We start from the raw sequence: 922,746 nt of genomic DNA, 5'->3' as shown, positions 1-922,746 counted from the left end.
CGGCCTGCCGGGCGTACACGAACTGCAGCATCCGGTGATAGGCCTCGCGATTGAACGGGTCCCGCTTGTCCGCCTCGGCCAGCAGGCCCCAGGGCCCCGGGAACAGCATGGGCCCCGGCGGAAGCATCCGGTGCTCGTCGAGACGCTGGCGTTCGTCGAGCTGGGACAGCGCCAGCAGGCAGACCCATGGGACCGGGTCCGCAGGTGAGGCGTGCGCCGCAGAGCGGCAGCCCTCCCAGGCCTCCTGCCACAACTCCTGTGCGCGCGCGTGCTTCTCGCGGTGCGCGCGCACCGCGCGTTCCACGACCACCCGGGCGTGCATCACGGTCGCCGCCACACTGCGCGGTTCCTCGGTCAGCCAGGCGGCGACAGCGTCGGAGCCTGCTGCAACGGTCGCGAGGACCTGGGTGCGCCGGGTCCACGACGACCAGTCCGGCGTGCTCTCCAGCAGATTGCGCATGGACAGCCAGCGTCCGGTGCGCAGGTCCTGTAACGCTCCGCGCAGTTCGTGGTCGTGTCCCGCGGGGTGGTAGACGGGCCGGAACTCACTGGGTCCCATCTGCTCGCCCCGCCCCGGTACGGCCTGTGGGAGCGGGGCGGGGTGCCGGGCAAAGCGGCACGGGGCATGGTCTGCTCGTCATGAATCCTCAAGGACGTGGGGGGTTGGGCAGTTCTGGTCATGAACTGCCGCGAAGCGTCCGGTCGGGTGCTCGGCGGTGAGTTTAGAGCGCGTCGTACCGATCATCCGGCGACTTTGCGGATCTTACTCAAGTAGGGCCTCCACGCAGGACGTTGATCGCAATCGGCTCGTTCGGACGGGATGTCCTGACGCGCTTGACGCGGGCCGTGGTCTGCACAACTGTGGGCGGAAGGAACGGATGATCACGCTCCCGCCCGGTTTCCGGGCGGCCCGCACGACTGGAGTGTCGATGACAGGCCCGGTACTCGCCATCGACCAGGGAACGTCCGGGACGAAGGCGCTGGTGATCTGCCCCGAGCGGGGGGTGATCGGTTCCGGTTCGGCCCCGGTCCGGCCGCGGTACGGGGCAGGCGGAGCCGTCGAGGCCGATCCCGCCGAGCTGCTCGGGTCGGTCCTGGACGCGGGCGGTCAGGCGGTGGAAGAGGCCGGCGAACCCGTGGCAGCCGTAGGCCTGGCGAACCAGGGCGAGACGGTCCTCGCCTGGGACCCCGGCACCGGCCGGCCGCTCACCGACGCCGTCGTGTGGCAGGACCGGCGGGCGGCGGACCTGTGCGCCGGACTTGCCGCGCACGAGGAGGAGTTGAGGCAGCTCACCGGCCTGCCTCTCGATCCGTACTTCGCCGCGCCCAAGATGGCCTGGATACGCCGTGAGCTGACCCGCGAAGGGGTCGTCACCACCAGCGACTCCTGGCTCGTCCACCAGCTGACCGGGGCCTTCGTCACGGACGCCGCCACCGCAGGGCGCACCCAGCTGCTCGACCTCCACGACGTCGGCTGGTCACCCGCCGCCCTGGAGATCTTCGGCCTGTCCGACGAGCGGCTCCCCGCCCTCGTCGACTGCGCAGGTCCGGTCGGTACCACCACCCGGTTCGGCGGCGAGATCCCCCTGACCGGACTCGTCGTCGACCAGCAGGCGGCCCTGCTGGCCCAGAACGCCCTGGAGCCGGGCAACGCCAAGTGCACCTACGGCACCGGGGCCTTCCTCCTCGCCCAGACCGGTTCCCGGCCGCGTACCAGCTCCAGCGGTCTGGTCAGCTGTGTGGCCTGGCGCCTCGGGGGACGTACGGACTACTGCCTCGACGGGCAGGTCTACACGGCAGCGTCCGCCGTGCGCTGGCTCACCGACCTGGGCGTGATCTCGGGCGCCGCCGACCTCGACCCGGTGGGGTCCTCCGTCCCCGGCACGGGCGGTGTCACCTTCGTGCCCGCGCTCGCCGGCCTCGCCGCCCCGTGGTGGCGCGGCGACCTGCGCGGCTCCGTGACCGGACTCGGCCTCGACACCACGGCGGGCCACCTGGTGCGCGCCCTGTGCGAAGGCATCGCGGCCCAGGTGGTCGCCCTGGCCGATGCCGCGGCAGCCGATCTGGGCGCACCGCTGACCGCTCTGCGGGTCGACGGCGGCCTGACCCGCTCCACCCTGCTCATGCAGACCCAGGCGGACCTCCTGCAACGGCCCGTCGAGGTCTCGGCGCTGCCCGACCTCACCGCGCTCGGCGCGGGTGCGGTGGCCCGGCTCGGGCTCGACCCGCACCTGCCGCTGCGGGAGGCGGTACCGGAGTGGAAGCCGTGCGCCGTGTACGAACCACGCATCGGCCCGGACGAGGCGGCCGCACGCCTCGACGGTTTCCGCGCGGCGGTGGACACCCTGCTGGAGCGCCCATGACGGTCACGATCACCACGGCGGGGGAGCCGGCGGCCGGCGGCGCGGACGGCACGTACGACGTCACCGTCGTCGGAGCCGGTGTCGTCGGCACGGCCATCGCACGCGAGCTGGCCGGATATCGCCTGCGCACCGCTCTGGTGGACGCCTCCGACGACATCGGCAGCGGCACCTCGAAGGCCAACACGGCAATCCTGCACACCGGTTTCGACGCCGTGCCCGATTCGCTGGAAGCCCGCCTCGTGCGCGAGGGCCATCATCGGCTCACCGCGTACGCGGCGCGGACGGGCATTCCAGTCGAGCGCGTCGGCGCCCTGCTCGTGGCCTGGGACGCCGACCAACTCGCTCTGCTGCCACGACTGCTGGCCAAGGCCGGCCGCAACGGCTACCACGCGGCACGCATCATCGGCGCGGACGAACTCGAGAAGCGCGAACCACATCTGGGTCCGGGCGCCCTCGGCGCGCTCGAAGTTCCCGACGAGAGCATCATCTGCCCCTGGACCACTCCGCTCGCCTTCGCCACCCAGGCCGTCCGCGCGGGGGTCCACCTGCATCTGAACTGCCGGGTGCTGGACGTCGCCGACGAGCCGGGCGTCCACGCACTCACCACCTCGCGCGGGATGCTGCGCACCCGGTACCTGGTCAACGCCGCCGGGCTGTACGCGGACGAGATCGACCGTCTCCTCGGGCACGAGGTCTTCACCGTGACCCCGCGCCGCGGCCAGCTCATCGTCTTCGACAAGCTCGCCCGCGAACTCGTCGGCCACATCCTCCTGCCGGTGCCGACCGCGGCAGGCAAGGGCGTCCTGGTGGCACCGACGGTGTTCGGCAACGTGCTCCTGGGCCCCACGTCCGAGGAGCTCGACGACAGAACAGCCACCGGATCCACCGCGGACGGCCTGCACCTCCTGCGGGAGAGGGGCCGCCGGATCCTGCCCGCGCTCATCGACGAGGAGGTCACCGCCGTCTACGCGGGACTGCGGGCAGCCACCGGACAGGAGGACTACCGGATCCAGGAGTACCCCACTCAGCGGTATGTCGCCGTCGGCGGCATCCGGTCCACCGGACTCACCGCGTCCATGGCGATTGCCGCGCATGTCACCGGGCTCCTCGCCCGGACCGGACTCGAACTCGGCGCACCGCGCCGACTCCCGCCGGTCACCGTGCCCAACCTGGGCGAGGCCTTCCCCAGGCCCTACCGCCGTGCCGACCTGATCGCGAAGGATCCGGCGTACGGCACACTCGTCTGCCACTGCGAGCACGTCACCCTCGGCGAGATCCGGGACGCGCTGTCCTCCACCGTCCCACCGCGGTCCCTGGACGGCCTGCGACGCCGTACCCGCGCACATGGCGGCCGGTGCCAGGGCTTCTACTGCGGCGCAGCCGTCCGCGCCCTGTTCGAGGAGGCACAAGAGTGACCCGGATCGAACGGACCGTCGACGTCCTGATCGTGGGGGCGGGCCCTGCCGGCCTGGCTGCCGGGGCCGAACTCGCCGCAGCCGGAGCGGGCCGCATCGAGATCCTGGAGCGCGAGCAGGAACCGGGCGGGATCCCCCGCCACTGCCACCACAGCGGATTCGGCGGGCGCTTCACCCGGGGAGGGATGGACGGACCCGCGTACGCCCGGCGGAGTGCGGCCGCGGCGGTACGCGCGGGCGCAGGCCTGCGCACCGGAGTGACCGTCACGGGCTGGGCGGGACCACGCACCGTGGAGACCACCGGACCCGGCGGGCTCGAACGGATCACCGCCGGGGCAGTCGTCCTCGCCACCGGCGCCCGCGAACGTCCCCGGTCCGCGCGCCTCGTCCCCGGCAGCCGCCCTCCCGGCGTCCACACCACCGGCGAACTCCAGCAGGCGGTCCACCTGTACGGGCAGCGGATCGGCACCCGCGCGGTCGTCATCGGCGACGAGCCGGTCGCGCACGCGGCTGTCGACACCCTGCGCGCGGCCGGGGTCCACGTCGTCGCCGTCGTTACGGACCGGCCCGCCGCGCCCCTCCGCGTCCGGCAGCGCCTTCCGCTGCTCACCGGCGCCACCGTCACCGGCCTCACGGGCAGGACCAGGCTGTCCGGGGTGTCACTGCGTCACGACGACGGCCGCACCACGACCCTGCGCTGCGACACCGTCGTGTTCACCGGTGACTTCGTCCCGGACCACGAGCTCGCCCGGCGCGGCGGGATCACCCTCGACCCCGGCACGCGCGGACCTGCGTACGACGCGGCCTACCGCACCTCGCGGCCGGGCGTGTTCGCCGTCGGGAACCTCCTGCACGCGGTGGAGCGCGCGGGAGTCGCGGCGGACGAGGGCAGGGCCGTGGCCGTGTCCGTGCTGCACCGTCTGTCCGGTACCGACGAGCCCTTCGGAGGCGGGCGTCCCCTGGTGGTGGACGCGCCGCTGCGATGGGTCGCACCCAACCTGACGGGCCCCGGCGGGGCGCGTCCGCTCGGGGACCGGTTCGTCCTGCGCACCGCCCGACGGCTGTCCCGGCCGCTGCTGGTCGTCAGCCAGGACGGGCGCGAACTCCACCGGCAGCGGCTGCTGTTGCCCGCAGTCCCCGGGCGGCCGTTCCATTTGGCCGCCGGCTGGCTGGACCGGGTCGACCCGCACGGTTCGCCGGTACGGATCACCGCGCTGTGAGGCGCGGGCCCGGCGTCAGGGAATGAGCAGCCAGTCGGCACCGATCGCCGCTGCCAGTCCGATGCCGAGCAGCCAGCTGCCGAGACGCGTGCGCCCGTTCCTGCTGAGCTCGATCACCACGCCGCAGAGGATGAGCGCCAGCCCGTACACCCCGACGACCAGGACGGAGGAACGGCTCGCGATGCGCAGGGCGAGGACGACGGCCATCGCGGCCATGCCGACCGAGGAGAGGACGATGCGCAGCTGCCGCGCCTGACGCGGCGTCAGTCTCCGCCCACCGGACGCGGCTATGCCCTCGTCCGTGCCCTCGTCGTGGCCGTCGTGCCCGTCGCTTCCGTCGGTGTGCTCGTCCTGCCGCTCATCGGGCTGCGGGGCCTGTTGCTGGTCCTGGTCAGAAGTGCTCATGACGCCGGATCGTAATGGCTGAGCAGGGCTGTGTTCGCGGGACCGGGGCAACACCGGCGCGATCAGGCAATGGAAGCCGACACGATGGCCGACACCGCCAGGTTGCAGGACGCCGTCACCCAGACCGCCGGGTGCGGCTCCCGCTCGACCAGTGTGGCCCCCAGCTTCCCGGGCGTGACCAGGTCGACCACGAGGAACGCCGCGGCCATCATGATCAGGCCGAGCAGCCCGAACGCGGCCGTCGACGCCAGGCCCTTGCCGAAGTCGTCGTACGTCGTCCAGATCGACGTGAACACGATGCCGCCGATGCCCAGCAGAGCCGAGCTGAGCAGCAGTGCCGCGTTGCGGTTGCGCTCCTCCCATATCTGGCGGCCCAGCTTTCCGGGCGTCAGGGCGTCGATGAGGAATATGCCGAGAACGAGCAGTACGACGCCGAGGGCCCCGTAAGCAGTGGCACGGCCGAGGCCGTTGATGATGTCGGTCATCGGGGCGTCCGTCTCCTGAGCAAGCGGTCGAAGGGCGGGTGCCGACCGAGTGATCAACACACCGTCAAGAAAGAGCAAAACCTATCGCACGGGTTGTCACCCACCGGCCCGGCCCCCCGACCGCAGCCGGGGAGCCTCCGCCGCCGCGTCCACCACGCGCGCGCCCCCGGTCCCGGAGCCCCCCGCTCCGGTGCCGGCGGCCCCCGACTCGGGGCCGGGCGGATCCACCCGACCGGCCAGTTCCCGCGCCCAGTCGACCAGCCGGTCCACGCCGATCCCGTACGGCTCCGCGTCCCGGAAGGCTGCGACCGCGGCCGCGCCCCGCCTCAACAGCCGGGCCCCGCCCGCGGCGTTGCCCCGCGCGGAATGCGTCAGCCCCACGGCCATCTGGGCAAGACCGCGCCACAGCTCCCGCTCCGCCTCGGGACCCGACTTCCACGCGTCCTCGAACACCTCGTGCGCATGGAACGGCATCCCCGCGTCCAGGAGCCGCTGCGCCTCGCGCACGGTCTCGTCGGGGGAGCGGACCACCCCCTCCGGCTGTCGCTCCACCCCCGGAGTGCCGTACGGCAGAGGGCGCCCCAGCCCGTCCCGGGGGCGCGCATTGCGCGCCCGGCCTTCGGCATCACGGTCCCTGCGGGATTCGTCCATGTCCTGATTGTGCCCCGCACCTGCGGTTGACCGTGTGAACCCTGTCCGTGGGCACCCGCGCACGACTAGGCTCACAACCTTCGCAACCACCTTGGGAAGGGGAGGCATGAAGCCGTCCCGGCCGTTGTACGAGCGCGAACCGGAACTCGCCGCCGCCGCACAGGCGGTGGACGCACTCTGCGGCGCACAGGCAGCCGGCGGTCTGCTCGTCTTCAGCGGCGAAGCAGGCATCGGCAAGACCGCGCTGCTCGGAGAGATCCGCGCGATGGCGGAGGACCGCTGCACCGTCTGGCAGGCACGCGGCGGTGAGACCGTGACGTCGGTGCCCTTCCATGTCGTACGCCAGCTCCTGCAGCCCGCGCTCGACCAGCTGCCCGCCGACGAGACCAGGGCCCTGTTCGGCGACTGGTTCGAGATCACGGCGCCCGCGCTGGGCCTCGCCGAACCGACCGGCCCGCAGCCCGACCCGCAAGGTGTCAGGGACGGCCTCGACTTCGTCGTCTCCCGGCTCGCCTCCAGGCTCAGCCACCGCCCGCTGCTCCTGATAGTGGACGACGCGCACTGGGCGGACGGGGAGTCCCTCGCATGGCTCGCCGGCTTCACCGCCAGGCTGACCGAACTGCCGGTGCTGGTCGTCCAGGCCCACCGCCCGCAGGAGCTCGCCGACCGCAACTCCGACTGGGCCATGGCCCGTACACCTGAGGACAGTCGCCCCGAGGGCCCCACGGCACTGATCCGCGTGGCCCTTCGAGCACTCACCCCCGATGCCACGGCGGAACTGGTCAGGGCCGGGCTGGGCGACCACGCGGACGACCCCTTCTGCCGCGAGGTGTGGGCCGTCACGGGCGGCAACCCGTACGAGGCGGTCGAGCTCGTCGCCAAGGCGCAGGACCGTGAACTGCCGCCGGTGGAGGAGTCCGCCGGGCTGCTGCGCGAGCTCGGCGCGTCGGCCCGCGGCAGCGGTCTCGTCGCCCGCCTCGAGCGGCTGGGCACCAACGCCAACCGCTTCGCCTGGGCCGCGGCCGTACTGGGCACCGACATCTCCCAGGAACTCGCGGCGACCCTCGCCGGCATGAGCTCGGCGGAAGCCGCCGACTGCACGGCGCGGCTGCGCGACGCCCGTATCGTCAGCGGCTTCGACCCGCTGGAGTTCGTCCATCCCCTCATCGCCACCGCGGTCTACCGCTCCATCCCGCCTGCCACCCGCACGGCCATGCACGGACGGGCCGCCTGGGCCATCACCCAGGCCGGACTCGGTGCCGCGGCTGCCTCGCGCCATCTCCTGGAGGTCCACCCGGACGACGACCAGGAGCTGGTCGCCCAGCTCCGCGAAGCCGCCGGCCAGCACCTGGCGGTCGGTGCCCCGCAAGCGGCCAGGCGCTGCCTCGAAAGGGCGCTCCAGGAGCCGCCACGGCCCCACGACAGGGCCGCCCTGCTGTACGAACTGGGCTGCGCCACCCTGCTCAGTTCCCCCGCCACCACGGTGCAGCAACTCCGGGCAGCCCTCGATACGCCGGGGCTCGACGAGACACTGCGGGTCGACGCCACGTTCCGGCTCGCCGCCGCTCTGGCCCACAACAACCAGCTCAAGGACGCGGCGCTCTCCCTCGCCGCCGAGGCATCCCGTACGGCCCCGGGCCCCGGACTTATGCGGCTCCAGGCCGCGCACTTCCTGTGGGAGGGCATGCAGGCCACCGAGAACGACGGGCCCGCACGTTCGGCACGCCTCGCCCGCAACGCCGACCACCTCAAGGGCCGCGACAACGCCGAGCGCGTCCTTCTCACCCTGCGGGCCTTCGACGCCATGCTCCGCGGCGAGAACGCCCAACTGGTCGTCGACCTCTGCGAACGCGCGCTCGTCGACGGCAGGCCGGCCCGTGGTCTCGGCTGGACCGACTCCGAATGGGGCTTCGAACTCCCCACGATGGTCGGCATCACCTACGCGTTCACGGACCGGCTCGACCGGGCGGAGGAACTCTTCGGCGAAGCAGTGCGCGCCTTCGAGATCTCCGGCTGGAGCGGCGCGCACCTCGCGTTCGCCCACACCCTGCTCGGTCTCGTCCACCGCCGGCGCGGCAGGCTCGCCGAGGCCGAGGGTTTCCTGCGCGAGGGGCTGCGCCTGGCCGACCGTGTCGGCAGCGGGCTGCCGGTCCACTGGGATGCCGCCTGCCTGCTCATCGACACCCTTCTCGCCCGCGGCCGTACGGCGGAGGCGCGTCTGGTCGCCGACCGGTACGACTTCGGGCCGCCCTACCCCAGCGCCATGGTCCTGCCCGACGCCCCGTGCGTCCGCGGCCGGCTGCTGCTGGCCGAAGGCCGTACGAAGGACGCCGTCGCCGAACTCGAGGCGGCGGGCGCCGCCCTGGAGCCCCGCGGTCGCTTCAACGGCATCTGGGCACCGTGGGCCGGCGACCTCGCCCGAGCCCTGGCCGACGACGACCCGGTCCGCGCCGCCCAGCTCGCCGCCCGTGCCCGCGTCCACGCGGAACGCTTCGGCACGGACACCGCGATCGGAGAAGCGCTGCGGTGCGTCGCGCTCTTCGCACCCGCGGAGGAGGCCGAACACCTGCTGGCCGAGGCCGTCCACCACCTCGAGGCGTCGTCGTCCGCGTACGAGCACGCGCTGGCCCGTCTCGAGTACGGAATCGCCATCCGCTCCCCGCGGGAGCTCGCCCGGGCGCAGAAGCTGGCTGTCACGTGCGGCGCCGAGGCCCTGGCAACCCGCGCCCAGCAGGTACGGACGTCGATCCGGTCCTCGGAGTGAGGTAATGTTTGCCCTGCGCGGCCACCCGGGACAACCGGGAGGAAACGCACCGGGACGTGGCGCAGCTTGGTAGCGCACTTGACTGGGGGTCAAGGGGTCGCAGGTTCAAATCCTGTCGTCCCGACGGTGCAAGAGGGCTTCGAGCCCAGGTCAGGGCCCTGCCTCACTTCGGTGAGGCAGGGCCCTGACTCGTTGGTCCTGCGCGGTGCGCGGCTTCCGCTCAGGGATAGCGGCCCGCCAGCACGCAGAACTCGTTCCCCTCCGGGTCGGCGAGTGTGACCCAGCTCTCATCTCCGGTCTGGCCGACATCCGCGTGCCGGGCGCCCAGGCCGAGCAGGCGGCGGACCTCTTCGTCCTGCTCCCTGTCCGTCGCGTTGACGTCGAGGTGAAGCCTGTTCTTGGCGGCCTTCCCCTCGGGTACGCGGGCGAAGGTCAGCGTCGGTGGCACCGGGCCGGGACGGTTCCTGCCCTCAGGAACCGCGGGAGAACCAATGGTGACGACGTCGTCGCCCTCGTCCTGTACCTCGTAGTCGAGGGCCGAGCACCAGAACCGGGCGAGACCGCCGGGATCGGCACAGTCGATCGCCAGCTCGGTGAACTTACTGGCCATGTCGGGACCTCCCGGTCGGGTAGCGGTCGTTCGCGCGTGCCTGGTGGGGTGGCCGCCCATGCCAGGAGCGGCGGAACTTCCGCCCCGTGTGCGGACCTGACGGGGCGGCGGCCGACTCCTGGCGCTCGTTCACCGGCCGTGGTGCCGCGCGGACATGCCGACGTCCATGTCCCCCCGACCGTGAGTTGACGGGTCGGGGGGACATGGACGGCATGTACGGTCCGGCGGATCAGGCGAGCAGCTTCGCCTTGGCCTTCTCGTACTCCTGCTGGTCGATGTGGCCGCTGTCCTTGAGCTCGGCGAGTTTGGCGAGTTCGGTGACATGGCCCTTTCCGGTTCCGGAGCCGCCCTCGGTCCCGGCGGCCTCCTGTACGTACTTCCGGAAGGCCGCCTCCTGGTCCTTCGCCTGCTTCACGTCCCGCTGGCCCATGCTGCGGCCGCGGACGATCAGGTAGACGAAGACGCCGATGTAGGGGAGCACGATGACGAAGATCAGCCAGGCGGCCTTGGCCCAGCCGTTCAGTGAGTGGTCACGGAAGATGTCCGTGATCACCTTGAAGAGCAGGAAGAACCACAGGACCCAGAGGAAGATGTACATCATGGTCAGGAAGAGATTGAGGAGCGGATAGTCGTCCACGGGTCTACTCCGATCGCACGAATGGTCCCTTATTCGTACATCCGGTCCCACTGAACCGCATCCGCAGGCACCCGGACGGGGCTGGCCGTTCAGGCGGAGAGAGTGCCCAGGAAGGCGAAGAGCTTCGCCCTGGTCCGCTCGATCTGCTGGTCCACGGTCAGTGACTCCTCGAAGCGCCCGCCGGGCGCCGGGAGCTTCTTGCCCCGCACGTACAGGGAGCAGTCGAGGTCGGTGCACAGGTAAATGCCCACCGAGTTCCCGTCCCTGCCCGCCTGCCCCGTCTTGCGTGCGGTCATCAGGGAGACGCCGCTGCCCGGGTGTGTCGTCAGGCAGACCGAACACATGCTGCGGTGCAGGAAGCCGCGCTGATGGGACGGGAAGCGGAGCGTGATGCCCGTGAGCTCGCCGTCCATGTCCGTGACGATGTAGCTCCGGTCCGGTGCGGACAGGTCGCGCCACCCCAGGAAGTCCAGGTCGTCCCACGGGCGGTCGTCGAGGTCGCGAGGCAGCGGCAGCCGCTTCGCCTCGCCCTTGGAGCAATTGACGAACGATGTCCGGATGTCCTGCTCGCTGACGGCTCTCATGACTACGACGCTAAGCTTGCCTATGACCTTTAGGCAAATCAATAAACGCTGTAGGTTCACGGTTCATGACTGCGGCCCGTCCGCGGCGATCCGCAGACGGTGCGCCGGCGGGTGCGCGATGGCGAGGTCCGGCCGCCAGGTCGCCAGGATCTGGGCCGACGGGTCGAACAGCAGGTCCGGCAGTTCATCGGGGCGCGTCCACCGCCAGGCGCTGATCAGATGCGGCTCGGTCACCTCGGCGACCGCGGCCTCGACGGACACCGTGGCCGCCATGGTGATCCGGATGGTCCCGGCCACCACGTCGTGCAGCATCGCGAAGACCGTCACCGCTTCTTCGGGGACGTCCAGCCCCGTCTCCTCGCGCAACTCGCGCGCGGCCGCGGCGGCGACCGACTCATGTATGGGATCGATCTTTCCGCCGGGCAGTTCCCAGGTGCCCTCGCGGTGCCTGCCGAGCAGAATCCTGCCCTGCTCGTCCTGAACGACGACGCCCACGCCGAAACCCGCCCGCGCCTCGGGCGGCCGGGTGTTGCGCGTGGGACCGTTCCCGGAATCGGCTGTCATGCCCTCTGCTCCCTGTAGCCGTGGAGTTCACAGGGCAGACTCTCAGCCCTGCGTACGCGTGATCCAGCCGTGCTCGCTCGCGTACCAGCCGAGACGCAGCCGGTTCGACGCCCCGCTGAGGTCCATGAGCCGCTTGATCCGCCGCTGTACGGTCCGCGCGCCCAGGTCGAGTTCCTTGGCGACGCCCACGTCCGTGAGGCCGGCCAGCAGCAGGGAGAGGATCTGGAGATCGATGGGCTCGGGCCCGGGCGAGGGCGCCTCCTCGATCTCGTCGCCCGCTCCGAGCGTCAGGGGCAGGCCCTGGCTCCACACCTGCTCGAAGAGCGCCACCAGCGACACCAGCAGACCGCTCGACCGGGCCACCAGGGCCGCCGGTTCCGTGGCGGGGTCGCTCAGCGGAAGCATGCCGAGCGAGCCGTCGGCGATGACCAGCTTGGTCGGAACCTCGTCGACCACGCGCACTTCCATGCCCCGGCCCAGCGACTCGGCGAGACCGGCCAGGTCGACGGTCCCGCCCCCGCGGCCGGGAAACATCTCCCGGCCGATGACGACGCGGTACTTCACGCCCCGGGCCATGGCCAGCACCTCGGCCGTGTTCTCCTCGGCGGAAACCGCGAGCGGCTGGCTGCGGATGAGCAGGCAGAGTTCCCGCTCGGCCCCCAACTGGAGTTGGGAGAAGCGCTGGGAGACCGCCTGCGCGCCGGTCACGACCTCGATCAGGTCACGCACGCCGGGTGCGACGGCCTCGGGCCGGTACTCGTCGGCCAGTCTGGCCGCCGCCAACTCCGCGCACTCCAGCTCATGGCGCTGCTGGGAGAGCAGGGGTGCCAGAGCCACCGCCGGGGGAGCACTCACCCAGCAGTCGGGCCGCTCGGCGGACCGGGTGATCAGCCCCTGGTGCTCCAGCCCGTACAGCGCCTGGAGGACATCCTTCTCCGGCAGGGTGAGGCGGCCCGCCAGATGTGCCGCGTCGGCCGCCCCGTGCCCGACCAGTTCGCGGTAGGTGATCTCCTGGACGGCATCGAGGCCTATGGCACCCAGCACAGTGTCTCCTCGGTCGAGCGTTCCGCTCAGCCGTGGAAGGCGTCATGAGGACGACTGCTCGGTGTGCGGTGTCCGATCAGTATCGGGCCCGTCGGACACACGGAAGATACATGTAGATATCAGTTACAAATCCGCCACGTGCGATCGGCAGTTCCAACGGGGTCATACCACCAGATTCAACGACGTTGCGGAGATCCCGAGCCGGACTGTCTGACCCCAGGTCAGCTCCAGTGCGTCGGCCTCCATTCCGTCGCCGAACACCACGATCCGGTCGGACTCGACGGTGAGGGCCAGTCCCTCGCCCCGGCCCAGTTCGCCGGCGACCAGTGACGTACCGGTCGCGGGAGAGGGCCATGCCTCGCGCACGAACCAGAGCAGCCGCGGATCGGACGGGCCCGGCAGCCGCAGCGCGCTGCCGCGTTCGCCCCACAGGGAGCGCAGCCAGCCCGTCGCGCCCGTGCCTGTGCCGACCAGGACGCCCGAGGAGGCCTGGGACTCCCCGGCGTTCGGGGCGCTGTCCGGGCCGATGCGGTAGCGCGCCGTCTGGTGGCCGGGCGGTCCGCAGAAGACCTCGTTCAGGGCGAGCAGCCGCTGGGTGTCGTCGGCGACGGCCTCGACCATGGTGAGCGACTCCACCCGGTCACCCGGTGCGACGGCGGCCCGGCAGAGCGCCGCCGCGTCCTGCGGGCGATGGCGCACGAGGACGCCGGGGTTGCGGCCCGGATCGGTGTCGATGCCCAGGACCGGCTGGCCGGACAGGTACTTGGCCGCGTTGGCGACCAGCCCGTCCTGTCCGACCACGACGACCACGTCCTCGGGGCCGAAGAGGAAGCGGTCGAGGTCCGCACGCTCCACCCGTGAACGGCGCCACTGCAGGGGCACGGCGGCAGCCACCTCGGTGAGGGCCTGCTGCGTACGGTGATGCCGCCCGGCCACCTCGTCGATGGACCGGCCGCGGGTCGAGAGGAAGAACGCCGCCTGGCCGTGGGTCCCGTGCCGGGCGAGCAGTTCCTCGTACTCGGTGGTGCGGTGCACGAGGACCGCACGCGGGGCCAGGCTCACGCCCGCGCCTCCGGGTCCGTCCTGCCGAGGCGGGCGAGCAGGCCCGTGAGCACGTCGGGGGAGAGGGTGAGGCTGTCGATCCGGGGCAGGTTCTCCGCCAGCCGGGTCGCGGCCAGTGCGTGCAGGGTGCCGGCGTCCACTTCCGCGTGCGCCCGGAGCCAGGCCGCCTGGGCCTCGGCGCGGGCGGAGCCGATTTCGCGGGCGGCCTCGGCCTCCGCACGGGCGAGACGCACCTTGCGGTCGGCCTCGGCCTCCGTGCGCACGCCGTCGGCCGCGGACTTCTCCTCGGCCTCACGGCGGGCGTTGATGCCTCGCTGGTCCACCAACTGCTCCTCGCGGCGGGCCAGTTCGATCTGGCTGGCGAGTTCGTTCTCCGCGATGGTGCGTTCACGCTCGACTGCGACGGCCCGGCGTTCGTAGGTGGCCCGGTCCGCCTCCTGCTGGATCTGCTCCCTGGCCGGCGTGCGCAGGGCGCGCTCTACCTCCGCCTCCGGGCGGATGGCGACGACACGCACAGCCACCACGTCGATGCCGGTGGCGGGCAGCCGAGGTTCGGCGGAGAGGCCGGACGCGACCCTTTCGCGAACCGAGGCGACCCCGTCCACCAGGGCGGTGGCGAGCGGTGTCCGGGCCAGGACGTCGAGGGTGTGCTGCTGTGCGGTCTCGGTGAGCAGGGTGGCGATCTGCTCCAGCGGTGCGCTCCTCCAGACCCCGGTGTCGGGGTCCACCGAGAAGTCGAGGCGGGCGGCGGCCTCGGCCGGGTCGCTGATGCGGTAGGTGACGGTCGCCTGCACGGTGACGTCCTGGAAGTCGGCCGTACGCGCGTGGAAGGCCATCGCCAGCTCCCGGTCGTTCACCGGGACTTCGGAGAGCGCGGCGGAGAGCGACCGGTACCAGAAGCTCAGCCCGGGACCGTCGTGGCAGAGCTCGCCCCGCTTGTGGTGGCGGATGTGGGCGGTGGGCGCGGAGCGCAGGTGTCGCCAGCCGAAGCGCCGGGTGATGTCGGCCATGGTGGTCCCCCTCTTTCTCGTCATGGCGACGCTAATGGAGCGGCGTCATATCGTCAAGAAGACGAGAACTGAGGAGGCGTCAGCGGGCGGCCAGGTGCGGGCGGGGAACGAAGCGGCCGGTCGGCGGCTTCCGTGGAAGCCGCCGACCGGCCGGTTTGCGCGCCACCCCCGTCCCCACGGTGCGGCGCGGGCGGACCGTCGTCATCCGCTCGGACGACGGCCCACGTTCATCAGGTCCGGGGCGGGGCCGCCGGGATCCGGAGTGCGGGAAGGACGGCGCACTCGATGAAGCGGGTGACGAACGCGTCGTCCGCGTACCGTCCCTCCAGCAGCGGCCGGGCGCGCATGATGCCCAGGATCTGTGCGGCGACGTACTCCGCCGCGGGGTTGTCCGCGGCGATCTCGCCGCGGTCGACGGCGCGCCGGACCATGTCGTCGATGGCGGCGATCGACGGTGCGATCAGTGCCTCGCGCAGAGCGCACAGCAGGTCGGGGCTCTGGAGCGCGGCGTGGCCGAGTGCGTGTACGAGGGTGGAGTCGCGGTCGGACGCCGTGCAGACGGCCTGGGCGGCCGCGTGCAGGTCGCCGCTCAGGGTGCCGGTGTCGATGTCCGCGAGCACCGGCCTGCGAGTGCCGTGCAGGGCGGCGACGACCAGCTCCGGCTTGGATCCCCACTGCCGGTACAGGGTCGACTTGCCGCACCGGGTGCGTGAGGCGACGCCCTCCATGGTCAGCGATTCGTAGCCGCTCTCCCGGAGCAGGTCCAGCACGGCCGTGTAGAGCTCGTGCGCCCGCTCCGGTGTGATCTTGGACCGGCGCGACGTGGGTGCCTGCTCCTGTGCGGAACCGGCCGACGGTGTGGAACCGGGCGACGACATGCGCTTTTCCCTCTCTGCGGCTTTGCGACGAGGACCCTCTGCACCCCAGTGTATCGATACGCCAGTGTACCGATACGCAAACGTATCGGTACACTGGCGTATCGATACGGCATGGACTCGACCATGCCGCCGTAACAGCGCTTCGTCAGCAAAGGGGCACGGGTGATGCACACCCGCAGCAAGCCTGCGGACCGGGAGCCGGACACCTCTGCCCGACCGCCCCTCGTCCGCGAGCTTCTTCTGGTCGCAGGACTCTTCCTCGTCTACAAACTCGGCCGGCAGGCCGCGAACGGACACGTCGAGGAGGCCTACCGCAACGCCGGGGACGTCTGGGACCTCGAGCGGGCACTGCACCTCCCCGGTGAAGGGGTCGTGCAGGGCGTGCTGCTCCACAGCCAGACGCTCGTGCAGGCGGCGAACACCTACTACGTGACCGTGCACTTCCCGGTCACCCTGCTGTTCCTGGTCTGGCTGTACTGGCGGCGGCCGATCCACTACGTGTGGTCGCGCCGCATACTCGCCGTGCTCACCGGTGCCGCGCTCGCGCTGCATGTGCTCTTCCCGCTCGCACCGCCGCGGATGCTGGACGCCGCGGCTCTCGTCGACACCGGACAGGTGTACGGCCCGACGGTGTACGGGGCCACGCCCTCGACCGACTCGATGGCCAACCAGTTCGCCGCGATGCCCTCCCTGCACTTCGGATGGGCGCTGACGGTCGCCGTCGGACTGATCGTCGCCACCCGCTCCCGGTGGCGCCTGCTGTGGCTGCTCCACCCGCTCGTCACCCTGCTCGTCATCGTGGGCACGGCCAACCACTACTGGCTCGACGCGATCGTGGTCTCAGCACTGCTCGCCGTGGTCCTCGCGGCGATCCGGCTGCCGCGTCCCGCACCCGTCCGCGCGCACCTGCCGTGGCCCTCCGCCGGGATCCCCGCGGACGGGCCCTACCTGCCCTCGCCCGTCCCGAGCCCCGCGTACGCATCCGCGTCCGGGCCGTACGCACGATCCGGAGCACCGCGATGAACGCCACACTCGTCGCCGTCGCGCTGTCACTCGTCTCCGCGGCCGCCTACGCCGCAGCCGCGGTGGCGCAGGCGCGCCTCGCAGGCCGTACCGAACCGTCCGCCGGAGTGCTGCGCCTGATGGGTCGGGGTGCCTGGTGGTCGGCGGTCAGCCTGAACGCCGGCGGGGCGCTGCTGCACGTCGCCGCGCTCAAGTACGGACCTCTGACGCTCGTCCAGCCGCTCGGCGCGCTCACCCTCGTCGCGGCCGTTCCGCTCGGAGCCCGTGCCGCCGGTCGCAGGGTCAGCCCTACGGAGTGGCGCGGCACGCTCCTCACCCTGCTCGGTCTCGGCGCCCTGCTGACGGCCGCGGGAGGCGCAGGGCCGCACGACACGCTCAGCCTGCCCGAGGCCCTCGCCGTCTCCGCCGTGACGATGGCGCTGGTCGCCGGCCTCAGCCGTCCCGGCGCCCGTCCGGGCCTCCGGCACGCTGCGGCATCCGGCATCACCTCGGGCGTGGCTTCCGCGCTCACCCAGACGCTCACGGTCGCGGCCACCGACCACACCGGTCCGCTGCTCAGCTGGCGGCTGGTGACGGTGGCTCTGCTCATCTCCGTGTTCGCCATGGGCGGCCTGCTGCTGTCCCAGACCGCGTACCGGGGCGGCCTCGGCGCCCCGCTCGCCGTGGTCACCCTCGCCAACCCGATCGCCGCCGCCGTGATCGGCCTGGCTCTGCTGGGCGAACGCCTGCAGAGCGGCGTGACCGGCCTGGTCCCGGCACTCCTCGGCACGGCGGCCGCGGTGCGGGGCGTGATTCTGCTCAGCCGCGCCCAGCAGCGGACCGCACCCGGCCCGTCCGGTGCGGACACGCCGTCGCGGGTCGTCACCGGCAGCGCGTCGATCGCGAGCAGGCCGCCCGTCACGAGCCCGGTCGGCACGAGCACGGTGAACAGCAGCCCGGTACAGAGCGGCCCGGTACCGAGCAGCCCGGTACCGAGCAGCCCGGTCGGCGGCAGCCCCGGCACGGGCAGTCAGGTCATCGGCGGCCCGCGGGCCGCCCACCCGGTCGGGCTGAGGCCCGAACCCGTCAGGACATCGGTCGGCGGCCCGTAGGGCCCGGCTTCACACAGCCGGGTCGTCCTCGGTCCCGAGCCCGTCCAGATCGCCGATGGCCCGGGTCAGCCAGCCGGTCCAGAAGGTCTCCAGATCGATGCCCCCGCGCAGCACCAGATGCCGCAGGGTGTCCTCGTCCGCGGTCCGCTCCGGCGGGAAGTCCCGCTCCTCGATGTCCAGGTACTCCCGCAGCTGCCGCTCGTGCAGGGCGAGATGCCGGCGCAGCTCACCGGCCAGCCCCGGGGCCCCGACCACTGCCGCCGCCCGCATCCGCAGCAGCAGCGGATCGCGGACCGGGCGCGGGTCCTCGGACACCGCCACCCAGGCCGTCAGCTCGTCGCGGCCCGCGGGCAGGACCTCGTACTCCTTCTTCTGCCCGCGGGCCGGCTGCGGCGACGGCAGGACCCGGATGTGCCCGGCCTGCTCCAGTTTCCCCAGCTCGCGATAGATCTGCTGATGCGTCGACGGCCAGAAGTACCCGATCGACCGGTCGAACCTGCGGGTCAGCTCCAGCCCCGACGAAGGCTTCTCGAGCAGGGCGGTGAGGATCGCGTGCGGGAGGGACATGGAGTGCATCCTAAGGAGGGGTGGAGCGGGCCGTCACAGCGCTGCGGCGAGCTCCGTGCCCTGGCGGATCGCGCGCTTGGCGTCCAGTTCGGCGGCAACATCGGCGCCGCCGATCAGATGCACCGGACGGCCTGCGGCACGCAGCTCCTCGTACAGCTCACGGCGCGGTTCCTGGCCCGCGCACAGGACCACGGTGTCGACCGGGAGCAGGTGCTGCTCCCCGTCGACGGTGAGGTGCAGGCCCTCGTCGTCGATGAGGTCGTACGAGGCGCCCGCGATCATCGTGACGCCGCGGTGGCGCAGTTCGGTGCGGTGGATCCAGCCGGTCGTCTTGCCGAGTCCGGCCCCGACCTTGGTCGCCTTGCGCTGGATCAGATGCACCGTGCGGGGCGACTTGGGACGCTCGGGGGCGCGCAGTCCGCCGCGGTCCGCGTAGTCGGTGTCCACGCCCCACTGCCGGAAGAACACCTCCGGGTCCAGGCTTGCCGCGTCCCCGCCGTCGGTGAGGAACTCGGCGACGTCGAAGCCGATGCCGCCGGCCCCGACGACCGCGACCCGGTCGCCGACCGGCGCCCCGTCGCGCAGGACGTCCAGGTAGCTGACGACACTCGGGTGCTCGACGCCGGGGATCGCGGGGGAGCGGGGCTCGACCCCGGTCGCCAGGACGATCTCGTCGTAGCCGTCGAGTTCGGCGGAGCCGGCACGCGTGGACAGCCGGAGCTCGACGCCCTCCTCGGCCAGCCGGGTACGGAAATAGCGCAGCGTCTCGTTGAACTCCTCCTTGCCGGGCACCCGGCGCGCCACGTTGAGCTGGCCGCCGATCTCGTCGGCCGCGTCGAACAGCGTCACCGCGTGCCCGCGCTCGGCGGACGTGACCGCACACGCCAGACCGGCGGGACCTGCTCCGACCACGGCGACACGCTTGCGGGTACGGGTCGGGGAGAGCACCAGCTCGGTCTCGTGGCAGGCCCGCGGATTGACCAGGCAGGAGGTGATCTGCAGGCTGAAGATGTGGTCCAGGCAGGCCTGGTTGCAGCCGATGCAGGTGTTGATCGCGTCGGCACGCCCCTCGGCCGCCTTGGCGACGAAGTCCGGGTCGGCGAGGAACGGCCGCGCCATCGACACCATGTCCGCGCGGCCCGAGGCGAGGATCTCCTCGGCCAGCTCGGGGGTGTTGATGCGGTTGCTGGTCACCAGCGGTACGGAGACGGCGCCGCGCACCTTCTCGGTCACCCAGGTGAAGGCGCCGCGCGGCACGGACGTCGCGATGGTGGGAATGCGTGCCTCGTGCCAGCCGATGCCGGTGTTGATGATCGTCGCGCCGGCCGCCTCGATCTCGCGGGCGAGCTGGACGACCTCCTCCAGGGTGGAGCCTCCGGGCACCAGGTCCAGCATGGAGAGCCGGTAGATGAGGATGAAGTCGGTGCCGACCCGCTCGCGTACCCGGCGCACGATCTCGACGGGGAACCGGATGCGGTTCTCGTAGCTGCCGCCCCAGCGGTCCTCGCGGCGATTGGTGGCGGCCACGATGAACTCGTTGATCAGATAGCCCTCGGAGCCCATGATCTCGACGCCGTCGTAGCCCGCGCGCTGTGCCAGTTCCGCGGCCCGCACGAAGTCCTCGATGGTCTCCTCGACCTCGTCGTCGGTCAGGGCGTGCGGGGTGAACCCGCTGATCGGCGCCTTGAGAGCGCTCGGTGCGACCAGGTCGGGGTGGTGTGCGTAGCGCCCGAAGTGCAGGATCTGCATCGCGATCCGGCCGCCCGCCGCGTGCACCGCCGCGGTGACCTCCGCGTGCTGCGCCGCCTCGGCCTCGTTCGTCATCTTGGCGCCACCGGGGAAGGAGCAGGCGCGGGCACTGGGGGCGATACCGCCGGTGACCATGAGGCCGACGCCGCCGCGCGCGCGGGCCGCGTAGAAGGCCGCCATCCGCTCGAAACCGCGCTCGACCTCCTCCAGACCGATGTGCATCGATCCCATCAGCACCCGGTTGGGCAGGGTGGTGAATCCGAGGTCGAGCGGGCTCAGCAGGTTGGGGTACGGGCTCATCCGGGTCTCCTCGCACAGTGTCGTCGTGCCAGTTGTAGACGAGGGGAACGTCATTGTGCAACTAGTTGCACAATGACCTGCGTCGCACTCGGTGACTCCCGGAGCGCAGCCCCCGCACGGGCGGCCCCCGAACGGCCCAGCACTGCCGCACCCCGCCGCCCGCGCCCGACGACAGTGGATTCGTACGGTTTCGCACCTCCGCTCGTTCCGCGTCGACGGGAGACTCCCATGACCTGCATCAACCGGCGTGACCTCGGACTTCTCATACTCAGGGTCGGTACGGGAGCCGTGCTGGCCGCCCACGGCAGCCAGAAGCTCGCCGGCTGGTTCGGCGGCGGCGGTATCGAGGGCACCACTGCGGGAATGGAGGCCATGGGCTTCCACCCGCCGAAGTACAGCGCCGTGGCCGCCGGCCTCGGCGAGGCCGGCGGCGGGGTGCTGCTGGCCCTCGGTCTCGCCACCCCGGCCGCCGGAGCCGCCGCGGCCGGCACGATGGCCGGTGCCGTCGCCGTCCACGCCCCCGCGGGCTTCTTCGCGATGGGCGGCGGCTACGAATACCCGGCGTTCCTCGGCTTCACCGCCGCCGCGATCGGTCTGACGGGTGCCGGACGCTACTCCCTGGACCACGTCACCAACCATGTCCTCGACCGGCCGTGGACGCTCGCCCTCGCCTTCGCCGGCAGCGCCCTGGGCGCCGCGGCCGTCGTGGGCCGGCGCGCCAAGGGGCAGGTGGAGGCCGCCGCCGAGGAGGAGTAGGGGCGTGTCCGTGGCGCCGGGCCTGCATTGATCGCCGCTTCGGGGGCAACCGGCAATTCATGAATACAAACGCGTTGTCGGCGGACGGACGTCGTACCGCCCGAAGAGCCGCGAACAGCAAGGCCGTGGCCGCAGGCGCCCGGGCGGGGTTCGTCGCGCGCGGGGTGATCTACCTCCTGGTCGGACTGCTCGCCCTGCGCATCGCCTTCTCCGACAGCGGCGGGAAGCAGGCGGACCGCGGCGGCGCCATCGCCGAGATAGCCGAGAAGCCCTTCGGGAGCGTCCTGCTCTGGGCGCTCGGTGCGGCACTGGCCGGGATGGCCCTGTGGCGCCTGTCCGAGGCGCTCTTCGGACTGGCGGGCCCCGACGGTGACAAGCCGGGCAAGCGCGCCATGGCCGCCGCCCGCTTCCTCTTCTACGGCTTCGTGTCGTACTCCGTGCTCTCCTACGCGGCGGGCGACCAGGGCAGCGGCAGTGGATCGAGCGACCGGCAGACCGACGACGTCACGGCGAAGGCCCTGGAATGGACCGGGGGCCAGTGGATCGTCGGGATCGCGGGTGCCGTCGTCGTCGGGGCGGGGCTCTGGATCGCCTTCCGGGCCGTGACCCGCAAGTACCGCAAGCACCTGAAGATGTCCGAGATGACGCGGAAGGTCCGCCGGGCCGTCGACTTCTCCGGCATGTTCGGCGGCGCGGTCCGCGGCATCGTCTTCGCTACGGCAGGCGGGTTCGCCGTCGCCGCCGCGGTCCGGCACGAACCGGGCCGGGCCAAGGGCATGGACGACACCCTGCGCTCCTTCACCGAAACTCCGGCCGGCCCCTGGCTGCTCGCACTGATCGCGCTCGGCCTGGCCGCCTTCGGCGCCTTCTCCTGGGCCAACGCCCGCTGGCGCAAGGTCTGAAGACCTAGTCGAGTCCGCGGGCGTCCTTGAACCGGGCCAGCCCCTCGGCCAGACCGACGACCGGCTCCGGGTAGTCGTACCGGGTGCGCTCCGCGGCCCGCAGCTTCCACGGCTCGTGAACGGCACCGCCGTCGATCCCCGCCAGCTCGGGCAGCCAGCGGCGGACGTACGCGCCGTCCGGGTCGTACCGTTTGGCCTGCAGCACCGGGTTCAGCACCCGGTTGGGCCGACTGTCCGTGCCCGTACCCGCCATCCACTGCCAGTTGAGCTGGTTGTTGGCGATGTCCCCGTCCACCAGCAGATCCAGGAAGTGGCGCGCGCCGATCCGCCAGTCCACGTACAGCGTCTTGACGAGGAAACTCGCGGTCAGCAGCCGCCCACGGTTGTGCATCCAGCCCTCGTGGCGCAGCTGGCGCATCGCGGCATCGACCACCGGATAACCGGTGCGGCCCTCCTGCCAGGCGGTGATCTCGTCCGCGGCCGACCGCTCGGTGCGCCAACGGTCTTGCTGCGAACGGTAGTCGGTGCGGGCAGCCGACGGCCGGGCGGCCAGGACCTGGTGATGGAAGTCCCGCCAGCACAACTGCCGTACGAAGGCATCCGTGCCCGGACCGCCCGCCGCGCGTGCACGGTGGACCAGCTCGGTGGGGGAGAGCGTGCCGAAGTGCAGGTGCGGGGAGAGCCGCGAGGTGCCGTCGCCCGCGAGATCGTCGTGGCGCGTCTCGTACTGTCCGAGTCCGTGGCGGCGCCATGCGGCGAATCGTTTGCGGCCCTCGCTCTCCCCGCCCTCCGCCAGTCCCGCCGAGACCCCCGGGAGACCGGCACGCGAGGGCACCTCAGCGGACGCGGGACCCTCCGGTACGCGAACGGTGCGCGGCGCCCCGAAGGGGGACCGCACCTGCGCCCCGGACCAGCGGCGGAAGTACGGCGTGAAGACGGCGAAGTGGTCCTTGCCCCCTCCGGAGGGCACCACCGCGCCCGGCGCGACCGCCGTGATCACCGCGTCATGGACGTGCAGCCGGCAGCCCTGGGATCCGAGCGCCGTCCGCAGCCGCTCCTCGCGGCTCTGCGCGTGGGAGCTGACGCCCGCCGCGACGTGAACGTCGCGTGCACCCGTCTCCGTGACGATCCGGCAGACCTCCTCGGCCGGCTCGCCCGAACGGATCACCAGTCGTCCGCCCCGGGCGCGGAGCCCCGAGTCCAGGTCCCGGAGGCAGTCGGCGAGGAACGCACGCCGGTTCGGGACGCCGAACCCGGCGTCCTCGATGCCCTCGTCCAGGACGAACAGCGGAAGCACCTCGTCGGCCGACGCGAGGGCCGCGTGCAGGGGCGGATGGTCGTGGAGACGCAGATCGGACGTGAACAGGACCACCGATACGCTCATCGCGGACCGCCGTCCTTGCCCGCCGCCCGCGCGATGTTGCGCGACATCCCGCCGAACACGATCGCGTGGAACGGCGACACGCTCCACCAGTACGCGTGTCCCAGCAGTCCGGACGGGTGGAAGATGGCCCGCTGCCGGTAGTGGGACCGGCCGCCCTCGCCCTCCTCGACGTACATCTCCAGCCAGGCCAGACCGGGCAGCCGCATCTCGGCGCGCAGCCGGAGGAGGCGGCCGGGCTCGATCTCCTCCACCCGCCAGAAGTCCAGCGAGTCCCCGACGCGGAGCCGTTGCGCATCCCGCCGGCCCCGGCGCAGTCCCACACCGCCCGTCAGCCGGTCCAGCCAGCCCCGCACCGCCCAGGCCAGGGGGAAGGAGTACCAGCCGTTGTCACCGCCGATTCCCTCGACGACCCGCCACAGCGCCTCGGGCGAGGCGTCCACATCGTGCTCCCGCACATCCGTGTACAGACTGCCGCCCGCCCAGTCGGGGTCGGTGGGCAGCGGGTCGCTGGGGATGCCGGGGGTGGACGCGGACGACCACCGGGTCGTCACCCTGGCCTCGCGAACCCTCTGCAGGGCGAGGCCGAGAGCCGTGTCGAAGGAGAAGGGCTGCCCGGCGCCGTCCGGCACATGGTCGGCGATGTCGTGCTCGTGGCACACGACCTCGTACCGCAGGGACTCCGCGAGCGGGCGGGCGATGGAGGCGGGGACCGGGGTGACGAGCCCGATCCAGTGGCTGGACAGTCTCGGCGTCAGCATCGGGACGGGGAGGATCAGCCGGTGCGGCAGTCCGGCCACCTCGGCGTACTTCTCCATCATTGCCCGGTACGTCATCACGTCGGGCCCGCAGATGTCGAAGGTGCGGTTCACCTCGGCCGGCATGCGCGCGCTGCCGACGAGATAGCGCAGCACGTCCCGGACCCCGATCGGCTGGATCCGTGTCGACACCCAGCTCGGTGTGACCATCACGGGCAGTCGCTCGGTGAGATAGCGCAGCATCTCGAAGGAGGCGGAACCGGCGCCGATGATGACAGCGGCACGCAGCGCGGCCGTCGGCACACCGGAGTCGAGCAGGATGCGGCCGACCTCGGCACGCGAGCGCAGATGCGGCGACAGCTCCTGCTCGGGGACGTCGGCCGGAGTGAGCCCGCCCAGGTACACGATGCGCCGGATGCCCGCGGCGCGCGCCTGCTCGCCGAAGATCCGGGCGGCCTTCCGGTCCGTCTCCTCGAACCCCGCCCCGCTGCTCAGGGCGTGCACCAGGTAGTAGGCGACCTCGATGCCCCGCATGGCGGCCGCGACGGACTCCGCGTCGGTCACATCGCCCTTGGAGACCTCGACCTCGCCCGCCCACGGATAGTCCCGCAGCTTCTCCGGGCTCCGTGCCAGACAGCGGACCGTGTGGCCCGCGTCCAGGAGCTCGGGCACGAGGCGGCCCCCGATGTACCCTGTCGCGCCGGTCACCAGGCACCGCAGTCCGTTGTCGTCCCTGCTCTCCATGACCTCTCCGATCCGGCTCGGATGTACTGCTTCCACGGTGTCCCCCCACAGGCTGTTCCGCTTGTCGGTGGCCGGCCGGGAGAACGGGCGCCGTCGGGCCGGTGTGTCCGGTCCCGTGCCTGCACAACGCAGGAAGCGCCGATCAGGTACGGGCCGGGGGCGCCCTAGTATGGTGCGGTGGACAGTGCAGACGACGCTCGCGAGGGATCAGGCACGGGAGCGTCGGGGGTCGCGGAGCTCCAGGCCCTCGCGATGCAGCTGCGTCGCATGAACGGCGAGATCAACCGTCTGGTGCACGCCTTCGCGCACACCCAGGGCCTGCACGCCACGGATGTCCAGGCGCTCGCGGCGATCCTGGACGCCGATGTTCCGATGACTCCCGGCCGGTTGCGTGATCATCTCGGTCTGACCTCCGGTGCGGTGACGGCGTGTCTGGACCGTCTGGAGCGCGTCGGCCACATCCGTCGCTCGCGGGACAGCGCCGACCGGCGCGTCGTGCATCTGCACTACGAGCCCACGGCCAAGGCGGCCGCTCGCTCGTTCTTCATGCCCCTCGCCGAAGCCGCGTCAGGGGCCCGCAGTTCCTCCGATCCGGAAGAACTGGCGGCCACGCTCCGCTTCCTCGCCCGCATGAACGCGGAACTCGCCCGTATGCAGGCCCCCCAGCGCTGAGCCCCCGCCCATCCGCCGGACTGTCTTCGGCCTCCCTGTAGGAGCCGGGCACCCATATGCTTCAATAATTGAGATACTCGATGATTGAAAGACTTTCCCCCGACCCGGGAGCACCATGCCCATCGCATCGAGGCCGGTTCGCTGGCTGATCCCCGTATTCCTCGTCGTCGTCTGGCTCGCCGTCGGCGGCGCGTTCGGCTCGTACGCCGGGAAACTCGGCGAGGTGGCCACGAACGACCAGGCCTCGTTCCTCCCGCAGAGCGCCGAGTCCACCCGGGTCGTCGAGGAGCAGAAGGCGTTCAGCCGGCAGGAGACCGTCCCGGCCATCGTCGTCTGGACGTCGGACAAGGACGGCGCGGACCTCGGCCCGAAGCAGCGGCAGGCGGCAACGGCCGCCCTGGACTCGCTCAACGGCGGGCCGGGGGTGGCGGGTGAGGTGACCCCGGCCCTGCCGTCGGCGGACGGCCAGGCGCTCGAAGGCATCGTCCAGCTGGAATCCGGCCTGGGGGACGAGCTCCCCGACGCGGTCGAGCAGATCCAGAAGGCGGCCGACGGGGTACCCGGAACCCGTGCGCAGGTCGCCGGCCCCGCGGCCAGCCAGGCAGACCTCTCCGAAGCCTTCGCCGGAATCGACGGACTGCTGCTCGGTGTCGCCCTCGTGACCGTGCTGGTCATCCTGCTGCTCGTCTACCGGAGCGTCCTGCTGCCGCTGGTCATCATCGTCGGAGCCGTCTTCTCGCTCGGTGTGGCCTGCGCGATCGTGTACGTACTCGCGGACCACGACCTCGTACGGGTCGACGGCCAGGTCCAGGGAATCCTGTCGATCCTCGTCATCGGCGCCGCCACCGACTACGCCCTCCTCCTCACCGCACGGTTCCGGGAGGAACTGGGCCGCCACTCCGACCGGTGGACCGCGATGCGTGCCGCACTGCGTGAGTCCGCCGGACCGATCGTCGCCAGTGCCGCCACCGTGGCCCTGGGGCTGCTCGCCCTCCTGCTCAGCGACCTGACCAACAACCGCGCGCTCGGGCCGGTGGGCGCCATCGGCATCGTGTGCGCCGTACTGAGCACGCTCACCTTCCTGCCGGCCGTACTGGTGCTGCTCGGCAGGACCGCGTACTGGCCCGCCCGGCCGAAGAAGGGCGAAGCCGAATCGGGTTCGGCGGGAATCTGGACGCGGATCGCGGCCCTGGTCGACCGGGCCCCGCGCAAGGTGTGGGGCGTCACCCTGGTCGTCCTTCTCGCCTGCGCCGCTTTCATGCCGACCCTCAACTCGAAGGGGGTGCCCCTCGAGGAGATCTTCGTCAACGACGCACCTTCCGTCGCCGCCCAGCAGACCCTGAGCAAGCACTTCCCCGGCGGATCCGGCAATCCCGCCGTGGTGATCGCGGATGCCGGCCGGGCGGCGGAGGTGACCGAGGCCGCCGATCAGGTCGCCGGTGTCGCGGACGTCTCCGTGGTGACCGTCTCCGGGCGGCCGGGAGTGGGTGCGCCGCTCGTCGTGGACGGGCGGGTCCGTATCAACGCCACGCTGAAGAGCGCGGCCGACAGCGACGCCGCCAAGGAGACCGTCACCCGCCTGCGCGACGCGGTGCACGCGGTGCCCGGCGCGGATGCGCTGGTCGGCGGCTACACCGCGCAGCAGTACGACACCCAGAAGACCGCCGAGCAGGACCGCGCCCTCATCGTGCCGGTCGTACTCGTGATCATTCTGGTGATCCTGATCGGGCTCCTCCGCTCGCTGCTCATGCCGCTCCTCCTCGTCGCGACGGTGGCACTCAACTTCCTGGCCACCCTCGGGATCTCGTCCCTGGTCTTCCAGCACGTGTTCGGATTCAGCGGTACGGACTCCTCCGTGCCGTTGTACGGATTCGTCTTCCTGGTCGCCCTCGGGGTCGACTACAACATCTTCCTGATGTCCCGGGTCCGCGAGGAGTCCCTGATCCACGGCACACGGCAGGGCGTGCTGCGCGGGCTGACGACCACCGGCGGGGTCATCACCTCGGCCGGCGTCGTCCTGGCGGCCACCTTCGCGGCCCTGGGCGTGATCCCACTCGCGTTCCTGGTCCAGATCGCGTTCATCGTCGCCTTCGGCGTCCTGCTCGACACCCTGGTCGTCCGCTCGCTCCTGGTGCCCGCCCTGGTCAGGGACATCGGACGCGTCGCGTGGTGGCCGGGCGCACTGAGCCGGGAACCGGAGGCGACAGCGGACCGCAGCGCGCCCTGAGACCCGCGTGGGGGAGGTGTCCGCCCCCGCGCGGAGCCCGGCCCGCCCGGCGTGTGACGCCGGGCGGGCCGGCACGGAACCGTACGATCCGCCCATGCGACCGACCGCGTACGCAAGGCGCCTACTGTTCGTGGGGGCGGTCGCGGCCGCCGTCTGCGCCGGCCCGGCCTCCACAGCCCCCGCAGCCGGCGCGCGCCACGGCGGGGACACCTTCGCCCGGCTCCGCCCGCTCGCCGACCTCTCGGCCCGGCGTCTCGTCACGGCCGAGCTCGTCGCCGCCGCCAAATGGGGGACGGGCAGCCCTGTCGACGACCCGGTCCGCGAGAAGCAGGTCCTCGACACGGCGGCGCGGCAGGCCCGTGAAGCGGGAGCCGATTCCGGTGCGACGGTACGGATCCTCCGGGACCAGATCGAGGCGAACAAGCTCGTACAGCGCGCTCTGCACCGCAGTTGGGACGCGAACCCCGCCGGCGCACCGACGGACCGCCCCGACCTCACAGAAGTGCGCGAGGAGATCAACCGCGTCAATGCCGGCCTGGTCCACGCGATCGCCGCCTCCGTGGCAGCACGCGCGGCCCCTTCCTGCGTCGGCACACTCAGGGCTGCCCAGACACTCGTACAGCGCGACCGGCACTTCGACCGCCTCCGCACGACGGCACTGACGCGCGCACTGCGCTCCGTCTGCTCGCGGCCGTTCGCCGGCCCGGCCTGACCGGCCGCGAGCGATCGTCGTCGGCCGCGCGGGGCACGAGGTCAGCGCCTGCGCACCTTCGGTGCGGGGACCAGCCGGACGACGGTGTTGAGCACATGGTCGATCACGTCGTGCGAGGGCTTGTCCGTGAGGTTCGTGAGCATCCGGGCCAAGGTGTTGAGCAGGAAGGGTGATCCCATGACGTAGCGGTTGAGGATCGGCTGGAAACCCGAACGGCTGAAGACGATGTCGGCGGCCGCGTTGCCGAGACGGTAGTAACGGCCCCAGCGGCGGTTCATCTCGACCGGGTAGCCGTGCAGCACCCGCTCCCGCCCCGGGCCCGGAGGACGCGCGAGGGCCAGCGCCGCGCTCTCGGCTGCGACTTCGCCGGCCTCCATCGCCTGGCCGATGCCCTCCCCGTTCCAGGGGCTGATCATGCCTCCGGAGTCGCCGACGAGGAGAAGACCGCGGGTGTACAGCGGGTGGCGGTTGAACCCCAGGGGAAGCGCCGCACTCCGGACGGGGCCCTCGGCATTCTCCTCACGCAGTCCCCAGTCGGGCGGAGTGCGGGCCAGCCATTCGTCCAGCGTGGCCCGCAGGTCCGCGGTGCCGTGCCGCCGGTGGGGCAGCGCACCCAGCCCGACGTTGACGCGGCCGTCCCCCATGGGAAAGATCCAGCCGTACCCGGGCAGGTAGTGACGGCTTCCCGGGAAGCGGAGATCCGCCCACAACTCCAGGTACTCCTCCTGGGAACGTTCCGGGCTGCGGTAGTAGCGGCGGGCAGCTGTCGCGATCTGCCTGTTCATGTCCCGCTGCAGGCCCATACCGAGGGCGAGGCGGGCGGAGGCACCGTCCGCGGCGATGACGATCGGCGCGCGGAAGACCATCTGCTGCTTGTCCCCGGCCGTGGCGCCGACGCCGGTGATGCGGCCGGCCCGGTCGGTCACCGGCCGGGTCACCTTCACCCCGTTGCGCAGACGTGCTCCGGCGGCAACGGCGTGGCGGGCCAGGATGTCGTCGAAGTCATGACGACTGCGCGAGAGGCCGAAGTCCGGATAGCGCCCCAGAGCGGGCCAGTCGATGTGCACCTGATGCTCCCCGGCCACCCAGCGCATCCCGCGTGAACGCGTCCATCCCGGAGCCTTGATGTCGACGCCCATCCGGATGAGCTGGTGCACCGCCCGCGGGGTCAGGCCGTCCCCGCACACCTTCTCCCGAGGGAACTCGGCCTTCTCCAGGAGCAGGACATCGACACCCGCCCGGGCGAGGTGGAAGGCCGCGGACGAGCCCGCGGGGCCCGCCCCCACCACGATCACGTCGGCTTCTTCGTCCGAGCCGTGGACGGCGCGATCGTCCGACCGGTCCGGCTTCGTTTCCCGCACGCGGAACCCCTTCCTGGGTCAGCCGGTGCCGTACCGAGGACGGCAGCCCGGCACCTCATCATTGATCAGGACGAGCCGGTGCGGAACACGGCCCGGGCGTCCGGGCGGGGCAACGGCGCCGCTCGGCGCGCGAGCATGCCGACGGGAGCTTACTTTGGGTGTCGAGCTCAGCACGGTCGGCTACATCTCCTTCCCCTTCCTCGTGCGGGCCCGGAGGGACGCATGCCCGATCTGTTCATCGGCGGCCGATGGAGCGCCGCGATCGAGGGCGGAACACGTGAGATCCGCTGCCCTGCCGACGGAGCCCCGGTCGCCACCGTCGACGAGGCGGGTCCGCAGGACGCCGCCGCGGCAGTGGCCGCGGCGCGTGAGGCGTTCGACCGGGGGCCGTGGCCGAGTACGCCCGCCGCCGATCGCGGCCGACTGCTGCTTCGCGTCGCCGACCTGGTGGAACGGGACAAGGACGCGTTCGCCAGAGCCGAGACCCTGGACACGGGGAAGCGGCTCGTGGAGAGCGAGTACGACATGGACGACATCGCGAACTGTTTCCGCTACTTCGGGAACCTGGCCGCATCCGGCGGCACCGACCGCGTCGTCGACACGGGTGACCGGGGGATCGACAGCAGAGTGGTCCACGAACCGGTGGGCGTCTGCTCGCTGATCACGCCGTGGAACTACCCGCTGCTGCAGACGGCCTGGAAGGTGGCCCCCGCGCTCGCCGCGGGCAACACCTTCGTACTCAAGCCCAGTGAACTGACCCCGCACACCGCGATCCTCCTGATGAAGGCGCTCACCGAGGCCGGACTGCCGCCCGGTGTCGCGAACCTGGTGCTCGGCGCCGGAGCCACCGCGGGCGCGCCGCTGAGCGAGGACTCGCGTGTGGACATGGTCTCCTTCACCGGCGGCCTGGTCACCGGCCGGCTCATCATGGCGGCGGCCGCACCCACCGTGAAGAAGATCGCGCTCGAACTGGGCGGCAAGAACCCCAACATCGTGTTCGCCGACGCCGAGTTCGACACCGCGGTCGACTACGCGCTGATGGCGGTGTTCCTGCACGCCGGGCAGGTCTGCTCGGCCGGTGCGCGGCTGCTCGTCCAGGACGAGTTGCACGACACGTTCGTCGACGAGCTGGTACGGCGCGCCAGGGCCATCCGGCTCGGCGGGCCGTTCGACGAGGACGCCCGCAGCGGGCCGCTGATCTCGGCCGCGCATCGCGACAAGGTCGAGGCGTACGTGGCCGCGGGGCTGGCGGAGGGCGCCGTACTGCGCTGCGGCGGCGCCCGCCCGGACGACCCGTCGCTGCAGAGCGGCTTCTACTACCTGCCGACCGTGCTCGACGAGTGCACCCCGGACATGACGGTCGTACGGGAGGAGTCGTTCGGCCCGGTCCTGACCGTGGAGCGGTTCCGGGACGAGGGCGAGGCCGTCGCCCTGGCGAACGACACCGTCTACGGACTGGCCGGGGCCGTCTGGACGCAGGACGGCGAGCGCGCCCACCGGGTGGCCGCGGGCCTGCGCGCGGGGACCGTGTGGATCAACGACTTCCATCCGTACGTACCGCAGGCCGAGTGGGGCGGAATGAAGCAGTCCGGCGTCGGCCGTGAGCTGGGCCCCGCCGGTCTCGCGGAGTACCAGGAGGCCAAGCACATCTGGCGCAACACCGCAGCCCGGCCGCAGAGGTGGTTCGAGTGAGTCATTCCAGTCCGACAGGCCCCGACCCGACAGGTCCCGGCGCGACCAGCACGCCGCCCCCCGGCACCAGGGCGGACGGCACCCACGACGACGATTCGATCCACGAGCTCGGCTACAAGCCCGAACTCAAGCGAACCCTGGGCAACTTCCACACCTTCGCCGCGGGGATCAGCTACATCTCGATCCTGACCGGCACCTTCCAGCTGTTCTACTTCGGCGTGAACTTCGGCGGCCCGGCCTACTGGTGGTCCTGGCCCATGGTCTTCGCCGGCCAGCTGATGGTCGCCCTGTGCTTCTGCGAGCTCGCCGCCCGCTACCCGGTGGCCGGCTCGATCTACAACTGGGCCAAGAGCATGGGCGGCCCGCACATCGGCTGGCTCGGCGGCTGGATGATGATGACCGCCACCATGGTCACGCTCTCGGCCGTGGCGCTCGCCTACCAGATCACGCTCCCGGCGATCGACAGCGGGTTCCAGTTCGTGGGCGACGGCACCGGCAAGAACGACGCGGCGGCCAACGCCGTTCTCCTCGGCACGGTCCTGATCCTCTTCTCGACCCTGGTCAACGCCTTCGGCGTCCAGCTCATGGCCCGGATCAACTCGGCGGGCGTGTTCATCGAGCTGATCGCCGCGGTCGGCCTGATCATCTTTCTGGCGGCGCACATCACCCGGGGTCCCAGCACCGCCCTGACGGACACATACGGGCTCGGCGAGGGACAGACCCTCGGCTACTTCGGCGCCTTCCTCACCGCCTCGCTCGCGTCCGCGTACGTCATGTACGGATTCGACACGGCGTCGTCGCTCGGCGAGGAGTCCCACAACCCGACCCGCAACGCGCCCCGCGCCATCCTGCGCGCGCTCGTCGCGTCATTCATCATCGGCGGTCTGATCCTGCTCTTCGCGCTGCTGTCGGTGCCGGACCTGGCCGCGAAGGAGCTGTCGACGGGCGGCCTGCAGTACGTGGTGCTGGAGGTTCTCGGTTCGACCATCGGCGAGATCTTCCTGTGGTGCGTGGTCATCGCGATCACCGTCTGCGTGCTGGCCGTGCAGGCCGCGGGCATCCGGCTGATGTTCGCCATGGCACGCGACAACAACCTTCCCGCGGGCTCGGTCCTCGCCCGGGTCAGCCCCCGCTTCCAGACCCCGGTGGTGCCTGCCGTCGTCATCGGCGTGGTGGGTGTCATCATCCTGGTGATCAACGTCAACCAGCCGCAGATCTTCTCGGTGATCACGAGCATCGCGATCATCATGATCTATCTGGCCTATCTGATGGTCACGACCCCCATGCTGATCCGCCGGCTGCGGGGCACCTGGAAGCCCGTCGAGGGCAGCTTCTCGCTCGGCAGGTTCGGGTTGCCCATCAACATCATCGCCGTGCTGTGGGGAGCGGCCATGTCGCTCAACCTCGCCTGGCCGCGCGCCGAGGTCTACAACGCGACGGGGGCGCAGCACTGGTATCTGCGCTGGGGCGCGTTCCTCTTCATCGGCGTCGTCGCGCTCGGCGGCTTCGCCTACTACTGGTTCGTGCAGCGGCACAAGACGGGCGTACTCGAGGCCCACCGCACCGAGGTGCCCGACCCGACTCCGCCCGCGCCACCGCGCGGCTAGGGCCTCTCGTTCGGATCACGCCGGGCTCGCGGGGGTCCGTGATCCGGCCTGATCCAAACGAAAGACCCGAGCCGCCCGCACCCCATGACCTCTGGAGACACAGATGCCGGCTGAGAGCCAAGCGCAGGACGAGTTCGACTACGTGGTGGTCGGCGGGGGCACGGCCGGCGCGGTCGTCGCGGCCCGGCTGTCCGAGGACCCGTCCGTCACCGTCTGCGTACTGGAGGCCGGTCCCTCCGACGTCGGCGACGACAACATCCTGCGGCTCGACCGGTGGATGGGGCTGCTGGAATCCGGCTACGACTGGGACTACCCGGTGGAGCCGCAGGACAACGGCAACAGCTTCATGCGGCACGCACGCGCCAAGGTCCTCGGCGGCTGCTCGTCCCACAACTCCTGCATCGCCTTCTGGGCGCCGGCCGAGGACCTGGACGAATGGGCCGCCCTCGGGTGCACGGGCTGGAGCGCCGCGGACTGCTATCCGCTCTACCGGCGGCTGGAGACCAACGACGCGCCCGGCGACCACCACGGGCGCAACGGCCCGGTGACCATCCGCACGATCCCGCCGAACGACCCGTGCGGAGCAGCCCTGTTGGAGGCATGCGCGGCGGCCGGAATCCCCACCACGCCGTTCAACACCGGTACGACGGTCGTCCGCGGGGCACACTGGTTCCAGATCAACGCCCGCGCCGACGGGACGCGTTCGTCCGCGTCCGTCTCCTACCTGCACCCGATTCTCGGCCGGCGTCCCAACCTGGAAGTACGCACAGGACTACAGGCCAAGCGCCTGATCCTGGACGCCGAACAACGGTGCACCGGCGTCGAGTACCTGGCACCCGACCTCATCCATACGCGAACCGTCGGCGCGCGGAGAGAAGTCGTCGTGTCCTGCGGCTCCATCGACGGGCCGAAGCTGCTGATGCTGTCCGGGATCGGCCCGGCGGAGCACCTGCGTGAGACCGGGGTGGAGGTACGCGTCGACTCGCCGGCGGTCGGCGCCCACCTCCAGGACCACCCCGAGGGGGTGATCATGTGGGAGGCGCTGCAGCCCATGGTCACCACGTCCACCCAGTGGTGGGAGATCGGCATCTTCGCCGACACCGAATCCGGCCTCGACCGCCCGGACCTGATGTTCCACTACGGGTCCGTGCCCTTCGACATGAACACCTACCGGCGCGGATACCCGACCTCCGAGAACGCCTTCTGTCTCACGCCCAACGTCACCCGCGCCCGTTCGATGGGCACGGTCCGGCTGCGCACCCGTGACTTCCGGGACAAGCCACGGGTCGACCCGCGCTACTTCACCGACGAGCACGACGTACGGGTGATGACCCACGGGCTGCGGCTCGCCCGGGACATCGTCTCCCGGGCGCCGATGGCCTCCTGGGCGGGCACGGAACTGGCGCCCGGGGCCGACGCCCGGACCGACGAGGAGCTGCTCGACTACATCCGCCGGACCCACAACACGGTCTACCACCCGGCGGGCACGGTACGGATGGGTGCCACCGACGACCCCGAGGCCGTCCTCGATCCGCGGCTGCGTGTGAAGGGTGTGCGGGGTCTGCGGGTGGCCGACGCGTCCGTGATGCCGTTCCTGCCCGCGGTCAACCCGTGCATCACGACGATGATGATCGGGGAGAAGTGCGCGGACATGATCAAGGAGGACCAGGGCTGATCCGAGAGCCAGCCTGCAACAAGTTGCGGAAATTCTCTGCAAGTTCTTGCTCGAACCGTGACGGCCTGATTGACTCACCCGTCGTCGACCACAGTTGACGGTGCGCCCGGTCGGCCGCGAGGGACGTCGACGCCTCACCCTCGCCCCGCGTCAGGTTCGAGAGGAACGCCATGAACACCGAGACCGACGTGCTCGTCCTCGGAGGCGCGGGTGTGGACACGATCGTGTACGTCCCCGAGCTGCCTCTGCCCTACGCCGACAGCTACATGGTGCGGCCGGGGATCGAGACGCGGGCGGGGCAGACCGGGGACTTCGTCGCTCTCGGGGTGAGCGCGCTCGGCCTGCGGACCCACCACCTCGACATGATCGGCGACGACCACGCGGGCGACCTGGTGCGCGCTCTGCACAGGGACCGGGGCATCGCACTGACCGAAGTACCCCTGCCCGGCGGCACCAAGCGGGCGGTCAATCTCGTCGGCCCCGACGGACGGCGGCTGTCCCTGTACGACGACAGCCGCTCGCGGGAGGAGGACCGGCTGCCGCCGGCGACGGTCCGGGCCCTGGCCGCGAGGAGCCGCCACGCCCACGTCTCCATCACCTACCCGTGCGCCTTCGCCCTCCCCGAGCTGCGGGAGGGCGGCGTGAGCATCTCGACCGACCTGCACAACTGGGACGGTGCAAACCCCTACCACGAGGCCTTCGCCCACGAGGCGGACATCGTCTTCCTGTCCACCACCGCCCTGACGGACACGGAAGGGACCATGCGCCGGACGGCGGAGCGCGGCCGGGCCGGCGCGGTCGTCGCGACGGCCGGGGCCGAGGGCGCGTACCTGCTGGTCGACGGGGAGCTGAGCCACATCCCCGCCGTCACACCCCCCGGACCCGTGGTGGACTCCAACGGTGCCGGCGACGCCTTCGCGGCCGGCTATCTCCTCGGCCATCTGACCGGCGAGCCGCCCCTGCGGTGCGGCCTCTACGGCGCGGTCGCCGGAGCCCACGCGTGCACCGTACCGGCGACGCGGGCCGACCCCATCGGCCGGGCCGAACTCCTCGCCCGGGTCGCCGAGTACGAGGCCGCGGCGTGACGCCGTCACCGGCCCCGCCAGGTACGCCCAGATCCTGCCCCGCCCCGCGCCCCGTCAGTCGGTGAGGCCGAGCGCTCCCGCTGCCTGGATCGCCAGCCAGACCTCGGCCAGGGCGCCCGTCGACGCCAGGTCGCGCCGGGCGAGTGTGCCGAAGCGGCGCAGGCGGTAGGCGAGGGTGTTCGGGTGGATGTGGAGCGCAGCCGCAGCCGTCTCCGTGCGGCGGTCGCGTTCCATCCAGGTGCGTGCGGACACCAGCAACTGCGAGTCGTGGGCCTCGTCGTAGCGCAGGACCTCGCCGAGTACATGCTCGACGAGTGCGGTCAGGACGGCGGGGTCGTCGGGCAGCCACCGGCCGGTCGAGTCGTCGCCGTACCGGACGACGGGGCGGCCGGACTCCGCGGCCTTGGAGACCGCCCAGAGCGCCTCGCGCTGGGCGACCTTCAGCGCGGCGCCCGGCAGAAAGGGGCGGCTCATCCCGGCCGCCACGCCCGGCAGCTCACCGACGGCTGCCGCCAGCTCCGGCGCTCCCAGCACGTATCGGTCCTCGCCCCAGGTGAGCAGCAGATGGGGATGGTCCTCCAGGCAGAGCAGCAGCGCCTCGTCCGTGGTGTGGCGCACCACGAGGAGCACGGTGTCGCCCTCGATCGCGTGCCGGGCGAGCCGGCGGCGCGCCGCCTCCGGGTCGAGCACCTCCTGCAGCAGTTCGGCCAGCGTCTCCGCGCCCTCGCGGCGCAGGGTCTCGCGCTCGTTGCGCACCATCGCCAGCCGCAGCGCCGCCACGGTGGCGATGTGCTGGACGACGGCGATGCCCGCGGGCTGGGCGCCCTGACGCTCGTACGCGACGAGGAAGCCCGCCGGGCCGCCGGGCGCGGGAACCGGGAGGACGAATCCGCCGGGGATCGTCGGTGGGGCGTCGACGGAGGCGGGCAGGACTCCGGGATCCGGGGTGGGGACGCCGGGCAGGAGCGGACGGCCCTGCGGCGTGCACAGGTAGACGTCGTAACCCGACAGGCGTTCCAGGCGGCGCAGGAGTGTCGGAGTGTCCAGGCCTTCGGCGACCAGCCAGCGCAGCGAGCCGAACACCTGGAGCTGTGCGCCCAGCCGGTGCCTGGCGTCCTCCTGGACCGAGGCCGCCACCTCCTGGGCGACAGCGATGAACGGCACGGAGAGCGGCACTTCGAGGACCGGGAAGCCCCGCTCCTCGGCCGCGCGGAAGAACGCGTCGTGCAGCGGGGGCATGTGCAGCTGTGCGGAGAGCGCGAGTGCGGACACCCCGGCATCGTCCAGCCGCTCCAGGTAGGCGCGCTGCCCGGCCGCGGTACGGGGCACCGCCAGACCCGTCGTCATGATCATCTCGGCGCCCAGGAGCCAGGGTGTCGGATCGGCGAGCTCGATGGCGTGCGCCCAGGACACGGACCGGCCCAGACCGTCGCCGCCGGCCTTCACGGTGAGCTGGAGTGCGGGGAAGGAGAGCAGATCCTCGACGGTGAGTTTGTTGCTGGCCACAGAAGAGAGCCTACTGCTCCGTGATCTGCACAGTTGTCGAAGATCGTGCATGGGCCACACACTGTGGGACCGTCCCCATGCATGAACGGAAGATGGAGCCACCCGTGACGACCTCGATCACCGAAATCGAGACCTATGGTGTCGAGAGGATCCCGGACAAGGACCGCACGGCCCGCCCGATCGATCTGTTCCGGCTCGCCTTCGGCGGTGCCAACACCTTCGCGACCTGTGTGCTGGGCGCCTTCCCGATCCTCTTCGGCCTCTCCTTCTGGCAGGGTCTCGCGGCGACCGTCCTCGGCCTCGTCGCGGGTGCGCTGCTGCTGGCCCCCATGGCACTGTTCGGCCCCGCCAACGGCACGAACAACGCCGTCTCCTCCTCCGCGCACCTGGGCGTGCACGGCCGGGTCGTCGGCTCGTTCCTCTCCCTGCTCACCGCCATAGCCTTCTTCTCGATCTCGGTGTGGTCCTCCGGCGACGCGCTCGTCGGCGGCGCGCACCGGCTCGTCGACCTCCCCGAGTCGGACGTCACCTACGGCATCGCGTACGCGATCTTCGCCGGGCTCGTCCTCGTGGTCTGCATCTACGGCTTCCGGTTCATGCTGCTGGTCAACAAGATCGCGGTGCTCGCGGCGTCGGCCCTCTTCGTGCTCGGTGCCTTCGCCTTCGCGGGCGACTTCGACCCCGGGTACGCGGGGGCCTTCGCCTCCACCGCCGACCCGCTGTTCTGGCCGTCGTTCATCGGCGCCGCGCTGATCGTGCTGTCCAACCCGGTCTCCTTCGGCGCCTTCCTCGGTGACTGGTCCCGCTACATCCCGGCCGGGGCCCCGCGCCGCCGGGTGATGGGGGCCGCCTTCCTCGCCCAGATCGCCACCCTGCTGCCCTTCCTCTTCGGCCTGGCCACCGCGTCGATCATCGCGTCGAAGGCCGCGAAGTACGTCGACCCGGCCGCCCCCAACTACGTGGGCGGACTGCTCGCGATCTCGCCCGGCTGGTACTTCCTGCCGCTCTGCCTGATCGCCCTGATCGGCGGCCTCTCCACCGGCACGACGGCCCTCTACGGCACGGGCCTCGACTTCTCCAGCGTCTTCACGCGCTTCAGCCGCGTCCAGGCGACCTTCTTCATCGGCGCCCTGTCCATCGCGTTCATCTTCGTCGGCCGCTTCGCGCTCAACCTCGCCCAGTCCATCTCCACCTTCGCCACGCTGATCATCACCTGCACCGCACCGTGGATGATCGTCATGGCGCTCGGGTACGTCACCCGGCGCGGCTGGTACGACGCCGAGGCGCTGCAGGTCTTCAACCGCCGCCAGCGCGGCGGCCGCTACTGGTTCACGAACGGCTGGAACTGGCGCGGGATGGCCACGTGGCTCGTCTCCGCCGTCGTGGCCCTCCTCTTCACCAACCTGCCCGGCCAGTTCGTCGGCCCGCTCGGCAACCTCGCCAACGGCACGGACATCTCGCTGCCGGTCGGCCTCGTCCTCGCGACCGTGCTCCACCTCGCCCTGCTCGCAGCGTTCCCCGAGCCGCGCGCCGTCTACGGACCGGCCGGCCCCCGCTTCGTCCGGGCGTCGGACGCCTCCGTGCCGCCGATCACCGGCGGCGACGAGGAGACCGTCACGGAGCCCGCAGCGGCCCACTGAACCCTCGCCGACACCCCGTAACCGAAGCCGGGCGTTCCGGCACCGCCCGCCGGAACGCCCGTGACCAGGAGCTGTGCATGAGCACCACCACCGTCCAGGAAATCCGGGCCGCCGCCGACGCGCTCGTCGCGGCCTTCGCCGAGGGCCGTCTCGACGACTACTTCGGCGCCTTCGCCCCGGACGCGACCTTCGTCTTCCACACCACCCCGGAGCGGCTCGGCTCCACGGCCGAGTACCGCGCGCTCTGGCAGCGGTGGGTGGAGCAGGACGGCTTCCGCATCCTCGGCTGTACCTCGTCCGCACAGCTGATCCAGCACTTCGGCGACACGGCCGTCTTCAGCCACGACGTGGAGACCCGGGTCGCCACCGAGGCCGGCGAGGAGACGGTCCAGGAGCGGGAGACGATCGTCTTCACCCGCGCCGACGAAGGCCGCTGGACCGCCGTCCACGAGCACCTGTCCGCCCGTACCGCCGTCTGAGCAGGAGAAACGCTTCTATGAGCACCACGTTCCGCAACTACATCGACGGTGCGCTCGCCGATGCCTCTGACGGTCGCACGCTCGATGTGGTGGACCCCGCCACCGGCGACGTCTACGCGACCTCACCGCTCTCGGGGGCGGCAGACGTCGACGCGGCGATGGCCGCCGCAGCCGCGGCATTCCCCGTCTGGCGCGACACCACACCGTCCGTGCGACAGCGCGCACTGCTGAAGATCGCCGACGCGATGGAGGCACGGGCCGACGAGCTGGTCGCCGCCGAGAGCCGGGACACCGGCAAGCCGCTCCACCTCACCCTCAGCGAGGAACTCGCCCCCGCCATCGACCAGGTCCGTTTCTTCGCGGGCGCGGCGCGGCTGCTGGAGGGCCGCTCGGCCGGCGAGTACATGGAGGGCCTGACCTCCATCATCCGCCGTGAGCCGGTCGGTGTGTGCGCCCAGGTCGCGCCGTGGAACTACCCCCTGCTGATGGCGGTGTGGAAGTTCGCCCCCGCGCTCGCGGCCGGCAACGCGGTGGTGCTCAAGCCCTCGGACACCACCCCGGCGTCCACGGTGCTGATGGCCGAGATCATCGGCGGTGTCCTCGACGAGCTGGACCTGCCCCGCGGAATCTTCAACGTGGTCTGCGGCGACCGCGAGACCGGCCGCCTGATGGTGGAGCACCCCACGCCCGCGATGGCCTCGATCACCGGCTCGGTACGCGCCGGCATCCAGGTCGCCCAGAGCGCCGCCAAGGACGTCAAGCGCGTCCACCTGGAGCTCGGCGGCAAGGCCCCGGCGGTGATCTTCGAGGACGCCGACCTGGCGAAGGCGGTCGAGGACCTGGTGGTGGGCGGATTCTTCAACGCCGGCCAGGACTGCACGGCCGCGACCCGCATCCTGGTCCACGAGTCCGTCCACGACGAGTTCGTCACCGCGCTCGCCAAGGCGGCCGCCGACACGAAGACCGGCCTGCCGGACGACGAGGACGTGCTGTTCGGCCCGCTCAACAACGCGGGCCAGCTGGCGCAGGTCAGCGGGTTCATCGAGCGGCTCCCCGAGCACGCCAAGGTGGAGGCGGGCGGCCACCGGGTCGGCGACAAGGGCTACTTCTACGCCCCGACCGTCGTCTCCGGCCTCGAGCAGGACGACGAGATCATCCAGAACGAGGTCTTCGGTCCCGTCATGACCGTCCAGTCGTTCACGGACGAGGCCCAGGCGCTCGAGTACGCCAACGGCGTCGAGTACGCGCTGGCCTCCTCGGTGTGGACCAAGGACCACGCCCGCGCGATGCGGATGTCCAAGAACCTCGACTTCGGCTGCGTGTGGATCAACACCCACATGGCGCTCGTCGCCGAGATGCCGCACGGCGGGTTCAAGAAGTCCGGCTACGGCAAGGACCTCTCGGCGTACGGCTTCGAGGACTACACCCGGATCAAGCACGTCATGACGTCGCTCTGACATCGGGGAATCCGTCGCCCGCCCCGGCACTCCACCGGGGCGGGGCGGGGCGGGCGGTGCGGGGCCACCTTGCTGAACGGCCCGTGGGCCGCGTGTGCGCCGAGAACCGAGTGACGGGATGTTCTACGGTGCTCTGATGCGCCGGTCTGTCCCCTGGTGGGCCCTTTTCTCCTCGGTGTGCGCTCCGATTCTGCTGGTCGGCGGCTGGGCGATCTCGGCCGTGCTCCACGGGCGCGACTACGATCCCGCCTCGCGAACGATCAGCACCCTTGCCGCCAGGGGTGCTGACGGGTACTGGGTGATGACCTCGGCCCTGGTGGCCTTGGGCGCCTGCCACGTGATCACCGCCTGCGGGCTGCGGTCCGCAGCATCCCCCGGACGTGTGGCGCTGGCCGGCGGCGGAGTGTCGGCGATGTTGCTGGTCCTGTTTCCGGCGCCGAGCAGCGGGGGCTCGCTGGACCATGGCGCGGTGGTGGCGGTCGGCTTCTCGCTTCTCGCCGTGTGGCCGATTCTGGCGGTGCGGCGAGCCCCGGGCCAACGCCGTGCGAGCGAGCGGCGTCCGACCGGCACGCCACCGGACCGGAGCGCGCCGTGGGGTCTGCGCCCAGGTCCCTCGTTCATGGCGACCGTGCTGATGTGGATCGGCGGTGTCTGGTTCTTGATGGCACTGTTCGCCCACGACACGGCTGGAGCCGCCGAGCGCGTCCTGACCTTCGCGCAGTCGTTCTGGCCGCTCGTGGTGGTCCTCTCCTGCGTACGACAGACCGATCGCGACGAGGAGCAGGGCGGAGGCCCTGCGGGCGTGCTCCGCCGTTGACACATGCGAGTGCGGGATCAGGACCCGTTCCCTTCCCTGGCCCGTCGTCCGAGGTGTCCATGAATTCAGGCACGTCCGGGATTCCATGGTTCTCACGGACCGGGGAGCGGGTGACATAAAGCCGGTGCAGCGCTGAACAGAGACCCCTGACGGGCTGTCTCCTGCCCCTACCGGGCCTGGGCCGTTTCATCTCCGGTCAGCAGCAGCATCGTTATCGAACGGGGGCCCGAGTTTTTCATCCGGCTCCGTTCGTAGCAACTCCCCACGCGTCCGCGATCGGCCGCACCTCACCCGACCGTAATCACGGAACAACCACCAACCCGCCTATGGATATCCGAGTTGGCGCAGCCGTGCTCTCGCCCTCCGGTGAGCGGTGATGAACTGCCCAGGGCGTGCGGGGAGGATGCTCCCTTCCGCGACAGGGGCCGCTGCAGCGATGATCCACTTCGCCCTGAATAGGCTCCGGTTGTCGCACTCGCCCCACCCTGCGCAAGCGCTTCAACCCCCGTACAATGACGGCGATTTGGCATGCCAGGTCGCTGCTGCACCACTCCGCTTGATGGCGGAGAGCCCGGATATCGCCTGCGACGACCCCGTCCTCAACGGAGCCCTGATGGATTCTGACGCCCTGTTACCGACGGCCGGAGACGGCCCTGTGGCCCATCGGAAGGCCTGTCGTGGCAGTGGTGGTGACGTGGCGTTCGATAGTCGACCGGGAGAACCCGCCGAGCATCGCGGCGCCGCCTCCGCGGCTGTCTTCATTCGCTCCGCGCCACCTCGGCGACCGAGGATCGGCAGGGTCGCCTCCGCTTGCTCAATCTTCACGGATCATTCACACCCCATGGATGCCCCGCTCGACCACGGGCCCGACAGGCCCTCCAGGCGTATGCGGAAATGGCAGCCTGCCTTTCTGCGGCCGACGTGTCCGCCGGGCAAGTTCCCGGAAGCTCGAACCCGACCCTAGGACCCCTCTCCCGTGACCTTGGTATCAGAATCCGCCATAGCACTCGGCGCCGTGACAGTCCTTTTGGCCGTCGCTGTGGTGCTGCTGGCACGCTCGCGCAAGAAACACATACGGCGCGGCAAGGAATATGAATCTGCCCGCGACGGCTTTGAATCCCGTATGCGAGATGCCGAAGGGCGTGCGCTGACGGCAGCGAAGGAAAGGAAATCCGCTGAGACCCACGCCGACGAGGTCGAAGCCTATGCGGCCGATTTCCGCGACGAGGTACGTCACCTCGTCTCCGCGCGGCTGCCCGCGCTGGCACTGAATCTGATCAGTTCGCACCATCCCGTTCCTGGCCTGCTGCACGAGAACTTCGCCGGTTCCGACGACGGGCTTCTCCTGGACTCCGTACTCGAGCACGTATCCGTCAGTCTGCTCAAGGAACGACGCCGTGTGGACGCTGCCGCCCGGGCTGCCCTGCGAGGTACGAACCAGGACGCGCAGGCGCTCTCCTACCGTCTGCAGACGGAGATCGACGAGCTGCAGCACGAGTTCAGCGCTCCGCAGAGCCTGACCAGCAGGCTGCTCCAGGCGGACCACCTCAACGAGCAGCTTCTGCGGCTCCTGCAGAAATCCGCCGTGGCGTACGGGGCCTGGCCGGGGCACGTCCGCAAGGACACGTACGTGACCGAGATCATCGGTGGTGCTTCCTCGCGACTGCGCGGCTTCGAACGCATCCAGATCATCTCCCGGCTCCGGTCCTCCGACATCGGCGTCGTCGGACGTGCCGCCGAGCCCATCGCGATGGCCTGCGCGGAGCTGATGGCCAATGCGCTGGAGCATTCACGCGACGACCTGATGGTGGAGGTCAGCGTGATCCAGACCGGGAACGGCAACGTGTGCATCACGTTCGACGACTCGGGCACCGGTATGACCGCGGAGGCGACCATCCGCGGGACGCGCCTGCTGTCGGGAGACCAGCAGGAAGTGATGCTCACCGAGCTCGGTGACCCACCGTCGCAGGGCTTTGCCGCGGTCGGCCGGCTGGTGGCCGACTACGGCTTCGCCGTCTCCATCAATCACCAATCCGCCTACGGAGGGGTGCGTGCCGTGCTGTCGATTCCGCCGAACCTGCTCACCTCGATGAACGAGGAGGCGAAGCCCCCTTCCGCGATGGCTCCGTTGCCCGCCTCGGCACCCCAGGTCCGCAAGCGCTCCGTCCCTGCCCAGCCCGCATCCTCCGAGCCGAGCCGCAGCCCGGCCGCTGCTGCTGACGCCGCGCCAGAACTGCCTCAGCGCAACAGGCGCACCGCTGCGGTATCAGCCACCGAGGATGTCGCTCCCCGGTACCGGCCCCAGGATCCTCGCCGTGCCCAGGACACCTGGAACGACTTCCAGGAGGGGCTGGCCAGCGGCCGAGCAACCACCGATTCGGAGGAAACACCGTGACGCTCAACAACTACAGCCAGCCCGATCAGGCCGCCTGGTACCTGAAACCCATCACCGAGATCAAGGGCGTTCTGCATGCCCTGACGATGACCCGCGACGGCATGGTCCAGGCCACCTCGGAGAATCTGGGGCGGGACGACGCGGAAGGCATAGGCGCGATGACGTCCGCTTTCTACGCTGCGGCCCGGGCTGCCACCAATACGGCCCTGGGCCAGCCGGAGAACACACCGCTCGTCACCGCGACCACGCAGAACGAGCACGGCATCTATATGGTCATGCCGGCCGGGGACAACACTCTGATCGCGGCTGCGGGCACTGACGACATGCCCATGGGTGTGGTTGCGGGCGCCATGGCCCGCCAGGCCATGAAGCTCGGCCAGCAGAGTATGTCCGTTCCGGCCCGCGCCCAGGACGGCCTGTCATGAGCCGGGAGCGGAGGCTGCTTCCGCCCTATCTGGGAACGGGTGGCTCCGAGGCCCCTACGGCCGGCAGCCTCGACAGGCTGACAGCCCTCCGTGCCACCGGCCTTCCTCTCCCCTCTTATCACACGCCGATACAACTGCGCATGGTCGAACTTGTCCTGGACGGCTCCCTCAGCGTCATCGAGGTCGCCGGCTACCTCAAGCTCCCGGTCGGAGCGAGCCTCATGATCGCGGGGCAGCTCGTCAGCGAGGGGCATTTAGAGGCGAGCGACCCGGTCCCGGACGCTCTCTCCGCGTTGCGCGCAGACCGTCCGTCGAAAGCAGTCATGGAAGAGGTTCTGAGTGGACTCCGCCAACTCCTCGTCGCCTAGCCCGCGCCCGGTCTACCTGCCGGAGGGGACGCACAAGCGCATCAAGATTCTTGTGGCCGGCCCCATCGGTGTAGGCAAGACGACGTCGATACAAACGCTGTCAGAGATACCGACGCTGCACACCGACGAGGTCATGACCGACGCGGCGGCCACCACCGACGACCTCAGCCTCGTCGGTCTGCGCAACAAGACCACGACCACGGTGGCCATCGACTTCGGCCGCCGGACCCTGCCGGGCAACAAGATCGTTCTGTATCTGTACGGAACGCCGGGGCAGCGCCGCTTCCTTCCCCTGTGGGAGGGCATCGCCTTCGGAGCTCTCGGAGCCCTCGTCCTGGCCGACACCAGGCGCCTGGACGAATCCTTCGAGGTGATGGATCTCATCGAGGAGCGCGGTTTGCCGTACGCAGTCGCAGTCAATACCTTCCCTGACTCACCCGACTACCCGATAGAGCTGCTCCGTTCGAAGCTCGACCTCGACGCGGCCACCCCACTGGTCACCTGCGACGCCCGTGACATGAAGAGCAGCCTGGAAGCTCTCATCGCCCTTACCGCCCATTCCATTTCCTCTGCCGTAGCCGGAGCCGAAACCTCGTGACCATCACCCCGACCGATGCGCCCGTGTCCCTGCACGGGGCCGAGCACGCTGCCAACCCCCAGCGCAGCTATGAACTGCTGCGCCGGCAGGGACCCGTTGGCGTCGCCGAGGTCGCCCCCGGTGTCGTTGTCCATCTGGTCACCGACTACCAGGCCGCAGTCGAACTCCTGCGGGACACGGACACATGGTCCAAGGACACCCGTAGTTGGCTTCACCAGGTGCCGCAGGACAGCCCGATCAGGCCCCTCGTGGAGTGGCGGCCGAGCCTCTTCTTCGCCGACGGCGAGCAGCACGCGCACCTACGGCGTGTGATCACCGACAGCTTCGGCCTCCTGGACCCCCACGAGGTACGCGCCCTGACGTGCCGCTACGCGGACACACTGCTCCAGGATTTCGCCGATACCGGGAACGTCGACCTCGTCCGGCAGTACGCGCAGCAGCTGCCCCTGATGATCTTCAACGCCCTGTTCGGCATGCCGGACGAACACGGCCCACAGCTTGTGTGGGCTCTCGCGGCGATGATGGACAGCGATCCGGAGAAGCAGGCAGCCGGGGGGCAGACGTTCGGCGCCTACCTCCAGACGCTCTACGCCACCAAGTCCGTCCAGCGCGGCCAGGATCTGACCTCGTGGTTCATCGACCACCCCAACGGCCTGAACCAGGAAGAGGCCACCAACCAGATTCTGATCACGCTCGGCGCGGGCAACGAGCCGCTGGTCAACCTCATCGCGAACACACTCGTCCGTATGTTGAGTGACGAGCGCTACTTCGGCACGCTGACCACGGGCAGTCTGCCCATCCAGCATGCGATCAACGACGCGCTGTGGAACGAGTCGCCCTTGGCCAACTACAGCTTCCACGTGCCCAAGGAGGACATCAACTTCCACGGGACCGCCATAGCCGCGGGCTCGCCCGTCATGGTCTCGTACGCCGCCGCGAACACCTGCCCCCACTCGGGCACCCCGTCGGACGGCTACCGCTCGGGTACCAAGGCGCACCTGGCCTTCGCAGCCGGTCCTCATGCCTGTCCCGCCAGTGACGTGGCACTGCTCATCGCCACGACGGCGATCGAACGGCTCGTCAGCTATCTGCCGGACATCGAGATGGCTGTCCCCAAGGACCAACTCGCCTACCGGGCAGGCGCCGTTCACCGGACGCTCACCGCGCTGCCCGCACGGTTCACCCCGCTGACCCCCGACGCCAAGGGGGCAACGCCTTGGTCCCGGAGTCCCGTCGATCCCAGGAACAAGGACGGGTCGGCCTCCGCGGATGCGGCCTTCAGCGCAGCGTCGAGGCCATCGGCCTAGCCTCACACGGCCGTTGTGACGCGGTGGTGCCGTCCGTAGAAGTGGTCGGCACCACCGCGTCATCCAGGAGAGTCCTTGTCCCGGGCCCGTCCCCTGTGCGCACGAAAAACACCACGACGGTTCTCGATTAAGGGATCGACCGATGACGGAAATACTTCCTGCTCTCCCTGACCTCTCTCCTCTGCACCACGAGGTGGGCTCCGCCCTGACGGGCTTCCTGGACTCCAAGGACCGAACGGCACCGGGTACCGAGCTGTTGCACCTGACGTCCACCCTCCGCAGGCTCCTGGCCGGCGGCAAACGCCTGCGTTCCCGGCTGTGCCTCTACGGATGGCAGGCGGCAGGGGCGACAGGAGACCCCGCTGCCGCTGTACGCGCGGCCGCCAGCCTCGAACTCTTTCAGATGTTCGCCCTGATACACGACGACGTGATGGACGACAGCGACATCCGTCGCGGGCAGCCGTCCGCGCACCGCGCGCTGGCCATGGCCTACACCGACAGCGGCGGGCGCCGCGACAGGGCCGAGGCCCACGGCCTCGGCGCCGCCGTACTCCTCGGAGATCTGGCGCTCGTGTGGTCCGACGAACTGCTGGAGACAGCGGGGGCCGCCCCTCGCCGGCTTGCCCAGGTGCGGCCGCTCCTGGCGAAAATGCGGAGTGAGGTCATGTACGGCCAGCTCCTGGACCTTCAGACCACCGGCCGCCTGTCCGACGATGTCGAGACGGCGTTGCACATCATCCGGTACAAGACGGCGAAGTACACGATAGAGCGCCCCCTGCACATCGGGGCGGCCCTGGCCGGCGCCACCGCACCGGTACTGGAAGCCTGCACCGCCTTCGGAATTCCTTTGGGAGAAGCGTTTCAGCTGCGCGACGACCTCCTCGGTGTCTTCGGTGATTCCGTCGACACGGGCAAGTCGGTACTCGACGATCTGCGCGCGGGCAAAGGCACCGTACTGATGGCGCTCGCGGTCCAACGAGCATCTCCCGCGGAGTTGAGCACCCTGCGCAGCCTCGTCGGCCGGAGCGACCTGAACGAGGACCAGGCCCACGAGGTCCGCACCGTCCTCGATTCCACAGGCGCCCGGGAGAGCGTCGAGGAAATGATCGCCGTGCGACGGACCACCGCACTGGCAGCCCTGGACGAGGCCCCCTTCCCAGGCGTCACGACGGCCTCCCTGCGCCGGCTTGCCGACGCTGCGACCACACGCCAGGCATAAGGGCGGCACCGCCCATCCCTATGCATCCCGACCACCAGGAGGACATCACCCCCATGAGCAATGCGCCCGCCGGCACGACCTTTCCCGAACAGGCCGCTGATCTGGTGGCCAGGGTCGACCAGGACAGGTGGGGCAGTGTCCGCCCCTCCCTGTACGAGACAGCCCGTGTCATCTCAGCGGCACCCTGGCTGCCCGGTGAGGCGCGGAGGGTCGGATATCTGCTCGATGAGCAGGCAGCCGACGGCAGTTGGGGTGAAGGCCCGGAGCCCTACCGCCTGCTCCCGACACTCAGTGGGGTGGAGGCCGCACTGGCGGTCCTCCGGCGGGCCGCCGTCTCCGGGGACGTCAGGTCCCGGCTCACCGGCGCAGCGGCGAATGGCCTGACGGCGCTGCGTGCACTTCCGCCGGCAGGCCCATGGCCCGACACCGCCGCAGCCGAGCTCCTCGTCCCCGGCCTGGTCTCCAAGATCAACGAACACCTGGCCCACGCCACCGAAGAGGTTCCCGGCCTCGGTGGAGCCGTGGCGGACCCCGTGGCGATACCGGGCGGGTATCACGAGGGGGCACCCGCGTACGTCGCCGCACGGTTCGAGGCAGCGGGTGCTCTCCCCATGAAGCTCCACCACACCTTCGAAGGCATAGCCGGGCACATACCCCGCACTCTCACACCCGACATCGACGGTCTCCTGGGGAGCTCACCGGCCGCCACCGCCGCCTGGGCCGCATCACATACACCTGCCGCCGTGCAGCAAGCGATCGCCCACCTGGAACCCGTCGCACACCGATACGACGGCCTCTTCCCCGAAGCAGCCCCGATCCGTGTCTTCGAACGGCTCTGGGTTGCCGCCGCGCTTGCCCGGGCAGGACTGCCGACCGCCACCTTGCCCACCATTCGCAGGTGGGTCGACGAAATCTACGATCCCGAAGGCGTACGCGGCGCACCCGGCCTCATGAAGGACGCCGACGACACCGCCATGGCCGTGCTGGTGGCGTCGCTGGTCGGCCGACCGTACGGCCCCGGCCCGCTCGAACCGTTCCACAACGGCAGCCACTTCGACTGCTACATCGGGGAGGACACCGGGTCGGTCACGGCGAACGCCCACGCACTCCAGGCACTGGGCGGCTGTTCGCGGCGCCTCCCCCCGGAGGACGGCATCGACGATCCCCGTGCGGACAAGCTGTGCGACTGGCTGATCGGCCAGCAGGGGACCGAAGGGCACTGGCCCGACAAGTGGCACGCCTCTCCGTACTACTCCACCGAGCGGTGCGTGAGCGCGCTGGCACAGCACGGCGGACCTCATGCCTCCGCCGCGGTCGCGAAAGCCGTCGTCTGGACAGCGGACACTCAGCGGGACGACGGATCATGGGGCGTCTGGGGCGGCACCGCCGAGGAGACCGCGTACGCCGTCAAGATCCTGCTCTCCGCGGCCCCTCCCACACCCGGACGACGCCAGGTCCGCGCCCTCGATCGGGCGGAGGCGTACCTGGACGCCGTACGGGACGCCGGCACCCGGCACCCTGCCCTGTGGCACGACAAAACCCTTTATGCGCCCGCTGCGATGATCGAAGCCGAGATCCTCGCAGCGCGGGAGATGCTGCGGATCCGTCACCTCTGAACCGCTCGACCATCAGGACAGACACCCGTGAATCTCCAGGACGATGAGGACAGGCATGATCATCGAGGTCAGGAAGCGTGCGGCCGTGGAGGCTGCGGCATGAGTGACTCCCTTCCGGAAGTGCCCCCTGCGCTCCCCGCCGCACTGCCGATGCCGGACCTCCGTGACTCCTTCCCCGGCCCCTTCCCCATCAGCCCTCACGTGGACGCCATCGAACGGCACACCAACGACTGGCTCGACACCTATCCGCTGATCGGCTCGGCGGGCGCGCGAAGGGCCCTGTGCAACATCACGAGCCGGGGCATCGCCCGCACCCTCCCGACGGCCGACATCGACAGCCTCTTTCTCTGCGCCGACCTCTTCCTGTGGCTGACAGCGTTCGACGACACCTGCGGCGAGACCGCGGGAGCCGACGACCTCGCCGGACTGGTCCGCAGGAGCGCCGAATTCATCGAGCTGCTCTCCGGCCACGACGACGAACGGTCCGCCGCCGAGCCGAGCGTCTTCGGCGCCGCCCTGCGGGACCTCCTGGTCCGCTTCGAGGAGAGGGCCACGCCCACGCAGTATCTGAGGATCACCGCCCACCTGCGCGACAACCTCTTCGGAATCCTCTGGGAGGCGCACCACCTCCACACCCCCGGCCACATCACGTTCCGCGACTACCGGGCCATGCGCCCCCACACGGTTTTCGTACGCACCGTCATGGCAGCCGTGGAGGTGGCCCTCGGATACGAACTCACCCGGCAGCAGCGTTCCTCGACGGCGGTCCGGGAGCTGGAATCGGCGGTGGCCGACCTCGCCGGATGGATCAACGATGTCGCTTCCTATGCCAAGGAAGCAGCCCACGAGGGGCCGAGCCCGCTGAGCCTGCCCACGCTGCTGATGCGTGAGTACGACTGCGACATCGAGACGGCTTTCCGACGAGCTGCCCGGATGTGTGAAGACGAGGCCGTCATCGTGCGCAGCCGCATCACGGATCTCACCACCGGTTCCGTGGGAGGACTTGCGGATCACGCTCGAGCTCTGGAGGCCATCGCCGCCTCCTACGTCTGGCACATCGAACATTCGCGCTACGCGCCCTGACGATCCGCTCGGGCACGGGCGGTGTGGGGACGTGGTCCGGTGACACGTGGTCAGGACGAGTTCCGAAGAGTCCGGGGGAGCTGACCGGACTAGCGTCTCGTTGTAAGGTAAGGGCACCGCACTTGACCTGCATATACGCAGGCAGGGAGCCTAGATTATGGAGTGCCTCGATGATGCGTACCATGTTCAAGTCGAAGATCCACAGGGCCACGGTGACCCAGGCCGACCTGCACTACGTCGGATCTGTGACGGTTGATGCCGACCTGATGGACGCCGCCGATCTGCTTCCCGGCGAACTTGTCCATATTGTGGATATCGACAACGGTGCCAGGCTCGAGACGTACGTCATCGAGGGCGAACGCGGTTCCGGTGTCATCGGGATCAACGGCGCGGCCGCCCACCTCGTGCACCCCGGCGATCTGGTCATTCTCATCAGCTACGCCCAGGTCGACGACGCCGAGGCCCGTGCGCTCACGCCGAGCATCGTGCACGTCGACGCCGACAACCGCGTGGTCGCTCTGGGCACGGATGCCTCGGCACCGGTGCCGGGCACCCGCACCGAGCGCAGCCCGCACGCCGTTCCCGCGCGCGGCTGACACCGCCCGCCCCGCCCGCGTCGTACCGGTTCGAGGGAGTAGCCGTCATGGCAGCAGGAGACACCGCAGTCGAGATCCGGGACGACCGGGAACGCGGCAGACTGGAGGCGTACGAGGACGGAAAGGCCGTAGGGGTCATCGCGTACTTCGTGATGTATCCCGAGCCCGGTGCCCTCGTCGCCGTGCACACGGTCGTGGAGCCGGAGCACGCGGGCAAGGGCATCGCGGGCGCCCTGGCCGCCGAGTTCTACGTCATGGCCGCGCGCCAGGGTGTTCCCGTCGTCCCGCTCTGTCCGTACGTCGCCAAGTGGGCCCAGCGCCATCCCGAGCAGGCGCCCGAGGCTCCCGAAGAGCTGGTGCAGGGGGCGAGGAAGCAGCTCGAGTCGCATCCCGAGCTGCTCTGACCTCTGTGACCTCCGGTCGCACGGTCCGTACGTATGGACTCGGCAGGCGCGGGCAGCCGCACGGGGAGACGGTGGAGATGAGATCCACTCCGCCTTTCGCCGCAGTCTGGAGGCCCGAGATGACCCACCCGTATCCCGACCCCGTACCGCCCGCGCCGACGCCCATGCCGGGGCCGCCGACGCCGGTGCCTTCGCCGCCGCCCGTGCCGCCGGGTCCCGTGCCGCCCGGTCCTGCCCCGGATCCGATTCCGACGCCGCCGAGCCCGAATCCGGAGCCCGTGCCCGAGCCGGAGCCCTCGCCGCAGCCCGCGGGATGAGCCGCGGGCCGCGCGTCACTTGGCGGCCAGCACCGCGTTGGCCCGCTCCGTGACCGTGGCAAGGACGCGCCCGGCCGTGGCCAGGTCCTCGGCGGGCAGGTCCGCGTAGAGACCGGCGGTGATCTCGGCTGTCCCGGTCCGGATGTCGTGCTGGAGGGCGCTGCCGCTCGTCGTGAGCGCCAGGCGGGAGCCGGTGTCTGTGAGGAGTCCGGACGCGATGAGCGTGTCGATCGCAGTCGTGGCCGTGTCCGCGTCGACCTTGAGGGTGCCGGTCATACGGTCGGTGAGGCGGTCCCGCTCCGTCGCGCCGCCGTCGTCGGCGGTCGCGTTGAGCGCCACCGCCTGGTGGAAGGTGATTCCGGACCGGGCCAGCACGCTCTCGAGCACGGCTCGCGTGGCGTAGTGGGCCTGGCCGATGATCTGGCCGTTGACGGTGGTGGTGCTGGTCATGGCTGCTCCTTGGAAGTGGTCGGCTCGTCCAGCAGCGCCGTCAGCGTCCGGGTGAACGCCTCGGCCCCCGATCCGCCCAGGCCGCCCAGCGGTGCCAGCAGCCGGTCCATGAGCTCCTGGACGACCTCGACCGCTCGCAGTGCGACCGCGCTGCCCTCTTCCGTGAGAGCGAGCTGGACCGCCCGGGTGTCGGCCGGGTCGGGCGTGCGCTCCACCAGGCCGGCCGTTTCCAGGGAGCGGGCCAGCTTGGAGACGTACAGGGGTTCGAGGCCTGTGTGGTCCGCGAGGCGGCGCTGGCTGGGGCGTACGCCTGACCGCTGCATACCGTGGAGCGATCCCACCAGCGAGTACTGCGCGTGTGTGAGGCCCAGCGGAGCCAGCGCCCTGTCCACGGCTACGCGCCACTTCATGGAGAGGCGCCAGACGAGAAACCCAGGTGTCGGCGCTTCGGGAGCACTGCTGGAGGGCGGGCTGGAGGGTGTGCTGCTCGGGGGAGTGCTGCTCATGAAAAATACAGTACATAGATATTATGTACATGGCTACTGTTTTTCACGGGCCCCCGTACTCAGGCCCACCAGCGCGGCGGCGTGGCCCAGCCCGCTCTCCGCCGCCACCGAGTCCAGCGACTGCGCGTCCCGGACCGGAGCGAAGCGCACACCGCCTCCGCCCGGGTCGTCGACGAAGCCGTACACGGCCGGACGGGGCAGGCTGTTGTAGGCCCAGTGCGTCGAGAAGTAGTACGCCCCGGTGTCGTACAGGACCACGAAGTCGCCCTCCCGCAGTTCGGGCAGTTCCCGGGCGTGGGCCACGACGTCTCCGGCGAAGCAGCAGGGGCCCGCCACGTCCTGGACCAGCGGGGGCCCGGTCCGGGGGCGGCCCTCGGCGTCGAAGGCGCCGACGCGCAGCGGCCAGGCCTCGGGCATGAAGACCGTACGGGTGGCGATCTGCGCCCCCGCGTGGGTGAGCGCGATACGGCGTCCGCCCGCGTCCTTCGTGTACTCGACGCGCGCCCCGATGAAGCCGTTCTTGGCGAGCAGGGACCGGCCGAACTCCGTGACCAGGCCGTACCGGCCGTCGAACAGGCCGGGGACCTGCGCGCGGAGCGCCGCGACGTAGTCGGCGAAGGACGGGCTCACCGTGTCGTCGTCGAAGTTGACGGGCAGCCCGCCGCCGATGTCGATGCCGGTGATCTGCTGGGTGCCCACCGACTCGTTGATCTCCTCGGCCAGCCGGTAGGTCTCGGCGATCCCCTCCGCGATCAGTTCGAGCGGGCAGCCCTGCGAGCCGACGTGTGCATGCAGCCGGGTCAGCCAGGGGCGCTCGGCGAACGCCTGGACCACCTGCTCGCGGACGCCCGGATCACCCAGGGCTACACCGAACTTCGATGTGGCGGTGGCTGTGCTCATCGCCCCGATGGAACCGCCTCCCACCTGCGGATTGATCCGCAACCCGATCACGGACGCCGATCCGGTCGAACGCAGTTCCCCGATGCGGCGGAGCTCGGAGAAGCTGTCGGCGTTCACGGCGACGCCGAGGTACAGGGCCAGTCGGAGCTCGTCGCGGGTCTTGGCGGGCGAGTCGAGGACGATCTTCGCCGGGGCGAATCCCGCCTCGACGGCGAGCCTCAGCTCGCCGGGGCTCGCCACCTCGCACCCCATGCCGCAGTCGGCGAGCAACCGTAGTACGGGGACCAGGGACGCGGCCTTGGCCGCGAAGGTGTGCAGCACCCGCACCCCGGGGACGGCCGCGAACGCGTCGTGCAGCGCGGCGACGGAGTCGCGTACGCCGTCCGCGTCGAGGAAGCCCGCGACGGGCTGTTCCTCGCTCAGCAGGCCGTCCGCGACCGCCCGGCGGATCGTCTCGGTGAACCTGGTGGAGGACGGGGTGCGCACGGAATCCGTTTCGCTCACGGGAGTTGTCGGCGTCATACGGCCAGTGTCGGTCCTGCGCGGCCCCGGGGCACGCGATTGCTCCTGACCGCCGGTCCCGGCACGCGGGTCAGGCGATGAGCCCGATCACCGCCTCGGGCGTCAGCATCCGGAAGGTGAAGGCCTGATGGAAGTAGAGCCGGATGTCCGTGGCGTCGTGGTCCAGGTAGCCGATGGACAGATCCTGGCCCAGGCACAGTTCGAAGTCGCCGCCGCGGGTGGACAGCAGCACCCCGCCCTTGACCGCGGGCGCCCACAGGATCGGTTCGTCGAGCACCCGGGCCAGGTGGGTGGCCACCGGATAGCCGTGGTCGGAGGTCTCGGTGGCCTCGGTGAACGCGTCGGCGCCGAGGAGCAGCCGGTACGGTCCGTCGACACCGGCCAGCCGCAGCCGGGTCAGTGCCTGGCTCACGGCGGCCGGGTAGTCCCGGGCGTCCGCGGGAAGCGCGAGAGGGGTGTGCGAGGAACCGTCCCGCAGGCCCGTGATGCCGGCCGCCGCGTACCCGTCGATGACGGCCATGTCCTCGGCGAACGCACAGGTGCGGGCCGCGTCCTTGACGGGCTGCCAGTCGCTGTCCTCGGAGCCGCGTTCCACGTCGTCGACGGCCGCCCGGGTCACCGTGAACGGCACCCGCCACTCGATGACGGGCGTGGACGTGCGGGCGCGGGCGATCACGTCGGGGGTGGGCGGGTCGATGTCGCGCAGGTGCCCGTCGCCGATGGCCGCCAGGCCGGGGCCCTCCGGGTCATGGACGTCCACCACACGACGGCCGGCCACATGGCGGCTGAAGGTGCGCCGGGCTTCTTCTTCGATCTGGTCCCAGGCGGCGCCGGTGACGGGGGCCAGTTCGCGGTGGAGGTTGTTCATCATTGGGCGCTTTCTTGCAGGCTGCCGATGCGCAGCGAACCGTCACGGACCGCCGCGGCGGACGGGGACTGCGGCACCGGCGCGGGCGCCGGCTCCGGCAGGGCCTCGGAACCGGCGGGGGCGGGCAACGGCGGAGGGGCGTCGAGGAAATCGGCGCTGGGGGCGTGGAAGAGCGTGCCGGTGACGGCCGTGGAGAAGTCGAGAATGCGGTCGTGGGTGCCGGGCGGGCTGCCGAGGAACATGTTGCGGAGCATCTGCTCGGTCACTCCGGGATCGGCGGCGTACCCGATGAAGTACGTGCCGAATTCGCCCTGTTCGAAGCTGCCGAACGGCATGTTGGCGCGCAGGATGTCGTGTTCGGTGCCGTCCGGATCGGTGATGGTGTTCAGCGCGACATGGGAGTCGGCGGGCTTGACGTCGTCGGCGAGCTCGATGTCGCTGAACTTGGTGCGGCCGATGATCCGTTCCTGCTGCTCGGTGCTGAGACCGTTCCAGCCGGCCAGGTCGTGGAGGTACTTCTGCACGATGATGTAGCTGCCGCCGGCGAAGGCGGGATCGCTGTCGCCGACCAGGGCCGCCGCCAGGGCGTCCTTGCCCACGGGGTTCTCCGTACCGTCGACGAAGCCGAGCAGATCCCGGTGGTCGAAGTAGCGGAATCCGTGGACCTCGTCGACGACCTTCACCGCGCCGCCCAGCCTGCCGAGCAGCTGGGACGCCCACTCGTAGCAGACGTCCATCTGTTCCGCCCGGACATGGAACAGCAGATCGCCGGGGGTGGCGGGAGCATGATGCAGCGGACCCCGCAACTCCTGGAACGGATGCAGGGAGGCCGGCCTTGGACCCGAGAACAGCCGGTCCCAGGCGTCCGAGCCGAAACCCGTCACGCACGCCAGCCCGGCGCTCGGCACCCGGAAGCCGATCGAGCGGGCGAAGGCGGCGAGATCGGGCAGCACCTCGCGCACCGCGGACTCGCCCCCCGGCTCGATCGTGGCGACCAGGACCAGCGCGGCGCTGGTCAGCGGTGTGACGACGGGCTGGACGGCGACGGGATCCGGGACGGCCTCGGGCATGCGCGCACTCCGTGGGTGGTGGCAGGGCTCCCTGCCACTAATCCACAGCCCCGTCCCGGCCGCACCCCGGGCGGTCCGGCCGGGCGAAGGCGCGGCCCCGGTCAGCCGGTGGCGGTCTCCGACCTGTCGCCGCCCCAGAGCGTGTGGAACGAGCCTTCGCGGTCCGTGCGCCGGTAGGTGTGCGCCCCGAAGAAGTCCCGCTGGCCCTGTGTGAGTGCCGCCGGCAGCCGGTCGGCGCGGAGCCCGTCGTAGTACGAGAGCGCCGCGGCGAAACCGGGGGTCGGCACACCCTGGCGTACGGCCTCGGCGACCACCGAGCGCCAGTCGTCCTGCGCCGCGCCGATCTCCTCGGCGAACTGCTTGTCGGAGAGCAGGCTCAGCAGGTCGGGGCGGGTGTCGTACGCCGCCCTGATCCGGTCCAGGAACGCGGCGCGGATGATGCACCCGGCCCGCCAGATCGCAGACACCGCCCCGAGGTCGATGTCCCAGCCGTAGGCGTCGCTGCCCGCCCTGATCTGGTGGAAGCCCTGCGTGTACGAGACGATCTTCGATGCGTACAGCGCCTGCTCGACCCGGTCGGCGAAGGCCGCCGCGTCCGCCGCGTCCAGTGCGGTGGCGGACGGGCCCGGCAGATCACGGGCCGCCTCGCGCAGGTCGGCGTGTCCCGACAGGGAGCGGGCGAAGACAGCCTCGGCGATCCCGGACACGGGCACACCCAGGTCGAGCGCGATCTGCACGGTCCAGCGGCCGGTGCCCTTCTGCTCCGCCCGGTCCTGCACGACGTCGACGAAAGGCCGCCCCGTCGCCTCGTCCGTGTGGGCGAGCACCTCGGCCGTGATCTCGATCAGGTAGGAGTCGAGGCGCCCGGTGTTCCAGCTCCGGAAGGTCTCGGCGATCCGGGCGGGGGAGTAGCCGGCGACGGCCCGCAGCAGGTCGTACGCCTCCGCGATGAGCTGCATGTCCGCGTACTCGATGCCGTTGTGGACCATTTTCACGAAGTGCCCGGCGGCGTCCGGCCCGATGTGGGTGGTGCACGGTGAGCCGTCCTTCGCCTTGGCGGCGATCTTCTCCAGCATCGGTCCCAGCGACGCGTAGGACTCCTCGGAACCGCCGGGCATGATGCTCGGCCCGTTCAGCGCACCCTCCTCGCCGCCGGAGATGCCCACGCCGACGAAGTGGATCCCGCGTTCGCGCAGCTCCTTCTCGCGGCGGCGGGTGTCCTCGAAGTGGGCGTTGCCGCCGTCGATGATGACGTCGCCGTCCTCCAGGAGCGGGGCGAACTCCTTGATCACGGCGTCGGTCGGCTCACCCGCCTTGACCATGATGACCAGGCGGCGGGGGCGCTCCAGGGCTGCGACGAACTCCTGCGGGGTGTGCGCGGCGACGAATGTGCCCTCCTGGCCGAACTCCTCGACGAGGGCGTCGGTCTTCGCGGTGGTGCGGTTGTGCACGGCGACGGTGAAGCCGTTGCGGGCGAAGTTGCGGGCGAGGTTGCGGCCCATCACCGCGAGTCCTGTGACGCCGATCTGCGCAGTGCCGCTCATGTGGGTGCTCCTGCAATCTGTTCGGGGATGCCGGTCAGGGATACGGGTTTTTGCGGGTGGGTGTTCAGCGGGCGGTCTCCTCGCCCAGGAGGTCCTCCTCCTCGGGAATCACGTGCATCGCCGCTTCCTCGGCCGATGCCGCCGCACCGTCGATGCCGACGTCCTGGGCGGTGAGTGTGGCCGGGACGTGGCCGTCGCCACCCTGGGTGAGGCGTCCGGCGCGGTCGGTGCCCACTTCCGTGTCGTAGAGCTCGCCGTCCCCGTCGGCCAGATCTCCCGGCCCGTCGCCGTCTTCGGAGACTTCGGGAACCTCCCTGGTCAGACGGGTGTCGAGGGACTGGCCCGTGTGCCCTTCCGTCGCGGTGGTGCCTTCGTCGTTCACCGCCCACGGCCGCTCGGGCGGTGTGTACCCCTCGTCGAGGACGTCGGTGACCCCTGTGGTCTCCAGGGTGTCCTCCACATCGAGCAGGTCGTCGGGGTCGGAGGCTTCCGGTTCCTGGGGCTGGTAGACGTCGTCCCCCCGGTCGGTGTCGCTCATGGTGTCTTCCTTTCGATCCGGGGGTGGGTGGGGCTGCCGCCGCGTCCGCGGGGCGCCGGGGTTCGTCGCGCCCGTTCCGGGTCCCTGTACGCAATTCCACTCCGGTCCAGCGGGCACCGCAACGGAAGCGGTGCACGGGAGGGCGTGACGAAACCTTAGATGACAATGAAAACGATTATCGATAGCGTGTGGGCGTCGGACAGGGCAGCCCCCGAGCAGGGGGTGAGATCTGCCTGCCCGCCATTCCCAACGGCACTGTGAGAAGGGGGAGCTCGTGGCTCACCTGTTGGTGGTCGAGAGCTGGGTCGGATCGATGAGCAGGCTGCTGCCGCGGGCACTGGACGAGGGCGGGCATCACTTCACCTTCCTCACCCGCGACCTGCAGCATTACCTCCGCTCCGCACCCGAGGGCACGGCCCATCCGCTGCTCACCGCACGGAACGTCGTCACGGCACCGACCAATGACCTCGGCATGCTGCTTCCGCTGGCCGAGCGGCTGCACGGAGCCCTCCCCTTCGACGGGGTGATCACCTCCTGCGACTACTACCTGCCCGCGGCCGCCCGGATCGCCGCCCGGCTCGGTCTGCGGGGCCCGTCACCCGAGGCGATGGAGAACGCCTGCCGCAAGGACGCCACCCGCCGGATCCTGGCCGCCGCGGGCCTACCGGGACCCCGGTTCGCGGTCTGCGAGGACGCGGTCGCCGCGGACAGCGCGGCGCGGGACATCGGCTACCCGCTGGTGGTCAAGCCGGTGGACCTGTGCGCGGGCATGCTCGTCCGGCGTGTGGACGACGCGGCGCAACTGGCCGCGGCCTGCCGTGCGTTGGAAGCGTTCCCCGTCAACGCCCGTGGACAGCGCCGCACGGCCCACATCCTCCTCGAGGAGTTCCTCCGGGGCCCCGAGGTCAGCGTCGAGACCGTGACGTACGAAGGCACCGTCCACGTCGTCGGGGTGACCGACAAGAGCGTCGGCGGTGCGCCGGCCTTCGTCGAGACCGGCCACATGTTCCCCGCCGACCTCACGCCCGACGGGGTCGCCGCCGCCGCGGACACCGCCGTACGCGCCGGAGCCGCACTCGGACTCGACGACGTCGTGGCGCACACCGAGATCAAACTGACCGCCGACGGACCCCGCGTCGTGGAGGTCAACCCGCGCCCCGCGGGAAACCGCATCACCGAACTCGTACGTCACGTCACCGGCATCGACCTCGCCACCGCCTGCGTCGACGTGGCGCTCGGCCGTCGGCCCGATCTCCGTCGGCGCGACACCGGACTGCGCAGTGCCGCCATCGGATTCCTGGTCCCGGACGCCACGGGCACGCTGGCCTCCGTCGAGGGCTCCGCCGGGATGCGCGACGCCGACGGAGTGCTCGAGGTGCAGCTCGCCGAGCCGGGGCGGACGGTCGGGGCGGCGGACAGCAACAACGCCTACCTGGGCCACGTCATGGCGGGCGACACCGCAGGACTCGGTGCCCGCGACCGCGTCGAGTCGCTGCTCGCAGGCCTGCGCCCCCGGCTGGTGCGGTCATGACGACAACCGCTGCCACCGAGGCCGAGACCCTCACCTTCGACGTGCTCGTGGACCGCGCACTGGCCGGGGAACTGGGGCCGGATCCCCGTACCCGCCGGATCGCCGTGGCCTTCACGACGTCCCAGGCCGTACGGCACGACGGGCGGCGCGGCGGGTACCGCAACGAGGTGCTCAGCCTCCGCCTCGGCCGGGCCGTCGGCTCGTGCTCCGTCGAACCCGGCGCCCTCCCGCCCGGGACGGTCGACGACTGCGCCGGTGCGGACGTGGCCGGCCTCCTCGCCCATCCGCTGCTGCCGGTACGGGTCGCGGCGCTGGACGCCTACCTGATGGACGTCCTGCCCCACACCCGGGCGGACGGTGCGCACGCCGTGGCCGTACCCGCCGGGACGTCGATCGAGCGCTCCCGTGCGCGGGCGAAGACCGTCGTCGACCTGCTGGCCGTCGCACCAGGCGGCACCGTCCTCGTCGTCGGGGTCGTCAACTCCCTGCTGGCCGAACTGCGCACACGGGGACTCACCGTCCTGCCGTGCGACCTGAAGGGCGGCACCACCGAATGGGGCGAACCCATCGCCACCGACGCCTTGGGCGGAGTCGCGCACTGCGACGCCGTGCTGGCCTCCGGCATGACGCTCGGCAACGGAACCTTCGATCCGCTGCGCCGGCACGCCCTGGACCACGGCAAGCCCCTCGTCATGTTCGCGCAGACAGGGAGCGCGGTGCTGCCCCGCTTCCTCGGCGCCGGAGTGGCCGCGGTCTGCGCGGAGCCGTACCCCTTCTTCTGGCTCGACGGCGGACCCGGCACCGTCCACCGCTACCGGGCGGGCGACAGGGCACCCGGTACCGGCCACGGACACCCGGCGGACGACGGAGGCACTCCGTGACCACGGCAGCACCGCAGACCCTCGCTCCCCACCGCGAACTCCTCGCACTCCTCGGCCGCACCCCGCTGGCCAGGATCACGACAGGTCTCCCGGCACCCCACCCCGGCTTCTGGGCCAAGCTCGAAGGGCACGCCGTCGGCGGTATGAAGGCACGGGCCGCGGTCTCGATGCTCCTCGGAGCCGAGGAACGCGGCGAACTACGCCCCGGAGCACCCGTGGTGGAGTCCACGTCCGGCACCCTCGGCATAGGCCTCGCCTTCGCGGGACAGGCGCTCGGCCATCCCGTCGTCCTGGTCGGCGACAGTGAACTCGAACCATCCATGCGGCAGTTGCTGCGCGCCTACGGCGCCCGGCTGGAGCTCGTCGACCGTCCCGCGGAACGGGGTGGCTGGCAGGGCGCCCGCCTGGAACGGCTGCACGACCTGCTCGGCCGGCTGCCCGGTGCCTACTGGCCCGACCAGTACAACAACCCCGACAACACAGCCGGTTACGCCTCCCTCGCCGCCGAACTGGCCACCCAGCTCGACCACCTGGACATCCTCGTGTGCAGCGTCGGCACCGGTGGGCACAGCGCCGGGATCGCCGGACCGCTGCGCAGACACTGGCCCGCCCTGCGCATGATCGCCGTCGACTCCACGGGATCCACCATCTTCGGGCAGTCCGCGGCACCCCGTCTGATGCGCGGGCTCGGCAGCAGCATCCATCCGCGCAACGTGGCGTACGACGTCTTCGACGAGGTCCACTGGATCGGTCCGGCCGAGGCCGCCGACACCTGCCGGCGCCTCGCCCGGGGCAACTTCGTCAGCGGAGGCTGGAGCACCGGCGCCGTCGCACGCGTGGCCGCGTGGGCCGCCCGCACCCAGCCGGGCGCGGCCGTCGCCACCGTCTTCCCCGACGGACCGCACCGCTACCTCGGAAGCGTCTACGACGACGACTTCACGACCGCCCACGGAATCGCCCCGGACCTGGCGGCCACCGAACCCGTCGAGATCCCGCACCCGCGCGCCGCCCAGAACACCGGATGGGCCAGGTGCACCACCGTCACCGATCCCCTCGCCGAACACCTGGAGAGGCAGCGGTGAACGTCACCCAGCACACCGGCCGGCTCGTCCTCGCGGAACCGCTGCGCATCTCGCGCTCGACCATGACCTCGCGCGACGCCGTGCGGCTGACCGTCGAGCACGAAGGGCTGCGCGGTCACGGCGAGGCCGTCACGAGCGTCTTCTACGGCCTCGACACCCCTGCTCTGCAACGCCTGTTGGCCGACGTGGCGGGGCGGCTCACCCGCTTCGCCGGACCGGAGACCGCCCTGCACGCCCTGCGCGTAGGTGAGCTCACCACTTCGGAGACACCCGCCGCGGTGACCGCAGCCACGGAAGCGGCACTCCTCGACCTGGTCGGCAAACGCACCGCCACCTCCGTACACGGGTTCCTCGGCTCCCACGAAGCACCGAGGGCCGCCACCGCCCGCACGATCTCCCTCACCTCTCCTGGCCGGGCGGCAGCCAGGGCCCGCCTGCTGGCCGACGCCGGGTTCTCCGTCATCAAGATCAAGGCGGGCGACCGGGACCAGGAGGTGGATCTGGACCGCGTACGGGCCGTGCGCGCGGCAGCTCCCGGCGCACGGCTCCTCCTCGACCCGAACGGGGCCTGGTCCGCGGGGCAGGCGCGCACGCTCCTGCCCCGGTTCGCCGAACTCGGCATCGAGGCCGTGGAGCAGCCGCTCGCCCCCGGCGACCCGGAGGCCCTGGCGCGACTCGCTGCCCGGTCCCCGCTGCCCGTCATCGCGGACGAGGACGCGGTCACCTACGAGGACGCCCGGCGGCTCGCCGGACGCGTCCACGGAATCAACGTCAAACTCGCCAAGTGCGGTGGACTCCACGCCGCACTGCGGATCGCCGCCCTGATCGAGGGCAGCGGCACGGACCTGATGCTCGGCTGCCTGACCGCCAGCACCCTCGGTATCGCCCCGGCGGTCCACATCGCCGACCGTGCCCGCTGGATCGACCTCGACGGACACCTGCTGCTCGCCCACGACCCCTGGACCGGCATCGGCGGCACCGACGGCTTCGTGGGAACGACCGGCCGGCCGGGGCTCGGCGTGCGACAGCGCACCGCGGCCGAGCACAAGGTGTCCGAGGAGGCGGCGTCATGAGGACCTGGCACGAGATCCGCAGCTTCCCGCTCGCCATCCGGCTCCTCCTCGTCAACCAACTCGGGGTCAACACGGGCTTCTACCTGCTCATCCCCTTCCTGGCCGTCCACCTCGGCGACAACCTGGGCATGTCCGCAGCCGTCGTCGGCATCGTCCTCGGTGTCCGCAACCTCAGCCAGCAGGGCCTCTTCCTCATCGGCGGGTCGGCCGCCGACCGGCTGGGGGCGCGCGGCGTCATCGTCGCCGGCTGCGCGATACGCACCGTCGGCTTCGCCCTGTTCGCCCTCGGCGACGGACTGCCGGTCCTGCTCGCCGCCTCGGTGCTCAGCGGGGTGGCAGGGGCCCTCTTCAACCCCGCCGTCCGCACCTACCTCTCCCAGGAGGCGGGGGAGCGCAAGGCCGAGGCCTTCGCGCTCTTCCATGTCTTCGCGACCACCGGCGCCCTCTTGGGCCCGCTCCTGGGCAGCGCCCTGCTCCTCGTCGACTTCCGGGCCTCCGCGCTCACCGCCGCAGCGATATTCGCCCTGCTCACGGTCGCCCAGGCCATGGTCCTCCCCGCCCGCGACGTGCCACCGGCCACGAGCAGCGTCACCGCCGACTGGCGGGAGGCCGTCGGCAACCGCGCCTTCCTCGCCTTCGCCCTGGTCATGGTCGGCATGTTCACCCTGGAGAACCAGCTCTACCTCCTGCTGCCCGACAGTGCCCGGAGGGCCACCGGCTGGGACGGTGCGGCCGGACTCGTCTTCCTCGTCGGTACGCTCGCCGGCCTCGCCCTGCAACTCCGCATCACCCGCGTACTGAAACGACGCGGCAGCAGGGGCCGCTGGATAGCCACCGGGCTCGCCCTCATGGCCCTCGCCTTCATACCGCCCATGACACTGGCCGGGACCGGGGCACCGCCCGACGGTCCCACGGACGCCGTCCTGCGTGCCCTGCCCGTACTGGCCGGAGCCTTCCTGCTCCACCTCGGGATCATGACCGCGCAGCCGTTCGTCATGGAACTGATCCCCGGATTCGGGCGGCCCGAACTGACGGGAACCTACTTCGGGATCTTCTACGCGGTGTCCGGCATCGCCGCGGCAGTCGGCAACACAGCCGTCGGCTGGGCGATGGACGCGGCCGGGAGTGGCGGGGCGGGGAGCGCCGCCGGCCTACTGCCCTGGGTCTGCTGCCTCCTGCTCGGCCTCGTATCCGCGGGGGGCGTGGCATGGCTCCACCGCACCGGCACCCTTCCCGCGGCGCACCCGGCACCCGTACCGGTGACGGCATGAAGCACACGGGGCCCGAAGAGACGGGGAACCTGCTCACCGACCGCCCCGCGCTGTACGAGGCACGGTTCCCCGACCCCGGCCGGCTCGCCGGCCAATGGGCCGAGGACTGCCTGCGCCGGTACGGGGCGGGCCCGGCGGTCCTGGACCTGGGCTGCGGCACCGGACGCGACGCCGCCCACCTCCACCGTGCAGGACGCCACGTCACGGCAGTCGACCTCTCCGCCTCGATGCTCGACCACGCCCGTACCCACCATCCCGGACCGGTCTACGCACGCGCCGACCTGAGCGGATTCGATCTCGGCCCGCGGGCCTTCGACGCCGCGGTGTGCCTGGACAGTTCGCTGCTGTACTGCCACACGAACGAACAGCTCGACGGCTTCCTCACATCCTGCCGCCGCGCCCTGGCCCCTGGCGGCCTGCTGGTCGCGGAGATGCGCAACGGCGCGTACTTCCTCGGCCGGAACGAACCACCCGCCGGGCCGGCCGTCGCGCAATTCACCTGGCACGGCACCACCTACCGCTCGACCACCGTCCTGGACGTGGACCGTACGGCCCAACTCCTGCGGCGTACCCGCACCTGGAGCACGGACGACGGCACACCGCCCGTCGAGGAGCGCTCCGCCTGGCGGCTGCTGTTCCCCCAGGAACTGCGCCACCTCCTCACCGTCCACGGCTTCGAGGTCCTCGTGCTGCACGACGGTCCCGGGCCGCGCACCGAACCGGCCTGGCGGCCGGGCGACGGCCCCGGACGCACGGCCGACGGTGACCGCCTCCACGTCGTGGCGCGCCGCACCGCCTGAGAACCATCCCCATGCAACTTCCGTCAACAGGAGATCAGCCATGCCCAATTCGCCCAGTTCGCACGACAGTTACCCCGGCCTTCGCAGGCGCGGCTTCCTGGCCGCAGCCGGGGGAGCGGCCGGCCTCGGCGCACTCGCACTCACCGGATGCTCCGGCAGCGGCACCACCGACCATTCCGCCGCCGGGGGAGAGAGCACCCCGCGACGCGGCGGACGGCTGCGCGCCGCATTCGCCGGCGGTGGTGCGAGCGAGACGCTCGACCCCCACCTGGGCAACCTCTTCGCCGACGCGGCCCGTGCCAAGGCGCTCTTCGACAAGCTCGCCGACTACGGCGCGGACCTGTCCGCCGAGCCACGACTGGCCGAGAAATGGGAGCCGAACGCGGCGCTCGACCGCTGGACCGTCACCCTGCGGCAGGCCGACTTCCACAATGGGAAGCCGGTGACCGCCGCCGACGTCCTGTACAGCTACCGCCGCATCGCCGACCCGGAGAAGGCGTACCGGGCACGGGCCTCCCTGGAGCCCATCGACCTGAAGGCGAGCCGCGCCACCGGGGAGCGGACCGTCGAGTTCGTACTCAAACGGCCGACGGCCGAACTCCCCAACGTACTCGCCGCGTTCGGTACGTACATCGTCCCGGACGGCGCCACCGGATTCGATCGGCGACCTGTCGGCTCGGGTCCCTTCCGGTTCGTCTCCTTCGTACCCGGGCGCTCCACCGTCCTGCGCCGCAACGACGACTACTGGGACGGCGCCCCGCACCTCGACGAGCTCGAATTCGTCGTCGCCAACGAGGAGTCAGCCCGCGTCAACGCCCTCCTCGGCGGCCAGGTCGAATACGCGCACGAGCTGAACCCCGCCACCGGCCGCGCACACGAGAAGGCCGGCAGCATCGAGATCGTCCGGTTGCGGAACAGCGCCATGCAGGCCTTCGCCATGAAGACCGACCGGCCGCCCTTCGACGACCCCCGCGTCCGCGAGGCGTTCTTCCACATCGCAGACCGCAAGGAACTCGTGGACGGTGCGCTCTCCGGCGCGGGCGAGATCGGCAACGACCTCTTCGGCAAGGGGTACGAGTACTACGCGGACGAACTCCCGCAGCGCGTACAGGACATCGACCGCGCCCGCCACCTCCTCAAGCAGGCCGGCGCGGAGAACCTGAAGGTCACCCTCGACACATCCGCCGTCGCCACCGGGTTCACCGAAGCCGCAGGAATCTTCCGCGACCAGGCGGCTCGTGCCGGGGTGACCGTCACCGTCCGGACGGGCAGCAAGGACTCCTACTGGAAGGACATCCTCGATTCCGGCACCCTGTGCTGCTACCGGTCCGGAGCCATGCCCATCGAGTCGCACATCTCCCAGCGGCTGCTCACCGGCTCCACCACCAACGCGACCAAGTGGCAGGACAAGAGCTTCGACACGCTCTACCAGCAGGCCCAGTCCACCAAGGACAAGGCGGGACGCGATGCCCTCTACGGCCGCATGCAGCGCCAACTGCACACCCGGGGCGGCTTCCTCGTCTGGGGATTCGGGGACTGGATCCTCGGCACCGCACGCTCCGTACGGGGCGTCGCGCGCGAGGCACCCGCCAACACCCTGGACTGGGCGCGCTTCGACAAGGTCTGGCTGGCGTGAACGGACTGCGTTCCTGGATCGCCCGGCGGCTGCTCCTCGGCGTGGCGCAGACCGGGGCCGTCGTGCTGCTGGTCTTCGCACTCACCGAGGCGCTGCCGGGCGACGCCGCCGTGGCCTTCGCCGGCGACCAGCCCGACCCGGCACGCATCGCGGCCGTACGCGAGGCGATGGAGCTCGACGAACCCGCGCACGTCCGGCTGGCCGACTGGGCGACGGGCCTGCTGCACGGGGACTTCGGGACCTCGCTCACCTCCGGCCGGCCCGTGGCAGCCTTCCTCGCGGACGGCTTCGGACCGACCCTGCTCCTCGCGACCCTCACCGTGCTGCTCCTCGTCCCCGTCGGAGTCGGACTCGGAGTGCTCGCCGCCCGCCGCGAGGGCCGGCTCACGGACCGGCTCATCAGCTCGGCGACCCTCGGTGTCTACGCCGTCCCCGAATTCGCCCTGGGGGTGGTGCTGGTGAGCGTGTTCGCCCTCCGGCTCGGCTGGTTCCCGCCGACCGCCGTGGGCTACGGCACCGACCTGCTCGCGCACCCGGCCGCCCTCGTCCTGCCCGTGCTGGTGCTGCTCGCGCGGCCGGTCTGCTCGCTGTCCCGGCTGGTCCGGGCGGGAATGATCGAGGCGCTCGCCGCCCCGTACTCCGCCCAGGCCCGCCGCTACGGAATCTCCGGCGCACGCATCCGGTACGGGCACGCTCTGCCCAACGCCCTTGCTCCCGCCACCCAGCAGCTCGCCCGCACCATCGACTGGCTGCTGTGCGGCGTCGTCGTCGTGGAGGCGCTGTACGTCATCCCCGGACTCGGCACCGTACTCATGAACGCGGTGGCCGACCGCGACATCCCCGTGGTGCAGGGGCTCGCCGTGGTCTTCGGCCTCGCCACCGTCGTCATCAACCTCGGCGCCGATCTTGTCACCCATCATTTCGCGCCACGGTCGGGGGTGGCGGCGTGAAGCGGCTCGGGAGGTACGGGCCCGGCGCGGCCATTGCCGGAGTGCCGCTCGGCCTCGCCGTCCTCGGGCCGCTCCTCGTGGGCGAACCCTCGGCCCGCGCAGCCTCCTTCACCCTCGGCGGCGGCCACTGGCTCGGCACCGACTTCGTAGGCCGTGACGTCCTGGACCAGGTGCTGCTCGGCGGACGGTCCGTGGTCCTGGTCGCGCTGGTCGCGACGGCCCTCGCCTATCTGGTCGCCCTGCCCCTCGGGCTGATCAGTGCCCTCACCCACCGCAGTTGGCTGGAGGAACTGCTGATGCGTCCGCTGGACGTACTGCTCGCCGTGCCCTCGCTCCTCATGATCCTGCTGGTCGCGGCGGCCTTTCCGCCAGGTGCCGCCGGACTCGCCCTGCTGGTCGCCGCCGTCTCGGTACCGGACGCCGCCCGCATCGTGCGCGCGGCCGCCGCGGAAGCCGCCTCCCGGCCCGCCGTGGAGGCCCTGCGGATGCAGGGCGAGAGCTGGTGGCGCATCGCCGTCGGCTACGTCGGACGGTCCATCCTGCGGACCCTGGCAGCCGACGCCGGGATCCGGCTGACCGGAGTGCTCTACCTGGTCGCCACAGCTGCCTTCCTCGGCATCGGGGTCGCCCCGGACGCCGCGGACTGGGCCGTGATGGTGGACCGCAACCGGACCGGACTGTTCGTCCAGCCGTGGGCGGTCGTCGTACCCGCCCTGCTCATCGTCGCGCTGACCATGGGCAGCAATCTGCTCGTCGACGCGGCCATGGAAAGCCGCACGCCGCCGAGGAAGGGCCGACGCCCATGAACCAGCACCCTGTACTCGCCGAGATCAGCCGGCTGAGCGTCGAGATCGACGGACGCGCCCTCGTCGACCGCGTCAGCCTCCGGGTCCGGGCAGGCACGGTCACCGCACTGGTCGGCGCGTCCGGCAGCGGCAAGACGACCACCGGCCTCGCCCTGCTCGGCGAGTACCCCGCGGGCGCCCGCGTGACGGGCGAGGTACGGGTGCACGACACCCGGGTCGGCTACGTACCCCAGCATCCCGCGGCCGTCCTCAACCCGGCCCGCCGCGTCGGCGCCCTGTTGCACGACATGGCGCGGCAGCAGGTGCGCGGCCTGCCCCGGGCCCGGCGTCGTACGGCGGCGGGACAGCGCGTGATCGAAGCGCTCGGTGACGCCCAGCTCGCCGACGCCGAAGCGCTGTTGCACCGCTATCCGCACCAGCTGTCCGGGGGACAGCAGCAGCGTGTCGTCATCGCCCAGGCGCTGCTGCTCGGCGCCCGTATCGTCGTCGCCGACGAGCCCACCACCGGGCAGGACGCCCTGACCAAGCGCCGCATCGTCGGACGGCTGGCAGCGGTGGCCCGCAAGGGCATCGCCGTCGTGCTGCTCAGCCACGACATGGACGTCGTACGCGAACTCGCGGACGAGGTAGTGGTGATGCGGGGCGGACGCGTGGTGGAACACGGGCCGGCGCACCGCGTGCTCGCGACCCCCACACATCCGTGGACGCAGGAGCTCCTGGCCGGACCGGGGACCATGCCGCACACGCAAGCAGGGAGCCCCGGTACCCCTGGAACGGAGGTGCTGCGGGTCGACCGGCTCGTCGCCCACCACCGGGCCGGGGGCGCCCCCGGCCACGTGCTGAGGGTGGCCGGACTCGCCCTCCGTACCGGTGAGTGCCTCGCCGTCGTCGGCCGCTCGGGCAGCGGCAAGACCACGCTCGCCCGGTGCCTCGCCGGACTCCACCGCGACCACGAAGGGGACGTTTCGCTCGACGGGAAGGCCCTGCCCCGGAGCCTGCGGGACCGGAGCCGCGAGCAGCTCGCCGCCGTGCAGTACGTCTTCCAGGACGCGCGGGCGGCCTTCGACGAACACCGGCCCGTTCTGGACCAGGTGGCACGCACGGCGGTACGGCTGCGCGGAACCGGCCGTGAGGAGGCGGTGCGGGAGGCCCGGCAGACCCTCGCGGACCTTGGACTGGGCGACGAGTTCGTACGAAGGCTCCCGGGGCGGCTCTCCGGCGGCGAACTCCAGCGCGCGGCGCTCGCCAGGGCGCTGCTCGCCCGGCCCCGGGTACTGGTGTGCGACGAGATCACCTCGGGACTCGACCCGATCGCCCGCCGCTCCCTGCTGGACCTGCTCGCCGCCCTGGTCCGGCGGGGGAACGGCCTCTGCATCGTGCTCGTCACCCACGACCTGGACACCGCGGCGCAGGCGGAGCGCATCGTCGTACTGGACGGTGGCGAGGTGGTCGAGGAGGGCACCGGGGAACAGATCCTGACCGCACCGGGCCACCCGTTCACCGTTGCGCTGCTCGGTGCGTCAACCCGCCGGGGGTCGGCCGTACGCCCCTGACCGGCCCGCACGGCCGCCTCACCTCGGCGAAGCGGAATCCGGATCACCTGTGCGGACGTACACTCGGCTCATGGGTCGCATCAGTGTCATGGGGAAGTGCCTGCACCAGGCCGCCCTCGATGCGTCCGCGAGCAGCCGCACCGTCCTGCACGGACACGGCTAGCGATCTTCAGCGGTTCCTGACCGGGGCTCTGCCCCGTCCCGCTGCTCCGCCACGCGTACTGCCCATCGCACCTCGCTCATCGCATACCGCTCGTCGCACAGCGCTCGCCGCACGGCGCACGAGCCCCACTTCACCACCGCAGCTTCGGCGCACCGCCGTCGCTGCGCCCCGGCGACGGCCCCACCACGGCCACAGCCACCCTCGAAGGGAACATCTTGAAGCTGAGCGCGCTGCTGGCCGGGCAGGACCACGACCTACTCCAGGGTGACCCGGAGAAGACCGTGATCACCGCGGGAACGACCTTCGACGCGGACCGGGTGGCACCGGGATCCCTGTTCATCGCGGTGCCGGGACATGTGGAGGGCGGCCCGGAATCCGTGGCCCCCGCCCTTGCCCGGGGCGCGGTGGCGGTCATCGTGGACGACAGCTGCGTGCTGCCCGCCGCAGCGGCCGACGTCTGCGTCGTGCGGGTGCCGGACACCCGTGTCGCGGCCGCGGTCGTCGCATCGCGCTACTTCGGCGAGCCGGGGAAGCAGATGGACATGGTGGCGATCACGGGCACCAACGGGAAGACCTCCGTCTCGTACATGGTCGAGTCCGTGCTGCGGATCTCCGAGGGCGTGCGGAGCGGCGTCATCGGCACCGCCGGCAGCCGCATCGGCGACGAGCTGATCCCGATGCCTCAGTCCGTGCTGACCACACCGGAATCGCCCGACCTGCAGTACCTGCTGGGGTGCATGCGGGACAGGGGAGTGGGCAATGTGGTCCTGGAGGCCACGTCGATGGGCCTGCTCACGCACCGGGTGGACCGCACCTTCATCGACGTGGGTGTCTTCACCAACCTGAGCCAGGACCACCTGGACGACCACGGAACGATGGAGAACTACCGGGACGCGAAGCTGCGCCTCTTCCAGGGGCTGTGCCGGCGCGCCGTGGTCAACGCGGACGACCCGGTGGGAGCCGGCATCCAGGCGATGATGCCCGGCGCGGTGACCACGTACGCCCTCGACACCGATGCGGACTACCGGGCGACCGACCTCTCCGTGGACGCATCGGGCACCCGCTTCACCCTGCACCACGACGGCCGCAAGTACCCGGCGGCGATCCCCTCACCCGGCCGGTTCTCGGTGGCGAACGCGCTGGCCACGGTGGCCGCCTGCCACCTCCTGGGACACGACCTCGCAGGGCTGGTCGCCGCGCTCGAGCGGATGCCGCAGATCCCGGGCCGGTTCGAGCGCTTCACGACACCGCAGGGAACGTCGGTGATCGTGGACTACGCGCACTCCCCGGACTCGCTGAACAAGGTCCTCGGTACCGTCCGCGGCTTCGCCCCGGCCAAGGTCATCACCGTCTTCGGCTGCGGCGGCGACAGGGACACCACCAAGCGGGCCGAGATGGGAACGATCGCCGGTACCCACTCCGACCTGTGCGTCCTCACCTCGGACAACCCGCGCCACGAGGACCCCGAGGCGATCCTGGACCAGGTCGCACCCGGCATCGAGGCCACCGGCACCCCGTTCGAACGCCGCGCCGACCGCCGTAGCGCCATCGAGTTCGCCCTGTCCGCGGCGGGCCCGGACGACATCGTGCTGATCGCCGGCAAGGGGAGCGAGCCCCACCAGATCGTCGGCGACGAGCTGATCCCGTTCAGCGACATGGCCACCGTGCGCGAAATCGCACTGCCGCAGAGCCCGCTGTAGGTCCGGGGCAAGGCCCCGATTCACATCGGAAGTGCGTCAACGGATGCGATCTTGGTGTTGGCCCGCACGGCCCGCCCGGTGAAAGGCTGAACACCGTGCCGTCCGAGGAGGCGGCAGACGCAACGGGGGAGCGCGGATGACGGTGTTCAGGACGAGGCAGGGAGCGGTCCGCGGACGGCGGACCGCGAGCAGTCCCTCAGTCGTCGTGCTGCGCGGAATCCCGTACGCCGCACCGCCGTTCGGTGTCGGCCGGCTCCGGGCCCCGCGCCCTGCCGCCGCCTGGGACGGCATCAGGGACTGCGCGGCGTTCGGACCTGTCGCCCCGCAGTCCGCACAACTGCCCGGAGCGCCAAGCTGGTCACCCGGCGACGAGGACGTCCTCAGCCTCAACATCTGGACCCCGGGCGGCCCCGGCGACGCGCTCCCGGTGCTCGTCTGGATCCACGGCGGAGCCTACGTCTTCGGCTCCTCCGCGCAGCCCGACTTCGACGGCACGGCCCTTGCCGGACACGGACTCGTCGTGGTCTCGCTCAACTACCGTCTCGGCTTCGAGGGGTTCGGGCACGTCCCGGCCGTCGGTCGCGGGGAGCCCTGCCCGGACAACCGGGGCCTGCTCGACCAGATCGCCGCCCTGGAGTGGGTGCGGGACCACATCGCCGCGTTCGGCGGCGCCGTCGACAACGTCACCGTGGCCGGACAGTCCTCCGGAGCGACCTCCGTGGCCTGCCTGAAGGCGATGGACCGGGCGCGCGGACTGTTCCGCCGTGCCGTCGCACACAGCGCCGTGAACTCCTGCGCCTCCCCGGAATCCGCTGCCCGCACCACCCAGGAGGTCGCCGCCGCAGCGGGCGTGCCGGCCACGTACGACGGCCTCGTCTCCGCTTCCCCGGGCGCCCTCGTCGACGCCTCGGACACCGTGGCCGACGCCTACCGCCGCGACCCGGCATCGGGACAGCGCCACTACGACCCGGCCATCTACGGGCCGGTGGCGGGCGGCGAGACGCTGCCGCTGGACCCCCTCACTGCGTCCGCAGCCGGCGGCGCGTCGGATGTCGATCTGCTCGTCTGCCACACGACCGAGGAGTACTGGCTGCTGGACGCCGTCGGCAGCAGCGCGAAGATCACCACCGAGGAGCAACTCGCCCTCTTCGCCGCAGACTTCCGGCTGCCCTCGGCGCTGCTGGACGACTACCGCGCACGAATGCCCGGTGCTCCCGTACTCGATGTCTTCCTGGCCGTGTACGGAGACATGCTGTTCGGCGAGTACAGCAGCAGACTCGCCGAATCCCATGCGCGGGCAGGCGGCCGGGCCTTCCTGTCCCGGTTCGCCCGGCAGCGCGGTGGTCAGGGCGAACCCGTCCGGGCCTGGCACTGCGCGGACATCCCGTTCGCCTTCGGCAACCTCGACGAGGAGAGCGTCCACTTCCTCGTGGGCGGCCCTCCGGCCCCCGCCGATCACGAGCTCTCGGGGCGCATGATGCGGGCATGGGCAGGCTTCGCCGCCACCGGCGATGCGGGCTGGCCGCCGGTCGGCGGTCCCACGGGTGCGGTGAGGACCTGGGACACCGCCGCCGGCGACTCCGGCGGCGCGTGGGAGACGTTCCGTACGGGGTGGCGCGAGGCCGGACTCCCATTGCTGGCACCCTGATCGGGACCATGGGCCGCCGGCCGCCGGCCGTCGACTGCTCCTCGCGGCCTCGGAGTCGTCCGTTTCCCGTGACAGCAGGACCGCTGACGGCTCACCGGACGAGTGCATCCGCCCAACCGGGGTGTCATTGGCATGGACCTGTTCATCGATCTGGACTACAGTCCGTTGCGGCACTTCTGAGAGCGCTCTCAGAACACTCTCGGATGCTTCCTGTTCCACCCCCACGATGCTGGAACAACACGAAGGGGCACTCCCTTGAGACATACGACGATGGTGCGGACCGGTCTGTCCGCACTGCTCATCATCGGTACCTGGGCAACCGCCGGCCTCACCCAGGCCAGCGCGGCGGACTCCCCCTCCGCCGCCGAACCCCGGGCCAGCGCCGCCCTGATCGCGGCGATGCAGAAGGACCTGGGCCTGACGAAGAGTCAGGCCGAGGCGCGACTCACCGCCGAGAAGGCGGCAACGGCCCTGCAGGGCACCGCGCAACGCGCAGCCGGACCATCGTTCGGCGGCTCCTGGTTCGACGCGGACAGCGGCAAGCTGACCGTGGCCGTCACCGACAGTGGGACAGCCCGGTCCGTCCGGGCGACCGGCGCCGACGTCCGCCTCGTCGACCACACCGCGAAGCAGCTCGACGCGGCCAAGAGCCGGCTGGACGCACTCTCCGCGCCCAGCGGGGTCAGCAGCTGGCACGTCGATCCCAGGGCGAACAGCGTCGTGGTGAACGTCGTCGCCTCCGAGCAGGGTGACAACGATGTCCGCGCCTTCGTCGCCAAGGCGCGCAAAGCCGGGCCTGTCACCGTGAAGCAGACTGCCGCGGCCCCGCAGACCTTTGCCGCGGGAACGGTCGGCGGCGACCCGTACTACACGGGCAACGTCCGCTGTTCCATCGGCTTCTCGGTGCACGGCGGCTTCGTCACCGCCGGGCACTGCAGTGGCGTCGGCGGAGCGGTCCGGGGCTGGGACGGCTCGGCCATCGGCAACTTCCAGGGATCGTCCTTCCCGGACAACGACTACGCCTGGGTGAACGTGGGCAGCGGCTGGTGGACCGTCCCGGTGGTCCTCGGCTGGGGCACGGTCTCCGACCAGCTGGTCCGCGGTTCCAACGAGGCTCCCATAGGCGCCTCGATCTGCCGCTCCGGCTCCACCACGCACTGGCACTGCGGAAACGTACTGGCCAAGAACGAGACGGTGAACTACAGCCAGGGCGCCGTCCACCAGATGACCAAGACCAGCGTGTGCGCCGAACCGGGTGACTCGGGCGGCTCGTTCATCAGCGGCGACCAGGCGCAGGGTGTCACCTCGGGCGGCTGGGGCAACTGCAGCGGCGGTGGCGAGACCTGGCACCAGCCGATCAACGAGATCCTCAACCGGTACGGGCTGACGCTCCACACGGCCTGACGATCCGCGGGGGGCCCGTACGGCCCCCGCCCCATGCCGTCGCCGGTCTCCCGGCGATCCGGCGGCAATACGACGGTCCGTTACGGCAGCAGGGTGGCCCCCTGCCGTAACGGGCCGTTCGTGCGTTGACCGGGGGCGCCTGCCCGTCTTCTGCGCGCCCGTTCGTTCTCCCGCGCGACCGGCCTCGCCCGAACGTTGTGCGCCCCGGCGGCGGTCCGCACCCGGCGTGCCGGGCCTGCCCGTCAGGCACCCTGCCGCGGTGACGCGTTCCTCCGGCCCGCTGTCGCGTGCGCTGCCCTGCCGCCCCTCGCCCGGCGCCGGATTTGTCGCTACCGCACACTGTTGCCGGCCGGGCCCGCATCAACTGCCTTTGCATGGCGCATCGTTCACAGACTATTGACATGCTCTCAGCGGCGGCGTAACACTGGCACCGCTTTGGAGAGCGCTCTCCCAGGGGTCTCCCGCAAGGGGTCCCGGCCTCGAGCCGCACTGGGTCGGTCCCTCCCGGGTGCACCATCCAGCTCCACTCTCCCCCCACTGCGCACCCGATGTGCGCGGATGAAGAGCGGCATGGAGGTCCGCATGGCCGAAAGATTCAGCAGAACCACTCTGGTGTCCGCCCTCATCGTCGCCACGGCCCTGGCCCTGGTGGCCCTGGGGCTCAACGCGATCACGAACGCGGGTGCCGGAACAACCGATGCCTCCCCGCAGGCGGCCGGCGAGCCCGCCGCGGCGTCGCATGTCATGCAGGGGCACGTCATGGCGGCGGCCGACCCTGTTCCGTCGGGCGACGATCCGGACGGCGACGGATACATCCCGGCGAATCCGCCGGTCACCGGGGTGACGCCGTCCGCCGAGATCCCTCCGGTCCGGTACTTCCACGAGTTCCAGGCGAACTGTTCGGTCAACCACACCGGTTCGGTGGACCCGATCGTCTACCCGGGCCAGACCGGCAAGTCCCACAACCACACCTTCATGGGCAACGACACCACGGACGAGAACAGCACCACCGCCTCGCTCGGCGGGGGCGGAACCGCCTGCAAGGCGCCCGGTGACCTGTCCGCGTACTGGATGCCGACCCTCTACAACGGCAACCAGGAGGTGCGCCCGGTCGGTCCGCAGACCATCTACTACAAGTCCGGGGTGACCGACTACCGGAGCGTCAGGCCCTTCCCGAAGGGGCTGCGGTTCGTCGTCGGCAGTCCGACACAGACGCTGGAGGAGTTCCGCAACCACCCCGGCAGGGTGGAGGGCTGGGAGTGCGGGGAGAGCTACTTCAACTTCGACTTCCCGGCCACCTGCCCGTCCCGTCCGGACGTGCAGCTCAACCTCCGTATGCAGGCGCCCAGTTGCTGGGACGGGAAGAACCTCGACACCCCGGACCACAAGGCCCACATGGCCTATCCGGGCGCCCAGGGGGCCAACCAGAACGTCTGCCCGACGTCGCATCCGGTCGCTCTGCCGATGATCGAGTTCAAGATGGCTTGGCCGGTCAACGGTGACATGTCGCAGGTGAGGCTGGCCAGCGGTACGGGCCACTCCTTCCACTACGACTTCTTCAACGCCTGGGACGACGCCACGCTGAACGCCATGGTCAGGCACTGTGTCGTCGGCGGTCTCCAGTGCGACGCCCGGGGCTACGACCAGAACCGTCCCGGTGACGGTGCTGTCCTGGACGAGAACTACGAACTGCCCTGACCCCCTGCGCTCTCCCTGGCGGGTGCAGTGTGCCCATCAGGGAGAGCGCTCTCCCACGCTTACGACTCCCGCAAGGAAGTGTCTCCCCCCATGAAGTTGCCACATCTCAACCTGTCGGCCCACGGCCGCAGGCGCACGACGGCCCGCCTCACCGTGGCCGCACTCGTCGCCGCCGGAGCGGCCATCATGCCCGTGCCCGCCGCGCAGGCGGCCGGAAGTGTGGTGAAAGTCGAGGGATCGCAGGGCGCCTGGCGGCTCACCGTCGACGGATCGCCGTACACGGTCAAGGGTCTGACCTGGGGCCCCGCCGTAGCCGACGCCGGAAAGTACATGCCCGACGTCAAGTCCATGGGCGTCAACACCATTCGCACCTGGGGCACGGACGCCACGACGAAACCCCTCCTCGACAGCGCCGCCGACAACGGGATCAAGGTCATCGCCGGGTTCTGGCTCCAGCCGGGCGGCGGTCCGGGAGCGGGTGGGTGCGTCAACTACCTGACGGACACCGAGTACAAGAACAACATGCTCGCCGAGTTCCCCAAGTGGGTGGAGGCCTACAAGGACCACGCGGGCGTCCTGATGTGGAACGTCGGCAACGAGTCCGTGCTCGGTCTGCAGAACTGCTACAGCGGTGACGCCCTGGAACAGCAGCGCGACGCGTACACGACCTTCGTCAACGACATCACCAAGAAGATCCACGCAGTCGACCCCGACCACCCCGTCACCTCGACGGACGCGTGGACCGGTGCCTGGGCGTACTACAAGAAGAACGCGCCCGATCTCGACCTGTACGCGGTGAACTCCTACGGCGCCGTCTGTGACATCCGCCAGACCTGGGAGAACGGGGGCTTCGACAAGCCCTACATCGTCACCGAGGGCGGCCCCGCCGGTGAGTGGGAGGTTCCGGACGACGCCAACGGCGTACCGGACGAGCCGACCGACGTGGCCAAGGCCGAGGGCTACGGCCGGGCCTGGCAGTGCATCACCGGACACAGCGGAGTGGCGCTCGGCGCGACGCTCTTCCACTACGGCACGGAGTACGACTTCGGCGGTGTCTGGTTCAACCTGCTCCCGGCCGGCCAGAAGAGGCTGTCGTACTACGCGGTCAAGGAGGCGTACGGAGCGGACACCTCGGGCGACAACACACCGCCCGTGATCACCGGGATGACGGTCGACAACGCCTCGGCGGTCCAGGCGGGCAAGCCGTTCACCGTGAAGGCCTCCGTCGCCGACCCGGACGGTGACGCGCTCACCCACCAGGTGCTGTTCGGCAGCAAGTACCTCGACAACAACGGACAGTTGACGGACGCCCGGTTCACGGACAAGGGCAACGGCACCTTCGAGGTCACCGCGCCCGACCGGCTCGGCGTGTGGAAGGTCTACCTCAAGACGTCGGACGGCAAGGGCAACGTCGGCATCGAGACGAAGTCCTTCACGGTCGTGCCCCCGGAGGTCGGCGGAACGAACGTGGCAGCGGGGAAGCCGGCCACCGCCTCCACATTCCAGCCCGACAGCGTCGGCTGCCCCTGCCCCGCGGGCAATGCCGTCGACGGGTCCTTCGACACCCGCTGGGCGAGCGACTGGGCCGACCAGCAGTGGCTGCAGGTCGACCTCGGGGCGAAGACCTCGTTCAACCACGTGCAGCTGGCCTGGGAGGCGGCATACGCCAAGGGGTACACCCTGCAGACCTCGGACAACGGCCAGGACTGGACCACCGTGCACACCGTGACCGAGGGGAACGGCGGCATCGATGACATCGACGTCGCGGGCGATGCGCGCTACGTACGCGTGAACACCTCGGTACGCGGCACCCCCTGGGGTTACTCGCTCTACGAGTTCGGCGTCTACCGGAGCTGACCGCTCGTAGGACCTGCCGCGCCGTCTCTCTCCCCGCTGTCGGTGCGGCAGGGAAGTCCGCGGCGGGCCACGGAGATCCGTGGCCCGCCGCGGACTCTTGCCGTGTACGCGCTGTCCTTGACCGGGCACGGGGGCGCTGCGGCCCCGGGACGATCCGGACGAGAGGCCCTAGGGGGAGTCCTCGGGGCCGTCTTCGTCGTCGGAGCTCAGCTCCTCGGCGCGCAGTGCGAGGTCCTGCAGCACGTCGGCGGACGTCACTTCTCCCTGGCCGGAGTCGTGGACCTGTGCGAGCGCGATGAAGGCCAGGGTGAATGCGCCGACCAGCTGCTCGACGGCGCCGCCGACTTCCCTGCCCACGAGAAGGGCCATCTCCTCGACGGTGGCGTCCCCGGGAATGGCGATGTGGGGCATCGTCTCGTTGAGGAGGGTCGTCACGATGCTTCCGCCCGCGTCCGGGTCGTGCCCGTTCGTGTCCTCCTCGGCCTGGCGCTGCATCTCGCCCGCCTCCGTGAGGATGCCGATCACTCGCTTGAGGACTTCACTCTGCTCCATACGGTGAGCATATGCGTCGGGGGCCGTCCACATGATTGCTGCCCGACGGTGTGCCGAACGGCCGGAGCCCCCGGACACGGGCATCCGTGGATGCCGTGTCCGGGGGCTCCGGCCGTCGTCGGGCGCCGGGCTCAGGCCGCCTTGCGGGGTCTGTCGCCCGAGGCCTCGCGGATCAGCTCCGCGTAACGTCGGCCGCTGCTCTTGATCGTGCGGCGCTGGGTGGCGTAGTCGACGTGGACCAGGCCGAAGCGCTTGTCGTAGCCGTATGCCCATTCGAAGTTGTCCAGCAGCGACCAGGCGAAGTAGCCCGCCAGCGGTGCGCCCTTGCGCACGGCGCGGGCACAGGCCTCCAGGTGCTCCTCGAGGTACTGGGTGCGCTCCGGGTCGTGCACCGAGCCGTCGGCCTGGACGACGTCCTGATAGGCCGCGCCGTTCTCGGTGACGTAGATGCGCTGCGCGCCGTACTCCTCGGTGAGGCGCAGCAGCAACTGCTCCAGCCCGTCGGAGTGCACCTCCCAGTCCATGTGCGTGTGCCGTGAGCCGGGCAGGTAGATCTGCTTGGCGTTCGGTACGGGCCCGCGCTCGTCGGCGGTGACGACCTGACGGAAGTAGTAGTTCACGCCCAGCCAGTCCAGCGGCGCCGCGATGGTCTCCAGATCGCCCGGCCGCACGGGCAGCTCCACCCCGTACAGATCGACCATGTCCTGCGGGTAGCCGCGGCCGTGGATGGGGTCGAGCCACCAGCGGTTGACGTGGCCGTCGGCGCGGACGGCGGCGGCGCGGTCGGCCTCGCCGGCGCTCGCCGGCTCGATCGGGCTGAGGTTGTTGACGATGCCGACGCGGGCGTCCGGGGACTGCGCGCGGATCGCCTGCACGGCCAGACCGTGGCCGAGGTGGAGGTGGTACGAGGCGCGGACGGCGGCCGTCAGGTCGGTCAGACCCGGCGCCATCCTCCCTTCCAGGTGGCCGACCCACGCGGAGCAGAGCGGCTCGTTGAGGGTCGCCCAGTCCTTCACCCGGTCGCCGAGGCGCTCGACGACGACGGAGGTGTAGGCCGCGAAGTGCTCGGAGGTCTCGCGGACGGTCCAGCCGCCGCGGTCCTGCAGTGCCTGCGGCAGGTCCCAGTGGTACAGCGTGGCGAACGGGGTGATCCCGGCGTCCAGGAGACCGTCGACCAGCCGGTCGTAGAAGTCGAGACCCGCCTTGTTCACCGGTCCGTCGCCGCCCGGCACGATCCGGGGCCAGGCGAGCGAGAAGCGGTAGGCGTCCGCGCCGAGCTGCTTGATCAGGCCGATGTCCTCGGGGACCCGGTGGTAGTGGTCGCATGCCACGTCGCCGGTGTCACCGTTGTCGATGGTGCCGGGGAGGTGCGAGAACGTGTCCCAGATCGAGGGGGAGCGGCCGTCCTCGGCCACGGCTCCCTCGATCTGGTACGCGGCCGTGGCGACGCCCCAGGTGAAATCGGCCGGGAGGGCGTTGAGGTTGTTCACTGACTGCCTTTCCGTATCGGTCACTTGACGGCGCCCGCGGTGAGCCCGGCGACGAGGTAGCGCTGCAGGAGCAGGAATCCCGCGACGATGGGCACGCTGACCACCAGCGATGCCGCCATGACCTGGTTCCAGTAGACGTCGTTCAAGGTGGCGTACCCCTGGAGTCCCACGGCCAGGGTGCGGGTTTCGTCGTTGGTCATCACGGAGGCGAAGAGCACCTCGCCCCAGGCCGTCATGAACGAGTACACGGACACCGCGACGATCCCCGGCACCGCGGCCGGCACGACGACCTGGAACAGGGCCCTGATCGGGCCGCAGCCGTCCACCAGGGCCGCCTCGTCCAGGTCCCTCGGGATGGAGTCGAAGTAGCCGATCAGCATCCAGATGGAGAAGGGGAGCGAGAACGTCAGGTACGTGAGGATCAGCCCGCCGCGCGAGCCGTACAGGGCGAGGCCGGTGCTGTTGCCGATGTTGACGAAGATCAGGAACAGGGGCAGCAGGAAGAGGATCCCCGGGAACATCTGCGTGGAGAGCACCGTGACGGTGAAGACCCGCTTGCCGCGGAAGTTGTAGCGGCTCACCGCGTACGCCGAGAACACCGCGATGGTCACCGAGAGCACCGTCGCGGAAGTGGCGACGATCAGCGAGTTCACGAAGTACTTGGCGAGCGGGACGGTTTCCCAGATGTCGAAGTACGGCTGGACGGTCAGCTCGGACGGGATCCACTGGAACTTCCCCGACACGTCCTGGAGCGGTTTCAGCGAGCTGCTGACCATGACGTACACCGGCAGCAGGACGAAGCCCGCGAGCAGGGTCAGGACGATGCGGCGGGTCCAGAGGAAGGACTGCGGTGCGGCCATGGGGGACCGGGCGTGGCTAGCCATGGGAGCCCTTCCTTCCGCGTGAGGTGAAGAACAGGTAGACGGCCGTGACGACCAGCAGGAAGAGGAGCAGCAGGACGGACATCGCCGAGCCGCTGCCGAAGTTCCAGGTGACGAACGACGACTGGTAGATGTGGATCGAGATCAGGTCGGCGTTCTCCGGCGCCGATTTCCCGAACAGCACGTACGGCGTGTTGAAGTCGTTGAACGTCCACAGGAACAGGACGAGCACCAGGACCTGGTTGACGGGCCGCAGCGAGGGCAGCGTGATCTTGCGGATCTGCTGCCAGATGCCGGCGCCGTCGATCGAGGCGGCCTCGTACAGCTCGCGCGGGATGTTCTGCAGCCCGGCCATCAGCATGAGGAAGGCGAACGGCCAGCCCTTCCAGACCGAGACGATGATCAGCGCGTAGATGCTGTTGTCGCCGATCAGCCAGAACGACGGCGCGTCCGTCAGCCCGAGCTGGTCATGGAGTACGTGGTTCACCAGCCCGTTGTCCCGCTGGAACATGAAGGCCCACGTGATGACGGCCGCGTAGACCGGCAGGGCGTACGGGACGAGGAACACCGCCCGCAGGAAGCCCCGGCCCCGGAAGTTCTCCTGCAGCATGATCGCTGCGGCGATTCCGAACAGCCAGGCCAGACCGACGGCGAAGAAGGTGAAGACACAGGTGACGAGGAACGAGTGGAGCAGTGCCTCGCCGATCGGGGCGTTGAAGTCGACGGCGATGCTGTAGTTGTCGAGTCCGGTCCAGGGCGCCCCGGCCCAGTTGTTGATGTAGAACTGCGTGAACTGGCGGAAGCTCATCATCATCCCGATGGCCATCGGGATGATGTGGATCAGGAGTTCCAGCAGGACGGCGGGGAGCAGGAGGAGATAGGGCAGTCCGCCGCGGCGGATCCGGTCGGGGATGCGCGGCAGTCTCCTGCGCGCATCCCCGGTGCCCGTGCTCGTCACCCTGTCCGACTTGTCGACCTGGGGATCGGTGGTCACGGCGGTCATGAAGAGTGCCTCACTGCTGCATCGTCTGCTGGGCCTTGTCCAGGCGCGCCTTGACGGTCTCGGTGGTGATCGGCTTGCCCGCTGCGGCCTCGGCCCACAGCTCCTTGATCGCCGTACCCACGGCGGTCTCGAACTGCGACTCGTTGGGGACCTGGGGGAGCGGCGCGGCGCTCGTGGCGAGCGTGTCGCGCAGGACCTTCAGGTCGGGGGCCGAGAACGCCGCGTCGGCCTGGGCCGCCTTGACCGGGGGAATCGCGCCGTAGGTCTTGTTGAGGAGCTTCTGCTCCTCGTCGCTCGTCATGAACTTCACGAACTTCTTGGCGCCGTCGATGTTCTTGGAGTTCTTGAACACGGCCATGTTGATGCCGGCGACCATCGAGTTGGTGTTCTTGCCCGTGCCGGGGACGCCCGACTCCACGGGGACGGGGGCGACACCCCAGTCCTCGGGCTTCATGCCCTGGGCGGCGAAGGTGGTCGCGGCGGCCTGCCACAGCACCATCGCCGTCTTGCCCTTGGCGAAGTCCGTGAGTGACTGGTTCTGGGCGTACTCCGCGTTGCCCGGGGCGATGATCTTGTCCTTGGCCATCAGGTCGATGTACTGCTTCACGGCGGCGACCGCACCGTCGGAGGTGAAGGTCGCCTTGCCGGACGCGTCGAAGAAGTCGGCTCCGTGCTGCTGGCCGAGAACGAAGGCCTGGTGGATGTTGTTCGAGAGGTTCGCACCCTCGGCGCCCAGCCCCCACTTGCCGTCCTTCGACAGCTTCTTGCCGGTGGCGACCAGTTCGTCCCAGGTGGTGGGCGGCGCGGTGATGCCGGCCTCGGCGAACATCGCCTTGTTGTAGTAGAGCGCGTACGCCAGCGAGTACAGCGGCACCGCGGCGGGCGGCTCGCCCTCCTTGCCGGCCGACGCGACGGCGGAGTCGATGAAGCGGTCACGGCCGCCGATCGCCTCGAAGTTCTTGTCGTCCCACGGGAGCAGCGCTCCGGAGGCCTGGAGCGAGGCCGACCAGGTGTTGCCGATGTTCAGCACGTCGGGGCCCTGACCGGACGTGGTGGCGGCGAGGATCCGGTTCAGCAGGTCGGCCCAGGGGACGACCTCCAGCTTCACCTTGATCCCGGTCTCCTTCTCGAACTTCTTCAGCTCGGGAGTGAGGATCTTCTTGTCGGCCTCGATGCTCGGGCCCTGGTTGGACGCCCAGTACGTGAGGGTCTTGGGTGACTCGTTGCTGCCGCCGGACGACGACGTGCCGCCTCCGCAGCCGGTGGCTCCGGCCGCGACGGACATGGCGAGGGTGACAGCTGCTGCGGCTCTGAGGTGACGCATGAAAGGTGGCCCCTTTCCGGGGATGGCATCGTTCGGGACCCGAACGGCCGTCCATCACTTAATTTATGACGTGATTTAAGAGGTGAAGGAAGTGTGCGTCAAGGGGTGCGGGCGGGGTATGTTTCCGGAACGAAGGGAGCAACATGGCTGAGCGCAGCAGACGGACCGTGCGTGACCTGCGAAGGGGCAATCGGGCGAGGGTATTGCAACGGTTGTATTTCGACGGCCCGCTGAGCCGTCAGGAGCTCGGCCCCGCGACGGGGCTGAGTTCGGGCTCCATCAGCAACGTGGTCGCCGAGCTGGCCGCGGAGGGTCTCCTGGAGGAGGCCGGAATCGTTGATTCCGACGGAGGGCGTCCCCGTACCCTGCTGCGGGTCGCCCCCGGTGGCGGCCTGTTCGTGGGCATCGACATCGGTGAGACCCGGGTCCGCGTCGAGCTCTTCGACCTGTCGCTCACGGAACTGGCCCGCACCGAACGCCTGCTCGCCCAGCACGGCTACGACGTCGACCGCATCGTCAGGCACGTCCGCACCGGGGTGGCCGATGTCCTGCGCGACGCGGGTGCCGACCCGGGCCGGCTGCTCGGGATCGGCATCGGGGTGCCGGGCATCGTCGAACGCGAGGCGTCCGGAGCGGCCGACGGCCGGGGCGCGGTCGTGCACGGGCAGACCATCGGCTGGAGCGCGGTCCCCTTCGAACGGATGCTCCGCGAGGCCGTCGACGTACCACCGGAGGTGCCGTTCTTCATCGAGAACGGCGCCAAGACGCTGGGGCAGGCCGAAATGTGGTTCGGCGGCGGCCGGGGCGCCGAGGTCGCGGCCATCGCGCTCATCGGCTCAGGCGTGGGCGCCAGCGTCAACAGAGGAGAGATCCTCGACGAGGACCTGTCGAACGCCGCCCTGGAGTGGGGCCACACCACCGTGCAGGTGCGGGGCCGCCGCTGCCGCTGCGGCTCGATCGGCTGCCTGGAGGCGTACGCCGGTGCGGAGGCCATGCGCGAGCGCTGGCACGAGGCCGGCGGCCCGCTGCCCGCGGACACCGACGACGAGGCCGCCCTGGCCGCACTCCTCGCCGCCGCCTACCCGGGACCGGGCCGCACCGCCCCGGACCCGGTGGCGGTCGCCATCCTGGACGAGACGGCCGAGTACCTGGGCGCCGCCCTGGCCGACCTGGTCAACCTGTTCCTGCCCGACCGGATCCTGCTGGGCGGCTGGGCCGGGCTGCTGATCGGCCCTCATCTGCTCCCGGACATCCGGCGGTACGCCCAGGACTACGCGCTGAAGCACGCGGCGGCACGCACCACGATCGAGATGGGCCACCTCGGTCCGGACGCGGTTACGGTGGGCGCCGCGACCCTGCCCCTGTCCGACTTCCTGGCCCGCGGCGGCAGCCGGCCCGCGACGGCTCAGGATCCGAACAACGCGCCCGGTCCGGCCCGGACAGCCGCGACGGCCCTGCGCAGCCGTACTCCGGCGGGCTGAGCCGGACCGCCCGGCGGCCGGGGCGGCGCACGGTCACGCCGCGACGCCGGGGCGGTCCGGGGCCCTTCGTTCCCGGCGGGACACCCGGTCCGTCGGGGGCGTACCCGGGTCCGCCCCGGGCACTACCCCCGACGTGCGAGGAGTCCGCGAAAGGCGTCAGATCTGGACGAGCGCCTCCACGCGCATCCAGCCCCGGCCGTCGGCCGCCGCGTCGGTGGTGACCATCGCGTAGCTGTACTCGTTGTAGCCCGCGCCCTCACAGGTCGAGGCGCCGACTATGTCACCCGCGTGCTTGGTCTTGACGACCACACTGTTCGGGTTCGGGTTCTCGTACACCCCGGCGGTCGGCCACACGACCTTGTACTGGCATCCGAGCTGGGCCGAGGCGCCGGCGCTCGAGCCGGTGACGAGCGCACCGGTGAAGCCGAGTGCGGTGGCCAGGACGGCGGTGGTGAGACGGGTCATGCGCATGAGTACTGATGCTCCTCGCGAGTCGGCGATCTGTCAGGGCACAGGATGGTAAGCCCTTCCGGGCGACGCCGCGCACACTCCCTACCCCTACCGCCGGACCGTCGGCCAGGACCTCACCGGAGGCCCGGCCGGAGCGTCAGGCGGAATCCCGCACCACGAGGGCCGGTTCGTGGATCACCGATGTCGCAGGGCTGTCCGGTGACGTGAGGCGGTCCAGCAGCAGTCGCGCCATCTCCGCCGCCATGTCCTCCACCGGCTGCCGCACCGTCGTGAGCGGCGGCCGGCAGGCGGAGGCCGCGCTGCTGTCGTCGAAGCCGATCACGGCCACGTCCGAGGGAACCCGCCTGCCGTGCTCCCGCAGGACGTGGCAGGCGCCCATGGCCATCAGGTCGTTCCCCGCGAACACCCCGTCCAGGTCGGGGTGTTCCGTCAGCAGCCGCTCCATCGCGGCCTCGCCGCTCTCCTGGGTGAACTGCCCCTCGGCGATCGGGATGTACGGGTGTCCGCGCCGCGCCATCGTGTCCCGGAAACCGGCCAGGCGCTCCTGCCCGGCGGGCACGTCCAGCGGGCCGGTGATCGTGGCGATCCGACGGCAGCCGCGTGCCAGCAGATGTTCGGCGGCGAGCCCGGCACCCTCCCGGTTGGCCAGATCGACGTAGCTGATCCGTACCGGCCGGGCGGGACGCGCGTACAGCACCGCGGGCAGTCCCGCGTCCGTGATCAGCCCCGGCAACGGGTCCTCGGCGTGGGTCGACACGATCAGCGCCCCGTCGGCGCTGCCCTGCCGCAGGTAGGACACCACCTCGTCCCGGGCCCGCGGGGTCTCGGCGAACATCAGGACCGGGTGCATCCCGCGCGGTCGCAGGTAGTTGACGACTCCTGTCACGACCCGGCCGAAGAACGGGTCGGCGAATACCCGGGCGGTGAAGGAGCCCCCCTCGGACGCCCCCGCTCCGTCTCCCTCGTCCGTCTCGACGCCCGCGCCCGACACGACCAGGACGATGGCGTCCGCCCGCCGCGTGACCAGGGAGCGGGCCGCGCGGTTGGGCGCGTAGCCCGTGACGGAGACGGCCTGACGCACGGCCTCCTGGATGGCGGGGTCGACATTGCGCACCCCGTTGATGACCCGCGAGACGGTCGCGCGCGAAACGCCGGCCGCCCTCGCCACGTCCTCCAGGGTGGGTGCCGCTCCGGCCGTGCGCTGGTCATCCGTCATGAGCGCATTTATAGCATCAGTGGAGCAGTTGAGGAGAGCGCTCTCCCTTCTCGGTGGATCCCTGCTCGGACAAGGGCTCGCCCAGCGCGAGCCCCGCCTCCAGCGGCAGGTCCCCGGCCGACCGCCCGGCCAGCAGCCGGACTTCGCCGGGATCCGTCTCCCACCGCGACCGGACCGTCGACCAGTGGGCCGCCGCCCGGCCCGCGACCCGGACCGTCGCCACGGCGCTCTGCCCCGGGTCCGCCTCGACCGCCGCGTAACCGATCAGCTTGCGCACCGGCCGCTCCGACCCGGCGGCGGGGCGGGCCAGGTAGACCTGAACGACCTCACGCCCGCGCCGACTTCCCGTGTTGCGCAGCCGTACCTGTACGTCGAAGGCCTCCCCGGCCCTCACCGCTCCCGGCGGCGACAACTCCTCGTACTCCCACTGCGTGTAGCCCAGTCCGTGCCCGAACCAGTAGGCCGGCGCCGCACCCGAGCGCAGCCAGGCGCGGTGACCGATGTCCGGTCCCTCCCCGTAGCGCAGGACCCCCGCGTCCGGGCAGGTCACGAGCACCGGGACGTCCTCCTGGGCGGCGCCCCACGTGGTCGGCAGCCGGCCACCCGGCTCGGTGCGGCCGAACAGGACGTCCGCGAGCCCGTGGCCGGCCTCCTGGCCGGGGAACCAGGCCAGCAGCAGGGAGGGGACCAGGGTGTGCCACGGCAGGGCCACCGGGCCGCCGGAGTTCACGATCACCACCGTGCGCGGGTTGGCCCGCACGACCGCCCGGACGAGCTCGTCCTGGCCGTCCGGCAGGCTGAGCCCCTCACGGTCGTGGCCCTCCGACTCGCTCTCCTCGGTGGTGCCCACGACGACCACCGCGACATCCGAGGACCGCGCCGCGGCCACGGCGGCCGCGAGCGCCGCGGCGCCGTCGCCCGCCGGGGGAGCCGCCGCCAGGACCGTTGCCACACCCGTCCCCGGCGCCAGGCCGCGCCGGGCGACGACCTCGACCTCGGTGTCCGCCTTCAGTGCCGCCTCGGCCGGCCGGTAGGGGGGTGCGACATGGACACGCGTCGGATCGTCGCTGTCGAGCGGGAACGTCCCGGCGAGCACCTCCCGGCCGTCGACGCTCAGCGACATCGGCCCCCAGCCGCCTACCGCCCAGGTCCACCTCCCGCCCGTGTCCGGCCTGACCAGCGCCCGGATCTCCACCGTCTCGGCCCCGTCCACCCTCACCGAAGGCTCCACGATCCGGCCGGACAGCCGGTGCTCCGCGTGGAGTTCGGTGCCCGCCGCGTCCAGCAGCCGGACGAGCACACCCGGTTCGCCGCTGCGCGGATCACGGGCCCAGGACCGGTCCAGGGGGCGCGGCAGGGCGGACGGCGCCTGCCCCGGGGCGTACGTCACCTGTGTGCCGCCGCCCACCGCCCGCTGGATCCCCTCCAGCGGCGACACGACGGAGGCCGGGAACACCTCCGCGCTGCCCCCGCCCTGAATCCGTACGTTGCGGGCGGGCGCACCGATCACGGCGATGCTGCGCAGCCCCGCCGGATCCAGCGGCAGGAGCCCGCCCTCGTTGCGCAGCAGGACGGCACCCGCCGCGGTGGCCCTGCGCAGCAGAGCGCGTTGGGCGACGGGGGAGACGGCGGGACGCCACACCAGCTCCGGGCGGCCCAGCCCGCCCACCCGGTCGGCCAGCCGCAGCAGCCTCCGCACCTTGTCGTCCAGCAACTCCCGTTCCACGAGACCCTGTTCCACCGCGGCGAGCAGGCCGTCCGCCCATGGGCCGCGCGGACCCGGCATGGCCAGGTCCTGCGCCGAGCCCGCGGTGTCGAGCAGGGTGCGCACCGCGCCCCAGTCGGAGACCACGGGCCCGTCGAACCCCCACTCGCTCTTCAGTGGCTGCTCCAGGAGCGGGGACGCGGCCATGGTGCAGCCGTTGACCTGGTTGTACGCGGACATCACCGCCCACACGCCTGCCTCGACGGCCGCCTCGAACGGGGCCAGATAGACCTCCCGCAGGGTCTGTTCGTCGATCCGTACGTCGACGGTCAGCCGGTCGGTCTCGGAGTCGTTGCCGACGAAGTGCTTGGCGGTGGCGGCCACGCCACCCGACTGGATACCCGTGATCAGCGCGGCCCCCGTGCGCCCGGTGAGCAGCGGATCCTCCGAGAAGCACTCGAAGTGCCGCCCGCCCAGGGGTGACCGGTGCAGGTTGAGCGTGGGGGCGAGAAGGACGTCGACGCCCTTCCCGCGGGCCTCGGCCGCGAGCAGCGCACCCAGCTCGGTCACCAGCCGCTCGTCCCATGCGGCGGCGAGCGCGGTGGGCGAGGGCAGGACGAGCGAGGTCTCCCGTTCGTCCCAGGCCTCACCCCGTACCCCTGCCGGTCCGTCGGAGAACGTCAACGGGCGCAGGCCGACGGCCGGTTCCCCGTAAGTCCGCCAGGTGGTGGAGCCCGTCAGCAGGCGTACCTTCTGCCCGAGGTCCAGCTTCTCCAGCAGGCGGTCGATCTCTTCATCCGTCATGCGGCCCTGCCCCTCACCCGCGCCTCCTGTTGGAGAGCGCTCTCCCGGTGTGTTCGGCACAGCGTCGCTGGCCGGTGTCGGCTCTGTCAATGGGGTGTCGCGGCGGGGGGCGCCGGCGGCGGCACAGCGGCCACTCACTTGTCACCACCCGTCGTCTGCACCTAAGTTGGCCGCTTGCGACGTGTCCTACTGCCAGTGGGGGAGCCAAGTCATGGCCGCGAACGGACGGCACCGCAGATATCAGCCCAGCCGGATCAACCGTGCCTCGCTCACGGTCACGGCGGGTGGCGCGGGCATCGCGCTCCCGCTTCTCACGGCCGCTTCGGCGGGAGCCGCCTCGACCGATGTGTGGGAGAAGGTCGCCGCATGCGAGTCGACGAGCAACTGGCACATCAACACCGGTAACGGCTACTACGGCGGCCTGCAGTTCACCCGCTCGACCTGGGCGGCCTTCGGCGGCACGGCCTACGCCGCGCGCGCCGACCTGGCCACCAAGGACCAGCAGATCGCCGTCGCCGAGAAGGTGCTGGAGGGGCAGGGGCCCGGCGCCTGGCCGACCTGCTCGGTTCGGGCCGGGCTGACGCGGGGCGGCGACGCCCCCGACATCGCCCCGCAGACGAAGCGCGGCGTCGACGTGGCGAAGACGAAGGCCGCGCCGAAGACCACACCGCAGTCCGGCTCGGCGAAGGCCGCCCCGGACGCCCGGGCCGGCAAGGCGTCCGCATCGCCCACCGCCGTGCCGGGCAAGCGCGAGTCGTACACCGTGGCCCGAGGCGACTCCCTCTCCGGCATAGCCGAGGCCGAACGGGTCCAGGGCGGCTGGCAGCGCCTCTACTCGGCGAACCGCGCTGTCGTCGGTGACAACCCTGACCTCATCCTGCCGGGACAGCGGCTGAGCCTCGAGGTGGCGGAGACACCGAAGACCGCCCGACCCGCGGCGACGAACGAGTCCTGGCGGGAGCGCGCCGGTTCGGCGGGCCCGGAGCGGGACGCCTCGAAGCAGAAGGTCACGCCGAAAGAGCGGGCCACCCCGAAGGCCGCCGCACCGAAAGCTGCTCAGAAGGCCGCGCCCGAGCAGGCCGCGAAGCCCGCCGCCAAGCCGGCCGCCAAGCCCAAGCAGGCGGCCAAGCAGCACTCCGGCCTCACCGCACCCGTGACGGCCCGGACCGGAACCCCGTACCACCAGGCGGGTTCATGGTCCAGCGGCTACCACACGGGCGTCGACTTCCCCGTGCCCACCGGAACCTCGGTGAAGGCCGTGGCGTCCGGGAAGGTCGTCTCGGCCGGCTGGGCGGGGGCGTACGGCTACGAGATCGTCATCCGCCACAGCGACGGCAGGTACAGCCAGTACGCGCACCTGTCCTCGCTCCATGTGCGCGAGGGCCAGCAGGTGGGCAGCGGGCAGCGGATCGCGCGCTCGGGATCCACCGGCAACAGCACGGGCCCGCATCTGCACTTCGAGATCCGGACCGGCCCCGGCTACGGCTCCGACGTCGATCCGCTCGCCTATCTCAGGGCGGGCGGTGTCAGCGTCTGAACACCGCTGTACGGCCCCGTTGAGCCCCGCTCCGGGCGGGATAAGTCACCGCGGCGCGCAGGGCCTGCCAGGGGCCGTTCCCGCTCGCCCTTGAACTCCACACGCCCCGCCGCGTGGTTCAGCGGCAGGGCGGTCGGTGCCGGAAACGGGTCCGGTGCCGCCTTCGCGGAGGAGGGCAGCGCCTTCGGCGGCTCGGGGGCCACCAGGATGCGGCTCCCGTGGGCCTCCGGCGCCTCACTTTCCGTACCGGCGGGGGACCGCTGCGACCCCAGACGCCGGGCCCCGGTGCGCTCGGCGGTCAGCCTCTGGGTGGTCAGCAGGACCAGCCCGCCCGCCGCCACCGCACCGCAGCCGAGCGCCAGTACCGTGCCGGTGATGCCGTAGCGGAACTGCTCCCCGAAGAGCGTGAGACCCACCGCGGCGGCGACCACCGGATTGACCACGGTGACCGTCGCGAGCGGCGCGGTCAGCCCGGCGCCGCGGTACGCGGCCTGCGACAGGAGCAGTCCCGAGGCGGCCAGGCCGGCGATCACCAGAAGCGTCGGCAGCCCCGAACCCACCGAGCCGGACGTCCACTCCATCGCCACGGTCTTGGTGAACACCGAGGCCATGCCGAAGGCCACTCCGGCGCCCGTGGCCAGCACCACGCTGCGCGCCATGGGACGGTGCAGGCCCTTGGCGAGAACGGTCACGACCGCCACCGCACCGAACGTCCCGGCCGCCAGCACCAGCTGCTCGGGTCCCGCCAGGGTGTGCGAGCCCGCGTTCCCCGTGAGGGCCAGCAGGCCGGCCAGGCCCACCGTGGCCATGATCGCGCCGCGCCAGGCAGTCCTTCCCGCCTTGCGGTGGACGAAGAGCGCGGCCATCGGCAGGGCGAAGACGATGGTCAGGGCGCCGAGCGGCTGGACGAGGCTGAGGGGTCCGTAGGCCAGTGCCACCACGTGCAGCACCGCGCCCACACCGTTGAGCGCCACGGCCGCCCACCAGACGGCGTTGCGCACCGGTGCGTACGGGCGGTCATTGCCGCCCGCGGCCACGCGCTCCTGGACGATCGCCCCGGCCGCATAGGCGACCGCGGAGATCAGTGACAGCAGCACGGACAGCGCAAGGGAACTCATGTACACCACGATGTCCTGTCGGAGCCGCCCAGTCGTCGTCCTTGAGGCGGCGATTCGGCGTACTGCTCCAGTAGTACGTACATCACTCCTACGTCCTCCTCTCGACGGTAGTCCTCCTTGCCTCAGGCCTCAGAAGATGGGCCCTGAGACACACGGAGCGCTGACGGTCCGATGCGGTGAGTACCCGAAATCAGAAGGAATGGGAGAAAACCCGGTGCGGGCGAGCCCTGTCGCCGAGTTCTGTGTGCCGTGAACCTGGACAGCGGCCCGGTGCCGTGTTGTCATGCCACTGCCTGTTCTTGCAACGATGTACGGACGCACTCCGACAACGTTGTCAACGCTGTCCAAGGAGGAATTTCCCCATGCACCGGACCCAACGGCCGAGACTGCGCGGACCGGCGGCGACGCTCGCAGCCGTCGCGCTTCTCGGCGGCGTTCTCACCACCGGCCCCGCGGCACAGGCGGCCCCCCGCGCCGAGGGCCGGCTGACCGATCTGGTGAATCCCTTCATCGGCACCCAGAACGAGGGCAACACCTACCCCGGTGCGGCCGTCCCGTTCTCCATGGTCCAGCTCTCGCCGGACACCGGCCACGCCGTCGGGTACGACTACACCGACAACCAGATCCGGGGCTTCAGCAGTACCCACATCTCCGGCGTCGGCTGCGGCCTCGGTGGCGACCTCCCCGTGCTGCCCACCACCGGGGACATCACCGAGACGGACAACACGAAGTACGCCTCCGGGTTCAGCCACGACGACGAGAAGGCGAGTCCCGGCTACTACCAGGTCGGGCTCACCTCGTACGGCGGGATCAACGCGGAGCTGACCGCCACGGAGCGCACCGGCGTCCAGCGGTACACCTTTCCGGCCACCGACAAGGCCAACGTCCTGATCAACGCCGGTCAGTCGCTGCACCGCACGGTCAGCACCACGGTGGAGGTGCTGGACTCCCGCACGGTCCGCACGGCCGTCACCGGGCGTGGGTTCTGCCAGGACACCAAGCCGTACACGCTCTACACCGTCACCCGGTTCGACCGCCCCTTCGCCGACTCCGGCACCTGGAAGGACGGGGCGGTCACCGATGCCCAGCAGTCCACCGGTGCCGCGGGCAACGGCGCCTGGGTCCGCTTCGACACCACGAAGGACCGGACCGTCGAGGCCACCACCGCCATCAGCTACGTCGACGCGGCCGGCGCCGCCGGCAACCTGCGCGCCGAGGGAGGCCGCAGCTTCGACCGGGTCGCCCGCGCCGCACAGGCCGCGTGGGAGGACCGCCTGGACGACGTACGCGCACAGGGCGGGACCGAGACCCAGCGGCGAACCTTCTACTCCTCGCTCTACCGTTCCTTCCTCGGCCCGAACACCGGCCAGGACGTGGACGGCCGCTACACCGGGTGGGACCAGAAGATCCACCGGGCCAAGGGCTACAGGTACTACCAGAACTGGTCGTTGTGGGACACCTACCGCACCCAGGCCCAACTGCTCTCCCTGCTCGCCCCGCGCGAGGCCCGGGACATGGCGATCTCCGTCCTGAAGATCGACGAGCAGAGCGGCTGGCTGCCCAAGTGGGGCTACGGCACGGTCGAGACGAACATCATGACCGGTGACCCCGTCACCCCCTACCTGACCAACGCCTACCAGCAGGGACTCCTCAAGGGGTACGAGGAACAGGCGTACCGCACCCTGAAGAAGAACGCGGACGGCGTCCCGCCCGCCGAGTCCCCGGCCGTCGGCCGCGAGGCCAACAAGGAGTACCTCGCGGAGGGATTCGCCCCGTACATCAAGGGCCGTCCGCACGCCAAGCCCGGTGACTCCGACTACGACCACGGCGGTTCAGCGACCCTCGAGTACGCGCTGTCGGACGCGATGCTCGGCGAGATGGCCGCCGATCTGGGCCACGACGACGACGCCCGTCGCTACCGGGAGCGTGCGCAGAACTACCACCGGATCTTCGACAGTTCGACCGGCTTCTTCCGCTCCCGCGACGAGAAGGGTGCCTTCGCCGGGCCCGCCGACCCCGCGAAGAGCGAGGGCTTCCACGAGGGCACGTCCTGGCAGTACCAGTGGCTCGTCCCGCAGGACCTGCCCGGCCTCGTCGGTCTGATCGGCGGCACGGACGCGACGAACGAGCGCCTCGACTCCTTCTTCGCGTACGAGCAGCTGCTCGCCGACCCGGCGAAGACGGTGCGCGAAGTGTGGGTCAACGGCCCGTACGACTACTACAACGCCGACAAGTACAACCCGCAGAACGAGCCCGACCTGATCGCCCCGTACACCTACCTGTCGACCGGGCAGCCGTGGAAGACGACCGACGTGGTCCACGGTGCGCTCACGCTCTTCACCGACACCCCGACCGGCATGACGGGCAACGACGACGTGGGCACCATGTCCGCCTGGGACGTACTGTCCTCGATCGGGATCTTCCCGGTCCAGCCCGGTACCGACACCTGGGGCCTGTCCACGCCCGTCTTCGACCGGGTCGACCTGACGCTGGACCGCCGCTACTACCCGCGGGGTTCGTTCACCGTGCGGGCTCCCGGTACCTCCGACACCGACCGCTACATCCAGTCGGCCCGGCTCGACGGGGCGGACCAGTCCAGGACGTACCTCACCACCGAGGACATCCGCTCGGCACGTTCGCTCTCCTTCGAGGTGGGCAGCGAGCCCTCCGCGTGGGGCACGGCTCCCGCCGACGCCCCGCCGGCCCTGCGCTGAACGACAGCGGTGCCCCGCCCCGGACCACGCGGTCCGGGGCGGGGCGCCGCCGCAGGTTCAGGTACTGAGCTGGAACTCGGCCCGGATGCGCTTGCCCACAGGGACCCGCTCGGCCGTCACCCGGTCGCAGAGCGCGACCACGATCTCCATGCCGTGACCGCCGAGACGGGCAGGGTCGGGGGCGTAGAGGACCGGAAGCGCCGTGCTGCTGTCGTACACCGTGACGCTGATACGGTCCGCGTTCCCCTCGAGCTCCAGCAGATAGGGGCCGTGGCTGTAGCGGTCCGCGTTGGTGACGAGCTCGCTCACCGCCAGCATCAGATCGCTGCGGGTGTGCTCACCGAGGACCGCGAGCCACTCCGCCGCGAGCCGCGCCAGGAAGCGGTCGGCCAGGGCGCGGGCCTGCGCGATGCATCCCGGTTCGCCGTCGAACACCTCGGCAGCGAGCAGAACCTCCGTGACCGGCGCCCCCTGTACGGGGTCGTCCGGCCGTGAGGTGGCCTGTTCGTTCATGTGCTCCAGCCAAGGCGCCGCAGGGGAGGTCGGAGACCTCTTCTCGCCGTTCGTCTACCCGCGTCGAGAGATCCCACTCCGGGAGATCTCTCAGATCTTACGCACGACCGGGCGGCCGTACCACGGTCATGGAGAAGTTGTCGATCTGCCGCGCCGAGCCGACGATTCACCGTGCCTCTCCCGACTGCGGGCTGATCAGGGCGGGCGCGAGCAGTTCCGCCGTGGTGTGCGTGGGCGCCTCGGGGGCGACGGGCAGGGTGAAGTGGATGAGCGTGCCCTCGTCCGGGCCCGGGTCCAGCCAGATCCGGCCACCGTGGAACTCGACGATCTTGCGGCAGAGGGCGAGCCCGATACCCGTGCCCTCGTACGCGTCGCGGTCGTGCAGGCGCTGGAAGATGACGAACACCTTGTCCGAGAACTCCGGGGCGATCCCGATGCCGGTGTCCGCGACCGTCAGATGCCAGTCCTCGCCCTCCCGCACACATCCGACGGTGATCCGGCACGGCACATCCGGACGGCGGAACTTGACCGCGTTGCCGATGAGGTTCTGCCAGACCATGGTCAGCGACGTCGCGTCGCCGAGCAGTTCCGGCAACCGGTCCTCGCGTACGACGGTGGCCCCCGACTCCTCGACGGCCAGGGTGAGATTCGCCAGGGCCCGGTCCAGGGAGCGGTCGAGATCGACGGGCTTCCAGCTCTCATGGACCCGTCCCACCCGGGAAAAGGTGAGCAGATCCTCGATGAGCACCCGCATCCGCTCGGCGCCGTCGACCGCGAAGTCGATGTACTGCTTGCCGCGTTCGTCCAGCTCCGTGCCGTACCGCTTCTCCAGCAGCTGACAGAAGGAGGCCACCTTGCGCAAGGGCTCCTGCAGGTCGTGCGAGGCGACGTAGGCGAACTGCTCCAGTTCGGAGTTGGACCGGCGCAGTTCCTCGGCCTGTTCGGCCAGCAGGGTCTCCTGCTCGCGGGACTCGGCGAGCTCCGCCACCAGGCGGCGGCGCATGTCCTCCACCGCGGCAGCCACCGCCCGTACGTCGGACGGACCGCGGACCTCGATCCTCCCGGCGAAGGTGCCCGACCGGACCGTGTCCGACGCCGCGGTCAGTGCGCTGAGAGGCCGACCCACCATCCGGTTCAGCAGCAGACTGAGCGACACGACGGCCAGCACGAAGCCGATCACGAGCGCGAGGAGAACCCGGTCCCGGGTCGTGCGTGCCACACCGAGATCGGCACGAGCCTGATCGCGGGCGACGTCCAGATGGGACTGCTGCTCCGTGTACAGCTTTCGCAGCGTGTCGAACTCCGCCTTGCTCTGCCGGATCGGCTCCGAGGACTCGCCCGCGGGCCCCGCCCCGCGGACACCGGCGATCAGCGGCTCGGCCCGGAGCAGGCGCCACTGCCGGGAGGCCTTCTCGATCCGGTCCACGTCCCCGGCGAAGGGCTGTTCGTCCCCGACAAGAGCGCGTACCCGGTCCAGCCTCTGCCGTTCGGCCCGCATGCCCGCCTCGTAGGGCTCCAGGAACGACGCGTCTCCGGTGAGCGCGAAGCCGCGCACCCCGGTCTCCTGGTCCAGAAGGGAGTTCTGCAACTGGTACGACCAGGAGCGGGCGGGCTGGATACGGTCCACCAGCTCCGTGGTCCGGTCGGATATGCGGGAAAGGACGAGGCCGCCGACGACCAGGCACCCGCAGACCATCAGCACGAAGCCGGCCAGGATCAGATGGACCCAGTTCTGCACCGACAGCCGTGCGAACCGGCCCGGCCGCTCGCTCACCCCGGCCGTGCTGCCGTCCTTCGTCACGAGTCCGCTCGCCAGCCCAGATGCAGGACGGCGACATCGTCGGCCAGCCCCCCGTACGGCGAGGCGCTCTGGGTGGCCTCGGCGACGAGGGCGTCGACGAAGGCCCGGGGCGGCAGGGCCCCGTGGCGACGGGCCATGGCCAGCAGCCCTTCCTCACCGAGCCGGGACTGCGGCCCCGTGCGTCCCTCGAACAGGCCGTCGGTGAACAGGACGAGCTCGCTGTCCGGGAAGAGGTCCAGCTCCGTGACGGTCCAGCGGCCGACCCCGGGCAGGAGTCCCAACGCCATGCCGACCTGGGGTTCCACCCAGCTGACGTCCGTACCGCGACGCAACAGCAGGCCGGGATGACCGGCCCGCGCGATCCGCACCCGGTCCCGGCCCGGCGGGAAGACGAGTGCGGTGACGGTGGCGAAGACATGGGGGTCGGACCGCTCGGCGACGAGTATCTGCTCCAGGAGCCCGATCTTCTCGAGCTGGGTGACCCCGGTCAGTACGGCGGTGCGCCAGGCCACCCGAAGACAGACACCCAGTGCGGCCTCCGCGGCCCCGTGCCCCGACACATCGCCGATCACGGCGTGGACCGCACCGTCGGCGGTCTGGATCACGTCGTAGAAGTCGCCGCTCAGCAGCCCGTGGGCGCGCCCTGCCTCGTAGCGTGCGGCCACGCCGAAACTGTCGTCGCTCAGCAGCGGGATGGGCAGCAGCGCCCGTTCCAGCCGGGCGTTCTCCTGCGCTATCAACTGGCTCGCCCGCATCGCGGACGCCGACCGCTCGGCCTGCTTGCGCTGGAGTGCGTAGCGGACCGCGCGGCCCAGCGCCTCGGGATCGATCCTGCCCTTGACGAGGTAGTCCTGGGCGCCGTGCGCCACGGCGGACAGCCCGGTCTCGGCCTCGGCCAGACCCGTTGTGACGACGATGGCGGCATCCGGTGCCGACTCGACGAGCTGCCTGACGGCGTCGAGACCGTGCACATCGGGCAGATGCAGATCCAGCAGGACACAGACAGGGGTGCGGCAGGACCGCAGGAAGAGCCGCGCCTCGGCCAGCGACTTGCACCAGGTGAACGACGAGTCCAGCTCACTGTCGGCCAGCAGCTCCTCGACGAGCAGAGCGTCCCCGGAGTCGTCCTCGACCAGGAGAATCGCGGCCGCGCGTGCGTCCCAGATGGACGCAGCGGCGATGGTGACGGCCTGCTGTGCGGGGATCCCGGTGGGCTCCTTCGCACGTGCAGAGGTGCCCAGCGGCAGATCGGCCACGCTCCACCCCCTCGACGGACGGCACGGAGTGACCCGTGCCGTAACGCCTGGAAGCATATGTGACCGATGCCCGGCTGGTCAGCCGGGCATCGGTCACAGAGTGTGCTCGTTTTTCAGGCCTCGACGCACATACCCGTACGCAGTCGCTGCACGATCCTGCTGAGCAGGCGCGACACGTGCATCTGGGAGACGCCGAGCTCCGCACCGATCTGGGACTGCGTCATTTCCTGGCCGAAGCGCATCTGGACGATCTTCCGCTCCCGCTCGTCCAGCTGATCGAGCAGCGGGGCCAGCGTCTGCAGATTCTCGACACTCTCCATGGCGGGGTCGTCCTCACCGAGGAGATCGGCGTACGAACGCTGGTCGTTGCCGGAGTCGCTGTCGGCGCTCGGGGTGTCCAGCGAGCCCGCCGAGTAGCCGTTCGCCGCGACCAGCCCCTCGATGATCTCCTCCTCGGGGAGATCCAGATGAGCGGCGAGCTCCCGCACCGTGGGGTCGCGGTCGAGCTCGGCGGACAGGTGCTCCTTGGCCTTGGCGAGCTCGACGCGCAGCTCCTGGAGCCGGCGCGGGACGTGGACCGACCAGGTCGTGTCGCGGAAGAACCGCTTGATCTCACCGACGATGTACGGCACCGCGAATGTGGCGAACTCGACCTCGCGCGAGAGGTCGAACCGGTCGATCGCCTTGATCAGGCCGATCGTGCCCACCTGGATGATGTCCTCGGTGTCGTCCCCGCCCCGGTTGCGGAACCGCGAGGCGGCGAAGCGCACCAGCGAGAGATTCATCTCGATCAGCGTGTTGCGCGCGTACTGGTACTCGTGGGTGCCTTCCTCGAGGACCTGGAGCCGGTCGAAGAAGATCTTCGACATGGCCCGCGCGTCCTGGGGCGCGACCTTTCCCGTGTCCTTGATCTGCGGCAGCGAGGACCCCTCGAATCCCGTGCCGGCCTCGTCGTACTGCGCCGCGGCTGTGCCGACTGCCTCGGTGGTTCGCACTGACATGGCCGTCATGGTGTCGCCCTCCCCTGGATCCGGTGTGGTGACGGTCGCATGCCCCGGTATTCGGAATTGATGCCACCGAGTTCCGAGATTCTTCCCCGTCGGCTGCGGGCCGAGGTGAATACCGGCATCAGGTGTGCCGATATGTGCCATTTCAGGGAGATTTCGCAAATGCATCCTGAACCGATGTGTGAGCCACGCCTCATTCCGGGCACCTGTGGTGTTCCGGAGACAGAGGAGGGGCCCATGAGCGACACCGGCACGGCTGGTGGGACGACCGTCACGACAAGGATCCCGGCCAGGCTGGACCGGCTCCCCTGGTCGCGCTGGCACTGGATGATCGTGATCGGCCTCGGGACCGTCTGGATCCTCGACGGTCTCGAGGTCACGGTCGTCGGCAACATCGCCAGCCGGCTGTCCGAGGACGGCAGCGGACTGGCCATCACCGATGCCCAGGTCACCGGCATCGCCGCCGCACTGTACGTGGCGGGCGCCTGCTCCGGTGCGCTGGTCTTCGGGTGGCTGACCGACCGCTTCGGGCGCAAGAAGCTCTTCATGATCACTCTCGCCGTCTACCTGGGCGCCACCGCGCTCACCGCGATCTCCTTCTCCGCGTGGTGGTTCTTCCTCTTCCGGTTCCTGACCGGCTTCGGAATCGGCGGGGAGTACGCGGCGATCAACTCGGCCATCGACGAGCTGATCCCCAGCAAGTACCGGGGCCGCGCCGACCTCATCATCAACGGCAGCTTCTGGCTCGGGGCCGTGGCGGGCTCCCTGCTCTCCGTCGTCGCGCTGAACACCGACATCTTCCCCAAGGACATCGGCTGGCGGCTCACCTTCGCGCTGGGCGTGGTCCTCGGGCTCGTCATCCTCCTGGTGCGCCGCCACGTACCGGAGAGCCCCCGCTGGATGTTCATCCACGGGCACGACGAGGAGGCCGAACGGCTCGTCGACGGGGTGGAGCGGGAGGTCGAGAAGGAGACCGGCCGCCCTCTGCCGCGCGCCGACCGGACGATCACCGTGCGCCAGCGAAAGGGCGTCGGGTTCGGCCTGATCGCCCGCACCGTCTTCCGCTCCTACCCCAAGCGAGCGGTTCTCGGGCTGGCACTCTTCATCGGGCAGGCCTTCCTCTACAACGCCATCACCTTCGGATTCGGCTCGATCCTGGTGACGTTCTTCGACGTCTCCAGCGGGTCCACCGGCTACTACTTCGCCGTCATCGCGTTCTGCAACTTCCTGGGACCGCTCTTCCTCGGCCGGCTCTTCGACACGTTGGGGCGCAAGCCGATGATCGCGGGCACCTACATCCTCTCCGGGGTGCTGCTCTTCGCCACCGCCTGGCTCTTCAGCGCGGGCTGGCTCAACGCCGCCACCATGACCGGCTGCTGGTGCCTGGTCCTCTTCTTCGCCTCCGCGGGAGCCAGCTCCGCCTACCTGACCGTCAGCGAGGTCTTCCCGATGGAGACGAGGGCCATGGCCATCGCCTTCTTCTACGCCGTGGGCACGGCGGCCGGCGGCATCACGGGGCCCTTGGTCTTCGCGGAGCTCACGTCCAGCGGCGTGGTCAGCGACACGGCCCTGGCCTTCTCCATCGGCGCCGGTCTGATGGTGGCCGCCGGCCTGGTCGCGCTCTTCTTCGCGGTCCCCGCCGCGCAGAAGTCCCTCGAGGACATCGCCACCCCGCTCTCCGTCGAGGAGCAGTAGAGAGGGGGTTGCCGACCCGAACGGAGCAGCGCCCGACTCATGGCAGACTTGACCGGGGCATTCGGCCCGTAGCGCGCCGGCCCCCGCCGGCTCCCGGCCGGACCTCCTCCCCACCGAAGCCCGGCAGCGGCGCGAGTGACGAGTAACAGAGGAACGGCAATGACGGTGACACAGGACAGCCAGGAGTTCGCTCCCGGTATCGACGAGTTCGGTCCCGGTATCGACCCGGAGCGGCTGGCCGTCTGCCTGAGTGTGCTCGACGAGCTGGACACCATCGAGGTCGACCACCCGGACGCCATCGCCGTACGCCGGGCCACCGCCGGTATCTACCGGACGGTGAAGCAGCGCCGGCGCCAGGAGCGCCGGGCCGCCAAGACCGCGCACGACAAGGCCGTCACCGAGGCCACCGCGACCGGCTCCGCCGAGCGCATCGACGACGAGACGCAGGGCGTGCTCCCGTCGTCCTCGGCCACGGCCGAGATCGCGGGCATACTGCAGCGCCCCAGGTCCTGCTACATCTGCAAGACCCGGTACGTCGAGGTGGACGCCTTCTACCACCAGCTCTGCCAGAAGTGCGCCGCGGAGAACCGGGCCCGGCGCGACGCCCGTACCGACCTCACCGGGCGCCGGGCGCTGCTCACCGGCGGCCGGGCCAAGATCGGCATGTACATCGCGCTGCGGCTGCTGCGCGACGGCGCCCACACCACCATCACCACCCGCTTCCCCAACGACGCGATCCGCCGCTTCAAGGCGATGCCGGACAGCGACGAGTGGATCCACCGGCTGAAGATCGTCGGGATCGACCTGCGCGACCCGGCGCAGGTCGTCGCCCTCGCCGACTCCGTCGCCGCCGAGGGCCCCCTGGACATCCTGATCAACAACGCCGCGCAGACGGTGCGCCGCTCCCCGCAGGCCTACAGCGAGCTGCTGAGTGCCGAGTCCGCCCCGCTGCCCGCGGGCGAGCTCCCCGCGGCGCAGGTCATCGGCACCTTCGGCAGCGGCACGGTCGACCGCGTCGCCGCGCTCCCCGCCGCCCGCAAGCAGGGCGAGGGTCTGAGCGCCCAGGACGTCACCGATCTCGCCCTGGTCACCGGATCCGCCTCGCCCGCCCGCATCGCCGCGGGCACGGCGATCGACGCGGGCGGCCTCGTGCCCGACCTGCACGACACCAACAGCTGGATCCAGACGGTCGAGGAGGTCGAGCCGATCGAGCTCCTCGAGGTCCAGCTCTGCAACTCGACGGCGCCCTTCATCCTGATCAGCCGGCTCCGCCCGGCGATGGCCGCGGCGACGAAGCGCGCCTACGTGGTGAACGTGTCCGCGATGGAGGGCGTCTTCAGCCGTGGGTACAAGGGGGCGGGCCACCCGCACACCAACATGGCCAAGGCCGCTCTGAACATGCTCACGCGCACCAGCGCCCAGGAGATGTTCGAGAAGGACCGCATCCTCATGACGGCTGTCGACACGGGCTGGATCACCGACGAGCGCCCGCACCCCGACAAGATCCGCCTCGCCGAGGAGGGCTTCCACGCCCCGCTCGACCTCATCGACGGCGCCGCCCGGGTCTACGACCCGATCGTGCGCGGCGAAGAGGGCGAGGAGCTCTACGGCTGCTTCCTGAAGGATTACGCGCCCGCGGGCTGGTGACCTCACCCATCCTCCGCGCACCGAACAGGCAGGACAGCGAGAACGGCGGCGGCCCACACCCGTGGGCCGCCGCCGCTTTTGTCCCGCTGTGTGATTCCTGGGGAACAAGTGGTGACCCCCGTTGGCTGAAAGTGACCCAGGCCACACGTTCTGTCGAGCGGGATCGCGCTCATTTGGTTACTCTGAATTGAACGGACGCCACCAAGGGATCCACAAAACTTCCTCGGCCGTCCTGGGACAGGTCTGTAAGCAGGCCGCCGTCCCGCCCCGTACCGGCGCCACCGCGACCGAACTGTTTCTGCCCCTGCCCCGCAGAGGGCGGTCGATACACGGTTCTCACACCGCAGCGTCGCCACCGCCCGGGGTTACGCGACACAAAGGAGTCCGCGGTGACACCTGAAATGACGAAGAGCGAGCAGCGCCCGGCCGAACGGACCGGAGCGCGGGCCCATCGGCCCGAGAAGCTCCGGAACATCGAGGTCTGGGCCAGGTCGGCGCCGATCCGGCTGGCCGGTTACGAGGACGATCTCGCCGAGCCGCACATCCTGCCCGGCATCGACTGACCGCTCGCGCCACACCGTCGTACAGAGCTGAGCCCCGGACCCCGCATCCGAATCCGCGGGGGCCGGGGCATTCTCATGTCCGCCCCCGGGGCCGGAGCGGTACGGGTCTGGCCACCGGCCGCATGAAGTCCCGTACGTAGGTCCGGTGCCACCAGCATCCGGTGGCGCGCAACTCCCGCAGGTCCGTGTACCGGTAGTGGAAGACCCGGGCGCGCACATGCGCGGGCGGGGTGCCGGGGAAGGGGTTGTGGCGCAGCAGCCGCAGGGTGTCCCGGTCGCCCTGCAGCAGCCGCTCGACGAACGGCCCGAACCAGGACCGGGCGTACGCGGGGGAGAGCGCGGCGAACCACATCATCCAGTCGAGGCGCAGATGGTACGGGGCGAACTGGCGTGGCATCCGGTGCGGGTCGCCCGGCTTCCCGCGGAAGCCGTACTCCTGCCAGTGGGTGCCTTCGTGGATCACCGCCTCGTCGGTCCCCTCGACCACGACCTCCAGCCGCATCCTGCTGATGCTCCCGAACGCTCCGTAGGTGTTGACCAGGTGGAGCGGGTCGAAGGACCGGTTCATGACCTGGCGGCGGGAGAGGAGATTGCGTGCCGGACGGTAGCTGAGCACCAGGACGAGGGCCGTCACCGCCATGACCACGATCTCGTACCAGAGGGGTGGCGCGGACTGCTCGGGCGGCGGGCCCGCGACCGGGGACCAGTCGATCGCGGCGAGGGCGAGGGTGATCGTCATCCAGTTCAGCCAGGCGAAGTTCCCCGACAGGACCAGCCACAGCTGGGTGACCACCATCAGGCCCGCGGCGATGCTCGCCACGGGCTGCGGGGTGAACAGCAGGAAGGGCACCACGAGCTGGGTGACATGGTTGGCGGCCACCTCGACCCGGTGGGCGGGCTTCGGCAAGTGGTGGAAGAACCAGCTCAGCGGTCCCGGCATCGGCTGCGTCTCGTGGTGGAAGTCCAGACAGGTCAGACGTCGCCAGCACGCGTCGCCCCGGATCTTGATGAGGCCGGCGCCGAACTCCACCCGGAAGAGCAGCCAGCGCAGCAGCCACAGCAGCAGGATGGGGGCCGCATGATCCGCGTTCCCGAGGAACACCGCGAGGAAGCCCGTCTCCAGCAGGAGCGACTCCCATCCGAAGCCGTACCAGACCTGCCCGACCTGGACGATCGACAGGTACAGGACCCAGGGCACCGCCCACAGGACCATGGCGGTCCACAGCGGAAGGAACCCGTCCAGACCCGCGAGGAGAGCGAGGGAGACCGCGCAGCCCGTCCAGCAGACGAGCGCGAAGAAGCGGTCGGAGTAGTGGAGGCGGAACAGGCCGGGCGCGGCCCGCCAGGGAGTGCGCCGCAGCAGCTCGGGCACGGGGAGCATGCCCCGTGCCCCGATCAGCGCCCGGAACTGGAGGACTGCCGACAGGAAGGCGACCAGGTAGACGGCGGCGAGGGCCCGCTGGAAGACCAGCCGGCTGAGCCAGTACCCGTCTGCGGTGAACCACTCCATCGCTTCCAGTATCGGCTCATCGGCCCGCGAGCACGCTCCGGCGCAGCGTGTTGCCCAGCCGGCGCGCGTACAGCCGCTGGAACACCGGCACGAGGGGCCCGGCGAGCCGGGCGTACCAGGAGGCGGGTCGCGAGAAGGCCATGACGGTGAACCACACCGTCCCGTCGTCCGCCAGATCCACCACGAAGCACTCCTCGCCCCGTTCCGGGTGACGGGCCGTGGTGCCGTAGCCGAAGCCGATGCGCCCCTGCTCGTACGCGGTCCAGACGACCTCGCAGTGCGCGGTCACGCGGAAGGGCCCTATGCCCAGCGACATCGCGACGCGGTCTCCTGCGGCCGCCCGCTCGGCGGAGGCGTTCACCCGGGTTCCGGCCCCGCGGTGCATCCGCCACTCGGTGACGGCGGCGCCCGCGGCCTCGAAGTCGGCCGTGCCGCGGCCCACGGCGGTCCGGTGGTGCAGGTGGTGGTAGCCCTGCGGGAGCGGTCCCAGGCGGGTGGCTCCGACCTCGGGGTACGTCAGAGTGGTCATGCGGTCCTGCCTTCCGGGTGGGTGCGGTCCTGGATGCGGCGCCAGGCGAGCAGCGAGCAGAGGGCGAAGCCCAGTGCGTTGCCCAGTCCATGGGTGGCGGCCATCCACGTCAGGGTGGGGTGGGGCAGTCCCGTGGCCTCGCCGAGCGCCCAGCTCAGCGCGAGGACCATGGTCGCCACGAGTACGGCGGCCGAGGTGGCGAGTAGGACGCGGGTGGCGCGGTCCCGGCCGTCGCGAGCGGTGCGCCATGTCAGAAGGGCGACCGTCCACATCCCGGCGGTCAGCACCGCGGCGCCGGCCAGCTCCGCCCAGTCGCCGACGAAGTAGCCGACGAGGACGAGCAGGGTTCCCAGGGGCACACTCAGGGCGGCGAAGCGGCCGGCCGGCCCGTCACCGCCCCGGCAGACGAGACCCGCGACCAGGGCCGCGGCGAAGCCGGCGAAGTGGAAGTGCGGCACGGTCAGCGCCAGGATGCCGAGCCCGAAGCCGAACAGTTCGTGGCCCGCACGCTCCGCGACCAGGGCGAGTGCGGCGACCGACGGGGTGACCAGTGCGGTGAGCAGGGCGATCTCCGCGGGGCGGATGCTGCGGGTGCGGGCCAGGCGCCACGGGGCGTGCGCCGCGAGGAGCAGCGCGCCCAGGGCGTAGCAGCAGGCGAGTGCGGTGGCGGTGGCTCCGCGCGGCAGCCACAGGGCCACGGCGCCGGGCACCGCGAAGAGCGGCCACAGCCGCCGCATCCGGTCGAATGCCGGGTCTCCGACGAGCCTCAGGCCCGCCGGCACGATCACCAGCATGCCCAGCATCACGATGAGACCGACCAGCACGGACATCGCGCCCACCCCCGACTTCACGCCACGTTGAACGTGTTCAATTGCTGTCGTGCCGAGGGTAGGTCATTTCTTGAACACGTTCAAGATGGACGGTTCGGTCGAGGAATCGGACAAATAATGGCAGAGTGGCGCACATGGATGATCGGGTAGCGGGTGCCCTGTCACTCCCGGACGACTGGCCCGCCCACCCGGACCTCAGCCTCGCCCTGAACCGAATGGGCAGCTTCGACTGGGATCTGGACAGCGGCCTCATGCACATGGACCAGCCCGCTCTCGACGTGTTCGACCTGCGCCCCGACGAGTACGACGACCGTCCCGCCTCCCTCGCCCCACGCGTTCCCACCGACGAGGCGATCAGGCTCGACGGCATGGTCTCGCAGGCGCTCAAGAGCGGGCGCAGCAACTACGGTGCGTACTTCCGCGTCATGCGGCGCGACGGCACACTGCGCTGGACGCACACCCAGGGCTTCATCCGCCGGGACGGCACCGGCAGGCCGCGGCGCATCATCGGAATCGTGCGCGACGCCACCCAGGAGCTGGCCGATTCCACCGCCCGCCGCGAAGTGGACCAGGAGCGGCGGCGCCGGACCAGCCTGGTGGAGGGCACGACGGCCGCGCTGGCCCACGCCCGGACCGTCAAGGACGTCACCGACGTCCTGAAGAACTCCCAGGGCCTGGCCAACCTCGGCGCCACCAGCCTGGTCATGGGTCTGCTGGAGTCCGGACGCATCCACCTCGTGGCCGACGGGCCCGAGGGTGCCTATGTGCCGGGAACCCGTTACACCCGAACGGACGAGCCCTACCCGATGAGCGAGGTGATCCGCACACTCGCGCCCCGCTTCATCGAGTCCGCCGAGGACTTCGCGACCTCCTACCCGATCCTCTGGCCCCACATCAGTCACCTCGGCATCACCGCCGCCGCCTACATGCCGCTCATCGCCCAGGCCCGCCCGATCGGCGCACTCGGCCTCCTCTACGGCAACAAGGCGGGCTTCACGGCCGACGAGCGGAACCTGCTGGTGGCGCTCGGCAGCTCGATCGCCCAGAGCCTGCAGCGGGCCATGCTCTACGAACAGGAACACGATCTGGCCGAGGGGCTCCAGCAGGCGATGCTCCCGCGCCGGATCCCCGATGTCCCGGGAGCGCAGGTCGCCGTCCGCTACCGCTCCGCGCGGCTCGGCCGCGACATCGGCGGCGACTGGTACGACGTCATCTCGCTGCCCGGCGGCCGGGTCGGCGCCGTCATCGGAGACGTCCAGGGGCACGACACGCACGCCGCCGCGGTCATGGGGCAGCTCCGGATCGTGCTGCGCGCCTACGCGGCCGAGGGGCACAGCCCCGCCACGGTGATGGCGCGGGCCTCCGTCTTCCTCCATGAGCTCGACACCGACCGCTTCGCGACGTGCACGTACGCCGAGATCGACCTGACCTCCGGGGTGGTGCAGCTGGTCCGGGCGGGCCATGTCGACCCGCTCGTACGCGACGTCGACGGCAGCTGCCGCAGGCTGCCCGCCGAGGGCGGCCTGCCGCTCGGGCTCTCGGCGGAGTTCGGCCGTCTCGAATACCCGGTCAGCACCGTCGAGCTCGACCCCGGCCAGACGCTGCTGCTGTACACCGACGGCCTGGTCGAGCTGCCCGGGGCCGACCTCGACGAGGGTATGCAACTGCTGGCCTCCACCGTGCACAACGGTCCGCAGGACATCCAGCAGCTGGCCGACCGGCTCTGCGACGTCGTCGACGAACGGGGCGGCGAGGACGACGTGGCGATGCTGCTGCTGCGCCGCAGGGCCGCGCACGCGCCCCACCCGGGCGGAAGGCTCCAGCAGCACGTCGCGCAGAACGACCCCGAGGCGCTGAGCTCCTCCCGCCACATGATCCGGGCGGCGGTGCGCGCCTGGGGGGCGAAGGACCGGGCGGACGAGGTCGAGCTGGCCGCGGACGAGCTGATCACCAATGCGCTGATGCACACCGACGGCGGCGCGATCGTCACCATCCGGGTGCTCACCGGCCCCGAACGGCGCCTCCGGGTCGATGTGGAGGACCGGTCCAGCGCCCTGCCGCGGCGCAGGGACGCGGGGGAGTCCGGGGTCTCCGGCCGAGGGCTGATGCTCGTCGACCGGCTGGCCGACGTGTGGGGTGTGGAGTCCCGCGGCAACGGCAAATGCGTGTGGTGCGAGTTCGTCATCCCGGAGCGCGGGTAGCGCGAGGACCGCAGCGACGCGAGGATGTAACAGTACGTAACACGTCCATGCTTGACCGTAACCGATCACCAGCGATTGACTGCGATCCTGCAGTCCTGCTGTCGATGACACGAGGCCCCGTTGAGTACCGAGCTCCTTGCACCGCTTGATCTGGCTTTCTGGCACCTCGAATCCGATGCCCACCCGATGCACCTCGGCGCGCTCGCCGTCTTCTCGCCGGCGCCCGGAGTGGGGCCGCAGGACCTGCTGGCTCTGCTGGGGGAGCGCGCTGCCGCGATTCCGCGGCTCCGCATGAGGGTGCGGGACGTCCTGCTGCCCGTGGGCGGGGCCGCCTGGTTCACCGACAAGGACTTCGACGTGCACCGGCACGTCCGGCGGGTGGTCCTGGCGGAGGGCGACTTCATGGCGGAGGCGACCCGGCTTGCGGGCGAGCTCATGGAGCAGCCGCTCGAACGCGGCCTGCCGCCCTGGCAGATGTACCTCCTGAGCGGCGCGGGCGGCGGCCCGTTCGCCGTCCTGGTGAAACTGCACCACGCCCTCGCCGACGGGATGCGGGCCGTCGCCATCGGTGCCGGGATCTTCGACCAGATCGCCGCCGCCGGAACGGGGCGCGGCGCGGCGCGCCGCAGGACACCGGTGCCCCCGCGCTCCTGGCTGCCCGGCCCGCACAAGGTGGCGGGCGCGGCACTGGACCGCATCGGGGAGGTCGGCAGGGCGCTGGGGGTGGGTGCCTCGGTCGTACGGGCCAGCCGCCTCGACATGCGCGGCTCGACCGTCCTGACCGCGAGTTCCAGCGGCACCCGACGCCTGGCCACCGCCGAGCTCGACGCCGAGACGGTCCAGCGGATCCGCCGGGTGGAGGGCGGCACGGCCAACGACGTCCTGCTCGCCGTGGTCGCCGGGGCCCTGCGCCGCTGGATGCTCGAACGCGGCGAGCAGCTCCCCGGCGCCGACCCGCGCGCGCTGGTACCCGTCTCCCGGCGCCGACCGCACGGTGCGGCCACCGGCAACCGCCTCTCCGCCTACCTGCTCGGCCTCCCGGTCGGGGAACCGCAGGGCCGCGAGCGACTGCGCCTGGTCCGCAGCGGGATGGACCGCAACAAGGCCGCGGGCCCGATGCGCGGTGCGGGCGCGGTGGCCGTGCTCGCCGATCAGTTGCCCGCCCTGGCCCACCGGTTCGGTGCTCCGCTGGCCGGGAACGCGGCGCGGATGCTCTTCGACGTCCTGGTCACCAGCGTGCCCCTGCCCCGCTCGGCACTCTCGCTCGGCGGCTGCCCGCTGAGCGCCGTCTACCCGATGGCCCCCCTGGCCCGCGGGCAGTCACTGGCCGTCGCCCTGTCCACGTACGGCGGACGGGTGCAGGTCGGACTGGTGGCCGACGGCAAGGCGCTGCCCGACCTCGACCGGCTGGCGGCGGCCGTCCAGGACGAGCTGGCGGAGCTGCAGTCCCTGGTCGTGCCCGTCGTGCCTGCCCCGTCGTAGGGCGGACTTCAGGGGGCCGCCAACCGGCTTGCTGCAGATAGATCGGACAACTTGAAGGGAAACAGGTCCTCCGGAGCCGTCCTGGGAGTTGACGTGGCCAAGTGATCCGATGAATATTCGCAGTGCAGTGCACCGGCGATCATCGGCAAGGGCGGCAGAGGCATGCGGCGCATCAGGCTCGGACCGGACATGGCACCGCCCATGGGGATCATCGACGCCCACCATCACGTCTGGGACCTCGCCGTACGGGACCAGGGCTGGATCGCCGGTGGGGAACTCGCCCCCATCCGCCGCACTTTCACCCTCGCCGACCTGGAGCCGGAGGCACGCGCCGCAGGTGTGCGGGCCACCGTCCTCGTCCAGACCGTCACCGTCGCGGAGGAGACGCCCGAGTTCCTCGAACTCGCCGCCGGCAGCGGTCTCGTCGCGGGTGTCGTCGGGTGGACCGACCTCACCGCACCGGACGTCGCCGACACGCTCGCCGCCCTGCGCGCCCTGCCCGGCGGCGACCTGCTCGTCGGAATCCGCCACCAGGTCCAGGGCGAACCCGACCCCGAGTGGCTGCTGCGCCCCGACGTCCTTCGCGGACTCCGGGCCGTCGCGGAGGCCGGACTCGTCTACGACCTGATCGTCCTGCCGCATCAACTGCCCGCCGCCGTCCGGGCCGCCGCCCTGCTGCCCGGACTCACCTTCGTGCTCGACCACGCGGGCAAACCCCCCGTGGCACAGCGGCGTACGCACCCGTGGGCCGACGGGCTCCGGGCGCTGGCCGCGCTGCCCAACACCGTGTGCAAACTCTCCGGCCTGGTCACCGAGGCCGACCCGCGCTCCTGGACGGTCGAGGACCTGCGCCCGTACGCCGACACGGTCATCGGCGCGTTCGGACCCGACCGGCTGATGTTCGGATCCGACTGGCCCGTGTGCCGGCTCGCTGCGTCGTACACCGAGGTCGTCGAGGCGGCCCGGGTCCTGACCGGCGGACTCGACGACGACGAACGGCGGTCGGTCTTCGCCGCCACCGCACACCGCGTCTACGGCCTGGGGGAAGCCGCCGGCTGAAGGCGCGCCGCGCGACTTCGCGGGCATAGGCCGGTCCGCTGCGGCAGGCTGGTGTCATGCCCGAACTTCCCGAAGTCGAAGCACTGCGGGACTTCCTCGTCGACCACCTGGTCGGCAAGGAGATCGCCCGCGTCCTGCCTCTCGCGATCAGCGTTCTCAAGACGTACGACCCGCCGCTCACCGCCCTGGAGGGTGCGACCGTCACCTCCGTGGCCAGGCACGGCAAATTCCTGGACATCACGGCAGGACCGCTCCATCTGCTGACCCACCTCGCCCGGGCCGGCTGGCTCCAGTGGAAGGACAGCTTCCCTGCCACGCCGCCCCGGCCGGGCAAGGGCCCCCTGGCCCTGCGCCTGGTCCTCGCCGGTGGCGACGGGTTCGACCTGACGGAGATGGGCACCACCAAGCGCCTCGCGGTCCACCTGGTGCGCGACCCGGCGGACGTGCCGGGCGTCGCACGCCTCGGGCCCGATCCGCTGGCCGATTCCTTCGACCGGGAGGCGTTCGCCCGGCTGCTCGGCGGGGAACGGCGACAGCTCAAGGGAGCCCTTCGCGACCAGTCCCTGATCGCGGGCATCGGCAACGCCTACAGCGACGAGATCCTGCACGTCGCGAAGATGTCCCCGTTCAAACTCACCACGAGCCTCGGCGACGCCGACATCAGCCATCTGTACACGGCGATGCGCACCACCCTCCAGGAAGCCGTCGAACGTTCCCGGGGCGTCGCCGCCGGGAGGCTCAAGGCCGAGAAGAAGAGCAACATGCGCGTGCACGGGCGTACCGGTCAGCTGTGCCCCGTCTGCGGTGACACCGTGCTGGAGGTGTCGTTCAGCGACTCCTCGCTGCAGTACTGCCCCACCTGTCAGACCGGCGGCAAGCCCCTGGCCGACCGGCGCATGTCCCGCCTGCTCAAATAGCGGGACGTCAGCGGGTCACCGTCGCCAGCCACTGCCCGTCCGACGACCAGACCTCGAAGTGATCGATCTCGGCGGGCCGCAGCGCGGCGCCTCCTCGGACCACCGCCGGCTCCTCGCCCGGCCCGGTACCCGTACCCGACCAGGTGCTCACGGTCTGTTTGCTGCCGTCCCGCCCCACGGCGACCAATGCGCACGACCCCGCCGCCGGGGCTCGTGCCACCTCCAGTCCGACGTCCGAGCCCCACTCCCTCTCACCGGTCGTCACCACCGCGCTCACACCGGTGCCCCGGTCCCCTCCCGCCCACCGCTCGGCCGCCGCCGGACCGGGCGGCGAACCGCCGTACAGGCCCGCCACGGCCGCCGGCCCGCCGACGCCCAGGACCACGGCCGCCGCCACGAGGGCGAGGCGCCGTCTTCGGGACGTGCGGCGCCCGGCCCTCGCCACGGCGACGATCCGGTGCAGGAGTTCCGGCCCGGCATCGGCCACCGGAGCGACCCCGGCCGGCGTCCGGCGCACGTACACCGCGAGCTGAGCAGCCACCTCCCCGAACTCGCGCACCTGGACCCCGCAGGCGGAACACTCCGTCAGGTGCTCCTCGAAACGGAAGGCATCGGCAGCACCGAGCACGCCGAGCACGTAGGCTCCGACGTCGCGATGGGGTTCGAGGATGCGCATGCCCACACGTACGCAGCGGACCCGTAAATCACTCATGCCACAACGCAGGTACACACCCAGCGACCGACCGGTCCGAGAACGGCCGGCACACGGAGGGTGGAAGAAGGAGCCCCCGCGACGCCGCCCCCCAGGTGCCGGTCGGTCTAAACTCCGGCCTCATGCTGCGCGTACTCGCCGTCGACGACGAAGCACCCGCCCTGGAGGAACTCCTCTACCTCCTGCGCGCCGACCCCCGCATCCGGAGCGCCGAGGGTGCCACCGGTGCGACCGAGGCGCTGCGCCGCATCGGCAGTGCCGTCGATGCCGGGCCCGATGACCCCTCGGCCATCGACGTCGTCTTCCTGGACATCCACATGGCCGGCCTCACCGGACTCGACGTGGCCCAGCTGCTTGCGGGTTTCGCCGCGCCCCCGCTCATCGTCTTCGTCACCGCCCACGAAGGCTTCGCCGTGCACGCCTTCGACCTCAAGGCCGTCGACTACGTGCTCAAGCCCGTCCGCCGCGAGCGCCTGGCCGAGGCCGTGCGACGCGTCGCCGAACAGGTCGGCGAGCGCTCCGCACCCGTCCACGACGCCGCCGCCGACCAGATCCCGGTCGAACTGGGCGGGGTGATCCGGTTCGTGCCCGTCGAGGACATCGCGTACGCCGAGGCGCAGGGCGACTACGCCCGGCTGCACACCGCCACGGGCAGCCACCTCGTCCGGATCCCGCTGACCACCCTCGAGGAGCGCTGGCGTTCCCGCGGCTTCGTGCGCATACACCGGCGCCATCTGGTGGCGCTGAACCGAATCGACGAACTCCGCCTCGACGCGGGCAGCATGAGCGTGCGCATCGGGGACGCGGAGCTCGCGGTCAGCCGTCGTCACACCAGGGCCCTGCGCGATCTCCTGATGCGCCAGACCGGCCGCTGACCTGGGCCTACCCGGGCTCGCCCCTTCCCAGCCGAGGCCCGTGCCGCCTAGACTCCGAGCCCATGTCCGCAGAGAGCACACCCCGGCGCGAAGTGGTCACGGGGGAGCCGCGGCGGGTGCGTCCGCTGCCCCGCTACCGTGCCCAGTCGGAGATCGACGAGCAGACCGCCCTCGGCGGTGCCTACGTCCGCTCCCTGATGCGCAGCCAGCTCCGTGCCGGACTCACCGCCTTCGGCGTACTCGCCCTCGTCGCCGGCACCCTGCCGTTGGTCTTCGAGGCCCTCCACAGCAACACCCTCGTCTGGGCGGTCCTCGGGTTCGCCACCTATCCGCCGCTCACCCTGGCCGCCTGGTGGTACGTACGAAGGGCCGAGCGCAACGAGCGCGACTTCGCCCGACTCGTGGAAGGCCGCCCCGCACCGTGACCGCGCCCGGCCATCCCGCATCGATGGTGGCGGTCGCCCTCGTCGTCCTGGCCACCGTGCTCGTCGGCGGCTTCGGACTGCGGATCTCCCGGACCACGTCCGACTTCTACGTCGCCTCCCGCACCGTGCGGCCACGCCTCAACGCCGCGGCGATCAGCGGCGAGTACCTCTCCGCCGCGTCCTTCCTGGGCATCGCGGGCCTGGTGCTGGTGCACGGCCCCGACATGCTCTGGTACCCGGTCGGCTACACCGCCGGATACCTCGTGCTGCTGGTGTTCGTCGCCGCACCACTGCGCCGCTCCGGGGCGTACACCCTGCCCGACTTCGCCGAAGGGCGCCTGGAATCACGCCAGGTGCGCCGGCTGGTCAGCGTGTTCGTCGTCGGCGCGGGCTGGGTGTACCTCGTACCGCAACTGCAGGGTGCCGGACTCACCCTGAAGATCCTCACCGGAGCGCCCGGCTGGCTCGGCGACGTCCTCGTGGCGTCCGTCGTCGTGCTCGCCGTCGCGGCGGGCGGCATGCGCTCGATCACCTTCGTGCAGGTGTTCCAGTACTGGCTCAAGCTCACCGCGCTCCTCGTCCCGGCGATCTTTCTGGTGCTGGCCTGGCAGGGCGACGGACGGCCCCCGGTCAGCTTCGACGAGCAGGTCTCCGTCTTCCGTGCCGAACACCCCCTCTACGCGACGTACGGGCTGATCGTGGCGACCTTCCTCGGCACCATGGGCCTGCCCCACGTCGTCGTCCGCTTCTACACCAGCCCCAACGGCCGCGACGCCCGCCGTACCACCGTCGCCGTTCTCGCCCTCATCGGCGTGTTCTATCTGCTGCCGCCGGTCTACGGAGCCCTGGGCAGGCTGTACGCCCCCGAGCTCATGCATGAGGGTGACGCCGACGCCGCCGTACTGCTGCTGCCCGCCCGGGTGATCGGCGGCCTCGGCGGTGATCTCCTCGGCGCGCTCGTCGCCGGGGGCGCGTTCGCCGCGTTTTTGTCCACGGCGTCCGGGCTCACCATGGCCGTCGCCGGAGTGATCACGCAGGACGTCCTGCCCTCGCGCGGCGTACGGCACTTCCGGCTGGCCACCGTCCTCGCGATAGCCGTGCCGCTGGCCGGTTCACTGCTCGTCAGCCGGGTGCCGGTGGCCGACGCCGTGGGCATGGCCTTCGCGGTCTCCGCCTCCTCCTTCTGCCCGCTGCTCGTCCTCGGCATCTGGTGGCGGCGGCTCACCCCGCCGGGCGCGATCGCCGGACTGCTGCTCGGCGGCGGCTCCGCGCTCCTGTCCGTGGCCATCACCGTGAGCGGCGCGGTGCGCCCGCCCGGCTGGCCGCACGCCCTGCTCGCCTGGCCCGCGGTCTGGTCCGTGCCGGTCGGCTTCCTCGCGATGATCCTGGTGTCCCTGGCCACTCCGGGACGGATACCGCCGGGCACCAACGCGGCCATGACCCGCTTCCATCTGCCGGAAGCGCTGACCTCGGGGAGAGGGCGATGAGCCCCTGCAAGGAGAACCGGTGACCGGAGCCGGGATCGCCGTCATAGCCGTGCTCACCCTGCTGCTGTTCGGTACGGGCTTCCTCCTCGGACGCACCGCACGGCCCGTGCGCACCAGTGACGTGGGTACGCCCGTCGAGCACGCCACCTTCGAGACCCTGCACACCGCTTCCCTCGCCGCGCCGCCCCTGCGCGCCGGACTCACCGAGGAGAGCGCCCGCCGGTCGGCACGCCGGCTGCGCTCGCTGCTGGGCACCGACGCCCTCTGCCTCACCGACCGGGACCGGGTGCTCGTGTGGGACGGCGAGGGGGACCATCACGGCAAGGACGTGATGCAGCACGTCCAGGAGCTCCTCGCCAGCGGCCGGGACACCGCTTTCCACAGCGACTGCGGCGACCTCGACTGCCCGCTCCGCTGGGCCGTCGCCGTCCCGCTGACCGTCGACCACCGGGTGCTCGGCACACTCGTCGCCTATGCGCCCCGTGAATCCGCCGTCCTGGCGAGGGCTGCGGGAGAAGTCGCCCGCTGGGTCTGCGTACAGTTGGAACTCGCCGAGCTCGACCGCTCCCGCACGCAGCTGATAGAGGCCGAGATCAAGGCGCTGCGGGCGCAGATCTCCCCGCACTTCATCTTCAACTCGCTCGCGGCGATCGCCTCGTTCGTCCGCACCGACCCCGAGCAGGCACGCGAACTGCTGCTGGAGTTCGCCGACTTCACCCGCTACTCGTTCCGCAGGCACGGCGAGTTCACCACCCTGGCCGACGAACTGCATTCCATCGACCAGTACTTGGCGCTCGTTCGGGCACGCTTCGGGGACCGGCTCTCGGTGACCCTCCAGGTCGCCCCGGAGGTGCTGCCCGTCGCCCTGCCGTTCCTCTGCCTCCAGCCGCTGGTCGAGAACGCCGTCAAGCACGGCCTGGAGGGCGCCGTCACGCGGAGCCGCATCACGATCAGCGCCCTGGACGCGGGCGCCGAGGCGGAGGTGGTCATCGAGGACGACGGCATCGGTATGGAGCCGGACCGGCTGCGGCAGATCCTGCGCGGCGAGGGCGGTACGTCCACCGGGATCGGGCTGCTCAACGTCGACGAAAGGCTGCGGCAGGTGTACGGCGACGCCTACGGGCTGGTCATCGAGACCGGTGTGGGCGCAGGCATGAAGATCACTCTGCGACTGCCCAAGTACCGTGCGGGAGTCCACGGTTCATGACGTCCCGTGGTGCGTCCGCTCAGTAGAGATGGATGGCCAGGTGCCCGAGCGGCAGCCCGAGCTGCCACGCGGGAGTCCACACCTGTGCCTCCCGTTCCTCCTCGGTCCCCGCCGGCTCCCAGGGCGGCGGCGGCCCGATCGCGTCCAGGTCCGCCGCCAGGAGTTCGGTCTCCTCCAGCCAGCGCCAGGCCGCACGCGCCAGCGCGAGGTCGGGGTCCGCCGGCGAACCCTCGGACCCCGGGGGTTCCTGGGCGTCCAGCCGTGCGCACACCCAGTGTCTCCACGCCGCTCCGTACGCGGTGAGCAGCCGCAGTTCGTCCACGCGGGCCGCAGGCAGCGCGTCGGCCACCGCCCCTTCGGAGAGGAAGATCGTCAGGGCGAGGGCATCCCGGCCCGCCCGGTACTCCAGAGTCGTCGGCTCCATCAGGTCGCCGGTCACCAGTAGTTCGTCCGCGATGTACTCGGCGTACATCCAGTCCATCGGGACCAGCAGCCCGCCCCCACTGGTTCCATCGTGCCGTTCGGGACGCATCCCGTCTCGCCTCTTTCTTCGACTCGGTACCGGGCTTCACGCAGCATTGAACCGGGGGCGCGTGCCCCGCGTGGGCAGAAGGGCAGGATCCGTCGGGAGATACGAGGTGCGATGACCGCCGAACGCGGCGACGACCCGCATGTGCGGGAGCTGCTGGGTGCGTATGTGCTCGACGCGCTGGCCGCCGAGGAGAGCGGTCCGGTCGCCGGGCACCTCCAGCGGTGCGACGCGTGCGCCGCCGCCTACGTGGAGGTCGCGGACACGGTGTCCCTGCTCGCGCTGCTCAGTGAGGACGACCTGCTGGAGTAGCCGGGAAGATTGCGGGACAGCAGCCGCAGCGCGTAGTACGAACGGGACTTGACGGTGCCCGCCGGTATGCCGAGCGCCTGCGCCGTCTCGCCGACGCTCAGCCCGCGGAAGTAGATCTGTACGAGCACCGCGCGGTGCTCCGGGCTGAGCGTCCTGACCGCCTCGCGCACATCGAGCGCGCGGACCGCCGAGTCAGCGGTGTTCTCCCGGGCGGGGGCGCTCTCCAGGACCACGTCGCTGACCTCGGCGGGCCGGGCCTGGCGGGACCTGCGTGCGTCGATGGCCAGACGCCGGGCGACGGTGAAGAGCCAGGGGCGCATCGAGTCGTACGGGGCGTCGAACGCCTCCGGATGCTGCCAGGCGCGGACCAGCGTCTCCTGCAGCAGGTCCTCCGCGCGCTGCCGGTCGCCGAACGTCAGCCCGAGCAGGAAGTGGAACAGAGCCGGCCCGTGTTCCCGCTGCAGCTCCGCGAGGGTCCGCTCATCGGTTGTCGCCGTGGTCATCGTGAACGTCCTTTCCCGAAGAGGCCCCTGCCGCCTCGCTCCCGCCTGGCGTATACGAACGCATCGCGGCCCGGGGGAACAGGCAGCACACCGAGATGTGCGCCGAGCGGTCGCACGGAGCGGCGAGTGGTGCGGTGAACGGTCGGCAGGCGGCGATACGGCCGATTCAGGTACTTCACCACCTATGTCCTTGACTCGCCAGTATGAATATATGTGTATTCGGATGGCCGAAATCATCCGAACTGGGAGTCGTGCCGATGACGAAGCGCATCCGACAAGGCGCGGTGATCGCCGTCGCGGGGCTGCTCGCCGCCGCGACGGCCTGTACCGGCCAGCAGTCCACGCCCCCGGGTTTCGCCGGACGCCAGCTGTCCGCGGACGGGGGCGGCAGCGGGGCGGGCGGCGGGGGAGCGGACAGCGCGCGCACCTTCACGCTCCTGGCCTCGGGCGACATCCTGCCCCACTCCTCCGTCATCGACCGGGCCGCGGCCGACGCGGGCGGCCGGGGCTACGACTTCCGGCCGATGCTCAAGGGCTCCGTCCCCGCCGTCTCAGGTGCGGATCTGGCCATCTGTCACATGGAGACGGTGTACGGGCAGGACGGCGGCCCCTACACGGGCTACCCCACCTTCAAGTCGCCGCCCGAGGTGGCACAGGCACTGCGTTCCACCGGCTACGACTCCTGCTCCACGGCGTCCAACCACACGCTGGACGACGGAGCGCCGGGGATCGGGCGCACCCTCGACGCTCTGGACAAGGCCGGCATCGCGCACGCCGGATCCGCCCGATCGTCCGCCGAGGCGGGCCGCCCCACCCTGCTCAAGGCCGGTCGGGGCAAGCGGGCCCCGAAGGTCGCGCACCTCGCGTACACCTACGGAACCAACGACATGCCTCTGCCCGCGGGCCAGCCCTGGGCGGTCAACCTGATCGACCGGGACCGGATCGTCGCGGACGCCAGGGCGGCCCGCCGCGCCGGCGCCGACGTCGTCGTCCTCTCCCTGCACTGGGGTACGGAGTGGCAGGACGACCCCGACGAGGACCAGCTCGCGCTGGGCCGCGAACTCACCGCATCCGTGACCGGGGGCCGCCCCGACATCGACCTGATCCTCGGTACCCACGCCCACGTCCCACAGGCGTACGAGAAGGTCAACGGCACCTGGATCGTCTACGGCATGGGCGACCACATCTCCGGTGCGATGGTCAACCACGAGGGCGCCGAGGACCCACGCGGCAACGAGAGCTCGATGGGCCGCTTCACCTTCGCGCCGCCCGGGAAACCCGGGGAGCGCTGGACAGTCAGCAAGGCCGAATTCATCCCCCACCGGTTCGATCCCGTGACCGGGCGCGCGTGGAACCTCGACGCGGCAGTGGAGGGCGGAGCGGACCACCGGTGGGAGGCCCGCGACCGGATTCGCGATGTCGTCCTCAGTCGCGGCGCCGGCCAGGACGGCCTGGTGATGGGGAAGTAGCCCCCGGCGGCGTCAAGGCGTCAAGGGGCGAGGCGGAAACCCCGGTCTACGGTACGACCGTCACCGGCCAGCGCCCCGCCTTCACCAGCCGGACCGCCACCGACCCCACGAACCGGTGCCCCGCCGACTCCGACGCACCGACCACCACGGCGTCCGCCTTCAGCTCGTCCGCAGCGGTCACGAGCCCGTTGTACGGATCGCCTCGGAAGGTGTGGAACTCCCAGCGGACATTCCATATGTCCTTGAGCCGCTCGGTCGCCGTCCTGATCTCGCTCACCAGCTCCTCGGCGATCTCCTCCGTCGCCCCGGAGACCGGGACCCCCAGCGCGGCGCCGGCCGGGATCACCGGCTGGACGTACACAAGGGCGAGCATGGCGTTCTGACGGCGTGCGAGGCCGGCGGCGTAGGCCGCGGCCCGCATCGAGGAGTCGGACCCGTCGATGCCCGCGACGATCACCTTCGGGCCGTCCGTGCCGCGTTCGAACCGGTCGTGTCGCTGGTCTGTCACGGCAGTGAGGTTATCCGCACTCCAGCAGCGAGCCCGACCCGGCCACCGCACGAACCGGAATGTCCCCGTCCGACCCCGTCGGCGCACTCCCTCCATCGGGTGCAAATTGCCGCGCACCTGGTGTCGCCGACAGGTCCGGGCCGCACGGCGTGCGAGCAGTTGGCCATGAAACATGATCAGATTCCGGCCGGCCGCCGCACACTCCTGCGCCTCGCCCTCGGACTCGGGGCCGCCACCGCCGTACACATGATCGCCGCGGACCCTGCGGGAACGCCTCCGCGTCCCGGCGGAGAGCCGCCCAAGGGGGTCGCCGGCCCGCCGAGGAGCGCGCGGACGCCCCCGGCCGGGTACCGGCTGCGGCCCATGACCTCCCACGCCCCGCCCCGGTTCCGGCCCGAGGCGCCACCGGTGCGCACCCGGCCGTTCGAGGAACTCCCGGACCTGGGGCACGACGCCATGGTCCTCAGCTTCGACGACGGCCCGGACCCCTCGTACACACCGGACATCCTGGTCACCCTGCGCAGGTACGGGGTCCGGGCGATGTTCTTCGTCTGCGGGGAGATGGCGGAGGACAACCCGGACCTGCTGCGTGAGATGGCGGCGGACGGACACGTGGTCGGCAACCATTCCTGGTCGCACCCCCTGATCCCGACGCTCTCCCGGCGTGCGATCCGTGCCGAGCTCGGCAGGACCAGCGACGTGATCGAGAGGACGCTGGGGGATGCGCCGCTCTGGTACCGGGCCCCGTACGGAGCCTGGAACCGCAACTCCTTCGAGATCGGCGCCTCGATGGGCATGGAACCGATGGCCTGGACCGTCGACTCGCTGGACTGGACCACACCGGGAACGTCCACCATCGTGCGCCGGATCCGCAAGGGCGCGGCACCGGGCGTCGTGGTGCTGTCGCACGACGCGGGCGGCGACCGGTCGCAGAGCGTCGCCGCCCTGCGCCGGTATCTGCCCGCGCTGATCGAGGACGGCTACCGCCTGACCGTCCCGCGCCGCACCTGACGGCTGCGGCGCGCGCCTTTCCCGGCGGCTAGCGCGTCTCGACGAGCCGGGCGAAGACGACCACGTTCCCGTCGTATCCACCGGCCTTCGAATAGCCGCCGCCGCACGTGATGACCCGGAGCTCGGAGTACCCGGTGTCGCCGTAGACCCGGGCTCCGGGGAAGTCGTTCTTGGCGAACACCTCGACCCCGTAGACCTCGAACACCGCGACCCGGTCGTCGTAGCGGGCCACTTCGACGCGCTGGCCCTTCTGGAGGGAGCCCAGGCCGTAGAAGACCGCAGGGCCCGACAGGTTGTCCACGTGGCCGACCACGACGGCCGTACCGCGCTGCCCCGGTGCGATGCCGTTCTGGTACCAGCCGGCGAGGTTCGGGTCCTGCGCGGGCGGCGCCTCGATCCAGCCGGCCGGATCCAGGTTCACATCGATCACCGGGGCGTCGACCTGGATCGACGGAATCTGGACCCGGGCGGCGGGCGCGTACGGCAGGGGCTGCACCGGTTCGCCCTCGACCGGTGCGGCGGCCGCCACGTCCCTCGGGCCCGCCACGGAGGCCGCGGCGGCGGGCTGCGGTGGTCCGGGGGAGGTCTCGACGCCATTGCGCATGAGGGCGAGCCCGGTGAGCATCACCAGGGCGATCGCGCCCCAAGGTGTGCGTCTGCTCCGCTCGGCGCCCCAGTGGTCCCGGCCCATGGTTCTCCCTTCGTCGCGACATCGCAAACGCTAGGCGCGGGGCGGTGCGGCGGCGATCAGGGAAGAGCGAACGGGTGGCGGCCACCGGGGCGCCCTCTACTTCGGAGTAATGAGCAGATAAAACTTCTGACGGTCCGTGACCTGCGGCTCCGTCAGATTACGGGCCCGACGCACGGCGTGTCGGCTCACCGAGGTGGAGCAGTGCCGAAGTGCAACACTTGCGGTATCTGGTGAGGGTTCGTCATGGGACGCGTTCTCGTCGATTCATCCCGGGGAACAGGACTCCGGGGCGCTTCCCGCTGGAGGTTCAAAGATGCGTGCTTCACGCACTCTCGCGGTGACCGCGACCGCATTCGCGGCGGTCGGACTCGCTGCTCCGATGGCGATCGCAGGCGGCGGCCCGGGCAGCAACCCGAGCACTGCCCCGACCAACGTCACAGTCAACCCGTCCTCCGTCCACCAGGGCGCCACCCTGCAGGTCAGCGCAGAGGGATGCGGCCGCTCCGGCGGCAAGGTGTGGTCGAACGCCTTCCCGACGGTGAACCTCTCGCCCGGACGGGTCGGTTACGCCACCCCCCGCATCCGGGACAACGCGACGCCCGGGCAGTACAGCCTGTCCGTGAGGTGCAACGAGAGCGACAACAACTTCGGCAACGGCACCGGTGGCAACGGTGGCGACGGCGGCCAGGGCGGCAACGGCGGCCAAGGCGGCAACGGCGATGAGCGTGGCAACGGCGATGAGCGCGGTGGCCGTGGCGACAACGACCCGTCCGTCGCGACGGCACGCTTCACCGTGCTCCCCAGCCGGGGTGCGCAGGGCGGTCTCGGTGGCTCCATGGGGCCGAGCTCGGTCGAGATGCAGATCGGAGGCGGTCTTGTCGCCGCGGCGGCTGTGGGCGGTGCCGTCTTCATCGTTCGCCGCCGGATGAGCAATGCGGCAATGTAACGCGTCGAACCTCCCGCCCGGCCCGATACGCCCGTCGCCCCGAGTCCTGGACCAGGACCCGGGGCGACTGTCGTGCGCTGTGAAATTGTGCGGAACCGTCAGTGCTGACGGCCGGTGCGCCGCTTGCGCAGGACGTACGCGGTACCGGCTGCGGCGACCGTCACCAATGCGGCCCCGGCTGCGATCTCGCCGGGGTCCATGGTGTCGACACTGCCGCCGAGCCCGCCCAGTACACCGCTGGGAGACGCGGTGGAGCTGGTGGTGGGAGCGGTGGTGGGGGTGTTGGTGGGCGTACTCGTGGCACCGCTCGTGATGGACAGGTCGGCCGTCCGCGTCGAGGTGCCGCAGCGGAAGGTCACCTCGTAGACAGCCCCGCGCCTGGCGTCCCAGTCGACCGTGACGGTGGCCGACCTGCCTCGCGGGATCGTGGTCGTGTCGAACACACCCGAGAACGCGGTCGCGTCACTGGTGCACCCCATCGCGCCGAGGGTGACCTGGCCCCCCGGCGCGACCGTCGACGGAGTGATGGTCGGCGTGAACGAGGACGTGTTGCCTGTGAGCACGTGGGCCGACGCGGCCGGTGCCATCAGGAAACAGGCGGCCGCGCCCAGCAGGGCGGCGGGTGCGACACGTATCGCGCGCATGGTGGATCCTCCGGGTCCCCGAGGAGCAGCTGCGGAACGGATTTCCGCAAGGCATCAGAAATGCACCTCGATGCCCGAACGGTAGAAGTGGTACATATCACCCGCGATCGGGGTCCGGCGAATGGGGCAGCCTTGTCCCCCGGCCGGCGCACCCGCCGGCTGTTCTATCCGCCCGTGGCGTGCGGGAACAGATCGACGAACGGGGCGGTCGTGGCGGAGATGCCCCGGCCGAAGGGGGCGTCGAAATCCCAGATCAGGAAGAGCAGGAAGGCGATCAGGACGCTGAAGAGGCCGGCGAGCAGCAGTTCGCGGAACGTTCTGCGGATCTGGAGCGTGAAGATCAGTCCGACCGTGACCAGCGCCCCGGTGATCAGGCCGAACCATACGACTCCCGGCATGGTCGCACCGGCGTTCTGGCCCCGGGAGCCCCGTGCGTCGTCGACCGCGGCCACCTGGTCCACCAGCGGCTGGTACGCCTGCCCCTCGTGGTCCGTACGCGGCTTGTACTCCGTGACGTCGGCCCGCAGCCGGTCCAGGAGGCGTGTCCCCTCCTCGGTGAGGCTGCTGTGCTCCGTCATCGCCCTCCACTCCTCGTCGACGACATACGAGACGTAGGCGTCGACATCGCTGCGGATCCGGTCGCGTACCTCGACCGGGTACACGGCTGCCCGCGCGCTGACCTCATGCAGTGCCTGGGCCTCCAGGCGTACCGATTCCTGGGCGGCGCTGCGGCCCTCCCAGACGCCCGCGATGGCCAGGCCGAGGACGATCGCGTACACCACGCCGATCATCATCGTCATGTACTCGATGACGTCGGGCGTCTCGGACGGGTCGTCGTCCTCGCCGATGCGGCGGTTGTTGAGTACTGCGATGGTCAGGACGACGGCGCAGGCCGAGGCCATGGCAATGGTCAGAACAAGCCATTCCGACATGGGCTTCCTTCGTCGGTCTTCATCGGGCATCGGTCATCGGGACGAGCGGGGCCGCAGTACGGCCACCGCGAAGACGGCGGGAGCGGTGATCACGAGGGTGAGCGAGACCAGCGAAGGGCCGGCCCGGGGCTTCTTGCGGGGTGGTTTGCGGTAGGTGGGGAGTGCCACGGGCCTGGGTGAGGGCGGTGCGGGACGTGCCGTGGGCGACGGCGGCGGCGGCGCGGGTTCCGGTTCCGGTTCGGGCGGCGCGGGGGCCGGAGGGGGCGGCGGTGGAGGAGGCGGGGGCGGCGGGGGAGGTGGTGGGGGAGGGGGCGGTGGTGGTGGCGGCGGTTCGGGCGGCGGAGGGGGCGGTGGTGGCGGGGCCGGTTCGGGCTCGGCGACGACTGCCTTGCACTGCCCGTCACCCGACACGGCGACCGATGAACTGCCGTCCCCCTGGCCGATGGAGGCCACCGCGCAGTTGTCACCGGCCGCGGGCACCGGGACGGCGAGCAGCCAGAGCAGGGAGGTGGCGGCTATGAGCCGCACGATGCGTGATCCGTACACGCCGGGGATCATGTTCCCCGCCGCCCTGCGGCACGCGGAGTGGGAAGTCGATTCGCCTGATGGTGGGGACATTCGTCGATTCGCGTTTGCGGCCGGAGAAACTTTTTCGGGGACCCGTTGAACAGAGAGGGACCATCCGCCCGTACCTAGGGCCATGAACGACGCGGACTCGCGTCGCAACCGGCAGAAGGACAACGGGAGTCGACATGAATACCTGGCGGAACGCCTCGCTCGCGGTGACGACGGTGGCCCTGTTGGCGCTGACGACGGCGTGCGGTCAGGAGAAGGGCACCGCGTCCCCCAACGGCCAGGCCGTGGGCAACGCGGCCCCCGCGCAGCAGCCGGCCGACAGCGGATACGGCTCGGACGGGGGCTACGGCTCCGACACGGGTGCTGACGCGGCGGCGCCGAAGGCGGCCGGGCAGCTCGCGGTGTGGGACAGCAAGGAACTGGGCAAGGTGCTGACCGACAGCGCGGGCTTCACGCTCTACCGCTTCGACAAGGACACCGCGAGCCCACCGAAGTCGAATTGCGAGGGCGACTGTGCGAAGACCTGGCCGGTGGTGCCCGCCGATGACGCCACGGCCGCCGCGGGGACCGATGCCGAACTGATGGGTGAGGTCGCACGGGCCGACGGCACCAAGCAGCTGACCATCGCCGGCTGGCCGATGTACCGGTACGCGAAGGACACCGGGCCCGGAGAAGCGAACGGGCAGGGCGTCGGAGGTACGTGGTTCGCCTCGGCTCCGGACGGGAAGAAGGCCGCGGTGAACGCGGATGGCCCCGCCGGTGCGGAACCCGCTGATCTCGCCGGACTTTCGGTCCGTAAGGACCCGAAACTCGGAGAGATCGTCGTCGACAAGCGGGGCATGACGGTTTACCGCTTCAAGAAGGACTCGGCATGGCCGATGAAGTCCGCGTGCACGGGAGAGTGCCTCAAGAAGTGGCCCGTCGTCAGTCCCGTGTCGAAGAATGATGTCGAGGGAGTCACCACCAAGGGATTCGTCACCTTCGACCGTCCCGACGGCATCAAGCAGCAGTCCGTCGACTGCTGGCCGATCTACACTTTCGCCGGCGACCTCGAGCCCGGAGACACCAACGGCCAAGGTGTCGGGGGCACATGGTACGCGGTGTCGCCCAACGCAAAGCTCGTGGGCGCTTCCAAGTAGTCCCGAAGAGGTCTTCGCAGTGCCGGTCCGTCGCTGGGTGTTCACACGCAGCGACGGACCCCGTTGCACATGCCACTGGTGTGTGACCAATAACGGATCTCTAATTTCCGTTTCCACTCGCTCTCTTGGCGGTCGATCAGTAGCCTCTGGTCAACACTGACCATGAACATGGCCGGATCGCCGTGGCGACTTGTTGGAGACATCGATGGAGCGTCCCTCCTGGGCACCGCAGGGCATTGACATCTCGGTGCCGAGCGTGTCTCGCATGTACGACTTCTATCTGGGCGGTTCGCACAATTTCGAGGTGGACCGGGAAGCGGCCCGCAAGGCCATGGAGTTCATGCCGGGCCTTCCCAAGATCATGCAGGCGAATCGCGCCTTTATGCGCCGGGCCGTGCACTACGCCACCACTTCGGGTATCAGCCAGTTCCTGGACATCGGTTCGGGCATACCGACGTTCGGCAACGTTCATGAAGTCGCCCAGGCGGCCGACCCGGAAGCCCGGATCGCGTACGTCGACCACGATCCGGTCGCGGTCGCACACAGCCAGGCGGTACTGGAGGGCAACGAGCGGACCGTGGTCGCCTCGGCGGATCTGCGCAAGCCCGCGGAGATCCTGGAGAGCCCGGAGATCCGCGGACTGCTCGACTTCGACAAGCCGGTGGCCCTGCTGCTCGTCGCGGTGCTCCACTTTGTCGAGGACGCCGACTCACCGTACGAGGCGGTCGCCGAACTGCGCGAAGCGCTGGCGCCCGGCAGCCTGCTCGTCCTGACCCACGCCTCGTACGAGGGGATTCCGCTTTCCCAGGAGGACGCGGGCGGCACGGTCGGCGTCTACCGCAACATCCGCAATCCGCTGATCATGCGGTCGCGCGACGAGGTCAGCAGCTTCTTCGACGGGTACGAGATGGTCGAGCCCGGACTCGTCTCGATGCCCGACTGGCGTCCCGAGAACCCCGAGGCGCGGGCGCAGGAAGACCCGTTCGCCTTCTCGGGCTTCGCCGGGGTTGGACGCAAGGCGTGAGCATCCCCGCCCAGGCGTCCGGCGCACCGGACGCGGAACCGGACGGCCCCGAGGGCCGGCTCCGGAGATTCGCCACCATCTGGAGCCGGGCGATCTTTCCGTCCACGGCCACCTCCATGACCCGCCCGGAGTTCGAGCAGCATCTGCTGCCGCTGGCACGGGATCTCAGCGGAATCCTTCACGCGCGGCCCTTCGACGCGGCGTCCGCACATCAGGTGGGGGCCGCGCTGGTTGCCGCCCACTGCACGGATCCCGACGCCCTCAGCTCCACTCTCGGCGTCGTCGACTCGTACCTGGTGCTCTACTGCGGCAGCAACGGCCCCACGGAGCTGTCGACCGAGGACGGCCGGGCCCGCTGCGCGCGGATGCAGCACGCGCTCGCCGGCGGATTCACCCAGGCGCTGCGCGAGCGGACGCTCGCCGAGCAGGAAGCCATCGCCCGCTCGGCGCTCACTGCCCGTTCGCAGGCGGAGCAGGCGCTGCACGCGACCGAGGCGCGGTTCCGTGCCGTGTTCAAGGACGCGGCCGTCGGGATCGGAATCGCCGACCTCGAAGGCAACATCCTGGAGATCAACGACACCCTCACCCGGATGTTCGGCGGCCTCGAGAACCACGTCCGCAGCCACAAGGTGAACGAGTGGGTCCACCCCGAGGACTCGCCCCAGGTGTGGAGGTACTACAACGAGCTGGTGCGCGGGGAACGTGAGCACTACCGCGTGGAGAAGGCCTACTACCGCAACGACGGCACCGTGCTGTGGACCAACCTCACGGTCTCGCTGCTGCGCGACCCGGAGGGCAGGCCGGAGTACCAGCTCGCCCTCATGGAGGACACCACCGAGCGGCGGCTGCTCAACCTGAGGCTGCGTTACGAGGCCACGCACGACGCGCTCACGGGGCTGCCCAACCGGACCCTGTTCTTCGAGCGCCTGGAGAAGGCCCTCGCCGCCAAGGACGGCATGCGCTTCGGCCTGTGCTACCTCGACCTCGACGGGTTCAAGGCGATCAACGACAGCCTCGGCCACGCGGCGGGCGACCGGCTCCTGGTCGAGGTCGCCGACCGGCTGCAGAGCTGCGCGACGGCCCCGGGCGAGATGGTCGCACGCCTCGGCGGGGACGAGTTCGTGGCCCTGACGACCGGTCCGCGTACCGAGGACGAGGTCGACGAGCTCGCCGGCCGGATCCTCTCGGCGCTCGCCACACCCATCCGGCTCGACGGCCGGGAGCTGACGGTGCGGGGGTCCATCGGCGTGGTCGAGGGGCCGTCGGGCGAACGTACCGCCGCCGAGGTACTGCGCAGTGCCGACATCACCATGTACCGCGCCAAGTCGGCGGGCGGCAACCGTTTCGCGATCGCCGACGCCGAGGCCGACGCCCGAGCCATCACCCGGCACGGTCTGACGACGGCTCTGCCCGCGGCCCTGGACCGCGGCGAATTCTTCATCGAGTACCAGCCGTTGGTGCACCTGGGCGACGGCAGCGTGCACGGTGCGGAGGCGCTCGTGCGCTGGTGCCACCCGCAGCACGGTGTGCTGGGACCCGACCGGTTCATCCCGCTCGCCGAGCACACCGGGCTGATCGTGCCGCTCGGCCGCTGGGTGCTGGAGGAGTCCGTCCGCCAGGCCAAGTACTGGACGGAGAGGCACACCGACGGCGGCCCGCTCCGGATCAACGTCAACCTCTCGCCGACGCAGCTGCACCACCCGAGGCTGGTCGCCGAGACCGTCGACGTCCTGGAGCGCTCCGGACTGGAGCCGGGCGCGCTGTGCCTGGAGGTGACCGAGTCGGCGCTGATCGGTGCCGACGACGATCTGCTCAAGCCGCTGCGGCAGTTGGCGGAGATGGGCGTCGACATCGCCCTGGACGACTTCGGGACCGGCTACTCGAACCTGGCGAACCTGCGCCGCCTGCCCGTGAGCGTGTTGAAGCTGGATCGTTCCTTCACACAGGGCATGCAGCACCATCCGGCCGACCCGGTCGACCTGAAGATAGTCGAGGGGATCGTCTCGCTCGCTCACAGCCTGGACCTCGCGGTCACGGTGGAGGGCGTGGAGACCGGAGCGCAGGCCGAGCAGCTGCGGCAGCTGGGCTGCGACACGGCTCAGGGCTGGTACTACGCGCGCCCCGGTGCTCCGGACCGTATCCACTCCCTGCTGCTGGCGGACGCGGTCTGAGGTCCTCGTCCTCAACCGCCGTACGTGGTGCGGTGGTTGATCCTCAACCGCCGGACGGGCCGGATCGGCGGTTGAGGGCGTGGCGGGCGGTACTGCCGTGTCCGTACCTCCGGGCCCGTTCGCGACCCTGGCCAGGAGCACCCGCTGCAGTTCGCGCGCCGCCCGCGGCGGCGCCACGTCGCTGCGGTGCGCGAGCGCGATGGTGCGCCGCAGGCCGGGCGGGGCCAGCGGTGTCGTCCGCAGGTCGCGGCCGGCCCGTACGGCGACCATGCGGGGGACCACCGCGATTCCGAGCCCCGCCCGTACGAAGCCCAGCACGGCGTCCATCTCGCCGCCCTCCACCGTGAACGACGGCTCGAAGCCCTCCGCGCGGCAGGCGGCCACCGTCAGCTCCCGCAGGTCGTAGCCGTGCCGGAACATCACCATCGGCTCGTCCGCGAGATCCGCGATGCGGACGCTCCCCTCATGGCCGGGAGCCGGCCGGGCGGGCGACGACAGCACCACCAGGTCCTCCTGCAGCAGCTCCACCGTGGTCAGCGCGGGCGACGCGGCGGGCAGTGGCAGCACGAGGAACGCGAGGTCCAGCGCGCCCCGGGCCAGCCCGCGTACGAGGTCGTGGGAGCCGCCCTCCTCGATCAGGAGCTGGACCCCCGGGTGCAGATCGTGGAAGGCGCGGAGCATGTCGGGCAGCAGGCCCGTGCAGATGCTCGGGGTGGCGCCCAGCCTGATCCGTCCCCGGCGCAGCTGCACCAGCTCCTGCACCTCGTGCCGTGCCGTGTCGGCGTCCGCCAGGATCCGGCGGGCCAGTGGCAGCAGTGCCTCGCCCGCGTCGGTGAGCGCGATGTTGCCCCGGGCGCGACTGAACAGCTCGGCACCCAGCTCGTTCTCCAGCGCCTTGATCTGCTGCGAGAGCGACGGCTGCGAGACGTGCACCTCCTCGGCGGCCCGGGTGAAGTGCTTCGCCTCGGCGACCGCCACGAAATAGGTGAGCTGCTGGAAGTGCATGGAACCGACGATAGCGGCGTGCATAGCGGATGCCTATGGACATGAGTAGTTTCATGTCTTGGACCGATGGTGCCCTTCGGCCCTAGCGTCGTGTCCATGGCATTGGCAACGCGGACGGACCGACGGCCGTCCATGACGCGTACGCTCTGGGACTCGTCCGTCGGCAAGAAGATGATCATGGCTGTGAGCGGCCTGATCATGCTCGGATATCTGAGCGTCCACATGCTCGGCAACCTGAAGATCTTCTTCGGGTCCGACGAGTTCAACCACTACGCCCACTGGCTCCGGACCCTCGGCGAACCCTTCCTGCACTACGAGTGGGCCCTGTGGATCATCCGCGTGGTGCTCGTCGCGGCCGTCGTCCTGCACGCCGTCTCCGCGTACCAGCTGAGCCGCCGCGACATCAGGGCGCGCCCGAACGCGTACGTGCACAAGAAAGCCCGCGCGAGCTATGCCACCCGCACCATGCGCTGGGGCGGCATCATCCTGGCCCTGTTCATCGTCTGGCACATCCTCGACCTGACCACCGGCACCGTGCACACCGGCGGATTCCAGGACGGACACCCCTACCAGAACGTGCTCGACACCTTCTCCACCTGGTACGGCAACGTCATCTACATCGTCGCGGTGCTCGCCATGGGCCTGCACGTCCAGCACGGATTCTGGAGCGCGGCGCAGACCCTCGGCGTGGGCAACGCGACCCGCGACCGGGTGCTGAAGTCCTTGGCCAACATCTTTGCCGTGGTACTGACGGTGGGCTTCGTCTCCGTGCCCCTGGCCGTCATGACCGGAGTGGTGAGCTGACATGAGCGACTACACGACCTACGCGACCGGCGAACCCGTCGTCGACACCAAGGCGCCCGAAGGCCCCGTCGCCGAGCGCTGGGACACCCGCCGCTTCCAGGCGAAACTGGTCAACCCGGCCAACCGCCGCAAGCACACCGTCATCGTCGTCGGCACCGGACTGGCCGGCGGCTCGGCAGGCGCGACCCTCGCCGAACAGGGCTACCACGTCGTCCAGTTCTGCTTCCAGGACTCACCGCGGCGCGCCCACTCCGTCGCCGCGCAGGGCGGTATCAACGCCGCGAAGAACTACCGCAACGACGGCGACTCCGTCCACCGGCTCTTCTACGACACGGTCAAGGGCGGCGACTTCCGCGCCCGCGAGTCCAACGTCCACCGGCTCGCCCAGATCTCCGTCGAGATCATCGACCAGTGCGTCGCCCAGGGTGTGCCCTTCGCACGCGAGTACGGCGGCCTCCTCGACAACCGCTCCTTCGGCGGCGTCCAGGTCTCCCGCACCTTCTACGCCCGCGGCCAGACGGGACAGCAGCTCCTCCTCGGGGCCTACCAGGCGCTGTCCCGCCAGATCGCCGCGGGCAACGTCGAACTGCACGCCCGCACCGAGATGCTCGACCTGATCGTCGTCGACGGGAAGGCCCGCGGCATCGTCGCCCGCGACCTGGTCACCGGGAAGATCGACACACATTTCGCCGACGCGGTCGTGCTGGCCAGCGGCGGCTACGGCAACGTGTTCTACCTGTCGACGAACGCCATGAACTCCAACGCCACCGCCATCTGGCGCGCCCACCGGCGGGGCGCCTACTTCGCCAACCCCTGCTTCACCCAGATCCACCCCACCTGCATCCCGCGCACCGGCGACCACCAGTCCAAACTGACGCTGATGAGCGAATCGCTGCGCAACGACGGGCGCATCTGGGTCCCCAAGGCGAAGGGGGACGACCGCCCCGCCAACCGGATCCCGGAGGACGAGCGGGACTACTACCTGGAGCGCATCTACCCGGCCTTCGGCAACCTCGTACCCCGCGACATCGCCTCCCGCGCCGCGAAGAACGTCTGCGACGAGGGCCGTGGGGTCGGTCCCGGCGGGCAGGGCGTCTACCTCGACTTCGCCGAGGCCATCCAGCGGCTGGGCAGGGACAAGGTCGAGGAGAAGTACGGCAACCTCTTCGACATGTACGCGCAGATCACCGCGGAGAACCCGTACGAGACCCCGATGCGGATCTACCCTGCCGTGCACTACGCGATGGGCGGGCTCTGGGTCGACTACGACCTGCAGACCACGATCCCCGGCCTCTTCGCGATCGGCGAGGCCAACTTCTCCGACCACGGGGCCAACCGGCTCGGGGCGTCCGCGCTGATGCAGGGCCTCGCCGACGGCTACTTCGTCCTGCCGTCGACCATCAACGACTACCTGGCCCGCAACCCGCACACGCAGGAGATCGACGCCGGCCACCCGGCGGTAACCGAAGCCGTCGCGGAGACCGAGGACAGGCTCAATCTGCTCCTCGCCGTCGACGGCGACCGCACCCCCGACTCCTTCCACCGGGAGATCGGCGAACTCATGTGGGAGTTCTGCGGCATGGCCCGCACCGAGGAGGGGCTGCGCAAGGCACTGGACCGGATCCCGGAGATCCGGGAGGAGTTCTGGCGCCGCATCAAGGTGCCGGGAACCGGCGAACAGTTCAACCAGTCGCTGGAGAAGGCCAACCGCGTCGTCGACTACCTGGAGCTCGCCGAGCTCATGTGCCTCGACGCCCTGCACCGCGCCGAGTCCTGCGGCGGCCACTTCCGCGAGGAGTCGCAGACCCCGGACGGCGAAGCCGCCCGCCGGGACGAGGAGTTCTCCTACGCCGCCGCCTGGGAGTTCAGCACCACAGGCGACGCCCCCGTCCTGCACAAGGAAGACCTCGTCTTCGAGTACGTCCACCCCACCCAGCGGAGCTACGCATGAAGCTCACCCTGCGCGTCTGGCGCCAGCAGAACGCCGAGGCGCCCGGCGCCATGGCCACCTACGAAGTCGACGGCATCTCCCAGGACATGTCGTTCCTGGAGATGCTCGACACCCTCAACGAGGAACTCATCCTCGGCGGGGACGAGCCCGTCGCCTTCGACCACGACTGCCGCGAAGGCATCTGCGGCGCCTGCAGCCTCGTCATCAACGGCGATGCCCACGGCCCGGAACGCACCACCACCTGCCAGCTCCACATGCGCTCCTTCCAGGACGGCGACACGATCGACGTCGAGCCGTGGCGCGCCTCCGCCTTCCCGGTCGTCAAGGACCTGGTCGTGGACCGTTCGGCCTTCGACCGCATCATCCAGTCCGGCGGATACATCTCCGCCCCGACCGGCACGGCGCCCGACGCGCACGCCACCCCCGTACCCAAGCCGGATGCCGACTTCGCCTTCGAGCACGCCGAGTGTATCGGCTGCGGGGCCTGCGTCGCGGCCTGCCCCAACGGATCCGCGATGCTCTTCACCTCGGCGAAGATCAACCATCTCAACGTGCTCCCGCAGGGCGCACCCGAGCGCGAGACCCGGGTACTCGACATGGTCGCCACCATGGACGAGGAGGGATTCGGCGGCTGCACCCTGACCGGCGAGTGCGCCACGGCCTGCCCCAAGGGCATTCCGCTGCCCTCGATCGCGGCCATGAACAAGGAGTGGCTGAGGGCCACCCGCAAGGTACGCCGCTGACCCGGTACACAGCTCTGCCGGTGGTCCTCCCCGTCGGTGTCGGACTCGGGAGGGCCACCGGCAGCGTGGGCCGAGGGCTCTACACCATCGGGTCCATGTCGCGGTCCCGCATGCTGCTCTCCTGCTCGCTCTGCTCCTGCAGGCGGCGGGCCTTGTCCTGGAGCCGCTGGCGCTGCTCGGGGTCGGAGGCGCGCTCTGCGGCTTCCTTCAGTTCCTGCGCCTTGACACGCAGCTGCTTGGCACGGCCGCCGGATTCACCTGCAACGCTCATGATCACTCCTGGATCTGTGGGGAGCGGACAGGATCAGCGAATCAGCGGACCGCCGAGTCTGCATCTCGAAAGCCGGGCGTCGCGACCGAGGCGGTTCCGCCGTGGGCGGACCCGGTCGGAGGGTGCCCCGTTCGGCTCTTCGGCCGGGCGGCGGGGGGTGTCACGCGGTGGGGTGGTGGGCAGGCGGACCATGAACCCGGTCCGGGAGCGAGGAGAGCGTCATGCCCGCAGTTTCCAGTTCCAAGCGTGAGCGTCAGTACGAGCACATCAAGGAGAGCGCGAAGAAGCGCGGCACGTCCACGGAGCGCGCCAAGGAGATCGCCGCCCGCACGGTCAACAAGGAACGTGCGCGCTCGGGCGAGTCGAAGACGGCGAGTCCCGCTTCCCTCCGGGACCCGAAGTCGGCGTCCGAGCGCGGCGGTGAGCGTTCCCGCAGCGGGGCGAAGGGGCCGACGAAGGATCAGCTGTACGAGGAGGCCAAGCGGCGCCACGTCGACGGCCGCTCGTCGATGAACAAGGAGCAGTTGCGCAAGGCTCTCGGCCGCTGAGGGCGTCGGCGCGGATCCGCACCGCGCCACTGCCCCGTGGCGGGACCGGAGGTTCAGGAAGCCACCGCTGCGAGCTCTCTGTCGATCTCGTGCAGGAAGTCCGGAAGGTCGTCCGGTGTCCGCGAGGTGATCAGGAGCCAGCCGCCGGTGTCGTCGCTGACGACCGGCTCGTCGACCCAGTTGCCGCCGGCGTTGCGGATGTCCGTCCGCAGCGAGGCGTACGAGGTGAGGGTCTTGTTCTCGACGGATCCTGCCTCGACCAGCACCCATGGTCCGTGGCAGATGGCCGCCACCGGACGGCCGGACGACGTGAACGAGCGGACGAGGTCCATGGCGGGCTCCTGCAGCCGCAGCGAGTCGGCGTTGAGTGTTCCGCCGGGGACCAGCAGGAGGTCGTAGCCGGCCGGATCGGCGCCGGTCAGTGTCAGGGACGGCCGCACGTTCTCCCCGGGATCCGTGTCGCCGACGAGCGTCCGGATGACGTCCGAGGACTCGGCGGCGATGTCCACGGCGGCTCCGCGTCCGCGCAGATGCCGCACGGGCAGCACGAGTTCGTCCTGCTCGACGCCGTAGTTGGTCACGATCACCAGCACCCGGCGTCCGCTGAGGTCATCGCCCGTCATGCGCCTGTCCTTTCCTCGTGTCTTCTAGGGTGAGCGGGTGAAAGACGACGCCCGGCCGCTGGCCGTATTCGACCTGGACGGGACGCTCGCGGACAGCGGCCACCGACAGCACTTCCTCGAAGGGGCCCGGCGCGACTGGGGAGCGTTCTTCGCCGCGGCGGTCGACGACCCTCCGCTGGAGGAGGGCGTGAGCCTCGCCCTGTCGAGCGCCGAGGAGTGCGAGGTCGTGTACCTCACCGGCCGGCCGGAGCGGTGCCGACGGGACACCCTGGCGTGGCTGGAGCAGCAGGGGCTGCCGCCGGGCCGCGTGCACATGCGGCGCAACGACGACAGGCGGCCGGCCCGCCGCACCAAGCTGGAGATCCTGAAGCGGCTGGGCCGGGAGCGTGAGGTGCGGGTCCTCGTCGACGACGACGAACTGGTCTGCGATGCGGCCGAACTGGCGGGATTCGCGGTGGTACGTGCCCGTTGGGCCGTGCCGTCGTCGTCGCTCAAGGATGCGCAGGAGCGCGAGGGCCGTACCTGATCAGGCCTTCCCGTCGAGACGGAAACCGACCTTGAGGCCCACCTGGTAGTGCGCGATCCGGCCGTTCTCGATGTGCCCGCGCACCTGTGTCATCTCGAACCAGTCGAGATTGTGCAACGTTTCGGAAGCTCTTGCGACGCCGTTACGGATCGCCGCGTCGATGCCCTCCTCGGAGGTTCCTACGATCTCGGTGACCCGATAGGTGTGATTAGACATCTAATGTCTCCTTTCCTGGTTCCACGGTGCCTCACTCCGCGTCGACGCGCGAGGGATCGCGGCTGTCGCGGTTCCGGATGCAGGGCCCTTGACCTGCCGATTGGTCCATACCAAACTCCAGGCCACAACCCGTGCGAGCGCCGCCCGCAGTCCCCCCACCCGGGTCCTGTTCCGTCGTGTCGTTCCGCAGAAGGTGACCCTCGTGAGATTCCGCAAACTGGCCGGAGCCGTTGCGCTCGTTTCCTCCGTAGCGCTGGGTGGCTGCGGCTACCTGCCCGGTGGGGGGCCCGACAGTCGCACGGTCACCGTCTGGCTGATGCAGGACAGCGTTTCCCAGGGCTTTCTGGACCGCTTCACGGAGTCGTACGAGGAGGAGAACCCCTCCATCGAACTGGAGTTCGTCATCCAGGAGTGGGGCGGCATCGGCCCGAAGGTCCTGGAAGCCCTCGACAGCGATGACGCGCCCGACGTCATCGAGGTCGGCAACACCCAGGTCGCGCAGTACGCGGAAAGCGGTGGACTGCGCGACCTCACCCTCGAGTCGATGCGTGACCTGGGCAGTGAGGACTGGCTTCCCGGCCTGGCGGAACCGGGCAGCATCAGCGGTCAGCAGTACGGGATCCCCTGGTACGCGGCCAACCGTGTCGTCATCTACAACAAGGACCTCTTCGCCCAGGCAGGGATCACGAAGCCGCCCAAGACGCGTGAGGAGTGGATCGAGGCCAGCGAGAAGCTCGACGGTGACGGCCGGCAGGGCATCTACCTCGCGGGCCAGAACTGGTACGTCCTCGCCGGATTCATCTGGGACGAGGGCGGTGAACTCGCCGACGAGAACGGCGGGGACTGGCAGGGTGCGCTGGGCTCGCCCGCCGCACTGAAGGGGATGGACTTCTACAAGGAGCTCCAGGCGCTCGGCGACGGGCCCAAGGACGCCGACGAGCAGACGCCCCCGCAGACCGACGTGTTCGCCAAGGGCGACGTCGCCCAGATCATCTCCGTGCCGGGAAGCGCCGCCCTCATCGAGCAGGCGAATCCTGATCTCAAGGGCAAGCTCGGCTACTTCCCCATACCGGGCAAGACCGCGAAGAACCCGGGCGCCGTCTTCACCGGCGGATCCGACCTGATCGTGCCGAACAAGGCCGACGAGCGCGCCGCGGGCATCGACGTCATCACGGCCCTGGCGAGCGAGAAGTGGCAGACGGACCTTGCCAGGACGATGAGCTACGTGCCCAACAAGCCCGCTCTCGCCCGAGTCATCGAGGGGCAGGAAGGAACGGCCGCGATGGCCGAGGGGGCCACCCAGGGCCGTGCCACACCCAATTCGCCCCACTGGGCCGCCGTCGAGGCCGAGAATCCCATCAAGCCGTACATGACCGCAGTGCTGCAGGGCGGCGATCCGGCGGAGGAAGCGAAGGCGGCGTCGGAACGCATCACCGCGAAGCTCACCACGGGCTGACAGCGAGCCGGGAGCGACGGCCGAATCCGGCCCCCCGGGATTCAGCCGTCGCACATCCCCGCTCTCCGTAGCGGTCATGTCAAGTCCAGCCGGTCACGGAAGAAGTAAGGGGCCGGGCCGCCGCACTCCAGCGGGGGCCCGGCAGCCGCCCTGCTGATCCGTCCCCGGAGACTGCCATGACCGTGCTGCCCCTTCCCCTCGCCTCGCCCGTTCCCGCCGCTGCCCGGGCGGTCCCTCCGCAGGGCGGGGCCCCCACCGCCCCCTCGGGGTACCGGGTTTCGCTCGCCACCTGCGAGGAGGACGTACGCGCCGCCCAGCGCCTGCGCCACCAGGTCTTCGCCGGTGAGCTCGGCGCCCGGCTCGACGGCCCCGAGCCCGGCCTGGACAGCGACGCCTTCGACGTCCACTGCGACCACCTCCTGGTGCGCGAGGTGGCCACCGGGGACGTCGTCGCCACCTACCGGCTCCTTCCGCCCGAAGGGGCCGCGAGGGCCGGCGGGCTGTACGCGGAGAGCGAGTTCGACCTCAGCAGGCTCGGACCCATACGCGACGACCTGGTCGAGGTAGGCCGTTCGTGTGTCCACCCGGCCCACCGCGACGGCGCGGTGATCGCGCTGATCTGGGCCGGACTCGCCCGCTACATGGAGCGAACCGGACACACCTGGCTGGCCGGCTGCTGCTCCGTACCCCTCGCCGACGGCGGCGCGCTGGCGGCCAGGAGCTGGGACACCGTACGCACCCACAACCTGGCCCCCGAGAAGTACTGGGTCACTCCCCACCGCCTCTGGGACACCTCAGGACACCCCGCAGGGGGCGCGGGAGGCCGGGCCGCGCTGCCGCCCCTGCTGCGCGGCTATCTGCGCCTCGGCGCCTGGGTCTGCGGGGCCCCCGCCCACGACCCGGACTTCAACGTCGCCGACCTCTACGTCCTGCTCTCGATGCGCCGGACCGACCCCCGCTACCTGCGCCACTTCCTCTCGCTCGCCCCCCTGCGATGAGTGCCTGGCTGCCCATGGCCCCGTGCACCCCGCACGACTGCGCGGGACACCTGGGCGAGCGGCGCGCCCCGCTGTCCGCCGCGGCCCTGCTGTTCGCCGGGTGCGCGCTCACGCTGCTCGGGGTGTTCTGCGTACCGGGCGTGCTGCTCCTGGGCCCGGCGGGCCGCGACCGGCTGGTCCGCCGGTGGGCGTACACGGTGGTGCGGGCCTTCGGCGTACGGGTACGCGTCACCGGCGGGCCGGAGGCGGCGGCACGCGCACCGGCGGGGGAGCTCGTGGTGGCCAACCACGTCTCCTGGCTGGACATCCCGCTCGTCGCCGCCGTCTTCCCGGCCCGGATGGTCGCCAAGAGCGAGATCCGGAACTGGCCGCTGCTCGGACCGCTCGCCGCGCTCGGCGGCACGCTGTTCATCGAACGGGACCGGCTGCGGGCCCTGCCGGCCGCAGTGCGGACCCTGGCCGCGGCGCTGGGCTCAGGATCACGGGTCGCCGTCTTCCCCCAGGGCAGCACCTGGTGCGGCCGGAGCACCGGCGGCCGGTTCCGGCCCGCCGCGTTCCAGGCGGCGATCGACGCGGGCGCCGCGGTCCGGCCGGTGCGCATCCGGTACCGGACCACGGACCTGAGCACCGCCGGCGCCGCGGCGTTCGTCGGGGACGATCCGCTCGCCGCCTCGCTCTGGAGGGTGGTGACGGCCGCCGGGCTCACGGCCGAGATCAGCGTCCTCGCGCCGATCCCGGCAGGCAGTGAGCCCGACAGACGTTCACTCGCGCGGGCCGCTCAGTCGGCCGTCGCCAGCGACAGCGCGAACCGGCCCTCGGAATCCGTCCACCACTGAGCCAGCCGCAGCCCCGCCGCGGCCAGTTCGTCCCGTACTCCCTCCTTGCGGAACTTCGCCGAGATCTCCGTGCGCAGTTCCTCGCCCGCCTCGAACGAGACCACCAGATCCAGCTCGGGGATCTTCACGGTCTGGGCCCGCCGGGAGCGCAGCCGCATCTCGATCCACTCGTTCTCCGGGTCCCACACGGCCACATGGTCGAAGTCGTCGAGCTGGAAGTCCGCTCCCAGCTCGCGGTCCACCACCGTCAGGACGTTCTTGTTGAACGCGGCCGTCACCCCGGCCGCGTCGTCGTACGCCGCGACGAGGGTCGCCTCGTCCTTGACCAGGTCCGTGCCGAGCAGCAGGCTGTCGCCGGGTGAGAGGCGTGCCCGTACGGACTTCAGGAACTCCGCGCGCTCCTTCGGCAGCAGATTGCCCAGCGTGCCGCCCAGGAAGGCGACCAGCCGCGGCCCGGGGCTGTCGGGCAGCTCCAGGACGTGCGTGAAATCGGCGATGAGGGCGTGCACGGAGAGCCCGGGACGCTCGGCCAGCAGCGCCTCGGCCGCGCCCGTCAGGGCGCTCTCGCTGACATCGACGGGTACGTAGGTGTGCAGTTCGGGCAGAGCGTCCAACAGATGCCTGGTCTTCTCCGAGGAACCGGACCCCAGCTCGATCAGGGTCCGCGCCCCGGACGCCGCCGCGATGTCCGCGGCGTGCGCGATCAGGATCTCCCGTTCCGCACGGGTCGGGTAGTACTCGGCCAGACGGGTGATCTCCTCGAACAGGTCACTGCCGTGCGCGTCGTAGAACCATTTGGGCGGCAGCGTCTTCGGATGCCGGGTCAGGCCGCTCAGCACATCGGCGCGCAGCGCCGCGTCCGTCGCGTCCAGAGGCAGGGTGCGGGTCAGCAGGAAGGGACTCACTCAGTGGGCTCCTTGAGCGGGGTGAGCAGAACGTCGGTGCGGGTCGCGGCCAGCAGAGTGCGGTCGGGGACCTCGCGCCAGTACGGATCGTCGTCGTACGGCTCCGAGGCCACCACCATGCGGCGGCCCGGTTCGTCGAGGTACCAGAGCGAGTCGCCCCACGCGGTCGCCACGATCGTGGAGCCGTCGGTGAGCAGCAGATTGAGGCGCGAACCGGGGGCGGCCGAGGCGATGTCGACAACGGTGTCGGCTACCGCCTGCGGTATCTCGTCCCCCGCGGCTATCCGATGGAGGATCAGCGCCCAGATCAGCGCCGAGTCGGTCCGTGCCTCCAGTGCGAGCAGCTCCGCAGGCGGCAGGGCGCCGGCCAGCGGTGCCAGGGAGTCCGGCCAGCCCTTCACCGCCCCGTTGTGGCTGAAGAGCAGGCGGCCGGCGGCGAACGGTGCGGCGGCTGCCTCGCCGTCCGCGCCCGCCCACGTCGCGTCCCGGACCGCGGCGAGAACAGCCGTGCTGCGCACCACCCGGGCCAGATCGGCGAATGTCTCGTCGCCCCAGATGGGCCCCCGGCGGCGGTAGCGCCCCGGAGCGGGATCGCCGTCCGCGTACCAGCCGACGCCGAAACCATCGGCGTTGACCGTGCCGTGCTTCTGGCGGCGCGGCTCCCAGGACTGGCGTACGAGCGAGTGTGCCGGGGACACGAGCACGTCGCCCAGGGCCATCGGGGGCCCCAGGCAAGCAATATGACGACACATCAGATATCCCTCGCAGTCCGGAAGCCGGAGAAGATCTGTCGCCGCACCGGAAGGTCCCAGTTGCGGAACGTACCGCGGCAGGCCACCTGGTCCACGGCGAAGGAACCACCGCGCAGCACCTTGTGCTCAGGACCGAAGAACACCTCCGAGTACTCCCGGTACGGGAACGGCGCGAAGCCCGGATAGGGCAGGAAGTCGCTCGACGTCCACTCCCACACATCGCCCATCAGCTGCCCCGCGCCCGACGGGGACCGGCCGGCCGCGTACGCGCCCGCGGCGGCGGGGCGCAGATGGCGCTGTCCCAGATTGGCCCGTTCGGGTGTCGGGTCCTCGTCGCCCCAGGGATAGCGCAGGGAACGTCCGGAGGCGGGGTCGTGACGGGCCGCCTTCTCCCACTCGGGCTCCGTCGGCAGCCGTCGGCCCGCCCAGCGGGCGTACGCGTCCGCCTCGTACCAGCTGACGTGGAGAACCGGCTCGTCCGGCGCGACCGGCTCGGTCACCCCGAAGCGCCGGCGCAGCCACTGCCCGGCGTCGCGGTGCCAGAACAGGGGTGCGGTGAGACCGTGTTCCCGGACCATGTCCCAGCCCCGGGGGTCCCACCAGCGCGCGTCCGTGTACGCGCCGTCATCGATGAAGCGCTGGTAGGCGCCGCAGGTGACCGGAGCGGTGTCGATGAAGAAGGCCGCCACCTCGCGCCGGTGCGCGGGCCGTTCGTTGTCCAGCGCCCAGGGCTCGGTGGAGGTGCCCATGGTGAAGGGGCCCCCGGGGACGAGGACTTCGGCCGGCCGGGACACCGCGTCGGTGGGCTCCGGCGGCTCCGGCGCACTGAGCACCGCGGGCCCCGACCGCAGCTGATGGGTGATCAGCATCGTCTCGTCGTGCTGCTGTTCGTGCTGGGCGACCATGCCGAAGGCGAAGCCCGCCTGCTCGAGCCGCCGGCCGCCGCCGTGCAGCGGCGCACCGTCGAGGATGTCCAGAGCCCGCCCGCGTACGTCGGCGGCATAGGTCCTCGCCTCCGCGGGCGCCAGCAGGGGCAGCGAGGGCCTGCTCGCGCGGGAGTGCTCGAAGGCGTCGTACAGGCCGTCGATCTCCGGGCGCAGCGCCTCACGGCCGCCCACGGCGCGCAGCAGCCACAGCTCCTCCTGATTCCCGATGTGCGCCAGGTCCCAGACCAGGGGCGACATCAGCGGGGAGTGCTGGGCGACGAGTTCGTGGTCCTCGACGCTGTCGGTGAGCAGCGCGGTGCGCTCGCGGGCGGTGAGGAGGGCGGCCAGGGCGCGCTTGCGCAGGGACTCGGTGTCCAGGCCGGGTTCGGTGGGAGACGCAGGAGTGTCGGTCATCGGGCCGTGCCCCTTCCGTGCCGCGGGGCGGATCCGTCACCGGACCCCGCTGCCGCTGGGGCGAGCAGATCGTCGGCCGGACATCGGCCCCGGGCCACGTAGCGGTCGTGGAAGGCCGCGACGGTGTTCTGCACGTGGTCGCTCGCCCCGATCCTGGGCAGCGCCTCCAGTGCGGCCGCGAAGCAGGCGGCGGCCGCCGAGGCCAGTTCCGGATCGCTCAGCCCGTCACGGGCGGCGGCTGTCCAGAGGGGGTTGCGGGGTGCGGCCAGCGGGCCGGCTGTCTCGGCCAGGGGCTTGACGGTGCGGTACACGGTTTCGGCTGCCTCCGGGTCGTCGAACATGGCGGTCGTCACGGCCAGCGGCACCAGCCAGCCGTCGGTGCCGGACTGGGCGTCGATCATGCGCAGCTCCAGGTGCCCGCGCGGGCGTACCGGGGGGAAGAGCGTCGTGATGTGGTAATCGAGGTCGGCGCGCACCGGAGGCCGTGGTCCGCCACCCCGGATCCAGTCCCTGAGCGTCAGCCCGTCCGGTACGGCCCACGGCGCCTCGCCGTTGCGGATACACAGCACCGGCGTGTCCAGGGCGTGCGCCGCCCAGGCGTCGCGGGGCGCGAGGCGGCTGCTCGGCGCCAGCGTCCGCGCCGGATCGAGGTCGGCCCACAGCGACTGCCGTGTCGAGCGCCAGCCCGAACGCCGCCCCTCCCGGAACGGCGAATTGGCGAAGGCCGCGACGAGGACCGCGCCCAGCAGGTGCCCGAGCTGCCAGCGCCGCCCGTAGCCCAGCGGTCCCGGCTCCTCCTCACCGGCGTCCAGGCAGACCTGGATGGACGCGGACGTGCACATCATGGCGCGACCGGCGGTCCCGGACCGGTCGAGGGCGGTCTCCATGGCCGCGTAACGGGGCTCCTGCAACAGGCGGCGGGGCGGGTGCCACGGATCCACGCCGAGTCCTACCGGTGCGAGGCCGGCCCGGCCGAGGGTGTCGCGCACGCTCCTCATGTCGGCGGCGGTCCGGTCGACGCACGCCATGAGGGAGGCGGCGGGCTGCGAGCTGAGCTCCAGCTGACCGCCCGGTTCGAAGGTCAGGGCCGCGTCGAGCGGAGTGCCGCGCACGGCTTCCGCGGCGGCGGCGAGCCGGTCGTGGGAGACGGGGACTTCGGGATTCTCAAGGTCGTGAATGAGCCATTCGAGTTCCACGCCGACCGTCCGGGGCGGTCCCGTCTTGAAACATATGCCGCGCAGCAGATCCTCCGCCTCGTCCTCGCCGAGGAGCTCCGCGTCGACGGGCGAACTGTGATCGCCGGGTGTGTCCGGGGGCATGCTGGGCCTCCTTTTTGGGGTGCTTCCCTACCACCCAAACCCTTACCGAGAGTTCGCACAAGGGTGCCCCTGTGGGACGGAAAACCGGTTGCGTCCATGCCGCCCCGGCGTCCAGCATGCCCCGTATGCACCACACGGGGGCGCGCCCATGAGCGCACGACTGCGCGGCATCGCGCGAGATACCGAGGCCATTGTCACGGCCGGTCGCTACCGCGCGCCCGACGGGCGCGAGGTCAGCATCGAGCGTGCCCTGACGGCCGCGCTGTCCGGCACCAGGCTGTACGGCCCGGAGCCGGTACCGGTCGCCGTCCTGGACACCGACCGCACCCCGTCCTTCGAGGTCACCGACGAGAGCAGTCTGCAGGCGGCGCACCGGATGACCGCCGGATCGACGGCCAGGGTCGCCGTCCTGAACTACGCCTCCGCCCGCAATCCGGGAGGCGGCTACCTGAACGGGGCGCAGGCCCAGGAGGAAGCCCTGTGCCGTGGCTCCGCGCTCCATTCCACGCTGCTGCGCGCCCCCGAGTACTACGCCCACCACCGCGAGGAACGCAGCGCCTTCTACACCGACCGGGTCATTCACTCACCGGGGGTACCGGTCTTCCGCGACGACCGGGGGAGGCTCCTCGACACCCCGTACACCGTGGGCTTCCTGACCTCACCCGCACCCAACGCCGGAGTGATCCGCAGGCAGACTCCCGCGGAGGCCCACCGCATCCCGGCCGCGCTCGCGAGCCGCGCCGAACGGGTCCTCGAAGTGGCCGCCGTCCGCGGCTACCGCAGGCTGGTCCTCGGCGCCTGGGGGTGCGGGGTCTTCCAGAACGACCCGGCCGAGGTGGCGGGCGCCTTCCGCACCCTTCTCGCCGACGGCGGACGGTTCGCGGGCCACTTCGAACAGATCGTCTTCGGCATCCTGGACCGCAGTCCCGAATCCCAGGTCCGGGCGGCCTTCACCCGGGTGTTCGCCGGTCAGCTCCAGCCGTAGCGCTCCCGCAGCCGCACCACGACCAGATCGAACCTGTCCCGGTCCAGAGCACAGGCCTCACGGCGCATGCCGTCCTCGTCGACCCTCAGCACCCGGTCCAGATCGACCCAGGACGGCCGCCCCGAGCTGTCCCACGGTCCGGCGCCCAGGGCGACCCACTCGTGGTCCCTGTCGTGCTGCTTGCTGGACAGCTGTACGGCGAGCAGCGTGCCCTCCTGCTCCCGGGCCACGACCAGGACCGGCCGGTCCTTGCCCCGCCCGTCGTTCTCCTCGAACGGCACCCACGTCCAGACGATCTCTCCCGGGTCGGGATCGCCGTCGCGGTTCGGCGCGTACGAGGTGCGGACCGGTCCCACGTCACGGGGGTCGGCCTCTGCCGTGGCGGCCGGGCCGCTGCGTCCGGGGAAGTCGGAGGAACTGTCACTGCTGTAGTTGGTGTGCTGGAACGTCATCGCAACACCGTAGAACCTGGACGGCCCAATCCGTGGAGCGGGTCCGTGAAACGGGGTTCAGGCTCGACCTCATGATCACCCCCGCCCTCACCGCACACCTGGCCCGCGCCGTCGCGGTCGCCGGGCTCCTCGCAGCGACGTTGCTGCCCACGGCATCTGCCACGGCGTCAGCCCCGGTCCCCGATCCGCCACCCGCCACGGCCGAGGGGCCGTCAGGCGGCCCCTCGACAGCGCTTCCCCGTACGGTGTCGGCATGGCTGCCCTACTGGGACCAGGAAGGCGCGTACCAGGACGCCCTCCTCCACGCCGACCAACTGCACACGGTCAGCCCGTTCTGGTACCAGGCGGTGTCGGCCGGCCGGATCGACGCACACCCCGGCGCGGGCGAACGACGCATCATCGACGGACTGCACCGCGCAGGAGCGAAGGTCGTCCCCACGGTCATGGAGACGATGGAGTCCGGAGCCCTCGCGGCGATCCTCACCAGCCCCGCCCGGCGCACCGAGCACGCCGACGCGCTGATGCGCACCGTCGCCACCCGTGACTACGACGGCCTCGACCTGGACTACGAATCCATCGCCGCCACGGGCGACGCCACGTACGCCGCCGTACGCGACGGGTTCACCGCGCTGGCGACCGATCTCTGCCGGCGGCTCCAGGGCATGGGCAAGCAGTGTGTGATCACCGTGTTCCCCAAGACCGCGACCACCGGCCGCATCTGGGACTACGCGGCCCTCGGCCGCGTCGCCGACCGGATCAGGATCATGGGCTACAACCTCCACTGGTCGGGCGGCGACCCCGGCCCGCTCGCCGACACACGCTGGTACGAGGACATCCTCACCCGCGCCACCGCCCTCGTCCCGGCGGCCAAGCTCGAGATGGGGCTCCCCGCCTACGGCTGGGACTGGCCCGCGGACAGCGACAGCACGTCCGCGACGAAGCACGTCACCTGGAAGGAGGCCGAGGCGCTGCGCAAGGAACAGGGCGCGCCCTACCGGCTCGACGAGGTCTCCGGAACGCCGTACTTCACCTACGACGACGGCACGGAACTCCGTGAGGTCTGGTACCAGGACGCCCGCGGCGTCGCCACGCATCTGCCGGTGCTGCGCAGGCACGGCGTCACCAACACCGTGCTGTGGGCACTCAATTTCGAGGACCCCGAGCTCTGGCCGGTACTCGCCGGCGGGTGAACCCGGCAGCCCCGTCCGGCCCGCGGCCCCGGTGCCCCCGGGCCACGGGCCGGACCGGCGGGTCTGGAAGACTGCCCGACGCCATGAGCCAGTTACCCGAGCAGCCCGCCGACATCTCCGTACCGACCAGCGCCGACGTGGCGCGCCTCGCCGGAGTCTCCCGGGCCACCGTGTCCTACGTACTGAACAACAACTCGACCGTACGGATCAGCGAACCCACCCGACGACGGGTCAGGGAAGCGGCCTCCGACCTCGGCTACGTCCCGCACGCGGCTGCCCGCAGCCTGCGCGCCGGACACACCAGGATGGTGCTGCTGGCCGCCACGCACGTGCCTGCCGGACCACTCCACCAGCGCTTCCACCAGGATCTCCAGACAGATCTGCGCCGTCTCGACTACACCGTCGTGCAGTACGGCAGCGTCGGCCTCGACGCCGACGAGGCGGTCAGGGCGTGGGCGGAGCTCCGCCCCGTCGCGGTCGTCTCGCCGGGCGGCATCACCCTCACCCCGCAGGGCATAGGGGTGCTCACCCGCTCCGGGGCCAAGGCGGTGATCACGCTCGGACCGGAGCCCGTGGACGGCGCACACGCGCTCGTCATGGACCAGCGCCAGGTCGGCAGCTGCGCGGCCACGCACCTGCTGTCCCGCGGCCGCCGCCGGATCGGGGTGGTCATGCCCCAGGACCCCGGTCTCGCGGTGTTCTCCGAACCACGGCTGGCCGGCGCGCTCCGTGCGGTGGAGGAGTCCGGGACCGATGCCCGGATCCAGCCGCTGCCGTTGCGGTACGAGGAGGAGTCGGCCGGGGAGCTGGCCGGCCGGTGGCGGACACTGGGCCTGGACGCCGTCTTCGCGTACAACGACGAATACGCCATGCTCCTGATGAGGGCGTTGCAGGACGCCGGCGTCCAGGTGCCCGCGGAGACGGCCGTCATCGGTGCCGACGACCTGATGCTCGGCAGGCTCCTGCGGCCCCGTCTCAGCAGCGTCAGGATGGAACTGGCGACGGCACAGCCGCTCGCGGAGATGATCGACCGCCTGGTCCAGCACCCCAGCGGTGCGCCCGAGCGACACGACCTGCTGCGGGCCCGCTCCGTGCCACGCGAGTCCAGCTGAACGGGCCGTGAGGGGTGTCACGACGTGCGCAGCCGACGGCGGATGTCTAGCGTCTTCGGCATGAGCCATCCGCAGAGCTACGAGATCCTGCTGGTCCCGGAATTCAAGGAGTCCGCCGGCGCCCCCACGCCCGGCGCCGCCATTCGCTCCGCGGTCGTGGCGGCCACGGGGGACACGGGGGCGTCGGGGTACCCGCGCTACGCGGGGGACGGCATGGAGGCGGACATCGACCCGGCGACGCACACCGTGGAGGCCTTGCTGGTGGACGGGGCGGAGCTGGACTACGGCCTCACGGTCCGGATCGCGGAGCGCAGGGGCGGGACGGGGGAGGCCGGGACGGCGACGGAACCCGCCGGGGAGTCCGAGGCGGGGGAGTCCGAGGCGGGGGAGCGAACCGCCGAACCCACGGAGGAGACGGGGGACCGCTGAGCCCGCCCGTACGTGAGGGCCCGGCCGTACCGGCCGGGCCCTCACCACGTCTGCCGCAGGGCCGCAGGGACTACGGCTGCTCCTGCTGAGCCTGCTTCTGCTCCTCGACGGACTTGCGTACTTCGTCCATGTCGAGCTTCCGCGCCTGCCCGATGACGTCCTCGAGGGCGGCCTCGGGGAGTGCTCCGGGCTGGGAGAAGACCGCCACGTTGTCCCGGACGATCATCAGAGTGGGGATGGACCGGATCTCGAAGGCCGCCGCCAGTTCCTGCTGCGCCTCCGTGTCGACCTTGGCGAAGACCAGGTCGGGGTGGCGCTCGGACGCCGAGTCGTAGACCGGCGCGAACTGCTTGCACGGACCGCACCAGGAAGCCCAGAAGTCGATCAGTAGAAAGTCGTTGTCGGTCACGACCTGATCGAAGTTTTCCTTGGTGAGCTCTACGGTGCTCATACTCTGCTACCTCTTCCTCTGCCCGTTCGGACCTGTCCGGCACAACGGTGACGTCGCTTTCCCTATTCCGCCTGCCCATGTGGCAGCGGCGCACACCCACGACCAGACTGTCCTCATGACTGATGCTGGGGAGAACACGGAGTACGACGTCGTGGTGATCGGGGCCGGTCCCGTGGGGGAGAACGTGGCCGACCGCACCCGGGCCGCCGGACTGAGCACGGCCGTTGTCGAGTCGGAGCTCATCGGCGGTGAATGTTCCTACTGGGCCTGCATGCCGAGCAAGGCGCTGCTCCGCCCGGTCGTCGCCCGCGCCGACGCGCGCCGCGTCCCGGGCCTGAGCGCCGCTGCGGAGGGTCCCCTCGACGCGGACGCCGTCCTTGCCCACCGTGACGGGATGACCTCCCACTGGAAGGACGACGGCCAGGTCGCGTGGCTGGAGGGCATCGGCGCGGACATCTACCGGGGCAAGGGCCGGCTGACCGGAACCCGGACCGTTTCCGTGACCGCCCCGGACGGTACGCGGAAGCAGCTCACCGCCCGGCGCGCCGTCGCCGTCTGCACCGGCAGCAGGGCCGTCGTTCCCGCGCTTCCCGGCATCGCGGACGTCCGCCCCTGGACCAGCCGCGAGGCGACCAGCGCCAAAGAGGTGCCCGGCCGCCTCGTCGTCGTCGGAGGCGGAGTGGTCGGCGTCGAGATGGCCACCGTCTGGCAGGGGCTCGGCTCCCAGGTGACGATGCTGATCCGCGGCCGGAGGCTGCTCCCCAAGATGGAGCCGTTCGCGGGTGAACTGGTCGCCGAGGCGCTGACCGAAGCAGGCGTCCGGATCCTCACCGGAGTGTCGGCCACCGTCGCGCGGAGGGCGGGCAAGGACGGCCCCGTGACCGTCGAACTGGACAGCGGGGAACAACTGGAGACCGATGAGATCCTCTTCGCCACCGGCCGGGCCCCGCGCACCGATGACCTCGGCCTGGACACGGTGGGACTGAAGCCCGGCTCCTGGCTCGCCGTGGACGACAGCTGCCTGGTCGAGGGCAGCGACTGGCTGTACGCGGTCGGCGACGTCAACCACCGGGCGCTGCTGACGCACCAGGGCAAGTACCAGGCCCGTATCGCGGGAGCCGCGATCGCGGCCCGCGCCCAGAAGACACCGCTCCTGGAGACGGACCGGTGGGGTGCGCACGCGGCCACCGCCGACCACGCCGCGGTACCCCAGGTCGTCTTCACCGACCCGGAGGCCTCCTCGGTCGGCCTCACCCTCGCGGAGGCGGAAGCGGCCGGCCACCGGGTACGGGCCGTCGACCACGACCTGGCCGCGGTCGCCGGGTCGGGCCTCTACGCCAAGGGGTACAAGGGCCGCGCGAGGATGGTCGTCGATCTGGACCGCGAGATCCTGCTCGGAGTCACCTTCGTCGGACCGGGCATCGGCGAACTCCTGCACTCCGCGACGATCGCCGTCGCCGGCGAGGTTCCCATCGACCGGCTGTGGCACGCGGTCCCCGCCTACCCGACGATCAGCGAGATCTGGCTGCGCCTGCTGGAGACGTTTCGCGGGTAGCGGCCGCCGTTAAAGCTAGATAGTGGAGGCGCTCACGTGTGGGAAGTGGAGACACGTGGGCGCCACCGACGGGTGTCCCGACCTCGGCGGCGATGTGAGCAGACGTGTGGATGTAGGCACACCAGGCGACGGGCGCACGTAGACGTGGCGAGGGGCTACGGCGTTGGTGTCTTCGTAGTAGCCGCATAGCGCTGCCTGGTCGTTCAGATGACCTCGTTCTGCCCTTGATGAGGCTGCTCCAGTTGCTGTTCGCGCTTACGCTGTTCCACCCGAAGGTTTTCGACGGCCTCTGAGAGACGCTCCAGGTTGATTTGTTCCTGTTTGTGATTATAAGGAGAGATCGTCAGATCGTATGCGGTGACGTGCTGCTCGATAGCGTCGGCGGTTTGTTGCAGATTGAAGGCGCGTTCCCGGAACTTGAAGTATCCGGTTATTGCAGTGGTGAAGGAAATGAATGCCCCCAACGCGATAAGAATGCCCTTACCGGGTTGCAGGGGGTCGTAGAGAGCGGCCGAAACCGACATGGCGGTGGAGGTGACGAACAGGCTCCATTGGAAAAAGTTATGAACCCTTCGGTATCGCCGAGTTTCGCGTCTTAGCCGGTCAATTTCATGTGGGATCGTCTCCCGGTACGAGTATTGACGCTCATAGGCTGAACGGCCTGAGTGGGCCGCCTCCAGAATTCGACGCTCTTCCAGGAGTTCCAGTTCTAGACGCAACTCGGCAGTGGACTCCTCTCCGTCGCGCTCCCTTCCCTCTTTCTCCATGCGTCTTCCGGACATGAAGACGATCAGGAGAGGGAGTAGTAATAGGAGCGCGGCTGCATTGTACGGAGCCATGTCGAACCGCTTCCAGGTGAAAGCTGTGAACCCGACTGCGCAGTTGAACGGATGCCTCTTCGCCCGAACGGGTAAACCGGCGTGAGTGGGTGATGAGCGTCCGCATGCCTGCCTGTCAATTGGTGCGGCGGAGTCGGCGTTGGGTGGTGTAGGCGGCAGCGAGGCCCTTGTGGCGGCAGCGCACAGCCAAGGCGACTGCCCGCTTGGTACCTCTCCAAAAGAGGCATACGGCACGGCTGGGGCCGCGCTTCGGACGCCGCCTGTTCCTCGGCCCGCTTGTCCTCCAACCAGGCAGCCTTCTCCTGCTCGTGTGTTCTCCGCCCGAGCTAACCTCGGGCTTCCACGACGTGGGCTGTCCAAAGCGTGATCGAAAACGCGAGAAGTGCTCCTGACCTGCAATGGTAGGACTTGTCGAGGGTCCAGATCGTGCCGTGGAAAGAAGCACTTCTCAGGCGAAGAAGCGTATCGGGTCGTACCCGCGTGTCCGCTTCGAGGGCGGCGGCCGGGCGGTCGTCTCCCAGGCCGGGGGCGTGCTGCTGGTCGAGACCGTCCGCAAGTCCGGCTTGGACACCGCGATATCAACGGCGCTGGCGCCGTGGCGGAAGGCTCGGGCGGTGCACGATCTGGGCAAGACCGTGCTGGATGTCGCCCTCGCGGTCGCGCTGGGCGGGGACTGCCTCGCGGATGTCGGGATGATGCGGGCCGAGCCGGCCGTGTTCGGCTCAGTGGCCTCCGACCCGACCGTCTCCCGCCTCATCGACACCCTCGCCGCGGCCGGCTCGAAGGCCCTGACCGCGATCCGGTCAGCACGAGCCGAAGCACGCGAGCGCGTCTGGAAGTTGGCCGGAGCCTCGTCGCCGGACACCACCGGACAGGTGATCGTGGACCTGGACCTGGACGGGGTGCTGGTGCTGGCCCACTCCGACAAGCAGGACGCCACCGCGACCTGGAAGAAGACTTACGGACACCACCCGCTGATTGGCTTCGTCGATCACGGAAGCGGCGGCACCGGAGAGCCGGTGGTCGCGCTGCTGCGGCCGGGGAACGCGGGCAGCGATACCGCCGCCGACCACATCACCACCGCCCAACTCGCTCTGGTCCAGCTGCCGAAGAAGTACCGGCGTGGACGCCAGCCGCTGATCCGTACCGACTCCGCAGGCGGCACCCACGAGTTCGTTGCGTGGCTCGCCAGCGGGGCAGGTGGCTGTCGTACTCGGTCGGCATGACCATCACCGACGCCATCCACCAAGCCGTCCTCAACGTCCCGGCCGCCGCGTGGACACCCGCCGTCGAACCGAAAGGTGATATCCGCGACGGCGCCTGGGTCGCCGAACTGGCCGGCGACGTCCTCAAGGGCTGGCCGAAGGGCATGCGGCTGATCGTCCGCAAGGAACGACCCCACCCCGGCGCCAGTTGCGGTTCACCGACGCCGACGGCCTCCGGCTCACCGCGTTCGCCACCAGCACCACCGACATCCCCATTGCCGCACTCGAACTGCGGCACCGCCAACGCGCACGGGCCGACGACCGCATCCGTGCCGCCCGCGCCACCGGCCTGCGCAACCTGCCCCTGCACGACACCGCACAGAACCAGATCTGGCTGGAGATCGTCCAGATCGCCTTCGACCTGCTGGCCTGGCTGCCCATGCTCGCCCTGACCGGAAAAACCCCCAGGTGGGAGCCCCGCCGACTCCGGCTCCGCCTCTTCTCCGCCGCCGCCCAACTCGTCACGACTGCCCGTCGCCGGCACCTGAGATTCGCACGCCACTGGCCCTGGACCGACGTGATAACCGAAGCCATCGCCCGGCTCGAAGCTCTCCCGAACCCCGGCTGACCAGCCTGCTCCCGCCCCTGCGAGCAGCACCACCCTGACCGGAGCCGTGGAACCCGGCGCCACCCGACGCGACAGCCGGGCCATCAACGTGCCCACCACCAGCCCGAACAACCGAAACGGCCCGCCGAAGAAACCGACGGACCGTCACGAAAGATCGAGGTTAGCCCTCACGTGGGCGGAGTCGAGAACGGCCCGGGACAGATCCAGCAGACCGGCGTCATCCAGGCGGTGCAGGATCTCCTCATGGAGCCGGCCCCACACACCGGCTCGCGACCAGAGGAGGAATCTGCGGTGGGCCGTCGACTTCGATATCCCGGAGCACGGCGGCAACGCCCGCCAGGCGCATCCGCTCACCAGCACGTAGATGATCGCCGCGAACAGCGTCTCATCAGGCGTGTCCTGCGGCCGCACCTTCGACGGCGGGACCAGCGGCTCCGCGATCTCCCACAGCCCGTCCGGAACAATCCAACTCCATGTACCCCGCCCCATAACTCACCGAACGAGCCGATCTCACGTAGGACACGGTCTTAGCCAGACGGGAGACAACATTTTGGTCAAGGCGACCGAGAGCAGCGTCTGACGGGACAGCATTGGGTTTGCCGCCGACGAAACAAGGCGGGCCAGGCCGACTTCCACCTGCATAGAAGGATGATGTTGCCGCAACCTCCGGAGACCCCGAAGGCGTCCCTCACCCCGCTGTTCCAACCTCCCAACCTGCCGCCTGCGCTACCGTCTGCTCGCCGACGTACTCGCCGACGTACTCGCCGAGGTGTCAAGCCGCAGCCGCCTGTCCGGCTGAGTGCCCCGCGCCCCGATATGCCCTCACCCGCAGTTTTTGGAGTCTCGGCCGCGTGGAAGAGGTTTGAGCCCGCTCTCACCGCATTCAGCCGCGCCCGCCAACAGCGGTTCAGCGACAGCCAAGCAGTCACCCTGGATCAGCAAAGGCTCGACGCGGCGCGGCAGGCGACCGAGAAGGCCCAACTGAATTCCAAGCGGCATGCCGCCGCGCTGAAACAGCTCCAGATCGCGGAACAGCGACACCGGGAGGCCCAACATCGGTTCCAGGCGGCGGACCGTCGGCTCACCGACAGAGTCCAGGCGCTTCAGATGGCGCAGAAGGATCTGACGAACCCCGAGGAAAAGGAGAAGGCTGCTCTCCTAGTCCTCCGAGCCGAGCAGAAGGCCTTCAGCGGCTCTCTGGTGGTCACATCTGTCGAGATTACGGGGGATAGCACCACTCCCGCCGCGGTAGGAGTAGTGAATGCCTCGACAGCGAAGAACCACCCCCTTAATTACCCTGACGGCAGGGTCTGCCCCGTATGCGAGAAGGGCGGACTTCAGCTTGGCCAGTTTCGACACAGGAAATGCGAGGCCGGGAAGCTGGTTCAGGTCGAGGAGACTTTGGAGGTGATCCCCCCGAGCTCAGCCGTCATCCACGAGCAACGGCGCCGTGACAGGCGCTCGGAGTACCGACGCCTAGTCGCCATTGCCGAGCAGCGTGAGCCAACGATGCGCGGGATTCGACGTAAGAGCTCCTCCAAGCGGGCCCGGATTGAACAGTCAAGGGACGCCGTCCTTGTGCGCTGCGGCGGGCTGTGCGAGAACCCTGGGTGCGCGGGGCAGCCAGCCGACGTAAAGGACGACGGCAGCGCAATCCTGGAAGTGGACCACGTCCATGCCCTTGAGGACGGTGGCCCTGATCTTCCGTGGAACATGGTGGCGCTATGCCCCAATTGCCACCGCGTCAAGACGTACGGCCGCACCAGGAAAGAGCTGACGAGGGTCCTAGGCGAGCTCGCCCGGCAAAAGGATGCAGCATTCTGACCAGCCATGCGAGGAGCCTTGTCCAAACAGGCAAGGCCGACATCTGGAACACGCAGTAAACCTGTTTCACCCTCCAACGCAGGGTCAAACAGGTTCAGTGAGCCTCTTTCATCCTGTGCTGGCAGGTGAACGGGCTGGTCAGCAAGTGCGGTGACGAGCCAGGGCCTCTCGTCGTTGGCGTGGTGATCTCACTCAACACACCGGCGACCGAAGAGGCCCTGTTGGTTCCGTATCCTGCCATGCTCGACGTCCCTCACGAGCTCGTCGAGCATGTTTCCTGGATACAGCGTGCATGGGCATTACGCGCTCTTGATGTTGCGGAACACGGCGGCGGACTTGGTGGCCTTCGGGTGGCGGACCAGCCGATGAACCGCGACTTACCGGGCCGGGGCGCTGCGGTGGCTCCTCGCCCAGCGGCGGGTCGTCTGCTGGGTGAACGCATCGTTCGTGTCTACGATGTCGTCGAGCGGATCAAGATAGCCAAGCGCCTCAGGTTGTTCGAGTCCTGCCCAGTGCTGATGTTCTTATGGGGTCATCATGCAGGGGTTCCGGACCACCGGGCGCTCGGGAACCCCCGCGCGAGAGGGCACCCCCTCTCGCTCTCCTGACGCGGGCTGTCGACGCATGGCCTCCGCTACCGGGGTCTGACCGACAGCCCGTTCCGATTCGGTTGATCCAGTGCGCTGGGCTTCGTAATTTCTAGCTTTAACGGCGGCTGCTGGAGTCCTATCGGGGTTAGGTACCGCCGCCCAGTGCACACAGCCGGACCCGGCATACGTCCCACGCTGCACGGATCGCCTCCATCGCCTGCTCACGAGGTGGACCGTGGTCCGGTCAGGCGACCTCCGCGGGCGCTGCCTCCTCCACACTGCGGGAGTCCGTGAGGCTCAGCGCGCCGACCGTTGCGATCAGGCCGACGGCGACGGCGAGCACGGCGTAGGCGATTCGCTCGCCGTGGAAGAAGGAGGTGACGAGGTCGCTGCTCCACACACCGGCCGGGAGCTGGGTGGTGACCAGTGCGGCGATCAGCGTGCCGACCGCGGCGGTGCCGACGCTGGTGCCGACCTCCTGCGCGGTGTCGTTGAGCGCGGTTCCCATCGAGGTGCGGTTGGCCGGCATCGAGTCGACGAGCGCGACCGCGCAGATCGTCATGACGGTCCGCAGTCCGACCGTCATGAGCACCATGCAGAGCGCGATGACGAGGTAGCCGTGCTCGACGCCCCAGGACAGTCCCGCCAGCGCGACGGCCAGGCAGGCCGCGCCCACCAGGCAGGCGACGCGGTGGCCGTAGCGGCGGGCCAGGCCCTCGGACACGGGCGTCGCGAGCAGCATGGTCACGATCAGCGGCAGGTTGGCGAGGCCGGCCCGTACGGGGCTCCAGCCGTAGGCGTACTGGAAGTGGAGGATGAGTCCGAACATCACGCCGGCCATCGCGATGGACGTACCGATCTGTGCCACCGCTGCGCCGCGGACCGTGCCGTTGGAGAACAGGCTGAGGTCCAGCATGGGGGCCCGGGTGCGGCGCTCGTGCCGGACGAAGGCGGTCGCTGCTACGACCGCGCCCGCGACCGAGCCGATGGTGAGGGCGGAGAGCCAGCCGTTCTCGACGCCGCTGGTCAGTGCGTAGCAGGCGAGCCCGATGGTGGCGACGCTCAGCGCGGCGCCCGGTATGTCGAGCCGGTCGCGGGTCAGGTCCTCGGGCCGGTCGGTCGGGACGCCGAGGCGGACCCCGATCCAGGCGATCACAGCGATCGGGGCGTTGACGACGAGCAGCCACTCCCAGCGCACGTGGGCCAGGGCCGTGCCGCCGATCAGCGGTCCGAGGATGAAGCCGGACATGCCGACGACGATCATCAGTGTCATGGCGCGCATCCGCAGCGCCTTGTCGTCGAAGAGGCGGAAGACCAGCGAGTTCGTGATCGGGGCCATCGCCGCGGCGGCGATGCCGAGCGCGGCGCGCAGGGCGATGAGCTCGCCCGCGGTGGTGACCCAGACGGCGCACAGGCTCAGCGCGCCGAACACGGCGAGCCCGACGAGCAGGACGCGGCGGCGGCCGAGCCGGTCGGCCATGGAGCCCGCGGTGAGCAGCAGACCGCCGAAGGTGAGTGAGTACGCGCCGGTGACCCACTGCAGCGCGGTGGTCCCGCCGCCGAGGTCGCGCCCGATGGTGGGCAGCGCAATGGACAGCAGGGTGTTGTCGACCATCTCCACGAAGAAGGCCAGGCAGAGAGCGGCCAGCGGGATCCACGCGGCGCGCAGAGAGGGATAGGTGCGGGAGACGGGGGGTTTCAGCATCGCGGTCGTCATGGCGGCGCTCCTTTCTATCGAACACCGATCGAGTATCGAACGGTGTTCCATGAGGTACGATAGAACAGCGTTCGATAGAGATGCAAACGAAGGGCAGAAGTCATGCCGCGCCACCAGAACCGTGCCGCCGCAGGCGGCCGTCGTCGGGCTTCGCACTCGATGGAGTCCGTGCTCACCGAGGCGGTGGCGCTGCTCGACGAAGCGGGTCCTTCGGCGTTGACGTTCCGGGCGCTCGCACAGCGCCTCGGAGGCGGCGTGGCCAGCATCTACTGGTACGTCGCGAGCAAGGACGAACTGCTCGACCGCGCCACCGATCACGTCATCGGCGGCGTCCTCGCCGACATCGAGGCGCTCGAGCCCGGCGACGACCCGATCGACGACCTGCGCGCGATGTCCTTGGCGCTGTTCGACGCGATCCTGGTGCGGCCCTGGCTCGGGAACTACTTCATGCGCAACACCGATGTCCAGGGCAATGCCCTGCGCCTGTACGACATGCTGGGGCGGCCGACCCTGCGGCTGAAACTCACCGCGCGCCAGCGGTTCCATGCCGTCTCGGCGATCACGACGGTCGTCGTCGGTTCCGCGGTCGACCTGGGGCAGGAACCCCCTCAGGAGGTTCTCGACGGCGCCGTCGGCCGCGACGAATTCCTCGGGCGGTTCGCCGCGACGTGGCGGGAGCTCGATGCCCGCGACTTCCCCTTCGTGCACGAGATCGTCGACGAGTTCGACGGGCACGACGACATCGAGCAGTTTCGCGCCGCGCTGGACCTGACCCTGGCGGGGTTGCGCCTCCAGGCCGACGCCTGAACGAATCGCCCGGGCGAGGACTGATGGCCGACGTGTGATCGCTTCGACATGACAGTCCAACAGGTGCCCCGGTGACCCGCGACTTCCACGGCACGGGCCTCCGGGGCACTCCGCGCATCACCCGTCGAGAGGCCGCCAGGGCGTCATCCGCCGCTGAAAGACGCGGAGTGCAAGGGACGGATCGGCCGTGCGGTGCAGGCGAGGGACTGGCAGCGGCGTGTCCGAAGATTTCAGGCTCTTGCCGAGTGCTCCGGATGGGAGGCTGCGGTGTGTCTTCTGCGGCGGCTGCTGGAGGCGTACCGCAGTTGACACGATCCTGGATGCCGAGATTCCGGAGCAGCCATGAATCGCCGTTCTGTCGATGCCGAACACGGCTTGATGGGCTACCTGCAGGCTGGCGGGCCGGCCTCGTGTGCCGTTCCCGGGTCCGACGCTGTGCGAGGGAGCTGAGCCGTGGTCACCGATACCCGCCCGGGCGGACCGCCACGGCTGACCGAGGACGAGTTCGGCGTGCTGTACCGGCGCCTGCGCTCCCGCGCCGCCTGGGCGGCGGGTGACAGAGGCGCTCTGGACGTCGTGACTCCTGCCCGGGTGGTGGCCGCCGCCCGGGAGGTACGGACCGGCCGGACAGTCACGCTCGCCGCGCCGGTGGACACACTGCCGGGCCCGGACAATCCGGAGCCCGCGAGGCACCGGATGATCGGGCAGCCCGACGAAGACACCTCGCACGGGCTCCACTTCGCGAGGGACAGCTTCGCGATGAACGTGCACGGGGACGCCGACAGCCACATCGACGCCCTCTGCCACGTGATCTACGACGGCACCCTCCACGGCGGCGTGGCCGCGAGCAGTGTCACGGCGAGCGGGGCAACTGCCCTCTCCATCGCGGCGGCCCGCGACGGGATCGTCGGTCGCGGCGTGCTGCTGGACATTCCGCGGCTGCGCGGCGTGCCATGGCTCGAACCCGGTGATCACGTGACCGCTGACGACCTCACCGCCGCCGAGACCGCCCAGGACGTCCGCGTGGGCGAGGGCGACCTCCTGTTCGTCCGGGTCGGTCACCGCCGACGCCGCGCGGAGCTCGGACCGTGGCACGCGGCACGTGAGCGCGTCGGCCTCCATCCGACGGCGATGGAGTTCCTGGCTGACCGGAAGGTGGCCGTGCTCGGCGGCGACGGGAACAACGACACGGCCCCGAGTTCCACCGAGGGGGTCGACTTCCCCGTGCATGTGCTGGCGATCCACGCCATGGGCCTCCATCTGCTGGACTACCTGCAGTTCGAGGACCTGGTACCGGCCTGCGAGGCGGAGGGACGGTGGTCGTTCCTCTGCGTGATCGCCCCGCTGAGGCTGCCGCACGCCACGGGTTCACCGGTGAACCCGATCGCCGTCCTCTGAGGGCTCCCCGGGTCGCCGCCGTCCGGACCACCCGATACGTTGAGATTTGGTGGCGCGAATATCCCAATTGTGCGCATGTCTGCCTGGAGCAGCACGGTCCAGACCCCCGGACGGGCGCGACGGCCAGGACAGCCGATGACTCCTAGAACGGGACCCTCTCATGGCAGACGATCAGCACTACGACGTCATCATCATCGGTACGGGAGCGGGTGGCGGTACGCTCGCGCACCGGCTGGCGCCCACCGGCAAACGGGTCCTGATCCTGGAGCGCGGCGGATACCTGCCCCGGGAGCGTGACAACTGGGACTCCACCGCCGTCTTCGTCAAGGGCAAGTACCGTGCCCCCGAGTTCTGGTACGACAAGCACGGCAAACAGTTCCCGCCGGAGGTCAACTACTACGTCGGGGGCAACACCAAGTTCTACGGCGCCGCACTCTTCCGGCTCCGGCCCGAGGACTTCGGGGAACTGCGTCACCACGACGGCATCTCTCCGGCCTGGCCGATCCGTTACGAGGACCTGGAGCCGTACTACACCGAGGCCGAGCACCTCTACCTGGTTCACGGCCGACACGGCGAGGACCCCACGGAAGGGCCGGCCGGCGCGCAGTACGCGTACCCGCCGGTGGAGCACGAGGCGCGCATCCAGCAGCTCAGTGACGACCTGGAGAAGGTCGGCCTGCACCCCTTCCACCTGCCCATCGGCGTGAACCTCACCCAGGACGAGCAAGGCCGGGCCACCCACGACAGCGTCTGCATCCGCTGTGACAGGGTCGACGGCTTCCCCTGCCTGGTGGGCGCGAAGTCCGACGCGCAGGTGATCTGCGTCGACCCGGCGCTCACGTACGACAACGTCACGATGGTGACCCACGCCGATGTCCGGCGCCTGGAGACCGACTCGACCGGACGCACCGTCACCGGAGTCGTCGCCGAACTCAAGGACGGAACCACCGAGAAATTCAGCGCCGACATCGTGGTGGTCGCCGCAGGCGCGGTCAACTCCGCCGTCCTGCTGCTGCGTTCGGCCAACGACAAGCACCCTGGCGGACTGGCCAACAGCTCGGGCGTGGTCGGGCGCCACTACATGCGGCACAACAACCTGGCACTGATGGCGGTGTCGAAGGAACCGAACCCCACCAGGTTCCAGAAGACACTGGCGCTGAACGACTGGTACCTGGGCGCGGACGACTGGGACTATCCGCTCGGCGGCATCCAGATGCTCGGCAAGTCGGACGCCGAACAGATCCACGGCGAGGCACCGCGCTGGGCCGGCGCGGTCCTGCCCGACATGCCCTTCGAGGTCCTCGCGCACCACGCCGTCGACTTCTGGCTGTGCGGGGAGGACCTTCCGCTGCCCGAGAGCAGGGTGACCCTCGACAAGGACGACGCCATTCACCTGGCCCTCGACGAGAAGAACAACGTCGCCGGGCTGAAGCGCCTCCAGCACAAGCTGCGGGGCATGCTCGGGCACCTGGGCATGCACGAGCACCATCTGCTGGATCACAGCATCTACCTGCACAAGGGCATGCCGATCGGCGCCACCGCGCACCAGGCCGGCACCGTGCGGTTCGGCGACGACCCGCGGAGTTCGGCCCTCGACGTCAACTGCAAGGCCCACGACCTCGACAACCTCTACGTCGTGGACACCAGCTTCTTCCCCAGCATCGGCGCGGTGAACCCGTCACTGACCGCCATCGCCAACGCCCTGCGCGTCGGCGACCACATCGCCGCCCGGCTGGGCTGACAGGGCGGTATCCGGCACGCCCCGGATGCCCGTGCGGCTCCGACGTGCGGATCCTCGGCGAGGGCGGCAACCTGGGAGAGGAGCGAGGAGCGAGCGCGCCGGCACAGTGATGTGGCCAGGTGGGACCGTGGGGGAGACCGGAGGCGATCCGTCAATGGCATCAGACGACGCGCTGCTGGTCGTGGACGTGTCGGGAACCGTGCTCGAGTGGACCCAGGAGGCCGAAACGGCATTCGGCCGTGCCGCCTCGGAAGCGGTGGGGCGTCCCGCCTGGGAGCTGCTCCCCGCCGCGGCGGGACCGGATACCGAGAACCTGTGGTCGCGGACCGGAGGTGCGGAGGCCGAGGGGCTGCTGCTGCGACAGCTGGTCCGCCCTGACGGCTCCAGGGCCTGGGGTGTGTACCGGGCGGCGTCCGGCGAGGTCGACGATCCGCTCGGCAAGGCCCTGCTGAGGGCGCTGTTCACCATGTCCCCCATCGGGATGCAGGTCGTGGACCCCGACCTGCGGATCCTCCGGGTGAACACGGCAGCCGGCGGTATCCGTGGGGTACCTGCAGACCGTCTGGTCGGGCGCCGGCTGGACGAGGCGTTCCGCGTCACGAGCCCCGAGGCGACGACGGCCATGGTGCGAGGCGTACTCGACACCGGTGAGCCGGCGATCGGCAGGATCGTGGGAGCGACCCCGCCCACCGACCAGGACCGGGAGCATCTGTACGAAGTGTCGGTGTTCCCGCTCCTTGACCCCGACGGACAGGCCCTCGGTGTCGCGAGCGCGGTGGTCGACGTCACCGAGCGTGAGCAGGCCCTGTCGCGTACGCGGATTATCAACGCCGTGCGGGAACACGTGGGCCGCACCCTGGAAATGGACACGACCTGCATGGATCTGGTCCGCGTGCTGGTACCCGCCTTCGCGGACGAAGCCGAGGTGCACCTCCTGGACCCGGTCATCCGCGGGGACGAACCACCGTCCGCGCCGGTGCCGCCCGACGTGCCGCTACGACGTATGGGCTTCGCCTCCGTGGAGCGCCCTCCTTCGGCGGAGGACCCGGACCTGGGGCCGCTCCGCTTTCCAGCAGCCTGGTCGCAGTCGCTCACCGACCTGCAGCCTCACCTCATCGTCCACCGCCCGGCCCCGGCGCCCGGCCCGCCCCGGGCCCATTCCGCCATCATCACTCCGCTGACCCTGAGGGACGGAGTGCTCGGGACGCTGAGTCTCCACCGGTCCACCGGGCGCGCGGTGTTCGAGCAGAAGGACCTCGACCTCGCTCTGGACCTGGCCGCACGCATCGCCCTGCACATCGACAACGCCCGGCGCTACACACGTGAACACACCATCGCCCTCACGCTGCAGCGCCACCTCCTCCCGCAGAGCCCTCCCGTTCGGGCTGCCCTGGTGACGGCCCATTTCCACCGGCCGGGAGCCGTGGGCGGCGGTTGGTTCGACGTCATTCCGCTCTCCGGCGCGCGTGTGGCCTTCACGGTCGGCCGTGTCTCGGGGGAAGGGATCCAGGCGACGACAGCCATGGGGCAGATTCGAACCGCCATCCATACCTTGTCGTCGCTGGACCTCGAATGCGACGAGTTGCTGGCCCGGCTCAACGACACGGTCGCGCGCCTGGCTGCCGAGCGTTCCGCCCTCGACCTCGGACACACCGACGAGGAGCTGACCGCGGGATGCGTGTACGGCATCTACGATCCGCTGTCCCTCAGTTGCACGATCGCTCTCGCAGGCAATCCGCCCCCGCTGTTCGCCCGTCCCGGCGGGGCCACGGCCGTCCCTGAGTTCCCCCAGGCTCCGTCTCTCGGCACGGCCACGGACGGCGCGGTGTTCGCCTCCACCCGTTTCGATCTGGACGAGGGAAGCGTCATCGGGCTCCACACGGATACGTTCCTGCCTCCGCAGGACCGCCGCACCGGTGCGCGCACGGAGGAAGTCCAGCAGGTTCTCGCGGACACCGGCCGCTCACTGGACGCGATGTGCGAGGAAGCAGTCCGCAAAGCCGCTCCCGAGGGGCACGGCACCGACGCCATCCTGCTCCTCGTCCGTGCCCATGCCCTGGAGGCCGACCGGGTGGCCGAGCGGGACCTGCCGGCGGACCCCTCGGCCGTGGCCACCGCACGTGCCTGGGCCCGTCGGCAGCTGGCCGACTGGGGCCTCGACGAGCTCACCTTCGGCACCGAACTCATCGTGAGCGAACTCGCCACCAACGCCATCCGTTACGGCAAGCCCCCACTCGAGCTGCGACTCATCAACGGCCCCACCCTGACGTGCGAAGTCCGCGATTCCAGCCTTGTCGCACCGCACCTGCGCCAGGCACAGACCACGGACGAGGGCGGCCGCGGACTGTTCATCTGCGCCGAGCTCGCCCAACGGTGGGGCGCCCGCTTCACGAGCGAGGGCAAGACGATCTGGACCGAGCAGGAGATGCCCCCGTCCACTCCGTCGGCCCAGGTGTAGCGGAACGCCTCCTCGCGGGGCACCCTGCCCCTCCGCCCGAGGTGCGCCTCCTGGCCGGGTGGCCGAGATTGGAGTCACAGGTCCCCCGAGGGGGACGTCCGTGACACGGAGGAACCTCCATGACGAGAGAGACGCCGACGGCCGCCGCCCATGACGAGGCCCGCGGACCGTCGACCTCCCTGGTCCTGGTCGTCGGCATGTCAGGGTCCGGCAAGACCACCGTGGGCCGGCTGCTCGCCGAGCGGCTCGGCTGGTCCTACCGGGACGCGGACGAATTCCACTCCGCGACCGCCCGAGCCCGGATGGCAGCCGGTCAGGCGCTCACGGACGCCGATCGCGAGCCCTGGCTGGATGCCATCTCCGCATGGCTGGACCACGAGATCGCCGCGAACCAGCCGGCGGTCGTCACCTGCTCCGGCCTCAAGCGTGCCTACCGTGACCGGCTTTTGTCCGGGAGGCCCGAAGTGCGCCTCGTGTACCTGCATGGCACACCGGAACTGATCCACTCCCGACTGTCCGGCAGGCGAGGCCACTTCTTCCCGGCGAGCCTGCTGGAGAGCCAGATCGCCGACTTCGAGGAACCGGAACCGGATGAGCGTCCCCTGGTGGTGGAGATCGATCAGCCGCCGCCGGCGATCGTCGCCGCGCTGACCTCGCTGCTGCACCGCGCCCCACCGCCCGCAACGGAACCCGTTGTCCCGCCCGCAGGTACTCCCGTCAGCCCGACAGGTGAACAGTGGACCCTGACGTGGAAGGGGCAGAAGGCCGTCGTGGTCCAACTGGGCGCCGCCCTGCGCCACTACGAGGTGGACGGCCGTGCCCTGCTGGACGGCTTCGCCCCCGAAGCCCCCATCACCGGTGGCAGGGGGCAACTGCTCATCCCCTGGCCCAACCGCATCGGTGACGGCCGCTACCACTTCGAGGGCGTGGACCTGCAACTCCCGCTGACCGAGCCCGAGAAGGGCAACGCGATCCACGGCCTCCTCCGCTGGGTCCCCTGGCAGTTGCAGGCCTGGAGCGAGGAGTCGCTGCGGCTGGGTACCGTACTCCGTCCGCAGCCGGGCTATCCCTTCCTGCTGGACGTGACCGCCGAGTACCGGCTGGGGCCCGACGGCCTCGACGTCGTCGTCTCCGCGACCAACGTGGGGGACGGGCCCGCTCCCTACGGAGTGGGGCAGCATCCGTATCTGACACTCGGCACCGGCCGGGTCGACACGGTCGTACTGACCCTGCCCGTACGGGAGCGCTTCCTCACCGACAGCCGGGGCCTGCCCACCGGCCAGGAGCCCGTGGAAGGCTCGGACTTCGACTTCCGTACGGCTCGCCCCATCGGCTCCCGACAGCTGGACACCGCCTTCGGCCTCGACCGCGTCGACGGCGACGTGGCCGTCGTACGGCTGGCCCACCCCTCAGGGGATCACGGAGTGGATGTCAGACTCGGCGAAGGCGTTCGGTACGTGCAGATCTACACGGGCGACACGCTGCCGGAGACCGAACGCCGTCGGGGCGTCGCGGTGGAGCCGATGTCCTGCCCGCCGGATGCCTTTCGAAGCGGCCTCGGCACCGAGGTACTGCAGCCGGGCGACACCCATGTGCTCCGATGGGGCCTCGGGGCATGGCGGCGGCCACCCTCCTGAGCCCATGAGCCGAGCGCCCGGCGCCGTGGCTGGGCCGACCGGGGGAAGCCGCTCCGCCCAATGGCCCAACAGCAGCACGCCAGGGCTGCCGCCGCGTTCATCCGGTGATTGCCTGATCCCCGCCTGCCGGGCAGCGGCCGGGCGTACCAGGAGCGGCGCAGCGAGGAGACAGGGCATCATGGATTCCCACGTCCAGGCATCGCGGGGTGCTCTGCCGGCAAAGTTGCTGGAGGGCCAGACCGCACTGGTGACCGGCGCCAATTCGGGCATCGGCAAAGCCACTGCCATCGGACTCGGCAAGGCCGGTGCCAACGTGGTGGTCAACTACGTGAGCGGGCGCGACGCGGCCGAGCAAGTGGTCGAGGAGATCGCCTCGTTCGGGGTCCGCGCAGTGGCCGTCGAGGCCGATGTGTCGCAGGAGGACCAGGTGACCGCGATGCTGGACCGGACGGTCCAGGAATTCGGGACACTGGACATCCTGGTCGCCAATGCCGGTCTGCAGCGTGACGCGAAGTTCACCGATATGACGCTCGCCCAGTGGCAGAAGGTCCTCGACGTCAACCTCACGGGCCAGTTCCTGTGCGCGCGGGAGGCGGTCAAGGAGTTCCGTCGGCGCGGAGTGGTCCCGGAGGTCTCCCGGGCGGCCGGGAAGATCATCTGTATGAGCTCGGTCCACCAGATCATCCCCTGGGCAGGGCACGTGAACTACGCCTCCTCCAAGGGAGGCGTGCAGATGATGATGCAGACCATGGCCCAGGAGCTCGCACCGGAGAAGATCCGGGTGAACGCCGTCGCCCCCGGAGCCATCAAGACCCCCATCAACCGCAGTGCGTGGGAGACGCAGGCGGCCCAGGAGGACCTCCTGCGTCTGATCCCCTACGACCGCATCGGTGAACCCGAGGACATCGCCCACGCGGCTGTCCTTCTCGCATCGGACCTCATGGACTACGTCGTGGGGACGACCCTCTACGTCGACGGCGGGATGACGCTCTTCCCCGGGTTCGCCACCGGCGGCTGACCTCTTTCGCAGGTCCCGAACAGCGAAGGCGGTTATGCACACCTCGGTCCACCTGCTGGCCAATGCTCCGGATCAACTCCTGCCGGCCCGGGAGCTCATGGCCTTCACCCTGGCCTCCCACATCATCCTGGTCCCGCTGGGCGTCGCCCTGCCGCTGATCACCCTGGTCATGCACTACCGCGGGCTGCGTCGCAAGGACGCGACAGCCCTCCTGCTGGCACGGCGCTGGTCGGCGGTCATGGCGGTGCAGTTCGCCGTCGGCGTCGTCACCGGCACCGTCCTCTCCTTCGAATTCGGGCTGCTCTGGCCGGGGTTGATGGGCAGATGGGGCGACGTCTTCGGAATCGGCTTCGGGGTCGAGGCATGGGCGTTCTTCCTCGAAGCGGTTCTCATCGCCATCTACCTCTACGGGTGGCGGAGGCTGAAGCCCCGGACACACTTCCTCCTCGGGCTGCCGCTCCCGGCCGTCGCTCTGCTCGGGGCATTCGGCATCCTGGCGGCCAACTCCTGGATGAACACACCGCAGGGCTTCTCCCTCGACTCCGCCGGCAAGCCGACGGACGTGAACATCTGGAAGGCGATCTTCACGCCGATGTTCGGGCCGCAGTACTGGCACTTCGTCGTGGCCATGCTGCTGACCGCCGGCTACATGGTGGCCGGCGTCTACGCCGTTGGGTGGCTGAGGGGACGCCGTGACCGCTATCACCGGCTCGGCTTCACCATTCCCTTCACCATCGCGGCTATTGCGACCCCGGTGCAGTTCGTCCTGGGTGACTCCATCGCCCGGTCGGTGTTCCACAAGCAGCCGGTGAAGTTCGCGGCCCTGGAGATCGTCTGGAAGACCGACACCCGCGTACCGGAGTACCTGTTCGGCCGCCTGCACTCCGACGGTTCCATCTCGGGCGGTATCAAGGTTCCGCTGCTCGACTCCGTTCTCGCCGGATTCAGCCCGGACACCAAGGTCGTCGGGCTGACCTCCGTGCCGGCGGACGAACGGCCGACCGCCGTGCAGGCGACGATCGCCCACTGGGCCTTCGACATCATGGTCCTCATCGGCTCCGCCCTGGTACTCCTCGCGCTCTGGTACGGCCTGGTCTGGCTGCGGCACCGCAGGCTTCCCGAGTCCAAGTGGTTCTACGGCAGCGCGGCCTGCGCGGGTCTGGCCTCGGTGGTGGCTGTCGAATGCGGCTGGATCGCGACCGAGGTGGGACGCCAGCCCTGGATCGTCTACCAGAACATGCGCGTGGCCGAGGCTGTCACGGCGACACGCTCGTCCACCCTGTGGATCATGCTCGGCGTGGTGATCGTCGTGTACGTGTTCATCTTCGGATCGCTCCTGGCCGTGTTGCTCAAGCTGCGCACCCGATGGCGGCTCGCCGACGCACAACAGGCCGCCGGGCGTAAGGCGGAGGATCCGGAGACAGACGGCCCCTACGGCCCCCGGGCGACCGTCCCCGCAGGTGACGGCGCCGTCGGTGGCTCCACCCGGTCCCGGGGTGAGGGGCGGTGATGGCCGACCTGATGGCAGTGGTGCTGCTGCTGGCCATCACCGCGTACACCTGCGCGGGGGGTACCGACTACGGGGCGGGCTTCTGGGACCTGACCGCGGGAGGCGCCGAACGCGGCAAGCGACCGCGCTGGCTCATCGATCACGCGATGGCACCCGTGTGGGAGGTCAACAACGTCTGGTTGATCTTCGTCTTCGTCATCATGTGGACCGGCTTCCCCACCCTGTTCCAGGCCGTGTTCTCCGCGATGTGGCTGCCTCTGGCCCTGGCAGCGGTGGGCCTGGTCCTGCGCGGCGCCGGTTTCGCCTTCCGCAAGGTCGCCCGCCGGCTCGCGGAACGGCGTCTCTACGGTGCCGTGTTCGCCTGTGCGTCGCTCGTGACGCCGTTCTTCCTCGGCGCCGCGGTGGGGGGTGTCGCCTCGGGCCGGGTGAAAATCGGTACGGAGGCGTCGGCGGATGCCTGGTCCAACCCCACCTCGATCATGTTCGGGCTGCTCGCCGTCGCAGCGACCGCGTTCCTGGGCGCCGTGTTCCTGACGGGGGATGCCCGACGCTTCGACGCACCCGACCTGGTCGCCTACTTCCGGCGGCGCGGGCTGTTGAGCTTTGCCGTGCTCGTCGTGCTGGTGGTGATCACCCTGTTCGTCGCCAGTGAGGACGCTCCGCACGTGTGGCACGGGCTGACCCACGGGGTGGGGCTGGCCTTCGGTATCGCCGGCGCGCTGGCTTCCTTCGCCACGGTGTGGCTGCTCGTGCGGAGACCGGGCGGCTTGGCCCGTGCCTCGGCCGTCGGTGCCGTCGCTTGCGCGGTCCTCGCGTGGGGCCTGGCTCAGCGCCCCTACCTCCTCCCGGAGTCGCTGACGGTCGCCGAGGGCGCCGGCGCATCGACCACGCTGGCCTGGCTGGCGGTCGTCACCCTTGTCGCCCTGGTGATCGTGGTGCCGGCCGTCGCCTTCCTGTACTGGCTCGACACCAGAGGCGAACTCCAAGAACTGACCGATGCCGACCTGCGGCAAGGCGGCGAGCCTCAAGGCGGCAGCGCCGGCACCACCTGACCGTCGGTACGGCCGAACTTCCACTGCGTCAGGACTCCACCGAAGGGGGTTGCTGTGACCGACGACGAGATCCTGCTCGGGATCGCACTGACCGTGGTCCTCGCCACCGGCTCACAGATCCTGGCGAGCAGACTGCGCGTGCCCGCTCTGATCATCCTGCTGCCGGCAGGGTTTGCCGCCGGGGCCCTGACGGACGTCGTCCACCCCGACCAGCTGATGGGGCAGAGCTTCGACGTCCTCGTGTCGATGTCGGTGGCGGTGATCCTCTACGACGCCGGTCTCGGGCTCAACCTGCGCAAACTGACCGGCCGCACACGGTGGATCGTGGGACGACTTCTGCTGCTCGGAGTGCTCGTCACGTTCCTGGTCACCTCCGCCGTGGCGCCGGCGATGTTCGACATGCCTCTCCGAGTCGCCTGCATGCTCGGCGTGATCCTGGTCGTCTCAGGTCCCACAGTTGTGGGCCCCCTCCTCGACTTCGTACGGCCCACGGACAAGGTGCGCCGCGTTCTCATCTGGGAAGGGACCCTGACCGACCCGATCGGCGGCATCCTGGGCGCACTGGTCTTCCACGCCATCGCCAACACGCATCAGATCGACATCGGGCGCGGCTACCAAGTCGGCCAGTTCGCCATCAGCATGGCCGTGGGGCTGATCGGCGGGGCGGTCGGGACCGCGCTGCTCTGGCTGACGCTGCGCACCCTGCGGCTCGGCGAGACGCTCGGGACGCTGGCTCAGCTGGCCACCGTAATCGCGGTGTCCGCCGTCGCCGACGTCATCAGGGACGACACGGGACTCATCACCGCCATCGTCATCGGGCTCGCCGTCACCAACATCAACGGGTTCGACATGCCCGCACGGCGCCCCTTCTTCGAGACGCTGGTCCAGCTGATCATCGGCCTCCTGTTCGTCTCGATCTCCGCCACGGTCACACCTGCCTCCCTGGTGCCGGTGCTCCTGCCCGCACTCGGCCTCATCGCCATCCTGGTCCTCGTGGTGCGCCCCCTCGTCGCGTACGTCTCGACCGCGGGCTCGGGACTGACGGCAGGCGAGCGGGCCTTCGTCGGGTGGATGGCCCCTCGCGGCATCGTCGCGGCGGCCACAGCCACGGCGTTCTCCGCGAGCCTCGTCGACAGGGGAGTGGACGGAGCGGCCAGGATCCTCCCCGTCACATTCCTCGTGATCGTCGGTACGGTCCTCCTGTACGCCCTCAGTGCGGCACCGGTCGCCAAGAGGCTGGGCATCATCAAACCCACCGGGACACGGATCCTGCTCGTGGGCGGCGAGCCGTGGGTGGTGGACCTCGGGAGGAGTCTGCGTTCCGCAGGCCTCGACCTGCTGATGTGGGCAGGCCTCGCCCAGGAGCGCCAACGGATCACGGACGCCGGTATCCAACTCGCCGAGGGTGACCTGCTCGCAACGGCCACCAACCCGGGTGCCCGGCTGGAGGGGGTGACCGCGGTCTTCCTGGCCACGAACGACGACGACTTCAACGCGCTCGCTTCGGTCGTGATGAAGGACAGCGTCGAAGGGCCTGTCTACCGGGTCGGGCCTCCTCACGACAGCCTCGGAGTCGTGGCCCCCTACACCGGCGGGGACATCCTCTTCGGTAGACCGCTCGTCCGCCACACCCTGGCCGCGCGGTACGAAGCCGGCGCGCGGTTCCTGGTCCAGCCGGCCTCCGCTCCACTGCCGCCCGGGAGCGAAACCCTCTTCGTGGTACGTAAGGACCAGAAGCTGGAACCCGTCACCGAGAAGCGGCGGGTGACTCCCGGGGAGAGCGACAGCGTCGTGCTGCTGACCCCCGGCGCCGAGAAGTGAGGCGCATCAAGATGTCCTGGGCCTCCGCGTTCCGGCTGCGGCAATACGTGAAGGCGAACCTGTGGATCGCGCCGATGTTCGGTCTCCTTCTGGGAGCTGTCCTGGCCCAGCTGGCCGTCACCGCTGACAGCGCGGACTGGCCACCGAGCGGCTGGCGCTATTCGGCGACGACGGCGAGTGGAGTTCTGAGCTCCATCGTCGGGGCGATGATCGCCCTTCTGGGATTCGTCGTGACCATCGGTGTTCTCGTCATTCAGCAGGCCACCGGAACGTTGTCCCCACGGTACATGCGGCTCTGGTACAGGGACCGGCTGCAGAAGACCGTGCTGGCCACCTTCACCGGCACCTTCGCGTTCGCCTTCTCCCTGCTGCGCAGTATCGAGTCGAATTCGGTGCCGGACCTCGGGGTCACCCTCGCCGGCGCGGCCGTGGCCGTCAGCCTGTTGCTCCTGCTCATCTATCTCAACCGCTTCACGCACAACCTCAGGCCGGTCGCCATCGCCGATCTCGTCGGCCGCATGGGGGAGGACGTCTTCGAGCACGGGGCAGCGGCGGTCAGGGCTTCGGCCCCGCACGGTGGTGAAGCCGCGGTGCGGGACGTGCGGATGACCGTCGTCCGCGCGACCGCGGGCGGAGCCATCCAGGCCCTCCACACCGACGGCCTCACGGCACTCGCCGCGCGCCACGACTGTGTGTTCACCGTGCCCCACCTGATCGGTGACTACGTTCCCCGGGGCGCCGTCCTCGTCGAAGTCCACGGTGGCACGTCCACCCCCGACGATGAGCGCGTGACCGGTCTCATCGCGCTCGGTCCCGAGCGGACGATCGAACAGGACCCGGCCTTTGCCCTGCGGGTGCTCGTCGACATCGCCATCCGCGCGCTGTCGCCCGCCGTGAACGACCCCACCACCGCCGTACAGGTCCTCAACCACATCGAGTCGTTCCTCACCCGGATCGGTCAGTCGCCGCTGCCCGACCGGCATGTGCTGGCCGGTGACGACGGCAGCCCGCGGCTCGTGCTGCGCGGGAGGACGTGGGAGAACTACCTTCAGCTCGCCGTCTCCGAGATCCGCGACTACGGGGCAACGTCCCTGCAGGTCTGCCGAAGGCTGCATGCCCTGTTCGACGGGCTGCTCGACAGCCTGCCGCCCGCCCACCATCCGGCAGTCCGGGCGCAGGGGGATCTTCTGCGGGATTCGGTGGAACGGGCCTTCCCCGACGCGGCCCGCCGTGCCGCCGGACAGACGGCCGACAGGCAGGGCGTGGGCGGCCGGTCCTGACCCGACCGATAGCGGGGTGGCCGTGTCCGCGGCCGGCTCACGCCGGGCCCGCGTGCCCGTTCAGTTCGGCTCCACCCAGCCGTGCCGGATGGCGTAGCCGCCGAGCTGCATCCGCGTCCGGACCCCGGCCAGGTCCATGAGGTGGCGCAGGCGCCGGTGCAGCGTGCGCGGTGACAGACCGAGCTGTGCCGCGGCCGTCGGGTCGGTCAGGCCGGCCAGCAGCAGGGCAAGGATCTTCCGGTCGAGGTCGCTCGGGCCTTCCGCGCCGAGCTCGACGGCGGGTTCGGATTCTCCGCCGGCGCCCGCCAGTTCGAGCGGGTGAGCGGTGCGCCACACCGTCTCGAACAGCGCGTCCAGCGCATCCAGCAGGCCGCTGCGGTGCAGCAGCACGGCGCCGGGTTCCCCGGCCGGTGTGACCGCGAGAGGGACGAGGCCGAGATCGGCGTCGGCCAGCACGAGTTTCATCGGCAACTGGTCGGCGACCCGCAGCTGCACGCCGTTGCGCATGGACTCGACCGCATCGGCGATGATGCCCGGCTCAGCCAGTACGGCCCGGTCCAGCACCGCACGGAAGTGCACGCCGCGGCCGATGGCCACGGGCTCGGCCGAGTTCTCGCCGGGCGGCACGGCAACGAACGGTGCGGTGATGAAGGTGCGGACCTGCGTGCGGGCCGCCTGCTGCACCTGGAGGAAGCGATGCCGGATGGCGTCGACGCCCGTGACGACCTCGATCAGGTCACTGATGCTGTTCCCGGTCATGGCCGCCCGGTGTTCCTCGGCGAAGGTCACCAGTGCCTGCTCGGCCATGCGCAGCCCGTCCTGGCGCTGGCTGATGAGAGCGCCGAGGGCCATGGCGGGTGGCGCGGCGGTGAACTGCTCGTCGGCCGACCTGATGACCAGTCCCCACCCGACCAGATGGCACAAGGCCTTGTCGATGTCGGTCAGCGGCATATCGAGCTGATCCGACAGCAGCACCGCGGTGGAGTTCGGCCGTCCGAGCAGTGCCCGGTAGACGTGCTCGTCATCGGGTTCGAGGCCCAGAACATCCAGCATCGGCGACCGACTCTCCCTTGCTTGCCGCAGCGGGGAGAGTATGCGCCATGGTGGCAGGCCCTGAATAGTCCCAGCTGGGAGCAGGTGCGAGGGGAAGGGCCCCGGGGAGTCGCCTCCCCGGGGCCCGACAGTGCGGTTCATCGCAGGCCGTACGCCCGGATGATCTCGTTCTTGACGCTGTAGCCGCGGTCCGTCGCGGCGCTCGCGCGGACCGACACGAAGCCGCCGGGCTTCTTGGCGGTCTTGAACGAACCGTTCCAGTAGCCGCCGGAGCCCTTGGACAGTGTCACCTTCTGCCAGGTGGCGCCGTCGTCGTACGAGACGTCCAGCTTCACCGTGGTGACCTTGCCCGGCACTGTGTCGAGGTTCATCGACACCGGCTTGAGCGCGATCCGCTGCGTGGTGTTGGCCTTGACGTCGCCGTGCAGGTCGGTTCCGAGCTCGTAGTCCAGGTTCAGCACCGAGAACGGCTGGAAGTAGTCCGAGTCGACGGTGTCGGACATGAAAGTCCACTCGGAGTGGGTGCGCGTCGACAGCCGGAAGACGTCACCGGGCCGCTCCACATCGAGGACGGTGCGGTAGGGCAGGTTGCCGGCCGGCACCTCCACCCACTGCATGTCCCCGCTGACCGGGTTGTCGTGGATCAGCTTGTCGCCTTGGAAGACCTGCAGGTGGGACGGCGTCTCACCCCACGGCAGGTAGCCGCCCAGCCGCATGTTGTCGCTGGCGGAGGCCCACGCCTGCACGTTCCAGGTCATGTAGTTCTGCCAGCGGGAGTTGTACACACCGAAGGACTCGCTCTGAGCGGGGCGGGTCAACGGAGCGAACCAGTCCAGACGGCTGGTGCTGCCCTTGGCATAGGTGTTGTCGCCCGACACCATCACCCACGGCAGGGGGCCGTCGACACCTTGCGCGTGGAACTCCCTCCAGACCTGGCCCGGGGTCACCCATTCGGTGCGGGTTCCCGGGTGCCACTCGAGCTCGGGCATGTTGAACGACGGGTTGAGGGTGAAGTCGGACCGGTAGCCCTCCGACAACTTGCCCTCCGTGGCCGAGTAGTAGCGGGCGTCGATCCGGGCGAGGTCCCGCTGGGACGGCTTGTAGACGAGGTCCCGGTCCGGGACCTGGCCGGGGTAGTCCCGGGTCAGGTCGTAGACGAACGGCGTGTGCTCGGTCTGCTTCACGGTCAGCTTGAGGATGCCGGCCTTGGCCGTCGCGATGAGGGCCTTGCCCGCGTCGCGGTGCACTGTGGCGACCGGGATGGACGATTCGCCGACGTACTCCGTCAGGCCGCCGACACCGTCGTTGACCACGATCAGCGCCTTCGCGCCCGCGGCGACCGCGGCCTCGGTGCGCTCCTGCGGCGAGACCTCGTCGCTGCGCGTGATGACGACGACCTTGCCCTTCGCGTTGATCTTCTCGTACGCGCTGGCCGAGCCGTTGCCCGCGTGGACGGCGTTCAGCGTGTCCGTGGCGGTGCCCAGGGAGCTGCCCGCCTGCACCATGGCGTCGAAGCGGAGCCGACCGCCCAAGGTGCTCAGGCCGAGCTGCGGCTCGCCCTTGCGCCAGCGGGTGATCAGCATGAACTCGCCCTGCTTCATGGGCTCCGTCGGGGCGACGTAGATGTCGTCGTACGCCGGCGGCACCACGTACGCGCTGCGGTAGTCCATGTACGGGTCGAGGCCCTTGTAGTGGACGTTGAAGTCGACCTTGCGCTGGCGGTCCTCGGTGCGCTGCGGCGCCTCGGTCTGCAGCAGGTTCGCCTTGCTCGCGTCGAGCACCACGTTCGCGGAGCTGTCCTTGAGTACGGTCTCCGGGTCGACCAGCACGGCCACGCCGGAGCGGTCCGCCTTCTCGCCTGCCACGTCGAGGTATCCCGCGACGGTGTACAGGCCGGGTGCCATGCGCATCGTCGTCGAGCCTTCGACGTAGACGTTCCACGGCCAGGTGTCGCCGGCCAGGTTGATTCCGACCCAGCCGCTGGCGGGCTTGCCGTCACGGCCGACCAGCTTGATGTTCAGGTCGTAGCGCTCCTCCTCCTTGAGCAGCGCCACGGAGGTGCGGGTCACGGGCTTCCCGGTGGCCGCGTCGGTGGCTGTCACGTAGCCGACGTGCCGGCCCGCCGAGGCGGCTTGCGGGTCACCGGTCACCGGGACGGCGGCGGTTCCGCCCGCGGGGACGGTCACCGTGGTGGCTCCCAGCGCGAACGGTCCGCCGTCGTTGGTCAGCGCCAGGTCCAGCGTGATGTCGGTGGAACCGGTGTTCGTGTACGTCAGGTCCTTCGTGACGGCGACGTCCTCCGGCTTGTGAGGCCAGGTGTAGTTGCCGAAGAAGAGCGATCCGGTGCCGCGGACCGTGGTGCGCACGGCGGCGGCCACGTCGAGGCGGCCGGTGCCGACCTCGTACGGGGAGTACCCCGCGTCCAGGCCCTTGGCGGTGCTCATCAGGTGTTCCTTGAGCTGTGCGCCGTTCCAGTCCGGGTGCTGCTGGGCCAGGATCGCCGCCGCGCCGACCACGTGCGGGGTGGCCATCGAGGTACCGCTGATGGTGCGGTAGAGGCCCTCACCACCGTCGGTCATGTCCTGCGAACGGGCCGCGGTGATGTCCACGCCGGGCGCCGCGATGTCCGGCTTCATGGCGCCGGAGTAGGTCAGCGGGCCGGTGCTGGAGAAGCTCGCGAGCTGGTCCTGCTTGTCCGTGGCGGCGACGGTCAGCGCCGCGGCGGCCGCGCCCGGGGCGGAGATGCTCTCCGGGCCCGAGTTGCCGGCGGCGATGACGAACAGCGTGCCGTACTGCGCGGACAGGGCGTCGACCGTCTGCGACATCGGGTCGCTGCCGTCCGTCGGGTAGGAGTCGCCGAGGCTCATGTTGACGACGTCCGCACCGGTCTCGGCGGCCCACTGCATGCCGGCGATGATCCAGGAGTCCTGGCCGTAGCCCTCCACGCCGCCGAGCACCTTGCCGACGAAGAGGTCGGCGCCCGGGGCGACGCCCTTGTTGTCGCCACCGGAGGCGGCGCCGGAACCGACGATCGTGCCGGCCACATGCGTGCCGTGGCCGTTGACGTCGGTGACGCCCTCACCCGGCACGAAGCTCGCCGTGCCGTCGATCAGGCCGGCGAAGTCGGGGTGGTCGGCGTCGATACCGGTGTCGAGCACCGCCACCTTGACGCCCTTGCCGTTGTACCCGGCGGCCCAGGCCTCGGGCGCGCCGATCAGCGGCACGCTCTCCTTGAGGTTGGCCTTCACACGGCCGTCCAACCACAGCTTCGCCACACCGGCACCCAACTTCGCACTGCCCTGCGGCGCGACGTTGCTCCAGAAGGTGCGGGTCTGCCGCTTCTCGGTGCTGAGCACAGCACCGCTGATGCCCTTGAGCTTGCGGGTCAGTTTGCTGCCGCGGGGGGCCGTCGGCTCGACCACCGAGCGGGACTTCGACCGGTCGTACGTCGCGATCAGCGGTACGGCGGCCGACTTCGCGTCGTCGTAGCCCATCTCGATCAGGTCGGTGACGTTGAACAGCCGCCTGTCCAGCTTGTCCGTACCGAGGAGCGGCGCGGCCTCGTCCGGGATGACGAACAGGTCGCCCTTGATCTTCTGGATCTTCACGCCGCCGACGGCGCTGTCCGGCCGGTCGACGTCTGCGGTCTGCTTGCCGTCGGCCATCGTGGTGACCGTGACGACGTCGCCGGTGACCAGGGTGACCTTGTGGGTCGCCGAGGGCTTGGCGGGAACGGTGGGCTTGCTCGGAGCGGCCTGTGCGGGTGCTTGCAGAACGGCAAGCCCCGACGCCAGCAGCGGCACCGCGGTGGCAACCGAGATCAGTTGCCAGCGCCTGCGCCGGAAGGCGGAAGGCTGAGAGGGGGAGGACATGCCATGGGTTTATCCGGCGGCGACGTCCGGTGTGAAGGCCTGATGGCGGCAAGTCATTGCCATGGCAATGACTTGCCAGCCACAACCGGCCGGTATCCGGGCAAGGCTCACTTGTCGGCCTGATGGACGTCAGGGTGAACGGCAGGAATTCGCCGGGCGGATCGCTGCGCGCGTGTCTGACTGCGGTGCGTTCCAGGCCGGTTGACCTGGCGGAAGCACCATGTGTCGTGCACCTGACAATCGCAGGGGTGTCGAACAAGGCGTGGACGCGCTTCCGGTGCTTTGGTACGTGGCCTTCACCGGGGGCGCTTCGAGGCCGAAGGAGACGTGGGCCAGGGCCGTTCCGGGGGCTGCGCACCCACGGAACGGCCCTCGCCCCGCCCCCGTCAGGTAGCGGGCTCGCTGTCGATGCAGTGGGCACTGCCGGACGGCGTGCTCACCGAACCGCCTCGGTCACGTGGCCTTCCGCGTCCCTGAGCTCGCGCTTGAGGATCTTGCCGGTGGCATTGGTGGGCAGGGCCGCCCGGAACTCCACGATGCGCGGGTACTTGTAGCCGGCCATCTGCTCCTTGCACCAGGCGATCAGCTCCTCCTCGGTGAGCGTCGCTCCCGGTGCGCGTACCACGCATGCCTTGACCTCCTCGCCGTGGCGGTCGTGCGGCACGCCGATGACGGCCACCATGCTCACGGCAGGGTGGGTGAGCAGTACCTCCTCGATCTCCCGCGGATACACGTTGAAGCCACCCCGGAGGATCATGTCCTTGGCCCGGTCCACGATGTAGAACCATCCGTCGGAGTCGCGGCGGGCCAGGTCACCGGTGCGGAACCAGCCGTTGCGCATCACCTCGGCGGTCGCCTCGGGCCGGTTGTGGTAACCCTTCATGACGTTGTGGCCGCGGATGACGATCTCACCGATCGCGTCGGCCCCCTTGACCGGTGCCCAGTCCTTGTCGACCAGGTCCACCTCCACGCCCCAGACCGGGCGTCCGATGGAGCCAGGACGCACCTTCTCGCCGCGCGGGGCGAAGGTGGCCGCCGGGCTGGTCTCCGAGAGGCCGTACCCCTCCAGGATGGTGACCCCGAAGCGCTCGCTGAACCGGCGGTGGATCTCGACCGGCAGTGCGGAACCTCCCGACCCGGCTATCCGTAGGTTCCCTGCGATCCGCGACAGGTCCACGTCGGGCGCCTCCGTTTCGAGCAGGGCCCAGTACATCGTGGGAACACCCGCGAAGAAGGTGACCGCATGACGCTGCATCAGGGCCAGGGCGGACGGGGCGTCGAAGCGTGGCAGCAGTACCAGCGTCGCTCCCGAGGCGATGCCGGCGTTCATCTGCACGACCTGGCCGAAGGAGTGGAAGAGCGGCAGGGCGATCAGGTGCACGTCGTGCTCGACCTCGCCGAACAACTTGTGGCAGGTCAGCACATTGAGCATCACGTTGGAGTGGCTGAGCTCGGCGCCCTTGGGCTTGCCCGTGGTGCCGGAGGTGTACAGGATGACCGCGGTGTCACCGGACTCGGTGACCACCGTCTCGAAGTCCGCGTTCCGGTCGGCCAGCGCCGCGGTCAGGGTCTCGGTGCCCGTGATCGGCGAGTGCTCGGTGGGGGCGGCGGTCATGAGGAAGAAGTTCTCGCAGCCGGGAGTCCCGTCGAAGCCCGACCAGCCCTCCTGGCCCATGGGAAGTTCCGCGTTTCCCTCGAAGCAGAAGTAGGCCTTGGCCTCGGAGTCGGCCAGGTGGTAGGCGATTTCGCGGCCCTTGAGCAGCACGTTGAGCGGGACGACCACCGCGCCGGCCTTGAGGATGCCGTAGTAGACGATCGGGAACCAGGGGAGGTTCGGGCAGGACAGGGCGACCTTGTCTCCCGGTCCGATACCGCGCGAGTGCAGCAGGCCGGCCACGCGGCGGGCGGCCTCGTCCAACTCCGCGTAGGTGAGTCGCTGTACGCCCAGCACGACCGCCGTACGGTCGGGCACGGCGCGGGCGCTGGTTTCCAGCAGGCTGGCAAGATTGAGCATGAGGTCTCCGTAGGGGTACTTCGGCGTGTTGTGTGCCTGCGGAAGCGCAGAGGGCCGGGCGTCAGCCCCGCAAGGCGGCAGCGAAGAGTGCGGGCAGTTGCGTCAGACTCGGCGCCGCCGTGAAGCGGGTGAGGCGTTGCACCGTGGTCAGCGCCGTGCGGTGGGTGACGAAGTACGGCGGGCGCGGGGAGAGCGACGGGTCGCCCGTGACCAGGCCGCGCGGGGCCGGTGTGAACGGGGCGCGCAGCACGGTCTTCTCGATGTCTTCGAGCATGAACGCGTTGTGCACGAAGCCGATGCCGCTGCCGATGTTCTGGCGGGTGTGGCCGGGGAACGCACCCCAGGGGGTGAAACCGAGCAGGAAGCCGACGGCCGACCAGCAGTTGATGCCCAATGTGCCGTAGCGCAGTTCGGCGATGGCGCTGCTCATGGCCTCCTGATCGGCCTTCTCGGTCTTCGGGTGGACGATCAGGGTGGCGCCGAGAGTGCCGGGCAGGGTGGCGTTGGCGAAGTCGACGGCGTGCCGGAGGAACTCGGCCGGAGTCGCGCCGGGCAGGCGCACGACCCCCAAGGCGCTGCCGAAGACCTCGTCGATGACGAGGGGGTCGTCATGGTCGGTGATGTCGGGTACGAGGAGCCGACAGTCGTCGCCGTGTGCCTCCGCCGTCGGATGGGCCGCCCGTACGGAGGCGAGACGGTCGGCAGCGCCGGGGTAGTAGTCGGCGCGCTCGGGTAGTTCGCGCAGCACGCGCCGGATCTCGTCGAGCAGCCGCTCGGTGCCGTCCCAGTCGCGCGGCAGGACCAGGATCTGGCTGGCGATGCAGTTGTGGCCGGAGTTGTTCATCTTGCTGGTGACGATGTGCTCGGCCTGGAAGCGGAAGTCGGCATCGCTCCATGGCCCCGGCACCACGATGCACGGACTCACGCCGCCCAGTTCACTGCTGAAGGGTTTGGTGATCAACGGGAGGTCGTCACGGCGGCGTTGCCCGGCATCCTCGTCGGTGCCCCAGATGATGGCGTCGTGGGTACGGTCGCTGCCGGTGACGTGAATGGCGTCGACGCCTTCGTGGCGGCAGAGATAGCCGCCCTCGGCCGCGCCGCCGTCGACGAAGGCCAGCCAGCCCCGTTCGACGAACTCGGCGAAGACGTACTCGAAGTGGGGGCGCAGATAGGCGTTGACCGGGTTCATCTTGGCGATGACGACCTGGCCCTCGGCGTAGAGCTTGTGCAGGATGTCCAGCGCGGTGATGGCGGCGACGTTGCCGGCGCCGAGGACCAGGGCCAGGGCGGGTTCGCCCTGCCGGCCCCGGTACTCGCCCGCCGCGCAGGCACGCGTCTGCTCCGCGGTGACGCCGGGGCGCATCCACACCTCGGCCTTGAACCCGTTGAGCAACAGGGAATCCCAGCCGGTGGCGGGGAAGACGTTCACGCGGGTGCGGCCGTTCTCCTCGTGAACCGTCCTGTCGGCCAGCGGGTCCCTGCCCGCGGCGATCCGCCGAAGGACGTGGAGAAACGCCGCGGTGTTCTGGGCAAGGGCCCAGGGGCCGCCGGTCCAGTCCTCGGCCGCCCACGGGGAGTCCGGTCCGTACCCCTTCGCCAGGGCGCCCGAACCGGCCATCTCGGCCGCACGCGCGACGATGCGGGGCTGCAGCCGTTCCAGGAGGGCGATGCGCTCGGTGAGCGGGGTGGTGGACCAGGACTCGGCGTTGCCACGTACGTGGGCCACGGTGCGGTCGAGGGAAGAGGTGTCGAGGGCGCTTGTGTTCAACGTCGTTCCTTGCGGAAGGCGGGAAGTGGGAGGGACGGGGCCTGCTCCGTGCGGGATGCGAGGAGCAGGCACGCGCGTCCGGTCATGCGGACAGGCGGCGGGCGTCGCGGTCCGGGTCGATCAGCGTAAGGGCGGCGGCACCGCTCAGCAGGAGCACGGCGCCGGTGATCAGGACCGCGTACGTGTAGCCGTCCGTGCCGTGGGTGTCCACGAGGCGCCCGATCAGGGTCGGGGCGATCAGGCCCGCGGTGGTCACCACGGCGTTCATGATGCCCAGGGCGCCGCCGCGACGGTTGGCCGGAGCCAGTTCCGTGACCGTGGTGACGGCGACGCTGCTCATCGCTCCGGCCAGCCCGAATCCGGCGACCAGGAGTATGGCGGTCACGGCGCCCGCCGGGGCCACCGGCAGGGCGAGGCATGCCGCTGCGCCGATGAGCAGCAGAACACCGCCGACTCCGCCACGCGCCCACCGGCTCGCGGTCCCACGGCGCAGCAGCCAGCCGGTCAGGCCGGCCTGCCCGAGCACCACGACGCCGCCGAGACCCCAGACGAGCATCACCACCTGGGTGGACCCGGCCGAGCTGTAGCCGAGCGAGTCCTGGAGGTAGGAGGGGAGCCAGACCAGCGCGAACGCGATGACCCAGTAGGTCCCGAAGTAGGCGGCCGTGGCACCGATCCAGGTACGGGTCGCGAGGATCCGCCGGTACGGCATCTTGAGCCTGGCCGGACCCGGGACGGCTTGTGCCCCCGCCCTCTCGTCCTTCCCGACGGCGGTGCCGGACGCGACCGCGTACGGTCCCTCCCCGCCGAAGGGGATCCACAGCAGCGCCCACACGACACCGGCGACTGCCACCGCGGCGACGGCCGAGCGCCAGCCGTGGTTCTGGATCACCCACGTCAGCACGGGAGCGGCGACCAGGACCCCCAGCGTGATGCCGAGGACGATCAGCGCCCCGGGCAGGTTGCGCCGGTGGTTGGGGAACCAGGACAGGGTCGCCTGCTGGGCGACGGGGAAGGCGGGTCCCTCGGCGGCGCCGAGCAGGACACGCGAGGTGATGAGCACCGCGAGCCCTCCGCCCACCGCCATCGGTGCCTGGGAGATGGACCAGAGGGCGGCCATCGCCAGGATCAGCCACTTGGGCCGTATGCGGTCCGCGAGCAGCCCCACCGCGGCACCGGAGAGCGAGAACAGCAGGAAGAAGGCGCTGCTGGCGAGTCCGAAGGCCGATGCGGACAGGCCGAGGTCCTGTCGGATCTCCTCCGCGGCAAGACCGAGTACGGACTTGTCGGCGAAATTGATCATCATGAAGACGACGAGCAGCGCGGTGACGATCCACGCTCGGCGTCTCGTACGGCTCGGCGCCTTCGGGGGGCCGGCGGGCACGGCGGGTGCGACATCGGTGTCGGTCACAAGGGCTCCGCGGAGACTGGATGGGGAGGGAGGAGGGGCCGGGCTGTCGATCAGGAGAGCGGAACGCCCGCGATGGCGATGCGCTCCATGACACGACGCTGCGGGTAGTAGTCGCTGATCGCGTAGTGCTGCGTGGCGATGTTGTCCCAGATCGCGACGGAGCCCGGCTGCCAGCGGAAGCGCACCTGGTACTCGGGGATACGGGCCTGGAGGACGAGCTCGTCGAGCAGCTCACGGCTCTCCAGGTCCGACAGTCCGACGATCCGGGTGGTGAAGGGCTCGTTGACGTAGAGCAGCTTGCGTCCGGTGCGCGGGTGGCGGACGACCACCGGGTGCTCGACGGCCGGCAGGTTCGCCCGGTGCACCGCGACCTGGGCCTCGGTCATCAGCGCGCCCCAGCTCGGCAGCCAGTCGTGCACGGCGGTGAGCCCCTCGATCCGGGCCTTCATGGACTCGGTGAGGTTGTCGTACGCGGCTGCCATATCCGCCCACATGGTGTCGCCGCCGGCTGTCGGGACCTCGACGGCACGCAGGACGGAGCCGAGCGCCGGCGCGGCCATGAACGAGTGGTCGCTGTGCCAGATGTTCTCGGTACCGGTGGCCATGGCGTCCTTGGCCAGACGGGAGACGCCGACGGTGTCGCCCTTGGGGAAGAAGGGGTTCGCCTCCGGCTCGCCCCACAGGGCGGAGAACGCGAGCTGGGACTGCGGGTCGAAGGCGTGCTGGTCGCGGAAGAAGAGGACCTTCCACTCCAGAAGGGCCTGCCGGATCTCCGCCGCGAGGTCCTCGCCGATGGGGCGCGAGAGGTCGACGCCCTCGACCTCGGCCCCGATGTGCGGGGTCAGCGGGTAGACGTCCAGAAGTCCGTAAGCGGGCTGCTCGGTGCCCGGTGCGATGCGGTCGAGCGTGCGCTTGCCGTAGTGCATTAGCGGCTTGTCGAGCGCGGGGGCGGGGCTGGTGACGACGCTGTCCATGAGTCCTCCACAACGAGGTTCTGAATATCGTTACTGGAAGTATCGTTATCAGGCCATGGGGAGGCAAGGGGTCTTGCCACACGAAAATCCGGGGCCGGAAAGTCGAGGCTCGGTGCCGTCAGCTCCGTGTGCCGACCGCCCGGGCCACCAGGTCGACCAGTGAGTCCACGAAGCGGGCGTCGGGCAGCTCCAGCTCGCCGATCAGCCGGAAGAGCAGGGGCGCCGCCACCAAGGTCGCCGCGGCCCGGACATCGGTGTCAGGGCCCACGTCACCGCGGGCGATACCCCGTTCGAGGATGCGCCTCGTCTCGCTCGTGATCCGCTCCGTGTACTCCGCGTACTGGCCCCGCGCCGCGCCCGCATCGGCCGACGCCCCGATCAGGCCCGCGATCAATCGGTCCGAACCCGGCAGCCGGTAGGCCTCCAGGCGAGCCGTGAGCACGAAGCGGAGCTCGGCACGGAAGTCGCCCAGGTCGGGTACCGACAGGGCGCCGATCCGGGTCTCCGCGGCGGCGATGATCAGATCCTGCTTGGTGGGCCACCGCCGGTAGATGGCGGGCTTGCTCACTCCGGCCCGTGCCGCGACGGTGTCCATCGTGACCGCCGCGATCCCCTGCTCGGTGACCAGGTCCACCACAGCGTTGAGAACGGCTCCGGTGACCCGCTCCTCGCGCGGTCGCCCAGGCCCTCGTACGGCCCCGTCCGCCTGCATGCTCGCCATGAGCAGAGACTACGGTCTCCGCCGCCGCCACCTCGCGTCGCATCCTCGCCAGGACGGGGCGCCCGTGTTGACCTAGGCTTGCCAACCGGGGTCGAAAGGGGCACGAAATGGATGAATACCCCCTGATCGAGAACCATGGCCTGATCGGTGACCTGCAGACCGCGGCTCTCGTGACCACGGACGCGACGATCGACTGGTTCTGCTGTCCGCGCTTCGATTCGCCGAGCATCTTCGGTGCTCTGCTCGACCGGCGGAAGGGCGGGCACTTCACCGTCGGGCCGGCCGCGGACACCTACACCACCAAGCAGCTCTACCACCCGGACACCGCCGTGCTGGTCACGCGGTTCATGACCGAGGCCGGAGCGGGCGAGGTGGTCGACTTCATGCCGATCACCGGCAAGACCGCGACCGACCGGCACCGTCTGGTCCGCATGCTGCGCTGTGTCCGAGGCAGCATGACCTTCGAGGGGGAGGTCGCTCCGCGCTTCGACTACGGCCGCAAGCCGCACGAGTTGCACATCACGGAACACGGAGCCGTGTTCACCTCGCAGGACATGGACCTCGCCATCCACGCTGTCCGTGAGCCGCAGGACGAGCGGCTGCTGACCATCCACCCGCACGACAACGACCTGCGCTTCACCCTGACTCTGCAGGCAGGACAGCAGCGCGGGCTGGTCATGGAATCGTCTCCCGGCGGGCCGCCGCACGAGGTCCGAGTGGCGGAGTTCGAGCAGCTCTTCGACGAGACGGTCCAGTACTGGCGCTCGTGGCTGGGCCAGTCCACCTACTCGGGCCGTTGGCGGGAAGCGGTGGAGCGTTCGGCCGTGGCGCTGAAGCTCATGACCTACGCACCGACCGGCGCCCTGGTCGCCGCCCCCACGACGGCTCTGCCCGAACAGCTGGGCGGGGAGCGCAACTGGGACTACCGGTTCACCTGGATCCGTGACGCGTCGTTCTCGGTGTACGCCCTGCTGGGCATGGGATTCAAGGAGGAAGCGGCGGCGTTCATCGGCTGGCTGCACGAGCGCGTGAAGGAAAAGGCCGGTGAAGGAGAAGGCAGCACCGGGCCACTGAACATCATGTACCGCGTCGACGGTTCCTCCGACATGGTCGAGGAGACCCTCGACCATTGGGAGGGGTACCGCGGTTCCGCCCCGGTCCGCATCGGCAACGGAGCAGCGACCCAGCGGCAACTGGACATCTACGGTGAGGCACTCGACAGCATCTACTTCGCGCACCAGCACGGCATGCACCTCGACCACGGGGGCTGGACCGCGCTGCACACCCTCCTCGACTGGCTGGTCGACCACTGGGACCAGCCCGGCGAAGGGCTGTGGGAGACCCGTGGCGGCCAGAAGGACTTCACCTACGGACGTGTGATGTCCTGGGTGGCCTTCGACCGGGCGGTCCGGATCGCCACCGACGACGGCCGCCCCGCGGCCCGCGGCCGCTGGGTGGACGCGCGCGACGAGATCTACGCGCAGGTGCTCAGCCGGGGATGGGACCCGAAGAAGCGGGCCTTCGTGCAGCATTACGGCGACGACGTGCTCGACTCGTCGCTGCTGCGCATGCCGACGGTCGGCTTCATCACACCGGACGATCCGATGTGGAAGTCCACGCTGGACGCCATGGAGGACGAGCTGGTCAGCGACAGCCTGGTCTACCGCTACAACCCGGAGGCGTCACCTGACGGGTTGCGCGGCTCCGAGGGAACCTTCTCCCTGTGCACGTTCATGTACGTCGACGCCCTGGCGCGGGCGGGACGCACCGACCAGGCCAGGCTGGTGCTCGAGAAGATGCTCACCTACGCCAACCACCTGGGCCTGTACTCCGAGGAGATCGGCCTGACAGGAAGGCAGTTGGGCAACTTCCCGCAGGCCTTCACGCACCTGGCCCTGATCGACGCGGCGATCACCCTGGACGCGACGCTCAACGGGAAGCGTGGGGGCGGGGCGTAGCTTCCCCTCGGAGTCGATGAGACGTTGCCGGCGACCCCCGACGCACTGTGCGTCGGGGGTCGCTGCGGGAGTGGTTGATCCGGAGCGGTACCGGTGGCCCCATAGGGTGACCCACATGTCTGTCACGATGAGCCCCACCAAAACCCGCGCCGCTCTCCGCGTTTCGGCACGGGTCTCAGCCGAGTTGCTTCTCGTCATCGTCATGACCGCGGCGGCGGTATGGCTGCTGGGTCGCATGTGGTCGGTCGTCTGGCCACTCATAGTCGGCTTGTTGCTCACCACCCTGACCTGGCCCATAGCGCGTTACCTGCGCCGAAGCGGGTGGCCCCCGGCCCTCGCCGCATCCGTGGTGACCGTGCTGTTCCTCCTGGTTACCGCAGGGGTCGTGGCGCTGATCGCGGTGCCGGTGGCCTCCCAGTCCGGTGAGCTGGGCGACGGCGTGGTCGAAGGCATCCAGAAGCTGCGCGAGTGGGCATCCGGGCCGCCGCTCAACATCGGTGACGAGCAGATCGCCGGGGCGTCCGATTCTGCGGCCGCCCGTATCCAGGACAGCGTCGGCAGCATGGTCACCACTGTCGTCACCGGCGTGAGCACCGTGGTCAACGGTGTGGTCACCGCCGTCCTGGCGATCTTCCTGATGTTCTTCATGCTCAAGGACGGCCCCCGGTTCCTGCCGTGGCTCGCCCGCCAACTGCCCGGTCGGCTCGCCACCGATGTTCCGACCGTGGCGGAGCGTGCTTGGCGGACTCTGGGTGAGTTCGTGCGCTCCCAGGCGTACGTCGGCCTGCTCGACGCGGTCCTCATCGGCATCGGCCTGTGGATCGTGGGAGTGCCGCTGGTGCTCCCCCTTGCGGTGCTGACCTTCGTCTCCGCATTCGTGCCGATCGTGGGTGCCCTGTTCGCCGGCTTCGTTGCGGTGCTCATCGCCTTGGTGTCGAACGGGATCACCGACGCGCTGATCGTGCTGGCGATCATCGTCGTGGTGCAACAGCTCGAGGGCAACGTGTTCCAGCCCATGATCCAGAGTCGCGGACTCGGCCTGCATGCCGCGGTGGTCCTGCTGGCGGTGACCTTGGGCGGCAGTCTCGCCGGCATCGTGGGCAGCCTGCTCGCCGTACCAGTCGCCGCACTGATCGCGGTGGTCTGGAACTACCTGCGCGAGCAGCTCAGCGTTCCGCAGGAGGAGCCGGAACCCGAGGTGTCACCGAGTGGCGTCGGCGCTTAGTGGTCGGCTCCGGCAGTTCTTCGGGGGTTGACGTGAGGTCAGGCCGTGTGCGGAGTGAGAAGCGCAGGTTCGGTCGGGCGAGGTAGCGGCCGCAGGTGTTGTCAGGGCACCTGTACAAATAATCGGTTGCCTGTGGGCGATGGTGGTGGATGCAATGTCCGGCGTGGTCGCCCAGGTGTGCACGCCACGGCGAGATGAACGCGTACTACCGGGCCTTGCCACTCCGCGATCCGGGCAACCTGCAACCGAATCGTCAGACGGGAGGCTCCAACGCATGGATACGCCACCATCGCCGCCTGGGGCGGAGCAGACTGATGGATCGTCCATCCGGATCGGCGCTCTCGTTCCGCTGACTCGGCCCGGCTGGGTCGAGGCGGGCCAACACTTGCTCGCCGGGCTGGAGCTGGGCGTTCGCGAAGTCAATGAACTCGGCGGGATCGGCGGAAGGCCACTTGAGCTGGTGGTCCGAGACACCGCGGCTGATCCACAGAGGGCCGTGGCGGCGGTGGACGAATTGGCCGGCCTGGGGGTGGCCGCCTTGGCGGGGGAGTATCACAGCGTCGTCGCGCGCGCCGCTGCCGGCAGGGCCGACGCCCTCGGCCTGCCGTTCCTCTGCTCTTCAGCGGTTCTCGACGCGCTCACCGAAAAGCCGACGGAATGGGTCGCGCGCCTCTCCCCGCCGCAGTCCCGCGGCTGGCAGGTTTACGGGAACTTCCTCCTCAGCGCGGGCCACCGTCGCATCGCCGTAGCAGCCCAGCCGAGTGTCTACTGGGCAACCGGTACCCGCATTTTGCGGGACCACCTCGCTGCACGCGGCGGCACCGTCGTCGAACTCGACATGAGCGCGCTCACCCCCGCGGACGTGTGCGACGAACTCGCCGACAATCGGGCGACGGCCCTTCTTCTTCTGGTCGGCAACCCGGATCCGGCAGTGCCGATCGTCAAGTCCGTCCGCGGCGACCAGCGCCTCGCCGAGATCCTGATCGGTGCTCCGGCCGGGCAACCGGAGTTCGCCGAATGGGCGACATCGCTGGGCGTCGAGGGCGCCGGGGTCCCGTTCTTGCGCTACTTGCCCGAGCGCCTCGGCCCACTCGGTGCACGAGTCGAGAAGGCCCTGCGGGAGCGGCTGGGCGAAACGCCCTCCTTCGTCGCCTTCGAGGGCTACGACACGGTCGCCGTCCTCGCCGACGTGTTGCGTTCTCAGGGCGCGGACCGGGCGCGCATCGCCGAATCCTGGCCGCGCGTCGCGGTCGTAGGCACCCGAGGGCAGATCCAGTTCTCCCGCACGCCAGGCATCAGCATTTGGCAATGGGCTTGGACGCCGATCCAAGTCGTTGATCGAGATCCGGCGGAACCCGATCGCTTTCGGATCCTTCACGCCAGCTGAGAGAGCACGGAGGTCCGACTGCCCGGATCTGTCCGACTTGAGGCTGTCAACCTGTCTGCGCCCGCCCCGTACTGCTGACTTCCGCCGAGCGCGAGCGGCTGAAGAAGATGGCCTACGGTCACAAGACCGAGTACCGGCTGCGGGTCCGCGCGCAGGTCGTCCTGGATGCGGCGCGGGGCGCTCCGACGCGCGCATCGCCCGTGAGACGGGTCTGTTACCCGCCGAGACCGGCACACCGCTGGCGCGCTGGTCGTGCCCGGAGTTGGCTCCCGAGCTGACCGCGCGCGGGCTGCGCGAGGACGCGCTCAAGCCCTGCCAGTTCCAGCCCTGGATCTTCATCCGCGACCCGGACTTCCGCGCCAAGGCCCAGCGTGTCCTGGACCTGTACGCCCGCATTTTCGGGGTTGTCCTGCTGGGAGAGGACGAGTACGTCGTCTCCAGCGACGAGAAGACCTCCGTTCAGGCCCGCTGCCGCTGCCATCCCACCCTGGCCCCGGGCCGGGCCCGGGCGATGCGCGTCAACCACGAGTACGGCCGCGGCGGCGCGCTGACCTACCTGGCCGCCTACGACGTCCACCACGCGAAGGTGTTCGGCCGCTGCGAACCGAAGACCGGCATCGTCCCCTTCACGAACCTGGTCACCCAGGTCATGAACACCGAGCCCTACAACAGCGCGAAGCCGTCTTCTGGGTCGGGGACAACGGCTCCTCTCAGGACGATCTACTGGCCCGGCTCGACCGACACACCCGCCGACCAACAGGAAGAACCCTCCGTCGCCCTGGCAGCCTGATCAACCCCCGAAGGACTTCCGGAGCCGACCACTAAGTGGTCGGCTCCGGAAGTCCTTCGGGGGTGACTCCGGAGTGGGAGGCATGTGCGTCGGAGGTCGACGTCCGTGTCGGATTCTTGCCAGAAGGTGGGCGCCAGCCGATGTTGACTGTGGCCATGACCATCACACATTCGGACAAGGCCCACATCTTCCGCTCTCTGCACACCACACCTGCGCCCCTGGCTCTCGCCAACGCCTGGGATGTTGCGAGCGCCCGCGTCATCGAGGCCGCGGGCGCCAAGGCGATCGCCACGACCAGTGCCGGTGTCGCCTGGTCGCTGGGTTCCCCGGACGGCGGCTTCATCACCCGCGACCAGGCGCTGGAACTGATCGGCCGAATTGTCGCCGCCGTCGAGGTTCCCGTTACCGCGGACATCGAGGGCGGGTACGGGACGGATGCCGCCGGCATTACCGAGACCGTGGCCGGGGTGCTCGCGGCCGGCGTCGTCGGCGTCAACATCGAGGACGGTACCCGGCCGCCGACAGAACTCGCGATGCGGTTGGCCGCGGCCCGGCAGACCGCCGACCGGGCAGGCGCGGACCTGTTCCTCAACGCCCGTATCGACACCTTCCTGTTCGGGCTCGGCGACTCGGATACCCGGCTGAAGGAAACCCTGGTCCGGGCACACATGTACGTCGACGCGGGTGCGGACGGCATCTTCGTCCCCGGCATCACCGACACCGCCACCATCGCGGCGCTGGCCGCGGACATCTCCGTTCCGCTGAACGTCATGGCCGGCCCCGGCGCCCCGGCCGTTGCCGAGCTCGGCGCCCTCGGGGTGGCTCGCGTCAGTCTCGGCTCGGGGGTGGCGCAGGCCGCCTACGCTGCCGCCCGCCGCGCCGCGCAGGAGCTCTTCGGCACCGGCGACTACGGCTCCCTCGCCGAGGCCATGGCCTTCCCGGAACTCAACGGGCTGTTCTCCGAGCCCCACTGACCTCGGTCGGGTCGGGAGACGCGGCCATGGCGGCCATCCTGTCCGAGCCGTGTGGCACCTCACATACGGGATCTCAACACGTCGATCTCACAGCCCGGTGCGAAGGGGTCGAACCCGTGCTCGATCAGCCAGCGAACCGCCAGCAGGCTACGCAACGACCACCACGCGTGGATCACTTCGAGGTCGATGGCGGTGCCGTAACCGGCGATGACGTCGTCGAGGTGCTCCTCGTGCCCGAGCGTGAAGGTGGCGAGGTCGTACAGGGCGTCCCCCTGGCCCGCCTCGGACCAGTCGATGATGCCTGTCACCTCGTCGCCGTCGACGAAGACGTGCGCGATCTGCAGGTCGCCGTGCGTGAACGCCGGAGTCCACGGCCGGAGCGCGGCCTCGGCGACCTGGCGGTTTCGGGTGACCACGTCGGCGGGCAGGACGCCGTTCGTCACGAGCAACTCGCACTCTGCGTCGAGTTCCGCCGCCAACTCGTCGGGACCCCTTCCCCGGCCGGGCCAGGGCGGCAGGGGCGCTTCGTGCAGCTTCCGGATGGCTGCACCCGCCGCGGCCCACGCCGCCGGCGACCCGGTCGACGGCCCGCCGAGGCGACCGAGCGTCGCCCCCGGGACCGCGGCGATCGCGAGCACGGGCGGCTTGCGCCACAGGACCGCCGGGGTCGGGACCGGGGCGAGGGACATCGCCTCGACCTCGACGTCGATGCGCGCCTGATCGGCGTCCACCTTCAGGAACACGTCGCCGACGCGCAGAGTCGCGCGCTCGGAATGGGCGACGACGACTTCGACCTCATCCATGGGCGACGAGTATCCGGGGCCGATCGCGGACGTCACCGGGTTTGTCGCGTGCGATGACGCGGCTGACCGCGTCCCGCTGTCCGGCGGCCTCGTGCACGACATCGGTCTCTGACCCGAGATGCGTCGTCCGGGGCGCAAGGGGTACGCGAGGTGCGACACCGGCCCATACGCACGAGATGGGCCTGCAACGACAGGAGCAGTGACATGACCGACCGCAGGCCCGAGGGAATCGCCTACACCGGGGCGGAGGGCAGCCCGCCCCCTGTACCTGCCGACATGCCTGACCAGCAGGTACAGGAGGGTGAGGACGCCCTCGACGTGATTCTCCCGCCGGGTGCCGAACGTCCCGAAGCGGAACCGGACGCCGAGCCCGACGACGAGAAGCCCGACCCCGACGAGGCCGGATCGGGCCGCAGCGCCGCACGTAATGCCGGCGTCCACCCGGAGCACCCGACCCCGGACGAGTCGACGGGGTGACGCCCGGTCCTCGTTCGCGCGAACGGAGACAACAGGGGCACCGGCCTGTTGAACGCGGTGCGACGCTGCCGCCCGGCATGCTGCAACAGCGGTTTCTGCGCTCGGTTTCCTCAGACCGCGTTTGAGATCTGCCGTGTCCCTGGGCCGGAGAAGTCGTTGAGCCTTGAGTGAGTGGCTCTCAGGGCGGGTATCCGTCGGATCTGACGGATGAACAGTGGGCTCTGGTCGAGCCGTTACTGCCGGCGGCGAGGGTCGGGCCAAGGGGCGGACGGCGGGAGAAGCATCCTCGGCGGCGGATCGTGGACGCGATCTTCTATGTAGTACGGACCGGGTGCGCCTGGCGCCAGCTGCCGAAGGACTTCCCGCCCTGGCCCACTGTGTACTGGTACTTCACCTGGTGGCACGACGACGGCACCGTTGAGCAGGTCCACGACACGTTGCGCGGTCGAGTCCGTGAGGCTGATGGCCGTGCCGCGGAGCCGAGCGCCGGGCTCATCGACTCGCAGTCCGTGCGCACGGCCGATACGGTCCCCGCCGGCACCCGGGGCTTCGACGCGGGCAAGAAGGTGAAAGGTCGCAAGCGGTTCATCGTCACGGACACCCTGGGCCTGCTGCTGGCGGTTCACGTCGTCGCGGCGAACATCCAGGACCGCGACGGCGCGAAGCGTTCGTTGCTGTGGACCCGCCTGGACCATCCGGGCGTGCAGAAGATCTGGGCGGACCAGGGCTTCGCCGGCCGCCTCGTGGAGTGGGCACGCACGATCCTCGGCCGCGAGCTGGAGATCGTGCGCAAGGCTCCAGACCAGCACGGATTCCAGGTCCAGCCCAAGAGATGGGCGGTCGAACGCACCTTCTCATGGCTCACCGCCCACCGCCGCCTCGCGCGTGACTACGAGACCAGCCCGGCCCGCTCAGAGACCATGATCCGGTGGGCAATGATCGGCATCATGGTCCGCCGTCTCACAAGAGGTGCACCAGCTCGACGATCACCACGAAGGCCGCTCACACGCGTCACACCATGAGGCTTTTCACTCCGCAGGTATCCGACAGCAGCTCGGGGTGGCTTGGTTGCCGGTCGCTATCCTGGTGGTCCTCTACTGCAGCGGCCACCGGGACGGCGTCAGTGAACAGGCTCCCCGTGCAGAACGGTGGCGAGGACCTCCTCTGCCTCTTCATCGAACCGTACTGTGACGTCTTCTGGTTGAAGCCCGGTGACGAGTTCACCGTTGTGCCAGCTGATGAGGTGTCGGATCCCCAATTCACGGTGGTTGCGGTCAAGCACCGTCTGGTTGTCTGGATCTTCGAAGGCGGCGATCCCGCGAAGGTGATCGTCGACTACACGGTTATCGATAGCAATGGAACTGAGCTGCCGGATGGCTACCAGTGGCCTGCTGGCCGGAGCCCATACTGACGCCCGACCAACAGATCTCAAAAACGGTCTCAGGTGGTGAGGACGGAGTCGTCCTGGGGGCGCGCGCCGGGCAATTGGTGGCGTGCGGCGATGAGTGCGGCGTCGATGTCCCGGGTGCCCGTGGCCACACAGAGCGTGTAGGCGACGTCGTCCATTCGTCGTTGCACCTCTGCATCGCCGTCCTCCGCCCGCAGAACGCGCAGAGTGTCGTACTGATCGACAAGGTTCTGCAGGACCGCAGGATGGGCCATCAGCACCGGAGTCTCCTATTCGCTCGCTCACGAGTTGTTCGGCGACCCGTCTACCCCGGTTCCTCATGTCCAGACCACCCGCCGGTTGCCCGCGCGGATTCGATCCGTGGTCGTGCGGATGCCGCCGCCGTCGGGGCAACGAGGCTGCCCCGACGGCAGGTCGGGAAGGTGGCGACGGTCGTGGCGGCGAGTCGCGGGAGGCGGCCGATCCCCGTTGCCCGGGGGAGGGGGCGGGCGGGTACGTGACGGGGCGACGCTCCGTCGTCCTTCCGGCGCCGGAGCCCCGAGCACGGCTCCGGCCCGGGTGCGACCCGTATAGAGTCGGCACCCGGCCGAGGCGGCGCAGGTTCCCTGCTGACTTCGGAGACCGCGAGCGGTGGCGACCGCCATGGCGCAGGTCCGATCGTGAGCAGGTCAGCGCCACCCGCCGGCCGAGGGCCCTTCGGCCGCGCGTGGCGGACGGCTCGGTCAGAAAGCGAAGACCGGTCCTTCGCCCAGGCTTGCCTGCATCTCACACGCATTGCCGAAGCCGGCAGACCAGGAGACGCTGCGGCCCTGCCACACACCGGTCACGTCGAGGACGACGGGGTCCCACTGACGCGTGCACTTCCCGGGCGACCGCGGCGTGGTCAACCGGGCGAACTCACCGTTGACCGCGCGCAGTTCGGTACAGGCCGCCGCGGGCGCGGGGTGAGTGCCCTGCGGGCGGGGTGCACAGCTCAGGGTGACGGCCCGCTGGACGGTGACCGAGTCGGCGCTGCCCTTGCCGACCGACAGGACGAGGGCCGACGGGGTGTAGAGGCTGGTCGGCTGAGCGGGCCGGTTCTGCGCGACACCCATGGCTGCCGTGCCCGACAGGACCAGTGTGGATACCGTGGCGATTACGCAGAATCTGCCGAGGTTGTAACGCATCTGTGAAGCTCCTTTACGTGAAGTGGTGATTGCGGTGGGGAGTCTTGCGCCTGCGGGGAGTGAGCGCACATCGATCAGTTCTTTCCGGCCCAACCCCTGCAAGGCGGACCTACCGAATGGCCGTTCGGGCAGCTCGGACGTGGTGTGAACGCCTCGTGCCGGGTGTCCGCCATATGGACAGATTGCAGTGGTACAACCGCGAACTAACGCCTGACCTGCGATGATGCCGATCTGGTTTTCGCGTGAAACCGCAGGCTTCGGCCGGAAACCAGTGCTTGAGCAGCATCCGGCGTCGACCTGAGGCCGTGCTTTCGGAGCGGACCGCCGAGGTCGGACGGCGATCCCGCAGGGTGTTCCACGGCGGCCGCGGAAGCCGTGCCGCGGCGGAGACGCGCCGCGGACAAGAGGCCCGGCGGAGCGAGCAGGACGGTAAATTCGAACAATGAGTCAACTGAGCGACCCCGCCCGCCAATCGCCGCCGGGGCGGGGCCGGCTTCTCGCCGTCAGCGATCTCCATCTCGGGATCACCGACAACCGCCCGATCGCCGACAAGCTGCACCCGTCGCACGACGATGACTGGCTCATCGTCGCGGGCGACGTGGCGGAGCAGGCCGAGGAGGTCGCACAGGCACTGGAAATGCTGGCGGGCCGCTTCGCCCACGTGGTGTGGACCCCCGGCAACCACGAACTGTGGACCGTGGACAAGGATCCCGTACGACTGCGCGGACAGGCACGGTACGAGCACCTCGTCCAGGTGTGCCGCGAGCTCGGTGTGACGACACCGGAGGATCCGTACCCCCAGTGGCAGGGAGAGGACGGGCCGGTGGCCGTCGCCCCCGTGTTCCTGCTGTACGACTACACCTTCAGGGCCCCCGGAACGACGACCAAGGAAGAATCCCTGGCCAAGGCGCACGAGGCCGGAGTCGTCTGCACCGACGAGTACCTGCTCCACCCCGACCCCTATCCGGCCCGGGACGACTGGTGCCGGGCGCGGGTGGCGCTGACCGAGGAGCGCCTCGCCGCGCACGACCCGGACGTCCCTCTGGTGATCACCGGTCACTGGCCGCTGGTGCGCGAACCCACATCCGTCATGTGGTACCCGGAGTTCGCCCAGTGGTGCGGCACGGAACTGACGGCCGACTGGCACCGCCGCTTCAACGTCGCCGCCGTCGTCTACGGGCATCTCCACATCCCCCGTACGACCTGGTACGACGGTGTGCGCTTCGAGGAGGTCTCGATCGGCTACCCCAGGGAGTGGCGCAAACGTGGCCACCCCCGTGGCGTGCTGCGTCAGATCCTTCCGTACACGGGCGAACAGCCCCCGGGCGGGCCGGGGGACGAGGCGTGATCGAGCAGCTGCTGCCCGAGTACGTCGCCTGCGCGGACACCTTCGAGGCGGATGCTCCGGCGGGAACGCTCTACCCCGAGGAAGCGGAACTGGTCGCTCGCAGCGTGGACCGGCGCCGGCACGAGTTCGCGGCCGTGCGCGCCTGCGCGAGACGGGCCATGGCGGCCCTCGGGCTGCCTCCCACGCCGGTGTTGCGCGGCCACCGCGGGGCGCCCCTGTGGCCCGAGGGGATCGTGGGCAGCATGACGCACTGCGAGGGCTACCGAGCCGCGGTACTGGCCCGGGCGTCCGAAGTGCGCGCACTCGGCATCGACGCGGAACCGGACGAAGCACTGCCGGCCGACGTGTGGGAGGCCATTTCGCTTCCGTCGGAGCGGCGGCGGATCGGCCCGGTCGCGGGCGGCGCGGCCCCCCATTGGGACCGGCTGCTCTTCAGCGCCAAGGAGAGCGTTTTCAAGACGTGGTACCCGCTCACCGGCATCGAGCTCGACTTCGACGAGGCCGAGGTCGAATTCCGCCGGGGGGAAGGGACGTGGCACCGGGGCACCTTCACGGCGCAGCTGTTGCGAACGGCGCCCGGGATACCGGGGTCGTTCGAGGGCAGGTGGCTGGTCCAGGACGGGTTCGCGGTCACCGCGATCGCCCTGCCCCACGTTCCTCGCGTTCCTCCGGAGGGCGACCGCACCGCAGGTTCCACCGGCCCGACCGTCCGCTGAGCTCGGTGAGCGCGAGCGGGGGAACGTCCAGCCGCCAGAAGGCCTGTACCGGCAGAGCCAGCGCCTGGACCACCGCCGCGCGGACGACCGCGGGCTCGACCACGGCCATGACCCGCACATCGCTGTCCCCGGCCAGGGTCTCCAGCCAACTGCCCACCCGGGCAGCCAGGTCCAGGAGCGACTCGCCCCCGTGCGGGGCGGCCGAGGGGTCGGTCAGCCAGGCGGAAACGGCGTCGGGTTCCGCGGCGCTCACGTCCGACAGCCGTTGCCCGCTCCAGCGCCCCATGTGCCAGTCGCGGAGCGTGGGTTCGGCACGGGGGGCGAGCCCGAGCGCCTGAGCGGTCTGCCGGCAGCGCTCCGAAGGGCCGCGCACATACCGGTCGGCGCCCGGTACGTCGCCGGCGGAGTCCTGGGCACTGCGCAGACCTGCCTCGTCCAACGGTGCGTCACCTTCGAAGCGCGCCTCCCTCGACGCGGCATTCATGGCCGGTGAGATCAACATCACCCGTACCGTCATGCTCGGCCTCCACTTCCTGAACAACTGCCCGATGCGTAGGCGCCCCATGGGAACACGGCCCGGGCCGCGGGCCGCGACCGGGACGGTCGCACCGTGGCGGCGCCCGAGCAACAGGCGGTATGGTCGCGGCAACCAAGACGAGGTGTGAACGGAAGTCCGGTGAGAATCCGGCACGGTCGCGCCACTGTGTACCCGCTCGTTCTGCGGGAAAGTCAGACCCGGCACCTTCGTCTCAGGCACCACGACAGGGACGCGTGTTCCCACAGGAGGTTCTGCCATGGCACATTCTGCTGCCCCAGCTGCGATCGCACCCGCGATCACCCCCATCTCCCTGAAGGCTATTGCCCCCTGGGCCGTCTTCTTCGGCATCCTGATGCTCGTCCTGCTGTACTTCGTCGGAGCCGAGCAGGGCGCCACCGCGGTCTTCTCGGGCGAGTCGGTGCACGAGTGGGTCCACGACGGACGCCACCTCCTCGGATTCCCCTGCCACTGAAACTCCGGGAATCAGGGGAACGTTCCATGAACTCCGTATCGGTCAGAGCTCTGCTCGTCCGCGGCATGCTGGCCGGCCTCGTGGCCGGCGCGCTCGCCCTTGCCGTGGCCTACTTCCTCGGTGAGTCCCGCGTGGACGCCGCCATCGCGCTGGAAGAGTCACACGCCCACGACCACGGCGGCGGCGAGGAGCTCGTCAGCCGAACGATGCAGGCCACCGGTGGGCTCGCCACCGGTGTCCTCGTATTCGGCGTGGCCATCGGCGGCATCGCCGCACTCGTCTTCTGCTACGTCCTCGGCCGCATCGGCAGTTTCGGCCCGAGGGCTACGGCCGCACTTGTCGCGGGTGCGGCCCTCCTGACGGTGTACGTCGTGCCGTTCCTGAAGTACCCGGCGAACCCGCCGGCTGTCGGCAACCCCGACACCATCGGACAGCGCACCGGCATGTTCTTCCTGATGGTCGCGCTCAGCGTGCTGCTGGCCGTTGCCGCCGTGATCTTCGGCAAACGTCTCGCACCCCGACTGGGCAACTGGAACGCGACGACTGCCGCAGGCGCCGGCTATGTCCTGCTGATCGGGCTCGCCTACGCCTTCCTGCCCTCGTTCAACGAGGTCGGCACGGACTTCCCGGCCAGCCTGCTGTGGGAGTTCCGTCTGTCCACGCTCGCCGTCCAGGCGACGCTCTGGACCGCCTTCGGCCTCGTATTCGGCTATCTGACCGAGCGGCTTCTCGTACCGGCCGCCCGTACCGCGTCGTCGGCGGGTGACCGTACGGCACCTCGCCCGGCCGATGCCGTGAGCTGACCCTCGAGCCCCGCAGGGGCTTACGGCACGTGAACCCGCCGGGGATTCCCGGCGGGTTCCGTCATGTGCGGGCCCGGGGCCGAGCTCCGCGTCCATTCGTCAGGCGTCCGGCCGGCCGGTTCGCGTCCAGTCGATACGGAAGTGCTTGAGCCGTTCGTCCTCGCCGACCAGCCGCATGCCGGCCGCTGCCATGACGTGGTGCGACCGGGTGTTGTCGAGATCGGCGTCGCCCTTCACGGACGCGACCCCCTGGGAACGCGCGAAGGCCAGAAGGGCCCGTAGCGCTTCGGAGGCGTACCCCCGGCCCCGTACCGAGGGGATCAACCCGTAGCCGATCGTCACCCGGCCGTCGGAATCGGGCCTTCCGTGGAAGCCCACGCCGCCTATGACGTGCCCGTCCGCACGGCGGCGGATCTCGTAGGCGCCGAACGGCTGGGGGCTGCCGGCGTCCGCGCAGGTCTCCAGGAAGCGGCGGGCGACGCCGCGGTCGCCGTCCCCGGGGTATCCGGGTGCCCAGAGCGTGCCTGCCGGCGGTTCACCCGCCTCCACCGATGCGGCTTCGGCCGCGGTCAGGGGGTGCAGCAGGAGGCGTGTCGTCAAGAGGTTGTCCATGACAGCCCGGAGTATCACCTCGATAGGGGCCGACGCACGCGAGTTTCGGCGCGCGGCGTGCGTAGCGTCGCTACCGTGATGGTGTTAGCGTTGTTTGGTGTCGGGTCGCGGAGACGGCCAGGGCCCCCCTATCGCAGGAGCAGGTCATGAGTGAGCAACAGCAGCACACCACCACGGCGCGCAGGGTCGCTCTGGTCACCGGGGGTTCGCGAGGCATCGGCCGTGAGAGCGCCGAGCGGCTCGCGGCCGACGGATTCGCGGTCGTCGTCAACTACGCGGGCAACAAGACCGAGGCCGAAGCGGCCGTCGAGGCGGTCATCGCCGCAGGTAGCGAGGGATTCGCGTTTCAGGCGGACGTCGCCGACGAGACGGCTGTAGCCGCCCTCTTCGACGCGGCCGAAGCCGCCTTCGGGGGTATCGACGTGGTCGTCCATGCGGCGGGTGTCATGACGCTCGCACCACTGGTCGATACCGACCTGGACGCCCTGGACCGGATGCACCGCACCAACATCCGCGGCACCTTCGTCGTGGACCAGCAGGCGGCGCGACGCCTCCGTGAGGGCGGGGCGATCATCAACTTCTCCAGCTCGGTGCTCTCGCTCGCCATCCCGGGGTACAGCGCCTACGCGGCGACGAAGGGGGCGGTGGAGGCCATGACGCTGATCCTCGCCCGTGAGCTGCGCGGCCGGGACATCACGGTCAATGCCGTGGCCCCCGGCCCGACCGCCACCGCACTGTTCCTGGACGGCAAGGACGAGGAAACCATCGCGCGGATGGCGGCCCAGCCGCCGCTCGAACGACTGGGCACGCCGCAGGACATCGCGGAGGTCGTCTCGTTCCTCGCCGGCCCCGCCCGCTGGGTCAACGGCCAGGTGCTGCGCGCCAACGGGGGGATCGTGTGACGGACCGGGCTTGATAGCGTCCGTGCGGTGAGTACCCGAGCACGCATCCTCGAAGTGGCCGCCGAGCTGGTCGCGGCGTCCCCGGACGGGGACATCTCCACCCGGGCCGTATGCGAGGCGGCCCAGGTCGGCGCACCGGCTCTCTACCGGCACTTCGGGGACAAGGAAGGGCTGCTGTCGGCGGTGGTCGACCACGGCTTCGACGCGTACCTGGCGACGAAGCGGGAACGCGGCGAGTCCACGGACCCCGTCGAGGACCTCCGCAACGGCTGGGACAGCCACATCGAGTTCGCCCTGCGCAACCCGAACCTGTACCGGCTGATGAACTCTCCGGCGATGCGCACACCGCCCGCCGCGGCGCTCGAGTCCCACCGGATCCTGACCCGCGACCTGGAGCGGGCAGCGGAACAGGGAAAGCTGCGCGTCACTCCTGAACTGGCCGCCCAGATGATCATGTCGGCCAATACGGGTGTCGCCCTCATGCTCGTATCCCGCCCCGCGACCTTCTCGGACGACAGCGTGCGTACGCGCGTACGCGATGCTGTGCACGCCGCCGTCTTCACCCCGGACGCGCGCGTCGCCGAACCGGTGGAAGCCGAAGTTCCCTCAGCCGCAGTCCGGTTGCGTGCCCTGCTGAACCGGTCGAAGGGGTCCGGCCTCAGTGCCGCGGAATCGGTCCTGATGAACGAGTGGCTGGACCGGGTGTCGAATGCGGCGCAGGGGGACGGGGAGAGCTGATCGGCCGGTCCCTGCCTCCGGATACGTACCGCCGATGCCGAGCAGAGATGCAACACGTCGCCGGATCAAGAAGGATCTGACCAAGCGAGGGAACGCCAGACCTGCTGGGCCCAGGTGAGGTCGGCGGGATTCTCGTGGGTGCAGAACAGCCCGGCGGCGGTGCCGACGGCCGACACCGTGAAGCCGTAGAACTCGTGCCGCTCCCGGCCGTGGTCGTCCGGGGTCAGCCAGAAGGCGTGGCGGAGTCCGCCGGGCAGAGGCTCGGTGAGCCGCTGCGCGGGCAGCTTGTCGGGGGCGCCGTCGAGCAGTACGGAGAGGAAGTCCTCGGGGGAACGTCCCGGGACGTCGTCAGCGAACACCGTCACGGCGGCGCTGCGGTCCGGACCCGCGAACTGGTCCGCTCCGTCGGCGAACCGGGCGGTCAGGCCTGCGGTGCGGACGACGGACCAGCGGTCGCCGAGGCCGGTGCGGACGTCGACCGGGAGCTGGTGCGGGAAGCGGCTGAGGACGTGGTCCCGGTCCCAGACGTCCTCCAGGACGCGGGTGGCCATCGGGTGGTGGCCGGCGACGAGGTAGGGCAGCTCGTCGGGATCGGCGACCCGGGCGGTGAACGGGGCGCCCAGCAGGTCGTCGCCCCAGGGGCGGACCTTGTTGGAGAGCAGCCCCCTGAAGGTGAGGTCCGAGTAACTGCGGTCCTCCCAGCGCTCGTCTGCCTCCTGGAGCGTGGCCTCGTCGACCTCCAGCCATATGCCCAGGACCAGCTCGGTCTCGTGTGTCAGCCGGACAGGCAGCAGACAGCGGATGAAGGAGCCGACGCCGTCCACCCGGAGCAGCGCGGAGGGGCCGAGCCGGTGCCGGGACCCTTCGGGTGCGGTGAGGGCGGCGTCGGGCAGGTTGAATCCGACGTCGATGCGACGCTCGTCCGTGAGGGAGTCGCCGCAGCAGGAACAGGACGGAAGATGGCTGGTCACAGCGCCAGGTTAGGGAACGCCCGCACCGCCCCGAAGTCCGGGGTCCTGACCTTCCCGGAACTCCCCGGCCAGCGCTGCGGCCATCCGCAGATGCGGGGCCGCTTCCGAGGTCCGCCCCTGGCGTTCAAGTGTGCGACCGAGCATGAGCCGCGCGTACTCCTCGACCGGGTCGCGTTCCAGGACGGCGAGCAGCTCTGTCTCGGCCTTCGCGAGCCGCGCCGAGTGGTAGTAGGCGCGCGCCAGCAGCAGCCGCGGTGCGACCAGGTCCGGCGCCTCGTCCACCAGCCCGTCGAGGATCCGCGCCGCGGTCAGGTACTCCTTCGCCTCGAAGAACATCTGCGCACGGTCCCAGCGGTCTGCTGCGGTGCCGAACTCGTAGTAGGTGTCGTTCACTTCTCCTCCTGGAGCGAATCGGGTCCTGCGGACGCGTCAACACAGGGGTGTAGTTTAATATTCCACTAAATTTTCGGCGTGGGGACCAGCACTCCGCGTCCGCACGGGAATAGGTTGAGCGCCATGAGCAATCTCGATCGCCAGGCCGCACTCTCCGTCTGCGGAGGACGGGGCTTCGTCGTCGCCGAGCCGGTGCGTGAACTCCTCACGCCGAGGCATGTTCAGCTCGGCGAGTCCACCGAGGTCCGCCGACTCCTGCCCAACCTTGGCCGCCGCATGGTCGGCGCCTGGGCCTTCGTGGATCACTACGGGCCCGACGACATCGCCGACGAGCCCGGCATGCAGGTACCGCCGCACCCCCACATGGGCCTGCAGACGGTCAGCTGGCTGCACGACGGCGAGGTCCTGCACCGCGACAGCCTGGGCAGCCTCCGGACGGTCCGCCCGCGCGAGCTGGGCCTGATGACCTCGGGGCGGGCGATCAGCCACTCCGAGGAGAGCCCGAAGCCGCATGTCAGGCTTCTGCACGGAGCCCAGCTGTGGGTGGCCCTGCCCGACGCCCACAGGAACGTCGAACCGCACTTCCAGCACCACGCCGACCTCCCTCAGGTCACCGCGCCGGGGCTCACCGCAACCGTCATCCTCGGCGAACTCGACGGCGCCACGTCGCCCGGCACGGCGTACACCCCGATCGTGGGTGCGGACCTGGCCCTGACGGGCGGCGCCGAAGCCCGGCTGCCGCTCGATCCCGACTTCGAGTACGCCGTGCTGTCCATGTCCGGCGAGGCCGAGGTCGACGGCGTCCCCGTACTGCCCGGCTCGATGCTCTACCTCGGCTGCGGCCGGACCGAACTGCCCCTGCGCGCGGTCTCCAACGCCGGACTCATGCTCCTCGGCGGTGAGCCTTTCGAGGAGGAGATCGTCATGTGGTGGAACTTCATCGGGCGGTCCCACGAGGAGATCGAGGCGGCCCGGCTGGACTGGATGGAAGGCCCCCGCTTCGGCGAGGTGAAGGGCTACGACGGCGACCGGCTGCCTGCTCCGGCCATGCCGCCGGTGGCGCTGAAACCGCGAGGAAGGGTGCGCTGAGCTGGGGGGATGTGCCCTCTGGCGCTCCCTGCTGCGTGCGCTCGCTGCGTCCCCTCGCCGGTACGGCGGGGGGACGCGGTTGTGCCTGCCGTGGGTCGGTTCCGCGGGTGGCCGACAGTTGCACGTGTTGGCAGCTGTTGGCCCGGTCTGATCAAACACTTGCTGACCCTTCGTGAACCTTACTGACGTGTCATCAGATTGGTCCCAAAGTGAACCGCCGGGTTTCGGCCCTGCCCCAAGCTTCTGCAAGTAGCCCGACGCGCTGGCGTCCCTGCGCATTGTGCTCCAGGGCTCCCCGGGCGAGGAGTTCACCGAGCGTGCGGTGAACGGTCGGCACGGGCAGACCCGTTTGGCGGGCCAGGTCGCTGAGCGACTGGTGCGCATCATCGGCGGTGATTTGCGCCGAGCGGACCCGGTGAACAGGCCAGGTGCCCGGACGGGCACCCTGCCACCCTCCGGCGACGGAGGGTGACAGGGCTCTCGGGGCAATGCCTCTCGCCTTCTGTGCTCGCCGACCGATCCGATGGTTCAGGCCTGAGCCCCGGTGGCGCGCCGTGCGGTCAGGCGTCGAGGGAGTTGGCGTTCCTCAGTTCCGCGAGCAGTTCGTTCTGTCCGGCCAGCAGCTCGGTGAGGATGCGCCGTGCGGCCCGCAGGAGTTCCGCCACGTCGCCCCCGGCGAGTGCGTAGCTGACGGTGGAGCCCTCGCGGATGGAAATGACGATCCCCGAGCGGCGTAGTACGGCCAGTTGCTGGGAGAGGTTGGACGGTTCGATCTCGATGGCGTTCAGCAGTTCGCGTACGGGTACGGGGCCGTTCTGGAGGAGTTCCAGTACACGGATTCGGACGGGGTGTCCGAGCATGCGGAAGAACTCCGCCTTGGCCTGGTACAGCGGCACCTGCATGCGAATTGCACTCCCACCCGGGTCGACCATTCCATGAGCCGACAACCATTCCTGCTGGTCCTCGGCGCCCAGTCCGTCCATCCTCCTGCTTCCCGAACCTCCTGCACCCTTAGCTGAGCACTTTCAGATGTGCCGAGTTGAAGAGTTCTTCAACTCGTGGGCGTGCGGGGCCGGGAAGCAGGAGAAGCGTCTACAGTTCCAGTTCCGACTCGATGCGTCTGAGCTGGTGCCTGGCCATGGCGAGGTTCGCCCTTCCCTTGTCCAGGACGAGGTAGAGGAACAGGCCGTTGCCCCCGCGCCCCTTGAGCAGCCGGATGAGGTGGTACTGACTGCCGAGGGTGATCAGCACATCCTCGATGTCCTCCCTGATGCCCAGCATCTCCATCGTTCGGATCTTCGCCCGGACCACATCGGTGTTCCCCGCGGCGGCTACCGTCAGATCGAGGTCCTTGCTTCCTCCCAGCGTTCCCAGGGCCATGCCGGACGTGTAGTCGACCAGAGCAACCCCCACGCTCCCCTCGATCGCGGTCATCGCCTCCTTCAGAGACGTCTCCACACTCAACATCGGTACTCGCTCCCTCAGCCTCAGACGAACCCGGCCCGTTTCATGACCTCCGAACCAGGTAGTGATCTCAGACGCTATCCACCGGCGCCCAACAGGATTGGAAAGAGCGGGAATTCGGCGGAAAACGAGCCCACGCCCTAAGATGCGCCGCCACCTCGAGGTCCCACAGGGCTGGTTGCCCGCACGATGTGGCCGTAACGGCCCTCACCAGGCGGAGAGCTGATCGCCTCACCCCCTACCGCCCGGTCTCGGACAGGGCCGGCGTGCCGTGGAGGGAGGGCACAGCTCACGTATGCGCAGGTCGTCGCTCCGGTGCAGACGAAATTGGTTGACGGGGTCGGCAGAATGCCTGGCATGGGTACAGACATCAGCGGCTTCCTCGAGTATCGGGCGCCACAGGACAATCAGGAGCCGACCTGGTACACCGCGCACGGCCTCGGCTCCCTTTACGGGGGCCGTGACTACGATGCGTTCGGTTGTCTCTTCGGGGTACGTAATTACGCGAACTTCCGCCCCTTGGCCGCATGCAGGGGTCTGCCCGCCGACGCCTCGGCCACCGTGAGTGCGCGGATCGCGCAGCTGACCGAGTGGTACGGCGAGGATGGCTTTCACAGCACCACATGGATCACATGGGCCGAGGTGAAGACGGTCGACTGGGACGAGCCTGCAGAGAAGCCCGACAGCCGGCTCCATGAGTTCCACCGGACTGCGAACGGGCTCAGGATGACGGGCAAGGCCTCTTGGAGTCGTGCATTTGCCGAGGCTGTCGGTCTTGAAAGAGGCGAAGACCGGGAGTGGCCCGAAGGAAGTGAGTGGCTCATCGGCGACACGCTCTACAGATCAGTCACCATCCGCCGCAGGGACGCCGTGACCGAAACCGGTGAGTGGCGACCCGTCTGGGAAGCCATGAAGGCACTCGCGACACGGCACGGTGACGACAACGTGCGCCTCGTCGTGTGGTTCGACGACTGAGTAGGACGCTGCGACTGCGCATCACGGGCGCCCGTTCCGGACCATCGTGCTGACCGGATGAAGATGGCGGCGAGGTGAAGTCCGGCGAGGTAGATGGTGGCGGTGGTTCCGTCGGCAGCCCACTTCCGCAGGCGGTTGTGGGAGCCTTTCCACGAGCCGAAGTGTTCCATGGAGCGGGTGACGAGAATCGAACTCGCGCTCTGAGCCCGGGCTGGTGAGGTCACCGCCCCTAGGGAACAGGCACAATCCCACGAAGCCTTCTCGATCGAGTGCACTCCCGACTGGCCGACGAACCCTGCCGCGGCACCTCCCCCTTGTCCGGGGCCACGCCTCCCCACCCGTCTCACTCTCCGCGCGCTGAGCATGGGTGAGCTAACCTGCCCGCATGTGCGGACAGTTCACCGGCTGGCCGGAGCAGGCCATGGACGTGTTGTGGCAGCTCCAAGGCGAACCGACCCGCGCGACCCGCGAGCTCCATCGCGCGGACCGCGAACGCCTGGTCCGGCAGCCGATGATCGCCCTGCTCAACGATGTCGCGGACGCCGACCCCCGATACGAGGACTTCTCCGTCTGGCACTACCGCACCGACTCCTGGTGGTGGCAGCACCAGAGCGCGGTGATCCGGCTCGGCCGCAAGATCGAGATCGGTATCCGGTTCGACCTGGACGGCCTACGGATCCAGGGCGCCTGGTGGTACCCCGATCCCGGCCAGGTGGACACGTTCCGCAAAGCCGTGGCCTCCGAGGGGAGCGGCCACGAACTGTCCGCCATCGTCGAGGACGTGCGGCAGAAGGGCTACGACATCTCCGGGGACGTGATGAAACGCCCCCCACGCGGCTACCCGACGAACCACTCCCGTACGAACCTGCTGCGCCACCGTTCGCTGATCGCCTCCCGTTCCCTCGGCTGCGAGGAGTGGCTGCACACCCCCGAGGCAGTCGACCGGGTGCTCTCGGCCGCCGCCGATCTGGACGCCCTGCTGATGTGGCTGGTCCGCCACGTCAAGCGAGCCGCCTGACGTCACGAGGGCGCGCGCGGCACGGGAGGAACCACACCCGTGTCGCCGTACTTCGAGCTGGACGCCGATGGGCAGGTGATCCGGCGTCGGGGCCACGCCCGCAGCGGGCCGCTCAGAGGTGGCCGTCCAGGAACTTCCGTACCTCGGCGATGGTCACAGGCCCCGTGCCGTGCGCCACCGCCTCTCCCTCCTTCAGGAGGACGTAGGACGGAGCTCCGGTGATCCCGTATCGCTCGGTTGCGGCCGGACAACGTGTGATGTCGGCGCGGACGGCCGTCAAGCGGCCCATGTAGTCGTCGGCGATGCCACCCACGACGAGGTCCATCACCCGGCAGGGCTCGATTGCCTTGGGCCATGTCCCGGTGAAGTACGCGAGGACCGGAACTCTGCTCATCCCGAGGATGAAGTTGAACTCCGCGTCCTCACGGGGTCGGTGAACCCACTTCGCCATGGAAGCTCCTGACCTCATATTCCGTCATTCCATCCCCATCATCCCTCGCGCGGTGTGCCAGGCCGGCCCGGTCGGTCGTCCGGTTGGCCTGTCGGAAGGGAGGCGCGGGGCCGCCGCAGAACCACGGTGCCACCGGCGCGAGCGGCCCGGCCCCCGCCCGGTGACCCGACCTGGCCGCCCCGCCGGTCACCCAGCTGCAGCCCGCCGCGCGCCCGTGGGTCAGCTCGTGCCAGGGCAGCGCCCCCGACGGGCTTCCCGAGGCATTGTCTGGTCTTCATATCAACCCCGGTCTCAGCTGGCTAATACCGCTCTTCCCCGGGCCGCATGAGCCAGCTGATGGAGCTGATGGCTCCGAGAACGAGGCACGATTCCTGGACCGCTCGCGGACGCGGTCGTGGACGGTCGAATTACGCCTCAGCTGACCCGAAGACCGACCGCCAGCGTCAGTTCAAGGACCCGGTGTGGCGATGCGAGATCCGGGAACAGCTCCCGCAGCTGCGACATCCGGTACCGGACTGTCTGGGGATGGACGAACAACGCCGCCGCCACCTCGTCCCGCCTGCCCTGGTGCAGCAGCCACGCCCGCAACGTCTCCTCCAGCCGCCGCGCGGTGGCGACAGGCAAGGTCCGCAGCGGTGCGAGGGCTCGGGTACGCAGGTCTGCAAACGCGTCCACGTCGGCGCTCAGCACCAGCTCGGGCAGGTGGTCCTCGGTGTCGCGAATATCGGAGGAGAGGGAGCGCGCGCGTACGGCTCGTGCGTACGAGGCGGACGCACGAGTCCAAGTCCGGGCCGGGCCGACCACGGCGGTGCGGTCGGTCAGCTGCCGCAAGAGGTGTGATCGGTCGGCATCGGGGACGAGCAGCACACCGGTGGAGTCCGGCAGATCGTCGAGGACGAGGGTGCTCGGGTCGAGCGCGCGGTAGGCGGGCCGGGCCTGGGCGGCGGGCAGCAGGACCGCGGTCAGCGAGACCGGAGGCTGCCACCCGGCCCGTTGAACAGAGGCCAGCAGCACGTCCGGGCTCGCGCCGGCGAGCAGGTCGCGGGCCAGGTGTTCCAGGTGGCGCTCGTGGGCCCTGCCCCGGGCGGCCAGTTCGTCGGCGTGGCCCGCGGCGCTCGCGGCGGAGAGCTCGTCGATATAGGCGAAGGTCAGCTCGGCGAACTTGGCGACCTCGGCGGCGGGCAGACCTGCGGGTACGGCGCCCGCTGCCAGGCATCGCCAGGCCACGCGGGCGCCGACGCGGTATGCGCTGAGCAGGGCATCCATCGAACGGCCGTCGCGCACCTCGCCGCGGCCCAGCTCGTAGGCTGCGTCACCGCCGTCGCCGCCCGTGGCGTTCCCGCTCGCGAGGTCCAGGTAGTGCCCCAGGGCGGTGCGGACGGCTCGGCGGATGGTGGCGCCCATGCGGCCAGAAAGGGCGTTGGCGTAGGGAGGGACCTCGTCGATGATCGCCTGGACGACCTCGTCGGCGGTGGTCTTCAGCGCGGCCCGAAGCGCGGTGACCGTCGTCTCGTCCAGGGCCAGTTCGCTGGCCCTCCGGATTGCATGGCTCACGTTTTTATTCCCTGCGAACAATTCAGCCGATCAGATTTACGTCCTGTGGTCAGGACTTTACGCCCAGGGACACAGCAAGCTGGAGTCATGATGAGTGCGGCCCTGCACAGCAGGGCGTGGAAACTGCTGGAGATGGTCACGACGCCGCTGCTGCCGTCGGACTACCTCGACCTGGTCAGCCCGCTGCGGGCGGGCGCTGACCTGCGGGGGCGCATCGAGGCCGTGCACCCCGAGACGGGTGACGCCGCGACCATCGTGATCAGGCCGGGACGGGGCTGGCGCGGCCACACAGCCGGTCAGTACGTGCGGATCGGGGTCGACGTCGACGGGGTGCGCCTGTGGCGTGCCTACTCCATCACCTCGCCGACCAACCGCCAGGACGGCCGCGTCACGATCACCGTGAAGGCGATCCCGGACGGCAAGGTCAGCAACCACCTGGTCCGCAGGGCGAAACCGGGCACGCTGATCCAGCTCGACCAGCCGACCGGTGACTTCGTGCTGCCGCAGGCCAAGCCCGCCAAGGTGCTCTACCTGACGGCCGGCAGCGGCATCACGCCCGTGATGGGCATGCTGCGCGACACCGAGTTCGACGACGTCGCCATGGTCCACTGCGCGCCACAGCCGCAAGACGTGATCTTCCGCAACGAACTGCACGACCTGGTCGCGGACAAGAAGCTGCGGCTCGCCGAGGTGCACACCGACACGGACGGCATGCTCGACATCGCCCGTCTCGACGAACTCGTGCCCGACTGGGCCGAGCGCGAGACCTGGGCCTGCGGGCCCGCGGGCCTGCTCGACGCCGCCGAAGAGCACTGGACGGAGCACGCCGTACAGGAGCGCCTGCACACCGAACGCTTCCGCCCCGGCATCGTCGTCGCCGGCGACGGCGGCGAGGTCACGTTCAGCGCCACCGGCAAGACCGTCGACGCGGACGGCGCCACGCCGCTGCTGGACATCGGCGAGGAGGCCGGCGTGCTCATGCCCTCCGGGTGCCGCATGGGCATCTGCTTCGGCTGCATCACGCCGCTCAAGTCGGGCGCCGTCCGCGACCTGCGCACCGGTGAGATCACCGAGGCCGAGCCGGGCGTCCTCATCCAGACCTGCGTGTCCGCCGCGGCGGGCCCCTGCGACATCGAACGGTAGGAGCACCTTGACCGCCATCGACCCCACCGCCCACCTGACCGCGGAGCAGATCGAGGAGCTCGGCCGCGAGCTGGACGCGATCCGCGACGAGGTGATCGCCGACCGCGGCGAGAAGGACGCCGCCTACATCCGCAAGGTCATCTCGGCGCAGCGCAGGCTCGAGCTGGTCAGCAGAGGGGTGCTGCTGTTCTCGTTCTTCCCGCCCGCGTGGCTGATCGGCACCGCCGGGCTGTCCGTGGCGAAGATCATGGACAACATGGAGATCGGTCACAACATCCTGCACGGCCAGTGGGACTGGATGCGGGACCCGAAGATCCACTCCACCACCTGGGAGTGGGATCACGTCTCGCCGTCCGAGCAGTGGAAGCACTCGCACAACGAGCTGCACCACACGTACACCAACGTGATCGGCAAGGACAACGACCTCGGCTACGGCATCATGCGCGTCGACGAGGACCAGAGGTGGCACCCGTTCCACCTCGGCCAGCCCCTGTGGAACTTCATCAACGCCTGCTTCTTCGAGTACGGCATCGCGGCGTACGACCTGGAGCTCGGCAAGAACCTCAGCAAGCGCCGCCGCAAGAACCCGGAGTTCCGCGCGCGGGCCAAGGCCGTGGGCCGCAAGATCCGCAAGCAGGTGCTCAAGGACTACGTGATCCACCCGCTGCTGTCGGGCCCGTCGTTCCTCACCACGCTCGCCGCCACGTTCACCGCGAACCTGGTCCGCAACATCTGGACCCACTCGGTGATCATGTGCGGGCACTTCCCCGAGGGCGTGCAGGTCTTCGAGCGCCGGTCGATCAGGGGCGAGACGCGCGGCCAGTGGTACCTGCGCCAGATGATGGGCTCGGCGAACATCAGCGGCAGCAGGGCCATGCACTTCATGACCGGCAACCTGTCGCACCAGATCGAGCACCACCTGTTCCCGGACCTGCCGAGCAACCGGTACGCCGAGGTCGCGGTGAAGGTGCGCGCGCTGTTCGAGAAGTACGAGCTTGAGTACGTCACCGGGCCGCTGCCCAAGCAGGTGTTCTCCGCGTGGCACAAGGTCTTCCGGCTCTCACTGCCGAACAAGAAGCCCAAGGTCAAGACGCCGGACCGCGAGCAGGACCTCGTCGCGGCCTGATTCCCGGTAGCGAGGGCGTCGGCGCTTGTGTGTCCTGCTCGGCGCACGGCGGCGGGGTGGTCCTTGGCGATGCGCTGCGCGAGTGCCCACAGCGCCCGCGCGGGCCCCGTCGGGGAGGGTGGGGCCGAGGGTCTCGTACAGCAGGTGCGGGGCCATGGCGAGCGTGTTCCTGTCGACGGCGGCCAGGCGGTGAAGGCGAGTTTGTCGGGGGTGCGGCCCGCCCTCGCCGCCGTGGTTTTCCCAGGCGGACCTCGTCCTGACGGCACCGGCCTGACGTGATCCCGTGCTCAGCATCAGCCCTGTATGGCCCTGGGCAGATAGTGCCTTTGAAGGGAGGCAGTAGTCCCGGGTGGGGTACGGCTGCGACTGGGGCGATGCCGCCCGTCTGTTTGGGCGGGCGCTCGCCGGTCATACGGGGTTCTGTAAGACCTTTTCCATCGAACAGGGAGTGATCAGCTGTGTCTGGTGAGCAGAAGACCGAGGCAAAGGCCGAGCAGGCCAAGGGCAAGCTCAAGGAGACCGCTGGGCGCCTGACGGGCAATGAGCGGCTGACCGCCGAGGGCCGCGCGGAGCAGGCCAAGGGTGATGCTCGCGAGGCCAAGGAGAAGGTCAAGGACGCTTTCAAGCACTGACCTCGCGTATGCGTCGGGGCCGGGACCGCATCTGCGGTCCCGGCCCCGACGCGTGTCCGCCCAGCCGGTTCCACTCAGGCGGCGGGCTGATGCCGGCGCAGTTGGGCCAGGCCGAAGAGGAGTGCGTAGCCGTCGGGGAGTCGCTGGAGGGTGCGGGCGAGGAGGTCGGGGCCAGCGAGCACGGCGCCGGTGTTCCAGCGGGCAACGGCCGGGCTGACTCCGGTTTGTGTGGCCAGGTCTTCGGCAAACCCCAGCCGCTGAGCTGTTCGATGTCGGGAGTCGAGGATGTCAGGGCGAGGGCCGCTTCGAGCGGCAGGCGCTGGGCGAGGCCGACGCGTTCCTCGCCGGTGATCTGCCGGCGTGCGGCCATGACCGTGCGCACGGATTCTTCCGCGCGTTCACGGGCGGGGTAGACGCCCTCGTAGCGGACGCGTTCCAGCATCCGGTCGAACGTCACGGTAGGAGTGGACCGGTCAGGCCGGAGTTGGGCGTGCATGGCGGTGAGGTGGTCCTTCTCTTCGATGGTTCGCGTTCCGGCCGGGGTGCTGCTCAGGGGATGCCGGAGACCTACCGAGCCCGGCACGCCCTGCGTGACACCGGCCGTGCCCTCGGACCGCCGCCCCACGTCGTCGACAAGGTCGCGAAATCATTCCCGCACATCCGGGCCTGCGACATCCGCGGCGCGCTCAAGGAACTGCCCGAGCTGCGGCAGCTCGCCACCGAGGGCGGAAGCAGTAAGGGAAGGGCGATCCCACGTCCGGAACGGCTGCGGGACTACCGCACGACGAGGTGACAGTGGGGCCTTGCTTCGAGTCTCAGCCGGTTCTCGTGGGTCGGTCCAGGGCGTCCAGGTAGGTGGAGAGCTGACCGGCGGCGTACAGCTGGGCCATTCCGCGGGACGTGAGGTCGCGCCGCCACCCTTCCAGGGTCCTGGCCAGCGCTTCGAGGCTGCCGGCGTTGCGGAGTTCTCCGAGGACGGTGGCGATGGTGCCCAGGGGCCGGCCTCCCCGGCGCAGCAGGTGCGCCAGTTCGGCGTCGCGCACGTCCTGCGCAAGGTATTGGCGGTGCCTGCTGCGCGGGTCACGTCGTGGGGTGAGGACTCCGGCCCGTTCCCAGGTGCGCAGGGTGGCCGGGTTGAGCTCGAGGTGGCGGGCGAGTTCACCGACGCTGTACGGCGCCCGAGCGCCGGCCACCGTATCCGGGGCGGCGGTTCCGAGATGTGAGAGTGCCGCTTCGACGGTTCGCAGCGTGTTGCGGTCGCGAGCCAGGAGCGCGTGCCCGTCGTCGACGTACTCCAGTGCTTCGTCGAGTTGGCCGCCGGTGACGGCATGCATGATGCGCCGGCTCGTCGAGTGGCCGAAGGCAGGGACGAGCGCCAGGTAGGCCGCGAGGCCGGCCGCATGAGTGGCCGTGTAGTCCCGGTACCCCGTCCGGCTGCGGTGGGCGGGCGGGATGATGCCGGCAGCCTCGTAGTTGCGGACCGCCTGCGTGGAGAGGCCGTGGCGACGAGCCAGGTCCACAGGCCGCATATGACCTCCGGTTGAGGGTTCTGACGCAGGTGAGCGGAGGTTTCGTCGTAAAGTCTCCACCGGGCGTTCAAGGATACGATTCAAGACCATGGCGCAGAGCACACACACCGTGTCCGGAGACTTCGATCTGACGATGGACGAACTGCGCGTCGTGGCGCGCTACGTGGTTCGGCACGCAGAGGACGTCCTGTCGGTCTTCGAGCAGGCTGTTCCCGACGATCCGCGCCCCCGTGCGGCTATCGACGCGGCCTGGACGTTCATCAACGGCGCCAACAGGACGAAATTGCAGCGCGTCACCTCCCTCGACGCTCATCGAGCCGCCCGGTCCGCGCCCACCGAAGCCGCGCGACTGGCCGCGCGATCCGCCGGTGACGCCGCATCGGCCGCGTACTTGCACCCCATCGCCCAGGCCGGCCAGGTCGGCCACATCCTGCGGGCCTGCGCGAGCGCTGCGCATATCGGGGAGATGGAGGCGGGCGGTGATCCCGGCGTCGGGGATGTCCTGCTGGAACGGTCGCGTCAACGTGCGACACCGGTGCTCATCGACGTACTCTGCCGCTACCCGCTCGCGGCAGGCGGCAGCAGTCGTGTCGCCCGACTGATGAGCACTCTGGATCGTTCCCTGCGTCAGGCGGCCGACCGGCCGCCAGAGCACACCGCAGCGAGCGGCGCCGATGGGCGCAGGAGGGCGTGCACGTCATGATCCTCCCGATCCGCGACCCACAGGTCAGCACCCTGGGCGAGCGGCTGCCGTGCCGGCGCCCCGGACAGCCGGCTCGATGAAACGCACCGATGCCCGGCCCCGGACAGCCGGCCCCAACCTCATCCGGTCCGTTCCGCCGTCTCGTCGCCGACAGGGACGCCCAGTCGGCCGGCCACGGCGGTGAGGGCCCTTCCCAGCGGAAGCGCAACACGAGTGACAGCGTGCAGGTCGCCCCGGGTCGGATCCCGGTTGACGATCAGCACCGGCTTTCCGGTCTTGGCCGCCTGACGGACGAACCGCAGCCCTGACATCACCGTCAGTGAGGATCCCAGAACCAGCAGTGAAGTCGCCTCACGGACCAGTTCGCGGCAGCGCTCCACTCGCTGCGGGGGCACGGCTTCGCCGAAGAAGACCACGTCCGGCTTGAGAACGCCGTCGCAGACCGTGCAGGACATCACGCGGAAGTCCCCGACTTGTCCGTCGGTCAGGTCGGCGTCACCGTCCGGGTTGATCGCGGCGGCCACCGGTCCGAATCCCTCATTGGCCTCCTCCAGCCGCGCGGCGAGTTCATGGCGCGGACTCGATGCGCCGCAGGAAAGGCAGACGACCCGGTCAAGGCTTCCGTGGAGTTCCACCGCGTTCTCGCTGCCGGCGGCCTCATGCAGGCCGTCCACGTTCTGCGTGATCACACCGGAGAGCAGGCCGTGATCCCCGAAGGCGGCCACCGCCCGGTGCCCGGCGTTGGGGCGGGCGCGGCCGAAGGTGCGCCAGCCGAGGTGGCTGCGCGCCCAGTACCGGCGCCGGGCCTGAGCGCTTGCGATGAAGTCCTGGTAGGTCATGGGAGTGTGCCGGCTCAGGCTCCCGCCCTCACCCCGGTAGTCGGGAATGCCCGACTCGGTGGAGATGCCCGCGCCACTGAGGACCAGCACACCGCCGGTGCTGAGCGCATCGACGACCGGCCCCAGATCCGCGGTAGCCGGTGGCAGGTCCTGGGTAGGGGTCCAGCTCAGAGTGGGGCGCATGCGCATGCACCCAGGGTACGGAAAAGGCCGCCACCCGATGCCTGGATCACCACCCCGTCCCGGGCTCCCGCTCTTTCATCGGCGGCCCCGGCGGAGGCCGACCGCGGCGGCGGCTCTCGCGCTGGGCCGGCGGCGCGCCGGATGGAACCCGCTCCTTCTGTGCGCAGGCAGAGGCGTGAGAGCGAGTGGCGGGGCAGGGTGAGGGCATGACGACGACGCTCGGTGCCTTGGTTCTCGGTACGCCCGACCCACGTGTCCTCGCCGACTTCTACCGGGCTCTGCTTGGCTGGCAGGAAGTCGATCGCGAGCCGGACTGGGTCCGCCTGCGGGCTCCGGAAGCGGAACGCCCCGGCCTCAGCTTCCAGCTGGAAACGGACCACAGGCCCCCGGCTTGGCCACAACGCCCGGGTACTCAGCAGATGCAAGCGCACCTGGACCTGCAGGTCGACGACCTCGAAGTGGAGACCGAGCGAGCTTGCGCCCTGGGCGCGACGCTGGAGGAGCACCAGCCTCAAGAGGGAGTACGGGTATTCCGTGACCCTCATGGTCATCCGTTCTGCCTCTTCCTCCCGGGCGCCTGAACGACCCCGGCACCTCACCGGGCAGCGGCGCGCGGCCGCCCGGACCGCCCGTGGACCGCCGGACGCGACAGAGCCGGACGCGACAAAGCCGGACGCGACAGAGCCGGCCGCCGGTGCCACCGGCGGCCGGCCCACGAGGAGTGCCGCCGCACGGACGGGCGCGGCGATCTGCCTCACGAATGGGAAGGACGGACTTGGCGGATCAGCAGTTCGGAACGCCGGGAAGCCAGCTGTCGGCCACGTCGATGAAGATGTTGGACACGTAACCGCCGTAGTCCGGCAGGTAGGACCAGGCGTCATTGCTGTGGCCGTCGACCTGGACGAGCTGGCCGTGTACCTGGCACTGCACACGCACCGTCGTGGGACCGGGGAGCTGTGCGACCCGGGTGGACGCGCTGGTGGGCTGCTGACGAATGTTGACGTCGGTGCCCCAGGTCGGGAAGGACGTGGTCGGAGCGCCGCTGCCGGTCCACAGATAGGTGACGGTGACCCAGCCGTTGTTGTTCAGGCCGACGTTGTAGAACGTACCGTCGGCAAGATCTATGCCTGCCGGGTTGAGCACCCTGCGACCGGACCCGTCCAGCCCGCCGTTGTAGCCCTCCTGGTAGGCAGCCTGGGCCTCGGGCTTGCCCTGCGGCAGGTCCTTGAAGGACTCGCGGACCGAGGACGGGTTCCAGTAGTCGTCGCGAGTGTTCCACGGGCCGACGTCCCAGACCGGGGCGGTCTCGCAGCGCGCGGGGCCGCAGACGCGGACCGAATACTGACCGCTGCCCTTCGGTGAGAGGCCCCGCCGGGAGGGGAGCGCCACGAAGTGATCGTTGGGGACGATCACGTGCCCGTTCGCAGTGGTGCCGCCGACCAGGCCCTCACGGGTTGCGTAGACGCTGGCCGTTACGGCTTCCGCGGCCGCCGCTTCGTTCAGCGTGCTGTCGAGTTCTGCGCTCAGTGCCAGGGCGTGCACAGTCGGCGCGGTGCCGTCCGGAGCGGAGACGAGGGTGATACGGGTCTGCACGCGGGTGACGGCCCGGGGCAGCAGCGCGGGGGAGTCGTCCCGCGCTTCGCGCCACTCGGTCCACCGGCCCAGCCCGTCCTGTCCGCGTACGTCGACGGCGACCTGGGAGCCGGTGGGAACGGTGGCGTCGAGGTCCGGGGTGATCAGGTCGACCGCGCGGTCGAGTATTCGCGTGGGCAGCAGGACCGTGCCCTGTCCGCGGGCGACATGGGCGGAGGCGGGCCGCAGGCCGGGATCGCGGAGACGCAGACTGCCGTCCACACGGCGGACGTTGGTCTCGTCACCGGTGGGTGCGGACAGGTCCGTCCGCCAGCTGACGCTCCCGAGCGGGGCGTCAGCGGGCGCGGAAACACGGGCGGCGGCGGGGCCGGCGGTGAGCGTGAGAGCCACCACGGCCAGCAGGGAGACGGCGATGGCCGACCCTCGTCCCACGGGTAGGGGGCGGGCGTTCGGTCTCAGGTTGCGGCGCACTGTGCGCCTCCTTCTCGGTGGGGGCGGGGAAGGCGTTTACGGGCAGTTGGGTACGCCCGGGAGTGTGTTGCCGGGAGTGCTGATGTAGATGTTGGTGATCCAGCCGCCGTACTGGGGCAGATAGGCCCACCAGTCGTTGAGGTAGGGCGGAACAGATACCTGTCCGCCCTGCTTCTGGCAGCCGACGAGGACGTCCACTCCGGCGGGCAGAGTGGTGAGGGCGGCGGAGGAAGTGGTGGCGGCCGCGCGGACACGGACGCCGCTGCCCCAGGTGGTGAACCGGGTGCCGGAGGGGCGGACGGCTCCGGGCACGTTCAGGGAACCGGTGAGTGCGGTGACCTTGCTGTAGGCGGTTCCGTACGGGGTGCCGTCGGGGTGCAGGGTGAGGACGGCGACCACCGTACGGTCGTCGGGGCCCACGGTTCCGGTGGTGTGCAGGGCCTCGGACGTCAGATCCAGCGCGGGCACCGCGGCATCGCCGGAAGGCGGCGCGAAGGGGGCCGCAGCGTCGGTGGGCGTCCTTCGGGATCCGGGCCTCGCGGTGTCGTTCCGGAGCGTGGTCGGGCTGAGGGCCTTGCCTGAGGCGATGCCGGCCGGTGCCTGAGGAGCGACACAGCCCCCGGAAGTGAAGCCCGACCAGCCCTGCTTGACCGCCCCTGGCGCCTCGAACGCGGAAGGCAGCCCGAAGCCTTGGTCGAAGCCGTCTGCGGCACAGCGGGTGGACCGGTGCAACGCCCCCAGGACGTGGTCCCGCACGGGTGCCGGCGCCTGGTCGAGGAGATAACGGTAGACGCGGACGGTGTCCGCGGCAGTGGTCGCCGTGTAGCCCCAGTAGCCGGGATAGGCGGCCGGAGGCGGTGCTGTACCGGTGAGCCCCAGGCGGGGCACCATGCGCGAGATCACGGAACTGCCGCCACCGGTGGACCAGTAGTGACTCGCGGCGGCGTCGTCGCTGCTGCTGAGCATCGCCCCGAGCCGGTCCCGGTCCGCCTGCGGCAGATCGTAGGCCGGCCCCCGATTCCACATGTAGTCCAGTGCGAGCAGCAACTTGACCACCGATGCGGAGCGGAATACGCGGTCCGGCTGGTGCGATTCGGTGAAGCGGCCGGTGAGCCGGTCGAACACCGCGACGCCCGCTGTGACGTCGGCGGGGATGTCCACGACGGTTCGGGTCTCCGCTTCAACTGCCGCCGCCGGCCCGGCTCCCGTGACACCGGACCCGGTGGACGGGAGGTGCGCGGAGCCGGCGGACTGCGGACCGTTACGAGCGGCGGCGGAGGGAGACACGAGAGGTTCGGCCACCGCGGAGCCGGCGTACACGGCGATCAGCGCGGCAGACATGAGGGCGGCGCCGAGCAGCGACATACGGCGGGCGGGACGGAGCGGAAACATGAATGGGGGGCTCCTTCGGGGCACGGACGCACCGAGCCGGCGGCCTGGTGACGCTGTGGCACGTGAGCAAACGGTGGTGGGGGGCGGCCACGAGACGCAAGCAATTCGTTCCTGGTCGAAGGAGGCCGCCGCACGCTTGTCACCGGCACGGGCCGCCGCTACGTTCCCGACGTCTTACCGCGCCTCCGCCCGGTTCCGTCCGGGCGCCTCCCCCACCTAGGAGCATTCGTGAGGTTTCTCAGACGTCTTCCGGCTCTGTTCGTCGCGGCACTCATGGCCCTGGCCGGACTGTCGGTCGCCCCGGCGCAGGCCGGGGAGGCCGGTGCGACGGCCGCGCCCGTCTTCAAGGCGCCCTACCCCTGCGGCCAGCAATGGACGTACAGCCACCACTCGGCCGAGGTGCGCCGAGCGCTGGACTTCGTGCGCTCCGACGGTGGTACGACAGCCGGCACCCCGGTGCTCGCCTCGGCCGCCGGCACGGCCACCCGCTACTCACAGCCGAGCGGTGCCGGCAACTACATAGCCATCAACCACGGCGGCGGCTGGACGACGTACTACTTCCACCTCTCCGCGTACTCCGTGCCGAGCGGTGCGTCCGTCGCCCAAGGACAGCAGATCGGCGTCACCGGCAGCACGGGCAACTCCTCCGGGGCGCACATTCACTACGAGCAGCTGCTCAACGGAGTGGGCCAGAACATCGTGATCAACGGCGTCGGCCTCTCCTACCCCGGCAGCTACAACCAGGCGTACCTGACCAGTGACAACGGCTGCGGTGGCAGCGGCTTCCCCTTCAACACCTGGGGGAGCGGGGTGAACGTCCGTGCCGACGCGCGCGTCAACGCCGCCGTCGTCACCACCCTCGCGGGTCCGACGGCTGTGCGGGTGCTGTGCCAGAAGCAGGGTGACACCGTCAACGCCGAGGGCTACAGCAACAACTGGTGGAGCAAACTGCGCGACCAGAACGGCTTCATCAGCAACATCTACATCGACCACCCGGACGCGAAACTGCCCGGGGTCCCTCTCTGCTGAACCGTGACAGTGCGTCGTGGGGGCCCGGCCCGGGGCGAATTCCGGTCGGGCCTCCACGAGTTCCGGTCGGATCCTCGATCGATCGCCTCACGTTGCTGACATGCATGCGTCACATCTGTGATGCGCGTAGAGTTCCGCAGGGCGGGCGCCGTCAAGCGCCTGTGACCACCGGGGGTGCGCTGTGCTACGGGTGGAATTCACGAGCCAGGAGCTGGCCCGCTTACGCGTCGCGTCCGGCGTGGACCCGCTCTGGGAAACCGCGTTGAGTCTGCACCTCCTGCAGAACCGACAGGCGCCCCTCGCGTTCGGAGCCTGGCGCCGCGAGGTGGGGACAGCTCTGCGGCAAGCCGGCCTGGTCTCCCTGACACGTGCCCTGACGCGACTCTGCCCGGACGGCTCCTACTTCCCCGATTTCCTGACGCCCGGCCGCGGTGACGCCGATCTCGAAACCGGGCTCGACCGGCTGCTGTCCACCCCCCGGCACCGATTGCGGGCCGAACTCACCCGTCTGCACGCCCACACCGGACAACCCGCACCGGCCGGTCTGCGCCCGCTCGCCGACGGCTGCCCGAAGGCGCTGCACCGCCTCGGTACCGCTCTGCGCGCCTATCACCAGGTGGCAGTCGAGCCCTACCTCGCCTCGATGCGCGCTCAGGCGGCGGCCGACCGGACCATACGCGTCCAAGCTGTCCTCACGCATGGCGCGGAGGGACTGCTCACCGGGTACGACCAACTGCCCGGATGGCGCTACCAGGACCAGAGGCTCCACGCCCCCTACCCCATCGAACGCGAACTCACCCTGCGTGGACGGGTATTGACACTCATCCCGGCTTTCTTCTGCGTTCGCGCCCCGCTCGCCCTCGTCGATGAGGAACTGCCCCCGGTGCTCGTCCACCCCCTCTCGCCCGCGCCCGGCTGGCTCGAACGCCGCCACCACGGCGGGGACGCCCCGGTGGCCCAGCTCATCGGCGCCTCGCGTGCCGAACTCCTCAGGGTGCTGGACCGTCCGATGACCACCATGGACATCGCCGCGGCGCTGCGACTCGCACCGTCGACGGCCAGCCGGCACGCCACCGTTCTCCGGGAGGCGGGGCTGCTCCTCTCCCAGCGCCAAGGTGTACGCGTGCTCCACCACCGGACCGGGCTCGGCCGGGCGGTGCTGGACGGGACTCTGGCACCTCAGGGTGGGTCAGCTGAGCCAGTGGCGTCGGCAGGCTCGTAGGAGCCCACAACGCCCGGACGCGACCATGGCCCCCGTCCGGTCGCGAGGCGGGCATCCGCCGAACGTGCCCAATGCGCCGAGGCCCGGACACGTCTTCCGGCCTCTGCTTCCAAGTCGTGGTGTTTCCATGGAGCTTGTGGGTACCCGCTGGGTCGGGCCGGTCCATTCCGGGACCAGGTCGCAGAGTGATCACTCGAAGGGGTGGCAGATGACAACGCAGTACGGAAACCAACCGACCGGCCAGCAGCCCCACGGTGCACCGCAGCGCGCGTCGACCGGCAACGTGCTGAGCATCATCGCGATGGTGCTGGGCGTGATCTCGCTGATCCTTCTGCCGATCGTCTTCGGCGTGATCGGCCTGGTGCTGGCCATCATCGCCAAGACCGTCCGGCACGAGCGGCTCGCCGTGCCCGCCATCGTGGTCAGCGCCGTCGGCCTGCTCGGTGGCATGCTCCTCGGCGCCCTGCTGGCGTAACGCACGAACTGATCCGACGCCGGTGCTACCTCGGCCGGTTGTTGTGCCCCACGCACCACTGGGGCACCACAACCGGCCGAGGTGTTTTCCGGGCGGGACGGGCGGCTCGGTCTCTGCGGGGCAGCGGACCACTCGCCGCATCCGAGCCGCGCTTCTCGACCCACCCGTGTGCGTCACCCCAGGGGCGTCGTGCACCTCGTCGTCGTGCCGTCACTGAGGCACGCGCGGACGGATCGGCCGTCTGTCGCCTTCATGGTGCCGGCGTCGGCGACCTTCTCGTACGGGCTGCCGGGCCGCTTGTCCTCCAGCCACGCCGTCACGCCCTGGGTGTCCGTGCTGGCCCAGGCGTAGTAGTCGGTGACCGACCACTGCGGTCGGGAGCCGGCCAGCGTGACCCTGGCACCGCTTGGTAGCGTCGCCGTCGCCCAGTCGGTCGCCACCGAGGCCCACGCGGTCACGGTGCCAGGAGCGACGCCCTCGCACGCCTGACCCGGTGCGCACGGGCCGATCGGGCCTTGGGTCGACGTCTGGTAGATGTTGTTTCCCTGATGGGTGGCGAATGCCCACTTTTTGCCATCCACGACCAGCCCGGCGATCTCTTCGCCCGACAGCGGGTCCAGCGCGACCATCTTCGTCGTGCCCGAGGCCGTCAGCCGGGCGTCGGGCAGAGGTTCGGGCCGGGTGGTGCGGGAGTCGGCGCCGCCGGAGGCATGCTTCATCAGGGTGGCGGAGACGTCGTCACGGCCGGGCGGGAGTTCCGCCTTGCCCCAGTAGTACATGTGGTACGGGTCCCAGGTGGGGCGGCCCCGGTAGATCGTGAACCGGCCACCCAGATAGATGTTGGCGTCCTCCACCACATCAGGATCGTAGGTCGGCATCCACTCGGTGACACTTGCCGGGTCTATGCCCGTGCACGGGAGTTCCGCACACGGCGCCTGGGTGGGGGCTGTGGCCGTCACGTCCGCGTCCCGGGTGCACTCGGTGCCCGTCGCGTCACTGACGCAGGCTCGCAGTTCCGGCAGCCACGAGTACGCGCGGGTGGAGCCCGTCGTCGTACGTGAGGCGGCGGCGGGGGTGAACTCGGTGTACACCTGCCCCCAGCGGCCCTGCCCCTGCCATGCCTCCAGCCAGAACCGGCCACCCGCCGGAAGTCCGCCCTCGGCCCAGCCGAGGTAGGTGCCCTGCTGCAGCCGTCCGTCGGCTTTCTGCACGTACGCCCCCGACGGCAGTTCGACCCGGTCGGTGGTGGAGCGTTCGACGTACGACCAGTCGGACGCCGGGATCGCGTCAGGGTCTGCGTCCGAACACCAGCCCTCGCACGGTCCGACCGGGACCACCTCGGCTCCGTAGGAGGCGACGCACGCGCGCTCGGTGCCGTCGCTCACGCAGGCGCTGTTGGTGTACGCCCCCTGGGGGATCGCGGTGGAGTACTGGAACATGCCGGTGGTTCCTGTGGTGTCACGGTACGAACGCGGGTGCTCCAGCGTCGTCGTGGTGTTGATGCCGTCACCCCAGTTCTCCTCGGCCCGCAGCCACACGCGCGCTTTTGCGACCCCGGAGCCGAGTTGCACCTGCGCCCACGCGTAGGTACGGCCGGCGTCCCAGTCCGGCTTGCCGGTGTACAGGGTGATCCGGGTGCCGGAGGCCAGCGTCGTCTCCTTCAGGACCTTCGGCGCACCGCCGGGCTGCCATGCCGTTACCTGGCCCGGATCGGTCCCTTCGCAAGGGAGTTGCGGGCAGGGCGCCGGTACGGCGGCGGCCGTTGCCGTCGGAGCCGTCAGCAGCGCGGCGATCGCGGCGGCTGCCGCCGGCAAGGCGCAGAGGGACCACCGTCGCCGCCGCGACACACCGGTGTGCGCCCGTCTTCGTCTGCTGCCTCCTGGGTGTTGGCCGCTTGCCGTCTGTAGAGCTGCCCCGTTGTCCATCCCGCCTCCAGTGCATCGTGTCCCTGTGGTGAAGGGCACATGGCCCGGGCCGATGGAACCGGCGACCGCTCTCGGGACCGTCTCGCCCATGTCTCCGGGAGCGGGTTCCGGTCACCCCGGGGCGGCCAGGCGCGGCGGTCAGTTGGTCGGGGTGCGGGCGGTACGCGCGGGGGCCAGGGCGGGTGGAAGGGCCCGCGCGGCCTCTACCGGGAGTGGCCGGAATGGCTGTCGTGGCTGTGGTGAGGCGGGTACGAACGAGATGTGTTGCATCGAATGCAACATTCGACAGGTCCCGAGCCTGCCCTTTTCCTCTGGTCAGCCCCTAGTCCGTTTTCCGCACGTGGGTGACCGTCTGGTCTTGAAGTCGTACGGAGTATTTCTGGGCGGCGGCTGCCGTCAGCCGTTGTGTTCGCGGTCGTAGGCGGCTTGGGCGGCGGCGACCGTGCCGCCGTGTCGCTTGGCCCAGTCGGTGAGTTCCAGCAGCGACTTGTGGAGTTCCTGGGCCATCTCCGTCAGCGTGTACTCGACCTTGGGCGGAACGACCGGATGGACGGTGCGTACGAGCAAGCCGTCCCGCTCCAGCTTGCGCAGCTTGAGCGTGAGCATGCGCCTGCTGATCCCTCTGATCGAACGTTCCAGCTCCGTGAACCGAACCGGACCCTGCGCAGCGGCTACCAGGATGCCGATGCTCCACTTCCCGGAGACGTGATCGAGGACCTCCGAGACCGGGCACGCCTCGCTGGCCAGGGCTGATACATCGATGTGACTGTGGGACATGAATGTGCCTTCTTCCGCCGGGCTCGACAGTCACCAATCATGTACTCCGTATCAAATCGTGTACCAAACCGGAAGGCGGCTCAATGCTTCGGGAACTCGCAGACCGCGCCGCGATCGTGGACGCCGTGATCGCGTATGCGACGTCCGTGGACACCAGGGACTGGGAGGCACTGGGCGCGTTGTTCACCGATGACGCTTGCTGGGAGTACAGCGGTTCGGGAGAACGGCTCTGCGGGCCTGACGCGATCGTTGCCAGGATCAGCACCAGCGTGGAGCGCTTCGACGCCACCCATCATCTGAACGGCAACCATGTCGCCGCAGTGCAGGGTGACGAGGCCGAGCACACGTGCTACTACCAGGCCCAGCATGTCCGCCTTGGCCTGCCCGATGGCGAGAAGTTCCTTGGCGGGGGTCGCTACGACGACCGGCTGCGCCGCACCCCGGACGGCTGGCGGTTCACGCACCGCAGGATCACCAGCGTCTGGAGCGAGGGAAACCCCGCCGTGATCACGTCCTAACGGCGGGCCAGTGATCCTCAGCGGAGTTGTCGGGGGTCGATGTCGAGCAGGTCAGCCGCGTTGTTGAGTTCACCACCGACCGCTACAGCACCCGGGAAGGCCGCGCGTACTTCACCTTTGCCCACCACCCCGTCCTGCTTCCGCCTACCCTGGCAGCCCTGCTGGAGCAGCAGATCCACGCGCCGCGGCATCGGTTCTGACCCTCATGCGTGCCAACGGCCTGCCCATCCTCAGCGCCCGCAACACCGCCATGATCGAGGCGGTCACGGAACTGCCTCCGGTGATCGTTAGCGACCTGTTCGGTATCACCGCCTCCACCGCCCATCGGTGGGGCCAACCGGCAAGTGAGAGCTGGGCCGGGCCGGCTACCTCGCCGCCCGCATCGCCGAGGGCGAGGAGAGATGAGCTCGTGCTGGACCGGCCCGGACCGAACCGGCTGCAGTCCGCCTTGGGCCGACGCCGCGCGCTGCCTGAAGCAGAAGGTCCTTACCGATCCGAAGTAGTTGGACAAGCCCGCAATTCACACGGACCGGGAGGGGGCGGTGCCGGTGACGCGTGTGAGGTCGAGTTTGGTGGCGTCTTCACTGTCGAGCTCGGTCGTGTAGATGACGACCTTGAGGTCGGTATCGGTCGCTGTGAGGATGTCGCAGTTGACCGTGATATCGCCGACGGACGGGTGTCGGACGGTCTTGCGGTCCTCCGTGTGGTTGGCGACGGCGCCCTCTTGCCACAGCTCGGCGAAGCGCGGGTTGCCGTCGATGGTTCTGCGCAGCAGGCGAGTCAGTCGCGGGTCGTTGGGGTAGCGGGCGGAGGCCCTGCGCAGGTCCGCGACGATGGCGCGGTCCGATGCTTCGGGGTCCAGCTCGGTGACCGGCCAGGTGGCGAGCTGCCCGCGGTCGGAGGCGACGGGGAAGCGGGCGCGCACGAGGCTGCGTTCGTCCGGTGGGATCGTGGCGGGGTCGCCGAGGAGTGCGGCCCAGCTGCGGTTCCACCACAGCAGGCGCCAGTCCGCGGCGAAGACCGCCACCGGGGTATCGCCCAGCCGCTGGATGACGCGCTGCATGCCGGGCGGGATGTGCTCGCTGATCGTGTTGTCGTCCGGCGCGCGCAGGCCGGCCAGCTGGTACAGGTGATCGCGCTCGGCGCGGTTCAGGTGCAGAGCGCGGGAGAGAGCCCCGGCGACCTGGGCCGAGGGGGTGGTGGAGCGCCCCTGTTCCAGGCGCACGATGTAGTCGACGGACAGACCGGCGAGCTCGGCCAGCTCCTCGCGGCGCAGACCGGAGGTTCTGCGGCCGTGCCGTGCCGGGAGTCCCGCGGCGGCCGGGGTCAGCCGATTGCGCCAGGAACGGATCGTGGCGCCCAAACCGGTCTCGTCTGCGCTCATGATCCCATTGTGCGGCGCGCCGGGCCGGTGAGGGTGGTACCCGTTTTCCTACCGAATGGCTTTCTCTGGTTGCTTCCCGCCCCGGTGTCGATGCTGGATCCATGAACATCACCTTCATCACCGGGGCCAACAAGAGCCTCGGCTTCGAGACCGCCCGCCGCCTCGCCTCCCTGGGGCACACCGTCCTCCTCGGCGCCCGCGACCCGGAGCGCGGCCAGGCCGCCGCCACCGAGCTCGGCGCCCGCTTCGTTCTGATCGACGTCACCGACGACACCTCCGTCGCCGCGGCCGTCGCCGACATCGCGGCCCAAGAAGGCCGCATCGACACCCTCATCAACAACGCCGGCGTCCCCGGACCGGCCGTGCCCGCCGAGCAGCTCACCGCGGCCGACGCCTCGCACGTCTTCGAGATGAACGTCGTCAGCATCGTCCGCGTGACCAGCGCGTTCCTGCCGTTGCTGCGCAAGGCGCAGCATCCGGCCGTGGTGAACGTCAGCAGCGGCATGGGATCACAGGCCCTGACCCACGACCCCGAGCGCGTCGAGTCGCAGTTCCCGATGCCGCTGTACACCGCCTCCAAGGCGGCGGTGACGATGCTGACCACCCAGTACGCCAAAGCTTTGACGGACATCCGGGTGAACGCGGCCGACCCCGGCTTCACCGCCACCGACTTCAACGGCCACCGAGGCACCCAGACCGTCACGGAGGGCACCGACGCGATCGTCACCCTCGCGACCGAACACCCGAACGCCGGAACGGGCCGTTTCATCGACCGCTTCGGCCCCGTCAGCTGGTAAGGACACGACCATGACACTGATCAATGACGGAGACGTCAGCGTCCCGGTGACCGTGCAGACCCGCACCACGCTTACTCCGCGAGAAGCGTTCGACATCATCGTGCCGATCGACCTCTCCCTCGTCTTCACCGGCTGGGGCCCTTTCCCCGGCGTCCGCGGCGCAAAGAACCAGACCGGGGCCTGGGACGCGGCCGGCCAGTCGCGCAACCCGGACCTCAGTGACGGTTCCACCGCCGTCGAGCGCCTGACCGAGTACACCGCCCCGCACTCTTTCGCATACGAGCTCACCGAGTTCACCAACGTGCTGGGCCGTCTGGTCAGCGGCGTACGTGGTGAATGGACCTTCAGCTCCGACGGAGACGGCACCCTCATCCGCTGGACCTACGAGTTCAAGCCCCTGCCCGGACGAGGACCCCTCGTACGCCTGGGCCTCGCACCCGCATGGCGGCGCTACATGATCGACGGCGTGAACAAGGCAGCCCAGGTGGCGGAAGAGATCGCCCACCGACGGTGACTCACCCCGGTCCGCACGAGGCCCCTGGTTGCCTGTGACCTTGCACCTCAATGCTCCGCCCCGTCCCCGTCGTCGTCGAGCCCGGCGGCATGCGGGTCACGCAGACGGAGGGGGAGGCGTTGGCGGAGGACACGGGATCACCTCGCGGGCGGGCAGTCACGGTCAAGTCCGGCTGCATCCGGGGCGCTCACCGGTCTGAGACGGCAGTTCTCCGTAACGGCGCTGCCGCCGAAGACTGCACTGCTGGAATACCAGCTCTTCCCCAGTCGGGTCAGGGACGGCCGGTGTTCCGCCTGGCGGGGGTCGAACTGGCCTCCCGGGGATGTGGGCGCAGGCCGGGGTTCGGGGCGGGCGGGCCAGGGGCCCGCAGGGGTTGCTCCTGCGAGCCCCTCCGACGGGTTCTGCCGGGTGCGCTGCGCGGGCGGGTCAGATCGAGCCGACGACCTTGCGCGGGGTGATACGGATGACGACGCGGTCGGCGTCGTCCTTCGACGCCGGGTTGAAGTCCGAGTATTCCTTCCCCGTGTACTTGCGCGAGAGGGTGTCGATCAGTTGCTGGCCGCCTTGAGTGGTCAGCGTGGCCGAACCGCGGATCTCGGCGTAGGTGTAGGGCGCGTTCGCGGGGTTGATCATGACGGTGATCCGGGGATCGGTACGCAGGTTCTTCTCCTTGCGACGGCCGGTGGTCGTGGAGACCAGCAGATCGTCGCCGTCCCTGGCGAGCCAGGTGATGGACAATTGCGGGCTGCCGTCGGGCTGGATCGTGGCCACGGTCGCGAAGACCGGGGTGTCGTCGATGAGCTTCTTCAGGTCGTCGGAAAGTTCGGCGGACACTGGACGGGTTCCTCTCCTCGGCTGATTGCTGTCCCGGACCGACTGCCCGTCAGCGTTGATCAGCAACGGACAGCCTGCAAAATTGTGGTTGTTCGTATCCAGGCCGGCGGATCGGGCACGGGAGGGTTCACTCGCGCGGCCGAGTCGGTCCTGTTGCGGCGGCATACTCGCCGGCCCGTACGCTGCGACTGTGCCCCAAGCTTCCGACTCATCCGGCCCGTCCGAACCGCTGACCACTGACGCGGTGACCCGAATCGTGCTCCGCCCGATCGCCAGCCCCCTGCCGCTGGGGTTCTTCGCCCTCGGTGTCGGCAGCGTGGTCCTGTCCTCACTCCAGCTGGCCTGGGTCCCGGCAGGACAGAGCAGCATCCTGCTGCTTCTGGTCCTCATCTTCGTCGTGCCCCTGCAGTCAGTCGCTGGACTGTTCGCCTTCCTCGCCCGCGACGCCGGCGCCGGCACCGCAATGCTCCTCCTCGGTGCCGCCTGGGCCGGAACCAGCGTGACCTCCCTCGACTCCCCACCGGGCCGGCCGGTGGTGGCACAAGCCGTCTTCCTTCTGGCGCTGGTTCCCTTCGTCCTCGCCCTCGCGGGTGCGGCGGCGCAGTCGAAGCCTCTGTTCGCGGTGCTGCTCACCCTCACCGCACTGCGCTTCGGCCTCACAGGCCTTTATGAGGCGGGTCTGGGAAACGCACTGCAGGTCGCGGCGGGCTGGACGGGTCTCGGTATCGGTGTCTACGCGCTGTACGGCGGGCTGGCGCTCCTCGTGGAAGACAGCAAGCAGCGCACCGTACTGCCACTGTTCCGGCGTGGCGCTGCCCGCAGGTCCATCGAGGGCGGCCTTCGTGAGCAGCTCACCGCCGCGCAGCAGGAGGCCGGAGTCCGTCACCAGCTGTGACGCCGGGACAGCGGGGCCAACCGCTGTCCCGGCGAGGCTGTTCGGTTCGGCTCTTGCCGTGCCACTGCTCGGGCGGGATGACCCCGCATCGGTCGTCCAGACGAATCCCAGCCTGCCCCGGCCTTACCTACGCGCGGGTGCCGGCGCCCTCACCCCAGCAGGACGTCATCGTTGCCGAGGCGTTTGAGCTCGCGGTAGAGGACCGCCAGACCGGTAACGATCTTGGCGGTCGAGATCACGGCGTCGACCAGGCGGAGGGTGTCGCTTTCCTCCCGCGCGAGCCTGGCCTGCTTCACGACGCTCAGCGCGCCGAAGGCAGTGGTGCCAAGCGACAGGTACACGCTGGACTTGGACTTCTTCTTGGCTGTTGCACTCATAGGTTATGGAGCCTCCTCAGGCAGCGGATGCCCCGATTCCTGCAAAGACCACGTCCGCGGTGGCACTGGTTCTGTGCCGAGGACGCCCCCCCCGCGTCGGCAGACTCTCCTGACTGAGCGTCAGGAAGGTACGGCTGCTGGTTGAGACGACCGGAGATCCGGGCGCCTCTCGGGTGAACCGTCCGGCCGACGAATGGTGGCGTTGTGGTCCGGGCGCCGCCGTCGGCTCCAACGTGAACTTGGCCCGACTGCAGCAGTTCTCGTGAGCAGAGTGGTCGGCTCTCGTGTCAGCCGCCCTTGCACCCGGCCCGCCCGGCACGAGTGGTCCCACCCGCGTCGGTCGGCAACCATTAATTATGAATACATCTTGACAGGGTTTGACGGCCCGCCCACGATGAACGCACTTCACCGAGCCGTTGTCGCAGGAGCCGCCTGTCATGTTGTCTCTGCAAGTCCGTGCCCCCTCCGTGCCCCTGACCGGTCATCTGCCCATGGGGAGTCCGGCCTCCACACCGCACTCCGTGATGGTCGACAGCCGGAGCCTGTTCAGGGACGGCCACCCGTGGATCCCCGTGATGGGGGAGTTCCACTTCAGCCGCTACCCGGCCGTCGAGTGGCGCGAGGAGCTGCTCAAGATCAAGGCCGGCGGCGTCGATCTGGTGGCCACCTATCTGTTCTGGAATCAGCACGAGAACGAGGCCGGCGTCTTCTGCTTCGACGGCGACCTGGACGTGCGCCGCTTCGTGACGCTGTGCCACGAGGTCGGTCTGGTCGTGGCAATGCGGATCGGGCCCTGGTCGCACGGTGAATGCCGTAACGGGGGGTTCCCGGACTGGCTCGAGGAGACCGGCTGCGCTGTGCGCACCGACGACCCCGCCTACCTCGCGCTGGTCGAGCCCTACTACCGCCGTATCTCCCACGAGCTGCGCGGCCTCTTCCACGAGGACGGCGGGCCGATCGTGGCTGTCCAGGTGGAGAACGAGCTCTACGACCAGCCGGCACACCTGGCCACCCTGCGAAGCATGGCCGAGAGCGCCGGCATGCGAGCACCGCTGTGGACGGCAACCGGCTGGGGCGCGGCGGACATCCCGCGCGACAACCTGCTGCCGTTGTACGGCGGGTACCCGGAGGCGTTCTGGGAGGATGCGTACGACGGGTGGACGCGGGAGATGCGGCGCCACTACTTCTTCACGCCGATCCGCGACGACCACGCCATCGGCGCCGATCTGCGCTCCTCGGCGCCGACCGGAAGCGGTCCGGATGATCGCCGCTACCCGTACGCCACATGCGAGTTGGGCGGCGGCATGGCCATCGCCTACCACCGCCGCCCGACCGTGCCCAGCCAGGACATCACCTCGCTGGCGCTGGCCAAGCTGGGCAGTGGCTCGGTCTGGCAGGGCTACTACCTCTACCACGGGTGCTCGCAGCGCCTGGACCTCAAGGAACCCAACCAGGAGAGCCACGACACCGGCTACCCCAACGACCTGCCGACGGTCACCTACGACTTCCAGGCGCCGCTGGGGGAGTACGGGCAGGTCCGGCCCGTCTTCCACGCGCTGCGACTGCAACACCTGTTCCTGCACGCATACGGCGCGGAACTGGCCCGGATGCCGATGTCGCTACCTGATGCCGAACCCGAGTCGCTCGACGACCGCGTCACGTTGCGCTGGGCCTTCCGCTCGGCAGGGGGACAGGGCTTCCTCTTCGTCAACAACCATCAGCCGCACGAGACGCTGCCCGACCACAAGGACGTCCAGTTCCGGGTTCACCTGGACAGTGGCCGCACCGTTACCCTGCCCGCGCAGCCGGTCAGCGTTCCCACCGGCGCGCACTTCGTGTGGCCGATCGGCCTCGACCTCGGCGCCGGGCTGCGACTCGACTGGGCCACCGCCCAGCCGGTGACCCGCCTGGAAGTGGACGGCGTTCCGCTCACCGTGCTGGCGGCCACCGACGGGATCCCGGTGTCCTTGGCCCTGCCCGCGAATGTGGACGTCGCCGGCCCTGCCCAGGTGGCGCTCGGCGCCGACGCCACACTCGTCACGGTCACCGAACCGGGCACCGGGGCACTTCTGACCCTGGACGGTCCCACCGGCAGCGCACGCGTCCTGGTGCTGTCCCACACCGAGGCGCTTCGGCTGAACCGGCTGCACGTCTACGGACAAGACCGTCTTGTTCTCAGCGACGACCTGGTGCTCGCCGACGGAGACGAACTGCGCCTGCACACCACCTCGCCGACACCATCCATCGCCCTGCTGCCCGCTCCGGCTTCCCTGCACGGTGCAGAAGCAGGTCGGCCCGTGCCGGACGGCACCTTCGCGCGTTGGTCGCTGAGCCCCGCCCCGCGGCTGCCGCAGCCCGCCGTCGAAGCCTTGCAGACACAGGCCGTCGCTCCGTCCGCCCGCACCGGCGGTTCCCACCAGCGGGCCTCCGCGCCGCGTGACGAGGACTTCGAGAAGGCCGCCGTCCACCACCTCACCATCCCGGCAACCGTCCTGGACGATGAGGGGGAAGTGCTGCTGCGACTGCGCTACACCGGGGATGCGGCCAGGGCCTACATCGACGGCAAGCTCGTCGCCGACCACTTCTGGTACGGGCCCGACTGGGAGATCGGACTGCGCCGCTTCGCCGACGCCGTCGTACAGCACGGCATGGAGATCCGGGTTCTGCCGCTGGATCGTGCAGCCCGCGTCTACGTCGACCGTTCGGCACGCGAAGGCCTGGACGCTGCCCGGACCCGAGCCGCAGTGGAATCCGCCGAGCTGGTGGCCGTACCTCGTACGACCCTGCGCCTGGAGGACTGACGTGTCTGACCTCAGCCGACGGAGTCTGCTACGCGCTGCGGGGGTTGCGGGCCGGGGCTCCTCGCGGGATGCGGCACGTCCTCGGCCGCCCCGTTGCGGTCAGGACGCGCGCAGGTCAGGCTGCGGACCCACGACCCGACCACACAAAGACGTTCCGGACCGCCATCAAGGACGGGAACACACCCGATCTCGCGGGCCTCAACGTCGACCTCACTGACGCCGTCCGCCAGCTCGGTGACGATCGGCTCAAACTGTCGCCCTACTCGGTCGACGGAGTTTCGTACGGCCTGGAATCCGGCAACGCGAGCACTTTGGTGCAGGCTTGAGCGTCCGTCAATATCTTGAGGCAGATTGCGTCAGGGTCTGTTCGACGGACCGGCGAGGTCGCGGATCGCGTGTCCCGGTGCCGATGGCTGGTTATGAGAACACCGCGCAACCCTTGGCGCAAACCAATAATTAATATTTAATGTCGTTGATCTGTTCACCTGCCATGTACCTGGAGACCGTTCGTGGATCCACTGCATTCGACCTACAGCAGGCGCTTCGAGGGGCGCTGCGTCCTGGTGACCGGCGCCGCGTCCGGCATCGGTGCCGCGACGGCCCGGCGGCTGGCCTCGGAGGGTGCTGGTGTGCTGCTCGCCGACATCGATGCGCACGCCGGCAGGCAGGTCGCCGAAGGGATCCGTGATGCCGGTGGCCGGGCGCTGTTCCAGCACTGCGATGTGTCCCAGGAATCGTCGTGGCAGACGGCGGTTCATGCTGCTCGTGAGGCGTTCGGTCCCGTCCACGCGTTGGTGAGCAACGCCTGCACCGTACGGATCGGGGCGGCCGACGAGATCGATGCGGCGGAGTGGAACCGTCAGCTCGCGGTCTCGCTCACCGGCTCCTACCTGGGTTTCCGTGCCTGCCTCGACGATCTGCGCGCCACCGGCGGCAGTGCTGTCCTGGTCTCGTCGGTTCACGCGCTCGTGGGGCTGCCCGGGCGCCCCGCGTACGCCGCGGCCAAGGCCGGTCTGACCGGGCTGGCCCGGCAGCTCGCCGTGGAGTACGGAGGGCAGGTCCGCGTCAACTCCGTCCTGCCCGGGCCGGTGCTGACCCAGGCGTGGGAGGACATCGACGAGGCCGACCGGCGTGCCACGGCCGAGGAGACCGCCGCGAAGAGGCTCGGCAGGCCGGAGGAGATCGCATCGACGATCGGCTTCCTCCTCAGCGACGACGCCTCCTTCATGACCGGCGCGTCGCTCGTCGTGGACGGCGGATGGAGCGTCATGAAGAACTCGTCCTGAACGGCGGTCCTCCGGAGCCCCCGTCGCTCCTGAACCAACCCGGCCTCATCCGAAGCCGCGCTGCCCGCGGCCATCTCCTGGAGCACCTTCTTGAAGATCGCACGCGTCGAGACCTTCGCCGTACCACCCCGCTGGCTCTTCTGCCGCGTGGAGACCGACGACGGCGTCGTCGGCTGGGGCGAGCCGGTCGTCGAGGGGAGAGCGGCGACCGTGCGCACCGCCGTCCACGAGCTCGCCGAACTCCTCATCGGCAAGGACCCGATGCGTATCGAGGACCACTGGCAAGTCATGACGAAGGGCTCCTTCTACCGAGGAGGCCCAGTTCTCTCGAGCGCCGTCGCCGGACTCGACCAGGCGCTGTGGGACATCGCCGGCAAGACGCTGGGGGTCCCCGTCCACGTGCTCCTTGGCGGGCCGGTCCGCGAGCGGGTGCGGGCCTACAGCTGGGTGGGCGGAGACGAACCGGAGGAGATCGCCGACGCCGTCCAGGCGCAGGTGGAGGCCGGGTTCACCGCGGTGAAGATGAACGCCTCCGGCAGGATGAACCGGATCGCGAGCACCCGTGACATCGATGCCGTCGTCCAGCGAGCCGCGACGGCCCGCGAGGTCCTCGGTCCCGACCGCGACTTCGCCATGGACTTCCACGGCCGGTTCAACGTGGCGAACTCCCGCCGGGTCCTGCCGCACCTTGCGCCGCTGAATCCGCTGTTCGTCGAGGAACCCCTGCTGCCCGAGCACACCCACCGGTTGCGCGATGTCGTCGAGGCGACGCCGATCCCCGTGGCCACGGGAGAACGGCTCTATTCACGGACCGACGCGCTGCCCGCCCTCCAGGCCGGTATCGCCGTTCTGCAGCCGGACCTTTCGCATGCCGGCGGCATCTCCGAGGTGCGTCGGATGGCGGCCCTGGCGGAGACCTTCGACGTACTGGTGGCCCCGCACTGCCCCCTGGGGCCGCTCTCCCTCGCCGCCAGCCTTCAGATCGCCTTCTCCGTTCCGAACTTCCTCATCCAGGAACAGAGCATCGGGATCCACTACAACGCGGGTGCCGAGGTGCTCGACTACGTCGTCGACCGAGAGGTCTTCCGCTTCGACGAAGGGCATCTGAACCGGCCCACCCGGCCGGGACTGGGGATCGAGGTCGATGAGGGAGTCGTTCGGGCGGCCGACGGAAGAACACCGGACTGGCGTGGTCCGATCTGGCGCCATCCGGACGGCTCCTTCGCCGAGTGGTGATCAGCCGGCCACCGCCCTGGCCGCCGTACCGCCCTGATGTCCGTACTGGACACACACGTAACGTCACCACCTCATGGAGCAGCAAGCCCACATGCAAACAGACGAATTCACCACCCGGCTGCGCCGCGACCGCCTCGTCGCGATCGTGCGAGGCCGCGATGCCGAAGCCTCGATGCGCACCGTTCTGGCCCTCGCGGAGGAGGGCATCGGGCTCATCGAGGTCTCCCTGAACACGGTCGACGCCCTCACGGTCATCTCCCGAGCGGCGAACGCTGTCGACCCGTCCATCGCGATCGGGGCGGGGACTGTCGTCACTGCCGACGATGCCCGGCGTGCCCAGGAAGCGGGCGCGACCTGGATCGTCACTCCCGCGCTCGGCGGTGGGTTCGAGGAGGCCGTGGCCCGGCACCTGCCCGTGCTGGCGGGTGCGCTCACCCCGTCCGAAGCGGTCGCGGTGAGCACCGGAGGCGCGAGTGCCGTCAAGCTGTTCCCCGCCTCGCTGGGCGGCCCCGCGTATCTCCGCGCCCTGCGCGACCCCTTCCCCGACCTGCCGTTCGTACCGGTCGGCGGCGTTGACGCACAGGCGGCCGCGGAGTACTTCGCGGCAGGAGCTGTGGCCGTGGGAGTGGGCAGCCCGCTCGCCGGTGACGCCCCTCACGGCGGCGACCTGGCCGCCCTGCGGAAGCGGGCGAAGGACTTCCTGAGTGTCTGCCGTACGGAGGCCCGCTCGTGAACTCTCCGGCCGTGGAAGTCCTCACCTTCGGTGAAGCCATGTTGTCGCTGCAGACCGATGGGCCGCTAGGTGCTGATGGAACGGCCCGCACGACAGTGGCGGGGGCCGAGTTCAACGTCGCTGTGGGCGTGGCGCGGCTGGGCCACCGCGTCTCGTGGGCCGGACGCACCGGCAGGGACGAGCCGGGCCGACTGATCCTTCGCACGTTGCGCGGCGAGGGGGTCGGGACCAGCCACGCCACGACGGATCCGGAGGCGCCGACCGGCGCCATGCTCCGGGAGCGCCGCGTCGCCGACCTGGCGCGGGTGCACTACTGGCGCTCAGGCTCCGCCGCCTCCCGCCAGCGGCCCGAGGACCTGACCCCGGCCCTGGAAGCGGGTGCTCGCATCCTGCACCTGACCGGCATCACCTGCGCCCTGGGAGAGGGCCCTCTTGCAGCGGTGCGGTCCGCTGCCGAGTACGCCGCGGAGCACGGCTGGACGGTCACTCTCGACGTCAACCACCGCACGCGGCTGTGGAGCCACGAGGCCGCCACAACGGCACTGCACCTCCTGCTTCCCTACGTGGATGTCGTGATCGCGTCCGACGACGAACTTCCCCTGCTCTCCGCCGCCCCCGGGACGTCCCCGGAGCGAGGGGAAGCAGACCTGATCGCGGACCTGTTCGGGGCGGGCATCGGAGAGGTCGTCGTCAAACGCGGCGCGGACGGCGCCGACCTGTACCTCCCCGGGGCGGTCCCGGTGCACGCGGCCGCCCGCCCCGTGCCGGTCACCGACACCGTCGGCGCGGGCGACGCCTTCTGCGCCGGGTACCTGTCAGGCCTGATCGACGCCCTCGATCCCGATGCCAGGCTCCAGCGTGCCACCACCACCGCGGCATTCGCCGTCGCCTCCAGCGGCGACTGGGAAGGGCTGCCCCACCGGGACGAACTGGCCCTGCTGGACGCCGCCCCCGGCAGCGCCATCCGCTGATCCTGCCCGAGCGAACACACCCCGTGGCGACACGGTTGCGGGGCCGAGAGGTTGTGCCATGACGGCGTACGACGTGCCCGCGGTCGGCCGCCCGGATGGCATGACGGTGGATACCGCGGGCCGCTTGTGGAGCGCGATCTGGGGCGCCGGGCAGATCCGCTGCTACGCCCCCGATGTCACGCTTCTGCTGGCGGTCCCGGTGCCTGCCGTCCAGCCGTCCAGTGTCTGCCTGACCGGTGAGCATCTCCTCGTGACCACGGCGGCCATCGGCTTGGAGGAACCGGAGCCACTCGACGGTGCGGTACTGATAGCTCGGTGCGATGCCATTGCGCCGGCCGTTTCGCCTGCTTCCTCCGTCTTCGCCGATCGAGTCTTCTGACCCGCCGCTCCAGCAGGAGCAGTGACCGGCACATGTGAGCGTGGGCCGTGCGGGCCGCGCACATGCGCGCGGCCCGCACGGCTTAGGGCGTGTCAGAGGGCGGTTAGGTCGCGCAGCAGGGCGTTGCACTCCTGCTGGAGGCGGATGTCCTGCCACATGGGGTGCTGGGGGGCGGCGTTGGAACAGACGACGGCTCCACGTGCTCCGGCCCGGGCGGCTTCGGTGACGGCGCGGTGGCAGAACGCGGCGCCGACCGGTCCCTCCTCGAAGCTGCCGTGCAGTGGTGTGTAGCCGATCCACCCTTCGCCGAAGATGAAGGGAACTCCCGTCTCGGCGGCCCAGTCGGCTGCGGCGGCGATCCAGATGCTGAGCTTCGCCTCCATCGCGGCGCGGTGGACGGCGTAGCGGTCGTAGAGCCAGGCGTCGAAGAGGTCCGGGTCGCACCAGTCGTGGACGTAGACCTCACGGAGGCCGACGACGGTCGCTTCGAGGCGCCACCGGTCCTCCTCCGGTGGCGCCCAGTCCTCCAGGGCGGGCGCTCCGGTGCGCAGCAGTTCCCGGGAGGCCCGTTCCTGGGGGAAGGGCCGCGAGAAGTCACGCAGGGCGTAGGCGTCGAGGAGTTCGTCGAGGACGCCGTAGACGTAGGGATGGAAGACGGCTACGTCGATGTCGCGGGGGATACCTCGCATCGAGCCGACGGGCACGTGGGCGTAGTTGACGGTGACCGGCCGGTCGGGGTGGCGCTTGCGGAACTGGTCCAGGCCGCGTTGCAGGCGGGGACGGAGGGCCACGACGGTGTCGTCATCGGTCAGACCCTCGGCCAGGCGGCCGGCCTGGACCTCGTTGTGGAGTTCGGTGAAGGCGATCCGCTCGTCCAGGCCGTCGTGGGCGGCCAAGAAGTCGATGAGGTCGGCCAGTGCGCCGGCGAGTGCCTCCGCCCGGCGCTCGGGGGCGATGGCCATGATCGCGTCGAACCAGGTCCGGTCACCGGCGAAGGAGGGCGACTGCTGGTATTCCCAGCTGGAGAGGATGACGAAGCAGTCGTGCCGCCTGGCCGCCTCGAACAGGGCGAGCAGATGGGCCCGCGCGTCGATCTCGGTGGTGCCGCGTACGTCGTACCAGCGCACTCGCTGCCCGTACTGACCGCCGAGGGGGCCGAGCCGGAGCCTGGTGGTATCGAGGCCGGTGCCGAAGAGCAGCAGCGGCATGGCGCAGATGCGGACGGTGTTGTATCCGCGCTCGACCGCTTCGGCGAAGGCGCGGTCGAGGTCGGCGAAGGGCTCGCCGGGGCCGGTGCGGGTGTACCAGGTGAAGTCCCACAGGGAGATCGTGAGGGTGGCGGGAAGATGGGCGGGCAGCGGGGTGGGCATGGCGGAGCGCGCCTTCCGTGGTCAGCTTGCGGGGGAGCGGGGGCGGGAAGCAGTAACAGGGGCGGAGGATGAGGTGCTCATCGCTTCACCTGCTGCCGGTAGGCGTCGAGTCCGGCCTTGATCGCGGCCGCTGGAGAGGTGCGGCCCTTGAGCGCGTCGAGAACGGGGCCGCCGAGAACGTCGCTCAGGATCTGCATCCCGGGCGCCCGATAGAAGAGGGGCAGGTCGGCGGCGGCTCGGCTGTAGACGTCGAACACCCCTTGGCCGCCCAGGAATTCGTCCTCGACGCCGAGGAGCTCGGGGTCCTGGTACAGCGGTTTCAAGGTCGGCAGGAACCCGCCGGACCTGTAGCGCGTGTGTACGACCTTGGTACGGACAACGACAACATGACAGGCGGCTCCTGCGTGGGCGGCTCGGTGAAGTGGCTTCATCGTGTGCGGGAGCCCCTACAGTGTCAAGATGTATTCATAATTAATGCGTGCCGGTAAGATGCGATCACTCTGCATGCGCGGCAGCACCCGCACCCGCGCGCACCACGGTGCGCGCATCGAAAGGAGAGGGCGACATGGCGTCCTACAGTGGGCGAGGTGTCCATGGTCAGGTTGTGCACATCCTCGGGGCGCGCATCGTGAGCGGCGGCATCCCCGTGGGGGCGACCCTGGACATTCGTGCGCTGGGCGAGGAGCTCGATGTGAGCCTCACCGTCATGCGCGAGTCGCTCAAGGTCCTCGCGAGCAAAGGACTGATCGACGCCCGCCAGAAGCGCGGGACCTTCGTCACCGAACGCAGCCGCTGGAACCTCCTCGACGCGGACATCATTCGCTGGAGAGTCGACAGCGGTGGCGGCGAACAGCTGATGCGGGACCTCGCGGACGTCCGGTCCATCGTCGAGCCTGCGGCCGCGCACCGCGCCGCCCTGCACCGGACGGAAGCGGACCTGGCCGCGCTCCAGGGTGCCTTGGATGCCATGGGACGGGCCCAGGCCGACTCGGCTGCTGCGGCAGAGGCCGACGCGGCTTTCCACCGGGCGCTGCTGGCGGCCACCGGCAACGAAATGCTGACGCGCATGGACATGTTGCTCGAACCAGGTCTCCGGGAGCGCGACCGGCTCGTCCACGCCCATGCCGCGGCCGACGACCCGGTGCCCAGCCATCAGGCAGTGCTGGACGCGGTCCGGGAGCGTGACCCGGCGCGGGCGGAGCTCGCCATGCTCGATCTGCTGGCCAAGGCGGCGCACGACCTCGACCGGATAACCGCGAGTTCCGAGGGCACAGTCACGCAAAGTCCCACTTCGGGCCGCTGAGCCGGGTAACGGCGCGGCTCTGGTTCGTGGCCTGGCTGAGACGCCTGCTGTCACCGTCGACGGCGCACCTTGGGGGCGGCGGTCCTTCTCGGAGGAGCTGACCGGCACGTCACGTGCAGCCCTTCGTCCGACGCGAGTTGTCGACAGTGTCGGTCTGGGTTCGTGATCACGGGTGCGGGTGTCGGCAGACGATCGTTTGTCGACACTCGGAGCGGGCCTCAAGCGCAGAGCGTTGGAGCTCCCTGTCCAGGGCCGGGTGATCCGGTCACGGGCGAGGTTGCAGCAGTTTGCCGAGGATACTGGAGAGCTGCCCGCGCTCCGTAGGGGTGAGGGCATGGAAGGTCCCGTCAAGGAACTCGGGCACAGCATCTTCGGCCTGGGCGAGGATTTGGCGGCCGGAATCGGTGATGGTGACGGCGTACGCGCGGCGGTCTGCGACGTCTCGCTCACGGCGTAGGTGGCCTGCCTGTTCAAGGCCGTCGCAGACGCCGACCATCACGGTGCGGTCGATGCGCAGTTCGTCGCTCAGGACGCGCTGCGAGCAAGGGCCTACCTCGGCCAGCATTTTCAGCACCAGATGCTGGCCGACGCCGAGTCCGAGCGCGCCGGCCCGGGCATCCGCAGCCCGGGCAACGGCAGCTGAGGCCCGGCACAGGGCGATGTCCAAGCGCTCCGCGGCGAGCCGGGGGAAGTAGTCGGTGCTTGCGCGGTCCGTGTTCGTGGACGGCATGTGGTCTCCCTCCTGGCTGCCGCCACCCTACTAGTAATCATCTGTCACCAGATTGTTTGACTGCCAATCATCTGAATCGTATGCTCGCCAACTATCTGTTAGCCAAGCATTGTTGCTCTGGTGGAGGTCTGGCGTGGACAAGCCCGATGGTCGCAAGGGAGTGGCCCTCTTACTGCTCTGCGCTGCGGTGTTCCTGGACTCGATGGACCTGTCGCTGATGGGGGGTCGCCCTGCCCGCGATCGGGCGGGATCTGTCGCTGTCGGAGGGGATGCTGCAGTGGCTGGTGTCGGGGTATGCGGTCGCCTACGGCGGCTTCCTGCTGCTGGGAGGTCGCATGGCCGACCTGTTCGGTCGTCGCCGCATGTTCCTGCTTTCCTTGGCCGTTTCGCCGCCGCAAGCCTGGTTGGCGGGCTGCTTTCGGATGGATGGGCGCTGGTCGTCACGCGGGTGGTCAAGGGGCTGGCCGCGGCGCTCACCGCCCCGGCGGCCCTCTCACTCATCACCACTACGTTCACCGAAGGCGCGCAGCGCAACCGAGCGCTCGGCGTCTACGCCCTGGCCGGCGCCACCGGATACAGCGGCGGACTCATCGCCTCCGGGCTGCTGACCGAGCTCAGTTGGCGACTGGTGTTCTCCTTCCCGGTGCCGATCGCCCTGCTGGTCCTGGTCCTCGCGCCGATGGTGCTGCCGAGAGCGGACCGCTCGCACAGCACAGCCCGGGGCTTCGACGGAGTCGGCGCGGTCACGATCACCGCAGGAGTGCTGCTTCTCGCTGCTCGGCGCCACCCTCGCGTCCATCGGCCTGCGCACCCGCATCAGCCACGAGGCCCAGGCCCGCGCCTGAGTCCTGTCCGCAACACCATCGCCCGACACCGAGGAGGCTCCTGTGACCCTGGACCTGACCCCCGACCAACTGCTGTCCACCACCCGCGCGGTGCGCAAGCGCCTCGACCTGGACCGCCCGGTCCCACGGTCCCTGATCGACGAGTGCATCGATCTGGCCACACAGGCACCGACGGGGCGCAACCGGCAGCGCTGGCACTTCATCGTCGTCACCGACCCCGACCGGCGCCGCCTCGTCGGGGACATCTTCCGCCGCGCGCTGTCGACCGGAGGTGGGCAGCCTCCGACCGAGCGGGACCTGCCGCGCATGTTCGCTCACCCTGGCTCCATGGAACGGATCTCGGACGGCCTACGGCACCTGAACCACAACATCCACCGTGTGCCCGCCTTCGTCATCCCGGCCGTCGAAGGCCGCACGGAAGGCGCCTCCGTGCTCGACCAGTCCATGACCTGGGGGTCCATCCTCCCGGCGGTGTGGAGCTTCATGCTCGCCGCCCGTGCCCGCGGGTTGGGCACCGTGTGGACCACGGCGCAGGGCCCGCTGGAAAAGGAACTCGCCGACGTGCTCGGAGTGCCCTATGAGGAGGTGATGCTCGCCGCCTTCATCCCGCTGGCTTTCACCATCGGCACCGACTTCAAGCCGGCACGCAGGATTCCTCGGGAGCAGGTCCTGCACTGGGAGCAGTGGTAGTGGAGAACTGAGCCCGCCCCTAACGCCTGCGTCAGCACGGCTGTCGCTCGAGGAAGGGCAGGCACTGCTCCCAGTTCGCTCTCCGCCGTCGTGCACCAGGCGGCGGAGAGCAGGCATGACCGACGCCGGGGCAGGCACGTGCGACGCGGGCTGGGCCCCGCCGAACCGGCCCCCGCCCGGCAAGTTCGTCCGGGTCAGCGGCCCTTGCGCACCCGGGCCGCCGCGCGTGCTTCCGCTGTCTTGCGGGCGTCGGCCGTCTTGCGGGACTCCTTGGGGCGGCCCGGATGAGTGCCCATGCCGCGGAAGGGGGCGTTGCCTCTGCCCTTACCTTCGATCGGCGGGCGCTTCGCCCCGGTGATGGCGGTCAGCTTCTCCTCGCCGGAGCGCACCTGGGTGACAGTCGGCCGGATCCGGGCGTCGGTCATGATCCGGTTCACGTCCCGCCGCTGGTTCGGGGTGACCAGCGTGATCACCTTCCCGGATTCCCCGGCACGAGCCGTACGCCCGCCACGGTGCAGGTAGTCCTTCGCGTCGGCCGGCGGGTCGACGTTGACGACGAGGTCGAGCGCCTCGATGTGAATGCCTCGCGCCGCGACATTGGTGGCCACCAGCACGGTGATCTCGCCGTCCTTGAACTGCCCGAGCGTGTGTGTGCGCTGGGGCTGCGACTTCCCGCTGTGCAGGGCGGCAGCCCGTACGCCGCTGGCCCGCAGGTGCCGGGTGAACTGGTCCACGCCGGCCTTGGTGTCCAGGAACATCAGGACTCGGCCGTCCCGCGCGGCGATTTCCGTCGCGGTCGCGTACTTGTCGGCGGGGTGGACGTTCAGCACATGGTGTTCCATCGTGGTGACCGAACCCGCCACACGGTCGAGCGAGGCCACTACCGGCTCGTGCAGATAGTTCTGCACCAACTGGTCGACATTGCGGTCGAGCGTGGCCGAGAACAGCAGCCGCTGTCCGTCGGGGCGGACCTGGTCCAGGATTTCCGAGACCTGCGGCAGGAATCCCAGGTCGCACATCTGGTCCGCCTCGTCCAGCACCGTGATCCGCACCTGCTGCAGATCACAGGACCGACGCGATACGAGGTCGGCGAGCCGCCCCGGCGTCGCGACGACCACTTCGGCGCCGGTCCGCAGCAGCGCCGCCTGCCTGTTGATCGCCAGCCCTCCGACCACGGTCGCCAGCCGCACGTTCAGCGCCTGCGCGTACGGCGCCAGCGCGTCGCTCACCTGTTGCGCGAGCTCCCGGGTCGGCACCAGGACCAGTGCGAGCGGCCGCTTCGACTCCGCTCGCATACCTGCCGTCCGTGCCAGCAGCGCAAGCCCGAAGGCAAGCGTCTTGCCGGAGCCGGTCCGCGCACGGCCGAGGACATCACGGCCGGCCAGCGCGTTGGGCAGGGTCGCCGCCTGGATCGGGAAGGGCTCCGTCACGCCGAGGCCGCTCATCGTCGCCGTCAGCTCCGACGGCAGCCCGAGTGCGTCGAAGGAATCGACCGGCGGCAGGCCGGGGGCAGCCGTCTGCGGCGTTGTGAGTTCGCCCTTCAGGGCCGGAGGCTTCGCGTTCATGGGGGGAACCTTCCTGGTCTGGCGCCCGGAACGCGTCGAGGCCCGTACCCCTCGGTACGGGCCCCAACGGTTTCGATGCGTCTCCCCAGTTTACCAGCGGGCGACCTGGCACGTTCCGGTCCCGTCGGCACACCCGCCGGCGTCACCGACCTCGGCCAGGGGCAGTGCTCGCACCTGCCCCGACCTGCGAGGGAAGGATGTCGAGCGGACCGGTCAGGAGTGCCGTCGCAGGAACGCGGCGCCGCTCAGTTCGAAGCCCTGCACAGTGCGAGCCGGAGGTTGCAGCCTTCGAAGTCAAGGTTTCGAGTGGTGCTCCGGGAACGACCACACAGCGGATACCCGCGGCAAGGGCAGCCTGGAGGCCCGGAGGGGAGTCCTCGAAGGCACTCCTTCGTGGGGACTCAGCCCGAGGCGGCGACCTGGATGACGGGGCGGTTGTCGAGGACCACGGGCTGGGGCAGCTTTTTGGACCAGCTGGGCCAGGCGGGTCTGGCGGCGCTCGGGGGCGAGGCGCAGCGTGAGTGCGAACTTGTCGCCGCGGAGTCGCCCGACGGCGGCGCACTTGCCTGCCCAGGTGCTGAGCCGATCCACGGCCGCTGTGATGACCGCGCTCCCGCTGCGCGGCCGAGGGTGTCGTTGATCTGCTTGAAGTGGCCTCCGGACTACGGACCGGATCGGGAACTTCCCTCCGGCTGATGCTCTCCGTCCGCTCGTGGCCTTGTCCTGTCGCTGGGTGGGACCGCGCGATGACGGCGGATCTATCCGATTGCGGCTGTAGCCGGTGGCTTGGCATCGTTCGGAGCGTCGTCCGCGTCGTCTGAATCACGAATCGAGGGGGCACCCGCATGGCTGTCGTTCCGGACCGTCGTCTAGCTCTCCTTGGAGGAGGCTTCTCCACCGATGACGACGGTCTGCTGGATGATTGGGTGCTCGAGCAGGTGCGCACTCCTCGCCCCAAGGTGTGCTTCGTTCCAACAGCCAGTGGCGACGCCCCCGCTTACGTCGAGCAATTTCTTGCGGCCTATCAATCACGCCCCTGCGAGCCCAGTGTCTTGCAGCTGTTTCGGCGGAACCTCGATGACGACGCCATGCGAACCTTCTTGCTGTCTCAGGACGTCATCTATGTGGGTGGGGGAAACACCGCGAACTTGCTCGCGGTGTGGCGCACACACGGCGTGGACCGGATGTTGCGCGAGGCCTCTGACCGCGGAACCCTGCTATGCGGTATCAGCGCTGGTGCCAACTGCTGGGCCGAGGGCTCGCATACCGATTCTTTCGGGCCGCTGACTCATCTCTCCGACGGTTTGGGCCTGCTGCCTGGCTCGGTCTGCCCCCATTACGACAGCGAGCCGGGCCGGCGGCCCTCCTATCAGGCGGCCGTCGCAACCCACGCGCTTCCTGCCGGTTGGGCAGTGGAGGACGGTGTTGGCGCTCTCTTCACGGGTGGTGTGCTGACGGACTCGGTGACGCGCACGGCTCAGGCTCGTCTGTATCGGGTAACCCCGGACGACGACGGCGGAGTCAAGGAACAAGCCCTGCCGTGTCGTCTGCTCGTGACGACACGTCAGCCCACCTCGACCGTGGGAAGTGGTGACGTGTGAACGGCTGGGCTTCAGCTGCAGAAGTATCGGACCGATGCAGGTGGAGGCGGGGTGCGGCGTGCTTGGCATCCGACGGCTCAGAGCAGGCGCACACATCCACGCCAAGGTCGGCTACACCACTCCACGGCATCCGACGTCTGGGCTCGACACTGGGAAGCGGTGCCCGACCGCAAGAACAGTTCTTCCAGCCCGTGTTCCCACTCGGAGGCAGGTACGTCCCAGATCATGTGCGGCTGTCCCCGCCGCCGCCACTACACACGGCGTGCTCATTCGTTCGCGGGGCAGGCCGGGCGAACCCGCCCCTCACCCGGCACCACCCCGCTGAAATCCCCACACCCGAGCCGTTGACCAGGACATACACCGAAGTCCGGCTGGAGTGCTAGGGCGTGTATCGGAAGCGGATCATGCACATAGGGTGTCGGCATGTCGCTGAGCCACATAGCCCTCTCGTCCGGTCGTTCGATCGAGCTCACCGAGCTGCGGATGTCTACGACCTATGGGGGGATGTTGGAGGGCTACCCGTGCAAGCGCATCAACGACATGAAGGTCAGCGGTCTCCTGCGACAGGCCGAGCATGCGTTCTCCTTCGCGCCAGTGCATCTCGTTCCGCCCTCCCGCGAGTACCCGGACCAGACCGCTGGCGCCTTCGGCCCCGTTGAGGTGCTGCCTTCCGTGGCTTGCATCGGTGTTTTCGGCTCTACAGCGGTCGATCCTGAAGTCGACGCAGTGCTGCACCGCTCCGCTCTCATCGTGGCCTGGTTCCAGGCCACCCCGGACGTCCCGTCGGCCGAAAATGCTGATCTTGCTCTTCGCGGCATTCGCTGGGACGAACTGGCCCAGGACTACGAGCTCTAGGGACAGGTACTGATCACAGCCACTCGTTGATGGCCGCTACGAGGACAGTGGCCTCATAGCGGACCGCGAGGAGGACAGTGGCCTCATAGCGGACCGCGAGTTTGTCGTAGCGGGTGGCCACGGCCCGGTGCCTCTTGAGCCGGTTGATCCCGCACTCGACCGCGTGGCGCTCACGGTAGTCGACCGGGTCGAAATGCGGTGGCCGGCCGCCGCGGGAGCCGAGCTTCTGGCGGTTGCGTGCCTGGTCGGCCTTGTCGGGGATGGTGCAGCGGATTCCGCGGCGGCGCAGGTAGGCGCGGTTTCTGCGGGAGGCGTACGCCTTGTCCGCGCGGACTCGGTTGGGGCGGACGCGTGGCCGGCCAGGCCCGATGCGAGGCACGCGAACCTTCTCCAGCACGGGTTCGAACTGTGGCGAGTCCCCGCGCTGCCCGGCCGTAATCACGATCGACATGGGCCGCTGACCTTGCTCGACGGCCAGGTGCAGCTTGGTGGTGAACCCGCCGCGCGAGCGTCCCAGTCCGTGATCTCCGGGCTCGGTGAACACACCGCCCGGTGGTTCCTTCCGCAGATCACCCTGCTTGCGGGCCCCGGCCGCATGCTGATGAGCCCGGCACACGGTGGAGTCGACGCTCAGGTCCCACGCGATCGCACCCTTCACGTCAGCCAGAGACTGGAGCCGCGTGAAGATCCTCTGCCAGATGCCGTCCCGCTGCCACCAGCGGAACAGGTCATAGATCCGGCCCCACGGTCCGTACTCGACGGGCACGTCCCGCCGCGGAACACCGGTACGGACCCGGAATCGTATGCCGTCGATCAGCCGCCGCGAGACCAGACGGGCGGCCGCCCCGTCTTCGCCCCCTTCGGCAACAACGGTTCCAGCAACGCCCACTGTTCATCCGTGAGATCGCCCCGCCCGCTGATTGGTGGTCCGGGTGGGGCTGTCACCCGATCCGGCGGTCACCCGATCCGCCAGGCACCCACGATCCAGAAGACCGCGAACCTCGTCCACAGGATCGCGAAGCCCCAGATCAGGGGGTGTACGCCGAACAGCGCCATGGTTCCGAGCCCTCCGGCCCCGGCTGCCTCGGTGCACGGCTGTACGACGAGATCGGCAGCGCTCACACCGCGACACGGCGCACCGAGCCGCAGGTCGCCGCGCAGATCCTCGAGCCGCTCGGGGACGCGCAGACGGCGCTGAACGTCGGGGCAGGCACCGGCTTCCTGCGAACCTGCCGATCGCGACGTGACCGCGGTGGAGCCATCGCCGGGCATGCGAGGACTGCGACCTGTCGGCTCGGCGCCGTGTGTGGCCGCGGCCGCGGAGGGCCTGCCGTTCGAAGGACCGCTCCTTCGACGTCGCGACGGCTGTCTCCACCGTTCACCCACTGGGGGACCCAATGGCGTCACTTCTGGGGCGCGGGCCCGTATGACGAAGCGCAGGGGGCCCGGACCCGTTGTCACTGGGGACGCCTAGAGTCTCTCCCACTCGTCACGGTGCGTTGCCGTAGACGGGCTTCATCAGCGTGCCGCCGGTTCGGCGGCCGTCCGGAACAACGGGGAGAACAGCGCATGGGGTGGGTTCCGGCGGGCGACTACGAAGTCGCCCTGGAGGCGGGCCAGGTGGTCTGCCGCAACGGGAAAGGCCGACGGCTGAAGTCCGTCCCGGCCAAATTGAAGGACGATCCGGCGGTCGTCGGACTCCGGCAGTTGACCGAGTGGCTGGAGCGGCACGAACGCCAGTGCCGGACCGACGTCGAGCAGTGGATGGTGCGTTCGTTGCCCGTCCCCACGGCCGTGCTCGCCCAGGTCTGGCCCGACCCGGCATGGCAGGCGGCCCTGCGGGACGTGGTGGTCACCGGCGCGGACGGCGGGGTCGCCGGGTTCCTGCGCGATGTCGACCCCGACCGCGGTCTCGGCCTCGTCGACCTGGACGGCGACACGGTCCGCATCACCCCGGACGTCGTCAGCGTGCCCCACCCCGTCCTCCTCGAAGACCTCGACGATCTGAGGGAGTTCGCCGTCGAACTGGGGGTGCGCCAGAACGTGGAGCAGTTGTTCCGCGAGGTGTGGCGCCGTCCGCCCGGCCTCACCCCGGAGACCACCTCCGTGGACACCTACGCCGGCGGCGTGTTCAAGGAAGTGCGCTTCCTGCACGGCCGCGTCACCCAACTCGGGTACCGGTCGCGCGGCGGATACGCGGTCTGCCCGGTCGTCGAGGACGGCGCCACCGCCGAGGCGCGCATCTGGATCGGCGAGCACGACGGATACGACGACTACGGCACCGAGACGGGCCCCCTGGGCTGGACCGACCCCGCGGGGCGCGCGCTGACGGCCGCCGAGGTCGGCCCCGTCGCATGGTCCGAGGGCATGCGCATGGCGGCGGCACTCTACGCCGGCCGCGACGTGGAGGACGAGGAGCGGGCGGCATGAGCATCACGACGACGAACACCGACGAGAACACGACGGAAGCGGGCGCGGCGTTCCTCCCCGCCCAGGCCCGAGGCGGGAGCACCTCCGCCGCCGAGGCCCGCGCGGCGGCCCTGCTGGACGCGGGGGCAATCCTTCCGGCCGGCACCACCGACCGGGACGACGCCGACGCGCTGACCGCCCGCACCTACACGCACACCGCCCTCGGTGACCGCCCCGTGGTCCGGCTCGTGCCCGGCACTCTCGGCGAAGCCGAGGACCTGGCCCTGGAGTTCCTCGGGCTGGCCCGGACCGCCGATGCCCCGCTCGTGGGCCAAGTGCGCCGCGAGACGCTGGGCTTCCCGGCCTGGGCGCTGGTCAACGACCCGGCCAACGGGCACCACGCCCTGGCCCTGGTCAAGGACATCGAGCGGCTGGGCCGGCAGGCCAGGACCCGCGCCGGAGCGGCCAAGGAGGGCTTCGACGCACTCGGCACCCGGCTCGGCCGGGCCGTGCCCCACTTCCTCCCCACCTTCTACGAGCAGGTGGCACGCCTCTACCTCCAGGCCGAGAACACCACCTACGCCGCCTCCTTCTTCGGCAAGGCCCGCGAGGCCGAGCGGGTGCACGGGCTGGTCGTGGACGAGGACCGGCAGCGGGCCGTCTTCCTGGAGTTCGCCTTCGCCGGCGCGCTGACCGTCAAGGCGCTGCGGCAGTACGTGCGGGACTTGGTGGCCCGGCTCGCACCGGCCGACGCCTGGGCGCAGTACCGCCGTCTGCTGGTCGAGCGCTGCGCGGCAGGCATGCCGCCGTACGCGGCGCTGCCGCAGGACGTGCGCGCGCTGGTCAAGGCCGCCGGGCTGGACCGCGAGGCCGCCGAACGCGAGCTCGTGGCCGATCTGATCGGCTCCCCGGGAGTCGTCCGCGCCCCCGCCTCGTTCTGGGCGACCTACCGCTCGGCGCTCATCGCCCTCGCCCGACGGGATGCGGCCGTGCGGCTCCGGCTCCTCGGCTTCTTCCCGGATACCTTCAACGAGAGCGAACGGGACGAGGACAGCGAATCCGGCTGGCTCGCGTTGCTGGCCGAGTCCGGCGCCGAGGACCTGCTGACCGCCCTCCCGAACACCTCCGACAACGCTCCCTCCGACTCTGCCGCCCCGTCCGTCTCCCCGGCGGACTGGCTCGCCCGCTGGGAGGCACACCGCCGGCGCAACCGGGTCACCTCGGGCCGCAGCCCGCAGACCCTGGACCTGGCCGCCCGGATGGCGGACCGGCTGCGCGCCGACGGGCGCCCCGTCGAGCTGTTCCAGGGCCGCTGGCAGCGCACCGCCGACCTGGACCTTCTCGACCTCTGCCTGGCCTCCGGCGTCCCCGTCGCAGAGCCGGACGGCCAGGACACGGGCACCGCGCGGTCCTCCGGTGTCCTGGTCGGCCCGTGGCTCACCGACACCGCCCCCGGCGCGCGGGATCTCGCCGCCGTCGCCGAACAGCGGTTCTTCCGCGCCCTTCTGAGCCGGAACATCGGCAGCCTCGGCGACGGACACGGTCAGCGGCTGAGCGACGCCGGCATGGCGAAGCTGGCGGCGCACCCGGTGCTCTCCGGAATCCTGCGGGAGTGGCTGACCGCCCGCGCCGAGGAGTACACGGCCGCGCGAGGGCTTCCCGGGCTGCACTCCGCTCTCAACAGGCTCTCTTTGTTCCGCGACGTGGTCGCAGACGTCGCCCCGGAGGCCGTGCGACTCCTCACGGGCCACGATGTCGTGCCGCTGCTCGCCTCCACCCTGCGTACCGGCGTCCTCGACGAACTGGGCTGGCCCGCGCTCGACGAGACCTACACCGAACTGGCCGCTGAGGTCGCCACGCGTCAGCAGCGCCACCGGTCGGAGAGCGTCGGTGTCACCGGCGCCTGGCCCGCCCTGATCCTGAACACTCTCGAACGGGCCGTCGTCATCGGCCCGGAAGGCGTCCTGCTGCGGCACACCCTGCGGGTGCCCGCCACGGTCGACCACTGGCGGACGCTCGCCTTCCGTTACGTCGACGGCGAGTTGCTGGTCATCTGGTGGGAGGACGGCAAGCAGCGCGGCTACTGGTCGCACCGCCCCGCCGAGGTGTTCACCGTCGGCGGCGAGCAGATCGCTCGCTGGGGCGGCTCCGGCCCCTCGGACGAGGTCTGCCTGCCGCTGCCCAGCGGCGGCCGCGCCACCGGCGGCAAGGCCCTGCACGCGGGCGACACCTCCCTCCCGCCTCAGCGCGCCGTCATCTCCGACGGCACAGGTCTCTGGCGGGAGGGCCACCAGGGCACGCAGCGGGTGTGGCTGGAGTACGACCCGGCCGGCGGCACGCACGGCCGCGCATCCCTCCCCGCCTTCCTCCGCTCCGGAGTGCAGGACGGCACCCGGCTGCTCACCGAGCGCTGCCAGGTGCTGCCCCTCCAGCCCGGCCTCGAGACCACCCCGTTCGGCACGGACGGCACGGTCCTCGGCCGCTGGGTCCGCCGCACCGTCACCGAGCCCGGCACGGCCGCCCCCGCCGACGGGCACCGGATCGTCGCCGGCACCCCCGACGGCCACACGGTTGCCCTGCCGCAGCCGCTGCCCGACGGCGGCTCCCCGGTGCCGCTCGGCGCCCTCACCCTGCCCGGCGGGTCACGGCCGGTCGCGGCCCTGCACCACCGCTCCGTCGAGGCGTACCCGGCGGACACGGACGGCACCGGTGGCGGCTTGTGGTCCGTCACCCCCGACTCCTCCGGTGGGAACGACGCGGCGGGCACCCCCTACGTGCCACCCGTCGCCTACTGGCACGCCCTGCGCCCGAGGGACGAGCGGGGCTCCACCGCCCTGCGGAACCTGACGGACTCCCGGGCGGGGGATCTGTTCAAGGTGGTCGCCGAAGCGGTCGCCCGGCACCTGGAGGCGTTCCGGGCCGTCAAGGAGTACACCGGGCCCTCATCGCGGGAGATGAGCCAGGAGGCCGTCGCCCAGGTGCTTCCGGAGGTGTCCGACGCACGGCTCCTCGCGGGCGTCACCGGGCTCGTCCGGAACGCGGTGGACCGGGCTGTCGCAGCCGCCCGGTACCTGGAACCGCCGAAGCCCGTACAGCCGGCCACCCCCCGGGACCCGGCGCGCACCCAGGGCATGTTCTACGATCACAAGCCGGAGCACGGCGACGACACGACCCTGCGGAACGCCACCGTCTGGGGCTCCGACCGGATGCACGGCAACTGGTGGGGAGCCGTGAGCCGGTGGACCGCGGTCCGGCAGATCCTCGCCGTCAACCATGTCCTCGGCGGCGAGCCGGCGTTCGGCCCGCCCACCCCGCCCACGGTCCCGTTCGTCCCCGCGGACGGCTGGCAGCGGGACGAGTACACCGTGCCCGGTGACTCCCTGGCCTGGACCTCCCTCCTCGACAAGCTGCCCGAACTGGCCTACCGGGCCGCCTCGGCGACCACCTCGGCCGAGCACCGCGCCGGACTCCTCGTACTGCTGGAAACCCTCGCCGCGGGACCGCTGGCCGACCCGGCGGGCACGGTCCGGCAGGTGGAGCTCGTCGAGCCGTTCGGCGCAGGGACGGCCGGGCCGGGAAGCCACGAGGTCCTGCACCGCCTCGGCCAGGTGCTGCGCAAGGGCAGCCGCACCGTCGTGGTCATCGCCAACCGCGGCCGGAACTCGCGGAACGACGCGGCACGCTGGCTCGCCCTGGACCACGACCCGACCGGCGCCTTCGGCCCCGTTCCCGGCTTCACCCTGGACCGCGAGCACGTCCACCGGCAGGGCATCGCCCGCGACCGGCTCACCCGGCTCACCGCCCTGGTACGGGAGCAGGGCCCCGCCCCCTGGCGTCCGGAAGCCGCCGCAGCGTTCCACACGGCCACCCGGATCGGTGCCCTCCAGTCCGCCGCCCTGCTGTCGGCGGCCGTCGAGGAGCCCGGCGCCGAGGCGCTCGCGCTGCTCGGGATGAAGACACGTGCGTTCGAGGCGGCCCAGGCCAGGCTGAACGCGCTGCCCCACGACGACCGGCACGCCGTGCTCCGAGCAATGCTGCCCGCGGACCCGGCGGAGCTGTGGTCCACGGGCCCCGACGTCAGGGCCGCCGCCGAGGTCTGGCAGGAGCGCCTGGCCTCCCTCGTCCGCGTCCCCGAGGAACTGGACCTCGACCTGTCGGGCACCGACCCGGGCGCCGTCGCCCTGGTCCTCAACGCGGGCTCCCGGACCTGGCTCGCCCACGGCACCGATGTCCAGGACGGCACCGGTCGCCCGGGGCTGCGCCGGGTGGGCGCACGCGGTGCGGTCTCCTCGTCCCTGACCGCCCTGCGCACCCTCGCCTACACCCTGCCGTACGGGCACCCGCTTCGGGCGCACCTGCCCGTCGGGCTCGCGGCCCTGCGTGGCCGCCTCGCCGACCCGGACCTGGTGCTGGACCTCGGTCTGGACTGGACCGAGTCGGGGGGCTCGATCGGCCCCGTGGTCCGCGCCGCCCACGGGCTCCCCGAGTCCGGCGGCGCCGGCGCCGACGGTCTGGTCCGGGCCGGCGCGGCGCTGCTCCTCGCGCCCGGCCACGGCAACAACGAGAAGCTGCTGATTCGCCCGGCCGGACTGGCAGGCCCCGACGACCCGGCGTTCGGCCTTGTCGAGGGCACCGTCGGCGGGTACCACACCGGCGATCTGCTCGCCCTGCGTGCGCTGCAGGGTGAGGAGATCGACGCGTTGACCTCGGCGGGCGCCCCCGACGGCTCCCCGCACCACCCGGCCCAGGACCCGACGCGCTCGGTGCCGGACCTGGTGGCCGAGGTCGTCGACGGCCTCGGCCTGGACGCGGACGCCGCCGCCCTCTACCTGATGCTGCTCGCCCTGCCCGACCCGACGGACCGCAACTGCGTGCGCTGGACCGAGTGGAAGCCGGCACGGGTCAAGAAGGCCCGGGCGGAACTCGCCGCCACCGACATCGTCGTGGAGGCGAAGCGCTCCCGGGCCGGCCGCACCCTGTTCCTCCCCTGCGGCTGGCTCGAGCGCGGCGCCCCCGGGCTGCCGCTGGAGACCTGGAAGGAAAGCCTGTATCCCGTGGCAGGGTCCGCCCGGACCCTGCCCCACCTCCCCGTGCCCGCGCTGTTCGCAGCCGCCTGGGCACGGGTCCGCGACGGCGACGCCCCCGCCTTCGAAGAACTGGACACCCGCGCAACCCGGAAGGGCCGTCGCCGATGACGAACGACACCACGACCACCATGGACGCCTGCACGGGCGGTGTCCCGGACCGGGCGGCGGCGCCCGGCCGGGAACACCGCCAGGTCACGCTGCCCGAGGACCGGTACGCCACCGAACTGGCCTTCCTCGCCGCCCACGACTCCGGGCCCCGCCCACCCGGCTGGCTGCTCACCCCGCGCGCCGTCGTCACGTTCGTGATGGGCAGCGCGGGCGAGGCACTGAGCCTGCCGAAGGACGCCCGGCCCGCGGCCGGGGTGCCGCGCCGCCTGGTGATCGAGCAGAAGTTCGTCGGCGAGCGCGCCCTGGTCGAACGGTGCGTGGTCACCCTTGCCGGAGAGCGCGGGCTTCTGCTCGTGGGCGAACCGGGTACCGCGAAGTCCATGCTCTCCGAGCTGCTGTCGGCGGCCGTCTGCGGGACCAGTGCGCTCACCGTGCAGGGCACCGCGGGCACCACCGAGGACCAGCTCAAGTACGGCTGGAACTACGCGCTGCTGCTCGCCCAGGGCCCCACCGAGCAGGCCCTGGTGCCCTCCCCGGTACTCACCGCCATGACCCGGGGGGCCGTCGCCCGCGTCGAGGAGGTCACCCGCTGCCTGCCGGAGGTCCAGGACGCCCTCGTGTCACTCCTCTCCGAGCGGCGGATCGCGGTCCCCGAACTCGCGGGCGGGGAGGGCGCCCAGGTGCACGCGGCCCCCGGGTTCACCCTCATCGCCACCGCCAACCTGCGGGACAAGGGTGTCTCGGAGATGTCCGCCGCGCTGAAGCGGCGCTTCAACTTCGAGACCGTGGGCCCCATCGGGGACGTGGACGCCGAGACCGCGCTCGTGCGGCGCCAGTCGCGGGCAGCCGTCGAACGCGTGGGCGCCGCCTACCAGGTGGACGACGCGGTCCTCGAAGCCCTCGTCACCGCTTTCAGGGACCTGCGCGAGGGCCGCTCCGTGGAGGGCTGGGAGGTTGAGCGCCCCTCCACGGTGATGAGCACGGCGGAAGCGGTCTCCGTCGCGGGCTCCATGGGCCTGGCCGCCGCCTATTTCCCCGGCGACCGGGACGTGCTCTCCCTCCTGCCAGGACATCTGCTCGGCGTCGTCCGAAAGGACGACCCCGCCGACGCGGCACGGCTGCTGGGGTACTGGGACGGGCCGGTGCGCAGGCGGGCGGAGCAGGGGTCGGCCACCTGGCGTGCCCTGTGGGATCTGCGCGCGGTACTGGAGAACTGACGGATGAGCGAGTCGACCACCGCCGAGACGCGGTCCACCTCCCGGGCGCGGTCCACCGCCGAGGCGTCGCCCACCGCAGGGGCGCAGGCCGCTTCCCCGGCGCCGGGTCCGGCGGCCCGGCCCGCCACCCCGGAGGCCGCGGTGGCGGCCCTGGCGGCGACCGGACCCGGGTTGCCGTACCTGATCGGGGTGCGCCACCACGCGCCCTCGCTGGCGGCCGCCCTCCCCGCACTGCTGGACGCGGCTGCCCCCGACGTCCTTCTCGTCGAACTGCCCGCCGAGTTCCAGCCCTGGCTGGGCTGGCTCGCCCACGAGGAGACCGAGGCCCCGGTGGCGCTGGCCGCCGTGCCCGTCGACGGTCCCGGGCCCGGCCCGGCAGGCGAACGGGGCCCGGCGTTCTACCCGTTCGCGGACTTCTCGCCCGAACTGGTCGCTCTGCGCTGGGCGGCAAGGAACGGGGTCCCGGCTGTGGCCTGCGACCTGCCGCTGGCGGACCGGGCGTGGGCGGGGGGCCGTCCGGACACCCCCGCCCCCGTCCCGGGCGCCGACTCCGCGCCCAGGCCGGGGGAGGGGCACGGGCTGTCCGACGCACTCCGGTCCCGGCTCACCGGCCGGGACGGCGACGACCTGTGGGACCGACTGGTGGAGGCCCTCGCGCCCGGTTCGACACCCGAGGCGCTACGCCGTGCCGCCCTGCTCACCGGCTGGGCGCTGCGCCACGAGGCCGAGGCGCGGGACGGGGTGCAGGGCACGGACCTGGTACGCGAGGCATGTATGCGCGGACATGTCGCCGAGGCCCTGGCAAGCGGGCGGCGGCCGGCCGTGGTGGTGGGAGCCTTCCACACCCCGGCGCTGCTGCCATCGGCCGCCGGGGCCGCCGGGGGCCCCGCGCCGGACGTGCCGGTCGTTCCGGACGCGTCCGCCGCCGCGCCCGAGCCGGGCGCTGACGGCCACCTGAGCGGCGCGTCCGGAACGGCGGCGTGCACGGTCTCCCTCGTCCCGTACACGTACCCGCTGCTCGACTCACGGTCCGGATACCCGGCCGGCATCCGGGACCCGGAGTGGCAGCACACCGTCCTGGACGCCGCCGGAGACCCGGCCGCGCTCCACGAGGCGCTCATCCGCACCGCGGTCCGCGTCTGCGCCGCCCTGCGCGAACAGGGCCACCCCTACGGCCCGGCGGAGGGCAGGGAGGTCGTCCGGGTGGCCGGTGACCTGGCCCGCCTGCGCGGCCTGCCCGCCCCCGGCCGCGGTGAACTCCTGGAAGCCGTGCAGACGGTGCTGGGGCGCGGCGAGACCTACGGCACGGGCCGCGCCGTCGCCCTGGCCCTCGAACGCGTACTCGTCGGAGCTCGCACGGGACGGCCCGCGCCTGCCGCTCCGCGCAGCGGACTGGGCCCCGCCGTCGAGGCCGAGACCGCGGCGCTCTCCCTCCCCGGCCCGCAGGACACGCACGAGAAGACACCGCGCGACCTACGGCTCGACCCGGCGCGCTCCACCCTGGACCGGCGCCGCGAACTGCTGCTGCGCAGGCTGACGGTGTGCGGCATCCCCTACGCGCAGGAGCAGGAGGTGACCGGCGCGGCGGGCACGGAAGGACTCACGACGCGCTGGCAGGTGAGGTGGACCCCGGCGACGGCCGCGATGCTCACCGCGGCCGGCGCCCGCGGCGTCACCCCGGCCCAGGCGGCCGAGGGCGTGCTGCGGCAGCGGCACGCGGCCGAGCGCGCGGAGGGCGGCCCGACGGCCGCCCAGGTCGTCCGCGGCCTCACGGAGGCCGCCGAGTGCGGGCTCCTGGCCCTGGCCGACGAACGGCTGACGGAACTGGCGGCCGTACTCCCCGCGAGCGGCACCCTTCCCGAACTTCTCACCGGGCTCGACCTGCTGGATCGCATCGACGCCGACCACCTGCCTGGCCTGGCCGCGCCCGAGGACCCCTCAGCCCCGGACGACGCCGCCACCGCCACCACCGTCTCCGCCCGTGCCTCCCGCACCGCGCCCGTGGCCGAACTCCTGACTTCGGCTGCGGTCCGCCAGGTCGACGGCCTGGCCGGCTCCGAGGAGCCCGAGGACGCCCGGGCACTGCTCGAACTGGCCCAGCGTGCCGACCGGGTGGGCGGCATCCGGCTCACCGACGCCCTCGCCCGGCTGGCCGCCGACGGCACCCCGCTGATCGCCGCGGCCGCCGGAGCGGTCAGGGTGCTCACGGGTCACGAAGAGCCCGAGAGGTTCGGCGGGCGCGTCGCCTCCTGGGTGGACGGAGCCGTGGACAGCACCTCCCGGGCCGCGCTCACCGCCCGCCTCACCGGCGTCCTGACGGTGGCGGGCCCGCTCCTGACCGTCGGTGTCGGAGCCCTGGACCCGTTGCTGCTCCGGGTCGTCGAGCTGGACGACGCCGCGTTCCTGGCCCGGCTGCCGGCCCTGCGCGGTGGCTTCGACACCCTGAGCCCGGCCGCCCGGGACCGACTGCTGGACACCGTCGAGGAGCGGCTGGGCGAACGGGTGGGCACCCTCGACGCGGACGATCCGGCCGAGCTGGCCCGCCGGACGGCCGCCGACCTCGCGGCCCGCGAGCTCCTGACAGGCCTCGGCCTGCCCGTCCCGCCACCCGCCCACGACGACCGGTTCCCACCACTGTCGGGCCACCCTGCCGCAACGCGCGTCCTCACACCCGCGCCAGAGTCCTCCACCGGTGCCACCCCCGCGCGGACCCTGGCGCCCGCCGACCGGTGGCGGCTCGTGCTCGGCCGGCGTCCCGACCAACTGCCCCCCGGCGCGGCCCGCCTGGCGACCGCTCTGGACGAGCTCTACGGCGCGGGGCACGGCGAGGGGTCCCGCAGCGGCATGCCCGTCCCCGGTCACGGTGGCGGCTCCGGATCGCGCGGCGGCCGGGAACCGTCGTTCCCCGGCGTCCGCGAGTGGTCCGAGGAACTGGCCGCGCTGTTCGGCCCCGGCATCCGCGAGGAGGTCCTCGCCGCCGCAGCCGTGACAGGCCGGCAGGACGTCCTCGCCGAGCTCGACCCGGCGGCCGCCACCCCCTCCGTGGAACTGCTCCGGACGATCCTGCGGTACGCCGGCGGCCTCCCCGAAGCCCGCATCGCGGCGCTCCGGCCGCTGGTCCGCCACCTGGTCGACGAACTGACCCGGCAGCTCGCCACCCGGTTGCGACCCGCCCTCACCGGCACGATGGCGGCCCGGCCCACCCGCCGCCCCGGCGGCCGGCTGGACTTGCCACGCACGCTGCGTGCCAACCTGGCCACCGCCCGCCGGACGGCCGACGGAACGGTCCAGGTGATCCCCGAGAAGCCGGTGTTCCGCAGCCGCGTCCGCCGGTCGGCCGACTGGCGCCTGATCCTGGTCACCGACGTCTCCGGATCCATGGAGGCGTCCACGATCTGGTCCGCGCTGACCGCCTCCGTGCTCGCCGGGGTGCCGACCCTGAGCACCCATTTCCTGGCCTTCTCCACGGAGGTCGTCGACCTCACCGGCCACGTGCACGATCCCCTGTCCCTCCTGCTGGAGGTGAGCGTGGGCGGGGGCACGCACATTGCCGCCGGGCTGCGGCACGCCCGCAGCCTGATCACGGTGCCCGCCCGCACCCTCGTCGTCGTCATCAGCGACTTCGAGGAGGGCGCGCCGCTCGGCGGACTGCTGGCCGAGGTACGGGCACTGGTGACCACCGGCTGCCACGTCCTGGGGTGCGCGAGTCTCGACGACGCCGGTCGGCCCCGCTACTCGACGGGCGTCGCCGGGCAGCTCGTGGCCGCCGGCATGCCCGTGGCGGCCCTCAGCCCACTCGAACTGGCCCGCTGGATAGGGGAGAAGACCGCATGACCGCCGCCCAGTTGCCACCCGTCGCGCCGGAGGTCACGGCGACGCTGGTGGAGGACCTCTCGCCCCGGCTGCGCAAGCGGCTGGACGCGGCAGTCACCAAGCTCGGCGCCCGCCCGACGCACCGCGTCGGGGACACGGTGACGATCGCGGTCGACGACGACACCGAGTTGCGCCTGCACTGCCCCGGCGGTGTGGTGGCGACGGCGGACGCCATCACCTGCGGTTGCCTCCTCGCCCCGGCATGTGTCCACCGCGCGGCCGCCGCCTGCGCCGCCCCCACGGCGGAACCGGAGCCCGACCTCGCCGACCGGCCCACCCGGGAGGTTCCCGGATCCGCCTCCGCAACGGACCCCGGCACCTCCGGTTCCGCCCCCTCGCCCGAGGTGGCGAGCCCAGCCCAGCGTGCCGCGGCCGACGCCCTGTGGTCGGCGGGCGCCGCCGTGCTGGAGGCCGGCGTCGACGGGGCCGGCGCCGTCACCCAGTCGGCCCTCCTCCGCGCCGCGCACACCGCCCGGCTCCGGCAGCTGCCGCGCGCCGCGGGCGCCGCGCTGTCCGTCGTCACGCTGCTGCGCGCGGCCCGCGCCGGGGACCCGTCCTACCGCACCGCCGGGCTCGTCACGGCTCTGGCCGAACTCCTCGGCACCGCACACCGGGTGGGGACGGCGTCCGGAGCGGAGCTTGCCGCCGTCAGAGGCCGTGCGCGCCGCCCGTACAGCCCGGACGGCTCGCTGCGCCTGTACGGCCTGTTCACCGAACCCGTGGTCACCGACTCGGGGCACGGCGGCGTCCGCACCTGGGTCGCCGGATCCGACGGCCGCCTCTGCACGGTCGGTGACGTGGCACCCGGCGGCGTCGGTCGCGCCGTGGGCGTGGCCGACCGGGCCGTGCGCCTGGGGGACTGCTCGCTCACCCACCGGGAGCTGGGCCGGGCAGGCCTTGCGGTCTCGGGGGCGACGGTCTCGCCGGACGGGAGACTGGGCGCCGGGAAGGGCGTCAAGGCCGTCAGCGCCAAGGGTGCGGCGTGGACGGAGCCGCCGCTCGCCGCGCTGTGGGAGACGCCGCCGTCCGAACAGGCCGCCCGCGCCCTGCGGTCCACCTCCCGTTACGCGGACCCGGACGGCGGCGGCAGCGACCTGCTCTTCCTGGACGTCGAACTCATCGGTCCTGTACGGGAGTCGGGCGGCACCTCCCTGCTCGCGCTGTGCGAGGGAAGCGTTCCCGTCCGGCTCGCCGTCGCCGACGACGATCCCGCGCTGGCCCATCGCGACAACCTGATGCTGCTGGCCGCGGCGCCGGGGACACGGCTGAGGATCATCGGCCGCCTGGTGCCCGCCCTCCACCCCCGGCTCACCCTCCTCGCCTGCTCGCACCCCACCGGCGAGGGCACGATCGACCTCGGCCTCGACCGACTGCGCCGCGCCGACCTCCCGGACCCGGCTGCCCATGTGCGTCCCGCCCCGCCACAGCCCGGGGAGTCCGGCGCCCACTCGCCGCTGTACCTCCTGGAGCGCCGGGTCGAGCAGACGGTCCCGGCGGGCCGCGCCGCCCTCGGCATGCTCGGCGACGTCACCGCCGAGACCTGGCGCCTCCGCCGCGCGGGCCTCCCCACGGCCGCCGGACTCCTCACCGCCCTGTGCACCTCGGCGGCCCGACGCGATCGCGATCTCTTCGGCCGTCTCCTCCCTGCCGACACCGACGGCTTCGCCATGTACTGGCTCACCGCCGCCCGTTACACAGCCGCCGTGGCCGAGTCCCTGTGCGCGGCAGCCTGGGAACCGACGCGGGAGGGCCCTGCCGCGGTGCCGTCCGTCCCGGACGAGGGGCCGACAGTCCGCTGCCTCGAACGCCAGGCGGCCCCAGAGTTCTCCCAGCCGGTCGGACAGTCGCAGCCAGGACCCCGCTCATAAGGGCTGTACGGGAGGCCGCTGCGGGGAGCGGAGTACGAGCAGGGTGACCTCACTGGAACACGGCCCCTTGGTTCCTCTGATGCCCGGACGTGGGTGGGGTGTTGGGGCCAGGCCGGCTTCATGGGTCGTGGGGATCCGACGAATGCGGAGTGGGGTCGGCTGGAGTCGCTCTTGCCTCCCGATGGTGTGCGTGGTGGTCGGTGGAGCGACCACCGTCGGGTGATCAATGGGGTTCTCCACCGGGTGCGGACCGGCGTGCAGTGGCGGGATCTGCCCGAGCGGTTCGGGCCGCGGGAGACGGTCTATAGGCGACATCGTCGCTGGTCAGCTGATGGGACTTGGCAGATGCTGCTGTCCCGCATTCAGGCAGTCGAGGACGCGTCGGGCGGGATCGACTGGGGCGTATCGGTGGACTCGACAGCAGTACGAGCCCACCAGCACGCCGCCGGCGCGAGGAAGGTGGCCCCGGCTCCCGTCTCTCAAAGTGGGGCCGAGCGGGGGACGAACCAGGTCGAGACGTTCCAGAGAGCGAGAGCCCGCTCCGTCCGCCCCCTCAGTACTGTGACTTCGCATGACCGACACCGAGATCGAGATCACCGCAGACCTGGTCCGCGACCTGCTGGAGGAGCAACATCCAGACCTTGCAGGTCTGGCCATCCGCGAGGTGGCGGGCGGTTGGGGCAACCAAATGTGGCGTCTCGGGGACGAGTTGGCCGTGCGCATGCAGCGCATGGACCCCACCCCGGAGCTCCAGCTCAAGGAGCGGCGGTGGCTACCTGTGCTGGCCCCGCGCCTGCCGCTCCCGGTGCCGATGCCGGTGCGGTTCGGCGAACCGTCCGAGCGCTTCCCCAAGCACTGGACCGTGATGACGTGGGTTCCCGGCGAGCCGCTGGACCACGGCTCGATCAGCCGCGGCGACCACGCGGCCGACACGTTGGCGGGTTTCCTCCGGGCGCTCCATGTCGAGGCGCCCGCCGAGGCGCCGATCGCTACGGACCGCGGTGCCCATCCCAAGAACTGCACGGACGGCTTCGAGAACCTCTTCCAGGCCGTTGTCCCCGACGACATCGCTGCCGATGTCCGGGCTGTCTGGGACGATGCCGTTGCCGCCCACGCGTGGGGAGGCCCGCGGGTGTGGGTGCACGGCGACCTCCATCCCGCGAACGTCGTTGTCTCGGACGGAACGCTCTCGGGCATCGTCGACTTCGGTGACATGTTCGCCGGCGATCCGGCGTGGGACCTCGCCGCCGCATGGGTGCTGCTGCCCTCGGGCACGGCCTCACGGTTCTTCGAGATGTACGCGTACGCAGACGAGGCGGCGATCCGGCGCGCCCGCGGGCTGGCCGCTATGAAGAGCCTCTTCCTGATGCTCATGGGGCAGAACGGAGATCGGGGGCTTCCCGGCGGCAAGCCGAACTGGGGACCGGCAGGCCGGGCGGCACTTGATCGTGTTCTGACGGGCGTTTGACGCACGCATCCTTGAACGCGGAGCCTCTTCTGGGCGCCGGACCGGCTGACCTGGAGACCTTCGACCTCGCCGAGCCGGCCTTACGTCTCGGCTGCGCCGATGCGGGCAAGGAGGTTATCGCGGATGTCGACGAGCCGTGCGGTTGGGCCGGATCCGGCCGGAGGGGTGAGCACATGACCAGCTTCTCTGAACTACTCGCGAGTCCTTCGCGGCCCATACAAATGCTGCGCTGCCCTTGATGCCCCAACTGCCACCCGACGACTGACCTCACCACCGGGACTACGTGCAGTGCCGGCCTGACGAGGGCGAAGGCTATCGAGGCAGGTAGATGCCGCGGTCATGGTGGTCGGGTAACAGCCGGATCGACGGGCAACGCCTTTCCAGGGTGCGAACTGCGTCGAGCCCCCGCACTGTCCGGCCATCACCACTGTCAACTTGTAGAGCCGAGCCGCGGTCCGTACTCGGTGAGTACGGACCGCCACGGAATCCCCGTCCGAACTCGGAACCGTATGACGTCGATCAGCAGCCGCCGGGCCAGACAGCCTGCGGCCATGCCATCGTCGCCTTCGCCAACAACGTCCCCGACAGCGTTTCCACGAGTGGCTTACGTCCTGGTCATCTGGCTCCGCACATCATTGCCCGGAGAAGTCCTAGCCGCCGATCGGCACGTACTTGTGCCAACCGGTCTGGTACTGGTTGGTGCCGTCCTCACCGTTACGCACCACGATTCGGAAGGTGATACTGCCGGACTCGGCCATGTCGTAGTTGCAGTCGACCAGGGTGTCGGTTGCGCCCCTGTCGTCGTGACACTCACCGGTGCGACCGTAGTTGGTCTTCCACTCGGTGACCGCTCGCCAGCCGTCAGCCCGGTAGTCGCCGGCATATACGTGATCCCCGTACTCCGAGAAGCAACCACGGGCAGCCACCTCACCGCCGATCTCCAGGTTGTCGCACCAGGTCGTCCCCTGTGCCTGAGCGGGCGAGGCCGCAATTCCGATGGCCAGGATGCCGGCCGCCGTGGCAGTACCCAGGAGCTTGAGCTTCAACGTTCCCAACATGAGAATCCTCCCCGTAGCGGACGACGGTGCGCCGCCCAGGCGCACCACGTGCGCCGCTTGAGAGCGAGCATCGCTGACGCGAGCATGGCTAGCGAGGCCTTTGCGCCCCGCCGCAAAAACGCAGGTCAGCGATCCAGCGCACCTGCGGTGCGCGCCGGGGTGCGGTAAATGTCGTGGCGTCCGCCGGGATGTTTAACGAGGACGGCAAGGTCGCGTCGATCGACCCTGGAGGGCCGGTGTCACCCCTTTCGCCGGCGGATGCGTGAGCGGTGCGATTCACGGACGCCATACCGTCCCGGAAATCCGCTCGGCAGCACGCAACAGCCCGAGGCACAGTAGCCGCATGGACGAACGAGGACTGGACCGCGATGGAACGATCGCACGCGAAGGCGCACTGGACCGAGTGCGGGCAGCGTTCGTTCCCGTCGTCGATGCCGCCCGCGCTCGTATCACCGAGACGTTCGACAGTATGCGCCTGCACAGCGCCTACCTCTACGGAAGCATCCCCCGTGGCACCGCCACCCCTGGAGTCTCCGACCTCGACCTTCAGCTCGCCCTGTACGGTGAGCCCACCGAAGCCGACCGCGCTGACGCCAAAGCCATCGAGGTCGTGCTCGACCGTGCATTCCCGCAGATCGATGGCGTCGGGATCTTGCTGACCAGTACGCGGTTGCTGCTCAGTGACGTCGACCGTCACGACGGCGGATTCTTCATCGCGTGCCTCTGTACCCCGCTGCTTGGCCCTGACCTCGCAGAACAACTGCCCCGGTACCGCCCGACAGCCCTACTCGCGCGGGAGACCAACGGTGACCTTGCCCGCGTGCTTCCACGCTGGCGTGCCAAAGCAGCTGAAGCCACGACGGACGCCGATCGCCGGTCCCTCAGCCGTTTTGTTGGTCGTCGCATCGTCCGCACAGGTTTTACTCTGATCATGCCCCGTTGGGACGGCTGGACCAGCGACCTTGACCAGTCCGCCGAGCTCTTCGGCCGCTACTACCCCGAGCGCGCCGAGCAGATGCGTGTCGCCGCGTCCGCCGGACGTGTGCCCTCACCCGACCCGGCGTTGCTCGGGATGCTGATCAACGACCTTGGCTCTTGGCTCGCGGCCGAATACACAGCCATGCATGGTGAGAAAGCCCCGCGTCCCTGACAGGCGTCCCGCGCCGTGGGTGGCGGTCAGTCGACGGTCAGTACGGCTTTGCCTCTGATGCGCCGGGCTATCAGGTCGGCTGCCAGTTGTGGGGCGTTTTCCCAGCTGCTCACGGTGTCGGCTCCGACTGTGAGGCGTCCGTCGGCAGCCATGGCTGCGAGGTGGGCGAGGTCGTTGCCTGTGTCGCCGCCTGCCTGGAGGCCGGTGATGGTGAGGCTCGCCTGTACCAGCTGGTAGGGCTGGAGGGTGGTGGCCGCGGCCGAGGTTGCACCGATGGAGATGACGGTGCCGCCGGTGTTCATGTGGCCGAGTATCTCCGCGAGCTGGTCTCCTCCCACGTTGTCCAGTACGAGGTCCAGTGGCGAGTCGAGCTGGCCGGGGTGGGTCAGTACGTGGTCCGCGCCGAGTGAGGTGAGCCAGCCGGTTCGCGTCGGGTCCGTGGACAGTGCGTAGACTTCGGCGCCTGCCAGATGAGCCAGTTGCACGGCGAAGTGGCCCACTCCGCCGGATGCCCCTGTGATGGCGACGCGCTGACCGGGCAGGACAGTTGCTTTGCGCAGGGCGCGCAACGCTGTGAGTCCAGCCACCGGAAGTGCTGCGGCCCGGGAGAGCTCGAGCTCGTCGGGCAGGACCGCCAGTTCCTGATGGCTGACGGCGCGCAGCTGGGCCCAGCCTCCGGACCATCCCCAGGTCACCACGCGTTGTCCTGCTCGGGGTCCGCGGCCGGATGCCGCTGCCTTCTCGACGATGCCTGCTGCGTCCCAGCCGGGTACGGAGCCTTCAGCGACGTCGTCGTCCCTGGGTAGTTCTCCGTAGTTCAGCGAGGTCGCCACCACTTTGACGAGCACCTCGTCCGGTCCGGGTTCGGGGTCGGGGACGGTGGCCATGGTGAGCCTGCTGGGTGCCGAATGATCGACTACGAGAGCGCGCATGGATCGTGGGTCCTTCGTCGGTGGATGCCGTTGGGCATGGTGGGGCGGGAGCGGGGCCGGTTGGCCGGCATGGTCGCCGGAGCTGTGCCGGTGAGCGCTCGATGGTGTGTGCCGACGCCGCGCCCCTGGGGCCGATGGTGCGCTACGAGGGCGGGTGAGGCTACAGAGAGTTCGATAAGTTGCGGGTCGGTGGCGCGCGCTCCGCTTCGGTTGCGTGCTGCAGGGGCTGGGCTGTGCTGGGCTGGGCTTGAGGAGCGGTTGGCGGAGCCGGTGGGTTCTGCCGCCGGGCCAGCGGGTTCGGGTGTGATCAGGAGAGCCTTGTTCAGGGCCTCTCACTGTGTGGCGGGGAGCAGTTGGCGTCCGGTCCGGCTGTGATCAGCCCGTGCAGCACGGCGTCCCACAGGCGCACGAGTTGGTGCACGGCGTCGTCGGCCCTCCCGGTGTCGGGGTGCGCCGCCCGCTCCCGTGCCTGGGCTTCGATTCCGCTGCAGAGGTAGGCGAAGAGCCGGGACACGTCCGCTGAGCGGAGGCTTCGGCGCAGCTGTCCTTGGGACTGTGCCTGGGCGATGAGCTCTTCGGTGAGGGGGAGCCAGGCATTCGTCCAGTCCCCGGACGGCGAGAGCTCCCGGCTGAGCCGCGCTGCGGCGCGGACCACGCAGTCGTGGTGGAGGAGGCCGCCGACCGTGAGCAGCATGAGCCTGACCTTGCCAAGTGGTGACAGAGCCAGTTCCGGGATCCTGCGCACTGCGGCATCGACGCTGGACGTGCCGGCTGCGATGACGGCGTCCGCCAGTCGGTCCTTGGTCGGGAAATGGAAGGTCAGGGCTCCCATCGTGACGCCTGCCAAGGCGCATGTCCGGTTCAGTGAGGCACCGCAGTAGCCGAGTTCGTCCATCTCCTCCGCGGCGGCTCGCAGGAGAGCTGTCCGTGTCCGCTCGGCTCGCTGCTGTCTCACCATGCCGGAGGGCGCCCTCTGCTCGCTGCACGCACCGCGCCTTCCTCCTGCTCTACCTGTCCGCATGGTGGGACACGGTCCACTGGCAAACCGTTGCGGGCAACGGCTAGTTGACCAAGTTGTAGCGGATTCATGGACCACCTCAAAAAAAAGAATAGTTTTTGCTATGTTCTCTGGGAACCTGATCGGGGGCGCACGTGCCGGTACTTGCCGGTCCTGCGGGCGCACATACATCCAGGAGGTCAGCAGTGGGAGCACAGCCCGTACTCCGTGAGCACTCTGCGCCCGGGCGGCACTCTGTATCCGACTTCTCCAGTCATGTGTTCGGCTATCTGCAGCGCGTTGACCAGCGGCGTTGGGCGGATACCTATCTGCGGGGGCTGTTGTCCACTCCGGGCAGGAAGACGGTGCGTCACATGGCGCGGACTCTTGCGCTTCCGGCGAGTGCTCCTCAGGCCCTGCAGCAGTTCGTGACCGCCAGTCCCTGGAACTGGGAGACCGCTCAGCGGGAGCTGGCCCGGCTGGCGGTGTCGGCGCTGTCGTCGCCGGCGTGGACGATCGGCACGGTTCTCCTGGAGAAGCGCGGCCGTCACTCGGTGGGGGTCAGGCAGCACACGGACCTGCCTTCCGGGCGCCGGGTCAATTGCCAGATCGGGATCGGTCTCTTCCTGACGGATGACCGCTCGAGTCTGCCTGTCTCCTGGCGGCTCCTCATGGATGACGCCTGGTGCGGGGACCTGGAGCGGCGCCGCCGGGCCAGGATTCCGGACAGGCTGACTCCGCTGCCGGCGCGGGCGCTGGCTCTCGACATGGTCACCCAGGTGGCGGGGCGTGGTGTCCCGGGCTCCCTTCCCCTGGTGTTCGGGCTCGATGCCGCCTGGGATGTCACGCATCTGGCGCTGCAGCTGGCCTTCCAGAGGAGGGCTTTCGTCATCGAGGTCCCGGCTTCGCAGCCGGTCATTCCCGTGTCGCATCCCGATGCCCCCGCACCCGTTGTGGCGCGGCCGGTCACCGCTGAGGAGGGTGCGCGCACGGCGCGGTCCCGGTATCGCGCCGCAGGCGACCGACCGCTCTCCATGCCCGTGCGTCTCGCGTCCCGGCCGGGAGCGCCGGCCGGCCGGCAGGTGCTGCAGCTGATTGCCGAACCGTCGAAGACCGAAGCCGGATTTCACCGCTACTGGGTCACCTCGATGCGGGGTGTGGGAGCTGAGCAGGTGCGCTCTCTTGCCCGCCGGTCCGTGACGACCGATGCCACGTTGCGGCACATGAAGGACGATCTGGGCCTGCTCGATTTCGAGGGCCGGTCGTTTCCCGGCTGGCACCACCACATGACCCTGGCCTCCGCCGCCTTCCACTTCCGGCACCTGGACCGGCTTCCCGCGCCGGTCATGGAGGTGCGAAGTGCCTGAGTCCGTGCGGCCGCGTGAGGCCTTTGGGCCCGCCCTCCATGTATTGCACTGGTCGATACAAAACCTGTTAGGCTGCCTTTATGGCACGGCCGAGGGAGTTCGACGAAGTGCGCGCCGTGGAGGCGGCCATGCGCCAGTTCTGGCTGAAGGGCTACGAAGCCACTTCGACCCAGGACCTGTGCGCGGCCACCGGGCTCGGGCGCAGCAGCCTCTACAACACGTTCTCCAGCAAGCACGCGCTCTTTCTGCGTGCGCTGACGCACTACACGCAGAGCATGACGGAAGCTCAGGTGGCACTGCTGGAGGATGCTGCGCAGCCTGCCGTCACCCGGCTGGAGGCGCTTTTGGAGTCGGTCCTGGACATCGAGGAAGCCAACCGGCACGACGGCTGGGGCATAGGCTGCCTCGGAGTGAACAGCACCGTCGAACTGGCGGGGCACGATCCCGCCGTTGCCGCCGTCCTCGGGCGGGACCAGAAGCGCAGGATCGCCGCCCTGAGCGACACCATCGCCGCCGGCCAGCGCAGCGGCGAGATCTCCGGTACGCACCGGCCGGAGGATCTTGCCGCCTACCTCAATGCCGCCATCGCGGGCATGCGAGTCGCCGCGCAGGGAGGCGCGGATCGCCGGACCCTGGCGTTCATCGCCGCTACCGCTCTCGAGGCTTTCGTGAACTGACGGACCGGCACTGCGCCGCTCCCTGCATCTTCTCCGGTCGGGGAAGGGCTGTTCCACACCCTCATTTCGTACTCATCTGTCCAAAACTCTTGAAGGAACGTGACTGACATGCCACGCGCCGTATATGTCCTGGCCATGGGCATCTTCGCCATGGTGACCAGTGAGTTCGTCGTCGCCGGCCTGATGCCCCAGATGGCAGAAGGCCTCAACGCAACCATCCCGCAGATCGGATACCTCATCACGACCTTCGCCGTCGCGATGGCCGTGGGCGGTCCCTTCCTGACCATCGCGCTGATGAAGCTGCGGCCCAAGCCCGCACTGCTCCTGATCTTTGCGATCTTCCTGGCAGGCAACCTCCTTGCCGCCACGGCGACTTCCTACAGCGTGATGATGGTCGCGCGTGTCGTCACAGGCGTCGCTTCACAGGCGTTCTTCGGCGTGGCGATCTCGGTGTGCTCCGCACTGACGCGGGAAGAAGTGCGCGGGCGTGCCATCGGCGTCGCCATGAACGGCCTCATGCTCGGCACCCTGCTGGGGCTTCCCATGGCCACGTTCATCGGCGGCAACTACGGCTGGCGTGCCGCATTCTGGGCCATCACGGTTCTCACCGTCATCGCCGCCGCAGCGACGTTCTGGGGAGTGCCGCGCATGGACCGGCCAGGCAGCAGCACCGGAACATTCCGGGAAGAGGTCAAGGTCTTCCGCCTGCCCCGCCTGTGGCTGGTGCTCTCCACCAGCACCCTGATCATCGGCGCCACCTTCGCTGCCTTCAGCTACTTCAACCCGATCCTCACCGACGTCAGCGGGTTCAGCGAGTCCACCGTCCCCGTCCTGCTCATCGCCTACGGAGCCGCAACTGTCGTCGGCAACTCAGTGGTGGGCCGCCTGGCCGACCGCCGCACCGTCAGCGTCCAGGCCGTCGGCCTCGCCCTGAACGTTGTCTTCCTCAGCTGCTTCGCACTCTTCGCCGACCTCAGCATCGCCGCCGTCGTCTTCATGATGGGCATCGGCCTGGTCGGCGTGACGATGAACCCCGCGATGGCCACTCGTGTGCAGCGCACCGGTAACGCCGGACCGCTCGTCAATACCGTCCACTCCTCCTTCATCACGCTGGGCATCATCATCGGCTCGTCGGTAGGCGGTGTCTTCGTCGACAACTTCGGGCTCCGCGCTCCGCTGTGGCTCGGCGCCGGGCTGGCCGTACTCGGCCTGCTCTCGCTCCTGCCCGAACTGGGCCGGCGCACCGCAGCCTCCCGCCCCACCGCCGAACCCGTCACACCGGCAGCCGCAAACGCTCCGGTTCAGACAAAGCAGCACGAAGAGGTCTGAGCCCGCAGACCGCCAGCAAGGCGGACCTCTGAAGAAGCCGGTGAGGGCTGATCCGCGTCAGCGGATCAGCCCTCACCGGCGCATGAAGCTTCTTCCGACGTACGAAGCCGTCGAGGCATCGGGTTCCACGGCACAGCCGGCCGGTTTGCAGCCACATGGCAGGACGGAGATCTACTCGTCGGATACCTGCTCAACGCCGGCTCCGAATCTCCGCATCAGCGAAACTGTCCTATCGATACACAGGGACGGCTGACCAGGCCCTGCGCGCGGACAGCGAGCGGGCGGCGCATCACAGGGCCGGCCATGAGCAGGCCGCTGAGGAACTGAGCCGGCTCCCGGCAGGTGCGTGGACCTGTGCGCCGAGCGCGCCCCAGAGCATCAAGCAACTCGTGCATCCGGCGGGCACGGAGATGATCGCTGCGCCTGGCCAAGTCCGTGCACATCGCGGGATGGTCAGCGTTCGTGGCAATGCTGGAGTACAAGGCCGCGTATTCGGCCGCGGCTTCCACCGCATCGGACGGTTCGAGCTGACCTCTCAGGTCTGCTCCGTGTGCGGCGTCGAGGACGGCCCCAAGCCCCTCAACGTCCGGGAGTGGACGTGGAGGGGCTTGGGGCCGTCCTCGACCGTGACATCAACGCGGCGGTCTACGTCGCCAAGGCCGCCGGACTGGCGGTGTCAGCCTGTGGAGCGCAGGTAGGACCGGGACTCCTCCCGGCGCAGCGCGGTGAAGCCGGAACCCACCGAGACGGTCGGAGGACCGGGGTAGGAATCCCTGCCCTAAGGGCGGGGAGCGGAAGCCAACGGGACCGGTCACCCCAGTCGGGCAGCCGCAAGCGGCTTCGTGCTGCGGACGATCGTCTCGCCGACGTCGCCGGACGCAGCCACATGCTGTACATCCCATCCCTGCTCCGTGAGCCTACGGGAAAGAACCGGAGCCGCGGTGGCTGCCACCGCGAGTTCGACCACTCCGGTGGAATCCTGCTGCGCGTGCTCGATGGACATGTCTTCGACATTGATGTCGAGCGCCGCAGCTTCGGCCAACAGCTGCGAGAGCTCGCCGGGCCGGTCCCCGACGTGGACGCGAACGGGCGTGAACACAGCAGGAGCACTACCGTGTTTGCCAGAGATACGGCTACGCCCTTGCCTGCCCTGCGCCAGGAGCCGGGTGACGCGGCCGGCCGCCGCGAGCCGCTCGCCGGCTGCTCCCTCGTGCAACGTGCGCAGCGCTTCCACAGCTTCCTCCAGATCCCGCCCAAGATCTTGGAGGACATCCGCTACAGCGGCTGCGTTGGCCTGCAGGATCTGCGTCCACAGCGCGGGATCGCCGTCCGCGATGCGGGTGACGTCACGGACGCCTTGGCCGGCCAGGCGTGCGGCGTCATCCGAGATCCGCGCCAGCTGCGCCGCCATCAGCGCGGCAACCAGATGAGGTGTGTGCGAGACAGCAGCGACAGCATGGTCATGGACGCCGCTCTCCATCAGGATGGGCACGGCACCACACAGGGAAACCAGCTCCAGGGCCCGGTTGACCGTCTCCCTGGTGGTGCGGGGGAGCGGGGTCAGCGCCCAGGGCCTGCCCTCGAACAGCGTGGCGCAGGCGGCCCACGGCCCGGAACGCTCGGCGCCGGCCATGGGATGTCCGCCGATGAACGTGGCCGAGTCAGCGCTTCCGCCCGCGACCTCCCGCTCCGGTCCCCGCTTGACGCTGGTGACGTCGGTGTAGGAGTACGCGAGCAGCCGCCGTTGTTGCTGTTGCAGCACGGTGGCGACCTGAGCGGGCGGCACAGCGAGAATGGCCAGGTCGACGGGCCGAGAGCTGGGGGCGGTCGTGCCCGCGCCTCTGGCTTCGGCGATGCGGGCCGCGGCCGTGTCCGCGTCCTGGAGGTGGACGTGCACACCGCGGGCAGTGAGAGCCAGGCCGACGGACGTGCCGATCAGACCGGTGCCGACGACGGCTGCGGTACGTATCACAGGCTCTCCCCCGACTGGCTGACGAGGTCGCGGCGCAGGGCCGCCGCCCCTCCCAGATAGATGTGCCGCACCTCGGGACGCGCCTGTGCCGTCTCCACGTGCGCCATGATGCGCACGACCCGGGGCAACGCGCCTTCGATGTCGAGTTCCTGCGCGCACATCAAGGGCACGTCTTCGAGGCCCATGGTGCGCAGGGCTGCGGCGGGAAACGCGCTGCGCAGATCCGCAGTGGCCGTGCAGATCACACTGACGAGGTCCTGAGGGCCGATGGCGTTGGAGTTGAGCATGATGGTGAACAGTTCCTGGGAGCGGTCCAGCAGGTGCTGCTTGTCGTCGGTATCCAGTTGGACCGCGCCGCGTAGTGCCCACATGGGCATGGTTTCCCCGCTTTCCTATGGTCGCCCCGGCGCTCAGGTGCCCTGACGGCGTGTCTGCGGCGTTACTCGTGCCTGCCCGTACAGTTCGGCCACTTGAAATGCCAGGTCGAGAGACTGAAGCCGGTTGAGACGGGGATCGCAGGCGGTTTCGTAGCGCCCGTCGAGGTCGCCGTCCTCCAGGGCGCTGCCGCCACCCACACACTCGGTCACTTCGTCGCCGGTCAGCTCGATGTGGACGCCACCGGGATGCGTGCCCAAGGCGCGGTGCACCTCGAAGAAACCCGTCACTTCGTCGAGGATGTGGGCGAAGTCGCGGGTCTTGTACCCGCTGGTCGCTTCGTAGGTGTTGCCGTGCATGGGATCGCAGATCCAGGCGACCTGCGCACCGGATGCGGTGACCTTCTCCACGAGCTCCGGCAGATGATCACGGACACGGTCCTTGCCCATGCGGGTGATGAACGTCAGGCGCCCTGCCTCACGGCCCGGATCGAGCCGGTCAATGAGCGCGAGGGCGTCGTCCGCCGTCGTGGAGGGCCCGAGCTTCACGCCGACCGGATTGCGGATGCCGGCAGCGAACTCCACATGCGCGCCGTCGAGCCGGCGGGTCCGCTCGCCGATCCACACCATGTGCCCCGACGTGTCGTACAGGTCACCGGTGCGAGTGTCCACGCGGGTGAGCGCGTCTTCGTAGTCGAGAAGGAGGGCCTCGTGGCTGGCGAAGAACTCGGTCGAGGCGAACTCGGAAGGACTGGCTCCCGAGGCCGCCAGGAAGGCCAGAGCACCATCGATACTGCCCGCCAGGGCTTCGTAGCGGTGGCCCACCGGCGAGGAGGCCACGAAGTCACGGTTCCATTCATGGACCTGACGAAGATCGGCGTAACCGCCGGCGATGAAGCCACGCAGCAGATTCATCGTGATGGCGGAGGCGTGGTACATGCGGCGCAGCCGTTCCGGCTGCGGTGTACGGGCCTGGGAGGTGAAGGCGATGTCGTTGACCGCATCACCACGGTAGGAAGGAAGCTCAACACCGTCCCGGGTCTCGGTGGGCCGAGAACGCGGCTTGGCGTACTGGCCGGCGATGCGCCCTATTTTGATCACCGGCACGGAACTGGCGTACGTGAGGATCGCCGACATCTGCAGGAGAGTCTTGAGCTTGTTGCGTATCTGCTCCGCGGACAGCGCGGCAAAGGATTCGGCGCAGTCACCGCCCTGAAGGACGAAAGCCTCACCGCGTGCCACAGCCGCCAGCCGGGTACGCAGCAGGTCGCACTCTCCTGCGAACACCAGCGGAGGGGACTGCGCCAGATCGGACACAACCTGCTTCAACGCAGTGCCGTCGGGCCAGAGCGGCTGCTGCGCCGCTGGTTTGCCCCGCCACGGTGCGGGGTGAGCAGACTTGCGGGGTTCACTGTGCATACCGGGGTCCCGTTTCTCTCCGTAGGCAGGGGGCACGGGTTCGCCGTGATCCCCGCGAGGTGCCGAAACTGGTGAAGGGCAGAGGCTTCTCAGCCCCGCAGCTTGATGGACATGGAGTGACGGAAGAAGTCGGAAGGATCCCACCGGCGCTTCACCTTCTGCAGCCTCGGGTAGTTGTCCTTGTAACAGAGCGTGTACCACGGCACGCCTGAGGTGTTGTACTGCGGATCCGCCAGGTCCATGTCGGGATAATTGATGTAGCAGCCGTCAGTGGTGTCGTCGATGACCGGTACACCCTTGGTGTACTTGTAGGTGTCCTCGTAGAAGGCCCGGATCCACCGCATGAAGCGGTCGTCGTCCTCCTTGAACGCCCATATGTTCTGGAAGATGACCTTGATGACCGAGCTCCGCTGCGCGCTGGCTGTGGCGTCCTCGGCTACGGCATTGATCTTGCCGCCGAAGGAGAGGATGACCAGGGTGCTGTCGACGCCGGTGAGTGCGGGATCCGACAGGTACTTCCAGAAGGTCGCCACCTGGTGGTCGGTGAAGTTCTTCTTGTAGTACGCCGACTTGAGTCCCACCCTGGCCTCAGGGTTGGCGCCGACCGGGTCCGGGGCACCCACCATGCGGGCGGCCGCCAGCCACGGCAGCTCCCTGGGCTCGAGGAACCCGGGCATCGCGGCAAGTTCGCCGCTGGGCTTCGTCGTGGCGATCGGCTCTATGCCGACGCCCGCCATGACGGCTGCACGATAGTCGTCGAGGAGCCCGCGTGCGCCGGGAACATCCGCGTCGATCTGTGTGTAGAGGCTGAGCCGTCCGTGGGCGCGTGAGTTCACGTTGAAGAGGCTGCTGAGATGGCGATAGGGCGAATCGGGTGCACTGTTGTGCTCGTGCCACGCTCCGACGTTCTTCAGGAGACGGGTGAACCTGGCTTCGGTGAGCTTGCTCCAGGGCACGTCGAAGGAGTGGGCGATCACCCGCCTCGGCGGATTGACCAGTTGCCTGCCGGGATCGGAACCGGATGCCTCCGGCGAACGGAACCAGTAGCGCGTGACGAGCCCGAAGTTACCTCCGCCGCCTCCCGTATGAGCCCACCACAGATCCCGGTTGGGGTCGTCCTCGTGACGTGTGGCGATGACGGTGCGCACCTTGCCGTGCGCATCGACGACCACTACTTCGACAGCCAGGAGGTGGTCCACGACAAGGCCATGCGCGCGGGACAGCAGGCCGTAGCCGCCGCCGGCAACATGGCCTCCGATGCCCACGCTGTGGCAGATCCCCCCGGGAAGGGTGACCCCCCACCCCTTGTACAGAGCCTCGTAGACGTTGTAGAGCCTGGCTCCTGCTTCGACGACGAAAGCGCGCCGACCAGGGTCGTAGTCAACCGAATTCATCTCGGAGAAATCGATGATGACCTCGACATCCGGATTGCACGTGAAGTCAGCCACACAGTGGCCTCCGCTACGCACGGACACCCGTTTGCCCTGCTGATGTGCTTCCCTGACCGCATGCTCGGCGTCCCGCGCCGAGCGGATCATCTTGATGTGCTCCGGGCGGGCGACAAAGCGCTTGTTGATCCCCGTGGTGAGCACTTCGTACCGCGGGTCCTCCGGGGCAATTACCGCACCCGGCGTTCTGTCACCGCCGGTGTGCCCGAATGCCGGCGCGGCGGCAGTAGTGGCGAGGCCTGCTGTCACAACGGATGTGCCGGCAACGGCGGCCCCGCGAGCCAGCACCGTCCGTCGGTTGATATCGCTATGCGGCATGGGATCCAATCCTCGTTCGGTTTCGGCAAACAGGAGTGCGGTGCCTGTAGGCGCTGTTGACGCTAGGCGGATCCGGGAAGGCGAGACCACTAGCCAACCAAGTGGCCTCTTTTGACTACTTGAGCCACAGCTACTCGGTCGAGCAGTCTCCGCTGCGCCGGCGGCATTTCGGTTGAAGGCTGCGCGGGCACGTGACTACGGTCCAGGGCAGAACGGAAACGGCGAATGCGGCCCGCATAACCGATCGCGGTTATGCGTGGTCAGTCCGCAAGGTTCACGCTGCCCGCATCGCCTTCCCGTCCGGTGCGGCACATCGCATGAGTCGGCACACGGAGATCGCGCCCAGAACCCGGACCACATTCCGAAGACCGGGCAATGGGGCAGCCCCACCGCACTTGCGTGCACGCCGGTCAGATGCGCCCACGCATGCCACGCCGGCCAGGGCGCTCAAGGCGCTGCGCCCTGTATGAGACCAGCCCATGAAAGAGGTAGTGACTGATGGCAAAGCTCGAGGGAAAGACCGCTCTGGTAACCGGCGGCAACCGGGGGATCGGTGCAGCCGTCGCGCTGCGCCTTGCGGCAGAAGGAGCCGACGTCGCCATCACCTACGCCCGCAACAAGGACGCGGCGGAAGCGACCGCCGAGAAGATCCGTGGGGAGGGTCGACGTGCTCTTGCTCTCGCAGCCGATGCCACCGACGCTCAGGCAGTGCGGGCAGCCGCAGACGCGGTAGCCCTCGAGTTCGGCCAGATCGACATCCTGGTGAACAACGCCGGCTACGCCGACATGTCGATGCCCGCTCTGGAAGACGTCTCGCTCGAAGTGCTGGACCGCACGCTCGGTGTGAATGTACGCGGCGCGTTTCTCACCGCACAGGCAGCGTCCCGGCACATGGGGGAGGGCGGCCGGATCGTCAACATCGGCAGCTGCCTTGCCACTCGAGTGCCGGCGGGCGGGCTGACGTCCTACGCCATGAGCAAAGCGGCGATCTCGGGCCTCACCCAGGGGCTGGCACGTGACCTGGGCCCGCGGGGCATCACGGTCAATCAGGTGGCCCCCGGATCGATCGACACCGACATGAACCCTGCCGACGGGCCGGGGGCCGATTTCCAACGCGCCCACATCATCTTCGGGCGCTACGGAACGGCAGGGGAGATCGCCCAGGCCGTCGCCTTCCTGGCTTCGCCGGAAGCCGCGTACATCACCGGAGCAACGCTCGCCGTCGACGGCGGCACAAACGTCTGACCCCGCCTCACCACCGCTCGTGACCGAGCGTGAGACAGACGTGAGCGCGCCATCCACGCTGCTTGAGGGAGCCCGCCCATGAGCCGATCACCCCAGACACCCGCCATAGACGTCCGTTACGTTCGGGACGAAGACGTGCCCGAATGGACGCGTGCATTCAGTACGGGCTACCTTCGCCCGTCTGTCGAAGGCGCTGCCGACTACATGCGCGTCGCGCTGGCCGACGACCGTGCCATCGGGGCTTTCGACAAGGGCCGCTGTGTCGGCACGTATCGCAGCTCGGTCCAGGAGCTGACGGTCCCCGGCGGTGCACGGCTGCCGGTCTCCGCCGTCTCGAAAGTATCCGTGGCCGGAACCCATCGCCGTCGAGGACTCCTCAACCGCATGCTGGATCTCGACCTTCGCGACGCGCAGCAGCGCGGCGAACCGGCGGTTGTGCTGGATGCCGCCCAGTACGCGATCTACGGCAGATACGGCTTCGGGCCCGCTACCCAGATGGCCTGGTTCGAGATCGATGTCCACCGGGCAGGACTGCACCGTCAGCAGTCCGGGGACAGGAGTGACATCTGCCTCGTGGGCGCTGACGAATACTTCAAGCTGGCGCCGGAAGCCTACGAACGCTTCCGGGTCGCCCAGCACGGAGCCCTGCGCCGCGACACCCTGTGGTGGCAGGAAGCCACGGGACAGAGGATCGGTCCCGGCAGCACCTGGACAGAACCCTTCTACGCGGTCCACGTGGACGAAGCCAGCGGCGACGTCGACGGGTTGATGTGCTTCTCCGCACAAGAGCGATGGGGAGCCATGCTGCCTCAGTCGCCGCTCCAAGTCAGAGACCTGGTAGCGCTGGGGCCTTCCGCCGAGCGGGCCTTGCTCCGTTACGCGGTTTCCATGGACTGGGTCAGCACCGTTCACCTTCCCTTCCGCGCCCCTGACACGCTCGCACCTCACTGGCTGGGCGACCCCAGAGCCGCGCGGATCACGGCGCTGAGCGATTTCATGTGGCTGCGGATTCTCGATCTTCCCAGGGCCCTGTCGGCGCGGACCTACTCCACCGAGGGCGCGGTTGTCCTCGAAGTCGATGATCCCGTCGGCTTCGCCCACGGGCGATGGCTGCTGGAGGGCGGAGCGAGCGGCGCAACGGTCTCCTCCACTTCACGCTCCGCCGATATTGCCCTGGGCGTGCAGCACCTGAGCTCTCTCTACCTCGGGGACGAAGCTGCCACGCGCCTGGCGGAGCTGGGACACGTGGAAGAACTGCATCCCGGTGCACTGCGGCGGGCAGATGCCCTCTTCCGCACCGGCCGCCGCCCCTGGTCGCCGCGCGCGGTGTCCAGCGAGCACTACGGCCAGGCAGGCCTGGGCTGACGCAGACCCCAAGTTGCCGGGGGCTCCGCACCTACCCGCCGTCACCCGGCGACCGGCTTCCCTCTTGTGTCTCCATGACGTCCCGACGCTCACCTTAGGGGTTTCCTGTGCCCACGCAGCAGATCCGGTCTGTCAGCGACGACCTGCGCAGTGTCATGCGGCTCTTTCCCACCGGAGTGGCTCTGCTCCGTACCGGAGAGGGCGAACGAGCCACGGCCATGACCATCAACGCGCTGATGTCGGTTTCACTCACTCCGCCACAGCTCCTGGTGAGCGTGCTGCACTCATCCAGGGCACATGCCGTTCTCGAGGACCACCGGGCGTTCTCGGTTCACCTCCTGGGCGACCAGCAGGCAGAAACCGCACGGCTCTTCGCATCAGCTTCCAAGCCGCAGGGCCGGGATCTGGCTGCGTTCATCGACCGGTATGTGGTGCCCGGCTCCCTGGCTCGGCTGACGTGCTCGCTGCGCTCCGTCTACCCCGGCGGCGACCACAGCCTGTTTCTCGGTCACGTCGATGCCGTGGAGGCGGCTGTCTCCGCCGAGGGCCCGCTGCTCTTCCACGGCGGGGCGCTGCGCGGCTTCGAGTGACCGTTCCCATCCAACTTCGTGAGGAGTCCCGTGTCAGTTCTTCCAGCCGATATGCCTGCCGAAGTCGTGCACCGCGTCGGCACGGACGGTGCCCCGCTGCCTGCCGACGAGAACGTCAGCATGTTCCGGCCCCGTGATGTGTACGGTCTTCTTCGCCCCCGGTCGGTGGAAGAAGTCCGCGATATTGTCCGGTCGTTCGCCGGCGCACCGAAGGGCCCCGGTCTCCACGTCTTCAGCACAGGACGCAACTGGGGCCTGGGATCCCGCGAGCCCGCCCGGGACGGGGCGGTCAGCCTGGACCTGTCACAGCTCGCCTCGGTACGGGAGTTCGATCTGCAGGGGGGCTGGGCCGTGGTCGAGCCCGGCGTCACTCAGCTCCAGCTCGCCTCGCTGCTGGAAGGCAGCGACCGGATGCTCAACGTGACGGCGTCCTCCGGGCACACAAGCGTGCTCGGCAACACCGTGGACCGCGGGGTCGGACTGCGTCACCAGCGCACACGCGACCTCGCAGGGCTCGAGGTCGTCCTGCCCGACGGCGAATTGATCCGGGTCGGCTGGTGGCCGCGCGAATCGGGTCCCACAGCTGTCAATCCCAGCGGACTGGGTCCCAACCCTTTGGGTCTGTTCACCCAGTCCGATCTGGGGGTGGTGACCGCTGCCGTCGTCCGTCTGCTTCCACGACCCGAGGCCCAGCGCACCCTGAGGGCATCGATTCCGCGCCGACACCTCAGTGACGCCCTCGACGAGCTCAGGCGCTGGAAGGCTCAGCATCTCGTGTCAGGAGTCATCAAGGTCTACGACACGGTGTCCAACCGGTCCTACGGCGGAGCCGCCGGTGACTTCGTTGCGCACCTGTGCGTGGACGGGACGGCAGAGACGGTCGAGGCACTGACCCGAGTGATCGAGGGGGAGGCTGCGCGCTGCGGACTCTTCAGCGACATCGTCCGGTCGGACGATCACCCGCCGGCGGACGACGACTTCGTGGCACAGCTCGTTCAGCGCGGCTTCGGCGGCGACCCCTCACACAACGAGAAGGTCCTGCTCTCTGCCGTGGGGACCACAGCCGAGGCGGTGGATGGCGAAGGCAGCGGATGGGTGTTCTTCCTTCCCCTCGTCCCGTTCAACGGCCCGGCGCTGTGCAGGGCACAGGAGATTCTGGAGCAGGTCGGTGCCGAGACCGGCATCAGCCCCGGTTCCACGATCAACGCTCTGGACGCCGACGTGGTGGACCTCGTCGTGTCCTTCAGTTTCCCTCGCACCGATACGGCCGTGTCGCGTGCCCACGCCGCGCTCGATCTGACCTACGAGCTGTTCGAGGCCGCCGGCTTTCTGCCCTACCGGCTGGACGCGGAGCATCACGCCTGGACAGACAGGCTTTCGCAGGACGCCGCGGCCCGCCGCTTCGTGCGGCGCCTCAAGCACGTAATCGACCCGTCCGGGGTCATCGCCGCAGGCCGATACGCCTGAGCGCCATCGCTCATCCCTGTGAGGAGTTCACACCATGACCGTCGCCATCAGCCCGCCCCAGACCGCCCAGGACATACTGCAGCGCGCCCGGGACATCGCTCCACTCCTGCGTGAGAACGCTGCCGAGATCGAGAACAACCGGCACCTTCCACCTCACGTCGTATCCCTCCTGCGGGAAGCCGGCGTGTTCCGGGCAGCCATGCCCAAGGCCTGGGGCGGCCCGGAACTCACCTCGCTCCAGCAGACCGAGCTGGTGGAGACCCTCGCGGCCGGCGACGTCTCCGCGGCGTGGTGCTCGATGATCGCAATGGACTCGGGGATCTACTCCGGCTATCTGCACGAAGACGCGGCCCGCGAGATCTACCCGGACCTCGACATGGCCAACTCAGGCTGGATCTACCCACAAGGGCGTGCCGAGCGCGTCCCCGGCGGATACCGGGTCACCGGCCAGTGGCGGTTCGGCAGCGGATCGACGCACTGTGACGTTCTGGTCGGCGGCTGCACCGTGTACAAGGACGGCGAGCCCGAGGCGGATCCTGTCACCGGTGAGGCCCGCCAGTGGCGAGTCATGGTCGCCCGTCCCGAGCAGTACGAGATCACCGACACCTGGTTCACGACCGGGCTGGCAGGCAGCGGGAGCCGGGACTACCAGGTGGCAGACCTGTTCGTGCCGGAGGAGCATTCGTTCGCTTTCCACTCTCCCCGCCGAGGCGGGCCGCTGCACGCGGCACCGGACGCGATCCTGCGCAAGATGTCGGGAGTCCCCCTGGGCATGGCAAGGGCGGCGATCGACCATGTGCGAGACATGGCTGAGCACCGGGTCGATCGGGAGACGGGCACCGCGTGGGCCTCCGATGTGAGGATCCAGACGGCTGTGGCCAAGGCCGACATGGAGCTGACCGCCGCACGGAACAACGTGTACGCAACCCTGAGCACACAGTGGCAGGCCCTGGAGTCAGGCACCGAGCCCACCCCCACCGAGAGGGTGTCCACAGCTCTCGCCCGCTATCACGCCTTCCGTACCGGCCGGCAGATCGTCCAGTCACTGTACGACCTGGTCGGAGGCGCATCGGTGTACACCAAGAAGTCGCCTCTTGACCGCTGGCTCCGGGACGCCAACACGATGTGCCAGCACGCGGTTGCCCAGGACTCCATCCTCCAGCTGACCGGCAACGTGCTCCTGGGCGGCAAGTCGCAGAGCCCGTTCTTCTAGGCCGACCGAGAACGAAGGAGCATTACGTGGTCACGTCCGACTCTGCGGGGTCTCCCCGGCCGAAGATCATCCATGTGCCTGCAGGCGAAGGGCCAGCCGTGTGGCTGAGCGGCGACGTCTACACCGTGAAGCTGAAGCACGAGGAGTCCGGGGGGTCCCTGACGCTGCTCGAAGCCTCGGTCCCGCCGGGCGGAGGGCCTCCTCTGCACATTCACGCCGACGCCGACGAAGCGTTCTACCTGCTGTCGGGCGAGCTCGACATCACGACGCGTGAGTCGACGTATCACGTGAGGCCGGGAGACTTCGTGTTCGTGCCCAAGGGCACGGCCCACCGCTTCCGGAACAACGGTCTTCACCCGGCCCGGCAGCTTCTGCTGTTCACCCCGTCCGGCGTCGACCGCTTCTTCCTCGAAGCGGGACGCAAGGCAGAACCCGGAACCCCTCCGCCTCCCCCCGAGGATGAGGACCTCGAGTACGTGGCCGGCGTCGGTGAGCGCTATCACCTCCTGCAGGCCGAGAGCCAGGACTGACCGCGGCCGGTGCACGGTGCGGGCTGCAGTCCGCGGCACTCTGCAGCCCGCACCACATCTGTCACGAGTCGGCTTCGGCCCCCGCAAGAGTCAGATGCACGACCTTGGACAGTTCGATCCGCGAAGCAACACGCAGGGTGCCGTAGACCTTGCGCAGGTGGTAGTTCACCGTGTGCGGGGAAAGAAAAATACGCTCGCCGATCTGGCGGTTGGTCAGCCCGTCGGCCGCCAGCGAAGCGATGGTCTGCTGCTGTTCGGTCAGAGCAGGCCACTTCTCACGGCCGGGTACGTCACCGGCCACCGTGCCGGTGTCCTGGCCGGCCGCCCAGTCGGGCTGCGGTCCTGAGGCGCCGTCCGCGGAAGGCGCCACCACCACCGCAGGGTCACGCACTGAAGTCTGCGGCCGTGGAACCGAAGCCCATGCGGCTGTCTGTCTGAGCATGACCTCCTGCACCTGGGCAGGCACGGTGCTCCTGACCACGCGCCAGAACAATTCGCTGGAGAAGGCGTAGCCCGCACCTTCGCAGCGTATGAGACCGGCTGCGGTCGCTTCATCGAAGTCCTTCAGCAAGGCGACGGGGGACAGCTCCGCAACCCGGCTCAGGCTGTCGAAGGAGATGTCCCTGCCGAACACCGCGGCAATCCTCACGGTGCGCCGGCAGGCGGGCGAGCAGGTCTGCAGAAGACGGTCGACCAGGTGCTTCACCTCGCTCGAGTACCCTGCGGGCCCCGTACTGTCAGACACCGCCGGATCACGACTTCGGGCGGCCAGTGCCATGAGCGTCGCCGGATGGCCGCCTGCCTCCTCCACCTGCCGTGCTGTCAGAGCCTGGTGCCCGCACCCGGCGGCGTCCGAGGCCAGCAGCTGCGAGGCCCGCTCGGACAACGGCCCGACAAGCAAACGCTCCTGGACGGCTGCGGCACCGCAGAGCCCGATATCCGTCTGCGCCACATCGGCGCCGGGAGTCCGGCTCAGAACCCAGACAACAGCCCGGTCCGCCAACTGGGCGCGCAGCGCGCCGATAGCAGACGCAGCGCCGTCAGGCAGCCTTTGAGCGTCATCGAGCAGGACCAGAGCAGGCGTCCGCAGCCGGGAAACCGGCGCCCCCAGACCGTCGACGACCTCGGCGCCACAGCGCCGTGCCAGATGCCCGGCCTCGGCCAGGAGCCGTGACTTCCCCATGCCTGGAGGCCCCTCCACCGTGACGAGACAGCTCGTGCCACGGTGCGCATGCTGGAGCAGTGCTCCAAGGGCCGCGGCCTCGGCTGTACGACCGCGGAGCGGGTTGTGGTGCATGGGAGCAGTGAGGTTCGTGCCATGAGACATCTCGGAACACCCTTGTGAGGTCGACAAACAGCGCCAGGGCGCCTTCGGCCATCGATGCCGACCACTATGCGAGTGCTTCATATGCCACACAACATTGACTTGGAGAACTTGCAGGAGATTCGCTCTGGTGTACGACTTATCTAAGTTGCGAAAGCTCCGCCCTCGACGGGGATCTCACCCCCCGTAACGAAAGAACTGTGATCCGAGCAGAGCCACAACGCCGCGCGCGCAACCTCGATCGGCTCAGCCAGCCGCTGCTGCACCGCCCGCGCCACAAGGTCTCGCTCCTGCACCGGCGAATCGCGCAGCACTCCTTCAATGAGTTCTGTGCGCGTAGCGCCCACCATCAGGGCATTGACACGTATCCCGTACCGGCCGTACTCGGCCGCGGCAGCCTTGGTCAGTCCGACGACGGCGTGCTTCGCGGCCACGTAGGGTGCGGCCGCCCCGGTGGCGAACCTCCCTGCCGTACTGGACGTGTTCACCACCGCGCCTCCGCCGCCGGACATCATCACCGGCAGCTGGGAACGCAGGCAATTCCACACGCCCCGTACGTTCACATCCATCATGCGGTCGAAGTCCGCCTGGTCCACCTCGTGGATAGGCACACCGAGCGTCCCCCACCCGGCGTTGTTGAACGCAGCGTCCAGCCCGCCGAAGGTCTCCACGGCGAGTGCGACGGCACGGTCGGTGTCCGCCGGCACACTCACGTCACCCACACTCAGAACAGCCCGGCCGCCTCCCGCGGTGATCTCCTGCACCAGGCTGCGCAGTTCGCGTTCGCGGCGCGCCATGAGCACGACGCCGGCGCCTTCCTCGGCGAAAAGACGGGCCGCAGCCGCACCTATGCCGCTCGACGCTCCAGTGATCATGACGGACCGGCCGGCAAGCAGACCGAGCGGCTGCACGGCTGCCCCCTCTCCATGTACTGGCTTCTGCACTGGGCTCACCTGGGCATCCTTCCCCGTGACTCACTCAGGTCAAGGCCGGCGATGACTTCGGGCCGGGCCAGGGCGGGCAGCAGGCACTGCCAGATCTCCGCCACCCGCTCGGCAAGATCCCGGCGCCCGGTCGTCAGTTGCGCCTGCATCTGCGCGCCGGTGCAGGCGTTGACCAGGACGCGAGCCCAGCTCAGCACGACGGCGTCGGCCAGCAGTTCCTCTCGCTCCTTCGCGGTCTGCAGGTCCTTGACCAGCACCTCGGTCCACTGCTGGTGGGAGTTCTCGCCGCCGCCCGCGAACGCCTCCTGATCCTGCACCAACCGTGCTCCGGCGAGGAGCATGGGGTCGTCCAGGACCCAGGCCGCCCAGGTGAGGGTCACGTCGATGGCGCGTTGGAGCCCTTCCGACTCGAGAGGCGGCTTGACCCGGCCGACTTGCTGGCTCACGATCTCCCGGGCCAGCGCCTCCTTGCTGGGGAAGTGGAAGTAGAGGGCTCCCAGGGTCAGCCCTGCTCGTCGGCTGATACCCGCCACGCTCGCCCCGGAGAAGCCCGACTCGGCGAACGCCTCCGCGGCCGCGTTCAAGATGGCCGCGCGCGTGCGTACGGCACGCTCCTGCTTCGGAGCCGTCATTGAAGGTTCCTTAAATCAGTGGACAAAGAAAAATAGCTTTCTCTATGTTATGCCATGCACCTCAACGGGGGACAGCGCGCCGTGCACCCTCACGAACCGCACGGCACAGCAAGGAGTGAGGCACCATGACGAACTTGGCCTGCACAGCACCGAATTGCGAGCCTGCCCGACCAGCACCTGAACGGCTGGTCGGCAAGACGGACACCCGCGAAGTCCTGGTGACCGGCTGGCACGAAAACACGACTGACAACCACACGGTGACGGCCGACTGGCCGACCCGTCACGCGTTTTACACGCAGCGATCTTCCTACTTCAGCCCTCTGCTGTTCACGGAGACCGTACGCCAGGCGCTGGGCCTCCTGGCCCACACGGCGTACAACATCCCGCTGGACTACCGGATGGGCTGGGACTCGTACAGCTGCCGCATCGCCCCCAACGCCCTGCGGCCCCACCCCGCTCATTCCGACGTCGTGATGACGATCTCCCATCAAGTTCGCGGCCTCCGGCGGCCACGGGGGCCAGTGCGGCTGCTGGCAAAAGTGGATGCCGTCCGCGACGGCAGACACCTGGGTACCGCAGAGATCAGCTACACAGCCTTCCCTCCAGCCCTCTACAACCGGCTCCGCGGCGAGCATGCCGACGCCAGAGCCGCATTCGCACGAGCCAGGCGCCCGGAAGCACCCATTCCCGCCTATCTCGTCAACCGCGACCGACCCTCGGACGTCGTACTCGCACCTACGTCCGAGGACCGCATATGGCAGCTGCGCACGGACACCAGCCACCAAGTGCTGTTCGACCACCCGCATGATCACGTGCCCGGCATGGTCCTCCTGGAAGCCGCTCATCAGGCAGACCTGCTCACCACCAACGCAGACGACGCGCTGGTCACCGGGATGAGTTTCGACTTCAAGCGGTACGTCGAGTTTGCCCGGCCGTGCTGGATCGAGACCGCCCCTCTGCTCCCCGACTCGGACGGACTGGTCAAAACTCAAATAACCGGCATCCAGGACGGCGAAGAGGCCTTCTCGGGAACTGTCACCAGGATCATCTGAAACCTGCCTCCGCAATCCCAGCCTCACCCGCCCACATCCCACGTCTCAGCACGGGCACCGGAAGCACACAACAACCAGTCCACTTCGTAACCGACCTGGGCAAAGCAAAAGGGCCTGGCGCTGCGCAGCCACAGCACAGCGCAGCGCCAGGCCCGCCCGTACCGGCGCTGCACGCCGGCCGACGGGCTGGGTCGGCCAGGGATTCCGGATGCACCTATCTCAACTGGCACCGGCAACGGGGTGGCGCGGAGTCACGGCGGTGTCGAAAAAGAAGGAATCGATGCTCTGGACGGTCTCGATGAAGTCGTCGAGATTGACGGGCTTGGTGACGTACGCGTTGGCATGCTGGCGGTAGGCGTCGTCGATGTCGTCAGGAGCGGCGGAAGTGGTCAGCACGACGCAGGGGATACTCGACAGATCCGGGTCGTTCTTGAGGACGTTCAGCAGTTCGCGGCCGTTCATGCGGGGCATGTTCAGATCGAGCACGATCAGGTCGGGCCGGTCGGAACGCGGGTCGCGGAGGTACTCCAACGCCGCCACGCCGTCGTCGGCCCTCTGAATCCCGCGCGCCATGCCCTGCTCGGTCAGGGCCTCCTCGATGAGCATGGCGTCGGCCATGTCGTCCTCGACGAGCAGGACGGTGTAGGTGCGGGGGACGAGGCCGTTCATGAGGGGGCTCCGGGTCTGGTGGTGGGGGAGGGGGCGTGATGCGGGGCGGGCGGTGATGACGAGTCCGGGCCAGCGCTTGCGGGCGCCCTGGCGACTGACGCCCCAGGCTCTGCCCAGCTGCGGGTAATTGGCGCCCTCCTGTGCGGCGGCTTGAGCGGCCAGTGCCGCGCACTCCTCGATGGCCCGGCCGAGGAAGGCCAGGGCCCGCAGCGATGCCAGCGCGTCACTCCGGAACCCGTCCGGGCCCAGCTCGTCCTGATCCGCCACCGGCGTGCGCAGGATGAGCTGCCGAGCGGCTTCGGCGACGACCTGCCGCGCCCGTTCGGCCAGTTCCTCCTGCTCAGGAGTCATCTGCGTCTCCACTGTCATGGGAGCACCGTAGACGGCGGTGACCCCCGGGACAACCAGGGTTGTCCCGGGGGTAAGGTGACGCCGCCCCGGTGTGCCGCCGGGGACCAGGAGGAGGGACCCGACGTGCGGATCGACGCAGAACAGCAGCAGGCCACGGTGCCACCGTCGGCCGGAGCGGGCTGGACCACCCGCGGCTGGCTGGGTGTCTGCTCCGCGGCGGCGCTGGTGACGCTCCTCGCCCTGGCCGGATGCGGAGTGTGGGTCCTCGCCCACGCCACAGACGTCAACAAGCAGCTCACCGAGCGCTGGTCGCCGGCCCTGATCGCCTCGATCCGTATGGAGAGCGCCCTGGTCAATCAGGAATCGGGCATCCGTGGATACGGCATCACGGGCGAGCGCGAATTCCTCAAGCCGTACCAGGACGGCATCGCACAGCAGACCGCCGCAGCAGCGGAACTGTCGCCCTTGGTGGCAGGCAACAAGCGGGCCGCAGCCGGACTCGCCCTGGTACTCGAGCGCGCCGACCGGTGGCAGACCACGACTGCCCGCCCAGTCAGCGAAGCGGCTGATCCCGTGGCCGCCGCCCACCAACGCGCCGAGTCAGGCAAGGCGGCATTCGACTCACTTCGCACCGCCCTGCACGACCAGGAGACCCAGATCGAGGCCGAGAGAGATCAGGCCCGCGAAGATCTGCAAGAGGTACGCACCCTGCGCAACACGGTCTTCACCGCCATCGCAGGCATGGTTCTCACCCTTTTCGCACTCGCCTTCGCGGGGCTGCGCCGAGGCGTCCAGATTCCGCTGGACCGGCTGCGCACCGACGTACGGAAGATCGCGGACGGCCGGTTCGACCATTCCATCGTTCCCTCCGGACCCGCCGATCTGCGCGCTCTGGCGACCGACGTGGACGGAATGCGCCGGCGCCTGGCCGGTGAGCTCGACTTCAGCGACCGCGCCCGCACCGAACTCGACGAACAAGCGACGGAACTGCGCCGCTCCAACGAAGAACTCGAACAGTTCGCCTACGTCGCCTCCCACGATTTGCAGGAACCGCTGCGCAAGGTCGCCAGTTTCTGCCAGTTGCTGGAACGCCGCTACGCGGAACAGCTCGACGACCGGGCCAAGCAGTACATCGCCTTCGCCGTCGACGGCGCCAACCGCATGCAGACCCTCATCAACGACCTCCTCACCTTCTCCCGAGTCGGACGCCTGCACGCCCAGGACTCCGATGTCAGCCTCGAGACCCTGCTGCGCCGCATCACCAATTCCCTGGGCCTGGTGATCGAGGAGACCAGGGCCGTCATCACGCACGACCCTCTTCCCGCCGTGCACGGCGACCCGACCCAGCTCGAGGTCCTCCTGCAGAACCTCATCTCCAACGCCATCAAATTCCGTTCCCCGGGCGTTGTGCCGAAGGTCCACATCAGCGCCCACGGGCTCGCGGACAGCGCGGACTCCGCCGAGGGAGTCGAACGCCGCTGGGAATTCGCGGTGAGCGACAACGGAATCGGCATCGGTTCTGAGTACGCCGAGAGGATCTTCCTGATCTTCCAGCGCCTCCACACCCGTGACACATATCCGGGCAACGGAATCGGCCTGGCCCTCTGCAGGAAGATCGTCGAATACCACGGCGGCACCATCACGCTCGACACCGCTCACACCCCCGGGACGCGCTTCGTCTTCACCCTTCCCGGGGCCCACGACTGTGCGCCCACCGCGGACGCACAAAGCTGAACTTGACGTGCGTCGTCCGGTCCTGGCAGTCGAAGCAACTGGCAGCGGCCGGATGCGAATACCAGCCCGGAATCGGTCGACGAAGGATGCACCACCGACTCAAGCTGCTGCACGGCTTCGACGGAGACCGTCCGTGGAGCAGCGTCTCCACAACGCCGGCACCACTACTCAACCACGGGTGGCACCCCTGGAACACGACGAGGGCGATCTGCGGCGCCTGCTCGATCTGTGGGAGCCTGCTCCGGCACTAGCCTTTGGGCGCCCATGGCTTCTCTGAGGGCTCGGGGCCGTCCAGGGCGTGTCGGACCCTTTCCTTGAGGGTTTTCGGCGGGGCCTGCTTCTCCTCCTGTGTGTGCATGAGCCGGGCAGCGGTCACGCGTATGTGGCACTCGCGGTGGTATTGCCTGAGCTGGACCAGCCAGGCGCCGTCCGTGGTGAGGAACGCGCTACGGGCCGGGGTGTCACCCGGTCGGGCATGGCGGGCCAGGACATCCGGCATGTAGTGCAGGGCCGCATCCTCGGCCGCGGCGAGCGCCTGCAACTCCGTGCCGCTGATGGGGTGCCGGGCCACCAATGACCAGCGGTGCAGTTTCAGGTCGATGCCGTCAGCCCGCCGAGTCACCCGGGTGTCCTCCTCGATGAGGACGTACCACTGATCAGTCATGACCGGAGCCTAGCCACCCTGTGGTCGAGGGGTTCATCAACCGCCAACACCGTACTCGTCGTCCCCCACCGTGAACGGGCCACGGCCCAGCTCCTGGACGTCGGCCCGACCGCCAACTCAGATCATGCGTCGTAGCGCGGCTTCGACGGCATCGATCAGCGGATCACCTTCGGATCGTGGGTGCCGTGCGAGGCCGAGCTCGACGTCCGGCAGGGTGGGTAGGGCGTCCGAGTCGTGGCAGGCCATGGCCGGTTCAAGGTTCGTGGGCATGAGCGCCGCGACGCCGAGCCCGGCCCGTACGGCGGCGAGCACGCTGACCAGGCTGTTGCTTTCGAAGGCCACCCGCCAGGGCCGATCGGCGCGTTCCAGGGTTTCCAGCACCGACGTACGCCAGGAGCACGTGTTCGAGAACAGCACCACCGGCAGCGGGTCCGCGGTCACGTCCACACCCTGGCCGACTGCCCAGACCAGCGGGCGGCGTACGGTCCAGCGCGGCGGTCCGGGAATGGCAGGCACCTCATTGAGGACGAGTTGGACGCGGCCCGTGTCGTAGGCCTCCCGTATCGCGGCGTTGGACATGCTGAGCACCTCCAGGGTTGCGCCGGGGTGCAGCCGGGCGAGGTCGGCGAGGACCTGCGGAAGCCGGGACGCGGCAAGGTCTTCGAGCAGCCCGACGCCGCAGCGGCCGGTGAGACTGCGACCGGTCTCGGTGAGTGCCTGTGCGGAGAGCGAGAGAATGCGTTCGGCGTACGGCAGGAGCTCCTCGCCCGCCCGGGTCGGTGAGACACCGGAGGGTGATCGGTGAAGCAGCGGACGGCCGATGGCCCTCTCGAGCTTGCGCACCTGCTGGCTGAGCGCGGGCTGGGTTTGTCCGAGCGTGGTCGCGGCCCGGCTGATGCTGCCCGCCCGCACGATGGTGACGAAGGACCGCAGCAATGCGGTTTCAAGATCCCTGGCCATAACGATTCATTATGTCAGTCGCAGCAAATGAACCACTACCTATGCCCTGACGGAGCATCTAGCGTCCTGTGAGTGACGGGATACCGACAGATACTCGCCGTGCCAGGGATGGCGTCGCTGCTGGGTGTTTCCTTTCTCGCCCGTACCGCGATCACGGCTGACGTGATGGCACTGACGATGTATGTCGTGCTGGGCCTGAACATGAGCTACGTGGCAGCCGGCGGTGTCGCGGCGACGCTGACCACCGGGCTGGCGCTGGGCGGTCCGCTGCTCGGCCGCATCATCGACCGGCGGGGCCTGCGTACGGTGCTGTTCACAACTGTCGTGGTGCAGGTCGTGTTCTGGCTGAGCGTGCCGGTCCTGCCGTACGGGATCCTGCTGGGCTCCGCCTTTGCGGCGGGCCTGCTGATGGTGCCGGCCCAGCCGGTGACCAGGCAGGCGATCGCCGCGATGACGACGGCGGAACAGCGCCGGGCCGCGTTCGCGCTGGAGTCGGTGCAGGGCGAACTGTCGTACATGGTGGGCCCGTCGGCAGTGATCCTGTGCGCCGCGAAGATGTCCCCCGGTCTGGTGGTGTGGGCGCTCGGCGCCGCGATCGCGGCCGGCGGTACCGCGATCGCCTGGCTCAACCCGCCGCTGCGTACCGAGGACGAGGCGGATGCCGGCGCTGCCGGACGGCCCCCGCGACGGGAGTGGCTGAACGGCGGCATGGTTGCCGTACTGACGATGGCGTTCGGCACTGCGACGCTGCTCAGCGGCGTGGATCTCGCCATCGTCGCCACGCTCGAGGAAGCAGGCCAGGTGTCCTGGGCCGCCCTGGTCGTGGCCGTGCTCGGCGTGGCCTCTGTCGCCGGCGGGCTGATCTACGGGGCGCTGTCCCGGTCGCTGCCCACGTGGTTGCTGCTCGGCTTGCTCGGGCTCGTGACGATTCCCGCAGGGCTTGCCCACGACTGGCCCTGGTTGTGCGTGGCCGTTGTCGGCACCGGGCTTCTCGCCGCACCGACCCTTTCCGCGGTGGCCGACGCGGTGATCCGACTGGCGCCGGCAAGCGTGCGGGGTGAGGCGGCAGGTCTGCAATCCTCGGTGCAGAGTGCAGGTTTCGCGCTCGGATCCCCGATGGTCGGCGTGGCAGTCGACGTCTCCGTGCCGGCGGGTGGCTTCGCGGCGGCCGGGCTGGCCGGATTCGCCGCCGCGCTGACTGGATGCCTGCTGTCCCGCCGCTGCCCGTCGCCCCGGCCGCCCTCTTCAGCTCGTCGCGAGTCGGCGAGAAGAACAGATGCAACTCATGTTCAGCGTTGACCATTTCGAAGCGCTGTCCGACCTCGCCCGGCACAACAGCGAGCGGCCCGGCCGTACGCCGGGCGTAGGGGTGGCGATCCTGTGACGGGGCCGTCATCGACCTCGCTCGCCCTTCGCCCGGCGGCACCGGCTGCTGGTACCGCGCGGCCGAGCCATCGGTCAACTCGCCTGCCAAGCTGCTCAGACACTTCGGTGACCTGGATTACGACATGCACCTCCAGTTCGGCGGCGCCCAGGGCGAGAAGGTTCGCGGACGCTGCGTTCAGAGGCGGACGATGACTACGGAGATGTCGTCGTCGCCGCCCCCTGCCACGTTGAGCCGCTGGAGCAAGGCGTCCGCCAGCTCGTCAGGAGCAAGGTCGGTCATCCCGCCCAGCGCTTCCTTGAGGCGATCCAGGCTGGTGTCAATGTCCTCCCCCCGGCGTTCGATCAGCCCGTCGGAGTACAGGACCAGGATGTCGCCACGGCGATAGGCGGTGCTGGCCTGCGGGCGCGGCACATGTTCGGGTCGCGCGCCCAGGGGTGGATCGGTGGCATTCTCCAGCAGCTCGCACGTGCCGTCGCTGTGCGCCAGCACCGGCGGAGGGTGGCCGGCGCTGGAGTAGACCAGCAGTTTCGACCGGGGGTCGACGAGCACCGTGACCGCGGTGGCCGCCAGTGCGCCCTCCACGGAGCGGGCATACATGCCCAGCACCTCCAGAGCCTGGGCAGGCCCGGTCGCCGCCCGGCTTGCCGCGGACAGCGCGCTGCGGAGCATCCCCATCACAGTGGCGGCCTCCAGGCCGTGCCCTACGACGTCGCCGACGGCAACGGAGAAATGCCCGTCGGCCAGGTCAACGGTGTCGTACCAGTCGCCGCACACGTTCAGGGAGCCGATCGCAGGCAGGTACCGCACCGCCACATTCTCGTGATGGGCCAGATCAGGGGATTGCAGCATTGCCTCCTGCAACGTGATGGCGACCTTCCGCTCCCGCGCATGCGCTGCCCGCAGATCCTCGTTCAGACGTTGGAGCTCGCGGGCCCGGAGATACAGCTCGGCCTCCATCCCCTCCTCGCGCTCGGTCAGCGGTTCACCCGCCTTCCGGTTGAGGGCACGACGGGCGTGCATGAAGGTGGTCACGTCCTCCACTCGGTGGATGATCCACGCAACATGCCCGTCCCGGTCCAGAACGGGAGTGTTGACCGTCGACCACCAGCGCTCCTCGAACACCCCCGGCCGCGCGACCACGGGGATGTCATATCTCTGCGCCGCCACCACATCTGCCTCCCCCGTGGCCATCACACGCCCCCACGAGGCCTTCAGATTGCGCACACCGTCCGCATCCGGGTCGGCCGGGTTGTCCGGGAACGCATCGAACACGTACTGGCCGACCAAGTCCTCCCCGGTACGGCCGGTCGCCCGCAGATACGCCTCGTTGACCTCGACGATCACCAGATCCGGCGCCAGCACCAGATAGGGGCTCGGCGTCGCCGCGAACAACGACTTGTAGTCCAGCTCGGGCTTCACATGCTTTCACCCCACGCGCATCCCCGGCCTCGGCGGCCCTGATCCTCACAGGCTATGCAGCATCACCAGGCCTCGCGCGTTGTGACACCCAACCGAGAGCGGCCGAGGTGGCTGCACGGCCCACTCCAGAGCCACACCCCGAACCCCTGGGCCGGACGATCCTACGAATGACCGCCTCAGCCTCAGCCCTCATCGGCGTCGACATCGCCGCCTCCGGTCTCCTTCGCGAAAGCCACCTGGATGCGGCATCCGGGCAGAGCGTGCTGCCGCCGTCGCGGTGGAAGGAATGTGTCGTGGGCACCCGTGGCGACCACCCGCGGAACCGTCCGCAGGGGGAGCTCAGCAGTGCCGGGGCCTCTCGGACGGGAGTGTCGTGCGACCAGGGTCATCCACTCCACCGGATCGGGGCGAGGCTGGTCCGCGGGAGCCGGGCACTGCCCACGGGGGCGGCCGGACGAACCAGGCAGCGGAAGCGGCGAGCAGTCCTGGGGCCAGGCGGCGCCGGCCTGGAATCTTGGAAAGGGCAACGGCGGTCCTGAGGCCGGCCTGGCCCCAACACCACGCTCAGGTAAGCAGATCCGAGAGGTAGTGCCTGGTGCTCCGATCGGAAGGTTCGCCGGGTTAATGCTCGCATTCGAGTCGCTCGGCGGGTTGAATGCGAAGAGAGTCGTGGAATGAAGCACCACGAGCAGTCCACCGAGACGTCCACCCCGGAAGAGGCGGAATGACCGACAGCACGAAACCTCTGGTCGAGGCCATCGGCGGTCTTGATGCGCTCCGCCGCCTGAGCAACACCTTCTATGACGATGTCCTGGCGGATCCTTTGCTCGCGCCTGTCTTCGCCAACTTCAGCCGCACCCACACCGAGCACGTCGCCGTGTGGCTCGCCGAGGTCTTCGGCGGCCCGACCGGGTTCACTGACGAACTCGGCGGCCACCAGGCTTTGCTGCGCGCCCACCTCGGCCTGTCGATCACCGAGGAGCAGCGCCTGCGCTGGATGGAGCTGATGACAGGTGCTGTCGAGAAGGAACTCCCGGACGACGAACTGCTGCGGTGCCGTGTCATTGAATACTTCGACTGGGGCACCAAGATCGCCCGCGAGGTGTCAGCTGATCCGGCCGGCACCGACGTCGGTGATCCCGGCCCCACGCCCCGGTGGGGCTGGAACGGACTGGCCTGATTCTTTGCCCTCCGCACTCCGCGTTGACCGAAGGTGCCGTCACCCCGGCCGACGCGGAGTTGGGTGCCGGAGTGCGCAGCGCAGGATGTGCCCGTTCTTGAGGGCGGCCCAGGTCCGTCTCGACAGGTCTGATCGAGCCGAGGGTTGGGCAGCCCGGATGAAGGACCACCGTGCAGACGCACGGTTTCACAAGGGAGGGCTGGAGGCGAAGCCTTCACGAGCCACCGCACCAGCCCTCGACCCTGCTCAAGAGACCCCAGGAAAGCGGAGATTCGCATACTTCGGGTTGGGCTCCGCGCGCACGACCCCGGACACCGCAGGCGCAGAGATCTCCCCAGGACATCCCTGCGACGGGTAGCCCGGCACATCGCGAACCCGGTAGTAGACACAGACCAGTCGATAGTCCTCCGGCCCTCGAAAGCCACCGCCGTAGGGGAGCATCCGCTCTTCACCGCAGGCTGGGCACCGCGCCTCTGAGTGAAGAAGCACCCTGGGCTCGGTGAACACGTGCGGCACACGCCCTCCGGTCACGGAAGCTCGGGGCAGAGACAGCCCGTAGTGCTCACCGATGATCCGGTACACGGCCGCCATCCCGGTGTCTTCGGACGCATCATCCCGGTAGACGCCGTGAGGGAACGAGACGTATCCGGCCTCCGCGACCAATCGTCGACTGATCGGGTGATCAACGTCCCTGGTGCCGTACTCCCGGAGCATCCAGTCGGTCCTCCCGCCCACGCTCACCGTAACGGCCGGCGGGTCCATGGTGGTGTCCAGGATGTCCACCACGGTGTGACGGGCCCTCAGGTCCCTTCCGGGAGCCAACCGGTCGTCCCGATGTCCGACCTCGGGCGCCTCCAGGGCGAACGCCCAGCCGCCACCCGCCTCACCTACCATCGCCCAGTCCGGCAGTTTCGACGATCCGGGCCCGTGGAAGAATTCCAGCGCCCCAGGGGTGACGTCCGGATCGATGAGTGCGCCGGACTGTGCACCCAGATTCATCGCAAGGACCTCGGGAGCCATGCCCTCCACCATGGTGAGGGCATAGCCTTCCCCACCCAGTTCGGCGTCCAGCCACTCGATGCCATCGTTCTTCATGGCTGGAACCCTAGTGAACGGGTCAGACAGTCAGTCAGTGCGGGCCCTCACTCTTGCACCCAACCTGGCGTGGCCACGCCGCAGGGGCCCGGTCGTGGCGACCGGACCCCTGTTCTGTTCCCTATCCTCTGCTACGCCAGGAAACCGACGTGGCGTCGACCAGTTCGCTCAGGAGCGATTGGCGTCGAGCCAGTAGTTGTCTCCTTCGAGGACCCGGTTGTTCTTACGCCAGGTCGGAAACAGGCTCATGGACTGGGTGTTCTGGTTGTTCGACATGCTGGAACGGCCACACGGTTCGGTCCAGGTCGGCACATGGGAGCGCGGGTCAGGTACAAGCCTCCACACGCCGTCCGCGCCACGCTGGGCGATCGTGTTCAGGCAGCCTTCACCCGATGTCACCTGACTCAGATTCTGCCCGCCCCAGTTCTTCGGTGTCGCAGCGCTCTGCCAACTTGCCGCGAAGGGGAACTCGTCGCAGCTGGGGACGTCGTCCGCGCCCAGCTCGGGGGACATCGTCGCCAGACGGCTGCGCTCCCACGAAGTCGGGCAGATCACACCACGGTTGTGGTCGACGATGCTCTTGTTGCTCGTCGGCGGGTCGGGCACCAGAACGTCGTCGGCCAGGAAGGTCAACGGATTGTTGCCTCGCAGCCCGTAGTGTCCGGGCAACTTGTTCTGGACCATCCAAGCGTGTGCGGCAGCCGCCGGGAACTTCTTGGCATTCATGACGTACGTCGGCTTGTACGAGCTGAAGACACAGCCCGGAGTGGCCTTCACGTCGCGGTCACATCGGACGTCGAGCTCTGATTTCTCAGCCGTCATCGGGTTGCTGGTCTGACCGTTCGCCGTTCCCTTGACCGTCAGATAGGGGCTGATCCTTCCCCTGTCATCAGTGGTGTTGTTCCACTTGATCTTCTGAGTGACTGTGGCCGTGTGAGTATCGCCAGCGACGAAGGTCTTCGAACCGTTCCATACCGGAGTCTCCTTCTCACAGTAGCCACGGCAGTCGAAGTCGATGTCCAGGGTCAGTGCAGGAACCTCGGTGACCAGGGACTTGAGGCTGACCGACACCGTCTGAGTGAAGGTGTCACTGTCCGGGTCCAGGTCGAACTCGTGACGGAGGTCGAAGCTCGCCTTCGGGGTGCCGCTCGTTGATCCCGTGAAGTACAGGTCGTCCACGATGCACGCTTCAGTCCGCGTGTAGTCCATGGACTGTGTGGTGAGGGAGCAACTCATGGCCTCCGTGGTGGAGACGGAGCCGGCCGACGATTTGGCGGACTGCTTCGCCGGCGCCGAGGTGAGAAGCAGTTCCTCCGCTCCGGTTGCGGACCGCGCGAGGCCGGCGGACGTGGGAAGCAGACTGAAGTACTCGCCCGAGATGCTCTGGGGCGGCTCCACCGGCGCCGGATCCGGGGCGTTGACGTCCGGGTCGCCGAAGGTCAGGTCTGCCGGCATGCCGGAGTAGTCGCCAGGTACGAACGCGAGCGCATCCCAGGCGATGTCCTTGGTCCCGTCACCACCGTTGAAGTTGTCCAGACTGACCTCAGGAGTCATGCCGCCGAAGAAGTACGCGCCGAGATCAACCCACTTGTTGGACTGGTTGGCGCTCTGGTCGATCGCTTTCACCGTCTCACCGGCGGTGTGCTTGATGCGGTACTCGGCCTTGGAGGTCTGGGCCCCGTGATCGGGGATATGAGCGTAGACCTTGGCCTGTCCGCTGTACTCGGTGATCTGCCGGCCCAGCTTCCAGGTGCCGGTTGCCTTCATGCGGTCACCCGGCGGCGGAAACGACTCGGCCGTTCGAGTATGGGCGAACCAGAAGTGGTTGCCGTAGCCGGCGCCGATCTGGTGGGTGTCGATCTTGCCGGGGTAGGTGGTGATGGTCTGCCCGGTTTCGGAATCGATGATGTCGGAGGCCTGGTAGGTCAGGGCGAACGTACCGTCCGACTTCGCCGCCCCGCACCCGCGTGTATTCGATCCTGCCGGGGTCGTGCCGTCGGGAAGGTCGTCCACCACCAGAGCGTTCGCCGGGAGGCCGGTGCTGCACCGCGGCGGATAGGAGTTGGCGTCCGCCTGTTCCGGGTACGACGTGTTGAACCTGTGTACCTGGTGGCCGCATTCGGCCCCGGTGTCACAGTTCTTCCATTCGGCGGATTTTCCCCACCAGCAGTGCAGCCAGTGCGGATTGGTGTCGCTGTCGCCGGAGTCCAGCGCACAGGCCCCCATGCCGGGGTCGTTGGAGTCGCCGTCCACAACCTTCGACGGGTCGCAGGAGTTGGACGCGTCGCAGAAAGTGTCCAGCGGCGGCTTCACAGCGGCACGCTGTGCGTCGCTGTTCCACCAGGCGGCCAGGTAACCGGCCCGGAAGTCGCCGGGCCCGAACATCGCGGAGATCGGGCGTGCGGCCCAGCCCAGCACCTTCTCCTCGTACGGCCAGTCCTGCGGGTGCGCGGCGTGGGAGTAGTCGTCCAGGTGCGGATCGACGGCGTGTTGCAGGAAGGGGACCCGGTTGGCCTTCCACAACGGGTTGGCCGGGTTGTTGGTCCAGCCCACCCCCTTGTGGCCGGCGGAGTCGGCGGCCGCGTAGAGGCCCGAGTTGTACGCCCACAGGGCGAGGAACCAGTTCTCCAGCCACTGCGGGTGACCGTCATTGATCGTCATGCCCTGGCCGTGGAGGTCGTTCCACTTGCGGGACAGGATCGTCACGCCGTAGGCGATGTTCGCGGCGTAGTCCAGAGCGACAGCTTCCTGCGTGGACGGCGGCAGTGCTGTCTCGCCCTCCTTGGTCTTGCCTGCGAGCCGCATGCCGTCGGTGGCCTGTGTGATGCCGTAGCCGCAGTCCGCCTCGGAGAAGTTGATCCGCCAGGGGTCGGCCTGGGTTCCGTCCGAGGTGTACTGGGTGCCGTAGTAGTTGCCGACGAGGCTGTTGGCCGTGACCCCGGGAACGGCGAAGCGGGTCGCCTGCCACATGTTGGATTCCTGCGCCGTGATGCCGAGCATCACCTGCGAGGGTATGTGCCAGCGGTCGGTGACATCCGGGTCCTCGTTGTCGAGGGTGCCGTTGGGGTCACCGGCCAGCGTGATCGGCGGGAACAGCCCCTGGGGGCTGTAGGAATCCATGCCGGTGTTCTTCCAGTTCGCCGGCCTGCCGACGCCCAGTTCACCGACAACGGCCTGGTCCACAGCCCATTCCACCTGCCGCGGAGTCGGCTGGAACGCCTGCTTCTTCACATCGTTGCGGGCCACCGCACAGTAGCGCTCATCGGTGCCCTCACTCGGACCGGTCGGCGACGCCGTCAGCACCTGGGTGCGCGCCGACTGCGTGGACATCCCCTCGCTGTCGCCGCTGACCGACGGCTTCGCGGATGACTTCTTCCCTGTAGGGACGCCCAGCGCGGGGGAGAGCCGGCTTCCGGCCTCGGCCCGCTCGGCGGACAGCTGAGGTGTGGCGTCCAGCGCGGTGTGCTTTCCGGTGGCGACCACGTCCAAAGTGATCCGCGCATCACGGACCTGCTTGGTCTCCTCGGGCGTGATCAGGCTGGTCTTGCCGTCCGCCCACGTCGTGGACACGCCCGCGTGGCCGAGACTCGACATACGAGCACCCTTGGCGAGATGGCCCGGGTTCTTCACCCGACCAGGCAGAGTCCCCTTGCTCGTAGCCTTGCCCGTGAGGAACACCGTGCCGCCCGGGGTGGCGGACAGGTCCCAGTCGGCGAGCTTTCCTTCGGCGACCGTCTTCGGGGTGGCCTTCTTGCCCTTGACCTGTGTGGAGTCCAGGTGCTTGGCCCAGGACTTCACCTTGGTCTTCTTGGTGTCGGCTTCCCGGTCGATGAAGGTCACGCCGTCGCCGCTGTCGGCGGCGATCTGGAACGGCACATGCTTCGTTACGGCGAGGACGGTCTCCTTCTGCCCGTTGATGCGGACGAGCTTGTTGCCGTGGCCGGCCACGATGCCGTGCCGGGTCGGGACAGCCGAGGTGACCTGACCGGGGAAGGCGGCCGACCGGGTCTGCTCGCCCGTGGCCGCGTCCACGGTGATCAGACGGGTCTTCTGCTCCTTGTCCCCGTCGTAGGTCAGCTGGGTGAACACCACGTCATCCTTGGTGCCGCAGCCCGGAGAGAAGTAGGCCAGCGACGCGGTGAACGGCAGCTTGGTGACCTTGCCGCTGCCCAGGTCGACGACGGCGGTGAATGCTCCGCGCACCATCAATTCGGGATTGTTGGTGAATGCCCGGGGTGCGTAGGCGACAGCCGCATACTTCCCGGACGCGGTCACGCACGTATTACCTATCCAGGTGTCCGCATCGAACCCGTCCTCGCGTAGCGTGGCTACGGTGGCGAACTTGTAGCCGTCCTTCTCCTTTCCTGTCAGGACATGGAAGCCGGTGCCGTCGCCGGAGGCCGACAGGGCAACGTCCTTGGAAGAAGAGTGGTTCTTGCCCAGGACCGTGGTGCGGTCCCTCTCAACAACCTCGTGGGGCTTGCTCGTTGACTTCGGCAGGCTCTTGCCGCCTTGAACGGCGTTGTCGGGGACCTTCGGTCCCTGAGCCTGTGCGGACGTGGACAGTGACGACGCAAGAATCGCCGTCGCTGCCGCCATCACCACCGCGTGCCGTCTTTGTCTTATACGCACTTAGGTGTTCCCTTTCCTGCTTCCGGTCAACGATCACGGAAGACGTAGCGAAGGCAACTACCTTCTTCTTGAAGCGGATGCTCTTCGTCACATCTCCATCGATTGATCGATTGCGCGAGAAGGATCTTCACATCCAGGTATGTGTCATGACCATGGTCGTTGCATGATCGAGATCTTGTTGCGGGGGAGGTCGTCGGCTGCACTGTTCCTCACTCCGGTTGAACCGGGGCCGACAGTGAGGCAGCGTCAGATCACCTTCGCTCAGGCGGCGTTGCCCGTCCACGCGTGTGAAACCTTCTCCGTGACGTTGGTGCGGAGGCGATCTTCCTGCAGTTGCCCGGGAGTTGGGGTGAGCGGGGGCAGGTGATCGAGATGGTCAGCCAACTCTGGATCGGTCTCGATCCGTCAGACCAGGAGAAGACGCCGACGGCGCAGATGATCGAAAGCTGCTCACACGGTCCGTAGCCCTGCTCCGGTGCGGCGCCTGGTGGGGAGCTCCCTCGTACGGCGCAGTGATGGCCGCGCCTCACGGTCGTGAGCATGAGGCGCGGCCACTGATCACTTGGGCGAAGAAGGGTTCTTCGTCTGCTGGTGGCAACTGGCACCACGCGTCGCTGATGTACGCACAACGTGGCCGCGTACGGCTTGTTGGAGCCGTCTGCCCGGGGGTCCGGATCTTGTACTCAGCGGGACGAGCCTGGGCATCGGCCGGCGCAGCATCCCTCGGCGCGTGCACCGCTCCAAGCGGATGTGTCGACCCGTCGAGTGCTACATCGAGGTGGGCAGGTCCGGGGAGCGGAGCACGAGCAGGGTGATCTCGCTGGGGGCGAAGACGCGGAACGGCGGACCCCAGAAGCCGGTGCCGCGGCTGGTGTAGAGGAGGGTGCGGGGGCCGTGGTGGCTGAGGCCGGCGAGGGCGGGCTGGTCGATGCGGACCAGGTGGTGGAAGGGCCAGATCTGGCCACCGTGGGTATGGCCGGAGAGCTGTAGGTCGACGCCGTCGGCTGCCGCCCGGTCGATGAACTTGGGCTGGTGTGCCAGGAGCAGGACGGGGAGGTCGGGGTCGGCGCCGTCCAAGGCTCCGGCGAGGTGGGCGCGGTGTCCTGCCAGGCCGGAGGACTCGGCGGTGACGTCGTCCACGCCGGCAACCACGAGGGTGTCGCCTCCGCGTTCGAGGAGCAGATGGCGGTTGCGCAGCGGCTCCCAGCCCAGCTCGTCCATCAGGTCGACCCAGCCCTGGGCCTCGCTGTAGTACTCGTGGTTGCCGGTGACGTACACACGGGCCCGGGTGGCCCGCACGGTTCCGAGTGGGGCGGCCTGCGCGCGGCGGCGTTCGGCCGTGCCGTCCGCGATGTCACCCGTGTGGCAGACCAGGTCGGCATCCAGGGTGTTCACCGTCTCGCACACCTGCGCCGACCAGCGAGTGCGATCGAGGGGACCGTAGTGGGTGTCGGTGATGAGGACGACGCGGAGGCCGTCCAACCCGGCACCCAGCCTTGGGAGTTGTACGTCCAGTCGGCGCACGCGCGGCACGCGGCGGGCTTCGGCGTACCCCCAGGCGAGTAGTACGGCGCTTATGCCGAGGACCACCCAAGTGACCATTCGAGCCCGGTCCTGAGCCCCGTCGACGCCGGCCACGGTCAGGACGAGCAGCAAGGGGACGCCGAGCAGAATGGACCAGGCGAACAGGACCCAGCTGGTGCCCAGCAGGGTGTCACCGACGATCGCCGCCCGATCCTGCTGGCGCCGGCCGTGGCCGCGCACCATCGCGAGCGGCATCCCGACGAGACCGAGGGCGAACAGGGCGGTGCCGGCGAGCGCGACGGGCAGCGGCCAGTGCTGGCCGCTGTGCAGGAGCACCCAGCAGGGCACGGCCCACAGCAGGACGGGGGCGATCAGGGGGAGGTAGCGCATCAGGCGGTGCAGTCGACTCTGCCGCGGAGCTTGCGCGTCACTGTCGGCGGGTCGGGTGTCGCTGGAGTCGGTCACGCTTCCCCTCACAAGCCAGGCTGCCGTCCCGCGCACTGTATCCGGTCGCCCTCGGGTCGGCCGGACCGGCGTTCGTGGGGGCCCTTGGGGCGAAAGGTTCCTTGCGGTATGGCAAGAATTCGCCGCAGATACCTCCCTTGGCGCGAGCTGCGCATGCTCGCGGCCTGAGTCCGGCTATGTGCTGACCGCGTGGAATCAGCTGGCCGGCCAGGTGCGCTCGGCTGCCCAGGTGCCGAAGCGCTGCCAGCCGATCTCCGGAAAGTCGCGCCGCAGTGCGTTCACGTCCACATCGAGGCCGACGTCTGTGAAGTAGCGGAACATCGCGGCGAGATCGGCCGAGAACGCCTCGACGTGGGCGATCGGCAGCCGCTCGAAGACGATCGGTCGGCCGCACACCCCGGTCAGGGCTTCCGCGATCTCCAGACAGGTCAGCTTGTCGGAAGCGATGTCGATGCGCCGGCCCGCGAACTCCTGCGGTCGCGCAAGAACATGGGCTGCGAAGGCGCCGATGTCCCGCGCGGGAATCAGTGTCAGCGGCCGGTCGGCCGGCATCGGCAGCACGAACCGGCCTTCGCGTAGACCCTCGAGCGACCACTCGACCGTGTAGTTGTCCATGAATGCGGCCGGACCGAGAATCGTCCAGGGCACACCCAGCCCTCGCAGGTGCCGCTCGATGCGGTACTTGCTCTCGAAGTGCGGAATGCCCGTGCCGCGGTCGGCGTGAGCTGCCGAGGTGAACACGATGTGCCCGACACCACGGGCGGCCTCCAGCAGGTCGATGCCCTGCCTGATTTCGGTCTCCGGGTCCGAGCCGAATGGCGTGGACATCGCGAACAATCCGTCGGCGCCGTTCAGGGCCGCCTCCAGCGACTTGCTGTCGTCGAAGTCCGCCGCGTACACCTCGGCGCCGAGGCGCCTCAGCGCGCGGGCGGCGGCCGAATCGGAAGTGCGGGTGAGGGCGCGGACCTGGAAGCCCTGATCGAGCAGCGAGCGGGCGGCCGCGCCGCCTTGGGCGCCGGTCGCTCCGGCGACGGCCACCACGGGCCGGTAGGATTCCTTCGTCATGCGGTTACCGTACGACACAGTTACTGCGTTACGCAGATATTTAGCGAGGGTATGCATGCTGATTGACGATCTCCAGCAGGAGTCCCGCCGCTACCTGGCCTCGTACGTCATGTTCAACCAGGCGGTAGCGGACCATCTCAAGCTGCACCCCACCGACGTCCAGTGCCTCAACCTGCTGACCGCCGAGCCCGGCAGGTTCACCACCGGCCGGATCGCCGAACTCACCGGCCTGACCAGCGGATCGGCCACCCGGCTGGTCGACCGACTCGAGAAGGCCGGTTACGTTGTCCGGCACCGCGACAAGACCGACCGCCGCCGGGTTTGGGTGGAACCTGTTCCAGAGGCGATGCGGGATCTCAGGGAGCTCTGGTCCGAGCTGAGCCAGGGATGGCGGGCGATGTTCGCCGACTACACCGAGGACGAGCGCGCCCTTCTGTACCGGCACATGCAGCGCACCGTTGAACTCTCCCGGCAGCAGATCGCCCACCTGCGCAACAAGGAATGACCGCCGCACACACAGAACGCTCGGCCGGCAAACCCCGGCCGAGCGCCTGCATGAACTGCTCGCGGCCTGACCAACACGTCCACGTGCTGCAACGTGCAAACCGACCATCCCCATATCGAGGTGCGCGATGTCCGGTCGCAGGCGCACAATGCGAGCCCAGCTCCGGGGCGCGGTCCCACCGGTGGAAGCGACGTGCGGCGCTGACGACAACCGCAGTGCGCCCAGAGGAGCTCCGACCCATGTCATGCAGCGAGGACGCCGACTGTCAGAACAGACCCGACGACCACGAAAACGGGGCGCAACCTGATACGAGCCCCGTGGAGCTCCACTCCTTCGTCCTCTGCAAGTACGACGAGGCCAGACGCCGGGGTGACATCGACGACTGGACCGACCATTCCGACATCGGCGCGTGCTTCGACGGACGCATCCTGACGGCTGAGGAGTATCAGCGGACCGAGGACCGTTACATCGCGGCTGTCGACATCCTCGCGAGAGCGGCCGGCGCCTCGCACTTCACCCTGCGGAACGTCTTCCTGCACAGCCCTCCGCCGGCCTGGCTCGGAGAGGTGTACGAGGGTCGAATCGTCGACAAGACCTCAGCCCTGCGGATGCTCAGAGGGCACATGTCCGGAGACACTCCCGCTGCCCGGTTCGAGAGCGAGAAGATGTGCATGACGATGGGCTTCGACTTCTACATGCACGTACAGATCCCTGAGCGAGCCCTTGCGTCTCTCGACGAGATCGAGGACATGGGCCTATTCGTCCTGGAAGGCTGGGAGCAGGACGACGACGAAGACGAGGAAAAGCTCGTCTCGCGGCACGCCGATGACGCCTTCTGGACCGAGGTGGCCGAGGGGTTGGCCATGAGGTCGTCCGCACAGCAGCAGGAAGCCCGGACGCTTGTCGTGGAGCGCTGGGCCGACGGAAACCTCGGTCGCCGGTTGTGGCTCGTGGCAGCCGACGACCTCTCTTCGGTGGCCGCATCGGTGAAACGTCAGGCACTGATCTCCGCCTTCGTCGATCCGGAGATCCACGCGACCTCTCGGGACGAGGTCGCGCATGCCGTGGAGGCCGTAAGACGGGCCCAGTCGGACGATGACTGCGCAGGCGTGGTGGTCTTCCCGCTGGCCGGCGACAGAGAACTCCTCACCGTCACCGTGGGATGGGATGACCCCTTGCCGGACGACGGTGGCCTTCCCCCAGGACAGGAGTTCGGGGTCTTCCCGTGGCCGGCAGCGGACGCGGTGTGTCTGGAGGCGGTCGTGCCGGGAGGCGACGGTTGTGTCACCGCCCGTTGGGTGGCCTCTTCGACGTCGTGATACCGCCCTCGGCATCTTCAGGGCTCATAGTGGCTCCGGACCGACCTGGCTTCAGGGGTAGTTGCCGTCTTGACTGTGGCGGTTGCCGATCGAACGGCAGTCCCGTTCGGGTGGTCGCAGTGCGATAGCCGTAGAGAGGCAGGGCCTCCGGCGCGGCTCCTCAGCGTTGAAGCCGGAGGAGCACCAGGGAGGCCCTGGTGTCGCTGTGGTATGCCCCTTCGCCAGCCGATTCCAACGCGGTTGCACCTGAGTGTGATTGTTGCGCGGAAGGCCGTGGCGGGTAGCCGGAGAGAGCTACTGCCACCGGCAGAGGGCCGGGGGAGTCTCGGCGCCGAGGCTCGAACTCACGATGCCGGAGTCCTACGAGGCTGCCCACTCCATGCCGTCCCGCAGCTCTTAGAGCTGGCCGGAGCCGCCGAACGGGCAGCCGCCGGGCGGGTCGACCGGTCATGGGTGGGTCGCCCTCGCCCCGGAGTCCGGAGTGAGGTGTGTCGCACGTGGCCGCGACTCGTTGCTATGCAACTAGTTGCGTAGCAGACTCACCGCATGGCCCTTGAACACGCGATCCTGGTGTCCCTGCTGGAGCTGCCCGGCTCCGGCTACGAGCTGGCCCACCGCTTCGACCGGACCATCGGTCGATTCTGGAGCGCCAGCCACCAGCAGATCTACCGTGTGCTCAAGCGCATGGAGTCCGACGGCTGGGTCGCCGTCGAGGCGGTGGCTCAGCAAGGCCGACCGGACAAGAAGGTGTACTCGGTGGCAGGCCCCGGACGGGCCGTGCTCACCGCCTGGCTGAGGACGCCTGTCGAGTCCGAGTCGGTTCGGCAGGAGCTGGCCGTGAAGATCCGAGGTGCCGCCTTCGACGATCCGCAGGGCAGGGCCGGACTGCTCGCCGAGGTGGAGCGGCACCGGGAGATCCACGCCGCCATGCTGGAGCGCTACCTGGCCGGGGAGCGCCGTGACTTCCCCGACCCCGAGACGCAGGACGCGGGCCAGTCGCTGCAGCACGTCGTGCTGCGCGGCGGTATCGAGTACGAGCGCATGTACCTCGCCTGGCTCGACGACGTCCTCGCGACCCTCCGCCGGATCATCGGCTGACCTTGCACCCTGTAGGTCCCAGAAAGGACCCTTCCATGCCCAGCGACCTGCTCCTCAACCCGCGCACGTACGATCCTGCGCATTTCGACCCGGAGTCCCGCCGCCTGTTGAGGGCCACGATCGACTGGTTCGAGACGCGTGGCAAGAAGGCGCTCCTCAGCGACTACATCGACCGCACCTGGTACGCGGACTTCCTGGAGTTCGCGGCCAAGGAGGGCCTTTTCGCCGCCTTCCTCACCCCGTCCGCCAGCGCGGCCGACGACGAGAGCAAGCGCTGGGACACCGCCCGCAACGCCGCCCTCAACGAGATTCTCGGCTTCTACGGCCTGAACTACTGGTACACCTGGCAGGTCACCATCCTCGGCCTCGGACCGGTGTGGCAGAGCGCGAACCCCCAGGCGCACGCCCGCGCGGCGCAGCTGCTGTCCGAAGGGCATGTCATGGCCTTCGGACTGTCCGAGAAGGGCCACGGCGCCGACATCTACCAGACGGACCTGGTTCTCACCCCGGACGGCAAGGGCGGCTTCCTCGCCAACGGCTCCAAGTACTACATCGGCAACGGCAACGTCGCCGGTCTCGTCTCCGTCTTCGGCCGCCGCTCCGACATCGAGGGCCCCGACGGCTACGTATTCTTCGCCGCGGACAGTCGCCACCCCGACTACCACCTGGTGAAGAACGTGGTGAACTCGCAGATGTTCGTCAGCGAGTTCCGCCTCGAGGACTACCCGGTGGGCGCCGAGGACGTGATGCACACCGGGAAGGCCGCCTTCGACGCCGCCCTCAACACCATCAACATCGGCAAGTTCAACCTGTGCGCCGCCTCCATCGGCATCTGCGAACACGCCATGTACGAGGCGGTCACCCACGCAGACAACCGCATCCTGTACGGCAAGCCGGTCACGGCTTTCCCGCACGTGCGCCGGGAGTTCACGGACGCGTACATCCGGCTGGTCGCCATGAAGCTCTTCAGCGGCCGGGCTGTCGACTACTTCCGCTCCGCCGGCCCGGACGACCGCCGCTACCTTCTCTTCAACCCGATGACCAAGATGAAGGTCACCACCGAGGGCGAGAAGGTCATCGACCTGATGTGGGACGTCATCGCCGCCAAGGGGTTCGAGAAGGACACCTACTTCGACAAGGCGGCCCGGGACATCCGCGGCCTGCCCAAGCTGGAGGGCACGGTCCACGTCAACCTCGCCCTGATCCTGAAGTTCATGCCCAACTACCTGTTCGATCCGGCCGAGTACGCGCCCGTGCCCACCCGTCTCGACGCGGCGGACGACACCTTCCTGTTCCAGCAGGGACCGGCGCGCGGTCTGGGCGCCATCCGCTTCCACGACTGGCGCACCGCCTATGACGCGCACGCCGACCGGCCCAACGTGGCCCGCTTCCGGGAGCAGGCAGACGCGCTGTGCGAGCTGCTGTCCCAGCACGCTCCCGACCGGGCCCAACAGCAGGACCTCGACTTCTCGCTCGTCATCGGCCACCTCTTCGCCCTGGTGGTCTACGGCCAACTGGTGCTGGAGCAGGCTGAGCTGACCGGCCTGGACGCCGACGTGCTGGACGAGATCTTCGACGTTCTGATCCGCGACTTCTCCGCCTACGCCACCGAGCTGTACGGCAAGGCCGCCACCACCGACGCGCAGGCCGCCTGGGCCCTGGCCGCCATCCGGCGTCCGGTGGCCGACACCGAGCGCTGGGCCCGTGTCTGGTCCCAGGTCGAGGCGCTGTCCGGCGCCTACGAGATGCAGTCCTCGTAAGGCGTATTGCGAAAGTGCTGGTCACCGCCGCTCGTGGAGGGCGGTGACCAGCACGGTCGCTTCGCGGACCGCCGCTCGACAACGGAGCCGCGTCCCCCGTCGCCCGTCACCGGTGCGGCCTGCCTGGACCAGGCGGTCGGCCAGATCGGACTCGGCCCCGGGGCGCTGTTCGGAACGCGCCTGCACGGGGCGGGAACAGCGTCAGCGTATGTGCCGCGGCGCCGGGGCGTCCGAATCGCCCCGCAGCACACTGAGTTGGACATCCAGGACCGCGGTCCGGCCGATCACGGTCGTCGGCGGTCCGGCATGATGCCGGAGTGAGCACCATCATCGAGTTCTTCGCGGCCCCGGATGACGCGTCAGCGGCTCTGGCTCTGCAGACCGGGCCGCGACGCACATTCGAGTCGCTCTCCTTCGGCAACTTCGATCCCGAGGAAGCTGTGGTCGAGTGGGAGTGCCTGTTCGCGGGCGGCAGCTTCGAGGAACTCGTCGAAGCTGGTGAGCCGCGTCTCGTCGCCGGCCAGGACGACGACGGGTGCGTCGTCTTCGCGTTCTCACCTTGCCTGTCCGCCGCACTCGCCGAGGCCGAGCAGTCCGCATTGAAGGATGCCGCTGTCGCGTGGTCGTCGCAGCGGGCGGCGGACGGCGAGGTCATCGACACGGAGATCGCCGAAGTGATCCTGAGCGATCTGGCCGCTCTCGTCGGGAGCGCCCGGCGCCAGGGGCAGGCTGTCTACTGCTGGTTCGGGTAGGGCTAAGCCTGGGCACAGATCGATGTTCACGACCCCACTGGCCGTGGGCGTCGTCTGTCAGCGCTCGACGGCCCCCGACGGGGTGGTGGTGCCGTTCAGGCAGCGGTCGAGGAGCGCGTGCATGCGCTGAACGGGGAGGGCCGGGTTGGCCGCAGCGCCCTCGGCGGTCCGGGGGTCGGCGAGGAGGGCCTCCAGGGCGTCCGGTGCCAGGCTCGGGTTGGCGGCCGCTGCCCGGCGCACCCCGTCGTGGAGGTCCTCCACCGGGGGATCGGGCAAGGCGGGGTCGGCTGCGGCCAGGGCCCGTACCTCGGGATCCGCGTGGCCGATGAGGTGAGCCCGGCCGGTGCGGGGGAAGGCGGGCAGGGTGAGCAGGTGCGGGCGGTGGGCCGGGTGGGTGACGAAGACGTCCAGGAGGAGGTGCGGTGGAGCCAGCGGGTGGTGGCAGGCCAGCTGGATCCTCACCTCCTCGTCGTCGTCCTGCGCGAGCGTTTTGACGAGTTCCGCCGACAGGCCCGGCCAACTCGCCGCAACCCGGCGGAGTATGGGTTCCTCGGACACCGCACAGGCGGCGAACCAGTCGGGCGACGGCCCGACGGCCGGCTCAAGATTCGACCCGGTGAACGGCTCCGTGATCGGGCAGGTGCAGTCGGGGCCGTGGTCGATGATCCTGTGGATCGTCTCGTACTCGGTCCAGGTGCGGGAGAAGGGGTGGAGGCGTGCGTGCATCCGCACGTCGTCGTCCGGGTCCGTCCTCAACTCGGCGGCCAGGTCCGGCCCCAGGTCGGGCCGGGTGGCGGCCAACACGCGGACCTCGGCCTCGGGGTGGCGGGCGAGCCGGGCGACGGCGTAGGCCGGGGTGTGCTGGTTCCGGGCCAGGGGGTGCACCGTGCCGTCCGCGAAGCACTGCTCGACGAGCGCGGGGGACAGGGCGCACGTGTCGAGCTTGAATCTCTTGCGTGAACCGAAGGACGGCAGTGCGGCCTCCACCCGTTCCGGGTCCAGCACCCAGTTCCTGTCCTGCGCAGCTTCACGGACCGCGGGGTCCGGATCGTCGAGCAGCCCCGCCCGCTGGGCCGGTTGGAGCGACTGCCACCTCCAGGTGGCCCGTATCCGGAGTTCGGGCTGCTCGTGGCAGGCCATGCGGCGGAAGAAGGACAGCGGGATCTGCCGGGACGATTCGAGCTCCGCGACGATCTCGTTCTCGGTGACCTTGCCGTCCTCGCCGCCGTCCTGCGCGGTCAAGAGGGTCACGAGGATGTCGTCCGGCAGAGGTCGGACGAATCGGAGGTAGTGGCGGGGACCGCCGGCGAGGGATGCCCGGACCAGCCCCGACGGATCCGTCGCCAAGGGGGCGAGTCGCGCCGGGTCGACGTACTGGTTGCGGGCGAACGCGCGGCGGATGACTTCGGCGGGGTGGCGCAGGGCAGCGTCGACGACGGCGTCGGGCAGGTCACGACCCCCGCACATCAGCGGGCCGGTCTCACCGGCCGCTCGATCCAGCAGGCGTACCAGTACGTCGGAGGGAGCCGCCGGATTGAAGGCGACGCCGCGCAGCCATAGTTCACGCAGAGAGTCGAACACCGTGTCATCCTGCCACCTCGCCTCCCGACCCGACCCGACCCGAGCCGAGCCGACCCGACCCGCCCGGCCGTTGCCCCGGCCGGGCGCAGCTTCTCAAGCGTCGTTGCCGGCACCGCGATCGGGTGCGGTCATGTCCCCCGTTGCGGGAGTGCCGTCGGCGAGTCCGTAGCGGAGGTACACGGTGCCCTTCGGGCTGGCTGCAGGGGGTGCGAGGAGCGTGACGTTGGTGGGCACCGCGCCGTCGTCGAACACCTTCTTACCGACCCCCAGCACGATCGGATGCAGCCAGAGGTCGAGACGGTCGAAGAGCTTCTCGCGCAGGAGGGTCTGCACCAGGTTCAGGCTGCCGACGACCTTCACGTGCTCGTGCCGGTCACGGATCTCGTGCACCGAGCCGGCGAGGTCCGGGCCGAGCTGCGTGGATCCGGCCCACGAGAGGTCGGGCCTGCCGCGAGACGCCACGTACTTCGGGACGCTGTTGAAGAGCGTGGCGATCTCGTTGTCCTTGCCGCCCTCCTGGTGAGGCCAGTAGCCGGCGAAGATGTCGTACGTCCGCCGGCCGAGCAAGAGGGCGTCCGTTCCCTCGTACGCGGCACCTACCTGCGCCCCGGCGACCTCGTCCAGCAAAGGCGCCTGCCAGCCACCGAACGGGAACCCCACCGGGTCCTCGTCGGGACCGCCGGGCGCTTGCCCGACGAGGTCGAGGGTCGCGAACATCTCGATGTGGATGAGGCCCATTGTCTACTCCCCATGAGTCTGTTTCTCCCTAAAGATATAGATTTGCCAATGCCTCGAAGCTCATCGCCGCGACGGAACCCGGTCCGGCGGAATGCCCACGAGGTCGCCTTGCGGTCGCGTCCGGCGGAACCCCGGCGATCGTCGATACGTGGGCTGGCATGCTCAGTTCCATGAAGATCGCGACAGCTCAGTTCACCTGTGCCCCTGCTGACATTTCGGCCAATGTGCGGCTGATCGCCTCCCTCGCCGGCGAGGCGCGTGCACTGGGTGCCGAGCTGGTGGTGTTCCCCGAGCTGGCGCTGACGGGGTACGAGCTCGAAGCCCTGCGTGCCCGCCCTGATCTCTGGGTGCGGGCGGACGACCCGCGCCTGGACGCGGTCCGGGCGAGCGGAGTCGCCACCGTCGTCAACTGCGCTGCAGCCACCGACGGGGAGCAACCCGCCATCGAGACGCTGGTCTTCGGGCCCGACGGCGAACTGATCACCAGGTATCGCAAGCAGCACCTGTTCGAGCACGAGCAGGAGGTATTCGTAGCAGGACAGCACGACGGCCGATTCGAGTTCGGAGGGCTGCGTTTCGCCCTTGCCACGTGTTTCGACAACCACTTCTCCGACCTGGTCTCCCGTGGTGCCGCCGAGGGGTGTCAGGTGCACCTGGCAAGCTCGCTGTACGGCACGGGCGGCGGAGTGAAGGAGCTCGCGGCGGTGTATCCGGGCATTGCCAAGGACTTCGGTCTGCACGTCGTCGTGGCCAACCATGTCGGCCCTGCGGGTGCGTGGACCGGCTGCGGCCGCTCCGCGCTGTGGGCTGCAGGCGGCGACCTTCTCGCACAGGCCGACGCGGACACCCCCATGGTGGTCACCGCAGAGGTCGGATAGCGATCCAGGGCTGACACATGCCGCCGGACCGGTTGCGATCCCGCCGCAAGCCCCCTCCCAGGCCGGTCGGTAGTCGTGTGCCCCTCCACGGGCGGATTCGCTCGCCCAAAGATGCATCGTGCTTGCCATCGCCCTTTATGCGTGGGACTGCGGTCCACGGGATACCCGGTGCTGTGGTGATCCGCATTCACGCACGTAGCTCCCGGCGTGGGGCCGTCAGGCGTTCGCGCCACCGAGGAGTGCGGAGCAAGCTGGAAAGGGTGAGCCGCAGGAAGGAAGCGTACCCATGAGTGACAGCCCGCAGGACCCCACGACCAAGCATCCGCAGCCGGAGTTCCCTCAGCAGGATCAGGAGCCGCCGGGCTGGAGCGGCCCGATGGACCCTCCGCCCGACCACGGTGAGGAGTCCTACCGAGGGACCGGGCTGCTGAGGGACCGAGCGGCGGTCGTGACCGGCGGCGACTCCGGTATCGGCCGGGCCGTCGCTCTGGCTTACGCCCGTGAGGGGGCGGACGTCCTGTTCACCCACCTGCCCTCGGAGGCGGAGGACGCACGAGAGACCACCCGCCTGGTCGAGAAGTCGGGCCGTCGAGGCCTGGCGGTTCCATGCGACATTCGCGATGAGGAGCAGTGTCGTCGCCTTGTCGAGCGGGCCGTGACAGAGTTCGGCCGGATCGATGTTCTGGTCAACAACGCGGCCTACCAGATGTCCCAGCCCCAGGGCATCGAGGACATCTCCACGGAGCAGTTCGACCGGGTCGTGCGCACGAACCTGTACGGCATGTTCTGGCTGTGCAAGATGGCCGTGCCGCACATTCCTCGGGGCGGTTCCATCATCAATACGACGTCGGTGCAGGCCTACAAGCCAAGCCCGCACCTGCTCGACTACGCGATGACCAAGGGCGCCATCGTCACGTTCACCCAGGGGCTGGCGCAGATGCTGGTCGACAGGGGTATCCGCGTCAACGCCGTTGCTCCGGGACCGGTGTGGACGCCGCTGATCCCGGCCACGTTGCCGGACACCCAGGAGTTCGGCAAGCAGGCGCCGATGGGCCGGCCGGCCCAGCCCGCGGAGATGGCCCCCGCCTATGTGTTCCTGGCCTCGGAGCACGCGAGCTTCATCACCGCGGAGATCATGAACGCCACCGGAGGCACGCCGCTCCCTTGATCCAGTGGGGGAGTGGGGACACTTGCCGAGCACCGCACCACGGCGGTCACCGGAGAATGCGTCGCCGCTTCCCCGGCCTTCGCACAGCCCTGGCCGTCACCGACACGGCCATCGCGTTCTCCCGCGACCTGGAACCGGACACCGACTACGGCACAGCCGTGGGCGAAGTCGGCGACTGGGAGGTCGAAGTCGCCCACCCCCTGGGATCCGGCGGCCTGCTCATCCCGGACGCCGTGCTGCACCTGCGGGTCCAGAACCTGCCGCACGCCTTCGTCGAACTGGACCGCGCCACCATGTCGCTGGGCAAGCTCATCAACAAGGTCGCCGCCTACGACCGCTACCGCCACTACACCCGGGCCGCGCACCGCACGCGCAGCCGGCGCGGGCCCCGCCGGGCTGCCGGACTGGTGGACCCGTTACCCCCGGGCCGGGGCAGAGATGAAGTTCCCGCCCTTGCTGATCGTCCTGGCCGACAAGAAGAAGACCACGCTGGACAAGCGGACTGTCGACACCCTCGCGGGCATCCGCGCCCTGCGCGGCATCACCCGCCGCGAACTCGCCGTCGGCATGACCACCCTCCCCAACCTCCAGAAACACGGTTCCCTGAACCCGATCTGGCACAGCGCCACCAGCGACAAGCCCCTGCGCCTGGCCGCGCCCATCAACGGAAGCCGCCGCCGGGGCCGTTCAGGTCGGGGGTGCGCATGCGCGGCAGCCGTGGGCTGGTGTCGTCGACGGCGACTTCGATGGCGTCGGGGTGGGTGTTCAGGCGGAGGCTGAAGGTGCCGCCGCCGTGGCGCAGGGCGTTGGTGACGAGCTCGGAGACCACCAGGACGAGCGTGTGCGTCATGTCTTGGTCGGGTGCCGGGTTGAGGCGGGCGGTGAAGGCGCGGGCGGCCTGGCGGGCCCGGCCGATACCGGCCGCACTGTCGCCCTGGACCACGGTCGGTACGGGGGGCGCCGAGGTGATGCTGATCGTCGTGCTGTTCATACGCGTACACCCCACCTGTGATCGGTTGTACCGCTTGTGACGTGACACCCCACCTGCCCGCTCCGGTAGCCCTTCACACCTCCCGGCGGATATGCCCCAGTGCAGTTTCCAGGTGCTGTGCACCGCAGGACATCACTGTCAGTCCTCACAGAAAACCTGTCATGGCGGAGGTAGACATCTTGGTCGTGCTGGGGTTAGTGTCTTGTCCGTAGCCAAGAGATCGAGCAGGCCCGGCAGAGATGAACTGCCGGGAAGCAGTACACGTAAGTGCAGGTCGGTGCGGTGGTGGAGTTCCGAAGCCGGGTTTGTTGCAGGAAGGCGACGGGACTGACCCCGGACCGGGTGGCCCGCAGTGATCAGGGGCCACCGCGAGCGGTATCGCAGTACGCAAGTGCAGTCCGCAGTACCAGTGGTTCCTCGGTAAAAGGCGTCAGGCTGCGGCGCGCGTATCGGGAAGTTCGGCAGTGGGGTTCCAAGCCAGAGCAGATGTACGACGGGCGACGGGGCTGGCTGCCGGAGAGTGGCGCTTTCGCAGGCCACCAGTAGCGCGGTGCGGTGGTGGAGTTTCGAAGCCAGAGCGGTTGCAGGACGGCGACGGGGCTGACGACCGGACCGGGCGGCCCGCAGTGATCAGGGGCTGCCGTAAGAAGTAGCGCAGTTCACGCGGTGGCAGGACCAGCAGCGAAGTATGAGCAGCACCTCGGTGAAGGCGTCGGCTGCGGGCGCGCGTACCGGGAAGTTCGGCAGTGGGGTTCTAAGCCAGAGCAGATGCAGGACGGGCGACGGGGCTGGCTGCCGGAACGTGGCGCTTGATCAAGCCACGAGCAGTTCGCATCACCAGCACTACCGAATGAGCAGTACCAGCAGTTCGCAGTTGATCCCCAGAGGGAAGAACGGAGGAGCCCCGCGCCATCAGGATCGCCCGGGCAGAAGTCTGAGCCTGGGTACCGCAGGACATCGATAGTGAGGTGGTCTCCGGTCAAGCAACCGCGATCCCCGCACACGCTTACATCCCCCGTGAGTTCGTGCGGATCAAGAAGGCCGGCGCAGTACCAGGGCCGGCAGATGGTGTAGCAGTTCCTTCGGGGCCCTGGTGCCAAGAGCACCAGGGCCCCTCCACGCGTGTTCCACAGGAAGGTACAGATGACAGCAGACGACTCCTTCGGCCGTCTCGATGACGATGACTACCCCGCCTACACCATGGGCCGGGCCGCCGACATGCTCAACACCACCCAGAGCTTCCTCCGCGCCATCGGTGAAGCCCGCCTCATCACCCCGCTGCGCTCCGCGGGCGGCCACCGCCGCTACTCCCGCTACCAACTGCGCATCGCCGCCCGTGCCCGCGAACTCGTCGACCAAGGCACTCCCGTCGAAGCCGCCTGCCGCATCGTCATCCTCGAAGACCAGCTGGAAGAAGCCCAGCGCATCAACGCCGAATCCCACCGAGGCGTCAAGCCGGCCAGTACGCCATCTGCGGCCTGAAAACTCTGCGCGCGCGCCGGGACACCGGCGGGCCTCACGAATACGCGGCTGGAACGCAGTCCCCCTCATGCCCAGTTCGGGCAGCGCCTCGCGCCGCCTGACGGCCACGCCTGGCTCTGTTCGCGAGAACGCGGGACGTTTTAGCCCGCGATCGTTCACGAAATCGGTCAGCTCTGACCGGAGTTCCGTGAAAACCCAGGTCAGGATACCTGCGACGGAGGCCACGGCCCCGCCTGCAGAGGGTTGAGTGAGCCATCAAGGCTGTCCTTCCGATGCCCGGCTGCTGACGTCAACTGCGATGACTTCAAGATGCTTCGGTGCCTGCCCTTGGCTCGGGCCGCGATGCCGTGGTGCGCATATGGGGTGCTCCGCAGGGTGGAGGGGTGAGTCAGACCAGCGGCGGAGCGGGATGAGCCCGAGGGCTGATGCGGAGGGGTGCCCGGGCCCCGGAGCATGGGGATTCCCATCGGAGGGAGACGTGGTGGAGCGCTGGGACCGGATTGGGCGTGCGGCAGCGTACGGGGCGGCGGCGGCTCTCATGCCGTATTTGGTGATCAAGGTGTCGTGGGTGGTCGGTTCGTTACTGGGGCTGCTGCCGGTCGGGCGGGGGTTCAGCCTGGGCGGGTGGCTGGCGCTCAACACCGTCACGATCGGTATGGCTGCGGCCGGGATCACGCTGGGGCTGGCGCTGGTGCGGCCGTGGGGGATGCGGATCCCTGGCTGGCTCGTGGGATTCTTCGCCTGGGTCGGGTCGGGGTTCCTGGTATCGATCCTGCCGTTCGTGGTCGTCAGCGCGCTGGTGAATTCTGCTGCGGGGAGTTCGAAAGGCTCAGGTAGCTCGGGCAGTGACGCGGCGATGCCGGGCTGGGAAGCGGCGCTGCTCCAGTGCAGCTTCGTGGGTACCGGGATCGCGCTGGCCATCGCGCTTCCCGCCTATTGGTGGCGGCGCTGGCCCCACACGCTGAGCCGGCCGGAGCCACCCAGCATGGGCAGCTCCTCAGGACCTCTGTGGCCCGCCGTGAGCGGCGCCGTGACCGGCCTGTTCTGGCTCTACTGGGCGGCCGGTGGCTCACTGGGCATCGCGCACAGCGATGAGCGACCGGCCGGCTGGCATGTACTGGTTGGGGTCAGCGCGTGCTGGGCTCTCGTCGCGGCCGCCGCCGTACTGGCTCTCGTCCGGCGCCGGTCGACCCGGCTGCCGTATCCGCTCCTGCTTGCGCTGGCGTGGCTGGGATCGGGCTCGATGTTCGCGTGGAGCGGCTGGAGGCTGCCAGCCACGGTGTACGTGGCGCTGGCGCACCCGAGCGACGTCAGCTACCCGGAGAACGCCACGGTCGCCCTGGCGCTTCACGTCACGGCCGTGCTGACTGGAGCGGGGATCATGGGGACGCTGGTAGGCGGCAACCGTGGGCGGGCGAACGTGACCGACAGCGCCCAGCAGTCCGCCGACCGGACAGGCCGTCGCCCGTGAACCCGGCCGTCCAGGAAGCCCTTTTCACCAGGAGCACCCCGATGACGCCGTGGCAAGGTCCGCAATGACTTCAACCCCCGGGCTCTGGCTCAACTTCTGTTCCGTGAATCCCGGCAGGGAATCGCACAATGCGATGTCAGTGCCCCGCGCCACACTGGCTTCCTCGCCGACCAGCAGGGGGCCAGTGTGGCATTCAGGGCCGTGCGCGCCGAGTGGGGAACCGCCCGCACCCGCCGCGGCCCGACGTCTGCTCGCCCCCGGCGGCCTCACCTTCTCAGACCCGGACCGCCATATCTGAGCGCTGCCACCACGCGTTGCGCCACGTCCAGGACCAGCTCACCACCTGGCCCCACCGCGCGGTGTGCCAGCGCCTCCACCTGGACAATGGTCGTAGCCGGCCCGGCTCCCGCCTCGGATACCGTGCTCCTCTACGGGGTGCCACAACGGATGTGACGCCCCTCACCGGAGGTAGTCGGCGTATGAGTTCAAAGCGCAGCAAGAATCCAGCCCTGCCCGTACTTGACGACGCATTCCGACTCGCGTCGGTCAAGGACGCCGAGGAGTCCACCCGTGACTTGGCCGCGCGGCTGGCCACCACCGAGCTGCGCCGCGTTTCCCACCCGGGCCGGGTCACCTGGGAGCCCACCGATCAGGCCGAGCCCGTACCGGTCCCGCCGACTGTGGTCGACGGTGACGGGGACCTGTGGCTGCGGGACCGGGGCACTGGCACCTGGACCATGCCCGAGTTCAATCCGAAGGAGTTCCCGGCCCGCTGTGGCGAGGTTCTGACGTGGAACGAGCTTGCCTGCGAGTTCGGCCCGCTGACCGCACTGGCCGACGACCGCCGCATCGGCGGCGGCCGGCGGTGACCGCGCAGCCTTCTGGGCAGGGCCTGCTCACCGACCTGACCGCCACCGCACAGGAACGCGGCTGGGACAAGAAGATCAGCGAGAGCGCATCCGTCACCGCCCGCTACGACGCCAACGGCGAAATGGGCGGCGATAAGTGGTACGGCGTCCCCAACTACGGCGAATTCGTCCTTGCGTACTACAACGACGACCTCGTCAAGAAGCACAACGTCACCAAGCCCACCGACCTAGGACTGGCTCGACATGGGCTACTTCGAGAAGAAGGACGTCGGCCTCAAGGGCAGCGACACGACGGAGCAGTTCGTCTCCCAGAAGCGGCCGATCATGGTCGGCGGCAACTGGTGGTTCGGCGGCCTGACCACCGACATCACCAACTTCACCTGGTCCACCGCCCCCTACCCCGGCAGTGAAAAACCCTCGGCTCGGGCGGCAACCACTGGGTCATCCCGGCCACGGCGAAGAACAAGGAGCTCGCCGAGGACTTCATCGACATCACCATGTCGGACAAGACCCAGAAGATCCTCGGCGAGGAAGGCAACATCCCCCTCGCCGCGAAGCCGGACTCGATCGAGAACCCCAAGTCCCGCGAGCTCATAACCGCATTCAACACCTACCAGGACGGCAACGGGCTCGCCTTCTACCCCGACTGGCCGGCCCCGGGCTACTACGACACCTGGATGGGCGCCACCCAGAACCTCATGAACGGCGGCAAACTCGGCGCGAGCGGAGGTGGACCGACGGCCGCGCACCGGCTGACGAAGTGGGTGCCGTGCTCTCCGCGCGAGCCGGGGTGAGCCGAAGTTCATCGACAAGGCGTGGCCGAAAGTCCCTCTCCGCGCGAGCGGAGGTGAGCCGCAGCTCGAGGTAGGGAAGCGGGGTTAAGGGAACGGCGCATTCCGGCCTGCGGAACGACGCATCCGTACCTCCACTGAAGGATTGTCCGCGCAGGGCAACGCCGCATCGTCAGTTCATCGGGCGTGTGTCCGACTGGGCCGCTTTCATGTGTGGTCATGAGCGCCGTCTCACACGGCGCAGGCGGCCCGCTCCGGGCCGCGGACGTGGTCCGCACCGTTCCTTTCCGGCCCTCCCTTGATGACAGGGGCATGATAAGCGCGGAGCGATGGGCATAGTTCTGAGGCCCCTGGAGAACCTGCGACCGGCCACTCCGCCGGTCGCGGCCCCTCCCCGCTCTCGGTTCGGAGCGAGCCGAGTCCCCCACGAGTGAAGGGACAGCAATGCCGCACTCCTCATGGCTGAAGGCGGTCGGCGCCGCCTTCGCGGTCGCCCTGGCCACAGCAACATCAGCCCACGCCGCACCCGCGCCCGCACCGGAGTTGACCGCAGCAACAAGCGTGGCTGCCGTAGTGACACTCCACTACGACGACAGCCGCGCAGGCGGCTGGGAAGCGGCGATCGCCGCCGGAGTCGCCTCGTGGAACCGGAACGTCAGCAACGTCAGGCTCGTCGAAGCCGCACCCGGTACCCGGGCCGAGATCCAGATCGTCGCCACCAGTGGCTGGCCGCAGGCGACACTTGGACCGGTGCGCCCGGGTGGCCAGGTGCGTGTCGAACTCGGAAGTCAGGCGGTGTCCGAGGGCTATGACAAGACCCGCATCGCCACCCACGAGATGGGGCACAGCCTGGGCCTGCCCGACACCAAGCCCGGCCCGTGCTCCCAGCTGATGTCAGGGTCGGCCGCGGGCACCAGTTGCACGAACGCGGTTCCGAACGCGACTGAACGATCCCGTGTCGAGTCTGCCTACGCCGGCGGCCTCGCCTCGCTCGTTCCCGCCGACGGCCGCACTCTGGTGGACGCGCCCTAGCCGGCGGGACGACCATCGCGCGAGGTGCCCGGCCCACTCCGTGCGGCCGGACACCTCGCGCGCGCCGGATCACACCGCCGTCGCCCGATCCGGGTCGTCAAGGGGGGTGTTGGCCCTCAGCCACCGGTAACCGTACGGGTCCAGCACGACATCGACGAGGCCGGCGGCCGCCGACTTGAGGGTGTCACCGGTGAAGACATCGGTGAGCAGCCGACCGCCCCTCAGTCCCGGGACCTCGACGGAGGTGGTGACGGACCGCTCGGAGAAATTGTGCAGCACGAGCACCGCGCCGCCCTCCAGCGAACTGAGGTGGACCAGCACGCCCGGATCGTCCGCGTCGATGACCCGGTAGTCGCCCCAGGCCAGCTCGGGGGTCTCCCGGTAGCGTTCGATCAGCGTCCGCATCCGACCCAGCGGCGAAGCCGGGTCGTGTGCCTGGTCGTGCGCGTTGACCTTCGTCGGGCCGAACGCACCCGTCACGACGGGATTGGGCAGCTCCACTCCCTCCCCCGCGGTGAAACCGCCACTCTTGTCAGGCGTCCACTGCATCGGGGTGCGGACGGCCTGCCGGCCCTCGGTGGCGAGGTTCTCGCCCATGCCGGCAGGGGTCCAGGGACCTGATCGCTCCGTGCACCACGAGCCGGATCTTCGTACCACGCCCAAGGAGACAACCCGCCTCACGGTGCGCGCCCGCCCGCCTCCCGCTCAGCCTGGTCGAGCTCGTGGAGCCCCCTCTCCCAGCGCAGACGGCGAACCTCGGCAGACTGCTCCCACCAGGGATCACCCCGCTCACCGAGCGCCACCTTCGCGGTGTTCACGCGTTTCCGCGCCCGGCCCTCAGCCTTCGCGTCAGCGGCGGGGCGTGCGGCAGCCACCCCGCGGCGCGCCGCCATCAGATGATGCCGTAGGCGGGAGGCGACGTCCTCGGGGATCTCAGGATCCGTCGCACGCCAGCGGCGGTGGTCGACGACCACATATCTGCCGTCCGGAGTCCGCTCCGGGTCCGCAGGAGGGTTCATCCGGTCGATGCTGTCCTGCGGCTCGGACGGACGACATCAGGACACGCGGTCAACCGAGATCTTCCCCCTGGTCCAGGACGCCTCGTTCTTGATTCTCCGCGCGTATCCGTGAGTTTCGGCGCGTACGCGATCCGTCCGCTTCCCTGAGCCGGAGGTCAGGGGCGCATCATGGCACCCGTCCGGCCGGGTGCCACACGAGCGGGACGGACCTCAGCGGACGCGACGGATGCGGATCGGGCCGCGGACCTTCGAGGGCTCGACGGGGCTACCACCCTGGGTGATCTCCACCTCACCGGCCTCGACCAACCGGTGGGCCGCGCGACGTGCCGACTCCATCAGCGCGCGCCATCCGTCGCCCTCCCCTTCGTACACCGCCCGTGCGGCGTCGGAGGGGCAGATCGTGGCTTTCGGGTCACGCCGCTCCAACAGCTCCAGAATGGTCCGTTCCAAGCGTCGGTCCATCTGCCGCTCGTCGTCCACTCTCCCAGTGTCGCACCCTGGAGCGGACGGCCAGAGGCTCTTCAGCGCACGCGCACCCGCTGCCGCCCTTGAAGTGAGCAGTTAGGCCAGAACGCCGGGCGAGCCGCGCACTGCCCAAGAAGAGCGCGCGTGAGTTGCGAGCCCTCGTACGCACCCTCGACGGAGAGGGGCGGGGCGGTCACTGGCGGGCGCGGCGGGCGGCCGGGCGGGGCGGCGCTCGGCCAGGCCGGCCTTTTCGAGCGCGTCGACGGTGACGACCATCGTGGTCTTGTCCATGTCGCCGATCTCGGCGAGGGCGGCGGCCATGCGGGTGCGGAGGACGTGGCTGGTGTGGTCGAGGAGGTAGGAGAGGTCGGGGGCGGGGGTGGGCGGCGTCGGGCGCTCGGCGCTTTGGTCCGCCCGTGCCCGCCCGTTCCGCCCTCTGGGCGGGCCAGTCGCCCACGGGTGGTGCGGGTGGGGTTACCGGGGCGGTGCGGGGGCCGGCTGCCCGGCTCGTGCAGGGCAGGCGCAGGGGTCGGGCCGGGCAGCCGGAGGGGGCGTGCGTCAGCTCGTCGAGGGATTGACGGTGAGGGTGGCCGTGTTGTTCGTCAGGTCGGGGTCGAAGGTGCGGACGGCGGGTTCGTAGGCGTCGTTGTAGAGGGCGGCGCGGGCGGTGGCGTTCGGGATGACCTCGTCGATGTGGAGGGTGAAGGGGAAGGTGTGGGTGGCGGCCTTGCCGGATTCGGTGAGGTAGATGGGGGTGCTGCAGCGGTAGCGGGTCTCGGACTGGGACCAGCAGGCGTCGGGGGCGGAGGCGACCGAGGTGCCGGCGGGGATGTCGATGTCGACGGTCGCGGCGGGTTCGCCCGCGCCGAGGGAGGCGACCCAGGCGGGGCCCGCGTTGTGGACGGTGACGGTGGCGGGGACGGTGTCGCCGGCCGCGCCGGAGACGGTGGAGGCGGTCAGCCGGTAGTCGGCCTGGTTGACGGTCTTCACCGTGAAGCTGCGGTACGGCTGGAGCTCGTCGGAGGGGGCGGCGGCCGGGGTGAGGTTCAGCTCCGGGCCGGCGCCCGGGGTGAAGGCGCGGCCGGTGCGGGCCTCGGCGAGCGCCTGCTCGGAGTAGGGCTGCGCCGAATAGTCGACGCGGTCGAAGAGGGCCATGTCCTTGGTGCGGAACTTCAGCGGGAGGGAGTGGTACGAGCCCGGGGTCGTCCGCTCGTCCAGGACGCAGAGGAACGTACGGCCGGTGACGGCGTTCGTGGACTCGCAGTTGGAGGGGACGGACATGCCGAGGCGGATGCCGCGGGAGGTGAAGACGGTGAGCAGGGTGCGGTCGGCGGTGCGGTTGCCCTGGTTGCCGAGGACGACGGAGGAGTCGAAGGGCTGGTCGGGTGCCATGCCGGTGCGGTACTCGGCCTGGGTGAGGCCGAGCGCGGGGCCGTCGTTGACGGCGACGTAGGTCTCGCCCGGGTAGGCGTTCATGCCGCCGGCCTGGGCGGTGTAGCGGACGTAGCCGTCGTTGCCGTCGGTGGCGCCCGGCTTGGTGGTCAGGCCGATCCGCGCGGCGGGGGCGTTGGCGCCGCCGGGGAGTTCGGGGGTGGTGCAGACGGCGGTGGTCTCGTTCTCCGGGCGGCAGTTCGCGGGCCAGGTGACCTCGGCGAACGAGGCGACTCCGGAGGCGTCGACGGTGAGCGTGCCGGCCGGGACGGTGGTCGCCGTGTTGTCGTGGCTGATCTGCACGGTCAGCGACTGCGACGGTGCGGGGGAGCCGTCCTCGGACGGGCCCGCGAGGGTGATCTCGTACGGGTCGGACCAGAGCCACAGGGCGTCGGAGGCGGCCGCGGCGGGGGCCGCGGCCGGGCCCGTGACGGCGGCGAGCGCGCCGAGTGCGGCGGCGGAGGCGATGAGCGTCTTCTTCACGGGGATCAAGACAGCGGAGATCGGCGGATGGTTGTACGGGGGAGGAGGGCCGGTTTCAGTCCGCCGGGTCGGCCGTGCGGTCGTCGTGGGTCGGCCTCTCGTTGGAAACCGCAACGACTGCAAGGCGTGGGAGGAATCCGGCGCCAAAGCTGCCGTTCGCAAGACCATGACGATCGCCGACGGCGGCTATCCCGGCACTGGACTCGTCATGCCCCACCGCCGGCGCAAGGGCGAAGAGCTGCCCGACTGGAAACAGGAACACAACAAGTCCCACAAGCAGGTCCGCGCCCGCGTCGAGCACGTCCTCGCCCGCATGAAGACCTGGAAGATCCTCCGCGATTGCCGCCTCAAAGGCGACGGCGTCCACCATGCCATGCTCGGCATCGCACGCCAGCACAACCTCACCCTTGCCGGATAAGACCAGCGACCGCACAGCGACCGACCCTGCCCTGGGCGACTCATAGATCATTTACGGGACAGCCCTTAGGCTCGTTCTCATGCTGCGACTCGGAATCCCTGTCATCGGTGTCACGGACATTCCTCGCGCTGTTGCCTTCTGGTCAGCCGCTTTGAACCTGGTTGAATCTCAGGAGGCGAAGAGCGAGACGTGGAGGACCCTCAACCACGCCGACGGCTCCGGGCGTGCCCTCGGGCTGCAACGCAGCACGTCCCCGTCCGAGCCGCGGCCCCGTCTCCACCTGGACCTCTTCACGGACACGGCGGAGGAGCAACGAGCGGAGGTCCGGCGGCTGACCGATCTGGGCGCCGGCGTGATCGACTGGGAGCTCTACCCGGCCGATCCCGACTTCGTCGTCCTGGCCGACCCGGACGGCAACATCTTCTGCGTAGTGGATCTGAGCCGTGCATCCAGCGGAGACAACTGAGCACACAAGCATCGCGCTCAACTCCCCATGAATCGGCGGCCGTTACCGCTTCGCATACGTGGTCTGCCGGTTCCGTCGGCGGTCTCTCCTCGCGCCCCCGGCAGGCTGCCGAGCCAGCCGAGCAGGAAGCCGAAGGGGACGGTCAGCACCCCCGGGTTGACCAGGGCCGTCCAGCGGAAGTCGTGGTCGGGCAGGGCAGCGGTGGGACTGCCGGAGATCAACGGAGAGACGATGACGAGCACGATCGTGAGGAGACTCGAACCGTAGACGCACCACAGCACGCCGCGACCCGTGAAGCGCGGCCACAGCAGTCCGTAAGCGAGGACGGGTGCGAGAGCCGAGGCGGTCAGCGTCATCGCGAGGGTGGACAGCACCAGCAGATTCCAGTTGGCGGACAGGACCGCGAGCGCGATGGTGAGAGCGCCGATGAGTGTCGCCGTCCACCGCGCGAGGCGCTCCTGACGCGGATCAGGTGCACTGCTCCGCGGCGCGGAGCGTGGCAGCAGGTCACGGGCCACCGAGATGGCCGCTGCGATGGAGACATCGGCGACGGTGGCCAGTGCGGTGAGGAACACGGCGCAGAACACCGCCGGCATGAGCACACCGCCCGGGCGCAGAGCGTCCGCCACCAGAAGCAGTGCACTGTTTCCTGTGGAGTCGGCCGTGAGCAGCTCCGGTCCGCCGAGAACCGCGGCCGCCCCGACCCCGATCACCGCGAGCAGCGCGGACACCAGTAGGAACTGGGCGATGGCCCAGTGCATGGCCGAACGTGTCGCGCGGCCGCCGGGAGCGGAAAGGATCCGCATCGTGACCTGCGGCAGGCAACCGACCGCGAGAGCCAGAGTGATGAACTGTCCGAAACGGTTCGCCATGGCGTACGCCCCTGAGCCGTACTGCACGCCGGGGCCGAGGAAGGCGTCGCCGTGGCTGCTCCGCGCGGCCGCCGCGCCGAGCAGACGGTCGGGGTTCCAGCCGAAACGATGCAGTACAAGGAGGGCCACGACGGACAGGACCAGGAGCAGGGCCACCACCTTGACCACCTGTACGCGGGCGGTGCCGCGGAGACCGCCGCTGACGGCGAGAAAGATCATCAGAAGGCCGGTGGCGATGATGCATCCGGCTTGGGCCGCGCTGCTGGTGAGGCCGAGTACGAACGTGGTCAGGGCGCCGATCGCGGTCAACTGCAGGACAAGGTAGGGCAGGCAGATCATCAGCGTCAGGAGTCCGAGGGCCACGCGGACCGAGCGCTCGGGGAATCGCCGGGCCAAGGCGTCCGCGACTGTGTGCCCGCCTGCTCTGCGCAGCGGCTCGGCGAGCAACATCAGCAGCACGAGGCTCATCGCGCAGGCGAGGGAGATCATGACGCCGTCGAAGCCGGTGAGTGTGATGAGGCCGACGAGTGCCATCAGGGTGACGGCAGACAGGCTGTCGCCGCTGATGGCGAGCCCACTGCGCCACGCCTTGCCGGGGCGGTCGGAGGTCGGCAGCATGGCCGCGTCGTCCTCGGTGGTCCCGGTGACGATCCACAGGAATCCGCACAGGCTCAGAAAGACCATGAAGACGACGTAGAAGGAGTCCGGCGTCGCGTAGGACGCCGCCGCGTTCACCACGCCGCCCGGTGGGTGTCGTCCGCGAGGTCATTCCGGAGACGCTTCACGGACGTGTCAAGACGCGCGGCGGAGCGGCGGTGGCTGAGCAGCGCCCAGAGGACGAGCGCCAGGTGCAGCAGGACGAGCAGTGACGCGACGGAGAGATGTCCGGCAACCCGCTCGTTCAAGGCCGAAGGACCCGCTGAGACGAGCACGGCCAGCAGGAGATAGCCGGTGATGATCCGGCCGGCGTAGCGGCGCCGGATCCGGTGCCGCGCGGCGCCCTGGGCGGCCGTCGCCCGTGCCGCGTCCGGTGCCGGCTCCTCCCGTGGCGGCTGAGGTGGGTTGCGCGGTGGTCGGTGCTGGGGCGTCAAGGTGGGCCTCCAGGGGCGGTTGGTGTGGTGGGGCCGTGCCGGGCCCGCCGTGCAGGCCCGGCACGGAGCGGCCCGCAGGGGATTCCGGAGGATCCTCACGAGGGCCGGGAGCTGACGGGTCAGCCGCCGGAGGCGGCCAGGTATTCGGCGACGGCCGGGTCCTCGGTGCCGCCATGGACCTGCTTCAGACCGCCCGGCACGCCCGCGGCGGGCTGTGCGATGTACGTCTTCGTGCTGGACGCCTTGGCCGGGTCCGAGAAGTCCTGCGGCTCGTGGAAGCCCTCGGAGAACGCGGTGAGGCTGCGCAGGGCGGAGCTGATGCCCTCTCGGCTGAGGTCCTTCGCCGCGCAGGCTGCCTTGAGGGTGCCCACCAGCAGGGAGGCGGCCCCGTTGCCGGCCTGGGCCGCCTGGTTCACCGGGTCCTTCGGGTACGCCGAGGTGTAGTCGGCGACCAGCTTCTTCACCGACGGGTCGTCGACGCTCAGGGCCGGCCAGGGACTGGCGATGTACAGCATCTTCTCCAGGGCCGGCTTCGCCGGAGTGGCAAGCAACTGGGGAACGTAGGCGGGGGCGCTGGCGAGGACCGGCACCTTCAGTCCGGTCGCCGCGGCGACACCGACAAGCGAAGCGGTCTGGGCCGGGACCCCGCTGAAGACGATCGCCTTGACCTTGGCCGCCCGCAGAGCCGTCACCTGCGCGGTCAGGTCCTTGTCGGTGGACTTAACGGTCTGCGGCACCAGTTGGAGTCCGGCCTTCTCCGCGGCGAACTCGGCGCCCTCGGCCGCGTTGCCGCCGTACTCGCCCTCGATGTAGACGTGGCCGACCTTGTCCCCCTTCTTGAGCTTCGCGGCCTTCGCCAGGAAGGCGACCCCGTTGACCATGTCGATGTCGTACGTGCTCGCGATCAGTCGGATGTGGGGCTTGCCCAGCACGGTGCCGGAGGCGCCGATCTGGATCGACTGCAGCTTGTCCTTCTCGATGCTGTCGAGCAGCGCGGCGGTCTGCGCGGATCCGCTGATCTGACCGAGCGCGGCGATCTGGGGTTCGATCTCGGCGTAGGCCGAGACGGCTTTCTGCACGTCGAGTCCGTGGTCGCGCACCGTCAGTTCGATGGTGCGCCCGCAGACGCCGCCCGCCTCGTTCACCTGCTTGAGGTGGAGCTGTTCGGCCTGCAGGGCGCTCTTGCCCAGCGGGGCGGCGGGACCGCTGATGTCGGTGAGGACGCCGACCTTGATCGTGCTCTTCGTGATGCCGGGACCGGTCTTGATTCCGGAGCTGTCGGCGGACCCGTCGGACGTGTCGCCCTTGGTGCTGCATCCGGTCATCACGATGGCCAGGGCGGCGACAGCGGCAGCGGCTCTGAGGTGGTGCTTACGGTTCACTGTGTGTGCTCCTTGAGGGTGTTCCCGTCGGCGATGGAGTCGACGGAAGTCGTGGAAGCCGTGGAAGAGGCGGAAGGGAGTGCGGATTTGAGGGAGCCGGCGTTTCCGGGGGGCCGACGGCGCCAGGGCGGTGAGAGGCGCCGGCCGGTGAGTCCGACGAGTCCGCCCGGTGCGAAGACCAGGGTCAGGACCAGTGCGGCGCCGTACAGGTAGCGCGCGGCGTCCCCCGAGCCGAGACCGGGCTCGTTCGAACCGGCGACCACGACCAGAGGCAGCGCGTCGGCGTAGTGGGCGAGCAGCTGTGGGAGGACGCTGACGAAGACCGCGCCGAGAGCCGCGCCCGCCACGGAGCCGAGGCCGCCGATCACGATCATGGCGAGCATGTCCATGGACAGCAGCAAGCTGAAGTAGTCGGGCACGATCCGCTGTGAAGCCAGCGCCAGAAGAGCGCCGGCCGCACCTGCGTACATGGACGAGACGGTGAAGGCCGCAGCGCGGTAGCGGCCCGCGGGCACGCCCATCACCGCGGCGGCTACCTCGCTGTCGCGCAGCGCGCCGAGGGCGCGCCCCGGACGTCCGCGCAGCATGTTTCGCGCGGTCAGAGCGGCCACCGCGACGAGAACCAGCCCGAAGTACCACAGCCGCTCCAGGCCGCCGAACGGCACGCCGAGCACGGCCAGTCCGTCGTCCGCGTCGCCCAGGCTGAGCCCCAGGATCTCCATCGCGGGCACCGACCGGCCGTTGAACCCGCCGGTGTAGGACTCGGCGTTGAGCATCGCGTGGTGCCCGAAGAAGACAAGCGCCAGCGTCGCCACACCCAGATACATGCCGCGCAGACGGCCCGAGAGGGGGCTGAAGGCAGCGCCCGCCGCTCCGGCCAGCAGGATCGCCACGACAAAGGCGAGCAGCGGGGGAAGCCCGACGCCGGACACCTCCGTCATACCGGAACGGTGCGAGCCGTCGGCGAGCCAGGTGTAGCCATAGGCCCCGACCGCAAGGAAGAACGCATGACCGAGCGAGAGCTGCCCGGCCGTTCCCACCAGGATGTTCAGGCCGATGGCGGCAATCACCGCGACCATCGCGAACAGTCCGGTCTGCAACCAGAAGGAGGACAGGTACAGGGGAGGGGCGAGCAGCAGCAGACAGCCGCCGAGGGCGGCGATCCGCCGGGGGTTGCCGCGCAGGACGGTCAGGAGACCGGATGCTGCTGAACGGGTCCCGGACGAGGTGTCAGACACGGGTGGACTCCTTCGCTCCGAGCAGGCCCTGGGGCCTGGCGATCAGGACCAGCACCATCACTGCGTACGGCACGACCGTGGCGAGATCGGAACCGAGCCCGCTCAACTGCTCCTGGTAGCCGGTCGCCAGTGCCTCCGCCATGCCGACGACCACGCTGCCGAGCAGGGCTCCGCCGACCGAACCGAGGCCGCCGAGAACCGCGGCCGGGAATGCGGCGAGCGCGATCTGGCCCGTGGTCCGGTCGATGCCCGTACCGGGGAACGCCGCCAGGAAGACGGCGGCCACCGCGGCCAGCACACCTGCCAGCGCCCAGGCACTCATCCGCAGCCGGTTGCCGCGCACACCCATCAGCGCGGCAGCTTCGGCGTCGAGGGCGTGAGCGCGCATGGACAGGCCCCAGCGTGTCCAGCGGAAGGCGGCCAGGAAGCCACCGACCAGCAGCACAGCGACCAGCAGGGAGTACATCCGAGCCTGGGCGAACGTGATGCCGCCCAGCGTGACCACATCGGCGCCCCAGGGGTCGCCGGTGCCGAGGACGTCGCCGCCTATGCGGCGGGCGAGTTCGGTGAGCAGCAGGATGTCGATCCCGATGGTGACAATGGTCGGCACGGCCGGTCCGTCGGCCTTCGCCACCCGGCGCAGGACCAGGGACTCGAGAGCCGCCGCGGCGGCCGGGCCGGCGGCGGCCACAGCGACGGCACCGGAGAAGCCGAGCGGCTCGTGCAGTACGGCGACGAGATAGCCGCCGAGGAGCAGCAGCGAACCGTGGGCGAAGTTCACCGCGCCGGACGCCTTGAACACCAGGCAGAAGCCGAGTGCGACCAAGGCGTAGATCGAACCCAGTGCCACACCGTTGAACAAGGTCTGGAGCAGAGTGTTCATCGGGCTTCCTCCAGGTGCGATGTGCCGTCGCCACCGTCCGGCGCTCTGTCGACGGGGGAGTGGGCGCCGCCCAGGTACGCCTGGACGACCGCCGGGTCGTGCTGCACGGCCTGCGGACTCCCGCCGCCGATCCGCCGGCCGAAGTCCAGGACAGTCACCTCGTCCGCCATCCGCATGACCATCCCCATGTCGTGCTCGACGATCAGGACGGAGATACCGAGGGCATCCCTGATCCGGGAGATGGTGCGAGCCATGGCCAGACGCTCGGCCGTGTTCATTCCCGCCACCGGTTCGTCCAGGAGCAGCAGCCTGGGCTCCATGCACAAGGCGCGGGCCAGTTCGACGCGTTTGCGGTCGCCGTACGGCAACAGCCCGACAGGTGAGTCGACCTGGGTGCCGAGGCCGGTGAACTCCGCTATCTCCCGCACTCTTTCGTGGTGCTCCCGCTGCTCCCGCACACTGCCGGGAAGCCGGAGCGCGGACGCGGCGAGGCCTGCACGGGTCAAGGTGTGCCGGCCCAGCATCAGGTTGTCCGCGACCGTGCCCTTGGTGAGGACGATGTTCTGGAAGGTCCTGGCCACACCGAGTGCGGCGATCCGGTGCGGGGCCAGGGCGGTCAGCTCGGTGTCGCCGAAGAGCACCCGGCCGGAGGCGGCGCGGTAGACGCCGGACAGGACGTTGAAGCAGGACGACTTCCCTGCGCCGTTGGGGCCGATGAGTGCATGGATGCTCCCGGGTTCCACGGTGAACCCGACGCTGTCCAGGGCCGTCAGCCCGGCGAAACGTACGGTGACGTCCTCGACGATCAGGGCAGGCACCTCGGCGTCCGGGGGCGCAACGCCCATGGACGCTGTCCTGCGCAGACGATTTCGGATCACCGGGGCCACCTGCTCAGTGAGGTCACCGGTTCGCCTGTCGTGCGGACGCTTTCGCCGCCGTCGTCGGCCGGCTGCTCGCCCAGGTAGAGGCGGCGGACCTGGTCGGAGCGTGACAGCTCGTCGGAAGGGCCTTCCAGGCGAACCCGGCCGACGTCCAGGACATAAGCGTGGTCGGCGAGTTCCAGGGCGAGGGCTGCGTTCTGCTCGACCAGCAGCACGCCCGTGCCCTGCTCGTGGATGTGCCGGACGACCTCGGCGATCCGGGCCACGATCAGGGGCGCGAGACCCAGGGAGGGCTCGTCCAGCAGCAACAGCCCGGGGCGTGCCATGAGAGCCCTGCCCATGGCCAGCATCTGCTGTTCCCCTCCCGAGAGGAGTCCGGCGGCCTGCCTGCGGCGCTGGGCCAGTACGGGGAAGAGGGCGTAGACCTCCTCAGCTGCACGGCGGGCGTCGGCACGGTCACGGCGCCGGACTCCGAGGCGTCCGGCCCTGAGGTTGTCCTCCACGGACAGACCGGTGAAGACCCGTCGCCCCTCGGGGACCTGCACCACTCCCGCGGCGACGATGTCCGCCGGTGCGCGGCCCGTCAGCTGCGCTCCGGCGAAGGAGACGGAGCCCCGGGTGACACCCCCCGCATGCAGCGGCAGGGTGCCGGAAACGGCGCGCAGCAGGGTGGACTTTCCTGCCCCATTGGCTCCCAGCAGGGCGACGATGCCACCGGCGGGGACGCTCAGCGACACGTCGTGCAGTGCCGTCAACGAGCGCCCGTAGACCACGGACAACGACCGGACCTCGAGACCGTCCGGGGGCGGGACGGGCGGTGGGATCGAGGGGGATGGGCTCATGCGCGCACGCTCTCTTCGGCAGTACGAGGTGGTGGACGGTGAGAGAACTCGCCGGGCTGTCGTGCGGCCCGCGTCGCGCGGTGACGCGACGCCGGGGCGCGGCCCGAAGGCGTGGGGTCCGTGTTGGCGAGCGATCCGGGATCCGGCTGCATCGCAGGTGAGCGGGCCGGAGGGTCGCAGCATGCGGGGCGTGCGGGTGCGGAGTCCAGAGCCCACGGGGCCGGGGGACGGGGCGCGCGCGAATCGTGTGTCCGGTCCCACGCGGCAGCCGTTCACCTAGGACGGGTCACAGCCGACGCGCGGAAAACGCCGCTGCCCGGAACGGCCCTCACGGGCGTTCCGGGCAGCGGCTCAACTCTGGATGAGCGATCGGCGATCGGCAGTCTGTCGTCACTGGTGTTCTGAGGAGCCCCGAACGGGGAGAGGGGGCTCGTCGCCGCCCCTCGCCGGGGCGGCCCTCACCGTACGGCCGCGGCCGCCTCGGCGATCAGGTCCGCCACCGGGCCGGGCTGCGAGGCCAGGGACGCGTGGCCGGCGTCGAGTTCGATGTGGCCACGCAGAGCCATGCGCTCGACCATGCGGCGCTGGTTGTCCGGGTTGATCATGCGGTCGTTCTTCGACAGCTGGTACCAGGAGGGCTTCTTGCGCCAGGCGGGTGCCGTCACGCTGTCGCCGAAGGTCGAGGCGAGCGGGGCCTTCTGGGTGACGGCCATGACCAGCGCCTCGTCCGCGGGCAGGTCCTGGCAGAAGCTCTCGTGGAACTTGTCCTGGGCGATCCACAGATAGCCGTCGGAGTCGGGGGCGAGATTGTCGATCGCCGCCGGAGGGATCTCCTGGCTCATCTGCCCGGGACTCTCCCCGGCGTCGGGTGCGAACGCGGCGATGTACACGAGTCCGCTCACGTTCGGCAGATCTCCGGCTTCGGTGATGACCGCACCACCGTAGGAGTGGCCCACCAGAAGGACGGGACCGTCGACCTGCCGGACCATCTTGCGGGTCCGCTCGGCGTCGTCGGACAGGGAAGTGAGCGGGTTCTCCACGGCGAGCAGCGAGGTGAAGCCCCGGTCCCTCAGTTCGAGGATGGCCTTGGCCCAATGGGCCGCACCACCCCAGAAGCCGTGAACGAGCACCACTGTGGGATTGTCAGCCATTTCAGGCTCCTCATCGCCCCCATGGAGGTCCCCCTGACTTCCCCAAGGCTAGGCGGCGGAAATTGGGCCTGCCACCGCACGGGCACCCCCGGGACGCCGCTCTACGAGGCTGCGCCCACGCTTCCGGCCAGCAGCATGGCCGTACCGATCTCGGCCAGCCGGTCGGAGACATCGGGGCGCCGGCCGAGGCGGGCCGTACGGGCGGCGTTGTCGATGACGGTCAGCACCGCCATGACGACGATCTTGGCCTCGGCGGTGTCGAGTCCGGGCCTGACATCACCGAGCAGGTGCACCCAGAGTGCGAGGTATTCGCGCTGTGCCTGGCGGGCAGCCTTGCGCTCCTTCTCGGGGAGCTGGCTGAGCTCCCCGATCAGCAGGCCCAGCAAGTGGCTCTGGTCCAGGGCGAATTCGATGTACGAGCGCAGCAGGCGGTCCACGCTCTCGCTCGGGGTGCCGGCCTGGGCAAGCGCCTGTGCCGTGCCGGCCCTGCGCTGCTCACCGCCCCGGAGGACGGCGGCGACAAGCAGATCGCTCTTGGTGGGGAAGTGCTTGTAGATGCTGGGACCTGACGCTCCGGCAGCCTCGCCGATGTCGTCGGTGCTGACCGACTGAAAGCCCCGTTCGTCGAAGAGGCGGATCGCCTCGACGAGGATCTCCTCGCGCCGGGACACGGCGAGTCCGGCGTAGTCGCCGGTGGGGGGCACGGCCTTGTCCGGTGCCGTAGGCCGGGTGCCCAGGGGGCAGTCCGCCGTGGCGCGGGCGAGACGGTAGAGCAGGTCCTCGAAGCGGCGCCTGGGCAGAGATGTACGGTGCCAGGAGACGGATCCGTAGACCGACAGCACGGCCCAGGACAGCAGCTGAAGGTCGGGGTCCTCCAGCTCGGGACGTTCGGCGTGCACCAGCGCGCCGAGCCGGCCTGCGATGTCGCCCAGGGTGTGCCGCAGTTCCTCGCGGCTCTCCGTGGGCAGATGGCGCGCCTCGCGCTGCCACAGAACCGCCGAGCCGCGGCGCTCCAGGGCCTGGGCCGCCGAAGAACGGAGGTAGCTCTCGAGGTCGGCCGACTCCTCCACCGATTGCGAGACCGCGGCGATCGTGCGCTGCACCACCTGGAGCAGCAGGTCCGGCTTGCCCCGGAAGTGCCGGTAGAGCGCGGGGGCGGTGATGCCGACCGCGGCAGCCACATCGGTGACCGAGACGTTGTGATATCCGTGCTCGCGGAAGAGATCGGCTGCGGCGGCAACGATCCGCGCCTTGCGGTCGGGGGGCCGTCGCGCGGTCGTGCGCCCCGAGACTTCCGTCTGCATCTGTGTCCGCCCCTCGCTGTCGCCCGCCGTCGTTGCGGGCAGCCGACCATTCAAAGTATCAGCGATTCAGTTGTCGACAACGTTGTTCACTGTGGGCAACGGTACCGCAAGGGTCGTCCCTTTGTGATCGAGTGCTTACGTCATGTCTGGACGCGACATACGCTGGAACGGGATGGTTCAGCCCATAAGTAATTTCCTGCTAACTCATGTCGCGGAGTCCGGCCCGGTGCGCGTCCAGGGCAAGTGACAGATCCACCACGTCGCGGGGGCGCGCCAGCAGGCGGCCGGTGAGCCGTTCCAGGCGGCGCAGGCGGTTGAGCACCGTGTTGCGATGGCAGTAGAGCAGTTTGCGCGCCTCCTCCGTCGAGCCCTGGCAGTCCAGCCAGGCAGCGAGCGTGGACAGCAGCTGCTCCCGTTCGACCGGCTCCGTCGCCAGCACGGGGCCGAGGACCTGGACCGCGAACTCTCGCGCCAAATCGGGGCGTAGCAGAACGAACGCGCCAGGCATCCGGTCCGACAGCTGGGCGAGTTCGCCGTCCGTCGTGCAGCTGTCCAGGGCGAGCTCCGCGAACTCCCGGGCCCGTCCCACCTCCATGAGACCGGACACGGCGGTGCTGATCCCGCCCCGCATTCCGGGGCCTGTGGGGATCACCCGCGCGAGATCGCTGACGGAGTGGTCGCCCAGCAGGGCCACCACGGCCATTCCGTCCTCCGCGGGGCACCAGTGCAGTTCGAGTCCTTCGTGGATCTCGTGGGCCGGCGCGGAAGCGGACCGCTCCGCTGCCGGTCCGCGCAGTCGCACCACCGCGTACCGGGCATGCAACGGCAGGCCGAGCGCCACGGCGAAGGCCGACACGTGCGTCACGTCGGTGGCTCCCCGCAGCAGCATCTTCAGTAGGGGACGGCGCTTGCGACCGTCGTCGGGAGTTGCGGAGCCGGTGCGCCGGTGCGACTCGATCACCAGTGCCGTGTCCCGGTCGATCCGGCGCCACACATCGGTGGCGGCGAACGCCATGAGGTGGCTCTGGTCCGGGCAGTCCTGCATGACGACCGAGACCAGGGCGTCCCAGGTCTCCTCACCACCGATGCGGTATGCGTGCAGGACTGCCTGGAGGGGGACGCCTTCCTCGGCGCGTTTGCGTCCCGTGGACCAGGCGTACTCCCCGGACTCCGACACCCGGTGCGTCACGATCATCCCGCTGATGAAGCATTCGAGCGCGGTGTGGGCCGACTCGCGCAGATCCGGGGGTTCGAGAAGCGGGTTCCCGTAGTAGGTGCTGGCGCTCCGGAGCCGGGCGAGCGCCGACTCCGCGAAAGCGGGCAACCGCCGCTGCAGCAGCTGTGCCGCGTGCGAGAGGACGTCCTCGGCGCCCTGCTTGGGGGTCTCCCGCGAGAGTCCGGCCGGCCGGTGGGCCGGATGCGCCAACTGGGCAGGCATTCGGGCAGGCAGTCGGGAACGGGGCTGGTCCACTGTCACCTCCGCGTGTGCGACACCGGACGGAAGTCCGGTTACGAGGGGAGGTCGCAGCGTCTCCGTCGGCGCGTCAAGTTAATGAAACCTAACTCCGGTGTCCATGTATAGCGATCCCTAGGGGTTAGTTTTACCGATTTGAGACCCTCGGTTGTGAATGACGAGTAACCAAGGTGTTTCCCATGCGTCTCTTGTAGGACCGTGTTAGGGGTGATTCACTTCGCAGCCACGTCGATGTCCGTACCAAGGAGGTCCTCATGGCTGTTGATCAACAGGAAGCGCCCGGTTCCGTTCCGGCGGACGGGGTGCGGATGTCCGACGCGTCGGTGAAACGCAGAGCGTGGATCGTGGTCGCGCTGCTTGTGTGTCTGATGGTCGTCAACTACGCCGACAAGGTCGTCGTGGGCCTGGCAGGCGTCGGGATGAAGAAGGAACTGGGTCTGGACAACGCCCAGTTCGGCGTTATCCAGAGCAGCTTCTTCTGGCTGTTCGCCGTCGGCTGCATCCTCGGCGGATGGCTCGGTGGCAAGGTCCGGGCGCGCTGGCTGCTCGCCGGCATCGCCGGACTGTGGGCGCTCACCCTCGCCCCGATGACCGCGCAGGTCGGCTTCACGGTCGTCGTCCTCTGCCGGGTGCTGCTCGGCTTCGCGGAGGGGCCCACGGCGGCTCTCGCGATGCAGGTCGCCCACTCCTGGTTCCCGGCGCACAGGCGTGCCATCCCGAGCTCGGTCGTGGTGGCCGGTGCCGGCATCGGCCCCGTCATCGCGAACCCGGTGCTCACCGCCGTCATCACCCACTACTCCTGGCATGCGGCGTTCGGCGTGCTGGCTGCCTTCGGCCTGGTGATCGCGGCGCTGTGGCTGGTCTGGGGCCGGTCGGGGCCGGAGGGGGCGTCGGCCGGACACGGGCCCGGCGAGGGCGGGTCGCGGCCGGCTCTGCCCGAGCGGGTGCCGCTGGGCAGGCTGTTCCGTACGGGGACCCTCATCGGCATCTCGCTGCTGTTCTTCGTCGCGTACGCCTACACCGCGGTCAAGGTCAGCTGGCTTCCGCTCTACCTGCAGGAGGGCCTGGGGTACGACGCCGAAACGGCCGGCAATCTCGCCTCGCTGCCCTATATCGGCGCCGTGGTCTCGGTGCTCCTCGTCGGCGTGATCTCCACCGTCATGACCAGGCGAGGAGTCAGCAACCGGATCACCCGCGGCCTGCTGCCCGCCGCGCTGGTCCTCGTCGCGGGTGTGTGCAGCATCGGCATGTCCATGCTGGACCAAGGCACTCCGCAGATGGTGATGATCATCCTGGGCGCCTCACTGAACTCCGCCGGCTACGGAGTTGCCTACGCGGGTATTGCCGACATCGCGCCGGCCAAGCAGCGCGGCATGGTCTTCGGCATCATCACCGCCGTCTACAGCCTCGGCGGTGTCGTCGCCCCGCTCGTGCTCGGCAAGCTCGTCGCCTCGGGCGATTCGGTTGCCCTCGGATACGGCGACGGCTTCCTGGTTCTCGGCGTCACGATGATCATCGGGGCGGTCGCGGCACTGCTGCTGGTCGACCCGGACAGGGATGTGGCCAAGCTCGCCGCCGAGGCCTGACTCTGCGGGCGGACCTCCCGGACGGCCGGGTGCGCCGCCGTGCAGCCTGTGCCTGCCGCGCGGATGTCGTTCGTGGCGGGCGCAGGCGTGCGCGGGGTGGTCGCGACAGGTGAGAGTGAGGAGCTGGAAACCGATTCTCACCGCAGAGAGTGGCTTGACAGCTGGCGAGATAAGAAAGAAAGTGAATCTCCAGTAACTGGAGTCCTGACGGGTGGATCCGTCAGGCAGAGGGCGTTCCCCTCGGACTCCAGTACCACTTCGGCCCCCGGCACCACCGGTGGCGCCCGGGCCACCGGACGGGCCGATTTCGTCCACAGCGACGTGGAGGCCCCAAGGGCCGCCGGGCACCGTGATCCGCCGGTCCGCTGAACCCGCCTTCTTCGGCCTCCGACTACGACAACCAGGGACTGGCACATGAAGCGCACCATCTACAACGAGGACCACGAAGCCTTCCGGGCGATGATCCGCGACTTCATCGCCAAGGAGGTGAAGCCTCACTTCGAGCAGTGGGAGCACGACAACCTCGTCGACCGCGACCTGTTCCGCAAGCTCGGCGCGCTCGGTGTGATGGGCTTCGACATACCCGAGGAGTTCGGGGGTGCGGGCGAGACCAGCTACAAGTACCAGGTCATCATCAACGAGGAATGCGCCCTCGCCGCGGTCTCCTTCGGCCACTACGGCGTCTCCACCGGCATCGTCCTGCCGTACCTGCTGGACCTCGCCGACGACGAGCAGCGGAAGCGCTGGCTCCCAGGTATCGCCGCAGGCGACACCATGCTGTCCATCGCCATGACCGAGCCCGGCACGGGCTCGGACCTGGCGGGTATCCGCACCACGGCCAAGCTCTCCGAGGACGGCACGCACTACGTACTCAACGGTTCCAAGACGTTCATCACCGGCGCCCGCAACTCCGAACTGTGCGTCGTCGCCGCCCGCACCTCGGCGGCCACCGCCGAGGACCGCCGCCACGGCCTCAGCCTCCTGGTCGTCCCGACGGACAGCGAGGGCTTCGCGTACGGCCGCAAGCTGGACAAGATCGGCCTGCGGTCCTCCGACACCTCCGAACTGTCCTTCGCCGACGTCAGGGTCCCGGTGGAGAACCTGCTCGGGGAGCAGGACAAGGGCTTCTCCTACCTCGGCCGGAACCTGCCCCGTGAGCGGCTCTCGATCGGTGTCGGCGCCGTCGCCACGGCCACGGCCGCGATCGGCTTCGCCCGCGCGTACGTGTCGGAGCGCCAGGTCTTCGGCAAGCCCGTGGCCGCCTTCCAGAACACCAAGTTCGTGCTGGCCGAGTGCGCGGCCGAGGTCGAGGCACTCCAGGCCATGGTCGACAAGGGCATCGAGCTCGACGACTCCGGCGAACTGACCGGCGCGGACGCGGCGAAGATCAAGCTGTTCGGCACCGAGGTCGCAGGCCGCGTGATCGACAAGTGCCTCCAACTGCACGGTGGTTACGGCTACATGCTGGAATACCCGATCGCCCGGCTGTACGCCGACACCCGCGTTTCGCGGATCTACGGCGGCACCAGCGAGGTCATGAAGACGATCATCGCGAAGGACCTCGGTCTGTAGGTCCACCTTTTCTCCCTGGCAGCCCCGGGTTCCCCCGACGGGGCGGCCAGGGTGACCGGCCGCCCCGCGCACCCCCTGCGGGGCGGCCGGTGTGCTTCGAACGTCACGCGGAAAACGCCACCCGGAAAGCAGAGATTCCCTTGAGTACCGTTCCCTCCACCGCAGTCGGACCGCTTGCGGGCATCCGCGTCGTCGAACTCGGCGGTATCGGCCCCGGCCCCTTCGCCGGCATGCTGCTCGCCGACCAGGGCGCGGAGGTGATCCGTATCGACCGGCCGGCCGAGGCAGGCCGTGCCTCCGGTCACCCGATCCTGCACCGCAACCGCCGCTCGGTCACCCTCGACCTCAAGGACCCGGCGGGCGCCGAGGCCGTACGGGCCGTCATCGACACCGCCGACGCGCTCATCGAGGGCTTCCGCCCCGGCGTCACCGAACGCCTGGGCCTCGGCCCCGAGGCCTGTCTGGCCCGCAACCCCAAGCTGGTGTACGGCCGGATGACCGGATGGGGCCAGGACGGACCGCTCGCCCAGGCACCCGGCCACGACATCAACTACATCGCCGTAGCAGGCGTGTTGGGCGCACTCGGTGGAGCCGACGAGAACCCGCCCGTCCCGCTGAACCTCTTCGGCGACATGGGCGGCGGCGGCATGCTGCTCGCCCTCGGCATCACCACCGCACTCGTCCACGCCCAGCGCAGCGGTGCGGGCCAGGTGGTCGACGCCGCGATGACCGACGGGACCGCCGTCCAGCTCGCCCTGATCCACGGCCTGCTGGCGACGGGGCGGTGGACCGACCGGCGATCCTCCAACCTCTTCGACGGTGCCGCACCCTTCTACCGCACCTACCGCACCTCCGAGGGCGGCTACATGGCCGTCGGCAGCGTCGAGCCGCAGTTCTACGCCGTACTCCTGGAAGTCCTCGGGCTGACCGGCGAAGCGCTGTTCGCCGAGCAGCACGACCGGGATGCATGGCCCGCCATGGCCGATCGCCTCGCCGATGTCTTCGCCGGCCGGACCCGCGGTGAGTGGACCGCCGTCTTCGACGGCACCCAGTCCTGCGTCACTCCTGTGTACGGCCTGACCGAGGCGGCCGGCCACCCGCACAACGTGGCCCGCGGCACCTACTACACCGAGAACGGCCTGCTGCAGCCCGCGCCCGCCCCGCGCTTCCAGGGCACCCCGGCGGCCGGCCCGACGCCCGCCCCTGTCATCGGAACGCACACCCGTGAGGTGCTCACGGAGATCGGGCTCGACAAGGAGACGATCGACGCCCTCGCTCCCGAGGCGTGACCGGGCGGCCGACGAGCAGGTGCAGGTCCTCAGGAGTGAGGCGCGGAAAGAGAAGCCCAGGTCACGGAGATGACCTGGGCCTTCTTGTATGTGTCCGGCGAGGGCCCGTGGTGCGATCACCACGGGCCCTCAGGAAGTACTGCTTCTGGCGGGTCAGCCCTTGCGGGTCTTGACCTCGTCGGTGAGCTGGGGGACGACGTTGAAGAGGTCGCCGACGACGCCGTAGTCGACGAGGTCGAAGATCGGGGCTTCGGCGTCCTTGTTGATCGCGATGATGGTCTTCGAGGTCTGCATGCCGGCCCGGTGCTGGATCGCGCCGGAGATGCCCGAGGCGATGTAGAGCTGCGGGGAGACGGACTTGCCGGTCTGGCCGACCTGGTTGGTGTGCGGGTACCAGCCGGCGTCGACCGCGGCGCGGGAGGCACCGACGGCCGCACCGAGGGAGTCGGCGAGCGCCTCGATGATCGCGAAGTTCTCGGCGCCGTTGACGCCACGGCCGCCGGAGACGACGATCGCGGCCTCGGTCAGCTCCGGGCGGCCGGTCGACTCGCGCGGGGTGCGGGAGAGGACCTTGGTGCCGGTGGCCGTCGCGGAGAAGGAGACGGTGAGCGCCTCGACGGTGCCCGCACCGGCGGCCGGCTCGACGGGGGCCGAGTTCGGCTTGACCGTGATGACCGGGGTGCCCTTGGAGACACGGGACTTGGTGGTGTACGAGGCGGCGAACGCGGACTGGGTGGCGACCGGACCGGAGTCGCCGGACTCCAGGTCGACGGCGTCGGTGATGATGCCGGAACCGATACGGACCGCGAGACGGGCCGCGATCTCCTTGGTCTCCGCGGAGGAGGGCAGCAGCACGGCGGCCGGGGAGACCGCGTCGTAGGCGGCCTGCAGCGCGTCCACCTTCGGAACGACGAGGTAGTCGGCGAACTCCGGCGCGTCGGCGGTCAGGACCTTGACCGCACCGTGCTCGGCGAGCACACCGGCGGTGTCCGCGGCGCCGTTGCCCAGCGCGACGGCGACGGGCTCGCCGATACGGCGGGCGAGCGTCAGCAGCTCCAGGGTGGGCTTGCGGACGGCACCGTCCACGTGGTCGACATAGACGAGAACTTCAGCCATGGGACTTCAATCTCCTGCGTACGAAAAAGGACGGGGGCGGGGAAGAGGAAACAGCCGGGGCTCAGATGAACTTCTGGCCCGCAAGGCTGTGTCTAGATGAACTTCTGCTCCGCAAGGAAGCCGGCCAGCTGCTTGCCGCCCTCGCCCTCGTCCTTGACGATCGTGCCCGCGGTGCGCGCCGGACGCTCGGCCGCGGAGTCCACCGCGCTCCAGGAACCGCCCAGGCCGACCTCGTCCGCCTCGATGTCCAGGTCCCCCAGGTCCAGGGACTCAACCGGCTTCTTCTTCGCCGCCATGATGCCCTTGAACGACGGGTAACGGGCCTCACCCGACTGGTCGGTCACCGAGACCACCGCCGGCAGGGAAGCCTCCAGCTGCTCGGACGCGGTGTCGCCGTCGCGGCGGCCCTTGACCGTGCCGTCCTGGACGGAGACCTCGGACAGCAGCGTGACCTGCGGGACGGAGAGCCGCTCCGCGAGCAGCGCCGGAAGCACACCCATGGTGCCGTCCGTCGACGCCATGCCGCAGATGACCAGGTCGTAACCGGTCTTCTCGATCGCCTTGGCGAGCACCAGCGAGGTACCGATGACGTCGGTGCCGTGCAGGTCGTCGTCCTCGACGTGGACGGCCTTGTCCGCACCCATCGACAGCGCCTTGCGCAGCGCGTCCTTGGCATCCTCGGGACCCACCGTCAGCACGGTGATCTCCGCGTCGTCCGCCTCGTCGGCGATCTGCAGCGCCTGCTCGACCGCGTACTCGTCCAGCTCCGACAGCAGACCGTCGACGTCGTCACGGTCCAGGGTCAGGTCATCGGCGAAGTGCCGGTCGCCGGTGGCGTCGGGCACGTACTTCACACAGACAACGATCCTCAAGCTCACGCCGGCTCTCCTAGCTGATGCGGTTCGTGGAATCGACAATATGGCACTCAGTACCCTCGTGCAAGGTACGTAGTGCCAATACCTGCGTTCCGGTGTTACGTTCCCCGCATGACTGAAGCGCGCAGGCGACGCAAGGCGGCAGCCGAACCGGACTCCGCGAAGTCCCCCGTCAAGGTGCCGATGCGTGAGGCGCTGGCCGAGGCGGCCTTCCAGCTGTTCCTGGAGCGCGGCTTCGAGCGGACCACGGTGGACGACATCGTTGCGCGTGCGGGCGTGGGGCGTCGTTCGTTCTTCCGGTACTTCCCGTCGAAGGAGGATGCGGTCTTCCCCGACCACGAGCGCTGCCTGGCCGACATGACCGCTCTCCTGGACGGGCGCGAGGATCCCGATCCCGTCGGTGCGGTGTGCGACGCCGCGCGGCTCGTCATGCGGATGTACGCGGCGAACCCCGAGTTCTCCGTGCAGCGTTACGGCCTGACGCGTGAGGTTCCGGGACTGCGTATGTACGAGCAGTCTGTCGTGCGCCGGTACGAACGGACATTGGCCGCCTATCTTCGCGGGCGCTGGGCCGGGGTGCCCGAGGGCGGGCTGCGGGCCGACGTGGTCGCCGCCGCGGTCGTGGCCGCGCACAACAACGCGCTGCGGTCATGGCTCCGTTCGGGCGGTGTGGGGGATGCCGACATCGCCGTGGACAGCGCCCTCGGCCTGGTGCGTGACGTGTGGGGGGAGGCGTCCGACCGGCTCGCCGGGGGTCGAGAGGTGCAGGGCGAAGTGGTGGTGATGGTCGCCCCGAAGGGTGCCCCGATGTGGCGCGTCGTGCAGCAGATCGAGTCCGCCCTCGGCGAGGGCTGATCCCGTAGAGGGAACTCAGTACCTTTACTGCTCTGCACTCGGTGCCCTATGGTGCGGAAACGCCGCGCGACCGCGCGGGGCTCACCGGCCGAGTGCCGGGGCGACATGCGTCCCGGCCCGCAGCGGTACCGCTGCGGCGGTGCACGAGAAGACCGGTCTCAACCATCAGCGTTGCCGCTTCTGCGGCTCGACGTCCTTCCGACGCCTCCTGTGCGCTGTGTGCGCACCGAGGGACCTCGAGTCCGAGTACAGCGAACAGGTGTGGGTCCCACGGCGCACGCGTGCGCGCTGCGTCCGGTGCCGACCTGTGTACCGGTGAGGTCGTCGTCCTCGGCCCAGTCGGCGCAGTCGTGCACGAGCAGTGGCGCCGAACCACCGGTCCGGCCGGGGCCCGAACGCCTCAGCATCGAGAAGGGACATGGAGAATGCGTGAGTTCAGCAGGATCGGGGTCGTGGGCTGCGGCCTCATGGGGGCAGGGATAGCCGAGGTGTGCGCACGCGCCGGACTCGACGTCCTGGTGGCCGAACGCACTCCGGAAGCCCTGGCGGCGGGGCGGTCACGGATCACTGCCTCGCTCGACCGCGGACTCCGCAGCGGGAAACTGACCGAGCCGGAACGTGAACAATCCCTCGGCAGGCTCTCGTTCACCGTCGACCTCGCCGTGTTCGCCGACCGTGATCTGGTCATCGAGGCGGTCGCCGAGCAGCGGGACGCGAAGACCGAGGTCTTTCGGCGGCTGGACGAGGTGCTGGGATCCGAGGACGTGGTCATTGCCTCCAACACCTCCTCGATCCCGATCATCGACCTCGCCGCCGTCACCGGCCGCCCTCAACAGGTCGTCGGCGTCCACTTCTTCAATCCCGTTCCGGTGCAGCGCCTGGTGGAGATCATCCCCACCCAGCTCACGTCGCCCGAGGTGACCGAGCAGGTGGCCGCCTTCGCCGCGGCCAGGCTCGGCAAGACCGTGGTGCGCGCCCGCGACCGCGCGGGGTTCGTCGTGAACGCCCTGCTCATCCCCTACCTCGTGTCCGCGGTGAGGATGCTGGAGTCCGGGGTCGCCTCCGCCGAGGACATCGACAACGGCATGGTCCTGGGGTGTGCGCATCCCATGGGACCGCTGCGGCTGCTCGACCTCATCGGTCTGGACACCGCACAGTCCATCGCGGAGTCGATGTACGAGGAGTACAAGGAGCCCCTGTACGCGCCGCCGCCGCTGCTGCGCCGGATGGTCGCCGCCGGCGCGCTGGGCCGTAAGTCGGGGCGGGGCTTCTACACGTACTAGAGACCACGTGCCGGAGACCGCGTACCGGAGACCGCGTACCGGAGACCGACGCTATGGACATCGACGTTAGCGTGAATTAACTTATGGGTGACCGGGCTCTACGCTGACGTTGGCGTGTCTCGGACCTGTTCAGGTTGTTACCGAGTTTTGAGGCTTCCACTGCCTTCGGTCTCGGGCTGTCGTGCCGATCCGGCATAGCAGTGCCTGTTCACTTCGGCAGCCACCGGGAGATCTCATGGCCCGCGTCGTGCCCCGGACACCCGGCCCACATCGCCATCGCAACGAAGCGAGGACTCCGCACATGACCGACATCGTGGAATACCGCAAGCTCTTCATCGGCGGCGAGTGGACCGAGCCCGCGGGCGACGACATCATCGAGGTGGTCTCGCCGCACAGCGAGCAGGTCGTCGGGCGCGTCCCGCACGCCACCCCGGAGGACGCGGACAGGGCCGTCGCCGCCGCCCGCGAAGCCTTCGACAAGGGGCCGTGGCCCCGGATGCCGATCGCCGGGCGCATCGAGGTCGTCACCCGGATCAAGGACGCCCTGGCCGCTCGGCACCAGGAACTCGCCGAGCTGGTCACCCTGCAGAACGGCTCGCCGATCCTGTTCTCGGTCCGCGGCCAGGCCCTGTCCGCCGTCGGGGTCTTCGCGACGGCGCTCGCCGCCGCCGCGCAGTTCAAGGAGGAGGACGAGCGCCAGGGCACCGGCGGTCCGGTCCTGGTGCGCCGGGAGCCCGTGGGCGTGGTCGCCGCCATCACCCCGTGGAACGTTCCGCAGCTGACCATCGCGGGCAAGCTCGCCCCGGCGCTGCTCGCGGGCTGCACCGTCATCCTCAAGCCGTCTCCGGAGACGCCGCTCGACGCCAACTGGCTGGCCGAGCTGTGCGCCGACGCCGGGCTGCCCGCGGGCGTGCTCAGTGTGCTGCCCGCAGGCCGAGAGACGGGGGCCCACCTGGTGGCGCACCCGGGCATCGACAAGGTCGCCTTCACCGGTTCGGTCGGCGCGGGCAAGGCCATCATGGCCGCGGCCGCGCAGAACCTGACCCGGGTCTCCCTGGAGCTCGGCGGCAAGTCCGCCGCGATCCTGCTGGACGACGCGGACCTGTCGGTCGCCGTGCCCGCGATCGTCGGCGGGACCTGCGCCGCCAACAGCGGCCAAGCCTGTGTCGCGCTCACCCGCGTCCTGGTGCCCGCCTCCCGCTACGACGAGGTGGCCGCCGTACTGACGGGTGCCTTCGCCGGGCTCGAGGTCGGCGACCCGTCCGACCCGGCGTCCGTCGTCGGTCCGATGGTGACGAAGGACCAGCAGCAGCGGAACCTCGACTACATCCGTATCGGCCAGGAGGAGGGCGCCAAGGTCCTCACCGGCGGTGGCATCCCGGAGGGCCGGACCACCGGCTGGTACGTCGAGCCGACCCTGTTCGGGGACGTCACCAACGACATGCGGATCGCCCGGGAGGAGATTTTCGGCCCGGTCGTCTGCCTCATCCGCTACGAGACCCAGGACGAGGCCGTCGCCCTCGCCAACGATTCCGAATTCGGTTTGTCCGGCGCCGTGTTCGGCGCCGACGCGGAGCGTGCCACCGAGGTCGCCCGCCAGGTGCGTACCGGCACCATCACGGTCAACGGCTTCCGCCTCGACCTGGCCGCCCCCTTCGGCGGGTACAAGAACTCCGGTATCGGCCGCGAGTTCGGCCCCGAGGGACTCGCCGCCTACTTCGAGTACAAGACCGTCAACCTGCCCGCCCCGGCCAAGGCCTGAATTCCCCAGCACACCCGAGGAGCATGTGATGCACGCAGCGATCCTGCACAAGACAGGCGACGGGACCCTGGACGTCAAGGACGTCGAGACCGTCTCCTTCGGCCCCGGCCGGGTCCGGGTCAAGATGCACAAGGCCGGCCTGTGCCACTCCGACGTATCGGCCATGAGCGGGGTGCTCACCCACCCCGCGCCGTTCGTCCCCGGCCACGAGGGCGCCGGCGAGGTGCTGGAGGTCGGCGAGGGCGTCACGCACGTCAAGCCCGGCGACCGCGTCATCGTCTGCTGGATGCCCCCCTGCGACAGATGCCCCTCCTGCAAGGCGGGCGAGGGCCACATGTGCCGCAGCGGATACCGCAACCTCGCCAACCCGAACTTCAAGGACGGCGAGACGATCGTCCCCGGCATGCTGGGTGCCGGCACCTTCGCCGAGGAGACCGTGATCGCGGCGTACGCGGCGATCCCGATCCCCGACGACGTTCCGTACGAGATCGCCGCCCTGATCGGCTGCGGCGTCACCACCGGCATCGGCGCGGCCCTCAACACCGCCAAGGTGAAGCCCGGTTCCTCGGTCGTCGTGATCGGCCTGGGCGGCGTCGGCATCAGCATCCTTCAGGGTGCGAAGGTCGCCGGTGCCGCGCGGATCATCGCCGTCGACCCGACCGCCAACCGCCGTGAGATGTCACTGAGGTTCGGCGCCACCGAGGCCATCGCCCCGGAGGACCTGCCCGAGGCCGTCAAGCGCCTCACGGGCGGCTTCGGCTTCGACTACGCCTTCGAGGCGGTCGGCAGGTCCACCACGCTGCGCGCCGCGTACGACGCGACCCGCCTCGGCGGTACGGTCTGCCTGGTCGGCGCCGGCTCCCGTACGGACCTGCCCGACATCAGCATGGCGGAGCTGGTCATGAGCGAGAAGTCGATCCTGCCTTCGTTCTACGGGGGCGACGACATCCGCCGCACCTACGCCACGATCATCGACCTGTGGCGGGCGGGCCGTATCGACCTGGAGTCCATGATCACGCACCACGTGCCGCTCACGGACATCAACGAGGCCATCCGCCAGATGCACACCGGCGAGGCACTGCGCACGATCATCGACATCGCTTGAGCCCGAGCCCGAGCCCGAGCCTGAGCCCGAGCCCGAGCCCGCTTCGCCGTCACCGGGGCCGCCTGAGTCCGCACGCGCGGACTCCGGCGGCCCGGCGTCACTTCGGTACGAGCACGATCCAGACCTGGCCGGTCGCGAACGTCATCGGCTCGCCGTCCTCGGTGGTGTAGCCGGTCGCCGACTCGGCGGTGTTCCGCTCCCAAGCCACGTCGTACGACTTGCCGTCACGCAGGACGGCCGCCGAGCCGGAACCCACGGTCGCGCTGAAGGGCGAGGTGTTTCCCCCTCGGTCCCGGAATCGGGAATCCTGCACGTCCACGTCCTGCAGGACCACTGTGGCCGCTCCGAGCCGTTCACCGGAGGCCGTACGGGCCGGGGTGCCGTCCATGCTCACCAGCCACTGGTCCCGGTCCGCGGACCAGGTGAAGGTGAACCGCGCCGACGGGTACGACACCGTGCGCCCGCTGACGGGCGTGCCGCCCGGGGGCGGCGCGGCGAAGCGGAGCCCGATGTCCTCGGCCGCGTTCACCCCGGTCGGGGCGTGCGGGATCTTCGCCGGGCGCAGGTACAGATTGTGCGGCGCGGCGCGGTCCCCGCTGCGGAAGTAGGCGTCCGGTGCCTTCGACGGCGGCAGCGCGTCGAGGGGCGCCGCCTCGATCGACGGCCGTAGTGCGGACTGGGCGCCCGAGTACGCGAGCGTGGGCTCGTCGAACTGCCGGAGCAGCTCCAGGTCCGTTTCGCGAGCGCTGCGTACGGGGCCGATGACGGGCGGCACGTCGGAGGAGTAGGCCGCGAGTATGCGGCTGAGGCCGGCCTCCACCTGCTCCACGTAGACGATGTCGGCCTTCTCGAGTCCGGTCGGCGGCCGGGCCGGGGCCACGTTGTCGATCTTCACGGCGAGGACGTGGGCGCGCTGCGCGGATCCCGTCGTGGGAGTTGTGCTCCCACCGCCCGAGCTGCCGCAGGCCGCCGTCAGGACGAGCGTGAGCGCGGCGAGTGCGGCGGCGGCCGATCTCTTCGTTCCGGAGGTACGCATGGCTGCCGCCCCTTTCGAGCCGGATCTGCGGCACGGTACCGGCTCATGTCTTCTGCGGCGATGACTTCCCGTCCATCATCACGCAGAAGACCGGCCGGAGCGCCTCAGGCGCGGCGTCGGTACCTCTCCGGCGCCGGGCGGCCGACCGGCGAGGCACCGGGCGGCCGACCGGTGAGGCGTCAGAGAAGTTCGAGAATCGTCGCGTTGGCCATGCCGCCCGCCTCGCACATCGCCTGCAGGCCGTAGCGGATCCCGTTGTCCCGCATGTGGTGGACCAGCGTGGTCATCAGCCGCGCACCGGAGCCGCCGAGCGGGTGGCCGAGTGCCATCGCGCCGCCGTTGGGGTTCATCAGCCCGTAGTCGGCGCCGGTCTCCTTCAGCCAGGCCAGGGTGACCGGGGCGAAGGCCTCGTTGATCTCGAACGCCCCGATGTCGCCGATCGACAGGCCCGAGCGCTTGAGCGCCTTCGCGGTGGCAGGGGCGGGGCCGAGCGCCATGGTGACCGGGTCGCAGCCGGCGAGCACCGCCGTGTGCACCCGGGCGATCGGGGTCCAGCCGTTCTGCCGCGCGATCTCACCGGTGGTGATGAGGAGCGCGGCCGCCCCGTCGGAGATCTGCGAGGAGTTGCCGGCGCTCACCACACCGTCCGCCTTGAAGGGCGTCTTCAGCGTGGCGAGCTTTTCCAGGGTCGAGCCGCGCCGTACACCCTCGTCGGTGTCGAAGACACGCGTGGTGCCGTCCGCGTCCGTGACGCGGACGGGCGTGATCTGGGTGGCGAAGCGCCCCTCGTCGATGGCGCGGGCGGCCCGCTCGTGCGAGTCCAGGGCGTGCTGGTCGAGCTGTGCGCGGCTCAGGCCGTACAGCTCGGCGATCATCTCGGCGCCGACTCCCTGGTCGAACTCGCCCTCGCCGTCCGGGAAGTAGCGGTTAAGCGCCAGAGGTCCGTACGCCTCGCCGGCCGCCGGAACGCTGCGGGCCGAGCCCATCGGTACCCGGCTCATCGACTCGACGCCGCCGGCGACGGCGATGTCGTACTGGCCGGCCGTGACGAGGCCTGCGGCGAAGTGCACGGACTGCTGCGAGGAGCCGCAGGCGCGGGACACGGAGACGCCGGGCACGGACTCCGGCCAGCCGGCGGCAAGGGCCGCGAACCTGCCGACGACACCGGCCTGCTCGCCGACCTGGGAGACGGTGCCCCAGACGACATCGTCGACAGCGCCGGGATCGAGGCCGTTGCGCTCCGCGAGGGCGGTCAGGACATGGGCGGAGAGATCGACGGCGTGGATCCCGGAGAGGGAACCGCCGCGCTTGCCGACGGGGGTTCGTACGGCATCGACGATCACTGCGTCACGCATGGGCTGCTCCTGGTAGCGGGGGTGAGGGTCACCATTAAGTTATTTCAAGCTAACCCATACGTCCACGGGTCGTCATCCCTTGACAGTATGCCTATGAGGGTATGAAAGTGAACCCCGGCTAACCCGAGATGCAGAAAGAGGCAGGCATGCCGCGCACGGTATTCAACGAGGAGCACGAGGCCTTCCGGGCGGTGGTCAAGGAGTTCCTGGCCAAGGAGGCGGTCCCGCACCTGCAGGACTGGGTGGCGGCCAAGGCCGTCTCGCGCGACTTCTACCGCAAGCTCGGCGAGCTCGGCATCCTCGGTATCGAGGTTCCCGAGGAGTACGGCGGCGGCGCCGAGACCGGCCACCACTTCGGTGCCGTCTTCGCGGAGGAGGTCGCCCGGGCCGGAGCCACGGTCGGCACCGCGATGACGCACGCCAACATCATCCTGCCGTACCTGCTGCACTTCGGGACCGAGGAGCAGAAGCGGCGCTGGGTCCCCGGCTGCGTGTCCGGCGACACCATGCTCTCCATCGCGATGACGGAACCCGGTACCGGTTCGGACCTGGCCGGCATCCGGACCTCGGCGAAGCTCTCCGGCGACGGAACCCACTACGTCCTGAACGGCGCCAAGACCTTCATCACCGGCGGCACGCAGTGCGACCTGGTCCTCGTGGTCTGCCGCACGTCGCCCGCCCCCGCGGAGAACCGACGCAAGGGCCTGTCCATCCTGGTCGTCGACACGCGGAGCGAGGGCTTCGCGGTGGGCCGCAGTCTGGACAAGATCGGCCTGCACGCCTCCGACACCGCGGAGCTGTCCTTCTCCGACGTGAAGGTGCCCGTCGAGAACCTGCTCGGCGTGGAGGGCGAAGGCTTCTTCTGCCTGGGCAGGAACCTCGCACGCGAGCGCCTCGTGATCGCGGTCCAGGCCGCTGCCGCCGCCGATGCCGCTGTCCGCTTCGCCAAGGAGTACACGCAGGACCGCCAGGTCTTCGGGAAGCCGGTGTCGTCCTTCCAGAGCACCAAGTTCGTGCTCGCCGAATGCGCCACCGAGGTCGAGGCGGCCCGCCTGATGGCGTACGAGGCGCTGGAGCGCGACGCGCAGGGCGAGCTGTCCGCGGACTACGCGGCGATGGCGAAGCTGCAGTGCACCGAGACCGCCGGCCGCGTCATCGACAAGTGCCTCCAGCTGCACGGCGGTTACGGCTACATGCTCGAGTACCCGATCGCGCGCCTGTACGCCGACACCCGTGTCATGCGGATCTACGGCGGTACCAGCGAGGTCATGAAGACCATCATCGCCAAGTCCATCGGCCTCTGACCGCACCGCGCGGAAGAGCGGAAGAACAGGAAGCAAGCATGCAGATCAACGGAGTTTCCGCCGTCGTCACCGGCGGCGCGTCCGGCCTCGGACTGGCCACCGCCACGCGTCTCGTCGAGCAGGGCGCGCACGTCGTCCTGCTCGACCTGCCCACCTCCGCCGGCGAGCAGGTCGCCAAGGAGCTGGGCGAGCGCGCACACTTCGTCGCCGGTGACGTCCGCAGCGCCGACGACGCCGCCCGCGCCGTGGCCACCGCGGCGGCCCAGGCCCCGCTGCGCATCACCGTCAACTGCGCGGGCCTCGGCAAGGGCGGCCGTACGGTCAAGCGCGACGGAACGGCGTACACCCTGGAGGACTTCGAGTTCGTCGTCGGCGTCAACCTGATCGGCACCTTCAACGTGCTGCGCCTCGCAGCCGCCGAGATGTCGAAGACCGAAGAGGTCGACGGCGAGCGCGGTGTCATCATCAACACCGCCTCCGCGGCGGCGTTCGAGGGCCAGATCGGCCAGTGCGCCTACTCCGCCTCCAAGGGCGGCATCGTCGGCATGACCCTGCCGATCGCCCGCGACCTGGCCGCCGCCCGGATCCGCGTGATGACCATCGCCCCCGGCCTCTTCTCCACCCCGCTGCTGAACAAGAAGCCGCAGGAGTTCCTCGACGCGCTCGGTGCGCAGGTACCGCACCCCTCACGCCTCGGCGACCCGTCCGAGTACGCACACCTGGCGACGTCGATCATCGAGAACCCGATGCTGAACGGCGAGACCATCCGCCTCGACGGCGCCATCCGTATGGCACCCAAGTAGATCCCCGACCACGGCCGAAAGGAGACAACTGTGCCTGAGAACACGACACTTCAGCGGGTGGCCATCGTCACAGGCGCCGCCCGGGGCATCGGCGCGGCGACCGCCGTCCGGCTCGCGCGTGACGGCTTCGCCGTCGCCGTGTTCGACCTGGACGAGGCCGCGGGTGCCCGTACCGTCGAGACCATCGAGAAGGAGGGCGGCCGCGCCCTCGCTGTCGGCTGCGACGTCTCGGACGCCGATCAGGTCGAGGCGGGCGTCGCCAGGGCCGCTGCCGAACTCGGCGCCCCCGCAGCGCTGGTGAACAACGCAGGCATCCTCCGCGACAACCTGATCTTCAAGATGACCCCGCAGGAATTCGACGCCGTCATCGGCGTCCATCTGCGCGGTGCCTTCCTGATGGCGAAGGCCTGCCAGACGTACATGGTCGACGCCAGGTGGGGACGCATCGTCAACATGTCGTCCGCGGCCGCGCTCGGCAACCGGGGCCAGTCCAACTACTCCTCGGCCAAGGCGGGGTTGCAGGCTCTCACCAAGACCCTGGCCATCGAGCTCGGCCCCTTCGGTGTCACCTCCAACTGCGTCGCACCCGGCTTCATCGCCACCGAGATGACGGAGGCCACCGCCGAGCGGATGGGCATCACCTTCGAGGAGTTCACCGACCGGTACGCACGGAGCATCCCGGTCCGTCGCGGCGGCCGTCCCGAGGACATCGCCCAGGCGGTCTCCTTCTTCGCGCGCGAGGAGGCCGGCTTCGTCTCCGGCCAGGTCCTCTATGTGGCGGGTGGCCCCAAGGGCTGACACCCGACGCCGGGTGCGGACGCGCCCTGTCCGCCCCGCACCGCCGCATCCTCTGCCAATGACGAGGGAGGGACTCCTTCATGGGCCTGCACCTGCCCGACGCCATCCGCCTGCACGCACGTGAGCGCGGCACGTCCGCCGCGCTGACTTGCGGGAGCAGCACCGTCACCTACACCGAGCTCGACACCCGCTCCAACCGCATCGCCCGCGCGCTCCTCGCCACCACCCCCGCAGGCTCCCGGATCGGCTTCCTCGCCCGCACCCGTAACGAAGCGGGCGAGATCCTGGTCGGCGCCGCCAAGGCCGGACTGGTGACTGTACCGCTGAACTGGCGCCTCGCCGCAGCCGAGTTGACCGCCGTGGCTCAGGACGCCGAACTGCAGGTCCTGCTCGTCGAGCCGGAGTTCCGGGATGCGGCCGACGCCGTCCGCCGGGCCATGCCCGGACTGAGCCTGGTCGCCATCGGCCCGTCGGACGACGAGGACGTACCCGCGTACGAGACCTGGCTCGCCGCCCACCCCGACGACGACCCCGGCCGGGGTACGGCCGCCGACGCAGACGAGGTCTTCCTCCAGATCTACACCTCCGGCACCACCGGTCTCCCCAAGGGCGTCCTGCTCACCCACGGCAACTTCTACGCCGACGGGACCGAGCTGGAGGAGTACCTCTGGGAAGCGCAGTCGGTGGCGCTCAACGCCCTGCCGATGTTCCACATCGGCGGCCTCGGCTGGCTGCGCGTCGCGCTCACCGCCGGGGCCAACAGCCTGATGTTCCCCGACTTCACCCCCGAGGCGGCCGCCCGGACCATCGAGCGTGAAGGCGTCACCCACGCCTTCCTCGTCCCCTCGGTGCTCCACATGCTCACCGAGCTCCCGGGGATCGAGAAGCGTGACTTCTCCCGCCTCACGCTCATCACCTACGGCTCCGCGCCCATCACCCCAGCCCTGCTGCGCCGCTCGATGGCGCTCTTCGCCTGCCACTTCATGGGCAAGTACGGACTGACCGAGGGCGGCGGCACCGTCACCCAGCTGCCGCCGGAGGACCACGAGGCCGACGGACCCCGGCAGTACCTCCTCACGTGCGTGGGCAGGCCCCGCCGCGGAGTCGACGTCGTGATCGCGGACCCGGTGACCGGCAGCCCCCTCCCGGCCGGGACGCCGGGGGAGATCCGCATCCGCTCCCGGCACAACTCGCCCGGGTACTGGAACAGAGCCGAGGAGAACGCGGCGCTGTACGACGCCGAGGGACTGCTCCGCACCGGGGACGGCGGATACCTCGACGAGGACGGCTACCTGTTCCTCACCGACCGGATCAAGGACATGATCGTGAGCGGCGGCGAGAACGTCTATCCCGCCGAGGTCGAAGCCGCGCTCGCAGAACACGCGGCGGTCTCCGAGGTCGCGGTCATCGGCGTCCCGCACGAGGTCTGGGGCGAGGCCGTCACCGCCGTGGTCGTGCTGCGCCACGGCGCCGACCGCCCCACGGGGCAGGAGCTCATCGACTTCACGCGCGAGCGGATCGCCTCGTACAAGAAGCCCCGGCAGGTGCACTTCGTCGACGCACTGCCCCGCAACCCCAACGGCAAGGTCCTCAAGCGCGAGCTGCGGGCCGGCATCAAGAACTGACTCCGGACGAGAAGTCTCCAGCCGAGAAGTCTCCGGCAGGAAAGCCTCCAGCGAAGAAGGGGGACGGCGATGGCCGATCTCGAATACACGGTCCGCGACGGCATCGCGACCGTCCTGCTCAACCGCCCCGAGCGCAAGAACGCGTTCACCATCCCCATGGTGCACACCTGGGCCGACGCCCTGGTGGAGGCCCAGCGCGACCCGGAGGTGCGGGTCATCGTCGTCACCGGTGCGGGCGGTTCGTTCTGCTCAGGCGTCGACCTCTCGGCCTTCAAGGGGGAGGAGAGGCCGCCGCTGGGGGAGAAGGAGCTGCTGACCCAGAACGTGCACCGGGTCGCCCTCGCCCTGGAGGACATCGACAAGCCGGTGATCGCCGCTGTCGCCGGTCCGGCCGTGGGCGCGGGCATGGACATGGCTCTCCTGTGCGACCTGCGTTTCGCCGGCCGCAGCGCCCGGTTCTCCGAGGGGTACATCAAGGTCGGTCTGGTCCCCGGCGACGGCGGTTGCTGGCTGCTTCCCCGGGCGGTCGGCACCTCCACCGCACTGCGGATGCTGTGGACCGGCGACTTCGTCGGCGCCGACGAGGCACTGCGGATCGGTCTGGTCGACGAGGTGCACGAGGACGAGGACCTGATGGACGCGGTGTACGCGTACGCCGCACGGCTCGCGGAACGCCCGCCGGTCGCGATCCGCACCATCAAGCGCGCCGTCCGCCAGGGAGCCCGCCACGACCTGCGGACCGCACTCGACCTGATCTCGTCCCACATGGCCGTGATCACCTCGACCCAGGACTCGCAGGAGGCCTTCGAGGCCTTCCAGGAGAAGCGCCCCGGCGTCTTCACCGGCCGCTGACCTCACCTGTTACGCCCGAAAGGCCATCATGGACCACTCCCCAGGAACGGACTCCTGCGCCGAGCTGCGCGACCGGGTCCGCCGGCTCACCACCGAATGGCGGGACGCCGGACGCTACACCCCCCGCAGTGACTCCTGGCTGCGCTCCTTCGACCTGGAGTTCAGCAAGGAACTCGCGGCGCGCGGGCTCATCGCGATGACCTACCCGAAGGAATTCGGCGGCGCCGGCCGTACGAACGTCGAACGGCTCGCCGTCACCGAGGAGTTGCTGCGGGCCGGGGCTCCGGTCGCCGCGCACTGGATCGGGGACCGGCAGATCGGTCCGGCGATCCTCCGGCACGGTTCGCGCGAACTCCAGGAAGAGATCGTGCCGAGGATCGCCTCGGGCGATGCGGTGTTCTGCCTGGGCATGAGCGAGCCCGAGGCAGGTTCCGACCTCGCGTCGGTGCGGACCACAGCGGAGCAGGTCGAGGGCGGCTGGCTGGTCAACGGCCACAAGATCTGGACCACGCAGGCCCACCACGCCACCCACGCCTACCTGTTGGCCCGGACCGCACGCACGGAACGCAAGCACGACGGGCTCTCCGAGTTCATCCTGGACATGGATGCCGAGGGTGTGTCGGTCACCCCGATCGTCGACCTGGCCGGAGAGCACCACTTCAACGAGGTGCGCTTCGAGAACGTCTTCGTCCCCGCACACCGCGTGGTCGGCGAAGTCGGCAACGGCTGGCGGCAGGTCGTGGAACAGCTCTCCTTCGAGCGCGGCGGAGCCGAGCGCTCGCTCTCCAGCTACCCCGTCCTCGTCGAGCTGATCACCGAAGCAGCCCGGCAGGCCGACGACCGGGAACTGCACGCGCTGCTCGGCTCGTTGGTGGCACGCCTCGCGGTGCTGCGCCGGCTCTGCTTCGAAGTGGCGAGTGCCATGGACGCGGGCCAGGCCCCTGTCCAGCAGGCAGCGGCCCTCAAGTACCTGGGCAACGCCTTCGAGCACGACGTGATCGAGGCGCTCCGCCGCACCGACCTGTGCCAGGAACCCGCCGTCGACAGCGGGTTCGGGCAGGCACTCCTCGCCTCCCCTGCCTTCAGCCTGCGCGGCGGCGCCGCCGAGGTGCTGCTCTCCCTCATCGCCCGACAGGAGGCCCGTTCATGAGCCAGTACGCCGACGAACTGAGGAACCTGGTCGACGACCTGGCCGCCTCCGGCAACCCGGACCTGTGGGGGAGCCTGGGCGATCTCGGCCTGCCACGGGTCGGCATTCCTGAGGACAGGGGCGGCTCCGGCGGTTCCCTCGACGACCTCCTCGTGGTGGTCGAGTCGCTCGCTGGACACGGCACCGACGTACCGGTCGTAGAGGCGTCCACCGCCGACTGGGTGCTCAGCCACGCGCATGCACTCGACGCGGACCTGACCACAGTCCTGCTTCTCGACGAGGCGCCCGACGTGTCGTCCGGCACCCTCACCGCCGAGCTGAACGCCGTACCGTGGGCCCGCGACGCCGCCCGCCTCGTGCTGTGCGCGCCGCACGCGGCGCCGTTGGTGGCCGAACTGTGCGACGCTTCGGTGACCGTCCGGAACGTCCAGAACATCGCTGGGGAACCCCGCGACACCGTGGTCCTGTCGGGCACGCCCGTCACGGCCGTCGAGGGCGGTCCCTCACATGCGGAGGTGCGCGAACGCCTCGCCCTCCTCCGGTCGGCGGCCGTGCTCGGTGCCGCCAAGGGTGCGTACCGGCTCACCAGGACGTACGTATCGGAGCGCGAGCAATTCGGTGCGCCCCTGCTCAGGATCCCGGCCGTGGCCGGCAACCTGGCCCGGATGCGGGTGCACCTCGTGCAGGCCGATGCCGCCCTGGCCCTGGCCCGCGAGGCCGAACCGTTCAGCGGTGCCGTCGACATCGTGCGCATCACCACAGCGGCCGCCGCCACCGAGATCGCCCAGATCGCCCACCAGTTGCACGGCGCGATGGGTATCACCGAGGAGTATCCGCTGCACCGCCTCACACGCCGACTGTGGTCCTGGCGCGACGCGGTGGCGAGCGAGCGCCGCTGGGCGGAGAGCCTGGGACGCCGTGCGGCGGAGGCCGGCGAGACCGGGGTCTGGACCCGGCTCACCGCCACAGGCCGATGACCGCCAACCGTCAGGAACGAGTAGCGATGACTTCCACTCCCGAACTCGACTGGAACGACACCACCGACCGGACCAACGCCACCCGCGGCCTGATCGACAAGCTGGAGCCCTGCGTCGTACGCAACGAAGCGGGCCGGGTGGTCTGGGACAACGACCGCTGGGACTTCCTGAACAAGGAGGAGTGCCCCGCGACGGTGAACCCGAGCCTATGGCGGCAGAGCGGCCTCAACACGGCGCAGGGGCTCTTCGAGGTCGTACCCGGCGTCTACCAGGTGCGCGGCCTCGACGTCTCCAACATGACGATCATCGAGGGCGCGACGGGACTGGTCGTCGTCGACCCGCTGACGTCCAAGGAGGTCGCCGCCGAGGCTCTCGGGCTGTACACCCGCAACCGCGGCGAGCGCCCCGTCAAGGCCGTGATCTACACGCACAGCCACGGCGACCACTTCGGCGGCGTCCTCGGCGTCACCACCAAGGCGGCGGTCGACGCGGGGGAGTGCACGGTCGTCGCCCCCGACGAATTCATGCACCACGCCGTCAGCGAGAACGTCTTCGCCGGCCCCGCGATGCTGCGCCGCGCCGTCTACATGTACGGCCGCTCACTGCCGGTCGGCGCCGAGGCATCGGTCGGCTTCGGCCTGGGCCAGGCCCTGTCCACCGGCACCGTCGGCCTCATCGCGCCCACCGAGTCCGTCACCGGCACCGGCCAGGAGCTCGTGATCGACGGTGTGCGGCTGTTCTTCCAGCTGGTGCCGGACACCGAGGCGCCCTCGGAGATGAACTTCTACCTGCCCGACCACCGCGTCCTCCTCATTGCCGAGAACGTCAACCACTCGCTGCACAACGTCCTCACCCTGCGTGGCGCCCAGGTCCGCGACGCCCACGCCTGGGCGTCGTACATCACCGAGTCCATCCAGCTCTTCCAGGACGCCGAGGTCCTCATCGGGTCCCACAACTGGCCGACCTGGGGCAAGGACGAGGTGACGCGGATGCTCACCGAGCAGCGCGACGCCTACGCCTACATCCACGACCAGACGGTGCGGCTGATGAACCAGGGGCTGACCGGCGCCGAGATCGCCGAGGAGATCCAGTCCTTCCCCGGCGAGCTGGGCAAGTCCTGGAGCGTACGCGGCTACTACGGCTCGATCAGCCACAACGTCAAGGCGGTCTACCAGCGCTACATGGGCTGGTACGACGGCAACCCGGCGCACCTGTGGCAGCACCCGCCGGCCGAGCAGGCCGCGCGGTACGTCAGGGCCATCGGCGGCGCGGACGCCACGGTCGCCTCGGCCCGCCAGGCGTTCGATTCCGGCGACCTGCGCTGGGCCGCCGAACTCCTCAACCACGTCCTGTTCGCCGAGCCGGAGCACGCCGCGGCCCGCGAACTGCAGATCGCCACCTACGAGCAGCTCGGTTTCGCCCAGGAGAACGGCACCTGGCGCAACATCTACCTCACCGGCGCCAAGGAGCTCCGCGAGGCCGGCCGGGACAGGCCCCGGACCGGAGCCCCGGGCAAGGAGAGCGTCGACATGCTGGCGGCTCTCGACACCGGTCAGATCTTCCAGTCGATGGCGGTACGTATCGACGGGCCCCGGGCGTCGGCCCACCGACTGCTGCTGCGCTGGGAGTTCACCGACTCCGATGAAATCTGGACCCTTCTCGTCGGCAACGGCGTACTCACCCCGATGCGGGGCGAGGCGCCGGGCGGGGAACGCCCCCAGCTGACCCTGCGTCTGGAGCGCGCCACGCTCGATCTGATCCTTGCCCAGCACACCTCCTTCGCGGACGCGACAGGTTCCGGCGCCGTGACGACCGAGGGCGATGTCGGCGTGCTCGCGACGTTCTTCGGCCTGTTGGAGAGCCCGAAGCGCCACTTCCCGATCGTGCTGCCGTAACGCTCGCACTCACCGGCACCGGGGCCCACACCAAGTGGGCCCCGGTGTTTTGTCGTCCCCAGGACCGACCCCTGGAACGGCCGGCCGGAAGAGGGAACGCGGAGCGGCGGGGCCGGGCGGAGTGGTCACTCCGCCCGGCCCCGCCGGGACTTCTGTCCGGGAACCGGTCCCGGCCGTGTCTCAGGAGTCGGTCGCCCGCCTGCGCAGCTCCGTCTTGAGGATCTTTCCCGTCGCCGAGAGCGGCAGCTCGTCCACGATCACCACATCGCGGATCCGCTGGTACGGGGCGACACGCGCAGCGACGTACGCCATCAGCTCGTCGGCGGTCGCTGCGGGATCCGCAGCGTCCGTTCCGGCCTTCACGGAGACGAAGGCGACCGGGATCTCGCCGTGCTCGGGGTGCGGCCGGCCCACGACGGACGCCTGGGCGACCGCCGGGTGCTCGCGAAGGATGTTCTCCAGCGGGCCGGGATACACGTTGTACCCCTTGTAGATCAGCATGTCCTTCGCCCGGCCGACCAACGACAGCCAGCCCTGCTCGTCGAGTGTGCCGAGGTCGCCCGTACGCAGCCAGCCGTCGACGTACTGCCCCGCGGTGAGTTCGGGGTGGCCGAGGTAGCCGGCCGTGACCTGCGGGCCCCGGACCCAGACCTCACCCTTCTCACCGGGGGCCAGTGCGGTGACGCCGTCCAGTTCACGGATCTCGAGCGATGTGTCGAACAGGGCCAGACCGATGGCGCCCTCAGGACGCGGCATCGCACGGTCCAGCGGGCTGATGGCGACGCCCATGGTGGCCTCCGTCAGGCCGTAGCCGTCACTGACGATCGCGCGGGGGAAGACCTCGGCGAGTTCCGCGGTCGCCGCCGGGTTGATGGGCGCCGAGCCGCTGCTGACCAGGCGCACGCACGACAGGTCGCGTTCGCGCACAGCCGGTACGGCGAGGATGGCGTGGCACAGGGCCGGGGAGCCCGTGATGGCGTGGACGCCCAGCTCCTCGACGGTGTCCAGGTAGCGGACCGCGTCGAAGCGGCCGAACACGACCATCGTGAGCCCGGCGGCGGCGAAGATGCTCTGGCTGACCATGCCCATGCCGTGGAACAGGGGGGCGATGGAGACACCGGTGGCGGTGCCGATCGGGATGTGGTGTTCGGTCCTCGCCTCGGGCACATGACGCAGAATGATGCGGCCCTGCGCGTCCGTGGACGGGACGGCGGCGCTGCGCCAGCACGCCACCTGGAGCACATTCCTGATCAGGTTGCGGTGCAGCACCATGACGGCCTTCGGCACGCCTGTGGTGCCGCCGGTGAACGCGAGATGCGCGACCGCGTCACCGTCCACCGCGGTCGCCGGCGCCGCCTCGGCCTTCATCAGATCGTCGAACGCGACCGTGGTGACCGGCAGGGGGACCGGTGCGCCGGCGGGAGCCGGGGCTGCCGCCGTCGCCCCCGCGAGGGAAGCGAGTCGGACCGTCGGGGAACCCTGGAGTGCCTCCGACATCTGCGCCGCGACCGAAGGGTGGGTGACGACCGCGACCGCGCCGGAGTCGTCGAGCTGGCGGCGCAGGGCGAGGGGCGGCTGCGTGGGGTTGACCGGGACCACGGCGGCGCCGGCCAACAGGATTCCGTAGTACGAGACCGTGAACCAGATCGAGTTGGGCATATGGACGGCGACGGCTTCGCCCGGGACGATGCCCCGCTCACGCAGCCCCTGGGCCACGCGCAGAGCGCGCTCGTGCAGCTCCGCGAAGGTCAGCCGCACCTCGCCGTCCACCAGCGCGGCGCGGTCGGGGTAGGCGTGGGCGGAACCTGCGAGCAGATCCGCGACCGTGCCGTCGGGGTAGTCGAGGGTGCGGGGCATACCTGTGGGCCAGGTGGTCGTCATGGCGGAACTCCCTTGTTCAGACATGCCCGAGGATTGCCTCGGGACTGTAGCTGTGGTTCACCCCGGTGCCGTGGAGCTCGACGATGCGTCGCACTGGGGAGTGGAGAGGCGGCGCACCCCTCAGCCGGTGCCCCAGACGGGAGCCCGCTTCTCGGCGAACGCACGCGCGCCCTCCTTGGCGTCCGCCGACGCGAAGACAGGGGCGCAGGCGGCACGGTTGCGGTCCCAGGCCTCCCCGGCCGTCCAGTCGGCCGACTCCACCACGATCCCCTTGCTGGCGCGCACCGCCAGCGGGCCGTTGGCGGCGATCTCCTTCGCGAGGGCCAGGGCCCCCTCCAGCGCCCCGCCCTGCGCGGTCAGTTCATTGACCATGCCGAGCTCGTAGGCGCGTTCGGCACTCAGGAGGGCGCCTGTCAGCGAGTACTGCATGGCCACGTTGTACGGGATCTTCCGGGGCAGGCGCACCAGGCCGCCGCCGGCCGCGATCAGGCCGCGCTTGGTCTCGGGGAGGCCGAATCTCGCCGTCCCCGCGGCGACGATCATGTCGCAGGCCAGCGCCAGTTCCGTGCCGCCGCCGAGCGCGTACCCCTCGACCGCCGCGATCAGCGGTTTGGCCGGCGGGGTCTCGGTGATCCCGCAGAAGCCGCGGCCGGGGATGCCGGAGCGTTCTCCGGCGGCCAGCGCCTTGAGGTCCGCGCCGGCGCAGAAGCTGCCGCCGGCGCCGGTGATCACGCCGACGACGAGGTCGTCGCGGGCGTCGAGTTCGTCGATGGCCTCGGCAACGGCGTCAGCCACCGCGCGGTTGACGGCGTTGCGGGCCTCGGGACGGTTGATCGTCACGACGGCGATGCCGTCCGCGAACGAGGTGAGGACCAGATCGGACATGGGGGTTCCTTCATTCAGGCGTTGAGAGGCGGGGAAGGGGCGGGAGGTCTCAGGGGCCTGCCGTCCGCGACGGGCGCACCACGGTCTCCTGCACCACATGGGCGATCAGCCTGCCGTCGAGGCTCCATACGTCCGCGAAGGCGAGGCCGCGCCCGTCCCCCGCGGTGGGACTGCGCTGGGCGAAGAGCATCCACTCGTCGGCGCGGAAGGGCCGGTGGTACCAGAGGGCGTGGTCGAGGGAGGTGAGGAAGACGGACGGCGGCTCGGTGCGCACCATCCGGGGCCGGTCGGTCATCAGCGCGGTGGCAGGAGCGAGGAACAGGTCGGAGGCGTACGCCAGGGCGCAGGCATGCAGCATCGGGTCGTCGGGCAGCCGTTCGACCGACCGCATCCAGAGCTTCTGCTCCGTCAGCCCGGGCGTGGGCTCGGCGGGGCCGGGTACGTAGCGCATCTCCAGGACCCTGCGGAACTCGGCCCGGGCGTAGTCCTCCGGGTTGTTCCGCGCCCAGGTCGCGTAGACGTCGGGGAGAGCGCCCGGGTCGGGTGTCTCCGGCATGGTCGTCTGGCGGTCCGCGGTCCGTTCCCGTGCCTTGAAGGACGCGGAGAGGGTGAAGACGATCTCGCCGCCCTGGAGGGCGGTGACCCGGCGCGACAGATAGGACGCCCCGTCCCGTACCCGCTCCACGGAGTACACCAGGGGGTGCGCCGTGTCGCCCGCGCGCAGAAAGTAGCCGTGCAGCGAGTGCACGACCCGGTCCTCGGGTACGGTCCGGCCCGCGGCCGTGAGTGCCTGGGCGGCCACCTGGCCACCGAAGGCGCGCAGCGGGATGCCGTCGTGGCACCAGCCGCGGAACAGGTCGCGGTCCAGTTGCTCCAGGCTCAGGAATCCGCCGAAGAAGTCCTCGCCCGGGGGCCGGCGCGGATCACTCCGGGGCGGGGCGGGTGCTACGGGCAGGGTGGGCATGGCGCGCCGTTCTCAGAGGAGTTCGAGGATGGTGGCGTTGGCCATGCCGCCGCCCTCGCACATGGACTGCAGGCCGTAGCGGATGCCGTTGTCGCGCATGTGGTGGACCAGAGTCGTCATGATGCGGGCGCCCGAACCGCCGATGGGGTGGCCGATGGCCATCGCACCCCCGTTGGGATTCAGACGTTCGTAGTCGGCACCCGTCTCGCGGAGCCAGGCCAGGGAGACGGACGCGAACGCCTCGTTGATCTCGTAGACGCCGATGTCGTCGATCGACAGTCCGGCCTTCCGCAGCGCCTTGGCCGTGGCCGGGATGGGTCCCTTGAGCATGGTGACCGGGTCCGTACCGGTGACCACCGCGGTGTGGATCCGGGCCATGGGGGTCCAGCCCCGGGCCCTGGCAATCTCGCTGGTCGTGACCAGGAGCGCGCCGGTGCCGTCGGAGACCTGCGAAGCGTTGCCGGCGGTGATGCTGCCGTCCTCGCGGAAGGCGGGCTTGAGGCCCGCGAGCTTCTCGAGAGTGGAGCCGCGGCGTATGCCCTCGTCCTGGTCGAAGACGCGCGTGGAGCCGTCTTCGTCAGTGACCGTGATCGGGGCGATCTGGCTCTTGAAACGGCCCTCGTCGGTGGCTTCGGCGGCGCGGGCGTGGGAGTCCAGGCCGTGCTGGTCCATCTCGGTGCGGGTGATGCCGTACTCGTCGGCGATCAGCTGGGCGCCCGTGCCCTGGTTGAAGCGGACGCCGTCGTAGCGGTCCCAGACGTCCGGGCCGAAGGGCTCGCCGAAGGTGCCGTCACCCCGGGTGGTGCCCAGCGGGAGCCTGCTCATGATCTCGACCCCACCGGCGACGGCGATGTCGTACTGGCCGGAGACGACACCGGCGGCGGCCTGGTGCACGGCCTGCTGGGACGAGCCGCACTGACGGTCGACGGTCAGCCCGGGGACGGTCTCGGGCCAGCCGGCGGCCAGGACCGAGGCACGGCCGACGCAGCCGGCCTGCATGCCGACACCGGAGGCACATCCCCAGATCACGTCGTCGACGAGCGCGGGGTCGAGACCGGTGCGCTCGGCGAGGGCCTTGAGGACGTGGGCGGAGAGGGAGGCGGAGTGCAACAGGGAGAGCGAGCCGCCCTTCTTGCCGACAGCGGTGCGTACGGCGTCGACGATGACTGCGTCGCGCATGGGGTCCTCCTGGGGAGAAGTGGGGAGAACGGGCTCAGAGCCCGAGGTCCTTGGCGATGATCGTCTTCATGACCTCGCTGGTCCCGGCGTAGATCCGGTTCACGCGGGTGTCCGCGTAGAGGCGGGCGATCGGATACTCGAGCATGTAGCCGTAACCGCCGTGCAGCTGAAGGCATTTGTCGATGACCCGGCCCGCGACCTCGGTGCAGAAGAGTTTGGCCTTGGCGGCGTCGGCCGGAGTCAGCTCACCCGCCGCGTGTGCGACGAGGGCGCGGTCGACGAAGGACTGCGCGGCCTCGACCTCGGCGGCGCACTCGGCGAGCACGAATTTGGTGTTCTGGAAGGCCGCGACCGGCTTGCCGAAGACCTGGCGCTCACGCACATACCGGGTGGCGAAGCCGATCGCCCCGGCCGCGTTGGCGTAGGCACCGATGGCCGCGCCGAGGCGCTCCACCACGAGATTGTGCGTGAGGTAGGTGAAGGCCGCCCCCTCCTCACCGAGGAGGTTCTCCACGGGGACTTCGACCTCCGTGAAGGACAACTCGGCGGTGTCCTGCGCGCGCAGACCGATCTTGTCCAGCTTGCGCCCCACGGCGAAGCCCTCGGACGCCGTGTCCACGCACAGGATCGACAGCCCGGCCCGCCGGTTCGCGGGGTCGTACGCGGCCGTGCGGCAGACGACCAGGATCAGGTCCGCCTGCGCACCCCCGGTGATGAAGGTCTTGGCGCCGTCGAGGAGGTAGTGGGTCCCGTCGTCGGAGAGCCGGGCGCGGGTGGCGATGCCGGCGAGGTCGGAACCGGTGCCGGGCTCGGTCATGGCGATGGCGGTCATCGTCTCGCCGGAGAGGAAGCCGGGCAGCCAGCGCCGCTTCTGCTCCTCGCTGCCGAATTCGAGCAGATAGGGCAGGACCAGACAGGTGTGTACCGACTCGGCGCCGAAGCCGACGCCCGCGCGCCCGCACTCCTCGCGCAGCACGGCCTGGTAGGTGAAGTCGGTGACGCCCGCGCCGCCGTACTCCTCGGGCACGTTGATGCCGAAGATCCCCAGCTCGCCGAGCCTGCGGTACAGGTCGCGCGGGACGTGCCCCTGCTTCTCCCAGTCGGCGTAGTGGGGGACCACCTCGTCGGAGATGAACTCCCGGATGGTCGTCCGGAATGCCTCGTGGTCCTTGGTGAACACGCTGCGACGCACGGTGACGGTTCCTTCCTCGCATGCCCGGCGCGCTCGCCAGACGACGCCTAAGTTAATCCTCAATAACCACGGTGTCCAGGCTTGTGGGGTGATCGGAGGAGGCGAATATCGAGTTAGCCCAAAATAACTTACTGGCCGTGGTGGCAGTTAGGTGGCTTGAACTTGTCCGTGAGGGAAGTGCTCAGAAATATTCACTTGTGACGACTCCCGGCAGGCCGCTGTCCGGGCTCACCGGCCGAAGCGGACGCCGGGAGCGTACGGATCAGGCGAGGGCCTCCGGAGTGCGTGCGGGCGGCGCGGGGGAGTGCCGCGCCGGGGAATCGGAATCCGCCGTGCCGATGCGTGAACGTGTGTGCCGTCCCATGAGCCGTCGACTGTGTTGTGAGCGGGCACAGGTGTCCCGACGTCGGGGTGGTAGGCCCGTCCGCGGCGCTGGTCACACCTGGACAGTGAGGTTATTGACGCTTAACTTAACCGCCACTTGACCAAGTGGATGCCGCTGGCATGCGCCTCCGCGTCGGCTGTGCCCCGTGCACTTGTCCGACGGCTTCCGGTCCGCAGTCATCCCAGAGGCGCCAGAAACACAGGAGTTCCCATGAGCAGAGCGTGGCCGAAGAACATGCCCCTGTCCCTGGACTACCCGGACGCCGGCATCGACCGGATCGTGGCCGGCGCCGCCCGGGCCTTCCCCGAGCGGACAGCCGTGCGTGACGGCAAGGAGACGCTGACCTTTCGGGAGCTGTACGACCGGGCGCTGCGCGTGGCGAACGGCCTGCGTGGGCGCGGCATCGTCCCGGGCGATGTCATCGCCCTGCACATGCCCAACTCGCTCTGGTACGTCGTGGCGTACTACGGCGCGATCTGCGCCGGCGCGACGGTGGCGCCGGTGAATCCCGCTCAGCCGGCCGGCATCCTCGCCGAGCAGCTCGCGGACGTCGGCGCCACGGCAGTCGTCACGCACCCGGCCTGCGCCGCCGCGCTGACAGAAGCCGATGCGCCCGGCGTGCGGTTCGTGGTGCACGCGCCGGGCACCGCGACGGCCCCGGCCCCGCCCGCCGCGCAGGACGCCGCCCGGGGTGCCGTTCCCCTCACGGACCTGCTGACGGCCGAACCGCTCACCGGCTTCACCGCGGATCCCGAGCAGATCGCCCACCTGCAGCTGACCGGAGGAACCACCGGCCGGTCCAAGGCCGTACGGGTGCTGCATCGCAACGTGGTGGCCAACGTCCTTCAGGTGTCCTGTCTGCGTGCCGCGGCCCTCCCGGCGCGCGACGACGAGGGAGGCATCGTCGTGCGGCCCGTGCCCGAGGCGGTCAACGCCTACGCCCTGCCGGTCGGGGAAGGCGCCACGATCGCCATCGCCCCGCTGTTCCACGGAATGGGACTGGTCACCCAGACCGTCAACATGATCCTGGGGCAGACGACCGTCATGGTCGCCGGCTTCAACCCCGACGCGTTCCTGGCCGACGTCGAATCCCACGGGGTCACGGCGATCACCGGCTCCCCGGCGATGTACTACGCCCTGCTCGGTAGCCCGTCCATCGGCAAGCACGACTTCTCCCGCGTCCTGATGGTCGTCTCCGGAGCGGCGCCCATCGACAGCACGGCGCTGCACCGGCTCGCCGGAGTGTTCCCCAACGCGCTGGTCTGCGAAGGCTATGGACTCACCGAGGTCAGCATGGGCGCCGTGGGGGCGCCGCCCAATCCGACCGTCCAGACGCCGGTGGGCAGCGTCGGTATCGCAGCGTTCGACACCCGTGTCGAGATCCGCAGCGCGGACGGCGCCACCGTCCTGGACGCCGGGGACACCGGCGAGGTGTGGCTGCACGGCCCGCAGGTCGCCGACGGATACCACGGGGAACCCGGCCTGACGGCAGAGCAGTTCGTCGACGGCTGGCTGCGCACCGGCGACATGGGACGCCTCGACGAGCACGGTCATCTGTTCCTCGTCGGGCGCGCCAAGGACATGATCATCTACAAGGGGTACAACGTCTATCCGCAGCCGTTGGAGGACATCCTCTGCAGCCACCCGGCCGTGGCGCAGGCTGCGGTCGTAGGCGCGCCGAGCGAGAGCGCGGGGGAGATCCCGGCCGCCTTCGTCGTGCTGCGGGCCGGCGCCGGGCCGGTGGACGGGCTCGCCGAAGAACTCATGGCGTACGCCGCGGAGAGGGTCGCTCCCTACCAGAAGGTCCGCAGCCTGCAGTTCGTCGATTCCCTGCCGCTCACACCCACGGGCAAGATCCTCAAGAGCGAGCTGCGCGACCGCCTTGCCGTGTCAGGGCAGTCGGCCCGCTGACGCGCACCGGCACGGCTCCGCGGGGGCTCCGGTACGGGAACACCGTGCCTCCGGTACGGGAACACCGTGCCGGAGCCGTCTCGCGGCGTCGGATCCGCGCGCGTACGCCTTGCGGGACGGGGCTGATCGACCGAGCCCGGCGGCGCAGTGAAGCCCCCGGGATGTGACGGGCTGCACACAGCCGCGCCACGCGTTGTGACCGGCCACACGAAGTCTGCCGGGGACGGTCCGGTCGTGCGCGGAGCCTTGTCCGACCCGCACGGAACCGTGAACGTGAGCCACCGATCCGATCCCCGTTTGCCAGGTGGACGGATGGACCCCCTTTCCGAGCCGCAGGCCGTGCGCGGACATCCGCGAACGGCCATTCGCCAAGGAGACACCGTGATCAGACACCGGCAGGCACCCCACCGGCACCTGCGGATTCGCGCCTTCGTCGCCGCCCTGGTGGGCGTGGCCCTCGCCGCGCTGCTCGGCCCGGGCTCGCCGGCTGCTGCCGCCGCCGACGGCCCGCCGCTGAACACCCCGGTCGCCACGCTCGACGCAGCCGTGCGCTGCCCCTCGCCCTTCCAGCACCCGGACCGTGAGCCCGTACTGCTGGTCCACGGCACCAGTTCGACCTACGACGAGAGCTGGGGCTGGGGCTACTTGCCGGCCTTGCGCAACGCGGGCTACGACGTCTGCGGCGTCACCCTGCCCAACAGGTCGATGGGCGACATCCAGAATTCCAGCGAGTACGTGGTCCACGCCATCGACAGGATTCAGGCTGCCACCGGGCGCAAGGTCGACGTCATCGGCCACAGTCAGGGCAACATGCAGATCCGCTGGGCGCTCAAGTGGTGGCCCGGTCTGCAGACCAAGGTCGACGACGCGGTCCTCCTCGCCAACCCCGGCCACGGAATCGGGGGCGGCAACCTCTTCTGCGCCATCCCGTGCGCGCCGGCGCTCCACCAGTTCAGCCTCGGCTCCCACTTCCTCGCCGCACTCAACACGGGGGACGAGACACCGGGCCCGGTCTCCTACACGAACCTCTACAGCTACACCGACGAAGCGATCGTGCCTGTCACGACCGCGCCTGTGAACGGTGCCAGGAACATATCGATGCAGAGCGTGTGCCCCGGTCGCATCGTCACCCACTTCGGCTTCCTGTACGACTCCGTCGTCTACCGGACGGTCGTGGACGCGCTGTCCCATTCCGGTACGGCCGAACCGGGCAGGCTGCCGTTCGGCAAGTGCCTCGACGTCAACCTCCCCGGTGTCTCGGTCGCCGAGGCGACGGCGGCCACCGCGGTCGCAGCCGCCAACATGAGCGCTGAACTCCTCAGCGCCTCGAAGGTCTGGGCCGAGCCGTCGCTGCGGTCCTACGCCACACCCTGACCGCCCCTGCCCAAGGGCGAACGGTCCTGTGCAGCTTGGCGGCCCAGGACCGCTTCAGTCGGGACGGGGATGCGGCACGACACGACGGTCTCGGGGTAGCGGCCCGGGAACGGTCAGGAAGTCGACGGGCGGGCTGTGCGCAGCACCGTCTCCTGGACGACGGAGGCGACCAGACGGCCGTCCCGGCTCCAGAAGTCGCCGTACGCAAGACCACGACCGTCCCCCGCGGTGGGGCTGCGCTGGACGACGAGCAGCCACTCGTCGGCGCGGAAGGGGCGGTGGAACCAGATGGCGTGGTCCAGCGACGTGAGGAACACGGTGGACGCCTTGGGGCGCAGCACCCAGGGAAGCTCCAGGTGCAGCGCGGCAGAGGGGGCCAGGAGAAGGTCCGACGCATAGGCGAGGCCGCAGGCGTGCAGCATCGGCTCGTCCGGCAGGGGGTGTGCCGATTTCACCCACAGGCACTGCTGGGTGCTCCCTTCGGGCACGGGGCCCGGAGAGGGGGCGACGCGCACGGAAAGGGCCTTGGTGAACTCGCCCCCATCGTGCTTCTCCGGAGCTTCCCTCCATACGGAGGCGAACGCGTCGGGCAGTTCCTCGGGCGGCGTGACCTGCGGCATCGTGAGATTCCGGTCGCCGGCGCCGCCCGTACCCTCGGGAAGCTTGAAGGAGGCGGAGAGGCTGAAGATCGCCTCGCCGCGCTGGACGGCCGTCACCCGCCGGGAGACGTAGCTGCGGCCGTCCCGCAGCCGCTCCACCTGGTAGACGATCGGGCTGCGGGTGTCGCCTGCCCGCAGGAAGTATCCGTGCAGGGAGTGGACGCGCAGCCCCGCCTCGACGGTGTGCCCGGCAGCCGTCAGGGCCTGCCCGGCGACCTGCCCGCCGAAGGCCCGAAGACGCGCGCCCTCATGGCACCAGCCTCGGAACATGTCGCGTTCGATGCGTTCGAGGCTGAGGAAACCCACGAGATCCCTGCCGAACGCGTCGGGGACGGGCACGGGGGTGGGGGCGGGGGTGTGAGGCTGCACGTGGTTCTCCCAGGGATCACTGGCGGGGGAGCGCATGTCTGGCCCCGGAGCCAGGATGTGAATGCTAAGTCGCTTCCGAGGAGTCTGTAAACCGCTCAAGGGCAAACCCTGTGCGGGATAAGTAAATTGTGTGTAGGCGATCAGTGTCTCCAGGGGCTTGCGCTTTGTACGGGGGCGTCTCCCCGGACGCCATGACCGCTAGGTGAATGACGAGAAGTTAATCCAGCGCTTGCTACCCCTTGACGTGCAGGCCATACGGGCTGAAAGTAAACCTCGTTGAGCACGGAGGGGCTTTTTGGTCCGCGATCGCCACGCATCGGCGTCACGATCGCGGGCGGTTCCGAGCCGTTCGCTCCCGCGCCGCGTGCGCAAGGACCGCCTCGCCGTGGCTGAGGCGGTCGGCCTTATCCACACCCATGAGGAGTGTTGCTGTGTATCTCACGCAGAGTCTGCACAGAGCCGTGCAGCAGGGTCCCGATCAGGTCGCGACGGTTTTCGGGGACCGTGTGCGGACCAACCGTGAAGTCGCCGATCGTGTGGCCCGGCTGGCCGGTGCGCTGGGGGCGCTCGGTATGGCGGAGGGTGACCGGGTGGCGCTGCTGGCCCACAACAGTGACGTCTTCCACGAGTACATGTACGCGGTGTGGTGGATGGGTGGGGTGGTCAACCCGGTCAACACCCGCTGGAGTCCGAAGGAGATGACCTACTCCCTGGAGGAGTCCGACACCCGCGTGCTGCTGGTCGACGACTCCTTCGCCCCGATGGTGCCGCGGTTGCGGGAGTTGTGGGGCGGGCTGGGGACCGTGGTGCACTGCGGGGCGGGTCCCGTGCCGGAGGGGATGCTCGGGTACGAGGACCTGATCGCCGGTCATGAGCCGGTGGAGGACCTGCGTCTGGGCGGGGACCGGCTCGCCGGCCTGTTCTACACCGGCGGCACCACCGGCTTCCCCAAGGGCGTGATGCTCAGCCACACCAATATCCTCGCCTCCGCCCACGGCCTCGTCGCGAGTGTGCAGAGCAGCGTCCGTGGCGGGCGCACCATGCACTGCGCGCCGATGTTCCATCTCGCCGCGCTGGCCAGCTGGTGCGGTCAGACGCTTGTCGGTGGCTCCCATCTCTTCCTGCCCGCCTTCGAACCCGGAGCGGTTCTGAAGGCCATCGACGAGTGGCGGCCCACGTCCACGCTGCTCGTCCCCGCCATGATTCAGGTGTTGGTGGACCACCCGGCTGTCGGCGACCACGACCTCTCCAGCGTCCAGCGCTTCAGCTACGGTGCTTCGCCGATCTCCGAGACCCTGCTGAAGCGGGCCATGTCCGCCTTCCCTCGGGCGGAGTTCGCCCAGGGCTACGGCATGACCGAGATGGCTCCGGGAGTCTCCGCTCTCGCGCCCGAGGACCACCATGATCCGCGCCTGCTGCGTGCCGCGGGCCGGGCGATCGCCGGGGTGGATGTGCGGGTGGTGGATCCGGCGGATGTGGAAGTGCCCCGCGGGACGGTCGGGGAGATCGTCGCCCGCGGCGCGAACATGATGCTCGGCTACTGGAACAAACCCCAGGAGACCGCCGACGCCCTGCGCGGCGGATGGATGCACACCGGCGACGCCGGCCACATGGACGACAACGGCTACCTCTACATCGTCGACCGCCTCAAAGACATGATCGTCACCGGCGGCGAGAACGTCTACTCCGCCGAGGTAGAGAACGCCCTCGCCACCCATCCCGCCATCGCCTCCTGCGCCGTCATCGGCGTCCCCGACCCCACCTGGGGCGAACGCGTCCACGCCGTCATCGTCCTCAAACCCGGCCACACCACCACCACCGACGACATCCGCACCCACTGCAAAACCCTCATCGCCGGCTACAAATCCCCCCGCACCTGCGACTTCGTCGAAACCCTCCCCCTCTCACCCGCAGGCAAAATCCTCAAACGCGACCTCCGCAAACCCCACTGGAACGACGGCGGACGCTCCGTCCGCTAGCGCTCTGCCAGGCTCTACAGCCGCGACACTCCCGGAGACCTCCCGTGTCCCTCACCCCTCCCGCCGTCGTCACCGCACCACGCAGCGGGCTCCAGATGTTCCAGGAGCACCTCGCTGCGGGTGGCGGCCCGAGGCAGCCCATCGAGAGACTGCTGGGCATCCGCCCGATCGCCGTTTCCCCCGGGAGCGCCGTGATGCGGCTGACGCCGCGTCAGGACCATGAGAACGGGGCAGGAATCCTGCACGGCGGGATGTACGCCACCGTGCTGGACAACGCTTGTGCCGCGGCCTGTTACACCACCGTCCCGGAGGGGACGCGGATCGTCTCCACGGATCTCACGGTGAAGTTCCTTCGCTCCGCGGCCGGCGACAGCGGTGTGCTGACCTGTGAGGCGGAGGTCGTCAACCGGGGCCGTCGCAATGTGCTGGTGCAGGCCAGGATGACGGATGAGTCCGGACGGCTCCTTGCCCATGCGACGTGCACGATCATGATCGTCGGCTGAACGGGTCCTTTCCCGAACGCTGTTCTTCCTGCTCCGAGCCCGGCGCCGCGCGGCGCCGGGCTCAGGCGCGTACGGATCTCTGGATGCCCAGGACCGCCAGGCCGAGTTCCACCAGGGCCGAAGTGGCGTCGGGGCGTGCCGTATTCTCGGGGCGCCTCGGCAGGAGGTTGATCACCGTGAGCGCGGCGTGGACCGTGACGCGGGCCTCGGCCTGGTCCAGGTCCGGCCGGCAGGCCCGCAGCAGAGCGACCCACTCGGCGACATAGTCGACCTGGGACCGGTGCATCGCCTCCTGGGCGGCGGTGGGGAAGTGCGCCAACTCGCTGACCAGCAGCAGGGCCCCCGTACCGTTGTCGAGCACGGTGGACTGCGCGTGGCTGCGCAACAGACGCTCCAGTGCCTCCCGCGGTGTCCCGCTCTCCGCCAGGTCCCGCACCAAGGTGGCCCACTTCGCCTCCGAGGCGCGGTGGAGCACGGCGGCGAGCAGATCTCCCTTCCCCTCGGGGAACTGGTGGTAGACGGACAGTCGCGAGATGCCCACCACAGCCCCGATGTCCTCCATGCTCACCGACTGGAAGCCACGCTCGGCGAAGAGCGGGACGGCTGCGGCGAGCAGCGCCTCACGGCGGGAGGCGGGGCTCAGCCCCGGGCGCGAGGCCGTCCCCGCACTGCTCCCGCCTGCAGGCGGGGCGGGCGAGGACAGTTCTGTCCGGCAGACAGCCTCGGCCAGTTTCCGGAGCAGCTCCTCGTAGCGGCGGCGGGGCAGCTCGGTCCGGTGGTACGAGGGGCTGGCGAGCACGGCGACCGTGGCCCAGCCGAGCAGGGAGATGTTCTGCGGGGCGACGTCGGGTCGAGCGGCCCGAAGCGCCGTGCCGAGGGCGGCGGCGATCTGCGCGTGTCGCTGTCGCACATCGTCCTGGTGCAGTGCCGAGAGGTGGCGGGTCTCGCGGTCCCAGACGACGGGGTACGAGCGGTGGTCGAGCGAGAACGAGGCGACGGCGCGCGTGAGGGAGGCGAGGTCGTCCGATTCCTCCATGACGTCAAGAAGCTGCTCGGTGCTGTCGAGCAGTGCGACGCCGAGCAGTTCCTGCTTGCCGCGGAAGTGGCGGTAGAGCCCTCCGGCCGTGATGCCGACGGCCGAGGCGATGTCCTCCATGCCGGTCGCCTGGTAACCGGTCTCCCGGAACCTGTCCATGGCGGCGGCGAGGATCAGCGCCCTGCGGTTGCGGGGGCGCCGGGTCGGACTGCCGTTCGTCGTGCTCACGCCCCACATCCTAGGCTCGTGGTGGCCGGGAGGGCGCGGCGCTGTGGGGGCACGCTCAGCCCTCGCGCCGGCCGGGTGGGCATACGGGCGAGGGCTGACAGGGCCGGAGTGATCAGGGGCCACCCTTTGACCGCACCGCGGATCAGGCGCCGGCGGCGAGCTTCGTGGCGTCGCGGTCCGGGTCGACCAGGGCGAGCGCGAGCAGGGCTCCGACGATCATGACGATGCCGAGGATCAGGAATCCGGATCCGTAGCCTTCGGCGGCGTCGGCGCTGACGTCGACCAGGCGGCCCATCACCAGCGGAGCGATCACCCCGGCGAGACTGTAGAAGGCGGTGATGACACCGAGGATCACGCCACGCTGTCCGACCGGGGACACATCGCTGATCGCGGCGAAGGTGGCGCCGAACCCGGCGGCGTTGAGGCTGGAGCCGAGCACGATGAGGACCATCTGGAGCGGGCCGGCGTCCATGCCGGCGAAGACGACCGTGGTCAGCCCGGAGGCGAGCACCAGGGAAGCTCCCAGGACACCGCGGGTGACGCGGTTGCTCATCCCCCGCCTGGTCATGCGTCCGGAGATCCAGCCGACGAGGATCACCGCGACGGCGCCACCCAGATACGGCAGGGACACCAGCTTGCCCGCGGTCCCGGCGCTGTAGCCGAGACCCTCACGCAGGTAGAGCGGCAGCCAGCCGACCTTCACCGACGTGTTCGCGTACGCGACGAAGAACAGCGCCATGATGCCGATGACCGTCCCGGTGCCGAACACCTTGCGCAGCGGCAGTCGTTCGGGAAGCTGCGAGGCCGTGGCGCCGTGACCGCGGCGCACCGCCTCCGGCCCTTCACGTCCGGCGAACAGCCAGAGAGCGGCGGCGAAGGCGCCGACCGTGGCCAGGGCGCCGAAGGCCATGTGCCAGGAGTGGTTCGTGATGACCCAGGTGAGCGCCGGGGCTGCGATGACCGGGCCGAGAGCGGCGCCCGACACGATGATGGAGCTCGGCAGAGCTCGCTTGGCCGCCGGGAACCACGAGTGGGCGACGTGCATGGCCAGCGCTGTCGTCGGACCCTCGGCGAAGCCGAGCACCATGCGCGAGGCGACCACCACTCCGAAGCCGACCTGCCACGCCAGCGGCAACAGGCTGAGCGTCCACAGGACCGCGATGCCGAGGAGGAGCCAGCGGGCTTGGAACTTGCGGGTCAGCGCGCCGCCCAGGACACCACCCACCACGAACGGGAGGAAGAAGGCCGAGGTCAGCAACCCGAACTGGGAGGAGGAGAGTCCGAGGTCCCGCTTCATCTCGACGCCGGCGATGCCGACGACGGCCTTGTCGGCGTAGTTGACCACCAGCAGCAGAAGCAGGAGGCCGAGAACCAGCCACGCACGCCTGTGCCCGGCGGTCGGTGCCGGGTCACCTTCCGGTGCGGAGTCGATGAGCCTGTTCTCGTCGATAGCCATGTCACTCCCTCTGTCGTGCGATGCGATGGGCGGAGTGAATCACTGCTAGTTGTGCCATGCAAGAGGTTGCCGAGGCTCTACGCGATGTTCAGCAGCAATTTAGTGAGGAAGGATTCCACGAGAGTGAACGGCTATTCGTTGCGATCGTGGGGCGGCCCCAGGGAAAGGGGTCGCCCCCGCCCGCTGTCGCCGCGCCTCAGTTGCTCCGCAGGCTCTTCACGTGCGAGCCCGGGATCTCCGAGTCGGGCTTCGCGGGCATGTGTGCCGTCGCCGATGCCAGCTCCTCCACGGTCCAGCGCTTGTCGCTCTCGAGCTGCTCGACCACGTGCCAGCCCTTGTACAGGCCGACCTGACCGCCCATCACCCTGAAGACGTGGCCGGAGAACGCGCATTCCTCGGCGGCCAGCATGGCGACCAGCGGCGAGATGTTGGCCGGGGACCACGGGTCGAAGTCGTCGTTCTTCGTGGAGGCCATCACATCGCCCAGGCCCGGAGTTGCCTCGGTGAGCCGGGTGCGTGCCACCGGGGCGATGCAGTTCGCCCGCACGTGGTAACGCTCGAGCTCCTTGGCCTCGACGATCGTCATGGCGGCAATACCTGCCTTGGCAGACGCGTAATTCACCTGTCCGGGGTTCCCGTGCAGACCGGAACCGGAGGAGGTGTTGATGATCGCGCGATCGGCCTGGATGCCGGCCTTCGCCTGGGCGCGCCAGTACTCGGCGGCGTGCCGGGAGACCGCGAAGGTTCCCTTGAGGTGGACGTTCACGACGAGGTCGAACTCTTCCTCGCTCATGTTGACCAGTACGCGGTCACGCAGGATGCCGGCGTTGTTCACCAGGACGTGCAGGTCGCCGAAGGTCTCGACGGCCGTCTCGATCAGTCGCCGGGCGCCCGCCCAGTCGCTGACGCTGTCCGTGTTGGCCACGGCTTCTCCGCCGAGTGCCTTGATCTCGTCGACCACGGCCTGTGCCGCGCCGATGTCGGTGCCGGCGCCGTCCGGGGCCGCGCCCAGATCGTTGACGACGACCTTGGCGCCCTCCTGTGCGAAGAGGAGAGCGTGCTCACGGCCCACGCCGCGACCTGCTCCGGTGACGACGGCGACACGCCCTTCGAGGGTTCCCATCGAAAGATCTCCTAGCTGTTGCGCCACCGCGCTGTGCGATGGACGCGTGGTTTCGGCCCGCGCAGGCCCGCCCACCGAACACGCTAGGACGAATGTCATGCAAAGTGAATCCGTCATTTACTTCAGGTAGTGATAAGAAGAATCTATGGACAGGCGTCACTTCACCTACTTCCTCGCTGTCGTGGAGTCCGGGAGCATCTCCGAAGCCGCCCGGCAACTGCACATCAGCCAGCCCGCGGTCTCCCAGTCGATCAAGGAGCTGGAGCGCGACATGCGCACTCAGCTCTTCAAGCGAGGGCCCCGTCTGACGCTCACCCCGGCGGGCCGGGCCCTGGTGGGACCGGCCCGGCGCACCCTGCGCTCCTTCGAGGCCGCGCGCGCAGCCGTGGAGGAGATCGACCACTTGGCCACGGGCCGGCTCGACCTCGCCGTGGTGCAGGGCTTCGCCGTCGACCCAGTCGTGCCCTTGGTCACACGCTTCCAGGCCCGGTACCCCGGAGTGCAGGTCGGCGTCCACGAGACCGTCTCCGGGCCCGACGGCTTCGAAGCACTGCGCCGGGCCGAGGCGGAACTGCTGGTCAGCGACTATCCGGCGCCCTATCCCAAGCACGAGTCCGTGCAGATCGGCGTGGAGGAGCTCTGGGCGGTCTTCCCGCCGCAGACGGAGGACCTCCCGGACCGGCCGCTGAAGGTCGCCGAGCTCCTGGCGCACAGATTCGTGCAGGGGCTACCTCGCCACTCGGAGCTTCGCGTATGGTTCGCTGCGGTTGCAGCAGCCGAGCGGCTGCCCCCGCCCACCGTCGTCGTGGAAACCGCGCACCGCGACGCCATCGTTCCGCTCGTTCTGGCCGGAGCAGGGTTGACCCTGCTGCCCGCGCCCGCGGCCCGGGCCGCCAAGCGTCTCGGCGCTCAGGTCCGGCCGCTCGCCTTCACCTTTCCCCGCCCCTGCTTCCTCTACCACCGTCGTGGCCCCCTGTCGCCCGCCGCGCTGGCCTTCGTCTCGATGGCCGCGGCCGCGGCGCCCCCGGGTGCCGGCCACCCCGGTACGGGAGAGGCAGTGCAGGAGAACGGGTGACCACACCTGCCTGAGGAGTGCCATGACCGCGACAGCGGATGTCGGTGTCACCAGTTACGGGGTTCATCTGCCGGCCTGGCGGCTGAACCGCAAGGAGATAGGACGCGCTCTCGAATCCGGCGGAGGCAAGGGCACCCGCGCCGTCTCCGCCTTCGACGAGGACACCACGTCGATGGGTGTCGAAGCAGCCCGCAGGGCCCTCGCCGGAGCACCTGGCGAGCCGCGCAGCCTGGTGTTCGCCACTGCCAATCCGGCGTACGCGGACAAGACCAACGCCACGACTGTGCACGCCGCGCTCGGTCTGGACCGCTCCGTCCCGGCGTACGACTTCGTCGGCGCGGCCCGCTCGGGTGTCGGCGCGTTGCTCACCGCCGCAGACTCGGCCGCCGCCGGTCGCCCCGCCCTCGCGGTGCTGTCCGACATCCGCACCGGCCTGCCCGGTTCGGCGGAGGAGCGCGACGGCGGCGACGCCGCTGCCGCCGTGCAGTTCGGCTCGGGCGACGACGTCGTGGCGACGTTGGCCGGCCGCGGCTCGGCGTCGGCCGAGTTCCTGGAGCGCTGGCGCATCCCGGGCGACTCGTCCAGCCGGATCTGGGAGGAGCGCTTCACCGAAGGCCCCTACAAGGAGCTGGCCCAGGAGGCGGTGGACACCGCGCTCAAGGACGCCGGTCTGACCCTGGCCGAGGTCGACAAGGTCGCGGTCACCGGTCTGCATCGGCGTGCCGTCCGCGGCGTCGCCAGGACACTCGGCCGCGGCGCCACCGTCGTGGACGACCTGGTTTCCCTCATCGGTGCCACCGGCACCGCGCAACCGGGTGTGCTGCTGGCCGCCGCTCTGGACGAGGCGGCCGTCGGCGAGACGATTCTGCTGGTCGCGCTCGGAGACGGAGCGGACGCGCTGGTCTTCCGTACCACCGACGCCCTCCCCGCACTGCGGGAGCGCCGCGCCGGACCGTCCGTCGCCCGACAGGCCGCCGGCGGCCGGGAAGTGACGTACCAGAAGTTCCTGACCTGGCGCGGATTCCTCAAGCGTGAGGCTCCCCGCCGGCCGGACCCGGACCGCCCGGCAGGCCCGCCCGCATACCGCAACGCGGACTGGAAGTTCGGCCTGTCCGGATCCCGGTGCACGGAGTGCGACACCCGCCACCTGCCGGCCGCGCGCGTCTGCATCAACTGCAGGGCCGTGGACCAGATGGTCCACGACCGGGTCGCCGAGGTGCCGGCGGTCATCGCCACCTTCCAGGCCGACCTTCTCGCCTACACGCTGAACCCGCCGCTGATCGCCGCCGCGCTGAACTTCGAGGGAGGCGGCCGGTTCATCGCCGAGGTCACCGACGCCGACCCCGCGGCGCTGAAGATCGGCGACGCCGTGGAGATGACCTTCCGCCGCTTCTACAGCACCGCCGACGGCGTCCACAACTACTTCTGGAAGGCCCGGCCCGTTCAGGCCGCCGTCCAGGCCGACGAGGAGAACTGACCATGGCTTCGCACGGTATCCGCGACAAGGTCGCGATCGTCGGCATGGGCTGCACGCCCTTCGCCGAGCACTGGAACAAGAGCACCGAGGACCTGCTCGTCGACTCGAGCCAGGAGGCCCTGGCCTCCGCGGGCGTCGCGCTGGACGACGTCGACGCCTTCTGGTTCGGCACGATGAGCTCGGGCTTCTCCGGTCAGGTACTCTCCCGCGCCCTGAAGATCGACTACAAGCCGGTCACCCGCGTCGAGAACCTCTGCGCCACCGGCTCGGAGGCCTTCCGCAACGCCTGCTACGCGGTGGCCTCCGGCGCCGTCGACGTCGCCATGGCCATCGGTGTGGAGAAGCTCAAGGACTCCGGCTACTCCGGACTGGTCCGCCAGGACGCAGCCCACGACGGCACCAAGACGCCGATCACCGCACCGGCCTCCTTCGGCCTGCTCGCCCCGGCGTACGCCAACGCGCACGGTCTCGACGACGAGACCCTCAAGGACGTCCTCACCCGGATCTCCTGGAAGAACCACCACAACGGCGCCCGCAACAAGCGCGCCCAGTTCCAGGCCGAAGTGCCGATGGAAACGATCCGCAACAGCCCGAAGGTCGCGGGCATGCTCGGTATCCACGACTGCTCCGGCGTCTCCGACGGGTCGGCGGCGGCGATCATCGTCCGCGCCGAGGACGCACACCTCTACACCGACAAACCCATCTACGTGAAGGCTCTTTCCATGGTGGCGGGTCCCGGTGCGGGCCCGATGGACCCGACGTACGACTACACCACCTTCCGCGAGGTCACCGCCTGCGCCGAAGCCGCCTACCAGCAGGCCGGGATCACCGACCCGCGCGCCGAGATCGCGCTGGCCGAGGTGCACGACTGCTTCACCCCCACAGAGCTCGTCCTCATGGAGGACCTCGGCTTCAGCAAGCGCGGACAGGGCTGGCGCGACGTCCTCGACGGCGTCTTCGACCTCACCGGCGACCTGGCGGTCAACCCCGACGGCGGCCTCAAGAGCTTCGGCCACCCGATCGGGGCGACCGGCCTCCGCATGCTCTTCGAATGCTGGCTGCAACTCCGTCAGGAGGCCCCGGCCGAGCGCCAGCTGGCGAGCATCACCAGCGGTGAGCGCAAGCTCGGCCTCACCCACAACCTCGGCGGGCACCCCGGCGACTGCGTGAGCTTCATCTCCGTGGTCGGCTCCGAGCCCTCCGCCTGATCCCGAGGAGTACGTACACCATGCTGCGTCCCCTGTACGAGCAGGACCACGAGGACTTCCGCAAGGTCGTCCGGACGTTCCTCGAGAAGGAGATCGTCCCCCATTTCGAGGAGTGGGAGACGGCCGGGATCGTCCCCAAGGACGTCTACCGTCGCTGCGGTGAGGTCGGACTGGCCGGCCTCGCGGTCCCCGAGGAATACGGCGGCGGCGGAGTCGATGACTTCCGCTTCACCGCCGTCGTCATCGAGGAGATCTTCCGCGCCCGTGTGGGCCTGGGCTCACTGCCGCTGCACACGGGCGTCGTCACGCCCTACTTCCTGCACCTGGCGAACGAGGAGCAGAAGCGGCGCTGGCTGCCCGGCATGGCCGCGGGCCGCACGATGGCCTCCATCGCGATGACCGAGCCCGGCACCGGCTCGGACCTGTCGGGCATGGTCACCAACGCGGTACGGGACGGCGACGACTGGATCCTCAACGGCGCCAAGACCTTCATCACCGGAGGCATCAACGCAGACCTCGTGGTGGTGGCCTGCCGCACGTCCCGGGGCGAGGACCGACGGGACGGCCTGAGCCTCCTCGTCGTCGAGGACGGCATGCCCGGCTTCACCAAGGGCCGCAAGCTGGAGAAGCTCGGCACCCGGTCCGTCGACACCGCCGAGCTGTTCTTCGACAATGTACGGGTACCCGCCTCCCACATGCTCGGCGAGGAGGGCAAGGGCTTCAGTCACCTGACCCTCAACCTCGTCTCCGAACGGCTCACCCAGTCCGTCCAGTCGCTGGCCGCCGCACGCGCCGCCGTCGAACTGGCTGTGGAGTACACGCGGGAGCGGCAGGTCTTCGGCAAGCCCGTCGCCTCCTTCCAGAACACCAAGTTCGTGCTCGCCGACTGCGCGACCGAGGTGGTGGCGGGCCAGGCCATGGTCGACCACGCGATCGTCGAGTACGGCGCCGGCCGGCTGACCGTCCCGCAGGTCGGTACGGTCAAGCTGTTCACCAGCGAGACGGCCGGCCGGGTCATCGACAAGTGCCTCCAGCTGCACGGAGGTTACGGCTACATGCTGGAGTACCCCATCGCCCGGCTCTACGCCGACATCCGGGTCGCCCGGATCGCCGCCGGCTCCAGCGAGATCATGAAGACCGTCATCGCCAAGTCGCTCGGCCTGTGACCGGATCATGGAGATGACCACCCCTATGCGACCGAGTATCGCCGATCTCTTCCGCTCCGTGGCCGGCGCGGTCCCGGAGCGGGAGGCGATCCTGCACCGTTCCGTGCGCCGCAGCTACGGCGAGCTGCACGACCGGGTCGAGCGCCTGGCCGGGCTGCTCGCCGCCCGCGGCCTGGGCGCACACCGCGAGAGGGACGCCCTCCAGGCCCATGAGTCCGGTCAGGACCACCTCGCCCTGCTCCTGTACAACGGGCCCGAGTACGCGGAGGCCACCCTTGCGTCCTTCGCCGCCCGACTGGCCCCGTTCAACGTCAACTACCGCTACACAGCTCCGGAGTTGCTCAATCTCCTCGGCGACGCCCGCCCGGCGGTGGTGGTCTACCACGCGGCCTTCGCCCCCACCCTCGCGCCCGTCCTCGACAGCCTCGTCGCCGTGCCCCTGCTGCTCCAGGTCGCCGACGACTCCGACAATCCGCTGCTGCCCGGCGCACTCGACTACGAAGAGGCACTGGCGGCGGCGTCTCGGGAGTGGCAGGCGCCGAGCACCAGCCCGGACGACCTCTACATCATCTACACCGGCGGCACCACCGGCATGCCGAAGGGCACCCTGTGGAGCCAGCACGGCATCTGGCGTGCCACCCTCGGCGGCGTCGCCTTCCCGGAGGACGCCACCGCCGAGTCCGTGGGACTCGCCGCTGCGGCAGCGCCCGGCCGTCGTGTACTCGGTGCCGCACCGTTCATGCACGGGGCCGGCGGCTGGCAGCTCCTGGGCACCCTGCTCGGAGGCGGACTGATCGCCGTTCCCGATGTGGTGCACCGTCTGGACGCCGCCGACGTGTGCGCACTGATCGAGCGTGAACGGCTGGAGTCCTGCGCGCTCGTCGGCGAGGCGTTCGCCCGGCCAGTCGCCGACGAGATCGAACGCAGGGCGTACGACCTGTCGTCCGTGACCACGTTCGTCGTCGGTGGCGGGGCCACCAGCCCCGGAACGAAGGAACGCCTGCTGGCCGCTCTGGGCGAGCGGGCGCTGCTCGCCGACGGCGCCGGCTCGACCGAGACCGGCCGCATCATCCAGGCCGAACTGTCGCTCGGGGAGAAGGCCGAACCGGGCGTCTTCGCCCTGGGGCCCCGGGCCTGCGTCCTCGACCACGCCCGCAGCCGGACGCTCGAGCCGGGCGAGGAGGAGATCGGCTGGCTCGCGGCTCACGAGCCCCTGCCCTTCGGCTACCTCGGCGACCCGGTCAAGACCGCGGCCACCTTTCCCGTGGTGGCCGGGCGGCGCATGGCCATCCCCGGCGACCTGGCCGAACTGCGCGCCGACGGCCGGCTGGTGCTGCGCGGGCGGGCCGCCACGACGATCAACTCCGGCGGAGAGAAGATCTTCGCCGAGGAGGTGGAACGAGCGCTGTTCGCCCACCCCGCCGTGCGCGATGCCCTGGTCCTCGGTCGCCCCAGCGAACGCTGGGGCGAGGAACTCGTCGCACTCGTCCTGCTCGACGGCGACGCGGACGACGACCAACTGCGCGGCTGCGCCGCGCAGCAGCTCGCTCGCTACAAGCTGCCCAAGGAGTTCGTCCGGGTCGTGGAGATCCGCCGTTCGCCGGCCGGAAAGGCCGACTACGCATGGGCGCGGTCCATCGTCGAGACCGTCGCGAAAGGAAAGACATGACATCACTGTTCGGACTGGATCCCGGCGCACTTCCCCCGGAGACCCGCCGACTGCGGCAGGAAGTCCGTGACTTCCTGGCCGCCGAGCTGGAATCGGGCGGCTACACCCCGGTCAGCGACAGCTGGGTCATCGGCACGGATCCGGCGTTCAGCCGGAAGCTGGGTGCCCGAGGCTGGCTGGGCATGGCGATTCCGAAGCGGTACGGCGGAGCGGACCGCACCCCGCTGGAACGGTTCGTCGTCATCGAGGAACTGCTCGCGGCGGGCGCCCCCGTCAGCGCCCACTGGGTCGCCGACCGGCAGGCCGCGCCCGGTCTCCTCAGCCACGGCACGGAGGAGCAGCGGAAGCGCTACCTCCCGGGGATAGCCGCCGGCGAGTGCTACTTCGCCATCGGGCTCTCCGAGCCGGACTCCGGCTCCGACCTCGCGTCGGTGCGTACGAAAGCGACACGCACCGACGGCGGCTGGCTGATCGAGGGCACCAAGATCTGGACCAGTGGCGCCCACCTGTCCCACGCCGTCGTCGCCCTGGTCCGCACCGGTCCCGCCGGAGAGAGCCGCCACGAGGGCCTGAGCCAGATGATCGTGCCGCTGCCCACCGACGGTGTGGAGATCCGCCCGATCCGCTCGCTCAACGGCGCCCATCACTTCAACGAAGTCCTCTTCACCAACGCCTTCGTTCCTGACGACATGGTGCTCGGCACAATCGGCGACGGCTGGCGTCAGGTCACGAGTGAGCTCGCGTACGAACGCAGCGGACCCGAACGGCTGCTCAGCACCGCCTTGCTGCTGCGCCTGCTCGCGGCCCGCGAGGACGCCGACCCGCGCACGATCGGACGGCTCACCGCCCGGCTGTGGTCGCTGCGCCAGGCGTCGATCGCGATCGCCGTCCAGCTCAGCAAGGGTTCCGCCCCCGAGGTCGCCGCCGCAGTGGTCAAGGACCTCGGCACCCTCTTGGAACGCGAGGTCGTCGAGGCGGCCCGGGCGACCGGCGTCGAACCCGACCTCAACTCGCCCGACCTGTTCACCCGCATCCTCGCCGAGTCGGTCGTCCAGGCACCCACCAACACCCTCCGCGGTGGTACCAACGAGATCCTGCGCGGAGTCATCGCACGAGCCCTGGGGGTCCGATGAACGACGACCTGAAGCTGCTTGAAGCAACAGCGGCCGACATCTTCACCGCCTATCAGGACCGCCCGGGCCTGTGGGAGGAGCTCGAGGAGGCCGGCCTCACCGGCATCGGCATCCCCGAGGAGGCCGGCGGCAGCGGCGGAGACGCCGAGATGGCCGCCGTCATACTCCGCACCGCCGCCTACCACGCCGCGGAGATCCCGATCGCGGAGACCCTGTGGATCGCCGGACCACTGCTCGCCGCCGCCGGTCTTCCGGTCCCCGCCGGGCAGTTGACCGCCGCCGAGTCGCAGGACGGCGGACTCGTACTGGAGCGCGCGGGCGACGACTGGATCCTCGACGGCACCCTCCGGCGCGTCCCCTGGGCCCGCGACGCGGTGCGCGTCGCGGTCGTCGTCGACGGGCGCGTCTGCTCGGTCGACCCCGCTCGGGCGACCCTGGTCCACGGGGCGAACCTGGCCGGCGAACCCCGGGACGACGTCTCGTTCCACGCGGTCGCCGTGCCGGCGGACCAGGTCGCCGAACTCCCCGAGGGCCCCTCGATCCAGGTGCGCGGAGCCCTCGCCCGCAGCATCCAGCTCAGCGGAGCCGCCCAGCGCGCGCTGGAGCACAGCCTGCGCTACGCGGGCGAGCGCCGACAGTTCGGGCGCCCCATCGCCGCCTTCCAGGCGGTGCAGCAGTACCTCGCCACGCTCGCCGGAGAGGTGACGATCCTGGAGCTCTCCACCCGCAGCGCCGTCGCCACCCTGGACGACCCCCGGACGGAGCTTCTCGCGGTGGTCGCCGCCGTACGCACCAACGCCTGCCGCGCGGCCTCCGTGGTTGCCGAGCTCTCCCACCAGGTGCACGGCGCGATCGGCACCACCCACGAGCACGACCTGCGCCGCTCCACCCTGCGCCTGTGGTCCTGGCGCGAGGAGTACGGCAACGAGAACCAGTGGGCCGCCGCCCTGGGACTCCTCTCGGCCGCCGCCGAAGACCCCTGGCACCTGATCACCGGCCCCACCACCACGAGGAGTTGATCCGCCATGGATCTGGAGTACACGGTCGACGACGGCATCGCGACCATCAGGCTCAACCGCCCCGCGCTGAAGAACGCCTTCACCTTCGAGATGATCGCGGACTGGGCGAAGGCGCTCCGTGACGCCGCCGCCGACCCGGCCGTCCGCGTCGTCGTGCTCACCGGCAGCGGCAAGGGCTTCTGCTCCGGGGTCGACCTGGACACCCTGCTCGACGTGGTGGACGAGCCGCTGGAGCACAAGAACATGCTCCACGAGCGTATCCACCAGGTCGCCCGTGCCCTGGAGGACCTGGACAAGCCCGTGATCGCCGCGGTCAACGGAGACGCCGTCGGCGCCGGCCTGGACATGGCGCTCATGTGCGACATGCGGTTCGTAGCCCGCTCCGCCCGCCTCAGCGAGGGCTACATCCGCCTCGGCCTCGTCCCCGGCGACGGCGGCTGCTGGTTCCTGCCCCGCCTGGTGGGCCAGGCCAAGGCCCTGGAGCTGCTGCTCAGCGGCGAGTTCGTGGACGCAGAGGAGGCGCTGCGGATCGGCTTGGTCAACCGCGTGTACGACGACGAGAAGCTCCTCGAGGAGACGTACGCCTTCGCCGCGAAGATCGCGGCCAAGCCGGCGCTGCCGGTGGCCATGATCAAGCGGACCGTGCGGATGAGCGAGCGGATGGACCAGCGCGCGAGCCTCGACCTCATCTCCTCTCACATGTCCGTGGTGATGTCCACCGACGAGTCGCGCAAGGCGATGGCGGCGATGCGCGAGAGCGTCCGCGGCAACCGCTGACGGGGTATCGGCGAACGGCGAAGGGCCGCACTCCCGGGAGTGCGGCCCTTCGCCGTTCGCCCGTGGCCTAGAGGTGCGGACCGAGCAGGTCGAAGTTCCGGTCGAAGGTGTCGAGCAGGCCGGTGAGCATTCGGAACGCGTCGGTGTCGCCCTCTGCCCGGACCGTTCCGGCGGCGAGCGCCTCGTCGAAGCGACCTGGCCGGAACAGCACGTCCACGAGCGTGCTCCGGTCCATCGTGAGCGTCAGTTCGGCGTCCTCGCTGAGCCGGGCCCAGTGGTTGAGCACGCCGCGGGACACCCGCAGGGAGCGGGGGGAGGCGGCGTCGGTGACCGCCAGGTTGATCCCCACGTCGACGTGCTCGGCCTTCGGGCCGTTGAGCCGGACCGCGACGAAGTCGAGCAGGATGGGCAGCGGCATGGCCGCCATGGTCCGGCCGGACGCGGAACCGGGGGCGGGCTTCGCCGGTCGGCCCCGGCGGAGTTCCTGGGCGGCGGTGAGGAAAACGTATCGCCACTGAGGACCCTCGGCCTGGTAGCCCAACTGCTCGTACGCGTCCGCCTGGGTCTCCCGGGCGTCCTGGTTGCCGGGTTCGGCGTGGACGGCCCGGCCGGCGAGTTCGACCGCCCAGCGGTAGTCCGCCGCCTCGAAGGCCTCCCGGGCGAGCTGGACGACCCGGTCCACGCCACCCATCGCGTCCGTGTACCGTCGCCCGAGATCGCCGTCGGGCAGCGGGTACAGATTCATCGGGTTGCCGTTGTACCAGCCCAGTTCCTTGGCGAAGACGGCCTTGGCGTTGTGGCTCACGGTGCCGTGGTAGCCGCGGTTCCACCAGGCGCGGCCCAGCACGTCGGGCAGGCGCAGCGTCTCGGCGATCTCGACCGGCGTCAGCCCCTGGTTGGCGAGCCGCAGCGTCTGGTCGTGGATGTACTTGTAGGAGTCGCGCTGCGAGGTGAGGAACTCCCGGATGTTCTCGCCGCCCCACACCGGCCAGGTGTGCGGGCCGTAGTGCACCTCGGCCTCGTCGCCCCACAGTTCGACGGCCTCGTCCAGGTAGCGGGCGAAGTTGGCGGCGTCGCGGGTGCGGGCGCCGCGCAGGGTCTGGATGTTGTGGAGGGTGTGGTTGGCGTTCTCCGCACAGGTGAGGGCCTTGAGCTCCGGGATGTAGAAGTGGAACTCCTCCGGGGCCTCGGTGTCCGGGGCCATCTGGAACTGGAACGTCAGTCCCGCGAGCGTACGTTCCTCGCCCGTGCGGGTGATGTGGTCGGTGGGCGGGATGTACGCCGAGGATCCCCTGACATGCCCGATGCCGATGCCGTCGGTGACGAAGCCGCGCGGTCCCGGGGGCAGCAGGTTGCCGAAGGCGTGCGCGGCCCGGCGCGCCATCACGTTGCCGCAGATGACGTTCTCGCCCAGCGCGTACCGATCGAAGTCCGTACCCGGCGCGATGACCTGCACCCGGCCGGCCGCGACGTCCTCGGCCGAGGTGACACCCAGGACGCCGCCGTAGTGGTCGAGGTGGGGGTGGGTGTAGATGACGGCGACGACCGGCAGCCGCTCGGGGCGATGGGCGTAGTAGAGCTCCATCGCGGCCCGGGTCGTCTCGGCGACCGTGCCGACGTCCACCACGATCAGCCCGCCGTCCCCCTCCACGATCGTGACGTTGGCGATGTCGTGGTTCCGGACCTGGTAGATCCGGTCGGTGACCTGGAACAGCCCCGCGTACTTGATGATCTGGGACTGGCGCCACAGGCTGGGGTTGACCGTGTCCGGAGCCGGTCCCTCGATGTAGTCGAAGGAGCCCGCGTCGAAGGACACCCGTCCCCGTGCGTCACGGATCACGCCACCGTCGAGCAGCGGGGCCACGAAGCCCCGCTTCATGGCCTCGAAGGCCCGGTCGTCGTCGAAGTCGAGCTGGTCGAGGACCGAGGCGTTGGCGGCTCTGGTCGCCTCGGTTGCGGGCTTGGGACCGGTGCGGTCGGATACGGCTCCGGCCGTCTGCGGGGATCCCTCGGCTGTCATGAGGTGAAGACCTTCCGTGGCTGGGGAGAACGGGAGAAACGGACCGGGGCCGGTCCGACCGCGAACGGTGGGAGCGGCCCCGGCCACGGGTCAGGAGCGCCGGGTCACAGCTCGACGACGGTGCGGATGGCGTCACCGGTCTTCATGAGTTCGAAGCCCTCGTTGACGTCCTCCAGCTTCAGCCGCTTGGTGATCATCGCTTCGAGGTCCAGCTTGCCTTCCCGCCACAGGTGGACCAGCTGCCGCATGAAGCGCGGTACGTCCATGCCGCCGTAGACGGAACCGACCAGGGTCTTGCTCTGCGTGGCGAGCGTGCCCATGGACAGTTCGAGGTTGTCCGTGCGGGCGCCGAGGCCGACGACGACGACGGTGCCGCCGCGCCGTGCCAGCTTGAACGCGGCCTGCGCGGTGCTGGAGCGGCCGACGACCTCGAAGGTGTAGTCGAAGCCCTGCCCGCCGGTGAGTTCGGCGGCCACCGCGTCGGCGTCCTCCGGGGAGGCGGCCGCGGTAGCGCCGAAGCGGGAGACCAGGTCGCGCTTGGCGGCGCTGGGGTCCACGGCGAGAATCTGCGAGGCGCCGGCCATGCGGGCCGCCATGATGGCAGCGATGCCGACCCCACCGCAGCCGACGACGGCCACGGTGGCCCCTTCCTCGACCTTCGCGGTGTTGAGAACCGCACCCGTGCCGGTGGTGACACCGCAGCCGATCAGAGCCGCGATGTCGAAGGGGACGTCCTTGTCGATACGGACGACGCTCTGGTGCGGGAGGACGACCTCCTCGGCGAAGGTGCCGCAGCCGACGAGGCCGTACACCGGCTTCCCGTCCTCCCGGAAGTTCGGGGTGCCCATGGCCGCGTACATCATGCGCGTGCAGAGGTGGCCCTCGTCGCGCGCGCAGTCGGCGCACGTGCCGCAGGCCGGTATGAAGTTGACGATGACGTGGTCGCCGGGCGCCACCGAAGTGACTCCCTCGCCGACCTCGATGATCTCGCCGGCCCCCTCGTGCCCGGGGACGAAGGGTGCCGGGACGCCGAGCTTGCCGGTCATCCCGGAGAGGTCCGAGTGGCACATGCCGGTCGCCCGGATGCGGACCTTGACCTTGCCGGGACCGGCCTCTGCCGTCTCCATGGTGTCGACGACGTCCAGCGGGGCGCCGTACTCCCGCAGCACTGCAGCGCGCATGTGGGGCTTCTCCTGTCGGTGGTGGGAAGGATGGTGGTGCGGGGGAGGTGTCAGCGAGGCGTGGAGGTGTAGATGCTCTTGGTCTCCAGGTACGCCTGCAGGCCCTCCGGGCCGAACTCGCGGCCGATTCCGGACTTCTTGTAGCCGCCGAACGGGGCGTTGAACGAGATGCCGCCGCAGTTGACCGCCACGTTGCCGGTACGCAGGCGCGCGGCGACCGCCAGCGCGCGCTGCTCGTCGTCGGAGAAGACGCTGCCGTGCAGGCCGAAGTCGGAGTCGTTGGAGATTCGGACCGCGTCGTCCTCGTCGTCGAACGGGATGACGACGACGACCGGGCCGAAGATCTCCTCCTGGGCGACGGCCATGGAGTTGTCCACGTCGGCGAAGAGGGTCGGCTCGACGTACCAGCCCTTGTCCAGGTGGGCCGGGCGGCCGCCGCCGGTCACCAGGCGGGCGCCCTCGGCGAGACCCTTGGCGATGTAACCCTCGACGCGGTCGCGCTGACGCTCGGAGATCAGCGGGCCCACCGTGGTGGCCGGCTCCAACGGGTCACCGACGACCATCGCCCGGAACTGCCCGGCCAGCCGCTCGACGACCTCGTCGTAGCGGGTGCGAGGGGCCAGTACCCGGGTCATGGAGATGCAGACCTGCCCGTTGTTGGGAATCAGGTGGGGCATCAGCGCCGGAATCGCGCGGTCCAGGTCGGCGTCCTCCAGGATGATCGCCGCGGACTTGCCGCCCAGCTCCAGAGTGACCCGCGCCAGGTTCGCGGCGGCGGACGCCATGATCGCCTTTCCGGCGCCGACGGATCCGGTGAAGGCGACCTTGTCGACACCGGGGTGCCGGGACAGGTACGCGGAGGGCTCACGGTCGGCGGGCAGCACCGAGAGCACACCCTCGGGCAGACCGGCCTCGGCAGCGGCCTCGGCGATGATGTACGAGGACAGGGCGTTCTCGGGCGACACCTTCAGCACCACGGTGCAGCCGGCGACCAGGGCGGGCGCCAGCTTGCTGAACGTGATGAAGTGCGGCGCGTTCCAGGCGACGATCGCCGCCACCACACCCACCGGTTCCTGTCGGACCGAGATCGGCCCCGTTGCACCAGGCACCTCGCGCTCCCAGGCGAACCCCGGGGCCAGCTTGAGGTAGTAGTCGATGATCCCGATCGGCGCGCCGGCCTGGGCGCGTGTCGACCAGGTGATGGGCGATCCGACCTCGGAGCTGAGCAGCACCGCGGTCTCCCGCATCCGGGCCGCGTACGCGTCCCGGAAGCGCTGCAGCACCTCGATGCGCTCGGTGAGGCCGAGCCGGGGCCACGGCCCCTCGTCGAAGGCCCGGCGCGCGGCGGAGACGGCCAGGTCGATGTCCTCCGGGCGCGCCTCCGGGGTGCGCCCGATGACCTCCTCGGTGGCCGGAGAGACGACCTCGAGTGTGCTGTCGGTCGCCGGGTCGACGAACGCACCGCCGATGAAGAGCTTGTCCTTGGTCTGCATACCGGGTACGGCTTCCTTCTCTTGACGGCCGGGATCATGCGGTCGGCATGAACCACCGGCGGCACGTGGTTACTTGACGGTGCCGGCGCTGCGCAGCGTCGCGATGCGTGCGGAGTCGTACCCCGCGGCTGCGAGGATGCGGTCGGTGTCGGCTCCGATGGCGGGGGAGGGCGTGGGGTGCGCGGCCGGTGTGGCGGAGAACCGGGGCGCGGGGGCCGGCCCGACCACACCCTCGTCGTCGACGAGATACGTGCCACGGGCCGCGTTGTGCGGATGGTGCGGAGCTTCGAGGAGGGACAGGACGGGGGCGACGCACCCCTCCTGTCCCTCGAACTCCTCGGCCCATGCGTCACGGGTCCGGGTGGCGAAGATCGCGGCGAGCCTCTGTCGCATGACCGGCCACTTGGTGCGGTCGTTCTGGCGGGCGAAGTCAGGATCGTCGGAGAGGCCGAGCACGCGCAGTACGGCGGCGTAGAACTGCGGCTCGACCGGGCCGAGGGCGATGTGCCGGTCGTCGGAGCAACGGTAGGTGCCGTAGTACGGCGCCGCGCCGTCGAGCATGTTGGTCCCGCGCTCGTCGGCCCAGACCCCGCGGGAGAGGAAGCCGTACATCATCGTGAGCAGCAGAGCGGATCCGTCGGTCATCGCGGCGTCGACGACCTGGCCCCGGCCGGTGTCACGAGCGTGCAGCGCCGCCGCGAGGACGCCGACGGCCAGCAGCATGCCGCCGCCGCCGAAGTCGCCGACGAGGTTGAGAGGGACGACGGGGTCGCCGTCCTTGGGGCCGATGGCGTGCAAGGCGCCTGTGAGAGCGATGTAGTTGATGTCGTGGCCGGGCTCCTGAGCCATCGGCCCGTCCTGGCCCCAGCCGGTCATCCGGCCGTACACCAGCCGCGGGTTGACGGCCAGCAGCTCGTCCGGGCCCAGTCCCAGTCGCTCGGTGACACCCGGCCGGAAGCCCTCCAGGATCACATCCGCGTCCTTGACCAGGGCCTTGACGATCTCGACGCCCTCGGGCCGCCTGATGTCGACGGCGACGGAGCGGCGGTTGCGGTGCAGGATCGGCCGGGACGCGGCGTAACCGGCCTCGGCCGGCCGGTCGATCCGGATCACCTCTGCCCCGAGGTCACCCAGGACCATCGCGCAGAACGGACCTGGACCGATGCTTCCCAGTTCGATCACGCGGACGCCCGCAAGCGGGCCGCGCGGCTGCTCCGCGGAGTCGGACTCGGTCGACGCGTCGATGGTCATGGTGCGGCACTCCAGGTTCATGGGTCGGAAGGAAACGGGGCCTGTCGGGGCGGCGAGCACTGTCAGCCGACAGAGCGTCCGGTGCTGTTCCAGTGGGGTTTGCGGAGGTCGCGTTTGAGGATTTTGCCTGCGGGTGAGAGGGGGAGGGTTTCGACGAAGTCGCAGGTGCGGGGGGATTTGTAGCCGGCGATGAGGGTTTTGCAGTGGGTGCGGATGTCGTCGGTGGTGGTGGTGTGGCCGGGTTTGAGGACGATGACGGCGTGGACGCGTTCGCCCCAGGTGGGGTCGGGGACGCCGATGACGGCGCAGGAGGCGATGGCGGGGTGGGTGGCGAGGGCGTTCTCTACCTCGGCGGAGTAGACGTTCTCGCCGCCGGTGACGATCATGTCCTTGAGGCGGTCGACGATGTAGAGGTAGCCGTTGTCGTCCATGTGGCCGGCGTCGCCGGTGTGCATCCATCCGCCGCGCAGGGCGTCGGCGGTCTCCTGGGGTTTGTTCCAGTAGCCGAGCATCATGTTCGCGCCGCGGGCGACGATCTCCCCGACCGTCCCGCGGGGCATCTCCACATCCGCCGGATCCACCACCCGCACATCCACCCCGGGCAGGGCCCGGCCCGCGGCACGCAGCAGGCGCGGATCGTGGTGGTCCTCGGGCGCGAGGGTCGCGACACCGGGAGCCATCTCGGTCATGCCGTAGCCCTGGGCGAACCGGGCGTTGGGGAAAGCAGCCATCGCCCGGCTCAGGAGCGTCCCGGAGATCGGAGAAGCGCCGTATCCGACCCGCTCGACGCTGGAGAGGTCGTGCTCGCCGACGGCCGGGTGGTCCAGCAGCATCTGGATCATGGCGGGGACAAGTGTGGTGGAGGTGGGGCGGCGCTCGGTGATGAGTTTCAGCAGGTGCTCCGGTGCGAACGCGGGCACGAACACATGGGAGCCGCCCACGAGGTTCTGGGAGCACCAGCTGCTGACGGCCGCCATGTGGAAGAGCGGCGCGGTGTGCATCGTCCGGCCGCCGCCGCGTACGGCTCCCTGGGAGGCCGCGACGAAACTGTGTGTGGAGGCGAGGATGTTGGTGTGGCTGAGCATCACGCCCTTGGGGAAGCCGGTGGTGCCGCCGGTGTAGAACAGGCCGGCGAGCCGGTCCCCGCCCAGACGCAGGTCCTCCACCGGCTCATGACCGGCGATCAGGTCCTCGTACCCGAGCATCCCCTCCGGCACGGGACCCGCCCCGCAGTGCACCACGGTCCCCAGTCCGCCCCACAACTCCCGCAACCGCGGCACCATCGGGGCGAAGGAGTCGTCGACCAGCAGCACGCGGGTGTCGGACTCCTCCAGGGAGTAGGTCATCTCCTTCGGACTCCAGCGGGTGTTGACCGGGTTGACCACCCCACCCATCCACCACACCGCGTACATGTACTCGTGGAAGACGTCACTGTTGTGGGCCAGCAGCGCCACCCGGTCACCCTCCGCCACACCGAGCGCCCCCAGCGCACCGGCCAGCCGGGCCACACGATCGGCGACTTCACGGTTGGTCCGCACACGGTCCCCGAAAACCGTCGCGACCTGATCGGGACCCTGCTGCACGGCTCTGTGCAGACTCTGCGTGAGATACACAGCAACACTCCTGAGTGGTACGGCGGTCAAGCCTGGCGAAGCAAGTGGAGGCCGTGGTCACCGTCGGTGTCGGAGTGCGACGGTGACCACGGTGTCGGCGGGGAGCGTGCTGTCCGGTGAGGGCGCTCCCCGCGCAGCCCGTCGGCCGATCGCGTGTCGTTCGACCGGCCGACGGCCGTTCATGGCCGGGCTTCGGCTCAGTTGCCGCCCGCGCAGTAGATGACCTGACCGCTGACGTAGTCGGTCTCGGGGATGCACAGGGCGTAGACCGCGCCGGCGGCCTCCTCGGGGGTGCCCCCTCGGCCGAGCGGGATGGTCTTCTCCAGGCGGGCCATCAGCTCGGGGTTGACGCCGACCGGCAGCTCGCGGCCCTGGATGTCGATGGTGGCGCCGCCACCCGCAGGGGCGTCGGTGAGGCGGGTGTGAATCAGCCCGTACGCGACCGCGTTGACGTTGACGTTGTAGCGGCCCCACTCCTTGGAGAGGGTCTTGGTCAGACCGATGATGCCGGCCTTGGCCGAGGAGTAACTCACCTGTCCGACATTGCCGTTGAGGCCTGAGCCGGAGGAGATGTTGACGACCTTGCGGTGCACGCGGACACCGCGGGCCGTCTCCTCCTTGGACAGGCGGGAGATGTGCGGCTGGGCGGCGCGCAGGATCTGGAACGGCGCCTTGACGTGCACGGCGAGCATGGCGTCCCACTGCTCGTCGGTGTGCTTCTGGATGACGGAGTCCCAGGTGTACCCGGCGTTGTTGACGATGATGTCGAGGCCGCCGAAGGTCTCGATCGCGGTGTTCACGAACCGCTCGGCGAAGCCGTCCTCGGTGACGCTCCCGACGCAGGCCACGGCGTTGCCGCCGGCGGCCTTGATGTCGGCGACGGTCTCCTCGGCGGGCGCCGGGTCGAGGTCGTTGACGACGACGTCGGCGCCCTCGGCGGCGAACTTCAGGGCGATCTCACGGCCGATGCCGCGACCGGAGCCGGAGACGATGGCGGTCTTGCCCGCGAGCTTGGTGCTGGTCATGCTGAGATTTCTCCTTCGATCACTGCGGTGCCCGCGAGAGTGACGGTTCCGTCCTCCAGAGCCATGGTCAGATCCAGGTGGGACAGGCCGTCCTCGACCCTGGCGACCGTGGCGGTGGCGGTCGGCCTGCCGTGGAGCGGGGTAATGGAGGTGAAGCGGACGGCGAAGGAACGGATCTTTTCCTGGGGGAAGTTCGCCGTCAGCAGCCGGCCGAGGTAGGCCATGTTGAGCATGCCGTGGGCGAAGACGTCGTCCATGCCCGCGGACTTGGCCACGTCGATGTCGATGTGCATCGGGTTGTGGTCACCCGAGGCGCCGGCGTACAACGCCAGCGTGGTCCGGGAGATCTTCGGCAGTTCGAGCTTCACTGGCCCGCCTTCGGGTTGCGCACGACGAGGGACTTGTGGACCTCGGCGACGAGCTCCCCGTCGCGGGTCACCTGGGTGGCCAGGACGAGGAATTCCAGCGCCCCGCCCTTCTTGCTGTAGATGTCCGACACCTCGGTCGCGAACGTCAGCCGGTCGCCGGCGTGGATCGGACGGTGGTAGGTGAAGCCCTGTTCGCCGTGCAGGATGTAGCGGATGTCGATGTCCGCGAACGTCAGGAAGTTGAAGCCGTCCGTGCGTCCGCTGTCGGCACAGAACAGGAAGGTGGGCGGGACGAGCACGTCCCGGTGGCCGGCCGCCTGCGCGGCCTCCACGTCGGAGTAGACCGGGTCGGTCTCGCCGATCGCCTTGGCGAAGAAGCGCAGTTGGCCGCGCTCGACGTCGACGGTGTGCGTCGGGATCTTTGTCCCGATCAATTCCTTGTTCAGGGCCATGGCGTTCAGTTCACCTTTTCGTAGAGAGTGACGACGCAGGCGCCGCCGAGGCCGAGGTTGTGCTGGAGAGCGTGCTGGAGGCCGCCTTCGACCTGGCGGGCATCCGCCTGTCCCCGCAGCTGCCACACGAGCTCGGTGCACTGGGCGAGGCCTGTCGCGCCCAGCGGGTGCCCCTTGGACATCAGGCCGCCCGAAGGGTTGACGACCACGCGCCCGCCGTAGGTGTTGTCACCGTCCAGGACGAACTTCTCCGCCGTCCCCTCCGGGGTCAGGCCGAGCGACTCGTACGTGATGAGCTCGTTGCTGGTGAAGCAGTCGTGCAACTCGACGACCTTGATGTCCTCCGGGCCGACACCGGCGGCCTCGTAGACCTGGTCGGCCGCGTTCTTCGCCATGTCGTAGCCGATGACCCGCATCATGTCGGTGTCCTCGGCGAACGCGCTGTCGACGTCGGTGGTCAGGGCCTGCGCCGCGATCCGCACGTCGGTGTTCAGGCCGTGGCGGCGCGCGAAGTCCTCGCTCGCGATGACCGCGGCGGCTGCGCCGCAGGTGGGCGGGCAGCACATCAGGCGGGTCAGGGGACCGTACACGTGCGGGGAGGCGAGCACCTCCTCGACGGTGAGCGGGTCGCGGAAGACGGCGTACGGGTTGTTGGCGGCGTGGGTACGGGACTTGACGGCGATCCTGGCGAACGCCTGGTTCGTGATGCCGTACTTGTCCATGTACGCCTGGCCGGCGCCGCCGAACAGCTGGGCCGCGCCCGGAGCCAGGGGGTCGACGCCCTGGAGCTCCCGCATCTTCTCGTGGCCGCGGCTCATGGCCGAGGGACGGTCGTCCCAGTGGCCCTTGAGCGCACCGCGCTGCATCTGCTCGAAGCCGACCGCGATCACGCATTCGGCCGCCCCCGAGGCGACGGCCTGGCGGGCGAGCCACAGGGCGGTCGAGCCGGTCGAGCAGTTGTTGTTGACATTGATCACCGGGATACCGGTGGTCCCCAGACCGTAGATCGCGGCCTGGCCGCTGGTCGAGTCGCCGTAGACGTAGCCGACGTACGCCTGCTGCACGAGCTCGTAGCCGATGCCTGCGTCAGCGAGCGCGGTACGCGCCGCACGCTCGCCCATCACGTCGTAGGTGTCGCTCGCACCCGGCTTCATGAACGGGATCATCCCGACCCCGACCACATGGACATTGGTGCTCATGGGGGAGCCCTCCGCGACTAGTGGTGATTTACATTGCGATGCTCAGGAGCTTGGCACCGTAGCGCGCAAAGGTCATCTCCTCAGGGCTGTGATTTACGTAACGTGCATGTTTCATCTTGCTCAGTACCGGCCTGAGCTGGGAAAATGATGCGGCTGACACTCTTGTCAAGATGTCCGGCGAGGTAGACACGACATTCACCTTCTGGTGTCGTGGGAATCGAGGTGATCCCTCGATTACCTAAGGTGTGTTAGCTATAGTGACGTGGGCCGCGCCGTCGGCCGTGGGCTGCCCCCTCGGCGGCCCCGTCGATCGTCGCGGCCCGAGTCGCGAATTCCCCCGTTGCCGTCCGACGCCGCAGTTCGATCCCTCACGGATCTGTGCCGCCCTCGGACACGCCCCCTACGGGTGCGGCAACGACCACGAAAGGCCTGACTATGCGTCGAAGCGTGTTCAACGAGGACCACGAGGCGTTCCGGGAGACGATCCGGGACTTCATCTCCAAGGAGGTCGCGCCGGAGTTCCACGAGTGGGAGCAGGCCGGGCACGCGCCGCGGGACTTCTACTACAAGCTCGGTGAACTGGGCGTCTTCGGCATGGAGGTGCCGAAGGAATACGGCGGCGCCGGCGAGACCAGCATCAAGTACGAGGCCGTGATCATCGAGGAGAACGCCCGTGCGGCCGTCACCTTCGGTTCCGCGGGCGTCCACACGGGCCTGTGCCTGGGATACCTCATGCGGTACGCCTCCGAGGAGCAGAAGCACCGCTGGCTGGCGCCGTTCATGAGCGGCGAGACCATGTACGCCATCGCGATGACCGAGCCCGGTACGGGCTCGGACCTGGCGGGCATGAAGACCCGCGCCGAGCTGTCGGAGGACGGCACGCACTACGTCCTCAACGGTGCCAAGACGTTCATCACCGGCGGAGTCCAGGCCGACCGGGTGCTGGTCGTGTGCCGGACCTCACCGGCGCCTGCGGAGAACCGCCGTCTCGGCCTGTCGATCCTGGTCGTCGACGCCCATGCCGCCGGATACTCGGTCGGCCGCAAGCTCGAGAAGATCGGCATGAAGTCCTCCGACACCGCCGAGCTGGCCTTCGTCGACGTCAAGGTTCCCGTGGAGGACATCCTCGGTGAGGAGGGCCAGGCGTTCCGCTACCTCTCGGAGAACCTGGTCAAGGAGCGTCTGGTCATCGGTATCGGTGCCGCCGCCACCGCACGCGCCGCCATCGGCTTCGCCATCGACTACACCAAGCAGCGGCAGGTCTTCGGCAAGCCCGTGGCGTCCTTCCAGAACACCAAGTTCGTCCTCGCCGAGTGCGCCGCCGAACTGGAGGCCCTGCAGGCGATGACCGACCGGGCCATGGACCTCTACGACGAGGGCGACCTCACTCCCGCAGACGCCTCCAAGCTGAAGCTCTTCGGCACCGAGACGGCCGGCCGGATCATCGACAAGTGCCTCCAGCTGCACGGCGGCTACGGCTACATGCTCGAGTACCCCATCGCCCGCCTGTACGCCTCGACCCGGGTCTCCCGCATCTACGGCGGCACCAACGAGGTACAGAAGACGGTCATCGCCAAGGATCTCGGCCTGTAGGCCGGGTCCGCCACCGACGCCGTGCACCCGGGCTGCCACGGGGCGATCGGGTGCACGGGCCGGGCCCGGCGGTTCTCAGACCGCGTCGCCTATGCCCAAGGAGTCCATCGCCACGGCCGCCACGACCGTGGGGGTGGCGAGGCGGCGGACCGAGGAGGGCAGCCGGTACAGGATGAGAACCATGGTCAGCACGGAACCGAGCATCACGCGCCCTTCGTCCTCGTCGAGCTCGGGACGACAGGCCCGCAGCAGCGAGAGGCACTCGGCGAGGAATGCCACCTGACTCTGAAAAGCGCTCTGGCGCTGCTCGGCGGAGAGGTGGACCAGCTCGCCCACCATGAGCGGCATGGCGCTGATCCTCGTACCGCAGAGGGCCGCGTAGATGCGCAGCACGCGGTGGAGCGCCTCGGCGGGTGTGTGGCTCTCCGTGAGTTCCCGGGCGAGTGAGAAGTGCAGGACCTCGGACTCGCGGTGCAGGGCCGCCGCCAGGATCTCCGCCTTGCTGGAGAAGTGGTTGTAGATGCTCGGACCGGCGATTCCGGCCGCCGCTCCGATCTCCTCCATGCTGACCACCTGGAAACCACGCGCCTTGAACAGCGGGATCGCCGCGGCCAGCAGCGCTTCGCGACGCGAGGCGGGTGTGAGACCGATGCCCGGCCGACGCGGGGTCTCGTCCGCCGCACCGGAAGGAACGGCATGTGACCGGCAGACTGCCGACGCCTGCGTGCACAGCACGTCCTCGAAGCGCGGGCGCGGCAGATCGCGATGGTGGTAAGACGGGCTCACGAGGACACCCAGGGCGCACCAGGCCAGAAGCAGCGCCTGGTCCTCGTCCAGTTCCGGACGCGACTCCCGAATGGCCGCGGCGATCGTGTCCGCGTGCGCGTCGTGATGGCGGAGGACGCGGTCGCGGGCCTCGTCGTCCAGGTTCCGCGTCTCACGGTCCAGCAACAACGGCAGCGGCCGGTGATCGAGCGTGAACCGCGCGGTGGCCCTGAGGAGATCGTCGAGCCCGTGCGCCTCTTCCATCGCCGCCGCGAGAAGGTCAAGTCCGTCGAGCATGACCCGGCGCAGGAGCTCCTGCTTGCCTCGGAAGTGGCGGTACAGCCCTCCCGCGGTGATCCCGACGGCTGCGGCGATGTCCTCCATGCCGGTGGCGTGATACCCGGAACGGTGGAAGCACTCCAGGGCCGCCGTGAGGATCTGCGCCTTCCGGTCGCGGGAGCGGCGCACAGGGCGGTCCGTCTTGGTCGTCACCCCGCCATCCTAGGCTCCCCACCTGCGGTCGCCTTCACCCGTGCACCATCGACTCGACCACGCCGACCGGCCCCTCGTCCCTACGGGACACGAGGGGCCGGCGGCCTTCTGTGTTCAGTCCTTGATCTCGCAGATCATGGCGCCGGAGGAGACGGAGCTGCCGACCTCGGCGGCGAGGCCCTTGACGGTGCCGGAGCGGTGGGCGTTGAGGGGCTGTTCCATCTTCATCGCTTCGAGGACGACGATGAGGTCGCCTTCCTTGACTTCCTGGCCCTCCTCGACGGCGATCTTGACGATGGTGCCCTGCATGGGCGAGGCGAGGGTGTCGCCGGAGGCGGCGGAGCCGGCCTTCTTCGCGGCGCGGCGCTTGGGCTTGGCGCCGGCGGCGAGGCCGGTGCGGGCCAGGCTCATGCCGAGCGAGGAGGGCAGGGAGACCTCGAGGCGCTTGCCGCCGACCTCGACGACGACGGTCTCGCGGCCCGACTCCTCGTCCGCTTCGGTGTCGGCGGGGACGGCGAAGGCGGGGATGTCGTTGACGAACTCCGTCTCGATCCACCGGGTGTGGACGCGGAACGGGTCGGAGGTGAATGCCGGGTCGGCGACGACGGCACGGTGGAAGGGGATGGCGGTGGCCATGCCCTCGACGGTGAACTCGCGCAGGGCGCGGGCTGCGCGCTGGAGTGCCTGCTCACGCGTAGCACCGGTCACGATGAGCTTGGCGAGGAGGGAGTCCCAGGCGGGGCCGATGACGCTGCCGGACTCGACGCCCGCGTCGAGGCGGACACCGGGGCCGGAGGGCGGGCTGAAGGTGGTGACGGTGCCGGGGGCGGGCAGGAAGCCGCGGCCCGGGTCCTCGCCGTTGATCCGGAACTCGAAGGAGTGGCCGCGCACGGCGGGGTCGCCGTAGCCGAGCTCCTCGCCGTCGGCGATGCGGAACATCTCGCGGACGAGGTCGAGGCCGGTGACCTCCTCGGTGACCGGGTGCTCGACCTGGAGGCGGGTGTTGACCTCGAGGAAGGAGATGGTGCCGTCCGTGCCGACGAGGAACTCGACGGTGCCGGCGCCGACGTAGCCGGCTTCCTTGAGGATGGCCTTCGACGCGGCGTACAGCTCGGCGTTCTGTGCCTCGGAGAGGAACGGTGCGGGGGCTTCCTCGACGAGTTTCTGGTGGCGGCGCTGCAGGGAGCAGTCGCGGGTGGAGACGACGACCACGTTGCCGTGGGAGTCGGCCAGGCACTGGGTCTCCACGTGGCGGGGCTTGTCGAGGTAGCGCTCGACGAAGCACTCGCCGCGGCCGAACGCGGCGACGGCCTCGCGGACGGCGGAGTCGTAGAGCTCGGGGATCTCTTCGAGGGTGCGGGCGACCTTGAGGCCGCGGCCGCCGCCGCCGAAGGCGGCCTTGATCGCGATCGGGAGGCCGTTCTGCTCGGCGAACGCGACGACCTCGTCCGAGCCGGAGACCGGGTCGGGGGTGCCGGCGACGAGGGGGGCGCCGGCGCGCTGGGCGATGTGCCGGGCGGCGACCTTGTCACCGAGGTCGCGGATGGCCTGCGGGGGCGGGCCGATCCAGGTCAGGCCGGCGTCCAGGACGGCCTGGGCGAACTCGGCGTTCTCCGAGAGGAAGCCGTAGCCGGGGTGGATCGCGTCGGCCCCGGAGTCCTTGGCCGCCTGGAGGACCTTGCCCATGTCCAGGTAGCTGGCGGCCGGGGTGTCACCGCCCAGAGCGAACGCCTCGTCGGCCGCGCGGACATGCAGAGCATCCCGGTCCGGATCGGCGTAGACGGCTACGCTCGCGATTCCGGCATCCTGGCACGCCCGAGCAACGCGGACAGCGATTTCGCCACGGTTGGCGATGAGGATCTTCTTCAGCATGCCGGTTCCAAAGCTTTCTCGTTGTGGGGCGCGGGGCTGAGCCGGTTGACGGTCTCGACGATTGCGCCGATGTCCGCGCCGGGGGTGAACACGGCGTCGACGCCCATGCTCCGCAGGGCGAGGGCGTCCGCCTCGGGGATGATGCCGCCGACGAGAACGCGGGTGTCGGCCGCGTCATGCTGCGCGAGGAGGCCGATCACCTTCTCGACGATCGTCAGGTGGGCGCCCGAGAGGACGGACAGTCCCAGAATCGGGGCGTCCTCGGCAATGACGGTGGCGGTGATCTGCTCCGGGGTCTGGTGCAGCCCGGTGTAGATCACCTCGTGGCCTGCGTCACGCAGCGCCCGGGCGATGACCTTGGCCCCACGGTCATGGCCGTCGAGTCCGGGCTTGGCGATCACGACGCGGGCGCGCGGCGCCGGGGCGGCCCGACGCATCGGCTGATGCCGGGTGTTCATGGTGTCTCCGTTCGGGAGGTCAGTGACGCCGTGCCGAGGCACGCCAGGCGCCGGGGCCGGGGAGATATGGGGTGCGCAGCACGGGGTGGGGCGAGGCCCAACCACGGGTGGGACGCGCGACAGGGGCGGAGACCGCCGTTCGAACAGCTGCCAGGGCCGCGACCAGAGCGGCCAGTTCCTCGGGTGATGGGGCACCACTCCTGACTTCCAGGGCGGGCCGTGGCGCTTGGCTCGTCATGTCGGTCACAGCGGGATGTTGCCGTGCTTCTTCGGAGGCAGCGACTCACGCTTGGTACGCAGCTGACGCAACGCCTTCACGACCTGCGGGCGCGTGTCCGACGGCATGACCACACCGTCGATGTAACCGCGCTCTGCCGCCGTGTAGGGATTGAGCAGGGCGTCCTCGTACTCCTGCATGAGCCGTGCCCGCTCGGCTTCCTGGTCGTCGGCGGCGGCGATGGTCCGGCGGTGCAGGATGTTGACCGCGCCCTGCGCGCCCATGACCGCGATCTGCGCGGTCGGCCAGGCCAGGTTGAGGTCGGCGCCCAGGTGCTTGGACCCCATGACGTCGTAGGCGCCGCCGAAGGCCTTGCGGGTGATGACCGTGATCAGCGGGACGGTCGCCTCGGCGTACGCGTAGATCAGCTTGGCGCCGCGGCGGATGATGCCGCCGTACTCCTGGTCGACGCCCGGCAGGAAGCCGGGGACGTCCACGAAGGTCAGGACCGGCACGTTGAACGCGTCGCACGTACGGACGAAGCGCGCGGCCTTCTCGCTGGCGTTGATGTCCAGACAGCCGGCGAACTGCATCGGCTGGTTGGCGACGATGCCGACGGGGTAGCCCTCGACGCGGCCGAAGCCGGTCAGGATGTTCGGCGCGAACAGCGCCTGCGTCTCCAGGAACTCGCCCTCGTCCACGACGTGCTCGATGACCTGGCGCATGTCGTACGGCTGGTTCGCCGAGTCGGGAATCAGAGTGTCGAGCTCCCGGTCCTCGTCGGTCACCTCCGTCTCCGCGACCTCCGGGAAGGCCGGTGGCTCGGAGAGGTTGTTGGACGGGAGGTAGGACAGCAGGGACTTGACGTACTCGATGGCGTCCTTCTCGTCCCCCGCCAGTTGGTGCGCCACGCCCGAGGTCGAGTTGTGGGTCCGGGCGCCGCCCAGTTCCTCGAAGCCGACGTCCTCGCCGGTGACGGTCTTGATGACGTCGGGCCCGGTGATGAACATGTGCGAGGTCTGGTCGACCATGACCGTGAAGTCGGTGATCGCGGGGGAGTACACCGCGCCGCCCGCGCACGGACCCACGATGAGGGAGATCTGCGGGATCACGCCGGAGGCATGGGTGTTGCGGCGGAAGATCTCGCCGTACATGCCCAGAGCGCTCACACCCTCCTGGATACGGGCGCCGCCGGAGTCGTTGATGCCGATGACCGGGCAGCCCGTCTTGAGGGCGAAGTCCATCACCTTGATGATCTTCTGGCCGTAGGTCTCACCCAGCGCGCCGCCGAAGACCGTGAAGTCCTGCGAGAAGACGGCGACCGGGCGGGCGTCGACCGTGCCGTAGCCGGTGACGACGCCATCGCCGTAGGGGCGGTTCCTCTCCATGCCGAAGTTCGTCGACCGGTGCCGTGCGAACTCGTCCAGCTCCACGAAAGAGTCTTCGTCGAGCAGGAGCTCGACGCGCTCTCGGGCGGTCAACTTGCCCTTGGCGTGCTGCTTTTCCACCGCGCGCTCCGAGCCGGCGTGGGTGGCCTCGCCGATGCGGCGCCCGAGGTCCGCGATCTTGCCCGCGGTCGTGCGCATGTCGATACTGTCGATGTCGTTCATGACGTGATGAGTGCCGTTCTCAGAAGGTTTCGACGGGGACGTGGGCGCCCCAGACGTCGCGGAGGGCGTGCGAGATCTCGCCGCCCGTGGCACGGAGCTTCAACGCTTCGCGCATCGTGGGCAGGACGTTGTCGGTGCCGCGTGCCGCGGCGCGGAGTTCGTCGAGCGCACGCCGGACCCCGTCGTTGTCGCGCTCCTTGCGCAGGGCTTCGAGGCGATCGCACTGGTCTGCCTCGATCCGGGGATCCACCCGCAGGGGCTCGTAGGGCTCCTCCTCGTCGAGTGCGAACTTGTTGACCCCGACGACGGTCCGCTCGGCGTTGTCGATCTCCAGGGCCACCCGGTAGGCGGAGCGCTCGATCTCCGACTTCTGGAAGCCCTGCTCGATGGCCGCGACGGCGCCGCCCCGGTCCTCGACGGCATGGATCAACTCCATGGCCGCCGCTTCGAGATCGTCGGTCATCGACTCCATGACGTAGGACCCGGCGAAGGGGTCGACCGTCTTGGTGACGTCGGTCTCGTACGCGATGATCTGCTGGGTGCGCAGCGCGAGCCGTGCCGCCTTCTGGGTGGGCAGGGCGATGGCCTCGTCGTACGAGTTCGTGTGCAGGGACTGCGTCCCGCCGAGCACCGCGCCGAGGCCCTGCAGGGCGACCCGGACGAGGTTCACCTCGGGCTGCTGGGCCGTGAGCTGCACGCCGGCGGTCTGCGTGTGGAAGCGGAGCATCTGCGACTTGGGGTTCTTCGCATGGAACTCGTCGCGCATGATCCGTGCCCATATCCGGCGGGCCGCACGGAACTTGGCGATCTCCTCGAGCAGGGTCGTACGTGCGACGAAGAAGAACGACAGGCGTGGTGCGAAGTCGTCGACGTCCAGTCCCGCGCTGATCGCGGTGCGTACGTACTCCTTGGCGTTGGCGAGGGTGAACGCGATCTCCTGCGCGGGCGTCGCTCCGGCCTCGGCCATGTGGTAGCCCGAGATGGAGATGGTGTTCCAGCGGGGGAGCTCCCGGTGGCAGTACGAGAAGATGTCGCTGATCAGCCGCAGCGACTGCTTCGGGGGATAGATGTACGTACCCCGGGCTATGTACTCCTTGAGCACGTCGTTCTGGATCGTGCCGGTCAGCTGGTTCCCGGCGATGCCCTGCTCGGCCGCGACCAGCTGGTACATCAGCAGAAGCGTCGACGCGGGCGCGTTGATCGTCATCGAGGTCGAGACCTTGTCCAGCGGAAGGCCCTGGAACAGCGTCCGTATGTCGTCGATCGAGTCGATCGCCACACCCACCTTTCCGACCTCACCCTGGGCGACCGCCTCGTCCGAGTCGTAGCCCATCTGCGTCGGCAGGTCGAAGGCCACGCTCAGTCCGCCCGTGCCGGCGCCGACCAGCTCGTGGTAGCGCTCGTTGGACTCCTTGGCAGTGCCGAAACCGGCGTACTGCCGCATCGTCCAGGGGCGGCCCGTGTACATCGACGGGTACACGCCTCGGGTGAACGGGAACTGCCCGGGAGCGCCCAGCCTGGCGCCCGCGTCGAAGCCGTTCAGCGCTGCCCCGTCGTAGAGCGGCTGGATCGGCAGGTCGGATTCGCTCCGCGCCACGGCACTCACACTGAACCTCCACCGGTACTAGATCTCGCTATGACGGTACTCAGTACCGTTGTATTGGGCAAGTATCTTCGGGTCCTGCGACAGGGGTGGTGCCGCGGGACCAGGGGGTACGTGAACGAATCCGCGCCCTGCGTCGCCGTTCAGGCGGCGGTGCGATGTGACGTGGGGCTGGTCCGGCGGGGCGGTTTTGTGACCGCCCACACGATCGGGGCGCGGACCCGTCCGGCCCTGCGCGGAGGGTTGTCCGGCCCGGTCGGCCCCGTGAATGTGAGCCTCCAGTTCGCTCGCTGTCACCCGTACGACGTATGGGAGCCACGCCCGGCATGTGCCGGGGCGGCTGTCCCGCGAGCGTCACCACTCACACAGGAGTCACCGTGAACAGTCGGTGGAAGACCCCCCGGCGCTGGAGATTGAGTGCCGTCCCCGCCGTCCTGGCGGGCGTGCTCGCCGCTGCCCTGCTGGCCCCCTCCTCGGAGGCGGCCGCGGTCGCCGGGCCCTCGCTGGAAACCCCTGTCGCCACGCTCGACGCGGCTCTCAACTGCCCCAGCTCGTTCCTCCATCCGGACCGCGAGCCCGTGTTGCTGGTCCACGGCACCAGCTCCACCGACGACGAGTCCTGGGGGTGGGGCTACGCCCCCGCCCTGCGCGGCGACGGGTACGACGTCTGCGGCGTGACCCTGCCGAACAGGTCGATGGGCGACATCCAGGTGGCGTCCGAGTACGTCGTCCGGGCGATCGACAGGATCAACGCCGCGACCGGTCGCAAGGTCGATGTTCTCGGCCACAGCCAGGGGAACATGCAGATTCGCTGGGCGCTCAAGTGGTGGCCCGATCTCCAGGGCAAGGTGGACGACGCGGTCTTCCTCGCCAACCCCGGCCATGGCATCGGGGGCGGCAATCTCCTCTGCGTCTCCCCGTGCGCGCCGGCGCTGCACCAGTTCGGCGTCGGCTCGAACTTCCTTGCCGCGCTCAACCAGGGCGACGAGACCCCCGGGGCCGTCTCGTACACCAACGTCTACAGCATCGTCGACGAAGCCATCGTCCCGGTCACGACCGCGCCGCTGAGCGGTGCCACCAACATCTCTATGCAGAGCGTGTGTCCGGGCCGGACCGTCACCCACTTCAGCTTCCTGTACGACGCCGTCGCCTACAAACTGGTCCTGGACGCGCTCTCGCGTTCCGGCACGGCCAGTCCGAGCCGGCTGCCGCTAGGCAAGTGCGTCGACGTCAACCTTCCCGGCGTGCTGCCCTCCGAGGCAACGGCGGCCACGGCGGTCGCCGCAGCGAATCTGAGCGCGGAAGTCCTCAACGCCACCAAGGTGGACTCCGAGCCCCCGCTGCGGGCCTACGCCCAGTCCTGACACTCCTCGAACCGGAACGGTCCTGTGCCGCACGTGCGGCACAGGACCGTTCCTTCATGCTGCCGATGGCGTCGCGGCTGAGAGGCCGACGCACCTGAACGACGTGGGACACCCCGACCGAAAGTGAATTCCTCTTAGTCTGCTTTGATCCGAATGAACTGCTCACTGCATGGCACTGGACGTACTAGTGATTTCTCTTTAGTTTGTCAGGGTCCGCCCTCGCCATGACGCCCTCGCCACCGCCCGTCCGCGGACGCCCGACACGCTGAGGTGCCGATGAACCAGATTGATACCGGACTGCCGGTCCGCCGCCCGCCCCTGACGTACCGGCTGCCCCTCCTCCTCGACGAGTCCCCGAAGGAGGATGCCGGGCGTGTGCTGCGTCACGCGGCCGAGCTGCTCCGGCCTCGACTCCCGGCCTTCGTCGAATCCGCTCTGGCACAGCTGCGAAACACCAGCGCGTACTACGGGAACCCGCTCCTGGCCCCCAACGATCTGGGAGAGTCCGTCCACACCGCGATGGAGTGCTTCGTCGGCGGGATGATCGAGCCCTACCGCACGTCCGAGTCCGGTGAGTACGCCTGGCTCATCGGTGACAGGAGGGCGCAGGAGGGCGTCCCGCTCCAGGCCCTTCTGCACGGCTACCGCGTGGGCGGCACAGAGATCTGGGACACACTCGTGGCCCTGGTCATGCAGGACTGCCCGGATCAGGGACATCTCATGGCGTTTGCCGCCAACGACGTGTGGGGCCGGGCCGACCGGGACACCGCGCTGGCGGTCGAGGCGTACCGCCGGTCCTCCGACAGACTGCCCGACGACGACGGCCGCAAGCAGCTTCCGCTGCTGAAGGTGCTGTTGCGCGGCTACACCGAGGAGACCCGCGTGTCCGCCATGGCTGTCGCCCTCGGGCTGCCGCTGCGGGCACGCTACGCGGTGGTGCTCCTGCGTGGCCCTTCTGCGGAGCGTCCCGCCACGGCGCCGACACGCGAAGTGCGCGACGGGATGGAACTCCACTGGTGCCCTCAGGAGGACGGCCTGACTGTGGTGGCACGGCTCGACGAAGCCTCTGTCGAGGACCTCGCGTCGGTGATCCCCGTCGGCCCCGGCATGCGCGGTGGAATCAGTACGGTCGTATCCGGCCTCATGGAGCTCGGTCGAGCGCGGGAGCTGGCCGAGCTCGCCCTGAACACGTGCGCGGCGGACGGTGAACTCGCCCGGCTCGCGGACCGGCTGCCCGGCGCCTTCGTCCTCACGCGGCCCGACCTGGCGCAGGACTTTGCGCTCCAGGTGCTCGGACCCGTGCTCGATTCGGATGCGGGGGAGCGCGATCACCTGCTGGCCACCCTGGCGGCCTGGCTCGACTGCCATGGCTCGACGGAAGAGGCGCGCAAGCGGCTCTACTGTCACCGGAACACGGTAATCAACCGGTTGCGCCGGTTGGAGCGGCTCACCGGCCGCCTGCTGTCGCGACCGCGCGACGTGGTCGACCTGTCGTTCGCGCTCGAGTCCCACCGCCTTACCCTGCAGGACAACTGAGCCAACTCCTGCGGCCGCCCTTCCGAGGCCGCGTAGGACATGCGCGGATCGGCACCGCCGCCGGCGCGTCCCGTACCTACCGCCCGGTCGAGGCCCCGCAGTTCGTCGCGGCCTCTGCGAGTGCGCGTACCAGTGGGGTCGCCCGGTTCGTGCGCCAGATCAGGGCCCACTGGACGGGCGGGGCATCGTGGAGGGGGAGATAGACGACGTCGGTCTGCGCGTTGTAGCGCCGCCCCTCGTCGGGGACCGTGCAGACCGCTTCGCCTGCCGCGACGAGGGCGAGAATCTCGTAGAAGGTGGCGACGGCCGGGCCGCGGCGGACGGGGCGACCGGCCGGAGTGAGGGCCGGCAGTACGGCGGCTTCCCAATAGGCGGGAATGGAGCCGTTCAGGCGCGGCACGATGTGGTCGCCGAGCACCTCCATGCTCACCGACTCCTGCCGGGCCAGCGGGTGATCCGCGGCCACCATCAGGTGGAGGGGTTCCTCGCGCAGCACCACTCCGACGGTCAGGTCCGGTTCGCGGACCGGCAACCAGGTCGTCACCGCATCGACCTCGCCGGCCCGCAAGGCTCCGAACGGATCGCTGAAGAACACTTCCCGGAACCGGAGTTCGGCGGACGGGTGCCGGGCACGGAAGTAGGTCAGGACCGGGGCCATGTCGTGCATCTGGGCGCCCATGAACCCCAGCGTCAGCGTGCCGGCCGAGTGGCGGGCGATGGTGGTCGCCTCCGCCATGGCTGCCTGGATGCCCTCGTATGCCGGCTTCAGCCGCTGGAGCAGCACCTCTCCGGCGGGGGTCATCCGCACGTGGCGGCTGGTCCGCTCGAAGAGCTGGGCGCCGATGGCGCGTTCCTGCTTCTTGATCGCCTGGCTGACACGGGCCGGGGAGATATGCAGGCGTTCGGCGCTGCGGCCGAAGTGGAGCTCCTCCGCGAGCGTCAGGAAGATCTCTATGTCCCGCAGTTCCATTCTGCCCCCGGCTCCGTCCTGGTCCCCTGGATCGTGAATCTCTGGGTTAACGACCATAACAAGATCGACTGTTGATCCCGGGCGGGCCGGTGCGCAAGCTGGGTACCGGGCCGGGAGCCTCCTTCCGCAGGTCGTGACATGGGGCGGCAGGACCGGCTCGCTCCAATCGGCCGACGGCCCGAAAGCCGCGCATTGCCTGGAAGGCGCGCACCTCATCGTTCATGGGGCCTCGCCACCCGGGCTCCGCCGGCCGAGCACGAAGCCTCACGGAAGGATCCCCGCGTGACACCTGACCCGGCCACCGTCCATCCACTGCCTGCCCACGAGAGGGTCGTCTTCCTCAAGCCACTGGTCGAAGGTACGAACGTCGTCGCGGGTGACTTCACCTACTACGACGACCCCGACGGGGCGACCGACTTCGTGCAACGCAATGTGCTGTACGCCTTCGGTCCGGAACGGCTGATCATCGGCAAGTACTGTGCGATCGCCACGGGCACCCGGTTCCTGATGGCGGGCGCCGACCACCCGTCGATGGGTGTGTCCACCTTCCCCTTCACCATGTTCGGCGGGGAGTGGACCGAGCAGACCCTCGACCTCGTCACCGGCATGCCCAGCCGCGGGGACACGGTCGTCGGCAACGACGTGTGGTTCGGATACGGAGCCACGGTGATGCCGGGGGTGCGGATCGGCGACGGCGCGGTGATCGCGGCCGGATCAATAGTCACCGCCGACGTGCCGCCGTACACCGTTGTGGGCGGGAACCCGGCCAGGACGATCAGACAGCGCTTCGACGACAGCACCGTCGAACGGCTCGTTCGCGCCGCGTGGTGGGACTGGCCCGTCGAGCTGGTGACCGCGAACACCCGTACGATCATGGCCGGTTCGCCCCAGGACATCGAGCGCATCGCCGCCGCCGAAGGTCTGGTGCAGCAGTGACGACCCGGACCGTCGAGGAGTACACGGTGTCCGGTCGCGACGGCGGCCCGTACGCGATCACGACCGGCCCGGACGGCGCCCTGTGGTTCACCATGGTGCACAGCGGCAGGATCGGCCGGCTCGTCCCGGGACAGGAACCGACCAGTCATCAGCTCGCCCCGGACAGCGGTCCGACGGTCATCAGCAACGGGCCGGACGGCGCGCTGTGGTTCACCGAGTACCGGGCGCACCGGATCGGCCGGATCACGACGGCCGGTCGGGTGACCGGGTTCGCGCTACCGACCGCCGAGTGCGGGCCCTTCGGTATCGCCGCGGGGCCGGACGGCGCGTTGTGGTTCACCGAGACCGCGGCCGACCGCATCGGCCGCCTCGCCACCGACGGAACGGTCACGGAGTACCCGCTGCCGCGCACCGGCGCGTTCCCCTCCGCCATCGCCGCGGCCGGGGACGCGATGTGGTTCACGATGAACCAGGCCAACGCCATCGGACGCATCGGCATGGACGGCGCCATCACGGTCCACGAGCTGCCCACCGAGGCGGCCGCACCGGTGGGCCTCGCCGCGGGTCCCGACGGGAGTATCTGGTTCACCGAGATCGCGGCCGGTCAGATCGGTCGCAGAGCACCCGACGGCCGGATCACCGAGTACCCGCTGCCCGACCGGTCGGCCCGGCCGCACGCCGTCACCACCGACGCCGACGGTACGGCGTGGTTCACCGAGTGGGGCGGCAACCGCGTCGGCTCGATCACCACCGACGGCACACTCACCCACCACGACCTGCCCACCCCGGCCTCCGAACCGCACGGGATCACGGTGGGCCCGGACGGCGCTCTGTGGACAGCCCTGGAAACAGGCGCATTGGCCCGCATCGAACCGACCCCCACCAGAAGCACCATCGCCACCAAGAACACCGACCGGAGGAACGACTCATGAAATACGCCCTCGTGATCTTCGAGACGCACGCGTCACGCGCCCGGATCCAGGCCGATCGCGACGCCTACCGGAAGGCGTACGAGACCTGGATCGGCGAGCTCGCGGCAGCGGGCAAACTGGCGGGCGGCGACGCCCTCGACACCGAGCACCAGGGCCCCGTCACCGTACGCAAGACGGCGGACGGATCCGCGGCGGTGACCGAGGGGCCCGTGCACAGCGGCGAGGAGACCCTCGGAGGCTGGTTCGTGCTGGAGGTGGCCGACCGTGCCGAGGCCATCGAACTGGCGCGCGGCTTCCCCACCCCGGAGGCGCTCGAAATCCGCCCGATCCTCGAATCGGCCTGAGCGGCATGCAGCCCTCGCAGCCCTCTGCCCGGACATCCGGCGTACCGGATCAGCACGACCGACCCCGGGTCCGAAGTGTTCCACCCCTCAGAGGAGTTGACTTGACGCCGACATCGGTGATCTACCGACCTCTGACCGGCCCCGAGGAGATCGACCTCTTCTGCCGGCTCTCCTACGTCCTCGACCACGAACTCACCGACGACTTCGCAGGCGGCTGCCGCCGCCCCGAGTGGGCCTGGGTGGCCCTGGACGGCGACCGTCTCCTTGCCCGGCTCGCCTGGTGGACGACCCCGGGCGGTGACGTCCCGCTGCAGTTCGACTTCTTCGATGTCGACGACACGCTGCCCCGGGCCGACCGCGACGAGATCGGCCTGCGGCTGTTCAGGACGGCTACGGCGACCGTCTTCCCGGCGGGCGCGAAGCTGCCGGAGTACGGCCGCTTCGTCCCGCCCGACTGGCACGACGAGCCCGCAGCCCGCGAGGTGGTCGAATCCCGCACGCGCGTGCTGGAGAGCACGGGCGCACGGCTGCTGGTCGAGCGGCTGCGACTGCAGTGGACCCCGTCGTCCCCTGTACCGGAATCCGAGGGGCGTCTCGTCTTCCGCCCGGTGTCCGACCGTGAGGACCTCCTCGCCCTGATGACCCCGGTCATGGAGGGCACCCTCGATGCCCACGGCCAGGCGGACCTGGCATCCGGACTGAGCCCGCGCGAGGCGGCGGAACGCCACTACGACGGGGAGTTCGCCGGATTCAGGAGCCCGCACGAGTGGTGGCGCATCGCCGAACTCCCCGACGGCGGCGGACCGGTGGGCTTCGTCATCCCGGCCCGCAACAGCTACCACCCGATCATCGCGTACATCGGAGTCCTGCCCGCACACCGGGGAAACGGCTACATCGACGAGATCCTTGCCGAGGGCACCCGCATCCTGGCCGCCGAGGGCGTCGACCGGATCAGGGCATCGACGGACCTCGGCAACGTCCCCATGGCGAAGTCCTTCGCCCGCGCCGGTTACGTCAACTTCGAACGCTCCCTCAACCTCGTCTGGGACTGACCCCACCTGCCCCGCTCGGGAAGGCCGGCAGGGCCTTCTCAGGATGATGGCGGCGGCTCATGATGGCGGGATGGCTGTCAGCGAGGATCTGCTCTGGGACGCGGAGGACAAGAGCACGCGGATCGTTCCGCGGCTACGCCGCATGGCGGTGACCGGCGGCTGTCTCGGCATTTTCGGCTCGGTGCTGTGGGTGGACTCCGACGTCAGGTGGGCGGTCTGCGCGGCTGCGGCCTATGTGCTCATGGAAGTCGCGCACTGGGCGTGGGACCGGCGGCGCCTGGTCGAGGCGCGGATCGTCGTCGGCGAGCCCGGCGGTCGCGCCACGCTCCGCCTCCGGCACGCCGGCGGACGGATCACCGAACACGACCCCCACCAGGTGGCCCGGGTCCTCATCATCCACGACAACGTCGACGACTCCTCGAAACTCCGTCTGCGCTTGCGGCGGAAGCGGCTCTTCTTCGGGCGTCCGGGGCGTTCCCCGGTGCTCACGACATGGCGGGAGACGTGTCCGGGAGCCGCCGTCAACAACAGGAACGCCCGGTGGGGTATGCCGGGGATCCCTGACTAGCACAGGCCCTCCCGTCCCCTGACGCAGCGGTGCTTCGGATCCTGTGACATCGAGCGGCGACTCCTCGGCGCCCCGAGCGATTCAGCAGGGGTACCGGGACGCAGACCGTTGATCGTCTCCAGCGCCCGCGTCGACCCGTCCGCCGGGTACCCCGGCCTGCCCGGCATCCGCAGTCGGCCCTCTCCGCATGCGACCGCGGCGAGGTCGACGGACGATGAACACGATGAGTGCAGCAGCGGTGACCCAGGGGGATGCCCTTCCAGGCATGAGCGATGCCCTGGTCGTGCTGAGTCATGTCAACAAGCACTTCGGCGCGCTCCATGTGCTCCAGGACATCGACCTGACCATTCACCGGGGCGAGGTCGTGGTCGTCATCGGCCCGTCAGGCGGCGGCAAATCAACGCTGTGCCGCGCCATCAACCGGCTGGAGACCATCGACTCGGGCGAGATCGTCATCGACGGCAGGCCGCTGCCCGCCGAGGGCCGCGAGCTGGCCGGCCTGCGTGCCGATGTGGGCATGGTGTTCCAGTCCTTCAACCTCTTCGCCCACAAGACCGTGATGCAGAACGTCACGCTCGGCCAGATCAAGGTCCGTAAGAAGGACAAGTCCGCGGCCGAGGAGCGGGCGCGCTCCCTGCTGGAGCGGGTGGGTGTGGCCTCCCAGGCCGACAAATACCCGGCCCAGTTGTCCGGCGGGCAGCAGCAGCGCGTGGCGATCGCACGGGCGCTCGCCATGGACCCGAAGGTGATGCTCTTCGACGAGCCGACCTCGGCACTCGATCCCGAGATGATCAACGAGGTGCTCGAGGTCATGCAGCAGCTCGCCCACGAGGGCATGACCATGGCCGTCGTCACCCATGAGATGGGCTTCGCCCGTTCGGCCGCCAACCGTGTGGTCTTCATGGCGGACGGCCGGATCGTGGAGGAGACGACGCCCGAAGAGTTCTTCAACAACCCGCGCAGCGAGCGCGCCAAGGACTTCCTGTCGAAGATCCTCCACCACTGAGCGGGAACACCTGCTCACCGCTCCCGCCCGCCACATCCGTGCGGCAATCCCTAGGAATGATCACCATGAACCCTCGCAAGACCACCGCCGCGGTCGCGGCCGCGCTCCTGCTGTCCCTGACCGCGGCCGCCTGTGGTTCCGACGGTGGCACCGACACCGCCGCGGGTACCGCGGCGGGCAGCCGCGCCGACACGATCACCATCGGCATCAAGTTCGACCAGCCAGGTGTCGGTCTCAAGACCCCGGACGGCGACTACACGGGCTTCGACGTCGATGTCGCGACGTATGTCGCCAAGGAGCTCGGCTTCCAACCCGAAGACATCGAGTGGAAGGAAGCCAAGAGCGCCGACCGCGAGACGCTGCTCCAGCGGGGCGACGTCGACTTCATCGCCGCGTCCTATTCGATCAACAACGAGCGCGAGAAGAAGGTCGACTTCGCAGGCCCCTACCTGCTCGCGCACCAGGACATCCTCGTCCGCGCGGACGACGACTCCATCAAGAAGCCCGAAGACCTGAATGACAAGAAGCTCTGTTCCGTCACCGGGTCCACCTCGGCGCAGAACGTCAAGGCGGAGCTCGCCCCCCAGGCGCAGCTGCAGGAGTACGGCGGCTACTCGGAGTGCATCACCGGCCTGGAGAACGGGGTCATCGACGCGGTGACCACCGACGACTCCATCCTGGCCGGCTACGCCTCCCAGAAGGAGTTCGAAGGAAAGTTCAGGCTCGGCGGATTCAAGCTGAGCAACGAGAACTACGGCATCGGCGTCCAGAACGGCAGTGAACTCAAGGCCAAGATCAACGCCGCCCTGGAAAAGATGGTCGCCGACGGCACCTGGGACAAGTACGTCGAGAAGAACTTCGGCCCGGCGGGCTACAAGAACGAGCCCGCACCGAAGATCGGCGTCGTCGTCACCTGAACGGAGCTGACCGGCGCGCCGCCCCGCCCGTGGGCGGCGCGCCCCACGCTTCACCCACCCGGAATTGCGGGAGATCGTGTTCGACTTTCTTGAAGGTTACGACCTGCTGGGAGCCTTCTGGGTGACGGTGCAGCTCACCGTCTACTCCGCGATCGGCGCCCTGATCTGGGGAACGCTCCTGGCCGCCATGCGGGTGAGCCCCGTTCCCCTCATGCGCGGTTTCGGCACCGCCTATGTCAACGTCGTGCGGAACATCCCCCTGACGGTGATCATCATCTTCACCTCGCTCGGACTGTTCCAGACCATGGGAGTCAGCCTCGGAGCGGAAAACTTCGAGACCATCAACTTCCGGCTCGCGGTCCTCGGCATGATCGCCTACACGTCCGCATTCGTGTGCGAGGCGCTCCGCTCCGGCATCAACACCGTGCCCCTCGGGCAGACGGAGGCCGCGCGCGCCATCGGTCTGAGCTTCCCCCAGGTGCTCAGGCTCATCGTCCTTCCGCAGGCATTCCGCTCCGTCGTGGGCCCGCTGGCGAACGTACTGATCGCCCTGACGAAGAACACCACCGTGGCCGCCGCCATCGGGGTCGCCGAAGCGGCCACCCTGATGCGGGAGATGATCGAGAACGAGGCCCAGCTCATCCTCATCTCCGCCGTCTTCGCGGCGGGATTCATCTGCCTCACCCTGCCGACCGGGCTGTTCCTGGGCTGGGTCAGCAAGAAGGTTGCCGTGAAGCGATGACCTCCGTCCTCTACGACGAACCGGGGCCGCGCGCCCATCGGCGCAACCTCCTCTACACGATCGTGTTCCTGCTTGCACTGGGTCTCGTGATCTGGTGGGTGATCCTGAGCCTCGCGGACAAGAACCAGCTGGAATGGGCGAAATGGAGGCCCTTCTTCACGGACTCCCGTGCCTGGTCGACGTACATCTGGCCGGGGCTGAAGAACACCCTCCTCGCCGCCGTGCTCGCCATGGTCATCGCGCTGCCCCTCGGCGCGTTCTTCGGAATCGCCCGGCTCTCCGAACACTGGTGGGTGCGCGGAGCGGGCGGAACCGTCGTGGAGTTCTTCCGAGCCATCCCCGTACTGATCCTGATGCTCTTCGCCAACGCGGCGTACGCGGAGTTCACCGACGTCAGTCCCGACAACCGGCCGCTGTACGCCGTGGTCACCGGGCTCGTCCTCTACAACGCCTCGGTGCTCGCCGAGGTGGTGCGCGCAGGCATCCTGTCGCTGCCCCGTGGACAGACGGATGCCGCCAAGGCGATCGGCATGCGCAAGGGGCAGACCATGACGAACGTGCTGCTCCCACAGGCGGTCACCGCGATGTTGCCGGCGCTGGTCAGCCAGCTGGTGGTCATCGTGAAGGACACCGCGCTGGGCGGCGCGCTGCTCGGCTTCTCCGAGCTCCTCGCCTCGGTCCGCCCGATGAGCGCGAACTACGGTGCCAACACGATCGCGTGCTTCACCGTCGTCGCGGCGATCTTCGTCGTGCTGAACTTCGCGCTCACCACGTTCGCCTCATGGCTGGAGGGCAGGCTGCGGCGCGGGAGGAAGTCCACCGGAGCGGTGGTCGGCGTGGACGCGGTCGCGCAGCTCTCCACCCCGGGGGAGCCCTTGGAGCCGGGCGGCCCCGGGGCGGCCGGAGGCGAATCGAAGGACGACCGCCCCCGGTCGTGAACCGGCCGTGCGTCGGTCGCGGAAGCCGGCTTCGTCGATGTCCTACGGGACAGCCCTCAGCCCAGGTCGACCGAGAACGTCCGGTTCCGGGGGTGCAGCCGGTAGGGCGTGAAGGTGTCGGGGCCGCAGGTCGCACTACCGAGCCCGTTCTGCGCGGCGTCCAGGTTGAGCCAGGTCCGGTCGCTCTCGACGAGGTCGGTGGGGTGCCTCGCAGACGTCAGTGCCTCGCTCGGCCAGGGGCGTACGGTGAGGCCGATTCCGTCGGGCGAGGCGATGTCGATCGACCGGCCGTCGCTCCAGGCCAGGCGGGCCCGGCGTACGTCACTGCGCAGACCGTTCTCCTGCGGGACGACATAGGGGGTCTGAAGGTCGGAGACCGACGCGCTGTGCAGGCCGAAACGAGCGGCCTTCGACGAGTCGGGGTAGGACTCGCCCGGGCCGAGGCCGAACCATTCCAGCACTGCCGCCCCGGCCGGAAGCCCCAAGCGGAGTCCGATGCGGGGAAGGGTGACGAATTCGGCTTCGCTGTAAGGAACTCGGTCCAGAGCAAGACCGAACTGGCCGGTCGGCGCGACCTCGGCGTGGAGGTGCACACCGCCGGTGGTCGTCGCCGTCCACGTGATCTGTGTGGAGAACCCTGCGTCCGCGCCTGCGGCCATCGTCATCGACGTCACCACGAGTGCGTTCTCGTGCTCTTGGACACCGACGTGCCGATGGTGCACCCGGTCGAGGCCGAGCGCTCGCCAGGAGCGTGCGGGACCCGCGGTGTCGTTCTCCGTGGGGGCGCGCCAGACATCGAGGCGGGGGCCGCTGACCGGCAGACCCGCGAGTTCGACGAGGTCTCCGCGGGAGTCGAAGCGTGCGTTGCCCAGCGTCCATCCGCCCCGGATCGTACGGGGAGCGACGGGGGTTGTGGGCGCCGGTTCGGGGTGTGCCGCCTCGACGAGCTGGCCGAAGGAGACCTCCCAGTCCGCGGGAACGACGGCCGTCGCATGGCCTGTGTGCACGGTCACCGTCAGGACGAGAGTCTGCGAGGGATCTGCGGAGGCTGACGCGTCGAAGGGGAGGCCGATGTTCGCGGACCCACCGGCCTGCACCGGCTCCACATCCAGTACACCCCCGGTTGCCGGGCCGCCGTCGACGGCACGCGTCCAGCGGAACACGAAAGAGCCTGTACTCAGGAAGTCGTGCCGGTTCTCGACCGTCACCGTGACGCGACCGTCGGTCCCACGACGCAGGCTCAGCCGGATCGGTGCGATGACCGCCTTGAACTCCGCCAGGCCGGGGGAGGGGGTGCGATCGGGGAGGACGAGGCCGTCGATGATGCTGCTGCCGTCGTGCAGTACTTCGCCGAAGTCCCCGCCGTACGCGTAGAACCTCTCGCCCGCGTGGGGTCCGGACGATGCCGTCTGGGTGATGCCGTGGTCGATCCACTCCCAGACGAACCCACCGTGCAGGCGACGGTGGCGGTCGAACAGCTCCTCGTACTCCGACAGGCCTCCGGGCCCGTTTCCCTGTGCGTGCGCGTACTCGCAGAGGATCATCGGCAGCCCCCGGCGGTGTGCGTCGTCCTCCACTCGCGGGGTGCGCTTCTCCGCGCCTGCTCCGATGAGTGCCATGTCGTCGATGTCCGCGTACATACGGCTGTAGACGTCGACGTAGGCGCTGTTGAGGTCGCCCTCGTAGTGGATGAACCGGTCCGGGTCCGCCTTCCGTGCCCATTCGGCCATCGCCCGGAGGTTGTCCCCGTCGCCGGCCTCGTTCCCGAGCGACCAGCCGATGACACTCGGGTGGTTCTTGTCGCGGGAGACGGTCCGCTGAATCCGGTCGAGAAGGGCGTCCAGCCATCGTGGGTCGTCGCTGGGGTTGTTCTGCCATCCGACGAGGTGGAACCCGTGTGTCTCCAGGTCGCACTCATCGATGACCCACAGTCCGTACGCGTCGCACAGCGAAAGGAATCGGCTGTCGGGCGGGTAGTGACTCGTGCGCACGGCATTGATGTTGTGCGTCTTCATCAGCTCGATATCGTGCCGCATGGTGGCCTCGTCGAGGGTCCGTCCCGTGTCGGGATGCCACTCGTGCCGATTGACCCCGCGGAAACGGATGGGCCGGCCATTCACCGTGATCCGGCCGTCCTCGATGCGCACGCGCCGGAATCCCAGCCGGAGTGTGAGCGTCTCACCCGCACTGGTCAGTGTGGCGTCGTACAGGCGGGGGGTCTCGGCGGTCCAGGGTTCGACACCGGCCAGACGGAGCGGCTCGTGTGCCCGGTGGAGGGATATCCCCAGCTCCGGGATCGACACCGTGGCGGGGACATCCGTCTCGATGGTCAGGATGCCTTCGCGCGACCCGGGGTCGAAGTCGGCATGGACGAAGTGGTCGCCGATCGCGTTCTCGGGGCGTTCGATGAGGTGGACCGACCGGAAGATGCCGGACACCCACCACATGTCCTGGTCCTCGAGGTAGCTCGCCGGCGACCACTGATGCACGCGTACGGCGAGTGTGTTGACACCCTCGAACAGCGCCTCGGTCACATCGAACTCGGTGGGCAGCCGACTGCCGGTGCCCCAGCCCAGGGCATGGCCGTTGAGCCAAACGGCGAAGGCCGAGTCGACGCCCTCGAACCGGATGAGGTGGCGAGCGGCGGCGCCGGGCCTCGTACCGACGACGAATGACGTCCGGTATTCACCGGTCGGGTTCTCGTCCGGGACATGGGGAGGGTCGACCGGGAACGGGAAGACCACGTTCGTATAGGCGGGCAGGCCGAAGCGAGCCTGGGACTGCGGCAGAAGGGTGCCGTCGGAGTCGCGAAGCCCCGCGATCTGCCAGCAGCTCGGAACCGGGATCTCGTCCCACTCGCTGTCGTCGAACCGCGCGGCCGAGAAGCTATCGCCGAGCTCGTGGACCGACGGGGTCAGCCGGAATGCCCAGAGCCCGTCGAGGCTCATGACGTTGGCGTCCGTGTTCGCAGAGGCGCGTGGTGGCAGCCGACCCGCTCCGGGGGCGAACGACGACAGGTAGGACATCGGGTCCGAGAGCGGAGCGCCGGCGGAGGTGTTCGTTTCGCCAAGGATCACCAATGCAGCGTAGGTCCGTCGATGCCCACCAGGAATGGACAATCCTGCGGTCGGCATGGACATTCAGGCGAGGGCGCGAGCCCCTCCCGGCTCACCGCTCGCGAGGCATTCATGAGCCCCACGCGCTGTGCCCGAAGAGCTGCCGCACCCTGCCGGGCGGGAGCTCCTCGGGCACCTGTGCCCGCCGTTCTAGAACAGCGAGTGCAGCAGCTTGTTCGGCGAACCCGTGAGGGGGTTCTGGACCTTGCCGCTCGTCGCGTTGTTCACCAGAGCGTTCCGGACCTGGGCCGGGGTCGCGCTCGGGTGGGCGGACAGGTAGAGCGCTGCCACGCCCGCAGTGTGCGGGGTTGCCATGGACGTGCCCGAGATGGTGTTCGTGGCGGAGTCGCTGTCCTTCCACGCCGAGGTGATGTCCACCCCCGGCGCGAACAGGTCCAGGCACGTGCCGTAGTTGGAGAACGAGGCGCGGGCGTCCGTCCTGTCCGTCGCGCCGACCGTGATCGCCTCGGGGACGCGGGCGGGCGAGTAGTTGCACGCGTTCGCGGGGAGGCCCAGGATCGGGAGGCCGTTGCCCGCGGCGATCGAGTAACTGACGCCGGAGGAGATCGACTTCTTCACCGCGTCGTCCATCGAGGCGCTGGCGCTGCCGCCGAGGCTCATGTTGGCGACGGCCGGCTTCCTGGCGTTGGCCGTCACCCAGTCGATACCTGCGATGACGCCGGCGGTGGTGCCGGAGCCGTCGCAGTCCAGAACGCGTACGGCGATCAGCTTGGCGCCCTTGGCGACGCCGTACGTCTTGCCGCCGACCGTGCCCGCCACGTGTGTGCCGTGGCCCTGGCAGTCCTGGCCGTTCCGGCCGTCGCCGACCGTGTCCTTGCCGATGCTCGCGCGGCCGCCGAACTCGTTGTGAGAGGTGCGGATTCCGGTGTCGATGATGTAGGCGTTCACGTTCGAAGCGGACGTGACGTGCGCGTACGTCGTCGACAGCGGCAGGTTCCGCTGGTCGACCCGGTCGAGACCCCAGGTCGCGTTCGTCTGGGTCTCGTTGAGCCGCACGATCGAGTTCTGCTCGACGTACGCCACGCGCGGATCGGCCGAGAGCGCCTTCGCCCTTGCCTCCGACAAGGAGGCTGAGAAGCCATCGAGGACGTTGCTGAAGGTGTGCTTGGGCGTGACGCCGAGATCGGCGGCATGGGTGCTGCCGTCCTTCAGGACGACAATCCAGCTGTTCTGTACGGCGGTTACGGAGGGGGCGAGGCGGAGATCGCCGATGATCGCACCCTGAGCGGTGGGGGAGACGGCGAACTGGAGACCGGTCGCAACGGCGAGCGCGGATATCAGCGCCCCGACGCGACGGGCAGTGACTCTCATCTTGTGCACCTGACCTTTCGTTGACCGGGTTACGGACAAGTACGGTCGTGCATGGTGCCAGGACGTGTGGTTGCGCGAGCCAGGGCCTCGCAGTGTGACCTACGGCACAAGCTCGCGACTGGTCGGTAAGTGCCCCTGAAATAAAGGGAGTTCAGGCATCGTCACAGGGTGTGGATCTTGTGCGCGCGCCTTGACTGCCTGAAATGTCGCTCACGGGCGCGCAGTTGTTCCTCGTGGTGCCGGGCAACGCCTGTATCTGCCGGTGGCCGGCCGTGGTCACGGTGACGCCTACGCGGTAGCGGGTGCCAGGACCGTGAAAACGGGCACTCTGCCGTCCGTGAACCGCTGGAAACGTACGCGGGTGCCGATGGTGGGTGCGGGCAGGGTGCACCCGCTGAGGCGTGCCTCGATGCGGAATCCGTCGTCCAGGCCGACCAGGCACACGAGGCGGGGCACGTGCCCCTTCCGCGGCCTGTATTCGTAGTCGTCGATCCGGCCGGAGCCCTGACTGTCCTCCCAGATGAGGTCTTCGCTGCCGCAATGCGGGCAGATGCAGCGGCGGCCGAACAGGGCGCTGGTGCACCAGGTGCATCGCTGGAAGCGGAGGAGGGAGGGTTCTTCGGCACTCTCCGGTGCGGGCTCGTTGGTGGTCCGGTAATACACGGTTGCTCCTGGGCTCGTGGCGGTGAGGAGGGCAGGGCGCGGTGGCTGGGGCGGCGGACGGTGCCGGGTGGCCCGGCGCGGAACTCCCGGCTCGGCGTCCGCGTCGGAATCCGTCGGTGCCCAGTCGTCGTGGAGCGGCTGGATGGGCAGCTCGGACTCGCTGTGCGTCATGGAACTCACACCGAACCTCCAGCGGTACTGAATATCGCCTTGACGGTACTCAGTATCATTCGGCAGGGCAAGTGGCCTCCGGAGGCCGAAACGGGGAAAGATGGGCGATCATGAGCAAGCCATCCGCGCGGACCCGACTCGCAGACGCCGCCTTCGCGCTCTTCGACGAGGGCGGATACGACCGGACAACCGTCGACGACATCGCCGAACGCGCCGGTCTGGGGCGTACGACGTTCTTCCGGCACTACCGGTCCAAGGAAGACGTGATCTTCCCCGACCACGACCGGCTCCTCGACCTGATCAGGGACCGGCTGGCGACCTCCAGCCACAGCACAGCCCTGGTCGCCGTCTCGGACGCCGTCCGTCTGGTCCTGCTGCACTACCTGGACGAAGGCGACCTCGCGCGCCGGCGGTACATGCTCACCAGCAAGGTGGCCACCCTCCGCGACCGCGAGATCGCCAGCGTTGCGCGCTACCAGCGACTCTTCCGTGAGTTCATCGCGGACTGGATGGGCGACTCGGCCCAGTCGGCGTCACTCAGGGCCGAACTGATGTCGGCCGCGGTGGTCGCGGCCCACAACCATGTGCTGCGCCGCTGGCTCCGGGGTGAGACCACGGATCCGGTCGGCGAGGTGGACGAGGCGATGCGTGAGGTGCTCGCTCTCTTCCCGGCGGCCGACTCGCAGACGACGGGAGCCGGTACCACGGTCGTCGCCTTCCGGACCGGCCAGGACATCGACGCCTTGCTTCCCTCGCTGCGGCGACTCGTCGAGGGCGGGACCGAGGACTGAGGGCCGCCCTGCCCTTCAGCGCAACGAGGGCGGCCGTAGGGAAGGTGCTCGCAGAGTCGGAGGGCAGGGGCCAGATCCCTGTCCCCCCTCCGGCTCCGGTTCTAGGCCGTGTATCGGAAGTGAACCGTGTGCATAGGGTGTCGGCATGTCACTGGGTCACATGGTCCTCTTGTCGGGTCGCTCGATCCGGCTCACCGAGCTATGGATGTCTTCGACCTACGGGGGGATGCTGGAGGGCTACCCGTGCAAGCGCATCAACGACCTGAAGGTCAGCTGGCTCCAGCGGCAGGCCGAGCATGCATTTCCCTCCGTGCCGGTCCATCTCGTTCCGCCCTCGCGCGAGTGCCCGGATGAGACCGCAGGCGCCTTCGGTCCCGTTGAGGTGCTGCTGATGACGCTCCTTGAATCTCCCCACTCCGCGCTCAGGTGGCGGACAGTCCTGCTCACTATGGTCCCCGCCTTCGGTGTTGAGCGGCATGCCAGAGGTGCAGGCGTACGGAGAGACCGGACAACTCAGCGCGAGGACGAGCGACGGTCGTAAACTGCGCTGATGTCTGCCGCCGGAGCAACCCCCCAGCGCGCCACCGTCGAAGGGCTCTTGACGGATCTCTACTCCTCGCCCGTCAAGATCGACACCTGGGTGCGCCTGGATCCCTGGGCCGCTGCGCGTGTGACATTCGGCGGAGCGATCACTCCCCGAAGTGTCGTCGTCAAATGGGTGCGGAGCCATCCGAGCGGAAGCCGCGCCGAACCCTGGCGACTCCGTACCGAGGTGGCCGCACTCCGGTTCCTCTCCGACGACCTCGGTCTGGACCTCGCCCCTCGGGTCCTCGCCGCCGACCTTCCCGAGGGACTCATGGTCCTGGAAGACCTTGCGCCCCGCACTGCCCTGGATCACCTGCTCCGCCGTGACGGCGCCGCAACCCACGCTGACCGGTTGGCCGTCTTTGCTCACGCCTACGGTCGACTCAACGCCGCGACCGTCGGCCACGCCGACATCTACCGCGCGCGACGGATCTCCCTTGGACCGATCGACCTGCCGACCGACCACGTGAGTCGGCTCGTCCGGCACCGGGGCGAGGCACATGGACACGCCGCAGTTCTCGGCGCACCCATCACCGGACAAGCTGAGGCCGAGCTCAGTGCCGCTCTGGCCGAGTTGAGCAACCCTGGCCCGTTCCTGGCCCTCAGTAACGGTGACGCGGAGACCAACAACATCCTCCTCCACGAGTCCGGCCCCGCCGACGCCCGCCTCATCGACTTCGAATCCGCCGGCTACACCCACGCCCTTGTCGACGCTGTCTGCCTGCATGTCCCCGGCCCGGCGTGGATGACCGTGGGCGACCCCATCGCCACCGGTCTTGCCGACCACTACCGCCACGCCTTGGCCGACGGCGTGCCCGAGGCCGAGGATGACCGGCGGTACGGATTCGGCCTGGCGGCAGCCTGCATCTCCTGGGCGATCGTCCGTCTGCAACGGTTCGCCTTGCTCGACACCCGCGAGCCCGGCGACGACAGCAGACCCCAGCTCGTCGAGACGCTGGAGGCCGCAGCTCGCACCGCCATGGCCCATCGTGCCTTCCCCCACCTCACCAGCTGGGTCCTTCGCACAGCCGACCTGCTGCGCCGACGCTGGCCTGACGCGGACCTGGACTTCACCGATGCAGCCGCTCTTCCGCCTTACACAGCGCGTCGCTGACTGATGAGTGCGTCTTCCAAAGACGCCGCGGAGTCTGGTGATCACGCGTAGACCAGACCGAGGCTACGGGGCGGCCCCATGACCGACGCCTGTTGAGCAAGCAATCGAGTGGGGAAGGCGAGCGGCCCTGGGGAATTTCACGAATCCTCATCACTGCCTTCCGTGGCTTGCGTCGGTGTCTTCGGCTCCACGGCGCTCGATCCGGCAATGGACGGTTCCACTCTCGTCGTCGCCTGGTTCCAGCCAGCACCGGAGGTACCGGCGGGTGAGGATGCTGACCTCGCGCTTCGCAGCATTCGTTGGGAGGAGCTGGCCCAGGACTACGTGTGGTAGCAGCGTGCTGGTCACAGCCACTCGTTGATGGCTGCGACGAGGACAGTGGCTTCAAAGCGGACCGCGAGCTTGTCGTAGCGGGTGGCTACGGCTCGGTGGCGCTTGAGGCGGTTGATCCCGCACTCGACAGCGTGGCGCTTGCGGTAGTCGACCGGATCGAAACGTGGTGGCCGGCCGCCCCGGTAGCCTCGCTTCCAGCGGTTGCGCGCCTGGTCGGCCTTGTCCGGGATGGTGCAGCGGATCCCCCGGCGGCGCAGGTATGCGCGGTTGTTGCGGGAGGCGTACGCCTTGTCGGCCCGCACGCGATCGGGGCGGACGCGCGGTCGGCCCGGTCCGATGCGGGGCACGCGGACTTTCTCCAGCACCGGTTCGAACTGCGGCGAGTCGCCACGCTGCCCTGCGGTCACCACGATCGACGTGGGTTTCTGACCCTGCTCGACGGCCAGGTGCAGCTTGGTGGTGAACCCGCCGCGTGAGCGTCCCAGCCCGTGATCGACCGGCTCGGTGAAGACACCGCCGGGTGGCTCCTTCTGCAGGTCACCCTGCCTTCGGGCCCCGGCCGCGTGCTGGTGGGCACGGCACACGGTGGAGTCGACACTCAGGTCCCACGTGATCGCTCCCTTCGCGTCGGCCAAGGACTGGAGCCGGGTGAGGATCCGCTGCCAGGTGCCGTCCCGCTGCCACCGGCGGAACAGGTCGTAGACCCGGCCCCACGGCCCGTACTCGACAGGCACGTCCCGCCACGGCACACCGGTACGGACACGGAACCGTATGCCGTCGATCAACTGTCGCCGGGGCCAGACGGGCGGCCGCCCCGCCTTCGTCCCCTTCGGCAACAACGGCTCCAACACCGCCCACTGCTCGTCCGTGAGATCTCCCCGCCCCATGAACCGTGATCATCCATCGCTCAAGATCCACTTTCGGCACCGGCCTAGAGCGGGCGGCCTGACTGATTTCCCGACCCGTCGCCATCCGCGGCCGGATCCTCGCTCAGGCCCGCGGTGGCCGGGGTCAGCAGGCGCGCGAGGAAGGACCGGGTGCGGGCATGGTCCGGCGCGCCGATCACCCGCTCCGGGGTGCCCTCCTCGACGATGACCCCGCCGTCCATGAAGACGACGCGGTCCGCGACCTCCCTGGCGAAACTCATCTCATGCGTGACGACGAGCATCGTCATTCCCTCGTCGGCCAGTGAGCGCATCACGGCGAGGACGTCCCCCACCAGTTCCGGGTCGAGGGCGGACGTCGGCTCGTCGAAGAGCATCAGTTCCGGGTCCATGGCCAGCGCCCGCGCGATCGCCACCCGCTGCTGCTGACCGCCGGACAGCTGCGCCGGGTAGGCGGACTCCTTGTCTGTCAGACCGACCCTGGCCAGGCGTTCGCGGGCGATCCGTGCCGCCTCCGCCTTGTCGCGCCCGAGCACCCGCCGCTGAGGGAGCGTCAGGTTTTCCAGCGCCGTGAGGTGCGGGAAGAGGTTGAACGACTGGAAGACCATGCCGATCCGCCGGCGCACCCTGTCGATGTCCACATCAGGGTCGGTGACTTCGGCGCCGGCCACCATGACCGTTCCCGAGGTGGGTTCCTCCAGCAGGTTCACGCAGCGGAGCAGCGTGGACTTGCCCGAGCCGGACGGGCCGATGACGCACACCACCTCACCCCGGGCGACCGTGAAGTCGATGCCCGCGAGCACCTCCAGGGTCCCGAACGACTTGTGCAGGCCCCGCACCTCGATCGCCGGTGTGTTCACCGCCGCCGCGCCGTCCGTCACAGGAACCGCCTTCATCGCGCTCACCTCGCCCTCGCCGTACGCGCTTCGAGCCGCCGGACCAGATGGCCGAGCGGCAGGGTGATGATCAGGTAGCAGAGTCCGGCGACAAGGATCGGGGTCAGGCTGCGATTCTGGTTCAGGGCATCCCGCCCGAACTTCGCCAACTCGTATTGGGCGAGTGACAGGCCCAGCAGGTACACCAGGGACGAGTCCTTGGTGAGCAGGATCAGTTCATTGGTGAGCGGTGGCAGAACGATGCGCAGGGCCTGCGGAATGATGATGGACACCATGGCCCGGCCCTGCGACATCCCCAGTGAACGCGCCGCCTCCATCTGCCCCTTGGGGACGGCCTGGATTCCGGCCCGTATGGTCTCCGCCATGTAGGCGGCGCCGACGAGCCCCAGCGCCAGCATCACCGTCACATACTGGTTGAGCGCCACCTGGAAGGCGAGCGGGACGCCGAATCCGAGGGCGATGAAGACCAGCAGGGCGGGAACCCCGCGGAAGAACTCGATATAGGCAATGGCCAGCCAGCGGTACGGAGGAACCTGCGACAGCCTCATCAGCGCGAGGAGGAGCCCCATGGCCAGCCCGAAACCGAAGCCGAGCAGAGTGTAGATGACGGTGTTGACGAGGGCGGTGGTGATGATGTCGGGGAACTGTGCCTTGGCCACCTCCACATCGAAGAACGCCCGTCCGATCTCGCCCCAGTCGGCGGTCAGGGCGACGACGAGAATGACGGCGGCGAGGACGGCGTACTGAACGCCCCGGATGACGCGGGTCCGTTGTCGGCGGGATATGGGCATCAGTGGTGGATTCCTCAACTCTTGGGGGCGGCGGGGAACCACTTCTTGTAGATGCGGTCGTAACTTCCGTCGGATTTGGCCTTGCTGATCACCGCGTCGACCTCCTTGCGCAAGGCATCGTTTCCGGTCCGGACTCCGATGCCGTACTGCTCGCCCGTATTGAATTCGGCGGTGACCTCCGTGTCCGGGTTCTTCCGCACGTACTCGAAGAGCACGCCGTTGTCGTTCACCGCGGCGTCGACCTGTCCGGTCTTCACTGCCGTGAGCAGCAGGGCAACATCCTCGAACTGCACCGTCGTCACCCCCGGGGCGTTCTTCTGCGCGTACGTCTCTCCGGTGGTGCCCTGCTGGACCCCGAGCTTCTTTCCCTTGAGGCTTGCCAGCGAGGTGAAGGAGGACCCCTTCTTGGCGACCAGGGCCTGCGTGGCGTCGAAATAGGCGGCTGAGAAGTCGAGGTTCTTGGCACGCACCGGCGTGATCGTCATGCCCGCCGCGGCCAGGTCGCATTTACGGGCGTTGAGGTCCTCGCCGCTCTGGATGCCCTCGAAGGGCGTGTCCACGATCTCCTGGGTGACCTTGAGCTTCTTGGCGACCAGATCCACCAGGTCCACGTCGAAGCCGACGATGGCATCGCCCTTGCGTACCTGGAAGGGCTCGTACGGCAGATGCGTGCAGGTCGTGAGCTTGCCGGAGTTGACCAACTCCAGTTCGGTGCCGCCCGACTCCGAGGGCTTGGTGCTCGTGCAGCCCGTGAGTACGGCAACGGCGGTGACGGTGGCGGTCGCGGTGGCCAGCAAGGGCAGCACGGAACGATCGGACATGGCATCTCCAATGTGCGGTCGGTCAACGAGCCCACTTCGTCAGTGAGTTGCGCTGATCCTGCCATCGGAGGTGCCGGATGTCGCCTGTTGAGTTGTGAGCGGCCTGTGAGGCCCTGGGGACGAGTTCAAGCCGTCCGCGGTGCCGCGTACTGGACCTGATGAGGCCCTGTACGCGGCAGGGGCAGCGGCGGTCAGGGCAGGATCTCGATGTACCCGTCGGTTCCGTGCACGCGGATCCGCTGCCCGTCCCGGATCAGCCGGGTGGCCTGCTCCACGCCCACGACGGCCGGCAGGCCGTACTCCCGGGCGATCACCGCGCCATGCGTCATCAGGCCGCCCACCTCCGTCACCAGGCCCGCGATGCCGACGAACAGTGGCGACCAGCTGGGGTCAGTGAAGGTCGTGACCAGGATGTCGCCCGCCTCGAGGTCGGCCTCCGCCATGTCCAGGATGACGCGGGCCCGTCCCTCGACGGTCCCGGCGGAAACGGGCAGGCCGACCAAGGCACCCTCGGGCACGTCATCGCGCCGGTACGCCCCGGTGACCGCCTCACCGTCCGATGTGATCACCCGGGGCGGTGTGAGCGCGTGGTACGACTGGAACGCTTCCTTGCGCTGCCGGACGAGCTGGTCGTCCACCTGGTTCGAGCGCACGACGTCGTGGAGTTCCTGGAACGTGAGAGAGAAGATGTCCTCCTTCTCGTGAAGCACGCCCGCCTCCACAAGGCGCTCGGCCTCCCGCATCAGGGCCTGCTTGTAGACGAAGTAGCGGCTGACGATGCCGTACTTCGGGTACTCCCGGTATCCGATGAAGGTGCGGACCCGGTCGATCATCCGCTTGGTCTCGTCGGCCTTCCGATCCCCGTCCGGCAGGGCACGCAGGCGTGACAGCACGTCCTGTTCCTTCTCCTGCGCCTTCTGCCGCCCTTGCTCGAAACGCCGCTCGGCGGCGCCCGGCTCGAAGATCCTGACGTTGTCCAGGATCACGGGCACGAGCGTGGTGGGGCGCTCACGCCAACGCGGCCTCGTGATGTCGATCTCGCCGACGCAGCGCATGCCGTACCGGTCGAGGTAGGACTCGATGGCGTCGCGCGCCTCTGCCCCGCCCGGTAGCTTCGCCAATTCGTCCAGGAAGTCCTCGTCCTCGACACCCTGCAGGAACGCCACGACCTCCGGGTGCGGGCGGATCACGTCCGCGACGTCGAGCAGCGCCAGTCCCATCTCCGACGTGATGTTGTCGGGGGCGGACAGCGTCAGCGTGTCAGCCGCGTTCTTCTCGCCCAGCCACTCCTGCAGCTTGTCGTTGAGCCACCATGTGGCGTCCATCCCCGCCATGATCGCCTGAAGGTTCAGCGGGTCACCGAGGACTCGCTTGTGCTCCTCGAAGGCCTCCAGCAGGAAGTCGAACAGTGCCGGTCCGGTCTTCGTCCGGATGTCGCGCTCCAGGGCGGCGACGGATGCCTGACTGCGCTCGATGAGCCCGGTGACGATGGCCGGATCGGTCTCGATCGGGGCGGGCGCACCGCCGGCCGGCCGCCCGCCGGGACTCGCGTCCGGGAGCGACGGGACGAAGCCGTCGCGGTCGAGGACGGTCTCCAGGGCGTCCCTGATCAGCGGATCGCCTTTCCCTATGGCGTCCAGGAGGCCGGCGCGGCTCGTGGGCGAGGCCAGCCGCCGGGTGACGTCGACGAACAGTCTGCCGCCGGCCTCGTGCATCTGCACCATGGCCGTCAGCTGCCACATGGAGAACCCCAGCGGCTTCATGGCGTCGGTCATCATCTGCCCGTGACCGACGGAGACGTAGACGTGATTCTCCTGGTCGCCGGCCTCGGGAATGGGGAAGAGTGTCGTGATCGGCCGGCTCTGGACGATCTGGAAGCCGTCATCGACCAGACACCATTCGATGTCCTGCGGGCAGCCGAAGTGCGCTTCGATCCGCCGCCCGAGCTGTACGAGGCGTACGACCTGCGCATCCGTCAGTGCCGGCTGCTCCTGCTGACGGGAGTCGATCGCCACTTCCTGCGTGCCGCCGTCGGGCAGGGCGTGAACGGCACGCTGTTTGGCGGCGATCACCTTGGCGACGACCTCGTCGTGTCGCACCTTGAAGACGTCCGGGTTCACCAGGCCGGAGACCAGGGCCTCGCCGAGGCCGAAACCGGCGTCCACGGTGGCGACCTTCCGGTTGCCCGTGACGGGGTCGGCCGTGAACAGGATGCCGGACGCATGCGGGAAGGCCATCTGCTGCACGACCACGGCCATATGGACCGTACGGTGGTCGATGCCGTTGCGCCGGCGGTAGACCACGGCCCGCTCGGTGAACAGCGAGGCCCAGCACCGGCTGATGTGCCGCAGGATCGCCTCAGGCCCCACGACGTTCAGGTACGTGTCCTGCTGGCCGGCGAAGGAGGCAGTCGGCAGGTCCTCCGCCGTCGCGCTGGACCGGACGGCGTAGGCGGCCCGCTCGTCGAGCCGGGCGAGCGCGCCGGTGACCGCCGCGGCGAGATCGCCCGGGACGGGCACTTCCTCGATGGCCCGGCGAATCTGCGCGCTGAGCGTGCGGATCCCCTCCCGGTCGTCCGGGCTCAAGCGCGACAGCTGATCGAGCCGAGCGTCGATCGACGGCTCTTCCGCCATGACCCGCCGGAAGGCGTCCGTCGTCACGCAGAAGCCGCCCGGCACGCGGATGCCCTCGATCCGCGACAGGCCGCCCAGGTGCGCGCCTTTGCCGCCGACGACCGCGACCTGCTTCTCGTCGACCTCTTGAAGATCCAGAATGTACTGGTCGATCATCGTGATGCCTCCGAGGCAGCCGTGCTCCCTTGCACCGGAGCGGCCGATCGCAGCACCGGTACCTCCAGCTCTGTCGAACCTCTTGTCGAGCACGTCGTCATCTCTTGGCGTCCTTCCTCCGACGAGCCGGCCGGCTGCGCCGCCCGGTCGGGCGGCGCGTACACCCGCACCACCGTCCCGAGCGCCCGCGCCCGCACTCTCGGTCCGACAACTGATTCGACGTCACCGCGTCCCCCACGCGTCGACAACACACGCACGTAGTGCCCTTCTTTCCGCAGGTTGTGGCCTCGGCCGACGATTCTGCGCCACCACCAGGGCCTTGCCGCAAGCCCCCCATTGCGCTATAAGTTGAGAGTGGCGAGGAGAGAGATCTCCTTGCCTTTCTTTTTTGCCGTCCGCCGGGACTGACGAGCGTCTCCCGACGTGGGGGCGCGCGGCCTACGGGTACACGACGCATCGTCCTTCGCCGACCGGCGAGTCGTGACCAGCCGAGCCGCAGCACGGGAAGGTTCGGTGCGAGCGCCGTGGCGCGGGGGCCGCAGGCGTAGATTCCGCAGCCGATGACGTATGCGCGTCTGCGCGAGTCTCAGCAGGACGCGTCGAGCCGTTGCTGAACGTTCGGCAGTACCTGCCCTGCCCGGAGCGAGGGCACGCGCTCCTGATTCCTGTCACGCGATCGGCCTAACGAAGCCCCTTGCCCAGCGGACATCGGCGCCACGGCGTATTCGACGCTGAGGGACGGATTGCCACGCGATCGACCTACGGCGGGCTGGATCGCTGCGCCGGGAGGGTAGCCCGGTCGTAGGCATTGTTCCGGCTCTGTGCCCGGCTGTGCGGATGTCCGATCCCGCGCACAGCTTCAGAATCGGCGCTATGGCGTCATGCATTGTCTAGGGGATTGGAGACACCCCCATGAAGGACCTCAAGTTTGAGCAGAAGCGCTCGTTGTCACGCCTGGAGGCGGCTGACCAGCTCACGGCGATCGCTGCCGCGCTGAGGGAGGGAGGGGACGTCGAACTGGAACTGGGCACCGTGACGCTGGGCCTGCGCATCCCCGACGACCTCCGTGGGGAGCTGGAGGTCGAGGTGGGTGACGGGGAGATCGAGCTGGAGATCGAGTTCAAGTGGCCGATCGCGCCGGCCCGGACCGCGTCGTCGGCGGGCGCGGCCAAGGCGGCCACGAAACGGAAGAGCGTGCCTGCCAAGCCTCGGCGGAGCGGTCCGGGCGCGAGCAAGAACAAGAGCGCGAAGCGGTCCGCCACGAAAACGTCCTGAGCCCCCGGGGTCGGGGGCGACGCTCACTCAGCCGGCCCCGCCCTGTAGGGGGCCCTACAGGGCGGGGCCGCCGCGGTGTCGTCCGGGCCCGTGGTCCGCTACCTGCGGAGGGCCGCCCGCCACGCGAGGGCGAGAGCCACCTCGGCCAGGCCGAGCAGGACGAGCCACAGGCCGAGCAGCCATGTCAGGGCGCGGGCCGACTCGGCCGGCAGGGCGAGCACCACGATTCCCGCCACGATGGCGAGCACCGCGGCGCCCAGGACGACGCCTCGGTGCGGCAGGTCCTTGGCGGCGATGGCCGCGTAGAGGGTGAGGATGCCGGACACGAGCCAGACGAGCCCGACGATCAGCGAGAGCGCGGCGATGGTCTGCAGCGGGTTCCGCAGGCACAGCACCCCGGCCAGGGTGTACAACACGGCCAGGAGCAGCCCCGGGAGCCGTTCGCCGTGGCCTTCCCCGGCGAAGACGGCCACGAAGCGGAATACCCCGGTCACCAGCAGGTACAGGCCGATGAGGACCGCCACGACGTGCAGCGTCCCGTCCGGCCAGAGCAGAATCAGGAGGCCCGGTACCAGCGTCGCGATCGCCGAGCCCAGGATCCAGGTCCAGGACCGGCCGAGACGCGCCAGCACATCCGAGGGGTCGCCCATGGGGCCGGGCTCCGCACCCGCACCGTAGGGATCGTGTCCCGCTCCGGGACTCGGTGCCGGACCATGCGACGTGGTCATGGTTCCTCCTCGCGCGACCGGCCGAGGCCGAAAAGCGACGGTGTTCTTGCTTGCCAGCATGGACCGTTTCGTTCGGATCGGCACTCGACAGCGCGTCGACACCTGCAAGGGAGCAGGTCTTCACCTCGCGGACACGGGCACGCCAGGGGAGCGGACGATCATCGGGGTCCTTCGTGAACCTGTGCCAGGAGGCCACCATGCTCCGCCGGACCCTGTCCGTTCTCGCCGTTGTCGTCGCGCTCGCCGGAGCCACGGGCCAGGCCTCGGCCGCCGACGGCGCCCCGGCCACTCAGCGTCCCGGCCCCCGCGTGCTGGACATCATGTCGTTCAACATCCACCACGCCCAGGGCACCGACGACAGACTCGACCTCCAGCGGATCGCCCGCGTCGTCCGCGAGAGCGGTGCCGACGTCGTGGGCCTGCAGGAGGTCGACAACCACTACTCCGAGCGCAGTGAGTGGACCGATCAGCCCGCCGAGCTGGCTGCCATGCTGGGCTACCACGTGGTGTTCGGCGCCAACATCGACAATGCCCCGCCGACCCCCGGCGGGCACCGCGTCCAGTACGGCACCGCGATCCTGTCCCGGTACCCGATCACCGCGTCGGACAACACCTGGCTGTTCAAGTCGTCGGGTCAGGAGCAGCGGGGCCTGCTGCACGCCACGATCGATGTCCACGGCAGGACGGTGGAGTTCTACAACACGCACCTGGCCGCGAGTTCGCAGGCCGACCGCCTGCGGCAGACCGATCAGGTCGTGGACCTGATCGGGGCGAGGAGGCCCGGGATCCTCGTGGGCGATTTCAACGCGCTCCCGGCCGCACCGGAGTCCCTGCCGCTGCAGGAGGCGTACACCGACGCGTGGGCCAAGTCCCTGCACGGGCGCGGTGACGGTGCGACGTACCCCGCCGAGGCCCCGACCGAGCGGATCGACGTCATCTACACGACCAGCAAGGTGACGCCGCTCGTCACCCGCGTCGTGCAGGCCGCCCCGACCGCCTCCGACCACCTGCCGCTGCTCAGCAAGGTGCTCGTCACTTCCTGACTAGACGTCATATATACGCTCCTGCACCGGAGTGCGAGGAGGACGCACCTTCACCGGCTTGCCCGGGTCCCTGCGATCGTCATGGGTACCCGGGCAAGTCCAGTGTTCCCGTGATCGTCCGGTCAGTACGAAGAACCGGGAACGCACAGATCCGGCCTCGGGTGATCCCAAAAGATTGACAGGGGCATGACTCTTGTCTAGTTTCCTCAGCGGCTGCGGTGTCACATCAGACCCCCCGCCCCCAGGAGGATGCACATGGCCGCATCGTTCGTCACTCATCGCGCACTCGATGGCGGGACGTACCACCTGGAGGGCGACGTCGACCTCCGGTCCCCGTCCACATCCGCCGTCGAGGTGGTGGCCGGTGGCCGACTGGTCGAATTCACCGCCGGGCCGGCCTCCCTGGGGGACGATGTCGCCGCCTCCCTGGGCATCGCGTCACCCGAATCCGAGCTCACCTTCCAGAAGGGCACGCTGCGCATCTTCCAGTCGGTCGAGCGCGAGCCGCGCTCGGGGCTCGTGGAGCGGCCGTCGCTCGTCGTGTGGCGTGGGGAGCACCACGCACTCGTGACCCGGCTGTACGGCCTGGACGTGGCCGCGGTGCTCGGGCTGCTCCGGTCGGTGCGTATCGCGGAGAGCGAGTACGGGATCACCCTCCAGCCGGATCCCTCGGCCGGAAGCGCCTTCGCGCGGCCCGCGACGGTGATCAAGGAGGTGCCCGGCCTCGGGCTGCTGGAGCTGTCCCGGCGCACGAGGGAACACACCGCCCAGCTCCCGCCCTGGAAGGGGGTGGCGGTCGCGTCCGGAGAGCTGTTCCGCGACACGCTGTCCGACGGCAGCCCGTTCTTCGTGCTCTCCTCCACCGACATCTGGGCCACGCTGGTGCCACTGGCGTCGACTCCTGTCGAGCGGGTGCCCGATCTCGTCGGGCGGCTCACGCTGCGGCACACGGGGTGATCCGCCGGTGACCGGTTTCTACGGTGGGCTGACCGCCTCCGTCATCATCCTGACGCTGCTCCTGGGTGCGGGCTCCCATGCCGCCGCACCGGCCGCACTGGGCGATGCGCTGTGGGCGCACGGCGTGCTGAGCCCGCGGAACCGCCGACTGGCGGCCGTCACCCTGCCGATCGCGGAGGGTGTCCTGGGGGCGGCCGGCACAGCCGCGCTCCTGACGGGACATCAGCTGGCGCTGCAGTGCGTACTGGGTCTGGGTGCCATCCTGTTCGGGCTCTACGCCGCCTACACGCGGCGCGTCCTCGCCCTCGGCCGCGGTGGGCCGTGCGGCTGTTCCGGCCGGGATGTGCCCCTGAGCCGCTGGGTGACCCGGCGGGCCGCGGCCCTCGCCGTCCTCGCGGCGACCGGCGCCGCAGTCATCGGGGCCGGCCCCGTACGGCTCTCCACGGCGGAGCTGATCACGCTGATGCTCGCGGCCCCCGCCTGCACCGCGCTGCTGTGGTCCCTGCCCGCTGCCATGCACGAGCCGACCGCAGCCTCCGTCCACCCCCCGACCAAGGCCCCTGCTCACCAGCAGGACAGGGCCACCGTGCACCGGACCGCCGAAGGAGTGCCAACGCGATGGACTTCACCACCAGCGCTCTGATCGCCTCGTGGGCGGCGATCGCGCTGCTCGCGCTGGTCGTCTCGGGGCTGATCAGGCAGGTGCACCAACTGTCACGAACGCAGCCGCACCGCCCCGGGCGGGTGGGCATCGCCCCCGGGGCACAGGCGCCCGGGCTCGATGCGGCCCGGCCCGATCCGTCGGGGCTCGACGGCCTCCTGACACCGGGCCGCGCCGCGCTGCTGCTCTTCCTCGACGCGGACTGCCGCACCTGCGGCCAGGTGCTCGCCGAGGCCGGCGCCTGGACGGTCCGCCAGGGCGACGCGGCCGCTCCGCAGGTGCTCGGGCTCTACGCGGGCGCCGGACCGCAGGCCGACGAGGGCGCAGTCCCGGTCAGGGACAACCGTCCGGAGCTGTTCACGGCCTACGACATACCCGCCACCCCCTATGCGGTGGCCATCGATCCGGAGCACCGGATCGTGCGTTCCGAGCCGCTCGGTTCACCCACCGCGCTGCTGCGGCTGCTCGACGACATCGCACCCGCCACGCCGAGGAGCCGGCCATGACTTCACTGGACGACGTGCCCACGCTGCGCCGCTCCGGGAGCGGTGGCCGCCGCCGCTCCCTGACCGGGCGCGGGGCCCTTCCCTCCTTCGCACCGTCCAGGCGCACCGTGCTGCAGGCCGCGACCGCCGCGGGATTCGCCGCGCTGGGGGTGTTCTCCGCCGCCCGGGAGGCCTATGCCGACGGATACGACATCTGGACCGGTGCGTGCCCCAGTTACGCCGCGGACCACAACTGCTCCCCGGGCTGCGGGCCCAGCACCATCTATGCCGACGCGTGCGTGACATCAGGGACGAACACGGGCTTCCACCGGACGGACGGAGTCACCTGGACCCTGCGGCCCAACCAGTGCTACGCCGGTACCTACGACGGCTGGCTGTGGCGCTACAGCGCGGCGTGCGGCAACTGTGGCTGCGGTATCGAGCGGCGCTGCCACGACGGGTACCGCAACACCGGATCAGGATGGGTGAAGTCCATCTGCCGCTGGACCACCGACTGTGACTGCCCCGGCTCCGTGACCTGGCCGACCATCGGCAGCGGCGCCACCGGGCCCGACGTCTTCACGATCCAGCATCTGCTCACCCACCACGGTCATCCCACGGATGTCGACGGCATCTTCGGTACGGACACGGAGGCGAAGGTCGAGACGTTCCAGTCGGCGAAAGGACTCAGCCCCACGGGCAGCGTCAGCGCGGCCACCTGGCCGGTACTGGTTGTCACCGTGCGCCAAGGCGACATCAACGATGCGGTACAGGGCGCGCAGCGCCAGCTCAACAAGCACGGTTCCGCCCTGACCGTCGACGGCAACTTCGGTTCGCTCACCCGGCAGGCCGTCGTCTCGTTCCAGTCCCTGCACGGCCTGACCGCCGACGGCGTGGTCGGCCCGAACACCTGGCTCACACTGACCGGGACGGTCTAGGTGGCGGAGTCCGTCCGTCCCGCGGACCGGCCGAGCGGCGCCCGTGCCGTACGGGCGCCGCTCACCGACCCCGTTCTGCCCGTGGCGGCCCTGGGGATCGCGGTGATCGCCGCCGTCCTCCACGCCCCCGTGCTGACCTGGGCGATCACCGGCGGTCTGGCCGGTTACTCGCTCTCCGGCTCCGTTTGAACGCGTAACAGCGCATTCGCGCTGGCCTCGCCAGGTTGGCGGGCAACGTACAGACAGGCGCTGGTCCTCGGCGTGTTCACCTGCGGCCTGCTGGCCGGCGGGGTGCTTTCGGCCGGGGTGCTGTGGCTCGTGTCCGGTCTCTTCACGCCGGTCCCGGCCGGCGTGCGGCAAGGGCTGATCGTGGCCGTCGCGCTGCTCGCCGCGCTGCGCGACGCGGGCAAGCTGACGCTGCGACTGCCGCAGAACGCCCGGCAGATACCGCAGGACGTCCTGCGGCGTCATCTGGCGCGCGGCGCACTGCAGTTCGGCTTCGAGCTCGGTACGGGCGTGCGCACCTACGTCTCGGCGAGCGCACCGTACGCGGTGGCTGTGGCGGTGCTCCTGTCCGGGGGCTCCTACCTGCCCGCCCTGGCCGCAGGACTCGGCTTCGGAGCCGGCCGGGCACTCACCCCGGCCCTGCGCAGGCTCTCCGGGGACGGTGAGCGCTGGGACGACCGGCTCTTGGCGCGGCTGAGCGGCATGACCGTCGTGTCCTCCGTGCTGATCGCCGCTGCCGCCTGCGCGGTCTGGCAGTAGCGTCCCCGCCCCGTCTCATCGGCTCGCCCGGTCCGGGACCGGACACGGTATTGCACCAGGTCACTCAACTCCCTTCAGTTACAGGCATGTTGCGCCGGAGGTCTGGTCCTGTGGCAGATGGTGATGGTGTGGACATGCCACGGAGAGGGGGGCCAAACTCGCCTCAGCCCTCTAGCGGGGAATCGGAAGGACTCACAACGGAGGCGCCATGTTGAGGCGTGCGATCCAACTTGCCCTATCTCTTGTCATGATCATGGCTGCAACGATCGGGGGGGTGCTGGCCACCGCCGCCCCGGCCCAGGCCGACGAGTGCTACACCTGGGGCCGCACCCTGTCCGAAGGCATGTCGGGCGACGACGTGACCCAGCTGCAGATCCGGGTGGCCGGGCATGTCGACTACGGCGAGATCCTCTCCGTCGACGGCAGCTTCGGCCCGCGGACCAAGGCCGCGGTCATAAAGTTCCAGCAGGCGTACGGCCTCGGAGCGGACGGCATCGCGGGTTCCCAGACGTTCAGCAAGATCTACGCACTGCAGGACCCGGACTGCACCCCCATCCACTTCACCTACGCCGAGCTGAACAACTGCAACTCCGACTGGTCCGGTGGTGCGGTCAGCGCCGCGACGGCCAAGTCCAACGGCCTGCGCACGATGTGGAAGCTGGAGGCCCTGCGGCACGCGTTGGGAGACGTGCCCATCTCCGTGTCCAGCGGATTCCGCTCCACGGCCTGCAACAACGCGGCGGGCGGTGCCTCGAACAGCCGGCACCTCTACGGTGACGCCGCCGACCTGATCGGCAGCCCGTCGTTCTGCACGCTCGCCCAGCGGGCTCGCTCGCACGGCTTCGGCGGCATCTTCGGCCCCGGCTACCCCGACCACAACGACCACACCCACGTGGACGGACGCACCAGCCGCTCCTGGTCCGCCCCCAACTGCGGCGTCTGACCGGCACGTCGCCACCGCACCCGCACAGCAGCCCGCCTTCCCCGGGCCGGACTCCGGCCCGGGGAAGGCGGGCCCGCACCGTCCGCAGGGTGCGCGGCCGATCAGGCTCCGACTCCGGCCACGGGCAGGCGCCGCCCGTGGCCGAACCGGAGCAGACCTGCCGAGCCGCTCCCCTCACTCTCCCCCCGCATTCGAGTAGGAGTGAACCGATGTCCTCCCGGATCCCCTGGCGCGCCCGCGCCGGAACTGCCCTGCTGGCGGTGCTCGCCGGTATCGGCGCGTTCGCCGCCCCCGTCCCCGCCCAGGCAGATTCCCAGCCCGAGAGCCTGCAGAGCGTCACCTACCACGGCTACCGCATCGAGGTGCCCGCCGAATGGCAGGTGGTCGATCTGGCCGAGAACCCGCGTGCCTGCCTCCGGTTCGACAGACCCGCCGTCTACCTGGGCGAGCCCGCCGAGCAGAACGACTGCCCCGCCGGAGTCGTCGGCCGTTCGGCGGGCATCGTCGTGGAGCCCATCACCGCCCGCTCCGCCGGCCAGGCGACGGCGGCGACCGCGCGGACCCAGCGCGGCAAGGCCATCGCCCCGACCGCCGCGTCCAGCAACGACACCATCCAGATCGCGGTCGAGGACGCCGGCGTCCTCGTGACCGCCGCCCACACACCGGAGACCGAGAACCTCGTACGCGGCGTCCTCGCCTCGGCCGAGCTCACCAGCGGCGCCGAGCGCATCGCGCTGCCGGCCGCGGCCCAGCGGTCCGACGCCACCCCCCTGGCCGCGGCCGGACCGCAACCCGGCAGCTACCTGGGCAAGGGATTCGACGCCTGCACCGCGCCCTCGCAGGCCGCCATGAACGCCTGGCAGGCGAGCTCGCCGTACAGTGCGGTCGGCGTCTACATCAGCGGCTCCTTCCGCGGCTGCGCCCAGCCGAATCTGACGGCGAGCTGGGTGACCAGCCAGACCAACAACGGATGGCGTCTGTTCCCCATCGATGTCGGCCGCCAGGCACCGTGCACCAACTACTCGCTGAAGATGTCCACCGATCCGGCCACGGCCAAGTCGCAGGGCGTCACCGCGGCGGCCGGCGCCATCTCCGCCGCGTCGGGCCTCGGTATCCCGGCGGGCAGCGCCATCTACAGCGACATCGAGGCGTACACCTCCACAGCCTCCTGCAAGGCGTCCGTGCTGTCGTACCTGTCCGGCTGGACCGAACGGCTGCACAGCAGCGGCTATCTGTCGGGCTTCTACTCCAGCGCCGCCTCCGGAATCAAGGACGCCGCCGCCGAGTACAACAACGGCGCCTACACGCGCGTCGACCACCTGTTCTACGCATGGTGGAACGGCGCCGCCGACACCGACACCGGTTCCTACGTACCGTCCTCCTACTGGTCCAACCACCAGCGGATCCACCAGTACGTGGGCGAGGTCACCGAGTCCTACGGCGGCTACTCGATCAACATCGACCGCGACTACCTGGACGTCGGCAACGGCTCCACGCCCACACCCAGCTGCAGCGGGGCGAACCTCGACTTCACCGCGTACACCACCGTCCAGAGCGGCTCGACCGGAGACCGGGTCAAGGCCGCCCAGTGCCTGCTCAAGGCCGCCGGATTCGACCCGGGCACCCCCGACGGGATCTTCGGGCCCGACACGACCGCCGCCGCCCGGAACTTCCAGTCCAGCAAGGGGCTCACGGCGGACGGTGCGGTCGGTCCGAAGACCTGGACGGCCCTGCTGTCCCGCGGATCCACCCCGACGATCCAGAACGGCTCGACGGGAGAGGCCGTCACGCGACTGCAGCGCGCCCTGACAGCCGCGCTCGGCCGGACGGTGGCCATCGACGGCATCTTCGGCTCGGGTACCGCCCAGGCCGTACGCGACTACCAGTCCTCGCGCGGGCTGGGCGCCGACGGCATCGTCGGCCCCGCCACCTGGGGCGCCCTCCAGTCCGGAAAGTGAGCAGGCGGATGAACAGGAAAGTGAGGCAGAAACCATGAGACGACTCGCACGCATCATCACGCTGTTCGCCGCGCTGGCGGGCCTGCTCCTCGGACTGGGCGTCCCCGCGCAGGCCTTCCCCCAGGCGGCGTTCCCGCTGACCAGCAACGGCAGCCGAGGATCCGACGTCGTCGCGCTGCAGCACCTGCTTGCCGCGCACGGCCGCCCCGTGGCGGTGGACGGCGCCTTCGGCTCGGGCACCCAGAGCGCCGTGGTGGGCTTCCAGCAGTCCAAGGGTCTGGCCGCGGACGGCATCGTCGGGCCCGCCACCTGGGGCGCGCTCGCCATCACCGTCCGTCAGGGCGACAACGGGCCGGCGGTGACGGCCCTCCAGTCGCTGCTCAACGCCAAGCGGGGCGCCGGACTCTCGGCCGACGGGGCCTTCGGACCCGCCACCGGCACGGCCGTCCGCACCTTCCAGTCCCATGCGGGAATCAGTGCGGACGGCGTCGTCGGGCCGACCACCTGGCAGAACCTGCTGTGGCACTACGAGAACATCAACTTCGGCGGCACCACGATGTGCGCACAGAGCCCCGACGGCAACGCGGGTGCCCACTGGGCGACAGCCGGCGCCGTCGGCCAACTGGAGGCCGCCGCCGCCACCTTCGCCGTCACCGGGAACGGCAGACTGCCGGTCGGCGACGCGGGCTTCGAGCACGGCGGGGACATCCCCGGCCACGGCAGCCACGAAGTCGGGATGGACATCGACGTGTGGCCCGCCCGCACCGACTCGGCGCAGTGCACCGCCGGGCGTATCACCTGGCAGTCGAGCACCTACGACCGTGCGGCCACCCGCAGGCTCGTGCAGGAGATCCGGGCGAAGGCCCCCGGTCACGTCCAGCTGATCTTCTTCAACGACCCGCAGCTGATCTCGGAAGGGCTGACCACGAGCTACGCCAACCACGACAACCACCTGCACATCCGCTACCGGTAGCGGCCCGGCCGCGGGACCCGGGCCTCGCCCGGGGACCCGCGGCCGTCCGCAGCGCTCAGCGGATCATCAGGGAGGTGCCGGCTACGGCGGGAACCAGTTCCCCGATGACCGGATGTCCGGGCACCTCCCCGGCGATCAGCAGCCCGCCGGAGGTCTGTGCGTCGGCAAGCAGGTGCAGCTGGTCCTGGCTCGCCCGTCCCACGTCAAGGTGCGGGCGCACCCATTCGAGATTGCGCCGGGTGCCGCCGCTGACGTACCCGGCCCGCAGGGACTCCCAGGCGCCGTCGAGCACGGGGACGGCGGCGGAATCCACCACGGCCGTGACGCCGCTGGCCCTGGCCAGCTTGTGCAGATGGCCGAACAGCCCGAATCCGGTCACATCGGTGGCGCACACGGCGCCGGCCTCCAGGGCAGCCGCAGAGGCCTTGTCGTTGAGCGCCGCCATGGTGGCGACGGCGTGCGCGAAGACCTCACCGGTCCGCTTGTGGCGGTTGTTGAGTATTCCGACGCCCAGCGGCTTGGTCAGGGTCAGGGGCACGCCCGGCCGACCGGCGTCGTTGCGCAGCAGCCGGTCCGGATCCACCAGGCCGGTCACGGCCATTCCGTAGAGCGGTTCCGGGCTGTCGATGCTGTGGCCGCCGCCGACGAAGCAGCCGGCTTCGCGGGCCACTTCGAGCGCTCCCGCCAGGACCTCCCGGGCCAGCTCCGCGGGCAGTACGTCACGGGGCCAGCCCAGCAGGTTGAGCCCGACGACGGGCCGGCCGCCCATCGCGTAGACGTCGGACAGGGCGTTGGCCGCGGCGATCCGGCCCCAGTCGCGGGCGTCGTCGACGACGGGTGTGAAGAAATCGGCCGTCGACACCAGGGCGGTGCCGTCACCGGTGAGCACCACAGCGGCGTCGTCACCGTCGTCGAGTCCGACCAGCAGCCGGTCCTCGTCGCCGCCGAGGGCCTGCCCGGGGTTCCGGGGCGGCAGCAGTCCCGCGACCATCGCCTCCAGTTCCCCCGGAGGAATCTTGCAGGCGCAGCCGCCTCCGTGCGCGAACTGGGTCAACCGCACGGGCGCGGCCGGAACGGTGGCGGGGCCAACTGTCGTCATACGGCGATCATTTCACCCCTTGCCCCAGCAGTGTGCAGGGACCACAATCTTGCTCCGGAGGCGTTGGGCGGGCTGGTGCCCCTCCCGATCTTCAAAATCGGTGTGGTCCGGAAACCGGGCCAGGCGGGTTCGATTCCCGTCCGCCTCCGCTGACTTCGATCGGGGTGGCACGGGTGGCGGACGAGACGGAGGAGCCGCCTGCGGACATCCGGAGGCAGGTGCCGAGCACCACGGTGCTCCTCGGCGACTCCCGCCTGAGCGAGGCGTCCGCACGGCTGGGCAGGCCCGTCGTCAAGGCCGCGGTCGGCACCGCCCAACAGCTCGTACGCGAAGGACGGATCGGCCCGGGCGACGCCGTCCACGCCGCACTTGCCGCGCTCCCCGCGCACACAGGCGGCCTGAGCCACGTGCACAACGCCACCGGCGTCGTACTGCACACCAATCTGGGACGGGCCCCGCTGTCGCGGTCCGCACTGGAGGCCATGGCGGCGGCAGGCGGATACACGGACGTCGAGCTGGACCTCGGCACCGGCAGACGGGCGCCACGCGGACGCGGCGCCATGGCTGCCCTGCGGGAAGCGGTGCCGGCCGCGGAGGCGGTGCATGTGGTCAACAACGGAGCCGCCGCCCTGGCCCTGGCGGCGGTGACGCTGGCCCCGGGGCGCGACATCCTGCTCAGCCGGGGCGAGTTCGTGGAGATCGGCGACGGCTTCCGGATACCCGAACTGCTGGCCTCCTGCGGCGCCCGGATACGCGAGGTCGGCACCACCAACCGGACCCGTCTCGGCGACTACGCGGACGCCGCCGGCCCGGACACCGGCTTCATCCTCAAGGTCCACCCGTCGAACTTCACGGTGAACGGCTTCACCGGGGGAGTGGGCCCCGGTGAACTGGCGTCGCTGGGCCTGCCCGTCGTCGTCGACATCGGCTCCGGCCTCCTCGCCCCCGACCCGGTGCTCCCGGACGAGCCCGACGCGGCCACGGCCCTGCGCGCCGGGGCCACCCTGGTCACCGCCAGCGGGGACAAGCTGCTCGGCGGGCCGCAGGCCGGGCTGGTCCTCGGCCGGGCCGCCGTCGTGGAACGGATGCGCCGCCATCCCCTGGCCCGCGCCCTGCGCGTGGACAAGTTCACCCTGTCCGCGCTGGAAGCGACACTGCGCGGTCCCGAGCCCCCCGTGCACACAGCCGTGCACATGCCGCTGCCGCAGCTGCGCACCCGCACGCTGCGCATGGCCGACGACGCCGCCCGCCGAGGCCTGGACGCACGCGTCGTACCCCACGAGGCGGTGGTCGGAGGAGGCGGCGCACCCGGGACCGTTCTGCCTTCCTGCGCGCTCAGCCTCCCCGACGACCTGGCAGAACCGCTGCGCACCGGTGAACCGGCCGTGCTCGGGCGGGTGGTGCGCGGCCGGCTGCTCCTGGACCTCCGGTGCGTACCGGAGGAGTGCGACAGCGACGTCCTTGTCGCGGTGCTGCGCGCGGCGGGGCGCTGATCATGCGGGTCATCGCGACGGCCGGGCATGTCGACCACGGCAAGAGCACACTGATCCACGCACTGACCGGCACCCACCCCGACCGGCTGGCGGAGGAGCGGCGCCGTGGCCTGACCATCGACCTGGGCTTCGCATGGACGGATCTGCCATCGGGCGAACGGCTGGCATTCGTCGACGTACCGGGACACGAGAGGTTCGTGCCCACCATGCTGGCCGGCGTGGGGCCCGTGCCCGCCGTGCTGTTCGTCGTCGCCGCCGACGAGGGCTGGATGCCCCAGTCCGCCGAACACCTCGCCGCCGTGGACGCCCTCGGCGTACGGCACGGACTGCTCGTCATCACCCGCTGCGACGTGGCCGACCCCGGCCCCGCCACTGCGCAGGCACGGGACCGGATCCGGTCCAGCACCCTCGGCAGCGTGGAGGCCGTGGCCGTCAGCGCCCGCACGGGCGCGGGACTCGCCGAGCTGCGCGCCGCCCTCGACCGGCTGGTCGCGCGGCTGCCGGACGGGGACGCCGCATCCCCGGTGCGGCTGTGGATCGACCGGTCCTTCACCGTGCGCGGCAGCGGGTTGGTGGTCACCGGCACCCTCGGGGCGGGGCGGATCCGCAGGAGCGACGTCCTGGTGACCGCCCGCTCCGACAGCCCCGTGCGCGTCAGGGGGCTGCAAGCCCTCGGCGAGGAGACCGGCCTTGTACGTGCCACCGCCCGGGTCGCAGTCAACCTCCGAGGCCTCGACAAGGAGTCGACGGGCCGTGGTGACGCCCTGCTCACACCCGACAGCTTCCTCCCCTGCCTGAGCTGCGACGTGCGCGTACACGGCGGAACGCCTGCCTCGGAACTGCCCCGCACCGCTGTCGCCCACATCGGCTCGGCGGCCGTGCCCGTACGCGTACGGCCGCTCGGTCCGGACATCGTCCGGCTGACCCTCCCGGAACCACTGCCGCTGCGCATCGGCGACCGCGCGGTGCTGCGCGATCCCGGCCTGCGACAGGTGCTCGCCGGTCTGACCGTGCTCGACCCCCGGCCACCGGAACTGCGGCGCCGCGGCTCCGTGGCACGGCGGGCGGCCGAGCTGGGCGACGTCCACGGAACCCCGGACGAGGCGTCCGAGCTGCGGCGCCGGCTGCTGGCCAGGCGCGCGGAGTTGACCGCGATGGGGGTGGCCGTCCACACCGCACCCGTCGCGGGGGACTGGCTCGCCGACCCCGCACACTGGACCGCCCTGCGCGCCCGGCTGGCCGATCTGGTGGCGGAATACCTCTCCGAGCGGCCCACCGAGGAGGGCATACCGGTGGAGGCCGCTCGGCATCGTCTGGGCCTGCCTGCCGTTTCCCTCGTGGAGGCACTGGTCACGCCACCTCTGAGGATGAGCCGCGGGCGCGTGACCGCGGGGCACGCGGCACAGCCCGTCCCTGTGGCGGACGCGGTGCGCCGGCTCACCGCCGAACTCGACGGTCGGCCCTTCGCCGCCCCCCACGCCCAGAGGCTCGCGGAACTCGGCTTCGGCCGCCGTGAGCTCGCCACCGCGGTCCGCCACGGAGCGGTACTGCGGCTCGCGGAGCACGTGGTGCTGCTGCCGGACGCGCCCCGGCTGGCGGCCGACCGACTGAGCGAACTCGACCAACCGTTCACCGTGGGAACGGCGAGCCGCGCCCTGGACACCAGCCGACGCGTCACCGTCCCCCTGCTGGAGCACTGCGACGCCCAGGGCATCACCCAGGTCCTCCCCGACAAGCGCCGCCGGTGCGCGCCCCGCAGCCCGGCACGCAGTGAGTGACGGCCCGCCCCCTTCGGAGACCTCCATGGAGCGGTGCCGGTAATTGCCGGGTAATGGCGGCTGCCTAGCGTGCGGCAACTGTTCCCGACCTGGAGGCCGAACAAGCCATGCGTCTCAGACGCCTTGCCGGTGCCGGTATGGCCGCCGCACTCGCTGTGCCCCTCGTACTCGCGGGTACCCCTGCCGCAGCCGACGAGCCACCGCCGGACATCATCGCCGGCCTGAACTCCCGTACGCCCACCCACGTCACGGGCCTCGATGGCGAGGCCCCGTCCGTCTCCGCCTCGCCGCAGGAGCGGGCCCGCCGGCATCTCGCCGACAACGACGACGTCTACCACGCACGTGGCCTCGGCCTCGCCGCCGCGGGGACGTCCGTGGCCGGGGACACCACGACCGTCCGTTTCACCCAGCGCCACCACGGTGTTCCGGTGCTCGGCGGCACGTACCTCGTGCACGCGGACACCTCGGGCGTCACCAGCGCCGCCGGATCGCTCTTCACCGATCTGACCGTGGACACCGAACCGGCCTTCACCCAGCAGGCGGCCATCGACCTGCTCCCGTTCGTGGACACCACCGCGTACAGGGACGGCACCCGCGAGACCGAGGGACACGGGCTCGTGGTCCTCCCCGACGGAACGGGCACGCTCGCCTACCACCTGACGGTCACCGGGCTGACTCCGGCAGGGAAGCCCAGCCGCCGCGAGGTGTACCTGGACGCTCATCACGGCACCCTCGCGCTCGACTACGACAACCTTCAGCAGGCGGGCCCTGCCGACGGTACCGGCGTGAACCAGCAGGGCGTGACCAAGCCCCTCGCGGTGTACGACACGGACAGCGGGTACGAGCTGCGCGACCGTTCCAAGCCCATGTGGGCCGCTCAGGGCGGCGAGATCCTCACCTACGACGCGGCCGGGGCAAGCGTCACCAAGTACCAGGGCACGATGCCCACCGATGCCAAGCTCGCCCTCTCGGGCGCCGCTCACTTCGACGGCGCGAACACCGACTCCGGTGCGGTGGACGCCCACTGGGGCGCGGGCCAGGTGTACGACTTCTACCGCTCCCTCGGCCGCGACGGCATCGACGGCAAGGGCGGCTCCATGCGCTCGGTCGTCGACGTCACCTACGGGGGCCGCCCGTTCGACAACGCCTTCTGGGACGGCACGAAGATGGTCTACGGCCGGTCGTCCAACGGACGGTCCTTCGCCGCGGACCTGGACGTCGTCGGCCACGAGATGACCCACGGCGTCACCGATCACTCCGGCGGGCTGATCTACCTCCAGCAGTCCGGAGCCATCAACGAGGCCGTCTCCGACTACTTCGGAAACGCCATCGACGTCACCGACTCCCGTACCCCCATGGACGACCCGGCCGCCGGCCTCCTCGGAGAGGACCTCTGCCCGCAGACCTCCCCGCAGGACTGCGCACTGCGCGACATGAACGACGGCCGCAGGGCCGAGCGGGACTACCTGTCGCTCCCGCCCGACGTCGACAACGGGGGAGTGCACCTCAACTCGACCATCTTCTCGGGAGCCCTGTGGGACATCAGGGAGAAGCTCGACCCGAAGAGCGCGGACAAGATCATCTACACGGCGCTCACCCAGTACTTCACCCCGTTCACGGACTTCTACGCAGGCCGGCTGGCGGTCCTCGACGCGGCCCGGTCCCTCGACACCGGTAAGCGCGAACTCGTCGCCATATCAAAGGCATTCGACAGCCACGGCATCACCAAGTCCTGGCAGCGGAGACTGCCGCACGACTCACGGACCGTACTGAGCGGCGTACAGCCGAGCAGCGCCCCGGACGTGGACGGCAAGCGCTGGGTGATCGGAGAGACGGACCCCGCGACGGGTGACCCGCAGATCAGGGTCGGCACCCTGGGCAGCACGCGAACCCGGGTCATCTCGGAGCCCATCACCGGGTCCAGGACGGTGAACGGAGTCATCGGCAACACGGCTCCGCGCATCAGCGGCAACACCGTGGTGTGGACCCGGCTGACCCGGGTCAACCCGTACTGGGTGAACGCCGACGTCGTCCGAGGCTCGTTCGACGGCGGCACGGTCACCGACCTGCACCCCGGCGGCGGCATGCAGGGCAACGCCGATGTCTCGGGCGACACGTTCGTGTGGAGCGGGGACGAACCCCTGGGCGGAACGGGCGACCACAACGACCTGTTCACGAAGTCCGGCGACGCGCCGGTCACCAACCTCACTCCTGATCAGAGGGTCCAGGGCTACTTCCCCCGGATCTCCGGCGACACGATCGCCTACATCCACGTGGCGGGATCGTTCAACGGCCGCAACGCGGCGACGTACGACCTGTCCACCGCCCGCCGCACGATCCTGCCCGCCGGCAAGGACCCCTCCGGGAACCCGATGGCGTACGCCGTGCAGGTGGACACCAACGGCACCCGGATCGTCTGGTCGGAGACGGACTTCGACGAGGACCTCCAACTCCGCAGCGCCGACGCGGACGGCAGTGACGACCGGGTGCTCGTCCCCCAGGGCACTCCCGACACCCCCTTCGCACCTCAGATCACGGTGAACGACAAGTGGCTCGTCTACAGCGACTACCGCGGCTACTACACCGCGGACACCGCCACCGAGGACATGCTGCCCAATCTGTGGATCATGCCGGTCAAGGGCGGCGCCGCCGAACCGGTGAGCTGCAACCCCGGCGCGCAGGAGGCACCGGTGCTGGGTGAGGGCCGCCGGGTCCTGTGGCTGGACTCGACGTTCGGCGACACCAGCCTGGTCACCCGGGACGCCCACCGCACCCACTGCTGACGACACTGCGGCCGTGAGCTCGGGAGGCCGGGCCCACGGCCGCCCGTACGACCTGACCGGGCGCGCAGAGCGCGCCCCCGGGATCGGCAACGACCCCCTACACACACGGAGCTGATGTGTACCCCATCCCAACCGCCGGCCGAACGAGGCTGAGAACCCTCGCGGTCGCGGCGATCGTGCTGGCCGCGGTCGCCGGTACGCCAGGTTCGCCGGCAGCCGCCGGGACACAAGCGCCGACGGCGACAGGCGTGGTCGGTGCCCCGGCGCAGAAGCCGGTGGCCCGGACGTCCCGTATCACCCTCATCACGGGCGATGTCGTCACGACCACGCTCGAGGCCGGACGCGTCAAGGCGGTGAACGTCTTCTCGGCGGGCGACCGGCCGACCACGTTCCACACGTCGACCGGCGCCGACGGCGACCTCTACGTCTATCCGCAGGACTCCACCGACGCGGTCGACTCCGGCCTCGTGGACCCCGAACTCTTCAACATCACCCAGCTGATCAAGGACGGCCGGGCGGACGCGCGTACCGATGAGATCCCCGCGCTGGTCGCGTACGCGGGCAGACCGGTCACGCCGAAGCTCAGCAAGGCGGCCGACGACCTCCCCGCCAGCAAGCGCAACGCGACACTGCCCCGGCTCGGCATGACCGCGGTGACCGTGGAGAAGGAGGAGGCGGCGAGCTTCTTCCGCGCCGTGCGTTCCAAGGGCAAGACGCAGGGGAAGCGTGCGCCGTCCACCGGCCCGGCCATCACGCGGCTCTGGTACGACGGCAAGGTGGAGGCGACCCTCGACCGGAGCACCGCCCAGGTCGGTGCCCCCGCAGCCTGGGCCGCGGGCTTCGACGGCAAGGGAGCGAAGGTCGCCGTCCTCGACTCCGGTATCGACCTGGACCACCCCGACGTTGCGGGGCGGGTGAGCCTGAGCCGGAGCTTCGTCCTCGGCGAGGACGTCCAGGACGGCTTCGGCCACGGCACGCACGTCGCCGCCACCATCGCGGGCACCGGCGCGGCATCCGGTGGAAAGTACAAGGGAGTCGCGCCCGCCGCCGACCTGATGGTCGGCAAGGTCCTGAACAACAGCGGTGGCGGCGACTTCTCCGACGTCCTGGCCGGCATGGAATGGGCGGCGGCGGAAGGCGCCGACGTCGTCAACATGAGCCTCGGAGCCACGGCGACCGCCGCCCGGGAACCCCTGACCGAGGCGGTCGACTCGATGAGCGCCTCGACCGGAACCCTCTTCGTCATCGCGGCCGGCAACAGCGGCCCGGGAGAGGTGACCGTCGCCACTCCCGCGAACGCCCCCTCCGCGCTCACCGTGGGTGCGGTCGACCGGGCGGACGCGATGGCACCGTTCTCCAGCCGGGGCCCCCGGATCGGTGACGCGGGCATCAAGCCCGAGATCACCGCACCGGGCGTGGGCATCGTGGCAGCCCGCGCCGCGGGCACGACCCTCGGCATACCGGTCGACGCCCAGCACATAGCCATGAACGGCACCTCGATGGCCACCCCGCACGTGGCGGGTGCGGCCGCGATCATGGCGCAGCGTCACCCGGACTGGAACGGGCAGCAGATCAAGGCAGCCCTCACCTCCCACGCACGGCAGATCAGCGGCCAGACGGTCTACGAGCAGGGATACGGGCGGCTGGACATCGCCGCCGCCGTCGACTCCGACCTCTCGCTCGCCGGCACGGTCGACTACGGCCTCGTCATGTGGCAGGACGGTACGTTCGACAAGCGCTCCCAGACGCTCCGGCTCGCCAACGAGGGGAGCGAACCAGTCGAGTTGACGCTGGACCTGACGGTCACCGAACGTGCCGGCACGCCCCTGCCTGCCGGTGCGCTCGGTCTGAGCGGCCGCGACGGGACAGCGGCCGGCAAAGTGACCGTGCCTGCCGGAGGAACCGCGGAGCTGACTGCCACGCTCGACCCCAACCTCGTCCCCGCAGGGCGGTACACCGGCGCACTCACGGCGACCGCACCCGACGGCCGGACCGTTCACACCCCGGTCGGCTTCATCAAGGAGACCCCGCGGCGGGCCGTCACCGTCGACTTCAAGGACAGGATCGGCAAGATCCCGTCCATGGTCGAACTGACCGTACAGGGCCTGGACAACACGTATGTGACGGGCCATCGGCTCCGAGGCCGGGACAGTTTCAGCCTCCGCCTGCCCCTGGGCAAGTACTCCATCATCGGCACCCTGATCACGGATGATCCGGCCGGTGTCGAGACCGTCGAGTACGCCACGGACGTGTTCGCCTTCCCCGAGATCGACAACACCCGCGAGGCGCAGGCGCTCCACGTCGACGCGGCACGGGCGAAGGACCTGTCGCTGGACGTCACCGATGAGCGCGGGCCCCTGGAGGCGTCGCACTTCACCCTGACGATGCAGCGCACGTCGCCCGGCGGCGCGATGACCCAGATGCGCGGCTACACCGACGTCCAGGCGGCCTCCGACGAGAAGTACGGAGTCATCCCTAGCGGCAAGGCCCTCACCGGCGAGTTCGTGCTCTCGACCTTCGTCGCCGTGCGCGAGCCACTCCAGAAGCTCGCCGTGACCGGCCCCGTGCACGAGGACATCGCGGTGCGCGCCCCGGTCAACACCGCGCGATTCTCCGGAACGAAGAATCTGGGCCTCGTGGACGTGGGCGCGGGCAGCCGGGCGGAGATCGCCGCCGCCGACGTGCGGGGCAAGGCGGTCCTGGTGACCTCCGACAACCTGGTCGGGATCACCGAGCAGGTACGGTGGGCCTCCGAAGCAGGTGCCGAGGCCGTCATCGCCGTACCTCCGCGGGAGGGCCCGCGCGCCGGCTTCGTCGGCAGCGGTCTGACCATCCCGGTGACCGTCGCGGGCTACGAGGACGGTCGGCGACTCGCCGAACTCACCGGGCGGGGTGACGTGACCGTCGCCTTCACCGGAGTGAACGAGTCCCGCTACACCTACTCGGCGCAGTACTACGACACCGGTGCGCTGCCCACGCGGGCCGCCCGGCGGGCGTCCACCGAGGACTTCGTCACCGTCAGGAACACCTTCCACTCGGACCGAGTCCGGCGCGTCGGCTGGGAGATGCTCAACGCCTGGGGCCCCTACGGCATCCCGTCGCTCCAGACCGGCCAGGCACTCGGCCAGGGCGGCACCCGCGACGACCACATCCTCGCCGACAAGCGGGTCAGGTATCAGCAGTTGGTCACCCCGCACACCTCGTACGCCGCGCAGATGGTGAGTCCCGAGACCGTCTACGAACGACCCGGTCGCACCTATCGTGCGGACTGGTACGCCGCCCCCATGCATCCGTCGGCCCACACAGAGCTGGCCTGTTCCTTCTGCCGTACGGACGCGGGCGTCTTCTTCACCACCAACTCCGGAGGAGACTCGGACCCCGGCCACGCGATCGTCGCCGGGCGGCTTCCCACCTGGACGTACTACCGCAACGGCGAGAAAGCGACCGATCTCGAGCACCTCATGGTTCCCGAGCCCGCGGACTACCGGGTCGTCGTGGACACCAAGCGCTTCGGCGACTACACCGGGGTGACCTTGGGCTCCACGACCCGCACGGAGTGGAGCTTCCGCTCCGCAGCCCCGCGGAAGGCGGAGATCAAGGGCTGCGAGAACGTCGTCGCCGGGGCAACGCGGTGCGAGCCCCTGCCCGTGCTGCTGCTCGACTACACGATGCCGCTGAACGTCTTCAACGAGGCCCCGGCGGGCCGCCCGTTCGACTTCACCGTCCATACCTCCCGGCCTCGTGGCCGGCACGGTGGTACGGACGTGGCGGGCGCGAAGGTGTCCGTCAGCTACGACGGCGGGACGACCTGGAACGCAGCGCGCACGCGACGCGCGCACGACGACTCCTTCCGGGTCACGGTCACCCACCCCGACCGCGCCGCGACGGACGGGTACGTGACGCTGCGCACGGAGGTCTGGGACCACGACGGCGGTCGCACGGTGGAGACGATCAACCGTGCCTACGCGCTGAGATAGCCCTGGAGCGGCCCCTTTTCGGCCGGCCGCCTCCCCGTGCCTCAGGGGCCGGGGAGGCGGCCGGTAAAGGCGCACCCCTGCACGTCCGGGGCAACCACGTGGCGTATCGGGGTCATTGACGCCGATGTGCCAGCGGAATGTCTGTACGGAGCGGAGCCGAACTGGAACCGTTCACTCCCGGATCCGCCGGCACGTCTGCTGCGATCCGGGGTCGTTGAGCGGCCCTCGCCACGTGCGTGCGTGCGCACGGCGAACCGCACCGCGCATTCGCCTGCATGGCCTCGCCCGGCCCACAGGCGTGAGCGATTCGCTTCCCGACGACCGTCCGAGGCCGTGCCCCGCTGGGGTGCGCGGCCCCGGCCACTCTTTCCTACAGGAGACATCACTGCCATGCACCGACCCATACTCAGAGCATCGACAGCCGTCGCGCTCGCCGCGCTGATAGGCGCCACGGCGCCCGCCGCCCTCGGCGCCGACTCTGCGCGGGAACCACGGGTGAGCGCCCTGAGCCCCTCGACGTCGGCGGCCATCCACACCGTCCGTCTCATCACCGGCGACACCGTCGTCGTCACCGGCACCGGCGCCGAACAGAACGTGTCCTTCAAGCCCGACGCGGACAGCCCCGAGGGCATCGCGCGCATCGAGCAGACCGGCACGCAGATCACCGTGGTTCCGGACGAGGTGCGTGCGCTCCTCGACGCCGGAACCCTGGACCCCCGCCTGTTCGACATCGACGCGCTGATCGCGCAGGGCTACTCCGACGGCGCCGAACTGCCGCTGATCGTCCGGGGCACCAAGGCGGACGTGCCGCTCCCGCAGGGTGCCGAGAAGGTGCGCAAGCTGCGCGGGCTGAAGTCGGCCGCGACGCATGTCGATGCGGGCCGCACCAGCGTGTTCTGGTCCGGGCTGCGGTCGAAGCAGAAGGGCGCCTCGGCCAGGAAGCTCGCCGCCGGCGTCGAGAAGGTCTGGCTGGACGGCAAGGTGAAGGCCACCCTGGCCGACAGCGTGCCGCAGATCGGCGCCCCCCAGGCCTGGGCGGCAGGCAAGGACGGCCGCGGGGTCAAGGTCGCGGTGCTGGACACCGGTGTGGACCAGACCCACCCCGACCTGGTCGGACGGGTCGGCGAAGCCCGCAACTTCACCGACGCCGAGGACGCGGTCGACCACCACGGCCACGGCACGCACGTCGCGTCCACGGTCGGGGGCTCGGGAGCCGCATCCGAGGGGAAGAACAAGGGCGTCGCGCCGGGCGCGGAGCTGCTCGTCGGAAAGGTCCTGAACGACAAGGGGTCGGGCACCGACTCGTGGGTCCTCGCCGGGATGGAGTGGGCCGCGCACAGCGGCGCCAAGGTCGTCAGTATGAGCCTGGGCTCCAGTGAGGTCTCCGACGGCACCGATCCGCTCAGCGCCGCCGTCGACGAGCTCACCGCGGAGACCGGCACGCTGTTCGTGATCGCGGCCGGCAACACCGGCCCCGACCAGACCACGATCGGATCGCCGGGCGCCGCCGACGCGGCGCTGACCGTCGCCGCCGTCGACAAGCAGGACAAGCTCGCCCCGTTCTCCAGCAGGGGCCCGCGCTTCGGGGACAACGCGCTCAAGCCCGACATTGCGGCGCCCGGAGTCGACATCGTGGCGGCCCGGGCGTCCGGGACCGCGATGGGCGCGCCCGTCAGCGAGTCGTACACCAAGGCAAGCGGTACGTCGATGGCCACCCCGCACGTGGCCGGAGCCGCCGCCATCCTCGCCCAGGCTCACCCCGAGTGGAGTGCCGCCGACCTCAAGGGCGCGCTGATGTCGAGCGCGAAGACACTGGCGGGCGGCGCCTTCGCCGAGGGCTCGGGGCGCGTCGACGTCCCGGCCGCTCTGGACCAGACGGTCTGGGCCACCAACGCGTCCTTCGGCACCGTCGCCGCCCATGACTCCGCGGCCCCGATCACCCGCAAGGTCACCTTCCACAACACCGCCGACCACGAGGTGACCCTCTCGCTGGCGTCGGACCTCACCCTCGACTCGGGCTCGGGCGCCGTGGACGCCGGCGCGCTGACCCTGGCGGCCAAGACCGTGACCGTTCCCGCAGGCGGCAGCGCCGACGTGGACGTCACCATGACGCCCGACCTCGCCACCGCCTACGGCACGTACACCGGGACCATCACGGCGACGGGGGAGGGCGTCACCGCGCACGCCACCGTGGCACTGAACCGCGAACAGCCCACGGTCAAGCTGACGTTCACAGCGCTGATGCCCGACGGAACCCCCGCGACCAGCGCCAGCGTCGTCACCCTTCGCGATCTCACCGACTCCGGCCCGCCGGCCTTCATCCGGGTGGGAGCTGACGGTGTGGCCACCGCCCACGTCAAGCCGGGGCGATACACGGTCTTCGGCCACCTCCGTAAGGACAGCGACTTCGTCACCTTCGGGATTCCCGACATCGAGGTGGGCGACCAGGACGTCGCCGTCTCCGCCGACGGCCGCAAAGCCCAACCCATCAAGGCGGAGACACCCCAGCGCAGCGAACTGCGCAGCCTGATCCTGTCGGTGGGCCGCCGGTCCGACGAGCAGTCCACCGGCGCCTCCTCCACCTTCGTGCTCGGCCGCGCCGGTGGCCACCAGTGGGCCCTGCCGAGCGCGAAGCCCAAGGACGGCACCTTCGGGACGAACGTCAACTGGATCCTGCAGAGCCCCCCGATCATCGCCAAGGCGCAGCTGCGCGACGACGTGGACCTGCAGGCAGAGTCGTTCAGCTTCTCCGGCCGCTTCGACGGCAAGCGCCGCCTGACCGTCGCCGACGTCGGCACCGGATCGGCCGCCGAGCTCGCGGCCGTCGACGTCAAGGGCAAGCTGGCCATGGTGCGGCGGACCGCGGACGTGTACACGGTCCTGCCCCGCCTGGTCGAGGCGGGCGCCGCCGCGATCATGGTGGTCAACTCGGCCGACGAACGCCTCCCTGGTTCGATCCCCGCCACGGTGCCCGTCTTCGGCGTCCCGAAGAGCCGGGGCGACCTGCTGGCCCAGGCCCTCACCCGGGGGCCGGTCCGTGTCCAGCTCACCGTCGAGAAGAACCCGTCGTACCTCTACGGTCTGGTGCGCGGTGAGGACGACGGCATCGCCGCCGACCAGACCTTCGATCCCGACCGGAGCACGTTCGCCGACATCGCGGTCAAGACCTACTCGCCGGGAGCCAACCCCGACGACATCCGCAACAACCAGGACGGCTGGCTCGGCTACAGCACCGTCGCGCAGCGCGGTGCGGGGTCGTTCGCCGACATGGCGTTCGGCACGACGCAGCACGTGTACGTGAACGCCGAGGACGCCAAGTGGCAGCGCGTCGTCGTGCCGGGCAACGGCGCCTCCATGGTCTCCATGCTGCGGCCGTACACACCGGGCAAGGTGGTTTCGGAGGAGTGGTTCAAGCCGGTGCAGCGCCCGACGTCGCCCGTCGACGTCTACGCCCCCGGGACCGGTATGACGCCGTCGCGGAACAGTGAGGAGATGGTCGTCCAGATCCCCGTGTGGGCTTCGCCGGACGGGCACTTCTACGAGGGCAGCTCCATGGCAGAGGGTGATGTGGACGAGTTCCGCGTCTACCGCGACGGTGCACTGCTCGGCACCGCGCCCTACCCGTTCGCGGCGATCACCGGACTGCCGGCGCAGAAGTCCCGGTACCGCTTCGAGCTCGACGCGAAGCGGACCCAGGCGTGGTGGCAGACCAGCACGGAGACGCACACCGCGTGGACCTTCGACTCCGCGCAACCGGAGGGCGTCGACTGGCACACGCTTCCGCTGCTCCACGCCGACTACGACCTCCGGGGAGTGGCGCTCGACAGTTCGATCAAGCCGCTGGCGGCACACAAGCTCACGGTCTCCTTCCGCGGCGCCGACGGTTCGCGGTCGCCGCTCAGGTCCGCGTCGGTCGAGGTCTCGTACGACGGTGGGAAGACCTGGCACCGCGCGGCCTCGCAGACGACCTCACGGGCGGCGACGGTGCAGCTGAGGGCTCAGAAGGGGGCCACTTCCGTCTCCCTCCGCGTGAAGGGGGAGAACGCCGCGGGCAGTCGCATCGAGCAGACCGTGATCAACGCGGTGCGCGTCGCGAAGTGACGTGAACAGAACGCCGAAGCCGGCCGGCGGGAACGCCCGGCCGTGAACGGGGCCGGACTCACGGTGAAGTACACCGGAGTCCGGCCCTCGTGCGTGAACTCGCCTGATCCGCGCACATGTTGGTGCTGTACGACCCTCCCGTGACGCATAGGTGCCGGTGTCACCTATGCGCCGCGCCTTGACCTTCTGCGGGCCCGATCACCGCCGGTAGCGTCTCGGACACACGCAATGGAACCAAGCCGTGGCCGACCGGCCGCGGCGCGATCCGGCGCGATCCGAGCCTGATCCAGGAGGAGCCCATGAAGCGCCCCCAGGGGAGAACGAGAAACCGGCTGCTGGCCACCGGTCTTGCTCTCGCAGTCGGTGTCACCCTCCCTGCCGTGACCGGAGCCCAGGCGACACCGTCGCCCACGGGTCTGGTCGCACCCGCTGCGGGAGCAGCGAAGCCGTCCACGGTCACCCTCATCACCGGGGACCGGGTGACGGTCGACGTCGACGCCGGCGGCCGTCAGTCCGTCGCGGCGACGGCGGCCGACGGCAAGGCCAAGACCTTCCAGACAATGACGGACCCTCAGGGGAACCTCTTCGTCTACCCCGACGACGCGGTCGAAGGCATCGCCTCGGGTGCGCTGGACCAGCGTCTGTTCAACGTCACGCAACTGATCAAGGACGGCTACGCGGACGGTCGGGCGGACACCCTGCCGGTCATCGTCGCCTACCAGGACAAGCCGACCGCCGCGACGCTGAAGAAGCGGGCCGACGCCCTGCCCGGCGCCGAGCGCGGCGCCGTCCTGGACCGGCTCGACATGACCGGTGTGGCGGTCGCCAAGAGTGGCGCCAACTCCTTCTGGCAGAAGGTGAAGCCGGTCAGCAAGGCGCCGCACAAGGGCACCCCGGTCACCGCGCCGGGCAGCGCGGGCGTGGCGAAGGTCTGGTACGACGCGAAGGCGAAGGCCACCCTGGACCGGAGCGTTCCGCAGATCGGCGCCCCCGAGGCATGGGCGGCCGGGTACGACGGCAAGGGCGCCAAGGTCGCCGTCCTGGACACGGGCATCGACCTCACCAACGCCGACGTCAAGGACCGGCTGACCGCGACGGCCAGCTTCGTCCCCGGACTGCCGGTGGACGACGGGCAGGGCCACGGTACCCACGTCGCCTCCACCATCGTCGGCAGCGGGGCCAACTCCGAGGGCCGGCTCAAGGGCGTCGCTCCCGGCGCCGACCTCCTCGTCGGCAAGGTCCTCGACAACGGGGGCAGCGGTCAGTTCAGCTGGATCATGGCGGGCATGGAGTGGGCCGCGGCCCAGGGCGCCGACGTGATCAGCATGAGCCTCGGCGGAGCGACGACAGCGCCGGACGACGCCATGACCGAGGCGGTCGACCGCCTGAGCGCCTCGACCGGCACACTCTTCGTCATCGCGGCCGGAAACGCCGGCCCCGGCGAGACCACCATCGGCACCCCCGGCACCGCGGACTCGGCCCTGACCGTGGGCGCCGTCGACAAGTCCGACGTCCTCGCGAGTTTCTCCAGCCGGGGCCCCCGCGTCGGGGACAGCGCCATCAAGCCGGAAATCACCGCTCCGGGAGTGGGCATCGTGGCCGCCCGCGCCGCGGGCACCACCATGGGCACCCCGGTCAACCAGTACTACACGTCGGCCAGCGGCACCTCGATGGCCACCCCGCACGTCGCCGGCGCCGCCGCGATCCTCGCCCAGCGCCACCCCGACTGGAGCGGGCAGCGGATCAAGGACGCGCTCACCGCGCACTCCAGGACCGCGACCGGTCCGACGGTGTACCAGCAGGGCAACGGCCGCGTCGACATACCCGCGGCCCTCGACCCCCAGCTGGAGATGTCCGGCACGGCGGACTTCGGCCTCGTCGAGTGGCAGGAGTCGGGCTACGAGAAGGAGACCCGCAAGGTCACCCTCACCAACCCGACCTCCGCAGACACCACGGTGACACTCCGCGCCGAGACGGGCAGCACGCTGCCCGCCGGAGCCCTGACGGTCACCTCGGAGCCGGTCACCGTCCCGGCCGGCGGCTCCACCGAGGTGGCGGTCGTCCTCGACCCGAACGTCGTCCCGATCGGTCAGTACAGCGGCCACCTCACGGCGACCACCGCGAGCGGTGCGAGCGCGCACACGGCCATCGGCTTCATCAAGGAGGCGGAGCGCCACGGCCTCACGCTGAACTTCAAGGACCGCAAGGGCAAGCCGGCGATCCTGGCCTCCTTCCTCGTGCTGGGGCTGGACAACGGCTACTTCACCAGCACGTCGGCCGCCGGTGGAAGCAAGGAGCTCCGCCTGCCCGCAGGGAAGTACTCGGTCACCGGTCGTCTGGAGACCGCCGGGACCGGCAACGCGACCGAGAGCTACGCCACCGACCTCTTCGCCCAGCCGGAGATCGACCTCACGGACGGCGACGTCGCCGTGACCGTCGACGGCACGAAGGCCACGGACTTCGACGTGCGGCTGCCCGACGAGAGCAGGGCGCTGGAACGCTCGGACTTCTCGTTCCAGACCGCCCGGTTCACCGAGAACCGCGCCCTGCACGTCGTGTCCGGCATAGCCGGCCTGCTCAACTGGTCCGACGAGCGCTACGGTGCGATTCCCGCCGCCGAACCCACCACCGGCGAGCTGTGGACGTCCGTCCACTACTCCAAGCGTGAACCGCTCATCCGGGCCACCGTGACGCGGCCCGAGACGAAGGCGCTGACGGCCAAGACGTCCAGCTACCTCCAGCGTTTCGAAGGCACGCGGAAGTACGACGTCGTGGACGCAGGCAGCGGTTCGGCGGCCGACCTCGCCGCGACCGACGTCCGCGGCAAGGCCGCTCTGGTGCACCTCGACCGCACCACCGGGAACGCGGGCACGATACTGCGGGCGGTCGAAGCGGCGGGTGCCGAGGCCATCGTCGTCGCACCGAACGACGACTCGCCGCAGATGTTCGTCGTCACCGGAGTCACCGTGCCCTACCTCGCCACGACGTACCGGGAGGGCCGGGACCTGGCCACCGCTGTCGCGAACTCGGCGCGCACCAGCATCACTCTGGAGGGAGTGAAGGAGTCGCGCTACGCCTACTCGGGCGAGTGGGACTTCAACGAGGGCATTCCCGCGAACATGCGCATGACCGTCCGGGCGAACAAGTTCGCCAAGGTCGTGAACGCCTTCCACACGGACGGTGAGGCGCGTGTCGGCTACCACGTGCTGCACTCCTGGGGTCCGTTCCCCATGACCTCGTTCCGTTCGAGTCAGTTCCTGCAGCAGGGAGAAGTCAGGGACGACTACATCCTGGCCGCCGAGGGCGCCACGTACAGGCAGGGGGTGACTGCCGGCACCACCTATGGTGCCGAGATGGCGGAGACGGTCAAGAGCTACCGACCGGGCGCGACGCACCGGAGCGACTGGTTCGGCCCGGCCATGCACACCGCCAACACCACCGACTTCGCCTGCAGCTTCTGCCGCACGGACGTCGGAACGGTGTTCCAGCCGCAGCTGGGCGGGGACGGGCAGAGCGACCACTTCCTCAAGGGGGGCCGCGCACGGGCATGGACGTACTACCGCGACGGTGAGCCGGTCCCGGCGGGCGGCGCGATCATGGTCCCGGAGAAGGCCGCCTACCGGTTCGTGGACGACTCGGTCAGGTCCAAGGACTACGCCGGCGTGACACTCGGGTCGAAGATCCACACCGAGTACACCTTCGGATCGGCCGCCCCGACCGCCATGTCCGTCAAGGACTGCAAGGTCACCGTGCCCAAGGCGACCATGTGCGAGGCACTGCCCGTCGTGCTGCTCGACTACGCCATGAAGGCCGACATCCTCAACAAGGTGGACGCGGATCAGGACTACACGCTGACCGTCGACGCGTCGCGGGCCAAGGGCTTCACCGGGTCCACCGACATGGCCGGCGCGAAAGTGGCCGTCAGCTACGACGGCGGCGCCACCTGGCAGCGGGTGCCGGTCAGCCGTAAGGACGGCAACACCTTCAAGGCCACGTACGTACATCCTGAACTGGCCGCCACCGACGGCTTCGTGAGCCTGCGGACGGAGGTCTGGGACACGTCGGGGAACCGCACGGTCCAGGACATCACGAAGGCGTACGCGCTGAAGTGACCCGGCGTGCGTCGCGGCAGTCACGTGCCGCGACGCACGGTGACAGGGAGGGCCGCCGACCGCTGGTGCGGGCGACGGCCCTCTCGCGTGCCTGTGACAACCGTCGTACTGCGGCTCACCGGACAGCCCCCTCCACAACCGCCCAGCTGTGACTGAGTGCTCCAGTTGGCGGGCGGAGCGTGTTGTAGCCGTCGGAACGACTGCTGTGGCAGGAATGTGTGGGTACTGGCGCCTCGGTCCAGGCACCTGATCGGATCGGTTCGCAACGATCGGGTACGGCGGGGGTACCTGCTGCCAGGGTTGGAGTCGAAAGGAGGCCTCGTGATCTCGGCACTCAACCAGCTCGTCGATCTTGTCGAGGAGCACCTCGTCGAGGAGCTCGACGTCGACAGGTTGGCCGGAGCGCTCGGCACCACCGAGTACCACCTGCGTCGGATGTTCTCGTCGTTGGCCGGTATGCCGCTGTCGGAGTACGTGCGGCGGCGCCGCATGACCGTCGCCGCCGCCGACGTCGTCCGGGGCGAGGAGGACCTGCTGGACATCGCCGTCCGGCACGGATACGGCTCGAGTGAGGCGTTCGGACGCGCGTTCCGAGCGGTCCACGGTGTCGGCCCCGGTGACGTACGCCGTGACGGAGGCCCCTTGCGCACGCAACCGCAGCTCAGGTTCCGCCTGACCGTCGAAGGGATTCTCCCCATGGACACCCGCCTCACCGACCGCCCCGCATTCAGGCTGGTAGGACACGCAGCCCGAGTTCCGCTCATTCACCGGGGCGTCAACCCGCATATCCAGGAACACATCACCGCGCTGCCCCAGGAGGAGCACGGGCGACTGAAGGCCCTCAGCGACACCGAACCCGCGGGCTTGCTGCAGGTCAGTGACGACCTCGACCCCGACGGCAGGGAGGGCAGCGAACTGACCTACCTGCACGGAGTGGCTCTCAGCCGGGACACGCCGGTCCCGGACGGGCTCGACACCATCGAGGTGCCGGCTGGAATGTGGGCGGTCTTCCGTACCAGCGGACCGCATCCGCATGCCCTGCAGACGACCTGGGCCGCGACCGCGACCGAGTGGTTCCCCTCCAACCCGTGGCGGCTACGGCCGGGGCCTTCGGTCGTCGCGGTCCTCGAGCGCGCGGACGATTTCAGCACGGCGACCTGCGAGCTGTGGCTTCCCGTCGAACCCGCGTGACGCACCGTCGACCCGTCGACCATAGGGTCCGCTGAGCGGTTCCGCTGGGCCGAGTTGCACATCAGCGGGCGCTTCGCGTGCCTGCTCGGATTCGCCGCCCCGCCGGTGTACCAGGAGCAGCGGCTGCCACCGCTCGGCTGACCTGAGTGCGATCCTTGCCGCCTGCCCCAGGCTGCACGAGCACATCTCGGGTCGAAAGAACGCGTGGCAAGGGAACCTGATCCGAATTGCCGACGTCGAATTTCGGAACACGAAGGCCTCACCATGGGCACGGTCTCATTCCCGTGCTGAGCGATGGCGAGGCCATGTGGCAAGGAGGAGGAACTCCTCCTCTTTGCAGCATCTACTGAGGGGGGACACGCATGAGCTGGACCGAGCGATCCGCCGGCTTGCTGGTGGCGGCGGCCATGGTGATGTCAGTAGCCGCGTGCACGGCCGACAGCGGTGGCGGTGGGGCCTCCTGCGTCAATCGGTACACCTACCAGGACAGTTCGTATCGAGACGTGGCGAACGTTGAATTCACACCCGGGAAGAAGCTCGGCGTCGCCACCAAACCACCCTGCGAAGACACCGGCGGCCAGGACAAGAGCGAGGAGCCGGATACGACGGAGACGGCCTACGAAGTGGACGGCATCTCTCCCAAGGTTGCCATCGCCATCGGGGACACACCGAAGACAGCCACGTTCTTCTCCGTCTACTCCGGCTCAGAGCTCCCGCCCGAGGTGCAGAGACTGATCGACGGCTCCTGATCTGAAACGCGGGGCTCGGTGTGGTTCCAAAGCTGACGCCACACCGAACCCCGCGCGCCAGAACGGGCGGCCATGTAAGGGACGTTCAACAGGCGATTGATCACGATTCGATACATGCCCTAATGGGTGAGCCACCCGCCGCGCGCCGCGTGCCAGGCGAGCTGCGCGCGGTTTCCCACGCCCGCCCGCTCCATCAGCCGGGTCAGGCGCCGCTGCACGGTACGCACGCTCGTGCTGAGCTGGCGGGCGATCGCCGCGTCCGTGAGCCCGGCGAAGAGCAGCCCGAGCAGTTGGATGTCGGATGCGGGCAGTCCGGCCTCCGTCACGTCCGTCTCGGCGTGCACCGGGACGAGCGGGACGCTGCGTTCCCACAGCAGCTCGAACAGCGACACCAGGCCCTCCACCAACGTGCTGCCGGAGACCACGAACCACTCGCCGGGCCGGTCGTCGCCGCCAGGGAGAAGCGCCGTCGTCCGGTCCGAGATCAGCAGCTTCAAGGGAAGTTCGTCGACGACGCGCACCTGCTCGCCCGCGGCCTGGTAGGAGGTGATGTCGGCGACGGAGTGCGGCAGGTCCAGGGCGCGCCGGTCGTAGATCGACCGGCAACGGACGTTCCGGTCGAGGGTGCCCAGGACATCGAGGGAGACACCACCGTGGATGACGAACGGCGGCCTGCTGAGCACGAGCAGCTCCTTGGCGGTGTTCGCCACGGTCTCCGCGTATCGGCGCCCGCAGCGCTCGGCGCCCTCGACCACCTCGACCGGGCCTGCCACCGCACCGGGCCGATGGCCCGACCTGTACTCGTCCATTAGCCGGGCCAGCCCACCGCGGGCCCGGTTCAGCTCCCGCTGGCGGCACTCCATGAGCCGCTCCACCGCCACTTCCGGAGCCGCGGCCACCCACCGTTCCGGCGCGCCGGCCGTCAGGGTGACCAGTTGCAGCGCAGCCAGTGCCTCGGTCCGTCGTGCCACTTCCGCGTGCGGCTCCAGCAGCGCAGCGGCGAGCTCCTCGGCGGACGCCGGGCCCGAGCGCAGCAGGTGCCGGTAGAGCTCTTCCTCGGCCACGGTCACCCCGAGGGCTACGAGTCCGACGTCTGCGGTCTCCTCGCTCCGGCGTAGTGCGCGCCGCATCTCCCACCCCAGCTTCCTGCCGTGTTTCTCCTCGGGCGGCGGACGCTAGACCACGCCCATTACCCGGGCGTTGCCATGACGAGGTGCCCGGCAGCAAGGCCGCACCCGGTGCTGAGGTGCCCCTCCGGCGGGTAATTCGCGGGTAACGACGGTTGCCTACGGTCTGGCCAACCCCGAACCGCGGGGTGTGTGCCCGCTCCCGCCCCACCGAGGATGAACTGCCCATGTGTCCTGCCTCGCCCGCCGCGTCGTCCGACGCGACAGGTCCGGATGACTCGGTCCGTGCCGTCGTGGACGCGGGCGGCGAACCGTGGTCACGGATCCTCGGTCTGCTGGAGCGGCGCCGGTGCGAGCTGCCGCTCGGCAGCGTGCTGGAACTGCACAGTGCCAACCCTCAGGTCCGCTCCTCCGTCCGTGGGTGGTGCCGGCTCACCGGTTCCACTCTGCTCTCCGAGGAGGAGACGGGCGATGTGAGTGCGTACCGCATCAAGCTGCCGGAGCCCCCCGTGCACGGCATACCGACACCGTTCCCCGTCCCGAAGCCGGAGTCCCCATGAAGCCCCTCGCTCGCGCCAGACTCGTGGCGGCGGTCACCGTCGCCGCCCTGTGCTCGCCCGCCGTTCTGCCTACGGCTACCGCCACGCCCGCCCCGGAGCCGACCGCCGCCGCGTTCGGCGCGTCCGTGAGCCACACGGTCACGCTGATCACGGGTGACCGGGTGACGGTCACCACCACACCGGACGGCCGGAAGTCGTACAGCGCGGTGCCCGCGGCGGATTCCGCCCCGGGCACGGTTCTGGCCCGTACGGACATCGACGGCGACGCGTACTTCTACCCGAGCGATGTGATCGGCAAGGTCGGTTCCCTCCTGGACCCGCAGCTGTTCAATGTCGACGGGCTGGTCCGCGACGGCTACGACGACTCCCGTGTCGACGCGCTCCCGCTGATCGTGCGGCGCACCGGCGCCGACCGTCCGGAAGCGCTCGAGAGCGACGGACTGATGCCCGCCAAGCGGGACTTCCACGCGCTCAGGGCGAGCACGGCGGTCCTCGACAAGGACGACGCGGCCGAGGTCGGCGACGCCCTGGACAGCAAGGACGCGCTGGACGGCGTCAAGAGCATCTGGCTCGACGGCAAGGTGCACGCCGACGCGCTGGACCGCAACCTCACCCAGATCGGCGCCGACAGCGCCTGGCAGGCCGGCCGCACGGGCAAGGGTGTCAAGGTCGCCGTGCTGGACACCGGCGCCGACCAGACCCACCCCGACCTCGCGGGGCGGATCAGCGAGGCCAAGGACTTCTCGGGCAGCGGCAGCACGCTCGACAAGCAGGGCCATGGCACCCATGTCGCGGCGACCGTGGCCGGCAGCGGCGCAGGAGCGACGGGCATACGCTCCGGCGTCGCACCGGACGCCGACCTGATCGTCGGCAAGGTCCTGGGCGACGACGGGTCCGGTTCGGACTCGTCCGTCATCGCCGGCATGGAGTGGGCCGTCGCGCAGGGCGCCAAGGTCGTCAACATGTCGCTGGGCAGCGGCCCGACGAACGGCCAGGACCCGGTCACCCAGTCGCTCGAAGCGCTGGCCACCTCGTCCGGCACCCTGTTCGTGGTCTCGGCGGGCAACAACGGTCCCAACATCAGCACCGTGTCGGCCCCGTCGATCGCCCCGCACGCCCTGTCGGTCGCCGCGGTGGACTTCGCGGGCGGAACCGCCTCGTTCTCCAGCCGCGGACCGTCGTTCAACGGAACGGTCAAGCCCGAGATAGCCGCCCCCGGCGTCAACGTCGTCGCGGCACGCGCCACGGGCACGAACCTCGGCACCGTCCAGACCGACCCCGCGTACACCGCACTCTCCGGCACGTCGATGGCAGCCCCGCACATCACGGGCGCCGCGGCCCTGCTCGCGCAGGAGCACCCCGACTGGACCCCGGACCAGATCAAGCACACCCTGATGGGCACCACGACGGCTCCGCAGAGCGGTCAGTCGCTGTACGACGTCGGCACCGGCGTGGTGAACCTTCCCGCCGCCCTCAAGCAGACCGTCGTGGCCGACACCGGCGCCGTCGACTTCGGGCACCTGGACGTCACCGACGACACCGCGACCCGTACCGTGAAGCTCACCAACAAGGGCAGCGATGCCGTCACCCTGAACCTCACGGGAACGCTGGCCGCGGCCGGTTCGCCTCCGCCGGACGGCATGCTGAAGCTGTCCGCCTCCTCCGTGACGGTGGGCGCCGGTGAGACGGCCGACGTCACCCTGACCGTCGACGCCACGGGCACTCCGACCGGTACGTACAGCGGCGCGCTGACGGCGCTCCCCGACGGCGGTGGCCAGGCGCTGCGCATCCCGCTGCTCCTGGACCGGGCACAGTCCGTCAAGGTCACCACGCTCGACCGTGCGGGAAAGCCCGCACCCGCGCAGATCTCCCTGCTCAACGCGGAGAGCGGCGCCTCGCTGAACGCGGAGGTCCGCGCCGAGGGAACCCGTGACCTGCGGGTCCCCGAGGGCACCTACATGGGCCTGGCCATGATCCGCATGACCATCGACGGCATCCAGCAGATCGCAATCGTCAGCGCCGACCTCAAGGCCGGTACGAACGAGATCGTCTTCGACGCTCGCAGGGCCCGTCGCTGGACCGCCTCGGTCGAAGGCAAGGACACCCGCCCCGAGTTCATGATGGGCAACCTGTCCCGCACCACCGACGACGGCCAGTACGGCATCCGTCACAGCATGCTGGCCGGCGGCGCCTACGGGGCCTTCCCCAAGGACGCCCTCTGGATCACTCCGACCACCGAGGCCCACCTCGGCAAGGTCGCGTTCAACGAGCGCTGGCGCCTCGCGGACGCGGACAGCGACCCCACCGTGGGCGACACGTCCGTGCTCTACGACGCGGCCTACGCCCGGACCGAGGTCGCTGACAACCCCGAGCGCCGACTGACCCGCAGCGAGATCGAGAAGTTCGCCAAGGTCCGCACGACGTACCGCGGGATGAACGAGAAGCTCCGCTACCAGGAGGGAAGCACGGTCTACGGGACCGGGCTGAACGGTCTCAACACCTCCTCGCCGTCCTACCTGACCGTCCCGCGCGAGCGCACGGAGTACATCCAGGCCGAGGACAGGACGTGGCTGCGGTTCAGCTACCGCAGCCAGGGCGGCGTGGAGATGAACTACGCGCCGGTCTACTGCACGTACAAGCCGGGAACCTCCACGAAGGACACCTGGTTCGGCGGACCGCTCTCGGTGCGTGCCACGGGCCAGACAGCGGGTGCCCGCCTCCAGCTGAAGGTGGACGACGCCGTCAACCCGAAGGGGTTCGCCCCGCAGCTCGGCGACTTCAACGTCCCCCAGCGTACCCAGTCCACGAGTCAGCTCTACCGCAACGGCGCGCTGGTCGCCGACCGCGGCTCGCTGATCGACAAGACGTTCGCGGACGCCGACAAGGCATCGTACGAACTCCGTCGCACCTACACCTCCGCCGGGATCTTCCCGATGGGCGGCGAGGCCACCTCCAAGTGGACCTTCACCGCAGGCGGCACGGGTGAGACAGCGACACCGGTCAACCTCCTCAACGTGTCGTTCGACGCGCCGCTGAACAACCTGAACCAGGCACGCGCCGGCCTCCCGTTGCTGGTCAAGGCCGATGTCACCGGTGCGGTCGACGGCCTGCGCAAGGTCCGCGCCTGGGTCACCTCCGACAACGGCGCGACCTGGCAGCAGGTCGTGATCCTCGGCTATGACGGTGAGTACCGGTTCCTCGCACCGCACACGGCGCTGAAGCCGGGTGGCTTCCTGGGCGTCCGCGTGACGGCCGAGGACAAGCACGGCAACACCGTGGATTCCGCCCTTCCCCGGGCGATCCCCGTCAGCTGACCTACGCGGCATGACATGACGGTGCCACCGCCCCCGGAGGGGTGGTGGCGCCGTCGGTTCTGGAATCGCCGTGGATGAATTCCGTTGCAGGTGAGTCCTGTTGAGTGCATTGGCGTGCTCGTGACAGTGACGTGCATGCGCCACGGATTCACCTATGCGCGGCGGGTGACGGTTGGAAGAGTTGCGTACCTGCCCACCCGATGCGAAGGAGCTTCCTCGAAATGCGCAGACCCTTCAGACAGGGATCCCTGCCGGCCGTGGCGGTGCTGACGGCTCTGTTGGCCGCAGGCCTCGCCTCTCCGGCAGGTGCTTCCTCGGACGATGTTCCGGCCGTGTCCGTCCTCAAGCCCTCGGCGGTGGCGAGCTCCGCCCATACGGTGCGACTGGTGACCGGGGACCGGGTCGTGGTGACCGGCAGCGGGGTCGACCGCCAGGTGTCGTTCGCCCCCGACTCCGACAGCCCGACCGGGACCGCGTCGATCCTCCAGCACGGCAAGGACATCACTGTCGTCCCGGAGGAAGCCCGGCCACTGCTGGACTCCGGCGTGCTGGACCCGCGGCTCTTCGAGGTCGGCGCGCTGATCGAGCAGGGGTACGCCGACGGCCGGGATCTGCCTCTGATCGTGCAGAACTCCATTGCGTCGGCGAAGTCACCGGCCAACTCCAGGCAGGTGCGGCGGTTGCCGGCCATCAAGGCCACGGCCGCAGCGGTCGATCCGGAGCAGGCGCAGAAGTTCTGGGCAGGGCTGCGCGACAAGCAGGACGGTGCCACGGCGAAGCGACTGGCCGACGGCGTGCGGAAGGTGTGGCTCGACGGCAAGGTCACCCCAACCCTCGACAGGAGTGTGCCGCAGATCGGGGCCCCCACCGCGTGGGCGGCCGGATACGACGGCTCGGGCACGAAGGTCGCCATCCTCGACACGGGAATCGACGCCACCCACGCCGACCTCTCGGACCGGATCGACGAAGCCCGCAACTTCTCGGACTCGGCCGACGCGGTCGACCGCCACGGACACGGCACCCACGTCGCCTCCACCATCGCCGGTTCCGGCGCGGCATCGGGCGGGAAGTACAAGGGGGTCGCTCCCGGCGCGAAGCTGCTGATCGGCAAGGTGCTCGGCGACAACGGCTCCGGGACCGAGTCCGGGGTGCTCGCAGGAATGGACTGGGCCGCGCACAGCGGCGCCGAGGTCGTCAGCATGAGCCTCGGGGCGGACACCTACACCGACGGCACCGACCCGATGAGTCAGGCCGTCAACACCCTGACGAAGGACACCGGCACCCTCTTCGTCATCGCCGCGGGCAACACGGGCCCCGACGCCGGCACCGTCGGCACGCCCGGCGCCGCCGACGCGGCCCTGACCGTGGCGGCGGTCGACGACCAGGACAAGATCGCCTCGTTCTCCAGCCGGGGCCCGCGCTTCGGTGACAAGGCCATGAAGCCGGACATCGCCGCCCCGGGCGTGAACATCGTCGCCGCCCGCGCAGCAGGCACCGCCATGGGCGCCCCGGCCGAAGCCGGCTACACGTCCGCCAGCGGTACGTCGATGGCCACCCCGCACGTCTCGGGCGCCGCCGCGATCCTCGCGCAGGAGCACCCGGACTGGGACGCCGCCGACCTCAAGGGCGCCCTCATGTCCAGCGCGAGGACCAGCGGCAACGGAGGCTTCCTGGAGGGCTCCGGCCGGGTCGACCTGGCCACCGCGATCCACGCCGGTGTCTGGGCCACCAACGCTTCCATGGGCACCTACGCACAGGGCGCCGTCTCCGAGCCGGTCACCCGGACCGTCACGTTCCACAACACCGCCGACAAGGAGATCACCCTCGCCCTGTCCGGCGCATTCTCTCTGGACGGCGGCTCGGAGGTGGCCGGGGCGCTCACCCTGGGCAGCACCGGCGTCACCCTGCCCGCAGGCGGCAGCCGGGGCGTCGAGGTCACCGTCGACCCCGACCTCGCCACCACCGGCGGCACCTACACCGGCACGATCACGGCCACCGGTGAAGGCATCACCGCGCACGCCACCGTCGCCCTGAGCCGTGACCTGCCGACCTACAAGGTCGGTCTCCAGACCCTGATGCCGGACGGCACCGCGCCCAGCAGCGCGGCCCTGTCCGTGTACGACCTTCGGAAGAACGCTCCTCCGGTACGGCTCCCGGTCGACGCAGCCGGTGTCGCCAACGCCCGTCTCAAGCCCGGCCGTTACACGATCCTCGGCCACCTGCTCAAGAGCAGCGCAAGCGTGACCTTCGTGCTGCCGGACGTCAATGTCACCGATCACGATCTGGCTTTCACCGCCGACGGCCGCAAGGCGGCCCGGGTCCTCACGAAGACACCCAAGCCCACCGAGCCGGTCGGCTCGACCGTGATGGTCGGGCGCATGTCGGCCGAGCAGAGCGTCGGCGTGCTGGCCGCGCTGTCGGGTGGACCGGGCCACCGGTACCTTCTGCCCTCGGCCGCCGCCCAGGACGGCAGGCTCACCTCCACCGCCGTCGAGAGCTTCCGGTCCCGGCCGATCTCCGCGAAGGTGCAACTGCCGACCGGCCATGTCGACCTCACCACTCAGTTTGTCGGAGGTTCCGGTCGGTTCGAGGGCGTCAGGAAGCTGACCGCAGTCGACGCGGGATTCGGAACGGCCGAGGAGCTGGCCGCGCACGACGTCACCGGGAAGCTCGCGCTGGTCCGTCTGGGCAGCGAGTCGCCTCTCACTGCCCTGACCAGGGTCGCGGACGCCGGAGCCGCAGCGGTGATGCTGGTCAACAGCTCCGACGACGTACTGACGGCCGGCGCGACCACCAAGACACCCATGTTCACCGTGCCCAGATCCGAGGGCGACCGTGTCCTGGCGGCCGTCGCACGCGGACGCGTCACGGTGCAGCTGACCGGTGAACTCACACCCTCGTACTCCTATCAAACGGTGAACAGCCACAAGGGGGCGCTGCCCGGGAGCTGGACCACCGCGCCGGCGCAGTCGGAGTTCGCCGACGTTCTCACCAAGGACTACTCACCCGCTCCGGCGGGCGCGGGCGAGCTCTACTCGCAGGGGTCCTGGTTGGGACAGAACACCGTCACCGGTGACGGCGCGGGTACGTTCGGCGAGGTGAACCTGGGCACCACGCAGCACGCCTACCTCCTCGCCGCCAACACCACGTGGTCCCGCACGGCCTACCTTTCCGGCTACCTCTCGGCACAGCCGTACTCCTCGGCCGCTGCCTCCTACAAGCCGGGCAGCCGCTCCACCCAGGAGTGGTTCAAGCCGGTTCTGCACGCGGGCACACCCGGTCCCGGCGCCGATCCGTCGGGCAGCGCGCAGCCGTACCGCAAGGGCGACTCGATGATCGTCACGATTCCGAAGTACGTCACGGGACGGTCCGACGTCTACGAGTACGGCGGCCGCAACGCCGACGGCGACGAGACCGCGTTCCGTCTCTACCGGAACGGCACCCTGCTCGGCTCCGCTCCCAACGCCTGGGTCGCGGTCAACAACCTGCCGCAGGAGGCGTCGCAGTACCGCATCGAGACGAATGCCAAGCGGAACAACAAGTGGTGGTCGGTCTCCACCGAGCAGCACACCGCCTGGAACTTCACCTCGGCCCACGTCGACGGAGATGCCAAGGCCCAACTCCCCCTCCTCCAGGCCGACTACCACCTGGAGGGTGTGGCCCTGGACTCCAGCGTCACCGCAGGGAAGTACCACCCGGTCTCGGTGGCCTTCCGCAACCCCGACGGCACCCGGGCGGCACTCACGAAGGGCACCGTCGAGGTCTCCTACGACGAGGGGACGACCTGGAAGAAGGTCCCGGCCGTGACGTACAAGGGAACGGTCACCGGAGTCCTCAAGGCCCCGAAGGGCTCCAAGGGGATCTCCCTGCGGATCCACGGGGAGAACTCCGCGGGCAGCAGCATCGACCAGACCGTGATCCACGCGGTGCACGTGCGCTGATCCGACCGGTCGACCAACAGAACGCCGGAGGCCGCGCATCCCGTGGGGGGTATGCGCGGCCTCCGGTCCGATCGCGGGAAGAAGCAGCGCCCCAGCCCGCAAGTCTGCGTAGCGGGTCGGGGGTGCGGACACGCCTGGACCCTTCCCGTGGGGAGCCGGGAAGGGGCGGCGCGCCGCCGCCGGCGCGCAGCCGGGGCAGCTGCGATCCCGTGTCCGGGGGTGGACTGCGGGGACCGCGTAGCTGACACATTGCCACCGGTCCGGCGGGCGCAACAGGGTTGTGCACGAAAGAACCGTCGGCATATGACCGGGCCGGTTCGCGTGGCCGATTACTCTCCGAGCACCGGTGGGCAAGGCCGCAGGTCAGTCCGCCGACGAGGAACGCCACCGTCGTGCGGGACTGCGTCAGTGCTGCTCGTCGGCGGAGAGAGCGGACATGAGGGTGTCGACCCGCAGGCGCAGCTCGGCGAACTCGGCTCCGGCGACGACGACGGACAGTACGTCGCTGCCGACGGAGTTGGCCAGTCGGATCTCCAGCGAGGCCGTGGACCCGATCAGAGGGTACGTGAACCAGCCGTCCGGGTCCTCGTCATCTGTTGTCTCCAGACCGGCTGCCACCGTGTCCCAGTCGGTCTCGTCGAATTCACTGTCGACGTATCGGGCCAGCAAGCCCGTGAACGTGGCCAGGTTCCGCCGCCATATCCATCCGCCGATGTCGTGCAGCCTGGGGTCCGTTGCCTCGTCTGCGGGGAAGCGTGCACGGAGACCGGCACTCACGGCGTGTTTGTCGTCGGTGGCGAGGCGCAAGTGCGCCCAGAGGTCGAGTCGTCTGCACGAGCTCTCGGGGGCGTACGCCGCCCTCGGCAGATTGGGGATGCGCTCACGGCCGTTCTCGTCCGGGCGATACGGCACCGCGAATGCCGTTGTCCATCGATCGAGTTCAGGAGTGAAGCGTTCCTGTGCCGCAGTGCTGTCCATGTTCAGGTACTCGGCTATGTCCTCCCAGGAGCTCCCGCGCTCCCGCTCGTAGATCACGGAGCCGGTCAGGAGCAGATCGGCAAGCTGTGCGACGGAGTGGGCCTCACTGACACGACCCCCCGGACCGGTGTACGAGTCGTAGCGAGTGACCGCCAGGTTTCCCGCAGTGTCGGCCAAGCCGGCAGCGCGGTCGCACAGTACAAGGCGTGCCAGTGCGGACCGCGAGAATCGACTGCGGTCGTGGTCATAGGGGGTTGTCTCGGTCACGACGACAGCGTTCCACAACAGCCGCATCGGCCCGCACGCATTTTCTCCTCGCCACCACCTGGCCAGGTGCCCTACCTACCGCCAGAGGTCCGCACCGTCTCGACCACTCGGATCTGCCGTCAGCAGGTCCTCGTGCAGACCCGACAAGCGGCGGCCGGTGGGGGACCCGTCCTCGCCGGACTCCATGACCACCCAGCCGGCGTCGACACCGGACACGTTCACGTCCGCGCCGGCATCGAGCTCGTCCACCGCGGTGAAAACGGCTTCGTAGGCGACGGTCCGAGCCAGAAGAACCAGGTCATCCCTGTCCGCCCCCGCATCCAGCAGGCGCCGGGCCGCCGGCACCTGCTCCAAGGCTCCCTGGTCGGCCCAGCCGTCGATCGCACCACGCCACAAGGAACGGAGCAGCACGAAGCGTGCCAGCTGTGGCTGGTCATCAGCGATCTCCGACCTTGCCCATTCCGGCGCATCGGGGGCGCCGAGAGCCTCGAACTGTGTCCGAAGCGACTCCGCCGTGGCCCGCGTCTGCGGAGCAAGCCCGGACAACCATGACTGCCATGTGGCCTCGGCATCATCCATCGCACCAGGATGCCCCACCGGCCACCCAGCACCGTCAGGATCAACGGTGGCGAGTCCTGCGCGAGGGGATGGTCGCCGGAGGTCTCGGCGGGAGTGCTCCCGCGCTGAAGGAGAGCTGTGTCTCCGTGAGCCAAAGCGGAACCGATAGGTCCGTATCCTTCGGTCCCTGCTGGTCGTTGGTGCGGTGATCATGTCGGTTTCCGAGTCCGGAGTTCTCGTGCCCGCTCCCGCTGTGCCGTCCCCGCCCCCCGACCTGCTGGCTGTACGGGTACAGGACCCGTACCCCTACTTCGCATGGCTTCGGCGCCATGCGCCCGCCCAACCGGACCGCAGGCCCGGGCGGCCCACCGTGTGGCAGATCTCCCGCTACGACGACGTCCGCGCCCTGCTCACCGACGGCCGGCTGAGCAAGGAACCCGGCAGGGTGCCCGGCTACTTTCCGGGGCCGGCGGGGCTGAACCGGCACCTGGTCCATGCCGATCCTCCTGACCACACCCGGCTGCGGACCCTGGTGAACTCGGCGTTCGTACCCCGCCGTATCGCGCAACTGGAACCCTTCATCGGCGACATCGCCAACCAGCTGCTGGACCGGATCGAGCAGCACACCCACGTGGATGTGATCGCGGACTTCGCGGCGCCGCTGACCTTCCGGATGATCTGTGCGATTCTCGGCGTCCCCCGGGAACTGGACAACGCGGTGACCCGCGACACCCTGATGGCCACCATCGCTCCCGCTCCGGGCCAGGATCCGGCTCGGGTGGAAGGCGATCTGCATGCCCTGCTGGACACTCTGATCGCGGGCAAGCGCGGGGGCGTCGAGCACAGCGGAGTGGACCTGCTGGGCGCTCTCGTGCAAGCGAGTGACGACAGCGGAGCCATGAGCGAAGAGGAACTGCGCTCCACCGCCTACCTGCTGCTCCTGGTGGGGCACGACACCACGATGAACCTCATCGGCAACGGACTGCTCGCACTCCTGCACAATCCCGCCGAGACAGCCCGACTCACCGGACCGGAAGCCGGGCCCGGTCTGGTCGGCACCGCCGTCGAGGAGCTGCTGCGCTACGACTCCCCGGTGCGGGACGCGACCTTCCGGTGTGCCGCAGAACCGATTGCCCTCCACGGACAGGTGATCGGCACGGGGGACATCGTCAGCCTCGTGATCGGTTCCGCCAACAGGGACGAGGCGCGGTTCCCGGACGCGGACCGCCTCGATGTGGGCCGAACCCCCAATGACCATCTCGCCTTCGGCCACGGACCCCACTTCTGCATCGGCGCCGCCCTCGCGCGCCTCGAAGGGGCCGTCGCCTTCCCCCTGCTGCTCGAACGCCTGGGCCCCGTCGCGCTGGCCAAGCCCGCCGAAGAGCTCCCCTGGCGGCCGGCACGGGTGATGCGGGGTCTGGCCGCACTGCCCGTCGTACGGACCTGACCGCTCCCGCCCACCCCCGCCTGATGATCCCCGACCAGGAGCACACCCGATGGACCTCCACGACCCCGTGACGGTGACCGAGCCACGAGCCGGTGTCCTACTCATCACCCTCAACCGACCCCACGTCCGCAACGCCATCGACCGGTCCCTGGCCGATGCCGTGGACGCGGCCCTCACCCGGCTGGAGACCGATCCGGCCCTGGCGGTCGGCATCCTCACCGGAGCGGGCGGCCACTTCTGCTCGGGCATGGACCTCAAGGCCTTCCCTGCCGAAGGCGTCCCGGTCGTGGCCGACCGGGGGCTCGCAGGACTGACCCGCGCCGTCCGCCGCAAGCCGCTCATCGCGGCCGTCGAGGGTGCGGCCGTCGCCGGCGGCTTCGAGCTCGCCCTCGCCTGCGACCTCATCACGGCCGCCGACACCGCGTTCTTCGCCCTGCCCGAAGTCGCCCGCGGACTCGTCGCCGCCGAAGGCGGAGCCATCCGGCTCCCCGGTCGGCTGCCCTACCACGTCGCCATGGAGCTGCTCCTGACTGCTGCTCAGCTGCCCGCCCCGGAGGCAGCACGGTACGGACTCGTCAACCAGCTCACCCGACGAGGTGAAGCCCTCGACGCGGCCCTCGCCCTTGCCGACCGTGTGCTGGCGCACTCCCGCGATGCCGTCCTCGTCACGAAGCAGGTCGTCCAGGACACCCGCGGACTCGACGACCGCACCGCCTACCTCGTCCAGGACCCACTGAGCGCTCCGGTGTTCACAACCGCTGCCGCCACCGAAGGCGCCCGGGCGTTCACCGAGAAGCGCTCACCGGCATGGCAACGGCAGGAGTTCATCCCCACGGGTGAGGTGCGGGAAAGAGGGTGAGATCTGCCGCGCCCGGAGGAAACGATCAAGGGCCGGAGCATGCTCGATCGGGCTGCGGCCGGCGCGTCCGGATCGCGCCGTGGCACCGACCGAAGGACTGGGACCGATGGCAACAGGCACCGTGAAGTGGTTCAACGCAGACAAGGGGTACGGCTTCATCAGCCAGGACGACGGCGGCGCGGATGTGTTCGTGCACTTCGCCGCCATCCAGACGAACGGATACAGGAGCTTGGAGGAGAACCAGCGGGTGGAGTTCGAGGTCACGCAGGGCCAGAAGGGCCCGCAGGCGGAAATGGTCAGGTCCTTGTAGTCCTCCCGTTTCCCCGGGCACTCTGCTCCCTCCGATGGCTCAGGGAGCAGAGTGCAGGCCCGGGTCCGCCGGCAGTATCAGTCCGGTAGGGGCGGCACGGACGTGCTCGCTCCGGGCGGTGCACTCGGGTGCGGTACCGCGGCATGCGGCTCCGGTGCGTACTGGGCCGCCTGTGTGGTGAACATGGCCGCGTAGCGCCCCTGCGCGGCCATGAGCTCGTCGTGGCTGCCGCGCTCGGTGAGGCGGCCCTTGTCGAGAACATAGATAGTGTCGGCGTGCCGGACGCCGGACATGCGGTGGGTGACCAGGACGACCGCCCGGTGCGGGCCGGCGAGCCCGCGGATGGCGTCGAACGCTGCGATCTCGGCTTCCGGGTCGAGCGCCGAGGTGGGCTCGTCGACGATCAGGACGGTGTCCGAGTGAGAGGTCTCGGTGCGCCAGTGGGTGCGGGCGAGGCCGATCTTCTGCCATTCGCCGCCGGAGAGTTCGGACGCTCCACGGAACATGCGGGCAAGCAGGCTGCCCAGCCCGTGGGGGAGTTTCGCGATGACGGGGGCCGCGCCGGCGTAGTCGACCGAGGGCTGGAGATCCTCGTGCCCGGCCGGGCGGCCGGGGCGGCCGATGCGGATGTTGAGCGCGGCGGTCACCGGCCAGCGCTGGAAGTCCTGGGTCAGCAGGGCCACACGCTCGAACACCTGGTAGCGGTTGAGCTTGGAGAGTTCTTCCGCACCCCAGTGCACCGTGCCGCTCTGCGGCAGCAGCAGCCCGGCGAGAATCTTCATCAGAGTGCTCTTGCCCGAGCCGTTCTCACCCACGACGGCGGTCACCGACCCCATGGGAAGTGCTATCGAGACGCCGTCCAGCGCGGGAGTGTCACGGTCCGGATAGCGGTAGGTGACCTCGTCGAGCACCACCTGGCCCACCCGCTCGGGCAGGTCCTGCCCGCCGTCGGCGATGGCCCGTCGTGCGGCCTCGGACAGGAACCGGTCGTGGTCCTGCACGTAGAGGCTCTCCTCGTGCAGCTGGTTGACGTTCATGACGAGCCCGCCCAGGCTCGCCGACCCGGACCGCACGGCGATCACCGCGGTACCGGCCACGGCCAGGCCCATGTGCCCGGCCATGATCAGCCAGAGCATCACGCCGTACGTACAGGCCATCGCGAGCCCGGACAGCGCGGCGGCCACCAGCTCGGTCAGTGCCTTGCCGTTCGCGAGCCGCGTCTGTTCGGCCTCGGCGCTCTCGGCCATGCCGCGGTACTTCTCCAGCAGGAAGGCACCCACGCCGTGGATCCGTACTTCCTGGGCCGCACTGCGCTCGGTCAGCAGGTTGCCGATCAGACGGCTGGCGCGCATGTGCTCCACCCATGTCATCACCGACACGTACCGTTCCTGCGCGACCCGCATCGCTCCCCAGGCGCGAGGTGCCGCGATGAGCAGCAGCATCGGGAGCAGTGCCGGGTGCAGGACGGTCAGGATGCTCGCTGTCGCGATGAGGGAGATCGTGCCGTTCAACGCGGCGACGCACGCACTGATCATGCGGCGTGCGGAGGCGGCACCGAACTGGGCCACATCGATGAGGCGACGGAACTCCGGATCCTCTATCGCCTCCAGCTCGACCACCGTGGTCGCGGCCAGGTACTCCGTGGTCGCGATGCGCTCGACCAAGGGCTCCAGACGACCGGCCCGGGACGTGGACAGGGCGGCGAGGCCGGCGTTCACCACCGCGACCACCGCGCCCACCACGAGTGCGGGAACCGCGGCGCGCAGCCGGTCGACGGGATCCCCGCTGCCGAGAAGGGCGTGCATCACGGAGTTGACCGCCAGGAGACCCACGGCCGCCGCGATGCCCTGTCCGACCTCACTGACGCCGACGACGAGCAGCGCCGGCCGGTCGGCCACCCATGCCCGGCGCAGCGTGCCGGCGACCAGCCGGGGCATGGCCCGGATCGCCGAGAGCAGTGTCAGGTCCAGCCGTGCCCGCTCGTGCTCGGCAAAGGCCATGTCGTAGCGCAGGGGGCCGCCGAACAGCTCCTGCTCGGCCTGGGAGACCGCCGGTTCGACCATCCGAGCCCGCTGTAAGTACTTCCTCACGTGCTGCCCCCTCGGCCGGAGTTCATCCACTTCGGCGCCGGACACGACGGGCGGCGCCGAAGATACGGAGAATGGTCACCGCGTCAGGGTGGCAGTTTTGAACAGTCGGCGGCAGGGCGCTCGGAGGTGAAGCGCCCTGCCGCGTCAGTACTGCGTGAGTGCCGCGTCAGTGCCGGTGGGTGGCGTCGGCGTGGCGGGGGTCGGCCGGGTGCTCGAACCCGGGGTGGAGGGTGACCGTCGTCGCGTGGCGGCGTTCCAGCCAGAGGGTGAAATGGCGGTCCGCCGCCGCTCGGCGCAGTTCCTCCGTGATGGCGGGGCGGGAGGTGTCGTACGGACCGGGGTGCTGGTCGCGGTTGCGGTCGTAGTAGGCGCGTACCTCGGACGGGGCGACGGCGATGTCGGCGGTGATGCTGTCGTACACGGCCGTGGCGACCGGGAGCGAGGCGAGGACCGCTGCGGTGACGCCTCCCGTACCGAGCGCGGCGGACAGGCTGAACTCCCCTCGCCGACAGTTCTGTTCAGCGGTCAGCCCCATGCTCGCCGCCGCGTCCTCGACCACCGCCTCGTACGTCAGCAGCTGGACCACCCAGCGGCGCAGATTGCGGGCGTCCGCCGTGCCGGGGCGGGGCAGCCGGGAGGCCAGCGGCCCCCGGCGCAGGGCGGTGACCCGTGCCTCCACCGCTTCCTCGGTGACGGTGCGCGCCCCGACGTGCGCGGCCACCCCCGGCCCGGTCACGGGGTCACCTCGATCTCTACCGCCTCGGTGTAGTGCAGCCAGCCTGCCGCCGCCAGCTTGACCACGGCCCACCAACGGCCGGGGCGCGTGCCGGCCGGGACGGTGACGGGGAAGCGCACCACGGAGGCGCCGAGCGCGGGCACCTCGGTGCCCTTGTCCCACTCGGGGAAGAGCTCGAACGTGCCCCAGGGGCTGATGAGTTGAGCCTGCACGGAGACGGGCGTGCGCACCTGGGAGGTGAGCGTCACCTCCACGGCCCCGGACTCGCCCGGCGCCAGCCGCACCTCGGTCGTCCCCTGCGTCGCCACCGGCTCGTCGGCCGGCACGTCACCGATCAGCACCCGTGTCACGTCCTCGAAGACCTGGCCGTCATGAGCAGTGCGCGCCCGCACCCAGTACGTGCCGGGCTCGGCCGCCGCGGGCGGAGTGATCCTGACCTTACGGGAGGTGTGACCGCCGGGCTCGAGGTCGTACGGGAGCGGGCCGGTCCGGGTCGACCAGCCCTCGGGGAGGATGAACTCCACGTTCCCGGTGGCCTGCCGGTCGGCGAGGGTCGAAGCGACCGTCACCGTGATCTCGTCGCCGGTGTCCCGCAGGACGGACGGTTCGAGGTGGAGCGCGAGCGGCATGTTGCCGATCGGTGCGGGGCCCGTGTTGTTGAGCCAGTAGCGGGTGAAGACCGGCTGGTGAGGCTCCCGGCCGGGAGCGGGAGGGCCGCCCGGGGTGGTGAGCGGGGCGACGACCGTGGCGATGTCCATGCCGCCGAGGTCCAGAGTGAGGCCGGGGAGCACGGGGCCGGGGTGTTCCAGCAGGTCCGCGCGGTGGGCCTCGGCCACCGGGAAGCCGGTGGTGACGGCCGCCCGCACATCCCGGCCCACCGCCTCGTGCCAGCGCATCGTGAGGCTCTCCACCGGTCCGGCCGCATGGCCGTCGGACAGGGGGTTGCCGGTGGGCTTCAGGGCGGTGAGGACGACCTGCCCGGCCGGCTCCACCGACAGGTACGAGCGCTCCTCCGGCTGCTCCTGGCGCTCACCTTGAGCCGCACGCAGCGGGTGGTTGATGTCGTGGGCCAGCGGTACGACGCCCCGGGCACGCCAGTCCCCGGCGCCCGCCAGGAGCGTGTAGTCGAAGGAGTGGGTCCAGTGCTGCTGCTGGAAGGCGGACCCGTCCGGGGTGGTGCGGTGCGGCGGGTCGATCCAGATACCCGACGGCCAGCCCGTGCAGGAGCGCATCAGCGACAGGTGCAGCGCGCCGCCGGAGTCCACGGCGAAGCCGGGGATGCCCTGGTTGACGAGGGCGACCGTGTAGTCGTCGAGCGGCGGCTCGGTGAGCGATCCGGCCTCGCCGACCTCGATCACGGCGTCGTCGAGGTCCGCCACGAGAGCTTCCACCGCACCCTCCCCGGCGATCACCAGCACCGGCAGCGTGCGGGCGCCGCGCAGATCGGCCCCGGGCACCCACACCTTCTCCAGCGGGGTGTCGGCCGGTATCCACAACCGCACCCGCCCGGTGGCGGCCAACTGCTCCGCGAACGCGTCGGCGTACACACCGCTCAGCACCTCCGCCGTGAACGGGTTCTCATCGGGCCCGCCGACCGTGATGCGCACATCGGGCAGGTTGGAGTCGATGGCCAGATCCCCGTACCGGGCGCCCGGCGCGGCCGAGCAGGTGCTGGTCACACCGGACCTGACCAGGGCCACCGCCAGATCGCGTGCCCCGCCCCCGTCCGGCGTGACGATCTCCGCAATACCGATCGCCCTTGCCCCACCGGGCAGTTGGACCCGGGCCGTCGACGACAGCGCGAACCAGTTGCCTGCCGGGTTGTCCAGGGTCCAGGGGTGTTCCTCGGAGTCGACGTCGATGAGCCCGAAGCCGCGCCCGATCACCGCGTCGGCGACCTCACTCACCGGCAGCGCACCCGGCACGTGTACCGGCCAGCGAAGCCGTAGCAGCTGGTCGGCCCCGTCGAAGGCGTCGATGCGGGTGACTCCGTCGAGCCGGTCCAGTCCGTGCCACAGGGTCAGGCTCTGGGTGTACGAGACCGGGCCGACCGTGCCCGTGACGGTGATCCGCTCGCCCAGCGGGCTCGTCTCGACCGTCACCGACTCGGCGGGGAAGGACGCCGAACCGGTCACCGGGCCGCTGGGGACCAGATGCCAGGGGCCCTCGTGGTACCGGGGATGCGCCGAGTACTCCTCGTACACCAGCAGTTCGTTGCCGACCCGCCCCGGCTGGAGCAGCTCGCGGCCCTCGACGGCCAGCCGGGAGACGCAGCCGCCGCGCCGGGGGTCGACCTCCAGGGTGTGGGTGGAGTTCGCGATCCGGTGGCCTTCGGACGGCGTCCAGCCGGAGCCCGTACACGAAGGGCGCGGCCGGTAGAGGCGGTGGCCGAGCGAGGGAACATCACGGGCGAGGAGGACGAGGTCCGCCTCCGCGAGCGAGCCGTCCTCATGCAGCACGGCGTTCTCCACGAGGGTCGGTGTCCCATCCTCGAACTCCCAGCCGTGAAAACCCGGCTGAGGGAGTGTCAGCCGTGTGCGAACCAGGTCGGTGCGCGGCCAGGCGGACGGGTTGAACACGCTGATCGCGCCGTCGGCACCCAGGCTCCTCAGCGACGCGTCCAGCACGTCGCGCCCCGTGTCGTACGCCTCCCGCCAGCTCGTCACCAGGTCCAGATAGACCTGGTCGGACTCGGATCCGGTGATCGCGTCGTGGTGCGCACCGTACGCGAGCTGCCGCCACGCCTTGTCGATACGGGCGTGCGGGTACGCGGCCCCGGTCTCGACCGAGTCGATGGTGGCGAACTTCTCCGCGTCGGTGAGCAGGTTCTCGGCCGCGCGCTGGGCCTGCTTGGTGTCGATGAACGACACGTCCTTGCCGGTGTAGACGGGGTTCATGTCCCGGGTCTGCGGCGAGGGCGCGGGGAGTTCGGCGCGGACCGCGGCGAAGAAGTCGCGGGGCAGCGCGCACACCAGGCGCGGCCAGGTGTAGCGGGCGGCGAAGTCGCGGTGTATCTCCGTGACCCAGCGGTTGGGCGGTGTGTAGTCGGTACCCACCGGCAGCAGGATGTTGCGGGTCGCGGACACGCCGCGCATCAGCCGGTACAGCTCCAGGACCGCGTCCTCCGCCTCACCGAGGGTCGTCGCACTGTCCATCCACCAGCCCGCGCTGTAGTGCGCCGGCATGTAGTGGGTGAGCACTCCGCGCCCGCTGGGCGACAGCCACTCGAACTCGGCAGGGAACTGCATCCCCGACGGGTCCCCCCAGCCGTCCTGCTCCCGGTCGCGGTCGGTGAGCATCGGGCCCCACTGGTGGTACGGGCCCCGCGCCCACGACGACGACGTCAGTCCGGCGTCGGCGACCAGGCCCGGGAACTGCGGGTCGTGGCCGAAGACGTCCAACTGCCAGGCGGTCCGCGGGTCGCCGCCCATGACGCCGCGCTGGAAGCCGATCCCGTAGACCAGGTTGCGGGCGGTGGACTCGGCGGAGGTGAGGTTGGTGTTCGGCTCGTTGTACGTGCCGCCCATCAGCTCGATCCGTCCCTCGGCGAGCAGCCGGCGCAGCAGTGCACGGTCGCCGGGATGGGCGTCCCAGTACGGTTTGAGGTAGTCGATCTCCGCGAGGACGAAGCGGTAGTCGGGGTCACGGCGGGCGGTCCGCAGATGCAGTCGCATCAGCTCGAAACCGGTCTGCTGGAAGTCGATCCGGAACTGCTGGGCCGTGTCGCCGGCCGCGTCCCAGGTGGTGGTGTAGGCGGCCTGGGTGTTCCACCACACCGGGTCGTAGTGGAAGTGCGGCACCATCCACACCGTCCACCCCGGTTCGGCCACGGTGAGTTCCGCCTCCACCCGCGCGTCGCCGGCCCGGACGGTGATGGGCACGACGGTCCCGGGCACGGCGGCCTCGCACCGTACGCCGATCTCACCGGCGCTCCCTTCCCCGTGCACCCCGGGGCCGGTGATGACGACCCGTCCCGGTTCGCTGAGCGTGACACGTACGACCTGCAGCGGATCGTCCGCGGATCCGACGAACAGGTCGGTCGACTCGACCTCGACGATGCGCACCGTGCTATCCCTTCACCGAGCCGGCCATGTTGAACGAGCCGGAGAGGTATTTGCTGACCGCGACGTAGAGCAGGACCGCGGGAGTGGTGTAGATGACGGAGAACGCGGCCAACTGGCCGTAGGCGACCCGCCCGTACTGGGAGAAGAACGTGTAGATGGTGACCGCGGCCGGCTGCTCCTCCGGGGAGTCGAGCAGCACGAACGGGACGAAGAAGTTCCCCCACTGGCCGACGAACACGAAGATCGCGACGACCGCGATGCCCGGGGCCATCAGCGGGGCGACGACGTACCGCAGCGACTTCATCCACCCGGCTCCGTCCACCCAGGCGGCTTCCTCCAGGTTGATCGGCACCCCGTCCATGAAGTTCTTCATCATCCAGATGGAGAACGGCAGCGAACTCGCCGTCAGGAACAGGACCATCGCGGGGACCGAGCCGTACAGGCTGAAGCGGAAGAACATCGCATAGACCGGGACCATGATCGCGGTCAGCGGGAGGCCGGTGGAGAAGAGCAGCGTGAGCATGAAGTGGCGCTTGAAGCGCAGCCGGTAGCGGGAGAGCGGGTAGGCGGCCAGACCCGCCACGACGACGGTGAGGACGGCGGTCCCTCCGGAGATGACCACGGAGTTGAGCAGCGGACCGTACACGGTGTCGTAGGTGAGGACGGCCCTGAAGTTGTCGAGAGAGAAGGAGAGGGCGGGTTTGGCGGCAGGGGAGGAGCCGGGCTGGACGGAGGAGAGCAGCACCCAGAGGAAGGGGCCGAGGAAGGACAGGGTGATCAGCGCGAGTACGGCGTGGGCCGACCAGCGCGCGCCCCAGCGGGTCATCAGGACTCCACCTTGATCAGTCGCAGGTAGACCAGCGAGAAGAGGGCACCGATGACCAGCATCACCAGCGCCATGGCGCTGCCGTAGCCGATCTCGAAGTACCGGAACGCCTGCTCGTACATGTACAGCGGGGTGGTCTGACTGGCCTCGCCCGGTCCACCGCCGGTCAGGGCGTAGATCAGACCGAAACTCGCCAGCGTCTGAAGGGTCGTCAGCATCAGGTTGGACAGGACCGAGCGGCGGATCAGGGGCAGCGTGACGCTGAAGAACGTACGGCGGGTGGAGGCGCCGTCCACCTTCGCTGCCTCCAGGAGGTCGCGCGGGACCTCGGAGAGCGCCGCCGAGTACACGAGCATCGAGAACGCGGTGCCGCGCCAGACGTTGGCGAGGATCACCGCGAAGAGCGGCGCGGAGACCAGCCACTCCTGGTGCATCCCGAACAGCGAGTTGAGGGTGCCCTCGTCACCGAGGAAGGAGAACCAGCAGGCGGCGGCGACCACTTCGGGCATCACCCACGCGGCGATGACCACGCCGTTCACCACGCCGCGCGTCATACGGCTCTTGCCGCGCTGGAGCAGGGCGATGAGCATGCCGAGGACGTTCTGCCCGATGACGGCCGAGCCGAGGACGAAGACGAGGGTGCGGAACAGCGAGCTGACGAATGCCTCGTCGTCGAAGAGCCGGGTGAAGTTGTCGAGCCCGATGAAGCGGGCATTGACCGACGCCGAACCGGTGAGCGTCTCGTTGGTGAACGCGACGTACACGCTCCACCCGACCGGGCCCACCAGGAAGATCGCCAGCAGGACGAGCGTGGGGCTCAGGGGGAGCAGCCAGCGCAGGGTCCTCCCGCGCCGCGCGGGCGACGGCAGCACGTCGGCTGCCGGCGCCCGCTTCGGTCCGGCCGCCGCGGTGAGCGTCACGACGCCTTTCCGACAACGTTGTCGGCTCCTACGGCCCGCTCCACACCCTCCGCGTACTGCTCGGCCGCCTCCTCGGGCGACTTCGAGCCGAGCGTGACCGCTTCCATCGCCTCCTGGATCTGGGTGGAGACCTTCGGGTACGCCTCGTACGCCGGCCGGTAGTGCGACACCTTCGCGAGATCGGTCCAGAACTGCACCGAGGGGTTCTCCGCGAGGTAGGCCGGGTCGGCCGACACGTCCTTGCGGACGGCGAGGTCACCGGTGCCCAGCGAGTACTCCATGGCGTGCTTCTTGTTCATCGCGAACGTGATGAAGTCGAAGCCGTCCTGCTTGCGCTTGCTGTACGAACTCACCGCCATCACCCAGCCGCCCGACATGCTCACCGCGCCCGGCGCCTCGCCGTTCTGCGTGGGCATGGGCGTCCAGCCCATCTTCTTCGTCCAGTCGGCCCACGGGGTGGGACTCGTCGGCGTCCAGGCGCTGGAGGCCCATGCGCCGTCCAGCGCGATGCCGAGCTTGCCCTTGGGGAACCACTCCAGGAGCACCTTGTCGCCGAGCTTGGCGTTGAGTGCGTCGGCCTTCTTCGGGCCGAGGTCCTCCCGGTAGACGGTGTCGACGAACTTCAGCGAGTCGGTGATGCCCTTGCCGGACGTCACCCACTTCTCCTTCTCGAAGAGCGTCCCGCCGGGTGTCCCGTACAGCAGCATCTCGAAGCCCTGCATGGTCGCGGCCTCGCCGAGGATCTTCGTCGAGTACATGGAGAACGGGGTGACCCCGCGGACCTTGCGCTTGACGGTACGCGCCGCCTCCAGCACGTCGTCCCAGGTCTTCGGCGTCCAGGGGACGGGCAGGCCTGCCGACCGGAAGACGTCCTTGTGGTACCAGAGTCCGCGGGTGTCGGTCGAGATGGGCACCCCGTACGTCTTGCCGTCGAGCCCCTGTGCCGCCTTCTGGACCGACTCGGGGAACTGCTCCTGCCAGTCGGGCCACTTGGCGAGGAAGTCGTCCAGCGGGGCCAGCTTTCCGGCGGCGACATCGGCGTTCACCTGGAAGGTGTCGTGGAGGTAGACGTCGGGTGCGGAGTCGGCGGACCGGTTCAGCAGGGCAAGCTTGGTGTAGTAGTCCTCGTTGGAGCCCTGGACGGCCGTCAGTTTGATCTTGACGTCCGGGTGGGCGGCCTCGTACTCGGTTCTGGCTCCCTTGAGGGACTTCTCCAGGTGGGGCCAGGTCGGCTCCACACGGTAGAGGACCTCGATCTCGTTCGAATTCTTACCGGAACCACTCGAACAACCGGTGACGGCGGTCGCACCGGCGGCTGTCGTCGCGAGTGCCCCGGCAAGCAGTGTGCGCCTCTTCAACTCGTCCTCCTGATGACGGTGTTGCGCGCTGTCGTGCCTCAAGTGCCGGGAAACGTAAGTCAGTCTGATTTACTAAGTCAATACGCTGTGTGATATTGCCTCGCATGCCGATGGGAACGAACCACCCCGGTATGGGGAGTTACAACCAGGCCGTCGTGCTGGAGGCGATCCAGACCTCGGACGGAATCAGCCGGGTCCAGATCGCCGACCGGACGGGCCTCACCGCGCAGACCGTCTCCGTGATCGTGCGACGGCTCCTCGGTCAAGGACTCGTACGCGAGGGCGGAACGCTGCCGTCGACCGGCGGCAAACCGCGCACGATCCTGCGGATCGATCCCGACGCCGGATACGCGATCGGGATCCACTTCGACCCCGCCGAGATCACCGCCGTCCTCGCCAACCTGGCCGGGATTCCGGTACGGACCTGCCGCCGCACCCTGACCCACGGCATCCGGCCCGCGGCCGTGATCGCCGTCATGGCGCGGGCGGCACGGTCCCTGCTGGACGCCGCCCAGGTCCCCGACGCCCGGATCCTCGGTGTCGGACTTGCGTGCCCCGGCCCGCTGGACGCGGACGGCACCATGTACTCGCCGCCCCAGCTGAACGACTGGGACCGGATCCCCCTGCGGGCGCTCCTGGAGGAGGCCACCGGCTTCGCCGTCGCCTTCGACAACGACGCCACCGCAGCCGCGATCGGCGAACGCTGGGCCGGCGCCGGCCGGTCCGTGCCCAGCTATGCCTACCTGTACTTCGGTACGGGAATCGGTGGAGGCCTCATCCTCGACCACCAGATCTACCGGGGGCGGTCCTTCAGCGCGGCGGAGTTCGGCCACCTCACCGTCGTCCCCGGCGGGGCCGAGTGCTACTGCGGCAACCGTGGGTGCCTCGAGGCCGAATGCAGCCCCGCCGCGATCGAGGCCCTGCACGCCGCACGCACCGGCCACCGGCTGACCCATGCCGGGATCTGCGCGGCCTTCCGGGCCGGGGACGCCGACGCGAGGGGGACGATCCGGGCGGTCGCCGCGCTTGTGGCCGATGCCGCCGTGAGCATCGTGAACCTGCTCGACGTCGACCTCCTCCTGATCGGCGGACCGGCTCTGCGCGAGACCGCGGATGCCTTCCGCGACGCCATGGCCGAAGCGGTGGACACCCGCTCGTTCAACCGCCGTCTGCACGACGTGCGGGTGGAGATCGCGCCGATGGGCGCCGACGCTGCGGCCATCGGCGCGGCCTCCCTGGTCTTCCACTCGACCTATGCGCCCACGCTGCCGACCTGAGCCCCTCTGACCCCAAATGAGTGGCCCCTGGCACGCGTTGATGTTCCTCACCCGTGTCCGGACCCTTTACACGTGCCACGGGCGTCGCTACCTTCACTGGCTGATGACAACGATGTCAACTCCGCATCTGAGGAGCAGTGATCGTTCATGGTTTCCCGAAGAGACTTCCTGCTGACCAACGGAACGATCCTGGCGGCAGCGGGACTCGGCCTCGGCCTCCCCGGCCGGGCCGCCGCCGGACAGGCCAGTCCCACCCGCCTGCTGCCGTCCTTCGGCCGCGCCACCACGCTCGACGTCGCCGACGTGAGCAAGCTCCACGGTGACGACCAGCTGTTGCTGACCACCCTCCAGGGAGTCGTCAACCGGCGCCGCCCCCGCCTCTACTTCGCCTACGACGCCAGTGGTCTGGACCTGGGCTGGCTGCCCGGCACCGGTGCCGACGTCACCCGCCACGACAACGCCCTCGACCTGATCGGCCGCTACCGCGGCGAGGTCCGCGGCGCCGTCCTGCACGACCCCGAGGTCCCCGACTCCGTGAACGTCGCCACCACGCTGGCCGGTCTGGAGAACGCCGTCGCGGCCACCGCCGAACAGGCGGCCCGCCACGGCCTGAAGGTCGTCGCCGATCTGCGGGGCCGTTTCGCCGCCGACGACCCGCACGCGGTCTACCGCTGGCAACTGGACAACCTCTTCCCCCGCTGCGCCCACACCCTGCTGGCCGGACTGCCTCCCACCAGGACCGTGAAGGTGGACGGCGTCCAGTGGCGGGAGATCGCCCGCGAGCCGAACCGTGTCCGCGACTCCTCCAACCGGGCCGTGCGCACCTTCGACCTCAGTACCGAACTCCCAGGCTCCGACGGTGCGTTCCTCCGTTTCCAGGACTCCTTGGGGGACGACGGCTGGGGCGCCTCGGTGGGACGGATCACCGTACGGGCCGACGGCCAGGAGATAGCGTCCTTCGCGCCGGGCACGGACGCCGAGGCCCCGTACCTCTTCGACGGCCTCAACTCCTCCGTCGGCAGCGACGGCAACCGCTTCTGCGACGGAGGCGGCTACTTCATCTACCGGTTCACCGCACCGGCCGGGACCACTCGCCTGACCGTCGACGCCGACCTGTGGAACCAGTACCTCGTCACCGCCACGACCACCTCGCCCACCCGCGTCGAGCCCTTCCCGTACTTCCGCGACTACGCGGTCGCCTCACGGGCCATGGTGGTGTGGCTGCCGCCCTCGGGAGCCACGGGCGAACTGCTCGACGAGGTGTTCAGCCGGGTCGAGCCGACCACCCCGTACTGCGGCTGGTTCTCCAACGACGTGGCGGGGGAGTGGGGCGGCGTCGACCGGGCCTCACAGCATGGCGTGCCAGTGGTGCCCACCGACTTCTACATGAACGGCACGGTGCACGCCGGAACCGGGGCGAAGGTGTCCGACCGCGTACGCCCCCGCCCGCGGGCGACGCTTCGCAAGCGCGTGTACCTGACGCTCACCGTCGGCGAGGGCGACAACGTCCAGTACTGCCAGCGCCGCATGCGCGACCTGTGGGACAACCCCGCACGCGGACAGGTGCCCGTCAACTGGACGGTCAGCCCGCTCCTGGCCGACATCGGCCCCGCGCTGCTGGCCCACTACCAGCGCACCGCCACCGCCAACGACCTGCTGATCTGCGGCCCGTCCGGCGCCGGGTACACCTACCCGGGCTCCTGGCCGCCGGAGGCGCTGGACGCGTACACCCGGCTCACCGGGAGCTTCCTGCGCCGCACCGGCATGGACCTCGTCTACGCCTACAACCAACGGCTCCAGGAGGGCAACGGCTGGGTGCCCTTCGACGAGCGCATCGTCCGCTCGTACCGGGATCACACCCCGCTGCGCGGCATCATCCAGTCCTGGGAGACCGGTGACCTCCAGATCCGGCCCGCGGGGCTCCCGGTGATCGGCAACTACTGGCCGCAGGGCAACGCGGCCGAGTACCGGGACGGCCTGGTGAAGCACATCGAGGGCTGGGACGGGAACGGTCCGCTCTTCATCGCCGGAGCGGTCAACGCGTGGAACTGGACGCCGAGCGACATCGCCGAGCTCGGCGAACTGCTCACGGACCCGTTCGAGGTGGTGAGAGGTGACACCTTCTTCGAACTGATGGACAGGGCCGCCCGGTAGGGGAGCGCACTCCGGCGCCGTTCCTCCGGCCGTGAGCCGGAGGAACGGGGCCCGGTCCGAACGTGCGGGCCCGTGGCCGGGATCAGGCGAGCAGGCGGTTGGGGTGGGAGGCGCGGCGGGCCGCGGCCAGCAGTGCGTGGATCTGGGGGCGGGCCTGGGCGATGTCGGTCACGGGCGTCGCGAACGGCAGCCGGACGTCACGGTGGGTGCTGGGGCCTTCCAGCCGCAGCGTCACGCCGTACCGGTCCATCGCCACCGGGACGGCGCGCGCGATCCCCCTGGTCAGCTTCGGTCGCACGAGGCGCAGGAGCAGGGGAACCAGTTCTCTGTGGCTGTCGATGAGATGGGTCAGCATGCCCGCCTCACTGGTGGCGATCGGATCGAGGTCCGTCGCCTGCAGCGCCTCCAGCGTGACGAACGCGCGGCCGCCGGAGTCATGGAGGACTGCCTGGCCGAACTCCATGCAGGTGCTCTCCGTGGACTCTGCCGTGTACGGCGCAGCCAGCAGGCCGGTCACCGTGACGCGGGCGCGCAGCCGGTCGCGTACGGGCGTGGGGGCGATGTCGGTGAACTCGAGCCGCACCGGGATGCGCGGGGCGGGCAGGGAGGGGCCGGCCTCGGACGGCTCGTGCATGTGGATGTGTCCCATGGCGCCCTTGCCGTCGAGGTGGCGCACCTCGGATTGAAGGCCGTCGCTCACTACCGTCATCGAATGGGCCGCGGTCAGGATCGATCGCACGCGTTCGGCTGGGGTCGGCCGGGTGGGGCGGGCGCTGAAGGGGTGCATCCACATTCTCCAGGGGAGCGGTCGGCGGGGCCCGGGTGCTGTTACTTAGGCATGCCTAACCTAACCTATTCCCTGGAGTTCCGGGGCTCATCCGTCGAAGGGAAGGCCTGCTCGGTCCAGATGGTCTTGCCGGAGCGGGTGTAGCGCGTTCCCCACCTCTGGACGAGTTGCGCGATGATGAACAGACCGCGCCCGCCTTCGTCGTCCTCGCCGCTGTGGCGCAGGTGCGGTGAGGTGTGGCCGGTGTCCGCGACTTCGCACAGAAGGGTGCGGTCGCGGATGAGGCGCACGTGGAGCGGTCCCTCGGAGTACCTGACCGCGTTGGTCACCAGTTCGCTGACGACGAGCTCGGTCGCGAACGACAGTTCCTCCAGGCCCCAGTCGCGCAACTGCTCGTTGGCCAGGTCCCGGGCGCGGCCCGCGGCGATCGGTTCCGCGGGCAGCTCCCACTCGGCGACCTGCGATCTGTCGAGTTCGCGGGTGCGGACGATCAGCAGGGCGGTGTCGTCGGCCGTCGTACCGTCCGGCAGGAGTTCCGCGACGGCCCGGTCGCAGAGTTCTTCGAGTGACGCGTGCCGGTCGCCGAGCACACCGCCCAGGATGGCGAGTCCCTGATCGATGTCCCGGTCGCGCGACTCGACCAGGCCGTCGGTGAAGAGAGCCAGCAGGCTGCCCTCCGGCAGCTCGATCTCCATGGACTCGAACGGCAGCCCGCCGAGGCCCAGCGGCGGGCCGGCCGGCAGATCCGGGAAGGACACGCGGCCCTCCGGGTCGACGACCGCCGGTGGCAGGTGCCCGGCCCTGGCCATGGCGCAGCGCCGCGAGACCGGGTCGTAGACCGCGTAGAGGCATGTCGCCCCGATGGTCACATCGGCTTCGGGCGTGCCCAGCTCACCCCACAGTTCCTCCGACGACTGCCCCACCAGGTCGTCGAGCCGTGACAGCAGTTCGTCGGGATCGATGTCCATCTGCGCGAACGCGCGCACGGTCGTACGCAGCCGCCCCATGGTGGCCGCTGCCTGCAGACCGTGGCCGACCACGTCCCCGACCACGAGTCCGACCCGGGTCCCGGACAGCGGGATGACGTCGAACCAGTCACCGCCGACCCCTGTCACGGCGTCCGTGGGCAGGTAGCGGTAGGCCAGGTCGACAGCGGACTGCTGCGGTACGTGCTGCGGCAGCAGCTGGCGCTGCAGGGCCAGGGAGGCGGTGCGCTCACGGGTGAAGCGCCGGGCGTTGTCGATGGACACGGCCGTACGGGCGACCAGCTCGTCGGCCAGTGCCACTTCGCCGCTGTCGAAGGTGGCCCCACCGGTGCTGCGGACGAAGGTGACCAGTCCCAGCGTGCTGTTCCCGGCCCGCAGCGGCACGACCAGGGTCGTGTCGTCGAGCACGAGCCCGCCCGAGGAGAGGCTGCGGTACTGCGGCGAACCGGACGGGTACTCCCGAGGTGAGTGCTTCACCGGGGGAGGAGGCCGCTGTCCCGGCTTGTCCCGGTCGGTCTCCTCGGCCGAGCGGTGGGCGACCCGTACCAGCGCCATCGCCGCCGCGCCGCCGGTGGCCGGCACCTCGCCCTCCAGGACCGCCCTCGAAAGGTCGACCGTGACGGTGGCGGCGAACTCCGGCACCGCCACCTCGGTGATCTTCTCGGCGGTGACCACGACATCGAGGGCGGTGCCGATCCCGCGGCCTGCCTCGACCAGCAGGGCAAGCCGCCGCTGAGCTCTGTAGCGATCGGAGATGTCGAAGGCGTCCTCGCACACCCCGAGCACGTGTCCGTCGGCGTCCTGGAGCCGGTAGTAGGCGCAGGACCAGAGGTGGACCGTCAGAGGGTCGCTGGGCGGCCGACCCTGGAAATGCAAATCCAGAAAGGGTTCACCCGTGTCCAGTACATGACGCATGACTCCGTCGAGCGTGGGCGGATGTCCCTTGGTCAGGAACGTTCCGTCGGAGTACAGCTCATCGGCCCGCAAGCCGCGGAACTCGGCGAACGGTCGTCCGATCTCTTGTTCGTACGCCGCGTTGCACCAGGTCAGGCGCAGATCGGTGCCGTAGATGGCCAGGCCGAGGGGTGACTGGGTGGCCAGCCCGTTCAACAGGGCCAGCTGGGATTCCCACAGCCGGAGATCCTTCAGCTCCGTCGCCACGAGGACGCGCTCCGCAGCACCGCCGCCCGACAGGGGACACACCGCGGTGGCGACGACCAGCTCACGCCCGTCCCGGTGCCGGGCGACGTGGGTCTCGTTCCCCCGGAAACGGGAACGGAGAGGGGGGACGGAGGGCGACGGGCCGGGTGAAAGGAACGTGGCCAGAGGCCGACCGATGATCTCGTCCGGGGGGAAGCCGAAGAGCCGTTCCGCCGCAGGGCTCCATCCGATGACCGTGTCCTGGGCGTCGACCACCGCGGTGGCCGCCCGGGTGACATCGAGGGGACCACGGAAGTCGGCATTCTGCTCAGCGTTCCATGCAGTCAATGGCGCCACATCAGCCCCATTCATCCCCTACAGAATCCGCCGTCCCCGGGGCAGGCACAACCGCGGTACATCCGTCCAAGGGAAGCCGCGGGGCAATTCCCGCCGGCTCGGCCCGCTGTCTGCCACCGCGGGCAGCCCCCCGAGGGTGCCGGCCGCCACTGACCGGCACCACCGCGTCCGACCGGGGCCTACAGCGGCGGGGCCGGGGTGAGCACCACGAAGTCCGCGCCTGCCGGGTCGGCGCAGAGCGCCAGCCGCCCGACTCCCTCCGCGTCCTCGGGGCCCATCTGCACCGAGCCGCCGTTGGTCCTGACCCGGTCGACCGTGGCGTCGCAGTCCGCGGAGGCGAACACCGGATGCCAGTAGGCCTGACCGCCGGTCGCGACGAGCTGGTCGGCGGGCATCTCCATCAGGCCACCGTGCATGCGCTCCGCCGACTGGCCTGCCGGGGTGATCATCGAGTACGTTCCGCCGCCGCCCGGAAGGGGCATGTCCTGGGTCGTCCAGCCGAACAGGTTGCCGTAGAAGTCCTTGGCGCCGGCCGCGTCCGTCGTGTACAGCTCGGTCCAGCACAGGGATCCCGGCTGGTCCGCGACCTCCAGCCCGCTCATCTCCCCCGGCTGCCAGACGGCGAACTGGGCACCGCGCGGGTCGGTGTACTGCGCCATCCGGCCCGCTCCTTCGGCGTCCATCGGCTCGACCCTCACGGTGCCGCCTAGGCGCCGTACGGTCTCGGTCGTCGCCGTGGCGTCCGCCGTGTGGAAGTAGATCATCCACGCCGGACGGGCACCCTCCTCGGTGAGCCTGCCCAGACCACCGACCGCCTTGCCGTCCAGCTTGAAGGCGCCGTAGTCCTCCGCACCGGGACCGAGGTTCTGGAACTCCCAGCCGAACACGGCGCCGTAGAAGGCCGCCGACGCCGCGACATCGCGCGAGCCGAGATCGAGCCAGCACGGGGAGCCGGGAACGAAGTCAGTAGTGATCACGGTGGTTCCTTGGGTCGCGGGAGGGCACGGACGGTCACGGAAGGTCACGCACCTCGTACACAAGCAGCGTGCCACCGGGCACCGGCCCCCGCTCCCCGGGCAGGGCGAACCGGTGCACCCCCGTGCGTCGCCTGCCTCCCGAGTCCGGTCGGCTCCTTCATGCCCCGGCGCTGACTCCCGCTCCGCGCCCCGTCGACAGAGGCGGCGCTGACCCGATTGCGGCGTCGCCGGTGGCCGAGAAAAACGCGTGGACCATCCCGACGCCGACGCGGGACACTGCGATTCCTGGCCCCCCGTACTCGCGCGGACACATCACCGCGAGCCGCGCGGGGGCTCCGCAGCCATGCCCTGCCCGGTCGGAAGGCGATCCCGCCGAGGCATGCAGCCGAACCCGATCGCCCCGCGGCCGGCACCGCGACGACGCCTCCCCGAGGCGCGTGGGCGGGCCCGCCGCACGACCGCACAGGGTGGCAATGGGACTGACCGAAACACACGAGGAATCGCCGGGCAAGGGGTCCGTGCTCCTGGCACTGCGCTACTACGGAAGGGAGCTGGTCCGGCTCCGGTGGCTCACTGCACCCGCGATGCTGTCACCGGCACTGGGCAACATCGGCATCAACTACATCGCGCCGCTGATCGTGGCGAAACTCGTCGGCCACATCGCCGACGGCGGCGGCACCACCATCACTTCGATGTTGCCCTACGTGCTCGGCTTCGCCGGGGTCCTGCTCCTCGCGGAGGCGTTCTGGCGCATCGGTCTGCACTTCCTGAACCGCCTCGACGCCCGCGGCATCGAGAACCTCTACGTGATCGGCATGGACGAACTGTTCGCCAAGGACGCCACGTTCTTCCACGAGAACTTCGCCGGGTCGCTGACCAAGCGGGTCCTGAGTTTCGCCTCGCGCTTCGAGGAGTTCGTCGACACCCTGACCTTCTCGGTCGTGGGCAGTTTCGTGCCGCTGCTGTTCGGGTCGGTCGTGCTGTGGAGTTACGAACCGCTGCTCGTCGTAGGTCTCCTGGCGATGATCGTGCTGACCGCCCTGTGCGTGATGCCCCTCATCCGCCGCCGGCAGGCGCTCGTGGACCAGCGCGAGGAGGCCATTGCCCAGGTGTCGGGCCACGTCGCCGACAGCCTCATGAACATGGACACCGTCCGGGCCTTCGGCGCCGAGCGGCGCGAGGCCGCCGAGCACCGCTCACGCGTCGCGAAGTCCCGCCGGCTCACCTTGCGGTCCTGGGACTACGGCAACCTGCGCATCGACACGCTCGTCGCTCCGATGTCCGTGCTGACCAACGCCATGGGCCTGCTGCTCGCGGTCACTCTCGGCGGGGGCGGGCACGGCGTGGAGGCGGTCGTCGTCGCCTTCACGTACTACACCAACGCGACGCGGATCATGTTCGAGTTCAACCAGATCTACCGGCGCCTGGAGAGCTCGATGACGGAGGCCGGGCAGTTCACCGAACTGCTGCTGGACCAGCCCGTCGTGCTCGACCCGCCGTCGCCGGAACCGCTGCTGTCCAAGGCCGCCGATGTCCGCTTCGAGCAGGTGACCTTCGCCCACGCGGGCGCGAAGCCACTCTTCGAGCGCCTCGACCTCGATGTGAGCAGTGGCGCGAAGATCGGGCTCGTCGGCCGGTCCGGCGGCGGCAAGACGACGCTCGGAAGACTGCTGCTGCGCATGACGGACATCGACTCCGGCCGGATCCTGATCGGCGGGCAGGACATCACCAAGCTGCGCCAGGCCGATCTTCGCAGCCTGATCGCCTACGTGCCGCAGGACCCGGCGATGTTCCACCGCACGCTGCGCGAGAACATCGCGTTCGCCCGGCCGGACGCCACCGAAGCCGAGATCCGCCGCGCGGCCGAGGCGGCTCACGTCACGGAGTTCGCCGACGGTCTGGCGGACGGCTTCGACACCATGGTGGGCGAGCGGGGCGTCAAGCTGTCCGGCGGGCAGCGGCAGCGGGTCGCCCTCGCCAGGGCGATCCTGCGCGACGCGCCGATCCTGCTGCTCGACGAGGCGACCAGCGCCTTGGACTCCGAGAGCGAAGTCCTCGTCCAGAAGGCGTTGTGGCACCTCATGGAGGGACGGACAGCACTCGTGGTGGCGCACCGGCTCAGCACGGTCGCCACCATGGACCGGCTCGTCGTCCTGGACCGAGGCCGGATCGTCGAACAGGGCACACACCAGCAACTGCTCGCGTCCGAGGGCACCTACGCGAAGCTGTGGCAGCACCAGTCGGGCGGCTTCCTGGACGACACCCCCGCGCAGGCCGATCTGCTCTGAACCCCTGAACCGGCAGTCACGGTCCTCGGGCCCGGGCGGGCGAGGCGGGGGCGTCACCCCGGCGGGGCCTCCGATGAGCGCCATGCGGTCGCGAGTCCCTCCAGCCACGCCGGGGGCAGCTCCGCGTGCTCCCATTCCGCCCGGAGCGCTGCCGGTGCGGCGGTGAGGCGTTCGAGTACGGCGATGCTCGTGGGGGAGTGGAGGAGGGAGTAGCGGCCGTGGACGGCGATGCGGCTGCCGGGCCCGTACTGCGCGTACACCCGGGCGAGCCGCTGCCGATGGGACTCGGTGAACTGCTCCAGTTGTCCCGCGTATCCGACCCGTCCCACGACGCTCATCGTGCCGAGTACCGCGGTGAGGACCTCGTCCGACACCTCGGGGTCGAGGACCGAGGCGTCGCTGAAGGAGCGACTGAGCGGCGTCACGGCGACCTTCGCCCGCTCCACGTCCACCTGCCCGACGGGGTGATGGCCCCGTTCGGTGCCCCCCTCGGAACCGGACAACGCCGGGCCGATGGCACGATCGAGGGCCCGCTCGGCGATGCGGGCGAGTTCGTCACGGACGGCCCGGGCGCCGTCGTGCCGGCCGGTGTCGTACGGCTCACCCTTCTCGTCCGGGAGGCCCTCCGCCTTCCCGACCTCGTTGTGCGCGTCCGCGATCGCGCCGGCCTCGACGAGCGCGATCAGCTCCTCGGCCTCGTCCCGGAAGACTCCCGCGCGGCCCAGGAGTTCAAGGAGGGTGTTCCTCGCGTTCATGATGCTGGCGGTGTCCAGCGGGTGCCGGCCCATTTCGGCGGTGTCGATCGTGTCCTCCTCGTCGGCCGAGGTCCGGTGCTTCAGCATGACGTGGCTCTGTCGTCGTGCTTTCCGTGCCCCGGCCGTGAGGCTTTCAGCTGGGACGTCCGCCGTCCAGCTTCTCCACGGGTGTGTGCGGCTCCGGTCGAACGGGATCCGTGCCGTGGCCGGTGCGGAAGCCGTGGACGGCGAGCAGGCGTGCGTCCGCTCCCGCCAACCGGATACGGAGCTCGCGGACCTCGACGGCGGGGAAGGCATGGAGCCGGCGCACACCGACGGTATGGCCGGAGGCGAGGACGCGGTCGTCGGCGCGCACCTCGTGCCCGTCGATCCGCTGCCCGTCGGACAGGTCCTCCCGCAGTTCCAGGTGGTCCAGAACCACCGGCTCCGGGAAGCGGGCCACCACCGTGCCGTCCGCCCCCGCCGTCAGCGTGGCGGCCTCCGGCCGTGCGAACCGGCGCCCCAGCTCTTCGCGAAGCTCCAGCAGCCGCTCCCGGTCCGCGGGGTCGATCCGTCCGCTGCGGTCGGGCGGAACGTTCAGGAGCAGTCCGGCGCCCAGTCCGACCGAGTGGTACCAGATGGCCAGCAGGTGGTCGAGGCTCTTGAGCGTGTCCAGGTCGTCCGGCTGCCAGAACCAGTTCCGGCGGATCGGTACGTCGCACTCGGGCGGCAGGTACTGGAGAGCGCCCAGTCGGGTCGTGCCGTCGTCGTACACGCTGATGCCCGTCGAATCGACCGTGTACCGGCACGGATCGGCGGCGAGCCCGTCCTCGTTGCCGACCCACCGGATCGTCGGGCGGCCCATGTTGAAGACCATGGCGTCCGGCTGGTGCTCGTCGACGACGGCCATGACGGCGTCCCAGTCGTACGTACGCCCCTCGGAGCCCGCGCCGTCGAACCACAGTTCGTACAGCGGGCCGTATCCGGTGCAGAGCTCGGTCAGCTGCCGCAGATAGAAGGCGTCGTAGGCCTCCGGATCGTCGTAGCAGTCGGCATGGCGATCCCACGGCGAGAGGTAGAGCCCGAGGCCGATGCCTGCTGCGCGGCACGCCTCGGCCAGCTCGGCGACCACATCGCCCCTGCCCCCGCGCCAGGGCGACGTAGCGACGGAGTAGTCGGTGGTGCCGGTCGGCCAGAGACAGAAGCCGTCGTGATGCTTGGCGGTCAGGACGACGTACCCGGCGCCTGCCGCGACCGCCGTCCCGACCCACTGCCGGGCGTCGAGTTCCGTCGGGTCGAACGTGGCAGGGTCGAGCGAACCGTCACTCCACTCCTGCCCGTTGAAGGTGTTGATCCCGAAGTGGAGGAACAGCCCGAAGCCGTCCTGCTGCCAGGCCAGTTGTGCGGCGGTGGGGCGAATGGGCACGGTTGACTCTCTCGTGGAAGGAGCGGGCGGGACGAGTGTCTCGGGCGCCGTGGCGGACCCGCCGGTCGGTCGCGGTCCTTGATCGGTCTCGCCCTGCGTCCACGCTAGGAGCCCGCCCCGGCCGGGCGCGTGGGTCCTGTTCACCACTGCTGGTAAATTCTCACCGCGCTGTCGGTCCAGCTGAGCCGGGCAGCCCGGGGACGGTCGCCAGGCGGCCTCCCGCTGTGAACCGTTCCGTCCCGAATCCCGCGGTAGCCGTTGCGCACATCCAGGCACATCCAAGTACATCAGGCCTTCGGCAAGGTCTGCCGGCCCAAGTTCGGGGCGTCCCCGGGGCCGTACGGGCAGGCTGGATGAAGCGACGGAGCTGCACACCGGAACGATCGTATTGAACGCAAACGTTCGATACGCTAGTGGACATACAGTGACCTGCGCGGAGGCGGTCTCCGCTTCCGTCCGGCCTTGCCCCAGGGGGAGCCCATGCGTCTGCACGTCGACCAGCGCCACGAGCGGGTGCTCGAACTCGTCAGGGAACGTGGCAGCCTCAGGGTTGCCGAACTGGCGTCCGAGCTAGGGGTCTCCGCGGTGACCCTGCGACGGGACGTGGAGACGCTGGCCGCCCAGGGAAGGGTGCAGCGGCTGCACGGGGCCGTGGTGTGGCCGACGGAGCAGGCCCCCGCGGAGGCGGCGCCGCAGCCACCGGCTGCCGAGGGCGTCGTGATCGGAATGATCGTGCCGACCACCACGCTGATCTTCGCCGACATCGTGCGGGGCGCGCGCGAGACCGTCGAGGCACAGGGCGGCCGCCTGGTGCTCGGGATGTCCGGCTACGTGGACACCGAGGACCCGGTTCAGGCGGAACACCTCCTGGCGGGCGGGGCCGAGGGTCTGCTCATCGCTCCCAGCTGGTTCGGCGGTGTACCGGCCGACGGCCAGGAGAAATGGCTGCTGGAGTGCTCCGTCCCGGCTGTGCTCATCGAGCGCTCGGCGCCCGCGGGCAACCCCGCCGCGGTGCTCGACCGAGTGCGCACCGACCGTTCCCACGGTGCGGCGGAAGCAGTCGGTCACTTTGCGCAGCTCGGCCACCGCGCGGTCGCCGCCGTACTCCAGGAAGGTCCGCACGCCGCGCAGATCACCGCGGGTTACCTGGCTGCCGTGGAGGCGCTCGGGCTGACGCCCGTACCCGGATCACCGGCCATCAGGGGGCACGGCGAGTACGACGAGATGGCGGACTACCTGGTCGACGCGGTCGAGAACAGGGGGGTCACCGCGGTCCTCGTCCACAGTGACGAGGACGCGGTCGTGCTCGTGCCGCGCTTGCAGGCGCGAGGCATCGCCATCCCCTCCGACCTGGCCCTCATCGCGTACGACGACGAGGTGGCCGGGCTGTCCGACGTGCCGTTGACCGCGGTCGCGCCACCGACCCGCGCGGTGGGTGAGCTGGCGGCGAAACTTCTCCTGCAGCGGCTGGCCGAGCGCTCGTCGGGCCGGACGCCGACGCCGCGCCAGCACCTCGATCTGCTGCCCGAGTTGAGGATCAGGGCCTCCTGCGGAGCAAGCGAAGGGACGAAGCAAGCATCGAAGTGATCGTTGCCTGATCGATTTGATTGTTGTGTGCGTTCTCTCTTGACTGTGATCGATGTTGCGCAAATGATGTTCCTCGTTCGCCTCTCGCCCGTACGAGGTCTCGTAGGAGCCGTGCAATGTCGCGCACTTCACGTTCGTTCCGTATAGCCGCCGTGTCCTCCCTCGCCGCTCTGGGGCTGCTCGCCACAGCCTGCGGCGGGGACAACGGCTCGACCGACGCCGCTTCGGACGGCAAGCCGGTCACCATCAACTACTGGACCTGGACCCTGGGCGCCAAGGCGACCGCGGAGGAGTTCAACCGGACCCACAAGGACATCCAGGTCAAGTTCACGGAGATCCCGAGCTCCGCCGAGGGCTACAGCAAACTGGCCAACGCCGTGAAGGCGGGCAACGCGCCCGACGTGGCCACCATCGAGTACCAGATGGTCCCGGAGTTCGCCAGCCAGGGAAACCTGGTCGACCTCACCGAACTCGCCGGAGACACCGTCAAGGAGAAGTTCCCCCAGCCCATCCAGGACCTGGTCAACTTCGGCGGCAGGACCTGGACGGTCCCCTTCGACGCCGCGCCGCAGCTGTACTACTACCGCACCGACCTGTTCAAGAAGTACGGCATCGAAGTCCCCAAGACCTGGGACGAGTTCGAGACGGCCGCCGCCAAGGTCAAGCAGCAGGACAAGAGCGTCCGACTCGCCTCGATGCCCAAGTCGGACCCCGCTCTGCTCGCCGCACTTGCCTGGCAGGCCGACAGCAAGTGGTTCTCCATCAAGGGTGAGGCGTGGAAGCCCGCCGTCGACGACGCCGGCTCCAAGAAGGTCGCCGCCTACTGGGACGGGCTGATCAAGAACGACCTCGTGCAGACCTTCACCGGCTGGAGCCCGGAGGAGACCAAGGCCCGGATCGAGGGCAAGACCCTCAGCTTCCTCGGCGCCTCCTGGTCCGCGGGCGGCATGAAGACCTCCCTGCCCGACCTCGAGGGCAAGTGGGCCGCCGCGCCCATGCCTAACTGGGGCACCGCCGCCAGCGGCAACTACGGCGGCACCTCCTACGGCGTCCTCAAGGGCAGCAAGCACGCCGAGGCAGCGGCCGAGTTCATCAAGTGGGTCACCACCGACGGCGCCGCGGTCAAGGCCCGGCTGAGCGACAAGAAGTCCCCCAGCAGCGCCCTGCCGGCCAACCCGGAGATGCGGGAGGTCGCCGCCGCACAGTTCGACACCGCGTACTTCAAGGGCCAGGACATCTACAAGCTCGCCTCCGAGCAGGTCGACACCATCGTCCCCGGCTGGACCTGGGGGCCGAACCAGATGGACGTCTACACAGCGGTGCAGGACGCCTCGGCCAAGAGCGGCTTCAGCGGCGGCGTCGTCGCCGGCCAGCGCAAGGCGGAGTCGGGCATCGAGGACCGCGGGCTCAAGCTCGCCAAGTGACCCGTCGGGGGCCGGCCGCGCCTGACCGCGGCCCGCCCCCCACGACCACCCTCCCCGCAGCGCCCACCCGCCAAGGAGCCCACCGTGGCAGCACCCGTCCTCAAAGCCGCGCGCCCCGCGCGGGCCGGTACGCCCCGCGCCGGCACATCCCGGCTGAAGCAGAACCAGCGGGGCGCGGCGGCTCTGTTCATCGTCCCGTTCTTCGTGCTCTTCGCCGCTGTCATGGCGGCCCCGATCGTCTACGCCGTGTGGATGAGCCTGTTCCAGGAACGCGCCTCCACGGGCCTCGGATTCGGTGGCGCGGAACGGGCGTTCGCCGGCCTCGACAACTTCACCAACGCCCTGTCCGACCAGGGCTTCCGCGAGTCGTTCCTGCACATCGCGGTCTACTGCGCCCTGTACATCCCGGTCATGATCGGGGCCGCGCTCGTGCTGGCCCTGCTCGTCGACTCGGCCCTCGCCCGCGCGAAGAAGTTCTTCCAGCTGGCGATCTTCCTCCCGCACGCGGTTCCCGGCCTGATCGCCTCGATCCTGTGGATCTACCTCTACACGCCCGGACTCAGCCCGGTGCTGGACTGGATCGGCGCCCTCGGCGGCTCATGGAGCTTCTTCAGCGACGACCATGTGCTCTCCTCCATGGTCAACCTCACCGCGTGGCAGTGGATCGGCTACAACATGGTGATCTTCTACGCCGCGCTGCAGGCCGTACCCCGTGAACTCATCGAGGCCGCCGTCGTCGACGGGGCAGGCGCCATCCGCACCGCCCTCCGGATCAAGGTGCCGATGATCGCCTCCGCGGTCGTCCTGACCGTGCTCTTCACCTGCGTCGGCGCGATCCAGCTCTTCACCGAGCCCAAGCTCTTCAACCAGCGGGGCACCTCGTCCGTCGACACCGAGTGGTCGCCGACCCTGTTCATCTGGAAGGCCGGCTTCGTCCAGCACGACTACGGCCTCGCCGCCGCCGCGTCCCTGATGCTCGCCGCCCTCGGCGTGCTGCTCTCGTACATCGTCACCAAGCTCGGAAACCGGTGGAAGTCCGCATGAGCACTCACACGGTCACCAAGGCATCCGCCCCCGTCCCCGCGCCGGCCACTCCCGCCGAGCGCAGCCCAGCAACGGCCGGCCGGCGGCGCGGGCCGACGCAGCTGCTCTCCAAGGGCGTCGTCAACGGCATCCTGCTGCTCGCCGCCTTCTACATGCTGATGCCGGTCAGCTGGCTGTTCTTCGCGGCGACGAAGAACCACCGCGACCTGTTCGCCACCGGCGGCTTCTCCTTCGGCGACTTCAACCTCTTCTCCAACATCCACGACGTCTTCACCTACAACGACGGCATCTACCTGCGGTGGTTCGGCAACAGCCTCCTGTACTCCGTGGTCGGCTCGGCCGCATCGGCCTTCCTGTGCACCGCAACCGGCTACGCCTTCGACAAGTACGACTTCCGGGGCAAGGAGAAACTGTTCGGCGTCGTGCTCGGCGGGGTCCTGGTACCGGCCACGGTCATCCAGCTGCCCATGTACCTGCTGGCCTCCAAGGTCGGCGTCGTCAACACCTACTGGGCGATCCTGCTGCCCGCCCTGGTCAACCCCTTCGGCGTCTATCTGGCACGCGTCTTCTCCGAGGGATACGTGCCCGGCGAGGTCCTGGAGGCGGCACGGGTCGACGGGGCGGGCGAACTGCGGATCTTCAGCCGGATCTCGCTGCCGATGCTCGCCCCCGGCTTCATGACCATCTTCCTGTTCTCCTTCACCGGAAGCTGGAACAACTTCTTCGGCGCCCTGGTCATGCTGAACGACGACTCCCTCTACCCGGTCAACCTCGGCCTGTTCATGTGGAACACCACCACCTCCCAGCAGCCCGAGTTCTACTCGCTGGTGATCACCGGCTCGCTCATCGCCGTCATCCCGCTGATCGTCGCCTTCATCGCCCTGCAGCGGTTCTGGCGCTCCGGCCTCACCGCGGGCGCGGTGAAGTGACCGTGCTCGTACCGGAAGGCACCGTCCTGCACGGCCCGGACCACACCCCGAGCGTCCGGCGACCGGTCACCCTGCTCGCCATGGGAAGGGACGTCCACCGCACGCTGCTCGCCGAAGGCGGCCTCGACAGGCTGGCGGACATCGCGGCCGTGGACACCTCACGCCTGGTCACGGACTATGCGACAGCCGACCCGGCGGCCCTCGCCGCTGCCGAGGTCCTGTTCACCCACTGGGGATCCCCGCAACTCACCGACGACGTGCTGGGCCTCATGCCGCGGCTGCGTGCGGTCGTCCACGCGGCGGGCTCGATCAAGCACCACGTCACCGAGGCCGTGTGGGCGCGAGGCATCGCCGTCTCCTCAGCCGCCGCGGCCAACGCACTGCCCGTCGCCGAATTCACCCTGGCCGCGATCCTGTTCGCCAACAAGGGGGTCCTCGGCGCCGCGCGTCAGTACCGCGACGCCCGGGGCGCCTTCGAACTCCTCCCGCACTTCGCGGGGCGGGGAAACTACCGCCGCGTCATCGGCATCGTGGGCGCCTCCAGGATCGGCCGCCGCGTGATCGAGCTGCTGCGCCCGTTCGACCTCACGGTGCTGCTGCACGATCCGTACGTCGACCGAGCGGCCGCCGCGGCCCTCGGTGTGGAGCCCGTCGAACTCGACGAACTCGTCCGGCGCAGCCATGTGGTGTCCATCCACGCACCCGAACTCCCGGAAACACGGCACATGTTCGACGCCCGCAGACTGGCGCTGATGGCCGACGGGGCCACGCTCGTCAACACCGCGCGCGGTTCGCTCGTCGACACCCCCGCCCTCACCGACGAGCTCGTGTCCGGCCGGATCCACGGCGTCATCGATGTGACCGACCCGGACCACCTGCCCTCCGACTCCCCGCTCTACCACCTGCCCAACGTGCTGCTCACCCCGCACATCGCCGGCTCTCTCGGCAACGAGCTCGGCCGCATGACGCACTGGGCGGTCGACGAGGTGCAGAGGTACGCACAGGGCGCGCCCTTCGCGTACGGCGTCGGCCCCGACGAGCTCGACCGCTCCGCCTGAGGAACATCCCGCACGCGGCACGGCCGCCCGCCCGCCCGTGGCCGGCCGTCCCCACCGGAAGGACCACCCCTATGCCTGGCCGTGTCCGCCGAGTCCTCGTCGTCGGCATCGACGGCGTACGTCTCGACACGCTGCGCCGATTGCCGACCCCGCACCTGGACGCCCTCGCCCGGCAGGGCTTCCTGGCGCCGGTGGAGATAGACGCGGACACCCCGACGATGTCGGGTCCCTGCTGGGCCACGATCGTGACGGGCGTGAACGCGGCCAAGCACGGCGTGTGGAGCAATAACTTCAGCGGCCACCGCCTGGGCGTCTTCCCCGACTTCGCGACCCGGCTCGCGGAAGGGGACGGGCGCCGTACCTTCGTCGCGGCCGGGTGGGAGCCCCTGATGCTCGCGCGCGGCGGCGGGCCGCTCTTCCAGGCCCCGGCAAGGACCGCGTACGTGTCACCCGGCGCGGACACCCCCGAGGGCTGGGAGGAGTGCGACGAGCAGATCACGGAGGAAGCCGTACGGGTCCTGTCGGGCGACGATCCGGAGGCCTCGTTCGTCTACCTCGGGGCCCCCGACGAGACCGCGCACTTCCTCGGCTGCGGCGGCGAGTACGACCGTTCCGTCCTGGCGGCCGACGAGCGTCTGGGGCGGCTCCTGGAGGCAGTACGATCGCGGCCCTCGTACGAGCACGAGGACTGGACGTACCTCGTCGTCACCGACCACGGCCATGTGGACGCGGGCGGGCACGGCGGCCGCTCGGAGGCGGAACGCACCGCATGGCTGATCGCCGCGGGACCCGGCATCGACGCGGGGAGCGCCCCCCGTACCGTCCGCCATGTCGACGTGGCACCCCAGGTGTTCGCCTCGCTCGGACGGCACCCCGACCGCCACTGGACGCTGGACGGCAGGCCCTTCGCCGCCGCCCCGCACGCCGTGCTCCTCGACATGGACGGCACACTCGTCGACACCGAAACCCTGTGGCTGCGGACCGTACGGGAGACCGCGGCCGGGCTCGGCCACGAACTGGGCGAGGAGGAAATGCCGTTCGTGCTCGGTCGCGCGGTCGCGGACACCGCCGCCCATCTCCACCAGGTCTCCGGCACCGGTCGCAGCGAGGAGTCCGTGGCCGGGGAACTCGACGCGGCCTTCCTTACCGCCGTAGAGCGCGAGACCGAAGTGCTTCCCGGAGCCCTCGAACTCCTCGACCTGCTGACGGACCTGGACATCCCCGCGGCGCTGGTCTCGGCATCCCCCAGGCCCGTCGTGGACGCCGTGCTCAAGGTGCTCGGTGCGGAGCGGTTCCGCACGACGGTCGCCGAGGGCGAGACGCCGCGCACCAAGCCCGCCTCCGACCCCTACCGTGCGGCGGCGCGTGCCCTCGGTGTGGACCCGGCAGCGTGCCTGGCCGTGGAGGACAGCCCCACCGGTGTCGCGGCCGCCGAGGCCGCGGGGTGCCGGGTACTCGCGGTGCCCTCGTTCACCGACATCCCGCCCGCGCCCCGCAGGACGGTGCTGGCCGGCCTGTCCGCCGTGAGCAGGCAGACCCTGTGGACCGCGGGCCTCGCCTCCCGGTGACGGGCCGGGGACGTGGGGGCGCGACCCACACCTCACTCCCGTCGGCGGAGGAGGGAGACAAGGCTTGCGGTCCGTGTTCCGTGCGCAGTTGCTGCCCTCGCCCCGTGGCCGCGTCAGCCTTCGGGTTGCGTGAGGACCCCCTTGCACTGGGGGACGTCGTCCGCCGTTCCCGGCACGGCGGCAGCCTTGACGCTGTTGAAGTGGGCAACGTACAGGTCGTGTTGAGCGGAGTCGTCGACCTTGAGCAGGGCTTCGTCGTTCTCCCTGAGTGCCGGACCGCTGTAGTTGTGGCTTCCGGTCCACAGGACCTTGTTGACCGTGCCGTCGTACTTGCCGTCGATGAGCAGGTACTTGGAGTGGATGACGCGTGCCGAGGTGGCAGCGTTGTTGTCATGGTCGTGGTGGTAACAGAGCGGGGTGAAACCCGTGGCCGAGTGGAGGGTCTCCCATGTACCGGGAGTCTGCCCGTCGGCGGAACTCGCCTTGCTGTCGGTCTCCGTGTAGACGAGCTCGACGGAACATCCTGCCTTCTTCAGCGCGACGAGCTTGTCGGCCACGCCCTGCCGCGTGAACTTGAACATGGCCACCCTGACCTTGGTGGTCTTGGCCGCGCCGTCCTGCGTGTAGGTGCAGGTGACGTTGTCGAGGGTGTTCCAGATCGTGTCGGTGGTGTTGCCGGTGCCCGGGTAGTACGGGAAGAAGTAGGCCTTGTACGGGCTCCAGGTGGAGGAGCGGTAGCGCCAGTTCTCCGCGTCGTGACGGACCAGATCGGTGAAGTACGAGGCGTAGGCGTTGTAGATGCCCGTGTTGTTCGCAACGACGAACGCGTCGTTCCAGAAGGCGCTGTAGGAGGACGGCGACATGTTCGTCGAGGTCTGGAGCGTCACGTCCGCGGCGCCGTCGACCTGGGAGAACAGCCAGAACTTGTTGTGATTGATGGACGCGCCGAACTCAGGCCTGCCGAGGCAGGACTTCCCCGCGGGGCACAACGTCACGAAGGACGGCTGTGAGGTGTCGCCACCCAGGGAGGTCCGGAGGATGCCGTAGGTCGGGTCGGACGGGCGGGCGCTGACGGTGCTCTCGTCGAGGACGAGCTGGACCCCGACGCCGCGGGCATGCGCGTCGGCGAGGGCCTGCCCGACCTCCTGGTCCCAGAAGTGGTAGAGCGCGACCTTGATCGAAGCACTGGCGGGGCTGGTGCCGACGTACTGGAGGATCTTGGTGCGTATTCTCTGCTGCTCCTCGGCCGTGCCGAGCGGATTGTTGAAGAGGGCGCCGGACTGCTCGACCGCTGCCGGAGCGGCGGCCACCCGTGGTCCGGCGGAGGAGGAACCGTGCACCGGGGTGAAGCCTGCGGTGAGCAGCACTGCGGCCGTGGCGGCGATCGTGCCGACTGTTCTGGACAGCGCGGGGCGAGGCATGGTTTCTCCCTGAAGGAAGCGCGTACGCGCGCGGGGTAACTCGGTTCGGGACCACGGTGGTTCCTGGACCGGGCAGGTGGTGGGGATGCGGGCGTCAGCCTGCCGCGCCGTACGGCCCGGCAGGCCCGGACCGGACTGTTCTCGCTGAGGTGTTTCTCCGTGGCGGCGGATCCGGCGGGACGCGTGACGACGTAGGACCCGGTCGCTCTGCCACCGGCCCGAGGCCGTCCGACGCAGATGCCGCGGATACGGGCGTCGGGCTGATCCGCCGTCGGGGCCGCAGGTGCGAGGGGCGGCGTCGCTGCGTGCGCGCGGCCTGGGGCTTGCTCGCGGTCACCAGGTGGTGCGGTCGAGGGTCTCTCAACGGAACTGCCTTTCTCGTCGAGTCGGCAGCGGTGGTGACACCTGCGGCCTGCGGCACCTGGGGGATGGACCGGGGCGGGAACGGTCGGACAGACGACGGGGAAGGGGCGGAGAACCCGGCGGGTGGGACAGCCACTACGCGGGCATCTTGTCAGATCGCGGAGCCTTGGCAAGGGGAAAGCAAAAGTCCCACCAGTCACTGCTGTTACGCCCACCATGTGCTGGACGGGGTGGCCGGCCTGCGTTACTTTCACGGCCGCTGAAAGCGCTGTCTCCGCACGAGACATGACGTGTCGTCAGCACTCGAGCATGTCCGATCAGTCGCTGCATTTCAGGTTTCAGGTGGGGGTGGGGGCAGTGCGGAAGAGACGTCGCCTGGTGGTGCTTGGCGCCACCAAGGCGTTGATCGTCGGGTTTCTCTCGGCGGTGGTCTTTGTGCCGGAGGCGGCGCTGGCGTTGCCGTCGGGCGACCAACCGAGCGTGCCGGGCAGGACTCCCGGTGCGGCGATCGAACAGCCGGAGGAACGCGGGACCACAGCGCCCCCGAAGACCGTGTGGCCTGAAAAGGGTGTAGCCACGGTGGCGGTGCCCGGGGCCGGGGCGAGCCGCAGGTCGGTGAAACCGTCCGGAGCCGAGGAATCGGTCGTTGCGGTCCGGGCGGCGAACGTCTCCACCGCGGTGACCGGGCGGCAGACCGGAGCGCCGGCTCAGGTGCGGGTGGAGGTCCTGGATCGGCGCCAGATCGAGCCGTTCGGAGGCCTGGGGATCGGCCTGCGGGTCGCCCGGAACGACGGCGGCCAGACATCGGCACCGGTCGAAGCGATGATCGACTACTCCGGCTTCGGGCATGCCTACGGCGGCTCCTTCGGCGATCGGCTGCGTCTGGTGAAGCTGCCCCCCTGTGCGGTGAGCACACCCGAGCGTCCGGGCTGTGCCACGGGCGAGCCGGTGCCGGGACAGCGCAACGACACGGCGACCGGGACGGTGACCGCCGTGGTCGAGGCCGCCCCGCAGATCGCTCAGATATCGGGCATGGCCGCGCTCGCCGCCCCCGCCGTCTACGCGCTCGTCTCCGGTTCGTCGTCGGACGCCGGGGACTACCGGGCCTCCCCGACGAATCCCTCGGGGAAATGGGACGTCTCGCTCGGCTCGGGAGCGTTCACCTACCAGGTACCCATCGAGGTGCCCAAACCGCCGACGGGCGTCGCCCCGGAGCTCGCGCTCACCTACAACTCGCAGAGCATCGACGGGCGGACGTCGGCGAGCAACAACCAGGCTTCATGGGTCGGCATGGGCTGGGACCTGAACGTCGGCGCGATCGAGCGCAAGTACAGGAACTGCACCCAGGACGGGCACCCGGGCTTCGGTGACCTGTGCTGGGACTCACCGAACTCCGCCGGCGACCCGAACGGCGCGGTCTACACGGTCGTCATCGGCGGGGTCACGTCCGAACTCATCCAGGACGACACGGGCACCGGCAGCTTCCGCATCAAGGACGACCCGGCCTGGCGGGTGCAGAAGATGAACGGCGGTTTCGGTTCCGACAACACGGACGAATACTGGGTTCTGACCAAGCAGGACGGCACCCGCTACTACTTCGGCTGGGGGCGCACCGAGCGGCTGAATCTGGACAACGTGCGGGAGAAGACGAACTCCGTGCTGACCGTGCCGGTGGTCGGCGACGATGCCGGAGAGCCGTGTCACGCGTCCTTCCCCTCCCCGTGCCGACAGGCATGGCGCTGGTCCCTGGACCGGGTGGTCACGCCCAACGAGGTGGAGAACTCCTATTTCTACAACAAGGAGACCAACTACTACCGTTCGGTGGCGGCCGAGGACAAGGCACGCGGCTATGACGCGGGCTCGTACCTGTCGCGGATCGACTACGGCTGGTCCTCGCAGATCTCCGGTGCCCAGCTCCCCGCGATGATCGACTTCCAGCATGTGAACCGCTGTGTGGAACGGATGGCGGAGAAGGACCCTCTCAACACGACTCCGCCGAACTGCCCGTCCATCGACGCCGAGCCCGAGTCGTACCCGGATGTTCCCGTCGACCTGATCTGCGACGGTCCCGAGGACGGTGAGAGCTGCGCCGGCAAGACGTACTACCCCACGTTCTTCCAGCGGGACGTCCTGTGGGACATCAACGTGCACGTGCGGGACACCAACACCTCCGGCTGGGATCTGGTCCGGCAGTACCAGATGAAGTACGCGCTCATGAACCCCTCCGGCGCCATCGGCGACCAGCTGTGGCTGGATTACATCCAGCGCCGTGGCTACTCGGGCGACGACATCGACGAGCCCACCATCAACTTCAACGGCGAGTGGCAGGACAACAAGGTCGGCTCCGGCGAGCTGAACTTCCGGCGCGTCAACAAGATCTTCACCGAGACGGGTTCCACGGTGACCGCGACGTACGGGCACGCCACCGACGATGCGGGCTCCGTCGACCGGCAGTGTCCGGAGACGGGCGGTACGTCCGAGGCGAACAACGCCTACGAATGCTTCTGGCAGAAGTGGACGCCCGAAGGCGGCACCGAGAGGACGGGCTGGTTCAAGAAGTTCGTCACCAAGCGGGTCCAGGTCGACCCCGGCAAGGCCGACGACGGCGCCCCTTCGATGATCACGGACTACGAGTACGACGGCGCGCCGGGGTGGAGGTTCGCCGCGGATCCACTCGTCGACGACGAGGACGAGTCATGGTCGGAGTGGCGTGGCTACGGCAAGGTGTTGGTGACCACGGGGGCGGCGGACAACCGCCACTCGACCTACCACTGGCTGTACCGGGGCCTGAACGGGGACCGCACCTCGAAGACGGACTCCTCCGCCACCCGCACGGTCGACGTGACGGACTCCGAGGACAAGGCATGGCCCGACCACGCCTGGCTCTCCGGCGAGACCCTGGAGACCTCCACACGGGACAACAACGGCGACTCGCAGAAACGTGAGTGGCACGAGTACTGGTGGTACACCACCGCGCAGTACACCGGCCTGACCGATGCCCGGATGGTGCGGGAGAGCAGGACGACCACACTGGAGAAGGTGGTCGGCTCCGAGTCCGGATGGCGGGAGCGGATCGTGGAGCAGGAGTACGACAACGCGGAGAAGGCCTCGACCGTGTTCGGCCTGCCGATGCGCACCGACGAGTGGGGTGAGACGGGCGTCTCGGACAACTCCTGCACGGAGTACGGCCGCGCCTACAACACCGACGACCTCGCGGACGACTCGACCGGCACACGGCGCTGGATGGTGTACCCGGACGATCTGAGGCACTACAGCGTCAGCTGTACGTCCGTCGCAGCCGACGAGGCGGCCGGCACCCCGGCGGCCCACATGGACCGGCGCACCACCACGTACTACGACGGTGCGCTGTCCTTCTCCGAGAACGGCCCCAAGCTGGTGGACGGGAACCCCACCGAGGTACACACCTACACCGCGGAGACCTCGTGGAGGACCACCAAGGCACAGTTCGACGCCGCCGGCCGGGTGGTGAAGAACTGGGACGGCAAGAACAACCTGACCACCACCACCTACACCCCGGCCACCTCCTGGCCGATCAGTGGGGTGAAAGTCACCACGCCCGACCCCGACGTGTACTCCACGACCTTCATCTCCCGCTTCTGGAACACCCCCTGGAAGACCGTCGACTCGAACGGCAGCACCACGCTGCTCTCGTACGACGCTGTCGGCCGTCTTACCAAGGTGTTCAAGCCGACCGAGGCAGCCAACTACCCTGACGGAACTGCGTCGTCTGCCTTCACCTACACCGTCCCCGTGGCTGCGTCGGCGACCGGAGTGCCGCGCGTGGCGACCGGGGACCCGATCGTCGTGAAGTCGCGGGCCCTCCAGTCAGGCACCACGTACGTCGACGCCTTCACCTACGCCGACGGTCTCGGACGCGAACGTGAGACCCAGACCGTCGCGCCGTCCGGCACCGGTCGTACGGTGACCGTGACCCGGTACGACTCCTCGGGCAACGTAGCCGGCACCTCGGCGCCCTTCTACAATTCTGCCGCCGCGGGTTCCGGCCCGGTCAACCCCGCCGTCGCGGACATCCCGTCGTACACCGACACGGTGTCGGACTGGGCAGGACGGGTGACGCTCTCACAGATCAAGGTGAGAAATGCGAACCAGGCCGCGGGCAGGACGACCACGCAATACCAGGGCGCGGACGAGATGACCGTGTTCCCCGCCTCCGGCAGTCCGACGAAGACGGTCAAGGACGTCTTCAACCGGGTGACGAAGGTGGTGGAGAACCTGGGCGCCGCCCAGTACGCCACCACCTACGAGTACACGCGCAAGGGACAGCTCAAGTACGTCCACGACGCGAAGGGCAACACCGCGCATTACACCTACGACTGGGCGGGCGGGCGCCTCACGGCAGAGGATCCGGACGCCGGGCCGACCAGCCAGACGTACGACAACAACGGAAACCTGGCCACCACCACCGACGCCACCGGCCGGGTGCTGACGCACTCCTTCGACGCACTGAACCGGCCACTGGGCATCAAACAGGGCAGCACCGTCGTCACCGCGTACACCTATGACGCACCGGCGAGCCAGATACCCAACGGGCTGGGCCGGGTGGCCACATCCACGAGGCAGGTGAACGGGCTCGCCTACGTGAAGCGCACGGAAGGTTACGACCCGCGGGGCCGCACCATCTCGACCTCGCTGACCGTCCCCGACGACGGCTCGGGTCTCCAGGGCGTGTACACCACCTCGCTGACGTACGACGCGGGCGACCACATCACCGAGGTGCAACACCCGGCGATCGGCGGCCTGGCCGCCGAGACCGTCACATCGACGTACACACGCGGTCGCCTCGACAAGGTCGCCAGTCCGATCGGCACCTATCTGAGCGGTACGGGGTACGACGACAACGGCCGTCTCGTCTCCCGGTCGCTGGGAACCGCCGGCACCGGCACGAGCGCGACACGGACCTTCGCCTATGACGACGCGAACGGGACGGGCTGGCTGAAGAGCATCTCCACCGCGACACTGACCGGTGGCGTCTCGGCCAAGGTCCAGGACGACACCTACACACGCAACAACGTCGGCGCCGCCACCGCGCTGCGGGAGAACACCGCCGGGCAACAGCAGTGCTTCACCTACGACGACCTGCAACGGCTCAGCGGAGCCTGGACCACCGCGGCGACCTTGTGCACGTCCACGCCGCAGTCGGACTTCGCCGGGCCGGACCCGTACCAGACCAGCTGGTCGTACGACGCCATGGGCAACATCCAGTCGGTCACGGACAAGTCGTCCGTCGCCTCCGCAGCGGTCACCAAGGACTACAAGTACCCCGGCTACAGCGCCGACGAGACGGCGTACACACCGGACCAGGCGCGGCCGCACGCTGTGACGAGCGTCGCCAAGTCTGATGGCGGAAGCGACAGTTACACCTACAACGCCGCTGGCCAGCTGACCGACCGGACTGTGGACTCCGTCGCCTCCGTCTTCGAGTGGAACGCACAGGACAGGGTTTCCCAGGTTACTCAGAAGAAGCCGACGGGCGACGAGGTCACGTCCTACGTGTACGACGCCGAGGGGTCGCCCCTGATGCGTCGAGCCCCCGGGGAGAACGTCCTCTACCTGTCGGGGCACGAGCTCAGGAAGTCGGGCACGGCCGCACCGAAGGCCACCCGCTACTACTCCGCGGAAGGGACCTCGCTCGCGGTCCGCGTTGCGGCTGACGGTACGACAGACGGGAAGCTGACTTGGCTGCTCTCGGACAACCAGGCCTCGACCCAGCTCATGGTCGCGGCTGTGGGTGGTGTGGTCACCCGGCGGCGCACCAATCCGTTCGGCAAGGCCCGCAACAAGTCGGCCGGCGGTCTCCCCGCCGACATGGACCGCGGGTTCCTCGGCAAGGCGGAGGACGACTCGACAGGGCTGAGCATGATGGGGGAGCGCCTCTACGATCCCGGTCTCGGCCGCTTCCTGAGCACCGACCCGGTGACCACCCCGTACAAACCGCAGACCATGAACTCCTACAGCTATGCGTCGAACAATCCCGTGTTCTTCACGGATCCGACGGGCCTCGGAGTGCCGGAGTGCATGTCCGGCGTCATCACCGGCTGCAACAACGGTGTACCGGACAACGACTCGGTCTACCACCCGGAGCGTGAGCGCGGCGGCATGTCCAACACGGACATCGTCGACCAGTGGATCAGCATCGGCGACCCGTCGCCCATCCCAGGAGCATTCCGTGCGGGCCTGGGAATGCGGGACGAACTCCGCGTCATCATCTGGAACTCCGGCTTCCAGGACACGGAGGAGACGCTGGAGCAGATCAACGAGCTGAACACCGTCAATGTGGGGGCGGGCGGCGTGGAACAGGAGTTGGACGTCCTGCAGATCGCCGGAGGTATCGCCCGCACCTTCGCCAAGATGAAGAGAAGCGAGTCCGCTCAGGTCAGCAGGATCGGCCAGCGCGGTCTGACGTTCCTCAGGAACAACAAATGGGCCAGACAGCTGAGCAAGGGATCGGCCTACGCCAGCAAGTACCTCGGTGCGGCGACCGCGGTCACCGACATCGTGAGCAACATACTGAGAGGTGAGGACAAGGCGACGGCCGTACTCAAGGGCGCCATCACCGGGGCGACAACCGCCGTAGGAGCCAGCGCGGGTGTGACCGTGGGCACGGCAATGTGCGGAGGACTGCCGGCGTGCGGGGTCGCGGGCGGCATCATGGGGGGCTCCCTCGGTGCCGCGGTGGGTGAGGACCTCGTCGGATTCCTCGAGGACAAGGGCGTCTGGGAGAAGACCGACGGATGGTTCTCCTGGGACTGACCACCACCCCTGACTGTGCGTAGGAACCGCCTCCATCCGCAGTACGGGTGGAGGCGGTCCTGGTTGTCAGGCCCGGGGCGATGCTGTACGTTCGCCGCCTGGCCGGCGACCGCGCGGCAGCAGGGAGTGTGACAAGGAGGCGGCACGTGGGTGCCAGGGATCTCCTCGTCGCGGCCTCTGCGCTGGTGTTCCTGGTCATGATCCCGGTGGCGGTCCGCAGGCACTGGCGCGGAGAGGTCAGCGGCCCCACGGACCGCGGGATCATGCCGATCCACGTGTCCGTGGACACCAAGCAGGCTTTCCGCCGGACCATGCCGGTGAACTCCTTCGCCTTCTTCTGCTGCCTGGTGGCCTGGAGCCTCGTCAAGAGCGACGAGATCCTCGACTCACCGCTCCCGGACGCACTGCTGACCGGCCTGGTGCTCGCGTCCGTCTCACTCGCCCTGGTCGCCGTCCTGTTCGTGAGCCCTCTCATCGTGCTGTTCAACCGGCCGGGGTTCCTGGTGGCGCCGCCGTACCGGGGCGAACCAGGGATGCTCGCGCTTCGTCAGCAGCGGCGGGACCGCGGTCGCTGACCGGACGGTCCGGGCCCGGCGGCACGACCGGAGCCTTCAGCCCCCACCCGGTCACGGTGCAACCGGCTAGGACGCCACGTCCGCGTAACTGCTACCGACCTTCAGCCCGTCGATCCAGTTGATGACCCGCTTGTCCTGGACTTCGGCGCCGTAACTGCCCCACCTGGTGTCGTTGCCCAGGTCGTCCCAGGTGCGGCCGGAGAACTCGGCCACCTTCGCACCGTTGTAGTACGCCTCGACCCAGCCGGCGGAAGCGGTGTCTGACGTGTGGATGCCGAGAACGATCCGCTTGTACGTGCTGGTCGTCACCGGGGTGGACCACTTGAGGGTCCAGACCTCGCCCACCTCGATGTGGAAGAGCTTGAGGACCCCGCCCTCGACCTTCATGAGCACCGGGTAGTTCTGCTGGTTCTGGTCGTTGGTGCCGTAGGACTTCCACTGGAAGATCGTTCCCGCGTCAGGGGTGTTGGTGGAGGTGTCCCAGCCCAGGTAGTACGTGCTGTTGTTCTTGAAGGTGTAGCGGGAGCCGCCCACCGATAGGCCGTGGGCCTCGCAACGCAGCAGCCCGAGGGGCTTGTTGAACTTGAAGACCGTGCCCCGGCCGTCGCTGTTGTCCTGGGCGGTGACGCTTCCGGGGGAGTCGCACAGGACGCCGTCGAACACGGCCGTGCCCGCGGAGGCGTCACCGTTCCAGATCACGGACGCGCTTGCGGGGTGGGCCACGACGAGACACCAGGCGAAGGCCGCGGCGGTGGTGGCGAGAAGTGATGTGCGCATGGTTCTTCCTTCGGGGGGGGGAAGGGCGCGCCTGCGCCCGGCTCGTGCCGTCGCAGGAGCCGCATGCTTGCGCGCCGGGGTGGGGGGAGCCGGCGCCGGGCCGGGCCCCTGCCGTGGGGAGACGGCGGGACCCGTGCCCGGCCCGGGGCCGGCCGTCAGGCCGTGCGGACCTTGACGCGGTGGGTCGCGCCGGCGGTGCTGCTGAGGTCGCCGAAGGTCAGGGTGAGAGTGGAGCCGGTCCCGGCGCCGGTGACCGAGGGAGCCTTGGACAGTACGGAGGCGACGGGCCGCCGCCAGGTCAGGGTGAGGCTCTTCACGCTGCGGGACGGGTCGGCCACCGAGATCGTCGCCGTGCCGTCACGCTTCTCCCGGATCTGCACGCTCACCGGTGCGTCCGCCGTGACCTTGCCGGCCGTACCCGCAGCCCAGAAGTTGATACCGGTGAAGCCGAGCGAGGGGACGCGGATGCCGTGCTGCTGCGGGGTGTTGGCGAGGATCTGCAGCCACAGCGGGTCGAGGGCGCGAGCTGCGGTACGGATCTTTCCGGCGCCGGGCATGAGGATGTACGCGTAGGAGGCATCCTGCGGGTCGGTGCCGTGGTCCTGCCACAGGGTCAGGTAGCGCCGGGTGAAGGGGGCGGGGGAACTGCCGGCGTTGATGTCCTTCCACGCGCCGGTGCGCTCCTCCCGCAGTGCGCTCACCCGGCTGCCGCCCGCCTCCGGGAAGACGTAGCCGGCGTGACCCTCGATGTGCGCCCACCTGGTGCGCTCCCGGGTGGTGTGCCAGCCCTGGGCGCCCGACTGCGGGATGCCGTCGAGGCTGAGCGCGGCGGTGCCCGACGCGCCGAGGTTGCGGTTGTCGATCACCGTCTCCACAGCGGCGCCGTCGGCCGAGGTGATGCCCGAGCCCAGGCAGACGACGGAGTCGTCGAGCCAGAACCACGACTTCTTCGCGGTCATCGTGCTGCCGACGCCCCGCAGGTGCTGCCCGGTGGTGCCGAACTCGCCGTCGGTGGTGCCGCCCACCCAGGTGGTGTCCGGCTTCGGGTTGCCCCAGTTGCCACCGAACCCGTCCGGAAGCGGCTTCTTCGAGACGGTGACACCGGGCAGCCGGTACGGGTCGACGGTCGGCCAGAAGGTGTCCGAGTACTGTGCGAGGCCGTGGTCGCCGCCCCACCAGGACAGCCAGCCCGAACCGGTGTGATAGCCGCGGGCGTGCTCCCCGTTGCCGAATTCGTAGTGCGCGATGCGGGCGGAGGCCATGCTGACGGATGCGCCCCAGTCGCGGCGGCGGTGGGTGGCTCGGTCCATGTTGGGGAAGGCCCGGTGCTCGCTCGGTTCGGGCGAAGCCCTGACCGTGTCGTCGTCGTACAGCTTCTGCAGCCGTGCCGTATTGACCAGGCTCAGCTTCGGGTTCTTCAGTGCGGGACCGTAGGAGTCCCGCAGGAGCCAGCCCTTGACCATGGAGTTCCAGCGGGCCTGCTCCTCGGCGCTCGCACCCTGGCCGACCAGGACGACCGAGGCCATCACGCCGTGCGCGCGGGTGTGGTCGTCCTGGGGGAGCTGGAAGGGGTCGGCTTCCGTCAGGCCGCGGCTGATCCCGCGGCTGGAGACGTTGTCCATCATCAGGCCGTCGTAGATGAACGGGGCGATGGCCTTCTCGACGGTGTCGAGGAAGAGCTGGCTGCCCGGGTCGTCCACCTGCCACGTCGAGTCCCGCAGCAGCGCGAACAGCCGTCCGAGGCCGTCGTGGAGCACCGCGCCGTAACCCCCGATGTACGGGACGTTGGTGTGCTGGACGAAGGAACCGTCGGCGTAGAAGCCGTCGCCGGACGTCACGTAGGGGAAGACGGGGGACAGCGCGTCACGGCCGACTTCGATCTTGGCCGCACTGCCGCCGACGACACCGCGCAGGATGAGCCCGCGGCACAGGTCGACACGGTTGGCGCCGGTACTGGTTCCGGTGTACTTCGCCACGGCCGAGTCGGGAAGGAAGCGGTCCACGGACCTGCAGTAGACGGCCACTTGCTCGGCCGAGAGGTGGTCGTGGAGCAGCACGGCGGTGTCGAGCAGCGCCTGCGGTGAGCCGATCTGGAAGTTCCACCAGTTGCCGAAGGGCGCCCGCTCCGCGCTGTACACGTCGGAGCACAGGTGGTCCAGGCCCGTGATCACGGCGTCCCGCAGCGCCGCGTCGCCGGTGACACCCGTCCCGGGCTGGGCATACGCCTGGGCCATCGTGCTCAGCCGCGTGAAACTCTCGTTCATCCGGGCGGAGTAGCCGTACGACTCCTGGTCGGTGTCCGGGGTCGGATCGGCGTATCCGAGGCCGGGCCAGAGAGAGCCGGCAGTCGGTGTCATGGTGGCGCGGAAGCCGGCTGCCTGGGTGCCGAGGGTGGTGAGCTTCGACCGGAAGGGCTCGGCCGTCGGGCTGAAGCCCTCACCGAGGATCAGGGTGCGCCACTTGGCGCGCAGCGCGGCGAAGGCCTCGTCGGCTTCCGCGGAAGCCGACGCCGTGGTGCGGGGTGCGGCCGAGGCGGCACCGGTCTCTGCGAGGCCGACGGCGACTGCGGTGCCGCCGGTCGCCGCGAGGAAGGTGCGGCGGGACCAAGGGGGCGGGGGAGGGGGCGTCATAGGTGCTCCGGAGGCCGGGAGATGGACGGGAGAGCGCGTTGAAGCAATGCGGTTTTTTAGCACGCATGCGCTCAACTGCTCAATAGAGTCGACAGAATTGATCGTTTCGATCGGAATGAACAGCTACCCCAGGCGCGATATGCCAGTAATCCGCCCTTTGATCCTCGGGCCACCGGAACAGCCAACGCTCGGTCATTCCCGCCGGAGCCAGACTGCTGTGTCCGGGGGCAGGACGGCACCGTCGCCGAGAGGGCCGCTGGCCAGCAGCACCTCAGTGGCATCCGGCAGGCGAATGCCCTGCCCGGACTGGTTGACGATGCAGGCGAGCTTCCCGTCGGCGCCCCGGGTGAACGCGAGGACGCCGTCCTGCGCACGGCCGCCTTCGGGCCACCAGTCAAGGGGCCCGTCGCCGAACGCGGGGAGCTGCTTCCGCAACGCCAGCGCCGTCCGGTAGAGGACGAGTGCGGAGCCGGGATCGGCGGCCTGCGCGGCGACGGTCAGGGCCGCCCAGGACGCGGGCTGCGGCAGCCACGGCTCGTTCGCCGAGCCGTCCGGGCTGAAGCCGAAGGGTGCCGTACCTCCCGACCAGGGCAGCGGGACCCGGCACCCGTCGCGCCCCGGATCCGCCCCGCCGGTGCCGGCGACCGCCGGGTCCTGCAGCAGCTCCGCCGGGATGTCCTCGACCTCCCACAGGCCGAGTTCGTCGCCTTGGTAGATGTACGTGCTGCCGGGCAGGGCGAGGGTCAGCAGGGCACCGGCGCGTGCCCGGCGCCACCCCGCCTCCAGGTCCACGGGACTGCCGTGGCGGGCGGCCCGGTCGAAGCCGTAGCCGGTGTCGGCCCTGCCGTAGCGGGTGACGTGCCGGGTGGTGTCGTGGTTGGACAGCACCCAGGTGGCGGGCGCGCCGACCGGGCCGTGTGCCTCCAGGGTCGCGTCGATGACCTCGCGCATCGCCGGTGCCTGCCACGGCACCTTCAGGAAGTCGAAATTGAAGCCGGTATGGAGTTCGTCGGCGCGCAGGTAGCGGGCGAACCGCTCCGGACGGTCGCTCCACAGCTCACCGACGAACACCTTCTCGTCGCCCGGCCGGGAGTGCTCCTCCAGGACGGACCTCCAGCGTCGGTAGATCGCGTGGACGCCGTCCTGATCCGCCCAGGGCTGGGGGCTCTCGCCCGAGTAGTCGACCAGGTCGGGCAGCCCGGCGGCCTTGACGAGGTTGTCGGCGACGTCGATGCGGAAGCCCGCGACGCCCCGCTCCAGCCAGAACACCAGAATGTCGTCGAACTGCGTGGCGACGCGCGGGTTCTCCCAGTTCCAGTCCGGCTGGCCGGGCGCGAACATGTGGAGGTACCACTCCTCCGGCGTCCCGTCCGGTCCCGTCACCCTGGTCCAGGCGGGCCCGCCGAAGTTCGACGGCCAGTCGTTCGGCGGAAGTTCCCCGTGAGCCCCGCGACCGGGCCGGAAATGGAACGCGTCACGCTCCGTGGAGCCGGGCCCCGCCGCCACGGCCGCCCGGAACCAGGGGTGTTGGTCCGAGCAGTGGTTCGGCACCAGGTCGACGATCGTGCGGATGCCCGCCTGCCGGGCCTCGGCGATCAACTGCTCCGCTTCGGCGAGTGTCCCGAACACGGGGTCGATGTCGCAGTAGTCGGCGACGTCGTACCCTGCGTCGGCCTGCGGGGAGACGTACCAGGGGCTGAGCCAGACGGCGTCGACCCCCAGGTCGACCAGGTGCGGAAGCCGGGCACGGATACCTGCCAGGTCACCCATCCCGTCCCCGTCGGCGTCGGCGAAACTGCGCGGGTAGATCTGGTAGATCACGGCATGGCGCCACCACGCGCCGTCCCGTGTGCCGGACGCCGGGCCTTGCGGACGGCTCCGGCTCTCGCCGGCGACAGGACTCAGGGGCTGGGACATGAGGCGTTCACTCCTTGGCAGGCGGACGGAACGACAGCATCGCGGCTGAAGCCGCCCGCCCGCCATGGACTGATCATGGGCGCCTTTGGACGAATCACCGCGAAGCCGCGACAGCCGCCTCGCGCGAAGGGCTGCCCGTACGGGACCGAAAAGGGGTACCGCAGAGGGGTTCCGCGTGTTGAGATCTCCTGGTTGGTCCGGCCGGGACGCCCCGCGCTCAGGGCTCCGACCGGCTGCCACCGTCAGGGTCGGGCACCGGAGATCGCTGCTGGTGACGGCTCGGGCATTGAGGAGACTTCGATGGACCACCCGGATCCGCGCCATGTCGCACGTCTGGCCGCGTACGGGTCCGTTTCCGCGCACTTGTCGCAGCTGAGCGACCGACGTCTCGGCGAAGTCATGGCGGCGGCAACCCCCGTGGGGTCCGGTATCGGAGGCAGGACTGCTGAGCTGGAGGTCGGCGGAACGCCAGTCTTCGTCAAGCGGGTTCCGCTGACGGACATCGAGACGAGGCCGGAGAACCTGCGGTCGACCGCGAACCTCTTCGGCCTGCCGCTGTTCTACCAGTACGGGCTCGGATCGGCCGGGTTCGGAGCCTGGCGCGAGCTGGCCGTACACGCGATGACCACCGACTGGGTACGTGGGAACGAGTATGAGGGCTTTGCGCTGATGTATCACTGGCGAGTCCTCCCGGACTCCCCTCCCCAGGGCTTCGCCGACGACTTCGGGGGCATCGACGGGGCAGTCGCGCACTGGGAGGGCTCGCCGGCCGTGCGTCAGCGGCTGGAGGCCATCGGCCGGTCCTCCCACAGCCTTGTGATCTTCCTCGAGCACGTGCCGCAGACGCTCGGCGCGTGGCTGGGTGACCGGAGCGAGGGCAGTCCGGAAGGAATGGACGGCTCGAAGCACGCGTGGGCGGAGGAAGCCCTGGTGCGCGGAGCCGCCTTCATGAGCTCCCGCGGGCTCGTCCACTTCGATGCCCATTTCGACAACGTCCTGACCGACGGCCGGTTGATCTACTTTGCGGACTTCGGTCTCGCCCTGAGTTCGGGGTTCGAACTCTCCCGGGAGGAGCGTGAATTCCACTCCGACCACCTCACGTACGACGCCTGCTACGTCGCCGGCCATCTGCTTCGCCACCATTTGCCCGAGGGCGTGCGGGGCACCGTGGAGCATGACGCGTTCCTTCGCAACTGGCTCGCGGGTGACAAGCCTGTGGGTGTCCCACCCGGGATCGCCGCGATCATCGACCGGCACGCCCCCGCTGCCGTCGTGCTGGGCAGGTTCCACCATCGTCTGCTCACCGTGACCAAGCGGACACCGTATCCGGCCGCCGACATCGAGCGTGCCACCGCCCGACCGGCAGGCGAGCGGTGAAGACGCTTGTGGTGCGATTGCCGTGACGGTGCGATCGGAAGCATTCACGGGGGGCAGGGACGCGGGTGGCGACCGGCCGTGATCGCGTACCTTCTCACCTGCTGTCTCCGGCGAACGGCCCGTCCGGCGCCCCGCTATCCTCTGCTGGTCTTCGAGGGGAAGGGCGCACATGCTGGAGACGCTGGGGCTGAGCACGAGCGAGTCGCAGATGTACCAATTTCTCGTCAGGTCGGGTCGCATCCGTACCGATCAGATGCGGCAGCGGCTCAACCTGAGCCATGCACAGACGGTAGAAGCGACACAGGGGCTCGTCGCCAAAGGGCTGGTGACCCTCACCGACGAGAGGCCCGCGCAGGTCATCCCCTCTCCGCCCGACATCGCCGGGGAAGAGCTCCTGCTGCTGCGGATGAACCAGCTACGAACGGCCCGGGGCGTCCTGGACCGGCTCACCAAGGAGTACCGGAAAACCGCCTCGGGCCCGGCTGCCCTGGAAGAGATAGCCGAGATCGTTCCCGAGGAGAGCCTGGCACTCAGGTACGAGCAGATCCAGCGCAATGCCCGTAAGCAGGTGCTGAGGTTCGACGCACCGCCGTACCTCGTGTCCGAGGACCTCAATGCGGCCGAACTCGACCAACTGACGGCCGGGGTCGCGTACCGGACGGTGTACGACCGGCTGGCGGTGGCCGAAAGCGGTGCGCTGCAGGAGATCAAACAGTACGTCGACGCCGGCGAGCGCGCCCGTGTACTCAACCAGGTCCCGCTCAAGCTGGTGATCGTCGACAGATCCGCGGCGCTGGTGTCGCTGCGGGCCGAGGAGGCACAGCTGCCGCACGTGGCCCTGCTGATCCACCCCGGGCCGCTCTTCGAAGCTCTGCTCGCTCTCTTCGAGATGGTGTGGGCGACCGCCCTGCCGCTGGATCCCGTCTCCGATCAGGGGCCCCTCACACAGCCCGACGCCCAGATGCTGACTCTCCTGCTCTCGGGACTCACCGATGACGCGATCGCACGCCAACTCGGCATGGGCAAGCGGACGGTGAACCGGCGGGTGCACAGCCTCATGGACCAGGCGGGCGTCTCCAGCCGGATGCAGCTGGGATGGCAGGCTGCCCGGCTGGGGTGGATCACGGATGTCGACGAACCGGTCACCGCGCGCTGACCGGATTGATCGCGAGACTGCCCAGCGGTCGGCCTGCCGTCGTGGCGCGGTGGCTGCGTGATGCCACGGACGAAGCTGTTGAGGGTGTCCGCCGCATTTGCGTCAGCGGTATGTCATTCACGTTTCACGTACCGCCGTTCCATGGAGACTCTTTCACTCACATGATCGAATGTTGAACATGCTGCTAGCCCGGTCCGGCCGCCTTGCGCCGCGCGACCCCTTCCTGTTCACGCGTCGCGCCGACCAGTTCGACGAGACCTGTCGCTGAGTCGACTTCGGCGCTGACGTGCCTCGGCAGCACCCGCGAACACGTTCCTTCCGGGCTGTCATGAACGCAACAGAGCTGTCCGGACACTCCAATCTCACGTACGTGTCGCGACCGTGACATGCATGCCGTGGCTTGCTGCTGGAAGGCGGAACCCCCATGGGCACAACGAACCGGACCGGTGTCTCCAGACGGTCCCTGCTCGGCGGCATGGCCGCGTCGGTGCTGACCGGGCTGGCCGCGGCATCGTCGCGGCCGAGTGCTGCCGCCGCCGAGGCGCCCGCCGAGACGCCCGCCGAGGCGCTTACCGGGCAGAACCGCAGAGCGCCGAACATCCTGCTGATCCTGCTCGACGACCTCGGACGGGGCGAGCTGGGATCCTACGGTCAGCAGGTGATCCGCACGCCGGTGTTGGACGGCCTCGCCGCAGAGGGGGCGCGCTTCACCCAGGCGTACGCGACACCGTCCTGCGCCCCCACGCGCGCGTCGTTGCTGACGGGTCTGCACACCGGTCACGCGCCGGTCAAGTCCAACGCTGACGCCGGCGAAGGCCTGCGGGCCGAGGACATCACAGTGGGCGAAGTGCTCCGCGACGCCGGCTACACCACGGGGCACATCGGCAAGTGGGGACTGGGACCCGACACCGGCGACAACCCGAGCCACCCCAACCGGCAGGGCTTCGACTACTTCTTCGGCTACATCAACCAGACCCACGCGCACGACTACTGGCCGACGTACCTGTGGCGCGACGGTGAGAAGGTGCGCTACCCGGAGAACAAGACAGCCGACGTCACCTACGCGACCGACCTGTTCACCCAGGAAGCGCTCGACTTCATCGACCGCAGCCGGAACGATCCGTTCTTCCTCTATCTGGGCTACACCACCCCGCACGCCCCGAACGAGATCCCGAGCGACGCGCCGTACAGCGACGAGGACTGGCCCCAGGGCGAGCGCAACCACGCCGCGCAGATCACCCGCGTCGACGCCGAGATCGGCCGTGTCCTGTCCCGGCTCGACGAACTCGGCCTGCGGGACGACACCCTGGTCCTGGTGGCCAGCGACAACGGGCCGCACAAGGCGGGGAAGAACTTCGAGCACGTCGGCAGCACCCTGCCGCACGACCCGGAGTTCTTCGACAGCAACGGTTCCCTGCGGGACATCAAGTTCACCGTGTACGAGGGAGGCATCCGGGTGCCGCTGATCGTCCGGCTGCCGGAGAGCCTGCGGGCCGCCGGCGGGATCGCACCCGGCTCCGAGGTGCACGACCCGGTGGCGGTCTGGGACTTCCTCCCGACGTTCGCCGAGGCCGCCGGCGCGCGTACACCGCCCGGACTCGACGGTGTGTCCTTCGTTCCCGCGCTGACCGGTGGCGAGCAGCCGGAGCACGAGTACCTCTACTGGGAGCAGGAAGGCAAGGACCAGGCGGTGCGTTTCGGCAACTGGAAGGGCGTGCGCCTGGAGAACCGCCCCGTCGAGCTGTACCACCTGAACCAGGACGTCGGCGAGCGCGACGACCTCGCCGCTCGACACCCGGCGCTCGTCCGCAAGGTCGAGCGACTGCTCGCCGGCGCCGTGCGGGAGAGCTGACGCGTGGGCTGCTGCACCCCTTCGGCCGAGAGCCACGAATTCTGCCGCACCTCCCCGGCCGGCGACGGCACGCTGATCGGCGCCATCACGATGGGGCCCCCAGGCCCGTTCCGTCCCGCAGCGGCCGACCGCGGCACCCGCGGGCAGGTGCGTGTTCCCGGGGGGACCTTCGCGATGGGCGACGCCCACGGCGAGGGCTACCCCGCCGACGGGGAAGGGCCGGTCCACGACGTGCGGCTGGACCAGTTCCTGATCGACGCGACCACGGTCACCAACGCAGCGTTCGCCGCCTTCGTCAAGGACACCGCGTACGTCACCGATGCCGAACACCTCGGCGTCTCCGCGGTGTTCCACCTGACGGTGCGAGCCGACAAGGGCGACGTTCTCGGGCGGGCGACGGGCACACCGTGGTGGCTGATCGTGCGGGGGGCCTCCTGGCGCCACCCGCACGGCCCACTGTCGTCCATCGGGGACCGGCCGAACCACCCAGTGGTGCAGGTGAGTTGGAACGACGCACAGGCGTACTGCGGGTGGGCCGGGAAGCGGCTTCCCACGGAGGCCGAGTGGGAGTACGCCGCCCGCGGTGGGCTGGCGGCCGGCCGCTTTCCGTGGGGCGACGAACTCACCCCGCGCGGCCGGTGGATGTGCAACGTCTGGCAAGGCACGTTCCCCACCCACAACACCGCCGAGGACGGCCATGTCGCGACCGCGCCGGTGAAGTCCTTCCGTCCAAACGGCTTCGGTCTGTGGAACATGGTCGGCAACGTCTGGGAGTGGTGCGGCGACACCTTCGCGGCCGACGCCTACGCGGCACGGGCCGGGCAGGCTCCCGTGCACGACCCGCGGGGTCCCTGGCACGACACGAACCGGTCCGCTCCCCGCGTCATGCGGGGCGGCTCCTACCTGTGCCACGACTCGTACTGCTACCGCTACCGGGTCGCGGCACGGTCCGGCAACACCGCCGACTCGGCCGCGGCGAACATCGGTTTCCGCTGCGCCAACGACGCCGGCTGACACCTGCACGTCCCCCCGTCCCACCCGAACCGAGCAGAAGGAACCCCGTGAGAAACAGACAGCTCAGGCGACTGGGCCTGCTCGCGCTCCCGGCGGTACTCGCCCTCACATCCGTCGGCGTTCCGTCCGCCGCCCAGGAGAGGCCGGCCGGACCCGCCCGTTCCGACACCGCGCGTCCGAACATCGTTTTCGTGCTGGGCGACGACTTCGGGTGGACGGACCTCAGCAGTCCGCTGACCAACCAGGGCAACGCGAACGACTTCTACGAGACGCCGACCCTGGAGCGGATCGCCCGGGAGGGGACGGCGTTCGACAACGCGTACGCGTCCCCCAACTGCGCGCCGACGCGGGCCGCCCTGCTCACCGGGCTGTACGCCCCGCGGCCCACCAACAACATCTACCTGGTCGACGACCTCAACCGCGGTGGTGACGACACCCTCCTGGTCGGGCCCCCACAGGGACTGCCCGACCAAGACGTCGCGCTGCCCGCGGAGGCGGTCACGGTCGGCGAGCGGCTGCAGGGCGCCGGCTACACCACGGGATACCTCGGCAAGTTCCACGTGGCGGCGACGCCGACCGACATCACCACGGTGCACGGCTTCGACGAGAACATCGGCGGTACGCACGCCGGCGCTCCCGGCGCATACCACGCGCAGAACGGCACCTTCGTGTCGCAGATCGGCCCGGAGCTGGACGCCTTCGCCGCCGACTACACCCAGCAGTACGTCGACGACAACATCAAGCCCTACGCCCACACCACCGACCCTGCCGCACTCGATGCCCTCGTCGGCACCGACAAGCATGTATCGGACGCGCTGGCGGACGCCACGATCGACTTCGTGGACCGCAACAAGGACGATCCGTTCTTCGCGTTCCTGAGCACCTATGCCGTCCACACACCGGTCGGAGCCAAACAGGCACGCGCGGACCTCCTCGCCAAGTACCGGGCGAAGACGCCGGGAACGGGTCCCTCCAACCCCGCCTACGGCGCTCTGGTCGAGGGACTCGACCAGAGCGTGGCCCGCGTGATCGAGCACCTGGAGACCACCGCCGACCCACGTCGCCCGGGCCGCAAACTGGCCGACAACACCATTGTCGTCTTCACCGGGGACAACGGCGGGGTCGGCCAGTTCACCGACAACGGGCCGCTTCGCGGGGAAAAGGGCGAGCTGCGCGAAGGCGGGTTGCGCGTGCCGCTCATCGCCTGGAGTGCCAACCCCGCACTGGTGGACGGCAACACCGTCAACCACACCCCCGTGTACAGCGCGGACCTCCACACCACCTTCGCCTCCCTCGCGGGCGCCAGGACACCGGCCGGCCAGCCTCTCGACGGCGTCGACCTGAGCGGCCTGTTCGCCGACGCCTCGAAGCAGCTCGACCGGGACGCTCTCTACTGGCACCTCCCCGGCTACCTCATCGACGCCTCCCGCGACCAGCACCCGCAGTCGGTGATCCGGTCCGGCCGCTGGAAGCTGCTGTACAACTACGAGGACCGCACCTGGGAGCTGTACGACCTGGTCGCCGACATCGGCGAGAGCGACAACCGGGCCGCGCGGGAACCTCAGGTCGTTCACCGTCTGGGACACAAGCTGATCCGCTGGCTCGACAAGCTCGACGCCCCCCTGGCAACCCTCCGCGACGGCCACGCCCCGCTGTCCTTCACTGTCTCCGGCGACGTCTACGCCGACGGCCACACCTCCCACCACCGGAACGAAACCCTGGTCGTCGAACCCGGCGAGGAGGTGCCGGTGGTGCTCACCGGTCCCGCGGCCCGGTAGAGACACCCGCGCCGACCGCCGACGCCCCCCGCCCCACCCCACGCAGAAGGAGTCCTACGTGCCCAGCCGCCGACAGTTCCTCGCCGGATCGGCAGCCGCCCTCGGTATGGCCGCTCTGTCCGCCACCCCGGCAGCAGCCGCCGGCCACACGGGCGGCAGACGCCCGAACATAGTGGTGCTTCTGGCCGACGACCTCGGCTACGGCGACCTCGGAGCGTACGGCCAGCAACTGATCCACACCCCGCGTCTGGACCAACTGGCCGTGGAGGGGACCCGGTTCACCCAGGCGTACTCAGCGGCCGCTGTCTGCGCGCCGTCGCGGGCCTCGCTGCTGACCGGACTGCACGGTGGCCACGCACCGGTACGGGAGAACCCCTTCGGTGGTCCGCAGGGCTCGCTCGGGGACGACGACACGACCTTCGCCGAGGTGTTGCGGGCGCGCGGTTACCGTACGGCCTGCATCGGCAAGTGGGGCTTCGGGCCGGAGGAGGCCGATCAGCCCAGCCACCCCAACCGGCGCGGCTTCGAGGAGTTCTACGGATACATCACCCACGGGCACGCCCACGAGTACTTTCCCGACTACCTCTGGCACAACGGCGAGCGGGTCGAGCTGCCGGAGAACGCGGGCGACAACAAGGGCACGTACGTCACCGACCTGATCGAGCGGCACGCCGACGCGTTCATCACCGAGCACGCGGACGAACCGTTCCTGCTGTACCTGACCCCGAACCTTCCGCACGCGCCGAGCGACATCCCGGACACCGGAGAGTACGCCGACCGGCCGTGGGGCGCGTCCGACAAGGGCCACGCGACGCAGGTGACCCGGCTGGACTCACTCGCGGGCTCGGTCGTGGACACGTTGCGGCGCCTCGGAATCGACCGGCACACCCTGGTGCTCGTGACCAGCGACAACGGCCCCCACGAGGAAGGCGGTGTCAACCCGGACCTCTTCGACGCCAACGGGCCGCTCAAGGGCTACAAGCGCAACCTCTACGAGGGAGGCATACGGGTCCCGCTCATCGCGTGGTGGCCCGGCACCGTCGGTCCGGCCGTCACGGACCGCGTCACCCCGCTGATCGACGTGCTCCCGACCCTTGCCGAACTCGCCGACGCCCCGGCGCCGCGCGACGTGGACGGCCTCTCGGCAGCCGCCCTGCTCACCCCCGGGCCCGGCGCCGCGCCGCTGCACGACCACCTCTACTGGTACCGCAACGACCCCGGCTCGACCTCGCGGGCCAAGGCGGTCGACAAGGGCCGCATCAACGTCCTCGCCGAAGCGGTGCGCCGCGACCGGTGGAAGGCCGTCCGATTCGCGCCCGCCCGGGATCGGGGCGTCCCCGACGAGCTGTGGCAGTTCGAGCTCTACGACCTGGAAGCCGACCCGGGCGAGACCACGGACGTGCACGCCGGCAACCCCGAGGTCTCGGCGGAACTCACCGCACTGCTCCGGGCGTCCTGGGCGGACGCCTACCACCGCGAAGGGTTCGGCGTGCGGCTCACCGCTCCCGAACTCGTCCTCCCCGGTGAGGCGTTCACGGCGACCGCGGTGTTCACCAACGCCTCGGCCCGCGCCTGGACGCGCCCCCGGCTCAGGCTCACGGTCCCCGACGGCTGGCGGGTCGAGCCCGTCTCCGGCCGGCCTGCGGACGGCCTCGCCCCGGGCTCGGCCCTGGAGACCACCTGGGCGATCACCCCGCCGGTCGAGGGGATCCCGGCCGGAACCTGGTCACTGCGGGCCGAGGCCACCGCCCGTCACGGGCGGCACCAAGTCCGCTACGAATCCCGGCGCGCCATCGCCACACCGCCACCGGCACCCACCACCGACACCTACCTCAGTGACATCCCCTGGGTCGCGGCGACCAACGGCTGGGGACCGGTCGAGCGCGACACCAGCAACGGCAAGAAGCCGGCAGGCGACGGAACTCCGATCAGTTTCGGCGGAGTCACCTACACCAAGGGCCTCGGCGTCCACGCCCACTCGGAGATCGTCTACCACCTCGGCGGGAACGCCTCCCGGCTCACCTCGGTCGTGGGAATCGACGACTTCTCCGCCCGGCAGAGCGCAGCCGGCGGGACCAGTGCCGAAGTCTGGGGCGACGGCGTGCGGCTCTACGAAAGCGGCCTGCTCACAGCCGCAGGCGGTCCACGCCCCGTCGACGTGGACGTCACCGGCGTGAGGCTGCTCCGCCTGGTGGTGCGGAACGCCAACGACAGCACGTCCTTCGACCACACGTCGTGGGCCGTGGCCCACGTCCGCGTCGACTGACGTACGAAAGCAACGGACGGTTCCAGGGGTCCGGCCCTCCGCGCGACACCCGTGGCAACAAAGCGCCATGTGGCGCAGATGCGCCACGGCGCCCCTGGATCCGCCCGTGACCTGCCGGTTAGGTTCCGGGCGGCGCGGCATCGTACGGACGCTTCGGCTGGTCATCTCCATGCCGGTCCACGGATCGCTTTCTTTGGCGCGCCTGCCTGTTGTGCGTGCGAAAGGAACCCGATGTACATATTCCGCGAAAGACGGCTGCGAACCGCTGCCGTCGGCGGAGTGGCAGTGGCGGTCGCCCTGTCACTCACGAGTCAGCTACCGGTAGCAGCTGCTGCGGCGACCCCGCAGAGCGGCTCGCTCGTGCAGCCCACGACCGAGAAGAAGACAGCGACCACGTCGACGCTGACCCTGATCACCGGGGACACGGTGGCGCTGACCACCGAGGCGGACGGCCGGCAGGCGGTCAACATCCTGTCGGCGGCCGGGACGTCCAAGACGTTCGAGACCGTCAGTGGGCAGAACGGTGACCTGTACGTCTACCCGGACGACACGACGGCCGCGATCGCCTCGGACACGGTGGACCGCGAACTGTTCAACGTCAGCCGGATGATCCGGGACGGCTACGGCGACGCGAAGACCGACGAGGTCCCGGCCATCGTCGACTTCAAGGGCACGCCTGCCGCCGCCGCCCTGAAGCAGAAGGCCGAAGATCTGCCGAGCAGTGACACCCAGCGCGTTCTGCCGAAGCTGGGCCTGTCCGCCGTCCAGGTCGACAAGGGCGGCGCGAAGGGATTCTGGCGGGCGGTCAGGCCCACCACCTCGCTCACCCGTAGTGGCGACAGCAGCGTCGTTCCCGGCACCGCCGGAGTGGCCAAGGTCTGGTACGACGGCCGGGCGAAGGTCCTGCTGGACAAGAGCGTGCCGCAGATCGGTGCCCCGGAGGCATGGGCCAAGGGGTACGACGGCAAGGGCGTGAAGGTCGCCGTCCTGGACACCGGCGCCGACCTGAACAACGCCGACATCAAGTCGGACATCGTTGCCGGCCAGAGCTTCATCGACGGTCAGACGGTCCAGGACGGCCACGGCCACGGCACCCACGTCGCAGCCACCGTCGCGGGCAGCGGCGCCAACTCCGGCGGCGCGAACAAGGGCGTGGCCCCCGGCGCCGACCTGCTGATCGGCAAGGTGCTCAGCAACAGCGGGCAGGGCCCGGACTCCAGCATCCTGGCCGGCATGGAGTGGGCGGTCGCGCAGGGCGCCGACGTCATCAGCATGAGCCTCGGCGGCGCCGACGCCCCAGGCGAGGACGTCATGACGAGGGCGGTCAACTCGCTCAGCGCCTCCTCGAACGCCCTGTTCGTCATCGCTGCGGGCAACGACGGCAGGAAGGGCGAGTCGACGCTCGGCACCCCCGGTGCCGCCGACGCGGCCCTCACCGTCGGCGCCGTCGACAAGTCCGACGCGCTCGCCGACTTCTCCAGCCGCGGCCCGCGGCTCGGCGACATGGCGATGAAGCCCGAGATCACCGCCCCGGGTGTAAACATCGTCGCCGCCCGCGCGGCCGGTACCACCATGGGCACCCCCGTGGACGCCGACTACACCTCGGCCAACGGCACCTCGATGGCCACCCCGCACGTGGCCGGCGCCGCAGCGATCCTCAAGCAGCACCACCCCGACTGGACCGGGCAGCACATCAAGGAGGCCCTGACCACGCACGCCAAGTCGGCCGTCGACCAGACCGTCTACCAGCAGGGCTACGGCCGGGTCGACATCCCCGCCGCGCTCGACCCGTCGCTGGAACTTTCCGGTACGGCCGACTTCCGCGTGATCCCGTGGCAGAAGGGCACGTACGAGAAGCGGACCCGCACCCTCACGCTCCGCAACAACACCACGAGCGACACCGTCGTGACCCTGGCCGCGTCCGTCAAGGACGCGAGCGGCACCGAGGTTCCCGCCGGCACGCTGGCCCTCGCGGGCGCGGGCCTGTCCGACGGCCGGGTCACCGTCCCGGCCGGATCCACCGCAGAGGTCACTGTCACCCTCGACCCGAACGGACTGAAGACCAGCAAGTACAGCGGATCCGTCACCGCCACCGCCGCCGGCGGTGAGTCGGTCCACGCCGCGCTCGGATTCGTCACCTCCGTCGAGCAGCACGAGGTCACGCTGAAGGTCACGGACCGCTTCGGGAAAACCCCCAGTGCGGTCAGGTTCACCCTGCACGGCGTGGACAACACCGTCTGGGAGAGTCAGACCCTGTACGCCAACGGCACCGCCACCTTGTCGGTGCCGCTCGGCAAGTACTCCATCGAGGGCTCGGTCTACTCTGCGGCACCCACCGGCGGCGCGGTCTCCTACGCCGGCGACCTGTTCGCCGTGCCGAACATCGAGGTGAGTGACCGGGACCAGACCCTCACCGTCGACGGCACCACCGCCACCGACCTCAGCGTGAACATCAAGGGCGAGAAGCGGCCGCTGGAGAACGGCCAGGTGAGCACGTTCATCGTCCGTGACCCCGGCACCGCAGGCGGTTACTCGAGCTTCTCCGGCATCGGAAACTTGCTCAACCTTGCCGACCTGAGGCAAGGCGCCATCCCCAGTGACGCCGCCACCACCGGCGCGCTGCGCCTGGAGACCGGTCTGGCCCGGCGTGAACCGCTGGTCCAGCTGGAGGTGACGGCCCCCGGGCACGCGACCATTCCGCTGAAGTCCTCGGTGAACGCGAAGCGCTTCGAGGGCACCAAGCGCACCGAGCTGGTCGACCTGGGTGGAGGCACCGAGCAGGACTTCGCCGGTGCCGACGTCAAGGGCAAGACCGTCCTGGTCTCCGTGGCCGACGTCACCAAGGCCGACGACCAGGCCACCAGGGCCGCGGCTGCCGGAGCCGTCGCGATGATCGTGGCCCCTGCAACCCCCGGGCCGAGCGGAAGCGGCGTCCCTGCCGGACAGACCATCCCGGTCGCCCATGCCACGTACGACAACGCCGCAGCCCTCAAGGCTCTGCTGGCCAAGGACAAGGTCCGGATCGCCCTGAAGGGCGTCTTGGAGTCGGGCTACACGTACAACCCGCACTTCACCGACGACCGGATCCCCGCCGACCTGGCCAAGACCGTCGACGTCAAGGACTTCGCCAAGGTCGCCACTACGTTCCACTCGGACGGAGCCCGGCGCCTGGGTGCCGAGAACATCAACGTCTGGGGTCCCCTGCAAGTGAGCACGGGATCCGTCGGCCAGCCGCTCTACCAGGGCACCACCCGCGACGACTACTTCCTCGCAGGTACCGGGGTGACGTACCAGTCGAGCGTGACGGCCAACTTCAACTCCTCGACCTGGAGGATGAACGACCTCCGCAGCAGCTACCTCACCCCGGGCAAGTCCTACACTCGGAGCTGGTTCGACGCACCGATGCGCGTGTCCCCGTACGAGTTCGGGCCGTGTCTGTTCTGCCGCTCCGACGTCTGGCAGAAACTCCCCGGCTGGAACGGTGCCGACAACGATCCCACCCACACCCTGTCGGGCCTGACCGGCACCTGGAGCTACTACCGCAACGGCGAGCCGATCACCGGTTTCGGCGAGCTGGCGCAGGAGAAGGCGGACTACCGGTACGTCCTCGACCAGAAGCCGGCCACCGACGTCCCGGGCGTCACTCTGGGCCGCCAGGTACGCACCGAGTGGAACTTCAGCCAGGCGGCACCGACCACCATGGCCATCAAGGGCTGCGACACAGATTTCATCCCTGCGCCCAAGCTCTGTGAGTCCATGCCCGTGATCATGCTCGACTACGACCTGCCGCTGAACGTGCTCAACCAGGCACGGGCCGGCCTGCCGTACACCTTCACCGTGGACGGGGGGCGTCCCAAGGGCTGGGCCGGCTCCACCAAGATGGCAGGTGCCAAGGTCTCCGTCTCCTACGACGACGGCGCCACCTGGAAGTCCGCCGCGATGCTGCGCAAGGACGACAACTCCTTCCAGGCACTCCTGTGGCACCCCAAGCTGGCGGACACCAACGGCTTCGTGACGCTCAAGACCGAGGCCTGGGACTCCGCGGGCAGCCGCACCGTCCAGACCATCACCCGGGCCTACGCCCTCAAGTGAGGACCTGAACCACAGGACAGCCACTGACCGGCTGTAGAGAGGTCGGCAGAGGGGCCCGGAGTCCGAGAGGACTCCGGGCCCCTCTGCTTCGGCGGTCCCTACGGGGGGCAACCCCCGGCACCGTCCTGAGGCCAGCGTGTGGGCACGTCAGGGGGAGAGCCGGATGGGACCGACGGCCTTCCGCTGGTGGGATGGACACCGATCACGCAGGCAACCCGAACGGAAGAGGATCATCATGCACGTGTTAGCAAGGCGTCGGCGGGACCTGCTCGCCCTGAGCGGTCTGGCCGCGGTCCTCATCGCCGCATCGACCGGGATGCCGGCGGTCGCGAAACCCCAGCGGACCGATCCGCTCCAACAGCAGGTGGACGCGATCCACGACACCGGGACCGTCGGTGTGTCCGCCGAGGTGACGTCACCGGGCACACATGACACCGCGCGTGCGGGGACGGCCGGGACGGGCACCAGGAGGCCGATGCCACGCAACGGCAGGTTCCGGATCGGCAGCGCCACCAAGACCTTCACCGCCGCAGTCGTGCTGCAACTCGTCGGCGAGGGACGGATGTCCCTGGAGGACACCGTCGAGCAGTGGCTGCCCGGAGTGGTCCGGGGCAACGGCAACGACGGCAGCCGGATCACTGTGCGGCAGCTGCTGCAGCACACCAGCGGCATCCGTGATGTCGGGCCGGAGATAGCCGCGCTGAACAGCGCGGACGGCTACCGGGCCGAGCGGTTCCGCACCTACACCCCCGAGGAGTTGGTGAGGACGGCGATGCGGCACACGCCCAAGTTCTCCCCGGGCAAGGGCTGGTCCTACTCCAACACCAACTACGTTCTCGCCGCGATGATCATTCACAAGGTCAGCGGCCGGAGTTGGGCTCAGGAGGTGAGGGACCGGGTCATCCGACCGCTGGGCTTGAGGGACACGAGTACGCCCGGCACCTTCCCGTTCATCCTGGGCCCGCACGCTCATGCCTACGCCACGTTCGGCACCGACACAGGCACCGACGTCACGGCACTCGATTCGAGTATGGCCGTCGGCGCCGGCTCGATCATCAGCACCACGCACGACCTCAACCGGTTCTACGCCGCGCTGCTCGGCGGCCGGCTGCTGGCTCCGGCGCAACTCGACGAGATGACGGCCACCGAGCCCGCGCCCGAGCTGGGTGTGAACTACGGACTCGGTCTGGCCGAGATCCCGTTGTCCTGTGGCGGCAGCTACTTCGGTCACCGGGGCGAACTGCTCGGCTACGTCACCTGGGCCGGCACCACCCGGCACGGGACCCGGACCGCCGTGGTGTACGGCACCAGCGACGGCAACCGGGACACCCAGCGGGCCATGACCACACTCGTGGACCGGCAACTGTGCCGGACCAGTTCCTAGGGCGGGTTTCGAGTCGGGATCATGAGGTGGTTCGGGTGAGGTCTTTGACCCGGATCATTGAGGCTCGCAGGTCGAGGCCGCCGAGGTAGCTGTCGGGGGTCGTCCTTCGGGAACGCCCCCTTTGACCTGGCCTTCTCCTCCTCGGCGGCGGCTTTCTCCAGGGCGTGACGGTATCGCGATCAGCCCGTCCAGCAACGCCTCGAAGCCCCCGGCGTCACGCCACTGTCAGAAGCGGTTGTGGACGGTCGACCAGGCGCCGAGGTCCGCCGGCATCTCCCGCCACTGCCCACCTGTCCTGAACGGCCGGATCCCCCTTCGAACTGCTGCCGCAGTCGCTCGGGATACGGACCTTACTCACCGACGGCAGCATGGGCCGATGAACTCCGACTCCACATCGGTCAGTTGCACCCACGACGTTGGGTTGGACGGCAGCTCGCGTCCACCCACGCCCCCGGTGTCAGGCAGCCCCTACTCCCTTCGGTTGAGCGCGATCAGGCCGGCCGCGGACAGGACGAACACGGCAGCACCGCCCCCGACGAGCGCCTTGTCGAGAAGAAGAAGGTCCTGCTTGTCCTGGATGGCTTCTTCGTACGTCGCCGAACTCCCGCCATGAGAACTGATGGAGTTGCACACATCGCCAGACCTCATCACGTCATCACCGCATTTCCCGACTTCATCGTGGTTCGTCCACCACGCGGCGCCTCCCCACAGCATGAGTCCAAGGCCGATCCAGATCAGAACCTGGACAATCTTCTTCGTGCGCGCATAGACAGCGGGCGTCATAGGTGTGACTTACGCCTTTCGGTTCGAGGAGTGCGAGAGTCCGCTGAGGGGAACGACTTCGGCCGGGCGGGTCAGGCCGAAGGGCGGCTTGTAAACGTAGTCCAGCTGCCCAAGGCGCACAATCCTCCCGGGTCGGCTGTCGACCGCAGGGGAGCGGCGTCTTCGGCTGGATCCTCGTTGCCATCGGAGGCGCCGTCGTTCTCGTCAGTGGGGCTCACGAGGCCGGCGATCACCGGAGCATCCCGCCCGTCATCACCACGCCGACCAGCAGCGCACGCACGATGAAGGCGGTGGCACTCGACCGTCGATGTTCATAAGAGTGCAACGATGCCGCCCGACCTGCGCCCAAGGGATGTCCGGCCCCCCGAAGCGGGCTGCCAACAGGCCCGGAGCGCCTACGCTCCCTCGCCCGCAGCGAACCGGTCCGACTACCGTGGTCGGGTGACCTCCCCGGCCCTGTACCGCAGATTGCATGTGGATCTGGCGCGTACCGACGCGTCCCTCTGTCGACGAACCCAGGCACCGTTCTGATCCGGTCCAGAGATCGGACAGGGCAGGACCTCACCGTTCGCACGCCCCCGCTGCGGGGGTGTGCGTCGTCCCGCACGACAACGGAGAGAGATGGGCATGACCACTGTCACCAGTCATGAAATACGGCGCGTAGGACCGAGGTTCGGAGCCGAGGTCATCGGGGTCGACCTCACGGACACCGTCGACGCCGAGACCGCGGACCTCCTGCGCCATGCCTTCCGGGAACACAAGGTGCTGGTGTTCCGGAACCAGAACCTGACGCCCGATCAGCACGTCAGGGCCGTGGACATCTTCGCGGAACCGTTCGACCACCCCACCGCCGCGAAGGACGCCGCCAACCCGCTGGTCTACCCCTACAACGTCCGGCAGACGGGCAAGGCGAGCACCTGGCACATCGGCGGGCTGTGGCGGAGCCCCGTGTTCGCCATCGAGTCACTCACCTACGAGGAGGTGCCCGAACTCGGCGGGCACACCCTGTGGGCCGATCTCCAGACGGCGTACGACGACCTGTCGGAGCCGTTCAAGGTGCTGCTCGCATCGGTGAGCGCCGTCTACGACGCCGACCCGCAGAACTATGCACAGGGCAGCACGCGGACCGCCGTCACGGAGACCGTCGAGCATCCCGTCGTCCTCGAACACCCCGACACCGGGCGGAAGGGCCTGTTCATCAGCACCTCGGCACTCGGCCTCACAGGCGTCACGCCCGAGGAGGGCAAGGCGCTGCTCGACCATCTGCTCAGGCACGCCTCCTCGCCGAACTACACCATCCGGCTCGGCTGGAACCCCGGGGACTTCGTGCTGTGGGACAACCAGGCGACCTGGCACTACGCCGTGGACGACTACGGCGACGGCGCCCGCGTGTACCGCAAGGTCATCGGCGTGGAACGTCAGGAGACCGGGACCGCCGTCTGACAGCCTGCCGAAAGACGTGCACTCGCGCCCGGCGTACGGGGCGCGAGTGCACGTGCGGAACGTGAACGACGAGTCCCGCGGGCGCGGCTCGGCCGAGGCGCCGTTCTGCGCGGTACGGGGCTATGCGTCTTTTCGCACGGACAGGTTCGGGCGGCGCGAAACTGAGCAGGCGACAGGTATGGGCTCACACGCGCGCACCACCCCGTCGCAGTCCCAGCGATTGTTCCGGCCGCGGAGCCGGAGGACCGACCGGAGGGCTCGGATGCTCCGTCGGCATGTCCTCGCCCCGATCGCCATCGTTTCGATCACCCTCGTGGCGGCCGGCTGCGCCGGTGCCTCGGGCACGTCCGAACCGATCGGGGCGACGTCTGCCGCGCCCGGCAGTACCGCACCGGGCAAGGAACGCCCCTCCGACGTGTCCTCCTCCCTCCCCGCAGCGGCCGCGGTCGCCCCCGACGACTCAGCCGGTTCGGAGCCTGCGGCGGCCGGGCCGGGTTCCCGGCGCTGCAGGGCCGAAGGTCTGGGCATGAGTCTGGGCCGTGCCGACGCGGGAGCGGGGCAGGTCTACTACCGGCTCACGTTCGAGAACAAGTCCCAGGCCTCATGCACGCTGCGTGGCTTCCCCGGTGTCTCACTGATCAAGCGTGACGGCAGCGTGATCGGGGTTCCGGCCGGGCGCGAGGGCGGAATGCGGGACCAGACCGTGATCGGACCCGGTAGGACCGCGGGCGTCACCCTGCACACACTGAATCAGGGAATCGAGGACTCGGGCTGCTGGGACCGGCCCGACTACCTGAGGGTCTATCCGCCCGGTTCCACGGAGGCACTCACCCTGCGCGCCCCCCAACTCCGTATCTGTGGCGACCGCTTCACCACCACGGCGACAGGCGGCTGACGAGGAGTACTCCGTACGACGGGCCGCCGGCGCGCTCGGGCCTCGCCGGCGGGCCGCGATGTCACGTCCGGGACAGCCCTTAGCATGGCACCACCGCCGGGCCGGCGACTCTCGGCATGTTGCACGAACTCTGACGCCGGTGATTGCCGCGATTGCGCAGAGACGGTGCCCGACGACTCCCACAGGATGTGCGGTCAGACACCGAAGTGATCCGGATGAATCACTCGGTGAACCCCTGACGTCAGGAGTCGCCGTGCTGTGGAGAAGGAATCTGCTCGTCCCGTTGGCCGCACTCACGCTCGTCCTGTCCGCATCGGTCGGCGCGGGCGCAGCGTCGGCATCCACCCCCGTGGGCGCCCCGACGGCCGCGGCCACCGGTGACTTCGGTGCCCCAGGCCCTTACGCCACCACTGTGGAAGTCGGAGCGATCACCACCCTGTACTACCCGCGCGACATCGCGAGCAGCGATCGCCGCCACCCCGTGATCGTGTGGGGCAACGGCACCAACGGCATTCCCCTCGTCTACCGGGACCTGCTGCTCCACTGGGCCAGTCAGGGCTTCATCGTCGCCGCGGCGAACACCCCGCAGTCCAACCTCGGCATCTCCATGCGGGCGGGCATCGACATGCTCACCCGCAGGAATGCCGACCCGGCCAGCATCTTCCTCAACCATGTCGACCTCGAACACATCGGCGCATCGGGTCACTCTCAGGGCGGTGCGGCCGCCATCGTCGTCGGAGCGGACCCCCGCATCGACACCATCCTGCCGATCCAGCCCGGTCCGCTGGCCGACATCGACGCGGTGCACGTACCCGCGCTCCTCCTGGCGGGTGAGAAGGACAGCATCGTCTTCCCCTTCCTCGTCAAGGCCTTCTACGACGCCGCCGACCACATCCCGGCCCTCTACGGCGAGCTGCGCGGGGCCGATCACTTCACGGTCGTCGGCGACCCCGGTCCGTTCGCCGCTCCGACCACCGCGTGGTTCCGTGCCCATCTCATGGGCGACGGGACGGCCCGTGCCCAGTTCTTCGGCCCCGGCTGCGGCATCTGCACCGACACCACCACCTGGTCCGACGTCCGGCGGAACAGCCTGGCCCTGAGCGTCCCGGCCACCGCCCCGTAACCCTCGGATCCACCTCGTCACCGCCTTCCCTGTCGCCCCCCGACAGGGAAGGCGGGCATCGCTCGTGAAAGGACGGACATGGACATCATCGCGACCACCTGCCGAGGGAAGGTCCGAGGCCGCGTCCGCGGAGGAGTCGCCACCTTCCTCGCGATCCCCTACGCCGCCGCGCCCTTCGGCGTCCACCGGTTCCGTGCCCCCGCGCCCGTCGAACCGTGGGAAGGGGTTCGTGACGCGCTGGAGTACGGGCCGATCGCTCCGCAACGCCCCTACCGGCCGCCCCTCGACCAGCTGATCCCCGAGGTGGACATCGCGGGGGAGGACTGTCTCCACCTCAACATCTGGACTCCTGATACCGGTGGCGATGCAGGTGGGGCACCGCTGCCGGTGATCGTGTGGATCCACGGGGGGTCCCTGCGGAACGGTTCGGCCGCCATGCCGCTGTACGACGGCCGCGCCTTCGCACGCGACGGAGTGGTCCTCGTCTCGATCAACTACCGGCTCGGGGTCGAAGGGTTCGGTGTCTTCCCCGACGCGCCCGACAACCGCGGGCTGCTGGACCAGATCGCCGCTCTGACCTGGGTGAAGGAGAACATCGCGGCCTTCGGCGGAGACCCCGCACGCGTCACCGTGTGCGGCGAGTCCGCAGGAGCCGTCAGCATCGCCGCCCTGATGACCAGCCCCCGCGCGGCCGGCCTGTTCCACCGGGCGATCCTGCAGAGCGGCCCCCCGCAGACCGTGACGCGCGGTCAGGGCTCGAAGACCGTGAGGGCGATGGCGAAGGAGCTGCGTGTGCCCGCCACGGCGGAGGAGTTCGCCGCGGTGGACCGCGAGCGGCTGCTCGATGTGCAGGACGCCGTGGTCGGCAGGGCCGATCCGATCAGCGGCGGGCCGGGCTTCCATATCGTGGTCGACGACGACGTGGTGCCGGCCGATCCACCGCTTCCGTCGGTCGACCTGCTGCTGGGCTGCAACCGGGAGGAGTACCGCCTGTGGTTCGTGCCCGGTGGGGCGGTGGACCGCACCAGCCGGCTCACGCTGCGGCTGGCACTGCTGAAGTTCCGGATCCCGGGCCGGGTGGCACGGCTCTACCGGGCTTCCCGTCGGGGCGCGAAGCCGGGGGTGATCCTCGGAGAGATGGCCACGGACCTCCTGCTGCGCGGGCCCCTCAACCGGCTTGCCGACTCCCGGCCGGCCCGCACGTTCCTCTACGAGTTCGCCTGGCGCTCGCCGATTCTGGGACTGGGTGCGTGCCACGCCCTGGAGATCGGCTTCGTCTTCGACAACCTCCGCCACGGCGAGTCACTGACGGGGCCGGACGCCCCTCAGCCGCTGGCCGACGCCATGCACCGGGCGTGGGTCGACTTCGCCACCTCCGGGGACCCCGGCTGGTCCGCGTGGGACGCACGCCGGCCGGTCATGGTCTTCGACCATCCGGGCACGGGTACGGTCCTGGCACCGCGGCAGGAGGAGCTGCGGGCTTGGCTGTAGCGCCGGCCCGGCCGTGCTGTCAGGTCCCGCGGGCCGCCTCCCGGTCAGGTGAGGTCCGCGGCGACGAGTGCCGCCTGGAGCAGCCGCGCCTCGGCCGGGACCGTGAGGTCCAACCCGGTCAGCGTGCTCACCCGGTGCAATCTGTAGTCCAGCGTGTTGCGGTGGATGCAGAGCTCGGACGCGCTCCGGCGGCGGTTGTGCCCGTGGTCGACGAACACACGCAGTGTCTCCAGCAGGTACGGATGGTCCGCCAGCGGGTCGAGCTTGGCCGCCAGCCGCAGCAACGCGTCTCCGGGACGCGCGAGCTGGTACTCCAGCAGCACGTCATCGAGCCGGTACAACCCGGGCGGTCGTCCCAAGCGCTGTACGAGGTCGAGCACGCGCCCCGCCTCCGCCGCCGCGGCAGGAACGGCCGTCGGCTCCACGGCCGGGGCAGCAGCCGCGAACACGGACTGCCCCACGTCCTTCCCGAGGGAATCGGGCAGCCCGGACAGGTCGCAACTGCCGGGCAGCAGCGCGATCCCGGCGACGTGATCCATCAGCACCGGGACGCCCGCGAGGGCCTCGAGCGACGACTGCACCAGCCTGGACGGCGGACTCGACTCGAAGGCCAGGGCGACAACCTCATGCCCGCCGACCACGGTGACCTGTGCCGCCTCCGCCAGGTCTTCGTACGGCCGTCCGGCCAGCAGAGCGGTCAGCAGCGCCCGCCGTACCCGCTTGTCCTCGCTGTGGATGTCCTCCTGGGCATTCCGGTGAGCGAGCACGACAGCAGGCATGGCCGCGTGCAGGCAGGCCAGCAACTTCGCTCCCGCGCCGGTCAGCTCCTCGGGCTCCGCCGTCTCGGCCAGGACCTGCCACCACACCTCGGCACCGATGAGATAGGCGGCGATCACCGCCTCCAGGGGAACGCGTTCCTCGGCCCGGCGCCCCGACCACTCGATGAGGCGGGTCAGGTCACCCGGGCCCATCACGCCGTCCTCACGCAGCGCCCGCAGCAGCAGATCGTGCACCGCGGTGATCGACCGCGTCACTTCACCTTCGAGCGTCCGGCGCGGCAGTTCCCCGTAGAACGGCACCTCCGCCGCACAGCGAGCGACGACGGCGCCGGTGAAGTCACCGCGGCGGACAGCCATCCGTGCGTGCAGAGCAGGCATCGGCGTATCGTCACATCGCCCAAATGCTTCCGTCAATCACTCACTGCCGGCAGGGATCCCCGCCGGACAGCACGTTCGGGCGGGGCCGCGGACGTGCCGTCCGGGCCGGCCGGTGACAGCCGGCCCGGACAGCAGGATCAGACGAGGTCGAACCGGTCGAGGTCCATCACCTTGTTCCACGCCGCGACGAAGTCGTTCACGAACTTCTCCTTCGCGTCGTCGCTCGCGTAGACCTCCGCGACAGCGCGCAGCTCGGAGTTCGACCCGAAGACGAGGTCGGCGCGGGTGCCGGTCCACTTGACCTCACCCGTGGTGGCGTCGCTGCCCTCGAAGGTGTTCGCGTCCTCGGACGTCGCCTTCCACGTCGTGCCCAGGTCGAGCAGGTTGACGAAGAAGTCGTTGGTCAGCGAACCGGGGGTCGCGGTCAGGACACCGAGCGAGGACTGCTGGTGGTTCGCACCCAGGACGCGGAGCCCACCGACGAGGACCGTCAGTTCGGGGGCGCTCAGGGTCAGCAGGTTCGCCCGGTCGAGCAGCAGGTACTCGGCCGGCAGCCGGTTGCCCTTGCCGAGGTAGTTGCGGAACCCGTCGGCGGTCGGCTCCAGCGCGGCGAAGGACTCCACGTCGGTCTGCTCCTGCGACGCGTCCACACGGCCCGGTGTGAACGGGACCTCGACGTCGAAGCCGGCGTCCTTCGCCGCCTTCTCGACGCCTGCGGCGCCGGCGAGCACGATCAGGTCGGCGAGCGAGACCTGCGTGCCGTCGGTCCGGCCGGAGTTGAAGGACTCCTGGATCCCCTGCAGCTTGCGCAGCACCGTGGCCAGCCCGTCGGGCTCGTTGACCGCCCAGCCGTTCTGCGGCTCGAGGCGGATGCGCGCGCCGTTGGCGCCGCCGCGCTTGTCGCTGCCCCGGAAGGACGAGGCCGAAGCCCACGCGGTGGAGACGAGCTCGGACACCGTCAGGTCCGAGGCGAGAACGAGCTCCTTGAGAGAAGCGATGCCCGCGGCGTCGACGGGCTGGTGCGTCGCGGCGGGGAGGGGGTCCTGCCACACCAGCGTCTCCGCCGGAACCTCCGGGCCGAGGTAGCGCACGACGGGGCCCATGTCGCGGTGGGTCAGCTTGAACCAGGCGCGCGCGAAGGCGTCCGCGAACTCGGCGGGGTTCGCCAGGAAGCGCCGCGAGATCACCTCGTAGGCCGGGTCGATGCGGAGCGAGAGGTCCGTCGTCAGCATCGTGGGAGCGTGGCTCTTCGACGGGTCGTGGGCGTCGGGGACCGTACCCGCCCCGGCGCCGTCCTTCGGCCGCCACTGGTGCGCGCCGGCGGGGCTCTTGAACAGCTCCCACTCGTGACCGAACAGGATCTCGAAGAAGCTGTTGTCCCACGTGGTCGGGGTGTTCGTCCAGATGCCCTCGAGGCCGCTGGTGATCGCGTCCCCGCCCTTGCCGGTGCCGAAGGAGTTGCTCCAGCCGAGGCCCTGCGCCTCGATCGGCGCTGCCTCGGGGTCGTCGCCGACGCTCTCCGCCGGGCCCGCGCCATGGGTCTTGCCGAAGGTGTGGCCACCCGCGATCAGGGCGACCGTCTCCTCATCGTTCATCGCCATCCGGCGGAACGTCTCACGGATGTCGCGGGCCGCGGCGAGCGGGTCCGGCGTGCCGTTGGGGCCTTCGGGGTTGACGTAGATGAGGCCCATCTGGACAGCACCGAGAGGGTTCTCCAGCTCCCGGTCGCCGGTGTAGCGCTCGTCGTCGAGCCAGGTGGTCTCGGGACCCCAGTAGACGTCCTCGTCGGGCTCCCAGACGTCCGCGCGGCCGCCGCCGAAGCCGAAGGTCTCGAAGCCCATCTGCTCCAGGGCGACGTTGCCGGTGAGGATCATGAGGTCGGCCCAGGAGAGGCTCTGGCCGTACTTCTTCTTGACCGGCCACAGCAGGCGGCGGGCCTTGTCGAGGTTCCCGTTGTCCGGCCAGCTGTTGAGCGGGGCGAAGCGCTGCTGCCCGGCCCCGGCGCCGCCGCGGCCGTCGCTGATCCGATAGGTGCCCGCGCTGTGCCACGCCATCCGGATCATGAACGGGCCGTAGTTGCCGAAGTCTGCCGGCCACCAGTCCTGCGAGGTCGTCAGCACCTCCGCGATGTCCTGCTTCACGGCCGCGAGGTCGAGGGTCTTGAACGCCTCGGCGTAGTCGAACTCCTCGCCGAGGGGATTGGCCACGGCGGGGTTCTTGGCGAGGATCTTCAGATTGAGCCGCTCCGGCCACCACTGCCGGTTTCCGCCGCCCTGGGTCGGGTGCGGGGCGCGCCCGTGCGCGACGGGGCAGCCACCTCCGCCCTCTGTCTTCGCGTCGGCGACGATTGCGTCATGGTTCTCGGACATGGGAATCCTTCCGGACTGGGCGGATCGCGTTGCTCAGGAACTGCGGGCGGTGGAGCGGTCGGGGCACAGGAATGAGTGACCTCGGTCCTGCCGAGCGAGAAGCCGTGCGGTCGAACGCGGCCGGTCCTGGGGGGCCTCGCCGGCCGCTCGGCCGATGCCGGCGAGCACCAGGCGCGTCCCGCCGCGGTCCATACGTGGGGGACTCGTCCAGGACCTGGTCATCCGCGGGCCGGCACCGCGCAGGTCCTTGGTGATGGTCCCGTCACGTCTCTGTCTCCTGCCGTACTGGAGTCTTCCTGTCCCTTGGCTATCGCCGGAACTGATCCTACGATGGATAGAGTCCAGGTCAACAAGAACACCAGACTCGTACTCAATCGGAGCCCGGACACCCACCGGTGGACGTCGGGTATCCCGCCAAGGCTGAATAGGTGAACCGATATGAGTGACCTGCTGGAGCGACTGCGAGGACGTGGCTGGCGTATGACCTCCCAGCGGCGTGTCGTCGCGGAGGTGCTCGACGGCGACCACGTGCACCTCACCGCCGACGAGGTGCACGCACGTGCGGTACAGCGGCTGCCCGAGATCTCCCGCGCGACCGTGTACAACGCCCTCGGCGAGCTGGTCGCCCTCGGTGAGGTCATCGAGGTCTCCACCGACGGCCGTGCCAAGCGCTTCGACCCCAACGCACACCGCCCGCACCAGCACCTGGTGTGCTCCGAATGCGGCACCGTCCGGGATGTTCACCCGACCGGCGATCCGCTGGCCGACCTCCCGGTCGACGAGCGGTTCGGCTTCACGGTGTCCGAAGCCGCGGTCACCTACCGCGGTCTGTGCCCGTCCTGCGTCCAGGCGTCCTGATCCGCAGGTGACAGGCCCGGCCGTACCTCCTGGGCCCTGGACCGCAGTTCGGCCCTGACGGCGCGTCGGCGTTCGACCGCCCCTCACGGCTCCGGGCCGCCCGTGGGCTCACGTTTTCCGGAACCGTCCGGGAAACTCCCGGCCGGAACGCCGCGTCAACGGTGCCGGCGCCTGATTCCGCCGGCGTGAGGTATCTCCTACCGGCGTGAGCTATCTCCCGCTGGTGGGAGATCGACGCCACCGCTACTGATCGGTACCGTCCACGGGGACAGCGGATGCCGATCCCGGCAGCCGGAATGACATCGCCACCTGGGGCCGCTGTGCCCGCAACACGACAGGGGACATTGATGTTCCGCAAGGTATTGGTCGCCAACCGGGGCGAGATCGCGATCCGCGCGTTCCGTGCGGCGTTCGAGCTCGGCATCTCCACCGTGGCCGTGTTCCCCCACGAGGACCGCAATTCGCTCCACCGTGCCAAAGCCGACGAGGCCTACCAGATCGGCGAAAAGGGCCACCCGGTGCGGGCCTACCTCTCGGTCGACGAGGTCATCAAGGCCGCACGCAAGGCGGGTGCCGACGCCGTCTATCCCGGATACGGCTTCCTGTCGGAGAACCCCGACCTCGCCGCCGCGTGCGCCGAGGCCGGGATCACCTTCGTCGGACCGCCCGCTTCCGTGCTGCACCTGACCGGCAACAAGTCCCGCGCCGTGGCGGCCGCCCGCGAGGCCGGTGTTCCCGTACTGAAGTCGTCGGAGCCGTCCACCGACGTGGACACGCTGGTCGACGCGGCCGACTCCATCGGGTTCCCGGTGTTCGTCAAGGCCGTCGCCGGTGGCGGCGGGCGGGGAATGCGGCGTGTCGCCGAGCCCGCCGAGCTGCGGGAGTCGATCGACGCGGCGATGCGCGAGGCGGAGTCGGCGTTCGGTGACGCCACCGTCTTCCTCGAGCAGGCCGTCATCAACCCGCGCCACATCGAGGTGCAGATCCTCGCCGACAACCAGGGCAACGTCGTCCACCTGTACGAGCGGGACTGTTCGCTGCAGCGGCGCCACCAGAAGGTGGTCGAGATCGCGCCCGCGCCGAACCTCGACCCCGAGCTGCGCGCGCGCATCTGCGCCGACGCCGTGGCGTTCGCCAAGCACATCGGGTACGTCAACGCGGGCACCGTGGAGTTCCTGGTCGACGAGCGCGGCAACCACGTCTTCATCGAGATGAACCCCCGCATCCAGGTGGAGCACACCGTCACCGAGCAGGTCACCGGACGGGACCTGGTGATCGGGCAGCTGCGGATCGCCGCGGGGAAGTCGCTTCCGGAACTGCGCCTGACGCAGGACGACATCGTGCTCAACGGCACCGCCATGCAGTGCCGTATCACCACCGAGGACCCTGCCAACGGCTTCCGTCCCGACACCGGCACCATCTCCGCGTACCGTTCCCCGGGCGGCCCCGGGGTACGGCTGGACGGCGGCACCGTCCACACCGGCGCCGAAGTGTCCGCCCACTTCGACTCGATGCTGGTCAAACTGACCTGCCACGGACACGACTTCGCCAACGCCGCCCGCCGCGCACGTCGGGCGATCGCCGAGTTCCGTATCCGCGGGGTCGCCACCAACCTGCCCTTCCTGGGCGCGGTGCTCGACCACCCCGGCTTCCGCGAGGGCCGCATCACGACCAGCTTCATCGCCGAGCACCCCGAACTGATCCGGGCGCGCCCCTCGGCGGACCGCGGAAGCCGCATGCTCACGTACCTCGCCGAGACGACGGTCAACCGTCCCCACGGCCCGCGTCCCCAGGTCATCGACCCGGCCCTCAAACTCCCTTCCGTCTCCCCGGGCACACCCTTCCGCGAAGGATCGCGGCAGCGCCTCGCGGCACTCGGGCCGGAGGCGTTCGCGGCGGAGCTGCGTGCGCAGCGGGCCGTCGCGGTGACGGACACGACCTTCCGCGACGCACACCAGTCCCTGTTGGCCACCCGGGTGAGGACGCGCGACCTGCTGGCCGTCGCCCCGCACGTCGCCCACACCGCACCGGAGCTCCTCAGCCTGGAGTGCTGGGGCGGCGCCACCTACGACGTGGCCCTGCGCTTCCTCGCCGAGGATCCCTGGGAGCGGCTCGCGGCCCTGCGGGAGGCGGTGCCCAACATCTGTACGCAGATGCTGCTGCGCGGGCGCAACACCGTCGGCTACACGCCGTACCCCGTCGAGGTGACCGAAGCCTTCGTCGCCGAGGCCGCGTCGACCGGCATGGACATCTTCCGGATCTTCGACGCGCTCAACGACGTCTCGCAGATGCGTCCCGCCATCGACGCCGTACGGTCCACCGGCACGGCGCTCGCCGAGGTCGCCCTCTGCTACACCGCGGACCTGTCGAACCCGGCCGAACAGCTCTACACGCTCGACTACTACCTGCGCCTCGCGGAAGAGATCGTCGAGGCCGGCGCGCACGTCCTGGCCATCAAGGACATGGCCGGCCTGCTGCGCCCGCCCGCCGCACGCACCCTGGTGACCGCGCTGCGCGAGCGCTTCGACCTTCCGGTGCATCTGCACACCCACGACACCGCCGGCGGCCAGCTCGCCACGCTGATCGCCGCGATCGACGCGGGCGTGGACGCCGTCGACGCCGCCGTCGCCTCGATGGCGGGCACCACCAGCCAGCCGTCGCTGTCCGCGCTCGTCGCGGCCACCGACCACACCGAGCGCGCGACCGGGCTGTCGCTCGACGCGGTCGGCGGACTCGAGCCGTACTGGGAGGCCGTGCGCAAGGTCTACGCACCCTTCGAGTCGGGACTGGCCTCGCCCACCGGGCGTGTCTACCACCACGAGATTCCCGGTGGTCAGCTGTCGAACCTGCGTCAGCAGGCCATCGCGCTCGGCCTCGGCGACCGCTTCGAGCTGATCGAGGACTGCTACGCGGCGGCCGACCGGATGCTGGGCCGGCTGGTCAAAGTGACCCCCTCGTCGAAGGTGGTGGGCGACCTCGCCCTGCACCTGGTCGGGGCCGGGGTCAGTGCGGCCGACTTCGAGTCCGACCCCGGCAAGTTCGACGTGCCGGACTCGGTGGTCGGCTTCCTGCGCGGCGAGCTGGGCGACCCTGCCGGTGGCTGGCCCGAGCCGTTCCGTACGCGCGCACTCCAGGGCCGCCCCGCGCAGTCCGAGGCCGCGACCCTGTCGGAGGAGGACCGCGAGGGACTCGGCCGGAACCGGCAGGCGACGCTGAACCGGCTGCTGTTCCCCGGCCCGACCAAGGAGTTCGACGCCCACCGCGAGGCCTACGGCGACACGTCCGTACTGCCCACGCAGGACTTCTTCTACGGTCTGGAGCCGGACACCGAGCACACGGTCACCCTGGGCGCCGGTGTCACGCTGCTGATCGAGCTGGAGGCGATCTCGGAGGCCGACGAACGTGGCTTCCGTACGGTGATGGCCACGCTCAACGGCCAGTTGCGCCCGGTCGCGGTGCGGGACACGTCCGTAGCCACCGAGGTCAAGGCCGCGGAGAAGGCCGAGCGGGGCAACGACGGGCATGTCCCCGCACCGTTCGCGGGCGTCGTGACGCTCCAGGTGGCGGAGGGCGATTCGGTGTCGGCGGGTCAGACGGTCGCCACCATCGAGGCGATGAAGATGGAGGCCTCCATCACCGCCCAGCGTGCGGGCACGGTCGCGCGTCTCGCGATCGGGAAGATCCAGCAGGTGGAGGCGGGCGATCTGCTCATCGAGATCGGCTGACGCCGGCTTCGTCATGACGGAAGGCCGGCCCGGGCGAGGTTCCCGGGCCGGCCTTCCGTCATGCGGGCGGTGTCACCCGGCGGCCGGGGTCCCTTCCGCTTCGATGCGGTTCAGCCGTTCGGCGTCGCAGGTGCGGGGGCAGGTGTCGCACGCCTCCGCGGGGCGGATCGTGTAGTAGAGGCAGCAGCCCGCCCGGTCCCGGGTCGGGTGCGACCTTCCGTCCGTGTCCGTCAGGTGCCGGAAGCCGGCGCCGGCGGGGAACGGCGGGACCGGTCCCGGCAGCAGCCGTCCGGCCGCGGCGACCGCCCGTTCCTCCTCGCCGAGCATGCGGCCCACGTACCAGATGCCCGAGACGAGGTCGTCCTCGACCATGCCCCACAGCGCCCGGGGCCCGCGCCGCACCCGGGGGCCGAGTGCCGCGCACAGCGGGCGCACCAGATCGGCGACGGCCGTCCGCAACGCGTCGCCGAGCGCGGCTTCGTCGGACACCCGGCGCACCCCTGGGAGTCCTTCCGCGGGGTCGCCCGGCAGACAGGCGAACGTACCCGGAACCACCTGGTACCGGTCCTCGCACCGGCCGATCCGCACATCCTCCGGGCGGGGCAGCGGAACCCGGCGGTCCAGGTACCAGGGCCCGCTGAGCAGCAGGCACAGCGACCAGAGGCAGTCGTGCAACAGTCGGGAGGCCACCACGTCGGGGCGGGCCCGGTGGTCGTAGCGCTCCGCGATCCGGGCGGCCTCCGTTTCGAGGAAGGCGTCCAGCAACCCGGGCCGGAGCGCCAGTTCGGCGACGTCGACCCAACTCTGACCTGCCGGTGCACCCGGCTCGGCGACCTCTGCGTCCAGACCCGGGCAGAGATCGGTGAGGCGGCGGTAGGTGGAGGCGAGGAGGGCGGAGGAGCTCTCGGCGGGCCGGAGGGACGCCGGTGCCGGGGCGAGGATCACGAAAGGCTCCTAGAGGGGTGCACACGTTCGAAGGGCGCGATCCGCGGTAAGGGCGGCAGCCCCGGCGGAAGGAGTGACTTAGGGGAGGCTCACCTTACTACTGATCAGGCATCGGTTCGACGAACCCCCCGTGCGTGTCGACCAGTTGGTAAAAGTAGGTTTGCCTAACCTAAGCTCCGTTTCTCGTCGTATCAGCGCGCCGGAAGTGACCGCCCATGCAGACGTACCTGCTTGCCCTCAATCCGACCGACTCGGTCATCAGCGGCTTCCTCCCGGCTGCCGGGCGGCTCGGCCTGTCCGTGACACTGCTCACCGACCAGCCAGGGGCGTACGGGCCACCCGGTGACCTCGGGCCGGACGTGGAGGTCGCCGCCTGCGACGTCCGTGACCACCGCGCCGTGATCACACACATCTCCCGGCGCGGGCAGCCCGCCGCCGTCCTCACCAACAGCGACCACCTCCAGACGCAGGGCGCGCTCGCAGCCGAGTTCTTCGGCCTGCCCGGCAAGGACTGGCGGGCCGCGCTGCGCACCAAGGACAAGGCCCTGATGCGCCGCCACCTCGCAGCCGCCGGGGCGGAACCCGTCCGTGCCGTCGAGATCCTCCCCGGACAGCCGCCGGCCGGGTGCGTCGATGCCGGGGGAGAGGTCGGGGGAGTGGTCTATCCCTGCGTCGTGAAACCGCGCGACGGCGTCGCCAGCGAAGACGTCGTACGCGCCGAAGGCCCCGCCGAACTGCTGAGGCTGTGCGAGGAGATCCGTGCACGCCGACCGGACGCCGCCCTGGTCGTCGAGGAGTTCCTGCCCGGCGAGCTGTACACCCTGGAGACCCTGGGCGACGGCGGGCGCCTGCACGTACTCGGCGGATTCCACACCCGTCTCTCGCCTCCGCCCCACTTCATCGAACAGCGGCTGACCTACGTCCCCGACCACCCCGCCCCCGTACGCGAGCAGATCCTCGAACAGCTCGCGCTGCTCGGCGTGGGTTTCGGTGCCTGTCACACCGAGTTCGTCGTCCACGAGGGCCGGGCGCGCATCATCGAGGTGAACTACCGCGCCATCGGCGACCACGGCGACCTGCTTCTCGCCGAACTGCTCGACATCCCGCTCTTCGACCACATCCTTGCCACCCATCTGGGCGAGGGCCTGCCGGAGAGCCTCGGTGCCCGCACGGACCGGGCCGCCCGGATCGACTCCCCGTGCGCCGACCGGGCAGGCGTGCTCGCCTCCGCGCCCGGCGCGGTCGACCGGGCCGAGGGAGACGTGCGCCTCACCTACCGGCCCATGCGCCCGACCGGTGAGCGCCACCCGCTGCACCGCACCAACCGCGACTACCTGGGCATCCTGCGGACCATCGGCCCCGACCAGGACTCCGTGGACCGCGCCGCCGACGCGTTCCTCGCCGCCCAGCGGTGGGAGATCACCCCGTGACCGCCGACCGGACCCTCACCCCGGACGAATCGGGAGAGGCCAGGCCCGGCACCGCCGAACTCCCGGCCGTCGCGGACCCCGACGCGGCCCACCAACTGCTGCGCGTTCTCAGTGCCCTGCTGCGCGAGGACGTGGGAGGGCTGCGCACCCGCACCACCCTCCACCACCGGGCCGACGGCCCCTGGCTGCGGCTCGCCACCGGTCCCGGCCGCGCCCTGCTCCTCGCCGTGCGCCAGGACGGATTCCAGGGGACCTGGGGCGCCCGGCTGCCCCTCCTGCACCAGGAACCGGACGGCACCGACCTGACCACCACCGACGAGGTGCTCGCCGCCCTGGCCCGGCTCGCCGCACCCGGGGACGCGCCCGGTTACGCGGCCTTCGCCGAGGAGTGCCGCAGCGACCTCGCGGCCCGCCGACTGCACGCCGCGACCCGGGCCCCGGTCCTCGCCCGCCTGTCGGACAGTCACGGGAACCGCCCGGCCCACTGGCGCGGCCACACCGGAGCCCTCGCCCACGACACCCTCGCCGCCCGGACCGACCACCCCGTGCACCCCGTGTCCCGCGGCCGGAAGGGCATGGGGGAACGGGAACTGCGCGCGTACGCACCCGAGTTCCACCCCCGGTTCCCGCTCCGTTGGCTGTCGTTGCCCGCCGGGCGGGTCACCCTGGCACCCGGCACCGCCTCCGGAGTGATCCCGGCCGCGTACAGCGCCTCGGAAACCGGAGCGGAACCCCTGCACGACGGCTGGCCCACGCCCGCCGAGCTGGGACTGCCCGGCAGCCACCACGAGGGGCACGTCCTGCTGCCCGTCCACCCCCTCACCGCCGCCGGCCGACTCCGCGATGCCCTGGCCGAGACCGGTCTCGCCGGGCACGCGGTCCTCGCCGAGGGGCCTCTGCTCGACGTCGTACCGACCCTTTCCATGCGGACCGTCGCGCTCGCGGGCCGGCCCGACACCCACCTCAAACTCCCCCTCGCCACTGCCACCCTGGGGCTGCTCAACCGCCGTACGGTCACCCCCGGTTCACTGCGCGACGGTGCCGCCGGGCAGCGCCTCCTGGAGGGCGTCCTGCGCCGCGAACCCCGCTTCGCGGGGCGCGTCCTGCTCGCCGACGAGACCCGCTACGCCCACGCCGGACACGAACTTCTCGCCGTACTCCGCCGCACCCAGCCGGCCGGACTCGACGACGCCGCCGTCCTGCCGCTCGCCGCACTGCCGGCTCCCGCCCCCGACGGGCGCCCGGTCATCGAGCACCTGGCCGACCGCTTCCACGGTGGCGACCCGGTCGCCCTCGCCGACGCCGTTCTGACCCTGCTGCTGGACTGGCAGACGACCCTCTTCGGCCACGGAGTCGCCCTGGAGTCCCACCAGCAGAACATCTCCCTCGTGCTCGGCGGCGCAACGGACGGGCCCCGGCTGCTCCTCAAGGACAACGACGGTCCGCGCGTCCACACCCGGCGGCTCGCCGAGGCATGGGGGTGCGCGGAGCCCACCGGTGACAGCCTCGGCTTCGCCGACGGGCGGATCTGCGGCACGCAGGACGCGCCTGTCGCCGACCTGTTCACCACCATCACCGTCCATCTGTGCGCGGGCTCCCTGGCCTTCGGCCTCGCCGCACACGGCACCGCGCCCCTCGACCGGCTGCTCGGGCTGGTACGCGACCGGCTCGCGGAGGCGATCGACCGGACCGCCGCCACCCGGCCCGACGCCGCGGCCGTGCTGCGCGCCCGCGTGCTCGACGCACCCGAGCTGCCCGTGAAGGCCATGGTGACGGCCGGCACCCTGCTCACCAAGGCCCGGTCCGGCGCCGCGGACATCAACAAGCACTACACCACCGGCCCCAACTACCTTTTGCGGAAGGCATGAACGCCGATGCCCAGCACCACCACGCCCCGCACCCCGGCCCACACACCGGTACACCCGCCCACCGCCGACGAAGCGGTCGGCCACACCCTCCTCAACTGCCTGCTGCGTGAGGCGACCGCGCCGCAGGACCGCACCCTCGCCGACGGCCGACTGGTCCTGCGCCTGCCACACCACGACACGCTTCTGCGGGTCGGAGTGCGCCGCGCCTCCCTCCTGGGCGCGCACCGCTTCACCGGCCCCGTGAGCATCCGGGAGAGCCTGCCGGGCGGCGCGTGGACGACGATCGGATGGCAGCGGCTCGCCGAACTGGTGCACGCCGAACTCTCCCTGCGCACCGGCACGGAGAACGACGAGTTCCTGGCCCAAGTGGCCGCCAGCCACCGTGCGGTCGCCGGCGCCCTCGCCCGCCGGGTCACCGCCTCCGCCCCCGGGGACCCGGTGGCCCGGCCGGATCCGCTCGCCGTCTACCTCGCCTCCGAGCAGTCCCTGCTCCTCGGCCACCGCTTCCACCCCACGCCCAAGACGCACGGCGGCGACCCCGAAGCCTGGACCGCGTACGCGCCGGAGGAAGGCGCCCGCTTCCCGCTGCGGCTGCTCGCCGTCCGGGAGGGGCTTCTCGTCGAGGAGACCGCCGAGCCCGGGGGAGCGGCGGCACTCGACCGGGCCGGAGAGGCACCGCCCGGGTACCGGCTGCTGCCCGCGCACCCCTGGCAGTACCGACTGCTGGGCGGCCACCCCGCTCTGCTGGCCGCCCTTGCCCGTCGGGACGTGCTCGACCTCGGTCCGGCAGGGGCACCCGTCACCCCTACCGCCTCCGTGCGTACGGTCCACGACGGGCACGCCTTTCTGAAGTTCAGCCTGGACGTGCGCATCACCAACTGCCTGCGGAAGAACGCCTCGTACGAGCTCACCGGTGCCGTCGCGCTGACCCGGCTGCTCGCCCCCGTCCTCGCCGACCTCGCCCGGCGCCACCCCTCGGCCGCCGTGCTCCGCGAGCCCGCCTACCGCTCGCTCGCCCTCCCCGGCGCCGACGGTCGCCCCGACCGCACCCTGCTCGAAGGCTTCGGTGTGATCGTCCGGGAGGGCCTCGCCCGTCACACTCCCGCGGGCACAACCCCCCTGCTGGCCGCGGCCGTTGCCGACGAGTACCCGCTCGGCCCCGGCCGGGTCTCCGAACTCCTGGCCGACGCCGGACCCGATGAGGCCGCCGAGTGGTGGCGCCGCTACACCGCCCTGCTCGTCCCGCCCGTCCTGACCGCGTACTTCCGCCACGGCGTGGTCCTCGAACCGCACCTCCAGAACGTCGTCGTCTGCGTCGGCCGCGACGGCTTCCCGGAGCGGGTCCTCTTCCGCGACCTCGAAGGCACCAAGCTCCTGCACGGCCACCACGCCGCGGCGCTGCGCAGGCTCCCCCGCGAGGTCGCCGGGCCCCTCACGTACGACCGGAGGCGCGGCTGGGACCGGGTCGTCTACTGCCTGATCGTCAACCACCTCGCCGAACTCCTCGCCGCCGTCGCCGACCTGCACCCCGAGACCGAACCCGTCCTCTGGCAGCAGGTGCGCACCACGCTGGAACAGAGCGCCGACTCCCTCGGCCGACCGCCCCAGCTGAGCGCACTGCTTGCGGGGGCACCGCTGCCGGCCAAGGCTAATCTGCTCACCCGCTGGCGCCGCTCGGCGGACCGCGACGCCGGGTACGTCCGCCTGCCGTCCCCGCTGGCCCCGCGACCTTCTGCCGAGGGGGAGCACGCCCCCTGACCCTGCGCCGCTCACCGCCGGCCAGCAGTCCTGCCCGCCAACGACGAACGGATCACCGGTGCCCCCATCCCTCCTCAACCCTGCCGTGCGGGCCGAGGCCCGTGCCCTCAGGACGAGTGAACTGCCCTGCTACGTGTACGACCTGACGGCCTTGGACCTCCACGCGGCGGCGGTGCGCGCATCCCTCCCGCGCACAGTGGAGCTGTACTACGCGGCGAAGGCCAACCCCGAACCGGAGGTCCTCGCCACCCTCGCCCCGTGGACCGACGGCTTCGAGGTGTCCTCCGGCGGCGAACTCGCCCATGTCCGCACTGCCGTGCCGGGGCAGCCCCTCGCCTTCTCCGGCCCGGGCAAGACCCCTGACGAGCTCGCTGCCGCACTGGCGGCCGGGGTGGAGCGGGTGCACGCCGAAAGCCTCCACGAGGTGAGGATGCTCCGGGCGCTCGCCGACCGCTCCTCCGTGCCGGGCCGCCCTCCCACCCGGGTCCTGCTCCGCGTCAACCCGGACGTTCCCGAAGGGACGCTGACAGGCAGCGCCCTCACGATGGGAGGCCGCCCCACTCCCTTCGGCATGGGGACCGAGGAGGCATCCGAAGCACTCCGCCTGCTCACCGGCGACGACTGCCCCGGGCTCGAAGCAGCCGGCGTCCACGCGCACCTGGCCAGCGGTCTGCCCGCCGAGGCACTGCTGCGGGTGGCCGAGGCGATCGTGGACGCGGCGGCCGGCCTGGCCCGCCGCCACGGGACGGCCCTGCCGGAAGTCGTCGTGGGCGGCGGCATGGCCGTGGACTACACCCGACCCGCCGACCGCTTCGACTGGGCAACGTACGGTGCGGGCCTGGACGCCCTGGCCCGGCGTCACCCCGGCGTGCGCCTGCGCGTCGAGCCCGGCCGTGCCCTGACCGCCTACTGCGGCTGGTACGTGACCGACGTACTGGATGTGAAACGCAGCCACGGGGAGGACGTGGCCGTGGTCCGCGGCGGCACCCACCACCTGCGGACACCGGCCGCCAAGGGGCACGACCAGCCGGCGGAGGTCGTGCCCGTCGAGCCGTGGCCGCACCCGTGGCCGCGCCCGGCGGCGGTGGGTGGCCGGGTGACGGTCGCCGGTCAGCTCTGCACGCCGAAGGACGTACTCGCCCGGGGGCTGGAGGCGGCCGGGCTCAGGGCGGGGGACCGGGTGGTCTTCGCCCTGGCCGGCGCGTACGCCTGGAACATCTCCCACCGCGACTTCCTGATGCACCCGGCGCCGGGCTTCCGATTTCTCGGCGGGTCGGGGACACGGAGCCCCGGAGAGTGCTAACTTAGGCAAGCCTAACCTAAGGAGACGATATGGCAGTCGCCCCTGCCCGCACCGCCGAGCTGTCCCACGCGGAGCGGATCCGCTCTGTCGTCGCCGCCGCGGGCTCGCTCAGCCTGACCACCGCCGGCGCGTCCTACGACCTCATCGCCATGCACACGGTCGAGAACGGGCGGCTCACGCTGCGTGTGCCCGAAGACACGCCGCTCGCCGCGGAGATGGTGTGCGCTCCGCACGGCGCGCTGGGCGCTCTTGTGGAGTTCACCGACGTCGCACCCGTCCGCGCAAGGGACCGGATCCGCGCCCGAGCCACGCTGTCCGGCTGGCTGACACAGTCCGGGCGGGGGCACGGGAACACCATCGTCCTGGGCCTGGACCCGGCGCGCGTCAGCATCCAGTGGCACGGGCGCGTCGAACACGTGGGCCTCGACGAGGTGTTCCGCGCGGAACCGGACGCCCTCGCGCTCCAGGAAGCGGCCATGCTGGGCCATCTGGACGACGACCACCGCGACGTGGTCGCCCGGCTCGCCCGCCTCGCCGCCCCCGAGGTGCGCCGCGGAGTGGTCGACGTCCGCCCGTACGCCATGGACCGGTACGGCTTCACCCTCCGCTACGAGTACGCCCAGGGCCACCGCGACGCCCGTCTCCTCTTCCCGGCCCCGGTGCGCGACGCCGCGGAGGTCGGGGTCCAGGTGGAAGCGCTGCTCGCCCACGCCCGCCACTGCCGGGGTGCCTCCCACTCCTGAACTGCCGCCCGTGACGCCGCCGGACAGCCCGTCCTCAGCCGTGCAGCCGCACCGGCAGGGTTCGCACGCTGTTGCCCACGAAGGACGCGTGCCGCGGCAGTTCGGGCTCGGGGACGGCGAGATCGAGGTCGGGGAAGCGGGTGAACAACTGCTCGAGCGCGGCCGTGCCTTCCATCCTGGCCAGGGGCGCGCCCATGCAGTAGTGCGCGCCATGGCCCAGCGAGAGGTGCCGGGACTCGCCGTTGCGGGTGACGTCGAAGCGGTCGGCGTCGGGCCCGTGGGCCTTCGTGTCGCGGCCCGCCGCGGAGTAACCGGCCAGCACCGGGGTCCCCTTGGGGATCACGGTCCCGCCGATGGACAGGTCGCGTGTCGGGTAGCGGAACGGGAAGTAGCTGACCGGGCTGTCCCAGCGCAGCGTCTCCTCGACCACGTCCGACCACGTCGCCCGGCCCGACCGGACCAGGGCGAGCTGGTCCCGGTGGGTGCACAGAGCCCGTACGGCGTTGGTGATCAGATTGAGCGTCGTCTCGTGCCCGGCGATGATCGTGAGCATCAGCGTGCCGATCAGCTCGTGCGGGCCGAGCCGGTCGCCGTTCTCCTCGCGGGCCGCGATCAGCGCGCTGGTGAGATCGTCCCCCGGACTCTCCGTCCGGGCGGCGGCCACCGCTCCCAGCACCTCGACCATCTCCCGGTTGGCCGCTATCGCCTCCGCGGGGCCGATGTCCGTGGCGACAACCTGGTTGGACAGGTGGTGCAGCCGGTCATGGTGTCGGGCGTCCACGCCCAGCAGTTCGCAGATGACACCCATCGGCAACGGCAACGCGAAGTGCGTACGCAGATCGGCGACGCCGTCACCGGCGGCGGCCGCCTCTTCGAGGCCGTCCAGGAGGGAAGCCGTCAACGCCTCGATGCGCGGGCGCATCTCCTCGACCCGGCGGGTGGTGAACGCCTTGCTCACCAAGGACCGCAGGCGCCGGTGATCGGCGCCGTCGGCGGTGGTCATCCCCTGCACCGTGGCGAACGTCTTCAGCGGCCAGCCGTCGGCGATCCCACCGGCCTGGAGTTCCGCGAAGTGCTGGGCGTTCTTGGCGACGTCGGGGTGCGACAGGAACTCCTTGAGCGCGTCGTGACCCAGTACCGCCATGCCCTCCACCTCGCCCGGGAGGATCACCGGCGTGACGGCACCCTGGGCCAGGAGTCGGGCGTTGGCCGCGTGCGGGCAGCCGCCTGCCGGGTCCATGCGGTGCGGCTGGTCCACTGCGGGGTTCACCGGTGACGTGTTCAACAGGGCTCTCCAGACTGAGGAATGAGTGGGTTCGGAGCACCGCGGTGGGCGGCGAGTGGTGACCGGGGCCGTCATCGTCTGTGGGACACCCCCAACTCGTTGAGGTAACGCTTCGTCACCCGGCCGTCGTACCGTCCCTCGATCAGGTCCGCGATGCACCCGAGCAGCCCGTTCCTGGCTGCCTCCGGAAGATCCCGGTGGCCGGAGTAGGTCCGCAGCACCTCCAGATAGTCCGACGTGGTGTAGGTGAGGTCCTGCTCGTACCGGCGGAAGGCCGTGGGGCCGAACCGGCCGCTTCGCGCCACCTCCCTCGCGTGGTCCGAGCCGTCGACGTCGGCGGCCGCGGGAGGTGTCAGCCCGGGCGGCGTCCGCGGGTCGAAGCGCTCGTAGCAGTGCTGGACCTCGGCGAAGAACTCCTCGGTGCCGCCCCGCACATGCTGGGTGCGCACCACGGCGAGAGCGCCGCCCGGACGCAGCGCGTCAGCGGCCTTGGCCACCCGTACCGCCGGGTCGATCCAGTGGAACGCCGTCGCCGAGACGACCGCGTCGAACGGCTCCTGCGGGAGCGGCCAGCTCTCGAACCGCGCCGTCACCACCTCGGCCGACGCTGCCCCGGCCAGGTTGCGCCGGGCGACCGCGGCCATGCGCGCTCCCGCCTCGACCGCCGTGATCCGGCAGCCGCGCCCGGCCAGTGGCACCGTTGCCTGGCCGGTCCCGCAACCCACCTCCAGTACACGGCTGCCGGGGCGGGCACCCGCGAGCTCCGCGAGGTCGTCGTACAGTTCCGGGGGATATCCGGGCCTGGCCCGGTCGTACAGCTCCGCGTCCTCGTCGAAGATCCCGCCCAGGTGCGCCCGCCGGGACTCCTCGGGTCTGTCGTCGCGTGGTGGACGGTCGGTGTTGTCGGGCATGGGAGCAGGCTAGCGATGTACGCCCGCTCCCGAGCGGCGCCCGGCGAATGGGTGGAAGACCTCCGGACGATCAGCGGCGCCGCAGCGACGGGTCGAGGAGCGCGGGCGGGGTGTCGAACTTCTCGTGTGCGGCGAGATCGACACCGGGAGCGACGATCGCGTCGATCGCATCGAGGACGTCTGCGGACAGGACGGTGTCAGCGGCAGCGAGTTGCGACTGCAGGTGGTTCAGCGTGCGGGGACCGATGATCGCGCTGGTCACCGCGGGATGCGCGGTCACGAATCCGAGGGCGAGCTGAATCATGGTCAGGCCGGCCTCCTCGGCGACCCCGGCCAACTGCTCGACGGCATCGAGCCTGGCCCGGTTGGAGGGGATGGTGGTGTCGAAGCGTTCCGGCATGACCGTCGAGCGGCTGGTGGTGATCTCCCGGCCCTCGCGGACCGCTCCCGACAGCCAGCCGGAGGCCAACGGGCTCCACGCCAGCACACCGAGCCCGTACTGCTCGGTCACGGGCAGCACGTGGGTCTCGATCCCGCGCTGCAGGATCGAGTAGCTGGGCTGTTCGGTGACGTAACGGCCCAGGTGGAACTCGCGGGCTGCCCACTGGGCCTGCACGAGCCGGTACGCGGGGAAGGTCGAGGAGCCGAAGTAGCGGATCTTTCCCGCGCGCTGCAGGTCGGTCAACGCCGACAGCGTCTCCTCGTCACTGGTGCGCGGGTCCCACCGGTGGATCTGGTAGAGATCGACGTGGTCGACACCGAGGCGGCGCAGGCTGTTGTCCAGCTCGGTGACCAGCCAGCGGCGCGAACTGCCCTGGTGATTGCGCTCGTCGCCCATCGGCATGTTCGCCTTCGTGGCCAGCACGATGTCGTCGCGGCGGCCTGCGATGGCTTTGCCGACCATCTCCTCCGACTCGCCGTCGCTGTACATGTCGGCGGTGTCGATGACGTTGATCCCGCCCTCGAGGGCGGCGTCGACCACGGCGGTGGCCTCGTCCTGGGTGGTGCGCCCGATCCTGCCGAAGTTCATCGCGCCGAGCGTGAGGGTGCTGACCTGCACGCCGGTGCGGCCCAAGGTGCGGTATTGCATGATCGTTTTCCTCCGTTGCGGGGGGTGCGGCGGCAGCGCGGACTGGTTGCCGGGCCGCTGCTCTGGCATGATGAGTAAACGGAACCTTGCTCCGTTAACGATACGGAACGGCGTTCCGCTTTGGCAAGCCCGACAGCGGACGGAGTGGCGCGGTGAACGACAGCGACGAGGGGACCGGGCGCGCGGCCCGGTCCAAGCGGGCGGACGCCCGGCGGAACGAGGAGACCCTGCTCGACGCGGCCGCCGCGGTCTTCGTCACGTCGGGCGTGGAGGCGCCGGTACGCGATATCGCGGCCAGGGCCGGCGTCGGGATGGGCACGATCTACCGCCACTTCCCGACCCGGGCGGACCTCATCATCGCCGTCTACCGACACCAGGTCGCGGCCTGCGCCGAGGCCGGTCCGGCCCTGCTGGAGGCCGCCGGGAGTCCGAACGCCGCACTGGGGCAATGGATCGACCTCTTCGTCGACTTCCTGGTGACGAAGCACGGGCTCGCCGCCGTACTGCAGTCCGACGACGCCGGTTTCGAGACGCTGCACGCCTACTTCCTCGACCGCCTCGTGCCCGTGTGCACCCAGCTGCTCGACGCCGCGGCCGCTTCCGGAGAGGTTCGGTCCGACCTGGAGGCCTACGCGCTCATGCGCGGCGTCGGGAACCTCTGCATCGGTGCCGACCGTGATCCCCGCTACGACGCCCGCCGGCTGGTCGGACTCCTCGTCGCGGGGCTGCGCCGGCCGCTGTGACCGTCGGCCTCGGGGATCGCACCCTTGCGGTAGCTCAGCCGGCTCGCCGGAGACCGTGCGGCCCGCCCGTTCTGATCACAGCAAGCGCACGCCACGGGCCGTGCGGGGTGTGGAAGTGCAGCAGCGCGTCGGACAGCGCCGTGGCGCTCTCCTCGGGGTCGAGGAGCTCACGCAGCGCCCGCCAGGCCATCTCGTAGTCCGAGCACACCTGATGGACAGCGGCTTGCTTGACGAAGTCCGGCGATGAGCCGTTCTGCCGCACCGAGGCCAGCCACTGCCCGCTGAGACGGATGGGGGAGTGGTGGTTGGCCGAGCCGTCCGACCTCGCCGCCACGGCAAGGCTCACCGCCGAGAGCCGATCCGTGAACGTCTCCTCGAAACTCGTGATCCGCTCCTGCACGTCGTCGAGAGCGTCCCAGGTCGCGTCGTCCAGCAGCTCGTCCAACTCGGGCAGGCGCGACGGCAGCCCGCACCTGATCAGCAGCCCGTTGTCGGCGATCTCCCTGACCCGCTGCAGGAGCCGTTCCCGGTCACGCCAGTTGCGCCCCTGGTCCGAGGCGATGCGGTCGACGCACCGCCAGAGCTCGGCCTCACCGACGAACCATTGGGCGAGGACGTGCCCGTCGGCGGGAAGCTGCCTGCGTCGGACGCGCCACGTGTGTTCCATGACCGCCGCGCATCCGCTCAGCAATCGTTTGTCGTAAGCCTTCATCTCCGGCCGCAGTGGACGCTCGGGCCGATGACGGTCCGGCGCGGCATGCGGGAACGTCTCCCGCTCGAAGCGGATGAAGCGGTTCTCCTGGCGCAGCTTCTCCAGATCCGGGTCCTCGATGAGCAGCCACGAACGCGTGACCGGATGGACGCCGCTCACATCGGCGTGCGCCGCGCCCTCCAGTTCGTCCACGGCCAGATCCGCGAGGGCTCTGCGTTCCTGATCTTCCGGCTGCCCCTCGGTCCCGTTCATCGCCACTGCGTACACGCATGCGGCGTTGTAGTTGTCCTGCCACAGGCGCCAGCCGCGGGACAACCACCGGCGCGCGGCGCGGAACGGGCCTCTGATCCTCTTGGTCCTGTGCGCGAGCGTCTCGGCGGAGGAGGGCCAGGAAAGGGGGTTCTCCAGAAGGCCCATCCCGTCGCGCTCCGCGTCCTCGTGGGCCCAGGCCAGGCGCAGGGGTGCCCACACATCCCGGTTGAGCCGCAGGGAGGTCCGGGTGAGCGTTCCGTGAGCACGGACGAACGGGTGCCGGAGGCGAATCATGCGGGGGTAGTCCGCGGCGAGTTGCTGCATCTCCTCCCTGCAGGCGAGCTGAAAGATCTCACGGACGATCGGATACCGGCGCCGCTCCTCTCCCAGTTCCGTCTCGAGCCACTCCTTGGCGCGCCTTTCCTGATCCCACGCGAACGGCTCCGCGCCGCCCGGGGGAATGAGCCCCATGAAGGCACGCCAGTGCCGGGCGGCGAGAGCGGGTGCGAGGGCCTGCCGGATCTCCTTCCGGGCGTGCGCGCGCCGCGGGCACGGCGGACGGTCGCTCTTGCACCACTGGTAGGCGGTCCGCTCCGCCACCCCGAGGACGACGGCGTAGCGGAAGCGCGCCTCCAGGAGACCGCTTTGCCACCATCCGTAGCGGCGGCGGAGGATCCGGCGAGGGTCCCAGGAGCGCATTCCTGTACGTGCGTTGCGCTGCGCGCTGTTCTGGCCGTCCAGGAGGATGGCCCCGTAGTACGTCTCCAGGGCGTCGAGGTGAAGCCAGAGCTGCTCCTGGATCCCCGCGATCTGCGTGCGGAGGTAGAGGTTGGTCGGATCGAGTCGCAACGCCTCGTAGTAGCGGTCCAGGGCGTCGTCGAACTTCCGCTCCTGGCTGAGCTCCCGAGCCTGCTGGTAGGCGGCGAAGAGGTCCGGCGGCAGGTCCTGGCCGCGCCATCCCTGCCAAGGGGGGCGCCGGCCGGCCCGGGTGACGGGCACCAGGGTCGCCATCACCCAGTAGCCCGCCTCCTGAATGGCTTCCTCCCATGTCGGACTCCAGATCGATTCCGTGCGGCTGCCCCGGATCGCGTAGGAGGTGACAGTGACGGTGATACCGAAACCGGGCTCCTGATCCCGTACCCGGAGGACTCCGCGAACCGTGTAGGCGATCTTCGGACGCAAGCGGCTGAAGAGGCGGAGAAGGCTCGTGCCCAGTTTCTTGGGTTCGAGGTCGACGTCACCGAGCAGATCGAGGAAGTTGTCAGCCGGTGCCTCCGCGGGCAGGGCCGTCGGCGGATAGAGGTTCGTCTCCGACAGTTGTTTGCGCAACTGCGCGGTGAGTCCCTCCAGTTGCTGTTCGATACCCGGTGCCGAGGCGACGAGCTTCTTCACGTCCACGGCCCCGGGCTTGTGGGCGTAGTACATGAGCATCCAGCGCCGAAGCGCCATGAACAGGATGATGAGCAGCAGCAGACAACCGAGCCGGGCGCTCAACGAGGCCCCGTCACTGCCCCCCTTCACCAGACGGGCCGCACCGTCGACGAATTGCATGAACCACTCGGCCGGAACCTCGATGACCTTCATCCAGCCCGTCGCCTGCCAGGTGGGTCCCTCACCGCCGACAGCGCGGATCACGACGAACAGGGCGACGAAGACAAGGGCTGTCATTGCTGCTGAACGCATCACATGAGGCGCTCGTAGCGAAGACACATCGGCAGGGGATTGGTGCTCGGAACGAGAGGACATGACCGCCTCTGATCGCGCGTGCCTTCACAGCCAAGTGTTCTACGATTCCGAGGCCTGGCAAGTCGACGGGAAATGAACTGCTTCGCGGCCCGTGCGGTTGCCCGGCCGGGCCCCATATGGCTTCCAGGACGAGGCAATTGACCAGGCAACCACCTTGCTCCGGAAAGCCCGCAGCGGCTCTCAGTATCCGCGGGCAGGCCGCTTCGGATCGGCCTGCTGAACACGTGAGGAGAAATTGGAACCCGCCCGGTTCACGCCATAGCGATCACGTACATAATTGATGGTGGCGGACATGCAGGCGACCACGTCGTACGGGGTCGTGGCGGTCTCCGCCTGGTGGTAGGCGGCGAATGTGGTGGGAATGCACTGAGTGGCGCCCCGCGAACAGTTCTGCGGATGCCCGTCGGCCATGATCCGGCCGCGCGCGTTCGAGTCCACAGTGTTGACCCGCCAGCGCCGGTCGTTGCAGGCGGATTCCCGCTTGGCGATGGTGACCAGCGCCGGGACTCCGAAGCGCGGGTCCATGCCGGTCAGGGCGCAGGCCTTCCGGGCGTAGTTCTCCATCGCGGCCGGCCCGGCGTCGTCGTGCGGGTCGTTGTACGTGACCTGCGTCAAGCCCAGCTTTCCCGCAGGCGCGGGAGCCGCCACGGCGCCGCGACAGTCCACCGAGAAGCCTGTGAGGCGCCCGAGCTCGGTCAGGGATGTGCAGCCGGGGATTCCGTCCGCGTCGGCCCCGGCATAGCCCTGGGCGCGCTGCTCCTCCGCATAGGCGGCCCTGGTCTGCTCCCCGAAGAATCCGGTGACGCCGTCCGGAATGTCACGTCCCCGGTCGATGAGGGCGCGCTGGACGGTACGGACATCTTCGTGGGACTTGCCGAATTGAGTGTTTCCGAGCAGCACCATGCGTGTCGCCTCCTCGTCCCGGGAAAGGAGCATTGAGTAGACGCACTGTCAACTCCTGTCTCCATTCTGACGTTGAGGAAGACAGATGCAAGCGGGCGAAGTTCCGGGCTGAGGTGCATGTTTCACCCGAATGCTGAATACTGGGAACCGTCCTAATCGGGCATCAAGTGCTCACGCGCGGTCGCGTGAATCGGTCCGCCAATGTGCCTTTGCCGACCGGACTCGATGAGGTCCGGTCGTCCCCCCTTCGCGTGCTGCTTCTCCGATCGCTCTCCCGCTCTTCCCGAAATGGACTCGCACAGTACCGAGCGAAAGGAGAAGGCCATGCCCGTGGACCAGCAACTCCAGGTGACCGGGGGTGTAACGCAAGCCCTGCTCGCCGCGCTCGACCAGGTCCACTCCGCGATCACGGCCAGGATGGTGGGCCCGGACGGCAAGCCGTCCGGCACCGCGGTCTACATGCACCTGCCCGTCGGACACCCCATCGACCCCTCGATGTACTCCTACCCGTGGACCCCCGCCGGCGGCTCGTCGGCCCCTGGCGCGAGCACGGACAGCCGGTTCGCCCCCGCTGCCCCTGCCACACCGGCCACGCCCGAGGGCGTCACGCCCGCGGCTGCTCTGGCAGCGACGCCTCCTCAACCGGATGCCCAGCTCCAGCACGCGATCCAGTCGGCGTTCAACACCTCACAGCGTGTCGACAACATGCTGATGGTCACCAAGAACGGCGTCGCCTCCTCCTGGGCCGACCGCAAGGTCAGCTTCGCGTACCAGACCGCGCTGGCGGGAATGCAGGCGGAACCCGTGCCCCCTCCCACGCCGGAGGTCCAGGCGCGCATCGATGCCGCCAAGAAGATGCTCTTCGTCTTCGACGCCGACGGCAACATGACCGGCTACACGCGAAAGTACGAGATCTACAACCACAACAGGAAGACGTGGGAAGACGCAGTGGGCGCCTTCGCCAACGCGCACGCTGCGGCGATGACGGACCCGGCCCAGGGCCAGGTCTGGCCCGTGACCAGCGCGAAGTTCCAGGGCGCGGTCGACAGGGCGTGGAACGACCTGCACGCCATGGGCGCCAAGGAGATCGAGGACGCCATCGCGACGACGCAGTCGATCGGAGGCAGCGCCGCCGCGACGTTCATCGCCCAGGCGCGCAAGCTCTTCGAGGCGTACTCGCTCGGGCTCTCCGGTGCCGTGGCGGCGAAGGTTCCGTGGTCCTACATCGACCCGGTCTCGTGGTGGGACCACACGAACAAGAGCTTCGGTGTGAATCACGTCGTTGCCTCGTCCACATCCTTCAACTCGTCCGGTTCGGGTGGGACCAACCAGTTCAGCCGCTCCTACTACGACAACTACGCGTCCTCCACCTCGGGAGGCGTGGGCTTCAGCGCCGGACTCTTCAGCATCGGAGCCAACGCCGCGCACTCGGACAGCAGCAGTACCTCGGGAGCGCACGCGGACAGTGGGTCCCACTCCAAGTTCGCGGACGTCAGTTCCTCGGCGACTGTGGACTTCGAGTGGTTCCTGGCCAGCATCGAGCGTCCCTGGCTGCTCGGCGACCTCTTCCACATGAACGGCTGGTACATCGTCGGCCAGAAGGCGGGCTGCATCAGCGACGGCACGGTGGAGGGGCAGATCCCGCCCGGCGGGGACGACAAGCTGCTCCCGATGGTGCCCAAGGGCTTCATCGTCATGCGCAACGTCAAGATCACGGCCGACAACTGGGGGAACGCGGGCGACGCCTTCCAGAAGGCCGTCTCCGACAGCACCAGCAACACCAGCGCCGAATCGACGAGTTACGGCGGCAACGTCGGCTACTTCGGGATCGGCGGCAACGTGCAGCGCAGCTCTTCCGAGTCTCACGGTGTGTTCGAGACGAAGGCGAGCAGCGACTACGGGTGGTCGTTCCACCGTGACGGGCAAGCCGGAACCCTGGAGATTCTCGGCGGTCAGATCGTGGGCTGGGTCGGGGAGATCCAGGCGAAGGCGCCGAAGGTGGACGCCCCCGAGACTGCGGAGAAGGACGCGGGTGAGGCCCCCAAGCCGGACGCCGCGAAGGACGCGGCTGCTCCTGCTGCTCCCGCTGCTCCGGCTGCGACTGAGGGAGCTGCTGCTCCGGCGGCCCCGGCGGCCCCTGCGGCCCCTGCGGCTGCTCCGGCGGCCCCTGCTCCGGCAGCCCCTGCACCCGCGGCTCCGGCAGCCCCTGCACCCGCCGCTCCGGCAGCCCCTGCTCCCGCCGCGCCGACCGCTCCCATCACACCGGCCGCTCCGGCAGCACCTGTAGCACCGGCTGCTCCTGCGGCCCCTGCACCGGCCACACCTCCGGTCGGACAGCCGAGTGCCGACGCAACTCCTCCTTCCACGCCCAGTCCCTGACAGGGTGTCAGGAAAATGGCAGCCGACAAGGGCCCGTCATCTGCGTTCGGTCAGCAGGTCCTCGACCGACTGGTCGAGATCTACGCAGGTGGCGGCCCAGGGTTCGCGTTGGCGGTCCTGCCGGGGCAGGCCGTCGACAACGACCTCGTGCAGAACGGTGTCGTCAATCCGCTCGTTGTCTCCGAGTGGCTGCGCGCCGAGTACGACTATCCCTTGCTCCTTCGGCTGAGTGACTGCACTCCCATTCCGGCGGCAATCGGCAGTGGCATCACGGCCTCGTCCTTGTACGCGGCGATTGCCGGGTACGGCCGCCCCGCCGGTGCCGATGGATCGGAGTCCGCAGCGAGGGTCCGCGATCTGCTGAACCTCGCACGCAAGGATCTGGGCCCCAACCCCGAGGCGCTGCCGCTGAGCGTCGAGCCGGACGACTGGGCGGCCCCCAGCGGGGCCGCCCACTGGCAGTCGTTCGACACCACCATCGCGGAAACACCGTCGGACGCCCCCGCCGCGGGGCAGGGGACGTCCGGTGTCGTGGCGAACCCTTTGCTGTGGCGGCTGCGCGGACAGGTCGAGGAGGGGGTGGCAGCGGCACCCCGAGACACCATGCTGGGACTGAACGCCGACCGGGCGTCCGCATTGAGGGTCGCGATGGAGTCCGTGACGGAGGAGAGCCCGGGGGGCGATCCGGGCACGGCCGCCGCCCTCCTGCCGCCCGAGGTCGCCACCGCGCAGGAGCACGCTGCCCTCTCGAACTCGGCCGTCCGCCTGATGCCGTCTCTGCGGCCCAGGATGATCACGGCAGTCGGGGCGGAGGCGGTCGTGGACGACGTCCCCGCGCCTGAGCCGCCCACGAGCGCGACAGATCCGGGCAGCGACCTGCACGTGCACTTCGAACACTGCCTGGTCCGGATCGTCCGGCGGATCGGTGGCCGGTCCTGGTGGCACGGCGAACTGATAGCGGACGCGGGCTGGTACCTGCCCGGAATGCGGCGTGGGCAGCTCGTGCCCAGTCCGCCCGAGGACGGCACCGCACACTGTCTGCCCCAGGCCCTGCTGCTGGTCAGAGATGTCCGCATCACCGGGCAGTGGACCGACGGCGCGCGCGCCGCGCTGGGCACGTCGATGCCGGCGTTCGGCCCGTTCCTGCTCCGGTCGGACGCGGCCGCGTCGGTGGGCGGCGACGGCACCGTCGCCCGGACGACGACGGTCCTCGGCCTCGGCACACAGGTCATCGGCGTGCTCGGTACTCCTCTGCCGGCGTTGCCGCCCACCGATGATCCTGGGCGGCCGCCGGCGCCGGAGTACGAGCCGTTCCCGGGCGCCAAGTGGTTCAAGGGCGCCCCCAGGAGCCCGGTGATCCACGCCATGGGCAAGCGGCTCGTGCAGGAGGGGTGCTCCGCCTACAAGGAGGCCCCCGGGCCTCAATGGACGCAGGCCGACCGTGCGTCCTTCACCCTGTGGCAGCGGAAACTCGGATACCGCGGAACGGACGCGGACGGAATTCCTGGACCCGCCTCCTGGAAGGCCTTGCGAGTACCGCGCTGAGGGCTTTCCGCGGCGGTGTGGAATTCGCGCCCGGTACACCTCAACTCCTGTGGCCGGACGGGTTGATGAGGACTAGAGTTGAGTTATTCGGCCTCTGTGGGGAAGTGGTGACGATGGATTGGCGGGTCGCAACAAGCCTCGAAACGCTGCGGCATCAACTGAACGCCAGATTTCCCGGTCGTTCCACCGCCTCGGACGGCGGGATCGGGGACGAGGCGCATCAGAAGTCCGGAAGCGCGAGCGATCACAATCCCTGGTACGGACCCGGAATCGTCACCGCGCGGGACTTCACCCACGATCCGGCCCACGGCCTCGACATCCAGCAGATCGGTGACCAGCTGCTGGGCAGTCAGGACCCCAGGATCAAATACGTCATCGCCAACCGCCGCATCGGCAGCAGCCGCAGCTGGCAGTGGGGCCCGTACGACGGTGCGAACCCGCACGAGAAGCACTTTCACCTCTCCGTGGTCGCGAGCCCGCTGTGCGACGACGACCGGCCCTGGAACCTCCCCGTGTTCGGGGAGACACCGGAGGACCGCGGGGGTGAACACGTCGAGACCGGCACCGTTTTCATGACGTGGGGAACCGGCGTGAACGTACGCCAGGAGCCGCTCCTGAGTGCGCCGGTCGTCGCCGTACTTGCCGGCCCCACCCAGGTGCGTGTGTCGTGCCAGCGGGAGGGCGAGACGGTGAGCACCGCGGGCCACACCAACAACGCCTGGTCCTTCCTCCCCGAATACGGGGGATACGTCTCCAACATCTTCATCGACCATCCAAGTGCCTGGCTCCCGGATATCCCTTCGTGCTGACCGGGGGCAGTGAGGTGTCCTCATGCCTGGCAGAGAAAAGCTCCCGATCGTTTATGTACGAGGATTCGCGGGCGACACCTCGGGAATCAACAACGTCGTCATGGATCCGTTCTACGGATTCAACGAGGGTTCCACCCATGTGCGCGTAGGAGCAGGCAATCAGCCCAGCTTCCACCAGTTCGAGAGCCCTCTTCTGCGACTGCATCTGGACGAGGGATACAACATTCTGGTCGAGGGGGGTCAGGAAGCCTATCTCGACACCCATGAGGCGGTTCCGCCCGACAGCGTCTGGGTGCACCGCTTCTACGACGTCTCCGCGAACACCTGGGACGGCACGGCCGAGGAGTTCCGGCTGGAGGACGCCGCTGCTGATCTGCTGCGGCTCGTCGACAAGATCCGTGCCAAGTCCGGGGCTCCCCGCGTCCACCTCGTCGCCCATTCCATGGGCGGACTCATCTGCCGGTGCCTCGTGCAGAAGATCCTGCCGGATCTCGGCCGTGACCCGGCCGAGTGCGTCGACAAGCTGTTCACGTACGGAACACCGCACGGAGGGATCGCCTTCGAGGCGGGCTTCGGTCTGTTCGAGAAGGTGCGTGATGCGATCGGCATCAACGGGGCCGACATCTTCGGACCGCAGCGCATGTACGAGTACCTCACCCCCACGGCGGCGCTGGACCCGAACGGCCGCCCCGAAGGCTGGCGCGCCCGTGACATGCCCGAGCGCGGCACCGACGCACCCCTCGCCTTTCCCCGGCACCGGGTCTTCTGCCTGGTGGGGACGAACCCCACGGACTACGAGGTCGCTTTCGGCCTCTCGTCCGCAGCCGTGGGCAGTCGCAGCGACGGGCTGGTGCAGATCGAGAACGCCTATGTCCCCGGGGCACACCGGGCATACCTGCACCGCAGTCACAGCGGCCGCTACGGCCTCGTGAACTCGGAGGAGGGGTACCAGAACCTGCGGCGCTTCCTCTTCGGCGACCGGAAGGTGGTGGCCGAACTGGTCGGGCACCGGCTCCCTTCGGACCGCACGGCCACGTGGCAGGCCGAGACCCAGCTGTCGGTGCGCGGTCTGCCGGTGCTGATCCACGAGCGGTCGACCGCTCACTGGTGTCCGGTTCAACTGTCCTCGTCGGATCCGCAGGACACCGTGCCGCTGACGACAACCTTCCTGTGCAGCTCCCTGCGCCCGGGGGACGGGAGCGGAACCATGCGCTACGCGCTGCACCTGCGCATCCTGTCGCTGCGCGAACGCGACGGGTTCCTGAGTTTCGGCGACCATCTCGAACAGACTGCCGACTTCGACGACATCCTCGTCATCGACGTCGGCAAGGGGACCTGGGCTGCCTGGAACTCCCTCATCCCCGGTGCGATCAGGGACCACGAGCCCAGCGGCGCACCTGTTGCCGACGAGGACTCCAGCACCGGTGTGTGGGTGGCCGGCATCCCGCTGCCCGAGAGCGCCACGCCGATCCTCGGCGAACAGGCGAGGATCCGCCTCACCGTCACCCCGTGGAGCTGATGCGCTGCAGTGCCACGACATGCGTCAGGAGCAAGGAGAGAGTGGGATGAGTTCGTCATGGTGATGCTGGCCAAGGTTCAGTACGGCGAGTCGAACGACGACATCCGGATCGTCCAGCAGGCACTGATCGCCCGGGGACGAAGCATCCCGGACGGCGCCACCGGTCTCTTCGGGGACCAGACCAAGGCCGCCTACGCGGCGGAGCAGGAGGCCCAGGGATACAGCGGAGCCGACGCCGACGGCGTACCGGGCTGCAAGTCCCTCACGGAACTCGGCCGTCTCGGTGGCTTTCCCGTCGACTGCACGGGAGTCCCCGAAGGGAGCAACACGTCCAAGGGCTCGCCACGGGTGGCGTCCCCGGTACCCGGGCGCCGTGTGTCGTTCGCGTTCTTCGCCCGCGGCCCCTACGCGTGGAAGCCCGACGGGGTGGGCCGCCACACGGGGCAGGACTTCGCCGCTCCGGCCGGCGCCCCTGTGGTGGCCGTACGCAAGGGGACCATCGCCTGGTCCAACGGCGGTGGCGGCGCCTACGGCAAGTGGATCGGCCTGCGGGCCGACAACGGCCACGTGTACACGTACTGCCACCTCTCCGCGCTGCAGGTCAAGGAGGGCCAGGCCGTCCGCGCGGGCCAACAGCTCGGCAAGGTCGGCTCCACCGGCAACTCCACAGGCCCGCACCTGCACTTCGAGATGTCGAAGGGCCCCTCCTGGTCCTACGGCCTCGTCGCGAAGCCTCAATGGTGAAGACGAAGGAGCGAAGCCGTCATGCCCCGAACCAATCCCTACGGCCAGGAGAAGGACGGAGACTTCGGCTCCTCGGTCGAAGCCAGAGGCTGGCAGGCCGGCTACGACGCCGGTGTCAGCACACCCCCCGACGTGCCGCAGACGCCGTCGACCCGGCATCCCGGATTCATGGACGCCTGGGCGGAGGGCGCGGCCGCCGGAAACGCCGACGGCCGGGCCGAGGGCTGGCGGCTGCGGCCCGTGACGGACAGCAGCGGGTTCGTCGTCAGAGTGCCGGGCGCGGAGCCGGAGAGCAGCGGTGAGAGCGGCGACATGGGCGGTGCGTTCGCCGTGGCCTGGAAGAGCGTCGGGGACCTGCCACTGGCGCTGATCCTGCAGCAGTTCGCGCCCGGGGCCGGAACCGGGGCCCATACCCAGCTCGCGGGCCGGGCTCTGGACCAGGTGATCGCCGACAAGGGCGGGCCTGCACAGTTGTATCTGCCGCTCTGTGTCTCTCCGCCGCACGAGCTCTCGGGGGATGCCCTGCACGATGCCGGCTACTGGCACGGCGACGTTTCCGACACCTTCGACGAGGCCGGGAAGGCAGCGACCTCCCATGCGCTCGTCCGGGTCCCGCACTTCTCCGGGCTGGTCCGCTACCGGCCCGCGGGCACCCACAACTTCTGGGACTGGCTGCCCCTGCAGACGAACCGTCCCGACGAACCATGAGCTGAATCCCCACCGCGTACAGCTTCGGCCGGAGGTCGAGAGACATGACAGCCATCGACGACAAGTGGACACAGGTTCAGTGGATCGGCGCTCCGTCCGACGCGGGCGCGGGCAGCCACGAAGGGCCGAACCCCGACGGGCGGGGAACGTCACGGGACTTCGCGAACGGGTCGATCTACTGGACGCAAGGGACAGGTGCGCACGAGGTCCACGGCGACATCCGTCTCCACTACGCCGAACTGGGCGGCTCCGGCGGCTTCCTGGGCTACCCGCTCACGGACGAGTCGGGATGCCCGGACGGAGCCGGCCGCTTCAACCACTTCGAGGGCGGTTCGATCTACTGGACCCCGCAGACAGGGGCACGGGAGACGCACGGAGCCATCCGCGACCTGTGGGCGGGCATGGGTTGGGAGCGCAGCTTTCTCGGCTATCCGACCACCGACGAAATGGGTCCGGGGGACAACCGCTCGAACCGGTTCCAGCACGGGCACGTGACCTGGACGCCGTCCGGCGGGGCCGTGGCGCACCACAGCACCCTCATCGACTGAGGGGCGGCGAGGTCCTGGGACACCGTGGCGGTGACGACCGCGGGTCCGTGAACACCGCTGTTCCGAGGCGGGTTTGAGGCCGGTGAGAGCCGTTCCCCAGGGCTTTGCGCCCCAGAATCTCCGTGTGGCACAGGAACAGGATCGGCGTCATGATGGTCTTGGAAGTGGAGTCCACGCTTCGGCACCGCGGCCCGAATGCATGTCAATCTGAACGGACCGGCGGCCGAATGCCCCTTCCCGACTTCCAGTCCGCACGGCTCTCGTCTTCGGAGGCCACCATGCCCTGGACCGGTGCGTCCGACATGGAACCCGGCGATGTCATCAGCATCCTCGGCGTCGACCATGTCTTCTACGAGGAAGCGATGCGCACGGGTGGCACCGCTTCCTGGAACAACCAGAATCCCGGCAACATCGTGAGCGCGCAGGGCGAGGCCGAGAGTTACGGAGCCTATCCCGGCAAGCACAACGACATCTTCGCCGTCTTCCCCAGCGAGGAAACGGGCTTCGAGGCCATCCGCCGCTACCTCGCTCGCCGGGGCGACAAGACGATCCTTGAGATGATGCGGACCTACGCCCCGGCCGGTCATGGCGCCAACGATCCCCAGGCGTACGCCCAGAGGGTGGCCGACAGCCTGGGCGTCGGAACGGGAACCGCCGTCGCCGACCTGGACGACGGCCAGCTCACCACCTTCGCCGCCGCGATCCAGCAGGTCGAAGGATGGCGGCCCGGACAGACGCACGGCCCCGACAGTCTGCCGGGAGACATGTCACAGTGGCTGGCCGACCATCCCGGCCGGGCCGAACGGGAGGCGGCGGACCAGCCCTTCGCGCGACGGGGAACCGTGGCACCGGGGGTCAAGAACCTCCAACAGCGTCTGAACGACCTCGGCTGCACCCCTCCCCTCGTCGTCGACGGGAACTTCGGACCCCGCAGCGACCAGGCCGCACGGTGGTTCCAGGCGAACAACGGCCTGACCGCGGACGGCATGGTCGGCAACAAGACGTGGCGCCGGCTCATGGGACTGCCGGGCTGAGCGCACGGACGAACGACTGGAGGAAGACCATGTCAGCGACCGCCACCATTCTCGACGTCTACTGCGTCCACGCGGCGACCGGCACCGACTCTGCCGCGAACAGCGCGGTGGCCGCATTCGCCGGCAAGATCCCCTTGGGCGGGACCACTCTCGAGGCCCTCGTGCAGTCGGTTCCCGAGGCCCTCGCAGCAATCGACGCCTCCCGGGACGACCCCGACGACCTGTACATCACCACCAGCACCCAGGGGGACCTCTCCCAGGCGATCTGGCCGGGCAACGGCTCGGCGGGATCGGTGGGATCCGGTCAGACCCAGCCGCTGGGGTTGGCCGTGCCGGTCGAGGGCGCCCAGAACCTCTCCTTGTGGGACCACGACCTGTCCGGCGACGACCTGCTGGGCTCGGTCCGCATCGAGGAGGCGGAGCTCGGCGAGGGGCCCATCGCCAAGGTCGCCTCGTCGCCGGTCGAGGGTTCGGTCTACCTGGTCAACTACCGGGTGGACTAGGGCCTCCCAGCACCACCCGACCCTCACCCCGCAGAGGCCGGCGGCGCTGCAAGGTCACGCGTGCCGCACGCGGTGGCGAAGGTGTGTCACGTCCTTCCCCTCCGCGGTGGAGACGGGCCACTCCAGCTCGAACCCTGGTCATCCTTCCCGCTCCTTCGTCGGCCCTGTGAAGGGTGGACCGGCGGTGAGGGCGGAACTCATCGGTGCGGGAGCCTGCGCAGGGTCGGAGGCTCCCTCGGCGTCGGGGTCAGGCGCATCCGGTCGACGGGGTCGCCTGGGGAGGGTCGGCCGCGCGCAGACGTTCGAGCAAGGTCTCGGAGATCTCGGTCAGCGAGTCGATCTGACCGTCGCTGAGCGGATCCGTCAGCCACTGGCGGATATGGGCGGCGCGGATCGGGAGGGCCGTGGTGATGGCCGTGACGCCCTCGGGGCTGAGGGCGATGACGGTGCCGCGGGATGCTCCGGGGCACTGCTCACGGGTGAGCAGTCCGCGGCCGATCATCCGGTTCAGGTGGTGATGCAACCGGCTCTTCTCGAACTGGGTGACACCGCTCAGCTCGAATGCGCGCAGCCGCTGTTCCGGTGCCTGTACGAGGGCGCTGAGGATGGCGAAGTCCGGTTCGGACAGCCCGGTGTCCTGCTGGAGCTGCTGGCCGAGCCGTCGCCAGAAGAGCACCTGGGTCTCGAAGAACGCGCGCCAGACGAGGTCTTCGCGCGTCGAGAGGTGGTCTGCGGTGCTGTTCATGGCACGAATTCCTCGGGGGGCGAGTGGCGGTTGACACGTCACCCCAGTGCGCCATGACGGCGCGCCCGTGTCAACCCGCCCCCTGCACGCCGCGTTGCGGCACCGGCCGCCGGACCGGTCCCGCCGGTGCGGCGGGCCCGGTGGGCGGCGCTGTCAACGGCACATCTGGTGCACGCCCTCCGCACCCGTGCACTCCAGGCTCTGCCGGTGCAGCAGCAGGATCTGCCGCCGCGCCGTACCCGCGTTCGGTGACAGTTCCGCCGCGCTCCGGTAGCAGAGAAGAGCCGTCCGTCGGGCGCCCGCCGCGGCTGCCCTGGTGCCTGCTTCCGTCAGGGACTGGGCGATCTGCTGGACCAGGGCAGCGGTCGGCCGGCCGGTGGTGGCCGTCAGGGACACGATCTGGTGGTAGTGGTGGATCAGCAGGTCTCCCTGGTCGGCAGGGAGGCCCGCGATCCAGTTGATCGCGCGATGGTGTCTGACCACCCGGTCCCGGCGGGCCAGCTGGGCGTACGCGACCTCGCGGACCAGACGGTGCCGGAAGACGTACGTGATGTCGCGGGACAGCGAGGTGTGGCGGACCCTGAGCAGAAAGTCCTTCTGCTCCAGCTGACGCAGTCCCGCCGCCGCCTCCTCCGGGTCCAGTTCCGACAGCGCGGCCACGCCCCCGGCCCGGATCTGTCCGTCGAGCACCGCCGCATCCCGCAGCAATGTCTTCCCCGCGGGCGGCAGCGTGTCCAGCTGGGCCGCGACGACATTGCGGACGCGCCGCGGAACGGGTGGAATGTCGCCGTGCGGGCGGTCCCGCAGCACACGGGCGAACTCCTCGGCGAACAGAGGTATCCCGCCGACGAGGGAGACGAGCTCCGCGTCGGTCGCGACATCGACCCGGCGGTTCATCAGGCCCGTCAGAAGTTCGGCGGCCGTGTCGTCCGGGAGCGGGTCGAGGACCAGCGTGGTGGCGTCACGCTTGCCGCAGGCCCACCGCGGGCGGCGCTGCCGCAGCTCCGGACGCGCGGTCACGACGATCAGCAGCGGCACCCGGATCAGGCGTTCGGTGAGGTCCTCCACCTGGTCCAGGAGCGCCCTGTCCGCCAGATGAACGTCCTCCAGCAGCAGCACGGTCGGCTGCTCCGCCGCGACCTCCTCGATGAACCGCCTCCCGGCCGACCACAGGTCCTCCCCGTCGTCCTCGTCGGGCAGGGCGGCCGTGCCGCGTGCGGGGACGACCACCTCGCTCTGCAACCGGCCCAGCATCCAGTCCGCGTCGTCACCGGCCCCCACCAGCCGGTGGACGGCCTCGGTGAGCTTCCGGCGGGCGAGCGCCTCGGGCTCGCCGTCCGCGATACCCGCGTACGAGCGCACAACGGCGGCCAGCGGCGAGAAGGCCGGACCGCCACCGAAGCCCGGTATGCGCACGGCGAGTTCGCGAACCGCGCGCGACCTGCCCCGCAGTGAGCGGCTGAACTCCGCCACGAGGCGGGTCTTTCCGATGCCGGGGTCGCCGAGCACCGTCGCCAGGTGAGGCCGGTCACGTCGCAGTACGTCGCTCAACAGACCTGTGAGGACGTCGAGTTCACGTTCGCGTCCGACCAGTCGTGTGGTGGTCGGCGGCAGAGCGGGCGAAGGGAGCACGACGCTGACCTGGCGGCCGGCACCGGTGTCGTCCGGAGCGGCACGGTCGAAGAGGTAACCACTGGCCCGGCGGGTGGCATCCGAGATGCGGACGCCCGTCGGCCCGGCGGCGGCGAGCAGGACCTCGCACTCGTCCAGCACCGCGCCCGTCACCTCGACGGGCTGACGGTCGGACGCGTCGTGGTAGGTGGCCAGGACCTCGCCGGTGGCCACAGCCAGCTGGACGCTCATACGGCCGGTCATCGCCGCGCCGAGCCGCTCGCGGATGGCCAGTGCCAGCCGCACGGCGCGCCGGGGGTCGTCCTCGTACGCGCGGGGAACACCGAAGATCACCGGCCGGACGGAGCCGAGCGTGCCGTGCACCAGCCCGCCGAAGCGTTCGGCCTCCTCGACGACGATGCCCGTGAGGACCCGAAGGGCCTCGTCGATGCGCTCGGGGTCGTCCCCACTCGTGTCCATCCGCGCGCGGACCATCAGAACGCTCGCCTGCTTGCGTTCGGTCATCGTGTGGTCAGGTCGGCGCTGCGGAACCTCCGCACCCTGCGCCGACGAGGAGGCCGGATCGGGTGCGCAGGGACCGGGCGAGGCCGGCACGGCGAGGGTGCCGGACAGGGCGGTGGGCCGCTCGGCAGACGGCTCAGGGAGAGGCAGGGGGCCGGTGACGTGCACCGCTCCGGGAACGGCGGCGGGAGGTTCGAGAGGGCGATCGGCGGCCGGGCGCTCGGGAGCCGCCTGCCAGGCCAGAGCGGGGCGCTGGTTGAGTATCGAGCGCTCCAGCAGCTGGAGTTCGGGCGCCGGATCGAGACCGAAGCCGTTGACGAGCTCGTCACGGATGCGCTGGTAGACGGCGAGCGCCTCAGGCTGCCGTCCGCAACGGTAGAGCGACAGCATCAACAGCCCGCACAACCGCTCGCGGACCGGCTCCTCGTCGGCCAGGGCCGCGAGCTCCCCGACGAGTTCGCGATGCCGGCCGAGCGCGAGCTCCGCCTCGGCGCAGTCCTCGAAAGCGGTCAGGCGCGCCTCCCGGATGACTGCGGACTCCGGCCACGCGACCCCGGTCTCGAACACATCGGCCAGCACCGGGCCCCGCCACAGGGAGAGGGCCTCCCTCAGCAGCCGCGCCGCCGTCTCCCATGCCTCGACCGCGAGCGCGGCGCGACCGCGCTGCACCAGTTCCTCGAAGCGCGTGAGATCGATCTCCGAGGGGTCGAGCCGCAGCATGTAGCCGGGCGGAGACGTGGACAGCGAGACGGACTCGTCCTCCGAGAGTGCCCGGCGCAGCCCCGCGATGGCGTTCTGCACCATCTTGCGCGCCGTGGGCGGTGCCCCGTCGCCCCACAGCGTATGGACGAGCTCCCTGGTCGCGACGACCTTGTTGGGGTGCAGGAGGAGATAGCCCAGCGCCGCGCGCTGGTTGACCCCGCCGAGCTGGACGGGGACACCGTCTCTCGTGGCTTCCAACGGACCCAGCAGATTGAACCGCATGTATGCCCCCCGTTCCGGCCGGTCCCCGGGCACACGGGCGAGCCGCCGTGCGCACGAGGCCGTATGGGCCGGTCCGATCGGCATGTCGAAGGCGACCCGGCTGCCCAGCATAGGAGAGAACACCCCTGCAGCCCTTGTTGGTTAATGGGCTGTTCACAGTCTTTCCGCGGGGGCCGCGTCCTCACATACCGAGTCGGAAGAAGGAGCGGTAGAGGGCGATCTGATGGTCCAGCATGTGGATCCCATGATGAACGGAAAGGCCCAGTGCGGCTGCCTTCCTGAGCAGCTCGGTCTCCCTGGGATGCATCACGATGTCGGCGACGACCGCGCCGGGTGCCAGCTCGCGCGGTGCGAAGGGCAGCGGATCGCCGGGGTCCAGACCGAGCGGTGTGGCATTCACGGCGACCTCCGCGTCCTGGAGGCGTGGTGTACACGAGCCGGTCGTGCGGCCGGGCGCGCTGCGGTCGAGACGGGCCACCAGTGCGGACAACCGGTCGGGGTCGGGGTCGTACACCGACAGATGGGCGGCCCCCGCGCCGAGGAGCGCCGCCGCGATGGCCGTGCCCGCACCTCCGGCACCCGCCAGGAACACGCGCCTCCCGCTCGGGTCGTGGCCCGCGCTCCGCAGACCGTTGACGAAGCCGACCCCGTCGAAGTTCTCGCCGTACCAGCGGCCGTCGGCCTCGCGCCGCATGGCGTTGGTACTCCCGACCAGCGCGGCGGCCGGGCTCAGCTCGTCCGCGTAGCGGCAGGCTTCCATCTTGTGGGGCACGGTGATGAGCAGACCGTCCAGATTGCTGATGCGCTGAAGTCCGCCGATGATCGCCCCGAGCCGGTCCGCCGGCGCGTGGACGGGGAACAGCACCGCGTCCAGTCCGAGTTGCTCGAAGACCGGATTCAGCAGCGCCGGTGCCTGCACCTGCGCCACGGGGTCACCGAGGACGGCGAACAGTCTCGTGCTTCCGCCGATGTCAGGCATGGCCACCCGGTTCCCGGGGCATGGCCTCCAGAGTGGCTGCCACGACGTGCTCCGGCACGTCCCGCACGAGTTCCGCGCCCCGGGGGCCGTCCAGAACGAACGTCAGCCCGTCGGTGGCCTTCTTGTCCAGCCGCATCAGGGAGATCAGTGCGGCGGTGTGCACCTCGGCAGGCAGCCGGACCGGCAGTCCGTACCCCTCGACCACCGCGGTGTGCTCCATGACCCGCGCCGTGCCGATCCGGCCGAGCGCGCCCGCCAGCCGGCCGGCGAACACAGTGCCCACGGCGACCGCCTCACCGTGGCGCAGGGCGAAATCGGTGGCCCGCTCCAGCGCGTGACCCAGGGTATGGCCGTAGTTGAGGAGATGTCTGGGACCCGCGTCACGCTCGTCCGCGGCGACGACCGAAGCCTTCAGCGCCACGCTCGCTGCGATCTGCTCGTGCAGCGGCAGTCCGCGCAGATCGCCCGCACCTATGAAGTGACAGCGGGCGATCTCGCCGAGACCGTTGGTCAGTTCACGGGGCGGCAGGGTCTGAAGATAGTCGGTGTCGCAGAGCACGGCGCTGGGCTGCCAGTAGGCGCCCACCAGGTTCTTGCCCTGGGGGAGGTTCACCGCGGTCTTCCCGCCGACACTCGCGTCGACCTGCGCCAGCAGGGACGTGGGCAGATGGATGACCGGCACGCCGCGGTGGTAGAGCGCCGCCGCGAGTCCCACCGCGTCGGTGGTCGTGCCGCCACCGCACGAGACGACGGCATCCGACCTGCTGAGCCCGAACTCGGCGAAACGGGCGCAGAGTTCCTCCACCCAGGCCAACGACTTGTCCCGTTCACCGTCCCGGGCCGGTACGACCAGGGACGGGACGCCCGGGTCCGGCGTCCACTCCGGCGGTCTGGCCGTGACCACGGCCACCCGCCTCGCTCCGATCCCGGCCACGACCTCGGCGAGCGAATGACGCACCCCGGGGCCGATATGGACGAGGTACCCGCGATCGGGCAGAGGCACATGGATGCGCCGGGACGCCACGGCCGGTGTGGTGGTCATACGATTCCTCCGACTCTGTCTGTCCTGAGTGCAGATCACTGTGTTGTGCGTGCCTGCGACGGCTGAGGGTGGTGGCCCGCCGTCATTGCCCGCGGGCCAGGGACACGGCTCCGTACAGCGAGGAGAGTCCGCCCAGTGCTGCTTCCCGTACCGGGACGGGCGGCGCCCCCGGCCTCGCCAGCCGCCGGGTGTGCTCGGCGACGACGGTGACGAGCCCCGGTAGTCCGGAGGCGAAACCACCACCGATCAGGACGAGTTCAGGGCGGGTGAGCTCGCACAGGCTGACCGCGGCCACCGCGAGGGCCTCGCCGCTCTCCTGCACGGCGGACACCGCCCATCCGGCCCCGGCCGCGAAGCCGTTCCGCAGGGCGTCGAAGTCGACCGGCCCGCCCAGCAGCGTCGCCGCCCGCCGCAGCGTCGCGGGGCCGGACGCCAGCGCCTGCACACAGCCGTGCCGCCCGCAGTCGCAGCGTGGGCCCGCCCGGTCCACGACGATGTGCCCGACCTCGCACGACCCCCGGCCCGGTCCCGGAAGGGGCCGGCCGTCCACGACGACTCCGCCGCCGATGCCCGTACCCACCCCCAGATAGACGAGATTCCGGCAACCGGCCCGGCCCGCCTCGGCCAGGGCCGCCAGATCCCCGTCGTCCGCGAACCGGACCGCCGCCCCAGGAATCAGGCCACGCAGTTCCTCGTGCAGCCCGAGTCCCGCCCAGTGCGGGCGGCCCGGCCAGGTGAGGACGCGGCCCTCGTCGTCCACCGTCGCCGGCATGGCGACCCCGACGGACTTGACGGGCCCTCCCCATTCCGCCCGCAACAGGCCGACGTGGCGGGCCAGGGCCGCCAGGTCCCGTTCCGTGGCGGACCGATGCGGTGCGGAGCGCGACGCCGGGGGCCACCGGAAGACCGACCTCACGGCCCGTGCGCCGTCGCCCTCTATGCGAAGGGCGACCTTGGTGCCGCCCACGTCGATTCCCAAGTACCCGATGACGACTCCCGATTGCTCTGTCCGTGGATCGAGTGCCTGTCTCAGGCCGGCACCTTGGCCAGCAGGGCCTGGGCCGCCAGCCGGTAGCCGTCCGAGCCCAGGCCGACGATCGCGCCGTCGGCGAGCGGTGCCAGCACCGACGCGTGCCGGAAGCTCTCACGGGCCCACACGTTCGACAGGTGGACCTCGATCCACGGGCGGGGGTACGAGGCCAGGGCGTCCCGCAGGCTCCAGCCGGCGATCATCAGGGCGCCAGGATTGATGATCGCCCCGACCGTGTCGTACGCGTCCTGTACCGCCTGGATCAGTTCGCCCTCGGACTCGCGTTGCACGGAGACGACCTTCCAGCCGCGTCCCGCGACTTCACGGGCAACGGACTCCTCGATATCCGCGAGCGTGTCGGTGCCGTAGATCTCCGGCTCGCGGCGGCCGAGTATCCCCAGATTCGGTCCGTTCAACAAAAGAAGCTCGGTCATGTCTCCGTTATAACAGCTGCACTTACCGGCTCACGCAAAACGAACGGAATGAACACGGGACTGGAGAAATATAGGGGGGTCGTTAGGGGAAGTGACGGCCCGCCATTCCGTGGGTTAGCGTGCCGAAATCCGCATCCTCGACAAGAAAGGCAGCGGAATTATGGGCGCGATCGAGTATCCGGCTCCGGAGTTCCCGGAGTGGCCGCAGTACGACGCCGAAGAACGTGAAGGTCTCATCCGTGCGCTCGAACAGGGCCAGTGGTGGCGCATGGGCGGCAGCGAGGTCGACTCGTTCGAGAAGGAGTTCGCCGACTATCACGGCGCCGAGCGGGCGCTCGCCGTCACCAACGGAACGCATGCACTGGAGCTCGCGCTCCAGGTGCTCGGTGTGGGACCCGGGACCGAGGTCATCGTGCCCGCGTTCACCTTCATCTCGTCCTCCCAGGCCGCACAGCGGCTGGGCGCAGTCGCCGTGCCCGTCGACGTCGACCTCGACACCTACTGCCTCGACGTCGCCGCCACCGAGGCGGCCATCAACGAGAGCACGAGGGCGATCATGCCGGTGCACATGGCCGGCCACCTCGCCGACATGGACGCGCTGGAGAAGCTCTCGGCCGACAGCGGCGTGCCGATCGTCCAGGACGCCGCACACGCCCACGGGGCGCAGTGGCGCGGCCGGAAGGTCGGCGAACTGGGATCGATCGCCGCCTTCAGCTTCCAGAACGGCAAGCTGATGACCGCCGGGGAGGGCGGGGCGGTCACCTTCCCGGACAACGCGTCCTACGAGGAGGCGTTCCTGCGGCACAGCTGCGGGCGGCCCTTCAGCGACCGCAAGTACTTCCACCGCACTTCGGGCTCGAACTTCCGGCTCAACGAGTTCTCGGCCAGTGTCCTGCGTGCCCAGCTGCGCCGCCTGGACAGCCAGATCGCCACGCGGGAGCAGCGGTCGCCGCTGCTGAAGCGGCTGCTGTCCGAGATACCCGGCGTGGTGCCGCAGGGGCGTGACGAGCGCGCCGACCGGATACCCCACTACATGGCGATGTTCCGCATCCCGGGCATCACCGAGGAACGGCGCAACAGGCTCGTCGACGAGCTCATCGCCCGTGGACTGCCCGCTTTCGTCGTCTTCCGGGCGATCTACCGGTCCGACGGATTCTGGGAGACCGGGGCCCCGCAGGAGTCGGTGGACGAGCTGGCCCGCCGCTGCCCCAACACCGAGGCCCTCACCGCGGACGGAATCTGGCTGCACCACCGCACCCTGCTGGGCACCGAGCAGAACATCCACCGGATCGCAGAGATCGTCTCCGACGTCCTGGCCGCGGCATGACCGCCTCCGGCGAACGCGGACGCCCGGTCAGGGTCGCCCTGGTAGGACTTGGCTGGGCAGGGAGATCGATCTTCTGGCCCCGCCTGGACAAGCACCCGCTGTACGAAGTGACGGCTGTCGTCGAACCCGACCGGTCGATCCGCGACCGGTTCGCGGGCGACGGCAGCCCACGGGTGCTCGTCCACGATGCGGACCTGGACCCGGCCACGACCGACCTCGCCGTCGTGGCCGTGCCCAACCACCTGCACGCCCCGGTCGCCACCCGGCTGCTGCACCGGGGCATCCCGGTGTTCCTGGAGAAGCCCGTCTGTCTGAGCGTGGCCGAGGCGGACCAGCTCGCCGAGGCCGAACGGGCCGGCGGCGGCGTCCTGCTCGCCGGCAGCGCGGCCAAGTACCGCAACGACGTGCGGGCGCTGCACGACCTCGCCGCCGGGCTCGGCCCGATCCGGCACATCGACGTGGCCTGGGTGCGCGCCGGCGGCGTACCGGACGCCGGTGGCTGGTTCACCAGCCGGCGGCTGTCGGGCGGCGGAGCACTCGTCGACCTGGGCTGGCATCTCCTGGACACGGTCGGATCGCTCCTCGGACCGGTGGACTTCGAACAGGTCGTCGGGACGGTGTCCGACGACTTCGTCAACAGCGGCTCACGCCGGGCGTCCTGGCGCCGGGACGGCGAGGAGGGCACCGAGGCCTCCGGTACGGCCCCCGCCCCCGGCGACGTGGGAGACGTGGAGGACACGGCGCGGGGCTTCCTGGTCACGGACGGGGGCGTATCGGTGGCGCTGCGCGCGAGCTGGGCCTCGCACGAGGCGCGCGACATCACCCGTATCACCGTCGAGGGAAGGGCCGGTACCGCCACCCTGACCTGCACCTTCGGGTTCAGTCCCAATCGGCAGGGCTCCGTGCTGACCCGCACCGGGGACGGCGTCACCGTCGAGGTGCCCCTGGCCTCCGAGCCGATCGGCGCCGAGTACGCCCGCCAGCTCGACGACCTGCGCGACAGGCTCACCGACCCCCGGAGCCGAGGAGCGGGTGTGGCTCAGGCCAGGCAGACGATCGGCGTCATCGAACAGCTCTACGCATCGGCCCGCACCGCGGGACAGCGCCGCCCGCTCCCGGCCGGTCATGGCGCGCACTGAGGCACGAACCGAGCACGGTCCGACCGGATACGGCCGAACCGCAGGCCGTCCGACCACGTACGGCTCCACCACAGGCCGTCCGAGCAACGTACGGAGATCCCATGTCCGCCCCGCTCCATCCGCCCTCCGCCACTCCCACGACGCGCGCGGCCGTACCCCGCGCGGTGATCTTCGATCTCGACGGTGTGATCGTGGACAGCTTCGCGGTGATGCGTCAGGCCTTCCTGACCGCGTACGCCGAGGTCGTCGGTGACGGCCAGGCACCCTTCGAGGAGTACAGCCGCCATCTGGGCCGGTACTTCCCCGACATCATGCGCATCATGGGCCTGCCGACCGAACTGGAGGCGCCGTTCGTCCGTGAGAGCTACCGGCTCGCCGGCCAGGTGACCGTCTTCGACGGCGTACGTGAGCTGCTGCCGGAGCTGAACCGGCGCGGACTGAGGCTCGCCGTCGCCACCGGCAAGAGCGGTCCGCGCGCCCGCTCCCTGCTCGACCGGCTGGGGCTGCTCGGGTCGTTCGAGCACGTCATCGGATCCGACGAGGTGGCGCACGCCAAACCGGCGCCCGACATCGTTCTGCACGCACTGGACCTCCTCGATGTGCCCGCCGCGGAGGCGATGATGGTCGGCGACGCCGTCACCGACCTCGCCAGCGCCCGGGGGGCCGAGGTCACCGCGGTGGCCGCCCTGTGGGGCGAGACCGACGAGCCCGCACTGCTCGCCGAACGGCCGGACGCGGTCCTGCGCACCCCCGCGGACCTTCTGCAGCTGTGCCCCCAGGTCCTGGCGGCCTGATCCGGCGGCGCCAGGCATTCTCTTCCCCACTGTGGCCACGGCACTTCCGAGTGCCGGGGCCACACGTCGTTTGCGGCCCCCCTCCGCAGTAAGGGCTGCCCTAGGGGGTTGGTTAGGGGAATCTCCGGCCTCCCGCGAGACAACACTGGGAGTGCGAACGACATTATGCCGGGCGGTTCTGTGAGTTTTGCCCACCATTTATTTTCGCCCCGCGCGGTGCCCTGCACTACGCCGCCCGTGGCATGCCACATGTGTTGCCGTACGGCGGCGTAATTGTCGAGGCGTTCCACGCTATCAAGGGATGTGAAGGCAATGTTGCGTACGGAGCTCATTCGACCGCTGCCCGAACTGCTGGCGGAACACGCCCGTGAATTCGGTGACAAGGTGGCCTTCCGCGACTCCGTGCGGAGCGTGACGTACGCCGACCTCGAACTGCGCACCCGACGCCTCGCCGGGCATCTCGCCGGACGCCGCCTGCACCCCGGCGACCGTGCGGCCATTCTGCTCGGCAACAGCGTGGAGACGGTGGAGAGTTACCTGGCCCTCACCCGGGCTGGTGTGATCGGCGTACCCCTCAACCCGAGAGTCACCGAAGCCGAGCTGACGTACCTCCTCGACGACAGCGGCGCACGCGCCGTGATCACGGACCCCGCACACGCGGAGCAACTGGCCACACTCCTGGGCAGCCGGACCGACCTGCGGATCCTGGTCACCGGCGACGGGGGCGTGCCCCCCGGCACGGACTCGTTCGAGGAACTTGCGACGACCACCCCGTCGAGCCCCGCCCGGGACGACCTCGGCCTGGACGACCCCGCCTGGATGCTCTACACCTCCGGCACCACGGGCAGGCCCAAGGGAGTCCTGTCCACCCAGCGCAACTGCCTCTGGTCCGTGGCCGCGTGCTACGCGCCCATCCCCGCACTCAGTGCCGACGACCGGGTCCTGTGGCCCCTGCCCCTCTTCCACAGCCTCTCCCACATCGTCTGCGTACTGGGCGTCACGGCCGTGGGAGCCACCGCGCGCATCGTCGACGGTTTCGCCGCGGCGGACGTACTCGACGCCCTGCGCGAGGAGTCCTCGACGTTCCTGGCCGGTGTCCCCACGATGTACCACCAACTGGTGCGCGCCGCCAAGGAGGAAGACTTCGACGCCCCCGACCTCCGCATGTGCCTGGTCGGCGGGGCCGTTACCACCGCGGCGCTGCGCCGGTCGTTCGAGGAGGCGTTCGCCGCACCCCTGCTGGACGCGTACGGCAGCACCGAGACGTGCGGCTCCATCACCATCAACTGGCCCACCGGCGCCCGGGTCGAAGGCTCCTGCGGACTGCCCGTGCCGGGCCTGGGCGTGCGCATCGTCGACCCGGAGACGGGCCTCGACGCCGCCGAGGGCGAGGAGGGGGAGGTCTGGGTCCGGGGTCCGAGCGTCATGCTCGGCTACCACAACCAGCCGGAAGCAACCGCAGAAGCCCTGCGGCACGGCTGGTACCACACCGGCGACCTGGCCCGGCGGGACGGCGCCGGCTACTTCACGATCACCGGCCGCATCAAGGAACTCATCATCCGCGGTGGCGAGAACATCCACCCCGGAGAGGTCGAGGAGGTGCTGCGCTCGGTCCCCGGCACCGCCGACGTCGCCGTCGTGGGCAAACCCCACGACGTCCTCGGGGAAGTACCGGTGGCCTTCCTGGTACCGGGTCCCGAAGGCCTCGACCCCGAGGCACTCCTCACCGCCTGCCGCGACCGGCTCTCCTACTTCAAGGTGCCGGAGGAGCTCTATGAGATCGACCGGATTCCCCGCACGGCATCCGGCAAGATCACCCGCCATGTGCTCCTCGAAAGGCCCGCCAGGCTGCGCGCCGCCAACGGAAGTCACTACGAGCAGCTCTTCCGGCTCGACTGGATACCCCTGTCCTCCGTCCCCGTACCGCAGTCGCCCGCGCGCACCTGGGCCGTCATCGGCGCCGACGCATTCGGCGTCGCAGGTCATCTGCGCGCGCTCGGACAGACCGTCGGCCGGTACCCGACGCTTGACGCACTGCGCGACACCGCCGGCGCCGACGCCCATGTCCCGGACGTGGCCGTGCTGTCCTGCGGAGCAGGAGTCCGCAGGTCGGGCCCGCTCCCCGAAGCGGTACAGGACACCGTCCGCGCACTCACCGCGCAACTGGAGGCGTGGCTGGACGACGACCGCACATCCGCCTCCATCCTCGTCATCGCCACCCGAGGGGCCGTCGCCGTCGGGGCCGAGGACGACGTCACCGACCTGATCCAGGCACCCCTGTGGGGCATCGTCCGCAGCGCCCAGGCCGCGCACCCCGGCCGCCTCGTCCTCATCGACCTGGACATCGAGGACGACGACCCGTCGCCCGCCCTGGCCGACGCGCTGGCCTCCGGAGAACCCCAGGTCGTCGTACGTTCGGGCGTCCCCCTGCGCCCGAGGGCCTCACGGGTGTCCGCGGTCGCCGATCCCGAGCAGCCCGCCACCTTCGCCCCCCGGGGGACAGTGCTCGTCACCGGCGCCGACGGCCCGACCGCAGCCACCGTGGCCCGTCACCTCGTCGGCGGCCACGGAGTCCGCCGCCTGCTCCTCATCAGCGAGCGGGGCGCAGGGGACCGTACAGCCGCCGCGCTCGCGGCCGAACTGACCGCGCACGGCGCCGAGGTGACCCTCTCGGCCTGCGACATCGCCGACCGGAGCGCTCTCGCCGCCCTGCTGTCCCGCCCGGGGCACCGGCCGGACGCCGTCGTCCACACGCCGGGCGCGGTTCCCCCCGGACTGAAATCCACCCTGGAAGGCGCGCTCAACCTCCACGAACTCACCGTGGACACCGACCTGTCCGCCTTCGTCGTCCACTCCTCGGCCACCGGTGTGCTCGGCTCGTCCGACCATGCCGAGGAAGCGGCAGCCGGCGTGTTCCTCGACGCCCTCATCCAGCACAGGGCGGCCCGCGGTCTCCCCGCCCTCTCCCTGCGCACAGGCCCGTACGAAGGGGACGGCCGGGCCGCCCCGGCAGGTCTCGGACGCCTCACCGAGCAGCAGAGCACAGCGATGTTCGACGCCGCGCACCTCGCCGACCGGACGTCGCTCATCGTGATGCGTCTGGACAACGAGGCCCTCGGCGGCGCCACCCTGGACCCCGCCACCATCGCGCCACCCCTGCGCGGTCTGATCGATGCCCCCGCACGCAACTCCGCACCGGACAACACGACATCGGCGGAGCTGCGCCGGCTCATCACCGGTCTCGCCGAGGCCGACCAGGACCGTCTCCTTCTCGACCTCGTTCGCGACGAGGTCGGCCGAATACAACAGGAACCCGGTGACGCCGTACGCGCCGACCGGCCGTTCAAGGACCTCGGATTCACTTCACTGACCGCCGTCGAACTCCGTAACCGCCTCACCTCGGCCACCGGCCTGCACCTCCCGGTCACCGTGGCCTTCGACCACCCGACCCCGGCCGCGGTCGCCCGCCACCTCCGCGTGCGACTCCTCGGCGGCCACCACCTCGGCCGCGCCTCCGCCGCCGCACCCGCCGTCCGCGCCCGTCGCACGGACCCGAGCGACGACCCCATTGCGATCGTGGGCATGGGCTGCCGGCTGCCCGGCGGAGTCACGTCCCCCGACGACCTGTGGCGACTCGTCACCGACGGTGTGGACGCGATCTCCCCGTTCCCTGCGGACCGGGGCTGGGACCTGGACGGCCTCTACGACCCGGATCCCGAGCACGTGGGCACGTCGTACGCCAGACACGGCGGCTTCCTGCACGACGCGGGATCCTTCGACGCGGGATTCTTCGACATATCCCCGCGTGAGGCGCTGGCGATGGATCCGCAGCAGCGGCTGCTGCTGGAGGTGTCGTGGGAGGTGTTCGAGCGCGCGGGCATCGATCCCACGTCACTGCACGGCAGCAGTGTGGGCGTCTACAGCGGTGTGATGTACCACGACTACGCCACCGGGCTCGCCCGCGTCCCCGACGGTCTCGAGGGCTACCTGGGCACGGGCAACGCGGGCAGTGTGGCGTCGGGGCGCGTCGCGTACACGCTGGGTCTGGAGGGCCCTGCCGTCACCGTGGACACGGCGTGCTCGTCGTCCTTGGTGGCGCTGCATCTGGCGGCGCAGGCGCTGCGCAACGGCGACTGCGCGATGGCCCTGGCCGGCGGCGTGGCCGTGATGTCCCGGCCGACGTCCTTCGTGGAGTTCTCCCGGCAGCGCGCCCTGGCGGCAGACGGCCGATGCAGGCCCTACGCCGAGGCTGCCGACGGCACTGCCTGGTCCGAGGGCGCCGGTGTGCTGCTCCTGGAACGGCTTTCGGACGCACGGAGGCTGGGGCACGAGGTTCTGGCGGTCGTCCGTGGGTCGGCGGTCAACCAGGACGGTGCGTCGAACGGTCTGACAGCGCCGAACGGTCCGTCGCAGGAGCGGGTGATCCGCGAGGCACTGGCGGGCGCAGAGCTGTCGGTCGCCGACGTCGATGCGGTGGAGGGCCACGGCACCGGGACGACGCTGGGTGACCCGATCGAGGCGCAGGCTCTGCTGGCGACCTACGGGCAGGACCGTGCGCAGGACCAGCCGCTGTGGTTGGGGTCGTTGAAGTCGAACATCGGGCACGCCCAGGCTGCGGCAGGTGCTGCGGGTGTCATCAAGATGGTGCAGGCGATTCGGCATGGTGTGTTGCCGCGGACGCTGCATGTGGATGAGCCGTCGTCGAAGGTGGACTGGTCGTCGGGGTCTGTGGAGTTGCTGACGAAGTCCAGGCCGTGGCCGGAGGTGGACCGTCCGCGGAGGGCGGGTGTCTCCTCGTTCGGTGTGAGCGGCACGAACGCTCACGTGATTCTGGAGCAGGCCCCCGCGCTCGTGTCCGGAGAGCCACAGGAAACAGCAGCACCCGCCTCCGAGCCTGCCGCCGTGCCGTGGGTGGTGTCGGCCCGCACGGCGGATGCCCTGCGGGCCCAGGCCGAACGGCTCCGGACCTTCGTCGGGCGTTCGGACGTGACGGTTGCCGAGGTGGGTCATTCGCTTGCTGTGGGGCGGGCGGGTCTGGAGCACCGGGCGGTGGTGGTGGCTGCGGGTCGTGGTGGTGCGTTGGCTGGTGTGTCGGTGGTGGCGGGTGGTGGTGTGGGGCCTGGTGTGGTGTCGGGTGTGGCGGATGTGTCGGGCCGGTCGGTGTTTGTGTTTCCGGGGCAGGGTTCGCAGTGGGTGGGGATGGGCCGCGATCTGCTTGATTCGTCGTCGGTGTTTGCGCGGGCGTTGACGGAGATCAGTGGTGTGTTGGCCGGGGTGAGTGGGTGGTCGGTGCTGGATGTGGTGCGGGGTGTTGAGGGTGCTGTGTCGTTGGGCCGGGTGGATGTGGTGCAGCCGGTGTCGTTCGCGGTGATGGTGGCGTTGGCGCGGGTGTGGGAGTCGTTCGGGGTGCGGGCGGATGCGGTGGTGGGGCATTCGCAGGGTGAGATTGCGGCTGCTCATGTGGCGGGTGTGTTGTCGTTGGAGGACGCGGCCCGGGTGGTGGTGTTGCGCAGCCGTGCGATCGCGGGTGGTCTGGCCGGCCGTGGCGGGATGGTGTCGGTTGCTCTTCCGGCTGAGGAGGTGCGGCTGGGTGAGGGTGTGGAGCTGGCCGCGGTGAACGGTCCGTCGTCGGTGGTGGTGGCGGGTGATCCCGAGGCGTTGGACCGGTTGGTTTCCGAGTACGAGGCACAGGGTGTCCGGGTTCGGCGGGTGCCGGTGGACTACGCGTCCCATACCTCCCATGTCGAGTTGATCGAGGCCGAGTTGGCCGATGTGCTTGCAGGGTTGAAGCCCGGGTCGGCAGCCATCCCGATGTATTCGTCGGTGGACGGTCGTTGGGTGGAGGGAACGGAGCTGGACGGCGGTTACTGGTTCCGCAATCTGCGGCAGACGGTGCGGTTCGCCGACGCCACCGCTGCTCTCGTTGCGGAGGGCTTCCGGGCGTTCGTCGAGGTGAGTTCGCATCCCGTACTTGCGCACAGCGTTCAGGAGACCCTCGACGCGAGTGCTCGGACGCCGAGCGTCGTGACAGGGACGCTGCGCCGTGACGACGGCGGGCTGGACCGTCTGTTGCTGTCAGCGGCGGAGCTGTACGTCCGAGGGATCCCCGTCGACTGGTCGACCTCCTTCGGCGAACCGGTCCCGCGCCGCGTCGAGCTGCCCACGTACGCCTTCCAGCGTCAGCGCTACTGGCTCGAACCGTCGCTCGGAGCAGGCGACCTCGCCGCAGTCGGTCTGGAGGAAGCGGGCCACCCGCTCCTGCAAGCCGCGATCACGGTGGCGGATACCGAACGCAGCGTGTTCTCAGGGCGTCTGACACAGCGCGAGCACCCCTGGCTGGACGGTCATCGCGTAGGCGGTCTGATGCTGCTGCCCGGTACGGCGCTGCTGGACATGCTGTGCCATGTGGGTGAGCGGCTGCGGGTACCGGTCGTGGACGAGTTGACGATCTCCGCGCCGATCGTCGTCCCGGACGGCGGAGGCGTTGACCTCCAGATGACCGTGGAACAAGCGGAAGGCCCCGGCGCACGGGTGGTGCGGGTGTACACCCGGTCAGGCGCCGACGAGGACTGGAGCGAAAACGCCACCGGCCTCCTGACGGCGTCGTCGAAGCCGTCCCCCGTACAGGCAGATCTCACGTCGTGGCCGCCCGCCGGCGCCCGGCCCGTCGACCTGGACGGCTTCTACGACCGTCTGACCGTCGACTACGGTCCGGCGTTCCGGGCCGTCGAAGCGGCCTGGGTACAGGACGGGCGCGTATACGCGGCACTGCGGCTCCCGGAGTCCGGCGCGGGTACGTCCGACGAAACCGACGGCTACGGAATCCATCCCGCGCTGCTCGACGCCGCCCTGCACCCGCTCGCCGTGTCGGACTTCTTCGCCGACCCGGACAGCCCCCGGCTGGCCTTCTCCTGGGCGGGTGTCCGGCTCCACGCAACCGGAGCCCGGTCCCTTCGTGTCGTCCTGGCTCCGGCGGGCCCCGACACGGTGTCGATCAGCGCCGCCGACGACACAGGCGCTTCTGTCCTCGACATAGATGCGCTGACCGTGCGGCCCGTCGATCCGGCGCGCCTGCGCGTCTCTGCTCCTCAACTGGGCGGCTCTCTCTACGAGGTCGCGTGGGTTCCCGCTGTTCCCGCTCCTCCGGTCACAGCCGACACGCCGCTCTGGGCGTTCCACTCGGGTCTCGGAGCGTCCGAATCCTCCGTACCCCCCGTGGTGGTTCTCAGGGCTCCCGACGGCTCTGCGGACCGGACGATTCCTGAGCAGGTGCACGAGGTCGGGCTGAACGTCCTCGGCGTGCTGCAGGAGTGGCTGGCCGATCCCCGGACCCAGGCGTCCCGTCTGGTGGTCGCCACGCGCCGCGACGACCTGGTCCAGGAACCGGTCCGGGGCCTCGTCCGCACCGCCCAGTCCGAACATCCCGGCCGGTTCGGACTGCTTGAGGTGGAACGATTCGACGAGGAGACGGTCGCAGCCGGACTCGGCGGCGCGCTGCGGGACGAACCGCAGGTGGCGGTACGCGGAGGGCAGACGCTCGTAGCCCGTCTCAGGCGTGCGCACTCACCCGCTCCGCCGGAGCGCCCGCGACTGACGGGAGGCACCGTGCTGGTCACGGGCGCCACCGGCGGTCTGGGCCGGCTCGTCACCGATCACCTCGTCCGCTCCCACGAAGTGGCCGAGCTTGTGCTGGTGTCCCGGTCCGGACTGCCGGACGAACGACTGGAGGAGTTGTCGGCATCCGGCGTCCGCGTGAGTGCGGTGGCCGCCGATGTGGGGGACCGCGAAGCTCTGGCGCGGATCGTGGCCGCTGTCTCCGACCGGCTGACCGCGGTGGTCCATGTGGCGGGCGTGGTCGACGACCGCGTGATCGGAGAGCTGGACGCGCAGCGGTGGCACACCGCGCTGCGGCCCAAGGTGGACGCGGCGTGGCATCTGCACGAGCTGACCGAGGGCCTGGACCTGACGGCGTTCGTCCTCTACTCGTCGGCCTCCTCCACCTTCGGCGGCTCGGGCCAGGGCAACTACGCGGCCGGTAACGCCTTCCTCGACGCCCTGGCCGTGCACCGGCGCGCGAAGGGACTTGCTGCCGTGTCCCTCGCCTGGGGACTGTGGGCGGAGTCCGCCGGCATGGGCGGACGGCTCAGCGACACCGACCTGGCCAGGATGGCCCGAGCGGGTACGAGGCCGCTCTCCGCCGAGCAAGGGCTCGCCCTGTTCGACGCCGCGCTGGAGAGCGACAGTCCGGCCCTCGTCCCCATCCGGCTGGACCTGGCCGCCGTACGCGACAGCGCGGAGATTCCCGCCCTGCTGAGCGACCTGGTGCCTGCGCCGACGCGGCGCGTGGTGCGACGTGACGCCGTGGCCGGCAGCGACAGCGCCTCGACACTGAAACGGCGGCTGGCCGCGCTCGGGGTGCCCGAGCAGCTCGATGTGCTGCTCGATCTGGTACGCACCGGCGCCGCGGCCGTCCTCGGCCACGCCACGGCCGACGCGATCGAAGCACAACGGGCGTTCAAGGAACTGGGAGTCGACTCGCTCACCGCGGTCGAGCTGCGCAACCGGCTCACCGCGGCCACCGGCCTGCGGCTGCCCGTCACCCTGGTCTTCAACTACCCGACCGCCTCCGAACTTGCCGAGCACCTGCGCACCGAACTGCTCGGCGAGGAGGCCGCAGACCAGCAGCCGCACGGTCCCACCGTCGCTGCCACTTCCTCCCACACAGCGGGATCTCCGGCCGACGAGCCGATCGCGATCGTGGCACTGGGATGCCGCTTCCCGGGTGGACTGTCATCGGCGGAGGACCTGTGGCAGCTGGTCGAGACGGGCGGCGACGTCATCACCGGCCTGCCCGCCGACCGGGGCTGGGACCTGGACGGTCTCTACGATCCGGACCCCGATGCGCCGGGGAAGACGTACGTCCGCGGTGGCGGATTCCTGCAGGGTGTCGGAGGCTTCGACGCCGGGTTCTTCGGGATCAACCCGCGTGAGGCGCTGGCGATGGACCCGCAGCAGCGGCTGCTGCTGGAGGTGTCGTGGGAGGTACTCGAGCGCGCGGGCATCGACCCGACGTCGCTGAAGGGCACCCCCACCGGCGTGTTCGTCGGTACTCACGGCCAGGACTACGGAACGGGCGAAACGGCGGGCCAGGCCGACGAGGGCTACCTCGTGACCGGCAACGCGGGCAGCGTCCTCTCCGGCCGCGTCTCGTACACCCTGGGACTGGAGGGCCCCGCGCTGACGGTGGACACCGCCTGCTCGTCGTCGCTGGTCGCGCTGCACTTGGCGGTGCAGGCACTGCGTAACGGGGAATGCTCGCTCGCGCTCGCAGGCGGTGTATCCGTCATGTCGACGCTGGAAGGAGTCGTCGGCTTCAGCCGGCAGCGCGGGCTCGCCACCGACGGCCGCAGCAAGGCATTTGCCGAGGGCGCCGACGGATTCGGCATGTCGGAAGGTGTCGGCATGCTGCTGGTGGAGCGGTTGTCCGATGCGCAGCGGCTGGGGCATGAGGTTCTGGCGGTGGTGCGGGGTTCCGCCGTCAATCAGGACGGTGCGTCCAATGGACTCACTGCGCCGAACGGTCCGTCGCAGGAGCGGGTGATCCGCCAGGCGCTGGCCGGCGCGCGCCTGTCACCTGGAGATGTCGACGCGGTCGAGGCGCACGGCACGGGCACCCCGCTGGGCGATCCGATCGAGGCGCAGGCACTTCTGGCGACGTACGGGAAGGGCCGCCCCGAGGAGTGGCCACTGTGGATGGGCTCCGTGAAGTCGAACATCGGTCATACGCAGGCTGCGGCGGGTGCTGCGGGGATCATCAAGATGGTGCAGGCGATTCGGCATGGTGTGTTGCCGCGGACGCTGCATGTGGATGAGCCGTCGTCGAAGGTGGACTGGTCGTCGGGGTCTGTGGAGTTGCTGACGGAGGCTCGGTCCTGGCCGGGGGTGGACCGTCCGCGCAGGGCGGGTGTGTCGGCGTTCGGTGTGAGCGGTACGAACGCGCATGTGATTTTGGAGCAGGCCCCGGTTGTTTCCGAGGTGGCTGTGGTGCCCGAGGCGAGTGATCCGGAGCCTGCCGTGGTGCCGTGGGTGATTTCCGGCGCCTCGGCGAAGGGGCTGCGGGGCCAGGCGGAACGCCTGGAGTCGTTCGTGCGTGAGCATCAGGATCTGCCGGACACAGCGATCGGACACGCGCTGACGACGACGCGCGGCACGTTTGCCCATCGTGCGGTGGTGGTGGCTGCGGGTCGTGGTGGTGCGTTGGCTGGTGTGTCGGTGTTGGCGGGTGGTGGTGTGGGGCCTGGTGTGGTGTCGGGTGTGGCGGATGTGTCGGGTCGGTCGGTGTTTGTGTTTCCGGGGCAGGGTTCGCAGTGGGTGGGGATGGGCCGCGATCTGCTTGATTCGTCGCCGGTGTTTGCGCGGGCGTTGACGGAGGTCAGTGGTGTGTTGGCGGGGGTGAGTGGGTGGTCGGTGCTGGATGTGGTGCGGGGTGTTGAGGGTGCTGTGTCGTTGGGCCGGGTGGATGTGGTGCAGCCGGTGTCGTTTGCGGTGATGGTGGCGTTGGCGCGGGTGTGGGAGTCGTTCGGGGTGCGGGCGGATGCGGTGGTGGGGCATTCGCAGGGTGAGATTGCGGCTGCTCATGTGGCGGGTGTGTTGTCGTTGGAGGACGCGGCCCGGGTGGTGGTGTTGCGCAGCCGTGCGATCGCGGGTGGTCTGGCCGGCCGTGGCGGGATGGTTTCGGTTGCTCTTCCGGCAGAGGAGGTGCGGCTGGGTGACGGTGTGGAGTTGGCCGCGGTCAACGGTCCGTCGTCGGTGGTGGTGGCGGGTGATCCCGAGGCGTTGGACCGGTTGGTCTCCGAGTACGAATCACAGGGTGTCCGGGTTCGGCGGGTGCCGGTGGACTACGCGTCCCATACCTCCCATGTCGAGTTGATCGAGGCCGAGTTGGCCGATGTGCTTGCAGGGTTGAAGCCCGGTTCGGCGACCATCCCGATGTATTCGTCGGTGGACGGTCGTTGGGTGGAGGGAACGGAGCTGGACGGCGGATATTGGTTCCGGAATCTGCGGCAGACGGTGCGGTTCGCCGATGCCACCGCGGCTCTCGTTGCGGAGGGCTTCCGGGCGTTCGTCGAGGTGAGTTCGCATCCCGTTCTTGCGCACAGCGTTCAGGAGACCCTCGACGCGACCCTTGAGGCGCCGAACGTCGTCACCGGCACACTCCGCCGCGACGACGGTGGACTGGACCGCCTTCTCCTGTCCGTCGCGGAGTTGTTCGTCCGTGGAGTTCGAGTCGACTGGTCGACTGCGTACGGTGAACCGCGTTCCCCTCGAGTCGAGTTGCCCACGTACGCCTTCCAGCACCAGCACTACTGGCTGGAGGCTCCGCAGGGTGCGGGCGACGTGTCGTCAGCAGGGCTGACGGCGGCGGAGCATCCGCTGCTCGGAGCGGTGGTCGGACTACCCGATTCGGGTGGCGAGTTGTTCACCAGCCGACTGTCCCTGCGCGCACAGCCCTGGCTGGCCGACCATGCGGTGTCCGGCAGTGTCCTGCTGCCGGGGGCGGCGTTCCTGGAACTGGCGTTGCGTGCCGGGGAGGAGGCCGGACTCGGCACCATCGAAGAGCTGGTGATCGAGTCTCCGCTCACTCTTCCCGCGCACGGTGCGGTGCAGCTCCGGGTCGGACTGGGCGGAGCGGATGAGGTCGGTCGCCGGCCGCTGCACATCTACTCCCGGCCCGAGGATTCCGGTCCTGAGACACCGTGGGACCGGCACGTCGACGGTCTGTTGTCGGCGGCGGCCCAAGAACCTGCGTTCGATTTCGAGTCGTGGCCTCCGGAGGGTGCGGAGTCGGTGTCGGTGGAGGGGTTCTACGAGGGGTTGGCGGAGCAGGGATACGCGTACGGTCCGGCGTTCCAGGGGGTGCGTGCCGCGTGGCGGCGGGGCCGTGAGGTGTTCGCGGAGCTGGCCTTGACGGAAGCGTTGGTGCCCGAGGCGGTCAAGTACGGGCTGCACCCGGCACTCCTGGATGCGGCCCTTCAAGCAGCGAACTTCGGGGCGGCACCGACGGCCGAACCGGGTCAGGTACTCCTGCCCTTCGCCTGGAACGACGTCACTCTGCACGCGGTCGGCGCCACAACCTTGCGTGTGCATGCGAAACCGGCTGATGGCGAGGGTGGTGTGTCCTTCACTCTCACGGACGGCACGGGCCAGCCCGTCGCCGAGATCGGGTCACTCCTGCTCCGCTCCGTGCGTACCGATCACTCGGCCGGCGCGGACACCACCGTGCGGGACTCGCTCTACCGCGTGGACTGGCACCCGGTCGATGTGATGCACGCTCCGGGTGCGGTGACGCTGCCGCCGGAGGACATTCTCGATCTGACGGCCGAGCAGCCGACACCGGGCACGCAGGCAGCGCGCGACCTGGTCATCAGGGCTCTCGCTGAAATCCAGCGCCGAACGGATCAATCGGATCCGGGCACTCGTCCCCTCGTCGTACTCACCCGGAATGCCGCGGCTGGTGATCCTGCGGGGGCTGCGGTGTGGGGGTTGGTGCGGTCGGTGCAGTTGGAGCAGCCGGGTCGGGTGGTGTTGGTGGATGTGGATGGTGGCTCGGTGGCGGGTGTGGCCGGGTTGTTGTCGGGTGTGGTGGCGTCGGGTGAGTCGCAGGTGGGGGTGCGGGCGGGGGAGGTGTTCGTGCCGAGGTTGGTGCGGGCCGGGGTGCCTCGGAAGGCGTCGGGTTCCGGTGGGGTTCTTGATCGTTCGGGGTCGGTGTTGATCACGGGTGGTACGGGGACGTTGGGCGGGTTGGTGGCCCGGCATGTGGTGGGTGTGCATGGTGTGCGCAGTGTGGTGTTGGTGAGTCGTCGTGGTCCGTCGGCCGAGGGTGCGGCGGAGTTGGTCGAGGAGCTGACGGCTGCGGGTGCGCGGGTGGAGGTGGTTGCGGCGGATGCGGGTGACCGTGAGGCGTTGGTCGATGTGCTGGCGGGGATCCCGGCCGAGCACCCCCTCACCGCCGTCGTCCACACCGCCGGAGTCCTCGACGACGGAGTGTTCTCGTCCCTGACTCCGGAACGCGTCGACACTGTTTTCCGCCCGAAGGCCGATGCTGCGTGGCACCTTCACGAACTCACGCGTGAACTGGACCTGTCGGCGTTCGTGCTGTTCTCCTCCGGCGCCGGCGTCCTCGGCAATGCCGGTCAGGGCAACTACGCGGCGGCGAACGGTTTCCTGGACGGGCTGGCACGCACACGGCGGGAACAGGGTCTGCCTGCGGTGTCGCTGGCGTGGGGCCTGTGGTCCGAGGCGAGCGGCATGACCGGACACCTGGACGACGTCGAACTCGGCCGTATGGCACGCAGTGGCCAGGCAGGGCTGTCGTCCGCCGAGGCGCTGGCGCTGTTCGACAGTGCGCTGCAATCCGAAGAGGCCTTGCTGGTGCCGACGAAGCTCGACTTCGCCGTCCTCCGTAAGCAGGCGGCGGCCGGAGAACTGGCACCGCTCCTGCGCGGACTCGTCCGAGCCCCGAGGAAGACCGCACGGGCCGTGGCCGACGGAAGCGGACAGACCCTGGCACGACGACTCGCTGCGGTCGGCGAGGCCGAGCAGACCCGCCTCCTCGTGGAACTCGTCCGGAGCGACGCGGCACACGTACTCGGGCACGCAGCGCACGAAACGATCAAGGTGAACCAGGCCTTCAACGACATCGGATTCGATTCGCTGACCGCAGTCCGGATGCGTAACCGCCTGGCCGAGTCCACCGGTGTGCGGCTCCCCGCCACGGTTGTCTTCGACCACCCGACTCCCACAGTGCTCGCGCACCACCTGCGCGACCTGCTCCAGCCGACGGACACAGCCGTGGTCCCGGCGGCGCTCGCCGAACTTGACCGGCTCGAGCAGACCCTCGCCCGGACATCCACGGACGACAAGGTACGGGTGCAGGTGGCCGCGCGACTCGAAGCGCTGACGGCGAAGTGGGCCGAGACCCTCGTTGCGGTGACCGGACCCGACCAGGGCGTCGATCTCGACGTGGCGACCGACGACCAGATCTTCGACCTGATCGACAACGAACTCGGCCTTTCCTGACCCAGGTCCCGACCGGACGACCGGACGACCCGCCAACCGGGCGTTCCGGCGACCCCGCTGAGCAGCCGACCGGCCCGATCCGCCGTACAGCTGACCGACACAAGGAAGAACCTCATGTCGAACGACGACAAGCTGCGTGACTACCTCAAGCGCGTGACGGGCGAGCTGCAGCAGACCCGCAAGAGGATCCGTGAGATCGAGTCCAGGAGGACGGAGCCGATTGCGATCGTGGGCATGGGCTGCCGCCTGCCGGGCGGGGTCGCGTCACCGGACGACCTGTGGAACCTCGTCGACGGAGGCGTGGACGCGATGTCCCCGTTCCCCGCCGACCGGGGCTGGGACCTGGACGGCCTCTACGACCCGGACCCGGACCGGACCGGTACGTCGTACGCCAACGAGGGCGGCTTCATCGACGAACCCGGCGGGTTCGACGCCTCGTTGTTCGGTATATCGCCGCGTGAGGCACTTGCCATCGATCCGCAGCAGCGGCTGCTGCTGGAGGTGTCGTGGGAGGTGTTCGAGCGCGCGGGCATCGATCCCACGTCGCTGCACGGACACAGCGTCGGCATCTACACCGGGCTCATGTACCACGACTACGCCGATGACGTGGAGAAGCTGCCCGAAGGACTTGAGGGCTACTTCGGCATCGGCAACTCGGGGAGCGTGGCGTCGGGGCGCGTCGCGTACACGTTGGGCCTGGAGGGCCCTGCCGTGACCGTGGACACGGCGTGCTCGTCGTCCTTGGTGGCGCTGCATCTCGCGGCGCAGGCGCTGCGCAACGGTGAGTGCGGGATGGCTCTGGCCGGCGGCGTGGCCGTGATGGCGACCCCCGAAGTGTTCGTCGACTTCTCCCGGCAGCGCGGGCTGGCGCGCGACGGCCGGTGCAAGGCCTTCGCCGACGCGGCCGATGGAACAGGGCTCGCGGAAGGCGTGGCGGTCCTGTTGCTGGAGCGGTTGTCGGATGCGCAGCGGCTGGGGCATGAGGTTCTGGCGGTGGTGCGGGGGTCGGCTGTCAATCAGGACGGTGCGTCCAATGGACTCACTGCGCCGAACGGTCCCTCGCAGGAGCGGGTGATCCGCCAGGCGCTGGCCGGCGCGCGCCTGTCACCGGCAGATGTCGACGCGGTCGAGGCGCACGGTACGGGCACCACGTTGGGTGATCCGATCGAGGCGCAGGCACTTCTGGCGACGTACGGACGCGAGCGGACCGGCGACCGCCCGCTGTGGTTGGGGTCGTTGAAGTCCAACATTGGTCATACGCAGGCTGCGGCGGGTGCTGCGGGTGTCATCAAGATGGTGCAGGCGCTTCGGCATGGTGTGTTGCCGCGGACGCTGCATGTGGATGAGCCGTCGTCGAAGGTGGACTGGTCGTCGGGGTCTGTGGAGTTGCTGACGAAGTCCAGGCCGTGGCCGGAGGTGGACCGTCCGCGCAGGGCGGGTGTCTCCTCGTTCGGTGTGAGCGGCACGAACGCCCACGTGATCCTCGAGCAGGCGCCGCCTGTCGCCGAAACCGTGGCGGGCGTGAAGGAGGCGCCGCCCCTCGCGTCCGTGCCGTGGCCACTGTCCGGGGCTTCGCCCCGAGCGCTGCAGGCGCAGGCTCAGCAGTTGGTGGACCACCTCGTCGGGCGTTCGGACGTGACGGTTGCCGAGGTGGGTCATTCGCTTGCTGTGGGGCGGGCGGGTCTGGAGCACCGTGCGGTGGTGGTGGCTGCGGGTCGTGGTGGTGCGTTGGCTGGTGTGTCGGTGTTGGCGGGTGGTGGTGTGGGGCCTGGTGTGGTGTCGGGTGTGGCGGATGTGTCGGGTCGGTCGGTGTTTGTGTTTCCGGGGCAGGGTTCGCAGTGGGTGGGGATGGGCCGCGATCTGCTTGATTCGTCGTCGGTGTTTGCGCGGGCGTTGACGGAGGTCAGCGGTGTGTTGGGGTCGGTGAGTGGGTGGTCGGTGCTGGATGTGGTGCGGGGTGTTGAGGGTGCTGTGTCGTTGGGCCGGGTGGATGTGGTGCAGCCGGTGTCGTTTGCGGTGATGGTGGCGTTGGCGCGGGTGTGGGAGTCGTTCGGGGTGCGGGCGGATGCGGTGGTGGGGCATTCGCAGGGTGAGATTGCGGCTGCTCATGTGGCGGGTGTGTTGTCGTTGGAGGACGCGGCCCGGGTGGTGGTGTTGCGCAGCCGTGCGATCGCGGGTGGTCTGGCCGGCCGTGGCGGGATGGTGTCGGTTGCTCTTCCGGCTGAGGAGGTGCGGCTGGGTGAGGGTGTGGAGTTGGCCGCGGTGAACGGTCCGTCGTCGGTGGTGGTGGCGGGTGATCCCGAGGCGTTGGACCGGTTGGTTTCCGAGTACGAGGCACAGGGTGTTCGGGTTCGGCGGGTGCCGGTGGATTACGCGTCCCATACCTCCCATGTCGAGTTGATCGAGGCCGAGTTGGCCGATGTGCTTGCAGGGTTGAAGCCCGGGTCGGCGACCATCCCGATGTATTCGTCGGTGGACGGTCGTTGGGTGGAGGGAACGGAGCTGGACGGCGGTTACTGGTTCCGCAATCTGCGGCAGACGGTGCGGTTCGCCGACGCCACCGCCGCCCTCGTTGCGGAGGGCTTCCAAGCCTTCGTCGAGGTGAGCGCCCACCCCGTCTTGGCGCACAGCATTCAGGAGACCCTGGACGAGCAGCCAGAGGTCCCGAGTGTGGTCACCGGGACCCTCCGCCGCGACGACGGAGGTCCGGACCGGATCCTGCTCTCTGCCGCTGAACTCCACGTCCGTGGCATTCCGGTGGACTGGTCGAGTTCGTACGGTGAACCGGTACCGCGTCGCGTCGAGTTGCCCACGTACGCCTTCCAGCACGAGCACTACTGGCTGGCCGGCGGCCGAGGGAGTGGCGACCTCGGTGCGGTCGGGCTTCGGGCGGCCGAACACCCGTTGCTGGGTGCGGTGGTGCATCTGCCGGAAGCCGGTGGAACGTTGCTCACCGGCAGGTTGTCACTCAAGGAGCATCCCTGGCTTGGAGACCACGCGGTGGCGGGGACGGTGCTCGTCCCCGGGGCCGCACTGCTGGAGCTCGCCCTGCGCGCCGCGGACGAAGCCGATCTGGGCACGGTCGAAGAACTCGCCATCGAGGCCCCGCTCGTCCTGCCCGAACAGGGTGCGGTACAGATACGGGTCACCGTTGCCGACCAGGACCTGCTTGGCGATGAGCACCAGGACCAGCCGTTGCGCGAAGCCGCCGAACACCGGATTGTGGCGGTGTACTCCCGCCCCGAGACCGCCGACGAGGCGGGGCCGTGGACACGGCACGCGAGCGGATTCCTGGGCTTGAGCGCTCCCGCTCCCCTTGGCCGGCTTGCGCAGTGGCCTCCGGAGGGTGCGGAGCCCGTGTCGGTGGAGGGGTTCTACGAGGGGTTGGCGGAGCAGGGGTACACGTACGGTCCGGCGTTCCAGGGAGTGCGTGCCGCGTGGCGGCGGGGCCGTGAGGTGTTCGCGGAACTGTCGTTGCCGGAAGCGCTGATCTCCGAGGCAGCCAGGTACGGGCTGCACCCCGCGCTTCTGGATGCGGCCCTGCAGGCGACCAGTCTGATCAGCCTGGCGGATCGGGAGCCGGGTCGTCTTCTCCTGCCGTTTGCCTGGAGCGGGGTCACGCTGCACGCGACGGGCGCCTCGGCTCTGCGCCTGAGGGCCGAACCCACCGGACCGGAGGCCTTTTCTGTGACGGTGACCGACCAGACCGGCGCCCCCGTCGCCACGGTCGACTCCCTCGCACTGCGGCCCGTCGCAGCCGAGCGTCTGGCGTCGCTCGGCAGCACGGCCGACGAGCTGTCGTACCAGCTCGACTGGGCTCCCCTCACGCTGCCCGAGTCCGACGTTCCCGTACCTGCCGGGGCGGTACTCGATCTCATCGAGCACGGGGGAGAAGGCCCCCAGGCGGCACGTGAACTGACCGCAGCCACCGTGGACTTCCTTCACACCCGACTGTCCGACCCGGACTCGAACTCGCAGACCCTGGTGATCCTGACCAAGGACGCGGCTGGTGATCCTGCGGGGGCTGCGGTGTGGGGGTTGGTGCGGTCGGTGCAGTTGGAGCAGCCGGGTCGGGTGGTTTTGGTGGATGTGGATGGTGGCTCGGTGGCGGGTGTGGCCGGGTTGTTGTCGGGTGTGGTGGCGTCGGGTGAGTCGCAGGTGGGGGTGCGTGCGGGGGAGGTGTTCGTGCCGAGGTTGGTGCGGGCCGGGGTGCCTCGGAAGGCGTCGGGTTCCGGTGGGGTTCTTGATCGTTCGGGGTCGGTGTTGATCACGGGTGGTACGGGGACGTTGGGCGGGTTGGTGGCCCGGCATGTGGTGGGTGTGCATGGTGTGCGCAGTGTGGTGTTGGTGAGTCGTCGTGGTCCGTCTGCCGAGGGTGCGGCGGAGTTGGTCGAGGAGCTGACGGCTGCGGGTGCGCGGGTGGAGGTGGTTGCGGCGGATGCGGGTGACCGTGAGGCGTTGGTCGATGTGCTGGCGGGGATTCCGGCCGAGCACCCCCTCACCGCCGTCGTCCACACCGCCGGAGTCCTTGACGACGGGATCATGACGGCGCTCGACCCCCAGTGGCTCGAGAACGTGTTCCGCCCGAAGGCAGATGCTGCGTGGCACCTGCACGAACTCACGCGTGAACTGGACCTGTCGGCGTTCGTGCTGTTTTCCTCCGGCGCCGGCGTCCTCGGTAATGCCGGTCAGGGCAACTACGCGGCGGCGAACGGTTTCCTGGACGGGCTGGCTCGCACGCGTAGGGACGAGGGTCTGCCTGCGGTGTCGCTGGCGTGGGGACTGTGGTCCGAGGCGAGCGGCATGACCGGACACCTGGACGACACCGGTCGCGCGCGGCTGGCCCGCAGCGGACTGGTGGGACTGTCCTCGGCCGAGGGGCTCGCGCTGTTCGACAGTGCGCTGCAATCCGAAGAGGCCTTGCTGGTGCCGACGAAGCTCGACTTCGCCGTCCTCCGTAAGCAGGCGGCGGCCGGAGAGCTGGCACCGCTCCTGCGCGGACTCGTACGAGCCCCGAGGCGGACCGCCGCGGCGGCGCCCACGGACGGCCGGAGTCCGGAATCCTTTGCCCAGCGCCTGGCGACGCTCTCCGAGCGCGACCGGATACGTGAGCTGCTCGAACTCGTCCAAAGTGCGTCGGCCACCGTGCTCGGTCACGCCACGAAGGACGCGATCGGCGCCGCCCAGGCATTCAAGGACATCGGATTCGACTCGCTCGCCTCGGTCGAGCTGCGCAATCGGCTCACCGGGGTGACGGGCGTACGACTGCCCGTGACCCTCGTCTTCGACCACCCCAACCCGACCGCACTCGCGCACCACCTCCAGACCGCACTCGTGCCCTCGGCCGATGCCCTGGGACATGTGGGCGCTACAGCCAACGCCCGCGACCACCTGATCGGAGCCGATGCCTCCGAGGCCGACATCCGGCGGGCGCTTGCCACGGTACCCCTCGCCACACTCCGCGAACTCGGCGTACTGGAAGCGGTGGAGGCGCTGGTGTCCTCGCAGCCGGCCGGCCGCGGCACAGGCGCCGGAGACGCGCGTGACGCCGGGACGGCGGCCGACGCCATCGCAGCGATGGACATCGACGATCTCGTCGAGCGAGCGCTCGGCGGCAGGCAGTGACCGCACTTCGGACTTCGGAAGGTTCCCATGACCACGTCCACTGACAAACTCGTCGAGGCCCTGCGCGCGGCCCTCACCGACAACGAGCGGTTGCTGCGCGAGAACGACCAACTCATTGCCGCAGTCACGGAACCGATCGCGATCGTGGGCATGGGCTGCCGACTGCCGGGCGGGATCTCCACGCCGGACGACCTGTGGCAGCTCGTGGCAGACGGACGCGACGGCGTCACCCCGTTCCCGTCCGATCGGGGCTGGAACCTGGACGACCTGTTCGACCCGGACCCCGACCGCCCCGGTACGTCCTATGTCAGCGAAGGCGGCTTCCTGCACGACGCCGGCGGGTTCGACGCCTCGCTCTTCGGTATTTCGCCGCGTGAGGCGGTGGCGATGGATCCGCAGCAGCGTCTGCTGCTGGAGGTGTCGTGGGAGGTGTTCGAGCGCGCGGGCATCGACCCGACCTCCCTGCGGGGCAGCAGCGTCGGCGTCTTCTCCGGGCTCATGTACCACGACTACGCGACCGGTCTCGGCGAGGTGCCCGAAGGACTGGAAGGCTTCCTCGGTACCGGGAACTCGGGAAGCGTGGCCTCGGGGCGGGTGTCGTACGCCCTGGGTCTGGAGGGCCCCGCCGTCACGGTGGACACGGCGTGCTCGTCCTCACTCGTCGCTGTACATCTCGCCGCGCAGGCACTCCGCGGCGGTGACTGCTCGCTTGCTCTGGCAGGCGGGGTCGCTGTCATGGCGAATCCGTCACCATTCGTCGAGTTCTCCCGGCAGCGGGGGCTGGCGCGCGACGGCCGGTGCAAGGCGTTCGCCGACGCGGCCGACGGAACGGGCTGGGCCGAAGGTGTCGCCGTGCTCCTGCTGGAGCGGCTGTCGGATGCACGGAGGCTGGGCCACGAGGTCCTCGCGGTGGTACGGGGGTCGGCCGTCAACCAGGACGGCGCTTCCAATGGACTCACCGCGCCGAACGGACCCTCCCAGCAGAGAGTGATCCGGCGGGCGCTGGCGAACGCCCGATTGTCTGCCACGGAGGTCGATGCGGTGGAGGGCCATGGCACCGGGACGACGCTGGGTGACCCGATCGAGGCGCAGGCTTTGCTGGCGACCTACGGGCAGGACCGTGCACAGGACCAGCCCCTGTGGTTGGGGTCGTTGAAGTCGAACATCGGTCATACGCAGGCTGCGGCGGGTGCTGCGGGGATCATCAAGATGGTGCAGGCGATCCGGCATGGTGTGCTGCCGGGGACGCTGCATGTGGATGAGCCATCGTCGAAGGTGGACTGGTCGTCTGGGTCTGTGGAGTTGCTGACGGAGTCCAGGCCGTGGCCGGAGGTGGACCGTCCGCGCAGGGCGGGTGTGTCGGCGTTCGGTGTGAGCGGTACGAACGCGCACGTGATTGTGGAGCAGGCCCCGGTTGCTCCTGAGGTTGCGGTGGCGTCCGGAGTGAATGATCCGGGAGCTGCCGTCGTGCCGTGGCTGATCTCCGGCGCCTCGGCGAAGGGGCTGCGGGGCCAGGCGGAACGCCTGCAGTCGTTCGTACGGGAACGCACCGAGGTCGATATCGAGGGTGCCGGACAGGTGCTCGCCACCTCGCGTGCCCAGCTGCCCCATCGTGCGGTGGTGGTGGCTGCGGGTCGTGGTGGTGCGTTGGCTGGTGTGTCGGTGTTGGCGGGTGGTGGTGTGGGGCCTGGTGTGGTGTCGGGTGTGGCGGATGTGTCGGGTCGGTCGGTGTTTGTGTTTCCGGGGCAGGGTTCGCAGTGGGTGGGGATGGGCCGCGATCTGCTTGATTCGTCGTCGGTGTTTGCGCGGGCGTTGACGGAGGTCAGTGGTGTGTTGGGGTCGGTGAGTGGGTGGTCGGTGCTGGATGTGGTGCGGGGTGTTGAGGGTGCTGTGTCGTTGGGCCGGGTGGATGTGGTGCAGCCGGTGTCGTTTGCGGTGATGGTGGCGTTGGCGCGGGTGTGGGAGTCGTTCGGGGTGCGGGCGGATGCGGTGGTGGGGCATTCGCAGGGTGAGATTGCGGCTGCTCATGTGGCGGGTGTGTTGTCGTTGGAGGACGCGGCCCGGGTGGTGGTGTTGCGCAGCCGTGCGATCGCGGGTGGTCTGGCCGGCCGTGGCGGGATGGTGTCGGTTGCTCTTCCGGCTGAGGAGGTGCGGCTGGGTGAGGGTGTGGAGCTGGCCGCGGTGAACGGTCCGTCGTCGGTGGTGGTGGCGGGTGATCCCGAGGCGTTGGACCGGTTGGTTTCCGAGTACGAGGCACAGGGTGTCCGGGTTCGGCGGGTGCCGGTGGACTACGCGTCCCATACCTCCCATGTCGAGTTGATCGAGGCCGAGTTGGCCGATGTGCTTGCAGGGTTGAAGCCCGGGTCGGCAGCCATCCCGATGTATTCGTCGGTGGACGGTCGTTGGGTGGAGGGAACGGAGCTGGACGGCGGTTACTGGTTCCGCAATCTGCGGCAGACGGTGCGGTTCGCCGACGCCACCGCTGCTCTCGTTGCGGAGGGCTTCCGGGCGTTCGTCGAGGTGAGCGCCCATCCCGTCTTGGCGCACAGCATTCAGGAGACCCTGGACAGCAGTCCTCAGACGCCGAGCGTTGTCACAGGGACCCTCCGACGCGACGACGGAGGACCGGACCGGATCCTGCTGTCCATCGCCGAACTCCACGTCAGAGGGATTCCCGTCGACTGGACCCCCGCGTTCGGTGAACCGCGTTCCCCTCGAGTCGAGTTGCCCACGTACGCCTTCCAGCACCAGCACTACTGGCTGGAGTCAACCCAAGGAGCACGTCACACCGTGACCGGTGATCTCGTCCCCCCAGCACCGTCCGTCCCCGTCACCGATGACGAGATTCCCGGATCGGCCCTGGCGCACAAGCTGGCCGAGCTGTCCAAGGACGAACAGGAGCAGTTGCTCCTGGACCTCGTGCGTGCCGAAGCCGCCACTGTCCTGGGTCACGAAACCCCGGAGTCCGTGGAGTCGGGCAGCGTCTTCTTCGAGGTCGGTTTCATCTCGCTGACCGCCGTGCAGTTCCGGAACCGCCTGTCCGACGTCACCGGCCTGGAACTCCCCGCGATGCTGATCTTCGACCATCCCACGCCGACCGAACTCGCCCACCACCTGCACGCGTTGCTGAACGAGAAGGGCTGAGAGCCGTGTTCGCAGTCGATACCTATCTGAAGGCCCTGGATTACGAAGGACCGACCGACCCCACTTGGGAGACTCTGCGGGATCTCCACAAGCGGCATCTGATCGCCCTTCCCTACGACAGCTCCCTCAACACGGCCCGGGGCGCGGCACTGTGGGCGGGCGTTGACATCGACGCGGACGCAGTCTTCGACGAGATCGTCCTCGGCGGGCGCGGAGGTGTGTGCTACGAGCTCAACGGTCTGTTCCGCCTGCTGCTCCTGAAACTGGGCTTCGAGGCGGGGGTGCTCGCCGCCGGCATCCGCCAGGTCGACGACTCCTTCGGACCCGACCTGGAGCATGTGTTCAACTACGTCAGGCTCGACGGCAGACTTCTGCTCGTCGATGTCGGGTTCGTAGGCCCGTCCTACCTCGAACCGCTGCCCGTGGTGACGGACCGGATCAGTCAGCAGTACGGCAACCAGTACAGGATCGTCGCGCAGGACGGCTATCACGTGGTGCAGCGCAAGGGGCAGGCCGGGGACTGGCAAGCCGTGTACCGGTTCGAGCCGAAGCCCAGAGAGCTGGCGGAGTGGCTGGTGCCGTCCGCCGAACTGGAGCACTTCGCCCGCCGGCTGGCGGGTGCGGGGACGGTCGTGCGCGGGCGTGCCTTCGACAACGGGCAGCAGATCCTCATCGGCAAGCGGCTGCTCACAGTTGACGGCGGACACGACCGGATCCGGGGCGTGATCGATCCGGCCGACCACGCGCGTGTCCTGGCCGACATCCTCCGGACGGAAAGGGCGGAACGGTGACCACCGCGGACTCCTCCGCCCCTCCCCGCACGGGCACCACCTCCACCGACGTCATCGTGGTCGGATACGGCCCGGTCGGGCAGGTCACCGCGTTGTTGCTGGCCGCACGCGGCTGGCAGGTCACCGTGGTGGAGCGCTGGCCCACGCCCTATCCGATGCCGCGGGCCGTCTCCTTCGACGGCGAGTCCGCCAGGATCCTGGCCGCGGCCGGAGTCGGCGACTCCATGGGCGAACTGGGAGAGCCCTCGCGGGACTACGTCTGGCGCAACGCCGCCGGGCAGACGCTCTTCCACGTCGACGTCGCCGCCACCGGGCACTCCGGCTGGCCCGACTCGACCTCCATGTACCAGCCGGGCCTGGAAGCGGCTCTGGCCGCGCGGGGTGAGGAGCTGCCCAATCTGCGCGTGCTGCGCGGGCATCGGGTGGTCGCTCTCAAGGACCACGGCACGCGCGTGGAGATCACCGTGGAGGGACCGCAGGACGCACCCCCCCACGACCGGCAGCTGTCCGCCCGGTGGGTCGTGGGCTGCGACGGTGCCAACAGCTTCGTACGGGAGGCCATCGGCGTCACGGCGACCGACTTCGGGTTCTTCAACGACTGGCTCACCTGCGACGTGAAGCTGCACGAACCGCGCGAGTTCGTGCCCAACAACCTGCAGATCTGCGACCCGGCCCGGCCCCGCACCGAGGTGTCCGCCGGGCCCGGGCACAGGCGCTGGGAGTTCATGCGCCTGGCCGACGAGCCCGCCGAGGAGTTCGGAAGCACAGCCAACGCCTGGCGTCTGCTCGGCCTGTTCGGGATCGACCGCGACCGTGCCACCCTGGAGCGCCATACCGTCTACACCTTCCAGGCGCGTTACGTGGACGAGTGGAGGGTTGGCCGGGTGCTGCTCGCCGGGGACGCCGCCCACCTCATGCCTCCGTTCGCCGGACAGGGCATGTGCTCGGGGTTCCGGGACGCCGCCAATCTGGCCTGGAAACTCGATCTGGTCCTGGCCGGCCGGGCCGACGAGCGGCTGCTCGACACGTACACCAGCGAGCGGCGCGAGCACGTCCGGCACGCGCTGAAGATGTCCATGGATCTGGGCCGGGTCATCTGCGAGACCGATCCTGCCGCCGCGAGGGACCGTGACACGGTGATGATCGCCGTACGCGAACGGGGCATCGGCACCGCGCAGCCGCGGTCCGCCGTCCAGGCGTTGACCACCGGACTTCTCCACGGACGGCAGAGTGACGGACAGCCCGTCGCCCCGGCCGGAGAGCTCGTGCGGCAGGCCGTCGTCGCCCGCGCGGACGCCACCGGACTGTTCGACGCCGTGGTGGGGCCGGGCTTCGCCCTGCTCACTACGGCTCCGCCCGCCGAACTCCTCGACGGCGACCGACTGGCGCTCCTCGAGCGGATCGGTGTGCGCCTCGTGCATCTGCTGCCCGCCGGGACGCCGGCCGCAGGGGTGACGGCGCCCGCCGTCGTGGACGTGGACGCCGTCTACCTGCCGTATCTGGCCGAATGCGGGCCCGGGCCCGGTGGCGGGGCCGTGGCTCTGCTGGTGCGACCCGACTTCTACGTCTTCGGGGCGGCCCGGGACCGGGACGCACTGGCCTCGCTCGTCGATGACCTGCACGCCCGGCTCGGGTCCGGGGCACTCATCGGCTGACCCGGTGGGCGGCCGACGGACCCTATGGTCCGGCCGGCCCGCTGAGCAGCCTCGCCACATGATGAGCCAGCTCCAGGGACTGCCGGCCGTTGAGCCGGGGATCGCAGGCGGTCTCGTAGCGCGTGCCGAGGTGGGCGTCCCGGATCTCCTGCGCGCCGCCCAGACATTCGGTGACATCGTCACCGGTCAGCTCCAGATGGAGGCCGCCGGGATGGGTACCGAGCGCGCGGTGCACCTCGAAGAAGCCGCGCACCTCGTCGAGGATGCGCCCGAAGCGCCGGGTCTTGTATCCGGTGGGGGACAGATGAGTGTTGCCGTGCATGGGGTCGCACTGCCAGACCACCTGGTGCCCCGACGCGGTCACCTTCTCCACGACCGGCGGCAGGACGTCGCGCACCCGGTCGTTTCCCATCCGGCTGATCAGGGTGAGCCGGCCGGGGCGCCGGTTCGGGTCCAGCCGCTCCACGTACTCCACGACCTCCTCGGGGGTGACAGAGGGGCCGATCTTCAGACCGACCGGGTTGGCGATCCGCTCGGCGAAGGCGATGTGCGCCCCGTCGAGGTGACGCGTCCGCTCACCGATCCACAGGAAGTGGCCGGACAGGCCGTAGAGCGGGTGAACGGCCGGTCGGCCGGTCACCGTGTCCTCTTCTCCCGGTCCTCCCGGTCCTCCCGCCGACCGCCGTGCAAGGGCGCGCTCGTAGTCCAGCAGCAGGGCCTCGTGGCTGGTGTAGATCTCGGTACCCGACGCCTCGGCCTCCGCCCGGACGATGCGCATCGCGGCCTCCGAGGCCGCATGGGCGCGCAGCATCCGGCGGGGATCGGGTGTCCTCGCCACGGCGTCGGACACCAGGGAGTTGACGATGTCGCCGCGGTACGAAGGCAGCCCGTCCGCCTCGAAGGGGCTCGACCGGGGTTTGGCGTACTGGCCGGCGACGCGCCCCATCGTGACCACGGGAAGCCCGGAGGCAAGGGCCAGTACCTCGGCGACGCACAGCAGCGTGCGCAGATTGCCCAGCACGTGCGCGTCGGTGTTCCCGGCGAACGTCTCGGCGCAGTCACCGCCCTGCACCAGGAACGCCCTGCCCATGGCCACCTGCGCCAGCCGCTCCCCGAGCCGGTCGACCTCCGCGACCTGCACGGTGGACGGCAGCCCGTCCAGCACCTCGCTCACCCTGCGGAGTTCGTCGGGGTCGGGCCAGTCCGGCTGCTGCTCGGCCGGCCGGGCCAGGGCCTCGGCCGGCGGATCGTGTGCCTCGGCCGGCCGGCCGTAGGCTGCGCCCGGCGGACCGGGAACGGCAGTTGAAGGCGCCGAACCGGGGACACCGGCCGGTGCCGCGGGCGTGTCGCACGCCCCCAGAGACGTGGTCATCGGCCTCAGCCCGTCTTCCGGAGGTTGGCCCAGAGATCCGCCGGAAGATCCTTGCGGCGTCGGATCTGGAGCTTGCGGTACACGCGGGTGAGGTGCTGCTCGACGGTGCTCGCGGTGACGTACAGCTTCACCGCGATCTCCCGGTTGGTGTAGCCCAGGACGGCCAGGGAGGCGACCCGCCGCTCCGAGTCCGTGAGCGAGGCGATGCCCTCCAGCCCGTCCGCCATCGACTCGGCGCCGCCCAGGTCGGCGGAGACCGACAGCAACTCCTGTGCCAGTGGCTTCATCTCGCACATGTTCGCCACATGGAGGGCCTGCCGAAGCAGCAGCCGCGCACGTCGCTTGTCGTTGTTGGCCTGATGGGCGCGGCTGAGCTCGGCCAGCACGCGGACCTGCTCGAACCGGTCGCCGGATGCCTCGGCCAGGTCGATGGCCTCGGTGAGCAGCGGCAGCCGGCGCCCCGGCGGACCCGCGGCTGCGAGCAGGCGCAGGGCCGGGCCACGGGTGCGCGAGGTACCGGCCCCGGGCCGTGCCAGCTGCTCGTGGATGAGACGCCTGGCCTGGTCCTTGTTGTCGAGGCGGAGCCACGCCTCGGCGGCGTTCGTCCGCCAGGGCAACAGCCCCGCCGTGTCCAGCCCCCAGTCACGCAGCAGCTCGCCGCAGGACAGGAAGTCCGCGAGCGCGGCATGGCAGTGGTTGGTGGCGAGGTAGTGGTGACCGCGCGCGTACAGGTACTGGAGTCCGTACCTGCTGTGGAACATCGTGTCGCTGACCGAGTGGGCGAGCTGTCTCGCCGCCTCCTCGTGCTCGCCCATGCGGGTCGAGGCGAGGATCAGGGTGCTCAGCGGCAGCCCGACCGCGATGCCCCACGAGCGGGGCGTGAGCAGGCCGAGAGCGTTTCGGGCATGGCGCCCGGCGGCGGCGAGGTCGCCCTGCTGCACGGCAACCTCCGCGCGCGCGGCGGCGAACACGGCATGGGACGTCGGGGCGTTGTGGGCCTCGGCCGCCGCCAGCAGCTGATCGCACCAGGCGGCGGCGGCATGCAGGCGGTCCACTTGGATCAGGACCCGGACGGCCACGAGCGCGGCCTCCTCCGCCCAGGGGCTCCGGCGGTGCAGCGGGAGATCGCGCAGCACCTGCTCCGCGCGGTCGGCGGCGTCCTGCGCCCGGCCGCGGGACAGCGCGTCGGACAGGGCCGCCGCCGCCTGCAGCTGCGGATCCGTACCGGGACTCACCACACCGTGCCGCAGGTCGGCCGGCAGGACCGGCGTCCTGCGGCCCCGCGCCAGCGCGGGCTGTGTCCAGGCCAGCCACACCTCCATGTCGCGCAGCGCCCCGGCCTCCGCCGGATTCGTCGGGTTGGCGCTGCCCGCACGGGCTCGCAGCTGTGCCAGTACGTCGCCCGCCTCCTCGTTCCTGCCGTGCCACAGGAGTTGCCTGATCAGCACAAGCCCGTCGGACAGGCTCAGCTGGTCGGCGCGGACCGCCGCGGACAGCGGTGCCAGGTGCCGAGCGGCAGAGGAGGGACTGAGCTGCCACTCGGCCTGGGCCAGCCTCGCCCGCAGCGCCGACCGGGACCGCTCGTCGGTGCTGGAGCGATGGGCCAGCTTCAGACAGTCGGCGGCCAGTTCGAGACGGTCGTCGAGCAGTGCGTGCTCCGCCGCCTCCGAGAGGACCGCCTCGGCCCAGGGAACCTGGGTGTGCCCGGCCTCGATGAGATGGCGGGCGACGTCCAGCGCCCCCGCGCCGCGCTCGTACAGGAGGTGGGCGGCACGCCGGTGCAGTTCGGACCGGTCGTGGGCGGAGAGGTCGTCGAGCACGGCCGTCCGCCCGGCCGGGTGGCGGAATTGGCCCCCGTCGAGGAGCTCGGCCGCGTTCAGCGCACGCAGCGCCTCCTCGGCCGGGTCGGCCGTGCCGAGGTCGCCGGACATGAGCCGGCCGATCTCGGCCGTCGAGCTGCCGGGGCCGAGCACCGCCAGCGCCCGTGCCGCCCGCAGCATGATCGGGTCGGTGCGTTGGAGGCAGCTCAGCAGGGCCAGACCGTACCCCTGCGCACTGGGCGCGCCGCCGGGCTGGCGGTGGTCCTCGATCAGGGCGTGCAGCAGCAGCGGGTTGCCGCCGGCGGCGGAGAGGAACTCCTCGCCGACCCGCTGCGCGCTCACCTCCCCGAGACCGTCGGCGACCATGCGCAGCGCACCGGACCGGGAGAGCGGCTCCAGACGCAGACGCTGCGCGTAAGGCGGCCGGGACAGCTCGCCGCGGAACCGGCGGTTCAGCGGCCACGGGGTGGTGTGGTCGGTCAGGACGAGAAGGATCCTGGACTGCCCGAGCCGCCGGACCAGGTGGAGCAGGAACTGCAGGGACGGGACGTCGGCGTTGCGCAGATCGTCCACACCGAGCATCAGCGGGACGTCCGAGGCCAGGTCGAGCAGCGCGACGGAGAGTTCGTGGCAGGCGCGGACCACCGAGGGATCCGGGGCATCGGCCGCGTCCCCGTCGCCGAAACCGCCGGACGCGAGTCCGTCCAGCAGCGCAGCCACCCGGTGCGCCGGTCCGTCGGGCCAGACCGTACCGCGGAAGAGCTGATTGACCACGCCGAACGGCAGCGCACGCTCAGCGGCGGAGCAGCTGGCGCTCAGGAAGCGGGCCCCGGAAGCTGTCGCGTGCGCCGCGAAGGCACGCAGCAGTTCGGTCTTGCCGCCGGCGATCGGCCCCTCCAGCAGGACGGTGTGGCCACGGTGCGCGAAACAGTCGGTGAGCAGCTGGTCCAGTCGACGCATGTGTTCGTCTCGTTCCACCAGCGAAACCACTCGATCCCCCAGGACGTCATGTTCGTGATCAACGGAGTCTGCGACCCGCAGCAGGCGTAACTGGCCAGGTGCGTGACCTCGACCGTGCTCCCGGCCACCTGTGTCCGTGGCCGTACGGGCTGTGCGTGATCGACCGTCTGTGCGGTGCAGGGCATCGAACAGGCCCCATTGCGCGCTCCCCCTGCCCGGATTCCATGATGGTCGGACATCGCCTACTCCCCGGGAACGGGCCACCCACGGGCTGCCTACTGGGGCATTCCGGCCAATGTTCAGGGGGGTACCCATGGGGTGGCGGTCTCCGATGTCGGGTGAAGCCGTCCGCATCCCCCTAAGACCCACTGTTTCCATTGAACTCGGCCCACCCGGCGCTCACGATCGGCTCCGTCATCGACAGCCATCGAGGAGCATCCGTATGCCCAATCGTCGTCAGTTCGTCATAGGATCCGCGGCAGCGGCCGTAGCCACCGTGAGCGGGGGAGCGGCGCTGGTGAGCAGCAGCCGGGGACCATCAACCTCGCACCCGAGAGCCTCACGGAGACCCGGCACCGGTGGGCCCGTCGCCACCGGGGTCCCACGGGCCACGTCCACCAACCTCACCAAGTTCGCCGACTCGCTGCGGATACCGCCGGTCCTGATCCCCGGCGCCTCGCTGACGATCCGCCAGAAGGCCGCCTCCGTCCTGCTCCACTCCCAGCTCCCGCCGACTCCGGTGTGGACCTACGAAGGGTCCTTTCCCGGACCGACCATCGAGGTGTCCACCGAGCAGCGCCTCAAAGTGGCTTGGCTCAACGAGATCGGCGGAGCCTTCCCCGTCACCGGTATCCAGGTGCCGTTCACGGATCTCGACTCGATCCTGAGCCCCGGCCGGGGCTCAGCCACCCGCGACGCCTCCGTCGCCGCCCTGCCCGCCTGGACAGTCGTCCACGTGCACGGCGCGGTCACCGGTGGCAACAACGACGGATGGACCGAGAACGGTGTGTCACCCGGCGACGCTCAGCTCTCCGAGTACCCGAACGGTCAGCGGGCCACGGGCCTCTGGTATCACGACCACGCCATGAACATCACGGCGTTCAACGTCTTCGCGGGGCTGGCCGGCAGCCTGCTGGTCCGGGACGAGGAGGAAGCCGCCCTCAACCTTCCCAGCGGGGCGTACGAGATCCCGCTACTGATCAACGACCGCAATCTGGACACCGACGACGCGGGTGTCCCGACCGGACGGCTCCTGCACCGGATCGGCTACCTCGACACCGGCACGGCAAGTTCCCCCACCCGCCTGAACCTGCCGTTCATAGGCCCGTACAACCTGGTCAACGGGGTCATCTGGCCGTACCTGGAGGTGGCGCCGCGGTGGTACCGCTTCCGGGTGCTCAACGGGGCCAACACCCGCCCGTACACCCTGCGTCTCCAGGTGGAGAACGCGGACGGCACCACGACACCGGTCACCGGGGCCCTGGTCCAGATCGGCAGCGACCAGGGGCTGCTGCCCAGCCCCGTCACGCTGGACGCGGTGACACTGGCCCCGGCCGAACGGGCGGACATCCTCATCGACTTCGACGCCTTCCGCGGCAAGCGGCTCCAACTCGTCAACACCAACAGCAACGGGCCGTCCCCGCTCGGTCCCGAGGTCATGCAGTTCCGTGTCGGGGCCACAGCCGTCACCGACCCGTTCAGCCTGCCCGCCACCACGTCGCCGTCGTTCGTCCGGCTGACACGGTCCGCGATACCCGCCGGGCACACCAGTCGGTGGATCGCCTTCGGCACCTCGGACGGCACTCCGCTCGGCCACCCCGAAATGTGGGAGCTGTCCGAGACCGCGTCCGGCTACCAGGCGCAGGACGGCGACCGGCTCGTCCGCGTCACGGACCAGGGCGGCACACTCCGTACGTTCCGCAAGGAGGCCGCCGCCTTCGACGACAAGGTCGGATTCTTCGTCGAGAGCAGCGGCTGGGAGGTGTGGAACTTCCTCCACCTCGTCGGCCCCGGGCACCCGATGCATGTCCACCTGCTGGGCTTCCAGGCGCTGAACCGGGATGTCTACACGGTCTCCAGTGCCACCGGGCCGGGTACGGACGTGGTGACCTGGACCGCGGGCTACGACCGGGTGGGCGCCCTGGGGGACGAGGAGAAGGGCTGGAAGGACACCATCAGGATCGAGGAGCACGAACTCGTGTCCGTGGCGGGTCAGTTCACCGGAGCCACCGGCCGGTTCGTCTACCACTGCCACATCCTGGAGCACGAGGACGAAGGCATGATGCGGCCCTTCGTCGTCGCCCCTCGGGAGATCCTCGACCGTATGCCGCACTCGGCGCACCACCACTGATCCGGACCCGCGGCACGCACGCGGGGAGGCGCTCCCGGAGCGCCTCCCCGCACGTCGGCCGTTCGATGCTGTGTCAGCCGGCCGTGGACTCGCCCGTGAGGCTGTGCAGGCAGGCGATCAGGCTGCGGGCCTCGACGTTGACGTAGTGGCTGTGGCGGAGCAGCCCGACGAGCTGGTGCAGAGTCAGCCACCTGAAGTCGGGGCCGGGATCAGGTGCGTGGTCCGCATCGGTCTCGATGACGAGATAGCGGTTGCGCGCGTGGTAGAAGCGCCCTCCCTCCTCCGACAGCAGGCTCTCGAAACGGATGCGGTCGGGACCGGCGCGCAGGACGTCGTCGAGGAACCGCGGGCGCGCGGCGGACGGCAGCCAGTCGTAGTTGTCAGGTGTGCACTGCACGGTCGGAGCCAGCTCGATGACGTCCAGGAAGCCGGGCTGGACACGGGCGTTCACCAGGGCGTGCAGCACACCGTCCACCCGCTTCACGAGGAAGGCGTTGACGCCCACCCCGACCGGCTCCACGACCGGCTGGCTCCAGCCGGCGACCTCACGGCGTTCCGTCTCGACGTCGATACCGATGACTCTGAAGAAGAGACCGGAGTCATGGGTGACGGCCTCCGGGCCCCGGGTCCACCCGGTCACCTCCCGCAGCGGTACCCGCCGGGCGCGGACCTCGTGGCGGGTACGGGTCTCGGTGATCCAGCTCAGCGTCTCACCGATGGTGTGCAGCCCGGCGAGATCGGCACTGCTGGAGCGGAGGACCGACCGCCGGAATTCCTGCCCCTGGAACGGGAAGCGATCGGCGAGACCGGTTCCCGAGAACGGCAGGCAGGACAGCACCGTACGGGAATCCATATTGATCACCGCATCGCCCGCCAGCAACTGATGGATCTGTCCCAGGGTCAACCACCGAAATCCTTCCAGCAGTTCGACTTCCTGGTCGGTCTCGACAATGATGTTGCGATTGCGCTTCTGATAGAACCAGGCGCCCTGCTCGGACTGGAGCACATCGGCGAGCACCTTCCTGCGGTTTTCCTCCTGGAAGTACTCGACATACGGTACGAAGCTGCCCCGGTGCACCCGGGTGTAGTTGCTCCGGGTGGCCTGCACCGTGGGGGACAGCTCGACACCGTCGACATTGCCGGGCTCATTCTTGGCCTGCATGAGGAAATGCAGTACGCCATCGAATTCCTTGGCCAGGATTCCCAGGATTCCGATCTCCGGCTGGTGGATGATGGGCTGGGTCCAGGAGGTGACCGCGCCCGCCGGCACCTCGGCGGCGAGTCCTTCCAGGCTGAAGAACCTGCCGCTGTCGTGCACGATGTTGCCGGTGTCCGGATCGGTCCGCCAGTTGACCAGATCCGTCAGGGCGATCCGCTCCACGCGCGCCACGTCGATCCGCCGGCGCTCGTCGAACCACTGCTGTACAGCCGGAAGGCCGGAGAGCCCTGTGAGCGCGAGTGCGGATTCGGCGATTCGCTCGGCATTCCTCTGATCCACCGTCAACGTTGACACAATTCCGGACACCGGGCCTCCCTGTCGCACGCAATAATGTCGCCCACTATGCCGGGATGCTGATTAGCCGGGCCATGCGGTGCGGATAATCAGGGGACGCATAGGGGGGTATTTGTGGGTTCCGGGGCCCGGGTCAGGGGGTTGACGGTCCAGGAAGGACTTGCCTACCGTCATGCCGAATTCAATGAATCGAATAATTCCCCGGTGCGCGACCGGTCAGCCCGATGGAGGTCGTGGAGTGAAGCATTCTTCCGGGGGGAGCCCCCCGAATCCCCGTGTGAACCCGGGCCCGCTGAGAATCGGTGTGGTCGGCTGTGCGGGGATCGCCTGGCGTCGCATGCTTCCGGCGATCGAGCGGAATCCGGACGTGGAACTGGTGGCCGTCGCCAGCAGGGACGAGGCCAAGGCCCGTCGCTTCACCCGGCGCTTCGGCGGCGACCCGGTGGCCGGCTACGACCAACTGCTGTCGCGGGACGACATCGACGCGGTGTACGTACCGCTGCCCGCCCTCCTGCACGCCGAATGGATCGAGCGCGCCCTGCTGGCGGGCAAGCACGTGCTGTCCGAGAAGCCGCTCGCCGCGACGTCCGAGGACGCCGCCGCGCTCGTCAAGCTCGCCGAGTCACGTGGACTGGCGCTGCTGGAGAGCTTCATGTTCCTGTGCCACCCCCAGCACGCCCGGGTGCGGCAACTCGTGGCCGACGGTGTCGTCGGCGAACTGCGCACTCTGACAGCGGAGTTCGCCTTCCCGGCCAAGGGCGAGGACGACATCCGCTACCGGCCCGACGTGGGAGGCGGGGCGCTGACCGACATCGGCGTCTACCCCGTTCGCACAGCCCTGCTGTACCTGGGAGAGGAGCTCGACGTACTCGGGGCCGCCCTCCACATGGACCATCGGCTCGGGGTCGACCTGGGAGGATCCGCGCTCCTGGCGAACCGCGACGGGGTGACCGCCCATCTGACCTGGGGCATGGAGCACGCCTACCGTTCGCGCTACGCCCTCTGGGGCAGTGCGGGGCGGATATCCACCTCCTGGGCCTACACGCCGCCCCCCACCCACGGTCCGGTGATTCGCATCGAGCGCCAGGACCACGTCGAGGAGCTCACCCTGCCGGCCGAGGACCAGTTCGCCCATGTGGTCGCGGCGTTCGTCGCACGTGTACGTGACGGGCTGCCGTCCGGCCTGGAGGGCGAATCCGTCCTCTCCCAGGCCCGGCTCGTCGACCGAGTACGGGAGCAGGCACTCCTGAGTTCCCTGTCCGACCGCGAGCCGATGGGGTTGTGATGAGCGGCGCCGAACACACGCAAGAGAACGAGCACCCTGAAACCACGCAGCAGACGCAGCAGACCGAGCACCCTGAGCACGGTCCCATCCTCGAACTGGTCCGGAAGCTCCACCGGGACCAGGAGGCCGGCCGGCGCTTCGTGCCCGGTGAGACGCCGATCCTCCCCTCGGGTGCGGTTTTCGACGAGGACGACCGGGTCTCGCTGGTCGAGGCCGCCCTGAACATGCGGATCGCCGCAGGTCCGGCCGCCCAGCAGTTCGAGCGGGAGTTCGCGACGCTGCTGGGCCGCCGCAAGGCCCACCTGACCAACTCCGGGTCCTCCGCGAACCTGCTGGCCCTGACCGCGCTCACCCAGCGGGAGCTGGGCAGGCGACGGCTGCGCCCCGGCGACGAAGTGATCACGGTCGCGGCCGGATTCCCCACCACGGTCAACCCGATCGTGCAGAACGGCATGATCCCGGTGATGATCGACGTCTCGCTGCGGACCTACAACACCACCGCGGAGCGGGTGGCGGAGGCCGTCGGGCCCCGCACGAAGGCCATCATGATCGCCCATGCCCTCGGCAACCCCTTCCCGGTGGCCGAGGTCAGGGAGATCGCGGACGAGCACGGTCTGCACTTCATCGAGGACAACTGCGACGCCGTCGGCTCCTTCTACCGGGGCAGGCCCACCGGCAGCTTCGGCGACGTGGCCACCGCGAGCTTCTATCCGGCCCACCATCTGACGATGGGTGAGGGCGGCTGCGTGGTGACCGACCGGGTGGCCCTCGCCAAGGTCATCGAGTCACTGCGCGACTGGGGGCGCGACTGCTGGTGCCCGCCCGCCGCCAGCGACACCTGCCACAAGAGATTCGGTCACCAACTGGGCCGGCTCCCCAAGGGGTACGACCACAAGTACACGTTCTCGCGCGTCGGCTACAACCTCAAGACCACCGACCTCCAGGCAGCTCTGGGACTCACCCAGCTGGGCAAGCTGCCGGAATTCGGCGCCGCCCGCCGACGCAACTGGCAACGGCTGCGGGAAGGGCTGGACGGCGTTCGAGGGCTCCAGCTGCCGGAGGCGACTCCCGGCAGCGATCCGAGCTGGTTCGGCTTCGTCCTGACGGTCACCGACGACGCGCCCTTCGACCGCGCCGAGCTCATATCCTTCCTGGAATCCCGGAAGATCGGCACGCGCATGCTGTTCTCCGGGAATCTCGCGCGCCAACCCGCCTATCAGGATGTCGAATTCCGGGTGGTCGGCGATCTGCGCAACAGCGACATCATCACCGAACGGACGTTCTGGATCGGTGTGTATCCCGGACTGACCACAGAAATGATCGACTACGTCGCCGCGTCGATCCGGGAGTTCTCCGCGGGACGGCGCTGACACACGGCGAAACACTGCCGACACCTTTCGCCCGGAGGTCAGGGCGGGCATAGGGGTGGGTGCAGGGGGGTCGAAAGCCTGATTTCCCGACAGAGTTTCGCCGACGCAGTTTTATCGACAGTTCCTGCGATTCACCAAGCGCGGCCTTCCGAGCTGCCGGGCGCGGTATTGCGAACGACAGTCCGCACATCTGGAGAGGCCGTGAGATTGCTACCCGACTCCCTGCCGGGCGCGGTGACCGGGCCGGGTGCCGACGGGGCTCGTACCCCCGAGACCCCACCCGCCGAACGTGCCGCGTCGCCGAAGGGCTCCGGCGACGGGACCTCGAAGCCCCGGCTACGGCTCCGCACCGGCACCCGGCGGCTGCCGGCCGTCCGGCCGGGACTGGCGCTGGCGGTGCTCTGGCTCCTCGCCGCAGTCACCGCCGCGCTCGCCCCCGAACTGTTCACCTCGCGGGATCCCCTCGCCGTGGACACCCCGGACCGGCTGCTCGGTCCCTCCGCCGAGCACCTTCTGGGGACCGATCAGCTCGGCCGGGACCTGTTCACGCGACTCGTGCACGGGGCCGGAGTGTCCCTGCTGTCCGCCCTGATCGCCACCCTGATCGGACTGACCGCGGGAGCACTGCTCGGCCTCCTGGCCGGATTCCTCAGAGGAAGCACGGACATGGTGATCATGCGGCTGGTGGACATGCTGCTGTCCATACCCGGTCTGCTGCTGTCCCTGGTGCTGATCGTGGCGCTGGGACCCGGCACCCGGAACGCGGCCATCGCGGTCGGTCTGACGAGCATCGCCACCTGCGCCCGCATCATGCGCGCCGAAGTACTCAAGGTCCGCGAGAGCCTGTACGTGGAAGCGGCGCACTCCGGCGGAGCACGGTGGCCTCGCGTCCTGACACGGCACGTCCTGCCGAACACCCTCGGACCGGTCTGGGCGCTGGCCGCCCTGGAGTTCGGCACCGCGATCCTCGCGGTCTCCGCGCTCAGCTTCCTCGGCTACGGAGTGCAGCCGCCGACACCGGAGTGGGGCGCACTGGTCTCGGAGGGCCGTGACTCACTGCGGGTCGCCTGGTGGCTGACCACCTTCCCCGGCCTGGCCGTCGCCGCGACCGTGGTCGCCTCCAACCGGGTGGCACGCGCCCTCGACAGCGATCCGAGGGCCGCCTGATGAGCTCCGCAACGATTCCCGGCTCCGAACCCGCCCCGCTCCTCGACGTCCGCGACCTCGTCGTGCGCTATCGGCTGCGCCGCAGTGTCGTCGAAGCCGTACGGTCCGTCAGTTTCACCGTCGCCCCGGGCGAGACCGTCGCGGTCGTCGGCGAGTCCGGATCGGGAAAGTCCACGACGGCGCACGCCGTGCTCGGCCTCCTGCCGCCCGCCGCCGAACTGAGCAGCGGCAGCATTGGCTTCGGCGGCCAGGACCTCACCCGCCTGGGCGAACGGCACCTGCGAGGCCTGCGCGGCCGGGAGATCGCCCTGATCCCCCAGGACCCCGGAACCGCGCTGAACCCCGTGCACCGCATCGGGCGGCAGGTGGCCGAGGCGCTGATCACCCACGGGATCACCGACCGGCGCGGCGCACGCGCCGCCGTACTCGATCTGCTGGCCGACGCGGGCGTACCCGATCCACGCCGGCGCGCCGGTCAGTTCCCCCACGAGCTCTCCGGCGGTCTGCGCCAACGCGTACTCATCGCCATCGCCGTCGCCGCCCGGCCACGACTGATCGTCGCCGACGAGCCGACCAGCGCGCTCGACGTCATCGTGCAGCGCCAGATCCTCGACCACATCCAGTCGCTGACCCGTGCCGCGGGCACGAGCGTCCTGCTGATCACGCACGACCTCGGGGTCGCCGCCGAACGGAGCGACCGCGTCCTGGTCATGGCACAGGGCGAGGTCGTCGAGGACGGTCTGCCGGAAAGCATCGTGTCCGCCCCGACGCACCCGTACACGAAGGCACTCGTCGCCGCGGCCCCGGGCCGGGGGCCCCGACCTCCGGCACGCCCCGCGGCCACCGTCCGGGAACCGGGCGGCCCGGCACCGGAGGCTTCCGACGCCTTCGCCGCTCCCACGGGCCCGGTACAGATCAGCGCCGAGCACCTGGTGAAGGAGTACCGGCTGCCGCGCGCGGCCGGCGAGCGCACGGTCCTGCGCGCCGTCGACGACGTCAGCCTGACGGTCCCGCGCGGCGAGACGCTCGCGCTGGTGGGCGAGTCCGGATCGGGCAAGTCGACCGTGGCACGGCTGCTGCTGCGGCTCACCACCCCGACCTCGGGCCGGGTGTACGTCGACGGCGAGGACGTCACCGCCCACCGAGGGCGGGAACTGCGCGCGCTGCGCCGCCGGATGCAGATCGTCCACCAGAACCCCTACGCGGCCCTCAACCCCCGGCTGACGGTCGGCCAGATCGTCGCCGACCCCCTCACCTCGTTCGGACTGGGGACGCGCCGTCAGCGCACCCAGCGGGCCGCCGAACTCATCGACCTCGTCGCCCTGCCCGCCACGGCCCTGGAGCGCCGGCCCTCCGAACTCTCGGGCGGCCAGCGGCAACGCGTGGCGATCGCACGGGCCCTCGCGCTCAACCCGGGCCTGCTGGTCTGCGACGAGCCGGTGTCCGCACTGGACGTCTCCGTCCAGGCCCAGATCCTCGACCTGCTCGCCGAGCTCCAGGCCCGGCTCGGACTCAGCTGTCTGTTCATCTCCCACGACCTGGCCGTGGTGCGGCAGATCGCCCACCGGGTCGGTGTCATGCGCGCCGGCCGCCTCGTCGAGGAAGGCCCCGCCGAGCAGGTCCTCACACGTCCGGGCCATCCGTACACCGAGGCTCTGCTGGCCGCCATCCCCGGCCGTGAGCAGCTCGGGCAGACCGGACAACCGTCCGCCGCACGCCTCTGAGCACCGGACGACCCGCTCACGCCCGCCCCTTTGACGCAGAACCACCCCCCGCACCCTTCGAGAAGCACCACAAGGAGACAACCCCGTCATGTACACCCGAGCACGCAGACTCCGCTCCACCCTGGCCCTGGCCGCCGGCCTGACCGTCCTGCTCACCGCCTGCGGCGGCACGGACGACGCCGCGTCCGGCGACGCCGCCAACAGCGCACCGAAGAAGGGCGGGACCCTCACCCTCGCCCTCCAGCAGTCCCCGCAGAGCGCCAACCCCCGTGCGTTCACCGACACGGGTGCCGTCTACGTCAACCGGCAGCTCTTCGACTCGCTCGTGAACCAGGACCCCGAGACCGGCAAGATCGTGCCGTGGCTCGCGAAGTCTTGGGAGATCAACAAGGACGCCACCGAGTTCACCTTCCACCTCCGCGAAGGCGTCACCTTCTCCGACGGCACCCCGCTGACAGCCGAGGTGGTCAAGGCCAACTTCGACGACCTGGTCGCGAACAAGGCGAAGGTGAACCCCTCGATCGCGCCGACGGTCAGCGCGTTCACCGAAGCCTCGGTCGTCGACCCGGCGACGGTGACGGTCTCCTTCAGCAAGCCCAACGCGCCCTTCCTCGTCGCGGCCTCCCAGACCGGGCTGTCCCTCGTCGCCCCGGCCACGCTCAAGCTCCCCTGGGACAAGCGCGTCGACAACGTGATCGGCTCGGGCCCCTTCGTCCTGGACACCTTCGCACCCGGCCAGGTCACCCTCTCCAAGCGCAAGGGGTACGACTGGTCGCCCGGCAGTGTCCGGCACACCGGAGACGCCTACCTCGACAAGGTCGTCTTCAAGGTGGTGCCGGAGGCGAGCGTCCGCACCGGCAGCCTCGAGTCCGGGCAGGTCCAGGCGGTCAGCGACGTACCTCCGGGCGACATCGCGTCCGTACGCGACAACGGTCTGAAGCTCGTCACCCGGCCCAACCCCGGCCTGGTGTGGGGGCTGGTGCCCATCTCCGCACGCAAGCCGCTCGACGACGTACGCGTCCGCAAGGCCATCGCCCTGTCGGTCGACCGGACGGAGGTACGCGACGCCGTACTGAGCCCGGACTTCAAGCCCGCGACCAGCGTGCTGGCGTCCACCACGCCCGGTTACACCGACCTCGGCTCCGTGGTGAAGCACGACCCCACCGAAGCGGGCAAGCTGCTGGACACCGCCGGCTGGACCCGCAGCGGCGACGGCGTACGGGCCAAGGACGGCAAGAAGCTCAGCCTCGTCGTCGGCTGGTTCCCCGGCTACACCGCCAGCCAGAAGACCCTGGAACTCATCAAGGCCCAGCTCGCCGAGAACGGCATCGAGCTGAAGCTGCTCCAGCAGACCGGCCTGCAGATCCTCGACGGCCTCAAGCAGGAGAAGTACGACTTCTTCTGGACCAACGGAACCCAGGCCGACGGTGACGTGCTGCGCACCTCCTTCTCCGGAGCGCCGCCGAACTACTACCGGATCAACGACACGACGCTGGAGCCGCTGCTCCAGGAGCAGGTCGCGACCGGTGACCCCGCCGCCCGCAACAAGATCCTGGCCCAGGCCCAGCGACGCATCGTCGAAGAGGTCGTCTACCTCCCGGTGTTCGAGCAGACGACCGTCGTCGCCACCGGCAAGCAGGTGCACGGACTCACGCTGGGCGCGGGCGCCGGGCTGAACCCGCTGACGCCCGTCTGGCTCTCCTGACGGTCCGCCGTCCCCGCTCCCACCCACGTACCGAACGACTGATGAAGGAGGCGATCGTCGCCATGCCGGTGACGCTCGACGAACGAACCCGTGCGCTCTTCGACGGCCGGAACTTCCCGGTCATCGCCACCGTGAACCCCGACGGAAGCCCGCAGTCCTCGGTGGTGTGGGTGAAGCGGGACGGCGACACCCTGCTGTTCGTGGCCCCGGTGGCGCGCGGCAAGGCAAGGAACCTGGCACGCGATCCGCGGATCAGTGTCTCGGTGTTCGATGCGGCGAACCCGTACAGCTCGGTGGAGGTGCGCGGGATCGCGCACCTCTCCGAGGACGGCGCACAGGAGCTGTCCGACGAACTGGCCCTCAAGTACCTGGGGGAGACCCACGCACCGCCGGACGGCCTGGTGCGGGTCGCCGTGCGGGTCGTGCCCGAGAAGATCATCGCCTTTCCCCGGACCTGACGCCAAGGAGGACTCCCATGTCCATACGAGCACTGATCATCGACATACCGTCCAACGGACATCTCTTCCCCAAGCTGGCACTGGTCTCCGAACTGGTCCGGCGCGGCCACCAGGTCACCTACGTGACGATCGAGGAGTTCGCCGAGAAGGTGCGCGGGGCCGGCGCCGACGTGCTGACCTACACCTCGGTGAAGCCGCTCGAGAGCCTGGCCAACGACACCTCCATCACCCCGACCGAGGCGTTCTTCCGGGAGAACGTCGCCATTCTGCGGGCCGTCGAGGCGCACTACGGCGACGACCGTCCGGACCTCCTCGCCTACGACGAGGCCGCCTTCCAGGCCGGCCGCGTACTGCGCCACAGCTGGCAGCTCCCCGCCGTCCACCTCGCGCCGAGTGTCGTGTCCAACGCGCACTACTCGTACTTCGAGCGGATCTTCGCCCTCGCACCGGACTTCGCCCTCACCGACCCGGTGGACGAGATCTCCGCGTTCCTCGACGAATACGGCATCGCCGACCGGGTCGAGGAGTTCCTGTGGACCCGGCGGGTCCCGGACGAGCTCACCGTCGTCTTCGTGCCCCGGCAGTTCCAGCCCGCCCACGAGACTTTCGACGAACGCTTCGTGTTCATCGGGCCGAGCCTGGGGGACCGGGACTTCCTCGACGACTGGCAGCCGCCGGCCGACGGTCTGCCCACCGTGCTGATTTCGCTCGGAACCGTCAACAACCAGCACATCGGCTTCTTCCGAACCGCCGTCGAAGCCTTCCGCGACCAGCCCCTGCACGCGGTGATCTCGGTGGGCAACGGCCTGGACCCGGCCGAGCTGGCACCCCTGCCGCCCAATGTCGAGGTCCACCGCTGGATACACCATGTGAAGGTCCTCGAACACGCCGCCGCATTCGTGACCCACGGCGGCACCGGCAGCCTCTCCGAAGCCCTCCACACCGCCACACCGGTCGTGGTGGTGCCGCAGGGCGTCGACGTCCTCCCCTACGCGGAGCGGGTGACCGAACTGGGCATCGGCACCGTCGTCCGGCCCGAGAACCTCGATGCGGCGGCGCTGCGTGAGGCCGTGCTCTCGGTGGCGGGCGACGAGGCCGTCGCCCGGCGCGTACGCGAGCTGCAGGAGCACACCCGCGCATCGGGCGGGCCCGCGCTCGCGGTCGACGAGATCGAGAACCACCTCAAGCGGGAGCAGCGATGAAATTCCTCCTCCTCCCTCATCTGCCACGGCAGGACAAGCCGGACGAGCTCCAGCTCAAGGAGCTCATCGACTACGCGGTACGCGCCGAGGAATGGGGGTTCGACGCCTACGGGATCGGCGAACGCCACGACCGCCCCGCCGTGTCGTCCTCCCCACCGGTCCTCCTGAGCAACATCGCCGCGCGGACCTCGAAGATCCGGCTCTTCACCGCCGTGACGACGCTCGGCATGCTCGACCCGCTGAGGGCGTTCGAGGACTACTCCACGCTCGACAACCTCTCCGGCGGCCGCCTCGACCTCATCGTCGCCAAGGGCGCTTACCCCAGGTCCAGCAAACTGTTCGGGATCACCCCGGAGAACCAGTGGGACCTGCTCCGGGAGAACTACGCGCTGTTCCGGCGGCTGTGGACCGAGGACGACGTCACCTGGGAAGGCCGCCTCGGCCGCTCCCTGGAGAACGCCGAGGCCCTGCCGCGGCCGTACCAGAAGAACATCCGGATCTGGCACGGCAGCGGCAGCAGCACCGGATCGGTCGACTTCGCCGCCCAGCACGGCGACCCGGTCTTCTCCTCCAACGGCAGCGGTCCGCTCGACCGCTACGCCAAGCTGATCCACCACTACCGGGAACGCTTCGCCTCCTACGGGCACGACCCCCGCCGGGCCCTCGTCGGCGCCGGTACGGCCGGCTACTTCGGAGCGCGGAACTCCCAGGAGGCCGTCGCCGCCTACCGCCCCGTCTTCGAGGCACGCCTGGCCGTCAACCGCACCTTCGACGGCGGCTCGATCGCGTACGACACCGTCGAGGACTGGATCGAGCACAGTTCCGTCCTGGTGGGCAGCCCCCAGCAGATCATCGACAAAGTCATCGGCCAGCACCAGGAGTTCGGCCACGAGCTCCTCCATCTGCACGTCGACGGCGAGATCCTCAGCCGCGCACAGTACGACGCCACGCTGGAGCTCTTCTTCGACGAAATCGCCCCGGTGCTCCGACGCGAGCTCCCGAGCCGGGCACTGGACGGGAGCAGCTGAACCGATGGCGCGCTATCTGCTGTCACGGGCCGGCCAGGCCGTCTTCGTGATCTGGGCCGCCTTCACCATCTCCTTCGTGGTGCTGTTCGCGCTGCCCAGCGATCCGGTCGCGGTGATGGCCGGACCCAACTCCAGCCTCAGCCCCGCCGAGCTCGACGCGATGCGCGCCGACCTCGGCCTCGACCGCCCGATGACCGAGCAGTACGTGAGCCGGCTCGGCGCGGTCCTGCAGGGCGATCTCGGCCAGTCGATCCAGAGCCGGGAACAGGTCTCCCACCTCATCGGTCAGGCCCTGCCCCAGACCGCGCAGATCACCGGCGCGGGTCTGGGGCTCGGCCTCCTGCTCGGCACGGCGCTCGCGGTGGGCGCCTCGCTGGTGCGGTGGCGCTGGCTGCAGCAGCTGCTGATGAGCCTCCCACCGCTCGGTGTGTCGCTGCCCTCGTACTGGGTGGGCCTGCTGCTCCTGCAGCAGTTCTCGTTCCGATGGCACGTCTTCCCGGCGATCGGCAACGAAGGACCGCAGAGCATGGTCCTGCCGGCACTCACCCTCGCGCTGCCCGCCGGCGCGCTCATCGCCCAGCTGCTGGGCAAGAGCCTGCAGTCGGAACTCCTGGAGGGCTACGTGGAGACGGCACGGGCGAAAGGCGTGACACGGCCGGTCGTGCATGTGCGGCACGCGCTGCGCAACGCCGTCCTGCCTGCCCTGACCATGGTCGGGCTGCTGGTCGGCGGAATGCTGTCGGGTTCCGTGGTCGTCGAGACGGTGTTCTCGCGCGACGGGCTCGGCCGGCTCACCACGCAGGCGGTCAGCGGGCAGGACCTTCCGGTCGTCCAGGCCCTGGTGCTGCTCGGCGCCACGGTGTTCGCCGTGGTCAACCTGCTGATCGACCTCCTCTACCCGGTGATCGACCCGCGCATCGCACGCGAGGGACGACGCCGGCGCCCGCCGGTACCCGCTGCGGTCGGCGTCCCCGTCTAGAGTCTTCCGGCGGCACGAGCAGGCCCCTGTCCACCCACCCGGACAGGGGCCTGCTCACGGCGCGCGCGGTCATGACGGCGCCGACCGCTTCTTCAGCGGTTCCCACCAGGCACGGTTCGCCCGGTACCAGGCCACGGTCTCGGCGAGGGCTCCGTCGAAGTCGGCGCGCGGTACGTAACCCAGCTCGTCGCGGATCCTGGTGCAGTCCACCGAGTACCGCCGGTCGTGGCCCTTGCGGTCCTCGACGTACTCGACGTGCTCCCAGCCGGCCCCGCAGGCCGCGAGCAGCCGCCCCGTCAGATCCTTGTTCGTGAGTTCGGTGCCGCCACCGATGTTGTAGACCGAGCCGGGGATCCCCTTGGTGCGGACCAGCTCGATGCCCTGGACGTGGTCGTCGACGTGCAGCCAGTCCCTGATGTGGAGGCCGTCCCCGTACAACGGAACCGGCCGTCCGTCGAGGAGGTTCGTGATGAACAGGGGGATGAGCTTCTCGGGGTAGTGGAACGGGCCGAAGTTGTTGGAGCAGCGCGTCACCCGCACGTCCAGGCCGTGCGTACGGTGGCAGGCGATGGCCAGCAGTTCGGCCGCCGCCTTGGAGGCCGCATAGGGCGAGTTCGGCCGGAGCGGATCGGTCTCGGGCCAGGAGCCCTCGGCGGCGGAGCCGTACACCTCGTCGGTGGAGATGTGGACGAACGTCTCCAGACCGCTGCGCAGCGCGGCGTCCAGGAGCGTCTGCGTCCCCAGGACGTTCGTGGTGACGAACTCGGTCGCGCTGAGTATCGAACGGTCGACGTGGGACTCGGCGGCGAAGTGCACGATCTGGTCGTGTTCCGGGACCAGCCGGTCCACGAGAGCGCTGTCCCGGATGTCACCGTGAACGAAGCGGAAGCCGGGATGATCCCGGACAGGGGCGAGATTGGCGGTGTTGCCGGCGTACGTCAGGGCGTCCAGCACCGTGACCGTGACCCCGTCCGGTCCTTCGGGGCCGAGGAGGGTGCGCACGTGGTGCGAGCCGATGAATCCGGCGCCACCCGTCACAAGGATCTTGGTGGTCATGAGGAGATCTGCACCTTGCTGTAGTCGCCGAGTACCAGCCGGTGGGCCGCGCGCACCCGCGGAGCCGGGGTCACTTCGACCGAACGGCCGATGAGGGACGCCTCGACGCGGTGCACGCCTCTGATCGACGAGTCGGCCAGGATGATCGAGAACTCTATTTCGCTGTCCTCGATGTGGCAGTTCTCGGAGACCGAGGTGAACGGCCCGAGGTAGGAGTCGATGACCACCGCTCCCGCGCCCACGACGGCCGGTCCGACGATCCGGGATCCTCGGACCACGGCGCCGGCCTCGATCCGTACCCGGCCGATGATCCGCGTCGCGTCGTCCGTCTCGCCCTCGATCCCGGGGACCAGGGTCTCCAGCACGGTGCGGTTGGCCTCCAGCATGTCGTCGACGTTCCCGGTGTCCTTCCAGTAGCCGGTGATCGTCGTCGACCGGACCCGCAGGCGCTCGTCGATGAGCCACTGGATGGCGTCGGTGATCTCCAGCTCGCCGCGCCACGACGCCTTGACCGCCCGCACGGCCCGGTGGACCGCGGGGGTGAACAGATAGACACCGACCAGCGCCAGGTCGCTCCTGGGCTGCTGCGGCTTCTCCTCCAGCCTCACCACATGCCCGGCGGAATCCAGCTCGGCGACGCCGAACCGGGAAGGGTCGGGGACCCGGGTGACCAGAACCTGGGCGTCCGGCCGGTCCCTGCGGAAGGAGTCGACGACGTCCGTGATCCCGCCGACGATGAAGTTGTCGCCCAGGTACATCAGGAAATCTTCGTCGCCGAGGAAGTCGCGGGAAATGAGGACCGCGTGGGCGAGGCCCAGGGGGGCTTCCTGCCGGATGTAGGTGACTTCGATACCGAATTGCGAACCGTCACCGACGGCCTTCTCTATCTCGTCCGCCGTATCGCCCACGACGATGCCCACTTCGGTGATACCGGTGGCGGCAATGGCCTCGAGCCCGTAGAAGAGAACTGGTTTGTTACCTACCGGAACCAGCTGTTTTGCCGAGGTGTGCGTGATCGGGCGCAGGCGGGTGCCGGAACCACCGGCGAGTACCAATGATTTCATGCATCCCATATTTCACGGAGAATCCCCGCCTGCGTCCCCTGAGCGGTCTCCCGAAACCCCTATGGATGCTCTCCTCCGGGGATTTTGCGAGGCCCGCAAAGGAGTTCCCTCCCGCGACGGGCGCGGGAGGGACCATGGTGCGGTGGCTGTACGGCGTGTGCCGTACCGTCAGCCGCGAACTGCCTTCAGTGCGCCTGCCCAGTTCTCGAGCTGGTCGAGCACCCGGCCCAGCTCCTCCTCGCGGGTTTCCGACGGGGAGAAGGCGGGGTAACTCGGGAAGTCGACCGAGACGGGCAGCCCGAGCTGCGCCTGCACGGTCGCGATCTGCAGTTCGGAGGCGATCTGCCGCAGGTGCTCGACCGCGCGCACGCCGCCCGCGGCGCCGATGCTGACGAAGCCCGCGGCCTTGTTGTTCCACTCGCCGTAGATGTAGTCGAGCGCGTTCTTCAGCGCCGCGGGAGCGCTGTGGTTGTACTCGGGGGTGACGAAGACGAAGCCGTCGAACTCGGCGATCTTCGCTGCCCAGCGCTTGGTGTGCGCACCCTCGTACTGCCCGTACTGCGGCGGCAGCGCCTCGTCGTAGGCCGGCAGGTCGAAGTCCGCGATGTCGACCAGCTCGTAGTCGGCCTCCGGACGCTTGGAAGCGACGGTGTGCACCCAGTCGGCCACCTCGCGGGTGACCCGGCCCGGGCGAACGCTTCCGACGATCACGGCAATTTTGGGCATGACTGCTCCCCATCCCTATGAGTTGATGTATCAACTCAAGGGTGTGGGACTCCGAGGTGATACGTCAACTCCCATCGGGATCTGTTCACGGGACTGAAGTGAACCCGCATCAACGCGAGTTGGCCCGCACGAGGCGGGACCCGGCTCACCACCGGCCGGGGGAGTCGGGGACCAGGAGGGTGCGCAGCCGGTGCGCGCTGTCCTGGGCCAGGCGGGCCATGGTCCTCGTACGGGCCGCCGCTCCCCGGCTCCAGGTGGTGCCCACGCCCAGGGCGAGATAGCTGCCGCCGTCCTGGTTGAGGATCGGCACCGCGACGGTCAACTGCAGTGGATAGAGCTCTCTGCTGGAGACGGCGTAACCGCGTTCCCTGGTGGCCGCCAGCTCGTCGCGCAGTCGCTCGGCCGAGGTGATCGTGCGCTCCGTGAACCGTTCGAAGGGAGCGAGCGAGTCCAGCTCCGCGTCCGTGGGAGCCGGCCAGGCGAGGAGGGCCTTGCCGAACGCGGACGCGTGCAGGGGGACGGAGTTGGCGACCCGGGTACCCCAGTCGCCGGTGGCCTCGGTGACGGGCAGGTCGCTGACGACCAGGGCCTCGTTGCGGTCGCGCAGTGCGAGTGTGGCCGAACCGGACGTCTCCTCGGCGAGCCGCTGCAACTCGGGTCGTGCCAGGTCGAACCTGCGCTGGTGGATCAGTACGCGGTTGAGCCCGGCGATGGCGCTGCCGAGCCGGTAGCGCCGGGTCGTCGGGTCCTGCTCGAGGAAACCGGCTTTCTCCAGGGCTCTCGTCATCCGATAGACGCTGCTGACGTTCAGGTCGAGGCTCCGGGCTATGTCGGACACGCCGACGGGCCCCGGGGCCGTTCTGAGGCATTGGAGGACCTCGAAGGCCCGCTCAACCGTCTGGGCGCCCGCCGGGCGGCTGGGTGCGGGCTCCGGAGTGTCCTGTCGTGCCATGGGAGGTCCTGTTCCTTGGGCCGTCCGTGTGGACGGGGACGGGAGTGGGGGAGGGGGCTGCCGTCGTCGACCCCATCATGGCAAAGGTTGCCGCTATGTGAAATGTGCCTTCACTATTTGACAAGCTCTTCGCGGCTGCCCGAGCCTGACGGCATGACACACGCAGAGGCCGCGGCAGCGACCCCCGGGGTCCGCCGCCATGCCTGACGCCCCACCACCCACGTACGACTTCCTGGTTGTGGGCGCGGGAGTCGCCGGCTCGGTCGTAGCCGCCCGGCTCTCCGAACTCCCCGATACCACCGTTCTGTTGCTCGAAGCCGGACCCGAACTCCCCGATACCCCGCAGGCCCGTGACCCGTTACGTGGCGCCGAGCTGTGGGGCTCGGACGCCGACTGGTCCTACGACACCGTGCCGCAGCCCGGACTCGGCGGACGGGCCGTCCCCTGGCCCTCGGGCCGCGCGCTCGGCGGTTCGTCCGCCATCAACGCGTCGTTGTGGGTTCCCGGCGGCGCGGCGGACTACGACGCCTGGAGTACCTACGGCGAGGGCTGGTCCTGGGAGAGCGCCCGAGCGTCCCTCCGCCGGCTGGAGGACGACGGCACGGGGACCGGACGGGGCCCGCTGCCCGTCCGCCCCGGAGCCGAACACCCTCTGACCGAAGCTCTGTTCAGTGCCGCACAGGGGCTGGGTCTGCCCCGCGCAGAGAGGGACGCGGAAAGCCCCGAGGGCGTCGACGCCCTGCGCCTCACGGTGCGGGACGGGCATCGCGTCACCTTCGCGGACGCGTTCCTCGCCCCCGCGCGGACCCGCGCGAACCTGCGGATCGTGACCGGAGCCCACGTCACCCGGATCGTCGTCGAGGGCGGCCGCGCCACGGGTGTCACCTACCGGCACGACGGCGGCCCGCCCGTCTCCGTGGCCGCACGGCGGGAGGTGCTTCTCGCCGCGGGCGCCGTACGGTCTCCGCAGCTCCTGCTGCTCTCGGGTATCGGCCCCGCACAGGACCTGGAGCGGCTCGGGATTCCCGTCGTCGCGGAGCTTCCGGGCGTCGGGCGCAATCTCCACGACCACATATGCGTCGGTGGCGCGGTACGCGCCCCGGACACCGCCGGCACCGGGGAGCCGCACCGCAAGGGATCGGCCGACGGCACGGCGGGAGCGGTGGTGTTCGCGCGCAGCCGCCCCGAAGTGCCCGCTCCCGACATCGAGATCGTGCTCGCACCGGGCCGGGACACTCCCCGGGGCGAGGGGCCCGGGGTGACGTTCGGTGTGGTCGCGCTCCAGCCACGCAGCAGGGGGACCGTGCGCCTCGCGAGCACGGACCCGCTGGCGCCGCCCCTCATCGATCCCGGCTATCTGAGCGATCCCGGCGGCGACGACCTCGCCGTGCTGCGTGCCGGGGTGCGCCTCGCCCGCCGCCTCCTCGCCGCGCCCTCCCTCACCCCGTACGCGGGAGCGCCCCTCGGGCCCTCCCTCGCCGACGAGGACACCGACGCCCACATCCGAAGTGCGGCCGGGGCCATGTTCCACCCGGCCGGAACCGCCCGGTTCGGCCCGGACGGCGACCCGGACGCCGTGCTCGACGCCGAACTGCGCGTCCGGGGCATCACCGGGCTCCGCGTCGTCGACGCCTCAGCGATCCCCGTACTCAACCGCGGTCACACCATGGCGCCCACGGCGTTCGTCGCCGAACGCGCCGCAGCGCTCGTCCGGCGCTCGTGGCGCACCGGGGACGCGAACGCGGAGCACACCGGGCGCGCGGACTTCACCGCGCGCTCCCGCCACACCGAGCACGCGAAGGAGCGGCAGCCATGACGGTGAAGATCCTCTGGTACCTCCAGTCGGCCGACGGACCCGTCCCGTGGGAGGAGCACGGCGTCTGGCGCAACGACCTGCCCCGGCTGCGGGCGACCGCCGAAGTGATCGACCGGGTGGGGCTCTACGGCGCGCTGCTGCCGACCGGCCCGCACGAGCCGCTCGCCCTCGCCTCGGCGCTGACACCGCTCACCCGGCGGATGCGCTTCCTGGTGGCCCTGTACCCGGGGCTGGTCTCCCCGGCCAAACTCGTCGACATCGCGCTGGCCATCGACAACTTCAGCGAGGGGCGCCTGCTCTTCAACGTCGTCAACGGGCACGACTCCTGGCTGCCCGAATACGGCATGTTCCTTCCGCACGACGAGCGCTACTCCTACAGCGCCGAGTACTGGGAAGCCTTCTCCCGCCGCTGGACCAGCAGCAAAGAGCCCTACGAGGGCAAGCACATCCGGCTGGCGGCCCGGACCTTCGACGTCCCGCTCACCTTCTTCCCGGAGGCCGTCCAGTCCCGCATCCCGCTGTGGGGCGCAGGAGCCTCCGAGGCAGGAGTCGAACACGCGGCCAGGACCGTCGACTTCTACCTCAGCTTCGCCGATCTTCCGGACCGGCTCGGGGCGAGGTTCCAGAAGGTCGCAGCGATCGCCGCCACGCACGGACGCACGCTCGGGTACGGCACCCGGCTCCAGGTCGTCGTACGCGACACGGAGGAGGAGGCGTGGGCCCATGCCCGGTGGCTGCTGGAGCAGACCTCGTACGAGAAGGCCGTGGAACTCGTCTCGTACAAGCTCGGACCCGGCTGGCTGGACAAGGAGGTCGAGACCGACGACCCACGGGTGCGGCGCTGTGTCGACGCGCTCCGTGCCGGCCGGCTGCCCGAGGTCGAGGACCTGGTCGTCCACCCCAACATCTGGCTCGGACCGAGCACGTTCGGATTCGACTTCTTCGGGCCCGGCGCCGGAACATGGCTGGTCGGCACACCCGCCCAGGTCGCCGAGCGGATCCAGGAGTACGCCGCGCACGGCGCCGAGGCCTTCATCCTCTCGGGATGGCCGCTCGCGTCCGAAGCGCTGCGTTTCGGACGGGACGTGCTGCCACTCCTCGACACCGACCACGAGTTCGACATCCCGCCGTTCCAGCCGGACGGCTACGACGCACTGCTTGCCCACTTCCCGCCCCCTCGGGGCCCCGAGGTCGCGCCCGCAGTCGCGGCCCGCGGATCCGGGTCCCGATGACCGGCCACCGGGGACCGGGGGCCGCGGTTGCGCGGACCATCGACACGATCCGTCTCACCCGGTGCCCCGTCCCCACCGCGAGCGGCCTCGCCCATCGACTCGGGCTGCTCGACGCGGCGTTCGCGGGCGACGGCATCACGGTCACCCTCCTCCAGGACGGTGCGCCGGAGCTGGCCCGCCACCACCTCGACCACGAACTGCCCGGTCTCTTCCGCGAAGGAGGCAGCATCCCGGCGCTCGCCGCCCGGGCCCGGGGTGCGCCGACCCGGCTCATCGGCCTGACCTGGATCGAGGAGCGGCAGGCGATTCTCGTCCGCCCCGGATCGGGTATCGACAGCCCCGGGGCCCTCGCCGGACGGCGTGCCGCGCTGCCGGTCCACGGCGCCGAACCGGGCGCGGGCATCATGCGGGCGATGGCGCTGCAGGGCTTCAGGGGGGCGCTCGGGATCGCCGGACTCGGCCTCCACGCCGTGGAGTTCACCGAGGTTCCCGACGCCCGGGACGCGCACCCCGAGTGGACGGTCAACGGCGCGCTGCCCCACCCGTGGACCGGCATCGAGGCCCTCCGGCGCGGCGATGTCGACGCCGTCTACGTCAAAGGAGCCGCCGCACTCGCCCACGCCGCCGAGGCGGGCGTGGTGATCGGCATCGACCTCGACGACGAGGACGACCCGCGCAGCCGGGTCAACAACGGCACGCCCCGGCCGATCACCGTCCACGAACGGACGCTCGCCGAGCATCCCGAGCTTGTCGTGCGGTTCCTCGCCGAGACGCTGCGGGCCGCCGACTGGGCGGCCGGCCACCGGGAGGAGCTGCTGCGGATCCTGCACAGCGATACCGGTGGCACACCGGAAGCGGTCGCCGCGGCCCACCGCGGCGACTTCCACCGCCGTCTGCACCCCGGTCTGTCCGACGACCGGCTCACCCTGCTCGACCAACAGAAGGAGTTCCTCGTGTCCCATTCCTTTGTCAGGCCCGACTTCCCGCTGGACGCGTGGGTGGCCCACGAGCCGCTCCGGGCAGCGCACGCGCTGGTGGCCGCCCGATGAGCGCCGGAGTCGATGTCGACGCGTTCACGGCCACGCTGCTCGACGAGGCGACGACGGCGTTCAAGGTACTTCGCGAGACCGGGACGACCACCGCCAGCGCGACCCTGAGCTTCGTGGTGCGGGCACCGGGCGAGCAACTGGTCGCCGCGGTGAAGCACCCTGACCCGCTGCGCCCCGGCGCCAGGCCGGAGGTGGTGCTGACCTCCATCCTCGACGGTCCGGACGCGCTGCGTCCGTGGGGCGACGGGCTCCGCTACGCGGCGGTGTTCGCGGCTCACCCGTGGCTCAACGCGATCTCGCACGTCCACACGCCGTACCTCGCGGCCTGGGGGCAGACCCACCGTCCGCTGCCCATCCGCTATGTGCCGGTCCAGCGCGACACGCTCGCCGATGAACTGCCGGTCTACCTCGACCGTCGTGAGGCCGAGGACGCGTTCATCATCCGGGTGCTGGACGAGGACCCCGAGGTACCGGGAATCCTGGAGGCCAACGGCGGCGCCACCATCTGGGGGCGCGGCGGACTGCTGGACCTCGCCCGTACGATCCTGCTCATCGAGGAGGGCGCCCGCGCCCAGACGCTGGCGGCGAGCATCGGCGGATCCAGGAACTACGGTCCGGGCGTCCTGGCCCAGCAGTGGACCGCGATGGGACGCGCCGACAGCCCCCGGGCCCAGGCGCGTATCGCCGAGCTCGACGCGGTCACGGACTGACGGCGCCCGGCGGTGCACGGGGCCGGCACGGGCATCCCGTGAGGCGGCCGGAGGCCTGCGCGTCGTGATGCGCGGGCCTCCGGCCGGCTCACCCTCCCGGAAACAGCGACTCCCTGATTTGCCTAAAGGTATTAGGTAAATGCATCATGGGTTCAGTCCAACGGGAGGAATTCCATGGCGCGCGCAGGACTGAACGCGGAACGCCTCACCCTGGCCGGAGCGGAACTGGCCGACGAGGTCGGCTTCGAGCAGGTGACCGTCTCCGCGCTCGCCAGGCAGTTCGACGTCAAGGTCGCGAGTCTGTACTCGCACCTCAAGAACTCCCAGGACCTCCGGACCAGGATCGCGCTGCTCGCCCTGGAGGAGCTCGCCGACCGTGGCGCCGCCGCCCTGGCGGGGCGAGCCGGCAAGGACGCCCTGGCCGCCCTCGCGAACGTCTACCGCGACTACGCCCACGAGCATCCCGGCCGGTACGCCGCGGCCCAGCTGAGGCTCGATCCGGAGGCGGCGGCCGCCAGTGCCGGCAGCAGGCACGCGCAGATGACACGCGCGATCCTCCGGGGCTACGACCTGGAGGAACCCGACCAGACCCACGCGGTCCGGCTGCTGGGCAGCTTCTTCCACGGCTACGTCAGCCTGGAGATGGGCGGAGGGTTCAGCCACAGCGCCCCGGACACCCAGGAGACCTGGACCCGGATGATGGACGCCCTCGACGCCCTGTTGCGGAACTGGCCCGCAGTCTGAGGCCCCGTGACCCGACGCACCCGAACACTTCGATCAACAGGCTGAGACATGTACACAGAGCCCAACTGGATCACCACGCCCGTCACCGCTGACATCCTCCGCGGCGCCCTCGACCTGGAGCGCACCGCTCAGGGCCTTCTGCCGCACCGGCTTCCCGCCTGGGCCCGCGCCCAGTGCGCCGACGGGCAACTGGCGATGGCGGAGTCCCAGCCCTCCGGCGTACGGCTGGTGTTCCGCACCCGGGCGACCGCCGTCGAACTGGACACCCTGCCGACGAAGCGCGTCTACGTGGGTGCTCCGTCCCGCCCCGACGGCATGTACGACCTGCTCGTCGACGGCCGCCTGGCCGGCCGGGCCGGCGTGGACGGCGGCAACACCCTCACCATCGACATGACCACCGGGTCGGTCGTGCACGAACCCGGCCCGGCAGGCACTCTCCGTTTCGCCGATCTGCCCGACGGCGACAAGGACGTCGAGATCTGGCTGCCGCACAACGAGACCACCGAACTGGTCGCGCTGCGCACCGACGCCCCCATCGAGCCCGCACCGGACCGGGGCCGCAAGGTGTGGCTGCACCACGGCAGTTCGATCAGCCACGGATCCGACGCCGCGGGCCCCACCAGCACCTGGCCCGCACTCGCCGCGTCCCTCGGCGGCGTGGAACTGATCAATCTGGGCCTGGCCGGCAGCGCGCTGCTCGACCCGTTCACCGCGCGGACCATGCGGGACACGCCGGCAGACCTGATCAGCGTCAAGATCGGCATCAATCTCGTCAACGCCGACCTGATGCGCCTGCGTGCCTTCGGCCCGGCGGTGCACGGCTTCCTCGACACCATCCGGGAGGGGCACCCGACCACGCCGTTGCTGGTCGTGTCGCCCATCCTCTGCCCGATCCACGAGGACACGCCCGGCCCTGCCGCCCCGGACTTCAGCAACATCGGCGAAGGGAAGCTGAGTTTCCTCGCCATGGGCGACCGCGAGGACTCCACCCGCCTGACGCTCGACATCATCCGGCAGGAACTCGTCCGCATCACCACCGAACGGGCCGCCGAGGACCCCGACCTGCACTACCTCGACGGCCGCGCGCTCTACGGCGAGGCGGACTTCGCCGAACTGCCCCTGCCCGACCAGCTCCACCCGGACGCCGCGTCGCACCGTCGCATCGGCGAGCGCTTCGCCGCCGCGGCATTCGCCGCCACCGGCGTCTTCGCGGACAACAGGGCCTGAAAGGGCCGCTGTTCAGCCCGTCGGGCCGGGGCCCGGGGCGCCGAAGGTCCGCCGGTACGCCTCGGGCGGCAGCCCCGTGACACGAGTGAAGTGCCGCCGCAGCGTGGCGGCCGTCCCCATGCCCGTCCACACCGCGATCCGCTCGATGCCGGCGTCGCTCGACTCCAGCAACTCCTGCGCCTGCCGCACACGCTGACTGAGCAGCCACCGCAGCGGCGCCGTTCCGGTGACGGCGTGGAAGTGCCGGGCCAGGTTGCGGCTGCTCATCCCCGCCTGCCGGGCCAGGTCCTCCACCGTGAGCGGCTGGTCGAGCCGGGCCAGTGCCCAGGGAAGCAGGTCGGCGAGCGGGTGGTCGCGGCCGTGCGTCACCGGCGCCGGAATGAACTGCGCCTGGCCGCCGTCCCGATGGGGCGGGGTGACGAGTCGTCTGGCGAGCGCGTTGGCCACCGTCGCCCCGTAGTCGGCACGGACGATGTGCAGACACAGATCCATGCCGGCGGCCTTCCCCGCCGAGGTGAGGACGTCGCCCTCGTCGGTGAAGAGCACCCCGGCATCGACCCTGACGCGCGGATACCGCGCCGCGAGCACGTCCGTATGGGCCCAGTGCGTGGTGGCGCGGCGTCCGTCCAGGAGTCCCGCCGCGGCCAGGACGAAAGCGCCGGTGCACAGGGACACGATCCGCGCTCCCGCCGCGTGGGCGGCACGGACGGCGTCGACCAGATCTCCTGGCGGGTCCATGTCCACGCCACGCCACGCCGGGACGACCACGGTGTGCGCGTCGGCCAGGGCTTCCAGCCCCTGGGCGGTCTCGGCCCGGAACCAGTTCCCGACCCGGGCCCCGTCGGCCCCGCAGACGGTGAAGGAGTACCAGGGCCCGGCCAGGTCCGAGTGGTCCGTGCCGAAGACCTCGCAGGCCGCGGCGGCCTCGAAGAGCATGCTGCCCTCGGTGAGGGCCATCACCACGTTTCGCATGTCCGAAACTGTACGCCCCTCGTCGTTTCAGCCACTGGCCGCATGCGGGGCGGGCGCGGAACATTGTGTCCGAGGGGCACTTCGCCCCTCGGACGCAAGGAGACAGCGATGAGCCACACCTCTGCCGTATCTGCCGCACCGTCAGCCGGCGACCTTTCCGTGCCGCCTGTGGTCGCTGTCGTCGGTGCCTACGGACACACCGGCCGCTTCGTCGTGGCCGAGCTGCTGCGCCGGGGCATGACACCCCTCCTCGTCGGACGGGACCGGACGAGACTCGACGCGCTGCGGGACCTGGCCCCCGGCGCGCCCGTACGTGTGGCGACCACCGAGGACGCGGCTTCCCTCGACCGTGCGCTCGACGGCGCCGGCGCGGTCGTCAACTGCGCCGGCCCGTTTCTCGCGACCGCTCCCGCAGTGGCCGAGGCGGCGCTTCGCGCGGGCCTCCCGTACCTGGATGTCTCCGCCGAACAAGGCGTCACCGCCGCCCTGTTCGACACGTACGGGGACGAGGCCCGGGAAGCCGGAGTCGTCCTCGTGCCGTCCCTGGCCTTCTACGGCGGTCTGGGCGACCTGCTCGCCACCGCGGCCCTGGGCGCCTGGCCGGACGCGGACGAAATCACCCTTGCGTACGGACTCGACAGCTGGCACCCGACGCCCGGCACACGGCTCACCGGAGAGAGCAACGCGGGGCAGCACCTCACGTACACGGGAGGCAGGCTCCAGCCCTTCGGCTACTCCCCGGACGTCTTCCCGTGGCGTTTCCCGGAGCCGCTCGGCACCCAGGACGCCAGTGCGTTCCCGGCGGCCGAACAGGTCACCCTCCCGCGCCACGTGCGGACACCTGAGGTACGCGCGGTGATGAACCTCGCGCCGCTGCAGGACCTCCGCGCGGAGGACACCCCGGCGCCCGTCCCCGCGGACGGCAGCGGGCGCTCCGCACAGACCTTCCTCGTCGAGGCGGTCGTCCGCCGCGGCCAGGAGACACGCCGTGCCGTCGCAGGCGGGCGCGACATCTACGCGGTCACGGCACCGCTCGTCGTGGAAGCGGTCGCGCGCATCCTCGACGGACGCTGCAAGGCAACGGGCGTGGCCGCGGCCGGTGAGGCGTTCGACGCGGGGAGCTTCCTGCGTGCGCTGACGCCCGAGCACCTCACCCGGCTCGACCTGCCCGCCGACGCGGACCGATCCGCTCAGCGGGCGTCCGCCGGTACGCCGCGGAACGTACGACGGTAGGCGAGCGGAGTCACACCGATGGCCGTGTGCAGGTGCTGCCGCAACGACGTGCCGGTGCCGAAGCCGACCTGCGCGGCGATGTCGTCCACCGGAAGATCGGTCGATTCGAGCAGATGACGTGCCCGGACGACCCGCTGCTGGATCAGCCAACGCCCCGGACTCATCCCCACCTCCTCGCCGAAGCGGCGGGCGAAGGTGCGCAGGCTCATGCGCGCGTGGCCGGCGAGTTCGGTCAGACTCAGGGGCTCGTACAGGTGCTCCAACGCCCATTGGCGGGTGGCGGCCGTACTGTTCGCGGACGCCCCGGGCACCGGCTGTTCGATGTACTGCGCCTGCCCGCCGTCCCGCCACGGCGGAACGACGCAGGCGCGCGCGACGTGGTTGGCGACGGCGCTGCCGTGGTCCTTGCGCACGAGGTGCAGACACACGTCCACCCCTGAGGCCGCACCCGCCGACGTCAGGACGTCGTCGTCGTCGACGAAGAGCACATCCGGATCGAGCGCGATGTGCGGGAACCACTCCTGGAACAGCTGGGTGACGGCCCAGTGCGTCGTGGCCGGCCGGCCGTCGAGGAGACCGGTCGCGGCGAGGACGAACGCGGCCGTGCAGATGGACACGATGCGCGTGCCCTTCGGTACGGACGCGAGGGCCGCCGCGACCGGCGGCGGTACTTCCCGGGTGATGCGCGAGGTGTCGAAGGGCGGGATCACGACGGTGTCGGCCGTGGCCAGCGCCTCCGGTCCCTGCTCGACGGTGACCGAGAAGTCGGAGTTGGTGTGCACCGGACGGCCGTCGACGGTGCAGGTCACGACCTCGTACCGGCCGCCGGCGGCCCCGAAGACCCGGCTCGGAATACCCAGCTCGAACGGGTATACGCCGTCCAGTGCGAGAACGACGACGCGGTGTGGACGTCCCATGGCAGGATCCTGTCGAAAGGTGGCAATCATGCCATGGTACTCAACCGGGGCCGCCGCGATGCTGGACGTATGAGTCACAGCACAGCGAACAGCGCTGCCCCCTCCGTCACCACCATGCGTGCCATCAGCCAGAACACCTACGGAACCCCGGATGTCCTCGAGGAGGTCAGCCTGCCGCGGCCCGTCCCCGGACCGAGCCAGATCCTGGTGGCCGTCCGCGCGGCAGGCGTCAACCCCACCGACTGGAAGCACCGGGAGGGCGGCCTCTTCCTCGACCGCCTGCCGCTCGTACTCGGCTGGGACGTCTCCGGGACCGTCGAAGCCGTCGGCTACGGCGTCACCCTCTTCAAGCCCGGTGACGAGGTCTTCGGGATGCTTCCGTACCCGTACGGTCTGGGGTCCCACGCCGAGTACGTGACGGGCCCGGCGCGGGCCTTCGCCCACAAGCCCGCCGGTATCGACCACATCCAGGCCGGAGCCCTCCCGCTCGCCGCTCTCACCGCGTACCAGGCACTCGTCGACACCGCCGGCGTCAGCGCCGGGCAGCGGGTCCTCGTCCACGCGGCCGCCGGCGGCGTCGGCCACCTCGCCGTCCAGATCGCCAAGGCCCGCGGCGCCCACGTCATCGGTACCGCGAGCGGCGCCAAGCACGACTTCGTGCGCTCACTCGGAGCGGACGAAGTGATCGACTACCGCAGCGTCGACTTCGCCGAAGTGGTCCAGGACATCGACGTCGTCCTCGACCCCATGTCCGGGGACACCCGCGCCCGCTCCCTCGGAGTCCTGCGCCCCGGCGGCATTCTCGTCTCCCTGCTGCCGGGCACCGACCCGGACGAGGCGGCCCGGGCGGCCCAGCTGGGCGTACGTGTCGAGACCCTGCTCGTCGAGGCGGACCGGGCCGGTATGGAGGCGATCGCGGACCTCGTGGAAGCGGGCTCCCTGCGTGCCCACATCGAGGCCGCCTTCCCGCTCGCCGAAGCGGCGAAGGCCCACGCCCTCGGAGAGACCGGCCGGACCACCGGCAAGATCGTGCTGGTCGTCGGGTCCCAGGACGTCTGACCGGGCGGCGCGGCCGTGGACGGACCGGTTTCCGGCCGCGGCCGCGCGCACGACCGGTCCGCCCCGTCGACAGGCCGCCCGGATTCAGGTTAGCGTTACCTAAGTTCCGACCGGTCGCCTGCCATCCGAGCGGCGGACAGCCCTGCCCAAGTGCCGGGCACGGACCACGAGATGGCCGGGACCTGCGACGACCGGTGACTGACTGCCCATGCTCTGTACGAGGCTGACGAACGCGCACATCCTCACCATGGACCCGGACCGCCCCGTCGCCCGCGAACTGGGCGTCTGGCACGGCCTGATCGTGGGACTCGACGACGAGGTGGCCGCCCTCCCCGCACGTGAGGTCATCGATCTCCAGGGCGCCACCGTCCTGCCCGGGTTCATCGACAGTCACGTACACCTGGCCTGGACCGGCCTCAGGGCGAGCACGCCCAGTGTGGCCCCGTGCGAGCGGGTCGAGGATGTCCTCGCCGTCGTCGCGGAGGCCGTCTCGCGGACGTCCGCGCCCGGTGCCTGGGTCGACATCGCCGGCTACGACCAACGGGCCCTGGGACGCCATCTGACCGCCGCCGAACTGGACCGGGTCAGCCAGGGCCGCAAGGTGTTCCTGATGCACGACTCCGGACACGCCTGCGTGGTCAACAGCGCGGTCCTGGAGCTCCTTCCGGACGGATTGCCGCAGCAGGAGGGCTTCCTGGCGGAGAGCGCCATGACCGCCGCCAGGAGACTGCGCCTGCCGTACTCCCAGGAGGAGCTCGCCGACGCGATCGAGTACGCGGCCCGAGGCTGTCTCGCCGAGGGCATCACCGCCTGCGCGGAGGCGGGCATCGGGGGAGGCCTCCTGGGCAACAGCCCGGTCGAAGCCGGGGCGTACCAACTCCTCCGGGAGCAGGGCCGGCTGCCCCTGAGGGTTCAGCTCATGGCCGCGGGAGACACCCTGCGGTCACGCGACGCGCACCGCGACGACGGCATCCCGCGCGCCCTCGACCTGGGCCTGCGCACCGGGTTCGGCGACGACTGGCTCTCGCTGGGGGCGCTCAAGATCTACACCGACGGCGGCATGATGGCGCGCACCGCGGCGCTCACCTCCCCGTACGAGGGCATGACCCACACCGGGCAGCTCCAGGACGACCCCGACCGTCTCGCCGACCTCATCGTGGACGGCCACCTCGCCGGCTGGCAGCTCGCGGTCCACGCCATCGGCGACCGTGCCGCCGACCTGGCACTGGACGCGCTGGAGCGGGCGCAGAGCCTGAGGCCCCGGCCGGACGCGCGCCACCGCATCGAGCACGCCGGACTGATCCGGCCCGACCAGCTGCCGCGCTTCGCCCGCCTCGACGTGAGCGCCGTGATCCAGCCCAACTTCCTCCGCTACTTCGGCGACGACTACGCGGCCGTCATGGGGGAGGAGCGGGCGGCGTGGATGTACCGGGGCCGGGGATTCCTCGACCACGGCGTCACGCTCGTGGGCAGCTCCGACCGGCCCGTCACGGACGGTTCGCCGTTGCGCGCGATCCAGTTCATGGTCGAGCGGGCCTCCACCTCCGGCCTGCTGATCGGACCGGACGAGGGCATCACCGTCGACGAGGCCCTGCGTGCCTACACCGTCGCCGGTGCCCACGCCTGCCGGTGGGACGACACCGCCGGCACCCTCACCCCGGGCAGACGCGCCGACCTGGTGGTACTCGGGGACGATCCGAGGCGCGTCGCACCTTCGCGGATCGGGGACATCGAGGTCGTGGCCACGTACGTGGCCGGCCGTGACACCAAGGAGACGGGAAAGCCGTGAGTGAGCGAACGAAAGCGCCCGAACGATGGGCGGGGCTGTGGCAGACGCCGGCACCGGCCGCCCGGTGGGTCATCTGGAACACGGACGGGGCGAGCATGGTCTTCGACAGGGAGCTCAACATGCCCGCCGAGGTGGCCGACTCGGACCTGCGTGAGGTCCTGCGCAGAATGCGTGAGGCCGGCGCACCCGAGGACGACGAGTATCCGGGCCGGGCGTGCGCCTGAGGGCTGTCCCGAAACTGCTGGTCGCCTCGTGCTCCCTGCCACCCCGTTGATCCCAACCAAGTCGCACGCGGGCCGGATACACTCCGGTGCGCTCAGTGATCATGGATCACGCGCGCGTATGCAGGGGTGGAGGCGCTGGGGAGCGATACCCGGCAACTCGTGCGGGGGGAGGTACGGCCCGCCGTGTCCCGAAGGCGCGGCGACGATCCTCTCCCTCGCCTTTCTCCTGACGTTCGTCGGCGACGGCCTGGGGATGTTCGCCTTCAGCGGTTCCGGGTCGGTTCGCTTCGGTGGGCGTGCCGTGGTCGTACTGGCGGTCAGCGCGGCCGTTTCCCTGTGGCCTGGCTGGCAGTTGTTGTCCTGGATGACAGGTTCCTAGATCCTGCGCGCTTCGATCAGGTCTCCGGGGCGCCGTCCGTCCACCTGCCCGGCATCGATCAGTCACTCGACGAATGCGCGCGACACTCGGCCTCAGCCTCGACACCAGCGGCCCGCAGCCGAAGGGCGAGAAGAGTCATCTCGGGCATCGTCCCTGCGAACGTGCCGGCCCGGATCTGCTGGAGCGTCCTCTTCGTCCGGGCCAGGTCTCCGCCGACCTCGGCGCGCAGAACCTTCATCACGAGGACCGGACTGGCGAGAGGATCACCGAGTACGAGCCGTGCCTCGCCGTGCTCGGCCAGAAGACGCCGGCGCAAGTCGTCCGGTACGGAACCTCCTCCTGGCCCGCACTCGTACAGAGCGTCGCCACAGACGGAGCAGTGGTAGCCGATGTCCCATTCAAGGCTGTGCCCGACCAACGCCTGAACGCCGACGCACTCCATCTCCGAGCCGCAGCCCGAACACAGTCCCGGGTACCTGACAGACGCGATCAGCACGGCTTGTCCCCTCCACTGGCACGATCTGGACGACCCGGACTCCCGGGCCCTGAGGTTGATAGGCAAGCTATAGCGGCCCACCGGGCCCCGCCTTGCTCGTCGACCGCGGCCACCGGGTAATCCGGTTGCTCCGTCCCTACGCCTCCGGCAGAGTCCTGGTCATGACCGCCTTCACCGCGCATGACGGGACCAAGCTTGCCTACCATGCGTTCGGGGAGGGCGCTCCGGTGCTCTGCCTGCCCGGCGGACCGATGCAGGACTCCGTCTACCTCGGGAACCTCGGCGGCCTCACCGCGCACCGGCAGTTGATCATGCTGGACCTGCGCGGAACCGGACAGTCGGCCGTACCCGAGGACGTCTCCTCCTACCGCTGCGACCGGCTCGTCGACGACGTCGAATCCCTGCGCGTCCACCTGGGTCTCGACACGGTGGACGTCCTCGCGCACTCGGCAGGCGTCAATCTGGCCGCGCTGTACGCGGAGTGCCACCCGGAGCGCGTCGGCAGACTCGCGCTGATCGCGCCGAGCGTCATGGCCGTCGGCATCACGATCACGGGTGAACTCCGGCGCGGGACGGCGCTGCTCCGTCGGGACGAGCCATGGTTCCCCGAGGCCTTCGCCGCCCTGGAAGCGATCGTTGCCGGCAACGCGACGTCCGAAGCGTTCGAGGCCATCGCGCCGTTCTTCCACGGCCGCTGGGACGAAGCGGCCCGGGCGTTCAGGGCTGCGGAGGACGGGCAGAAGAACGCGGAGGCGGCGGGCTTGTTCGCTGCCGAGGGCGCCTTCGACCCGGACGCCACGCGGGCGGCGCTCGCCCGGTTCACCGCGCCGGTCCTCCTGCTGGCCGGGGAGGTCGACCTGAACTCCCCTCCGCCCGCCGTGGCCGAGTTCGCCGGTCTGTTCCCGCACGCCGAGCTGGTCGTTCAGCCCGAGGCCGGGCACTTCCCGTGGCTCGACGACCCCGGCACGTTCGTGGCGACCACCGCGGCATTCCTCGGATGACGGGCGCCGCACCGCTGATCACGCCGTGGCGTCGGTCGGTTCCTCGTCGGAATGGATGATCGAGACCTCGAGCTTGCGCAGCAGTCGCGCCAGCTGGCGGCACTCGGACGGTGAGAGCCCGCTGAGCATCCGGCGTTCGTTGTCGAGGTGCTCCGAGAACACGGTGTCCACCGTCGACAGACCCTTGTCCGTGAGACGGGAGTAGACGACCCGGCGGTCGTCGGAGTCCCGTTCGCGGACGATGAGGCCGTCCTTCTCCAGGCGGTCGATCCGCAGCGTCACTCCTGCCGATGACACCAGTCCGGTGTCCGCGAGCTGTCCGGCCGTCAGCCGGTAGGGAGCTCCGGACCGCCGAAGGGCGGTCAGCACATCGAAGCCGGCCACGGACAGGCCGTGACGCTCGATCGATGCCGTCAGCCTGGTGCTGTAACGCAGGAAGGAACGGTGGAGGCGCGCGAGGACCTCGAGCGGACTGGTGTCCAGCTCGGGGCGTTCGCGCGCCCAGTCCTCGATCACGTTCGCGACGGCGTCCCGGTCCACCGGCCTCGATGCAGCCATGCCCATCCCCTCGTACAGCGCCCGCCAGCTTCTCACGGCACTGAGAATCTTACCGCTGAGGCGATGGGCCGGACCGGGGGAGGGGCCGCGCAGCCCGAATCACCTGCGGGAACGTCGCCTCAGCAGCTGGATCACCACGACGGTGACGAGCACCGCTGCCGTCGGCACGGCAGCCTTCCTGAGCAGCACGGGCAGTACCGCCGCTCCGAGGTCCACCGCCTCCGGCTCGGGCGAGTGGGCGGGCGACCCCACGGCACCCGTCGTCGCCGTGACGGAAGCGGAGCCCCCGGAGTCCCGCAGCAGCTCTTCGAGACGGGTGGCGAACTGCTGGACGATGCGGTCGCCGACCTCGGTCATGATGCCCCGGCCGAACTGCGCGGGGCGGCCGGTGATGTCGAGGTCCGTACGTACGCGCACCCGGGTGCCGAGCGGGTCGGCGGCCAGCGTCGCGGTGACCGTGGCCGACGCGGTACCCGAGCCCCGGGTCTCGCTCCCGCTGAGGTCGAGGTGCATCGAACGGGCGGACCCGTCGCGGCTGACGGTGCCCTCACCGCGGTAACTCATCTGCACCGCGCCGACCTTGACCTTGACGCGGCCGGTGAACGAGTCACCGTCGAGGGTGTCCAGCACGGCGCCGGGCATGCACGGTGCGACCCGGCCGAGGTCGAGGAACAGCTTCCAGGCGTCGTCGGGACCTGCCGGGACGGTGAAGGAGTGGTCGAGCTGCATGGGGTGTCCAATCGGAGGAGCTGCCGGCCGGGGCCGGATTCAGGTGCGGAACGAGCTCGGGCTCAGGTGCGGTCGGCCGTACGGATCAGGTCACGGACCCGGCTGGGGGAGAGCGGTCCTCGGCGTACGACCACACCGAAGGGGCGCAGCGCGTCTTCGACGGCGCCGGCCAGCACCGCCTGCGGGGCGATCGCGCCGCCCTCACCGAGTCCCTTGACCCCGAGATCGTTCATGGGACTGGGGGTGAAGGTCTCGTCCATGTCGAGGTCGGGTATCTCCGAGGACGTGGGCACCAGATAGTCCATGTACGTGCCGGTGCGGGGCTGGCCGTCGGGGCCGTAGACCATCTCCTCGTACAGGGCACCGCCGATCCCCTGAGCGATGCCGCCGGTGACCTGTCCCTCCGCGATCATCGGGTTGACGATGTTGCCCGCGTCGTGGACGACGACATAGTGCAGGATCTCGATGCCGCCGGTGTGCGCGTCGACCTCGACGACCGCCGCATGTGCTCCGGCCGAGACCGCGAAGCCCGGTGGGCGGAAGTGCACGGTCTCGCTGATCTCGGTCCCGTACCGTCCGTCGACGGGTTCCGGGGTGCCGGGCAGCGGGGCCCGCCCGGCCAGCTCCGCCAGACCGATGGACGGGCCGCCCGGCTCCTTGGACGTCACGACGCCGTCGCTCAGGCCGAGGCCGTCCGCGTCGACGCCGAGACGGCGCGCCGCCGCTTCGACGATCTTCTCGCGAACCAGCCGGCCAGCTCGGTGGGTGGCGTTGCCCGCGTTGACCAGGGCCCGGCTGGCGATGGTGCCCACACCGAACGGGGTGGCTTCCGTGTCGCCGCCGACCACGTCGATGACGTCGAACGGCACCCCTATGGCGTCCGCGGCGATCTGTGCCATGGACGTGCGGTGCCCCTGCCCCTGGGAGGGGGCACCGATGGCGAGGCGCACTCTGCCGCTGGGGGCGATGTCGATCCGGGCGGTCTCGAACGGTCCGAGGCCGGTGGCTTCGATGTACATGGCGAATCCGATGCCGACGTGCTTTCCGTCCCGGGCGCCTGCGCGCTGCCGTGCGCGTACCCCCTGGACATCGGCCTTGGCCACGGCGCGGCGCAGCAGCTCGGGATAGTCCCCGGAGTCGTACGTCTGCGGTCTGCCCGAGCGGTCCACGAGTCCGGTCGCGTACGGCATCGCGTCGGGCCCGACAAGGTTGCGTGCCCGCAACTCCTCGGGCTCGATGCCCAGTTCCGCGGCCAGCCTGTCCATCGCGCGTTCCATGGCGAAGACCGTCTCCGGGCGTCCGGCTCCCCGGTAGGGCGTGGCGAACGTGGTGTTGGTGAGCACACCGACCACGTCGATGTCCACGTTGGGGATGCGGTACGGGCCCAGCAGATGGCACAGCGAGTTGTACGGCACGACGAGGCCGGTCATGTTGTAGGCGCCGAAGTTGACGGTGATCCGGTCGCGTACGGCGATGATCAGGCCCTCGGAGTCCGCGGCGAGTTCGATGCGGTGGATCTGCTCACGGGCGTGGGAGGAGGCGGTGAGGTTCTCGTTGCGGTCCTCGCGCCACAGCACGGGGCGGCCGATGCGGCGGGCGGCATGGGGGACGATGAGTTCCTCGACGTAGAGGATGCCCTTCTGGCCGAAACCGCCGCCGACGTCGGCCGCGATGACGTGGACGGCGGCGGGCTCCAGGCCGAGGGTGTGGGCGATGGCGTCGCGCAGCCGGTGGGGGGTCTGGGTGCCCGACCAGACGGTCAGCCGGCCGCTGTACGGATCGACCTGGGCCGAGATCGCGCGGGTCTCGATCGGAGAGGCGACGTACCGGTGGGCCTCGAACCGCTCGCTCACCACGGCGTGCGCGCGGGCGAACGCCGTGTCCGGGTCGCCGGCACGGGCGGCGACGGTGACCGCTGTGTTGTCGGGCAGCTCCTCGTGCAGCAGAGGCGCGTCCGGGGTCAGGGAGCGCTCGGGGTCGACGAGCACGGCCAGCGGGGAGTAGCGCACGTCGACGAGTTCCAGGGCGTCCTCGGCGAGGTAGCGGTTCTCGGCGAAGACCACGGCGACGGGCTGGCCGACGTAGAGGACCTTGTCAGCGGCGAGCAGCGGCATGGGAGTCATGCGGACCACCGGGTCGAGGAGTTCGGCGAGCCCCGGCGGGGTGCGCAGTTCCTCCTTGTTCAGCATCGCGGGAAGGTCCGCCACGTCGTCGCCGGTCCACACGGCGACGACGCCGGGCGCGGCCAGCGCCGCGCTCACGTCGACGGAGTCGATGCGGGCGTGGGCGTGCGGACTGCGCAGGAACGCGGCCTCGACGGCGGCGGGCAGGGCGATGTCGTCGACGTAGCGGCCGTTGCCGCGCAGCAGCCGGTCGTCCTCGACGCGCGGAACGGAACGGCCGATCCAGCTCCCGTCGCCGTGCGGGTGAGGGTGGGAATCGTGGGACATGCTGGTCACTCCCCGAATCGCTCGTCGAGTGCCCGGCACACGGCACGGCGGATGTTGCGGTAACCGGTGCACCGGCACAGGTGCCCGCTGAGTGCGTCGGCGACCTGTTCCCCGTCCGGGCGGTCGGACTGCTCGGTGAGGGCGGTCGTCGTCATCACGAACCCGGGCGTGCAGAAGCCGCACTGCATGCCGTGGCACTCGTGGAAGGCCTGCTGCACGGAAGTGAGAGGGGCGTCGCCGGGGGCGAGGCCCTCGACCGTGCGGATCTCGGTGCCCCGGCACTGCACGGCCAGAATCAGGCAGGTACGCACCGGTTCGTCGTCGACAAGGACGGTGCAGGCCCCGCAGACCCCGTGCTCGCAGCCGACGTGCGTGCCGGTCAGACCGAGCCGGTCGCGCAGGAAGTCGCTGAGGAGCAGCCGGGACTCGACCTGGGCGGTGACCGGCCGGCCGTTGACGGTGAGGGAGATCTCGTGCCAGGCGGAGGGCTCGGCGAGCGGCGGCGTACGGGCCGCGAGCGGAGTGGGGACGGACGGGGTCATCAGCAGCGCTCCCAGGCGGTGGTGCAGGCGCGGACGAGGAGATGGGCGGCGCCTTCGCGCCGGTACTCGGCGGTGGCATGGATGTCGTCGGAGGGGGCGAGCCCGGCCAGCACGGTGCCGGCTGCCGCTGCGAGGGCCTGCCCGCCGGCATCGCTGCCGACAAGCGCGTTCTCGGTGGCGACCAGCCGTACGGGGACGGGGGCCGCGCCGCTGAAGACCACACGGGCGGTCCGGACGGTGCCCGTCCCGGGGCTCCGTTCCAGAACGACGGCCACGCCGACGGTGGCGAAGTCGCCGTGTCTGCGGGTCAGTTCCTCGAACGCCCAGCCGTGATCCGCCGGGAGCGGGGGGAACACCACCTCGGTGAGCAGTTCGTCCGCCTCGACGGCGGTGGAGAAGGTCGCGACGAAGAAGTCCTCGGCGGTGACGGTACGGGTGCCGCGTGGCCCGGTGATCACGAACCGGGCGTCCAGCGCGAGGGCCGCGGTGGGCAGCTCGGCAGCCGGATCGTGGTGGGCGAGACTGCCGCAGACGGTGCCGCGGTTGCGGATCTGCGGGTGGCCGATCCGCTCGATCGCGGCAGCCAGCAGCGGCCAACCGTCCCGTAGCGCCGGGTCGGCGGCGGCGCGGGCCTGCCGCACGGCTGCTCCGATGCGGAGGTTGCCCTCCGCGTCGACGTGAAGACGTCCGAGCTCCGGGATGCGGGTGATGTCGACGAGCACCTCGGGTCTGGCGAGGCGCATGTTCAGCATGGGGATCAGGGACTGGCCGCCCGCCACGACCTTGGCTTCCCGCTCCTCGTCGGCGAGGAGGGCGACCGCCTCGCCGACGGTGCTGGGGGCGGTGTAGTCGAAGGATGAGGGTTTCAACCTGCTGCCACCGGTCCTCTCTGGTCGTCGTCGCGCCGTTCCGTTCGACACGTACAGATCTATCTAGTACCTAAAATGATTTACACTAAAGTTTCTTCTTGGCAAGAGGCTGTCCGAGATTTCCCGATCCGGGATTCCTAGTCCGAGGTGAGCGACATGCGACACGTCATCGACCAGGCAGTCGCCTGGCAGCGCTCCGGAACCCGCTTCGCGATGGCGACCGTCCTGCGGACCTGGGGCTCGGCGCCGCACGCGCCGGGCGCGTCGATGCTGGTGTCCGAGGGCGGCCGTATCGTCGGCAGCGTCTCCGGCGGCTGCGTCGAAGCCGCCGTCTGTGCGATCGCGGAGGAGGTGCTCGCGGGCGCCGCCCCGACCGTCGAGCGCTGGGGGGTCGGCGACGAGGACGCCTTCGCGGTGGGTCTGACCTGTGGCGGCACGATCGAGGTGCTGATCCGTGAGGTGGGGCCCGAGGTGCCGCTCGGCCGTGTCGCCGCCGATCTGGCGGCCGGCGTGCCGGTGGCTCTCGTGACTCCCCTCGACGGCGGCGGACTGGCCGTCGGTGGTGGGACGGTGACCGGCTCCCTGGGTGACCCGCATGCGGACCGAGCGGCGGTCCTGGCCGCCGACGGCATGCTGGGACGGGCCGCAAGTGGGCTCGTGACCAGCGGAAACGCTGCGGCCGACGGCGCTGCCTGCGTGCCGGAGCGGGAGCTGCTGGTGCAGTCGTTCGCGCCACGGCCGCGGTTGCTGATCTTCGGTGCGGCCGAGTTCGCCCGGCCCCTGGCGGGCATCGGCGCCGCGCTCGGACACCGCGTGACGGTCTGCGACGCCAGGCCCGCCTTCGCGGCGCCCGAGCGCTTTCCCGGCGCCGACGAGGTGGTCACCGACCGGCCCGAGCGCTGGTTCCGCACCCAGGAGGCTCTGGTCGACCCGGGAACCGCGGTGATCGTGCTGACCCACGACCACCGCTTCGACGTGCCGGTCCTCGCGCTCGCGCTGCGCAGCCGCGCCGGATACGTGGGCGCCATGGGCAGCCGCCGTACGCATCAGGACCGGCTCGAACGGCTGCGTGCGGCCGGTACGACCGACGCGGAGTTCGCGCGCCTGCGTTCGCCGGTCGGCCTGGATCTCGGCGGCCGGGGACCCGAGGAGACGGCCGTGTCGATCATGGCCGAGATCGTCGCGGTGCGGCGCGGCGGCACCGGACTGCCGCTCACCTTCCGGACCGGTCCCGTCCACACAGTGTGACCAGTTTTGAACGACTGTTTTTATGAACACTCGTTTAATGTGAGGGCTGTGGATCCAGAGAGCAAGGGCCGCCGACGAGCGGCCGGAAGTCCCGCCCCCGATGGGCAGTCGGCGGCAGCGCCGCGCCGCCCCGGCTCCCATGACCCGGAAGGCAATCGCCGCGCGGTCCTCGATGCCGCCCGCCGGCTGTTCGGCGCGCACGGCTACAAAGGTGTCGGGGTCCGCGCCATCGCGGCCGAGGCCGGGGTGACACCCGGCCTGGTGATGGCGTACTTCGGTACCAAGGACGGTCTGTTCCGCGAGGCGGTCGGGAGCGGAGCGGGTGTCACCGGCGATGTGCTCGGGGCAGGCGCCACGGGCGATCTGCCGGCCGCCCTTGCCCAGGCCTACCTGGAACGCTGGGACCGGCTGCCGGCCGACGATCCCTGGCCGGCGCTGATCCGCTCGGCGGTCAGTCACCCGCCGAGTGCCGAACTGCTGCGCACGATCCTGGACAAGCAGGTCGGCGAACCGCTCGCGCGGCTGCTCGGCGACTCGGCCGAGGCGGAGGTGCGCATCGCCATGATCCGCAGCGTCCTCTTCGGCGTGATCATGGAACGCTATGTCTTCGCGCACGATCCGGCGGTCTCCGTCCCGACCGGGGACCTCGCCCCCGCGCTGACGGACGTGCTCACCACCGCCTTCGGCGACGCCCTCCGCCCCGCCCGCGGACAGGAACGCGGGGCAGAGGGTGCGGGCGGGGCCGCGTCCACCCGCCCCGAGAGGCCGGGGACCGAACGCCCGGAAGCCGGACGTCCGGAGGTCCCGCGCCCGGAAACGCGGCGGCCCGCGCCGACACCCCCGGGCGCGGACGACTCCGCCCCGTCCCTGTTCGACAGGCTGAGCGAGTGCGCCCGGCGTCATCAGGAGCTCGTCGGCAGGACCGTCCGCGAGTACGGCATCAGTCTGCCCGCCTACGAGGTGCTCGCCACGCTGCGCGACGCGGGTGAGCCCTACCGCCGGACGATGGGCGAGGTGGCGGCCGCGGGTGCCGTCCGTGCGGGCGGCCTCACCCAGCACGCGGACCGTCTCGAGGCGGTGGGCCTGATCCGGCGGGAGCGCGACAACGACGACCGCCGGATCGTCCGGCTGTGCCTCACCCCGGAGGGCATCGCACTGTCCGACCGGGTCTCTGCCGCACGGTCGGCCCAGGAGCACGAGCTGCTCGCCGGGTTCGGGCCTGCGGACCGGCGCCGGCTGTCGGGGCTGCTCGGCGCCCTGGGGAAAACGCTCGGGGCCGGTGTCCCGGAGCAGTGATCACTGCTCCGGGACACCGGCCCCTCACGTGGAACGCCGGGCGTGTCAGGAGTTGAGCTCCTCCAGCGTCCTGTTCTTGGTCTCGATCGCGAACCAGGCGATCGCGGCGCCCACCGCGGCCACCACGGCGAGCTGCGCGAAGACGAGCCCGAGGCTGCCGCCCGCTCCGATGATCGCGCCCACCGTTATGGGGCCGAGGATGACGCCGCACCGGTTCCACAGGCCACCGAACGCCGCCCCCTTGGCCCGGTTGGCCGTCGGGTACAGCTCGGGGGAGTACAGGTAGAGACCCGCGTTGATCGCGTACAGGAAGAACGTCGTGCACGAGGCGAACACCGCGACCTGGCCGCCCGAGGTCGCACCGAGCAGGGCGAGCACGCCGAGCGAGAGCACGGTGCCGACGAGGGCGCTGATCAGGGCGGGCCTCCGGCCGATGCGGTCGATCACCATGGCCATGATGAACGTGCCGAGCAGACCGGTGATGTTGCTCAGCAGGGTGTAGACGAGCGCGGTGGTCAGATCCAGGCCGAACTGCTTCGTGTAGAGCGACGGCAGCCAGGTGGAGATGCCGTGGTTCACGTAGTAGGCAACGAACCACAGACCTGACAGGACCGCCGTACGCCGCAGGTAGCGGCCCTGGAACAGGTCGCGCAGACGCCCCTGGGAGGCCTCGTCGGGCGCGCCGGCGGCCGGTGCGGGCAGCGGCTCGGCGGTGACGCGGGCGACCTCGGCCTCGATGAGGCTGATGGCCTCCTCGGCCTCCTGGGTACGTCCACGGGCCAGCAGCCAGCGCGGGGATTCCGTGACGTGGCGCGGAAGTGCGGCGGCGATCAGCACCGGGAGACCGCCGATGACGAACATCGCGCGCCATCCGAAGTTCGGGACCACCCAGACGGCGAGCAGGGTGGCGGCCGCCAGTCCGGCAGGGAAGATCATCTCGTACAGCAGGACGAAGCGGCCCCGCTTGTCGGAGCGGGCGATCTCGTTGATGTACGTGGCCGCTACGGGCACGACACCGCCGATGCCGAGCCCCTGGACGAACCGGAACAGCGAGAAGGTCTCGATGCTGCCCGAGAAGGCGACGGCAAGGCTGGCTAGACCGGTGATCGCAACGCCCAGGGCGACGGTGCGCACCCGGCCGATGCGGTCGCCCAGCCAGCCCGCGGCGATGGCGCCGAGCAGCATGCCGATCGAGGCGGAGGTCACGGCGAAGGTGGCCTGCCCGGTGGTCAGGTTCCATTCCTTCATCAGGACGGGCAGTGCGGAGGCGGCCAGCAACTGGTCGAACGCCTCGAAGAACGTGACGGCGCCGATCAGGAACCGGACTTTGACGTGCCAGCGCGATTGCGGCAGTCGTTCGAGTCTCGCGGCTATGGAGCCGAGGGCTGGCTTGCCGGCCACAGTCGTCATGGAGGGGTTCCTTCCGCGGGCAGAGCAGTTGCGGAGACAGTAGGTTCCAGTATCTAAGCGGTCAATGGTTAAGAGCTTAGGAATCTTGTTTCCAGCAACTTGGTGTTCATCATCGACGCCATCGATGGCGTGCTCAAGGCATGGAAGGCAACGATTTCGCCCTGGGCCCTTGCGGAAGAATAGTTAAGCGCTTAGATTTCTAGCACTTCGACGGTTCCCGGTGGCGGAACGCACCCCGTGCTTCCTCACCCGCGGCCCAGCCCTGCCCGCCCCCTCGCCCGGAGGTACACCCGTGCCGCACATCCCCACCGACATCCTGATCGCGGGCCAGTGGCGACGCGGAGCGGGCGAGTTGCTCGACACCGTCGACCCGGCGACCGGCCGCGTCCTCGCCACCGTCCACACCGCCTCGGCCGACGAGGTCGACGAAGCGGCCGAAGCTGCGGCGAAGGCAGCGGCGGACCCGGCCTGGCGGGACCTGCTCGCCCACGAGCGCGCCCGGCTGCTGCACCGCATCGCCGAGCTGACCGAGCAGGCGGCGGACGACCTCGCCGCACTGCAGACCGCCGACACCGGCAAGACGCTCACCGAGACCCGCGCCCTCGCGCTCAGTGCGGCAGGCACCTTCCGCTACATGGCGGCAGCCCTGGAGAGCGCCGAGGACTCGGTCACGCCGTCCCGCGGCCCGTACGTCACGATGAGCGCGTACGAGCCGCTGGGCGTCGTCGGCGCCATCAACCCCTGGAACTCTCCCGTCGCCAGCGACGCGCAGAAGATCGCGCCCGCGCTCGCCGCCGGGAACGCGGTCCTGCTCAAGCCGGCTGCCTGGACACCCCTCGTCTCCCTCGCCCTCGGCCGCCTGATCACCCAGGCCCTCGAGGAGTTCGGTCTGCCCACCGCCCTGCTGTCGGTGCTCCCGGGCAGCGGGCGGGTGGTCGGTGACGCCGTCGTCCGCCACCCCCTCGTCGCCCGCATCGGTTTCACAGGCGGTACGGAGACCGGCCGGTCCATCGCCACGCTCGCCGCCCGCAAGCTCATCCCTGTATCCCTGGAGCTCGGAGGCAAGTCGCCGACGATCGTGCGCGCCGACGCCGACATCGAGCAGGCCCTGGCCGGCGTGCTGTTCGGGATCTTCTCCTCCAGCGGCCAGTCCTGCATCGCCGGCTCCCGGCTCTTCGTGGCCCGGGAGATCTACGACTCCTTCGTCGGTGAACTCGTCGAGCGCGTCCGCAAGCTGCGCGTCGGACCCGGCACCGAGCCGGGCACCCAGGTCGGCCCCCTGGTGCACCACAGCCACCGTGACTCCGTCGCCGCCTACGTCGACCTCGCCCGCTCCGAGGGCGCACGGGTCCTGTGCGGAGGCTCGGCGCCCGAGGGCGAGCGGTACCGGGACGGCGCGTACTACCTGCCGACCGTCCTGGAGGGACTGCCCAACACCTCCCGCACCTGCCAGGAGGAGATCTTCGGGCCCGTCCTGGTCGCCCTGCCCTACGACGACGAGGACGACCTGGTCCGCCAGGCCAACGACTCCATCTACGGGCTGGCCTGCGGCATCTGGACCCGGGACCTGCGAGCCGCCTGGCAGCTCGCCCGCCGGATCGAGGCCGGCACGGTCTGGATCAACACGTACAAGCAGTTCAGCGCCTCCACCCCGTTCAGCGGATGGAAGGACAGCGGCCTCGGAACGGAGAAGGGCCGCGACGCGATCCGCGCCTACCAGCGCCAGAAGTCCCTGTACTGGGGCACCTCCGGCCACCCGCTTCCCTGGGCCGGCTGACCCGGCACGCACCGACGCCCGTCCGTCCGTCTGGAGAGACTGATGCACCAACCACCCCCCGGCCCGATCGCACGGCTCCGCTCACTTCGCTACGTCGAGCTGCACACCCCGGCCTTCACCGAGACCGCCGACTTCTACGAAGAGGTCTGGGGCCTGGAGACCGTCGAGTCCGACACCGGCGCCCGCTGGCTGCGCGGTACGGGCGACGAGCACCACGTCCTCCACCTGGCCGAGCGGGAGAAGGTCGGACTCGGCCGCCTCTCGTTCGCCGTCGCGACCCCTGCCGAGGTCGACGAGGCCGCGCGGCGCCTCGACGCACGCGGCATCGTCCCCGCCTTCGGGCCCGGTCCGCTGCACCAGGCCGGCGGCGGCTACGGGCTGCGGTTCACCGACCCCGAGGGACGTCTCATCGAGATCAGCGCCCAGGTCGAGGCGGTCGTTCCGCGTGGCCGGGACGGCGCGGTGCCCGTCGGGGTGACGCACGCCGTGCTCAACACCACCGACATCGACGCCGCCGTCACCTTCTACTGCGAGGTGCTGGGGCTGCGCGTCTCCGACTGGTCCGAGCACCAGATGGCGTTCCTGCGCTGCAACGCGGACCACCACTGCATCGCCTTCAACCAGGCCGAGTGGACCTCGCTCAACCACGTGGCGTACGAGATGACCTCGGTCGACCACTTCATGCGGGGCCTCGGCCGGCTCCGGCACCACGGCATCACCCCCCAGTGGGGGCCCGGCCGGCACGGCCCCGGGAACAACACCTTCTCCTACTTCACCGACCCGTCCGGGCTGGTCTGCGAGTACACCTCCGAGGTCGCCCAGATCGTCGAGGACGCCTGGATCGCCCGGGTGTGGCGGCGGGTGCCGGACCTGTCCGACCTGTGGGGGACGGCGGGACCGCCGTCCAAGGAGATCCGCTGCCACATGGCGGGCGCGCCGGACCCCGGCCCGCTCGCTCCCCTCGACGCCCAGGAGGCCACCGCATGAGCACCGTACGCAAGGTCGGCATCGTCGGCTGGGGCGCGATCGGCCGGGTCGTCGGCACCGCCCTCGCCGAAGGGCGGGTGGGCGGCGCCGAGCTGGTGTGCGTCGTCGACAACCGTCCGCTCGGCGAAGCCGCACCGGCGCGGCAGGCCACTTTCGAGGAGGCCCTGGAGACCTGTGACCTGATCGTCGAGGCCGCGGGCCAGGGTGTCGTACGGGAGTGGGGCGAGCGGGTGCTGGAATCCGGCACCGATCTGCTGATCGCCTCCACCGGAGCGCTGACCGACGAGGAGCTCGCGAAGCGGCTGCTCGCGGCGGGACCCGGCCGGGTGTACTTCACCGGCGGTGCCGTCGGGGGCCTCGACCTCCTCCAGGCGGCACGTTCCCTGGGGCCGCTCGACGAGGTGCGCCTCACCACCACGAAGCTCCCCTCCACCCTCGAACAGCCCTGGATGGACGAGGACCTGCTGGCCCGGATGCGGTCGGCGACCGGACCGGTCGTGGTCATGTCCGGCACCGCCCGCGAGGTCCCCGTCAAGTTCCCCAAATCGACGAACGTGGCCGCTTCGGTCGCGCTGGCCGTCGGCGACCTGGACGCTGTGCGGGTCCAGGTCGTCGCCGACCCGGCGGCGCACCGCACACGCCATCTGATCGAGGCGTCCGGCGCGCACGGTGCGTACCGCTTCGAGGTCGCCCACCTGCCCGACCCTGGCAATCCGGCCACCAGCCAGGTGGTGCCGTACGCGGTCCTGCGCAGCCTCGCCGCGCTGGCGGGACGGACGGGCCAGATCCTGTGAGCGCCCGCGCCGACGTCCACCCCGACGTCCATGTCGAAGAGGCCGGTGACCACGGCCCCCTGCTGCTGTGCCTGCACGGGATCGGCTCGTCGTCGGCAGCGTTCGCCCCGCAGCTGGCCGAACTCTCCTCGTACGCGAGGGTCGTGGCCTGGGACGCCCCCGGCTACGCGAAGTCGCCCGACCCGAAGGGCCCGCTCGGCCTGGACGACTACGCGGACGCGGCAGCCGCTCTCATCCGTGAGCGCGCCTCGACCGCGCACGTCCTCGGAGTGTCCTGGGGCGGTGTGATCGCGCTACGGCTCGCCTCACGCCACCCGGAGCTCGTCGCCTCGCTGATCGTCGCCGACTCCAGTGCGGGCTCCGGCACGGACGAGGCGAAGGCGAAGGGCATGCGGGCCCGGGCCACCGAGCTCGCCGAGCTCGGCCCGCGCGCCTTCGCCGAGGGACGCGGACCGCGGCTGGTGTCGCCGGGCGCCCCCGGCGAACTCGTGCGCCGGGTCGTGGACACGATGGCCGCCTCGGTACGGCTGCCGGGTTACGCGTACGCCGCCGAGTCCATGGCCGCCGCCGATCTGCGCGCCGAACTCCCCTCGATCGCCGCCCCCACCCTCGTGCTCTGCGGCGAGGAGGACCGGGTCACCGGCATCGACGCGAGCCAGGCCATCGCCGGAGCCATCCACAAGACCGCCTACGTGATCGTCAAGGACGCCGGTCACCTGGCCAACCAGGAGCAGCCGGGCCACTTCAACGCCTGGGTGCTCTCCCACCTCCGCATCACCGCATCCATCCCCGAGTAGGAGCCTCCACCATGCCTCTGACCACCGACGCGTACGACAACGGCGACGACCTCTCCGCGTACACCGACTCCCTCATCGCCACCAAGGCCTCCCGTGTGGCGGACTTCGACACCCTCTCCTTCCAGGAGAAGGCCGGCGCACAGTTCCGTCGCGGCCAGATCCGGTACGTCGGCTCGGGTGCCACCGGCAACCACGAGAGCGACAGCCGGATCCTCCCGTCCGGCGGGTTCACCTTCTCCAACATGCTGCTGCCGCCCGGCGCCGAAGGCCCGGCCCACACCCACCACGACGTCGAAGAGGCCTTCTTCGTCCTGGAGGGCGAGGTCAAGGTCGGCATCCACCGCGGTCCCGACGAGGCCGAGTACCGCACCCTCGGCTACCGCGACATGATCGTGGTTCCCGCCGGTGTGACCCGTTCGCTCAAGAACGAGGGCGACACCGACGCCCTGTTCTGCGTCGTCATCGGCACGCAGAAGCCGCAGGTGCCGACCTACCCCGAGTACTCGCCGATGCACGGCGTCACCCGTGGCTGACCAGCCCCCCGCCGACGCACGCACTGTCGTCGTCACCGGTGCGGGCCGTGGCCTGGGACTGGCCATGGCCCGCCGGGCCGGCGCCGACGGCTTCCGGGTCGTCGTCGCCGAACTCGAACGGGAACGGGGCGAGCACGCCGTGGCGGAACTGTGCTCGGAAGGCATCGACGCCCGCTTCGTGCGCTGCGATGTGGCCGACCCCGACTCGGTGGCCGCGCTGGCCGCCGCCGTACGCGAGATCGGCCCCGTGTACGGCCTGGTCAACAACGCGGCCCTCGCCAACGGTGTGGGCGGCAAGGAGTTCCAGGACATCGACATCGAGGTGTGGGACCGGCTGATGGCGGTCAACGCCCGCAGCCCCTGGCTGGTGGCGAAGGCGCTGTACCCGCTCTTCGCGACACCGGGACGGATCGTCAACATCGCCTCGGACGCCGCGCTGTACGGATCCCCCCGCCTCGCCCACTACATCGCCTCCAAGGGTGCGGTCATCGCACTCACCCGGGCCATGGCACGCGAGCTCGGAGACAAGGGGATCACCGTGAACGCGGTCGCCCCCGGGCTCACCGAGTGCGAGGCGACCGCGACCGTGCCCGCCGAACGGCACGACCTCTACCGCATGAACCGGGCCATCTCCAGGCCGCAGCAGCCGGACGACCTCACCGGGATCGTCTCCTTCCTGCTCGGCGAGGAATCCCGCTACCTGACCGGACAGGTGATCGCCGTCAACGGCGGCTTCACCATGAACTGAACTGCAGGAGACACGAGTTATGGATCTGGGACTCGCCGACCGCACCATTGTGGTCACCGGCGGCAGCTCGGGCGTCGGCCTGGCCACGGTCCGCGCTTTGCTCGACGAGGGAGCCCGCGTCGCCACCTGCGGCCGTGACGCCGACCGGCTCGCCAAGGTGGCGGCCGACCTCGGCACCGGGCACGACCGCCTCCTGACCGGAGTCTGCGACGTCCGCGACGCCGACGCCGTGCGCGACTTCGTCCGCCGCACCGCCGAGGAGTTCGGAGGCATCGACGGACTCGTCAACAACGCCGGTCAGTCCCGGATGAAGGGTCTCGACGACTCCACCGCCGAGGACTGGCGCGACGAGCTGGAGCTGAAGTTCGCCGGGGTGCTCAATCCCCTGCAGGCCGCGCGCCCGCACCTCGCCGCCTCCGGCGCGGCGAGCGTCGTCAACATCAACGCGGTACTCGCCAAGCAGCCCGAGCCCCGGCTGATCACCACGAGCGCCGCCCGGGCAGGCATCCTCAACCTCTCCAAGTCCCTGTCGGCCGAACTCGCCGGCGAGGGCATCCGGGTCAACTCCGTCTGCCTCGGCCTCATCGACACCGGCCAGTGGACGAGGCGCTACGCGGCCGCCAACTCCGGCAGGAGCTACGAGGACTGGCAGGCGGAACTGGCCGCCGACCGCGGCATAGCACTCGGCCGGCTCGGCCGGGCCGAAGAGGTCGCGTTCGCCGTCCTCACCCTGCTCTCGCCCCTCGCCTCGTACATCACCGGCACCAGCATCGACGTCTGCGGCGGCGTCGGCCGCTCCATCCTCTGAGGAGACACCATGCGTTACGACAACGGAGGCGATCTCCTCGTCGCCGTCCTGCGGGAACTCGGCATCGACACCGTCTTCGGCATCGTCAGCGTGCACAACCTGCCGCTCGTCGAAGCCGTCGACCGCGAACTGCGTTTCGTACCCGTGCGGCACGAAGCGTCCGCCGTGAACGCCGCCGACGCCTACGGACGTGCCCGCGGCACCCTCGGCTGCGCACTGACCTCCACCGGCACGGGAGCCGGCAACGCGGCCGGATCGCTGATCGAGTCGCTCAGCGCCGGCAGTTCCGTCCTGCACATCACCGGCCAGGTGGAGAGCGAATTCCTCGGCAGCGGACGGGGATTCATCCACGAGACCAAGGACCAGCTCGGCATGCTGAGGGCGGTCTCCGCCCACGCCGCGAGTGTGCCGGACGCCGAGCAGGCGGGCCGCATCCTGCGCGAGGCGGCCCGCGCGGCGCTCACCGCACCGGGCGGACCGGCGAGCGTGGAGTGGCCGATCGACCTCCAGTTCGCGGCGCAGACCGACGAGCCCGCCGAGCTCCCCGCAGCCGCCGTACCGGCTCCCACGGAGAGCGAACTGGCCGCGGCCGGCGCCCTCCTGGCCTCCGCCCGACGCCCGCTGGTCTGGGCGGGCGGCGGCGCCGCAACCGCCGGCGGCGAGCTCGCCGGGCTCCTGGAGGCGACCGGAGCGGGACTGCTGACCTCGAACTCCGGTCGCGGTGCCGTGCCCGAGGACCACGAGCAGGTCATCGGCAACTTCGCCACCAGCCCCGCGGTCCGCGCCCTGCTCGCGGACGCGGACGTGCTGCTCACCATCGGCACGCACTTCCGCTCGAACGAGACAGCCGACTACACGCTGGAACTTCCCGGGGCGCACATCCAGATCGACATCGACAAGGACGCGCTGGGCCGGGTGTACCCCGCCACCCACGCGCTCCACGGCGATGCCGCAGCCGCCCTGACCGCCCTGCTGCCGCACACCCGGCCCGCGGAGAGCGGCTGGACGGACCGCGTGGGCGCCGTACGCACCGAGGTGCGGGCGCTCCTGCACGACAACATCGGACCCCAGGCCGCGATCTGCGACGCGATCCGCGCGGCGCTGCCCCGCGAGGCGGTCGTGGCGCGCGACGTCACGATCCCCTCCAGCAGCTGGGGCAACAGGCTGCTGGAGATGTACGACCCGCGGGACAACGTCTTCCCGCGCGGCGGCGGCATCGGACAGGGGCTCGGCATGGGCATCGGTGCGGCGCTCGCGCGGCCCGACGCACCCACGGTCGTCATCGCCGGCGACGGCGGACTCGCCGTCCACCTGGGCGAGCTCCTCACCCTCGCCCAGGAACGGCCCCGGCTGACGCTGATCGTCTTCAACGACGCCGGCTACGGAGTGCTGCGCAACATGCAGGACCGCTACAGCGAGCGCCGCTCCGGGGTGGACCTGGCCACTCCCGACTTCGAACTGCTGGCCCGCGCCTGCGGATTGCCGTACCTGCGGATCGCCGCCGAGGAGCACGCCGGCCCGGTGCTCGGCGAGGCCATCGCCTCCGAAGGACCGACGCTCGTCGAGGTCGATCTGGCGGCACTCGGCCCGATGAAGGTCCCGTTCACCCCGCCCGTGAGGATCCCGGGCCAGTAGCCCGGTCGCGCGTACTGCCGGTAAGGAGGCAACAGGCCATGAGCGAGCATTCGCTGCAGCTGGTCGTCCATCGAATGACCTGGGAGGCGGAGGGCGTACTCTCCGTCGAACTGACCCACCCCGACGGCAAACCCCTGCCCGCCTGGACGCCCGGCGCGCACCTCGACGTCCATGTCGGGGGCCAGGTACGCCAGTACAGCCTGTGCGGCGACCCGAACATGCCGGACGTCTACCGCATCGGTGTGCTCAACGAGCCAGCCTCACGGGGCGGTTCGAGGTTCGTGCACACACAGCTGCGCCCCGGGCAGCCGGTCACGGTCTCCGAGCCGCGCAACCACTTCGCACTGGAGGACGCCGACGCCTACCTGTTCGTCGCCGGAGGCATCGGGATCACTCCGCTGCTGGCGATGGCCGGGGAGGCGGCCCGCAGGGGGACCGCCTGGCGGATGGTCTACGGAGGCAGGGGGCGGGCGTCGATGGCGTTCACCTCGGAACTCGCCGCGCTCGGCGGTGATGTCACGCTCGTCCCGCAGGACGAGCTGGGTCACATCGATCTGGATGCCGCGCTCGCACAGCTGCCCGAGGGCACGCTGGTGTACTCCTGCGGTCCCGAGCCCCTGCTCGCGGCCGTCGAGGCACGCTGCCCCGAGGACCGGCTGCGCCTGGAGCGGTTCGCCGCGCCGACCGTGGAACGCACCGGTGACGACGAGGAGTTCGAGGTGGAGTGCCGCACCTCGGGCGTGACCCTCACCGTCGGCGCCGACACCTCCATCCTCGACGCCGTCGAGGCTGCCGGGATCGACGCACCGCATTCGTGCCGCGACGGCATCTGCGGGTCCTGCGAGACCCGGGTGATCGAGGGCACCCCCGACCACCGCGACTTCCTGCTCAGCGAGGCCGAACGTGCCACCTGCGCCACGATGATGATCTGCGTCTCGCGGTGCGCCTCACGGAGCCGGCTCGTCCTCGACCTGTGACACCTTCCCCCGCACTTTCAGGAGACACCGTGACCGACACCTGGCCTTACCTCGACATCCATCAGTCCCGTACGCACGAGCCCACCCCGTACGAGTACAAGCTCGCCGCGACCCTCGAGGAGGTCTTCACCGAGGAGGGCCACGAGCTGGCCGACGTGGTGCGTGGACTCAACGCCCGCCAGGTCCACGCCGGCGACGGCACACCGTGGACCGAGGAATCCTTCCGTGCCGAGATGAACCGACTGGGAGCCTGACCATGACGCTGACGTCCTCCGCCACGGCGGACCACATCTACGCCACCGGCCTGCGCAACCAGTGGCACCCCGTCGTCCCCTCGCACTTCGTCGCCCCCGGCGCGATGCGCAAGGTGACCGCGCTCGGCGAGCAGTGGCTGCTGTTCCGCCGCTCCGACGGCGCCCTGTCCATGCTCGCCGACCGCTGCCCGCACCGCGGCGCACCCCTGTCGCTCGGCAAGCACCTCGGCGACCGGGTCGCCTGCTGGTACCACGGCGTCGAGGTCCAGTCCGACGGGACGGTCTCCTCCGTTCCGGGTCTGCCGGGCTGCAGCCTGGAAGGCAAGAAGCTGGTCACCTCGCTCCCGGTGCGCGAGGTCGCGGGTGCGATCCTTGCCTACTTCGGCGACGAGGAGCACCCGGAGCCGGCCGAACTGACACTCCCGGAACCGCTGACGGACCCCGGGGTGGACGCGTTCCTGTGCTACGCGGAGTGGGAATCACCGTGGCGCTACGCCGTGGAGAACCTCCTCGACCCGATGCACGGCGCCTTCCTCCACCACGATTCGCACACGATGTTCGACGGTGACACGACGGCCAAGTTCCGCATCCGGGAGACCGGGCGCGGCTACTTCTTCGAGAAGACCGACCAGCGCGGCGTCAACTTCGACTGGGTGGAGCTCTGCCGCACCGGCGTGGACTGGGTCGACCTGTCCATCCCCTACCCGCCGTCGGCCGGTCCCGGCGGACCGTTCGGGATCGTGGGCATGGTCTGCCCGGTGGACGAGCGGCGCAGCGGCGTCTTCTTCTGGCGCTACCGCCGGGTCGAGGACTGGCAGCGCGCGTCCTGGCGCTTCCTCTACCGGACGCTGATCGAGAAGCGCCACTGGGAGGTCCTGGAGCAGGACCGCGTCATGCTGGAGGCCATGCCGGCCGACGCCGATCAGCAGGAGAACCTCTACCAGCACGATCTGGGTGTGGTGCGGCTGCGCCGGCTGTACCGCGCGGCGGCCGAGGCACAGTCGTCGGCGGGCGCCTGAGCCTGCCGCGACAGGAGCCGGGCCGGGCGCGACGGGTGTGACGACCGCGCACCCGGCCCTCCGCTGCTCGGGCCCGGTTCTCAGAACTCGACGGACTTCGCGTCTGCTGGGTGGCCAGGGCCCCCGGGTCGCGTCGGTCTCGCCGTACGGGAATCCTGCTGGGCCGCGAGCGTTGAATCATGCGTGAGCCCTTCGATCGCAGCGACCCGCTTCTCGTTCCTGGACCGCTCCCGCACCCGGGAGGGACACGACGGTCCGCAGGCGCTGCGCGACACCGTCCGGCTGGCCGGAGTGGTCGAATCTCTCGGATTTCACCGTTTCTGGGTTTCGGAGCACCACAGCGTGCCGGGCGTGGCCGGATCCGCGCCTACCGTCCTGGCCGCCGCCGTCGCGGCCGCCACCTCCGTCATCCGTGTGGGCACGGGCGGAGTGATGCTCCCCAACCACCAGCCGTTCGTCGTCGCCGAGCAGTTCGGCGTGCTCGCCTCGCTGTTCCCCGGGCGGATCGACATGGGGCTCGGGCGCTCGGTCGGCTTCACCGACGGCATCCGCAGGGCACTGGGCCGGGACAAGCAGGACGCCGACGACTTCGCGGGGCAGCTCTCCGAACTCCTCGGCTGGCTGGACGGCACCCAGCAGGCCCATCCCCAGGTGCACGCCCGGCCCGCCGAGGGGCTGCGCATACCCCCGTACGTCCTCGCGACCGGCGAGGGTGCGTCGATCGCCGCTGCGGCCGGGCTGCCCCTGGTGGTGGGCGACCTGCGTGGCCGGGAGAAGCTGCTGCACGCGGTCGACGTCTACCGCAGGGAGTTCCGGCCCTCGGCCTGGGCCCGGGAACCGTACGTGGTCGTGGCGGGGACGATCGCTGTCGCCGGGACGGCCGAGGCAGCCAGGCGGCTCCTGGTCCCCGAGGCCTGGTCCATGGCGTACGCGCGCACCCACGGCACGTTCCCGCCGCTCGCCCCGGCCGAGCGGATCGAGCAACTGGCGATGACCGAGAAGGAGCGGAGGCTGTTCGAGAGCGGGATGCGCGGCCACCTCGCGGGCACGGAGGAGACGGTCGCGTCCGAACTCGAGCTGGTCATCAAGGAGACGGGCGCGGACGAAGTGCTGGTCACCACGAGCACGTACGACCGTGAGGCTCTCGAGGACTCGCTGCGACGGCTCGCGCGGACAGCAGGGCTGAGCGGGACGGGCACCGCGCCTGCCGGCGGGACCGCCGGCAGTGCGGAGTGACCGGGGTGTCGAGGGCTACTCGAACCGCGCGGTGTCACCCGCTCCGCGGCGTACGATCTCGAGTTCGCCGTTCGAGAAGTCGATGACCGTGGTCGGCTCGGTGCCGCAGTCGCCGGAGTCGAGCACGACGTCCACCACGTGGTCGAGGCGTTCCTTGATCTCCCAGCCCTGCGTCATCGGCTCCTCCTCGTCGGGCAGGAGCAGCGTGCTGGAGAGCAGCGGCTCACCGAGTTCGGCGAGGAGCGCCTGAGCGACGGCGTGGTCGGGAATCCGGACGCCGACCGTCTTCTTCTTCGGGTGCAGCAACTGCCGCGGCACCTCTTTGGTGGCGGGGAGGATGAAGGTGTAACTGCCGGGGGTCGCCGCCTTGATGGCGCGGAAGACGTCGTTGTCGATCTGTACGAACTGGCCCAGCTGTGCGAAGTTCTGGCACACCAGGGTGAAGTGGTGGCGATCGTCGAGATTCCGGATCGACCGGATCCGCCCGATGCCGTCGCGACTGCCCAACTGGCAGCCCAGGGCGTAGCAGGAGTCCGTCGGGTACGCGACGAGCGCACCGGACCGGATGCTGTCGGCCACGCTGCTGACGGTGCGTCGCTGGGGATTCTCGGGATGTACGTCGAAATACTTCGCCATTCGCCGAGTCTAAGGGCTCGGGGCGGTCCCGTTCGGCAACAGCCGGTAAGGGCTGGAGCGACCGGACAGCACCGCGCCCCCGGAGCTCGCCGAGGAGCTCCGGGGGCGCACTGCTCGCTGTCAGGCGCCGGACGCGTCCAGCATGGCGGCGCGCTCGACGACCTTGATCCGCTCGCGGCCCTGCTCCGCTCCGAGCGCCTGCTCGTGGGCGTCCAGGCGGTGCCAGCCCTCGCGGGTGGTGTAGCGGACGCCGCGCTGCTCCAGGAATTCGACGACCGCATCGGGCTCGGGCTGCTCGGGGGCGGGCAGCCGTCCGGCGGTGTGGTCCTCCAGGAGGCAGGCGACCGTCTCGTTCGCATCGCCCTTGGTGTGCCCGATCAGGCCGATCGGACCACGCTTGATCCACCCGGTGACGTACACCGAGGCCATCGGCTCCTCACCGCTCAGGACCCGTCCCGCGGCGTGCGGGACGGTACCGGAGGCCACGTCGAACGGCAGCTTCGGCAGCTCCTCCGAGTAGTAGCCGACCGCGCGGTAGACGCTCTGCACGTCCCAGTCGGTGAAGCTGCCCGTGCCCCGGACGTTGCCGGTGCCGTCCAGCTCGGTCCGCTCGGTACGCAGGGCGGCGACGCGGCCGTCCTCGCCCAGGACCTCCACCGGGGACTCGAAGAAGTGGAGGAACAGCTTGTGCGGACGGTCGCCCGCGTCCCGGATCGCCCAGTTCTCCAGCGTGGAGGCGACCATGTTGGCCTGCTTGTTCTCCCGCCGGGTCGCGATCGAGCCGTCGTCGTAGTCGATGTCCTCGGGGTTGACGATGACCTCGATGTTGGGGGAGTGGTCCAGCTCGCGCAGCTCCATCGGGCTGAACTTGGCCTGGGCCGGACCCCGTCGCCCGAACACGTGCACCTCGAGCGCCTTGTTCGCCTTGAGGCCCTCGTACACATTCGCGGGGATCTCCGTGGGGAGCAGCTCGTCCGCCGTCTTGGCGAGCATGCGCGCCACGTCGAGGGCCACGTTGCCCACGCCCAGCACGGCGACCTTCTCGGCCTCCAGGGGCCAGGTGCGCGGCACCTCGGGGTGTCCGTCGTACCAGGCGACGAAGTCGGCGGCGCCGTAGGAGCCGTCGAGCTCGATCCCCGGTATGTCCAGGGCGCGGTCCGCGTCGGCGCCCGTGGAGAAGATCACCGCGTCGTAGAAGCTCCGCAGGTCGTCCAGGCCGATGTCGTTGGGGTAGTCGACGTTGCCGAACAGCCGCAGCTGCGGCTTGTCCAGGACCTGGTGCAGGGCCTTCACGATGCCCTTGATCCGCGGGTGGTCCGGGGCCACGCCGTACCGGATCAGGCCGAAGGGGGCGGGCATGCGCTCGAACAGGTCGATCGATACACCCGGGTCCTGGGCGGCCTCGGATTTGAGCAGCGCGTCCGCTGCGTAGATTCCGGCAGGACCGGCTCCGACGATGGCGACGCGGACGGGGCGTGTCATGGAGTGTAGTTCCTTTGGGCGGCTGGTCAGGGGCAGGATGCGGCGGAGTAAGGCTTGGCTTACTACGCTCCGCCCCACGGTATGCCCTGCGCCTGAGCGACCCTGGAGCGGGGCAAGTGTGCAATTCGGATATAGATGTGTATATAGACATCAAAGGTGCGCGAATATGTGAGCGGAAATTGCGTGAGCCCCATGGGGGCACCCGGACGCGAGCCGTCCTCCGGTGTCCCGCGTGCCCCGGACCTTCCGGGGAAGCGTGAGGGGGCGAACGACGCAGGACTTCGACGAGAGGAGCACGTGTCATGCCGATCGAGGGTGAGTACGAGCCGAGTCCGACGCCGTGGGTGCGTGAGCAGGTCGAGCTCATCGAGAGTTCGGGCGGCACGCAGGGGACCACGTTGCGCGGCATGCCCGTCATCCTCCTGACCACGCGCGGCGCCAGGAGCGGCAAGCTCCGCAAGACGCCCCTCATGCGGGTCGAGCACGACGGCCGCTACGCCGCGGTCGCCTCTCTCGGCGGCGCCCCCAAGCACCCCGTCTGGTACCACAACGTGGTCGCCGATCCCCACGTGGAGCTGCGGGACGGCACCGTGCGGCAGGACATGGTCGCCCGTGAGGTCACCGGTGAGGAGAAGGCCCTGTGGTGGGGCCGTGCCGTGGAGGCATTCCCCGACTACGCCGACTACCAGACCAAGACCGACCGCGAGATCCCCGTGTTCGTCCTGGCGCCGGCCGGAGAGCGGTAGCGCCACCGTCGCTCGGAGAGCATTCCCCGGGGCCGGGCGCCTACCAGGACATCGCCCCGACCCGGGAGGCGATGCGGTCGCGGTCCCAGGCGCCGTCCGCGACCAGCACCCGGTAGCGGCGGGTCATCGTCTCACCGGGTGCGAGGACCAGTTCGTCGTGGAAGGCGAACGACGGGGCCACGGCGGCGAACGGGGTGTTCCGCACGAACCAGTGCGCGGGATGAGCCCCGCCCGCGCCGGTGTGGTCGTTCTCGGGGGAGTGGACGAAGACGAGCGTGGCGTGGCCGTCCACCCCGTCGTGCTCACCGCTGTAGGCCAGCCAGTCGGCCTGCTTCCCCATGAGCTCCGGGCCCTCGCCGTCCGGTGCGAGGATCCGCCCGTCGCGGAAGGCGCGCGGCCCGCGCCAGAACAGTCCCGTGTACCCCGCGCCCGGACGGCCGTGCGTCGTCGGGCTGCCGAGGCGCAGCGGCTCCTCGCGCCGGTTGGTGACCGCTGACGACCACGTCAGCGCCCAGCTCCCGGTCGCCGCGTCGACATCGTGCACCTCGACACGACGGGCCTCCTCGGCCCAGACCTCGCCGCTGTGCGGATGCCAGGTCAGCCGCTCGGTGATGCAGGCCCCGCCGTCGTGCACCGACACCTCGTCGAATCCGCGGTGCGCCATCGAACCGACGCGCTCCGGCAGGGCGAGATAGCCCTCACCGTGCACATAGGTGTTTCCGCCCCACAGATTCTGTCCCGACAGATGCGAGGCGGTCATCTGCAGACCCTTGTGCCAGCGGTGGTCGTTGGGGCGGTAGTCGGTCACCACCCGGCCGGACAGCGTGCGCAGGGGATGGATGTACGGTTTCGGCGCCTCCCAGGGAGCCTCGGCCCGGTACACGTACCGCAGCAGTTCGACCCCGCTGCCGGCGACGGACACGGCGAGGTGGTCGCCGTGCACATGGGTGAGCTCCACGGTCCCCGTCATGCCGTGACCTCCACGGACTCCGCCGTCGACCGGGGAGCCCAGCCGGGAGCGTCGCCGTGCAACGCGCCGTAGAAGGGATCGCCGGGACCGATCTCACCCGCCCGGACCGTTGCCCCGGTGAAGGCGGCCTTGTAGAGGGCTGTGACCAGTTCCAGACTCTTGCGGCCGTCGGCGCCGCTGCTGCGGGGCCTGCGCCCGGCCCGCAGATCCTCCAGCAGCCCGCGCAGCTGTGCCTCGTGCGAACTGGGGACGTCCGCTCCGAAGTCCTGCCAGGAGGCTGCCTGCGCGGAAGGGACTCCGGGTGCGGGCGTGATCCGCCAGTCCGCGTTGCGATGCCCGTACAGATGAGTGAGCTCGACCGTGGCGTGCTCGCAGTCGATGCGGATCCGGCTGACCTCGTCCGGGCTGAGCACGCTGTTCACGACCGTGGCCATCGCACCGCTCTCGAAGCGGATGAGCGCCGTGGAGACATCCTCCGTCTCCACGTCGTGCACCAGCCGCCCCGCCATCGCGCGGATCTCCGTCCACGGGCCGAGCAGATCGAGCAGCAGATCCATCTGGTGGATGCCGTGCCCCATGGCGGGACCGCCGCCCTCGCTGCTCCAACTCCCGCGCCAGGGGACGGCGTAATACGCCTCGTCGCGGTACCAGGTCGTCTGGCAGTGGGCCACCAGGGCCCTGCCCATTGCCTGTTCGGCCAGCAGTTCCCGCACATGGCGGGAGCCCGACCCGAATCGGTGCTGGAAGACGATCGCCGCGTACGGCCCGCCGTCCTCGGGGCCCTCGGCCGCCTCGATCGCGTCGAAGTCCTCCAGCGAAGGACAGGGCGGCTTCTCGCACCACACCCATGCCCCGGCCCGCAGCGCGGCAACGGTCTGATCGCGGTGGAACCGGGGCGGGGTGCAGAGGGTGACCAGGTCGGGCCGCTGTTCGGCCAGCATGGCGGACAGGTCCGTGTACGGGTGGGGGATGCCCGCGTCCGCGCAGAACGCCTCGGCCGACGCCGCGTCGACATCGACCGCGGCGACGATCTCCAGCGGCTGTCCGGCGGCGAGCGCGGTCAGCGCCGGCAGATGGCTGCCCCGCGCGATCGCGCCCGTGCCGACGATCGCGACCCGGACCGGTCCCCGGTGTGAAGGGCGGCTGGGCATGACGTACCCCCTGGAGGATCACCTGTCGGATGGCAAGCGCCCGATAGCAAGCGCTTTCTCTCCAGGGAAACCTAGGCTCCGTACGCGAGCCGGGTCAAGTGCCCGGCGCCGCGTACGCGGAGGTCAGGCCTTCAACAGCTGGGGCAGCCGGGCGAGTTGCACCGCCTGCTGGAACGGTCCGCCGCCCTCGTGGTCGTTGAAGTCGTACACCTCGATCTCCTTGTCCGGGTGGGCGTACGCGTTGAAGGCGGCGAAGACCGTGGACGGCGGGCAGGTCTGATCCTCGAGGGCGACCGAGAACAGTGCGGGCGCCCGGCCGCGGGCCGCGAAGTGCACCCCGTCGAAGTAGGCCAGCGTCGCCCTCGCCTGTTCGGCGCGCCCCCGGTGCGTCTTGAGGTAGTTGCCGATCTCGCGGTAGGGGAGCCTGTCGGTCAGGCTGATCGCCCGGGGGAAGTCGCAGAGGAACGGGACGTCCGGTGCGACGGCCGCCAGGTCGGGTATCAGCCCGCCGACCGCGATGGCGAGCCCGCCGCCCTGGCTCGCACCGATCGCTGCGGTGCGCGACGCGTCCGTCAGCGGGTGCGAGCGGGCCGCCTCCACGGCACGTACCGCGTCCGTGATCAGCCGCCGGTAGTAGTACGCCTCGGGGTCCTCGATACCCCGGGTCATGAACCCCGGCAAGGACGGCCCGCTCCCCACGGGGTCGGCCGTGTCACCCGGTGCCCAGCCACTTCCCTGGCCCCGGGTGTCCATCACGAAGTGGGCCATGCCGGCCGATGCCCAGAGCAGGTACGAATGCGGCAGCCCGCGCCCGCCCCCGTACCCGATGAACTCGACGACCAGGGGCAGCGGTCGCGTGGTGCCCGCCGGCATGACGAGCCAGCCCCGGACCGGATGTCCGCCGAAGCCGGCGAACGTCACGTCGTAGACATCGACCGTGGTCAGACCGGTGTCGGTGCGCAGTTCGAATCTGGCATCGAGGTCGTGGGTTCTGGCCTCGTCGAGGGTGGCCGACCAGAAGGCGTCGAAGTCGGCCGGCTCCTCCGACCCGCTGCTGTAGGTGCGCAGTTCGTCAAGGGGCAGATCGAACAGGGCCATGCGGGACCGCCTTTGTCGCAAAGTCGATAGGAATGATCACACCGTACGACCGGCTGGGCGTCAGTCAAGATCTTGTCTTTTCCACCACGGGCACAGCGCGGCCCCGGGCTTCGGTACGCGGAACGGCGCCGCGTGCACGGTCCACGAGGCGGGGGAGCGGCTCCAGGGCGCGTCGCCGTCGCGCGCCCCGCAGGGCGGCGGTATTGCGCCGGCTGCACGGCCACGACACAGGCGCCGACCGGCCGGAGACGCGGGAAATCGCGTTGCCCGACCGGCCGGCGCCTGCCACGCTTCCGGCATGCCCGATACAGAAAACCGCAGTTCGCACCAGGTGGCAGCGCTCTTCTCGCACGGCCGCCTGACGGCGATCCCCCGGAAGGTGGCCCGCCGCGAGCAGCTGCTGGCCCACCTCGCCGACACGCTCTTCGAGCACGACCGCGCCTACACCGAGCGCGAGGTCAACGAGGCGCTCCTCACCGTGCACGAGGACTGCTCGGCCCTGCGCCGCTATCTGGTGGTCGCCGGGCTGCTGGTCCGCCCGAAGGACGGTAGCAGCTACCGGCGGGGCCGCTGAGAGCCTTGTCGAGGCACAGTCGGCTGTCCGGCAGGTGAGATGATCTCCTCATGGGGAGACGTTCGGGCATGTGCGCCCGGTGCGAGAGACATCGTCGGCTGAGGGGCGGGACCTGCCGCAGGTGCCGGTCCGCGGAACATCGGGCGGACCGGGCCGAAGCGGCCGCGGACATCGGCGAGACCGCTGTGGAGATGGGCGCCCTGGGGGCGTTGGGGCGCGTGTTCCGCGCCTTCCTGCGGGCTCTGCTCGACTGACCGGTCGGGTCCGGGCTCAGTTGAGGGTGTCGGGGTCCGGGCCCGTGCGCATGCCCCGGTCGAGGCCGGCGATCGCGTCCATGTCCGCGGGCGAGAGCTCGAAGTCGAAGACGTCGATGTTCTCCCGGATGCGCGCGGGCGTGACCGACTTGGGGATCACGACGTTGCCGAGCTGGAGGTGCCAGCGCAGGACCACCTGGGCGGGCGACTTCCCGTGGCGCTCGGCGATCGCGACCAGTGCGCTGTCGTCCAGCAGCGCGCCCTGCGCCAAGGGGCTCCACGCCTCGGTGGCGATGCCGTGCTCGGCGTGCAGGGTGCGCAGCTCCTCCTGCTGAAGGCCCGGGTGCAGCTCGATCTGGTTCACGGCCGGGACGAGGGAGCCGGCGTCGATCAGGCGGCGCAGGTGGGCGGGCTGGAAGTTGGACACTCCGGCGGCCCGGATCCGGCCGTCGGCCAGCAGCTTCTCCAGTGCGCGCCAGCTGTCCGGGTAGAGGTCACGGGCGGGCGTGGGCCAGTGGATGAGGTAGAGGTCCACATAGTCGAGGCCGAGCTTGGCCAGGCTCGCGTCGAATGCGGCGAGCGCCGAGTCGTACCCCTGGTCGGCGTTCCACAGCTTCGTGGTGACGAACAGTTCCTCACGCGGGATCCCGGAGGTGGCCAGGGCGCGGCCCACGCCGGTCTCGTTGCCGTACACGGCGGCGGTGTCGATGGAGCGGTAGCCCGCGTCGAGCGCGCCGGACACCGCTGCGGTGGTCTCGTCGTCGGGAACCTGGAAGACGCCGAAGCCGAGCTGCGGAATCGTGATGCCGTTGTTGAGGGTGACGGTGGGGACCGTGGACATGGGAGACCTTCCTGGGGTGCCGGACCGGCCGGACTGTGTCGATCTGCGTACGATGATTACTGGCGTCGACAATAATTGCATGCGCGGGTTAATGGCAAACGCGGGTAAGTCGGCGGGCTTCCTGGCGTCCTCGGGGCACGGTAGGAGCCGCCGCGGCGCGACGCACGCGGCCCGGGACCGTCCGGGCCGGGGCCATGTGCTGAACTGTCCGGGAAACAGCGGATCCAGGAGCACCCTTGAACAGCTATCACCACCCCGGCCTCGTCCTCACCGACCGACGGTTCACGGTCCCTCTCGACCACGCGGATCCCGGCGGCGAGACGATCGAGATCTTCGGCCGGGAGGTCGTGGCGGCTGCCAAGTCGGACGAGGACCTGCCCTGGCTGGTGTACCTGGAGGGCGGTCCCGGCTTCGGTGCCCGCAGATTCATCGGTACGGAGGCATGGCTGGGACGGGCGGTGCGGGAGTTCCGCGTGCTGCTCCTCGACCAGCGCGGCACGGGGCTCTCCACCCCGGCCACCCGGCAGACCCTTCCGTTGCGCGGGGGGCCGCGCGAGCAGGCCGACTACCTGGCGCACTTCCGCTCCGACAGCATCGTCCGGGACTGCGAACTCATCCGGCCCCGACTCACCGGCGGTGCGCCCTGGACGGTTCTGGGCCAGTCCTTCGGCGGCTTCTGTGCCGTCCGGTACCTGTCCGCCGCCCCTGAAGGGCTCAAGGCCGTCCTGATCACCGGCGGGCTGCCTTCCCTGGACGCCCATGCCGACGACGTCTACCGGGCCGCGTATCCGCGGATCGAGCGGAAGGTCGCGGCACACTACGCCCGCTACCCGCAGGACATCGACCGCGCCCGCGCGATCTCCGCGTACCTCTCCGAGCACCGCCCCACGAGCGGCGGGCACCGCCTGACACCCGAAGGGTTCCAGTCCCTCGGCATCCTGCTGGGCGGCGGGAACGGCAGCCACCAGCTCCACCACCTCCTGGAGAACGCCTTCGTCGGCGGCCCGCACGGCATCGAACTCTCCGACACCTTCCAGGAAGCCATGCGTACGGCCACGTCGTTCGCGGGCCACCCGCTGTACGCCGTGATGCACGAGGCGATCTACGGGCAGGGCAGCCGGCCGACCGGCTGGGCCGCCGAACGCGTCCGCGCCGAATTCCCGCAGTTCGACGCCGCGTCGGTGGGCGACGGCCCCGTGATCTTCACCGGTGAGAGCATCCACCCCTGGCACTTCGAGGTCGATCCCGCGCTGCGCCCTCTGCGCGAGACGGCCGAACTCCTCGCCGCCCGGACCGACTGGCCCGCCCTGTACGACACCGAGCGGCTCGCGGCCAACGAGGTGCCCGTCGCCGCGGCGGTCTACCACGACGACATGTACGTGGACACGGAGCATGCGCTGCGCACGGCCGCCGCGATCCGCGGCCTCCGTACCTGGGTGACCAGTGAGTTCGAGCATGACGGCCTGCGGGCGGGAGGGCCACGCGTCCTGGACCGGCTGCTCGCACTCGTCCGGGGCGAGAGCGACCGGTAACCCCCCGCCGCGGGCAGGTCAGCGCTGCAGGGCGTCCAGCGTCGCGTCCAGGTCGGCCGCGGTGCGCGGCGCACGGTTGTGCGGGAGCTTCGACAGCGCCGCCGCCATGCCGCAGGTGTTGGTCACCGCGGAGAAGACGAGACCGGAACCGATGCCCGCCGACAGCCAGCGTGCCGCCGGGAAGCGCCTGCCCGCGAGCAGACCGGCCACCACGAGCGAACCGGCGGCGAGCCGCACCTGGCGCTCCATGGGCCAGGTGGCGCGGCCGCCCTCCGGACGGTCCAGGCCGTGCCCGTCGCCCGCCCAGGCGGACGTGCCGCCGGTCAGCGTGACGGCTTCGATGTCGGCCCGGGCGAGGACCTCGCAGGCCTTCGTGGAGCGGACACCGGATGCGCACACCACCAGCAGGGAGCCGCGGGCTGAGGCGGACTTGAGCGCGGGTACCGCTTCGCCGAGCCGGTCGAGCGGAACGTTCAGGGCGCCGGGGACATGCCCCGAGGCGTACTCACCGGGCGCCCGCACGTCGATGACGGTGAACTCCTCCAGCCGGGCTGCGGCCTGGGCGGGGGAGAGGGAAGCGGGACTGGTCACGAGCGGGTTCCTTTCGTTCGTTCAACCGGGGCGCGGAGGGCGGCGGGGCCTCACTCACCCCGCGCGCCAGAATACCCACCGGGGTATGGCGGGCAGAGGTGGCTCGGCACGACCTGTCTCGGTCGGGCAAGCGGCTCCCCTGACTCACCCTGCCCTGATCCGTTCCCGGAATGCGCGAGGTCGCGGCCGTCCGTGGACTGCCTTCCGGGTGTAACGCGGGAGTGGGGTCCCCTCTTCCCGGCGGGGCCGGATTCCGCAGCCGATTGACAAAGTCGTTTGCTGATTCTGCAATGGAGTCATGAAGGAACAGAGTCAGGACGACCCCGAAGTCGATGCCGTACTCACCGGAGTGGGCCCCCGGCTGCGCCGGCTCCGCAAGGACCGGGGGGTGACGCTCGCCGCGCTCTCCGAGGCCACAGGGATCTCCGTGTCCACCCTGTCGCGGCTGGAATCCGGTGGCCGGCGCCCCAGTCTCGAGCTGCTGCTTCCCATCGCCCGCGCCCACGAGGTGCCGCTCGACGATCTCGTGGGGGCGCCGCCCGTGGGCGACCCGCGGGTCAGGGCGAAGCCCATCGTGCACGGCTCGAGAACCTCGCTGCCGCTGACCGGCCGGCCGGGCGGTCTCCAGGCGTACAAGGTCATTCAGGAGGCACCCTGCACGGAGGAGCCCGAGCAGCGCACCCATGAGGGGTACGAGTGGCTCTACGTGCTCAACGGGCGGCTGCGGCTCAAGCTCGCCGAGCACGACCTGGTCCTGGTGCCCGGAGAGGCGGCGGAGTTCGACACCCGGTTGCCGCACTGGTTCGGGCCCGTGGGTGACGAGCCGGTCGAGTTTCTCAGCCTGTTCGGGCCGCAGGGCGAGCGCATGCATGTCAGGGCGAGACCGAAGCGTGCGTGAAGGAGCTGTCGCCGACCGGTGCCGGGTGTTCCCAGACGGGCAAGCAACCGCTTAGTATGCGCCGGAGCAGTGGTAATGCCGACAGTGTTGTGGAGGCCCCTCATGCAGGCATGGCGAGTGCACCGGAACGGCGAGCCGAGCGAGGTGATGGAGCTCGAAGAGACGGACCGGCCCAGTCCCGGACCGGGGCAGGTGCTGCTCGAGGTGCGCGCGGCGAACATCAACTTCCCCGACGCGCTGCTCTGCCGCGGCCAGTACCAGGTCCGGCCCCCGCTGCCGTTCACCCCGGGTGTGGAGATCTGCGGCGTGACGGAGGACGGGCGCCGTGTGCTCGCCACCCCCGCTCTCCCGAACGGCGGCTTCGCCGACTACGTCGTCGCGGACGAGGCGGCCCTGCTGCCCGCCCCTGACGCCCTGGACGACGCGGAAGCGGCCGCACTGCACATCGGGTACCAGACCGGCTGGTTCGGACTCCACCGCCGCGCGCATCTGCAGGCGGGCGAGACGCTGCTCGTGCACGCGGCGGCGGGCGGCGTCGGCAGCGCCGCCGTCCAGCTCGGCAAGGCGGCCGGCGCCACGGTCATCGGAGTGGTCGGCGGACCGGAGAAGGCCGAGATCGCCCGTGGACTCGGCTGCGACCTGGTCATCGACCGCCGCAGCGAGGACATAGTCGCCGCGGTGAAGGAAGCCACCGCGGGACGCGGCGCGGATGTCGTCTACGACCCCGTCGGCGGCGACGCCTACGCCAAGTCCGTGAAGTGCATCGCCTTCGAAGGCCGCGTCGTCGTCGTCGGCTTCGCGAGCGGCGCCATTCCCACCCCGGGCCTCAACCACGCCCTGGTGAAGAACTACTCGATCGTCGGGCTCCACTGGGGCCTGTACAACACCAAGGACCCGGCAGCGGTCCGCGCCTGCCACGACGAGCTCACCAAGCTGGCCGCACAGGGAGTCGTCAAGCCCCTGGTCAGCGAGCGGCTCCCGATGGCCGACGCCGCGCGCGGCGTCCAGCGTGTCGCCGACGGTACGAGCACCGGCCGCATAGTAGTCCTGCCCGCAGGAGGTGCCCGATGACCACCATCGACGCAGCAGAGATCCGTCGGCGTACGCAGGAACTGCTCGCCGCACATCCGCCGGCCACGACGGACCGTACCGACTTCCTCAAGGCACGCTTCGACGCCGGTCTCGCGTGGGTGCACTACCCCGTCGGCCTCGGCGGACTCGACGCGTCGCGCTCCCTGCAGCCCGTCGTCGACGCCGAACTCGCCGCCGCGGGCGCCCCCGACAACGATCCGCGACGTATCGGCATCGGCCTCGGCATGGCGGCGCCGACGATCCTCGGCTACGGCACCGACGAACAGAAGCAGCGCTTCCTGCGCCCCCTGTGGGTCGGCGAGGAGGTGTGGTGCCAGCTCTTCAGCGAGCCGGGCGCCGGATCGGACCTGGCGGCCCTCGGCACGCGCGCCGTCCGTGACGGCGAGGACTGGGTGGTCGACGGGCAGAAGGTCTGGACGTCCAGCGCCCATGTGGCCCGCTGGGCGATCCTCATCGCCCGCACCGACCCGGACGTGCCCAAGCACCGGGGCATCAGCTACTTCATCTGCGACATGACCGACCCCGGTGTCGAGGTGCGGCCGCTGCGCCAGATCACCGGCGAGGCGGAGTTCAACGAGGTCTTCCTCACCGGCGTGCGCATCCCCGACAGCAGGCGCCTCGGCCCGGTGGGTGAAGGCTGGAAGGTCGCCCAGACCACCCTGATGAACGAGCGCGTCTCGATCGGCGGAGCCCGTATCCCGCGCGAGGGCGGCATGATCGGCACGGTCGCCAGGACCTGGCGCGAACGACCCGAGCTGCGCACCCACGACCTCCACCAGCGACTGCTCACGCTCTGGGTCGAGGCCGAGGTCGCCAGGCTCACCGGCGAGCGGCTGCGCCAGCAGCTCGTCGCCGGGCAGCCGGGCCCCGAAGGATCCGGCATGAAGCTCGCCTTCGCCCGCCTCAACCAGGAGATCAGCGGCCTGGAGGTCGAACTCCTCGGCGACGAAGGCCTGTTGTACAGCGACTGGACCATGCGCCGCCCGGAGCTCGTCGATTTCACCGGACGCGACGCCGGCTACCGCTATCTGCGCTCCAAGGGCAACTCCATCGAGGGCGGCACGAGCGAGGTCCTGCTCAACATCGTCGCCGAGCGCGTCCTCGGTCTGCCTGTCGAACCGCGCAACGACAAGGACGTCGCCTGGAAGGATCTCTCCCGATGACCGCACAGACCGAAGCAGCCCACGCTCCCGACCTTCTCTACTCGGAGACCGAGGAAGACCTGAGGTCCGCGGTGCGCTCGCTGCTCGCCGACCGGGCCGACGCGCCGACGGTCATCGCCGGTATCGAGTCCGACACGCCGTACGACCTGCGGCTGTGGGAATCGCTCGCCGCCGGCATCGGGGCGGCGGGACTGCTGGTCCCGGAGAAACTCGGCGGACAGGGGGCCTCCCACCGCGAGGCCGCCGTGGTCCTGGAGGAGCTCGGCCGCAGCGTCGCCCCCGCCCCGTATCTGACCAGTGCCGTCGTCGCCACGGAGATCCTCCTCGCGCTCGACACGCAGGACGGTCCTGTGGGCGAACTGCTCGGCGATCTGGCGGCGGGCCGCAAGGTCGCCGTCCTCGCCCTGCCGTTCGCCACGCCCGCCGCCGATGCCGCTGCGGCGATGACCGGCACTCTCGACCGTACGGTGACCGGTGTCGCCGAGGCGGTGGCGGCCGATGTGCTGCTGGTGCCCACCGCCGAGGGGCTGTACGCCGTCGACAGGGCCGGTGACGGCGTCACCGTCGAGTCGCTCGTTCCGCTCGACCTCACCCGTCCACTCGCGACGGTCACCCTCGCCGGGGCTGCCGGCACCAAGCTCGCCGAGGCCGGGCCCGCGGCCCTCGCCGTGGGGAGGGGGCTGCTGTCCGGAGCCGGACTGCTCGCCTCCGAGCAGCTCGGTATCGCCGAGTGGTGCCTGACCGAGACGGTCCGCCACACCCGCGAACGGCACCAGTTCAACCGGCCGGTGGGCTCGTTCCAGTCGCTCAAGCACCGGATGGCCCAGCTCTGGCTGGAGGTCGTCTCCGCGCGCGCGGCGGCCCGCAACGCCGCGGACGCGCTGGCGGCCGGCAGCCCCGACGCACCGCTCGCGGTGGCCGTGGCCCAGGCCTACTGCTCGAAGGTCGCGGTGCACGCGGCGGAGGAGTGCGTCCAGCTGCACGGCGGGATCGGGATGACCTGGGAGCACCCGGCACACCTCTACCTGAAGCGGGCCAAGGCCGACTCGATCGCGTACGGCACGGCGGGGCGCCACCGCGAGGCCGTCGCCGAGCTGGTGGAGCTGGCCGCACCGTAGGGCCTCTCGTCCGGATCGCACCAGGAGCGGGGGTACGTACTCACGTACCCCCGCTCCGTCGTGCCTGCCCCGGCCCCGACCTGCCCCGATCGCCTGGGTAACAGCAGACGCAGCGCAGTCGACGGGCGGACGACGACGGGTCCAACTCTTGGCAGGTACCTGCCTTTCGAGTCGTTCGCGGCCCCATACTCGTCGCGTCCACCCGCCCGCTCTGCCCGCTCACCGCTTCAGGGAGACCCCATGGCACACCTGACCCGCCGCAGAGTCGTCACCACCGCCCTGGCCACCGCCGCCGCAGGCGCCTTCATCCCCGCCCAGTCGGCAACCGCGGCGCCGGCCGCCCCCGCCGGCCGCCCCCACGGCCCGCGCCCCCTGACCCATGCCCACGCGCACAACGACTACCTGCACCCGCGTCCCCTCCACGACGCGCTCGCGCACGGGTTCACCAGCGTCGAGGCGGACATCTTCCTCGTCGACGGCGAACTCCTCGTCGCCCACGAGGAGGCCGGCCTCGACCCCACCCGCACCCTCACCTCGCTCTACCTCGACCCGTTGCTGGCCCGGGTCAGGGCGAACCACGGCTCGGTGTACGCCGGACACCGCCCCCCGCTGCAGCTGCTGATCGACATCAAGACCAACGGCGCCGCCACCTACCTCGCACTCGACGCGGTGCTCCGGCGCTACCGGCAGATCCTCACCCGCTTCAGCCACGGCAGGGTCCGCACCGGGGCGGTGACGCCCGTCATCTCGGGCGACCGCGCCGCTCGCGTACCGATGGAGGCACAGAGCACGCGCTACGCCTTCTACGACGGCCGGCTCGACGACCTGGGCACCGCGGCACCCGCCTCCTTCATCCCGCTCATCAGCAGCAACTGGACCCAGAGCTTCAGCTGGCTGGGCACCGGCCCCTTCCCCGCCGCCGAACGGGACAGGCTGCGCACCCTCGTCTCCGCCGCCCGCGCGAGCGGCCAGAGGGTCCGGTTCTGGGCCACGCCCGATGTGGCGGGGCCGGAGCGCGACGCCGTGTGGACGGAGCTCCTCGCCGCCGGCGTCGACCATCTGAACAGCGACGACCTGGCGGGGCTCGAAGCCTTTCTCCGCCACCGTGACCGGGACCGCCGCACCAGCCACTGACCGCTTCCCGGTGAGCGGCTCCGATCACCCAGCGTCAACACCCGTTCGGCGGACACGCCAGTCCGCCGGATGGCCCCTCCGCTGCGCCACACTGGCGGCCGAATGCCGCAATTCCGGCGCGGCGGAGGAGGTTGGCCATGGCCATTTCGATCTCACTGGTGCTGCTCCTGCTGATCCTTGCAGTGATCTTCCTGCGCAACGGCGGACTCAAGGTCTCGCACGCGATCGTCTGCGCCCTGCTCGGCTTCTTCCTCGCGGGTACGAGCATGGCGCCCACCATCCACGAGGGGATCGCAGCCACCGCGAACGTCGTCAGCGGTCTGAAGCCCTGACCCCACGCACTGTCCGGGTGCGGGAGAATGGCGGCTGACCGTGGCAGAGCGCCGCACCGGACCAGTGAGGGAACGCAGCGATGTCATTTCCGCCACCCGGACGGCAATCGGGCGCCGCCCACCACGAGTACTGCAACACGGCCCTGTGCTGCCGCTGCCAGCAGCGGCAGTGGACGACGAAGATGGGCGACGAACGCCTCTGCGGTCCCTGCGCCTCCTGCTGCCGTGACTGCGGCCGCGCTCCCGCCCCCCACCTGGACGGGCTCGACGACGGCCTCTGCGCCGAGTGCCGCGGCATGTGCGGCCGGTGCCAGCGGCAGCTGCCCCTCGCAGGCCCCTGCGTATGCCGCAAGTGGCGCGAGCGGGCCGGCGCCGACCCGGTGAACTACATCCTGCAGGCACTCCCGCAACCGCTGGTCCAGGCACTCGGCCACCGCACCCCGCAGTCCGTCCACGAACTGATCCACCGGGAACTCACCCGGCGGACCCCCGACCAGCTGCTGGACCGCCTCGAGCGCCGGTGGAACGTCCGATGGGCGCACGCCCTCCAGGAGAAGGACGAGGACGGCCGGCGCCGCTGGACGGCGCAGGAGGTCGCCGAAGCGCTGCTGAGCCCGGGCCACTGCACGAACCCGCAGTGCGAGGACGGCTACATGGTCACCACCGACACGCCGTGCGGACAGTGCCTGCGCCCCACCCACCGGTTCGTCACCTCCGTGGCCGACCGCACGTCGACCTCGTCCCACGCGAGGGAGACCGCTGCCCAGATCAGACGCGCCCTCCTGGAAGGCCGCTCGACCAAGCCCGGCAAGCCGCGTCCGCCGCGCTGACGCGCGTGCGGTGTGGTATAGGGGGGCTTATGCTGAATTAAGCGTGGCAATGAGCATCACGGCGTATGCCCCGTCATGAATGAGAACATCGAGGACTACGCCCTGATCGGGGACCTGGAGACTGCGGCGATGGTTGGCCGCGACGGGTCCATCGACTGGCTGTGCCTGCCGCGTTTCGACTCACCCGCTTGTTTCGCTGCCCTGCTCGGTACGGGCAGCAACGGGTTTTGGCGGGTTGCGCCCGTCGGAGCCGGCACGTGCACGCATCGCGCCTACCGCCCTGACACCCTCGTTCTGGACACCTTCTGGGACACCGCGTCGGGATCGGTGCGCGTGACGGACTTCATGCCCCCTCGTACGGGGTTTCCCTGCCTCGTGCGGATGGTCGAGGCGCTGTCCGGTTCCGTTCCCATGCGGAGCGAACTGACACCACGCTTTCACCAGGGCCGAATAATTCCATGGATGCATGCCAGCGAGCGCTTCACGGTGGCGACCGCAGGGCCCGACTCCACCTGGCTGGGCACGGACGGCCCCGTACAGGTGTCCGGTGGGCCGGACTCCACCGTCGGCGATTTCACGGTTTCGGCGGGGCGAGGGCTGACACTCCAACTGGTCTGGTCGCCGTCACACCTGTTGGACGCGCCTGCGGAGCTGCTGCTGCCCACGGAGACGATGCTCAAGGAGACCATCGGCTTCTGGCAGCGCTGGGCCTCCCGTTGTCGATACCGGGGACCATGGCGCGAAGCCGTTGTGCGGTCCTTGATCACGCTGAAAGCGCTGATCTACGCGCCGACGGGCAGTGTTGTCGCAGCACCCACCACGTCGCTCCCCGAACAACTGGGCGGAGAACGCAACTGGGACTACCGGTACTGCTGGCTGCGCGATTCCACACTTACGCTGTCCTGCCTGCTTCGAAGCGGCTACCGGGAAGAGGCGACTGCCTGGCTTGCCTGGCTGCTGCGCGCCACCGCGGGGGGCATGTCCGGTCTGCAGAGTGTGTACGGCCTGGGTGGCGAACGGCTGCTGCCGGAGACCGAGGCCCCCTGGCTGCCCGGCTACGAGGGATCCAGGCCGGTACGGTTCGGCAACGCCGCGGTGCAGCAGTTCCAGCTGGATGTGTACGGCGAAGTTCTGGACACCTTGTACTGGTCCCTCCGGGCGGGGATCGCGATGACGCCGCGCATGTGGAGTCTGGTGAAGGGCCTGATGGGATATCTCCAGGTCCACTGGCGGTATCCCGACCAAGGACTCTGGGAAGTCCGGGGGCCGCGAAGGCATTTCGTCCACTCCAAGATCATGTCGTGGGTGGCGGCGGACCGGGCGCTGCGCATAGGAGAGATGATCGGAAGGAACGGCAGTTCGAAGGAGTGGCGCGCCATGAGGGACACGGTGCACCAGGAGGTGTGCCGAGAAGGCTGGGACGGTGGGCGCGAGTCGTTCGTGCAGGCCTACGGCGGGACCGATCTGGACGCCTCGGCACTGCTGATTCCCCGACTGGGATTCCTGCCTGCCGGCGACGAGAGGGTACAGGGGACGGTCCGGGCCATGCGGGCACTCGACGAGGGCGGCTTCCTGCGCCGGTACATGCTCACAGGCCCCGGGGTGGACCGTGTGGACGGCATGCCGGGTTCCGAGTGCCCGTTCGTGGCGTGCTCGCTCTGGTACGCCGACGCACTGGCGGCCACCGGAGACCTGGACGCGGCCCAGGTGGTCTTCGAACGCGTGCTGGGTGTCCGAAACGATGTAGGGCTCATGTCCGAGCAGTGGGATCCGTCAGGGCACCGGCAATTGGGCAACACCCCGCAGGCCTTCAGTCACATCTCCCTGGTGGAGACCGCGTTCTCCCTGCAACGCCTGTCCCGCGATCACAGGGGCCGGGACGGTAAGGCATGGTCCTCGCACCGTGTCGCGGTGAGCAGCACCATGCCGGAATCTCCGTAGTCCGGCAGGGTGGGGTCGGCATCGATGCGGGTCACCTCCAGACGTCCACTGAATGGTGCGAACACTTCCGAGACGAGATCCCGGTCCACCGGACAGCCGGGCCACTGCGACGCCGGACCGATGCGGTACGTGGGCATGTTTTCCATGAAGGCGGCGATCAGGTGCCCGCCGGGTGCCACGGAGTGGGCGAAGAGCCGGCAGAATTCGGCGAACTCATCGTAGTCCTCGGTTGCGCCCTCGGCCACGAAGTGCATGGACGCGAGGCCGTAGGTGCCGGGGGCCACCGTCCGGATGTCGCCGCGGACGACACGGACCCCTCGCAGCGCCCCCGCCGGCGACGCGGGCAGGGCCGGATTCAGCCGTCTGCACAGCTCGTGGAAAGGCGACCAGGTCTCGTCCGGCCCCCTGGCCACCTGCCGGTTCAGATAGGCGACACACGGCGCACTCGCCTCCACGGCGTCGGTGTGCCGACTCGCTGCGGCGGCGAGCATGAGGGGATACAGGTTGGGGCCGGCGCCGAATTCCAGTGAACGGGCGATGCTGCCGGGCGCGAGGCGGCGGTAGAAGGCGGAGTGGTGAGCGATGACCGCCGCGTCGGAGGGATGCAGGTCACGGTAGTTCTCCGTGAGGTAGTCCTCGACGGGCCAGCTGTCCCAGTCGACGTGGTCGTTGAGTACCGGGTTCTCCCCGGCCGGATTTGCGGACACGTGCGGCTCACCTCCCGGAGCCGAGGGCGAAGCAGTGGGACAGTCCGGTCAACGCGTTGTTGAGCCGGTCGATGTCCTCGTCCGAATTCAGCGCCGTGATCTGTGCACGGAATCCCACACGGTCGTGGGGGACCAGTGGATAGGCGGCCAGGGTCACGTAGATTCCCTTTTCCCACAGATACAGGGCGACCGCGTCGATGTCTTCCGCGTTCCCGAGCGGGATCTCCACGATCGGCAGCCGGTCGGTGTTGAGCGTCGGCAGATCGAGTTCGCGGATGTGGTCGAGTACCCGGACGGTCTTGCGGTACAGGTCGGCGCGAATGGCATCCCCACGACGCTCGTTGACCTCCAGACCGGCGAGCGCCGTGGCGAGGGACGCGGTCGGTGAGGGGCCGGAGTACAGATACGGCGCGGCGTCCACCTTCAGGCGGTTCTTCAGACGGGTGGGCAGGGCCAGAAAGGCGAGCAGCGACGAATATGCCTTGGAGAATCCGCCGACGAGCACGATGCCGTCGTAGCTCTCGCCCGTGTGCCGGACGACGCTGTTGCCACGGGACCCGTACGGGCAGGCGTCGGCGGCGCCGCGTTCCCCGACCACGCCGAACCCATGCGTGTCGTCTACGTACAGCGTCGCGTTCCTGCCCCGGCAGATCGCAGCCAGGGTCGGCAGGTCGGGGATGTTGCCGCTCATACTGTTCACCCCGTCCAGACAGACCAGGACGGGCGACCCGGGCGGGATTCCGGCGAGCAGCGCGTCCAGCTCGGCGGGCCGGTCGGCTCGGAAGCGGTGCAGCGTCGCCCCCCTTCCCCTGGCCGACTGACACCCGTCGTACACGGTCCGGTGCGCGGAAGCCTCGACGAAGACGTGCCCCTGACCGGCGAGAATCGGGATGACGGAGGCGTGGATCAGGGTTGCGGTCGGCAACAGGAGGGTGTCCTCGACTCCGAGGAGTCCGGCCAGTCGCTCCTCGATGTCGATGTACAGTCGCGGGCTGCCGATCAGCCTCGACCAACTGGGGTGTGTTCCCCAGCGGCGGACGGCCGGCTCGATCGCCGCGATGATTTCGGGGTCGCAGTCGAAGCCGAGGTAGTTGCACGAGGCGAAGTCCACGAGCCAGTGGTCACCGCTGCGGATGTGCCGGCCTCGTACCTCGTCGAGCACGGCGTCGCACATCGGACTTGTCCGCCGGAGCCTGTCCAGCTCGCCCCAGCGTGCCTCGTTCTGCGAGTCCGCGGGCGCCGCAGCTATGTCATGCATGGCTGAGTCCTTCCCTGGCCGGGTCCTCATGGCGATGCGCCGCTCCGGCCCAGCAGAAGTTCGCCCTGCTCGACCGTCATCGGACGTGCGAAGAGATATCCCTGCCCGCAGGGGCATCCCATGGACGCCAGCAGATCGCGTTGGGCCGCGCTTTCGATGCCCTCGGCGATGACCTGCAGTCCGAGTGTGTCGGCTATGCGCACGATGCCCTCGACGAGTCCGAGCTTCTTGCTGTCCTCTGTGATGTTGTCGATGAACGACTTGTCGATCTTGATGACATCGATCGGGAACTCCCGGAGGTAGCGCAACGAGGCGAAGCCGGTGCCGAAGTCGTCGATGGCGATGCGGATTCCCATGCCTCTCAGCCGCTGCATGATCCTTCGGGTCTGGTCCTCCTCTGTCACGAGAGCGGTTTCTGTCAGCTCCAGCTGCAAGGAACCGGGGGCGAGCCCGGAGGTTTCCACAGCCTCCCTGACCCTGTCCGGAAAGGTCCGATCCCGGAACTGCACTGCCGAGACGTTCACACTGGCGAAGAGGGGCACCGAGGGCTCGGACAGGCTCTGCAGACCGGCGATGTCCCGGGCGGCCTTGCTCAGGACCCAGGCACCGAGCGAATTGATCTGCCCGCTCTCCTCGGCGATGTTGATGAACTGCTGGGGCGGGAGCAGTCCGTGACGCAGATGCGACCAGCGGACCAGAGCCTCGAAGCCGACGACGGCCTCGGCGTCGGCGAAATCGACGACGGGCTGGTAGCGCAGTGTGAACTGGTTCTCGGCTATCGCGGAGTCCATGGTCGACTGCAGTTCATGACGCTCCATCATGCGCAAGTGAAGCCGTGGCTGGAACCTGTGCCACCGACGTTTTCCCTCGGCCTTGGCCGCGTAGAGGGCCAGGTCGGCGCTGCTGAGCAGCTCCTCGGTATCCACGCTGTCCATGCTCGTGGCGACGCCCACACTGACGGACGCGCTCACCATCCCGCGCGCCAGGCGGAACGGTCGGCTGAGCGCCTGTACGACCTGGGCCGCCAGGAGTTCGGCATCCAGGGGACGCGTCGCGTCCTCCATCAGTACCGCGAACTCGTCACCGCCCAGCCGGGCCGCGGTGTCGCTGCGGCGCAGCGTGGCGGAGAGCCTGTTGCCCACGGAGACGAGCAGCTCGTCGCCGACGGAGTGGCCCATCGAGTCGTTGACCAGCTTGAAGTCGTCGAGGTCGATGAAGAGCACACAGACGAGTGTCGAATCTCGCCGGCTGCGCAACAAGGCCCGTTCGATCCGCTCGAGCAGCAGGGCCCGGTTGGGTAGCCCCGTGAGCGGATCGTGGAAGGCGCGTTGGGTGAGCTCGTGCTCCAACGCACGCTGCTCCGTCACGTTGCGAAGGGTGACGACGAGTCCGCGGACGGTCGGGTCCTGGCGCAGATTGCTGCACTGCGCCTCCACCTCGACCTGTCTCCCCTCGTAGGTGATCAACCAATGATCCCTGGCGCTCCGGATGCTGCCCTCGCGTGTTCTCGCCAGGGCCTGGGCCGCACGGTCGCGGTCGCGTGCCTCGACCAGCGACGGAAGTGGTACGCCGTTCAACGTGGCCCGCCCGAACACGGCATCCGCCGAGGGGCTCGCGTACCGCACCGTGTCGTCGTCGTCGATGATCAGGATCACGTCCGATCCGTTTCGCACGAGTGTTCGGAAATATGCCTCACTCTTGCGGCGGATGATCTCTTCCCGGAGAGTGATTCGCTCCATGGCGAGCCCGGCTTGCGAGGCCAGGATCTCGAGGGATCCGCGAATCTCGGTGAGTTGCTTTTCCGGGCCGGCGGCCAGGAGAACGCCGGTCCGCGGCCCGGAGGAGGGATGGTCGGGGTGGACCAACGGACACACCAGGGCGGTGGGCAGGTTGCCGAGGGCAGCCGCGATGTGCGGGTCGAGCTGGGCGGTGCTGACCTGCCGTGGGCTACTGAGAGCCGACAGGCCGGGGCTGTCCGACGGGTCGTCGCCCACCGTCGCGGCGAGTGGATCCTCCGGTACGTCGATGGTGTCGGAGAGGAGCAACTCAGCGTACAGATCCGCCGAATGCTGCGGTGACAGCAACATGCTGCTGTGCGGGACCGAGGGGCCGAAGAGCGTGTCGACCGCGGATTCGCAGGACAACGCGATCTGCCGCGGCCGGTCCCCTGCCACCAGTGACGAGGACACATCGAGCAGGGCACGTTCTCGGGTCAGCGCCTTGCGGTGGGCGACGACCATGCTCGAGAGCCGGAAGAGGACCAGCAGGTACAGAACGCCGGTGAATCCCGCGATGACGGTCGCGTCATCGGCGTTGCCCCGCAGTGCCTCCACGAGCAGGATCGCCGGTGCCACCAGGGTTGCTATGGCCAGCAGCACCAGCCGCCCCCGGGGCGGCAGAACGGCTTCGCGCTGTGGCGACCGGGCCGTGATCTCCACCATCGAGGGATGCAGAGCGGCCAGCCCCCATGCCGCGTAGAAGAAGACCCAGCCCATGTCCAGCAAGGTGCCGACCTGCCAGGTGCTGTTGAGCTGGAGGATGCCGTACAGGATGTCGAATCCGAGCACGGCGACCGTGCCGATGACGAGGAAATGCACCGAACGGTTCCCGCCCGCAGGTCGGCTGGACGTGAGCAGCCTGAGGAGCAGTGCCAGCACGAGTACGTCGCCCAGCGGGTAGGCCATGCTGATGGCGCGCTGCTGCCAGGTCAGACCTTCGACGTGAGTGAGGGGCTGCATGAGCCCCACCCAGACCAGCAGGGCCAGCGCCCCGGTGAAGATCAGTGCGTCCAGCAGGGCGGGCAAGTCCTTGTTCAGCCAGCGGTATCTGAGGAGCCCCAGGAGCCCAACGGCCAGAAACGGATAGGTCGCGAGGTAAGCGGCATCCGCCGCTGAGGGGAACAAGTCTGTGACGTGCAGGTACTCCTCGAGCACGTTGTAGATGGTGTCGCCGGCCGCGAAGGAGAGCAGACCCGCTGCAAGGAACCACCACGGCCAGCGGTGTGCTGGCCGGTGCAGGTGCAAACCCACGAACACAGCCGCGAACCCACTCAGTCCGATCAGGGCCCACAGGGGGGTACGAGCGCCGGGGAACGCGAGGTACAGCACGGCGAGGCACAAGACGAAAGCGGAGTGGACGGCCATGGGCCGGTGTGCCCGAAGCAATGGCAAGCGCCTCCCTGCGTTGCCGGTGCCGAGCCGCATCCCCCGTGGGCTCGGGCGCGGGAACCCGATTCGATCGTAGGCACGGCCCGCGCCCGGCTGCATCTTCTCGCTCACGTACCTGAATCGGAGGCCTGTGGCACAGCTGCCCCGACCGGCGGCGGTACTGGTACTTCGGTGCCGAAGTAGTCGACCGTTCCGGGATCGATCCCGAACAGGGCCCGCAGATCAAGGCCCTTGCGGCCCGGGCAGTCCGGGACGACCAGGGGTGCGTCGCCTGCCGAGCGGACAGCCGGCAGTTCGCCGCCCGCGAAGCACGGGTCGGCCTCGAACCCGGTCGCGCGCTGCCCTGCCCGTTCCTGTCCGGTTGCCTCCCGCCACGCGTTCAGTGCCGGATAGGAACGGCCTCCCCAGTCGACCGTCCACGCACCGTCCGTCGTCCGGTAGTTGTTGCCCTGGAGTGCGACGTCGGCCGGCTCGAGCCCGGGCTCCGCCGTGACCACCGGGCCGCTCTCGTTGACCAGGATGTTGTTGCGCAGGGCGACGCCCTGCTCGCCCCGTCGCAAGCGCAGGGCAGGCGCGGCGCCCCGGGGGGAATCGGGCATCACGACGGTGTTCTGATAGATCTGCAGATTCCGGATGTCCTTGCCGTGCACGGAGAGTCCGCCGTTGTGAGGCAGTTTCCGTCCATCGGACACACTGATGTTGAAGCGGATCGTATTGTCGCGATGCGCTCCGTTGGCTGTTTTTGCATAGGCGTAGTAGCCGGGGCCGTCATTGCGGTATGCCAGGTTGTACTGGATCGTCGAGGAGGAGACATTGGAGTCGAATCCGAAACCTGCCCCGTCGACGGAGGAGCCGGTGTGGTTCTGGTAGGCCACGTTGCGCTCGATCCGCACGGCTGTTGAGTCGTAGGCCCAGATCCCCACCGGCCCGGCAGGTGCCTCGGTCGAGGAGCGTGCTCCGTTGTCGTGGGCGCTGGACGCACGCACGGTGGCGTCACGAACGGACCCGAGGATGATGCCGCTACCCGTGTGGCGGTGGTCGGCCGTCGGGTCGCCGTCGTTGCGGAAGGCGTCGACTCCTTGGAGGTCGATGTTCCGGTGCGCGTAGCCGGGGTGCGCCGGGTCGAAGTCGGGGCCGTACACGAGGAGTCCGGCATCCTTGTTGGCGTGGAGCCTGGCCTGGCTGACGGACACGTCCCTGAACCCCGTTCTGTGGTCCTTGCCGCCGATCGCGATGCCCGCCCTGAAGCCGGAGACGTCGACACCGGAGAGTTTGACGGGGCCCAGCTTTCCGCCGCTCGGACGATCGTTGTAGAGGTTGATTCCGCCTTCGTCCTTCAGGGCGCTGCCCCGACCGGTCACGGTGAGGTCAGTGATCTCCACACCTGCCGTGTTGTGCACGGAGATGCCGGGACCGTCGGTGGCTTCGATGGTGGCCCGCCCTTCCCCGTACGAGCCGATCCGGACAGGTGAGTTCGCGCTACCCGCCTCGTTGTCCTTGATCGTGACGGTGCCGGGGTAGCGTGCTCCACCCTGCAGAAGCAGCCGGTCTCCGGGCTCGAGCGGGACACGCTCCGCCCTGGTGAGTGTCCGCCAGGCCCGGTCCGCCGACGTCCCGTCGTGCTGATCGTCGCCCGCCGGGCTCACGTAGTAGGTGTGTGCCCGTGGCGGTGAGTAGTGGGGCGTTTCGGCGCAGCTGCCCGCCCCGAGGGACAACACCAGGACGAGCAGGACGTTCGGCGCATGACGTCTCAGGGCGGGAGTGGCGACGGGCCGGCGCATCGGAGTCAGGCCCCGACGGGGTGGTGCACGGTGTGGTGGTGCAGCGCCCCCTCGGCGGATGGTGACCGGGAGGCGAACCAGCCGACCGTGCGTCGCAGCCCCTCGTCGAGGGGGACGCGGGGGGCCCAGCCGAGTTGGGCCCGGGCCCGGGCGATGACGGGGCGCCGCCGGGTCGGATCGTCGACGGGCAGCGGTCGGTGCTCGATGCGGGAGGATGAACCCGTGGCGGACAGCACGTGCTCGGCAAGTTCGCGCACGGTGTTCTCGCAGGGGTTGCCCAGATTGACCGGACCGCTGTACGAGCTGTCGATCATGGCGATGAGCCCGCTAACGAGGTCGTCGACGTAGCAGAAGCTGCGGGTCTGGCCGCCGTCCCCGTAGACGGTCAGGGGGCGGCCCTCCAGGGCCTGGCGGATGAAGGTGGACACCACACGGCCATCGTACGGCCGCATCCGGGGCCCGTACGTATTGAAGATCCGAACGATGCCCACGTCGGCGCCGAGGCTGCGCCGGTAGGCCATGGCCAGTGCCTCCGCGTAGCGCTTCGCCTCGTCGTACACGCTACGGGGTCCGATCGGATTGACCCGGCCCCAGTACTCCTCGGGTTGCGGATGGATCTCCGGGTCCCCGTAGACCTCGCTGGTGGACGTGAGGAGGAAGCGGGCATGGTGGCGCAGGGCCAGGCGCAGACAGTTCTCCGTGCCCCGGCTGCCCACGGTCAGTGTCTCGACCGGGAGGCGGCCGTAGTCCGCCGGTGATGCCGGGCTCGCCAGGTGGGCCACGGCGTGCACAGGACCGGGAACGTCGAAGGGCGCCGTCACGTCCGTATGCCTGCTGTGGAAGCCGGGGGCGTCACGCAGCCCGGCCAGGTTCTCCGGCTCCCCGGTGGAGAAATTGTCCAGGCACCAGACCGTGTCGCCCCTGCGGAGAAGGGCCTCGCACAGGTGGGAACCCACGAATCCGCCACCGCCGGTCACGACGATTCTCATGACGCACCTCCTGCCACCAGCACCGGACGATCGCTGGAGTCCGCAGTGGTCGATCCGTGCCTGTGGGTCTGTGGGCGGCCCAGGCCGTGGATGGCCCAGCCGGCCCGCTGCCAGACCGCCTCGTCGAGGCTGTTGCGCGCATCCAGCAGCAACGGTTCGCGTACGACGAGGGCCAGAGCGGCGGGGTCGATCTGACGGTATTCGGGCCAGGCCGTCAGATGCAGCACAAGCTCGGCGTTCTCGCATGCGTCGGGGACGGTCGGGACGTAGGCCAGGTCGGGAAACGCGGCGCGGGCGTTGTCCAGGGCCTGCGGATCGTGGATGCGAACGTCGGCACCCTGCTGGTCGAGGGCTGTCGCGACGGCGAGTGCGGGTGAGTCCCGTACATCGTCGCTGCCCGGCTTGAAGGCCGCGCCGAAGACCGCCACACGGCGGTCCGTCAGCGAATCGCCCAGGAGGTGCCGTGCGAAGGCGACCGTACGAAGGCGCTGCCGTGTGTTGATGCGGTCGACCTCGTGCAGGAACCCGACCGCCGGGCCGGCTCCGAGCTCCTCGGCGCGGGCCGCGAACGCCCGGATGTCCTTCGGGAAGCAGCTTCCGCCGAACCCCAGTCCAGGCTCGAGGAATCGCTCACCGATACGGGAGTCCGCGCCCATGGCCCGGGCGAGGACCGTGGCGTCGGCGTTCACGGCGGCGCAGACCTCGGACATGGCGTTGATGAAGGAGATCTTGGTCGCCAGGAAGGAGTTCGACGCGACCTTGACCAGCTCCGCGGTGGCCAGGTCGGTGCTGAAGAACGGCACCCCGGCCCGGATCATGGGGGCGTAGACGGTACGCAGGGTTTCCTCTGCCTCCGCCGAGCCGACACCCACGACGAGTCTGTCCGGTCGCATGGTGTCGGCGACGGCAGAACCTTCCCGCAGGAACTCGGGGTTCCACGCCACGTCACTGTCCGGGGCGGTCTCGGTGAGTCCGGCGCCGATGCGCGCCGCCGTGCCGACCGGCACGGTGGACTTGCCCACGAGGAGACTGCCGGGCTGCAGCCGTGGTGCCAGGGAGTCCACCACCGCGTCGACGTAGCGCAGGTCTGCGGCCTCGCTGTCGTGGCGCTGAGGGGTCCCGACACACAGGAAGTGAGTACGGGCGAAGGCGGCTCCCTCGTCCATCGAGGTGGTGAAGTGCAGGCGACCGGAGGCGACGGCACGGGCGAGCAAGGTGTCCAGGCCGGTCTCGCGTATCGGTGCGCGGCCCGCCGCCAGCATGGCGATACGGGCGGCGTCGATATCGATGCCGAGGACCTCGTGGCCGATGTCGGCCATGCACGCGGCGTGCACCGTTCCCACGTATCCGGTGCCGATGACGGTCATACGCATGATGTCACTCCTCACTGCTCGTCGGTGCGCCCTACTGGGCGTAGCCGAGGGGGTTGCGCCGTTGGAAACGCCAGGAGTCCCCGCACATGTCGGCCAGGTTCCGGCGGGGCCGCCATCCCCAGGCGCGATTCACAGCGCCCGCGTCGGCGACGAGTTCGGGAACGTCACCGGCCCGGCGGGGCACGACACGGAAGGGGATGGGGCTTCCGGAGGCCGCACCGAAGGCGGCGACGACCTCGAGTACCGATTGCCCCTTGCCGACGCCGAGGTTGAACACATGCATTCCGGAGGTGTCGCTCAGCCGGTCCAGGGCGATGCGGTGTGCCTCGGCCGTGTCCATGACGTGGAGGTAGTCGCGGATCGCCGTTCCGTCCGGCGTGCTGTAGTCGTCGCCGAACACCCGGAGGCGCGACAGCCGTCCGATGGCCACCTGGGCCACCGTCGGCATCAGATTGTCCGGAGTTCCTCTCGGATCCTCGCCGAGCAGGCCGCTCGGATGGGCGCCGACCGGGTTGAAGTAGCGCAGGCAGAGCACGGTGAACTCCGGTATCCGTGCGCAGACATCGGCCAGAATCTGTTCGCAGATCCACTTGGACGACGCGTAAGGGTTCGTCGGCCGGGCCGGAGTGGATTCGTCCAGTGGGCCGCGCCCGGCGTCGCCGTAGATCGAGCAGGACGATGAGAACACCAGCTGGTGTACCTCGTGTTCGTGCATCGCCCGCAGCAGTGCGGTCGTGCCGGCGACATTCGTGTCGTAGTACTCGATGGGCATCCGGGTCGACTCGCCCACAGCCTTGTGCGCGGCAAAGTGCACGACGGCGTCAATTGGGTGGCGGTCGAATACGGCCGACAGGGCGTGTCGATCACGGATGTCCAACTCGTACACCGCACCGACGAAACGGTCGGTGACCTTCTCGATGCGGTTGAACACCTGGGACGAGCTGTTGGAGTAGTTGTCGATCACGATCAGCTTGTAGCCGTGGTCGAGCAGCTCGACACAGGTATGACTGCCGATGAAGCCGGCGCCGCCGGTGACGAGAATGGTCGTCGGTGCACGCATGAGGGCAACTCCTTCCGATGAGATGGGTTTTCCGGCCTTCTCCACCGCACTCACCGGCCCAGTACGGCAGCGGCGTACGACGGATAGAAGACGATGGCCGTGGCGACGGGCAGAGCCGACAGGACACCGACGGTCAGGGACAGCCATGCGGTGCGCAGGGCCGAAGAGAAGGAGACCTTCGCGGCCCGGGCGTTTTCGCTGACGTGGAGCAGTGGGACGGCGAGCGCCACGGTGGCGTAGGCGGTCGCTGCGAGGATGCACAGGAAGACGTAGCCGACCGAGGGGCTGGTGAGCTCGCCGATCAGAGCGATCGATGAGAGAGCCGACGCCAGAGCGGCGAACGGAATTGTCAGCCGGGCGAGCAGTGGCTGCGGTCCCGTGTCGGTCTTGGGGGTGACCTTGAACGTCAGCGGCCGGGGACGCAGCCGCTGGATGACCGCTCCCAGCACGCCCAGGATGACGAACGGCCACCGTGCCAGTGCGAACAGCCAGGTCTCCCAACTGAGGAGCGGCGCGCGGCGCGGCCTCATCAGCCCACGACGGCGTATCAGCCACAGGGCCAGCAGCAGCCACACGGGCAGGGACCAGAAATGGATGAGGAAATCGAGGTAGTTGACGTTCATCCAGGGCAGACCGCTGAGTACCGCCACGGGCGGGAGCACGAGGCCGGCGACGATCATGGAGCCCATGAGCGGGTAGTACGCAAGGGCGTAGCCGAAGCGGAGCCGCAGGAGGAACGGCAGCCGTCCCAGGTGCCGCGGGAGGAGGTCGAGCATCATGCTGGTGAGGCTTCGGGACCACTGGTACTCCTGGGTGACCATGTCGGCGAAAGTGAGCGGACCGTCGCCGTGCGCCTCGGCATCGACGGCGAAGGCACCTTGCCATCCGGCCGAGTTGAGCAGGAACGTCGTGGAAAAGTCCTCGGCGAGCTCGGGCCCCAGGCCGCCGATGTCCTGCAGTGCCCGGGTGCGTACGGCGTAGTGCGAGCCGATGCACATCGGGGCGAGCCCTTCGCTGTGACCCAGCTGGACGGCGCCGTGCCAGACGGCCTCACGGTGGAGTCGTCCCCTCGCCGACCACGACCTGGAGTCGTTGGCATCGCAGATACTGGGTGCCGCGACGTACCCGATGGCCGGATCGGCGAACGGCCTGACCATCTCGGTGAGGTAGCCGGTGGAGGGCACATGGTCACAGTCGAGCTGGGCGACGACGGCGTAGCGGCGGTAGCCCCAGTGGTCGTAGAAGTAGCTGAAGTTCCCCTCCTTGCAGCGCGTCCGGCGGGGCCAGTCCGACCGGTGGTAGATATCCACATCGCGTCGGCATGACAGCTCCACGTCGTTCCGGCGGCACCAGAGGCGGATCTCCTCGGTCGGATCCTCGTCGCACAACCACACGTCGTAGTCGTACGGGAAGTCCTGGGAGCACATGGCCTCGAGAGTCCGGCGCACGGTGGGCCAGGGTTCGGAGGGGGCGCGTGTCACCGCGAATGCCACGGGGACGCGGGGCACCACGAGGGCCGGGTTGACCCGCCGGAGCCGCAGCGCGGTGACGAAGAAGTAGCTGGGCAGCCCTGTCAGGTAGAGCAGCAGGACGCTGTTGACGACCAGACCGGCCCAGCCCGCGCGGTGCACCGGCTGAAGCCACCACGACCAGAACCAGATGAAGGACAGGAACCAACCGGCAGTCACTGCGAGCAGGGCGGCCCGGTCGGGGCGCGGGAGGGCGGGTACGAAGGTGGAAGGGTGGGTCCTGCGGATCCGGTATGCGTGCCCGAAGACGGGGCCGCCCGCCGTGACCCGGACGACATTGCCTCCCGAGATCCGCGCCAGATACCGCTCGATCAGGGTGCGGTCTGCGGATTTCGTCTCGATGTGCGTCACGGCTGACGCCCCAGAGTAGGTATCGGCTGTAAGCTGGCGGCTTACGTTTACGACGTATATATACGATATTGCACCGATTGTGCCGGGTGGTCAAGGAGGGCCTGCAGGGGCCGCCAGGAGAGACCATGGGAGCAGGCGAAAGCGAGGTGGGCACGCGGCATGCCGAACGATTCCGGGGGCGAGAAGCCCCGGCGGCGGGCCTCCGACCGTGGGAAGTACGGGCACCTGAGCAGGGCACGGGTTCTTGCCAGCGCCTTGGAAGTGGTGGACCGGGACGGCCTCTCCGGCCTCAGCATGCGCAAGCTCGGTGCGGAGCTGGGGGTCGAGGCGATGGCCCTGTACCGGTACGCGCCCAACAAGGACGCCTTGCTCGACGGTCTGGTGGAAGCCTTCGACCAGGAGCTGGAGGACACTCTGACCGCGGACGCAGGGAACGCCGCGGACGCCGCGGCGTGGCAGGAGGAGCTGCATCGCCGTGCACACGCCACCTATGAAGTCGCCATGCGCCACCCCAACGTCGTGCCGCTCCTGGCGACCCGCCTCCTGTCCACGCCGCTCGCCCGCCGCCCGGCGGCCGTGCTCCGCAGTGACGAGCGAGTCCTGGCCCTGCTCGACGACGCGCGCATTGCCGAGCCCACAGCAGTGTCCCTGCACCGTGCCTTCACCGCGTGGCTGCTCGGCTATCTGCTCGTGGAACTGCGCGCAATGGTCGATGCGCCCGAGGAGACAGACCCAGGCTTCCGGCTCGGACTGCACCGCATGTCCGTGCAGGAGTTTCCGCGATTGAGGGCGACAGCGCCTTCGCTGGCCGGCCGAGGCGGGCCGGAAGGGCTGGCGTCAGGCCTGGAAGCGTTGCTGGAAAGATTCAGCGGCTCGGCCCCGGCTTCGATGAACAGGATCCGCAGCGAACCAGGAGGTAGCCCGCGCTCAGCGGGCGGCTGAGCACGGGCCTGCAGGTGACCGGTGTCCCGGTACCGCTCATGTGAAGCCGAAGATGCGCGCGATGAAGTACGCGGCGACGACGGCCGAGCCGAGCAGTACCACCGCGGCCCAGAAGGCCGGATGCTCCCAGATGCCGCCGTCCGCGCGTTCGACATGTGCCTCGCTGATGCACCCTTCACCCGGAGGCGTTTCGCCCGGGGGCATGCGGGTGCGCGCGGATGACAGCGAGACCGGGGGAGTCTGTGAGATAGCCATACCTCCACGATCCTCCCGCTGTGCCCGCCCCGCATCGCAGGTCCTGGAGGGGCGCCGGTACCTCCGTACGGAGTCTGCCTGCCCTTCGAAGCGCTGCGGCACCCCGGTTCGGGGCACCGTCAAGGAATGCCTGGAGTATCTGCGCCCGCGCCCGTCATCAAACTCGTGCAGCGCACCACCGAGCCCGCCGCGGCGCAGCTGCTGCGGTCCACCGCCGCGGCCGTCATCGCCTTCGCCGTGGCCGAGGCTGTTCTGCCCGAGCCCCACCCGGCGCCCCTGACCGCCCCGCTCACGGCTCTGCTCGTGGTGCAGGTGACGCTCTACGCCACGCTCACCACCGGGATCCGACGGGTGAACTCGGTCGTCGTCGGAGTGCTGATCGCCAGCGGCTTCAGCTCCCTGGTGGGGCTGAGCTGGTGGAGTCTGGGCCTGACGATCTTCACCTCGCTGCTGATCGGGCGCTTCGTCCGAGTGAACGAGTTCGTACCCGAGGTGGCCATCAGCGCGATGCTCGTTCTCGGCGTCGCACAGGTCGCCGACACCGCATGGGAGCGGGTGTTCGAGACGCTCATCGGCGCAGGGGTCGGGCTCCTGTTCAACCTCCTGTTCGCGCCGCCCGTCTGGGTCGAGACGGCGGGCGTCTCCATCGGCGGCCTGGGGGAGCGGATGGGCAGCATGTTCCGGGCACTGGGCGAGGAGATCGGCGGCAACCACCCGGTGCCGGAAGCCGCTGCACGCCTGCACGAAGCACGCAGGCTGGACCACGACATCGTGGAGGTGGACGCCTCGCTGCGCCAGGCCGAGGAGAGTCTGATGCTCAACCCCCGGGTACGGCAGGGGATGCTGTACCGCGTGGTGCTTCGCACCGGACTCGACACCCTGGAGATCTGCGCCGTGGTGCTCCGTGTGCTGACCCGCACCCTGACCGACCTGGCCAAGGCGCGTACGGACGAGTCACTCTTCCCCGAGGACGTGGCCGTATCCCTGCGTGAGCTGTTCGGACACATGTCGGACGCGATCGAGGGCTTCGCGGTCATGATCACGACCCCGATCGCCGCCAGCGGGGAGGAAGCCGAGGAGCGCCTCGCCGAGGCACTCGAACGCAGCCGCGCGACCCGCGACCGGGTGGCGGACCTGCTGCTCGAGGACGTTCAGGAGTACCCCAGGCAGTGGCAGCTGCACGGGGCGCTGCTCGCCGAGGTCGACCGCATCCTCGACGAACTCGACATCGGCAAGCGCACGGAACGCCTGGGTGAGGAGCTCGACCGCCATTCCGCGGAAATGCACGAGCGCCATCCCCGTATCCAGTCGGTGCTCCGCCGGCTGCGCGGGGCGACGCAGGCCAGGCCGCGGGCAGAGGTCTGAGGGGGCCTCACCCCTCCTCGGCCTCACAGACCTTGGCCAGCCGGTTGAGCATGGCCCGGTGGCGCAACTGGATCAGTGCGTCGACGGCCACGTTGTGCAGTGCGGCGCCCGCGCCTCGCAGGGGGTGCTCGTCAACGATCAGCAAGGTGTCATCGCCCCACGGGCGGACTTCGAACGCGACCCTCGCCGTACCCAGCTGCCCGCTGTCGATCTCGAGTTCCAGGATCCGCGGCGGATCGCATCGGCGCACGACTGTCTCGTTGTCCAGAGCGAAGGGGCCGATCCTGACCCGGTACGCGATGGTGGAACCGACTTCCGGCCACCGACCCTTCGCGGGACGGGAGTCCGCTGTGCCGACCACCCACCGGTCGTAGCGTTCCCCGTCGGACAGGACGGCCCAGACCGCGTCCCCGCTCCTCTTGATCAGTTTGTGCCGTACAGCCATGAGTACCTCCGGCCTCTGGCGTGCGGTCGTCCCCACCCGCACTCCCAGCGTAGGACGGTCCGCCGGGTCCGGCTCCCCCGCTCGGCGAGGCGTGAGTCCGGCAGCCGCCTCGCCGGAGGCGGCACTGGGCCATACGGGTGAACGGGCTCGTGGGATGGTCCGGTGTGCGCAGCTGTCCTCACCGCGGTCGGGGGGCGGGACCGTCGGTCCCGTCCACCTCAGGGTTCGTACGACGGCGGTGGCTGGTGTCGCACCACGGGTACATCCGGCTTCGCCGGCAGGTGCAGACGGCGACGACGAACCGGTTCGAAACGGCCACACGTCCGTCTGCACACGTGACTTCCACGGGCCCTTCGATCAGCAGAGGGCCTTCGTCGTCGACAGAGATCCTGCGGGGACGTTCAGGGGTGTTCGGCACGGATGACCACCAGTTCCTCAGTCGTGTCGCTCCGGCCCACCAGGCCCGACTCCCTCAGCCACCGGAGTCTGGACCGCAGTACGGGCCCGAGGGGTACGCGGGCGCGGTCGCTCACACGCGCGTACAGACCGGCGTCCGACAGGCGGCGCAGGGTCGCGTCGCTGTCGCACAGGCCGGAGTGGACCATCAGCAGGCGGCCGCCGGGACGCAGTGCTGCCGGAGCCGCGGCGCAGACACGGTCGAGGACCGCGCGTCCGTCGCACCCGGCGTCCCAGGCCTGGGCGGAACCGTGCCCCGGTAGTCGGCCGATGGGGGACGGGACGTAGGGCGGATTGCAGATCACCAGGTCGTAGGACCTGCCGGGCAGTGCGGACAGGAGGTCGCTGCGCTGCACGGTGATGCGCCGGCGGTACAGCAACGCGTTCAGCCGCGCGGTCACCACGGCCCGCCACGCGATGTCCACGGCGGTCACCCGCGCCCCCAGCCGTGCCGCGTGCAGGGCGAGCGCACCGCTTCCCGTACCGAGATCCAGGACGTGTGTGCCGGGAGCGATCTCCTCCCGGTCCAGGGCCGCCATGAGAAGGCGTGTGTCGTGCTGCGGTGCGTACACGCCGGGGAGTTTCAGCAGCCGAGTCGGACGGGCCGGCTTCTCGGTAAGTTCCGCGGACATTCCGGACTCCTTGGCTCCGTGAAACGACTGGGGTAGTGGGTCCGACTCGATGGAACGAATCCATGGCTCCGCGGATCCGTGTGAAGGGAGCGGCTGGATCAGGCTCGCCAGTCCGCCAGCAGCCGGTCCCCGAGCCTGTCCTCCAGACAGGAGGTCGCGGTGACACCGAAGGCGATGTCGGATGCCAGCTCCGGTTCGTCGTCGAGCAGCCCGCCGATGACGTCACGGCGCACCACTTGCTCGTGGACCGCATCGGCTTCGACGTGTTCCGTGTAGAAGAACTCCGCGGCCGCCCCCGCACCCGTTCTTTTCATGGCGTGGGCCAGACGGCGGGAAGCGGGTGAGGAGGTGATCTCGACAGCGGCGAAATGCCCCACCAGTGCCCCGCGCAGCCGCCGGTGCAGGCCGAAGAGCGACATCAGGTTCACCAGGGCCAGCATCTCCGCGCAACCGTCGTCCAGATACCGGCCGTACGTGCTGTCGAGACCCAGATCGTCCATCAGGTCGGCGAAGAGCTGTGCGTGGACGCGGTCGGCACGTCCGCCTCCGAACTCGTCGTACTCGATCGCGGCCATGCCTGCCTTGGCCCGTCCGCTCAGCCGTGGCAGCACCCAGGCGTGCGGGTCGGCCTCCTTGAGGTGGTAGAGGGAGCGCTGCACCGCGTAGGCCCGCATGTGCCGCAGCTCGCCTTGGTCCTGCAGAAACCAGGAGATCCCGGTCCCGCGGACCGGTTCCACCAGCAGCCCGGCCAGTACATCGTCGAGATCGGCCGTTCCTGCGGCGTCACGGCGCAGCGCCGCGAGGAAACGGTCCTCCAGCTCGGCGCGTACGGTGAGCAGACCCGGATGCCACTCCAGCTCGGGTCGCACACCGGCGAAGCCCCGGTAGTGCAGCTCGTAGCAGACGTACAGAGCCAGATGCAGGTCCTCGCCGTACGGATCGGTGTCCCCGGCGGAGCCGGGATCCGGCAGAGGCGCGTCACCGCGCAGAAAGCCGATCACGCCCGCCGACACCGGGCCACGCGTTCGCGGAAGAGAAGGTCCAGTGCGTTGATCGGACATGGGCACCTCCTGCCCCGTCATCCACGGAAACCACACACGCATCATGATCGACTGTACGCCGGAGGTCCCGCCGCAGCCTTCCGGCGCATGCCGGGCCCGCCGGTCAGGCAGACAATCGGGGAAGGAGCGGGAACCCGTCCCGCTCGAAGGAGCACGTATGTGCGCTGACCGGGACCTCCACGGCGGCGATCCGCCGGACGGTGACGCCGCGTACGAAGTGGACCGCAAGGTCCAGGACGCGCTGGACCGGCTGACGCTGCTGATCAACGCTGCGGAGGCACTGGCCAGCACCCTGGACGAGGAGACCGGCCTGCGCCGGCTGTGCCACACACTCGTACCCGGGCTCGCCGACTGGTGCGCCGTCGACCTGGTGGACCGGCGGGGCCGATTGCGCAGGATCGTCGTCGAGCACCGCGACGCGGACCGTCTCTCGCCAGGTCTGTACGAGGGACTCCTCCCGCCGACCGAGGGCTCCGCCGCGGCTGCGGCACGAGCCCTGCAGGGCGCCGGCCCGATACTCCTGACGGAGTTCCTCCCGCCGCACAGTGCCGCCGACCCGCTGCACGCGCGCGAACTCGAACTCTTCGACCACATGACGGCCGACACCGCAGTGATCGCTCCGCTGCGGGCGCGCCGTCAGGTGCTGGGCGTCATCACGCTCGTACGGACCACGACGGAGGCCCGGCTCGACGAGGACGTGCTCTCCCTCGTCGAGGACCTCGCCCATCGGGTCGCTCTGGCCGTCGACAACTCACGCCTGCACTTCGAGGCCCAGCACACCGCCGAACGCCTCCAACGCTCGCTCCTGCCCGACCTGCCGGCCGATGGGGCCGTGGAGCTCGCCGCCCGGTACCAGTCGGCTGTCGCGACGGCTCAGGTCGGTGGTGACTGGTACGACGCGTTCCTGCTGCCCGAAGGCGCCACCACGCTGATCATCGGAGATGTGGCGGGCCACGACCTGCGCTCCGCGGTGACCATGAGCCAGATGCGCAACATGCTGCGGGGCATCGCCTGCGACCGCAAGGAGCCGCCCGGCAAGATCCTGGCGCGGCTGGACGCGGCCACCCACATCCTCTACCCCCAACAGACGCTGACGTGCATCTACGCCCTAGTCGAGAAACAGTCCCCCGACGAGCCCTGGCAGCTGCACTACGCGGTGGCCGGCCACCCCGAGCCGCTCCTGGTGACCTGGGAGGGCGAGACCCGATTCCTCGACGGCGGGAGGAGCATGATGCTGGGCGTCGACCCGGACGAGCACCGCCCGGACGACACAGAAGTGCTCCCCCCGAACTCGACCGTCCTGCTCTACACCGACGGGCTCGTCGAGCGCCGCGACGAAATGCTGGACCGGGGCCTTGCCCGACTGCGCCAGCACGCCGCGGCACTGGCGCGCGAGCCCCTGGAGACCTTCTGCGACGAGCTGCTCAACGGACTCGCGACGGCCGGTACGGATGACGTGGCCCTGATCGCGGTCCGTATCGCCGCACCTGCCGCCGGCCCCGCCACCGCCACCGCGGAATGACGGGACCGTCAGCCGGGTCCCTCCCCCCGTGTCCACTCCAACAGCCGGTCCGCCGTCCATGAGGTGATGACACGGTCGGCCGGGACCCCGCACTCCTCCGCCCGCGCACAGCCGTAGATCTGCCAGTCCAGCTGGCCCGGCGCATGGGCGTCCGTATCGATGGAGAAGAGGGCTCCGGAGGCGACCGCCCGCCTGAGCAGGCTGCGTGGGGGATCGAGTCGTTCGGGCCGGCAGTTGATCTCGACCGCCGTCCCCGCTTCCGCGCACGCCGCGAAGACCTCGTCGGCATCGAACTCCGACTGCGGGCGCGTCCGCCCGCCCACGAGACGCCCCGTGCAGTGACCGAGTACATCCGCGTGCGGATCGCGTACCGCCGCGAGCAGCCGCTTCGTCATCTCCGCCGCTCCCATGCGCAGCTTCGAATGGACCGAGACGACGACCACGTCCAGACGTTCCAGGAGCTCGGGTTCCTGGTCGAGGGAGCCGTCCTGCAGGATGTCGCACTCGATGCCCGTGAGCAGACGGAAGGGTGCCCACTGCTCGTTCAGCTCCGCGACCACGTCCAGCTGACGGCGAAGACGCTCCGGAGACAACCCGTTGGCCACGGTCAGCCTGGGGGAGTGGTCGGTGAGCACGGTCCACTCGTGGCCGAGCTCCGCCGCGGTCCTGCCCATCTCCGCGATCGGACTCCCACCGTCGGACCAGTCGGAGTGCGTATGGCAGTCGCCACGCAGGGCCGCGAGCAACGACTCACCCCCCTGGGCGAGCGGCTCCGAGGCTTCCTTTTCGAGCCGTTCCAGGTACCGGGGTGTCGCACCCGTCATCGACTCCCGGATCACTTCCGCCGTCCGGGGGCCGATTCCGCGCACCGACTCCAGGGAGCCCCGCGCCACCCGGTTCGCGAGCTCGCCCTCGCCCATCGCCGTGACCGCATCGGCAGCCGTGCGGAAGGCCTTCACCCGGTACGTGGCAGCCTGGGACCGCTCCAGCAGGAACGCGATCCGGCGAAGGGCCGTGGACGCCTCCACGGTCAGAGCCCGGCGGTGTGGTCGGGGTGCCCGTGGGTACGCCGGGCTTCCTTCATCTCCGCCTCGTACAGATGCTGCCGCCCGGCCACGAGATCCTGCCGCAGCCGGGCCTCCACCTCCACGAACGGCCGGTAGTAGGTCGTGTTGTACGCCTCGACGACCTGGTAGGTCCAGCAGCCAGGGATGACGTTGCGCCCCAGGATCTCGCGCTCCACCAGGTCGGCATGGGCGGCGTGACCGGCCGTCCGGAGCAGCTCCACAGCCCGGTCCAGGGCGAGGTCCGCGCCACCTGTCAGCTGATGGAAGTCGTACAGGCGGCCCCGTGCCCGCTCCACCGTCTCCAGCGCTTCGGTCAGGGCCCCGAGGGCCTCCACGGTGGTGTCCCCGACGGTCGGCGGGCGCACGTGCCCGTCCTCGGGCCCGCTCTCCTCGTGTGGTTCACGCATGACTACGACTGTGCACCTCCTTCCGCCGACTTCGTCGTGCCGGCGGGCCGAAGGGGTGAGGACTGCGCCCTCGTCGGCCTGCCGCCCAAGATGCGCGGAGCCCTGCTGTCGTGAGACTGGATCCCATGGCAGAGAAACAGCGCACACGTGCCGGGCACGCAAAGAAGGCGGCAGCCTCACGCCCGTCGTCCCGGCGAGGCCCCGAGCATGCCGCCCGTGTTGCCTGTCAGAGCCTGGAAAGGCTCATCGGCCATCCCACGGAGGGGGTGTCCGCCGTGCGGCGGAGCGAGGACGGATGGTGCGTCGTGGTGGATGTGCTGGAAGTCCAGCGCATCCCCGACACGACGAGTCTGCTCGCCTCCTACGAGGTGCAGTTGGACGAGGACGGCGAGCTCTTGGAGTACAGCAGGGTCCGCCGGTACCGACGGGGCGCCGCCGACGAGTGACCCGTGTTGCCCCATCAGCCGGAAGGAAACTCCATGACCACCATGTACGCCGACGAAGTAGCGCCGTGCCCGCCGCGTGCGGGAACCCTCTACGACGTCCTGGAACTCATCCTCGACCGGGGGATGGTCATCGATGTGTTCGTCCGGGTCTCGCTGGTCGGCATCGAGATCCTCAAGATAGACGCCCGCATCGTGATCGCGAGCGTGGACACGTACCTGCGATTCGCCGAGGCCTGCAACCGCCTTGACCTGGAGCGCGACTCGGGCAGCAGGACCGTCCCGGAGCTGTTCGGCATGGGCGCGGCCAAGTCCGTCGGCAAGCACAAGGTGCGCAAGGCCGCGGAGTCCGTCGGAGACAGCGTCCGCAAGGCGGTGGGCGGCGGTGACGACGACGACGATTCGGACGACCAGGAAGAGCAGCACGAGCGGCCCAGGAAGCGCCGGGCGCCCGCCCGTGAAGGTGCGAGCCGACGACGCCGCGCGGAGGCATGAGCGTGACAACGACAACGACCGGCGTGTACGTCTACGCGATCGTCCCGACGGGCGGATCGCTCCCCCGGAAAGCCGCCGGTGTGGGGAGCCCGCCGGCCGCGCTGCGGCTGATCGGCGAAGGGCCGGTCACCGCTGTGGTGAGCGATGCGCCGCCGCAGCTCCGCGCGCGGCGGCGGGACCTCATGGCCCACCAGGACCTGCTCATGGGACTCGCGGACATCGGTCCCGTGCTCCCCATGCGCTTCGGGATGATCGCGGCGGACGAGGACACCGTACGCAGAGAACTGGACGCGTCGCGGGAAGCCCATCTCGCCTCCCTGCGGCACCTCACCGACGGTGTCGAGATCAACCTCAAGGCCCTTCCGGCCCAGGACGCACTCGCGGCGGTCGTGGCCGAGGAGAACCAGGTACGGCGGCTCCGGGAAGAGGTTCGCCGGCGCCCCGGCTACGAGGCGAGTGTCCGGCTCGGGGAGGCCATTGCCACCGCCCTCACGCGCAGGGCCGCGGAGGCCGGCAAGAAGATCGTGCGCACGCTGACGCCCATGGCCCGGGCGGTGGCAGCCGGGCCGGAGGTCCACGGATGCGCGCTGAACGTGTCGTTCCTCGTCGACCGGAGCGACAGCGACCGCTTCCGGGCAGAGGCGCAGACGTTCGCGAACACCCACCGCGCGCTCGTAGAACTCCGGATCGCCGGACCACTGCCCTGCTACAGCTTCGTCACTTCCCGGCCCGCCCGGGCATCGGTGGCGGGGACCTGAGATGGGGCTGATCAGCGGGATCCTCCTGCTTCCTCTCGCACCGGTCCGCGGCGTGATCTGGGTGGCGGAGAAGGTGAACGAACAAGCTGACCGCGAAATGCACGACCCCGGTGTGCTCCGTGCCCAACTGGCCGCGCTGAACCAGGAGCTCGAGGACGGCAACGTCAGCCTGGAGGAGTTCGAACGGGAAGAGGAAGAGCTGCTCGAACGGCTGCACGTCGCTCGGGTCCGCTCCGTGCAGAACGATCGAAGGTGACTGACTCATGGAAGACCAGACCAAGGTGACTCTGGCGGCCGCGGTGGTCGGCGGATATGTGCTCGGCCGTACGAAGAAGGGCCGTCTGGCGATCACCATCGCGACCTATCTTGCGGGCAGGCGGTTCGGTCTGGAGCCACGCCAGCTCGCCGCCGAAGGGATGCGCAGGCTGGGGGAGGTGCCCCAATTCGTCGAGCTGCAGGAGCAGTTGAAGGGCGAGGTCCTCGAGTCGGGCCGAAAGGCCCTGACGGCCGCAGCGGACCGAGGCATGAACACGCTCGCTGATGCGCTCAGCGACCGTACGGCCCGGCTCACGGAACGCGGCGAGGAAGGGGAAGAGGAGGAGTACGAAGAGGAAGAGCCTGAGGCGGAGTACGAGGACGAAGAGGAAGAACCCGAGGGGGAGTACGAGGACGAGTACGAAGACGAAGAACCCGGGGAGGAGGACGAGTTCGAGGAAGAAGAGGAGGAGTTCGAGGAGGAGCCGGACGAGTTCGAGGACGAGTACGAAGACGAAGAACCTGGGGAGGAGGAGGAGTTCGAGGACGAGGACGCCGGAGAAGAGGACGAAGAGGAGCCGGAGCCGAGCAGGTCCCGCGGCTCCCGGCGGCCGTCGAAGCAGGCTCCCGCCAAGAAGCCGGCGGCGAAGAAGGCTCCGGCGAAGAAGGCTCCGGAAAAGAAGGCCCCAGCCAAGCGGGCGCCTGCGAAGAAGGCCGCTCCGGCGAAGAAGGCCGCTGCGAAGAAGACGTCCCCGGCGAAGAAGAGCGCTGCGAAGAAGGCCGCCCCGGCGAAGAAGTCCGCTGCCAAGAAGGCGGCTCCGGCGAAGAAGACAGCCGCGAAGAAGACGTCCCCGGCGAAGAAGTCCGCTGCGGGGACGAAGGCTGCGAAGAAGTCGGCTCCCGCGAAGAAGTCCACGGCCAAGAAGTCGGCACCTGCCAAGAAGTCCACGGCCAAGAAGTCGGCTCCCGCCAAGAAGTCCACGGCCAAGAAGGCCCCGGCCAAGAAAGCCGCGTCATCAAAGCGAGCCGCGTCCAAGCGCACCGAACGGCGGAGGTAGCCAGTCATGGCCAGGACGGACAGAGACGAACCGGAGGCCGAGGAGTCGGGCATGGACCGACTCCGCGGAGAAGCGTCGAACTTTCTCAGCGCGCAGGTGGAGAAACTTACGGAGAAGGCCGGCGGAAAACTGACCGGCCTCACAGGGCAGCTCACGGACATCGCGGAGAACGGGGGATCGCTTCCCGCGATCGGCTCCCGTGTCCTGAAGGGCGAATCGCCGGTGAAGGCGTTCGTTTCGGAGAAGGCCAAGGGCGTCAAGGACAACGTCGTGGACAAGGCGAAGCAAGCCTTCGGCGGAGGAAAGAGCAAGCGCAAATCCAGCGGCAGCAAGATCACGAGCATCATCGAGGTCCTCGATGTGGGTGTGTCCCTGCGGGACGCATATGACTACTGGACGCAGTACGACAAGTTCAGCAGCTTCGCCAAGGGCGTGCGCGACGTCTCGACGAGTGACGAGGTGACCAGCGACTGGAAGGTCAAGGTCGGTCCGTCGTCCCGCAGCTTCAAGGCGACCGTCCAGGAGCAGGTGCCCGACGAGCGGATCGTCTGGACCTCCGAGGGCGCGAAAGGCACTACCCGAGGCGCTGTCAGCTTCCACGAAATCGCTCCGAAGCTGACGCGGATCGTCCTGGTCGTGGAGTACTACCCCTCGGGGTTCTTCGAGAAGACAGGCAACCTGTGGCGCGCCCAGGGGCGCCGTATGAGGCTGGACTTCAAGCACTTCCAGCGGTACGTCACGCTCACCGAGGAAGAGCCCGAGGGCTGGCGCGGCGAGATCCGCGACGGCGAAGTCGTGGAGAGCCACGAAGACGCCGTGGAACGGGAGGAAGCCGAATCCGAGGAGGAAGAGCCCGAGGAGGAGGCCGAGGACGAGGAAGAGGGCGAAGAGGAGGACGAGGAAGAGGGCGAGGAGCCCGAGGACGAGTACGACGACGAGGAAGACGGTGAGTGGGAGGACGAGGAAGAGGAGCCCGAGGAGGAGGAAGAGGAGCCCGAGGAAGAAGAGGAAGAGGAAGAGGAAGAAGAAGAGGAGGAGCCCGAGGAGGAGGCCCCCGCGCCGAAGAAGCACCGAAACCGGAGGCGCAGCCGTGACTGACGCGGACCTCATGCAGGGCGGTTACCAGGTTCCCGGACCTCAGACGACCAACCTCGCCGACATCCTCGAACGCGTTCTCGACAAGGGCATCGTCATCGCCGGCGACATCAAGATCGACCTGCTCGACATCGAGCTGCTCACCATCCGGCTCCGTCTGTTCGTGGCGTCCGTGGACACCGCGAAGAAGGCCGGCATCGACTGGTGGGAGACGGATCCGGCGCTGAGCTCGCACGCCGCCCGCAATGCGCTCCAGGACGAGAACCGCGAACTTCGCGAACGCCTGGAGGCACTCGAGTCGAAGGCGGACGAACTACCGGCGGGGCACGACGCAGCGGCCAGGCACTGAGCAAGGAGAACCGAGGCACATGACGGAGTCGGGAGCCGGATCTTCGGACGGCAACGCCATCTACGTATTCGCTGTTTGCGGGGCCCCGGTCCAGGCCGCGGTCGCGCATCTGCCGGGCGTCGCTGCGGACGCACCGGTACGCACCCTGCCGTTCGGAGAGCTGACGGCCGTCGTCCAGACCGTTCGCGCCGCCGAATTCTCCGACGAATCCTGGCAGGCACGCCTGTCCGACACGGTCGAGCTCGAACGCTACGCACGGGCGCATCACCACATCGTGACGGCCGCCGCAGCGGCCTGCCCCACCGTTCCATTGCCGCTGGCCACCCTCTACCACGACGAGGAGCGGGCCAGGCTGGCGCTCACCGGTGAGGCCGGGCGCTTCCGTGCCGCGCTCGCCCGAACCGCGGACCACTCGGAATGGGGGGTCAAGGTCTATGCGGCGGAACGCCCCGCGCAGGACACCGAACGCCCCGCGGAGGACGTGGACAGCACTCCGCGCCGTGCGGCCGTGCCCGCCGACCGGGCCCGTCCGGCTCCGGGAGCGGGCCTTGCCTATCTGGACCGCAAACGGGGAATGCAGGCCCGGCGCGAACAGCGACAGGAAGAGGCTCTCCGCATGGCGGAAACGGTGGACGCGGAATTCCAGAAGGTGGCGGCGGCTGCCCGCAGGCTGCGGCCGCACAGCCCCGAACTGGCCGGCGATCACCGGGTCCAGGTGCTCAACGCGACGTATCTGGTCGCGGAACGCCGGTCGGGCGAGTTGGAGACGCTGACGAGGACGCTCCAGGACAGCACCGGCGCGCAGATCGAGCTGTCGGGGCCCTGGGTTCCCTACTCCTTCGTCGGCGAGGTGTAGCGGATGGTGCACGACGTCGTGCCCTGGAACAATCCCGAACCGCTGACCGGCCCCATCGGCGTACCGCTCGTCGACCTGCTGGACCGGTTGCTGGCAACCGGTGTGGTGGTCAGTGGAGACCTGGTGATCGCGATCGCCGACGTCCCGCTCGTACGGCTGTCGCTCCATGCCCTGCTGTCGTCCGTCAACGAGCGGATCCCGTCACCCTGGGCCGACGGAGGTCCGCTGTGACCGCCTCCAGGGTCGACGTGGATTCGGACCAGCTCGGGCACGACCTCGTCGCTCTCGTTCTGACCGTGGTGGAACTGCTGAGGCAGTTGATGGAGCGCCAGGCCATTCGCCGCATCGATCAGGGGGACCTCACCGATCGGCAGGTCGACGAGATCGGGACCACGCTCATGCTGCTCGACCAGCGCATGACCGAATTGTGCGAGCAGCACGGCGTGCGGCCCGAGGACCTCAACCTCGACCTGGGGCCGCTGGGGACACTCCTGCCGCGTAGTTGACGGGTTCAGACGGTCAAGAGCGTCTTGACCATCCCGTCCTTCTTCTCCTGGAAGGTGCGGTACGCCTGCGGCCCCTCCGCCAGGGGCAGCCGGTGTGTGGCGAAACTGTCGACGCCCAAGGGGTCGGAATCCTCGAGCAGCGGGAGGATGTCGTCCACCCAGTGCCTCACATTGGCCTGGCCCATGCGCAGCTGGACCTGCTTGTCGAACAGGGTCATCATCGGCACGGGATCGATCGCACCTCCGTAGACACCGACGACGGAGACGGTCCCGCCGCGGCGCACGGCGTCGACGGCCGTGTGGAAGGCGGCCATGCTGTCGAGGCCGGCATGCTCCATGACCTTGGCGCCCAGTGCGTCGGGCAACCGTGCCGTGATCCGTTGGGCTCCCCTGGCGAAGGGCGCTCCGTGCGCCTCCATACCGACGGCCTCGATGACGGCGTCCGTGCCGCGTCCGTGGGTGAGGCGGCGGATCTCGTCCGCCACGTTGTCGTGCTCCCTCAGGTCCAGGGCGATGACGCCACGTGCGCGCGACCTGGCCAGCCGCTCCGGCACCAGGTCCACGCCGATGACTTGCTCCACACCCTGATGGAGGGCGATCCGCGTAGCCATGTCACCGATCGGGCCGAGGCCGAGAACCGTCAGGCTTCCGCCCGGCGGCACATCGGCGTACGCGACCGCCTGCCACGCGGTCGGCAGCACGTCCGACAGGTAGACGAAGCGGTCGTCCGGCGGGCCGTGGGGCACTTTGACGGGCAAGGTGTTGCCGAAGGGGACACGGAGCAGTTCCGCCTGGCCGCCCGGTATCTGCCCGTACAGCTTTGAGAACCCGAAGAGTGACGCCCCCGTACCGCGCTCCCGCACCTGCGTGGTCTCGCACTGCGAGTGCAGGCCCTTTTCACACATCCAGCACGTACCGCACGAGACGTTGAAAGGGACCACGACGCGGTCGCCGACCGAAACCGCGGTGACCGCCGGGCCGACCTCTTCGACGATTCCCATCGGTTCGTGGCCAAGAATGTCGCCGGCATCGAGATAGGGGCCGAGGACCTCGTACAGATGCAGATCGGACCCGCAGATGCCCGTAGATGTAATGCGCACGATGATGTCCGTGGGATCCATGATCTTCGGATCAGGCATCGTCTCGATGCGTACGTCGCGCTTCCCTTGCCAGGTGAGTGCCTTCATCGTTGCCTTCTCTCCCTGGTACGCAGGGATACGGCGCACCACGTAGGAATGGCCCCCTCCCTGTATACGCTGCCGGCGAATGGATGGCGCATCGGAGTGAAAGTGCGTTGTGGGCATTGCGGTCACCGCAGGCATATGCTCAAAAGTGCCCCCATTTCGAGCTGTGGGCCGTACGTGCGGAGGAAACGATGATCATTATTGGAGCAATTCTCCTCATCCTCGGCCTGGTGACCGGGCTGGGCGTCCTGTGGACCATCGGCATCATCCTGCTGGTCATCGGGGTCGCTCTGTGGCTCCTGGGGTCCTTGGGTCATGCGGTCGGCGGCCGCAACCACTACTGGTGAGCTCCTGGCTGCGTGTCCCGGCTGGTTTGAACCACGCGCTGCCGGGCAGAGCCCCAAGTGGCGCGGGAGCGCTCCCACGCCGGTGAATCCCCCCACTCCCGAAGGTGGAGATCGAACATGAATTGTCATGATCGCGTCAAGTTAGACACCTGGGTGCTTCGCCTGGGCGGCGTGTTCGTCGCCACGCTGCTGTGCCTGCTCCCCTGGACCGGGACGGCGAACGCCCACGGTTCCGTGATCGACCCGGCTTCCCGCAACTACGGTTGCTGGCTTCGCTGGGGCAGTGACTTCCAGAACCCTGCCATGGCGCAGGAAGACCCCATGTGCTGGCAGGCGTGGCAGGCCGACCCGAACGCCATGTGGAACTGGAACGGGCTGTACCGCAACGGCTCGGGCGGCAACTTCCCGGCAGCGGTGCCCGACGGCCAGCTGTGCAGCGGCGGCCGGACCGAGAGCGGCCGCTACAACTCTCTGGACACGGTGGGTGCCTGGAAGACCACGGACATCGCCGGCGACTTCACCGTGAAGCTGTACGACCAGGCCAGCCACGGCGCCGACTACTTCAAGGTCTACGTCACCGAACAGGGCTTCGACCCCGCTACCCAGCCGCTGACCTGGGGCGACCTCCAGCTGGTCGCGGAGACCGGCAGCTACGGCCCCAGCCAGAACTACGAGATCCCGGTGAGCACCTCCGGCCTCAGCGGCCGGCACGTGGTCTACACGATCTGGCAGGCCTCGCACATGGACCAGACGTACTTCCTGTGCAGTGACGTGAACTTCGCCTGACGCCCAACTGGTCCGCCGGATCCCCCTGTCCGGTGGGACCACGCGCGCGGATCCCGCTGTACGGCGGGATCCGCGCCGCCGCCCGCCCGCCGCTGCGAGGGGGGAACGGGTTCGATTGGCGAGGAACGCCCGTTCGGCCTACGGTCGATGGGTGAACGTTTCCGTTCACCAATGGCCCGAACGGGGCCCGTTACCGCTCGAAATGCAGAAATGCTATGACGGAATCACCGGCGAATACCTCGACACTTGCCGAATCCCCGACGCGGGGCCGCGGCAAGGGGATGGCACTGTTCGTCATCGCTTCGTGCCAGCTGATGGTGGTTCTGGACATCACCATCGTCAACATCGCACTTCCCCACATCCAGACCTCGCTGGGCTTCTCGACCGAGAGCCTGTCCTGGGTCATCAACGCCTACACGCTGACCTTCGGCGGACTGCTCCTGCTCGGCGGTCGGCTGGGCGACATCCTCGGGCGCCGGAGAGTCTTCATCTTCGGCGTCCTCCTCTTCGTGTTCGCCTCGCTGCTGGGTGGACTCTCCCAGGATTCCTGGCAGTTGCTCGCAGCCCGTGCGCTGCAGGGCGTCGGCGGTGCGATCGCCTCCCCGACCGCGCTCTCGCTCATCACCACGACCTTCCGTGAAGGACCCGAGCGGAACAGGGCGTTCGGTGTGTTCGCCGCAGTCTCCGCGGGCGGCAGCGCGATCGGGCTGCTGGCGGGCGGAATCCTGGTCGAGTGGCTCGACTGGCGATGGGTCTTCTTCGTCAATGTGCCCATCGGCCTGCTGATCGCCCTTGCGACGCCCCGCTACATCCGGGAGTCCGAACGCCACCCGGGTCACTTCGACGTCCTCGGTGCGCTCACTTCCACCATCGGAATGGTGCTCCTCGTCTACGGCTTCATCCGCGCCTCGGAGGACGGCTGGAGCGACAGCCTGACCATCGGTTCGTTCCTCGCGGCTCTGGTGTTCCTGGGTCTGTTCCTTGCCGTCGAGAGCCGGTCGAAGCAGCCCATCACCCCCTTGAAGATGTTCCGCGACCGCAATCGCGCCGGCACCTACGGAATGATGCTGAGCCTGGCGGCGGCGATGTTCGGCATGTTCTTCTTCCTGACCCTCTTCGTGCAGAACATCCTGGACTTCAGTCCGCTGCAGGCGGGCCTCGCCTTCCTCCCCATCAGCGTGGTCATCGCCATCAGCGCGGGGATCGCTTCGCAACTGCTGCCCAGGTGGGGGCCGAAGCCCTTCATGGTGGTGGGTGCGATCCTGGCGGCTCTGGGACTCGGCTGGCTCACGTTCACCGACATCCACAGCAGCTACCTGGGGAGCATCCTGGGTCCGATGCTGGTCTTCGGCTTCGGCATGGGCATGCAGTTCGTGTCGCTGACGCTGATGGCCGTCTCCGGAGTGGCACCGCGAGAGGCCGGAGCAGCGTCCGGCGTCCTCAACGCCACCCAGCAGGTGGGCGGTTCCCTGGGGCTGTCCATTCTGGTCACGGTCTTCGGTACGGCCAGCCGCAACGAGGCCACCGACCAGGTGCCGAGCTTCCTGGCCGAGTCGACTCCCGCCCAGCAACTGGAGTTCCGCAGGACGGGAGAACTCCCCGCCCCTTGGGGCAACGAGGTGCTGGCTTCAGGAGTCTCCAGCGCGTTCGTCGTCGCCGCGATCATGGCCGTCGTCGCCGCACTGATCGCCCTGTTCGTCATTCAGGTACGCGCCTCCGACCTGGAACGCCTGCGCGGCGGAGCGATGATGCCGGGTGGCGAAGTGACTGGTGAGGAGGCACCCGGGGAGGACCGGCCGGACACTGACACTGCCGCGGGCGCTCCCGCGCCGGTACGGAATCGGGGCGGAGACGCGGACCGCGACCCGGGTGGCTGAGGCGCGACCGAGCAGGTGTGACCCCGCCGGCGGACCCGGTGGGGTCACAGCAGGTTGACGAGCCGTATGTAGCGCACCCAGTCCCAGTTGACCCCGGGGTCGGTGTGGTCGCTGCCCGGAACCTCGTGGTGACCGATGATGTGCGCACGGTCCTTGGTAAGCCCGTAGCGGTCGCAGATGTTCGCGGTCAGCCTGGCCGACTGCTCGTACATGGCGTGCGTGAAGTACGCAGGCTGATCCACCCAGCCCTCGTGCTCGATGCCGATGCTGCGGGTGTTGTGGTCCCAGTTCCCCGCGTGCCAGGCGATGTCCTTCTCGCGTACGCACTGGGCCACGTATCCGTCCCCCGAGCGCACCACGTAGTGGGCCGACACCTTCTTGGCCGGATTCTGGAAGATGCCGATGGTGTCGGCGAAGGTCTCCTGGGCGACATGGATGACGACGAAGTCGACGGGATACGCCGAAGGCCGGCTCGACACCGTGTAGTTGGAAGGGGAAGCCGGAGCCCAGTGGGCCGAGGGATAGTCCGTGTCGCCGGTGGGGACGGCGGCTGCTCGGACCGATGCCGGTAAGAGGGCCGCGGCTGCTGTGACGGCTGCACTCTGGAGAATCCTTCTGCGGCGCATCGACACTCCTGTTCGGGAGACGTCCGTAGTCCGTGACGGGCCGTCCGATGTACGGCAGAGTAACCGGCCGTCTCACCGTAGGGCTGCGATACGGACGAAGGAAGAGGGCGACTTCCCGTGGAGGAGCGGACGTGCCCACGCGCGTGCAAAGGCACCGGGCGCAGCCGTCGTCGAACCGACGGCTGCGCCCGGTGACGGTGTGTCGTGCGGGATCAACCGGTCAGCGGTCGGGGCAGCTTGAGCAGGGTCACCGAGGTCTCGATGCCGCTGTCCACCAGACGGCCGTTCGCGTCGAAGGCCTCCGCGCCGTCCGTCATCCCGAAGTCGTTGTCGTTGATGAGCGCAAGGGTGTCGCGGCCCGTGACCGCCACCCCCTCGATCTTGCCGGGCACGCCCGCGACCGTGCCGAGGTCGACGACCAAGGTCTTGCGCAGCACCCGCACCCCGGATGCGGAGGGATCGTCGAGCTCCTCGTACGCGGGCGAGGTTGCCGGGTCGTCCCACACCGAGCCCAGGATGCCGCTACCGCCGGGCAGCGTCACCCTGTGGAGCCGGGCCGACCTGTCGGTGCGCTCCTCCACCAGCAGGCTGTCGCGGCCGATCGCGACGACCGAGGAGATCTTCAGTTCGGACGTGTCGTCCTCGCCCGGGTCGACTACCTCGACCGGGTCGAAGCGGTAGGCGTACTCCGCCGTCACCTTCTGCTTCTTCGTCGAGAAGCGAAGGAACCGCACGTTGCGGGAAGACTCGCCCGCGTCCTCGTCCGGAAGCGAGAGCGGGCTCTGCACCGCGAGCACCAGGTCCCCGCCGGGCAGCAGCGCCAGGCCCTCGAAACCGCGGTTGATCTTGCGGTGCAGCAGCACGCCGGGCAGCGCCTCGACGACGCGGTAGTCCGCGCCCTCGAGCTGCAGGCCCTGCGGTACGTAACGCGTCAGGACACGGCCGCGCGAGGAGACATGGACGAGCGACGGACCGTACTCGTCGACCAGCCAGAACGAACCGTCCGGCGCACGGACGATGCCCTCGGTGTCCAGCCCGTTCGGGTTGTACGCGAGAGGTGTCTGCGCGTCGAAGGTGTACGGGGCCTCGTCGCGGCTCGCCTGGTTCGCCAGCCCCGTCACCGCCTGGCCGGAACGCGTCGTCAGCGGCAGGGAGTCCACCACCTCGACCCGCCGGCCGTCGACGCGGATCCTGACGATCGCGGGGTCGAAGCCCGGCACGGGGAAGGTGCGCCGCTTCTTGCCGTCCACCTTGATCTGACCGTTCGGACCGCGGTCCGTCACCGTCCAGAACTCGCCCCTGCGGCCCGTCGGGAAGAGGTCGCTGCCGATGCCGCCCAGCATCACGTCCCGGTCGTCGGAGACCGTTCCCGGCAGCAGGCCGTTGCTGAACGCGGCCAGCGGTACATCGCCGAGCACCGCACTGCCGGTGACCCGCGCCGTGCGCTCGGGGCGGCCGCCGGATCCGTGGCCGTCCTGCGAACCGGCCGCGGTCGCCGCGACACAGACCGTGGAGAGCAGGGCGAGCGGCAGCCCGACTGCAAGGGATCGACGGACAACGCGCGCGGACATGGGGCCTCCTGGTGGCACTGACGCTCGGTCGGTCGTCAGGCTCTGCCCCCACGCTCAACGTCTGGTGACATCGAGTTGAACGTGGGGACAGCAGGTGAGGAACGGGACAGCCGCTCAGACGTCGGACAGGGCCCCGGCCAGCGCGCCCGCCGGATCGTCGTCCGCCGGCCCGGCCGGAAGCCACCGGCCCCGCTCCTTGCGGTACGGCCACCAGCGCCCGTCACGCCCGTACCGCAACTGCGCACCGGAACCCGTCGCGGTCCAGCGGTTGTTCGCGGCGCGCAGCTGCGGGCCCTCGCCCTCCTCCCACGCGGCGGCCAGCTGCGCACGGGCCCGCGCGAGCTCCTCCGGGCCCGGCAGCCACTCCTCGTCGAACACCGCCAGGGCCGCCGTCCCGCCGTACCGCCATGCGCGCACAGCGGCGTCGAGGTCCGCCCGCTGCCGTCCCGAGGCCGAGGCGAGGCGGGCGGACACCTGCCCGTCCGGCCGGGTAGCGGCAGCCAGCCGCACCGCGTCCTGTTCCGGCGTCAGCCCGCTTGCCACGGGCTGACGTTCGTGACCCTCGGCGAGGGCATCCGCCAGCATCGCGAAGGCCCGTACGGCGCTGTCTGCCGCCAGTACCTCCAGAGAGGAGGGATCGACGCCCGCCACCGGATCCGTCTCCGAGTCCAGCGACGGCGGCAGACCCGGTTCCGCGGGCAGCGGCGGGGGAGGGGGCAGGGGCGGCAGGATGTCCCGCGCGGCGAACGCCTCGTCGGCCCGGACTCCGCGCGGGAGACCCTGACCCGTCAGGGCGTCCGGCTCCGGGTCCGTACCGTCCGCCTCACGGACCGCACGCGCGGCGCTGCGCACCTGGAGCTCGTCGAGCAGCCGCCGTTCGCCACGTCCCCGCAGCAGCAGCAGTACGAACGGGTCCTGGTCCAGGAGCCGCGCCACCTGGTAGCACAGCGCTCCCGTGTGCGGACAGTGGTCCCACGCCTCGCAACTGCACTCGGGCTCCAGGTCGCCGATCCCCGGCAGCAGCTCGACCCCGGCTGCCGCCGCGTCCTCCACCAGATGAGGGGGCATCTCACGGTCCAGCAGCGCGGCGATGTGCCCGGATCGCTCCGACGCCATGTCCAGGAAGCGGTCCCAATCCGCCTCGCTCAGCTGCTGGAGGAGCACATCACTCCGGTACGCGGTCGAGTCGCGGTCCTGCACGACCGCGGTGATCCGGCCCGGCCGGACGGACACCGCGCCGACCCTGCCCTCGCGGGCCAGTCTGCGGCCCTTCTTGAGCTGTTGACCGTCCAGCGCCGTGTCCTCCAGTGCCTTCAGCCACGCCTGTCCCCACCAGGACGACGCGAATCCCCTGCCGTGTGCGGCCGGAAGGGCCGCGAACGTACGCTCCGGTCCGTAGGTGTCCTTCATCGTGCGCCCCCTCGGAGCTCGACCAGGTCGGCCAGTTCGGCATCGGTCAGTTCCGTCAGCGCCGCCTCGCCCCCGCCGAGGACGGCATCCGCCAGCTTCTGCTTGCGGACCAGCATGTCGGCGATCCGGTCCTCGATGGTTCCCTCGGCGATCAGCCGGTGCACCTGCACCGGCTGGGTCTGCCCGATCCGGTACGCACGGTCGGTGGCCTGCGCCTCCACGGCCGGATTCCACCAGCGGTCGAAGTGCACCACGTGCCCGGCCCGGGTGAGGTTGAGCCCCGTACCCGCCGCCTTGAGCGACAGCAGGAACACCGGGGCATCGCCCGCCTGGAACCGGTTCACCATCGCCTCCCGCGCGGCGACGGGCGTGCCACCGTGCAGGAACTGGGTGGGGACCCCGCGGGCGGCCAGATGCTGTTCGAGCAGCCGCGCCATCTGCACGTACTGGGTGAACACCAGCACGCTCGCCCCCTCGGACAGAATCGTGTCGAGCAGCTCGTCCAGCAGCTCCACCTTGCCCGATCGGTCCGCGATCCGGGGTTTCTCCTCCTTGAGGTACTGCGCCGGGTGGTTGCAGATCTGCTTGAGCGCCGTCAGGAGTTTCACGACGAGTCCGCGGCGCGCGAAGCCGTCGGCGCCGGAGATCTCGGCGAGGGTCTCCCGCACCACCGCCTCGTACAGACCGGTCTGTTCCGCCGTCAGTGACACCGCGCGGTCGGTCTCCGTCTTCGGCGGCAGTTCCGGGGCGATCCCCGGGTCGGACTTGCGGCGCCGCAGGAGGAACGGACGCACCAGCGCGGCCAGCCGCTCGCCGGCGGCAGGGTCGTTGCCGCCCTCGACCACGCCTGCGTACCGGGTACGGAACGTACCGAGCCTGCCCAGCAGTCCGGGGGTCGTCCAGTCGAGGATGGCCCACAACTCGGAGAGATTGTTCTCGACAGGGGTACCGGTGAGCGCGACGCGTGCTCCCGCACCGATGGTCCGCAGCTGCTTGGCCGTTGCCGAGTGCGGATTCTTCACGTGCTGGGCCTCGTCGGCGACGACCATGCCCCACGACGCCTGGGCGAGCCGTGCCGCGTCGAGGCGCATCGTGCCGTACGTGGTGAGGACGAACTCGCCGTCCGCCAGGCCCTCCAGGGAACGCGCCGGGCCGTGGAAGCGGCGCACCGGCGTGCCCGGGGCGAACTTCTCGATCTCCCTCTGCCAGTTGCCCATCAGGGAGGTCGGGCACACCACGAGGGTCGGTCCTGCGGCGCGCTCGATGCCCTGCCGGTGCAGATGCAGAGCGATCAGGGTGATGGTCTTGCCGAGCCCCATGTCGTCGGCGAGACAACCACCGAGGCCGAGCGACGTCATGGTGTGCAGCCAGTTGAGGCCGCGCAGCTGGTAGTCACGCAGGTTCGCGGCGAGGGCCGCCGGCTGACCGACCGTCTGCTGGTCCCGCGACTCCGGGTCGGCGAGCCGCGCACGCAGGTCCTCGAACCAGCCCGTCGCCGAAACCTGCACGCGTCGTCCGCCGATGTCGGCGGTCCCGGTCAGCACGGCGCCGAGAGCGTCGATGGGCGTGACCTTGCGGTCCTGCGCCTCCCGGGCGCGCCGGGCCTCCTCCGGGTCGATGAGGACCCACTGGTCGCGCAGCCTGACCAGGGGCCTGCCCGCCTCGGCGAGCCGGTCGAGCTCCTCGCGGCTCAGCCTCCGGTCCCCGAGCGCGAACCGCCAGTCGAACGCGAGCAGCGCGTCGGCGGACATGAGCGAGGGCGTGTCCGATTCGGTCCTTGCGGGGCGGGCGGCCCCGCCCTCCTCGTCGTCCGGGCCGAAGGCGTCCGAGGGGCCGATCACCGCGCGTGCGGTGAGCTTCCTGGCGAGCTCCTTGGGCCAGTGCACCTGAACTCCCGTCGCGGCGAGGGCGCGGGCCGCGGGGCCGAGCAGCTCCGCGATCTCCTCGTCGGCCGGCTCGACCGCGTCCGGCACGGCGGCCGACAGCAGTGGTGTCAGCGGAGGCCAGGCGCGGGCGGCGCGGCGCAGCGCCAACAGGGCGTCCATGCGGGCGCGGGGGCCGAACGACGAGGCGCCGGGGGAGCGAGCTGCCCATACATCGGCCGCGTCTGCGACGAGGGACGGATCCTGGACGCTGTGGATCTGCAGGACGGCACGGAACGAGGGCCGTGCGTCCGTATCGTCCGCCGCGTCGGTCGCCCCCGCGAGCCCCAGCACCTCGATACGCAGCGAGAGCCGGACCCCCGCGTCGTTCCCGGCGGCCACATCGGCCGCCCACGGCCGCAGCCCGGGCAGGTGCTGCACGGCCGGGGCCGCGAACGCGGGCCCGCCCGTGACGAGTTCGGCGGCCGGGGTGCGTGGCAGCCCGTCGGCGACGGCATCGAGGAACGAGCGCAGCAGCGGCTCGGGCTCGGCGAGCATGACCGGATCCGCTGCCGCGTCGAGCGGAACCGCGTGAGCGGTGGGCGGCATGGAAGCCGCCAGGATCCTGATCCGTTCCAGGTCGTCGGCGGTCAGCGGGCCCGCGCGCCAGGCGTCGTTGTCGCCCGGGCTCAGCCCCGGCAGGAGCAGTCCGCGCGCGACGAGTTGAAGAGCGAGCATCGCGGCGGCGCCCCAGAACGCCGTCGCCGCGGAGGCGTGCGCGCTCGCGCGCGCCCGTGTGAGAACGGGCAGCGCGTCGCGCACCGGCATGGCCAACGCCTGCACGGTGCAGGGGCGGGCGTCGCTTCCGACGACTGTCAGCTCCGTCGAACTCCCTGGACCACCGGGAGGGGTGCTACCGTCCGGGTTCCAGAACGCGATCAGGCCGGTACGGGCCGGATCCGCGGGGAGGAAGACTGCGGAGCAGCGGGACAGTTCGACGATTTCGTCATGTGTTGTTGCCGCAGGGAGCCTGTGCACAGCGATGTCAGATTCCTCAAATTTGACTAGTGAGCCCGGGGTCGCCGAGGGTACTCCATCCACGGCCCGTTCCGGGAGAAATGCACAGTGATCCACCTCACTCATTTCTGCCTTCTGAAGCCTGGGGTGCAGCCGGCACCACCACGGGGGGAGGGGGCTGGCCCCCGTACTTCCGGGGTGGTGACGCCATGGCAGCCGCAGGCCCGCCATCCGTACGTTTGACGAGGTCAGCGTAGATGCCCAGAAACCGGAGACGTCATGCCCCAGGCGGTAGCCACCGTTGCGCAGCACACCCGTGACGGATCGGAGGGCCCGGGAGCTCCCCAGGCCTCCGGCAGTGATTTCGCGCCGCTCCTGAAGGCCGTGAAGAGCCAGGGACTCCTGGAGCGCCGCACCGGCTGGTACGCGGCGGGCATCGCCGCCAACCTGGTCGCCCTCGGAGGTGTCATCACCGGCATGGTGTTCCTCGGCGACACCTGGTGGACCCTCTTCCTCGCCCTTCCGCTGGCCATCCTGTGGACCCGTACCGCCTTCTTCGGGCACGACGCCGGCCACGCGCAGATATCCGGGAACCGCAAGGCGAGCCGCGGCGTCGGGCTGATCCACGCCAACCTGCTCCTCGGCATGAACGAGGCCTGGTGGAACGACAAGCACGTACGCCACCACGCCAACCCCAACCACATCGACAAGGACCCCGACGTCGGGGTCGGCGCCCTGGTGTGGACGCAGAAGCAGGCGGCACAGCGCGAGGGCTTCGCCCGCTGGCTCACCCGTAACCAGGCGCGGCTCTTCTTCCCGATGCTGCTCCTCGAGGGTATCGCCCTCAAGATCTACGGCTTCCAGTTCCTGCGGCGCCAGCCCGTCCGCGAGCGCGCACTCTCCGGTCTGCTGCTGGCCGGCCACCTCGCGCTGTACGCGACGCTGCTGCTCACCACGATGTCGCCGGCCAAGGCCGTCGTCTTTGCCCTCGTGCACCACGCACTCTTCGGCCTCCACCTGGGCATGGCCTTCGCGCCGAACCACAAGGGCATGGAGATGCCTGACCCGGACGGCGACCGCTGGGGCCACCTGCAGCGCCAGGTCCTCACCTCACGCAACGTCCGCGGCGCCGTCCTCACCGACTGGTTCCTCGGCGGCCTGAACTACCAGATCGAGCACCATCTCTTCCCGAGCATGCCCCGCCCCCACCTGCGCCTGGCGCAGCCGCTGGTCAGGGCCCACTGCCGGGAGATCGGGATGCCGTACGCGGAGACCGGCCTCATCGAGTCCTACCGACAGGCCCTGGAGCACATGCACGAGGTCGGCGAGCCGCTGCGCTAAACGGGAGCGGCCTGCTGGAACCGATGGGCGGTCGCAGGCGTTCTCACACCAGGAGCGGCTCCGGCCGCGGAGGAGGCACGGATCATGTCGAACGGTGCAAAGATCGCCATCGGGGGAGTGGTCGCGGCAGTCATCCTGATTCCGTTCATCGGATTCTGGTGGTCACTGCTGGTCCTCATCGGGGTGCCCACGGTGGGCTACCTGATGCTCGATCCGGCCCAGCGGCGCAGGCTCCGCAGGATCAGCCGCAAGGAGATAGGACGCTGAACAGCACAGTCGTGGCCGTCAGCAGCAACGGCGTGTACGCATTCACCAAACCGAACCGGGACAGCGTCACGCTGCTGGCCGGGCTCGGCGTGGAGGGCGATGTCCACGCCGGTGTCACGGTCAAACACCGGTCGCGAGTCGCACAGGACCCGACGCAGCCCAACCTGCGTCAGGTCCACCTGATCCATCAGGAGCTGTTCGCCGAGCTGCGGGATGCCGGATTCGACGTCGCGCCCGGTGACCTGGGAGAGAACGTCACCACCGGTGGCATCGACCTGCTCGCCCTCCCGGCGGGCACGCTGCTCCACCTCGGCGACGAGGCCGTCGTCGAGGTGACGGGCCTGCGCAATCCGTGCCTGCAGATCGACCTCTTCCAGGACGGACTGCTCAAGCAGGTCGTCGGGAGGGACGAGGACGGCGGCATCGTCCGGAAGGCCGGGATCATGGGCATCGTCAGGGTCGGCGGAGTCGTGCGGCCCGGCGACCCCGTCAGGACCGAGCTGCCCGCCGAGCCGCACCGTCCGCTGGAGCGAGTCTAGGACCTCTCGTCCGGCCCGCCCGGTGCTGGTCCGCGGGCCGGCCGCCTGCTCCCGCAGGTCGGCCCGTGGCTGCCGGTCACCCCGTAGCGGACCCGGGGCTCAGGCCGGCCGGACAGCCAACTCGTCCAGTGACTTCAGCAGCCCCGGCAGTTCGGGGCCGCGGCCGACCGGCAGGACCTCGCCCGGCTCCTCGTCCAGAAGGACGAACGCGATGTCGTCGGTTCTGGCCACCAGGGACCAGCCGGGGCCGTCGACGCGCAGCATGCGGGCCCCTCCGGGGGCGAACGCGGAGCGTATCCGGCCGGGCGGGGGCGGGGCCGTGACGTATGCGAGGGCCTCTTCGAGCGCCCGGCGAACGCCGGGGTGCTGCCGGGAGCCGGTGCCTTCCGCGGCTTCCCCCGCGTCCCCCTGTCCACTCTCCGATGCCTGTGCCTCCGGAGCCTGCCCGTCCTCCGACGCGTTCTCGTCCTCCGACGCGTTCTCGTCCTCCGACGGCTTTCCGTCCTCGGGCGCGTTTCCGTCGGGCCTGCTGAACGTGGTGTCGTCGTCGATCTGCTCGCGCCAGACGGCCCACTGCAGGGCGATCTCGTCCGCGCCGAGACGGCGCTGGGCCGCTCCCCACACCTCGGTGTCCGGCGGTGTCAGGGGTGCCGGGTCGGTTCCCTCGGCAGACGGGTCCGGCAGCGGGTCGTGCGGCGCGGGAACGCCGGGCGCCGCGACCGCCAGGGCCAACGGCCAGCCCGGCAGTGCGCACACGACCGAGCGGTCGTCGGGGGAGAGGTCGTACTCCATGCCGCAGTCCCAGGAGGCGATGGCGACGGCCACCAGGGAGACATCGTCGACGACGACCGTCCAGCGGGCACCGCCGCCGTCCTGGCCGAGCACCAGACCGTAGCCCTCGGCGTACGGTTCGATGCCCAGCGCACCGCACGCGGCCACGTAGTCGTCGCCGAGCACGCTCGGGAACTGCGCGGGGGTCAGCAGTACCGCGGTCAGCACAAACAGTGCGTCGTCGTCGGCGACCGCCTCGTCGGTCCCGGCCACAGCACCCTCCTCTTTCCTCACAGCTTCGTCCGTCGGCGCACCTTAACTACTCGGTAACCCTGCCGTCGAGGCCCTGACAAGGGATATTGCCCGGTGACAGGCGGTCTCCGCAGCCGCTGCGGCACGCCGGAGCACCCCTCGCACCGTGGTGCCCGTCCGCCCGGCCCGCGTAGGCTTGTGCCTCCGGCCGACGAGGGGACAGCCAGGGTGAAGCGGTTCGAACGGCTCAAGGAGATCCAGCGTCTGGACCCGGAGCGGGACTTCCTCGAGATCTACCGGCTCACCGTGACGTACGAATTCCCCTGGGACATCACCCGCGCACTCGAACTCGCCCTGTACCGCACCTACGCCGTCCCCAGCATCGGCCGACTCCTCGCGGAGACAGGGGAACTGACGGAACGTTCACAGAAGCGGTACGACGACACCGCACTTCTCCTCGACTCCGTCGTGGAGCACGGCTTCGACAGCGAGGCAGGACGCACGGCGGTCCGGCGGATCAACCGGATGCACCGCAGCTACGACATCAGCGACGACGACATGCGCTACGTGCTGTGCACCTTCGTGGTCACCCCGAAGCGCTGGCTCGACACCTACGGCTGGCGCAGGCTGTCCGACCACGAGCTGCGCGCCGTCGCCGTCTACTACCGCACGCTCGGCACACACCTGGGCATCAAGGACGTGCCGCAGACGTACGAGGACTTCGAGCGCACCCTCGACGCCTACGAGGAGGAGCACTTCGGCTGGGACGAGGGCGCACGCTCGGTCTCCGACGCGACGCTGGCTCTCATGGGCTCCTGGTACCCGCGCCCGCTCGCACCCGTCGTGCGCAAGGCGGCGCTGGCCCTCCTCGACGACTCGCTGCTGCGCACGTTCCGCTACGAACGCCCCGGCCCCGTCGCCCGGGGACTGACCCGCGGAGCGCTGCGCCTGAGGGCCCGAGCCGTACGGCTCCTGCCGCCCCGCTCCACCGCGCACTACGCCCGTCAGAACCCCGAGATCAAGGGCTATCCGAACGGGTACGAGGTCGCCGGGCTCGGGACGTTCCCCACCCCGGGCGTCCGCGGGTGCCCGGTCCCGCACGGGCGGCCCTCAGACACTCCGGTCGAGTGAGCCGAGGGTGGCGCGGAGCCACCTGAGCTCGGCCTCACTGGTCGCCCGGGCGATCGTGAGGATGCCCTGGCGGAACGGATCGTCCAGTTCCTCGGCGCGCAGCGGCCGGTCCCCGGCGTAGAAGAAGCTCGCGGGCTCGTCCAGGAAGGCCAGCCGCCGCCGGAGCACGGCGGCCTGGGCCGGTGGGTCCGGCAGATGACGCAGGAACGCCAGGAGCGTGAACCAGCGGTTCTCGTCGGTGATGTCGCCTCTGGCGGGTTCCGCCAGACGGTGCCGCAGCTCCGTCCTGCCCGCCTCGGTCAGTGTCAGGACGTGACGGGGTGCGGCCGTGCTGCCCGGCTGTGTCTCCCGGGCAAGCAGCCCCGCCTTCTCCAGTCGCTTGATGGCCGGGTACAGCGTGCTTTCCGCGACCGGCCTCACATGTCCGGTCAGGGCAGTGATGCGTTTGCGCAGTTCGTAGCCGTGCAGGGGGGTGTCGTACAGGAATCCGAGGATGGAGAGCTCCAGCATGCCCGCATTCTGCCTCATGTGCGGGGTACATCGTTGCAGTGATACATCTCTGCCGTTATACATCGGCGACGATGTATGCTCCAGGCGAAGCGAGGCGTCGACGAGTGGGGGACCTGTGTACGAGGCGAAGTTCGACCAGCGGGGGAGTGTCGTCCGGTGGACCGAGTCGGGCGGGAGGTCCGACGGCGCCGGTGCGGCCTCGGTGTACGTGCACGGGCTCGGAGCGATGTCCTCCGTCTACCACGCGCACATCGCGGCCGCCCCGGCGCTGTCCGGCCGCCGCTCGCTCCTCGTCGACCTTCCGGGGCACGGCATCAGTGACCGGCCCCAGGAGTTCGGCTACACGCTGGAGGACCACGCGGACGCGCTGGCCGCCGCGCTCGACGGAGCGGGAGTGCGCGGCGCGGACCTCATCGGCCACAGCATGGGCGGCGCGGTCGCGATCGTCCTCGCGCACCGGCGTCCGGAACTGGTACGGCGTCTGGTCCTGACCGAGGCCAACCTCGACCCGTACCCGCCGGTCACCGCGGGGAGCAGTGGCATCGCCGGACTGTCGGAGGAGGAGTTCGTCCACGGCGGGGGCTTCGCCCGGGTGCTGGCGCGAGTGGGTCCGGCCTGGGCCGCGACCATGCGGCTCGCCGACCCGCTCGCCCTGCACCGCACGGCGACCGGCCTGGTGCGTGGCACCGACCCGACCATGCGCCGGATGCTGATGGAGTCGCCGGCCGAGCGTGTGTACCTGCAGGGCGCGCTGAGCGGTGAACTCCCGGGAAGGGAGGAGCTGATGGGCGCCAGCGTACGGGTGGAGACGGTCCCGGAGGCGGGACACGTCCTCATGTTCGACCGCCCGGACGCGCTGGTGCGGGCCGTCGCCGAGCGCCCCGCGTGACGCGCGGACGCTCAGCGCGCGCGTACGGCGAGAACCAGGAAGCGGTCGTCCTCGTCGGTGTACGAGTCCAGCCCCCACCCCGCGTGTGCCAGCAGGGGGACGAGACGCGGCTCCGCCCGTAGATCGTCGTCCGAGATGCTGCGGCCGTGCCGCGCGGCCAGCGCGGCCCGGCCGATCGGATGGAACAGGGCCAGTCGGCCGCCGGGGCGTACGACACGTGCCAGCTCGCCCAGCCCCCGCTCGGGACGGGTGAGATGAGAGATCAGGCCGGCCGCGAACACCGCGTCGAGCGTTCCGTCACGCACCGGCAGCCGTGCCGCATCGGCCACGAGCAGGGCGCCGCTGCCGGCCCGCCCCGCCCGTACCGCCGCATCCAGCATGGCGGGTGTGAGGTCGGCGCCGAGCACCGTGCCGCCGGGTCCCACCGCGTCACGCAGGTGCGGCAGCGCGCGCCCCGTACCGCAGCCCGCGTCGAGAACGGCGTCGCCGGGGCGAAGTCCGAGTGCGCCGACGGCGGCGGCGTACGCGGGCCCGTCATCGGGGAACCGGCTGTCCCAGTCCGCTGCTCGGACCGAGAAGAAGTCCTGTACGTGTGTGTGGTCGTCGGCCATACAGACATGATCGCGTAGTCCGTATCCGAGCGAAACGGCACGGAACGGTGCGCACGTTCGACCCTGGCTCGATCGTTCGGGAACATCTCTCTGTCATATTTCAGCAGCTTTCGAAATGCGCCCCTGGCATGCGCCCCTGAGCGGGCTAGCGTCCCCGATTCATGGGACACCTGGACCACGCCACCTTCGGCTGGCTGACACCCGCGCTGTCGTACGCGATGGCATCGATCGGCGCCGCACTCGGGCTCCGCTGCACCGTGCGCGCGCTCGCCACCAGCGGCCGTTCGCGCCGCAACTGGCTGTTCACCGCCGCATCCGCCATCGGTACGGGCATCTGGACGATGCACTTCGTCGCCATGCTCGGTTTCGGCGTCACCGGTACCGACATCCGCTACGACGTTCCGCTCACGCTGCTCAGCCTGTTGGTCGCCATGGTGGTGGTCGGGGCCGGAGTCTTCGTGGTCGGCTACAGCCGTGACCGCTCGCGTGCGCTCCTCATCGGCGGTCTCACGACCGGGCTCGGAGTCGCCAGCATGCACTACCTCGGAATGGCCGCCCTGAGGCTGCACGGCACCGTCGCGTACGACCCGCTGCTCGTGGCGCTCTCGGTGACGATCGCCGTCGTCGCCGCGACAGCGGCCCTCTGGGCGGCACTGAACATCAGGTCGCCCGGGGCCGTGGCCCTCGCGTCACTCGTCATGGGCGCGGCAGTCAGCAGCATGCACTACACGGGAATGCTGGCCGTCGGAGTCCGGGTCGCACCGTCGGGATCCGAGCTCCCCGGAGCGACCGTGATGCAGTTCATCTTCCCGCTCGCCGTCGGCCTGGGCTCGTACCTCTTCCTCACCTCGGCGTTCGTCGCACTCTCACCGGCGGCCCGCGAGCGCGTGGAGGACGCCGCCGAACGGGCCCCGGCGGCAGTGGCTCCCTGACGCCAGGGCGGCGGCAACGCCGTCCCGGCGACCGGACGGCGCGGAATTCCGCCGTACACAGCACTCGGGGCACTGAGCTCCACACCTGGAACGAGGAGGCCATGCGCACACCCCGCACGACGACCCCGGACCCCGGTGCGCACGGCGAACGGCCCGCGCCACCGCCGCGCGGACGACGCGCGCACGCAGGCCGGCCGGCCGACGAGCGCACCGACCACCGGGCCGGGTCGCCGGCGCCGGACGATCCCCCGGCGCGTCGAGGGTCCCTGCGCCCCAGGACCGTGCGGGCCAAGGTCATTTCCCTGCTGATGGTCCCGGTCGTCTCGCTGCTCGCCCTGTGGGGATTCGCCACCGTCACCACGGCGCAGGACGTGGCCCGGCTGCGCGAACTGCAACGGGTGGACAGCACCGTACGAGCCCCGGTCCAGGCGGCGGTCGCCGCCCTGCAGACCGAACGCGAGGCGGCACTGCGCCAGTCGGTGGCCCCGGGTACCGGGCACGCCGCCGACCTGAAGCGCCAGGCGAAGCACACCGATGCCGCGCTCGGAGCGCTGCGCCTGGGCGACCGGCACACGGTCGCCGACGCGGGCAACCTCCCCGAGGGGGTCGCGGGACGGCTCAGCACCTTCCTCGAGCACACCCAGCGACTCCCCACCCTGCGCAGCAGCCTGCTGGACCCTCCGGCCGGCGGTTCCCGGGACAGGGACGCCGACCGGCGCGCCGACGCGGCCGCCGCATTCACGCAGTACTCCGAGGCCATCACCGCGGCGTTCGGTGTCTCCGGCGCGCTGACCGGAATTCAGGACGCCGAGCTGGGGTCCGAGGCCCGCGTCCTGCTCGAACTGGCGCGGAGCGGTGAGATGCTGGCGCGCGAGGACACGCTGCTGGCCTCCGCCGGACTCACCGGGACACTCGACGGTGAGCGGCTGCGCAACTTCACCGGCGCGGTGGCGACCCGCCGGAGCCTGGCGAGTACGGCCGGGGCCGATCTGCCGTCCGCCGGCCGAAATGCCTGGCGCTCCCTCACCGAAGGCGGCGCGTATCGCAGGATCACGGCAGCCGAGGACAAGGTGCTCCAGGCGGAGCCGGGCCGTCGGGCCGCGCAGTCGGTGTCCCCCGCGGCATGGGAACGCGACGTGACAGCCGTACGCGAGGAGCTGAGCTCCATCGAAACCGGCGCGGTCGACCGTGCCGCCGACCGAGCCGACCCCCTCACGCGCGCACTGCTCAGCCCCGCGGGAGCGGCCGTCCTCTTCGGTTTCTTCGCCGCCGCCGCCTCACTCATGATCTCCGTGCGCATCGGCCGGGCGCTCGTCGTCGAGCTCGTCAGCCTCCGCAACAGCGCGCTGGAGATCGCCCGGCGCAAACTGCCCCGCGCCATGCAGCGACTGCGCGCCGGCGAGGAACTGGACATCCGGGCGGAGGCGCCGCCCGGCAGGCCTTCAAACGACGAGATCGGTCAGGTGGGCGAAGCACTCGACACCGTCCACCGCGCCGCACTCAGCGCCGCCGTCGAACGTGCCGAACTGGCCAGCGGGATCTCCGGAGTCTTCGTCAACCTCGCCCGCCGCAGCCAGGTCCTCGTCCACCGCCAGCTCACCCTTCTCGACGGCATGGAGCGCCGCGCCGACGACCCCAACGAGCTGGGTGACCTGTTCCGGCTCGATCACCTCACGACCCGGATGAGGCGGCACGCGGAGAGCCTGATCATCCTCTCCGGGGCAGCACCCGGGCGCGCCTGGCGGATGGCCGTACCACTGACCAATGTGGTCCGTGCCGCAGTCTCCGAGATCGAGGACTACTCACGGGTGGAAGTGCGGGCGCTGCCGGACGCGGGCGTGAAGGGGGCGGCCGTGGCCGACCTCACCCACCTCCTGGCGGAACTCGTCGAGAACGCCGCACAGTTCTCCCCGCCGCACACCAAGGTGCGCATCAGCGGCGAACCGGTGGGCAACGGGTACGCCCTGGAGATCGAGGACCGTGGGCTCGGCATGGGCAAGGAGTTGCTCGGCGAGGCGAACCGGCGCATCGAGCAGTCGGAAGCGCTCGACCTGTTCGACAGCGACAGGCTCGGCCTCTTCGTGGTGAGCAGGCTCTCCGCCCGTCACCAGATCAAGGTCCAGCTGCGCACCTCGCCGTACGGGGGCACGACGGCGGTGGTGCTGCTGCCCACCGCACTGCTCCAGAGCGGACTGCCGGCAGGCAAGTCGGCCGCTCCGGAGGGCGCCGCCGACCCGGGGAGCGCCACAACGGTGGCCCGGGACGACGACAGCAGGGCACAGGCACCAGGGCCACGCGCCGCGGCCCCACGCCCCACCGCGTTCCCCGCCCCGGTGGCCGTGCCCGCGATCGAACCGCGTACGCCCGTCGAGGCCCGTAGGGGGCCGAAGGCCGCACCCGCGCCGGTCACCACGCTGCACCGGCGCGCACGCCCCTCGGCTTCCACGGGGCCCTCGGGTCCCACGGGTTCCACGGGTCCTTCAGGAGTCCCGGGTCCCTCCGGTACCTCGGACGAGGACGGCGAGCTGCCGCGTCGCGTCCGGCAGGCCAGCCTCGTACCCCAGCTGCGCGAGAAGCCGCGCCCGGAGCGCGGAGACTCGCGCGACCGAGGGACCACACCGCCCGTCGAACGCACGCCCGAACAGGCCCGCGACCGCATGACCGCCTACCGCAACGGATGGGTCCGCGGCGGCGGGGCCGCACCGGGCCGCAGCACACCCGGACCCGCTTCCGGTATCCGGCCGTACACCGAAGGAGACCAGGCATGATCGCGAACGAGAGGGCGGCGGCTTCCCGCGGCTCCGGCGAACTCGACTGGCTGCTGGACGATCTCGTCGCACGGGTCGGCGAGGTCCGGCACGCAGTCGTGCTGTCCAACGACGGGTTGGCCGTCGGTGCGTCCAGTGCCCTCAGCAGAGAGGACGCCGAGCACCTCGCGGCTGTGGCGTCCGGCTTCCACAGCCTCGCGAAGGGTGCGGGCCGGCACTTCCGGGCCGGGGGAGTGCGCCAGACGATGGTCGAGATGGACGAGGGCTTCCTGTTCGTCGCAGCGGCCGGCGACGGTTCCTGTCTCGCCGTGCTGAGCACGGCCTTCGCGGACATCGGCCTCGTGGCCTACGAGATGGCGCGCCTGGTGAAGCGGGTGGGCGAGCACCTCGCCACCCCGGTGAGGCTCGCAGAACCACCGGCGACCGGCTGAGGGGGCGGACGTGCGCACGGGCATGAGCGACGACGGAACGGCGCAGGGCAGTCAGTGGTACGACGCCGAAGCAGGCCCGCTGGTCCGCCCCTACGCCGTGACGGGGGGCCGTACCGATCCGGGTCCCAGCGGGGTGCGCTTCGACCTGATCGCGCTCGTGGCGGTCGACGAGGCGGCGCCGGACGGTTCCGACGAGGGACTGCTCGGCCCGGAGCACCGGGCCCTGCTGACGCTGTGCCGCAGCGAGACCCAGTCGGTCGCGGAACTCTCCGCGGACGCCGACCTGCCCGTCGGCGTGGTGAGAGTGCTCCTCGGCGATCTGCTCGAAGCCGGCTTCGTACGGGTCAGTCGTCCTGTGCCCCCGGCACAGCTGCCCGACGAGCGGATCCTGCGTGAGGTGATCGACGGCCTGCGGGCGCTGTGACGGGACCTCCGAGAAGGCCGTGTGCCCGGCCCTCCCGCGTCTGCCGAGCCGACCTGGGCACCCCTGGGGCACCCCGACCACCTGGAACACCTCGAATGCCTGGGATACGGCGAATATCTCGAATGCCTCAAACTCCGAGTCGAATTCCGACCGGAGTGACCGGACGTGAACATTGAGCGGGCCTGTCCGGTCACATCGTTCAAAAACCGTTCACTCCCTTCGGCGGCAGCCGCTCCTTGCCATGCTGTCGCCGCTACTTGACGGCACTCGCGAGAGAAGTGATGGATGTCCTCCGAGCATGTGGACAGCACGGGTGGGGAACAGACCGAGGACACCACGGCCCTCGCTCTGAAGATATTGGTCGCCGGCGGTTTCGGGGTCGGCAAGACGACCCTGGTCGGAGCCGTCAGTGAGATCCGGCCGCTGCGCACCGAGGAACTCCTCAGTGAGGCAGGGCAGTCCGTGGACGACACCGGCGGAGTGGACCAGAAGACCACCACGACCGTGGCCATGGACTTCGGCCGCATCACCATCAGGTCCGGCCTGTCGCTCTATCTGTTCGGCACCCCGGGGCAGGACCGTTTCTGGTTCCTGTGGGACGAGTTGTCCACGGGGGCGCTGGGAGCGGTTGTGCTGGCCGACACCCGACGGCTCGAGGACTGCTTCCCGGCAGTCGACTACTTCGAACACCGCCGCATTCCGTTCGTCGTCGCCGTCAACTGCTTCTCGGGTGCACGCACTTACGGGGAGGAGGACGTCTCCCGCGCACTCGACCTCGACCGGGGTACGCCGGTCGTGCTGTGCGACGCGCGCGACCGGGCCTCCGGAAAAGAGGTCCTGATCCGCATGGTCGAGTACGCCGGGCGGATGCACACCGCCCGGCTGCTCGACTCCGTGGGGCAGGCCGGCGCGCACTGAGCCGGACGGAGCGAACCGTGCCGGCCTGCCGGCACGGTCTAGGAGGCCACCTCGGCCATGGCCAGCACCTTGTCGATGTGCACGCGTACGACGAGTTCGCCGGCCACACCGTTGCGTGCCCCGAACTCCTCGGCCGCCTCCGCGCCCATGTACCGGCCTGCGATACGGGTCGCCCAGCGGCGCAGTTCGCCGAGGTCCTCGCTCAGGTCCGCACGCCCCTGGAGCACGGCGAACGCGAACGGGGGCCGGTCGTCGTCCACGCAGATCGACACCCTTCCGTCCCGCGCGAGATTGCGGCCCTTGACGCTCTCCTTTCCGGTGTTGAAGACCAGATCGTCACCGTCGAGCAGGAACCAGACGGGCGCGATGTGCGGGCTTCCGTCCGCTCGTACGGTCGAAACCTTGGCGGTGCGGGTCCCCTCCGAGAGGAACGCCCGCCATTCGTCCTGGGTCATGTGGTGTGCCATGAGCCCATCTTCGGACGAGATCCGGAGCATGGCGCGAAGCGACGCCCCGGAGAGGGGGAGGCGCTTGCCCGCGAGGGACCCGTGCGCGAGGCTTGCCCATCGACGCGGGGAACGGACGAACGGGGAGGATGAGCACATGCCGATGGACCGGGGACTTGACTGGCTCCTTGACGATCTCACCAGCCGGGTGGAGCACATACAGCACGCTCTGGTGCTGTCGAACGACGGGCTGGTCACCGGAGCCAGCGCGGAACTGGCACGCGAGGACGCCGAGCACCTGGCGGCGGTCTCGTCCGGACTGCACAGCCTGGCCAGGGGATCGGGGCGTCACTTCCGGGCCGGAAGAGCGCGCCAGACCATGGTGGAGTTCGACGAGGCAATGCTCTTTGTGACGGCGGCGGGCGACGGCAGCTGTCTGTGCGTGCTCAGTTCCGCGGAGGCCGACGTCGGCCAGGTCGCCTATGAGATGACCTTGCTGGTCAATCGCGTGGGCGAGCACCTCGGCGTTACAGCACGGCAAGGTGCAGAGCGCGCCGACAGCCTCTGAGCTGCGCTTTTCGCTGAGTATTCGGAGTTATCCACAGGGGCAGCGGGATCTGCCTCCCCTGGTTACCGTGGTCACAGAGAGTATTCGACCACACGGGGGAGGCCAGTCATGGCTGTCAAGGAAGCGGCGCGCACCGGCCGCGCGGGAGCGGAGCGCACGGACGCGGCAGCGGGCGGGGGCGCCGGAGCGGGTGGAGGCGCGGGAAGCACACTGGCCGCAGGGCGCGCCGCGCAGGCGCTGGAGTTGAAGCGCGGCGAGTTCGATCTTGCCGTCCATCTGGGGCTGATCAGCGCGGACGCGCCGGCGGGCGGCGGAAGGCCGCGGGTCCGTAGGGAAGAAGTCGACAGGCTGCAGGCCATGGCCGGCTTCCCCGAATCCCTCCGGGACAGGGTGCGCACGGCGGGGACGGCGGAGGGCGCCGCCCTGCTCGGCATCAGCAGCGTCCGCTTCACCGGGCTGGCCCGGATCGGGTGCGTCTCGCCGGTGGCGTTCTATCTGAACCGTTACCGTGCGGTGGTCTGGCTCTACCTCGTGGACGAACTCGCGGGATTCGGTGCCAGGGAGCCCGAGCTGCTCGCCGGAAAGAGCCCGGTCGGGATGCGGACCATGCTGGAGGGCGGCGTAGACCGGCGTGCGCGCAACTGGCGTTCGCGCAGGATCGACCGGTTGCTGAGCCGGACGGAGGATCCATGGGCGCGTGCCGCGGTGCAGGCGTCCGCTCTGGACGCCGTGCAACTCGCGGAAGTGGTGGACGACCCGTACGAACGCGCCTACCTTGCGCGTATCCGGCCGGAACCTGTCTTCGGACGGCCGGGATCCGTGTCCGGCAGGGAGACCATGGGGCAGCTGATGCTGGCCGACGATCCGGACGAGATCCTGTGGCGGCGGGTCAACCTGGCCATGGAGCTGGACCGGGCGCGCGAGCGCCGCTCTGCTCCCCGGCCGGGTGGCGAGCCTGGGAGCGCGCCGGTACCTGTGCCCGCGCCAGCGAGGGAAGCGGTCGACCGGGTGCCGGGTCGCACCGTTGCGTCAGCCGCGGCCGGGGCGGGTCTGCTTGCCCGGATCGGACTGGGCAGGCGACGGAGCCGAGATCATTAAGTGCTTGCGACCGGCCCGTTCGCACAGGCATCTTTGCCCCATGCTGATCAGAGAAGCCACCACGGAGGACTGGCCCGCCATCTGGCCGTTCTTCCACGAAATCGTCTCCGCAGGTGAGACGTTCACCTTTCCCCCGGACCTGGAGAAGGACGATGCCAGGGGCTGGTGGCTCCTGTCCGCCCCGAGTCGTACGGTCGTCGCGGTCGACGACGCCGGGACCGTCCTGGGCACGGCCAAGATGAACCGGAACCACATGGGCAACGGATCGCACATCGCCAGCGCCAGCTACATGGTCGACTCCCGGCACTCCGGCCGTGGCGTGGGCCGGGCCCTGTGCGAATACACCGTGGAGTGGGCGCGGGAAGCGGGCTTCCGCGCCATGCAGTTCAACGCCGTGGTGGAGACCAACACCCACGCCGTACGGCTGTACCGCTCGCTCGGATTCGAGGTACTGGGGACGCTTCCGGAAGGCTTCAACCATCCGGCCGAGGGCTACGTCGGACTGCACATCATGCACAAGGCCCTCTGAAGCGCCCGCCGACCCGCTCAGTCGCCGACACCGGAGATCGTGCGACCCGCGGGTCCGGCGTCCTCCACACCGCTCCTGGTCCCCGGAGTGACCACGGTGCCGGCCCAGGACAGTGCCTTCCAGCCATCTTCGGGCGTGCCCTCGACCACCACGACTCCCGTGTTGTCGAGGGCATGGGCGGCGGCGAACTCCACCGAGACGTTGTGGGCACGGGCCGCCGTCCACATCCTGATCGCCGCGCCATGACTGATCAGAGCAGCCGTGCCCGCAGGAGCCGGTCCGGCGGCCGACGCGGCCTCAGCGACCACCGCGTCGAAGCGGGCCAGGGCCTCGGCGCCGCTCTCGCCCCCTGCCATACGCCTCGCCGTGTCGCCGGCGGACCAGGCGAATGCCGTCGTCAGATACTCCGTCACCGCCGCCCTGTCGGCGCGCATCTCCAACTCCCCGGCGGACAGTTCGCGGATGCCGTCGCGGATGCGGACATCCAGACCTCGTTCGGCAGCCAGGGGCGCCGCCGTCAGCTGCGTGCGCGTCAGCGTCGATGCGTAGAGGGCGCGAATGTCCTCACCGGCCAGGGCGGCCGGAAGTTCGGCTGCCTGACGCAGGCCCAGGGAGGTGAGCCCGGGTCCGGGCCGTGCGGTGTCCAGGAAGTGGCCGAGGTTGGACGGCGTCTGACCGTGACGGATCAACAGCAATCGCATAGAACGGGTCGGGCTCCAAGGCGGGGCGCATCGTGCGGCAACAGATATATGTACTGGTCACCCTCTCATCGAGCCATCCCGGGCCGCACCCGCCCCGGCCCCGGCGTGTCCGCCATGTCATAAGTCGCGGTGATGTGACAACAGTTGGTGTGTCCGATGCTTCGTGGGGTGGGTGCACACCCTGGTGGAGAGGGCAGTACTGTGCGCCCCACCGCCAGTCCGGCGGGGAAACTCGTATGGAGGAAGAATCCATGACCATACCCAGGAGATCGTGGCGTGGCGCGGGAGCATTCGCGGCCGCTGCGGTTGTCGGCCTGGCCGGCGGAGTCATCTCCGCCGCGCCGGCCGCAGCTCACACCCCCACCTGGGTCGTGACCTGCTCCGACGTGAGCGTCGACCTGACCGCATACTCGAGCGACGTGGCCAACGTCGTGACCGTCTCCGTGGTGGGCGGCAAGGAACTGCTCCCCGCGACGACGTTCGGTCGGGAGTTCCACACGAAGACGCCGCTCCAGCTGCCGTCGCACGACAAGGAGCTGACGGTCCGGCTCGTCGTCAAGGCCGGAGACGGCGAGAAGTTCTCGCGCGACGAGACGAAGCAGGCCCCGGTGTGCGAGGACAGCACTCCGTCGCCGACGCCGACCGAGGCGAAGCCGACGCCGAGCACTGAGCCTCCGGCCACGCAGACCCCCGAGCCGAGCGCCACGCCGAGCGAGACCGCTACGGAGACCGCGCCCGCCCCGGCGGAGCCGAGCCCCAGCGCGCCCGACCTGGCCGAGACCGGTTCGTCGTCCGCGACGCCCGTCATCGGCGGAGCCGCGATCGCGGTTCTGCTCGCCGGTGGCGGCATCCTGTGGTCCGTCCGTAAGCGCCGTTCCGCGCAGCACTGACGTATCCCGGCAGTCCGGCCCGACGGACCAGTTCCGGGAGGCAGGGTGAGGGGCGTACCGCATCGGAAGCGATGCGGTACGCCCCTCAGCGCGTTCCTCGTGGCTGCGCCGGATCCGGGGCGTCCCGTTCGGGTCAGGGGCCGGGTGCGGCCGAGACGGCCGTCGCAGCGGTGGCGGGATCCGGGGAGGCCGGGCCCATCTCGCACCAGACGGCCTTGCCCTCTCCCCGGGGTTCGATGCCCCAGCGTGTGGCGACCGCGTCAAGGAGCAGCAGACCGCGTCCAGAGGTCGAGGTCTCTCCCGGAGTGCGACGTCGCGGCCAGACACTCGAACGGTCCTGGACCGACAGCCTGATGCGCCGGACAGGCTCCGGCAGGACCTCCAGCGTGAGAACGGCCCCGCCCTCCGTGTGCAGCAGCACATTCACCAGCAACTCCCCGGTGACCAGCTCCGCGTCGTCGGCCAGTGAGGCCATGTCCCAGTCCGTCAGCGCCTGGCGGACGATGGCGCGCGCGTCCGAGAGCCCCTCCGGGTCCGCCTGATGGATGTACTGGTGCAGCCGCGGAGCGCGTGGCGACCCCAGGTCCGGGCTGCGTCGCAGCACCAGCAGTGCCACGTCGTCCCCCGAACCCCACCGCTCCCAGAGCCGGTCCGACAGATGATCCGCCAGCGCCTCGGCGCCCGCAGGCCCATTGCTGATCTCGTGAACGAGCGTGGCCACGCCCGAGTCGATATCGGCGCCGGGCTCCTCCACGAGTCCGTCGGTGTACAGGACGAGCGTCTCGCCCGGTACCAGGTCGAGCCGGGTCTCCGGGAACTCCTCGTCCTTGAACGTCGTGGAGATCCCCAGCGGCAGACCACCGCGTACCTGGGGGCTGGCGACCCTGCCGTCGGTGTGCCGGATGAGCGGGCCGAAGTGCCCGGCCCGCACCACGCGCACGGTGCCGGTCGCGAGGTCCACCTGTGCATACGCGCACGTTGCGAAGCGGTCGGTGTCCAGTTCGGCCAGGAAGCGGGAGGCGCGAGCCAGTACGGTCGCCGGCGGGTGCCCCTCGGCCGCGTACGCGCGCAGGGCGATACGCAGCTGGCCCATGATCGCGGCAGCGTGCGTGTCGTGGCCCTGTACGTCGCCCACCACGACGCCGAAGCGGTGGTTGGGCAGCGCGATCACGTCGTACCAGTCGCCGCCGACCTGGCGGCCGCTCCACGCCGCGTGGTACCGGACCGCGATCTCCCCGCCCTCGATGTCGTGGATCCGCCGCGGAAGCATGGCCGACTGGAGCCCCGTGGCGAACTCGCGCTCCTCGTCGAACAGCATGGCCCGCTGGAGCGACTGGGCCACGATGGCGGCCAGCCCCAGACAGAGAATGCGCTCGTCCGCGCTGAACACCGTGCGTTCCCGGTAGAAGAGGGCGAGCCCGCCGAGGGGGCGCGCCTGAGCGACCAGCGGAAGGTAGGCGGCCGCGCGGAACTTCAGCCGGCCCATGTGCGGCTCGAGCACCGGATAGCGCCGGATCAGGGAGTCGAGTGAGGTGATGAACCGGGGCTTTCCGCTGAGGATGGTGTCGCCCAGGGGGAGGTTCGCGTCGAGCTCCCCGGAGCCCAGTCCGCCGAGCACCTCCACGGAGTCGCCGCTCAACGCGATGATGTTGAGCGCGGAGTTCTCCACCAGTCCGAGTGCCAGTCCGTCCGAGCCGAGCCCGGCCAGGCCGCCCGGGCCCGTGAGTGCTGCCGTGACGTCGTCGACGGTCACCGCACGTGACATCGCACTCGTTGTGCGTTCAACGATGTTGGTCTGGCGTTGGCGGCGCTTTTCCAGATCCTGCACGAAGGCCGAATGGGTGACTTCCGCCGTCGCGTCCCGTACCACCCCGATGACACGGTGTGCGCGGCCGTCCTCGGAACGCAGGATCCTGGCCTGGACGTGAGTCCACTGACGGGTGCCGTCCGCCAGGGGCACCTGGAAGTGCACGCTGTAGGAACTGCTGCCGCTGGAGAGCGCCTCGTCGATGGTGACGTCCAGACGCGCTCGTTCCGACGGATCCAGCTGCTCCACCACGGCCCCGGGCCGTGAGTCGAAGGTGTTCGGGTCCAAGCCGAAGACCATCAGCCCGGCTTCGTCGATGTCCAGGGTCCCGGCGTCCAGGTCCCACTCGAAACTGCCGGTCCGGTTCATGGCGAGGCGCTCCGCCGTCCCCGTTTCGCTGCTACCGGACCCGTCGGACCGGAGGGGAGGTGGAGCCTTGGAGCCTGTTCGCCGTGGATCGTCGGTCATTCCTGCTCCGGAGGTCGCCCGGCGGGGCTGCTGGACGTCGCGGCCCGTAGGTCTCAATTGTCGAGCCCGCCGTGCGGGAGTGCCACAGCGGTTCGCCGGGGCACCCGCCTCCGGAGCACCGAGGAGGCCGTCGCAGAATGGCAGGCAGAGATCTCCCACGACCGGTGGATGCACCGCCCATGCCTGACCGGAGCGCATATATGAATGACGACGAGCCCGTCCTGCTGCATACAGAGGGTCACAGCCTGCACATCACGCTCCACCGCCCCCGGGCCCTGAACGCGCTGACCCACACCATGGTGCGGAGTATCGACGAGGCCCTCACCCTCGCCGAGCAGGACGACGCCGTCACGGCCGTCGTGATCAGCGGGGCCGGGGAGCGCGGTCTGTGCGCCGGCGGCGACATCCGGTCCATCTACGAGGACGCGCGGGCCGGCCGCCGCGCATCAGTGGACTTCTGGCGGGACGAGTACCGGCTCAACGCCCGTATCGCCCGTTTCCCCAAGCCGTACGTGGCGCTCATGGACGGCATCGTGATGGGCGGCGGGGTAGGGGTGTCCGCCCACGGCGACGTCCGTATCGTCACCGAGCGCTCCCGTGTGGCGATGCCCGAGACCGGGATCGGCTTCGTCCCCGATGTGGGCGGCACCTATCTGCTGGCCGCGGCACCCGGTGAGCTCGGCACCCACCTCGCGCTCACCGGGCAGGCTGTGGGCGCCGCCGACGCGCTGCTGTGCGGGCTGGCCGACCACTTCGTGCCCTCGGAGCGACTGGCGGAGCTCACCGCCGCCCTTGGCCTCGGTACGACGCCCGCGGAGGTGACGGAGACGGTGCGGCGATACGCGACGACGGCACCCGAGGGGGAGCTCGCGCCGCACCGCCCATGGATCGACGCCTGCTACGGCGCCGACACCGTCGAAGAGATCATCGGCCGCCTCCTCGACAGTGGTGAGCCCGCGGCCAAGGAGACCGCGGGAACACTCCTCGCCAAGTCGCCCACCGCGCTCAAGGTCACCCTTGCCGCCGTGCGCCGCGCCCGGCGTCTCCAAAGCCTCGAAGAGGCACTCGACCAGGAGTTCCGGGTCTCCTGCCGGGCCTTCGCCGGACCTGATCTGGTGGAGGGCGTGCGCGCCCAGATCATCGACAAGGACCGTCGTCCGAAGTGGCACCCGGCCGAGCTCGGTGACGTGACCGACGCAGATGTAGCCCGCCACTTCGAACCGCTCGGTGAACTCGAACTCGGCCTGGCATCGGCCTGAACCGGCGTCACCTCCGAGCGGTCCGTACGCCGCTCAGAGGTCGCCCGGCCCGGTGACCGCGCGGAACGGGATGCCGAGAAGCCCGGCGGCGGCCTTGAAGTCCTTCGCGCGGTGACCCGTGCAGAGGGTCCAGTGGTGACCGATGCCCGTCGAGGACCAGGCGTCCGTCCACTCACCGGGGTCGAAACCGAAGTCCACACGGGACGTCGTGTTGCCGATCTTCAGCAACGGGCCGGGGACGACCTCGCCCTCGGAGACGACGAACACGAACGAGCCGTCCGCCTCCTGGCCGATCCCGAACGTGGTCACCGGGCCGTGCTTCACATCGAACTCGACGCTGACGCCCCAGCCGCGCTTCCCGTGGTAGACGCCGAGCCCCCGCAGCAGCGGGTCCTCGGCGCTGATCGCCAGATGGGCCGGGCCGTCGTGGCCCATCTCGACCACTCCGTCACGGAAGTTCAGGGCCTGCAGTTCGGTGAAGGACCCGCCGGCACCGAGCGTGTCGGCGATCAGCATGGCCAGACTGGTGCGGAGCTCGTACTCGCCGGCGACCGGGATGCCACGGGCGGTGAGCAGGGAAGCGCCGAGGATCATCCCGGCACCGAGCCGCTCGTGGATCTCGCCGTCGAGTCCGCGATGGTAGAAGGCGAGGCTGTCGAGCGAGAAGTCCTCGACGAGCCGGTCCAGCCCCACGGACACACGGGCCGCCCAGTCGAGATCACCCTCGTCGACGGACTCGTCGAGGGTGAACACGCCCCGGGCCAGCGCGACGCGCTCGGCGGCCTCCTCATCGGTGACCGCCGCGACCCGTACCCGCAGGTCATCGAACTCCAGGACCTCGACATGGCCGCCGAACCGGGAGGACACCAGGGTCATGTCCGTCGACACATCGAGCATCCCCGGATAGAGATGGCCCATCAGCCCGTGCCGGCCGTGGCGCATCGCGCCCCGTACGGCTGCCGCCGAGATCCACCTGCGGATCCGGTTCCACGCGTTCTCGTCGCGCAGATGTCCGGAGACCGAGCGGAAGGCGATACCGCTGCGGCGGAACACGTTGGCGACCTCGGGCAGCGGGCACTGACCGCAGTAGGCCAGCCACTTCCCGGTATCGGTGTTCGGATGGTCCATCGCCTCGGTCGGCTGAAGATCGATGACCAGCACCGGTGTATGGGTGCGCTGGGCGATCGGCAGCACCATCGAAGCGGTGAGATACGTCGTCAGGAACGTGACGACGATGTCGCAGTCGGCCCTGCGGAGCTGCTCCGCCGCGCCGGCCGCCTCCTGGGGATCGGAGATGAAGCCGGCGTCGACCACCTCGCATCCCATCGCCTCGAACCGCTCGGTGACGTAGCGCGCCGAGTCCTGGAGCTGGTCCAGGAGACCGGGGAATTGCGGCCAGTAGGCGGCCAGCCCGCCGGAGACCAGGCCCACGCGGGTAGGGCGGCGTGCGGTGCGGACGAGAGGGGCGTCGACTGCGGCGGTGGTTTCGTCAGCCATCGGAATTCCTTCCTTCGTCTTCTGCGGAGCGGTCGGCGGCGGTCGGGGTGCCCGCCGTACGCGTCGCCTCCAGACGGTCCTCGGCCCTGTCCCAGGCCGCCGGGTCCCCCTGCGGGCTGTAGTGACGCAGTTCCTGGGTGCGCGCGACGAGCCGGCGCATGTCGGCCAGGTCGCCGACCAGGCCGTGGGCCCGCGCCTGGAGCAGTACGTTGCCGAGCGCGGTCGCCTCGGCAGGCCCCGCGGTGACCGGCAGACCCGTCGCGTCCGCGGTCCATTGGCACAGCAGCTCGTTGCGCGAACCACCTCCGACCAGGTGGATGCGGGTCAGCTCGCGGCCCGCCAGCCCGGCGGCCTGCCGCAGTGTTCGGCGATGCGCCAGAGCGAGGCTCTCCAGCACGCAGCGCACGTACCCGCCGGGGCCGTCCGGCAGAGCCTGACCGGTCCGGGCGAGAGCGGAGTCGATGCGCGAGGGCATGTCACCCGGGGCGAGGAACGCCGGATCGTCGGGATCGATCACCGCGGCGAACGGCCTGGCCCGCACCGCGTCCGCGAGGAGCCGGGGAAGGCTCGGGGACCGGCCGTTCCGCTCCCAGGTACGACGGCACTCCTCCAGCAGCCACATGCCCATGATGTTGCGGAGATAGCGGACGGTGCCGTCGACCCCGCGCTCATTCGTGAAGTTCGCGGCCCGCGACTCCTCGGTCAGGACCGGCGCATCCAGTTCCAGACCGGCCAACGACCAGGTACCGCACGACACATAGGCGAACCCGGGTTCCGTGGCAGGGACCGCGGCGACGGCCGAAGCCGTGTCGTGCGAGGCGACCGTCGTCACCGGAGTCCCCGCGGGCAGACCGGTGAACTCGGTGACGTGCGGCAGGAGCGTCCCCGCCGGGTCACCCGGCTCGCGCAGTGCGGGGAGCAGCGAACGCTCCAGCCCGAGCCGACCGATCAGCGCCTCGGACCAACCCCCGGTACGGGCGTCGAACAGCCCGGTCGTCGACGCGTTGGTCACCTCCGCACCCACCGTGCCGGTCAGCCAGTACACCAGCAGGTCAGGCATCAGGAGCAGCGTCCGCGCCGCCTCCCACTGCGCGGTGGAACGATGGGCGGCGAGCTGGAAGACGGTGTTGAACGGCAGATGCTGCAATCCGCTCACGCCGTACAGCTCCTGTGCCCCGACCTGGGCCACCACCTCGTCGGCAGCCCGGACGTTGCGGCTGTCCCGGTAGTGGAACGGCACCCCGAGCAGTGCCCCGTCGGAGTCCAGGAGTCCGTAGTCCACGGCCCATGTATCGATGCCGACCGAGGCGACGGGACCGCTGCGCGCCGCCATCCGGAGACCGTCCAGCATGCCCTGGTACAGGGCGAGCACGTCCCACCGGAGCCCGTCGGGCAGCCGGACCGGGGTGTTGGCGAAGCGGTGCGCCTCGGTCAGCACCAACTCGTCGGCACCGACCCGGCCGGTGATCACCCGGCCGCTGGTGGCACCGAGGTCGACCGCGGCGAACACCGGGTCGTTTCGTGAAGTCGCAGACATGGAAATCTCATCCGATCCGGGCGGGGCCGTGTCCCGCACGTGCGCAGACGGTGCGAGACACGGCTCACCGCGCGTGGTCAGCGCAGGAAGGCCGCCGCCACACCGGCGTCGACGGGAATGTGAAGGCCGGTGGTGTGGGTGAGATCCCCACCGGTCAGCGCGAATACGGCGTTGGCGACGTGCTCGGGAAGCACCTCCCGCTTGAGGAGCGTGCGCTGGGCGTAGAACTCGCCGAGCTTCTCCTCCTCGATGCCGTACGTCGCCGCGCGCTGGGCACCCCACCCCGCGGCGAAGATCCCGGAGCCACGCACCACCCCGTCGGGGTTGACGCCGTTGACCCGGATACCGTGCTCGCCGAGCTCGGCGGCCAGCAACCGCACCTGGTGGGCCTGGTCGGCCTTGGTCGCCGAGTACGCGACGTTGTTCGGACCGGCGAACACGGCGTTCTTCGACGCGATGTAGACGATGTCGCCGCCGAGCTTCTGGGCCTGCATCGCACGGGCGGCCTCGCGCGACACGAGGAACGAGCCGCGCGCCATGATGTCGTGCTGGAGGTCCCAGTCCCGGGCAGTGGTCTCCAGCAACGGCTTGGAGATGGAGATCCCCGCGTTGTTCACGACCAGGTCCACGCCGCCGAAAGCGAGCACCGCGGACTTGAACGCGTCGGCGATCTGCTCCTCGCTGGTGACGTCGACCGTCACCGCGACGGCCCTGTCCGGCCCGCCGAGCTCGTCGGCGACCGCCGCCGCGTTCTCCGCGTTGAGGTCCGCGACGACGACACAGGCACCCTCCGCGACCAGCCGGTGCGCGATGGCCTTGCCGATGCCCGAGCCCGCGCCGGTGACCAGCGCGACCCGGGTGGCGAGCGCCTTCGGCGGCGGCATACGGCGGAGTTTGGCCTCCTCCAGTTCCCAGTACTCGATGCGGAACTTCTCGGACTCCTCGATCGGAGCGTAGGAGGAGACGGCCTCCGCTCCCCGCATCACATTGATGGCGTTGAGGTAGAACTCCCCGGCGACCCGGGCGGTCTGCTTGTCCTTGCCGAAGGAGAACATCCCCACCCCGGGCACCAGCACGATGGCCGGGTCCGCGCCACGCATCGCGGGCGACTCGGGTGTCGCGTGACGGTCGTAGTAGGCGCGGTACGCCTCGCGGTACTCCCCGTGGAGCGACTGGAGGCGGGCGACCGCCTCGTCGAGCGGGGCGTCGGCCGGCAGATCGAGGACCAGCGGGCTGACCTTCGTACGGAGGAAGTGGTCCGGGCAGGACGTACCGAGTGCCGCGAGGCGCGGGTGCTCGGCGCGGGAGAGGAAGTCCAGCACCGGTTCCGCGTCGGTGAAGTGCCCCACCTGCGGGCGGTCCGTGGACGCCAGACCGCGGATCACCGGAGCCAGCGCCGCGGCACGCTCCCGGCGTGCTTCGGGCGCCAGGGCCTTCCGGCCGGACAGTACGGGGCCGAACGGCTCCGCCCTGCCGTGGACCTCGAGGAACGTCTCGGCCGTACGGATCATCCAGAGGGCGTTGCGCTCGCACTCCTCGGAGGTGTCGCCCCAGGCCGTGATGCCGTGGCCGCCCAGGACGACGCCGACCGCCTGCGGGTTGGCCTCCTTGACGGCCGCGATGTCGAGACCGAGCTGGAAACCGGGCCGACGCCAGCCCACCCATGCCACCTTGTCCCCGAAACACTCCGCGGTGAGCTTCTCGCCGTCGGCGGCGCACGCCAGGGCGATACCGGAGTCCGGATGCAGATGGTCGACATGCGCGGCCTCGACCAGCGCGTGCATGGCGGTGTCGATGGACGGAGCGGCGCCGCCCTTGCCGTGCAGGCAGTAGTCGAACGCCGGGACCATCTCGTCCTCGCGCTCCACCCCCGGGTACACGTCCTTGAGCGCGCGCACCCGGTCCAGCCGGAGCACGGCGAGGCCCGCCTCGGTGAGCGTGCCGAGGTCACCGCCCGAGCCCTTGACCCAGAGCAGTTCGGCCTCGCCGCCGGTGACCGGATCGGTCTGCGTGGCCTTGGCCGAGGTGTTGCCGCCGGCGTAGTTGGTGTTGCGGGGGTCGGAGCCGATCCGGTGGGCGCGCTCCAGGAGCGCGGCGACTTCGGCGTGCGTCGCGGACGTCATGAGGGTTCCTTCGGGGTGATGGGCGGGCGGGTGCCGGACGGGTACGCGGGCTGCGGGGCGAGGTGCGCCGGAGGCTCAGGCGCCCCAGCCGGCCTGCTCGCCGCCGACCCGGTCGGCAGCGATGCGCTCCTGGTTGCCGGAGGCGAGGTAGGCGGCGAACGGGTCGCGGGCGAGGCCGAGCTCCTCGCGTACGTCCGCGAGCAGCGGCCGTACGTCGGTGTTGTACGCGTCCATCAGCGCGCCGTTGGCAGCGAGGACGTCGCCGGAGCGCTGCGCGGCGGCCAGCGCCTCGACATCGATCAGCAGCGCCTTCGCGGTCGCTTCCTGCACATTGGTGACCGAGCGGATGACTGCCGGGATCTTGGCCTCGATGTTGTGGCACTGGTCGAGCATGAAGTTGACGTTCGTCTCGGGCTTCATGCCGCCGTTCTTGACCACTTCGTGCATGATCCGGAAGAGCTGGAACGGATCGGCGGCGCCCGCCATCAGGTCGTCGTCCGCGTAGAAGCGGGAGTTGAAGTCGAACGCCCCGAGCTTCCCCTCGCGCAGCAGGAACGCCACGATGAACTCGATGTTGGTGCCCGGCGCGTGGTGGCCGGTGTCCACGACGACCTGGGCCTTCGGGCCGAGCTTGAGGCAATGGGCGTACGAGGTGCCCCAGTCGGGGACGTCCGTGGTGTAGAACGCGGGCTCGAAGAGCTTGTACTCCAGCAGCATCCGCTGGTCGTCGCCGAGCCGCTCGTAGACCTCGGCGAGCGCCTCGGCCAGCCGGTCCTGACGGCCTGAAATGTCGTCCTGGCCCGGGTAGTTGGTGCCGTCCGAGAACCACAGCTTCAGGTCGGGCGACCCGGTGGCATCCATGATGTCGACGCATTCGAGCAGGTGGTCGGTGGCCTTGCGGCGCACCTTGGGGTCCGGATGGGTGACCGAGCCCAGCTTGAAGTCGTCATCCTGGAACACGTTGGAGTTGATGGCGCCGATCCGCAGCCCGAGCCCCTCGGCGTACCGGGTCAGTGCCGCATAGTCCTCGACCCTGTCCCACGGAATGTGCAGTGACACCTTCGGAGCGACCCCGGTGAAGCTGTTCACCTGCGCCGCGTCCGCAAGCTTCTCGAACGGGTCGCGCGGGACTCCGGGCTGGGCGAAGACCTTGAAACGGGTCCCGGAGTTGCCGTAACCCCAGGACGGCGTCTCGATGACCTGAGACTTCAGGGCTGCCTTGACGGCCGACACATCAGACATGAACACCTCGTAATCAGAGTCATCCGGCGACCGGTCAGGATCGGGGATGTGAATCGTTTCATCCGGAACGTACGCTAGGTTTGGCCGATGCTGCTAGTCAAGCAGCTAGTCAAGTTTTGTGTCGATTGAATCAATTCACCGAAAGCGCTTGCTTCCTTCGCGGTTGACAGGTGACCAAAAGGTCACATATTTTGGATTCATGGACGCGGTGTTCAAAGCCCTGGCAGACCCGACGCGGCGCAGTCTGCTCGACGAGCTGTTCCGTGACGACGGGCAGACACTGAGTGCGTTGGAAGCCCGCTTCGAGATCACGCGGTTCGCGGTGATGAAGCACCTCAAGCTGCTGGAGGCGGCGGGCCTGGTCGTCACCAGGCGGCGAGGCCGGGAGAAGCTCCACTTCCTGAACCCGGTGCCCATCCGGCTCGTCCACGACCGGTGGGTGAGCAAGTATGCGGAGCCCTGGGCCGCAGGGCTCAGCGGCCTCAAGAGCCGACTGGAGAATCCCATGGAGAAGATCTTCGAGATTTACATCCGCACCACTCCCGAGCGCCTCTGGGAAGCCATCACGGACCCCGAGATCAGGAGCAAGTACAACTTCGGTGCCCGTGTCACCTCCGACTGGACGCCGGGATCACGTTTCGAGATGGGCGCCCCGGGCGCCCCCGGCCCGCTCGGCGAGGGGCAGAACCTCGAGGTCGACCCGCCGCGCAAGCTGGTCCAGAGCATGGTGGCGCTCTGGAGCGAAGAGGTGAAGAACGAGGGGCCGACCCGCATCACCTGGGAGATCGAGCCGATCGGTGACTCCTGCCGGCTGACCGTCACCCATGACGAGCTGCGCGACGGCGCCAACGACGAGCTCTACGGCGGTTGGCCGATGATCCTCTCCGGCCTGAAGACCTGGCTCGAGACGGGTGAGCTGCTCACCACGCCGGGCTCCCTGCTGTACACGGGTAACAGCTGAAACCGGTACCTCGTCGGCACGCCGGATGCCGCGCTCCCCGCGGGGGAGCGCGGCATCCGGCGCGAGCCGCAGTGGTTCAGCGGCCGGACGAACCGGTCAGGCTCGGCTGGAGCGCCCGCACGAGAGCGAAGAGCCTGTCCTCGTTGCCCGAGAGGCCCGCGCTCCGCAGCGCCTCGTCGGCCTCCTCGATGGGGGAGGCGAGCAGCGGCATGTACAGCGGGGCGTCCGCCGGGTCCGCGAGCGCGGCGCGGGTGGCCGCAAGTAGCCGGACGTACGCCTGGGCCGCGGCGATCTCGTCATTGCGCATCTCAGCATCTCCTGGTCAGAGGTGTCGGACCGTCAAGCATCCCCCATGGGTCTGACAATGCCCGCCCGAGCCGTCCGGCGATCAGGATCGGACGCCCTGTGCGCGAGGACCTGCGGCCGGTGGTTCGACCTCCAGGAAACGCCGTCGGCGCGGACCGCGGTACGACAGAGCTGTCCAGCCCAGGCGCGACAGCACGGTGACGCACCCGGCCAGCGCGCGCTCCTCGTCATGGACGGCACCACTGCCGGGCGGGCCCACCCACTCCACTCGTACGGAGCCGCGGGACTCGCCCTCGCACACCCGGTACCCCGTGGCCGTCCGCTCCCCGGACGCTCCGACCGCGGAGGCGGCCACTCCCGCGGCCTCCAGGGCCAGTGCCACGGCCCGGACCGGCCGGTGCAGCTCCCACTGGGCGGGTACACGCTCGGGATCCGCGTGTCCCGTATTGGTCAGCCGCCGGATCTGCAGCATCCCTTCGAACGCGGTGCGCACCACGCCCGCACGCTCGCCGACAGGTCCGGACAACGGCGGCCCGTCCCCGGTGAGAGGCTCGAACGCGGTCTCCCGCGAGGTGCCCATATACCAATCCCCTTCGCCGGTGCGTTGCGGTTCTCTGCCGTGCGGTTCTCTGCGGTGCTCTGCGGTCAAGTGTGCGCCGGCCCACCGACAACGGCGGCTGGACCGGGAGTTGTCAGGCATCGATAAGCTCGGCATACCCGCCCGCTCCCTCCGGAGGAATCACGTACTGTGCCCGACCATGAACCAACCGGCGTTCCGGCCACCGAGCGGGAGGATCTGCGCGCCGACTGTGCGAACTGCTTCGGTCTCTGCTGCGTCGCGCTGACGCTGACAGCGTCAGCGGACTTCGCGATCAACAAGGACGCCGGGGAGCCCTGCCGCAATCTGCAGGACGACTTCCGCTGCGGCATTCACACGCAACTGCGGCCCAAGGGGTTCTCCGGCTGCACGGTCTACGACTGTTTCGGCGCAGGCCAGAAAGTTTCCCAGGAAACCTACGACGGCCGGGACTGGCGGGCCTCTCCGGACACCGCCCAGCAGATGTTCCAGGTCTTCCCCGTGATGCGCCGGCTCCACGAGCTGCTCTGGTATCTCACCGAAGCCCTCGCCCTGCCTGCCGCCGGCCCCCTGCACACGGAACTCCGCAGTGCCCTCGACAGCACCGAGCGCCTCACCCGCCGCTCGGCCGAAGTCCTCTCGGAACTCGACGTGTCGGCACACCGCGACGAGGTCGCGTCGTTGCTGCTGCGCACCAGCGAGCTCGCGCGGTCCGCCGTTCCCCGGCGCAAGAAGCGCAACCACCGGGGTGCCGACCTCATCGGATCGCGCATGCGGGGCGCCGATCTTCGGGGAGCGGATCTGCGTGGTGCCTACCTCATCGCGGCCGACCTGCGTGGGGCCGACTTGCGGCTCGCCGACCTGATCGGCGCGGACTTCCGTGACGCCGAACTGTCCGGCGCAGACCTCACCGGAGCCCTGTTCCTCACCCAGGCCCAGCTCAACGCGGCGAAGGGCGACACCGCCACACGGCTTCCGCCGTCCCTGACGCGTCCCGCGCACTGGTCCGGCCGGGGCACAGGACAGGCCTGAACACCCTGTGATCGCCGACCCGCCCGTGTCACGCGGGGCGGGGGCCGTCCTCCCCGTGTCCGGTGGCAGCCGTACCGTCCTGCTCAAGCGCCGCCTTCAGGCGTTCCAGCGTGGTGCGGATGTTGCCACGCTGGAACTCCGCGAACGTTTTCCCGCGCGTCGCGATCCGGTCAAAGGTGTTGGCGAGCAGATCAGGCCACGCCCGGCGGTCGTCCGTCCATATCTCCGTGACCCGGGTGGAGCCTTCGACCGCCTCGAAGCGGTACTCCCACGTCGCGATCGGCCCGCGCAGCCGTGGCCGCTTGGCCCCGATCGCGTGGACACGGAACGCGAACCGCTCGCCCTCATCGGCGGCTGTGACCGTGCACTTCGTCGTCCAGCGGAAGGCGCCGCGCTTGTTGCGGCCCTCGAAGACCATGCCCACGTGGGCGCCCCGGTGCTCCCCGAGCACTGTCGCGCCCCGGTTCTCCGGGCTCCAGCGCCCCATCGCAGTGGGGTCGCTGAGCTGTTCGTACACGGCCGAGGGGGCCGCGTGGATCACGATGCTGTCCGACACGGACATGGTGCGGGGCATGGGGGACTCCTTGTCCACGGCCGTCCTGGGACACCTGCCGCAGGCCGGGCGGATCGCGGGCGAACGGTTGGCGTTGGTCGTTCGTCGGACAGTGTGGCCTACGCGCGGAACCGGCCGGGACACCGGACCCGATGTGACTCGTAGCGATGGTTGTCACTTCGCAGCGGTGTTAGTGGGGTAATCATGGCCAGCTGGTCCGACACACTGGTTCGATGGAGCACGATGATGAACAGCCGTTGCCTGGCGGCAACGTAAGTACGCGGTCTGAAGGTTGAGTCCTGTTTCGTATCCCTGTTTCTTGAGTAGCTTTGGGACCTGGCCTGGCCGGGTTTCCGAGGGTGCCGGGCAAGCCCGAGAGCGGGTGTGTGGGGGCTGCGGTGAACGACTGGGGCCGGAGCGCTGTCCAGCGCCTTGTACTGCTCGGCTGCATGTCGTTCCAGGCAGTGGAGCCGTGACCGCAGGTTGCGCAAGCGGGTGGCCGCGGAGTTGAGTGGTGCCGGCCGGGCCCAGTGCCCGAGTGCAGGGCCACTTGGGTGGCGGGGGTGCCGGCGTTCGAACCCCGTCGCGGGTGGTGAACCGGGGGTGGATCCGGTCCCAGGCCGTTGTCTGCGCGGTGCCGTATCGGTCGGTGACCTGCGTGGTGGTCGTGTCCGGCTCTCCCCAGGACTCCCTTTTGGCACAAGCGGAACTCCTTGCCGTGCTTGGGGGACCGCCCGACCTGCGGCGGTGAGATCCACGGCACGGGGACGGGCTTGCGCATCACCCGGTCCGACCGCATCCGGCCGAGCACCTCGGCGGGCAGCCCGAGAAGGAGGTGGGTCGTGCGCGGGGCGTCGTAGCCGGCGTCGAAGACGATGAGGATGTCCACGTCGCTGCCGTGTTCGCGTCCGCGGAATCCTCGTACGAGTGATCACGTCGAGGCCGGACCATTCAGAACAAGCTGAGTGCCGGTGAACTCACCTCTTCAACTGCTGTCGGCGATCAGGCCCCGCTCCGGGTCGGCCGTGAGCCTGGCTCGGAAAAGTGTCGGGTCGCAGCCCTTCCCATTGGGCTGGGACTTGCGCAACTCGACATCCGTACGCTCGTCGAAAATGACGCGCTTGCCGTCGTCCCGCGAAGTGACCGTGAACCGCACTTGCACCGTCACCTCGCCGGTGTCCCCGTCGAGCGCCACGCTGGTCAAATGGGGCGCCGAATCGTCGCTGTTTTTCGCCACGGTCCCGCTCTCGCAGACCTCTTGTGCGCACAATCGGGCGACGAGCGAGCCCGAGTCCGTGTCCGAACCCTCTTTCCCTGATTCTGCGAAGTCGGCCGGTTCCCAGCCCACGGCGACTCCCGACTCCCCGCCGATCTTGGTGCACGGCCGTTCTTCGCCGATGCCCGTGCAGCCGGTGGCCAGCAGACCGGGCAGGGCAACAAGGAAAAGCAGCCGTCGTCTAATCGCGTCGCGCTTCATGTCTCCCCCAGAATGTCGCGAGTACGACGAGTCGGCGGTGATAACGGTTCCCCCAGGGGGAGCGCCTGGTGCCCGGAACGGGTACGCAAGGTGCGGGTGGCCGTTGGACCACGGGGGCCCTGCGCCACTTCCGCCCGAAGGTGGAACGTCGGAACGGCTTGCCCTTCTCCCACACGGACAGCAGTCCATCCGGGCCCTTCTATCGGGCCAACAGATCCCGCCAAGCGGCACTGGACCGTGTCTCCTTGAACGTCTACATATCGGGCGCTTGCGGTTGGTCCATGGTGGTGCCGTCAGGTCTCCGCCCGAAGGCGGCTTCGAGAACGGCGGGGAGGTCTGCCTCAGGGACTGTGGCGCGCACCTCCGGGAGGACTCGCCGAAAGGTGTCATCGTCGATGGCGCCCATGTGCTCCTGACGGAGTTGGTAGATGATCTCGACGAGATCGGGCCTCAGCCGCATCCAGGCACGGGAGGTGCGGATTTCTTCATCGACCTGTTGCATGAACCAAGTCATGACCCCGTACGGGAGGTCCACGTGCCCTCCGTGAGGGTTGAAGCACACTGTCGGCTCCCGTGCCGGATCCTCGTCGGGGACGATTGCGATCACGAGATTCCGATGCTCGGCCACGAGGTCCAATTCCAGGTACCAGGCATCATCGGGCACGGAGTACATCGCGGTGATCGCGTAGTCGCCGTCTGGGTGTCGGAAGGCCATTGCCGCATGCTGTCACGCCGGAGGTGCCTCGTCGCAGGCGGCGGTAGATCAGGTCAGGGGGCTGAGATGACTGCTCGATCCTGCGTCGGAGATGCGATCAGGCACATCGAGACCACACGTCCACCTGACACATGCGGTAGAACTCTCTACTTCATCAAGCCCCGGCTGCGCGTCGCGCGCAGACCGTGTTTGCGATCTCGCGTTGTGGTCGGGTAGCCGGAGACCAGCAATGGTCTCCGGCTACCCGACCACACGCATTCACGAGAGAATTGTCTGGCGACTGTGTCTATCGACCGTCGTCGGTTCCTAGAGGAGCTTGAACGTGATCGCTGGCAGGCGCCCTCGCCTGACGCCACCCGTCTCATTGCGACGGCGCATGCTCTGCGGAGTCGGGGGTGGTCGGGACTCTGACCGTTGAGGACCTGCGCCTGCTGATCGGGCAGGACATTGGGCTGCCGGTGAGTCACAGCACCTGAAACTGCGTCAACAGAGGTACAAACACCCTCTCAAAGAGTGTTTTGTCCCGGTGGGGGTGATTGGCAACTTTTTGGGTAGCGAAGTGAGCTGGGATTCCTGAGATCAGGGTTGTTATCCGTGACGTGAGAGACGGCTGACGCCATTGCCGGGCGTGTTTCCGCCCGTTCGCTCCTGTCTGATCCCAACGCGCCCCCGCTTGAACTCGTTTGCGCCCTGGGGAGGCGGCCTGCTCGACGGTACTACCGAAACATGACGCGACACCGCCCGTATCCAAGCGACCTCTCCGATGCCCGCTGGACACTGATCGGGCCCACACTCACCACATGGCGGGCCGAGCGCCGAGGCAAGGGTCTCGACATCGGCCGCCCGCCCGAGCATGACCTGCGCCGCGTCATGGACGCCATCCTCTACGTCGATCGCACCGGCATTGCCTGGCGATACCTGCCCCACGACTTCGCGCCATGGGAGACGGTCTATGGCTACTTCGCCGCCTGGCAGAAAGAGGGCGTCTTCGACCAACTCAACGGCCTCCTTCGGCGCCTGGTCCGGGAGACCGAAGGCCGCGACGCCGAGCCAACCGCTTGCGTGCTGGACGCACAGAGCGTGAAGACCTCCGCGAACGTGCCTGCGGCCGGCCAGGGCATCGATGCCGGCAAGAAAATCGCAGGTCGCAAGCGCCATATCGGGGTGGACACCCTCGGCCTGCTCCTGGCTGTCTGGGTCACCGCGGCAAGCGTTTCCGACAACGCCGGCGGCATGCACCTGATGTCCCACATCGCCGCCACTCGCCCTCGCGTGACCAAAGCATGGGCCGACAGCGGCTACCGCACCAAAGCCATCGACCACGGCGCCCGCCTCGGCATCGACGTGGAAGTCATCCAACGCCTCCCGGGCGTCAAAGGCTTCAAGGTGATCCCGCGACGCTGGGTCGTCGAGCGGACCTTCGGCTGGCTGATGCATCACCGCCGCCTGGCCCGCGACTACGAAACCCACCCTCACCGTTCCGAAGCCATAATCCACGTCGCGATGATCGACCTCATAAGCCGCAGACTCACTCGCGAATCCACCCTGAACTGGCGCGACACCTGAACCTCGAACCAAACAACCTCGCCGGGACAAAACGCTCTTTCAGACGGAGCTGCGGGCCTCTTCGTAGTCCGGCTCCGGTACCGGGCCCTTCTTCTTTCCGGCAGCGGGCAAGGCAATCAGCAGCACAACTGCTCCGAGGAGTGCGATCACCCCGATCCAGCCCGCGCCTACGTGCATGGCATGGATAAACGCATCATCGGCGGCCTGAGCAAGAGTGGGCCGGTGGACAGCGGTGGTGATGTGGCGGGCCTGTTCGGCGGAAACTCGCGCCTGATCCTGCACCGGACCGGGTGCACCCTTCAGCGAAGGCTCGATCGCACGTCGGTACTCGATCGACATGATCGTGCCGCCCACTGCGATTCCGATCAGACTGCCGGTCTGTCGCACGGTGTTGGTGACGGCCGATCCTGCACCGGCCTGTTCCAACGGCAGGTTGCTGATCAATGCGGCCGTAACGGGGCCGATCACCATGCCGATCGAGAGACCCTGTATCAACAACAGGATCTCGATCCGGAGCAGTGGAGTTTGCAGTCCGAGGAACCCGTACCCGCCCATGGTCAGCGCAGCCACGGTCAACGCCGGCACGCTGACAAGGCGTAGCGACAGGCGGCGAACCAGGCGCGTGCCAAGGGGCGCCCCCGCGAGCGCGCCGAATGCGGTCGGGATATTGGCCAAACCCGCCTTCATCGGCGAAAACCCGAGCGCGCCTTGCAGGTAGAACGCGTTGTAGAAGGTGATGGCGGCCACAGCGAAGAGCAGCAGTCCGAGCGCCACATTGCCGCCACCGAATGCGCGCTGCGCGAGCAGTCGCGGATCAAAGCCGGGCACCTTCACACGCAGTTCGGCGAGTACGAAAAAGGCCAGCAGAACAAGACCGGCAACGATCGGTGCCCAGACATCGGTGCGACTCCATGAAGCCACCTGCCCTGCCCGGATCAGCCCGTAGGCCAACGCCACGAGCCCACTGATCGACAGCAACATTCCAGCGGGGTCCAGCGGCCGCGGCGTGGGGCTTCGGAAATTCGGAACCAGCACGGCGAGCCCGACCGATGCCAATACCGCGACCGGGACATTGATCAGAAAGACCGATCCCCACCAGAAATGATCGAGCAGGAATCCCGCCAGTACCGGGCCGGCAGCCATTCCGACACCGGCCGACGTCGAGAAGATTCCGATCGCGGCAGCCCGCGCGGGACCGGTGAAGGTCCACATGAGGATGGCCAACATGGCGGGCGTGATCAGCGCGCTGCCCACCCCCATGGCGGCTCGAGCTGCAATCAGCTGGCCCGCATCGCTTGCGTACGCCGCCCACAGAGAGGACCCGGCGAAGATCACCAACCCGCTGGAAAACACAGTTCGGTGACCGAAGCGATCGCCCAGTGTGCCTGCGGTGAACATCAATGTGGCGAAGGCCAGAGTGTATGAACCGGTCGCCCATTGCAGCTGACCGGGATTGGCCCCCAGTCCATGAACAGGGTCCGCAAGGGTCTCCAGCGTGGTACTCAGGACGGTATTGTCCAGCCAAATCAGCAGCGAACACAACATAAGAACGGCAAGAATTAACTGCTGCCTGAACTTCGGCAACGTCGGAGGCGTGGTCATGAACACCTTCGGATAGTGATCGGCGGGAACGTGAACGACTGGACCATAAACAAACTCAACGACGCCGTCAAGCTAAGGTTTTCTTGTCGATACTCTTGCGACTGAACGGACTTCATGCCCCTCTGCGAGATTTGCGGACCGAACAATTCTGTGCCCTCTGGCGGATTTGCAAGTCGCAGAATTTCCCGACTTCCGAAGGGGTTGCGACTGGGGGGATTTCATGCCCTCCGTGAGCTGTCGCACCGCATCCTGCGACCCCAGTTCGGTGCCCACGCAGAGCCACAGCTCCGGCCCGCCCAAGGCTGCCGGAACACTGGCGCTTACCTGACGCTTCACCGAGCACCATTTCCGCGTCATTCGACATGACGTTCACTCGAGGACTCCGCGCCAGGCCGTCGCCGCCCGGCTGTGCGCCCTCTCCGGTTGCAGCACCTCTTCCCGCCCGCTACTCGAAGTGCGCGTCCGGAAAGAGGGCTTGACTTCGAGTGCGCTCAAAATGGTGGGATCCCCGGCATGCCCGCACCGGATGCGGCAAGGACGACGAGGGGGAGCGAACCATGAGTGGATCACCGGTCACGCTGATCACCGGAGGCGGCAGCGGCATCGGCGCGGCGACAGCCCGGCAGCTGTTGGAACGGGGCCATCGGGTGGCCGTCACCGGGCGCAGCGAGGACCGGCTCAGTCGTTTCGCCGAGGAACTCGGCAAGCCCGACGAGCTGTTGACGCTCACCGGCGACGCGGCGGACCACGAAGCCGTTCAGTCCGCCGTCGATGGGACGGTCGACCGGTTCGGAAGGCTGGACGCCGTCGTGGCCAACGCGGGATTCGCCACCCACGACACCCTGGCGGACGGCGACCCCGAGGCCTGGCGGGAGATGGTCCTCACCAACGTCCTGGGACCTGCCCTGCTGATCAGGGCGGCACTCCCGGCGCTCAAGGAGACGCGGGGACGCATCGTTCTGGTCGGCAGCGTCGCCGGCTTCGTCCACACGCCGGGAAATATCTACGGGGCGACCAAGTGGGCGGTCACCGGGTTGGCCGAGAACACCCGGCGGATGGTGACGGGCGACGGTGTGGGCGTGACCCTGGTCGCCCCGGGGCGCGTGGAGACCCCGTTCTGGGACGGCCTCGGCAGTCTGCCCGAAGGGCATCTGCTGACGGCCGATCAGATCGCCGACTCCATCGTGTGGGCCATGAGCCGGCCCGAGGGTGTCGACGTCAACAACGTCATCATCCGCCCGATCGGCCAGCCTGTCTGACGGCAAACCCGTGCCGCGCCCCCCGACCAGGGGGCGCGGCACGGGATCGGGCCGAGGGCTTCGGCCCCGTCGGTCAGGCGCGCCACTCCGCGGTACGTTCCGGGGACGCGTCGGCCAGCGCCTTCAGGATGGCGTCCGCGTCGCCCCGGTCCCCGTAGACCGGTGTTCCCGGCTGCTGGCGCCACGACTCGTCCAGACCGCCGGTGTCCACGGTGTCGAAGCCCAGCTCGGAGATGAGCTCCCGTACCGCCTGCTTGGCGGCCGGGTCGTCACCGGAGACCGGGAGCGCCTGGCGGCCAGGGGTCCCCTGGGGGAGTCCCCTGTCGAGGATGTCCTGGGCGTACGTGCCGTTGAAGGCCTTGATCACCGGGTGGCCGATCTGCTGCTCGGTCCACCGGCTCTCCGGCAGACCGTCCTCGATGGCGGCGATCCGTCCGTCACGCTGCGGGTAGTAGTTGCCGGTGTCGATGACGGCGGCGCCGGGTGCGGCCCCGTCGATGAGCCCGGAGGGCAGGTCCGGGACTTTCCCGAGAGGGACGGTCACCACGACGATCTGGGCGTCGCGCGCCGCCTGTGCCGCTGTGACCGCGGTGGCACCCGTCTCGTCGACGAGTGCCTGGAGAGTGTGGGGTCCGCGAGAGTTCGCGACGGACACATCGTGTCCGAGTTCGGTAAGACGCCGCGTCAGGTTGCCGCCGATGTTGCCAGCCCCGATGATGCCGATCTTCATGGGTCCGACCTTCCGATGCCTGCTGCCTTGGGTGAAAACGTCTCGCGGGACCACCAACCCCGTCCGGGCGGCGCCTATTCCGACCGCTCCGAATCGGTTCTGCGGGCCGACGGGCGGATGGAACCCGTACACGCGGGCACGCATGGGAGGAGAACCGGAACCGCAATGCCCCATGTGGAGGTGACGCCTGTGCTGCACGGCGTCGATGTCAGTTCCCACCAGACGGCCTTCGACACGGACGGCCTGGACTTCGTCTTCATAAAGGCGACCGAAGGACGTTCGTACATCAATCCGCGCCTCGCCGGCCAGGCGGCACGCGCCAGGGGGGCCGAGTGCGTGGTCGGCTTCTATCACGTTCTGTGGCCGGGAAACGTCAAGGAACAGGCTGCGTATTTCGTCGCCGGTGCGCCGGAGAAAGCCGGGGATCTGCTGGCCGTCGACTGGGAGACGACCGGCGAGGGTACGCGTGCGAGCAACGCGGACAAGGACCGCTTCATCCGTGAGGTGAAGCGCCTGCGACCGAACCACCGTGTCCTGCTGTACTGCAATCGCTCCTTCTGGCTGAACCACGACACGACCTCGTACGCGGGCGACGGCCTCTGGATCGCCGACTACGTAACGGCGGGAAAGCCGCGCATCGAAGCGTCCTGGCGCATTCATCAGTACACCGACCGGCCGCTTGACAAGAACGTGGCCGCATTCTCCTCGCGCGCGGCGTTGCGGGCCTGGGCCAAGGGCTGAACCCCCTCCGTAGGGGAGGCTGTGTGGGGGAGACACCCGCTGTCTGCCCGCGGTCCGTGCGTCAACAAGAGCATCGTGGCCGTCGGCCAATGGAGTGTCCTTTGCCAGCCACTGGTGCAGTGCGGACAGGGATGTCCCGCAGTACCGCCACGGGGGAGTCCATCCTGGTCGCCGAGTCCGCAACCGGCCGTCGACCGAAGGAGTGCCGCAGTGACGACGAGGGGCCCCGCAGAATCGGTGGAATCCGACACCGCCTTTCAGGACGAGTTGCCCCTACGGCGGAAGCAGCCGGGGAATGTGGTCATCAAGTGGCTGACCACCACTGACCACAAGACGATCGGCACGATGTACCTGCTCACGTCGTTCGCCTTCTTCCTCATCGGCGGTGTTCTGGCGCTCGTGATGCGTGCCGAGCTGGCCAGGCCGGGTAATCAGATCGTGTCGAACGAGCAGTTCAACCAGGCGTTCACGATGCACGGCACGATCATGCTGCTGATGTTCGCGACGCCGCTGTTCGCAGGGTTCGCGAACTGGATCATGCCGCTGCAGATCGGCGCACCCGACGTGGCGTTCCCGCGGCTGAACATGTTCGCGTACTGGCTGTACCTCTTCGGGTCGACCATCGCAGTGGCCGGCTTCGTCACCCCGCAGGGTGCGGCAGACTTCGGCTGGTTCGCCTATTCCCCCCTCACCGATGCGGTGTACTCGCCCGGTATCGGGTCCGATCTGTGGATCATGGGGCTGGCCTTCTCCGGCTTCGGCACGATCCTCGGCTCGGTCAACTTCATCACCACGATCATCTGCATGCGCGCCCCCGGCATGACGATGTTCCGCATGCCGATCTTCGTATGGAACGTCCTTCTCACCGGTGTTCTGGTCCTGCTGGCTTTCCCCGTCCTGGCGGGCGCCCTGCTCGCCCTCGAGGTCGACCGGAAATTCGGTGCGCACATCTTCGACGCGGCCAACGGCGGAGCATTGCTCTGGCAGCACCTCTTCTGGTTCTTCGGCCATCCAGAGGTGTACATCATCGCTCTGCCGTTCTTCGGCATCGTCTCCGAGATCTTCCCGGTGTTCAGCCGGAAGCCGATGTTCGGCTACATCGGTCTCATCGCGGCCACGATCTCCATCGCCGGCCTCTCCGCGACGGTGTGGGCGCACCACATGTACGTCACGGGCGGTGTGCTGTTGCCGTTCTTCTCGTTCATGACATTCCTCATCGCGGTACCGACCGGTGTGAAGTTCTTCAACTGGATCGGCACCATGTGGAAGGGATCGCTTTCCTTCGAGACCCCCATGCTCTGGTCGGTCGGATTCCTCGTCACCTTCCTCTTCGGCGGCCTCACGGGAGTCATCCTGGCTTCACCGCCCCTGGACTTCCACGTCTCCGACTCGTACTTCGTGGTGGCGCACTTCCACTACGTCGTCTTCGGCACCGTGGTCTTCGCGATGTTCGCCGGATTCCACTTCTGGTGGCCCAAGTTCACCGGCAAGATGCTGGACGAACGGCTCGGGAAAATGTGCTTCTGGACACTGTTCGTGGGCTTCCACGGCACGTTCCTGGTGCAGCACTGGCTCGGCGCGGAAGGCATGCCCCGTCGTTACGCGGACTACCTCGCGGCAGACGGCTTCACCGCGCTCAACACCATCTCGACGATCTCCTCCTTCCTGCTCGGTCTGTCGGTGCTGCCCTTCCTCTACAACGTGTGGAAGACCGCCAAGTACGGCAAGAAGGTCGAAGTCGACGACCCGTGGGGCTACGGCCGTTCGCTCGAATGGGCCACGTCCTGCCCGCCCCCGAGGCACAACTTCCTCACGCTGCCGCGGATCCGTTCCGAATCCCCGGCGTTCGACCTGCACCACCCCGCGGTCCGCGCACTCGAAGAAGTGGTCAACCGCCCCGCGGACTCGAAGACGGTGGCGCCCGGGGACAAGCAGGCATGAGGCGGAGCCCGAACAACGGCCGGACGAGAGGAGGACTGCGTGGAACCGGACAAGGACAGCGCCCGGGGCCTTGCCCAGATGGAGGGCTACCTGCTGTGGAACGCCGAAGTCGAGGAGGCCAGACGAGGAGCCTCCCGCTTCACCCAACAGCTGCCCTGGCTGACCACCGCCCAGTTGGAGGACGTCGAGCGGGTCTACGTCGCCGACCGGGTGGCCCTCTCCCGGCAGTCACTTCTGAGGATCGCCGACCGCGCCGGCGAACTCCGCGGTGAGTACACCGCACGGTACGAGCGGCTGAGAGCCCGCTGTGTGGCAGCGTCCGTCGTGGCTGTCGGCGCGGCGAGCGGTACCTGCACGGCCCTCACCCTGATCGGCCGGTGACCGCGGCCCCGGGCGCTCGGCGCAGCACCCGGGGCAACGGCCGCGGTCAGTGACGCACCAGACAGAACGGATGACCCGCCGGATCGGCGAAGACGCGCCAGCTCCGAGAGGCGGGCCGGTCGTCCAGCACGGTCGCGCCGAGCGCGAGCACCTGCTCCTGGGCGTGGTCCAGGTCGGGGACGCCGAAGTCGAGATGGGACTGCTGCGGGTGTTCGGGATCCGGCCACCGGGGAGGGCGGTACGGCTCGACCCGCTGGAACGCGAGCACGAGACCGGCCGGAGCATGGACGGTCGCCCATCCCTCGCCGGTCTCCCATCGAGGATCGGGCTGGTTCACCCTGCCGCCCAGAAGAGTCCCGTAGAAGTCGGCGAGCACGACGGGATCGGGACAGTCCAGCACCACACACTGCAGTTCTGCGATCATGGTCCGCATCCTACGAGCCGGCCCGAAAACCCTGAACGTGTCGAGCCCGACCCCTGGCAGGATGCCGGCATGAATGATCACCGGCGTACCGAACCCTCCAGAACGGCCGACGACCGCACCTCGCTCACCGGCTTCCTGCAGTACCAGCGCGAGACGCTGGAACTGAAGTGCGCCGGACTGACCACGGACCAGCTGCGGCACAAGGCGGTCGCACCCTCCGGCCTGTCCCTCATCGGACTGGTCCGGCACACCGCCGAGGTCGAGCGGATATGGTTCCAGGCCGTGTGGAACGGCGAGGACTCCGAGGCCTACTGGCCGGGTACCGTCAACGGCACCTTCGCGGAGTTCGACAGCGACCAGGCCGACCCCGTCGAGGCGTTCACCGTCTGGCGCACCGCCTGCGCGCGGTCCCGCGAGATCGTGGACGCCGCCGAATCGCTCGATGCCACCGTGAAGTGGCGCGACGAGCTGTTCTCGCTCCGGTACATCCTCACCCACATGATCGAGGAGTACGCCCGGCACAACGGTCATGCCGACCTGCTCAGGGAGCGGATCGACGGCTCCACCGGGGAATGAGTGAACGCGGACGACCCCCCGGACACACAGCCGTTGATCAGGCGGCCGGGACCACCGGGCGCGGCGCGGGCCACGCCCGGTCGAGCGCGGACAGTTGCGCGGCGAGCTGCTCGGCGTGCGAGGCGGGAAGTCCGTCCGTGTGGTGTCCCAGCTGCACGGCGCAGGCCGTCGTCGTGTCGATGAGCTGCTCCAGGGCACTCGCCACCTCCCCGGATCCGGCCGTGTGCCGGGCCACCGCCGGAAGTTCGGCCGCCGACAGGTCGATGGCTGTGCGTGCGGCGGCCAGCGACCGGTAGGCGTCGCGCCGCAGCGCGTCCCGCCCGTGGTGGTCCTCCGGAGCACCCAGTACGTGTCGCAGGTACCGGTGCGCCGCGCCCACCGCACTGTCGAGTGCGGCCCGGACCCTGTGGCCCCGGCTGCCGGGCAGCGGGACGTGGCCGACGAGCAGCACCGTCGCGCAGGCGAGGAGGGACTCGACGACCCGGCCCCAGGCGGCCGGCGGTTCTCCGCCCAGCAGCACGAGCGCGAGTACGAGTACGGTCACCACCGCCGTCTGCACCGCGAAGTGCCGGGTCGCGACGGGAAGCAGCGCCCCGCAGAGCGCGACCACTGCGACCAGGGTGAAGGGGCCGGGCAGCAACAGAGCCAGTACACCGAAGACGGCGGCACCGGCGACCGTCCCCACGGCCCGGCACAGCACCCGCGACGCCAGCGGTCCCAGATCGGGCTTGACCAGGAACACGGTCGTGGCGGGCAGCCAGTACCAGTGCTCGTGATGCAGGGCCTGCGCCACGACCGTGCTCGCCACGCAGCACAGCGCGACCCGTACCCCGTACTCACGTCCCGCGGCACTCCAGGCCCCGCTCAGGGCGGAGCGGTACGAACGCCCCATCCGCGTGCGTACGGGAGCCCCCGCGGGGCAGTCGAAGGCCGTTGCGGCCCGCAGGATCGCATCGTCCAGCGCCCGCAGCGCGGCATCGGTACGCGCCGGGGCCGACAGGGGACCGCAGGAGCCACCCGTACGCACCGCGTCGGCCAGCCGACGCGGACCTTCCACGATTCCGGCGGGTAGGGACACCCCGGCCCAGGCCAGCGCGGTCGCGGCCTCGGCGAGCGGCAGAGCCGCGGCGTACTGGGCGTGCAGCCTGCGCTCGGCCGCCGAACTCGCACGCCGACGCAGCCTCGGCCCCGTCAGCGCGTCCTGCGCATGGTCGAGGGCCGCGCTCAGCGCAGCGCGCCGGGCGAGAGCCTCTGGTCCTCCCGCCGCCTCCAGAAGCCCGGCCACCGCCCCGTACACGGCGGCAACCGCCTCCCGCTCCCCGTCGAGGCGGTACGGACCGCCGCCGGGCCGGACGGGGGACGGCAGGACCAGACGGAGCAGGATGAGCCATCCCGCACCGGCCAGGAACAGCAGGGCACGCTGCGGACCCGTCTCGGGCAACGGCATGCCTGCCCCGATCACGGCCGCGACCAGTAGCTGCGTGCCGCACGCGGACGCGACCGGACCCGTCGCGCTGACCGCTCCCGCGATCAGTCCCAGCACCCCGAGCAGGAGCGGCAGAACGACCATGGACGGGCCGGTTCCTGCGGCGGCCGTGGCCACGGTGCCCAGCAGCAGACCGGCCGAACCCGCCAGGGCAGGGATCCCGAGCCGGGAGACCGCCGCGCGCCGGCTGCCAGGACGGTCGTTGATTCCTGCCAGCATCGCCCCCAGCGCGGCCGGGATCCCGGCTGTCGGCCGATCGGCGAGAACCGCCACGAGCAGCGGGGCCACGGCCAGGGACCCCCGCAGGACCGCGTTCCACGGGACCGGCCCGCGCTGCGCCCGCAGCACATGGGCGAGCCACGGGGGGAGGGGAGGGAAGGTGGAGAGAAAGGCAGGTGTGAACACCGGGCTCCTGTCCGCGCAGAGGATCAGCAGATCGCCGGCGGACACCTTCGGCCTGGGCGCCTCCCCAGCGTAGATCCTTTACGTGGAGGGGGTGCTACCCGCTCGTTTCCGGAACATGACGGCCCGCCGGACGCGCGACCTCACAGGGCGGCTCCGAAGTTCTGCGTCCACACAGGGCCGCCGGAGGAGTCCACACGTCCGACCCCGATCTCCTTGAACGCGCAGTTGAGGATGTTCGCCCGGTGGCCGGGGCTGTTCATCCAGGAGTCCATCACCGAGGCCGGAGTGCTCTGCCCCTTCGCGATGTTCTCGCCGTAGGTGCTCCAGCGGTAGCCCGCCGCCGTGATGCGGTCGCCGGGGTCCGAGCCGTCGGGGGAGGTGTGCGAGAAGTAGTCGCGCGACACCATGTCGGCGGAATGCCGCGACGCGGCCGTGGCCAGTTTGCTGTTGCTGCGGACCGCTGCGCAGCCCTCCTTCGCCCGCTCGGCGTTGACCAGGGCGGTGACCTCCTCGGCGGCCGAGGACGGCGGTGGGTCCGCGGGCTTCGGCGCCGGTGCGGCCGGAGGCTTCGAGGACGGTGCACGCGTGCTCGGAGCGGCCTTGGGGGTGGGGGAGGCGCTCTTCTTCTTCGTCCGGGACGGCGACGGAGAGGGCGACGCGGAGGACGGCGAGGGGGAAGGCGAAGCGGACAGCGATTCCGGCGCGGACAGCGAGGGGGAGGAGCCGGCCTGAGGCGCGACAGCCGTCGCCGGACCCTCGTCCTCCCCATCCGTGTAGAGGTGCACCGCAGTGCCTCCCCCGCCCAGGACCATCACCGCCACCAGCCCCGCCGTGACGGTGGTGCGACGGCGGCGCCGCACCTGACCCCGTCGCCGCTCGGCACGCCCCGGACCGGAGAGGTGGGTGGCTCCGGCAACCGGCAGGAAGTCCGTACCGGCCACGGACGCTCCCGCGGCGGCGGACGCCGCCAGGGGAACGAGAGCCAGACCCACCAGCAGTCCCTCGGCCGGCACCATGCCCGACCCGTGCCCCGAGCACACCGTGCACTCACGCGCGTGGCGGGCCATACGCTTGCGCCAGAGGGCTGACGGCACTCCGTCCCACCCGGCGGTGAGGTCCTCCAGCAGGATGCAGCGCGGGCGCGCGGCCAGCGCGCGCACCACCACCCTGGCCCCTTCCAGCTGGGCCTTCATCCGCTGTACGCGTACCGCGGTGTGCTGCGGGGAGAGTTCGAGCGCGGCGGCGACCTCGGCCCTGGACAACTCGCCGGCCGTCTCCAGCCACCACAGCGAGAGCAGCGCGCGGTCGTCCTCGTCCAGCCAGCGAGTGGCCTCGGCGGCCTCGCGCCGCTGGCCGGTCAGACCGAGGCGGACGATGGTCAGCTCGACGAAATCGGCGCCGGGATCGACGACGTCGTACGCGTCCTCCATCGGGTCCGCGGATATGTCCCCGGTTCTTCGCTCACGCCAGTGCCCCCGTATCTGGTTCATGGTGATGGCCACGAACCACGAACGGAAGCTCCCCGGGGAGCGGAGCGAGGGGAGACCGTTGAGCATGCGCAGCACACTCTCCTGCACCACGTCGTCGACGTCCGCGTGGCCGTTCAGGGCACGGCCGACAATGTTGTAGACCAGCGGCAGGTACGACGCGACGAGTTGGTCCTGGGCCTGCAGGTCCCCCTGTTGCGCCGCCTTGATCAACGCCGTCTCGCGTGCCTCGCCCATGGTGTGCTCACTCTTCCGGGATCCTGTTCCGTCACTGCCCACACTCGGGAGACGGCGTGCGGCGGGGACGATAACAGGAATCCCGGGCCCGGTCTTCCGAGCTTCTTCCCCGCAGCAGCCGGCCGCGGCGCGGCACACCGCACGCCGGACCTCGGTGGCACGAACGTGTCACCCGGTCCGGCGTGCGGATATGAGTGCTGCGGAAGGGGCCGGCGAGGCGGCCGGCGTTCTCCCGTCAGGTTCGGGGCGGGTCGTCCTTGTCACGGTCGGCGCCGAGCTGGTCCTTGAGCTTGTCCTGGCCGGTGTCGACCTGGCTGCGGTACTTCCCCTGGGTCTTGCCGTCGACCATGTCACCCGCCTTGTCGACGCCCTTGCCGGCCTGGTCCTCGTGCCCCTTCAACATTTTCTTGATCTTGTCCATTGCGGACATGGCTGCTCTCCTCCGGTCGGCGTCCCCCTCCCGTCAAGGGTCACCGCACATCGCGGCGACCGCATCCGCGGGAGGCCCCCGGACGCTCTTCACACGTCCGGACCGGGTCCGGACGTGTGAAGAGCGCCTGGGTGGGCAAATACCGGGTTACCAGGAGGAGGTGGTGGCAGTGGGCCGCATCCAGATCGTCCGTCGTCCGCCGCCCCCCACGGGGCCGCCCCCGCTGGACCTGCGCACCCCGTCCGGGCGGACTCTGCCCTACTGAGGAGCGCTCCGGTCGTTCACTCCTGCCGTAGCGGTGTCCCGAAGGTGCAGTGTGTGAGGCTTTCGCCATGAGCATTCCCGGACAGCCGTCGGCCGACCTGCAGTCGGACCGGCCGCATTCCGCCCGCGTATGGAACTACCTGCTCGGAGGGAAGGACAACTACCCGGCCGACGCGGCGGTGGGCGAAATGATTCTGCGGATGTTTCCGGACATCGCGGGCATCGCCCGTGACCAGCGCGCCTTCCTGGCCCGCGCGGTCCGATTCCTGGCCGGCGAGGCGGGAGTCCGTCAGTTCCTCGACATCGGCACGGGGCTGCCCACGGCGAACAACACGCACGAGGTCGCCCAGTGGATGGCTCCCGAGTCCCGGATCGTGTACGTCGACAACGACCCGCTCGTCCTGACGCACGCCCGGGCGCTCCTGACCAGTACGCCCGAAGGCGCCTGCGCGTACATCGACGCCGATGTGCGCGACACGGGCCACATCTTCGAAGAGGCCGCCCGGACCCTGGATCTCGGCGGGCCGATCGGCCTCACCCTGCTCGGCATCATGGGTCAGCTGCCCGACGAGGAGGACCCGTGGGCGCTCGTCGACCGCCTGCTGGCAGGGCTGCCGTCCGGGAGCTATCTGGCGCTCGCCGACGGCACCGACACGAGCGACTCGTTGAACAGCGCCATCGAGGCCTACAACGAGAACTCGGCGAGCTCCTACCATCTGCGCAGTCCCGCACGCATCGCCGAGTTCTTCCACGGCCTTGACGTGGTCGAGCCGGGCATCGTCAGGACGTCGGCCTGGCGCCCCGACCCCGGTCAGGACCGGCCCGACGCCCCGCAGAGCCACGCGGTCAGCGGTGTCGGACGCAAGGCCTGAGCCGAAGGGCGGCACGGGCCGGCGCGGGCGGGCGGAGCGTAAGCTCCCGAGTCATGATCGATCATTCGTCGAACCCCGGTACGGCGGGCACGGTCCCGCGGCGGAACTGGGCAGGGAACATCACCTTCGGGGCCCGGCAGCTGCACACCCCCGCCACGATTGCCGAGCTCCAGAGCATCGTTGCCGCCGGGAGCGCGGTGCGGGCGCTGGGCACCGGCCATTCCTTCAACACGGTCGCCGACACCGACGGCGACCTGATATCCGTAGCCGGACTACCCCGCTCGATCGAGATCGACAGCAAGGCCGGCACCGCGACGGTGAGCGCGGGGCTGCGCTTCGGCGAACTGACCGAGACGCTGCACCGAAGCGGATTCGCTCTGCACAACCTGGGCTCGCTGCCCCACATCTCGGTCGCGGGCGCCTGTGCGACGGGCACCCACGGCTCCGGCGTGGGCAATCGTTCCCTCGCGGGTGCGGTGCGCGCACTGGAGCTCGTCACGGCGGACGGCACCATGGTGACGCTGCGCAGGGGGGACCCCGATTTCGCGGGCGCCGTGGTCTCCCTCGGCGCGCTGGGGATCGTGACCCGCGTGACGCTGGACCTCGTTCCCGCGTTCGACGTTCAGCAGTGGGTGTACGAGGGGCTGCCCCAGGAACGGCTGCTCGCCGGCTTCGACGATGTGATGGCCGAGGCCTACAGCGTGAGCCTGTTCACCCGCTGGCGGGACGGACCGATCGACCAGGTGTGGCTCAAGCAGCGGGTGACCGGGGACGGACACCGTACGGCGCCGCCCCAGTGGCTCGGCGCGACGCTCGCGGACGGGCCGCGCCATCCCGTTCCCGGTATGCCGGCGAAGCACTGCACGCCGCAGCAGGGCGACCCCGGACCCTGGCACGCCCGGCTTCCCCACTTCCGCCTCGAATTCACCCCGAGCAACGGAGAGGAACTCCAGTCGGAGTACTTCGTCGCCCGACAGGACGCGGTCGCGGCCTACGAAGCCCTGGACCGCATCCGGGAGCGCATCGCGCCGCTTCTGCAGATCGCTGAGATCCGCACGGTGGCCGCCGACGACCTGTGGCTGAGCCCCGCACAGGGCACCGACTCCGTGGCCTTCCACTTCACCTGGGTGCCCGACACGGCAGCGGTCACGCCCGTCCTGGCGGCAATCGAGGAAGCACTGGCCCCGTTCGGGGCCAGACCGCACTGGGGCAAGGTGTTCACCACCCGGCCGGGGACGCTGCGCACCTTGTACGGGCACTACGCCGATTTCGAGCTGCTCGCCCACCGGTTCGACCCCACGGGCACGTTCCGCAACGAGTTCCTCGCACACCACTTCCCCGGTACAGGCAACGGCACGGACGTCGCCGAGACGGGCTGAGCACGAGCGGAGTCCCCGCAGCGGTCAGAGCGAGCCGGGCCGTTCATCCGGCCAGGCCGGTCGGCGTCGCGCCGGATGGGGCGCGAGTTCCTCCACCAGGGCGGCGAGCTCGTCGCACGCCAGTTCCGTCTCGCGGCGGATGTTGTTGTGCTCCGCGACGATCGCCGCCAGGAGCAGCGCGGTGAGCGCCACGCAGACGTTGAGGATCGCGAGGTTGAGCATGATCTCGAGCCAGGAGTGGCCCTCGAACGGCCCCACCCGGTCGGTTCCGGAAATGATCGCCATGACGGAGACCAGGAGGGCGCACGGGGCGCTGCCTGCCAGCTGGAAGCGCAGCGAGGCCCAGACGAGCGGCGGGAACACGAGGTAGATCATGGACAGCGGACTCCTGGTGGCGACCACGGCAAGCACCACCGTGACCACCGCCAGTGCCGCGGGCTCCGCCCACCGGTCACCACGCCGGGGCATACGTGCCGTACGCAGGACGAGCAGCAGCGGAGTGACCATGAGTACTCCCATGGTGTCGCCGGCCCACCAGGCCGACCAGACGGGCCAGAACTTCCCCGACGGGAGATTCCCGTTGAGCAGCAGGACTCCGGCACCGACGGTCGCACTGATGAGCATGCTGCCCATGGCTCCCAGGAAGACGAGGGCGACGCCGTCGCGCAGGCGGTCCAGTTCCTTGCGGAAACCCACCGCGCGGAGCGCGAGAAAGGAACACACGGGGGCCAGCGTGCTGCCTACCGCGATGCCGACGCTCGAGAGGCTGAGTTCGCCACTGATCGAGACGACGCTGAGCAGTGATCCGACCGCGATCGCGGGCCAGACCCGGATACCCAGGTACAGCAGGGCGGCCACGGCGATGCCCGTAGGGGGCCAGAGCGGCGACACGACGGCGCCGTTCACGGTCACCTGCCTGAACAGACCGAGCTGTCCGGACGCGTAGTAGGCAGCAGTGACGCCCAGCATCTGCAGGGCGAACAGGGTCCGACGTCTCGATTCCTCGCTGCGGATCACGCATCTCATCAGACACCGCCCGTGACGGCAGGCGGCCGTGACACGCGCGGCCCGGCCCCTACGTCACCTGGCGCCTGTCGGGCGAAGCTCGTGACGCAGGACGAGGACGGCCACATCGTCCTCGTGGCCGGTGAGGGCTCCTGCCCGGAGCACCCTGTCGGCCAGTTCCTCGGCCGTGGCCCCGGCGTGGGAGCTCACCAGCCGCCTGACCCGCTCCAGGCCGTCCCCGATCGACAGCGAGGGTCCTTCGACGACCCCGTCGGTGACCAGGACGAAGGATCCGTCGGCGGCCAGCGTGCGCCGCGTGACCGGATAGTGCTGGTGGGCGTCGATGCCCAGGGGGAGTCCTCCCGCGTCCGCCGTGATCCCCGACCGCCCGTCGCTAGTGGCCCACACACTGGCCACATGGCCGGCCCGCGCGCTCTGCAGGTCCCCGGTCAGGGGGTCCAGCCGCAAGAACGAGCATGTGGCGAAGAGACTGGAGTCCACCGAGAGAATCAGGTCGTTCGTCCGCCCCATGACCTCGCCCGGATCGCTGGCCGAGAGGGCGATGGCGCGCATGGCGATGCGTATCTGCCCCATGAAGGCCGCCGCCTCGACGTCGTGACCCTGGACATCCCCTATGACCAGTCCGAGCGAGCCGTCCGGAAGCAGGAACGCGTCGTACCAGTCGCCGCCGATGTCCAGCCCGTCACGGGCGGGTGCGTATCGGGCGGCGATCTGAAGCCCCGGCAGCGAGGGCAGCGCAGCAGGCAGCATCTTGCGCTGCAGGGCGCCGGCCAGCTCGACTCGCGCCTGGTGCAGCTCCACCTCCTGCCGGGCACGGGCAGTCAGGTGCTGCAGTGTGCTGAGCAGGTCCTCGGCGCTCGCTGATCTGGGAGTTCGACGCCGGTTCATGGGCCGCTCCGCGGTGCGTTAGTACGTGCATCCTATTTCGGCGGGGAAACTCCTGCGACCGCTGCGGTTCCGGTGCGAGGGCGACGAGCGAGTCCTCAGTCGTTCCGGCCCAGGGAGGCCGTGAGCCGTCCGAGGGTCTCCTGCAGGGCGAGGATCTCCTGGACCGACATGCCCGTGGCTCCGAGGATCGTGCGCGGAACGGGCAGCGCGCGCTCGCGCAGCGCGGTTCCAGCCCCGGTGAGGTGGACGGTGACCGACCGTTCGTCCTCCGGACTGCGTTCGCGCTTGACGAGTCCGGCCGCTTCCAGCCTCTTGAGCAGCGGGGACAGCGTTCCGGAGTCCAGGTGCAGCCGCTCACCGATCGTTTTCACCGGGAGTGGGCCGTGCTCCCACAGGACCATCATCGCGAGGTACTGGGGGTAGGTGAGGCCGAGTTCCCTGAGCGCTTCGCGATAGACGCCGCCGAAGGCGCGGGAGGCGGCCTGGAGCGAGAAGCAGACCTGGTGGTCCAGCCGGAGGAGCTCGGAGTCCGGGAGGTCCGTCAGGTCGGGAGCGGCGATCGGCGGTGGCGTCATGAGTCCAGAGTAACCTGCCGCCCATCATTGAGTTGTGCACAATTAAGTTATGTGCAATTCTCTTGGAGGTGACCGGCCCGCGGTCGCCGTCGTACGAGAGAAGGTCATTCCATGGACGCGCTGTACACCGCTGTCGCCACCGCGAACGGCCGTGAAGGCCGGGCAGTGAGTTCGGACGGCCAGATCGACCTCGGCCTCGCCCTGCCGCCGGCCCTCGGGGGCAACGGGAAGGGCACCAACCCGGAGCAGCTGTTCGCCGCCGGATACGCGGCCTGCTTCGCCAGCGCGATGAGCTCGGTCGGCCGCGAGATGAAGCTCGACACCAAGGACGTCTCCGTGACGGCCGAGGTGTCGATCGGGAAGGACGACACGGGCTTCGGCCTCGCGGTCGTCATGCGCGTCGAGCTGCCGGAGGCTCTCGAGGGCGAGACCGGCCGTCGGCTGGTCGAGGCCACGCACGCCTTCTGCCCGTACTCCAAGGCCACCCGCGGGAACATAGAGGTCGAACTCGTCATCGAGTAGTGGACCCGGCTCGCACCGCCTCCGTGCGCGCCACCGCCCCTCGACCGCATGTGCGGTCGAGGGGCGGTGGCGGTTCTGCGTGAGCAGGGGAGACAGGAGTCGAACCTGCGGCATCCGGTTTTGGAGACCGGCGCTCTGGCCTCTGAGCTACACCCCTTCGGTGTGATCATCCTGGCAGCGGTCACCGCCTGCCGACAAGCGGTTTTCCGCGGGGTGGCGTCCGATCCCTGATGCGCCCCTCGGCGGCCGGAGGGGGACGCGTAGACTCTGCTCCCGTTTCCGCTGATTGGCGGGCATTACCTATCGATGGGCAATTCGCCGTGAGTTTCGTAGACAGATCCGACGCGCCGATCTACGCCGGCCTCGTGGAGGAGCAGGGCGACGTTCCCGCCGAGGTGCGACGGGTGGCCGAGCAGACCCTGCGAGAGGTGGACCGGGCGCTCGACTTCAGTGCGGTACGCGCACCGGCGTCCTTCCGGTAGTCCCCGACCCGGTGCCGGCAGTCTCAGTGGACGGAAGCGGGCTGCTCCGGAGGCGGAGCCCTTGCTAGGTTGCAGCTGCCGCCACCGCAAGGTGGACAGGGCACCCGCGCCTCGGCGTTCTTCGTCCTTCGGAGCATTGCGTGACCATCACCCTGCACGGCGCAGCCACCGTCCTGTTCCAGGGGGACAGCATCACCGACGCGGGCCGGACGTCCGACCCGGACCACCCCCTGGGCCGGGGCTACGCGCGGCTGGCCGCCGACCTCGTACGGTCTGCGCGGCCGGAGAGCGACATCACCTTCATAAACCGGGGAATCAGCGGCAACCGGGCTTCGGACCTCCGTGCCCGGTGGCGCGAGGACGCCGTCGATCTCAAGCCCGACGTGGTGTCCGTGCTGATCGGCGTGAACGACACCTGGCGCCGCTACGACTCGGGTGATGTCACCTCGTTGCGTGCGTACGAGGAGGACTACCGGGCCATCCTCACGCAGATCCGGGAAGGTTCGGACGCGCAGCTGATCCTCGTCGAGCCCTTCCTGGTTCCGGTCACGGCCGAGCAGTGGGCCTGGCGCGAGGACCTCGACCCCCGGATCCACGCGGTCCGCCGGCTTTCCGAGGAGTTCGACGCCACGCTGCTGGCCGCCGACGGTCTGCTCAACCAGGCCGCGCGGACCGCGGGCGGCCCCGAGCACATCGCCGGGGACGGCGTCCACCCGACCCCGCTCGGGCACGCGGTACTGGCCGAGGCCTGGACGGCGCTCGTCGGCCTGTAGCCACCCGCACCGCTCCCCACCCGATGGGCCTGATCGCGTCGGTCCCCGCGGGGCCGGTCTGATCAGGCCGAGCCGGGGCGGACGGTGCCGGGCCCCGAGGAGTACCCCTGGGCAACGGGAATCCGGGCCCAGACGGTCTTGCCCGCGCTCGTCGGACGAGACCAACCCCACGAGCTGCTCAGCGCGTTGATGATGCGCAGACCCCGTCCGCGCTCCAACGACTCGTCCGCGTCGCGCAGTACGGGGACATCGGGGCTCGGATCGTTCACCGCGCAGACCAGTGTGCTGTCCTGACGTGCGAGGCCGAGCCACGCCGTTGACCTGGCGGCGGGCTCCCCGGACGTGGGCAGCGCGTGACACACCGCGTTGCTGACCAGCTCACCGGCGACGAGCGAGACCTCGTCCGCGCAGGACCGCAGACCCCACTGCTCCAGCGCGTCGCGGACGAACAACCGTGCCCGCTGCAGACTTTCGGCATCGGCGGCCAGGCTGTGCGTCGTGAATCCGGCTGCCCCGATGCCGAGATCCCGCGCCCAGTTCCGGCGAAGTGCACTATCACTTTCGGCCAGATCCGACGACTCGGCGTCCTCTCCGTGAGCGAGTGCGTTCTCCGCATGCATGAGCGCTGATCACCCTCCGGTGAAAGCCGATTGGTGGTGCCAAGGTGGCCGGACGCCCACTAGTATCCTCGCCGTCCGCCCTTCCGTGCAATTGCATCCGAAATTGCACCCCCGGATGTGAGCAGGGGACAACTGTTCACCCGGTGCGGGCCCTGGCCGCGCGCCAGGAGTGGTCCGAGCAACTGCCGTACAAGGAGTGCACCCCATGCAGCACATTGACAACGGCGTTCCCGCCGACTCCCTCACCGATGTGACCTGGATGAAGAGCCATCACAGCAACCCCAGCGGAAACTGCGTCGAGATGGCGCTGCTGCCCGGCGGCGATGTGGCTGTACGCAACTCCAGGCATCCACAAGGGCCCGCCCTCGTCTACACCGAGGCCGAGGTGCGAGCCTTCCTCGCAGGCGTCAGGGACGGTGACTTCGACAGCGTGATCGGCTGAAAGCACGCCAAGTTCTCGTGCTGACCCGGTCCTTCCCGGACTCCCTGATGGCACACTGGCGTTGAGACGTCCGCCTTCAGGAGCCCGCATGCCCGGCATGGAACCGCTGCAGTCTTCACGGAAGCCGGCACCCGCACCGGCCGCAGGGCCGTCAAGTCCCACGGCCCTGCGTCTGGTTCTGGGTGCCCAGCTTCGACGGATGCGGAGCGAGGCCGGCATCACCCCCGATGACGCCGCCGCCCGGATTCGCTGCTCCACGGCGAAGATCAGCCGGATGGAGACGGGGCACTCCCCGTGCAAGGAACGCGATGCCGTCGACCTGCTGGCGCTCTACGGAGTCACAGATCCGGACCGGGCAACCGAGTTCGTCGAACTGGTGCGCGTGGCCGGACAGCGTGGCTGGTGGCGCAGCTACGCCGATGTGCTGCCGGACTGGTTCGAGCCCCTGGTGGGTCTGGAAGAGGCAGCCGCGTCCATCCGGACCTACGAGGGGCATTACATTCCGGGGCTCCTGCAGACGGCTGACTACGCCTACGCCGTGGTGCGTTCGGGCCACGCCATCGAGCCGGAGGAGACGACGAGGCGGCGCGTCGAACTGCGTCTCAAGCGACAGGAACTGCTGCACCGTCGTGACGCGCCCAAGCTCTGGGTGCTCCTGGACGAAGCGGTTCTGATGCGGCCCACAGGTGGCGCCCGCGTGATGCGTGAACAGCTGGCCCACCTGCTGGAGATGACAGAGCTGCCCAATGTGATCGTGCAGGTGGCCCCCTTCGAGGTGACCGCCCACACGTCGCCCGGCAACGGCATCACGTACCTGCGGTTCGCGATGAGCGGACTCCCCGACGTCGCCTACATCGAGCACCTGACCAACGCCACGTCCGTGAACAAGCCGGAGAGCACCGACGAGTACCGGTGGATCCTGGACTCCCTCAGTGCCCAGTCCCCGAGCCCCGTCGAGAGCCGGCACCTGCTGGGGCAGGCGCTCAGGCGCTACACCTGAGCGGAGCCGGCGGAACGGCGGGCCGACCGCGTCACGTCACCACTTGCGGGCGACGCCGCCGAACTCGATCCACTCCTGGGTCTCCTGCTTCGGCGCCAGATCCGAGTCGGGCCGCCAGGTCGACACCTCCACCAGGCCGGGTTCCAGCACCTCCAGCCCTTCCAGGAAGACGTGTACGTCCTCCTCCTGGCGGACCCGCCCCCACCGGTTGCCCGTGCTCTTCGCCATGAAGTCCGTGACGAAGTCGCGGGTGGCGGCGTCCTCGCTCACGAGCTGGCACACCACCAGGAAGCTCCCCGGAGCCAGCCGGTCCGCGACCCGGCGTACCAGCGCGGCGGGTTCGTCCGAATCGGGGATGCAGTGCATCACGGACACGAACAGCGCGGCCACGGGCTCGTCGAAGTCGATCAGGCGGGTGACCTCGGGGTGCTCGAAGATCGTTTCGGTGTCACGCATGTCCGCCTGGATGACGGAAGTCCGGCTGTTCTCCTCGAGTATCGCCTTGCCGTGGGCCAGGACGATGGGGTCGTTGTCGATGTACACGACGCGGGCCTCGGGGTCGACGAGCTGGGCGACCTGGTGGACGTTGTCCTGGGTCGGCAGGCCGGATCCGTGGTCGATGAACTGACGGATCCCGTACTCGGAGGCCAGGTGGTGCACCACACGCCGGAGGAACCGCCGGTTGTTCACGGCGAGGACCTTGGTGCTCGGAACAACCTCCAGGAGCTGTTCGCAGGCAACCCGGTCGGCGGGGTAGTTGTCCTTGCCGCCCAGGTAGTAGTCGTACATCCGCGCCACGCTCGGCACGTTCACGTCGATGTTCTTCGGAATGGAGGTGTCCCCGTTGCTCATCCAGCCCCTCGCCAGGTCAAAGAAGGAATTTTCGTAGCCGTGAGGGGTCATGCTAGGGACCTCGTCGTGGGGCTGACAGTCCTCGGGGGAGTGAGGCGGCGGCGTACGGAGGTGAATCGGCCAGATAGAGCGGCTGCGGTGCGCCGGCTCCGCCCGACTTTCCGGCGCCGAAGCGTGCGCGGTCACGGGTGTGTGCCGCGCCACGACGTGAAGTCTCCCTGGTCAGATGGCCGACAGGGATCGACCGTGAGCACCACCGACGGCCTTCCGGGCGTGCAGGCACGCAACGACGGTGCCCGGGTCGCCGTTTCAAAGCGGCCGGAAATCGCCTGACGTTCCGTCCGTTTCCACGAGAAGCCCGTACTCCTGGCCGGTGTTCCTGCGGCGGACCATCGCGACTCCAGTCCGGCGCACTATCGTGAACGGCATGTCCGCCCCTGAGCTGATCCGCATCGTCTCCCGCGACTCACCCATGGCCCTGGCCCAGGTCGAACGCGTCCGGACCGAACTGGCGGCGCTCCATCCCGCCACCGTCACCGAGGTGATCCCGGTCAGGACGACGGGCGACAAGTGGATGGGCGATCTCGCCCTGGTCGAAGGCAAGGGTGCCTTCACCAAGGAGGTCGACGCCGCTCTGCTCGCAGGCGAGGCGGACCTCGCCGTGCACTGTGTCAAGGACGTCCCCGCCGACCGGCCGCTGCCGGCCGGTACGACGTTCGCCGCCTTCCTCGAACGGGACGACATCCGCGACGCCCTCGTCCACCCGGGGGGACTCACCCTCGGGCAGCTCCCGCCCGGAACGAGGATCGGCACCTCCTCCGTGCGCCGTGTCGCCCAACTCGCCGCCTCACACCCCCACCTGGACTGCGTGCCCTTCCGGGGCAACGCCAACCGGCGTCTCGCCAAGCTCGCCGCAGGCGAGGCAGATGCCCTCCTCCTGGCCGTCTCCGGACTCCGGCGCATCGACCGCGCCGACGTGATCACCGAGATCCTCACAGCCGACGCCATGTGCCCCCCGATCGGCGCCGGAGTCCTCGCCCTGCAGTGCCGGGAGGACGACACCGCCACCATCGACGCGGTCAGCGGACTCAACCATCCCGACACCTACCGGGAGACCACGGCGGAGCGGATGTTCCTCCACGTCCTGCAGGGCCACTGCAACTCGCCGATCGCGGGCTACGCCACGGCCCACCGCAACGGCGATCTCTCCCTTCGCGCCTGTGTGTTCACCCCCGACGGCAAGACGGTGCTCAACGCGCACGAGTGGGCAGGACCCCTCGACGCGGCGACCCTCGGCACCTCCGTGGCCGTCGCCCTGCTGCGTCAGGGCGCACGCGAGCTGATCGACAACATCGCGCACTGACCTCTCCGAACGGCGAGGCCGGTCCCGGCGACATGCGAGGGCCTCGCCGTACAACCCTTCTGCCTCACGCGCGGTCAAACAGGACGCCAGGAAGGAACGGGCCCTTTCCGGACATCCCCCCGGCGTCTGCCCGGTCGTCCTTGAGTCAAGGAGCCGCTCGTGCGCACACACCGTTCGGCCGCCGTTGCCGCGGCCGCAGTTCTCCTCTCGGCCGGAGTGGTCATCGCCGCACCTACTGCCTACGCCGGTACCCCCGGCGGAACGCACGCAAGTGACCGCAACAGCGACTTCAACGGCGACGGCTACGAGGACGTGCTCATCGGCGCTCCCGGTGGGACCGTCAGCGGGAAGAAGAGTGCGGGATACGTGACCGTGCAGTACGGCGCGTCCACCGGTATCGGTACGAGCCGTGCCGCGCTCATCAGCCAGTCCACGTCCGGAGTCGCCGGATCCGCAGAGACAGGTGACCGTTTCGGCGCGGCCCTGGCGACCGGTGACCTCGACGCGGACGGCTACGACGACGCGATCGTCGGCACCCCGGGGGAGGACCTCGCAGCCGCCGCCGACGCAGGTCGCCTCACCGTCCTGTGGGGTTCCCCGAAAGGGCTGACCGGTGCCGCGAGCGACTGGCTGGATCCCACCGTGCCCACCGCCGGGAAGAAGTTCGGCAGCGCCCTCGCCGCGGCTCGCTTCAGCCCCGACATCCCGGGTGACCACCTGGCCGTACTGGATCGCGACGAGCTCCACCTGTACGCGTACGACACGGCGTCCAAGGCCGGGACGGCGCCCTTGCGACGCACCGAGCGGAGCCGCCCCGCCGCGCGGGCGCAGGAACGGCAGATCCTGCCCAAGTCCCTGACCACGGGCGACTACGACAACAACGGTCTCGCCGACCTCATCGTCTCCGGAGTCACGGGGGGAGCCGAGCCCGGCTACGGCTGGTCGTCCTTCTTCTCGGGCCAGGACGAGGGACTGGTGTACGAGCGCGACATGCGCGGAGGCCCGGTCGCCGCGTCCGGCGACATCGACAACGACGGCTACGACGACCTCGTCACCGGCGAGCCGAACAGCCCCGACGACGGCGGCGAGACCCTGAGCGGTGGCCTGGTCGGTGTCTACTACGGCAGCCCGGACGGCCCGCTCGGCGTCGACGGAGCGGGCAGCCCGCCGCAGTGGTGGACGCAGGACTCGGCCGGCGTGCCCGGAACCGCCGAGCGCGGTGACGGCTGGGGCACCGATCTGTCCGTGGCCGACACCAACGGCGACGGCTACGCGGATGTGGCTGTGGGCGCGGCCGGCGAGGACATCGGCACGGTCGCGGACGCGGGAGCGGTGTGGGTGCTCCGGGGAGCCGCCGCAGGCCTGATCGCCACCGGCGCCGCCTCGTGGGACCAGAACTCGGCCCAGGTACCGGGCGCGGCGGAGAAGGGAGACCGCTGGGGCGGCCAGGTCAGGCTGAGCGACCCGAACGGGGATGGCCGCTTCGGTCTGCTGGCCTCCGCCCCCGGTGAGAACACGGGCGACGGCGTGGTGTGGGTGCTCTCGGCAGGATCCGGCGGGATCACCGCCGCCGGATCGTGGACGTACGGAGCCGGCTCGCTCGGCGCACCGGCCGTGGACGCCGCGTACGCGGCCGCGATCGACGAGTAGTCCACAGCCCGCAGCGGGCGGCCCGGCGGAACCCCATGTCCGCCGGGCCGCGCCATGAGGTCGTCGGGATCGACGGCCGTCCTGTCGTCGCCCGGATCGCGCCTGCGGCTTTGCGGGTGGGCAGTGCACGTTCACTCGGGCATGCGCCGCCACAGGTCACCCGACGCGGAAGGGAAACTGACCTGTCGTCAGAAGTGCGGAACACAGGACGCAGGGGAACCGCGCCGGGTATTCGTCCGATGCGTGGTTCGCCGTCGCCCGACCCTCATCCTGCGCGGAGCGGTCGGCAGGGAACCCGCGTGACCCGGCGAGTGGGCGGGGCTCTCAGTCCGCCGGATGCGATGCTGCACATACCGTCGTGGTCACCCATTTGCAGTACCTGCCCCCGACCGGCCCCTCAGCCGATGCGGGCCGCCGTTCCGGCATCTTGCTCCGGCCGGGCATGCCGGACCGGCCGCCCAGCGTTCGCGGAGCGAGGATGCTGAGAGGCACCATGCACCGGGGTGCGCCCCAGCGATGTCCCCAGGGCACTGCGCCCGCCAGGCACGAGGAGAAACCCATGGCCCAGTTCGAGGCGACGGTCGAGATCGACCGCCCTGTCGAAGAGGTTTTCGCCTTTCTCGCAGACGGCGAGAACGACAGGAAGTTCAGCCCGCGTGTGCAGGAAATCTCCAAGACCCCGGCCGGTCCGACCGCCGTGGGCACCGTGTTCCGCAGCACGGTGAAGGACGCCGGCATGACGACCCGGAGGGAGTTCCGGATCAGCGAGCTCGTCGCACCGACCCGGATCCGGTGGAACGAGATGTCCAGCAACCTCGTGACGGCCCGCGAGGGCGGCTACGACCTCGAGTCCCTCGCGGACGGCCGGACCAGGGTGCGCATCTTCAACGACCTCGAGGGCCACCGCGTGGGCAAGCTCCTGGTCGGCCTCGCCGTTGCCGCGGCACGAAAGGACGCCCCCGCGTTCGGACAGCGGATCAAGGCCGCGGTGGAGGCGTCCTGAGAGAGTCCTGACGTACTCCCGCCCGGGCCCGTCACATCCGGGCACCCACGGCGGCGCCGTTGCGGGGTACGAACAGGTCCGGTGCGGAGGGGACGGAGCCGTCGGCCGCGCGTGCCCCGGTGACGGCGCCCGTGTCCGTGCTCAGGACCGAAGCCTCGTTCCACGTACCGCCGAGGTTCCATGAGTTGCCGTCGGCGACGGTTCCCGTACCGAGGGCGGCGGCCTTGCCGTCGGCGACGGACAGGTTGCGGGTGAGTACGGCGACCGCTCCGGAGGTGTCGGCGTCGAAGCCTGTGCCGCTGTTGCGGAACGTGGTGTTGCCGGTCAGGGCGAGGGCGCCCGGATTTCCGTTGTCGGTGATCCCGTGCTTCGCGTTCTTGAAGGCGAACGAGTTGCGCAGCGTGTGCCCCATCGCCGGCGCCGGCGTTCCGCCGCCGAGCTTGAAGCCGTTGCCGTCGCCGGCGAAGTCGGGGAAGTCCCAGCGGTTGAACCCGTTTCCGTGGACGATCGTGCTGTCGATCAGGATCGGGGACGCGAACTTCCAGGCGTCGAAGCCGTCGTCGACGTTGTTCCACAGTCGCGCGCCGCGCACGACGTTGCCCGTTCCGCTGCCCTCCTTGATGCCCAGGCCGTCCGCGCTCTCGCCGTTCTTCCGCGGGTCGCGGTTGCCGTAGCTGTCGAGGTCGAGGATCTGGTTGTCGCTGGAGTCCCCCTGCAGCTGGAAGCCGGTCTCGTAGTTGTCGCGGGTGGTGAGCCGGGAGAAGACGTTGTTGTCGCAGCCGTCGCAGTAGTAGCCGTACGGACCGTTGACGATCTCCAGGCCCGATACCCGCCAGTGGGACGCCTCCTGGTGGATGGCACCGCGCTCGGCGCGCGGGATGCTGCCGCCGACCGGTGTGTGGGACGCGGGCAGCTGCTCCCCGTCGATGACGACCCGTTCACCTTGGTACGCGCCCAGGGAGATCGGCAGGGACGCCTCACCCGAGGTGGTGATGGTGATGTTGTCCACCAGCGCGTAGGTGCCGCCCCGGATGGCGATGGTGTCACCGGGGCGCGCCTTGTCCACGGCCTTCTGGATGGTCCGCAGGGGGTGGTCGAGGGTACCGGCGGCGGAATCGTCCCCGTCCACGGCCACGACGATGGCCGACGAGGCGGTGGCAGCCTCAGCGGGTACCGCCACCGCCGAGAGCACGGCACTCAGCACCACCACCGTGGACATGCTGACGACACGCATACGAGTTCCTTCTTCCTGGCCGACGGCTGACAGGAAGACAGTGGTCGCCGATGCCCGAAAGGTTGCCGGTCAGCGCTCCGAGAGCTCCGAGGGGGCCTCCTGGACCACCCAGCCGTTGCCGTCCGGGTCCTCGAACGACATGAACGAGTTCCAGGTGTCGCCCTTGCCGTCCTCCCAGCCCGTCGCGCCGACGTGGCGGATGGGGGAGACGTCCACGCCCCGCTTCACCATGCCCTCGCGCGCCGCCTCGATGTCCGTGACGCAGAGCTGAATGCCCTGCAGTGCGCCCGGAGTCATCTGCTTCATACCGGGCGCGGCGGGCATCCCTTCGAGCATCGCGATCGAACAGCGTGAGCCGGGCGGGGTCAGCTGGATGATGCGCATGCCCGGGGCGACCTCGTCGTCGAGGTCCAGCTTGAAGCCGGCCTTGTCGGTGTAGAACTCCTTCGCGCGGTCCATGTCGGTGACAGGGACGGGGATGACCTCGATGGTCAGGTTCATGGGAAGCTCCTCAGAAGTACGGGGGTGCGGTGGCCCGCAGACACCGGGGCGGGTCCACCGTCGCCCACGAAGGAGCTGCCGCGCACGCCGAAACGCCGGACGGGACCGGACCGACATCCGGGCGACGGACCGGTCCGGGCAGGACCGGACCGACGTCCGGGCGCCCGGAGGATCAGCCGATCAGCAGGTCCCGCTTCAGGTCGTGCAGGTCCTTGCTGCTCAGACCGAGCGCTCGCTGCTCGTAGGTCCGGAAGGAACCGAACGTCCGGGTGACCTCCTGGAAACCCGAGTTGAGATACTCGGCGCGGACGTCCAGCAGCGGCTTGTAGACCTCCGCCTGCTGCGGCGGCATGGATGCGAGTGCTGCCGCATTGGCTTCGGCACGGTAGTCGTTGGAGGCGAGGTAGTCCGCCATCACCGTGTTGCGGGGCACGCCCAGCGCGGTGAGGAGGGCGGCGTTCGCCCAGCCGGTACGGTCCTTGCCCGCGGTGCAGTGGAACAGGACGCCGCGCGCGTCGTCGTCCGCGATTCCGGAGAACACCGTGCGGTAGGCCGACGTGGCGGTGTCGCCGCTGACCATGAACTTCTCGCCCTCGACCATCATCGCGGTCGCCTCTGCGGCGGTCGTCGGCATGGTGGTGAAGCCCGGAGAGCCGGCCAGCACGTCGGCGACGACGTGGGTGGCGCCCGTGGGGACGCGGTCGGGGGCGGCGCCGCGTTCCGACTCCATGCGCAGGTCGAAGACCGTACGGATGGACAGGCGCCGGAGCTTGGCGAGGTCCGCGGCGGTGAGCTTGTCGAGGGCGTCGGACCGATAGATCTCGCCCATCTTCACCCAGTGCCCGTCCGCGGTGCGGTAGCCGCCCGCGTCACGGAAGTTGACGGTGCCCTCGAGCTGTATGAGCCGGTCGGCGAGGTGCAGGGAACCGCCGCGCGAGGGGACGAGATCGAACCACTGGCGGTCCTTGGCGGGCAGCCCGCGCACCGTGACTCGGCCCGTCGAGCCGCCGGTGGCGACGGTGCGGCCGTCCGCGCGGACGGCGACCTGACGGACACCGGGGGCCGTCCACTCCACGGTGAACGAGCCGTCCTTGTTCGCCGTCACCTCGGCGGCGCTGAACGGGATGCGCGTGTGGGAAGAGCGCTCGTGGCCGGCGGGGGAGTGGCCGGCGGCGGTGGCGGCGGGGGCAGCCAGGCCGACGAGGAGGGCAGCGGCCAGGGCGGTGGAGGAGGCCCTGACACGAGTCATGTGCGTCATGAGGGCATCGTCGGGAGCGCTGAAGAGATCGGCGGGAACGATCGGTGAACGCCGCCCGAAGGCAGGTCGAACGTGTTGCTTTCCCGGCGAGAGGCCCTGGGGGCGTGGGGGCTTGTGCCTCCGTGGGCCCGGTCCTTCGGCAGGGGCGGTGCACGCGGCCCGCGGCCGCGTCATGCCTCCGTACAGCTGAAGTCCTCCGGCGAGGTCCGCAGCTTGTCCAGCAGTCGGCGCAGAGTCGTGAGCTCGCGTTCGGAGAGGTCCGCGAACAGTTCCCGTTCGACGGTGTCGAGCGCGACGTCCGACTTCCGGAGCCGCGAGTTCCCCTCGGAGGTGATCTCCACGATGTGCCGACGACGGTCGGCGGGGTCGCGCCTGCGGCGTACGAGATCGTCGCCCTCGAGATCGTTGAGCAGGGCGACGAGGACGCTCGGGTCGACGTCGAGCCTCTCGATGAGGGCCTTCTGCGTGACCGGCCCGTCGGCCAGCTGCAGGAGCGTCATCGTCTTCCGGGGGGTGAGCCCGGTGGTGGCGAGGGCCTTGCGGATCACGGTTTCGGTGATGCCGCCGTGATAGGCGAGCAGGAAGCCGAGGCGGTGGTCCGGGTCGCCGGGCGATGCGGGCGACCCCGCCGGTTCCTGGGTGACCCCGTCCTGAGCTGCCATACCCATACCGTATCAGGGTCTCCATTGTGGAACCGGATAAATCATTGATACGCTTCAATCATATTTCGGCATCCACCATTGAAGACATCAGACATTGGGGCACATCATGTTCATCGCCTACGCGGCAGTCGGCATCCTTCTCGCCGTGGCTCTCAGCGCCTCGGCCGTACTGACCTTCACGCGCAACGAGGCCGTCACGGCCTCGATGGCCAAGGTGGGCGTGCCCGATTCCTGGTTCCCGAGGCTCGCCGCGCTCAAGGCCGCTGGCGCCGTAGGACTCCTGGTCGGTCTCGCGGTGCCCTTCATCGGTGCCGCCGCCGCAGTCGGTGTGGTCCTCTACTTCATAGGGGCGGTCATCGCCCACGTACGCACGAAGGACTTCGAGATCGCGGCGCCCGTGATTCTCGCCCTGCTGGCCGCCGCCGCGCTCGTGCTGAGACTGCTGTCGGCCTGAGCCCCGGTGCGCAGCGGTGTGGCACCCCCGGCACCTGCTCCGGGCCCGCCCGGTGACCGCCCCCGCTGAGCGTCCTGTCATCCTTCACGGATCCGTCGGACCTGGCGTCAGCCAGGCCGATTGCCGAGACCGGAGTGGTGCAGAGCCTCCCCGGCGAAAAGTGGGGAGCCGGACGTGGAAGCAACGCCTGCCCGAGACGTGCGAGGCGCCCTGCCTCCCGGCCTCGCCGATGCGATACGCGAGACCGCGTCGGAGATCGCGGCGCTGCTGCGCGGTCGTACCGAAACCGGCGGCCCGGTTCCCGGTTCGACGTGGACGCTCGGCGAGGCCGCAGCCCACCTGGCACAGGCCAACGAGCTGATGGCGGACATCGCCTCGGGCCGCGAGCGCAGTCACGGTGACGGGACGGCCCCGAGTCTGGCGGCGGCCAACGAGCGCGCGCTCGCCCGGTTCGGCGAGCGCGCCGGTGACCCGCTGGCCGACATGATCGTGGCGCAGGCCGATGTGTTCCTCGGCGCGGCGCAGCGGTGTGCGGCCGACGAAACAGTGGCTACGCCGCTCGGCCCCATGAACATGGCTGTCTTCGGTTCCTATCTGCTCACGCACATGCTCGGCCACGGCTACGACCTCGCCCGTGCCGTCGGGCGGCCTCATATGGTCGACCGTGCCCGGGCCGAGCTGGCCCTGCCGTTCATGTTCACGGTCATGCCGCACGTCGTGGATGCGGCCGCCGCCGGCCTGACCGCCCGCTTCGGGATCAGGCTGCGCGGCGGGACACGCTTCACGGTGACCTTCACCGACGGTGCGGCGGCCGTGAGCCCGCGCCCGGAGGGCCGCACGGAGTGCACCATCCAGATCGAGCCGGTCACCTTCCTGCTCATCGCGCTCGGCCGTTGCGACCCATGGGGGGCCATCGCCCGCGGTCGCATTCTCGCCTGGGGCCGCAAGCCCTGGCTCGCACCGCGGTTCCCGACCCTGTTCAAGGCGCCCTGAAGGGGGCCGGGCCGGCCGTCCGGACCTGCTCACCCTGGCTGCCGCGGACGGTCACGCCTCGCGGTTCGACGCGTCCACCGGGGCGCCGGCAGCGCGCAGCTCGTGGACGATGCGGGTCAGGTCGGCGGGGGCGGCGGCGAGGCGGACAGGTTCACCCGCGTCGTCGAGTTCCGCGATGTGCCAGCTCCTGGGGGCGGTGTCGCCGTCGCTGCCCCGGATGCGCCGCACATCCTTCACGGTGAGTCGCTCCACCGGTATCCGTCGTGCCGCGAACCTGCCGGGTCCGGGATGGGGTGTCACCGCGGGCGGGCCGTCCCCGAGCACGATGTGGGTGCCGAAGCCGTGCGGGTTGTAGTCGGTGTGTTCCAGGAAGCGGGCCGCCAGATGCACCTCCCGCCCCGGCCGTCCGACCTCTTCCGCCACCCCGTTTTCCGGCTTACGGACACCCGTGGCGCGCCAGGCCAGGGCGAAGAGGGCGACAGTGGCCGACACGCCCGCTGCCGCCCACGCGACCGTGCCGGGATCCGTCGGCGGGGCCGTTGGGTGGAGGTAGCAGAGCGGCAGCAGCCACAGGGCAGTTGCTACGAGCGCGCCCCCGAACGGGAGCGCCGATGGGAGGACCTCGTCATCGGCCAGCCGGCGCCCGCGCAGGCGCAGCAGCGACTGCGCGGCCGGGTAGCCCGCGGCGAGGGCGAACGCGGCCGCGACGACGGCCGCCTCTCCGGCAATGGGCATGTGCTCCCGCCACACGTGACGCTTTCCGGCGACCTCCCTCACCTTGCCGCGCCAGACGGTCAGTTCGACGCCGTCGCCGGACCGGAACGCCTGTGCGTCCTGGCGTGACACGGCGACCCGCCGCACGGGCCGGTCGTCGGCGAAGTACAGCCAACTGCTCTGCTTGGGCCGGTTGGCCTCGGTCCTCACGATCACGGCCGGCAGCGTGGTCAGGCACTCACGGCGCTCCGTCGCGGGCGTCGCCGCGGTGCACGGGGTTGCCGACTCCCACTCCCGCTCGTTCGACGCGGCGTCCGGCACGAACGACGCGGCCACGCCCGCACACGCGAGCAGGAGTGCGCACAGACCCAGCAGCCCGGCCCAGGCCCGCCCGGCCGTGCGGGAGGAGATGACGGGGAGGTGGGCCGACTCCGGTGCTCCGTGACGGCGGTGCAGTGCGCGGAGCCCGTCCAGCTTCGCGTCGAAGGCCGGGTCATGAAGGGACCAGCTCCGCGGCAGGGGCAGGACCCATCGGTGTCCGTCGCGGAGCAACACGCTGACTCGCCGGGCTTCCTCGCCCCGTGAGGTGTTCGTGTACTTCAGGTGGACGCGTACGTCGGCGATGTCGTGCCAGGGCACGCTCCGACGGTGCAGCAGCGTCCGGTAGCGCAGTCCGCGCGCGTCGGCCTTCACCTCGGCGGTGACCCTGTGGAGCGACACGATGCCCACCGCCGCGAGCAGCAGGCCGATGCCCAGTTCGGGGCCCGGACCCCAGTAGGCCGTGCGTACGGCTGCCAGGACCGTGCCGACCGCCCCCAGTCCGACGAAGAACCAGAGGGTGCGCTTCCAGAGGGGACGGCAGGTCACTTCGAGGGCATGGGGCATGTCCGGAATCCTTCATCATCCCGGTCGACCGCGCCTGGGCATGGCCCGGCAGTCTGTCGGCCCGCAACGCTGCCGACCGGACGCATGGGCAGCCCGGTTCGTCGCGTGCATCGCGCCGTGGTCCGTGGGTACGCGTGCCAAGGGCGTTCGGCACGCGCGGGTTTGGGCGGTCCTGATCCCCGGGCAGGTGCCCTCGCGAGGCATCGACGACAGCGGGACGGAACCCGTGCCCGCGTCCGGCGCCCAGAGGGCCGTCCACGCTCGCTCTGTGCAACGCGGACCGGTCGATACCGACGAAGCGGGGCGAACCTTGCATAATGCGGCATCTGACGCCCCGACAAAGAGCTCACGAAGGAGACGAACCCCGTGGCTTTGAAGCGCGAAGAGCGTGAACAGTTTCTGGCCGAAGCCCATGTCGCAGCCCTGGCCGTGGACGCGGGGGAGCCCGGACGGGCTCCGCTCACCGTGCCGATCTGGTACCAGTACGAGCAGGGCGGCGACATCTGGATCATGACGGGACGGCACTCCCGCAAGGGGGTTCTGATCGCCGAGGCGGGCCGGTTCAGTCTGATGGTCGAGCGAGTCGCACCGACCATCCGCTACGTCTCCGTCGAGGGCCCCGTCACCGCGACAACACCCGCCACCCGCGAACAGCTGGTGGAGATGTCGGCGCGCTACCTTCCTGCCGAGAAGGTCGAAGGCTACGTCGACTTCGCCTGGCGGGAGCACGGCGAGCAGGTGGTCATCCACATGCGACCGCAGCGCTGGCTCAGCTCGGACCTCGGCCAGGTCTGAGCGGGATTTCCCCGGCCGGAGCGGGGCGGGCCCTCGGGGGCCGACCCCGCCCGGAGTGCTTCCACTCCCTTCAGGGAATACCCCCGGGGGGTATGTGGTTATGAGGTGTGGACACCGCAGGAACGGACCACCGGACGGGAACGGGATGAACGCCATGGACCACACCGCGCACCGTGAGGGCAGCACCCACGACCACCACGCGCACCGGAGTACGGCCGGGAAAGGGGCGGGCGGAGTCACCTGGAGGACCGCGGCCAAGGCCACGCTGCACTGCCTGACCGGGTGTGCGATCGGCGAGATCCTGGGCATGGTCATCGGCACCGCCCTGCTCTGGGGCAATGTCCAGACCATGGTTCTGGCGATCGCCCTGGCGTTCGTCTTCGGCTACTCCTTCACCCTGTTCGCAGTCCGCAAGGCGGGCCTGGACCTCAAGACCGCCGTCAAGGTGGCGCTGGCCGCGGACACGGTCTCGATCGCGGTGATGGAGCTCGTCGACAACGGCATCATCGCCCTGGTCCCCGGTGCGATGGACGCCGACCTGTCCGACACCCTGTTCTGGGCGGCGCTGCTGGGCGGGTTCGCCGTGGCCTTTCTGGTCACCACACCGGTCAACAAGTGGATGATCGGTCGCGGAAAAGGCCACGCCGTCGTCCACGCCTACCACTGACACCCCTACCACTGACATCCCGCGCACCGCAGGCGGCGCCGAGTGGGTGGGGAATGCCGGCTCGGCGCGAAGCGCCCTTGCTCAGTCGATGACCGCGGTGGCTTCGACCTCGACCAGATGGTCCGGTACGTCGAGAGCCGCGACGCCCAACAACGTTGCCGGCGGTACCGGGGTGACCCCCAGTTTCGCGGCCGCCCGGGAGATGCCGTCCAGGAGCAGGGGCATCCTGTCGGGGGTCCAGTCCACGACGTGGACCGTCAGTTTCGCCACGTCGGCGAAGGAGCCACCGACTTCGGCCAGTGCGGTGCCGATGTTGAGGTAGCACTGCTCGACCTGGGCGGCGAGATCCCCCGTGCCGACCGTGACCCCGTCGGCATTCCAGGAGACCTGCCCGGCGACGAAAACCAGTTTCGCCCCGGTCGCGATCGACACCTGCCTGTACGCGTCGACTTCCGGCAATCCGCTGGGGTTCACCAGGGTGATGGCCATGCTGCCCGCCTCCTTGTCGTGAGAGCCCGAGGGCTCATCTCCACCGGACCGGGCCGTACGCGCCGTCGGTCTCTTGTGGTTACTCAGGAACCGTAGGAGAGTGGCCGCTGACATGGAAGAACGCACTTTTCGGTGACTGGGGAACCTCATGGTGACCAAGCAGTTCAGGGGCTCGCCCGAGGAACAGGCGGACCTGACGCGCGCGGACTCCCTGGCGCGGGAGATCTTCTCGGACGTCGCCAACAAGTGGGCGCTCCTGATCATCGACGTCCTGGGTGAAGGCACGCTGCGCTTCGGTGAGGTGCGGAACGGAATCGAGGGCATCAGCCACAAGATGCTCACCCAGAACCTGCGCATGTTGGAGCGGAACGGCCTCGTCGAGCGGTGCGTGCACCCGACCGTGCCGCCACGGGTCGAGTACACCCTCACCGAGTCGGGCCGGGCACTGCGGGAGACCGTCCACAGAATGTGCGACTGGACCCACCAGTACCTCGGTCATATCGAAGCCGCCCGTCGCCGCTTCGACACGTAGACCGTCCGGACGCTCCGGATTTTCCCGGGCCCGGGGGAGTGCATCCGCTGATCCGAAGGCGCCGGAGAAGCGGACACCGAGCGGACACCTCGGCGGCAGCCCTCCGGGGTAGCGTTCGGAATAATCCGCCCCGGGTCGGCCGAGAGCCAACGCCGCCAGGCACAATTCATATGTAACCAGTCTGACGACCAAGAGGATCACCATGATCACGCTGAAGAAGGAAGACGGCCCGGCCGACCTCGACGGGGTCACGCATCTGTCCATCGGGGTCTCCTGGGACCCGACCGTCGGGGCCAGCGGAGGCATCCTGGGCAAGCTCCGGCAGAAGGCCGGAACCGATCTTGACCTGATCGCCATCGCGATGCAGGGCGCGGAGCCCGTGCGGCTGGCCGGGCTCGACTCCCTGGACCCGCTGGGCAACGGCTCCCTGGTGCACAGCGGGGACAACCAGACCGGGCGCGGCGACGGTGACGACGAGACCGTGACCGTGGATTTTGCCCGGGTGCCGTCCAACATCACGTCCGTCGTGTTCATCGCTGCCGCGTACAAGAAGCGGAGCGCCTTCCAGAACGCGCGGAACATCAGCTTCAAGGTCTACGACGCGACCGGTGGCACCACCCAGCAGGTTGCCGACATCTGGCCGAGCCTGCTCACCGATGACAACGGCTGTGCCGTGGCCAAGGCCATGCGCGAAGGGGCGGGCTGGAAGCTCCAGGTGATCAACGAGACCGGCAAGATCAAGCAGGGCGACGAGCGTGCCCTCATGCGTTTCGCCGTGAGCAAGTAGAACGTTCCGACGCTGCCGCGAGTCCCGGGGAACGACGGCGAGCAGTTCGAACTCGTCACGCGCGGAAGCCAGTTGCGTGCTCGGCCAGGGTCCGGGGGATTCCCCCGGACTCGGCCGCAGCGCGTAGTCCGCTTCGATCAGTCCGACGTACCTCCGCCGATGCCGATGCCGATGCCGACGCCGATGCGGTCCGCGGTCGTCGGCGGGTGCAGCCGTCGGCTCAACTCTCCGGACCAGCCCACGACGTCCGGCGTGGCCGCGAAGGGCGCCTCGACGGCCGGTTGAACGCCACCAGTGTGTAAGCCACCTGCGCCACACTGGACTTGGGCTCAGCTCTGACCTCCAGCAGGGCGGCAGATCCGCCCGCCGCAGTCGTAGGCACCGCCGACCGGCGTCGGCGCGCCCGGCCTCGCCCGCTTTCGAAGCCCCGGCCGGGCTACAGCTCCTGGGGCGGCAGCGGACGCTCGAAGAACGTCTCCAGCACGATGGTGGCCTGCGTCCCGCTGACGCCCTCGATCGCGTAGATCCGGCGCAGCACGTCCTGGAGCTGCTCCGTGGTCGCGGTTCTGACCTTCACCAGCAACGAGGCGCTGCCCGCGATGACGTGCGCCTCCTGGATCTCGGGCAGCGCTGCGAAGTGCTCCGCCGCATCGCCCATCCAGGCAGTCGAGTCGACCATCACGTACGCGAGCACGCCGCGCCCCACCGCCGCAGGGTCCACCTCGATCACGGTGCGCCGGATCACGCCGCGCTCGCGCAGCTTACGGACGCGCTCATGGGCGGCACCGGCGGAGAGGCCGACGGACTGGCCGAGGGCGGCATAGGGCTGGGTGGCGTCCTGCTGAAGCTGCGTCAGCAACGCACGGTCCACGTGATCCACGACACTCCATTCGGTAGGTACTTGAAAGGACCATACGCGATGCTGTGATAATCACGATGAGCCGAACACCATTCGGCTCACACTTCAGGGGAGGAACGCACATGACCACCCGACACCCCGGGTTGTACGAGTGCCTCGACGACCGCTTCCGTACCGGTCGGTGCATGAACGGCGATGACGACCTCGAGGTCCTGTACACGGGCTGCCGCTGGGCGGAGGGGCCGATCTACCTTCCGGCCTGGCGCCAGCTGATATGGAGCGACATCCCCAACGACCGCATGCTGCGCTGGGACGAGACCACCAATACCGTCAGCGTCTTCCGCGAGCCCGCCGGGCACACGAACGGCAACACCCTGGACCTCGAAGGCAGGCTCATCACCTGTGAGCAGGGCAACCGGCGGGTCACCCGCACCGAGCACAACGGCACCCTCACCGTGCTGGCCGACCGCTGGCAGGGCAGGCGCCTCAACAGTCCCAACGACGCGGCGGTGAAGTCCGACGGCTCGATCTGGTTCTCCGACCCGGACTTCGGCATCACCAGTGACTACGAGGGGTACCTCGCGGAGAGCGAGATCGGGTCCTGCAACGTGTACCGGATCGACCCGGCCACGGGCGACGTGAGCCTGGTGGCCGACTGCTTCGGCGCCCCCAACGGGCTCGTCTTCTCCCGTGACGAGCGGCAGTTGTACGTCTCCGACACCCGGGCCGGCTTCATCCGGGTCTTCGACGTCCGAGCCGACGGCCGCACACTCTCGGACGGCGAGGTGTTCGCCACGGCCGACCCCGCGGCCGGAAGCCGGTTCGACAATCTGCGCTTCGACGACGGCGGCCGTCTGTGGGTTGCCGCCATGAGCAACGGCGTGCACTGCTACGACCCGGACGGCACGCTGATCGGCCGGCTGAACGTACCGGAGACCGTGTCCAACATCTCCTGGGGCGGGGCCAAGCGAAACCGTCTCTTCATCACCGCCGAGACCAGCCTCTACTCGGTGGTCATGGCCGTCGCGGGGACGCATCCGACCGGTCCGGGGCGGCGCCCCTGGCTCGACGGGCCCTCGGCCGCCTGAGTGGGAGCAAGGGCGGGGGCCCTTGTCGCGACTGAGCCGGTGACACCCCCGCTCCCCGCTGTTCGTCGACTGCCGGATACCGTCTTGACCCTCACACCGTGTCAGGTGGTCAGCTCGGAGACGTCATGTTCACCATCGGAGACTTCGCCAGGCACGGCCGCGTATCGGTCCGGATGCTGCGTCACTACGACGCGACCGGCCTGCTGCGTCCGGCCCATGTCGACCCCGCCACCGGCTACCGCCATTACACCGCTGCCCAGTTGGCCCGACTCAACAGGGTGATCGCGCTCAAGGACCTCGGCTTCACTCTCCAGCAGGTGCGGGACATCGTGGACGAGAAGGTCACCACGGAGGAACTGCGGGGCATGCTGCGGTTGCGGCGGGCCGAACTGGAAACCGCGGTGGCCGCGGCAGGGGCGCGGTTGGTGCAGGTCGAGGCGAGGCTCCGGGCGATCGAGAGTGAGGGGCGCATGCCCACGAACGATGTTGTCATCAAGGCCGTTCCCGCGGTGCGGGTGGCGGAGCTGACCGCGACTGCCGCGAGTTTCGAGCCCGAGGCGATCGGCCCGGTCATCGGGCCGCTCTACGACGAGCTGTTCCGGCGCCTGGGCGCGGCGGGTATCACCCCGACAGGACCCGGGGTCGCCTACTACGAGGACGCTCCGGAAGGCGACGGCCGGATCAGCATCCATGCCGCCGTCCAGGTATCCGCGCCCCTTCAGGACGGCGTCGTCCGGGTCCTCGACCTGCTGCCCCTCGACCGGGCGGCGACCATCGTCCACCGCGGCTCGATGGACACCGTGGTCCCCACGGCGCAGACGTTGGCCCGCTGGATCGACGCCAACGGTTACCGGTCAGCCGGATATCCGCGCGAGATCAACCTGGAGTGCCCCGAGAACAGGGACGACTGGGTGACGGAACTCCAGGCCCCGGTGATCCCGGCCTGATTCGCCGCACGCCGCACGCCGCACGCCGCACGCCGCACGGCCGCAGTCCTGCCCCGGGATGTTCCCGCGGTTGTCAGTCGACGCTGTTCATGAAGTCCAGCATCCGGCGGTTGGTCTCTTCCGCATGGTCGATCTGCGGTCCGTGACCTGTCCCGGAGATGATCTCTGCCCGGGTCCCCGGTACCAGGCGGGGTACGCGCTCCATCTGCCGCTGCGGGTGCAGGAGCAGGCTGCGCCTGCCGAGCGCGAGGTAGAGCGGTGTGCGGACAGTGGACAACTCGTCGTCGGTCAGGGGGAGTGGGGCCGGGCGGCGGATGCGGTAGGCCCGGACGGAAGTTCTGACCATGGCGCGCAGCTCCCGCCTGACGAGGACCGGTTGATCCAGCCAGGCGGCCAGCCGTGGACGGAGGGCTCTGGGCGCGAAGGTCGCGAAGAGGCCGGCGAAGATCCAGACGAAGAAGCGCAGCCCCACCTTCTCCAGGCCGCCCGGGTCGAGCAGGGTGACCGAGGCGAGGCGGTCGGGTGTGCGGTGTGCCTGGTTCAGGGCGAGCCAGCCGCCGTACGAGGCGCCGACGAGGTGGACACGGTCGAGCCCCAGCGCGGCGAGCGTCTCGTCCAGCCACTGCGCGGCCCGTTCCGGCTGGTGGATCGGTTCGCGCTGCACACTGCGTCCAGGGTCGCCCGGGGTGTCGATGGCGTAGACGGGGCGGTCGGCGCTGAGCGCGGGGGTGTTGGGGTACCACGTGGCGGAGCAGGAGCCCGCCCCGTGCACCAGGACGACGGGGGTGCGGGACAGGGCGGCGGGGTCCTCGGGGCCGTAGCGGTAGACGTGCGTGGTCCCGAAGGTGGTCTCCACGTCCTGTTCCGCGCGTGCCGGCGCCCCCAGGGCGTAGGCCGCGTCGCAGGCCGCGAAGTAGCGGTCCCGCCAGATTTCGCTCACATAGCGGCCGACGTCGGCCTGAGGACGGACAGCGGTCTCGGACACGGGCACCTCCGGGTTCGGAACTTTTACGGTACGAACGTATCACCATGATGGTACCGCTGTATCATCAACGGTCGGTGACGGGTCACGACAGGGCCCGGCAGGGGCACATCAGCGAGACGACGAGCGGAGAACAGGCCGATGCCCAAGCGGGTGGACCATGCGGAACGCCGTACCGAGATCGCCGAGGCGCTCGTCCGGATTGCCGGGAGGCGCGGGCTACACGCCGTGGGGATGCGCGATGTGGCGGCCGAGGCGGACGTGTCACTGCGGCTGGTGCAGTACTACTTCGAAACCAAGGAGAAGCTGCTGCTCTTCGGGCTGCAGCACCTGACCCAGAGATTCGGGGAGCGGGTCGCGACCCGGATCCAGGACACCGTGGACAGCCCCGGCCCGCGCGCCACGATCGAGGCGCTGCTGAATGCGGCCCTGCCCACCGACGAGGAGAGCCGCACATTCCACTTCGTGTACACCTCGTACGCCATGCTGGCCGTCAACGACCCCGCACTTGCCGCCCAGCCCTTCATCAAGGACCCCGACGCGGCCGAGGACGCCGTGACCGAACTCCTCCTGCGGGCACAGGAGGCGGACCTGCTCCGGCCCGGTGTGGACCCACGGCTGGAGGCGGCCGGTCTGCTCGCCATGTCCGCAGGACTCGGCACGGGCATCCTCGTCGGCCAGCGCAGCGCCGAGTCGGCCGTCGCGGTCCTGGACCACACCCTGGACCGGATCTTCCGGGACGGTGGGCGCGGCCTCCTGGCTCGGCCGACGGACGAGTGACGTCGGGTTGTGTGGACGTCCACGTACGAGCGCGGCGACGGCGATCACCCGCACGCAGGGTCCCCGGAGGCTGGAGGGACGTGTGGGGGACCTGTGCAAGGCCATCGAACCGAGCCTCGCGGACCGGATCGTTCACCGGGTCGCGGAGACGTCTACGCCATGGGCCACGGCGACGCGATCGCCTGGAACGCCGGGTCCGCTGTCTTCGGCATCACAGTCGGCCGCTTCAGCAAGCAGCACGGCAAAGGCGAACTTGCCGAGGACGACGCCTACCCGGCCGTCGTCCCGGCTGACAATGCTCCCATCGGGTGTGCGCGGTGGGAGCACCTGTCGTCGTCTCGGGCCGGGCGCCAGGCCGAAGCCCTCCCGGCGGCGACGCTCAGGATCCGCCGAGGCCGGTGCAGTACGTGATCGTCGCATCGTCCGCTGCCACCGCGTGGCGAGCCTCCGCCCGCCGGACACGACGCACGACTTCGGCGGGTCCGCTCGACGACAGGAGAGCCATGGCTCCCGGCCAGTCGGTGAGCCCGAACCGGTCCACGATGCGGCTGGCCCCGTTGCTGAGCAGGGCGGCAGCGGTCAGATCGAGGGCCGGGCAGCTTCCGGTTACCGCCTCGTCCGCCGCACGCGGGTCGTTCTTGGCCACCCAGAAGCCGCCCGCCCGGTTCCGGTTGGCGCGCAGGTCCCGCAGGACCCCGTGGTACTCCTCGCTGCCCTCCGGGGCGGCCTCGAGCGCGGGCAGGAACGACCGGCTGATGGTCACCTCCCGGGGGTCGGTCACGACGAGCGGCGCACCGTCCGCTCTGTCGAGTACGACGAAGGAGTCACCGAGCACCAGGTACTCGATGAGTCCGTCGGACACGCGCAGGACGGCCACGGTCGCAGAGGGGGCGATGGGGTCGGCGACGTCGCAGGTGTCACGGTGATCGTCCGTCACCTGCTCGATGGCCTCTGCGAGCAACGCCGGGAGACTCCGGTACCGCACGAGTGACAGGAGGCCGAGGAGTCTGCCTCCGAGACGGCTCGCGTACCAGGCCACGCCGTGCCGACACGTCGCTTCCGAGCCGGGGATGCCGGCGCCGTCGATCAGCACCGCGGCCGTCGGTACGGCGCCGGTGAAGTCCTCGTTCGCACGGCCGGCATGCGCCGCGGCGCTCGTCATCGATACCCGCATGGCCCGCAGACGCCTCCTGTCGATGGAGGCGTCGACAGTAGCAACCGCCCGTGCAATCAGGCGTTTTGTGCTCCGAAGCTGATCAACTCCCCATGAGTTTTTCCTCGTTGAGGACAAAGTATGGACGGTTCGGTGCGATGTTCGTACGCTGGGCGTCGATTTCGCGCGGCAGACCGCTTGCAACGGAGCGGAACGCCATCGCACCACTCGTACGTGCACGAACTCCACTCCGCGGACGCGGGCCGCCCCGGTCGCGCCGCACCGCAGCGCCCAGCAGGAGGAAGAGTGACGCCACGCAAGTACCCGAACCTCCGTAGTCATCGCCCCAGAGCACGAAGAATCACCGGGCTGCTCCTCTCGGTGCTTCTCACCAGCGGCCTCGCCGCCGGCACCGCCGGTGCGGACGAGAGGCCGTTCGCGGACCTGCCGCCCCAGGAACCCGGTGTCACACTCCGCGTCTTCGACATTCAGTCCCCGCTGGACGCACTCTGCGACCTCAAGCCCGCCCAGACACCCAACGTCGACAAGCTGATCCCGACAGCCGACTGGTCCTCCACCGACGGCTTCGGATTCACCGACAACTTCGTCTCGCAGATCATCGGCAACATCAACGTCCCCGCCGACGGCACGTACGCCTTCCGTCTGATCAGTGACGACGGCTCCCGCCTCCTCATCGGCGACCAGCAGGTCATCGACCACGACGGACTGCACGGCGCCGAGCCCAAGGACGGTGAGATCGCCCTCGCCCCCGGTTACCACGCCCTGCACATCGACCACTTCGACCGCGGCGGCGGCCAGCAGGTCACCCTCCAGTGGAAGCCGCCGGGGGCATCCGACTTCACCCTCGTCCCGAACTCCGTGCTCAGTACCGACGCCGGTGTCGTCCGGGTCACGGCCCCCGGACGCAAGGAGTGCGAAGGCACCTACGACACCCCCGGCGACGGCCTCCCGCTCACCTCGGTCAACCCCGGCTACACCCTCACCGACCTGCGCCCCGCCGGCTTCGAGCCCCAGGTCTCCGCGATGGACTGGCTGCCGGACGGCAGACTCGCCGTGACCACCTGGGGCGGCAGCACCGAGACCAAGGGAGAGGTGTACGTCCTCGACCACGTCACGGGAGACACCGGCCCGGAGAAGGTCACGTACAAGAAGATCGCCGGCGGCCTCAGGGAGCCGATGGGGATCAAGTACGTCGACGGGAAGCTGTACGTCTCGGAGAAGCACCAGCTGACCGAGCTGTCGGACATCGAGGGCGACAACACGGCAGGCGAGATCCGCAAGGTCGCCGAGTGGCCATACGGAGGGAACTTCCACGAGTTCGCCTTCGGCCTGCTCTACGAGGACGGGAACTTCTATCTGAACCTGTCCGTCGCCATCAACTACGGCGGTGCGACGACCGATCCGCAGCCGGCCGCGAACCGTGGCACCACCATCAAGGTCAACAAGGCCACAGGAAAGGTCAGTTACCTGGCCGGTGGCTTGCGCACACCGAACGGGATCGGACGCGGCCCCGAGGGGGAGCTGTTCGTCACCGACAACCAGGGCGGCTGGCTGCCCGCCTCCAAACTGGTCCACGTCAAGCAGGACCGGTTCTTCAACCACTACACCAACCCGGACGGCCCGTTCGACGACCGTACGGTCACCAAGCCGGTGCTGTGGCTGCCGCAGAACGAAATAGCCAACTCGCCCAGCACACCGATGCTGTTGAAGAAGGGACCCTTCGCTGGGCAGCTGCTCTTCGGTGACGTCACCTACGGCGGAATCCAGCGCGCCGACCTCGAGAAGGTGGACGGCGAGTACCAGGGCGCGGTGTTCCGGCACACGCAGGGTCTGGAAGCAGGCATCACCCGGATCAGCACCGGGCCGGACGGCGCCATCTACGCGGGCGGCCTCGGCGCCGACGGCAACTGGGGTCAGGAAGGCAAACTCCGCTTCGGCCTCCAGAAACTCACACCGAACGGCAAGAGCGTCTTCGACATCAAGACCATGCGCGCAACCCGCGACGGCTTCGAACTCAGCTACACCAAGCCCCTGTCGGAGGAGACCGTCGCCAAGCTGACGAGCGGCGCCTACTCGGTCGAGCAGTGGCGCTACGTCCCCACCCCGGCGTACGGGGGCCCGAAGGTCGACGAGGAGAAGCTCCCCGTCGCGGCCGCCCAGGTCTCCGACGACCGCCGCACGGTCAGGATCACCGTGCCCGGCCTGAAGACCGACCGGGTGGTGCACGTACGCTCGCCGCGCCCGTTCGCCTCCGCGGACGGTGAGCAGCTCTGGTCCACCGAGGCCTGGTACACGCTGAACGCCCTCCCTGGCCCCGAGGCTCCCGTCACCGGGTACGACGCCGAGTCCGCGCGACTCTCCGGGGGAGCGGGCATCGACACCGAGCACGCCGGTTACACCGGGGGCGGCTTCGTCGACGGCTTCGGCACCGAGGGTGCCACCGCCACCTTCGACGTCGACGTACCCGTGAAGGGCGCGTATGACGTGGGGCTCCGCTACGCCAACGGCCCCAACCCCTTCACCGGCACCAAGACGATCGGCGTGAGCGTCAACGGCGGGCAGGCGCGGCAGACCAGCCTCCCCTCCACCGGCGCCTGGAACCGCTGGTCCACCGGGACCGAGCGGCTCGACCTGCGCAAGGGCCGCAACACCATCACCTACACCTACCGGCCCGAGGACTCCGGCCACGTCAACCTCGACATGATCGAGGTGCGCAGGCCGGGCAGCCGCATCGACCTGTTCTCCGGCGGCAGCGTCTCCACCGGCTGGCAGCACACCGACGGCCGTGGCGTCGAATGGCCGCGTACCGCCGAGAACTCCATCGAGGTGTGCTGCGGCGACATCCGCACCAAGCAGGCCTTCGGCGACTTCAGACTGCATGCCGAATTCCGGGTGCCGAAGCTGCCGGACGATGTCACCGGGCAGGATCGCGGCAACAGCGGCATCTATCTCCAGGAGCGGTACGAGCTCCAGATCCTGGACTCGTTCGGAGTGGAGAAACTCGCCGCGAACGAGGCCGCGTCCCTCTACAACAAGAAGGCCGCCGACCTGAACGCGGCGACCGCTCCCGAGACCTGGCAGACGTACGACATCGACTTCCGCGCGGCCCGTTTCGACGCCGCGGGCAAGAAGACCGACGACGCCAGGATCACTGTCGTGTGGAACGGCAAGAAGGTCCACGACAACGTGGCCATCGACGGCCCGACCGGGGCCGGTGACGCCGAATCGGCATCGGCAGGCGCGATCCGGCTCCAGGACCACGGCAACAAGGTCCGCTTCAGGAACCTCTGGATCGAACCGCTCGGCTGACAGCAACCGGGGCGGTCCAGTGACGCAACCGGTCACTGGACCGCCCCGGCATCAGGCCGCCGGGACGGTGCGGCGCAGACCGGTCACCTTGGAGGCGGGCAGGCGTCCGGCCTTGGAGGTGCCGACAAGAGTGTCGCCGTCGACCTCCAGGGCGAAGACCAGGTTCACACGCATGGGCCTGGTGACGGCCTGCTTCCAGGTGAGCCGGTCGCCGTCGAGGGCGACGTCGCTGAGCGGGACCTCCTCTCCCGCCCCGTGGGCGACTCCGGTCAGGACACCGTCCCTGTCGAGGAGTTCGACCACGGCCTCGATCCTTCCGATGGGCGTGGAGATGGACAGATCCCAGGTGCCTTCGACGTGCATGTCTTCTTCTCTTCCTGACGGGTGTGCTGCATGACAGAGGGGGAGGGTGGTCAGAGGCCGGTGGGTATCGGGCCCTCGTTGCGCCAGACCGTGCCGCGGCGCTCGTGGGCGAACAGTTCCTCGACGGCGTGGGCGATCCGGGGGCCCACCTCGCGCTCCAGGAGGTAGAGGCCGAGGTCGAGCCCGGAGGTGACGCCGGCACCGGTGACGACGTCTCCGTCGTCGACGACGCGCGCCCTCACCGCGTGGACACCCGTGGCGTCGAGCATGTCCAGGCCCATGTGATGGGTGGTGGCGTGGCGTCCTTCCAGCAGGCCGGCCATCGCCAGGACGAGCGATCCGCCGCACACCGCGCCGACGACCACCCGGGGGTCGTCCATCGCCGCCTTCAGAAGCGCGGGCAGCTCGGTGGTGAGCGTGCGGCCCAGCAGTACCGGGATGAATGCGTCCTGTTCCCACTCACCCGCACCGGCGTCATGGTCGGGGACCTCGCCGGGCACTCCGACGCGGCCCGAGGCGCCGGGAACCAGGATCAGGTCCGCCCCTGCGGGGTCGAGTGCGGCAGTGGCGCGCAGCGCCAGGGCTCCGGTGCCGCTGACCACCTCGCGCGGCCCTTCGGCGGAGACGAGTTCCACGCTCACCAGGCCGCCGGATGAGGTGCCGCCGGCGTACAGCACTTCGTAGGGCGCGATGACATCGAGAGGGTCGAAACCATCGAACAGGACGATCTGGGCGCGCATGGGTGGGGTCCTCCGGGTCCGGCCGGCCCGGTCGGCGCCGGGTTCACCCTTGACGCTAGCCAGCTGCCACTCCGCCTCCCAGAGGCATTGATGACACCCTCCAACGGAATAACGCCAAATCCAGGAGCGACCTTCTGACCTGGGGAATCAGAGATTGTCCGGCGCTGGATCCCGAGACTGCCAACCGGTGGATCAGTTCATTCCGGTCATACGGAGAGGTACCTTCTGGGCATGCATACTGTCGCCGTCCTCGCCCTGGACCAGGTGATCCCGTTCGACCTCTCCACCCCCATCGAGGTCTTCACGCGCACCCGTCTCCCGGACGGCCGCCCCGGATATCAGATCCGGGTGTGCGCGGAGCAGCCGGAGACCGACGCGGGCGCGTTCACCCTGCGCTCACCCTGGGGGCTGGAGGGCCTCAAGGGTGCGGACACGATCATCGTGCCCGGTACCGCCCGGCCCACCGTCCCGCCGACTCCGGCTGTCCGCGACGCACTGCGGACGGCCGCCCAGGACGGCACGCGCATCGCTTCCATCTGCTCCGGCACGTTCCCGTTGGCCTCCACCGGGCTCCTGGACGGCCTGCGCGCCACGACCCACTGGATCGCGGCCGAACTCCTCGCCACTTCCTACCCGGACATCGAGGTCGACCCGGACGTCCTCTACGTCGACAACGGCCAGATCCTCACTTCGGCAGGCGCCGCCGCAGGCCTGGATCTGTGCCTGCACATGATCCGCAGCGACTACGGCTCCGCCGTCGCCGCCGACGCGGCCCGGCTGTCCGTCATGCCTCTGGAGCGCGAGGGCGGGCAGGCGCAGTTCATCGTCCACGACTACGCGCCCACCCCTCGGGGCAGCACTCTCGAACCGCTCCTCGCCTGGCTCCAGGAGAACCTCGGCACCGAGCTCACCCTTGCCGACATCGCCGCCCACGCCGGGGTCAGCACCCGAACCCTGATACGCCGCTTCCGCGAACAGACGGGCACCACCCCACTCCAGTGGCTCCACCGAGCCCGCATCCGCCAGGCCCAGCACCTTCTGGAATCCACCCATCACACCGTCGAACGCATTGGTGCCCAGGTCGGCTTCGGCTCACCGACCGCTTTCCGCGACCGCTTCAAGAAGTCCACCGGTGTCAGCCCTCACAGTTACCGCAGGGCCTTCAGCTGACAGGGGAGGCCCAAGGTCATCAGCGCATCAGTGTCTCGAAGCCGGAATCATCGCAGTACTGCACGACGCGGCCCTCCGCCTCGGAGTCATTGTTCTTCATCGCTGCCACCGTCGCCTCCGCCAAGGTGCGGCCTCCGCCGACTGCCTCGTCCTGGAGCGGTCGCATCGCGAGGAAAGCGTCCTGAGCGACGGCCCCGATCTCGTCGAACCCCGACGGATCCGGGGTGTCCGTGTCTGCCGCGTTCCGCGCCCTCTGCCATGTCCCGAGCTGCGTGCAGTAGTTCTCCCGCAACTCCGTCAGCCGCTGCTCGTCCTTGCCCTCGGACGAGGAGCATCCCGCCGCCACCGCCACCAGGGCGATGACAGGGACCACCGCCTTCAGTACGCGCACCACGTTGACCCCCCGGCTGAAACCGCGTCAGCTCTTCGCTGTCGCCCGCAAATCCCGCTGCAGGATACCTGCATGGGACACCTTGGTCATCGGCGGCGGTCGCCTGACCTGCCTGCGCACCGAGAGCGAGCCCACGAGAGCCGAGTCACCGGCCTTCAAGGCAGGCATGGACATCCTGATGGGGCGAGTGAGGCGCCTTGCCGTGGGCGGCAGGCTCCGGGTGGACGAAGAACTCGCGGCCATGATCATTCATGCCACGGCGCGCGGTGCGGTGCTCACCTGGCTGTCCCTGCCCGAGAACGGGCGCAACCCCGCCCTGCTGACCACCATGCGTGAGTCCATGGTCTCCGCCGTCACCAACGAGGAACCGGCCGTACAGGACGCGGGCCCGGCCGGAGCCGCCCGCGCCCTGCGCGCTGCGCTGCCCGAACAGACGCCCCTCAGCAGCGGGGAACAGCACCTGCTGGGGGAGTGGCTGAACCGCCTCGCCTCCGACGGGTGAACCGCCCGGGCATGCGCTCCGACAGTTCGTCAGTGGCCCCCTGCGGCGAGTTCCTGCAGCATGCGTCGCTGATGACGATGGCCGACCGTCTCGTAACCGACCACGGTGACGAACGGGGCGAGCATGATGATGACCAGACACACCGCGATCGCTACTCCGGCGGCGGACAGCAGGACGGCCGTGAGAAGTACGGCGAGAGTGACGGAGATCAGGAGCAGGTGGAAGCGGTCCGCGGCGGACAGCAACAGCGTGTGCAGCAGATAGACCATCAGCAGGTAGAGGCCGACCGGGATGGCCAGGGACAGGACGACGGCGACGTCACCGAGCTCCGAGTGGTGTTCCAGTTGCAGGCCGGCCATGTGGAGTCCGGCGCCGGCCCCGGCGATCCCCATGAACAGCGGGATGTGTCCGTAGCCGAAGAGGTATCCGCGGTTGCGGCGGTGCACGAGGACGTCACCGAAGGGGGTGGAGAAGTACACCCACCACATGCCGAAGGTCAGCCCGACGCCGGCGACGACGACGGCGATGGCGTTCCCGCTCCAGTGCAGTCCGTCCACGCCGCCGAGGAGGTCGCCCGAGGAGGCGACGGTACCTACGACACTCTCGCCGAGAACGATGATCGCGAACAGGCCGTAGCGCTCGGCCACATGGTGGGGGTGCCAGGGGGTTCCGCCCGCGCTGCCCTGCGTGAGCACCGGAACCGCCAGTTCCAGTGCCCCGAGCACGGCGAAGGCGACGAACGCGACGGCGAGCGGCGGCTGCGTGAATCCGACCACGACCCAACCGAGCTGGGCGGTCACGATCCAGCGGATGTTCGCCATGCAGACGGCACGGTACGAGGGGGATTCCCGGGCGGCGCGCCACCACTGCAGCACGATCGCGATGCGCATCACGACGTATCCGAGCACCATCACGCGCAGCTCGAGGTGTCCCCCCTCTTCGACGGAGTGGAACATGGCCGGCAGGCCGAGCGAGAACACCACGACGCCGATCATCTGCACCATCGTCAGGGCCCGGTCGAGCCAGTCGTCGGTACCGAAGGCGGAGGCGAACCAGCTGAAGCTGATCCACGCCACGCTGATCGCGAACATCGCCAGTACGAACGCGGTGACCGCCTGCCCCGGATGCCCCTCGGCCGCCATGTCGGCGAAGTGGGAGGCCGCCGTGCCGACCGCGACCACAAAGGTCAGGTCGAACAGCAGCTCCAGTGGGGAGGAGGAGCGGGCGAGCTCTTTCGGGTCACGACCCGTCATGGGCACAAGGCGGTGCGCCAGCTTGCCTTTGTCGGTACCGGCGGGGTGCGCGGAGTTCATGGACGGCATTATGTTTGCTGATCGCTCGCTATTCGGTGATCCCCGGCCCGGGTCGGACCATCTGCAGTCGCGCGTGTCAGGCCCCGCGGGCTCGGAGTGATCCGAACGAGAGGCGCTAGCATGCGTCCCATGCCGGACGCCCTGCCCCGCCCCGAGCAGTTCACCCCGCAGACGGCGCCCGCGGCGCTCGAGGACCTCCGGGCACGGCTGCGGGCGACGCGCTGGCCGGACGCGCCCGAGGACGCCGGGTGGTCGCTCGGGACCGACATCACCTACCTCCGTGAGCTCGTCGCCTACTGGGCGGACGAGTTCGACTGGCCGGCGCAGGAGGCGGCGCTGGCCCGGCTGCCCCACTTCCGTGTCCCCCTCGGCGGCCTCGGGATCCACTTCGTGCACGTCCGGGCCGCCGCGTACGCCGGGTCCGCTCTGCCGCTGGTGCTCAGCCACGGCTGGCCGGACTCGTTCTGGCGCTACGCGAAGGTCATCCCTCTCCTCACCGACCCCGGCGCGCACGGCGCCGATCCTGCCGACGCGTTCGACGTGGTGGTGCCCGACATGCCGGGCTACGGGTACTCCGACCGCCCCACCGGCACGCCCCTCGACTCCATCGCCGTCGCAGGCCTGTGGGCCGAGCTCATGGACGTCCTCGGCTACGAGCGGTTCGGCGCTGCGGGCGGGGACATGGGCAGCCACGTGAGCCGCTACCTGGCGCTCGACCACCCCGACCGGGTCGTGGCCGTCCACCGCACCGACGGGGGACTGCCCGTCTTCACCGGCGACCCCGCGGACCTCGCACCCGAGGAGAGCGCCTGGATCGACAGCGCCGCGGCCTGGGGCGCGACCGAGGGCGCCTACGCATCCATGCAACGAACAAAGCCCCAGACCGCGGCTTTCGGCCTCAACGACTCGCCGGTCGGGCTCGCCGCGTGGATCGTCGAGAAGCTCCGAGGATGGAGCGACTGCGACGGCGACGTCGAGCGGAGCTTCACGAAGGACGAGATCCTCACGAACGTCACCCTCTACTGGCTCACGGGGACGATCGGCTCGTCGATGCGGATGTACCGCGCGAACGCCGCGATCCCGCGCACCCAGCATGCCCGCCGGGTCGAAGTGCCCTCGGGCTTCTCGCTCTTCCAGGGCGACGTCGTCCGCCCGCCGCGGGCATGGCTCGAGCGCACGACGAACGCCGTGCGCGTGACCGAGCCCCCGCGCGGCGGGCACTTCGCGCCGTTCGAGGAGCCCGAGCTCTACGCGCAGGAGCTGCGCGCGTTCTTCCGCCCCTACCGGGCGGCGGTGGCGGGCTGAGGCGTCACCGCCCTGGTCGCACACCGCCGAGTCCCGCACAACCCGCAGGGGACTCGGCCATCCACGTAGCCGAGCGTGGAGCTCAGAGCCCGGTGACCTTGGCGCTCGCCGACAGCTCGTAGACCAGGGTGAGCGTCCGGTGGCCGTTGGGCGGGAGGGTGACGTCCCATCGGGCGATGCCCTCGGCGTCGACCGCATCGGGCGCCGGGGAGCAGGCTTCCTCGCGCATGCGGACCTCCACCGCGGAGACTTCGGAGATCGGGAGCCGCTCCCGCAGGGCGACCACCTGGTCGCCCTGTTCTCCGGGGGCGGAGAACCGGGACAGGTGCAGTCGGATCGTGCGCGTCATGACGGTCCGCTGGGTCATTCCGGTGGAGTCGCGCGACTCCTCGGCATGCCGGACCACCCGATGGTCGTCGCAGCTGCCGAAGGCGAGCTCCACGGGGGCGCCCGGGGCGGTGAAGTCCAGCGTCCCCCGGCCGCTGAATCCGCTGTCGCGGACCAGGTCCACCGGTCCGGCGAGCAGTGCATGACCCGCCAGGTTGTCGAATCGCACCACCCGTGTGACCAAGGGGGACAGCTCGGGCGAACAGGCGTACTCACTGTGCGCGGCCGTGGTGAAAGCGGACAGCGGCACGCGGTGCGCGTGGCCGTCACTGGGCACGGAGACCTGTGCCGGGGACCGCAACACCCGTGCCTCGCCGCCGTCGTCGACTCCCGGCAGGCCGAGCACCGGGGACGGGCCGAGAGTCCCGATCTCCTCCTCGCGCAGCTCGATGTCGACCGTGCGGCGCTCCGCGACGGAGCGGTCCGTGAGCGTCAGCCGGTCCTCTCCCAGGCGCGGCGGATCGGTGGCCAGAGCAGAGCGTGCCGTCGACAGCGTCAGCCGTACGTCCGACCAGTCCTCGCCGGTGCGCTGCCAGACCATCGCGTCGGTCTCCAGCGTCAGGGAGTCCCCGTCGAGCACGGCCCGGTAGGCGGGACGCCACAACGCACACGGGATGAGGTGGCTCAGGCGCAGCCCGACGGGCCCGGCAACCGCCGTTTCCACGGTCAGCTCGATATGGCCGACGAGCTCGGCGGGCTCGTCCTCCGATACGTGGAGGGCTCGCTGCGCCTCCCCGATCTCGTCGACGAGGGCGGCCAGCCGGGCCTCGGCGGCACGGAGTTGCTCACCGCACGAGCCGCGTTCCTCGTCCACCCGGTCCAGCTCGCGTGCCCAGCGGGGTCCGTCGGTCTCTCCGGAGCCTGCACCCTCGCCGATCTCCCGCAGCAGATCGGTGGCAATGCGGCCGAGGAGATCCCGGCGGGCCTGCAGGCGGTCGCGCCGCTGTGCCAGGGCGAGCCGTTCCTCTTCGAGCGTGTGTACCCGCCGACGCAGGGCGGAGTCGTCATCGGTGTCCGGGAGCGGCCCGCGCGGCGTCCAGCTGCGGGTTATCCGCACGTCGAGTACGGCCGCCGGGTGGTCGGCGGTCAGCTCGGCATGGAGGGTCCGGTCGACGGCCATCGCGCTGACGGGCCCGAGACGCAACCGCTGGACTCCCGCCTCCAGTTCGAGGACGACGGCACGCTCGACGTGGGCGCGGTCCTCCAGACAGGTGACGGCGGTGACGGGCAGGGCGATCGGCTGGGGGGCTGTGGTCATGGGTTTGTCAGCTCCTGCGGTTGCCGCCGATGAGGGCCTTGCCGGCCGGGATTCGGATCTCGTAACCGCCGTCGAGCACGGCGGTGCCGCCGACGGGCAGGTCCACCCGCCAGACGCGGGTGCCCGGGGTACGGCGATCGGACCCCGGGCCGTCCTCGGGTGTCGTCCAGTCGGCGCGTTCCACGATCCGGACATCCGGTTCGGAGGTGACGGGCACCCGTTCCCGGACCTCGAGGGTGATGGGCGCCGAGAGGCGGTTGGCCAGCTCCACATGGACGCGGTGGTCGAGCACGGTGGTGTTGTTGCGCAGGCCGGAGGTGGACTCGTGGAGGTTCGTACGGCGGGTGACCTGTACACCCTCGGCCGGTCCGAGCCCGATCTGACAGACGCCACCGGGGGCGACCGTGGGCAGTGCGGTGGTCAGCAGGAAGTCGTCGTCGACGGTGACCTCCACCGGGCCGGCGAGCAGAGCCTGGTCGGTGGCGTTGGAGAGTACCAACGTCGCGTACACGGTCGTTTCCAAGGACGGCAGGCACAGGTACTCGGTGTGCAGACCGACCGGGATCTCGCCGACGGTGATGGTGTGCCAGGTGCCGTCCGACGGGATGTCGGCGCGGGCGGCGGGGTCGAAGCGGTGGTCGAAGGAACCCGCCGACTCGCGGGGCCGCACGGAGTGCCCGGGCAGCCGCAGTGCGGACACCGACTCGGCACGGCGGCGGTACTCGGCAGCCACCGGGTCGAACGGAGAGCCGGGGAACAACCGCCCCCTGCGACCGCCTGGCTCGTCGGGGCCGTACAGGACGAGGCCGGCGTAGTCGAGCTCGGCGCCGCTCGGCTGCGGCGGACCGGCCGCCGGTGCAGGAGGTGGCGGCGGCGGTGCGGCTCCACCAGGAGGCGCGGGTGCCATGGGGGCGGGGGCAGCGAAGGTCTGGCCACCGGATCTCCGTCTGTCCGGGGCCTGGACCGGCTGTGCGGCGGCGGGCATGGCGCCGGTGAAGGCTTCCGGGAAGGCGCCGCCCGCGCTGCCCGGCACGGGGAACGCACCGGTAGGCGCGCCGTAGGCCTGCGGTGCCGGCGACAGCGGTGGTGGCGGCGGCACGGGCCAGGATGGGGCGGCGACGGGCACCGCGGTGGTCGTGGCCGGCCGGGGGCCCGCCGCGTCGTACCCGGCGAACAGGTCCGCGAGGCCGGCCGGGGGCTCGCGCCAGCCAGAAGGCGAGGAGGCGAGCTGACGGCGTCCGATCCGGATCGAGCGGAGCTTCGGCAGCTCGGTACCGCGCCGCAGGTCGGCCGTGGCCAGGGCGATGGACACGTCGGTCCAGTCCTCGCCGGTGCGCTGGGCGACCGAGGCGCGCAGCACCAGACGGCCGCCGAGGTCGCCCTGACGGTGAGTGAGACGGTAGGCCGGTACCCAGACGGCGCCCGGCACCCCGTACTCCAGTTCCAGTTCGACCTCAGCGTCCGGGTGCGCGCTCACGTCACCGGCGCCGGAGAGGTCGACGATCACGAAAGCCGAGACCGTGGTCTCCACGTGTGCCGACGGCGCGTCGGTGGAGGCGCGGGCAAGCCTGTCCGCGGCGATGTCGAGCTCGTGCTGGATACGGCGCAGCGCCTCCTCCGCCTCGACGAGGCGGGTGTGCAGTCCCGTCAGCCGCTCGTCCACGAAGTCGGCGAGTTCCAGCCACGCGTCGACCGGGGTGCGACGGTGCGGGTCGTCACGCTTGCGGGCCGGCGGGACCGGGTGCAGAGCCCTGACCTCCTCGATCAGGCTCAGCAGATGCTCCCGGCGACGCTGCGCCGCCGCGTACTCGTCCCGCAACTGCTCGACCTTGTGCTGCAACTCGTCGGGCGCGGAGGTGCCGAGCGGCTCGGCCTCGACCTCTACCCGAGCTTCACTGACGCGCACCCCGGGGGCACCCAGAACACGGGCCCGCAGCGACCCCGGGTCCAGCGAGCGAGGGAGTCCCGTCACCCGCACCCTGCCGTCCGACGGCACGCTGCCCCGGGCCAGGCGGCGACAGACCGCACCCTGCTCGTACACCACCACCGAATCGAGGGTCGACCCCCACCTCTGCGCTGCCTCGGCCGTCATGTCTTCCGCTCCCCCCGGTCGGTGCTGGGCGAAGCCTACGCCCGGGCGCCCAGCGCCTCCGCGTCGAGTCCCGGAGCCGGCGGACATTCCCGCCGCATGGCGACCTGCTCATAGGGGAATTGGTGAGCGCGGTCGAGCGGGACGGGCCGTCTACGGCCGGAAGTACTCCGACATCAGGCTGCTGACCCATTCCGGCTGTTCGATGTTCACCGCCTGGAACTCCGCCATCGTCGGCTTCAGGTCGATGACCGGGGTGCCCGAAACCGCGTCGAGACCCACCACGGTCAGTTCGCGGCCGCTGACGGATTCGATGGCGCAGCACGTAACCCCGATGCGGTTCGGTCTGCGGGGGCCGCGGCCGGCGAAGACACCGACGGGCGGGAGGTCGGGGCGGCCGCGGTAGGGGCGGGGTTCGCGGTGGTCGTCGTGTTCCGGGAACTGGTCGAAGACGAAGAGGACCTCCACGTGGGAGAAGCCCTCCAGACCCTGGAGGCACGCTTCGCCGAAGCGCTCGTCGACCGTGATCGTGCTGCGGACGGCACCCCAGTTGTCCGTGTGCTGGACGTCCGTCCTGTTGTTCCGGACTGTGCCTATCGGTGTGACCTCGAAGCTTGGCATGGCAAGGTTCTACCTCTTGTCGAGGGTGGTGCCCAGATCAGGCCGGCCGTTCAGGCTCCACCGGGGGACCCGCTGCCGAGGGCCCAGGCCTCGATGTCGCGGTAGTGGATCGGTCCGCTGCTGCGGCCGACGTTGCTGCCGACCAGGTGCAGGCGTTCGGCAGGCCATCGGTGGCCGGTGAATCCGGTGAGCGTGGCGGCGATCTCCACCGCAGAGGACCGATCACCCCGGCGTGCACGCGCCAGTGTCAGGTGCGGGCGCAGGGGCCTGTCCTCGAAGGCGACACCGCATCTCTTGACCGCGGTACGCACGTCGGCCGCGAGCATGTGCAGCTCATCGAGGTCTCCCTCGATCCCGCTCCACAGCACCCGGTCGTCGAAGCTTCCGCTGCCGCGCAGTGCCAGGCGAGGTGGTCGGTGGTGCGCTGCGATTTCGGCGAGAGGCGAGCGCAGCAGCGGAACCGTCTCGGCCGGGAGCTCCCCGAGGAACGCCAGGGTGATGTGCCAGTCCTCGACGCGATTCCATCGCATCTGGGGGTGCGTGTCGTAGGCGGGGCGCAGCTCCCGGGCGAGTTCTTCCTTCGCAGGGTCCGGCGGGGCGAGGGCGATGAACACGCGAACGGTCGCGGGCTGGGTCTGTTCGTTCACACCGGACTTCGTACCTTATCCGGACGGTCGATGCGATGGGCCAGGGAGGACATGGTGGGGCAGGTGGGACGCGCTGGGTCTCTTTGCCGTCACAGATCGTCAGCGAGGAAGTGCCGGACATCGGACGCGAGTGAGGCCATTTGCTCTCCGGCCTCGAGCCAGGTGGTCACCGAGGCGCACCATCCGCCGGCGGCGTCGGGCCAGGGGCGCACGGTCCAGGTCAGCCCGACGTGACCGCCTGGCCGGAAGGCGGCCGACACCGTCAGATCGCCGTCATGCGTCTGCCAACACCGTTCGCCGTCCCATCCTCGGAAGTCCGCGGCGAGTTCTTCGAGGAAGGGTGCGAGGTCGCTGTCCCAGGACCAGGCAACCACCTCCTCGACGCGAGCGGTCAGACCGGGAGCCCGAAGTTCGACGGCATAGTGCACGGAATCCTGGTCGAAGCTGAAACGGTCGCAGAGCGTCACGCCGACGGCAGGGTTGTCCTGGCTGCGGATCGCCACGCCAGGCTGATTCTCGATATCGCAGTCGGGAGGTGTCATGCGCGAAACGCTAGGTCGGCGCTGCCTTCCACGTCTTCCGAATTCTGTCTCCGACGTGGTCGAGTGCGGCCTCAGCGATCTCGTGGACGTGGCCCGGCGTGAGGGCTGCGCGGGACCGGATTGCCCACGCGGGCGCGGCCGCGTCTCACCGCTACTGTGTGGCGTTTGAGTGTCTGGCCGTCAGCGGCCGCAACCGACTGGAGTGGGGGGTGCCATGAGTGAGATGTGGACCGGCGAGAAGGTACGTCTGCGAGGTGTCGAGGCGAAGGACTGGGAGTGTTTCCGTGACCTGGCCCAGAACACCGTCGACGTCCGCAACGCCGACATGGTCGAGCCCCCACGCTCGGACGAGAGCTTTCGTTCGTGGACTGCTGAGCGTGCGGGGCGTCCGCCAGGGGGTGAAGCGTTCCGGCTGGTCGTCGAGGTGCTGGACGACGGTGCGTTCGCAGGGGCTGTGACGGTCGGAGAGACCGATGCCCGTGCGGGACGATTCAAGACGGGGATCGAGATCAGCCGGGATCACCGCGGGAAGGGGTACGCGGCTGAGGCCACCGAACTGCTCCTCACCTACATGTTCGCCGAGCAGCGCCACAACAAGTGTGAAGTAGAGGTCTACTCGTTCAACGACGCCTCCCTCGCCCTCTACCGCAGGTTGGGATTCGTGGAGGAGGGGCGGCTTCGGCAGCATGAGTTCTTCGCCGGCAGCTACCACGACGTCGTGCTGCTCGGCATCACCGCCGCCGAACACTGGGCCGGGCACCCGTACCCGGCTCTGCGGTGACCATGTGCTCCAAGTCCCTCTCGACCGGTGGGGAGAACCTGCGCGGACGGAGGCTGGCGTGAAGATCTGAACAGTGGTTCACTTGTTGCGTGGCCTACCGCAAGACACCCGCTGTGCAGGACCGCCTCGCCGCCGCCAGAGAGCATCTGGTGGAGCAGGCGACCGCCGTCGTGGCCGATGTGGGCTGGGCCAACGCATCCGTCACCGTGGTCGCCGCTGCGGCGGGGATGTCGGTCGGCTCGGTCTACCAGCACTTTCCTTCCAAAGGCGCGCTGGCCGTCGAGGTCTTCCGCCGCGCGTCCGGACGTGAGGTCGAAGTGCTCGGGAAGGTCCTCACGGAGGGCGGCCGGGACCCGGTCGAGCGGCTCGCGCTGGGCGTCGACGTCTTCGCCCGCCGCGCCATGGAGTCCCGCGGTCTGGCCCACGCCCTGCTCGCCGCGCCGGCCGAAGCGGCGCTCGGCCAGGAGCGGCTGAAGTTCCGGCGCCGCTACCGCGAGGTCTTCGCCGAGGTGATCCGCGAGGGCATCCACACAGGTCAGCTGCCCGACCAGGACCCGGAGGTCACCGCAGCCGCGCTGACCGGGGCGATCGGCGAAGTGCTCGTCGACCCACTGTCCGCTCCCGCCGAGGGCGCCGACGCCGACCATCTGGTCACCGAGCTGGTGGCGATGGCCCTGCGCTGCGCGGGTGCTGCCGCACCGCTCGACGCCAGGGCCGACCACGACGCCGACGCGGACGCCGACCGGCTGTGACCGCGCCCTGGTACGACCCCGAGTCCGGAGGACCGAGATGACCACGACAGCAGACGCCGCACTGCGCAGCGACCCCACCGCACGCACCCATGAGGTGACCAACCAGCCGCCGCCGCTGGTCGGCCACGATGTCGCCGACGACGCCGTACTGCTGGAGGGAGTCCGCCGCGAGGGCGCCGAGTGGTACGTGGAGGACCTGCACCGCCTGGGCCGGCTGGCCGGCTCGGAGCAGGTCCAGCGCTGGGCCGAGGAGGCCAACCGCAACGAGCCGGTGCTGCGCACCCATGACCGCTACGGCAACCGGATCGACGAGGTGGACTTCCACCCCTCGTACCACGCGCTCATGGACGTGGCGATCAGGGAGGGTCTCGGCGGCGCGCCGTGGGCCGACGCCCGGCCCGGCGCCCATGTGGCGCGCGCGGCGGGCTTCATGGTGTGGAGTTCGGCCGAGCAGGGGCACGGCTGCCCGGTCTCGATGACCTACGCGGTCGTCCCCGCCCTGCGCTCGGCGCCGGAGCTGGCCGCTGTCTACGAGCCGCTGCTGACGAGCCGGACGTACGACCCGGGTCTGCGTGCCCCCGCAGGCAAGAGCGGTCTGCTCGCGGGCATGGGCATGACGGAGAAGCAGGGCGGCACCGATGTACGGGCCAACACCACCGTCGCCACCGAGCAGCCCGACGGCACCTGGCGGCTGCGCGGCCACAAGTGGTTCACCAGCGCTCCGATGAACGATGTGTTCCTGGTGCTGGCACAGGCTCCGGGAGGGCTGTCCTGTTTCCTGGTTCCGCGAGTGCTCCCGGACGGCAGTCGCAACACCTTCCGCATCCAGCGGCTGAAGGACAAGCTGGGCAACCGCAGCAACGCCAGCAGCGAGCCGGAGTTCGACGACACCGTCGCCTGGCCGGTGGGCCGTCAGGGGCAGGGTGTGCGGACCATCATCGACATGGTCACGATGACCCGGCTCGACTGCATCCTGGGCTCCGCGTCCGGGACCCGTGCCGCACTCGCGCAGGCCGCCCATCACATCAGGTACCGCTCCGTGTTCGGCACCAAGCTGATCGACCAGCCCCTGATGCGCAACGTCATCGCCGACCTCGGCATCGAGTCGGAGGCCGCGACCACCCTGGCGCTGCGGATCGCGGGAGCGACCGACCGCGCACAGCGTGGTGACGCGGGGGAGCGGGTGTTCCTGCGGCTGGCCACGGCGGTCGGCAAGTACTGGGTGTGCAAGCGCCAGCCGGCGGCGGTCGCCGAAGCCCTGGAGTGTCTCGGCGGCAACGGCTACGACGAGACGTCGGGGATGCCCCGGCTGTACCGGGAGGCCCCGCTCAACGGCCTGTGGGAGGGCTCGGGCAACGTCAACGCACTCGACGTGCTGCGCGCCCTGACCCGCGAACCCGAGTCCCTCGACGCCTTCGGTGCCGAGATCGAGATCGCCGCAGGCGCGGATGCACGACTTGACGCGGCCTGGCGGCAGTTGCGCGACGAACTGGTGCTCACCGAGGACGCGGCCGTGCGCGCCCGCAGGCTGGTCGAGCGCATGGCGCTGGTGCTGCAGGGCTCCCTCCTCGTCCGGCACGCCCCGGCCGCCGTCGCGGACGCGTTCTGCGCCTCGCGGCTGGCCGGTGACCAGGGCCTGGCCTTCGGCACGCTCCCTGCCGGCACCGACCTGTCCGGCGTCATCGCCCGGCTCCCGGGGGCTGCCGGCTGAGCTCCGTTTCATTGGCCCCGGGACGGTCATCAGTGCAGAGGGAGCATCGATCGCGGCCCCTACAGCACCGTCGTGCGGTGGTGCTCAGCGGAGAACGTGCTGCTCCGGGACGACTGGCATGCCCGGTCGGCCACCGTGTCACAAAAGTGAGTCCACGGTTCGTCATGGAGGAGAGCGGCATCCCATGACGGACTGCTCACCAGTGCTACTCACCACAGAATCGGAGAAATCGTGTTCGCCGCCTATGTCACGGTCACCATCCTCGGCGCGGTCTTCAACGGCGCCGCGGCCGTCACCTACCTGATCGGCCACGAATACCCCAAGACCCAGGCGGACATGAAGGGGATAGCCCGGAAGTGGGTACCGGTGCTGGGCATGCTGCTGGCGGCGGGCACCGTGGGGCTGCTGGCCGGACTGGCCGTCCCGCTCCTGGGAACTCTTGCCGCCTCGGGCCTCGTGCTGTACTTCATCGGCGCGATCTTTGCCCACCTGAGAGTGGGGTCCCGCAACATCGTGGGCGGGATCGTGTTCCTCCTGACCGCGGGGGCCGCCCTGGCACTGGGCCTGGCCCACCACGGCGCCTGGTGACCCGGGCTCGGAGTTCGGCACAGAGGCCGAACTCCGAGCCGGCCCTGGGGCTACTCGCTGCCGTGCAGCTTCGGCATCACGTAGTCGTTACGCCGGGTCGATGCGGGAGATGCCGCCGGCAATGGCGAGCACGTACAGCTCGCCCTTGCAGCCCTGAACCAACGAGACGGTCTCGCCGCCGTTGACTCCGAGGTCGCTCACCCCGGTCACCTTGCCGTTCTCCAACTGCAGGGCGCGGACGGTGCCGTCGCAGTAGTCACTGAACACGTACTGACCCTTGAGGTCCGGGATCGCCTTGCCCCGATAGACGAATCCGCCGATCACCGAGCAGCCCAGTCCGGTGCGGTCGTACTCGTGGATCGGCGGTACGTGGTTCGCGGGCTCCGTGCCGCCCCGGAAGGGGTGGGTGCCCTCCATCTGGGACCATCCGTAGTTCTCACCGCCCTTGCTGCTCGCAGGGGCCCAGTCGATCTCCTCCCAGTCGCTCTGGCCGACGTCACCGATCAGCAGATCGCCCGTACCCGCGTCGAAGGAGAACCGCCACGGGTTGCGCAGCCCGTACGCCCAGATCTCGTCCCTGGCGTTCGGGTCGTTGACGAACGGGTTGTCCGGCGGGATCGCGTACGGCTTGCCGCCGCTCGGGTCGATCCGCAGCATCTTGCCGAGCAGCGTGTCGAGGTTCTGCCCGTTGCCGTGCGGATCGCCGCCCGCGCCGCCGTCACCGAACGCGATGTAGAGGTAGCCGTCGGGGCCGAACTTGATGTCGCCGCCGTTGTGGTTCGAGTAGGGCTGCGTCTGGGTGAGGACGGTGCGTCGGGTGTTCGGCTGGATCTTGCCGCCCCGTACGGCGAACTCGTCCACGGTGCTGGTTCCTTCAAGGTTCGTGAACGAGATGTAGAAGTGCGCGAACCTCTTGTCGAACGCGATGCCCAGCAGGCCGCGTTCGCCGTCGGTGGTGGTCTCGCCGGAAATGTCGAGGACGGGCTCACCGAGCCCCTTGGGGCCCAAGACCCTTACGGTGCCCGCACGTTCGGCTATCCAGACCGTACCGCCGGGCCCGGCGGTACCGGCGGACGGATTCTGGGCCGTGGCGACCTTCTTCAGTGTGACCTTCGCTGCCTGACCTGGGGCGCCGGGCTCGTCGGCGGACGCCGTGGTCAAGGCGAGGGAAGCGACGAGGCAGATGGCGCCGATGATCGCCGAGCTTCTGGTGCGAAATTTCACCGTGACTCCTAGAGGCGGCGAATGGGGAGGTTCACCCGGCTGCTTGGGGCAGAGATAGGTGGGCGTCGCCCGCGCCAGCACGCAACCTGGGTGGGGGAAGAGTGTGCTACTGGCCACGGATGAGGATACTGGGACGGCGCTGGTTGGTATAGACCAAGGTCTCGTCCATCTGCCTCCGCACCGGACCGGCGGGTCCGGCACGCCCTATTTCCTGGTCAACGCCGCGGTTTCCGGCCGCTGTTCGCCATCGCCCTCACGGTGCCGGACGCGAAGCGGGCCGGCCTCGACGGCGGACGGCCGGGCTGCCGGCGCCGGACTCGCGGTATGGCCGAAGGTGCGGCGGCCGTCGAGAGGTGAACGGACCGCGGCGCCGTCACCTGCCCCGGCTCAGGTGCAGGGCCGGGTAGGGAAGACTCGTTCCAGCAGGGTGTGCAGGGAGTCCCGCTCCTCGTCGGTGAGCCTGTCCAGGCCCTCCTGCGTGGTGCGCATCTTCGCGCGAATCGTGTCGGCGACGCGCTCGCCCTCCGCGGTGAGGATGACATTCTTGATGCGCCGGTCGCAGGGGCTGGGCTCGCGGCGCACCAGGCCGCGCTTCTCCAGCCGGTCGACGATCCCGGTCATGTTGGAGGCGTCGCAGGTGAGGGTGTGGGCCAGGGCGCGCATTGCGGCGGGGCCCCGGCGCAGCACGGTCAGCGCCTTGCCCTGGCTCGCGGTGAGGTTCTCGCTCGCTGCCGCGATGGTGAAGTCGCCGTAGTAGGCGCCGAGGGACACCGAGAGCAGCTCCATGAGCCGAGCTGTATCTACGCGGGCAGTTCCTGTCATGGCAGTCACTTTACCCCAGGAAACTTGACAATCTCAAATATTTAGTTTTACCGTCTTCTCATTGCTTGATGTTATCAACCATCAACGTTATCAAGTACCTGCGAGGAGCACCTCAGTGTCCGTCACCGCGTCTTCGGCCCACCGTGCGGCCGAGATCCTGTCCCGGCCCGTCACGCTGAACGGCCTGACCGTCCCGAACCGCATCGTGATGGCACCGATGACGCGCATGTTCTCCCCGGGCGGCGTTCCGGGTGAGGACGTGCGCTCGTACTACGCCCGTCGCGCCGCCGCTGGTGTGGGTCTGATCGTGACCGAGGGAACCTACGTCGGCCACGACTCGGCCGGACAGAGCGACCGTGTGCCGCGCTTCCACGGTGAGGAGCAGCTGGCTGGATGGGCGAAGGTCGCCGACGCCGTTCATGCGGCGGGCGGCACGATCGTCCCGCAGCTGTGGCACATCGGCATGGTGCGCAAGCAGGGCGAGGCCCCCTACGCCGACGCCCCCGCCGTCGGCCCCTCCGGCATCCGCGTCGACGGCACCGAGGGCACCGGCAAGGCGATGACCCGGCAGGACCTGGACGACGTCATCGGTGCTTTCGTCGAGGCTGCCGCAGCTGCCGAGCGCATCGGCTTCGACGGCGTCGAACTGCACGGTGCCCACGGCTACCTCCTCGACCAGTTCCTGTGGGCGGCGACGAACCGCCGTACCGACGCCTACGGCGGCGACCCCGTGGCCCGTACGAAGTTCGCGGCCGAGATCGTGGCCGCGGTCCGCGAGGCCGTCTCGCCCGGCTTCCCTGTGATCTTCCGCTTCTCGCAGTGGAAGCAGGAGGCCTACGACGCGAAGCTCGCCCAGACCCCGGAGGAGCTGGAGGCGATCCTGGCCCCGCTCGCCGCGGCCGGCGTCGACGCCTTCCACGCCTCCACCCGCCGCTACTGGCTCCCTGAGTTCGATGACTCGGACCTGAACCTGGCGGGCTGGACCAAGAAGCTCACCGGCAGGCCCACCATCACCGTCGGCTCGGTCGGCCTCGACGGCGACTTCATCCGCGCGTTCGCGGGCGAGGGGGCCGCGGTCGGCAGCATCGACAACCTCCTCGACCGCCTGGAGCGCGACGAGTTCGACATGGTCGCCGTCGGTCGCGCCCTGCTCCAGGACCCGGAGTGGGCGGCGAAGGTCCTGGCCGGCCAGGTCGACGGGACGAAGCCGTACGACGCGGCGGCGCTGAAGACGCTGAGCTAAATTCCGCGAAGCAGATCCGCCGGTAATGGAGGCGGCCTGAGGTGATCCTTCGCGCAGCCCCGGAGCGCGAAGGATCACCGGCTCTCCGCTTGGCGCATGGTGCTGTTGACGGCCGCGATCGGCGGCCCGGAAAACGGTTCGACGCCCTGGGGGAGTCCTGACACAGTTGCGCACTATGCCCGATGCCGAGCTTGTGACCGCCGCGGACCTGGAGCTCATGCAGGGTCTGGCGCAGCGTGTCACCGTCGCCCGCCCGGACCTCGTCAACAGCGACGCGACGTTCGGCGAGCTGGCCTGGAACTGGGGCAAGGGGCACGCCGCCGACGGCGCGAGCCGGCCGCATCGGCTGTGGTTCTCCGGTGGGGATCTGGTCGCGTGGAGCTGGGCCTGGCTCCCGCACCGGGCCAGGCGGAGCGACGGGTCGGTGAAGGACGCCACCGGCGCCTATCTGGTGTACCAGGTACATCCCGACCACGCCGGGCTGGTCGACGAGGTCATCGACTGGTACGACGCGACGGCGGCGGGCATCGAGCGCACGGTGATGCCGAGCGCCGCCGATGAGTTCGCCCTGAAGAGATGGGCAGCGCACGCCTATGAGACCGATCCGGCCTCGCTCGGCGACGCCGGGTCCTGGACCCAGCTCAATCAGCGCGACCTCACCGACCTGGAACTACCGGTACTGCCGGACGGATTCCGCTTCCGCACCGCCGACGAGGCCGGGCCGAAGGCCGCGGTCCAGGCCCATCTCGACGCCTGGGCTCCCTCTACGTACACGGCCGAGGGCTACCAGGGCGTTCGGCAGACGGCGGCGTATCGCGGCGACCTGCACATCCTGGTGGAGGCGCCGGACGGAACGATGGCATCCTCGACGATCATGTGGCTCGACGAAGCGAACAAGACCGTTGAGTTCGAACCGGTCGGGACGCATCCGGAGTACAGGCGTCTGGGGCTGGGCAGGGCGATGCTTCTGCACGGGATGCATCTGGCACGTGAGGCGGGGGCCACTCGCGTGATGGTCGCCTGCCTGGGTGCGCCGGGGCATCCCCAGGCGCGGGGGCTGTACTACGGCGTCGGTTTCCGGGAGTTCTCGCGGGACGTGCCGCTCATCAAAACCAGGACCGCGGGGTGAGTGCTGGTGTCCGGTGAACGGCTCGACTCGGAGTGGGTGCGTGGCTGGTGCGAGCGGACTGCTGCAGCGATCAGGACTCTGACGTCGTCGTTTCTTCAGACACACGGGTTTCCGCCAGGTGAGAACGTCGTCGCTCCGTCAACGGAGGAGAGCCACAGGGCAACGGATGCGCTGGTGGAATTGACACCGATCCCCTCCGACCTGACCACCCTCTATTGGGTGATCAGTGAGGTCTCCCTGCCGGACGTCGGCAACGGTTACTTCATCCACTCGGCCTCGACGGTCGCGGAACACTTCCAGCAGTACGGATCCGTCCAGATCGACGACGAGCCACCCGCTCTCGTCTTCGCCAGTGATGGCGGCGGCCAGTTGTTCGCGGTGACTGGGAGTGGGCGGGTGTGGAGGTCGACCACGGCTTCCTGGTTCCACGACTTCGAGGTCTGCGCGGCAAGCATCCAGGAGTTCCTGGAACACATCGGCAGAATGGCTGCCGGGCAGGACTGACCTCCCTGTGTCTCGACCAGAGGCAATTGTTCAGCGTGGCGCGGGCGACCTGACAGCAGGCGCAGACGGAGGCGGGCTACGTTGCCACAGACGGCCCACGGACCGGCTCGGGAGAGAGTTCATCGCGGGCCGGTGGATCTCGGGCGCGGCACCAGGCGCCAGGCCATGTCTGAGCGGCGTCGAGGGGAAACCGATGAACAGGGCAGGACGTCCGGATCGTGGAGCGCAACTGGGCGGCGACCTCGCGGTTGCCCCCGTCGCGCTCGCAGATTGCTCGTCGACGGAGGCGGCCCCGGCGGCGGCCGGAGATTCACCCGGTCCTCGCCCGACCACGCCCACCGCGGCATTCGCGAGACTGATGGAAGGCAACGCCCGCTGGGTGAGCGGAGACCTCCACCACCCCGACCGGGATCCGGACCGGCGTCAGCTCCTGGCCCAGGAGCAGGAACCCTTCGGGGCGATCCTCTCGTGCATCGACTCCCGGGTGCCGCCTGAGCTCCTCTTCGACACGGGGCTGGGTGACCTCTACGTGATGCGCACGGGTGGGGAGGCGATCGGCCCGGTGGTCACCGGTTCCGTCGAGTACGGGCCCATGACCAGTGGAACCACACTCATCGTGGTCCTCGGCCACCAGCGCTGCGGCGCCATCAAGGCGGCGTACGCATCCATCCGTGACAGCAAGCCGCTGCCTGGCAACCTGCAGGCGATCGTCGAGGCTCTACGGCCGGCCTACGAACATGCGGCCGGGGAGGGCGGCTCCGACCCGGTCGAGGCCATGGCCCGCGCCCAGGTCACGTTGACCGCTGCCGACCTGCGCTCCAACAACGACCTCGCCCCACTCGTGGGAAGGGGCGACCTCGCCGTGGTCGGTGCCTACTACTCGCTCGACACCGGCAAGGTGGAGGTACTGGGCGGCGCGCCTTCCTGAACCGGCCGACACCCTGGGTTTCTGGATTCCTCGGGAAGAGACTCAGCATGTAGCGTCCGGCTCCATGGATGATGTGAAGATCGTTGTTGAGCGTCGGTTCGCTTCGGACCCGATCGACTACGAGCGCCTCGTCTCGCTCGTCGAGTCCACCCGTGAGCGCGTTGTGCTGACAGAGGCAGACACGCCGGTGAGCGTGTTGTTCCCGGCGGAGGCAGTGGCCGAGCTGGAGCACTGGGCCCGCGCCGACTACCCCGTACCCGCATCGCTACCGCAGGACGAGGAAGGGGAGGACGCGAACGGGACGACGTGGGACGTCGGCCGGCTTCGGGTCGAGCCGTTGGCCAGGCCGCAGGAGTACGGCCCGTACACCCGGTACGTGCGCGCCGACGGCAGGCGCGTCCCCTTTGCCCGGGGCGGGACAGTGATCGCTGTACAACTGCCCGCCGACGAGGCGGCATGGCTTGCGGACAAGACCTTGCATGCACGCCAGGGATACATGGACCCCGAGCAGGCAGCAGCATTCGAAGAATTCCTGGCCCGACAGCCCCCGGTCGGCGAGCAGGAACGTTGAGAAGAGCCCAACCATGGAACGGGAGCCGAGGCCCCACCGGAGCTCTCGGCGAGACCGCGGTTCGCGGCGGACCGGGTTTGACCTTGACACGGTGACAAGGTCTTCACTCCTTGCCAAGGAGGTGATCTCGATGACGATCACGATTCAGGACGCGGACGCGGTACGAGCACTCCAGGGGCTGGAGGACGACCGTTCGTCGGTGCGGCTGCGGGCTGCTCTGGCGGTCGGTACGACGCCCGACCGGCGCTTCGTCGCCAAGCTCATCGAACGCTGCGCGATCGAGCCGGAATTCTTCGTCCGCGACATGCTGACCTGGGCGCTCACCCGCCACCCGGTGTCCATGACGCTGCCCGAGCTGCTCGGCGAAGTCCGCTCGAAGCGTGGGCAGGCACGGAGCCAGGCACTGCACACGCTGTCCAAGATCGGGGACCCGCAGGCGTGGCCGGTCATCACGCGGACGCTTCTGTCCGACGCCGACGACGAGGTGGCGCGAAGCGCCTGGCGGGCCGCGGTCGTGCTCGTACCGGAAGGGGAGGAGTCCGCGTTGGCCACCGTGTTGGCGACCCAGCTCGGGCGCGGCGAGCGGGAGACGCAGCTGAGTCTCAGCCGGGCACTGGTCGCGCTGGGTGAAGCCACCGTGCCGGCTCTGCTTGCTGCGACGACGGCCCCCGACCCGCGCGCGCGTGCGCACGCGCTCGCCACAGAACGGATTCTGCGCGACCCGGACGCCGGGTTCGAGTCCGCGATCGAGGAGGCGAAGCGCGTCGTGGCTCTCGGCGGGTCCGGCGAGGAGGGACGATAGGGCGTGTTGATCGGTGAGGTGGCGCGACGGTCCGGGGTCAGTGCCCGCATGCTTCGGCACTACGAGTCGCTGGGTCTGGTGCGTCCTTCCGGTCGCACCGGCTCCGGCTATCGGGAGTATTCCGGGGAGGACATCCGGCGGATCTTCCACATCGAAAGCCTGCGGTCGCTGGGTCTGTCGCTGCGTGAGATCGGGCGCGCGCTCGACGATCCCGGTTTCACACCCTCGGCGCTCGTAGGCGACCTCATCCGTCAGACACACGAACGCATTGCCGCGGAGACCGAACTGCTCACACGGCTGCGCCGGATCGATGCCGCGGACCCCGCCGGCTGGGAGGACGTACTCCAGGTTGTCGTGCTCCTCCAGGCACTGGGATCCAAGAGTGCCGACGCGCGCCAGCGCGCGGCCCTTTCCTCGGTCGGCGAGGTTCCGGTGCCGGTGGATGCCCTGGTCGAGGCGGCACTGAGCGAGACGGACCCGATCGTTGCCGGGGCCCTGCGATGGGCGCTCGCGCGATCGGGCGACGGCGGCTCGGCACTGCTCGCGGAGGGCCTCCGCTCACCTGTGGCCGCGGTACGGGAACGTGCCGTTCAGTCCCTTGCCGAGATGCCCGACGATGAGGCCGCCGCGGGGCTGCGGGATGCCCTCGCGAACCACGACGCAGTGGTCCGCGGACATGCGGCTCTGGCGCTCGGGACACGTGGCATGGCCGATGCGGTTCCGACGCTCATCGACATGATCGTGGAGGGAAGGAACGACACCGACGCAGCCGATGCGCTGAGCGTGCTGGCGAAGGACACCGCGACGGCGGACCGGATCGCGACCGGGCTCGTCGAACGCCTCGCCCACGACACCGCCGAAGCGTCTGCACGTGGACGGCTGACCCAGGCTCTGGCAGGAATCCCGGGGACGAGAGCGTCGCGGGCACTCGAGGAGCTGTCGCAGGACGCGGACCCTGCTGTCGGGCTGACCGCGGCGTACCTTCTTCAGCTACGCGACGCACGGTGACGGACCGATCCGCCGCCGAATTCCGCAGGCAGGTCCGTTCACGGAGATCCGGTCCGGTACTTCCAGGCGATCGCGTCGACCACCTGCCGGTGATCACGCCATCTCCCTCCCCCGCGAAGGGTCCGGTCAGGCAACAGGGGCTCGATCCTGGCCCACTGGGCATCGGTCAACACGCTCAAGACAACGACAGGCGCCCTCCGCAGCAACGCCTCAGAACCCGGCCATGGACTTGTCGAGCAATCCGCCCAGCGCCCCGTAGATGCTGCAGCGAACCGAGTGCCTTGCCCTGCGACGGAGCCCGAACCCCACGATGAACGACAACGTGAGGAGCCCACCGAGAACGATCGCCACGACCGGGTTGTAGACGAAGTGCGCAAAGCACCCGACGCCGGTCCAGACCAGGATCGGCAGGAGCGAACCGCGCAGCACCGTCCAGAACCTGATCCGGTCCGGCCCCGACGGCAGAACGCGTCCATGCCACACCTCGATGTGGTTCCTGGTCACACAATGCTCAGGTGGCATGAAGCCATCCCACCACCGACAGCCCGGAGCCAGTGCAGTGATCCGTAAGAAACTGCCTAGATGATCTATTCCAAGGGGTCAGTGTTCGTAGGCGATCAGTGAGCGTAGGACGGTTTGTCCGGTGGCGTCGTTGTGCCAGATCGCGGCGGTCAGCGCGAGGATGCGTTGCATGACGCGGGCTATGACACCTCCGGGTGTGCGCCCTCGGTGCCGTTCGAGGTCAAGCTGACCCTTGAAGGTCTCGTTGATCGATTCGATGACCTGTCGCAGCGGTTTGAACAGGGCTGCGCCAGGCCGTTCCCGTTCACCTTTACGGGCAGGCCACAGCAACTGGAACCACACCACCAGGAGGAACCAGTGTCATACCCGCCACTGTTCACCCCCGAGGAGAAGCTCGCCGCCGCGAAGAAGCTGTTGAGCCTCCCGCGTATCGTCGTGGTCTGCGGCTCAACCCGTTTCATGACCGAGATGAGCGAGGCCGATCTGCGGGAGACGAAGGCCGGAAAGATTGTCGTCAAACCGGGCTGTGACATGAAGTCGCCGCACGAGCTTTGTTCCGATCCTGTCGAGGCCGAGGCGCTGAAGGTTCGACTCGACGATCTGCACCGGGCGAAGATCCGGCTCGCTGATGAGGTGCTCGTAGTCGGAGACTACATCGGAGACAGCACCCGAGCCGAAATCGCCTACGCCCGGTCGCTGGGCAAGCCCGTGCGGTTCACGCACCCCGAAGTCGACCCTGACGCCTGACCGCCCGCTGCCACCTCGACAACCAGGGCCGGCAGCCCGCCGCCTGTCCGTCTCGCGGTGGCATCGGCCGCCGCCCACCCCACAACCCTTCACAGGTATCCCTTGGAATTGATCATCTAGGGCTGTGAAGACATCGCGTGTGGGCGCAGGACCATGAGTGAGGCCTCCAGGGTCGCCACCATGGCAAAGGGGAACCGGTCGAGCTCAAGACAGAGCGCGACGTCGTCGGGATGGACTCCCTGACGCACACCCTCCGTCAGCTCGACTGCGGCGCGCGACGCGGCAGCGCGGTGGAGGAACTCAGCAGCATCTGTCCTGGCCTCGGCAGCTCTCCCAGCGATGTACTGGGCGCACGCCAGGTCTTCATCGGCTTGTCCGTCTTCGCCGGTGACCACGAACGTGACAGTGTCGCTCTTGCGCGTCCGCAGGAGCCGAGCCGTTGCCTCCGCCACCACGAAGCTGGCGCACAGCACCAGAGACGCCTCCTTGACCGCAAGGGCACCGACCGTCCCTGCCGTGGTCTTCTGCACAACGGTCCGTCCGCCGAGGTCGATGGACCGCAGCATGCCCGGTGAGTTGACGGTGTCGAACCCGGGCGCGGACGCACCGTCCTTGATCGCCACCCAATCCGGGTGGCGGGCCTTCAGAGCCACGGCCTCGTCCAGCGACTCAGCAAGGACGATCTTTTCGGCGCCCTGGGCAAAGGCCCAAGCAGCCACGGTGAAAGCACGCATGACGTCGACCACGACCGCCACGGGCGGGGTTTCGACCAGATCAGGGATACCGAGGAAACGAGTGTCCATGCCGGTCATGATCGTGCACGCCCGGCCCGAGGCGCCCGGAGTATGGTGCGCATCACAATGGGTGTCACACCGGGCCACGCGCAAGGCCGAATCGGCCAACTGCGTTATCTCTTACGAGATGCCCTGGGTACGACGGTGCGTGAGCGGGCATTGCCGGCGGCCTGAACAGATGGGTTGGCGCGCCCACGGGATGGCGACCCTCGGACGTTCAACTGCACCGTTCGGCTCGGAAGGTGACACAGTCGCGGCTACTCAGTCGAGGCAGAACTCGTTGCCCTCTACGTCCTGCATCACGAGGCACGACTCGTTGTCGTCATCGGCAGCCAGCAGTCGCACGCGTACCGCGCCGAGCGGGACCAGTCGCGCGCATTCGGCCTCAAGTACGGCCAGACGCTCTTCACCGACGAGCCCGGTGCCGACCCGCACGTCGAGGTGCACCCGGTTCTTGACGACCTTGCCTTCGGGGACGCGCTGGAAGTACAGCCGCGGGCCCACACCCGAGGGATCGCTGCAGGCGAACCAGGAATCCCGCTCCTCAGGCGGCTGCGAGCTGGTGAAATCGTCCCACGTGGCAAAGCCCTCCGGGGGCGGCGGTACGACGTACCCCAACGCCTCGCACCAGAAACGAGCGACGCGCTCAGGACTTGCGCAGTCGAAGGTGATTTGAACCTGCTTGATCGACGCCATCGGTCCACCATAGAGGCAGGTTCCTTCGTAGTCGCGACGGGACCGCCCCTGGAGCGCCTGTGGTGCAGGGCCCGAGTCCTGGCGGCAACACCGGCTCCAGCCGGACGCAGGAAATGCGGGCGACAGCCACGGACCAGGCTGACACGCTGACGCACATGACCACGCCGCCGACCGCGAGACAACGACTTGCCGCGCTGCCCAGGTATGCGGCTCTGAAAGGTGAGGACTTCACCGGCCAGAACCTTGCCTCGGCTCGCACGTCTCGATTGCGGTTCACCCGCTGTACGTTCACCGGGGCGGATCTGCGCCACGCCACGCTGGACGGGTGCTGGTTCAAGTTCTGTGACTTCAGCGGCGCAGACCTGCGCGGTGCCTCGTTGCGCGAGGTCAGCCTGGCCGGATGCGACCTGCGTGGTGCTGACCTGCGCGACACCGATCTGACCGACGCCAGGTTCGGAAGCGTGAACACCGGCATGCCTCCGTTCGGGCTGACCGACATCACCGGCGCCCGGTTCGAGGAAGCGTCCCTGCGCAATGTACGAGCGGAAGGCGTCATCGGATGGCCACCGCCCGGGCCCGGGGGAAGCAGCCGCGGAAGCCTCCCGTCCGCAGTACCTCCACGCCTACTGTGACCCGTATGACCATGGGGGACGAACTGCTTCTGCTCGCGATGGGGACCGGTCGACGGCATCCGCGGATTCGGTCCGAGAACCGGCTGCGGATCGCCCTGAGTGCCGCGGAGCTGGCCGAACTGTGCCTGGCCGGCCGGATCGCCTTCGGCACCCGCCGTATCGAGATCCTCGACCCCGCGCCCGTCGAGGACCGCCGCCTCAACAACGTCCTGCTCGGCCTCGGCCGGACCGTCCCGCCGCCCTCCCTCCACGACTGGCTGCGCCTGGCGCCGCGGTCCCTCATCACCGAATACTTCTCCCGGCTGGAGGACCAGAAGGCGCTGAGGTCCCGCCGCCGACGCGACGCGGCCGGACGTACCCGGCACGACATCCTTTCCGTCGACGTGCTCCGCCGCCGAGGTGTCTTGGACCGTCTCGACGCAGTGACCCGCTCGGGCCCCGGGATGCCGCCCGCCGACCCGCGCGACCTCGCGCTGGCCGTCCTGGTCCGGGTGGCGGACATCGCCCCTGCCGTGTACCCCGGTGTACGGGGCGCCGCCGCACGTCGTCGCCTGGCCGCCCGTACCGCGACCGGCACTGCCCTCCTCGCCTCCACGCAGGCAGCCGCCCCGTTCGGCGAGGGAGACGCAGAGTCTCCGGCCGCCCAGACCTTCCTGCCTGCGGGCCAGCTCGCGAAGGAGCTCGTCAAGCTCTACTCCGAGGTGACCACCGGCGACCAAGGACTGGGCCACTACCTGGACTCGGGCGGCTGGTCCGACGGTGGCGCGGGCAGCCACCACGACTGAGGCACAGGCTCCGACCGGACGCTGGTGAGGTCTGGGTGGTCCGGACCGCAGGTACGCGGACATCACCGGGTGCGTGTCCGTCTGGTTGAGTCGTCTCGACTGCCGAAGACCCAAACCCATCACGTGAAGAGACCTTCAAAAGTTGTTCTGGAGCTGGTCGTTGGTAGGAGGACGGCCGGACAGCACGTGGATCCATCGGGGGAACGGGAAGCAGTGTCCACTTGATACGGTGCGCCGATGTCGGCGATCAAGAAGTTCCAAGTCACCTTTGACTGCGCAGAACCTGAGCGTCTCGCTCGTTTCTGGTGTGAGGTGTTGGGGTACGTCGTACCGCCGCCCCCGGAGGGCTTTGCCACGTGGGACGACTTCACCAGCTCGCAGCCGCCTGAGGAGCGGGATTCATGGTTCGCCTGCAGCGATCCCTCGGGTGTGGGCCCGCGGCTGTACTTCCAGCGCGTCCCCGAAGGCAGGGTCGTCAAGAACCGGGTGCACCTCGACGTGCGGGTCGGCACCGGGCTCGTCGGTGAAGAGCGTCTGGCCGTACTTGAGGCCGAATGCGCGCGGCTTGTCCCGCTCGGCGCGGTACACCTACGCACGCTGTACGACGGCAACGATTCGTGCATCCCGATGCTGGACATCGAAGGCAACGAGTTCTGCATCGACTGAGCTCTCTTCGAGCCGGCGAGGTGGGAAGTTGCCCCCTCGGCTACCCGGGACAGCGGAGCGAGCTGCCGAGGCGTCAGGTTCGCATGCCGGTAGACCACTACTGCCGCTGCGACCGCGTAGGTTCGCCGGGTTGGTGCCCCATCCCGCGCAGACCAGCGACCAACGCAAGGAACGCGCCCGTAGCGAGAGGGGCATCCGCCGGGGCGGACGCCCCCTCGCAGTCGCAGTCTGAAATCGAGTGGGCCCCTACATCACCTTCGCCAGAACAGGTGGTGCGTCACGCCGCTCGGGCTGGGTACGACCTCCAGGTGGAAGCGATCGAGCAGCTCATCGGGGGACTCCCAGAGTCGTAGTCCGGACCCGAGCTTTATCGGCGAGACCGCCACATGCATGGTGTCGACGAGGTCGGCATCAAGGAACTGCCGGATGGTGGTGACCCCGCCGCCGAGTCGGACGTCCTTGCCCTCCGCCGCTTCCCGCGCCTGTTCGAGGACCGCAGCCGGGTCGCCGTCGACGAAGTGGAACGTGGTGTCGGAGAGCGTGAACGATGGACGCTCGTGGTGGGTCATGACGAACACCGGAGTACGGAACGGGGGCTCCTCCCCCCACCAGCCACGCCACTCATGGTCCTGCCAGGCCCCGCGCTGGGGCCCGAACTTGTTGCGGCCCATGATCTCGGCGCCGATGTTGTGTGCGAAGTCTCGCGTGAGGTAGTCGTCGAGGCCACGGCTCCCGCCGTGATCCGTGCGCATGGGCCAGCTCGCCGTGGCGCCGGCCCAGGCAAACAGCCTCTCGGGGTGGTCGAGGCCGAACGGTTGCTCGAGACTCTGGTGCTCACCGGCGCCGATTCCGTCATTCGAGACGTTGAAGTTCATGACTTTCAGTAGTTGATCCATATGTTTCCTCGTCAGGTCCTGTCGCGTCATCGTGTGGCGAGGCGCCGCACATCAAGGCGTCGAACGGGACGTGGCCGGATCGACAGCCACTCACAACTTTTTCCAGGACGGGTCAGGAAGCGGCCCCCTCGGCGGTGTTGCCGTGGCGCACGCGGACGGCTTCGAGGTAGCAGCGGTGGCGGCCACGACAGCTCACATGCGTTGCAACGGGCGTTGCCGCACATCTGGACCGCCGGAAGGGGCTCGTTCGTTCAAGGTGCGTCTCCGGGAGGCCGCCGGGTCACTGGAGTCCGGTCGCGCCGCTCACCATGCGTTGATGACCGGCGCGTCGGGTTCGTGCTGCCGCCAGACCTCGTTCAGGCGCCCGAGCCGGTCCGCGGCCGCGATGCCGCGCAGGGACGCGACCTTGCCGTCCCTGACTTCGAACGACACGGCACCCACGACCCGGTCGTCGACCACGGCCAGGACGGCCGGGGAGCCGTTGACCAGCGCGATATGGATCGACGGCGAGCCGCCCGCCAGCCGCCGCTTGGCCGGCGTGGGCTTGAAGCCGGCCCGCACGTAGGAGGCAACACGCTCGCGCGTCGTGTACCGCAACAGCCGTTTGCTCAGGCCGGCGCCGTCCGAGACCGCTGTGACGTCATCGGTGAGCAGCGCCACCAGCCGTTCGGTCCGTCCCGATGTGGCTGCGGCGAGGAACTCCTCGACGACCTGGCGTGCGGACGCGGGGTCGGCCTCATGGCCGCGAGGGCGCTCTGCGGCGACCCGGATCCGCGCCCGGTGGACATGCTGCTGGCTTGCGGACTTGGTGATGTCGAGGATCCCGGCGATCTCGGCGTGGCTGTACGAGAAGGCCTCACGCAGGACGTAGACGGCCCGCTCGACAGGCGAGAGGCGCTCCAGGAGGGTCAGTACGGCCAAGGACACCGATTCGCGCTGTTCGAAGGTGTCGGCAGGGCCGAGCATCGGGTCGCCATCGAGGAGAGGTTCGGGCAGCCAGGCACCGGCCGCACGCTCGTGGCGCGCCTGCGCCGAGCGGAGCCGGTCGAGGCAGAGGTTGGTGACGACCTTGGTCAACCACGCTTCCGGCACCTCGACCCGGCCATGGTCTGCGGCCTGCCAGCGCAGGAACGTGTCCTGCACGGCGTCCTCGGCGTCGGCGGCCGAGCCGAGCAGACGGTACGCGAGCGAGGCCAGCCGGCCCCGGCTGGCCTCGAACGTGTCGACGGCTGCTCTGTCCATGCGGAACAGCCTATGCGGCTGCCCTCACGCCGGCCCGGTCAGGCGCGGTGGCCGTGCGGCGCTTGCGCTTCGGCATGCCGAAGGTGGGGTGGGCGATGCCCCACCCCGCCCCCTTGAGTACGCCCGACTTGAGCCGCGCGGCGGTCCGGCCGCCCAGGTACCAGGACTTCGACCGGACGTCGCCGTCCACCATCTGGAAGATTGCGTCCCGGCGGCCGAGGCTGATGTGGTTGCCGTAGTACTTCAGCCCGGTGGTGGGGACCTTGCTGCCTGTCAGGCGCGCGATGATCGCGGCGGTCGCCTGCATGTTGGTGAAACCGGCCGAGGCGCAGGACATCGGCAGCGGCCGGCCGTTCTCGCCGATCGCGTAGGCGCAGTCACCGGCGGCGTAGACATCCGGGTGCGAGACCGAGCGCATGGTGCGGTCGACGACGATCTGGCCGGTTTCGGCGACCTCCAGGCCGCCGGCGGCCGCGATGGGGTGCACGGCGAACCCGGCCGACCAGACGGTCACGTCGGCCGGGATGGACGTGCCGTCGGCGGCGATCGCCCGTGTCGGCTCGACGGCTTCGATGCCGGTGTGCTCGTGGACGGTGACGCCGAGCCGGTCGAAGGCCTGGCGCAGGTGGCGGCGGGCCTTGGGGGAGAGCCACGCGCCCAGCTCGCCGCGGGCGGCCAGCGCGACCGAGAGGTCGGGCCGGGACTCGGCGAACTCGGTTGCGGTCTCGATCCCGGTCAGCCCTTCACCGACGACCAGCACGGTGCCGCCCTCGCCGAGCCCGGCCATGCGCTCGCGCAGACGCAACGCCGACGACCGGCCGGTCACATCGAAACTGTACTCAGCCGCGCCGGGGACGCCGTGGTGGGCCACGGAGCTGCCCAGCGCGTAGAGGAGCGTGTCGTACGCGAGCTCGCTGTCGCCGTCCTCGCCGGTCACGGCGACGGTCCTGCGCCCGGGGTCGACGCCGGTGACGCGCGCCAGGCGCAGCCGCACCCCGGTGCCCGCGAACACGTCGGCGAGCTTGCTGGACGTGAGGTCCTGGCCGATCGCGAGCTGGTGGAGCCGCATCCGCTCAACGAAGTCGGGCACGGCGTTGACGACGGTGATCTCGGTGTCGGCGGGGGAGAGCCGGCGGGCCAGGTTCCCGGCGGCGAAGGCCCCGGCATATCCGGCGCCGAGTACGACGATGCGGTGCTTCATGACGTTGCTCCTGTCTCGTTCGCGTGCCCCTTGAACGAGATAGCGCCCCGATTGCTGACAGGAGATGAATGTGACGTGGGTCACGTGATCGAAGTGGGCCTCTGGGCTTCCGATAGATGCTTCGGAGCCGCATACGTCGCCCGCAGGGCGCGGCCTTCCCGACGGCCTCAGGTGTGCGACGGCGACGTCAGTGCCATGTGCTCGGCCTGCTCCAGCCAGGTGATGTACCAGTGGGCGAAGGTCACGGGTTTGCTGTCGCCGTCGAGGAGCGGCACGAGGCCGACGTCGTCCGCTCGGCGGTCGGACCAGATGGTCCCTCGGTGGCGGCCGCTGATGACCAGCCACTCCCGCTGGGCGCAGCCCAGATGGGAGATCGGGATTGCGCCTACGGTTCTCTCGGGCGCGAACATGAGGGCGGCCCACTGCTCGTCCCACGCTTCGAAGGCGTCGTCGAAGTCCTCGATCTCATCGAAATCCTCTTCCTCGGGGCGCTGTGCAAGGAGTCCCTCAAGAGCCTCGGGGGCCGGGCCCTGGTCGGGGAATGGCTGGGCGATGGTGTCGAGGTCGGCCAGATCGGCACCGTCGCCTTCCCAGCGCCACCGGCCCTGTACGCGCCGCACCGGGAAGAGGCCGTAAGTGGGGCCGGCGCCGCCCGCGGCGACCTGGCGGAGGAAGGTCCGGTATTCCTCGGGCAGCCTTGCGCCTATCTGCTCTTCGAGGTCGGCGAGATCGCTTTCGGTGAGCGGCTCCTCCAGGGTCCACTGGTGTCCGAGAGACCCGAACACTTCACTGCTCGCCGGCTGAGCGCCCAATGCGCCGACTCGTTCGCGGATCCCTGCCCACTGATCAACCATGTGCTGACCGTACGTGCCACCACTGACACCAGTCGTCGGTCGTCAACTCCTTGGTTCCTCGCGGCCACCCATGAGAGCTCAGTGGTCAAGGGAAGTGCTCAGTCGCCGGCGCTGCGAGTGGGCGTCCCGGTGGGTCCGTCCCAGCTCTTGTTTCATCTATCGATATTCGATAGATTGCCATCGTCATTCGATGGAAGGATGGGTCATGGGAAAGCTTGCAGTGCGTGCGCTGCGCGCCGTGCTTGCGGTGGTGCTCCTCGGCACCGTGTTCGTACAGGCATCGATGGTGTGGGTGTTGGTCAGCGGGAACGACCCGGAGGACGGGTCGCTCCCACTGACCCCGCTGCGCCTGATCACCGTCCTCGGCATGGTGTCGGCCCAGGTCGCCCTGGTCTGCGTATGGCGGCTGGTGGCGATGGTGCGACGCGGGACCGTGTTCTCCCATACCGCCTTCCGGTACGTGGACGGCGTGATCGGCGCGATCGTGGCGGCTGCCCTCCTGTGGTTCGCGGTCACGGCCATCAATGCGCCTGGCCAGCGGGAAGACCCGGGCGTCACCGTCATCATGGGCGGGGTGGGTGTGGCCATCCTGGGCGTCGCGCTCATCGTGCTCGTGCTGCGGATGCTGCTCGCCCAGGCGGTCGCGCGCGACGTCGAAGCGGCGCAGATGCAGGCCGAGTTGAACGAGGTGATCTGATGCCGATCGCCGTCGACATCGACGTGATGCTGGCCCGGCGGAAGATGTCCGTGGGTGAGCTAGCGGACCGCGTCGGGATCACTCCCGCCAACCTGGCGGTACTCAAGAACGGCCGCGCCAAGGCGGTGCGCTTCGCGACGCTTGCCGCGCTCTGCGAGGTGCTCAAGTGTCAGCCGGGCGACCTGCTGCGCTGGGAGGCCGAGGAGGTCGAGGAGGCCGAGGAGGTCAAGGAGGCAGAGGGCGCCGCGGGCGGATGAGGTGCCCCGAGGCGGGGGTGAAACGCATCGCCGCCGGCCTCGGGTGCGACGCGCGCGACGCCGGCCGGCCGCTCGCCCGCCTCGGAGTCACCGTGATCACGAACCCGCCGGATCGCGCAGAACCGTTTCGCCCGTTGATCTACGCAGGGATGAGGACGGTTACCCATTCCGCTTCACGTGGCCGGTACCCGTATCGGTCCCTCAGTCCCGACACGATCGCCGGGACGTGACCGGCTCCGTAGACGATGGCCACCCGGATCGGCTCGTCGCCGCGCTCCGTGTAGATCTCGCCGAGCGCTTCGAGCAACCGCTGGTCGCGTCGATCCGAGATCGCGTGCATCACGGGGTCGTCGGCTGCCAGTTCCGCCCGCAGCGTCGACGGCAGATCCTCGACCACCAGGTCTTCATCGAGGAAGGCGCGCGGACCGCGCAGCGCGAACACCAGGCCCATCACGGGAGCCGTGACCATGAGCATCAAGTACATCCCCCGCGGCAGTGTCTTCAGGTCCGCGACCGCCTCCGCCGCGGTCACATCCGGGTTGATGACCTCCACCCCCTCGGGAAGCAACAGCTCCGCGCGCTGCTCCTGCAGACCGTTGCGCCGCCGACGTGGGGCGAACCGGTAGGCGAGCGTTAGTGTGCTCACTCCGACCGACCTCCCTCGGATTCCCTCCATGACTATGAGGTCGCATTCCCTGAGCCTGAGCCGGACCTGGGAGTAGAACGTCGGCGAAGCCACATGCACCATCGGGAAGATCACGAATTCAAGTGGTGTCCCTTTCCGTCTCATGGTGATCACAGCAGATCGGACGGCGTACCCGGTCACCTCGATGATCTGCATGATTCCCCCGCGAGCCCGGCCCGGTTGCTCTTCCACCCGTACCAGGACACGAGCCCGCCCGCGGCCGTGGTTCCCTGCCGGTACAAGTTGCCGCCGGACTGCGGAGGCACCCCACGAAACCTCAACCGTCGGCGCGGCTCGGCCACGGTTTCCCCTTACCGTCCGCACGGTTCGAGTACGCGTGGCGGGAACTGACCTCTGCGCAAAGAGCGTGCTACCGGGGCCTGTTGTGCGCGGAGGTCTTGCCCGTACCCTCCCACCAGTCGTCGGCGTGGGCAGGTCCGTGCCGCAAGGGAGGCTTTCGTTCTCCAGGTGTACGCCGTGGTGTCACGAACCCACCCCCGCCCGGTACCCCGGGACCGCTGTCCTTGGGGCGCCCCCGATACCCCCCATAACCCAGAGGTCGTCACCCATGACAGAGCTTGACCGTCGCAGGTTCCTGCAGATCGCCGGAGGCACCGCGGCCTTCGCCATGCTGAACGAGAGCATCGCGAGGGCCGCCGCCATTCCGGCGCAGGGCAGCACAGGAACGATCCAGGACATCGAGCACGTCGTCGTCCTGATGCAGGAGAACCGTTCCTTCGACCACTACTTCGGGGCCATGAAGGGGGTACGAGGCTTCGGGGACCCCCGGCCCGTGCTCCAGGACAACGGCAAGTCCGTCTTCCACCAGTCCAACGGGACGAAGGACATCCTCCCCTTCAACCCCCAGGTGGCGGACCTCGGGATGCAGTTCCTGGAGGGGCTGGACCACGACTGGGCCGGCGGCCACCAGGCCTACAACAACGGCAAGTACGACAAGTGGGTACCGGCGAAGACCGCCACGACCATGTCGCACATGACACGGAACGACATCCCGTTCCACTACGCCCTCGCCGATGCCTTCACCGTGTGCGACGCCTACCACTGCTCCTTCATCGGAGCCACCGACCCCAACCGCTACTACCTCTGGTCGGGCCACACCGGCAACGACGGCACGGGCGGTGGACCGGTCCTCGGAAACCAGGAGGCCGGCTACGGCTGGAAGACCTATCCCGAGCGGCTGGAGTCGGCAGGGGTCTCCTGGAAGGTCTACCAGGACATCGGCGACGGCCTGAACGCCGCCGGGTCCTGGGGCTGGATCAACGACGCCTTCCGCGGCAACTACGGCGACAACTCGCTGCTGTACTTCAACAACTACCGCAATGCGCAGCCCGGAAGCGCCCTGTACGAGAAGGCCCGCACCGGCACGAACGCCAAGGCGGGCGACGGGTACTTCGACCGGCTGCGCGCGGACGTGGTCAACGGGACCCTCCCGAAGGTCTCCTGGATCGCCGCCCCCGAGGCCTTCAGCGAGCACTCGAACTGGCCGACGAACTTCGGTGCCTGGTACATCTCGCAGGTCCTGGACGCGCTGACGGCGAACCCTGAAGTCTGGGCCAAGACCGCCCTGTTCATCACCTACGACGAGAACGACGGCTTCTTCGACCACGTCGTTCCGCCGTACCCTCCGGCCTCCTCCGCCTGGGGCCTCTCCACGGCAGACGTGTCGAAGGACCTGTACAAGGGCGGCGGGGGTTACGCGGCGGGCCCCTACGGGCTCGGTCCGCGCGTGCCGATGATCGTCGTCTCGCCGTGGAGCAAGGGCGGCTACGTCTGCTCCGAGACCTTCGACCACACCTCGGTGATCCGCTTCATGGAGAAGCGCTTCGGGGTGCAGGAGCCCAACATCTCGCCGTGGCGCCGCGCCGTATGCGGGGACCTGACGTCGGCCTTCGACTTCGCCCGTGCGGACGCGGCCCCCGCCGCGCTGCCCTCCACGGCCGGGTACGTGCCGCCGGACAAGGACCGCCACCCGTCCTACCACCCGACCCCGCCGGCCACGGGCACCCTCCCGAAGCAGGAGGCGGGCTCCAAGCCGACCCGCGCCCTCGGCTACAGCCCGTACGTGGATGGCCGGGCCACCGTCTCCACCGGCAAGTTCACCCTGACCTTCGCCGGCGGCCCCACCCTGGGCGCCCACTTCCACAGCACCTCGGGCAACCGTACGGACGGCCCCTGGCCCTACACCGTCGAGGCGGGCAAGACCCTCTCGGACACCTGGAGCACCAGCAGCTCCACCGGCAACCAGATCGATCTCACGGTCTGGGGCCCGAACGGCTTCGTGCGCACCTGGAAGGGCCCGGCGAAGAAGGCCGGCCCCGAGGTCACCGCCCGTCACGTGGCGGCCGGTGGCAACCTGACGCTCAGCATGACCAACTCCGCCTCGGCCGCGGTCAACCTCACGGTGACCAACGCGTACGGCGGCGCGGCTCAGACCTTCAAGGTCAACCCCGGTGCGACCGTCTCCCACACGGTCGACCTGCGTGCCACCGCCCGCTGGTACGACGTCAAGGTCGTCTCCGACGCCGACGCCGGCTTCCTGCGCCGCTTCGCCGGTCACGTGGAGACCGGCGCTCCGGGCGTCTCCGACCCGGCGATCAGGACGGTCTGAGCGGTCCTTCAGGTTGCGCACCAGCCGCCGTTCCAGGTCCGGAAGGTCGTGGGCGTGGTGTGTGTCGTCGTTCCGTCACACCTGGCCGCTGGCGTGTTGATCCAGCAGCTGCGGAACCCCGAGAGGAATTCCGCAGCTGCTGGAACCCATGAGGTGACCGGCCGGCCGTCACCCGTGCGGCCCGCCGGTCCTCGGCATTCACGAGCGGGCATGGGGTGTCGTCGGTCGTGCGCCGCATCAGCGTTCGCCGAAGGACCCGTGCCGTCCCGCCCCGGCCGAGAACCGCGCCGCGCCCTCCATGCTCTCGCCCAGCACGCGCGTCCCGTGGCGGAGTTCGACCTGGACGGCGGCCTGTTCGTCGAGGCCTTCCTGGTCGAGGACGGAACTCCGGTCGGCCCGGAGGCAGGCCTGCGGGAAGCCGGCGATCGAGGCGGCCAGGGCCTCGGCCTCCACACGTGCCCGGCCCGGTGGGACGACACGGTTCGCGAGTCCCATCTCGTACGCCTCGGAGGCGGTGACCGGGCGGCCGGTCAGGATCATGTCCATCGCGCGGCTGGTGCCGATGAGGCGGGGGAGACGTACGGTGCCGCCATCGATGAGCGGTACGCCCCAGCGACGGCAGAAGACGCCGAAGACCGCGTCCTCCTCGGCGACCCGCAGATCGCACCAGAGTGCCAGCTCCAGACCGCCGGCGACGGCATGGCCTGCCACCGCCGCGATCACCGGCTTGGACAGCCGCATCCGCGTCGGACCCATCGGCCCGTCGCCGTCCTCCGTGACGTGGTTGCCGCGCTCCGTGGCGAGCGCCTTGAGGTCCGCGCCCGCGCAGAACGTGCCGCCCTCGCCCCACAGGACCGCCACCCGCGCTGTTTCGTCCTCCTCGAACGCCCGGAATGCGTCGGCGAGTTCGGTCGCCGTCGGGCCGTCCACCGCGTTGCGGACCTCAGGCCGGGAGAGGACGACGGTGGTGACGTGCTCCTTGCGTTCGATCCGGACCGGCATCGCGAGACCCCTTCGTGTGGCGAAGCCAGCAGGTTACTCCCGAGTCACCCCGAGGGGGCAGATCCCTTGCTCCCGGCCCGAGGTCGTTTCCGTCCCGGTCCGGGACCGACCGACGCGGGGTACATGAGCCACCCGCCCAGCCAACCCCTGCAAGGCCCGTCCCGCCGAACACCTCACCCCGTCACCCGCCTGGATCTACCATCAGGTCAGGACGGTGACGTTCTGCCCACACCCTCGGGGAGCCACAGATGACAACACCGGCCACCGACCACACGCCGGACTATCCACCGCGGACCCCACCCCCGCCGAAGCGGCCGGTCTCCCCGCCCCGCCCGGAGACTGCGGGTCCGAGTGAGGACCTGGCCGAGGGGCGGATGCCGGCGCGATCCGGGCGGCGCGGCGTGGGCATGGTGAACCGGCGGGGTGCGAACTGGGTGCTGGAGTCGGCACCGTGGGCTGCGGGGAAGGCCCGGGTAGCGGTGGTCGGCCAGCTGCAGAAGTGGGGCTACCTGCCGACCACGGGCACGGTGACGGCCGTGGAGGCGGTCGTGACACTCCTTGTCGACGCGGCGACCACCGACCCCGGAACCCGTATCACCGTCCATCTGTCCGACCAGGACGGGCAGGCGTGCATTCTCGCCCTCTCCCACAGCACGACCCTGACCTCAGGTCACGAGGACGGTGGGGACGATGTTCTGCACCGGATCACCGCCCACCCCGCGGTCACCGGATGCGGGACGGACACCGGTACCGACGGGCGCCGCACCTGGGCCGTCGTCGGGCTCCGACCTGGGTAGCTCGCGCTGCCCAGGCAACGGCACCCAGGGGCTTGACCGTGTCGGCATGCCGGAAAACCCCTGGCACACCAGAATCCGTGGGGTCGATACTCGCTCCTCATGAGGCGTGATGACCCCGGTCGAGACATTTCTGCCAACCCGGCCTTGCGGCGCGTACTGGGACGGCTCGGCGGCCCGGAGCTGTTGGACCTGTTGAGCAGTGGTGTGTCCGGTGGTGACCTGACCACCTTGCTGCTCGAGGTGTTCCGGCGGCGGGCGGACCGGCTCTCGCCTGCGGAAGTGATGCGGCGCTACCGCAGCGATCGGTTCGTCGCACCGGCACCGACCAGCTTCACCGCACTCCGTCGCACCGAAGACGCGTTGTTGTCCGCATTGCCCGACGCGTTCGAGATGCTCGTGCTGGCCCCTGTCCTGCCTCTGGCAGCTCATTCGTCCGTCGCGACCGTCGATCCGCGCAAGGTGATCGCAACGGTTCGCGGCAGCGAGGTCGCCGCCGACCCGACGAACGCCTTGGCTCTGGAGGCATCCCTGCGACGTTCCCTGGCCCTGGCCGCCGCTCCTCGTTCACCAGCGCTGGTCCGGCTGGCAGCCAGTCAGAGAGTCGCTCGGGCACAGCACTTCGGCGATCCCGGCATGCTCGCCCATTTCCAGATCTTCGGCCTGGTGACCGCCGGCCGAGACACGGGCAACCGGTCCTTCGAACACCAGCAGTTGGCCGAACACCTGAGGTTCGCGGCTGCGGCGTTGGCCGCCGCCGGCGCGCAGTACACGCAGGTCCGGCTCACCTGTCTGGAGGACGCGAGCCGGCCGGTCATCGAACGGGTACGTGGTGACCTCGCCGCCCTACCAGCAATCAGTGTGGTCGAGGACCCCGAAAGGACGACCGGACGCGGCTACTACACGGGCATGTGCTTCAAGATCTACACCAGTGTTGAAGACCAGTACCTGGAAGTCGCCGACGGCGGATTCGTCGACTGGAGCCAGCTCCTCACCGGAAACCGCAAGGAACGCCTCCTGATCAGCGGCTTCGGCGTCGATCGCATCGCTGATATCCACCGAACGGAAGCGGCCTCAGGGGGTGCCGGCCCGAACGCGTGAACCAGGGGCTCGTGGCGAAGCGGGAACGCCGCCGGGTCTTGTGGTGGAACTCAGCGCCACGCGTGGCGGATCTTCAACCGCCCGAAACCCATGGTCCCGGAGATCCGGATACTCGGCCCGCCGAGGCGGGAGCGCCGCCGGGCCTTGTAGCGCGTGTCTTTCCACCCGGTGTGCAGACCCTCCACATCGACGATCGCGTCGCGAGGCACCGTGATCCTGGCCTTGCCGGTGCCGAGCTGCAACTCGATGTCCACCACCGAATGCTCGATGACCGCCCGGGTCAGGTCCAGGGACACACTTCCGAATGCGGATTCGACCTTGAGGGTCCGAGGTACCCGCCATGCGCCGCGCCGCCGGATCCGTCCGCCGGCGGCGGCAATCGTGGACGTGGTGGCTGCCTTCTCCTCCGGGAGCGAGGCCAGAGGCGACACGAGGTCGCCGCGTGTCCTGGCGGTGAGCACCTGGTGGAGGCGTTCGTCCAGATCCTCGTGAGAGAGGTGCCCTTCGGTGTACGCCTCCTGCAGGCGCCGCACGGCCGTGTCGCGGTCGTCTTCGCTGATCAGTGACGGCAGGTCTTCCGGCAGGGAGGTCACCGTCTCACTCTAGTGCCGTGGTGGCGATGCGAACACGCCAAGGTCCTCAGCGATCAGGCCATTTGATCGGAGGACCGATCCCGCGACCCGGATCCCGCCGTGCGCATCCCTCAAGGTGCGGAAAGCCGAGTGTCTCCCACGCGGCCCCCGCACGCCGTCAGTTCACTCCTCGGCTTCTCAGCCCGTAGCGGCATTGAGGAGGTCCAGAACGCTCTGCTGGCAGCCGTAGTCGGTGGTGGCGCTGCCCCCGGTCCAGTGCGGGCCGTACTGGTCGAGCGCGTTGCGGTTACGGTCGTAGGCGCTGTTCGCCCAGCGGGTGAGGGCGGCGGCATAAGGGCGGTCGGACAGCTGGCGGTTCAGGGTGCCGAGGCCGCGGACGTAGGCACCCTTGAAGCTCGGGCCGTCTCCCGTGCAACTGTCGCCCTCGCCGGGTTCGCGCAGTACGCCATCGGTCTGGAGCCGGACCGAGGAGGCGTCGGCCAGTCCGCGTGCGGTGGTCAGGAGGCCGGAGTCGCCGGTGGCCTTGTGGAATTCCGCCAACGCGCCCAGGATGACGCCCTGGTTGTACGTCCAGGTGGGCTGACCGTTGTTGGCGCAGGAGTCGTTGAGACCGTCGTTGATCATGCGGTCACCGTTGATCATGCCGCTCCGCTGGAACCAGCTCCATTCGTTCCTTGCCCGCTCCAGGTAGACGATGTCGCCCGGGATGCGGTTGTGCAGGGCGGAAGTGAGCTGGAGGAAGAGCTCGTTGGTGATGGCGTTCTTGTAGTTGCCGTTCGTGTTCCACCGGACCCCACCGCCACAGGTGCTGTTCCAGTTGGCGTACATGTGGTCCGCGTCGGCCCGCGCGGTGTCGAGGTAACGGCGGTCGCCGGTCAGGTCGTACGCGGCGATCCAGGCCAGACCCCACCAACCGGTGTCATCGAGGTACTCGTTCCGGAACTGTCCTCCCTGCGCGTTGAGGTTCCTCTCGTACGTTTCGGCGATGGCGTAGGTGTAGCTGCCCATGCCGCTGATACGGATGTTGTCGATGATCGCGGTCAGCGCATTGGCGCTGGTCCACCAGCCGTTGCCGCCGAAGAGTTTGGTGCCCCGGTCGAACGACATCATCAGGGCGGTGGCCGCAGCGGTGCTTCTGCTGCCCGCGTTCCAGGTGGTGCGTGCCCAGGGGGTACACGCGATGGCGCCTCCGGCAGGCTGCCCGCAGGCCCGAAGAGCGCCGACGCCCTGGGTGTTCCAGTCGTCGACGTTGTACATCTGGGTGCGCCAGCCGCGCCCTCCGGCGGGCACCGCGGTGTCGCCGAGACGGCTTCCCGACGCCCAGGTCCGGCCGCCGTCCATGGATCGGTCCAACCAGACTTGGTCGTTCGGTCCGCCGTTGTCGATGGACGCCCACCCCATCGCGTCGGCGTCGTCGAAGTGCAGCGCGATCGACCGCGAGGAGACCGTGGCAGTCACGGGGATACGGTCCTGGGGACTCAGTCCCGGATCCCGCGCGTCGCAGTACTTGTTGCACACGACCGTCGGTGCCGCGGCGGCGGTGGACGACATCCCGCCTACGAGGAGCGTCGATAACGTTGTCAGCGTGGCGAGGAGAGCGATGGATGCCGTTCTCGGTGGCTTCATGGAGGAGGCTCCTGAAACATCTGGTCGCAGTGGGGGGTGCGCCGTCCAGCATGAGAGCGCTCTCCGAAGCTAGCCAAACGTCATGGCCACGTCAATGGATCGGGCGCCGTGGGAGAAGGCGTCGAACGGCCTTTTCGTGAGGGCGAGTTCATGCGCCGGTGGAGCTGTCCGAGCAGGTGGACGACTGCACGTCACGAGGTGGGGAGCCTCGCGCCACCACGATGGTGCGTCGACGTCGTGTGCACAGTTTCGCGCCAACGCCGGGGAGCTGTAAGGCGTCAAGGTCTGCCCTCCCGGTGGATGCGGAGCCCTGTGAGCGCGCGCCGCAAAAGCCATCTTCCGTGGTGGATTGGTATCTCCTGGGCCGTTGCCGTCGCTGTGGTCGGTAGCATCAGCCTTGATAGGCGTTTGAGACACAGCGAAAGCCGAGGACTGCATGTCCGAAAACACTCCTACGTCCACCATCAGCGCGGACTACACGCAGCGGATCACAGAGGATCTTGCGGCGAACCGGAAGGAACAGGACCGGGCGCGTGCCGAGTTGACCCGTCTGCAGGACGAGCTCATCCAGCTGGAGGAGGGTGAGCAGGTCCTGGTCAAGATGCAGGACGTGCTGAGCGGTTCCGGAAAGCCGGAGGAGCGCAAGGGCAAGGACCGCAAGGAGGCGTCCGTTCCCGCAGCCCGCCGCCCCAAGAGCAAGCCTGCGTCGGAGAAGAAGGGACGCGCGCCGAAGTCCCAGGCGGTCCAGGAGGTTCCCGCCGACGGGGCCGCGGCGTCCAAGGGCTCCGGCGAGCCTACGTGGCGTGAGTTGGTCACCGGATACCTCGCCGGTCAGCGGGAACCGAGGTCTGCCGCCGAGGTGGCTGCCGCCCTGACCGAGTCGCACCCCCAGCGCAAGCCCCAGGTCGCGGTGGTGCGCAACACGCTTGAGCAGGGGGTCGCCAATGGGCTGCTGGAGCGCTTCAAGCAGGGACGCTCCGTCTATTACAGCCCCGTCCCTGTATCCGCTGCCGCCTCGAGTCACGACGGGGCCGGGGAGTCGGCACCGTAGGTCCCGCCTCAAAGGCCGGTGGAACAGCAGTGGGGCATGGCGGGAGAATCAAGCGCGACCTGCTCGAACAACGATGTGGCCGGTGCGACACCTGATGATCGGTCGGGCACGTTGAGCGTTGGCGTTGTCGTTGAATCCCGGCCTGACCACCCTCGTCCTGATGCCGCCCTGGAACGTGGAGGAACGGCGGCGGGGCGCTTCGGCGTCATGCGCCCGCCGCCGTCACCGGCCCGGTGTCGCGGCCGGTTCCGTCGGCGCCGCCTCCCGCGGTGCCGACGGAGTCGAGGGGTTGCTCAGGGCAGAACCCACTTCTGGTTGGCACCGGTGTGGCATGACCAGAGGTGGACCTTGGTTCCGTCCGCCGAGGAGGTTCCTGACGCGTCGAGGCACTTGCCCGACTGTGGGTTCCTCAGCGTGCCGTTGGCCTGAGGTACCCACTTCTGGGCGCCGGTGCCGTTGCAGGTGTAGAGCTGGACCTTCGTGCCGTCGGCCGATCCGCCACCACTGATGTCCATGCACTTGCCCAAGGCCCGCAGCGTGTCGTCCGCGACGACCGTCCACTTCTGGGCTGCCGAACGGTTGCAGGTCCACAACTGGATCTGCGTGCCGTCGGCACTCGCGCCGCTCGCGACGTCGAGGCACTTGGCACCGATACCGGTGATGGCACCCTCGCGGGGTCCGGTCGAGGCTCCCAGTTCCTTGATGCGGATGTTGCGGAAGGAGACGTCGTCGCCGGCGCCGTGGTTCTGCAGGCCGATGTGGCCCTGCTGGAGGCTGCGGGCGGGATCGGTCTGGGTGAAGTCATTGATCTTGCGGCCGTTGAGGAAGACCTGGAGTCGTTCGCCCTCGACCCGGATCTCGTAGGTGTTCCACTCTCCCGGCGGGTTGAGCGCCGCGTCGCGGGCGGGCAGGTCAGCCGATTTGAAGCCGTAGACGGATCCCGTGGTGCGGTCCGGGGAGTCCGTCGCGTCGATCTGGATCTCGTAGCCGTTGTTGACGGCCGACCACGGGTCGTCGGAGGCCGGGAAGCCCACGAAGACGCCGGAGTTGTCGTCACCGGCCTGCCGCCAGTCGAGCTTCAGTGAGTACGACTTGTACTCCTTGGCCTCGTACCAGAACAGACCGAGGCCGCCTTGGGAGGTGAGAGTGGCGTCGGAGTCGCTGAAGGATCCAGGTCCGGCCTGCTTCCACCCTTGGCTGCCGGAGGGGCCGTAGAGGGACGTGTAGCCCGTCTCCGGTCGGCAGTCGGCCTCCGTCAGGCGCGCGGCCCAGCGGATGCCCCCGAGCAGATGGCGGCGGAAGGCGGGATCGGTGTAGGAGTCCTCCGTGTGGCCGCCGCCTGTGTAGAAGGCACGACCGCCCTCGTAGTCCTTGCACCAGGCGATCGGGTGGTCGCCGCCCATCGCGCCGCCGCTGTACGTGGACTCGTCGAGCGATGCCAGGACGTGTGCGGTCGTTCGCGGGTTGGTGCGGTAGTCGTACCACTCGTCGGTCCGCTGCCAGGTCCGGCCGAGGTGCGAGGTGGCGTCGTGAGCACGGTCCTCCACGGTCACCGTGGCCGGCTGGATCTGCGGGTGGGACCGGAACAGAGCACCGGCAAGACCGCCGTACCAGGCCCAGTCGTACTCGGTGTCGGCCGCCGCGTGGATGCCGACGTAGCCGCCACCGGCGTTGATGTACCCCTCGAAGGCGGTCTGCTGAGAGGCATTGAGGACGTCGCCGGTGGTGGAGAGGAAGACCACAGCCTCGTAGCCGGCCAGGCCGGCGGGGTTGAAAGCAGCCGCGTCCTCGGTCGCGGTGACGGTGAAGTTGTTGGCGGCGCCCAGCTCGCGTAAGGCAGTGACGCCTTCGTCGATGGAGGAGTGGCGGAAGCCGGTGGTCCTGGAGAAGACCAGCACGTCGTACGCCGGGTCGGCCGCCGCGGGGGAGGGGAGGTGGGCGGGCGTTCCGGGCTCGGGTTCGGCGGCGGTGGAGACCGCCGTGGGCAGGGCGGCGGCGCCCAGGAGAGCGCTCGCGGCCCAGATGGCGAGGCGCTTGTGTCGTCGGCTCATGGCAGGATCCACTTCTGGTTGGCACCGGAACCACAGGTCCACAGGTGGAGCTTGGTGCGGTCGGCGGAGGACGCTCCGGCCGCGTCCATGCACTTGCCCGACACCGGGTTCTTCAGGGTGCCGTCCGACTGCGGCGCCCACTTCTGGGCTCCGGTGTTGTTGCATCCGTACAGCTGGATCTTCGTCCCGTCGGCAGTGCCGCCCCCGCTGATGTCCAGGCATTTGCCGAGCGCGCGCAGAGTCCCGTCCGTGCCGACCGTCCACTGCTGGGCGGCCGTCCCGTTGCAGCCGTACAGCTGGATCTGCGTGCCGTCCGCACTGGCTCCGGCCGCCACATCGACGCACTTGCCGTCGATGCCCGTGATCGGGCCGGTCCGTGCCTGGGTGCCGTCGGTCGTGAAGGTGAAGTCGTCGACATCGAAGAGGGATCCGCTGCCCCCCTTGAAGACGAGGTGGAGGGTGGTGGTGCCGGCAGGACGGTTGGTGAGGTTCGCGGACACGTCCTGGAAGGATTCCCAGCCCCCGGTGGCGGGGACGGCCGTCGATCCGAGCAAGGTGCCTGTGGGTGAGCCGGCCCGTACTTCCAGGGTCCCTCCCGCGGCGCCGGAGGCGATGCGGGCGGTCAGCTTGGTGGCGTTGGTGAGGAGGTACGGCTTGAACGAGATCCAGTCGCCGTTCTCGATGTAGCCGACCGCCTTGCCTCCGTGTGCCGCCGTCTTGTCGACGATCGTGACACCGGCGGAGTCCCCGAAGTGCTCGGCCTGGCGCTGGCTGCCCTGGCTGAGGTTCTGGTCGTGGGTGGTCAGCGCGGGCTGTCCGTTCGCTCCTCCGTCGGTGTACTCGGCGTCCCAGACGCCGAAGATGTTCGCGTTGGGGTCGTGCTCACCGTCGGCGATGGTCTTGAGGGTGCCCGAACAGCCCGTGGCGGATGTCTGCAGGTGGCCGTGGCTGTCGTGTCCGATGATGAAGTTGACCTTGACCCTGGAGCAGTCGATCGCACTGTCCTCGGGGTCGGTGACGGTGACCTTGAAGGGGACTGCGGCGCCCATGTCGATGATGGTGCCGTCGGTGGGCAGTTCCAGGGTGACACTGGGCGCCGTGTTGCCGACGGTGATGATCACTGAGGCGTTCGCGGTCTTGCCGGTGCCGTCGGAGACCGTCAGTTCCGCGGTGTAGCGGCCGTTGGTGGTGTAGGTGTGCGAGGGGTCGGCCGCGGTGGAAGTGCCGCCGTCACCGAACTTCCAGGCGTAGGTGAGGGGGTCGCCGTCGGGGTCGGAGGTGCCGGCGGACGAGAACTTCACGGTGAGGGGGGCCTTGCCGGAGGTGCGGTCGGCGGCCGCCTTGGCGAGCGGGGCCCGTTCCCCGGTGACGTACTCGATGCGGTACACGGCGCTGTTGGCGTCGCCGTTGAAGTAGCCGGTGCCGTAGTCGAGGACGTACAGCGCACCGTCAGGGCCGAAGGCCATGTCCATGATCTGGGTGCCCTGCCAGGGGAAGGCGTTGATCGACTGGACGGCTCCGTCGGCGCCCTGCTCGATGCGTTTGATCCACTTGCGGCCGAACTCACCGGCGAAGAAGTCGCCGTCGAAGTGCTCGGGGAACTTGACCGTCGAGGTCGAGGCCGCGTCGTAGTGGTAGACGGGCCCGCCCATGGGTGACTCGGAACCACTGCCGAACTCGGGGACCGAGCCGCCGTCGTAGGGGATCCAGGCGGGCTGGGCCGGAGGGAGGTCCGTCAGGCCGGTGTTGTTCGGCGAGGTGTTCCTGGGGGCCGAGCAGGAGAAGGCTGCCCCGGACGTCGAGGTGGCGAAGTCGTAGTCGACGTAGGCGCTGTTCTTGCCGACGCAGTAGGGCCAGCCGTAGTTGCCCGCCTTGGTGATCCGGTTGAACTCGACCTGCCCGGCAGGTCCGCGGCCTGCGTTCGCGGTGCCGGCGTCGGGGCCGTAGTCACCGAGGTAGACGGTCCCGGTGGGCTTGTCGACGGACATCCGGAAGGGGTTGCGGAAGCCCATGGCGTAGATCTCGGGCCTCGTCCTCGCGGTTCCCGGAGCGAACAGGTTGCCCGACGGGATGGAGTAGCCGCCCGCCGCGTTCACCTTGATGCGCAGCACCTTGCCGCGCAGGTCGTTGGTGTTGCCCGCCGAACGCTGGGCGTCGTAGGCGGGGTTGCGGTTCGGTCGCTCGTCGAGGGGGGCGTACCCGTCGGAGGCGAAGGGATTGCTGTCGTCGCCCGTGGAGAGGTACAGGTTGCCCTGGGCGTCGAAGTCAATGTCGCCGCCGACATGACAACACAGGCCGCGGCTGGCGGGGACGTCGAGGACCTTCGTCTCGGACACGGTGTCCAGGGTGCCGTCGGTCCTGAGAACGAAACGTGAGAGCCGGTTGACGCCGTCGAACGGCGTGAAGTCGGCTGATGAACCGTTCGCGGGGGCGTCCCCGGTGGGAGTCGAGAGCTTCGGGGCGTAGTAGAGGTACACGAAGCGGTTGCCGGTGAAGCCCGGGTCGACGCCGATGCCCTGGAGGCCCTCTTCGTCGTGCGAGTAGACGTCGAGCCGGCCGGCGACCTTGGTGGTACCGGCGGCGTCGGTGAGGCGCAGGGTGCCGTCCCGTGAGGTGTGCAGGACGGACCTGTCGGGCAGGACGGCGAGCGTCATCGGCTCACCGGTCTCGGCCACCCCTTTGGCAAGGGTGACCTGCTGGAACTCGTCGGCTGCCGCAGGCGCGGCTTCGGCCGGTCTCTGCTGGGCGGTGAGGGTGCCCGCGGCGGCGAGCAAGGTGCAGGCCAACGCCGCGAGAGCTCGGGTGAGTCTCCTGTGCACGCGAATCCTCCGTGTGGTGACGGGGTCAAGGTGGAGCACAGGCGCGCGCCGTCGCGCCGGGAGGCCGGGTGCCCCCAGGGGGAGGGGAGGGCACTCGGTCCTTGTTGTCCGGTTCAGATCAGGAAGGTAATGGCTTTTTCTCCGGCCAGATACCCCTTTGACACACCGAGTCGCAACTTTCTCTTGTGGAGAGACAAAGCGGCGGAGCGGGCGCCCTCGGCCGGTGGCCGGGTCCGGCCGGGTGGGACTGGACGGCGTCGCGGGCGCGTTCGCCACGCCGGCCGATCCCGAGGCACGCCAAGGTCCTCATCGACCCTCCCGGTGCGTGACGCGCCTCCAGGGGATCTGCCCGGCCCGGATATTCGCCGGTGCGGATCGACTTCCTTCGCGATCGCCCTCCCCAGGTCTGTTTTCTGCCTTCGGGGGCACACGTGTTCCAACCAACGGAAGGAGTCACATCATGCTGGCCATAGCTGCGGCGGTGCTGTTCTTCATCGCCTTTCTGATCAACGCTGCCGACATAGCGACGAACGAGGTCTTCGCCTCGGTGAACGTCATGCTGCTGGGCCTGGGCCTGTTGGCCCTGCATGTCGCAGGCATCGGCAACGGGTGGAGAACAGGCCGCCGACGGTGACACCGCCTGACCGGTTGCAGTCCGCCTCGGACACTCGCAGAGAAGGAGAGAGCGCGCGATGACCCCGTTCACGACGACCGCAGCTGCCGACGCCTCAGCTGCTCCCGCATGGCTGCACGTGCTGGTGATGGCGGCGGCTGTCCTGATCCTCATCTACAGCCTTGCCCGACGCAGCAGCTGACCTGGCACCCCGAAGACAGGCGCTGCGTGGCGGGCAGCGCCGGTGCGGTGGTGTGCAACGGTTGAACTCGAAGCGCTCGCCATGCGCTCGCTCCGAGGACCGGCGGCGAGGACCGGGCAGGTCCTCGCCGCCGCGGTGCGTCCGGAGCCACTACCGCGAAGGGTCGAAGTCCCGCAGGTTGTCCAGGTCGTAGGTGGTGGCGCCCAGGGTGAGTTCGCCGCCCGATGCGGTGGCGGTGGGCGGAGTGCCCCTGCCGACGGCGAGGACGATCCTGAAGTCGGCGTCCTTGCCCGTCCGGGAGACCTTGAACGCGCCCTTCTCCGTGGACAGTTCGGCGCCCTCCGGACTCAGCACCCAGCCCTTCAGCCAGCTGTCGCCCTTCTTGAACAGGAAAGTCCGTGCGCCGGACTCCTCCTCGCCGAAGGTGATCGCGGTGCCTGCCTCGGGTGCGAGCTGCCAGGCGTACGTGTGCGAGGCACTGTCCGCGAAGGAGTCGTGGACAGCGACGACGGAGTCCGCACCGACGGCCGGGCGCATGTCCACCGCCAGGTCCCGACGTGCCTTCGTCACCTCGTAGTTGAGGCGGCTGTCGAAGGAGACGAAGCCGCCGCCCTGGCCCGGGTAGCCACGGGACTCGAGCGTCTGGCCCTTGCCCGCGATGGAGTCCGTGCTGCGCTTCTCCGGGAAGCCGTCGATGAGCGGCTTGGAGAACAGCTCCCGCTTGGCGTAGTTCTTGGCCGGCTGCTGCGCCCAGGTCACGTCATGGCTGACCAGGGAGAGGGCGAAGGTGTCGAAGCCGCCCCAGCCGATGTGGTTGTCGTTGCGGTTCTGCGCGCCGACCAGGACGTCGTCCTTGTCCTGGTACCGGTTGCGGAACAGGTACGAGCCGCCGTGGTCGTCGAGCAGGGCCTGACGCACCGCGGCGGGGGCCTCGTCCGGGTCCTGCGGAGTGACACCGTACGGGTAGTTGAGCAGTTCGTAGGCTCCGCCTCCACCGCCCGACTTCTCGTACTGCCACAGCCACGCCGCCTGCTGGTCGGCGGGCACCTGGGTGAAGATCAGGCCCGGCAGGGGGAGCGCACCCGTGGTGGTGCCGACCCCCCATTGCAGGCGGGCCTTGTCCGGCTGCAGCGAGCTGCTGTGCAGCAGGAGGCTGGCGAACCCCGGACGCTGCCACTTCGCCTTGAGCGCACCGATGCCCGAGTCGATCGAGCCGGTCACGCCGGGGCCGCCGACGCCGAGCCCGTAGCTGAAGTAGTCCAGGCCCTCCTGGTCCCAGCCGGTCTCCGAGTAGGCGGTGTCCAGGTGCCTGCCCATCGCGTCGATGAGCTGCGGGATCCGGTACTCCTGCAGGTCGAACGGGCCGTCGCCGCGCACCGCGAGGCGCAGCGCCAGTTCGCCGCCGCGGACCACCGCCGTCCAGTTGCTCTGCTTGACCGGCAGATCGAAGTTCGGGTGGTACGAGACCTCCAGGTAGGCGGCGACGCGCTGCAGCACCTTCTGCGCCTCGGTGCGCTGCTCGGGGGTCCATGCCGGGTAGGCCCAGTCGTAGGCGGCCGCCAGCGGAGCCGCGGCGTTGGCGGTCTCCAGTGCTGCCGCCCCTGCGTATGCGGTGCCGTTGACGAACGGCATGGTCCGGCCGGACTCGATCAGCGCGTCGTAGGCGGTCTGCGCGTACGCCGGGTCCTGGCTGACCTGGTAGAGGAGGGCGGCGTCCTGCGCCCAGGACGCCTGTGCCTCGCCCGGGCGGTAGTTGTAGGCGGGCAGGCCCTTGGCGACGCGGCTCACCAGGCCGTTGTACGTGGATCTGGGCGCGCCGTCCTGCTGGATGGCGCTGCGCACGTCGGCGAGCTTGCTGTCGGTCACTCCCATCCGTGGATGCTGCAGACCGGCCAGGCTCGCAGTGGCCAGGACCTTGCCGTCCTTGCCGGTGACGGCGAAGCCGGTGGCGCCCCCGCAGGCACTGTCCGACAGCGTGACGCCGCCAGTGGTGGCGTGGAAGGTACCGACCTTGCGGGCCTTGTGGAGCTTCCCGTCGGCGACCTCCGAGCCGCCTGCGTACACCGTCAGCGGAGCCTTGCTGCCGGCCTTCAGGCGCCAGGCCAGGCGGGCGCCCTCCCTGTCCTCCGTGGCCGTCAGCACATCGATCCGCTGCTCGTCGAGGAACACCGACGGGGTGGTGACGGTCTCCGGGGCGGTGGTGCCCAGCGTCGAGCCGTCGGCGGCCAGCGCGACGACCTTGTACGTGTAGCGGCTGCCCGGCCGGGCGGAACCGTCCTCGGCGGTCCACGCGTCGGGGACTTCCCGGATCAGGGTCTTGCTCCCCGGAGTGAAGTCCGCGCGGGTGGAGCGGTGCACCTGGTACGAGGCGGGGGTTCCCCCGACCGCGGCGAAGTACCAGGAGAGCTGGACGGCACCGGTCGGCTGGACGTTGGCACCGACGGCGTTGCCGTCGATGTGCTCGACCCTGACGTTGTCGATCAGCATCCGTCCGGTGGACTGCTCGAGGGCGAGCAGCAGGTTGACGGCCTTGGTCCCGGGCCGGGCCAGGACAACCGCATTCGCCTTGCGCCAGCCCGTGGTGCCGGAGATCCGGCCGACGAGGGCGTCATGGCCGAAACCGCGGGCCCACAGGTCGCCGCCGTAGCCGGAAAGGCCGACGGCGCGTTCGTCGAAGCTGATCCGGTACGCCTGGAGTCCGGTGTTGTCGGCGACCGGGATGTCCTGGCCGACCGCGGCCTTGTCCGCTGCGCTGCCGAGGTCGAGCGCGAGGGCCCGGCTGCCGTCGGGGCCCGCACCATCGATGACGGTGGCGCGGCCGCTGTCGCGGTTCTCGCTCTGCGGCCACCCGACGATGCCGCCGTCGGCCGCGACCTGCTCGAAGTCACCGTTGACGACCAGGGATTCGGCCGCATAGGCGTGCGGCGCAGGAAGGGATACGGCGAGTGCTCCCGCCATGGCCGCGCCGGCGACGGCGGCCCGGCTGACGCGGGAGGGTATGGCTCTGGGCATGATCTCTCCATTGAGGTCGTGGCGGGTGTACGGGGCATTGCGGTGGGAAGGAGCGGCGTCGGCGGACGCCGGAGCCGTGCCGGATCTCGGGTCAGCCCTCGCCGCTGCCCGTGTACAGGTCGAGCTCCCCGTCGAGTTCGATGGCCAGCACGGTGGCGTACGGGTCGGAGACGGTCGGTACCTCGATGCGGACCACGCCGGGGACGCGGCGGCTCGGGAATCCGCCGACGACCCGGTGCCCGAGTTCCTGGCCCGTCCCGAGGACGGAGATCCTCTTCACGGTGTTGTGCACTCCGCGGAGTTCGACGAAGACGCGAGGCGTGTCGAAGCAGACGAGGAAGAGCGTGCGGCGGTCCTTGGAGAGCATGGACGGGCCGTAGTGGTGCCCGTACGGCAGGCCCGCCTCCGTCGGATACACGGCCTCCTGGTTGCGGCTGATCCACCGGCCGAGCCCTTCGAGGCGCTGCGCGTGCTCGGGACGGATCGTGCCGTCCTCCCTGGGGCCCGTGTTGAGCAGCAGGTTGCCGCCGTGGCCGATGGTCTCTGCGAAGACCCGCACCAGCTCGCGCACGCTCTTGTGCCGGGTGTCCTGCGGCTGGTAGCCCCACAGGTCGTTGATCGTGTAGCAGAGTTCCCAGGGTCCCTCGGGCCGCGTGATCGGCACCCCGAGTTCGGCCGTCGCGAAGTCGCCGTGGCCGAGCATGCGTCCGTTGAGGACGGTTTCGGGACTCGAAGCGAGTATTTCCTCGCGGAGTTCCTTCATCCGCCACTGCCGTTCGTCCCGCTCCCACGCGCCGTCGAACCACAGCAGATCCGGCCGGTAGCCCTCGATCAGCTCGCGTATCTGGCCGCGGTGCACCACCTCGAGATAGCGCTCCCAGCGCTCGGGGTCCTCGTCACCCGGTGCGGGCATCGCATAGCGGTTGTCGACCCAGGGCCTGTGCAGCTTCGACGGCCGGACACTCGGGTAGTCGGGGTGGCTCCAGTCGTTGTGCGAGAAGTACAGACCGACGCGCAGGTCGTGCCGGCGAAGCGCGTCCGCGAACGGGCCGACGAGGTCGCGGGCCACCGGACTGCGCCGGGGCACCGAGAGATCCGTGCACGCGGTGTCCCAGAGTGCGACGCCGTCATGGTGCTTGGTGGTCAGTACGGCGTACTTGGCACCGGCCTTACGGAAGAGCTTCGCCCAGTCGTCGGGGCGATAGCGGGAGGCGGTGAAGCCGTTCAGCTGAGCCATGTACGTCTCGTACGGGACGTCCCCGCCGAAGAACGACCACGACTCGCCGACTCCGTCGACCGCGTAGATCCCCCAGTGGACGAAGATTCCGAGCTTGGCCTCGGAGAACCAGGGCTGCATGGTCACGCCGTGTGCTCCAGTTCCGTGCGGCTGACCGGGTGTGCGAAGGGCAGTCCGGCGGCGAACCGGGCGACCTCCTCCACGGCGGAGTCCGCCATGCGCTGCAGTTCGTTGCCGAACGATCCGGCGTAGTGCGGGGTGAGCAGGACATTGGGCAGGTCGTAGAGAGGGGAGTCGGCGGGCAGCACCTCGGGCTCGGTGACATCGATGACCGCGTGCAGCCGTCCGGCCACCAACTCCTCGGTGAGCGAGGCCTGGTCGAGGAGCGAGCCGCGCGAGGTGTTGATGACGGTGGCTCCGTCGCGCATCAGGCCGAGCCTGCGGCGATCGAGCAGATGGCGGGTGGTGGGAAGTTCCGGCGCGTGCAGACTGATGACATCGGACGTCTCGCACAGTTCGTCGAGTCCGACGGTGCGCACACCGAGATGTGCGGCCTCGGCGTCCGAGAGGTACGGATCGTGGACGACGATGTCGAGCGCGTACGGAGCGAGCAACTCGACGACACGGCGGCCGATGCGCGAGGCCCCGATGATGCCGACGGTGCGGCGGTAGTTGCCGACCTCGGGGAAGGCCGCACGCCAGTCGTGCTCGGTGCGGACGCGGCGGTACGCCTCGCGCACCTCCAGGATCCGCTTGTTGGAGAACAGGATGGCGGCCACGGTGTACTCGGCCACCGGCAGGGCGTTGGCCGCGGCTGCCGACGACACGGTGATCCCACGTTCCCAGCAGTCGGCTGTGACATGGCCCTTTACGGTCCCGGCGGCGTGCACGACCGCGCGCAGCCGGGGCGCCGCGGCCAGAACCTCCTCGTCGAGGACGGGGCAGCCCCAGAAGGTCAGCAGGACCTCGGCCGCTCCGAGCGCGGCCACCGCCGTGTCGTCGGAGAAGTCGTACGCCACGAAATCGGGGTCGCAGTCGGCGACCTGTGCGAGCCGGCGCCGCGTCCGCTCACTGAGGAGCGAGGGGGCGAGCGAGGGCTCCATCGCCAGCAGCACGCGGGGGCGGCGGCGGGATTCCGCGGCCGGCGGTGGGGACTCTTCCGAGTCCGTGGTCAGCGCGGTCATGCTGCGACAGTAGGGATGGGCGTTTCGATCGTCAAGATCGAACGATCGAAAATCCGAAAATGCGCTGAGCGATCGCCGGAGTAGGCTGCTCAGGCAACGAAGCAGCCGTACGAACCCAGGAGCAGGTGTGCGATACACGGTCGGCGAACGCCACGAGCGGATCCTTGAACTCGTGCGCGAACACGGGACCCTGCGCGTCACCGATCTGGCCGATCACTTGGGCATGTCCACCGTGACCGTGCGCCGCGACGTCGAGGTGCTGTCGTCGGCCGGACGGCTGGACCGTGTTCGCGGCGCGGTCTCGTGGCCGGGTGCCCCCGTGTCGGCCGGGCGGGGTCCGCTGCAGAACCCGATCACCGCTCCCGCACCCGTCGCCGCAGGCGAGGGGCCTGCCATCGGGCTGGTCGTCCCCCAGTCCCAGCACTACTTCGGCGAGATCGTGCGAGGCGTCAGGGATGCCGTGCAGGAGGCCGGAGGCCGTCTCGTGCTCGGCTTCTCGGGGTATGTCCCCGGCCAGGACGAGGTGCAGGCCCGCCGACTGCTCGAATCCGGAGTGGCCGGACTGCTGCTCACTCCCGGCTGGATGTCGGACGGCGCCGAGCAGGACGCGCCCGACCTCGACTTCGGGGTACCGACGGTGCTGCTCGAACGCCGGCCGGTGCCGGGAACGCGGGCCGCCGAGTTCGACCACGTCTGCTCGGACCACTACGCTGGCGCGGGCCTCGCGGTGCGGCACCTGGCATCACTCGGGCACCGGAACATCGCGCTCGTCGCGGGCGCGAGCGCGACGGGTGTGCAGGTGCGGGACGGCTATGAGACCGCACTGCGGACCATCGGAATCGCCGAGCCGCCGATCGATCCCATCGACCTCTACCTGGGTGCCCTGGACATGAGCCGTGTCGAGGCGGCCGCCGTGCAGCTGGCCGAGGCGGTCGCGGAGGGGAAGGTGACCGCGGCGCTGGTGCTCAGCGACACCGACGCGATCCTCCTGGTGCAGCAGCTGCGCGCCATGGAGCCGCAGCTCAAGGTGCCCGAGGACGTGGCGATCGTCGCCTACGACGACGAGGTGGCGGCCCTCTCGGATCTCCCGCTGACAGCCGTGGCGCCCCCGAAGTACGAAGTCGGCCAGGCGGCCGTGCACCTGCTCCTCCGGCGGATCCGGGAGGCGGCCGACGCCCCCGGACGGACCACCGCCCGCAGGCACCTCGCGCTGTTGCCCGAACTGCGCGTGCGGCGATCCTGTGGCGCAGGGCCTACGGGCTAGTTAATTCGATCGTTATGATCGAAGGATCGAAACATCGATCCCACCCCCTTGACTGCGATCGGAACGCTCGCCACTATTCGGAGCGTCGCCCGGAGCGCCGAGACATCGGATCTCTGAGGCCGAGTTCATTGCCCGACCACCCGACCACCCCGTGACGATCCGCGCCTGCCGCGACGATCGGCGCGCACCGGCCGGGTGTGGTCACGGTCGGGCGCGCAGCGAGAAGGGGATCTCCATGTCGGTGACGACGAAGGGGCCGGAGGCGCAACCGATAGCGGTCGTCTCGAAGCCACCCGGGAAGGCGGAGCGGCCGAAGAGTGCGCTGCGCCACCGCCTGCACCGGGACCGGGCGCTGCTGTTGCTGATGGCGCCGGGGGTGGTCTTCTTCCTGATCTTCCAGTACGGCGCGTTGTTCGGGAACGTCATCGCGTTCAAGGACTACATGCCGTTCCTGGGTGTGGTGGACAGCCCATGGGTGGGATTCGCGAACTTCCGGACCCTGTTCGGCGAGGCGGCGTTCTGGGACGCGGCCCTGAACACCGTGGTTCTGTCCCTGGTGCAGTTGGTGTTCTACTTCCCGATCCCGCTGGCACTCGCACTGCTCCTGCACAGCCTGATGCAGGGGCGGGTGCGCAGGTTCGTGCAGAGCGTGGTGTATCTGCCCCACTTCATCTCGTGGGTGATCGTGGTCGCCCTGTTCCAGCAGGTGATCGGCGCGGACGGAGTCATCAACGGCACGCTCGGCGGCTCCGACGGCCACCTGGTCGATGTCATCGGCAACCCCGATCTGTTCAAGCCGCTCATGGTCATGGAGCTGATCTGGAAGGAATGCGGCTGGGGCACCATCATCTTCCTCGCCGCGCTCGCCCAGATCGACGAGGGGCTCTACGAGGCCTCGGCGCTCGACGGAGCCGGTCCCTGGCGGCGCTTCTGGCACATCACGCTGCCTTCGCTGCGGGCGGTGATCTTCCTGCTGCTGATCCTGCGGCTCGGCGACATCCTGTCGGTCGGCTTCGAGCAGATCCTGCTCCAGCGCGACGCGTTCGGCCCCGACGTGGCCGAGGTCATCGACACCTATGTCTTCTACCACGGCATACGTGACCAGAACTGGGGCGTGGCCGCAGCGGCCGCGCTGTTCAAGGGCGTCATCGGCGCCTGTCTCGTCTTCACCGCGAACAAGATCGCTCACAGGATGGGCGAGCAGGGGGTGTACCGCTGATGAGCGCCGATGTGATGCAGCGCGCCGAGCGACCCGCCTGGATGGAGGAGCCCAGGCCGATCACCCAGGGATTCAAGGGCCTGACCCTGGTCTTCACGGTACTGGTGGTGATCGTCCCGTTCTGGGTGGTGCTGGCGACCAGTTTCGCCCCCGACAAGCAGGTGATCGCCAATGGCGGCTATGCGCTGTGGCCCGACCGGTGGACCACCAACGCCTACGACTTGATCTTCTCGGGTGGCCAGATCACCCGGGCGATGCTGGTCTCCGGAGGCGTCACGGTCATCGGTACGACGTTCAGCCTGGTGTGCACGATCATGCTGGCCTACGCCCTGGCCCGGCCGGGAGTCGTGGGCGGCAAGCCCGTCATGCTGCTCATCCTGTTCACCTTCCTCTTCCCAGCCGGCATGATCCCCAGCTTCCTGGTGGTCAACGGCATGGGCATGCGCAACACCTACTGGGCGCTGTTCCTGCCCGTACTGATCAACGCGTTCAACCTGGTCGTGATGCGCGGCTTCTTCCAGGGCATCCCGGCCGAGCTCTTCGAGTCGGCGAAGATCGACGGCGCGGGTGAGCTGCGCACCCTGGTCACGATCGTCCTTCCGCTGTCGAAGGCGGTGATCGCGGTGGTCGGCCTGTTCTACGCCGTGGGCTACTGGAACGACTTCTTCCGCGCGATCCTCTACACCGACCAGGCGACGATGTGGCCGCTGCAGACCTGGATGCGCACCTATGTGGTGCAGAGCCAGAACTCGCTGATCTCGGTCCAGGGCGGTGTCAGCGAGCAGATCCAGTTCGCCCCGCAGACCGTGAACATGGCGGTCGTGGTGCTGGCCACCGTGCCGATCCTGTGTGTCTACCCCTTCATCCAGCGCTACTTCACCAAGGGCGTCCTGACCGGCGCCGTCAAGAGCTGAGCGCGACCTCCGCACCACCTCCGCACTGATTCACCCGTCCCTGTTCAGGGACCCCTCATGAAGGATCGGTTCCCCATGTCCTCCGGCATCTCCCGCAGATCCGTCCTGCGCACGATCGGCATCGGCACCGCGCTGGCCGCCACGGGCTTCCCGCTCTCCGCCTGCTCCACGTCCGACGGCGGCAACGCCCTCACCAACGACGGCAAGAAGCTCGCGCCGTGGCCGACGTACATACCCCAGCCGGACGCCCCGAAGCCCGACCTCGCCCCGAGTGACAAGGGTGTGCAGCCGGCCTTCTTCTCGTACCCGAAGGAGCTGAAGCAGTCGGTCGCCGAGAAGCCCGGCGACGGCTCCAAGGTGAAGGTGTGGACGATCACCTGGGGTGCGCCGCCCACCGCGAAGGCGAAGCACAAGCTCTGGCAGGCGCTGAACAAGGAGCTCGGCGTCGACCTGGACCTGGTCGTGATCCCCGCGATGGAGAGCCAGCAGAAGTTCGCGACGCTGGTCGCCGGCGGGGAACTGCCGGACATCATGTGCGTGTCGGCCAACCTGCCCAACCCGACCGAGCTGATCGCCGCAAAGTGCCAGGACCTCACCGAGTTCCTCTCGGGCGACGCCGTGAAGACGTACCCCAACCTCGCCGCCGTCCCCACGTACGCCTGGAAGGCCGCCGGTCGCATCGGCGGCAGGATCTACCGGATACCGGTCGAGCGGGCACGTATCGGCCACTCGCTCTCCGCGAACCTGGAGCGATTGAAGCAGGCCGGAATCTGGGTGCCGGAGATCGGCGGGATCGCGGTCGACGACTTCACCAAGGGCCTCCAGCAGCTCTCCGGCCGCAAGCAGTGGGGCATGGGTGTGGCCGGTCTCGGTGCGTTCGGCTTCAACTCGATCATGCCCGCCTTCGGTTCGCCCAACGCGTGGTCGGTGAAGGACGGACAGTTCAACTCCTACATCGAAACCGATGAGTTCAGGGCCGGTCTCGAGCAGCTCGCGAAGTGGAAGCAGGCCGGCGTCTACCGCGCGGACCCGCTGTCGCACGACGCCTCGCTCGGCATCGACTTCCAGACCGGCATCACGGCCACCGTATCCAGGGCCAACGTCGACTTCACCGGCAACGCCGTCGCCATCAAGGATGGTTTCACGCTCGAGACCGTCCGTCCGTTCAAGCCCTCCAACGGAGCCCGGCCAGGACACTGGTTCTCCCCGGGCGCCGACTACACCACCGTCCTGAAGAAGGCCTCCAAGGACCGCATCAAGCTCCTCCTGCGGGTGCTCGACTACATGGCCGCCCCGTTCGGCACCAAGGAGTACGAGCTCATCACCTACGGCGTCGAGGGCACCCACTTCGAGCGTTCCGCCGACGGCAGCCCGGCGCTGAACGAGACGGCGCTCAACGGCGACAACAAGGACACCCTCGGCATCGCCTTCATGGCCTGCTCGCAGCAGGTGCTCTTCCTGCCGGCCTCCGTCCCGGCCGCGGCCGACCTCGTCGAGCGCCGTCACGCCTTCCAGACCGAGATCGCCGAGGTCGGCATCGCGGACCCGTCGGTGGGTCTGCTCTCCAAGACCATGAACGCCAAGCTGAACGAATTGCAGCTGCTCAGGGAGGACGCCATGAAGGCGATCATCATGGGCCGCAGACCCCTCTCCAGCTGGGACACGACGATCAAGGACTGGAAGGCCAAGGGCGGCGACCAGGCCGCCGACGAGTACGCCAAGGCGCACGCAGCAGCCCAGGCCTGACCCGCACCTCCGGCAGGGCCCTCCCCCCGGGCTTCCATGGGGGAGGGCCCGGCCGACACGCACCACGGACCCCAGCATGTCTGGGCGGCGGGACGCCGCCAGATGTGACATGCACTCGCCATGATCCCCACGTCAAGGCACGTGCACGAGCCGCCACTCGTTGCCGACAACCCCGACAACGACGACGCAGGCATTCCACGACAAAGGAGTCGGAAGAATGGCCAAGCGCCAGCAGCACACCCCCCATGCCCGCCGCGCACGCCTCACTGCCGCAGTCGCCGCACTGCTCTGCGCCGCGACCCTGGCCCCCGGACCGGCCCAGGCCGCCGCGGCAGCTGTGGTCGACCCCCACACCCCTGCCGGCGTCCGCCCCAACGGCGGGAGCTCTCACGGCACGCTCGTGTTCAGCGACGAGTTCCTGGGCACCTCGCTCGACACGTCCAAGTGGTCCGCCGTCGACTCGATGCGCCGCGACGGACAGTACTTCGACAGCTGGTGGAAGCCGTCGAACGTCAAGGTCAACCCCAACCCCGGCTCCGTCAACGGCGGCAACCTGTGGATCTCACTGTCGAAGCTGAGCTCCACCGAGTACGCCACGGGCCAGATCGAGGGCCGGGGGAAGTTCGAGTTCACCTACGGCACCGTCGAATGGCGCGCCCAACTGCCGCCCAACAACGACCTCTTCGGTGCCCTGTGGCTGATGCCGCCCGGCGGCATCAGCGGGGTGGACGGCACCGCCCGCGACGGCGGCGAGTACGACGTGGTCGAGAGCTTCCACGCCGACGACACCTACGGCAACACGATCCACTACGACGGCTACGGCGCCGACCACAAGTCCTCCGGAGTGACGGCGAACGCCCCCGGCCTGCACAGCGGCTACCACACGTACGCGGTCGAATGGCGGCCGGACCGGATCATCTACCGGTACGACGGCGTGGTCGTACGGGACATCACCGATCCGAAGCTGATCAGCCAGGTCCCGATGTTCCCGGTGATCTCCAGCGAGTCCGCCGAATGGGCCGCCGGCTCGATCTACGACGCCCCCCTCGACCACCGCTCGAACATGTACGTCGACTACATCCGCGTCTGGCAGTAGCCCCTGTCGCACAGGCCCGGGCCCCGGGCCCACACATGAACCCACCGGCCCGCCGGACGGCGGCGGGCCGGTGCCCTTTCCGACCCCAGGAGACACGATGCAGAGCCGCACACTCTCCCTTTCCCCCCGCCCGCGAGGACTGCTGCGCAGACTGGCGGTCCTCGCGGCGGCACTGATGGCCGCTGTGCCGGTCGTCAGCAGCCCCGCCGCGGCCGACGAACCGGCGGCCGACGCCGCGAGTTACCCGGTCTACGTCAACGAGCGCGGCGCCAACCGGCCCGACCTGGTGCAGTACGGTTCCACCCGCTCCACCGTCGTGTACGACGTGTTCGCCTACACCTGCGACACCGGCGGGTGCTACTCCAACGGCGGTGCGCTGCCGAGCCAGGCCACGTACGAGGCCAAGGTCAAGGAGTACATGGGCGCCAACCAGTTCGGCGGGGTGGCGACGGCGCCCGTCGTACTCGACTTCGAGGCGATCGAACTCACCCAGGTGGCGACAGGTCAGACGGCCACCAACGCCTACAACCTGTGGCGACAGCTCCTCACCTGGACCCGCAACGCCGCACCTCAGGCCCCCATCTGCCACTACGGCTACGACTGGCTGACCCAGAACCAGGCCCTGATCAAGCAACTGCACACGGACAACCTGCTCAACTGCTTCGCACCACGCGCCTACTTCAACGACGGTCAGTCACTCGCCAGTTGGGACAGCAACCTCGACGCCTCCGTCGCCCGTGACCGCGCGATGGCTCCGAGCCACCCCATCTACCCGTACGTCAGCCCGACCGCCTTCCCCTCCGAGACCTTCGTGCCGGGCAACACCTGGGCGCACATGTTCGCCGCGGTGAAGGCCAAGACGGACGGCGTCGTCGTCTGGGAGCCGAGCATCCGGGACGCCAACGCCTGCGCCTGGATATCGCAGCACTCGTACGAGATGGGTGTCATCACCGGGACCGGCAGCACCGGCCCGTTGAGGGCCTCGGCGACGATGCCGAGCGGCAGCTGCATCGTGAACCGCGGCACCACGACCAGCATCCCGGTCACGATCACCAACACCTCGACCACGACCACGGCCGCCACGCAGATGCAGAGCTTCACCGGGACCACGGGCTTCTCCGGCAGCTGGCAGTACTGGAACGTGCCGTCCCTGGCCCCGGGCGCCACCTGGAACACCACCCTCCCGATGACGATCGCCGCGACGCAGACGGCAGGCACCGCACTGCTCCACATCCGCACGGGCCTCAGCGACACCCGCTGGGCGGTGATCGTCAAGTGAAGTGAGGCATGACCCGCACATGGATCCACGGGCTCCGCCCCTTGCGAGGGCGGAGCCCGTGGATCGTCGCTCGGGCCCGGGACGGCCGGGCGACGACGGGACGGACCGATGCCGGCGAGTCGTCGGCGCTCACCGTGTCTCCGTCACTGGTAGATTTTCATGGTGAGTACGACCGAGCCGAACGCCTCCCACGTCCAGTTCTGCCTGGACCTGCCGCCCCGGGTGGCGAACCTTGGCGTCGGAGTGCACGGGACCACCGGCCTGCGGGACGTCTTCCGGCTTCCGGACCTCTGGCAGCTGCACCTGTACCGGTACGCCGCCGAACTGACCGTCGACGGTGTGGTTCATGCCATCCGGCCCGGCCGGGTGAGCCTCGTGCCGCCCGGGGCGGTCGTGGAGTTCCGTTACGGCGGGCGGTCGGAGCACCTCTACGTGCACTTCGAACTCCCGCATTCCGGCAATCCGTTGACCGTTCCGGTCATGCAGGACGCCGGCGCCGAGACGCCGATCCTCACCGACCTGCTGCAACAGGCCGTCGCGGCGGCCCCGCGCAACCCCGCCCGGGCCGCGGCCGAGGTGTGGGCCGCGCTGTGGCGGGTCGCCGGCCTTGCGGCGCCGGCGGGCGGGGTGGAGGAGCGGGGGCACGCCGCGGCAGCCGCGGCCGTGGCGCACATCGAGTCCCACCTGGCGGGACCGCTGACCGTGCCCGAGGTGGCCGCGGCCGCCGGGATCTCGCACAACCACCTCATCCGGCTGTTCCGGGCCGAGACCGGCGGCACGGTGGTGGCGTACATCCGCCGGCGCAGGATGGAGCGGGCCAGGCACCTGCTCCGGGAGTCGACGCTGTCGATCCCCGCCGTGGCGGCCCTGGTCGGTATCGGCGATCTGCAGGCCTTCAACAAGGCATGCCGGCGCGAACTGGGCGCGTCCCCGCGCGCGATCCGCGCCGCCAGCGGCTGACCTCAGTCGCGGCCCGCGCCCCGGTAGAGGTCCAGTTCACCGTCGAGTTCCACGGCCAGAACGGTCGCGTACGCGTCGACATCGGCGCTCACCGGGGCGTCGATCCAGGTGACGCCGGGCACTTCGCCGAGACCGCCGATGACCTGGTGGGGCAGCTCGGTGCCCGTGCCGACCACGCTCACGCGCTTGACCGGCGTCCGCAGGCCGCGCAGCCCGATGGTTTCGCGCGGGGTGTCGAAGCAGACCAGATACAGGGTGCGGCGGTCGGCGGACAGTGTGCTCGGACCGTAGTGGTGACCGGCGGGCAGGCCGGCCACGGTTCCGTACACGGCACCGCGGTGCTTGTCGATCCAGCCACCGAGGCCCTCGAGGCGCTCGACCTGGGCGGCAGGGATGGTGCCGTCCTCCTGCGGGCCCACGTCGAGCAGCAGATTGCCGCCCATGCCGATGGTCTCCGCGAAGTAGCGCACCAGCTTGCCGACCGACTTCTGGTTGTCGTCCTGGTGCTGGTAGCCCCAGGAGTCGTTGACCGTCAGGCACAGCTCCCACGGCCCGTCGGGGGCCCGCAGCGGAACACCCTGCTCGGGTGTGGCGTAGTCGCCGTAGCTCAGCATGCGCGCGTTGAGGACGGTGTCGGGGTTGCCCGCGAGGATCTCCTCGGAGAGCTCCCGCATCTTCCACTGGTCCTCGCTGCGCTCCCACTCGCCGTCGAACCACAGCAGGTCGGGGCGGTAGCGCGAGACGAGCTCGCCGACCTGGGCGTTGCGGTACGAGAGGAAGCGCGCCCAGGCCTCGGGGTCCTCGACACCGTCCTTCGGCGTCACATAGCGGTTGGTGCCCACGTCGTCGTTCGGCGGGTCGGGGTGCACCACGCTCGCGTAGTCGGGGTGGTTCCAGTCCGAGTGGGAGTAGTACAGGCCCACCTTGAGGCCCTGCTCCCGCAGTGCCTCGGCGTAACCGGCGATCAGGTCACGGGCGGCCGGGGTGTGCTTCACGACGTTCAGATCACCCTGCCCGGTGTCCCACAGAGCCACCCCGTCATGGTGCCGGGCGGTGAGCACCGCGTACTTCGCGCCGGCCTTCGCGAACACCTCGGCCCACGCCTTCGGGTCGTAGTTCGAGGCGGTGAAGCCGTCGAGCTGCTTCATGTACTGCTCGTGGGGGACCTTGCCCGAGTAGAAGGACCAGGACTCGGGAACGCCGTCGACGGCGTAGATCCCGTAGTGGATGAAGATGCCCAACTTGGCATCGGAGAACCAGGGCTGCATCGGCATGTGCTCACGCTAGGCAGGGAGCCGGCTTCCGCGCGTGGGGCGTAGTCACCACTGGTGGTCGGTTTTCACCCTACGAGGTCTGATATCCCGGCAGTGGCCGTGGGGGAGGCAGGGAGACGTCCGATGGCTGTCGAGCACTGGCGCTTCCGCTCAACCGGCGAGCGGAGTAAGTGGGTTGGTGAGGCCCTGCGGTGCGGACCTGGAGCTGTGATCGGGTCATTCCCGGGATCCTGGCGGTCACCTGGCCCGTTTTGGGGCTTGACTGAGAAGAAAGATCCGATGAATATTCATCTCGTTCGCTGTGGCCCCGCAACCTGCCTAGATCGCAAGGACAAACACGTGAAACTGCTGCGTCTCGGTGCTCCCGGTGAAGAGCGCCCGGCCGTCCGCACCGGCGACGGTCGGGTGCTCGACCTGTCCTCCGTCACCCCGGACATCGACGGTGCCTTCTTTGCCTCGAACGGAATCGACCGTGCCCGCGCGGCACTCGCGTCCGGCGAGCTGCCCGCACTGGACGCCGAGGGGGTACGCATCGGAGCCCCTGTCGCCCGGCCGGGCAAGGTCGTCTGCGTCGGCCTCAACTACCGCGACCACGCGGCCGAGACGGGCGCTCAGATTCCCGCACGGCCCGTCGTCTTCATGAAGGACCCCGGCACCGTCATCGGCCCGTACGACGAGGTACTCATACCGCGCGGCTCGTCGAGGACCGACTGGGAGGTCGAGCTCGGCGTCGTCATCGGCACGCGGGCCCGCTACCTGGAGAGCCCGCAGCAGGCACTCGGTCACATCGCCGGGTACGCCGTCAGTCACGACGTCTCCGAGCGCGAGTTCCAGCTCGACTACTCCCCGCAGTGGGACCTCGGGAAGTCCTGCGAGACCTTCAACCCGCTCGGCCCCTGGCTCGTCACCGCCGACGAGATCGACGACCCGCAGGACCTCGCCCTGCGGCTGACCGTCAACGGCGTGAAGCGCCAGCGAGGCAGCACCCGCGACATGATCTTCCAGGTCGCTTTCCTCGTCGCGTACCTGAGCAACTACATGGTGCTCGAGCCGGGCGACGTCATCAACACCGGCACCCCCGCGGGCGTCGCCCTCGGCCTGCCCGGCAACCCGTACCTGCGCCCCGGCGACACCGTCGAGCTCGACATCGACGGCCTCGGCAGCCAGCGCCAGACCTTCGCACAAGCCTGAGAGGCCCGAACGTGACCTCAACTGCCCCGAGAATCATCGCAGTCGACACGTACGACATCCGCTTCCCCACCTCCCGGGAACTGGACGGCTCGGACGCCATGAACCCGGACCCCGACTACTCCGCCGCCTATGTGGTGCTCCGCACCGATGCGGGCGACGGCCAGGAGGGCCACGGCTTCAGCTTCACCATCGGGCGCGGCAACGATGTCCAGGTCGCCGCGATCGACGCGCTGCGCCCGCACATCGTCGGCCGGTCGGCCGACGCACTGTGCGCCGATCCGGGATCCCTGAACCGCGACCTGATCGGGGACAGTCAGTTGCGCTGGCTCGGCCCCGAGAAGGGCGTGATGCACATGGCCATCGGCGCCGTCGTCAACGCGGTGTGGGACCTGGCGGCCAAGCGCGCGAGCAAGCCGCTGTGGAGGTTCCTGGCGGACGCCGAGCCCGAATGGCTCGTCTCCCAGGTCGACTTCCGCTACATCGTCGACGCGCTGACCCCCGAGGACGCGCTGACGCTGCTGCGCCGGGGCCGCGAGGGAGCCGCCGGCCGCGAGAGCGATCTGCTCGAACGCGGATACCCCGGCTACACCACCTCGCCCGGCTGGCTCGGCTACTCCGACGAGAAGCTCACACGGCTCGCGCAGCAGGCCGTCGCCGACGGCTTCACCCAGATCAAACTGAAGGTCGGCGCGGATCTGGCGGACGACGTCCGCCGCTGCCGTGCGGCCCGCGCCGCCGTCGGCCCCGACATCCGCATCGCCATCGACGCCAACCAGCGCTGGAACGTCGGCGAGGCGATCGAATGGACCAGGGCGCTCACCGAGTTCGACCCGTACTGGATCGAGGAACCCACCAGCCCCGACGACGTGCTCGGCCATGCGTCGGTACGCAAGGGCGTGGCACCCGTCAAGGTCGCCACCGGCGAGCACGTCCAGAACCGCATCATCTTCAAGCAGCTGCTCCAGGCCGACGCCATCGACGTCCTGCAGATCGACGCCGCACGCGTCGGCGGTGTCAACGAGAACCTTGCGATCCTGCTGCTCGCCGCGAAGTTCGGCGTGCCGGTCTGTCCGCACGCGGGCGGCGTGGGCCTGTGCGAACTCGTCCAGCACCTGTCGATGTTCGACTACGTGGCCCTGTCCGGCTCGACCGAGAACCGGGTCATCGAGTTCGTCGACCATCTGCACGAGCACTTCCTCGCCCCCGTGCAGATACGCGAGGGACACTACCGGGCTCCCGACGCCCCGGGCTTCTCGGCCGAGATGCACGCCGCCTCGATCGCTGAGTTCAGCTACCCGGACGGCCGGTTCTGGGCCGCGGACCGAGCGGCCCAGGGTGCTGGGCAGGCCGCATACAACGCCGTATCCAAGACTGTGCACAAGGAGGTCCTGGCATGAGTGAGCTGATCGGGCTCAAGGCCGTCGTCACCGGAGGAGCGTCGGGCATCGGTCTGGCCACCGCCAGGCTGCTCGCCGAGCGCGGCGCCCGCGTGGCCGTGCTCGACCTCGACCCCGGCGCCGTCGACAAGCCGCTGCGCGGCTACCGCGCGGACGTCAGCGACGACGACGCGGTACGCACCGCCGTCGCGGCCGCCGCCGAGGATCTCGGCGGGATCGACATCCTGGTCAACAACGCCGGTATCGGCGCCGCCGGCACCGTCGAGGACAACGACGACGCGCAGTGGCACCGCGTACTGGACGTCAACGTCCTCGGGATCGTCCGCACCACCCGCGCCGCCCTGCCGTATCTGCGGTCATCGGCGGAGGCCGCGATCGTCAACACCTGCTCGATCGCCGCAACCGCCGGCCTGCCGCAACGCGCCCTGTACAGCGCGAGCAAGGGTGCCGTCCTCTCCCTGACCCTCGCCATGGCCGCAGATCACGTACGCGAAGGAATACGGGTCAACTGTGTGAATCCGGGCACCGCCGACACCCCCTGGGTCGGCCGGCTCCTGGACGCCGCGGACGACCCGGTGGCCGAACGGGCGGCGCTCGACGCCCGACAGCCCATGGGCCGCCTGGTGACGGCCGATGAAGTGGCAGCTGCGATCGTGTACCTGGCGAGCCCGGCCGCCGGATCCGTCACCGGAACCTCGCTCGCCGTAGACGGGGGCATGCAGGGCCTGCGCCTCCGACCGGTCCAGAACTGAGAGGCGGCCCGCACATGCGAGGCAGCACGCTCGGCACGAGCGATATCGCCGTCACCGAACTGGCCTTCGGGGCGGCGGCGATCGGCAACCTCTTCTCGGCGGTGGACGACGTCCAGGCGACGGCTGCCGTCGACGCCGCCTGGGACACCGGCATCCGCTACTTCGACACCGCCCCGCACTACGGCCTCGGCCTGTCCGAGCACCGGATCGGCGCGGCACTGAGCATCAGGCCACGTGACGAGTACGTCGTCTCGACCAAGGTGGGCCGCCGCCTGGAGCGGACGGCGGCGGCGGGCGACGACCTCGCCAACGGATTCGCCGTGCCCGCCACCCATCGTCGTATCTGGGACTTCAGCGCCGACGGCGTACGGCGCAGCATCGAGGCGAGCCTGGAGCGACTCGGCCTCGACCGGATCGACGTCGTGTACCTCCACGATCCGGACGACCACGAGGAGCAGGCCTTCAAGGAGGCCTATCCGGCGCTGGAGCGGCTCCGCGCCGAAGGTGTGGTCGGCGCGATCGGTGCGGGCATGAACCAGGCGGAGATGCTGACCCGTTTCGTCCGCGAGACCGACGTCGACGTGGTGCTGTGCGCCGGCCGCTACACCCTCCTGGACCAGGGCGGTCTCGACGAGCTCCTCCCGGAGGCCGACGCGCGCGGCAAGAGTGTCGTCGTCGGCGGAGTCTTCAACTCGGGGCTCCTCGCCGACCCGAAGCCGGGTGCCACCTTCAACTACGCGGCCGCGTCCCCGGAGGTCCTGGACCGCGCGCTGCGCATGAAGGCCGTCGCGGACCGGCACGGCGTTCCCCTGCGCGCCGCCGCCCTGCGGTTCCCCTTCGGGCATCCGGCGGTGGCCGGCATCCTCGTCGGTACCCGATCGGCGCACGAGGTCCACGACGCCGCCGACATGCTGGCGCGCACCGTCCCCGACGCGCTCTGGGCCGAACTGCGGGCCGACGGCCTGCTGCCGGAGCACGTCCCGGTCCCAGAGGCGGAGTGGGAGAACCGGGCAGACGCGGACGCCGAGGCCCGTACGACCGAGGAGCCGTCATGAGGATCGCGCTGCACACCAAGGTCCGCGCCGACCGGATCGACGAGTACGACGCGGCGCACCGCGAAGTCCCCGAGGAACTGACGGCGGCGATCCGCTCCGGCGGCGCCACCTCCTGGACGATCTGGCGCAGCGGCACCGACCTCTTCCACCTCCTGGAGTGCGAGGACTACGCCGCGCTGCTTGCCTCGCTGGAGACGCTGCCGGTCAACATCGCCTGGCAGGCGCGGATGGCCGGACTCCTCGACGTCGTGCACGACTACTCGGCCCAGGGAACTGAGGCCGGCCTGCCCGTCGTGTGGGAGCTGTGAGCGCCGGGGAGATCACCGGCGTCAGCGCAGCGCGCTCTTCGCCTGCCACTCGGCCCACGGCACGTTCCAGTCGCCGAAGCCGTTGCCCGGGGCGACGATGCCCTTGGTGTTCTTGCCGGTGATCTCGAACGGGTCGCCGGGCCGGACCTGGGCGTAGAGCCAGGCGGCGTTCGTGTCGCTCATGCCGATGCAGCCGGAGCTCATGTTCGCGTTGCCGAACCACTTGTCGTTCCACGGCGCCGCGTGCGCGTACATGCCGGACCAGGTCAGCCGCATGGAGCGGTCGACCATCTTGTCGTAGGCGTCGCCGAGGCCGACGGTCTCGGAGTTCATGTTGATCGTGCCCTCCTTGGCCATCAGGACGGCAGTCCCGCGCCAGGAGCGTTTGTCGCCGCCGGGGGTACCGCCGGAGACGGGGATGCTCCGCACCGCCTGCCCGTTCCTTTCCAGGGTGAGCTGCTTGCGGTCGAGGTCGACCTTGACTATCTGGCCCCCACCGACGGTGAAGGCGGTCGAGTAGTCGCGGACGAACCACCCGCCGTCACCTGAGTCCGTGCCGTTCAGCTCGGCGCTCAGCGTGACCTTCGTGCCGGGCTGCCAGTACTCCTTGGGCCGCCAGTCGATCCGGTCACGGCCGGACCAGTCCTCCAGCCAGGACCAGGAGCCCTCGGTGGGATTCGACGTGGTCAGCTTCAACTGCCGCTCGACGGCCGCCTTGTCGGTGACCGGGTTGTCGAAGACCAGCGAGACCGGCTGGGCGATGCCGACGACCGCCTTCGTACCCGGCCGCCAGTCGACCTTGTTGACCTTGTCGGCCTCGGCCGTGGCGAACACGGACGTGATCGTGCTCTTCGTCCCGGCCTTCGTGGTCGTCGTGGCGGTGACCGTGTACGAGGTGCCGGGGGCCGCCTTGCGTATCGAGACCCACGTCGCCCCATCGGCGGCCACCTTGCCGGCGAGTGCGCGCCCCTCGTCGTCCGTGACGGCGACCGAGGTGAGCGTGCCACCCGCCGCGGTCACCCTGACCGTGCCGCCGGCCGGTACACCGTTGCCCTTCGGCGTCACGGTCACCGTCGCGGGGCGGTCTTCCGCGGCGCTGGTGCCGCCGCCCTTGGCGTCCTGCGCAGCGGAGCCGGAGCCTGCTCCGGAGGAGCAGGCAGCGAGCGGGGCCAGCAGTACCGCGACCGCCGCGGTGCGCACACATATACGGCTCAACGGAGTCTCCGTCCATGGTGGTTCGGATGTGGATACCGAGACAGTAGAACCAGGAAAGCCCAGGTGAGCGGCGCTGCGGCCATGTGACGGCCACTGCAGGACAACGGTCATCGTCCGGTCACATTCGCCGCGCGGAGCGGTCACGGACGGCTGTGAGCATCCTGTGCACTCCCACAGAGAGGCTCACACCGTGTCAGCACTGCTCGTGACGGCTGCCCGCGGCCCGGAATCCCCGTTGGGGCTCATCACCGCCGAGAAGTACCGCTCGTTCCTGCGCTCCGGCGCGGGCTCCGACCTCGGCGCAGGATTCCTGCAGTGCCCCTCGTGGGCGCAGGTCAAGGACGGCTGGCGTTCCCAGCTGGTGGGCTGGGGACCGGACCCCGCGGCCGGCCGGCTGACCGGCGTCGCGCTCGTCCTGCTGCGTCAACTCCCCGGAACCCGCAAGTACTTCGCCTACCTGCCGGAAGGACCGGTCGCCGACTGGGCCGACCCGGGCATCGACGGCTGGCTCGACCCGCTGCTGAGACACCTGCGCGCGTCGGGAGTGTTCGCCGTACGGATCGGCCCCTCGCCGGCGTACCGCCGCTGGAACGGAGCACGGCTCAAATCGGGGACCGGGCCCGGCCGCAGGCTCTCCGACGTCCTCGCGAGCGAGGTGGATCCGCTGGGCACGGCCGTCGCGGAACGGCTCCGGGCCCGGGGCTGGAAACGGTGCGGCGGCGAGGACGACGAGGACGCGCAGCCACGCCACGTCTTCCGGATACCGCTCACCGGGCGCACGACGGACGACCTGTGGGCGGGGCTCAACCAGGAGTGGAGGCGCAACGTCCGCCGGGCGCAGAAGTCGGGCGTCGAGGTGGTCGTCGGCAGCGCGGCGGACCTGCCGGAGTTCTACCGGCTGCTGCGCATCACCGAGGAACGCGACGGCTTCCGCCTCGGCCGGTCCCTGGAGTACTACGAGCGTCAGTACGCGGCCCTCAACGCGGAGGAACCGGGCCGCATGCAGCTCTACCTCGCCCGTCACGAGGGTGAGGTACTCGCTGCCCACACCATGATCCGCTTCGGCCGCCGGATCTGGTACCAGACCGGCGCCTCCGCCGACCACCGCCGTGAGGTGCGGCCCTCCAACCTCCTGCAGTGGCGCATGCTGCTGGACGCCCAGGCACTCGGCGCCGACGTCTACGACATGCGCGGGGTACCCTCCACCCTCGACCCCGACGACCGTCCGTACGGGCTGCTGCGCTGGAAGCTCGGCACCGGTGGTGAGGTCGTCGAAACCCTGGGGGAGTGGGAGAGACCGTTGGACGGCACGGCCAATCACGCGCTGTACCGCGCGTTCCAGACCTATCTGGCGCGACGATGAGTACCACCGCGACAGCCGGGCCGACGGCGAAGCAGCCTTCCGCGTTGCGCAGCGGCGCGATCATGGCGGCCGGGTCGGTCGTCTCACGCGCCACCGGATTCCTGCGGTCCGCGGTCGTCGCCGCGGCACTCGGCCTCGGGATCGTCGCCGACGGGTACGCGGTGGGCAACTCGGTCCCCACCATCGTCTACATCCTGCTGCTCGGGGGCGCCCTCAACGCCGTTTTCCTGCCGGAGCTGGTCAGGGCGGCGAAGGAGCACGCGGACGGGGGCGCGGCCTACACCGACCGGCTGCTCACCCTGTGCGTGCTGGCCCTGCTCCTCCTCACAGGCACGGCGGTGTGGGCGGCGCCGGCGATCGTCGGGTTCTACTCCGACTACCCGCCGGACCAGCACACGATGACGGTTTCGCTGGCCCGGTACTGCCTGCCGCAGATCTTCTTCCTCGGCCTGTTCACCCTGCTCGGGCAAGTACTCAACGCGCGTGGCCGCTTCGGAGCCATGATGTGGACACCGGTCCTCAACAACGTCGTGGTCATCGCCGTGTTCGGCCTGTACCTGGCGACCGGTGCGGGCGGAGACCTGACACCGGGGGAGCGTGCCCTTCTCGGCTGGGGCACCACGGCCGGCATCGTCGTCCAGGCGCTCGCCCTGCTGCCGTCGCTGCGGGCCACCGGGTTCCGGTTCCGGCCCCGGTTCGACTGGCGCGGCAGCGGCCTGACCCGGCCACTGCGTTCCGCGGGCTGGCTCGTGCTGTTGGTGCTCAGCAACCAGGCCGCCTACTGGGTCACCACCCGGCTCGCCACGTCCGCCGGTGCCCGCGCCGCCGCCGAGCACATCGAGGGCGCGGGGTTCAGCGCGTACAACAACGCGTACACGCTGTGGATGGTCCCGCACGGCATCGTCACGGTCTCCCTGGTGACGGCGCTGATGCCGCGGATGAGCCGGTCGGCTGCCGACGGCGACACGGCAGCGGTCCGGCGGGACGCCGGATACGCGCTGCGCACGAGCGGAGCCCTGATAGTGCCCGCCGCGTGCGCACTGCTCGCCCTGGCACACCCCGCGACGGCGCTGGTCTTCCAGTACGGCAGAACAGGACCGGAGGACATCGCCGTTCTCGCCGGGATCCTGATGGCCTTCGCCCCCGGACTGATCGCCTTCTCCGGCCAGTACGTGCTGTCCCGCTCCTTCTACGCCCTGTCCGACACGCGCACCCCGTTCCTGCTGAACCTGATGATCGCGGGCCTCAACGCGGGGCTGTCGTGGGCGTCGTACCAACTCCTGCCGGCGCGCTGGGCGGTCACCGGTATGGCAGGCGGCTACTCGCTGGCGCTGTTCGCCGGCTGGGCCCTGACCGCACTGGTGCTGCACCGCCGCCTGACGCCCGGCAAGGTCCCCGGCGCGGCACCGCCCCGGCCACGGCTGTGGCGCTCCGCCACCGTCGCCGCCCAGGCCGGGATGCTCGTCGCGGCAGTGCCGGCCACCCTCCTCGGCCTCGGCGCCACCCGGCTGACGGCCCCCGCAGGGCCCGCCGTCGCCGCCGGAGCCGGCGCGCTCACCGTCGCCGCGGTCTTCGTGCTTCTCGCCCGCCCTCTACGCCTCGCCGAGGTCGACTCCCTCGTCACCGGCGCGGCCGCCCGGCTCCGCCTCCGGCGCTGAGACCCGCGGAACCGTGAAGCGCTCCGAGCGCGTGAACCCTCCTGACCCATTCACCACGACCCCCAGGGACGCCCCGCACATGCCCCGCGTGCTCCTGATCGAAGACGACCCCTCCGTACGCGAGGGTGTCGAGCTGGGACTGCGCCGCCGCGGCCACGAGGTCCGCACGGCCGCCACCGGCGAGGCCGGACTGGCCGCACTCCGCGAGTTCCGGCCCGACCTGCTCCTGCTGGACCTGATGCTGCCCGGCATGAACGGTGTGCAGGTCTGCCGCCTCGTGCGGGAGGACAGCCAGCTGCCCATCATCATGCTCACCGCCCGCGGCGACGACTTCGACGTCGTCATCGGCCTCGAGGCCGGCGCCGACGACTACATCGTCAAACCGGCCCGCACCGAAGTGATCGAGGCCCGCATCCGCGCCGTGCTGCGCAGGATGGAGGCCCCGGACAGCGGCCGTCCCGCCGTCGAGTTCCACGGAGACCTCGCCGTCGACCGCGCAGGTCTCACCGTCGCCAAGTCCGGTGAACGCATCGCCCTGGCGCCCTCCGAGATGAAACTGCTTCTCCATCTGACGGCCGCCCCGGAGCAGGTGTTCAGCCGGCAGCAACTCCTTGAGCACGTCTGGGAGCACAGCTACCACGGCGACGCCCGCCTCGTCGACGCCTGCGTCCGCAGGCTGCGCAACAAGATCGAGGACACCCCCGGCAGCCCGCGCTACATACAGACCCTGCGGGGCTTCGGCTACCGCTTCGGACCCCTGTGAACACCCGCCGCAAGAGTCGCCTGCGCCGGATCGCCACCTTCGGGTTGCGCACACGCCTCGTCCTCGCGTTCCTGCTCGTGGCCGCCGTCAGCGCGGGGACGACCGCGGCACTCACCTACCGCGAGGCGCGCAGCGCCGTCCTCGTCAGCGCCCAGGACACCGCGGTCGTGTCCTTCCGCGAACAGGTGGAGACGCTCGCACCCTCACTTCCCGTCGATCCGGTGATGCTGCGTGAGCTGCTGTTCGTCCTCGCGAGCAAGGCGAAGCCGCACCCGTGGATCGTCTTCGCCGAGTACGGCTCGCTGCGGGTCTCTTCGAGCACCAGACCCACCTCCTCCGTCATCACCTCCGAGCTGCGCCGCACCACCCTGACGACCTCGCACGGCAGCTTCGAGAGGGTCGTGAAGGACGGTGTCCCGTACCTCACGATCGGAGTGCCGGTCCTGACGAGGACCGGCGGGGGCGGCACCGTGCCGACGGGGCTGGTCATGTTCGCCGTGATGCAGATGAGCGAGGAGCAGGCCAATGTCGACGCCCTGGTCACCGCCGCGCGCGACGGCGCTCTGCCCGGCCTCGCCATCGCCCTGGTGCCCGCGCTGATCGCCGCGCGCAGTGTGCTGCGCCCGGTTCGCGAGCTGCGCAGAGCGGCCCGTTCCATGGGCAGTGGCCGGCTCGACGCGCGGATCAAGGTCTCGGGGAGCGACGAACTGGCGGATCTGGCCCGTACGTTCAACGAGTCGGCGGGGCAGCTCGAGAAGTCGGTCGACGAACTGCAACAGGCGGAGGCCCGAGCCCGCCGGTTCGCCTCCGACGTCTCGCACGAACTGCGCACCCCGCTCGCCGGGATGCTCGCCGTCACCGAGGTGCTGGACGAGGACGCGGACGGCCTCGACCCGGACACGGCCCAGGCCGTCCGGCTGATCAGCGCGGAGACCGGCAAACTGGCTGTCCTGGTGGAGGACCTGATGGAGATCTCCCGCTTCGACGCACGCGCGGCCGAGCTGAACACCGACGAGGTCGACGCCGCGGAGACCATCGGCAGGACGCTCCTGCACCGGCGCTGGGACGACCGCGTACGCACCGAACTGCCGGACGGGATCCGGGCCCGTCTCGATCCGCGCCGGTTCGACGTCGTCGTCGCCAATCTCGTGGGCAACGCCCTGCGGCACGGCTCGGAGCCCGTAACGGTCCGCCTGAGCACGCGGACGGCCGCCGACGGGGCGGGAACCCTGGTCCTCGAGGTCGCCGACAGCGGGCCCGGCATACGGCCGGAGGTACTGCCCCACATCTTCGACCGCTTCTACAAGGCCGACGCGGCCCGCACCCGGTCGGCGGGCAGCGGTCTCGGCCTGGCGATCACCCAGGAGAACGTCCGGCTGCACGGCGGCACGGTCCGTGCCGGGAACGGTCCGGACGGCGGCGCCGTCTTCACGGTCGAGATCCCCCTCGACGGGTCCACCGGCCACGAACGGGACAACGGCATGGACGGATCCCGCAGCGACGAGGCAGGGCAACGGGCCTGGGCAGGGGATCCGTCGACCGACGACACGGAGAGGGCAGTGGGATGAGGGCGCTCCTGCGCACGGCGGCATTGCTCGCGGCCTGGCTCCCGCTCGCAGCCTGCGGCATCCAGGAGACGGACGTCATCGCTGCCGGGGGCGCCGCGACCATCGACGTGCTCCCCGCCCGTCAGGTCCGGATGCTTCTGTTCTTCTCCCACGACTCCGTGCTGATGCCCGTCCCCCGGACAGTCGGCGAGAGCGAATTCACCGGGGACGAGATGGGCCAGGACAGCAGTGGGGAGGCCGCGCGGCCTCCCACGGAGAAGACCATGACCGCGCTGCTGGCCGGCCCGAACGAGGCGGAGAAGCTGGCGGGCATGGTCAACGAGGCATCGCTGCCCGCCCCAGGCACCCAGGCGACGACAGAGGTGACCGACGACGGGGTGGACGTCACCCTGGAGGCCCCGCTCGACGGGCTCACCCGGCCCGCCGAGCTGCAGCTCGTCTGCACGGTGGCGTTCGCGGAGAGCACCGATGGCACTGTGACGGTGACGCTGCGGGGCACGGACGGCACACGTACTCCCATGCGGTGCGACCCCCAGTCCGCACTCGCACCGACCGCCTCCGGAGCGACCTCGCGTTGAAGCAGCCGGGAGCAGGGGTGGTCGGGGAGCGGGGGGTGGTCGGGCACACCGAGCACTCTGCCGGCGGGCCTTGCCGAAGCGGCCGGGCCGACGGCGTCGTATTCTTGGGCCGATCATGGAGCGTGGCATTCGTAAGGCTCCCGCGCAACCGGTCGACCACCGCAGCCGACAAGACAGTGGAACACCCATGAGCTCCACGCTGATTCGCTTGATCGAGCCCTCCGACGGCCCCGTACTCGCCGACCTGCACACTCGGGACAAACAGGCGTATGCGCGCTGGCTGCCCGCGAGGCCCGCGGAGTTCTACACACCCGACGGGCAGGCCGCGGCCATCGAATCCCTCCTGGCCGCCCATGGCGACGGACTCGCGTGGCCCGGCGTCGTGGTCTCCGACGAGACCGTCATCGGGCAGGTCAGCATCAGCTCGATCCTGCGCGGCCCGTTCCAGAAGGGGTTCCTCGGCTACTGGGTCTCCACTCTCCACCAGGGCCTCGGACACACGAGCCGTGCCGTCGGGCTCGCGCTGCGGATCGCCGAGGACGAGCTGAACCTGCACCGGCTGGAAGCACACACCCAACTGGAGAACCTCGCGTCCCAGGCGATCCTGCGCAAGCACGGATTCCGTTCCTGGGGCATCGCCCACGACCACTTCTACGCCGAGGGCGCATGGCGCGACGAAGTGTTCTGGGAAAGAAAACTGACCGGCACGCCCGCCCCCTAGCCGGACCGTAGTCGCCGTCCGCGGTGGTGTCGGCAGGGGCCGCGGCGCGGCGCAACGCGGCGGTCGCGGCTCCGAAGGCCTGGTCCACCACCAGGTGTTCGCCGCAAGACAGGTTGAGGGTCTCCTGCGGTGTGCCCACCGCGCCCTTGTCGGTCCAAGGACGCGGTGCCAGGGTCGGTGCGAACTTGCGCTCCGTGAACGGTGCTTCCGGCGTCGCCGGCCGCCATGGGTACCGGCGCTCGGCGGAGTCGGCGACCTGCCGCTGGAGTTCGAACAAAGAGCAGCATTGCGGGTAGTGCAGTTGTTTTTCGCCTAAGTATCGTTTTACGGCCAAATGCTCCCCGAATGCGGATTCCCCTCTTTCACTTCCACTACTTTTAGTGACCTGCCGATCACTATTGGTATCCGTCGGCAGCTTGGCAACAGGAGGCATGCATGTCAGCATCCGTCGTGAACGTCTGGGGCGATCTCGACCCGCGCAACCGGGCGTACCCCGAGGCGCCGGAGCCCGATGAGACCTGGGAGCTCCGTGACGGTGGCACCGCGTGGGTCTACCGCGTTCCGGGCCGGTCGGCGATCGAGCGTCCGGTGATCCTCTCCGACGGCTTCTCCAGCCTGCCGAGCTCGAAGAACGAGCTCTACTTCGGCCTGGAGGGCGACGGTTCGCCGGACTACAAATTCATCTCCGCCCTGCACGAGAGCGGCCACGACCTCGTGCTGATCGGCTACGAGGACCGTACGAGGTCGATCATCGACAACGCTTCGGTGTTGACCGAGGCCATCTTCACCGCCATCTCCCGGCAGGAGGGCAGCGCGCCGCTGACGGTCGGCGGGTTCAGTATGGGCGGGCTGATCGCCCGGTACGCGCTGGCCAATCTCGAACGCCAGAAGATGGACCACCGGACGGCGCTCTACGTCTCGTTCGACACCCCGCACCGAGGGGCGTGGCTGCCGGTCGGCATCCAGAAGCTGATCCCGTTCCTGCTGGGCGACTCGCGGATGCTGGGCCTGGTGAGCAGCCCGGCCGCGAAGCAGATGCTGCGCTGGCACACCAGCACCGTGCAGGGCGAGCCCGATGTGCACCAGGACCGCAAGGACTTCCTGAGTCAGCTGGACAGGCTCGGCGGCTGGCCGAGGATCCCCCGGCTCATCGGCGTCGCCAACGGCGACGGCCAGGGCACGGGCAACGGCATCAAGCCCGGCGAGGTCGCCCTGTCCGCCGAAGGAGACCTCAGCGGCACGGAGCTCTACACCCAGCCGTCCGGCAGGGGTGCGCTGGTCGCGGATCTGGCCAAGACCGGCACGGACCCGATCCGCATCCACACCGACACCATTCCCGAGCTGGACGGCGCCCCCGGCGGCACGCTCAACAACTTCGACCTCGTGGCCCAGCTGCTCAGCGCACTCGGCGCACCCAGCACCGCGCACTACCCGTCGACGTGCTTCGTCCCCTCCGGCAGCGCGGTCGACATCGCCGACTTCGACCTGTCGACACCGGAGGCGAACCCGTTTGCCGACCTCGGCAAGCTTCCCGCGGAGCAGAGCGGCCTGGACGACTTCCTGTTCGCGCGCAAGAGCGGGGCGCACACGTCGATGACGCCCGAACTGGGGGCGTGGATCGTGGGGCAACTCCCCTCCTGACCGGGCTCGGCACGGTCGGCGTCGGCAGCAAGAAGAAGGTGCCGCATACGTGGCGGACACCGGACCGATCAGCTGCCCTGGCCGTGCCGCACCAGTGAAACGGCTCCGGTCGGGACAGGCTCCCCGCCGGGGCCCTTCGCCGTGCAGGCAGGGGGCATTGAGGAAATCACGAACAGCCCCGGGTCGGCGACCGGAGGGATGGACAGTGTCAGCCGGGCGTTATGCCGTAGTGCTCGCGCGCCTCGCCCACGTTCGGCACTGCGGGGAACCCGACGTCGCCTGCGCTGACGGTGATCGACCCGTCCTCGGTCACATATTCCTGCGGGGTCCCCCAACGGTCCTCGAGGTCGGGCGATGCGGCGTAGGCCCGAAGGGCCGCGTCCACCACCGCGATGGCTTCGTCCTCAGTGGCTGCCTCGATCGCCACGTCAGCACGCTGCCAGCCGCCGCCGAAACTGTTGCTGCAGTCCCACTCCGCGGAGGCAACGCCGGGGACGGACATCGTCACCTCGGTGAGGGCCTCTTCGCACTTGGCGGCACCGGACGAACACGCCGAGACGGGGAGCACCAGCGCCGCTGCCGTGATGGCCGGCAACAACCGCATTCGCCCACGTCGTATCACTCTGTCAGTCCTTTCTGCAGCGTCCATGATGCCAATCGCCTCGTGTCGTGATGTGGCCCGGACGACGACACGGTATGTCGTGGGTGAGCGTGACGGAGGGGTGCGGATACCTGGGGAGGAGTGGGTACGCCTACTCAACTGCATTGCGTGGGTAAGGTTGGGTAAGGCCGAGTGCTGAGCGCGGTGTTGGCCGCCAAAGGAGACTTCGCCGAGGTCGAGCGCGCACTCCCGTGCCGACAGCCAGATCGGCTTCGGAGAGCAAGGAGCACCGGGCCGGCCGGCCGGTGACTGCGGCGCAAGGAATACATGGTGCTGCGACACCTCTGGTGTCAGGGACAGGCGCCGCGAGATGATCACCCAATGGCGGATGTGGTCTTCTTCGATCTGGACGGCACCCTCGTCGACCACCGAAGGGCGGTGTGGAAGCGATTGGCCAGATCGTCCAGGACGCACCGAACGCCACGGCTTCACCGGACGACCTGGCGACGTTGTGGTGGACGCTCGAGGGCCGCCACATGGGGGAGTACCTGGCCGGTCAGTGCTCCTTCTCCGAGCACCACCGACGCAGGATCCGTTCCTTCCTGCCGGCGCTGGGCGAGCCGGTTCCGGAAAGTCCCGGCCTTCTGGACGCCTGGATCGCCCAGCGCTACCTCCCGGTGTTCGAGAACTCCTGGCGGAGCTATCCCGATGTTCAGCCCTGCCTGGAGAACCTGAAACGGCTTCCCCGGGGACCGCGACTCGCCGTTCTCACCAACGGGGACCCGGAGCAGCAGCGTGCCAAGATCGCCCGCTTCGGCCTCCTGGACTACTTCGAAGCCGTCCTGACCCCGACCCAGCTCGGTGTGGCCAAGCCCGTCGCCTACGCGGCCGCCTGCCGGTGGATGCGGACAGACCCCGCGCAGGCGGTCAACGTGGGCGACATGTTGGAAAGCGACGTGAACGCGGCCGCCCTCGCCGGGCTCACCGGCATCTGGCTGGACCGCGGCGTCGACTTCATCACCGGTGGACCGTCGCCGGTGGCGGACGAGGCGGTGCTCCGCATCGAACGGCTCACCGACCTCCCCGGCCGCCTGTCACGCACGAGCGCCTGACGGGACTCCCCACCCGGATGTGAGCCGCCCGACGGGTCGGCCAGGTCCGGGACCGGTGGAGCTGTCCAGGATGAGCGCAGCCTTGTCAGGGGGCTACAGGCAGCTGGCGCTTGTGCTCGGTGAGACGGTAGCGCTTGGTGATCGTTGCGAAGGCCCGCTCGTCCACCGGCTTGCCCTCCAGGAAGTCGTCGATGTCGTCGTAGGTGACCCCGAGCGCGTCCTCGTCGGCCTTGCCCGGGTCGAGGGTCTCCAGGTCAGCCGTCGGGAGCTTCCACACCAGCTCGGCGGGCGCGCCCAGGGTGTCCGCGACGGCGCGCACCCGGCGCTTGGTCAGGCCGGTCAGCGGGACCAGGTCGGCGGCGCCGTCGCCGAACTTGGTGAAGAAGCCGGAGACGGCCTCGGCGGCGTGGTCGGTGCCCACGACCAGCCCGTCATGCGCACCGGCCACCGCGTACTGGGCGATCATGCGCTGCCGGGCCTTGATGTTGCCGTGCACGAAGTCCTGGTGGTGGGCGTCGCGGAAGCTCACGCCGGCGGCCAGCGAGGCCTCGATCGCGGCGTCGCTCGCGGGCTTGATGTCCACGGTCAGCACCTGGTCGGGGCGGATGAAGGACAGCGCGAGCTGCGCGTCGTGCTCGTCGGCCTGGGTCCCGTAGGGCAGCCGCATCGCGTAGAAACGCGCCTCGTGCCCGGCGGCGCGGGCCCGCTCGACGGCGAGCTGGCACAGACGACCGGTGGTCGTGGAGTCGACGCCGCCACTGATGCCGAGGACCAGGGAGCGCAGACCGGTCGACGTCAGCCGCTCGGCGAGGAAGGCTACCCGGCGTTCGATCTCCCGCTCGGCCTCGAAGGTCTCCGCGACCTGTAGTTCCTGGGCGATCTTCTGCTGCAGGGCGATGGACGCCGGCTCGCTCACGTCTGCTCCTTGTTCCGGTTCACGATGGTGCTGTCGCGGCACCCTAGCTTCAATCGCCGACCCACGTGTCCACCGGCCCGCACACTCATCGGTCTCCAGCCCGCGAGGCATGCGCCCGGCGACGAGACCGTCCGCGCCCTCCACAGGCCGGTGGGCGAAGCCCCGCCCCGACGTGATTCCGGTGCGGTCCCTGTGGGCGTCCAGCTCTGGAACCGTTCCCCCCGATCCTGCGTGACTTCCTGACGTGTTGTCGGCTGGCGTGGAGAGGACCGCATGAGAGCGCGGACGATGGTGAGCGTGCTGGTATCGACCTGTGTGGCGCTGGTGGCGTGCGCGTGCGGTCCGGACGAGGCGAAGGAGGACACGGGCGCGAAGCCTCCGCAGCCGTCCGCGTCCACGCGGTCCGACGAACCGTCGCCCACGCCCTCCGTGTCCGCTCGGACCGAGAAGCCGTCGGCCGGGCCGACCGGCGACCAGCCCGCGCCCAGGACGCAGGAGGGCGCGATCCAGCGGTACGAGCAGTACCTCCACGCCCTGGGCCGTGAGGACATCGACACGGTCTGCGATGTGGCCGGACCCGCTGCGAAGAAGGCACAGGACCAGGGCCTCGGTCCGTGTACGTCGACGTACGCCGCGGTGTTCCAGATGATCTCGCCCGCGCAGAAGGAGGCACTGAAAACCGCGACGGTCGACCCGCAGCGCATCGTCGTGCGCACGCCCGCCAAGATCGAAATGCCGGTCGAAGCCGTCAGGTCCTCCGCCTCCTTCTCCGAGAACGACCTCGGCAGCTACACCCTGGAGTACCTCAAGAACGATTGGTACATCACCGACTGAACCCGACGCATCGGACGCGGAGTCGTCTGACGGACGGCCCCGTGCGCACACCGTCCGGCGGCCGTCCGGCTGCGCCCGACGATGAAGTCAGTCCGCCGTGCCCCGGCACGTCAGGAAGCGGTGCGGGGCGACCGCAGACGGTCGTGGAGGGTCGCGAAGGCCGTAAATGTGAGGGGAAGGGTCGCGGCCGCCGTGACCAGGATCCCGACGATGACGGGGGCGAGAATGCCGGCGTAATACGCGGCGAAGAAGTTTCCCGTGGCCTGTTCGAGCAGGGATCGGACGAGGGGGCGCAGGGGCAGGGCGAGCTGCACCACCAGCCGGAGCACCCCGGCGGTCAGCGCGGCCAGAGGCAGCGCAAGGGCGAGGACGCGGACCCCTCCCGCGCGCGTCCACGTCAGCGACCAGGACCGGCGCAGGGCCGCGCGGGGGCCGAGACCATCGGCCGCGGCGGCCGGGGCGAGTGCGAGCGCGAGGCGCAGCAGCACAGCGGCGACCATGGCAACCGCGGGGGAGGCCTCGACGAGTGTGTGGGGCCACGACCCGCGTTCCAGGGGCTCCGGAGTATCGAGCTGGGTGCCGGTGAGACTGTTCGCCACGACTCCGACGAGCAGCGGAAAGGGCCATACGATCAAGCCGCGCAGCGTGTACACGGCAAGCACCGGTCGCAGCCGCGCGGGGGCCGCGGCACGTGACCGGTCTCCTCCTGAGAGGGCTTGAGCCCCCGATGCGACCGCCCGGGAGCAGACGGTCTGCAGGGCCGCGCTACCGATGCCGAGGAGGAGCAGGAAGAGCGGGAGCGTACAGAGGGCGACGAGTACCAGGCCGGTGCTGTCGTGCAGGTAAGGGTCCTCGACGTGGTGGTACCAGATACGTTGGTTCCGCATACGGGTGAAGACGGGCCAGGCGAGCGCGAATATCGCGGCCGTCATCAGGAGTCCGGCCAGTCCACAGAGGCCTGCGACGCGTAGCGCCGCACCTGCCAGAGTTCCCCGGTGCCGCCGCAGGACGCCGAACGTCGTGGCGGTGAGGCCGAGTCGCCGGTTCGTGCTCGTCCTCGTCGGTGGCATGGTGCGGTCGCGCTGTGCGGGCAAGGGGCGAGCCTTCTGTCCGTTCCGGGTCCGTTCCCGGCAAGGACGCCGGGCGGACTGGGCACGGTTCCCCGGACGTCCCCCGGCCTTGGCAGCACTGCTGGAAGTGCACGAGGACACCGCGGGTCTCGAAAAGACATGGCGGGCTGCATCCGCCGCTGTCGAACGGGCCCGTCATCGCCGATACCCGGGTGCGCGCAGACGGACGATGCTGGGACACTCCCAGCATGCCGATGATTGAAGCCGCGCCCGGAGTGTCGATCCAGTACGAGACCTTCGGTGATCCAGCGGATCCGGCTGTCCTGCTGGTGATGGGTTTCAGCGCCCAGATGATCGCCTGGCACGAGGAATTCTGCCGTGCACTCGCAGAGCGTGGACGCTACGTGATCCGGTACGACAACCGTGACTGCGGGCTGTCCACCAAGTTCGACGAGCACCCCGTCGACACGGGTCGGCTCATCAGCACGGTGAGCTCGGGAGATATCGCGTCCGCCCTGGCGATGGTGCCCTACACACTGACGGACATGGCCGACGACGGTCTCGGCCTGCTCACCGCGCTCGGAGTCGAACGAGCTCACGTGGTCGGATCCTCGATGGGCGGCATGATCGCCCAGACGATGGCCGTCAACCAACCGGCGCGCGTGCTGACCCTGACGTCGATGATGTCCTCGACCGGCGAGCCCGACTACGGCCGGTCCAGTGCCGAGGCCCAAGCAGTGCTCTCCAGCCCGAAGCCACCCGATCGCGAGGGGTACGTCGCAGCGGCGGAAAAAGAACTGACGTGGGCTTCCAAGCGTTACGGCAACCCCGCACCTTTTCGCGAACTGGCTGCCGATAGCTACGACCGCGCCTACTACCCAGCCGGAGCCGGGCGGCAACTCGGAGCGATGATTCTCGCCGGCTCACGCGCCGACGCACTCCGCAAGCTTCGAGTGCCGACCCTGGTGATCCATGGCCTGGACGACACGCTGATCGACCCCAGCGGCGGAAGGCGCACGGCCGACCTGATCCCCGGAGCGGAACTCCTGCTGCTCCCCGACATGGGGCACGACCGTCCGCGCGAGCTCTGGCCGGAGATCATCGACGCCTTGGACGCGCACACCCGCTGAGCTCTCCTTCTCCCCGTACGTCCCGGAGCCGGGGACACCTCGGATTGCAGTCCTGCCTGCACACCGAGCGGTCGGTCCACCGCCGGGTGGCGGACACGAGTGCGGACCACGTGATCGGTACGGCATCACGGAAGAGTTGCCGTACCGAGCCCCGGTGGCGCCGTGTACCGGTGTCGGCTGGTTGGAGCAAGGCCACGCGCAGATTCCTGACCGGCGGGTGAAGCTGGACGTCCCACCGCGCTCACGTCTGAGGAGTCCTTCCGTGCCAGTTCCCGGCTCCCCGCAGGTCCGCCTCCCCCTTGTCGCCCTGCTGGCCGCTGCCTGCATGGCCGGGCTGGTGCACGCCCCGGCCCAAGCCGCCGCGGACGTCCCCGCCGACGACAACCGCGCACTGCGACGCCAGTTGCAAGAACTCACCACAGCGCCCGGCGGACCGCCCGGAGTGATTGCCGTCCTCAAGCGCGAGTCCCGCACCGAGGTCTACCGGGCCGGCGTCGCCGAGGTCGGCACCGACCGTCCGATCGAGGTCACCGACCACATGCGCATCGCCAGCACGGCCAAGGCGTACAGCGGCGCGGTCTCCCTCCAGCTCGTCGACCGCGGGAAGCTGCGGCTGAGCGACACCATCGGCAAGGTGCTTCCCCGGCTACCGCGCGCATGGCATCGGGTCACGCTGCGCCAGCTCCTGAACCACACCAGCGGACTCCCGGACTACACCACGGACCCGGAGTTCCTGGCCCTGCTGGCCGAGAACCCGCGTCGCCACTTCGACTCCCGCCGACTGCTCGACTTCGTGGCCGACGAGCCGTTGGTGTTCCGTCCGGGGTCCCGGTACGCGTACTCCAACTCCGACAACATCGCCGTGGCGCTGATGTCGGAGGCGGTGACAGGCCGCCGCTACGAGGAACTGCTCACCCAGCTCGTGTACCGCCCGTTGGACCTGCACAACACGAGCCTGCCGCGGGGTTACCGGATGCCCGAGCCGTACATGCACGGCTACGACGTCACCCCTCCCGACCCGCCCGAGGACGTCAGCGAGGCACTGAGTGCGTCGGGCGTGTGGGCATCGGGCGGCATCATCTCGACGCCGAAGGACATGACGGCCTTCATCCGCGGTTACGCCGGCGGAAGGCTGATCTCCGACCGGACACGCCGACAGCAGCTCAACTGGGTGAACGGCGCATCCGAACCCGCGGGTCCCGGAAGGAACGAAGCCGGTCTGGCCCTCTTCCGGTACACCACCCGCTGCGGAGTGGTGTACGGCCACACGGGCAACTTCCCCGGCTACACACAGCTGATCGCAGCCACCCCGGACGGGAAGCGGTCGTTGACGGTCTCCCTCACCACCCAGGTCAACAAGCTGAACAAGCCGGAACTACTGGAGCGGCTGCGGACCGTGGAGGAGAACTTCGTCTGCGCGTTGTTGCGCAATCGGTAGGCAGGACGCGGGAGCGCAAACCGGTCCTCCAGCGGCCGGCGTCGTGCGGCGGGCGCGGTGCAGCAGCGCGGGTGAACCAGCCCGGAATCCGGCCCTCTCAGGAGTCCAGATCGGCGACGAGGCCATCGAGAGCCCCGTGAAGGGCTTCGGAGTTGGCCGGGCCGAACCACGTGGTGCGGATGCGTTCGTTGTTTCCGTTCGGGGTCTCGTAATCGGCGGCGAGTTGGTGCAGGGAGCGGGTCTCGTCGGTCAGGGAGCGGCCCACGCCCTGGAAGAGTCCGCGGATGTAGCGGTCGGCGTCGTCGGAGGCGATGCCCTGGCCGACAGCCCACGACGTGAGCGTGGCGAGGTACGAGTAATGGGTGGACAGCGTCCCTGTCAGCGCGGAAAAGACGTTGAAGGCCGCCTCGTCCGCGACGGGCAGCACCCCGCCCAGGTGCTCGAAGAGGGAGTTCACCGCGGGGTGCGAGGGACATGTCACCGTGACGGAGCGGCGTTCGCGAACGGCGGGCAGGGGGATGGCCCGTACCAGCGGGGCGTCGGTGGCGAGTAGCCGGCGCAAGTGGTCGCTGCCGACGCCGGCCATCGCGTTGACCACCAGCTTGTCGCCGTCCACCCTCAGGTCGGCGAGTGCCTCGTGCAGGTCCTGGCGGCGTACGGCGATGATCACCAGCTCGGAGCGGTCCACCACCTCCTGGTTGTCGGCGCAGACCTGTACGTTCCCGTAGCGCGCGGACAGCTCCGCTGCCGTCCGGGTTCCCCGGGGGGAGAGGAACACCTCTGGCTCCTTGTCGCCCCCGTCGCAGAGGCCCGTCACGAGGGCCCGGCCGATCTCGCCCACTCCGATGATGCCGATGCGCTTCACTGTTCTCCCTCCATGGTGCGTGCTGGTCGTGAACCATTGGCCCGGGCCCACGACATCGGGCCCGGGTCCGTGATGACGTCGGGCCTTGTCCGGAGTCCGCGTCGAGGGCACTGCGGTGTTCTCAGCCCCGCCCCGACACCCCCGGTCGCCTCCGAAGGAACGTGACCGCGAGGAGCGCTGCGAGGCAGGGAGCCATCCCGGCCCACCCCAGTGACGGCGGCAGGCCGGTCTCGCCGGAGGTGTCCATGGTGAGCAGCCCGGTCAGCCCGACGCCTGCGCAGAGCACGAACATCACGGTTGCGGCTGAGCGGGCCCAGCGCGTGCCCGCCTTGACGGCCCAGGCCGTCCAGAGCCAGGCGATGACACCGAGGGCTCCGATGACGGTCAGCAGGACCAGATAGGTGGTGACGGCCGAGTCGACCAGCGTCTGGGTGTAGGCGGGATAGCCGGCCCGGATGTGGTCGGCCAGCAGATGGGTAGTGGCACGGTCTATGTGCGGGAGGGCCGTCGCGGCGACGGTGAGCCCAAGTCCCGTGTGCATCGCGCCGATTGCCCGTCGTTCGTGGCGAGTCTTCGTCATCGGAGTGCAATTCTCCCTTCCGGTCACGCGGTGAGCGAGGCTCGGAGGAACCCGAGAACCTCCGCCCGCGCTGCCTCGGCCTGGTGTTCCACGCCCGGCAAGGTGAGGAACGCGTGCCGCGCTCCGGGGTACTCGGTGAGACGTGCCGGTGTCCCGGCTGCCCGCAGTCGTTCGGCGTAGCTGCGGCCGTGATCGGCCACCGCGTCCTGGGTCGGCACCACCACGAGAGCCGGGGCCAGCCCGCTCAGATTGTCGGCGTACAACGGCGAGAGCGCACGGGCGTCGGTTCCCGGTGGAACGGAGAGCCTCTGGAAGAAGCGCAGTTGAGGCAGGGCACGGGTAGGGCTGTACCCGTACTCGGCGATCGAGGCGTAGTCGAACATCGCCTCGGTCACATCGACGGCAGGGTTGACCAGTACCTGCGCCCTGAGCATCAGGGCGGTCTCTCTGGCCCGGATCGCCACCAGGGCACTGATCAACGCGCCGCAACTCTCGCCGAACACGGCCGTGCGCGTCGGGTCGATGCCCCACTGCGAGGCGTGCTGCACCACATGCTGGAGTACGTCCCAGCCGTCGTCGACGGCATCCGACAGCGGCGTTCCCTGGTCGAGGAGGCGGTGCTCCACCGAGACGACGAGTGCGGGCAGTTGAGCGGCGAGATGGCTGTTGGCCCAATCGCACTGCACCGCCGTGCCCACGAAACTGCCTCCGTGCACGTGCAGCACGAGTGGCAGCTCAGCCCGGTCGGTGTCCTCGCCGTCACGCGCGGGGGCGGGCCGGTACACGCGGACCGGGAGCTCGCGGCCGGGCAGCGCCACCGTCTGCCAACGGATCGCGGTGCCGGGATCCGGATCCCCGAGGATCGCCCGCGCCGCACCGGACGCGCGCCAGCGGTTCTCCGCGTCGCGGTAGGCGACCAGTTGCTCAGCCGTCATCGCCGCCCAGTCCGGCTCCGGCGGCCGCTCAATGGCAGTGACCTCACTCATGTCTCCTCCTTGGTCGTGCCTGTGGACCGGTGATTTTGAAACCTACACCGTAGGTTTGCGCTCCGTACGATAATTTCTACGGTGTAGATTTGGCAAGCAAAGGAGTGGACGTGGCCAGACGGACCCGAGGTACCTCGGCGGGGCTCGACCGGGAGCGCATCGCCGCCGCCGCCATCGCACTGGTCGACCGTGACGGCCTGGAGCGCTTCGGGGTACGGCGGCTCGCGCAGGAGCTCGGGGTCGACCCGATGTCGGTCCACCACCACATCAAGGGCAAGGCGGCGCTGCTGGACGCGATGTCCGAGGCGGTCCTCGCCGAGGTGGCGGTTGCCGCGGACGATGAAGCGTCCCACGGGTGGGAGGAGATCGCCCTCCGGACGGCGCACGGCTACCGCGACATGGCCTACCGGCACCCCCGGGTGTTCCCACTGCTGGTGGCGCGCGCCCAGACCTCACCGGTCGCCATCTCCGCCCTGGAGGAACTGGTCACCGTGATGCGTGAGGCCGACCTGCCCGACCAGGTGGTCGCGGACGCGCCCATGGTGCTGTTCAGCTTCCTCAACGGGCACCTGCTGGCGCGCACCAGCGACGAGCCCGGCGCCGTGCCCGCGTTCGAGGCCGCCACGTACCCGGCCATGGCCGCTCTCACCCCCCTCATGGCCGACTTCGGATCCCTGGCGGAGTTCGACCGGATGCTCGATACCGTCCTCGGCGGGATCAAGGACCGGGCAGCCCGTCACCAGGCCTGATCGCCGTCGTTTGCGGTTGGTGAGCAGGAAGGAGTGTCACTTGGTGATGACTCTGTTCGAGGGCGAGAGTCTGTTCATCGAATGCTCTGCCGGACACCCACGTGCTTCGGTGCAGGGCAGGCAGGGCAGGGCGCAACTCGCAACAGGAGGCTCGTCCGTATGACTGGTTCGAATCCGGCAGCAGATCGCGGCCCGGGTGCTGAGGTCTGGCCACTCATCCGCGCCGAGCGCGCCGCGTTGCTGGTTGATCTTGAGGATCTGTCCGACGATCAGTGGGCGATGCCGTCACTGTGCAGCGGACTGTCGGTGCGTGAGGTGCTGGCTCACCTCACTGCGGCGGCGAGTCTCAATTCGGTGCGCTGGCTGGCGGGTGTGATCCGCTGCCGATTCGACTTCGACAAGCAGGTGGCGATGCGGCTGGCCGAACAGCTCGGTGCGAGTCCGGCCGAGACACTTGACCGGTTCCGGCGTGTTGTCCCCAGCAGAAGCAAGCCTCCCCTTCCCGTAGTGGCCATGCTCGGCGAGACGATCGTGCACGCGGAAGACATCCGGCGTCCGCTGGGCGTTCGCCGCGACTACCCGATTCAGACGGTCACGCGGGTGGCTGAGTACTACCAGGGATCGGATCTCGTGGTCGTTGCCAAGGGGCGCATCGGCGGCTTGCGACTCGTCGCGAATGACGGTCCCTTCAAGACCGGATCCGGGGCGCTCGTGTCCGGTAGCACCTTGGCTCTGACGATGGCCATGACCGGGCGCGAGGCGTACGTCGACGACCTGGAGGGCGACGGAGTCGAGCTCCTCCGCGAGCGCTGCGGAACGGGCTGACAGCGAAGGCGGTCGCCCGCGAGCCGGCGGACCGCCGAACCCTGCTCGCGGGTGTCAGCCGCACAGTGATCGCGGCGGATCGTTGCGCACGGGATTCGGGCTGTCCGGCCACCGTGGAGCGCCGGACCCGCGGTGTGGCCGGAGGCGGCGGCCGGTCGCGCGGGCGGACAAAGATCCCGTCTTAATAAAAGGTAAAAGAAAAGTCGTGTCAGGGTTCTTGACCGCGCAGGTAGGGCGCGGCAAGGTTCCGGAGAGCGCTCTCCCGCCGGTTCGTTTCTTCAAGGAGCACCCTGATGCCCGCAGTTGGCATACACCCCGTAACGGCACCGCCGCCCAGACCTGCCCGCAAGGGACTCGTCGGTGCAGTGGTCACTGCACTGGCCGCCGCTCTGCTTGCCCTGACACCCGCTACGGAAGCCGACGCGGCGCCCGTGCTGCTGTCGCAGGGCAGGCAGGCGACAGCATCCAGCCAGGAGCACTACGGCACGCCGGCCGGCAGTGCCGTCGACGGCGATCCCGGCACCCGTTGGTCGAGTGCCGCCTCCGACCCCCAGTGGCTGAGCGTCGACCTCGGTGCCCCCGCCACCCTCGACCGGGTCGAGTTGAGCTGGGAGGCCGCCTACGCGAAGACCTACCGCATCGAGCTGTCCTCCAACGGCACCGACTGGTCGACCGCCTACTCCACGACCACCGGAGCCGGCGGCACCGAGACGGTCGACGTCTCGGGGACCGCGCGCTTCGTCCGCATGCTCGGAACCGCACGCGCCACCGGATACGGCTACTCCCTCTGGGAGTTCAAGGTCTTCGGCAGCACCGACGGCGGTACGGGGCCGGTCATTCCCGGCGGGGGAGACCTCGGCCCGAACGTCCACGTCTTCGACCCGTCCACGCCGGGCATCCAGGCCAAGCTGGACCAGGTCTTCAGCGAGCAGGAGTCGGCCCAGTTCGGCAGCGGCCGGCATGCCTTCTTCTTCAAGCCGGGCACGTACAACAACATCAACGCGCAGATCGGCTTCTACACCCAGATCGCGGGTCTCGGCCTGAAGCCGGACGACACCACGTTCAACGGTGATGTGACCGTGGACGCCGGCTGGTTCAACGGCAACGCCACCCAGAACTTCTGGCGTTCGGCCGAGAACCTGGCCCTGAACCCGGTCAGCGGCACCAACCGCTGGGCCGTCTCCCAGGCTGCCTCGTTCCGCCGGATGCACGTGAAGGGTGCCCTGAACCTCGCCCCGAACGGTTACGGCTGGGCCAGCGGCGGCTACATCGCCGACAGCAAGATCGACGGCCAGGTCGGCCCGTACTCCCAGCAGCAGTGGTACACCCGCGACAGCAGCATCGGCGGCTGGACCAACGGTGTGTGGAACATGACCTTCTCGGGCGTCGAGGGCGCTCCCGCCAACAGCTTCCCCGAGCCCCGGTACACCACGCTCGAGACGACCCCCAGCTCGCGCGAGAAGCCCTTCCTCTACATGGACGGCAACGAGTACAAGGTCTTCGCACCGGCCAAGCGGACCAATGCGCGCGGCACCACCTGGGCCGACGGCACCCCGCAGGGGACGTCCATCCCGCTGAGCAAGTTCTACGTCGTCAAGCCCGGAGCCACCGCCGCGACGATCAACGCCGCCCTGGAGCAGGGGCTCAACCTGCTCTTCACCCCCGGCATCTACCACGTCGACCGGACCATCAACGTGAACCGGGCCGACACCGTCGTCCTGGGCCTCGGGCTCGCCACCATCATCCCCGACAACGGTGTGACCGCGATGAAGGTCGCCGACGTCGACGGAGTGAAGCTCGCCGGCTTCCTCATCGATGCCGGACCGGTCAACTCGCCGACCCTGCTGGAGATCGGCGGACAGGGAGCCTCCGCAGACCACGCCGCCAACCCCACCACCGTCCAGGACGTCTACGTCCGCGTCGGTGGCGCCGGCCCCGGAAAGGCGACGACCAGCATCCTCGTCAACAGCGACGACGTGATCATCGACCACACCTGGGTGTGGCGCGCCGACCACGGTGAGGGCGTGGGCTGGGAGACCAACCGCGCCGACTACGGCGTACGGGTCAACGGCGACGACGTACTGGCGACCGGCCTGTTCGTCGAGCACTTCAACAAGTACGACGTCGAGTGGTTCGGGGAGAGGGGCAAGACGATCTTCTACCAGAACGAGAAGGCGTACGACGCACCCAACCAGGCCGCGATCCAGAACGGCGACACCAAGGGCTACGCCGCCTACCGGGTCGACGACTCCGTGAACACCCACGAGGGCTGGGGCATGGGCAGCTACTCGAACTACAACGTCGACCCGACGATCCGTCAGGACCACGGCTTCAAGGCCCCTGTGAAGCCCGGCGTCAGGTTCCACAGCCTGCTGGTGGTCTCCCTCGGCGGAAACGGCCACTACAACCACGTCATCAACGACACCGGGTCGCCCACCTCGGGCACCTCGACGATCCCGTCGACCGTGGTGTCCTACCCCTGATGACCCACCGGTCCGCTCCGGCCCACCGGAGCGGACCGGACGCAACGCCCTCCGGGCCGGGGTCCGTTCCCGCCACCCGGTCCGGAGGGGCGCACGGACACGCGCGAGAAGCCAGATGTCCCGCCCCGCGGAACGGACGGGCAGACCTCCCCGCACACCGGGTGGCGCGGGGATCCTCGTCACGCACCTCCCGCCACCCGGAACCCCCGACCTGTCAGGAGTCGATGTGTCACAACTCTTCTCACACCCGACGCCGGTACGCCGCCGCGCCGGCGTGCCCCTCATAGCCCTCGGCGCGCTGCTCGCGTCGTCGCTCACCCTCACCGCCGCCCCTCCCGCCCAGGCCGCCGAGACCTTGCTGTCCCAGGGCAGACCCGCCACGGCCTCGTCCCAGGAGGGCGAGGCGTACGGGGCGTCAGCAGCGGTGGACGGCAACCTCACCGGGACCCGCTGGGCCAGCCAATGGAGCGACCCCCAGTGGATCCAGGTCGACCTCGGCAGCAAGCAGGACCTGAGCCGAGTCGTACTCACCTGGGAAGCGGCGCACGCCAAGAACTACGAGCTCCAGGTCTCCGACAACGGCACCGACTGGCGCGCCCTGAAGACGGTCACCGGAAGTGACGGCGGCACCGACGACGTAGCCGTCTCCGGCTCCGGCCGGTACGTCCGGATGCTCGGCACCGCTCGAACCGGTGGTTACGGCTACTCGCTGTGGGAGTTCCAGGTCTACGGCAACGGCGACGGCCCGCCGCCCGCCGGCGGGGGCGCGGTCGCCGTGACCGGCTCGCAGGGCAACTGGCAGCTCACCGTCGGCGGCAAGCCCTACCAGGTCAAGGGGCTCACCTGGGGGCCGTCCGTCGCCGACGCGGCCCGCTACATGCCCGACCTGAAGTCCATGGGCGTGAACACCATCCGGACCTGGGGCACCGACGGCACGACCAAGCCCCTGCTCGACGAGGCTGCCGCCAACGGCATCCGGGTCGTCAGCGGATTCTGGCTCCAGCCCGGCGGCGGCCCCGGCAGCGGCGGCTGCGTCAACTACGTCACCGACACGGCGTACAAGAGCAACTCGCTCACCGAGTTCGCCAAGTGGGTCGAGGCCTACAAGAGCCATCCCGGTGTCCTGATGTGGAACGTCGGCAACGAATCGGTGCTCGGCCTCCAGAACTGCTACAGCGGCACCGAGCTGGAGAACCAGCGCAACGCCTACACATCCTTCGTCAACGACGTCGCCAAGAAGATCCACTCCATCGACGCGGACCACCCGGTCACCTCCACCGACGCGTGGACGGGCGCCTGGCCCTACTACAAGCGCAACGCCCCCGACCTCGACCTCTACTCGATGAACTCCTACGGCGACATCTGCGGCGTCCGCGGCGCCTGGGAGCAGGGCGGCTACACCAAGCCCTACATCATAACCGAGGGCGGACCGGCCGGCGAGTGGGAGGTCCCTGACGACGCCAACGGAGTACCCGACGAGCCCACCGACGTACAGAAGGCCGACGGTTACACCAAGGCGTGGGGCTGCGTCACCGGACACCAGGGAGTGGCGCTCGGTGCCACGCTGTTCCACTACGGACTGGAGCACGACTTCGGCGGCGTCTGGTTCAACCTGTTGCCCGACGGCCTGAAGCGCCTGTCGTACTACGCGGTGAAGAAGGCGTACGCCGGGTCGACGAGCGGCGACAACACACCGCCCGTCATCACCAACATGGGTGTCACACCGGCATCCGCTGCCCCGGCGGGCAAGGAGTTCACCGTCCGTGCGGACGTACGGGACCCTGACGGCGACCCGGTGACGTACAAGATCTTCCTCAGCGGCAACTACGCCAGCGGCGACAAGCGGCTCGTCGAGGCCCAGTGGCGGTCCACAGGCAACGGCACCTTCGCCGTCACCGCGCCCGAGAAGCTCGGCGTGTGGAAGGTGTACATCCAAGCCGAGGACGGTCGCGGCAACGCCGGGATCGACACGAAGTCGGTCAAGGTCGTCGCACCTCCCGTCGACGGCACCAACGTCGCGTTGAACAAGACCACCACCGCCTCCTCCTCCCAGGCGTCCTACGGTGACTGCCCGTGCCCGGCCGCCCTCGCGACGGACGGGAAGACGGAGACGCGCTGGGCCAGCGACTGGAGCGACCCGCAGTGGATCCAGGTCGATCTCGGGGCGCCGACCGCGTTCCGCAAGATCCAGCTGGTCTGGGACCCCGCCTACGCCAGGTCCTATGACGTGCAGGTCTCCGACGACGGCACCAACTGGCGCACGATCCACACGACCACGGCGGGCAACGGGGACATCGACACGATCGACGCCCCCACCACCGCCCGGCACGTACGTCTCCAGCTGAAGGCACGAGGTACGGACTGGGGCTACTCGCTGCACGAGTTCGGCGTCTACAGCTGATCACAGCGCAGCCGTGTGCCGTACGACCGGCAGGGCCCGACCGTCGCCACCACGGTGCGGCCGGACCCTGCCCTCACACCGAGCGCGTCGGCATTCACGGTTGCAGTCCGGCCGCAACGCTGCCGGCCCATCCGGATCGAACCCCTGCGAGCCGGGTGGCCGGCGTCCGGCCCCCCGGCTCGCGCGTTCACCTCACCGACCGGCCTGCAGAGCCGTCCAGGTCGCCGAGCCCACGATGCCGTCCACCGTCAACGACCGGCTGCTCTGGAAGTCCCTGACCGCCTGCGCAGTGCTGGGGCCGAAGCTGCCGTCGATCCCTACGGTCCGGCCCAGTGCGGCCGTCAGCGACCGCTGGAGCCGCTTGACGTCGGCGCCCGAGGACCCCTCCTGCAGGACGGGCTTGGTCCCGGCCGAGAGCAGCGCGGTCCAGGACTGACGGCCGATGACCCCGTCGGACGACAGACCGCGCGCACTCTGGAAGGCCTTCACGGCGGTTTCGGTCTTCGTGCCGAAGATGCCGTCCGCGGTACCGGCGGCGAACCCCTGTGCGTTGAGCAGTGTCTGCGCCGCCGCGACCTGGGGGCCGGTGGACCCGCTGCGGAGCGTGTCGTAGGCCGGGAAGTCGAGGTTGACCGGCACGCCTGTGCTGCCCCCGACGAGCTGCATGTAGTAGGTCCAGTTCCAGTTCGGCCCCGGGTCGGTGTGGTCGTTGTTCGGGACCTCGGAGTGCCCGACGATGTGCGCCCGGTCCTTGGGGATGCCGTACTTGTCGGCCAGGTAACGCGTGAGGGTGGCGGACGACCGGTACATGGCGTCGGTGAACCAGGCAGGGTTGTCGACGTACCCCTCGTGCTCGATGCCGACGCTGTAGGCGTTGCCCGAACGCGCGTGGTAGGCGGTGTCCTTGTCGCGGACGGTCTGGGTGACCTGCCCGTCGGACGAACGGATCACGTAGTGCGCGCTGACGTTCGAGCTCGGGTTCTGGAACCAGCTGATGGACCCGGCGTACGACCCCTGGGTGACGTGGATGACGACGGCGGAGATCGCGGCGGACCGGCCCACGGTGTAGTTCCCGCTGTTCGCGGCCACCCACAGTGCGGGCGGGTAGTCGGTGCTCAGGGGCCCCACGGTGGCCGAGCCCCCCTCGTCCAGGGCGGGCACGTCCGCGTAGCGACCCCGCTCGGGACGTACGGCCTGCGGGCGTACGGCGACGGTCTCGCCCGGGGTCGCCGTGGCACGGACGCCGTTCGTGAGGAAGTCGTAGACGGAGTCCGCGTAGAGCCGGGCCGTGCGGTCGTCCGCGCTGCCGCTGTACTCGGCCACCGCCGGGTACCAGGCGCCGGCGTCGTCGCGGTCCTCCGCGTCCAGTCCCAGCCGGTCGGCGTACGAGCGCAGGACGGCGGCGGCGCCACGGATGTTGGCCGCGGTGCTGTGCCGCAGCGCGTCCGGTGCCGCGCCCGTCAGCTCGGCGGCCCGCTCCAGGGTGTGCGAGCGGGGGTTGCTGACCAGGTGCATCACGCCGTACCCGTTCGCGTGACTGGGCTTGCCGTCGTGGGAGTCGAGTCGGCTCTCGCCGTACCCGATCGCCACGAGCAGATCGCGGGGGACGTCGAACTCGGCGCCTGCCCGGGCGAAGGACCGGCCGACGGTGTCGTGCGCGGCGGGCGCCGCGGCGGCGGAAGGCCCGCCCGTACCGGTGAACAGGACGGCGACGGCGGTACTGAGTACGAGCGAGGTGGTGTGTCTCCATGATCGCGGGCGTCGGTACATCGGTGGTGTCCCCTCGTCGGCGTCGAATCAAATGGTGTCGGCCGACGATCCGGGTAGGACTGCGGCACGACGTTCCGGTGCGTGTTGGGAGCCACTTCAACCGACATTGCATGCCCACGTCAACAGGCTCATGTCCCGCTGTGATGTGCGGACTTCGACCTCATGGGGCCCTGCCATTGGTGGCACCAATAACACTTCCCCTTCCCTCTTGACCCTTGAGGTGTACTGGCCATCCACTGGGTGCGCCCTACTCTGCCCGCCTGCCGGGTGCGTCGATCGAAGGAGTGCCGGATGAGCGTCCGGGGATGTGGTGCCCTGCGCAGATCGATGGTGGCAGCGACCGCCGCCATCGGGTTGCTCCTGGGCCTGCCGCAGGGCGCCGCGGCCGGTCCGGGATCCGCCCAGGACAGCCGGGGCGGCCGGGACGGCGGGGACAAGGGCCGCTGGGTCGAGGGCCGCCTGGACGCCATGACGCTGGAGGAGAAGGTCGGCCAACTCTTCGTCACCTACGCCTACGGCGAGACTGCCGAGGACACCGACGCCGACGACGTGGCCCGCAACCGTACGTGGCTGGGGGTGGACAACGGCCTGCAGGCGGTGAAGAAGTACCACCTCGGCGGGGTCATCTACTTCGCCTGGACCGACAGTTTCCAGAACCCGGGCCAGGTCGCCGACCTGTCCGACGGACTCCAGCGGGCCGCGCTGGGGAGCGGCGCCCAGGTGCCGCTACTGATCTCCACCGACCAGGAGCACGGCCGGGTCGTCCGGTTCGGCCCGCCCGCCACCCAGTTCCCGGGCAGCATGGCGCTCGGGGCCTCCGGAAGGCCGAAGGACGCCTACAAGGCGGGGCGGATCAGCGGTACGGAGCTGCGCGCCGTCGGCATCAACCAGGACTACGCCCCCGTCGCGGACGTGAACGTCAACCCGATGAACCCCGTCATCGGCGTACGGTCCTTCAGCAGCGACCCCCAGCTCGCCGCCGACTTGACGGCCGCCCAGGTACGGGGCTACCAGAAGGCCGGTACCGTCGCCACGGCCAAGCACTTCCCCGGACACGGCGACACCGACGTCGACAGTCACACCGACCTGCCGGTGATCACCCACACCGAGGAGGAGTGGGAGCGGCTGGACGCGCCGCCGTTCCGCGCGGCCATCGACGCCGGCGTCGGCTCGATCATGACCGCACACCTCCAGTTCCCCTCGCTCGATCCGTCCGGCACCCCCGCCACCCTGTCGAAGCCGATCATGACAGGCCTGTTGCGCGAGGAAATGGGCTACGACGGCGTGGTCGTCACCGACTCGCTGGCGATGGCCGGGGTGCGGAAGACATACCCCGACGCCGAGGTTCCCGTCCGTGCCCTCCAAGCGGGCGTCGACATGCTCCTCATGCCCCCGAACCTCGACCTGGCCTACCGGTCGGTGCTCGCCGCAGTCGCCTCCGGGGAGCTGACGGAGGACCGCATCGACACCTCCGTGCGCCGGATCCTCACCCTCAAGCAGAAACAGGGAATCGCCGACGACCCGTACACCGACCGGGCCGCGGTCGACAGCGTGGTCGGCAACGCGCGCCACCTCAAGGAAGCGCGGACGATCACCGACCGCACCACGACCCTGATCAAGAACGACGGAGGCCTGCTGCCGCTGACCGCGGACGGCAACCGGGTCCTGGTCACCGGTTCGACCGCGACCGTCACCCAGACCCTCGCCGGTGCGGTCACCGCGCAGGGCGGGACCGGGACCGCCCTCGCGACGGCCGCCAACCCGACGACGGCGGACATCGCCACAGCCGTCACCGCCGCCGCCGGCCAGGACACCGTGGTCGTGCTCACCAACTCGGCCCGCACCAACCCCGGCCAGGCCACCCTTGTCCAAGCCCTGACCGCCACCGGCACGCCGGTCGTCACGATCTCGGTCGGAGTCCCCTACGACATCGCCTCCTACCCGCAGGCAGGCGTCCACCTGGCCGCGTACTCCAACAACGCGATCGCGCTGGAGTCCGCCGCCCGCGTCCTCTTCGGCGAGGTCTCGCCCCGCGGCAGCCTCCCGGTGAGCATCCCGCGGGCCGACGCCCCGGGGACCGCGCTGTTCCCGTTCGGCCACGGCCTGACGTACACGAACTGACGGACGAGCGCTGCGCCCGTCCGATTCCCCTACCTGGCCCTACGAGGGAGACCCACCACCGTGAGACGCAGAGACCTCCTGACGGCGTCGGCGGCGCTCGCCGCCACCCCCGCCCTCGCCACCCGGGCCTCGGCCGGCACCCCCGACGGCACGGCCGAGACGGGCAGACACGCCCGTGTGCGCACCGGCTTCGAGCGGCTGCGCGCGAGCGGCTACGCCTCGCTGGCCGGACAGCGGGTGGGCGTCATCTCCAACCCGACCGGCGTCACCCCCGACCTCGGCCACATCGTCGACGCGATGTCCGGCGACGGGAAGGTGGACATGGTCGCCGTGTTCGGCCCCGAGCACGGCTTCCGCGGCATCTCGCAGGCCGGAGAGGGCGAGGACTTCTACACCGACGCCAAGACCGGGCTGCCCGTCTACAACGCCTACAACAGCTCCACCACCATGGCGGGGCACTTCTCCGAACTGAATCTGGACACCGTGGTGTTCGACATCCAGGAGATCGGGGCCCGCTTCTACACCTACATCTGGACGATGTACCTGGCCCTGGAGGCGGCGGCCGAACTGGGTCTGCGCTTCGTGGTACTCGACCGCCCGAACGTCCTGTCCGCGAAGGACGCGCACGGCCCGGTCCTGCACCCGGAGAACTCCACCTTCGTGGGGCTGAAACCCATCGCGCAGCAGTACGGCATGACCGTCGGCGAACTGGCCGGTCTCTTCAACGACACGTTCGTCCCCGAGGCGACCGGCGGCAAACGCGCCGACCTGCACGTGGAGCGGATGTCGGGCTGGAAGCGCCGGATGCGGTACTCCGAGACCGGCCTGCCGTGGGTGCCACCGTCACCGAACATGCCGACGGTCGCCACGGCCGAGGCGTACGTGGGGACCTGCTACTTCGAGGCCACCGCCCTGTCCGAGGGGCGCGGCACCACCATGCCGTTCCAGATGGTCGGGGCGCCCGGCATCGACCACCGCTGGCAGGAGGCCCTCAACGCGCTCGACCTGCCGGGGGCCCGCTTCCGGGAGGCGTACTTCAACCCCACCTTCTCCAAGCAGGCCGGCAAGACCTGCGGCGGCGTGGAACTCCAGATCACTGACGTGGACCGGTTCGACCCGATCCGAACCGCGCTGGTGATGATCCTGGAGCAGCGCCGTCTCTTCCCGCAGTACGGCTGGCGCAGCCAGGACGGCGGCAGTGCCTACTGGCTCGACAAACTCAGCGGTAACCGCGAGGTGCGGCTCGCGGTGGAAGCGGGCGCGCCTGTCGACGACATCGTTTCCCTGTGGCAGGACGACCTCGCCGCGTTCCGCACCCGGCGCGCGCGACACCTCTTGTACTCCTGAACTCACTGAACTGCTGCTCCGGAGCTACTGAGCTTGCAGCCGTGGTGTCATTACGAATTCTCGGGAAAGGAGAGCCGCTTCAGGGGCGGATCGAACAGTTCGAGCTCGGCCGGAGTCGGGGCTTCGAACTGAGCCAGGCACTCACTGAGCAGCTCGGTGGTCAGCACGACCGAGCCGGGTTCCTGGTTCCGGAGAGCGATGCGCCGCTCCAGTTCCGCTATCGGCACGTCGAGGTAACGCAGTTCGACCTCGGCCCCGAGCGCACGGGCGCGGAGCCGCTTCTCATCGCGTTCCGGACGTTCCCAGAACCCATTCTCCAAGATCACAACGACTCCGGAGGCCAGCAAATCCTGGGCGTGCTGCCACAGGCGCCGTTCGATGCGGTCCCGAGCCTCACTGTCGAAGAGGTCGAGACCGAGTTCGGTGAGCCACTCGTCCGGGCACAGGCGCACGGCGGACAGCTCGCGCTCCAGCCGCCTGGCCTCTGTGGTCTTCCCGGCGCCGGGAAGACCACAGAGGAGTACGAGTCTTGGTCGACGGTCGTCCATGACCACCTCTGTCTCATCGAGAACGCGTGGAGATCACGCACTGGAGATCCATTGTGGACAGCACGCCCTGGAAGGCCTGGGTGGCCGATCCCTCAGGTCGCAGTCAGACGGAACCTATTGCGACGGCGCTGCCCTGGAACCGCTTCTCCGCGTCCATCGCGTGTGCCTGACAGGCCAGAAACGGCTTGTTGCTCACGCCCGTGACCTCGTGGCTCACAGGCTCGAAGCACGTGGCGCCGAGCTTGTCATGACCCCACTTCAGTGAGCAGCCCGCGACCGTGCACCAGGAACGGTCGCCGCTCACACGGAGGGTGTTCCCGTGGTCGGGGCAGACACCCCAGGGAACTCCGCACAGGCTTTCGGTTCCAGGGATGACGTAGACGCGGACGAAGCTGCCTGAAATCCTCTCCAGCGCCTCCCATGCCCGACGGATGTCTCCCGCCGCGTCCTCCAACTGGTAGGCGACATCCTGCGTCTCCGGAGCGGACCACAGCCGCGAATAGGTGTCTTGCACCAGTCCCTGCACTGTGTGCAGTTCGCGCATCACCTCGTGGAGTTCGGCGGCGGTCGGTGCCTGCTGCTGGTCGGTCATGGGGCTAGGTCCTCCTGGGTGTGCCGTGTCCACCGAGTATCCCAACGGCCGCTGACAACCGGGTCCTGCCTCTGTCCGGCTGCCGACGCAGTTCTCGCCGGGTGCCTGCCCGCAGCGTTCACCACCCGACCAGATCCATGGACCTTCGGGCCAGCCAGTCCGTGAACGACACGGGCTGACCGCCCAGGTTCAGAGGCAGGATCTGATCGCAGGTGGCCCTGCCGTCGAACCACAGTGAGCCGCGGAGCGGACCGGAGACCACGAGCAGGGTCGAGAAGCCGCAGCCGTTGTCCTGGATGAATACAGCGCCGGACGTCTTGCGTTCCTCGAACACCTCGTATTCGGCATCCCACTGCTCCCATGCCGCCCGGTAGGCGTTGTGGTCCGGGAAGTTCTCCGTCAGCGGCTCGCGCGCGTCCAGCTCGTCCTCGTAAGCACGGTAGGAGTCGGGATGTGGGAAGGCGGTGGTCAGCAGGTCGTAGTTGGTGTGCGAGTCCCCGTGCCAGCCCCAGCCTGCCGCGGATCGGCCCAGGCGGTTCACCGTGCCGCCGGCGTTCTGCCGGAGCAAGTACGCGCGGTACTGATCCGGGAAGCCGATACCCAGCTCCGCTTCCGCTTCGCAGATCTCCGCTTCGGACAGCGGCGCCGCCGGGCAGGCACTCTGCCCTGACGGGGGAGAGCTGAGCTCGTCCAAGCGCCGCCCCCGGGCAGTGCGTCGTGCCTCCGCAGTCCAGTCGGTCGTCATACGGGTGAGGTTAGACCGAGCGACCCGTTGGACGAGCAGGCTCGTGCTGCTGTGCTGCTTTGTAGCACCGAGCGTTCTGCGGCATCTCGGCTCAGCACCCGGAGAGTTGGACGTCAACAACGCACCGCCGACCGAGCGGTGCACGGCCCGACGTCACCCCTGGGGCAGCCCGTAAGCAGGCCGCGGCACGGAGGCGAAGGGCGGCAGGGTGAACCAGTCAGGAACCGCTCGTCGCAGCGTCTCCGGGCCCTGTACTGCCACAGCCCCGGAGCGCAGAGCAGCGGTCCATTCCAGATCGCCGCGCCAGATCTCGACCATGTGACGCAGGCTCGCGGAGACAGTGACCGTCACATCGAAGCCCGGATCCACATCGCAGACGTCGGCTTCGGCAGCGGTGATCACCAGCCACCAGTGGCAGGCGTTCGCGGCCACGTCCGAGAACACGAACCGGACCACGGTGCGCCCGGCCGGGACGACATCGTGGTCGATACGCCGGTGCATGTCCCACATCAGCAGCTTGGGGTCGAGATCCGCGTCGCCGAGCTCGCCGATCCACCGGATGCCCCAGACACTGAGGGCCTCGACCACCGGCCGGAGCTCGTGACCCGCCGGGGTCAGGACGTAGCGCACCTGATGGCCCTCGGACCGTCTTTCCGCGATTCCGGCGCGCACGAGCTGCTGCAGCCGCTTGGACAGCAGCGTGGGCGACATCCGCGGCACACCCCGCCGCAGCTCGTTGAAGTGCTCGGTCCCCGTCACCAGTTCGCGCACGATGAGGAGCGTCCAACGTTCGTCGAGCAACTCCATCGCTTTTGCGACCGGGCAGAACTGGTAGTACGAAGACCCCATGGATACAGGCTAGGACCCTGGTGAGGGCTCGGCCACCGGCCAGGGACGAAGATACGGACACCGGCTGAGCGGGCTCCGGTACAGATCCCGTACTGGAACAGGCACCCGAACCTTCCTAGCCTTGTTTCTACGGGGGTGGTGACGATCCCGGCAGGGCCACGGAATCCGGAGGCGAGCTGTCATGACCGAAGCAATCGACGCAGTCGAGGCCGATCGCGCACTCAAGACGAAACACCGCAAGATGTGGGCACTGGGCGACTACACGGCCGTGGCCACCCAGCTCATCCCGGACCTCGGACCCGATCTGGTCCAGGCATGCGGTATCCGCAGCGGTCAGCGCGTCCTGGACATCGCGGCCGGGTCGGGCAACGCCGCGATTCCCGCAGCCCTGGCAGGGGCGGGCGTCGTGGCCTGCGACCTCACGCCCGAGCTCCTCGATGCCGGGCGCAAGCTCGCTGCCGAGCGGGGCGCGGAGGTGGAGTGGCGTGAGGCCGACGCGGAAGCTCTCCCGTTCACCGACGGAGAGTTCGACACCGTCATGTCGTGCGTCGGGATCATGTTCGCCCCGCATCACCAGGTCAGCGCCGATGAGCTGATCCGTGTCTGCCGCCCGGGCGGGACGATCGGCCTGCTCAACTGGACTCCGGAGGGATTCATCGGACAGATGTTCGCCACCATGAAGCCGTTCGCCCCCGCGCCTCCGCCCGGTGCGCAGCCCCCGCCGCTGTGGGGCCGGGAGGAACACGTCCGTGGCCTTCTCGGCGACCGGGTGACCGACGTCGAGGCGCACCGGCGGACTGTACGGATCGGCCGTTTCGGGAAGCCGGCGGACTTCCGCGAGTACTTCAAGGCCAATTACGGCCCGACCATTGCCACCTATCGGAACGTCGCCGACGACTCCGGCCGTGTCGCCGCGCTGGACGCTGCTCTCGACGGCCTCGCCGAGAGGGCGGGCGAAGGCGGCATGGAGTGGGAGTACCTGGTGGTCACGGCCCGCAGGCGCGACTGAGGGACGGCGTGAGCCCGGAAACGCTCGAGACGGATGGCGGAGGCACGCGCCACTTTCGCCTTCGACTGCCGGTGCATTCGTGTCTCGCCGTTCAGTGGTGCTCGACTCCAGGACTGGGAGCGGGCCACGACAAGAGCATCCCGCTCCCGTGACGGACCGGGCCGGTGGTTCCGCACTGCTTCGCGGTTCCGTCCGCACGTTCCGGCTTGTGCGCGCCCGTTCGTGTGCCGCGGCGGTGTGGCTTCATAGCTGCTTCGACTCCATGGCGTGCCATGGGGAGGGTGACGAAAGATCTTGGCGTCGGAAAGCTCCGCCGGATTGCACACCGGCGTGCCGCGCAGCGACGCCGTCGGCAAGCAAGGCGCAAATTCCGAGAAAGCAGTCCCAAGGCTCGCAGCCCCATGGACTGGTTCGGCTTGGTGGTGGTCAGCTTGCCGGGACTGGCTGCACTGGCCGCGCTGCTGTTCACCTGGATGCAGGTTGGGCAGGCCAGCAAGGAACTGCGCATCAGTGAGCAGGGACAGATCACCAACCGGTTCAACGCGGCCGTCACCAACCTGGGATCCGATTCCGTGGATGTGCGCCTGGGGGGAATCTACGGTCTGGAACGCATCATGCAGGACTCCGTCCGCGACCACCCCACGGTCGTCTCGGTCCTGACGGCGTACGTACGGCAGCACGCCCCCATTTCAGGGGCCGATGCCAAAATACGGCAGACCACTTCGCCAGAGGTTCCCCCAACGGATATCGAAGCGGTGATGAACGTCTTGGCCAAACGGCCGCTCGGTGCCGCCGAAGTATTCGGGCTCGACGTGAGTCGTACCGATCTGAGGGGGCTGAGGTCCGGGCAGGGTGGCAGTAAATTCGCTTCGATGGATTTTCGGGAGTCGGACCTGACCGGCGCAAATCTGAATGGAGCCAACCTTGACGTCGCGGACCTGACCAACGCCATCCTCCGCACCTCAATTCTGACCGATGCGCGTTTATCGGGCGCTTCCCTGACCGGCGCGGACCTGACCAACGCAAATCTGAACGAGGCGTGGTTGAACAGCGCCGAAATGGCTGACGCGCGCCTCACAGGCGTGAAGCTGAACGGAGCCTTCCTCACCAGCGCAATCCTTACCGGGGCGAGCCTGAACGGTGCGGAACTGGTTGGCGGGCACCTGACCTTCGCGACGCTGAAGGGGGCTGACCTGACAGGAGCGGACCTGAGGGAGGCTGACCTGACCGGCGCGAACCTGACTCGCGCGAACCTGAGCAAGGCCGACCTGACCGGTGCGGACCTCACCGGCGCGGACGTGACCGGCGCGCGCTTCTCGGGTGCGAAGCTGAAGGGAGTTCGTGGGCTGCCGCCATCGCAGCGTTGAGTCCACGGTCGACCGCATGAGGGATTCCTGTCCGACGGCGAACTTGACGCCGAAGACCGTTCCCCTCGAAGCCGGATCAGTGGCAGTCGGCTTCAGGCGTCGCTCTGTCAATCACCGGGTACGTGGTCCACACACGAAGAGAACGGGTTTCGTTGCACGCAGGCGAACAGTGCATGCCACTCTGTTTCTTCCTGACTGGCACCCGCAGCCACCGTCGCAGCGCACGATGAACCCGACAGGCCCCAGAGGGATCCGTCTGACCAACCGACCTGACGCGTTCGGTTCTCGACGGTCTCGGCACATGCTGCCGACGGCTTGTAGCGCTTGATCTCCTTCATCAATTCCAGATACTCGGAACTCTTGAGAGCCTCGATCTGCTGCTTCACCTTCCTGAGTGCGTCCTTCTTCTCTTCTGGTGAGGCATTCGGATCTTGGGAAGTCTGAAATGCCTTAAAGGTTTCCTCGATCTTCTTCTGAATCTTCTTTCGATCCTTCGGATCCTCCGGCGCCGATTCCGGGGAGTGGAATTCTCTCAGCCCTGCACTGTTCTCCCCCACGTCCTTCAAGGTCCACTTGGGCCCCTGCGGCGCATGCGACTGTGGCGGCGGCGGGTCCAGGGTTGCGATCACCGCGCCATTCATCGCCTTCACGATCCCTATGTACGCGGCTCGGTCCTCCGGCGTGACATCCGGATCCTGGATCGCTTTCAGCGTTGAGGTAAGCCCTCCCGTGATATTCATGTAAGTGGCCCGATCCTCCGGCGTCGCTTTCGGATCATCGATGAGGGCCATCATTTTGGTCAGGACCTCCTTCACCTCCTGCTTCACCTCCTTCGGCGCTTGGGCTATCCGTGCCTCCACCTCCGCCTCGAGCTCCCCGGGCTCTTTCGGTTGCGGCGACGTGTCCGGGGACGGCGAGTCCGACGGCGCTGACGTATCGGGAGACGCCGACGTGTCAGCAGATGGTGGAGTGTCGGCAGACGGGGGAGTAGCCGGCTGCTGTGTGTCCCCGGGCGGGGGCGTCTCCGGCGCCTGCGGGTTCGGCGTCGGGGGTTGGGTCGAGGTTGCGGTTGTGGCACCGGCTACGCCGTCAGGCGCTGCCGCGGATGCGAAAACACCCGGCAGGACAAAGGTGACAGCCAAGCAGGACGCGCCGACGATGCGGGAGATTTGTCGCCGGGAGGTTTTGGCCATGACGGCTCCAGATGCTCTCGGGACGTGCTCTTCTACCTCGGATGTGCGTATGTCGGCCCGAGGTCACCGGAGGAATCACAGCTCAACGGGCGCATGCAGGTCATAACCACTTTTGGCTCCCGTGCCGCATTTCGCAACTCGGGTGCATTCGCACCCCGCAGAGAGCGATCGATCAATAATTGTTCAAATCTGAACCCTTTTGAGTTTCTCTTCCGTCGAGCGGTGAGCTCCTTCCAGCCTCAGCTGGAGGTGTGGGGTGCACGGTCAGGACCGACTGGACAGAAGCGGATGCCAGGCGACCGCGCAGAGCCGCAAGCGGGCTGCCGTGGAAAGGGCGAGTCTCGCCACCAACTGAGCGCTCACCAGACGTTGTCGCCCTTCACCACACGCCAGCGTGAGGCCCGAAAGCTTCGTGCCTAGGTGCCCGGCCGATAGCGCATCGGGTGGTCCTTGGGCACTTCGACGATGAAGATTTTTACGCCGTCCGGATCGGCGGCCCACATCTCGATCAGTCCCCAGGGCTCTCTTTCGGGAGGCCGTAGCATCTCGACACCCTGCCGGACGAGCTGCTCGTAAGTCTCCTGCGCGTTTCCGACCTGTAGCCACAGTTCCAGCCCTGGGGACGGTGGGGTGTCGCAGCGGCCCGAGACCTCGAGGAAGCCACCGCCGAGAAAGTAGACGGTGCCGCGCTCGGGGCCGGTGCCGAACTCCCTGTACACCTCCAGGCCCAGCTTCGTGCCGTAGAAGTCCCGTGATCGCTCGGGATCGGTGGGCCGAAGGAGGGTCCTGCTGCTCAGCACATGCACCATGTGAGATCTCGCCCTGTCCGGAGATGGTCGATTCCAAAGGAAGCCTGGGAGACGGGTTGACGCCAGGTCAGCCTCGCACAGCGACGCTCTCGTAGGGTCCGCTCCGGGGGCTGATCCGGGTGACAGCGCCAACGGCACGTGACGCGGAGCCCTCCCGATCGTGAGCCGGCACGGCCGGCGCCGGGAACGACGATGCGATGCCCGGCAGGCGTGGCCCGGCTCCGTACCCGCCGATGCTGCCACAGCCGTCAGGGGGTTCTTGTCCCTGGACTTGCGCGCTGGCTGTGAGGTGCCCTCGTCTCGACGCGGACGGCTCCCGCGCCCGACGATGGCGGCCCGTTCAGCGGGACTCGGCAGCGACCGTTCACCACGTCTGGCTTGTACGCGACTTGTCGGCATCTGGGAGGCGTTGCGATATTCACCAGTCGTTGGATTGTCGATACTTTGCGTGATGACAGTGGGTCGTTGCAGAGGCGGCTCGTGGCATCGAAAGGAATGACGCGCATGAAGCGACGCATGGCTACAACCCTGGGAGCGCTCGCGACCGCAGCAGCACTGGCCCTCACGGTCCCGAGTTCCGCATACGCGGCCGAAGGTGTGCTGATCATCAATGGTGGCGAGTACAAGGACCCGTCAGGCTGCTACTCGATCTCCTGGTACCCGTCGTCGGTGACCAACCACACCGATGCCATCGCCGAGGTGCACTCCGGGCCCAAGTGCACGGGGTTGGTGGAGGAGCTGGTCTATCCGGGCAAGACCTACCACTCCGAAACTGCCGGGAGCGTCTTCATCCTCTGACGTCTCGATCGGCCACCCGCCGGCTATGGCCTCGCAGTGCTTGCGCCCACCACCTGGCGGCGGGTGGTCCGGGCGCAATGCACCCGCTCGCGCCGCGAGCAAGGCCTGAGCAGGGCGGGGACCGAGGTGATGCCCGGGTCCGCTCCGGTGTGCCCCGGCACGCCCGCCACAACCGTGCTGACCGAGCCGTCCGACGCTCAACTCACCGATACACCCGGTGCCAGAACCAAGCCGGCGGTCGCGAGGAGTACCTCAGAGCTGGAACTCGGCGGGAGACAGTCCCAGCGCTGTGCAGGCCTCCCGGATGATCATGTGCTCGGCATGGGAGAAATCTCCGTCAGCCCCGGCGACAACGATGCCGGTCTGGATCACCGCCCTCGCTTCGGTCGGCTTCTTCGCGGTCTTGGCGATGTCCTGCATCGCCTCGGCCTTGCCCTGCTGGAAGTTGTGGGTCAGCTGGTCCACATGCTTGTTGAAGCGCTGGCGCAGCTGCTCCGGAGGGAAGTTCTGCAGCACCTCGTTGCTGAGGATCATCGACTCGAGGTGCTGTCGCTCGGCCGGGTCCACACGTCCGTCCGCAGCTGCGACGAGTGCACACATGGCCATGCTCGCGTCCCGGTACGCGCCACTCTTCAGCTCGGTCTTGAGGGAGCCGAGCTGCGTCTTCAGCGCACTCACCAACTGGGCGCGTGGACCACCGCCGGACCCTGCCCCGCGGCTCGGTCCGTGGGCTGCCCCGCGGCTGCCCTGGGCCTGCTGGAGAGTCTTGGCCTGGTCCTTGAGCCGGTCCCACATGGCCATGGACGTCACCTCGGTATTCCCTGAGTCATCGGTCGCGAATCTGCTCGCGCGTTCACCGGACCAACGGCTACCTCAAGGCAAAGGTTCCGCAAAATGCGCTGCCGTCTCATGGCCTTAGCCCGGATTGGGCTCGGCCGCTCGTGGGGTGCAGGCCACCCAGACCGCAGGAGGCCCGGCAGCAGGCCCAGCACCAACCGCCCGGCCCGGCGCCGTGGTTCGACCCGGGCCTCCTGCCGAGCTTGCGCTCCGGAACGACGGCACGCTCGTCTCCTACACGCAGTCGGACCAATCACTGGCCACTGTCGTGAGGCTCTTCGCGGAGTACGGGGACACCAGCATGTACTCGTGTGGGCCCTCGCGAAATTCCCAGTCGCTGATCTCACGTAATTCTCCTGGCCCTGGCCTCACGCGAGGTTAAGTTGGCCGGCATGAACGTGCGGGGGCGGAAGTATCGGTACGTGGGGCCCGCTGCGCTGAGGGCTCTGGTCCGGCCAGGGGGCGAGGGCCGGTGCATTCGCTCGGCATCGGACTTCGACGACTGGGCTTCGGCACTGACACGCGAGGAACTGGCCGAACCCTTCACCTTCGTCGTCGATGCCACAGGTGTACTGCGAGTCGCCCCGCGTCGGAGCGAGCACGTGGTGTGTGCCGGTGGGGGAACGGTTCTTGGTGCAGGGGAGATGAGTGTCGGCGACGAGTCCGGACGATGGGTGGTCGCCGAGGTCAGTAACCAGTCGACCGGATACTGCCCGGACACCAGCTCGTGGCCGGCCGTCGCGGATGCTCTGGACTCAGCCGGAATCGGGCACCCGCCCGGGTTCACCCACGAGGTGGTCTTCCGGCGCTGTCTCGCCTGTGGCCAACTCAACATCGTGCGGGAGGAGGACTTCGTCTGCGTCTTCTGCGAGGAGGATCTGCCTCGGAAGTGGAACGTGGACGGGCCCGGACGTTAGCCGATCGGGGATGTGACGGGGTCGTCGTCGGAGCTGCTGCGGGCAGTCAAGGCCTTGCGCTTTCCCTGCCCAGACCGTTCCGAAGGGGCTGGCAACGTCGGTCTACTTCGCCGGGCTCGAGCCGTTCAGGCCCGCGTACCGGTGCGCCACTCCGCCGGGAAGCAGGTATTCGGCCAGCAGGTTGCCGGCGCGGCGCGATGGCAACTCCATGTCGTGCAGGAGTTCATCCGCACAGTGGATGTCGTAGGGGCCGAAATCGTAGCCCCCGGAGCCCGGCAGTACCTGCTCCTGCCAGGCCAGGCGAGCCTCGGTGTCCTCCCGCATCTCGTGCTCGCCCGGGGTGGTGCGCAACGTCTCCCGGAAATAACTGGTCAGCCAGTGCGCGGTGAGTTCCACGCCCATGATGTTGTTGAAGACCTGCCGGAAGCCGACGAACCCCAGCCGGTCGACACTGGGTGGCACGATTCCTCGGTAGAGCCGCAGCCGCCCGTCGGCATCGTGCACACGCACGCTCGGGTCCAGGAACGGGAATGCTTTGTGGTGCCCCGTCGCGAACACGATGACATCCGCGGCCACTTCCTGGCCGGTCGCCAGGCGGAGCCCCTTGTCCGTATACGCCTCGACGGCGCTGACCTTGGAGGCGATCAGGCCGCGCCGAACGGCCCGTACGTAGCCGCGTGGCATCACTCCCGCGTGGGCCAGATGGAAGGGGAGCGCGTGAGTGGGCCGCAGCTGTCTCGGCAGCCGGTACTGCCCGTTGGAAAGCAGCATGTCGCGGGTGATCAGCCACCACAGAGCCCGCTTGACCCGCTCGTCGATGCGGTCGATCGCCGGGACGCAGGCCGGGTCGTGGTAGCGGGGCAGGAGCGCCTCACCGAGCCGGGTGAACAGGATCCACTTGTAGCCGACCAGACCGAGAAGAAGCCGCTCGGGGATCATCCAGTTCACCTTGCGCTGCACGATCGTGGCCGAGGCCGCCTCGGGTGCTGCGCGGGTGACCAGGTCCAATGCGGACTTGCCGCCGCCCACGACGACCACGCGCCTGCCGGCGAATGTCCCGGCCCGTACCTCGTTGGAGTGCAGCACGGTCCCACCGAACAGCTCACGCCCGGGCAGCTCGGGCAGTTGGGGATGGTGATGAGCTCCACTGGCGACAACGACATAGTCGAATGTCTCGCGATGAGGCTCCGCCGTGTCGTCCTCGGCGGACCGGGAGTCGACCGACCAGCCGGAAGCACCCACGCGCCCGGGCCCCTCCACCGGCCGGATGGAGATCACCTCGGTCCCGGGCCGGACGCAGTCCAGTACACCGAAGGTCGAGGCGTAGTTCTCCAGGTAGCGTTGCGTGTCCACCGCACTGGCGAAGTGCAGGCGGTTGGGCAGGTCCGCGAACTCGAAGAGGCGGAGCGCGGACTGGTTGGCCAGCCCGTCGTAGCAGCCCCCCGATGACCAGATTCCGCCCACCTGCTGGTACTTGTCGAAGACGGTGACGTCGAAGCCGTTCTCCAGAAGCACCTTGGCGGTGACGATTCCTCCGGGGCCGGCCCCCACCACACACGCTCTCATCCGCTGTCACTCCCCATGGGCGATCGCCGTGTCCAGCTCGCTCATCATCCCGGCTGCGGACCTCCGTGCCCAGGGCGCCCTCGGATGACTGAGGCATCAGATGCGGCTGTTGGGCGTGTCGCCCTCCCGCCCGGCTCGAACGACCGAAAAGACCGGTACGGCTGCTGTCGAGGAGCTGCCGATAATCCAGTGGCGTCCCCGTCGACGAGCCTCATAGCTTGTGCGTTCGTGACTGGTGATCCGAAGATGCGCCCGAACCGACACGACCTCGGCCGAGTGTTCAACGAGGTGCCGGAGCTCTACGATCGAGTCCGGCCGGGATACCCCGACGAGTTGTTCGCGGACCTTGGCGCCATCACCGGTATGGACGGACGGTCGTCGGTGCTGGAGGTGGGCTGCGGTACTGGCCAGGCGACGCGCTCGCTGGCAGCGCTCGGATGCTCAGTGACCGCCGTCGAGCCGGGCGCCGACATGGCCGCACTCGCCCGCCAGCGGATCGCCTCCTTCCGCAACGTCGGAGTCGAGACGTCGATGTTTGAGGAGTGGGACGACCGCGGTCGACGCTTCGATGTTCTCGTGGCTGCGTCATCGTGGCACTGGGTCGACCCGTCGATCGGCTGGCAGCAAGCGCACGACGTGCTCCGTCCCGCAGGCTGGGTGGCGCTACTCGGCAACGTCGTTGTCCGCCGACCGGGGGAGCCGGAGGTGTACGCCGAGACCGCCGACATCCACGAGCGGTTCTGCCCCGGGGACCCCGGCTGGAGTCATCCTCCCCTGGAGGACGACGTGCGCACCACCGACGAGGGCTGGGGCCTGGTAGAAGGTCCCGGCGGATTGTTCGGCCCAACGGTCGTGCGCTGGTACCCGACCGTTCAGTGGTTCGACGGGGACGGCTTCGCCGATCACCTTCGCTCGTTGTCGCTGTACCGGAGGCTCGACCGCGACGTCCGTGAGCCCTTGCTCGACGCGATCGCCGAGCGCATCCGCACGCGGATGGGCGACCGAGCATCACGCCGTTACCTGAGCGTCCTCCGTGTCGGACAGCGCGCCGAGTGAGCAACGTGCAGTTCATGCAGGCTTCGGTATCCACGTGCCGGTCCGCCGCCCCAAGGGCAAGTCCGAACAAGCCCTCCACGCCGCAACCCGCACCACGAACACCCTGATCAGGGGGTTTGCTGAGGTCAGGAATTCTCCGCCGGTGAAGGATTGCATGAGCGGGGCAGCAGGCAGTCGCTGCCCTTCGCGGCATACCCGCGGGTGGCAATTCCCGAGCCGCTCGTTCGCCGCAGGCGGTGGCGGTCCGAAACCGACAGGTCCAGGTGCCCAGCCCATCAACGCACGTACCGAGCGGCAGGAGGGGCCTCGATCCGCGTTGTCGGACGTCTGGGGCAGGATGGCTCCATGGCACCGCAGATCTTGTCCCTGTCGGAGTCCTGGCGCCTGATCGACGCCTGGCTTGTGACGCACGTGGCCTCCGATTTCGCGCTCCTCAATCCACCGGCGACACCGGACGAGATTCGACATGCGGAACGGATCCTCGGTTGCCCGACTGCCCAGTGATCTCGCCGAGTCTCTGCAATGCCACAACGGCGTGAGTGCGTGGACGACCATCCTGCCGGAGCAGTCCCCGCTCGCAGTGAGCGGCATCGTGGACCATTGGCAGACCTGCATGGACGTCGCTGCGGAGAATGACGGCCTGACCCCCCGTGCCTGGGAAGTCGATCCTTGGTGGCACCCGCTCTGGGTTCCCTGGGCTGAGAGTGCGGATGGCGCGGCACAGGTCATCGACCAGCGTCCTGGCCCTGACACGGGGCGTCTCGGCTGGGCAGGCCACAGTGGTGGTGGCGATTTCACCGATTCCTGGCCCGATCTGGCGAGCCTTCTCCACGCGGTCGCGCAAGCGCTTCATGAAGGTGGAGATGTGCGTGGACTGCACCCATACCTCACCACGCAAGGTGGGTTGTGGTGGGACGAAGAGGGCTGCGGCGAGCTGCATGGTCACCCGCTGAGGACCGCCCCGATCGGGCTGCCCTGACCGCCAGTCATTGCAGACCGTGTCGAGCGGACGCAGGTGCAGGCCGTCAGTAGGGGAGGCCCTCCGACGCTGCGCGCAGGGCGGCGAGGAGGCATGTGGCGATTTCGCTGCCGGATGCCCCGGGCTCCTCCGCGTACTGGCGGGCGAAGTCCTCCGAAGCGGCTCGGAGCGCGCCGTTGAAGGTTGCCGCGTGCACTCGGATCCGGAGGTCGTCGGCGCTGACACCGGACCGGTCGGCGAGGAGCTGGCCGAGGACGGGCAGGGCGTCGTCGTGGGCCTGTAGCCAGACGGCGCGCAGGGCCGGGTCGGTGGACGTCATGCGGATCAGGTCGAGGATGACGGGGGCCACGTCGGGCAGTTCGCCGCTGCGCAGGGAGCGCGTGACGAAGTCCAGCAGGCCCATGTCCGCCGGCCACTGACGCAGTTGTTCGATGGCGAACTCGAGCCCTGCGGAGAGGAGCGGCAGTACGCAACTCTCCTTGGTGGGGAAGTGGCGCCACAGGGTGCGGGAGGAGATTCCCACGGCCCGGGCGATCTGTTCGCCCGTCGTACGAGTGACGCCGTGTGAGGCGAACAGGCGGACGGCCTCGGCGGCGATCTCGACGCGGAGAGCGGCCTTGCGTCGTTCGGCGAGCGACGGCCTGACATCTGCCCGAATCGTCTGCTCACGTACCGCTGATGGCGCTTCGTGCACCCTCGCACCCCCGGCTTTCGTCCCAGCACCGCAGCATAGCGAGCCCTTCGAAAGTGACGCACGCAGACGTCTTGTCACTGAGTGACACCCAGACCTACGCTGCCGTAAGTGACCAGCGAGTAACAGTGCTGTTCCTACCTGGATTTGTCATGCACAGGCCGCATTGGAGCGTCCAGGCGTCGTCGACCGCTAAGGATCGGCCCGTCCCGGCAGCTCGGTCGGCCACATCGTTCCGATGGCACCAACCTGCCCCCCACACGCAAGGAGCCGCTCATGCCCTCTGCCAGCAGGCGCGCCCTGCTCACCGGTGCTGCCGGACTCGCAGCCGCGAGCTTCCTGACACCAACCCCCGCAGCGGCCGCGCCGACCCGGGTGAGACTCGCCAGGGAGGAGCACCGGGCGGTCATCATCGGCTCGGGCTTCGGTGGCGGCGTGACCGCGCTGCGGCTGGCTCAGGCCGGCGTGCCGGTGACCGTGCTGGAGCGCGGCCGGCGATGGCCCACGGGGCCGAACGCGGAGACCTTCCCTCGGGTGTCCGGCCTCGACAAGCGGGCGCTCTGGTACGGAACTCTCCCGGCGGCCGTCCGGCCGCTCGCTCAACTGATCGGCGCACCACTGGACTTCGCGCCCTACGTGGGTCTCCTGGAGCCGGTACTCGGGCAGAACATCCTTGGCGTCTGCGCTGCCGGGGTCGGCGGCGGCTCCCTCGTCTACCAGGGAATGACGTTGCAGCCTTCCGAGGCCGTCTTCAACACCTGGCTGCCCCAGGAGCTCGACTTCCGGCGCATGAACGAGATCCACTACCCGCGGGTCGCGGGCATGCTCCGCGCGGAGACCGCGCCCGACGCACTGGTCGGCTCGCCCCACTACTACGCGGCGCGTGTCTTCGCCGAGCGGGTCCGCCGGGCCGGGTACGGCCTGGAGAAGATCCCCATGCCGATCGACTGGGACTACGCCCTGGCCGAGCTGCGCGGCGAGATGCAGCCGTCCTACACGAACGGGGACTGCGCGCTCGGCGTGAACAACGGCGGCAAGAACTCCGTCGACGTGACCTACCTCCGACAGGCCGAGGCGACCGGGAAGGTGACCGTCGAAACCCACCACAACGTCACCTCCGTGGCGCGGGCGGCGGACGGCCGGTGGGAAGTGCATGTCGACCGTACCGATGACGCGGGAACCGTGCTGGAGCAGAAGATCCTCTCCACGCGCGCCCTCGTCATGGCGGCCGGCAGCCTCAACACCAGCAAACTCCTCGTCCACGCCGGTGCCACCGGCGCCATCCCCGATCTGCCCGACGGTCTTGGCGAAGGGTGGGGAACCAACGGCGACCGCATCTACGCCTGGACGAACCTCCAGGAGGACTTCGGGGCAGAGCAGGGAGGTCCGGTCGTCTACGGCAGCAAGGAGTGGGACGACCCCGGGACGGCGAACACGATCATCCAGGCGTCGCTGCCGCCGCTCGGCATCGACGCACGGACGACCATGCTGGTCGGCTTCGGGGTGAGCGCCGACCGCGGCCGGTTCCGCTACAACGCTTCCACCGACTCCGTGTCACTGCACTGGCCCTTGGGCGGCGACGCCGCCAGCCACCGCAACATCCATCGGCGCGTGACCAGGGTATCCAAGGGGCTCGGCGTCCTCACGGACACGAACGCCCTGGTCAACAGCACCTGGCACCCGCTGGGCGGCGCCCCGATGGGCACAGTCTGCGACCTGGAAGGCCGCGTTCTGGGACAGCGCGGTCTCTACGTCCTCGACGGCGCCCTGATCCCCGGTACGACCGGCGCCTGCAACCCCTCCATGACCATCGCCGCCGTGGCCGAACGGGCCATGGACGCGATCACCGCGCACGACATCGACACGATCATCTGACCGACGGACGAGGAGCACATCATGAGCCGCAAGAGAACCCGTTCCCGTTCCACCCTCACCCCCGCCACCCCCACCCCGGCGACCGGCCGTGGCGACAGGGCCGGACTGCGCCTCCTGGCCGGCGTTGTCGCCGCAGGCACCGTCTGCGCCGGCCTGTCGGCGGTACCGGCCTCCGCCGCCGCACCGGAACCCGTCGTCTCCCGCGGGGTCACCATCCCCGCCTTCTACACCCCGCCGTCCGAACTGCCCTCCGCCAACGGTGCGTTGATCCGTACCGAGGCCATGCCGCTCGGGCTGAGCATCCCCGGCCTGGACGGCCGCGCCATGCCGGGCACCGCGACCCGTCTCATGTACAAGTCCACCGACTCGGCCGGGCTGCCCGTCGCCGTGACCGGCGCGTACATCGAGCCCTCGGCGGCCTGGAAGGGAACCGGCCCGCGCCCCCTGGTCGCGGTGGCCTCGGGCACCATGGGCCAGGGCGACCAGTGCGCCCCGTCCTTCGCCCTGCAGAACCCGCTCACCCTCAACGGCGACACCGTGTCCGTGGGCTACGAGGCCCTGGCGATCTACCGTCTCCTTTCCACCGGGGCGGCAGTCGTCGTCACGGACTACGTCGGCCTCGGCGCCACCGACCGCCTGCACACCTACGTGAACCGCCTCGACCAGGCCCATGCCCTGCTCGACGCAGCCCGCGCAGCCCGTGCCGTACCCGGCGCATCGATCACCCCGTCATCCAGGACCGGCCTGTACGGCTACAGCCAGGGCGGCGGTGCCAGCGCCGCCGCCGCGGAACTCCAGCCCTCCTACGCGCCCGACGTCCCGCTCGCCGGAACCTACTCCGGCGCACCCCCGGCGGATCTCACCTCGGTCATGAAGGGGATCGACGGCAGTGCGCTCGCCGGTGCGCTGGCCTGGTCGATCAGCGGCTTCGCCCAGGCCGACCCCGACCTGCGCGCGGTCGTCGACGCGAACATCAGCGCCACCGGCAAGGCCGCCCTGGCGGACGCGTCGACCATGTGCGTCGGCGACGCGCTGTTCGGCTACGGCTTCACCAAGAGCAGCAAGTGGACCACCAGTGGCAAGTCCATGGGGGACATCATCGCGGCCGAACCCCGCGCGAAGGCCGCCCTGGACAAGCAGCGCATCGGCAGGCTCAAGCCGTCCGGACCGGTACGTCTGGCCACCGGCATCCAGGACGACATCGTTCCCCACTCCCAGGTCCGGCAGCTCGCCCTCGACTGGTGCAACAAGGGCGCCAACGTCACCTACGACGCCATCGTCCTGCCGAACCTCGGCGACAAGATCCTCACCAATCACCTGGTACCGCTGATCACCGACCAGGGCGACGCGATCTCCTGGCTGACCGACCGTCTCTCCGGGAAGGCGGCCAACTCCAACTGCTGGACGATGCCCATCCAGCTCTGACCCCTCCACCAGCTGACACCGCGTCCACCGGAACGTCGTCCCGGTGGACGCGGTGGCGCTGAGCCCGGCGCACAGCAGCAAACCCGACTGTTCACGCCGGGACGGACGACTCCTTCCCGCTGCAGGCGCAGGGGGAAGGAGCCATCCGTCGGCCGCCGGGAGCTCTTGCGTCAGCGGGTGCCGAGCAGGGCGCGCCAGGTCTCCGGGCCGATGACGCCGTCTACCTGCAAGCGGTGGTTCTTCTGGAAGGCGATCGCTGCCGACTTCGTCTTCGAGCCGAACCCGCCGTCGACCGTGAGGCCGTAGCCATAGACGTTCAGCTGCGTCTGGGCTGCCTTCACCGCGCGGCCGGACTTGCCGTACTGCACCGTACTGATCAGCTTGGACCACGTGTTCGGGCCGATGACGCCATCAGCGGCCAGGGACCGGGACTTCTGGAACCTGATCACCGCGGAACGGGTCTTCGCGCCGAAGATGCCGTCGGACTCGACCGTGTAGCCCCGCGCGGTCAGCAACTGCTGGGCGGACCGCACGTCCGCACCCTTGGAACCGCTCTGGAGGATCGGCCAGGAGACACCCGGGGAGGGCAGCTGCCCACCGCCTCCGCCACCACCCGGCTTGACCGGGCGGAAGGGGTCGTAGTTGTCGCTGCCGATTCCGTACTTGAACATCGCCCCCCCCCGCCAGGCGTCTGCGAGCTCCGCCGCAGGTCAGGCCCAGAGCGAGCCCTGGACGCTCTTGGCTCTCCAAGCTGAGGTCCCCGATACGTCGGCGCAGCCGGCACTCGTATAGTCGCCGCATGGTGACTGCGACTGTCCGTGAGTGGCACGACGAGGAAGGGTGGGGAGTCCTCGACTCTCCCGAGACGCCCGGCGGTTGTTGGGGCCACTACTCCGCCATCCAGACGAGGGGCTTCCATACGCTGTCGCCGGGACAACGTGTAGACCTCCAGTGGGAAGCCCCTGGCTACAAGCAAGACGGCTACACCTACCGCGCAGTGAACATAGTGCCTCGGCCGGCCTGACATCCACATCTGACATCAACAACGGCAAACAGCAGCAACTACGCCCAAGGGGCTGCACTGGAGGTTCGGTGCGGCGTCGCACGACGGCCCAGGTTCCGGCTCAGCCCTTGCGGATCAGCGAAGGGATTCGGCTCGCGCGACGAAGCGGGCAAGCTCCTCGGCTCCGCCGCGGGGCAGGTCAGCGACCGCTGTCTCCGGCAACGTAGTAATCACGGTGCGCAGCCTCGTGTTCAGGTCTGGCAGCAGGGCCCAGGCTGCGGCAGGGGCCCTGACGGCAGCGAGCAGCAGATCGCCCCCGTAGAAAGAGGCGTCAAGCAGCGGCTCTTCGAGCAGCAAGCGCACTGCGAGTGGAAGGACGTAGGGCAGCGCCACCTGCTGGGAAATGAGGATGCGCAGGTCTGCCGGACCGAATTCGCCCAGGCGCACCTGCCGCAACGCATGCACTTTGCGCATCAAGTGGGTCGCGTCAGCGGCAGGGGGCGTCCAGCAGGGCCGGTCCAGTTCATCGAGTGTGCGGTCCAGGTGCAGCAGATGGTCCATGGCGTCCATTCTCACCACAACAGGCAGTGGGACCTTCGGCTCAGGTCATGGGCGTGAATGCCAGGGCTGCGGTTGATCAGCCCAGTTTCTCCTAACTGCCCAAGCCCGGTCGGCGACCGACCCGCTGGTGGAGAGGAGGACACGTTCGGCGATTTCCCGGATGGATGGACTCTGCGCGTCTCTCCGCGATGTGATCCCTGATCACCTGCATGATCTCAGGATGCCGCCGCTCGCGCGGGTGGCCCCTGCACCGAGGCAACAAGCCGCGCAGGCACCACCCGCGCACATTCCCCCGACCCCGACCCGACGGCCGCACAGCCGTCCTCACCATTCAGGAGCAGCCCGTGATCACCGAGCAAGAAGCCCGCGACGCCATCCGGCACGCCCTCGGCGACGTCGCCAGCATCGACATCGAGACCTTCCCTGCCGGGAACCTGTCGATCACCATCACCAAGGGCGAACACGCGGCGACGATCGACGGCCATACCGAAAGCGGCTGGGGCTGGAGCATCGACCCCGTCGAGGACGACGGATTCTCCGGCCACGAGAACACTGCAGACACGCTCGAGGAAGCTCTCGTGAGCATCCACGCCGCCCTCATCTGAAACGACAAGAGCCGACAGGGTGTGCCCCAAAGCCCACCGCACACGTACGGGGAGCACGCCCTGTCGGCCACGTCTCCTCGGCCCGCCGGTCAGGGGCTCCTCACCGGGTGCCGACCGGTCCGGCCACCAGGAGTGGTCGCCGCCAGCGCCGGCGCGGACGGCAGGACCGGTGAACGCAGCACCACCGTGTCGAAGAGCGCCGCGCAGTCGACCCCGCCGGCGATCTCACCGGAGACCGCCTTGGACAGGGCCGCGAGGGCACTGGTGCCCGCAACCGGCTCCTCCTGTGGTCAGCCCCGCCCCTGGAGCCGTTCCGGGCGGCTCGAGCCGGTGGAAATGTTGCCGGCACCCTGTTCGCGGAATCTATCCGACGTCAGCTCGAAGACGCGTACTCGTCTGTTGCAACTTGGATCGACGGTCTCATGGAACGGATGCATCCCCAGTTTGGCCATGACTCGCTCGGACGCGTCGTTGCCCACCTGAGCGATGCTGATGATCCGCTTCAGTGCACAGTCCTCGAACCCGAAGCGAACCACTGCCGCAGCGGCCTCGGTGGCCAGTCCCTGTCCCCAGTGGGCCCGCCCCAATCGCCAGCCGACCTCGACTGCCGGCAGCACCTCCGGGAGGAAGTCGGGAACTGATAGGCCGGTGAACCCGGTCAGCTCGTGGGTGGATCGGATCTCCACGGCGAACAGGCCGAAGCCCTGTTCCTCCCACCCTCGCTCCATTGCTTCGATCCCGCTGCGGGTCCGATGTTCGTCACGGACGCTGCCGTCACCGATCCACCGCATGACTTCGGCGTCAGCGTTGATGGCGGCCAGGGGAGCAACATCTTCCGCACGCCAGCGGCGTAGGAGCAGGCGGGGAGTCTCAAGCGTGACCATCCGAGCATTCTGGACCAGTCCCGAGTGCTCCACCGTTCTCATCAGCCGCTTTCGATATTAGGGTGTGCCGGTGATCTTCAAGAGGAAGCAGAAGGGCGCGCGTCTCGCCGCCGTCGTGTCCGAGCTGGAAGATGCGGTTGCCGCTCGCGATGGCGACCGCACCGGCCATGCTTTTACTGCCGTGATGAGCGGTGCGCAGTCGGCGTCGGATGCTGAACTGATACAGGCCGGGCCTCGATTGGCGGCGCTGATCCCTTCGTTCCCGCCCACAGGACCGCGGCCGACGCTGGCGATGGCTGCCGGATTCTGCGTCGAGCGCGGGGCCGATCCGGCGGCGTGCGCGGAGCCGATCCTCAGCGCCGTTCACAAGGACTTGCTCGACGCCCTGGAGTTTGCCCGCCGCTGGACCGCCGGCGGGGCCGAGGACGAACTGCCGGAGCCGGACGAGAAGATCATCGACGACGCGCTGCTGGCCCGCCTGGGCGGCGACGCGTACGAGGCCACGCGGCTGGCGCTGGCCTGGTGCTCGGCCGAGGAGTGGCAGCCTCCCGCGCTGGCCGTGCTGTGCCGCAGCGCTGAAGTGCGTCATCGGTTCGCATCCGCGATACTCCCAGTCTGCCGCGACGTGGAGGCCCTGGAGCGGCACGACCTCAAGTGTCTGTCCTACGCGCTGGCTGTTCTGGACGACGAACCCCTGCTCGTGCTGCACGGGCCGACCGGGAGGGGGTTCGAGGTGCGCATCGGCGGCATCGGGGACAACTTCCAGCTGCACACGCTCCTGGCCCATGTCCTCGTGGGCGGCGGCCACGTGCCCGGCAACAAGCCTTCGGTGGAGAGCGTTCGCCTGGCCACGGACCCCGAGCCGGCCCGGGGACGCAGCGAGACCGTTTCGACCGGGACCTTCGAACTCCTCGCCCCGGACGGCGCGCGAATCTGGAACGAAGGGCTGCCCGACGACATCCCCGTGGTGGAGGGACGCCGCCTGCTCGTGCTCGACGAGCCCATGTACGAGCGCAGTTGGAACGCTGACCGTTTCTTCCCGCATCTCCCGGGCACGGCCGTGCTGACCCGCGTCCTGACCACGGACGAGACGCGCACCTGGTTCGCCCGCACTTCGGCCGGTTCCGGCTCGCAGGAACTCGGGAGGAAGTGATGAGCACGGCCTGACAGCCCGGACGCCGGGCGACTTCGCGTCGACCCGATTCGGTCATGCAGGGCGAGGGATGACGCCCCGTGAGTGAAAGCCTCCTCGGCCTTGCCGCTTCCTCACCACCCGCTGCCGCGTCCAACGCCTTTGTCAGGGCATCTCAGGCTTGGCCCGTTTCGAACCGGCTGATGCGACCGTCGGTCGTCACATCGAACCTCCAGGCGGTGCGCATCTCGCCCCAGGTGTTGTTCCGATAGTCGACGATCAGGCCGCGACCGCCGTCGGACTCGGAGGCGACCGACATGTGGCCGCCGGAAGAGAAGATCTCTTTGTCCGCCCATTCGGTGAGATTGCGGTCCGAGCCGTCGTCGGACATGGTCGCGCCGGGGGCGAGGAGCGCCTCGAAGGCGTCCCGGTCCCCGGCGTTGACGGCGGAGACGAAGGCGCGGACGGCGGGGTCGGTCAGCTGGGCCGGGTCGATCACGGGGGCCTCCTGGTCGTGCGGGTTTACGGTGCTCGTGTGCGACCAGGGAACACCGTGGACAGGGCCGGGGCGCCGACCCTCACTCATTCGAGTCCCCACCGCGTGTCACCGCAGCACGGACACCGACCGCTTCCAGGGAAGCCGGCGTCCTACTCCCTCAGGAACATCGTGCGCCACGTTCAACCGGACGGTGTGGATGAGGGCCTGTGAATGAGGGCCACACGCCGAACCACTGCTCGGCGCCGTACTCCTCGAACCTCTCCACCTCGGTGAACCCCAGCTTCGCCGCGAGGCGCATCGAGGGGCCGTTGGCGGTCTGGGTGCAGAGCACCACCGGCTCGCCGGGGAGCGCATCGGCGAACCAGGCGAGTGCCGCCGCACACGCCTCGGCGGCGTACCCATATCCCCACGCCTCCGGCAGGAATGTGTAACCGAGCTCGGTCTCACCTGCATCCGGACGGACGTGCCCCGGACGTTCTGCGTCGCGCCGATCGAGCGTGACCATGCCGATCATCGCTCCGTCGAGATCGATCACGAAAAGGCCGTGGCGCCGCCCCGGCACCTCTGGCACCGCGCGTTCGAGCTCGTCGCGCGGTCGAGGGCCACCGAGGTAGGTGTGCACCTCGTGCGAGGCGAACAGCTCGATGAACGCCGCACGGTCTCGGGCCTCGGACTCGCGGAGTACGAGCCGTTCGGTCGTTATCCGGGCAGGCGGCCAGGCGACGGGTCCGAGTCCAGTCATGGCGGGAACCTATCGCACCTCTTTGGCATTGAAGCGCGCCTTCTTCTGCCGATTCCCGCACGTGTTCATGTCGCACCATTTGCGGGTGCGGCTCTGGCTGGTGTCGAAGAAGGCGGCCCGGCAGGTTGGTGATGCGCACAAGGCCAGTCTTCCGTCTCGTTCGCCCGCGATGATGCTGATCGCGTCGGCGGCGATCACGCTGAGGGCGTCTTCCACGCAGGAAGCCGAGTTGAGCCGCCATCGCCGCTCACCCTCGGGCGTCAGGACGGCCGCGGCCCGACCCTGAATGCTGCAGTCATTGATGACGTGGACAGCAGACACAGGGAGAGCGTCCTGGGTCGCGCCTCCTGTCGCGGCGGCGTGAATCGACTCCCTCAGTTCCCGAGCGAGGTCGAGCTGGGCAGTGGTGCAGGAGTCCACGGCGAGGCCGTTCACTGCCAGCCAGTCGATGAGTCGCTGCGGAGTGGGAATGCGCTCCACAGCGTCGCCACGACGCTCCGTCAGAGTCGCCGTGAAGCTGGTCGCCAGCACGCTACCGAGGCGAAAGTCAGGGAATCCAGCACGCATGGAACCACCTTAGCCGGTTGCGCGCCGGCGTGACGAGATGTTAGAACCGGCTTAGCCGGTTCGCGAAGGGTACAGCCGGTTCTGCGATGGCCAGGAGGTGTCATGTCCCGTCTAACCAGCGACGTGCAAGCATTTGAAGCCCACGCAACCGACGCTGACCTCGACGATCTGCGCGCGCGATTGGCCGCGGCGCGACTGCCGGAGGCCGAGACGGTCTATCGCGCCGCGCCCGACCCTCGCCGTTGGGAACAGGGCGTTCCCCTCGCCGATCTCGTCGATGTCGTGAACTATTGGCGCACCGGCTACAACTGGCGGTCGTTCGAAGAGCGCCTTCACCGGATCGGTCAGTTCCGCACGACCATTGACGGTCTGGGAATCCACTTCCTGCACCGCCGATCCGCGCGCGCAGACGCCACACCTCTGATCGTGACCCACGGCTGGCCAGGCAGCATTGCCGAGTTCATCGATGTAGTCGACGAGTTGGCCGATCCGAAAGATGCAGACGCGCCGGCGTTCCACGTCGTGATCCCGTCGCTTCCAGGCTTTGGCTACAGCGACAAGCCGGCCACCACAGGGTGGGGAACCGAAAAGATCGCGGCCGCATGGGTGGAACTGATGGGAAGGCTCGGCTACGACAAGTTCGCAGCCCACGGCGGCGACTGGGGAGGCAACATCACCACGGTTCTGGGCGGCAGGTTCCCGGCGCACGTTCTCGGCATCCACACGACGTTCGCGGAGGCACCGCCCGGGTTGACAACGGACGGGCTGACGGCGGTCGAGCGCAGGTGGACCGAGGAAACCCGCCATTTCTGGCGCCACCGCGCGGCGTACGCGAAGCAGCAGGCGACCCGACCGCAGACCATCGGCTACTCGCTCGTCGACTCACCGGTCGGGCTTCTTGCCTGGATCCTTGACAAGTTCGCCGAGTGGTCAGACACCGAAGACAGCCCGTTCGAGACGATTTCCATGGACAGGGTTCTTGACAACGTCACCCTGTATTGGCTGACGCGGACCGGTGCGTCGTCGGCCCGCATCTACTACGAAAGCCACAACTCGCTCGACCCCGAACTTCGGGTCGACGTCCCGTCAGCGATCAGCATGTATCCCCGCGACATCGAGAAGTGTCCGCGCCCCTGGGCGCAGGAGCGGTACCGACACATCACCCGATGGAGGTCGCCCGAAGTCGGGGGACACTTTCCGTCGCTGGAGGTTCCCGAGCATTTCGTCAAAGATCTACAAGAGGGCCTCGGGGCAGTGCTGGCCGCTCATCGGTGAACGCGGCTGGGTGTCGGTACTCGATCACCGCCTGATCCGGCGGAAGGCTTTGCCCGACGGCTTCAACCAGAAGTTGGCCCGGGCCGTATCCCCTGGCCACCCGACCCCCGCCGCTGGTTGCAGTGGGGGTCGGACGCCGGCGCTCCGAAACGGATCCTCTATTCGGTGCGCAGAGCCGTGGCCGTTCGGGACTTCGCGGCCCAGCCGGCGGGCAGGAGCGCGCCCAGGGTGGCGATGAGCAGCCCGCCGAGTGCGAGCGGGAGCAGTTCGGCCCCGTGGTAGACGGCGATGACCGAGTCGGGGAGGCGGAGCCCCGCGCTGTCGCCCATCGCGGGGAGCACCCAGCCGTGCAGGGTTACACCGAGCGGCACGCCCAGAGCGCCGGCGACCAGTCCGGTCAGGGCGACGGAGGTGAGGACCATCGCGATGGTCTGCCGGGGGGTCATGCCGAGCGCCTTGTGGACACCGATCTCCCGGACGCGTTCGCGGGTGTCGAGCAGCACGCCGTTCAGCACACCGAGCGCCGCGACGGTGACGAGCATCAACGTGAGGATCGCGGACAGCGCGTTGAGCGTGACGACCATGTCGCTGCCGGCGCCGAGCCCGCCGACGCGCGCACTGACCCCCAGCGGTGCCAGGTCCTTGTTCAGCGCGCGAGCCGGCCGCGCGAACGGCCGGGCCAGGCCCAGGGCGACCGGCTGCGGCAGCGGCAGCCGGCCCGCCAGGCGTGCCGCCCACCGGCCGCGCTCCGTCGACGCGGCATGCCCGACGGCGAGAGCGTCGACCGTGCGCAGCCGGCCGGCCCTCCAGGCACTCGCCCACGCGGTAGCGGCCACGAGGCCGAGAACCCCGGCGATCACGGTCAGGTCGACCCAGGGGGCGACGGCCAGTGGGGAGGCGGCGCCGTAGACCTCCCCGGTTTCGGCCAGTACGGGGACGGCGAGCAGGTGGCCGGCGAGGACGCCGAGTGCCGTGCCGGCCGCGGCCGGGATCAGCGCCTGGGCCACGTAGGCCCGCACGACCTGGGCCGGGGTGAAGCCGACGGCCTTGAGGATGCCGATGCGGCGCGTTCCCGTGCCCACCGCCGACGCGACGACATTGCCCACGGTGAGCACCGACATGACCAGGCCCAGAGCGCCGAACGCGATGAGGAACGGTACGTAGAGGGCGGTGTCGCGCTCGGCGGAC

Annotated in this window: 779 protein-coding genes, 3 tRNA genes and 20 pseudogenes (2 of these 802 only partly in view); 463 read left to right on the top strand and 339 right to left on the bottom strand. The window is 69.7% G+C overall.

Features of this window, described 5'->3' with window-relative positions:
• On the bottom strand, positions 1-559 hold the 5' portion of the coding sequence (locus OG257_RS05400) for a hypothetical protein (protein ID WP_329205204.1). The gene continues 449 nt to the left of window position 1, outside the view; 559 of the gene's 1,008 nt are visible here — the first part of the coding sequence; its start codon is at positions 557-559; the stop codon falls past the left edge of the window.
• A gap of 370 nt (positions 560-929) precedes the next feature.
• Between OG257_RS05400 and OG257_RS05395 the strand changes: the two genes are divergently transcribed.
• From OG257_RS05395 to OG257_RS05385, 3 genes are read left to right on the top strand one after another with little or no spacing between them, the layout of a single operon-like run.
• Positions 930-2,363, top strand: coding sequence for an FGGY family carbohydrate kinase (locus tag OG257_RS05395; RefSeq protein WP_329205202.1), 1,434 nt, complete (start codon positions 930-932; stop codon positions 2,361-2,363).
• Positions 2,360-3,778 (top strand): NAD(P)/FAD-dependent oxidoreductase, encoded by a 1,419-nt coding sequence (locus tag OG257_RS05390; protein ID WP_329205200.1) that lies wholly within the window; start codon positions 2,360-2,362, stop codon positions 3,776-3,778. The genes OG257_RS05395 and OG257_RS05390 overlap by 4 nt, the downstream gene beginning before the upstream one ends.
• Positions 3,775-4,998 carry an FAD-dependent oxidoreductase gene (locus OG257_RS05385; RefSeq protein ID WP_329205198.1) on the top strand — a complete coding sequence of 408 codons (1,224 nt, stop codon included), beginning with the start codon at positions 3,775-3,777 and terminating at the stop codon, positions 4,996-4,998. Before OG257_RS05390 ends, OG257_RS05385 begins: the two co-directional genes overlap by 4 nt.
• A 15-nt stretch (positions 4,999-5,013) precedes the next feature.
• On the opposite strand, the gene OG257_RS05380 is transcribed toward OG257_RS05385, so the two are convergent.
• From OG257_RS05380 to OG257_RS05370, 3 genes are all read right to left on the bottom strand, one after another.
• Positions 5,014-5,403 carry a hypothetical protein gene (locus OG257_RS05380; RefSeq protein ID WP_329205197.1) on the bottom strand — a complete coding sequence of 130 codons (390 nt, stop codon included), beginning with the start codon at positions 5,401-5,403 and terminating at the stop codon, positions 5,014-5,016.
• Between the two features lie 62 nt (positions 5,404-5,465).
• Positions 5,466-5,888 (bottom strand): DUF350 domain-containing protein, encoded by a 423-nt coding sequence (locus OG257_RS05375; protein WP_329205196.1) that lies wholly within the window; start codon positions 5,886-5,888, stop codon positions 5,466-5,468.
• 96 nt (positions 5,889-5,984) lie between these two features.
• Positions 5,985-6,539 (bottom strand): DUF309 domain-containing protein, encoded by a 555-nt coding sequence (locus OG257_RS05370; RefSeq protein WP_329205195.1) that lies wholly within the window; start codon positions 6,537-6,539, stop codon positions 5,985-5,987.
• Between the two features lie 106 nt (positions 6,540-6,645).
• On the opposite strand from OG257_RS05370, the gene OG257_RS05365 reads away from it, so the two are divergent.
• Both OG257_RS05365 and OG257_RS05360 read left to right on the top strand, forming a co-directional pair.
• Positions 6,646-9,303, top strand: coding sequence for an ATP-binding protein (locus OG257_RS05365; RefSeq protein ID WP_329205193.1), 2,658 nt, complete (start codon positions 6,646-6,648; stop codon positions 9,301-9,303).
• Between the two features lie 50 nt (positions 9,304-9,353).
• Positions 9,354-9,427: transfer RNA gene (locus OG257_RS05360), tRNA-Pro, on the top strand.
• A 96-nt stretch (positions 9,428-9,523) separates the two neighbouring features.
• On the opposite strand, the gene OG257_RS05355 is transcribed toward OG257_RS05360, so the two are convergent.
• From OG257_RS05355 to OG257_RS05320, 8 genes are all read right to left on the bottom strand, one after another.
• Positions 9,524-9,913 carry a VOC family protein gene (locus OG257_RS05355; protein WP_329205191.1) on the bottom strand — a complete coding sequence of 130 codons (390 nt, stop codon included), beginning with the start codon at positions 9,911-9,913 and terminating at the stop codon, positions 9,524-9,526.
• Positions 9,914-10,142: 229 nt separating this feature from the next.
• Positions 10,143-10,550, bottom strand: a complete 408-nt coding sequence (locus OG257_RS05350; protein WP_329205189.1) for an SHOCT domain-containing protein — start codon at positions 10,548-10,550, stop codon at positions 10,143-10,145.
• Positions 10,551-10,639: 89 nt separating this feature from the next.
• Positions 10,640-11,134, bottom strand: coding sequence for an FBP domain-containing protein (locus tag OG257_RS05345; RefSeq protein WP_329205188.1), 495 nt, complete (start codon positions 11,132-11,134; stop codon positions 10,640-10,642).
• Between the two features lie 63 nt (positions 11,135-11,197).
• The gene (locus tag OG257_RS05340) at positions 11,198-11,698 is read right to left on the bottom strand and encodes a nucleotide triphosphate diphosphatase NUDT15 (protein ID WP_329205186.1); all 501 of its coding nucleotides are present in this window, start codon (positions 11,696-11,698) and stop codon (positions 11,198-11,200) included.
• Positions 11,699-11,740: 42 nt separating this feature from the next.
• The gene (locus OG257_RS05335) at positions 11,741-12,742 is read right to left on the bottom strand and encodes a helix-turn-helix transcriptional regulator (RefSeq protein ID WP_329205185.1); all 1,002 of its coding nucleotides are present in this window, start codon (positions 12,740-12,742) and stop codon (positions 11,741-11,743) included.
• Between the two features lie 162 nt (positions 12,743-12,904).
• Positions 12,905-13,804 (bottom strand): hypothetical protein, encoded by a 900-nt coding sequence (locus OG257_RS05330; RefSeq protein ID WP_329205183.1) that lies wholly within the window; start codon positions 13,802-13,804, stop codon positions 12,905-12,907.
• Positions 13,801-14,814, bottom strand: a complete 1,014-nt coding sequence (locus OG257_RS05325) for an SPFH domain-containing protein (RefSeq protein ID WP_329205181.1) — start codon at positions 14,812-14,814, stop codon at positions 13,801-13,803. Before OG257_RS05325 ends, OG257_RS05330 begins: the two co-directional genes overlap by 4 nt.
• 230 nt (positions 14,815-15,044) lie before the next feature.
• A complete protein-coding gene (locus OG257_RS05320) occupies positions 15,045-15,692 on the bottom strand; it encodes a TetR/AcrR family transcriptional regulator (protein WP_329205179.1) in 648 nt (215 codons plus the stop codon).
• 165 nt (positions 15,693-15,857) lie between these two features.
• On the opposite strand from OG257_RS05320, the gene OG257_RS05315 reads away from it, so the two are divergent.
• Together OG257_RS05315 and OG257_RS05310 are read left to right on the top strand one after the other, a co-directional pair.
• Positions 15,858-16,715 carry a phosphatase PAP2 family protein gene (locus tag OG257_RS05315; protein WP_383809613.1) on the top strand — a complete coding sequence of 286 codons (858 nt, stop codon included), beginning with the start codon at positions 15,858-15,860 and terminating at the stop codon, positions 16,713-16,715.
• Positions 16,712-17,806, top strand: a complete 1,095-nt coding sequence (locus OG257_RS05310; RefSeq protein WP_329205174.1) for a hypothetical protein — start codon at positions 16,712-16,714, stop codon at positions 17,804-17,806. Before OG257_RS05315 ends, OG257_RS05310 begins: the two co-directional genes overlap by 4 nt.
• Positions 17,807-17,815: 9 nt before the next feature.
• Here OG257_RS05310 and OG257_RS05305 read toward each other — a convergent pair whose 3' ends face one another.
• Together OG257_RS05305 and OG257_RS05300 are read right to left on the bottom strand one after the other, a co-directional pair.
• On the bottom strand, positions 17,816-18,373 hold the full coding sequence (locus OG257_RS05305; RefSeq protein WP_329205173.1) for a PadR family transcriptional regulator: 558 nt from the start codon (positions 18,371-18,373) through the stop codon (positions 17,816-17,818).
• A gap of 33 nt (positions 18,374-18,406) precedes the next feature.
• Entirely contained in the window at positions 18,407-20,422 is a 2,016-nt protein-coding gene (locus OG257_RS05300) for an NADPH-dependent 2,4-dienoyl-CoA reductase (protein ID WP_329205171.1), read from the bottom strand.
• Positions 20,423-20,650: 228 nt separating this feature from the next.
• Here OG257_RS05300 and OG257_RS05295 point away from each other — a divergent pair, with 228 nt between their 5' ends.
• Both OG257_RS05295 and OG257_RS05290 read left to right on the top strand, forming a co-directional pair.
• On the top strand, positions 20,651-21,178 hold the full coding sequence (locus OG257_RS05295; protein ID WP_329205169.1) for a DoxX family protein: 528 nt from the start codon (positions 20,651-20,653) through the stop codon (positions 21,176-21,178).
• Between the two features lie 59 nt (positions 21,179-21,237).
• Positions 21,238-22,080, top strand: a complete 843-nt coding sequence (locus tag OG257_RS05290) for a DUF1206 domain-containing protein (protein WP_329205167.1) — start codon at positions 21,238-21,240, stop codon at positions 22,078-22,080.
• Between the two features lie 4 nt (positions 22,081-22,084).
• On the opposite strand, the gene OG257_RS05285 is transcribed toward OG257_RS05290, so the two are convergent.
• Positions 22,085-23,464: a cryptochrome/photolyase family protein gene (locus OG257_RS05285; protein WP_329205166.1), complete on the bottom strand. Its 1,380-nt coding sequence runs from the start codon at positions 23,462-23,464 to the stop codon at positions 22,085-22,087.
• Positions 23,461-24,963 (bottom strand): SDR family oxidoreductase, encoded by a 1,503-nt coding sequence (locus OG257_RS05280; RefSeq protein WP_329205164.1) that lies wholly within the window; start codon positions 24,961-24,963, stop codon positions 23,461-23,463. Before OG257_RS05280 ends, OG257_RS05285 begins: the two co-directional genes overlap by 4 nt.
• A 177-nt stretch (positions 24,964-25,140) precedes the next feature.
• Between OG257_RS05280 and OG257_RS05275 the strand changes: the two genes are divergently transcribed.
• The 3 genes from OG257_RS05275 to aroQ all read left to right on the top strand — a co-directional run bounded on the left by OG257_RS05275 (position 25,141) and on the right by aroQ (position 28,574).
• Positions 25,141-25,635, top strand: a complete 495-nt coding sequence (locus OG257_RS05275; RefSeq protein WP_329205162.1) for a MarR family winged helix-turn-helix transcriptional regulator — start codon at positions 25,141-25,143, stop codon at positions 25,633-25,635.
• 115 nt (positions 25,636-25,750) lie between these two features.
• A complete protein-coding gene (locus OG257_RS05270) occupies positions 25,751-27,862 on the top strand; it encodes an MMPL family transporter (protein WP_329205161.1) in 2,112 nt (703 codons plus the stop codon).
• 94 nt (positions 27,863-27,956) lie between these two features.
• A complete protein-coding gene (gene aroQ / locus OG257_RS05265) occupies positions 27,957-28,574 on the top strand; it encodes a gamma subclass chorismate mutase AroQ (protein WP_329205159.1) in 618 nt (205 codons plus the stop codon).
• Between the two features lie 41 nt (positions 28,575-28,615).
• On the opposite strand, the gene OG257_RS05260 is transcribed toward aroQ, so the two are convergent.
• A complete protein-coding gene (locus OG257_RS05260; protein WP_329205157.1) occupies positions 28,616-29,935 on the bottom strand; it encodes a geranylgeranyl reductase family protein in 1,320 nt (439 codons plus the stop codon).
• Between the two features lie 222 nt (positions 29,936-30,157).
• Here OG257_RS05260 and OG257_RS05255 point away from each other — a divergent pair, with 222 nt between their 5' ends.
• From OG257_RS05255 to OG257_RS05240, 4 genes are all read left to right on the top strand, one after another.
• A complete protein-coding gene (locus OG257_RS05255; protein WP_329205155.1) occupies positions 30,158-31,627 on the top strand; it encodes an aldehyde dehydrogenase family protein in 1,470 nt (489 codons plus the stop codon).
• Positions 31,624-33,234, top strand: a complete 1,611-nt coding sequence (locus OG257_RS05250) for an APC family permease (RefSeq protein WP_443054294.1) — start codon at positions 31,624-31,626, stop codon at positions 33,232-33,234. Before OG257_RS05255 ends, OG257_RS05250 begins: the two co-directional genes overlap by 4 nt.
• A 103-nt stretch (positions 33,235-33,337) precedes the next feature.
• On the top strand, positions 33,338-34,909 hold the full coding sequence (locus OG257_RS05245) for a GMC family oxidoreductase (protein ID WP_329205153.1): 1,572 nt from the start codon (positions 33,338-33,340) through the stop codon (positions 34,907-34,909).
• Positions 34,910-35,079: 170 nt separating this feature from the next.
• Positions 35,080-35,994 carry an adenosine kinase gene (locus OG257_RS05240; protein ID WP_329205151.1) on the top strand — a complete coding sequence of 305 codons (915 nt, stop codon included), beginning with the start codon at positions 35,080-35,082 and terminating at the stop codon, positions 35,992-35,994.
• 54 nt (positions 35,995-36,048) lie between these two features.
• Here the strand turns inward: OG257_RS05240 and OG257_RS05235 are convergent, their stop codons facing one another.
• Entirely contained in the window at positions 36,049-37,500 is a 1,452-nt protein-coding gene (locus tag OG257_RS05235; RefSeq protein ID WP_329205149.1) for a PucR family transcriptional regulator, read from the bottom strand.
• A 104-nt stretch (positions 37,501-37,604) separates the two neighbouring features.
• Here OG257_RS05235 and OG257_RS05230 point away from each other — a divergent pair, with 104 nt between their 5' ends.
• From OG257_RS05230 to OG257_RS05165, 14 genes are all read left to right on the top strand, one after another.
• The gene (locus tag OG257_RS05230) at positions 37,605-39,140 is read left to right on the top strand and encodes a purine-cytosine permease family protein (RefSeq protein WP_329205148.1); all 1,536 of its coding nucleotides are present in this window, start codon (positions 37,605-37,607) and stop codon (positions 39,138-39,140) included.
• A 77-nt stretch (positions 39,141-39,217) separates the two neighbouring features.
• Complete coding sequence (locus tag OG257_RS05225) at positions 39,218-39,619, top strand: nuclear transport factor 2 family protein (protein ID WP_329205146.1); 402 nt, start codon at positions 39,218-39,220, stop codon at positions 39,617-39,619.
• 17 nt (positions 39,620-39,636) lie between these two features.
• Positions 39,637-41,076 (top strand): gamma-aminobutyraldehyde dehydrogenase, encoded by a 1,440-nt coding sequence (locus OG257_RS05220; RefSeq protein ID WP_329205144.1) that lies wholly within the window; start codon positions 39,637-39,639, stop codon positions 41,074-41,076.
• Between the two features lie 136 nt (positions 41,077-41,212).
• Positions 41,213-41,893: a DUF998 domain-containing protein gene (locus OG257_RS05215; protein ID WP_329205143.1), complete on the top strand. Its 681-nt coding sequence runs from the start codon at positions 41,213-41,215 to the stop codon at positions 41,891-41,893.
• 1,123 nt (positions 41,894-43,016) lie between these two features.
• Complete coding sequence (locus tag OG257_RS05210) at positions 43,017-44,288, top strand: ATP-binding protein (RefSeq protein WP_329205141.1); 1,272 nt, start codon at positions 43,017-43,019, stop codon at positions 44,286-44,288.
• Entirely contained in the window at positions 44,285-44,713 is a 429-nt protein-coding gene (locus OG257_RS05205) for a roadblock/LC7 domain-containing protein (protein WP_329205139.1), read from the top strand. The genes OG257_RS05210 and OG257_RS05205 overlap by 4 nt, the downstream gene beginning before the upstream one ends.
• Positions 44,710-45,081, top strand: a complete 372-nt coding sequence (locus OG257_RS05200) for a DUF742 domain-containing protein (protein WP_329205137.1) — start codon at positions 44,710-44,712, stop codon at positions 45,079-45,081. The genes OG257_RS05205 and OG257_RS05200 overlap by 4 nt, the downstream gene beginning before the upstream one ends.
• A gap of 40 nt (positions 45,082-45,121) precedes the next feature.
• Complete coding sequence (locus OG257_RS05195) at positions 45,122-45,679, top strand: GTP-binding protein (RefSeq protein WP_329214907.1); 558 nt, start codon at positions 45,122-45,124, stop codon at positions 45,677-45,679.
• Positions 45,676-46,986, top strand: coding sequence for a cytochrome P450 (locus OG257_RS05190; protein WP_329205135.1), 1,311 nt, complete (start codon positions 45,676-45,678; stop codon positions 46,984-46,986). The genes OG257_RS05195 and OG257_RS05190 overlap by 4 nt, the downstream gene beginning before the upstream one ends.
• A gap of 142 nt (positions 46,987-47,128) precedes the next feature.
• On the top strand, positions 47,129-48,205 hold the full coding sequence (locus OG257_RS05185; protein WP_329205133.1) for a polyprenyl synthetase family protein: 1,077 nt from the start codon (positions 47,129-47,131) through the stop codon (positions 48,203-48,205).
• A 53-nt stretch (positions 48,206-48,258) separates the two neighbouring features.
• Positions 48,259-49,821, top strand: coding sequence for a prenyltransferase/squalene oxidase repeat-containing protein (locus OG257_RS05180; RefSeq protein ID WP_329205131.1), 1,563 nt, complete (start codon positions 48,259-48,261; stop codon positions 49,819-49,821).
• 99 nt (positions 49,822-49,920) lie between these two features.
• Positions 49,921-50,904, top strand: a complete 984-nt coding sequence (locus tag OG257_RS05175) for a terpene synthase family protein (protein ID WP_329205129.1) — start codon at positions 49,921-49,923, stop codon at positions 50,902-50,904.
• 170 nt (positions 50,905-51,074) lie between these two features.
• Positions 51,075-51,500: an aspartate 1-decarboxylase gene (panD, locus tag OG257_RS05170; RefSeq protein WP_329205127.1), complete on the top strand. Its 426-nt coding sequence runs from the start codon at positions 51,075-51,077 to the stop codon at positions 51,498-51,500.
• A gap of 47 nt (positions 51,501-51,547) precedes the next feature.
• Positions 51,548-51,904, top strand: coding sequence for a GNAT family N-acetyltransferase (locus tag OG257_RS05165; RefSeq protein WP_329205125.1), 357 nt, complete (start codon positions 51,548-51,550; stop codon positions 51,902-51,904).
• A gap of 332 nt (positions 51,905-52,236) precedes the next feature.
• On the opposite strand, the gene OG257_RS05160 is transcribed toward OG257_RS05165, so the two are convergent.
• The 7 genes from OG257_RS05160 to OG257_RS05130 form a co-directional block, all read right to left on the bottom strand.
• Complete coding sequence (locus OG257_RS05160; RefSeq protein ID WP_329205124.1) at positions 52,237-52,671, bottom strand: MarR family winged helix-turn-helix transcriptional regulator; 435 nt, start codon at positions 52,669-52,671, stop codon at positions 52,237-52,239.
• Entirely contained in the window at positions 52,668-53,177 is a 510-nt protein-coding gene (locus OG257_RS05155) for a MarR family winged helix-turn-helix transcriptional regulator (protein WP_443054290.1), read from the bottom strand. Before OG257_RS05155 ends, OG257_RS05160 begins: the two co-directional genes overlap by 4 nt.
• 33 nt (positions 53,178-53,210) lie before the next feature.
• On the bottom strand, positions 53,211-54,599 hold the full coding sequence (locus OG257_RS05150; protein ID WP_329205122.1) for a diaminopimelate decarboxylase: 1,389 nt from the start codon (positions 54,597-54,599) through the stop codon (positions 53,211-53,213).
• A 70-nt stretch (positions 54,600-54,669) separates the two neighbouring features.
• The gene (locus OG257_RS05145) at positions 54,670-55,467 is read right to left on the bottom strand and encodes a family 1 encapsulin nanocompartment shell protein (protein WP_329214903.1); all 798 of its coding nucleotides are present in this window, start codon (positions 55,465-55,467) and stop codon (positions 54,670-54,672) included.
• A complete protein-coding gene (locus OG257_RS05140; protein ID WP_329205121.1) occupies positions 55,467-56,537 on the bottom strand; it encodes a Dyp-type peroxidase in 1,071 nt (356 codons plus the stop codon). Before OG257_RS05140 ends, OG257_RS05145 begins: the two co-directional genes overlap by 1 nt.
• Before the next feature lie 101 nt (positions 56,538-56,638).
• Positions 56,639-58,081, bottom strand: a complete 1,443-nt coding sequence (gene gndA, locus OG257_RS05135; RefSeq protein ID WP_329205119.1) for an NADP-dependent phosphogluconate dehydrogenase — start codon at positions 58,079-58,081, stop codon at positions 56,639-56,641.
• Positions 58,082-58,145: 64 nt separating this feature from the next.
• Positions 58,146-58,619, bottom strand: a complete 474-nt coding sequence (locus OG257_RS05130; RefSeq protein ID WP_329205117.1) for a DUF5709 domain-containing protein — start codon at positions 58,617-58,619, stop codon at positions 58,146-58,148.
• 274 nt (positions 58,620-58,893) lie between these two features.
• Between OG257_RS05130 and OG257_RS05125 the strand changes: the two genes are divergently transcribed.
• The 15 genes from OG257_RS05125 to OG257_RS05055 all read left to right on the top strand — a co-directional run bounded on the left by OG257_RS05125 (position 58,894) and on the right by OG257_RS05055 (position 78,672).
• Positions 58,894-60,150 carry an ATP-grasp domain-containing protein gene (locus tag OG257_RS05125; RefSeq protein WP_329205115.1) on the top strand — a complete coding sequence of 419 codons (1,257 nt, stop codon included), beginning with the start codon at positions 58,894-58,896 and terminating at the stop codon, positions 60,148-60,150.
• Positions 60,147-61,031 (top strand): Rossmann-like domain-containing protein, encoded by an 885-nt coding sequence (locus OG257_RS05120; RefSeq protein WP_329205111.1) that lies wholly within the window; start codon positions 60,147-60,149, stop codon positions 61,029-61,031. Before OG257_RS05125 ends, OG257_RS05120 begins: the two co-directional genes overlap by 4 nt.
• Complete coding sequence (locus OG257_RS05115; protein WP_329205109.1) at positions 61,028-62,113, top strand: PLP-dependent cysteine synthase family protein; 1,086 nt, start codon at positions 61,028-61,030, stop codon at positions 62,111-62,113. Before OG257_RS05120 ends, OG257_RS05115 begins: the two co-directional genes overlap by 4 nt.
• Positions 62,110-63,186 carry an enolase C-terminal domain-like protein gene (locus OG257_RS05110; RefSeq protein WP_329205108.1) on the top strand — a complete coding sequence of 359 codons (1,077 nt, stop codon included), beginning with the start codon at positions 62,110-62,112 and terminating at the stop codon, positions 63,184-63,186. Before OG257_RS05115 ends, OG257_RS05110 begins: the two co-directional genes overlap by 4 nt.
• Positions 63,183-64,457 carry an MFS transporter gene (locus tag OG257_RS05105; protein ID WP_329205106.1) on the top strand — a complete coding sequence of 425 codons (1,275 nt, stop codon included), beginning with the start codon at positions 63,183-63,185 and terminating at the stop codon, positions 64,455-64,457. Before OG257_RS05110 ends, OG257_RS05105 begins: the two co-directional genes overlap by 4 nt.
• Positions 64,454-65,257, top strand: a complete 804-nt coding sequence (locus OG257_RS05100; protein WP_329205105.1) for a class I SAM-dependent DNA methyltransferase — start codon at positions 64,454-64,456, stop codon at positions 65,255-65,257. Before OG257_RS05105 ends, OG257_RS05100 begins: the two co-directional genes overlap by 4 nt.
• Positions 65,258-65,297: 40 nt before the next feature.
• Entirely contained in the window at positions 65,298-66,893 is a 1,596-nt protein-coding gene (locus tag OG257_RS05095) for an ABC transporter substrate-binding protein (RefSeq protein WP_329205104.1), read from the top strand.
• Positions 66,890-67,843, top strand: a complete 954-nt coding sequence (locus OG257_RS05090) for an ABC transporter permease (protein ID WP_329205102.1) — start codon at positions 66,890-66,892, stop codon at positions 67,841-67,843. Before OG257_RS05095 ends, OG257_RS05090 begins: the two co-directional genes overlap by 4 nt.
• Positions 67,840-68,649 (top strand): ABC transporter permease, encoded by an 810-nt coding sequence (locus tag OG257_RS05085; RefSeq protein ID WP_329205100.1) that lies wholly within the window; start codon positions 67,840-67,842, stop codon positions 68,647-68,649. The genes OG257_RS05090 and OG257_RS05085 overlap by 4 nt, the downstream gene beginning before the upstream one ends.
• Positions 68,646-70,202 carry an ABC transporter ATP-binding protein gene (locus tag OG257_RS05080; protein WP_329205098.1) on the top strand — a complete coding sequence of 519 codons (1,557 nt, stop codon included), beginning with the start codon at positions 68,646-68,648 and terminating at the stop codon, positions 70,200-70,202. The genes OG257_RS05085 and OG257_RS05080 overlap by 4 nt, the downstream gene beginning before the upstream one ends.
• 378 nt (positions 70,203-70,580) lie before the next feature.
• Positions 70,581-72,065: a UDP-N-acetylmuramoyl-L-alanyl-D-glutamate--2,6-diaminopimelate ligase gene (locus tag OG257_RS05075; RefSeq protein ID WP_329205096.1), complete on the top strand. Its 1,485-nt coding sequence runs from the start codon at positions 70,581-70,583 to the stop codon at positions 72,063-72,065.
• A 136-nt stretch (positions 72,066-72,201) separates the two neighbouring features.
• Complete coding sequence (locus OG257_RS05070) at positions 72,202-73,713, top strand: carboxylesterase/lipase family protein (protein WP_329205095.1); 1,512 nt, start codon at positions 72,202-72,204, stop codon at positions 73,711-73,713.
• A gap of 270 nt (positions 73,714-73,983) precedes the next feature.
• A complete protein-coding gene (locus tag OG257_RS05065; RefSeq protein WP_329214901.1) occupies positions 73,984-75,117 on the top strand; it encodes a S1 family peptidase in 1,134 nt (377 codons plus the stop codon).
• 582 nt (positions 75,118-75,699) lie between these two features.
• On the top strand, positions 75,700-76,815 hold the full coding sequence (locus OG257_RS05060; protein WP_329205093.1) for a DUF1996 domain-containing protein: 1,116 nt from the start codon (positions 75,700-75,702) through the stop codon (positions 76,813-76,815).
• Positions 76,816-76,905: 90 nt separating this feature from the next.
• On the top strand, positions 76,906-78,672 hold the full coding sequence (locus OG257_RS05055) for a galactose-binding domain-containing protein (RefSeq protein ID WP_329205091.1): 1,767 nt from the start codon (positions 76,906-76,908) through the stop codon (positions 78,670-78,672).
• Between the two features lie 168 nt (positions 78,673-78,840).
• On the opposite strand, the gene OG257_RS05050 is transcribed toward OG257_RS05055, so the two are convergent.
• The 5 genes from OG257_RS05050 to OG257_RS05030 all read right to left on the bottom strand — a co-directional run bounded on the left by OG257_RS05050 (position 78,841) and on the right by OG257_RS05030 (position 83,922).
• Positions 78,841-79,224, bottom strand: a complete 384-nt coding sequence (locus tag OG257_RS05050; RefSeq protein WP_329205089.1) for a hypothetical protein — start codon at positions 79,222-79,224, stop codon at positions 78,841-78,843.
• A 131-nt stretch (positions 79,225-79,355) separates the two neighbouring features.
• Positions 79,356-80,714, bottom strand: a complete 1,359-nt coding sequence (locus OG257_RS05045) for a GH1 family beta-glucosidase (RefSeq protein WP_329205087.1) — start codon at positions 80,712-80,714, stop codon at positions 79,356-79,358.
• A gap of 20 nt (positions 80,715-80,734) precedes the next feature.
• The gene (locus tag OG257_RS05040; RefSeq protein ID WP_329205085.1) at positions 80,735-81,598 is read right to left on the bottom strand and encodes a carbohydrate ABC transporter permease; all 864 of its coding nucleotides are present in this window, start codon (positions 81,596-81,598) and stop codon (positions 80,735-80,737) included.
• Positions 81,591-82,598: a carbohydrate ABC transporter permease gene (locus OG257_RS05035; protein WP_329205083.1), complete on the bottom strand. Its 1,008-nt coding sequence runs from the start codon at positions 82,596-82,598 to the stop codon at positions 81,591-81,593. Before OG257_RS05035 ends, OG257_RS05040 begins: the two co-directional genes overlap by 8 nt.
• A 10-nt stretch (positions 82,599-82,608) precedes the next feature.
• The gene (locus OG257_RS05030; RefSeq protein ID WP_329205081.1) at positions 82,609-83,922 is read right to left on the bottom strand and encodes an ABC transporter substrate-binding protein; all 1,314 of its coding nucleotides are present in this window, start codon (positions 83,920-83,922) and stop codon (positions 82,609-82,611) included.
• Positions 83,923-84,065: 143 nt separating this feature from the next.
• Between OG257_RS05030 and OG257_RS05025 the strand changes: the two genes are divergently transcribed.
• A complete protein-coding gene (locus tag OG257_RS05025; protein WP_329205079.1) occupies positions 84,066-85,403 on the top strand; it encodes an ROK family transcriptional regulator in 1,338 nt (445 codons plus the stop codon).
• Positions 85,404-85,559: 156 nt separating this feature from the next.
• Here OG257_RS05025 and OG257_RS05020 read toward each other — a convergent pair whose 3' ends face one another.
• The 3 genes from OG257_RS05020 to OG257_RS05010 form a co-directional block, all read right to left on the bottom strand.
• Positions 85,560-85,874: a glycosyltransferase gene (locus OG257_RS05020; protein WP_329205077.1), complete on the bottom strand. Its 315-nt coding sequence runs from the start codon at positions 85,872-85,874 to the stop codon at positions 85,560-85,562.
• Positions 85,875-86,010: 136 nt separating this feature from the next.
• On the bottom strand, positions 86,011-87,090 hold the full coding sequence (locus OG257_RS05015; RefSeq protein ID WP_329205075.1) for a LacI family DNA-binding transcriptional regulator: 1,080 nt from the start codon (positions 87,088-87,090) through the stop codon (positions 86,011-86,013).
• 16 nt (positions 87,091-87,106) lie between these two features.
• The gene (locus tag OG257_RS05010) at positions 87,107-89,599 is read right to left on the bottom strand and encodes a glycoside hydrolase family 3 C-terminal domain-containing protein (protein WP_329205073.1); all 2,493 of its coding nucleotides are present in this window, start codon (positions 89,597-89,599) and stop codon (positions 87,107-87,109) included.
• A 211-nt stretch (positions 89,600-89,810) separates the two neighbouring features.
• Between OG257_RS05010 and OG257_RS05005 the strand changes: the two genes are divergently transcribed.
• Entirely contained in the window at positions 89,811-91,136 is a 1,326-nt protein-coding gene (locus tag OG257_RS05005; RefSeq protein WP_329205072.1) for a transglycosylase family protein, read from the top strand.
• Here the strand turns inward: OG257_RS05005 and OG257_RS05000 are convergent.
• Positions 91,106-92,254, bottom strand: coding sequence for a DMT family transporter (locus OG257_RS05000; protein ID WP_329205070.1), 1,149 nt, complete (start codon positions 92,252-92,254; stop codon positions 91,106-91,108). The genes OG257_RS05005 and OG257_RS05000 overlap by 31 nt on opposite strands.
• Before the next feature lie 362 nt (positions 92,255-92,616).
• On the opposite strand from OG257_RS05000, the gene OG257_RS04995 reads away from it, so the two are divergent.
• Positions 92,617-94,968, top strand: coding sequence for a GH92 family glycosyl hydrolase (locus OG257_RS04995; protein WP_329205068.1), 2,352 nt, complete (start codon positions 92,617-92,619; stop codon positions 94,966-94,968).
• Positions 94,969-95,025: 57 nt separating this feature from the next.
• Here the strand turns inward: OG257_RS04995 and OG257_RS04990 are convergent, their stop codons facing one another.
• The 4 genes from OG257_RS04990 to OG257_RS04975 all read right to left on the bottom strand — a co-directional run bounded on the left by OG257_RS04990 (position 95,026) and on the right by OG257_RS04975 (position 99,548).
• Positions 95,026-95,481, bottom strand: a complete 456-nt coding sequence (locus OG257_RS04990) for an ATP-binding protein (protein ID WP_329205066.1) — start codon at positions 95,479-95,481, stop codon at positions 95,026-95,028.
• A gap of 166 nt (positions 95,482-95,647) precedes the next feature.
• A complete protein-coding gene (locus OG257_RS04985) occupies positions 95,648-97,219 on the bottom strand; it encodes a sensor histidine kinase (protein ID WP_443054553.1) in 1,572 nt (523 codons plus the stop codon).
• A 59-nt stretch (positions 97,220-97,278) separates the two neighbouring features.
• Complete coding sequence (locus OG257_RS04980; RefSeq protein WP_329205064.1) at positions 97,279-98,538, bottom strand: PP2C family protein-serine/threonine phosphatase; 1,260 nt, start codon at positions 98,536-98,538, stop codon at positions 97,279-97,281.
• Between the two features lie 113 nt (positions 98,539-98,651).
• A complete protein-coding gene (locus tag OG257_RS04975) occupies positions 98,652-99,548 on the bottom strand; it encodes an RNA polymerase sigma factor SigF (protein WP_329205062.1) in 897 nt (298 codons plus the stop codon).
• Positions 99,549-99,782: 234 nt separating this feature from the next.
• Here OG257_RS04975 and OG257_RS04970 point away from each other — a divergent pair, with 234 nt between their 5' ends.
• The 3 genes from OG257_RS04970 (at position 99,783) to OG257_RS04960 (ending at position 103,450) form a co-directional block, all read left to right on the top strand.
• Positions 99,783-101,240, top strand: coding sequence for an MFS transporter (locus OG257_RS04970; protein ID WP_329205060.1), 1,458 nt, complete (start codon positions 99,783-99,785; stop codon positions 101,238-101,240).
• 159 nt (positions 101,241-101,399) lie between these two features.
• Positions 101,400-102,887 carry an SDR family NAD(P)-dependent oxidoreductase gene (locus tag OG257_RS04965; RefSeq protein ID WP_329205058.1) on the top strand — a complete coding sequence of 496 codons (1,488 nt, stop codon included), beginning with the start codon at positions 101,400-101,402 and terminating at the stop codon, positions 102,885-102,887.
• 389 nt (positions 102,888-103,276) lie between these two features.
• Complete coding sequence (locus OG257_RS04960) at positions 103,277-103,450, top strand: hypothetical protein (protein ID WP_329215559.1); 174 nt, start codon at positions 103,277-103,279, stop codon at positions 103,448-103,450.
• A gap of 73 nt (positions 103,451-103,523) precedes the next feature.
• Here OG257_RS04960 and OG257_RS04955 read toward each other — a convergent pair whose 3' ends face one another.
• From OG257_RS04955 to OG257_RS04945, 3 genes are read right to left on the bottom strand one after another with little or no spacing between them, the layout of a single operon-like run.
• Positions 103,524-104,960, bottom strand: a complete 1,437-nt coding sequence (locus tag OG257_RS04955) for a lipase maturation factor family protein (RefSeq protein ID WP_329205056.1) — start codon at positions 104,958-104,960, stop codon at positions 103,524-103,526.
• Positions 104,961-104,976: 16 nt separating this feature from the next.
• Positions 104,977-105,489, bottom strand: a complete 513-nt coding sequence (locus tag OG257_RS04950) for a DUF1990 family protein (RefSeq protein ID WP_329205055.1) — start codon at positions 105,487-105,489, stop codon at positions 104,977-104,979.
• Positions 105,486-106,319 (bottom strand): YndJ family protein, encoded by an 834-nt coding sequence (locus tag OG257_RS04945; protein ID WP_329205054.1) that lies wholly within the window; start codon positions 106,317-106,319, stop codon positions 105,486-105,488. The genes OG257_RS04950 and OG257_RS04945 overlap by 4 nt, the downstream gene beginning before the upstream one ends.
• A gap of 134 nt (positions 106,320-106,453) precedes the next feature.
• Between OG257_RS04945 and OG257_RS04940 the strand changes: the two genes are divergently transcribed.
• The 4 genes from OG257_RS04940 (at position 106,454) to OG257_RS04925 (ending at position 111,978) form a co-directional block, all read left to right on the top strand.
• Entirely contained in the window at positions 106,454-108,520 is a 2,067-nt protein-coding gene (locus tag OG257_RS04940) for a SpoIIE family protein phosphatase (protein ID WP_329205053.1), read from the top strand.
• Positions 108,521-108,640: 120 nt separating this feature from the next.
• The gene (locus OG257_RS04935; protein ID WP_329205050.1) at positions 108,641-110,002 is read left to right on the top strand and encodes a wax ester/triacylglycerol synthase family O-acyltransferase; all 1,362 of its coding nucleotides are present in this window, start codon (positions 108,641-108,643) and stop codon (positions 110,000-110,002) included.
• Positions 110,003-110,191: 189 nt separating this feature from the next.
• Positions 110,192-111,061, top strand: coding sequence for an amidohydrolase family protein (locus OG257_RS04930; RefSeq protein ID WP_329214897.1), 870 nt, complete (start codon positions 110,192-110,194; stop codon positions 111,059-111,061).
• Between the two features lie 56 nt (positions 111,062-111,117).
• Positions 111,118-111,978 (top strand): Fpg/Nei family DNA glycosylase, encoded by an 861-nt coding sequence (locus tag OG257_RS04925; RefSeq protein ID WP_329205048.1) that lies wholly within the window; start codon positions 111,118-111,120, stop codon positions 111,976-111,978.
• Positions 111,979-111,985: 7 nt separating this feature from the next.
• On the opposite strand, the gene OG257_RS04920 is transcribed toward OG257_RS04925, so the two are convergent.
• On the bottom strand, positions 111,986-112,690 hold the full coding sequence (locus OG257_RS04920) for a zf-HC2 domain-containing protein (RefSeq protein WP_329205046.1): 705 nt from the start codon (positions 112,688-112,690) through the stop codon (positions 111,986-111,988).
• Positions 112,691-112,812: 122 nt separating this feature from the next.
• Here OG257_RS04920 and OG257_RS04915 point away from each other — a divergent pair, with 122 nt between their 5' ends.
• The 4 genes from OG257_RS04915 (at position 112,813) to OG257_RS04900 (ending at position 116,684) form a co-directional block, all read left to right on the top strand.
• Positions 112,813-113,565: a LytR/AlgR family response regulator transcription factor gene (locus tag OG257_RS04915; RefSeq protein ID WP_329205045.1), complete on the top strand. Its 753-nt coding sequence runs from the start codon at positions 112,813-112,815 to the stop codon at positions 113,563-113,565.
• 62 nt (positions 113,566-113,627) lie between these two features.
• A complete protein-coding gene (locus OG257_RS04910) occupies positions 113,628-113,990 on the top strand; it encodes a hypothetical protein (RefSeq protein WP_329205043.1) in 363 nt (120 codons plus the stop codon).
• 23 nt (positions 113,991-114,013) lie between these two features.
• The gene (locus tag OG257_RS04905) at positions 114,014-115,477 is read left to right on the top strand and encodes a sodium/solute symporter (RefSeq protein ID WP_383186891.1); all 1,464 of its coding nucleotides are present in this window, start codon (positions 114,014-114,016) and stop codon (positions 115,475-115,477) included.
• A 19-nt stretch (positions 115,478-115,496) separates the two neighbouring features.
• Positions 115,497-116,684 (top strand): sensor histidine kinase, encoded by a 1,188-nt coding sequence (locus OG257_RS04900; protein WP_329205039.1) that lies wholly within the window; start codon positions 115,497-115,499, stop codon positions 116,682-116,684.
• A 19-nt stretch (positions 116,685-116,703) separates the two neighbouring features.
• Here OG257_RS04900 and OG257_RS04895 read toward each other — a convergent pair whose 3' ends face one another.
• Entirely contained in the window at positions 116,704-117,216 is a 513-nt protein-coding gene (locus OG257_RS04895; RefSeq protein WP_329205037.1) for a hypothetical protein, read from the bottom strand.
• A gap of 111 nt (positions 117,217-117,327) precedes the next feature.
• Here OG257_RS04895 and OG257_RS04890 point away from each other — a divergent pair, with 111 nt between their 5' ends.
• Positions 117,328-117,525: a zf-HC2 domain-containing protein gene (locus OG257_RS04890; protein ID WP_329205036.1), complete on the top strand. Its 198-nt coding sequence runs from the start codon at positions 117,328-117,330 to the stop codon at positions 117,523-117,525.
• On the opposite strand, the gene OG257_RS04885 is transcribed toward OG257_RS04890, so the two are convergent.
• On the bottom strand, positions 117,459-118,028 hold the full coding sequence (locus OG257_RS04885; RefSeq protein WP_329205034.1) for a sigma-70 family RNA polymerase sigma factor: 570 nt from the start codon (positions 118,026-118,028) through the stop codon (positions 117,459-117,461). The genes OG257_RS04890 and OG257_RS04885 overlap by 67 nt on opposite strands.
• A 257-nt stretch (positions 118,029-118,285) precedes the next feature.
• Here OG257_RS04885 and OG257_RS04880 point away from each other — a divergent pair, with 257 nt between their 5' ends.
• Entirely contained in the window at positions 118,286-119,497 is a 1,212-nt protein-coding gene (locus OG257_RS04880) for a CapA family protein (RefSeq protein ID WP_329205032.1), read from the top strand.
• A gap of 46 nt (positions 119,498-119,543) precedes the next feature.
• Here OG257_RS04880 and OG257_RS04875 read toward each other — a convergent pair whose 3' ends face one another.
• Complete coding sequence (locus OG257_RS04875) at positions 119,544-120,005, bottom strand: universal stress protein (RefSeq protein WP_329205030.1); 462 nt, start codon at positions 120,003-120,005, stop codon at positions 119,544-119,546.
• Between the two features lie 165 nt (positions 120,006-120,170).
• Here OG257_RS04875 and OG257_RS04870 point away from each other — a divergent pair, with 165 nt between their 5' ends.
• Positions 120,171-121,016, top strand: a complete 846-nt coding sequence (locus tag OG257_RS04870) for a polysaccharide deacetylase family protein (RefSeq protein WP_329205029.1) — start codon at positions 120,171-120,173, stop codon at positions 121,014-121,016.
• A gap of 28 nt (positions 121,017-121,044) precedes the next feature.
• Here the strand turns inward: OG257_RS04870 and OG257_RS04865 are convergent, their stop codons facing one another.
• Positions 121,045-121,707 (bottom strand): class F sortase, encoded by a 663-nt coding sequence (locus tag OG257_RS04865; protein ID WP_329205027.1) that lies wholly within the window; start codon positions 121,705-121,707, stop codon positions 121,045-121,047.
• Positions 121,708-122,020: 313 nt separating this feature from the next.
• Here OG257_RS04865 and OG257_RS04860 point away from each other — a divergent pair, with 313 nt between their 5' ends.
• Positions 122,021-122,653, top strand: coding sequence for a hypothetical protein (locus OG257_RS04860; protein WP_329205025.1), 633 nt, complete (start codon positions 122,021-122,023; stop codon positions 122,651-122,653).
• Between the two features lie 98 nt (positions 122,654-122,751).
• On the opposite strand, the gene OG257_RS04855 is transcribed toward OG257_RS04860, so the two are convergent.
• The 3 genes from OG257_RS04855 to OG257_RS04845 all read right to left on the bottom strand — a co-directional run bounded on the left by OG257_RS04855 (position 122,752) and on the right by OG257_RS04845 (position 124,775).
• A complete protein-coding gene (locus tag OG257_RS04855) occupies positions 122,752-123,297 on the bottom strand; it encodes a hypothetical protein (protein ID WP_329205023.1) in 546 nt (181 codons plus the stop codon).
• A 164-nt stretch (positions 123,298-123,461) separates the two neighbouring features.
• Complete coding sequence (locus tag OG257_RS04850; RefSeq protein ID WP_329205022.1) at positions 123,462-124,229, bottom strand: bestrophin-like domain; 768 nt, start codon at positions 124,227-124,229, stop codon at positions 123,462-123,464.
• A gap of 33 nt (positions 124,230-124,262) precedes the next feature.
• Complete coding sequence (locus tag OG257_RS04845; RefSeq protein ID WP_329215557.1) at positions 124,263-124,775, bottom strand: hypothetical protein; 513 nt, start codon at positions 124,773-124,775, stop codon at positions 124,263-124,265.
• Positions 124,776-124,981: 206 nt separating this feature from the next.
• On the opposite strand from OG257_RS04845, the gene OG257_RS04840 reads away from it, so the two are divergent.
• From OG257_RS04840 to OG257_RS04830, 3 genes are all read left to right on the top strand, one after another.
• Positions 124,982-125,944 (top strand): SCO0930 family lipoprotein, encoded by a 963-nt coding sequence (locus OG257_RS04840; RefSeq protein ID WP_329205020.1) that lies wholly within the window; start codon positions 124,982-124,984, stop codon positions 125,942-125,944.
• A 205-nt stretch (positions 125,945-126,149) separates the two neighbouring features.
• Positions 126,150-126,968, top strand: a complete 819-nt coding sequence (locus OG257_RS04835; protein ID WP_329205018.1) for an SAM-dependent methyltransferase — start codon at positions 126,150-126,152, stop codon at positions 126,966-126,968.
• Complete coding sequence (locus tag OG257_RS04830; protein ID WP_329205017.1) at positions 126,965-129,139, top strand: putative bifunctional diguanylate cyclase/phosphodiesterase; 2,175 nt, start codon at positions 126,965-126,967, stop codon at positions 129,137-129,139. The genes OG257_RS04835 and OG257_RS04830 overlap by 4 nt, the downstream gene beginning before the upstream one ends.
• A gap of 129 nt (positions 129,140-129,268) precedes the next feature.
• Here the strand turns inward: OG257_RS04830 and OG257_RS04825 are convergent.
• Positions 129,269-130,144 (bottom strand): annotated as a pseudogene (locus OG257_RS04825) (LysR family transcriptional regulator); the annotation flags it as partial.
• Between the two features lie 96 nt (positions 130,145-130,240).
• On the opposite strand from OG257_RS04825, the gene OG257_RS04820 reads away from it, so the two are divergent.
• Genes OG257_RS04820 through OG257_RS04810 form a run of 3 tightly spaced genes read left to right on the top strand, consistent with a single transcriptional unit; the run spans position 130,241 to position 133,642 of the window.
• Positions 130,241-130,948: a succinate dehydrogenase gene (locus OG257_RS04820; protein WP_329205016.1), complete on the top strand. Its 708-nt coding sequence runs from the start codon at positions 130,241-130,243 to the stop codon at positions 130,946-130,948.
• Position 130,949: 1 nt separating this feature from the next.
• Entirely contained in the window at positions 130,950-132,899 is a 1,950-nt protein-coding gene (locus tag OG257_RS04815) for a fumarate reductase/succinate dehydrogenase flavoprotein subunit (RefSeq protein WP_329205014.1), read from the top strand.
• On the top strand, positions 132,896-133,642 hold the full coding sequence (locus OG257_RS04810) for a succinate dehydrogenase/fumarate reductase iron-sulfur subunit (RefSeq protein WP_329205013.1): 747 nt from the start codon (positions 132,896-132,898) through the stop codon (positions 133,640-133,642). Before OG257_RS04815 ends, OG257_RS04810 begins: the two co-directional genes overlap by 4 nt.
• Positions 133,643-133,721: 79 nt before the next feature.
• Here OG257_RS04810 and OG257_RS04805 read toward each other — a convergent pair whose 3' ends face one another.
• Entirely contained in the window at positions 133,722-133,913 is a 192-nt protein-coding gene (locus OG257_RS04805; RefSeq protein ID WP_329205012.1) for a DUF6381 family protein, read from the bottom strand.
• A gap of 221 nt (positions 133,914-134,134) precedes the next feature.
• On the opposite strand from OG257_RS04805, the gene OG257_RS04800 reads away from it, so the two are divergent.
• Positions 134,135-134,461: a plasmid stabilization protein gene (locus OG257_RS04800; protein WP_329205011.1), complete on the top strand. Its 327-nt coding sequence runs from the start codon at positions 134,135-134,137 to the stop codon at positions 134,459-134,461.
• Positions 134,462-134,514: 53 nt separating this feature from the next.
• Here OG257_RS04800 and OG257_RS04795 read toward each other — a convergent pair whose 3' ends face one another.
• Positions 134,515-135,084 carry a type 1 glutamine amidotransferase domain-containing protein gene (locus tag OG257_RS04795; protein WP_329205010.1) on the bottom strand — a complete coding sequence of 190 codons (570 nt, stop codon included), beginning with the start codon at positions 135,082-135,084 and terminating at the stop codon, positions 134,515-134,517.
• Positions 135,085-135,121: 37 nt separating this feature from the next.
• On the opposite strand from OG257_RS04795, the gene OG257_RS04790 reads away from it, so the two are divergent.
• On the top strand, positions 135,122-135,610 hold the full coding sequence (locus OG257_RS04790) for a phosphatase domain-containing protein (protein ID WP_329205009.1): 489 nt from the start codon (positions 135,122-135,124) through the stop codon (positions 135,608-135,610).
• On the opposite strand, the gene OG257_RS04785 is transcribed toward OG257_RS04790, so the two are convergent.
• Entirely contained in the window at positions 135,611-135,826 is a 216-nt protein-coding gene (locus OG257_RS04785; RefSeq protein WP_329205008.1) for a dodecin, read from the bottom strand.
• A gap of 202 nt (positions 135,827-136,028) precedes the next feature.
• Here OG257_RS04785 and OG257_RS04780 point away from each other — a divergent pair, with 202 nt between their 5' ends.
• From OG257_RS04780 to OG257_RS04770, 3 genes are all read left to right on the top strand, one after another.
• Complete coding sequence (locus OG257_RS04780) at positions 136,029-137,282, top strand: extracellular solute-binding protein (RefSeq protein WP_329205006.1); 1,254 nt, start codon at positions 136,029-136,031, stop codon at positions 137,280-137,282.
• A gap of 176 nt (positions 137,283-137,458) precedes the next feature.
• Positions 137,459-138,280 (top strand): GNAT family N-acetyltransferase, encoded by an 822-nt coding sequence (locus OG257_RS04775; RefSeq protein ID WP_329205005.1) that lies wholly within the window; start codon positions 137,459-137,461, stop codon positions 138,278-138,280.
• Positions 138,277-139,116 (top strand): lysophospholipid acyltransferase family protein, encoded by an 840-nt coding sequence (locus OG257_RS04770; protein ID WP_329205004.1) that lies wholly within the window; start codon positions 138,277-138,279, stop codon positions 139,114-139,116. The genes OG257_RS04775 and OG257_RS04770 overlap by 4 nt, the downstream gene beginning before the upstream one ends.
• Here the strand turns inward: OG257_RS04770 and egtD are convergent.
• Genes egtD through egtA form a run of 4 tightly spaced genes read right to left on the bottom strand, consistent with a single transcriptional unit; the run spans position 139,059 to position 143,432 of the window.
• Entirely contained in the window at positions 139,059-140,021 is a 963-nt protein-coding gene (gene egtD, locus OG257_RS04765; RefSeq protein ID WP_329205003.1) for an L-histidine N(alpha)-methyltransferase, read from the bottom strand. The genes OG257_RS04770 and egtD overlap by 58 nt on opposite strands.
• A complete protein-coding gene (gene egtC / locus OG257_RS04760; protein ID WP_329205002.1) occupies positions 140,018-140,773 on the bottom strand; it encodes an ergothioneine biosynthesis protein EgtC in 756 nt (251 codons plus the stop codon). Before egtC ends, egtD begins: the two co-directional genes overlap by 4 nt.
• The gene (gene egtB / locus OG257_RS04755; RefSeq protein WP_329205000.1) at positions 140,773-142,113 is read right to left on the bottom strand and encodes an ergothioneine biosynthesis protein EgtB; all 1,341 of its coding nucleotides are present in this window, start codon (positions 142,111-142,113) and stop codon (positions 140,773-140,775) included. The genes egtC and egtB overlap by 1 nt, the downstream gene beginning before the upstream one ends.
• On the bottom strand, positions 142,110-143,432 hold the full coding sequence (egtA, locus tag OG257_RS04750) for an ergothioneine biosynthesis glutamate--cysteine ligase EgtA (protein WP_329204998.1): 1,323 nt from the start codon (positions 143,430-143,432) through the stop codon (positions 142,110-142,112). Before egtA ends, egtB begins: the two co-directional genes overlap by 4 nt.
• Before the next feature lie 148 nt (positions 143,433-143,580).
• On the opposite strand from egtA, the gene OG257_RS04745 reads away from it, so the two are divergent.
• Positions 143,581-144,417 carry a TIGR02452 family protein gene (locus OG257_RS04745; protein ID WP_329204996.1) on the top strand — a complete coding sequence of 279 codons (837 nt, stop codon included), beginning with the start codon at positions 143,581-143,583 and terminating at the stop codon, positions 144,415-144,417.
• Here OG257_RS04745 and OG257_RS04740 read toward each other — a convergent pair.
• Positions 144,402-144,869 (bottom strand): type II toxin-antitoxin system PemK/MazF family toxin, encoded by a 468-nt coding sequence (locus OG257_RS04740; RefSeq protein WP_329204995.1) that lies wholly within the window; start codon positions 144,867-144,869, stop codon positions 144,402-144,404. The genes OG257_RS04745 and OG257_RS04740 overlap by 16 nt on opposite strands.
• 71 nt (positions 144,870-144,940) lie before the next feature.
• Here OG257_RS04740 and OG257_RS04735 point away from each other — a divergent pair, with 71 nt between their 5' ends.
• From OG257_RS04735 to OG257_RS04725, 3 genes are all read left to right on the top strand, one after another.
• A complete protein-coding gene (locus OG257_RS04735; protein ID WP_329204993.1) occupies positions 144,941-146,059 on the top strand; it encodes a glycosyl hydrolase family 18 protein in 1,119 nt (372 codons plus the stop codon).
• Positions 146,060-146,142: 83 nt separating this feature from the next.
• Entirely contained in the window at positions 146,143-147,171 is a 1,029-nt protein-coding gene (locus OG257_RS04730) for a LacI family DNA-binding transcriptional regulator (protein WP_329204991.1), read from the top strand.
• A gap of 60 nt (positions 147,172-147,231) precedes the next feature.
• Complete coding sequence (locus OG257_RS04725) at positions 147,232-147,600, top strand: hypothetical protein (protein ID WP_329204990.1); 369 nt, start codon at positions 147,232-147,234, stop codon at positions 147,598-147,600.
• Positions 147,601-147,670: 70 nt separating this feature from the next.
• On the opposite strand, the gene trxA is transcribed toward OG257_RS04725, so the two are convergent.
• Positions 147,671-148,051, bottom strand: a complete 381-nt coding sequence (trxA, locus tag OG257_RS04720) for a thioredoxin (RefSeq protein ID WP_329204989.1) — start codon at positions 148,049-148,051, stop codon at positions 147,671-147,673.
• Positions 148,052-148,166: 115 nt separating this feature from the next.
• Here trxA and OG257_RS04715 point away from each other — a divergent pair, with 115 nt between their 5' ends.
• Positions 148,167-149,606, top strand: coding sequence for a dihydrolipoyl dehydrogenase family protein (locus OG257_RS04715; protein WP_329204987.1), 1,440 nt, complete (start codon positions 148,167-148,169; stop codon positions 149,604-149,606).
• A 203-nt stretch (positions 149,607-149,809) separates the two neighbouring features.
• Here the strand turns inward: OG257_RS04715 and OG257_RS04710 are convergent, their stop codons facing one another.
• Positions 149,810-150,373, bottom strand: coding sequence for a DUF4231 domain-containing protein (locus OG257_RS04710; RefSeq protein ID WP_329204985.1), 564 nt, complete (start codon positions 150,371-150,373; stop codon positions 149,810-149,812).
• A gap of 470 nt (positions 150,374-150,843) precedes the next feature.
• Between OG257_RS04710 and OG257_RS04705 the strand changes: the two are divergent.
• A pseudogene (locus tag OG257_RS04705) lies at positions 150,844-152,278 on the top strand (IS1380 family transposase).
• 162 nt (positions 152,279-152,440) lie between these two features.
• On the opposite strand, the pseudogene OG257_RS04700 reads toward OG257_RS04705, so the two are convergent.
• Positions 152,441-152,767, bottom strand: a pseudogene (locus OG257_RS04700) (transposase); the annotation flags it as partial.
• Positions 152,768-153,094: 327 nt separating this feature from the next.
• Between OG257_RS04700 and OG257_RS04695 the strand changes: the two are divergent.
• Positions 153,095-154,102, top strand: coding sequence for an HNH endonuclease signature motif containing protein (locus OG257_RS04695; protein ID WP_329204983.1), 1,008 nt, complete (start codon positions 153,095-153,097; stop codon positions 154,100-154,102).
• 179 nt (positions 154,103-154,281) lie between these two features.
• Positions 154,282-154,386 (top strand): annotated as a pseudogene (locus OG257_RS04690) (IS5/IS1182 family transposase); the annotation flags it as partial.
• 550 nt (positions 154,387-154,936) lie between these two features.
• Here OG257_RS04690 and OG257_RS04685 read toward each other — a convergent pair.
• Positions 154,937-156,409 (bottom strand): MFS transporter, encoded by a 1,473-nt coding sequence (locus tag OG257_RS04685; protein ID WP_329204981.1) that lies wholly within the window; start codon positions 156,407-156,409, stop codon positions 154,937-154,939.
• A gap of 159 nt (positions 156,410-156,568) precedes the next feature.
• Here OG257_RS04685 and OG257_RS04680 point away from each other — a divergent pair, with 159 nt between their 5' ends.
• From OG257_RS04680 to OG257_RS04635, 10 genes are all read left to right on the top strand, one after another.
• Positions 156,569-157,216 (top strand): TetR/AcrR family transcriptional regulator, encoded by a 648-nt coding sequence (locus tag OG257_RS04680; protein ID WP_329214895.1) that lies wholly within the window; start codon positions 156,569-156,571, stop codon positions 157,214-157,216.
• A gap of 453 nt (positions 157,217-157,669) precedes the next feature.
• Entirely contained in the window at positions 157,670-158,614 is a 945-nt protein-coding gene (locus OG257_RS04675) for a cyclase family protein (protein WP_443054284.1), read from the top strand.
• A 160-nt stretch (positions 158,615-158,774) separates the two neighbouring features.
• On the top strand, positions 158,775-160,355 hold the full coding sequence (locus tag OG257_RS04670; protein ID WP_329204979.1) for a GMC family oxidoreductase: 1,581 nt from the start codon (positions 158,775-158,777) through the stop codon (positions 160,353-160,355).
• 154 nt (positions 160,356-160,509) lie between these two features.
• On the top strand, positions 160,510-162,813 hold the full coding sequence (locus OG257_RS04665; protein ID WP_329204978.1) for a SpoIIE family protein phosphatase: 2,304 nt from the start codon (positions 160,510-160,512) through the stop codon (positions 162,811-162,813).
• Between the two features lie 119 nt (positions 162,814-162,932).
• Complete coding sequence (locus OG257_RS04660; protein WP_329204976.1) at positions 162,933-164,450, top strand: aldose epimerase family protein; 1,518 nt, start codon at positions 162,933-162,935, stop codon at positions 164,448-164,450.
• 178 nt (positions 164,451-164,628) lie between these two features.
• Positions 164,629-165,468 carry an SDR family oxidoreductase gene (locus OG257_RS04655; protein ID WP_329204974.1) on the top strand — a complete coding sequence of 280 codons (840 nt, stop codon included), beginning with the start codon at positions 164,629-164,631 and terminating at the stop codon, positions 165,466-165,468.
• A 34-nt stretch (positions 165,469-165,502) separates the two neighbouring features.
• Positions 165,503-166,978: a cytochrome ubiquinol oxidase subunit I gene (locus OG257_RS04650; RefSeq protein WP_329204972.1), complete on the top strand. Its 1,476-nt coding sequence runs from the start codon at positions 165,503-165,505 to the stop codon at positions 166,976-166,978.
• Complete coding sequence (locus tag OG257_RS04645; protein WP_329204971.1) at positions 166,978-168,030, top strand: cytochrome d ubiquinol oxidase subunit II; 1,053 nt, start codon at positions 166,978-166,980, stop codon at positions 168,028-168,030. Before OG257_RS04650 ends, OG257_RS04645 begins: the two co-directional genes overlap by 1 nt.
• A 54-nt stretch (positions 168,031-168,084) precedes the next feature.
• Positions 168,085-169,851 carry a cation:proton antiporter gene (locus OG257_RS04640; protein WP_329204970.1) on the top strand — a complete coding sequence of 589 codons (1,767 nt, stop codon included), beginning with the start codon at positions 168,085-168,087 and terminating at the stop codon, positions 169,849-169,851.
• An 11-nt stretch (positions 169,852-169,862) separates the two neighbouring features.
• Positions 169,863-171,131 carry a DUF2254 domain-containing protein gene (locus OG257_RS04635; RefSeq protein WP_329204969.1) on the top strand — a complete coding sequence of 423 codons (1,269 nt, stop codon included), beginning with the start codon at positions 169,863-169,865 and terminating at the stop codon, positions 171,129-171,131.
• Between the two features lie 60 nt (positions 171,132-171,191).
• Here OG257_RS04635 and OG257_RS04630 read toward each other — a convergent pair whose 3' ends face one another.
• From OG257_RS04630 to OG257_RS04600, 7 genes are all read right to left on the bottom strand, one after another.
• The gene (locus OG257_RS04630) at positions 171,192-172,184 is read right to left on the bottom strand and encodes a helix-turn-helix transcriptional regulator (protein WP_329204967.1); all 993 of its coding nucleotides are present in this window, start codon (positions 172,182-172,184) and stop codon (positions 171,192-171,194) included.
• 137 nt (positions 172,185-172,321) lie between these two features.
• Entirely contained in the window at positions 172,322-176,056 is a 3,735-nt protein-coding gene (locus tag OG257_RS04625) for a S8 family serine peptidase (protein WP_329204965.1), read from the bottom strand.
• 436 nt (positions 176,057-176,492) lie between these two features.
• Positions 176,493-178,070, bottom strand: a complete 1,578-nt coding sequence (locus OG257_RS04620) for a long-chain-fatty-acid--CoA ligase (protein WP_329204963.1) — start codon at positions 178,068-178,070, stop codon at positions 176,493-176,495.
• A 61-nt stretch (positions 178,071-178,131) separates the two neighbouring features.
• Positions 178,132-179,838 (bottom strand): aldehyde dehydrogenase family protein, encoded by a 1,707-nt coding sequence (locus OG257_RS04615; protein ID WP_329204961.1) that lies wholly within the window; start codon positions 179,836-179,838, stop codon positions 178,132-178,134.
• An 82-nt stretch (positions 179,839-179,920) separates the two neighbouring features.
• The gene (locus OG257_RS04610) at positions 179,921-181,249 is read right to left on the bottom strand and encodes an MFS transporter (protein ID WP_329204959.1); all 1,329 of its coding nucleotides are present in this window, start codon (positions 181,247-181,249) and stop codon (positions 179,921-179,923) included.
• A 50-nt stretch (positions 181,250-181,299) separates the two neighbouring features.
• Complete coding sequence (locus OG257_RS04605; protein WP_329204957.1) at positions 181,300-182,223, bottom strand: TauD/TfdA dioxygenase family protein; 924 nt, start codon at positions 182,221-182,223, stop codon at positions 181,300-181,302.
• Between the two features lie 118 nt (positions 182,224-182,341).
• Positions 182,342-182,944, bottom strand: a complete 603-nt coding sequence (locus OG257_RS04600) for a TetR/AcrR family transcriptional regulator (RefSeq protein WP_329204955.1) — start codon at positions 182,942-182,944, stop codon at positions 182,342-182,344.
• 107 nt (positions 182,945-183,051) lie between these two features.
• On the opposite strand from OG257_RS04600, the gene OG257_RS04595 reads away from it, so the two are divergent.
• From OG257_RS04595 to OG257_RS04575, 5 genes are all read left to right on the top strand, one after another.
• Positions 183,052-184,902 (top strand): glycoside hydrolase family 15 protein, encoded by a 1,851-nt coding sequence (locus tag OG257_RS04595; protein WP_329204954.1) that lies wholly within the window; start codon positions 183,052-183,054, stop codon positions 184,900-184,902.
• 127 nt (positions 184,903-185,029) lie between these two features.
• Positions 185,030-186,127 (top strand): AI-2E family transporter, encoded by a 1,098-nt coding sequence (locus OG257_RS04590; RefSeq protein WP_443054552.1) that lies wholly within the window; start codon positions 185,030-185,032, stop codon positions 186,125-186,127.
• 274 nt (positions 186,128-186,401) lie between these two features.
• Positions 186,402-187,514 carry an ABC transporter substrate-binding protein gene (locus OG257_RS04585; RefSeq protein WP_329204951.1) on the top strand — a complete coding sequence of 371 codons (1,113 nt, stop codon included), beginning with the start codon at positions 186,402-186,404 and terminating at the stop codon, positions 187,512-187,514.
• Positions 187,515-187,776: 262 nt separating this feature from the next.
• Positions 187,777-188,304, top strand: a complete 528-nt coding sequence (locus OG257_RS04580; protein ID WP_329204949.1) for a hypothetical protein — start codon at positions 187,777-187,779, stop codon at positions 188,302-188,304.
• A 155-nt stretch (positions 188,305-188,459) separates the two neighbouring features.
• Positions 188,460-189,278, top strand: a complete 819-nt coding sequence (locus OG257_RS04575; protein ID WP_329204947.1) for an isocitrate lyase/PEP mutase family protein — start codon at positions 188,460-188,462, stop codon at positions 189,276-189,278.
• A gap of 59 nt (positions 189,279-189,337) precedes the next feature.
• Here OG257_RS04575 and OG257_RS04570 read toward each other — a convergent pair whose 3' ends face one another.
• On the bottom strand, positions 189,338-190,081 hold the full coding sequence (locus OG257_RS04570) for a phosphotransferase family protein (RefSeq protein ID WP_329204946.1): 744 nt from the start codon (positions 190,079-190,081) through the stop codon (positions 189,338-189,340).
• Positions 190,082-190,285: 204 nt separating this feature from the next.
• Here OG257_RS04570 and OG257_RS04565 point away from each other — a divergent pair, with 204 nt between their 5' ends.
• The 3 genes from OG257_RS04565 (at position 190,286) to OG257_RS04555 (ending at position 191,969) form a co-directional block, all read left to right on the top strand.
• A complete protein-coding gene (locus OG257_RS04565; protein ID WP_329204944.1) occupies positions 190,286-190,558 on the top strand; it encodes a hypothetical protein in 273 nt (90 codons plus the stop codon).
• Between the two features lie 167 nt (positions 190,559-190,725).
• Positions 190,726-191,580, top strand: coding sequence for an IS5 family transposase (locus OG257_RS04560; RefSeq protein WP_329204942.1), 855 nt, complete (start codon positions 190,726-190,728; stop codon positions 191,578-191,580).
• Positions 191,581-191,696: 116 nt separating this feature from the next.
• Positions 191,697-191,969 carry a hypothetical protein gene (locus OG257_RS04555; RefSeq protein ID WP_329204940.1) on the top strand — a complete coding sequence of 91 codons (273 nt, stop codon included), beginning with the start codon at positions 191,697-191,699 and terminating at the stop codon, positions 191,967-191,969.
• A 29-nt stretch (positions 191,970-191,998) separates the two neighbouring features.
• Here OG257_RS04555 and OG257_RS04550 read toward each other — a convergent pair whose 3' ends face one another.
• Complete coding sequence (locus tag OG257_RS04550) at positions 191,999-192,226, bottom strand: DUF5133 domain-containing protein (protein ID WP_329204939.1); 228 nt, start codon at positions 192,224-192,226, stop codon at positions 191,999-192,001.
• Positions 192,227-192,688: 462 nt separating this feature from the next.
• Positions 192,689-193,132, bottom strand: a complete 444-nt coding sequence (locus OG257_RS04545; protein WP_329204938.1) for a subtilase-type protease inhibitor — start codon at positions 193,130-193,132, stop codon at positions 192,689-192,691.
• Positions 193,133-193,574: 442 nt separating this feature from the next.
• Between OG257_RS04545 and OG257_RS04540 the strand changes: the two genes are divergently transcribed.
• Positions 193,575-194,480 (top strand): metallophosphoesterase family protein, encoded by a 906-nt coding sequence (locus tag OG257_RS04540; protein WP_329204936.1) that lies wholly within the window; start codon positions 193,575-193,577, stop codon positions 194,478-194,480.
• Positions 194,477-195,196, top strand: coding sequence for a 4'-phosphopantetheinyl transferase family protein (locus tag OG257_RS04535; RefSeq protein ID WP_329204934.1), 720 nt, complete (start codon positions 194,477-194,479; stop codon positions 195,194-195,196). The genes OG257_RS04540 and OG257_RS04535 overlap by 4 nt, the downstream gene beginning before the upstream one ends.
• Here the strand turns inward: OG257_RS04535 and OG257_RS04530 are convergent.
• Positions 195,111-195,713: a histidine phosphatase family protein gene (locus OG257_RS04530; RefSeq protein WP_329204932.1), complete on the bottom strand. Its 603-nt coding sequence runs from the start codon at positions 195,711-195,713 to the stop codon at positions 195,111-195,113. The two genes, OG257_RS04535 and OG257_RS04530, sit on opposite strands and share 86 nt — an antisense overlap.
• A gap of 277 nt (positions 195,714-195,990) precedes the next feature.
• Here OG257_RS04530 and OG257_RS04525 point away from each other — a divergent pair, with 277 nt between their 5' ends.
• Complete coding sequence (locus OG257_RS04525; RefSeq protein ID WP_329204930.1) at positions 195,991-196,206, top strand: CbtB domain-containing protein; 216 nt, start codon at positions 195,991-195,993, stop codon at positions 196,204-196,206.
• Between the two features lie 26 nt (positions 196,207-196,232).
• Positions 196,233-197,009, top strand: coding sequence for a CbtA family protein (locus tag OG257_RS04520; RefSeq protein WP_329204929.1), 777 nt, complete (start codon positions 196,233-196,235; stop codon positions 197,007-197,009).
• A 99-nt stretch (positions 197,010-197,108) separates the two neighbouring features.
• On the opposite strand, the gene OG257_RS04515 is transcribed toward OG257_RS04520, so the two are convergent.
• A complete protein-coding gene (locus OG257_RS04515; protein ID WP_329204927.1) occupies positions 197,109-197,621 on the bottom strand; it encodes a GNAT family N-acetyltransferase in 513 nt (170 codons plus the stop codon).
• 146 nt (positions 197,622-197,767) lie between these two features.
• Here OG257_RS04515 and OG257_RS04510 point away from each other — a divergent pair, with 146 nt between their 5' ends.
• Both OG257_RS04510 and OG257_RS04505 read left to right on the top strand, forming a co-directional pair.
• The gene (locus OG257_RS04510) at positions 197,768-198,523 is read left to right on the top strand and encodes an SDR family oxidoreductase (protein ID WP_329204926.1); all 756 of its coding nucleotides are present in this window, start codon (positions 197,768-197,770) and stop codon (positions 198,521-198,523) included.
• 27 nt (positions 198,524-198,550) lie between these two features.
• Positions 198,551-199,261 carry a TetR/AcrR family transcriptional regulator gene (locus OG257_RS04505; protein WP_329204925.1) on the top strand — a complete coding sequence of 237 codons (711 nt, stop codon included), beginning with the start codon at positions 198,551-198,553 and terminating at the stop codon, positions 199,259-199,261.
• Positions 199,262-199,326: 65 nt separating this feature from the next.
• On the opposite strand, the gene OG257_RS04500 is transcribed toward OG257_RS04505, so the two are convergent.
• A complete protein-coding gene (locus tag OG257_RS04500; protein ID WP_329204924.1) occupies positions 199,327-200,232 on the bottom strand; it encodes a DUF2199 domain-containing protein in 906 nt (301 codons plus the stop codon).
• Between the two features lie 9 nt (positions 200,233-200,241).
• On the bottom strand, positions 200,242-200,625 hold the full coding sequence (locus OG257_RS04495) for a tetratricopeptide repeat protein (RefSeq protein ID WP_329204922.1): 384 nt from the start codon (positions 200,623-200,625) through the stop codon (positions 200,242-200,244).
• A gap of 123 nt (positions 200,626-200,748) precedes the next feature.
• Here OG257_RS04495 and OG257_RS04490 point away from each other — a divergent pair, with 123 nt between their 5' ends.
• On the top strand, positions 200,749-201,714 hold the full coding sequence (locus OG257_RS04490; protein WP_329204921.1) for a pirin family protein: 966 nt from the start codon (positions 200,749-200,751) through the stop codon (positions 201,712-201,714).
• Positions 201,715-201,907: 193 nt separating this feature from the next.
• On the opposite strand, the gene OG257_RS37210 is transcribed toward OG257_RS04490, so the two are convergent.
• The 3 genes from OG257_RS37210 to OG257_RS04480 all read right to left on the bottom strand — a co-directional run bounded on the left by OG257_RS37210 (position 201,908) and on the right by OG257_RS04480 (position 203,181).
• A complete protein-coding gene (locus tag OG257_RS37210; RefSeq protein ID WP_443054551.1) occupies positions 201,908-202,111 on the bottom strand; it encodes a helix-turn-helix domain-containing protein in 204 nt (67 codons plus the stop codon).
• Positions 202,112-202,274: 163 nt separating this feature from the next.
• Complete coding sequence (locus tag OG257_RS04485) at positions 202,275-202,616, bottom strand: ArsR/SmtB family transcription factor (RefSeq protein ID WP_329204919.1); 342 nt, start codon at positions 202,614-202,616, stop codon at positions 202,275-202,277.
• A gap of 190 nt (positions 202,617-202,806) precedes the next feature.
• A complete protein-coding gene (locus OG257_RS04480; protein WP_329204918.1) occupies positions 202,807-203,181 on the bottom strand; it encodes a hypothetical protein in 375 nt (124 codons plus the stop codon).
• A 354-nt stretch (positions 203,182-203,535) separates the two neighbouring features.
• On the opposite strand from OG257_RS04480, the gene OG257_RS04475 reads away from it, so the two are divergent.
• Positions 203,536-204,153, top strand: coding sequence for a hypothetical protein (locus OG257_RS04475; protein ID WP_329204917.1), 618 nt, complete (start codon positions 203,536-203,538; stop codon positions 204,151-204,153).
• Positions 204,154-204,538: 385 nt separating this feature from the next.
• Complete coding sequence (locus tag OG257_RS04470; RefSeq protein ID WP_329204916.1) at positions 204,539-205,171, top strand: DUF2461 family protein; 633 nt, start codon at positions 204,539-204,541, stop codon at positions 205,169-205,171.
• A gap of 112 nt (positions 205,172-205,283) precedes the next feature.
• On the opposite strand, the gene OG257_RS04465 is transcribed toward OG257_RS04470, so the two are convergent.
• Positions 205,284-205,622: a thioredoxin family protein gene (locus tag OG257_RS04465; RefSeq protein WP_329204914.1), complete on the bottom strand. Its 339-nt coding sequence runs from the start codon at positions 205,620-205,622 to the stop codon at positions 205,284-205,286.
• A 414-nt stretch (positions 205,623-206,036) separates the two neighbouring features.
• Positions 206,037-207,176, bottom strand: a complete 1,140-nt coding sequence (locus OG257_RS04460) for a PucR family transcriptional regulator (protein ID WP_329204912.1) — start codon at positions 207,174-207,176, stop codon at positions 206,037-206,039.
• An 87-nt stretch (positions 207,177-207,263) separates the two neighbouring features.
• Between OG257_RS04460 and OG257_RS04455 the strand changes: the two genes are divergently transcribed.
• The 3 genes from OG257_RS04455 to OG257_RS04445 all read left to right on the top strand — a co-directional run bounded on the left by OG257_RS04455 (position 207,264) and on the right by OG257_RS04445 (position 210,077).
• Entirely contained in the window at positions 207,264-208,319 is a 1,056-nt protein-coding gene (locus OG257_RS04455; RefSeq protein ID WP_329204910.1) for a ferredoxin reductase, read from the top strand.
• A 7-nt stretch (positions 208,320-208,326) separates the two neighbouring features.
• Positions 208,327-209,445, top strand: coding sequence for a fatty acid desaturase family protein (locus tag OG257_RS04450; RefSeq protein WP_329204908.1), 1,119 nt, complete (start codon positions 208,327-208,329; stop codon positions 209,443-209,445).
• 458 nt (positions 209,446-209,903) lie between these two features.
• Complete coding sequence (locus tag OG257_RS04445) at positions 209,904-210,077, top strand: CsbD family protein (RefSeq protein WP_329204906.1); 174 nt, start codon at positions 209,904-209,906, stop codon at positions 210,075-210,077.
• Between the two features lie 74 nt (positions 210,078-210,151).
• Here OG257_RS04445 and OG257_RS04440 read toward each other — a convergent pair.
• Positions 210,152-210,573, bottom strand: a pseudogene (locus OG257_RS04440) (DUF2267 domain-containing protein).
• A gap of 36 nt (positions 210,574-210,609) precedes the next feature.
• On the opposite strand from OG257_RS04440, the pseudogene OG257_RS04435 reads away from it, so the two are divergent.
• Positions 210,610-210,807 (top strand): annotated as a pseudogene (locus OG257_RS04435) (hypothetical protein); the annotation flags it as partial.
• A gap of 85 nt (positions 210,808-210,892) precedes the next feature.
• Here OG257_RS04435 and OG257_RS04430 read toward each other — a convergent pair.
• Positions 210,893-211,606 carry a MerR family transcriptional regulator gene (locus OG257_RS04430; protein ID WP_329204903.1) on the bottom strand — a complete coding sequence of 238 codons (714 nt, stop codon included), beginning with the start codon at positions 211,604-211,606 and terminating at the stop codon, positions 210,893-210,895.
• A gap of 88 nt (positions 211,607-211,694) precedes the next feature.
• On the opposite strand from OG257_RS04430, the gene OG257_RS04425 reads away from it, so the two are divergent.
• Complete coding sequence (locus OG257_RS04425; protein ID WP_329204901.1) at positions 211,695-212,309, top strand: putative immunity protein; 615 nt, start codon at positions 211,695-211,697, stop codon at positions 212,307-212,309.
• Between the two features lie 119 nt (positions 212,310-212,428).
• On the opposite strand, the gene OG257_RS04420 is transcribed toward OG257_RS04425, so the two are convergent.
• Positions 212,429-213,337 (bottom strand): NAD-dependent protein deacetylase, encoded by a 909-nt coding sequence (locus OG257_RS04420; RefSeq protein ID WP_329204899.1) that lies wholly within the window; start codon positions 213,335-213,337, stop codon positions 212,429-212,431.
• A gap of 200 nt (positions 213,338-213,537) precedes the next feature.
• On the opposite strand from OG257_RS04420, the gene OG257_RS04415 reads away from it, so the two are divergent.
• A complete protein-coding gene (locus OG257_RS04415) occupies positions 213,538-213,912 on the top strand; it encodes a VOC family protein (RefSeq protein ID WP_329204896.1) in 375 nt (124 codons plus the stop codon).
• 202 nt (positions 213,913-214,114) lie between these two features.
• Here OG257_RS04415 and OG257_RS04410 read toward each other — a convergent pair whose 3' ends face one another.
• Together OG257_RS04410 and OG257_RS04405 are read right to left on the bottom strand one after the other, a co-directional pair.
• The gene (locus OG257_RS04410) at positions 214,115-215,395 is read right to left on the bottom strand and encodes a hypothetical protein (protein ID WP_329204894.1); all 1,281 of its coding nucleotides are present in this window, start codon (positions 215,393-215,395) and stop codon (positions 214,115-214,117) included.
• Positions 215,396-215,431: 36 nt separating this feature from the next.
• Positions 215,432-216,787 carry a hypothetical protein gene (locus tag OG257_RS04405; RefSeq protein ID WP_329204892.1) on the bottom strand — a complete coding sequence of 452 codons (1,356 nt, stop codon included), beginning with the start codon at positions 216,785-216,787 and terminating at the stop codon, positions 215,432-215,434.
• Positions 216,788-217,015: 228 nt separating this feature from the next.
• On the opposite strand from OG257_RS04405, the gene OG257_RS04400 reads away from it, so the two are divergent.
• The 3 genes from OG257_RS04400 (at position 217,016) to OG257_RS04390 (ending at position 219,513) form a co-directional block, all read left to right on the top strand.
• A complete protein-coding gene (locus tag OG257_RS04400; protein WP_329204890.1) occupies positions 217,016-217,816 on the top strand; it encodes a M23 family metallopeptidase in 801 nt (266 codons plus the stop codon).
• Between the two features lie 190 nt (positions 217,817-218,006).
• Complete coding sequence (locus OG257_RS04395) at positions 218,007-219,038, top strand: winged helix-turn-helix domain-containing protein (protein WP_329204888.1); 1,032 nt, start codon at positions 218,007-218,009, stop codon at positions 219,036-219,038.
• Between the two features lie 208 nt (positions 219,039-219,246).
• On the top strand, positions 219,247-219,513 hold the full coding sequence (locus OG257_RS04390) for a hypothetical protein (RefSeq protein ID WP_329204887.1): 267 nt from the start codon (positions 219,247-219,249) through the stop codon (positions 219,511-219,513).
• Between the two features lie 173 nt (positions 219,514-219,686).
• On the opposite strand, the gene OG257_RS04385 is transcribed toward OG257_RS04390, so the two are convergent.
• On the bottom strand, positions 219,687-221,327 hold the full coding sequence (locus tag OG257_RS04385; RefSeq protein ID WP_329204885.1) for a hypothetical protein: 1,641 nt from the start codon (positions 221,325-221,327) through the stop codon (positions 219,687-219,689).
• 507 nt (positions 221,328-221,834) lie between these two features.
• The gene (locus OG257_RS04380) at positions 221,835-222,215 is read right to left on the bottom strand and encodes a winged helix-turn-helix transcriptional regulator (RefSeq protein ID WP_329204883.1); all 381 of its coding nucleotides are present in this window, start codon (positions 222,213-222,215) and stop codon (positions 221,835-221,837) included.
• An 83-nt stretch (positions 222,216-222,298) separates the two neighbouring features.
• Here OG257_RS04380 and OG257_RS04375 point away from each other — a divergent pair, with 83 nt between their 5' ends.
• Both OG257_RS04375 and OG257_RS04370 read left to right on the top strand, forming a co-directional pair.
• On the top strand, positions 222,299-222,733 hold the full coding sequence (locus OG257_RS04375; RefSeq protein WP_329204882.1) for a nuclear transport factor 2 family protein: 435 nt from the start codon (positions 222,299-222,301) through the stop codon (positions 222,731-222,733).
• A 26-nt stretch (positions 222,734-222,759) separates the two neighbouring features.
• On the top strand, positions 222,760-222,933 hold the full coding sequence (locus OG257_RS04370; RefSeq protein ID WP_329204880.1) for a hypothetical protein: 174 nt from the start codon (positions 222,760-222,762) through the stop codon (positions 222,931-222,933).
• Positions 222,934-223,253: 320 nt separating this feature from the next.
• Here OG257_RS04370 and OG257_RS04365 read toward each other — a convergent pair whose 3' ends face one another.
• The gene (locus OG257_RS04365) at positions 223,254-224,117 is read right to left on the bottom strand and encodes a helix-turn-helix transcriptional regulator (protein ID WP_329204878.1); all 864 of its coding nucleotides are present in this window, start codon (positions 224,115-224,117) and stop codon (positions 223,254-223,256) included.
• 101 nt (positions 224,118-224,218) lie between these two features.
• Here OG257_RS04365 and OG257_RS04360 point away from each other — a divergent pair, with 101 nt between their 5' ends.
• Both OG257_RS04360 and OG257_RS04355 read left to right on the top strand, forming a co-directional pair.
• Positions 224,219-224,914: an SDR family NAD(P)-dependent oxidoreductase gene (locus OG257_RS04360; RefSeq protein ID WP_329204877.1), complete on the top strand. Its 696-nt coding sequence runs from the start codon at positions 224,219-224,221 to the stop codon at positions 224,912-224,914.
• A 10-nt stretch (positions 224,915-224,924) separates the two neighbouring features.
• Complete coding sequence (locus OG257_RS04355) at positions 224,925-225,428, top strand: SRPBCC family protein (protein WP_329204875.1); 504 nt, start codon at positions 224,925-224,927, stop codon at positions 225,426-225,428.
• A 426-nt stretch (positions 225,429-225,854) separates the two neighbouring features.
• On the opposite strand, the gene OG257_RS04350 is transcribed toward OG257_RS04355, so the two are convergent.
• Positions 225,855-226,262: a PPOX class F420-dependent oxidoreductase gene (locus OG257_RS04350; RefSeq protein WP_329204873.1), complete on the bottom strand. Its 408-nt coding sequence runs from the start codon at positions 226,260-226,262 to the stop codon at positions 225,855-225,857.
• Positions 226,263-226,506: 244 nt separating this feature from the next.
• Here OG257_RS04350 and OG257_RS04345 point away from each other — a divergent pair, with 244 nt between their 5' ends.
• Positions 226,507-227,157: an acetate uptake transporter family protein gene (locus tag OG257_RS04345; protein WP_329214892.1), complete on the top strand. Its 651-nt coding sequence runs from the start codon at positions 226,507-226,509 to the stop codon at positions 227,155-227,157.
• Between the two features lie 149 nt (positions 227,158-227,306).
• Here the strand turns inward: OG257_RS04345 and OG257_RS04340 are convergent, their stop codons facing one another.
• Positions 227,307-227,534 (bottom strand): hypothetical protein, encoded by a 228-nt coding sequence (locus tag OG257_RS04340; RefSeq protein WP_329204872.1) that lies wholly within the window; start codon positions 227,532-227,534, stop codon positions 227,307-227,309.
• Between the two features lie 437 nt (positions 227,535-227,971).
• Between OG257_RS04340 and OG257_RS04335 the strand changes: the two genes are divergently transcribed.
• From OG257_RS04335 to OG257_RS04310, 6 genes are all read left to right on the top strand, one after another.
• Positions 227,972-230,335 carry a beta-galactosidase gene (locus tag OG257_RS04335; RefSeq protein ID WP_329204871.1) on the top strand — a complete coding sequence of 788 codons (2,364 nt, stop codon included), beginning with the start codon at positions 227,972-227,974 and terminating at the stop codon, positions 230,333-230,335.
• Between the two features lie 509 nt (positions 230,336-230,844).
• Positions 230,845-231,621, top strand: coding sequence for an SDR family NAD(P)-dependent oxidoreductase (locus OG257_RS04330; protein WP_329204869.1), 777 nt, complete (start codon positions 230,845-230,847; stop codon positions 231,619-231,621).
• A 90-nt stretch (positions 231,622-231,711) separates the two neighbouring features.
• Positions 231,712-232,857 carry a galactonate dehydratase gene (dgoD, locus tag OG257_RS04325; protein ID WP_329204868.1) on the top strand — a complete coding sequence of 382 codons (1,146 nt, stop codon included), beginning with the start codon at positions 231,712-231,714 and terminating at the stop codon, positions 232,855-232,857.
• Positions 232,858-232,948: 91 nt separating this feature from the next.
• Positions 232,949-233,590, top strand: coding sequence for a bifunctional 4-hydroxy-2-oxoglutarate aldolase/2-dehydro-3-deoxy-phosphogluconate aldolase (locus OG257_RS04320; protein ID WP_329204866.1), 642 nt, complete (start codon positions 232,949-232,951; stop codon positions 233,588-233,590).
• A complete protein-coding gene (locus OG257_RS04315; protein ID WP_329204864.1) occupies positions 233,587-234,561 on the top strand; it encodes a sugar kinase in 975 nt (324 codons plus the stop codon). Before OG257_RS04320 ends, OG257_RS04315 begins: the two co-directional genes overlap by 4 nt.
• Positions 234,562-234,619: 58 nt before the next feature.
• Positions 234,620-234,940 carry an SMP-30/gluconolactonase/LRE family protein gene (locus tag OG257_RS04310; protein WP_329204863.1) on the top strand — a complete coding sequence of 107 codons (321 nt, stop codon included), beginning with the start codon at positions 234,620-234,622 and terminating at the stop codon, positions 234,938-234,940.
• Positions 234,941-235,032: 92 nt separating this feature from the next.
• On the opposite strand, the gene OG257_RS04305 is transcribed toward OG257_RS04310, so the two are convergent.
• Both OG257_RS04305 and OG257_RS04300 read right to left on the bottom strand, forming a co-directional pair.
• Positions 235,033-236,310 (bottom strand): cellulase-like family protein, encoded by a 1,278-nt coding sequence (locus tag OG257_RS04305; RefSeq protein ID WP_329204861.1) that lies wholly within the window; start codon positions 236,308-236,310, stop codon positions 235,033-235,035.
• A 77-nt stretch (positions 236,311-236,387) separates the two neighbouring features.
• Entirely contained in the window at positions 236,388-236,633 is a 246-nt protein-coding gene (locus OG257_RS04300; protein WP_329204859.1) for a hypothetical protein, read from the bottom strand.
• Positions 236,634-236,875: 242 nt separating this feature from the next.
• On the opposite strand from OG257_RS04300, the gene OG257_RS04295 reads away from it, so the two are divergent.
• A complete protein-coding gene (locus tag OG257_RS04295; protein WP_329204857.1) occupies positions 236,876-237,613 on the top strand; it encodes a FadR/GntR family transcriptional regulator in 738 nt (245 codons plus the stop codon).
• Between the two features lie 265 nt (positions 237,614-237,878).
• On the opposite strand, the gene OG257_RS04290 is transcribed toward OG257_RS04295, so the two are convergent.
• Positions 237,879-238,343, bottom strand: a complete 465-nt coding sequence (locus tag OG257_RS04290) for a MarR family winged helix-turn-helix transcriptional regulator (RefSeq protein WP_329204855.1) — start codon at positions 238,341-238,343, stop codon at positions 237,879-237,881.
• Between the two features lie 269 nt (positions 238,344-238,612).
• On the opposite strand from OG257_RS04290, the pseudogene OG257_RS04280 reads away from it, so the two are divergent.
• Positions 238,613-239,061, top strand: a pseudogene (locus OG257_RS04280) (MFS transporter); the annotation flags it as partial.
• Positions 239,062-239,230: 169 nt separating this feature from the next.
• Positions 239,231-239,878, top strand: a complete 648-nt coding sequence (locus OG257_RS04275; RefSeq protein ID WP_329204853.1) for a nitroreductase family protein — start codon at positions 239,231-239,233, stop codon at positions 239,876-239,878.
• Between the two features lie 194 nt (positions 239,879-240,072).
• On the opposite strand, the gene OG257_RS04270 is transcribed toward OG257_RS04275, so the two are convergent.
• Entirely contained in the window at positions 240,073-241,443 is a 1,371-nt protein-coding gene (locus OG257_RS04270) for a DEAD/DEAH box helicase (RefSeq protein WP_329204852.1), read from the bottom strand.
• A gap of 845 nt (positions 241,444-242,288) precedes the next feature.
• On the opposite strand from OG257_RS04270, the gene OG257_RS04265 reads away from it, so the two are divergent.
• Together OG257_RS04265 and OG257_RS04260 are read left to right on the top strand one after the other, a co-directional pair.
• Positions 242,289-243,044 carry a peptidase E gene (locus tag OG257_RS04265; protein WP_329204850.1) on the top strand — a complete coding sequence of 252 codons (756 nt, stop codon included), beginning with the start codon at positions 242,289-242,291 and terminating at the stop codon, positions 243,042-243,044.
• Positions 243,045-243,467: 423 nt separating this feature from the next.
• A complete protein-coding gene (locus OG257_RS04260) occupies positions 243,468-243,899 on the top strand; it encodes a hypothetical protein (protein ID WP_329204848.1) in 432 nt (143 codons plus the stop codon).
• A 13-nt stretch (positions 243,900-243,912) separates the two neighbouring features.
• Here the strand turns inward: OG257_RS04260 and OG257_RS04255 are convergent.
• Positions 243,913-244,820, bottom strand: a protein-coding gene (locus OG257_RS04255; protein ID WP_443054550.1) for an IS5 family transposase whose coding sequence is annotated in 2 segments (ribosomal slippage) — positions 243,913-244,734 and positions 244,737-244,820 — 906 coding nt in all. Because the reading frame shifts where the segments join, the coding sequence is not laid out codon by codon here.
• A gap of 162 nt (positions 244,821-244,982) precedes the next feature.
• Here OG257_RS04255 and OG257_RS04250 point away from each other — a divergent pair.
• The 8 genes and pseudogenes from OG257_RS04250 to OG257_RS04215 form a co-directional block, all read left to right on the top strand.
• Positions 244,983-245,308, top strand: a pseudogene (locus OG257_RS04250) (class I SAM-dependent methyltransferase); the annotation flags it as partial.
• A 160-nt stretch (positions 245,309-245,468) separates the two neighbouring features.
• Positions 245,469-246,329: a DUF4132 domain-containing protein gene (locus OG257_RS04245; RefSeq protein WP_329204846.1), complete on the top strand. Its 861-nt coding sequence runs from the start codon at positions 245,469-245,471 to the stop codon at positions 246,327-246,329.
• Positions 246,326-251,503, top strand: coding sequence for a hypothetical protein (locus tag OG257_RS04240; protein WP_329204843.1), 5,178 nt, complete (start codon positions 246,326-246,328; stop codon positions 251,501-251,503). The genes OG257_RS04245 and OG257_RS04240 overlap by 4 nt, the downstream gene beginning before the upstream one ends.
• Positions 251,500-252,720: an AAA family ATPase gene (locus OG257_RS04235; RefSeq protein ID WP_329204841.1), complete on the top strand. Its 1,221-nt coding sequence runs from the start codon at positions 251,500-251,502 to the stop codon at positions 252,718-252,720. Before OG257_RS04240 ends, OG257_RS04235 begins: the two co-directional genes overlap by 4 nt.
• Before the next feature lie 3 nt (positions 252,721-252,723).
• Positions 252,724-256,554, top strand: a complete 3,831-nt coding sequence (locus tag OG257_RS04230; protein ID WP_329204839.1) for a vWA domain-containing protein — start codon at positions 252,724-252,726, stop codon at positions 256,552-256,554.
• Positions 256,551-258,461: a hypothetical protein gene (locus OG257_RS04225; RefSeq protein WP_329204837.1), complete on the top strand. Its 1,911-nt coding sequence runs from the start codon at positions 256,551-256,553 to the stop codon at positions 258,459-258,461. Before OG257_RS04230 ends, OG257_RS04225 begins: the two co-directional genes overlap by 4 nt.
• A 120-nt stretch (positions 258,462-258,581) precedes the next feature.
• Positions 258,582-258,995: pseudogene (locus OG257_RS04220) on the top strand (IS5 family transposase); the annotation flags it as partial.
• 37 nt (positions 258,996-259,032) lie between these two features.
• Positions 259,033-259,929 (top strand): aminoglycoside phosphotransferase family protein, encoded by an 897-nt coding sequence (locus OG257_RS04215; protein ID WP_329204836.1) that lies wholly within the window; start codon positions 259,033-259,035, stop codon positions 259,927-259,929.
• A gap of 650 nt (positions 259,930-260,579) precedes the next feature.
• Here the strand turns inward: OG257_RS04215 and OG257_RS04210 are convergent.
• Complete coding sequence (locus tag OG257_RS04210) at positions 260,580-260,987, bottom strand: hypothetical protein (RefSeq protein ID WP_329204834.1); 408 nt, start codon at positions 260,985-260,987, stop codon at positions 260,580-260,582.
• A 343-nt stretch (positions 260,988-261,330) separates the two neighbouring features.
• Between OG257_RS04210 and OG257_RS04205 the strand changes: the two genes are divergently transcribed.
• Positions 261,331-262,137 (top strand): nucleotidyltransferase domain-containing protein, encoded by an 807-nt coding sequence (locus tag OG257_RS04205; RefSeq protein ID WP_329204833.1) that lies wholly within the window; start codon positions 261,331-261,333, stop codon positions 262,135-262,137.
• Between the two features lie 26 nt (positions 262,138-262,163).
• On the opposite strand, the gene OG257_RS04200 is transcribed toward OG257_RS04205, so the two are convergent.
• Entirely contained in the window at positions 262,164-263,069 is a 906-nt protein-coding gene (locus OG257_RS04200) for a zinc-binding dehydrogenase (protein ID WP_329204831.1), read from the bottom strand.
• Between the two features lie 322 nt (positions 263,070-263,391).
• Entirely contained in the window at positions 263,392-264,027 is a 636-nt protein-coding gene (locus tag OG257_RS04195) for a TetR/AcrR family transcriptional regulator (RefSeq protein WP_329204829.1), read from the bottom strand.
• A 245-nt stretch (positions 264,028-264,272) separates the two neighbouring features.
• Between OG257_RS04195 and OG257_RS04190 the strand changes: the two genes are divergently transcribed.
• The 4 genes and pseudogenes from OG257_RS04190 to OG257_RS04175 form a co-directional block, all read left to right on the top strand.
• Positions 264,273-265,433, top strand: a complete 1,161-nt coding sequence (locus tag OG257_RS04190; protein ID WP_443054281.1) for an IS701 family transposase — start codon at positions 264,273-264,275, stop codon at positions 265,431-265,433.
• Positions 265,434-265,513: 80 nt separating this feature from the next.
• Positions 265,514-266,110: a TetR/AcrR family transcriptional regulator gene (locus tag OG257_RS04185; protein ID WP_329204827.1), complete on the top strand. Its 597-nt coding sequence runs from the start codon at positions 265,514-265,516 to the stop codon at positions 266,108-266,110.
• Positions 266,111-266,218: 108 nt separating this feature from the next.
• Entirely contained in the window at positions 266,219-267,439 is a 1,221-nt protein-coding gene (locus tag OG257_RS04180; protein ID WP_329204825.1) for an MFS transporter, read from the top strand.
• A gap of 420 nt (positions 267,440-267,859) precedes the next feature.
• Positions 267,860-268,220: pseudogene (locus OG257_RS04175) on the top strand (zinc ribbon domain-containing protein); the annotation flags it as partial.
• Positions 268,221-268,250: 30 nt separating this feature from the next.
• On the opposite strand, the gene OG257_RS04170 reads toward OG257_RS04175, so the two are convergent.
• The 4 genes from OG257_RS04170 to OG257_RS04155 form a co-directional block, all read right to left on the bottom strand.
• Entirely contained in the window at positions 268,251-269,411 is a 1,161-nt protein-coding gene (locus OG257_RS04170; protein WP_329204824.1) for a prephenate dehydrogenase, read from the bottom strand.
• Positions 269,408-269,788, bottom strand: a complete 381-nt coding sequence (gene aroH / locus OG257_RS04165) for a chorismate mutase (RefSeq protein WP_329204823.1) — start codon at positions 269,786-269,788, stop codon at positions 269,408-269,410. The genes OG257_RS04170 and aroH overlap by 4 nt, the downstream gene beginning before the upstream one ends.
• Before the next feature lie 33 nt (positions 269,789-269,821).
• On the bottom strand, positions 269,822-271,204 hold the full coding sequence (locus OG257_RS04160) for a class II 3-deoxy-7-phosphoheptulonate synthase (RefSeq protein ID WP_329204821.1): 1,383 nt from the start codon (positions 271,202-271,204) through the stop codon (positions 269,822-269,824).
• Positions 271,205-271,293: 89 nt separating this feature from the next.
• Positions 271,294-272,970, bottom strand: a complete 1,677-nt coding sequence (locus OG257_RS04155; RefSeq protein ID WP_329204820.1) for an FAD-dependent oxidoreductase — start codon at positions 272,968-272,970, stop codon at positions 271,294-271,296.
• A 498-nt stretch (positions 272,971-273,468) separates the two neighbouring features.
• Between OG257_RS04155 and OG257_RS04150 the strand changes: the two genes are divergently transcribed.
• The 6 genes from OG257_RS04150 (at position 273,469) to OG257_RS04125 (ending at position 279,380) form a co-directional block, all read left to right on the top strand.
• Complete coding sequence (locus OG257_RS04150) at positions 273,469-274,215, top strand: SDR family NAD(P)-dependent oxidoreductase (protein ID WP_329204818.1); 747 nt, start codon at positions 273,469-273,471, stop codon at positions 274,213-274,215.
• A gap of 78 nt (positions 274,216-274,293) precedes the next feature.
• Positions 274,294-275,580, top strand: a complete 1,287-nt coding sequence (locus OG257_RS04145) for a GNAT family N-acetyltransferase (RefSeq protein ID WP_329204816.1) — start codon at positions 274,294-274,296, stop codon at positions 275,578-275,580.
• A gap of 107 nt (positions 275,581-275,687) precedes the next feature.
• Complete coding sequence (locus OG257_RS04140) at positions 275,688-276,170, top strand: flavin reductase family protein (protein WP_329204814.1); 483 nt, start codon at positions 275,688-275,690, stop codon at positions 276,168-276,170.
• Positions 276,171-276,200: 30 nt separating this feature from the next.
• Positions 276,201-277,637, top strand: coding sequence for an FAD-binding oxidoreductase (locus OG257_RS04135; protein ID WP_329204812.1), 1,437 nt, complete (start codon positions 276,201-276,203; stop codon positions 277,635-277,637).
• A gap of 34 nt (positions 277,638-277,671) precedes the next feature.
• Entirely contained in the window at positions 277,672-278,850 is a 1,179-nt protein-coding gene (locus OG257_RS04130; protein WP_329204810.1) for an acyl-CoA dehydrogenase family protein, read from the top strand.
• 26 nt (positions 278,851-278,876) lie between these two features.
• Positions 278,877-279,380 (top strand): cupin domain-containing protein, encoded by a 504-nt coding sequence (locus tag OG257_RS04125; protein ID WP_329204808.1) that lies wholly within the window; start codon positions 278,877-278,879, stop codon positions 279,378-279,380.
• 61 nt (positions 279,381-279,441) lie between these two features.
• On the opposite strand, the gene OG257_RS04120 is transcribed toward OG257_RS04125, so the two are convergent.
• From OG257_RS04120 to OG257_RS04110, 3 genes are all read right to left on the bottom strand, one after another.
• Positions 279,442-280,563, bottom strand: a complete 1,122-nt coding sequence (locus OG257_RS04120) for a helix-turn-helix domain-containing protein (protein WP_329204806.1) — start codon at positions 280,561-280,563, stop codon at positions 279,442-279,444.
• Between the two features lie 284 nt (positions 280,564-280,847).
• The gene (locus OG257_RS04115; RefSeq protein WP_329214890.1) at positions 280,848-281,600 is read right to left on the bottom strand and encodes an SDR family NAD(P)-dependent oxidoreductase; all 753 of its coding nucleotides are present in this window, start codon (positions 281,598-281,600) and stop codon (positions 280,848-280,850) included.
• Positions 281,601-281,653: 53 nt separating this feature from the next.
• Positions 281,654-282,280, bottom strand: coding sequence for a ScbR family autoregulator-binding transcription factor (locus OG257_RS04110; protein WP_329204804.1), 627 nt, complete (start codon positions 282,278-282,280; stop codon positions 281,654-281,656).
• A gap of 125 nt (positions 282,281-282,405) precedes the next feature.
• Between OG257_RS04110 and OG257_RS04105 the strand changes: the two genes are divergently transcribed.
• On the top strand, positions 282,406-283,332 hold the full coding sequence (locus tag OG257_RS04105) for a ScbA/BarX family gamma-butyrolactone biosynthesis protein (RefSeq protein WP_329204802.1): 927 nt from the start codon (positions 282,406-282,408) through the stop codon (positions 283,330-283,332).
• 219 nt (positions 283,333-283,551) lie between these two features.
• Here OG257_RS04105 and OG257_RS04100 read toward each other — a convergent pair whose 3' ends face one another.
• Positions 283,552-284,370, bottom strand: coding sequence for a response regulator (locus OG257_RS04100; RefSeq protein WP_329204800.1), 819 nt, complete (start codon positions 284,368-284,370; stop codon positions 283,552-283,554).
• Positions 284,371-284,475: 105 nt separating this feature from the next.
• Between OG257_RS04100 and OG257_RS04095 the strand changes: the two genes are divergently transcribed.
• Positions 284,476-286,086, top strand: a complete 1,611-nt coding sequence (locus OG257_RS04095) for a sensor histidine kinase (protein WP_329204798.1) — start codon at positions 284,476-284,478, stop codon at positions 286,084-286,086.
• A 247-nt stretch (positions 286,087-286,333) separates the two neighbouring features.
• On the opposite strand, the gene OG257_RS04090 is transcribed toward OG257_RS04095, so the two are convergent.
• A complete protein-coding gene (locus OG257_RS04090; protein WP_329204796.1) occupies positions 286,334-286,750 on the bottom strand; it encodes a hypothetical protein in 417 nt (138 codons plus the stop codon).
• Between the two features lie 117 nt (positions 286,751-286,867).
• Complete coding sequence (locus OG257_RS04085; protein WP_329204794.1) at positions 286,868-287,710, bottom strand: LysR family transcriptional regulator; 843 nt, start codon at positions 287,708-287,710, stop codon at positions 286,868-286,870.
• A gap of 72 nt (positions 287,711-287,782) precedes the next feature.
• On the opposite strand from OG257_RS04085, the gene OG257_RS04080 reads away from it, so the two are divergent.
• Entirely contained in the window at positions 287,783-289,009 is a 1,227-nt protein-coding gene (locus OG257_RS04080) for an MFS transporter (protein WP_329204792.1), read from the top strand.
• 262 nt (positions 289,010-289,271) lie between these two features.
• On the opposite strand, the gene OG257_RS04075 is transcribed toward OG257_RS04080, so the two are convergent.
• On the bottom strand, positions 289,272-290,516 hold the full coding sequence (locus OG257_RS04075; RefSeq protein WP_329204790.1) for a PP2C family protein-serine/threonine phosphatase: 1,245 nt from the start codon (positions 290,514-290,516) through the stop codon (positions 289,272-289,274).
• Between the two features lie 724 nt (positions 290,517-291,240).
• On the opposite strand from OG257_RS04075, the gene OG257_RS04070 reads away from it, so the two are divergent.
• Positions 291,241-291,696 (top strand): group II truncated hemoglobin, encoded by a 456-nt coding sequence (locus tag OG257_RS04070; RefSeq protein ID WP_329204788.1) that lies wholly within the window; start codon positions 291,241-291,243, stop codon positions 291,694-291,696.
• A 246-nt stretch (positions 291,697-291,942) separates the two neighbouring features.
• On the opposite strand, the gene OG257_RS04065 is transcribed toward OG257_RS04070, so the two are convergent.
• From OG257_RS04065 to OG257_RS04050, 4 genes are all read right to left on the bottom strand, one after another.
• Complete coding sequence (locus tag OG257_RS04065; RefSeq protein WP_329204787.1) at positions 291,943-292,791, bottom strand: hypothetical protein; 849 nt, start codon at positions 292,789-292,791, stop codon at positions 291,943-291,945.
• A 168-nt stretch (positions 292,792-292,959) separates the two neighbouring features.
• Positions 292,960-297,390, bottom strand: coding sequence for a golvesin C-terminal-like domain-containing protein (locus OG257_RS04060; protein WP_443054549.1), 4,431 nt, complete (start codon positions 297,388-297,390; stop codon positions 292,960-292,962).
• Positions 297,391-298,191: 801 nt separating this feature from the next.
• Positions 298,192-299,412 carry a metallophosphoesterase gene (locus OG257_RS04055; RefSeq protein WP_329204785.1) on the bottom strand — a complete coding sequence of 407 codons (1,221 nt, stop codon included), beginning with the start codon at positions 299,410-299,412 and terminating at the stop codon, positions 298,192-298,194.
• A gap of 195 nt (positions 299,413-299,607) precedes the next feature.
• Complete coding sequence (locus tag OG257_RS04050) at positions 299,608-300,477, bottom strand: NmrA/HSCARG family protein (protein WP_329204784.1); 870 nt, start codon at positions 300,475-300,477, stop codon at positions 299,608-299,610.
• Between the two features lie 55 nt (positions 300,478-300,532).
• Here OG257_RS04050 and OG257_RS04045 point away from each other — a divergent pair, with 55 nt between their 5' ends.
• The 5 genes from OG257_RS04045 (at position 300,533) to OG257_RS04025 (ending at position 305,911) form a co-directional block, all read left to right on the top strand.
• Positions 300,533-300,982 carry a MarR family winged helix-turn-helix transcriptional regulator gene (locus OG257_RS04045; RefSeq protein WP_329204782.1) on the top strand — a complete coding sequence of 150 codons (450 nt, stop codon included), beginning with the start codon at positions 300,533-300,535 and terminating at the stop codon, positions 300,980-300,982.
• A 215-nt stretch (positions 300,983-301,197) separates the two neighbouring features.
• Positions 301,198-302,301, top strand: coding sequence for a hypothetical protein (locus OG257_RS04040; RefSeq protein ID WP_329204780.1), 1,104 nt, complete (start codon positions 301,198-301,200; stop codon positions 302,299-302,301).
• A 546-nt stretch (positions 302,302-302,847) separates the two neighbouring features.
• Positions 302,848-303,399 (top strand): PadR family transcriptional regulator, encoded by a 552-nt coding sequence (locus tag OG257_RS04035; RefSeq protein WP_329204778.1) that lies wholly within the window; start codon positions 302,848-302,850, stop codon positions 303,397-303,399.
• A gap of 35 nt (positions 303,400-303,434) precedes the next feature.
• A complete protein-coding gene (locus OG257_RS04030; RefSeq protein ID WP_329204776.1) occupies positions 303,435-305,159 on the top strand; it encodes an acyl-CoA dehydrogenase in 1,725 nt (574 codons plus the stop codon).
• Between the two features lie 317 nt (positions 305,160-305,476).
• Entirely contained in the window at positions 305,477-305,911 is a 435-nt protein-coding gene (locus OG257_RS04025) for a hypothetical protein (protein ID WP_329204775.1), read from the top strand.
• Between the two features lie 57 nt (positions 305,912-305,968).
• On the opposite strand, the gene OG257_RS04020 is transcribed toward OG257_RS04025, so the two are convergent.
• Positions 305,969-307,492 carry a hypothetical protein gene (locus OG257_RS04020; protein ID WP_329204774.1) on the bottom strand — a complete coding sequence of 508 codons (1,524 nt, stop codon included), beginning with the start codon at positions 307,490-307,492 and terminating at the stop codon, positions 305,969-305,971.
• Positions 307,493-307,585: 93 nt separating this feature from the next.
• A complete protein-coding gene (locus OG257_RS04015) occupies positions 307,586-308,230 on the bottom strand; it encodes a dihydrofolate reductase family protein (protein ID WP_329204772.1) in 645 nt (214 codons plus the stop codon).
• 170 nt (positions 308,231-308,400) lie between these two features.
• Between OG257_RS04015 and OG257_RS04010 the strand changes: the two genes are divergently transcribed.
• From OG257_RS04010 to OG257_RS37205, 3 genes and pseudogenes are all read left to right on the top strand, one after another.
• The gene (locus tag OG257_RS04010) at positions 308,401-309,108 is read left to right on the top strand and encodes a carbon-nitrogen hydrolase family protein (RefSeq protein ID WP_329204770.1); all 708 of its coding nucleotides are present in this window, start codon (positions 308,401-308,403) and stop codon (positions 309,106-309,108) included.
• 286 nt (positions 309,109-309,394) lie between these two features.
• Positions 309,395-310,276: an SDR family oxidoreductase gene (locus OG257_RS04005; RefSeq protein ID WP_329204769.1), complete on the top strand. Its 882-nt coding sequence runs from the start codon at positions 309,395-309,397 to the stop codon at positions 310,274-310,276.
• A 56-nt stretch (positions 310,277-310,332) separates the two neighbouring features.
• Positions 310,333-310,629 (top strand): annotated as a pseudogene (locus tag OG257_RS37205) (replication-relaxation family protein); the annotation flags it as partial.
• Positions 310,630-310,937: 308 nt separating this feature from the next.
• Here OG257_RS37205 and OG257_RS04000 read toward each other — a convergent pair.
• Positions 310,938-311,267 (bottom strand): ATP-binding protein, encoded by a 330-nt coding sequence (locus tag OG257_RS04000; protein WP_329204768.1) that lies wholly within the window; start codon positions 311,265-311,267, stop codon positions 310,938-310,940.
• A gap of 1,143 nt (positions 311,268-312,410) precedes the next feature.
• On the opposite strand from OG257_RS04000, the gene OG257_RS03995 reads away from it, so the two are divergent.
• The 6 genes from OG257_RS03995 (at position 312,411) to OG257_RS03970 (ending at position 316,912) form a co-directional block, all read left to right on the top strand.
• Positions 312,411-312,749 carry a helix-turn-helix domain-containing protein gene (locus OG257_RS03995; RefSeq protein WP_329204767.1) on the top strand — a complete coding sequence of 113 codons (339 nt, stop codon included), beginning with the start codon at positions 312,411-312,413 and terminating at the stop codon, positions 312,747-312,749.
• A 568-nt stretch (positions 312,750-313,317) separates the two neighbouring features.
• On the top strand, positions 313,318-314,220 hold the full coding sequence (locus OG257_RS03990; protein ID WP_329204765.1) for a hypothetical protein: 903 nt from the start codon (positions 313,318-313,320) through the stop codon (positions 314,218-314,220).
• A gap of 479 nt (positions 314,221-314,699) precedes the next feature.
• Positions 314,700-315,089, top strand: coding sequence for a hypothetical protein (locus OG257_RS03985; protein WP_267803625.1), 390 nt, complete (start codon positions 314,700-314,702; stop codon positions 315,087-315,089).
• Positions 315,086-315,499, top strand: coding sequence for a hypothetical protein (locus OG257_RS03980; protein ID WP_329204762.1), 414 nt, complete (start codon positions 315,086-315,088; stop codon positions 315,497-315,499). The genes OG257_RS03985 and OG257_RS03980 overlap by 4 nt, the downstream gene beginning before the upstream one ends.
• Before the next feature lie 87 nt (positions 315,500-315,586).
• Positions 315,587-315,883 carry a hypothetical protein gene (locus OG257_RS03975; RefSeq protein WP_329204761.1) on the top strand — a complete coding sequence of 99 codons (297 nt, stop codon included), beginning with the start codon at positions 315,587-315,589 and terminating at the stop codon, positions 315,881-315,883.
• A gap of 441 nt (positions 315,884-316,324) precedes the next feature.
• Positions 316,325-316,912, top strand: a complete 588-nt coding sequence (locus OG257_RS03970) for a snapalysin family zinc-dependent metalloprotease (protein ID WP_329204759.1) — start codon at positions 316,325-316,327, stop codon at positions 316,910-316,912.
• Positions 316,913-316,981: 69 nt separating this feature from the next.
• Here the strand turns inward: OG257_RS03970 and OG257_RS03965 are convergent, their stop codons facing one another.
• From OG257_RS03965 to OG257_RS03945, 5 genes and pseudogenes are all read right to left on the bottom strand, one after another.
• The gene (locus tag OG257_RS03965; RefSeq protein WP_329204758.1) at positions 316,982-317,509 is read right to left on the bottom strand and encodes an alpha-glucosidase C-terminal domain-containing protein; all 528 of its coding nucleotides are present in this window, start codon (positions 317,507-317,509) and stop codon (positions 316,982-316,984) included.
• An 80-nt stretch (positions 317,510-317,589) separates the two neighbouring features.
• Positions 317,590-317,931 (bottom strand): hypothetical protein, encoded by a 342-nt coding sequence (locus OG257_RS03960; protein WP_329204757.1) that lies wholly within the window; start codon positions 317,929-317,931, stop codon positions 317,590-317,592.
• Between the two features lie 210 nt (positions 317,932-318,141).
• Entirely contained in the window at positions 318,142-318,393 is a 252-nt protein-coding gene (locus OG257_RS03955; protein WP_329214888.1) for a DUF3253 domain-containing protein, read from the bottom strand.
• Between the two features lie 222 nt (positions 318,394-318,615).
• A pseudogene (locus OG257_RS03950) lies at positions 318,616-318,786 on the bottom strand (MarR family transcriptional regulator); the annotation flags it as partial.
• A 168-nt stretch (positions 318,787-318,954) separates the two neighbouring features.
• Complete coding sequence (locus OG257_RS03945; protein ID WP_329204755.1) at positions 318,955-320,310, bottom strand: hypothetical protein; 1,356 nt, start codon at positions 320,308-320,310, stop codon at positions 318,955-318,957.
• 76 nt (positions 320,311-320,386) lie between these two features.
• Between OG257_RS03945 and OG257_RS03940 the strand changes: the two are divergent.
• Positions 320,387-320,728 (top strand): annotated as a pseudogene (locus tag OG257_RS03940) (transposase family protein); the annotation flags it as partial.
• A gap of 79 nt (positions 320,729-320,807) precedes the next feature.
• On the top strand, positions 320,808-321,194 hold the full coding sequence (locus OG257_RS03935; RefSeq protein ID WP_329204754.1) for a VOC family protein: 387 nt from the start codon (positions 320,808-320,810) through the stop codon (positions 321,192-321,194).
• 17 nt (positions 321,195-321,211) lie between these two features.
• On the opposite strand, the gene OG257_RS03930 is transcribed toward OG257_RS03935, so the two are convergent.
• The 10 genes from OG257_RS03930 to OG257_RS03885 all read right to left on the bottom strand — a co-directional run bounded on the left by OG257_RS03930 (position 321,212) and on the right by OG257_RS03885 (position 332,276).
• Positions 321,212-322,804: a sodium:solute symporter family transporter gene (locus OG257_RS03930; RefSeq protein WP_329204753.1), complete on the bottom strand. Its 1,593-nt coding sequence runs from the start codon at positions 322,802-322,804 to the stop codon at positions 321,212-321,214.
• A complete protein-coding gene (locus tag OG257_RS03925) occupies positions 322,798-323,157 on the bottom strand; it encodes a hypothetical protein (protein ID WP_329204751.1) in 360 nt (119 codons plus the stop codon). The genes OG257_RS03930 and OG257_RS03925 overlap by 7 nt, the downstream gene beginning before the upstream one ends.
• 119 nt (positions 323,158-323,276) lie before the next feature.
• Positions 323,277-324,539: an ABC transporter substrate-binding protein gene (locus tag OG257_RS03920; protein ID WP_329204750.1), complete on the bottom strand. Its 1,263-nt coding sequence runs from the start codon at positions 324,537-324,539 to the stop codon at positions 323,277-323,279.
• Positions 324,536-325,732 carry a branched-chain amino acid ABC transporter permease gene (locus tag OG257_RS03915; RefSeq protein WP_443054547.1) on the bottom strand — a complete coding sequence of 399 codons (1,197 nt, stop codon included), beginning with the start codon at positions 325,730-325,732 and terminating at the stop codon, positions 324,536-324,538. The genes OG257_RS03920 and OG257_RS03915 overlap by 4 nt, the downstream gene beginning before the upstream one ends.
• Before the next feature lie 37 nt (positions 325,733-325,769).
• On the bottom strand, positions 325,770-326,660 hold the full coding sequence (locus OG257_RS03910; protein ID WP_329204748.1) for a branched-chain amino acid ABC transporter permease: 891 nt from the start codon (positions 326,658-326,660) through the stop codon (positions 325,770-325,772).
• Positions 326,657-327,505, bottom strand: a complete 849-nt coding sequence (locus OG257_RS03905) for an ABC transporter ATP-binding protein (protein WP_329204746.1) — start codon at positions 327,503-327,505, stop codon at positions 326,657-326,659. The genes OG257_RS03910 and OG257_RS03905 overlap by 4 nt, the downstream gene beginning before the upstream one ends.
• 29 nt (positions 327,506-327,534) lie before the next feature.
• The gene (locus OG257_RS03900) at positions 327,535-328,383 is read right to left on the bottom strand and encodes an ABC transporter ATP-binding protein (RefSeq protein WP_329204744.1); all 849 of its coding nucleotides are present in this window, start codon (positions 328,381-328,383) and stop codon (positions 327,535-327,537) included.
• A gap of 458 nt (positions 328,384-328,841) precedes the next feature.
• Positions 328,842-329,534 carry an alpha/beta hydrolase gene (locus tag OG257_RS03895; RefSeq protein ID WP_329204742.1) on the bottom strand — a complete coding sequence of 231 codons (693 nt, stop codon included), beginning with the start codon at positions 329,532-329,534 and terminating at the stop codon, positions 328,842-328,844.
• 101 nt (positions 329,535-329,635) lie between these two features.
• Positions 329,636-330,838, bottom strand: coding sequence for a TetR/AcrR family transcriptional regulator (locus OG257_RS03890; RefSeq protein ID WP_329204740.1), 1,203 nt, complete (start codon positions 330,836-330,838; stop codon positions 329,636-329,638).
• 199 nt (positions 330,839-331,037) lie between these two features.
• A complete protein-coding gene (locus tag OG257_RS03885) occupies positions 331,038-332,276 on the bottom strand; it encodes a helix-turn-helix domain-containing protein (RefSeq protein ID WP_329204738.1) in 1,239 nt (412 codons plus the stop codon).
• Between the two features lie 290 nt (positions 332,277-332,566).
• Between OG257_RS03885 and OG257_RS03880 the strand changes: the two genes are divergently transcribed.
• The 3 genes from OG257_RS03880 (at position 332,567) to OG257_RS03870 (ending at position 336,759) form a co-directional block, all read left to right on the top strand.
• Complete coding sequence (locus OG257_RS03880; protein ID WP_329204737.1) at positions 332,567-333,898, top strand: MFS transporter; 1,332 nt, start codon at positions 332,567-332,569, stop codon at positions 333,896-333,898.
• 414 nt (positions 333,899-334,312) lie between these two features.
• Positions 334,313-335,470 carry an acyl-CoA dehydrogenase family protein gene (locus OG257_RS03875; RefSeq protein ID WP_329204736.1) on the top strand — a complete coding sequence of 386 codons (1,158 nt, stop codon included), beginning with the start codon at positions 334,313-334,315 and terminating at the stop codon, positions 335,468-335,470.
• A gap of 140 nt (positions 335,471-335,610) precedes the next feature.
• Positions 335,611-336,759 carry a CaiB/BaiF CoA transferase family protein gene (locus OG257_RS03870; protein WP_329204734.1) on the top strand — a complete coding sequence of 383 codons (1,149 nt, stop codon included), beginning with the start codon at positions 335,611-335,613 and terminating at the stop codon, positions 336,757-336,759.
• Between the two features lie 153 nt (positions 336,760-336,912).
• On the opposite strand, the gene OG257_RS03865 is transcribed toward OG257_RS03870, so the two are convergent.
• The gene (locus OG257_RS03865; protein WP_329204732.1) at positions 336,913-337,875 is read right to left on the bottom strand and encodes an electron transfer flavoprotein subunit alpha/FixB family protein; all 963 of its coding nucleotides are present in this window, start codon (positions 337,873-337,875) and stop codon (positions 336,913-336,915) included.
• A gap of 92 nt (positions 337,876-337,967) precedes the next feature.
• Positions 337,968-338,753, bottom strand: a complete 786-nt coding sequence (locus OG257_RS03860) for an electron transfer flavoprotein subunit beta/FixA family protein (protein WP_329204729.1) — start codon at positions 338,751-338,753, stop codon at positions 337,968-337,970.
• Between the two features lie 108 nt (positions 338,754-338,861).
• Between OG257_RS03860 and OG257_RS03855 the strand changes: the two genes are divergently transcribed.
• The 4 genes from OG257_RS03855 (at position 338,862) to OG257_RS03840 (ending at position 343,755) form a co-directional block, all read left to right on the top strand.
• A complete protein-coding gene (locus OG257_RS03855; RefSeq protein WP_443054273.1) occupies positions 338,862-339,605 on the top strand; it encodes a TetR family transcriptional regulator in 744 nt (247 codons plus the stop codon).
• Between the two features lie 425 nt (positions 339,606-340,030).
• A complete protein-coding gene (locus OG257_RS03850) occupies positions 340,031-340,888 on the top strand; it encodes a 3-hydroxybutyryl-CoA dehydrogenase (protein WP_329204727.1) in 858 nt (285 codons plus the stop codon).
• A gap of 301 nt (positions 340,889-341,189) precedes the next feature.
• Positions 341,190-342,650 (top strand): aldehyde dehydrogenase, encoded by a 1,461-nt coding sequence (locus tag OG257_RS03845; RefSeq protein WP_329204726.1) that lies wholly within the window; start codon positions 341,190-341,192, stop codon positions 342,648-342,650.
• Between the two features lie 28 nt (positions 342,651-342,678).
• A complete protein-coding gene (locus tag OG257_RS03840) occupies positions 342,679-343,755 on the top strand; it encodes a zinc-binding dehydrogenase (RefSeq protein ID WP_329204725.1) in 1,077 nt (358 codons plus the stop codon).
• A gap of 97 nt (positions 343,756-343,852) precedes the next feature.
• Here OG257_RS03840 and OG257_RS03835 read toward each other — a convergent pair whose 3' ends face one another.
• The gene (locus OG257_RS03835; RefSeq protein WP_329204723.1) at positions 343,853-344,791 is read right to left on the bottom strand and encodes a DUF3048 domain-containing protein; all 939 of its coding nucleotides are present in this window, start codon (positions 344,789-344,791) and stop codon (positions 343,853-343,855) included.
• Positions 344,792-344,970: 179 nt separating this feature from the next.
• A complete protein-coding gene (locus OG257_RS03830) occupies positions 344,971-346,146 on the bottom strand; it encodes a thiolase family protein (RefSeq protein WP_329204721.1) in 1,176 nt (391 codons plus the stop codon).
• Positions 346,147-346,292: 146 nt separating this feature from the next.
• Here OG257_RS03830 and OG257_RS03825 point away from each other — a divergent pair, with 146 nt between their 5' ends.
• The 8 genes from OG257_RS03825 (at position 346,293) to OG257_RS03790 (ending at position 355,550) form a co-directional block, all read left to right on the top strand.
• On the top strand, positions 346,293-347,450 hold the full coding sequence (locus OG257_RS03825; protein ID WP_329204719.1) for an acyl-CoA dehydrogenase family protein: 1,158 nt from the start codon (positions 346,293-346,295) through the stop codon (positions 347,448-347,450).
• A gap of 38 nt (positions 347,451-347,488) precedes the next feature.
• Positions 347,489-348,253 (top strand): SDR family NAD(P)-dependent oxidoreductase, encoded by a 765-nt coding sequence (locus tag OG257_RS03820; protein ID WP_329204717.1) that lies wholly within the window; start codon positions 347,489-347,491, stop codon positions 348,251-348,253.
• 30 nt (positions 348,254-348,283) lie between these two features.
• Positions 348,284-349,051, top strand: coding sequence for a 3-oxoacyl-ACP reductase FabG (gene fabG / locus OG257_RS03815; protein ID WP_329204715.1), 768 nt, complete (start codon positions 348,284-348,286; stop codon positions 349,049-349,051).
• 80 nt (positions 349,052-349,131) lie between these two features.
• A complete protein-coding gene (locus tag OG257_RS03810) occupies positions 349,132-350,676 on the top strand; it encodes an AMP-binding protein (RefSeq protein WP_329204713.1) in 1,545 nt (514 codons plus the stop codon).
• A gap of 69 nt (positions 350,677-350,745) precedes the next feature.
• Positions 350,746-351,528, top strand: coding sequence for an enoyl-CoA hydratase/isomerase family protein (locus OG257_RS03805; RefSeq protein WP_329204711.1), 783 nt, complete (start codon positions 350,746-350,748; stop codon positions 351,526-351,528).
• Positions 351,529-351,556: 28 nt separating this feature from the next.
• A complete protein-coding gene (locus OG257_RS03800) occupies positions 351,557-352,678 on the top strand; it encodes an acyl-CoA dehydrogenase family protein (protein ID WP_329204709.1) in 1,122 nt (373 codons plus the stop codon).
• Positions 352,675-353,655: an acyl-CoA dehydrogenase family protein gene (locus OG257_RS03795; RefSeq protein WP_329204707.1), complete on the top strand. Its 981-nt coding sequence runs from the start codon at positions 352,675-352,677 to the stop codon at positions 353,653-353,655. Before OG257_RS03800 ends, OG257_RS03795 begins: the two co-directional genes overlap by 4 nt.
• A gap of 26 nt (positions 353,656-353,681) precedes the next feature.
• A complete protein-coding gene (locus OG257_RS03790; protein ID WP_329204706.1) occupies positions 353,682-355,550 on the top strand; it encodes an alkyl/aryl-sulfatase in 1,869 nt (622 codons plus the stop codon).
• A 180-nt stretch (positions 355,551-355,730) separates the two neighbouring features.
• Here OG257_RS03790 and OG257_RS03785 read toward each other — a convergent pair whose 3' ends face one another.
• From OG257_RS03785 to OG257_RS03765, 5 genes are all read right to left on the bottom strand, one after another.
• The gene (locus OG257_RS03785; RefSeq protein ID WP_329204705.1) at positions 355,731-357,431 is read right to left on the bottom strand and encodes a class I adenylate-forming enzyme family protein; all 1,701 of its coding nucleotides are present in this window, start codon (positions 357,429-357,431) and stop codon (positions 355,731-355,733) included.
• Positions 357,432-357,551: 120 nt separating this feature from the next.
• Positions 357,552-358,316 (bottom strand): crotonase/enoyl-CoA hydratase family protein, encoded by a 765-nt coding sequence (locus tag OG257_RS03780; protein WP_329204703.1) that lies wholly within the window; start codon positions 358,314-358,316, stop codon positions 357,552-357,554.
• A 49-nt stretch (positions 358,317-358,365) separates the two neighbouring features.
• Positions 358,366-359,280, bottom strand: a complete 915-nt coding sequence (locus tag OG257_RS03775) for an acyl-CoA thioesterase (RefSeq protein ID WP_329204701.1) — start codon at positions 359,278-359,280, stop codon at positions 358,366-358,368.
• A gap of 12 nt (positions 359,281-359,292) precedes the next feature.
• Complete coding sequence (locus OG257_RS03770) at positions 359,293-360,459, bottom strand: thiolase family protein (RefSeq protein WP_329204699.1); 1,167 nt, start codon at positions 360,457-360,459, stop codon at positions 359,293-359,295.
• A 34-nt stretch (positions 360,460-360,493) separates the two neighbouring features.
• Complete coding sequence (locus tag OG257_RS03765) at positions 360,494-361,651, bottom strand: acyl-CoA dehydrogenase family protein (RefSeq protein ID WP_329204697.1); 1,158 nt, start codon at positions 361,649-361,651, stop codon at positions 360,494-360,496.
• 595 nt (positions 361,652-362,246) lie between these two features.
• Between OG257_RS03765 and OG257_RS03760 the strand changes: the two genes are divergently transcribed.
• Both OG257_RS03760 and OG257_RS03755 read left to right on the top strand, forming a co-directional pair.
• The gene (locus tag OG257_RS03760; protein WP_329204696.1) at positions 362,247-363,947 is read left to right on the top strand and encodes a class I adenylate-forming enzyme family protein; all 1,701 of its coding nucleotides are present in this window, start codon (positions 362,247-362,249) and stop codon (positions 363,945-363,947) included.
• Positions 363,948-364,328: 381 nt separating this feature from the next.
• Positions 364,329-365,321 (top strand): esterase/lipase family protein, encoded by a 993-nt coding sequence (locus OG257_RS03755; RefSeq protein ID WP_329204694.1) that lies wholly within the window; start codon positions 364,329-364,331, stop codon positions 365,319-365,321.
• Positions 365,322-365,434: 113 nt separating this feature from the next.
• On the opposite strand, the gene OG257_RS03750 is transcribed toward OG257_RS03755, so the two are convergent.
• Positions 365,435-366,349 carry an acyl-CoA thioesterase gene (locus OG257_RS03750; protein ID WP_329204692.1) on the bottom strand — a complete coding sequence of 305 codons (915 nt, stop codon included), beginning with the start codon at positions 366,347-366,349 and terminating at the stop codon, positions 365,435-365,437.
• A 431-nt stretch (positions 366,350-366,780) separates the two neighbouring features.
• Here OG257_RS03750 and OG257_RS03745 point away from each other — a divergent pair, with 431 nt between their 5' ends.
• The gene (locus OG257_RS03745) at positions 366,781-368,328 is read left to right on the top strand and encodes an acyl-CoA synthetase (protein WP_329204690.1); all 1,548 of its coding nucleotides are present in this window, start codon (positions 366,781-366,783) and stop codon (positions 368,326-368,328) included.
• A gap of 44 nt (positions 368,329-368,372) precedes the next feature.
• Positions 368,373-368,831 (top strand): PaaI family thioesterase, encoded by a 459-nt coding sequence (locus tag OG257_RS03740; RefSeq protein WP_329204688.1) that lies wholly within the window; start codon positions 368,373-368,375, stop codon positions 368,829-368,831.
• Between the two features lie 61 nt (positions 368,832-368,892).
• On the opposite strand, the gene OG257_RS03735 is transcribed toward OG257_RS03740, so the two are convergent.
• The 3 genes from OG257_RS03735 to OG257_RS03725 form a co-directional block, all read right to left on the bottom strand.
• Positions 368,893-370,095, bottom strand: coding sequence for a TetR/AcrR family transcriptional regulator (locus OG257_RS03735; RefSeq protein WP_329204686.1), 1,203 nt, complete (start codon positions 370,093-370,095; stop codon positions 368,893-368,895).
• Positions 370,096-370,237: 142 nt separating this feature from the next.
• Positions 370,238-371,551 carry an MFS transporter gene (locus tag OG257_RS03730; protein WP_329204684.1) on the bottom strand — a complete coding sequence of 438 codons (1,314 nt, stop codon included), beginning with the start codon at positions 371,549-371,551 and terminating at the stop codon, positions 370,238-370,240.
• 196 nt (positions 371,552-371,747) lie between these two features.
• On the bottom strand, positions 371,748-372,674 hold the full coding sequence (locus OG257_RS03725; RefSeq protein WP_329204682.1) for an SDR family oxidoreductase: 927 nt from the start codon (positions 372,672-372,674) through the stop codon (positions 371,748-371,750).
• A 145-nt stretch (positions 372,675-372,819) separates the two neighbouring features.
• On the opposite strand from OG257_RS03725, the gene OG257_RS03720 reads away from it, so the two are divergent.
• From OG257_RS03720 to OG257_RS03685, 8 genes are read left to right on the top strand one after another with little or no spacing between them, the layout of a single operon-like run.
• Positions 372,820-373,749 (top strand): LysR family transcriptional regulator, encoded by a 930-nt coding sequence (locus OG257_RS03720; protein WP_329204681.1) that lies wholly within the window; start codon positions 372,820-372,822, stop codon positions 373,747-373,749.
• A 22-nt stretch (positions 373,750-373,771) separates the two neighbouring features.
• Positions 373,772-375,226 (top strand): hydroxymethylglutaryl-CoA synthase, encoded by a 1,455-nt coding sequence (locus OG257_RS03715; protein WP_329204680.1) that lies wholly within the window; start codon positions 373,772-373,774, stop codon positions 375,224-375,226.
• Between the two features lie 2 nt (positions 375,227-375,228).
• Positions 375,229-376,434 (top strand): acetyl-CoA acetyltransferase, encoded by a 1,206-nt coding sequence (locus OG257_RS03710; protein WP_329204679.1) that lies wholly within the window; start codon positions 375,229-375,231, stop codon positions 376,432-376,434.
• Positions 376,435-376,454: 20 nt separating this feature from the next.
• Entirely contained in the window at positions 376,455-377,600 is a 1,146-nt protein-coding gene (locus tag OG257_RS03705) for an acyl-CoA dehydrogenase family protein (protein ID WP_329204677.1), read from the top strand.
• A 25-nt stretch (positions 377,601-377,625) separates the two neighbouring features.
• Positions 377,626-379,269: an AMP-binding protein gene (locus tag OG257_RS03700; protein ID WP_329204675.1), complete on the top strand. Its 1,644-nt coding sequence runs from the start codon at positions 377,626-377,628 to the stop codon at positions 379,267-379,269.
• Complete coding sequence (locus OG257_RS03695) at positions 379,266-380,402, top strand: acyl-CoA dehydrogenase family protein (protein ID WP_329204674.1); 1,137 nt, start codon at positions 379,266-379,268, stop codon at positions 380,400-380,402. Before OG257_RS03700 ends, OG257_RS03695 begins: the two co-directional genes overlap by 4 nt.
• Positions 380,399-381,421 carry an acyl-CoA dehydrogenase family protein gene (locus OG257_RS03690; protein WP_329204672.1) on the top strand — a complete coding sequence of 341 codons (1,023 nt, stop codon included), beginning with the start codon at positions 380,399-380,401 and terminating at the stop codon, positions 381,419-381,421. The genes OG257_RS03695 and OG257_RS03690 overlap by 4 nt, the downstream gene beginning before the upstream one ends.
• 6 nt (positions 381,422-381,427) lie before the next feature.
• Complete coding sequence (locus OG257_RS03685) at positions 381,428-382,198, top strand: enoyl-CoA hydratase/isomerase family protein (RefSeq protein WP_329204670.1); 771 nt, start codon at positions 381,428-381,430, stop codon at positions 382,196-382,198.
• Positions 382,199-382,265: 67 nt separating this feature from the next.
• On the opposite strand, the gene OG257_RS03680 is transcribed toward OG257_RS03685, so the two are convergent.
• The 9 genes from OG257_RS03680 to OG257_RS03640 form a co-directional block, all read right to left on the bottom strand.
• Positions 382,266-384,218 (bottom strand): alkyl/aryl-sulfatase, encoded by a 1,953-nt coding sequence (locus tag OG257_RS03680; RefSeq protein ID WP_329204668.1) that lies wholly within the window; start codon positions 384,216-384,218, stop codon positions 382,266-382,268.
• 104 nt (positions 384,219-384,322) lie between these two features.
• Positions 384,323-385,399 (bottom strand): zinc-binding dehydrogenase, encoded by a 1,077-nt coding sequence (locus tag OG257_RS03675; protein WP_329204666.1) that lies wholly within the window; start codon positions 385,397-385,399, stop codon positions 384,323-384,325.
• A 50-nt stretch (positions 385,400-385,449) separates the two neighbouring features.
• A complete protein-coding gene (locus OG257_RS03670; RefSeq protein ID WP_329204665.1) occupies positions 385,450-386,892 on the bottom strand; it encodes an aldehyde dehydrogenase in 1,443 nt (480 codons plus the stop codon).
• A 69-nt stretch (positions 386,893-386,961) separates the two neighbouring features.
• Complete coding sequence (locus tag OG257_RS03665; RefSeq protein WP_329204663.1) at positions 386,962-388,143, bottom strand: CaiB/BaiF CoA transferase family protein; 1,182 nt, start codon at positions 388,141-388,143, stop codon at positions 386,962-386,964.
• A gap of 62 nt (positions 388,144-388,205) precedes the next feature.
• A complete protein-coding gene (locus OG257_RS03660) occupies positions 388,206-389,756 on the bottom strand; it encodes an acyl-CoA synthetase (RefSeq protein ID WP_329204661.1) in 1,551 nt (516 codons plus the stop codon).
• A 197-nt stretch (positions 389,757-389,953) separates the two neighbouring features.
• Positions 389,954-390,781, bottom strand: coding sequence for an SDR family NAD(P)-dependent oxidoreductase (locus tag OG257_RS03655; protein WP_329204660.1), 828 nt, complete (start codon positions 390,779-390,781; stop codon positions 389,954-389,956).
• The gene (locus OG257_RS03650; protein WP_329204658.1) at positions 390,778-391,149 is read right to left on the bottom strand and encodes a MaoC/PaaZ C-terminal domain-containing protein; all 372 of its coding nucleotides are present in this window, start codon (positions 391,147-391,149) and stop codon (positions 390,778-390,780) included. The genes OG257_RS03655 and OG257_RS03650 overlap by 4 nt, the downstream gene beginning before the upstream one ends.
• Positions 391,146-391,601: a MaoC family dehydratase N-terminal domain-containing protein gene (locus OG257_RS03645; RefSeq protein WP_329204656.1), complete on the bottom strand. Its 456-nt coding sequence runs from the start codon at positions 391,599-391,601 to the stop codon at positions 391,146-391,148. The genes OG257_RS03650 and OG257_RS03645 overlap by 4 nt, the downstream gene beginning before the upstream one ends.
• A gap of 5 nt (positions 391,602-391,606) precedes the next feature.
• Complete coding sequence (locus OG257_RS03640) at positions 391,607-392,800, bottom strand: lipid-transfer protein (protein WP_329204654.1); 1,194 nt, start codon at positions 392,798-392,800, stop codon at positions 391,607-391,609.
• A 435-nt stretch (positions 392,801-393,235) separates the two neighbouring features.
• On the opposite strand from OG257_RS03640, the gene OG257_RS03635 reads away from it, so the two are divergent.
• Positions 393,236-394,393 (top strand): acyl-CoA dehydrogenase family protein, encoded by a 1,158-nt coding sequence (locus OG257_RS03635; protein WP_329204652.1) that lies wholly within the window; start codon positions 393,236-393,238, stop codon positions 394,391-394,393.
• A gap of 75 nt (positions 394,394-394,468) precedes the next feature.
• On the opposite strand, the gene OG257_RS03630 is transcribed toward OG257_RS03635, so the two are convergent.
• The 6 genes from OG257_RS03630 to OG257_RS03610 all read right to left on the bottom strand — a co-directional run bounded on the left by OG257_RS03630 (position 394,469) and on the right by OG257_RS03610 (position 401,413).
• Positions 394,469-395,650: a TetR/AcrR family transcriptional regulator gene (locus OG257_RS03630; RefSeq protein WP_329204650.1), complete on the bottom strand. Its 1,182-nt coding sequence runs from the start codon at positions 395,648-395,650 to the stop codon at positions 394,469-394,471.
• A 114-nt stretch (positions 395,651-395,764) separates the two neighbouring features.
• Entirely contained in the window at positions 395,765-397,519 is a 1,755-nt protein-coding gene (locus OG257_RS03625; RefSeq protein WP_329214883.1) for an acetyl/propionyl/methylcrotonyl-CoA carboxylase subunit alpha, read from the bottom strand.
• Entirely contained in the window at positions 397,516-397,980 is a 465-nt protein-coding gene (locus tag OG257_RS03620) for a cobalamin B12-binding domain-containing protein (RefSeq protein ID WP_329204648.1), read from the bottom strand. Before OG257_RS03620 ends, OG257_RS03625 begins: the two co-directional genes overlap by 4 nt.
• A gap of 19 nt (positions 397,981-397,999) precedes the next feature.
• Positions 398,000-398,218, bottom strand: coding sequence for an acyl-CoA carboxylase epsilon subunit (locus OG257_RS37200; protein WP_443054546.1), 219 nt, complete (start codon positions 398,216-398,218; stop codon positions 398,000-398,002).
• Between the two features lie 5 nt (positions 398,219-398,223).
• A complete protein-coding gene (locus OG257_RS03615) occupies positions 398,224-399,807 on the bottom strand; it encodes an acyl-CoA carboxylase subunit beta (protein ID WP_329204646.1) in 1,584 nt (527 codons plus the stop codon).
• A gap of 19 nt (positions 399,808-399,826) precedes the next feature.
• A complete protein-coding gene (locus OG257_RS03610; RefSeq protein ID WP_329204644.1) occupies positions 399,827-401,413 on the bottom strand; it encodes an acyl-CoA mutase large subunit family protein in 1,587 nt (528 codons plus the stop codon).
• A gap of 374 nt (positions 401,414-401,787) precedes the next feature.
• Here OG257_RS03610 and OG257_RS03605 point away from each other — a divergent pair, with 374 nt between their 5' ends.
• Together OG257_RS03605 and OG257_RS03600 are read left to right on the top strand one after the other, a co-directional pair.
• Positions 401,788-402,774 carry an esterase/lipase family protein gene (locus OG257_RS03605; RefSeq protein WP_329204642.1) on the top strand — a complete coding sequence of 329 codons (987 nt, stop codon included), beginning with the start codon at positions 401,788-401,790 and terminating at the stop codon, positions 402,772-402,774.
• A 276-nt stretch (positions 402,775-403,050) separates the two neighbouring features.
• A complete protein-coding gene (locus OG257_RS03600) occupies positions 403,051-404,310 on the top strand; it encodes a PucR family transcriptional regulator (RefSeq protein ID WP_329204641.1) in 1,260 nt (419 codons plus the stop codon).
• A 76-nt stretch (positions 404,311-404,386) separates the two neighbouring features.
• Here the strand turns inward: OG257_RS03600 and OG257_RS03595 are convergent, their stop codons facing one another.
• The gene (locus OG257_RS03595) at positions 404,387-405,280 is read right to left on the bottom strand and encodes a LysR family transcriptional regulator (protein WP_329204639.1); all 894 of its coding nucleotides are present in this window, start codon (positions 405,278-405,280) and stop codon (positions 404,387-404,389) included.
• Positions 405,281-405,562: 282 nt separating this feature from the next.
• Between OG257_RS03595 and OG257_RS03590 the strand changes: the two genes are divergently transcribed.
• The 9 genes from OG257_RS03590 to OG257_RS03550 all read left to right on the top strand — a co-directional run bounded on the left by OG257_RS03590 (position 405,563) and on the right by OG257_RS03550 (position 412,715).
• Complete coding sequence (locus OG257_RS03590) at positions 405,563-406,216, top strand: CatB-related O-acetyltransferase (protein WP_329204638.1); 654 nt, start codon at positions 405,563-405,565, stop codon at positions 406,214-406,216.
• On the top strand, positions 406,213-407,148 hold the full coding sequence (locus OG257_RS03585; protein WP_329204637.1) for a Vgb family protein: 936 nt from the start codon (positions 406,213-406,215) through the stop codon (positions 407,146-407,148). The genes OG257_RS03590 and OG257_RS03585 overlap by 4 nt, the downstream gene beginning before the upstream one ends.
• Positions 407,145-407,492: a YciI family protein gene (locus OG257_RS03580; protein WP_329204635.1), complete on the top strand. Its 348-nt coding sequence runs from the start codon at positions 407,145-407,147 to the stop codon at positions 407,490-407,492. The genes OG257_RS03585 and OG257_RS03580 overlap by 4 nt, the downstream gene beginning before the upstream one ends.
• Before the next feature lie 116 nt (positions 407,493-407,608).
• Complete coding sequence (locus OG257_RS03575) at positions 407,609-408,544, top strand: GNAT family N-acetyltransferase (protein ID WP_329214881.1); 936 nt, start codon at positions 407,609-407,611, stop codon at positions 408,542-408,544.
• Positions 408,545-408,614: 70 nt separating this feature from the next.
• Complete coding sequence (locus OG257_RS03570; RefSeq protein ID WP_329204634.1) at positions 408,615-409,112, top strand: hypothetical protein; 498 nt, start codon at positions 408,615-408,617, stop codon at positions 409,110-409,112.
• Between the two features lie 265 nt (positions 409,113-409,377).
• Positions 409,378-410,118 carry an amino acid ABC transporter ATP-binding protein gene (locus tag OG257_RS03565; protein ID WP_383808832.1) on the top strand — a complete coding sequence of 247 codons (741 nt, stop codon included), beginning with the start codon at positions 409,378-409,380 and terminating at the stop codon, positions 410,116-410,118.
• Positions 410,119-410,183: 65 nt separating this feature from the next.
• Positions 410,184-411,035 carry a glutamate ABC transporter substrate-binding protein gene (locus OG257_RS03560; protein ID WP_329204632.1) on the top strand — a complete coding sequence of 284 codons (852 nt, stop codon included), beginning with the start codon at positions 410,184-410,186 and terminating at the stop codon, positions 411,033-411,035.
• A 76-nt stretch (positions 411,036-411,111) separates the two neighbouring features.
• On the top strand, positions 411,112-411,777 hold the full coding sequence (locus tag OG257_RS03555) for an amino acid ABC transporter permease (protein ID WP_329204631.1): 666 nt from the start codon (positions 411,112-411,114) through the stop codon (positions 411,775-411,777).
• On the top strand, positions 411,774-412,715 hold the full coding sequence (locus OG257_RS03550; RefSeq protein ID WP_329204630.1) for an amino acid ABC transporter permease: 942 nt from the start codon (positions 411,774-411,776) through the stop codon (positions 412,713-412,715). The genes OG257_RS03555 and OG257_RS03550 overlap by 4 nt, the downstream gene beginning before the upstream one ends.
• Before the next feature lie 56 nt (positions 412,716-412,771).
• Here the strand turns inward: OG257_RS03550 and OG257_RS03545 are convergent, their stop codons facing one another.
• From OG257_RS03545 to OG257_RS03535, 3 genes are all read right to left on the bottom strand, one after another.
• The gene (locus OG257_RS03545; protein ID WP_329204629.1) at positions 412,772-415,792 is read right to left on the bottom strand and encodes a glycoside hydrolase family 2 TIM barrel-domain containing protein; all 3,021 of its coding nucleotides are present in this window, start codon (positions 415,790-415,792) and stop codon (positions 412,772-412,774) included.
• Between the two features lie 189 nt (positions 415,793-415,981).
• Complete coding sequence (locus OG257_RS03540; RefSeq protein WP_329204627.1) at positions 415,982-417,163, bottom strand: S8 family peptidase; 1,182 nt, start codon at positions 417,161-417,163, stop codon at positions 415,982-415,984.
• Positions 417,164-417,451: 288 nt separating this feature from the next.
• Positions 417,452-418,006 carry a Zn-ribbon domain-containing OB-fold protein gene (locus OG257_RS03535; protein WP_329204625.1) on the bottom strand — a complete coding sequence of 185 codons (555 nt, stop codon included), beginning with the start codon at positions 418,004-418,006 and terminating at the stop codon, positions 417,452-417,454.
• A gap of 101 nt (positions 418,007-418,107) precedes the next feature.
• Between OG257_RS03535 and OG257_RS03530 the strand changes: the two genes are divergently transcribed.
• From OG257_RS03530 to OG257_RS03520, 3 genes and pseudogenes are all read left to right on the top strand, one after another.
• A complete protein-coding gene (locus OG257_RS03530) occupies positions 418,108-418,788 on the top strand; it encodes a TetR/AcrR family transcriptional regulator (protein WP_329204623.1) in 681 nt (226 codons plus the stop codon).
• 145 nt (positions 418,789-418,933) lie between these two features.
• A pseudogene (locus OG257_RS03525) lies at positions 418,934-419,176 on the top strand (hypothetical protein); the annotation flags it as partial.
• 162 nt (positions 419,177-419,338) lie between these two features.
• The gene (locus OG257_RS03520; RefSeq protein WP_329204621.1) at positions 419,339-420,487 is read left to right on the top strand and encodes a hypothetical protein; all 1,149 of its coding nucleotides are present in this window, start codon (positions 419,339-419,341) and stop codon (positions 420,485-420,487) included.
• A gap of 344 nt (positions 420,488-420,831) precedes the next feature.
• Here the strand turns inward: OG257_RS03520 and OG257_RS03510 are convergent, their stop codons facing one another.
• The 5 genes from OG257_RS03510 to rph all read right to left on the bottom strand — a co-directional run bounded on the left by OG257_RS03510 (position 420,832) and on the right by rph (position 427,001).
• The gene (locus tag OG257_RS03510) at positions 420,832-421,707 is read right to left on the bottom strand and encodes an IS5 family transposase (RefSeq protein WP_329204620.1); all 876 of its coding nucleotides are present in this window, start codon (positions 421,705-421,707) and stop codon (positions 420,832-420,834) included.
• A 44-nt stretch (positions 421,708-421,751) separates the two neighbouring features.
• Complete coding sequence (locus OG257_RS03505; RefSeq protein ID WP_329204619.1) at positions 421,752-422,600, bottom strand: amino acid ABC transporter ATP-binding protein; 849 nt, start codon at positions 422,598-422,600, stop codon at positions 421,752-421,754.
• Between the two features lie 5 nt (positions 422,601-422,605).
• Positions 422,606-423,391, bottom strand: coding sequence for an amino acid ABC transporter permease (locus tag OG257_RS03500; protein ID WP_329204618.1), 786 nt, complete (start codon positions 423,389-423,391; stop codon positions 422,606-422,608).
• Positions 423,392-423,405: 14 nt separating this feature from the next.
• Positions 423,406-424,212, bottom strand: coding sequence for an ABC transporter substrate-binding protein (locus OG257_RS03495; protein ID WP_329204617.1), 807 nt, complete (start codon positions 424,210-424,212; stop codon positions 423,406-423,408).
• 191 nt (positions 424,213-424,403) lie between these two features.
• Positions 424,404-427,001: a rifamycin-inactivating phosphotransferase gene (rph, locus tag OG257_RS03490; RefSeq protein ID WP_329204616.1), complete on the bottom strand. Its 2,598-nt coding sequence runs from the start codon at positions 426,999-427,001 to the stop codon at positions 424,404-424,406.
• A 912-nt stretch (positions 427,002-427,913) separates the two neighbouring features.
• Between rph and OG257_RS03485 the strand changes: the two genes are divergently transcribed.
• Positions 427,914-428,276: an amphi-Trp domain-containing protein gene (locus tag OG257_RS03485; protein ID WP_329204614.1), complete on the top strand. Its 363-nt coding sequence runs from the start codon at positions 427,914-427,916 to the stop codon at positions 428,274-428,276.
• A 98-nt stretch (positions 428,277-428,374) separates the two neighbouring features.
• Here OG257_RS03485 and OG257_RS03480 read toward each other — a convergent pair whose 3' ends face one another.
• Positions 428,375-429,004 carry an HdeD family acid-resistance protein gene (locus OG257_RS03480; protein ID WP_329204613.1) on the bottom strand — a complete coding sequence of 210 codons (630 nt, stop codon included), beginning with the start codon at positions 429,002-429,004 and terminating at the stop codon, positions 428,375-428,377.
• A 197-nt stretch (positions 429,005-429,201) separates the two neighbouring features.
• On the opposite strand from OG257_RS03480, the gene OG257_RS03475 reads away from it, so the two are divergent.
• From OG257_RS03475 to OG257_RS03430, 10 genes are all read left to right on the top strand, one after another.
• Positions 429,202-430,047 carry an endonuclease/exonuclease/phosphatase family protein gene (locus OG257_RS03475; RefSeq protein WP_329204612.1) on the top strand — a complete coding sequence of 282 codons (846 nt, stop codon included), beginning with the start codon at positions 429,202-429,204 and terminating at the stop codon, positions 430,045-430,047.
• A gap of 255 nt (positions 430,048-430,302) precedes the next feature.
• On the top strand, positions 430,303-431,004 hold the full coding sequence (locus OG257_RS03470) for a hypothetical protein (protein WP_329204611.1): 702 nt from the start codon (positions 430,303-430,305) through the stop codon (positions 431,002-431,004).
• A gap of 7 nt (positions 431,005-431,011) precedes the next feature.
• Positions 431,012-431,647, top strand: coding sequence for a MauE/DoxX family redox-associated membrane protein (locus tag OG257_RS03465; protein ID WP_329204609.1), 636 nt, complete (start codon positions 431,012-431,014; stop codon positions 431,645-431,647).
• Positions 431,623-432,171, top strand: a complete 549-nt coding sequence (locus tag OG257_RS03460) for a hypothetical protein (protein WP_329204607.1) — start codon at positions 431,623-431,625, stop codon at positions 432,169-432,171. The genes OG257_RS03465 and OG257_RS03460 overlap by 25 nt, the downstream gene beginning before the upstream one ends.
• Positions 432,168-433,088: a peptidoglycan-binding domain-containing protein gene (locus tag OG257_RS03455; RefSeq protein WP_329204605.1), complete on the top strand. Its 921-nt coding sequence runs from the start codon at positions 432,168-432,170 to the stop codon at positions 433,086-433,088. The genes OG257_RS03460 and OG257_RS03455 overlap by 4 nt, the downstream gene beginning before the upstream one ends.
• The gene (locus tag OG257_RS03450) at positions 433,089-433,277 is read left to right on the top strand and encodes a hypothetical protein (protein WP_329204603.1); all 189 of its coding nucleotides are present in this window, start codon (positions 433,089-433,091) and stop codon (positions 433,275-433,277) included.
• Between the two features lie 72 nt (positions 433,278-433,349).
• Complete coding sequence (locus OG257_RS03445; protein WP_329204601.1) at positions 433,350-433,853, top strand: hypothetical protein; 504 nt, start codon at positions 433,350-433,352, stop codon at positions 433,851-433,853.
• Positions 433,854-434,061: 208 nt separating this feature from the next.
• Positions 434,062-434,796 (top strand): D-Ala-D-Ala carboxypeptidase family metallohydrolase, encoded by a 735-nt coding sequence (locus OG257_RS03440; RefSeq protein WP_329204599.1) that lies wholly within the window; start codon positions 434,062-434,064, stop codon positions 434,794-434,796.
• A 209-nt stretch (positions 434,797-435,005) separates the two neighbouring features.
• Positions 435,006-436,754 carry a glycoside hydrolase domain-containing protein gene (locus OG257_RS03435; protein WP_329204597.1) on the top strand — a complete coding sequence of 583 codons (1,749 nt, stop codon included), beginning with the start codon at positions 435,006-435,008 and terminating at the stop codon, positions 436,752-436,754.
• A 34-nt stretch (positions 436,755-436,788) separates the two neighbouring features.
• Complete coding sequence (locus tag OG257_RS03430) at positions 436,789-437,727, top strand: penicillin-insensitive murein endopeptidase (protein WP_329204596.1); 939 nt, start codon at positions 436,789-436,791, stop codon at positions 437,725-437,727.
• A gap of 55 nt (positions 437,728-437,782) precedes the next feature.
• Here the strand turns inward: OG257_RS03430 and selD are convergent, their stop codons facing one another.
• Entirely contained in the window at positions 437,783-438,826 is a 1,044-nt protein-coding gene (gene selD, locus OG257_RS03425) for a selenide, water dikinase SelD (protein ID WP_329204594.1), read from the bottom strand.
• 56 nt (positions 438,827-438,882) lie between these two features.
• Here selD and OG257_RS03420 point away from each other — a divergent pair.
• From OG257_RS03420 to OG257_RS03380, 9 genes are all read left to right on the top strand, one after another.
• Positions 438,883-438,976, top strand: a tRNA-Sec gene (locus tag OG257_RS03420).
• A 23-nt stretch (positions 438,977-438,999) separates the two neighbouring features.
• Positions 439,000-440,319 carry an L-seryl-tRNA(Sec) selenium transferase gene (gene selA, locus OG257_RS03415; protein ID WP_329204593.1) on the top strand — a complete coding sequence of 440 codons (1,320 nt, stop codon included), beginning with the start codon at positions 439,000-439,002 and terminating at the stop codon, positions 440,317-440,319.
• A 2-nt stretch (positions 440,320-440,321) separates the two neighbouring features.
• On the top strand, positions 440,322-442,097 hold the full coding sequence (gene selB, locus OG257_RS03410; RefSeq protein ID WP_329204591.1) for a selenocysteine-specific translation elongation factor: 1,776 nt from the start codon (positions 440,322-440,324) through the stop codon (positions 442,095-442,097).
• A gap of 107 nt (positions 442,098-442,204) precedes the next feature.
• Complete coding sequence (locus OG257_RS03405) at positions 442,205-444,880, top strand: M4 family metallopeptidase (RefSeq protein ID WP_329204590.1); 2,676 nt, start codon at positions 442,205-442,207, stop codon at positions 444,878-444,880.
• A 116-nt stretch (positions 444,881-444,996) separates the two neighbouring features.
• Positions 444,997-448,857: a S8 family peptidase gene (locus tag OG257_RS03400; RefSeq protein WP_329204588.1), complete on the top strand. Its 3,861-nt coding sequence runs from the start codon at positions 444,997-444,999 to the stop codon at positions 448,855-448,857.
• Positions 448,858-449,247: 390 nt separating this feature from the next.
• Positions 449,248-452,958, top strand: a complete 3,711-nt coding sequence (locus OG257_RS03395; RefSeq protein ID WP_329204587.1) for a S8 family serine peptidase — start codon at positions 449,248-449,250, stop codon at positions 452,956-452,958.
• A 299-nt stretch (positions 452,959-453,257) separates the two neighbouring features.
• Positions 453,258-457,070, top strand: coding sequence for a S8 family peptidase (locus OG257_RS03390; RefSeq protein WP_329204586.1), 3,813 nt, complete (start codon positions 453,258-453,260; stop codon positions 457,068-457,070).
• A 321-nt stretch (positions 457,071-457,391) separates the two neighbouring features.
• Positions 457,392-458,261 (top strand): AraC family transcriptional regulator, encoded by an 870-nt coding sequence (locus OG257_RS03385; RefSeq protein WP_329204584.1) that lies wholly within the window; start codon positions 457,392-457,394, stop codon positions 458,259-458,261.
• Positions 458,262-458,623: 362 nt separating this feature from the next.
• A complete protein-coding gene (locus OG257_RS03380; protein ID WP_329204583.1) occupies positions 458,624-459,010 on the top strand; it encodes a DUF6281 family protein in 387 nt (128 codons plus the stop codon).
• 119 nt (positions 459,011-459,129) lie between these two features.
• Here the strand turns inward: OG257_RS03380 and OG257_RS03375 are convergent, their stop codons facing one another.
• Positions 459,130-460,140 (bottom strand): LuxR C-terminal-related transcriptional regulator, encoded by a 1,011-nt coding sequence (locus OG257_RS03375; RefSeq protein WP_329204582.1) that lies wholly within the window; start codon positions 460,138-460,140, stop codon positions 459,130-459,132.
• 224 nt (positions 460,141-460,364) lie between these two features.
• Here OG257_RS03375 and OG257_RS03370 point away from each other — a divergent pair, with 224 nt between their 5' ends.
• The 3 genes from OG257_RS03370 to OG257_RS03360 all read left to right on the top strand — a co-directional run bounded on the left by OG257_RS03370 (position 460,365) and on the right by OG257_RS03360 (position 467,952).
• Complete coding sequence (locus tag OG257_RS03370) at positions 460,365-460,697, top strand: sulfurtransferase TusA family protein (protein WP_329204581.1); 333 nt, start codon at positions 460,365-460,367, stop codon at positions 460,695-460,697.
• Positions 460,694-464,011, top strand: a complete 3,318-nt coding sequence (locus OG257_RS03365; RefSeq protein ID WP_329204580.1) for a S8 family peptidase — start codon at positions 460,694-460,696, stop codon at positions 464,009-464,011. Before OG257_RS03370 ends, OG257_RS03365 begins: the two co-directional genes overlap by 4 nt.
• 221 nt (positions 464,012-464,232) lie before the next feature.
• Positions 464,233-467,952 (top strand): S8 family serine peptidase, encoded by a 3,720-nt coding sequence (locus OG257_RS03360; RefSeq protein ID WP_329204578.1) that lies wholly within the window; start codon positions 464,233-464,235, stop codon positions 467,950-467,952.
• A gap of 405 nt (positions 467,953-468,357) precedes the next feature.
• Here the strand turns inward: OG257_RS03360 and OG257_RS03355 are convergent, their stop codons facing one another.
• Complete coding sequence (locus OG257_RS03355; RefSeq protein WP_329204576.1) at positions 468,358-469,197, bottom strand: hypothetical protein; 840 nt, start codon at positions 469,195-469,197, stop codon at positions 468,358-468,360.
• Positions 469,198-469,272: 75 nt separating this feature from the next.
• Positions 469,273-469,776, bottom strand: a complete 504-nt coding sequence (locus OG257_RS03350; protein ID WP_329204574.1) for a hypothetical protein — start codon at positions 469,774-469,776, stop codon at positions 469,273-469,275.
• A gap of 190 nt (positions 469,777-469,966) precedes the next feature.
• Between OG257_RS03350 and OG257_RS03345 the strand changes: the two genes are divergently transcribed.
• The 3 genes from OG257_RS03345 to OG257_RS03335 all read left to right on the top strand — a co-directional run bounded on the left by OG257_RS03345 (position 469,967) and on the right by OG257_RS03335 (position 472,371).
• Positions 469,967-471,202: a cytochrome P450 family protein gene (locus OG257_RS03345; RefSeq protein WP_329204573.1), complete on the top strand. Its 1,236-nt coding sequence runs from the start codon at positions 469,967-469,969 to the stop codon at positions 471,200-471,202.
• 49 nt (positions 471,203-471,251) lie between these two features.
• The gene (locus tag OG257_RS03340; RefSeq protein ID WP_329204571.1) at positions 471,252-472,061 is read left to right on the top strand and encodes a crotonase/enoyl-CoA hydratase family protein; all 810 of its coding nucleotides are present in this window, start codon (positions 471,252-471,254) and stop codon (positions 472,059-472,061) included.
• Between the two features lie 106 nt (positions 472,062-472,167).
• Positions 472,168-472,371 carry a cold-shock protein gene (locus tag OG257_RS03335; RefSeq protein ID WP_329204569.1) on the top strand — a complete coding sequence of 68 codons (204 nt, stop codon included), beginning with the start codon at positions 472,168-472,170 and terminating at the stop codon, positions 472,369-472,371.
• A 77-nt stretch (positions 472,372-472,448) separates the two neighbouring features.
• On the opposite strand, the gene OG257_RS03330 is transcribed toward OG257_RS03335, so the two are convergent.
• The 6 genes from OG257_RS03330 to OG257_RS03305 form a co-directional block, all read right to left on the bottom strand.
• On the bottom strand, positions 472,449-474,434 hold the full coding sequence (locus tag OG257_RS03330) for an ABC transporter ATP-binding protein (protein WP_329204567.1): 1,986 nt from the start codon (positions 474,432-474,434) through the stop codon (positions 472,449-472,451).
• A 193-nt stretch (positions 474,435-474,627) separates the two neighbouring features.
• A complete protein-coding gene (locus OG257_RS03325; RefSeq protein WP_329204566.1) occupies positions 474,628-475,197 on the bottom strand; it encodes a DUF7158 domain-containing protein in 570 nt (189 codons plus the stop codon).
• Positions 475,194-479,261 (bottom strand): NEW3 domain-containing protein, encoded by a 4,068-nt coding sequence (locus OG257_RS03320; protein ID WP_329204564.1) that lies wholly within the window; start codon positions 479,259-479,261, stop codon positions 475,194-475,196. The genes OG257_RS03325 and OG257_RS03320 overlap by 4 nt, the downstream gene beginning before the upstream one ends.
• Before the next feature lie 4 nt (positions 479,262-479,265).
• Positions 479,266-480,087 carry a carbohydrate ABC transporter permease gene (locus OG257_RS03315; protein ID WP_329204562.1) on the bottom strand — a complete coding sequence of 274 codons (822 nt, stop codon included), beginning with the start codon at positions 480,085-480,087 and terminating at the stop codon, positions 479,266-479,268.
• Entirely contained in the window at positions 480,087-481,007 is a 921-nt protein-coding gene (locus OG257_RS03310) for a carbohydrate ABC transporter permease (protein WP_329204560.1), read from the bottom strand. Before OG257_RS03310 ends, OG257_RS03315 begins: the two co-directional genes overlap by 1 nt.
• Positions 481,004-482,365, bottom strand: coding sequence for an extracellular solute-binding protein (locus tag OG257_RS03305; protein WP_329204559.1), 1,362 nt, complete (start codon positions 482,363-482,365; stop codon positions 481,004-481,006). Before OG257_RS03305 ends, OG257_RS03310 begins: the two co-directional genes overlap by 4 nt.
• A 104-nt stretch (positions 482,366-482,469) precedes the next feature.
• Here OG257_RS03305 and OG257_RS03300 point away from each other — a divergent pair, with 104 nt between their 5' ends.
• Together OG257_RS03300 and OG257_RS03295 are read left to right on the top strand one after the other, a co-directional pair.
• The gene (locus OG257_RS03300; protein ID WP_329204557.1) at positions 482,470-483,642 is read left to right on the top strand and encodes an ROK family transcriptional regulator; all 1,173 of its coding nucleotides are present in this window, start codon (positions 482,470-482,472) and stop codon (positions 483,640-483,642) included.
• Positions 483,643-483,789: 147 nt separating this feature from the next.
• Positions 483,790-485,796, top strand: coding sequence for a GxGYxYP domain-containing protein (locus OG257_RS03295; RefSeq protein ID WP_329204555.1), 2,007 nt, complete (start codon positions 483,790-483,792; stop codon positions 485,794-485,796).
• Positions 485,797-485,878: 82 nt separating this feature from the next.
• Here OG257_RS03295 and OG257_RS03290 read toward each other — a convergent pair whose 3' ends face one another.
• From OG257_RS03290 to OG257_RS03280, 3 genes are all read right to left on the bottom strand, one after another.
• Entirely contained in the window at positions 485,879-486,583 is a 705-nt protein-coding gene (locus OG257_RS03290; RefSeq protein ID WP_329204552.1) for a DUF2470 domain-containing protein, read from the bottom strand.
• A 65-nt stretch (positions 486,584-486,648) separates the two neighbouring features.
• Positions 486,649-489,057 (bottom strand): SpoIIE family protein phosphatase, encoded by a 2,409-nt coding sequence (locus tag OG257_RS03285; protein WP_329204550.1) that lies wholly within the window; start codon positions 489,055-489,057, stop codon positions 486,649-486,651.
• A 188-nt stretch (positions 489,058-489,245) separates the two neighbouring features.
• Positions 489,246-490,043, bottom strand: a complete 798-nt coding sequence (locus tag OG257_RS03280; RefSeq protein WP_329204548.1) for a VOC family protein — start codon at positions 490,041-490,043, stop codon at positions 489,246-489,248.
• Positions 490,044-490,516: 473 nt separating this feature from the next.
• Between OG257_RS03280 and OG257_RS03275 the strand changes: the two genes are divergently transcribed.
• Positions 490,517-492,331 carry an ABC transporter ATP-binding protein gene (locus tag OG257_RS03275; protein WP_329204546.1) on the top strand — a complete coding sequence of 605 codons (1,815 nt, stop codon included), beginning with the start codon at positions 490,517-490,519 and terminating at the stop codon, positions 492,329-492,331.
• Between the two features lie 53 nt (positions 492,332-492,384).
• Here OG257_RS03275 and OG257_RS03270 read toward each other — a convergent pair whose 3' ends face one another.
• Both OG257_RS03270 and OG257_RS03265 read right to left on the bottom strand, forming a co-directional pair.
• Positions 492,385-493,173: a hypothetical protein gene (locus tag OG257_RS03270; protein WP_329204544.1), complete on the bottom strand. Its 789-nt coding sequence runs from the start codon at positions 493,171-493,173 to the stop codon at positions 492,385-492,387.
• A 46-nt stretch (positions 493,174-493,219) separates the two neighbouring features.
• Positions 493,220-494,491: an alpha-L-fucosidase gene (locus OG257_RS03265; RefSeq protein ID WP_329204542.1), complete on the bottom strand. Its 1,272-nt coding sequence runs from the start codon at positions 494,489-494,491 to the stop codon at positions 493,220-493,222.
• A 480-nt stretch (positions 494,492-494,971) separates the two neighbouring features.
• Here OG257_RS03265 and OG257_RS03260 point away from each other — a divergent pair, with 480 nt between their 5' ends.
• From OG257_RS03260 to OG257_RS03235, 6 genes are all read left to right on the top strand, one after another.
• Positions 494,972-496,078: a substrate-binding domain-containing protein gene (locus OG257_RS03260; protein ID WP_329204540.1), complete on the top strand. Its 1,107-nt coding sequence runs from the start codon at positions 494,972-494,974 to the stop codon at positions 496,076-496,078.
• A 116-nt stretch (positions 496,079-496,194) separates the two neighbouring features.
• Positions 496,195-497,502 (top strand): ABC transporter substrate-binding protein, encoded by a 1,308-nt coding sequence (locus OG257_RS03255; RefSeq protein ID WP_329204538.1) that lies wholly within the window; start codon positions 496,195-496,197, stop codon positions 497,500-497,502.
• Between the two features lie 189 nt (positions 497,503-497,691).
• Positions 497,692-498,546, top strand: a complete 855-nt coding sequence (locus OG257_RS03250; protein ID WP_383182796.1) for a carbohydrate ABC transporter permease — start codon at positions 497,692-497,694, stop codon at positions 498,544-498,546.
• Positions 498,543-499,475 (top strand): carbohydrate ABC transporter permease, encoded by a 933-nt coding sequence (locus OG257_RS03245; protein WP_329204534.1) that lies wholly within the window; start codon positions 498,543-498,545, stop codon positions 499,473-499,475. The genes OG257_RS03250 and OG257_RS03245 overlap by 4 nt, the downstream gene beginning before the upstream one ends.
• An 80-nt stretch (positions 499,476-499,555) precedes the next feature.
• Positions 499,556-500,533, top strand: a complete 978-nt coding sequence (locus tag OG257_RS03240) for a hydroxyacid dehydrogenase (protein WP_329214878.1) — start codon at positions 499,556-499,558, stop codon at positions 500,531-500,533.
• A gap of 71 nt (positions 500,534-500,604) precedes the next feature.
• Positions 500,605-502,101: an HAD-IA family hydrolase gene (locus OG257_RS03235; protein WP_329204532.1), complete on the top strand. Its 1,497-nt coding sequence runs from the start codon at positions 500,605-500,607 to the stop codon at positions 502,099-502,101.
• Positions 502,102-502,214: 113 nt separating this feature from the next.
• On the opposite strand, the gene OG257_RS03230 is transcribed toward OG257_RS03235, so the two are convergent.
• Positions 502,215-503,522, bottom strand: coding sequence for a phospholipase D-like domain-containing protein (locus OG257_RS03230; RefSeq protein ID WP_329204531.1), 1,308 nt, complete (start codon positions 503,520-503,522; stop codon positions 502,215-502,217).
• 720 nt (positions 503,523-504,242) lie between these two features.
• Here OG257_RS03230 and OG257_RS03225 point away from each other — a divergent pair.
• Positions 504,243-510,677 carry an RHS repeat-associated core domain-containing protein gene (locus OG257_RS03225; protein ID WP_329204530.1) on the top strand — a complete coding sequence of 2,145 codons (6,435 nt, stop codon included), beginning with the start codon at positions 504,243-504,245 and terminating at the stop codon, positions 510,675-510,677.
• Between the two features lie 146 nt (positions 510,678-510,823).
• Positions 510,824-511,252, top strand: a complete 429-nt coding sequence (locus tag OG257_RS03220; protein ID WP_329204528.1) for a hypothetical protein — start codon at positions 510,824-510,826, stop codon at positions 511,250-511,252.
• A 66-nt stretch (positions 511,253-511,318) separates the two neighbouring features.
• Here OG257_RS03220 and OG257_RS03215 read toward each other — a convergent pair whose 3' ends face one another.
• The 3 genes from OG257_RS03215 to OG257_RS03205 form a co-directional block, all read right to left on the bottom strand.
• A complete protein-coding gene (locus OG257_RS03215; protein WP_329204526.1) occupies positions 511,319-512,029 on the bottom strand; it encodes a hypothetical protein in 711 nt (236 codons plus the stop codon).
• Between the two features lie 155 nt (positions 512,030-512,184).
• Positions 512,185-514,659 carry a polysaccharide lyase 8 family protein gene (locus tag OG257_RS03210; RefSeq protein WP_329204524.1) on the bottom strand — a complete coding sequence of 825 codons (2,475 nt, stop codon included), beginning with the start codon at positions 514,657-514,659 and terminating at the stop codon, positions 512,185-512,187.
• 192 nt (positions 514,660-514,851) lie between these two features.
• On the bottom strand, positions 514,852-516,576 hold the full coding sequence (locus OG257_RS03205) for a glycoside hydrolase family 13 protein (protein ID WP_329204523.1): 1,725 nt from the start codon (positions 516,574-516,576) through the stop codon (positions 514,852-514,854).
• A 300-nt stretch (positions 516,577-516,876) separates the two neighbouring features.
• Between OG257_RS03205 and OG257_RS03200 the strand changes: the two genes are divergently transcribed.
• From OG257_RS03200 to OG257_RS03165, 8 genes are all read left to right on the top strand, one after another.
• Positions 516,877-517,953: a protein kinase family protein gene (locus OG257_RS03200; protein WP_329204521.1), complete on the top strand. Its 1,077-nt coding sequence runs from the start codon at positions 516,877-516,879 to the stop codon at positions 517,951-517,953.
• 169 nt (positions 517,954-518,122) lie between these two features.
• Positions 518,123-519,109: a helix-turn-helix domain-containing protein gene (locus OG257_RS03195; protein ID WP_329204519.1), complete on the top strand. Its 987-nt coding sequence runs from the start codon at positions 518,123-518,125 to the stop codon at positions 519,107-519,109.
• 424 nt (positions 519,110-519,533) lie between these two features.
• Complete coding sequence (locus OG257_RS03190; RefSeq protein WP_329204517.1) at positions 519,534-520,961, top strand: arylsulfatase; 1,428 nt, start codon at positions 519,534-519,536, stop codon at positions 520,959-520,961.
• A gap of 90 nt (positions 520,962-521,051) precedes the next feature.
• Positions 521,052-521,975: a formylglycine-generating enzyme family protein gene (locus tag OG257_RS03185; RefSeq protein ID WP_329214876.1), complete on the top strand. Its 924-nt coding sequence runs from the start codon at positions 521,052-521,054 to the stop codon at positions 521,973-521,975.
• A gap of 47 nt (positions 521,976-522,022) precedes the next feature.
• Entirely contained in the window at positions 522,023-523,753 is a 1,731-nt protein-coding gene (locus tag OG257_RS03180; protein ID WP_329204515.1) for a sulfatase, read from the top strand.
• 58 nt (positions 523,754-523,811) lie between these two features.
• Positions 523,812-526,019 (top strand): sulfatase-like hydrolase/transferase, encoded by a 2,208-nt coding sequence (locus OG257_RS03175; RefSeq protein WP_329204513.1) that lies wholly within the window; start codon positions 523,812-523,814, stop codon positions 526,017-526,019.
• Between the two features lie 231 nt (positions 526,020-526,250).
• The gene (locus OG257_RS03170) at positions 526,251-530,111 is read left to right on the top strand and encodes a S8 family peptidase (RefSeq protein WP_329204512.1); all 3,861 of its coding nucleotides are present in this window, start codon (positions 526,251-526,253) and stop codon (positions 530,109-530,111) included.
• A gap of 235 nt (positions 530,112-530,346) precedes the next feature.
• Positions 530,347-531,495 (top strand): serine hydrolase domain-containing protein, encoded by a 1,149-nt coding sequence (locus OG257_RS03165; RefSeq protein WP_329204510.1) that lies wholly within the window; start codon positions 530,347-530,349, stop codon positions 531,493-531,495.
• Positions 531,496-531,645: 150 nt separating this feature from the next.
• Here the strand turns inward: OG257_RS03165 and OG257_RS03160 are convergent.
• Positions 531,646-531,845: pseudogene (locus tag OG257_RS03160) on the bottom strand (transposase); the annotation flags it as partial.
• Between the two features lie 118 nt (positions 531,846-531,963).
• Positions 531,964-532,278, bottom strand: a complete 315-nt coding sequence (locus tag OG257_RS03155; protein WP_329204508.1) for a hypothetical protein — start codon at positions 532,276-532,278, stop codon at positions 531,964-531,966.
• A 627-nt stretch (positions 532,279-532,905) separates the two neighbouring features.
• On the opposite strand from OG257_RS03155, the gene OG257_RS03150 reads away from it, so the two are divergent.
• The 4 genes from OG257_RS03150 (at position 532,906) to OG257_RS03135 (ending at position 537,230) form a co-directional block, all read left to right on the top strand.
• Positions 532,906-533,721, top strand: a complete 816-nt coding sequence (locus OG257_RS03150; RefSeq protein ID WP_329204506.1) for a TauD/TfdA dioxygenase family protein — start codon at positions 532,906-532,908, stop codon at positions 533,719-533,721.
• Positions 533,722-533,983: 262 nt separating this feature from the next.
• Positions 533,984-534,616 carry a DUF4232 domain-containing protein gene (locus OG257_RS03145; RefSeq protein ID WP_329204504.1) on the top strand — a complete coding sequence of 211 codons (633 nt, stop codon included), beginning with the start codon at positions 533,984-533,986 and terminating at the stop codon, positions 534,614-534,616.
• 253 nt (positions 534,617-534,869) lie between these two features.
• Positions 534,870-535,739, top strand: coding sequence for an alpha/beta hydrolase family protein (locus OG257_RS03140; RefSeq protein WP_329204502.1), 870 nt, complete (start codon positions 534,870-534,872; stop codon positions 535,737-535,739).
• 78 nt (positions 535,740-535,817) lie between these two features.
• Complete coding sequence (locus OG257_RS03135; protein ID WP_329204500.1) at positions 535,818-537,230, top strand: carboxylesterase/lipase family protein; 1,413 nt, start codon at positions 535,818-535,820, stop codon at positions 537,228-537,230.
• Positions 537,231-537,274: 44 nt separating this feature from the next.
• Here the strand turns inward: OG257_RS03135 and OG257_RS03130 are convergent, their stop codons facing one another.
• A complete protein-coding gene (locus tag OG257_RS03130; protein ID WP_329204498.1) occupies positions 537,275-538,387 on the bottom strand; it encodes a PucR family transcriptional regulator in 1,113 nt (370 codons plus the stop codon).
• A gap of 137 nt (positions 538,388-538,524) precedes the next feature.
• Positions 538,525-540,756: a catalase/peroxidase HPI gene (gene katG, locus OG257_RS03125; RefSeq protein ID WP_329204496.1), complete on the bottom strand. Its 2,232-nt coding sequence runs from the start codon at positions 540,754-540,756 to the stop codon at positions 538,525-538,527.
• Positions 540,757-541,194: 438 nt separating this feature from the next.
• Between katG and OG257_RS03120 the strand changes: the two genes are divergently transcribed.
• Both OG257_RS03120 and OG257_RS03115 read left to right on the top strand, forming a co-directional pair.
• Positions 541,195-541,614 (top strand): Fur family transcriptional regulator, encoded by a 420-nt coding sequence (locus tag OG257_RS03120; RefSeq protein ID WP_329204494.1) that lies wholly within the window; start codon positions 541,195-541,197, stop codon positions 541,612-541,614.
• 347 nt (positions 541,615-541,961) lie between these two features.
• Positions 541,962-545,339 carry a pyruvate carboxylase gene (locus OG257_RS03115; RefSeq protein WP_329204492.1) on the top strand — a complete coding sequence of 1,126 codons (3,378 nt, stop codon included), beginning with the start codon at positions 541,962-541,964 and terminating at the stop codon, positions 545,337-545,339.
• 72 nt (positions 545,340-545,411) lie between these two features.
• Here OG257_RS03115 and OG257_RS03110 read toward each other — a convergent pair whose 3' ends face one another.
• Positions 545,412-546,284, bottom strand: coding sequence for a (2Fe-2S)-binding protein (locus OG257_RS03110; RefSeq protein WP_329204491.1), 873 nt, complete (start codon positions 546,282-546,284; stop codon positions 545,412-545,414).
• Between the two features lie 215 nt (positions 546,285-546,499).
• Between OG257_RS03110 and OG257_RS03105 the strand changes: the two genes are divergently transcribed.
• From OG257_RS03105 to OG257_RS03085, 5 genes are read left to right on the top strand one after another with little or no spacing between them, the layout of a single operon-like run.
• Positions 546,500-547,714 (top strand): ATP-grasp domain-containing protein, encoded by a 1,215-nt coding sequence (locus tag OG257_RS03105; RefSeq protein ID WP_329204489.1) that lies wholly within the window; start codon positions 546,500-546,502, stop codon positions 547,712-547,714.
• Positions 547,711-549,582, top strand: a complete 1,872-nt coding sequence (locus OG257_RS03100) for an IucA/IucC family protein (protein WP_443054254.1) — start codon at positions 547,711-547,713, stop codon at positions 549,580-549,582. Before OG257_RS03105 ends, OG257_RS03100 begins: the two co-directional genes overlap by 4 nt.
• A 6-nt stretch (positions 549,583-549,588) precedes the next feature.
• On the top strand, positions 549,589-551,340 hold the full coding sequence (locus tag OG257_RS03095) for an IucA/IucC family protein (protein ID WP_329204487.1): 1,752 nt from the start codon (positions 549,589-549,591) through the stop codon (positions 551,338-551,340).
• 58 nt (positions 551,341-551,398) lie between these two features.
• On the top strand, positions 551,399-552,643 hold the full coding sequence (locus OG257_RS03090; RefSeq protein WP_329204486.1) for a type III PLP-dependent enzyme: 1,245 nt from the start codon (positions 551,399-551,401) through the stop codon (positions 552,641-552,643).
• A 29-nt stretch (positions 552,644-552,672) separates the two neighbouring features.
• Positions 552,673-553,386, top strand: coding sequence for a DUF2470 domain-containing protein (locus tag OG257_RS03085; protein ID WP_329204485.1), 714 nt, complete (start codon positions 552,673-552,675; stop codon positions 553,384-553,386).
• Between the two features lie 34 nt (positions 553,387-553,420).
• Here the strand turns inward: OG257_RS03085 and OG257_RS03080 are convergent, their stop codons facing one another.
• The 3 genes from OG257_RS03080 to OG257_RS03070 all read right to left on the bottom strand — a co-directional run bounded on the left by OG257_RS03080 (position 553,421) and on the right by OG257_RS03070 (position 556,672).
• Positions 553,421-554,626: a cytochrome P450 family protein gene (locus OG257_RS03080; protein WP_329214872.1), complete on the bottom strand. Its 1,206-nt coding sequence runs from the start codon at positions 554,624-554,626 to the stop codon at positions 553,421-553,423.
• Between the two features lie 116 nt (positions 554,627-554,742).
• Positions 554,743-555,582: a class I SAM-dependent methyltransferase gene (locus OG257_RS03075; protein ID WP_329204484.1), complete on the bottom strand. Its 840-nt coding sequence runs from the start codon at positions 555,580-555,582 to the stop codon at positions 554,743-554,745.
• Positions 555,583-555,652: 70 nt separating this feature from the next.
• On the bottom strand, positions 555,653-556,672 hold the full coding sequence (locus OG257_RS03070) for an aldo/keto reductase (RefSeq protein ID WP_329204483.1): 1,020 nt from the start codon (positions 556,670-556,672) through the stop codon (positions 555,653-555,655).
• Between the two features lie 152 nt (positions 556,673-556,824).
• Between OG257_RS03070 and OG257_RS03065 the strand changes: the two genes are divergently transcribed.
• Positions 556,825-557,415 carry a TetR/AcrR family transcriptional regulator gene (locus OG257_RS03065; protein ID WP_329204482.1) on the top strand — a complete coding sequence of 197 codons (591 nt, stop codon included), beginning with the start codon at positions 556,825-556,827 and terminating at the stop codon, positions 557,413-557,415.
• Between the two features lie 34 nt (positions 557,416-557,449).
• Here OG257_RS03065 and OG257_RS03060 read toward each other — a convergent pair whose 3' ends face one another.
• Positions 557,450-560,047: a tetratricopeptide repeat protein gene (locus OG257_RS03060; protein ID WP_329204481.1), complete on the bottom strand. Its 2,598-nt coding sequence runs from the start codon at positions 560,045-560,047 to the stop codon at positions 557,450-557,452.
• Positions 560,048-560,305: 258 nt separating this feature from the next.
• On the bottom strand, positions 560,306-561,028 hold the full coding sequence (locus OG257_RS03055) for a peptidoglycan-binding protein (protein ID WP_329204480.1): 723 nt from the start codon (positions 561,026-561,028) through the stop codon (positions 560,306-560,308).
• 324 nt (positions 561,029-561,352) lie between these two features.
• Between OG257_RS03055 and OG257_RS03050 the strand changes: the two genes are divergently transcribed.
• The 9 genes and pseudogenes from OG257_RS03050 (at position 561,353) to OG257_RS03010 (ending at position 570,817) form a co-directional block, all read left to right on the top strand.
• Entirely contained in the window at positions 561,353-563,407 is a 2,055-nt protein-coding gene (locus OG257_RS03050; protein ID WP_329204479.1) for a hypothetical protein, read from the top strand.
• A gap of 1,284 nt (positions 563,408-564,691) precedes the next feature.
• Positions 564,692-564,952 (top strand): annotated as a pseudogene (locus OG257_RS03045) (peptidoglycan-binding protein); the annotation flags it as partial.
• A 113-nt stretch (positions 564,953-565,065) separates the two neighbouring features.
• Positions 565,066-565,761, top strand: a complete 696-nt coding sequence (locus OG257_RS03040; protein ID WP_329204478.1) for a hypothetical protein — start codon at positions 565,066-565,068, stop codon at positions 565,759-565,761.
• 22 nt (positions 565,762-565,783) lie between these two features.
• On the top strand, positions 565,784-567,280 hold the full coding sequence (locus OG257_RS03035) for an esterase/lipase family protein (protein WP_329204477.1): 1,497 nt from the start codon (positions 565,784-565,786) through the stop codon (positions 567,278-567,280).
• 57 nt (positions 567,281-567,337) lie between these two features.
• Positions 567,338-568,024: a M23 family metallopeptidase gene (locus tag OG257_RS03030; protein ID WP_329204476.1), complete on the top strand. Its 687-nt coding sequence runs from the start codon at positions 567,338-567,340 to the stop codon at positions 568,022-568,024.
• Between the two features lie 21 nt (positions 568,025-568,045).
• Positions 568,046-568,732, top strand: coding sequence for a hypothetical protein (locus OG257_RS03025; RefSeq protein WP_329204475.1), 687 nt, complete (start codon positions 568,046-568,048; stop codon positions 568,730-568,732).
• A gap of 44 nt (positions 568,733-568,776) precedes the next feature.
• On the top strand, positions 568,777-569,280 hold the full coding sequence (locus tag OG257_RS03020; RefSeq protein WP_329204474.1) for an LGFP repeat-containing protein: 504 nt from the start codon (positions 568,777-568,779) through the stop codon (positions 569,278-569,280).
• Positions 569,281-569,558: 278 nt separating this feature from the next.
• On the top strand, positions 569,559-570,314 hold the full coding sequence (locus tag OG257_RS03015) for a peptidoglycan-binding protein (RefSeq protein WP_329204473.1): 756 nt from the start codon (positions 569,559-569,561) through the stop codon (positions 570,312-570,314).
• A 29-nt stretch (positions 570,315-570,343) separates the two neighbouring features.
• A complete protein-coding gene (locus tag OG257_RS03010) occupies positions 570,344-570,817 on the top strand; it encodes a hypothetical protein (RefSeq protein ID WP_329204472.1) in 474 nt (157 codons plus the stop codon).
• A gap of 247 nt (positions 570,818-571,064) precedes the next feature.
• On the opposite strand, the gene OG257_RS03005 is transcribed toward OG257_RS03010, so the two are convergent.
• The 6 genes from OG257_RS03005 to OG257_RS02980 form a co-directional block, all read right to left on the bottom strand.
• Positions 571,065-571,562: a MarR family winged helix-turn-helix transcriptional regulator gene (locus tag OG257_RS03005; RefSeq protein WP_329204471.1), complete on the bottom strand. Its 498-nt coding sequence runs from the start codon at positions 571,560-571,562 to the stop codon at positions 571,065-571,067.
• Positions 571,563-571,715: 153 nt separating this feature from the next.
• Positions 571,716-574,655, bottom strand: a complete 2,940-nt coding sequence (locus OG257_RS03000) for a BTAD domain-containing putative transcriptional regulator (RefSeq protein ID WP_329204470.1) — start codon at positions 574,653-574,655, stop codon at positions 571,716-571,718.
• A 205-nt stretch (positions 574,656-574,860) separates the two neighbouring features.
• Positions 574,861-575,658, bottom strand: a complete 798-nt coding sequence (locus tag OG257_RS02995; RefSeq protein WP_329204469.1) for a shikimate dehydrogenase family protein — start codon at positions 575,656-575,658, stop codon at positions 574,861-574,863.
• The gene (locus OG257_RS02990; protein WP_329204468.1) at positions 575,651-576,700 is read right to left on the bottom strand and encodes a 3-dehydroquinate synthase family protein; all 1,050 of its coding nucleotides are present in this window, start codon (positions 576,698-576,700) and stop codon (positions 575,651-575,653) included. The genes OG257_RS02995 and OG257_RS02990 overlap by 8 nt, the downstream gene beginning before the upstream one ends.
• 82 nt (positions 576,701-576,782) lie before the next feature.
• Positions 576,783-577,679, bottom strand: coding sequence for an ROK family protein (locus OG257_RS02985; RefSeq protein WP_329204467.1), 897 nt, complete (start codon positions 577,677-577,679; stop codon positions 576,783-576,785).
• A gap of 50 nt (positions 577,680-577,729) precedes the next feature.
• Complete coding sequence (locus tag OG257_RS02980) at positions 577,730-578,164, bottom strand: type II 3-dehydroquinate dehydratase (RefSeq protein ID WP_329204466.1); 435 nt, start codon at positions 578,162-578,164, stop codon at positions 577,730-577,732.
• A 160-nt stretch (positions 578,165-578,324) separates the two neighbouring features.
• Here OG257_RS02980 and OG257_RS02975 point away from each other — a divergent pair, with 160 nt between their 5' ends.
• From OG257_RS02975 to mhpA, 8 genes are all read left to right on the top strand, one after another.
• Positions 578,325-579,491: a DegT/DnrJ/EryC1/StrS family aminotransferase gene (locus OG257_RS02975; protein ID WP_329204465.1), complete on the top strand. Its 1,167-nt coding sequence runs from the start codon at positions 578,325-578,327 to the stop codon at positions 579,489-579,491.
• Positions 579,488-580,630, top strand: a complete 1,143-nt coding sequence (locus tag OG257_RS02970) for a Gfo/Idh/MocA family protein (RefSeq protein WP_329204464.1) — start codon at positions 579,488-579,490, stop codon at positions 580,628-580,630. The genes OG257_RS02975 and OG257_RS02970 overlap by 4 nt, the downstream gene beginning before the upstream one ends.
• A gap of 101 nt (positions 580,631-580,731) precedes the next feature.
• Complete coding sequence (locus OG257_RS02965; protein ID WP_329204463.1) at positions 580,732-581,424, top strand: HAD-IA family hydrolase; 693 nt, start codon at positions 580,732-580,734, stop codon at positions 581,422-581,424.
• A 312-nt stretch (positions 581,425-581,736) separates the two neighbouring features.
• A complete protein-coding gene (locus tag OG257_RS02960; RefSeq protein WP_329204462.1) occupies positions 581,737-595,503 on the top strand; it encodes an SDR family NAD(P)-dependent oxidoreductase in 13,767 nt (4,588 codons plus the stop codon).
• A 114-nt stretch (positions 595,504-595,617) separates the two neighbouring features.
• Positions 595,618-601,128 carry a type I polyketide synthase gene (locus OG257_RS02955; protein WP_329204461.1) on the top strand — a complete coding sequence of 1,837 codons (5,511 nt, stop codon included), beginning with the start codon at positions 595,618-595,620 and terminating at the stop codon, positions 601,126-601,128.
• Positions 601,129-601,188: 60 nt separating this feature from the next.
• Positions 601,189-604,272, top strand: coding sequence for a type I polyketide synthase (locus OG257_RS02950; RefSeq protein ID WP_443054545.1), 3,084 nt, complete (start codon positions 601,189-601,191; stop codon positions 604,270-604,272).
• Positions 604,273-604,277: 5 nt separating this feature from the next.
• Positions 604,278-605,063 (top strand): arylamine N-acetyltransferase family protein, encoded by a 786-nt coding sequence (locus tag OG257_RS02945; RefSeq protein WP_329204459.1) that lies wholly within the window; start codon positions 604,278-604,280, stop codon positions 605,061-605,063.
• Positions 605,060-606,718, top strand: a complete 1,659-nt coding sequence (gene mhpA, locus OG257_RS02940; RefSeq protein WP_329204458.1) for a bifunctional 3-(3-hydroxy-phenyl)propionate/3-hydroxycinnamic acid hydroxylase MhpA — start codon at positions 605,060-605,062, stop codon at positions 606,716-606,718. Before OG257_RS02945 ends, mhpA begins: the two co-directional genes overlap by 4 nt.
• Before the next feature lie 22 nt (positions 606,719-606,740).
• Here the strand turns inward: mhpA and OG257_RS02935 are convergent, their stop codons facing one another.
• Both OG257_RS02935 and OG257_RS02930 read right to left on the bottom strand, forming a co-directional pair.
• Positions 606,741-608,090 carry a 3-deoxy-7-phosphoheptulonate synthase class II gene (locus OG257_RS02935; protein WP_329204457.1) on the bottom strand — a complete coding sequence of 450 codons (1,350 nt, stop codon included), beginning with the start codon at positions 608,088-608,090 and terminating at the stop codon, positions 606,741-606,743.
• A 5-nt stretch (positions 608,091-608,095) separates the two neighbouring features.
• Complete coding sequence (locus tag OG257_RS02930) at positions 608,096-611,185, bottom strand: helix-turn-helix transcriptional regulator (protein ID WP_329204456.1); 3,090 nt, start codon at positions 611,183-611,185, stop codon at positions 608,096-608,098.
• A 127-nt stretch (positions 611,186-611,312) separates the two neighbouring features.
• On the opposite strand from OG257_RS02930, the gene OG257_RS02925 reads away from it, so the two are divergent.
• Complete coding sequence (locus OG257_RS02925) at positions 611,313-613,220, top strand: multicopper oxidase family protein (RefSeq protein WP_329204455.1); 1,908 nt, start codon at positions 611,313-611,315, stop codon at positions 613,218-613,220.
• Between the two features lie 73 nt (positions 613,221-613,293).
• Here the strand turns inward: OG257_RS02925 and OG257_RS02920 are convergent, their stop codons facing one another.
• Positions 613,294-614,718, bottom strand: coding sequence for an NDP-hexose 2,3-dehydratase family protein (locus OG257_RS02920; protein ID WP_329204454.1), 1,425 nt, complete (start codon positions 614,716-614,718; stop codon positions 613,294-613,296).
• Positions 614,719-615,010: 292 nt separating this feature from the next.
• Here OG257_RS02920 and OG257_RS02915 point away from each other — a divergent pair, with 292 nt between their 5' ends.
• From OG257_RS02915 to OG257_RS02875, 9 genes are all read left to right on the top strand, one after another.
• Entirely contained in the window at positions 615,011-616,018 is a 1,008-nt protein-coding gene (locus tag OG257_RS02915; protein WP_329204453.1) for a Gfo/Idh/MocA family protein, read from the top strand.
• Positions 616,018-617,388 carry a lipopolysaccharide biosynthesis protein RfbH gene (rfbH, locus tag OG257_RS02910; RefSeq protein WP_329204452.1) on the top strand — a complete coding sequence of 457 codons (1,371 nt, stop codon included), beginning with the start codon at positions 616,018-616,020 and terminating at the stop codon, positions 617,386-617,388. Before OG257_RS02915 ends, rfbH begins: the two co-directional genes overlap by 1 nt.
• 201 nt (positions 617,389-617,589) lie before the next feature.
• Positions 617,590-618,555: an ABC transporter permease gene (locus tag OG257_RS02905; RefSeq protein ID WP_329204451.1), complete on the top strand. Its 966-nt coding sequence runs from the start codon at positions 617,590-617,592 to the stop codon at positions 618,553-618,555.
• Positions 618,555-620,279 carry an ABC transporter ATP-binding protein gene (locus OG257_RS02900; protein WP_329204450.1) on the top strand — a complete coding sequence of 575 codons (1,725 nt, stop codon included), beginning with the start codon at positions 618,555-618,557 and terminating at the stop codon, positions 620,277-620,279. The genes OG257_RS02905 and OG257_RS02900 overlap by 1 nt, the downstream gene beginning before the upstream one ends.
• Positions 620,280-620,367: 88 nt before the next feature.
• Entirely contained in the window at positions 620,368-621,984 is a 1,617-nt protein-coding gene (locus OG257_RS02895) for an ABC transporter substrate-binding protein (protein WP_329204449.1), read from the top strand.
• Positions 621,985-622,025: 41 nt separating this feature from the next.
• A complete protein-coding gene (locus tag OG257_RS02890) occupies positions 622,026-622,442 on the top strand; it encodes a PPOX class F420-dependent oxidoreductase (RefSeq protein ID WP_329204448.1) in 417 nt (138 codons plus the stop codon).
• Positions 622,443-622,459: 17 nt separating this feature from the next.
• Positions 622,460-623,644, top strand: a complete 1,185-nt coding sequence (locus tag OG257_RS02885; RefSeq protein WP_329204447.1) for a macrolide family glycosyltransferase — start codon at positions 622,460-622,462, stop codon at positions 623,642-623,644.
• Entirely contained in the window at positions 623,641-624,672 is a 1,032-nt protein-coding gene (locus tag OG257_RS02880; protein ID WP_329204446.1) for an LLM class flavin-dependent oxidoreductase, read from the top strand. Before OG257_RS02885 ends, OG257_RS02880 begins: the two co-directional genes overlap by 4 nt.
• Before the next feature lie 4 nt (positions 624,673-624,676).
• Complete coding sequence (locus OG257_RS02875; RefSeq protein ID WP_329204445.1) at positions 624,677-625,651, top strand: ABC transporter permease; 975 nt, start codon at positions 624,677-624,679, stop codon at positions 625,649-625,651.
• A 69-nt stretch (positions 625,652-625,720) separates the two neighbouring features.
• Here OG257_RS02875 and rfbB read toward each other — a convergent pair whose 3' ends face one another.
• The 4 genes from rfbB to OG257_RS02855 all read right to left on the bottom strand — a co-directional run bounded on the left by rfbB (position 625,721) and on the right by OG257_RS02855 (position 629,449).
• Complete coding sequence (gene rfbB, locus OG257_RS02870) at positions 625,721-626,707, bottom strand: dTDP-glucose 4,6-dehydratase (protein ID WP_329204444.1); 987 nt, start codon at positions 626,705-626,707, stop codon at positions 625,721-625,723.
• Entirely contained in the window at positions 626,704-627,771 is a 1,068-nt protein-coding gene (locus OG257_RS02865) for a glucose-1-phosphate thymidylyltransferase (protein WP_329204443.1), read from the bottom strand. The genes rfbB and OG257_RS02865 overlap by 4 nt, the downstream gene beginning before the upstream one ends.
• A 168-nt stretch (positions 627,772-627,939) precedes the next feature.
• Complete coding sequence (locus OG257_RS02860; RefSeq protein ID WP_329204442.1) at positions 627,940-628,497, bottom strand: NADPH-dependent FMN reductase; 558 nt, start codon at positions 628,495-628,497, stop codon at positions 627,940-627,942.
• Positions 628,498-628,642: 145 nt separating this feature from the next.
• A complete protein-coding gene (locus OG257_RS02855; protein ID WP_329204441.1) occupies positions 628,643-629,449 on the bottom strand; it encodes an IclR family transcriptional regulator in 807 nt (268 codons plus the stop codon).
• Positions 629,450-629,648: 199 nt separating this feature from the next.
• Between OG257_RS02855 and OG257_RS02850 the strand changes: the two genes are divergently transcribed.
• The 6 genes from OG257_RS02850 (at position 629,649) to OG257_RS02825 (ending at position 636,227) form a co-directional block, all read left to right on the top strand.
• Positions 629,649-631,265: a GMC family oxidoreductase gene (locus OG257_RS02850; protein ID WP_329204440.1), complete on the top strand. Its 1,617-nt coding sequence runs from the start codon at positions 629,649-629,651 to the stop codon at positions 631,263-631,265.
• Positions 631,262-632,497 carry an LLM class flavin-dependent oxidoreductase gene (locus OG257_RS02845; RefSeq protein WP_329204439.1) on the top strand — a complete coding sequence of 412 codons (1,236 nt, stop codon included), beginning with the start codon at positions 631,262-631,264 and terminating at the stop codon, positions 632,495-632,497. The genes OG257_RS02850 and OG257_RS02845 overlap by 4 nt, the downstream gene beginning before the upstream one ends.
• Complete coding sequence (locus OG257_RS02840; protein ID WP_329204438.1) at positions 632,494-633,546, top strand: ABC transporter substrate-binding protein; 1,053 nt, start codon at positions 632,494-632,496, stop codon at positions 633,544-633,546. Before OG257_RS02845 ends, OG257_RS02840 begins: the two co-directional genes overlap by 4 nt.
• Positions 633,543-634,256 carry a class II aldolase/adducin family protein gene (locus OG257_RS02835; protein ID WP_329204437.1) on the top strand — a complete coding sequence of 238 codons (714 nt, stop codon included), beginning with the start codon at positions 633,543-633,545 and terminating at the stop codon, positions 634,254-634,256. Before OG257_RS02840 ends, OG257_RS02835 begins: the two co-directional genes overlap by 4 nt.
• A gap of 174 nt (positions 634,257-634,430) precedes the next feature.
• Positions 634,431-635,000 (top strand): TetR/AcrR family transcriptional regulator, encoded by a 570-nt coding sequence (locus OG257_RS02830; protein ID WP_329204436.1) that lies wholly within the window; start codon positions 634,431-634,433, stop codon positions 634,998-635,000.
• A gap of 48 nt (positions 635,001-635,048) precedes the next feature.
• Positions 635,049-636,227, top strand: a complete 1,179-nt coding sequence (locus tag OG257_RS02825) for a GDSL-type esterase/lipase family protein (protein ID WP_329204435.1) — start codon at positions 635,049-635,051, stop codon at positions 636,225-636,227.
• Between the two features lie 12 nt (positions 636,228-636,239).
• Here the strand turns inward: OG257_RS02825 and OG257_RS02820 are convergent, their stop codons facing one another.
• Entirely contained in the window at positions 636,240-637,199 is a 960-nt protein-coding gene (locus OG257_RS02820; protein ID WP_329204434.1) for a helix-turn-helix domain-containing protein, read from the bottom strand.
• Between the two features lie 108 nt (positions 637,200-637,307).
• Between OG257_RS02820 and OG257_RS02815 the strand changes: the two genes are divergently transcribed.
• Positions 637,308-638,432: a saccharopine dehydrogenase family protein gene (locus tag OG257_RS02815; protein ID WP_329204433.1), complete on the top strand. Its 1,125-nt coding sequence runs from the start codon at positions 637,308-637,310 to the stop codon at positions 638,430-638,432.
• Here OG257_RS02815 and OG257_RS02810 read toward each other — a convergent pair.
• Complete coding sequence (locus OG257_RS02810) at positions 638,390-639,349, bottom strand: GlxA family transcriptional regulator (RefSeq protein WP_329204432.1); 960 nt, start codon at positions 639,347-639,349, stop codon at positions 638,390-638,392. The two genes, OG257_RS02815 and OG257_RS02810, sit on opposite strands and share 43 nt — an antisense overlap.
• Positions 639,350-639,463: 114 nt before the next feature.
• On the opposite strand from OG257_RS02810, the gene OG257_RS02805 reads away from it, so the two are divergent.
• The 3 genes from OG257_RS02805 (at position 639,464) to OG257_RS02795 (ending at position 642,421) form a co-directional block, all read left to right on the top strand.
• A complete protein-coding gene (locus OG257_RS02805; protein ID WP_329214870.1) occupies positions 639,464-640,408 on the top strand; it encodes an NADP-dependent oxidoreductase in 945 nt (314 codons plus the stop codon).
• Positions 640,409-640,616: 208 nt separating this feature from the next.
• Positions 640,617-642,197 (top strand): amidohydrolase, encoded by a 1,581-nt coding sequence (locus tag OG257_RS02800; RefSeq protein ID WP_329204431.1) that lies wholly within the window; start codon positions 640,617-640,619, stop codon positions 642,195-642,197.
• Positions 642,194-642,421, top strand: a complete 228-nt coding sequence (locus tag OG257_RS02795) for a hypothetical protein (RefSeq protein WP_329204430.1) — start codon at positions 642,194-642,196, stop codon at positions 642,419-642,421. The genes OG257_RS02800 and OG257_RS02795 overlap by 4 nt, the downstream gene beginning before the upstream one ends.
• A gap of 437 nt (positions 642,422-642,858) precedes the next feature.
• Here OG257_RS02795 and OG257_RS02790 read toward each other — a convergent pair whose 3' ends face one another.
• Positions 642,859-643,296, bottom strand: coding sequence for a hypothetical protein (locus OG257_RS02790; protein ID WP_329204429.1), 438 nt, complete (start codon positions 643,294-643,296; stop codon positions 642,859-642,861).
• A 161-nt stretch (positions 643,297-643,457) separates the two neighbouring features.
• Here OG257_RS02790 and OG257_RS02785 point away from each other — a divergent pair, with 161 nt between their 5' ends.
• Positions 643,458-644,297, top strand: coding sequence for an alpha/beta fold hydrolase (locus OG257_RS02785; RefSeq protein WP_329204428.1), 840 nt, complete (start codon positions 643,458-643,460; stop codon positions 644,295-644,297).
• Positions 644,298-644,315: 18 nt separating this feature from the next.
• Here the strand turns inward: OG257_RS02785 and OG257_RS02780 are convergent, their stop codons facing one another.
• The 5 genes from OG257_RS02780 to OG257_RS02760 form a co-directional block, all read right to left on the bottom strand.
• Positions 644,316-644,861 carry a MarR family winged helix-turn-helix transcriptional regulator gene (locus OG257_RS02780; protein WP_329214867.1) on the bottom strand — a complete coding sequence of 182 codons (546 nt, stop codon included), beginning with the start codon at positions 644,859-644,861 and terminating at the stop codon, positions 644,316-644,318.
• A 93-nt stretch (positions 644,862-644,954) separates the two neighbouring features.
• The gene (locus tag OG257_RS02775) at positions 644,955-645,584 is read right to left on the bottom strand and encodes an SRPBCC family protein (RefSeq protein ID WP_329204427.1); all 630 of its coding nucleotides are present in this window, start codon (positions 645,582-645,584) and stop codon (positions 644,955-644,957) included.
• A gap of 62 nt (positions 645,585-645,646) precedes the next feature.
• Positions 645,647-648,034: a xanthine dehydrogenase family protein molybdopterin-binding subunit gene (locus OG257_RS02770; RefSeq protein WP_329204426.1), complete on the bottom strand. Its 2,388-nt coding sequence runs from the start codon at positions 648,032-648,034 to the stop codon at positions 645,647-645,649.
• A 5-nt stretch (positions 648,035-648,039) separates the two neighbouring features.
• Complete coding sequence (locus tag OG257_RS02765; RefSeq protein WP_329204425.1) at positions 648,040-648,576, bottom strand: (2Fe-2S)-binding protein; 537 nt, start codon at positions 648,574-648,576, stop codon at positions 648,040-648,042.
• The gene (locus OG257_RS02760) at positions 648,576-649,445 is read right to left on the bottom strand and encodes an FAD binding domain-containing protein (RefSeq protein ID WP_329204424.1); all 870 of its coding nucleotides are present in this window, start codon (positions 649,443-649,445) and stop codon (positions 648,576-648,578) included. The genes OG257_RS02765 and OG257_RS02760 overlap by 1 nt, the downstream gene beginning before the upstream one ends.
• A gap of 156 nt (positions 649,446-649,601) precedes the next feature.
• Between OG257_RS02760 and OG257_RS02755 the strand changes: the two genes are divergently transcribed.
• A complete protein-coding gene (locus OG257_RS02755; RefSeq protein WP_329204423.1) occupies positions 649,602-650,693 on the top strand; it encodes an XdhC family protein in 1,092 nt (363 codons plus the stop codon).
• 48 nt (positions 650,694-650,741) lie between these two features.
• On the top strand, positions 650,742-651,989 hold the full coding sequence (locus OG257_RS02750; protein ID WP_329204422.1) for a TetR/AcrR family transcriptional regulator: 1,248 nt from the start codon (positions 650,742-650,744) through the stop codon (positions 651,987-651,989).
• A gap of 45 nt (positions 651,990-652,034) precedes the next feature.
• Here the strand turns inward: OG257_RS02750 and OG257_RS02745 are convergent, their stop codons facing one another.
• Positions 652,035-653,399, bottom strand: a complete 1,365-nt coding sequence (locus OG257_RS02745; RefSeq protein ID WP_329204421.1) for an MFS transporter — start codon at positions 653,397-653,399, stop codon at positions 652,035-652,037.
• A gap of 262 nt (positions 653,400-653,661) precedes the next feature.
• Here OG257_RS02745 and OG257_RS02740 point away from each other — a divergent pair, with 262 nt between their 5' ends.
• The 12 genes from OG257_RS02740 to OG257_RS02685 all read left to right on the top strand — a co-directional run bounded on the left by OG257_RS02740 (position 653,662) and on the right by OG257_RS02685 (position 664,964).
• A complete protein-coding gene (locus OG257_RS02740; protein ID WP_443054544.1) occupies positions 653,662-655,176 on the top strand; it encodes an aldehyde dehydrogenase in 1,515 nt (504 codons plus the stop codon).
• A 42-nt stretch (positions 655,177-655,218) separates the two neighbouring features.
• Positions 655,219-656,163: a VOC family protein gene (locus OG257_RS02735; RefSeq protein ID WP_329204419.1), complete on the top strand. Its 945-nt coding sequence runs from the start codon at positions 655,219-655,221 to the stop codon at positions 656,161-656,163.
• Entirely contained in the window at positions 656,160-656,957 is a 798-nt protein-coding gene (locus OG257_RS02730) for an aspartate dehydrogenase domain-containing protein (RefSeq protein ID WP_329204418.1), read from the top strand. The genes OG257_RS02735 and OG257_RS02730 overlap by 4 nt, the downstream gene beginning before the upstream one ends.
• Positions 656,954-657,754 carry an alpha/beta fold hydrolase gene (locus OG257_RS02725; RefSeq protein WP_329204417.1) on the top strand — a complete coding sequence of 267 codons (801 nt, stop codon included), beginning with the start codon at positions 656,954-656,956 and terminating at the stop codon, positions 657,752-657,754. The genes OG257_RS02730 and OG257_RS02725 overlap by 4 nt, the downstream gene beginning before the upstream one ends.
• An 11-nt stretch (positions 657,755-657,765) precedes the next feature.
• On the top strand, positions 657,766-658,287 hold the full coding sequence (locus tag OG257_RS02720) for a cupin domain-containing protein (protein WP_053930186.1): 522 nt from the start codon (positions 657,766-657,768) through the stop codon (positions 658,285-658,287).
• Entirely contained in the window at positions 658,280-659,035 is a 756-nt protein-coding gene (locus OG257_RS02715; RefSeq protein ID WP_329204416.1) for an SDR family oxidoreductase, read from the top strand. The genes OG257_RS02720 and OG257_RS02715 overlap by 8 nt, the downstream gene beginning before the upstream one ends.
• Before the next feature lie 19 nt (positions 659,036-659,054).
• A complete protein-coding gene (locus OG257_RS02710; RefSeq protein WP_329204415.1) occupies positions 659,055-659,843 on the top strand; it encodes an SDR family oxidoreductase in 789 nt (262 codons plus the stop codon).
• 9 nt (positions 659,844-659,852) lie between these two features.
• Complete coding sequence (locus OG257_RS02705) at positions 659,853-661,478, top strand: thiamine pyrophosphate-binding protein (protein ID WP_329204414.1); 1,626 nt, start codon at positions 659,853-659,855, stop codon at positions 661,476-661,478.
• A gap of 38 nt (positions 661,479-661,516) precedes the next feature.
• Positions 661,517-662,455 (top strand): PDR/VanB family oxidoreductase, encoded by a 939-nt coding sequence (locus OG257_RS02700; protein WP_329204413.1) that lies wholly within the window; start codon positions 661,517-661,519, stop codon positions 662,453-662,455.
• 29 nt (positions 662,456-662,484) lie between these two features.
• Positions 662,485-662,709, top strand: coding sequence for a recombinase-like helix-turn-helix domain-containing protein (locus OG257_RS02695; RefSeq protein WP_329204412.1), 225 nt, complete (start codon positions 662,485-662,487; stop codon positions 662,707-662,709).
• A 2-nt stretch (positions 662,710-662,711) separates the two neighbouring features.
• The gene (locus OG257_RS02690) at positions 662,712-663,728 is read left to right on the top strand and encodes an aromatic ring-hydroxylating dioxygenase subunit alpha (RefSeq protein ID WP_329204411.1); all 1,017 of its coding nucleotides are present in this window, start codon (positions 662,712-662,714) and stop codon (positions 663,726-663,728) included.
• 183 nt (positions 663,729-663,911) lie between these two features.
• Complete coding sequence (locus OG257_RS02685; RefSeq protein WP_329204410.1) at positions 663,912-664,964, top strand: MsnO8 family LLM class oxidoreductase; 1,053 nt, start codon at positions 663,912-663,914, stop codon at positions 664,962-664,964.
• Between the two features lie 15 nt (positions 664,965-664,979).
• On the opposite strand, the gene OG257_RS02680 is transcribed toward OG257_RS02685, so the two are convergent.
• Complete coding sequence (locus OG257_RS02680) at positions 664,980-665,600, bottom strand: L-threonylcarbamoyladenylate synthase (RefSeq protein WP_329204409.1); 621 nt, start codon at positions 665,598-665,600, stop codon at positions 664,980-664,982.
• Positions 665,601-665,720: 120 nt separating this feature from the next.
• On the bottom strand, positions 665,721-667,082 hold the full coding sequence (locus OG257_RS02675; RefSeq protein WP_329204408.1) for an FAD-dependent oxidoreductase: 1,362 nt from the start codon (positions 667,080-667,082) through the stop codon (positions 665,721-665,723).
• Between the two features lie 302 nt (positions 667,083-667,384).
• Here OG257_RS02675 and OG257_RS02670 point away from each other — a divergent pair, with 302 nt between their 5' ends.
• A complete protein-coding gene (locus tag OG257_RS02670) occupies positions 667,385-667,828 on the top strand; it encodes a nitroreductase family deazaflavin-dependent oxidoreductase (RefSeq protein WP_329204407.1) in 444 nt (147 codons plus the stop codon).
• A 40-nt stretch (positions 667,829-667,868) separates the two neighbouring features.
• Here OG257_RS02670 and OG257_RS02665 read toward each other — a convergent pair whose 3' ends face one another.
• The 3 genes from OG257_RS02665 to OG257_RS02655 form a co-directional block, all read right to left on the bottom strand.
• Positions 667,869-668,798 carry a PmoA family protein gene (locus OG257_RS02665; protein WP_329204406.1) on the bottom strand — a complete coding sequence of 310 codons (930 nt, stop codon included), beginning with the start codon at positions 668,796-668,798 and terminating at the stop codon, positions 667,869-667,871.
• Positions 668,795-669,949, bottom strand: a complete 1,155-nt coding sequence (locus OG257_RS02660; protein WP_329204405.1) for a Gfo/Idh/MocA family protein — start codon at positions 669,947-669,949, stop codon at positions 668,795-668,797. The genes OG257_RS02665 and OG257_RS02660 overlap by 4 nt, the downstream gene beginning before the upstream one ends.
• A gap of 123 nt (positions 669,950-670,072) precedes the next feature.
• A complete protein-coding gene (locus OG257_RS02655; RefSeq protein WP_329204404.1) occupies positions 670,073-671,047 on the bottom strand; it encodes an acetylxylan esterase in 975 nt (324 codons plus the stop codon).
• Between the two features lie 298 nt (positions 671,048-671,345).
• On the opposite strand from OG257_RS02655, the gene OG257_RS02650 reads away from it, so the two are divergent.
• On the top strand, positions 671,346-671,621 hold the full coding sequence (locus OG257_RS02650) for a DUF2087 domain-containing protein (protein WP_329204403.1): 276 nt from the start codon (positions 671,346-671,348) through the stop codon (positions 671,619-671,621).
• A gap of 50 nt (positions 671,622-671,671) precedes the next feature.
• Positions 671,672-671,875: a hypothetical protein gene (locus OG257_RS02645; protein ID WP_329204402.1), complete on the top strand. Its 204-nt coding sequence runs from the start codon at positions 671,672-671,674 to the stop codon at positions 671,873-671,875.
• Positions 671,876-671,891: 16 nt separating this feature from the next.
• On the opposite strand, the gene OG257_RS02640 is transcribed toward OG257_RS02645, so the two are convergent.
• Positions 671,892-672,716 (bottom strand): aldo/keto reductase, encoded by an 825-nt coding sequence (locus OG257_RS02640; protein ID WP_329204401.1) that lies wholly within the window; start codon positions 672,714-672,716, stop codon positions 671,892-671,894.
• 236 nt (positions 672,717-672,952) lie between these two features.
• Between OG257_RS02640 and OG257_RS02635 the strand changes: the two genes are divergently transcribed.
• Entirely contained in the window at positions 672,953-674,248 is a 1,296-nt protein-coding gene (locus OG257_RS02635; RefSeq protein WP_329204400.1) for an alpha/beta fold hydrolase, read from the top strand.
• An 18-nt stretch (positions 674,249-674,266) separates the two neighbouring features.
• Here OG257_RS02635 and OG257_RS02630 read toward each other — a convergent pair whose 3' ends face one another.
• Positions 674,267-674,839: a rhodanese-like domain-containing protein gene (locus tag OG257_RS02630; RefSeq protein WP_329204399.1), complete on the bottom strand. Its 573-nt coding sequence runs from the start codon at positions 674,837-674,839 to the stop codon at positions 674,267-674,269.
• Positions 674,840-675,137: 298 nt separating this feature from the next.
• Here OG257_RS02630 and OG257_RS02625 point away from each other — a divergent pair, with 298 nt between their 5' ends.
• From OG257_RS02625 to OG257_RS02590, 8 genes are all read left to right on the top strand, one after another.
• Positions 675,138-675,737 (top strand): helix-turn-helix domain-containing protein, encoded by a 600-nt coding sequence (locus tag OG257_RS02625; RefSeq protein WP_329204398.1) that lies wholly within the window; start codon positions 675,138-675,140, stop codon positions 675,735-675,737.
• Between the two features lie 102 nt (positions 675,738-675,839).
• Positions 675,840-676,808 (top strand): NADPH:quinone oxidoreductase family protein, encoded by a 969-nt coding sequence (locus OG257_RS02620; RefSeq protein ID WP_329204397.1) that lies wholly within the window; start codon positions 675,840-675,842, stop codon positions 676,806-676,808.
• Positions 676,805-677,992, top strand: a complete 1,188-nt coding sequence (locus OG257_RS02615; RefSeq protein WP_329204396.1) for an acyl-CoA dehydrogenase family protein — start codon at positions 676,805-676,807, stop codon at positions 677,990-677,992. Before OG257_RS02620 ends, OG257_RS02615 begins: the two co-directional genes overlap by 4 nt.
• A complete protein-coding gene (locus tag OG257_RS02610; RefSeq protein ID WP_329204395.1) occupies positions 677,989-679,110 on the top strand; it encodes an acyl-CoA dehydrogenase family protein in 1,122 nt (373 codons plus the stop codon). Before OG257_RS02615 ends, OG257_RS02610 begins: the two co-directional genes overlap by 4 nt.
• A gap of 240 nt (positions 679,111-679,350) precedes the next feature.
• Positions 679,351-680,244 carry a phosphatidylinositol-specific phospholipase C/glycerophosphodiester phosphodiesterase family protein gene (locus OG257_RS02605; protein WP_329204394.1) on the top strand — a complete coding sequence of 298 codons (894 nt, stop codon included), beginning with the start codon at positions 679,351-679,353 and terminating at the stop codon, positions 680,242-680,244.
• Between the two features lie 137 nt (positions 680,245-680,381).
• Positions 680,382-680,576, top strand: a complete 195-nt coding sequence (locus OG257_RS02600) for a hypothetical protein (RefSeq protein ID WP_329204393.1) — start codon at positions 680,382-680,384, stop codon at positions 680,574-680,576.
• Between the two features lie 80 nt (positions 680,577-680,656).
• Positions 680,657-681,406, top strand: a complete 750-nt coding sequence (locus OG257_RS02595; protein WP_329204392.1) for a hypothetical protein — start codon at positions 680,657-680,659, stop codon at positions 681,404-681,406.
• Positions 681,407-681,481: 75 nt separating this feature from the next.
• Positions 681,482-683,347 (top strand): glycoside hydrolase family 15 protein, encoded by a 1,866-nt coding sequence (locus OG257_RS02590; protein WP_329204391.1) that lies wholly within the window; start codon positions 681,482-681,484, stop codon positions 683,345-683,347.
• Here the strand turns inward: OG257_RS02590 and OG257_RS02585 are convergent.
• The 8 genes from OG257_RS02585 to OG257_RS02550 all read right to left on the bottom strand — a co-directional run bounded on the left by OG257_RS02585 (position 683,272) and on the right by OG257_RS02550 (position 695,562).
• Positions 683,272-684,054, bottom strand: coding sequence for a class I SAM-dependent methyltransferase (locus OG257_RS02585; RefSeq protein ID WP_329204390.1), 783 nt, complete (start codon positions 684,052-684,054; stop codon positions 683,272-683,274). The two genes, OG257_RS02590 and OG257_RS02585, sit on opposite strands and share 76 nt — an antisense overlap.
• Before the next feature lie 7 nt (positions 684,055-684,061).
• The gene (locus OG257_RS02580; RefSeq protein ID WP_329204389.1) at positions 684,062-685,312 is read right to left on the bottom strand and encodes an aminotransferase class I/II-fold pyridoxal phosphate-dependent enzyme; all 1,251 of its coding nucleotides are present in this window, start codon (positions 685,310-685,312) and stop codon (positions 684,062-684,064) included.
• A 26-nt stretch (positions 685,313-685,338) separates the two neighbouring features.
• Positions 685,339-688,482 carry an EAL domain-containing protein gene (locus tag OG257_RS02575; RefSeq protein WP_329204388.1) on the bottom strand — a complete coding sequence of 1,048 codons (3,144 nt, stop codon included), beginning with the start codon at positions 688,480-688,482 and terminating at the stop codon, positions 685,339-685,341.
• Positions 688,483-688,586: 104 nt separating this feature from the next.
• Positions 688,587-690,260: a right-handed parallel beta-helix repeat-containing protein gene (locus OG257_RS02570; RefSeq protein WP_329204387.1), complete on the bottom strand. Its 1,674-nt coding sequence runs from the start codon at positions 690,258-690,260 to the stop codon at positions 688,587-688,589.
• Between the two features lie 5 nt (positions 690,261-690,265).
• Positions 690,266-691,249 (bottom strand): UDP-glucuronic acid decarboxylase family protein, encoded by a 984-nt coding sequence (locus OG257_RS02565; RefSeq protein ID WP_329204386.1) that lies wholly within the window; start codon positions 691,247-691,249, stop codon positions 690,266-690,268.
• Positions 691,246-692,622: a UDP-glucose dehydrogenase family protein gene (locus OG257_RS02560; protein ID WP_329204385.1), complete on the bottom strand. Its 1,377-nt coding sequence runs from the start codon at positions 692,620-692,622 to the stop codon at positions 691,246-691,248. The genes OG257_RS02565 and OG257_RS02560 overlap by 4 nt, the downstream gene beginning before the upstream one ends.
• Before the next feature lie 31 nt (positions 692,623-692,653).
• Positions 692,654-693,682, bottom strand: coding sequence for a UDP-glucose 4-epimerase GalE (galE, locus tag OG257_RS02555; protein ID WP_329204384.1), 1,029 nt, complete (start codon positions 693,680-693,682; stop codon positions 692,654-692,656).
• Positions 693,683-693,732: 50 nt separating this feature from the next.
• Positions 693,733-695,562: a glycosyltransferase family 2 protein gene (locus OG257_RS02550; protein ID WP_329204383.1), complete on the bottom strand. Its 1,830-nt coding sequence runs from the start codon at positions 695,560-695,562 to the stop codon at positions 693,733-693,735.
• Between the two features lie 159 nt (positions 695,563-695,721).
• Here OG257_RS02550 and OG257_RS02545 point away from each other — a divergent pair, with 159 nt between their 5' ends.
• Positions 695,722-696,504, top strand: coding sequence for a TetR/AcrR family transcriptional regulator (locus OG257_RS02545; protein WP_329204382.1), 783 nt, complete (start codon positions 695,722-695,724; stop codon positions 696,502-696,504).
• A gap of 36 nt (positions 696,505-696,540) precedes the next feature.
• Here OG257_RS02545 and OG257_RS02540 read toward each other — a convergent pair whose 3' ends face one another.
• Entirely contained in the window at positions 696,541-696,759 is a 219-nt protein-coding gene (locus OG257_RS02540) for a DUF6480 family protein (protein ID WP_329204381.1), read from the bottom strand.
• 126 nt (positions 696,760-696,885) lie between these two features.
• Between OG257_RS02540 and OG257_RS02535 the strand changes: the two genes are divergently transcribed.
• Positions 696,886-698,124: an FUSC family protein gene (locus OG257_RS02535; protein ID WP_329204380.1), complete on the top strand. Its 1,239-nt coding sequence runs from the start codon at positions 696,886-696,888 to the stop codon at positions 698,122-698,124.
• A 7-nt stretch (positions 698,125-698,131) separates the two neighbouring features.
• On the opposite strand, the gene OG257_RS02530 is transcribed toward OG257_RS02535, so the two are convergent.
• The 4 genes from OG257_RS02530 to OG257_RS02515 form a co-directional block, all read right to left on the bottom strand.
• Positions 698,132-698,569, bottom strand: a complete 438-nt coding sequence (locus tag OG257_RS02530) for an SRPBCC family protein (RefSeq protein ID WP_329204379.1) — start codon at positions 698,567-698,569, stop codon at positions 698,132-698,134.
• A 178-nt stretch (positions 698,570-698,747) separates the two neighbouring features.
• Entirely contained in the window at positions 698,748-698,987 is a 240-nt protein-coding gene (locus OG257_RS02525; RefSeq protein ID WP_329204378.1) for a CDGSH iron-sulfur domain-containing protein, read from the bottom strand.
• Positions 698,971-699,657: a HemK2/MTQ2 family protein methyltransferase gene (locus tag OG257_RS02520; protein WP_329204377.1), complete on the bottom strand. Its 687-nt coding sequence runs from the start codon at positions 699,655-699,657 to the stop codon at positions 698,971-698,973. The genes OG257_RS02525 and OG257_RS02520 overlap by 17 nt, the downstream gene beginning before the upstream one ends.
• A gap of 98 nt (positions 699,658-699,755) precedes the next feature.
• Positions 699,756-700,718 carry an iron-containing redox enzyme family protein gene (locus OG257_RS02515; RefSeq protein WP_329204376.1) on the bottom strand — a complete coding sequence of 321 codons (963 nt, stop codon included), beginning with the start codon at positions 700,716-700,718 and terminating at the stop codon, positions 699,756-699,758.
• A gap of 157 nt (positions 700,719-700,875) precedes the next feature.
• Between OG257_RS02515 and OG257_RS02510 the strand changes: the two genes are divergently transcribed.
• A complete protein-coding gene (locus OG257_RS02510; protein ID WP_329204375.1) occupies positions 700,876-702,240 on the top strand; it encodes a PP2C family protein-serine/threonine phosphatase in 1,365 nt (454 codons plus the stop codon).
• Positions 702,241-702,248: 8 nt separating this feature from the next.
• Here the strand turns inward: OG257_RS02510 and OG257_RS02505 are convergent, their stop codons facing one another.
• Together OG257_RS02505 and OG257_RS02500 are read right to left on the bottom strand one after the other, a co-directional pair.
• On the bottom strand, positions 702,249-703,268 hold the full coding sequence (locus OG257_RS02505) for a PHP domain-containing protein (protein WP_329204374.1): 1,020 nt from the start codon (positions 703,266-703,268) through the stop codon (positions 702,249-702,251).
• Between the two features lie 2 nt (positions 703,269-703,270).
• Positions 703,271-703,714: a hypothetical protein gene (locus tag OG257_RS02500; RefSeq protein ID WP_329204373.1), complete on the bottom strand. Its 444-nt coding sequence runs from the start codon at positions 703,712-703,714 to the stop codon at positions 703,271-703,273.
• A gap of 125 nt (positions 703,715-703,839) precedes the next feature.
• Between OG257_RS02500 and OG257_RS02495 the strand changes: the two genes are divergently transcribed.
• The 10 genes from OG257_RS02495 to OG257_RS02450 are packed head-to-tail and all read left to right on the top strand — an operon-like array spanning position 703,840 to position 709,529.
• Entirely contained in the window at positions 703,840-704,160 is a 321-nt protein-coding gene (locus tag OG257_RS02495; RefSeq protein ID WP_329204372.1) for a gas vesicle protein GvpO, read from the top strand.
• Between the two features lie 33 nt (positions 704,161-704,193).
• Positions 704,194-704,652, top strand: coding sequence for a gas vesicle protein GvpJ (gene gvpJ / locus OG257_RS02490; RefSeq protein WP_329204371.1), 459 nt, complete (start codon positions 704,194-704,196; stop codon positions 704,650-704,652).
• Between the two features lie 2 nt (positions 704,653-704,654).
• A complete protein-coding gene (locus OG257_RS02485) occupies positions 704,655-705,410 on the top strand; it encodes a GvpL/GvpF family gas vesicle protein (RefSeq protein ID WP_329204370.1) in 756 nt (251 codons plus the stop codon).
• Between the two features lies 1 nt (position 705,411).
• The gene (locus OG257_RS02480; protein ID WP_329204369.1) at positions 705,412-705,666 is read left to right on the top strand and encodes a gas vesicle protein GvpG; all 255 of its coding nucleotides are present in this window, start codon (positions 705,412-705,414) and stop codon (positions 705,664-705,666) included.
• Positions 705,667-705,673: 7 nt separating this feature from the next.
• Positions 705,674-706,723, top strand: coding sequence for a histone protein (locus tag OG257_RS02475; protein ID WP_329204368.1), 1,050 nt, complete (start codon positions 705,674-705,676; stop codon positions 706,721-706,723).
• Between the two features lie 6 nt (positions 706,724-706,729).
• Positions 706,730-707,821: an SRPBCC family protein gene (locus OG257_RS02470; RefSeq protein ID WP_329204367.1), complete on the top strand. Its 1,092-nt coding sequence runs from the start codon at positions 706,730-706,732 to the stop codon at positions 707,819-707,821.
• Positions 707,814-708,167, top strand: coding sequence for a gas vesicle protein (locus OG257_RS02465; RefSeq protein ID WP_443054246.1), 354 nt, complete (start codon positions 707,814-707,816; stop codon positions 708,165-708,167). The genes OG257_RS02470 and OG257_RS02465 overlap by 8 nt, the downstream gene beginning before the upstream one ends.
• Positions 708,168-708,186: 19 nt before the next feature.
• A complete protein-coding gene (locus OG257_RS02460; RefSeq protein WP_329204366.1) occupies positions 708,187-709,023 on the top strand; it encodes a GvpL/GvpF family gas vesicle protein in 837 nt (278 codons plus the stop codon).
• A 3-nt stretch (positions 709,024-709,026) separates the two neighbouring features.
• Positions 709,027-709,254: a gas vesicle protein gene (locus OG257_RS02455; RefSeq protein ID WP_329204365.1), complete on the top strand. Its 228-nt coding sequence runs from the start codon at positions 709,027-709,029 to the stop codon at positions 709,252-709,254.
• Positions 709,251-709,529, top strand: coding sequence for a gas vesicle protein K (locus tag OG257_RS02450; protein ID WP_329204364.1), 279 nt, complete (start codon positions 709,251-709,253; stop codon positions 709,527-709,529). The genes OG257_RS02455 and OG257_RS02450 overlap by 4 nt, the downstream gene beginning before the upstream one ends.
• A 5-nt stretch (positions 709,530-709,534) precedes the next feature.
• On the opposite strand, the gene OG257_RS02445 is transcribed toward OG257_RS02450, so the two are convergent.
• Complete coding sequence (locus OG257_RS02445; RefSeq protein ID WP_329204363.1) at positions 709,535-710,716, bottom strand: alcohol dehydrogenase catalytic domain-containing protein; 1,182 nt, start codon at positions 710,714-710,716, stop codon at positions 709,535-709,537.
• 188 nt (positions 710,717-710,904) lie between these two features.
• Here OG257_RS02445 and OG257_RS02440 point away from each other — a divergent pair, with 188 nt between their 5' ends.
• The 3 genes from OG257_RS02440 (at position 710,905) to OG257_RS02430 (ending at position 713,723) form a co-directional block, all read left to right on the top strand.
• Positions 710,905-711,060: a DUF6131 family protein gene (locus tag OG257_RS02440; RefSeq protein WP_329204362.1), complete on the top strand. Its 156-nt coding sequence runs from the start codon at positions 710,905-710,907 to the stop codon at positions 711,058-711,060.
• Between the two features lie 117 nt (positions 711,061-711,177).
• Positions 711,178-711,846, top strand: a complete 669-nt coding sequence (locus OG257_RS02435) for a lytic polysaccharide monooxygenase auxiliary activity family 9 protein (protein ID WP_329204361.1) — start codon at positions 711,178-711,180, stop codon at positions 711,844-711,846.
• A 215-nt stretch (positions 711,847-712,061) separates the two neighbouring features.
• Complete coding sequence (locus OG257_RS02430; protein WP_329204360.1) at positions 712,062-713,723, top strand: MFS transporter; 1,662 nt, start codon at positions 712,062-712,064, stop codon at positions 713,721-713,723.
• A gap of 44 nt (positions 713,724-713,767) precedes the next feature.
• Here the strand turns inward: OG257_RS02430 and OG257_RS02425 are convergent, their stop codons facing one another.
• From OG257_RS02425 to OG257_RS02410, 4 genes are all read right to left on the bottom strand, one after another.
• Entirely contained in the window at positions 713,768-714,349 is a 582-nt protein-coding gene (locus OG257_RS02425) for an N-acetylmuramoyl-L-alanine amidase (protein WP_329204359.1), read from the bottom strand.
• Between the two features lie 212 nt (positions 714,350-714,561).
• Complete coding sequence (locus tag OG257_RS02420; RefSeq protein WP_329204358.1) at positions 714,562-715,920, bottom strand: esterase-like activity of phytase family protein; 1,359 nt, start codon at positions 715,918-715,920, stop codon at positions 714,562-714,564.
• Between the two features lie 114 nt (positions 715,921-716,034).
• Positions 716,035-717,330 carry an SWF or SNF family helicase gene (locus tag OG257_RS02415; RefSeq protein ID WP_329204357.1) on the bottom strand — a complete coding sequence of 432 codons (1,296 nt, stop codon included), beginning with the start codon at positions 717,328-717,330 and terminating at the stop codon, positions 716,035-716,037.
• Positions 717,327-720,230, bottom strand: coding sequence for a DEAD/DEAH box helicase (locus tag OG257_RS02410; protein ID WP_329204356.1), 2,904 nt, complete (start codon positions 720,228-720,230; stop codon positions 717,327-717,329). The genes OG257_RS02415 and OG257_RS02410 overlap by 4 nt, the downstream gene beginning before the upstream one ends.
• Positions 720,231-720,488: 258 nt before the next feature.
• Between OG257_RS02410 and OG257_RS02405 the strand changes: the two genes are divergently transcribed.
• From OG257_RS02405 to OG257_RS02395, 3 genes are all read left to right on the top strand, one after another.
• Entirely contained in the window at positions 720,489-721,550 is a 1,062-nt protein-coding gene (locus tag OG257_RS02405; protein WP_329204355.1) for a fatty acid desaturase family protein, read from the top strand.
• A gap of 84 nt (positions 721,551-721,634) precedes the next feature.
• The gene (locus OG257_RS02400; RefSeq protein WP_329204354.1) at positions 721,635-721,817 is read left to right on the top strand and encodes a hypothetical protein; all 183 of its coding nucleotides are present in this window, start codon (positions 721,635-721,637) and stop codon (positions 721,815-721,817) included.
• Complete coding sequence (locus OG257_RS02395) at positions 721,814-722,356, top strand: MOSC domain-containing protein (RefSeq protein WP_329214863.1); 543 nt, start codon at positions 721,814-721,816, stop codon at positions 722,354-722,356. Before OG257_RS02400 ends, OG257_RS02395 begins: the two co-directional genes overlap by 4 nt.
• Before the next feature lie 99 nt (positions 722,357-722,455).
• Here OG257_RS02395 and OG257_RS02390 read toward each other — a convergent pair whose 3' ends face one another.
• Positions 722,456-723,400: a hypothetical protein gene (locus OG257_RS02390; RefSeq protein ID WP_329204353.1), complete on the bottom strand. Its 945-nt coding sequence runs from the start codon at positions 723,398-723,400 to the stop codon at positions 722,456-722,458.
• Positions 723,401-723,607: 207 nt separating this feature from the next.
• Here OG257_RS02390 and OG257_RS02385 point away from each other — a divergent pair, with 207 nt between their 5' ends.
• Positions 723,608-724,510, top strand: a complete 903-nt coding sequence (locus OG257_RS02385) for an oxygenase MpaB family protein (RefSeq protein WP_329204352.1) — start codon at positions 723,608-723,610, stop codon at positions 724,508-724,510.
• Here OG257_RS02385 and OG257_RS02380 read toward each other — a convergent pair.
• Positions 724,490-725,020, bottom strand: a complete 531-nt coding sequence (locus tag OG257_RS02380; RefSeq protein ID WP_329204351.1) for a PadR family transcriptional regulator — start codon at positions 725,018-725,020, stop codon at positions 724,490-724,492. The genes OG257_RS02385 and OG257_RS02380 overlap by 21 nt on opposite strands.
• A 115-nt stretch (positions 725,021-725,135) precedes the next feature.
• On the opposite strand from OG257_RS02380, the gene OG257_RS02375 reads away from it, so the two are divergent.
• Positions 725,136-725,909: an alpha/beta fold hydrolase gene (locus OG257_RS02375; RefSeq protein WP_329204350.1), complete on the top strand. Its 774-nt coding sequence runs from the start codon at positions 725,136-725,138 to the stop codon at positions 725,907-725,909.
• A gap of 11 nt (positions 725,910-725,920) precedes the next feature.
• Here the strand turns inward: OG257_RS02375 and OG257_RS02370 are convergent, their stop codons facing one another.
• Positions 725,921-726,520, bottom strand: a complete 600-nt coding sequence (locus OG257_RS02370; protein ID WP_329204349.1) for a class I SAM-dependent methyltransferase — start codon at positions 726,518-726,520, stop codon at positions 725,921-725,923.
• 161 nt (positions 726,521-726,681) lie between these two features.
• Between OG257_RS02370 and OG257_RS02365 the strand changes: the two genes are divergently transcribed.
• The 5 genes from OG257_RS02365 (at position 726,682) to OG257_RS02345 (ending at position 731,993) form a co-directional block, all read left to right on the top strand.
• Positions 726,682-727,452 carry an MHYT domain-containing protein gene (locus OG257_RS02365; RefSeq protein ID WP_329204348.1) on the top strand — a complete coding sequence of 257 codons (771 nt, stop codon included), beginning with the start codon at positions 726,682-726,684 and terminating at the stop codon, positions 727,450-727,452.
• Positions 727,453-727,553: 101 nt separating this feature from the next.
• A complete protein-coding gene (locus OG257_RS02360) occupies positions 727,554-730,220 on the top strand; it encodes a sensor histidine kinase (protein ID WP_329204347.1) in 2,667 nt (888 codons plus the stop codon).
• Entirely contained in the window at positions 730,217-730,651 is a 435-nt protein-coding gene (locus tag OG257_RS02355; RefSeq protein WP_329204346.1) for a roadblock/LC7 domain-containing protein, read from the top strand. Before OG257_RS02360 ends, OG257_RS02355 begins: the two co-directional genes overlap by 4 nt.
• A 22-nt stretch (positions 730,652-730,673) precedes the next feature.
• The gene (locus OG257_RS02350; protein ID WP_329204345.1) at positions 730,674-731,075 is read left to right on the top strand and encodes a DUF742 domain-containing protein; all 402 of its coding nucleotides are present in this window, start codon (positions 730,674-730,676) and stop codon (positions 731,073-731,075) included.
• Between the two features lie 285 nt (positions 731,076-731,360).
• The gene (locus OG257_RS02345) at positions 731,361-731,993 is read left to right on the top strand and encodes a GTP-binding protein (protein ID WP_329204344.1); all 633 of its coding nucleotides are present in this window, start codon (positions 731,361-731,363) and stop codon (positions 731,991-731,993) included.
• Positions 731,994-732,031: 38 nt separating this feature from the next.
• Here OG257_RS02345 and OG257_RS02340 read toward each other — a convergent pair whose 3' ends face one another.
• A complete protein-coding gene (locus OG257_RS02340; RefSeq protein ID WP_329204343.1) occupies positions 732,032-732,460 on the bottom strand; it encodes a PPOX class F420-dependent oxidoreductase in 429 nt (142 codons plus the stop codon).
• Positions 732,461-732,596: 136 nt separating this feature from the next.
• On the opposite strand from OG257_RS02340, the gene OG257_RS02335 reads away from it, so the two are divergent.
• The 3 genes from OG257_RS02335 (at position 732,597) to OG257_RS02325 (ending at position 734,634) form a co-directional block, all read left to right on the top strand.
• Complete coding sequence (locus OG257_RS02335) at positions 732,597-733,007, top strand: roadblock/LC7 domain-containing protein (RefSeq protein WP_329204342.1); 411 nt, start codon at positions 732,597-732,599, stop codon at positions 733,005-733,007.
• A gap of 108 nt (positions 733,008-733,115) precedes the next feature.
• Positions 733,116-734,105, top strand: coding sequence for a DUF6397 family protein (locus OG257_RS02330; RefSeq protein ID WP_329204341.1), 990 nt, complete (start codon positions 733,116-733,118; stop codon positions 734,103-734,105).
• 40 nt (positions 734,106-734,145) lie between these two features.
• The gene (locus OG257_RS02325; RefSeq protein ID WP_329204340.1) at positions 734,146-734,634 is read left to right on the top strand and encodes a GNAT family N-acetyltransferase; all 489 of its coding nucleotides are present in this window, start codon (positions 734,146-734,148) and stop codon (positions 734,632-734,634) included.
• A 17-nt stretch (positions 734,635-734,651) separates the two neighbouring features.
• Here OG257_RS02325 and OG257_RS02320 read toward each other — a convergent pair whose 3' ends face one another.
• On the bottom strand, positions 734,652-735,335 hold the full coding sequence (locus OG257_RS02320; protein ID WP_329204339.1) for a histidine phosphatase family protein: 684 nt from the start codon (positions 735,333-735,335) through the stop codon (positions 734,652-734,654).
• A gap of 251 nt (positions 735,336-735,586) precedes the next feature.
• Between OG257_RS02320 and OG257_RS02315 the strand changes: the two genes are divergently transcribed.
• Positions 735,587-736,225: an LAETG motif-containing sortase-dependent surface protein gene (locus OG257_RS02315; RefSeq protein WP_329204338.1), complete on the top strand. Its 639-nt coding sequence runs from the start codon at positions 735,587-735,589 to the stop codon at positions 736,223-736,225.
• Positions 736,226-736,358: 133 nt separating this feature from the next.
• On the opposite strand, the gene OG257_RS02310 is transcribed toward OG257_RS02315, so the two are convergent.
• A complete protein-coding gene (locus OG257_RS02310; RefSeq protein ID WP_329204337.1) occupies positions 736,359-738,500 on the bottom strand; it encodes a SpoIIE family protein phosphatase in 2,142 nt (713 codons plus the stop codon).
• Positions 738,501-738,700: 200 nt separating this feature from the next.
• On the opposite strand from OG257_RS02310, the gene OG257_RS02305 reads away from it, so the two are divergent.
• The gene (locus OG257_RS02305; protein ID WP_329204336.1) at positions 738,701-739,759 is read left to right on the top strand and encodes an enoyl-CoA hydratase/isomerase family protein; all 1,059 of its coding nucleotides are present in this window, start codon (positions 738,701-738,703) and stop codon (positions 739,757-739,759) included.
• Between the two features lie 33 nt (positions 739,760-739,792).
• Here the strand turns inward: OG257_RS02305 and OG257_RS02300 are convergent, their stop codons facing one another.
• From OG257_RS02300 to rhaI, 4 genes are all read right to left on the bottom strand, one after another.
• Positions 739,793-741,256: an L-fucose/L-arabinose isomerase family protein gene (locus OG257_RS02300; protein WP_329204335.1), complete on the bottom strand. Its 1,464-nt coding sequence runs from the start codon at positions 741,254-741,256 to the stop codon at positions 739,793-739,795.
• A complete protein-coding gene (locus OG257_RS02295; protein WP_329204334.1) occupies positions 741,249-742,793 on the bottom strand; it encodes a rhamnulokinase in 1,545 nt (514 codons plus the stop codon). Before OG257_RS02295 ends, OG257_RS02300 begins: the two co-directional genes overlap by 8 nt.
• Positions 742,794-742,870: 77 nt before the next feature.
• On the bottom strand, positions 742,871-744,916 hold the full coding sequence (locus OG257_RS02290; protein WP_329204333.1) for a bifunctional aldolase/short-chain dehydrogenase: 2,046 nt from the start codon (positions 744,914-744,916) through the stop codon (positions 742,871-742,873).
• A 75-nt stretch (positions 744,917-744,991) separates the two neighbouring features.
• Positions 744,992-746,158, bottom strand: coding sequence for an L-rhamnose isomerase (gene rhaI / locus OG257_RS02285; protein ID WP_329204332.1), 1,167 nt, complete (start codon positions 746,156-746,158; stop codon positions 744,992-744,994).
• Between the two features lie 199 nt (positions 746,159-746,357).
• Here rhaI and OG257_RS02280 point away from each other — a divergent pair, with 199 nt between their 5' ends.
• The gene (locus OG257_RS02280; protein ID WP_329204331.1) at positions 746,358-747,119 is read left to right on the top strand and encodes an ArsR/SmtB family transcription factor; all 762 of its coding nucleotides are present in this window, start codon (positions 746,358-746,360) and stop codon (positions 747,117-747,119) included.
• 76 nt (positions 747,120-747,195) lie between these two features.
• On the opposite strand, the gene OG257_RS02275 is transcribed toward OG257_RS02280, so the two are convergent.
• Both OG257_RS02275 and OG257_RS02270 read right to left on the bottom strand, forming a co-directional pair.
• On the bottom strand, positions 747,196-747,426 hold the full coding sequence (locus OG257_RS02275; protein ID WP_329204330.1) for a hypothetical protein: 231 nt from the start codon (positions 747,424-747,426) through the stop codon (positions 747,196-747,198).
• A gap of 81 nt (positions 747,427-747,507) precedes the next feature.
• On the bottom strand, positions 747,508-748,005 hold the full coding sequence (locus tag OG257_RS02270; RefSeq protein WP_329204329.1) for a hypothetical protein: 498 nt from the start codon (positions 748,003-748,005) through the stop codon (positions 747,508-747,510).
• 168 nt (positions 748,006-748,173) lie between these two features.
• Here OG257_RS02270 and OG257_RS02265 point away from each other — a divergent pair, with 168 nt between their 5' ends.
• On the top strand, positions 748,174-749,034 hold the full coding sequence (locus OG257_RS02265; protein WP_329204328.1) for a pentapeptide repeat-containing protein: 861 nt from the start codon (positions 748,174-748,176) through the stop codon (positions 749,032-749,034).
• Between the two features lie 28 nt (positions 749,035-749,062).
• Here the strand turns inward: OG257_RS02265 and OG257_RS02260 are convergent, their stop codons facing one another.
• From OG257_RS02260 to OG257_RS02245, 4 genes and pseudogenes are all read right to left on the bottom strand, one after another.
• Positions 749,063-749,608 carry an SRPBCC family protein gene (locus tag OG257_RS02260; RefSeq protein ID WP_329204327.1) on the bottom strand — a complete coding sequence of 182 codons (546 nt, stop codon included), beginning with the start codon at positions 749,606-749,608 and terminating at the stop codon, positions 749,063-749,065.
• 564 nt (positions 749,609-750,172) lie between these two features.
• Positions 750,173-750,497, bottom strand: a pseudogene (locus tag OG257_RS02255) (transposase); the annotation flags it as partial.
• Between the two features lie 75 nt (positions 750,498-750,572).
• Positions 750,573-751,064, bottom strand: a complete 492-nt coding sequence (locus OG257_RS02250; RefSeq protein WP_329204326.1) for a hypothetical protein — start codon at positions 751,062-751,064, stop codon at positions 750,573-750,575.
• 253 nt (positions 751,065-751,317) lie between these two features.
• Complete coding sequence (locus tag OG257_RS02245; protein WP_329204325.1) at positions 751,318-751,779, bottom strand: hypothetical protein; 462 nt, start codon at positions 751,777-751,779, stop codon at positions 751,318-751,320.
• 726 nt (positions 751,780-752,505) lie between these two features.
• On the opposite strand from OG257_RS02245, the gene OG257_RS02240 reads away from it, so the two are divergent.
• Positions 752,506-753,345 carry an IS5 family transposase gene (locus OG257_RS02240; RefSeq protein WP_329204324.1) on the top strand — a complete coding sequence of 280 codons (840 nt, stop codon included), beginning with the start codon at positions 752,506-752,508 and terminating at the stop codon, positions 753,343-753,345.
• 39 nt (positions 753,346-753,384) lie between these two features.
• On the opposite strand, the gene OG257_RS02235 is transcribed toward OG257_RS02240, so the two are convergent.
• On the bottom strand, positions 753,385-754,947 hold the full coding sequence (locus OG257_RS02235; RefSeq protein WP_329214861.1) for an MFS transporter: 1,563 nt from the start codon (positions 754,945-754,947) through the stop codon (positions 753,385-753,387).
• Between the two features lie 557 nt (positions 754,948-755,504).
• Between OG257_RS02235 and OG257_RS02230 the strand changes: the two genes are divergently transcribed.
• Positions 755,505-756,206: an SDR family oxidoreductase gene (locus OG257_RS02230; protein ID WP_329204323.1), complete on the top strand. Its 702-nt coding sequence runs from the start codon at positions 755,505-755,507 to the stop codon at positions 756,204-756,206.
• Positions 756,207-756,279: 73 nt separating this feature from the next.
• Here OG257_RS02230 and OG257_RS02225 read toward each other — a convergent pair whose 3' ends face one another.
• Positions 756,280-756,936, bottom strand: coding sequence for an NADPH-dependent F420 reductase (locus OG257_RS02225; RefSeq protein ID WP_329204322.1), 657 nt, complete (start codon positions 756,934-756,936; stop codon positions 756,280-756,282).
• Positions 756,937-757,125: 189 nt separating this feature from the next.
• Here OG257_RS02225 and OG257_RS02220 point away from each other — a divergent pair, with 189 nt between their 5' ends.
• The 3 genes from OG257_RS02220 to OG257_RS02210 all read left to right on the top strand — a co-directional run bounded on the left by OG257_RS02220 (position 757,126) and on the right by OG257_RS02210 (position 759,999).
• Positions 757,126-757,677 carry a GH25 family lysozyme gene (locus OG257_RS02220; protein WP_329214859.1) on the top strand — a complete coding sequence of 184 codons (552 nt, stop codon included), beginning with the start codon at positions 757,126-757,128 and terminating at the stop codon, positions 757,675-757,677.
• A gap of 210 nt (positions 757,678-757,887) precedes the next feature.
• Positions 757,888-759,618, top strand: a complete 1,731-nt coding sequence (ctaD, locus tag OG257_RS02215) for an aa3-type cytochrome oxidase subunit I (protein WP_329204321.1) — start codon at positions 757,888-757,890, stop codon at positions 759,616-759,618.
• 39 nt (positions 759,619-759,657) lie between these two features.
• On the top strand, positions 759,658-759,999 hold the full coding sequence (locus OG257_RS02210; protein WP_329204320.1) for a hypothetical protein: 342 nt from the start codon (positions 759,658-759,660) through the stop codon (positions 759,997-759,999).
• Positions 760,000-760,045: 46 nt separating this feature from the next.
• Here the strand turns inward: OG257_RS02210 and OG257_RS02205 are convergent, their stop codons facing one another.
• A complete protein-coding gene (locus tag OG257_RS02205) occupies positions 760,046-760,423 on the bottom strand; it encodes a VOC family protein (RefSeq protein WP_329204319.1) in 378 nt (125 codons plus the stop codon).
• Positions 760,424-760,492: 69 nt separating this feature from the next.
• Here OG257_RS02205 and OG257_RS02200 point away from each other — a divergent pair, with 69 nt between their 5' ends.
• Positions 760,493-760,999 carry a DinB family protein gene (locus tag OG257_RS02200; protein ID WP_329204318.1) on the top strand — a complete coding sequence of 169 codons (507 nt, stop codon included), beginning with the start codon at positions 760,493-760,495 and terminating at the stop codon, positions 760,997-760,999.
• A gap of 37 nt (positions 761,000-761,036) precedes the next feature.
• On the opposite strand, the gene OG257_RS02195 is transcribed toward OG257_RS02200, so the two are convergent.
• From OG257_RS02195 to OG257_RS02185, 3 genes are all read right to left on the bottom strand, one after another.
• Positions 761,037-762,833, bottom strand: coding sequence for an FUSC family protein (locus OG257_RS02195; protein ID WP_329214857.1), 1,797 nt, complete (start codon positions 762,831-762,833; stop codon positions 761,037-761,039).
• A 197-nt stretch (positions 762,834-763,030) separates the two neighbouring features.
• Positions 763,031-764,614, bottom strand: coding sequence for a sigma-70 family RNA polymerase sigma factor (locus OG257_RS02190; RefSeq protein WP_329204317.1), 1,584 nt, complete (start codon positions 764,612-764,614; stop codon positions 763,031-763,033).
• 235 nt (positions 764,615-764,849) lie between these two features.
• Positions 764,850-765,044 (bottom strand): antitoxin, encoded by a 195-nt coding sequence (locus tag OG257_RS02185; protein ID WP_329204316.1) that lies wholly within the window; start codon positions 765,042-765,044, stop codon positions 764,850-764,852.
• Between the two features lie 332 nt (positions 765,045-765,376).
• On the opposite strand from OG257_RS02185, the gene OG257_RS02180 reads away from it, so the two are divergent.
• Both OG257_RS02180 and OG257_RS02175 read left to right on the top strand, forming a co-directional pair.
• On the top strand, positions 765,377-766,180 hold the full coding sequence (locus OG257_RS02180; protein WP_329204315.1) for an SAM-dependent methyltransferase: 804 nt from the start codon (positions 765,377-765,379) through the stop codon (positions 766,178-766,180).
• A 53-nt stretch (positions 766,181-766,233) separates the two neighbouring features.
• Complete coding sequence (locus tag OG257_RS02175; RefSeq protein ID WP_329204314.1) at positions 766,234-767,559, top strand: FAD-binding protein; 1,326 nt, start codon at positions 766,234-766,236, stop codon at positions 767,557-767,559.
• Between the two features lie 24 nt (positions 767,560-767,583).
• On the opposite strand, the gene OG257_RS02170 is transcribed toward OG257_RS02175, so the two are convergent.
• The 3 genes from OG257_RS02170 to OG257_RS02160 all read right to left on the bottom strand — a co-directional run bounded on the left by OG257_RS02170 (position 767,584) and on the right by OG257_RS02160 (position 770,048).
• The gene (locus OG257_RS02170; RefSeq protein WP_329204313.1) at positions 767,584-768,576 is read right to left on the bottom strand and encodes an MASE1 domain-containing protein; all 993 of its coding nucleotides are present in this window, start codon (positions 768,574-768,576) and stop codon (positions 767,584-767,586) included.
• A 63-nt stretch (positions 768,577-768,639) separates the two neighbouring features.
• Positions 768,640-769,473 (bottom strand): PP2C family protein-serine/threonine phosphatase, encoded by an 834-nt coding sequence (locus OG257_RS02165; protein ID WP_329204312.1) that lies wholly within the window; start codon positions 769,471-769,473, stop codon positions 768,640-768,642.
• A gap of 95 nt (positions 769,474-769,568) precedes the next feature.
• The gene (locus OG257_RS02160) at positions 769,569-770,048 is read right to left on the bottom strand and encodes a MarR family winged helix-turn-helix transcriptional regulator (RefSeq protein ID WP_329204311.1); all 480 of its coding nucleotides are present in this window, start codon (positions 770,046-770,048) and stop codon (positions 769,569-769,571) included.
• Positions 770,049-770,159: 111 nt separating this feature from the next.
• Between OG257_RS02160 and OG257_RS02155 the strand changes: the two genes are divergently transcribed.
• Positions 770,160-770,570: an organic hydroperoxide resistance protein gene (locus OG257_RS02155; protein ID WP_329204310.1), complete on the top strand. Its 411-nt coding sequence runs from the start codon at positions 770,160-770,162 to the stop codon at positions 770,568-770,570.
• 84 nt (positions 770,571-770,654) lie between these two features.
• Here the strand turns inward: OG257_RS02155 and OG257_RS02150 are convergent.
• Positions 770,655-770,727, bottom strand: a tRNA-Trp gene (locus OG257_RS02150).
• A 163-nt stretch (positions 770,728-770,890) separates the two neighbouring features.
• On the opposite strand from OG257_RS02150, the gene OG257_RS02145 reads away from it, so the two are divergent.
• Together OG257_RS02145 and OG257_RS02140 are read left to right on the top strand one after the other, a co-directional pair.
• Positions 770,891-771,052, top strand: coding sequence for a hypothetical protein (locus OG257_RS02145; protein WP_329204309.1), 162 nt, complete (start codon positions 770,891-770,893; stop codon positions 771,050-771,052).
• A 140-nt stretch (positions 771,053-771,192) separates the two neighbouring features.
• Positions 771,193-771,825, top strand: coding sequence for an SGNH/GDSL hydrolase family protein (locus tag OG257_RS02140; RefSeq protein ID WP_329204308.1), 633 nt, complete (start codon positions 771,193-771,195; stop codon positions 771,823-771,825).
• Positions 771,826-771,887: 62 nt separating this feature from the next.
• On the opposite strand, the gene OG257_RS02135 is transcribed toward OG257_RS02140, so the two are convergent.
• Positions 771,888-772,445 (bottom strand): ATP-binding protein, encoded by a 558-nt coding sequence (locus tag OG257_RS02135; RefSeq protein WP_329204307.1) that lies wholly within the window; start codon positions 772,443-772,445, stop codon positions 771,888-771,890.
• Positions 772,446-772,650: 205 nt separating this feature from the next.
• Between OG257_RS02135 and OG257_RS02130 the strand changes: the two genes are divergently transcribed.
• Positions 772,651-772,887, top strand: a complete 237-nt coding sequence (locus tag OG257_RS02130; RefSeq protein ID WP_329204306.1) for a DUF397 domain-containing protein — start codon at positions 772,651-772,653, stop codon at positions 772,885-772,887.
• An 88-nt stretch (positions 772,888-772,975) separates the two neighbouring features.
• The gene (locus OG257_RS02125; protein ID WP_329204305.1) at positions 772,976-773,887 is read left to right on the top strand and encodes a helix-turn-helix domain-containing protein; all 912 of its coding nucleotides are present in this window, start codon (positions 772,976-772,978) and stop codon (positions 773,885-773,887) included.
• Positions 773,888-773,923: 36 nt separating this feature from the next.
• On the opposite strand, the gene OG257_RS02120 is transcribed toward OG257_RS02125, so the two are convergent.
• Complete coding sequence (locus OG257_RS02120) at positions 773,924-774,739, bottom strand: SAM-dependent methyltransferase (protein ID WP_329204304.1); 816 nt, start codon at positions 774,737-774,739, stop codon at positions 773,924-773,926.
• 427 nt (positions 774,740-775,166) lie between these two features.
• Here OG257_RS02120 and hemC point away from each other — a divergent pair, with 427 nt between their 5' ends.
• The 3 genes from hemC to OG257_RS02105 all read left to right on the top strand — a co-directional run bounded on the left by hemC (position 775,167) and on the right by OG257_RS02105 (position 778,755).
• Positions 775,167-776,102 carry a hydroxymethylbilane synthase gene (gene hemC, locus OG257_RS02115; RefSeq protein ID WP_329204303.1) on the top strand — a complete coding sequence of 312 codons (936 nt, stop codon included), beginning with the start codon at positions 775,167-775,169 and terminating at the stop codon, positions 776,100-776,102.
• 159 nt (positions 776,103-776,261) lie between these two features.
• Positions 776,262-777,752 (top strand): FG-GAP repeat protein, encoded by a 1,491-nt coding sequence (locus OG257_RS02110; protein ID WP_329204302.1) that lies wholly within the window; start codon positions 776,262-776,264, stop codon positions 777,750-777,752.
• A 559-nt stretch (positions 777,753-778,311) separates the two neighbouring features.
• Positions 778,312-778,755 carry an SRPBCC family protein gene (locus OG257_RS02105; protein WP_329204301.1) on the top strand — a complete coding sequence of 148 codons (444 nt, stop codon included), beginning with the start codon at positions 778,312-778,314 and terminating at the stop codon, positions 778,753-778,755.
• Between the two features lie 31 nt (positions 778,756-778,786).
• On the opposite strand, the gene OG257_RS02100 is transcribed toward OG257_RS02105, so the two are convergent.
• The 4 genes from OG257_RS02100 to OG257_RS02085 form a co-directional block, all read right to left on the bottom strand.
• Positions 778,787-779,989 (bottom strand): right-handed parallel beta-helix repeat-containing protein, encoded by a 1,203-nt coding sequence (locus OG257_RS02100; RefSeq protein ID WP_329204300.1) that lies wholly within the window; start codon positions 779,987-779,989, stop codon positions 778,787-778,789.
• 69 nt (positions 779,990-780,058) lie between these two features.
• Positions 780,059-780,490, bottom strand: a complete 432-nt coding sequence (locus tag OG257_RS02095) for a VOC family protein (RefSeq protein WP_329204299.1) — start codon at positions 780,488-780,490, stop codon at positions 780,059-780,061.
• 172 nt (positions 780,491-780,662) lie between these two features.
• Complete coding sequence (locus OG257_RS02090) at positions 780,663-781,748, bottom strand: tyrosine-protein phosphatase (RefSeq protein ID WP_329204298.1); 1,086 nt, start codon at positions 781,746-781,748, stop codon at positions 780,663-780,665.
• 170 nt (positions 781,749-781,918) lie between these two features.
• Positions 781,919-782,410: a MarR family winged helix-turn-helix transcriptional regulator gene (locus OG257_RS02085; protein ID WP_329204297.1), complete on the bottom strand. Its 492-nt coding sequence runs from the start codon at positions 782,408-782,410 to the stop codon at positions 781,919-781,921.
• A 106-nt stretch (positions 782,411-782,516) separates the two neighbouring features.
• Between OG257_RS02085 and OG257_RS02080 the strand changes: the two genes are divergently transcribed.
• Together OG257_RS02080 and OG257_RS02075 are read left to right on the top strand one after the other, a co-directional pair.
• Complete coding sequence (locus OG257_RS02080; RefSeq protein ID WP_329204296.1) at positions 782,517-782,864, top strand: DoxX family protein; 348 nt, start codon at positions 782,517-782,519, stop codon at positions 782,862-782,864.
• A 174-nt stretch (positions 782,865-783,038) separates the two neighbouring features.
• Positions 783,039-783,857: a maleylpyruvate isomerase family mycothiol-dependent enzyme gene (locus OG257_RS02075; RefSeq protein ID WP_329204295.1), complete on the top strand. Its 819-nt coding sequence runs from the start codon at positions 783,039-783,041 to the stop codon at positions 783,855-783,857.
• Positions 783,858-783,908: 51 nt separating this feature from the next.
• On the opposite strand, the gene OG257_RS02070 is transcribed toward OG257_RS02075, so the two are convergent.
• A complete protein-coding gene (locus OG257_RS02070) occupies positions 783,909-785,456 on the bottom strand; it encodes a PH domain-containing protein (protein ID WP_329204294.1) in 1,548 nt (515 codons plus the stop codon).
• A 366-nt stretch (positions 785,457-785,822) separates the two neighbouring features.
• On the opposite strand from OG257_RS02070, the gene OG257_RS02065 reads away from it, so the two are divergent.
• Both OG257_RS02065 and OG257_RS02060 read left to right on the top strand, forming a co-directional pair.
• Complete coding sequence (locus OG257_RS02065; RefSeq protein ID WP_329204293.1) at positions 785,823-786,251, top strand: pyridoxamine 5'-phosphate oxidase family protein; 429 nt, start codon at positions 785,823-785,825, stop codon at positions 786,249-786,251.
• Between the two features lie 154 nt (positions 786,252-786,405).
• On the top strand, positions 786,406-786,918 hold the full coding sequence (locus OG257_RS02060) for a DUF4396 domain-containing protein (protein WP_329204292.1): 513 nt from the start codon (positions 786,406-786,408) through the stop codon (positions 786,916-786,918).
• Between the two features lie 81 nt (positions 786,919-786,999).
• Here the strand turns inward: OG257_RS02060 and OG257_RS02055 are convergent, their stop codons facing one another.
• Positions 787,000-787,407: a RidA family protein gene (locus OG257_RS02055; RefSeq protein ID WP_329204291.1), complete on the bottom strand. Its 408-nt coding sequence runs from the start codon at positions 787,405-787,407 to the stop codon at positions 787,000-787,002.
• 148 nt (positions 787,408-787,555) lie between these two features.
• Here OG257_RS02055 and OG257_RS02050 point away from each other — a divergent pair, with 148 nt between their 5' ends.
• Together OG257_RS02050 and OG257_RS02045 are read left to right on the top strand one after the other, a co-directional pair.
• Positions 787,556-787,939, top strand: a complete 384-nt coding sequence (locus OG257_RS02050; RefSeq protein WP_329204290.1) for a winged helix-turn-helix transcriptional regulator — start codon at positions 787,556-787,558, stop codon at positions 787,937-787,939.
• 202 nt (positions 787,940-788,141) lie between these two features.
• The gene (locus OG257_RS02045) at positions 788,142-788,726 is read left to right on the top strand and encodes a TerD family protein (RefSeq protein WP_329204289.1); all 585 of its coding nucleotides are present in this window, start codon (positions 788,142-788,144) and stop codon (positions 788,724-788,726) included.
• Between the two features lie 436 nt (positions 788,727-789,162).
• Here OG257_RS02045 and OG257_RS02040 read toward each other — a convergent pair whose 3' ends face one another.
• The gene (locus OG257_RS02040) at positions 789,163-789,606 is read right to left on the bottom strand and encodes an Lrp/AsnC family transcriptional regulator (protein WP_329204288.1); all 444 of its coding nucleotides are present in this window, start codon (positions 789,604-789,606) and stop codon (positions 789,163-789,165) included.
• A 101-nt stretch (positions 789,607-789,707) separates the two neighbouring features.
• Between OG257_RS02040 and OG257_RS02035 the strand changes: the two genes are divergently transcribed.
• Both OG257_RS02035 and OG257_RS02030 read left to right on the top strand, forming a co-directional pair.
• Positions 789,708-790,673: an SMP-30/gluconolactonase/LRE family protein gene (locus OG257_RS02035; protein WP_329204287.1), complete on the top strand. Its 966-nt coding sequence runs from the start codon at positions 789,708-789,710 to the stop codon at positions 790,671-790,673.
• Between the two features lie 125 nt (positions 790,674-790,798).
• Positions 790,799-791,620 carry a MerR family transcriptional regulator gene (locus tag OG257_RS02030; protein ID WP_329204286.1) on the top strand — a complete coding sequence of 274 codons (822 nt, stop codon included), beginning with the start codon at positions 790,799-790,801 and terminating at the stop codon, positions 791,618-791,620.
• A 73-nt stretch (positions 791,621-791,693) separates the two neighbouring features.
• Here OG257_RS02030 and OG257_RS02025 read toward each other — a convergent pair whose 3' ends face one another.
• Complete coding sequence (locus OG257_RS02025; protein ID WP_329204285.1) at positions 791,694-792,605, bottom strand: alpha/beta fold hydrolase; 912 nt, start codon at positions 792,603-792,605, stop codon at positions 791,694-791,696.
• A 138-nt stretch (positions 792,606-792,743) separates the two neighbouring features.
• Between OG257_RS02025 and OG257_RS02020 the strand changes: the two genes are divergently transcribed.
• Positions 792,744-793,382, top strand: coding sequence for a TetR/AcrR family transcriptional regulator (locus tag OG257_RS02020; RefSeq protein ID WP_329204284.1), 639 nt, complete (start codon positions 792,744-792,746; stop codon positions 793,380-793,382).
• A gap of 379 nt (positions 793,383-793,761) precedes the next feature.
• Here OG257_RS02020 and OG257_RS02015 read toward each other — a convergent pair whose 3' ends face one another.
• Positions 793,762-794,556 (bottom strand): integrase, encoded by a 795-nt coding sequence (locus OG257_RS02015; protein ID WP_329204283.1) that lies wholly within the window; start codon positions 794,554-794,556, stop codon positions 793,762-793,764.
• A 285-nt stretch (positions 794,557-794,841) separates the two neighbouring features.
• On the opposite strand from OG257_RS02015, the gene OG257_RS02010 reads away from it, so the two are divergent.
• Complete coding sequence (locus OG257_RS02010) at positions 794,842-797,865, top strand: family 16 glycoside hydrolase (protein WP_329204282.1); 3,024 nt, start codon at positions 794,842-794,844, stop codon at positions 797,863-797,865.
• Positions 797,866-797,916: 51 nt separating this feature from the next.
• On the opposite strand, the gene OG257_RS02005 is transcribed toward OG257_RS02010, so the two are convergent.
• Both OG257_RS02005 and OG257_RS02000 read right to left on the bottom strand, forming a co-directional pair.
• Complete coding sequence (locus OG257_RS02005; protein WP_329204281.1) at positions 797,917-798,228, bottom strand: hypothetical protein; 312 nt, start codon at positions 798,226-798,228, stop codon at positions 797,917-797,919.
• 50 nt (positions 798,229-798,278) lie between these two features.
• Positions 798,279-798,968, bottom strand: a complete 690-nt coding sequence (locus tag OG257_RS02000; RefSeq protein ID WP_329204280.1) for a DJ-1/PfpI family protein — start codon at positions 798,966-798,968, stop codon at positions 798,279-798,281.
• A 231-nt stretch (positions 798,969-799,199) separates the two neighbouring features.
• Between OG257_RS02000 and OG257_RS01995 the strand changes: the two genes are divergently transcribed.
• Positions 799,200-800,138 (top strand): GlxA family transcriptional regulator, encoded by a 939-nt coding sequence (locus OG257_RS01995; protein ID WP_329204279.1) that lies wholly within the window; start codon positions 799,200-799,202, stop codon positions 800,136-800,138.
• Positions 800,139-800,157: 19 nt separating this feature from the next.
• Here OG257_RS01995 and OG257_RS01990 read toward each other — a convergent pair whose 3' ends face one another.
• Positions 800,158-800,532 carry a hypothetical protein gene (locus OG257_RS01990; protein ID WP_329204278.1) on the bottom strand — a complete coding sequence of 125 codons (375 nt, stop codon included), beginning with the start codon at positions 800,530-800,532 and terminating at the stop codon, positions 800,158-800,160.
• Positions 800,533-800,707: 175 nt separating this feature from the next.
• Between OG257_RS01990 and OG257_RS01985 the strand changes: the two genes are divergently transcribed.
• Positions 800,708-801,031, top strand: coding sequence for a hypothetical protein (locus OG257_RS01985; protein WP_443054241.1), 324 nt, complete (start codon positions 800,708-800,710; stop codon positions 801,029-801,031).
• A gap of 29 nt (positions 801,032-801,060) precedes the next feature.
• On the opposite strand, the gene OG257_RS01980 is transcribed toward OG257_RS01985, so the two are convergent.
• Positions 801,061-802,344 carry a low temperature requirement protein A gene (locus tag OG257_RS01980; RefSeq protein ID WP_329204277.1) on the bottom strand — a complete coding sequence of 428 codons (1,284 nt, stop codon included), beginning with the start codon at positions 802,342-802,344 and terminating at the stop codon, positions 801,061-801,063.
• A gap of 129 nt (positions 802,345-802,473) precedes the next feature.
• On the opposite strand from OG257_RS01980, the gene OG257_RS01975 reads away from it, so the two are divergent.
• Positions 802,474-803,649: an epoxide hydrolase family protein gene (locus OG257_RS01975; RefSeq protein WP_329204276.1), complete on the top strand. Its 1,176-nt coding sequence runs from the start codon at positions 802,474-802,476 to the stop codon at positions 803,647-803,649.
• Between the two features lie 82 nt (positions 803,650-803,731).
• On the opposite strand, the gene OG257_RS01970 is transcribed toward OG257_RS01975, so the two are convergent.
• The 5 genes from OG257_RS01970 to OG257_RS01950 form a co-directional block, all read right to left on the bottom strand.
• Positions 803,732-805,294: a mucoidy inhibitor MuiA family protein gene (locus tag OG257_RS01970; RefSeq protein ID WP_329204275.1), complete on the bottom strand. Its 1,563-nt coding sequence runs from the start codon at positions 805,292-805,294 to the stop codon at positions 803,732-803,734.
• Between the two features lie 7 nt (positions 805,295-805,301).
• The gene (locus OG257_RS01965; protein WP_329204274.1) at positions 805,302-807,386 is read right to left on the bottom strand and encodes a DUF4139 domain-containing protein; all 2,085 of its coding nucleotides are present in this window, start codon (positions 807,384-807,386) and stop codon (positions 805,302-805,304) included.
• A gap of 150 nt (positions 807,387-807,536) precedes the next feature.
• On the bottom strand, positions 807,537-808,004 hold the full coding sequence (locus OG257_RS01960) for an SAM-dependent methyltransferase (RefSeq protein WP_329204273.1): 468 nt from the start codon (positions 808,002-808,004) through the stop codon (positions 807,537-807,539).
• Between the two features lie 50 nt (positions 808,005-808,054).
• The gene (thpR, locus tag OG257_RS01955) at positions 808,055-808,651 is read right to left on the bottom strand and encodes an RNA 2',3'-cyclic phosphodiesterase (protein ID WP_329204272.1); all 597 of its coding nucleotides are present in this window, start codon (positions 808,649-808,651) and stop codon (positions 808,055-808,057) included.
• 89 nt (positions 808,652-808,740) lie between these two features.
• Positions 808,741-809,193: a DUF6228 family protein gene (locus OG257_RS01950; RefSeq protein ID WP_329204271.1), complete on the bottom strand. Its 453-nt coding sequence runs from the start codon at positions 809,191-809,193 to the stop codon at positions 808,741-808,743.
• Positions 809,194-809,407: 214 nt separating this feature from the next.
• On the opposite strand from OG257_RS01950, the gene OG257_RS01945 reads away from it, so the two are divergent.
• The 4 genes from OG257_RS01945 (at position 809,408) to OG257_RS01930 (ending at position 813,025) form a co-directional block, all read left to right on the top strand.
• A complete protein-coding gene (locus OG257_RS01945) occupies positions 809,408-809,974 on the top strand; it encodes a GNAT family N-acetyltransferase (protein ID WP_329204270.1) in 567 nt (188 codons plus the stop codon).
• Between the two features lie 89 nt (positions 809,975-810,063).
• Positions 810,064-810,726, top strand: a complete 663-nt coding sequence (locus OG257_RS01940; protein ID WP_329204269.1) for a TetR/AcrR family transcriptional regulator — start codon at positions 810,064-810,066, stop codon at positions 810,724-810,726.
• A 37-nt stretch (positions 810,727-810,763) separates the two neighbouring features.
• Entirely contained in the window at positions 810,764-812,437 is a 1,674-nt protein-coding gene (locus OG257_RS01935; RefSeq protein WP_329204268.1) for an acyl-CoA dehydrogenase family protein, read from the top strand.
• Between the two features lie 231 nt (positions 812,438-812,668).
• Positions 812,669-813,025, top strand: coding sequence for a DoxX family protein (locus tag OG257_RS01930; protein ID WP_329204267.1), 357 nt, complete (start codon positions 812,669-812,671; stop codon positions 813,023-813,025).
• Between the two features lie 87 nt (positions 813,026-813,112).
• Here OG257_RS01930 and OG257_RS01925 read toward each other — a convergent pair whose 3' ends face one another.
• The gene (locus OG257_RS01925) at positions 813,113-814,249 is read right to left on the bottom strand and encodes a PQQ-dependent sugar dehydrogenase (protein ID WP_329204266.1); all 1,137 of its coding nucleotides are present in this window, start codon (positions 814,247-814,249) and stop codon (positions 813,113-813,115) included.
• Positions 814,250-814,636: 387 nt separating this feature from the next.
• Entirely contained in the window at positions 814,637-815,035 is a 399-nt protein-coding gene (locus OG257_RS01920; RefSeq protein WP_329204265.1) for a MarR family winged helix-turn-helix transcriptional regulator, read from the bottom strand.
• 151 nt (positions 815,036-815,186) lie between these two features.
• Between OG257_RS01920 and OG257_RS01915 the strand changes: the two genes are divergently transcribed.
• From OG257_RS01915 to OG257_RS01885, 7 genes are all read left to right on the top strand, one after another.
• On the top strand, positions 815,187-816,314 hold the full coding sequence (locus tag OG257_RS01915; RefSeq protein ID WP_329204264.1) for an NADH:flavin oxidoreductase: 1,128 nt from the start codon (positions 815,187-815,189) through the stop codon (positions 816,312-816,314).
• Positions 816,315-816,489: 175 nt separating this feature from the next.
• On the top strand, positions 816,490-817,443 hold the full coding sequence (locus OG257_RS01910) for a GNAT family N-acetyltransferase (protein ID WP_329204263.1): 954 nt from the start codon (positions 816,490-816,492) through the stop codon (positions 817,441-817,443).
• Between the two features lie 174 nt (positions 817,444-817,617).
• Entirely contained in the window at positions 817,618-817,947 is a 330-nt protein-coding gene (locus OG257_RS01905; RefSeq protein ID WP_329204262.1) for a hypothetical protein, read from the top strand.
• 193 nt (positions 817,948-818,140) lie between these two features.
• Entirely contained in the window at positions 818,141-818,875 is a 735-nt protein-coding gene (locus OG257_RS01900; RefSeq protein ID WP_329204261.1) for a carbonic anhydrase, read from the top strand.
• Between the two features lie 64 nt (positions 818,876-818,939).
• On the top strand, positions 818,940-819,446 hold the full coding sequence (locus OG257_RS01895) for a type II toxin-antitoxin system Phd/YefM family antitoxin (RefSeq protein WP_329204260.1): 507 nt from the start codon (positions 818,940-818,942) through the stop codon (positions 819,444-819,446).
• 130 nt (positions 819,447-819,576) lie between these two features.
• Positions 819,577-820,248 carry a HEAT repeat domain-containing protein gene (locus tag OG257_RS01890; RefSeq protein ID WP_329204259.1) on the top strand — a complete coding sequence of 224 codons (672 nt, stop codon included), beginning with the start codon at positions 819,577-819,579 and terminating at the stop codon, positions 820,246-820,248.
• A 3-nt stretch (positions 820,249-820,251) separates the two neighbouring features.
• A complete protein-coding gene (locus OG257_RS01885) occupies positions 820,252-821,256 on the top strand; it encodes a HEAT repeat domain-containing protein (RefSeq protein WP_329204258.1) in 1,005 nt (334 codons plus the stop codon).
• A 41-nt stretch (positions 821,257-821,297) separates the two neighbouring features.
• Here OG257_RS01885 and OG257_RS01880 read toward each other — a convergent pair.
• From OG257_RS01880 to OG257_RS01870, 3 genes and pseudogenes are all read right to left on the bottom strand, one after another.
• Positions 821,298-821,435, bottom strand: a pseudogene (locus OG257_RS01880) (transposase); the annotation flags it as partial.
• 31 nt (positions 821,436-821,466) lie between these two features.
• A complete protein-coding gene (locus OG257_RS01875) occupies positions 821,467-821,778 on the bottom strand; it encodes a hypothetical protein (RefSeq protein ID WP_329204257.1) in 312 nt (103 codons plus the stop codon).
• 78 nt (positions 821,779-821,856) lie between these two features.
• A pseudogene (locus OG257_RS01870) lies at positions 821,857-822,111 on the bottom strand (IS982 family transposase); the annotation flags it as partial.
• A gap of 24 nt (positions 822,112-822,135) precedes the next feature.
• Here OG257_RS01870 and OG257_RS01865 point away from each other — a divergent pair.
• Positions 822,136-822,525: a hypothetical protein gene (locus OG257_RS01865; protein WP_329204256.1), complete on the top strand. Its 390-nt coding sequence runs from the start codon at positions 822,136-822,138 to the stop codon at positions 822,523-822,525.
• A gap of 116 nt (positions 822,526-822,641) precedes the next feature.
• Here the strand turns inward: OG257_RS01865 and OG257_RS01860 are convergent, their stop codons facing one another.
• Both OG257_RS01860 and OG257_RS01855 read right to left on the bottom strand, forming a co-directional pair.
• Positions 822,642-823,328: a 2-phosphosulfolactate phosphatase gene (locus tag OG257_RS01860; protein WP_329204255.1), complete on the bottom strand. Its 687-nt coding sequence runs from the start codon at positions 823,326-823,328 to the stop codon at positions 822,642-822,644.
• 252 nt (positions 823,329-823,580) lie between these two features.
• On the bottom strand, positions 823,581-824,015 hold the full coding sequence (locus OG257_RS01855; RefSeq protein ID WP_329204254.1) for a VOC family protein: 435 nt from the start codon (positions 824,013-824,015) through the stop codon (positions 823,581-823,583).
• Positions 824,016-824,170: 155 nt separating this feature from the next.
• Here OG257_RS01855 and OG257_RS01850 point away from each other — a divergent pair, with 155 nt between their 5' ends.
• The 3 genes from OG257_RS01850 to OG257_RS01840 all read left to right on the top strand — a co-directional run bounded on the left by OG257_RS01850 (position 824,171) and on the right by OG257_RS01840 (position 826,098).
• Positions 824,171-824,647, top strand: a complete 477-nt coding sequence (locus OG257_RS01850; RefSeq protein ID WP_329204253.1) for a pentapeptide repeat-containing protein — start codon at positions 824,171-824,173, stop codon at positions 824,645-824,647.
• 5 nt (positions 824,648-824,652) lie between these two features.
• Positions 824,653-825,432, top strand: coding sequence for a GOLPH3/VPS74 family protein (locus tag OG257_RS01845; protein ID WP_329204252.1), 780 nt, complete (start codon positions 824,653-824,655; stop codon positions 825,430-825,432).
• 237 nt (positions 825,433-825,669) lie between these two features.
• Complete coding sequence (locus OG257_RS01840) at positions 825,670-826,098, top strand: VOC family protein (RefSeq protein ID WP_329204251.1); 429 nt, start codon at positions 825,670-825,672, stop codon at positions 826,096-826,098.
• A gap of 251 nt (positions 826,099-826,349) precedes the next feature.
• Here the strand turns inward: OG257_RS01840 and OG257_RS01835 are convergent, their stop codons facing one another.
• The 4 genes from OG257_RS01835 to OG257_RS01820 all read right to left on the bottom strand — a co-directional run bounded on the left by OG257_RS01835 (position 826,350) and on the right by OG257_RS01820 (position 830,291).
• Positions 826,350-826,994, bottom strand: a complete 645-nt coding sequence (locus OG257_RS01835) for a dihydrofolate reductase family protein (protein ID WP_329204250.1) — start codon at positions 826,992-826,994, stop codon at positions 826,350-826,352.
• A 303-nt stretch (positions 826,995-827,297) separates the two neighbouring features.
• Positions 827,298-828,236 carry a sigma-70 family RNA polymerase sigma factor gene (locus OG257_RS01830; RefSeq protein ID WP_329204249.1) on the bottom strand — a complete coding sequence of 313 codons (939 nt, stop codon included), beginning with the start codon at positions 828,234-828,236 and terminating at the stop codon, positions 827,298-827,300.
• A 10-nt stretch (positions 828,237-828,246) separates the two neighbouring features.
• On the bottom strand, positions 828,247-829,437 hold the full coding sequence (locus OG257_RS01825) for an NAD(P)/FAD-dependent oxidoreductase (protein WP_329204248.1): 1,191 nt from the start codon (positions 829,435-829,437) through the stop codon (positions 828,247-828,249).
• 167 nt (positions 829,438-829,604) lie between these two features.
• On the bottom strand, positions 829,605-830,291 hold the full coding sequence (locus tag OG257_RS01820; RefSeq protein WP_329204247.1) for an SMI1/KNR4 family protein: 687 nt from the start codon (positions 830,289-830,291) through the stop codon (positions 829,605-829,607).
• A gap of 205 nt (positions 830,292-830,496) precedes the next feature.
• Here OG257_RS01820 and OG257_RS01815 point away from each other — a divergent pair, with 205 nt between their 5' ends.
• Positions 830,497-830,988 (top strand): DUF2975 domain-containing protein, encoded by a 492-nt coding sequence (locus OG257_RS01815; protein WP_329204246.1) that lies wholly within the window; start codon positions 830,497-830,499, stop codon positions 830,986-830,988.
• Positions 830,988-831,245 carry a helix-turn-helix domain-containing protein gene (locus tag OG257_RS01810; protein ID WP_329204245.1) on the top strand — a complete coding sequence of 86 codons (258 nt, stop codon included), beginning with the start codon at positions 830,988-830,990 and terminating at the stop codon, positions 831,243-831,245. Before OG257_RS01815 ends, OG257_RS01810 begins: the two co-directional genes overlap by 1 nt.
• Positions 831,246-831,384: 139 nt before the next feature.
• Here the strand turns inward: OG257_RS01810 and OG257_RS01805 are convergent, their stop codons facing one another.
• Entirely contained in the window at positions 831,385-831,891 is a 507-nt protein-coding gene (locus OG257_RS01805; protein WP_329204244.1) for a hypothetical protein, read from the bottom strand.
• Positions 831,892-832,498: 607 nt separating this feature from the next.
• On the opposite strand from OG257_RS01805, the gene OG257_RS01800 reads away from it, so the two are divergent.
• Positions 832,499-834,559: a phosphocholine-specific phospholipase C gene (locus OG257_RS01800; protein WP_329204243.1), complete on the top strand. Its 2,061-nt coding sequence runs from the start codon at positions 832,499-832,501 to the stop codon at positions 834,557-834,559.
• A 237-nt stretch (positions 834,560-834,796) separates the two neighbouring features.
• Here the strand turns inward: OG257_RS01800 and OG257_RS01795 are convergent, their stop codons facing one another.
• Positions 834,797-835,561 (bottom strand): crotonase/enoyl-CoA hydratase family protein, encoded by a 765-nt coding sequence (locus tag OG257_RS01795; protein WP_329204242.1) that lies wholly within the window; start codon positions 835,559-835,561, stop codon positions 834,797-834,799.
• 248 nt (positions 835,562-835,809) lie between these two features.
• On the opposite strand from OG257_RS01795, the gene OG257_RS01790 reads away from it, so the two are divergent.
• Positions 835,810-836,358, top strand: coding sequence for a hypothetical protein (locus OG257_RS01790; RefSeq protein ID WP_329204241.1), 549 nt, complete (start codon positions 835,810-835,812; stop codon positions 836,356-836,358).
• A gap of 99 nt (positions 836,359-836,457) precedes the next feature.
• Positions 836,458-837,456, top strand: a complete 999-nt coding sequence (locus tag OG257_RS01785; RefSeq protein ID WP_329204240.1) for a hypothetical protein — start codon at positions 836,458-836,460, stop codon at positions 837,454-837,456.
• Between the two features lie 50 nt (positions 837,457-837,506).
• On the opposite strand, the gene OG257_RS01780 is transcribed toward OG257_RS01785, so the two are convergent.
• Positions 837,507-838,049: a DUF1707 SHOCT-like domain-containing protein gene (locus tag OG257_RS01780; protein ID WP_329204239.1), complete on the bottom strand. Its 543-nt coding sequence runs from the start codon at positions 838,047-838,049 to the stop codon at positions 837,507-837,509.
• A 177-nt stretch (positions 838,050-838,226) separates the two neighbouring features.
• Positions 838,227-839,675: a glycoside hydrolase family 76 protein gene (locus OG257_RS01775; protein ID WP_443054238.1), complete on the bottom strand. Its 1,449-nt coding sequence runs from the start codon at positions 839,673-839,675 to the stop codon at positions 838,227-838,229.
• A gap of 436 nt (positions 839,676-840,111) precedes the next feature.
• Between OG257_RS01775 and OG257_RS01770 the strand changes: the two genes are divergently transcribed.
• Positions 840,112-840,726, top strand: a complete 615-nt coding sequence (locus OG257_RS01770) for a hypothetical protein (protein ID WP_329204238.1) — start codon at positions 840,112-840,114, stop codon at positions 840,724-840,726.
• A 293-nt stretch (positions 840,727-841,019) separates the two neighbouring features.
• Here the strand turns inward: OG257_RS01770 and OG257_RS01765 are convergent, their stop codons facing one another.
• Both OG257_RS01765 and OG257_RS01760 read right to left on the bottom strand, forming a co-directional pair.
• On the bottom strand, positions 841,020-842,777 hold the full coding sequence (locus OG257_RS01765) for a ThuA domain-containing protein (RefSeq protein ID WP_329204237.1): 1,758 nt from the start codon (positions 842,775-842,777) through the stop codon (positions 841,020-841,022).
• Entirely contained in the window at positions 842,774-845,596 is a 2,823-nt protein-coding gene (locus OG257_RS01760; RefSeq protein ID WP_329204236.1) for a PQQ-dependent sugar dehydrogenase, read from the bottom strand. Before OG257_RS01760 ends, OG257_RS01765 begins: the two co-directional genes overlap by 4 nt.
• Before the next feature lie 460 nt (positions 845,597-846,056).
• Here OG257_RS01760 and OG257_RS01755 point away from each other — a divergent pair, with 460 nt between their 5' ends.
• Positions 846,057-846,230 (top strand): hypothetical protein, encoded by a 174-nt coding sequence (locus tag OG257_RS01755; protein WP_329204235.1) that lies wholly within the window; start codon positions 846,057-846,059, stop codon positions 846,228-846,230.
• Positions 846,231-846,288: 58 nt separating this feature from the next.
• On the top strand, positions 846,289-846,411 hold the full coding sequence (locus OG257_RS01750) for a hypothetical protein (RefSeq protein ID WP_329204234.1): 123 nt from the start codon (positions 846,289-846,291) through the stop codon (positions 846,409-846,411).
• Between the two features lie 150 nt (positions 846,412-846,561).
• Here the strand turns inward: OG257_RS01750 and OG257_RS01745 are convergent, their stop codons facing one another.
• The 3 genes from OG257_RS01745 to OG257_RS01735 all read right to left on the bottom strand — a co-directional run bounded on the left by OG257_RS01745 (position 846,562) and on the right by OG257_RS01735 (position 851,763).
• A complete protein-coding gene (locus OG257_RS01745) occupies positions 846,562-849,423 on the bottom strand; it encodes a hypothetical protein (protein WP_329204233.1) in 2,862 nt (953 codons plus the stop codon).
• 91 nt (positions 849,424-849,514) lie between these two features.
• Positions 849,515-850,786 (bottom strand): alpha-L-fucosidase, encoded by a 1,272-nt coding sequence (locus OG257_RS01740; protein ID WP_329204232.1) that lies wholly within the window; start codon positions 850,784-850,786, stop codon positions 849,515-849,517.
• Complete coding sequence (locus OG257_RS01735) at positions 850,783-851,763, bottom strand: hydroxyacid dehydrogenase (protein WP_329214853.1); 981 nt, start codon at positions 851,761-851,763, stop codon at positions 850,783-850,785. Before OG257_RS01735 ends, OG257_RS01740 begins: the two co-directional genes overlap by 4 nt.
• Positions 851,764-851,971: 208 nt before the next feature.
• On the opposite strand from OG257_RS01735, the gene OG257_RS01730 reads away from it, so the two are divergent.
• The 7 genes from OG257_RS01730 to OG257_RS01700 all read left to right on the top strand — a co-directional run bounded on the left by OG257_RS01730 (position 851,972) and on the right by OG257_RS01700 (position 860,322).
• The gene (locus tag OG257_RS01730) at positions 851,972-853,108 is read left to right on the top strand and encodes a LacI family DNA-binding transcriptional regulator (protein WP_329204231.1); all 1,137 of its coding nucleotides are present in this window, start codon (positions 851,972-851,974) and stop codon (positions 853,106-853,108) included.
• A gap of 235 nt (positions 853,109-853,343) precedes the next feature.
• A complete protein-coding gene (locus tag OG257_RS01725; RefSeq protein WP_329204230.1) occupies positions 853,344-854,327 on the top strand; it encodes an ABC transporter permease in 984 nt (327 codons plus the stop codon).
• Positions 854,327-855,241 (top strand): carbohydrate ABC transporter permease, encoded by a 915-nt coding sequence (locus OG257_RS01720; protein WP_329204229.1) that lies wholly within the window; start codon positions 854,327-854,329, stop codon positions 855,239-855,241. Before OG257_RS01725 ends, OG257_RS01720 begins: the two co-directional genes overlap by 1 nt.
• A 75-nt stretch (positions 855,242-855,316) precedes the next feature.
• The gene (locus tag OG257_RS01715) at positions 855,317-856,987 is read left to right on the top strand and encodes an extracellular solute-binding protein (RefSeq protein ID WP_329204228.1); all 1,671 of its coding nucleotides are present in this window, start codon (positions 855,317-855,319) and stop codon (positions 856,985-856,987) included.
• Between the two features lie 217 nt (positions 856,988-857,204).
• On the top strand, positions 857,205-858,083 hold the full coding sequence (locus OG257_RS01710; RefSeq protein WP_329204227.1) for a glycoside hydrolase family 16 protein: 879 nt from the start codon (positions 857,205-857,207) through the stop codon (positions 858,081-858,083).
• Positions 858,084-858,180: 97 nt separating this feature from the next.
• Positions 858,181-859,362, top strand: coding sequence for a hypothetical protein (locus OG257_RS01705; RefSeq protein WP_329204226.1), 1,182 nt, complete (start codon positions 858,181-858,183; stop codon positions 859,360-859,362).
• Positions 859,363-859,524: 162 nt separating this feature from the next.
• Positions 859,525-860,322 (top strand): helix-turn-helix transcriptional regulator, encoded by a 798-nt coding sequence (locus OG257_RS01700; protein WP_329204225.1) that lies wholly within the window; start codon positions 859,525-859,527, stop codon positions 860,320-860,322.
• A gap of 2 nt (positions 860,323-860,324) precedes the next feature.
• Here OG257_RS01700 and OG257_RS01695 read toward each other — a convergent pair whose 3' ends face one another.
• Positions 860,325-861,596, bottom strand: coding sequence for an alpha-L-fucosidase (locus tag OG257_RS01695; protein ID WP_329204224.1), 1,272 nt, complete (start codon positions 861,594-861,596; stop codon positions 860,325-860,327).
• A 339-nt stretch (positions 861,597-861,935) separates the two neighbouring features.
• On the opposite strand from OG257_RS01695, the gene OG257_RS01690 reads away from it, so the two are divergent.
• The 5 genes from OG257_RS01690 to OG257_RS01670 are packed head-to-tail and all read left to right on the top strand — an operon-like array spanning position 861,936 to position 866,299.
• On the top strand, positions 861,936-862,787 hold the full coding sequence (locus OG257_RS01690) for a fumarylacetoacetate hydrolase family protein (protein ID WP_329204223.1): 852 nt from the start codon (positions 861,936-861,938) through the stop codon (positions 862,785-862,787).
• An 11-nt stretch (positions 862,788-862,798) separates the two neighbouring features.
• Positions 862,799-864,184 (top strand): L-fuconate dehydratase, encoded by a 1,386-nt coding sequence (locus tag OG257_RS01685; RefSeq protein WP_329204222.1) that lies wholly within the window; start codon positions 862,799-862,801, stop codon positions 864,182-864,184.
• A complete protein-coding gene (locus tag OG257_RS01680) occupies positions 864,181-864,936 on the top strand; it encodes an SDR family NAD(P)-dependent oxidoreductase (RefSeq protein ID WP_329204221.1) in 756 nt (251 codons plus the stop codon). The genes OG257_RS01685 and OG257_RS01680 overlap by 4 nt, the downstream gene beginning before the upstream one ends.
• A 14-nt stretch (positions 864,937-864,950) precedes the next feature.
• Complete coding sequence (locus tag OG257_RS01675; protein ID WP_329204220.1) at positions 864,951-865,991, top strand: aldo/keto reductase; 1,041 nt, start codon at positions 864,951-864,953, stop codon at positions 865,989-865,991.
• Positions 865,988-866,299, top strand: coding sequence for an L-rhamnose mutarotase (locus tag OG257_RS01670; protein ID WP_329204219.1), 312 nt, complete (start codon positions 865,988-865,990; stop codon positions 866,297-866,299). The genes OG257_RS01675 and OG257_RS01670 overlap by 4 nt, the downstream gene beginning before the upstream one ends.
• Before the next feature lie 21 nt (positions 866,300-866,320).
• On the opposite strand, the gene OG257_RS01665 is transcribed toward OG257_RS01670, so the two are convergent.
• Positions 866,321-867,514, bottom strand: coding sequence for a L,D-transpeptidase family protein (locus tag OG257_RS01665; RefSeq protein ID WP_329204218.1), 1,194 nt, complete (start codon positions 867,512-867,514; stop codon positions 866,321-866,323).
• A 190-nt stretch (positions 867,515-867,704) separates the two neighbouring features.
• Between OG257_RS01665 and OG257_RS01660 the strand changes: the two genes are divergently transcribed.
• The 7 genes from OG257_RS01660 (at position 867,705) to OG257_RS01630 (ending at position 875,806) form a co-directional block, all read left to right on the top strand.
• A complete protein-coding gene (locus OG257_RS01660; RefSeq protein WP_329204217.1) occupies positions 867,705-868,877 on the top strand; it encodes a lipid II:glycine glycyltransferase FemX in 1,173 nt (390 codons plus the stop codon).
• A complete protein-coding gene (murJ, locus tag OG257_RS01655; RefSeq protein ID WP_329204216.1) occupies positions 868,874-870,535 on the top strand; it encodes a murein biosynthesis integral membrane protein MurJ in 1,662 nt (553 codons plus the stop codon). The genes OG257_RS01660 and murJ overlap by 4 nt, the downstream gene beginning before the upstream one ends.
• A gap of 79 nt (positions 870,536-870,614) precedes the next feature.
• Positions 870,615-871,298 carry a response regulator transcription factor gene (locus OG257_RS01650; RefSeq protein ID WP_329204215.1) on the top strand — a complete coding sequence of 228 codons (684 nt, stop codon included), beginning with the start codon at positions 870,615-870,617 and terminating at the stop codon, positions 871,296-871,298.
• Entirely contained in the window at positions 871,295-872,866 is a 1,572-nt protein-coding gene (locus OG257_RS01645; protein WP_329204214.1) for a sensor histidine kinase, read from the top strand. The genes OG257_RS01650 and OG257_RS01645 overlap by 4 nt, the downstream gene beginning before the upstream one ends.
• Positions 872,863-873,444, top strand: a complete 582-nt coding sequence (locus OG257_RS01640) for a hypothetical protein (protein ID WP_329204213.1) — start codon at positions 872,863-872,865, stop codon at positions 873,442-873,444. The genes OG257_RS01645 and OG257_RS01640 overlap by 4 nt, the downstream gene beginning before the upstream one ends.
• A 187-nt stretch (positions 873,445-873,631) precedes the next feature.
• Positions 873,632-874,165 (top strand): GNAT family N-acetyltransferase, encoded by a 534-nt coding sequence (locus OG257_RS01635; protein ID WP_329204212.1) that lies wholly within the window; start codon positions 873,632-873,634, stop codon positions 874,163-874,165.
• Between the two features lie 435 nt (positions 874,166-874,600).
• Entirely contained in the window at positions 874,601-875,806 is a 1,206-nt protein-coding gene (locus tag OG257_RS01630; RefSeq protein WP_329204211.1) for an esterase/lipase family protein, read from the top strand.
• A gap of 208 nt (positions 875,807-876,014) precedes the next feature.
• Here OG257_RS01630 and OG257_RS01625 read toward each other — a convergent pair whose 3' ends face one another.
• Complete coding sequence (locus OG257_RS01625) at positions 876,015-876,410, bottom strand: hypothetical protein (RefSeq protein WP_329204210.1); 396 nt, start codon at positions 876,408-876,410, stop codon at positions 876,015-876,017.
• A gap of 437 nt (positions 876,411-876,847) precedes the next feature.
• Between OG257_RS01625 and OG257_RS01620 the strand changes: the two genes are divergently transcribed.
• Entirely contained in the window at positions 876,848-877,519 is a 672-nt protein-coding gene (locus OG257_RS01620) for an HAD family hydrolase (RefSeq protein ID WP_329204209.1), read from the top strand.
• A gap of 85 nt (positions 877,520-877,604) precedes the next feature.
• On the opposite strand, the gene nadE is transcribed toward OG257_RS01620, so the two are convergent.
• A complete protein-coding gene (gene nadE / locus OG257_RS01615) occupies positions 877,605-878,435 on the bottom strand; it encodes an ammonia-dependent NAD(+) synthetase (RefSeq protein WP_329204208.1) in 831 nt (276 codons plus the stop codon).
• 273 nt (positions 878,436-878,708) lie between these two features.
• On the opposite strand from nadE, the gene OG257_RS01610 reads away from it, so the two are divergent.
• Positions 878,709-879,269 (top strand): hypothetical protein, encoded by a 561-nt coding sequence (locus OG257_RS01610; protein WP_329204207.1) that lies wholly within the window; start codon positions 878,709-878,711, stop codon positions 879,267-879,269.
• A 110-nt stretch (positions 879,270-879,379) separates the two neighbouring features.
• Here OG257_RS01610 and OG257_RS01605 read toward each other — a convergent pair whose 3' ends face one another.
• Positions 879,380-880,363, bottom strand: a complete 984-nt coding sequence (locus OG257_RS01605) for a hypothetical protein (RefSeq protein ID WP_329204206.1) — start codon at positions 880,361-880,363, stop codon at positions 879,380-879,382.
• 224 nt (positions 880,364-880,587) lie between these two features.
• Between OG257_RS01605 and OG257_RS01600 the strand changes: the two genes are divergently transcribed.
• Together OG257_RS01600 and OG257_RS01595 are read left to right on the top strand one after the other, a co-directional pair.
• On the top strand, positions 880,588-881,469 hold the full coding sequence (locus tag OG257_RS01600) for an alpha/beta fold hydrolase (RefSeq protein WP_329204205.1): 882 nt from the start codon (positions 880,588-880,590) through the stop codon (positions 881,467-881,469).
• 262 nt (positions 881,470-881,731) lie between these two features.
• On the top strand, positions 881,732-882,907 hold the full coding sequence (locus OG257_RS01595) for a serine hydrolase domain-containing protein (protein WP_329204204.1): 1,176 nt from the start codon (positions 881,732-881,734) through the stop codon (positions 882,905-882,907).
• A gap of 97 nt (positions 882,908-883,004) precedes the next feature.
• Here OG257_RS01595 and OG257_RS01590 read toward each other — a convergent pair whose 3' ends face one another.
• The 3 genes from OG257_RS01590 to OG257_RS01580 all read right to left on the bottom strand — a co-directional run bounded on the left by OG257_RS01590 (position 883,005) and on the right by OG257_RS01580 (position 885,338).
• Positions 883,005-883,772 carry an NAD(P)-binding domain-containing protein gene (locus OG257_RS01590; RefSeq protein ID WP_329204203.1) on the bottom strand — a complete coding sequence of 256 codons (768 nt, stop codon included), beginning with the start codon at positions 883,770-883,772 and terminating at the stop codon, positions 883,005-883,007.
• A gap of 121 nt (positions 883,773-883,893) precedes the next feature.
• Positions 883,894-884,352, bottom strand: a complete 459-nt coding sequence (locus OG257_RS01585; protein ID WP_329204202.1) for a hypothetical protein — start codon at positions 884,350-884,352, stop codon at positions 883,894-883,896.
• Positions 884,353-884,375: 23 nt separating this feature from the next.
• Positions 884,376-885,338 (bottom strand): alpha/beta hydrolase, encoded by a 963-nt coding sequence (locus tag OG257_RS01580; RefSeq protein ID WP_329204201.1) that lies wholly within the window; start codon positions 885,336-885,338, stop codon positions 884,376-884,378.
• Between the two features lie 110 nt (positions 885,339-885,448).
• Between OG257_RS01580 and OG257_RS01575 the strand changes: the two genes are divergently transcribed.
• The 4 genes from OG257_RS01575 (at position 885,449) to OG257_RS01560 (ending at position 891,796) form a co-directional block, all read left to right on the top strand.
• The gene (locus OG257_RS01575) at positions 885,449-886,087 is read left to right on the top strand and encodes a TetR/AcrR family transcriptional regulator (protein ID WP_329204200.1); all 639 of its coding nucleotides are present in this window, start codon (positions 885,449-885,451) and stop codon (positions 886,085-886,087) included.
• A 159-nt stretch (positions 886,088-886,246) separates the two neighbouring features.
• Entirely contained in the window at positions 886,247-886,912 is a 666-nt protein-coding gene (locus tag OG257_RS01570) for a maleylpyruvate isomerase family mycothiol-dependent enzyme (protein ID WP_329204199.1), read from the top strand.
• A 293-nt stretch (positions 886,913-887,205) separates the two neighbouring features.
• Positions 887,206-889,395: a discoidin domain-containing protein gene (locus tag OG257_RS01565; protein ID WP_329204198.1), complete on the top strand. Its 2,190-nt coding sequence runs from the start codon at positions 887,206-887,208 to the stop codon at positions 889,393-889,395.
• A gap of 226 nt (positions 889,396-889,621) precedes the next feature.
• Positions 889,622-891,796 carry a discoidin domain-containing protein gene (locus tag OG257_RS01560; RefSeq protein ID WP_329204197.1) on the top strand — a complete coding sequence of 725 codons (2,175 nt, stop codon included), beginning with the start codon at positions 889,622-889,624 and terminating at the stop codon, positions 891,794-891,796.
• A gap of 192 nt (positions 891,797-891,988) precedes the next feature.
• On the opposite strand, the gene OG257_RS01555 is transcribed toward OG257_RS01560, so the two are convergent.
• On the bottom strand, positions 891,989-893,566 hold the full coding sequence (locus OG257_RS01555; protein ID WP_329204196.1) for a peptidoglycan-binding protein: 1,578 nt from the start codon (positions 893,564-893,566) through the stop codon (positions 891,989-891,991).
• A 291-nt stretch (positions 893,567-893,857) separates the two neighbouring features.
• On the opposite strand from OG257_RS01555, the gene OG257_RS01550 reads away from it, so the two are divergent.
• Positions 893,858-895,687 carry a glycoside hydrolase family 3 protein gene (locus OG257_RS01550; RefSeq protein ID WP_329204195.1) on the top strand — a complete coding sequence of 610 codons (1,830 nt, stop codon included), beginning with the start codon at positions 893,858-893,860 and terminating at the stop codon, positions 895,685-895,687.
• A 60-nt stretch (positions 895,688-895,747) separates the two neighbouring features.
• A complete protein-coding gene (locus OG257_RS01545; protein WP_329204194.1) occupies positions 895,748-897,034 on the top strand; it encodes an exo-beta-N-acetylmuramidase NamZ family protein in 1,287 nt (428 codons plus the stop codon).
• Positions 897,035-897,084: 50 nt separating this feature from the next.
• On the opposite strand, the pseudogene OG257_RS01540 reads toward OG257_RS01545, so the two are convergent.
• The 4 genes and pseudogenes from OG257_RS01540 to OG257_RS01525 form a co-directional block, all read right to left on the bottom strand.
• Positions 897,085-897,594 (bottom strand): annotated as a pseudogene (locus OG257_RS01540) (AAA family ATPase); the annotation flags it as partial.
• A gap of 91 nt (positions 897,595-897,685) precedes the next feature.
• Positions 897,686-898,174 carry a hypothetical protein gene (locus OG257_RS01535; protein ID WP_329204193.1) on the bottom strand — a complete coding sequence of 163 codons (489 nt, stop codon included), beginning with the start codon at positions 898,172-898,174 and terminating at the stop codon, positions 897,686-897,688.
• A 118-nt stretch (positions 898,175-898,292) separates the two neighbouring features.
• Positions 898,293-898,919 carry an SMI1/KNR4 family protein gene (locus tag OG257_RS01530; RefSeq protein ID WP_329204192.1) on the bottom strand — a complete coding sequence of 209 codons (627 nt, stop codon included), beginning with the start codon at positions 898,917-898,919 and terminating at the stop codon, positions 898,293-898,295.
• Between the two features lie 153 nt (positions 898,920-899,072).
• Positions 899,073-899,768, bottom strand: coding sequence for a helix-turn-helix domain-containing protein (locus tag OG257_RS01525; protein WP_329204191.1), 696 nt, complete (start codon positions 899,766-899,768; stop codon positions 899,073-899,075).
• A 181-nt stretch (positions 899,769-899,949) separates the two neighbouring features.
• Between OG257_RS01525 and OG257_RS01520 the strand changes: the two genes are divergently transcribed.
• Together OG257_RS01520 and OG257_RS01515 are read left to right on the top strand one after the other, a co-directional pair.
• Positions 899,950-900,777 (top strand): class I SAM-dependent methyltransferase, encoded by an 828-nt coding sequence (locus OG257_RS01520; protein ID WP_329204190.1) that lies wholly within the window; start codon positions 899,950-899,952, stop codon positions 900,775-900,777.
• Between the two features lie 401 nt (positions 900,778-901,178).
• Complete coding sequence (locus OG257_RS01515) at positions 901,179-902,144, top strand: pentapeptide repeat-containing protein (protein WP_329204189.1); 966 nt, start codon at positions 901,179-901,181, stop codon at positions 902,142-902,144.
• 107 nt (positions 902,145-902,251) lie between these two features.
• Here OG257_RS01515 and OG257_RS01510 read toward each other — a convergent pair whose 3' ends face one another.
• Positions 902,252-902,971, bottom strand: a complete 720-nt coding sequence (locus tag OG257_RS01510; RefSeq protein ID WP_329204188.1) for a hypothetical protein — start codon at positions 902,969-902,971, stop codon at positions 902,252-902,254.
• A gap of 782 nt (positions 902,972-903,753) precedes the next feature.
• Positions 903,754-904,146: a VOC family protein gene (locus OG257_RS01505; protein ID WP_329204187.1), complete on the bottom strand. Its 393-nt coding sequence runs from the start codon at positions 904,144-904,146 to the stop codon at positions 903,754-903,756.
• Positions 904,147-904,650: 504 nt separating this feature from the next.
• Here OG257_RS01505 and OG257_RS01500 point away from each other — a divergent pair.
• Entirely contained in the window at positions 904,651-904,944 is a 294-nt protein-coding gene (locus OG257_RS01500) for a hypothetical protein (protein ID WP_329204186.1), read from the top strand.
• 252 nt (positions 904,945-905,196) lie between these two features.
• On the opposite strand, the gene OG257_RS01495 is transcribed toward OG257_RS01500, so the two are convergent.
• Positions 905,197-905,745, bottom strand: a complete 549-nt coding sequence (locus tag OG257_RS01495) for a tellurite resistance TerB family protein (protein ID WP_329204185.1) — start codon at positions 905,743-905,745, stop codon at positions 905,197-905,199.
• A gap of 428 nt (positions 905,746-906,173) precedes the next feature.
• On the opposite strand from OG257_RS01495, the gene OG257_RS01490 reads away from it, so the two are divergent.
• Positions 906,174-906,698 carry a hypothetical protein gene (locus OG257_RS01490; protein WP_329204184.1) on the top strand — a complete coding sequence of 175 codons (525 nt, stop codon included), beginning with the start codon at positions 906,174-906,176 and terminating at the stop codon, positions 906,696-906,698.
• 102 nt (positions 906,699-906,800) lie between these two features.
• On the opposite strand, the gene OG257_RS01485 is transcribed toward OG257_RS01490, so the two are convergent.
• Positions 906,801-908,264, bottom strand: a complete 1,464-nt coding sequence (locus OG257_RS01485; protein WP_329204183.1) for a flavin-containing monooxygenase — start codon at positions 908,262-908,264, stop codon at positions 906,801-906,803.
• 228 nt (positions 908,265-908,492) lie between these two features.
• Between OG257_RS01485 and OG257_RS01480 the strand changes: the two genes are divergently transcribed.
• From OG257_RS01480 to OG257_RS01470, 3 genes are all read left to right on the top strand, one after another.
• Positions 908,493-909,320, top strand: coding sequence for a class I SAM-dependent methyltransferase (locus OG257_RS01480; RefSeq protein ID WP_329204182.1), 828 nt, complete (start codon positions 908,493-908,495; stop codon positions 909,318-909,320).
• A gap of 345 nt (positions 909,321-909,665) precedes the next feature.
• Positions 909,666-909,824, top strand: a complete 159-nt coding sequence (locus tag OG257_RS01475) for a hypothetical protein (protein ID WP_329204181.1) — start codon at positions 909,666-909,668, stop codon at positions 909,822-909,824.
• Positions 909,787-910,299 (top strand): hypothetical protein, encoded by a 513-nt coding sequence (locus tag OG257_RS01470; RefSeq protein ID WP_329204180.1) that lies wholly within the window; start codon positions 909,787-909,789, stop codon positions 910,297-910,299. Before OG257_RS01475 ends, OG257_RS01470 begins: the two co-directional genes overlap by 38 nt.
• Positions 910,300-910,345: 46 nt before the next feature.
• On the opposite strand, the gene OG257_RS01465 is transcribed toward OG257_RS01470, so the two are convergent.
• Positions 910,346-910,993: a TetR family transcriptional regulator gene (locus tag OG257_RS01465; RefSeq protein WP_329204179.1), complete on the bottom strand. Its 648-nt coding sequence runs from the start codon at positions 910,991-910,993 to the stop codon at positions 910,346-910,348.
• A 273-nt stretch (positions 910,994-911,266) separates the two neighbouring features.
• Here OG257_RS01465 and OG257_RS01460 point away from each other — a divergent pair, with 273 nt between their 5' ends.
• A complete protein-coding gene (locus tag OG257_RS01460; RefSeq protein WP_329204178.1) occupies positions 911,267-912,865 on the top strand; it encodes a GMC oxidoreductase in 1,599 nt (532 codons plus the stop codon).
• A 21-nt stretch (positions 912,866-912,886) separates the two neighbouring features.
• A complete protein-coding gene (locus tag OG257_RS01455) occupies positions 912,887-914,290 on the top strand; it encodes a lipase family protein (RefSeq protein ID WP_329204177.1) in 1,404 nt (467 codons plus the stop codon).
• Positions 914,291-914,460: 170 nt separating this feature from the next.
• Here the strand turns inward: OG257_RS01455 and OG257_RS01450 are convergent, their stop codons facing one another.
• A complete protein-coding gene (locus OG257_RS01450; protein WP_329204176.1) occupies positions 914,461-914,961 on the bottom strand; it encodes a peptidoglycan-binding domain-containing protein in 501 nt (166 codons plus the stop codon).
• 128 nt (positions 914,962-915,089) lie between these two features.
• Here OG257_RS01450 and OG257_RS01445 point away from each other — a divergent pair, with 128 nt between their 5' ends.
• Positions 915,090-915,314: a cold-shock protein gene (locus OG257_RS01445; RefSeq protein ID WP_329204175.1), complete on the top strand. Its 225-nt coding sequence runs from the start codon at positions 915,090-915,092 to the stop codon at positions 915,312-915,314.
• A gap of 114 nt (positions 915,315-915,428) precedes the next feature.
• Here OG257_RS01445 and OG257_RS01440 read toward each other — a convergent pair whose 3' ends face one another.
• Positions 915,429-915,854: a contact-dependent growth inhibition system immunity protein gene (locus tag OG257_RS01440; protein WP_329204174.1), complete on the bottom strand. Its 426-nt coding sequence runs from the start codon at positions 915,852-915,854 to the stop codon at positions 915,429-915,431.
• Between the two features lie 344 nt (positions 915,855-916,198).
• Between OG257_RS01440 and OG257_RS01435 the strand changes: the two genes are divergently transcribed.
• Complete coding sequence (locus tag OG257_RS01435) at positions 916,199-916,459, top strand: hypothetical protein (RefSeq protein ID WP_329204173.1); 261 nt, start codon at positions 916,199-916,201, stop codon at positions 916,457-916,459.
• Positions 916,460-916,749: 290 nt separating this feature from the next.
• Here OG257_RS01435 and OG257_RS01430 read toward each other — a convergent pair whose 3' ends face one another.
• Positions 916,750-917,343, bottom strand: coding sequence for a GNAT family N-acetyltransferase (locus OG257_RS01430; RefSeq protein ID WP_329204172.1), 594 nt, complete (start codon positions 917,341-917,343; stop codon positions 916,750-916,752).
• 64 nt (positions 917,344-917,407) lie between these two features.
• Between OG257_RS01430 and OG257_RS01425 the strand changes: the two genes are divergently transcribed.
• Positions 917,408-918,496, top strand: a complete 1,089-nt coding sequence (locus tag OG257_RS01425) for a hypothetical protein (RefSeq protein ID WP_329204171.1) — start codon at positions 917,408-917,410, stop codon at positions 918,494-918,496.
• 154 nt (positions 918,497-918,650) lie between these two features.
• On the opposite strand, the gene OG257_RS01420 is transcribed toward OG257_RS01425, so the two are convergent.
• The 3 genes from OG257_RS01420 to OG257_RS01410 all read right to left on the bottom strand — a co-directional run bounded on the left by OG257_RS01420 (position 918,651) and on the right by OG257_RS01410 (position 920,283).
• A complete protein-coding gene (locus OG257_RS01420; RefSeq protein WP_329204170.1) occupies positions 918,651-918,974 on the bottom strand; it encodes a nuclear transport factor 2 family protein in 324 nt (107 codons plus the stop codon).
• 157 nt (positions 918,975-919,131) lie between these two features.
• A complete protein-coding gene (locus OG257_RS01415; protein WP_329204169.1) occupies positions 919,132-919,716 on the bottom strand; it encodes a GNAT family N-acetyltransferase in 585 nt (194 codons plus the stop codon).
• A 9-nt stretch (positions 919,717-919,725) separates the two neighbouring features.
• Positions 919,726-920,283, bottom strand: coding sequence for a CGNR zinc finger domain-containing protein (locus tag OG257_RS01410; RefSeq protein WP_329204168.1), 558 nt, complete (start codon positions 920,281-920,283; stop codon positions 919,726-919,728).
• 102 nt (positions 920,284-920,385) lie between these two features.
• On the opposite strand from OG257_RS01410, the gene OG257_RS01405 reads away from it, so the two are divergent.
• A complete protein-coding gene (locus OG257_RS01405) occupies positions 920,386-921,558 on the top strand; it encodes an epoxide hydrolase family protein (protein WP_329204167.1) in 1,173 nt (390 codons plus the stop codon).
• A 158-nt stretch (positions 921,559-921,716) separates the two neighbouring features.
• Here the strand turns inward: OG257_RS01405 and OG257_RS01400 are convergent, their stop codons facing one another.
• Positions 921,717-922,746: the 3' portion of an ABC transporter permease gene (locus OG257_RS01400; protein ID WP_329204166.1), read on the bottom strand. 713 nt of this gene lie beyond the right edge of the window; the window shows 1,030 of its 1,743 coding nt (coding positions 714-1,743); its start codon lies off the right edge, out of view — the gene reads right to left on this strand; its stop codon occupies positions 921,717-921,719.

The organism is Streptomyces sp. NBC_00683 (assembly GCF_036226745.1).
GTDB lineage: Bacteria > Actinomycetota > Actinomycetes > Streptomycetales > Streptomycetaceae > Streptomyces.
The sequence above is the reverse complement of the archived record's forward strand: the minus strand, read 5'-3'. Positions and strand labels throughout refer to the sequence as shown.

Coding starts and splice junctions, on each gene's coding strand:
- OG257_RS03955 (WP_329214888.1), bottom strand. CDS start 318,393: ATGGACCGACGCTTGGAACGGACCATTCTGGAGCTGTTGGAGCGGCGT.
- OG257_RS02540 (WP_329204381.1), bottom strand. CDS start 696,759: ATGGCTATCTCACAGACTCCCCCGGTCTCGCTGTCATCCGCGCGCACC.
- OG257_RS04110 (WP_329204804.1), bottom strand. CDS start 282,280: ATGACGGCTCCGAAGCAGGAGCGTGCCGTACGCACGCGCGCGGCCATC.
- OG257_RS03720 (WP_329204681.1), top strand. CDS start 372,820: ATGGACAGGCGTCACTTCACCTACTTCCTCGCTGTCGTGGAGTCCGGG.
- OG257_RS03475 (WP_329204612.1), top strand. CDS start 429,202: ATGCTCCGCCGGACCCTGTCCGTTCTCGCCGTTGTCGTCGCGCTCGCC.
- OG257_RS02120 (WP_329204304.1), bottom strand. CDS start 774,739: ATGAGCAACGGGGACACCTCCATTCCGAAGAACATCGACGTGAACGTG.
- OG257_RS01570 (WP_329204199.1), top strand. CDS start 886,247: ATGACTGGTTCGAATCCGGCAGCAGATCGCGGCCCGGGTGCTGAGGTC.
- OG257_RS04990 (WP_329205066.1), bottom strand. CDS start 95,481: ATGAACGAACAGGCCACCTCACGGCCGGACGACCCCGTACAGGGGGCG.
- OG257_RS01450 (WP_329204176.1), bottom strand. CDS start 914,961: ATGTTCAAGTACGGAATCGGCAGCGACAACTACGACCCCTTCCGCCCG.
- OG257_RS04670 (WP_329204979.1), top strand. CDS start 158,775: ATGGCAGACGATCAGCACTACGACGTCATCATCATCGGTACGGGAGCG.
- OG257_RS03895 (WP_329204742.1), bottom strand. CDS start 329,534: ATGGCTGACAATCCCACAGTGGTGCTCGTTCACGGCTTCTGGGGTGGT.
- OG257_RS04590 (WP_443054552.1), top strand. CDS start 185,030: ATGAGCCCCACCAAAACCCGCGCCGCTCTCCGCGTTTCGGCACGGGTC.
- OG257_RS05245 (WP_329205153.1), top strand. CDS start 33,338: ATGCCGGCTGAGAGCCAAGCGCAGGACGAGTTCGACTACGTGGTGGTC.
- OG257_RS03580 (WP_329204635.1), top strand. CDS start 407,145: ATGAAATACGCCCTCGTGATCTTCGAGACGCACGCGTCACGCGCCCGG.
- OG257_RS03845 (WP_329204726.1), top strand. CDS start 341,190: ATGACCGACATCGTGGAATACCGCAAGCTCTTCATCGGCGGCGAGTGG.
- OG257_RS01980 (WP_329204277.1), bottom strand. CDS start 802,344: ATGAACTCCGCGCACCCCGCCGGTACCGACAAAGGCAAGCTGGCGCAC.
- OG257_RS02135 (WP_329204307.1), bottom strand. CDS start 772,445: ATGCATGCGGAGAACGCACTCGCTCACGGAGAGGACGCCGAGTCGTCG.
- OG257_RS04070 (WP_329204788.1), top strand. CDS start 291,241: ATGACCGACAGCACGAAACCTCTGGTCGAGGCCATCGGCGGTCTTGAT.
- selB (WP_329204591.1), top strand. CDS start 440,322: ATGCGGGTCATCGCGACGGCCGGGCATGTCGACCACGGCAAGAGCACA.
- OG257_RS02310 (WP_329204337.1), bottom strand. CDS start 738,500: ATGACCGACGATCCACGGCGAACAGGCTCCAAGGCTCCACCTCCCCTC.
- OG257_RS03780 (WP_329204703.1), bottom strand. CDS start 358,316: ATGTCCGATCTGGTCCTCACCTCGTTCGCGGACGGCATCGCCGTCGTG.
- OG257_RS01900 (WP_329204261.1), top strand. CDS start 818,141: ATGAACAGGGCAGGACGTCCGGATCGTGGAGCGCAACTGGGCGGCGAC.
- OG257_RS03995 (WP_329204767.1), top strand. CDS start 312,411: ATGACAGCAGACGACTCCTTCGGCCGTCTCGATGACGATGACTACCCC.
- OG257_RS03165 (WP_329204510.1), top strand. CDS start 530,347: ATGCACGTGTTAGCAAGGCGTCGGCGGGACCTGCTCGCCCTGAGCGGT.
- OG257_RS05305 (WP_329205173.1), bottom strand. CDS start 18,373: ATGTCCCTCCCGCACGCGATCCTCACCGCCCTGCTCGAGAAGCCTTCG.
- OG257_RS04105 (WP_329204802.1), top strand. CDS start 282,406: ATGACGAACTTGGCCTGCACAGCACCGAATTGCGAGCCTGCCCGACCA.
- OG257_RS01455 (WP_329204177.1), top strand. CDS start 912,887: ATGAGCCGCAAGAGAACCCGTTCCCGTTCCACCCTCACCCCCGCCACC.
- OG257_RS02240 (WP_329204324.1), top strand. CDS start 752,506: ATGACGCGACACCGCCCGTATCCAAGCGACCTCTCCGATGCCCGCTGG.
- OG257_RS01910 (WP_329204263.1), top strand. CDS start 816,490: ATGCCCGATGCCGAGCTTGTGACCGCCGCGGACCTGGAGCTCATGCAG.
- OG257_RS04270 (WP_329204852.1), bottom strand. CDS start 241,443: ATGAACGCGAAGCCTCCGGCCCTGAAGGGCGAACTCACAACGCCGCAG.
- OG257_RS04865 (WP_329205027.1), bottom strand. CDS start 121,707: ATGGGCCGGGACCACTGGGGCGCCGAGCGGAGCAGACGCACACCTTGG.
- OG257_RS01625 (WP_329204210.1), bottom strand. CDS start 876,410: ATGCGGTTGTTGCCGGCCATCACGGCAGCGGCGCTGGTGCTCCCCGTC.
- OG257_RS03330 (WP_329204567.1), bottom strand. CDS start 474,434: ATGGTCGAACCGGCGGTCTCCCAGGCCGAGCAGGAGCTGTTCGGCGGC.
- OG257_RS04950 (WP_329205055.1), bottom strand. CDS start 105,489: ATGACCACTCTGACGTACCCCGAGGTCGGAGCCACCCGCCTGGGACCG.
- OG257_RS04490 (WP_329204921.1), top strand. CDS start 200,749: ATGAGCAATCTCGATCGCCAGGCCGCACTCTCCGTCTGCGGAGGACGG.
- OG257_RS04770 (WP_329205004.1), top strand. CDS start 138,277: ATGAGTGCCTGGCTGCCCATGGCCCCGTGCACCCCGCACGACTGCGCG.
- OG257_RS01490 (WP_329204184.1), top strand. CDS start 906,174: ATGAACGTGCGGGGGCGGAAGTATCGGTACGTGGGGCCCGCTGCGCTG.
- OG257_RS02230 (WP_329204323.1), top strand. CDS start 755,505: ATGAGTGGATCACCGGTCACGCTGATCACCGGAGGCGGCAGCGGCATC.
- OG257_RS02380 (WP_329204351.1), bottom strand. CDS start 725,020: ATGCTGGAGCTCTCCATCCTCGGATTCCTGTACGACACCCCCCTGCAC.
- OG257_RS04000 (WP_329204768.1), bottom strand. CDS start 311,267: ATGAACAGCACGACGATCAGCATCACCTCGGCGCCCCCCGTACCGACC.
- aroQ (WP_329205159.1), top strand. CDS start 27,957: ATGCGACCGACCGCGTACGCAAGGCGCCTACTGTTCGTGGGGGCGGTC.
- OG257_RS03795 (WP_329204707.1), top strand. CDS start 352,675: ATGAGCCAGTACGCCGACGAACTGAGGAACCTGGTCGACGACCTGGCC.
- OG257_RS03270 (WP_329204544.1), bottom strand. CDS start 493,173: ATGCTGAAGCACCGGACCTCGGCCGACGAGGAGGACACGATCGACACC.
- OG257_RS01770 (WP_329204238.1), top strand. CDS start 840,112: ATGTCCGAAAACACTCCTACGTCCACCATCAGCGCGGACTACACGCAG.
- OG257_RS04320 (WP_329204866.1), top strand. CDS start 232,949: ATGCAAACAGACGAATTCACCACCCGGCTGCGCCGCGACCGCCTCGTC.
- OG257_RS03670 (WP_329204665.1), bottom strand. CDS start 386,892: ATGCAGACCAAGGACAAGCTCTTCATCGGCGGTGCGTTCGTCGACCCG.
- OG257_RS03060 (WP_329204481.1), bottom strand. CDS start 560,047: ATGACAGCCCTTGTCTTCGTCGCCCTGTTCGTCGTGATCCGCGCTGTC.
- OG257_RS05355 (WP_329205191.1), bottom strand. CDS start 9,913: ATGGCCAGTAAGTTCACCGAGCTGGCGATCGACTGTGCCGATCCCGGC.
- OG257_RS01785 (WP_329204240.1), top strand. CDS start 836,458: ATGAGGCGTGATGACCCCGGTCGAGACATTTCTGCCAACCCGGCCTTG.
- OG257_RS02225 (WP_329204322.1), bottom strand. CDS start 756,936: ATGAAGATCGGCATCATCGGGGCTGGCAACATCGGCGGCAACCTGACG.
- OG257_RS02600 (WP_329204393.1), top strand. CDS start 680,382: ATGGCCATTTCGATCTCACTGGTGCTGCTCCTGCTGATCCTTGCAGTG.
- OG257_RS03685 (WP_329204670.1), top strand. CDS start 381,428: ATGGATCTGGAGTACACGGTCGACGACGGCATCGCGACCATCAGGCTC.
- OG257_RS02570 (WP_329204387.1), bottom strand. CDS start 690,260: ATGCGCCGGCCCGTCGCCACTCCCGCCCTGAGACGTCATGCGCCGAAC.
- OG257_RS02420 (WP_329204358.1), bottom strand. CDS start 715,920: ATGTCCGCGCGCGTTGTCCGTCGATCCCTTGCAGTCGGGCTGCCGCTC.
- OG257_RS02235 (WP_329214861.1), bottom strand. CDS start 754,947: ATGACCACGCCTCCGACGTTGCCGAAGTTCAGGCAGCAGTTAATTCTT.
- OG257_RS03200 (WP_329204521.1), top strand. CDS start 516,877: ATGGACCACCCGGATCCGCGCCATGTCGCACGTCTGGCCGCGTACGGG.
- OG257_RS05325 (WP_329205181.1), bottom strand. CDS start 14,814: ATGGCCGACATCACCCGGCGCTTCGGCTGGCGACACCTGCGCTCCGCG.
- OG257_RS02035 (WP_329204287.1), top strand. CDS start 789,708: ATGACCACCCGACACCCCGGGTTGTACGAGTGCCTCGACGACCGCTTC.
- OG257_RS04305 (WP_329204861.1), bottom strand. CDS start 236,310: ATGCCCACCCCGCTGCCCGCCCATCTTCCCGCCACCCTCACGATCTCC.
- OG257_RS04810 (WP_329205013.1), top strand. CDS start 132,896: ATGAAGCTCACCCTGCGCGTCTGGCGCCAGCAGAACGCCGAGGCGCCC.
- OG257_RS04910 (WP_329205043.1), top strand. CDS start 113,628: ATGTCCGCAGAGAGCACACCCCGGCGCGAAGTGGTCACGGGGGAGCCG.
- OG257_RS03230 (WP_329204531.1), bottom strand. CDS start 503,522: ATGCCTCGCCCCGCGCTGTCCAGAACAGTCGGCACGATCGCCGCCACG.
- OG257_RS04815 (WP_329205014.1), top strand. CDS start 130,950: ATGAGCGACTACACGACCTACGCGACCGGCGAACCCGTCGTCGACACC.
- OG257_RS03800 (WP_329204709.1), top strand. CDS start 351,557: ATGGACCACTCCCCAGGAACGGACTCCTGCGCCGAGCTGCGCGACCGG.
- OG257_RS04855 (WP_329205023.1), bottom strand. CDS start 123,297: ATGCGCGCGATACGTGTCGCACCCGCCGCCCTGCTGGGCGCGGCCGCC.
- OG257_RS03970 (WP_329204759.1), top strand. CDS start 316,325: ATGCCGCACTCCTCATGGCTGAAGGCGGTCGGCGCCGCCTTCGCGGTC.
- OG257_RS01630 (WP_329204211.1), top strand. CDS start 874,601: ATGTCAGCATCCGTCGTGAACGTCTGGGGCGATCTCGACCCGCGCAAC.
- OG257_RS04735 (WP_329204993.1), top strand. CDS start 144,941: ATGATCACCCCCGCCCTCACCGCACACCTGGCCCGCGCCGTCGCGGTC.
- OG257_RS02060 (WP_329204292.1), top strand. CDS start 786,406: ATGGACCACACCGCGCACCGTGAGGGCAGCACCCACGACCACCACGCG.
- OG257_RS04100 (WP_329204800.1), bottom strand. CDS start 284,370: ATGACAGTGGAGACGCAGATGACTCCTGAGCAGGAGGAACTGGCCGAA.
- OG257_RS04475 (WP_329204917.1), top strand. CDS start 203,536: ATGGGTACAGACATCAGCGGCTTCCTCGAGTATCGGGCGCCACAGGAC.
- OG257_RS03620 (WP_329204648.1), bottom strand. CDS start 397,980: ATGAACACCCGGCATCAGCCGATGCGTCGGGCCGCCCCGGCGCCGCGC.
- OG257_RS02645 (WP_329204402.1), top strand. CDS start 671,672: ATGGGGAGACGTTCGGGCATGTGCGCCCGGTGCGAGAGACATCGTCGG.
- OG257_RS04415 (WP_329204896.1), top strand. CDS start 213,538: ATGACGACGACGCTCGGTGCCTTGGTTCTCGGTACGCCCGACCCACGT.
- OG257_RS03300 (WP_329204557.1), top strand. CDS start 482,470: ATGCCGATGGGAACGAACCACCCCGGTATGGGGAGTTACAACCAGGCC.
- OG257_RS04665 (WP_329204978.1), top strand. CDS start 160,510: ATGGCATCAGACGACGCGCTGCTGGTCGTGGACGTGTCGGGAACCGTG.
- OG257_RS03035 (WP_329204477.1), top strand. CDS start 565,784: ATGCCTGGCAGAGAAAAGCTCCCGATCGTTTATGTACGAGGATTCGCG.
- OG257_RS01610 (WP_329204207.1), top strand. CDS start 878,709: ATGAGAGCGCGGACGATGGTGAGCGTGCTGGTATCGACCTGTGTGGCG.
- OG257_RS01585 (WP_329204202.1), bottom strand. CDS start 884,352: ATGACGAAGACTCGCCACGAACGACGGGCAATCGGCGCGATGCACACG.
- OG257_RS05280 (WP_329205164.1), bottom strand. CDS start 24,963: ATGGAGAGCAGGGACGACAACGGACTGCGGTGCCTGGTGACCGGCGCG.
- OG257_RS03120 (WP_329204494.1), top strand. CDS start 541,195: ATGAGTGACCTGCTGGAGCGACTGCGAGGACGTGGCTGGCGTATGACC.
- OG257_RS02930 (WP_329204456.1), bottom strand. CDS start 611,185: ATGGGTACCCCCCTGAACATTGGCCGGAATGCCCCAGTAGGCAGCCCG.
- OG257_RS01890 (WP_329204259.1), top strand. CDS start 819,577: ATGACGATCACGATTCAGGACGCGGACGCGGTACGAGCACTCCAGGGG.
- OG257_RS02415 (WP_329204357.1), bottom strand. CDS start 717,330: ATGAAGGACACCTACGGACCGGAGCGTACGTTCGCGGCCCTTCCGGCC.
- OG257_RS01705 (WP_329204226.1), top strand. CDS start 858,181: ATGCAGAGCCGCACACTCTCCCTTTCCCCCCGCCCGCGAGGACTGCTG.
- OG257_RS03635 (WP_329204652.1), top strand. CDS start 393,236: ATGCGTCGAAGCGTGTTCAACGAGGACCACGAGGCGTTCCGGGAGACG.
- OG257_RS05050 (WP_329205089.1), bottom strand. CDS start 79,224: ATGGAGCAGAGTGAAGTCCTCAAGCGAGTGATCGGCATCCTCACGGAG.
- OG257_RS03615 (WP_329204646.1), bottom strand. CDS start 399,807: ATGAACGACATCGACAGTATCGACATGCGCACGACCGCGGGCAAGATC.
- OG257_RS02340 (WP_329204343.1), bottom strand. CDS start 732,460: ATGGCACACCACATGACCCAGGACGAATGGCGGGCGTTCCTCTCGGAG.
- OG257_RS04430 (WP_329204903.1), bottom strand. CDS start 211,606: ATGCGGCCTGTGGACCTGGCTCGTCGCCACGGCCTCTCCACGCAGGCG.
- OG257_RS02460 (WP_329204366.1), top strand. CDS start 708,187: ATGACGGAGTCGGGAGCCGGATCTTCGGACGGCAACGCCATCTACGTA.
- OG257_RS02200 (WP_329204318.1), top strand. CDS start 760,493: ATGAATGATCACCGGCGTACCGAACCCTCCAGAACGGCCGACGACCGC.
- OG257_RS03075 (WP_329204484.1), bottom strand. CDS start 555,582: ATGCCCGACAACACCGACCGTCCACCACGCGACGACAGACCCGAGGAG.
- OG257_RS04995 (WP_329205068.1), top strand. CDS start 92,617: ATGCACCGGACCCAACGGCCGAGACTGCGCGGACCGGCGGCGACGCTC.
- OG257_RS02315 (WP_329204338.1), top strand. CDS start 735,587: ATGACCATACCCAGGAGATCGTGGCGTGGCGCGGGAGCATTCGCGGCC.
- OG257_RS01640 (WP_329204213.1), top strand. CDS start 872,863: ATGAGGGCGCTCCTGCGCACGGCGGCATTGCTCGCGGCCTGGCTCCCG.
- OG257_RS03145 (WP_329204504.1), top strand. CDS start 533,984: ATGCTCCGTCGGCATGTCCTCGCCCCGATCGCCATCGTTTCGATCACC.
- OG257_RS02690 (WP_329204411.1), top strand. CDS start 662,712: ATGACGCTGACGTCCTCCGCCACGGCGGACCACATCTACGCCACCGGC.
- rfbB (WP_329204444.1), bottom strand. CDS start 626,707: ATGACCACCAAGATCCTTGTGACGGGTGGCGCCGGATTCATCGGCTCG.
- OG257_RS03030 (WP_329204476.1), top strand. CDS start 567,338: ATGGTGATGCTGGCCAAGGTTCAGTACGGCGAGTCGAACGACGACATC.
- OG257_RS05120 (WP_329205111.1), top strand. CDS start 60,147: ATGACGACAACCGCTGCCACCGAGGCCGAGACCCTCACCTTCGACGTG.
- OG257_RS05395 (WP_329205202.1), top strand. CDS start 930: ATGACAGGCCCGGTACTCGCCATCGACCAGGGAACGTCCGGGACGAAG.
- OG257_RS05080 (WP_329205098.1), top strand. CDS start 68,646: ATGAACCAGCACCCTGTACTCGCCGAGATCAGCCGGCTGAGCGTCGAG.
- OG257_RS04205 (WP_329204833.1), top strand. CDS start 261,331: ATGGACGAACGAGGACTGGACCGCGATGGAACGATCGCACGCGAAGGC.
- OG257_RS04470 (WP_329204916.1), top strand. CDS start 204,539: ATGTGCGGACAGTTCACCGGCTGGCCGGAGCAGGCCATGGACGTGTTG.
- OG257_RS02820 (WP_329204434.1), bottom strand. CDS start 637,199: ATGCGAAACGTGGTGATGGCCCTCACCGAGGGCAGCATGCTCTTCGAG.
- OG257_RS05055 (WP_329205091.1), top strand. CDS start 76,906: ATGAAGTTGCCACATCTCAACCTGTCGGCCCACGGCCGCAGGCGCACG.
- OG257_RS04965 (WP_329205058.1), top strand. CDS start 101,400: ATGACGGTGACACAGGACAGCCAGGAGTTCGCTCCCGGTATCGACGAG.
- OG257_RS03645 (WP_329204656.1), bottom strand. CDS start 391,601: ATGGCCCTGAACAAGGAATTGATCGGGACAAAGATCCCGACGCACACC.
- OG257_RS04530 (WP_329204932.1), bottom strand. CDS start 195,713: ATGACGGTACGGGTGATGTTGATCTCACCGGCCATGAATGCCGCGTCG.
- OG257_RS03820 (WP_329204717.1), top strand. CDS start 347,489: ATGCAGATCAACGGAGTTTCCGCCGTCGTCACCGGCGGCGCGTCCGGC.
- OG257_RS02260 (WP_329204327.1), bottom strand. CDS start 749,608: ATGCCCCGCACCATGTCCGTGTCGGACAGCATCGTGATCCACGCGGCC.
- OG257_RS04290 (WP_329204855.1), bottom strand. CDS start 238,343: ATGCCGTCCACGAACACGGACCGCGCAAGCACCGACTACTTCCCCCGG.
- OG257_RS02705 (WP_329204414.1), top strand. CDS start 659,853: ATGCGTTACGACAACGGAGGCGATCTCCTCGTCGCCGTCCTGCGGGAA.
- OG257_RS04645 (WP_329204971.1), top strand. CDS start 166,978: ATGGCCGACCTGATGGCAGTGGTGCTGCTGCTGGCCATCACCGCGTAC.
- OG257_RS02680 (WP_329204409.1), bottom strand. CDS start 665,600: ATGGCGAAGTATTTCGACGTACATCCCGAGAATCCCCAGCGACGCACC.
- OG257_RS05225 (WP_329205146.1), top strand. CDS start 39,218: ATGAGCACCACCACCGTCCAGGAAATCCGGGCCGCCGCCGACGCGCTC.
- OG257_RS04030 (WP_329204776.1), top strand. CDS start 303,435: ATGCCCAGCGACCTGCTCCTCAACCCGCGCACGTACGATCCTGCGCAT.
- OG257_RS03150 (WP_329204506.1), top strand. CDS start 532,906: ATGACCACTGTCACCAGTCATGAAATACGGCGCGTAGGACCGAGGTTC.
- OG257_RS04260 (WP_329204848.1), top strand. CDS start 243,468: ATGTCGCTGAGCCACATAGCCCTCTCGTCCGGTCGTTCGATCGAGCTC.
- OG257_RS04235 (WP_329204841.1), top strand. CDS start 251,500: ATGACGAACGACACCACGACCACCATGGACGCCTGCACGGGCGGTGTC.
- OG257_RS02830 (WP_329204436.1), top strand. CDS start 634,431: ATGGCGCGCGCAGGACTGAACGCGGAACGCCTCACCCTGGCCGGAGCG.
- OG257_RS04715 (WP_329204987.1), top strand. CDS start 148,167: ATGACTGATGCTGGGGAGAACACGGAGTACGACGTCGTGGTGATCGGG.
- OG257_RS04420 (WP_329204899.1), bottom strand. CDS start 213,337: ATGCGCATGCGCCCCACTCTGAGCTGGACCCCTACCCAGGACCTGCCA.
- OG257_RS01405 (WP_329204167.1), top strand. CDS start 920,386: ATGTCCCGTCTAACCAGCGACGTGCAAGCATTTGAAGCCCACGCAACC.
- OG257_RS01680 (WP_329204221.1), top strand. CDS start 864,181: ATGAGTGAGCTGATCGGGCTCAAGGCCGTCGTCACCGGAGGAGCGTCG.
- OG257_RS01500 (WP_329204186.1), top strand. CDS start 904,651: ATGAAGCGACGCATGGCTACAACCCTGGGAGCGCTCGCGACCGCAGCA.
- OG257_RS01830 (WP_329204249.1), bottom strand. CDS start 828,236: ATGGACAGAGCAGCCGTCGACACGTTCGAGGCCAGCCGGGGCCGGCTG.
- OG257_RS03550 (WP_329204630.1), top strand. CDS start 411,774: ATGACCTCCGTCCTCTACGACGAACCGGGGCCGCGCGCCCATCGGCGC.
- OG257_RS03215 (WP_329204526.1), bottom strand. CDS start 512,029: ATGCGCACATCACTTCTCGCCACCACCGCCGCGGCCTTCGCCTGGTGT.
- OG257_RS02005 (WP_329204281.1), bottom strand. CDS start 798,228: ATGCACGTCGAAGGCACCTGGGATCTGTCCATCTCCACGCCCATCGGA.
- OG257_RS04655 (WP_329204974.1), top strand. CDS start 164,629: ATGGATTCCCACGTCCAGGCATCGCGGGGTGCTCTGCCGGCAAAGTTG.
- OG257_RS01790 (WP_329204241.1), top strand. CDS start 835,810: ATGACAACACCGGCCACCGACCACACGCCGGACTATCCACCGCGGACC.
- OG257_RS03595 (WP_329204639.1), bottom strand. CDS start 405,280: ATGGAACTGCGGGACATAGAGATCTTCCTGACGCTCGCGGAGGAGCTC.
- OG257_RS05365 (WP_329205193.1), top strand. CDS start 6,646: ATGAAGCCGTCCCGGCCGTTGTACGAGCGCGAACCGGAACTCGCCGCC.
- OG257_RS01470 (WP_329204180.1), top strand. CDS start 909,787: ATGCGGAACGGATCCTCGGTTGCCCGACTGCCCAGTGATCTCGCCGAG.
- OG257_RS03985 (WP_267803625.1), top strand. CDS start 314,700: ATGAGTTCAAAGCGCAGCAAGAATCCAGCCCTGCCCGTACTTGACGAC.
- OG257_RS03855 (WP_443054273.1), top strand. CDS start 338,862: ATGACTGAAGCGCGCAGGCGACGCAAGGCGGCAGCCGAACCGGACTCC.
- OG257_RS02400 (WP_329204354.1), top strand. CDS start 721,635: ATGTCGAACGGTGCAAAGATCGCCATCGGGGGAGTGGTCGCGGCAGTC.
- OG257_RS02305 (WP_329204336.1), top strand. CDS start 738,701: ATGAATGACGACGAGCCCGTCCTGCTGCATACAGAGGGTCACAGCCTG.
- OG257_RS03015 (WP_329204473.1), top strand. CDS start 569,559: ATGCCCTGGACCGGTGCGTCCGACATGGAACCCGGCGATGTCATCAGC.
- OG257_RS02280 (WP_329204331.1), top strand. CDS start 746,358: ATGGACGCGGTGTTCAAAGCCCTGGCAGACCCGACGCGGCGCAGTCTG.
- OG257_RS02205 (WP_329204319.1), bottom strand. CDS start 760,423: ATGATCGCAGAACTGCAGTGTGTGGTGCTGGACTGTCCCGATCCCGTC.
- OG257_RS02660 (WP_329204405.1), bottom strand. CDS start 669,949: ATGCCCAGCCGCCCTTCACACCGGGGACCGGTCCGGGTCGCGATCGTC.
- OG257_RS05200 (WP_329205137.1), top strand. CDS start 44,710: ATGAGCCGGGAGCGGAGGCTGCTTCCGCCCTATCTGGGAACGGGTGGC.
- OG257_RS02125 (WP_329204305.1), top strand. CDS start 772,976: ATGCCCGGCATGGAACCGCTGCAGTCTTCACGGAAGCCGGCACCCGCA.
- OG257_RS03570 (WP_329204634.1), top strand. CDS start 408,615: ATGGCTGTCAGCGAGGATCTGCTCTGGGACGCGGAGGACAAGAGCACG.
- OG257_RS04660 (WP_329204976.1), top strand. CDS start 162,933: ATGACGAGAGAGACGCCGACGGCCGCCGCCCATGACGAGGCCCGCGGA.
- OG257_RS03830 (WP_329204721.1), bottom strand. CDS start 346,146: ATGCGTGACGCAGTGATCGTCGATGCCGTACGAACCCCCGTCGGCAAG.
- OG257_RS01720 (WP_329204229.1), top strand. CDS start 854,327: ATGAGCGCCGATGTGATGCAGCGCGCCGAGCGACCCGCCTGGATGGAG.
- OG257_RS04425 (WP_329204901.1), top strand. CDS start 211,695: ATGGCGCAGAGCACACACACCGTGTCCGGAGACTTCGATCTGACGATG.
- OG257_RS04375 (WP_329204882.1), top strand. CDS start 222,299: ATGCTTCGGGAACTCGCAGACCGCGCCGCGATCGTGGACGCCGTGATC.
- OG257_RS04975 (WP_329205062.1), bottom strand. CDS start 99,548: ATGACGGCCATGTCAGTGCGAACCACCGAGGCAGTCGGCACAGCCGCG.
- OG257_RS04885 (WP_329205034.1), bottom strand. CDS start 118,028: ATGACCACGGCGACAACCGATGAGCGGACCCTCGCGGAGCTGCAGCGG.
- OG257_RS01460 (WP_329204178.1), top strand. CDS start 911,267: ATGCCCTCTGCCAGCAGGCGCGCCCTGCTCACCGGTGCTGCCGGACTC.
- OG257_RS02780 (WP_329214867.1), bottom strand. CDS start 644,861: ATGGGCATGGCTGCATCGAGGCCGGTGGACCGGGACGCCGTCGCGAAC.
- OG257_RS02610 (WP_329204395.1), top strand. CDS start 677,989: ATGACCGCACAGACCGAAGCAGCCCACGCTCCCGACCTTCTCTACTCG.
- OG257_RS05340 (WP_329205186.1), bottom strand. CDS start 11,698: ATGACAGCCGATTCCGGGAACGGTCCCACGCGCAACACCCGGCCGCCC.
- OG257_RS03960 (WP_329204757.1), bottom strand. CDS start 317,931: ATGAACCCTCCTGCGGACCCGGAGCGGACTCCGGACGGCAGATATGTG.
- OG257_RS03255 (WP_329204538.1), top strand. CDS start 496,195: ATGTCGCGCACTTCACGTTCGTTCCGTATAGCCGCCGTGTCCTCCCTC.
- OG257_RS04130 (WP_329204810.1), top strand. CDS start 277,672: ATGACCGTCGCCATCAGCCCGCCCCAGACCGCCCAGGACATACTGCAG.
- OG257_RS02605 (WP_329204394.1), top strand. CDS start 679,351: ATGGCACACCTGACCCGCCGCAGAGTCGTCACCACCGCCCTGGCCACC.
- OG257_RS04775 (WP_329205005.1), top strand. CDS start 137,459: ATGACCGTGCTGCCCCTTCCCCTCGCCTCGCCCGTTCCCGCCGCTGCC.
- OG257_RS04540 (WP_329204936.1), top strand. CDS start 193,575: ATGAGTCAACTGAGCGACCCCGCCCGCCAATCGCCGCCGGGGCGGGGC.
- OG257_RS04850 (WP_329205022.1), bottom strand. CDS start 124,229: ATGTCGGAATGGCTTGTTCTGACCATTGCCATGGCCTCGGCCTGCGCC.
- OG257_RS03975 (WP_329204761.1), top strand. CDS start 315,587: ATGTCGGACAAGACCCAGAAGATCCTCGGCGAGGAAGGCAACATCCCC.
- OG257_RS01440 (WP_329204174.1), bottom strand. CDS start 915,854: ATGGACCATCTGCTGCACCTGGACCGCACACTCGATGAACTGGACCGG.
- OG257_RS02405 (WP_329204355.1), top strand. CDS start 720,489: ATGCCCCAGGCGGTAGCCACCGTTGCGCAGCACACCCGTGACGGATCG.
- OG257_RS03675 (WP_329204666.1), bottom strand. CDS start 385,399: ATGCGCGCTGCAGTGCTGCGGGAGTACGGCGCCCCGCTGGACGTCGTC.
- OG257_RS04120 (WP_329204806.1), bottom strand. CDS start 280,563: ATGGGGAAGTCACGGCTCCTGGCCGAGGCCGGGCATCTGGCACGGCGC.
- OG257_RS03710 (WP_329204679.1), top strand. CDS start 375,229: ATGGCTTCGCACGGTATCCGCGACAAGGTCGCGATCGTCGGCATGGGC.
- OG257_RS02710 (WP_329204415.1), top strand. CDS start 659,055: ATGGATCTGGGACTCGCCGACCGCACCATTGTGGTCACCGGCGGCAGC.
- OG257_RS02755 (WP_329204423.1), top strand. CDS start 649,602: ATGCGACACGTCATCGACCAGGCAGTCGCCTGGCAGCGCTCCGGAACC.
- OG257_RS04185 (WP_329204827.1), top strand. CDS start 265,514: ATGGCACGGCCGAGGGAGTTCGACGAAGTGCGCGCCGTGGAGGCGGCC.
- OG257_RS01710 (WP_329204227.1), top strand. CDS start 857,205: ATGGCCAAGCGCCAGCAGCACACCCCCCATGCCCGCCGCGCACGCCTC.
- OG257_RS01725 (WP_329204230.1), top strand. CDS start 853,344: ATGTCGGTGACGACGAAGGGGCCGGAGGCGCAACCGATAGCGGTCGTC.
- OG257_RS04145 (WP_329204816.1), top strand. CDS start 274,294: ATGAGCCGATCACCCCAGACACCCGCCATAGACGTCCGTTACGTTCGG.
- OG257_RS02515 (WP_329204376.1), bottom strand. CDS start 700,718: ATGTCCGATCAACGCACTGGACCTTCTCTTCCGCGAACGCGTGGCCCG.
- OG257_RS02430 (WP_329204360.1), top strand. CDS start 712,062: ATGACGGAATCACCGGCGAATACCTCGACACTTGCCGAATCCCCGACG.
- OG257_RS04870 (WP_329205029.1), top strand. CDS start 120,171: ATGAAACATGATCAGATTCCGGCCGGCCGCCGCACACTCCTGCGCCTC.
- OG257_RS05175 (WP_329205129.1), top strand. CDS start 49,921: ATGAGTGACTCCCTTCCGGAAGTGCCCCCTGCGCTCCCCGCCGCACTG.
- OG257_RS04180 (WP_329204825.1), top strand. CDS start 266,219: ATGCCACGCGCCGTATATGTCCTGGCCATGGGCATCTTCGCCATGGTG.
- OG257_RS01970 (WP_329204275.1), bottom strand. CDS start 805,294: ATGACCACAGCCCCCCAGCCGATCGCCCTGCCCGTCACCGCCGTCACC.
- OG257_RS05130 (WP_329205117.1), bottom strand. CDS start 58,619: ATGAGCGACACCGACCGGGGGGACGACGTCTACCAGCCCCAGGAACCG.
- OG257_RS02925 (WP_329204455.1), top strand. CDS start 611,313: ATGCCCAATCGTCGTCAGTTCGTCATAGGATCCGCGGCAGCGGCCGTA.
- OG257_RS02960 (WP_329204462.1), top strand. CDS start 581,737: ATGTTGCGTACGGAGCTCATTCGACCGCTGCCCGAACTGCTGGCGGAA.
- OG257_RS04355 (WP_329204875.1), top strand. CDS start 224,925: ATGACACTGATCAATGACGGAGACGTCAGCGTCCCGGTGACCGTGCAG.
- OG257_RS03050 (WP_329204479.1), top strand. CDS start 561,353: ATGCCCGTGGACCAGCAACTCCAGGTGACCGGGGGTGTAACGCAAGCC.
- OG257_RS05185 (WP_329205133.1), top strand. CDS start 47,129: ATGACGGAAATACTTCCTGCTCTCCCTGACCTCTCTCCTCTGCACCAC.
- OG257_RS04685 (WP_329204981.1), bottom strand. CDS start 156,409: ATGACGACCGCGATGCTGAAACCCCCCGTCTCCCGCACCTATCCCTCT.
- rhaI (WP_329204332.1), bottom strand. CDS start 746,158: ATGTCTGATGTGTCGGCCGTCAAGGCAGCCCTGAAGTCTCAGGTCATC.
- OG257_RS02100 (WP_329204300.1), bottom strand. CDS start 779,989: ATGCGTGTCGTCAGCATGTCCACGGTGGTGGTGCTGAGTGCCGTGCTC.
- OG257_RS01815 (WP_329204246.1), top strand. CDS start 830,497: ATGGGAAAGCTTGCAGTGCGTGCGCTGCGCGCCGTGCTTGCGGTGGTG.
- OG257_RS05000 (WP_329205070.1), bottom strand. CDS start 92,254: ATGAGTTCCCTTGCGCTGTCCGTGCTGCTGTCACTGATCTCCGCGGTC.
- OG257_RS04835 (WP_329205018.1), top strand. CDS start 126,150: ATGGAGCGTCCCTCCTGGGCACCGCAGGGCATTGACATCTCGGTGCCG.
- OG257_RS04245 (WP_329204846.1), top strand. CDS start 245,469: ATGGGGTGGGTTCCGGCGGGCGACTACGAAGTCGCCCTGGAGGCGGGC.
- OG257_RS01715 (WP_329204228.1), top strand. CDS start 855,317: ATGTCCTCCGGCATCTCCCGCAGATCCGTCCTGCGCACGATCGGCATC.
- OG257_RS02345 (WP_329204344.1), top strand. CDS start 731,361: ATGTCCTCCGAGCATGTGGACAGCACGGGTGGGGAACAGACCGAGGAC.
- OG257_RS02855 (WP_329204441.1), bottom strand. CDS start 629,449: ATGGCACGACAGGACACTCCGGAGCCCGCACCCAGCCGCCCGGCGGGC.
- OG257_RS03520 (WP_329204621.1), top strand. CDS start 419,339: ATGTCTGCCGCCGGAGCAACCCCCCAGCGCGCCACCGTCGAAGGGCTC.
- OG257_RS01855 (WP_329204254.1), bottom strand. CDS start 824,015: ATGGCGTCGATCAAGCAGGTTCAAATCACCTTCGACTGCGCAAGTCCT.
- OG257_RS03205 (WP_329204523.1), bottom strand. CDS start 516,576: ATGTCCCAGCCCCTGAGTCCTGTCGCCGGCGAGAGCCGGAGCCGTCCG.
- OG257_RS02480 (WP_329204369.1), top strand. CDS start 705,412: ATGGGGCTGATCAGCGGGATCCTCCTGCTTCCTCTCGCACCGGTCCGC.
- OG257_RS03435 (WP_329204597.1), top strand. CDS start 435,006: ATGTCCTCCCGGATCCCCTGGCGCGCCCGCGCCGGAACTGCCCTGCTG.
- OG257_RS05255 (WP_329205155.1), top strand. CDS start 30,158: ATGCCCGATCTGTTCATCGGCGGCCGATGGAGCGCCGCGATCGAGGGC.
- OG257_RS04745 (WP_329204996.1), top strand. CDS start 143,581: ATGAGCGCACGACTGCGCGGCATCGCGCGAGATACCGAGGCCATTGTC.
- OG257_RS04820 (WP_329205016.1), top strand. CDS start 130,241: ATGGCATTGGCAACGCGGACGGACCGACGGCCGTCCATGACGCGTACG.
- OG257_RS01495 (WP_329204185.1), bottom strand. CDS start 905,745: ATGGCCATGTGGGACCGGCTCAAGGACCAGGCCAAGACTCTCCAGCAG.
- OG257_RS02015 (WP_329204283.1), bottom strand. CDS start 794,556: ATGCGGGTATCGATGACGAGCGCCGCGGCGCATGCCGGCCGTGCGAAC.
- OG257_RS03840 (WP_329204725.1), top strand. CDS start 342,679: ATGCACGCAGCGATCCTGCACAAGACAGGCGACGGGACCCTGGACGTC.
- OG257_RS03885 (WP_329204738.1), bottom strand. CDS start 332,276: ATGCCTGCCCAGTTGGCGCATCCGGCCCACCGGCCGGCCGGACTCTCG.
- OG257_RS01800 (WP_329204243.1), top strand. CDS start 832,499: ATGACAGAGCTTGACCGTCGCAGGTTCCTGCAGATCGCCGGAGGCACC.
- OG257_RS03395 (WP_329204587.1), top strand. CDS start 449,248: ATGCACCGACCCATACTCAGAGCATCGACAGCCGTCGCGCTCGCCGCG.
- OG257_RS02900 (WP_329204450.1), top strand. CDS start 618,555: ATGAGCTCCGCAACGATTCCCGGCTCCGAACCCGCCCCGCTCCTCGAC.
- OG257_RS03655 (WP_329204660.1), bottom strand. CDS start 390,781: ATGACCAGCACCAAGCTCGCGGGCAAGACCGCCATCGTCTCCGGCTCC.
- galE (WP_329204384.1), bottom strand. CDS start 693,682: ATGCGTGCACCGACGACCATTCTCGTCACCGGCGGCGCCGGCTTCATC.
- OG257_RS05300 (WP_329205171.1), bottom strand. CDS start 20,422: ATGAGCCCGTACCCCAACCTGCTGAGCCCGCTCGACCTCGGATTCACC.
- OG257_RS05220 (WP_329205144.1), top strand. CDS start 39,637: ATGAGCACCACGTTCCGCAACTACATCGACGGTGCGCTCGCCGATGCC.
- OG257_RS02320 (WP_329204339.1), bottom strand. CDS start 735,335: ATGCGATTGCTGTTGATCCGTCACGGTCAGACGCCGTCCAACCTCGGC.
- OG257_RS04710 (WP_329204985.1), bottom strand. CDS start 150,373: ATGGAGAAAGAGGGAAGGGAGCGCGACGGAGAGGAGTCCACTGCCGAG.
- OG257_RS04465 (WP_329204914.1), bottom strand. CDS start 205,622: ATGGCGAAGTGGGTTCACCGACCCCGTGAGGACGCGGAGTTCAACTTC.
- OG257_RS01580 (WP_329204201.1), bottom strand. CDS start 885,338: ATGAGTGAGGTCACTGCCATTGAGCGGCCGCCGGAGCCGGACTGGGCG.
- OG257_RS03080 (WP_329214872.1), bottom strand. CDS start 554,626: ATGGACCCGGCAGGCGGCTGCCCGCACGCGGCCAACGCCCGACTCCTG.
- OG257_RS01765 (WP_329204237.1), bottom strand. CDS start 842,777: ATGAGCCGACGACACAAGCGCCTCGCCATCTGGGCCGCGAGCGCTCTC.
- OG257_RS02805 (WP_329214870.1), top strand. CDS start 639,464: ATGCGTGCCATCAGCCAGAACACCTACGGAACCCCGGATGTCCTCGAG.
- OG257_RS03040 (WP_329204478.1), top strand. CDS start 565,066: ATGGATTGGCGGGTCGCAACAAGCCTCGAAACGCTGCGGCATCAACTG.
- OG257_RS02825 (WP_329204435.1), top strand. CDS start 635,049: ATGTACACAGAGCCCAACTGGATCACCACGCCCGTCACCGCTGACATC.
- OG257_RS03290 (WP_329204552.1), bottom strand. CDS start 486,583: ATGCACCCCTTCAGCGCCCGCCCCACCCGGCCGACCCCAGCCGAACGC.
- OG257_RS02160 (WP_329204311.1), bottom strand. CDS start 770,048: ATGACGCCACCGCCGATCGCCGCTCCCGACCTGACGGACCTCCCGGAC.
- OG257_RS05060 (WP_329205093.1), top strand. CDS start 75,700: ATGGCCGAAAGATTCAGCAGAACCACTCTGGTGTCCGCCCTCATCGTC.
- OG257_RS04805 (WP_329205012.1), bottom strand. CDS start 133,913: ATGAGCGTTGCAGGTGAATCCGGCGGCCGTGCCAAGCAGCTGCGTGTC.
- OG257_RS05030 (WP_329205081.1), bottom strand. CDS start 83,922: ATGCGTCACCTCAGAGCCGCAGCAGCTGTCACCCTCGCCATGTCCGTC.
- OG257_RS03965 (WP_329204758.1), bottom strand. CDS start 317,509: ATGGGCGAGAACCTCGCCACCGAGGGCCGGCAGGCCGTCCGCACCCCG.
- OG257_RS01675 (WP_329204220.1), top strand. CDS start 864,951: ATGCGAGGCAGCACGCTCGGCACGAGCGATATCGCCGTCACCGAACTG.
- OG257_RS03235 (WP_329204532.1), top strand. CDS start 500,605: ATGCCTGGCCGTGTCCGCCGAGTCCTCGTCGTCGGCATCGACGGCGTA.
- OG257_RS04650 (WP_329204972.1), top strand. CDS start 165,503: ATGCACACCTCGGTCCACCTGCTGGCCAATGCTCCGGATCAACTCCTG.
- OG257_RS04800 (WP_329205011.1), top strand. CDS start 134,135: ATGCCCGCAGTTTCCAGTTCCAAGCGTGAGCGTCAGTACGAGCACATC.
- OG257_RS02800 (WP_329204431.1), top strand. CDS start 640,617: ATGCTCTGTACGAGGCTGACGAACGCGCACATCCTCACCATGGACCCG.
- OG257_RS01505 (WP_329204187.1), bottom strand. CDS start 904,146: ATGGTGCATGTGCTGAGCAGCAGGACCCTCCTTCGGCCCACCGATCCC.
- OG257_RS04045 (WP_329204782.1), top strand. CDS start 300,533: ATGCTGATTGACGATCTCCAGCAGGAGTCCCGCCGCTACCTGGCCTCG.
- OG257_RS01515 (WP_329204189.1), top strand. CDS start 901,179: ATGGACTGGTTCGGCTTGGTGGTGGTCAGCTTGCCGGGACTGGCTGCA.
- OG257_RS02765 (WP_329204425.1), bottom strand. CDS start 648,576: ATGACCCCGTCCGTCCCCACTCCGCTCGCGGCCCGTACGCCGCCGCTC.
- OG257_RS02030 (WP_329204286.1), top strand. CDS start 790,799: ATGTTCACCATCGGAGACTTCGCCAGGCACGGCCGCGTATCGGTCCGG.
- OG257_RS02435 (WP_329204361.1), top strand. CDS start 711,178: ATGAATTGTCATGATCGCGTCAAGTTAGACACCTGGGTGCTTCGCCTG.
- OG257_RS05035 (WP_329205083.1), bottom strand. CDS start 82,598: ATGACCGCCGTGACCACCGATCCCCAGGTCGACAAGTCGGACAGGGTG.
- OG257_RS03170 (WP_329204512.1), top strand. CDS start 526,251: ATGTACATATTCCGCGAAAGACGGCTGCGAACCGCTGCCGTCGGCGGA.
- OG257_RS02155 (WP_329204310.1), top strand. CDS start 770,160: ATGGACGCGCTGTACACCGCTGTCGCCACCGCGAACGGCCGTGAAGGC.
- OG257_RS01430 (WP_329204172.1), bottom strand. CDS start 917,343: ATGGTCACGCTTGAGACTCCCCGCCTGCTCCTACGCCGCTGGCGTGCG.
- OG257_RS02880 (WP_329204446.1), top strand. CDS start 623,641: ATGAAATTCCTCCTCCTCCCTCATCTGCCACGGCAGGACAAGCCGGAC.
- OG257_RS05315 (WP_383809613.1), top strand. CDS start 15,858: ATGCACACCCGCAGCAAGCCTGCGGACCGGGAGCCGGACACCTCTGCC.
- OG257_RS04310 (WP_329204863.1), top strand. CDS start 234,620: ATGACGGCGTACGACGTGCCCGCGGTCGGCCGCCCGGATGGCATGACG.
- OG257_RS05345 (WP_329205188.1), bottom strand. CDS start 11,134: ATGAGAGCCGTCAGCGAGCAGGACATCCGGACATCGTTCGTCAATTGC.
- OG257_RS02080 (WP_329204296.1), top strand. CDS start 782,517: ATGTTCATCGCCTACGCGGCAGTCGGCATCCTTCTCGCCGTGGCTCTC.
- OG257_RS02775 (WP_329204427.1), bottom strand. CDS start 645,584: ATGCAGCTCGACCACTCCTTCACCGTCCCGGCAGGTCCCGACGACGCC.
- OG257_RS05285 (WP_329205166.1), bottom strand. CDS start 23,464: ATGAGCGTATCGGTGGTCCTGTTCACGTCCGATCTGCGTCTCCACGAC.
- egtC (WP_329205002.1), bottom strand. CDS start 140,773: ATGTGTCGTCATATTGCTTGCCTGGGGCCCCCGATGGCCCTGGGCGAC.
- OG257_RS01735 (WP_329214853.1), bottom strand. CDS start 851,763: ATGGAGCCCTCGCTCGCCCCCTCGCTCCTCAGTGAGCGGACGCGGCGC.
- OG257_RS37200 (WP_443054546.1), bottom strand. CDS start 398,218: ATGACGAGCCAAGCGCCACGGCCCGCCCTGGAAGTCAGGAGTGGTGCC.
- OG257_RS02835 (WP_329204437.1), top strand. CDS start 633,543: ATGAGCGCCGGAGTCGATGTCGACGCGTTCACGGCCACGCTGCTCGAC.
- panD (WP_329205127.1), top strand. CDS start 51,075: ATGATGCGTACCATGTTCAAGTCGAAGATCCACAGGGCCACGGTGACC.
- OG257_RS02665 (WP_329204406.1), bottom strand. CDS start 668,798: ATGACGGGGACCGTGGAGCTCACCCATGTGCACGGCGACCACCTCGCC.
- OG257_RS04740 (WP_329204995.1), bottom strand. CDS start 144,869: ATGACGTTCCAGCACACCAACTACAGCAGTGACAGTTCCTCCGACTTC.
- OG257_RS02990 (WP_329204468.1), bottom strand. CDS start 576,700: ATGACCACCACACCGGCCGTGGCGTCCCGGCGCATCCATGTGCCTCTG.
- OG257_RS03600 (WP_329204641.1), top strand. CDS start 403,051: ATGAACCAGATTGATACCGGACTGCCGGTCCGCCGCCCGCCCCTGACG.
- OG257_RS01555 (WP_329204196.1), bottom strand. CDS start 893,566: ATGTACCGACGCCCGCGATCATGGAGACACACCACCTCGCTCGTACTC.
- OG257_RS03530 (WP_329204623.1), top strand. CDS start 418,108: ATGAGCAAGCCATCCGCGCGGACCCGACTCGCAGACGCCGCCTTCGCG.
- OG257_RS04520 (WP_329204929.1), top strand. CDS start 196,233: ATGAACTCCGTATCGGTCAGAGCTCTGCTCGTCCGCGGCATGCTGGCC.
- OG257_RS01960 (WP_329204273.1), bottom strand. CDS start 808,004: ATGCCAAGCTTCGAGGTCACACCGATAGGCACAGTCCGGAACAACAGG.
- OG257_RS03195 (WP_329204519.1), top strand. CDS start 518,123: ATGCTGGAGACGCTGGGGCTGAGCACGAGCGAGTCGCAGATGTACCAA.
- OG257_RS02270 (WP_329204329.1), bottom strand. CDS start 748,005: ATGGGCACCTCGCGGGAGACCGCGTTCGAGCCTCTCACCGGGGACGGG.
- OG257_RS04360 (WP_329204877.1), top strand. CDS start 224,219: ATGAACATCACCTTCATCACCGGGGCCAACAAGAGCCTCGGCTTCGAG.
- OG257_RS04065 (WP_329204787.1), bottom strand. CDS start 292,791: ATGAAGAACGATGGCATCGAGTGGCTGGACGCCGAACTGGGTGGGGAA.
- OG257_RS05140 (WP_329205121.1), bottom strand. CDS start 56,537: ATGCCCGAGGCCGTCCCGGATCCCGTCGCCGTCCAGCCCGTCGTCACA.
- OG257_RS03890 (WP_329204740.1), bottom strand. CDS start 330,838: ATGCAGACGGAAGTCTCGGGGCGCACGACCGCGCGACGGCCCCCCGAC.
- OG257_RS02580 (WP_329204389.1), bottom strand. CDS start 685,312: ATGCATGACATAGCTGCGGCGCCCGCGGACTCGCAGAACGAGGCACGC.
- rph (WP_329204616.1), bottom strand. CDS start 427,001: ATGATCGACCAGTACATTCTGGATCTTCAAGAGGTCGACGAGAAGCAG.
- OG257_RS04680 (WP_329214895.1), top strand. CDS start 156,569: ATGGAGTCCGTGCTCACCGAGGCGGTGGCGCTGCTCGACGAAGCGGGT.
- OG257_RS01950 (WP_329204271.1), bottom strand. CDS start 809,193: ATGACACCTCCCGACTGCGATATCGAGAATCAGCCTGGCGTGGCGATC.
- OG257_RS05145 (WP_329214903.1), bottom strand. CDS start 55,467: ATGAACAACCTCCACCGCGAACTGGCCCCCGTCACCGGCGCCGCCTGG.
- OG257_RS03085 (WP_329204485.1), top strand. CDS start 552,673: ATGGCAGTCGCCCCTGCCCGCACCGCCGAGCTGTCCCACGCGGAGCGG.
- OG257_RS02510 (WP_329204375.1), top strand. CDS start 700,876: ATGTGCGCTGACCGGGACCTCCACGGCGGCGATCCGCCGGACGGTGAC.
- OG257_RS05095 (WP_329205104.1), top strand. CDS start 65,298: ATGCCCAATTCGCCCAGTTCGCACGACAGTTACCCCGGCCTTCGCAGG.
- OG257_RS02105 (WP_329204301.1), top strand. CDS start 778,312: ATGGCCCAGTTCGAGGCGACGGTCGAGATCGACCGCCCTGTCGAAGAG.
- OG257_RS03055 (WP_329204480.1), bottom strand. CDS start 561,028: ATGGTGCTGCTCGGAAACACTCAATTCGGCAAGTCCCACGAAGATGTC.
- OG257_RS03455 (WP_329204605.1), top strand. CDS start 432,168: ATGACTTCACTGGACGACGTGCCCACGCTGCGCCGCTCCGGGAGCGGT.
- OG257_RS02810 (WP_329204432.1), bottom strand. CDS start 639,349: ATGGGACGTCCACACCGCGTCGTCGTTCTCGCACTGGACGGCGTATAC.
- OG257_RS03345 (WP_329204573.1), top strand. CDS start 469,967: ATGTCGGTTTCCGAGTCCGGAGTTCTCGTGCCCGCTCCCGCTGTGCCG.
- OG257_RS02975 (WP_329204465.1), top strand. CDS start 578,325: ATGGGCGCGATCGAGTATCCGGCTCCGGAGTTCCCGGAGTGGCCGCAG.
- OG257_RS04365 (WP_329204878.1), bottom strand. CDS start 224,117: ATGAGCGCAGACGAGACCGGTTTGGGCGCCACGATCCGTTCCTGGCGC.
- OG257_RS02470 (WP_329204367.1), top strand. CDS start 706,730: ATGGCCAGGACGGACAGAGACGAACCGGAGGCCGAGGAGTCGGGCATG.
- OG257_RS05160 (WP_329205124.1), bottom strand. CDS start 52,671: ATGACCAGCACCACCACCGTCAACGGCCAGATCATCGGCCAGGCCCAC.
- OG257_RS03560 (WP_329204632.1), top strand. CDS start 410,184: ATGAACCCTCGCAAGACCACCGCCGCGGTCGCGGCCGCGCTCCTGCTG.
- OG257_RS02500 (WP_329204373.1), bottom strand. CDS start 703,714: ATGCGTGAACCACACGAGGAGAGCGGGCCCGAGGACGGGCACGTGCGC.
- OG257_RS02955 (WP_329204461.1), top strand. CDS start 595,618: ATGTCGAACGACGACAAGCTGCGTGACTACCTCAAGCGCGTGACGGGC.
- OG257_RS04955 (WP_329205056.1), bottom strand. CDS start 104,960: ATGGAGTGGTTCACCGCAGACGGGTACTGGCTCAGCCGGCTGGTCTTC.
- OG257_RS04595 (WP_329204954.1), top strand. CDS start 183,052: ATGGATGAATACCCCCTGATCGAGAACCATGGCCTGATCGGTGACCTG.
- OG257_RS04390 (WP_329204887.1), top strand. CDS start 219,247: ATGACAACGCAGTACGGAAACCAACCGACCGGCCAGCAGCCCCACGGT.
- OG257_RS03155 (WP_329204508.1), bottom strand. CDS start 532,278: ATGACGCCCGCTGTCTATGCGCGCACGAAGAAGATTGTCCAGGTTCTG.
- OG257_RS02130 (WP_329204306.1), top strand. CDS start 772,651: ATGCAGCACATTGACAACGGCGTTCCCGCCGACTCCCTCACCGATGTG.
- OG257_RS02475 (WP_329204368.1), top strand. CDS start 705,674: ATGGAAGACCAGACCAAGGTGACTCTGGCGGCCGCGGTGGTCGGCGGA.
- OG257_RS05320 (WP_329205179.1), bottom strand. CDS start 15,692: ATGTCGTCGCCCGGTTCCACACCGTCGGCCGGTTCCGCACAGGAGCAG.
- OG257_RS03810 (WP_329204713.1), top strand. CDS start 349,132: ATGGGCCTGCACCTGCCCGACGCCATCCGCCTGCACGCACGTGAGCGC.
- OG257_RS02935 (WP_329204457.1), bottom strand. CDS start 608,090: ATGACCACGTCTCTGGGGGCGTGCGACACGCCCGCGGCACCGGCCGGT.
- OG257_RS02180 (WP_329204315.1), top strand. CDS start 765,377: ATGAGCATTCCCGGACAGCCGTCGGCCGACCTGCAGTCGGACCGGCCG.
- rfbH (WP_329204452.1), top strand. CDS start 616,018: ATGAGCGGCGCCGAACACACGCAAGAGAACGAGCACCCTGAAACCACG.
- gndA (WP_329205119.1), bottom strand. CDS start 58,081: ATGAGCGGCACTGCGCAGATCGGCGTCACAGGACTCGCGGTGATGGGC.
- OG257_RS01845 (WP_329204252.1), top strand. CDS start 824,653: ATGACCATGGGGGACGAACTGCTTCTGCTCGCGATGGGGACCGGTCGA.
- OG257_RS05065 (WP_329214901.1), top strand. CDS start 73,984: ATGGTGCGGACCGGTCTGTCCGCACTGCTCATCATCGGTACCTGGGCA.
- OG257_RS03725 (WP_329204682.1), bottom strand. CDS start 372,674: ATGGGAACCCTCGAAGGGCGTGTCGCCGTCGTCACCGGAGCAGGTCGC.
- OG257_RS03705 (WP_329204677.1), top strand. CDS start 376,455: ATGCTGCGTCCCCTGTACGAGCAGGACCACGAGGACTTCCGCAAGGTC.
- OG257_RS05380 (WP_329205197.1), bottom strand. CDS start 5,403: ATGAGCACTTCTGACCAGGACCAGCAACAGGCCCCGCAGCCCGATGAG.
- OG257_RS04515 (WP_329204927.1), bottom strand. CDS start 197,621: ATGGACAACCTCTTGACGACACGCCTCCTGCTGCACCCCCTGACCGCG.
- OG257_RS02815 (WP_329204433.1), top strand. CDS start 637,308: ATGAGCCACACCTCTGCCGTATCTGCCGCACCGTCAGCCGGCGACCTT.
- OG257_RS03275 (WP_329204546.1), top strand. CDS start 490,517: ATGGGACTGACCGAAACACACGAGGAATCGCCGGGCAAGGGGTCCGTG.
- OG257_RS03005 (WP_329204471.1), bottom strand. CDS start 571,562: ATGAACAGCACCGCAGACCACCTCTCGACGCGCGAAGACCTCGTCTGG.
- OG257_RS04150 (WP_329204818.1), top strand. CDS start 273,469: ATGGCAAAGCTCGAGGGAAAGACCGCTCTGGTAACCGGCGGCAACCGG.
- OG257_RS03805 (WP_329204711.1), top strand. CDS start 350,746: ATGGCCGATCTCGAATACACGGTCCGCGACGGCATCGCGACCGTCCTG.
- OG257_RS04225 (WP_329204837.1), top strand. CDS start 256,551: ATGACCGCCGCCCAGTTGCCACCCGTCGCGCCGGAGGTCACGGCGACG.
- OG257_RS03210 (WP_329204524.1), bottom strand. CDS start 514,659: ATGACGCCCCCTCCCCCGCCCCCTTGGTCCCGCCGCACCTTCCTCGCG.
- OG257_RS05180 (WP_329205131.1), top strand. CDS start 48,259: ATGAGCAATGCGCCCGCCGGCACGACCTTTCCCGAACAGGCCGCTGAT.
- OG257_RS01445 (WP_329204175.1), top strand. CDS start 915,090: ATGGTGACTGCGACTGTCCGTGAGTGGCACGACGAGGAAGGGTGGGGA.
- OG257_RS03715 (WP_329204680.1), top strand. CDS start 373,772: ATGACCGCGACAGCGGATGTCGGTGTCACCAGTTACGGGGTTCATCTG.
- OG257_RS05070 (WP_329205095.1), top strand. CDS start 72,202: ATGACGGTGTTCAGGACGAGGCAGGGAGCGGTCCGCGGACGGCGGACC.
- OG257_RS01810 (WP_329204245.1), top strand. CDS start 830,988: ATGCCGATCGCCGTCGACATCGACGTGATGCTGGCCCGGCGGAAGATG.
- OG257_RS03695 (WP_329204674.1), top strand. CDS start 379,266: ATGACATCACTGTTCGGACTGGATCCCGGCGCACTTCCCCCGGAGACC.
- OG257_RS01635 (WP_329204212.1), top strand. CDS start 873,632: ATGAGCTCCACGCTGATTCGCTTGATCGAGCCCTCCGACGGCCCCGTA.
- OG257_RS03095 (WP_329204487.1), top strand. CDS start 549,589: ATGCCCAGCACCACCACGCCCCGCACCCCGGCCCACACACCGGTACAC.
- OG257_RS04545 (WP_329204938.1), bottom strand. CDS start 193,132: ATGCGTTACAACCTCGGCAGATTCTGCGTAATCGCCACGGTATCCACA.
- OG257_RS02590 (WP_329204391.1), top strand. CDS start 681,482: ATGAATGAGAACATCGAGGACTACGCCCTGATCGGGGACCTGGAGACT.
- OG257_RS02000 (WP_329204280.1), bottom strand. CDS start 798,968: ATGCGCGCCCAGATCGTCCTGTTCGATGGTTTCGACCCTCTCGATGTC.
- OG257_RS02335 (WP_329204342.1), top strand. CDS start 732,597: ATGCCGATGGACCGGGGACTTGACTGGCTCCTTGACGATCTCACCAGC.
- OG257_RS04155 (WP_329204820.1), bottom strand. CDS start 272,970: ATGCCGCATAGCGATATCAACCGACGGACGGTGCTGGCTCGCGGGGCC.
- OG257_RS04930 (WP_329214897.1), top strand. CDS start 110,192: ATGGCACCGCCCATGGGGATCATCGACGCCCACCATCACGTCTGGGAC.
- OG257_RS01475 (WP_329204181.1), top strand. CDS start 909,666: ATGGCACCGCAGATCTTGTCCCTGTCGGAGTCCTGGCGCCTGATCGAC.
- OG257_RS01965 (WP_329204274.1), bottom strand. CDS start 807,386: ATGACGGCCGAGGCAGCGCAGAGGTGGGGGTCGACCCTCGATTCGGTG.
- OG257_RS02720 (WP_053930186.1), top strand. CDS start 657,766: ATGCCTCTGACCACCGACGCGTACGACAACGGCGACGACCTCTCCGCG.
- OG257_RS02865 (WP_329204443.1), bottom strand. CDS start 627,771: ATGAAATCATTGGTACTCGCCGGTGGTTCCGGCACCCGCCTGCGCCCG.
- OG257_RS04635 (WP_329204969.1), top strand. CDS start 169,863: ATGTCCTGGGCCTCCGCGTTCCGGCTGCGGCAATACGTGAAGGCGAAC.
- OG257_RS02535 (WP_329204380.1), top strand. CDS start 696,886: ATGCCTGGAGTATCTGCGCCCGCGCCCGTCATCAAACTCGTGCAGCGC.
- OG257_RS03910 (WP_329204748.1), bottom strand. CDS start 326,660: ATGAACACTCTGCTCCAGACCTTGTTCAACGGTGTGGCACTGGGTTCG.
- OG257_RS02175 (WP_329204314.1), top strand. CDS start 766,234: ATGATCGATCATTCGTCGAACCCCGGTACGGCGGGCACGGTCCCGCGG.
- katG (WP_329204496.1), bottom strand. CDS start 540,756: ATGTCCGAGAACCATGACGCAATCGTCGCCGACGCGAAGACAGAGGGC.
- OG257_RS05390 (WP_329205200.1), top strand. CDS start 2,360: ATGACGGTCACGATCACCACGGCGGGGGAGCCGGCGGCCGGCGGCGCG.
- OG257_RS02655 (WP_329204404.1), bottom strand. CDS start 671,047: ATGGCCCTGTTCGATCTGCCCCTTGACGAACTGCGCACCTACAGCAGC.
- OG257_RS04340 (WP_329204872.1), bottom strand. CDS start 227,534: ATGAGTGCAACAGCCAAGAAGAAGTCCAAGTCCAGCGTGTACCTGTCG.
- OG257_RS05020 (WP_329205077.1), bottom strand. CDS start 85,874: ATGCGCATGACCCGTCTCACCACCGCCGTCCTGGCCACCGCACTCGGC.
- OG257_RS03335 (WP_329204569.1), top strand. CDS start 472,168: ATGGCAACAGGCACCGTGAAGTGGTTCAACGCAGACAAGGGGTACGGC.
- OG257_RS03295 (WP_329204555.1), top strand. CDS start 483,790: ATGGTTTCCCGAAGAGACTTCCTGCTGACCAACGGAACGATCCTGGCG.
- OG257_RS01985 (WP_443054241.1), top strand. CDS start 800,708: ATGGGGCGAGTGAGGCGCCTTGCCGTGGGCGGCAGGCTCCGGGTGGAC.
- OG257_RS01565 (WP_329204198.1), top strand. CDS start 887,206: ATGCCCGCAGTTGGCATACACCCCGTAACGGCACCGCCGCCCAGACCT.
- OG257_RS01600 (WP_329204205.1), top strand. CDS start 880,588: ATGCCGATGATTGAAGCCGCGCCCGGAGTGTCGATCCAGTACGAGACC.
- OG257_RS03880 (WP_329204737.1), top strand. CDS start 332,567: ATGGCTGTTGATCAACAGGAAGCGCCCGGTTCCGTTCCGGCGGACGGG.
- OG257_RS01530 (WP_329204192.1), bottom strand. CDS start 898,919: ATGACGACCGACTGGACTGCGGAGGCACGACGCACTGCCCGGGGGCGG.
- OG257_RS02700 (WP_329204413.1), top strand. CDS start 661,517: ATGAGCGAGCATTCGCTGCAGCTGGTCGTCCATCGAATGACCTGGGAG.
- OG257_RS02885 (WP_329204447.1), top strand. CDS start 622,460: ATGTCCATACGAGCACTGATCATCGACATACCGTCCAACGGACATCTC.
- OG257_RS04695 (WP_329204983.1), top strand. CDS start 153,095: ATGCCCTCACCCGCAGTTTTTGGAGTCTCGGCCGCGTGGAAGAGGTTT.
- OG257_RS05375 (WP_329205196.1), bottom strand. CDS start 5,888: ATGACCGACATCATCAACGGCCTCGGCCGTGCCACTGCTTACGGGGCC.
- OG257_RS03760 (WP_329204696.1), top strand. CDS start 362,247: ATGAGCAGAGCGTGGCCGAAGAACATGCCCCTGTCCCTGGACTACCCG.
- OG257_RS04605 (WP_329204957.1), bottom strand. CDS start 182,223: ATGGACAGCGTCGTCACCAGCCCCGCCCCCGCGCTCGACAAGCCGCTA.
- OG257_RS04525 (WP_329204930.1), top strand. CDS start 195,991: ATGGCACATTCTGCTGCCCCAGCTGCGATCGCACCCGCGATCACCCCC.
- OG257_RS03405 (WP_329204590.1), top strand. CDS start 442,205: ATGCGTCTCAGACGCCTTGCCGGTGCCGGTATGGCCGCCGCACTCGCT.
- OG257_RS03510 (WP_329204620.1), bottom strand. CDS start 421,707: ATGGGGCGGGGAGATCTCACGGACGAGCAGTGGGCGGTGTTGGAGCCG.
- OG257_RS01415 (WP_329204169.1), bottom strand. CDS start 919,716: ATGACTGGACTCGGACCCGTCGCCTGGCCGCCTGCCCGGATAACGACC.
- gvpJ (WP_329204371.1), top strand. CDS start 704,194: ATGACCACCATGTACGCCGACGAAGTAGCGCCGTGCCCGCCGCGTGCG.
- OG257_RS01975 (WP_329204276.1), top strand. CDS start 802,474: ATGCCGGACGCCCTGCCCCGCCCCGAGCAGTTCACCCCGCAGACGGCG.
- OG257_RS02360 (WP_329204347.1), top strand. CDS start 727,554: ATGCGCACACCCCGCACGACGACCCCGGACCCCGGTGCGCACGGCGAA.
- OG257_RS04630 (WP_329204967.1), bottom strand. CDS start 172,184: ATGCTGGATGTTCTGGGCCTCGAACCCGATGACGAGCACGTCTACCGG.
- OG257_RS01945 (WP_329204270.1), top strand. CDS start 809,408: ATGAGTGAGATGTGGACCGGCGAGAAGGTACGTCTGCGAGGTGTCGAG.
- OG257_RS03700 (WP_329204675.1), top strand. CDS start 377,626: ATGCGACCGAGTATCGCCGATCTCTTCCGCTCCGTGGCCGGCGCGGTC.
- OG257_RS02290 (WP_329204333.1), bottom strand. CDS start 744,916: ATGACGTCCGCGACGCACGCCGAAGTCGCCGCGCTCCTGGAGCGCGCC.
- OG257_RS04335 (WP_329204871.1), top strand. CDS start 227,972: ATGTTGTCTCTGCAAGTCCGTGCCCCCTCCGTGCCCCTGACCGGTCAT.
- OG257_RS04620 (WP_329204963.1), bottom strand. CDS start 178,070: ATGCTCAATCTTGCCAGCCTGCTGGAAACCAGCGCCCGCGCCGTGCCC.
- OG257_RS03470 (WP_329204611.1), top strand. CDS start 430,303: ATGGCCGCATCGTTCGTCACTCATCGCGCACTCGATGGCGGGACGTAC.
- OG257_RS04035 (WP_329204778.1), top strand. CDS start 302,848: ATGGCCCTTGAACACGCGATCCTGGTGTCCCTGCTGGAGCTGCCCGGC.
- OG257_RS02650 (WP_329204403.1), top strand. CDS start 671,346: ATGCCCGATACAGAAAACCGCAGTTCGCACCAGGTGGCAGCGCTCTTC.
- OG257_RS02675 (WP_329204408.1), bottom strand. CDS start 667,082: ATGACACGCCCCGTCCGCGTCGCCATCGTCGGAGCCGGTCCTGCCGGA.
- OG257_RS02625 (WP_329204398.1), top strand. CDS start 675,138: ATGAAGGAACAGAGTCAGGACGACCCCGAAGTCGATGCCGTACTCACC.
- OG257_RS02520 (WP_329204377.1), bottom strand. CDS start 699,657: ATGTCCGCGGAACTTACCGAGAAGCCGGCCCGTCCGACTCGGCTGCTG.
- OG257_RS04480 (WP_329204918.1), bottom strand. CDS start 203,181: ATGTTGAGTGTGGAGACGTCTCTGAAGGAGGCGATGACCGCGATCGAG.
- OG257_RS02565 (WP_329204386.1), bottom strand. CDS start 691,249: ATGAGAATCGTCGTGACCGGCGGTGGCGGATTCGTGGGTTCCCACCTG.
- OG257_RS02190 (WP_329204317.1), bottom strand. CDS start 764,614: ATGGGCGAGGCACGCGAGACGGCGTTGATCAAGGCGGCGCAACAGGGG.
- OG257_RS03190 (WP_329204517.1), top strand. CDS start 519,534: ATGGGCACAACGAACCGGACCGGTGTCTCCAGACGGTCCCTGCTCGGC.
- OG257_RS04240 (WP_329204843.1), top strand. CDS start 246,326: ATGAGCATCACGACGACGAACACCGACGAGAACACGACGGAAGCGGGC.
- OG257_RS04215 (WP_329204836.1), top strand. CDS start 259,033: ATGACCGACACCGAGATCGAGATCACCGCAGACCTGGTCCGCGACCTG.
- OG257_RS05215 (WP_329205143.1), top strand. CDS start 41,213: ATGCGCCGGTCTGTCCCCTGGTGGGCCCTTTTCTCCTCGGTGTGCGCT.
- OG257_RS02325 (WP_329204340.1), top strand. CDS start 734,146: ATGCTGATCAGAGAAGCCACCACGGAGGACTGGCCCGCCATCTGGCCG.
- OG257_RS02875 (WP_329204445.1), top strand. CDS start 624,677: ATGGCGCGCTATCTGCTGTCACGGGCCGGCCAGGCCGTCTTCGTGATC.
- OG257_RS03835 (WP_329204723.1), bottom strand. CDS start 344,791: ATGCGTACCTCCGGAACGAAGAGATCGGCCGCCGCCGCACTCGCCGCG.
- OG257_RS02090 (WP_329204298.1), bottom strand. CDS start 781,748: ATGACGCACATGACTCGTGTCAGGGCCTCCTCCACCGCCCTGGCCGCT.
- OG257_RS03240 (WP_329214878.1), top strand. CDS start 499,556: ATGGGAAGGGACGTCCACCGCACGCTGCTCGCCGAAGGCGGCCTCGAC.
- OG257_RS02840 (WP_329204438.1), top strand. CDS start 632,494: ATGACCGGCCACCGGGGACCGGGGGCCGCGGTTGCGCGGACCATCGAC.
- OG257_RS01745 (WP_329204233.1), bottom strand. CDS start 849,423: ATGCCCAGAGCCATACCCTCCCGCGTCAGCCGGGCCGCCGTCGCCGGC.
- egtB (WP_329205000.1), bottom strand. CDS start 142,113: ATGACCGACACTCCTGCGTCTCCCACCGAACCCGGCCTGGACACCGAG.
- OG257_RS01795 (WP_329204242.1), bottom strand. CDS start 835,561: ATGCCGGTCCGGATCGAACGCAAGGAGCACGTCACCACCGTCGTCCTC.
- OG257_RS05270 (WP_329205161.1), top strand. CDS start 25,751: ATGCCCATCGCATCGAGGCCGGTTCGCTGGCTGATCCCCGTATTCCTC.
- OG257_RS04915 (WP_329205045.1), top strand. CDS start 112,813: ATGCTGCGCGTACTCGCCGTCGACGACGAAGCACCCGCCCTGGAGGAA.
- OG257_RS02735 (WP_329204419.1), top strand. CDS start 655,219: ATGCACCAACCACCCCCCGGCCCGATCGCACGGCTCCGCTCACTTCGC.
- OG257_RS04090 (WP_329204796.1), bottom strand. CDS start 286,750: ATGACTGATCAGTGGTACGTCCTCATCGAGGAGGACACCCGGGTGACT.
- OG257_RS02370 (WP_329204349.1), bottom strand. CDS start 726,520: ATGGCCGACGACCACACACACGTACAGGACTTCTTCTCGGTCCGAGCA.
- OG257_RS01775 (WP_443054238.1), bottom strand. CDS start 839,675: ATGAAGCCACCGAGAACGGCATCCATCGCTCTCCTCGCCACGCTGACA.
- OG257_RS02365 (WP_329204348.1), top strand. CDS start 726,682: ATGGGACACCTGGACCACGCCACCTTCGGCTGGCTGACACCCGCGCTG.
- OG257_RS05290 (WP_329205167.1), top strand. CDS start 21,238: ATGAATACAAACGCGTTGTCGGCGGACGGACGTCGTACCGCCCGAAGA.
- OG257_RS02595 (WP_329204392.1), top strand. CDS start 680,657: ATGTCATTTCCGCCACCCGGACGGCAATCGGGCGCCGCCCACCACGAG.
- OG257_RS03380 (WP_329204583.1), top strand. CDS start 458,624: ATGAGCTGGACCGAGCGATCCGCCGGCTTGCTGGTGGCGGCGGCCATG.
- OG257_RS02445 (WP_329204363.1), bottom strand. CDS start 710,716: ATGAAGGCACTCACCTGGCAAGGGAAGCGCGACGTACGCATCGAGACG.
- OG257_RS04210 (WP_329204834.1), bottom strand. CDS start 260,987: ATGTTGGGAACGTTGAAGCTCAAGCTCCTGGGTACTGCCACGGCGGCC.
- OG257_RS03770 (WP_329204699.1), bottom strand. CDS start 360,459: ATGCGCGACGCAGTCATCGTCGACGCCGTACGCACCGCTGTCGGCAAG.
- OG257_RS01520 (WP_329204190.1), top strand. CDS start 899,950: ATGACCGAAGCAATCGACGCAGTCGAGGCCGATCGCGCACTCAAGACG.
- OG257_RS03020 (WP_329204474.1), top strand. CDS start 568,777: ATGACAGCCATCGACGACAAGTGGACACAGGTTCAGTGGATCGGCGCT.
- OG257_RS01920 (WP_329204265.1), bottom strand. CDS start 815,035: ATGGAGCTGCTCTCGGTGTCCCTCGGCGCCTACTACGGCGACTTCACC.
- murJ (WP_329204216.1), top strand. CDS start 868,874: ATGAGTACCACCGCGACAGCCGGGCCGACGGCGAAGCAGCCTTCCGCG.
- OG257_RS01850 (WP_329204253.1), top strand. CDS start 824,171: ATGACCACGCCGCCGACCGCGAGACAACGACTTGCCGCGCTGCCCAGG.
- OG257_RS02860 (WP_329204442.1), bottom strand. CDS start 628,497: ATGCCCAAAATTGCCGTGATCGTCGGAAGCGTTCGCCCGGGCCGGGTC.
- OG257_RS04940 (WP_329205053.1), top strand. CDS start 106,454: ATGGATGATCGGGTAGCGGGTGCCCTGTCACTCCCGGACGACTGGCCC.
- OG257_RS04380 (WP_329204883.1), bottom strand. CDS start 222,215: ATGTCCCACAGTCACATCGATGTATCAGCCCTGGCCAGCGAGGCGTGC.
- OG257_RS02640 (WP_329204401.1), bottom strand. CDS start 672,716: ATGTCCACGGTCCCCACCGTCACCCTCAACAACGGCATCACGATTCCG.
- OG257_RS02055 (WP_329204291.1), bottom strand. CDS start 787,407: ATGGCCATCACCCTGGTGAACCCCAGCGGATTGCCGGAAGTCGACGCG.
- OG257_RS02300 (WP_329204335.1), bottom strand. CDS start 741,256: ATGGCTGACGAAACCACCGCCGCAGTCGACGCCCCTCTCGTCCGCACC.
- OG257_RS05150 (WP_329205122.1), bottom strand. CDS start 54,599: ATGACGCCGACAACTCCCGTGAGCGAAACGGATTCCGTGCGCACCCCG.
- OG257_RS04730 (WP_329204991.1), top strand. CDS start 146,143: ATGAGCCAGTTACCCGAGCAGCCCGCCGACATCTCCGTACCGACCAGC.
- OG257_RS05295 (WP_329205169.1), top strand. CDS start 20,651: ATGACCTGCATCAACCGGCGTGACCTCGGACTTCTCATACTCAGGGTC.
- OG257_RS04920 (WP_329205046.1), bottom strand. CDS start 112,690: ATGAGTGATTTACGGGTCCGCTGCGTACGTGTGGGCATGCGCATCCTC.
- OG257_RS04160 (WP_329204821.1), bottom strand. CDS start 271,204: ATGCACAGTGAACCCCGCAAGTCTGCTCACCCCGCACCGTGGCGGGGC.
- OG257_RS05025 (WP_329205079.1), top strand. CDS start 84,066: ATGGCTGAGCGCAGCAGACGGACCGTGCGTGACCTGCGAAGGGGCAAT.
- OG257_RS03785 (WP_329204705.1), bottom strand. CDS start 357,431: ATGACGACCACCTGGCCCACAGGTATGCCCCGCACCCTCGACTACCCC.
- OG257_RS02850 (WP_329204440.1), top strand. CDS start 629,649: ATGCCTGACGCCCCACCACCCACGTACGACTTCCTGGTTGTGGGCGCG.
- OG257_RS03865 (WP_329204732.1), bottom strand. CDS start 337,875: ATGGCTGAAGTTCTCGTCTATGTCGACCACGTGGACGGTGCCGTCCGC.
- OG257_RS04455 (WP_329204910.1), top strand. CDS start 207,264: ATGATGAGTGCGGCCCTGCACAGCAGGGCGTGGAAACTGCTGGAGATG.
- OG257_RS02620 (WP_329204397.1), top strand. CDS start 675,840: ATGCAGGCATGGCGAGTGCACCGGAACGGCGAGCCGAGCGAGGTGATG.
- OG257_RS01820 (WP_329204247.1), bottom strand. CDS start 830,291: ATGGTTGATCAGTGGGCAGGGATCCGCGAACGAGTCGGCGCATTGGGC.
- OG257_RS03495 (WP_329204617.1), bottom strand. CDS start 424,212: ATGTCCGATCGTTCCGTGCTGCCCTTGCTGGCCACCGCGACCGCCACC.
- OG257_RS05155 (WP_443054290.1), bottom strand. CDS start 53,177: ATGAGCAGCACTCCCCCGAGCAGCACACCCTCCAGCCCGCCCTCCAGC.
- OG257_RS02895 (WP_329204449.1), top strand. CDS start 620,368: ATGTACACCCGAGCACGCAGACTCCGCTCCACCCTGGCCCTGGCCGCC.
- OG257_RS03260 (WP_329204540.1), top strand. CDS start 494,972: ATGCGTCTGCACGTCGACCAGCGCCACGAGCGGGTGCTCGAACTCGTC.
- OG257_RS05240 (WP_329205151.1), top strand. CDS start 35,080: ATGAACACCGAGACCGACGTGCTCGTCCTCGGAGGCGCGGGTGTGGAC.
- OG257_RS01825 (WP_329204248.1), bottom strand. CDS start 829,437: ATGAAGCACCGCATCGTCGTACTCGGCGCCGGATATGCCGGGGCCTTC.
- OG257_RS02355 (WP_329204346.1), top strand. CDS start 730,217: ATGATCGCGAACGAGAGGGCGGCGGCTTCCCGCGGCTCCGGCGAACTC.
- OG257_RS04585 (WP_329204951.1), top strand. CDS start 186,402: ATGGATACGCCACCATCGCCGCCTGGGGCGGAGCAGACTGATGGATCG.
- OG257_RS04895 (WP_329205037.1), bottom strand. CDS start 117,216: ATGCGTCCCGAACGGCACGATGGAACCAGTGGGGGCGGGCTGCTGGTC.
- OG257_RS04725 (WP_329204990.1), top strand. CDS start 147,232: ATGAGCCATCCGCAGAGCTACGAGATCCTGCTGGTCCCGGAATTCAAG.
- OG257_RS05040 (WP_329205085.1), bottom strand. CDS start 81,598: ATGGCTAGCCACGCCCGGTCCCCCATGGCCGCACCGCAGTCCTTCCTC.
- OG257_RS03375 (WP_329204582.1), bottom strand. CDS start 460,140: ATGCGGCGCGCACTACGCCGGAGCGAGGAGACCGCAGACGTCGGACTC.
- OG257_RS01860 (WP_329204255.1), bottom strand. CDS start 823,328: ATGGACACTCGTTTCCTCGGTATCCCTGATCTGGTCGAAACCCCGCCC.
- OG257_RS03825 (WP_329204719.1), top strand. CDS start 346,293: ATGCCGCGCACGGTATTCAACGAGGAGCACGAGGCCTTCCGGGCGGTG.
- OG257_RS04060 (WP_443054549.1), bottom strand. CDS start 297,390: ATGGCGGCAGCGACGGCGATTCTTGCGTCGTCACTGTCCACGTCCGCA.
- selD (WP_329204594.1), bottom strand. CDS start 438,826: ATGACGACAGTTGGCCCCGCCACCGTTCCGGCCGCGCCCGTGCGGTTG.
- OG257_RS03730 (WP_329204684.1), bottom strand. CDS start 371,551: ATGGCTATCGACGAGAACAGGCTCATCGACTCCGCACCGGAAGGTGAC.
- OG257_RS03360 (WP_329204578.1), top strand. CDS start 464,233: ATGCGCAGACCCTTCAGACAGGGATCCCTGCCGGCCGTGGCGGTGCTG.
- OG257_RS02165 (WP_329204312.1), bottom strand. CDS start 769,473: ATGAACCGGCGTCGAACTCCCAGATCAGCGAGCGCCGAGGACCTGCTC.
- OG257_RS02970 (WP_329204464.1), top strand. CDS start 579,488: ATGACCGCCTCCGGCGAACGCGGACGCCCGGTCAGGGTCGCCCTGGTA.
- OG257_RS04795 (WP_329205010.1), bottom strand. CDS start 135,084: ATGACGGGCGATGACCTCAGCGGACGCCGGGTGCTGGTGATCGTGACC.
- OG257_RS04195 (WP_329204829.1), bottom strand. CDS start 264,027: ATGGTGAGACAGCAGCGAGCCGAGCGGACACGGACAGCTCTCCTGCGA.
- OG257_RS03115 (WP_329204492.1), top strand. CDS start 541,962: ATGTTCCGCAAGGTATTGGTCGCCAACCGGGGCGAGATCGCGATCCGC.
- OG257_RS02045 (WP_329204289.1), top strand. CDS start 788,142: ATGATCACGCTGAAGAAGGAAGACGGCCCGGCCGACCTCGACGGGGTC.
- OG257_RS03010 (WP_329204472.1), top strand. CDS start 570,344: ATGTCAGCGACCGCCACCATTCTCGACGTCTACTGCGTCCACGCGGCG.
- OG257_RS01695 (WP_329204224.1), bottom strand. CDS start 861,596: ATGCCGATGCAGCCCTGGTTCTCCGATGCCAAGTTGGGCATCTTCATC.
- OG257_RS02980 (WP_329204466.1), bottom strand. CDS start 578,164: ATGACCGAGCTTCTTTTGTTGAACGGACCGAATCTGGGGATACTCGGC.
- OG257_RS03900 (WP_329204744.1), bottom strand. CDS start 328,383: ATGAGCCCATCCCCCTCGATCCCACCGCCCGTCCCGCCCCCGGACGGT.
- OG257_RS01840 (WP_329204251.1), top strand. CDS start 825,670: ATGTCGGCGATCAAGAAGTTCCAAGTCACCTTTGACTGCGCAGAACCT.
- aroH (WP_329204823.1), bottom strand. CDS start 269,788: ATGCCCATGTGGGCACTACGCGGCGCGGTCCAACTGGATACCGACGAC.
- OG257_RS03430 (WP_329204596.1), top strand. CDS start 436,789: ATGAGACGACTCGCACGCATCATCACGCTGTTCGCCGCGCTGGCGGGC.
- OG257_RS02770 (WP_329204426.1), bottom strand. CDS start 648,034: ATGTCCCACGATTCCCACCCTCACCCGCACGGCGACGGGAGCTGGATC.
- OG257_RS04565 (WP_329204944.1), top strand. CDS start 190,286: ATGACCGACCGCAGGCCCGAGGGAATCGCCTACACCGGGGCGGAGGGC.
- OG257_RS04010 (WP_329204770.1), top strand. CDS start 308,401: ATGAAGATCGCGACAGCTCAGTTCACCTGTGCCCCTGCTGACATTTCG.
- OG257_RS04785 (WP_329205008.1), bottom strand. CDS start 135,826: ATGTCTAATCACACCTATCGGGTCACCGAGATCGTAGGAACCTCCGAG.
- OG257_RS02440 (WP_329204362.1), top strand. CDS start 710,905: ATGATCATTATTGGAGCAATTCTCCTCATCCTCGGCCTGGTGACCGGG.
- OG257_RS02530 (WP_329204379.1), bottom strand. CDS start 698,569: ATGGCTGTACGGCACAAACTGATCAAGAGGAGCGGGGACGCGGTCTGG.
- OG257_RS03905 (WP_329204746.1), bottom strand. CDS start 327,505: ATGGGCGTTGCGCCCCCGGACGCCGAGGTGCCTGCCCTGATCGTCGAG.
- OG257_RS03640 (WP_329204654.1), bottom strand. CDS start 392,800: ATGAGCACCAATGTCCATGTGGTCGGGGTCGGGATGATCCCGTTCATG.
- OG257_RS02250 (WP_329204326.1), bottom strand. CDS start 751,064: ATGAAGCGCGACGCGATTAGACGACGGCTGCTTTTCCTTGTTGCCCTG.
- OG257_RS04510 (WP_329204926.1), top strand. CDS start 197,768: ATGAGTGAGCAACAGCAGCACACCACCACGGCGCGCAGGGTCGCTCTG.
- OG257_RS04015 (WP_329204772.1), bottom strand. CDS start 308,230: ATGGGCCTCATCCACATCGAGATGTTCGCGACCCTCGACCTCGTCGGG.
- OG257_RS01535 (WP_329204193.1), bottom strand. CDS start 898,174: ATGACCGACCAGCAGCAGGCACCGACCGCCGCCGAACTCCACGAGGTG.
- OG257_RS01875 (WP_329204257.1), bottom strand. CDS start 821,778: ATGCCACCTGAGCATTGTGTGACCAGGAACCACATCGAGGTGTGGCAT.
- OG257_RS01935 (WP_329204268.1), top strand. CDS start 810,764: ATGACCACGACAGCAGACGCCGCACTGCGCAGCGACCCCACCGCACGC.
- OG257_RS02785 (WP_329204428.1), top strand. CDS start 643,458: ATGACCGCCTTCACCGCGCATGACGGGACCAAGCTTGCCTACCATGCG.
- OG257_RS02425 (WP_329204359.1), bottom strand. CDS start 714,349: ATGCGCCGCAGAAGGATTCTCCAGAGTGCAGCCGTCACAGCAGCCGCG.
- OG257_RS04970 (WP_329205060.1), top strand. CDS start 99,783: ATGAGCGACACCGGCACGGCTGGTGGGACGACCGTCACGACAAGGATC.
- OG257_RS04570 (WP_329204946.1), bottom strand. CDS start 190,081: ATGGATGAGGTCGAAGTCGTCGTCGCCCATTCCGAGCGCGCGACTCTG.
- OG257_RS03245 (WP_329204534.1), top strand. CDS start 498,543: ATGAGCACTCACACGGTCACCAAGGCATCCGCCCCCGTCCCCGCGCCG.
- OG257_RS01755 (WP_329204235.1), top strand. CDS start 846,057: ATGCTGGCCATAGCTGCGGCGGTGCTGTTCTTCATCGCCTTTCTGATC.
- OG257_RS02670 (WP_329204407.1), top strand. CDS start 667,385: ATGCCGATCGAGGGTGAGTACGAGCCGAGTCCGACGCCGTGGGTGCGT.
- trxA (WP_329204989.1), bottom strand. CDS start 148,051: ATGAGCACCGTAGAGCTCACCAAGGAAAACTTCGATCAGGTCGTGACC.
- OG257_RS03775 (WP_329204701.1), bottom strand. CDS start 359,280: ATGCCCACCCTGCCCGTAGCACCCGCCCCGCCCCGGAGTGATCCGCGC.
- OG257_RS05210 (WP_329205141.1), top strand. CDS start 43,017: ATGCGAGATGCCGAAGGGCGTGCGCTGACGGCAGCGAAGGAAAGGAAA.
- OG257_RS03370 (WP_329204581.1), top strand. CDS start 460,365: ATGTGTCCTGCCTCGCCCGCCGCGTCGTCCGACGCGACAGGTCCGGAT.
- OG257_RS02455 (WP_329204365.1), top strand. CDS start 709,027: ATGGTGCACGACGTCGTGCCCTGGAACAATCCCGAACCGCTGACCGGC.
- OG257_RS03500 (WP_329204618.1), bottom strand. CDS start 423,391: ATGCCCATATCCCGCCGACAACGGACCCGCGTCATCCGGGGCGTTCAG.
- OG257_RS02845 (WP_329204439.1), top strand. CDS start 631,262: ATGACGGTGAAGATCCTCTGGTACCTCCAGTCGGCCGACGGACCCGTC.
- OG257_RS01995 (WP_329204279.1), top strand. CDS start 799,200: ATGCATACTGTCGCCGTCCTCGCCCTGGACCAGGTGATCCCGTTCGAC.
- OG257_RS04625 (WP_329204965.1), bottom strand. CDS start 176,056: ATGTCCTCCCCCTCTCAGCCTTCCGCCTTCCGGCGCAGGCGCTGGCAA.
- OG257_RS04890 (WP_329205036.1), top strand. CDS start 117,328: ATGACCGCCGAACGCGGCGACGACCCGCATGTGCGGGAGCTGCTGGGT.
- OG257_RS04600 (WP_329204955.1), bottom strand. CDS start 182,944: ATGGCGAGCATGCAGGCGGACGGGGCCGTACGAGGGCCTGGGCGACCG.
- OG257_RS04575 (WP_329204947.1), top strand. CDS start 188,460: ATGACCATCACACATTCGGACAAGGCCCACATCTTCCGCTCTCTGCAC.
- OG257_RS03130 (WP_329204498.1), bottom strand. CDS start 538,387: ATGCCTGCTCTGCACGCACGGATGGCTGTCCGCCGCGGTGACTTCACC.
- OG257_RS03390 (WP_329204586.1), top strand. CDS start 453,258: ATGAAGCGCCCCCAGGGGAGAACGAGAAACCGGCTGCTGGCCACCGGT.
- OG257_RS03540 (WP_329204627.1), bottom strand. CDS start 417,163: ATGAGAGTCACTGCCCGTCGCGTCGGGGCGCTGATATCCGCGCTCGCC.
- OG257_RS02745 (WP_329204421.1), bottom strand. CDS start 653,399: ATGACGACTGTGGCCGGCAAGCCAGCCCTCGGCTCCATAGCCGCGAGA.
- OG257_RS02330 (WP_329204341.1), top strand. CDS start 733,116: ATGGCTGTCAAGGAAGCGGCGCGCACCGGCCGCGCGGGAGCGGAGCGC.
- OG257_RS03350 (WP_329204574.1), bottom strand. CDS start 469,776: ATGGATGATGCCGAGGCCACATGGCAGTCATGGTTGTCCGGGCTTGCT.
- OG257_RS03850 (WP_329204727.1), top strand. CDS start 340,031: ATGCGTGAGTTCAGCAGGATCGGGGTCGTGGGCTGCGGCCTCATGGGG.
- OG257_RS01670 (WP_329204219.1), top strand. CDS start 865,988: ATGAGGATCGCGCTGCACACCAAGGTCCGCGCCGACCGGATCGACGAG.
- OG257_RS03440 (WP_329204599.1), top strand. CDS start 434,062: ATGTTGAGGCGTGCGATCCAACTTGCCCTATCTCTTGTCATGATCATG.
- OG257_RS03105 (WP_329204489.1), top strand. CDS start 546,500: ATGCAGACGTACCTGCTTGCCCTCAATCCGACCGACTCGGTCATCAGC.
- OG257_RS05100 (WP_329205105.1), top strand. CDS start 64,454: ATGAAGCACACGGGGCCCGAAGAGACGGGGAACCTGCTCACCGACCGC.
- OG257_RS03565 (WP_383808832.1), top strand. CDS start 409,378: ATGAGCGATGCCCTGGTCGTGCTGAGTCATGTCAACAAGCACTTCGGC.
- OG257_RS04485 (WP_329204919.1), bottom strand. CDS start 202,616: ATGCAGGTGCCGCTGTACCAGGCCAAGGCGGAGTTCTTCCGCATGCTC.
- OG257_RS04925 (WP_329205048.1), top strand. CDS start 111,118: ATGCCCGAACTTCCCGAAGTCGAAGCACTGCGGGACTTCCTCGTCGAC.
- OG257_RS04005 (WP_329204769.1), top strand. CDS start 309,395: ATGAGTGACAGCCCGCAGGACCCCACGACCAAGCATCCGCAGCCGGAG.
- OG257_RS03690 (WP_329204672.1), top strand. CDS start 380,399: ATGAACGACGACCTGAAGCTGCTTGAAGCAACAGCGGCCGACATCTTC.
- OG257_RS04085 (WP_329204794.1), bottom strand. CDS start 287,710: ATGGCCAGGGATCTTGAAACCGCATTGCTGCGGTCCTTCGTCACCATC.
- OG257_RS02085 (WP_329204297.1), bottom strand. CDS start 782,410: ATGGCAGCTCAGGACGGGGTCACCCAGGAACCGGCGGGGTCGCCCGCA.
- OG257_RS01525 (WP_329204191.1), bottom strand. CDS start 899,768: ATGGGGTCTTCGTACTACCAGTTCTGCCCGGTCGCAAAAGCGATGGAG.
- OG257_RS05010 (WP_329205073.1), bottom strand. CDS start 89,599: ATGACGGATGAAGAGATCGACCGCCTGCTGGAGAAGCTGGACCTCGGG.
- OG257_RS02965 (WP_329204463.1), top strand. CDS start 580,732: ATGTCCGCCCCGCTCCATCCGCCCTCCGCCACTCCCACGACGCGCGCG.
- OG257_RS05005 (WP_329205072.1), top strand. CDS start 89,811: ATGGCCGCGAACGGACGGCACCGCAGATATCAGCCCAGCCGGATCAAC.
- OG257_RS02185 (WP_329204316.1), bottom strand. CDS start 765,044: ATGTCCGCAATGGACAAGATCAAGAAAATGTTGAAGGGGCACGAGGAC.
- OG257_RS01750 (WP_329204234.1), top strand. CDS start 846,289: ATGACCCCGTTCACGACGACCGCAGCTGCCGACGCCTCAGCTGCTCCC.
- OG257_RS04200 (WP_329204831.1), bottom strand. CDS start 263,069: ATGCGCGCTCTCGTAGTCGATCATTCGGCACCCAGCAGGCTCACCATG.
- OG257_RS05310 (WP_329205174.1), top strand. CDS start 16,712: ATGAACGCCACACTCGTCGCCGTCGCGCTGTCACTCGTCTCCGCGGCC.
- OG257_RS04880 (WP_329205032.1), top strand. CDS start 118,286: ATGACGAAGCGCATCCGACAAGGCGCGGTGATCGCCGTCGCGGGGCTG.
- OG257_RS03135 (WP_329204500.1), top strand. CDS start 535,818: ATGGACATCATCGCGACCACCTGCCGAGGGAAGGTCCGAGGCCGCGTC.
- OG257_RS03365 (WP_329204580.1), top strand. CDS start 460,694: ATGAAGCCCCTCGCTCGCGCCAGACTCGTGGCGGCGGTCACCGTCGCC.
- OG257_RS03485 (WP_329204614.1), top strand. CDS start 427,914: ATGAAGGACCTCAAGTTTGAGCAGAAGCGCTCGTTGTCACGCCTGGAG.
- egtA (WP_329204998.1), bottom strand. CDS start 143,432: ATGCCCCCGGACACACCCGGCGATCACAGTTCGCCCGTCGACGCGGAG.
- OG257_RS01895 (WP_329204260.1), top strand. CDS start 818,940: ATGGATGATGTGAAGATCGTTGTTGAGCGTCGGTTCGCTTCGGACCCG.
- OG257_RS05370 (WP_329205195.1), bottom strand. CDS start 6,539: ATGGACGAATCCCGCAGGGACCGTGATGCCGAAGGCCGGGCGCGCAAT.
- OG257_RS03025 (WP_329204475.1), top strand. CDS start 568,046: ATGCCCCGAACCAATCCCTACGGCCAGGAGAAGGACGGAGACTTCGGC.
- OG257_RS05165 (WP_329205125.1), top strand. CDS start 51,548: ATGGCAGCAGGAGACACCGCAGTCGAGATCCGGGACGACCGGGAACGC.
- OG257_RS03665 (WP_329204663.1), bottom strand. CDS start 388,143: ATGACCATCGACGCGTCGACCGAGTCCGACTCCGCGGAGCAGCCGCGC.
- OG257_RS04905 (WP_383186891.1), top strand. CDS start 114,014: ATGGTGGCGGTCGCCCTCGTCGTCCTGGCCACCGTGCTCGTCGGCGGC.
- OG257_RS02095 (WP_329204299.1), bottom strand. CDS start 780,490: ATGAACCTGACCATCGAGGTCATCCCCGTCCCTGTCACCGACATGGAC.
- OG257_RS02995 (WP_329204469.1), bottom strand. CDS start 575,658: ATGCCTGACATCGGCGGAAGCACGAGACTGTTCGCCGTCCTCGGTGAC.
- OG257_RS02560 (WP_329204385.1), bottom strand. CDS start 692,622: ATGCGTATGACCGTCATCGGCACCGGATACGTGGGAACGGTGCACGCC.
- OG257_RS03185 (WP_329214876.1), top strand. CDS start 521,052: ATGGGGCCCCCAGGCCCGTTCCGTCCCGCAGCGGCCGACCGCGGCACC.
- OG257_RS04295 (WP_329204857.1), top strand. CDS start 236,876: ATGGCGTCCTACAGTGGGCGAGGTGTCCATGGTCAGGTTGTGCACATC.
- OG257_RS01410 (WP_329204168.1), bottom strand. CDS start 920,283: ATGCGTGCTGGATTCCCTGACTTTCGCCTCGGTAGCGTGCTGGCGACC.
- OG257_RS02615 (WP_329204396.1), top strand. CDS start 676,805: ATGACCACCATCGACGCAGCAGAGATCCGTCGGCGTACGCAGGAACTG.
- OG257_RS03460 (WP_329204607.1), top strand. CDS start 431,623: ATGGACTTCACCACCAGCGCTCTGATCGCCTCGTGGGCGGCGATCGCG.
- OG257_RS02730 (WP_329204418.1), top strand. CDS start 656,160: ATGAGCACCGTACGCAAGGTCGGCATCGTCGGCTGGGGCGCGATCGGC.
- OG257_RS04050 (WP_329204784.1), bottom strand. CDS start 300,477: ATGACGAAGGAATCCTACCGGCCCGTGGTGGCCGTCGCCGGAGCGACC.
- OG257_RS03935 (WP_329204754.1), top strand. CDS start 320,808: ATGCTGCGACTCGGAATCCCTGTCATCGGTGTCACGGACATTCCTCGC.
- OG257_RS01650 (WP_329204215.1), top strand. CDS start 870,615: ATGCCCCGCGTGCTCCTGATCGAAGACGACCCCTCCGTACGCGAGGGT.
- OG257_RS03505 (WP_329204619.1), bottom strand. CDS start 422,600: ATGAAGGCGGTTCCTGTGACGGACGGCGCGGCGGCGGTGAACACACCG.
- OG257_RS02545 (WP_329204382.1), top strand. CDS start 695,722: ATGCCGAACGATTCCGGGGGCGAGAAGCCCCGGCGGCGGGCCTCCGAC.
- OG257_RS03790 (WP_329204706.1), top strand. CDS start 353,682: ATGACTTCCACTCCCGAACTCGACTGGAACGACACCACCGACCGGACC.
- OG257_RS03315 (WP_329204562.1), bottom strand. CDS start 480,087: ATGACCCGCTGGGGCGCGCGCTGGTCGGCCCACGCCGTACTCGCGCTG.
- OG257_RS03340 (WP_329204571.1), top strand. CDS start 471,252: ATGGACCTCCACGACCCCGTGACGGTGACCGAGCCACGAGCCGGTGTC.
- hemC (WP_329204303.1), top strand. CDS start 775,167: ATGTCCGCCCCTGAGCTGATCCGCATCGTCTCCCGCGACTCACCCATG.
- OG257_RS05105 (WP_329205106.1), top strand. CDS start 63,183: ATGAGGACCTGGCACGAGATCCGCAGCTTCCCGCTCGCCATCCGGCTC.
- OG257_RS03070 (WP_329204483.1), bottom strand. CDS start 556,672: ATGCAATACCGCACCTTGGGCCGCACCGGCGTGCAGGTCAGCACCCTC.
- OG257_RS02070 (WP_329204294.1), bottom strand. CDS start 785,456: ATGCCCCATGCCCTCGAAGTGACCTGCCGTCCCCTCTGGAAGCGCACC.
- OG257_RS04230 (WP_329204839.1), top strand. CDS start 252,724: ATGAGCGAGTCGACCACCGCCGAGACGCGGTCCACCTCCCGGGCGCGG.
- OG257_RS04840 (WP_329205020.1), top strand. CDS start 124,982: ATGAATACCTGGCGGAACGCCTCGCTCGCGGTGACGACGGTGGCCCTG.
- OG257_RS02245 (WP_329204325.1), bottom strand. CDS start 751,779: ATGGCCTTCCGACACCCAGACGGCGACTACGCGATCACCGCGATGTAC.
- OG257_RS05015 (WP_329205075.1), bottom strand. CDS start 87,090: ATGACGGATGACCAGCGCACGGCCGGAGCGGCACCCACCCTGGAGGAC.
- OG257_RS01485 (WP_329204183.1), bottom strand. CDS start 908,264: ATGAGAGCGTGTGTGGTGGGGGCCGGCCCCGGAGGAATCGTCACCGCC.
- OG257_RS04405 (WP_329204892.1), bottom strand. CDS start 216,787: ATGTTTCCGCTCCGTCCCGCCCGCCGTATGTCGCTGCTCGGCGCCGCC.
- OG257_RS02050 (WP_329204290.1), top strand. CDS start 787,556: ATGGTGACCAAGCAGTTCAGGGGCTCGCCCGAGGAACAGGCGGACCTG.
- OG257_RS04265 (WP_329204850.1), top strand. CDS start 242,289: ATGGCTGTCGTTCCGGACCGTCGTCTAGCTCTCCTTGGAGGAGGCTTC.
- OG257_RS02275 (WP_329204330.1), bottom strand. CDS start 747,426: ATGCGCAATGACGAGATCGCCGCGGCCCAGGCGTACGTCCGGCTACTT.
- OG257_RS02350 (WP_329204345.1), top strand. CDS start 730,674: ATGAGCGACGACGGAACGGCGCAGGGCAGTCAGTGGTACGACGCCGAA.
- OG257_RS04860 (WP_329205025.1), top strand. CDS start 122,021: ATGCGTGCTTCACGCACTCTCGCGGTGACCGCGACCGCATTCGCGGCG.
- OG257_RS02020 (WP_329204284.1), top strand. CDS start 792,744: ATGCCCAAGCGGGTGGACCATGCGGAACGCCGTACCGAGATCGCCGAG.
- OG257_RS02890 (WP_329204448.1), top strand. CDS start 622,026: ATGAAGGAGGCGATCGTCGCCATGCCGGTGACGCTCGACGAACGAACC.
- OG257_RS01550 (WP_329204195.1), top strand. CDS start 893,858: ATGAGCGTCCGGGGATGTGGTGCCCTGCGCAGATCGATGGTGGCAGCG.
- OG257_RS03480 (WP_329204613.1), bottom strand. CDS start 429,004: ATGACCACGTCGCATGGTCCGGCACCGAGTCCCGGAGCGGGACACGAT.
- OG257_RS03875 (WP_329204736.1), top strand. CDS start 334,313: ATGAAGCGCACCATCTACAACGAGGACCACGAAGCCTTCCGGGCGATG.
- OG257_RS04945 (WP_329205054.1), bottom strand. CDS start 106,319: ATGTCCGTGCTGGTCGGTCTCATCGTGATGCTGGGCATGCTGGTGATC.
- OG257_RS01835 (WP_329204250.1), bottom strand. CDS start 826,994: ATGGATCAACTACTGAAAGTCATGAACTTCAACGTCTCGAATGACGGA.
- OG257_RS02495 (WP_329204372.1), top strand. CDS start 703,840: ATGGCAGAGAAACAGCGCACACGTGCCGGGCACGCAAAGAAGGCGGCA.
- OG257_RS03680 (WP_329204668.1), bottom strand. CDS start 384,218: ATGACAGCCGAGGGATCCCCGCAGACGGCCGGAGCCGTATCCGACCGC.
- OG257_RS02295 (WP_329204334.1), bottom strand. CDS start 742,793: ATGTCTGCGACTTCACGAAACGACCCGGTGTTCGCCGCGGTCGACCTC.